Raw genomic sequence first — 651288 nt, forward strand, 5'->3', positions numbered from 1 at the left:
CAGCTGATCGAGACGTTTATAAGTCAACACGGCGATCGTGATGGTGAGGTCTGGGGATGAAGTGGTCATAGCTCTGCCTTTTCGGTCACGGGCGTCGATGAGGATGCGGCGGGAGTAGGGGATCCCGTAGGCGCCTGCCGCCGGGCTCCGATGATCTCGGCGGCCCGCCCGACAAAACGGATGGTGAAACGCCGGTGCACGAGCAGCAGCACCGCGGCGACGAGCACGAGGTATGCCCCTAGTCCGAGCACCAGATGAAGGACGTAGGGCAGGTCGAGCAGGCCCACGGCCAGGTAGCCGGCTGCGCCCCAGATGCTCGCGTGCACTGCGGGCAGCATGGCGCGAAGCTGCGCGCCCACGCGCACGCCGGTAATGTTCGCTTGGATGGCGAGCAGCACCGGCACCAGCAGGAAGCCGGCGGCTGTGTAGCCCAGTGCTACACCGAAGACGCCGAACTGAAGCCCAACGATAATGGCGGCGACCTGGAGACCCGTCGCGAGGAATTCGTAGTTCAGAAGCAGAGTCGTACGGCCAAAAGCCTTCATCAGCGCGGGCGTGATGTAGAAGATGGTCTCGCGGGCGCCCCCGAGGGCGAAGGCACTCATCAGCGCGGCGGCGGGCAGCCACTCGGGGCCAAGCACCACGTGCACGAGCTCGGGGGCAGCACACGAGATGAACACCATGAGAGGAACCACCGCGAGCGCCAGCGTCTCAGTGGCACTGGTGAGCTGGGCGGCCACCTTGGGCCGGTTGTCGACGCTGCGGGAGAACACGGGGAACAGCACCCTGTTCACCGTCTGGCCGATGAACTGAACGGGCAGAGAGAGAACCCGGTAGGCCATGCCGTAGAGGGCGAGCGACGTGACACCGAGAACCCGGCCCACAAGAATGTTGTCGACGTTGCGCGAAAAGTACGCGATGCAGTTGGTGAAGAAGACCTTCACGCTGAAAGACATGAGGTCGCGCACTTGGCTGAACGCGAGGTTGGGCACGGGACCGCGCGCGAAGACGAGCAACATAACGGCGACGATGGCGTCGGTCACTCCTACCTGGTAGATGAGCGAGAAGAAGTCCGCCCCGAGTAGTGCCGCAGCGACCCCGGTCGCTGCTCCGGCGATGCCCCCGGCCACATCGCCCAACGCGATGCCCTTGAAGAGCTGCGTCCGGGACAGCATGGCCCTCGGCACGATCGCGAATGCTTTGAGGGGCAACAGCGCCGCGAGCACCTGAAAGACGGGCACTAAGTCGGGGGTACTGAAAAATGTGGCGAGAAGGGGTGCAGCGACCCAGGTGACGCCAGCGATGACCATGGCGAGCAGGATGTTCACGGTGGCGACAGCACCGGGCGCCTTCGCGCTGAGTTCCTTGCGTTGGATGAGGGCAGCCGACAGTCCCTGATCGAGCACGAGGGAGGTGAGGGTCACGTAGATCATCGCAGCGCTGATGATTCCGTAGCTCGAGGGGCCGATGATGCGGGCAATGAGAACGGCGCTCAGAACCTGCACGAGCTGCCGGGCGATCACCGCGATGCCCGACCAGCGCACACCGTGCGCGACGCTGGGCGACGACCTCGAGCCGGGCGCGATCGCCGTCATGCCGTGATGCTCGCTTCGGTGGCGGTTCTCTGCGTTGCGCCCGAGATCGACGGCACCGCCGCTGCCATCGACGCCCAGAGCGCCGCGCGGTAGGTCTCGATGCCATGTCGCTCGTGGGCCCTATGGGCATCATCCCGCGCTGAGACCCGGAAGGAGCTCCACTCGGCGACCATGCGGTCGATGGCAGCGGCGAGCTTGTCCGGGTTTCCGGGTTCGACGAAGAGAACGGACTCGTAGCCTGCGCCGGCCTCGCGAAGGCCGGAGGTGTCACTGACGATCGCGGGGCGGGCGGCGAGCATCGCTTCGACCGCCGTATTGCCGAAAGGTTCATCGACAGTCGACGGAACGATCGCGATGTCGCCGTCCTCGAGATACGGGTACCCACTGGGCTGAAACCCTTCGAACCGCACGCGGGCCGTGAGACCGAGTTCGCGGACACGAAGTTTGAGCTGGTCCTCAAACCACTCGTAGCCAGGGTAGACGGCCCCGACGATGGTGAGGCTGATCTCTGCACGGTGGCTTGCACGCGCCATCGCTTCGACGATCACATCGGGACCCTTGCGAGACGAGAGGCGACCGACGTAGACCATTCGGAGTTCGCCGTCGAGGAAGGCTCTTGCGGGCTCAATCGTCTGCGGACCTACAACGCCGTTGTAAACGATCTCGGACTTGGCCCCAACCCCCGGATAGCTCAGCTCGACAGTTCGTTGCGAGTACACGCTGTTGAGCACGACGAGTCTCGCCAGTCGCAGGGGTGCGTTGAGCGCCGTGCGAATGAGTCGCCCAGCACTGCGCTCCGCCTCGTGCACATGCACCACGAGCGGCACCCGGGAGGCATACGCGATCGCGTTCCAGACGGGGATCGTGAGGGTGCTGACGTAGACCACCGAAGGTCCAAGCCGGCGCACGAGCCCGACGCCCCGCGCGAAGGCCGCCAGCGATTCGCCGAGGAACCGTGCCAGGGCCTTCGGCCGGAGCACAGCCTTGCGTACAACGGGCATAGGGCATACCTGAACCAATGCCCCGCAGTCGCGGAGTTGGCCCTCCAGCGGCCCGGACGCTCCCACGAGCACAGTGACCTCTGCTCCACGCTCGACGAATCCGGCAACGCTCTCCAGCAGAACCCGATCGGATCCATAGAGCTCAGCGCTGGGGTGCACGACGAGGATGCGTGGCTGGCTCACGAATATACCTCCGGAAGTGAATGATTCCCCAAGTCGGAATGACCGACATTTGAACATCGACAAAAGTCGAAGAATTCTCACATACTAGTATGCGGCAGCCCTTTCTTCTAGAGGACTGATCAGGGTAAGCTCGGGAAGATCTTAAAATGAGGATTTGTCATACGAAAGTCGCTATGACCGAGAAAGCACCCGGGGGCGGCCACTACACATGTCGATGACACTGCTGCTGCTGGCGGCGACTCCTGTCGCGATCGTTTGCGGCCTCCTTCTACCCCGATGGCTGTTCTTCGGCGTTATGGGTATTTTCGGCATGTTGCTGCCCCGGGCGAATGTCCTGCAGATCCCCCTGCACTCTGGCCTTGGCGGACTCGTCGCCTGGATGAGGGCCCGTCGCCCCGATCACAAGGTCCGGGGGTTGGCGCCACTCGTCATCACGCTGCTGTTCGGTGCGGCCACCATCGTCTTGTCCTTCGCAAGCTCACCCGACTTCCCCGCCAGCCTCCAGGCCGCTTGCTCGTGGGCGGCGCTCGCGTCCACCTCGGTGCTCGCGGTCAACCTCATCATGAAAGACGGACTGGGCGCCGTCGGCAAAGTCCTCGCCCTCCTGACTCCGATTGCATTGGCGCAGGCGCTGACCACACTCGTCTTTCGCTTCATCCCCACCATCGAGAGCGCATATTACAGTTCTTCGATATCCAAGATTTTTCTGGGAGGAGCGGGCCAGGCGCTCAGCACGGATACGGGTCGCAACAATGTCGTGAGTCTCGTGAGGGCCGGCGGTTTTCTTTTCGTCAACGTCAACCGCGCATCGATGGTGATGGGAATCATCCTCCTCGCGTACTGCGCCTATGCGCTGCTCAGTAGCAAGAAGTGGCCCCTCCTCGTGGTGATTCCGTTGGCCGCCGCCATTGCATTGGGCGGATCGAAGACCGGCATTGCTCTGCTCGTCGTGCTACCCCTCTTCTCCATATTCCTTGCAACCGCATCCCGTGCGGCCAATGCACCGGCACGGATGGGCCTCGTCCTTTCAGCTCTCGCTGCGGCCGTCGTCGGAGTGCAGGTCTTCTTCGCCACGGCAGACGACTTCCTCGCGGCATCCGAAGAGACTCTGCAGCCCCGGCTGCAGCTCTGGGGGGAGGCCATCCGCGCTATTAGAGAGAACTGGTTCCTCGGATTGGGCTACGGCGGCTGGACTCAACGCTGGGAGCAGGGCAACGTTCACATACCCTTCTCGATACGACCCGTCCATGACTGGTTCCTCCAGGCCTGGCTCGACGGCGGAATACTCTTTGCCGCAGCCAATGTCATCTTCGTATTCGTGATCGTCACCATCACACTTCGGGCAGTGAGCTCCCCCGGTTCGTTCCAGTACAAACTGGCCATGGCATTCGCAGGCGCTGCTTTCCTGTGGGCAATCATCCATGGGCTCGGCGACAACACCTCGATCCTCAGCGATCCGCCAGCGCTGGTCTTCCTCGCACTTCTCGCTGGCTTCATGCTGGCCGGTCCGCACCTGACCCGGCCGGCCACGCCCGATGAGGCGACCACCGCATCCGCCTTGACCTCCGACAAAATCTACGCAGGGGGCACCTACGTCAGAGGGTTCTACGTCAAGGGCCTGTACACCAAAGGGAGATGACGAGCTGTCCTTTCCGGGCCGGTCGTAGCTGCCCGAGACCGCGTCATCCAGCATCTCGTCGGTGATGATCGGGATGGCGCCGGTGCCGTAGTCGGCCAGCACATAGTCGGCCGCCCAGATATGGGCGTGAGCTCCCCGCTGACCGGGTTGATCGGGTAACACTTGAGGAACACACCGGTCTTGGGCCGGTCGGTGGCCTGGCGCTCCGTCTTGGGCCGGTCGGTAGCCTGGCGCTCGGTCTCGGTGCTCTTCTGAGTTGGCGCCGTGCATCTGCGTGAACCAGAAAGACCTCCGTAGTCTGAGTGGCTGAATGAGAGCCCACTCCGACTCGGAGGTCTTCATGGCGATGACGTCACACGCCGATCGATGTATCTGGGCAGAACGGCTAGACGGCCTTCACCGGTTCCGGCACGGTCACATCCTCGTAACCGTAACTGTATGCATCCGGAGCCTTCGCCGGGAGCATCGTGAGCACAACGGCCGAGACAGGCGCGCCCACGTTGCTCAGCACCGAGAACGCTCCCTTGAGCTGATTCTTGTGCGTGCGACCGACCGCGCTGACCATGATCGTGCCTCCCACCGTGCGGGCAAGAATTGCGCCATCTGTGACAGGCAGAAGCGGTGCCGAATCGAACAGCACCACATCGTAGGCGTCGTTGAACTCTGCGATCAGCGACACCAGGGCGTCGGATCCGAGCAATTCGCTGGGGTTCGGCGGAATCTTTCCAGCCGGCAGCACGAAGAGGTCGCGCTTGCCCCACGGCTGGATTACATCATCGGGTACGGCGGTGCCGATCAGCAGGTCGGTGAGACCCACCGCTCCCTCGAGGCCAAGGTACTCGTGAACCCTGGGGCGGCGCAGGTCGGCGTCGACGAGTAACACCCGGGAACCGGCGTCGGCCAGGGCGATGGCGAGGTTGACCGCAATCGTGCTCTTGCCCTCGCCCTGCACAGAGGAGGTGATGACGAAGGAACGGTTCTCTCGACCCACGTCGAGGAATCGCAAGTTGGTACGCAGCATGCGGAATGATTCGGCACGAGGACTGTGCAGTTCGTCGTGGACGATGAGCGGGCGCTCGCGCGCATTCGCGTCGAACGGGATTCCACCGAGAATCGGGGCAGTCGTGATGACGGCGACGTCGCGCTCATCGCGAATGCGGTTGTCGAGAATCTCACGCAACACGGCGAGACCTACGCCGAGCGCAAGACCGAGCAACGCTCCGACTGCGATGTTGATCGGTACCACGGGGCTGATCGGCTTCGTCGGAACTTCTGCCTCCTGCACCAACGACATCTTGATCGGAGAGACCACCTTGTCGGAATCCGTGGGCGTTTCGAGATTCTCGACGGCCCGGGTGAGGCTCTTAGAAATCGAGGTCGCGATATCCGCCGCGAGCACAGGATCGCCGTTCGTCACGACGATTTCGATGAGCGTGGTGTCGAGCGGCGCCGAGGCGGTGACCGCGGCAGCGAGTTCGCTACTGCTCATACCGAGGCCGAGTTCGGATATCACCGGCAGAAGCACGATGGGGGTTGTCGCGAGATCGGCATAGGTCTTGACCCGCTGCTGCGTGAAGTTGTTTCCCTGTTGCAGGTCGGATGCCGTAGAGCCGCTGGATGTCGACACGAAAACCTTCGCGCTCGAGCTGTACGTCGGGTCCTGCAGGAACGTGTATCCGGCTGCTGCGCCGATGCCCGCAAGCAGCAGGACGGCGATCAGAATCCAACTCCTCCGTAGGATGTGGACATAGTCACGAAATTCCATTTCAGCGACCTTTCTTTCGAAGATGTTCGGCACGGCGGCCGTGAGGTGGATCGAGCAGGGCCTGGGGGGCGACTCCTGCAACGACCAGAAGATCGTCACGGGTGTAGAGACGGGCGACGGCATGATCGTTCCCCGTGCCGGCAACGTTCGCCGCAGCGAGGCTCTGTTCCTGCGATCCGGGCACCGTGAGGAAGTGCACGGGCGTGCTGTTCAGCTGGCGCACCTCGATGCCCGCGCGCAGCGCGACGGCATGCAGCCACAGATCGTCGGTCGACGGCACGATCGCGACGAACGCCTCATCGAGCTCGCGAAGCTGCTCGAGCATGCGCGGCGGGTAGATAACGCCGGAGACGCCTAGGGGAACGTTGCGCGGATGCGCCAGAGTGTCAGATGCCGACGGCCAAGTCACGTAGCCCTTGGGCACTCCGGTGTCCCCGACCTGCATGGCTCGGACCCAATACCCGGTGATGGCATCTGGACGCTGAGCGTACGCATCCATCAGACCAGACAGCCAGTGTCTGGGGTAGATGATGTCATCGTCGGCTGTCACGAGGGGCAGCGAGAGGTCGACCGCGCTCCGCACGTAGGGAAAGTACTTGGTGTGCGGCCCGTAGTTGTTGGTCAGCCGAATCTCGAGCCCTCGAACCTTCTGCCGTTCGAGTGCCTCGGGCAGATTCTCGAAAACCGCCGCCGAGTCAAGCCACAGCACGATTCGCGAGGGACGCACAGAGCCCCGCGCGATCGACTCAATGGTGACGTGGACCGAGTCGATACGCGAGCCGTAACTGGTAAGTGAGACGACGACGGGCGCCTGACCGAGGATCGAATCGACGGCTGTGGCTTCCTGCGTCGACAGTCGGCGTGAGTGCAGGCGCGCGCGGGTTCGTCGCAATCGCTTTCGAGTGCGACGAACGAGGGTCCTGATAGATGAGACCGCGATGACGAGAGCCTTCCTAATCGACCGGCGCCTACGGCACCGGCACGGCGCTGACGTTGTCGACTGACACCGCGATCGGCACATTCGTCGCCGAGGCGCTGAGATACGTGATGAGTGCTACGCCACCGACGGCCTGAAGCTGCGGTGTGGTGTCGGCTACGGTCAGCTGCGCGGCGGGCTCCGCCTGCGCTGCCGGCCACAGCGTGACTGCCAGCGACGTCGATCCCTGGCCGACGGCCTGCACTCTGATGGAATATTGCGTTCCCGGCACGTAGGTGCCCGCGACGGCCGTGCTCTTCAGCGCCGTCTCGACACCTCCGACGGTCTTGCTGATCGATAAGGTGATTGCACCGTTCGCCGCGATCTTGACTTTGCCCCGATAATCGTTGCCCACGGAGAGCTGACGAGCAGCGAGCGAAACATACTGCCCTGTGCCGGTGTCGAGCTTGTCGGTCGAGAACGAGACGACGGCGTTGGTTCGTGACGACGCCACCGAAGGGAGCGCGGCGTTGAGGCCGCCTCCAGCCTTCGGATAGACGAGCACACCCAGACCGTTCGCTACTGAGGCGCTGGCGGCTCCACCGTTGACCGTCCAGGCGCCCCCGACGTCGGCTGAGCCGAAGCCTCCCGTAGCCGTCCGCTCGAATGCGTCGGTCGCTAGCGCGGTTGTCGGCTGAGGGTCGACCGGCGGTGTGACCACCGGCGCTGTAACGGCAACGGTCTTGGTCACCGTTCCGGTGGCTCCTGCATTGTCGGTGACCGTGAGGACGACCTGATAGCTGCCGGCCGCGGCGTAGTCGTGCGACGCGGTCGCCCCCGATGCGGTGGCTCCGTCACCGAAGTCCCAGGCGTAGGAGGCGATAGAACCGTCGGAGTCTGTCGACGTGGATCCGTCTACCGATGCCTTGAGATCGACGTTCGAACTGGTGAACGTGGCCACCGGTGCAACGTTCGCCGGCGGGGTGACGACGGGCGGTGTGACGACTGCCCCCACTGTGGTGACCGACAGATCGTCGACCGAGGCGACGACCGGGAAGTTTGTCGACGATCCGCTGAGGTAGGTGACAAGAGCGACCGTTCCTGCGGTTTGCAGCGCGGCGGTCGTGTCATCCACGGTCGCCTGCCAAGCCGCGGGCTCTGCCTGCGATGCGAGCCACACTTTGGCCCTGATCGTCGTCGGCTTGGAGCCTGTGACCTCGAGGCGCACACGGTACTCGGCACCGGCGGTGTAGGTACCCGGAACAGTGACTGCCTTCAGGGCGGTCTCGGCATTGGCGACGGTCTTGCCCAGGGTGAGGGTCAGCACACCGTTCGAGGCGACCTTCACCTTGGCCCTGTAGTCGGTGCCCGCAGAGACCTGGCGACCGGCGAGCGAGTAGAAGAATCCTCCGCCGTCGGCGACCTTGTCGAGCGAGAACGTCGCGAACGAGTTGGTCGACAGCGATGACACGCCCGACAGCGACGTGGTGACGCCGGATGCCGCCTTGGTCGCCTTGAGGCGAGCTTTGTTGCCGGAGACGGTCGCGTTGGCTGCTCCCCCGCTGGTGACATTCCAGCTTCCGCCGACCTCGGCCGTACCGAGACCACTGGCGGACGTGCGGGTGAAGGTATCGGTCGCCAAGGCCGGGTTCGGCTGCGGACCGGCGGCCGTGACCGTCACCGACTTTGTAGCGGACGCGGTCGCTCCGGCGTTGTCCGTGACGGTGAGCGTCACCGTGTAGGTGCCGGCGGCACTGTAGACGTGGCTCGTCGTCGCTCCCGTGCCTGTCGTGGTGTCGCCGAACGTCCAGCTGTAGTTCGCAATCGAGCCATCGGCATCCGTCGACGCGGAGGCATCGAACGAGGCGTTCAGGTCAGCAGCAGAGCTCGTGAACGATGCGGTCGGAACCACGTTCGCCGGAGGAGATGTGAGCGTGAAGCTCTGAACGCTGGTGCCCGTTCCACCCACATTGTCGGTCACTGTCAGGGTCACGGCGTAGGTGCCGGGCGCGGCGTAGATGTGCGACGCTGTGGTCCCGTTAGCCGTCTGGCCGTCTCCGAATGCCCACTGGTACGAAGCGATCGTGCCGTCGCTATCCGATGATGTCGAAGCGTCGAAAGTGGCATTGAGGTGATCGATCGTGTTCGTGAAGCGAGCGACGGGAACGACATTGGCGGGCGGCGCCTTCATCGTCACCGACTGAGTCGTCGTCGCCGAGGCGCCGTCGTTGTCTGTCACGGTCAGGCTCACCTGGTAGGTGCCGGCCGCGGCGTAGGCGTGGTTCGTTGTGGCTCCCGTGCCCGACTGACCGTCGCCGAAGGTCCAGGCATACGACGCGATCGTGCCGTCGCTGTCTGTCGATGCGCTCCCGTCGAGGTTCAGACTGAGGCCCGTTACCGAGGAGGTGAACGACGGTGTCGGAGGTACCAGCACCTTCGCTGTGGCAACGACGGTTTGCGTCGTGTCAGAGACGAGACCCTTGTTGTCGGTAACCGAAAGGGTCACCGGGTAGCTTCCGGGTACCGCATAGGCGTGGCTCGGGTTGACACCGGTGCCGGTGCTTCCGTCTCCGAAGTTCCACGAGTACGTGGCGATGGATCCATCCGAATCGGTCGACCCTGAAGCGTCGAACGTGGCAGTCAGATCGGCGACTGTAGATGTAAAGGCCGCTGTCGGAGCCACGTTCACGAGATTCGTCGTGACCGTTCGCGTGACGGTGGTCGACTCTCCCGAGTTGTCCGTTACCGTCAGCGCTACCGCGTGGTCACCGGCTGCAGCGTAGACGTGGTTCGGGGTAGCTCCTGTCCCTGTCTGGCCGTCTCCGAAGTCCCAGGCGTATGTGGCGATCGTGCCGTCGGTGTCGGCCGAGCTGGATGCGTCGAACGCGACGGTCAGGTCGGTCACCGTCGACGTGAACGCTGCGACGGGGAGCATGTTCGGAACGAAGCCCGAGCCGACCTTCCAGTGGTCGTCGACCTGATTGGAGGTGAGTGCGAATGGGTAGACAGCGACCTCGTCGATGCTGCCCTTGAAGAAGGGGTCACCGCTCCAGGCGTTGTCGCCCGCTACGCGCCAGTACCCCATGTAGGAGTCACCACCGGTCTGCGGGTTGGTTGCCTTGAGCTTGCCGTCGACGTAGAGCTTCATGCCGTCGGGCGACGACTGCGACGCCACCATGTGGTGCCACTTGCCGTCGTTGTAGCTGGCGGAGGTGGTGGCCAAATTCGTCGTGCCCGTCCAGGTACCGAAGGACAGACGCCCGTCGTTCTCCATGTAGACGTGACGGTCGTAGCTTCCCGACTGGCCGGTCTGGCTCGAGCCGAAGCCGATGAGCTTGCCGCCGGATGTCGTTGTGGTCTTGAACCACAGCTCTTCGCTGAAGTTCGTCGTGCTCTGAGAAGCGGCGCTCGACGACAGTCCGGCCTGATTCCAGCCGCCGAAGCCGTTGGGCGTCGGCGCGAAGGTGGCTGCGGTGTCCTCAACGTTCTTCAGGGCGCCGGCCGTTTGTAATGCGAAGTCTCCGAAGAACAGGCCGGCGTTGTCGCGCTTGCCCGAATCCGCTGCCGTCGTGCCGGAGCTCTCACCCGCACGCCAGTAAAGAGACGGATCGAGGTTGTAGACGGATGCGCCATAGGCGTCTGCCGGCGCCGGCGGGATCGGCGAGACGCGTCCCGAGGCCACGTAATGGGCGATGAGCTGGTCCTGGGTGAGCGCGGCGCCGTAGATCGCGACCTCGTCGATGTCTCCAGTCAGGTAGTCGCTGCTGGGCTGGTTCGGCCATCCTCCGAGGTTGTCGCCGCCGATCCTCCAGTAGCCGGTGAAGTCCTGGCCCTGAGTCACGTCGCTGCGGCTCCCGACCACGCGGCCGTCGATCGCGAGGACCATTCCGGCGGGGCTGAGGGTCGCTGCCACATGGTGCCACTCACCGTCATTGAATGCCTTGGCCGAGCTGACAGTCTGCGTTTGACCCGTGTAGACACCGAAGTTGATCTTTCCGTCATTCCCCATATAGACCATGCGGTCGTAGTTGCCGGAAGAGCCGGTGGCCGCGTTGCCGAAGCCGATGATCTTCCCTCCGCTGGTGGAGGTCGTCTTGACCCACGACTCGACCGTGAAGGTGTTCGGCGCCTTCTCGGCGACCGGCGTCGTTATGTAGGCGTTGTCTTTCAGGCCGACGGCCGTATTGCTGTCGGCACCGTTGTTGCCCGGCTTGCCGAAGTCGGGGGTTCCCGTGACGTTGCCGTCGTTGAACCCGGCCCAGTCCTCGACCGTGAGGCCCGCTGCATCACCGAGGCGATAGTAGCGATTCGGGTCATCCGCCATCACTGCGGTCGAATAGGTGCTGGCCGACTGGCCGGATGCCGTAGCGACGACGGCGACGTTGTCGGAACGGGAGATGTTGCCTTGGGGATCGGTCGCGATCAGGCGGTACTTATAGGTGCGTCCAGGAACCAGTCCCGTGTCCACGAATCCAAGCGACGGCAGGTTCCAGAACGTCGAGTCGGCGTACGTCGTGTAGCTCGGCTTGGCCGTGTTGTTGTCCCGGATGACGTCGTACCTGAGGCGGGTGCTGTCCCTGTCCCAGTTCGCGACCCACTTGACCCGCGCAGTTCCGCTGATAGTGGATGTCACCGTCGGGTTGGCCCCCGAGCCGCTGAGGCGCGGGCCCTGCAGATTCGGCGCGACACTCGCCACGGCGAACCGCACGAGTCCCTGCTGGGGCGTGTTGTTCACCTTCATGAACTCGCCGCCCATAATGACGTACTTCGAGTTGCCGTCCACCGTCCATGGGCCCTGGTTCTGCCCTGTTGCCTTGCCCTGGTCAAGGTCGGGGAACCAGGTGAGCAGGCTGGGTGAGGCGTTCCCGGTGAAACTTGCATAACCGTGCTGGTCGGGAGTGACGATTCCGGTCGGCGCCTTACTGAAGGCGAGTCCTCGGTGGAAGGTCCAAGGATCGGTCTGGGGGAAGCCACCGATGTTGCCGCAGTAATGCGCGTGGCTCGCCGTGTAGACGACATCGCCGATGGGCTTCACCGAGTAGGTGTCGCCGTGGCAGTCCTCTACCCACGTCGTGGATCCGGAGCTAAAGCTTGTGCGGAAGGTTCCCTCGAAGTTGCCGGTTCCGTTGAAGGTGTAGCCGGTGCCGTAGATGTCGTCACCATCGCTCGACAGACTGGTGATCGCAGAACTCGTGTCACCATTTCGCACTACATCGTTTATCTGGAACGGCAGCAGTGAGGCATCGGCCGTGCTCACCATGCCGAGGCCGCGCCCGGGCTGTGCCGAACCGTTGATCATCGAGAACTGGCCGCCGATGGCGAGCTTCGACTTGTCCGGCGAGAGCACGAGCCCGTTGACCTTGCCGCCCGTGACCTGGGGAGCAAACGAGGTGAGTACGCCTGTCGCGGCGTTCGCTTCGGCGACCCCCGGTCGCTGGTCGGTGCCCACCGACGTGAACTGTCCGCCGAAGTAGACCGTCGTGGCGGTAGCGACAATGGCGCGTACCTGCCCGGCCGGTTTAGGCACGAACTTCGGAAGAAGCGTGCCCGTCTTTGCATCCAGGGCCGCGATGCTCCAGACCCGCGCGCCGTTGACCGCCGAGAACGAACCGCCGACGTAGATGCGCGTGCCATCGGGAGACGACGTCACGGCGAATGCCTCTGCGTTGAGACTGGGGGCGAACGTGGTGATGAGGTTTCCGGTCGAAAGGCTGTACGCCAGGATGTTGTTTCGAACCACGGTGTTCACACCGGGGGCTGAGCCGGCGGGCCGGGCAGTCGAGAACTTACCGACCGCGTAGACCGTGTCTCCGATGATGGTCTGCTGCCAGACGTTTCCATCAATCTGCACGGTCGGCAGGGCATCTGCCGACACTGTTGCCGGCGTAGCAGGATCCGCCGGGTTCGTTGGGGTCGTGTCAGCCACGGCTGGTGACGCGATCAGCATGCCGGCCACGACCGCGATAGCTGCGGTCGTGGCGAAAAGGGCACGTGCCCGGACGATACGTGGCTTGAGCATGAATTCCTCGACGGTGTAAAAAAGCTGCGAATACGAAGGTAGACAAAACTGATGATTTCTCAGATTTTGCTACAGAGAAGTCGGGTCCTCTTTGGACGTTACTAGACGAGACTTAAAATGAATATCCCTCACTTAGGGGTCATTTTTGGCGCGTATCCGTTCAGGAGGTGGGAACCGACCCTGCGAAGACCGCCAAGGGAACGCCTGCCAAATAGTCGATCGTGATACGGACCGATTCGCGATCCTCGACGGGAACAGTGAATACGTAAGACGCTGTGGCACTCTTGCCGGACGCGAGCGACGCAGGGAACGACTCCTGATCCGCATTGCCGCTCATTTGGGTACCTGGAACCAGATCGGCCCGATAGTCGACGAGGATGGTGGTCAGACCCAGGTCGATCGTTTCGGCGCTCTCGTTCGTAATCGTCACCTCGAACCGGATTGCGGGCCCCGCCGTTTCTCCCACGCCTTTGGCGACCCCGTCCACACTGGTGATTTTCCCCACGGTGGCGGTCACCCCGGGAGCGATCTCTGCAGGCGTATCGAAGGGATTCGCGGCGGAGGTGGCGCGCACGTCGCCACCGGCAGCATCCGGAGCCGTCGTCGCGTCTGCGCTCGGGTCGGACGAGGCGGAGGGCGAGGAGGTGGACGTCGCCGCCGAGTCGTCGGCCGCGGTCGTTGCAGACGCTGAGGGCGAGGGCGAGGGCGAACCGGCGGAGTTGGCGGACGTGACGGCGGCCCATACGACAACGCAGATGACCACGACGAGCACAGCGCCGATGACAGCCAGCAGCCAGGGGCGCATGCGGCGAGGCCGTTCAGGCGTGGAGACACCCTGCGAGAGATCGGGGCCGTCTGCGTTCGAACCGCTCATGTCGTCAACCTTTTGCTTGGAGTTATCGAGCATTCTCGCACGAGCGGGCGAGGCATCCACGGGGGTCTCAGCCGCGGTCCCACCCCCAATACAGGTCAAAAGTGAGAAATCCTTGCGTTCAGAATTCATCTTTCGCTAGCGTTGTAGAAACTTGACGTTTTCTCACTTATGCGGTTGGAGCCCCATGGTCATCAAGATCGGTTACGCGGCCGGCGCCTTCGACCTCTTTCACGTCGGACACCTCAACATCCTCAAGCACGCCAAGAGCCAGTGCGACTACCTGATCGCCGGCGTCGTCTCCGACGAGATGCTGATCCAGAACAAGGGCATCACCCCCGTGATCCCCCTGGCCGAACGGCTCGAGATCGTCAGCCACATCTCCTACGTCGACCAGGCCCGCGCTGAGGTCGTGCCCGACAAGCTCGACACCTGGCGCGAGGTCGGTTTCGACGTCTTCTTCAAGGGCGACGACTGGCGCGACACAGACAAGGGCCGACGCCTCGAGGCGGAGTTCGCCGAGGTCGGCGTCGACGTCGTCTACTTCCCGTACACAGCCCACACGTCGAGCAGCAAGCTTCGGCGCATCCTCGACCTCATGCTCGAACCCGAGTATGCACGCACGGCGAACGGAGGCGCGACTGGCAGCTGACAAGAGTTATACCCCCAACGGCCCGGCTGGTCTCCCCGAGCAGCCGGGCCTTCACTGTACCCGCAAGCGCGTCATGACCTAGGCTGGACAGCGGGGAGAACGCAGGCCGCAGATTCCCCATGGGGGATCACATGACTGACACAGCGCACAGCAGGCCCGGGCTTGTTCTCGTGGCCGCCTCGGCACAGCTCTACGACGAGCAGACGCCGCCGGCCAGAGCACGCTTCGCCATCGATCTCGTCGCAACCGTGGGAGCGATCGCCCTCGCGTACAGCCTGTCCCTCGCGACGAGAGTCACCCGCCGCCGATAGCCCCGGCGCTCAGAGCCCCGGCGCTCACAGCTCGACAGAGCTGCCCGGGCGGCATCGACCCGTCACTAGATGCTGTTCCCAGGCGTAATAACAGCACTTCGTGACGGCTCGATGCCGCGCGGGCGACCTACTCCACCAGTCCAGACCGAGCGCGGCGGCGGGCTGCCAGCCGCGCGCCTGCCAGGCCGGCGAGCAGCAGGGCCAGCGCCATCCACAGACCGACGCGCGGGTCGGCACCCGTCGCGGCCAGCGTCTCCGTCGAACCCGAGCCCGAACTCGAGCCCGAGCCGGCGGGTTGCGCACCCGGCTGGGTGCCGGCATCCGGCGCACCGGGCTGGCCCGGCTGCTGCGGCTCACCCGGGAGGCCGGGTTCACCGGGCTCGGCCGGCTCCGTCGGCTCCTCGGGCGCCGCGACGACCACGAACGTGCTCACGCCCGACCTGAACTGCGCGCCATACGGGTCGCTGACCGTGACGTACCAGCCCTGCTCTCCCAGCGGCGCGGTCGGCCACGGCATGGCGGCCTCGGTTCCGCTCGCGATGCCGGTGAGGGCTCCGATCGTCTGCGTGGTCTGCACCTCGGCCGTGAACGCGTTGGTGCGCAGCGTCTTGGTCTTCGGCTGGATGCCCAGAGTCGCGTAGGGCACGACGAACTCCTGGTGCTCCTGCTCGAGAGACGGGTCCTCGGAGTCGTAGTCGTCGAGCGACGGTGAATAGGTGCGCACCGTCATCTTCTGCCCCGCGTTGTCGAACTGCATCAGACGCAGGTAGCCGAGGCCGCCCTCTGCCAGGCCCTGGTAGTCGAACAGCATCTGCGTGACCGTGCGGTCAGGGGTGCCGTCGCCGTTGTCGTCGAACGCGTCGTAGCGCGTGAAGGCGTCGTGATAGTGCCCAGACATCACCATCATCACGTTCGGGTTGGTGGCGATGACCTCGTCGTAGATGCGCTGCGGCACCGGCCCGAGGCCACCCGTGGTGAGCATGTACTCGTGCAGGTTGAGGATCGCCTTGCGCTCGGGGTACTTGGCGAGGGTCTCGTTCATCCACGCGATCTCGGCGTCGCCCGGAGCCCAGCCCATGTACACCTGGATGAAGTCGATGCCGCCCGCGCTGATGAGGTCGTAGTGACCGCGGTTGTCGAGGTAGCTCTCGCCGTACCAGGGGTTCGACTCGAACCGCTGCTGACCGAACCACTGGCTGAACTGCGTGTAGTCGTTGGTCATCTGGTTCACATCGTGGTTGCCGGCCAGCACGCCGTAGGGCAGGCCCGCGGCATCCAGCTTGTCGTAGGCCGCATCGGCCCGCACCCACTGGTCGTTGATCAGGCTGTTGTCGACGATGTCGCCGGTGTGCGTCACGTACTGCAGGTTGAGGTTGTCGCGCTGCGTCAGGAAGAAGTTGTGGATCGCCTCCTGGTGCTTGTAGTTGTTCGGGTCGGCGTTGTAGTACTGCGTGTCCGATTCCCACCCGAGCGTGAAGTCGTAGTCGCTGCGCGGGGTGTCGGATGCGTTCAGCGGCGTGATCGGGGTGTCGCGCGTCGAGCGCGGCGCACCCGAGAATCCCTCCGAGTGCTGCACGAGCACCTGCATGGTTCCGTTCGCCGCGTGGTCCGCTGCGGCGACGGTGGCCGTGAGCCCGAACTCCACGTCGTCGGCGTCGACGGTCACGTGACGGTCGATCTCCTCCCACGCCCCGGTCGTGACGTTGCGCACGTACATGAGCACCTTGGCGCCCGTGTTCGCCGATCCCGTCCAGGTGAGCTTCGTCTGATAGTCGGCGCCGGCATCGGCCGGGATCGCCGCGTCGAAGACCTGGTACGGCAGGGCGGTGTCCGAGCTGATCTCGGTGTCGAGTCCGTCGACTCCCCCGAGCGCCGAGACCTCGTCGGCACTGAGGGCGCGAGAGGCTGCGGCTGCGGGAGCGGAGTCGACCTCGGTCGACACCTCGGTCGTGCCCACTCGGCTCGACACTCCCCCGTTCGCCGCGTCGAGCTCGTAGCCCCGGGCGAACTCCACGGCGAGCGTGTCGCCGCTCGGGTCGTCGACGCGGGCCTTCAGCTCGGCCTCGCCCTCGACGACCTCGGCGCCCTCCTCAGGAAGAACGGCGATGCCCGACGGCTGCTCGACCGGCGTGGTGAACACCACGGAGGTGTCGGTCACGTTGCCCACGACGTCGGTGGCCTTCATGGCGAGCGTGTGCGAGCCTCCGGCGAGGTCGACGCTCGATGCCCTGTACGGCAGCTGCACGGCCTGGCCGTCGAGGGTCGCGACGAACGCGCTCAGGCCCGATCCGGCATCCGTGGCCCCGCCGGTCATCACGAACTCGCCGCGGTACTCGGTCTCGGCGACCATGTTGGTGGTCACCTCGGGGGCGGTGTTGTCGACGTTGACCGTGCGCTCGACGCGCAGGTCTGCGGCGGATGCCCCGATCACGTGGGCGCCGTCGGTGACGGCGGTCGTGTTCCACTGGTGGGCGACAGCGCCGAACGCGTCATCGGGAAGCGTGAAGACGGCGTCGTAGAAGTCGAGCTTTCCGGTCGTGTCGCCCATCTGCAGAACCTTCGTGGGGTCGTCGTAGCCGGCCGGGCGCAGGGCCCGCCCATCCGGAAGCACGAGCCTGAGGTTCTGAATGGTGAAGTCGTCGTTGTTCTCGACGCTCAGCTCGGGCGCGGCCTTGGTTCCGGCCCAGACGCTCAGCGTCAGCGGCTGGCCCGCGGTGACGTAGCTGAGCGGAACCTTCGTGGTGATCGTCTCGACGCCCTCGAAGATGCCCTCGTCGAAGATGGTGAGAATGTCGGGGCCGATGAGAACGCCGTTGCGGAAGAAGGTGTTGACGCCGCCGGCTTCGAACGCGAAGTAGGGCTCGCGCTCGAGTGAGCGGGTCGTGTCGGTCACGGCTGCGCCGTCGATGTCGAGGGATGCGCCGGGCGGGGTGCTCGCGGACGCCGCGACCCGGGTGGTTCCGCTGAGCCACTGGCCCTCGGTGACATTGAGGCGCACGGGGTCGGTGTCGCCCTGGGTCACGGTGACCCGGCGCGTCTCGGTGGTGACGGTGTTGGATCCGTCTCGCACCTCGACCGAGTACTCGAGCCAGGCCTTGCCGTAGAGGTCGACGCCGGGGAGCTCGTAGGCGTAGCGCGAGAGCGGGTCGGCGGGATCGGTGTCGGCGGGGTCGACGCGCTGGCCGAGCAGGTCGATGACCGTCGGAGTCTGGTCGACGTCGTTCGACACCGTGAGGCGCACGGTGCGCACCTGGCGGTCGTCGGTGATGGTGAAGTCGATCGGAAAATCGACCGCGGGGTCGACGGTGTTGCCCGTGTTGTCGGTGATCGCGGGCGCCTGCGCATCCGTCGGCACGACCACGAGGCCGGCAGGGACCTGGTCTGCGGTGACCGAGCCGGGCGTCGCCGGAGCCTTGCGCAGCAGGGCCTGCTTGGTGATGTCGGCGGCGTCGAAGCCGTACTGGATTCCCTGCTCTGCATCGACGTCGTCGACCGTGGAGACCATGTTGTAGTACGCGCGGTTGAGGGCGAAGCCGGTGTTGGTCACGATCTGCATGCCGCGGGCCGAGCCGTTGGCCATGCCGGCCGAGACCACGTCGACGAGCTGATCCTGCGTGAGCTTCGTCGAGAAGTGGCTGTTGAAGTCGGCCAAGCCGAGGCTGCTGTTGGCCGCGTTCTTCACCCAGAGCACGAGCTTGCCGCCCGACGGGATGACCACGTCGCGGGGCGTGCTCGGCCACAGCGCGGTCGACGAGTTGGTCTGGTCGGTGACCGGGTAGAGGTAGCGCAGGGTGTAGTCGGCCCAGTCGACGGGGCTGTCGCTCGAGTTGTAGACCTCGATGAACTCGTAGCCGTCTGCGCTGCCCACGTTGGTGGAGTCGGGCAGCAGCTCGGTGATCTGCAGCGGCGACGCGACCAGGGTCGGGTCGGGGGCGGGCAGCTCGGTGGGCGGGGTGGTGGGCTCGGTCGTCGGTTCGGTCGTCGGTTCGGTCGTGGGTTCGGGGGATGTCGTGGGTTCGGTCGTCGGGGGCGCCGTCGGCTCGGGGTCGGTCGGGGTCGGCGGCACCAGCACGGCGGGGTCGACGACCCCGGGGCTCGGAACGGCGGCCGAGGCGGCGAGGGTCATGCTGCGCTGAGCGGTGTCTGCGGGGCGGGCGAACTGGGCGACCCGGTCGACCGCGACGGAGCCCGACGGGTAGAACGACCACGAGATGGCTGCGCCGTCGGTGTCGACGACGCGGATTCCGCGGCCGCCGCTGTTGGCCATGCCGGCCTGGCCGGTGAGCGGAACGACGGTGTAGGCATCCGGTGTCGTGCCGGTGACGCCCGCCCAGTAGGCGCGGAAGTCGTCGATGGTGAACGTCGAGGTGTCGACCGAGCCCGAGGTGTAGTTGAGCCACAGCACCACCGGCTGGCCTGCCGGCAGCACCGTGCCGGCGGGGGCCGTGAGCGGGATGTCGCGAGCACGGTCGTCGGTATCGGCGTAGATGTAGGCGAGCGAGAGTCCGCCGGCGCCGACGGTGACGTCTGTCGACGCGGTGTTCACGACCTCGACGTACTCGAACGAGTCGACGCCCGTGTTGTCAGGCGCTATCTCGGTGACGATCACCTCTCCCGCCGGCGATGCCGCGAAGGCCGGAACCGCGCTCGAGGCGATGAGGGCTGCGGCGAGAACAGAGGCGAAGGCGGGCAAGGCGAACAGGCGTGAGCGAGACAACGTGGAGACCCCAGAGGTGGTGGAACAAAACTCCTCGAACCTACGAGCCGCGACCTCCCCAATTGGGGGCGTTCGTGCAGATGGAAGATGAACGCGAGGTGACGGGCAGGTTCGCAACGTGTCGTCGCTAACGGTGGAGCGTTCCGACGGCCGACCGGCGCGATCGACTTGTCACACATTGCTCTATCCGTCGAGGTTTCGAGCGTTCTGTGACAAGTGGATGATGACAGGCCGCGTCGACTGGTCAGACAACGCGCTAAAGGCGTCCACTTTGAACATTCTGTGACAAGTCGATCAGGCCCGAGGCGGCGTGCCCTCCGCGCGCGGCTGCGAGCGAGCGCCGACCACCAGGCCCGCCCAGAAGGCTCCCGCGAGCAGGCCGAGCACGGCTATCACCAGGCCGAGAGCCGTCATGGGCGCGACGATCTGCACGGCTCCGGGCCGGAACATGTCACCGGAGAGTGGCGCGTACGCCACCCATCCGAAGGAGAGAGGCTGCGACGCGGAGATGACCGCGATCACCGCCCCCACCACGACGGCGACGACAGCGATGGCGAGCAGGAGGCGCTTCGGAGTGGAGGACGTCATGCCTCCACGCTACGCAATCGTCAGCGAGAGATCGCGACGAAGAACTGCATCGATCCGTCAGAAAACGCTCTTTGCGGCCCGACTACCCGCGTTTTCTGACGGATGGATCACGCGCGGGAGAGTGCGACGAACACCAGGGTCAGGCTGAGCGCTGCGACCACGATCAGGCCGCTGAGCTTGAGCACCTCGGGAGACGCCTTCTCCCGCAGGCGGGACAGCACAGGTCGCGACAGCAGGGCGCGAGACCGCGCGGCCCACGTGGGCCGCGCAGCCTCAGGGGCTCCGGGCGGGGCCGACTTCGGGGCGGCAGCATCCGGAACCGAGGCCGGCTGCAATTCGAACTTCGCCGGCGCCAGATCCGCTACGGGCGCCTCGACCTCCTCCGCCTCGCCGAACTCGGCGAGAAGGGAGTCGAACGTGAGCTCGCGCTCCGTTGCAGACATGTTGGCGTGGGCACGTGCAGGCACAGGGGTGATCATGGCGTCCGAGCAGATAAGGGGCGAGCCGCATCCGTTGGAGAAAACCGGTGCGCAGAGAGTCTGGGTGAGAAACGGCGGCTCGAGCTGAGGGGCGAGCCGACGCCTTCTTCTCTAAAGATAAGGATCAGTCAGTTAGTTGTCGAATCTCTGCTCGATCTCGTCAGGCGACGAGCCGCGTCAAAGCCTCTTCGGGCGATCCGTAGGGGCCCGACCAGCCGTCTCTCGTGTGGTCGTCGCTGAGCTTCGCGTGCCAGCCGTCGCTCATGCGATAGACCGTGGCGAGGCGGCTCGTCCTCTCGGCGCCGTCCGTCTGGAGGATGTACGCGCGACGAGGACCGTGACGTTCGATGATGGCGGAAGACATGGGTGGTGTTTCGCTCCTTCTGCTGACCGCAGGCGCGATCACGTTAGGTTGAGTGATTCTCAGTGTATTTGCAGCAACGCTACAGAGCGTCGTGTTCTGGCACAAGGGACTTCACAGGGCCCGGTAAACGACGTATTCTCACGATTCGGCGCGGCGGCGGGATCGGATTGCGGACAACACGAGAAAAGCCACCCCGAGCGGGGTGGCCTCTCGTGATGTGCGAGCGATCAGGCTTCGACGTCGCCGCGCCATGCTCCGTCGGGGTGGCCCTCCGACTCGATGTACTCCTTGAAGTTTTTCAGGTCCTTCTTCACCGCGTGGCCGCCCACACCCACGGCCGAACCGAGCTTCTCGAGCAGGCCGGTGGGCTCCCAGTCGAGCTGCACGGTCACGCGGGTCTCGGTGGGAGCGAGCTTGTGGAACGTGACGACGCCAGCGTGGTCGACCTCGCCGCCGGTGCTCGTCCAGGCGACGCGCTCGTCGGGGTGCTGCTCGGTGATGTTGGCCTCGAAGGTGCGCTCGACGGGGCCGACCTTGATCTTCCACTCGGTCAGAGTGTCGGTCACCTGCTGGATCGACTCGACCTCGTCGAGAAACTTGGGGAACTCCTCGAACTGGGTCCACTGGTTGTAGGCGACGGAGACGGGAACAGAAACGTCGACGGTCTCGATGATCTGGGGCATGTGAACAACTCCTCGTAGTGCGGTATCAACTTGTCTGTACCTCCTCGACGCTACGGGCAGGGCGCGCCCGGGGTGACCCCCTTGACGCACGACTCGCGCAGCAACAGCGCGCCGCAACAGCGCTCAGCAACGGCGCTCAGCAACAGCCCCGCATCCCGGCCTACGCTGACCCCATGACAGACGCCCCGATTTTCGGCGAAGCCCACGCACCCGATCTGCATGTGATGACCTACAACATCCGGCGCCGCATGAGGCAGAACGCCCCCGGAAGCCCCGACCTCTGGTCGAGGCGGCAGCCGCTGATGCGCCAACTGCTGTCTCGCGAGCGCCCCACTCTGCTCGGAACGCAGGAGGCGCTGCCCGACCAGGCCCTCTTCATCTCAGCCGTGCTCGGGCCCCACTACCGCCGCATCGGCTACGGGCGCAACGCCGACGGCACCGGCGAGGGATGCCCTCTCTTCTACGACTCTCGCCGACTGCATCTGGAGAGCTGGCGCCAGATCGCCCTGTCAGAGACACCGGATGTCGCGGGGTCGCGTTCCTGGGGCAACATGATTCCGCGCATCGCGGTCGTCGCCCGGTTCGTCGATGTGAAGACCGGCGAGCCGCTGCGCGTGATCAACACCCACTTCGACCACATCGCTCGGCGGGCCCGGCTGCACTCGGCCGAGCAGCTCGCCGCGCTCGCCACGTCGAGCGACGAGCCCGTCATCGTGATGGGCGACACGAACACCGACGTCGGCACGGCTCCGTTCGAGGCGATCGCCGGCGACGCCGGGCCGCTCGTGGATGCCTGGACCGCGGCCGGCGTGCGGCTCACGCCCCCGTGGGGCACCTTCTCGAACTACCGCACGCCCAAGACCGGCACGAAACGCATCGACTGGATCCTCGTGAGCCCCGGCATCGAGGTGCGCGAGGCGGCCATCAATGCCTCGCGTTTCGACGGCGCCGCCGCATCCGACCATGAGCCCGTGCAGGTTCTCGTGCGCCCCCGCAAGGCCCTGCCCGCGGAGCGCACCGCCGGGTAATCTTCGAGCGTGATCACCGAGACTTTCCTGCGGCGACCGCGCGGCGGTGCGGAACTGACGGCCGACGCTCTGCGCGTGCTCGGCGTCATCAGCATCGCGATCGGCGGCATCCACTGGGGATTCGTGGAGGTGGCGGTCTTCGCGCTCACGCTGCTCGGCATGCTCGTGCCGCGCTTTCTCGGGCTGCGCCCCGGCTTCGATATCGCGGTGGGCGGCACGCTGCTCGTGGCCGCCTGGAGCGGCGTCTTCGAGCTGTACACGTCGATCGACTGGCTCGACATCGTGATCCACTTCGCCGCCAACGGACTGCTCGCCGCGCTGTTCTTCGTGGTGGCAGCCCGCACGGGCGTCGTGCCCGACGTCGCAGCGGGAACGACGTCGCTGCTCCGCTCCGCGCTCCTGACGACGGTGTTCGGGCTCGCCGCCGGAGTGCTCTGGGAGATGGGCGAGTGGGCGGGCCACACCTTCATCGACTCGGCCATCTTCGTGAGCTACACCGACACCATCGGAGACCTCGCCGTGGGCGGGCTCGGCTCGCTGCTGGCCGGCCTGTGCATTCGCTGGCTCAGCTCGGAGAGCCGGTGGATCGCCCCGCACGCCGAGGCGACCACGCCGGCCGACTCCCGCACACGACTCCGAGAGATCGGCTAGCGCGGGGCACTCGTTCCCACCGACGACCGCGCCAGGTCGAGCTGCACCACAGTTCCCACCGCGGTGAGCCGCAGGGCGGCCACGTCGTACTGCCCCGTCGACCTCGTCGCCGCATCCGGCCCGTCGACCGTCCACGCCGGTTCCGGGTTGCCGTTCGCCGGGTTCGGACTGTTCTGTGCATTCGCGGTCAGCGACAGGAGGGAGTCCTCCCCGAACAGCACATCCGTCGCGTTCGAGACGAGCGTGACCACGGGGGCGGTCAGCGCGAGCAGCGCCGTTCTGGTCGTGGCGAGAACACCGGTCACGGGAGTGAAGAGCGCCGAATTCAGCGCGGTTCCGAGTGACGCGGAGACGTTCGCAGCCAACCCTCCGGTGAGAGTGTTGAGCAGTCCGCACAGGATGGCCGTAATGACGCTGCAGGCCGCGCCTCCCGCCAGGGAGATCGACGTGGTGACGAGCGGCGTGCCGGCGGTGAGACCGGCCAGCGAGACCTCGGGGATCGTCAACGTGATCGAGGCGACAGGGGGGCCTGACCCTTGAAGCACGTTGACGACCACCTTGGCAGACACGGTCATCGATTCGAGCGCCGCCCTGATGGCGCCCTCCAGATCGTCGACCCAGTTGACGAGCGCCTCGGTCGTCGCCGCTGTGAGCGCGTTGAGGATCTCGTCGTTGATGAGCAGCTGCGTGTTGGCGGGGAGCCCGTTGATGCCGGTCGTGCCGTAGGCCGCCCCGAGCAGACCGTCGAGATCGACAGAGATCCGCCCCGTCACGAGATCGACGCTCACGATGCCGGCGTCGTCGGAGATGGTGTCGTCGAGCAGCCCGTTCACATCGTCGAGATCGATACCGACGTTGAGGTTGCTGATCGTGATCGACCCCAACCCGAGTCCGAGCGTGTTCAGCAGGGTGTTCAGCTGACCGGTGAGTCCGGTCGTCAGCGATGACAGCACTCCCGCGTTGCCTGCAAGACCCTCCACCGTGCCGTCGAGTCCCGTGATCACGGAGCTCGTGTTCGTCACGAGAGTGCCGACCGTGGGAGATGTGAGGTCGAGGTCCACTCCCGCCACGGCGTACTGGCGCTCGAGCGACGAGACGATCGAGCCCGTCCAGGTGGCGGCGCACGCATCGAGCGTTGCGCTCGATGCGACCGCGCCCACGTCGAGCGACGCGTCGGCGAGGCCCGCGACGACGGTACTCAGGCTCTGTCCGAGCGCTGACTGCACGATGGTGCTCAGCTGGAGGGTGGCGAAGGTGGGCGGGTTCGGGCCGGGCTGGCTCGCCGTCGTCTGGATGGCCCCGCTGTTGCTCACCGCGCCGGTCGCACCGGTGGATGTTCCGTCGGAGTCGACCTGCACGTAGCTGTTGTCGACACCGAGGCCGGCATTGAGCGGAAGCAGCAGCAGGTCGCCCAGGCTGGCCTGCAGAGTACTGAGCGCCGTGACCGTGAGCGGGTTGGCGTAGGCGTTCTCGCCCAGCGAGTTCGACTGCGGCGGCGGGGGCGTGATCGCGACACCGGATGCGTCGTTCACCCCGCTGATACCGTCGAGCTCGGCGAAAGCGTCGAGGTCGATGCCGGCCAGGCTTCCGCCCAGCAGCTTGCCCGATGCCCGCGTCGTGAAGGGCGAGCCGTCGGATCCGCAGTCGAGCGTACCGATGGTCGACGAGTCCCATTCGGCATCGAGCCAGGAGGCGTCTGTCGGAGCCGCCGTGATCGACGTCGCCGCCGAGACGGTGATCGCGACAACCCCCGCGAGGGTTCCGACGAGTCGGCGCGTGGCTGAGCGCGAGAGGGTGCGGCGGGTCGTGCTGCGCGGGGTCATGACGCGCTCCTTCGTCGTGGCGTGAGTGTTCGGCGGTGACGCACGATCATTCCGAGTGCGATGGCCCCGGAGCCGATGAGGACAACGGCGAGGACGTCGAGTCCGGTGTTGGCGAGCCCGCCCGGGCCCTTCGTGCCCGAACCCGAGGTGCCCGGCGTTCCCGGCGTTGCCGGGGTGCCCGGTGTGGTCGTGGGATTGGTCGGCACCACGTCGTCGCCCTCGGCGAGAACGTGGAAGGCGAAGTCGCCCGTGAGCCCCATGAGACTCTCGTCGCGACTGGCGGAGACGTCGGGCATCCGTGCCTCGACGAGGATGAAGCGGGGGCTTCCGGCATCGAGCGTGCCCAGGTCGAACAGCGGCGTTCCGTCGGATTCGGCACCCGGCCCGACGGAGGTGATCGCCTGCGGATTGTTGCCGCATCCGGGGTCTGCCGGATCGAAGGTGACCGGCTCGGCGGGAATGCCCGTCCAGGCCGCGTCGCAGGAGGCGATGGAAATGACCACACCGTTGGGGTGGGCGAGCAGCTCTCCACCTGCATACATCTCGAGGGCGATGCGCGCGGTCGTCGCTGTCTCGAGGGTCATCTCGATCTGCCCGTACCCCACGTCTCCCGGGCTCATGTCGAGGAACTGCAGCGGGTCGGGCGACGTCTCGAGGGTCAGATACCCCGGTGCGCCGGGCTGCGGGTCGGGATCACCCGGCAGATCGAGGGCCGCGGATGCCCGGGCGGAGACGAGCGCGATGCCCGCCACCATGAGCAGTACGGCGAAGACCGTGGCGAGCGCTGTCGCTGCTCGGCGTCTCGCGGATGCGGGTTCAACGCGCATGGCGTCTCTCACCTCTTCGTGGTTCGGTGGTGCTGGATTGCTGGGTGCGGGGCCAGAAGGCCCAGAGAACGAGGGCGCCGGCGCCGATAGTCACGACGACGAGGGTGACCGGGCTGCCCATCGCATCGCTCACGGCCTGCCCGCCGGCGATCGAGCCGAGAACGACTTTTCCGGTCTTCACGTGGTACGGGAAGAGATCGGGAATCGTGTTCGCATCGCCCTGCATTGAGACGATGCGACCGTTCGGCACGTTCGGGTCGGGCTCGATCACCGTGATGCGGTGGGTGATCGGCAGCCGCTCCCCTCCCCTCTGGAGGGTGACGACCTGCCCGACCTCGAGCTCTGAGGCCGGAACCTGGCGGACCAGAGCCAGTGATCCCGCCGGAATCGTCGGGGCCATGGATCCGGTCGCGAAGGTCACGAGCGAGAATCCGAAGAACAGAGTGGCGATGCCCCAGGCTATGGCGGCGAGGCCGGCGATTCCCGCGGCCGCGAGCGCGACATCTCGGATTCGAGAGGCGACGATCCTGAGTCGCCCCGGCCGACGAGACCCACCGTGCGCATGGGGATGTCCACGGTGGGTCTCGCGGAACTCGGCGACTCGCGTCATGTGAATCGCCTTTCCGGTCGGTCGGTCTCAGGTGGTGTGCTGCGGACCGCTAGTCGAGCTCGGAGGCCGACACGAACTGCCAGGCGGGAGCGACCGCTCGACCCTGCAGAGTGTCGGGCGCGTCATCGGGGAGCGAGACCTGGAAGCAGTAGTTGAGCTGGTCGCCCGAGTCTGCTGCGAGGGCGCTGACGACGGTGCTGGCGGTGGCAAGCCCGGCGGCCTCGTCTGCCGTGCCCACGACGTAGGTCGCGGCGGGGCCGAAGGCTGCAGCGGTGCAGGCGGCTGGATCGGCATCTCGTGCGCCCGTCGCCACAACGACGCGCAGCTCGAGGGCAGCCGTGAGCAGGTTGCCCGGGTCGTCGATGGGGATGTTCGTCGCGGCGACCGCTCCGCTGAGGCGCACAGAAGGCGCGGCGACCGAGCCATCGGTCGTACTCAGCGAGACGGGAGCGTAGATGGCATCACCCGGGGTGAGCGTGAGGGCACCGGTGGTGAAGGTCAGCGAGCCGCCGGGGTTGGTCTCCTCATCGGTCCACGCGTCGGCGTCGAAGTCGACGCTCGTGTTCTGCTGGACTTCGAAGGTGCTGGTGCCCACGCCCGGAGTGCCCGGGTCGCCATCGACTCCGGCCGTTCCACCGACGACCCACTCCGAGTCGTTCCACACGGCCAGTGTCACGGTTGCGCCGACACCCAGCACAAGGCCTGCGGCGAGAACGGCGAACGCCTTCTGCCTCGTGGAACGCTTTCTGAGCGACGAACCGGCCGGCGTCTCCGGCGCTTCGAATTCTGATGACTGTGACATGACTGATCTCCCCGAACTAGATGAAGCCGCCCCTTATGTGGCCTCTGAGGGTTGAACGATGACATGAGGAGAATTCACGATGGGGCGCAGGCGAGCACTTCGAGTAGTCGTGCGAGGACAGTCCCGTAGCGCCCGTACCGGGGCTCGGTAGTACCCCGTGTTTATTCCGTAGCTCTCGCGTGACATACCCGTAGTGCGTGGGCACCGGCGTCGACCATCGCCGTCAGGTCGGGGACGCTAACACGCACTACCGAAATCGTCGGCTCCCCAATCGGGGGGTATCAGCGCTGAGTAGCGTGATCGCATCCGGCCCCAGGGGAGCGCCGGGTTTGCAAAGGAGCAAACACACATGCAACGACGCATCGCACGACGCCTGCTTGCGACGGGGGTGACCGCAGCACTCGTGGCGGGAACGACTCTCGTGGTGGCGGGTCCCGCACTCGCAGCACCCGGAGACGCATCGGCCTACGGCGCCCAGGCCGAACTGACGGTCGACATCGCCGGCATCCAGATCGTCCTCGACGAGACCACGGTCGGCCAGACCGCCGTGACCGCGCCGGGCACGCAGACGTCGCCCACCGACGACTACACGCTCATCGACGCCCTGCTCGCGGGCATCGACGTCAACGGCGTGACCTCCACCTCGACGACAGGTCCTGCAGGATCGTCGTCGAGTGCGGCGATCGCCACCGCCGATGTCGACCTGCTCGGTCTCGATCTTCTGACCTTGAGCGGGGTGACCGCCGACACGACCTGCGTCGTGGGCCAGGACGCCACCGCGGTCGCTCAGATCGCGAACCTCAACGTTCTCGACCAGGTCGGCGTCGACGTCTCGTCGGGCGACATCGTGAGCGCGGAGACCACCCTCGAGGGCGACGCCGTCGGAGCCCTCGCCGGCGTGACCCTGAGGGTCGAGGTGCAGGAGATCGAGGACGCGACGGCCACCGCCGCCACCGCGAGCGCGCTCGTCGCCCGTGTCTTCCTCACCGGCACGGTCGGAGAGATCGAGCTGGTCAACCAGATCGCCGCCACGATCACCCTGGCCAACGCCGAGTGCGAGACGCCCGCGATCGTTCCGGTGACGCTCTCGAGCATCACTCCCCCGTCAGGGCCGACGTTCGGCGGGCAGACCGTGACGATCAGCGGAACCGGCTTCAACGCATCCACGACCGTGACCTTCGACGGCATCGCCGCGACCGACATCGTGCCCAACGAGGCCGGAACGTCGCTCACGGCAGTGACCCCGGCGAATGCCGCGGGAGACGCCGTGGTCTCGGTCGCGAACCCGGGCAGCGCCGCCACGCTCCCCTATCTCTACGTCGAGCCGTCGATCTCGGGCATCACGCCGAACGAGGGTCCTGACGCCGGCGGCACGGAGGTCACGATCTCCGGCGCCGGTCTCGGCGAAGCGACGGGCGTGACGGTGGGCGGTGACGACGCCGACATCGTCTCGATCTCCGACGACGGCACCTCGATCGTCATCGAGACTCCCCCGGGAACCGGCCTCGCCGATGTCGTCGTGAACTTCGGCGGCGACAACGACGTGACCTCTCCCGAGCAGTTCCTCTACGTGTCGGCCGACTCGCCGCAGGTCACGGGAATCACCCCGTCGTCCGGACCGACCGCGGGCGGCACCACGGTGACCATCACGGGCACCGACCTCGCCGACGTGACCCAGGTGTTCTTCGGCGACGCCGAGGCCGCGATCGTGGGCGAGCCGACCGACACACGCATCGTCGTCGTGACTCCCGCGAACCCGGCGGGCTTCACCGACGTGGTTCTGATCACGTCGGGCGACGACGCCGAGCGTATCGACGACGCGTTCCTCTATGTGGCTCCGCCCACCTCGACCACGATCACACCGGGTTCCGGGCCGACCACCGGGGGCACGACCGTGACGATCGGCGGCTCGGGCTTCGTTCCCGGAGCGACCACGGTGACGATCTGCGGTGCCACCATCGCCGCTGAGAACGTGTCGGTGAACGCCGACGGCACCGTGCTCACCTTCCGCACCCCGCCGTGCGCGGCCGGCAACGCGGTGGTCACTGTCACCACGGCCGGAGGAGCAACGAGCACGACGACCTTCCGGTACGTCTCGACAGCGGCCGCGGGAGCAGGCGGCTCCGGAACGCTCGCATCCACGGGAGCGGCGCCCGCGCCGATCATCTGGACCGCAGGCATCCTGCTGCTGCTCGGGGCCGCGCTCGCGGCCGCCGCCGTGTGGCGTCGACAGCGACGGGCGGAGTAGTCGCGTCGTCCTGACAGACAAGGAAGCGCCGGCCCATTTGGGGGTTGGGCCGGCGCTTCAGTCTTCAAGGTAAGGAATGCTCGACATCTGTCGAAGAGAAACGGCGGTGTTTCACCTCCTGATTCACCCTCGATGCGGTCAGCCGTGCTGATCGAGCTTCTCCTGGGCCTGCTTGGCCCTCCGGGTCGCGCGCAGGTGATCTCGCTCCGCAGACTTCTTCTCGCGATTCGCCAGCTGGGTGTCGCGGTACACCTCGGCCAGGTCGGCTTCGACACCTCGGAGCTGCTCCTCGATCTCCGCTCGCTCGGCCTCGAGCTCCGTGCGACGCTCCGCGAGTCCGGCGAGGGTCTCGTCGACCTCTGCGACCCGGGCCCGTGCGACCGCGACGTCGTCGACGGCCTGCCAGGCGAGGTCCTCGGCCTGTTTGCGCTCCCTGGCCGCCGCCTCGGTGGCGGCCTCGGATGCGTTCGCCCGCCTCGACCGTGCACGGCCCGTCGTTCGGCCGGCCGACTCGGGTGCCCCGTCAGCCGGAAGGGCCTCGGCACCCGCGAGCGCCACCGGCTCCCACCCCGAGACGGTGAGACCGCGCACGAGAAGCCCTCCGCGCACCGCGGCCGCGGCATCCTCGTCGGTCATCGCCGCCTGCAGAGTCTGACCGACCTCGATGAGCGCTGAGCCGCTCAGCACGACCCCTTCCCGCACGGCGAGCTCGCGCGCCCGTGACGACGCGTCGGCCACGAGCCGCTGGCGGTCGGCGCCGAGCGAGCGCATCTCGACTGGGTCGAGGGCGGACTGCGCCTCGCGCTGGCGTCGACCGAGATCGAGCAGGCTGTCGAAGAACTCTGCGTCGTCACGGGCCAGCGCGGTCACGGCCCAGGCGGTCGGGGATGCCTTGGGCAGCCGTTTCAGGCTGGGCGCGAGTGCACGCAGGGCGGGGTTCTTCGATGCCTCCGAGGCGGCTTCGTTGCGAGCCGCAGTGAAACGAGACGGCGGCAGTTCGTAGAGTGATCGAGCGATCGCCCGCAGTTCGTTCTGCCCATCGGTCATGCTCCATCATCGCAACCGAGCGACGCTGAGGCGAGTCCACTGTGCATGAGATTTACCCACATTTGGGGGTCATGAGAGACTTGTAGACGGCCGGATCATCCGGTGAGATGTTTCGCCCCAGACCCCGGTGCTGCTATGGATGACAAGCTGAGCGATCCCCCCTCTGCCGAGAGCAGCCCGGCCCCGAACGCCGCGGAGTTCCTCACCCCCGAGGCTTTGCCCGCGGCCGTGGCAGAAGCGGCACGAACGCACGGCTGGCGCGCAGGGCTTGCACTGCAGTCGGCACACTGGGATCGCTTCGTCACCAGTCGCCCCGAAGCCCTTCTCGCCTCGATCAGAAACCTGCCGGGCGAGGCCTTCGTCGAGATTCCCAGCCTTCTCGTCGCCGTCAACTACCTCCAACACGTCATCAGCGGCGACGACCCCCGGCGGTTCCACGACATCGCGATCGCTGAGGGCGGGCGGTCCGACGACGAGTCCGAACCGCTCGACGTCATGATCAACTCGGCGGGGCGGACCGCCGGATATCGAACGAACGGGCGACTGGCCGACGCGGCGAGATCGGCCCGGCAGGGTCGTCGCATCCTCAACGAGATCACGGCCGCCGAGCGCGCCGAGCGACAGATGGAGCTGCCCCATCTGCTGCTGCAGTGGGGGCGATCGTTCGAGGTGGCCGATGTCGGCGGTGTGCTCGAGTACGAAGAGGCGTGGGAGCTGTCGAATCTGACGGGCCAGCCGCTGATCGCGCGGCGGGCCGCGGCATCGCTGGCCTGGCTTCACGCCGACCACGGACGGCTGAACGAGGCCGAGTCCTGGATCGCCCGAGGTCGACAGATCACCACGATCGGATCGAGATACGACGCCCCGCTCCATCTTGCCGCGGCTCTGGTCGCGATCGATCGATGCGACACCGACTCGATACCGGGGCACCTGGCCGAGCTGGCGACCGTTCCCATCGGCGAATACTGGGCGGCCGAAGCCTGGGTCAGGGCCTGGGCTGCATACAGCGAGGCCGACATCGTGCAGGTGGAGACCCTTCTCGACGCGCAGCGCCTGAGCCAACCGGAGGCTCTGCGACGCAGCGGCGCCTCCTCCCGGTATCTGGTTGCGGCCTACGACAGGCTGGCGACGATTCGAGGCAGGAACACCACGCCGGTCGAGCGCGACACGGACCCCTCGGCCTTCGCGCACCTCATGTCGGCCGTGTCGGCCTACCGCGCCGGCTCGATGCACACCGCCCTCGACGAGGCCGCCCGTGCGCTTCAGGAGGATCGCGGCCCGCGGCTGCAGTCCGCGGCCAAGCTCCTCGCCGCGGCTGCCCGCCTCAGTCTCGGACGATCCGAGGCAGCGGCGACGTCGTTCACGACGGCTCACGCGATCATCGAGATCGAGCGGCTCTACAGCAACTACTCGATCATCGCTCCGGCCCACCTGCTCGAGCTCTCCGCGTCGACAGGGCTTTTTGTTCACTCCCCGGCGGTCCCGACCGACCAGACCGCGACCACAGGGGCAGCCCTCGCATCGCTCTCCCGTCGGGAACGCCAGGTGCTCGTCCATCTGGCATCCGACCAGTCGCTGCAGTCGATCGCCGACACTCTCTTCGTGAGCAAGAACACGGTGAAGACGACGACGAGCAGCCTCTACCGAAAACTGGGCGTCAATTCGAGGCGTGCCGCCGCCGACATCGCGCAGCGGGCGGGCATCGCCTAGATCGGGCGTGTTCGTGTCACCCCTCGGGCGCCTGACGAATGCGACGAGCGGCGCACCCGTTACAACCCGTAGTATGTCCGCTGAGGGGGACTCCACAATGACGTCACACAGCACTTCCAGGCACACGCGTGCCCGCATCATCAGCGCCGCCATCATCACCTTGGGCCTGGCCGCAGGATCGATGCTCACGGCCTCGGTCTCGACGGCCGCACCCGCACCCGGCGTGCCGGAGGTGACCGCGGGCCTCGACTACGTCGCGCTCGGAGACTCGTACTCGGCCGGCCTCGGCTTGGAGCCGGGCACCGCCCTTCCCATTCCGGAATGCGGCCAGAGCGCGGTCAACTTCCCCCACCAGCTGGCCACGGCCTACGGTCTGTCACTCACCGACGTCTCGTGCTCGGGTGCCACGACCGACGACGTGTCCGTCACCTCGCAGTATGCCGGGGTCGGCCCCCAGATCGAGGCTCTCTCCGCCGACACCGACATCGTGACGATCACCATCGGCGGCAACGACCTCGGCTTCCAGGAGATCGCCGGGTCGTGCATTGCGGTGGGCCCCGACGGCCCGCTGGTCTTCGCCAATCCGCCGGCGCAGAACTGCGCCAGCCTCTACAACGCGCAGGTCGACCTCCTGGCTGCCAGGATCGCAACGCAGGTCGCTCCCGACCTGGCCATCACCTACGCGGCGATCGCCGCCGCGGCTCCGAACGCCACGGTCTTCGTCGTCGGTTACCCGGGGCTGTTCCCCGACACGATTCCCGAGGGCGGATGCTTCACCGACGCCTTCACGACACCGAACTCGTTCCCCTTCACCACGATCGACACGGCCTACCTGCGCGCCACGGAACAGAAGCTCGATGCCGCCATCCAGGCCTCCGCAGCCAATGCCGGTTTCACCTACGTGCCGACCTTCGCCGGCAGCGCCGGTCACAGCGCCTGCGCCTCCGCCGGAACGCCCTACATCAACGGCGTGACCCTCAGTGAGTCCGCGTTCGCGTCGTCGCTGCACCCGAACACCCTGGGCGAGACGTTCCTCACCGACTCCGTCAGCCTCGCGCTCGACGCCGCGTTCCCCGCCGTCGTACCGACCGTCACCCCGACGACCGACCCCGTCGCATCCGGACCCGCCGCGGTCGCGCCGAAGCCCGCGCTCGCCAACACGGGCCTGGATGCCGGGCCTCTCACGGGAGGGCTGGCCCTGGCCCTGCTGCTGCTGGTCGGCGGCGGCTTCGCCGTCAGGGCGCGGCGCACCGCGGCGTCTCGGTGACAGCACCATCGCGCTGATCGGGTAGCCGCGCGAGAAACGAGCGCGGCACCTGAGTCGATATCGCGTATTACAGGTGGTTTCGGTGGTCGACCGGCGTGTTGCGGGCCGAGCGGCGGCGTGTCTCGAAAACACCCTGTCGAACGGCCCGGGCTCGATACGCTTGACCGGTGACAGACTCCGCCGGCACATCCGACTTCGACGCCCGCCTCGCGGCCGACCCCGTGCACAACGAGCTCGAGCAGTCCATGCTCGACGGCATCCGGGGCGAGGTGCGGCAGACGGTCTTCATCTCAGCCTTTCTCACCACCCCGGTCTACGCTCTGAGCCGCACCGAGGCATCCGCCGACGCGTCAGACGGGTTCAGTCCCCTGGTTCTCAGCACGACCGACGGGGCGCCCATGCTGCCGCTCTTCACCGACCTCGGACGAGTGCCGGCCGAGTATCTCGAGGTCGCACCGCATGCGGTCACCCTCACCGGCGGACGCTTCGTGGCGAGCGTCGCCGATGAGGTGGGCATCGTGGTCAACCCCGGACATCCGATCGGCTTCGAGCTGTCGCCCGGGGCACTGGCCGCGATACGGCGCGACTTCGCCGAGTCGCAGCAGGGGTAGGGCCGGGGGGATTCCCTTCGACAGGCTCAGGGAACGGACGGGTTCCCTTCGACAGGCTCGGGGTGCGGGGTCGCTCAGGGAACGGGGGCCAGCTGGCCCAGCCTTCCGGCCAGGATTCCGGGCAGCTGCGCGATCACCTCGTTCGCCTGCAGCGACGCGCCGGCGAGGTTCGCGTGCGTGCCGTCGTCCGACATGCCCGCCTGCCAGCCGCCGCCCGCGTCCGCGACCGGCGTGTAGACATCCAGAATCGCGATGCCATCGGCACGAGCGGCCCCGGCCAGCAGCCGATTGAGCTCGATCACCTCGGCCCCGACCTCGGTCGACGGCGGCACGAGCACAGCGATCGGTGTCGACCCGCGCTCGCGCACACCCGCCCACAGGCTCTGGATGTCGGCCGCCGCCTGATCGGGCGAGAGACCGGCGCGCAGGTCGTTGGTTCCGGCCTGCACGAGCACGTAGCCGTTCTGCGCGGCGGCGGCGGCCTCATCGAGACCGGATGCGATGGTCGCAGCGACCGCCCCGGGCTGCGACGCGAACGCGCCCAGCGACGCACCCTCGACGGCATTCGCCACGACGGTCTGCCTCCACCACGATTCGGCGAAGTACGCGTGCGAATCGCTGAGCACCGAGACGGGAACTGTCGGGGTCGGCGCCTCGGGCGCAGCGACCTGCTCGGTGACCGGAAGGTGCCGAACGGAACCCTCGACCAGCTCCCGCTGAGGTTCGCCGCCCGTCATCAGCGCGAACGACGACGCAGCAGCGACGACGACAAGCGCCGCGGCCGCCGCGGCGAGACGGCGCGCCGGGTTCTTGGCAGGCCGGAAGGTGGCTCGGCGCGCAGACGGGCTGTCCCGTCCGCGAGCGCCGGAACGCATGCCCACGTCGACGGAGCCGGACGACTACTCGCCGACGACCCCGGCCATGTCGTATTCGGCCTTCACCAGAATGGGCAGGTGGTCGGAGTCGCCCTGCGGAAGCGTCTTGACCTCGTCGATGCGGAACCCGTTCGAGGTGACGAAGTCGAAGTGGCCGCGAACCCACTTGTAGCGCAGGTAGGTCACGCTGTCGCTCAGCGAGAGCTCGTAACCCGAGTCCTTGATGCCGGCGCGCAGCTTGTTCTGGAACAGCGGGTAGTTGAAGTCGCCCACCATGAGAATGGGAATGTCGACGCCGATACGCTGCAGCTCTTCGTGGGCGGCCGTGATCTGGGTTCGACGCAGAGAATTGGATGCCGTGAGCGGCGCGGCATGGAACGACGCGGCGACGAAAGAGCGGTCGGTCTCACTGTCATGCAACCGGGCACCGAGCAGGCGCTGGGTGCCGGGCGACATGACCCTGTCGTGCATGGACTTCTTGAGGGTGAAGGTGGTGCTGTCCTCGACGGAGAATCGCTCGGCCCGATAGTAGAGCGCGAGGCCGAGCCGGTTCTCCGTGGTGGCGTGCGACATGGTGAGGTGCCCCATGGTCGACGGAAGCGACGCGGTGTCGGCCTCCTGCACACAGAAGATGTCGGCATCGAAGTCATCGGTGAGGGCTGCGAGTTCGCCGCTGGCACTGTTGTTCCGAAGGTTGTAACTCAAAACGCGCATTCCGGGTGGTCCTCTCGCAGGTCTGCTAGACGACAGACTATTCGTGACCGGCTGGTATTTGGATCGGTTGCGGCTGTGCCTTTTATTGTTTACGTCCTCTTAATGCGCCCGTTCGCTGAAACCCCGTTCGCTGAGCCTGTCGAAGCGGCCCTTCGACACGGCCCTTTGAAGCGGTCCTTCGACAAGCTCAGGGAACGGGGCCGAGGAATATCTGACGCGTTCATGCGTTTACATGAACATGAAGAAAATCGGGTTCCTCTCGTTCGGTCACTGGCAGCCGATCCCCGGATCGCTGACGCGAACCGCAGCCGACGCGCACCTGCAGATGATCGAGCTGGCGGTGGCCGCCGAGGAGATCGGCGTCGACGGCGCGTACATGCGTGTGCACCACTTCGCCCGCCAGTTCGCGTCGCCGTTTCCGCTGCTCTCGGCCATGGCCGCGCGCACCTCGAAGATCGAGCTCGGCACCGGCGTGATCGACATGCGTTACGAGAACCCCCTCTACATGGCCGAAGAGGCCGCGACCGCCGACCTCATCTCGGGCGGCAGACTGCAGCTCGGCGTGAGCCGGGGATCACCCGAGACCGCGCTCCGCGGCTCCGAGTCGTTCGGCTTCGTTCCGCAAGACGGAACAACGGATGCCGATCTCGCCCGGGCGCACACCGAACTGTTCCGCGCGGCCATCACCGATGCCGGCGTGGCCATGAGCAACCCGCAGATGACGGGCGTGAGCCAGCCCCTCGGCATCCTGCCCCAGTCGCCGGGTCTGGCCGACCGCATCTGGTGGGGATCGGGCACACGGGCGACCGCCGTGTCGACGGCCGAGCAGGGTATGAACCTGATGAGCTCGACCCTTCTCTCGGAGGACACCGGCGTGCCGTTCGGCGACCTCCAGGCCGAGCAGATCGCGCTGTACCGCGCCGCCTGGAAGGACGCCGGCTGGGAACGCGAGCCGCGCGTGTCGGTGAGCCGCAGCATCCTGCCGATCACCACCGATCAGGACCGCGCCTACTTCGGCGACATGACCCGCGACCGCGAAGACCAGGTCGGCTACCTCGACAACGGGATCGCCCGCTTCGGCAAGAGCTACGTGGGTGAGCCCGACGCCATCGTCAAGGAACTGCTCGACGACGCGGCCGTTCGCGACGCCGACACCGTGCTGGTCACGATTCCGAACCAGCTGGGCGTCGACTACAACGCCCACCTGCTCGAGACGATCGTGAAGCACATCCTGCCCGAACTGGGTTAGCCGAACGGTTCGAGTGGCGCCGTGATGCCCATCCGCTGAGGCGGGATGGGCACGAAGACGCCACTCGAAACCCCGGTTTCCGGATGCGCGTCAGCGGCGCACGCGGTAGCGCAGGTAGGCGACTCCCGACTCGAATGATCGGGTCTCGAGGAGCTCGAGGTCTCGGCGGTTCTCGTCGCGGGCGAAGAACGGCAGGCCTCCCCCGACGAGCACGGGGAAGACCCGCAGGTAGTACTCGTCGATGAGTCCGAGCCCGGCAGCTTCAGCGGCGAGGGTGGCTCCGCCGATCGCGATGTCGCCCTCATCCGGCGCTGATCGCAGGCGCTCGATCTCGTCGGCCAGGCCACCGGACGCGAGGCGGGCGTTGCCCCGCACACTCGGCAGGGTCGTCGAGAACACGACCTTCGGCAGGGCGTTCCAGCGCGCCAACCACTCGCGCCGTGGTGCGGGAAGCGTGTCGATGTCGACGGTGTCCCAGTAGAGCATCGTCTCGTAGAGCCGTCGGCCCATGAGATGCACTCCGACATCGCGGATCTCGCGGAGGGCGATGTCGAAGACCTCGTCGCTCAGGCCAGGCCAGGAGAAGTCCCCGTCGGGCCCCTCGACGAAGCCGTCGAGCGACACGCTCATCGAATAGGTCACTCGGCGCACGATGCCTCCGGTCCCCCGCTCTTTCACTCAGCACGGTAGTGACCTGATGCTACGCCGCCGACCGCAGGCAGAGAAGTGCCCACTGCGGACTGGAGCGACCGGTGCGCCGGTACCTCTCGTCCGCAGTGGGCACTGCTGGTGGTGAACTACTCAGCCGTGCGGCGTCGCAGCATGAAGACCGCGGCACCGGCGAGCAGCAGACCGCCTGCGATCGAGATCGGCAACACGGGGGCGAAGCCCGTCGAGGCCAGCGTCTTGCCACCCGTGACTCCCGTTCCGGCGGGAACCGCGGGGTTCACCGGAACGACCGGTGCGGCGGCGACCGAGAAGCGCACGACGTTGCTCTGCCCGGAGACCGACGCATCGGACTCGTCGGTGGCATCCCGGGCTGCGATGGCGAAGGTGACGTAGTCACCGATCGCCAGCGGGGTCTGAGCGGCGAACTCGCCATTCTCGTCGACTGTCGCTTCGAAGATCAGAACACCGTCCTCGTCGACAGTGGGAACCGTTACGGGCACCGCAAGGGCGGCGGGTCCGGCGTCCTCGGCGGCCGCGTCGTAGACGGCGGCCTCGACGACGAACAGGGCGATCTGGTCACCGGGGGTGCCGGTTCCCGTGATCGTCGTCGGCGAGCCGATGAGCACCTGTCCCTCGGTGGGCGAGGTGATAACGGGGGTGTCGGCGATGCAGTTCAGCGTGATGTCCGCCTCGGCGAGAACCCGGTAGTCGCCCTCTTCGTCGACCGAGCCGACCTCGACGTGCGTCGGGGTGTCCTCATCGAGAGTGGTCGATCGCTGGCGCACCTCGCCCGGGTCGAGCTGGCCGCCCTCGAGCGACACGTCGCCGACGGTGAAGGAGTACTCGGTCACGGTGTCGCCCTCGGAGTTGTCCGCAGTCAGCAGCACTCCGGGGATCTCGCCGACGATGCCGCCGGTGTCGAGCAGACACGACGACTGGATGCTGCCGGTCACGTCGGGGCTGTAGTTGCCCACGCAGTCGACCGACGCGAGGTTGCCGCCGAAGAAGCCTCCGTTGCCTCGCACCTGCACGGTGGTGTTCTCGTCTTCGGGAAGCTCGAGCACCGTGCGCTGGGACTCGCCCGGCCCGAGGGTGATCGTCTGGTCGACGGTGTCGAAGTTGATGACGACCTCGTAGGTGAGATCTTCATCGGTCGTGTCGGCGTTCGTGACCGTGAATGCCAGCCCGTCGACCGTTCCTTCGCCGGTGCTGATGGCGCAGTTGCCCTCTTCGAAGGTGACGGAGCCGGGCAGGGCCTGCGCAGGTGCAGCTGTGAGTGCGACACCGGCGGCGGTGAGGGCTGCGACACCCAGCACCGCGAAGGTGCGCTTGAGAATTGACGTCATTGTGTGTGGTTCTCCTGATGGTCGGGCGCGTCATCGCGCTCTGCAGTGAGTCCGAACGACGGCCGAGGTCACCAGTGACTTCTGCACGCAGTCGGGTTCGCGATGCATCGACGCCCCCATCGATACAGGAAAAAACTATCAGCAAATACTCATAAATGGGGATTTTTCTTTTTTGCGGGCCCCGACCCAAACCCTGACGGCCCGGGCTCCGAACACCACCCGTGTGCCGTGCCTGCACATGCCCCCGTGGGCCGGCACGGCACACGCCATACCGGGCGGGCCTTCTGTGCCGCGCGCCTCCCCCTCGGCGATGTCCGCAGCGGGGACTGCTGAGAAGGGCCTACTTCGCCTGGCCTATGCCGAGCGCGTTGCCATCGGGGTCGATCAGGTAGGCAACCCAGGCATCACCCTGATCGGCGATGCCGTCTATCGTCTTCAGTTCGTCAGTGTCGTAGTTCTCGGGCTCGACACCGCGGTGCTTCAGCTCCTCGAGCTCGGCGCGCAGGTCGAGAACCCGCCACTCCGCCTGGGTCTGCTCGTCTTTCGTGCCGACGGTCGATGCCGTCACTTTCAGACGGGTGTTGCCCGAGGCATAGGTGATGGCGGTGTCTGTGGCCTCGATTACATCGAGGCCGAGTCGCTTCTCATAGAACTCGCGCGACGCATCCAGGTCTTTCGAGAGCAGCACAACGTCGACGGGGTGGTCTTTCAGCATGGGTGGAGCCTTTCGATTGGTGGTGTGGGTCGTGCTATTTGCCGTCGGCCTTGCCCTCGGCGATGTACGCCAGTCGGCGGAGGGTCTCGATGTTCCGCACGTACAGTCCTATGTCGAGCAGCGCCGGCGGAATGTACTTTCCCGGCCCAGCCACGGCCTTCTCGATGATGCGCACCACGCATCCGGAGCCCCGAGGCTTCACGTCGATCTGCACGGAGGCCTCACCGATGGGCCAGCCCTTGGCGACGATCAGCATGTGTCGCGGCGGATCCCATTCGTGCATCGTGGTCTCATCGTCGATGACCGCCGGCCACGAGCCGAACGAGTGGTGCAGGTGCGAGCCCTCGGCGGGCCACGCCTTCTCCACGTCGCGCATGCGCGACGACCCCACCACCCACGTGGGAAACAGCCACCCGTCGGCGAGCACGGCGAAGACATCCTCGGGCGAACAGGCCATCTCTCTGACGTTTGTCGACATGACACACCAGCATCCGGCATCCACGAACGGGGGTCTAGGGCTTGCGGTTCGCGAGCAGTAGTCTCGGCCCTATGTGCACCCGTGTCTTCTGGAACGACAACCCCATCGCGAAGGTCACCTCGCGCTGCATGGACTGGGAGGTGAGCGACGAGCCGGAACTGTGGTTCCACCCGCGCGGCCTCGAACGCTCGGGCGGCTCCCAGTCGGATGCCGCCACGTGGCGGTCGACGTACTCGAGCGTCGGTCTCAGCATGTGGAACATCGGCACCTCCGACGGCATGAACGAGAAGGGGCTCGCCGCGCACGCCCTGTTCCTCGACGACATCGAGCCGCCGACAGGCACAGGCGCGCCCACGATCACCGTGGAGCTGTGGGTGCAGTACGTGCTCGACCACTTCGCGACCGTCGCCGAGGTGCTCGACCACATCGACGACGTGCAGCTCATCGCACCGCCGATCAGGGGACAGTACATGGGCGCCCACCTCGCCCTCGAAGACCCGTCGGGCGATTCGGCGATCATCGAGCCCATCAACGGCGAGCTGGTCGTGCACCACGGCAAGGAGTTCACCGTTATGGCGAACTCCCCCGACTTCGACGAGCAGCTGGCCAACCTCGCCCGCTATGCCCCGTTCGGCGGAGACCTCACGCCTCCCGGAGACATCACCTCGCTCGATCGCTTCGTGCGCGCGAGCTACTTCAGGCACTACCTGCCCGAGCCCACGAACATCGCGGAAACGGTGGCCGGGGTGTTCCGGGTCACGCAGAATGCGGCCGTTCCTCCGGGGGCGCCGTACAGCGACGGCGGCGTGTACCCCACGTGGTGGCATGCGGCCAGCGACGTGACCAATCGCGTGTACTACTTCTGGTCGACGCTCAGCCCGTCTGTCATCTGGGTCGATCTTGCCGCACTCGCCGACGGCACGGAGCTGCTGGCCCTGAATCCGCGCCTCGACGACCTGATCGGCGACGTGACGGGGCGCCTCGCGAGCGCCGAGCTCGCCTACTGAGCGACCCCATACGCCATGCATCCGATCCTGTCGACGGGGCGGCGCGGCGCGGCGCGGGGGCACAGACTCGATACCTCGGGATAGTTCGCGCCGCATCCGGCACGGCCCGACGAATCGAAGGATTGTCATGACTCGTGGAGTAGCCGTCGTCACCGGAGGAACCGCCGGGCTCGGCAGAGCCATCGTGCGGGAGCTCGCCGACCGGGGTTGGGACGTCGCCGTCCTCGCCCGTGGCGAGGACGGGCTGGCCGGTGCCGTGTCGGATGTGCGGATCCGCGGAGGCCGCGGACTGGGCATCAGCACCGACGTCGCCGACCGCCAGGCCGTCGAGGCGGCCGCCGACCAGGTCGAGGACGAGCTCGGTCCCATCGAGCTCTGGGTCAACGACGCCATGGTCGGAGTGTTCGGCGAGTTCCTCACGACCGCCCCCGAAGATTTCGAGCGCGCCACCCAGGTGAACTACTTCGGCTTCGTCAACGGAACGCGGGCCGCCCTCTCCCGCATGGTTCCCCGCGAGCGCGGCCACGTCATCCAGATCGGATCCGCCCTCGCGCACCGCGGCATCCCCCTGCAGGCCGCCTACTGCGGAGCGAAGCACGCCGTTCAGGGCTTCACCGAGTCGGTGACCACCGAACTCATCCATGCCAAGAGCCCCGTTCGCATCTCGACGGTCGACATGCCGGCGCTCAACACGATCCAGTTCAACTGGGTCAAGTCGCAGCTTCCGAACCACCCGCAGCCGGTCAAGCCGATCTACCAGCCCGAGGTCGGAGCCAAGGCCGTGGCCGACGTCGCCGATCACCCCCGCCGACGCACCTGGGTGGGCGAGCCCACCATCAAGACCGTGCTCGGCAACCGCTTCGTGGCCGGCTGGCTCGACAACTACCTGGCGAACGTCGCCTACGACGGCCAGCAGGCACCCGAGAAGGTCGAGGCCATGCTGCCGAACAACCTCTATGAGCCAGCCAGCGGCGACAAGGGCGCGCGCGGGATCTTCAGCAGCGAGGCGCGCAACGGCAGCCCGGCGACCTGGGCCATCGGCCATCGCAAGACCATGGCCGCAGCCGCCGTCGGCCTCGGCACTGCCGCCGTCGGAGGCGCCGCTGTGGCGGCCACCGCGCTCGTCTCTCGCCTGCGCCGGTCGTAGGCTGGGCCGCATGAGCGAAGTCGATGCCGTCGTCGTCGGTGCGGGCCCGAATGGTCTCGCGGCGGCGGTGACCTTGGCGCGCGCCGGGCTGTCGGTGCGCGTGTTCGAGAAGAACTCGACCATCGGCGGCGGGGCGCGCTCGAAGGAGCTCACCCTGCCGGGCTTCCTCCATGACGTCTGCTCGGCCGTGCACCCCATGGCCCTGGCCTCCGGGTTCTTCCAGCGCTTCCGGCTCGAGGAACGCATCGACCTCGTGCTCCCCGAGGTGTCGTACGGGCATCCGCTCGACGGCGGCCGCGCCGGCATCGCCTATCACGACCTCGACCGCACCGCCGGTGCACTCGGCCGCGACGGAGCCGCCTTCCACTCGCTCATGGCACCCCTCGTGGAGCGTGCCGACCAGGTCGCTCGACTCGCCGGATCGAACCTGCTGATGGCCCCGCGCCAACCCATCACGGCAGCACTGTTCGGCCTGCGCGTGCTCGAACAGGGCCTGCCCACCTGGAACCTGCGCTTCGAGGGCGATGTCGCGCCCGCGATGCTCACCGGGGTCGCGGCCCACGCCATCCGGCCGATGCCCAGCCCCGTCACCGCCGCCGCCGCCCTGAGCCTCGGCAGTTACGCGCACGGTCGCGGCTGGCCCGTTCCGGTGGGCGGAAGCCAGGCGATCGTGGATGCGATGGCCGCGGATCTCGTGGCCCACGGCGGGCAGATCGAGACGGATGCCGGCATCCGGTCGCTCGATCAGCTTCCGTCATCGACGGCCGTGCTCTTCGACACGACCCCGCGCGCTGTCGCCGACATCGCGGGGCGACGACTGCCCACCGTCTACACGGACGCGCTGCGCACGTTCCGCTACGGCAACGGCGTCGCCAAGGTCGACTTCGCCCTCTCGGGGCCCGTACCGTGGTCGAACGCCGAGCTGCGCAAGTCGGGAACCGTGCACGTGGGCGGCACCCGAGCCGAGATCGCCGCGTCGGAGGCCGAGGTCGCGTCGGGCCGACACACGTCGAACCCCTACGTGCTCGTCGCCCAGCCGTCGAGCTTCGACCCGTCGCGCGCACCCGAGGGAAAGCACGTGCTCTGGGCCTACACGCACGTGCCGAAGGACTCGACGATCGACCAGACCGAGGCCATCATCACGCAGCTCGAGCGGTTCGCGCCCGGCTTCCGCGACCTGATCCTCGCCTCGTCGAGCATGACCGCGCGCGACATGGAGAACTACAACCCCAACTACATCGGAGGCGACATCGCGGCGGGCGCGGCGACGCTGTCGCAGCTGGTGCGTCGGCCCGTGCTCTCGCTCGACCCGTGGCGCACCCCGGCATCCGGCATCTACCTGTGCTCGTCGTCGACCCCGCCCGGGCCGGGTGTGCACGGCCTTGCGGGCTGGTACGCGGCGAAGAGCGCGCTGAAGCACAGCTTCGGCATCAGGCGTATGCCGTCGCTCGCCCCCTGATAGTGAGCGAGGCCCGCGCCGCGGTCGAGCGCTAGGCCGATATGGCGTCGAGCGGCAACGCCTGGCCGAGTTCGGCGCCCGTCGGATCGGCACCGGCGCCATCCTGCCGACGCAGCGCCCGGTTGATCTTGCGGATCTCGTGACGGGCCTGGCGCTCGAGAACGGTGCCGGGGTGAGCCTGCCGCACTCCTTCGAGCGCGTCGACGGTCTGCTGTGGTCCGACTACCCGGCGCAGCGCGTACATGGCCTGCTGGGCCACCTCCGGGTCGTGGATGAGCTCGCGCAGCGTGCGCTCGGTGTCGAGGGCGCGGCGGAAGCGCGGAAGACCCAGCACGACCTGCTGTCGATTCACGCCGTAGCGGGGGTCGGTGACGATGTCGATCAGCACGGGTGCCTCGCGCAGGGGCGCCGCGTTCACGAGCGCCTCTCCCAGCTGCCAGCCGACCCTGCCTCGCGATGCGGTGCCCCACTCGAGGAATGCCGAGTACAGCGCACCGAACGCCTTCGGTCGGGCTGCGGGGTTCTTCATATGCAGGGCGACCGTCTCGATCACGGCGGGGTCTGTGAGCCGAGGAAGCACGTCGACGAGCACGGGAGTCGCCGCGCGGGAGTCGAAGGCGGAGTTGTCGAAGTAGCGACTGTCGTTGACGAAACGGCCGAAGAACTCGGCGCCCGCGACGCCGTGCTCTGCGAGGAGAGCGCGCACGAGCGCGCGCTCATCAATGGTCGAAACGACGGTCATGCGTTGAGAATACATCGAATAGCTGAGGATTTATCGACGCGGGAATGTCTTCCCGATATTTTTTCAGCCATGTTGTACATTCGGTGAAGAGTGGGGGTCGCACAACGAGGAGATCCCCGCCATGGCTGCAGCAGAATCCGCCGAACTGAACCACCAGAGCGCACCGGCCGTTGCCGGCGACGAGCCGCTCGCCGACGAGGATGCGACGAAGCAGCTCTCGCTCCCCGAGCCGGCCACGACGCACGATCCTGCACTCGCTCCCGCCCCCGATGCGCCGGATTCGGCACCCGCCCCCGATGCGCCGGATTCGGCACCGGCTCCCACCCCCGATCTGCCCGAGACGACGAACTCAGACCTCGCCGTCATCCGCAACGAGCTCACCAGCGCGCTGCACGAGGCGCACTTCCAGCGACGCAAACGAGCGGATGCCGTGCAACTGCTCGCGTACGAGCGTCTCGTGCGGCGATCGCGCGTCTCGGGCAGCCTCTGGCTCGTCGCAGCGCTCGCGCTCGCCGCCGCGGCAATCTGGTCGTATCTCCAGAGCGCCGCTCCCCTCGACATGTGGCAGGTCAGCGCCATGGCATGCGGTGCGCTCGCGCTGCTGGCCGTCGTCATTGCGATCGTCTCGTGGAGCGGGCCGAGCAGGGCCCGGCAGTCGCTCTCCCTGCGACAGGTGAGACGCCTGACGCCTCCCGAGATGCTGTCGGAGGCGTGGTTCCACGCCGGGCTCGAGGTGAGCACACCGCGCCAGTACCGCCGCGCGTTCCACGGTCTCGTCTGAGCGGGAGGGCCCGGCTCGCCGTCGCGGCCTCCCCCGCGAGACAATGGGGTCATGAGCGAGAGCGACGACAACCCCGGCCGCAGCACCGACGGCACCGGCGAGTCCGAACTGGTCTCCCTGCTTCGACAGCTGATCGAGGTCGACTCCTCGAATCCCGACCTCGGCAGCACGGGGCGCGGAGAGGCGGCGGTCGCCGACGTCATCACCAGCTGGCTGGCGCCGCGCGGATGCGAGATCGTGCGTCTCGAGGCCACTCCCGGCCGCCCGTCGATCGTCGCCACCTGGGCCGGAACAGGCGGTGGCCGCTCCCTCATGCTCAATGGCCACATCGACACCGTCTCCCTCGACAGTTACGACGGAGACGGCCTCGCGCCGGTGATCCGCGACGGTGCGATGTTCGGGCGAGGCAGCTACGACATGAAGTCGGGAATCGCCGCCATGATGGTCGCCGCATCGGCGGCCGCGGAGCGCCCTCACCGGGGCGACATCGTGCTCGCCCTCGTGGCCGACGAGGAATTCGAGAGTGCCGGAACCATCGAGGTGCTGCGCTCTTTCTCCGCCGACGGCGCCATCGTCGTCGAGCCGAGCAACGGCGAGGTCACCCTCGCGCACCGCGGCCTCGTCTGGCTCGACGTGATCATCACCGGCCTCGCCGCCCACGGCTCGCGCCCCGACCTCGGCCGCGATGCCATCGTGCAGGCGGGCCGCTTTCTCGCCCGCCTCGGCGACCTTGCGCACGAGCTCGCGAGCCGCCCCGAGCATCCGTTTCTCGGGGCGGCCAACGTGCACGCGTCTCTGGTGCGCGGCGGCGTCGAGATGTCGAGCTACCCGGCCGAATGCACGATCGGCGTCGAGTGGCGCACGCTCCCGGGGCAGGATGTCGACACCGTCGTCTCCGAGATCGACGCGCTTCTGGTCGCGGTGTCGGCCGAGCATCCGGGTTTCTCGTACCGCATCGTGCCCGGCCTCGCCGAGCCCCCGTTCGAGGCGGATCGCTCGTCGGCCGTCGTGCAGAGCGTGCTCGCGAACGTCGAGCGCGTCACGGGCAGGCCGCCGGTGCTGAGGGGCGAGCCGTTCTGGACGGACTGCGCCCTGCTCGCGGCCGCGGGCATCCCGTCTGTGCTCTTCGGGGTGACCGGCGGCGGCGCTCATGCGGCCAGCGAGTGGGTCGACCTCGCCTCGGTCGAGACGGTCGCGCGCGTGCTCGAAGGCACGATCGACGACTTCTGCGCGTAGCCGCCCGCCCGCCCGCTGAGCGCAACCGCCCGCCCGCCCCCTGAGCGTAATTCCCCGCCCGTTCCCTGAGCCTGTCGAAGGGGGGTCAGCCCAGCGGCTCGATCAGCTCCGGGCCGTTGTTGCGCACGCTGTTGACCTGTTTCGACACCTCGTAGTGCTGCAGCTCGTGGGCCACCTCGAGCGACTCGGAATCGAGCAGGTGGAGCAGCCCGTCGGAGTCGAGGTCGCTGCCGAGCCAGGCGTCGTAGCCGTCGGGCGTGAGGAACGCGGGCATGCGGTCGTGCACCTCGCCGGGGGCCACGTGCGCATCTCGCGTGACGATGGCCATCGAGATGACCCACCGGTCGGGGTCGTCGTCGGACTTCGCCTTGTCGCGCCAGGCGGAGACGATGCCGGCCATGGCGAGGGCCTGGTCGGGCGAGTACACGAAGTGGGGCTGCTTCGAGCCGTCGGGCAGGATCGTCCACTCGTAGTAGCCCGCCGCGGGCACGATGCAGCGCTGCGCCTGAAAGGCCCTGCGGAACATGCCCGAGGTCGCCACCGTCTCGATGCGCGCGTTGATGGGCTGCGGCCGCTTCGTGAGGTCGGGATACCACCCGGGAACGAAGCCCCAGCGCACGGCGTCGAGCTCGCGCGGATGCTCGCGACGCTGCCGCACGACCGCCACGTCGTCGGTCGGGGCCACGTTGTAGTTGTCTTCGAGGTCTGGCAGGTCGCGCATCAGGCCCTCAAGCAGGTCTCCTGATGCCCTAGCCACGACAAAGCGTCCGCACATGCCACCACGCTATCCCTGCACCACCGACACCGGAATAGCCCCGCGCTGCAATAAAACCCGCGGTCTGGTGGTTGATGCGCTCGTGAGCACCACACTTCCGGTCACCGACACCCGCGTCGTCATCATCGGCGCCGGGCAGGCCGGCCTGTCGGTCGCCTATCACCTGCGCCGCCTCGGTCTCGTGCCCGCGAAAGACTTCGTCGTGCTCGACCGCGGGCCCCGGCCGGGCGGAGCGTGGCAGTTCCGCTGGGAGTCGCTGCGGCTCGACACCGCGCACAAGGTCGACGACCTGCCCGGCATGTCGGAGCTGGGCGTGAGTTTCGCCACAGCCGACCAGACACTGCCCGCCAGAGACGTCGTCGGCGACTACTACGGTCGCTACGAGCGGCACTTCGGCCTCGAGGTCGTGCGGCCGGTCGAGGTCACGCGGGTGGCGCGAGTGGATGGCGGGCGCTACGAGGTGGAGACGAACATCGGCACGGTGCGCACCGACGTGGTCGTCAACGCCAGCGGCACCTGGGCCAGGCCGTTCCGCCCCTCGTATCCCGGCGCCGAGACCTTCTCCGGCATCCAGATCTCGACGCCCGAGTACCGGACGGCGAGCGACTTCGCCGGGCTCGACGTCGTGGTCGTCGGCGGGGGAACATCGGCCGTCGGGTTTCTGCTCGAGCTCGAGAACGTGGCCTCGTCGACCACCTGGGTCACGCGGAGGCCGGTTGAGTTCGCCATGGACGAGCACTCCAGGGTCGCCGCGGTGGAGCGCGCCGACGCCGCAGCCCGCGCCGGCCTGCCCATTCCGAGCGTATCGAGCGGCACAGGACTGCCGGCGAGCCCCCGCAACGTGGCCGGCCGCGACCGAGGAGTGCTGGTCGATCGAGAGATGTTCTCGGCGATCGAACCCGATGGCGTTCGGTGGGCCGACGGGTCGTTCCAGCATGCCGACGCCGTCATCTGGGCAACCGGCTTCCGAGCAGAGCTCGCCCACCTCGCGCCGCTTCGGCTGCGTGAATCGGGTGGCGGCGTGGCCGTCGAACGCGGTCGCTCCCTGCGCGATCCGAACATATTTCTCGCGGGGTTCGGGCCGCAGGCCAGCACGATCGGGGCGAATCGCGCGGGTCGGCTCGTCGCGACCCAGATAATGGACGCCCTGGCGGCGCAGAACGCGCGGGCCACCTGAACACCCGCGCCTGAGGCTACGCCTGCGGTCCGGTTCCTCCCGGCTCGGGGATCAGTACCATGCCGTTGGCGCTGTTCGCGGTCACCATGAGCGCTTCGATCCACGCCCTGTTCACCGGGGGCTGCCTGTTGCCGAAGAAGCGGATGTGCAGGGGGATGGTCGGATGCATCCAGATGGAGCTGCGCCCGTTTCCCTCGTCGGAGTTGTGCTCCCAGTTGAACAGGAACGATTCTCCGCGCCGGAACTTGGCGTTGACGACGACGCGCAGATGCGCGAGGAGACGGTCGTCGATGTCTATTTCGAGGCCCGTCGGACCATAGATGAGTTTGCCCACCTAGTTAGTTTATCTAGCTATTTCTCTTCGTGCGACACAGCATGGCTCATCTGTTCGAGAAACGACGTCACAATCGTCGCCTCGTGGGCATCCAACTGCCTGGCAACGACCATCATCTGCCGGTGCATGTCGCCGAACGTCTCCTGCATGTCGGCATGCGTCGTGGGAGTGACGGCCAGGACGACCGCCCGCCCGTCGCTCGGGTGCTTGGCCCGGCTCAGATGCCCGCTCGCCACCAGGCGATCGACGAGCACGGTCGTGGATGCCGAGGAGATGCCGAGATACGCGGCAAGATCCTTCGGACTGACGGCCCGCGCCTCACGCTCGGCGTTCACGATGAACCGCAGCGCCATCATGTCGGTCTCGTTCATGCGCAGAGCCGCGCGGGTTCGACGACGCATCGCAGTCTCGGCGACACGGTACCTGCGCAGGGCATTGAGGGCGTCGACCCCCGTTTTAACCTCGGGGTCATCGCCGTACCAATAGCCCGAAGCGCGCGCCTCCGAGGATTCCATGCATCGATCTTACGGGCAGGTCGCTAGGCCGGCTAAGCACTTGGGCCCTTTTTCTCGGACAAGTGTCCGAGAAATCGTGCTATACTACCGTGATGTCAACTGTGAGGAGTGCTGTTCTAACCGACAGTTTTCGATCCTCCGCCGACACCCCGGCAGACCCGAGGGCCGCTCGCACGAGGCAGGGAATCCTCGCCGCGGTCGCCCGCCTCCACTCGCACGACTCCGGCGACATCTCGGTGACCGATATCGTGCGCGAGGCGAAGATCAGCCGCAGCTCGTTCTACGCCCACTTCTCGAGCCTCGACGACCTCGCGGTCGCTCTGCTCCGACAGGAGTTCGCGTCGATCACCGTGCCGAGCTCGAACGTTGCAGACCCGGTCTCCGAGCTTCGCGAGAGCTATTCGCAGCTCGTGCAGCACTTCTCGCAGCGCGAATCCATCTACTCCTACGCCCTGGGCCTGCCCCTGTCGCGTCGCGCGTTCGACGACGTCATCGCGGCCTACGCCGAGCAGGTGCTCGCGTCGTTCGACGAGCCCGAATCCGAGGCCGACGCCATCCGGGCCCGCCTCGCGGCGACCTACGTGGCCGGCGGCACGGTGAGCCTGCTCAGCGCCTGGATCGCCGACCACCGCGACATCAGCGCAGACCAGCTGGTCGATGAACTCATCGCCCTGCTCCCCCCGCGGCTCAGTTGACCACTCACACCAGATCTATCCGCCGCACACGACGTCACACAGAAAAGAGAAGCCAGCCGTGAAATTCGATATCGGAGAAACCCTCGTCTACCCGCACCACGGAGCGGTCACCATCACGGAGCTCGAGACCAAGACGGTCAAGGGCGAGGACAAGCGCTACATGACGCTCCGAGTGCACACGAGCGACCTCATCATCAAGCTTCCCATCGACAACGTCGAGCTCGTGGGCGTGCGCGACGTGATCGACGCCGCCGGAGTGGGCGAGGTGTTCGCCGTTCTGCAGAACGACTTCGTCGAGGAGCCGGGCAACTGGTCGCGCCGCTACAAGGCCAACCAGGAGAAGATGGCGTCGGGCAGTGTGCACCGCGTCGCCGAGGTCGTGCGCGACCTGTGGCGCCGCGAGCAGGCGCAGGGCGTCTCGGCCGGCGAGAAGCGCCTTCTGCTCAAGGCTCGGCAGGTACTCATCTCCGAGCTCGCACTCGCCCGCAGCGTCAGCGACGAAGATGCGTCGCTGCTGCTCGACGAGGTGCTGAACGCGGTCGTCGTCTAGTCAGACCATCGCATCGAAAGATGTAGGGCAGAGGCCGACCGGTCCCCCCGGACCAGATCCCCACATCCCTGTCGGCCTCTGCCTATTAGTTCAAGCTAAAGACATCTGGCCTCGAGTGCAACGTGACGAACTCTCACGTTACGGCGTGAGACGGTCGTCGACCCGGCCACAGGCATCCGAACCGGCTTAAACACGGCCGGCCCGGGGCGAAATGCCCCGGGCCGACGTGGATCGAACTCGTCAGTTGCAGACGGTCGAGAGCTCGGTGAACGTCTCCTGAACATCGCTCGACGCGTCGGTCAGTGCCGTCGTGTCGGCGTTCGTCGGGTCTGACGCGTAGGTCTTGAACTCGCTGACGAGCGTGCTGAGCGCCTTGTCGGCGTCGTCTGCAGCGCCCTTGACCTCGTCGTTCGAGACCTTCGAGGCGTTCTCGGAGAACTTGTCGGACACGGTCTGCAGGGCTTCGGAGGCGCCCTCGGGGTCGGTGGCCGCGTCGGAGAGGCTGCTGGTGAGCTCGCTCTGCAGATCGGTGAGGCCCGACTCGAGAACCTTGCAGGCGTCGGCCTTGCTCTGGCCGCCTGCGCAGCCGGTGAGCAGGAGTCCGGTGATGGCGAGCGCGCCGATCAGCGATGTGGTCTTGGTGCGCGAGATTCGCATGTGTCTGTACTCCTTTTAGGGGGGTGCGTGGTCCCAAAACCCTAGCAGCCGCGCGGATACGGGCGGGGGCGCGGGCATGGGCAGTGCTCACCATTGACATCGACGCACAGGTGCACGAGCACGCTCCCGCGTCGCCTCACGGGATCGCGCGTCGAACGAGAGACGCGGCTAGTCGAGGCCCACGAAGACGGGCTCCGGGTGCAGCCGCACCCCGAACTCCGACGACACCCGGTTCTGGATGTAGCGCGACAGTTCCGAGATGTCCGCAGCCGTCGCGCCTCCCGTGTTCACGATCGCCAAGGTGTGCTTCGACGAGATCGCGGCGCGCGAGCCGGGCAGCGCGAACCCCTTGCCGATTCCCGCACGCTCGATCAGCCAGGCGGCGCTCAGCTTGACCTGCGGCTCCGCCGATTCGCCGGATGCCTCGAGCGTCCCGGTCAGGTCGACCGTCAGGCCCGAGGCGGGGTCGGGCAGGGCCACGACCGTGGGCTCGGCCTCCGGCTCGACGAGCCAGCGGGGCGCGTCGCTCGGCAGAGATCGGGCGAAATTCTCCGACACGATCGGGTTGGTGAAGAACGACCCGGCGCTGACGGAATCGGGATCCGTCGCATCCAGAACCATGCCCTTCGACGCGCGCAGCCGCAGAACGGCCGCGCGAACGCCGCCCAGCGCGACCCGGTCGCCCACGGCCACGCCCAACGCCGTCGCCAGCTGCGGGTAGGCGATGGGATCGCCGAGCGCGAGAGGGCCGGGAGCGTCGGAGCCCGAGTCGCCCGCGGGGCCCGCCTGTGCCGACGCATCGGTGAGCGAGAACGTCACAGAGAGCACGACGCCTCGCCTGCAGCGCTTGAACACGCTCGTGCGGTAGCCGAGCTCGAGGTCATCGCGCGCGAGGCGTTCCACGCGGCCGGTGCCGTAGTCGAGGAAATCGACCGAAACAATCGAGTCGCCTGCCTCCTGCCCGTAGGCCCCGATGTTCTGGATGGGCGACGCGCCCGTCGACCCGGGGATGCCGGAGAGCGCCTCGAGCCCCGACCAGCCCTGCTCGACCGTGTAGGCCACGAGCTCGTCCCACGGCTCGCCGGCCTGCACCCGCAGTCGCACGGTTCCGCTGGGCGCGACGATGCGGGCGACCCCGCGAGTCGCGACGCGGATCACGGTGCCGTCGAAGCCGTCGTCGGAGATGACGACATTCGATCCTCCGCCGAGGGCGAGCCAGTCGTCACCCGAGTCCCACACCTCGAGCACCGTCTGCAGCAGCTGCGGTTCGTCGTGCGGCTCGACGATGCGCGCGGCCGGCCCGCCGACCCGGAGCGTCGTCAGGGGGCCGAGCGGAACATCCGAGCCCTCGATGCGGCCGCCCGTGGGCTCACCGGGGTGCGGTTCGGTGCGACCGTGCCGACCGGTCATACGACGGAAGCGGTGGGGGCCAGGGAGACGACGGCCTGAGCCTTGCCCAGCACCGTGTCGCCGTTGAACGTGACCGTCAGGTCGATGCGCACCGTGCCGGCCTCTGCGTCGACCTTGCCGACCTTGGCGCTCACCACGAGTTCGGCGCCCTCGACGGGGTCGACCAGTACGGGCCGGGTGAAGCGCACCTGGTAGTCGAGCACGCGCCCCGGGTCGCCGATCCAGTCGACGACCGGCTGCACGGCGAGCCCCATGGTGAGCATGCCGTGGGCGAGAACGCCGGGCAGGCCCACGGATGCCGCGACGTCGTCGCGGTAGTGGATGGCATTGAAGTCTCCGGAGGCCCCGGCGTAGCGCACGAGCGAATCGCGGCTCAGCGGAAAGTGGCCTCCCGCGACGACATCGCCCGCGGTCAGTTCGTCGGCTGCGATGGTGATTCCGGCGGTCATTCGTCTCCCCTGACGACGAGGGTGGATGTCGCGGTCACGACGTGCGCGCCCGTCGCGTCGACGATGGTCGATTCGGCCGTGACCATCGAGTGGCCTCCGAGCGACTTGATGCTCGCCACGTTCAGTGTGGCGGTGAGCTCGTCGCCGGCCACGATAGGGCGGGTGAAGGTGAAGCGCTGGTCGCCGTGAACGACACGGGAGAAGTCGATGCCGGCGTCGGGCTCGCTCAGCAACTGCTTGAGCGTGTGCTCCTGCACCACGACCGCGAAAGTCGGCGGCGCGACGACGTCGGCGTAGCCTGCCGCACGGGCGGCCTCGACGTCGGTGTTGAGTGGACTGGTGGCGAAGACGGCCGCAGAGAATTCGCGCACCTTCTCTCGCCCGACGAGATAGGCGGGGGTCGGCGCGAAGACGCGTCCGACGAGTTCGGGGTTCACTGGCACCCGTCCATTCTACGAACGCCCCGGCGGCGTCTGCTCTGCGACTGCTGCGCGCACCCGCCTGCCTAGACTGATGGACGATGAGCACTCCCCCCACGCCGAAACCGCGCACGACATCGAACCGCGCCCTCCTGCTCGCCCTCGGGCTCGGCGGCGGGCTCGCGCTGATCGTGACGATCGCCGCGGCGGTGACGGTCTTCGCGCTGCTCGCGGGTGTGACGCGCGGCGCGGGGACGGCCGCACCGCAGCCCGACCCGGCGCCATCCAGTGGCACGCCCGGAGACGTCGACGACGGCGACCTCACCTTCGACTCCTCCTCCACGCTGCCGGCGGGCAGTCTCGCCTCCCTCACGTTCCAGCCGCCGGCGGACACCGACTGGGCGCCCGACCAGGACGCCTCGGACGACGCCGACACGATGAGCTACATCAGCGCGTCGACCGGGTGCCGCCTGCGCATCTGGCAGTCGTCGCTCGACGGCGTCGACGTGGTCTCAGGCGACGAGAAGGCGACATCGCGCAATGCGGCCTCGTTTATCCGCGACGAGGAGATTCCCGCCGACGAGTTCGCGCTGCACACGTTCACCGGCGGATCCTCGGCGGCCAAGGTCGACTTCGTCGATCTGCTCTGGGGAGCGTCGAACAGCAACTACCTGGCCGTGCGCGCCTTCGGCGATGCGGGCATCTTCGTGTCGCTCGGTGTGGCGTGCCCGTCGTCGAGCGCGTGGGACGCGGTCAAGAAGGCCGACTCGGGGCTCGGAGTCGTCACCCTCTCGGAGTAGCGGCCACAGACTTGTACAGTTTCAGCCCCCACCTCGTCGCTATTCGACGAGGAGCAGCCCACGGTGCACAAAATCAGCCGGAGACCGCCCACATGGCGACCGCACTGGCCGCCGCCACGTTCAGGGAGTCGATTCCGTGCTTCATCGGGATCTGCACCACCGTGTCGGCTGCCGCGATCGCCTCGGGCGTCAGGCCGTCGCCCTCCGCGCCCAGCACCAGGGCGAGCCTCTCGGGAAGCCGAGCCTGGAAGTCGCGCAGGCTGACGGCATCCGGTGTCAGGGCCAGCGCGGCCACATGGAAACCGGCCTCGACGAGAAGCTCCCGGGTCTCGGGCCACGCCCCGACACGCGTCCAGGGCACCTGCAGCACGGTGCCCATGCTCACACGGATGGCCCGGCGGTAGAACGGGTCGGAGCACCGGGGTGTGACGAGAACGGCGTCGGCCCCGATCGCACCCGCGGAACGGAAGATCGCGCCCACGTTGGTGGGGTCGACCACGTTCTCGAGAACGACGATTCGACGGGCGTTCCGGATGAGCTCCGCCGGGTTCGCGAGCGCCGGGCGATTCATCGAGGCGATGAGTCCGCGGTGCAGGATGTAGCCGGTGAGCTCGGCGAGAAGCTCGCCCGGTCCGGTGAAGATCGGGATGTCGGCGAAGCCGTGCTCGGCGAGAACCGCCTCGGCTTCCTCCGTGGAGGTTCCGAGGGCCAGAACCGACCGGGGAGCATGCCCCGCCCGGAGCGCACGCTCGAACACGAGCAGAGACTCGGCGAGGTACAGGCCGTGCTCGGAACCGCGGGCCTTCTTGAGGGCGACGTCGGTGAGATGGGCGAAGTCGCTGAGCCTAGAATCGCCGAGGCTCCCGACGCGCACGATGGGCACGGAGCTGCCGCTATCCGCGCCGATTCGGCGCGTCCGCGTCTGGACGGCCGGCAGCGGATGCGCCGAGTGGGCGCGGACGCGCGCGGCCCTCGCGGATGACGATCGCCGCATACTGGGCGCCCACGAAGACGTGCAGCAGGCATCCGATGACCACGCCGTAGAACGCGACGACCGCCAGGATCTCATGGCCTGCGAAGTCGGAGTGGGCGAGCAGCAGCAGCGGCAACCCGAGCATCAGGAAGGTCGTGCGGATCTTCGAGATGTAGGTGATCGTCATCGACCCCTGGCGCTTGTAGGCGAGGATGATCAGTCCCAGGATCAGGTCGGTCGCGGCGATGGCGATGAGGATCCAGAGCGGCAGGATGCCGCTGATGACCAGCGTCACGCACACGACCACCTGGCTTGCCCGGTCGGCCACGGGGTCGAGCACCGCACCGAAATGCGTCACCTGACCGAGCTTTCGTGCGGCGAAACCGTCGATCCAGTCCGTGGCGCCCAGGGCCACGAGCACGACGAACGCCCAGAAGTTCTCGTGCCACACCAGAACGAGCAGAACGAACAAAGGCATGAACAGGATGAGACGGGCGAACGTGATCGTGTTCGGCACGTTCAGAATCCGCTCGCGCTCCGGGTGCGCTGTCGAGGTGTCCACACCTTGAGGGTAACCGGTGCCCTGCTCGCTCGGGTGCGTTGACGGGTCAGGAGGCGGGAGCGGTTCCGGTGGGAGCCGGTGCGGGCGCCTCAGTCGGAGGTGCGGGTGTGTCCGAGGGAGGAGTGGGAGCCGCTCCGCCGTCAGCCGGGGCGGGCGGGGCCGTCCCGTCGGCCGGGGCGGGCGGGGCCGTCGGAACTGCACCGTCGGCCGGAGCACCGGGAGCACCGGGAGCACCCGGCGCGCACACCCCGGCGGCGCCCGGAGCGGGCGGGGTCGGCGGCGTCGCTCCGTCGTCGGGCGCGACCGGCGCGGGAACATCGGTCGAGCCCGGAGTGGGCGAGATCGACGAGGTAGGCATCGGGGTCGGCTCGCCGCCCTGCGCGGCGAAGGCGGCCGTCGTCCCCACGATTCCGAGTCCGATCACGCCGCATGCGACGCCGACGGCGATACGGGTACGGAAGGATCGGCGAGGCGGCGGAGTGGAGGGATCGTTCGACGATCCGGGACCGGTGAAGAGATTGAGTTCTGACACGGGGTCGTTCCTTTCAGATTCGGCGCCATTCGATGCGCCGGTCAGAACGCGGCGTCCTGACCTCATCCACAGTTGCGAGCGAATCTGAAGCTTCCGTTAAGCTCAGGGCTTTGTCAGCCGGCCCATAGAAACGTGCTCGGAAGCTGTCATAGGTTCCTCCAATGATCTCCTCGGCCAGAATCCTGCTCGTCGAAGACGACGAGACCATCCGCACCTCCGTCGCCACTGCCCTGGGCGCCGAGGGCTTCGTCGTGTCAGCGCGCGAAGACGGCACGGCCCTCGACGACGATGTCGTCTCCTTCGTTCCCGACATCGCGATCCTCGACTGGATGCTGCCCGGTCCGAACGGCCTCACCCTCGCGGCGCAGCTGCGGCCCCGCAGCGACTGCGCCGTGATGATGCTCACCGCGCGCGGCGAGGTCGACGACCGCCTGCGCGGCTTCGCCGAGGGAATCGACGACTACCTCGTGAAGCCGTTCTCGATGGCCGAGCTCGTGGCGCGAGTCAGTGCCGTTCTTCGCCGCCGCGGACGCTTGCCGTCGGTCATCGAGATCGACGATCTGATGGTCGACGTCGATGGGGCCCGCGCAGCACGGGGCGACATGCCCCTGGCTTTGACGGCCACGGAGTTCCGCCTGTTGAGCTTTCTCGCGCAGAGCAGGGGTCGCACGCTGTCGAAGGGCCAGATCCTCACCCAGGTGTGGGGCTACGACGACATCGATGCGAACGTCGTCGAAGTGCACCTCAGCTCGCTGCGCCGCAAGATGGAGGCGAACGGCCCGCGTCTGATCCACACCGTGCGCGGCATCGGCTACCGGCTGAGCGCATGACCCGCCCATCCGGCCCCGACACCGTCGGCCGAGGCGGGCTGCGAACCGGGTCGCTGCGCACCCGAACCGTGCTGTCGGTCCTCGCCCTGCTGACCGTGCTTCTGCTCGCCCTGTGCTTCACCGTGCAGTTCGTTCTCGGCGAGCGCCTGCGCGCCCAGCTCGAGGAGCGGCTCCAGGACCGGGCATCGGCCGCCGCCGCGCTCGTCGGCACCGTCTCGAACGACGACCTCGCGAGCCGACTCTCGGCGCAGGGCCTCTCGGTGCTCATCGAGAGCCCCGACGGCGGCTCGGTCGTGGCAGGCCCGTCACCCGAGCAGCTGCGGCAGGGGCCGGATGCCGCCGGTCTCGGCCCGCTCGGAGCGCCCGGTCTCGAGGAGGGCCGCCCCGGAGCCGGCGACGGGAACGCCTCGGCGACCGGGTCGGGCACCGACGCGGATCCGCAGACGAGCTCGACGTCGGGAAGGACCATCGCCTCGTCGGTCGTCACCACGTCCGATCCGCAGATCGTGACCCTCGAGTCGACGCTGAGCGACGACACCGTGCTCACACTCAGTGTGGGAGCGGGCGGGGTCGACCAGACGCTGCAGCAGCTGCTCTGGATCATGCTCGGCGCCTCGGCCGTCTTCCTCCTGCTCGCGGCGGCGGCCCTGACCGTGGTCGTGCGCGGGGCTCTGCACCCGCTCGAGTCGATGACCGCGGTGGCCCGCGACATCGCTCGGGGAGATCGCGGCAGACGCCTGCGACCGACGAGGCCCCGAACGGAGATCGGGCGGGTTGCCATCGCCTTCGACGAGATGCTCGACGGGGTCGAGGGGGCCGAGCGTGCGGCGGTCGACTCCGAGCTGCTCGCCCGGGAGGCCGAGCAGAGGGTGCGCTCGTTCGTGAGCGATGCAGCACACGAACTGCGCACCCCCGTCTCGGGAATGAGGGCGGCGGCGGACACCCTGGTGCGGGCATCCGTTGATCGCCCCGAGCGAGAGAGGCTTGCCAGTCACGTCGTGCGCGAGGCCGCCAGGGCCTCTCGCCTCATCGACGACATGCTCATGATGGCCAGGGTCGACCAGGGGCTCGACCTGCGCAGGGCTCCCCTCGATATCGCGGAGGTCGTCGCGCGCGAGGCCGAGCGCCAGCGCATCCGGCGACCGGCCCTCGAGCTGATCTGCACCGACGATCGCAGTGCGCCCGATGCGGGACCGCTTGACGGCGATGCAGAGCGGCTCAGCCAGGTGATCGCCAACCTCGTCGACAACGCGGCACGAATGACCGGCGGAGCGGGGCCCGTGACCGTGGCGATCGGCCAGGCTGAGCAGATCGTTCGAGTGGAGGTGCGCGATCGAGGGCCCGGTGTTCCTCCGCAGGATCGATCGCGCATCTTCGATCGCCTTGTGCGGCTCGACTCGGCGAGGAATGCCTCCGGCGGCGGCGCGGGCCTCGGCCTGCCCATCGCCCGAGGAATCGCACGAGCCCACGGCGGCGACGTGGTCTGCGTCGACCCGCCGGGCGGGCAGACCGGCGCCGTCTTCGTGCTCACGCTGCCGGTCGACACGCACGAAGAGCGCTAGCGCCGGGCACACGCCCGATCTCAGCCCCGCCCGGCCCGTTCCCTGAGCCTGTCGAAGGGGCACCCATCCGTCAGAAGATGCCCTCACCCCCGTCGATACACGCATCAACTGACGGATGGATCGCATCACCCCCAGCAGGGCGAGCCCGGGCACAGCGAAAACCCCCGAGATGCGGGATCTTTCGGTTGCCCGCGAAGGTCGTGTCCGATCGCGGGTGCACGCCGGCCCATCCCACGACCTCGCCATCGTCATACGCCAGAACGCCCGGTGGCGGCTTCTGCTTCACAAGAGTCTTGACCCGTTCGCCGCGATCGGTCGATCTGAGCAGGTTCTGCCACCGCACGAGGGCACGAGAACAGCGTCGAGCGTCAGCTCAGCGAGATCGCCGTCCATGACACGGCGGGCAGCGTGACGGTGACGATTCCGTCGTGCAGTCGGGCGCTGGTGTTCGGTGCGGGCACGACCCGGTCGGGGTCGTCGGCCGTGTTGCGGGCGTGGATGTCGTCGTCATGGAGCGTCTCGGCGCTCAGCTCCGACATCCCCAGCCGGCTCGCGTCGATCTCGACGGTGACCTCCTCGGTGAGACTGCGGTTCACCAGAAAGACGGATGCCGCACCGGCGGTCTCGTCGTACGTCGCGACCGCGTCCACCATCGGAACATCGCCGTAGAGAGCGGTGGGTGTGGTGGGCGATTCCAGTTTCAGCTCGAGGCTCACGCCCCGGGCCAGCCGCGAGGTGATCGCGAAGGGGTGGAACGTGGTCTGGCGCCAGGCCGGGCCTCCGGGCTCGGTCATGATCGGGGCGATGACGTTCACGAGCTGGGCGAGGCTCGCCGCCGTCACCCGGTCGGCGTGGCGGAGGAGCGAGATCATCAGGCCCCCGAAGACCACGGCATCGAGCGCGGTGTACGAGTCTTCGAGGATGCGTGGAGCCTTGGGCCAGCTGGCGACGTCGGTGATCTTGTCGACGTTGTCGTAGCGCGACAGGTACCAGACATTCCACTCGTCGAACGACAGATTGATCGTCTTCTCGCTGCGACGCACGGCCTTGACGTGATCGGCCGTGGCGACGACCGACTCGATGAAGCGGTCCATGTTCACTGCCGATGCGAGGAAGCTCGACAGATCTCCGTCGATCGGTTCGTAGTAGGCGTGGCAGGAGATGAAGTCGACGTCGTCGTAGGTCGCCTCCAGCACGGCCCGATCCCACTGGCCGAATGTCGGCATGCCTGCCCCGGCGCTGCCGCACACCACGAGCTCGAGATCGGGATCGATCTGCCGCATCGCCCGCGCGGTCTTGCCGGCCAGCTGGCCGTAATCCTCGGCCGTGCCGTGACCCAGCTGCCATGGTCCGTCCATCTCGTTGCCGAGACACCAGATGCGGATGTTGTGCGGCTCGGTCGTGCCGTTGGCGATCCGCTGGTCTGAGAACGCCGTACCGGAGTGGATGTTCGCGTACTCGAGTACGTCGAGTGCCTCCTGCACACCGCGGGTGCCGAGGTTCACGGCGTACATGATCTCGCTGCCCACCGCTTCGGACCAGCGAGCGAACTCGTCGAGGCCGATCTCGTTCGTCTCGACGGAGTGCCAGGCGAGGTCGAGGCGGCGAGGCCGCTTCTCGCGCGGACCCACCCCGTCCTCCCACCGGTAGCCGGAGACGAAGTTGCCGCCGGGATAGCGGATGGTCGAGACCCCGAGTTCCCGAACCAGCTCCATCACGTCGGTGCGGAATCCGTCTTCTCCGGATGAGGGGTGGCCGGGTTCGTAGATGCCGTCGTACACGCACCGCCCGAGGTGCTCGACGAAGCTGCCGAACACGCGGCGGTCGATGCGACCGACGACGAAATGGGGGTCGAGGGTCAGATGTGCTTGGGTCATTGGTCCTTCACGGTCTCTCTGTAGTGCGTTGCCAGTTCTGCAGGATCCTGCCCTTCGCGAACGGGAAGGACGCGATAGAGCAGGCTGTACGGCCCTTTGGCCTGTGTGTTGCTGTACTTCTCCGGGCGTCTCAACTGATCCCAGTTGCCGCCTTGGACGCCTTCCTGGGCGGCGTCCACTCGCACGACGGTCCGCCACGACTCCGGCACCTCGTGCCAGTGGCGGTGACCTGCCAGTTCGGCCGGACTGTTCGGCTGCACGTTGAGGTACATGCCTTCCTCCGCCACGAGCAGCACTCCCCTGCCGTCGTCGTCGGTGAGAGCAGCCCAGCGGGTGTCGGCCTTGTTCCCGCTGTCCTGCGGTCGGCTGTACCGGGTGACCTGATCGGCGACAGTTCCCGAGTAGCGACCGAAGAACGCCGAACTCCTCCGGTCGGCGGTCGACTCCCACGGGCCGCGGCCGTACCACTCGATTCTCGCCAACTCGGGCTGGAGGCCGAACGTCGTGCCGACCACCTGCGGGTTGGGCGTTCCGGGCACCGGCTCGAAGGTCGAGCGCACGTCCACCTGCCCGGTGCCGTGGATCGTGTACACGATCGACTGGGGCGACGTCGTGATGCGGTTGTCGGGTCGGAACGGCACCGTGGTGGTGACGTTTCCGCGCACGGCCACGCGAACCGCACCCGGGATGGTCGACGATTCGATCTCGCTGACGACCCAGTCCTCGCCGACGCCACGCCACGGCCCAGACGGCTCGGGCAGGGTCTCCCTGAATTCGGGGATCGACAGTTCCGGATCGTTCGGGGTACGCCAGTAGTTGGGCATCAGGTCGCTCGCCAGCATTTCGCGGCCGTCGTAGCGCAGAGACGTCAGCCGACCGGTGGAACGGTCGATGCTGACCGCGAAGCCTTCACCATCGACGTCGATCACCTGCTCGGTCTCTCGCACCTGCGGCGAGGCCGACTCCGCCGACGGAGTGATCGCGCGGTCCGGGGCGGCGACGGGCAGATCGTGTTGCGCCCTCGCCACGACGTGCCCTTCATCCGCCCACGACGTCGGAGCGTCGAGAACGAGTGAGAGCTCCAGCCTGTATTCGGAAGCGGGCTGCGGCTGCTCGGGCAGCGAGTACGGGAGCGTGATGTCTACGCTGTTCAGGGGCTCTGCCGAGAGCTGGTCGCCCGGGATCGTTCCGCGACCGATCTCGATTCCGTCCTCCGAGACCGCCCAGCGCAGCCGGTGCCCGTCGAGAGTCGTGAACAGGTACTCGTTCGTGATCCTGATGGTGCCGGCGCCCGGGTGCGCGAGCGCCATGCTCACCGGCTGGTAGGCCAGTCTGGCCTCCTCGAGCTTCGGTGTCGGCGTGCGGTCGGCGAGCACAAGGCCGCTCATGTGCGCGCTGTCCTCGTTGGGATCGTCGCCCCAATCGCCGCCATAGGCGAGGAATTCCTCACCCGGCCGCCCCGGGACATCCCGCCACAGCCCCTTGTCGGCCCAGTCCCAGAGGAAGCCGCCCAGTACGCGACCGGGATTCTCTCGGATGGCCGCCCAATGCTCGTCCAGGTAGCCAGACGTGTTCCCTTGACTGAACGCGTACTCGACGAGCAGGTAGGGCCTCGGATCACGGTCGGCCCGGGTGATCAGTTCGGACACGGGAGGGTAGAAGTCGCCGTCGAAATCGGACGTGTCCGACGGGACGACCATCGAGCCCGAGCCGGTCGCATCCTGATAGCTCACCGGGCGGGTCGGATCGTGCTCCTTGGCCCAGTCGTACATGGCCGTGAGGTTCGATCCGACTCCCGACTCGTTGCCGATCGACCACGCGATCACGCAGGCGTGGTTCTTGTCGCGGTCGACCACGTTGCGCATGCGCCACAGCAGGGGTGCCCGCAGTTCGGGGCGATCGCCCGGGATGTTCGGGCGCCCGTGGGCATCGATGCGATTGATGTGGGTCTCGTTGTTCGCCTCGTCGAACACGTACAGCCCGTACTCGTCGGCCAGTTCGTACCACCGCGGGTCGTTCGGATAGTGCGAGGTGCGCACGGCGTTGATGTTGTTCTGCTTCATCAGAGTGATATCGGCGATCATGTCGGCCGAGCTGAGGGTGCGCCCGGTTCGCGGACTCCACTCGTGTCGGTTGACCCCTCGAAGAGAGAGCGCCTGTCCGTTGATGCGGTAGACGCCGTCGACGATCTCGACCCGGCGGAAGCCCACACGGGTGGACACGCGGTCGACGACCGACCCGTTCGCGTCGCAGAGTTCGACGACCAGCGTGTACAGCTCGGGGCGCTCGGCGGACCAGAGCCGGGGCGTCACCACCGGCTCGGTCAGGGCCGCGGATACGTCTCGGCCGGGAGCCGCCGATCCGACCGGCGCGAATCGCGACCAGACTTCGACGGCCTCCGCATCCGTTCCGTCGAAGAGCGTGGCCCGCACCTGCAGCTCCTCCCCGGTGCTCGTGCCGGCGTCGTCGCGCACCTCGACGCTCAGCTCAAGAGCCGCCTCGGAGAAGTCGTCGGCGAGCGGCGTTCTGACGGCGAAGTCCCGAATGAAGGCGGGCGGCCGAGAAAGCAGAAGCACACTGCGGAAGATGCCCGAGAGCCGAACATTGTCCTGGTTCTCGAGGTACGACCCCGTGGACCACCGGTACACCTCGACGGCCAGAACGTTGCGCCCGCTGTGCAGATGGGGCGTCAGGTCGAACTCGCCCCGGGTGTAGCTGTCTTCGCGATACCCGATGCGCCGGCCGTTGATCCAGACGTAGTACGCCGATTCCACGCCCTCGAACTGGACGAACGTGCGCCGACCGGCCCAGCCGTCGGGGAGCTCGAAGGTCGTGCGGTACTGCCCGACCGGGTTGTAGCGCGTGGGGGCGTGCGGGTAGTCGCCAGTGGGAGCGGGCTGTTCGTTCAGGCCGTTCTCGCCGGTCCAGGGCAGCACCGTGTTGACCCCGATGGGGTAGTCGTACCCGTGCAGCTGCCAGCTCGACGGAACCGGCGTGAGATCCCAGCCCGAATCATCCTCGTCTTCGCCCGCGAAGTCCGGCTGCCGGGATTCCGGATTCGGTGACCACCGGAATCTCCAGTCACCATCGAGGCTGGCCCCGAAGACCGATGCCGAGCGATCGGCCCTCTTCGCCTGCGCCAGCGTGTCGTAGGTCACGAGAGTGGCATGGGCGGGTTCGCTGCCCCACTCGTAGACGGCGGGGTCGTTCCACTCGGGCGTCTCGTTCATTGTCTCCTCAGATCCGTTCACGTGTTCGGGTGTGGCTGCTCGAGCCGCTTCTCAGCGCAGACCGACCGTGAGCAGCAGGTTGCCGTAGAGGCGCTCGTCGCCGGTGGCGATGACGACGCCGACGTCGGGAGAGCGCACCCGGTCGTAGAACACGAACCGGTCGACCTTCTCCATGGGCACGGCGTCGCCCAGCCTGCGTGCGTAGTCGTCCTGCGCCGGTGCAGAGACCTCGGGCGGGGTCTGCATAACGGTCGCCGACTCGATGTTGACGACGGTGAGAACCGCGTCGAGCACCGTCGCGACGTCGAGCATGCCGGGACGCAGGTTGAGATGGATCAGGCGCACGCCCGGTCCGATTGCGGTCAGGTACGGGTAGTTGCCGTCGGCGATGAGAACCCCGGAGCCGTGGCCCGACGAGGCGAGCGCCTCCAGGAGCGGAGGATGGATGAGCGGCCCGGTGATCACGCGGTCACCTCAGCAGCGACGCGACCCGCGATGCGACCGGCCGCGCGATCGGCGGCGTAGCCGTCCCAGCCCGGGATCGTGCCGTCGACATCCCACAGCTCGAGCCAGCTGTCGGCGCCCGGCCACAGGAACACCTGGCCCTTGATGAGGCGGTTGTTCTGCTCCGCCGATCGCAGCTCCTCGAGTTCGGCGGGCGTCAGCGGGTCCTCCGTCACCGCCCGCAGGTTGGCGAGGAACTGCGACTCCTTGACCGAGAACGGGATCGGGATCTGGCCGCGCTGCACGGCCCACTTCAGGCAGATCAATGCCGGATGCACGTTGTGCGCCTGCGCGATCGACACCACGACGGGATGCTCCATGTCCGAGACATCGGTTCCGATGCGGTCTCGCTCGGGTCGAGACGGCGAGCCCAGGGGCGAGTAGCCCACCGGCTGGATGCCGTGATCGAGGCAGAACCGAAAGAGCTCGGGCTGCTGGAAGCACGGATGCAGTTCCATCTCGCTCAGGGCGGGGCGGATCCGGGCATCGGCGAGGATCGCCGTCAGCTTGGGGATGGTGACATTCGAGGTGCCGAGATGCCGCACGACCCCCTCGTCGACGAGTCCCTCCAGCGCGTGCCAGAGCGCCATGTACTCCTCGTGGATGTACGGGCGCGCATCCGGGTCACGGTCGACCGCGTCGGCGAACGGCGCGTGGTGGTTCGGGAATGGCCAATGCACGAACACCGCGTCGAGCGCGTCGAGCCCGAGGTCGCGCAACGACCGACGCACCGAGGCGACCGCCGCATCCGGTTCATGCGCGTCGTTCCAGACCTTCGACATAACGAAGAGCTCGTCGCGGGGAACACCGCCGGCGATGGCCTCTCGAAGGACGGCACCGACCTCGGCCTCGTTGCCGTACACCGATGCGCAGTCGATGAGGCGGTAGCCTGCCCGGATCGCGCCGGCCACCGCGTCCGCCACCTCTGGCGCCCCGTAGCGGTCGGACCCGAAGGTCCCCATGCCGATCGCGGGCATCACCGCCCCGCTCGCGAGCCGCCGGGTGGGCACGCTGTCGATTGTGACCATGTCTGTCATCTCCATTTCGTTCGGTTAAAGGTGGCGATCCGCGTCGCCGTCAGAGGTTCAGACCGTGGAAGAAGTCGATGCGCGTCTCGGCCGCCTGTGGCGCGAGTTCGATGCGCACGACGGCACCGCCGGCACCCGCCGTCTCGGATTCGGGCAGCACGACCTCCAGGTGCTCTCCCGAGCGAGTCCACTCCGGCTGCTCTCGCGAGCCCAGGACCCGAACGTCGACGATCGGACGATCGAGGAACCGGCTGTCGGAGCCGAAGCCGCGGATGCGCATCCGGCCGTCAGCCGGACGGACGAGGCCGATGCCGTAGACGTAGTCGTGGCCGACCTCGGTCATCGTCGTGAAGCGGATGTCCTCCGCGGTGTACACGGCCGCGGCGGCGTCGGTGAACGATCCGGCTGCGGGAGCCGTAGGGCCCTCGCCGAACACGACCCATGGGCTGGAACCGTAGATCGCCTCGCCGTGCACGGCCAGCCAGTCGCCGACCGCCTCCAGCAACGCGGCCTCCTCCTCGGGGATGGTCCCGTCTGGGCGCGGACCGACGTTCAGCAGCAGGTTGCCGTTCTTCGCGACCACATCGACGAGCTCCTGGATGAGCTCGGACGCGTCTTTGTAGTCGTGCCCCTCCACCCAGCTCCACGACGTGCGAGACACCGATGTGTCGTTCTGCCAGACGTCGGGCCGGATGCCGCCCATCGTGCCGCGCTCGATGTCCAGAACGGCGGAACCCGGCGCGAACGACTCCCACTTGTAGTTGATGACGACCTCGCGCCCCCACTCAGCCGCCCGGTTGTAGTAGTAGGCGGCGAGCCTCCGAACATAGGGATCGAACGAGGGCTCCTCGATGCCGGTGTCGAAGTACAGGATCTGCGGGCGGTAGGAGTCGATGATCTCCACCGTGCGCAGCAGCCAGTCCTCCAAAAACCGCTCGGTCGGGTTCATCTCCTTGCGCAGCGCGGGGCCGTACAGGTCGGCGTAGGCGGGATCGCGCACGTCGGAGTCGAACTCCGCTCCCCCGTTCATGAAGAACCAGTGTTCAGCCCTGTGGGTCGACGCGCCGGAGATCAGCCAGGCCTGGTCGACCGCCGCCAGGAGGTCTCCCATGACGTCGCGCTCCGGACCCACCTGGGTCACCTTCCAGCGCGAGCGCGCGGTGTCGTACATGGCGTAGCCGTCGTGGTGCTCGGCAACCGGCACCACGAACTGCGCGCCCGCGCGCTTGAACAGCGCGACCCACTCGTCCGGGTCGAAGCGCTCCATACCGAAGTGCGGAAGGAAATCCTTGTACCCGAATCGATCCTGCGGTCCGTAGGTCGCCACGTGATGCTCGAACGCGGTCGTGCCGCGGCGATACATCGTGCGGGGGTACCACTCGTTTCCGAACGCCGGCACCGAGAAGGCTCCCCAGTGCAGGAAGATGCCGAACTTGGCGTCGCGGTACCACTGAGGGGCGCGATAGCGGGACAGCGATTCCCAGGTGGCGTCGTACGGCCCGGCTTCGATGACGGCATCCACCATCGCGAGCGCCGGACGGTTGTCCGACACGTCGACCGGCGCAGGCAGGGTCGTGGGGTCAAGCGGTTCGAGGTTCACACGTCTCCGTTCATAGCGGCTCACCGGCTCACCGGCCGCCGAAGGCGCCCGCGCCGATCGCGGCCACCAGTTGTCTCTGGGCGATGGCGACCACGACCACGACCGGGGCGATCGTCATCATGCACGCCGCCATCAGCAGCTCCCACTGCGTACCCGTCTGCGTCGTGAATCCGGCGATCCCGATGGGGATCGTCCATTTGTCGGAGCTGTTGAGGATGATCAGCGGCCAGAGGAAGCTGTTCCAGCTGCCCAGGAAGGCGAAGATCGCCAGAACCGACAGCGCCGGTCGCACGAGGGGAACGATGACGCTGATCAGGAGGCGCCATGTCGAGGCTCCGTCGAGGCGGGCCGCCTCCTCCAACTCCCCCGGGATCTGGAGCATGAACTGCCGGAGCAGGAACGCTCCGAAAGCGCCGAAGAGGCCGGGAATGATGAGCGCGAACCAGGTGTCGGCGAGCCGCGCCTGGTCGAAACCGAGGAACAGCGGCACGACGGCGACCTCGCTCGGCAGCGTCAGCGTGATGACGAACAACAGGAAGATCGCGCTTCGACCGGGGAATCGCAACCGCGCGAAGGCGAACGCGGTCAAGGTCGCGATGACCAGCGTCAGCGCGGTCGAGATCGCGGCGACGACGAGGCTGTTCAGGAGCAGGCGCCCGAAGTCGACCTCGGTCCACGCATCCGCGAAGTTCGACCAGAGCACCTCCGAGCCGATGAAACTGATCTTGGCTCCGAACACCTCGTTGCCCGGCTTGAGGGCGGTGAAGAACGTCCAGATCAGCGGGAAGGAGAACACGAGCGCGACCAGCCACGCCGCTGTGGTGTTTGCGACGAACCCGATGGCCCGTCCCCGGCGACGCCACGAGAGACCCGAGGCCTGGAGCTGCTGATCAGTCATAGTGGACCCACTTCCTCTGTCCCCAGAGTTGGAACAGCGTGAAGATCGCGATGATCACGAAGAGCACGGTGGCGATGGCCGACGCGTAGCCGAGCTGATTGTTCGTGAAAGCGGTCTGATAGAGGTAGAGCATGATCGTCATCGTGCTGTTGCCCGGGCCGCCGCCCGTGATCACGTAGGCCTGGGCGAAGGTCTGCCATGCACCGATGACGGTCAGCACCGTGGTGAAGAACAGAGCCGGGCTGACCAGCGGCAGCGTGATCGAGACGAAGCGGCGGATCGGGCCGGCGCCGTCGATCCGTGACGCCGCGATGACGTCGGGGCTGATCGAGTCGAGGCCTGCCCCGAGCACGATCATGTTGTAGCCGAACGACTGCCAGACCGAGACGCCGATCACGACGGCCAGTGCCCAGTTGCCGTCGCTGAGCCAAGGAATCGGCTCCAGCCCGATGGCTGCCAGAGCCTGGTTCACGACGCCGTCCTGCTGGAAGAGCAACCGGAAGACCGCGGCGTTCGCCACCATCGGCGAGAGGGCCGGGATCAGGAAGATCACGCGTATCCAGTTGCGGCCGGCGATGCGTGTCTTCAGCCACATCGCCATCGCCATCGAGATCGCGATGTTCGCCGGCACGTAGACGAGCACGAAGATCGACGTCACGATGACGCTGTTGATGAACTGCGGGTCGCGCAGCAGTCGTGCGAAGTTCTCTCCGCCGGTGAACTGGGTGCCTCCCAGCAAAGTCGAGTCGGAGAATCCGAGGATCAGCGACGCGACCTGCGGTATGACGATGAACACCGCGAGCCCGATGAGGCCGGGGAGGACGAACGCCCACCCGACCCATCGGGGGCCCCCGAGGGGCCGGCGGCGAAGCCGGCCCTTCGGGTGACCCGGTGGGGCGACGGACGCGTCGGCGACCTCTTCCTCCGGGCGGTCCAGACGCACGAAGGTCATTGCGCGAGGCCGGCCTTCACCTGCTGCAGCACTTCATCGACCGTGCTCTTACCCGAGAAGGCGTCGACCTCGTACTGCGTCAGGAGCGTGTCGAGCTCGGCCTGGTTCGCCGGTACCGGCGAGGGCGTCGCGTCACCGGTCATCTGTTCGATGACCGTGGCGAACTCCGGCGATCCGGCGTTCTCCGACCAGGCATCCAGGGCGTCGAGCCGCGCCGGCACGGAGGCCTGCGACTTGGTCACGAACTCGAGTCCGCTCTTGCTCGTCATCGCCTCAATGGCTTCGAACGCCTTCTGCTTGTCACCGCAGGTCTTCGTGATGCCGAAGCCCGATCCGCCGATGAACCCCTTGGAGGCACCGTTCTTGCTCGGAATGACGGCGATGCCGACGTTGTCTTTACCGAGAGACTCCTGCGCGTGCTGAAGATCCCACAGCCCCTGCATCTCCATGGCCGCCTGGCCCGTGTTGAATGCGTCGATGTCGGGGAAGGTTCCGCCCGCGGCCGCCTCGAGCGGCTTCGCGACCTTGTACTTGTTCGACAGGTCGACGAGCAGCTGCAGCGCGTCCTTGAAGTTCGGGTCGTCGAGCAGTGGACCGTCCTCATCGGCCCACGGGTGGCCGTCGGCCGCCATGAGGGTGGCGATGGGGTTGGACGCCTGGGGAATCGCGAACCCGTACACGCCGTCCTTCGTGGTCGCTTTCGCCGCCGCGATGAATTCGTCGGTCGTCCAGTCGTTGGTCGGTTCGGCCACGCCGGCGTCCTTGAACATCTGCTTGTTGTAGAGCACCACGGTGGGCCCGGTGTTGAACGGGATGGAGTAGAGCTTGCCGTCGACGCTGAGCTGCTCGAGCATCGCCGAGCTGTACGCCGTCAGGTCGAGGTTGTTCTCCTTCGCCAGGTCGTCCAGCGGCTCCAGCCCCTCGACGTACTGGTTGACCCGGCCGTTCTGGAACGTGACGAGGCAGGGTGCACTGCTGCTCCTCATAACGGTGGGCAGCTTGGTGTAGTAGTCGCCGATCGGCGGCCCCGTGAAGCTCACCTTCATGTCCGGGTCGGCGTGCACGCCTCCGGCGACGTAGTCGGCCCACTGCTTCTTGTCGGCCTTGCCGCCGATCCAGGTGTACATCTTCAGGGTGTCGCCGTCGAGGCCCGAGCTCTCACTGCCGCCTCCCGAACATGCGGCGAGACCGAGGGCGAGAACTCCCACGACCACGACGGAAACACCAGCGCGTTTCCGGCTCCTCGTGAACTTCCACTGTGCCTTCATAAACTCCTCCTTGAGTATTTGAGCGAAACGTTACGCCTCAAAGGGATGCTAAGAGGATGGATAATCGAAGTCAAGAGTTTTCGGCATGCACTAAACGTTTCGTTTAACTCACCCACCCACGGTGGTCGTGCGCAAGGATGGTCTCATCGCAGCACCGCCGACGACCAGCAGAAGAGAGAACAGACATGCGCATCGCCATCATCGGAGCAACAGGGCACGTCGGCGGTTATCTCGTGCCACGTCTTGTGGAGGACGGACACAACGTGGTCGCGATCACCCGCGGAACGTCTGTTCCGTACCGCGACGACCCGGCCTGGCAGAGCGTCGAACGCGTGATCGCCGACCGGGAGGCTGAGGATGCCGCGGGCACCTTCGCCTCCCGCATCGCCGCGCTCGAAGCAGACGTGGTCGTGGACCTCATCTGCTTCACACCGGAGTCCGCACGGCAGCTCGCCGACGCCCTCCGCGGACGCGTTCGGCAACTGGTGCACGTCGGCACGATCTGGACACACGGAATCCTCACCGAGGTTCCCGCCCTCGAGGACGCGGCCAAACAGCCCTGGGGCGAGTACGGCATCCAGAAGGAGGCGATAGAACGTCTGCTGCTGGCCGAGTCGAGAAGCGAAAACGGCCTCCCGGTGGCGATCGTGCATCCAGGGCACATCTCCGGACCGGGTTGGCCCGTCATCACGCCGCAGGGAACCGTCGACCTCGAGGTCTGGCGCACGCTCGCGACAGGGCGCGAGCTGCTGCTGCCGGGGTTCGGGCTCGAGACCGTGCATCACGTGCACGCCGACGACGTTGCCCAGCTCATCCGGCTCTGCCTCGAACACCCTGACGAAGCGAACGGGCAGGCATTCCACGCCGTCTCCGAGCGCGCCCTCACGCTGCGCGGATTCGCGGAGACGGCGGCGCGGTGGTTCGGCCTGGAGGCGCGGCTGCGCTTCGTGCCATTCGAGGAGTTCAGCGCCTCCCTTGACGAGGAGCACCGCGACGCCGCCTACGAGCACATCGCCCGCAGCCATTCGATGGGCATCGAGAAAGGGCGTCGACTGCTGGGTTACGCGCCGGCGCACTCGTCGATCGCAGCCGTCGCGGAGTCGGTGGAGTGGCTCCGGCAGGCCGGCCGTCTGGGCGACGGGGTTCCGCCCGTCCGACTCGGTTGAGATGCAGCGGGATCGACAGCGGGACACTCTCGGTCGAAACGATTCGTACGGCTCCGGCGCTGGATTATGCTGAGCGCAGGCGACCCTCGGACACCGGCGAATGGTGGGGCCGCGGTGCCGACAACAGGAAAGACGGGGCTGTGACGACATACAAGGACATCCAGCGGGCCACCGGACTGTCACTCGCCACGATCTCCAAGTACTTCAACGGGCGAAACGTTCTGGCAGCCAATCGCGAAGCCATCGAGTCGGCGGCCCGCGACCTCGACTTCCGCCCCAATCAGCATGCTCGGATGCTGCGGTCGCGACGGTCACGGACGGTCGGGGTGCTGCTGCCGGCGCTCGACAACGACTTCCACCTCACCATCGTCGCCGGCGTCGAGGAAGCGCTCCGCCCGCGCGGGATCAGCGTCATCGTGGCAGCCAGTCCCGACCCGAGCGACGACCCCGTCAACCTGCTGATGGACCGGATGGTCGACGGAATCATCGCGATCACCTCACCGCACGACGTGCGCGCACTGAGTGCCGCGGCGGCGCGAGTGCCTGTCGTGATGGTCGACTGGTACATCGACGATCTGTACGCCGACGGAGTCTTCCTCGACAACGTGGCAGCAGGAGCTCTCGGCGCCCGACACCTCCTCGATCATGGTCACCGTCGTATCGGATTCGTCGGCGGCGAACCGATCGTCTCCTCGATGCGCCTGCGCACCGAAGGATTCGAGCGCGCGCTGGCCTCCGACGGAGTGGAGGTGGACCCGGCGTTGGAGCGCTTCGAACCGCTGACGATCGACGCGGGCTATCGAGCCACGCAGGAGCTCCTCGCTCTCCGGCCTCGCCCCACGGGCCTGTTCACCGCTAACTACGAGCTCACCCTCGGCGCCGTGACCGCCGTGAACGATTCCGGGCTGCGCATCGGCCGGGACATCTCCGTGGTCGGGTTCGACAGTCGCGAGCTCGCCCAGGCGCTCGTACCGAAACTGACCGTCATCGTGCAGCCGACGCGCAAGATCGCCAGGCACGCTGCCCGCCTCATCGCCGATCACATCGAGTCGCCGAGCGATCGACCCGAACCGAAGATCGAATACCTCGACGCGCACCTCATCCCCGGCGCCTCCGTGACGCGCCTCGACGAGTGATGCGCCCGAGCGACGCCCTCGCAGACCGCTAGCGTTGGCCGCATGACCGATCTCAACCAGACGACGCCGTTCGGCCGCACCGGATTCGACGTGACCCCTCTCGCCCTCGGCACCTCCTCGTGGGGCCAGCTGCGCGAGGGCGAGTCGGGCGACGAGCGCGATGCACGCATCTTGGAGGTGGCCGACGCCTTCTTCGCCGGGTCGCTCGAGACCACCCTGCTCGACACCTCGAACATGTACGGACCGACGGACGCCGGGCACCTCTCCGAGCTCTTCGTGGGGCAGGCCCTGGCGCGGGCGGCAGGGCCGGATGCCGGGGGCGCGCGTGCAGCATCCGGTCTCGTCATTCAGACCAAGCTCGACCGCGACGTGGCCAACGACGACTTCAGCGGTGACCGCATGCGCCGATCGCTCGAGGAATCGCTCTCCCGCCTCGGGGTCGACCGCATCGACGTGCTCTATCTGCACGACCCGGAGGTCGTGGGCTTCGACGCCGTGATGGCGCCGGGCGGAGCGGTCGACGCACTGGTGGCGATGAAGGAGCAGGGTCTCGCGACCTCGATCGGCATCTCGGGAGGACCGGTGGGCATGCTTCAGCGATTCGTCGAGACCGACCTCTTCGATGCCCTGGTGACCCACAACCGCTTCACCGTGCTCGATCGTTCGGCCGAGGCGCTGCTGGATGCGGCGACCGCGCGCAACGTGGGCGTCTCGAACGCGGCTCCCTACGGGGGCGGCGTACTGACCGGCCGGCCGGAGTCGGCGGGAACGTACGGGTACCGCCCGATCAGGCCCGACATGGCGGCGGCACTGGAGCGCCTCCGCGCGATCTGCGACCATCACGGCGTCGCGATGAGCGCGGTGGCGCTCGGCTTCAGCCTGCGCGATCCGCGGGTGCACACCACGATCGTCGGCGCATCCTCGATGAGCAGCTGGAGAAGGGCGATCGCCGACGCGACCGCTGCGGCGGCCGTTCCCGAGAGCCTGTGGGCCGAACTCGCCGACCTGACCCACGGCATCCCACCCCACGACGCCGACTAGCCGGCACCCGCCGTTCCCTGAGCCCCACCGGCCCGTTCCCTGAGCCTGTCGAAGGGCATCCATCCGTCAGAAGATGCACTCACCCCCGTCGATACCAGCATCGACTGACGGATGATCGCACCACCCCCAATAGGGCGAGCCCAGGCACAGCAAAAACCCCCAAGATGGCGAGATCTTGGGGGTTTCGTAGCGGGAGCGGGACTCGAACCCGCGACACCACGATTATGAGCCGTGTGCTCTAACCACCTGAGCTACCCCGCCGGGTGCCGTCCGGTCGGCCGGCAGCTCTCGCTGCCTGCCTGTGGAGGACGGAGCCCCCTGTGGGAATCGGACCCACTACCTCTTCCTTACCAAGGAAGTGCTCTACCAATGAGCTAAGGGGGCGTAGCCAGCGCATGACGATGAAGTCGCGCGTTTTGGCACCTGTAGAGAATAGCATCACAACGCGGCCGCTCCGAACCGCTGTCTGGGGTCGAAACGATTCGAGGCTAGAGTGTTCGGCATGACAGTCGAACTCACCGAGACTTCCGACGCGCCCGAATCGTCGTCGCAGGCATCCCTGATCCCGATCGGCAGCGGCACCGAGTGGTGGCGCTCCGCCGTGATCTACCAGATCTACCCTCGATCGTTCGCCGACAGCGACGGCGACGGCATCGGCGATCTGCCCGGAATCACGAGCCGCCTCGAGTCACTCGCCGACCTCGGCGTCGACGCCATCTGGCTGTCGCCGTTCTTCACCTCTCCCCAGCACGACGCGGGCTACGACGTGGCCGACTACGTCGATGTCGACCCCCTGTTCGGCACCCTGTCCGACTTCGACACGATGCTCGCTCGCGCGCACGAACTCGGCCTCAAGGTGATCGTCGACCTCGTTCCCAACCACACCTCCTGGGATCACGAGTGGTTCAAGGCCGCCCTCGCCGCGCCCGAAGGCAGCCCCGAGCGAGATCGGTACATGTTCCGCGACGGCCTCGGCGAGAACGGCGAGATCGCCCCCAACAACTGGCAGTCCGTGTTCGGCGGCCCCATGTGGGAGCGCACGACCAACGCCGACGGCACCCCCGGCCAGTGGTACCTGCACATCTTCGACGTGAGCCAGCCCGACCTCAACTGGGAGAATCCGTGGGTGCGCGAGCAGATGCTCGGCGTGCTGCGCTTCTGGCTCGATCGCGGCGTCGACGGCTTCAGGGTGGATGTCGCGCACGGCCTGATCAAGGAGGCCGGGCTTCCCGACTACACGCCTCCCGCCGACGCCGGCAGCATGGGCGGCGGATTGCCGCCGCTCGAGCCGGGCATCGACGCCGACGAGCCCGCGACCCCGCCCTATTGGGCGCAGGACGGCGTGCACGAGATCTACCGATCGTGGCACGAGGTGCTCGACGAGTACGAGGGCGACCGGGTGCTCTGCGCCGAGGCCTGGGTCGAGCCCCTCACCAAGCTCGCCCGCTGGGTGCGCCCCGACGAGATGCAGCAGGCGTTCAACTTCACCTACCTCTCGGCGTCGTGGAACGCCCCCGAGCTGCGCACCGTCATCGACACGTCGATCCACGCGTTCGGCACGGTCGGAGCCCCCTCCACCTGGGTGCTGTCCAACCACGACGTGGTGCGTCACGCCAGCCGACTCGCACTCGGCGCGGACAACCTGCAGGGCGACGGCATCGGCCCCAAGTCCCCCGGCCTTCCCGACCCGGTGCTCGGACTCCGCCGCGCCCGCGCCGCCACAGCGCTGATGCTCGCCCTTCCCGGCAGCTCCTACGTCTACCAGGGCGAAGAACTGGGACTGCCCGAGGCCATCGACCTGCCCGACGATGCGCGCCAGGACCCCACGTGGTTCCGCACCAAGGGCAAGCGGTACGGGCGCGATGGATGCCGCGTGCCGATTCCCTGGGAGGCCGGCAAGCCCAGCTACGGCTTCGGCCCCACGACCGCGAGCTGGTTGCCGCAGCCGGGTGACTGGGACGAGTTCTCGCGCGACAGCCAGAACGGCGTCGCCGGTTCGACGCTCGAGCTCTACAAGCTTGCCCTCTCGCTGCGAGCCGAGCACGAGCTCGGAACGGGTGCGATCGACTGGCTGCCGGGCTACGGAGACGACGTGATCGCCTTCTCGAACGGGGCGATCACCGTGATCTCGAACATCGGCTCGGTGCCCGTCGAACTGCCCGTAGCGACGGTGCTGCTCGCGTCCGAGACGGTCGACGAAGGAGTTCTGCCGGTAGACACGACGGTCTGGCTCGCCAACTAGAGGTCTTGAGGCCGCCGGCGGTGGTCTCGATACGGCCGGGGCGGCTTACTCGACCGGCGCATCCTGAGTGCGCCGGTCGAGTAGTCGCGCCCAGAGCGCTAAAGGAGCACACATCGGTCGACATGCCATCTCTCCAGCCTCCACGGCGGCATGTTGCTCCGTCTGTGCGTCTTTAGGGCGCATGAGCACGGTGTGGCCGACGAGTCCCACGGCCAACTGAGGACATTTTCTTTCGACCTCGCTCCCCGGCGCGCAAATCCAGAGCCGAATCACGCGGCCTGTTCGGCGCGAGCAGCCTGTCCTCAGTTAGCGCCAATCGAGTAGTCGCGCGACGAAGGAGCCGACGTATCGAGACCACCGTAAATGGCCTCGATACGGCCGCGGGGCGGCCTACTCGACCAGCGCAGAACGAGAGGGCGCGACTAGTTGGCGTACTGGTTGAGCCAGGGCATCGGGTCGACCGGGGTATCGCTCGAGTCGTGGATCTCGAAGTGCAGGTGCGCACCCGTGGAGGTTCCGGTGCTGCCGACGTTGCCGACCTGCTGGCCGACCTTCACGTCTTCGCCCTTGCTCATGGCGACGGAGGAGCACTGCATGTGGCCGTAGAGGCTCGCGAACTTCATGCCGTTGACATTGTGATCGACGATGACGTAGCAGCCGTAGCCGCCGGCGTCGCTCTTCTGGGCGAGACGCACGGTGCCGTCGGCGATCACCTGGATGGGCGCGCCCATTCCCGGGTTGAAGTCGATGCCCTGGTGGTTCGTGCTTCCGATGCCGCCGGGCGACGAACGGTAGCCGAATCCGTCGCTGATGGGAACACCCGTGGGGAACGGCCACTGAATGGTGCCGCTCGTGTCGTTCGAGAAGGTGTCGGCGGTGTTGAAGCCGGTCATCGACACCTTGGGAACGCTCGTGACCGTGTAGCCGTCGCGACCGACCTGTGAGGCGGATGCCTCGGCGTCGGTCTTCAGCTGCTGCTTGGCGGTCTCGCCGAGCGTGTTCTGCTCAGCCTGCACCTGCACGCTCTGCGAGATCGAGGCATCCGGCGTGGCGGCGAAGTAGGCCTCTGCCGGAAGCGATGTCGCGACGGCGATTCCACCGGCCACGAGGAACGCGAACATGCCGAAGCTCTTCTTGGCCATCGACTTGGTCGACGGGCGGCGGCGGCGCTGCGGAATTGCGGCCTCACCGGCTCCGGCACCGGATGCGGCGGAGGCCGACTTGGGCGAGCTGACACGGGGCCGCTCCGCCGGAGTGCTGGCCGCTCGGCGGCCGGCCTGGGAACGGGGCGGCGCGTTCTCGTCGTCGGAGGAGTCGGACCCGGCACGGCGGCCCGGTCGGCGGCCCTGCGAAGCAGCCGGAACCTCGCCCAGAACATCGGCCAGGCCGATGACCTTGGCGCCGGATGCCGGGGTGCTCGTCGATGCCGCATCGAGCGTGACGGGAAGGTCGACGGGCGAGTCTGTCGCGGAGGAATCGGGCTCTTCGAGCGTGACATCGACGGCGGAGACGGCGGTGACGGTCTGCGTCACACCCGCCGCGACCTGCTCGGGCTCGGTGGTGGCGAAGGCGACGGCCGACGCGAGCTCCTCGGTCGATGCTGCCGCGCGGCGCCCGCGTGGGCGCACGGCGTTCTCGAAGGCCATGCGCTCCGCTTCGCGCTCCTGGGCTTCGGAGAGGATGACGGGGGCCGCGGCACCGGCGGCGCGAGCCGCCCTGCGGGTGAGCGGCGCGGCGGCCGCAGGCGCATCCGGTGTCTGGGTCGAGACCGACGAACTCGGCGGCGACACGACCGACAGACCGGGCGAAGCCTGCCTTCTGGCCCTGCGCGACTGCGGTGCTGCGTCTGTCACGGGCGTCGAACCGTCGGCCTCAGACGAGAGATCATCTGGACGGGGGTTGTGACGAGCCAAGGCGCAGGAATTCCAATACCGATTCGGGTTTTCAGTGGATGGGCGTCTCGTACCAACTCGGGTAAGCGGAAGACGCGACTGTCGACACTAACGGCAGAGTCTGAAAATTCCCACAGAGAGAGGCGATGAGGTACGGCCTGCACCCAACTGAGGTCAGATGAGGCCGGCGGATGCGTAGAGATCGCGCAGAATCGGCTCGAGTTCGCCGGCCAGCGTCTCGTCGGCCGCAAGCAGGAAGCGGATGCTCTCCGCATCGCCGTCGAAGCCTCCGACATGGCCGCCCGCCTCGCGAACGACCAGGGCGCCGGCCGCGTGATCCCAGGGGTTGAGGCCTCGTTCGGCGTAGGCGTCGAGGCGGCCGGCGGCCACCCAGCACAGGTCGAGCGAGGCCGAGCCCGCACGACGGATGTCGCGGACCTGACCGAGGATTCCTGCCAGCACCTGACCCTGGCGCGAGCGCGTCTCGGCGCTGTACGAGAACCCCGTGCTGAGGAGCGTCTGCTCGAGCGACACCCCGGAGTTGACCTGCAGCTGCTGTGAACCGAGATACGCCCCTCCGCCCTGGGCCGCCGTGAAGACCTCTCCGTTGGCAGGGTTGACCACGCAGCCCGCGAGCGCATTCCACTCCGCGGGGTCGGCTCCTCCCTCGACCACGGCGATGCTCACGGCGTACTGCGGGATTCCGTAGAGGTAGTTGACGGTGCCGTCGATGGGGTCCACGATCCAGGTGAGTCCGGAGCCGCCGGTCGTTCCCGTGGACTCCTCGCCCAGGAAGCCGTCATCCGGCCGCACGTCTGCGATGGCGGCGCGCACGTAGGCCTCGACCTCGCGGTCGGCCAGCGTCACCACGTCGACGATGGAGGACTTCGTGGCGGCAACCTCGACCCCCTCGGCCCTGCGGCGAGCGGCGAGGGCTCCCGCTTCGAGGCCGACTCGGCGGGCGATGGTGAGCAGGTCGGTGTTCGCAGCGATCGTCATGGGTAGAGCCTGACACAGCGGGCGCGGGCCCCCGGAACCGGCAACGGTGACCGCGACGATATGGGGGTTACGTCGCGGCCACCGCCGGAGGGACATCCGCACGCGGACGCCCCCATGAAGAGAGACGTCTCATCGGCGTCTCCATTACGCCAGAGGGAAAGAAATAGTGAGAAAATTTTGCGATCGACGCGAAGGGGTGCTCCGCGGCAGCGCGTCACTTGTCGGCGCGCGTCTCGTGAACGTGCAATTCCAGGTCGATGAAGGCCGCGATCATGGCCCGATACGTGCTCTCGACGACCTCGGGCGACGCGGCCGCGTCGGTTGCGAGGGAACGCACCTTCGCTATCACCGCCTCCACTCGATCGGGAGCACGCACCGCTGCCCTGTCGGTCTTGAGCCTTCCGGCCTCGACCACGCAGGCCTGGCGGCGCCCGATGAGCTCGACTATCTCGCGGTCGATGTCGTCGATGCGTCGACGCACCTCGTCGATCGGGGGGTTCTGCATTCTCAGGAGTCTAGAGAGCTGCGAAGCGGACGAGGCGGAACCAACGCCGGCGGGCGAGGAGAAGACACTAGTGTCGTTCCCGGAGGATGGCTCATGAAAAGCGACGGCAGACCCGCGACGATCTACGACGTCGCGCGCCAGGCCGGGGTCTCCCACCAGACCGTCACTCGCCTGCTGAGCGGTTTCGAAGGCATACGACCGGCGACCCGCGCGCGGGTCGAGGAGGCCATCGCCTCTCTGGAGTACAGACCGAACAGGGCCGCTCGACTCCTGCGCACCAACCGCTCGAATCGCATCGGAGCGCTGGCGCAGGAGATGACCAAGAGCGGGCCCTCGATGGTCATCAAGGGCGCCAGCCGCCGAGCGCACGAGGTCGGCTACGTGCTCGACATCGTGATGGTCGACGGATACGACGACAGCTCGATCCTCGATGTGCTGACCACGTTCCAACACGATCGAGTCGCGGGCATCCTCGCCACGGCTCAGACGGAGCAGATGCAGCAGATCTTCCTGTCGCTTCCCATAACGGTGCCGATGCAGATGGGCTCCCACGTCGACGACCCTGCGGGACGCCACGACATCCAGGCGAAGACCGGCCAGTTGGCCGCGCAGCATCTCGCCGGCCTCGGTCACCGCAGAGCGCTCGTCATCAGCGGAGGCCGCGACTGGATGTCGGCACAGGAACGACTCGAAGGGTTCCAGGCCGAGGGTCTGCGGTCGGGAATCGAGGTGCTGGTCGAGTACGGCGACTGGACACCTGAATCGGGCTACCGCATCGGTCGAGGGCTCGACCTCGACGCCGGGATCACGGCCATTTTTGCCGAAAACGATCACATGGCCCTGGGTGCGATACGTGCCCTGCACGAACGGGGCTGCGAGGCCCCGCGCGATATCAGCATCATGGGCGTCGACGACATTCTCGAGTCCCGGTATCTCACTCCGCCCCTGACGACGGTGGCCATCGACTTCGAGGCCGAGGGGCGTTTCGCGATCGATCTGCTCGTCTCCCGCGTCGACGGGGCCGAACGGCCGGGGCCGGAGCGAGTTCCGGCGCCCCGGCTCATCGAGCGAGAATCCACCCGAGCTATATAACGTTTCATCAGCTACTTCTCGAACGAGAAAAACTGACTGTTGCATTCGGCGACTCCGTGTCGTAGTTTTCACTCAGCCGAATGTTGTCGACAACATTTGTTCGAGCATCCGGCCGATCACCTCGACAACGGAGTCACAGACAGCCATGCAACGACGCTTCCCTGCACTGACCGATCGCATCCTCTTCGGCGCTGCCTACTACGCCGAGTACCAGCGCTCGGGCACCCTCGACCGCGACCTCGACCTGATGGTCGAGGCCGGATTCACGGTCATCCGCGTGGGCGAGTCGGTGTGGTCGACCTGGGAGCCGCGTGACGGCGAGTTCGACCTCGAGTGGCTGCTGCCGGTGCTCGACGGAGCTCACGCCCGGGGCATTTCCGTGATCCTCGGAACGCCGACCTACGCGGTTCCGCCGTGGCTGCAGCGCATCCATCCCGAGATCGCCGCCGAGAACGCCGACGGCTCCACCGTCGGCTGGGGCCAGCGCCAGGAGATGGACTACTCGCATCCGACGTTCCGCTGGTACGCCGAGCGCATCATCCGCGCCGTCGTCGGGCGCTACGCCGAACACCCGGCCGTGATCGGATACCAGGTCGACAACGAACCCGGCCAGCAGCTGGCCCACAACCACCACGTCATGCAGGGCTTCCTCGAATGGCTCCGCGCCAAGTACGGCACCCTCGAGAACCTGAACGAGCAGTGGGGCCTCGTCTACTGGTCGCACCGCCTCAGCGAGTGGGCCGACCTCTGGACCCCGAAGGGCAACCTGCAGCCGCAGTACGCGCTGGAGTGGCGCCGCTACCACTCGGCGCTGGTGACCGACTTCATCGGCTGGGAGGCCGACATCGTGCGCGAGTACGCGAACGACGGGCAGTTCGTGACGACGTGCATCAGCTACAACCGGCCCCCGGTGAGCGACGACGAACTCGTCGAACGGCTCGACATCACCGCGGGCAATCCCTACTACCGCATGCAGGACGGGCTCTCGAACGTCGTCGAGACCCGCGCTGACGCCCCGTGGTGGACCTCCGGGCCCTGGGCGCTGTTCGGGCAGGCCGACCGCATGTACTCGACCTCGCAGGACAGATTCCTCGTGACCGAGACGAACGCGCAGTCGATCGGCGGCCACTGGCAGAACCAGCCGCCGTATCCGGGGCAGATCGTGCAGGCCGGGCTCGCCCTCGTCTCCCGCGGCGCACGCATGATCGAGTACTGGCACTGGCACACCCTGCACTTCGGCGTCGAGACCTACTGGGGTGGCGTGCTCCCGCACAGCCAGCGCCCCGGCCGCATCTACCGCGAGGTCGCCGAGCTCGGATCGATCCTCGGCACGCTCGGCTCCGAGCTCGAGGGCTACACCCCGAGTGCGGATGCCGCGATCATCTGGTCGACCGACACCCGGTGGTCGTTCCAGTCGTACCCGCCCCTCGCGAAGCCCGACGGCGATCGCGACCCCGAGTCGTACCAGCGCATCTACGACAGCTTCTACCGGGGCGCGCACGACGCCGGCCTGCAGCTGCGCGTGCTGCACGACCGTCAGTTCGCCGCACTCGATCCGGCCGAACTGGCCCGCGACATCCCGATTCTGTTCGCCCCGGCCGTCTATGTGGCCGACGACGCACTGCTCGATCAGCTGCGCGCCTACGCCGAGGCGGGCGGGCACCTGGTGCTCGGCCCCCGCACCGGCTACGGAGACGAGCTCGCCCGGGCCCGCCGCGGCGTCGCCCCCGACCGCCTCGCCGAGGCGGCCGGAGCCTGGTACGAGGAGTACTCGAACCTCGACGCGCCCGTCTCCGTCGTGTCGACGGGTCAGCTCGAGCTCGCGCCTTCCGCGAGCGCCACGGCGTGGGCCGACGGCGTGATCGCCGACGGGGCCGAGGTGCTCGCCACCTACGACCACCACTTCCTCGGGCGGTTCGCCGCCGTCACGAGCACACCCTTCGGAGCCGGACGCATCACCTACGTGGGCACGGTGCCCGACGCAGGGCTCTCGTCATCCGTCGCCCGCTGGGTGAAGGGCGACACCGTGAAGACCGGATGGCCGGTGCCGGCCGCGGTGTCGGTCGTCTCCGGCTCGAGCGACGCGCACGACGCCATCTGGTTCGTGCACAACTGGTCGCCCGATGCCGTCACCGTGACGGCCCCCGCATCCCTCACCGATCTCGTCGACGGCGCCGCCGTCGCGCACGGGTCGGACATTCTCCTCGCCCCCTGGTCCGTCAGGGTTCTCAGCGAGGACTGACCGTTCGCCACCGGGCGAACGTGAACCACTCACACAAAAGGAAAGGTCACATGCGAACCACAGCACGCCGCACAGCACTGTCGCTGGGCACGATCGTCGTCACGGCCGGACTCCTGCTGACGGGCTGCACCAGCCCCGGCAGCTCGACGACCGACAAGACGACCGTGTCGCAGGCCGACATCGACAAGGCCCTCGACACCCCCACCAAGCTCACCTTCTGGACCTGGGTTCCCGACATCGAGAACGAGGTCGCCCTCTTCGAGAAGAAGTACCCGAAGATCGACGTCGAGGTCGTGAACGTGGGCAACGGCGCCGATGAGTACACCAAGCTGCGCACGGCATTGAAGGCGGGCAAGGGCGCCCCGGATGTCGCGCAGATCGAATACCAGTACCTCTCGTCGTTCCGGTTGACCGACAGCCTCGCCGACCTCACGCCGTACGGCGCGGCGGATCTGTCGGACGAATACGTCGAGTGGGTCTGGAACCAGGTGCAGACGGAGGACGGCTCGGTCTGGGCGATCCCGCAGGACTCCGGCCCCCTCGGCAATCTCTACCGCAGCGACATCCTGGCGCAGGCCGGCATCACCGAGGCCCCCACCACGTGGGCGCAGTACGCCGAGGACGCCGCGACGATCAAGGCGGCGACCGGCTCCTACATCTCGAACATGCCGGGCAACGACCCCGGCCAGATGGTCGGACTCTTCTGGCAGGCCGGCGCGAAGCCGTTCGGCTACGACGGCGACAAGACCGTGAAGGTCGACATCGCCAGCGACGAGACGAAGAAGGTCGTCGACTACTGGAACGACCTCATCCAGAAGGACCTCGTCTCGGTCGACCCCGACTTCAACGACAGCTTCTACCAGAGCCTCGCGTCGGGCAAGTACGCCGGATGGGTGACCGCCGCCTGGGCTCCCGTGTTCCTGCAGGGAACCGCCGCCAACACCTCGGGCAAATGGACCGCGGCCAAGATCCCGCAGTGGAACGAGGGTGACGACGTGTCGGGCAACTGGGGCGGGTCGTCGGATGTCGTGCTCAAGACGAGCGAGAACCCGATCGCCGCGTACGAACTCGCCAAGTTCATCAACAACGACCCCGAGTCGACGTTGAAGTTCGCGACCGACCAGTTCCTGTTCCCGACCAAGACAGACACCCTGGCCGACCCGGCGTTCGTCGACCAGCAGTCGGAGTTCTACGGCGGACAGAAGGTCAACGAGCTCTTCGCCGGAGTCTCCGACACCGTCGACGTGTCGTTCGAGTGGCTGCCGTTCATGGACTACGTCTACTCGAGCTACAACGAGACGCTCGGAAAGGCGATCGCCGACAAGACCGACCTCTCGACCGCCCTCCAGGCCTGGGACGACGAGGTCACGGCGTACGCGAAGAAGCAGGGCTTCACGGTCGAGTAGCCACGAGCGGGTGCCGTGCGTCGACGCGGGCGGCACCCGCTTTCCCTTTCCCCCTTCCCCTGTGATTTCAATGACGAGATAAGGAAGAACCGTGGCCGTCCTCGCCGCATCCGCACCACCGAAAAGCCAACGCCCTCCTCGACAGCGCTCGACGCAGTCGACCCGCCGCCAGACGCGGGCCGCCTACCTGCTCATCACCCCGTTCCTCATCGTCTTCGTCGCGATGCTGATCGTTCCCCTCTTCTACTCGGGATACCTCAGCCTCTTCGCCACGCAGCTGATCGGCGGACAGGAGTTCGTGGGCCTCGCCAATTACGTCCAGGCGCTGACCGACCCGAGCTTCCTCGGCGGTCTGGGACGGGTGGGGCTCTTCCTTCTCATCCAGGTGCCGATCATGCTCGTTCTCGCCCTGTTCTTCGCCCTTGCGCTCGACAGCTCCCGGGTGAGGGGAAGCAAGGCCGCCCGCCTCGCGATCTTCGTGCCCTACGCGGTTCCCGGCGTCGTCGCCACGCTCATGTGGGGCTACCTCTACGGCAACGACTTCGGCCCGATCGCCCAGACCTTCCGCGCGATCGGAATCGACGCGCCGAACCTGCTGGCGAACGACACCATCCTCGGGTCGATGATGAACATCGTCACGTGGGAGTTCGTGGGCTACAACATGATCATCATGTACGCGGCCCTCCGCACGATCCCGACGGAGCTCTTCGACGCGGCCGAGGTCGACGGTGCCAGCGAGTGGCGCGTCGCCTGGAGCATCAAGATCCCCGCCATCCGGCCGGCCATCATGCTCACCGTCATCTTCTCGATCATCGGGTCGTTCCAGCTCTTCAACGAGCCGAACCTCCTGTACCGGCTCGCGCCGAACGTGATCGGCAACGACTTCACGCCGAACCAGTACGCCTACACGGTGGCCTTCGTGAACCAGGACGTGCCCTACGCCGCGGCGATCGCCTTCCTGCTGGGCCTCGTCATCATGGTCGTCTCGTACGTCGTGCAACTCTCGACCCAGCGCAAGGAGAACCTCTCATGAGCGCCCCGACCGTCTCTGCACCGGCGCAGTCCGCGATCGACGCACCCCGGGCATCCACACCCCGCGCGAAGCGGCACCGCCGCCAGATCATGCGCGAGGGTCGCCGCAGCACCCTGCTCACCGTGCTGCTGTGGGCGTGCGCCGCCTACTTCCTGCTGCCGCTGCTCTGGCTGCTGATCGCCTCGACCAAGAGCAACGCCGACCTGTTCTCGTCGTTCGGGTTCTGGTTCGGCAAGGACTTCAACCTGTTCACGAACATCGCCCAGGTGTTCACGTTCAAAGACGGCGTCTACCTGCGCTGGGTTCTGAACACCGTGGTCTATGCCGGGGTGAGCGCGTTCGGCGCCTCTCTTCTCGCGACGATGGCCGGCTACGGTTTCGCGAAGTACCGGTTCCCCGGCGGTCGGGCCATCTTCAGCGTCGTGCTCGGATCGATCATGATCCCGCTCACCGCCCTGGCGATTCCGACCTACCTGCTGTTCAGCTCTGCAGGGCTCACGAACACCCCGTTCGCCGTCATCATCCCCTCGCTCGTCAGCCCGTTCGGCGTGTACCTCATGCGCGTCTACGCGGCCGAGTCGGTTCCCGACAGCCTGATCGAGGCCGCACGAATGGATGGCGCGGGCGAGCTGCGCATCTTCTGGCAGGTCGCGCTGCGGCAGCTGGGCCCGGGCGTGGTCACGGTGTTCCTCTTCTCGCTCGTCGCGACCTGGAACAATTACTTCCTGCCGCTCATCATGCTGAACACCTCCGATCTCTACCCGCTCACGGTGGGGCTCGCGCAGTGGCAGGCGACGGCGGCGGCCGGCAGCGGATCGCAGGCGTTGTTCTCGACGGTCATCACGGGTTCGCTCGTGTCGATCATCCCCCTCGTCATCGCGTTCCTCTTTCTTCAGCGGTACTGGCAGTCAGGTCTCGGAACAGGAGCAGTAAAAGGATGATCGGCAACAACGCGCCCGTGTGGTTCGGCGGCGACTACAACCCGGAGCAGTGGCCGGAGGAGGTGTGGGCCGACGACGTGCGGCTCATGCGGAGGGCCGGGGTCACCATCGCCACGGTCGGCGTCTTCTCGTGGGCGAAGCTCGAACCGCGAGACGGCGAGTTCGACTTCGCCTGGCTCGACCGGGTCATCGACGGGCTGCACGCGGGCGGCGTGAAGGTCGACCTGGCCACGGCCACCGCCTCTCCCCCGCCGTGGCTCAGCGCCGCGCATCCCGAGATCCTGCCCGTGACCGCCGAGGGAGTGCGCTTGGGCGTGGGCAGCCGGCAGCAGTACAGCCCGAGCTCGCAGGTGTACCGCCAGTACGCGACCCGCCTCGTGCGCGCCCTCGCCGAGCGTTACGGCGCGCATCCGGCCGTCGCGGCCTGGCACATCAACAACGAGTACGGATGCCACGTGTCGCAGTCGTTCGACGACGAGTCGGCGGCCGCGTTCCGGGTCTGGCTCGAGGCGAAATACGGCAGCATCGAGGCGCTGAACCACGCGTGGGGCACGGCATTCTGGTCGCAGCACTACGCCGAGTTCAGCGAGGTCGGGCCGCCCCGCGCGATGCCGTCGTTCCCCAATCCGACGCAGGTGCTCGACTTCCATCGCTTCTCTTCCGACGCGCTGCTCGAGTGCTACCGCGCCGAGCTGGCGGTCCTGCGCGAGGTGACACCCGACATCCCGGTCACGACGAACTTCATGGGCTTCTTCAAGCCGGTCGACTACTGGAAGTGGGCGAAGGAGGTCGACTTCGTCTCCGACGACTCCTACCCCGACCCCGCAGACCCGCTCTCCCCCGCGTTCGCGGCGATGACCCGCGACCTCATGCGCTCGCTGCGCGGAGGCCAGCCGTGGATGCTCATGGAGCAGACGACAGGCGCCGTCAACTGGCGTACACGCAACGCTCCGAAACTGCCCGGTGAGAACCGGCTCTACTCGATGCAGTCGGTGGCCCGCGGCGCCGACGGCATCCTGTACTTCCAGTGGAGGCAGTCGGTCGCCGGAGCCGAGAAGTTCCACGCCGCGATGGTGCCGCACGCCGGAGAGGACACGCGCATCTTCCGCGAGGTGACCGCCCTCGGCGCCGAGCTGTCGACCATGGGCGACGTGGTCGGCTCCCGTGTTCCGAGCTCTGTCGCGATCGTCTTCGACTGGGATTCGTGGAACGCCGTGGAGCAGGCCGCGTCACCTGCCCAGTTGGTCTATCTCGACGAGATCATGTCGTGGCACTGGTCGCTGCGAGCGCTCGGCGTGACGGTCGACTTCGTCGAGCCGGGCGCTTCTCTCGACGGGTACTCGCTCGTCATCGCGCCAGCGCTCTTCGCCGTGCCTCGCGCGGCGCTCGAGACGCTGGCCGCGGTTCCCGCGCGCGGCGGGCAGCTCATCGTGGGCTACCAGACCGGCATCCTCGACGAGAACCTGCACGTGCAGCAGGGCGGTTACCTCGGCCCGCTGCAGGCCGCACTCGGAGTGCGGGTCGAGGAGTTCGCGCCCCTCGCAGGCCCCGATCTACGGGGCACCGGAACCGCGCCCGTGCCGACCACCGCCATCCGGTTCGGCGACACCGTGCGCGCGGCCTCTGTCTGGACCGAGCTTCTGCACGCCGACGACGCCGAGGTTCTAGCGACGTTCACCGAGGGGCTGGCCGAGGGGTCGCCCGCGATCACGCGGCGCTCGGCGGGCGTGCCGGCGGATGCGCCTGAGACGGCGGGCGGAACGGCCTGGTACGTGGCGACCCGCCCCGACACCGCCACGGTGTTCGAGCTGCTGCTCGATGCGCTCGACCGCGCCGGCGTGCGGCCCCTGCTCGATGGCTCGAACCCCGACGTCGAGGTCATCGAGCGCGCCGGAACGCGCTGGGTGCTGAACTTCGGTCGCGCCGAGGCGACGGTCGCTGTCGGAGGAGACACGGTGACGATCGCGGCTCACGACCTGGTGAGGCTGCCTGTGGTCTGACGCACGGTTGAGCTTCCGCGGCGGCGCGGCTACGCGGCGCCGCGGCTACGCGGCGCCGCGGCTACGCTCAGGCGCGGAGGAAGGTGATGGCCGCGTCGCGGAAGTGCCGCGAGGTCGGCGCGTTGAAGTGGTTGCGGCCGGGAATCTCGTAGAAGACGCCGTTCGGCGTGGCCTCGGCCAGGCCCTTCGAGCGCTCGAGGATGGCGTCGTCGCTGCCCGTGGCGAACAGCACGGGCTGCCGGGGCGGATTGGCCGGGTCGGGCTGGATTCCATCGCGCATGCCGTCGACGAGGCTCATCAGTGCTTCGAGATCGTTGCCGGGAATGGCGGACGCCATGGTCACGTACGCCCTGGTGATCCGGTCGTCGATGGCGGTGCCGTGCTCGATGTACGCGCGCGCCTCGTCGGTGCGCAGGCGGGTGAGCGGCTGACCGTCGGGGATGCCGCCGAGCACAGCCCGCGTGATGCGACCGTCGAGATCGAGAGCCGCCTGCCATCCCACTCGGGCGCCGAGCGAATAGCCGGCATAGAGAGCCTCATCGATGAGGTAGGTGTCGATCACGACGAGAAGATCGGCGACGAGCTGCTCCATCGAGTAGGCCGCCGGGTCGTGCGGCTTGTCGCTCTCGCCGTGCCCGCGCTGGTCGAGCGCGATCACCCGGTAGCCGGCGCGGGTCAAGTCGCGGGTCCACCCGGTCGCATGCCAGTTCACGAGGGCGCTCGAGGCGAAGCCGTGCACCGCGAGAACCGTGGGTGCGTCAGGGTGGCCGAACTCATAGGTCGCCAGCTGCAGCCCGTCGGAGGACATGACTTTCTTCGCACGCGGAGCGGCTGGGATCAGTGAGTTCACGCGACCAGTCTGCCAACAATCGGCGGCACGCCCGCGCAGCGCCGCATACTGATGTCGTGTCTGCCGCAGCCTCCGTCCTCGACGCCCTCGTCGCATCCATCGACGCCCAGCATCTCGGCGCATACGGCGTGCACGTGCTCGTCGCCGAGGAGGAGGTTCACCATCGCTGGCGCAGCGACGACCGCGAAAACCTCTACTCGGTCTCGAAAGGGGTCTGCGCTCTCGCCGCAAGCATGGCTGCCGACGAGGGCGTCATCTCGTTCGCCACCACTGTCGGCGAGGTCTTCGGAGACGCTCCGCGGGGCGACGGCACGGCAGAGGTGACTCTCGGTCATCTCCTCACCATGACGAGTGGCATCGACTTCGAGTGGTTCGGCGACGACGAGGTCGTCTGGCCCGATCTCGCCCTCGAGATGATCCGACGGCCCACGCGCGGGGCCGGTCGCGTCTTTCAATACTCGGATGCGAGCACGTACGTGGCCATGAGAATGCTCGGCTCGGTCGTGGGCGATGTGCGCGACTGGCTGATGCCACGGCTCTTCGATCCACTGGGTGTTCACAACCCCCAGTGGCACCGCTGCCCGCTCGGCTGGATCGTCGGCGGAAGCGGCCTCTATCTGCGAACCTCCGAGCTGGCCCGGATCGGGCGGCTGCTTCGCGATCGTGGCCGTTGGAATGGACACAGCCTGGTCTCTGCCGAACGGATCGATGCGCTGCACGGCACCTGGGTGACGACCGGCGGGACGGCTCCATTCGAGCTCTACGGCGTCGCCACCTGGGCCGGACCCGGCGACTCGTGGAGGCTCGACGGCCGATATGGACAATACGTGATCGTCGACCATGCCCGCGACGCTGTGATCACGATCACCGCCCACGAAGAGGGGCAGGATCATCGACTGGTGGATTGTGCCAACGAGGCCCTCGCAGCGGGCGTACCCGCAGATACGAGCAAAGCCCTGCAAACACGGTGATTTGCAGGGCTTCTCTGGTGGCAAGTGAGGGATTCGAACCCCCGAAGTCTAAGACGGCTGATTTACAGTCAGATCCCTTTGGCCGCTTGGGTAACTTGCCAGGGCGCACCCGACCACGTGAAACACACAACCGAAGGCGCGAGTACACATTACCCGCCATCCCGGCTTCGGCGAAATCAGCCCGACGCCACGTCGTTCGAATACCGGATGGCGTACTCCGAGACGCCCACCGCATAGGGTGCCGCGTCGTTGTACGCCGCGATGGCCGTGCGCCAGTTGTCGGCGACCGAGAGGTCTCCGCCGGCGTGGCACAGGTAGTTGGCCGTGGCCAGAACGGCGTCGTCGAAGTTCTGCGGGTCGACCTCTCCGTCGCCTGAACCGTCGGCGCCCCAGTTGCGCCAGCTGTCGGGAATGAACTGCAGCGGACCGACCGCGCGGTCCCACTCGGCGTCGCCGTCGATCGTGCCCTGGTCGCTGTCGGGAATCTCGTTCGTGCTCGAGCCGTCGAGGGCGATGCCGAGAATAGGAGGCGTGACGAGGCCGTCGGCGCCGATCGACGAACCGTCGATGGTGCCGTGGTGGCTCTCCATCTCGCCGATGCCCGCGAGCGTGTTCCACCCGAGATTGCAGCCCGGGTTCTGGTTGGCCGAGTAGACGGCCGCGCCGCCGTAGGCGAGCATGGCGCGCTGCGGGATGCCCGTGGCCGCGGCCGCCTTGGCCGCCCAGTCGGCGTCGACCAGCGTCGGCAGACCCGCCCAGGGCTCGACCACGGGGGCCACGGCCGCGTCGGGCGTGGCCTTCGCCGGAGCCTCCGCAGTGGTGGGCTCGCTGGGCTCGGGCGTCGTCGTGCACGCGGCGAGGGCGAACGCGACGGCGAGAACCGGGGCAACAAGAAGGGAACGACGCACGGCCCCCAGTGTACGGATCGGCTCTGACAGCGGCCTCGAAGCTAAACTGGTGCGCATGGCAGATTCAAGCTTCGACGTAGTCAGCAAGGTCGACAAGATGGAGGCGGACAACGCCCTCAACCAGGCGCACAAAGAGGTGGAGCAGCGCTACGACTTCAAGAACATCGGCGCCTCCATCGAGTGGAGCGGCGAGAAGGTTCTGATGAAGGCCAACTCCGCCGAGCGCGTGAAGGCGATCCTCGAGGTGTTCGAGGCCAAGCTCATCAAGCGGGGTATCTCGCTGCGCAGCCTCGACGTGGGCGAGCCCTACGCATCCGGCAAGGAGTACCGGCTCGAAGCATCCATGAAGAACGGCATCGAGCAGGACGCCGCGAAGAAGATCAGCAAGCTGATCCGCGACGAGGCCCCCAAGAGCGTCAAGAGCCAGATCCAGGGCGACGAGCTGCGCGTCTCATCGAAGAGCCGCGACGACCTGCAGGCCACCATGGCGCTGCTCAAGGGCGCCGACCTCGACGTGGCCGTGCAGTTCATCAACTTCCGGTGACCGACCCGATCGACCAGACGCGCCCCGGCCAGCCGGGCGTCGACATCCCCGACGCCCGTGGCCGCACCGGCCTCGACCGCACGGGCCGCGAGCTGACCGGCAACCCGCGTGTGCGCGTGAAAGACGTGCGCCTGCTCTCGTCGAACTGGCACGTGTTCAGGGCGAACACGCTCGAGTACCAGCGCGCCGACGGCGTGTGGGAGACCCAGCACCGCGAGACCTACGACCGGGGCAACGGGGCGACCATCCTGCTGTACTCGCTCGAGAAGCGCACGGTGCTGCTGACCCGTCAGTTCCGCTATCCGGCATACGTGAACGGGCATCCGGACGGCAATCTCATCGAGACCGCCGCAGGCCTGCTCGACGATGACGATCCGCTCACCGCCATTCGGCGCGAGGCCCGCGAAGAGACAGGGCACGAGATCGGCGAGGTGAGCCCCGTCTTCGAGGCGTACATGAGCCCCGGCTCGGTGACCGAGAAGCTGTTCTTCTTCGCCGCGCCCTATTCGCCCGACACGCGCTTGGATGCCGGTGGCGGGCTCGCCGAGGAAGGCGAGGAGATCGAGTTGCTCGAGATCGACATCGATGAGGCGCTCGGGCGCATCGGCGTCGACATCATCGACGCGAAGACGATCATGCTGCTGCAGTGGGCGGCGCTGAGCGGGCCGTTCCGCCGCGTTCCTTGAGCCTGAGGCCCGTTCCCTGAGCCTGTCGAAGGGGCCCTTCGACAAGCTCAGGGAACGATCCGAACTACTTCGTGGCGGCAGCCAGGGTGTCGACGAGGTTGTCGAGGCCCCACGGCAGCGACAGCGCGGTGGGCGGCGACACGGCCGAGATGTTCTGCGCTCCCACGAGCTGGGCGGCGTGCCCGGCGGCGACGGCCGGAATGACCGCCGTCTGCGGTGAGGTGGTGAACGCGTCGGCCTCGGGCTGCGTGGTCGCGTAGTTCAGCACCACGTCGGCCTCGAGCTTGTCGAGCTGCTCGTAGCTCAGCGTGTAGAAGAACGTGCCATCGCCGTTCGCCAGCTCGTCGACAGCCGGAGCGTTCGTGAAGCCGAGGTCGAACATGAAGCCCACGCGCGGGTCGTTCTTCTTGTAGACGTAGAACGTGCCCGCGCTGTCGGCCACCGCGGCAAGCGTCTTGCCCTTGAACTCGGGGTGCTCCGACGCCTTCTGGGCGATCTGCGCGTCGATGTCAGAGAGAACCGTCTTGGCCTCGTCGCTCTTGCCGAGGGCCTCGCCCACGGTGGTGACGACGTCGCGCCACGGGGTGCTCCACGCCTGGTCGGGGTAGGCCACGGTCGGGGCGATCTCCGACAGCTTCTCGTACTGCTCCTCGGTGATGCCGGAGTAGACGGCCAGGATGACGTCGGGGTCGGCATCGGCGATCGCCTCGTAGGGCGGGTCGTCCGGCGAGTCCGGAAGGATCGTCGGCATGTCGGCGCCGGCCTTGTCGATCGCGTCGGAGACCCACGGCAGAACGCCGTCTTCGTCGCCGGCGTAGGAGTCGAAGGGGATCGCCACGGGGATGACACCCAGGGCGATCGACGCGTCGGTGCTTCCCCAGCCCAATGTGACCACGTTCTTCGGGTCGGCAGGAACCGTCGTCTCGCCGAACGCGTGCTCGATGGTCACGCCGTCGGCCGACGCGGCGTCGGTCGAGGAGTCGGAGGAGGCGGTGCTGCAGCCGGCCAGCAGCAGTGCGGCGGTGACCGCCGTTGCGGTGATCGCAGCGAGTTTCATTCTTCGGGGCACGGGAATTCTCCAATGGTGATGCATGCCGCGCATCGCGCGGCCGGGGGCAAGGACTGTGTATCGGATGGTTAGGCAAGCCTAAGCTCACCTGGCCCCTTCACGTTAATGCATCACACCGCGTGATGAAAACGCCCCATCGGCACGACCATCGGCGAATGGCTGATCGGGTCGTCGATGATCACGGCCTCGAGCCCGAATGCCGCGCCGACGGTATCGGCCGAGATCACGTCTGCGGGCGCGCCCTCGGCCACGATGCGGCCGGACGACATGACCACGAGATGATCCGCGTAGCGCGCGGCGAGATTGAGGTCGTGCAGCACCATGACCACGGTCGTTCCCCGCTCGCGGTTGAGCTCGTGCAGCAGGTCGAGAACCTCGATCTGGTGCGTCACGTCGAGAAAGGTGGTCGGTTCGTCGAGCAGCAGGATGTCGGTCTGCTGGGCGAGCGCCATGGCAATCCAGACCCGCTGCCTCTGCCCGCCGGACAGCTCGTCGATGCGCCGGTCGGCGAGCTCGGCCGTGTCGGTCGAGCGGAGCGCCTCCGCGACCGCGGCCGAGTCCTCCGCACTCCATTGGCGGAACAGGCCCTGCCTCGGAAAGCGTCCGCGGCCCACGAGGTCGGCCACCGTGATGCCGTCGGGGGCGATCGGCTGCTGGGGAAGAAGCCCCAGCACGGTGGCGAGCTGCTTGCTCGGGTAGCGGTGCACGTCGGTGCCGTCGAGCGTCACGATGCCGGCCTCCGGGCGCAGCAGCCGGGCGAACGCGCGCAGCAGGGTCGACTTGCCGCAGGCGTTCGGTCCGACGATGACCGTCACGCGGCCATCCGGGATGACGGCGTCGAGGCCCTCGACGACGCGACGCCCGTCGTAGCCGAGAGACAGCGCATCCGCTCGCAGTTCATGAGACGTCATGCTGTTCCTCTCGATCGATTGCCGCGGGCGAGCAGCAGAAGAAGCACGGGCGCACCGACGATGCCCGTGACGATGCCCACCGGCACCTGGAGTCCCGCGATGGCGTGCTGGGCGAGCAGATCCGCGCCCGAGACCACGACCGCGCCCACGAGAGCGGTCACCACGAGGGCGGGGCCCGTGCCCCCGAGCAGGCGCCGCGCGATCGGCGCCGAGACGAAGGCCACGAAAGCTACGGGGCCGGCGGCAGCCGTGGCGACGGCGGCCAGGCCAACGCCCACGAGGGTGATCAGAAGGCGTGCGCGAATCACCCGCACGCCCAGGCCGGTGGCCGTCTCGTCGCCGAGCTGCAGCATCCGGAGCCGTGGCGCGAGGGCGACCAGCGCCCCGACGAAGACGACCAGGCCGACGGCCGTGACCGTCAGCTCCTCGGTCGTGACGGTTCCCACGCTGCCGACGAGCCAGACGAGGGCCGACTGCGCGTCGCGCACGTCCGACCGGGTGAGCAGAAAGTTGATGGCGGCCTGCGCGAGGAAGGCCAGGGCGATGCCGATCAGCACGAAACGCGAGCCGACCATGCCGTGCCGTGCGGCGAGAAGAGTGATGAGCCCGGCCACGATGACCGCACCGCCGAAGGCCGCGAACGACACGGCCAGACCGCTCCACCCTGCGAGGAGAATCGCCCCGACGGCCGCCGCGGAGGCGCCCTGCGAGATGCCGATGATGTCGGGGCTCGCCAGCGGATTGCCGAGAAGGCTCTGGAAGATCGCTCCGGCGAGCCCGAACGACGCCCCGACCATGACCCCGAGCACGAGCCGCGGCACGCGCAGGCCGAGAACGACGAAACGATCGCCCCCGCTGCCGCCGCCCACCAGCGTGGCCAGCACGTCGCCGGGAGAGATGATGCGGTCGCCCAGCATCAGGGCGAGCACCGCGAACGCCACCAGCAGCACCACGAGCACCGATGCGACGACGAGCAGCCGGATGCGCCCGGCCCGCAGGGCGGCGCCGACGAGGGCGACATCGTCGGTCTCAGGGCGGCCGGAGGTTCTGTGCTCGCTCATCGGGTCACCGCCCTGTCTCGCAGGACGAGCGCGATGAGCACCGGGGCGCCGAGGATCGCGACGACAATGCCCGCCTCGAGCTCCGACGGCGGAGCGATGAGGCGCCCGACGGTGTCGGCGAGAACCAGCAGGGCGGCTCCGAGCGGAATCGAGTAGACGAGGATCCAGCGGTAGTCGCTTCCCACGAACCGGCGGGCGATATGGGGCACGACAAGGCCCACGAAGACCAGTGGGCCCGCGAGCGAGGTGGCCGACCCGCAGAGCAGGATGATGGCGACGCCGGCGACGACCCTCACGATGCCGACACGCTGGCCCAGACCGCGGGCGAGGTCGTCTCCGAGCGCGAGGGAGTTGAGACTGCGACCCAGGAGCAGCGCCGCCGCAGCCCCGACGGCGAGGAAGGGTGCGAGCGTGGCGGCCGTGCCGAGGTCGCGGCCCACGAGGGATCCGACAGACCAGAAGCGGTATTGGCTGAGCGTATCGAGGTCGCGCAGAAGAACCAGCGTGATGAGCGAGGTCAGTACCGCCGTCGTGGCCGCACCGGCCAGGGTGAGACTCAGTGGCGACGGACCCGTGCGCCCGGAGGCGACGATGTAGACCAGCACGGCCGCGAGCGCGGCTCCCACGAAGGCGAACCACACATAGCCGGAGGGCGTGGTGACGCCGAACACGGCGATGGCGACCACGACCGCGAGCGATGCGCCGGAGTTGACACCGAGCAAGCCCGGGTCGGCGAGCGGGTTGCGGGTGAGCCCCTGCATCAGCGTGCCCGCCAACCCGAGCGCCGCCCCGGCCGCGAGGCCCAGCACGGTTCGGGGCACCCGCAGATCGAGCACAACCATGCCCTCGACGGCGTCGCCGCCTCGCCCCAGCACGGCGTCGACCACGGACGACAGGTCGATGGACCGGCTGCCGAGCAGCAGACTCAGCACCACCGAGACCAGCACGAGCACGCAGAGTGCGATGAGACCCAGCGCCTTCGACGCGCGCCGGGTTGAGGTAAGCATTACCTAAGTATGACAGCGTGCCCCTGCCGTCGCAGCGCGCGCACGGATGTTGAGGCGCGTCGCCCGATCAGGGAAGGCGGAACGTGGACGTCGGATCGTACTGCTGCCGCACCGCCTCGAGCCGTTCGAGCACGGCGGCGGGCCAGCACCGTTCGACGTTCTGCGACGTGAGCTCCCCCGCGTAGTTGACGTTGATCTCGGCATGCACCCACGCTGCCAGTGAGCCGATCAGCGCGTCGGCCGCCTCGGGCAGCACGTGCTCGAAGAGCAAGGGATCGGGCACACCCACGAACACGAGCCCGAATTCCGCTCCGCGCCCGCCGACAGCCGAGCCCCCGGCCACATCTCTCGCCAGCCGCCCGCCGAGGTGGCGCAGCTCGACCGAGATGAAGGGAGGCCTGCGGTCGCCGGCGACGGACGAGAGGATAACGTCGGCGAAGTCGTCATCGACCGCACCGAGGAATGCGCCTCGGGTCCAGCCCGGCGCGGGGTCGGTGGGGTCGTTGTGGATGCTCGCGACACGGTCGAGCGGAAGGGGACCGATCGCATCCAACAGCACGGGCGCCGCCGCGCGAAGCGGCGCGGCCCAGCTCTCGCCCTGCTCGACCGGCCCGACGAAGGCGAACCGGATAGTGAGCACGAAGCGCCCCCTGAAGATTCCGGGTACCGCCTCGAGATCGGGAAACGAGATGAAGGCGACAGAGCTGGAGACCGCATCGGGAACGGTGTCTACCCAGCGAAGCCAGGCGCGGAACGCCGGCTCGATCGCGTCGTCGGCGAAGAAGAGGGAGCCGGCGTAGAGAGACGGCACGTGCGGCATCTCGATCACGACCTCGGTCACGATGCCGAGGCCGAACTTGCCCCCGCGAACCGCCCAGAAGAGTTCGGGCTCGCTGGTCGCGCTCGCGGTCACGACGTCGCCGTCGGCCGTCACCACGCGGGCGCTTCTCAGCCAGTCGGAACCGTAGCCGAAGGTGCGGCCGATCGGCCCCTGGCCGCCGCCGAGCAGCAGCCCCACGACGCCGACGTTCGGGGATGCGCCGGAGACAGGCGCGAGGCCGAACGGCGCGGCGGCCTCGACGACCGTGCCCCAGCGCACGCCGGCGCGGACGCGGGCCGTGCGCGAATGCTGGTCGACCTCCAGCCCATCCAGCCGATGCGTCGTGATGATGAGACCGCCGTCGACCGAGGCGTGGGCGCCGTGGTCGGTGGCATGCACGGTGATGGGCAGCCCGTGGTCTCGGGCGAACCGCACGGCGAGGGCCACGTCGGCCTCGGATGCGGCACCGACCACCACGTCGGGGCGGTGGTGGATGACCAGGTTCGAGCCCTCGAGCTCACCCTCGATCCCGTCTTCGCCTGAGACGAAGACGGGACCGAGGCACGACTGTGCGAGTTCTGCTGCGGATTCTGCGACGGATGCGTCCATGCGACGAGACTAGGCTCGTCGCGCCCTTCGCACCAGAGTCACGAGTCCCAGTCCGATCAACAGGGTGAGCAGGGCGAACAGCAGTACGCGCTCGACGCTGCCGAGACCGGTGGAGGCGAGGGAGTCGCCGGCCAGCGCGGGCACTGTCACGACGGTGTCGGCGCAGGACTCGTCGTGATCGTCGACGCACGAGCCGACGACCTCCGGGTCGACCCATGGGCCGTCCGGTGTCTCGACCGAGGCGCGGTTCACGATCGTTCCCGCACGGTCGACGATGGCGCTGACATGGAACGTCGCGGAGTCGCCCACCGGCAACGATGCGACCGTCCAGGTCAGAACGCCGGAGACCGACGCATCCGCGGCGGGATCGGCGACCACCGACGACAGCCCCTCGGGCAGTCGATCGGAGACGAGCACGTCTCGCGCGTCGATCTGGCCGACGTTCTGAACGACGATGGTGTAGCGCACGGTGTCGCCCACCACGGCGGCGGCCTTGTCGACGGTCTTGTGCACCGATAGCTGCCCGACGTCGAACGTGTTGGTCACCGTGACCGTCGCCGGTCCCGCTTCGTCGCCGTCGGCCAGAATCCGGATGCGGCCGTCGGCCGGGTCGGTCTCCGATGCCGTGGCGAGGCCACGGTCGGTCTCGACGACCTCGCAGTCGGCGCCGGCGATGATGCCGGTGACCGTGGCCGTGTAGTCGTTCTCCTCCGAGAGTTCGATCTGCGCGTCGTCGCCGAGGTCGATGCCCGTGATCACTCCGTCTTTCACCCAGGTGCAGGTGACCTGCACCGTGAACGGTCCGGCGCCGAAGGCCTCCACGCCGTCGCCGATGCGGTTCTTGACCACGACGAGGTCGCCCGTGTCGAAGGTGTTGGTGACCGTCACGTCGGCGGCCTCGCCATTCGGCACGGTCACCCCGCCGGCCGGAGTCACGGTCGATGAGGATGCGCCGCCGTCGACGGTCTCGACCGTGTCGCAGAGCGCGCCCTCGATGAGGCCCGACACCGTGGCACGGTAGTCGTTCTCGTCGGAGAGCTGCAGCACGCCGCCGTCGGGCAGCGGGATCGTGAGGGTCTCGCCGTCTTTCTGCCACGTGCAGGTGACCTGCACGGTGAAGGGCCCGGCGCCGTAGGTCTCGGCCCCTGCTCCGTCACGCACCTTGGTGATGTCGACGCTGCCGAGGTTGAAGGTGTTCGTCACGTCGACGGTCACCGCTCCGAGGGTCGCCCCATCGGCCGGGCCGGGAACGATGACGGTCGGCGAGTCGATCGTCGTCTCGTTGGCGCCCCCTGCGGCGGTCTCCGAGACGGCGCACTCCGTGCCGGCGGGGAAGACGTCGTCGAGAGTCCGCGTCTCGCCCCCGGTCAGCTCGATGGAGCCGTCGTAGAGCTTCTGGCCGTCATAGGTGCAGAGCACCGCGATCGTGAACGGTCCGTCACCGTACTCCTCCTGGCCCTCTCCGGCCAGCGTCTTCGTGACCGAGAGCGTGCCCGCGGCGTAGTCGTTGGTGTAGTCGAGCGTGGTCGTATCGGTTCCCACTGTGACGTCGACCGACGCGCCGACGACCGCCGGTGCACCGTTGGTGCTGGATGCGACCGAGTTGGGCGCGGCGTCGGCACCATCGGTGTCGGTCTCGGTGATCGTGCACTCGGCACGCACCGGGAGACCGGCGATGGAGTGCGACTCTCCCGCGGCCAGCGAGAAGGCGGCGTCGCCGTCGGCGAGCGGAACGGGAGTGCCGTCGTACGCCGCGCAGACCGCCGTGTAGTCGAACGGCCCGAAGGAGCCGACCGTGGCCTGCGTCGTGACCGCCTTGGAGACCACCAGCGATCCGACCGCGTAGTCGTTGGTGATGGCCACGCGCTGCGAGACGGGCACCTCACCGTCGGCATCAGAGGCGACGTCGATCGCCACCGTCGACGGCGTGACGGTGCGCGTGGTCTCGCCGTAGGCGCCCTCGTCTCCGTTCTCGGCGATGCCGCACTCGGCGCCGAGGGGGATGCCGTCGACTCGAGTCGTGTATCCGTTGGCGGCGTCGAGCGTGACGACTCCGCCACCCGCGAACTGCACCGGCGCACCGGCGACCGTGCACGAGACCGTGGCCTCGAAGGTGTCGGGCGCGAATGCCGCGCCCTCGCCGGTGACCGACTTCGTCACCTGCAGCGAACCGGAATCGAGCACGACGCCCGCCTTGATCGGCGCACGCGACAGGGTTCCTCCCGTGCTGAGCGCGGCCAGGGCGCCGAACTGGTTCCAGGCGATCGGGTCGCCGACCGGAACGGTCACCGGCGCGCGATCCGGCTCGGCCTCGGTGGCGGGAGCATTGACCGTGCGGTAGAGGACCTGGGCCGATCCGCCCGGCGCCAGGACCGCGCCCGCCGCCGAAGCGAAGTCGAGAACGACCCGGATGCCCGTGACGGTCGACCAGTCGCCGGCGAAGGTGGCGCCGTCGGTCCAGTCGGATGCCGCGGGGTGGTTTGCGCAGCTCGGGTCGCTCGGCCAGGCCGTCGCCCCGGTGCCGACGCAGACGTCGGACGCCGCGGTGACCTGCCAGGTGATGGTGGTGCCGGCCGGAGCGTCGACAGCCAGCGGGAAGGTGCCGTCGAACACGGGCCGGTAGGTCGACCCGCGGCTGCCGCCGGTCGCGAGCAGTCGGTCTCCCGCCACGGGGAGGGGCTCGACGAACGTGAGCTTCGTGTACGCCACTGTTCCGCTGTTCACGGCGCGCAGCTTCCACTCGTCGGTTCCGCCCACCATTGTGTTGGCGGCGCACGGCGAACGGTAGTAGCCGTCGGCATCGGCGATGCACGGGCCGCCGGGCGTCGTGATGTTGCGGGCGCCGGAGACCGTGCGGTCGACGACATCGCCCTTGACCGCCTTCGTGGTCAGCAGCGACGCGCCCAGAACGGGCTGCACGTAGTTGCTCGTGCCGCACTCGTTCACAGCGAGGCCGGACAGTGTTCCCTGCCCGTTGCCCGACGTGTTGGTGCAGGCCGTCAGCGTCTGTGCTGTCTCGACGGTGAACTGGTTCGTCGCGCGCTGTCCGCCGACGAGACCCGCCTCGAGAACGATGCCGAGCGAGATCGTGAACTTCTCCCCCGGCGCCATGCGCTGCCCGCCTTCGGGCCACGCGAACGAGATCGTGCCGGTGGCGGAGTCGAACGAGGTCTGCACGTCGGTGGAGAGGAGCCCGCCCGAGGAGGTGGCGAACGTGGGTGTCTCGCCGTCCCAGCTCAGGTGGTCGTCGAGCACGTCCACGACGCTCGGCACCGTCAGGAAGCCGGAGCCGGTGTTCGTGAACACGAGGCTCCACTGGTTGGGGTCGCCCGGGGTCACGGAGTGCACACCGTTCTGCGGATTCTTCGCCACGTCGAGCGTGTACGAGCCGGTACCGAGCTGGATGCTGTCGGTCGCGACGGCCGTCGCATCCGCATAGATCGCGGGGTCGTCGGTTCGGTGCGACCGTGTCGTCACGTCGTTCGAGACGGTGCTCGGGAACACGACGGCCGAGCCGTCCGCCCTGGCCGCATCCAGCAGTGCGAGATGCAGGACGGCGGTCGCCGTGAAGTCGGCCGGCGGTGCGGTGCGCGACAGCAGGGCGCCGTCGGCGCGACTGAAGACGAACCGGATGCCCGTGATCGAGGCCGGATCGACTGCCGGGACGGCTGCGGTCGCGGACGCCGCACCCGCAACCCAGTCCGACGTGCCGTTCTGCTGCACGTCGACACGCACCCGATCGGCTCCGGCCGGCAGCGTGACGTCGCTCGCCGACAGGCCGGTCAAACGGAAGAGGTTCCAGAAGTCCTGGTCGGTGTCTTCGATGGTCACCTCGTGCGAAGCGACGGAAGCCGAGCCCTGTGTCGCGCGGAGCGTGGCGGTGACCGGGTTGGCGCGGTCCTTCTCGATCAGCGTCTTCGGCGAGAAGGTCTTGGCGGCGGTGACGCCGAGCGCCCCCTGCTGCAGAACGACGGCCGCGTTCGCGCTCGCGTTGGGCGTGCTCTGCATGCCCGTGGGATACAACACGGGGTCATAGCCCTGCGTGAAGGTGTCGTTGCCGACCGTCACGGGTGTGACGAAGGCCGACGCATCGCTGCGCAGTGACACACGCAGCTGGGTCTTCAGCGTCAACGCGATGGGGTCGCCCACCGTGATCGATCCGCCGTCGGTCTCCGGGTCGGTCCCCTGGTACAGCACGCTGATCCCGACGACGTCCACGAGCGCGGAGGACGGCATCGCGAGCGTCGCCAGGAGCGTCGCCGTCGACGATGACAGGACACCGGCGGCGGAGCGCTTCCACAGGGTCACGGTGGACGCCACAGGATCGACACCGGCGTCGGGAGCCGAGAAGGCGACGCCCGTCAGATCGAAGCGTTCGAACGGGTTGGTGGTCGGGTCGTAGCTCGCCGACGCGTAGGGGTTCGCATCCCACCCGTCTGCGGGCGAGACGCAGTCTCCGATCGACTCGACGGAGCAGGTCATCGGGTCGGAGACCCTGATGTACGAGGCACGCGAGCTCGACTGGTTCGTCGCGGTGATCGTGAAGTCGTTGCGCGGGTAGCCCGTCGCGGGCACGTCGCCCGGCTGAGGGACCACGATGCTCGACCGGCTCGACTTCTTCGAGACCGTGACGGCCGGCGGCTGGTCGATGAGGGCGATGCTGTCCTCGGCACTGCGCGGGCCGACCGGCTCGCCGTTCAGGATTCCCGAGACGTCGACTGTGTTGACGACGGTGCTGGGGTTCGCGTCGTTGTACCCGTGCGTGGCGGTGACCCACCGGTTCGGGTTCGAGGTCGTGTCGCGCACCGTGTTGCGCAGCTGCCAGACGAGGCCGATGGATCGCGTCGCATCGTTCGCGCTGCTGGCGACACCCGTGCCGACCGGAGGCGCGAGGGGGTTCGAACTCGCGGCCCTGGCCGCATCATTGGGGACAACGGTGAGCCTCACACCCGTCGTCGACGCCACCTGGGCAGGCGTCAGGGTGTAGCCCACGAAGCCGGCGCCCGACATCCACCCGCTCGCCGGAGCCGTCACGACCTGCCAGTCGCCGTCGCTGAAGAGCTCGACCTGCGAGACGGTGTCCCACTGGAGGAGAGGATCCTGGGCGAAGGTCACGGGGGCGATCTGCAGCAGATCGAAGGCCTGGAAGACGGTCTGGGCGACGTTGCCCGGATCGCTCGACGGGTCGGAGATCGTGACCGAATCGTACCCGGTGGAGGTCACACCCCAGCCGAGCACGGTGCCCGCGCGGTCACCCGACTGGGAGCTCAGAAGCGAGAGGTCGGCCGAGAAGCCGGGGGTGAGCCATGCCTTGGACGCCATCAGCGAGCCGGGGCCCGAGTTCGAGCGGATGGCCGCCGGAGCCGTGGCGGCGACGGTCTCGCTGCGAACGACGGGAATGCCCTCGACCTGACCCTCGGCGACGGCGGTGCCGACGTTCGTGTAGGTGCTCGCACCGGCGTCGGCGACGGATGTCGGTCCGCTGCCATCGCGCAGCTGGCCGCGGGCCTGGAACACCGTGTTGGGCGTCACCTCTGTTCCCTGCGAGAAACCGGCCGGATTCTCGAAGGTGTACCGAAGACCCGTGATCGATGAGGTGAGGCCGGCGGGCAGGTTGCCGGAGTACACCGTGGTCCCGGCGGTCGCGTCCACGACGTGGAACTGCGTCCAGGTCGCGCCCCCGTCGGTGGAGTAGTCGATGGTCAACGTCGAACCGGCGAGCACCTGCGTCGGCGCGACGGCGATCGGATCGAAGGCGTTCCAGAAGTCGTCGCCCACCGTGTCACGCCACAGGTCCGTGACCACGACCCTGTTCGGATCGACGTAGGCCGAGTCGACGGTGGTCGAGGTCGGCAGCTGCACCACCACGGTGGCGCCGGGCGCGACGGAACCGGCCGGAGAGATGGTCTTCTCGAGCTGCACGTCGATCTGCGGGAAGAAGATGTCGAGCGGAGCCGACGCGGAGGCCGTGGCCGAGCCACGCGCATTCTGCGCCTCGACGTCGACCGTGTTCGTCACACGCAGCGGGCTCGCGTCGTCGGCGACGATCGTTGCCGACGCAGCGATGCCGAATGCGGCGTTCGCCACGGCGCCCGACGCGATGCTGCCCGTGAAGGAGAGTTCGAAGCCTGTGATGAACTGCCCTGCCGGAGGCGTCGGGGCAGACGGCGTTGTGCCCTCGGCCACCTGCGTCGGGCTGCCCGCGCTGCCGCTGAACAGCCAGGTGATCGTCGCCCCCGTCGCCCCGGTCGGGTACGAGATCGGCGACGAGAAGCCGTCGAAGGTCAGCTCCGTCGTGAAGAAGTCGTCGTCGGTGAGGGTGAGCGTCGTGACCGGTCCGGACGAGTCGTTCTTCGCGGAGATCGAGGCATCCGCGCTGGTGCCTCCCGGGATGCGCGACGGCGTGATCGACTTGCCGGCCGACACCGCGACCGAGAGGGGCTCGATGACGAACGGCGCAGTGGCCTGCTTGGTCACCGGGGCCGACCCGTCGACCGTGATCGTGGCCGAGGCCTGGTTGGTGATGGACGCTCCGGTGAACAGGGGCGCATCGTCTCGCCGGTCGGTGGCTCGCTGCGCTACGGCGAGGGCGACGCTGCCCGCGGTGCCCGACGGCACGATCTCGTCGCCGTCGCCAGAAAGGAAGGTGATCCGCAGGCCGGCGACGTCGGCCGCCGCGACGGCGTCGGGCAGGGCGATGTCACCGGGCGCGCGAGGCGATCCCGGAACCCACTCATAGTTGCCCGAGCCCGTGTCGAAGACGTAGGCGTCGACGCGCACGGAGTCGGCACCCTCGGGCAGCGCGACCGCGCCGAAGCCCGTGAAGTCGACCAGCGAGAACGGGTTGTCTGCGGCGAGCACCGCGGCCGCCGCGGACGCGGAGCTCGGCTCGAGGAGTTCGATCGAGCCGGCGGGAACGTTCGAGGTGTTCTGAGCCGACAGGACGATCGTCGACTCGGAGCCGGGAGTGAAGAGCTGGCTTTCGGGCTGCCAGGTCTTCGAAACCGCGACATCGACGACCGAGGGGATGACCACCGTCACGTCGGCGCCATCGCTCACCGTGTCTGCGGAGGACGAGGAGGCCTCTGCCGTGTTCGTCACGGCGACTCCGTTCGACGGCCACGTCGGCTGCAGGTTTTCGGGAACCGTGAGTCCGATGACGACCTGATAGGTGAGGCCCGCCTTGATGCCGACAGCTCCCTCTCCCAGGTCCTGCGTGAACGCGACGTCGAGCTCGCACGCGGTGGTGACGACCGTCGAGCAGCCGTTCCACGAGATCGAGCTCGCCTGCGAGCTCGGCTGCACCGTGGTGCTGCGCAGCCCGAACCCGTCGAACTGGGCGGGGATGGCGTCGACCAGCGTCGCGTCCAGGCAGTCGTTGTCGTCGCATCCGACCGTGATCGTGTAGTCGAACTCGTCGCCTGGGGCCAGTTCGACAGCCTGCTCGCCATTGACGATCTTGGCGATCGTCAACAGGCCCTGCGGGGCGGCGACTGCGGGAGTCGCGACGACGACCGAGCCGATGAGTATGGCGACGAGTGTCGCGGCGATGGCGGCCAGCCGGGTGCCGGGCTGAAGACGGAGCGATGCCATGGTGATTTCCCCACGAAGTTGGATCGGCGCATAAACGCCAGCTGATGCTTTCAGCACCATCGTCGGGATAGATCACTCTGCGACGTAAATAACTGAAGCTCAGTTATGTTTTCACGTGAAGTTGGGAAATTCTCACTTCGAGGGGGTCTCGAGGGGCGTTTTCACCCTCAGATTCACCTCGATAGCACGGCCACCTCGATGGCACGGCCACCTCTACACTGCCGCCACCTCGATGACACGGCCACCTCGACCTCGCGGTCACCCTGAACGTCAGTAGGTGACGGTTACTTCGGTGCCCATCGGAGCCCAGTCGAAGACCTGCGCGGCCTTATCGAGGGGCATGTTGATGCAGCCGTGGCTCATCACGTTGCCGAAGTTGTTGTGCCAGTAGGCACCGTGCAAAGCCTCGTCGCCGTTGTAGTACATGACGTCGGGCACGTTCTTCGTGTAGTAGTTGGGCGCCTGGGTGAGGTCTGGGTTGCCCATGTTCTGCGAGGTCAGCTTCGCCGTGATGCGGAAGCTTCCCGTGTGCGAATCGTGGCCGGACACACCCGACGAGATCAGGAAGCTGTCGACGACCTGGCCGTTCTCGAAGAGGTACTCGCGCTGTTCGCTGAGGTTGACGACAATGTTGCGCGACGTCTTGGTGACCTGGGCGGGCGTGACGGTGACGGGAAGGACGAAGGCCGGGTTGCCTCCGGTCAGCTGGCTCGCGAAGGCGGCGGCGACTCCGCTGGTATCGCCCAGCGCGCGGCCGTCGACGCCCGCGGTGATCGTGTCGAGCGTCTCACCCCCGGTGTCGGTGATGACGGAACCATTGACCGGATCGCGGTTCACCGCAGCCGGGAGGGTGTCGACGACCTTCTGGATCGCCGCCGTGTCTGCGGTGTAGCTGTAGGTGCCGTCGTCGTTCGTCGAGAGCGTGATCCACGACGCCGCGACGGTGCGGTCGATCGGCACGGTGCGCTCGTCGCCGACATAGAAACCGACGCCGTCGAGGACCGTGTTCAGCTGGGTGGCCGTGGCGGTGACCGCTTCGGTCGAGGCGGATGCGGGAACGACGGTGGGCGTCGCGTCGACCTCGACGCTGGACTCACCAGAGACAAGGGCGCCCTGCAACGCGTGGCGGATGGATTCGAGGTCGACACCGGCACCGTCGACGGCGGGCGTGACCGTGTAGGAGCCCGATGCGGAGTCGAACACCATGGTCGCATTCACCGGCTCGACGAACAGGGCGGGAGCGACATCGTGCAGAGCAGCGGTCGCTGTCTTCTCGTCGAGAGCGACGGTCGGCGTGACGGGCGCCTTCGCATTCCACGCCGTCACCTTCCACAGGGGGTTCTGCGCGTGTGCCTGCTCGGCGAGCGCCTGCGCGTCGACCGACGCGCCCAGGTCTCCGCCGCTGAGTTCGGCTTCGGCGCCATCGGTCGACGCACTCGCGAGGCTCGCTCCGAGCTGACCGCCGCGGATGGTCGCAGTGCCGTCGGCACCTCTGATGACGACGGTGGTGTCGGCGAGTCGCTGGCTCACGGCGTCGGCCGCCGAGCCCTCTGTCATGCCTCCGACGTTCACGCCGGCGACGGTCGTTCCCGGTGCGATCAAGACGAGGGAGGCGACCACGGCCAGCGAGACCGCGATCGCGGCAACGGGAATACCGATCCATCGGCCGAGGTGACGCTTCTTCTTCGCCTGTGCAGGGAGGACCCAGCGTTTGGTCGACGGCTGGGCCTCGGCACCGCCTGTGGAGGGGTCGACGGAAACGTCAGGCACGCTCGGTCGAGCAGCCAGCTCAGTCATGCCACCACCTCCCGTCGCAGAGAACTCGCACTCCACATGCTATGTCACGAAATCGGTACGGCCGATAACGATCTGGGTCAGGCGTTGGAAACCCTGATCATTTCATCCCGAGGAACGACTTTCTTACGCAGGCGCCCCTCGGCCTCGCCGAGCGCCAGCTCGTGCTGGTCGAGCTGGTGCCAGCCGTCGATGGTCGTGAACTCCACGCCGCGCGAGGTGAGCAGGTCGATGATGCTCTGCTCGTCGGGGTGCGACGGCGTCCACCAGCTGGCCTGGTCGTTCACGACGTGCTGGACGGTCTCCATCGCATCGGACTTGGTGTGGCCGATGAGCCCCACCGGTCCGCGCTTGATCCAGCCGGTGGCGTAGACGCCCGGAAGAACCGAGTTGTCGTCGGCCAGCGCCTGTCCCTCGTGGTTGGGGATCACGCCGTGGCGCTCGTCGAACGGGATGTCGGCGAGCGGCGATCCGAAATAGCCGACGGCCCGGTAGATGGCCTGGATCTCGATCTCGCGGATCTCGCCGGTGCCCTCGACACTGCCGGCGCCGTCGGGCCGCGTGCGCTCGTACCGGATCGACGCGACCCGGCCATCGGCATCCGCTGTGATCTCGAGCGGCTTCGCGTAGAAGTGCAGGTGCAGCCTGCGCGACGCCTCGCCCACCGGGCGCTCGCGCCACTGGTTCAGCACCTTGTTGATCACGAAGACCTGCTTGTTGCTCGCGATGGCGGCTTTCGACGCCTCGTCGAGCTCGAAGTCCTCGTCGTAGACGATCATGTCGACGTCGTTCATCTCGCCGAGCTCGCGCAGCTCGAGGGGGGTGAACTTGACCTGCGCTGGGCCGCGGCGGCCGAAGACGTGCACGTCGGTGACGGGCGACGACTTGAGGATCTCGTAGACGTTGTCGGGGATCTCCGTGGGCAGCAGGTCGTCGGCGTGCTTGGCGAGGATGCGCGACACGTCGAGGGCGACGTTGCCGTTGCCGATCACGGCCACCGATGCGGCGTCGAGAGGCCAGGTGCGCGGCACGTCGGGGTGGCCGTCGAACCAGCTCACGAAGTCGGCCGCACCGTAGGAGCCCTCGAGCTCGATACCGGGGATGGCGAGCGGCGCGTCGGTGATGGCGCCGGTGGCGAAGATCACTGCGTTGTAGTGCTTCTTGAGGTCGTCGAGGGTGACATCGACGCCGTAGCGCACGTTGCCGAAGAAGCGGATGTCTCCGCGGTCGAGAACCTCGCGGAGCGCGGTGATGATGCCCTTGATGCGGGGGTGGTCGGGAGCGACGCCGTAGCGCACGAGCCCGTACGGAGCAGGCAGGTGCTCGAAGAGGTCGATCGAGACGTCGAAGTGACGCTCGGCCTTGATCAGAAGGTCGGCAGCGTAGATGCCGGCGGGGCCGGCTCCGACGATGGCCAGTCGCAACGTGGTCATGGAGGGAGGTGTTTCCTTAATTTGTTCGATCCACCACGGTGTCGGCGAATCGGCTGAGGGTCTTCTTGACGGTTCCGTCGGGAAGAGGAGCGAGGGCCTCGACAGCGCCGCGGGCCCAGCGGTGCGCTTCGTCGATGGTGGCCTTGGTGACCGGATGCGCGCGCAGCTCGGCGATGACGGCGTCGACGGCGGCCTCGTCGACCGTGTCGCCCGGCTTCGCCGTGGCGACGGCGTCGATGCGCTTGAGCAGCGCCGCGGCCTCCGGGTTGCGCTTGGCGCGCTTGCGCAGGTAGAGCACGGGAAGGGTGACCACGCCCGCGCGCACGTCGGTGCCGGCCTTCTTGCCGGTGGGCTGCGCGGTGCCGTCTTCGACGGGCGGCGACATGTCGAGCACGTCGTCGATCAGCTGGAACGCGACGCCGATCTTCTCGCCGAACTCGATCACGGGCTGCTCGTACTCGACGGGGGCGTTCGAGAAGATGACGCCCATCTGTGCAGACGCCGAGATGAGGGATCCGGTCTTGTCGCTGAGCACCTGCAGATAGTGCTCGATCGGGTTCTCGTTGTCTTTGGGACCGATCGTCTCGTGCAGCTGGCCGAGGCACAGGCGCTCGAACGTGTCGGCCTGAAGTTGGATCGCGCGCTCCCCCAGAATGGAGAGCAGCTTCGACGCCCGGGCGAACAGCAGGTCACCCACGAGGATGGCGATGGAGTTGCCCCAGACGTTCTGCGCGGTCGGAACGCCGCGCCTGACGGGAGCCGAGTCCATGACGTCGTCGTGGTAGAGCGACGCGAGGTGGGTGAGTTCGATGGATGCGCCGGCCATGATGACCTGGTCGGTCACGCCGTCGCCGAGCTGGGCCGTGAGCATGGCCAGAATGGGGCGCACGCGCTTGCCGCCGGCCTCGAGCAGGTAGCGGGCCGCCACGTCGGCGAGCTCGTCGCTGAATTTGACCTCGGCGAACAGCCGCGCCTCGAGGCGCTCGATTCCGTCGTCGACCGCACGGGCCACCTCGCGGTCGCGACTGGTGGAGAAGAGTCGGTCGTGCAGATTGAGCGACGACGACAGGCTCTGGGTGCGCCGGGCCTTGCCTGCGGGCGCGCGCGTGCCTGCAGCGGGTGTTTTCGGGGTCACAGGTTCAGCCTACTGACCCGTACGGGGCTTGATACCCCGGTGCAGGGCGACGATGCCGAGGCTGAGGTTCTTGTACGCGACCCTCGAGAAGCCGGCCTCACGCATCCATTCGGCGAGCGTCTTCTGGTCGGGCCAGGCCTTGATCGAATCGCCCAGGTAGTCGTAGGCCTCGGCGTTCGACGAGGCGAGCTTCACGAGTGTGGGCATGACCCTGTTGAGGTAGGTGAAGTAACCCGAGCGCACGAGCTTGGCCGGCGGCTTGGAGAACTCGCAGATGACGATGCGCCCGCCCGGCTTGGTGACCCGGTAGAGCTCCTTCAGGGCCACATGCGGATCGACGATGTTGCGCAGACCGAACGAGATGGTGACGGCGTCGAACTCGTCGTCGGCGAAGGGCAGGTCCATGCCGTCGGCCTGCACGAACTCGACGTTGCGGTTGCCCGCCTGCTGCCGCCTGCCGACCTCGATCATGCCGGGCGAGAAGTCGGCAGCGACCACGTGGGCGCCCTTGGCCGCCAGGGCGGCGCTCGACGTGCCCGTTCCTGCGGCGAGATCGAGGATGCGATCGCCGGGCCGGGGGTCGACGGCACGAACCGTGGCCGCGCGCCACAGCTGGTCGTTGCCCACCGAGAGAACCGCGTTCGTGCGGTCGTAGTGCGTGGAGACCTGGTCGAACATCGCGGAGACCGCCTGGGGCTTTTTAGTAAGGTCTGCCTTATTCACTCGTCCAGTGTAGTTGCGCTGCCCGCATGGCGGCTGGGATTGACCAGCTGTGCAGAGCGCACCTCGAATTCAGGAGAGCGGCCGCGAGAAGAGGTTCACGAGGGTGCCGTCGGGATCGCGGAACAGCGTCGAACGATTACCCCACGGCATCGTCGTCGGCGCGAGCACGACGCGGTCGATCACGGCGCGAAGCCGCGCGAATTCGGCGTCGACATCGGCGACCATGAACTCGACGATGATCGATCCGCCGGGTCCGGGCTTCGGTGCCTCGTCGCCGAGCATCGCGACGGTCGCCGAGCTCGCTATCGCGAAGGTTCCCGTCTCCGTTCGGAATTCGGCGAACACGGGCGCCGGTCGAGTGGCGACCACGCCGGTGACTGTCTCGTAGAACTCGACGAGGCGGTCGACGTCGTCGGTGATGAGGCGGATGGAGGTGAGGTTCACGATGGCCTTTCCGTCGCGCCGGTCGGCTCGACGTCTCCATGCTGGGGCTCCTCCGCGACACCGTCCTGTCGGTGTTTACGAACTTGTCCGGCTCGTCGTCTGGCTCGTCGTCTTCTCGCTCGTCGTGATGCTGCGCAGCTCTCCGAACGAGATGTCGAGGTCCGAGGCGTTGAGAGTGCGGCGGGCAGGAGTCTCGCCCGTGGGCTCCGCACGGGCGATCCGGTCTCCGCGGAATGCACGAATCGCCTCGCGATCACGGCACCAGGCGACCAGATACCAGTGCTGGCCCCGACCCACCCATCCCATGGGCTCGATCTCCCGCGTCGACCGCGCACCGTTCTTGTCGGCATACGAGATGCGGAGCACCTGGCCCGTGCGGAGGGCCGACGCAAGCTCCGGCACAAGCTCCGGCGCTCTCTCCTCCGATGACTCGGCGACCGGCCCGTCGGTCAGCAGGTGGACGCGAGCAGACAGCTCCTCGGTCTCGGCGAGGTGCCGATCGTTCATCACGGCGACCACTTTGCGCAGCGCCGAGCTCGCCGCCTCCCGGAACGGGCTGGTCGCCAGCATCTCGAGAGAGATCGAGACGGCGAGCGCCTCGTCGACGGTGAAGCCGAGAGGCGCCAAGGTGTGCGACGCGTCGAGGCAGTAGCCCCCGGTGCGCCCGGGCTCCGCCCAGATCGGCACGCCACTCTGCTGCAGGGCCGACAGGTCTCGCTCGATCGTTCGCGAGCTGACCTCGAAACGGTCGGCGAGCCACCGGGCGCTCCGCGGCCGCGGCGCCACCGCACGAAGCTCCTCCACGAGCGCATAGAGGCGGTCGGTGCGGTTCACAACTCGACCCTAGCCAGCCCCTGGCCGAACTAGGCTGAACAGGTGAGCGAAACGTCACGAACCCTCCCCCGCCTGGTCGTCGAGACCACCCGCGTCGACGACATCAGACTTCTGGTGCCGCTGCTCGACTCGCGGCATCCGCTGCTCTGGATGCGCAAGGGCGAGGGCATGGCCGGCGCAGGCGTGGCGCTGCGACTCGAGTTCTCGGGCGAGAACCGATTCGTGGATGCCTGCCAGACGTGGCGAGAGGTCGCCCGGCTCGCGCAGGTCACCGATCCACTGCAGTCGCCGGGCACGGGGCTCGTCGCGTTCGGCGCATTCGCCTTCTCCGCCACCTCGGCCCTCATCTCCACGCTCATCGTTCCCAAGATCGTCATCGGCAAGCGCGCGGGCGTCTACTGGATGACCCGCATCACCGCCCTCTCCGAGTCCGGCGATCCGATCGCGCCTCCGCCGCCCGCACCGGTGGCACGCCCCCTCGGAGCCGAGTACCGGCTGTCGCTGCTGCCCGGCCAGGTGAAGCCCGACGACTACCGGGCATCGGTGGAGGCCGCCGTCGCGCGCATCTCGGCGGGCGAGCTGAACAAGGTCGTGCTCGCCCGCGACCTCGTGGGCCATCTGCCCGCGGAGAGCGATCTGCGCCGCACCCTCACCGACCTCGCCCTGGGCTACCCCGACTGCTGGACCTACGCGGTCGACGGCCTTATCGGATCGAGCCCGGAGACTCTGGTGCGCGTCGACCACGGAACGGTCAGCGCCCGAGTGCTCGCCGGCACGATCTCGCGCGGCCGCGATGCGGAGGCCGACCACGAGGCCGCCATCGCGCTGGCCACGAGCGCGAAAGACCTCGACGAGCACCGCTTCGCCGTGGCCAGCGTCGTGCAGTCTCTGCAGCCGCACACGCGCACGCTCATCACCTCAGAGATCCCCTTCACCCTGAAGCTGCCCAATCTGTGGCACCTGGCGACCGACGTCGAGGGCATCCTCTCCGACGGCTCGACGTCGCTCGACCTGATCGCGGCCCTGCACCCCACGGCCGCCGTGGCCGGCGCGCCGACGGCGACCGCCCTGGCCGTCATCGACGAGCTCGAGCCGTTCGACCGCGGTCGCTATGCCGGCCCCGTCGGCTGGGTGGGCGCGGATGGCGACGGCGAGTGGGCCGTCGCCCTGCGCTGCGCCCAGATCGCCGAGAACGGCGACATCACCGCCTACGCCGGTGCGGGGATCGTCGCCGAGTCCGACCCCGACCGGGAGCTCATCGAGACGAAGATGAAGTTCCGTCCCATCGTCGAGGCCTTCGGCTAGGAGATGACCCGTGCGCCGCTCTTGCAGCTCGTTCCCTGAGCCTGTCGAAGGGCCCCGCTCGAATCCTTCCCTTCGACAAGCTCAGGGAACGGCGGCTCTGGGAACGTCGGCAGAGCGTTCCGCGCTCGAGCGTGCCGCCTACGGGCGCACGTCGACACCGGCCGACGAGGCGCGCGCCGCCGACGCCGCACGCGAGCTGCACGAGTTCGAGCTCCGTGAGGCAGCCGGGCGCGCGGCCCGCGATCGAGCCGCCCTCGATGCCGCGGATGCCCGCGAGCGCCGGGCCCATCGCATCCGATCTCGCGTCGTTCGGGTGTCGAGCGTGCTGGCCGTGCTGGGCCTCGTCGCGGCGGGCGCCTCCATGCTGCTCTCCCCGCCGGCGTCGCGAGACGACAAGCCGTTCGTCGACACCATGGAGCTGGGGCATCGCGAGGTCGCTCCGCTGCCGACTCGCGTTCCCGCGGAGGCGGTCACGACGGGAAGCGCCGCGTCGGCAGAGCGATGGTTCGACGCTGCGCAGACCGACACCGACCTCGTCGATGCGTTCCTGCCACCGAGAATTGACGGGTTCTCCACCCGCCTCGTCTCGACCGACGTGCCCGGCTGGAAGGTCTGGGTTGCAAAGGACTCCGAGGCGAACCTCTGCCTCGTGGTGCACGAATCCGCCACGCCCGAAGCGGTAGTCGAGTGTGCGACTCCCGACGACTTCACCGCATCCGGGGTGCTGGTCTCGAGCGTGGGCTCGACCTCGATCAGCGCATTCTGGGACGGCTTCGAGGTGCGCACCGGCCAGAACGGCTCGAGCCTCGCACCGTGATCAGCTGGCCGCGAGCCGCGCCTTCTCGACCTCGATGTCGTAGTCGGCAGGGGGCCAGCCCTGGCCGAACGCCGCCATCGTCTCGATCAGCAGCTGCTGCACGGCGGCCCGGGCGTACCACTTGTGGTTTGCGGGCACCACGAACCAGGGGGCGATATCGGTCGACGTGTTCTGGATGGCCAGCTGGTAGGCCTCCTGGTAAGCGGGCCAGAGCAGGCGCTCGTCGACGTCGCCGGGGTTGTACTTCCACAGCTTGTCCTCGCGCTCGAGGCGTGCCCCGAGTCGCGCCTTCTGCTCGTCGGAGCTGATGTGCAGCATCACCTTCACGATGGCCGTTCCCGACTCGGTCACTTGGCGCTCGAACTCGTTGATCAGCTCGTAGCGGTGCTCGATCACGTCGGGGGTTGCGAGGTTGCGCACCCTCGCGATGAGCACGTCTTCGTAGTGCGAGCGGTCGAACACGCCGATCTGGCCGGCCTTCGGCAGTGCGTTGCGGATGCGCCAGAGGAAATCGTGGCTGAGCTCTTCGGGCGTCGGCTTCTTGAACGAGGTGTGCGCGACGCCCTCGGGGTCGACCGTGCCGATCACGTGACTGACGATGCCGCCCTTGCCCGCGGAATCCATGGCCTGCAGCACGAGCAGCACGCTGCGGTTGTCGCCCGAGAGGCTGTTGGCGTGCAGTCTGACCTGCAGGTCGTCGAGGGTCGGGGCGCCGGCCGCGAGCGCCTTCTCTCCCTGCTTCTTCGAGGCGGTGACGCCCGGCGTGCTCTCGGGGTCGAGATCGGCGAGAACGAAGCCCTCGCGCGCGGCGAGCAGCTCGCGGGCACTACCCGAGAAGAAGGAGTCGTCGTTCGTGGCCATCATTGTTCCCTTTCGCCGAGCGTGTCCCCCACTGTAGACGGCGCTACGACTGCTTTCGGGTGAAGACGTAGTGCACGACGCCAGACGGCGACGCGGTCACCTCGACGTCGAAGCGCTTCTCGAGGCTCTCCAGGCCGTCCCAGAGACGAACTCCGCGCCCCAGAACGATCGGCACCACGACGATGTGCAGGTGATCCACGAGGTCGGCCTCGAGGAACTCGCGCACAACGGTCGGTCCGCCGCCGAGGCGCACGTCGAGGCCGCCCGCCAGCTCGGTCGCGAGGTCGAGGGCCTCGCGCGGCGACGCATCCCGGAACAGGAACGATGTCTCTCCCACCTGCAGATCGGGCCGCGCGTGGTGGGTCAGCACGATGACCGGCGAGTGGAACGGGGGCTCCTCACCCCACCAGCCGCGCCAGGACTCGTCCTCCCACGGACCCTGCTGTGGGCCGAACTTTCGCCGACCCATGATCTCCACGCCGATGCCCGCATTGGTCGTCGCGGCGAACGCGTCGTCGACGCCCCGGGTTCCGCCGCCTATCGCTTCGGCGTCATGTCCGGTCATGCTGACGAAGGCATGCGTGGGAAAGAACCAGCTCATGAGCCTCTGCCCAGCATGGCCGAACGGAGTCTCGAACGACTGGCCCTCGCCCGTCGCGAAGCCGTCGATAGAGACGGCCAGGTTGTGCACTCGAAGTTTGGTCACGAGGGCAACCTAGCAAAGGGAAAGGCGCGCGTCACGGGTTCTGCGGATCGCCCGGCGATGCCTTCCGACACTGTTTCGATCTTGACGGCGCACTTCCATTTTGAAAGTGTTAGCCCATGAGCCTTTTCATCACCTGCCCGGTCGAGGACGTCGCACGGGCCACCGCCTTCTATACGGCTCTCGGCTGGACCCTCAATGCCGAGATGTCCGATCACAACGTGTCGTGCTTCGCGATAGCGCCCGAGCAGTACGTGATGCTCGGCAGCCGCGAGATGTACGCCAGCGTCGGCGCCACCGAGGAGCTGGTCGGCGGGCCGGACACCCCCTCGAAGGTCACGGTCTCGTTCGACCTCGGCAGCCGCGAGGCGGTCGACGAGCTCGTCGAGCGTGCTGCTGCCGCCGGCGGACGGATCGGTGACACCGACGACTACCCCTTTATGTACCAGCGTCAGTTCGATGACCCCGACGGCTATCACTACTCGCCGTTCTGGCTGAAGGCGGATGCCGATCCGACCGCGTGAGCGAGCTGGCTGCGGCCCTCGAGATCGTGGGGGCGCGGTGGGCCCTTCTGATCGTGGAGCAGTTGCTCAAAGGACCTCGACGATACGGCGATCTGCAGCGTGAGCTCGGCATGGGCACGAACATGCTCGCCACTCGGCTGCGCGAGCTCGAAGCCGCCGGCGTTCTCCGCCGGCTCCCCCTGCGGCACAATACCCGGGCCTACGCACTCACCGAACGCGGGCTGGCGCTCAGCGCGGCTATCACCGCCCTGCGGCGCTGGGCCGCTGAACAGGCCTGACGCCGCACCGGCTCATTCAGTGCGTCTCTGCGAGCGGAACCTCGACGATGCTCAGCGGCCCCTCCGGGCTCGTGAGCGCACGGTCGAGCTCGGCGCGCGTCGTGGCGCGCGTGTAGCTCCAGCCGTATGCTGCGGCGAGCTGCTCGATCGAGACCGACTGCGGGGTGCGCATGACCCGGGCGAAGGCATCCGGGTCTGCCGAGAACGCGACCTCGAGCGAATCGAAGATCGTGCCGCCGCCGTCGTTGCCCACGATGAGTTGAACCCGGGGGCGGGTCTCGCCGTCGCCGATCAACAGCCCGCCCACGTCGTGCAGCAGCGTGAGGTCTCCGAGCAGAACCCGCGTGATGCCGCCCTTCGCGTCGGACTGGCTGGCCAGGGCCACGCCGATCGCCGTCGAGATCGTGCCGTCGATTCCGGCGAGGCCGCGGTTGGCGTGCACCGTGATCTTCTTGCCGGGCACGACCTTGTCGGCTTCGCGAATGAGTCGGGATGCCCCGAGCACGAGTCGGTCGTGCGGCCAGGTCGCGCGCCACACGGACAGGGCGAGGATCGGCCGCGAGATCGTCGCGCGCGCGGCCGCGAGCTCGGCCTTCGCGTACTCGCGGCGACGCTTCAGGTCGCCCGAGCGCGGAGCCTCGACGTCGGGAGCGGGCAGCTCGGGATCGTCGAGTTCGAGCTGGGCACGGCTCGCGACGACCCAGCGCCCGAGCCAGGCACGCGCATCCGGTTCGCGGCTCGCAGCCACGGCCTCGGGCCCGACCTCGACACTGTCGACCAGCATCCGGCCCTCGTGACCGGGCGTGATGCGCTCGCCCCCGGATGCCACGACGACGATCTGCACGTCGTCTCGCGCCAGAAGCGCGGGCACCTCGCGGCTGAGCGTCGGATGGCCGAAGACGATCACGCGCTCGACGTGCTGGGCCAGCTCGCCGCCGAGCAGGGAGCGGTAGGCGACGATCAGGTTAGGACCGAAGCGCGCGCCGCTCGAGACCTCGGCGAGCAGCGGCCAGCCGCCCGCGTGGGCCGCCTCCTCGGCGTCGGCACCCGCACCGTCGCCGGCGACGACGATGGTGCGCGGGCCCGGTTCGAGCAGGTGGGCGGGCGATGGATGCGACGGGGCCGGGTCATCGAGGCGCGGCACGGCGATCTCGGGGAAGTCTCCCGACAGGGGTTCGCGGAACTGGAGGTTGAGGTGCACGGGACCGGGCATGCCGTGGGTGCCCACGAAGCCGAGCGCAGCATCCATCGCCTGCGCCGCGAGCCCCTCGGCATCGGGGCTCAGTCCGAGCACCTCGTCGACCGGCTCGTCTGCGGGGCCCGACGGGGCATCCACATCGAGTTCGAGCCGCACGAACGCGCCGAAGATGCCGGGCTGCCAGGTCGTCTGGTTCGCGCCGGTTCCGCGCAACTCTGCGGGGCGGTCGGCGGAGAGCACGATGAGGGGCACGCCGCTGTGGTGCGCCTCCATCACGGCGGGGAGCAGGTTGCCCACGGCCGTGCCCGAGGTGGTCACGACGGCCACGGGCAGGCCGGTCTCGCGGGCGATACCGAGCGCGGTGAAGGCCGCGGATCGCTCGTCGAGTCGAACGGTCAGGTTCAGGATGCCGCGACGATCGAGCTCAGCGGCTGCCAGGGCGAGAGCCTGCGAACGCGAGCCGGGGGTGAGTACGACGTGACGAAGCCCTCGTGCCACCAGGTGCGTGAGGAGGGCGACGGAGAAGTCCGTTGCCGGACTCACTATGCCGGGCCGGGCTTACCGCCGCGGCCTGAGGTGGGGTCGTCAGACGGCTTGTCGCCCGACTGCTCGGCCAGCCGCTTCTCGAGGTCGCGGATCTGCTCGTCGGTGCGGGCCTCGGCCGCGGGGTCGCGCGGCGTGGTGTAGCCCAGCTTGCCCAGAAAGTCGGGGTCGTCGTCGGGGCCGACGGTGCGGTAGACGGCGGCTTTCTGTTCGCGCCCGCGGCCGATCACGAACCAGAGCACACCACCGATGATCGGGATCACGATGATGACGAGCAGCCAGGCCCACTTGGGGAGACCGCGGATGAGGCGAACAGGGCGAAGGGCAGCGTCGACGATCGAATAGATCATGAACGTCACGGCGACGATACCGAGGACGAACAGCAAGCGGGCCATGCACCCATGATAGGCGCGCTAACCGTACGTTTGCCCGGGGGTTGCCTGCTGTGCAGCGCTTACACTGAATGCCGTGAATCCTCGACGCACCTGGCTGCTCTTCTCGCTCATCCGAATCGGGCTGTTCGCCGTCGTGCTCGCGGTTCTGCTGCTGCTTCTGACCCCGGGCGGAGTGCCCGCATGGATCTCGGCTCTCCTCGCCGCGATCATCGCGTTCTGCCTCTCGTTCATCTTCCTGCGCAGGCAGCGCGAGGAGGCGGCGAAGAGCCTCTACGAGGCGCGGTCAAGCACGAAGCGCTCGCAGTCGACTGCGTCGGGCGACGACGAAGACAGCGAAGACGCCGCCGTCGACGGCACGACGACGACGAAGTAGCCGGGCGCGCCGCCGGTCGGCCTACTTCGACTGGCGCTTGAGGGCCTTCTCGAGGTCGCTCGCGGCACCCTTCCAGCGGCCGAGCATCATCTTGCGCTCGTCGCGGCTGGTGAGCTTCTGCTGGTGGAACGAGATGATCGTGGCGCCGTCGGCCTCTTTGAGACTCAGCTGCAGGGTGGAATCGTGGTTCCATTCCCCCGGGCGCCAGCTCACGCGAAGGTCGACCCCGGGCTGCACGCTGAGCACGCGGCCCGTGATGTCGTCGTCGGTCTCGTAGGCTGCGCCCTTGACCAGCGGAAGCTTCGTCGTCTTGCCCAGCCACAGCGGCAGGCCCTCGCCCATGAGAAAGGCCCAGACGGTCTTGCGGCTGCCGGGAACCGTCTGCTTGACGCCGACATCCCAGCCGGCGGATGTGTTCGGTCCCCTGAAGTCAGCCATCCCTCGACTCTAGGCGGTGCGGGGCCGCGCTCGCGCCGTACACCTGCGCCCTCGGCTAGAACGCGATGGCGGCGGCCAGCCCCAGTCCGTAGACCAGCCCCGTGAGGCTCGTGAGCTGCAGCGCCAGAATCAGCTCCTTCGGCGTCTTCGCCGTGAGCACGATGAGCCCGGCCGGAATGGCGATCAGCAGCGCGAAGAACACCAGGACCGCGAGCGGGAACAGCTGCGTCAGGAATCCCACGACGATGAAGGGGATCAGCATGAAGACGCAGTACAGGATGCGCGCCGGCCGGTCGCCGACGCGGACCGCGAGCGTCTTCTTCTTCGCGATGCGGTCCTGCGGGATGTCTCGGATGTTGTTCGCCATGAGAACGGCGCACGAGATGAATCCGATGGCCACGGCGGCGAGCAGCCCCTCGAGGCTGATGTCGCGCACGAGCACCCACATCGTGCCGAGCGTCGCGACCAGCCCGAAGAAGACGAACACGAAGAGCTCGCCGAACCCCGCGTATCCATAGGGACGCTTGCCGCCCGTGTAGAACCAGCCGGCCACGATGGCCACGGCCCCCACGGCGAGCAGCCACCAGATCTGCGTGATGATCACGATGGCGATGCCGGCGGCCGCGGCGAGGCCGAAGAAGACGAGTGCCACGGTGAGCACGAGCTTCGGCCGCACCGCGCCCGAGCCGGTCAGGCGCGCGGGGCCGACGCGGAAGGCATCCGTGCCCCGAATGCCGTCGGAGTAGTCGTTCGCGTAGTTGACGCCGATCTGCAGGAACAGGGCCACCGCGAGGCACAGCACCACGAGGGGCCACTGATCGTGCACGGAGCCCAGGATCGTGGCGGCGCCGGTTCCGAGCGCAACGGGCGCAATGGCCAGGGGCAGGGTTCGCAGACGAGCGCCCGCGATCCAATCTGCCGCCGTGACCTTCTTCGGGCGGTTCGGGGCGACCCGGGGCCCGGCCGGATGCCCGGTGGACTTCACGCGGCGGGCGTTGCGCGACGGGGACTTCTTGCGGGGCGACTTCTTACTCGTGGGCACCCGACGATTGTAGGGCTCGACGTAGAATGGATGCTGGTGCGCCGGGAAGTCTGGTCGGCAAGCGATCAGGGGATCGCTTCATTCCGCTTCACGACGCCTCCGAGCCGGGGGCAGCAAGGACACCGCATGAGCTTTATTCGATCCGAGCGCGTCGCCGCCCTCTTCCTTCTCGTGGCCGCGGCCGCCGGGCTTGTTCTCGCGAACACGCCCGCGGGGCCGGCCCTCATGGGCCTGCAAGATGCGCACCTCGCCATTCCCGGAACTCCGCTCGACCTCTCGGTGGGCCACTGGATCAGCGACGGCCTGCTCGCGATCTTCTTCTTCGTCGTCGCGGTCGAGCTGAAGAACGAGTTCGCCGTGGGTCAGCTGAACAGCGTCTCGAAGGCGGTGCGCCCCGCAATCGCGGCGCTCGGCGGCGTGATCGTGCCCGCCCTGATCTACATCGCCATCACCGCGGGCTCCGGCTACGAGGGCGGATGGCCCATCCCCACGGCGACCGACATCGCCTTCGCCCTCGGCGTGCTCGCGGTCTTCGGCAAGGGCATCCCGTCGCGCCTGCGCATCTTCATCCTCGCGCTCGCGATCCTCGACGACATCGTGGCGATCCTCATCATCGCGGTGTTCTTCACCGCCGACCCGAATCTGCTGTTCATCGGCCTGGCCGCCGTCGGCGTCGCGCTCTTCTGGCTGCTCAGCCGCAGTCTCGGCGGTCGCTACCGCGTGCCCGTCGCCATCGTGATGGGCCTCGTCGCGGTGATCACCTGGTCGCTCACCTACCTGTCGGGAGTGCACGCCACGATCGCCGGCGTCGCGCTCGGCCTGGCGATGGTGCGCCTGCCCGCTATGCGCGTGCGGCACGTGCTCGAGCCCGTCACCAACGGTGCGATCCTGCCAATCTTCGCCTTCTCCGCCGCCCTCGTCGCTATCCCGCAGGTGGCGCCCGGCGAACTCGCCGCACCGTTCTGGGGCATTCTCGTCGCCCTGCCCGTAGGCAAGATCATCGGCATCGGCCTCGGCGGGTGGCTGTCGAGCTTCGTCGGCCCGCGCGAGAAGCGCCCCCACCTCACCCTGCACGGGCTGCTCGCCGCCGGTGCACTGGGAGGAGTCGGCTTCACCGTGTCGCTGCTGATGAACGAACTCGCGTTCGCCGGCCAGGAGGAGGTGGCCGACGAGGGAACCCTCGCGGTGCTCCTCGGATCGTCGATCTCCATCGTGATCGCCGCGGTGCTCGTGTCGACCCTCGCCGCGTACTACAAGCGCCTGCGGGTGCTTCGCGAGAACGCGGTCGAACGCATGCGCTCCGCCTGATCAGTCCGAGGCGGAGGCGGATGCCGCGGCCGACGCCAGCGAGCGGGCCAGGCTGAGCCTGTCGGGCTTGCCGGATGCGAGGGTCGGCATCGCTTCTACGGTCACGATGCGCACGGGGGCGGCCGCCCGACCCGGCCCCGCGATCACCGCGTCGCGCACGCGCTGCAGGCTGTCGGCATCCACCGGGCCCTCGGTGACCACGACCGACACCTGCCCCCACTCGGTGCTCGGCTGGGGAACGACGACGGCCCCGCGGAAGCCGTCGAGCGACTGCACGACCCGCTCCACCCGGTCGAGCGACACCTTGATGCCGCCCGAGATGATCACGTTGTCGATGCGGCCGGAGACGCGCACGACCCCGTCGACGACGTCTCCCGAGTCGGCGGTGCGATACCAGCGGCGGCCGTTGTCGATGTAGAACTTGCGGTCGGTGAGCTCGGGGTCGCCGAGGTAGCCCTCGGCGAGCATCGGCCCCGAGAGCTCGAGCTCGCCCGCGGTGACCCGCGCCTGAACCTGGCTGAGGGGAATGCCGTCGTACACGCATCCGCCGGCCGTCTCACTCGAGCCGTAGGTGCGGCGAACGGTGAGGCCGAGCTCGTTCGCGCGCTGGTAGAGGGCGGCCGGTAGAGCCTGTCCGCCCACGAGGATGGCGTCGAGTCGACGCAGCTGCTGCCGGATGCCCGCATCGGCCTCTCCGGCGTCGATCACGCGGGCGAGCTGGGCCGGAACCAGCGAGGCGAAGCGCAGCGGCGCATCCATCTCGTCGACGAGCGAGGCGAAGACGCGGGCCGAGAAGTGGCCGGGCGGCTGCACGATCGGGGTCGTTCCGCCGACGATGGAGCGCACGAGCACCTGCGCGCCGGCGATGTAGTGGGTGGGCAGCGAGAGCAGCCACTGGCCACTGCCGCCCAGCTCGCTCTCGACCGAGGCCGCGCTGGCGAGCAGTGCACCCGTCGACAGGGCGACCCGCTTGGGCGCTCCCGACGACCCCGAGGTCTCGATCACGAGGGCGACGTTCTTGTCCACCTGATCGGGAACAGGCTCGTCCCGCACCGCAGGCGTCTCGCCGGGGGCGGGTGCGGCGTGGCGGGGCAGCGGGCGCGAGTCGACCTCGCGCTGGTCGATGGTGCGAGGCAGGATGGCCGCGCCGCCCTGCGACAGGGCTTCGCGCAGGCGCGGAAGCACCGCCAGTGCGTCGTTCGCAACCACGATGTCGAGCGGGCGTGTCATCCGTTCACCCTACGTCAGCGCGTGTTTCGGGAAAGTAACGTCTGGGCCGGTCGAACGGCGAAGCGGCTCAGAGCCAACGCCGAATGCGGGTGTTCGCGCACAGCGCGGTGGTTGAGCCACCGCGGCGTGGGCGAACACCCGCGTTCACGCGCTTCGTCAGTTGCGGTCGATGCGCAGAACGCTCAGGTCGGAGGCGAGCTCCACCTCGACCTCGCTGCCATCGTCCATCACGAGCTCGACCTTGTAGGCGTAGTCGTCGTCGGAGTCGCCCGTGTCGAACTCGCGAACGGTGCCCTGTCCGATCTCGTCGAGGGCCGCGGCCTCGGCGGCGGAGCGCTCGTCGGCCGTCGCCGGCACGCTGTTGTCGTCGGAGCTGTCGTCGGAGCTGTCGTCGCGGTCGCCGCCGTTGTCGTCGCGGCCGCTGTCGCCGCCGTCGTCGCTGCGGCCGTCGCTGTCATCGCGACCGTCATCGCTCCGCGATCGGTCGTCCGAGCCGGTGCCCGTCGAGGTGCTGGTGGCACGATCGTCGTCATCGTCGAAGAGGTCGCTCGATGCGAAGGCTGCTCCCGCGCCTCCGAGAACGAGTACGGCTCCGACGGCTGCGGCCGTGATCCACATGGTCTTCTTCTGCATGGTTGCCTCCTGGCGTCGTGGTGATGAGACCCACTGTGACGCGCGGGCGCTGAAGCGGCCCTGAAGCATCCTGAAGTCGCCTTCAGGAACGGCCGCCCTTCGACGGGCTCAGGGAACGCCGGTTCCGGTGGCGTCGTCACGCCCATCCGAGTCCTTGCGATAGGCACAGTGGCGCCACATGACCTCGGTTCGTGGTTTGCGTGGCGCCTTCACGCCCATCCCGCGCGTTGGGATGGGCGCAACGACGCGACGCGACCGCTCGCATCGGCAGTCTTCGTAGAGGCCTACTCGACCGGCGCAGAAGCGGGTTTCGGCCGCCCTTCGACGGGCTCAGGGAACGAAGGGATCAGGTCAGCTCGTCGAGAGCGTCACGACGAAGCGGGCTCCCCCGCCCGCGGCCTGCTGCACGGCCACGGTGCCCCCGTGGGCGGCCGCGATCTCGCGGACGATCGCGAGCCCCAGGCCGCTTCCGCCGCCGTCCCGTGCGCGCGCCTCGTCGAGGCGCACGAAGCGCTCGAACACGCGCTCCCTGTCTGCCTCGGGAACGCCGGCGCCGTCGTCGTCGACCACGAGCGTGACCGTGCCATCCGCGTCGTCGGCCCGCACCGCGAGCGCGACCGTCGTCGCCGCGTGGCGGGCGGCGTTGTCGACGAGGTTGCGCACCAGTTGCGAGAGCAGCGCGACGTCTCCGTGCAGCTGAGCCGCGCCGACCGCGCTCGAGTCGACCGTCAACGAGGTCGAGCGGCGCAGCCTCCGCGCCTCCGCGAAGACGATGTCGTCGAGGTCGACGAGGGTCGCGGGCCTCGTGAGCATGCGCTCGTCGGCCTTGGCGAGCACCAGCATCCCCTGCACGAGCCCCTCGAGGCGGGCCCCTTCGTCGAGCACGGCCGCCGACAGCTCGTCGGGCGAGATGCGATCCGGATGCGCGCGGGCGACCTCGGCGTACTGGCGCAGTGAGGCGAGGGGCGATTTCAGCTCGTGCGACGCATCCGAGATGAATCGGTTCTGCGAGCGCCGAGAGTCGTCGAGGCGCTGGAGCATGCGGTTCATGGTGTGGGCGAGGCGGCCGACCTCGTCGTCTGTTCCGGGGTCGGCGACGCGGCGGTCGAGGCTCGACGCCGTCACCTCGTCGACCTGCTGCCGCATGCGGTCGACGGGGCGGAGAGCCCTGCCCACGACGAACCAGATCGTCAGGGCGAGCACGAGGAGCAGCAGGGGAACGGCCGCCGCAAGCAGTCCCACCACGGTCGAGATCGTGCCGTCGACGGTGGCGAGACTGCGCCCGGCCACCACCCAGAGCTCCCGGCCCGATCCCGCCTCGGTCGCGGTGCGCGCGACGGCCACGAACGACGCGCCGTCCGAGTCGGTCACGGTTGCGGTCGTCGAGTCGTCGATGAGCACGGGTGTCGTCGTGGGCTGCGGCGCGGCGGGCGCGGTCGATGTCGGAGCCGAGCCGCTCGAGTCACCCGAGTCATCCGAGTCGTCGTCCGAATCGTCGCTCGAGCCCCGCCCCGAGTTGCCCGACCCCGACCCCGAGTCGGAATCGGAGTCATCGTCGTCGTCACTGCTCGACGGCGTGGGCGTGCTCTCGACGTCGTCGACGGGCACGGGCACGTCAGTGTGCCGCAGCTCCGGCAGAGAGAGCGCCGGGCCGTCGTCGGCGTTGTCGCTCGATGCCACGAGCGAGCCGTCGGCGGCCACGAGCTGCACGATCTGCTCGTCGTCGTCCCCGTCGGTGTCGACCGACGAGGCCCCGGTCGTCTCGACCTGACCGACGAATTCTGCGGCATCCCGTTCTGCGGTCAACTGCACGCCCGCGACCAGCGACTCCCGCAGCACGCCGACGAACGCCGCCGACCCCACGGCGAGCGCGACGGCGACGGCGGCCGTGGCCACGAAGACGATGCGCCAGCGCAGCGAGAGCCGGCGACGCCTGCCCTGCTCAGCCGCCATGGGAGGCAAGCCGGTAACCCGCGCCGCGAAGCGTCTCGATCGCGTTGCGCCCGAAGGGCCTGTCGAGCTTGTTGCGCAGGTGGCCCACGTAGACCTCCACGATGTTCTGCTCGCCGTCGAAGTCGTCGTCCCAGACGTTGTCGATGATGTCGCGCTTCGACACCACGTCGCCCTTGCGCCGCATCAGGTATTCGAGAACGGCGAACTCCCGGGCCGTCACGTCGATGTGCTCGGTGCCACGGGTGACCTGGCGGGTCGACGGGTCGACACGGATGTCGCCGGCCTCGAGAACGGCCGGCCGCTCGGCGGCGCCCCGCCTGATGAGGGCGCGCACTCTCGCAAGCAGAATCGCAAAGGAGAACGGCTTGGTGAGGTAGTCGTCGGCGCCGGTGTCGAGCGCCTCGACCTGGTCCCACTCGCCGTCTTTCGCCGTGAGCATCAGAACCGGGGTCCAGTTCTCGGCCGCGCGCAGTCGCTCGCACACGCGGTAGCCGCTCATTCCGGGCAGCATGATGTCGAGGAGGATCACCGAGTAGTCCTTCTCGGTGGCCATCCAGAGCCCGTCGGTGCCGGTCGACGCGACGTCGACGGCGAACCCCTCGGCCTCGAGCCCGCGTTTGAGCCCCTCGGCGAGGCGTTTCTCGTCTTCGACAACCAGCACGCGCATGCGCCCAGTCTGCCCGACGGGCGCTGAAGCTCGGCTGAAGCGCTGCCGGATGCGTCGGGCACGCAGCGAGCGCGGGTGTTCGTGAACACCGCGGCGGCGCAGCCACGGCGGTCACGGAAACACCCGCGCTCGGTGGGGGAAGCGGGTCAGCCCTCTTCGACGACGATCTGCACGTCGATGTTGCCGCGGGTCGCGTTGGAGTACGGGCACACCTGGTGTGCGGCGTCGGCGAGCTCCTGCGCCAGGGCGAGCTCCAGGCCGGGAAGAACGACTTCGAGCAGAACAGCGAGCTGGAATCCACCCTCGCCGTTCGGTCCGATGTGCACGCGGCCGCCGACGCTCGAGTCGGAGATCTTCACCTTGCGGGCACGGGCGACGCTCTGCAGCGCGGAGTGGAAGCAGGCCGCGTATCCGGCAGCGAAGAGGTCCTCGGGGTTTGCTCCGTTGCCCGAGCCGCCCATCTCCTTGGGAATAGCGAGGTCGAGGTCGACCTGCCCGTCGCTCGTGCGCACGTGGCCGTTGCGGCCTTCGCCGGTCGAGAGCGCTTCCGCCGTGTAGAGAATCTCCATGGTGTTTCCTTTCATCGACCGGCGTCGGGTGCGCCGGTGGTCTCAGTGAGGCCCGACGACGCCGCGTCGAACCCGCGGGTGTCGTCGGCCAGCTGGTGCAGCATGCCGCGCAGCCGCACGGCGGTCGACTGGTCGAGTTTCATCGCGCCAGCCACGCAGGCCGGAACGGCTGCGAGCTCCTCGCGCATCCGTTCGCCCTCGGCGGTGAGCGCGATCGTCACCACCCGGGCGTCGTCGGATGCGCGCAGGCGCTCGACATAGCCGGCCTGCTCCATGCGGCGGGTCAGCGGCGAGAGCGTGCCGGAGTCGAGTTCGAGCCGTCGGCCGAGGTCGCCGAGGGGCATCGCCCCCTCGTTCCAGAGCACGACGAACACGAGGTACTGCGGGTAGGTGAGCCCCCACGGCGCGAGCACCGAACGGTAGGTCTGCGTGATCGCGTGGGATGCGTTGTAGAGCGCGAAGCAGACGAGCTCGTCGATCACGGAGTGCTGCGGCGCTGCAGCGGGAGCCGTCGAGGTGGTCATGACAAAAGCATTGCGCACAATTCAGTTGTGCGCAACCTAGTTCGTCGTTCGTCGAGTCTGTCGAGAGGCTGTGAGGCCCTTCTACAGGCTCAGGGAACGGGTCTCGACAGGCTCAAAAAACGGGCGACTCAGTAGTGGTACGGGAACGGCGACCAGTCGGGCTCGCGCTTCTCGAGGAACGAGTCGCGCCCTTCGACGGCCTCGTCGGTTCCGTAGGCGAGCCTCGTGGCCTCGCCCGCGAACACCTGCTGGCCCATGAGCCCGTCGTCGACCGCGTTGAACGCGAATTTCAGCATGCGGATGGCTGTGGGCGACTTGGTCAGGATCGTGCGCGCCCAGTCCAGCGCCTCGCGCTCGAGCTCCGCGTGCGGCACCACGGCGTTGACCGCACCCATCTCGTAGGCGCGCTGGGCCGAGTACTCCCGGGCAAGGAAGAACACCTCGCGTGCGAACTTCTGCCCGATCTGCCGGGCGAAGTATGCGCTGCCGTAACCGGCGTCGAACGAGCCGACGTCGGCATCCGTCTGTTTGAACTTGCCGTGCTCCTCGCTGGCGATCGACAGGTCGCAGACCACGTGCAGCGAGTGCCCGCCGCCCGCCGCCCAGCCGGGAACCACGGCGATGACCACCTTCGGCATCGTGCGGATGAGCCGCTGCACCTCGAGGATGTGAAGCCGTCCGGTCGCAGCGCCGGCGAGCGGTCCGTCGGGCGCGGTGCCGTCGGCATACTGGTACCCGTCGCGGCCCCGGATGCGCTGGTCTCCCCCCGAACAGAACGCCCAGCCGCCGTCTTTCGGGCTCGGGCCGTTGCCGGTGAGCAGCACCACGCCGATGCGCGGATTCTGTCGGGCGTCGTCGAGGGCGCGGTAGAGCTCGTCGACCGTGTGAGGCCGGAAGGCGTTGCGCACCTCGGGCCGGTTGAAGGCGATGCGGGCCACGCGCCCGTCGTTCGAGTGGTGGTAGGTGATGTCGGTCAGGGCGCTGGCCCCGGGCGCGACAGCCCACTCGGATGCATCGAAGATCTCGGAGACGAACGGCGTTTCAGACATGCAGCCAGTCTGCCAGCCGCACGTCACGGCGCGGGCGGCTCGCGGTCGTCGTAGCGGCGGGCCCGCTCGCGGAACTCCGCCGCCGACTCGGTCGACAGCGTTCCACGGCTCACGATCTCGAGGTCGACAGAGCTCATCGGCCCGCCACGCAGCTCGGCCCTGGCACGCGCAGCCTCGAGGAATCGGCCGGTGCGATCGTGCTTCAACTCGATGATCGTCAGCTCGAATTCGCTGTCGGAGTGCACGGACTCGCGGGCCACCAACGACCAGATCACCTGGTCCTTCAGCTGCGTGCCCCCGAACTCGCGCTCGAGTTCGGCCAGTGCGGCCTGACCGGATGCGCGGGCCGGGTCGTTGCGCAGGGTCACGTCGTGAAAACCCTCGGCCTCGAGCAGGCCGCTCACGAGGTCGACCAGCTGCTGCTTCACGAGTGGATTGGTGAGCCGCGCCGTCGAGCGCCAGGTTCCCGTGGTGCACGTCTCGAGCAGGCTCTCCCCTCCCCAGTCGTTCGTCTCGGGCTCGATGCGCGGAATCTCGCCGAACAGTCCCCAGCTGAGCCCGAAGCGGGGCGTGATGGCGTCGCGCAGCCTCGCAAGCAGGGCCTCGTTGCGCTCGATCGTCTGCTCCTGCGAGAGCGCCGCGAGCGCGAACTCGGCGTCGTGCACACGGGTTCCCGGGTAGTGCGACCAGTCGACTCCGTCGGACACGGTGGGCAGGTCGTCGTCGGGGCCGATGCCGAGATCGGAGAGCACCGCCTGTGCGCGGTCCTGCACGGCATCCAGAAAATCGGCGAAGCCGCCCTCGTCGTCGTCGGGCTGCGCCTCGAGATCCGTCGCCGGAGCATCCGAGACCGTGCGCGACGGCCGGGCCGACCCGTAGACCGGGCCGCCCACCCGCGCCGGCACACCTCCCGGGGTTCCGTAATCGGGCATGCCGGGCGTCTCGTCGTCGTGCACCGGGGCGGAGTCGTCACGCATGCGTCCAGTCTGTCAGCCCGCGTCGCCTACCCTCGATAGTGCGCAACACCCGCCCCGCGCCAGAAGGAGTACCTCGTGACGATCGTCGCTTCCGCAGACGGCTCTGCCCTCGGCAACCCCGGCCCCGCTGGATGGGCCTGGTACGTCGACGACGAGCGGTGGGCGGCCGGCGGATGGCCGCGCGCCACGAACAACATCGGCGAGCTCACCGCGGTTCTCGAGCTGCTGCGCGCGACCGAGGGCGAAGACGAGCCGCTGCACATCATCTGCGACAGCCAGTACGCCATCAAGGCCTGCACCGAGTGGATGGCGGGCTGGAAGCGCAAGGGCTGGCGCAAGGCCGACGGCAAGCCGGTGCTCAACGTCGAGATCATCAAGCAGCTCGACGAGGCGCTGCAGGGCCGCGTCGTGACGTTCGAGTGGGTCAAGGGCCACGCCAACCACCCCATGAACGAGGCGGCCGACTCGCGCGCCCGGGCGGCATCCACGGCGTATCAGAACCGCACCGCCGTGCCCAGCGGCCCGGGATGGCCGGGAGCCGCCGCGACGACGCCGGTCGAGCCCGTCTTGGCCGAAGACACGGCGCCGCCCTCGCTCTTCTAGCCTCGCGGAGCGGACACCGCGCGGCCGAAGCGTCGGCCTAGGCTTACGCCATGGCCTCCCCCGCGCTTCCCCCCCTGGCAGAGTTGCTCGCCGCCGCCCACGTCGTCTCGCTGCCGCTGACCACGCGGTTCCGCGGCATCGACATCCGCGAGGCCATGGTGTTCCGCGGGCCGCAGGGCTCGACCGAGTTCTCGCCCTTCGTCGAGTACGGCGACGACGAGTCGGCCGCCTGGCTGGCGGCCGCCATCGACTTCGGGTGGAAGGCGCAGCCCACGCCTCTGCGCGACCGCATTCGAGTCAACGCCACGGTGCCGGCGGTGGATGCGTCCCGTGTTCCCGAGGTGCTCGCCCTGTACGACGGCTGCCGCACCGCCAAGGTGAAGGTGGCCGAGGCGGCACAGGTGCTCGCCGACGACGTGGCCCGCGTCCGCGCCGTGCGCGACGCACTCGGCCCGGAGGGGCGCATACGCATCGATGCCAACGGCGGCTGGAACGTCGACGAGGCCGAGCACGCGATCCATGCGCTCGCCGAATTCGATCTCGAATACGTCGAGCAGCCCTGCGCCTCGATCGAGGAGCTCGCCGAGCTGCGCGAACGCCTGCACGACTGGGACATCCCGATCGCGGCGGACGAGAGCGTGCGCAAGGCATCCGACCCCCTCGAGGTGGCCCGCGCAGGCGCCGCCAACCTGCTCGTGATCAAGGCGCAGCCGCTCGGAGGCGTGCACGCGGCCCTCGACATCGTGCGCGAGGCGGGGCTGCCGGTGGTCGTCTCGAGCGCACTCGACACCTCGGTCGGCCTGTCGATGGGGGCCTGGCTCGCCGCGAGCGTTCCCGAGCTCGACTACGACTGCGGGCTGGGCACGGCGTCGCTGCTGGCGGCGGATGTGACGGCGCGGCCCGTGCGGGCGGCCGCCGGCTTCATCGAGGTCGAGCGTGTCGAGCTCGACGCGGCCACGCTGGCGCAGCACTCCGCATCGGCCGAACGCGACGCGTGGTGGCGAGCCCGACTGGCCCGCTGCTACGAGGTGCTGGCGGCCCGGTGACGCATGTTCCCGGCCGGTGGCCGAGTGCACTGATCGTCGGCGCCGCCCTGGTCCTCTCGATCGTGGTCGGGGGCGTTCCGCTCCTGGCATTCCTCCGCGACGGAGTGCACCTCTATTGCGAGTACTCCGATGTCGGCGAGTCCGCACCCGGCACCTACTTCTGCGCTGACGGAATCGGGTACATCGTTCCCCTCGTCACGACCTTCTTCGTCTGGACGCTCGTCTCTGCAGCGGCATTCGTCGCCATGTCGGCGTGGGTGCCGGCCGCGCTGCGGCCTCGATTGCTCGGCGTCTTGGCCCTCGCTCCGCTCGCGTACCTGAGCTGGATCGCTGCGGGCGCGGCGGGCTCAGCGGGGCGGACCAGCACCGCGCAGTCGCGCGTCCTCTGGACGGCGCCGATGCTGGGGGTGACGATCGTGCTCGCCGCGTTCGCGGTGGTCGTGCTCGCGCTGCTCGTCGCGCGCGGCGCTCGGCCCCGGCTCGTGCTCTACATCGCGGGTGGCGCATTGCTGCTCGCCGCCCTGGTAGCGCAGCCCGGGATGCTGACGGCCATCCTTCTCGCCATGGGACTGTTCGGAGCGTCGCTCATTCTTGAGCGCTCACGATACGAGCCGAGGTCTACAGGCCCGAGTAGGCGTGCAGTCCTTTGAAGAACACGTTCACGACGCCGAAGTTGAACAGCACCGCCGCGAAGCCGATCAGTGCCAGCCAAGCGGAGCGCGATCCTCTCCAGCCCTTCGTGGCGCGGGCGTGGATGTAGCCGGCGTAGATGACCCAGATGATGAACGTCCACACCTCTTTCGTGTCCCAGCCCCAGTAGCGACCCCAGGCGCGCTCGGCCCAGACGGCGCCGGCGATGAGGGTGAACGTCCAGAACACGAAGCCCACGATGTTGATGCGGTAGGCGAGGTTCTCGAGGCGCACCGAGTCGGGCAGGGTGTCGAGCAGGCGGAAGTTCAGGAACTTCGAGCCCTTCGCCGTCTCCCGTCGGTTCTGCAGCAATTGGATGCCCGACAGCGCGCCTCCTAGGGCGAAGAACGCCGTTCCGAGGCTGGCCACGAACACGTGGATCACGAGCCACGCCGAGTCGAGCGCCGGCGGCAGCGGAACGACCGCCACGTAGTAGTTGACCGTCGAGACGCCGAGCAGGATCAGAACGAGTCCGGTGATGAACGTTCCGAGGAATCGCAGGTCCTGGCGCATCAGCACCACGAGGAACACGCCCATGATGAGCAGCGTGCCGGTGATCGAGAACTCGTACATGTTGGCCCACGGCACACGCTCCGCCGCGATGCCGCGCAGAACCACGCCGACGAGCTGCAGCAGGAATCCGATCACGGTGAGCGCCACGCCGATGCGCAGGGTGACCGAACGCTTCGGGCCGGCATCGGCACCGGATGCGCCGGCCGCGCCTGTGGTGGCGACGACAGGGGCGTCGGTCACACCGCTGCGGCCCGACACGGATGCGCCGACCAGCTCGGCGGGCGCAGCCGCGACCTCGTCTGCTTTGATCTGCGACGACCGCTTGGCCAGGTCGAGCGCGAACGAGATGAACGCGAGAGCGTAGATCGCCATCGCCGAATAGACGAGGAGAATCGAGTACTGTTCCAGCGTTTCCATCACGGAGGCAATCCTAAGCGTCGTCCGGCGTCTTCGCGCCGGTGATTTCGGGTGAAGTGGTCGCGGCCCGGGCCGAGGGCAGGCTCGCGATGTGCTTGTCGGCCAGTTCGGCGACCGCGTCGTCGAGGCGCGGATCGTCGCCTCGGGCCAGCCCCGCGTACTCGAGGGTCACACCCGTGCCGTCGGCGTTCTCGATGAGCTTCACCCACACGCGTCGGCGCGGGATGAAGAGCGAGGTGAGCAGACCGCCGAGCACGAGGATCGCGAAGACGAGAACCCACAGCTGGGTGGGGTCGCGGTGGATGTCGAACGAGGCGAACCGCTTGATGCCGTCGAGCGTCACCGATCCCATGCCGTTCGGCAGCTGTGCGGTCTCGCCCGGCTTGAGCTCGATGGAGTCTACTCCGGTCTTGCCTCCGGTGAGCTGTGTCATCTTGTCGGTCGCCAGCGAATAGACCGATGTCGGCACGCCCTCGTTCAGCCCCAGGTCACCCGTGTAGACGTTGAGGGTGACGACCGGATATTCGGCCTCGGGGAACGACGAGAAGTAGGCACCCGTCGACGATACGTCCTGGGTGGGATAGAAGAAGCCGATCATGCCCACCTGTTCGGGCAGGCCGTCGGTGATCTTCACCACTCCGAGCGAGGTGAGATTCGCGTCCTGCGGCAGGAAGGGAACCGAGTCGGTGAACACGACCGTGCCCTCGGCGTTCTTCACCGTGAGGGTGGGCGCGTAGCCGTTCCCGAGCAGGTAGACGTCGGAACCGCCGATCTTGAGCGGGCTGTTGACCTTGACCTCGCCATCGGACTCGTCGCCGTCTTCTGTGGTCGTGACGTGCGCCGTGTAGTCGGTGGGCTGCCCGAACGCGTCGAGGTTCTGGGTCTCGTAGGTCGCGTCGAACTCGTCGAGCCTGAGGGTGAACGGGGTCAGCGTGTCGTCGGAGAAGAAGCGTCCGGGGTTGAACGAGTCGAAGGCCAGGAGGGTGTTCACGAAGGTCTGTCCTTCGACCACCACGCGCTGCCCGGCGTAACCGAAGCCGCCGCCGATGCCGACGGTGATGAGGATGCCGACGAGCGCCGTATGGAAAACGAGGTTGCCGGTCTCCCGCGCATAGCCGCGCTCGGCCGAGACCGACGTGGAGCGCGCATCCTGGTACGTGCGCACCCGGTAGCCGGCCTTCTTGAGGATCACGCGCGCCGATTCGAGAATCGCGGCGCTTCCCCCGTTCCCGCCGTTCCCTGAGCCTGTCGAAGGGCGTTCCCCGGTCACGTCGTTCCCTGAGCTTGTCGAAGGGCCCGCTTCGACAGGCTCAGCGAACGAATACTCGCGCGTGATGAAGCCGCCGAGCCTGTTCAGCCTCGCGGGCGTCTTGGGCGGAGCCGAGCGCAGCGCGTCGAAGTGGTGCTTGGTGCGCGGAATGACACAGCCCACGAGCGAGATGAACAGCAGCAGGTAGATGCTCGAGAACCACACCGAGCTGTACACGCCGAACATCTGCACGCTGTCGAGGATCGGAGCGAGCGTGGGGTTGTCGACGAAGTACTGGGTCACCCCGTTCGGGTCGCTCGAACGCTGGGGAACGAGCGAGCCGGGAACCGCGGCGAGCGCGAGCAGGAGCAGCAGGAACAGCGCGGTGCGCATGCTCGACAGCTGCCGCCAGAACCAGCGCAGCCATCCGACGACGCCCAGCTTCGGCTGGGTGATGGATGCCGAGCCGGCCTCGCGTGCGGACTCGGGCGCCGGGCTCGGGGAATCGTAATGATCAGACGGGCGTGACAAAGGAGAACATCACCCCCTGCAGGTTATTCATGACGATGGTCCAGATCCCCGAGACCATGAGCAGTCCGACGGCGATGAGCAGCGCGCCCCCGATGATGTTGACCGCGCGAATATGCCGCTTGAGGAATGCGACCGATCCGGTGACCCAGTTGAAGCCGAGGGCGACGAGGAAGAAGGGGATGCCGAGCCCGATGCAGTAGACGAGCCCGAGCAGCGCTCCCCGCCACGGCGATGCTCCGTTGAGGCTGAGAGCCGCGATAGCTGAGAGCGTCGGGCCGATGCAGGGAGTCCAGCCGAGACCGAAGACGATGCCGAGCAGGGGCGCACCCGCGAGGCCGGTGGCCGGGGCCCACGACGGTTTGATCGTGCGCTGCATAAAAGTGAACTGGCCGATGAAGACCAGTCCCAGGGCGATGACCACCACCCCGAGGATGCGCGTGATCAGGTCCTGCCACGTGGTCAGCCAGGCGCCGACGGCGCCGAACGCCGCTCCGTAGGCGACGAACACCAGCGAGAATCCGAGCACGAAGAGGGCCACGCCGAGCAAGAGTCGGCCCCGGCCGCGTGCGCGACCCGTCGCATCCGGAGCGGAGGCGAAGCCGCCGATGTAGCCGAGATAGCCGGGAACGAGCGGCAGCACGCAGGGCGACGCGAACGAGACGAGCCCGGCGAGCAGTGCGATGGGCAGGGCGAGCAGCAACTGCCCGGAGAGCACCGCCTCCGCGAAAGGATTGTTCACCGGTGCTAGCTCGACTCGGCGATGGTGTCGCGGATCAGCGTGTCGAGGATCGACGGCTCGCTGACCTGGCCCAGGATGCGTGCGGCAACCCTGCCCTGCTTGTCGATCACGAGCGTGGTGGGCACCGCGTTGGGAGACACGTCTCCGCTGAAGGCGAGCTGCATAGCCCCGTCGGTGTCGATGACCGAGGGGTAGTCGATGCCGTAGTTCTCTTCGAAGCTGATGGCCTGGGGCGCCTGGTCACGCACGTTCACGCCGAGGAAGCTGGCTCCCTCGCCGTCGTACTTCTCGCTGAGCTTGGCCAGCTCGGGGGCCTCGACGCGGCAGGGCGCGCAGCTGGCGTACCAGAAGTTGAGCACCACGACCTCGCCGGCGTAGTCGGCCTGGCTCACGCTTGTGCCCTCGGCGGTCGTGCCTGCGAAGTCGACCGCCTGCTGCCGCGATTCGGGTTCGATCTCGGTGACGGTGCCGTCGCCCGCGATGTAGTTCTTGCTGTCGCCCGAGAGGTACTGATCGGCGAGGGGGTCGTTCGCGCACCCCGCGAGCAGCATCGTGCCGGCCACGACGAGACCGGCCAGGCCCGCGCGGGTCGCCCGACGCATCCGGATGCCCTTCATACGGCACCCACGTCGGTGGCGTTCTCGGCCAGGTCGGCGGCGGGGTCGGCGTAGCCGGTCTCGACCCAGCGGTTGCCGAGGCGCTCGAAGCTGGTGATGCTCGACAGCTCGCAGCGGCGACGACGCGGGTCGTGGAAGAGGGGCTTGCCCGCGATGGCGAGGTGCGTCGTCCAGATGGGCAGCTGGTGGCTCACGAGAACGACGTCGCCCGACTCGACCGAGTTGTAGGCGTCGCTCATGGCCGTGAGCATGCGGGTTCTGATGGATGCGTATGGCTCGCCCCAGCTGGGAATCGTGGGATTGCGCAGCCACGGCCACGTGCGGGGATTCTTCAGGGCGGAGCTGCGGCCTCGCATGTTCAGACCCTCGAAGCGGTTCGTGGGCTCGATGATCCGCGGATCGGTGATGATCGGCAGTTCGAAGGCTTGGGAGATGGGCTGCGCCGACTCCTGGGTGCGCTGCAGCGGCGACGCGAAGAGCGCGCTGATGGTGCGGCGGCGTTCGACCAGATCGGCTGCGGCGGAGCGCGCCATCTCGTGCCCGAGGTCGGAGAGCCCGAATCCGGGGAGTCGACCGTAGAGTACGCGTCGGGGGTTGAATACCTCGCCGTGACGCACGAGATGGATTTGGCTGGCTACCACGGAGTCCAGTTTACGTAGGGCTGATCGGGGAAAAGGCTGATAGCCGATTCGGGGGCTTCGACCGGCTCCAAAGAAGTAGCAGAAATACACGTGAATGGAAGAAATAGTTAGTTGTGCTTCTGCGTTAAGAAGATGAGACTTACTTACAAGAAAGGTTCACAACTCATGCTTATCGCCATCGTCGTATCGTCCATCTTCGCCGTCATCTCCGTCGCCGGCATCACCGCGACCATTCGCGCCGTCGCCACCGACGGCTACCGTCGCCAGCCCACCCGCGAGTACGCCGCACGCTGATCGACCGGGCGCCTTCACGGCGCCCACCGCCGCGATTGTGGCACAAAAGCATAGGGCTGCGACCCTCTGGTCTCGCTTCTCTTATGCGCGACATCATGACGCGTGACCAAAACGCACTCGGATGCCGCCGCCATTCTCGGCGAGCGAGTGCGCCAGCAGCGGCTCAAGCTGGGCCTCACGCTCGAAGACCTCGCGTCGCTCTCCGAGATGCACTGGACCAGCGTCGGCAAGATCGAACGCGGTCAGGTCCATCCGAACGTCGAGACACTCGTGCGCCTGGCGACGGCCCTCAACGCCGACCCCGGAGTCTTCGTCGAGGGCCTGAACTCGTCGATGTACGAGAAGCGGGTGCACGGCCTGACCGCCGCCGACTTCATCCGCGAGCGCGAACGCGAGGCGGCACGTCGCTCCGAGGCGTCCTGACGCGCCACCGCATCCACTCGTCTCGAGTGAGTACGTAACGCACGTGCGCCCTGATGGGCGAACCGTCGGGCACGACCGGATGCGCGAAGTCGTCGATGTGGCGCATCCCGAGACGGCGCATCACGGCCCGAGACGGCTCGTTGATCACCGCGGTGATGGAGTTCACCTCTTGAAGCGCTGCCGGGGCGGCATCGGGATCCGATGCAGAGGCAGCATCCGGCGCGAATGCGGCGTCGAGCGCCGCCGTCGCCGCCTCGATCGCGAATCCCTGCCGCCAGTGCGCACGGGCGACCCGCCAGCCGATCTCCATGCCTCCGGAGCCCGGCACATCCGGCGGCATCGGGCCCAGCCCCGTGAAGCCGATGAACTCCCCTGTGTCTCGGCGCTCGAGCGCCCAGCGCCCGTGTCCGTGCAGGTCGAACCCGGCATCCAGTCGGTCGGCGAGACCGTCGCTCGTCGACCTGTCGAGCGCCGCGGGAAAGTAGCGCATGACCTCGGGGTCGGCGTTCATCGCCGCGAACGGCTCACGGTCGGAGCGCAGCCACCGACGCAGGATCAGTCTCGGCGTCTCGATGCGCTGGAGCGCCGCCACCGGCTCAGAGTTCGAAGTCGACGCTCGCCCGCGCCGACACGAGCGGCTTGACGATGTCGACGGCCTTCAGGTGCTCGGGGTGCACCTGGTAGGTCTCGAGGCCCTCGAGGTCGTCGTAGTCGGCGACCAGGCAGATGTCCCAGTTCTTGTCCGCGTAGGCGACGTTCGGGCCGATCGAGAACGTCTTGATCTCGGGGATGATGGCCGGCAGAGGGGCGAGCGCGGCCTGAATCGCGGCGGCAGCGGCCACCCGACCTTCCTCGTCTTCTGCGGCGAGCTTCCATGCGACGACGTGACGGATCATGCGGACTCCTCGAGTTCGGTGGTGAGTGCGGTGCGCAGGCGTTCGGGATCGACGCGCCAGATCGTGTGCACCCGACCGTTGACGAGCACCACGGGGATCTCCTCGACGTACTCGTCGAAGAGCTCGGGGTCGTCGAGGATCGACTTCTCGTCGAACACGACCACGGCAGAACCCTCGCGGGGCGGGAACGTCGCCAGGACGTCTCCGACCACCTCGCGGGCGTCGTCGCAGAGGTGACAGCCCGGCTTCGAGAGCAGGGTTACGTGGATGGCGGGCACCCATTCACCCTAGACCCCGGGCGCCGCCCGGCACCCGGGATGGGTACCATGAGAGAACCCATGGCGAATACCGAGCTCCCCTCCCACGGCGACCCCGCGTCGCCCGCAGGAGGACGACCTGTCATCGCCTTCTTCGATGTCGACAACACGCTTCTGCGCGGTGCGAGCATCTGGCATGTGGCCATCGGCGCATGGCGCCGGGGCATGCTCTCGCCCCGCGACATCTGGCGGTTCTTCTGGCAGCAGCGCCACTTCATCAAGGTGGGCGAGAACATGGGCCACCTCAGCGACATCAAAGAGAAGGCCCTGCTTCTGATCGCGGGCAAGACCCAAGCGGAGATCCGCTCGCTGAGCGAGGACATCTTCGATCGGCGCATCAGCCAGCGACTCTGGCCCGAGACGGTTGCGCTCACCAAAGAGCACCTCGCTATGGGTCACCAGGTCTGGATCGTGTCGGCCACCGCCAGCGAGGTCGCCGACGTGTTCGCCCACCGCCTGGGCCTCACCGGCGCACTCGGAACGCGCTTCGAGTCGAAAGACGGCGTCTACACGGGTGTTCTCGAGGGGCCCGTCATGCATGCGCAAGACAAGGCAGACGCATCCATCGCCCTCGCCACCGGCATGGGCGTCGATCCTGCCGAGTGCTGGGCCTACTCCGACTCGAGCAACGACATCCCGCTGCTCACGTTCGTGGGCAATCCGGTCGTGGTGAACCCCGACCACGCGCTGAACGCGCACGCGGTGAAGCACGACTGGCCGGTCATGCGCCTGAACCCGTCGAGCATCAAAGAGGCACGCAAGCGCGTTCGCCGAGAGGCCCGCCGAGCCCGCTGACCGGCATCCGCGCCCGTCCGGCGCATGCGCGCCCGGTCGTCCATCAGCGGATGCGCCGAACGGGCGCGCATACGGCCGTTCCCTGAGCCTGTCGAAGGGCGCATCCGGGCACAGCAAAAGCGCCAGACCTCAGGCCTGGCGCTTCGGCTCCATCGGCAGCGCTCGGCGCTGCGCGACGTGCTACTTCTTGTTGCGGCGCTGGTGACGTGTCTTGCGAAGCAGCTTGCGGTGCTTCTTCTTCGCCATACGCTTGCGACGCTTCTTGATTACTGAACCCACAGGGACCTCACGATTTTGGGCTTCGCTGCGCAGGTCGCAGCGGAAGAGAATTTTTGCCTCGGAGCAGTCTACAAGGACGAACGCCGAACGACTAATGCGCCCAGAACCGCTCCCGTTCCCTGAGCCTGTCGAAGGGATCAGCCGCCTAGGCTGGCAGCATGGTTCGCGACTTCGACATCCCCCAGCAGCGCTCGCTCGTCACAGAACTGCCCGGCCCCAATTCGGTCGCCCTGCAGCAGCGGCGGGAGCGCTCCGTCTCGCGCGGCGCCGGCACCCTCGCGAACATCTACATGGACCGCGGCGCCGGAGCGATCCTCGTCGACGTCGACGGCAACCAGCTGATCGATCTCGGGTGCGGAATCGGTGTCACCACGATCGGCCACGCGCATCCGGATGTCGCCGCAGCCGCCGCCGCGCAGGCCGGCAAGCTGACCCACACCCTTTTCACCGTCACCCCCTACGAGAACTACGTGCGGGTGGCCGAGAAGCTGGCGGAGATCACTCCTGGCGACTTCGAGAAGCACTCGATCCTCGTGAACTCGGGCGCCGAGGCTGTGGAGAATGCGGTGAAGATCGCCCGCAAGTTCACCGGTCGGCGCGCGATCGTGAGCCTCGACCACGCGTTCCACGGCCGCACCAACCTCACGATGGCCATGACCTACCGCCCCTGGCCCGAGCGCGCCGGCATGGGGCCGTTCCCCGGCGAGGTCTACAGCGTTCCCACGAGCTACCCGTTCCGCGACGGGCTCTCCGGACCTGAGGCCGCTGAGAAGACCATCGACTACATCACGACCCACATCGGCGCGTCCGAGATCGCCGCGTTCTTCGTGGAGCCGATCCAGGGCGACGGCGGCGTGGTCATTCCGGCACCCGGGTACTTCGCCCGCATCGCCGAGTTCTGCCGCGAGAACGGCATCGTCTTCGTCGCCGACGAGATCCAGGCCGGCATCGCCCGCACCGGAACCTGGTACTCGATCGAGCACCACGACGGCGTGATCCCCGACCTCATCACCACGGCCAAGGGCATCGCGGGCGGGTTCCCTCTCGCCGCGGTCACGGGTCGCGCAGAGATCATGGATGCCGTGCAGCCCGGCGGCATCGGCGGTACGTTCGGCGGCAACCCGGTCTCGACCGCGGCCGCCCTCGAAGTGTTCGACATCATCGAGCGCGAGGGCCTGCTGGCCGAGGCGCAGCGGGTCGAGGCGTCGCTCAGGGCGCGCATCGGCGACTGGGCCGAGAAGTTCGACGTGGTCGGCGAAGTTCGCGGCAAGGGAGCCATGTTCGGCGTCGAGCTCGTGAAGCCGGGCACCCGAGAGCCCAACCCCGAGGCGCTCACCGCCATCCTGAAGTACGCCACCACGCACGGCGTGATCGTGCTGGATGCGGGCAGCTGGGACTCGGTGCTGCGCATCATGCCGAGTGTGGTCATCAGCGACGAGCTCATCGACGACGCGGCGACGGTCCTCGAAGAGGCCCTGGCCCTGCTCTAGCCCTGCCGCATCCGCGCCTGTTCGGTCGATCCGCGCCCGGACGTCTGGCAGCGGACGCGCCCAGAAGGCGCGGACACACGTCGTTTCCTCTCCTCCGCACGCGGTCCGTTCCGCGGTTGTCCACATATCCTGCTCCGGATGCCATGGTGCGGCTTCAGCGTCGCAGGCTGGCATGCATGACCCGGAGCAACACGACCCGCCTCGTTATCGCCCGTGAGTTCGAGCGACTCGGAGGCGATCGCCACGCCCTTGCTCGTGCGCACACATCCGGCCGCGCGGTCAGACTTCGGCGAGGTGTCTACGCATCAGCCGCCGAGTGGACGAACCTCGAGGATCTCGACCGCTACCTCCTGCGCATACGCGCTGCCGCGGAGACTCGCCGCGAGCGGCCGGTGCTGTCGCACTGGTCTGCAGCCGCGCTGTGGGGAATCCCGATCATCGGCCGGTGGCCAAGCGACGTGCACCGAGTGATCGATCGCACTTCCGGTGGACGGTCGAAGAACGGAATCGTCGCCCATGTTACCGAGATGGCTTCGGTCGACGTCGTCGAGATCGACGGTCTCCTCGTGACGTCGTTCGCGCGAACAATCGTCGACCTGGCCACCGTGAGCTCGGCCATGTCGGGAGTCGCGGGCGCGGACTACGCCCCCGCCGAGTCGGCGGGACGGGTGAACATGTATCTCGCAGGCTTCCCTGAGCCTCGGCTTCAGACTCCCTTCTACGACGTAGACGGATTCATCGGTGAACCCGACTACGACTTCGAGGGCTATGACCATCTGGGCGAAGTCGATGGCAGGTTCAAGTACTTCAAACCCGAATTCCTCCACGGCCGTGAGCCAGGCGACGTGATCTACGAGGAGAAGATCCGCGAAGACAGGTTCAAAGCACTTCCCAAGAAGGTCACGCGCTGGGACTGGGCGGTGTGCATCAGCGTCCCGAAGATGCGAGCCCGGCTCATGCGCGACGGCCTGCCCGTCGTCGACCCGAATCGCCGGTGGCGACGCTGAACATCCGCGCCCCATAGGTGCGTTCGCTTCCGATCGTCCGGCGGCGGATGCGCCTATCGGGCGCGGACCTGGCGCAAACGGGCGGGCGGCTACGCCGTGTCTGCCGCGTGCTGCGTGAGGGCCTCGGCGACCGCGGTCTCGGGCACGCGGAAGCTGCGGCCGAAGCGGATTGCCGGCATCTCGCCCGAGTGCACCATGCGGTAGACGGTCATCTTCGAGACGCGCATCATGTCGGCGACTTCGGCGACCGTAAGGAAGCGCACATCGGGCAGGTCTGAACCGGCCATGCTTCCCCCTAGTGCCGAGTATCCGCGAGTCACAGGAGTGACGAACGAGACTCCGTGATGATTCGTAACTCTAGGGGGTGCACCGGATGCGGGGCAACCGGGTACGAGGCCCTACTTTCGCAGCCGCGACACCAGCTTGCTCGCGTTGGCCTGCAGGTCTTCGACCACGCTGCGCGCCTGGTGGCTCGACGTCGCGACCGTGCGCCCGACGTTGCGGGCGAACTCCGAGGCCGCACCCGCGGCATCCGGAGCCTGTGCGCCGGAGGCGGCGTCGGAGGCGGCGCCTGTGGCGGTGTCGGCCCACTCGGCGTCGTCGTCTTTGACCGAGCCGTCGAAGTCGGCCGAGAGGAACGGGATCACCCAGTCCTCCACGTCTTCGAGCGGCGACGCGTCGAGCTTGTAGTAGCGGTGCTGGCCCTCCTCGCGAACGGCGACGAGGCCCGCGTCGCGCAGCACCTTGAGGTGCTTCGACACCGTGGGCTGGCTGAGGTCGAGCGCGTGCACGAGTTCCGACACGCTCGACTCGCCCGCGTGGGGAGTCGCCTCGACGGCATCGGCGGCCGCATAGCGCTCGAGCAGCAACTCGAGCAGGTGGCGCCTCGTGGGGTCAGCGATCACGGAGAAGATGTCGGCCATGGCACAAGGCTAGTCAGTAGACGCCCGATTGCTCCCCAGCCACAAGGCTTGGCGCGCCGACCGGGTTCCTCTCCGGAGTACCATGGCGGGAATTCATTCGGCCGACCGAGCACCTGTCGGCCATGTCGACGAAGGACGCACGATGCGCATACCCGCACCCACGCGACGCTCCGTCTACGCCAGCCGCACGCCGATCGGCCGCCTGCGCGACATGATCGACGAGTTCTCCGAGCAGTCCCCCTCGAGGTTCGCGATCCTCATCTTCACGGCGATGATCCTCATCTTCACGGTGCTCTTCTCGCTTCCGATCTCGCAGGCGAAGGGCGCGGTCACCCCTCTCGCCGACGCGCTCTTCACCGCCGTCTCGGTGATCTGCGTCACCGGGCTCTCTACCGTCGACATGGCCACGCACTGGTCTGTCGTCGGCCACATCTTCATCTACATCGGCGTGCAGATCGGCGCCCTGGGCGTGCTCACCCTCGCCTCCATCCTGGGCCTCGCCGTGTCGCGCAAGCTCGGTCTCAAGAGCCGCCTCATGGCGGCGGGCGACACCAACCCCATGCGGATGCGCCACGGCGCCGTGTCGGAGGGCCAGGCCGTGCGGCTGGGCGAGATCGGCGGGCTGCTGGCCACCGTCGCGGTGAGCTCCCTCGTGATCCAGCTCGTGATCGCCCTGCTCCTCATCCCCCGCATGATCGTCGACGGCGTCGCGCTCGCGCCGGCCATCACCGACAGCTTCTACTACTCGGCAATGGCCTTCACGAACACCGGGTTCTCCCCCAACGCCGAGGGACTCACGCCGTTCGAGAACGACTACTGGTTCCTCAGCATCCTCATGCTCGGCGTGGTCATGGGCAGCATCGGATTCCCCGTGATCTACGTACTGTCGCGCAACATCAAGAAGCCGCTGCGCTGGTCGCTGCACGTCAAGCTCACGCTCCTGACATCGCTGATCCTCATCGTCGCCGGGGCAGTGCTCTACATCATTCTCGAGTTCGACAATCCCAAGACGTACGGCGACCTCAACGCCGGCGACACGATCTTCCAGTCGCTCTTCCTCTCCGTCATGACTCGCTCGGGCGGCTTCTCCACCGTTCCCATAGACGAGCTCAACGGCTCGAGCCTGCTGGTCACCGACATGCTCATGTTCATCGGGGGCGGCTCGGCGTCGACGGCCGGTGGCATCAAGGTCACGACGCTGGCCGTTCTGTTCCTCGCCGCCTTCGCCGAGGCCCGCGGAAACGAGTCGATGGAGGCGTTCGGTCGACGCATTCCCGGCGACGTGCTCCGACTCGGCGTGAGCGTCGTGCTGTGGGGGGCGACCACGGTGGCCGTCGCGTCGATCATCATCTTGCAGATCACCAAGGCGCCCCTCGACTTCGTGCTCTTCGACGTCATATCGGCCTTCGCGACATCCGGTCTGTCGACCGGACTCACCGCGTCCCTTCCCGATTCCGGCGTCTACGTGCTGGCCGCCACGATGTTCATGGGCCGCGTTGGTACAGTGACACTCGCCGCCGCGCTGGCAGCGAGCCAGCGGCGGCAGCTGTTCAGACGACCCGAAGAGAGGCCCATCGTTGGTTGATCGCATCAAGCACGACGCCCCCGTACTCGTGATCGGCCTCGGACGGTTCGGTGCCGCGACGGCAGGGCAGCTCGACCGCCTCGGCCGCGAGGTCCTGGCCATCGACATGAGCGACCAGCTCGTGCAGAAGTGGTCGGAGCGCATCACCCACACGGTGCAGGCCGACGCCAAGAACATCGATGCGCTGCGCCAGATCGGTGCGGCCGAGTTCTCGATCGCTGTCGTCGCCGTGGGCTCCTCCATCGAGGCGAGCGTGCTCATCACCGCCAACCTCGTCGACCTGAAGGTTCCGCAGATCTGGGCCAAGGCCATCTCGAAGTCGCACGGAAAGATCCTCGAGCGCATCGGCGCCAACCACGTGATCTACCCCGAGGCCGAGGCCGGCGAACGCGTAGCCCACCTCGTCTCCGGCCGCATGCTCGACTTCATCGAGTTCGACGACGACTTCGCCCTGGTCAAGATGTACCCGCCCAAGCCGATCCGAGGAAAGAACCTCACCGAGTCGGGCGTTCGCAGCCGCCACAACATCACCGTCGTCGGCGTAAAGTCCCCGGGCAAGCCGTTCACCTACGCCACCGAGAAGACCGTCGTCACCGACCACGACATCATCATCGTGTCGGGCACCTCGAGCGACATCGAGAAGTTCTCGGCCCTCGAGTAGCAGCTGGCCTGTTGCCCGGGGCGACGGATGTTGCCGGTCGTCCGGCAACGTTCGTCGCGCCGGGCAACAGACGGCGGCTCAGGCCACCGGGCGTGACTCCGAGCTCGCGCGAACCTGTTGTGCCCGCCTCGAGACCGCCGGCAGAAAGGCCGACGCCCAGACCACGTAGCCCCGGTCGTTGGGGTGGAAGAGGTCGCCGGCCGCCTGATAGACGGCGCGCACGATTCCCTGACGCTTCGTCACCGCATACAGCGGCGCGACGGTCAGGCCGTGCCGGGCGGCGGTGGCGCGCACGATGCGATTCGCGACCGCGACCAGACGCTCCCGCTGCGGAATATGGAAGCAGGGCAGGTCGGCGACGATGGTCGACGGCGGCAGCTGCGCGTAGACCTCTTCGAGCTCGCGCGTGAAGCGCTCCTTCTCGAAGCTGTTGATGTCGTTCGCGCCGATCGACACGGTGAGCAGGTCGGGTTGGGCGTCGCGCAGCAGCGTGGCCAGCTTCGGCATCTGGATGGCGATCGCCTCGCGCAGGCGGGCGCCCGCAACGCTGAGATTGACGATGCGAACGGTGCGCCCCGTCTCCGCCGCGAAGCGGTCGGCCACGATCTGCACGTAGCCGCGGTTGGGCTTGGACGCTCCGATGCCCTGGGCTGCGGAGTCCCCGATCACGACGTAGAGCAGCTCGCCGGCCTTCTTCTGGCGGGCCCTCCAGAACGCCGAGTTGACCGGAATCGTGAGGTTGATGCGAGCGGCCTCGGCCTCGCGATGGCGGGCGATCAGACTGATCGGCCAGAGGGAGAGAAGGTTCACGCTGAAACGCTACGCCCGTTGCCTGAGCGTGTCGAAGGGGTTGATGAAAGCACGTCGCGTCTTGTCGGGTTCCCTTCGACAGGCTCAGGGAACGGGAGAGGAGGACCCTTCGACAGGCTCAGGGAACAGGAGAGGAGGACCCTTCGACAGGCTCAGGGAACGGGGGTCAGCCGGCGGCGAGCTCCTTGGCGCGGGCGAGGGCCGCATCCGTCGCCCGGGTGAAGAGGTCGTCGACTCCCCCGTCCTGCAGCACCGCGATGGCGCGCTCCGTGGTTCCGTTCGGGCTCGTCACCTGCCGGCGCAGCTCCGTCGGCGTCGACTCCGACGCGGCGAGCAGCCGCGAAGCGCCCAGGAAGGTTCCGTTCACGAGAACGGCCGCCTCCTCCGGAGTGAACCCCTTCTGCACGGCAACCGCGGTGAGCTGCTCGATGAGGAAGAACACGTACGCCGGACCCGACCCCGAGATCGTGCTCAATGCATCCAGCTTCTCTTCGGGAACGACCACGACCTCGCCGACCGTCTCGAACACCCGGGTGACCAGGGCGAGCTGCTCCGACGTCGAGCGCGTGCCCGCCGACAACCCGGTGACCGCGCTGCCCACGATCGCGGGCGTGTTCGGCATCGACCTCAGCACGGCCACGCTCTCGGGCAGGCGCTGCTCGAACGTGGCGACGGTCACGCCGGCCGCCACGCTCACGACGATCGCGCCCGGCTCGAGCGCATCCGCGATCTCGTCGAGCAGCGCGGGCACCATGGGCGGCTTCACCGCCACCAGAACAATGGATGCCCCGGCCACGGCCAGGCGGTTGGCCTCGGGCTCGTCGTCGGTCGCCCAGGCCGTGACCGCGTCGACGTCGTCGAATTCTGCGGCACGAGCGGCCGATCGGTTCGTCACGCGGATTCCGCCGGAGACCTCGACCGTGGGCGCGAGCAGGCCGGAGAGGATGGCGCGGCCCATCGATCCGGCGCCGAGGATGGCGATGGCGGGCAGGGAGACGGGAGAGGTGTCGGTCACCCGTCCATCCTAGGATTGGGGTTCGACGGGGAAGCCGCCATCGGGCCACACACAGCGCGCAGAGGTCACACACATGAGCACATCCGGAGGCAGCAAGGCGATCCTGGCTGCTTTGGCGGCCAACATCGGCATCGCCCTCACCAAGTTCATCGCGTTCCTCTTCTCCGGGTCGTCGTCGATGCTCGCCGAGAGCGTGCACTCCGCCGCCGACTCCGGCAACCAGCTGCTGTTGCTGCTCGGCGGCCGCAAGTCGCGCAAGCAGGCCGACCGAGCGCATCCGTTCGGCTACGGCCGCGAGCGCTACGTCTACGCCTTCGTCGTGTCGATCATCCTGTTCTCGGTGGGTGGAGTCTTCGCCCTCTACGAGGGAATAGAGAAGGTCAACGATCCGCATCCGCTCGAGGTGTGGTGGCTTCCGCTGCTCGTGCTGGCCATCGCCATCGGGCTCGAGGGCTTCTCGCTGCGCACGGCCATCGGCGAGTCGAACCACACGCGCGGCTCGCAGAGCTGGCTGCAGTTCATCCGCCGCGCGAAGGCGCCGGAGCTGCCGGTCGTGCTGCTCGAAGACACGGCCGCCCTGCTGGGTCTCGTCTTCGCGTTCGCCGGTGTGGGCCTCACCGTGCTCACCGGAAACGGCATCTGGGACGGCATCGGAACGATCTTCATCGGCGCGCTGCTCGTGCTCGTCGCCATCATTCTCGGCATCGAGACGAAGAGCCTGCTCGTGGGCGAGGGCGCCACCGACGAAGACCTGGCCGCGATCGAGAACGCCATCACGTCGAGCCCCGAGGTCGAGCACCTCGTGCACCTGAAGACGATGTACCTCGGGCCCGACGAGATGCTCGTCGGCGCCAAGATCACGTTGCCAGACGTGATGACGCTCACCGACATCGCCCTCGCCATCAACGCGGTCGAGGCGCGCATCCGCGAGGCCGTGCCGATCGCCCGCGTCATCTACCTGGAGCCCGACGTGTACGTGCCGAGTGTGGACGAAGCCGTCGCAGACTCGGCCGACACGCCCGCCACGCCTCCGCGCTGATCGAGTAGGCCGCCAGCGGCCGTATCGAGATCCGTCACGGTGATCTCGATACGCCGGGTCCTTCGTCGCGGCTACTCCTGTGCAGGTGGGCTTTCGATCGGGCGAGCCGACGGATGCCGGGGCATCGTCGGCGGTGAGAGAACTGGACGATGACGGTGCAGTTCTATCCCGAGATCGCGGCTGGCATGAATCCGACGAAGAGCTGAGTTCCTCGTATTACAGGGCGTTTTGCACCTCTCACGGCAAGTCGCGGAGGAATTGCCGGCGTGTCTTCAATTCGTCCTGTTGAACGAGTCGTCCTGTTGAACGCGGCCACCGGCTAGCGGGGCGCGCGGAAGAAGGTTGTGAGGGCCGTCGCGCAGGCATCGGCCTCGACGCCCGCCCACACCTCCACCGTGTGGTTGAGGCGGCGGTCCCGCAGCACGTCGTAGACGGAGCCGACCGCGCCGGCCTTCTCGTCCCACGCGCCGAACACCACGGTGGGCACACGCGCGGCCAGGATCGCCCCGGCGCACATCACGCACGGTTCGAGGGTGACGATGAGCGTGCACCCCTCGAGCCGCCAGTCGCCCGTCTGCTCGGCGGCCGCCCGCAGCGCAAGCACCTCGGCGTGCGCGGTAGGGTCGTGCCGCAACTCGCGCTCGTTGCGGCCGCGCCCGATGACCCGGCCCGAGGCATGCAGAACCAGGGCCGACACGGGAACGTCGCCCGACGCCTCGGCGAGCCGGGCGTCTGCGAGCAGCTCGCGCATGCGCTCGCCGAACGCGGCAGGCCATGGATGCGCGGGGCCCGGTCGTTCCGACATGCCGCCAGTCCCCTTCCGCTCCAGTAGATTGAGCCTATGCGAGTTCACGTTGCCGACCACCCGCTCATCACGCACAAGCTCACCGTGCTGCGAGACAAGTCGACGCCGGCACCCACGTTCCGGGCGCTCACCGAAGAGCTCGTCACCCTGCTCGCCTACGAGGCCACCCGCGAGGTGCGCACCGAGGTCGTCACGATCCAGACGCCGGTAGCCGAGACCCAGGGCCTCGCGATCTCCGAGCCGCGGCCCCTCATCGTTCCGATCCTCCGCGCGGGGCTCGGCATGCTCGAGGGCATGGTCAAGCTCATCCCCAGCGCGGAGGTCGGATTCCTCGGCATGGTGCGCAACGAGGAGACGCTTGAGCCCACCACCTACGCCGAGCGCCTGCCCGACGACCTGAGCGACCGGCAGTGCTTCGTGCTCGACCCGATGCTGGCCACGGGAGGGTCGCTCGGAGCGGCCATCGAGTTCCTCTTCGCCCGCGGAGCCGTCGACGTGACCGCGATCTGCCTGCTCGGGGCGCCCGAGGGAGTCGCCGCGCTCGAGAAGGCCACCGAGGGCCGCGAGGTGCACCTCGTGCTCGGAGCGATGGACGAGCGCCTCAACGAGAAGGGCTACATCGTTCCGGGCCTGGGAGACGCGGGCGACCGCCTCTACGGCCTCGTCTGATCGGGCGCGGGGCGATCTGATCCACCCCGCGTCAAAAAAATGCTTGACATGCGGAGTCATAATCCGCTTAGCTTTCGTTCATGACTGACAACGCGCTCGCCCTTACCTCCTTTGAGGCATTGGGGACTGCTGGCATGATGATGCCCAGCAGCGCTGTCATGTGTTGCCGAATGTGTGCCTGACCAGACACTGCGCCTGACATCTCAGGTTCGCTGGGTTCCGAGGTCTGCGTCTCTTCCGTCACGTTAGAGACCTCCGAATCCCCCGCCTGGTTCTGAACAACAGAACCGTCTGCGGTCTCCGGCTTTCCCGCCGCACCATTCGCACAACCCGCCCACGGGCATCCGTTTCTTCGCCGTATCCGGCCGGATGACCAGGGCACCTCATCGAAGGATCTCCCCTATGTCTCTCGCACACCTCGACACCCGTCCCTCCGCCCCCGTCGCCTCGATCGGCCGCCCCGAGCAGTTCGCCGCCGAATCGACGCCGACCCGCCTTCGCGCCGTTCCCACGGGCACCGAAGCACGCGGATTCGTTCTCTACGTCGGAATCGACGAAGACAAGGCCGCAGCCGATGGCACCGACCTCTCTGAGATCGTCGCCCAGCTGCGTGCCCTCGCCGCACAGCTCTCGCCCTCCTCCGAGACCTACGCCGCCGTCGCTCTGGCGCCGCGCGGCGCCGGCGGACGCGACGTCGACGTGGTGCGGCTCGCCCTGCAAGACCCCGCGGCCCTGGCCAAGCACCGCCACGCACCCGAAGATGAGGACCGCGCCCGCGACGGCGTCGTCATCGACCTGTCGCGCAAGCGCGTGCTGCTCGACAACGATGCCGCCAATCTCACGTACAAGGAGTTCGAGCTGCTGCAGTACCTCGTTCTGCGCGAGGGCCGCACCATCGACCGCGCCGAACTCATCGCGTCCCTGTGGTCGGCAGACGACAGCGACATTCCGAACGAGCGCACCATCGACGTGCACGTGCGTCGCCTGCGCGCCAAGCTCGGCGACTACGAAGACATCGTGCGCACGGTGCGTGGCGCCGGCTACCGCTTCGATCGCCACGCCGACGTCTCGGTGCAGCACACGTCGACGCCGTCGCCCGACCTGTTCTAGGCCGATAGCAGGCCGGCCCGCGATGCGCCCCCGGTCGCTTTGTTCGGGCGACCGCATTAGGTTGTGGTCATGAGCGCGGAACTGACGCTGGGCGCAGAAGAAGAGCTTCACCTCATCGAACTCGATTCCTGGCGGTTGTCGGCCTCGGCGCCGCAGCTGCTCAAGGAGTTGCCGGGCGGCAGCTATGCCGCCGAGCTTCAGCGCACCACCGTCGAGACGAACACCGACGTCACCGAGACCCTCGCCGGGCTGCGAGCCGAGCTCGTGCGGTTGAGGCGAGGCGTGATGGATGTCGCCGGTCCGTTGGGCGTCGGAATCGCCGCCGTCGGCACCGCACCCCGCTCGGAGATCTCCGACTTCGAGCTCACCTCGTCGCAGCGCTTCGGCGCCATGCAGGAGAAGTACCGGCTTCTCGTGGACGAGCAGCTGATCTGCGGTTTCCAGGTGCACGTGGGAGTCTCCGACCGCGATCTCGCCATCCAGCTCGCGCAGCGTGTGGCCGAGCATCTGCCCGTTCTGCTGGCCCTCTCGGCGAGCTCGCCGTTCTGGAACGGACACGACACCGGCTATGCGAGCGTGCGCAGCCTCGTCTGGCAGCGCTGGCCGAGCGCGGGGGCGACCGGGCCGCTCGAATCTGCCGCCGAGTACGACGAGCTCATCGCCGACCTGATCGGCACCGGCGTGATCGCCGACGACGGCATGGCCTACTTCGACATCCGGCCATCGGCCCATGCGCCCACCCTCGAACTGCGCGTGTGCGACGCTTTGCCGCTCGTCGACGATGCGGTGCTCATCGCCGGACTGTTCAGGGCTGCCGTGCGCGCCGCCGAGATCGACATCGAGAACGGTGTGCCACTGCAGCCTCGTCGAGCACCCGTGCAGCGGGCCGCGCTCTGGCAGGCAGCGCGCACAGGTCTCTCGGCCGAACTGCTCAGCGCCGGGGCGCGACCGCGTCCTATCGAAGCGGCGGAGGCGGTCCGCAGCCTGGTCGAGAGCCTCCGTCCCGCGCTCGACGAGTTCGGCGACTACGACGAGGTGCGGTCCCTGGCAGAGGAGGCCCTCGCCCGAGGCAACTCGTCGCACAGGCAGCGCGCCACGTTCGCACGCACACAGCAGCTCGACGACGTCGTGAGACTCGTGGTCGCCGAGACCCAATCGATCGGAGAACGCTCATGACGACGAACCCGCGCCGCGCGATCGGCTTCACCACCGAGCTCGTCGCGGGCGCCGTGGCCCTCCGCAGCTGGACTGTCGCCCTGCAGACGACGCCCACGGAGTTCTACCCGCGCTTCGGCCCCCTGCCCGCGGTCGTGGGAGTCGTGGACCAGCCCGACACCTGGGACGTCGTCGGCTACACGCGCACGCTCCGACTCTCCGACGGCAGCACCGTCGTCGAGACCATCACGCACAGCGAGCCGGGCGCGTTCTTCGCCTACGACCTGAGCGAGTTCACGGGCGTGCTCGGTCGACTCGTCAGCGGAGGGCGCGCGGAGTGGACCTTCACCCCGGCAGGCCCCGGTGGTTCCGACGCCTCGGGCGGCCCCGGCGGCTCGAGCCCGCACTCCGAGTCGGCGACCACGAACATCCGCTGGCAGTACCGGTTCTTTCCGCTGCCCGGCCGGGCGTTCGTCGTGCGCGCCATCGTCGGCCTGTTCTGGGCGCCCTACATGCACCGGGTGCTCGGTTCGATCGTCGAGACGATCGAGGCTCGGGGAAGCCGGCCTCACGACTGAGCCGCGCCTCCGCTCGTGCGCGGGATCGCCTCGAGCAGGGCGCGGGTGTACGCATTCTCGGGGCGCGCGAAGATCTGATCGACGCTACCGCTCTCGACGACCTTCCCCCGCTGCAGCACCGTCACCGTGTCTGCGAGCTGCCTGACCAGGGCCAGGTCGTGCGACACGAGCAGGTACGACAGGCCGTGCTCCCGTTGGAGGCGCGACAGCAGCTCGAGGATGCCCGCCTGTACGCTCACGTCGAGAGCCGACGTCGGCTCGTCGAGCACCACAACATCCGGCCGCACGATGAGGGCCCGGGCTATGGCGACGCGCTGGCGCTGGCCGCCCGAGAGCTGTCCCGGTCGGCGTGAGAGAACGGATGCCGGCAGACCGACCTCCTCGATCGTCTGCTCGACGAGACGGGCGCGTTCGCCCCGTTCGCCGACGCGGAAGCGGTCGAGAGGCTCCCGCACGATCCGGCTCACCCGCCAGGTGGGATCGAGCGACGTGAAGGGATTCTGGTAGACGAGCTGCAGGTGGCGCCGCAGACCGCGCAGCCCCGCCGACGTCTGCCCGTGCACCGGCGTGCCCGCCACCTCGATCCGTCCGGCATCCGGCTGTTCGAGGCCCAGCAGAAGGCGTACCGCGGTGGTCTTGCCCGACCCCGATTCGCCGACGAGCGCGTGGGTCGTTCCCCTCGGGAGCGTGAACGAGACGCCGTCGAGCGCGGTCACGTCGACGTCGCCCGAACGGAACCGCTTGGTGACGGCGTCGACCTCGACCGCGGGCGAGGCGACGGCTGAGGCGACGGCGGGGGTGACGGCTGGGGCGACAGCGGGGGCGACAGCCGGGGTGGCACCGGATGCCGTGCCGCGCTGGATACGGTACCGGTCGGGGTTCAGGGCGGGCACGTCGGCGTGCAACTGCCGCGCGTACTCCGACGTCGGGGTCGAGAAGACCTGGCTCGACGAACCGCTCTCCTCGACGATCCCGTTCTTCAGCACCACGATCGAGTCCGCCCGCTCGGCGGCGACCGCGAGGTCGTGCGTGATGAGCAGCAGGCTGATGCCCAGGTCTCGACGCAGCTCCGAGAGCAGGTCGAGGATGAGCTTCTGAATCGTCACGTCGAGCGCCGAGGTGGGCTCGTCCGCGACGATGAGCGCCGGCCTCGGCAGCACGGTCAGTCCGATGAGGACGCGCTGCAGCATGCCGCCGGAGAGCTGATGCGGATACGAGGCGTAGACCCGCTCGGGGTCGGGAAGGCCGACCCGCTCGAAAACCGACAGGATGTCTCGGCGCCGGACCCGCACATCCGATTCGCCCGCGAGCGCGGCGGCCTCGTGGGCCTGCGAGCCGATGGTGCGCACCGGGTTCAGGGCCGACGACGGGTCCTGGGGAATGTAGCCCAGGAGGCGACCGCGCAGGGGCCTGAACTGCCGCTCGGGCAGGCCGAACAGCTCGCGGCCGTCGAGGCTCACGCTTCCGCTCACGGCGCTGTCGCCCGTCGGGAGCAGGCGCAGGATGCTCTTCGCCACCGTCGACTTGCCCGAGCCGGACTCGCCGATCAGCGCCAGGCTCGCGCCGCGCTCGAGGGTGAAACCCACGTTGCGCACGACGGTGGTGTCGCCGTAGGAGACCGACAAGCCTTCGACGCTGAGCAGGGGCCGCGCGTCAGGCGGACCCGAACGAACGGGTGGGACGACCTCGGCAAGCGCCGGCCGCGTGGTGTCGATCGATACGGTCATTGGGTTCTCCTCAACCAGGTACTGATGCGGTTCACGGACAGCACGGTGATCACGATCACCAGCGCGGGCGCGTAGATGAGCCACGGTGCGGTCGCGTACGACTTGCCCGAGGCCACGAGCAGGCCCCAATCGGATGCCGGTGGCGGGTCCCCATAGCCGAGGAACGCCAGTGACGCGATCACCAGGATCGAGGTGCCGAACTGCAGCACGGCCAGCGCGACCACCGACTTGTAGGTGTTGGGGAGCACATGGCCGAGCAGCGCGTGGAGCCGGTTGCCGCCCTGCAGATAGGAGGCCTCGACGAAGACCGATCCGCGCGCCCGCAGAACCTCGGCACGCATCAGCCGGGCGAAGATCGCGATCGCGGAGACTCCGGTCGCGATCGCCGCGTTGATCGTCTGGAAGCCGAGGGAACTCACGATGACGACGGCCAGGAGGAAGCTCGGGATGGCGAGCAGCACGTCGACGACCCGGCCGAGCACGACGTCGACCGCCCCGCGAAGGAATCCGCTCGCCAGGCCGATGACGCTGCCGACGATGAGCCCGATCGCCACGGCCACGAGCGCGCTCGTCACCGACGATGCCGTTCCGTACACGACCCGCGCGAACACGTCCCGTCCGAGGTGATCGGTTCCGAACCAGTGCGCACCGCTCGGCGCCGTCAGCTTCTCGGCCGTGTCTCCGACCGTCGGGTCGTACGAGGTGAACAGCCAGGGCACCAACGACCACAGCAGCACGATGACGATGACCACCGCGGCGACCGCCACCGTCGGCGGCACACGAACGGCCGAGCGTCCAGCGGCGCGGATGCGCTCCGTCGGTGTCACGAGTCCTGTCAGGCTGGTCATGCGGGTACCTCGAGCTCTCGTTCGGGCGTCGCGTCTCGTTCGGACGGCGCGTCTCGTTCGGACTTCACCTTCGGCCGAGCCTTCGCGTCGAGCCGCGGATCCAACAGCGGCGACGCGAGGTCGGCGAACAGGTTCACCGTCACGAAGACGACGGCGGCCAGCGACACCACGGCCTGGAGCACCGGCACGTCCTGGCTGGTGACGGCCTTCTGCACGACCGTGCCGAGACCGTCGCGACCGAAGATCGTCTCGGTGATCACGGCTCCTCCGAGCAGTTCGCCCACGATAAGTGCGATCATCGCGACCGCGGGAAGCATCGACGGCTTGACCAGGTGCCGCGCGAACAGTCGCGCCTGGCTCAGCCCGCGGGAGCGCGCGACGACGGCGTACTCCTGCCTGGACTCGTGGTCGAGGTTGGCGATGAGCACCTCCGCGAGCGGCGCCGCTACAGGGATGGCGAGGGTCAGGGCGGCGAACAGTGTCGCCGCCGCACTGTCGGGATCGATGGTGGTGAACACGTGCAGCCGGAACGCGAAGATCTCGATCAGAATGAGGCCGACGACGAAGTTGGGAACCGACAGGAAGAGCGACGGCACCGATCGCAGCACCCCGCGAGCCCATCGACTCGGCAGGTACTGCACGCCGTAGGCGATGACCACGGCGATCATCACCGAAAGCAGCAGCGCGGTGCCGGCCAGCGTCAGCGTCGAGGGCAGCGCGTCGCCCAGCAGCTGCGACACGGGCAGATTCGACTGCAGCGAGAACCCCAGGTCGCCCGTCACGAAACGCCCCAGCGACAGGATCAGCTGGATGACGACGGGCTTGTCGAGTCCGTAGTGCGAGACGACCCGCTGGATCTCGTCGTCGGTGAGGCCGTTCTGCGGATCGCGGAGCATGGTCGTGATGGGATCGCCGGGCAGCACGCTGATCACCAGGAAGGTCGCGACGTAGGCCAACAGGATGACGATGACGGCCTGCGCCGCCCGCAGCAGCGCGTATCGTCCGTAGGACCTGCTCACGGCGCTATCCAGGCGGTCGCGAAGTTGGCGAAGGCCAGACCGTTGAAGGTCACGCCCTTCACCTTCGGCGACAGCAGGTAGAGGCGCTGCACGAGCTGCACGGTCGGGATCGAGTACCCCTGCTCGAGTACGTACTGCTGGAGCTCATCGACGAGCGCCGTTCGCGAGTCGCGATCCGAGGCTGTGGCGATTCCGTTCGCCAGGTCGTTCAGCTTCTGGTCGCTCGTTCCCGTCTTGAACCAGTCCTCGCCCTTGTTCTGGCTCGTGAGGACTCCCGCGACGGTGCCGACGTCGACGAAGCTTCGCGACGTCTGGAACAGGGGCGGATGCGCGGCGAGGACCGCGGCGTAGCCCGACACGTCGACGACGTTCAGGTTCACCTTGATGCCGATGCGCTTCAGTTGCTGGGCGATGAGTTCGTCCTCGGCCTGGGTCGAGGGCACGTAGGGATTGGGGGTCACCGTGAACTCGAGCGTCGTGCCGTCTTTCGACCGGTATCCATCGGAGCCGAGCACCCATCCCGCCTCGTCGAGCAGCTTCTCCGACTTGTCGGGGTCGTACGAGAGCAGCTCGCTGTAGTCGCCGGCCTCGGGAACGTTGCCCTGCAGGAACGACGTGGCCACGTCCCACTTGTCGGTGTACACGGTGTCGACGATGTCCTGGCGATCGATGCCGTGCTGGATGGCCTGCCGGACGGCGAGTTCGTTCGTGGGGGCGACACTGGTGTCGACCTGGAACCCGTCGGTGAACCCCAGATAGCGAGGGGTGTCGACGACGAAGCCCTGGTCGGTGAGCGACTCGATCTCCTGCGGTTCGACGTTGTACGCCACGTCGGCCTGGCCCGACGCCACCGTCGAGGTGCGCACCGATGTGTCCTTGATCACCTTGTAGGTGATGGTGTCGAGATACGCGGCGCCGGTGTGGCCGATCGCCTCAGGCCCCCAGTCGTAGTCGGGCCGCTTCTCGAGCACGTAGCTGTCGCCCTGTGTGAACGACTTCACGGTGAACGGCCCGCTGCCGACCTGCTGCGCGAGATCGGCCTGGTCGTCGATCGGCAGGGCCAGGGTCGCGGGCGACAGCAGGATCGTGCCGTGATAGGCCAGCGTCGGGATGAAGCTCAGTGCCGGCGAGGTGAAGAAGACATGCACGGTCGAGCTGTCTGTCGCCTCTGCCCGGTCGAAGTTGCCCGAGGGGAAGAGGCCCACCTTGCTGATGCCCCGGTCGGGGTCGCCCTTGGCCCAGATGTTGATGTTGTCGACGACCGCGGCCGCATCGAGCGGGCTGCCGTCGGAGAAGGTGACGCGCTCCTTGAGGTGTAGAACGAATTCGGTCGCCCCGTTCAACTCCTCCCAGCTCGTGGCGATCCACGGACTGAGGGTTCCCTGCTCGTCGACGTAGATCAGCTTGTCGGTGATCTCACCCCACAGGTTGCCCTCGTAGCTCGAGATCGAGGTCTTGCTCGATACCCAGCCCGCGTCGTAGCCCTGGATGAGGAAGGTCAGATCGCCGCCCTCGACCGGAGCGGAGTCGGAGGACGACGGCGCGGAGGCGGTGCCCGCGGCGCACGCTGCGAGCAGTGCTGTCGTCGCGGCGGCGGCCACGACGGCGCTGGCGGCCCGCCGTATTCTCTTCGAGATGATCATGGTGTTCTCTTTCTGCTGGAGGGGTGCGAAGGGATGACGGCCTAGATGGCCTTGCCGGGATTGAGCAGGTGCTGCGGATCGAGCGCGGTCGCGATGGCACGCTGCGCATCGATCGACCGTTGGGACAGTTCGAAGGCGGCCCACTCGCGCTTGAGCGTGCCGATGCCGTGCTCGCCCGAGACAGTTCCGCCGAGCGCCAGGGCGATTCGCACGAGCTCCGTGGCCGCGTCGGCGAGGGAGGTCGGAACAACCGCCGGGTCGTCGCCCGGTTCGATCTCCTGGGTGATCAGCGGGTGGAGATTGCCATCACCCGCGTGGGCGACGGCCGAGATCTCGACCCCGAACCGTGCCTCGAGGGCGGCGAAGGAACGATAGACCGCCGGAAGCGCCGACTTGGGAACCGCGATGTCCTCGCCGATGAACCGGCGCGAGGTGGGCAGGCCCCGACCGTGCCGGCGCAGCTCCCAGAGCGCCGCCGCAGCCTCGTCCGATTCAACCGTGACACGCGCGCCGACCGTGGTGAGAGCATCCTCGAGGTCTGCGGCCTGCTCGTCGATGCCGTAGCCGTCGAGCTCGATGAGAATGAGCGATTCGCCCCGTTCTCGGAGCCGGGTGCCGGAGTGCGCGTCGATGCCCTCCAGGCTGACCCTGTCGAAGAACTCGACGATGGCCGGGCGCACGGGCGAGAGCGTGATCGCGCCCAGACCGTCGGCACCGGATGCCGTGCTGTCGAAGAACGCCGTGACCGTGCGACGGGCGACGGGAAGGGGACGCAGGCGAAGGGTGGCGCGCACCACGATGCCCAGCACGCCCTCCGACCCCACGAAGAGCGAGGTCAGGTCGAGCCCGGTGACTCCCTTGATGGAGCGGTGGCCGACGCTGATGAGGCTGCCGTCGGCGAGCACGACGTCGAGGGCGAGAACAGACTCGCGGGTCACCCCGTACTTGGCGCAGCGCAGGCCGCCGGCGTTCGTGGCGATGTTTCCGCCGATCGACGAGATCTCGAAGCTGGCCGGGTCGGGGGCGTAGAACAGGCCGAACTCGCGCAGATGCGCGTTGAGGTCTCCGTTGATGACGCCCGGTTCGACGACCGCCACCTCGTCGAGTGGAGAGACCTCGACGATGCGGTTCAGCCGCTCGGTCGAGATGACGAGCTGGTCCTCGGTCGCACTCGCGCCGCCGGCCAGCCCGGTTCCCGCACCCCGGGCGACGACGGTGACGCCGAATTCGGTTGCGAGCCGCACGAGGGTCTGCACCTCGTCGGCCGTCGTCGGGAAGGCCACGGCCGGGCCCCGGCGGCCGTCGGGCACCGCGTCGGGCCGCGGCGCGGTCGCGTAGTCGTACCGATAGGCCGCGGTGTCGGTGGATGCCGGTCGCACCTCGATCTGCGGGTGCCGGTTCTGCACAGTGCGCGTCAGGGCGCCGGCAGGGCTGATCGTCGCGGTCGTCTCGGCTGTCGTCATCGTGAATCGGTCCATTCCTCGTAAGGAGACCGATACTGATGGAGCCACGACCGCCGCAGCGGCTCAGCGCGTAACTTTTGGACGCCGACGTAACACAGCGTCAGGTACTTCCGGTGCACCCGCCGGCTGGCTAAGATCCTTCGCCTGTCAGGGCAGCTCCCGCTACCGCCCTCGAGAACCGGCTATCCCGAAATCCGCGCGAAATGATGCGGCTATAGCGTAGGCACCGAGACGAAGGCGGGAGCCAGATGCGCGAACTCACGTACAGCTCGGTTGTGCAGCAGGCGGAGTGGGTCGCGTCGGGCGAGGTCAGCGCGAGGGAGCTCGTCGAGCACTCGCTCGAGGCCATCGATGCCCGCAATTCGTCGCTCAACGCCGTCGCCACGATCATGGCCGACGAGGCCAGGCTGAGCGCCGACGCCCTCGATGCGCAGGGCCGCAACTCCTCCGAGCTCGGGCCGCTGCACGGCGTGCCCATGGTGATCAAAGAAGAGAACGACATCGCCGGCATCCCCACCCGCTACGGCAGCGCAGCCTACTCGACACCCGCCCGCGCAGACAGCGAGGTGGTTCGCCGGCTACGCGCGGCCGGCGCGGTCATCATCGGCACGACGCGCATGCCCGAGTTCGGAATCTGGCCTTTCACCGAGAGCGAAGCCTTCGGGATGACTCGCAATCCATGGAATCTCGACAGGTCTCCTGCCGGATCGAGCGGCGGTACGGCGGCGGCCGTGGCAGCCGGCCTGGTGGCAGCCGGTATCGGCGGCGACGGCGGCGGATCCATTCGGCTGCCCGCCAGCTGGTGCGGTCTGTTCGGGCTCAAGGCGCAGCGCGGCCGAATGAGCCTCGCACCGAACGCCGATCTGTGGCGATCGCTGGGCGTCATCGGGCCGATCACGCGCACGGTCGCCGACAGCGCGCTCATCCATGATGTCATCGCCGGCACCACGGCGGTCGACCGATTCCACGCGGCGCCGCTGGCGGGGTCGATGTATGCGGCGGCGACGAACGAGACCGTGCCTCCGCTCAGAATCATGGTGTCGACGAAGAACCCCTCCGGCGGACCCTCGCCCGACGCTGAGACCACGGAGGCGCTCAAGCGAACCGCGGCTCTTCTGGCGACGCTCGGCCACGAGATCATCGAGGCAGACCCGGCCTACCCCAAGCTGAACGTGCCGTTTCAGCTTCAGCTGAGTGGCGGCATCGGAGACGAGGCGACCCGCGCAGACAAGCCCCGTCGCCTGGAGTCGCGGACGAAGACCATGCTGCGCATCGGTCGCCCGCTGCGTCGGCTCGGAGGCTGGGCAGAGCGAACCGCCTCTCGGCTGGGCGAGCCGTTTCTCGATGAGCTGTTCGGCAGGGTCGATCTCCTACTGACTCCCACCACACCCACTGCTGCCTGGCCGATCGGGCAGTTGCAGGATGCCGGGGCGCTTGCGGCGATAAGACGCGCCACGCCTGTCAGCTCGTACACCTCGGTGTGGAACGTTCTCGGCAATCCGGCCGCCGCCGTGCCCGCCGGGTTCGGTGCCGACGGCATGCCCCTCAGCGTGCAGGTCATCGGGCCGCCGAACGGCGAGCTTGCGGTGCTCGCCCTGAGCGCCCAGCTCGAACGCCACCAGCCGTGGGCCGGTAGTCACCCGGCGACAGGCTGACCGTCGATCCCGCAAACGATGGCCACGGGTCGCTTTCTTGCTATGGTCCGATGCTCCGAATGATGCGCTCCACGTGGGCGCTGATCCACTCCGAATCGAACGGTCGAGTGCGAAGCAACCAGCGGTAGAAGATCGGGCCCACGAACAACTCCGCGACATCGCCCGACTCCGGCACCCCGGCCTCGCTGAGGCGGGTAGAGATAGCGCTCAGCTGAGGCCCCAGCAGCAGCTCTCGGTACTGCGCGGCAAGAACGGCATTTGATTGCAGGTCAGCTGTGAGGGCGCGCAGCAAAGCCTCCTCGAGTGGGTCCGTCAGTTCCCCGATCATTCCGGTAGCCAGTGCGAGGAGGTCGCTCGACAGGTCACCAGAGTTCGGCACGACCACGCGGCCGCTCTCATCGGCACTGCGCGCGAGGAGTGCATCGAACAAGACTGCCCCGGTCGACGGCCACGACCTGTAGACGGTTTGCTTGCTGACGCCGGCCCGCGCTGCGATCCCCTCCATCGTGAGCGGGCCTGCCCCGTTCGCGTCGAGAGCCAGCGAGAGCGCGGCAGCGTGCACTTTCACACGGGTTCGATCGCGGGCCATGAGCAGCAGCATACCGGAGCTAACGAGACGGAGCGTCCAGTTTCGAGGTAGGCTCGCCTCATGAGTTCACCGCAGACCTGGATGATTACCGGAGCCAACCGCGGCCTGGGCCGAGCACTCGTTCACGCCGCCCTGGACGCGGGCCATGCCGTCGTCGCAACCGTCAGAGGAGAGAGTGCTCTACCCGAGCACGATCGCCTGACGGTGCTGCACCTCGACGTTCGGGATCGCTCGGCGGCGCAGGCCACGGTGTCGCATGCTGTCGACACGCTCGGAAGAATCGACGTACTCGTGAACAACGCCGGCTATGGCCTCATCGGCGCGATCGAAGAGGCGACAGAGGAGGACGCCCGCGCGATCATCGACACGAATCTGCTCGGTCCGCTCTGGCTGAGCCAAGCCGTCATCCCGGTCATGCGGCGCCAGGGATCCGGACATATCGTCCAGATTTCCAGCGTGGGCACGGTCGGCACGATGCCGATGCTCGGACTCTACAACTCGACCAAGTGGGGATTGGAAGCGTTCAGTGAGGCGATGGCCGCGGAGGTCGAGCGATTCGGCATCCGCGTATCTCTGATCGAACCCGGGGCCCTCGACACGGATTGGGCGGGCGGCAGCATGCGGTTCAGTTCACCGTCAGACGCCTACGAGGCTCAGCGGATCGAGATGTTCGGGACAGCGGAGGTCCCTTGGCCGTCGGGGGGCGAGTCGTCCGTGGGGACAGCCCCAGGCGATGCCGCGACAGCGATCCTCGATCGGGTGGCCGCATCTGACGACCGCCGGCTTCGGGTACTCATCGGTGACGACGCGCCCATGCAGGTTCGGCAAGCGCTCGATCTGCGCCAGCAGGACTATGCCCGCGATCCCCGCTACGCAGGCACCGGCCAATGACGAGCGGTGCTGATGAGCTACGGGGCGATCGGCCCCTCCCCGCCGTCAGCCCGACAGCGTCTTTCGAACCGACCCACGTTGAGGAAGCAGCCTGAGGGACACGGCGACCCCCGAACAGGGGCTTACAGGCAACTCCCAGAAAAATAACGTTTTGATAACTGGCGCTCCGTTACTCAACCGTTATATGGTTCAAGAGCGTTAGTTGTTTGCTGTGGCAGCTACCGCGGAATGTGATTGCAGGACACTCTTGGTGCAAGGGACGGGCTTTCGTCCGTTAACCGGCCCATTCGATAACTGGCACGCCGCGAACGAAATCGGCCAGACCCGGGGCGTGCTGGAATTGCTGAATGAGCACGAAAATCGACCGAGCACGCGCCTTTGGCGCCATGCACGACCAGGCCTCCCCCCTCATCCTCCCGAACGCCTGGGACGTCGCGTCCGCCCGCGTCGTTCTCGCGTGCGGCGCTCGAGCGATCGCGACGACGAGCGCCGGTGTCGCGTGGTCGAGCGGACACCGCGACGGGAACGAGCTGAGTCGCGACGCCGCACTCGATGCGGTGAGGCGGATCGCGTCCTCTGTGACCGTGCCGATCTCGGCAGATGTCGAAGCCGGGTACGGAGAGACGTCGAGTGACGTGGCCGAGACCGTCACCTCGTTCATCGACGCCGGCATCTCCGGCGTGAACATCGAGGACTCCCTCAGACCGATCGATGAACAGCAGCAGAGGATCGCCGGCGCCCGAACCGCAGCAGACGACGCGGGTATCCCGCTATTCATCAATGCCCGCATCGACACGCATCGGCTCGGCAACATCGGAGGCGATGACTGGTTCGAGGAGACAGTCACACGGGCCACGTCGTACGCACGCTCCGGAGCGAGCGGAATCTTCGTACTCGGCCCCTTGGCGGCAGACACGATCACGAGACTTGCCGACGCGACGACGCTGCCGCTCAACGTCGCCTACGGCCCCGGCACCCTGTCGATCAGCGAACTCTCGAGGGCAGGTGCACGTCGCATCAGCGCAGGATCCTCGATCGCCGAAGCCGCGTACAGCGTCGCGCAGCACTGGGCCTCCGCGATGTTGGAGACGCCGGACGCTCGCGTCTCATCACCCCCCGCTCTCGGCTGGGCCGCACTCAACGGACTCGTCCGCGATTAGTTCCCAGCCACCCCCGATGAGGGGCTCCCAGACACCTCCCAGCAAAATAACGTTTTGGTAACTAGCGCTCCGTTACTCAACCGTTATATGGTTCAAGAGCGTTAGTTGTTTGCTGTGGCAGCTACCGCGGAATGTGATTGCAGGACACTCTTGGTGCAAGGGTCTGTCTGTCTGCAGCATGTCAACCCGCCCCCCGATTTTCGGGGAATCCTCAGTAGCCGCCCTAGTGTGGAGGCCACGAGAGGATCTCTATGACAAAGCCCGTCTCCCCCGTCGCCGCCTGGGAGTCGCTCTTCCGAGCGCAAGTCGCCGTGATGCGCCAGATTGCCTCGGAATTCCCCTCCGACGTCATCTCGCTCAACGAGTACGACGTTCTCTTCACCCTGTCGCTCGCCGAGAACCGCACCCTGCGCATCCGGGAACTCAACGAGAACGTGCTCCTGACGCAGCCGAGCATCTCCCGCCTCGTCGATCGACTCGCCGGCCGCGGACTCGTGACCAAACTCACCGACCCGAACGACGGCCGCGGCACCCTCGTGGCGCTCACTGACACCGGATTCGACCTGTTTCGCGATGCCGCGCACATTCACGGGCGCTCCATCGCCAGCCGCATGAGCACGGCCCTGTCGCCCGACGAGCTCACCGAACTCGCGCGCCTGACACGCAAGCTCTACGCCAGCGTCACCGCCCGATGACCGCTCCGAGCATCGTCTGGTTCCGCGACGACCTGCGGGTCTCCGACAACCCCGCCCTGCACGCCGCCGCAGAGCACGGCGGGCCCATCGTGTGCCTCTACATTCTGGATGACGCCAGCCCCGGCATACGGCCGTTGGGCGGCGCGGCCCGCTGGTGGCTGCACCACAGTCTTGAATCGCTCGCCTCGTCGCTGCGCGACATCGGACTCGAGCTCATGCTTCGTCGCGGCGCGGCCGCCGAGGTCATCGACTCCGTCGTCGCCGACACGGGCGCGCAGGCGGTCTTTTGGAACCGGCGCTACGGCGAGGCCGAACGAACCGTGGATGCCGGCATCAAGTCGTCGCTGCGGGCCGCCGGCATCGAGGCGCAGAGCTCGCAGGCCTCGCTGCTGTTCGAGCCCTGGACGGTGATGACCGGCCAGGACGCCCCGTATCGTGTCTTCACCCCGTTCTACCGCTCGTGTCTCGCCCAGCAGGAGCCACGGCATCCACTGCCTGTCGACGACGACGTGACGGCACTGCCCGACATCGCCAGCGATGATCTCGCCGACTGGCAGTTGCTGCCCACGACACCCGACTGGGCCGGCGGCCTGCGCGACTCGTGGACACCGGGCGAGGCGACCGCCGTGACGCGTCTGCGGTCGTTCCTCGAGACCGAGCTGTCGTCGTATGTGGCCGAGCAGGACCTGCCTGCGCAGGATGCGACATCCGGTCTCTCGCCCTACCTGCGATGGGGCGAGATCAGCCCCTTTCAGGTATGGCACGAGACGCGCTCGTACGTGGCCTCGCTCGACCGCCGCACCGCCGAGGGCGCACGCGCATCCGAGGGGGCGAGCGCGTTTCTGCGCCAGCTCGTGTGGCGCGAGTTCTCGTACCACCTGCTGTTCCACTGGCCGCAGATCACCCACTCGAACATGCGGCCCGCCTTCGACGACTTCCCGTGGGCGGAGCCTTCTCCGGTCGTGATGGAGGCCTGGCAGATGGGACGCACCGGCATCCCCCTCGTCGACGCGGGCATGCGCGAGCTGTGGAAGACGGGCATCATGCACAACCGGGTGCGCATGGTCGTGGCGTCGTTCCTCGTGAAGAACCTGCGCATCGACTGGCGTGAGGGCGAGCGGTGGTTCTGGGACACGCTCGTCGACGCCGACCCTGCGGCGAACGCGGTGAACTGGCAGTGGGTGGCCGGGTCGGGCGTCGACGCGGCGCCGTACTTCCGGGTGTTCAATCCCGAGCTGCAGGCGACGAAGTTCGATCCGCACCGCGAGTACATCCGCCGCTTCGTGCCCGACATCGACGCCGAGACCTATCCCCCGCCCCTCGTCGACCTGAAGCAGTCGCGCGCGGCGGCTCTGGATGCGTACGCCTCGATCTCGAAGGATCGCGCGCTGGGCGAGCCCGGCTAGGCCGCCGCCCCCTCCCGGAGCCCGCCGAGGGGGCCTCGCTCCCTGAGCCTGTCGAAGGGCAGAACAGCCGCCGCTAGATGCCCTCTCCGGGAACGATCGTCGAGTCGATGCTGCGGTTCAGCGCCTGTGCGTCGGCGTCGAGGTCGCGCAGCTGCTGCTGCAGGTCCCCGAGCTGGGTGATCTTGCCGTTGATGGCCGTTCGCCGCGTCTCGAGGTCGGCGTCGCGAGCGATCAGCGCAGCCTTGTCGGCATCGAACCCCGCGGGGTCGTCCGAATACCCGTAGGCCTCGTTCTTGGCGATGAACGCGTCGATGTCGGTGTTGAGCTGTGTCTGGTCGGCGTTGAACGTATTCGTGTCGGACTCGATCTCATCCGCAAGCGCGAGGATCTGGTTCGACAGGTCAGTGGTCTGCTGCTCGAGGTCGCTGAACACCTTCTCGTATGCGGCGTGCAGGCCGACGACGATGCTGCGATCGGTGAAGTACGTCTTGTAGTACGTCTCGAGCTCCGGGTCGAGGTCGGTGAACTCGGTTCCGATGATCGAGTGCAGCTCGGTGAGGCGGGTTCCCGGCTGCGAGACCGCGTAGGCGTCCATGCGCGCCGCCAACTCCGGATCGTCTCCGTGCGCGGTGTAGGCCTCTTCGAGCAGAACGCCGAGACGCTCCTGAGACGCGGTGTCGAGCCTGTCGAACGCGGCGTGCAGCATCTCGTGAGCGGCGGTGACCTCGCGCAGCCCGTCGAGGCGCTCCTCGGTCACGTCGTAGAGGTGGATCGTCTCGCCGGTGTAGCAGCCGAGCAGGAACTGCTCCGGCCTGATTCCGCACGCGGTGTTGAACTCGCTGGCCGTGTTCAGCTCGGGGTGGCTCGTGTAGAAGAGGAAGGTGCCGACCTCGTTCATGTCGGCGCGCTCGACGAGCGACTCGATGTTCTCGCTCGGGGTGAAGTCGGCGACCGACTGGCGATCGGCGATGATCCGCGCGTTCGCGGCGTAGTAGACGCCGCCGGAGACGGGCAGCGCGATGGCCAGCAGCGCCGCGACGCCCACCATCAGGCCCTGCCACCAGGTCATTCCGCGCACGCGCGCGGGCTTCGGCGATCCGGATGCGTACGGTTGCGGCGACGGCGCCGGGAACTGCTGGGTCTGCTGCGGCGGATAAGACGGCTGATGTTGAGCCTGCGGCTGCTGCGGGAACTGAGGCTGCTGCTGCGGTTGTGGAAACTGAGGCTGCTGCGGCGGCATCGGCGGAACCGGCGGTCGACCTTGTGCGCCGCCCTGCTCAGGGCCGGCGGGATACGGGGGCAGACTCACAAAGATTCCTCACACTCGTCGCAACCCCTCCACGATAGCGGGCCTCCGATTTTGCGAGAATGGAGCCCATCGTCGACGACGCCAGGAAGGGCGGTGCTCATGGGTGTGTTCTCTCCGGGATTCCTCGGTCGCAGACGCGAGCGCGACCCCCGTCTGCCGCCCGGCCAGCACGCGGTCACGAACTTTCCCGTGCTGTCGGCGGGGCCCATTCCGAACGTGCGCCTCGACCGGTGGACGTTCGGAATCACCAACGAGCGCAACCAGACCACCGGCTACACCTGGGAGCAGTTCCAGAAGCTTCCGACAGAGGATGTCACCGTCGACCTGCACTGCGTGACCCGGTGGTCGCAGTTCGACATGCCCTGGCGCGGAGTCTCGCTCGATCTGCTGCTCGAGGGGGTCGAGACGACCGCCTCGTTCGCGGTGGCCCGAAGCTACGGCGGCTACACGACGAACATCCCCCTCGGCGAACTGCGCGGCGGCAAGGCCTGGATCGCAACGCGCTACGACGGCAAGCCGTTGAGCGACAGTCACGGCGGCCCGGCCCGGCTGCTCGTTCCCCACCTCTATCTCTGGAAGAGCGCCAAGTGGATCAACCGCATCACCCTGCACACGCACGACCAGCCGGGATTCTGGGAGACCAACGGCTACAACAACCACGGCGACCCCTGGCGCGAGGAGCGCTACTGGTGACCGGTCGGCTGCGCGCGCGCAGAGCCGAATAGACTCGGGTGATCACCGCAAGACGAGGAGCACGATGAGCGCACGCTGGACACGCGTCGCTCGCGGCAGCCTCGCCGCCGCCTTCTCCACCTTCGTCGCGGCGTTCTCGCACGCCGTCTCCGGCGGCTCGGCGCCCGGCATCGCAGCGCTCTCGCTCGCGGTCGCGTTCTCGACCCTGGTGTGTGTGGCCCTCGCCGGTCGCGGCCTGTCGTACTGGCGCATCGGCGCTTCGGTGGCCGCGAGCCAGGTCTTCTTCCACACGCTGTTCAGCCTCATCGTGGAGCCCGCCCCCGCCTCGCCGGCGGCCCCGGCGACGGCCCACGCCGGCCACGACATGGCCGCCATGTTCGTGCCCACGGGCGCCGCGGCATCCGGCGGCGCAGCGATCACCGTCGACGTCGCCATGGTGACCGGCCACGTGCTCGCGGCTGTCGCGACCTTCGCCGCGATCGTGTGGGGCGAGCGGGCCGTTCGAGGCCTGTTGGCCGCCGCGCTCGTGCGCGCGACCCGCCTCACCGCACTGCTTCTTCCCGCCCCGGTCTTTCCTCCTCGCTCCGTGCGCCTCGGCCGCGTGGCTCGCATCGACGCCCCTGCCGTGCTCGAGGTGCTGCGCGCATCCGTCTGGCACCGCGGCCCACCGCTCGCCGCCTGACCCTCACCCCTCATATCCGGCCGGCACTCGCCCGCGCGCCGGAATTCTTTCGCGCACCCTGCGCATCCACTCGCCGGAGCACGCGCGCGTTCGACGCGCCCCTCCGCACACTTTTCAAGGACCCATCATGAAGAAATCCACCCCTCTCGCCCTCGCCTCGACCGGCCTTGGTATCGGCGTGCTCCTCGCCGTCGCAGTTCCTCTCTCCGCCAGCGCCCACGTGAGTGTGACGCCCGCCGCGACGGCGGCCGGCTCGTACACGGTGCTCACGTTCGCCGTTCCCCATGGATGCGACGGGTCGGCCACCACGACCATCGCCATCGACATTCCCGAGGAGATCGCCTCGGTCACGCCGACGGTCAACCCGAACTGGGACGTCTCGAAGGTCATGACGCCGCTGGCCACACCCTCGACGAGCGCACATGGCGAGGCGGCGACCGAGCGCGTCGGCCAGGTCGTGTACACCGCCAAGACCCCGCTGGCCGACGGCTACCGCGACACGTTCGCGCTCTCGCTGCAGCTCCCGGCGGACGCGGCCGGCACGACCCTCGACTTCCCCGTGCTGCAGACCTGCGAGACGGGCTCGACGAACTGGAACGAAGTTCCGGCCGACGGCGCCGACGAGGACTCGGTCGAGCATCCGGCGCCCGCGATCACCGTCACGGAGGCCGTCGCCACGGAGGCGGACGGCGACCCGGTGAGCACCGCCGACACGGCGTCATCGGATGCGTCGGGCTCGGTCGCCGACGCCGGCTCCGGTGACGACGTGCTCGCCCGCGTGCTCGGCATCGGCGGACTCGTCGTGGGCGCGGTCGGCGTCGTCATCGCGGTCGTCGCGACCCGACGCGCTCGAACGGCGTAGTCGCATGCGCATCGCTTCACCGAATCGGACGGCTCGCCGCACGGCGGTCGTCGGCGCGCTGACGCTGCTCGCAGCTGTGACGGTCGGGGCGGTCGGCCAGGTGCCGACCGCCTCGGCGCACAACTACCTGGTGTCGTCGACTCCGGAGGCGGGCTCCGTGCTCACCTCGTTGCCGCCCGAGTTCGTGATCACGACCAACGACGTACTGCTCGACTTCGGGGGCGAGAACACCGGATCGGCCGGCGCGCTCGAAGTGCAGGGCCCCGACGGCCTGTTCTACGGCGACGGATGCGTGACGGTATCCGGGCCGTCGATCTCGACGGCGGCCGCACTCGGACCGGCAGGCGACTACACCGTGATCTGGCGGGTCGTGTCGACCGACGGGCATCCGGTGTCGAACCAGTTCGCGTTCACCTGGCAGCCGGATGCCGCGCAGGTCGCGTCGACCGGATCGGCCGCGGCCCCCGTGTGCCCGACCGCGAACGACGCGGCGGGTGCCGCGGATGGCGACAATTCGACAGGGACGACGTCGGGCGACTCGAACGCGGCTTCGGCGGCCTCGTCCGACGACGAGTTCTTCTCGGTGCTGGCATGGGGCGGCGGCGCACTGGCCGCCGTCGTCGTCGCGGTGACAGTGACCCTGCTCGCGCTGCGCCGTCCCAAACTGGGAGCCGGCCCGGGAAGTGATTCACGACCACCCGGGGATATCTAGCCCTGCTGGCGACCGAAGCTCTGACGCAGACTGGTCAGAGCTTCGGTTCGCAGTGTCGCGAGAGAGGCGACCAATGACAGGAACAGCGTGATCGCAGACAGCACCGCCCAGACGGCCCCCAATCCAGTAGCAGATTCAGCAACAACAGATTCAGTAACACTCGTGAAATTGTCCCCGACGGAGTGGAGAGTCTCCGACCCTCGTGCGTCGGCGCACGACGCCGCATCGCTTCTCGGGTTCATCGAAGCCCGCGGAAGTTCGTTCGAAGTGACGGTTTTGAATCAGGGCGTCGCATCGTACACTGCGACGAGCCTAGATGGCGCACTGGCACTCTTCGCGTCGAAGCGAGATTCCCCTCGACTCTCACCTAATGTTGGAGGAACATCGCGCTCCGCGATGCGGTAAGACACAAGGGGACAGCATGGGAAAGTTGCTTTACGGTGACTCCGACATCGAGATCGAGTTCGACGACAGGGCACTGACGCACCTGCAGATCGTGATCGGCTCCAAGCTGCGCCGAGGTGAGAGCTTCTTCTTCTCGTGGAAAGACGACCCGGCCATCGGCGACGGCCGCTCGAGCATCTGGCTCGACAAGTCCATTCCGCTCTACTTCAAGTTCTTCGGTGGCAAGATGCCCACCCTGAATCGCGAGTGGCTTGAGATCCTCACCTCTTCGGCGAACAGCGGCCAGGGCCTCATCTTCTCGGAGGAGCCCAATGGAGCGACGAACCCGCCTAGAGGTCACGTCTAGAGCTGCCGGCACGGCCGGTATCACAGCACGGGCAGACACGCCCAACACCCCCTTAACAGGGGTAACTTAAACCTGCTGTTTACACGGGCGACTTCGTTTCGTCGCGCGGTCTGACTTTGATTGAGAGATACCCACCCGTATCTCGATCAAGGGAAATCCATGCCCCGCAACCACCCCCGGCGCTTCAGACTCGGCATCGCTGCCCTGGCTGGCGCCGCCCTGGCGGCAAGCCCGCTACTCGCCGTACCCGCGTTCGCCGCGAGCACCGGCGTCGTCATCAACGAGGCGTACGTGAACGGCGGATCCGCCGGCGCCACGTACCTCAACAAGTTCGTCGAGCTCTACAACCCGACGACGGCCACGATCGACCTCAGCTCGATGTCGCTGCAGTACCGCTCGGCTACGGGCACGGTGAACCCGACCGGGGTGCTGCCCCTCACCGGCAGCATCGCACCCGGCGGCTACTACCTGATTCAGGGGAACAGCAATGCCGCCAATGGCGCCGCCCTGCCCACGCCTGACGCCTCGCTGACCTTCTCGTTCGCCGGAGGCGGTGGCACGCTGTTCCTCGCCAACCAGACGACGCCGCTCACTACGCCGGCCACGGGGTCGCTCGTGAACAACCCCGCCGTTGTCGACCTGCTCGGCTATGGAACATCGAACACCTTCGAGACGTCTGTGGCCGCGGCCCCGTCGGTGACGACCTCGATGAACCGCAGCGCGGGCCTCGACACCGACGTGAACTCGGCCGACTTCGGCCTCGCGGCGCCCACACCGCAGAACAGCGGCGGTGAGGCTCCGCCCGAAGAGCCGGAAGAGCCGGAGGAACCGAGCGGCCCCGCGGTTCCCGCCACGATCGCGGAGATCCAGGGGACGACCGACACGAGTCCGCTCGCCGGACAGACTGTCGTGACCCGCGGAGTCGTCACCGCGAGCTACCCGACGGGCGGGTTCAACGGCTACGTGATCCAGACGCCCGGCACCGGAGGAAGCCTCGATCTGGCGACGCACACGGCATCCGATGGCCTTTTCGTCTTCTCGTCGGCAACCGTGCCGCAGGCGACGATCGGCGCGTACGTCGAGGTGACCGGCGTGGTGTCGGAGTACCAGGGCCTGACCGAGCTGACCGTCGCATCCGACGGCCTCGCCGTGCTCACCGAGGCGGTCACCCCGCCTGCGCCCGCAGCAGTCGCCCTGCCGAGCGACCCCGCCCAGCGGGAGTCGCTGGAGAGCATGCTGCTCGCGCCCGCCGGCGACTACACGGTGACCGACAACTACGACACGAACTACTACGGTTCGGTCGTGCTCACCGCCGGCACCGAACCCCTCGTGACGCCCACCTCGGTCACCGAGCCGGGCAGCGCGGAGTACACGGCGCTCGTCGCGGCCAACGCCGCAGCGGCCGTGACCCTCGACGACGGAGCGAGCACCAACTTCAACAGCGCCGCGAACAAGTCGAAGCCCCTGCCGTACCTGACCGTCGAGAACCCGGTTCGCATCGGAGCGGCCGTGACCTTCACCGGGCCGGTCGTCGTCGACTACCGCTTCGGCGCTTGGAGCCTGCAGCCCACGCAGGAGCTCACCCCCGCCAACGCCGCGACCGTTCAGCCCGCGACCTTCGAGAACACTCGCACGGCGGAGCCTCTCGACGTGGGCGGCGACGCGACGGTGGCCTCGTTCAACGTGCTCAACTACTTCTCGACCACGGGCGACGAGCTCACCGGATGCAGCTACTACACCGACCGTGACGGCGACCCCGTCACCGTCAACTCCGGCTGCGATGCGCGCGGGGCCGCCGAGCAGGAAGACCTCGACCGGCAGCAGGCCAAGATCGTCTCGGCGATCAACGCGCTCGACGCCGACGTCGTCTCGCTCGAGGAGATCGAGAACTCGAGTCGCTTCGGGCTCGATCGCGACGCATCCCTCGCCGAGCTGACCGACGCGCTGAACGTGGCGGCCGGCGCAGGCACCTGGGCGTTCGTGCCCTCCCCTGAGGCGGTTCCGGCGGGCGAGGATGTCATTCGCACGGCATTCATCTATCGCGCGGCGGTCGTGGAGACGGTCGGTGACTCGGTGATCGACGACGACACGGCGTTCTCGAACGCGCGCTACCCGCTCGCCCAGGCGTTCCAGCTGGTTGATGGAGGAGAGTCCACGCGGTTCCTCACCATCGTGAACCACTTCAAGTCGAAGGGGTCGGGCATCGGCGAGGATGCGGACCAGAACGACGGGCAGGGCGCGTCCAACGCCTCCCGCGTACGTCAGGCGACGGCCCTCGTCGAGTTCGCCGACGGTCTCGTGACGGACACCGGCATCGACCGCGTGCTCCTGAGCGGCGACTTCAACTCGTATGAGAAGGAGGACCCGATCGACGTCATTCTCGCGGCCGGATACACCGACCTCGGCGAGGCCACCGGCAAGAAGAGCTACGCCTTCGACGGCGCGGTCGGCTCGCTCGACCACGTCTTCGCCTCGCAGGCTGCGGCGGCGGATGTGACGGGTACAGACATCTGGAACATCAACTCGGTCGAGTCGATCGCCCTTGAGTACAGCCGGTACAACTACAACGCGGTCAACCTCTACAGCGCCGATCCCTACCGCTCGAGCGACCACGATCCCGTGGTCGTGGGGTTGGCTCTGCGTGAGGACGCACCCGTGGATCCGGGCACCGGGCTTCCGGGCACTGGGCTTCCGGGCACCGGCGCTCCCGGAGCCGGCGTGCCGGCGCCCGGAGCGGCAGCCGGCAGCGCGGGATCGGGACGCCTCGCAGCGACGGGTACCGACGCGGCACCCGTGCTGTTCGGAGCCCTCGCACTGCTCGTTCTCGGAGCAGGAATGGCACTGCGCCGCCGCCGCTCGGCCTAGGTCGAGTAGCCACACGACGAAAGAGCCGGCGTATCGAGACCACCCTCGCGGTGGTCTCGATACGCCGACTCCGTTCCCTGAGCCTGTCGAAGGGCCGCCTGGCGCGCCCAAGGAGGCGAGGACTAGTCCTTCAGGCGCTCCACGAGAATCGCGCGGCTCATGCGCGAGTACCCCACGACGCCCTTGGCCTTCGCCTGAGCGCGAAGCTCGACGAGCGTCGGCGGCTTCGCAGGCGCCGCGGTCTTCGCGGCAACCTTCGGCGCGGCCTTCGGCGCCGCCTTCGGCGCCGCGGATGCCTTCGGCAGGTCGAGCCCGCGCTTGGTCGCCGGGGGCGCGGATGCGATGGGCGGCTCGGCCGCGACCGGCACCGATGCGACGGTCGCCTTCGTGGCGGTCGCAGGCTTCTTCGCCGGCGCCTGCTTCTTCGCGTCAGGCTTCGCCGTGTCGGGCTTCTTCGCCTCGGGCTTCGCGTCGTTCACGACGGTCTCGAGGTCGCGGGCGACCTTCTTCGCCTGCTTGCGCAGCTCTTTCGAGCGCTCGCTCGCAGCCTTGCGCGCCTTCTTGACGGCGGTCTCCGCCGCGGCGATCGCCTCGCGCGCGGCCTTCTCGAGCTTCTGCTCGATCGACTTCGCCGTCTTCGACGCGGCCTTCTCGTTCGACTTCTTCGTCGCCGACTTCTTCGTCGCCTTCGAAACGGGTTTCTTCGTCTTCTTCTCAGCCATTGCAGCTCCCTCTGGTTGATACAACTCGCTCGACGCTGTCGCGCCGGGGTTCCAGAGTGGCACTACTCAGTGAGAAAGCACCGAACCGGCCACCCGACACACGTCTACACCCACCGCGAATGTGCAAAAAGCGTCGGTCCTCTTCGCCGATACGGGCAGAAACTGCACAGTCGAGCGACGGCGGTCGTCAGACGGCGCCCGTCAGCGGGGAAGCGGCGGCGGATCGTCGAGAAGGTCCGCGGTCGGTGTGAAGTACAGCGAGCCCGTGACCGCGGTCGAGAAGTCGAGGATGCGGTCGTAGGTGCCCTCCGGGTCGCCGACGAACATGTTCTTCAGCATGCGCTCCGTGACCGCCGGAGTCTTCGCATAGCCGATGAAGTAGGTGCCGAACTCGGCCTCTCCGATGCGGCCGAACGGCATGTTGTCGCGCACGATCTTTTCTTCGTTGCCATCGGCATCCGTCAGCACGGTGAGCACCGTGTGGGCGTTCGGGGCCTTCTTCTCGTCGGCCTGCTCGACGTTGTTCGCCTTGCCCCGACCGATGGCCTGCTCCTGCTGCTCCACCGTGAGCAGGTTCCAGGCCGTGAGGTTGTGCAGGTACTTCTGCACGACCACGTAGCTGCCGCCCACGAACTGCGGCTCGTCGTCGCGCACGATCACGTTCTGCATGGCGAGGGCGCCCGTCGGATTCTCTGTGCCGTCGACGAAGCCGAGCAGGTCGCGCTCGTCGAAGGACTTGAAGCCGTGCACCTCGTCGACCACGGCGGCCGGCCCTCCGAACCGCTCGACGAGCAGGCTCGCCAGCTCGAAGCAGAGGTCCATGCCCTGGGCGCGGATGTGGAACAGGATGTCGCCGGGCGTCGAGACCGAGGAGTGCACCACTCCATGGAACTCCGGCAGAACGTGCAGCTCTTTCGGGCGAGGTCCGTCGAAGAGCCGCGACCAGGCATCCGACCCGATCGACGTGATGCAGGTGAGCAGGCTGCTCGGCACGCGGAAACCGACCGAGCGCACGAGCCCCGAGATGTCGCCGAGCGCGTCGTGAACCAGCTCTTCGCTACCGGGCGCGATAGTGAGCACCAGGAAGATCGCCGAGTCGCTCAGCGGATTGAGGATGGCTTGGGATGCGGGCAGCGGCTCGCCGCCGAGGGGATCGGTCACGCCCTCACGCTATCCGAGCGCACCAGCTGCGCGACTCGACGGATGTCGGAAATCAGCCCTCGGCGTCGAGCGGATGCGCGATCTCATCGCGAGGCATGCGGGCGATGAGCAGCGCGGCCACCGCGAAGAAGACGGGAACCACCCCGGCGACGAGGAAGGTGGGGGCCAGGCCCACCGCCTCGCCCACCGGCCCCGCGAGCGCCATCGACACCGGCATAAGTGCCAGCGAGATGAAGAAGTCGAGGCTCGAGACCCGCCCGAGCAGGTCGCGCGGCACTCGCCTCTGCAGCAGGGTTCCCCAGATGACCTGCCCTGCCGAGCCAGTGAACCCGACGATGAAGACCGCCACCGCCATGACCCAGAGCTCGTTCGTGAAGCCGATGATTGCGAGCGGAACGGAGCCGATTCCCCACGCCAGCAGCATCACTGTGAGGTAGCGGCGCGGCAGCCGGCGCGATGCGACCACGATCGATCCGATCGCGCCGCCCACGCCGAAGGCCGCGAGCACGAGCGCGAACGAGCCGGCCCCTCCCCCGGTCTGGTCGCGCACGGCGAACGGCAGAAGCACCTCGATGGGGCCGAGCAGCACGAGCACCCAGCCGAAGGCGAAGAGCAGCGTCGCGAACAGCCAGGGAGTGCGCACCATGTAGACGACGCCCTCGCGCATGTCTCGGTACATCGAGACCAGCGGATGCGCGGAGTCACCCGAGCGGTCGCGCGCGATGGGCACGCTGCGCATCACGACGAGGCCCGCGAGCGCGGCGAGGTGCACGACGACGATCACCGCGAATGCGGAGGGTGGCCCGCCGAGTGCGATGAGGCCGGCCGCGACAGCCGGGCCCGCGGCCTGCAGCGCGGCGGGGCGCAGCACCCCCTCGATGCCGTTGGCCGCGAGCAGGTCGTCGGCGGGGAGTAGAGCGGGCAGGATGGCGGAGTAGGCCGGATAGAAGAAGCCCTCCCCGATGCCGAGCAGCGCGGCTGCGACCACGAGGTGCCAGAGTTCGAGCGACCCCGCGAGCGCGAGCGCGGCCACTGCGGCCATGCTCACTAGCTTGACGCTCTCGATGCCCACGAGGATCAGGCGCTGCGGCACGCGGTCGGCGACGACACCGCCGATGAGGGTCGCGCCGACCATGCCGATGCTCGTGGCCGTGGCCGTGATCGAGAGCTGCAGCGGGCCGCCCCCGAGCTCGATGACCTGCCACACCAGGGCGACCAGCCACATGCCCCCGCCGAAGAGCGACAGGGTCAGCGCACCGAAGAGCAGTCGGTACTGCCCTGTGGCGAAGGGCCTCACGGCGCGGGGAAGCTGTGCCATACGTCCACGCTAGGGCGCGCGCGACGTCCGCGCCACGTCGGCGCATCCGCGCCCGGACGGCCGGGGGCGCACGCTCCCAGAGGGCGCGGATGCCGATGCGTCAGACTGGATGCATGGCCTCCGCTCGCACGTTCACGCCCGAGAGACTCTTCCGCGTCTTCGCCCTGCTCGAAACCATCACCTGGACGCTGCTCATCGTGGGCATGATCCTCAAGTACGCGGTCGGTGTCGGCGACTGGCCCGTGTCGATTGCCGGCTTCATCCACGGTCTGATCTTCATCGCCTACGCGCTGCAGGCCGGCGTGGTGGCCGTGAACCAGCGGTGGCACCTCGGCCTCGCGACTCTGGCCGTCGCATCCGCCGTCGTGCCCTACGCCACCATTCCGGTGGAGCGCTGGTTGGCCCGACGCGGCAGCCTCGAGGGCGGATGGCGCACGGATGCGACGGACGACCCCCGAGACGCGCGCCCGCTCGACCGCGCCTTCCGCTGGGCGCTGCAGCGGCCCATCCCCTTGGCTGGAGGCCTGATCGTGGCTCTCGTCGCGATCATGGCGACGCTGCTCTTCATCGGTCCGCCCGGCGGCGAGGCCTGATCGGCGAGGCGCAGGGCACACAAAAAAGCGGCCCGCTTTCGCGAGCCGCTTTCGTGTTGTATCTCTGTGCGCCCTAAGGGATTCGAACCCCTGGCCTTCTGATCCGTAGTCAGACGCTCTATCCAGCTGAGCTAAGGGCGCAGGTCAAGACCAGATGAAATCTTAGCACGCCTTTTAGAGCCCTTCTGCACAGCGTCCGTGATCAGCGGGCCGTGGCCAGTTCCGGCTCGGCGTTAGTCGAGATGCGAGGCAGCTCGACCTCGTTCTCGACCTCCACCTTCACGCCGGCCCGGAAGTGCCCGATCACCGCCAGCGCGAGGCCGACCGCGGCCCACCCGGCCACAACCAACCACGGGAACGTCGTGGGTGCATCCGGGAAGTACGACAGGTCGCGCAGCAGCGTCGCGCCCGCTCCCGGCGGGAACCACTGGCCGACGAGCCCCCACGGCTGCGGCAGGAACTCCAGGGGCTGAGTCGCGGCCGAGATCGGGTTGGCGATGAGCAGGAAGAGCACCGGGCCCACGGCGATTCCAGCGCGGCCGACGAGAGAGGCGACCCCTACGATCGTGGCGCTGACGGCGAGCAGGGTGAGCGCGATCGCCCCGGCGTTCACGAGGTAGTCGCCCTGCAGCGCACCGAACCAGCCCTGCAGAATGCCCGCGAGCGCAAAGCCGGCGACGACCACGTAGACGGTGATGGCCACGACGCGGCGCCAGGCGCCGACGATCAGAATGGATGCGAGGATGCCGCCGAGCATGCCGCCGAGCGTCAGCGGGAAGGCGGCCGCAGTGAGCCCCGCGCCTCGTGGATCGGTATCGGCCAGAGGCACGACATCGGTCGCCGGCACGGAGACCGGCTCGGGGAGGGTCACGCCCTGGGCTGCGAGTGCGGCGTTCAGTTGCGCGGCGAGCTTCGGCGCGATGCCCGTGAGCAACTGGCTCACGATGGGGCTGGCGGCGGACGAGGTGAGAACCTCGGGAGCATCGCCGAGGACGATCGCGCCGTAGACCTCGCGCGTCTCGATCTGCGAGACGGCGTCGGCCCGGTCGGAGGCGTCAACGAAGGCGAAGGTATCGGGGGCCGACTCGGCGAGAGCGTCCTCGACCTGCTGCACCGCGGCATCCGGACCCGCCACGGCGAGGGGAACGCTCTTGACGGCGGAGGTGACCGAGGGCCAGGAGAACGCCATGACCATGACCGAGACGACGATCGCCAGAACGACGCCAATGCCGGCGATGCGCTTCCAGGGAGTAGGGGGTGGGGCGATACGGGTGCTGCGTGCGCTGCTCATGAGGACCGTCGATTCTTAAAAAGTTCGGGGAACAAAACAGAATGTTCGTTCTTTATAAGAATGAGTCACCGATAGGATCGTTGTCAAGGAACGTTCGTTCTTTTTTATTCGACGCAGGAGAGGCCCGATGCCCAAGGTCACAGAGCAGTACCGCGAGGCGAAGCGCGACCAGATCACGGAGGCGGCGCTGCGCTGCTTCGCCGCCAAGGGGTTCGGCGCATCGATGGCCGACATCATCGCCGAATCCGGGCTGTCGGCGGGCGCGATCTACGGCCACTTCGCCGGCAAGGCCGAGGTCATGCAGGCCGTGGCGGTGAAGGTGATGGGCAGCCGCATCGAAGACATGCAGAACCTGCGATCCCGGGACCGCATCCCGTCGCCCGGCGAGGTGCTCACGCGCATCCTGACCGGGCTCAGCGACGATGTGGCCGACACCGGCCTGCTGCTGCAGGTCTGGGGCGAGTCGGTCACCGACCCGAGCATCCGCGAGCTCGTCGACGTTGTCTTCGGCGAGCTCCGGGCCAGCTACCTGCAGCTCTTCACCGACTGGGCGAAGTCTGAGCGCGGCCTCGGCGACGTCGAAGCAATCGAGTACGCGACGAGGCTCACATCGGTCGCGGTGGGCCTGGGACAGGGATACATCGCGCAGTCCGCGCTGTTCCGTGAGTTCGACGGCCCCGCGTACCTGGCGATGGCGCGCGAGCTCCTCCCCCACTGAAGGAGAACCGCTCCCGTCGACCGCGAACGAGTTGCACGAAATGGCCGCCTCCCCGTGAAGGGAAGCGGCCATTTCGGGCAACTGGGCGCGATGCGCCCCGGGCGAGCGGCTAGCGCGAGCGCTGCAGCGAGATGATGCCCGTCGGGAACCGGTCGCGGTTCGAGACGAAGACCGTTCCCTTCGTCGGATCGACCGACACCCCGTAGACCTTATTGCCGTAGGTCGTCGCAGAGTAGTTCGCGATCTGGGTGAGGTCGCCCGCGTTCAGCACGAGAACTCCGCTCTTCTCGAAGGCGTCGGTCATGTGTCCGATGTACAGCCGCTGCGCGACCGGATCGACCGCCACCGAACGCAGATCCGGCGCCGCCACCTGAAGCGTCTGCAGCAGCGAGTAGTCGACGGTCGAGTAGACCCGAACGCCGTCCACACCCGACGTGTCCTCGCTGGTGACGTAGAGGCGCTTCGTCGTGGGGTCCACGGCGATTCCATGCGACTTCCACGACGTCGCCGAGGTCGTCGCGACGGTTTCGATCTGGGCGCCGGTGACGGCATCCATGACCTGGAAGCCCGTGCCTCGGGTCGCACCGTACACGCGGCCCGCCTCGAGATCGACGTCGATGCCGCGCACGTTCGCCGAGAAGGCGAACGGTCCGCGAACGATCGCGTCGGTCTTCACGTCGAGCACGGCCCAGGCCGCACCATAGGCGACGTAGAGCTCACCCTTCGCCGTGTCGAGCGCGACGTCTCGAACGCCCTCGGCCTCTCCCCCGGCGATGGAGTGCGTCTTCACGACGGTGTCGGTCGCCGGATCGATCTCCAGCACCCGGGCCGGCCGCTGCTCGTTGCCCACGAAGAGGTGCCCTGTGGTCGGGTCGACCACCGAGCCGACCGGCTTCACGTCGAGATCGGCGTTCGCGGTCTGCGACGGGATCGCTCCTAGCGCGGTCGGCGCGTAGGTGAGTCCGGTGGGCGGCCCCTCCGGGTCGGTCGGGTCCGTCGGGTCTGTCGGGTCGGTCGGATCGGTCGGATCCGTGGGGTCGGTCGGGTCGGTCGGGTCGACCGGCGTTCCGCCGTTCCGGATGCTGATGGTCACCGCGACCGAGGTCAGTTCCGACCCGGGCGGGTTCAGCCTGAAGTCACGGTTCGACGCGAACACCCGCTGGTGCTCCTCATCGACGGAGATGCCGTAGACGTCCTTTCCGTACTTCGGATCGGCCAGGTCTGCCAGAACTTTTCCGGTCTTCGCGTCGTGCACGGAGAAGCCGCCGGTTCCCGCCGCCGTGCCCGTGTAGGCCACGTAGATGAGACCGTGGGTCGAGTCGACGTCGAGCTGGCGAGCGTTCGGCCTCGTGGGCTGCTCCCAGAGCTGGGCGAAGTTGTTCTTCACGTCGAACGCGGCGATGTTCTTCACGTCTGCCGTCTCCTCGAAGAAGGCCGCGGTGACGCGGCCGCCCTCGGGGTCGGCGGCCACGTAGTAGGCACCGGCCGTTCCGTTGATGACGCCGATCGACTCACCGGTCTGGGCGTCCAGAACCTCGACACCCCGCGAGGGGATCGCGCCGTAGACGTAACCGTTGACCGGGTCGACATCGATGGAGCGGTTCGACTGCACGAAGGGGAACGGGCCCCGCACGACCTGGCCGTACGTCGCATCCGCCGTCGACACCACGACCCAGTTGGTGTTCTGCTGGCCGACATAGAGCAAGTCGTTCGCGTCGTCGATTCCGATGTCGCGGATGTTCTCGGGCAACGTCATCTGACGAACGATCGTGTCGGTGTTCGGATCGATCTCGAAGATCGTGCGGCCGTTCTGGTCACCCAGGAACAGGTGGTCGCGCTTCTCCGAGTACGCCGAGCCCGCGGGCAGCTGCGCCGCCGGCTTCGCGACCGAGACGACCTGACCGGCCGGCGAGTAGTCGAAGCCCTGCTCGACGATCCTCTCTGACACGGTGACCGCCGCCGCCGACGTTTCCGATCCGGGCGGGTTCAGCCTGAAGTCGCGGTTCGACGCGAACACTCTCTGGTGCTCCTCATCGATCGAGATGCCGTAGACGTCTTTGCCGTACTTCGGATCGGCGAAGTCGCCGAGCCGCTTGCCGGTGGCGATGTCGTGCACCGAGAATCCGCCGGTTCCCGCCGCCGTGCCCGTGTAGGCGACATAGACCAGACCGTGGGTCGAGTCGACGTCGAGCTGGCGGGCGTTCGGCCTCGTGGGCTGCTCCCAGAGCTGGGCGAAGTTGTCCTTCACGTCGAACGCCGCGATGTTCTTCACATCGGCCGTCTCCTCGAAGAAGGCCGCGGTGACGCGGCCGCCCTCGGGGTCGGCGGCCACGTAGTAGGCACCGGCCGTTCCGTTGATCACGCCGACCGATTCGCCGGTCTGGGCATCCAGAACCTCGACACCCCGCGACGGGATCGCTCCGTACACGTAACCGTTGACCGGGTCGACGTCGATGGAGCGGTTCGACTGCACGAACGGGAACGGGCCCCGCACGACCTGGCCGTATGTCGCATCCGCCGTCGACACGACCACCCAGTTCGAGTTCTGCTGACCCACGTAGAGCAGGTCGTTCGCGTCGTCGATTCCGATGTCGCGGATGTTCTCCGGCAGAGTCATCTGACGAACGATCGTGTCGGTGGCGGGATCCATCTCGAAGATCGTGCGGCCGTTCTGGTCACCCAGGAACAGGTGATCGCGCTTCTCCGAGAATGCCGATCCAGCGGGCAGCTGAGCGGCCGGCTTGGCGACGGACTTCAGGTCTCCGACGACGCGGTAGTCGACCGTGGTGGTCGGCTCCTCGGGCTCTTCTCCGCCCGGGTCGGGGTTGGGCTCGCAGCCGAGGCAGGGCTCCCCGCCGTTCTCGTCGATGACCTGCGGAACAGTGTCGTCGGTCACGGCCTTGCCGCTGTCGTTCTTCACGATGGTGAGGCCGTCGTAGTACTCGCCGTCGGCCGTGCGCGATTCGTAACGCAGCTTGTCGCCCGCCACGTCGATGAGCTGGTAGAGCTCGATTCCGCCGCCGAGCTTGCGCAGGTGCGCGCCGTTGTCGTTCCACAGGCGGGGGCCGGTGTTGTTGTACATCTTCGATCCCACGACCGACACCGCGTAGACGGGGCCGTCGTAGTTGAGGTCCTTGTTCCAGCTCACGGGGTTGCCGAGCTCCGACTCGTCGGAGTTTCCGCGCCCGTAGGCGTGGTCGTGGCCCTGCAGCACGAGGTCGACGTTGTGGCTCTCGAAGAGCGGCACCCAGGCATCCCGGATCGCGCGATTGTTGCGCCCCTCGTCGAGCGAGAAGACGGGGTGGTGGAAGTACACCACGGTCCACTTGTTGGGGTTTTCGTCGAGGGTCTTCTCGAGCCAGGCGGTCTGCACGGCCAGGGCAGCGGCATCCGTGATGTTGCTGTTGAGCGAGATGAAGCGCACGCCCTGGTAGTCGCTGTAGTAGACGGTGCCGTCGAGCAGCGCCTCGACCTCGGCCGGGCCGGATGGACCGTTCTCGGGGTAGGCGAACTGGGCCTGCCACTGCTTCGACAGCGCTTCGCCCTCGTACTCGTGGTTGCCCGCGGCGGCCAGGAAGTTCTGCGTTCCGAACTGGTAGCCGGCGGCGTCGAACACCTCGCCCCACTGGGTGTCGTTGTTCGCCTCGTCGATCAGGTCGCCCGCCTGCAGCACGATGCTGGCGTCGGGGCGGTCGCGGAAGGCGTTGCGGATGACACGCGAGGCGTCGGACTTGATGCCGTTCTGCACGTCGCCGAGGTAGATGAACGAGAAGTCGTCGGGGGTGGCCGACGCCGTCGTGAAGTGCTGCCACTCGCTGTAGTTCGTTCCGTCGCCGACGCGGTACATGTACTGCGTCGACGGGGTCAGGCCCGTGAACTTCACCGTGTGGAACGCCTCGTCGTAGCCCTTGTCGGTGGGCACCGTCGTTGTCGACGATGCCGCGACGACCGTGTAATCGTCGGTGTAGGGCTTGGCCGTGGCGACGCGGATCTGCGCCTGCGCCTGGGCCGCCGTGACCTTGGTCGAGGTGCGCCAGGTGACCGCCTGCGAGTTCGAGAGGTCTCCCGAGGGTGTGAGCACGAGGCGGTCGGGCACGCTGGTCGGGCCGTACTGCTCGATCGGCGTCGCCGTGGCGGCCTGTGCCGCCTCGGAGGTCGAACCGAGCGGAACGAGCAGGGCTCCGGCCAGAACCGCCGCCGTGATGGCGACGCCCCTGCGGAAGCCCGACCCGAACCGGGATGACGAGGTCGTCATGGGAGTGGAACCTTTCGGTGGTCGTGTGGCTCGGGTGCTTCGGGGTGTCGGTGCGGTCGAAGCGGGGGCACCGGATGCGCGGGGTCCCGCGCCGGTCGCGATCATCGGGCGCCGCCCGTCGCGTGGCGGCGGCGGCTCACGAAGACGAGTCCGAGGGCTCCGACGAGGAGCAGGGCTCCCGCGGCGGAGATCGCGGACCCGACCCAGGATGCGCCGGTGTTCGCCAGGTCCTTCACTCCGGTGCTCGGGGCGCCGACCGCCAGCACGGTGAGGTCGGCCGTGGTCGTCGCGCCCGACTCGAGGCCGCGAAGCACGATCGTGTGCTTTCCGATGGGAGCTCCGGCCGGGATGTGCGCCGTGTAGAGCACCGCGCCGGAGGCGTCGGCCTTCGTGTAGCCGAGGGTGATCGGGTCGGAGTGCAGCACGATCTCCATGTCCTCGTTCGGCTTGAAGCCCGATGCCTTCATGGACACCGATCCTCCGGCCGCGACGCCTGTGGCCGAGAGCTCGAGTGCCGACGGGGTGTAAGTCGGTTCGGTCGGCGGGGTGGTCGGACCGCCGGTCGGGGATGTCGTGGGTCCCGTCGTCGGCTCGGTCGTCGGTTCCGTAGTCGGCTCGGTCGTGGGCTCCGTGGTCGGCTCGGTTGTGGGCTCCGTCGTCGGCTCCGTCGTCGGTTCCGTGGTCGGCTCCGTCGTCGGCTCCGTCGTCGGCTCGGTCGTCGGCTCCGTCGTGGGCTCCGTCGTGGGCTCTGTCGTCGGCGGGGTGGTCGGCGGTGTCGTCGGCTCCGTCGTCGGCTCGCCCGACGGGATCGTGACCTCGGGCAGCTCGGGCGCGTTGATCGTGGTGCGGGCGGAACCCGGACCCGAGTCGCGCGGGGTCAGGTCGTCGGTCACGAGCTTGGCTCCGTCGTCGGACTTGGTGATCGTGAAGCCGTCGAACAGCTCGCCGGTGACCTTGCGGCTCTCGACGTGGATCTCATCGGCGGTGACATCGACCGTCTGGTACATCTGCGTGTAGCCGTTGGTGCTGCGGAGGTTCGCGCCGTTCGTGATCCAGTTGTTTGTCGCCAGATCATCCGGAACATACATCTTCGGACCGGCGATGGTGACCATGTAGACCGGGCCGGTCTGGCTGGTCTTCGGGTCGGCGCCCGCCGGCAGGTTCTGCTCGTTCGCGAACAGGTTGCCGCGCCCGTAGGCGTGGTCGTGGCCCTGCAGGACGAGGTCGACGTTGTGCTTCTCGAAGATGGGAAGCCACGCCTCGCGAAGTGTCTTGTTGTCGCGTCCGCTCGTCACGGAGAAGACCGGCTGGTGGAAGGCGACGACGGTCCACTTGTTGGGGTTCTCTGTCAGAACCTGGTCGAGCCACGCTGTCTGGGCATCCAGCTCGGGGCCGTTGATGACCGACGCGTTGAGTGAGATGAACCGCACGCCCTGGTAGTCGGTGAAGTAGACGTTTTCGCTGAACGCCGCCTTGAGCTCGGGGGTCGGGGCCGGCCCGTTCTCGGGGTAGGCGAACTGGGCCTTCCAGTAGCGGCTGAGCTGCGGGCCCGGGTAGTACTCGTGGTTTCCCGGGGCGGCGATCACGTTGAGGTAGGCGTTCTCAAAACCGGCGGCCGAGAACCATTCGCCCCACTCGGCATCCGCGACATCGGTGTCGATGAGGTCGCCGAGGTGCACGACGGCCTTCGAATAGGGGCGGGCCTCGTAGGCGGCGCGGAACGTGCGCGAGGCGTACGACTTCACGTCGTTCTGGGCGTCGCCCTGCACGAGGAACGAGAACGGCTCGTTCGAGGCGGCGGCCGTGGCGAACTCGAACCACTCGCTCCAGGTCTCCCCGTCGCCCACGCGGTAGAGGTACGCGGTGTCGGGCGTGAGCCCCGTCATCAGGGCCGAGTGGTACTTGATCTTGTAGCCCAGGTCGGTGGCCATCTCGACGGTGCTGGCCGCCGTGATCGTGGTCGACGAGGTGATCGGGCCATCCGTCATCGTGGCCAGCTGAACCTGCGGGGTCGTGACGTCGAGCGAGGTGCGCCACGACACGTTCTGCGTGGTGGCCGGCGTCTCAGAGGGGGTCAGGATGACGCGGTCGGGCACGGCTGACGCGACGTGGATCAGTGCCGGCGCGACGGGCGGCGGTGCGAGTCCGCCGCCCGCGGCCGAGGCGATGCCGCCGCCGAGTGCCATGAGCGCGAGCGAGGCGGCGACCGTGGCCGCGATCACCCCTGTGCGTCGGGAGCGCGTCGAGAGCGCGCGCGAGAATACGTCGATTTTCATCCTTGTGGATGCCCCTCAGTGATTGCCCCGGCATGGCCGGGATGTGCAGGAATGCCGAAAACTGACGAAAGGTCAGCCGGACTCTGCGAATCTATCGACGGGTGCGGGGCTGGCGGCGAACGGGGGGATCCGTTCGTCTATTGTTCAGAAGAGGCCACGAGAATTGCGTTTTCCGACACCCGTAGCTGGGTTTATCGACATTTTCGGCTTTGGCACCGAGCTCCACTATGGGCTATAGCGTCTGAGTGAACGTCCGGTCTGACCGGACGCACGTGAGGTGCAGAGAATGGCCCTTCGTCGGCCACCGGAAGGGCCGTTCTCTGCACCTCGACCGCGACGCTCCGCTTGCAGGCGTCTGCTGCGATCAGGTGTGTCAGGGTGTCAGCCCTGATCCTCGGCGACCACGTTGAACAGCCACGTCACCCCGAACCTGTCGGTGAGCATCCCGAAGCCCGCCGACCATGCAGAGGCGGCCAGCGGCTCGACGACCGTGGCGCCGTGATCGAGCGCCGCCCAGTAGCCGGTGGCCTCGTCGAGGGTCTCGGCATTGAGGGCGATGAAGAAGGACTGGTCGGTCACGGTCGTGCCGTTCTCGCGGTGCGTCGAGCCCGTCGCAGGGCCCGCGCCGGTGCCGGGCACGTCGTAGGCCATGACCGTGAAGCCGTCGGGGGCGACGACCTGGCCGAACACGACCTTGTCGGTGTCGGGCAGACCCGCGGGCATGCCGAACTCTCCGTAGGTGCGCGCGAAGCTCCGACCGCCGAAGGCCGTGGCGTAGAACTCGAGGGCGGCTCGGGCGTCGCCGCGGAAGTTGAGGTGGATGACGGGGGTAGCGGACATGGTGTGCTCCTTTGTGGGTTGGTGAGATCAGCGTCTCAGCGGTTCCGGTCAGAGAACGTCCGCTTTGTGCGAGAGGATGACACCATGCCGTCCGCGTCCTCCCCCTCGACGTCGAAACGCCTGCTCGCGCTGCTGTCGTTACTGCAGTCGCGGCGCGACTGGCCCGCCCCCGTGCTCGCCGGGCGGCTCGAGGTGAGCGAGCGCACGGTGCGGCGGGACATCGACCGGCTGCGCGAACTCGACTACGTGATCGACGCCACGCGCGGCCCCGACGGCGGCTATCGGCTCGGGGCGGGAAGCCAGCTGCCTCCCCTGCTCTTCGACGACGAGCAGGTGATCGCCTTGGCACTGGCCCTGCGCACGGCGGGCGGCCTCGGCGCAGGAATCGATGAAGCCGCCGACCGGGCCCTCCGCACGGTGAGTCGTCTGATGCCCGAAAGACTGTCGCACCGAGTCGCGAACCTCGTCGACACGGTCGGCCCGGTCGTCGCCCGCGGCTCGGTGCAGACAGACCCCGCGGTTCTCCTGAGTATCGGCGAGGCCATCCGCACCAGGCGCGAGTTGCGCTTCGACTACGCGACTCCCGACCGGGCGGCAGACGCCGCCGCCCCAGCCGCACGCTCGGTCGAACCGCACCACCTTCTCGCGCACAATGCCCGCTGGTATCTGATTGCATACTCGCCCGCCGAAGACGAATGGCGCATCTATCGAGCTGATCGCATCACTCCCCGCACCCACACGGGGCGCTCGTTCACCGCCAGATCGGTTCCCGGTGGCGACCCCGCGCGCTATCTGTCGGCACGTTTCAAGGGATCGTCCGGCCCGACTGCCGAAGACGTCTGGCCGTGCACGGGAACGGCCACCATTCATGGACCTCTGTCGCGGATCGCGCCCTACGTCGCCGACGGATCGGCGGAGGCTATCGGCACAAACCGCTGCAGGGTGCGGCTCGGCTCCTGGTCGTGGGAGGCCCTGGCCGCCGAGTTCTGCCGCTTCACCTTCGACGTGAGCGACGTCGAACCGCCCGAGCTGCGCGCGGCCTTCACCTCGATCGCGGAGCGCACGAGGCGCGCGGGAGCCGGCGAGGGCTTGGGCAGCTAGCGCGACACGTCTTCGAGACGTGATCGACAGCATCCGGATGTCGCCGCCGACGATTCAAAGCGAGCTGACAGCAGCACTGCCGGTGGCGGTGGGGCTGTCGGACTACGGTCATCGATGTGTCGAGAGAAGGGCAGTCGATGTCTGTTGTGCGTCGGGAATGGCCGATCGCCGTGGTGATCGTGATGGCCCTCTTCACTGTCGGCGCCCTCGTCGGAGTCGGAATCGCAGGACGGCCCGGGCATCCGCTGCCGACCGCGCGGGGCATCCAAGATCTCTCGGCCACCGCGGCACCGAGCACGTCGCCACCGGCGTCGTCATCGTCGTCGCAGAGCGTATCGTCGACGACCGAGACCGACACGGACTCGAACACGGACTCGAAGTCGGTCGTCGTAGCGATCGGAGACTCGATCATGGACGGCCACGGCCTGAAGCCGAGCCGGGCCTGGCCCGAACTGATCGGTCAGGCCACCGACTGGCAGCTCACCGATCTGGCCAGCGACGGCACCGGCTTCACTGCGGTCGGAGACGACGGCGACACATTTCAGGACGAGGCCGTCGAGGCCGTGGCGCTGCATCCATCGATCGTGATCATCGCCGCCAGCAGCAACGATCTCGGCGAAGACCCCACCGAGGTCTCCGACGACATCACCGCGACGATGTCCTACCTTCGCGATTCGCTTCCGGATGCGCAGATCATCGCGTTCAACGCCTTCTGGGGTGCGGATGCGCCGCCGCCGGAGCTGGCGGCGCTGGATTCCGACCTCGAGTACGCGTCGGCGTCGGTCGGCGCCCACTATCTCGACATCGGTCAGCCGCTCGCCGGTCGGCCCCAGCTCATGCAGTTCGACGGAGTGCACCCGACTGCCCGAGGCCTCGTAGTGCTCGCGGCGGCGATCGCAGCGGCCATCCGCGAAGACACGGCGGCGGCGACCTGAGAGATCCCGATGACGTGGGTGTCACCCACATCAGACACCGCGCTCGCCCGCCAGAAGCCGCTCGAACAGCTCGTCGTAGGTCACGCGCACCTGCTCCCATGACGCAGTCATGTCGATGCGTGCTGGGTCATCGATGGGCAACGCATAGCCCGCCTGGGCGTGGGGCACCGGGTCGCCCGGCAGAACGAGGGTCTGGATGTAGGCGCCCGTGTCGGCGGTGAAGGTCAGCGTGTGCGACGCCACGTTGCGGCCCCAGTCATCCGACGGCCACGAGAGGAATGAGACGTGCCGAGGTGGTGCACCGGCCCCGAGCGCGGTCGCCGACACGTAACTGCCGTAATGCTCCTCGCCCGGAGAGAGGATCTTGTAGGAGCCGTTGTCGAGGTAGATGAGCAGCGCTTCGGGAAAGGGCTTGGGGCCGTACATAGCGGTGTACCGGAATGCCTGCGCGAAGATCGGCTTGCCGAGCGGCACCGCGATCGACGAGGTGGCCGCCTGCGGCGCTCGCGCCACGGAGGTGTTCTGCTCGGTGGCGTTCTGCTCGGCGGCGGCACCCGCCCGGTGCTCGCTCGGCGGCGAGCACGGCACCGCGGCCTCAGAACCCGCCGGGATATGGGACAGGAAGAGCAACTCCGCCTCCTCCTGACCCGTGCTGCGTGCGATGTGGGCGATCGCGGGCTGCTCGAGGAGCGGCGTCGCGATCTCGAAGACGGTGTCGCGATCTTCGGTGGAGTGGATGATCGCACCGCGCAGCAGAAAGCCGGTCTGCCAGCCATCGTGATAGTGCCACCCTGTCGACGTTCCGCCGGGCAGGACCACTCGGCGCACTTCGAAGCGACTTCCGTCGGGCCTCGAGATGCTGGCGAGAATGTCTGTCGACGGCGATTCCTGTTCGCTCATGAACGCTCCCTGCTCTCCTTCGCGACGAGGCTGCGTCGTCGACCACGGGGCCGCTGTTGGCGGGCAGTTCATTTTCGGGCGCCGGGCTGTCCGCAGCCTGAGACAGCAGCCCCATAAGCACTCGACAGCGGATAGTGTGCATGGCCATGACGTCACGTTTTCTTGATCGCCGACATGCTCACGGCGGCTCCGCCGGCGCAGGCGCGAATGGTGAGGGAGGCCACAGGCCAGGCCGTCGGTGGATTGTCACCGCGGTCGTTGCAGCGGCGCTGTTGGTGGGCGTCTACGTCTTCGCGGTGCTCACGCCGTGGGGGCAGCAATGGGAGAACTCAGCCCTGACGGGCTCCGGCCGGGCCTCGCCCGAGGAAGAGGCCCAGGCTCTCGACAGCCTTGCGGCAATTCAGGTCTGGTCTCTAGCGGGTGCCCTGATCGCGCTGGCGTCGATAGGCCTGCTCAGGCGTCAGATACTCACGACAATCGTCGCCCTCGCAGTTGTTCTCGGCGGCGCCGTCGGGACAGAAGTGCTTAAACGCTGGATTCTGCCGCGCCCCGACCTCGTGTCGACACCTGTGGACCTCCTCGACAACAGCTTTCCGAGCGGACACACGGCCATCGCGATGACGACGATGGTGGCGGTGTTTCTCGTCGTGCCGTACAGATGGCGTGGCTGGGCGATGTTCGTCGTCATGACGTGGGCGACCAGCATCGGGCAGTACACGGTCACCGCACACTGGCATCGGCTGTCGGACACCGTCGGCGCCGATCTCATCGCCTTGATCCTCGGCAGCATCGCGGCCTATTTGCTGCACCGACGAGGGCTTGTGCGCGTCGTCGACCAGCGTCGATACGGTGGACGTGTGGTCTACGTCGTCGTTGCGTCGATCCTGGGGCTCATCTCCCTGGCGCTCGGAGCACTTCTGGCATGGGTGTCGATCGACCAGGAGATCTCCGGCGGGTCCGGCGATCACAATGCGTTTCTGGCCACCCAGGTGTTGGCGGGCGCCTTTTCGACGGCCGCGGCCCTCGTCTACTGGGCAACGTGGCACCGGCTCGAGATCGCCGGCCCGAGCCAAAGCCTGCGCTGAGGTGCGGAGTATGGTCGCAACCCGGCGACGGGATGCGGCAGAATTCCGCACCTCAGTGACAGGCGCCCCTGCGGATACACAAAAACCCGCTTGGCCACGTAGGCCCAGCGGGTTTCACCGAGTAATGAACATCAGTGCGGAGACGGAGGGATTTGAACCCTCGGTGGGGTTTCCCCCACTCCACCTTAGCAGGGTGGTGCACTAGGCCGGACTATGCGACGTCTCCTTGGCTTGCGCCTCAGCAATCATAGCCGACGTCGGCCGAATGTCTCTCTTCGGCCCGATCGATCAGTAGTCGAAGCCCTTGCTGCAGGTGTATTCGGCAGCCGATTGGCCCGTGATGCTCTTCGGCAGGACGGTGGCAGAGGAGTCCCGCGCCGCGGCGTCCGCAATGTCGGCAGGCGCGGCGGAGTCAGCGGCAGGCGCACCGGCGTCTGGTGCAGCGGCATCGCTCGATGCCGCCTCGGTCACGGCCGGAAGAGCATTCGGATCGATCTCCGCGCCGAGCCCCGTGTTGCCCGCCTCGGCGACGATCGACTCGTCTGCGCGGATCGCCGCGAACATCTCCTCGGCGTCTGCCGCATTCGGCTGCACCTTGCCTGCGTACACACCAGACCCGCCGGTCGTTCCCGGGTAGGCGTAGAACCCGATGTCTTCGAGCGGAATGTCTTTGAGGGCGAGCGCGATCGAGACCATCGTGTCGGGCGAGCTCAGACTGGTCGAGATCTGCATGTTGCCGGTGGCGGCCTTCGCGAGCCCGTAGAGCTTGGTCACGTCGGTGAGGGTCTCGGTGCTCTTCACCGTGCGCACGAGCGACGACAAAAAGACCTGCTGCGAGCTGATGCGCCCGAGGTCGCTTCCGTCGCCCACCCCATGCCGTGTTCTCAAGAACTGCAGCGCGTCCATGCCCTGCAGCTGGTGCGTGCCCGGGGTGAGGTGCGTATTGGTCCACTCGTCGTCGATCGGCGACGACACGCACACGGGGACGCCGCCCACCGCATTCGACATCTCGATGACGCCGTTGAACTGCACCTCGGCGGCGAACGGAATCGTGAGCCCGGTGAGCTTCTCGACGGTCAGCACGGTGCACGGCAGCCCGCCGTAGAGCAGGGTCACGTTGATCGGCTGCGCCGACATCGCCTCACTCGTGCCGCCCTGGCCGTCGGGACACTCGGGGATCGACACCACGAGGTCGCGGGGAAAGCTGATGACCGAGGCGCTGGAGTGATCCTGCGAGATGTGCAGCAGCATGGTCACGTCGTTGAGATTCGAGGTCTCGTCGCCGTATGCCTCGCCCTGGCCCTCGCGGCTGTCGCTGCCCACGAGCAGCAGGTTCACTCCCCCATCGATAGCCGCGATGTTCGGCGGCGGAGCGTCCGACTCCTCACCGGCGAGGGCGACGACGGTCAGGTCCTTCCGCACGTCCCAGGTGGCGATCGCCGCGAGCGAGACACCGCTCACCAGCACCACTGCGAGAACCAGCCCGACGGCTCTGAACAGCTCCGCGAAGATTGTTCCCGTGCGCTGACGCCCGTGACGAATGGCCGAGGGTCGAGGCGCGGGCGTGCGTCGACGCGACGAGGCTGCACTCATTCGGGTCCTTTCACGCCCATGGTTTCGGGTCCATGGTCATCGGGGTGGAATGCGCGGAGGGCTAGGGATTCGAACCCTAGAGACATTTCTGCCCACCAGTTTTCAAGACTGGCTCCATCGGCCGCTCGGACAGCCCTCCTTGCCCGGCAGAACCGAACAAGCCACGATTCTAACCGAACCGCATCCACCGATGGGTTCGGAACGAGCACGGCGCCCGTCAGAACGGGCGAAGGGCGACGGCCAGGCCGTCGTCGTGCACGGATGCCGTCACCTCGCTGGCCACGGCCAGCACGTCGTCGGGCGCCTGGCCCATGGCCACGCCGCGGCCGTGCGCGCCGGCCCAGGTGAGCATGTCGATGTCGTTGCGTCCGTCTCCGATGGCGAAGACGCGATCGCGCGGAATGCCCAGCGCTTCGCGCACGCGCTCGAGGCCGGTGGCCTTGTTCACGCCGTCGGGGGCGATGTCGAGCCAGGCGGTCCACCCGATCGCGTAGCTCACGCGGTGCAGTCCCATGCGCTCGACGAGGGCCAGAAAGTCCTCCATGTCGTGGTCGGGAGAGATCACGACGACCCGGGTGGCCTCGATGTCGAGCAGCTGCTCGAACGGCACGGCCCGGCTGCCCACGTCGGCGACGGAGACGGGGAACGCGCCGTAGTAGCAGAAGTTGCCCTCCTCGTCTTCGACGGCGAAGCTGGCCTCCGTCAGGTGCGAGCGGATCTTCGTGAGCACCGGCCCCGGGTTGAACGTCTCGACGAACTCGCGGCTATAGCCGACCGGGGCGGTGGGATCGCGCTTGAGCGTGATCGCCCCGTTGGAGCACACCACGTACTCGGGCGTGATCGACAGCTGATCGAGCACGGGCAGCGTCGACGCGACCGACCGCCCCGTCGCCAGCATGATCTCGTGGCCGAGCGCCGACACCCGGGCGACCTCGTCGCGAACGGCGTCGGTCAGGGTGCCGTCCTCGTAGATGATGGTGCCGTCGATGTCGAGCGCCAGCAGCCAGCGATCAGCGGATGCCGTGGGCTGGGCGGATGCGTCGGGCCCGCTCGCGGAGTCGGTCACTTCGGTTCGATTCTCTCGACCCCGTTGAGGTACGGGCGCAGAACCTCGGGCACGATCACCGAGCCGTCGGCCTGCTGGTGGGTCTCGAGGATCGCGACGATCCAACGGGTCGTCGCCAGGGTGCCGTTGAGCGTCGCGACGGGGGCCGTCTTTCCGCTCTCGGTGCGGTAGCGGGTGTCGAGCCGGCGCGCCTGGAACGTGGTGCAGTTCGAGGTCGAGGTGAGCTCGCGATACGAGCCCTGGGTGGGAATCCACGCCTCGATGTCGTACTTGCGGGCGGCCGATGAGCCGAGATCGCCGGCGGCCGTGTCGATGACGCGGTAGCTGAGCCCCAGGTCCTGCATCATCTGCTCCTGGTACGACACCAGGGCGAGGTGCTCGGCCTCGGCGTTCTCGGGCAGCACGTAGCTGAACATCTCGAGCTTGTTGAACTGGTGCACGCGCAGGATTCCGCGGGTGTCTTTTCCGCCCGAGCCGGCCTCGCGTCGGTAGCAGGTCGACCAACCGGCGTAGCGCTTCGAGCCGCCCTCGAGGTCGAGGATCTCGTCGGAGTGGAAGCCCGCGAGCGCCACCTCGCTCGTGCCCGTGAGGTAGAGGTCGTCGGCGGGCAGGTAGTAGATCTCGTCCGAGTGCTCGCCGAGGAATCCGGTGCCGGCCATGATCTCGGGCCGCACCAGCGTCGGAACGATCAGCGGGACGAACCCGTTCTTCTCTGCCCGGTCGAGCGCGAGCGTCATCAGGGCGAGCTCGAGGCGCGCGCCGATTCCGGTGAGGTAGTAGAACCGCGCACCCGAGACCTTGGCTCCGCGAGCCAGGTCGAAGATGCCGAGCGTCTCGCCGAGCTCGACGTGGTCTTTCGGCTCGAAGTCGAATGCGGGGCGGTCGCCCACCTCGCGCAGCGTCACGAAGTCGTCTTCGCCGCCGGCGGGCACGCCGTCGATGATCGGGTTGGCGATCTGCCGCACGATCGTCGTGAACTGGCCCTCGGCATCCGTCGCCCGCTGGCTCGCGGCCTTGACCTCGGCGGCCAGCGACTGGGCCTCGGCGACCAGCGCCTTCTTCTCGTCTTTGGCGGCCTGGGCCACCTTCTTGCCGAACGAATTCTGGGTCGCGCGCAGGTTCTCGTACTCACCGATGGCGGCTCGCCGCGCGGCGTCGGCAGACAGGGCCGCGTCGACGAGGTCGACGGAATCGCCCCTCGCCGCCTGCGATCGGCGGATGACATCGGGATTTTCGCGCAGCAGTACGGGATCGATCACCGTTCAAGCCTACCTTTCGTCGCACGCGCGCCCGGGTCGCCGACGGTGAACAAGACGGTAGCTTTACACTCGTGGCCACTATCGAGGAACCCGCGCAGCCCCAAAGGGCCGCTGTCGTGTACAACCCGATCAAGGTCGACGTCTCGAAGCTGCGCGCCGAGGTCGACAGGGCCGCCGCCACGGCCGGGTTCGACAAGACCCTCTGGTTCGAGACCACGATCGACGAAGCCGGCCAGAAGCTCACGCGACAGGCCGTCGAGCAGGGTGCCACCGTGGTCATCGCGGCCGGCGGAGACGGAACGGTCAGGGCCGTCGCCGAGGGACTCCGCAACACCGGTGCAGCCCTGGGCCTCCTGCCGAGCGGCACCGGCAACCTGCTGGCGCGCAACCTCAACATGGGCGTTCCGCACACCGAGAGGGCGCTCGGCATCATCTTCGCGGGAAAAGACCGCGTCATCGACCTCGGCCTCGCCGCGATCACCCGACCCGACGGCGATGTTCAGGAGCACGTGTTCCTCGTGATGGCCGGCCTCGGCCTCGACGCCAAGATGATCGCCAACACCAATTCGCGCCTCAAGAAGGCCGTCGGATGGCTGGCCTACGTCGATGGCGTGGGTCGGTCGCTGCCCGAACTGCACCCGGTGAAGTTCCGCTTCTCGATCGACGGCTCCCCCTTCAAGTCGACCTCGGCGCACACCGTGATGGTCGGCAATTGCGGGGTGCTGCCCGGCGGCGTGCTCCTCATTCCGGATGCCCGGCTCGACGACGGGGTGCTCGACATCATGGCGTTGCGCCCCGAGGGCCCGTTCGGCTGGCTCAAGGTGTGGAACAAGATCGCGTGGGAGAACGGGGTGCTGCGCAAGTCGGCGGCCGGTCGCAAAATCATCGACCTGTCGAAGGACGTTCGCTCGGTCACGTACCGCACCGGCAAGGACCTGCAGCTGGTGGTCGCAGAGCCCGAGGAGTTCCAGCTCGACGGTGACGAGTTCGGTGAGGTCACTGCGGTTCACAGCTGGGTCGAGCCCGGCGCGCTGCGCGTGAGGGTGCCCGCGTAGCTTGCGTCTCAGGCGGAGGTACGCAGATTGCTCCTCCGCGTTGGAACGTTTCAATGTACGATCGTGTCATCAATGGCGACGAACGAGAGGCATCCGATGCACGACCACCTGGCCCAGAGGATCGTGGACTACATCCACACCAGCAGCGACCAGATGATGCGACCGCCCACCGGCATCCTGCGTCACCCCTACACGGTTCCGGCCACGGCGGACTCGGCCTACTACTCGTCGACGCTGTGGGACTGGGACTCCTGGTTCATCAGCGTCGCACTCGGTCAGGTCGAGGCCGACATCGACGAGCGGGGCCGTTTCCGCGAGTACGAGGAGGGCGTCATTCTCAACTTCCTCGATCACACCGATGAAGACGGCGTGATGCCCATTCTGTTGACACCGGATGGCCCGATGATCCACGGCGATCCGTCGCGCGCGGCCGGTTTCTCAGAGAACATGCACAAGCCGATCGTCGCCCAGCATTCGGCCCTGCTCTCGCAGCGCTCCGGCAGTATCGCCTGGGTGACAGACCACCTCGACGCGATCGAGACCTACCTGCGACGCTATCTTGAGAGCCATGTCGACGAGGCCACCGGGCTCGCCTACTGGCAGAGCGATTTCGCGATCGGCGTCGACAACGACCCATCGGTGTTCTACCGCCCGGCCAAGAGCACCGCATCGATCTACTTGAACTCCCTGCTCTACCGCGAGCTCCTCGCGTTCGGCTATCTGCTCGAGGAGGCTGGCCGTGTGAAAGAGGCGAATGTCTGGCGCGGCTACGCACAAGACCTCGCCGACGCCGTGAACCTGCACTGCTGGGACGAGCGCGACGGCACCTACTACAGCGTCGACCTCAACCTGCGCCCGATCGACCCGGAGGACTGGCTGCACCGCGGCGCCCCACGAACCTGGAACTCACTGCTGCTGCGCATCGACAGCTGGTCGAGCTTCATGCCCATGTGGGCGGGCTTCGCGTCGCAGGAGCAGGCCGAGCGCATGCGGCAGAGGTACCTCGAACCGCGCACCTTCTTCGCCAACTACGGCGTGCGCACCCTCTCGAGACTCGAGAAGCAGTACAACCTGCGGGCATCCAACAACCCGTCGAACTGGCTCGGACCCATCTGGGGTGTGAGCAACTACCTGGTGTTCCGCGGCCTGCAGAAGTACGGGTTCGAGGCCGAGGCGACCGAGCTGGCCGAAAAGACCGTGCTGCTGTTCGGGCGCGACCTCGAGCGCACCGGCAGCATGCACGAGTTCTACAATCCCGACAACGGAGAGCCGATCATGACGAAGGGGTTCCAGAACTGGAACTTCCTGGCGCTCAACATGATCGCCCACCTGCGCGGTGAGACGGCGATCACCGAGTTCTAACAGCGGGCCTTACGAGTCCTCGGGCTCGCCAGAGATAACGGCACGCAGCCAGTCGCGCGCCTCGATGAACACGTCGTCGTCGTAGCGCGGAATGTACTCGATGGGAGCCTTGTCGGCGCGCGGGTACGAGCCGAGGAAGATCACTTTCGGGCTGAAGCGGCGCACACCGAGCAGCGAGTCCGCCACCCGCTCGTCGAGGATGTGCCCGTCGGCATCGATCACGAAGCGGTAGCGGCCGAGGGCGTCGCCGATCGGCCGGGACTCCAGCAGGCTCATGTTCACCCCGCGGGTCGAGAACTGCTCGAGCAGCTCGAGCAGCGAACCGGCCCGGTCGTCGGGCAGCTCGACGATGAGGCTCGTCTTGTCAGCGCCTGTGCGGGGCGGAATCTCCGTGGTCCTGCTCACCAGCACGAACCGGGTGACCGCGTTGTCGTTGTCGCCGATGTTCTCGGCGAGAACGTCGAGGTCGTAGTGATCGACGATTCCCGGGGGCGCGACGGCCGCGTCGGCCAGGTCGTTGTCGAACAGCGAGGCGGCGGCCGCGACATTCGACGTGGCCGGGATGTGGCCGTGGCTCGGCAGGTTGGCGTCGAGCCAGTGGTGGCATTGGGTATAGGCGACCGGATGCGCGTTGACGACCTTGACGTCGGCCAGCGTCGTTCCCGGGCGGGCAACCAGAACGAACTGCACCTTCACGAGGTACTCGCCCACGATGCGCAGGTTCGGGATGTTCGCCAGCGCATCCTGGGTCGCGCTCACCCCGCCCTCGATCGAGTTCTCGATCGCGATCATCGCTGCGACACTGCGTCCGGAGACGACGTCGTCGAGCGCCTCCCCCACGTTGTTGACGCTCCGCCAGATCTTGCCCCGGGCATCCGGAACCTGCGCGAGGGCCGCCTCGGTGAACGTGCCCCGCGGGCCCAGGTAGCTGTAGCTCTCGGAGGCGGCGGCGGGCTCGGGTGCATCGGACATGGCTCAGAGCCTATTGGACACTCCCCGCGGGGGACTGCGGAGACCCTGTTGCGGAGACCCTGTCGCAGCGGCCCGCGCCTGCGGCACACTGGTCGCTATGACCACACTGCCAGAGGGTTGGAGCGACTTCTTCGTGGCGACGACGGGCGCCGGCGCGGCACTGGCGGGCCTCATCATCGTGGCCATGACGGCCAACATCAAGATGATCATCGGCATCCAGGGCATGACGTCGCGAGCCGGAGCCACCATCGGCTCGCTCACGCTCATCGTGGTCGCCGGCGCCGTGGCTCTCATCCCGGGCCAGGGCGCCCTGTTCGTCGGTCTTGAGATCCTGGTCGTCTCGGTGGTGGTGCTCGGCATCAATCTCGACTCCGCCTGGAGAGTGGTGCAGGCGTCGAGACGGCCCGACTACGCTTCCGGCCCGCCGGCACCGAAGATCGCCCTCGCTCTGGCCCAGATCGCGCCGTTCCTCGTGGGTGCGGTCATGCTGCTCACCGGCGACTGGTCAGGGCTCTACTGGGTGGCGGGCGGCATGATTGTGGTGTTCATGGCGTCGGTGCTGAACGCCTGGATCCTGCTCGTGGAGATCCTGCGCTGACAGCCGAGGCTCGGCCGCGGCTCGAGCGGCGCACTGGTAGACCTCAGCCCGGCCAGCATCGTCACAGCGACCTCGCCGCAGGCAGCACGGTGTGGGCCTCGTGCGGCTCGTGGGTTGCTTGGGCGTTGTGGCGCGCAACGCCCCTGAATCTCAGTTTGATCGGTGCCTGGCCCGGATCTCGGAGTGCGGACGGCACCCAGTAGTACGACTCCTCGTACTCTCTGCCAGGAATTCTGATGATTCGGTGCCCATCGTTGTGAAGTTGCATGTGATGGAACCGGCAGAGCAGGATTCCGTCGTTGATATCGGTCTTGCCACCCTCGCTCCAGTGCTGCAGGTGGTGCACCTCGCAGAACGAGGCCGGGGCGTCGCAGCCAGGGGCGACACAGCCGCCCTGGAGAGTCGCTATGACCACACGTTGCGCCCGAGTGTAGAGCCGCACTTCGCGGCCGAGGTCTAATGGCGACCCATCGGCATTGCGCACGATCGGCACCAGGCCGGTGTCGCAGGCCAGCCTCGAAACCATGTTCATCGATACCGGGATGCCTGTTCCCTGGATGAACGCGACTCCGTCACCGTCGGGGCGAGCGAGCTCTGCGGCGGTGACCACAACCTGCACCGCCGGGCGCTTCTGGGAGAGGATCGCGTTCTCGTCGGCGAGCGCGCCGGTCTTGAGAAGATCGACCAGCACGGATGCGCGGATCTGATCTGTGCTGCGCTCGTCTTCTACCAGCGTTGTGGCGGCGGCGGCAGCTTTGCCGTGCACGAATCGCGGGCCGCCGATGCGCGGCCCGAGCACCAAATCGAGGGCATTCTTCACCCAGGTGCCATCTTCAGGAGCGAAGGTGGCGCGAAGGTGAACCATTCCCTCGCGGTCGGTCCACACCTTCGCTTCTTGCCGGGCGAGCTGCTGCCGTTCTTTTTCTGCCACTCCGGCGCGGTCGAGGAACGCCCGCGCATTCGCGGCGTCGCGGTAGACGGTCTCGGGTAGATCCTCGGGGTGAAGGCAATCGAGGATTCGCTGCGCTGCGGCCGCAAGGGCCTCACCGGGGACCGTGTCGCTGCTGCTGCCGAGCCCGGCCCGCAGTGCCTCGAACCGGTCGGGGGTGATGGCACCCGATCTCATCTGCTCTGTCATCGCTGCGAACCATGGCGGGAGTACCGGCCCAGTATCGCCGGGCTCATCCGCGCCTGAGTGATCACCGCCGGCATCTGCGGAACCGGCCGCCGGCGGGAACGACGTGGGCGAAGCATCCATCAACGACTTGCCCAGGTGATCGATCTTTCGCGCATCGACCTTCGTCGACCCGGTCAGCGCTGCGATCAGGGTCTGCGGATTGGCGAAGCCCTCGGCCTTGGCCAGCCCGGCCCCACCCAGCTCTCGGCGAGACCGCTGATTGATCTCGGCCGACCCGCAGGCCAAAACCCGGTCGGCCTCTTGCCTCAATCGCGCGGCGAGCCGCATGAACGTCTTCACCTCTTCGGATGACAGCGATACAAGATCTGCCGACACATGGATATTCGACACCTGCGCGGTAACCGCTCGAAGTGTGTCGAATTTGTCTTCCATATAGCTATGGTACTCCTGCGAATTAAATAGCACAAGTGTTCGAATAATTCTCCGAGCAAATCCAAGCTCTGCCCAGGCGATGACGAGAGACATGCCCGGCACAAGCCGCGCCAGCCAGGGCCACTCCCCATGGCGCCCCGACGAATCGCGGAACGGGAGACGCAAGGTCTGCCAAGCCGGCGGATCCGGTGCCAGACTGTGAGGCATGGAAAACCGCGCCGGCACCGTTGCCCTCCCTGAAGATCTGGTCGATGTCGAGGCGCTCATTCGCGCCTACTACGACCTGAAGCCCGATGTCTCCATCGCCGACCAGAAGGTCGTGTTCGGCACGAGCGGCCATCGCGGCTCATCGCTGAACACCGCCTTCAACGAAGACCACATCGCCGCGACCACGCAGGCGATCGTCGAGTACCGCGCGAGCCAGGGCATCACCGGCCCCCTCTTCATCGGCATCGACACGCACGCGCTCAGCCGCCCCGCCCAGACCACGGCCCTCGAGGTGCTCGTCGGCAACGAGGTGCGCGTTCTCGTCGACGAGTTCGACAGCTTCACCCCGACGCCCGCCGTAAGCCACGCGATCATCAAATACAACCTGGCCCTTCGACAAGCTCAGGGAACGATGGAAAGCAACGAAGGGCAGGCCGACGGCATCGTCGTGACGCCCAGCCACAACCCGCCGGCGGATGGCGGCTTCAAGTACAACCCGCCCCACGGAGGCCCCGCCGACAGCGACGCCACGGGCTGGATCGCGAACCGCGCCAACGAGCTTCTCGCCGATGGCCTGCGCGGCGTCAAGCGCGCAGAGCCCAGCGCGGTCGAGACCTACGACTTCATGAACAACTACGTCGACGACCTCGGCACCATCATCGACATGGAGGCCATCAAGAAGTCCGGCATACGCATCGGCGCCGATCCCCTGGGCGGCGCGAGCGTCAACTACTGGCAGGCCATCCGCGAGCGCTACGGAATCGACCTCACCGTGGTGAACCCCGAGGTCGACCCGCAGTGGGGCTTCATGACCCTCGACTGGGACGGCAAGATCCGCATGGACCCGTCGTCGCCCAGCGCCATGGCATCGGTGCTCGCCCACCAGCACGACTACGACATCCTCACGGGCAATGACGCCGACGCCGACCGGCACGGCATCGTCACACCGGATGGCGGCCTGATGAACCCCAACCACTACCTGGCCGTCGCCATCCAGTACCTCTACGCGAACCGCGCCGACTGGAAGCCCGACGCCGCGATCGGCAAGACCCTCGTGTCGTCGAGCATGATCGACCGGGTCGCCACCGAGCTCGGACGCACACTGCTCGAGGTTCCCGTGGGGTTCAAGTGGTTCGTTCCCGGGCTCGTCGACGGAACCGTCGCCTTCGGCGGCGAGGAGAGCGCCGGAGCGAGCTTCCTGCGCTTCGACGGCACCGTCTGGACGACCGATAAGGACGGCATCATCCTGTGCCTGCTCGCGGCGGAGATCCTCGCCGTGACCGGCAAGACGCCCAGCGTTCTTTACGCCGAGCTGACCGAGAAGTTCGGCTCGCCCGCCTACGAGCGAGTGGATGCCGCCGCCACGAAGGCGCAGAAGGCCCGGCTCGGCAAGCTCGACGGCGATGCGATCACCGCCACCGAGGTTGCGGGCGAGCAGATCGTCGCGAAGCTCAGCCACGCTCCCGGAAACGGTGCGGCGATCGGCGGAGTCAAGGTCGTGACCGAGAACGCCTGGTTCGCGGCGCGCCCCAGCGGCACCGAAGACGTCTACAAGATCTACGCGGAGAGCTTCCTCGGCGAGGAGCACCTGCGACAGGTGCAGAAAGAGGCGAAGGCGATCGTCGACGAGGCCCTCGCGGAGTAGCCCCGCCGTTCCCTGAGGCTGTCGAAGGGCCCCGCCGTTCCCTGAGGCTGTCGAAGGGCCCCGCCGTTCCCTGAGCCTGTCGAAGGGCGGCCCCGGGCTACTCGACCGGCGCAGGCAGGGCGCAGGGCAGCGCGCGGGCGCGACCCTACGCGATGCTGTAGAACCAGGCGGTCGCGCCCGGGTTCTCGACCGTGATGGCCTGGTCGAGGTCGCGGTACTGCGCGTCGATGGTGTGCCCGGCCATGCTGATCGCCCCGGTCACGGGATCGACCTTCGAGACGAGCATCGTGTGGTCGACGCCGTTCTCACCCGCGGGATCCCAGTCGAACATCACGACGTCTCCGACCTTGACCTGGCTGCGCTGCTCGAGCGACAGACGCGTGGCCCGGTCGGTCTGGGATGCGAAGTACGCGTCCATCGCGGGGCCGCGCGCCCAGCTGTCGCTGAAGTCGCCGGTGGTGTTCCACTCGCTGTACCACTCCTCCGTCTCCACCCATCCACGGGCGATGAGGGTCTGGTTCACGAAGTTGCCGCAGTCGTTGTCGGGGAAGATTCCCCACACCTCGTCGTTGTAGTCCTGCCAATGGGCGAACGCGTACTGCATCTGCGCATCGACCCCGGTGAGGACCTGATAGTCGTAATTCGCGGCGCTGGCGATGACCTCGTTCTCTTCGCTCAGGGCGGTCACGCTCACCGCGCCCACCGCATAGTCGACCGCAGCGGGGGCGACGACCTGCAGCTGATTGTCGGCCGCCGCCGTTATCGACGTGGCGGAGACTCCTCCGAAGACCACGCTCGACACATCCGACAGTCCTTCGCCGGTGAGCGTGATCGTCTCGCCGCCCAGAAGCGAACCGGATGCCGGGGAGATCGTGTCTATACGCGTCACGTCTTCTTCTTTGACCTGCTCCGCCCCCTCGGTCTTGGGCTCTTCGACGGCCGCGCAGCCGGTCAGAGCGACGGCGGCGACGAAGAGGGATGCGACGAACGAGCGGGTGGTGCGGGTACGGCGAGAGATGGTTTCCTCCGGAGAAACTCGAGGCGCGCGAAGAGGAAAGACGAGCGCCTGACTAGGGTTATTTCCATCCCAACACATCTTTATGTGTGCCTCATATGGGTGACATCAGGAATTGACCTGTGCTACGTCCGACCCCTCAGATGCGCGGCGAACGCTCCGAGACACGTGCGCTCACCAGCAGGGCCAGGATGCCGACCACCAGCGAGAACGCGAAGGTCGCCACGAACGACGGCTGGCTCCCCGGACTGCCGGCGACCGAGAACGCGACGGCTCCGAGCGCCAGCGCGATGGCGGCTCCGCCCGAGTCGGCGATGGCGAGGGCCGAGGAGTTGAACCCCTGCTCGGCCGGCGCCGAGTAGTCGAAGGTGAGCACCGTGATGCGCGGATAGGCGAAGCCCATTCCCGCTCCCCCGACGAACCAGCCCCCGATGATGATCCACGCGGGCAGGTCGAGAGCGGTCACGAGCAGCACGATGGCAATCGCGATCGTCGCGCCGAGAATGCCGATGCGGATGGCGGTGCGGTGCGTGACCCGGTCGCCGAGGCGCCCCTGAACCACCGACGACGAACCCCAGGCCACTCCCGAGAAGCTGAGCGCGAGCCCGGCGAGCGCCGCCGTGAGGCCGAACCGCTCGGTGAGAACGTAGGGCAGGTAGACCTCGGCACCCATGAACGCGCCCGAGAGAAGACCCCGCACCGCGATGACGCTCGGGAGTCCTCGTCTGAGGCGCAGGCTGGCCGCGGGCAGCAGCGGCCGGAGGGCCACGAGCGCGACGACCAGGCCGCCGACCGCCAGCAGCCAACGGCCCACGCCATCCAGATCGGCGGCGATGTTCAGGCCCAGGATGGCGACGGCCAGCAGAACGGCCCACAGGGCCCGCGCGGCGCTGCTGCGGCCGTCGGGCTCGAGCCGGTCGTGCGGCGCCATGCTGCGCATGGCCGGAAGCACCATCGCCATGGCAGGAACGACCAGCACGACGACGCCGAGGAACACCCAGCGCCAGCCGAGGTACTGGCCCACCACCCCGGCGATGAACGGACCCACGAGCGCGGGAACCACCCAGGCCGCCGCGAAGGCGCCGAAGATCTTGGGCTGCAGGCTGGGAGGGTAGATCTTGGCGACGATCACGTAGAGGGCCACGGTGAGCGCTCCGCCGCCGAGGCCCTGCACCAGCCTGCCGGCGACGAAGAGCGGCATCGACACGGAGGTTCCCGCGATCACCAGACCGACAGCGAACAGGGCGACGGATGCGTAGAGCGCCTTCACAGGGCCGCGCCGGTCTGACCAGTCGCCGGCCAGCACCATGCCGATGACGCCCGACGCGAGCGGGCCCGCGAAGGCCAGGGCGTAGAGGGCCAGCCCATCCAGATCGCGCGCGATCGCGGGCATGATCGTGGTGACGGCAAGCTGCTCGAAGGCCGCGATCACGATGAGCGCGCACGCGCCGATGCTCACCAGGCGGTAGGGCCGGTCGAGGATGCTCTGGGATCGCGCGGCGGCCTCTGGCCTACTCAAGGTAGCCGGGGGCGGCGGGCAGGCCGAAGAACTCTTCGAGTGTCGTGACGCCCTCGTTGTGCATCTGCGTCGCCAGGTCGACGCCTATGTAGCGGAAGTGCCACGGCTCGTACTCGTATCCCGTGACCGCGGTCTTGTCTGCCGGATAGCTCAGCAGATAGCCGAAGCGGTAGGCATTGGCGGCCAGCCACTGGCCCGCGGTCGTCTCGCCGAAGCAGGGGCCGTCGAGGGAGCATCCGCTGCCCGTGGCGAGGATGTCGATGGCCATGCCCGTCTGGTGCTCGCTGTAGCCGGGGCGCGCGCTGGTGAGGTCTGCTCCGGCCACGCCGAGCTGGGCGACGTAGCGGTTGTAGACGATCTCCTGGATGTCGTAGGCGCGGTAGCCGCTCTGCGCCACGAGCTGCTGGCCGATCTCGGCGGTCGCGGCGTCGGCCATGGAGGCGAGTGCGTCGGCGGCCTCTTGGCGCAGGGGGTAGCCGTAGGGGTTCGGGATGTCGGCGCGCAGGTCGACCAGGTCGGGCGGGATGTAGGTGGACGCGTTGGGAATCGGGCGCGTCTTGTTGACGACGAACCAGATGCTCGTGGGGTCGTCGATCGAGCGGGCCGACTTGTCGAAGCCGGCGGGCGCGGGCGCCGGGGCGGGCTCCTGCGGGGTCGCCGCGGCCGCGGTGAAGACGGGCGCCGGAATGAGCGTGGGCATGGTCACCGAGGAGCTCGCGTCGCCCGCCGCAGAGATCGCGTCTGCAGCGACGGACGCATCGGCGTCGTTCCGCTGGGTCGTCGCGGACCACACCGCCGCCTCGCCTGCGATCACGAGCACGATAGCGACGAACCCGGCGATGAGCACGCGGTTCTTGGAGCGGCGAGAGGGTTCGCGGCGCCGCAGTTCTCGGCGCGGTCTCAACTCGTTCACCACCCCACCCTACGGGGCAAGCCCGCGTTTGCCTGAGACCGCCGATCGCGTGGTTGAGAAGCGCATTCACGGGGTGTAAATTTGCAGTCCGCGCAAGTTTGTCGACGCTCTGTTCGCGCACTCCCCTTCTTTCCTTTCACCTCTTCGCTCAGGACTCCTCATGCCACGCACGAATGGCGCCGCCTCAGGCCGCGCAAAAAGCACCAGCGCAGACCGCGCACGGGCCGCCGCCGAGTCGGGCGGAGTGCTCTCGCCCCGCCAGATCAAGTTCATCATCTTCGGACTGATGGCCGGCATGTTCCTGGCCGCGCTCGACCAGTCGATCGTCGGAACCTCGATGCGCACGATCGGTGACGACCTCAAGGGCCAGGACCAGCAGGCCTGGGTCACCACGGCCTACCTCGTGGTCTCGACCATCGCGACACCGATCTACGGCAAGCTCAGCGACATCTTCGGTCGCCGCCCCCTCTACATCATCGCCATCTCGATCTTCATCCTCGGATCGCTGCTGGCCGGCATCTCGACGTCGATGCTCGAGCTCGCGGGCTTCCGCGCCATCCAGGGTCTGGGCGCCGGCGGGCTCATGTCGCTCGCCCTCACCGTGATGGGTGACATCCTCGCCCCGCGCGAACGGGCCAAGTACCAGGGCTACTTCCTCGCCGTCTTCGGCGTCTCGAGCGTGCTGGGCCCGCTGCTCGGCGGCCTGATCTCCGGCACGAACGAGATCTTCTTCATCACGGGATGGCGCTGGATCTTCCTGCTCAACCTGCCGGTGGCCGCCATCGCCATGGTGCTCGTGGTCAGCTTCCTGCACATTCCGCACACGCGCCGAGACACCCGCATCGACTGGTGGGGTGCCGCGTTCATCGTCATGGGAATCGCACCGCTGCTGCTCGTGGCCGAGAACGGCCGTGACTGGGGCTGGGGTTCCGTCGGGGCGTTCGCCTGCTACATCATCGGCGCCGTCGGCATCGTGGCGTTCATCCTCGTCGAGCGCCGCATGGGCAGCAACGCGCTGATTCCGCTGTCACTGTTCCGCTCCTCGACCTTCTCGATGGCGAGCGTCATCGGCACCCTCGTCGGCTTCGGCATGTTCGGCGGCATGCTCACCCTGCCGCTCTACCTGCAGATCGTGAACGGCGCCACGCCTACCGAGTCCGGCCTCCTGATGATTCCGATGGTCGTCGGCCTGATGATCGCCTCCATCGTCTCCGGGCAGGTGATCGCCCGCACGGGCAAGTACAAGATCTTCCCCATCGTCGGCACGTTCCTCATGTCGGCCGCGTTCTTCTACCTGACGTTCGCCACGGCGCCCAGCGGCGTCATCTTCATCATGGGCGGCATGCTGATGCTGGGACTGGGTCTCGGCCAGCTGATGCAGACGCTGACCATCGCCAGCCAGAACTCGGTCGGCCCGCGCGACATCGGTGTGGCCACGAGCGCGGCCACGTTCTTCCGCCAGATCGGTGGAACGCTGGGCACGGCCGTGATCTTCTCGGTCGTCTTCTCCCGCGCTCCCGGCGCGATCAAGACGGCCTTCGGCGATCCGGATGTCGTGGCCGGCATCACCGCGGCGAGCCAGGACCCGAAGGTGGTCGCGGATCAGGCGAACGTCGACGTGCTCACGCAGATCCAGCTGGCGCAGTCCGGCCAGCCCAACACGCTCGGCGAGGCACTGAACGGCGACACGTCGTTCCTGAACCTGATCGATCCCCGCCTGGCCCGTCCGTTCCTCGACGGCTTCTCGAGCGCCATGGTCACCGGCTTCTACATCAGCCTCGGCGTCGTGCTCCTGGCGTTCCTGCTGAGCTGGTTCCTCAAGGCGACTCCCCTGCGCCAGAAGTCGGCACTGCAGGAGGCCTCGGACGATGCGGCCGCCCTGGCGGCGTCGAAGAACTCCTCCGACGCCGAGCGCGAGGACGCGGCCGCCCTCGAGATGCAGCTCGAGGCATCCCGCGCCGCCGGCCAGGCCGGAGCGATGATCGAGCCCACGACCGGGAGCGTGCCCGCGCAGAAGCCCCGGGAGTAGCTCGGAACCCTGCGCATACGCATCGACCGCTCCGACAGGTTTGACACCCGTCGGAGCGGTCGCCTACCGTTGTGAGATTGCGGAGAGAGCGCTCTCTCCGACGCTACAGAGGAGCACTCCACACCATGTCGCTCGACGCACCCACGTTCTCGTCCTTCCCTCCCGGCTTCATCTGGGGCTCGGCCACGGCCGCCGCCCAGATCGAGGGTGCGGCGCACGAGGGCGGCAAGGAGGACTCCGTGTGGGATGCGTTCGCGCGCGTTCCCCACGCGATCATCAACGGCGACACCCCCGAGGTCGCCGTCGACCACTACCACCGCGTCGAGCACGACGTGGCGATCATGAAGGAGCTGGGGCTCGACTCCTACCGCTTCTCGACCAGCTGGTCGCGCATCAAGCCCGGAGACCGCGAGTTCAACCGCACCGGGCTCGACTTCTACTCGCGCCTCGTCGACGAGCTGCTCGACGCGGGCATCCTGCCCTGGCTCACCCTCTACCACTGGGACCTGCCCCAGGCGGTCGAGGAGCAGGGCGGCTGGGCCAACCGCGACACGGCCTACCGCTTCCGCGACTACGCCGAGGGCGTCTACGCGGTTCTCGGCGATCGGGTAAAGCACTGGACCACGTTCAACGAACCGTTCTGCTCCGCTCTGCTCGGATACGGCGCCGGCGTGCACGCGCCCGGCCGCCGCGAGCCGCTCGCCGCCATCCAGGCCGTGCATCACCACCACCTGGCCCACGGCCTCGCCGTGAATCGCCTGCGCGAACTCGGCGCCCAGAACCTCGGCGTCACCTTCAACCTCACGAACGCGATTCCCGCCGACGCGGCCGATCCCGTCGACGTCGACGCGGCCCGCCGCCTCGACGGCATGATGAACCGCATCTTCCTCGACCCCGTGCTGCGCGGGGCCTACCCCGCCGATGTCGCCGACGACCTGGCGGCCGCCGGCATCCAGCTGTCGGAGATCGTGCGCGACGGCGACCTCGAGATCATCTCGGCACCCATCGACTTCCTCGGCATCAACCACTACCACGACGACGTCGTGAGCGGTCATCCGCTGGGCGAGGGCGCCATCGACCCGCACCTCGTCGATACCGGGCGCCCCCTGAGCTCGCCGTTCGTCGGCTCGGAGTTCCTGACGTTCCCGAGCCGCGGCCTGCCGCGCACGGCCATGGACTGGGAGGTGAACCCCGACGGACTGCGCCACCTTCTCGTGCGCCTCGGCCACGAGTACCCGAACCTGCCGCCGCTGTTCATGACCGAGAACGGCGCGGCCTACGACGATGTCGTGTCGGAGGACGGTGAAGTGCACGACCCGGAGCGGGCCGCGTTCATCCTGGCCCACGTGTCCGCCGTGGCGGAGGCGATCGCCGAGGGCGCGGATGTTCGTGGGTACTTCGTGTGGTCGCTGCTCGACAACTTCGAGTGGGCCTGGGGCTACGACAAGCGCTTCGGCATCGTGCGCGTCGACTACGACACGCAGGAGCGCACGATCAAGGACTCCGGACGCGCGTTCGCGGCCGTGTTCGCGGGCCGGCCCGCCGCCGAGTAGCCGCGCGCCCCGGGCGCCTGCGCATCCGGCCCGCGCCTGTTGCCGCTCGCGACGCCTGTTGCCGGGCGCCGGGTAACAGACGTCGCTCCGGGCAACAGACGCGACCGCGGGTCAGGCGACCGCGGGTCAGGTGGCCGCGGGTCAGGTGTTTGCGCCGAAGTCCGGGCTGCTCTCGCGCGTCTCTAGGGAGTCGAGTTCCTGGAAGATCGTGAGCTGCAGGCCGGCCGGCGCGTCGAGGCGCGAGTTGACCGAGCGCCACGGCGTCTCGCGGGGCTCGGCGATCAGTTCGGCACCGGCCGCCACGAGATCAGAGGTGACCGACGGCGAATCGTCGACCTCGAAGGCGATCCGGATGCGCGCGCTCGGCTTTCCCTCGGCCTCGACCCGGTCGATCATGCGCACCTGCGCGGGGTTGGAGATCTCGAGGGTGGCGATGCCGGCGTTGAGGATCATGACCTTCGCATCGCCCTCCCCCTCGTAGGCGGCCTGCTCGCTGAGCCCGAGAGCGTCGCGATAGAACGCGACGGAGGCGTCGTAGTCTTCGGCCTCGACCACGAGACGCAGCTGGCGAACGGAGGTGGGCGGAATCGATTCGGTCATACTGCGAGCCTACGAGCGCGTCGCGGCTCGTCTGCGCTGCGGCCGAAGCTCGCGCTTCTAGAATGGGACCCTCTCTTCAGAAGGGCCCCGTCAATGACGATCGACCAGTCAGAGCAGGCGACCACCCCGCAGGCGCCCACGCTCGAGATGGTCGCGCACGTCGCCGGAGTGTCCCGCGCCACGGTGTCGCGAGTCGTCAACGGCTCGACCGCGGTCACCCCGCAGGTGACCGCCCTGGTGAACGCCGCCATCGAGAAGCTCAACTACGTGCCCAACCGTGCCGCCCGTTCGCTCGCCAGTCGGCGCACGAACGTGATCGCGCTCATCGTTCCCGAGCAGACGTCGACCGTGTTCAGCGACCCCTTCTTCGCCTCCGTCATCCAGGGCGTCGCCGTCTACCTCAACGACACCGACTACACGCTCAACCTGCTCATCGCGTCGGAATCCTCGAGCGACAAAACCCGGCGCTACCTGCTCGGCGGAAACGTCGACGGTGCGCTCGTGGTGTCGCACCACTCCGGCGACCACTCCTACACCCGCCTCGGCCAGAAGCTGCCCATCGTCTTCGGAGGGCGACCACTGACTCCTGAACTCGACGACAGCTACTTCGTCGACGTCGACAACGTGGCCGCCGCGCGCTCGGCGACAGAGCACCTCATCGCCCTCGGCCGCACCCGCATCGCCACCGTGGCCGGCCCCCAGGACATGCCGCCCGGCGTCGACCGGTTGCGCGGCTGGCGAGAGGCCATGGATGCCGCAGGGCTCGCCGACGACCTCGTCGAGATCGGCGGCTTCTCGCCCGCGTCGGGGGCGGATGCGATCGGTCGGCTCCTCGACCGCGACGCGTCGATCGACGCGGTCTTCTTCGCGAACGACCAGATGGCGGCGGGGGCCTACCCGGTGCTGCGCGAACGAGGACGGGCGATTCCCGGCGACATCGCCGTGGCGGGGTTCGACGACGACCCGCTCGGCACCGCGCTGAGCCCGACCCTCACCACCGTGCACCAGCCCTCGTCGGAGCTCGGAGCGGGCATGGCCGCCGCCCTCGTGCGGTTGATCGCGGGCGACACGCTCGAGCACGAACAGATCATGTCGACAACGCTGGTGATCCGCGAGTCGTCGGGAGCCACGCCGACCGCGTAGGCCGACCGTTCCACTGCGCGGATCGAGTAGGCCGGCCACGGCCGTATCGAGATCGACTCGCGAACGGTCTCCTCATAAACGTGACCCCACCACACGCTGATTGAGGGGCCGCGCGGGGAACGAGCCGGTGTTATCGAAGTCCTTCCCACGGTGGCGTCGATACGGCAGCCTCGTGGCTACTCGTCAGCGCAATGGGAGGAGATGAGCACATCCGGCCCGAATACTGCGTGCCCCGGCTCGTTCCTCGCGCGACTACTCGACCGGCGTTGAGGGCGCGGGGGCCGTCGGGCCGAGGCCCACGGCGGGCAGGATGATCCCGTCGATGATGGTGATCAGGAACTCGCGGTCGACGGGCTTGCGCAGAATCAGCGATCGATACGCCACCATCGACGGCGAGATCAGCGAGATGAGCTGGATGTCGGTGTCGGAGGAGATCTCGCCGCGCTCGATGGCCCGGGTCAGCAGCATGCGATTGATGCGGGCACGCGGTTCGACGATGGCCTCGTTAGCGGCATCGGCGAGCTCGGGCGCCGACGAGAGCATCGACGCGAGACCGGCCATCACTTTGAGCTTGCGCTCGGCGTCGTGAATCGACGGCGGTCGGATCATGGCCACGAGATCGCCGCGCAGGGTGCCGGTGTCGGGAATGGGAAGCGAGTCGAGGTCGCCCTTCTTCATGCAGGCCACCGCGTCGAGCACGAGCTCGTTCTTCGAGGTCCACCTGCGGTAGACCGTGGCCTTGCCCGCACCGGCGCGAGAGGCGACCATGTCGATCGTCATGCCGTCGAAGCCGGTCTCGGCGAGAACCTCGACCGCGGCATCCAGAATCTGCTGGTCTTTGGCAGGGTCTCGCCTGCGGCCGAGTTTAGGGGCGTCACTACTCGTGTGAACGTCGTCGAGCTGCGTCATTGCGCTCGTCTCCTTCTGTTGTCCGCGATGTGCTGCTGCACCTACTCTAGCAATTAGGGAACTGTTAAGAATCGGAACTGGATAAATTCGGAACTACAGCTATCCGGAACTCTGGAGTTTCGTATATGCTGGGCCCATGACTCAGACCTCTCTCTCGCCCTCGAGCGTCGCCGACGCTGCGAAGGTCTCTTCACGCCGCTGGCTGACGCTCACCGTCGTCGCCCTCGCCCAGCTCATGGTCGTTCTCGACTCGACCGTCGTCAACATCGCCCTCCCCGCCGCGCAGGCCGACCTCGGCTTCAGCGACGGCGACCGCCAGTGGGTCGTCACGGCCTACTCCCTCGCCTTCGGAAGCCTGCTGCTGCTCGGCGGGCGCGTCTCCGACCTCATCGGCCGCAAGCGCACCTTCATCATCGGCCTCATCGGATTCGCCGTCGCCTCGGCCCTCGGAGGAGCCGCCGAGAGCTTCGGAACCCTCGTCGCGGCCCGCGCGCTGCAGGGCGTGTTCGGCGCGTTGCTCGCCCCCACCGCCCTCGCGGTGCTCACCACCACTTTCACCATTCCGAAGGAGCGCGCCCGCGCGTTCGGAATCTTCGGAGCAATCGCCGGCGCCGGTGGAGCCGTCGGCCTGCTGCTCGGCGGGTTCCTCACGGAGCGCTTCGACTGGCGCTGGAACCTCTACATCAACGTCTTCATCGCCATCATCGGCGTGATCGGCGCGGCCGTCTACCTCTCTGAGTCGAAGCGCACGGGCCCCCGCCCGAAGCTCGACATCCCGGGCACCGTGCTCATCTCGGGCGGCCTCTTCGGCCTGGTCTACGGCTTCGCGAACGCCGAGACCGACGGCTGGGATTCCCCCCTCACCTGGGGCATGCTCGCCGGAGCAGCCGTACTGCTGGTCGCCTTCGTCCTCTGGCAGCGCCGGGCGGCACACCCCCTGCTTCCGCTGAAGATCGTGCTCGACCGCAACCGCGGTGCGGCCTACGCCTCGGTGCTCATCGCGGGCGCCGGCATGTTCGGCATCTTCCTCTTCGTCACCTACTACCTGCAGGCCTCGTTGGGCTTCTCGCCCATCCAGACCGGCCTGTCGTTCCTGCCGATGATCGCGATGCTCGTTCTGGCCGCCCAGCTCGGCACGAACCTCTTCGTTCCGCGCTTCGGCCCGAAGATCATGGTGCCCGCCGGAATGATCATCGCCACGATCGCGATGGTCATGCTCACGCGGCTCGACCTCGACAGCAGCTACGCGGCCAATGTTCTGCCGGCGCTCATGATCATGGGCTTCGGAATGGGCACGATCATGCCGGCCTCGATGCAGACCGCCACCCTCGGCGTCGACCGCGAGTTCGCGGGCGTCGCGTCGGCGATGGTCAACACGAGCCAGCAGGTCGGAGGCTCGATCGGTGTGGCCCTGATGAACACGCTCGCGGCCACCGCGGCCGCCGACTACCTCGCGTCGAACGCCCCGGTCACCGCCGAGGTCGCCGCGAACGCCGCCATCGCCAGCTACGCCACCGCCTACTGGTGGGGTGCCGGTTTCTTCGCCTTCGGCGCCGTGGTCTCAGCGCTGCTGTTCCGCCGCCGTGGCCAGGGCCTGTCGCTCAGCCATGGGGCGGCACCCGCCGGGGCCGGCGCATCCGACTCGGCAGACGCCGTGCCGATGCCCGTGCACTAGCCCCGCCCGCACCACCGTGGTTCGCGCCCACTCGGCGCATCCGCTGCCCTTCGACCGGTGGCGGATGCGCCGGCCGGGCGCAGACGTTTTTCCGCGCGGCGGCCTACGGTGCCGACGCCACCACCACGGGCACGTCGGGCAGGCGGTCGCGCATCACCTGAATGGCCTCGGGGTTCTGGTCGACCAGCACGAAACGGCGCCCCAGGGCCTGGGCGACGGCGCCGGTTGTGCCGCTTCCGGCGAAGAAGTCGAGAACCCAGTCGCCTTCGCGGCTCGATGCCTGCACGATGCGCCGCAGGATGCCCTCGGGCTTCTGGGTGGGATAGCCGGTCTTCTCACGGCCGGTCGGCGACACGATCGTGTGCCACCACACATCCGTGGGCAGCTTGCCGCGGGCGGCCTTCTCGGCCGTGACCAGCCCCGGAGCCATGTACGGCTCGCGGTCGACGGTCGACGAGTCGAAGTAGTAGCGCGCCGGGTCTTTCACGTAGACGAGAATCGTGTCGTGCTTGGCGGGCCACCGGCTCTTCGACTTGGCCCCGTAGTCGTAGGCCCAGATGATCTCGTTGAGAAAGCTCTCCCGGCCGAACAGCGCGTCGAGCAGCACCTTCGCGTAGTGCGCCTCGCGGTAGTCGAGGTGCAGGTACAGCGTTCCATCGGGAGCGAGCAGCCGCCAGGCCTCGAGAAGGCGCGGCTCGATGAACTCCCAGTAGTTCTCGAACGCGTCGTCGTAGGCAAGCAGATCGCCCTTGATGCGTTCGTAGCTGCGGCCCTTGAACCCCGTGATCGACCCGACCCCCGCCGCGGTGCGGACCGACGTCGTGGACTGTCTCTTCTGCACCCGGCCCGTGTTGAACGGCGGGTCGAGGTAGATCAGCGTGAAGGTCTCGTCGGGCAGGCTCGCCAGAACGGGGAGATTGTCGCCCTGGATGACCCGGCTGACGCCCGAGACGGACGCCGGATCGATCGCATGGTCGGGCATCCTGCAATTGTGGCAGGTCTGGAGTGGGCGTATCGTTCGTTGAATGCAGAGCCGCGAAGTGCGCCACGAGCCCGATGCCAGCCGCTACACCCTCTGGGTCGACGATGAGCAGGTCGGACTCGCCGACTACGAACTGCGGGGCGACGCCATCGCGATCACCCACACCGAGATCGATCCGAGCAAGCAGCACGGCGGGCTCGGCAGCGTTCTCGTGCAGGGCGTGCTCGACCAGATCGCCGAGGGAACGCAGCGCGTGATTCCGGCCTGCCCCTTCGTGGCGACCTACATCGACAACCACGAGGAGTACCAGCCACTCACGACCCGCTGAGCTGCTCGCCGACCTCGGTCTTTACGGAACGCGGCCGATCCACTCCGGCGTGCTGAACTTGGTGCGCACCAGCTCTTCGGCCTTGGCGTACTCGTCGTCGGTGATGTCGCCGGGGGTCGCTCCGTAGAGGCCGGTGAAGGTGGCGATCATCTTGTCGATGATCTCGGCCCGCGACAGACCGGTCTGGCTGCGCAGGGGGTCGACGCGCTTCGCCGCAGACTTCGTGCCCTTGTCGCTCATCTTCTCGCGCCCGATGCGCAGCACCTGCACCATCTTCTCGCCGTCCATGTCATAGCTCATGGTGACGTGGTGCACGACGGCGCCATTGCCCAGACGCTTCTGCGCGGCCCCGCCGATCTTGCCGGTCGGGCTCGTGATGTCGTTGAGCGGCGCGTAGTGCGCGTCGATACCGAGGGACTTCAGCGCGATGATGACCCACTCGTCGAGGAAGGCGTAGGAGTCGGCGAACGTCATGCCCGAGACGAGGGCCGCGGGAACGTAGATGGAGTACGTGATGACCGAGCCGGCCTCCATGAACATGGCGCCGCCCCCCGAGATGCGACGCACGACGTCGAAGCCGTACTTCCGGGCGTTCTCGAGGTCGACCTCGTTCTTCAGCGACTGGAAGCTGCCGATCACCACGGCCGGCGACTCCCACTCCCAGATGCGCATCGTCGGCTGTCGACGCCCCTCGCCCACCTCGACCGCGAGCACCTCGTCGAGAGCCATCTGCTCGACCGGCGGAACGGCCTTCGAGTGAATGACCTGCCAGTCGTAGTCGCGCCATCCGGTGGCCTTGGCGAGCGAGCGGCGCACGGCGACCGCCACGGCCTCGGGGCTGAAGCCGAGCAGCTGCGCCCCCTCGGGCAGCGCCGCCTTGACGGCGGCCGCGATCGTGGCGGCATCGCTCTCGACCGGCAGGCCCTCGACGGCCGCGTTGATCAGCGGAAGGGCGTCGTCGGGCTCGAGGAAGAAGTCACCCGCCAGTCGGAAGTTCGCGATGCGACCATCGACTGAGTCGAGGTCGACGACCACGAGTTTGCCGCCGGGAACCTTGTACTCACCATGCATGCAGCCAGCCTACGCCGCGCTGATCACTGCGCCGTGTGGTGCTCGAGCCAGTCGAGGAGGCGGTCGGCCACGTCGGCACGGTTCGTCTCGTTGAAGACCTCGTGCCGGGCATCCGGAAACACCACGACCTCGACGTCGGCGAGCTTCGAGCGCTGCGTGTAGGCCTTGGCCAGCCGGCGCATGCTGGCGGTTCCGCCCAGGATGTCGTCGGAGCCTCCCATGATCAGCACCGGCAGATCGCGCCGGATGCGACGAGAGGGCACGCCGAACAGTCGCAGCCCGTCGCGCACGCCGAGCTCCTCCAGCGCCTTCGCCTCGAACATGTACGCGTCGTCGGCAGCCTTCTGCTGCATGGCCACGTCGCGACTCAGCCATTCGAACCCCGTGCCCCGGCCACGGGCCGGGCGGTGACGCCGCGTCAGGTCGCCGCCATCCATCGACCCCGGCATCCGCAATGCCGTACCCGTGAGCACGACGCCGTCGAACACCGTCGACCGGCTGTTGACGACCCGCTGCAGCAGCAGCGACCCGAGGCTGTGGCCGAGGGCCACCAGCGGAACGCCGGGCACCTCGTCGCGCAACAGCCGGGTGAAGCGCAGGATGTCGGACTCGGCCGTGCGCACGCCGTCGGGGCCCATGCGATGGCCGGGTTGAGTCTCGCCGCCGGGCAGCCGCGCGGTCTCGCCGTGGCCGCGCAGGTCGTGCGCGTAGACGGCGTATCCGGATGCGTTCAGCCGGCCCGCGAGTTCGGCGTACCTCCCCGAGTGCTCGCCGAGGCCGTGCACGATCTGCACGATGCCGCGAGGGTTCTCGATGGGCCAGGCGGAGTAGTGGATCGCGACGCCGTGGTCGCTGAGAAACTGGGGCACGTGCCCATTGTGTCGCCGTTCTCTGAGCTTGTCGAAGGGAACCCGCCCTTCGACGGGCTCAGGGAACGACAGGCTCAGGGAACGGGCTGCTCAGCTCTCGCGGGTGATCTCCACGGTCACGAAGAGGCTCGATCCGAAGGGCCCTGCGTAGACGCCGCGCAGCGGGGCCACATCGTTGTAGTCGCGGCCCCGGCCCACCGTCACGTGGCGGTCTCCGATGTCGATCGAGTTCGTGGGATCGAAGCCGCGCCAGTCGCCGCAGAACCATTCGACCCAGGCGTGCGACTCCCCCGCGACCGTCTCGCCGATCTCGGCGTGCGGCTTCGGGTGCAGGTAGCCCGAGACGTAGCGGGCGGGGATTCCGACCGAGCGCAGCGCACCGAGCGCGATGTGCGCGATGTCCTGGCAGACGCCGCGCTTGTCGGCCCAGGAGTCCTTGGCCGTGGAGTGCACGTGGGTGACACCCTGGACGTACTGCATCTGGTCGCCGATCGCCGAGCAGATCTCGAGCGCGGCCTCGCACGGGCTGTCATAGCGCGATGCGATCTCGTTGGCGAGCTCGACGATGTCGTCGGCCGGGTCGGTGAGGCGGGTCTGCTTCGAATGCTCGACGTATGAGGTGGCCTTGGCGGATGCATCGGCGAGCGCCTCCCAGCCGACCTTGTGCGGCTGGTGCGGGCGCGGGCGCACCTCGACGAGGCTGTTGGCGGTGAGCGACAGTTCCTTGTGCGGGGTCAGCACCTCGAAGCTCGAGACCCGGGTGCCCCAGTAGTCGAGGTAGTTGTGGTTGCTCGACACGGGGGCGATCTCGAGGTTGGAGTACAGCACGAACTGGTCGGAGCTCGAGACGGGGAGCATGCGCGCCTCGTTGTACGAGGCTGCCACCTCGCCCTCGTAGCGGTAACCGGTCACGTGCCGGATGCGAAGCCGGTTCATGTGTTCTCTCCCGTCCAGGAAGGGGCGGCGTTGGTGGGGAAGTAGCGCTGGCGGATCGCCTCGGAGGCCGTCGACGTCGCATCCTGCACGCTGTCCATGTGCTTCGGAAGCTCGTGCAGGATGTCCATGATCGGGCGGTACTCGAGCTGACTGCGGATCTGGCCGAGCAGCCGCTGCGCCCTGTCGGTGACTCCGACCCGGTCGTTGCGGGGTTCGATCGCGCGCAGCGACTCCTCTGCCCGCGAGACCGAGAAGATGATCGACCGCGGGAACAGGCGGTCGAGCAGCAGGAACTCGGCCGCGTTGCGCGCCGACGGCACGCCCCGGTAGGTGCGCAGGTAGGTCTCGTAGGCGCCGCACGATCGCAGAATGGTCGTCCAACTCGGGCCGGATGCCTCGGTGAGGCTTCTCGTCGCCAGCAGGCGGGCCGTCATGTCGGCCTGCTCGAGCGAACGCCCGAGGTTGAAGAAGTGCCAGGCCTCGTCGCGGCTGGTGCCGGACTCGACGATGCCCACGGCGAGCGCCGCGCGTTCGCGTACCCAGCCGAAGAACTCGTGCGTCTTCTCGCCCGCGATCTTGCGCGGCATCTTCGCCCGGGTCGTGTTGAGGCACTCCCAGAGCTCGGTCGACACGATCTCGCGCGCCCGGCGCGCGTTCTCGCGGGCCGCTCCGAGCGAATAGGCGATGGATGCGGGATGCGTGCGGTCTACCGCGAGGGTCGCGAGCACGTCCTGTCGCGTCAGTTCACGCTCGGGTCCGGGGACCTCGCTGCCCATGAGGGCAAGGAGCGAGCGACAGGCGAGGTCTTCCTCGATCCACGGGTCTTCGAGCAGGAGTTGAAGGTGCACGTCGAGGATGCGGGCGGTGCCGTCGCTGCGCTCGATGTAACGCCCGATCCAGAAGAGGCTCTCGGCGATGCGGCTCAGCATGCGTCTTCTCCTTCACTCCGCTCGTCGAGCGTGTCGAGACGGGCTCCCTTCGACAGGCTCAGGGAACGGACGGCCGGCAGGGGCGGATGCCCCGGGCTCCACCGCGCCTGCTGCTGCTGTTGCTGCTGGTCGTTGTTGGGCTTGTCCTGAGGAGAGTGGTCGACGGCGTGCTTGCCCACGATCGGAATCGACTGCGTGTTCGCCGCCTGGTCGGCCACCAGGCCCTGGATGTTGCGGGCCGAGGACTCCTGGAAGAAATCGGGCTCGAGGCCGATGACCCAGGTGTCCTTCGATCCGCCGCCCTGGCTCGAGTTCACGACGAGCTCGCCCTCGGGAAGCGCCACCCGCGTGAGCCCGCCGGGCAGAACCCAGATGTCGCTGCCGTCGTTGACGGCGAACGGCCGCAGGTCTGCGTGACGCGGCCGCATCCCGTCTTCGACAAGCGTGGGGATTGTCGAGAGCTGCACGACCGGCTGCGCGATCCAGCCGCGCGGGTCTTCGAGCAGCCGCTTGCGCAGCGTCTCGAGCTCGGTTTTGGATGCCGCGGGTCCGACCACGAGGCCCTTGCCGCCGGATCCGTCGACGGGCTTCACGACGAGCTCGTCGAGGCGGTCGAGCACCTCCTCGAGCGAGGCGGGGTCTTCGAGGCGCCACGTGTCGACGTTGGGGATGATCGGCTTCTCGCCCAGGTAGTACTGGATGAGGTCGGGCAGGTAGGTGTAGACGAGCTTGTCGTCGGCCACGCCGTTGCCGACCGCGTTGGCGATGGTCACGTTTCCGAGTCGCGCGGCCATCATGATGCCGGGCGAGCCCAGCTGGCTGTCGGCGCGGAACTGCAGCGGGTCGAGGTACTCGTCGTCGACCCGGCGATAGATCACGTCGACGCGCATCGGACCGGCCGTGGTGCGCATCCAGACCCTGCCGCCCGAGCAGAACAGGTCGCGGCCCTCGACGAGCTCGACGCCCATGAGTCGGGCCAGCAGCGTGTGCTCGAAGTAGGCGGAGTTGTAGACGCCGGGGGTGAGCACGACCACGTTCGGGTCGTCGACGCCGGCGGGTGCCGAGGCGCGCAGGGCCTGCAGAAGCTTGTTGGGGTAGTCGCCGACGGGGCGCACGCGCATGCTGACGAAGAGTTCGGGCAGCGTCTGCGCCATGACCCGGCGGTTGGAGATGACGTAGCTGACGCCCGACGGAACGCGCACGTTGTCTTCGAGCACCCGCCAGGCGCCCTTCTCATCGCGGATCAGGTCGATGCCCGACACCTGGATGCGCACGTTGTTGGCCGAGACGATGCCCGCAGCCTGGCGGTGGAAATGACTCGACGAGCTGATCAGGCCCGCGGGGATGACTCCGTCGCGCACCGCGTGCTGGGGGCCGTAGATGTCGGCGAGAAAGGCCTCGAGAGCGCGCACGCGCTGCTTGATTCCCGCCTCGACGGTCACCCACTCCTTCTGCTCGATCACCCTCGGAACGGCGTCGAGGGGGAAGGGCCGCTCCTCGCCCGCGAAGTCGAACGTCACGCCCTGGGCGAGGTAGGAACTGGCCAGGGCGTCGGTGCGCCCGCGCAGTTCCTCCTGCGTCATGCGGGCCAGCGCCTGATACACGTCTTTGTAGGCGGCGCGCGCCTCGACGGGGGCCAGAGAGCTGGGTTCGGGGAACATCTCGTCCCAGGCACTCGCGGACCCTCGCGATGAACGGGGGGTGAGTGTGGCGCCGTAGCCGGCGAACAGGTCAACCATGACCCGAGCCTAGTGCGGCGGTGTTGCCGGGGTGTTTCGGACGCCGGGGTGACAGCCGTACTCACTGAGGGGCGGAGTTTGGCCGCTTCCGCAGGCGTCAAAGCGGCCATACTCCGCCCGTCGGCAGTCCGGATGCGTGCGATCAGGACGAACGGGAGGAGATTCAGAGATTCGATGCGCTATGTGCGACGGAGGTCCGAGGATCCTCCGGTCTCGACGCGTTGGGCCCAAGCATTGGAAGATTCGGCGGTAAGTACAGTCCGTACGCACTCAGGGGCGGAGTTTGGCCGCTTCCGCACGCGCCTATGCGGCCATACTCCGCCCCTCGGCGACCCGCTCCGCGGGTCACTCGCGCGGCGACAGCAGGGCCTCCGCGAAGAAGTCGAGCGACCGCGAGACCTCTCGCAGCGTCGGCGTGCGGTTCAGATGCCCGTGCAGCATTCCCGTCGCGAGCTGGGTCTTGACCAGCACTCCCACCTCGGCCAGTTGCTCGGCGAACAGCTCGCCCGACGGCCTGATGTCGTCGTATTCGCTGATCAGGATGCGCGTGGCCGGGAACCCCGCGAGCGGTGCGTGTCCGGGCATCACCTCGAGCGGCAGATCCACGCTTCTGCCGGCGTAGTTCAGCAGCATGCGGCGGGAGCGCTCGGGGAGGAAACGGATCATGCGCGGAAGCGTCGCCATCACGGCCTGCACCTCGTCGGAGAGGGCGGGGAATGGAAAATGAAGCGCCGGGTAGGCCAACAGCAGCGTCGACGGCAGGGCGCCGCCCGTCGCGACGAGCCGCACGACCATCGCGGCGGCCAGGTTGGCCCCCGCGCTCGCGCCGCCGATCGCGATGCGGCGGGCATCCACCCCCAGACCATCTGCGTGAGCCGCAAGCCAGAGCCACGCGGCCTCGACATCGTCGACAGGAACCGGGTACTGAACCCCGTCATTCGCGAGCCGGTAGTCGACCGCGACGACGAGCGCCTGGGCGCGGTGGGCCAGTTCGGCGCTCGTGACGTGGGACTCGTTCATGTCTAGGTCGCCGCCGGTGAAGCCGCCGCCGTGGTTCCAGAGCAGGGCGGGCAACAGGCCTGTTGTGCGGGATGGGCGATAGACACGAACGGGGATGGGTCCGTGCGGGCCGGAGACGACGTCGTCGCGGATCTCGACGTTCGCGGGAAGCTCGTAGGGCTCCGGGTCGACGGCGAATTCGGTGAAGGCGGCAGCGTGCTCGGGGTTGGTGCGGCCCGAGTCCCAGCCGGGAATGTCATCGAGCAGGTGGATGCGCGCGGCGATGTACGGATCGAGGGGCATGGCGGGAACTCCTGTGTTCGTGCGGCCGGTTGAAGCGTTTCAGATCAGGGTAGCGGTGAGGTGGACACGGGGGAATGGGCGGAGATGCCGTGGTCCAACGCCGTATTCGGCTCGGATGTGCTGATCTCCGCCCGTTCACTCGTCGAATGGTCTCGATACGGCCGCGGGCGGCCTACTCGACCAGCGTTAGACGTACACGGCTAGAGGCGGAGTTCGGCCGGGCGGGCTCGGCCCGCGTGCTGCACCGTGGGCCAGCGCGGGTCGACGGTGAGCGACTCGATTCCGGATGGGCCGAGAAGCACCGTGTCCTCGATCTTCACCCCGGGAGCGCTGGGATTCCACGCGAAGGCCTGGTTCGACTGGATCGCATCGCGGGTCTTCGATGTCGCGCGCGGGTCGCGTCCGTTGTAGCCGGCGGCGCCTCCCTGGTGGTGGTTTCGCCACTCGTCGGCCGCGAATCCCGCCTGGCCGTACGATGCGCATCCGGCCTCGAACGCCGACGCCAGGGTCGCGCCCGCGGTCGTCGCGTCGAGGTAGGCGGCCTCCACCTCGAGGATGCGCCGCTCGGCCTCGGCGCGATCGCCCGAGCCGGACGAGGTGGCCGGTGCCCCGAAGCTCACCCAGCGCGTGATGTTCGCGATCATCCCGTGCCGCCTGGCGCAGGCCACGACCATGGCGCGCGAGCCGATCGGGTCGTCGCCGGGCAGCGGATGCCGGTAGCCGGCTCGAGCGAATCCCGACACCATGAGCACGATCGGGTCGGCTCTGCGCTCCAGCAGCCCGGCGCCGACGGATGCCGCGAGCGCCCGCTCGGACTGGCCCGGCGAGGCGGCCGAGAGAGCATCGGTCATGACCTCGGCCGTGTCGACGCAGAGGGCGCGGTAGCGCGCGAGTTCTGCAGGAAGAAGGGAAGCACGCGCCGCCCGAAGTTCGGCCGCGATGTCGGACTCGACAAGCGAGCGCGGCCCGGCAGCATCAGAACCGGAGCCCGCTGCACCGGCACCGGCAGAACCGGCGAACCCGTCGCCCAGCGCTCCGAACCACGGCGCGGTCGAGACCTCGATACCCGACGGAAGCTCCTCGGCGAGCAGCCGCGCGGCCTCGTTGGAGAACGCCGAGACCGCATCGCCCTCGCGATCGACCCTCACCTGCAGAACGGGATCGCCCATGAGGCTCGTGTGGGTGCGAGCCCCGTCGAGGTACCAGGCCAGCGCGCCGTGACTCGACAGCACCAGGCTCTCGGCGTCGCGCTCGTCGAGGATCGCGAGCAGCCTGGCGCGCTTCACCGCGCGATCGTGAGCCGAGGGCGCGCTCGAACCGGTCATGCGCCGAGAACCGGGCCCACGGCATCCGGCACGGGCCCCGTGCTCGAACGCACCTCGAGCCTCGGCCGGAAGAACACCGCGTGCTCCGGCTGGCCGCCCTCGAGCAGTTCGCGCAGCTGCGCCCAGGCCTGGCGGCCGAGCTCCATCTGCGGCACCGACATGGTCGTGAGCGAGGGTGTGGCGAAGCGGGCGAACTGGATGTCGTCGAATCCCGTCACCGAGACTCGTCCGGGAACGGGGACCTCGAGTTCGGCGAGTCGCCCCAGAAGCCCCACGGCGACGAGGTCGTTGAACGCCAGCACGGCCGTCGCCCCGTTCGAGAGCACGGCCTCCGCCGCCGCGTACCCGTCTTCGATCGCGGCGCCGCACGTGACGGTGTCGATCGTGATGCCCGGATGCGAGGCAGCGATCTCGCTCAGCCCCTCGATCCGCTCCTGGTTCGACGCGCTCTGCTCGGGTCCGCCGAGGAACAGGAAACGCGTGTGCCCGAGCGACAGAAGGTGCGCCATGAGCCCCTTGATGCCGGACGCGTAGTCGATCGACAAGGCGGGGGCCGCGAGCGCCCCGAGGTCGCGGTTGATGACGACGGTCGGCGAGACCCGGGGCAGCAGCTCGGTGAGCTGCGCGATCGGCATACGGGGTGCGCACAGCACGAGGGCGTCGCAGCGCATGCGCGCCTCGATCGCGAGCAGCCTCTCCTCGTCGACGTTCTCTGCGGAGTCGGCGACCAGCACGCGGTAGCCGTCGACGGCCGCGGCCTGCGTGACCCCGCGCAGAACCTGCTGGAACATCGGGTTGGCGAGGTCGGGAACGACGAGCGCGACGGTGTTGGTGCGGCCGAGCGAGAGGCTGCGGGCGACTGTCGAGGGCGTGTAGTCGAGATCGCGAACCGCCTGGCGCACACGCTCTGCGATCACCGGAGCGACCGTCGCGCGGCCGTTCATGACCCGCGACACGGTCGCCCGCGAGACCCCGGCGGCCGTCGCGACCTGCGCGATGGTGGCCGGGGTGGATGCGCCGGGTGTCGTGGGCGCGGAGGTGTCGCGTGTCATTCGAGCTCCAGCCGGTCGCGGTGTCGGAATGCGGAGCGTGCGGCGTCGTCGCCGCTGCCCGTGATCGATGATCCCATGGAAGGCGCGCTCAGCGATGCTGATCGAAAGGGAGGGTGACCGGCAGGCCGGTGCGCAGCGATTCGTTCCCCGCGATGCCGACCGAGACCGCTCGCACGCCGTCGTCGAAGCCGGCCACCCGGCCGAGCGGCGCATCCGATTCGACACGGGTGAAGAGGTGCTCGAGAAGGAACGCGTCACCCCCGCCATGGCCGCCGATGCCCTCGGGGATGGGCACCTCGCGCGCGGATTCCCAGTGCCGCTGCAGCACGAGGCGTTCCGTCATCGGGCGCACCGTGTCGGCGGGGCCGGCCACGGGATTCGCGCTCGGGTCGAGCACCGCCCGGCCGTCGGCATCCAGAAGCACCGAACTGCGTTCGACGACCTCGAGCTCGGCGCGGCCCTCGGTGCCGTTGACAGTGACCCGGTAACCCTCCCAGGGGCTGTGCGCGTTGAGCGAGTACGACATCGTGGCACCGGATGCGTAGTCGACGAGTACGGCGAGGTTGTCCTCGATCGTGATTCCCGGGCCGAAGACGTTCTGGTCGCGGTGGTAGCCGTCGTGGGCGACCGTGTCGACATAGAGGGCCTTGAGTCGCGGATCCGCGGCGATGTCGAGGGCGAAGGGGTCGACCCCCGCGCGTTCGCGCGGGGCTGCGTTCCCTTCCCCGTAGAAGCGCAGGCCTCCGCTCGCGAAGACGCGCACGGGCGACGAGTCGATCCACCAATTGACGAGGTCGAAGTGGTGCGACGACTTGTGCACGAGCAGGCCTCCCGAGTTGGCCTTGTCGCGGTGCCAGCGGCGGAAGTAGTCGGCGCCGTGCATGGTGTCGAGCGCCCACTCGAAGTGCACCGAGGTGACCCGCCCGATCGATCCCTCGGCGATCAGCGCGCGCAGTGCGCTGTTGCGGGGGCTGTACCGGTAGTTGAACGTGGTCACGACGCGGCGGCCCGACTGTTCGACGGCGGCGCGGATCGTGTCGAGCCCCGTTCGGTCGATGGTGAGCGGCTTCTCGACGACCACGTCGGCGCCGGCGAGGAGCGCGGCCGACACGAACTCGGCATGCGTGAAGTCGGGGGTGGTGACGATGATCCGGTCGAGCCGTTGCGCGCCCACGGTGTCGGCGAGGGCGGCGGGGTCGAAGCGCACCGGATCGGCGGACCCGGCGGCACGCACCTTGTCGGCGTAGTAGTCGAGGCGGCCCGGGTTCGAGTCGCTCCAGGCCACGAGCTCGGCCACGTCGGAGTGCGGCCCGATCAGGGCGTCGATGTACATCTCGGCCCGGTGACCGGTGCCGACCATCCCGTAGCGTTCGCGGCTCATGCGACGTTCCCTTCTCGATCGGTGCGGATATCGATGGCGCCGAAAACGGCCTCACCGGTGTCGACGGCGCCGTACGGGGCTACCGAGAACAGTCCGATCTCGGCGCCGATCCACGTGCCCTGCTTGGCCCGGAACGGCATGATCGCTTCGGTCCACTCCCCGTCTCCCTGCCGCCACGCGAAATCGACGCGGGCGTCGCTCGTCGACCGCAGCCGCAGCTCCACGGGCAGATCGGATGCGACGGGCGCCGGCTCGACGAACGCCCGGTCGCCGCGATGGCCCGGACCGACTCCGCCGGTGATGTGCACGCGTCCGCCGGAGACGGTGAGGCCGATCCACGCGTACTCGGTTCCGAGCACGGTGAGGCCCGCGCGGGCACCTTCCACTCGGCTGTCGAGATGCAGCGAGGTCGTCACCGTGGTCGGCGACTGCGGCAGCTGCTGCGAGAGAACCTGGGGCAGCGTTCGCAGATTGCCGGAATCGTTGCTCCGAAGCGGCAACACGAGCGCTCCATCCCCTCGAAGCGCCACCTGGCCGGGGCGTGGATTGGCCTGCCAGTGCCATTGCGGAGCCAGGGAAGTGGCGGCGAAATCGTCGCTGCGCGTGGGAACGCCGGCACCTGGTCGGGCGAAGCGGTGGTGGTCTCGAGACGCGGGCTCATTCGTCGCGTGGCCACTCGACCGAGGCATCCCCGTCACGGGCTGACCCGGCAGGCCCTCGCGCGGCTCGCCCATGAGCGGCCACCCGTCGTGCCAGCTCACGGGCTGCAGATGCACCACTCGACCGAAGGCCCCGGTGTCCTGAAAGTGCACGAACCAGTCACTGCCGTCGTCCGCCGTGACCCAGCCTCCCTGATGCGGTCCGTTGACCGCGGTCTCGCCCTGTTCGAGCACGATTCGCGACTCGTATGGACCCCACGGAGATGTCGAGCGGAAAGCCAGTTGCCACCCCGTGGCCACGCCGCCGGCGGGCGCGAAGACGTAGTAGTGCTCGCCGCGGCGATAGAACTTCGGCCCCTCGAGAGTGCTGCAGCCCGGCACCTCGTCGCCGTCGATCACCGTGCGCGGCATGCCGACAGGCCTGGTTCCCGACGCGTCGAGCTCGACCACGGTCAGCTCGTTCGAGCGACCGCTGCGCGATGCGGCCCAGCCGTGCACGAGGTAGACGTGCTCGCCGTCGAACAGCGGGCAGGGGTCGATCAGGCCGAGGCCCTCGAGCACGGCGATGGGCTCGCTCCATGGCCCCTCGGGGCCGGGCGCCGTCACCACGAAGATGCCGCGATCGGGATCGGGGTAGTAGATGCGCAGCAGCCCGTCGTGGAACCGGATCGACGGCGCCCACACCCCCTGGCCGTGTCGAGGGAGTTCGAAGTGCTCCACCGGGTGGATGCGGGCGAGGGCGTGCGAGGCGATGCTCCAGTGCACGAGGTCGTCGGAGACGAGAACCGGCAGCCCCGGCGAGCGATTGAAGCTGGATGCGACGAGCACGTATTGCTCGCCGACACGGGTGACGTCGGGGTCGGGCCAGTCGGCGTCGAGGATCGGATTGGTGTAGTCGAGGCCATGGGCGGGGCGGGGCGTGAGCAACACTGCTCGCTCCTTCTGCGTGGGTCTGAGGACGGTCGGAGGTAGAAACCGGTTCCTCACTTTATAGCGAATCCGGCGGTCGGCGGAAGTCGTCGGTTCGTGCGACAACCAAAGATCGGCTCTAATTCAGGCAAATTCTGGTCGATCCCAGTCTGTCAAATCTGAATATTGCGGGAAACCGGTTTCTTGTGACAGAGTGTACCGACCACAGCCCAGGCACCGGCGCCGCGTGTGACCGGAGACTCAAAGAGGAGAAACCCATGCCACGACGCACACGACCGGGAGTCATCGCACTCGCCGGAATCGCGGCCCTGACGCTGGTGGGCGCAACCGCCTGCAGCTCGGAATCACCAGACGACACTGCCGAATCCGGCCCCGTGACCATCAGCTTCACCTGGTGGGGCAACGACGAGCGTGCCGCGCTCACGGAGCAGGCGATCGACCTGTTCGAAGAGGCCAACCCCGACATCACCGTCAAGTCGTCGTTCTCCACGATCGACGCCTACATCCCCAAGCTCGCCACGCAGATCGCCGGCGGTGGAGCGCCCGACCTCTTCCTCATCCCCATGGAGAGCGTGCGCGAGTACTCGTCGAAGAACGCGCTCACCCCGCTCACCGATTACATCGACGACGGCACCATCCGCACCGAGGACATCACCGAAGAGGCTCTGAAGGTCGGCACCATCGACGACACCGTCATGGGCCTCACGCTGGGTCTCGCCAACAACGCGATGGTCTACAACCCCACCGTCTGGGCGGCGGCCGGAGCCGAGGCGCCCGGAGCCGGCTTCACCTGGGATGACCTCAAGGCGGCCGGCGAGAAGATCCGCGCGGCGTCGGACGGCAAGACCGCAGCCCTCAGCGACCCGGGTGGACAGATCGCCTACTTCGAGATGTACCTGCTGCAGAACGGCAAGCACCTCTTCACCGAAGACGGAGAGGTCGGCTTCACCGAGAAGGACCTCGCCGACTGGTGGACCCTCGCCGGCGAACTGCGCGAAGACGGAACGACCACCGACGCCGAGACCACCTCGACCATCGACCAGAGCATGCAGAACTCGGGCCTCGCCCGCGGCATCAGCGCCGCCGAGTTCTCGGCCGCATCGCTGACCGGCGCGTACTCCGACACGCTCGGCGCCGAGAACATCGCCATCGCGCCGTTTCCGACCGACACCGATGAGTCGGGCATGACGCTCAACGGCACGAACGTCGCCGCGGTCTCGTCGAAGTCCAAGCACCCGGAGGCGGCTGCGAAGCTGCTCGACTTCATCATCAACGATGAGGAGGCCGGCAAGATCCTCGGCCTGTCGCGCGGAATCCCGACCAACTCCGCCACCTACGAGGCAATCTCGCCGACGCTCGAGGGCGGCAACAAGACCGTGAGCGACTTCGTCTCCGAGTACCAGGACACGTTCCAGGCTCCTGCGCCGCTCGCTCCGGCCGGTGCCAGCACCATTCCGGCCGACTTCACTCTCGCCTACGAGCAGATCATCTTCGGCCAGACGGAGTTGAAGGACGCGGCGAAGGCCACGGTCGCCTCGATCACCTCGGCCATCTCCTAGGCACCACCGAACCCGCGAACACAGGAAGACGTAGGCCACATCCATGACCGTTGCAGTCGATCGACCGACGGACAGTGCCCTCACTGCCCCCGCCCAACCCCCGGCGAAAGCCTCCCGGCAGAGACCCCGCACCGGGCGCACCGGCAAGAACGGCGCGGCCTACGTCTTCCTGACCCCCTGGCTCATCGGCGCCGCCCTCCTCACGGTCGGCCCGATGATCGCCTCCCTCTACCTCTCGTTCACCGACTACGACCTGTTCTCGGCACCCGAGTTCATCGGCATCGCCAACTACCAGCGCATGGTCGAGGACCCGCGGTTCTGGAGCGCGGTCGGGGTGACCCTGAACTACGTTCTGGTCGCGGCGCCGCTCAAGCTGCTGGCGGCTCTCGCCATCGCGCTGCTGCTCAACAAGGCGCGGCGCGGCCAGGGCTTCTACCGCTCGGCGTTCTATGCACCCTCGCTGCTCGGCGCGAGCGTGGCCGTGGCCCTCGTCTGGCGCACGCTCTTCGCCAACGACGGCGTGGTCGACAACGGCCTCTCCACCGTCGGCATCGACGGCGGCGGCTGGATCTCCAACCCCAAGCTCTCGCTCTATGTGCTCGTGATCCTCGCCATCTGGCAGTTCGGAGCCCCCATGGTGATCTTCCTCGCCGGGCTCAAGCAGATTCCGCAGGACCTCTACGACGCCTCCGCCGTCGATGGCGCGGGCAAGCTGCGCACCTTCTGGTCGGTCACGGTTCCGATGCTCTCGCCGGTCATCTTCTTCAACCTGGTGCTCGAGGTCATCAACGCCTTCCAGGCGTTCACCGCCTCGTACATCATCTCGGGCGGCCGCGGCGGGCCGATCGACTCGACCCTGTTCTTCACGCTCTATCTCTACGACCGGGCCTTCACCGCCTTCGATATGGGCTACGCCTCGGCCATGGCCTGGGTGCTGCTCGTCGCCATCGGCATCGTCACCGCGCTGATCTTCCGCAGCTCGAGGGCCTGGGTCTTCTACTCCGGGGAGGAGAAATAATGGCCACGATCATCGAGAGGCGCCCGCCGCGCGCCGCCCAGCGTGCCAAGACCGGCCGCTCGCGCGTCGCATCCGTCGTCTGGCACGTCTTCTGCCTGGCCCTTCTGGCGCTGCTGCTCTACCCCGTCGCCTGGCTGCTCGGCTCGTCGTTCAAGCCGGGAACCGAGATCCTCACGAACATGAACGTGCTGCCCGATGCGTTCACCTTCGACAACTACGCCACGGTCTTCGAGGGCGTGGGCGGTCTGAGCTTCTGGACCATGCTGGGCAACTCGCTGCTCATCTCGACGCTCGCCGTGGTCGGCAACGTGTTCTCGTGCACGCTCGCCGCCTACGCCTTCGCCCGCCTCCGCTTCAGGATGCGCGCCCCGTTCTTCGCCTTCATGCTTGTGACGATCATGCTGCCCATGCACGTGGTGCTCATTCCGCAGTTCATCATCTTCCAGCAGCTCGGCATGATCGGCACCTTCCTTCCGCTGGTGCTGCCGAAGTTCCTCGCCACCGAGGCGTTCTTCGTGTTCCTCATCGTGCAGTTCATCAAGGGAATCCCCCGCGAGCTCGACGAGGCGGCCACCATCGACGGAGCCGGCCCGTACCGCACCTTCGGTTACGTGATCTTCCCGCTGCTCACCCCGGCGCTGATCACGACCACGATCTTCTCGTTCATCTGGAGCTGGGACGACTTCTTCAGCCAGCTCATCTACCTCAACAACCCCGACACCTACACGCTGCAGCTCGGCCTGCGCCTGTTCGTCGACCAGACGTCCGCGTCGAGCTTCGGCCCCATGTTCGCGATGAGTGTGCTCGCCATCCTGCCCGTGGTGATCTTCTTCGCGGTGTTCCAGCGCTACCTCGTCGACGGCGTCGCGACCTCGGGCCTCAAGGGTTAGGTCATGAGCACCTCAGAGAGAACACGCACCCGGCTCCCGAGCAAGCAAGCCTTCCTCCAGCGCTACGAGGGCCCGATCTCGTCGCTGGCCGACTGCCTCGTCGTGGGCATCATGGTGCTGCTGTCGTTCATCCCGCTCGTCACCGGGTTCGCCGGGTTCGTGGCCGGATGCGCGATCCTCCGTGCCCGCACCCGAGGCGAGGGAAAGATCACCCCCGCCGCGTTCTGGCGTGAGTTCCGCACGGCCGTGCGCTCGTCGGTCGGCGTCATCGTGATCCCCGCCGCCCTGGGCCTCGTGCTCGTCGTCGACCTGTTCGCGCTCTACGCCGGCCTCGGCGAGAATCCCGTCATGTGGATCGCGCTTGGCGTCGTCTCAGCCGTGGTCGCCGTGCTCGGCATCCGCACCGCCGCCGCCTGGCGCCCCGGCCTGCGCTGGATCCCGACCGTGCAGCGCTCCTTCGCGGCCCTCGGCGAAGACCTCGGTGGCAGCCTGCTGCTCGCCGGCGCTCTCGGCACCTCGATCGCCCTGGCGCTCTTCACCCCCATGCTCACCATCGTCTGCCTCGGCCCGCTCGTGCTCGGCGCCGTGGCGATCGACACGAGGCTCGGCCGCACGGCCGCCGCGCGACAGGATTAGTTCCATGCCCCTCGACCCCTACGACCTGCAGACCGAGTACCTCGACTCGCCGCTCGGCATCGAACAGGATGCGCCCCGCTTCTCGTGGCGCCTCACGTCGACCCGACGCGGGGCCGCACAGACGGCGTACCGCATCGAGGTCGACGCGGTGGCGCCCGACGGCGCCCGGCAACGGGTCTGGTCGACGGGCACCGTCGCATCCACCGCCCAGCTGGGCGTCGAGTACGCGGGCAACACTCTCGAGCGCACGACGCGCTACGAATGGATGCTCACGGTCACCGATGACGACGGGCGCGAGTCGGCCCCGAAGCACGCCTTCTTCGAGACCGGCCTCGTCGATCCCTCGAGCTGGCGCGGCGTGTGGATCGGACGCGACACGCGGGACCGCCCCGCGCTGCTTCCTCCGGCGAACGACGACTTCACCCTGAACTCGCGCATGCTGCAGCCGCCGTCGCTGCTGCGCCGTGAGGTGCCCATCGAGAAGAGGCTGCTGCGGGCGCGCCTGCACGTGACCGCGCAGGGCCTGTACCGCGCCTGGATCAACGGCGAGCAGGTCTCGGACGAGCAGCTCGCGCCGGGCTGGACCGACTACACCAGCCGCATCCTCTACCAGAGCCACGACGTGACCGAGCTGCTGCGCGGGGGCGGTAACGCTGTCGCCTTCACGCTCGCCGACGGTTGGTGGAGCGGCTTCGTGGGCTACGACCCGCGGCGCGCCGGCAAGCTCTACGGCAACGCCCCCGCGCTCCTCGCCGAGCTGCATCTCAGCTACGACGACGGCTCGACCGCGATCGTCGCCACCGACGAGACGTGGCGCGAGTCGCGAGGGCGCTGGCTCTACGCAGACCTGCTCATGGGCGAGGGCCAGGATGCGCGCAACGAGGTCGCGGGCTGGACAGAGCCGGCGTTCGACGACTCGGCATGGATCGCCGCGCGCGTTCTCGGACGCGACACCTCTCTCGTGACAGCCGCCGTCTCGCGGCCGATGCGGATCGTTCGCACCGTTCCCCCGCGGTCGGTCACCTCCATGCCTGACGGGGCATACATCGTCGACTTCGGCCAGAATCTCGTGGGCCATGTGCGGCTGAGGGTACGCGGTGCCTCTGCCGGCGACCTCGTCGAGCTGCTGCACGCCGAGACCCTCGACGACGCCGGCGAGCTCTACCTCGAGAACCTGCGCAGGGCCGAGGCACGCGACATCTTCTACCCGGCCGGCATCGACGACGACATCTTCGAACCCGACTTCACGTTCCACGGCTTCCGCTACGTTCGCGTGGCCGGCCTGCGCGCCGGCCTCACCGTCGACGACCTGACCGCCCGGGTCGTGTCGAGCGACCTCGAGGAGTCGGGCAGCTTCGACTGCGGCGACCCCGCCGTGATGCAGCTCTTCTCGAACATCCGCTGGAGCCAGCGCAGCAACTTCCTATCGGTTCCCACCGACTGCCCGCAGCGCGACGAACGCCTCGGCTGGCTCGCCGACGCGCAGGTCTTCCTGCCGACCGCGGCGCGCAACGCCACCGTCGGAACCTTCTTCGCCAGCTGGATGGACGACGTGATCGTGGGCCAGAACTCCGACGGCGCCTTTCCCGACATCGCACCCGTCGCCAGCTGGTCGGGTGATGGCGCTCCCGCCTGGGGAGACGGCGGAGTGATCATTCCGCTGGCGCTGTACGACATCTACGGCGACCTGCGCGTGGTCGAAACGGCCTACGCGCCGATGGTGCGCTGGATCGAGCACGTGCTGCGGGAGAACCCGTCGCTGCTGTGGCGCTCCCGAGTGGGGCGCAACTACGGCGACTGGTTGCAGGCCGGGCCCGAGACTCCGAAGGACCTCGTCGCCACCGCCTACTTCGCCAACTCATCGCGACTCGTCTCGCGCGCGGCCGCACTGCTCGGCCATCACGCAGACGCGACGCGATTCGCCGCGCTGGCCGACGACATCCGGGATGCCTTTCTGCGCGAATACGTGACGGCCGACGGCCGCGTCGCGGGCGACACCCAGACCGGCTACCTGCTCGCGCTCGACTACGCGCTGCTGCCGGCCGAGCTCGAGGAGGGCGCCGCAGCTCGGCTCGCCGAACTCGTGCGCGACAACGGCATGCGTCTCTCGACGGGGTTCATCGGGGTCTCGAAGCTGTGCCCGGTGCTGAGCCGCTGGGGCTACGACGACATCGCGCACGCGCTGCTGATGCAGACCGAGTATCCGAGCTGGCTGTTCTCGGTCGAGGCCGGAGCGACGACGATCTGGGAGCGCTGGGACGGCTGGACCCCCGAAGGCGGATTCCAGAGCGCGAACATGAACTCGTTCAATCACTACAGCCTCGGCGCCGTGGGCGAATGGCTCTACGGAACCGTCGGCGGCATCGACCAGGCGCCCGGGTCGGTGGCTTACGAGCGGCTCTCCATCCGCCCCCGCCCGAGCCGCGCCATGCACTGGGCCGCCGCGTCGCAGCAGACGGTGCGAGGCGTCACGCGCAGCGCCTGGATGCTCGATAAGGCCGGGGTCTTCCGGCTCGAGGTGACCGTTCCGCCCGGCTCCACGGCCCAGGTCTCACTGCCGACACGACTCGCGTCGACCGTCACCGAGGGTGGCGTGCCGGCGTCGGATGCACCCGGCGTCGAGCTGCTCGGCGAGACCGGCGACGGCGTGCTTGTGCGCATCGGCTCGGGCAGCTACGACTTCGTGTGCCACTACGACATCGCCTCTCCGTCTTCTCACCGCGCCCACCTCGTCAGCGAAGGAATCGTATGACTCCCCCCGAACGCACCGCCTCCGCACTCTCCCGGCGACGTCGGGTGATCGTCGACACCGACGCCCGCAACGAGGCCGACGACCAGTTCGCGATCGTTCACGCGCTGCTGTCGCCGACGCTGGATGTGCGCGGCCTGGTCGCGGCGCATTTCGGCACGCAACGCACGCAGACGAGCATGCTCGAATCCCGCGTCGAGATCGACCTGCTGGTCGGAATGCTCGGCCGGGAGGGCCGGGTGGCGGTCGCCAACGGCGGCGCCCATGCACTGCCCGACGAGCAGACTCCCGTCGACTCCGACGGAGCGCGGCTCATCATCTCGGAGGCCCTGGCCGACGGCGACGGCCCTCTCTTCATCGGATTCCTCGGCCCGCTCACCGACATGGCCTCGGCCATTCTGCTGGAGCCCTCGATCATCGATCGCGACGTCGTGGTGATCTGGATCGGTGGCGGCGCCTACGACCCCGACGTGGTGCCGCTCGGGTCGTCGCCCGAGTTCAACCTCAAGAACGACATCGCCGCGGCCAACGTGGTCTTCGACTCCGGAATCACCGTCTGGCAGGTTCCCTCGACGATCTACCGCCTGCTGAGCGTGGGCTACGCGGAGCTGCGGCGCAAGGTCGAGCCGCACGGCGAGCTCGGCCGCTACCTCGTGCGGCAGATCGTGGAGTTCAACGACGCGCACCACAAGGTGCCGATCGAGAGTCGCTCGCTGGGCGACTCCCCCGCGATCGGCCTGATGCTCGAACCGTGGAGCGGGGTCTTCCGTCGGCAGAAGCCCGTGCGTTTCGCGCCCGACGGCAGCTACGTCGAGGGCCGGGGTGGCGACATCCTCGTGCTCGAGACCGTCGACACGCGCTTTCTTCTCGAGGACATGTTCGCCAAGCTGGCGGAGTTCGCGGAAGACACCGCCGCAACAGATTCTGCCGTCGATGGCGAGGTCTCGAAATGAGAGTCGTCGTTACGGGCGGCTCCGGCCGGCTCGGCCAGAGCGTGGTTCGCGGGCTCTGCGAGGCCGGCCACGACGTGACCTCGATCGACCGAGAGGGCGTGGCTGGCCTGCCGGGAGCGCAGTTGCAGGCCGACCTCACCGACGCCGACGCGACCCGCACCCTGTTCATCGCGATCGCCCCCGAGGCGGTCGTGCATCTCGCCGCGATCTCGGTTCCGTTCAGCGCCCCCGAGGCCACCATTCTGAACGTCAACACGGCGCTGGCGTTCTCCGTGGTCGACGCGGCCGTCGCATCCGGTGCCCGTCTGGTGCTCGCCGCGTCGAGCCCGACCGTGCTCGGCTACGGCAATCCGAAGGGCTGGGCGCCTCGATTCCTGCCGCTCGACGAGACGCATCCAGTTGAGCCCTGGAACGCCTACGCCCTCTCAAAGCAGGTGATCGAGAACGTGGTCGAGCGCTTCGTGCGCAACAGCGACAACGTCACGTTCGGAGTCTTCCGGCCGTGCTTCGTCATTCCGCCCGAGGAGTGGGCGGGCGCACCGACGCAGCAGGGACATACGGTGGCAGACCGGCTCGACGATCCGTCGCTCGCCGCCGTGTCACTGTTCAACTACCTCGACGCCCGGGATGCCGCCGAGTTCGTGCGCGTCTGGCTCGAGCGCGCGGAGCTCGCCCCGAACGGCTCGGTCTTCTTCGTCGGCGCGGCCGACGCGCTTGCCCGGGAGCCGCTCGCCGAGCTGATCCCGCGGTACCTGCCCGAGGCATCCGGTCTCGCGGCCGGGCTCACCGGCTCGAGCCCCGCGTTCTCATCGGCCAAGGCGCGCGAGCTGCTCGGCTGGGAGCCGCGCTACAGCTGGCGCACCGAGCTCGTGCAGGCCGCGACCGAAGCGCTTGCTGAACCCGATCCCTCATCCCTCCCGACCGAAGTGAGAGTGTCATGACCACCGCCCCCATCGCCTTCGACGGCGTGCTGTTCTTTCCCGTCACCCCGTTCGACTCGGAGGGCGCCGTCGAGCTCGGACTGCTGCGCGAGCACGTCTCGTCACGGCTCGAGCACTCCCCCGGCGGCGTGTTCCCGGCGTGCGGCACGGGCGAGTTCCACGCCCTGACCGGCGACGAGATCTCGGCCGTCGTCTCGGCCACCGTCGAGGTCGTCGACGGGCGCGTTCCCGTGATCTCGGGCACCGGCGGACCGCTCGGCCAGGCGGTCGAGCTCGCCCGCCGCGCCGAGGCGGCCGGAGCCGACGCCCTGCTCGTGCTTCCTCCCTACCTCGTGGGCGGACCCGTAGAAGGCCTCATCTCGTATGTCGAGCAGGTCGCCGCCGCCAGCAGCCTGCCCGTGATCGTGTACCACCGAGGCACCGCTCGCTTCACTCCCGCCGCCATGCGCCGCCTGGCCGCGAACCCCAAGGTGATCGGTTTCAAAGACGGCATCGGCGACGTGGGCCTCGCGCAGGAGATCGTGCTCGCGGTCGGGGAGTTCGGCCGCAGCGACTTCCAGTTCTTCAACGGGCTGCTGACTGCCGAGCTCACGCAGGGCGCGTACCGCGGCCTCGGAATTCCGCTCTACTCGTCGGCGGCGTTCGCCATGATCCCCGAGCTGGCCACCGCGCACTACCGCGCCTACGTCTCGGGCGACGAAGAGACCCGACTGCGACTGCTGCGGGAGTTCTACGTTCCCCTCGTGCGACTGCGCGACCAGGTTCCGGGCTTCGGCGTCTCGCTGATCAAGGCCGGAATCCGCCAGCGCGGCCTGCCCGTCGGTTCGGTGCGCGCGCCGCTCGTCGACCCGAATCCGGCGCAGCTCGCCGAGCTCGAGCGCATCCTCGCCGTGGGCGACTCGCTCGCCGCCGAGTACGCGCCGTCGCTGGTCGCGTGAGTTCTTTCACCCCCGGCACGGCCACGATTGCGGCCGTCCGCACGCGTCGGCTCAGTGCCCGGATGCCGCGGCCCTGGGTTCCCGACGAACCGCACCTGCACCTGGTGATCGTCGAGGTGGAGGACTCGGACGGCCTCGTCGGAACAGGCTTCTCGTGGACTCCCACAATTGGCGCCGCCGCCGTTCAGGCCATGATCGACACCGAGATCGCGCCCTACGCCGTCGGCCGCACGACCGATCCGCAGGCGCTCTGGCCCGCCCTCTGGCTTCGGCTGCACGAGGCCGGCGGGGCCGGAATCACGACGATCGCTCTCGCCGGACTCGACACCGCGCTCTGGGATCTGTCGGGAAAGCGGGCCGCCCTGCCGCTCGCATCTCTGCTCGGGGCGCAGCGCGCATCCGTGCCCGTCTACGGCAGCGGCGTGAACCTGCATTACCCGCTCGACGAGCTCGTGGCACAGGCCTCGCGCTGGGTCGCGTCGGGCTACGACACGGTGAAGATCAAGGTCGGCGGGCCCTCGCTCGCCGTCGACATCGAGCGGGTCGGCGCGGTGCGCGAGGCGATCGGCCCCGACCGCACGCTGCTCATCGACGCCAACCAGCGCTGGACCCTCGAGCAGGCCACCACCGCCCTCGAGGCATTGAGCCGCTTCGACCTCGGCTGGATCGAGGAGCCCCTGCGCGCCGAGGACACCCGCGGCTACCGCGCCCTCCGCGAGCGCATGGGTGTTCCGATCGCGCTGGGCGAGAACATTCACACGCTACAGCGGTTCCAGGACATCGTCGATGCCGGGTTCGCCGACGTGCTTCAGCCCAACATCATCCGGGTGGGCGGCATCACTCCGTTCCTCGAGATCGCGTCCTTCATCTCTACCGAGAGTTCTGCGTCGCTCGCGCCGCACCTGCTCATCGACCTGTCGGGCCAGCTCGCCCTCGCCGTGGGCGCCGAGACCGCCATCGAGGACGTCGAGGAGGCATCCTTCTCGTCCCTCGGCCTCATCACCTCGCCGTCGCCCGTCGAGATCGTGGATGCCCGGGCCAGGTTGCGCGAGGACGCGCGGCCCGGTCTCGGCCTCGACTTCGCATGCACCGGCATCAGCCCGACCACTTCTGCTTCTCTTATCTCGGAGGAATCATGACCACTACTGCTCCCGCCTCGACCACCTCGACCTCGTCGACCACTCTCGACACTCTCGCGGCGGCCGCCGTCACGGCCGCGCCCGTGCTCTCCGCGGCATCGGGCGAACAGCGCGCCGCCTGGCTCGAGGCCGTCGCGGACCGCCTCGACGCGAACTCCGCCGAGCTGATCGAACTGGCCGACGAAGAGAGCCACCTCGGCGCCCCGCGCCTCACCGGTGAGCTGGCCCGTACGACGGCGCAGCTGCGTCTCTTCTCCACGGTCGTGCGCGAGGGCGCCTATCTCGAGGCGACCATCGACCATGCCGACGCATCCGCGACCCCGCCGCACGCCGACATCCGGCGCCTGCTGCGCCCGCTCGGGCCGGTGGCCGTGTTCGCGGCGTCGAACTTTCCGTTCGCGTTCTCGGTGGCCGGCGGCGACACCGCCTCGGCCCTTGCGGTGGGCTGCCCGATGATCGTGAAGGCGCACCCGGGGCATCCGAAGCTGTCGCGCCTCACGGCGTCGCTCGTGGTGTCCGCCTTGGCCGACGCGGGAGCTCCCGCTGGTACGTTCGCGCTCATCGAGGGCTTCGAGGAGGGCCTCGCCCTCGTGGTGCACCCCGCGATCACCGCCGTCGGATTCACCGGCTCGGTGCGCGGCGGGCGGGCCCTCTACGACCTGGCCGTCAACCGGCCGTCGCCCATCCCCTTCTACGGCGAGCTGGGCAGCATCAACCCCGTGGTGATCACGGCTTCTGCCGTGTCAGAGCGAGGCGAGTCGCTCGCGGCCGGTCTCGCCTCGTCGTTCACGATGGGCGTCGGGCAGTTCTGCACGAAGCCCGGTGTGGTGTTCGTGCCCGCGGATAGCGCGTTCGACTCGGCGCTCGTCGCCGCCGTCGGCACACCTTCGTCGGGCGCGATGCTCACGCAGGGCATGGCGGATGCGTTCGCCTCGGGCATCTCGTCGCTGGCGAGCCGGGATGACGTGGAGGTGCTGGCCGCCGCTCCGTCGGCGGCGTCGTCGGGTTCGGGCTCGACCACAGTGCTGCGCACGACCGCGGCTGCCGTGCTCGCCGACCCGTCGGCGCTGCTCGAGGAGCACTTCGGTCCGACGACGCTGCTCGTGTCGTACTCGTCGCCCGACGAGGCGCTGGCCGTGGTCGGCGCGGTCGAGGGAACGCTGACCGCCACTCTGCACGCCGGAGAATCGGAGGAGGTCGGGCCGCTCGTCTCGGCACTGGAGTCCATCGCCGGCCGGGTGCTGTTCTCGGGCTGGCCGACCGGCGTCGGAGTCACCTGGTCGCAGCAGCACGGAGGCCCGTGGCCGTCGACGACCTCGTCGCTGTTCACCTCGGTCGGCGCCACGGCGGTGCGCCGCTGGTTGCGCCCGGTCGCCTACCAGGACGCCCCGGAGCGCGCGCTGCCCGACGCCCTCAAGGAGTCGAACCCGTTGGCGATCCCCCGCCGCGTCGACGGGGTCTACGAGCTGCCAGCGGTGGCGCTGGCCTGAGGCCCCCTCCCGAGATACGTCGGGTTCGGCTCGGGAGCCAGGGTCACTTCTCGCGGTCGTCCGCGAAGAGCTTCTTGGCGAGCGTCATCGCGCTCATGGCCTTCGGCCAGCCCGTGTAGAAGGCGAGGTGGGTGATCGTCTCCACCAGTTCCTGCTCCGTGACTCCGTTGTCCCGGGCGAACGGCAGGTGGAAATTCAGCTGGTCGATGTTGCCCATGGCGACCAGCGCCGTGACGGTGGCCAGGCTGCGGTCGCGTTTGGACAGGCCGGGCCGTTCCCACACCTCGTCGAAGAGGATCTGGTCGGTGTAGTGGGCGAGGGCGGGGGCGAAGTCCCCGAACGCGTTCTGTCCGCCCGTCCAACCGGTGCGGGGAGTGTTGTCGGTCATGAAGTCGGCTCCTTGTCTGTCAGCGGCGTCACCCGCGTGGGTGTGTGGCCGCGGTTCCCATGGTTCGCCGATTCTCCCGGCAGAGGGAGGCTCCACGGGAACGTGTACTGACAGAGCACCCCTCGACGTGCCGCATAGCCGTACGGTCGTTGTGTGGACAATCGAGACGAAGTACGCGAGTTCCTGACCTCTCGCCGCGCGAGGCTCACCCCGGAGCAGGCCGGCCTCGCTCAGGGCGGCACTCGACGGGTGCCCGGGCTGCGGCGGGGCGAGGTCGCCCAGCTCGCGGGCGTGAGCGTGGAGTACTACGCGAAGATCGAACGCGGCAATCTTGTCGGCACCTCCGACAGCGTGCTCGATGCGATCGCCCGCGCCCTGCAGCTCGACTCCGCAGAACGCGCCCATCTGGCAGATCTCGCACGGACGGCCACCGGTCCGGCTCTCACCACACCGCGCCGACGCCCTCGGGGATGGGCACCTCGCGCAGGATTGCAACGGGCGATGGACGCCATCACCGGCGGACCCGCATTCGTACGAAACGGTCGTATGGACATCCTTGCCACCAACAGCCTCGGGCGGATCTTCTACGACGAGGCATTCGATGGTCCCGGGGGTGGCAACATCGCTCGGTACGCGTTCCTCGACGAACGGGCCACGAGCTTCTACCCCGATTGGCCTGCCGCCGCCGATATCACCGTCGCGATCCTCCGTACAGAAGCCGGACGCGACCCTCACGACCGTGGCCTGCAGGATCTCGTCGGGGAGCTCTCGACCCGAAGCGACGAGTTCCGCACTCGGTGGGGTGCCCACAACGTGCGCCAGCACAGCACGGGAACCAAGACGTTCCACCACCACGCTGTCGGGGAGCTGACTCTCAGCTACGAGGGATTGGAACTGGTTGCCGAACCCGGCCTGTCGCTTCTCATCTACACGGCCGAGGTCGGCTCGCCCAGCGATGAACGACTCCGGCTGCTGGCGAGCCTTGCCGTCACGTCCGACGCTGCGGCCTCGGTTCACGCACGGAACGACGCTCCTGTCAGCGGCGACCGCACCTCACCCGACATCAACTCGACAACGGAGGCTTGATCATGCACACACGAACTCTCGGCCAGGGCTTTCAGGTCTCAGCCATCGGGCTGGGCTGCATGGGCATGTCCCAGAGCTACGGCCCGAATCCGGGAGACCGGGATGAGATGATCGGCGTTCTCCGATCCGCCATCGACCACGGCGTCACCTTCTTCGATACCGCCGAGGTCTACGGCCCCTACGTCAATGAGGAACTCGTCGGCGAGGCTCTCGAACCGATCCGCGACCGGGTGCAGATCGCCACGAAATTCGGATGGCGCATCGAGAACGGTCAGAGCGTCGGGCTCGACAGCCGTCCCGAGCAGATCCGCCGCGTCGCGGAGGCATCCCTGAGCCGCCTCCGCACCGACGTGATCGACCTGTTCTATCAGCACCGTGTCGACCCTGACGTCCCTATCGAAGACGTCGCCGGCACGGTGGGCGAGCTCGTCGCCGAGGGCAAGGTGCTCCACTTCGGGCTGTCGGAGCCGTCGGCACAGACGATCCGCAGCGCCCATGCCGTGCATCCGGTCACCACGGTGCAGAGCGAGTACTCGCTGTGGACGCGGGACCCCGAAGCCGAGGTTCTTCCTGCTCTCGCCGAGCTCGGTATCGGATTCGTTCCCTTCAGCCCGTTGGGCAAGGGGTTCCTGACGGGCACCGTCGATGCCAGCACGACGCTCTCCGACGACGACATCCGACGCCGCGTTCCCCGATTCGAGCAGGACAACCTCGCCGCCAACCAGGCCCTCGTCGACCAGGTGAAGACGCTGGCCTCCGAGAAGGGTGTGACCTCCGGGCAGATAGCCCTGGCTTGGCTCCTTGCCCAGCAGCCCTGGATCGTCCCCATCCCCGGCACCCGCCGCACGTCCCGCATCCAGGAGAACGCGGGATCCGCATCCGTCGGTCTCTCCGCCGACGAGGTCGCCGACCTCGACACCCTCGCCCAGAGAGTCGGCGTGCACGGTGACCGCTACAACGAAGTCCACATGGGCTACATCAACCGCTGACACCACCCGATCCACATCCGAAACGGACCATAACCCTATGAAGATCGCAGTACTCGGAACCGGCATGGTCGGTCAGGCCTTGGCCGGCAGGCTCGCGGGCCTCGGACATGCCGTCGCAGTCGGAACCCGCGACGTCGACGAGACCCTCGCACGCACCACGACCGACGGCTCGCCTTCATTCGCCGACTGGCATCGAGCCCACCCCGACATTCAGGTCCTCGGCTTTCCGCAGGCGGGGAGGTTCGCAGACGTCGTTCTCAACGCGACGGCTGGAGCCCATTCGATGGCCGCCTTGCGGGCTGTCGGGTCCGACAATCTCGCCGGCAAGGTCCTCCTGGATCTCGCCATTCCCCTCGACCTGTCTCGTGGTCTGCCACCCACGCTCACGATCGCGAACGACGACAGCCTCGGCGAACAGATCCAGCGGGCTTTTCCCGAGACCCTCGTGGTGAAATCGCTCCACACCATGTACTTCGAGGTCATGATCGACCCGGGGCGGCTCCCCGGAAGCCACTCCGTCTTCATTGCGGGCGACCATGACGAGGCGAAGCGGACGGTCGCGGGTATTCTGCGTGAATTCGGGTGGCCCGATGCATCGATCATCGACTTGGGCGACATCAGTACCGCTCGAGCGACAGAGATGTACTCTCGGCTGTTCTTCGCCGTCTACGCACAACTCGGAACATTCGACTTCAACATCAACCTCGTCCGCGCCTGAAATCGACGTACCGTTCCTTCAACCTGCTGCAGGGGTCACGGATGTTGCGAGCTCCTCCAACATCAGCCGGAACTCATCGGTGTCGACGCCGATCAGACCCACAACGTGATCCTCGATGCCCGCCATGACGACTGCACCCATCGAAAATGTATGCGCATCCCACCGCGCCAACTAGGCTTGTCGCACACCCCGCACGCACTCACTGAGGAGACGCATGACCGCGACCATTTCGCTCCAGCTCTACACGGTCAAGGAGGCGCTCGCCGCCGATCCGGATGCGACGCTCGGGCGGATCGCCGACCTCGGCTTCACGGCCGTCGAGCTCTACGGCCTGCAGCAGTTCGGCGACGCCTACGCCGCGGGGCTCCCGAAGCACGGCCTCAGCGCACCGAGCGCCCACGTGCCGCTGGCGACCGGCGAGCTCGAGGAATCCTTCGACCTGGCCGAGCGGCTGGGCGTGAAGACGGTCATCGAGTCATTCACCCCGCCGACCCTGTGGGAGAGCGCCGAGAACATCGCCCGCCTGGCCGACCGCCTCAACTCCGCGGTCGAGCCCGCCGCCGCCCGCGGAATGCGCGTGGGCTATCACAACCACGACGGCGAGATCCGCAACCGCGTCGAGGGCGTCACCGGCCTCGACCACTTCGCGAGCCTGCTCGACCCCGCCGTCGTTCTCGAGGTCGACGCCTACTGGGTGGCCGCGGGAGGCGAAGACCTAGTCGAGTTCCTCACCCGCAACGCCGACCGCATCAAGTTCATCCACGTAAAAGACGGCTCGCTCACCGGCGACCTGCCCAACCAGGTTCCCGCCGGGCATGCCTCCCTCGAGCAGCCCGAGCACCTCTCGAGCCAGCTCCCCGCAGGGCAGGGAGTCGTCCCCCTCGCCGCCGGCCTCGACGCCGTTCCCGACCTTGAGTTCGCCGTCGTCGAGTTCGACGTCTACTCGGGAGACCTCTTCGCCGGCATCGCCGAAGCCAGACAGTTCCTCGTCGAGAGGGGTCTCCGCTGATGAGCACCTCCGCCTACAGCCCCGCCACCTACAACCCTGTCGGATCCGGCCCCGTCGGCATCGGCATCATCGGCGCCGGCGCGATCAGCGACCAGTACCTCACGCACCTCACCACGTTCCCCGACGTTCGCGTCGTGATGATCGGCGATCTGGATGTCGCACGGGCCGCGCAGCAGGCCGAGAAATACGGCGTGCCGCGTTCCGGACGCGCGGACGAGGTGCTGAAAGACGACGACGTCGAGATCGTGATCAACCTCACGATCCCGGCCGTGCACGCCGAACTCTCGTCGGCCGCGCTCAGCGCCGGCAAGCACGTGTGGAGCGAGAAGCCGATCAGTCTCGACCGCGAAAGTGGACAGGCGCTGCTCGACCAGGCCGCCGCATCCGGTCTTCGTATCGGCGTCGCACCCGACACGATCCTCGGCCCCGGCGTGCAGAGCGCACTCCGCGCGATCGCCCGCGGCGACATCGGCCGGCCGCTCACGGCGATGACCGCGTTCCAGGGCCCGGGCCCCGAATCGTGGCACCCCAACCCCGACTTCTTCTTCGTTCCCGGCGCGGGGCCGCTGTTCGACATGGGCCCGTACTACCTCACGACACTCGCCTGCATCTTCGGGTCGTTCACCGAGGTGGCTGCGATCGGCTCGCGCGCTCGCGACATCCGTGTCATCGGATCGGGCCCGCGCGCCGGAACCGAGCTGCCCGTGACCGTGAACACGCAGATGAGCGCGCTCGCCCGCTTCGAGGGCGGCGAATCGTCGCAGAGCATCTTCAGCTTCGACTCACCGCTGCAGCGTTCGGGTTTCGTCGAGATCACCGGCGAGACCGGAACGCTCGTGCTGCCCGACCCGAACATGTTCGAGGGCGCGAGCACGCTGGTGCGCAACGGGGAGAGCATCGAGCTCGCCGAGACCGGGTACGCCGGCGGCCGCGGCTCGGCCGTGCTGGAGATGGCCCGGGCCATCCGGTCGGGCGGCGCCGACCTGCTGCCGGCCGAGCTGGGCTACCACGTGCTCGACGTGATGACCGCGATGGAGGAGTCGTCGGCGGCCGGCCAATTCGTGCGCGTCACGAGCAAGGCCCCCGCGAGCCCGGTCCTCCCGGAGTCCTGGGACCCGACGACCCGCACTCTGTAGCGAGCATCCGCGCCTTGTGGGCGCATCCGCTGCCGGACGACCGGCGGCGCATGCGCCGAACGGGCGCGGATGCCGGAGGGTCACGCCGGGATCGTCGACTCCAGCCAGGCGCGGCTCACCTTCGCGCTCTCGAACGGCTCCATGCTCGCGCGGTCGACCTCGATGATGATCCAGCCGCCGAAGCCGTCGGGCAGAGCGCCGAGGATGCCGTCGAGGTCCATCCCGCCGAGCCCCGGCTCGAGGAACAGCCCCTGGTCGGTCGCGGTGCGGTAGGGGGTGGGCGTCGCCCGGCTCGCGGCCGCCACGTCGAGGTCGAGGTCCTTGATGTGCAGGTCGACGAGGCGATCCGAGTAGCGCTCCAGCATCGAGACCGGGTCCATACCCGCCCACGCGAGGTGCCCGACGTCGAACGAGGCGCCCAGCAGATCCGGCGAGATGGCGGCGAGCACGCGGTCGATCTCGTACTCGGTCTCGATCCAGGTGCCCACGTGATTGTGCAGGCCGGCCTTGATGCCTTCCGAGGCGAGCACGCTCGCGGCCTCGCCGAGCACGTCGATCACCCGGTCGAGACGACCCTCGTCGAAGACGGCACCCACGGCCACGGCGTCGAGCGTGCGCACCGTGCCGGGAGCCCACGACACCTCGGGGGCGAGAAAGACAGACGTCAGCCCGAAGAAGTTCGACTCCTCGGCCTTGCGCCGCACGCCGTCGAACCAGCGCACCCACTCCGCGCTGCCCGGCGCGAGCGACACCCGGCAATCCTCGGGCAACGACACCGAGCAGTACCCCGAGGCCACACGAAGGCCCGTCTCGCGCAGCATGCGGGCGTAATTCTGCAGGGTCTGCGTGTCGAGCACCTCCATCATGGTCGCGTCGAATCCCGAACGGCGCACCTGCGCGAGCACATCCTGGTACTGCGCGCGAAAGCTCGGCTCGGCGAAGAGCCAGAGGTCGTCACTGGCCGGGTCCGCCGGGTCGGCCTTGATGTTGATCCACTGAATGGGGTTGAGCGCGAACTGCGAGCGGCTGAGCGTCATGGTCTTCTTCCTGGTCGGACAATCAAAAACGGGGGCCGGATGCCGTCACTCGGCCGCGCGGGCGTTGTACACGACCGCGCCGCCCACATCCACGTGCTCGCGGTAGTCGCGGAACACCGCGAGGGCCTCGTCGCGGGTCACGTCCTGCACCACGGCGATGCCCCGAGCCTCGAACTGAGGAGCCCAGTCCTCGCGCATGGGGCCCTCATCGAATGTCGTGATCTCCTCGAGTTCGGGTCCGTCGCCGGCGACCACGAGCGTGCGCACTCCCGACCACAGCGTCGCGCCGTAGCACTGAACGCAGGGGCGCCAGTTCACGACCAGCTCGTGCGCCGGTTGGCCCTCGCCGCCGAGGTCCCACGATCCGATGCGCGTCTGCGCGAGCCCGAGGGCGGTGACCTCGGCGTGCGCCGACGAGACACCGCTCTTCAGCACCACGTTCACGCCGACCGACACGATCTTGCCGGTGTCCGACTCCACCACTATTGCGGCGAACGGTCCCCCGCTTCCCTCCCTGAAGTTGCGGGCAGCGAGCCGATGCACGAGCCGCATGCGCTCCTCGTAGCTGCCGAGCGCATCCGGCACGTCGGCGAGCTCGTCGGCGATCCAGTCGGGCAGTTCGATCGAGTACGAGGTGGCCAGGGTGTCGATGTTCATGAGTGTCCCTTCAAGACGGAGGAGATGGGTAAGACGAATGGATGCGCGACCGCCGGTCAGGCGGCCGACACCCGCAGGCGGACGACGGCTCTCGCCGCGCGCACGGCGGTGATCACGCCGGTGAGGGTGGCGTTGCCGACGACCGGCGTGGGGATGACCCCGTTGCCGGCCAGATAGAGGCCATCGAATCCCCAGACCCGCCCATCCGGATCGCAGACGCTCGTGCCGTCGTCGACGGCGCCCATGCGCACGGTGCCGGTCTGGTGCAGCGACGAGCCGGGGGCGAGCACGGCCGACTCGGTCTCGGGATCGAACGCTCCGAATCGTCGAGCGACGAGTTCGATCGTGTCGGCGGCCTGCTCGATGAGCGCGAGGTCGGTGTCGGTGTACTCGAATTCGACGGTGATGCGCGGCATGCCGGTGACGTCGGTCTCGGTCGGCGAGAACGCCAGCCTGTTCGAGGCTCGCGACTCGACGGGCGTGTAGAGCGAGACGCCGACCGAGTACGCGAGCGCCCGATCATCGTCGTCGACGTAGACGGAGTTCATGATCTGCCCATGGAATGGCTGGGCCGATCCGTTCTGCGGCAGCCAGAGCGAGTCGGTGGCGAACTCGCCCTCGAGGGCGCGGGGCAGTTCGTCGAGGGTCAGGCCGAAGCGCTCGAGGTCCATGAGCACGCGGCTCGTCACGAAGGCGTGCTCGTTGAGGTAGCGCCCGAGCGCCTCGGGCCGGATGCCCGACGCGAACAGCAGCTGGGGCGTGCGCATCACGTCGGCGCAGACGATCGTGACCGACGCCTCGATGTCGTACTCCTCACCCGAGGCGATGTCCCGCACGCGCGCCCCGCGGGCGCGGCCTCCATCGTGCAGCACCGCGATCGCGAGCGTGCCGGCGCGCAGCTCGAAGGCAGCGTCGCCTCCCTCGGCGATCGGCGGGAAGATGCGGCTGGGGCCGGTGCGCGGCAGGGGCCCGGATGCGCCGGGCTGCACGGCCATCGGCATGGCCTGCGGGTGCCGGTCTGCGGCGCTCGAGGCGCCGAACAGCTCGTCGAGCACGTCGAGCACCTGCTGGCCGGGCACGGTCGGACCGAGCACGGCCGGGTGCACGCCGAGCACCTCGCGCGCCTTGCCGAGGTCGGCCTGCCACTGCTCGGGGTCGCCGAAGTCGAAGGTCTCGTCTCCCGCGGGCCAGGGCGTCGCCCCGGTCCAGTGCACGCCCATTCCGCCCACGTTCCACGACAGGGCGCTAGCGGGCATGGCGGCCGCGTTCTCTCCGAGCGCCGAGAGGTTGTACATGCCGGGCTCCACCGAGCGCAGCTCGTCGGTGATGTCGGGGGTCACGTCGGCGCCCGTGTACATGCCCTGGATTCCGGAGGAGACGCGCTGGTTGTAGCGCTCCCAGATGGCGGGTTCGGTGCTGTCGTGCAGATGCAGCCCGGGCACGTTTCCCACCACGGGCGCGCCGTCGATCATGAGGATGCGCGCGGTCGGGTCGGCCTCGCGCAGCAGCCTGGCCGTCGCGGCACCCATGATTCCGCTGCCGACGATGAGGATGTCGGGGGTGTTCTGCGAGTCAGACATTCGAAGCTCCTGGTTCCTGTACTGCCGGTATTTGCGTACTGTGTTGCGAAATTCAAAGTGACGGTACTGCTAGAGGTGACGGTGCGAGGCGAGGCCTCGCCGCGGGTCACGCCGCGATGGTCGGCCCGAAGAACTCCACGTCCATGCGGTCGAGCACGAGCTTGACCGCTCCGAGCAGGGGCGCATCCGCCCCGATCGTGGTGGCCCGCACATCGATGCGCAGGGTGCCGAGCTGACTCATGGCCTCGACGACGCGGGGAAGAAGAAGGTCTTCCGCGACTTCAAGGCCTCCCCCGAGCACGATCACCTCGGGCGCGATCGTCCACGCCAGCGACGAGAGCAGGCGGGCGACGTCGTCGGCGAACTCGCCCAGAAGCTCCAGGGCCTCGGGGTCGCCACCGCGCGCCCTGGCGAGCCATTGGGCGGCCTGGCGGCGTTCCTCGAGCAGCGGCGAACTCAGCAGACCGAACGGCTGCGTCTCCATGCGCATGACGTCGAGCACGCCGGCCTCGACGATCTCACCGGCGGCTCCCCTGAATCCCCGGTGCACGGCTCCCTTGATCACGATGCCGACACCGGCGCGGTTTCCGAGGATGCACCATGCGAACGTGTCGGTCTCCTGCGCCGCACCACGCCAGTGCTCGGCGAGGGCGGCGAGGTTCGCGTCGTTGTCGGCGAAGAGGGGAATTCCGAGCCGCGCGCCGAGCACGTCTGCCAGAGCGAACTCGTTCCAGGCGGGCGCGTGGATGAGACGGTGCACAACACCGTCCTCGTCGATGGCTCCACCGGATGCGACGGCCCCGGCGCGCACCCGGCTGCGGGGCTGGCCCGACTCCCGGATCGCCGCATCCACGGCCTCTTCGGCGTCGATCATCGTCTGGCCCGTGTCGGAGTAGTCGCGCAGGGTCACGAGGCCACGCCCGAGCACCCGGCCCCGGATGTCGGAGACCGCCGCGCTGGCCGCGTGCGTGTCGATGCGCACGGCCACGACGAGGGCGCGGTCGGCCTCGAACGAGAAGTAACGCGGGGGCCGACCGACATCCACGTGCACGGGCGTGACCTCGACGGCCCAGCCGCTCTCGCACAGCTGGGTGAGGATGAGCTCGACCGTGCGCCGCGACAGCTTGACCTGCCCGACGAGGGTCGCCATCGTCACTGGTTCGTCGTGCTCGGCCAGGGCGCGCAGCACCACAGAAGTATTGAGTCGGCGCATCGCGCTCGGGTCGAGTCCAGGCATCTGCTCACTCTCCCAGATCGGCGTCGACGAGCGGCAGAACCGCGTCGTACGCGCCGGCAACGAGAGCGGTCGAGTCGCTCGACACCACACCGAAGACGAGCACAGGATCTGACTCGACACCGTGGGCAGCGGGCCAGGAGGGCTCGGCTCCCGCGATGAAGCCGACGAACTCCCGGTGCATGCGGGCGGCGAGGGCGGCGGGCGGCTCGTCGCCGAGAACCGCCTCGACCCCCTCGGCACCGAGGATGTCGAAGAAGAACGGCAGGTCGATGCAGTGGGCGGCCCCGCGCAGCACCGGCGACGCCCAGTCGAACGAGTAGAGCCACGTGCCTGCGGCGGCGGATGCGCGTGCCCGGGCCGTGCGCAGCACGCTCGCCCTGAACAGCACATCGGTCTGGCGGGGAGCCGCGACGTCCGTCGTCTCGTTCGTCTCGGCCTCCGGCTCCGTGCTCGAGCCCGCGAAGCCGGGACTGTCGAACTCGTCGGCGGTCGCGCCGATGAGAAGAGGCTTGTCGAGCCCGGTCACCGCGAGGCCCGCTCGGATCGGCAGGGGCAGCAGCTCGTCGCCGCTCACCGGCTCGAACAGCAGCGGCTCCGAACCCGGGTGCCGCTCGCCCCACGTGATGACCGCCTGCTGCAGCGCATCCGGGTCGACCGAGGCGAGGCCCTCGGCCGTCGGCGCGACGCCGAGCGAGCCCGCGAGCGCGATGGTGACCAGGGCGGCCTCGTCGAGGGGGGTCGAGAAGTCGACGGGCGAGATCGCGACGGCCCTGTCGAAGAGCGGCTGCGCGGCGGGGCTGGCGAGCAGCGCGAGAACGGCGCCTCCGCCCGCGGACTGCCCGGCGACGGTGACGCGGCCCGGGTCTCCCCCGAACGCCGCGATGTTGTCGCGCACCCACGCAAGGGCCAGCAGCCAGTCGGCCATTCCGCGGTTGGCGCGGCCATCCACCGCGGCGAAGCCGTCGACGCCCAGCCTGTACGACAGCGTGACCATGACGATGCCGTCGCGGGTCAGGGCGGCGCCGTCGTACCAGGGGCCGACTGCAGAGCCGGCGACGTATCCCCCGCCATGGATCCAGACCAGCACGGGCGCGGTGCCCGAGCCGACACCGTCGGCCGGCGCGAACACGTTGAGGGTGAGGGTGTCGTCTCCCGGGATCGACGGCTCGGGGATGGTCGTGACGGGGTAGGGCCGGCCGCGCTGCGGCGTGGCTCCGAAAGTGGATGCCGCGAACGGCTCGTCGAAGACAGGCCGCGGCTCGGGCGCGGCGAAGCGACGCGCACCGACGGGCGCCTCGGCGAAGGGGATGCCGAGGAATCGCGCATCCACCCCGTCGGTGAAGCCGACGATCGTGCCCGCAGCGCAGTCGACCTCGATCATGGGCTCCATCATTTCAGTCCGGTCGACACGATGCCCTGCACGAAGTAGCGCTGCAGGAACAGGAACAGCACGAGAACCGGCAGCATCACGATCACGGCGCCGGCGAGCACGAGGCCGTAGTCGGTCACGTTCTGGGCCGCCTGGCTCATCGCCGCGAGGCCGACGGGCAGGGTGTAGCTGTCGGCGCTCTGGGCCACGATCAGGGGCCAGATGAAGTTGTTCCACGAGGCCAGGAACGACATGATCGTGACCGTCGCCACGGCGGGGCCGGCCAGGGGCAGGAAGATCTGGAAGAAGATGCGCACTTCGTTCGCGCCGTCGATGCGGGCGGCCTCGAGCAGTTCGTCGGGGATGCTCGCGGCGAACTGCCTCATGATGAAGATCGAGATCGGCAGCACGAGGCTGGGCAGGGCGATGCCCGCGAGGGTGTCGACGAGGCCGAGCTGAACGGTCACCACGAACTGTGGAACGAAGGTGGCCGAGAACGGCACCATCAGGGCGATCAGCACGGCGGCGAAGGCGATCCTCTTGCCGCGGAACTCGAGCTTCGCGAGCGCGAAGCCGGCCATCGAGGCGGCGATGATGTTGCCGATGACGATGACGATCGCCACGATCACGCTGTTGCCGAGGAACGTGCTGAAACCGTTGCGGCTGAACAGGCGGGCGAAGTTGTCGAGGGTCACCTCGGAGGGCAGCCAGGCCCCGGGGTTCGCCTGGATGTCGCTCGTCGTGCGGAGCGACCCGGAGATCACCCAGATGAACGGCAGGATCGTGACGAGAGCGAGCACGATGAGAGCCGTATAGAGCACGGCAGGGCGCAGGCGCGAGGTCATGAGCGACTCCTCAGCAGACGGAACTGCAGTGCACTGACGGCCGCGACGATGAGAAGCAGGATGAACGATGCCGCGCTCGAGACGCCGAAGTTGCCGAACCCGAACTGGTGGTAGGTGAAGAGCGCCATCGACTCGGTCGACCCGAGCGGGCCGCCGTTGGTCAACAGGTAGGGCTCGTCGAAGACCTGCAGGAAGAAGACCGAGAGCAGCACGGAGACCAGGAGCGTCGTTGGCATGATCAGCGGAATGGTCATCGACCAGAGCCGACGCCACGGACCGGCGCCGTCGAGTGCGGCCGCCTCCTGCACGTCCTCCGGAACCGACTGGAGGCCGGCGAGGAACAGCAGCATGGCCGTTCCGAAGTTGCGCCAGATGCCGAGCAGGATGACGACCGGCATCGCGAGATTCTCGTCACCCAGCCAGTTCGGGCCGGCGAAGCCGAGGTTCGCGAGCACCTCGTTGACCGTGCCGTTCTGGTTGAACGCGTACTGCCAGATCAGCGCCACGGAGACGATGTTCGTGACCACGGGCGCATAGAAGAGGCCACGGAAGACGGAGCGGAACCGACGGATGCCGCTGTTGAGCACGAGCGCGAGAGCGAAGCCCACCGCCATGGTCACGGGAACGCCGACGACCACGAAGAGGAGGGTGTTGAGGATCGCCCGCACGAAGTTGCCGTCGGAGAGCAGGGCCACGTAGTTCTCGAGGCCTGCGAAGTTCACCCCGAACGGCGTCTGCAGGTCTGCGCTGCGCATGTCGGTCACGCTGATGGCGAGCGACGAGATGATCGGGATGGCGCTGAAGACCACGAAGATCACGGCGAAGGGGGCGAGGAACAGCCACGCGATCCCCGTATGCGCGGGGCGCCGCCGTGTGCGCGGCGCCCCCGTCTTGTTCAACTGCACGGCGAATGCCATCGGATCAGTCCGTGCCCGTACCGATGCTGTCGGCCTTCTTCTGCGCGTTCGCCATCGCTTCTGCGGCGGTCTCCTTGCCGCGGGCGACCTGCTCCAGCTCCTTGCCGAGCATGGTCGAGACCTCGTTCCAGGTGCTCACCGACGGCATGGGCTTCACGTTCTTCAACTGCTCGAAGAACGGCTTGAGCAGGGGCTGGTCGGCGATCGACGGGTCGCTCCACGCCGCGACCACGGCGGGCATGCTGCCTGCCGCCTCGTACTGGGCGACCTGCGTGTCCTCCTGGGCCATGAAGCTCACGGCCTTCCAGGCTGAATCGGCGTTGTCCGACTTCTTCGTGACGGCCCAGCTTCCGCCGGCCAACTGCCCGACGTTGCCATCCGGACCCGCGGGAAGAACCGCGGTCTGGATGTGCGCCGCGGTCCAGCCCTCTTCGCCGGCAGTGGTGTCGAGGCCGGAGATCACCCACGGGCCGCTGATCATGGAGCCGGTCTTGCCCGACACGAGGTAGGGCTGCGTGTCGAGGAACTGGGGAGTGTCGGGCGACGAGACTCCCGACGAGAAGAACGAGGCGTTGAACTCGGCCGCCTCGATCATGCCGGGGGTGTCGAGCTCCCACTTCGAGCCGTCTTCGCTGAGCAGCGTCTCGCCGGCCTGGTAACCGAAGATCGCGAGGTTCTGTCCGTTGTAGGTGTCCCAGCCGACGTCGGCGCCGTAGCCGCTCTCGGCTCCGCCCTCTTCGAGCTTCTGGAAGAACGGGATCGTCTCATCCCAGGTCGCGGGCGGGGTGGCCCCGGCCTTCTGCGCGAAGTCGTCGCGGTAGATGAGCAGTCGCGTGTAGGCGTACCACGGCACCGAGTAGGCGGTTCCGTCGACCTCGCCTGCATCCCACGAGCCTTCGAAGAACGACGAGGAGTCGGCCACGCCGTCGGGAACGGGCGCGAAGGCATCCGATGCAAGGAACTGGGTCTGCGCCTCGGTGTAGAGGAACGCGATGTCGGGAGCGGTGCCGGCCGCGATCGCCGTCTGCAGCTTGGTGTTGTACTCGTCGCTCGGCACGAGGGTGACCTCGACGTCGGCATCGGGGTTGTCGCTCTCGAACGGCTTGAGCACCTCGTCGAGGGCGGTGGCGTCGCCGTCCGGCGCCCAGAGAGTGATCTTTCCGGTGGCCGGACCGTCTGCGAGGCTGCCGGTGGCCTCGGGTGCCGCGCCGTCGCTGGAGCGACCGCATCCGGTGGCGGCCAGTGCTGTGACCGCGAGAATCGCGGCGAGGGGAATGAGGCGCGAGCGCCTCAACGGAGGACGGGAATTCATGGGTGGCTCCTCGAGATCTCGGTGGGACGGCGGAGGGAACAGGTGCTGGTTTCGAATTATGCTACTTAGTTGCAAAATTGGCCAGAAGAATATTCGGGCTGTAGTGAAACTGGGTTTGCAAGACGCAACAGTATGAGACCCGTGTTTCACGACGATTAAGCGGGCGCGTCGGCCGTGTAACAGTTGTCTGCGTAAGTCGAGTCACCCGTCCCCTGAGCGCGCAGCCCGTTCCCTGAGCCTGCAGCCCGTTCCCTGAGCCTGTCGAAGGGCGACCTACTCGGCCGGCGAAGACGCAGCGGGAGTGACCGTCGACGCCCTGACCACGAGCTCGGGATCGAAGACGACGTGCTTCGATTCTTCGCTCCCCTCCCCCGCGATCTCCGCCGTCAGGAGGTCGACCGCGGTCGGCCCGAACGAGTCGTGCGGGCCGCGAACCGTGGTGAGGGGAATGATCGACGAGGCCCCGAACACCGTGTCGTCATAGCCCACGATCGCAATGTCCTGGGGCACCCGGATGCCGTGCTCGACCACGAGAGTCTGAAGCAGCCCCAGCGCCATCAGATCATTGACCGCGAAGATCGCGTCGGGCCGCTCCTCGACCGGTCTCGCAGCGATCTGGTCGGCCACATCGCGACCCTCGGCGATCGTGCGATCCACCGCGTCGATCTGTTCGATCGTGACTCCGGGGCTCTCACGCACCGCCGCGAGCGCGCCCTCGTAGCGCTCCCCTACCTGGGGAACCGAGAGCGGACCTCCCACATAGGCGACGCGGGTGCGGCCGATGTCGATGAGGTGCCTGACCGCCAGGAATCCGCCCTTCATCTCGTCGAGCGAGACCGAGGGCTGCGCCGGCGAGGCCGCCCGCTGCCCCATCAGAACCGACGGCGTTCCCCGCAGGCGGATCTGCGTGAGGCGATCCTCGACCGGTTCGTGCGAAGCGACGAGCATTCCCTGCACACCCTGAGCCTCGAACATCTCGAGGTAGCTGTCCTCGCGTTCGCGCGAGCTGTTGGAGTTGGCGATGAAGACCTTCAGTCCTCCCGCCGCCGCCCGGCGCTCGACACCCTCGGCGATCGTTGCGAAGAAGGGGTTGCTCACATCGGGCGCTATGTACGCGATGGTGGCGCTGCGGCCCAGGCGCAGCTGCCAGGCGGCGTTGTTGCGCACGAAGCCCAGGTCGTCGATCGCCTTCTGAATGCGCTGGCGCTTCTCCGGCGACACCCTGTCGGGGTGGTTGATGTAGTGAGACACCGTGCCCAACGACACCTCGGCGAGGCTTGCGACCTCGCGAATTCCTACTCGAGCCACGTCTCAGGTCACCTTCTCCACGTCACATCGACCCAGCCGGGTCGAAAGAATGGTCGAGTCATCCGTATCAATCCTCCGTACCCGCGCCATTGTCGGGCAAAATCCAGCCGTCAGCCGACCCTACTGAACGAATCTCGCGGCCGGCTTCTTTGAAACGTATCAAAGAAGCGCATGATTTCCAACGCGGACGCCCCGTGGCGCGGGGTCCGCGGGCCGCGTCCGCGCCCGTTCGGTGCATCCGCGACCGGCCGTCCGGTAGCGGATGCGCCTCAGGGGCGCGGATGCGACATTCCCGAGCGGGCGGCGCCTTCTGGCAGGATGGCGGCGTGACCTCCCTCATCGCCGACGATGCCGTGCTCGAGACCCTCTACACCGGAACCGAGTGGGGCGAAGGGCCCGTGTGGATCGAGCCGCTGAACAGCCTCCGCTGGAGCGACATCCCGAACGACCGCATCCTGCAGTACGACGAGGCGAGCGGCGAGACCCGCGTTTTCCGCGACCGTGCCGAGTTCACGAACGGGCGCACGCTCGATCTCGAGGGCCGAGTGGTGCAGTGCAGCCACGGAAGACGCTCCGTCGAACGCGAGACGAGCATCGACGGCTCCACGCCTCCGCAGACCCTCGTCGACCGCTGGAACGGGGTTCGCTTCAACTCGCCGAACGACGTCGTCGTCGCATCCGACGGCACCGTCTGGTTCACCGACCCGCCATACGGAATCGAACCCTCCGAGCGCGAGGGACACGCGGCCGAGCCCGAATACGAGGGGTGCTTCGTGTTCCGCCTCGATCCCGCCACGGGCGCGGTCGACCCGGTGATCACCGACATGATCCACCCCAACGGTCTCGCGTTCTCGCTCGACGAGAAGACGCTCTTCGTCTCCGACACCGGGTTCTACGCGGGCTCGGCGGCCGCGCGGCACATCAGGGCGTACGACGTGGATGTTCGCGGCGCGACCTGCTCGAACGGTCGCGAATTCGCCGTGGTGCGGCCCGGGGCATCCGACGGCTTCAGGGTCGACGTCGAGGGGCGCATCTGGACCTCGAGCGAGGACTCCATGCAGATTCTCTCGTCGACGGGTGAGGTACTGGAGCGCATCCCTATCCCCGAAAAGGTGTCGAACGTGTGCTTCGGCGGGGCGTCCGGCCGGGATCTCTACGTGACCGCCTCGACGAGCCTGTACCGCATCCGCACCACGACAACCCAGGCGCCCCGCCCGCGCTGATGGGCGCGGCGGGGTCGGCGCGGTCGACTCAGTCCTCGTCGGGGCCCAGAGCCTCGGGAATCTCGACTCCGAGTGCGATGAGCTGATCCGTGACGACGCGTATCGCGTTGAGGGCCTTCGGGAACCCGGAGTACTGCACCGTGTGGATGACCGTCTCGAGGATCTCCGTCGGAGTGCACCCCACTCGGATCGCTCCGCGGGTGTGCCCCTGCAACTGGGGTTCGAGCCCGCCGATCGTCACGAGCGAGGCGATCGTGAGCAGTTCTCGCTGGGCGAGGGTCAGCCCAGGGCGCGAGTAGATGTCGCCGAAGTTGAACTCGATGCCGAAGCGGGCCAGGTCTTGCGCCAGACCGGTCTGCATCTCGATCAGCCCGTCGGCCTTGCCCTCTCCGTAGACCTCGTTGAACCAGTGCTTGCCCTTGTCGAGTCGATTCGTCATGGTCGAATGCTCCTAGATCGAGTGGCCGCCGTCGAGCGGCAGGATGAGTCCGGTGATGTTGACGGCGGCCGGGCCCGCAAGGAACACCACCGCGTCGGCCAGGTGCTGCGGCTCCCCGAGCAGCCGGGTGGGGATCTGGTCGAGCAGGGCCTCGCGGCGCTCGGGGGTGTCGTTGTCGCGGCCGGGCGTGGCCTGCGCTCCGGGCGCGAGGGCGTTCACCGTGATGCCGTCCTCGGCGACCTCGATGGCGAGCGCCTTGGTGAGCCCGACGACCCCTGCCTTGGCCGCGGCGTACGCGGTGGCACCGCGCACCAGACGACCGCCTGAGACCGCGGCAATGGAGGCGATGTTGATGATGCGGCCCGACTTCTGCTCGATCATCGAGGGGAGGAAGGCGCGCGTCACATTGAAGACGGTCGTGAGGTTGCGCTCGATCTGGGTGTTCCAGGTCTGGGCCGTCATCTCGTGGAAGAACGAGACCGCGCCGCCTCCGGCACCGTTGAGCAGGATGTCGACGCCGCCCCATTCCGAGACGACGGTCGCACCCGCGGCCTGCACGGCCTCGAAGTCGGTGAGGTCGACCCCGACACCGAGTGCGCGACGCCCCGTGGCGCGCACCTGCTCGGCCAGGGCCTCTGCCCCGGATGCGTCGAGGTCGAGGATCGCGACGTCAGCGCCGGCGGCCGCGAGAGTCGTGACGATCACCCGCCCCAGGGCGCCCGCGCCGCCGGTCACGACCGCCCGCTTGCCCGCGAGTGTTGCGTTCGGTGCTTCGTCTGAATGTGCGTTGACCACTGTGTCTTCATCCTTCGTGTCGTCGTCGACCTCGAAACCGGCGTTCCGACTTTGTAACGTTTCAATGAATGATGGTAGCAAACTCAAGGCCTGAGGGCCACGATCGGATGCGCGCGGCCGACGAGATGCCCAGCAAGGCGGGCGACCCCGCATTGAAGCGCTCCACACATCCTTTGACACGATTCAATCTCGGAGTCGCCATTCGCTTGACACGATTCAGAAGCCGAACTAGCATCCCCAATTGAAACGTCTCAAAGGAGGCGTCGCACTTCAAGGAGGAATTGTGACCACAGCACCACGCAGCCGACGCCTCAGGCGTCCCGTCGTTGCCGCACTCGCTGCCGTCGGCATCGGCACCATGATCCTGAGCGGCTGCGCCGCAGGCGGATCCTCTTCTGAGCCCACGAAGCTCACGTACCTCAAGAACACCGAGAACACGAACACAGAGCCCGTGTTCAACGAACTCGCCGAGAACCAGTGCAAGACCGAGAACACGGCCCTGCCGCTCGAGGTCTCGTCCATTCCGCAGGCCGACCTCGACAGCCAGATCCAGCTGCTCGCCAGCCAGAACGCGCTCCCCGTCATGTTCGCCGCAGCCGGAACCCCGGCAGAGGGCGCGAAGCTCGACAAGGCAGGCAAGCTGCTGAACTTCGAGACCGAGCTCGAGAAGCTCGGCGTTCTCGACGACATCGAGCCCGCGGCCATCTCGACCATCAAGAACCTCTACGGCGGAAACTTCAACTTCCTTCCGTTCCAGTTCAACATCGAGGGCATCTTCTACAACAAGACGATGTTCGCCGAGCGCGGCATCGAGGAGCCCCAGACCTACGACGAGCTCGTCGAGGTCGCGTCGCAGTTCGAGGCCGACGGCATCACCCCCTTCACGGCATCCGGCGAGCAGGGCTGGCCCATCACGCGCCTCATCTCCAGCTACCTCTTCCGCGACCTCGGCCCCGACGCCCTGCAGAAGGTCGCCGACGGCGACGCCAAGCTGACCGACCCCGAGTATGTGGCGGCCGCCCAGGCCATCGCCGACCTCGGCGCAGCGGGCTACTTCGACGACAACATCGCCTCGCTCGACATCGACAGCTCCTACAACGAGCTGCTCACCGGCAAGGCCGCGATGATGTACATGGGAACCTGGTTCCTCGAGAGCGCCAACGACCCGGAGAAGAACACGGTCGGAGTCGACAACATCGGCTTCATGCCGTTCCCCGCCGTCGAGGGCGGCGCGGGCAGCATCGACCAGTACCCCGCCAACGTCGGTCTGCCCCAGACCTTCGGTGCCGACACGTACACCCCCAAGGTCGCCGACTGGCTGAAGTGCATCACCGAGAACTACGGCCAGGTCTCACTCGAGCAGTCGGGCGCCATCTCCGGCTTCAAGTCGAAGGAGCCGGTCACCGATCTGCCCGCCCTGACCGTCGACGTGCAGGACCGCATCGCCGGCAGCACCGAGAGCGTGCTGTGGTTCGAGGCGCTGTTCAACGCGAAGGCCGGACAGGACTCCTCGAAGAACGCGTCGCTCCTGGTCACCGGTCAGCTCACCCCGGAGGACTTCATGAAGCTCCTCCAGACCGACCTCGACGCGGGCTAGCGCCACCATCACTCCCGCTCCTCGCGGGGTCCGTCTCCGTCCGATCTGCACCGGACTGCGGCGGGCCCCACGAAGGGCCCACCTCACGCTGCCCTCTCCGCCGCCGGGAACCCACCACCCGGGCGGCCTCCTACCACGGGAAAGGCTCCCATGAAGTCAGTTCTGGGCGATCGTAAAACGATCGCCATCCTCCTCGGACCCGCCCTGCTGGTCTACACGCTCGTCATCCTCGTGCCCGTGGTCTGGTCGTTCGGCTACACCTTCTTCAAGGGCAACGCCCTCGAGGGCTTCGAATTCAACGGCATCAACAACTTCACCCGGCTCTTCACCGACCCGGACGTGCAGGCCGCCCTGGGCTTCACCGTGAAGTACGCGCTGCTCCTCACGATCCTGCAGGTCGTCTTCGGCTACGGCCTCGCCCTGCTCTACACGTTCGTGCTCAAGAAGTCGTCGGCGATCATCCGCACGCTCGTCTTCTTCCCCGTCGTCGTTCCCACCGTGGCCATCGCCCTGCTCTACCAGAAGCTCTTCCAGTCGGCCCCGAAGGACGGTCTGGTGAACGAGCTGCTCGTGAACGTCGGCCTCGGCAGCGTCGACTGGCTGGGTTCGGGAACGACCGCCTTCATCGTCATCGTAATCATGGATGTCTGGCGATCGATGGGTTTCTACGGTGTGCTTCTGTACACCGGCCTCCTCGACATCCCCGAGGACATCATCGAATCCGCTCGCATCGACGGTGCCCGTGGATTCTCGCTCTTCAAGAACATCGTTCTCCCGATGTCGCTCCCGATCCTCTACTCGTCGATCATCTTCAGCATCAACGGAACCATCAAGGTCTTCGACTCGGTCTTCGCCCTGACCGGCGGTGGTCCCGGCAACGAGACCACGCCGCTGACGCTCTACATGTACCGCACTGCATTCGCCTTCAGCGATTACGGATACGGCTCGACCATCGCCCTCGTCCTGTCGATCATGTGCCTCATCGTGACCGCCCTCATCTTCCGCGGCGCCCGTCGCGACAACACCATCTAAGGAGGCGTGACCATGACCGTGACGAACGTCGACAACCTCGACCGCACATCCGCCCTCGTGAAGCACGACGTCGGGGGACGCACGCCCGCACCGATCCGCTTCCTCAAGCGCATTCCCGTGCTCCTCGTGATCGGCGTGCTGCTGATCATCGAGATCTACCCGTTGTTCTGGATGTTCATCAACTCGCTGAAGTCGAACACCGACTTCCTGAACAACCCGTCCTGGGCGCTGCCCGAGGTCTGGGAGTGGGGCAACTACGTCTCGGCGTGGGTCACCGGAAACCTGGCGACGACCATCACGAACAGCATCATCGCGACGGTCCCGTCGCTCGCTCTCATCGTGATCCTCGGCGTCGCCGGCGGATTCGCCCTCGAGGTCATGGTGTTCAAGGGCCGCGGCGGCATCCTGCTGCTGATCCTCGCGGGCATCATGATCCCCGTGCAGATGATCCTGCTGCCGCTATTCACGATCTTCTTCAACCTGAACATCACCGGCTCGCTGCTGCCCCTGATCATCATCTACACAGGCCACGGCCTGCCGTTGACGATCTTCATGATGGCCACCTACTTCCGGGCGATCCCCCGCGAGGTGTTCGAGGCGGCCACGATCGACGGCTCCACGATGCTGCGTTCGTTCTGGTACATCGGCTTCCCGATGGTGCGCAACGCCGTGATCACCGTGGGCCTCGTGCAGTTCTTCCTCATCTGGAACGACCTGCTCATCGCCATCACCTTCGCGAGCAACCGCTCGCTCAACACCATCCAGGCCGGACTGCTCAACTTCTCGGGCGAGTACGGCGCCACCGACTACGGACCGCTCTTCGCTGCCATCTGCATCACGACCGGCGGAATCCTGATCCTCTACCTGTTCCTCAACCAGCAGATCATGAAGGGCCTCACGGCCGGTTCGGTTAAGGGCTAGAACCCCGGCGTCGGATGCGTTCGATGGTGGTAGTCGAACGCATCCGACGACGGGCTCCCGTCGCCATCAGTTCTCTTTCCTCAGCTTCACCGTCCCAGACAGAGGTATGCCATGTCGGCCACCCCATCAGCCCCCTCCATCGAGCATCACCGCGTTCCCTTCGGCATCGGAGACCGCCGGCCCCGCCTGTCGTGGAAGACCACCGCCGCTCCCGGATGGGCGCAGGTCGGCTATGAGCTCGAGGTCACCCGCAACGGCATCCCCGCCACGCGCCGGGTCGAGTCGGCGGAGTCCGTGCTCGTTCCCTGGCCCGGTCCCGATCTCGTCTCCCGCGAGCGGGCCACCGTGCGGGTGCGCCTCACCGGCGAGGACGGCATCCAGAGCGAGTGGAGCGATCCATCCACTCTCGAGACGGGCCTGCTCGAAGCGTCCGACTGGGTGGCCAAGCCGGTCGGCGGCGCCTGGCGCGAGGAATTCGAATCGGATGATCGTCGCCCGGCGCTCGTGCGCCGAGCATTCGCGCTGACCGGGCCCGTCGCATCCGCCCGCCTGTACGCCTCGGCGCACGGCCTCTACGAGGTCGAGATCAACGGCCGTCGCGTGGGCGACGACGCCATGTCTCCCGGCTGGACCAGCTACGCGCAGCGCCTGCGCTACTACAGCTACGACGTGACGGAACACCTGGTCGACGGCGAGAACGCGATCGGCTCCTGGCTCGGCGACGGCTGGTACCGCGGCCGCTTGGGGTGGCGCGGCGGATGGCGCAACCTCTTCGGCAGCGACCTGTCGCTGATCGCGCAGCTCGAGGTCACCTACACCGATGGCCGCGTCGAGACGATCGCCACCGACAAGACGTGGAACGCCGCGTTCGGTCCGATCGTGCGCACCGGCAACTACGACGGCGAGGACTACGACGCGCGCGACGAGCAGGCCGGCTGGTCGAGCCCCGGGTTCGACGACAGCGCATGGACCCCCGTCGCGGTGCGTTATCGCGATCCCGCCACACTCACCGCCCCGGATGGGCCGCCCGTGCGCTGCACCCAGGAGGTACTGCCGGTCGCTGTCATCGACACCCCGTCGGGCGGAACGGTGCTCGACTTCGGCCAGAACCTGGTGGGGCGCGTGCGTATCCGGGTGTCGGGCGAGGCCGGCCAGACGGTGACACTGCGCACCGCCGAGGTGATGCAGCAGGGCGAGATCTACACTCGCCCCCTGCGCGAGGCGCGCTCGACCGACAACTACACGCTCGCGGGCCGCGAGGTCGAGGAGTGGGAGCCACGGTTCACGATGCACGGCTTCCGTTTCGTCGACGTGGCCGGATGGCCCGGAGACGTTCGCGAGGCCGTCGCCCGGGGCGCGATCGTGGCCCGGGTGTACCACTCCGACATGGAGCGCACCGGCTGGTTCGACAGCTCGGACGAACTCGTGAACCGCCTGCACGAGAACGTGGTGTGGAGCATGCGTGGAAACTTCGTCGACATCCCGACCGACTGCCCGCAGCGCGACGAGCGCGTGGGCTGGACCGGCGACATCCAGGTCTTCGCGCCGACGGCGTCGTTCCTCTACGACGTGTCGGGCTTCCTCGGAAGCTGGCTGAAGGACGTGGCCGTCGAGCAGCTTCCCGACGGAACCGTGCCCTGGTACGTGCCTGCGATCCCCGCGCACCAGATGTGGACTCCGGTACGCCCGGGTGCCGTGTGGGGCGACGTCGCCGTGCTCACTCCGTGGGTGCTCTACGAGCGCTACGGCGACGTGGCCGTGCTCGCCGAGCAGTACGAGAGCGCCAAGGGGTGGGTCGACCTGATGGATCGCCTCTCGGGCGACGACCACCTGTGGAACGAGGGCTTCCAGCTGGGCGACTGGCTCGACCCCGCGGCTCCCCCGCAGGACCCGGCCGACGCGACGACCGACAAGTACCTGGTCGCGACCGCGTACTTCGCCTGGAGCGCGCGGCACCTCAGTCTCACCGCCGAGGTTCTGGGCAAGGCCGACGAGGCCGAGCACTACGGCCTCCTCGCCGACAAGGTCCGCGACGCCTTCGCGGCCGAGTACCTGCTGCCCGACGGCCGTCTCACCTCAGACGCACAGACCGCGTACTCGCTGGCCATCACCTTCGACCTGATCCCGGATGACGCCCGTCGGGCGGCTGCCGGGCGGCGCCTCGCCGAACTCGTGGAGGCTGCCGGCAACCGCATCGCCACCGGTTTCGCGGGCACGCCGCTGGTGTCGGATGCCCTGACGATGGCCGACGCGGTCGACACCGCCTACGACCTGCTTCTCGAGAGGGAGTGCCCGTCATGGCTCTACGCCGTGACCCAGGGAGCGACCACCATCTGGGAGCGGTGGGACAGCCAACTGCCCGACGGCCGGGTCAACCCGGGCACGATGACCTCGTTCAACCACTATGCGCTCGGGGCGGTCGCCGACTGGATGCACCGGGTCGTCGCTGGCCTCGCGCCGGCCGAACCGGGCTACCGCACCATCGCGTTCCGTCCCCAGCCGGGCGGCGGACTCACCCACGCCTCGGCGACGCACGAGTCGCCGTACGGCACCGTCTCGATCGCGTGGAGGTTCGAGGGCGACGAGCTCGTGGTCGAGACGCAGGTTCCCGTGGGCGCCTCGGCGGTGCTCGAGCTCGAGGGCCACGAGCCGATCGCGCTGCAGCACGGCAGTCACGTCGCCCGGGTTCCCGCGGGAGTCGCACTGGCGCCTCGCTAGACTCTCCTGCAGTTCACGAAAGTGATTCGAAAGGGCGAGCGGATGTCTGACGAGGCGAAGCAGTCCGCGCGAGCTGCCCAACCCAGCATGCAGGACGTCGCGACGGCGGCCGGCGTCGCCCTCGGCACCGTCTCGAACGTTCTCAACCACCCGCAGCGCGTGGCGGAGTCGACACGACTGCGGGTGCAGCAGGCCATCGCAGAGCTGGGCTTCGTGCGCAACGCGAACGCCCGCTCGTTGGCGGGAGGCTCGACCGACAGCATCGCTCTCATCGTTCCCGACCTCGGCAACAGCCTGTTCGTCGACATGTCGAAGGGCGCGCAGGCCGAAGCGCGCGAGCACGGCCTCAGCCTGCTCATCGCGTCGAGCGCCGACAGCGTCGCGGAGCAGGACCGCTACCTCGACCTCTTCGACGAGGCCAGAACCCAGGGCATGCTGCTCGCCCCGATGCACGACTCTCGCGCGGGCATCGAACGCGTGCGCAGCCACGGCCGGCCGGTGGTGCTCGTCAACTACAGCGACCCGCTCATCGAGTGCTGCACCGTTCTGATGGACAACGTGCTCGACGGCTACCTCGCCGCACGCCACCTGCTCTCGACCGGTGTGGGCGAGCTCGTGTTCGTGGCGGGGCCCGAGCGACTGCAGCCCGTGCGCGATCGTCAGCTGGGCGCGACCCGTGCGGCATCCGAGGCGGGCGTCGAACTCGCGCTCGTGCGAACGGATGCCGTCACGGCCGCAGACGGGCGCGCCGTCGGCTCCGAGCATGGTGCGGCCTGGGCCGCCGCGGCCGGCCGTGTCGGGATCATCGCCTCGACCGACCTGCTGGCCCTCGGCATCCTGCAGTCGCTGCTCGCGATGCCGGGTATCTCGATCCCTGGCGATGTCGCCGTAATGGGCAGCGACGGAAACCGCAGCGCGTGGGAGAGCCCACTGCCCTTCTCCACCGTGGAGCCCCCGGGCTATCGCATGGGTGTGGAGGCGGTGCGTCTGCTCGTCGAGGAGATCGCCGGCGCCTCGCACGAGCACCGCACGACCGTGCTCAGCCCCTCGATCCTCGAGCGCGAGAGCACCCTCGGTCACCGCTGAGCTCCCTGCCGCGGGTCGATCTGTCACAGATCGCGCGGTTCCGCGCGGAGGAGAGCATTCTTCGACAGATCGCTGACGTCGCCATTCGTCGATCTGTCAGAGAAGGCGCACTTTTCGGCAGACGCGAACGTTCTCTGACAGATCGGCGCGAGGGCAGCACACCTCCCGACCTTGTCTTGCGAGGGGCGATCAGCTTAGACTCGGCTATTGAAGCGCTTCAACGGCGTCCGTTTCGCGAAAGGCACCCTGCATGCACGTCACCGGCCTCGGCATCCACGGCTTCGCAGAGACGCTTGCCGTCGACGAACCCGAGCTGCGCGTCTACTGGCGCGTCGAGAGCCCCGAACGCGGTGCGCGCCAGACGGCGTACCGCATCCGGCTCGACCTGATGGATGCGCCGGGGGACCCCCGAGGCGCCGTCTGGGACAGCGACTGGGTCGACTGCGACGCCACCCGCGACATCCCACTCGAGCCCGAGGATCCCCTGCTGCCGACGACCGCCTACCGCTGGAGCGTCGCCGTGCGCGACGAGCGCGGACGCGAGTCCACGAGTGAGCCGGCCGGCTTCCACACGGGCTACCAGAACTCGCACGCGGCTCCCCCCTTGAGCCCGAACCGCGACATCATGCCCGACGACAGCCTGCTGTTCCGCAGCTGGTTCGCCGACCCGGATGCGCGGTGGAAAGGCCGCTGGATCGGTACGACGAGCGACAGGCCGTTCTACGTGCGGCGCGAGTTCGAGCTCGACGAGACGCCGGTGCGCGCCGTCGCCTTCGCGACCGGTCTCGGCCACCTGCAGTTGTTCGCGAACGGCGCGCCCGCATCCAATCACCGTCTCGACCCGGGCTGGACGGACTACCACCAGACCGTGCAGTACGCGGCCTACGACCTTACGGGCCGCATCACGGCCGGGCCGAACGTCCTCGGCGCGCACGTGGGCAACGGCTTCTACGCGGGCGAGCAGGGCGATCGCTTCTTCTGGCCGCTCTACGAGGACAAGACGTACGTGCGCTACGGAAACGAGCTCCCCTTCGTGGCAGAGCTGCACCTCACGTACGCCGACGGCCGCCGCGAGACGGTGATCAGCGACCAGAGCTGGCGCATCCGCGAATCGGCCACGACGCTGGCGAACGTCTACGCGTCCGAGGACCACGACCGCAGGCTGTTCCCGACCGGATGGACGGCAGCCGGATTCGACGACTCCGAGTGGCGTCAGGCGTCGTTCATCCAGGGCCCGCGCGGGCATCTGCGCTACCAGTCGCAGCCCGCGCTCACCGCGATCGAGACGCGCACGCCCATCGAGGTGACCGAACCGCGCCCGGGCACCCTCGTCTTCGATCTGAGTCAGAACATGTCGACGATGGTCGAGGTCTCTGCAATGGGCAGCGCCGGAGACCGCATCGTGGTGCGCTACGGCGAGACCCTCGGCGACGAAGGCGTTCTGGTCATGACCGACCCCGAGTTCTCGGAGTTCGGCACCCACGTCTACTCGACGTTCACCCTCGCGGGAACCGGCGAGCCCGAGACGTGGCAGCCCGACTTCTCGTATGCGGGCGCCCGCTGGGTGCAGCTCGAGGGCGTCGCCCCGATGGATGATGACGGCTCGAGCGGTCTGCCGCGTATCACCGACGTGCGGGGCCACTTCGTGTCCAGCGCCTCGGCACGCACCGGCACGATGACGACGGACGTCGACGATGCCAACGCCATCCTCGCCGTGCTCGAGCCGACGTTCGCGAGCAACCTGCAGAGCCTGCACACCGACTGTCCGCAGATCGAGAAGTTCGGCTGGCTCGAGGTGGTGCACCTGCTGGCGAACGGTACGCAATACATCCGCGACGTCGAGGACCTCTACACGAAGATCCTTCGCGACGTGATGCGAGCGCAGGACAGCGACGGGCTCGTGCCGACGATGGCACCCGAGATCCGCTATATGACGGGGCCGTTCCGAGACTCGATCGCGTGGGGCAGCGCGATCGTCTACCTGCCGAAGTTCCTCGTCGACGCGTATGACTCCACGGGCATACTTGCGGACGCGTATCCGGCGGCAGCCCGTTATATGAGCTACCTGCAGGGCAAAGAGGTGCACGGCGGCATCATCCGGCACGGCCTCGGCGACTGGGGTGTCAGCGGCGCATACGGCAACGGGCATGCGAATCTCGAGACGGCGATCTATATCGACTGCCTGCGCATCATGGCCTCGTTCGCCGACCGGCTCGGCAAGTTGGCCGACGCCGTGGCCTACCGCAACAAGGCCTCCGAGGTCACCCGGGTGTACAACGATCACCTGCTGGAGGCCGACCCGGAAACCGGCCGCTATCGATACGTGAGCCGCGACGGCCTGCCCACCTCGATCACCGCGGTCAACCAGGCCGCCGCACTGCAGTTCGGCCTCGTGCCCGCGGAGCACAGGGCCGACGTGGAGGCAGCGTTCATCGCCGAGGCCGAGAAGGCCACCTTCGAGACGGGGGAGATCGGCATGCGGTATCTGTTCCTGCAGCTCGCCGACCTCAAGCGCAGCGACATCTGGATGCGCATGGCCCGCCGCGAGGAGCACCCGAGCTACATGCGGTTCATCCGCCGCGGAGAGACGACCCTGCCGGAATTCTGGGCCGACGAGGTGCGCTCGAAGAACCACGACATGCTCGGCCATGCCCTCGAGTACTTCTGGCGCGGCGTACTCGGCCTGCGTTCGCTCGAGTCGGCCTACCGGGTGTTCGCCGTCGACCCCGACTACACCGGCGAGTTCGCATCGGTGAGCGCTGACTTCGCCTCCCCTCGCGGCACCATCTCACTGCGGATCGATCGAGGCGCGCAGAGCACGCGCATTCATGTGACCGTACCGGCGAATACGTCTGCTGTGGTGACTCTTCCCGCGTACGCTACAACGGTGGCTGTCAACGGCGAGCCGGCTTCTGCCATCTCACCGGATGCGTCGGCCGCGACCCTGTCGCTCACGTCGGGCGACTGGAGAATCGAGACCGAAGGAACCGCGTGAGAAACGAACCCGAGCTGAACTGGGCGGGAACGCTCGAATACAAGGCCGCAGACATCGTCGATGCGACCACGATCGATGAGGTCTCCTCCCTCGTCGCCGGGGCCGAACGCATCCGTGCACTCGGCACCCGGCACTCGTTCAGCGACATCGCCGACACCGACGCCCTGCTCGTGACCGTCACCGAGATCGAGCCCGACTTCGTTCTCGACGACGAGGCCCGCACGGTCACCGTCGGCGCGGGCACCCGCTACGGCATTCTGGCCCGCTACCTCGAAGACAACGGCTGGGCTCTGCACAACATGGGCTCGCTGCCGCACATCTCGATCGCGGGCGCCGTCGCCACGGGAACGCACGGATCGGGCAACGGCAACGGCGTGCTCTCGACCGCGGTCTCGGCGCTCGAATTCGTGACCGCCGACGGCGAGCTGCGCACCGTTCGTCGCGGTGAGCCCGGCTTCGACGGTCTTGTCGTGGGCTTGGGGGCGTTCGGCGTGGTCGTGCGCATCACCCTGAACATCCAGCCGTCGTTCCAGGTTCGGCAGGATGTCTTCCGCGGCCTGCCCTGGGACGTGCTGCTCGACGACGTCGAGGGAGTGACCTCTCTGGGCTACAGCGTGAGCGTGTTCACCGACTGGGTCGAAGACACCATCGCCAACTTCTGGGTGAAGACCCGGCTCGACTCGGGTGTCGACGTTCCCGACGAGTGGAACGGTGCGAAGCGCGACATCGTCTCGGCCGGTTCGCTGTGGGAGACCTCGGACGACAACCTCAACGAGCAGGGCGGCAAGCCCGGTCCGTGGCTCGAGCGGCTCCCGCACTTCCGGCTCGACCGCATCCCGTCGAACGGCGACGAGATCCAGACGGAGTACTTCGTTCCGCGCTCCCAGGGCGGCGACGCCCTGCGCGCCGTGCGGGCGCTCGGCGAGAAGATCGCTCCCCACCTGATCATCACCGAGCTGCGCACCGCCGCGGCCGACGACCTCTGGTTGAGCATGGCCTACCAGCGCGACTCGCTCATCATCCACTTCACGTGGAAGAACGAGCCCGACGCCGTTCTGGCCCTGCTGCCGCAGATCGAAGAGGCGCTCGCGCCGTTCGACGCGCGGCCCCACTGGGGCAAGCTGAACACGGTGGATGCCGTCACCCTGTCACGGCTGTATCCGCGGCTTCCCGAGTTCCGGGCTCTGGCCGCGGAGTGGGACCCGACGGGCGCGTTCCGCAATGCCGCGCTCGACAGGCTGATCTTCACGGAGGAGTAGGCGGCTGGCGGCTCGGCGCTACTCGGCGGCCAGGACTTCCCTGACCGGACGACGAAGCGCCGATGCCACGGGGATGGCGCTGGCCGCGGTGATCACGAGGGCGCACACCGCGGTCGCCGTCACCCCTGGCCCCAGCCCGAAATCGGGCAGAGTGGGCGAGATACGGCTAAGACTCACGGCCATTCCGACACCCGTGACGACCTGCACAGCGGCGGAGATGAGAGCCGCGGTTCCGACCAGAATCAGGGCCTCCCACGTCGCGCGCAGGAGGACGAGACCTCGACCGCCGCCGGCCGACTGCACCAGAGCCGCCTCCTGCTCGCGCGTGCGGGTGGCCATCAACACCGTCGCCGCCGCCCCGGCCAGCGACACCAGTAGAGGTCCGCCCAGCAGGATGAGAAAACTCCCGGGGCCGAGGGTCCCCGTGCTCTCGCCGGTGACGGATCGCACAAAGTTCCCATTCGTGGAGAATGCGGCGTAGAAGCTGCCCGGCAGGGCTATGGTCACCACCAGAGCGCTGATCGTCGCCGTGCTGCGGCTCACCTGAAAGGCTGCCGCGTTTCGCGCAAGGAACCATGACGTGGAGGTGCGGTCCGGGATCACCTTCGTCCAGGTGCGCAGCAGCGGAGGCGCGATCAACGGTATGGCGCAGACGGCCACGGCGGTGAAGAGCGGCCCGATGAGGAGGAGCTGACCGCTCGCACCCTCGGAGTTGTTCCCGGCGCTCCAGGTCAGCACGAGCGACAGAGCGACCGTGATGGCCAACAGAATCCAGCGTGCGATCCCCATTCGCGTGACGTCGCCGTCGGCGTTGCGCAGCACTTCGATGGCCCGTACTCCTCCGGCGCGTCTCGAGGCCTTCAGGCTGCCGAGCACGACGATGACGGAGACGAGGACGATCACGACGAGCTGACTCTCCGGCCGCGTCTGAGGCTGAATCGACTGAAGGCCCGACGAATCGGAGAGCCCGAAGCGGAGTATCCCCGGGAGGAACGGCGAGGCGATGAGGGTGCCGAGCGTGGATCCGAGCACGGCGACGACGGTCAGCTGCGCTCTGACGATCCAAGTGACTCTGGCCGACGAGACGCCGACGAGCTGCCAGAGCGCGTAGCTCCTGCGCTGCAGGTCCACGGTGAGACGCGTGACACTGCCCAGCACCGTGACGATCGAGACGGTCGTGAGGATCGTGGCGATCGAAGCCAGGGTTGCAAGCCCGGCCGCGTACACGAACTCCAGTCCGAAGCCCGACGTCACGAGTCCCGCGGCGACGGAGACGGCCGCCCCGGCGGCAGCTGTCACGACGAGCGCCCCGAGCCAGATCGGAATATTCGCCAGGAGGTCTCGAAAGACCAGGCGTATCACGGGGCGACCTCGTCTCCGGCGGCCGTCAGGGCGGCGAGCACGTCGCCGGCCGATGGGCGTCGGAGTTCTCTGTGGACTCGTCCGTCTCGAAGAACGAGCACCCGATCTGCACGTGCGGCTGCTTCGAGGTCATGAGTGACCATGACGACGGACCGATCGCCGTGCGCGACCCGACGGAGCAGATCGAGGACCGCTGCACCCGCTTGAGTGTCGAGAGCGCCGGTGGGTTCGTCTGCGAAGACCAGCGACGGATTCGATGCAAGAACGCGGGCGATGGCGACGCGCTGCTGCTGACCGCCCGAGAGTTGCCCCGGCCGGTACCCCTCTCGGCCGCTGAGTCCCACCGACGAGAGCACCTCGTCGACGGCGGAGGCGGACACGGCCCTGTGCGCGAGACGGGCCGGAAGGGCCACGTTCTGGTGAGCGGTGAGCGACGGAATGAGGTTGAAGGACTGAAAGACGAAGCCGATCTGATCGCGGCGAAGAATGGCCAGGGCCTTGGGCGTGAGTCTGTCCAGCTGCCCGCCCGCGAGCACGACGCTGCCGGAGCTGTAGGGCTCCAGGCCCGCCAGACAGTACAGCAGTGTCGACTTACCTGAGCCGCTGGGGCCGACGATGGCCACGAATTCGCCGCGATTCACGGTCAGAGAGACGTCGTGCAGAACCTCGACCGAGGCGCCGTCTGCGGCCGGATATGACTTGGTGATGTGTCGGGCGTCGAGAATCTCGGTCGTTGTCGTGTTCGGATCGCTCATTGCTCTCATCCAGTCCCGCACTCGTGTCAGCTCATGCAGACCGGTTCAGCATCCCAAGCGCCAGGAGATCTGTCCATCCGTTCGATGACGTAACTTGCCGGCGTGGAGCCAGTACGTCATCTGACGGTGGCGCATGCATTCCGTGTGCGAGATCTTCAAGATGTCGCCGGGTTTCACTGAGGCAGGCGGTCACAGCACATGACATCGCAGGATGTCGAGATCCTGCCGACCGATCGGAGAACGCTGGACGGGCAAAATACTCATAGATACGACGAATCCGATCGAAGCGCCCACGTTCGTGCCGTTCGACGTCGGCGGACTGCGAGAGGGTGGGCGGCTGTACCAGTTCCCGGGTGGCCCCCTGGCCGGTCGAGATCTGATCCAGCTCTGAGGACATCAGCCCGGGAATAACTTGCCTTAGTTATGCATTGATCAATTACATAAGTAATAATCGAATGATTACAGAGGAGGCAAACCCATGACGACTCACCCGTCCCACGCTCAGCCCATATCGCGCAGGCCCAAGGCGCTGCCCATCCTGACGATCCAGATCATCCTGTCGGCGCTCGTCGCCTCAGCCTTCGTCGGCATCTACCTCGGACTCCAGAGAGACCCCGCTCCGATCAGCGTCCCACTGGTCACGACAAGCCAGGAGTTGGCGACATCGGCCGAGTCCGCATGGGGAGAGAAGGCTTCTGTGACCGTGGTCGACACCGTCGCGGACGCCGAGGACCTGCTGCGTACCGACGCAGCCGTGGCCGCATTCGTTCCCACAGCATCCGGACTGGACGTGTACACGGCCGGAGCCAACGGACGGAGCGTGACCATGGCCGCCACCGGCCTCATCGAGGGCCTGGCCGAGGCTGCGGATCTGCCCGTCGCATCGACGACCGACGTGGTTCCCTTGGCGCAATACGATCGCCAGGGCCTCTCCAGCTTCTACCTGGTATTCGGGGTCACCCTCGCCGCATTCATCCTCGCCCAGATCCTGTCGGCGATGAGCTTTCTCTCGCTTCGCTCCAGGATCCTGGCCGTCGCCGCCGGCGCGATCGTCAGCGCGGTCGTGGCCGGGGTTCTCGCGGGGCCTGTTCTCGGCGCCGTTCCTGCCACGCTGTGGGTCGTCATCCCCGGCCTCGCGCTCTTGTCTGCGGCGGTGTCGGTGTCGACGATGGCGATCGCCGCTGCGATCGGTCCGATCGGAAACGTGCTCTCGACGCTGCTCTTCACTGTGGCCGGCAACGCCACCGGGGGCGCAACCGTCAGCCCCTTCCTGATGCCGCCGCTCGTCGCGACGCTCGGCGCACTGCTGCCTCAGGGCGCTGCATTCCGTCTGATCGTGAACACCGGCTACTTCGGCGGAGCCAACACCGTCGGGCCTGTCGTCGTACTCCTCGCCTGGAATGCGGCCGCCGCCCTGCTCCTGTTCGTCGCATCCCGCCGCGCCGCGCGTCGCAACGCGGCCGCCGCCTCCTCGGCGGTTGCGGCACCGGCGGTCGCTGCACCGGCGGTCGCCGCAGCGCCAGTCTCCTGAGCCGTCTCGGGCGGGGCAAGGAATCGATCGATGCGTCGAGGGTACAGTGGGCGTGTGACCGATCCCGTGCCTCGCATCCCCGGTCCGGAGCGTCGGGCGCTCACCATAGCGTCGGCGACAGACGTCTTCGCCGCGCGCGGTTATGTCGGGGCGAGCACCGACATGATCGCCCGCGCTGCAGGAATCAGCCAGTCGTACGTGGTTCGGATGTTCGGCGGCAAGGAGGCGTTGTTCGTCGAGGTGATCCGTCGTTCGCTCGATCGAATCCTGGAAGCATTCACCGCCGCACTCGACGACGCGCCCCCTCGACCGCTGACCGCCCTCGGGGCCGCCTACGTCTCTTTGGCGCAGAAGGAACAGGTGCATCTCATCCTGCTCCAGGCCTTCGCCGCAAGCGGCGATCCCGCGGTCGGCCCCGCAGCTCGAGCCGGCTTCGAAGAACTGCTGCACTTCCTCCTCCATACGGCGCATCTCTCAGCAGATGACGCGGAAGCATTCCTCGCTCGAGGAATGCTGATCAACACCCTCATGGCGATCGGTCTTCCGCAGGGTGCGACCGGCGACGCGGCCGACCTCGTCGAGCGCGTCTTCGGGCCCGCCGCCGGCTAGACCCGCTCTCGGTGACGGCCGCGAGCGGTACGTCACGTGACGGATGCCTCCATCGTCCGCATCGGAGAGTGTTCTCGTGAAGGCGTTCCGACCTTCGTGGGAGGGACACGTGGGTGGCTTCAGCGACGAACGTGTTCTCGGGGCCCGCCCATGAACATCCGTCTACGGGTGCCGTTGACCGCACGACGTATCGACGAGCAGGATCGTGCCTCATCTCCGCTCGAGCTGCTCTTCGACCTCACGTTCGTCGTGGCGATCGCTCAGGCAGTCGCACAGTTGGCGCACGGCCTCGAAGGGGGCCCACTCATCTCGACCCTGATTCCTTTCGGGTTGACGTTCTTCGCGATCTGGTGGGCCTGGATGAACTTCACCTGGTTCTCCTCCGGCTACGACAACGATGATGCCCTGTACCGGGTGACCACGATGCTGCAGATGATCGGAGTTCTGATCCTGTGCTCCGGCATTCCGGCGGTCTTCGAGCAGGGCGACTACACCGCGTTGACTCTCGGATACTTCGTCATGCGCTTCGGCCTCATCACTCAATGGACACGTGCAGCGTTGGCGGACTCTGAACACCGACGTAGCTCGGTGCGGACGATCATCGGCTACGGCACGCTGCAGGCCGGATGGCTGGCCCGCCTCCTTCTGCCGGAGCACTGGGGGCTTCCCGTCTCGCTGCTTCTCGTCGTGCTCGAACTCCTGGTGCCGTTGTGGGCGGCGAGAGCCGGCGATCCCGGATGGAACCCCGGCCACATCGCGGAACGATTCGGACTCTTCACGATCATTCTTCTCGGCGAGAGCGTGCTCGCAGCCATGACCGGGTTCCAGCGTGCGTACACGGCAGACGGATTGAGCGCGCAGTTGGTGATTGTCGCGCTAGCCTCCGTTGTCACATTGTTCGCGCTCTGGTGGCTGTACTACCTCGAACCATCCGCTGCAGGGCTCGCCGAGCGTCGACGCTTCTCCTACATCTGGGCCTACGGGCACTACGCCACTTTCGGCGCTCTCGCGATGCTGGGGGCAGGGTTGGAGGTCGCGGTCGCGTCGCCGAGCGAAGACGGCCTCGTTCCGGCAAGGGTGATAGCCCTGGCGGTAACGGTGCCGGTCAGCCTTTTCCTCGTGACGCTGTGGAGCCTGAATGCGCAGCTCATCCCGTACGCGGCCATTCGAGCACGGGTGATTCTGCCATCGGCTCTGATCACGGCTCTCCTGCCGTTCGCAGCAGACAGCCTCCAGCCGGTGGGCATCGTGCTCATCGGGGCTGCGGCGTGCGCCTTCGCGGTCGTCCTGGCATCACTGAATCAGGCCGGGCGCACGGTCCGCACACCTCCTGAGACGAGCCCTTCGCGCCTTACCGATCAGGGGTGATCCGCCGGCCGCGGCAATGTTCCCTGATCGATGATGCGGTCGTAGACGCGCTCCATGATGTCGGCCAACCGATCGAGGTCGGTGCCGTCGAGGGCGTCGAGAAAGATGGACTTCACCAGCTCCACGTGGGACGGCGTCGCAGCACGCAAGGCCTGCCATCCCTCGGTCGTCATGCTCACGTCCGTCGCACGTCCGTCGTCGGCCGCCGTGCGCGCGTCGAGCAGGGACCTCTGCTGCATACGCCTCACCTGGTGCGACGCGCGGCTCCGTTCCCACCCCAACCGCGTCGCCAGAGCAGCGATACGCATCGTCGCCGTGGGCTCGCTCGTCAACGCGACCAGGACGTCGTAATCCGGAAGCGACAACGCGCTGTCCGCCTGCAGCTGTCGATTCATCTCGTACCGGAGTCGCAGTTGCACCTTCATATAGGCGTACCACGCCCGGATCTGCTCGTCGCTCATCAACGAATACGGCGAGCCTTCAGGTGGATCATCTGGACCTGATGTGCTCACGTTGTTCCCTATGCCGTCGAAAGAACCAGTATCCCGCGTCTCATCGGGGGCCGCGTGCCGTCACTGGAAGTAGCCACCGTCCTGAAGGGCATCTCGCAGCTGCGAGCGGCTGCTTATCCCGAGTTTCGGAAAGGTCTTGTACAGGTGGGTGCTCACCGTGCGATGCGAGAGATACACCCTGTCCGCGATCTCCTTATTGCTCATTCCTCGTGCAGCGAGCACAGCGACCTGAAGCTCCTGCGGCGTGAGTGGCGCGAGGTCGGCGCCGGCGACGCCTCGCCGCGGCGCCTCGCCGGCGGCGCGCATTTCGGCCGCGGCCCTCTCGGCCAGCCCGCGGGCTCCACTCGAATCGAACGTGTCGAGCGCACGCCTGAGGTGCGGTCGAGCCTCGAGGGGCCGCCGTTCCCGCCGCAGCCACTCCCCGAAGAGGAGCTCGGTCCGCGCCAACTCGAAGGGGGACTCGCTGAACTCCCCCATTCCCACGGCGGCGGCGAAGTGTTCCTCCGTGTCCTTCGACTTGCCTTCCACGTCCGCGAGCAGCGCCCTGCTTCGGGCGACGAGCGATCCGAGAAACGCTGACCGGTAGGCGCGGGCAGCACGCTCCGCCGCATCGATGCTGTCCCGCACCGTGTCGGCCCGATTCGCGCGTACGGCGGCTTCGGCCCGATCCGCGATGGCCCAGAGTCCCCTCGTCGGATGGACCGTCATATGGGTCAGGTCGGTGAGCGCATCCCGGTATCGATTCTCGGCCAAGGCCACGATCCCCGACGCCCATCGCGAGTCGGCCGTGGCCATGGCCAGCGGATGAACCATTGCCAGCTCGCGCTGACGTCGCAGGGTCACGGCTGTCATCTCGGCGTCGCCCAGAGTCGCGTATCCCCGGGCGATCGTGGCAACGCACATCCCCTCTACCAACGGTTGTTCGGTCTCCTTGGCCATCCGTGCGGCGAACTCGGCATCCGCCAACCCCTCATGGATTCGACCGCGGAGCATCAACAGAGTTGCTCGCCCACGGAGCGCCTGTGCCTCGTCTGCCGGGGCGCCCCGTTCATGGAACCGCTCGCGGGCGAGGCCCCAGCACGCCAGGGCGGTCTCGATGTCGTGCAGCGATTCCGCAGCGATCGCGAGACTCAACATGCCGATCGGCGATTGATCCAGTTGCGGAATGAGTTGCGGAAGCGCGGCTCGAAGGTCTTCATCGACTTGGCCCAGGGGCGACATGAGCGCCAGGGTGATCGGCTTCAACGGGTTCTGGGTATGGATTGCACGGACCTGCCGCTCGATCTTGCGCCACTCGGCCGGAGGCAGATTCCTTCCCCGCACGGTCATGGCTGCCGCCCACAGCACCTCGATGCGCCGGTCCGCGTTCTCCGGTCCGGTCAGCCTCGCGATCGTCCGCTCGATGTCTGCGGGCGAATGCCCCGTCAGACCGGTCGTCAGGCTGAGCCCGTTCCGCGTGGTCGCCAGGAGCGCTATCGTCTCGGGCCGCGTCGCTATCCGCTCGGCTTCTTCGACAGACGCCAGGGCTTCCGCACCGAGACCGGCAGCTCGGGAGACGTCAGCCGCTCGAGCCAGGCGTGCCGCTCGAGCGTCCTGGGATTCGGAGAGCTCCGCGGCGCGTTCGTACGCGGCGGCGGCCTCGACGAGCGCCCCCCGCATCTGTGCCTGGTGTCCGGCATCCTCGAGGTCTTGGGCGACCGCCTCGCTGCGCTCGAAAGACGATGCGGCTTTGTGCCAGGCCGCCCTCGCGGGATCTCGCACCGTCTGCGCGAGGACGGAGTGCGCCTGCTGCAGGGCCCCTGTCGGCGATGCGCCCAGGATGGCCGCGCGAAGAAGCGGATGGCGAAAGCGAGGGCGCTTATCGACCACCCGGAGCATGCCGGCCTTCTCCAGGGGAGCCAGATCATCGAGATCGAGCCCCGCGAGTCGGGCCGCGTCCAACACGTCGAGCATGCTGAGGTCTTCGGCGACCGCGGCGATGAGCATCAGAGTCTGGCTGCGCTCCGGCACGTCGGCCAGCCGGCCGAGAAAGGCCTGCTCCAGACGCTGCGTGGTCGGAATGACGCTCCTGAGGCCCGTGCGCTTCACGGGCCCCGTGACCGCGATCGCCAGCTCCCTGAGTGCGAGGGGGTTGCCACCCGCCTCTCGAAGCACTCGAACCCTCTGCGCCTCGGTGAGGTGCGGAGACACGTCGGAGAGAAGTTCGCGCGATGCCGCCTCGCTCAGAGGACCGAGAATCATCCGTTCGATCGCGAGCACCTCGGTCCCACCATCCCACGAAGGCCGACTCGTCGCCGCGAGGGATATATGCGCGTCGCCGAGCCGCAATGCGATGAACTCGATCACATGCCGTGTGGATCTATCGACCCAGTGAAGGTCCTCTATCGCGATGAAGAGCGGAGTGGATGAGCTCGCTTCCTCGAGCAGGCCCAGTGCGGCGACGCTGACGAGCAGCCTGTCGGGCGACGACCCGTCGGCCAATCCGAAAGCCGACTGCAGGGCCTCTCGCTGTCGCGTGGGCAGGCGGTCGACGTGCCGCATCAGTGGCCGGAGCATCTGGTGCAGGGCGCCGTAACCGACAGGCGATGCGCTCTCCAGGCCGGTGCAGGTCAGAAGCGTGTAGTTGGCCTCGACCGCTCGCGAGCTGATCTCGGCCAGCAACGACGACTTACCGATGCCGGCCTCTCCTTCGATGAGGACAGCCACGCCGCCCGGCCGTGCGCGGATCGCCGCACGCTGCAGATCGTCTGTCTCGCTCGAACGGCCGATCAACGGCTGTTCGTCGCATCCGGCCGACCAAATAAGTGACATATCACCATAGTAGGCACGACCAGGGGGCGTGTCGACACGTGCTATCGAACGCCGCCGGATACGTCAGGTCACGGATGACGACTCGCCGACAACCTTGCAGATTGGAGGGAACAGCCCATCACTCATCACTGGAGGAACCATGACCGGAAACCCGAAGAACATCGCCCTCGAACCCGCGGCCCAGGAATTCGCCGACGCGACATCCACGCCGCCTTTCCTCTACCAGCTCACACCCGAGGAAGGCCGCAAGGCCGTGGACTCGGTCCAGGACTCCCCCATCGAGAAACCCGAGGTGCAGGACGAGTGGATCGATATCGATGGCGGCCCGACGGGAACGGTCAAGCTGCGGATCGTCAAACCGCTCGATGCCCAGGGCGACCTCCCCGTCATCATCTACATCCACGGCGCGGGCTGGGTCTTCGGCGACGCCCACACCCATGACCGACTGGTTCGCGACCTGGCAATCGGTTCGAACGCAGCCGTCGTCTTCCCCGAATACGACCGCTCACCAGAGGTCAAGTACCCGGTCGCGATCGAACAGTCCTATGCGGCGGCCCAGTGGGTCGTCTCGGATGGCGCGAGCAGAGGCCTCGACAGCAGCCGCATCGCCGTGTCAGGCGACTCGGTGGGCGGCAACATGGCGATCGCCGTGGCGCTTCTGGCCAAGCAGCGCGGCGATGTCGCGATCTCGAAGCTGGTGCTGTTCTACCCGGTGACCAATGCGGCGTTCGACACGGACTCCTACGAGGAGTTCGAGGTCGGGTACTTCCTCGGTCGAGAGGGCATGCGCTGGTTCTGGGATCAGTACACGCTCGATGAGGACCAGCGCGCCGAGATCACGGCCTCGCCGCTGCGCGCCAGCCTGGACGAACTCGCCGGGCTGCCCGACACCCTGATCATCACAGGCGAGGCCGACGTGCTGCGGGACGAGGGAGAGGCCTTCGCTGCGCGCCTGCGCCAAGCCGGCGTGCCCACGGCGAACGTGCGCTTCGGCGGCATCACCCACGACTTCGTCATGGTCAACTCCCTGCACGGCACCGAGTCGGCCAAGCACGCGATCTGGCTGGCCAACGCCTCGATCACCGACGCATTCAACTAACAAGACGGCGATCGCCCAGAGCGACGGCGACCCGCAGCCGGGCGCTACATCAGCGCCCGGCTCCCCAGCTCCCACAGCCTCTGCGCGTTGTCGGGGTCGACGGCATAGCGGGCGACACCGGTCGAGCGGCCCTCGCCGCTGTCGACGACCTCCGACTCCTGATTGTCTTCGAAGTATCCACCGGTGACGCCTGCGACGAGCGGCGACGCCGCGAGCAGAACGGTCGTGGCGGCTCCCTGGGCAGGAGTCTTGAAGAACGACTGCTCGATCCGATTCCCGTCGTCATCCATGGCGCCCATCGCCCTGAGGGTGTCCTCGTCGAGGTGGCGCTGCAGCTTGGTCGTGATCCAGCCCGGCATCACCGAGTTCGCTGTGATTCCGTCTGCCGCCCAGGTCGAGGCGATACCCGTTGCCATGAGCACGTCTGCCGTCTTTGACTGCGAATATGCGTTCCATCTGTCATAGGGCCGGTCGACGTACTGAGGATCACCGAAGTCGAACGGAGCCCTGAGGTGTGCGCTCGAGCTGACGACGACCACCCGACCTCCGGCCGACGCCAACGCCGGATGGAGCGCCCGGGCCAGAGAGAAGTGCCCCAGGTAGTTGGTCGCCAGCTGCAGTTCCCAGCCGTGCTCGTCGACCTCCCTGGTGGGCAACGCCATGACCCCGGCGTTGGCTACGAGGCCATCGAGACCGTCCTCCCAGCCGTCGACGAATCGGGCGATGCTCGCCGGCTGCGCGAGGTCCAGTTGCCGCACAGGGATCCTCGCCGTCAGGTCGCCATCCAGGGAGGACAGGGCCGCGTTCGCCCTGTCCACGTCACGCACTCCCACGATGACGCGTGCACCACGCCGCGCGAGGGCCGCTGTCGCCTCGAAGCCGATACCCGAAGCCCCGCCCGTGACGACATAGGTCCTGCCATCGAGGTCCACTCCGTCGAGAATCTCATCGGCTGTCGCCCCGGCGTCGAACGGCGTCGTCACACGCTCACTCATGGGAAGCTCCAGCACCTTTCTCGCCGGCCAGTCGTACCATGAAGCGTGCAAGCTCGAGGGGCATGTCGCCCGGCTTGCGCGCCGTGATGAACTGCCCGTCTTCGACGACGGGCTCGTCGATGTAGTGGCCCCCCGCCTCCCTGACCTCGGGCGCCACATCCTTCCACGACGTCATACGACGGCCTTCGACGAGGCCCGCAGAGATGAGGACCTGAGGACCATGGCACACCGCGCCGATCAGGCGTCCCGTCTGGGCGAAGGCGGACGTGAACGCGAGAGCTTCGGGAAGATCGCGCAGCTCCGAGGGCGCCAGCCCGCCGGGAATGAACAGCGCGTCGTAGTCATCCGCGTCCGCATCCGCTATCGCCTGGACGCCCGTGCGCAGCGCGAGCCCCTTGTATCCGCTCACTTCGGTTCCTCCGGGCGTCAGCACGTCCACGTCATAGCCAGCCTCCGTGAAGCGGTAATACGGGTAGAAGAATTCGACATCCTCGACCAGGTCGGCGGTGAGAATCGCGATCCTGCCGCGCGGTCTGGTTGCACCCCTGATGGCGGCTCGGTTGTCAAGAACACCGATATCGGTGGTCGTCGTCATGGTGATCGATCCTTTCGAGGGGGTGACCCTCACTATGCAATAAAACGTTTGACGTTTATCAAACCTTTTCGATCATGCGCTATAGTTTTAGATATGTCAAACGATGTGAAAGCGGAGATGTTCCCCACTCCCCCGACAGAAGCCATCGATCTCGTGACCGTGCTCAAGGCGCTGGCGGATCCTGCCCGACTGTCGGTCGTCACGCGCCTCTCGGACGGCGAGTATCACCCGTGCACACCGGACGAGTACGGGCTGTCGCTTCACAAATCCACCCTGTCCTTTCACTTCAAGACGCTCCGAGAGGCGGGCGTGACCTCGACCCTCGTCGAAGGACGCAACCATGCGGTGAGGCTCAGGCGGGAGGATCTCGACGCGCGGTTTCCTGGATTCATGACCGGGATTCTCGCTGCTGCCGGCTCGCCTCGGCCAACCGCGTGAGCTCCTGAACGACCGAGGCCACCACGCCATCGTCTTCGAGCAGACTTCGGAGGTCACCCCTGCCCGATGACGAGATGGATGCTGCGACAGCCGCGGCTACCGCTGGACTCTGGCCCGCCTCCAACGCCTGGGGGTGCACGTACGATCGCCGGGCGACCTCGCGCGTGTTTCCCAGAAGGTACGCGGCGACGTCGTAGGCCATCAGATCGGGGCGTCGAGTTCGCAGGGCGACGGGCGATGAGGCTCCCGCGCTGATCGCTGCGGCTGCCGCCGTTCCACCCCAGGTTCTGAACGTCCTGGCCGTCGCGGGGGCGGCCGTCGCTGCGTGGATGTATGAATTCACCGCGGCGCTCCCGACGGTTCTTTCACCCGCCTCCGTGTGGATGGAGAACAGGGGCGCATCGGCGTGGAGTTGTTCGTCGACCAGCCGGGCGACGATCTCGGCGACGTACGGGTCGTCGATGATCAGATGCCAGGGGCGGTGTTCCTTGCCGATGAACCTGAACTCGATCTCTGTGCCGCTGACGTGAACGTGCCTCGACGTCAGCGTCGTCAGACCGTAGGTGTGATTGTCACGGGCATACCGGTCCGACCCCACCCGGAACAGACCACGATCGATGAGGCGCACCGCCGCCGCTACCGCGCGCTTGACCCTCTGCTCGGCGCCATCGCCCGTCAGATGTTTTAGATGCCAGTCGACCTGCGTGCGAAGCGTCGGGATCGCACCTCCGAACACCAGAAGATCGGCGAACTTGCGCTCCGCCGCCTCCTGCTCCGCGAAGGTGGAGTACCGGTACTGCGTACGGCCACGGGCGTCGACGCCCGTGGCCTGGATTCGAGCCTCGGGATCCGTCGACGCCCATACCTCCCGCCACGCGGGCGGAATTCGAAGGGCACTCAGCCGAAGAAGGGTGGGCTCATCCGCAACGGGTCGTGCGTCGTCGTCGGTCCATCGGAGAGCCGAACCGGCCGAACGATGAAGACCCGGAGCCCGACACAATCGCGTCGCGGACTCCTGCACTGACATCATGCTTCACCGTATCGAAACGGCGCGACCGAGACCGTACGTCAAATGACGGTTGTCCTGCGTATGACTCTCGCGAGACAGTGATGCGGTGAACACGCCATTACTCCTCGGACACGCATCATGACCTCCGACGACTGGGGAACCGACCGCCAGGCCATCCGAGACGTCGTCGACCGGTACGCCCACTTCGCCGACCGGCGACGCCCCGCAGAGCAGGCCTCCGTCTTCACGTCCGACGGCACGGTACTCCTGTATGGAGGCGACCCGAACGTCACGGCACCCCTGCAGACGGTGTCGGGCACGGAAGAACTGACGTCGACGTTCGCGGGGCTCATAGCCCAGTACGACGCGACGACCTACCTGAATGGCCAGACCACGCTCCAGCGAACGGGCGAGCTCACGGCCACGGGTGAAACGTACTGCATGGCATATCACCTCCTCCACGACGAGGAGCAGCGCTTTCTGCTGACAATGGCCATCCGTTACCTCGACAGCTTCGCCAAGGTCGACGGATCGTGGCTCATCGCCGAGCGCAAACTGATCTTCGACTGGACAGACCGCCGTCCATCGCAGCCCTGACCCACACGACACACGACGAGAGCAGAGATCATGACCGAACAGATCGAGACACTGATGAACGCGAACCTCCACGAGGTTTTCGGCCAACGCGACCCGGCGCTCCGCCGCCAGGCGATCGAGCGAACCTACACCGAGGATGTCGAGTTCCTCGACCCGGATGAGATCGTCGTGGGCTACGACGCACTCGACGCGAAGGCCGGAAAGCTGCTCGCCGACGCGCCCGGGTTCGTCTTCTCCGCCGCAGGGAAGGTCTACGTGAACCACGACATGGGCTACCTGGCCTGGAACCTCGGTCCCGAGGGCCAGCGGCCCGTGGTGCGAGGTCTCGACGCATGCTTCGTGCGCGACGGCCGAATCGCCAAGGTGTACACCATCCTGTTGAACGACTAGACCGAGACGGCGGCGCGTGCTCAGCGCGCGAGGAGCCGCCCGCCCGTGAACGCCGCCGTCGCGTCGAGGATCGTCTGCACGGGCACGTCGATTCCCGCCGAGCCGATGCGGAAGCCCTTCTTCGCCAGCAGCCGGAAGATGCCGGGCTTGATAGTGGTCTGAACTCCGGGGCTGTCGGGGGTCACGCCCGGCACCGTGCGGAAGATCGCGATGCGGTGCTTGCCCCGCTTCTGCACCGCGATCGACTCGATCGCCTGCCAGGGCAGAACGAGCACGCCCTGCGGGATGGTGGCGTTCAGGCCGGTCGCGTCGATCGTCAGCACGGTTCCGGCCGAGGCCCGCTCGCCCGCCGTCTGCGCGGTTCGCACCGCCAGGTAGACCATGTAGCTGAGCGTGATCAGAAAGGGCAGTGCGGCGAGCACGCCGGAGCCGAAACCCGACAGCGACGCCATCATTGCGGTGACCAGCACGGCGACGAACGCGATCACCACGATGAACCCACTGATGAAGGCGAGCGGAAGACGGAACGCCTTCTTCACCGCCTCGGGGTCGGTGCCGACGACGAGGGGTGGAAACGTGGCGATGCTCGCATCAGTCATGGGCTCAGTATGGTCTCGATACGGCTGCGGCGTTCCTGGAGTCTTTCCTGCGGGCGGCGTCTGCAACCGCGCTGCCGTCACAGGTCGAGCGCCGCGAGACCCTCTCTCCACAGGTGCTGCGGCTCGAAGCCGAGCTTCTCGCGCGCCTTGTCGATCGACATCAGCGTCTCGAACTCGCCCAGCGACTTCGTCACGGGCGTTCCGGGGAACGTTATCTCGGCGAGCTCGGCCGACGGGATCGACAGTCCGGTGTCGGACGCCGCGATGTTGTACACCTCGAAGCCGGGCTCGGCTGCGGCGAGGGCGAGAGCGACGGCAGCTGCGCCATCCCGCGCGTCGATGTAGCTGAACAGCAGATCGCGACGATACGCGGGATCGCCGGCGCGCTCGAAGCTGCCGTACTCCTCGGCGTTGATCACGTTCGTGAAGCGCAGCGCCGTGATCGAGAGCTCGTCGTTCCAGCGCACGAACTGCCCGGCCATCGCCTCCTCGACGACCTTGCCGAGGCCGTAGGTGTTGTTCGCCGCACTCACGTTCTCGTCGAGGGGCAGGGATGCCGGCGGCTCGTCGAAGGGGAAGCCCATGGCGGTGATGCTCGACGCGTAGACGATGGTCGTGATGCCCGCGCGGAGAGCGGCGAAGAACACGTTGAACGACACCGTGACGTTGTTGTGGAACGTCGTCGCGTCGGGCACCAGCCCGTTCACGGGGATCGCGGCAAGGTGCACGAGCGCGTCGATTCCGCTGTGCCGCGCGGTGACCCCGAGCATGCTGTCGAGCGTCTGCCCGTAGTCGGTGAAGTCCACGGTCGTGAACCGGAGTCGAGGGTCGACGGCCGGCGAGCCCGCGAGGTCGAAGCCGATCACCTCGTGGCCGTCGGCCAGAAGTCGGTCGACGGTGGCCCGTCCGAGTTTGCCGGAGCTTCCGGTGACGGCGATGCGCATGGGGTGTGTCCTTTTCTTAGGTGTTTCCCTTCGACAGGCTCAGGGAACGGAGGCGACAAGCTCAGGGACCGGCTCGTTCCCTGAGCCTGTCGAAGGGCAGGTCAGCGGGCGGGGAAGTCTCGAGGAACCGGCGCGGCCGGCACGTCGTGCCCCGCCGCATCCGATTCGCTCTCGTGCAGGTGGCCGACCAGGCCGCCGGCCGGCAGCCCGCTCTCGAGAAAGAAGCCGCGCAGCGTCTCGTAGACCTCGACGATGTCGTGGCTGTCGCCGGCCTGGGTGAGCACGATGTCACCCGCCTGCACATACTGCTCGGAGCCCTCGAGCAGAATCTTGCCCTTGCCCTCCCAGATCATCCAGACCTCGTCATCGTCGTGGTGGTGCCGCTCGAAGCGGCCGCCCTCCGTGGCGACGACGAAGCGCCCGATCGAGGCGATGCCCGTCCAGTCGGGTTTCGTATCGGGGTTGAGCCAGGAGCCCGGCGCGATGATCGGCATCAGTTCAACTGGCTCCAGAGCGGTGCCGTGCCGGGGTCGAGGGTGCGCGCGTCGGGCAGACCATCGAGGCCGGTCTCGGCGCCTCCGGGCGTGTAGGTGACCGAGAGCCGCAGGGGCCGCCAGGTGGTGTTGTAGGTGGAGTGCTGCGTGGCCTTCGGGATATACACCGCATCGCCCTCGCGAATCGGGAACGCGGGGCCGTCGCCGACCGTCTGCTCACCCTCTCCGGAGATGACGTAGATGACCTCGTCCTCGCCCGGGTGATCGTGCGGTGCGTGGCCCTGACCGGGGTAGATGATGACCTCGCCGACGGTGAGCTGCGCTCCCTCGTCGAGGTGCGGGGTGACCAGCCACTTGATGGTTCCCCAGCCGAAGGTGCGGGTGGGAACCTCGTCGGGGCGACGGCCGGACTGTGCTGACGTGGTCATGCGTGAAACTCCTTCTTCTACGGGGGGGGGGCGGATGCCCTTCGACAGGCTCAGGGAACGGTCCGTTCCCTGAGGCTGTCGAAGGCTAGAGAGTGATGTTCTTGAACTCTTCGATCTGGGCCTTGATGGCGCGCTCGGTGGGCAGGCGCTCGGCACTGGATGCGCCGAAGAACCCGGCGACACCGGTCGTGTTGGCGAGAACGTAGGCCGCATCCTCGGGTTCGGCGATCGGGCCGCCATGGCAGAGCACGATCACGTCGGGGTTGATCTTCACGGCCGCGTCGCGCATCTCCTGCACGCGGCCGACGCAGTCCTCGAGCGTCAACGCCGTGTGTGCGCCGATCGTGCCTGCGGTGGTCAATCCCATGTGCGGAACCAGCACATCCGCCCCCGCCTCGGTCATCGCGATCGTCGATTCGACGTCGAACACGTAGGGCGAGGTGAGCAGCTCGCGCTCGGCGGCGAGGCGGATCATGTCGACCTCGAGGTCGTAACTCATGCCCGTCTCCTCGAGGTTCTGCCGGAAGACGCCGTCGATGAGTCCCACCGTGGGGAAGTTCTGCACCCCTGCGAAGCCCATGCGTTTGAGGTCGTCGAGGAAGTTCTCCATGATGCGGAAAGGGTCGGTGCCGTTGACGCCCGCGAGCACCGGGGTGTCGCGCACGATCGGCAGCACCTCGCGGCTCATCTCGACGACCACCTGGTTGGCGTCTCCGTAGGCGAGAAGTCCCGACAGCGAACCGCGACCGGCCATGCGGTAGCGGCCCGAGTTGTAGATGATGATCAGGTCGACTCCGCCGGCCTCTGCCGACTTCGCCGAGATGCCGGTGCCCGCTCCGGCGCCGATGATCGGCTTGCCCTGGGCGATCGTGGCGCGCAGGCGCTCGAGTGCGGTGGCTCTGTCCATGGTCGGTGTCCTTCGGTTCGTCGTTCAGTTCTTCGTGATGAGCGCGTGCAGTTCGTCGGCGGCCTGTCGACCGAACAGCGGATCGTTGATGTTGGCGTCCAGATCGAGCACGGTCACGGCGGATCCCTCCACAGCGGCGGTCACGTTCTCGATCAGGGCCTCGTCGGCCGCCACGTCGCGGAACGGCTGGCCCGCGGCATCCAGCGCCGAGACGCCCCCGTGCGGGATCATCAGGATCGTCGGCGACTCGGCCGCGGCGAGCTTGGCGCCGAGCGATCGGCCGAGCTCGGCGTTCTCGTCGACGGTCGTGCGCATCAGCGTGATCGTGGGATTGTGCACGAAGAAGTGCCGGTCGGCGAACTGCGCCGGCACGGTCGCCTCGGGTCCGAAGTTGACCATGTCGAGGGCGCCCAGGCTGACCACCTGCGGTGTTCCGGATGCTCCGGCGGCGGTCACCCGGTCGGGTCCGGCCGTGAGGACACCCCCGACCAGCTCGTCGGCGAGTTCGGTGGTCGTGAGATCGAGCACCCCGACCAGCATGTTCGAGCGGGCGAGCGCCTCCAGCGCCCTGCCCCCGGAGCCTGTGGCATGGAAGACGAGCACCTCGTAACCGAGCTCGTCGAGTCGCTCGCGCGCGGCATCCACGGCCGGGGTCGTGACACCGAACATCGACGCCCCGATGAGCGGTCGCTCCCCGCCGCCGCCGTTCGCTGAACCGCCGCTCGCTGAGCCTGTCGAAGCGCCGCCTCCGTTCGCTGAGCCTGTCGAAGCGCCCCCGCGCCCCGCGTACGCCGCAGCCATCCCCGCTGCCGCCGCGGCCGCGTTGCCGAGCACACTGCGCGAGATCTGGTTGATGCCGGCGATGTCGACGACGCTGTACATCATCGTCACGTCGCTGGCTCCGACATAGGGAGACACGTCTCCGGAGGCCATGGTCGACACGATGAGCTTCGGCAGTCCGATGGGAAGATCGCGCACCGCCCGGGCGGCGATCGCCGAGCCGCCACTGCCGCCGAGGGCGAGCACCGCGTCGACTCCACCGTCGGAGAAGACCTGCGCGAGCACGGCGGCGGCCCCCTCTCCCATTCGGGCCACAGCCGCACCCCGGTCGTCGCCGTCACGCAGCGCGTCGATCGTTGTGCCGGCCGCTTCGGCCACGGCTGTCTGCGGGAACGCGACGGCGCCCGTGTAGCCGTGGGGGTCGCGGATGCCCGCATCCACCGCCACGACCGCGACGCCGAGGGCGACGAGCTGCTCGGACATCCATTGGTACTCGGCGCCCTTGGTGTCGAGCGTGCCCACGAGGGCCACGGTCGGCACGGCCGAAGCCCGGGTCTCTGCCGCCTGCCCGGTCGAAGTGTCGGTCACGGTCTCTCTCTCGTCGTCGTGAGGTGCCGCCTGGCCCGCTGTTCGCGGAGTGCACGTCGTTGTGATCGCGCCCTGGAATGCGGCGCTCCCTCATCTTCGAACAGATATTGAAACGTGTCAACCGACGAACCATGAGGCTTGAGCCAGAGCGATGACAGCTGCGGCGACTTCTTCCTACCGAGAACGCACTTCCGGTCAACGAAACCGTCATCACGCGAGTGACGCTCGCATCAACCTGGCCCGAGATGTCACACATGGCGACTTCTCGCCGCCCGAACCCGCCATCTCTGGCGTTTCAGCGCGGAGTCAGCCCGCTCAGCCGGCGGTGCTCGCGCGCACCACGAGCTCGGGCTGGAACACCACCTGCTGCGGAGGCGCCGACGGATCCTCTGCCTCGGCCAGCAGGATCTCGACCGCGGTCCTGCCGATCAGCGCGCTCGGCTGCCGGATGCTCGACAGCGGCACCACGGCGGCGCTCGCAAAGTCGATGTCGTCGTAGCCGATGAGCGCGATCTGCCCGGGAACCGCCACGTCGGCCCCCTGCATCGCGAACGCCTGCAGCAGTCCCATCGAGACGAGGTCGTTCGCCGCAAAGATCGCGTCAGGGCGATCACCGGGCGCTCGCCCCACGATGTCGGCTCCCGCGGCGCGGCCGGCCAGAACGCTCAGCGCGTCGATCTCGATCACCTCGAGCGAGGCATCCGGATGCGCCGCGACGGCCGCGCGGGCACCCTCGAGTCGGTCGGCGACCTGGCGGATGCCCATGGGCCCGCCCACGAAGGCCAGCCGGCGCCGACCGAGCGAGAGGAGGTGCTCGACCGCGAGGCGTCCACCCGCGAGGTCGTCGACCGACACCGAGCTGAACGCTCCGTCGGGGCTCGAGCGGTCGACGAGCACGGCCGGTATGCCGCGCTTCTTCAGCCGAGAGAGACGCTCGCTGATATCGGCGTAGGCCGAGATCACGACCCCGTAGACGCGCTGCTGCTCGAACAGGTCAAGGTAGGTGGCCTCGCGCGCCGGATTCTCGTCGCTGTTGCCGAGCGTCACGGTGAGTCCGGATGCAGACGCCTCGTCTTCGGCTCCGCGGGCCAGGTCGGTGAAGAACGGGTTGCGCACGTCGAGCACGACCATGCCGATGGTGCGGCTGCGACCGTTGCGCAGTTGCCGGGCGGCGTCGTTGCGGATGAAGCCGAGCTCGTCGATGGCGCGCTGCACGCGCTCCGCCGACGCGGGCGAGACCTTCTCCGGATGATTGAGCACGTTCGACACCGTGCCGACGGAGACGCCGGCGCGCTGGGCGACGTCTCTCACGCTCGACGCTGACATGGTTCTCACCCTAGGGCCCCGCCCGCCGATCGCCCGGCCACGACGCTGGGCTGCACCGAGGAACTCATCACCGGGCCCTCGTCACTCTTCCGGGTCGGCGAAGCCCGCCGTCGACTCCCTCACCACGAGTTCGGGCTGGAAGAGAACCTGCCGATGCGTGTGGCCGTCGGGCGAATCGACCTCTTCCTGTATCAACGAGACGCCCATGACGCCGAACATGGCGCCGGGCTGGCGGATCGTCGACAGCGGCACGACGGCCGCGGTGGCGAAGGCGATGTCGTCATAGCCGATGAGAGCGATCTCGTCGGGAATCTGGATGCTGTGCGACATGACGAAGGCCTGGATCAGCCCGAGGGCCACGAGGTCGTTGGCGGTGAACATGCCGTCGGGCCTGCGACTGCGATCGCGATCGAGGATCTGCTCGCCCACGCTGCGGCCCACACCGACGGTCAGCTCGGCCGTGTCGATGACCTCGAGGGTGGCTTCGGCGACCTCGTCGACCGCCCGGCGGGCACCGGTGAGGCGATCCTCGATACCGATGATGCTCACCGGCCCTCCGACGAAGGCGATTCGTCGTCGGCCGATGTCGAGGAGATGCTTCACCGCCAGATACCCGCCGTGCTCGTCGTCTCCGGCGACGGAGCAGAAGTCGTCGAGACTCACACGGCGTTGCACGAGCACGGGGGCGATGCGGTGCTGTCGCAACTGCTTGAGGCGCTCGGTCAGGTCGTCGATCGGCGCCAGGAAGACACCCTGCACCCGCTGCTCTTCGAACAGGTCGATGTAGCGCAGTTCGCGTTCGGCGCTCTGGTGGGAGTTGCCGACGATGAGCATACGACCGCCGACCTCGGCCTGGTCCTCCGCGCCGCGCGCCATGTCCGCGAAGAAGGGGTTGCTCGAGTCCTGCACGATCATGCCGATGGTGCGGCTGTTGCCGGCACGCAGCTGTCGGGCCGCGTCGTTCCGAACGTAGCCCAGTTCCCGGATGCCCTCGAGGACTCGGGCCACCATGTCGGCATTGACGGTGTTCGGTCGGTTCAGCACATTGGAGACCGTTCCCAGGGATACGCCCACGTGCTCGGCTACGTCACGGATGCTCACGACCATGTGCTGCCCTCCCCGAGCCCGCCATCGGCCCCCGAGCGGCTCCGCGGGCAACGATTCGATAAAGCTCTTGTCACCGTCACCGGCGTGTGCAATCATAACTCGTGAATCGTTTCATGAATCGTTTCATAGAACGTTTCAGCCAAGAATCGTCGAAATTGCATTCGCCGAAATTGGTTTCGTCGAAACTCGGCCGAGAGCCGAACCCCTACTGATGAGAGGCACCTGACGATGGCGTCACGAGAAAAGATCCTGGGCTGCTGGCTGGGCAAGGCCGTGGGCGGAACCCTGGGCCAGACCTTCGAAGGCCTGTCCGGGCCCCTGTCCGCAGACTTCTACTACCCCGTTCCCGAGGAGATGGTGCCCAACGACGACCTCGATCTGCAGGTGCTCTACGCGTGCATCATCGACGGCCTCGAGACCCCTGTGGTCGACCGGCACATCCTCGCCGCCTCCTGGGCGGATCACGTCGAGTTCCCCTGGAACGAGTACGGAGTCGGCATGCGCAACCTCGCCGAGGGGCTGCGGCCTCCCTACACCGGGTCGTTCGACAACTGGTTCACCTGCGGCGAAGGGGCGGCGATCCGCAGTGAGCTCTGGGCCTGCCTGGCTCCGGGAGATCCCGACCTCGCCGCCGCCTACGCCTACGAAGACGCGTGCTTCGACCACGCGGGCGACGGCATCGTCGCGGCCCAGTTCCTGGCCAGACTGCAGTCGCTGGCCTTCGTCGAGTCCGACCCCGACACCCTGCTCGACGGCGCGCTCGCCGGAATCCCCTCCGACAGCGGAATCCACGCGGTCGTCACCGACACCCGCGCCTGGGTGGCGGAAGGTCTCGACTGGCTCGAGGTGCGCGAGCGCATCATGGAACGCTACGGGCGCAGCGACTTCACCGACGTGCGTCCCAACACGGGATTCGTCGTGCTGGGCTGGCTCGCCGGCGCCGACTTCTCGGAGCGCATCTGCATCACCAACAACTGCGGCGAGGACTGCGACTCGTCGACCGCCTCGCTCGGCGCCCTGCTCGGAATTCTCGACCCCGGCTCCATCGACCAGAAGTGGCTGGCCCCCATCGGCCGCGACCTCGTGCTCAACGACGAGATCACCGGCATCACTCCCCCCGCCACGATCGACGGCTTCACCGACCTCGTTATCGACCTGGCCGAACGCCTCGGGGGCCGAGCACCCGAGCCCGAGCTCCCCGCCTTCGACGCCGGTTCGCACGCCATCCCCGTGCAGCTCGGCTGGTACAACACGACGTTCGGCAAGTGGGACATCCGCGACCAGACTGAACTGCCGCCGATCGGCTCCGCGTCACCCGCCGCGCAGGTCGACTTCGCCCCGGCCACCCTTCCGGGCACGTGGGTCACGAAGCCCCGCGAGGAGTTCGAGGACCGCATCCTCGTTCTCCGCTACTCGCTGACAGGCCGCGGCCGCGAGAACGTGCGACTGATGTTCAACAGCACCGAGCACTTCAGGGTCTGGCTCGACGACGAGTTCCTGTTCGGGGCCCAGGGAAGCCAGTACATGTTCCCCGCCCCCCACGCCGCACCCGTCGGCCAGACCCACGACTTCACGCTGGGCGACGGCGTGCACGACCTCGTCATCGCCGTGCGCAAGCCGCCTGCCGAACGAGCCTCAGCCGAGTGGGTCATCGGCCTGGTCGAGCTGCCGAGCGCTCTCTGGATCGAGAACGCATTCGCGCCGGATCGCGGCTGAAGCCTGCCCCGACAGGGCATCCATACGTACCCTTGGCCGCAAGGGTGCTCTTCCCGAATACACCGAAGTAACTGGAGGACGACAACACCATGAGAATCACCCGCATCACGAAACGACGGGCAGCGCTCGCGCTGGCCCTCGGCGTCACCGCAACGCTCGCCTTCTCGGCGTGCAGCACCGGCGGCGACACCCCGACCGACGGCAAGACCACCGTGACCTTCTGGTCGTGGAACCCCGACGAGACGACGGCCGAGCCATACATCGAGGCCTTCGAGGCCGAACACCCCGACATCACGATCGACCACCGCTTCATCCAGTTCGCCGACTACACCAGCGCCACCCAGCTGGCCCTGACCTCGGGTTCGGGGCCGGATGTCTTCGGCACGCAGGTGGGCGCGCTCACCGAGCAGTTCGCCCCGCTCTCCGCCGACCTCACCCCGTACCTCGAAGAGACGGTCGGCGCGGACTGGTCGGACAAGCTCACGGCGACGGACCAGCTCGCCGTCGACGGCAAGCAGGTCGGCGTTCCGTGGATGATCACGGGTGGAGGCCTCGTCTGGGCCAACCAGACGCTCGTCGACTCGCTCGGACTGACCGTGCCCACCACCGCGGCCGAACTGAAGACGTTCTGCGCAGCGGTCGAGGCTGCGGGCAAGGACTGCATGGAGCAGGGAGCGAAAGACTCCTGGCAGAACATCGACGTCTACCAGTCGATCATCAACCAGATCGCGCCCGGCGACTTCTACGACGCGGTCTCCGGCGACGCCTCGTTCGACACCCCCGAGTTCGTCGAGGCGTTCGACGTGTGGAAGAGCCTGTTCGATGACGGCATCTTCCAGGACGGCGCCCTCGGAGCCGCGGCCTACCCCGACGCCAACGACGCGTTCCACAAGGGTGGGGCGGCACTGATCGCTTTCGGCAGCTGGCAGAATTCCGACACCACCACGACGCGACTCGGCCAGTACGTCGACACCTACGGCGACCCCGCGCTCGCCGACACCGAGTTCGTGCCCTACTTCTTCCCGCAGGTCGTCGACGGCGGAAAGACGGGAACGATGTTCGGCGGTCCCGATGTGGGCTTCGCCGTCGCCTCGAGCAGCAAGGTGAAAGACGCCGCGGCGACCTTCGCCCTGTGGCTCAGCGCGAGCGACGCCGGCCAGGAGCTCATGGCGAAGAGCGTGCAGCAGCCCGCCCTCGCCTCCGTGCCGCTCGACCTGAGCGACGTGGTGACCGACACCCAGAAGTCCGCGCTCGAGGCGCAGGGGCCGGCCCTCTCCGACATGATCGGTGCCCGACAGATCTCGAGCGCCGACGTGCAGACCGCCCTCGGAGACGCCCTCTCGGCCGTCGCCTCGGGCCAGCAGAGTTCGGCGGATGCTGCGAAGGCCGTCGACGACGCGATCACGGCCGCCTACAAGTAGCGCTCCGCCGACCCGAAAGCGGCGGTGTCGCGGGCCGGGCCCCCTCCCGGCCCGCGGCACCGCCGCGGTCCCTCGACCTCCCCCGACACCCCCCCACCCCCACGGCACCACCCGACGAAGGCGACAAGTCAATGACGATGAGCCCCACCCTCGACACCTCCGACCCGGAGGACGGAACCGGCACCCCCGGCGACTCGCGCGCGAGACGCGGCCACGGGCATCCACCCACCCGACGGCCGAAGCGACGCGGCGGCCGCTCCGCCTACCTCTACGTCCTGCCCGCCCTGATCCTGGTGGTGGGCGTCGTCTACCTCGGCATCGGCTACAACGGGTGGGTCTCCACCCTCGACTGGAATGGCATCGACCCGAACCCCGAGTCAGTGGGCTTCGACAACTACGTGAAGATCTTCAGCGACAGCATCTTCTGGGACTCGCTCTCGCACGTCGCCATCTTCGGCGTGATCGTGATCCTCGTGCAGATGGCGCTGGGGCTCACGATGGCACTCGTCTTCAGCGGCCCGATCTTCGGCAGCAACATCTACAAGATCATCGTCTTCGTGCCGGTCATCCTCTCTCCGGCGGCCGTGTCGATCGCTTTCCGCCAGCTGCTCAGCCCCGACGGTCAGGTCAACGAGGCGCTGCGGTTCATCGGCCTCGACGTTCTGACGAACGCCTGGATCGCCGACCCGAAGACGGCACTCATCGCCCTCGCCGTGATCAACATCTGGCAGTGGACGGGATTCAGCTTCATCCTGTACCAGGCCTCGGTGAGCCAGATCGACCAGAACCTCTACGAGGCCGCCCAGATCGACGGCGCCGGAACCTGGCGGATCATCCGGTCCATCGTCATCCCCCAGCTCAAGGGAACCCACGCGACGCTCGCACTCACGGGCGTCATCGGCGCCCTGAAGACATTCGACATCGTGTTCCTCGTGACGGGCGGAGGCCCTGGCCGCAGCACGGAGTTTTTGACCACCTACATCTACAAGCAGGCCGTGCAGCAGTTCAACTCCGGCTACGCCGCGGCGCTCGCCATGGTTCTGCTGGTGCTCGCCCTCACTCTCACCGCATTTCAGATGCGGGCCTACCGCTTCGGAGAGGACTGATCATGTTCGGACGCGTATCCCTTCGACAGAGGCTCGTCTACCAGGTGGTGGCGACGGTGCTCGTCATCCCCTTCCTGTTCCCCCTCGTGGCCATCGTCGCGATCTCGTTCTCGGGGCAGGGGCCACTGGCCAACTACACGGCCGTGATCACTCAGACGCCGTTCTTCACCTTCCTGCTGAACAGCGCGGTGATCTCGGCGGGCACCATCGCGCTCATCTACGCGGTGACCATGCTGGCCGGCTTCGCCTTCGCGAAGCTCAGGTTCTCGGGCCGCAAGCTCCTCTTCAACGCGATCCTCGTGGGTCTCGTGCTGCCGAGCATCGCCCTGATGGTGCCGATGTTCATCATCGTGCGCCAGCTCGGCCTGTTCAACAACTTCCTCGCGGTGATCCTGCCGCTGAGCGCGGTGACGGTTCCGCTCACCCTGCTCCTCGCCCGCAACTACCTCAACGGAATCCCCGACGAGGTGATCGAGGCGGCGAAGATCGACGGGGCCACGAGCTTCGGCACCCTGGTGCGCATCGTGATCCCCCTCTCACGCCCGATCACCGCGGTGATCATCGTCTGGGCGTTCCTGCAGGCATGGAACGAGTTCTTCCTGCCCCTGCTGTTCCTGCAGGATCAGAACCTGCAGGTGCTCACCCAGGTGCCCCAGTTCTTCACCAGCACCTACGGCTCCGACGTGCCCAAGATCTTCGCCGCCCTCGTGCTGGTCTGCCTGCCCATCGTGATCACGTACCTGCTGCTGCAGAAGTTCTTCGAGAAGGGACTGACGGCGGGTGCCGTCAAGTGAGTGACGGCGCCGAGGCGTTCGCGCGGGGCATCCTGCGCGAACGCCTGCGTCTCGCGACCGCTCAACTCGCCTCGAGCACGCCCTACAGCGATGACCTCGTGGTGCAGGATGTCGAACACCGGCCGGGCGCGCACCGCCTGTTCCAGGACTACCGCGGCGATCTGTCGGGCCGTTACCTCGGAGCCGTCGCCGTGGCCCACCGCGAGCGCCTGCCCGTCGACCTCGACAAGGCGCACCGCATTCTCGACCGCGTGATCGCCGCCCAGAACCCCGACGGCTCGTTCGGTTCCCCCGCGCTGCCCGCCCTGGCCCGCGATCACGGCGCCGCGTGGGGGCACGGCCGACTGCTCGACGGCCTGCTCTCGAGCGTCTCGTGGGTGTCGGCCGAGAGGGCCGACCGTCTCGGCGACGCGATCGATCGTCTGGCGGGCCACGCCGTCGCATCCGCCGCCGGCTGGGTCGACTGGCTCTCACGCGAACCGTCGCGCAAGTTCCTCCTCGACCCGCTGTCGCTGGTGCGTCCACTCGCCCGGTTCGCCGGCCTGCGCGGCGATGACCGGGCGATGGATGCGGCCCGCCGGCTCGTCGAGGCGGCTCCCGCGATCGTCGATCGGCTGCACCTGCACGGGCACCTGCTCTTCTTGCGAGGTCGCCTCGAGGTCGCCGTCGCCCGCGACGACTGCCAGGAGGTCGATGCGGTGCGCGGGCAGGCCGACGAGGTCGCGGCCCGGTTCCTGCTTCCGAGCGGCTCGGCCCTCGAGAGCCTGTCGACGCCGTGGGACATCAACACCGAGGGCTGCGGCACCGCTGACTGGGTGATGCTCTGTCTCGAGCTCGCCGAGGCGACCGGCCTCCATCGATTCCGCGAGCGCGCCTGGCTGGCCGGCCTCAACGGTCTTGCCCACGCGCAGCAGGCATCCGGTCATTTCGGCTGCGAGACGCTCGTCGGCGACGGTCCGCTGCTCGCCCTCGACTACGCGCCCGAGGCCTGGTGGTGCTGCACTTTCCACGGCATCGAGGCGCTCGGCGCGCTGAGCCGGTCGCTGGCGCGAGTGGATGCGACGGGCGGGTTGGTCGTGAATCAGCCGCTCGACGCCGTGGTCGAGTCCGCCGAGGGCGACGTGCTGCTCGAGGTCGCCGGCGGCTACCCGTTCGGCGATCGCGTCGAGCTGCGAGCGGGCGCCGCCCTGCCGCAGGGCAGCGGTCTGCGGCTGCGGATCCCCGAGAGCGTGACGGTGTCGTTCTCGACGGGGCGCCTGGAGGCAGGCTGGCTGATCCTCGACGCGCTCGAGCCGCACTCCGTCGTCGTCGTCGAGGTGTCGCCCGCGCTGTGGTTCGATGTCGCGGGAACCGCCTCGACGCCGCCGTTCGGCAACACGACGTCGGGCGCACCGGAGCTCGGCGAGACCCGGGTCACCCTCTTTCTCGGGCAGCTCGCCTACGCCGCGAACGCGCACGAGAACGACGCGGAAGACCTCGTGCGCGCCCGAACCCTCGTGCTCGACCCGTCGCATCCGGTGCTGCAGCGCGGCGACGCGCCGGGCGAGTATGCGGTGCGAGTGGCCGGCCGCAACGAGTTCGGCACCACCGTTCGGCTGGCGCCGCTGGTCACGAGCGAGCTCGCGAGGAACGCGCGGATGACGCGCCTCGGCTTCGCCGGCATCGTCGCCGAGCACAGCGGGGCGCACGCGTGAGGGCGCCGCGCGAACGGGCCGGCGACGCTCGACGGCCGACCGTGCTGGCGTACTACTTTCCGAGCTGGCACGACGACCCGCGCAACGCGGCCTGGTTCGGCAAGGGCTTCACCGAGTGGAGCCTGCTGCGCGACGCGCGCCCCCGCTTCCCCGGCCACAGGCAGCCTCGGGTGCCCGCACTCGGCGAATGGAACGAGGCCGATCCCGAGGTGGGCGCGCGGCAGATAGAGCTGGCGACCGAGAACGGCGTCGACGGCTTTCTGATCGACTACTACTGGTACGACGACGGCGGCTACCTCGAGGGCGCCCTGCGCGACGGACTGCTGCGGGCCCCCAACGTGGGCGACATGACCTTCGCCCTGATGTGGGCCAACCACGAGCTCGTCGACATCTTTCCGGCGGCATCGGCAGACGCGCCTCCCCCTCGACTCGCCACCGGAGCGATCGACCGCGCGGCCTTCGAGCGCTTCGGCAGGCACATCATCGCCGAGTACTTCACCCATCCGTCGTACCTGCGCGTCGACGGCAAGCCGTGGCTCTCGGTCTACGAGATCGGTTCTCTCATCTCGGGGCTCGGCGGCGTGGCCGAGACCGTCGACGCGCTCGATTGGCTCCGCGCCGAGGCGGTCTCGAGCGGCCTGCCCGGTGTCCATCTCGATGCGGTGATCTGGGGATTCGGCGTACTGCCGACCGCGGTCGTGCTCGACGATCCCCTGTCACTTGTGACGAAACTCGCGTTCGACTCGGCCACGTCGTATGTGTGGATGCACCACGTCGACGTCGACGCGCACGACTTTCCCGCGGGCGACGCCGACCGGCTGCGACGGGAGGCGTTCGCCGACTACGAGCGCACCGCGGCCGCGCTGACCGTGCCCTTCCACCCCAACGTCACGGTCGGCTGGGACTCGAGTCCGCGCACCGCGCAGCAGCTGCCCTACGAGCGCAGCTCCTACCCCTTTCTCACGACCTGGGACGCGTCCCCTGCGCAGTTCGAGGCCGGCCTCGTCGAGGCGAAGTCGTTCGCCGACCGACACGGCGGCCCGCATCCGATCGTCACCATCAACGCGTGGAACGAGTGGACGGAGGGGTCGTATCTGCTGCCCGACACCACTCACGGCATGGCCTACCTCGACGCGGTTCGTCGGGTGTTCGGGCGCTGACGATCAGGCCGGCACCCGCGTGCTCTCGCGCGCCATGAGCTCGGGCTCGAACACCACGTGCTGGAATTCGGAGCCCGCCGTGCCGTCGATCTCCGCGGTCAGCAGCTCGGCGGCGGCCTTGCCCATTCCCCACGTCGGCTGGCGCACCGACGAGAGGGGAACCGCCGCCGATGCGGCGAAGTAGATGTCGTCGTAGCCGATGATCGCGATGTCGTCGGGCACGCGCACGCCCGCCCGGGTGAGCGCCTGAAGCACCCCGAGGGCGAGCAGGTCGTTGGCCGCGAAGATCGAGTCGGGCCGCTCGGAGGGGTCGAGGGCGAGCAGTTCCTCTGCCGCATCCCGACCCGCGTCGGCCGACATGTAGGGGCGCTCGATCACGCGCAAGGGTGCGATTCCGGCCTCGGAGAGAACGGACTGGGCCCCGTGCAGGCGTTCGCTCACCTGCACGACGGCGCTCGAGCCCCCGATGAATGTGGGCCTCACCCGACCGATGTCGACGAGGTGCTGGAGTGCTATCTGCCCTCCCCTGCGGTCGTCGACCGACACAGAGCTGAAGTCGCCGATGCCGCCGAACCGGTCGACGAGCACCACGGGCGTTCCGCGGCGGCGCAGGCGCTCGAGCCGGTCGGTGGTGCGGCTCACCGGGGTGACGAGCAGGCCGGCGACCCGCTGCTCCTCGAACAGATGCAGGTACGACTCCTCGCGGGCGGCGTCTTCGGCACTGTTGCCCAGGATGAGCGAGCGCGACGAGAGGGCAAGGGTGTCTTCGACCCCGCGGGCGAGGTCGGTGAAGAACGGGTTGCCCACGTCGAGCACCATCATTCCGACCATGCGGCTCTGCCCCACCCGCAGCTGTCGGGCGGCGTCGTTGCGCACGAAGCCCAGCGTCTCGATCGCCTCGAGAACACGCTTCTCCGTGCCGGGGGCGACCTTCTTGGTGCCGTTGAGCACATTCGACACCGTGCCCACCGACACCCGGGCCAGGGCGGCCACGTCACGCACATTGGCGGCGACCATCATTCATCCTCCGGAAGGCGGTTCTTCGACACCGCGCAGGGAGCACGGCGACCAGCGGACACGAGGATGATCGGGATACAACCTTGTATCGATTCACCCCACCATACAGAGCGGATGGCTCGGCGCAAGGTTGCGAACTGGTAACGGCCTTGACGCTGCCGCTCCCGTCGCCGTAGGGTTCCAACAGATTCGAGTTATATCGATTCAATCGTCCTCAACGTGGAGGTGCGCCAGCCCATGGCGAATGAAGTCCAGCACGGCATCGAGCCGCCCCCGCCATCGGGCACCCCCGCATCCGGCACGCCAGCGCTCTCGCTCACCGGCGCATCCAAGACCTTCGGGCCCGTCGTCGCACTCGCCGACGGAACCATCGACCTGCGGGCCGGCGAGATCCACGCCCTCGTCGGCGAGAACGGCGCCGGCAAGTCGACGCTCGTCAAGATCCTCGCCGGCGTGCATGCCCCCGACGGAGGCGACTTCGAGGTGGGCGGCGTCGCCGTCTCGTTCAAGACGCCCGCCGACAGCAAGGCCGCCGGCGTCTCGGTCATCTACCAGGAGCCGACACTCTTCCCCGACCTCACCGTCGCCGAGAACATCTTCATCGGACGCCAGCCGCGAAACCGCGCCGGCCTCATCAACCGCGGCGAGATGCGCCGCATGGCCCGCGAGCTCTTCACCACGCTCGGTGTGCCCATCGACCCCGACCGCATCGCCGAGGGCCTCTCGATCGCCGACCAGCAGATCATCGAGATCGCCAAGGCCATCTCGCTCGACGCGAAGGTGCTCGTGATGGACGAGCCCACCGCCGCCCTCTCGGGCGTCGAGGTCGACCGGCTCTTCGGGGTCGCACGGGGCCTCCGCGACAAGGGCGCCGGCATCCTGTTCATCTCGCACCGCTTCGAAGAGGTCTTCGCGCTCTGCGACCGCATCACCGTGATGCGCGACGGCCGCTACATCGGCGTGCACAACACCACCGACGTGACCGTTCCGCAGATCGTGAAGGAGATGGTCGGGCGCGAGCTCGGCGCCCTCTTCCCCAAAGTGGATGCCCCGGTCGGCGAGACGGTGCTGTCGGTCGAGGGTCTCACCCGGCTGGGCACGTTCCGCGACATCTCGTTCGAGGTGAAGGCGGGCGAGATCGTGGCGCTCGCAGGTCTCGTGGGAGCCGGGCGCACCGAGGTGGTGCGCGCCGTCTTCGGCATCGACCGCTACGACTCGGGCTCCGTGACGCTGCACGGCAAGGCGCTCGCCCCGCACAATCCACAGGCCGCGATCACCGCCGGCATCGGCTTCGTGCCCGAGGACCGCCGCAAGCAGGGCCTGGTCATGGACCTCTCGGTCGCGAAGAACGCCACGCTCACGCTGCGCAAGGCGCTCGCCCGCTTCGGCCTCATCTCGGGCAACCGCGAGCGCCGCACCGCCGAGGACTGGTCGAGCCGGCTTCAGGTCAAGACCGGGTCGCAGGACTACGCGGTGTCGACCCTGTCGGGCGGAAACCAGCAGAAGGTGGTGCTGGCCAAGTGGCTCGCCACCGAGCCGACGCTGCTGATCGTCGACGAGCCCACCCGCGGCATCGACGTGGGAACCAAGAGCGAGGTGCACCGCCTTCTCTCCGACCTCGCCGGGCGCGGCATCGCCATCATCATGGTCTCGTCCGAGCTGCCGGAGGTGCTCGGCATGGCCGACCGCATCCTGGTCATGCACGAGGGCCGCATCACGGCCGAACTGCCTCGCGCCGAGGCCACCGCCGAGCGCGTGATGAGCGCCGCCACCTCGAGCCTGGAAGGCGCCCTGTGAGCATCGACACCGCACGTCCACCCGTGCACACCGACCACGGCGGCCCGCTTCATGCCGTTCGGGGCTTCTTCCGCTCCCGCGAGATCCCGGTCGCCGGGGCGCTGATCGCGCTCGTGATCATCACCACGGTCATCAACCCGCGCTTCCTCTCGCCGCAGAGCGTCAAAGACCTCATGCTCAACGCGACGATCGTGATCATCCTCGCCGTGGGCCAGGCGCTCGTGATCATCACCGAGAACGTCGACCTCTCGATCGGCTCGATCCTCGGCCTCGTGGCCTTCGGCACCGGCACGCTCTTCAACGCGTGGCCCGGCGTTCCCATCCCCCTCGTCTTTCTCGCCGGGATGCTGTTCGGCGCGGTTCTCGGGGCGATAAACGGATTCCTCGTGACGGCCGCGAAAGTGCCCGCGCTGGTGATCACCCTCGGAACGATGTACATATTCCGCGGCATCCTCACGAGCTGGGCCGGCTCGAAGCAGTACTTCTCGGGCGACAACCCCAAGGCGTTCGGCAACCTGAGCGTGGATGTCTTCCTCGGCATTCCGATCATCACGATCGTGGCCATCGTGGTCGTCATCGCGGTGGGCATCTTCATGCACTCGGTGCGGGCGGGTCGCGACCTCTACGCGATCGGCAGCGACCGGGATGCCGCACGGCTGTTCGGAATCGCCGTCGGGCCGCGCGTGCTCGCCGCGTTCGTCGCATCCGGGGCACTGACCGGCCTGGCCGGCGTGCTCTACACCTCGCGCTACAACTCGGTGGGCGCGCTCACCGGATCGGGCCTGGAGCTCGACGTGGTGGCGGCCGTGGTGGTCGGAGGCGTCGCGATCTCGGGAGGAACCGGAACCGTCTTCGGCGCGGCCATCGGCGCCGTGCTGCTGTCGACCATCACGAGCTCGCTGACCGCGACCCGGGTCGACAAGTTCTGGCAGCAGGCCTTCGTGGGCATGCTCATTCTGGCCGCCATCATCGTCGACCGCGCCGTGTCGGTGCGCAACGCCCGCAAGCTTCGAGTGAGTGAGTCCCGCGATGTCTGAAACACTGAGCCCGAACATCGTCAAGGCCCGCAGCGGCCTCGCGAAGCGCCTCACCGGCAGCGACGCGATCATCATCTACATCCTCGTCGCCGTGATCATCGTGTCGATGATCTCGGTGCGGTTCTTCGCCTCGACCCTCACCGTGGGCTTCCTCTCCATCCAGGTCATCCCCATCCTGCTCATCGCGATGCCCATGGCCCTGGTGATCATCTCGGGCGAGATCGACCTCTCCGTCGCCTCCATCGCCGGCCTCACCAGCGCGGTGATGGGCGTGCTCTGGCGCGACTCCGGCTGGGACATCGGCATCGTGATCCTGGTCTCGGTGCTGGTCGGCGTGGTCTGCGGCGTCTTCAACGGCTTCCTCATCACGACCCTCGGCCTGCCGTCACTCGCGGTGACGATCGGAACGCTCGCCCTTTATAGAGGACTCGCCCTCGTGGTGATCGGCGACCAGAAGGTGGCGAACTTCCCGAAAGAGCTCAACACCTTCGTGCTCTCGAAGATCGGCGCGACCGGAATCCCCGTGGTCATGATCTTCGTGGTCATCATCATCGCGTTCTTCGCCGTGCTGCTGCACTTCACCCCGTTCGGCCGCGGCCTCTACGCGCTCGGCTTCTCGAAGGAGGCTGCCACGTTCGTGGGCATCCGGGTGGGACAGGCCAAATTCTGGCTGTTCGTGGGAACCGGCGTCGTGTCATCCATCGTCGGTGTCTTTCTCACCCTGCGCCTGGCGAGTGCCGGCCCCGACAACGGAACCGGCATGGAGCTCAGCGTCATCGCCGCCGTGCTGCTCGGCGGCGTCTCGATCTTCGGCGGCAAGGGGTCGATCCCCGGAGTCGTCGGGGGAGTGCTGCTCATCGGGGTTCTCACGTACTCGCTGCGCCTTGCGAAGGTGCCCGAGACCGCCCTCATCATCGTGACCGGAAGCCTGCTCGTTCTGTCGGTCGTGGCCCCGAGCATCGTCTCGTGGGCGCGCGAACGACTGCGGCTCGCCCGCGTCCACCGAGTCGTCCAGCAGACATCGTCTTCTGGTTCACCCCACGCCTAAAGCACCAGGCGTCCGCACCACATCACACGAAAGAAGGAAGAACAATGGAGTTGTTTTCTCGTAAGACGCGCGGCGGTCGCCGCGCAGCAACCGTCGCCGCGGTCGCGGTCTCGGTCGCGCTGCTGGCAACCGGATGCGCCGCGGGCGGATCCACCGACGGCGGCACCGATTCGGCGGGTGGCGGTGGTGACAACACCATGGCGTTCCTGCCGAAGCAGCTGAACAACCCGTACACCGACGTGGTCCTCGGCGGTGGAGAGGACGGCGCGAAGGAGGCCGGCTTCACCTCGCAGGTCCTCGGCCCGCTGGAGGCGAGCGCGAGCGCTCAGATCCCCTTCATCGAGCAGGCCACGCAGGAGGGCTCGAAGGTCATCGTCATCGCCGCGAACGACCCGGATGCCGTCGGCCCGTCGCTGCAGACGGCTCGCGAGGCCGGCGCCAAGATCGTGGCGTTCGACTCCGACACCAACCCCGACTACCGCGACATCTTCATCAGCCAGGTCGTCGCCAAAGACGTCGCCCTGATCCAGCTCGAGATCATCTCGGAGCAGATCGGCGGAGCCGGCGACATCGCGATTCTCTCGGCGACGGCCACGGCCACGAACCAGAACGAATGGATCAAGTTCATGGAGGAGGAGCTCGCCTCCAACCCCGACTACAAGGACATCAAGCTCGTCGCGAAGGTCTACGGAGACGACGACGCCGACAAGTCCTTCCAGGAGACGCAGGGCCTGCTCTCGTCGTACCCCGACCTCAAGGGCATCATCTCGCCCACGACGGTCGGTATCGCGGCTGCGGCCAAGTACCTCTCGACCTCGGACTACAAGGGCAAGGTCGCGCTGACCGGGCTCGGACTGCCGAACGAGATGCGCGAGTTCGTCAAAGACGGCACCGTGAAGGAGTTCGCTCTCTGGGACCCGGCACAGCTCGGCTACGTCGCCGCGTTCGCCGGTAAGGCGCTCGTCGACGGAACCATCACCGGAGCCGAGGGCGACACCTTCGACGCCGGCGACCTGGGCGAGATCACGGTCGGCGAAGGCGGTGTCGCGATCGTCGGACCGCCCACCCGCTTCAACGCCGACAACATCGACGACTACGACTTCTAAGAAGTAGTCACCCCGCTCGTTCCCTGAGCTTGTCGAAGGGCCCCCTTCGACAGGCTCAGGGAACGCACCACTCGTGAAAGAAGAGACATGACCGACCGCAGCGCCGCCGTCGCAGATCTGCTTCCTCCGAAGAAGCACCGTCCGACCCGCATCGGCCTCGTCGCCGGTGGCCTCGCCGCCTACTGGCCCCAATTCCCCGAGCTCCTTCCGCAACTGCAGGAGTCGAGCCGCTACGTCACCGGCCGCTTCACCGAGCTCGACGCCGAGACGATCGACGTGGGCTTCGTCTCGGATGCGCAGGAGGCCGCGGTCGCGGCCGAGAAACTGCGGGTCGCCGATTGCGACCTCATCGTCATCTTCCTCACCACCTACCTCACCTCGTCGATGGTGCTTCCGATCGCCCAGCGCGCGAAGACCCCCGTGCTCGTGATCGACCTGCAGCCCACCGAGGCCATGGACCACGCCAACTTCGACACCGGCAAGTGGCTCGCCTACTGCGGCCAGTGCCCCGTGCCCGAAGTGGCCAATGTCTTCAAGCGCGCCGGCATCCCGTTCCGCAGCGTCTCGGGCCACCTGAAACAGGAGTCCGCCTGGGCCCGGATCACCCAGTGGGTGCACGCCGCCGCCGTTCGCGGCGTCCTGCGCAACGCCCGCCACGGCCTGATGGGCCACCTGTACCCCGGCATGCTCGACGTGTCGACCGACCTCACCCTTGTCTCGACCCAGTTCGGCTCGCACGTCGAGGTTCTCGAGTTCGACGACCTGAGGGTGCGGGTCGACGAGGTGACGGATGCGCAGGTCGCCGACCGCAAGGAACTCGCCCGGCGCCTGTTCACCATCGACGACTCCGTGAACGACGACGACTTCTCCTGGGGCGCCAAGGTCTCTGTCGGACTCGACCGCCTGGTCGAGGACTTCGACCTCGACTCTGCCGCGTACTATCACCGAGGACTGCAGGGAGAGCAGCACGAGCGCCTCGGCGCCGGCATGATCCTCGGCTCGTCCCTGCTGACGGCCCGGGGCATCCCGTTCGTGGGCGAATACGAGCTGCGCACCAGCCTCGCCATGCTCGCCGCACATACGATCGGCGCCGGCGGATCGTTCACCGAGATCCAGGCGCTCAACTTCTTCGACGATGTCGTCGAGATGGGCCACGACGGCCCCGCCCACCTGCAGGTCTCCGAGCGCGACCCGCTGCTGCGCGGCCTCGGCATCTATCACGGCAAGCGCGGCTACGGAGTCTCGGTCGAGTTCGACGTGAAGCAGGGCCCGGTCACCACCTTCGGCATCGGGCAGGATGCCGATGGCAGCTACTCCTTCATTACCAGCGAGGGCGTCGTGAAGCCCGGTCCGCTGCTCGAGATCGGCAATACGACGTCGCGCGTCGACTTCGGCGGTGATCCCGGCGAGTGGGTCGACGAGTGGTCGCAGACGGGAATCGGCCATCACTGGGCGCTCTGTGTCGGACACCGGGCCGCAGACATCCGGGCGGCCGCCAGCCTTCTCGGAATCGAACACCGACACGTCGACATGCGGGCCCTGCCCGCGTGGCGCTGAGAGGAACCCGACCATGACGACGCAACGCGTGTGCTTCCAGCTTCAAGTGAAGCCCGACCGAATCGAGGCGTACCGCGAGGCCCACGCGGCCGTGTGGCCCGACATGCTCGAAGCCCTGGATGCGACGGGGTGGCGCAATTACTCGATCTTCCTGCGACCCGACGGTCTCGTGATCGGGTATTTCGAGACCGACGATCTTCAGGCATCCCTGGACGGGATGGCCACCCGGGAGGTCAATGCGCGCTGGCAGGCGGCGATGGCCGACAACTTCGTCGACCTCGCCCTGCCTGCTGACCAGGCCTTCGACTACATCCCCGAGGTGTTCAACCTCGCCGATCAGCTGGCCGCCGCCCAGCGATTGTGAAACCTCGGACCACCAGCTAACCTAGACACAATTGAATCGATTCATTTCAGCACTGCGTGACATGGATCCGGCTCACACGACCACAGTAGAAACACGGAGAATTCCAATGGTGCAGTTCAACGACATCGCGTCGCAGCTCGAGGGGCAGTCCATCGAACTGCCTTCGTGGGCGTTCGGCAACTCGGGCACGCGATTCCGCGTCTTCGGAACCCCGGGCACCGCCCGCAACCCCGAAGAGAAGATCGCCGACGCCGCCCAGGTGAACAAGTACACCGGGCTCTCCCCGAAGGTGGCCATCCACATCCCGTGGGACAAGGTCGACGACTACGCAGCCCTCGGCGCGTACGCGAACGACCTCGGCGTCGAGCTCGGAACCGTCAACTCGAACACGTTCCAGGACGAGGACTACAAGTTCGGCTCACTGACCTCGTCGAACCCGGCCGTGCGCCAGAAGGCCATCGATCACCACTTCGAGTGCATCGACATCATGGATGCGACGGGCTCGAAAGACCTCAAGATCTGGCTCGCAGACGGCACGAACTACCCGGGGCAAGACGACATCCGCGGTCGCCAGGACCGGCTCGCCGAGTCGCTGCAGACAATCTACGACCGCATCGGCACCGAGCAGCGCCTGGTTCTCGAGTACAAGTTCTTCGAGCCGGCGTTCTATCACACCGACGTTCCCGACTGGGGAACCTCCTACGCCCAGGTCGCCGCGCTCGGCGAGCGCGCCCTGGTCTGCCTCGACACCGGCCACCACGCTCCGGGCACCAACATCGAGTTCATCGTCGCCCAGCTGCTGCGGCTCGGAAAGCTCGGCTCGTTCGACTTCAACTCGCGCTTCTACGCCGACGACGACCTGATCGTGGGCGCGGCCGACCCGTTCCAGCTCTTCCGCATCCTCTACGAGGTCATCCGCGGCGGCGGCTACGGACCGGACTCCGTCGTGGCCTTCATGCTCGACCAGTGCCACAACATCGAGGCCAAGATCGCCGGCCAGATGCGCTCGGTGCTGAACGTGCAGGAGATGACGGCCCGCGCGCTGCTCGTCGACCGCGCCGCCCTCACGGCAGCGCAGGAGTCCAACGATGTGCTCGGCGCCAATGCCGTGCTCATGGACGCCTTCTACACGGATGTCCGGGGCCCGCTGGCCGAGTGGCGCGAGTCTCGCGGTCTTCCAGCCGACCCGATCGCCGCGTTTACGGCATCCGGTTACCAGGAGAAGATCTCGGCCGAGCGCGTGGGTGCCCAGGCGAGCTGGGGCGCGTAGCGACCCGCTGATCCCGTCGTATCCGCGCCCGCTCGGCGCATCCGCCGCCCCTCGACCGGGCGCTGATGTACCGGGCGGGCGCGTTCGTCGTTCCCTGAGCTTGTCGAAGGGCACTCTTTCGAGTGTCGGGGGAATAGAGCAGAGTGGAGGCAGGTTCTCCCGATGAAGCGATTCCCGCGAGCCTCCGCTCCGCTCGCCTCCGCTACCTCTTCTCTTCCTTCCCTCAGCCTTGGAGTTCTCGTGACTGATCGCCTCGCACCACCCACAGACTCCGTACCGGCCGTGTCGCCGTCCACTCAGCACGACGCGCCCGCGTCCCCCTGGGCCGAAGATCCGGCGCTCGCCGGGCGCAACCGCCTCGTCATCTCGCTGCTTCTGGTGTCGGCGTTCGTCGTCATCCTGAACGAGACGATCATGAGCGTGGCGTTGCCCGTGCTCATGAAAGACCTCGACATCGCCGCCGAGGCCGCGCAGTGGCTGACCACCGCGTTCATGCTCACCATGGCCGTGGTCATTCCGATCACCGGGTTCCTGCTGCAGCGCTTCAACACACGGCCGGTGTTCCTCGCCGCGATGGCACTGTTCAGCGCGGGCACGTTCATCTCGGCCATGGCGCCGGGCTTCGAGGTCCTGCTCGCGGGCCGGGTCATCCAGGCCAGCGGAACGGCCATCATGATGCCCCTGCTCATGACCACGGTGCTCAACCTCGTTCCTCCGGCCACGCGCGGCCGCACCATGGGCAACATCTCGATCGTCATCTCTGTCGCCCCGGCCATCGGCCCCACCATCTCGGGCCTCATCCTCAGCGTGCTCGACTGGCGCTGGATGTTCTGGATCGTTCTGCCCATCGCCGTCGGTTCGCTTGTGCTCGGCTTCCTCAAGATCCCCAACGTGACCGAGCCGCGCAAGGCTCCCCTCGACGTGCTCTCGGTGATCCTCTCCGCCTTCGCGTTCGGCGGGCTCGTCTACGGTCTGAGCTCGCTCGGCGGCGAAAGCGCTGAGGGCGCGGTGCCCGGCTGGCTGCCGCTCGTCGTCGGCATCGTGGCACTGGCCGTGTTCATCCTGCGCCAGGTCTCGCTGGCCCGTCGCGAGAAGGCGCTGCTCGACCTTCGTGTGTTCCGCTCGGGCACCTTCTCTGTGGCCATCGCGATGCTGGCGATCAGCATGATGGCCCTCTTCGGAACCCTCATCATCCTGCCGATCTACACGCAGAGCGTCCTCGGTCTCAGCACCCTCTCCACGGGCCTCCTCCTGCTTCCCGGCGGACTGCTCATGGGCATCCTGGCGCCGTTCGTCGGCCGCATCTACGACCGTTTCGGGCCGCGCGTCCTGCTCATTCCGGGATCGATCATCGTGAGCGCCGCCTTCTGGGGCATGACCCTCTTCACCGCCACCACGGCGTGGGGCTGGGTGCTCGCCGCGCACATCACCATGAGCCTCGGCTTGGCGCTGCTGTTCACGCCCCTGTTCACGGCGGGGCTCGCGTCGCTCACCCCGAAGCTCTACTCGCACGGCAGCGCCGTGGTGGGAACAGTGCAGCAGCTCGCCGGAGCCGCCGGAACCGCCCTCTTCGTCTCGGTCATGTCAGCGCGGGCGATCGCCCTCTCGGGCGGCAACGCTCCGAGCGCGGTCGACACCGCCGGGGGCATCCACGCGGCCATCATGTACGGAGCGTTCATCTCGCTCGCGGCAATCGTGATCAGCTTCTTCGTGAGGGCCCCAGCTCAGTCAGACGCCCCACACGACGCGGTTCCCGCGGCCCACTAGCCACTTCGTACGCCGCGGCTGTTGCCCGCGACGACGGATGTTGCCGGTCACCCGGCAACACCCGTCGCGCTGGGCAACATTCGCCAGAGAACGAGCAGCACTCCGCTGGGCGTCAGAGCGGGCCGCGCATCGTTCGTGGATGCCTCGCGACGAAACGCCCGATCTCACGAACACGCTTCAGCGCGGCAGCCTCCTGCTGCTTCGAGAGCTCGGGCGCGCCGACCGGCCTGATCACGTAGCCGGTCCGAGCATCGATTTGGGGGACGTCGGGTGCTCGTCGACGCCACACCGTGTAGCCCGCTCTCTGTTCGGCCTTAACGCGTTTGCCGATGCGATAGTAGCTGGCGGCGAGTGTCGCAGCGCCTCCGAGCAGGGCTATCGGAACGACCCAGACGAGCGGGATGTCGTCATGTTGGAGAAGGACGGCACCCCCCAGAACCGCGACGGCGATGCACATCTGCACGGCAGCACCCCACGACTCCTTCACGATCTCAGCCGATGAATCTCCGCGAAGAAGCTCGACCCTGGCAGGAACCTCCGACGGCAGGATGCCCCAGGGTGGCACTGCGGACGGTTCTGTTTCGACAGGCTTCACGGCCTGGGCCCGTTCGACTTCGGCCCGCTCGACTTCGGCCCGCTCGACTTCGGGCTCCTGCGTCCGCTCCTCGGAATCTCCGCGCACCGCTCGCGCCACCGACTCGACGAGCGGTCGCACGGAACGGCCAAGTCGCTGTCGCCACGTCATGCCTCAATCATGCCGGTGGAAGCGGCGCCCTGCGCCATCCGTGCATCAGGCCTCGACACGACGCCGAGGCCTCAGAATGGGTTCGCGTCTTCGACAGCAGATCTCTCCGCGTAGAAACGGTCGATCTGATCGATGAACGCCTGCTGCTCACGGGGAGAGCTCACGCTGATCGCAGATCCGAACCCCGATCCCGGCTCACGCGCAACGAGCGGAAAACGCACTGGGGTTCCGTGAGCATCGACTGCCGTGACTTCGATGGCGTTCAGGCTCTCGCTTTCTCCGAACCATCCACGCTGCGGCGGCACGACGGTAGCGGCGAGGCCCGTTATCGACGGCCAGCCGACCCAAAGATCCAGGTGTTTCCTGTCACCGTACGAGTAGAAGTAGAGCCCGCCCCTGTTGACGACGATCCGGAACGGGTCGGCGAGTTCTTCGACAGCCTTGTCGAAGCCGAGTGCAGTCAGCCCGGCAAGGGTTTCGGCGCGGGCGCGCACATCGATCACGAACTCACTGGCTCGGTTCGGAACGGTGCCCCAAGCCGGAACAGAAGGCTCGGCAGGTCGTGACTCCGCTGCTGCAGCTTCTGGGCTGCTCCAGATCCGGTTCCTCGATTTCGGCTCACGCATGGTCGGGTCGGCCGCGCTCTCATTGTCCTGCCCCCTCACCAGACGAGCGATGCTCGAGAGGATGCGGGTCAGTTGAGCAACGCGAAGGATCCGCACGGTGATCACGATCCACTCCGGGTTGACTGCGGCAATGACTTCACGCGCGGACAGCACTCTGTGGGAGGTCGCGGGCCAGCTCGGGGCGCACCCCGTAGCGCCGCTCGAAGGCCCGAGCGAAGTGGTCGCGGCCACGGAAGCCCCACTTCGCGCCCAGCGCCGACACGTCGAGAGGGCACTCGCCGGGCGAGCTGTGGAGGTCGAGCCACGCCCGTTCCAGTCTCAGCACCCGGATCGACTCCGCAACGGACGCGGGCGACGAGCGGAACGCATCCTGCAGGGTGCGAAGCGGCACGGAGAGCTGCTGCGCGATCGACGCGCTCGACAGACCAGGGTCCTCGAGTCGAGAGTGAATGAGCTGCATCGCCAGCACCGCCAGCCTCTGCCGTGCTGTCACGTCGTAGTCCTCCGAGACCGCGCGCTCGGCTGCGATCGCCGACAGCAGCCCCCGCGCCATGATCGCGAGACGGCAGCACTCCTCCTGCCCACCTCCGTCGCTCGGAGCATCCCGTGCTCCGAGCCGGATCAGCAGCGGGGCGAGCGCGGCCCCGAGCCCCCTGGTCGCGTCGATCGCACCGCCGCCCTGAAGCACGTCGGTCTCCGCAGGCGTCAGCCAGAGGAGTTCCACCCGAGAGACAGTCGACTCGGCAGACCCCGACGCCGACTCCGAACCCGACACCGACCCAGGCACGCGCAGCGCGACCCGGGCGCCGCGCACGTGGATCGACGCCCGGCCTCCGTTTCGAGAACCCTCGACATCCGGTTCGATGGCGACCTCGACGGTCTCGGCGACCAGACCGCCCTGCATCACGGGAGCAGCCCCGGGCCGTCGCCGAGCCGCCTGCGGCGCCACTGGGCGGGCGTCACACCCTCGGAATTCTTGAACACGCGGATGAAGTGGGTGACGTCGAGGTAGCCCACGGTCTCGGCCACGGACCGCACGGTCTGCGACGTCGTCTCCAGCAGGGTGCGTGCCGCCTCGAGACGCGAACGACGGATGGCCTGGCCGAGCGTGTCGGGCTCGTCCTCGAAGGCAGCATGCAGGGTGCGCACCGACACGTGCATGCGCGCCGCGATGACGACGGCCGACAGGGTGGGGTCGTGAACATGAGCGGCGACGAACGACCGCACGGCAGAGGCCAGGGCGATCCGGTTGCCGTCGATGGTCGACATTCGGTCCGTGTGCTCTGCGGCCACGAGGCGCACGGCGTCGACCAGCGTTCGAGACAGGGCTCGCCGGCTGTTGCCGCCGAGACCGTCGTAGTTCGCATCGGCCGCCTTCAGCAGTGCGGCGAGCACGCCGCCGTTGGCGGAGCGGCGCGACACGGCGCCGGCCGAGATCGTCTGTAGTTCGCCGTTCGTCACCCCGAGCGCGCGTGCGGGGATCTGCACGATCGTCGTTCGGAACTCGTCGGGGTAGACGAAGGAGAACGGCCGCGACGCGTCGTAGACCACGAGCTCGCCCGCCCGCACCTCCGTCTGCTGATCCGCCTGATCGAGGATCAGCCGGCCAGAGTGCACGAGCTGCACCTGGGCGCTCTCGATCTGACCGGCGGGCACCTCATCGAGGTGCGCCGTGACCGCCTGAGGAACGGAAGCGATGCGCGACATCGCGAGCCCCTCGAACGAGCGCCGCGACATGCGCCGGTATGCGGGTGCCTCACGCAGTGTCTTCGCCGACATCTGCACCAGCACACAGGAGTCGTTCGATGGCAGAAGCACCGCGTGACCCCCTGGAATTCTGGATTGACCGTTCTTCAATAATGCGTCATCTGTCGAGGCGATGCTTCTTCGTTTGTCGAGGAATCGGCTTTTCACGCATGACTCGACGCCTCAGGCGCAGGCCACGGCAGCACATCCGAGGGCCGGAGCACAGTGAGATCACCGGCTCACAGCCGTGCATGTCAGCTGTTCAGCGAAAGGAATGCCACTCATGACCATCACGACACAACCGGATGCCGCGGCGCCCGCTTACACCGACGTCCCAATCGGCCTCGACGCGACGGGTCAGCGCACCGAGTTCGACAGCATGGGCACCGTCGATGTGCCGGCCGACCGTTACTGGGGCGCCCAGACGCAGCGGTCGCTGCAGCACTTCTCGATCGGTCACGACCACATGCCGATCGAGGTCTACCGCGCCTACGGTGTCGTGAAGAAGGCCGCAGCCCTCGTGAACGAAGAGGCCGGCCGGCTGCCGTCATGGAAGGCGAAGGCCATCGCGCAGGCCGCCGACGAGACCATCGACGGCAAGCTCGACGCCGAGTTCCCCCTCTTCGTCTGGCAGACCGGTTCGGGCACCCAGAGCAACATGAACATCAACGAGGTGCTCTCCAACCGCGCCATCCAGCTGCTCGGCGGCACCCTCGGCTCCCAGGAACCGGTCGGCCCGAACGACGACGTGAACATGGGCCAGTCGAGCAACGACTCGTTCCCCACCGCGATGCACATCGCCGCGATCACCGAGATCGACGGTCGCCTCCTGCCAAGGCTGCGCGAGCTGCACGCCGAGATCGACGCGAAGTCGAAGCGGTGGATGGACGTCGTGAAGATCGGGCGCACCCACCTCGAAGACGCCGTGCCTCTGACGGTCGGCCAGGAGTGGTCGGGCTACGCGGCGCAGCTCGAGGAATGCATCCGCGAGATCGAGCACAGTCGCGAAGGCCTGCTGCGACTCGCCCTGGGCGGCACCGCCGTGGGCACCGGACTCAACGCCCCGGCAGGGTTCTCCGAGAACGTCGCCGCGAAGATCGCCGAACTCACCGGCAAGAAGTTCGTCACGGCACCGAACAAGTTCGAAGCCCAGGGGTCACTGGATGCCATGGTGCGCGCTCATGCCGCCCTCCGCGGGGTCGCCGTGTCGCTGATGAAGATCGCCAACGACATGCGCTGGCTCGCATCCGGCCCGCGAACCGGCTTCGCCGAACTCGTGCTGCCCTCGAACGAGCCGGGCTCATCCATCATGCCCGGCAAGGTGAACCCGACCCAGTGCGAGGCGATCGTGATGATCTCCATCCAGGTGATCGGTGACGACGCCGCCGTCGCCTTCGCCGGGTCGCAGGGCAACTTCGAGCTCAACGCGATGCGCCCGATCATCATCAACAACTTCCTGCACTCCGCGCGCATCCTGGGCGACGGTGTCGAGAAGTTCCTCACCTACTCGGTGAAGGGCACCGAGCTCAACGAGAAGAAGATCGCCTCCTACGTGGGTGAGAGCCTGATGCTCGTCACCGCTCTCAGCCCCGTGATCGGCTACCAGAACTCCGCCCACATCGCCGAGAACGCCCTCGCCAACGACCAGACCCTCCGCGAGGCCGCCCTGGCCTCCGGCAAGGTCACCGCCGAGCAATTCGACAAGATCGTCATCCCCGCAGCCCTGACCGGCTCGGGCGTCGGAGGCGCCTGATGACCGCGCGGCGCGGGGCGGAGTCCTCCTCCGCGCCGCGCCCCTCGACGGAGGCGGCGCCGGCCGGGGCCGAGGCCGCCGAGCGCGAACAGTTCCTGGTGGATGCGATCGCCACCCTCCACGGCAACGGTGCGGGTTCCGAGAGATCGATCGAGCGGGCTGCGCAGATCGAAGAGGCCCTGGGCCTGGATGGGCGCCTCGAGCTCGGCTGGAACTCCTCGACGGTCGACATTCGGGGATTCGCGGCCACTCCGTCGGCCGTCGCCATGAACCGCGTCCTCGCCGTCGACAGGGCCATCGATGAGCTGTCGTCTCGAACGGCGACGCTCGCGGATGCCCGGAAAGCAGTAGCCCAGGCCGCCGCGCTGAAGCCGGCGAACATCTTCCTGTTCGCCGCGGCCTGCGCCGTGGGGGCCAGCTGCCTGGCGATCATCTTCGGGATCCACCACGCCGAGACCGTGCTTCTCATCGCCGCGAGCGCGGTGGCGGGCGCATTCCTGCGTCGCGGAATCGGCGCTGTCGGGGGCTCCAACTTCTGGCAGGTGGGCGTAGCGGCGCTGCTCGCCGGTCTGCTGGGTGCGATCGCGACCAACAGCGATATCAGTTCGTCGCTCCGCCTCGCGGCCGTCTGCCCCTGCATGATCCTGGTTCCGGGGCCGCACCTGCTGAACGGATCCCTCGATCTCGCCGCCCTGCGCATCCCACTGGGCCTCGCACGGCTCGCGTTCGCAACGCTCACGTTGCTGTCGATCGGAGCCGGTCTGCTAGCCGGTCTCACCCTCGGTGGAGCACAGCTGATCGTCGATCCGGCGGGTCGCGACATTCCGCTCTGGCTCGACGCCGGCTCGGCCGGAATCGTCGCCATCTGCTACGGCATCTTCTACTCCGCTCCCTTGCGCATTCTGGTCTGGCCGTTCGTCGTCGGCGCCGCCGTGCACGCGCTGCGCTGGGTCGCCCTCGAGGTCTGGCACCTCGAGCCGTATGTCGGCGCGGGCCTCGCCTGCCTCGCCGCGGCCGCGATCCTGATTCCGGTCTCGCGTCGCTTCCAGCTTCCGTTCTCGGCGATCGGCTTCGCCAGCGTCGTCTCCCTTATGCCGGGTGTGCTGATCTTCCGAGCCCTCGCTGGGCTGGCGGAGTTGCAGACGGCCACGGGGGCGACCGCCGAGCAGCTTCTCGTCTCGACGATCAACGACGCCAACACCGCGTGGCTCACCATCTTCGCGATGGCGGTCGGATTCATCCTGCCGGCCGGGATCTACAACTGGCTCCGGCGCCACTCCTCCAGCACGTCAGGGTCGCCGCGATGACGGGCAGACCCGCATCTCCCGCGCTCACCGTGGCACTGCCCGCCGCGCTCAGCCTGCTCGCCGGGGTCACCGATGTGACGAGCTGGCTCCTGCTCGGCGGATTCTTCTCGGCCCACGTCACCGGCAACCTCGTGGTGATAGCGGCCGATGTCGTCAGCGGCCGCGCACCAGGTATCGCGGCGCTGCTCGCCATCCCGGTCTTCGTGGTGACCGCGGCCACGGCCACGGTGGTCTCGCGCCGCCTGGTTCTGCGCGGGGCATCGGCGCGCACTGTCACGACGACTCTGCTCGGCGCGCAGGCGGCGCTACTCGTGTCGGCTGCCGCGCTCTCGTTCGTCACTCGGGCCTCCCAGGACCCGACCCGACCGCTCGCCGTCGTCATCGGCCTCTGCGCGGTGTGCGCCATGGCCACTCAGAACGCCTTCCTCCATCTGGTTCCGCCGAAGGCGGCCTCGACCGCAGTGATGACCGGAAACCTCGTAGCCGGCACCATCGCCCTCGTCGATCTGGCGGTCAGCCGCGGTGCGTCCGACTCCGCCCGCGCGCGCTGGCTCGACGCGTGGCCGCTGCTCGCGGGCTTCGTCGGCGGATGCCTGATAGGCGCAGCAGGTGCCGTCGCGTTCAGCGACCGCGCGGCCCTGACCCCAGCGTTACTATCCTGCATTCTCTTCACGGTCGTAGTCTCGACGCATTCGACCTCGGACAGCCGGATACGCACAACAGACCGGCTGTCGAAAGAAGGGCTGTCATGACCTCTCCGCTCGACACCGGTCAGACGACGGCGAAGGCTCCGAGAGCCCTCGCCCCGCTGGCCGTCGCCATCTTCCGGTGGCTCTGGATCGCCGATGTCGTGAGCAACATCGGCGGCTGGATGCAGACGGTCGGCGCGCAGTGGTTTCTGGTGGAGGAGCACGCGTCGCCCGCGATCATCGCGCTCGTCTCGACCGCATCGGCCGCGCCCGTGCTGCTGTTCGGCATCCCCGCGGGCGTTCTCGGCGAGTTCGCGAACAAGCGGCACCTGCTGATCGGGGTGCAGTCGGCCCAGGCGCTCGTGGCGGCCGGGCTGGCCGTGCTCACCGCCGCCGGAGCGATGACGCCGGCCCTGCTGCTGGCCTTCACCTTCGCGCTCGGGGTCGCGTCGGCCATCCAGCTGCCGGCGTATCAGGCGTTCGTTCCGGGGGTCGTTCCGAGGCCCCTGGTCGGCGAGGCCGCCTCGCTCTCCTCGATCGGCGTCAATGTGGCCCGAGCCATCGGACCGGCCATCGCCGGCGTCGTGATCGGATCGTGGGGCATCCCGTTCGTCTTCGCCCTGAACGCCCTCAGCTTCGCGGGGCTGCTGATCGTGCTGATCACGTTCAAGGGCTACACGCCGCCTCAGGGAGACCGCGAACCCTTCATGTCGGCGACCCGCGCGGGCCTGCGCTACGTTCTACACGCCGGGGTCGTTCGGCGCATCTACTTTCAGCTGCTCATCTTCATCATTCCGGCCAACGCACTCTGGGCCCTGCTCCCCGTTCTCGCGAGCGGCCGGCTCGGTCTCGACTCCAACGGATACGGCGTGCTTCTCGCCGCCCTCGGCATCGGGTCGATCGCGGGCGCGTTCGTCATTCCGAAGGCGCGGGCGACCCTCGGCACCTCCCGCCTGGTCGTCGTCACGAGCGCGGCCTACGGCATCGGCATCGCGGCGACCGCCCTGTCGCAGACGCTCTGGATCACCCTGCCGGTGCTCGTTCTCGTCGGGCTGTCGTGGATCGGCGTGATCGCCACCTTGAACGGCACGGTGCAGGCGTTCCTGCCCGGATGGGTGCGCACACGCGGACTCTCCGTCTACCAGCTGGTGCTGTTCGGGGGCACGGCGTTCGGAGCCGCGATCATCGGAGCTCTCGGCGGCATCTTCGGCACGGCCGAGACGATGGTCGGCGCGGGCGTGGTCGTGGTGCTCGGCGCGGTGCTCCTGCTCGCGAGGCCCTTCCTCTCCACCGCAGACAAGAGCCGCGCCTCGTCCGCGATGCCCCTCACCGACGTTCCGCCTATCGCGACGCCGCTGCCGGGCGACGACGACGCCGGCCCCGATTCGGCCGCGACGGCGGGCTCGGGCTCGGGCACGGTCCCGGATGCGGCGCCGCCGGCCGCGCACCCGCTCGACCCGGCCGGCTCGACGTTGGTCATCGTGCGCTACGAGATCGCCGACAGTGATCGTGCCGCCTTCCTCGACGCCATGCGCGCCGTCGAGCAGAGCCGGCGTCGCACGGGCGCCCGCACCTGGCACGTCTACGACGACCGCGAGCATCCGGGATTCCTGATCGAGGCGTTCCAGGTCGGCACCTGGCAGGAGCACCTCAGCCAGCACCACACGCGCACGACCGGCTACGACGCCGAGATCGTGGAGTCCGCGCGCAGGCTTGCGGCCTCCCCTCCCACGGTCGAGCACCTCGTCTCGGTCGCCGTGCCTCGTCACCTCCCGAAGACCCCCACGAAAGAAGGAACAGATCATGCCCGCTGACGCCTCCACCACTCATGCCTCCACCACTGACGACTTCGACCCGCTCGACTTCGCCATCGTCGCGCCCCGAACGTTCGAAGAGCTGATCGTCGGGGAGGTGTTCCGTGCGCCCAGCCGAACGCTGACCGACGCGCACGCATCCGCGTTTCAGGCCGTATCGGCCGACAATCACCCGGTGCACTACGACGCCGTCTGGGCAAAGGCGCACGGTCACAGCGCGCCGGTCGTGCACGGCCTGCAGGTGCTCGCCTTCACGGCTCCCGGCGCCACTCTCTTTCCGCACGTGATCGGAGAGGTGTTCATTGCCTTCACCGGCCTGAGTGCGAAGTTCCTCGGCGAGGTGCACGCCGGCGACACCCTCTACTCCGAGCTGCGCATCACCTCGCTTGTCCCCGACGGCCCGAACGGCATCGTCACCGCCTCGGCCACTGTGCACAACCAGCGCTCCGAGATCGTGCTCGCGGGCGAGCACACCTACCTGCTGCGCCGCACGCCGGCCAGCGCCTGACCCTCACCTCCGCGCATCCGCGCACCCCACCACCCCTCACAAGTAAGGAAGAAATCATGCCAACGAAACCCACCATCGTGCTCGTGCACGGAGCATTCGCCGACGCCGCCAGCTGGGCGCCCGTCACCCTCGCGCTGCTGAATCAGGGCTACACCGTGCACGTTCCCCCGGTGTTCAACCGCAGCCTGATCGGCGACTCGGCCTACATCAGGTCGTTCGTCGAGCAGATCGACGGACCGGTCATCCTCGCCGGCCACTCCTACGGCGGTGCCGTCATCACGGTCGCGGGCGTCGCCGAGAACGTGATCGGGCTCGTCTACGTGTCGGGCTACGCGCTCGACGAGGGCGAGAGCCTGGGCCAGCTGCAGGGCGGCTTCCCCGACTCGCCGCTCGCCGCGAACCTCGTGTACTCGCCGTACCCCATCGAGGGCGCGGAGCCCGGAACCGACGTCTCTGTGAAGATCGACGCCTTCCCCGAGATCTTCGCAGCCGGTGTGCCCGCCGATACCGCACGCGTGCTCGCTGTAGGACAGCGCCCCCTTGCGGCCGTCGCCTTCTCGGAGACCGCACCGGTGGCCGCCTGGAAGACCAAGCCCAGCTGGGGCATCGTCTCGAGCGCGGACAAGACCATCAACCCCGATGTCGAGCGCTTCGGCTACAAGCGAGCCGGCGCCCGCAAGGTGATCGAACTGGATGCTCCGCACCTCGTTATGCAGACCAAGCCGGCCGAGGTCGCGCAGTTCATCACGGATGCGATCGACGAGCTCGGCTAGCCCTCGGTGTCGGGCCGGGAGGCCGAAGCCGCCGGCTCCTCCCGCGCGAAGAGCAACAGCTCGGGGTGGCTGGTCGCGAAGTAGTCGGTCACACCGTCTTCTCGAACAGCCTGGGGTGCCAGGTAGGGCGAGCGCGCCTCCCCCAGGCTGGCGGGCGGATCCGTGGGAGGGAGACCGAGAGCTGCGATCACCGAATCCCAGGCTCGGATGGCCTGCCCCTCGCCTCCCTCCCACGGGTGGAACTCGCGAGACCGAAGAATCTCGAACGCGTCTTCGACCAGCCCGCCCGCCACAAGCAGTCCGACGAATACGATCGTGAAGTCGTCGCGGGTGAGCACCAGGCTCGCGTGCGGCCGAAGACGGGCGAGGCGCTCTTCAACGGGGTGGCCGAGGCGCGACGCCAGTTGATCCTGCTCGAACAGCAGTCGCGCATCGTGAGGGGCGAGCTCGACCGCCTGTTCGTAGCGGAGCCACGCCGCCTCGTCGTTGTGCGCGATGTTATAGGCGGCGAGGCCGGCGTTGCGGAACAACACCGGATGCGCCAGGCCGAGTTCGATCGCCGACTCCCACTCCACGAGGGCGTCGTGTCGGCGACCATGCGCGAACAGCAGCATGCCGAGAAGGAACCGGGCCGTCGCATCCGCCGGCTCGATTCGCAGCGACGCCGTCAACGCGTCGTGCGCGTCGAGACCGTAGGGGAACGCTCGGGTCAGGTCGCTCTCTCTGGCCATCCGGCGCTGTTCCGCGGCGGCAGAAGCGCGTCCGAGCCCTTCGAGCAGCCCGGCGGCGACGTAGTGCGCCAGCGGAACGAGGTTGCCCGCTGCCGTGGCCGGCATCGTCGTCACGCGATCGAGCGTCGCGAGAGCCTCGTCGAATTCGCCCGCAGCCCTCAACTCCAGGGCCACGTCGAAGGCGGCCCCCGGATCGGTGAGCGGCGCTCCTCCCAGGAGCATGCGGATGGTCGGGTTCACCGGCTCGAGGGCCGACTCCGAGCGCAGCAGCGCATCCGCCCGCGCGGCGTCGCCGAGGCGGCGGAGCACGATGGCTTCGAGTACATCGCGACGACTGTCGTGCGCCGCGGCCGAGTGGAGCGAGTCGAGCACCCGCAGCGCGGCACGATGGCGTCCGCGACGCGCGAGCGACGCTGAAAGTTCATAGCCGGCGCCGGCGGCCCAGGTTCCGTCCCACCCGGCCTTGCCGAAGTACGCCTCCGCCTCGTGCACGCGGCCGAGCCGGAGAGACGCGAGACCGCCGAGGTAGAACGCCTCGGCGTCTTGCGGATTCGCGTTTCGACGGGTCAATCGCGCGAGGGCGGTCTCGATCCGTTCGATCGCGCTCGAATACGCTCCCGACCTGTAGTCGAGGTCCGCGAGCGCGAGATTCGTGCGCACGTCGCCGCCATCGCGCAGGAGCGCGGCCCGCCAGTAGTCGAGGGGCGAACGCGTGGGATGCCGGAACTGACTGAGGTGCAGCCCCGTGAGATACAGCTCTTCGACCGTCTCGATCTCGGAGGGTGGAAGCGGTTCGTCGGCGACCCACGGCTCCTCGTCGGTGACGACCGTCTGCGACCATCGCACCAGCGACCGTCCCGAGGCGTCGAGGAGTTCGATCACCGTGGAATCGGTCAGTTCATCGAACTCGATCACCGCGGGTGCCCCCGGCCTGAGGTCGGCGATTCTCGATGCCGTGACCGCTTCTCCGTCGCTCACCCGAAGCGTTGCACCCACCTGGGGCGACGTCACAGCGAAACTGGCTGAAGGCCGATCGCCTCGCTCGACGTGCACGGCGGCATCCGGTGTCGCCTGGTGCACTGCGCCGACCGCGGGCAACGGGTACCAGTACTGCGTGAAGACCTTGGTCTCGCCGGGGAGGAGCCAGCTGAAGTCGGGCTGGTTGTCGGTGTAGACACCGGCCATGAGCTCTACGTACGGCCCGTCGTCGTCGGTGAGTTGCGCATCCCAGGCGTGACCGAAGGCGGCGTCTCCCCACGTCCACTGCTTCTTGCCGGGCGAGAGCCTCCGTTCCGCCCAGTGCACGAAGCCGGCTCCCGCAGCGTGGTCATACCCGCCGAAGAAGTCCTGCTGCGAATCGACGATCATGTACGACGTCGGCACGGGGATATTGCGGTAGAAGTCGATGCGATCGGCCCCCGGCTCAGCCTCGGCGAGCGCGGCGTAGTCGACTCCGTAGTACTCACGGTCGGCGGCCGGGAATGCGGTCAGGGCCCGACGCGCGTGGTCGGCGACGTAGCGCACGTCTTCGGGAAAGAACGACTGGTAGTCGTCGTGCACAGGTGCGGCGACGTTCGCCCACCAGAGAAAGGTCTGGCGTTCGCTGGTGCGGTTGTGCAGGCGCACCGCGAGCTCGACGACGCTGCTGCCGGGTCGGAGTCGCACGCCGTGCTGGCCTGCCATCCGGGTGAAGGGGTCGTGGTCGGCACACCACACGGTCACGGAGCCGTCATCACCGTGCTCGATCGTCGTCTCGACGGGAAGGTAGGTGGCCGGCCTGTGGTGCTGCGGCCAGTTGAACTCCACGCCGCCCGAGACCCAGGGGCCCGCAAGACCCACGAGGGCGGGCTTGATGACGTTGTTGCGATAGAAGAAGTCGTAGCCGGTCGTCTTGTCGTAGCCGATGTGAATGCGGCCACCCAGTTCCGGCAGCACGACGAGTCGAACGTACTCGTTCTCGAGGTGCACGGCCTGCCATTCGCGATCGTGCGCCTGGTCGGAGACACGCTCGGTGAAGGGAATCGGATAGACCTTGCCACTCGAGCCCTGGTAGACGCGCCGGTCGAGATACATGGGATAGGTGCTCGGCTCATCGGCCTCGTAGGTGCGGATCGTCAGGGGCTCGCTCCACGCGATCGGCCGACCCGCCTCGAGTTCCGGCCTCAACGCATCCGGTGCCTCGGGCAGGACGATCTTGGCCTGAGCATGCGAGGGGTCGGGGGTGGCGGGCATGGTCGTTTCGACGGTCATTTCGTGCGCCTCGTTCGATATCGGCAGTCGGAAGTGGTGCGGTTCGGATGCTGGGCGGCTGATCAGCCGGGGATGCCGATGCGGCGCTCGCCCGAGCGCAGCTGCTGGATGACCACGGCGACGACGAGCAGGGTTCCCTGCGCGACGTTCTGCCAGAACGTGTTCACGCCGAGGAGGGTCATGCCGTTCGTGAGGACGCCCAGCAGGATGACGGCGAGGATGGTGCCGGCGATCGCGCCCTTGCCGCCCTTCAGCGCCGCGCCACCGAGAGCGGCAGCGGTGATCGCCTGGAGCTCGAGGCCTTCGGAACCCGAGATCGGCTGGCCCGACCCGGTGCGGGCCGTGATGAGGATGCCCGCGATCGCGGCAACCGCGCCCGTCACCATGTAGACCCCGATGATGTAGCGGTTGATGTTGATGCCACCGAGTCGCGACGCGATGTTGTTGCCGCCGACGGCGTAGATGTTGCGGCCGATGGTCGTGTACCGCAGCACGACATGGGCGAGCACGGCCACCAGCACGAGCACGAGGATCAGGGTCGGGATGCCCAGGAGGGTTCCTCGGGCGAGGAAGACGAAGAACGGGTCGGCGCCGGTGTAGCCCTGAGCCCGGCCGTCGGAGATGAGCTGGGCGACGCCCTTGAACGCCGCCAGGGTGGCGAGAGTGGCGATCACGGGGTTCACGCGGCCGAAAACGATGATGCAACCGTTCACGAGTCCGCAGAGCACACCGATGGCGACGGCTCCGAGGACACCCATCGCCGCCGACGTCGTCGAGGTGAAGATCATGGCGGAGGTCACCGAGGCCAGGCCCGCTATCGAGCCGACCGAGATGTCGAGCGCTCCGAGGATGATGACGATGGTCTGCACCACGGCGAGCAGGCCGACGATCGCGATCGCCGTGCCGATGACCTTGAGGTTCGGCACTGTGAAGAAGAGCGGGTTCTGGATGCCGATGATGGCGACCACGATGGCGATGGCGAGGATGAGCGAGATGTTCTGCACACCGACGGTCGTGATGACGCGTCTGAATGTCGATACCCGCTCCACGTCCGATCTCGTCGGCGCGGATGGTTGTGTCTGAGTCTGTGCAGGAAGCACGGGTTTGTCCTTTCGGGTGGCGATGTTCATGCGGCGACGTCCTCGTCCATCGCGAGGGCCAGAATGCGCTCTTCGCTCGCTTCGGAGCGCGGCAGTTCGCCCGAGATGCGGCCTGCCGCCATCACGTAGATGCGGTCCGAGACGCCGAGCACTTCGGGGAGTTCGCTCGAGACGACGATGACGGCAACGCCCTGGTGCGCGAGCTCGTCGATGATCGCGTAGATCTCGGATTTGGCCCCGACGTCGATGCCCCGGGTGGGTTCGTCGAGCAGAAGGATCTTGGGCTTGGTCGCGAGCCAGCGCGCCAGCACCACCTTCTGCTGGTTTCCGCCCGAGAGATTGCCCACGAGTTGCTCGGCGGAGGGGGTGCGGATGCGAAGCCGGTCGATGTACTCCTGGGCCAGGGCGCGCTCGGCGCGGTTGTTCACGAAGATCCACCGCGATAGGGAGCGGAGGACCACGAGCGCGGCATTGTCGCGAACCGATCGCTGCAGCAGCAACGCCTCGGCCTTGCGTTCCTCAGGAGCGAAGCCGATGCCGGCGCGGATACTGTCTGAGGGTTGCCGGATTCGGCGGGCTTGGCCCGAAACCAGGATCTCGCCGCTCGTGGTCGGGTAGTCGCCGGCGATGGTCTTCATGAGCTCGCTGCGTCCCGCGCCGACGAGGCCGGCGATACCCACGACCTCACCCGCCCTGACCGTGAGGTCGACGCCGTCGACGAACTGGTTGCCGACGCCCCTCAGCTCGAGAACGATCTCGCCCAGTGGGGCGGGGTCTCGGTGGAAGAACTGGCTGAGATCGCGCCCCACCATCATGCGCACCAGCTCATCGTGATCGGTATCCGCGACGAGCTTGGTGCCGACGAAGGCACCGTCGCGGAGAACCGTGATGCGGTCGGCGAGCTGGAAGATCTCGGCCATCCGGTGCGACACGTAGCCGACTGCGATGCCCTCGGCCTGCAATTGTCGAATCAGAGCGAACAGGAGGGTCACCTCCTCATCACCCAACGACGACGTGGGCTCGTCGAAGCAGATGATGCGTGGCCGGCTCACGACCGCCCGCATGATCTCGACGATCTGCCGTTGGGCAGGCGAGAGCTCGGATCCGAGCGCCTCGGCGCGGATCGTGCGGTGGAAGCCCCAGCGTTCGAGCTCGTCGCGCGTGCGCCGCAGGAGTGCTGTGCGGTTGTAGCCCACGGAGCCCAGGTTGCCCACGAAGATGTTCTCGGCCACGGAGACTGCGGCGATGATCTCCGGCTCTTGCGCTATGACCCGCAGGCCGGCAGCTCGGGCATCCGATGGATCACCGAAATCGACAGGCATCCCGTCGATGCTGAGTTCGCCCTCGTCCGGCCGGAAGTCGCCGTTGAGGATCTTGAGCAGGGTGGACTTGCCGGCCCCGTTCTCCCCCATCAGGGCGGTGACTTCGCCGCTGCGCAGTTCCAGTTCGACTCCGCGGAGCGCCTTGACCGGGCCGTAGCTTTTCGTGATGCCTGTCGCGCGCAGAGCGATGGATTCCTGCGTCATTGCATGTCCTTTTCAGTTGACGTCGGGATGGTCGGCTGCGCCGGGTGGGGCGACCTCGTCGCCACCCCACCCGGCCGAGCCGCTAGGTGCAGACGACGCCCTTGGCTTCCCAGTTCGTGGCATCCACGATCTCGGTGTTGGCGATCGACATCGGCGGGAGGGCGGTGCCGTTGCGCAGCAGATCGATCATCGAGGTGGCAGCGGCCTTGCCCACCTCGATACCCGAGATGAACAGCGCAGCCTTGTTGCCCGTCTCCTGACCGGCGTTCCAGTCCTTGCAGGTCAGGTACGCGCCGAGTCCGACGCCGATGATGTTGTCGGGCGAGACGCCGGAGTTCTGCAGGGCAGTGACGACACCGGTCTCACTCTCGTCGTTGCAGCCCCAGACGACCCAGTTCTTCACCCCGGCGTTGGCCGTGATGATGGCACCCGCCTTGTCCTGAGCGTCGGTGGCCGAGTTGTCGGTACCGATGTCGATGATCTCCGGACCGTCGCTGACGGCCTCGGAGAAGGCGCTCTCAGCACCGCCGACGCGCTGGGTGCAGACGGAGAGGTCTTCTTTGTAAGCAGAGAGGATGCGCGTGTCCGCTGCAGTCCAGCCCGCCTCCTGGTACAGACGGGCGGCTTCAGCGCCCACCTTCTCGCCCATCGACGTGCCGTCGAAGCCCGAGAAGGGTGCGGCGGTACCCGAAGCGTCCTCGATTGTGTCGTCGGCCGCCATGATCGGGATTCCGGCCTCCTCAGCGAGCTGAATGACCTGCGGACCGATCTGCTGGTCGGGCACCACGATGATGATGCCGTCTACCTTCTGAGCGATAGCGGCCTCGACCTCTGAGATCGCCTTGTTCGAGTCGGTGCCGAGATCCACGACATTGATGCTGACGTCGCCGTCGGCGTCGGCTGCCTGCTTGGCCCCGTTCGCCTCATCGATGAAGTACTGCTGATCGCCCTGCTTCTGCAGGAAGGCGATGGTGAGCGGCCCGTCACTCGGGCCGGCTGCGGAATCAGTGGAGGTGCCACTGGACTCCATTCCGGAGGTGCATCCGGTGAGTGCGAGCGCCGCGACGGCGACCCCGACTATCGCGATTCGCTTCCACGAGCGCGACGCTGTGTGCTTGTTCATCCGTAATTTCCTCATCTTCTTTGACTGGCCGGCAACGGAGCCGGAGTGTGACCTGGGCGGTGCTGGCGGTGGCGGGCGATCATGCCGACGGACTCACCGCACCTAAACGATATGACGGGGCACAGCCACGGCATGAGTACAAACCGATGCAATCACCTAGACGATTCTCTGATCTTTACCGCCACGAGCCAGAGACCTCGATTGCTGTCACCGATCCCGGAAGGCCTCACGGTACTGGCTCGGACTCGTGCCGTTGATGGCCCGGAAGTGGCGCGAGAAGTAGAAGGGATCGTCGTATCCGACCGCGAGGGCGATCGCCGCGACGGAGGCGTCCGTCGTGATCAGCAGCTCGCGCGCCCGGGCGCTTCTCAGACGCTTGCGATACTCCACCACACTGGTCCCCGAAGCGTGTCGGAACCGTGCCGAGAAGTGCGAGTCGCTGAAACCCGCCATCTTCGCCAGTTCGGCCACGCTCGCGTTGCTGTGGAGGTTCTCGCGAAGGTAGTCCTGCACGGCCAGAATCGGGTCGCCGGCCTCGGCGGTTCCTCTGGCGCGGTCGGCCGCGAGTTGGGCGAGCACACCCCAGGCCGCCCCCGATGCCGAGCGAAGGGAGGCGACCGTGTCGTCGCGCTCGAGGGAGACGAGCACATGCTCCAGTGCGGCACGCGCGGCGTAGGGATCGTGCGCGGGCATGACCGGAGAGAACTCGGTCGACGACTCGGCGATCGCCGTGACGAACACGTCGCTGTCGAGGCCCACGACGTGCATCCACCAGATCGTCCACGGATTGAGGGGGTCGGCACGATACCGATGCGGCGCCCCGGCAGGGATCACGACGATATCCCCCGGCGAGACGCCGTACGTCTGGCCGCGCAATTCGACATACCCGGCACCATCCGTGCAGAGGATGACGACGACCTCGTCGGCACCTCGCGGTCGGGAGCGGCCGTGGGCGGCCGCATGCGGGAAGTGCCCCGCATCGGTCACCAGAAGACGTTCGGTTATCGGCGCGGCAAGCGCCTCGACGACGCGCGGTCGCGACAAGACACGCAACCGTTGACCGGGGAACCCATCGCGGATCAGCACGCGCGCCATCCTAGGCCGTCGGACATGTTACTTTATGTGAGATAACGCGCAAACGCTTACATCGAGAAGCACGTCAGGAGGCGACCATGGCGACGACCCGCAGCTTCGGCGCCGAAGCTCGCCGTGATGCGCTGCTCGAGACCCTCCGCTCCGAGGGCGGCGTTCGGCTCGAAGCCGCCGCCGAGCAGCTGGGCGTGAGCGTCATGACCGTGCGCCGCGACCTCGACGAACTGGATGCGGCGGGCCTCGCGAGACGGGTGCGCGGCGGCGCCGTTCCGGCCCTCGACGCCCGGCCCTTCAGCGAGCGCCGCGCTACAGGCCTCGCCGCCAAGACACGCATCGCAGAGAAGGCCGCCGCCCTTCTCCCTGGCGCGGGATCGATGGCGGTCGACGCATCCACCACCGCCGGAGGCCTCGCCGCCCACCTCGCACCGACCGGTCCGCTGACCGTCGCGACCAACAGCTACGAGAATTTCGCCGCCCTCACCCAGAACAAGGCGGTCTCGCCGATTCTGGTCGGCGGCGAACTCGACGACCGCACCGGCAGTTTCGTCGGGCTGATCGCGTGCCAGAGCGCCCAGTCCATGCTCTATGGCCGGTTCTTCGCGTCGGCCTACTCGCTGGATGCGCCGCACGGCAGCTCCGAGGTGTCGCTCGCCGAGAGCCAGGTGAAGCGGGCCTTCGCCGAGCGCGCACGCGAGATCGTGCTGCTCGTCGACTCGTCGAAGCTCGGCCAGCAGGCCCTCGCCGTGGGCTTCGCGTGGCACGAGATCGGCATCCTCGTGACGGAGCTCGACCCGACCGATCCGGCGCTCGACCCGTACCGCGACCTGGTCGAACTGCTCTAGACCCCGTGCCCGCTCCCTGAGCTTGTCGAAGGGAACGCGTGCCCGCTCCCTGAACCTGTCGAAGGGCATTTCGAGCATTGTGTTCCCGCGTTAGATTTTGTAACATCTAACAAAACGCAACAAACCCCGTGCATTGGAGCGCCCATGACTTCCCCCGAGACCCCCGTCGCCGCAGCCGAGCTGATCGCCCGCTCCAACCGACTCGGACAGGACCCGAAGAACACGAACTACGCGGGCGGAAACACCTCCGCGAAAGGCACCACCACCGACCCGGTCACCGGCGAGCAGGTCGAGCTCATGTGGGTCAAGGGCTCGGGCGGAGACCTCGGCACGCTCACCGAGTCCGGCCTCGCCGTTCTGCGCGTCGACCGCCTGCGGTCGCTCGTGAACGTCTACCCCGGCGTCGAGCGCGAAGACGAGATGGTCGCCGCCTTCGACTACACCCTGTTCGGCAAGGGCGGCGCGGCCCCCTCCATCGACACGGCCATGCACGGTCTCGTCGACGCAGCGCACGTCGACCACCTGCACCCCGACTCCGGCATCGCCATCGCGACCGCCGCCGACGGCGAGGAACTCACCGCGAAGATCTTCGGCGACAAGGTCGTCTGGGTTCCGTGGCGCCGCCCCGGCTTCCAGCTCGGCCTCGACATCGCCGAGATCAAACGTCAGAATCCGGATGCGATCGGCTGCATCCTGGGCGGCCACGGCATCACCGCGTGGGGCGACACGAGCGACGAGACCGAGGCGAACAGCCTCTGGATCATCGACACCGCCGCCGCCTACATCGCCGAGCACGGAAAGGCGAAGCCCTTCGGCCCTGCCCGCGACGGCTTCGGTGCGCTCGAGAAGGCGGAGCGGCGAGCGAAGGCCGCCGCCCTCGGGGCCACGATCCGCGGCCTCGCTTCGGCCGACGCCCCCAAGGTCGGCAGCTTCACCGACGCCGACGTCGTGCTCGACTTCCTCGCCTCCAGCGAGGCACCGCGCCTCGCAGAGCTCGGCACGAGCTGCCCCGACCACTTTCTGCGCACCAAGGTCAAGCCGCTGATCCTCGACCTGCCGGCCGACGCATCCATCGAGGAGTCGATCGCGCGCCTCGTCGAGCTTCACGCCGAGTACCGGGCCGACTACCAGGCCTACTACGACCGGCACGCCACGGCCGACTCCCCCGCGATCCGCGGCGCCGACCCGGCGATCGTTCTCGTTCCCGGCGTGGGCATGTTCAGCTACGGCGCGAACAAGCAGACCGCTCGCGTGGCTGGCGAGTTCTACATCAACGCCATCAACGTGATGCGCGGCGCCGAGTCGCTCTCGACCTATGCCCCCATCGAAGAGAGCGAGAAGTTCGCGATCGAGTACTGGGCCCTCGAGGAGGCCAAACTGCAGCGGCTGCCCAAGCCGAAGTCGCACGCAACACGCGTCGCGCTCGTCACGGGTGCGGCATCCGGAATCGGCAAAGCCATCGCGACCCGCCTCGCGAAAGACGGCGCGTGCGTCGTGATCGCAGACCTCGACCTCGAGAAGGCTCAGGATGCCGCCGCGCAGCTCGGATCGACCGACGTCGCCATCGGCGTGCAGGCGAACGTGACCAGCGCAGACGAGATCCAGGCCGCGATCGACGCCGCGGTGCTGGCGTTCGGCGGCCTCGACCTCGTCGTGAACAACGCCGGACTCTCGCTGTCGAAGCCGCTGCTCGACACCACCGAGGGCGACTGGGACCTGCAGCACAACGTCATGGCCAAGGGCTCGTTCCTCGTGTCGAAGGCGGCCGCGAAGGTACTCATCGAACAGAAGATGGGCGGCGACATCATCTACATCTCTTCGAAGAACTCGGTGTTCGCCGGCCCGAACAACATCGCGTACTCGGCGACGAAGGCCGACCAGGCGCACCAGGTGCGGCTGCTGGCCGTGGAGCTCGGCGAGCACGGCGTGAAGGTCAACGGCATCAACCCCGACGGCGTCGTGCGCGGCTCGGGCATCTTCTCGGGCGGATGGGGTGCCAAGCGCGCCGCCGTCTACGGCGTTCCCGAGGAGGAGCTGGGCGCGTACTACGCGAAGCGCACCATCCTGGGCCGCGAGGTGCTCCCGGAGAACGTGGCCAACGCGGTCGCCGTGCTCACGGGCGAAGACCTCACGCACACCACGGGCCTGCACATTCCTGTCGACGCGGGCGTCGCGGCGGCCTTCCTGCGATGATGCTCAGCATGATGTCCTCGTCGCTCCCTGAGCCTGTCGAAGGGATTCGCCGCAGCGTGGTCTCCCTTCGACAAGCTCAGGGAACGGCGATAGGAACGGCGACGGGAACAGCCCTTCGACAAGCTCAGGGAACGGGGAGCGCCGCATGACCGCCGCCGTCGCCGCCGTCGACCTCGGAGCCACCAGCGGTCGGGTCATGCTGGGCCACGTCTCGCACAACGAGCTCAGCCTGCGCCCCGTGGCGCGGTTTCCGAACAACCCGGTCTCGACGATCGACGGACTGCACTGGAACATCCTCGAGCTCTACCGCAACGTCGTCTCGGGCCTCGGCGCCGCCGTGCGCGAAGAGCCGTCGGTCGAGAGCATCGCCGTCGACTCCTGGGCGGTCGACTACGCGCTCATGCGGGGCACCCGCATGCTCGGCAACCCGTACCACTACCGCGACGAGCGCACCGCCGCCGGCGTCGAGGCCACGAACCGCATCGCGTCGCCCGCAGGGCTGTACTCGTCGAACGGCCTGCAGTTTTTGCCGTTCAACACGCTCTACCAGTTCGCCGCAGACCGCATCGCGGGCTCGCTCGATTCAGCCGACACCGCGCTGCTCATCCCCGATCTCATCAACTTCTGGCTCACGGGCGTCGCCCGCGCCGAGAAGACGAACGCCTCGACGACCGGACTGCTCAACGTGCACACCCGCGAGTGGGACGACGAACTCATCACGCGCCTCGGCCTGCCCCGCGGACTGTTCCCCGAGCTGGTCGAGGCGGGCACGCCCATCGGAACCCTGTTGCCGACCGTCGCATCCGAGATCGGGCTCTCGCGCCGGGCGGCACAGTCTCTGCGGGTGACCGCCGTCGGGTCGCACGACACGGCATCCGCTGTGGTCGCCGTGCCCGCGACCGGCGACGATTTCGCGTACATCTCGAGCGGCACGTGGTCGCTCGTCGGCGTCGAACTGCCGAGCGCCGTCGTGAGCGAGGCGAGCCGCCTGGCGAACTTCACGAACGAGGGCGGCGTCGACGGGCGCGTGCGCTACCTGAACAACGTGATGGGCCTCTGGCTGCTGAGCGAATCGGTGCGCACGTGGGAGAAGGCGGGCGGCACAAAGATCGACCTGCCGACGCTCATCGCCGAGGCCTCCCAGGTCACGACGCCGGTCGCCGTCTTCGACGCCGACGACCCTCGCTTCCTCGCGCCGGGCGACCTGCCGTCGCGCATCGTCGACTGGTGCGTCGAGAACGACGTGGATGCGCCGCGCACCATGAGCGAATTCGTGCGGTCGATCATCGAGAGCCTCGCGCACGCATACGCGACGAAGATCGATCTGCTCGCCGAGTTGTCGGGGCGCACGATCAGCACCATCCACATCGTGGGCGGCGGATCGCTGAACACCCTGCTGTGCCAGCTCACGGCCGACCGCACGGGCCGCACGGTTCTCGCCGGGCCCGTGGAGGCGACCGCCATCGGCAACGTGCTCATCCAGGCCCGCGCCCAGGGCCTCGTGACCGGATCGCTCGAGAGCCTGCGCGCGCTGGTTGCGCGGGCGTTCGTCCCGACCCGATACGAGCCTCGCTCGCGTCGGCCCGATCGGGCGGCCTGACCGGCACTCTGACCGGCACTCCCTGCCGACGCGAGCCGCCGGCTCCCCGAACCGACTGAGCCCGGCGTGGCGCATCCATCATCTTTGTGGCTGAAGATTCTGGATGCGCCCGCCGGGCTCAGTCCTCTACCCCACGCGGTCGGGGGTGAGAAGCGCGCGATGGGTCAGTCGTCAGTCGACCCGTCGACGCCGCGAGATGACGAGCGCGACTCCGCCGGCGAGCATCAGCCCGAGCAGCGCCGCGAGCCCGATGGTCACGTTCGCTCCAGTGTTGGGCAGGCTTCCGGTTCCCGGCTTCGCAACCGGAACGACGGGCTCCTCCGGCGCCGGGGCGCAGTCCGAGGCGGTGGTCTCACCGCGATCGGTCACGACGGTCGCGGAGTTCAGGAACCCTGTGCCCGTCTCGCCCGTGCCGACCTCGCAGTTGCGTGCTCCCGTGGTGACGGTGGTCGGAACCGTCGCCGTGACGACGACCCGGTAGACGTGCACTCCATCGACGGGGATATCGACGTCTTCGGCGATCACCAGGTCGGTGACGCCGTTCCAGCTGTCGTTCACGTCGACACCGTCGGGTGAGTCGGTGATCTCCGCAGTGTCGACGACGATGCCGGCGCCGTAGTGCAGTTCATCCTCGACCGTGTAGACGGTGTCCACCTTGCCCGTGTTCGACACCGTCACGTCGTAAGTGATCGCGTAGCTGCCGTCGGCATTCTTCACCGGTGCACCCACGACCTGCTTGGCCACGGATGTTCCGGGGAAGGTGTTCGTGATCGTCACGTCGACGGGTTCGCCGATGGTCGTGATCGTGCCGTTCTCGACCGAGTAGGTGACGACTGCGCCGTCGGTGTCGGTCTCGGCGATGACACAGGTCGCACCGACGGGAAGGCCCGTCACCTCGGTCGGAGTTCGATCGGCCGCGACCGTCGTGTCGATCACGATGGGCGTCGGGTTCTCCGGAACGGTGCAGGTGATGGTCACGGGGAACGACGTTGCGTCGCCCGCTTCGTCACTCGTGTCGGGGTCGACGACGACCTTGGTCAGAATGATCGAGGCCGTCTGGAGCCTTGTGAGGCCGGCGTCCACGTCGAGGCGCTGCTCGTCCTGCCCGAGGGTCACTGCGGCTGCTTCACCGGTCGTCACATCGGCATCCGAATCCAGCTCGCCATCCGCACCCTGCTTGTATTGGGTGAAGGCATAGGTACTGCCCAGCCCAGCGGGGTCGAACGTCACCGTGTAGGTGCCCGACGGCAGATCGGTGAACAGGTAGTTGCCCGCCGCATCCGTGGTCGTCGACGCGGTGATCGGATTGCCGTCGACATCGGTGCCGGTCAGCGTCACAGGGAAGCCTGCGATGCCGGGCTCGCCCGCATCCTGAATGCCGTTTCCGTTGACGTCGTTCCAGACGTAGTCACCGATAGAGGAGGACACGACCGTGACGTCTCGCACAGCTGGTCCGACGGGCTGCGATACACCGACGACGCGTCCGGAGGTGCGGTTCTCGTAGACATCGGCGGCGCTGTTTCCCGACGGAGCCATGGCGATGGCGATCGTGAACGCGTCGGTCGGCGTGAACTCGCCCGCCCGGAGGAACCGGAGCCCGGTGACGTCGGCCAGCGAGGTCGGGCAGTCGGCGGCCGAGCCGGAGCCGGAGACGACTGCGCCGCCTGTAGCCGCATCACACCAGACCGTACTGCCGGTCGCTCCGTTACTCGGATCGGACGGGTCGACCTGAAGGTCGGCCGAGGGATCCGCGGTGTAGAGGGTGGCGACGCCGGTGGTGGCACCTGCCGGGGTGACGGAGACGAGTTCGAGGGAACCCGTGAAGTGCGTCCCGCCGATTCCGTTGGCCGGAAGAACGTCGATCACGTCGGCATCCGACACGTTCTGAGGCGAGTCGATGTTGGCGAAGTCGATCGTCCAGGTGAAGCCTCGGGGTGTGGTGGCTCCGTCGGGCGTGACGTCGACGACAGGCTTGTCGACCGACTTGGCGATCTTGATTCCCGTAGGAACGACGATCTGCACCTGGGCGGTGTCGGTGCGGGCGGAGGCCGGCGACGGGTCACCAGCGGAGGTGACGAGGGTGGTGTTCGTGTACAGGCCGTTGCGCACCGTGGCCAGAACCTCGACGGTGTAGAGGATCGGGTCGATCGCTGCGTTGATCTCGTTCTGCCCCAGATCCCACTTGACGTAGGTCTCATTCGCCGCACAGGTGATACCTGCGCCTGCCGGGGAGCCGAGCTGCGTCACCACGGGCGTGATCGGAGCGCCGGACTCACGAGAGGACGAGACGAAGGACTGATATTGGGGCAAGCAGTCCTCGACCACGACATCGCCGAATGAGCCGTCCGCGGCCGACGACGCGGTGAGGCTGGGGTTCAGCCGGTAGTCGATGTTCGATCCCGCGGTGTACTGCGGCACCGCTGTGTCGGTGTAGTCACCTGTGTCGGAGTTCTTGACGAACTTCTTGATGCGAGCGACGGCCTGGCCGACGATGAGGCGGTCACCCTTGCCTCCCTCATTCGTCGCAGGATCGTAACTCGAGAGCTGCTTCGTGGCGTCGGGGTCGGCGAGCACGGCGTCGCGGTCGATGACACCCTGGGACTCGATGGTGCTGGCCCAGTTCGGCAGGATCGTGCCCTGCGGCCCGGCCGTGTCGAGCACCGTCAGAGCGATCGAGGCGTTGACCCCGAACTCCTGGTCGCTGGCCGACCGGGTACTGAAGCTGACCCGCACACGATTCACCCCCTGCCAGAGACCGTCTACCACGGTGGCACCGGGTACCGCGGCCGCGGAGTCGTACCACGTTCCGGTCGAGCAGTCGCTGTCCGCACCGCTTCCGGGCGTCGGCGTCGAGCTGTACTGGATGCTCAGGTTCGCGAGCTGCGAGATGTCGGCGTCGTAGGCGGGACTGGTGAAGTGGAAGCCGGAGATCCACACCGGTGAACCACCCGAAGGAAGGCGGACTACGGTCGAGCCGCCCGCATCGGGGAAGTCGAAGGTCGACGGCATACCGAGCTTGGTGTCGTCCCAGACATCGCAGACGATCTTGCTCGTTGAGAACTGGGTCCCCGTGCCGACCGGGATGTTCTGGAGAGAATACAGATTGCTGAGAACGGTCTGGCCCGGCAGCACGACGGTGTTTCCATCGTGAGCGAACGATGATCCAGGAGGGCCTTCGAACTGGTAGGCGGTGTAACCGGTGGGTACTGCGCCCTCATTCGTCGTGAGGGTATTGCCCGGATCACCTGTGACGCCGGAGAACACCTTGTCGAACGAGCCCGTGGAGCGCACATTGGTATTGCCCGCCCGCGTGTTGTTCGACGGGTCTTCTCCCTCGTTCGGGTTGCCCGCGATGTCGGTGGCGACCACATTGGTGTACGTGTTGCGCCAGTCGAGGTTCGAGACGCCGTCGACGGAGGTACCGAGATCAGTGATGGCCTCGATAGGCAGTTCGATGCGGACCGTGGTCGAGACGACGAGCCCCGCATCCGCAGGAAGGGCGAGACCGTCTTGCGACAACGAGGGAACCGTGAAGGCTGTGGTGTCGGCGTCGGTGATCACGATGTCGACCGGCGTGCCGAGCGACGTCTGCGCGCAGGTGATGGACCCGCTGTTGCGCACCGAGTCGGTGTTGGTCGCGCTTCCCCCACTCGGATTGGGCAGTGCGGCGTGCAGGTTGGCGATACCGCCGTTGCAGAACGACAGACGGGGCGCGTACTTGTCGAGCGCACCAGCGCCAGCGGCCGTCCAGGCTGCGGATGCCGTGGTGCCCGCGCCGAAGAATGCGTCAGGGCTCAGATCTTCGGTCACAATGATCGGCGACGCCAGCGGCGTGATGCCCTTTCCACCCGAGGGTGCGTTGATGGTCAGCGGAAAGTCCATCTCGAAACAGGCGCGTGTGCTGTCGAAGGAGCAGGCGGCGGAGTACTGGTAGAACGGCCCGCTGGTGTCGCTGGTGCTTGTGAGGCGCTTGGACACGTCGAACTGCGCGGCCGCCGAGACGGTGTGCTGCACGTTCTCCGATGTCGCGGGAGTGGTCACCTGGTCGGTGGTTGCCGATACGGAGACCGGCCCGAGGACCGTGCCGTTCGGCACCTCGGGCCGCACCTTCGACAGGAAGTCGTAGTTCAGCGAGGTGCCCTGGCTCTGCGGAGCCACCAGGCAGTCGATCGCCTGCGCCGGCAGCGACGTCCACGATGTGGCCGTCGTCGGCACCACCGGATCGGGCAGTGTCGCCGGCGTCAACGTGGAGCCCGGGAGGCAGAACGGCGGCAGCGACACAAGCCCCTCGCCCTGCGGCAGGGTGAAGGTCAGATGGGGCGCGGTCTGGTCGCCGCCCTCGTATCGGATTCCCACCGCGTAGGTGACGGTGTCGTTCGTGCGGACGACGTCGTTGCTGTCTGACGAATCGTGACCCGCCGCATCGTCTGCATCGAAGGGGCCGGTGCCCGTCTTCTGAGAGAGTGTCACGTTCAGCGTCTCACCCGCCGCGGAGGCGGGAGCCGCGACCGCGACGCCGCTCACGGCGAGGACGGTGATGGCGACGAAGCCGAGCAAGGTTCGAAGTGGTCGGGTCGGTGCAGGCCGTGAGGGCATGTGGGTCTCCTTGGGTTTTTTACCTGAGAGAGTCCCCACTCTTTCTCCGTGCGATTCTCACCATAGAGCCAGATCGACTCATATGTGAGAAAAATTTCTGAAATGTGTAATTAGGTAGATGTGAATTAATGAATTCAGAGCGATCAAAACAGGGGAAGGCCGACGGCGAGCCTCGAAAGTGGCCTCAATGCTCCTATTGGAAGAGAGAACCGAGCCGTAAGTTCATGACGCGAATTCACGAATTTTCCTCATCCGACATGCAGAGCATCTCCTCCACAGGATTTGATTCGCAACTCTTTTCCACAGGTACATTCCCTGATCAAGCCGTGAAAGGGACACCCGGACTCAGTGTCGGTGGCTCGTGTTTGAATTCCTGCATGCACCTCGAGAACGCGACCCTCGGCGACATCGCCGAACGCCTTCGCGAGCTCTTCGAGGCAGACCGGGGCCGCTCATCGGCAGACGCTCTGCTCGAGTCGGCCGCCACCTGGGACGTCTCTGAACGAACGGCGGCCTCACAAGTGCAGCTCGGTCGAGAGATCGGCTCGCACCTCTCGAACACCGGCCTTCCGTGCCCCAGCAGATTCCCCGCCGTTTAGAAGGCGTTCTTCGCCGGTCAGATCGGAGCAGACACGGCGACCGTCATCTGCCGCGCGCTCACCGACATCGCATCGCGAACCACCTTCACCTCCGCTCTCGACGAAGCCGAGCGGCACCTCATGGGCGTCGCCACGGCCTCCATGCCGCCGACCGGTGCCCCCGGGGGCACGACCGAAACCGATCCGGATGGCGACACCGCGGGCGGCCGCTCGGGCACGGCCCCGCGGCTCTACAGGTCGAAGAGATCGCCCGGCTGGCCATACGCATCCGCGAGCATCTCGACCCCGATGGCGCCGAACCCCGCGACGCTGCCAAGCAGCACCTGCGCGGGTTCAGCTACCCGAGGATCGGCTCCGACGGCATGGCCCGCGGCCGCGAAGCACTGCCACCGCTGCAGCTCGGCGTCCTCCTGGCAGCGATCGACCCCATTCTGAGCCCTCGCACGGCCGATTCTGCGACGGCCGACCCTGCGCCGTCCGACTCGGGCCCCGACAACGAGCCGACATCATCCGGTGAGGCCCACCCTGCCGGCACCCCAGACGACCGCCCCTTCCAGGCCAGACGGCCCGGCCACGCTGTCTCGTCGGCCTCGCTCGACGAGCGCACGTACGAGCAGAAACTCCTCGACGCCCTGATGACGCTGATCGAGCAGGCAGCCGGGTCGCCGTCGGCATCACTGCTGAACGGAGCCGCGCCCACAGTCAACGTGCAGGTCGCGGCGATCGACCTCGAAGCGGGTCGGGGCGTGGGCTGGATCGATGGCAGCTCCGAACCGATCCCGGTGAGTACGGTGGCGATGCTCCAGTGCACAGGCGACACGATCGTCAGCATTTTCGGCACCCACGGCGAAATACTCAGCCACGGCAAGACCCACCGTGTGGCAACCCGAAAACAACGAAGAGCATTGGCCGCTCGCGACGGCGGCTGCGTCTTTCCCGGGTGTCACGACCCGCCCTCGCGCTGTCAGGCGCACCACGTGATTCCCTGGGTCAGCACGATTTTCGAACCCGGCGCCACCGACGTCGACAACATGGCGCTGCTCTGCGCGTTCCACCACTCGGTTATTCACCGTTCCGCGTGGCGGCTCACCATGATCCACGGCTCGCCGCACATCACACCGCCCTCGTGGGTCGACCCGCGACGCACACCGCGGCCGGCGGGCAGGCGACGAACGGCGGGGCCATGGTGAACCACGGTCTCTCGCTGCCGAACCACCGCCACCCGCCTGTCGGCCCGGGCTGTCGGCCCCGCCTGTCGGCTCGGGCTCGCCACTCCCCCTCGGCCCCACCCTCAGCTCAGCTCAGCTCAACTCAGCCGGCGACGGTAGATCGCGAGCGCCGCCAGGTATGCGACGACGAGTATGCCGCCGAGCCACGCCAGCGCGATCCAGATCTCGCCGCCCACGGGCTGCCCTGCGAGCAGGACCCGGATCGTGTCGACGATCGATGTCACGGGCTGGTTCTCTGCGAACCAGGCGACCGGCCCCGGCATCGAGTCGGTGGGAACGAAGGCCGAGCTGATGAATGGAAGGAAGATCAGCGGGTAGCTGAACGCGCTCGCCCCGTCGATCGACTTCGCCGAGAGGCCCGCGATCACGGCGATCCAGGTCAGGGCGAGGGTGAACAGCACCACCAGGTCGGCGACGGCGAGCCACGCGAGCACCGATGCACCCGACCGAAAGCCGAGCAGCAACGCCACACCCGTGACGACGACCACCGAGATCAGATTGGCGGCCATCGAGGTGAGCACGTGCGCCCACAGAACGCTCGACCTCGCGATCGGCATCGACCTCAGTCGATCGACGATGCCGCTCTGCATGTCGAGGAACAGGCGATAGGCCGTATAGGCGATTCCCGACGCGATGGTGATGAGCAGGATGCCCGGGAGCAGGTACTCGACGTACGGCACGTCGCCGCCCGTGTCGATCGCACCGCCCAGCACGAAGACGAAGAGCAGCATCAGGGCGATCGGGGTGACGGCGGTGGTCACGATCGTGTCGGGGCTGCGCAGAATGTGCCGCAGCGACCGCGCTGTCAGAACGGCGGTGTCGCCGATCACGTGAGTTGTCATGACTGATCCTTTCGACGTGAAGCATCTGGAGCGCCCGAACCGACGAGCGCGAGGAAGACCTCCTCGAGAGACGGTCGTTTCTCCACGTACTCCACCCGCGCTGCGGGGAGAAGGCTGAGGAGTTCATCGAGGGTGCCACTGCGAATGATCGTTCCCTCGTGCAGGATGGCGATCCGGTCTGCGAGCTGCTCGGCCTCCTCGAGGTACTGAGTCGTCAGCATCACGGTCGTCCCCGAGTCGGCGAGCGATCTGATCGTCTGCCAGACCTCGGCGCGGGCCTCGGGGTCGAGCCCCGTGGTCGGCTCGTCGAGAAAGATCACCGCAGGCGAGCCGATGAGGCTCATCGCGATGTCGAGACGTCGCCTCATTCCACCCGAATACGTCGCGGCGCGACGATCTGCCGCGTCGGTGAGTGAGAAGCGGCCGAGCAGCTCTTCGGCGATTGCGCCCGCCTTCGGAAGGTGGCGGAGGCGCGCGATGAGCATGAGATTCTCCCGCCCCGACAACACCTCGTCGACGGCGGCGAACTGCCCCGTGAGACTGATCGACTCGCGCACTCGCCCCGGCTCGACGGCCACGTCGAACCCGTTCACGATCGACGAGCCCGCATCCGATGTCAGCAGCGTCGAGAGGATGCGCACGAGAGTGGTCTTGCCTGCACCGTTCGAACCGAGAAGCGCGAAGACACTGCCCCGATCGACATCGAGGTCGACGCCGCGGAGCACGGCGAGGTCGCCGAACGACTTGGCGAGCCCGCGCACCCGGATGGCGGGCCCCGCGTCAGGCCTGGTCGGCGACGGCACGATCGATCGATTCGACAAGCCGGGCGCGTTCCTTGCTGATCCACTGCCCGTCGCTGTAATTCCTGATGAACTCCTCGGCGAATTCCACAGGATCGTCGCCGACGATCTCGCGGATCGGCGTCGAGTCCGTGGCCGCGCGCTCGACGAGGTCGGCGAGGTCGTCGAACATCTGCACGAGCACGTCTCCCTTGCTGACCGCGCCGGCATAGGTGAGGTAGCGCTCGAGCCCGTCGATCGCGGTGCGGTAGCTGGCAGGCAGCTGCTTCTTGCGCGCCTTGTACTCGCGCCAGCGCTTCTTGTCTTCGAACGATCCGGTGATCTGTTCGATCCAGGCGGCGGTCATGAGTGTTCTCCTTCGATTCGTGGTGTCGGTGTTCGTATGGTGTCTGTCGGTGGAGCGTCGACACGGGTGCGAAGCTGCTCGATGCGCTCGGCCAGGAAGCTCCAGTTGCCCCAGAACTCGTCGAGGGTGCGGGCGCCGGCGGAGTTCAGCGTGTAGACCTTGCGCGGCGGCCCCTTCTCCGACGGCTCCTTCACGACGTCGACGTAGCCGCGCTGCTCGATGCGCAGGAGCAGGGCATAGATGGTGCCCTCGGCGATGTCGGCGAAACCCTGATCGCGCAGCCAGGCCGTGATCTCGTAGCCGTACGCCGCCCGATCGCTGAGGATGCCGAGCACGATTCCCTCGAGCGCACCCTTGAGCATCTCGGTCGCCTGCTTGCCCATCCGGACTCCCTACTACTCAGTGTTGTTGACTACCACTACATAGTAATCATGAGTACCGGTAGATAGCAATACTGATTAGCAGAACGGCAGAGGATGGGTACGGTGGTGCGCATGGGCAGACCATCCGACGACGCGGTCGAACTCCTGCATGAGATCGCCGCCATCCTTCGCGCGGCTGGCCCCGTCGAGCTCGGAACCATGTTCCACAATCCCGGAATCCGCACGGGCACGAAGATCGTCGCCTTCATCGGCAGCGACGACCGACTCATCGTGAAGGTGCCGCGCGAGCGCGCGCTCGAGTTGATCGAGCAGGGGCGCGCCGCGCCGCTGTCGATGGGTCGCCGAACGATGCGCGAGTGGATCGAGGTGCCGGCGGGCGACGATCTGCACACGCATGACCCCTCGAAGACGCTCGAGACCTGGTCGGCGCTGACCAGGGAATCCTTCGATTACGTGCGGTCGCTCCTCAACTAACCGCCAGCGCGACTCAGTCGGAGACGCTGTAGGGGGCGCTGATCACGGCGCGACCGATGCCATGGAAGAAGAGATTGAAGCCGAGCATCGCGGGAGACGCGTCTGCGGGAATGTCGAGGGCCTCGACGTCGACCGCGTGCACGACGACGTAGTACTCGTGGTCACCGTGGCCGGGAGGAGGGGTGGCTCCGACATATCCGGCGACGCCGCCGTCATTGCGCAGGGTGGTCGCACCCTGCGGCAGAAGGTCGCTGCCCGGCGTCCCGGCGCCGGCGGCGAGACTCGTCACCTCGGCCGGAATGTTGAAGACGGCCCAGTGCCAGAAACCGGATGCCGTGGGCGCGTCGGGGTCGTAGACCGTCACGACATAGCTTTTGGTCCCCTCGGGCGCACCTGACCAGCTCAGCTGGGGCGAAATGTCGCCGCCCCCTGCCCCCGCCCCCACCTGGTCGTTCGACAGCCGCACTCCTTGCTTCACATCGGTCGACTCGAGGTCGAACGCCGGGAGCTTCGGAAGTCGATCGTAGGGGTTCGCGCTCATTGGGAGTCCTTTGTTCGGGTGCCGTTGCCCTCCGACAGGCTCAGGAACGGGTCTCGCTCAGGGAACGCATCCCGGGAGCCCGTTGAAGGAGGGCTGGCTTAAACGCTAGACCCGGCACCTGAGAAAGCGGAATGGATGGACAACCGGCGACACCGCGATTATGCTGTGGTCTGACCACATGGCCTGACCACAGACGGCCTGACCACAGAGCACAAGACGCCAGTGACAGCCAGCGATCGAGGAGGACGCGACGTGACTGCCACCGATACACGCGCCGCCGCATCCGTTGCCCCGATCGACCCGCGCCGCGCCTGGCAGGTCGTGCTGGAGCACATCGAGGCCGACCTGCTCGCGGGGCGCCTCGTTCCCGGCGACCACCTGCCCGCCGAGCGGACCCTCGCGAGCGAGCTGGGCGTCGGCCGCTCGTCCGTGCGCGAGGCGCTGCGCGTGCTCGAGGTACTCGGGCTCATCCGCACTCAGACCGGATCGGGCCCGCAATCCGGCGCCATCATCGTGGCCCGCCCATCCGGCGGCATGTCGTCGCTGATGCGGCTGCAGGTCGCGGCCCAGGGCTTCGACGTTCGCGACGTGGTCAAGACCCGACTCGTGCTCGAGGCGGCCGTCGTGACCGAGCTCGCCGAGGCATCCGTCGCCCGTATCGACGGGCTCGATCTCGGCCCCGCCGTCGAGCTGCTCGACGCTATGGATGCCGATGGCCGGATCTCCGAGGCCGAGTTCCTCGCGCTCGACGCGGCCTTCCACCTGGCGCTCGCCGAGCTCTCGGGAAACGCCGTGATCGCCTCGATGATGGCGGGCCTCCGCAACTCCATCGAGAGCTACGTTCTCGCCGGCGTGCCGAACCTGCCGTCGTGGCCCGAGACATCCGGCCGCCTGCGCCACGAGCACCGCGACATCGTCGACGCCATCGAGAAGGGCGATGCCGAGCTCGCCCGCAGCCGTGTTCGCGCCCACATCACGGGCTACTACACCGAGACCAACTTCATCTCCGCACCGACCGACACCCTTCGACAGGCTCAGGGAACGCTCCCTGGGCTCATCGAAGGCAACCGTTCCCTGAGCTCGTCGAAGGGGACCGAACCAGATAGAGGACTGCCCCATGGTTGAACGCCGCTTTCCGAACCCCAAGGAACTGCTTCCCCTGATGCAGTTCAAGAAGCCCGAGCTCGACGGCAAGAAGCGTCGGCTGCAGGGCGCGCTGACCATCGACGACCTGCGCACCATCGCCAAACGCCGCACCCCGAAGGCGGCGTTCGACTACACCGACGGATCGGCCGAGGGCGAGATCTCGTTGAGGCGTGCACGCCAGGCGTTCCAGGACATCGAGTTCCACCCGTCGATCCTGCGCGACGTGTCGAAGCTCGACACGACGACGCAGATCCTCGGGGGCACCTCGACCATGCCCTTCGGCATCGCCCCCACCGGCTTCACCCGCCTGATGCAGACCGAGGGCGAGATCGCGGGGGCCGGGGCCGCCGCCGCGGCCGGCATCCCGTTTACACTCTCGACGCTCGGAACGTCGTCGATCGAGGCCGTCAAGGCGGCGAACCCCACCGGGCGCAACTGGTTCCAGCTCTACGTGATGCGCCAGCGTGAGATCTCCTACGGTCTCGTCGAGCGCGCCGCAGCGGCCGGCTTCGATACGCTCATGTTCACCGTCGACACCCCCATCGCCGGCGCGCGCCTGCGAGACAAGCGCAACGGCTTCTCGATTCCTCCGCAACTCACCGCGGGCACCATCATCAATGCCATCCCTCGGCCGTGGTGGTGGTACGACTTCCTCACGACTCCCCCGCTCGAGTTCGCGTCGCTGTCGTCGACCGGCGGCACCGTGGGCGAGCTGCTCGACTCGGCGATGGACCCGTCGATCGACTTCGACGACCTCGCGTTCATCCGCAGCATGTGGCCCGGCAAGATCGTGATCAAGGGAGTGCAGAACCTCGAGGACTCGAAGCGCCTCGCCGACCTCGGCGTCGATGGGATCCTGCTCTCGAACCACGGAGGGCGCCAGCTCGACCGCGCCCCGATCCCGTTCCACCTGCTGCCCGACGTGGCCCGCGAGGTCGGCGGCGACGTCGAGGTCATGGTCGACACGGGCATCATGGACGGCGCCGACATCGTGGCCTCGCTCGCCCTCGGAGCGAAGTTCACCCTCATCGGCCGCGCCTACCTCTACGGGCTCATGGCCGGAGGGCGCGCGGGCGTCGACCGCACGATCGCGATCCTGTCGGAGCAGATCGTGCGCACGATGAAGCTGCTCGAGGTCGCCTCCATCGAGGAGCTGACCCCGGCCCACGTCACGCAGCTGCAGCGCCTCGCGCCCCGCGCCGTCTCGGCGCAGACCGCCGCGGTGGCCGAGCAGGCCGCCTCGCGGCCGTCGAAGGGCACGGCGTCGTCGGCTGGCGCGCGCAAGGCGCCGACCCGCAAGCCCGCCGCATCCACCCCCGCGGTCGCCAAGGCGGCGGCGAAGAAGGTCGAGGCGACGCCGGCCGACGCATAGTCGCTGTCTGATTCGTCGTTTCTTGTTCCGGAGGAGCGCTCCGCCGTGTGGATAGTGTCGACGGTGACGCGCTCCTCCTGAATACGTTGCGCCGACGAAGGAGAAGCATGAAGAAGTGGCTGTTTCTGGGCGGCGCCATCGTGACCGAGGTGACCGGGTCGCTGTCGCTGAAGGCCGGCCTCGAGAATCCGGGCTGGTACGCGCTGATGGCGGCGGGCTTCGCGGGGGCGTTCGTGTTCCTGTCGCTGGTGCTGCGCGCGGGGCTGCCGCTCGGCGTCGCCTACGGAATCTGGGGCGCCCTCGGAGTAGCGCTCACCGCCCTGTTCTCGGCTCTGCTCTTCGGCGAACCGCTGACTCCCGTGATGGGGGCGGGGCTCGTGCTGATCATCGCCGGGGTGCTGTGCATCGAGCTCGGACGGCAGCGCGCCGAGAAGTCGCGCGAGCAGGCCATGCACAGGCAGGCCCGCTGATGGCCTGGCTCTTCCTCGTCGGCGCGATCCTCACCGAGGTCACCGCCACGCTCTCGCTCAAGGCAGCCATCACCGGCAGCAAGCTCTGGTACATCCCGGTCGCGCTCGGCTACGGAATCGCGTTCACGTGCCTGTCGTTCGCCCTGCAGAACGACATGCCGCTCGGCGTCGCCTATGGAATCTGGTCGGCCGCCGGAGTCGCGCTCACCGCGGTGGCCGGGCGGCTCATCTTCAAGGAGCCGTTCACCTGGGTGATGGCAGCGGGCATCGCCCTCGTCATGGGCGGAGTGCTGCTGGTCGAGGCGGGCGCGGAGTTCTAGCGCACGACCTCTAGATCTTCGCCACGGCCCCCGCGTGATCGGGCACGTACTTGTAGCGCCCCTTCTCCGGTCGGTCGTAGTCGTCGGCAACGGGGCGGGGCGGGATCGTCACCTCGTCGGGGTCGCGCGACTCGTAGGGAATCTGCGACAGCAGGTGGCTGATGGTGTTGATTCTGGATGCGCGCTTGTCGTCGCTCTCGATGGTCCACCAGGGCGCGTCGGCGTGGTCGGTCGCCTCGAACATCGCGTCCTTCGCGCGGGAGTAGTCCTCCCACTTCGTGATCGAGACCACGTCGGTGTCGGAGAGCTTCCAGCGCCGCATCGGGTCGTTCAGGCGCGAGTGGAACCGCTCCTCCTGGATGTCGTCCGACACCGAGAACCAGTACTTGATGAGGATGATGCCGTCTTCGACGAGCATGCGCTCGAACGTCGGAACCTGGTGAAGGAAGCGTCGGTACTGCTCGGGCGTGCAGTAGTCCATGACCCGCTCGACGCCGGCCCTGTTGTACCAGGAGCGATCCATCAACACGATCTCGCCCGTCGTGGGCAGCCGCTCGATGTAGCGCTGGAAGTACCACTGCCCCTTCTCTCGCTCGCTCGGCGTGGGCAAGGCGACCACCCGGGCCGACCGCGGGTTGAGGTACTGCATGATGCGCTTGATCGCGCCGCCCTTGCCGGCGGCATCGCGGCCCTCGAAGATCACGACCACGCGGGCGCCCGTGTCGATCACCCACTGCTGCATGCTCACGAGCTCGATCTGCAGGCGCTCGAGCTCCTTCTCGTAGAGAGGTTTCGGCATGCGCTGCACGCGCGAGGAGGACTTTTTCGAATGGGCCATGGCCGAACTCTCCTCGCCCCTGACCGTCTGGCCTCGCGGGGTTGCCGCATCCCTCGCCCGTGCGTACAGTGGACGCCCGCGATCAGCCCGGCGAGATCAGTTCTGCACGAGGATGCTCAGCCCGACGGCGAGTGCGCTCACGGCCATCGCTCCGGTGCCGACGGCCACGTAGGCGAGCGTCGAGAGGGTCGACGGGCGCCTCGGAGCCTGATCGGCGTGGTCACGGGCTCGGAGCGGGGTGTAGGTCGTGGTCATCGTGTCGCGTCCTTTCGGTTGTGCGCGTGTGATGACTCAAGACTCGCGGGTTCGGCAGGAATGCGAATCGTGCGCAGGGATGACTTCTGCTACCGCGTCGGTGGTACCCGAGTCCCGCTTTCCGAGCGCGCGAACGCCACGTGGAACAGCGACCAGGCTCGGCGCGCCACCGCGTCGCGGCGATCGGCCGGAGTGCGGGCGACGACGCCGGTGAGCATGGAGATCGCGAGCAGCACGTCGGCCGTCTCGACCTCGCCTCCGAGTCGACCGGCCGACCGCTCGCGTCGCACGACCGTGTCGACCACGTCTTCGATGCGCGTCTCGAGGTGCTGCACCCGGGGGTCGTCGAGGTCGGCGGTGATCATGTCGATCATCGCCGTCGACACCAGCGCCTGCGCGATGATCGCGTCGAGCAGCTCGTCGAGGGTGCTGTCTCCGCGCTCGGCGATCGTCTCGAGCTCTCCGATGTTCTCGTCGAAGACGGCGACGGCCAGCGACAGCCGATCGGGGAAATGCCGGTAGAGGCTGCCCTGGCCGACCCCCGCCAGCTTGGCCACCGAACTGAGCGGCGCGGAGTAGCCCCCGTCGCCGAACACCTCGCGCGCGGCCGCGATGAGCGCACGCCGATTCTCGGGCCCCGCACTGGGACCGCGATTCGGCTTGCGCGGTTCAGCTTTCGGTGTTGTCACGGGTGTAGCCTACGTGCGGACAGAGTTGTCCGGTTCAGACCCGAGAGAAAGAGATGCACCCCATGACCGCAGAGAACACGCCACTCACCAGCTCCTCGACCATCGGCACCTGGCTGTCGCACCCGGTCGGCGGCCCCATCATGAACGACCTGCTGGCCAAGGCCGGTCAGGATGCCAGCGCGTTGCGTACCGTGAGCAAGCTCTCGCTCGATCGACTGGTCGAGATGAGCCAGGGCGCGTTCAGTCAGGAGCTGATCGACGACCTCGTTCGCCGCGCGGCCGCCGGCGAGGTTCCCGAGGGCACGCCGGCCGTCGTCGTGACCGACGACGCCGAGCCGACCGTCCAGTCACCCGAGTGGGTCGAGCGCATCGACGACGGGCGCTTCTCGGGAAAGACGATCATCGTCACGGGCGCAGGGTCCGGCATAGGCCGGGCCACGGCATCCAGAGTCGCCCGCGAGGGCGGCCGCGTCGTCGCCGTCGACATCTCGCAGGAGCGCCTCGACGACTTCGTGGCGAAGACCCCCGGCGCCGACATCGTGACCGTCGTCGCCGACATCACCGACGACGCGGCCGTGGCGCAGATCATCGCCGCAGCCGGCGATCGCATCGACGGCCTCGCGAACATCGCCGGCATCATGGACGACATGACCCCGGTCGGCGACGTCTCCGACGACGTGTGGCAGCGCGTCTTCTCGATCAACGTCGACGGCACCATGAAGCTGATGCGTGCCGTTATGCCCACGATGCTCGGCCAGGCCTACGGATCGATCGTGAATACGGCGTCCGAGGCGGCCCTTCGCGGCTCGGCCGCCGGCGCCGCCTACACCGCGTCGAAGCACGCCGTCGCGGGGCTCACCAAGAGCAGCGCCTTTATGTACGGACCCAGCGGCATCCGGGTCAACGCCGTCGCCCCCGGCCCGACGATCACGAACATCGAGGCGAAGTTCACCTCGAAGCTCGGTGCCGAGCGGGTGCGCGTGGGCATGTCGGTCATGCCCGAGGCCGTCGAGAGCGACGCCCTCGCCGCGTCGATCACGTTCCTGTTGAGCGACGACGGCGTGAACGTGAACGGCGTCATCCTGCCGTCGGACGGCGGCTGGTCGGTGGCCTAGGAATCTACTGCGTCCGCTGTACTCGCGTATAAGAGCCCGGTGGGAGGATCGACCCATGACCACGCCGAATGCGCCCGCCGAGATGGTGGCGTATCGACCGTCGTGGTTCCGCCGTCCGGCTCTGCTCGATCGCATCACACTGGTCGTGATCGGGCTGGCATCGGCCACCGAGTTCGTCGCGCCTCCTCTCCAGGGCCACGGATTCATCGCGTGGGTGCCGCTGATCGTCTCGCTTCTCGGCATCGCGGCGTCGTACCGGTGGCGCTGGCTCGGAGTCGCACTGATCGCCGCGGCCCCCTTCGTGTCGAACGCTGTCGCGTGGGATCCGCTGATGAGCTGGAACCTCGCCGTCTTCGCGGCATTCTCGCTCACCGTCCGTGGCGGCCCCGCGGTTCGGGTCGCACTGCTCATCGGGCTCTCGAATTACGTCTCGGTGGCGCTGTTTCAGAACCAGGGCCTCGTCTATCCGGTGGCGATCGTGGCGGCCGCGTTCGCCCTGGCCGCGGCGGCAGCGGGCAGCGCAGCGTACAGCCAGGATCGCTACCGACGCGAGCTCGAGCAGAGGGCCCTTGCGGCCCTGGCGACGAGAGACGCCGAGGCGAACCAGCGCGTGAGCGAGGAGCGGCTGCGCATCGCCCGCGACCTGCACGACGTGGTGGGGCACGAGATCGCCGTGCTCAACATGCACCTCGGAGTCGCCGAGGTGAACCTGCCGATCGAGGCCGACACGGCTCACTCGTCATTGGTCGCCGCGCGCGCGAACGTGCAGGCGGTGCTGTCGGAGACGCAGCGCCTGTTGCACGTGCTGCGCACCGACGACGTCGACGACGGTTCGTCCCGGCCCACACCCGACCTCGGCGGCATCGCACGCCTCATCGAGTCCTACCGCTCGGCCGGCGTCGACGTGCGCGCTGAACTATGCGAGGCACCGGATGCGATCGATGCCGAGGTCAGCACGGCCGCGTTCCGCATCGTGCAGGAGGCGCTCACGAACTCCCAGCGCCACGGCCCGGGTGCGGTCTCGGTCACGACCAAGGCGGATGCCGGCATCCTGACGATCACGGTCACGAATGCCCGGGCGCGCCGGGCGCCGAGGACTGTCGCTACGCGGCGCGGCTACGGCCTGATCGGCATGCGCGAGCGCGCCACCTCGGCCGGTGGCCGCCTCGAGGTCGTCGACACCGACGATGCCTTCAGCGTCGTCGCGACACTGCGCGTGGACGGAGGGCAGATCCGATGATCCGCGTGATGATCGTCGACGACCAGGAGATGATCCGCGCCGGGCTCCGCGCGATTCTGCAGCCGCAGACCGACATCGAGATCGTCGCCGACGTCGGCGACGGGTTCGAGGCCCTCGCCGCGATCGACGGGCTGGGCGTCGACGTCGTGCTCATGGACATCCGCATGCCCGGCATCGACGGGGTCGAGGCGACCAAGCGTCTGCGCGCCGCCTACACGAGCGAGCAGCTGCGCATCATCGTGCTGACCACCTTCGACAACGACGAGAACGTGTTCGCGGCCCTGCGCGCCGGGGCCAATGGCTTTCTCAGCAAGGGGATCGGCCCCGCCGAGCTGGCCGCGGGCATCCGCGAGGTGGCGACGGGCGGCGGGGCGCTGTCGGCCTCCGCGAGCGCCGCTCTCATCGGCCACGTCGCCCACGAGAGCCGACCCGCTGCAGACTCTGCCATGCTCGACCGGTTCTCGGCACTCACCCCGCGCGAGCTCGACGTCGTGAAGGCCGCGGCGCGCGGACTCGACAACACGCAGATCGCCGCCGAGATGTTCGTGTCGCCGTACACGGTGAAGACCCACGCGAACAGGGCCATGGCGAAGCTGGGTGCGCGCGACCGCGCCCAACTCGTGACATTCGCCTATCGGGCCGGGTTCACGGCGTCGTAGTACTGAATGTGAATCGGGTGAGTCGTACCCAGGACTGATGCGCGCAGGGCGCGACACGGCCAGACTGGAATCCAGGCGTTCCGAACCGGATCGTCGTACGAACATCGACGTCAGACAGGACGAAGCGACATGAGCGACAAGAAATCCACGTTCGAGCAGTTCGAGGTTGCCGGCGACAAGCTGGTCGAGACCGTGAAGAACCTGATCCACGAGGGCAACGTGCAGCGCATCATCTTGAAGCGCGAAGACGGCAGTGTGCTGCTCGAGATCCCGGTGAACGCAGGACTCGTCGGTCTTGCACTGACCGTCGCGTTCGCGCCCGTGCTTGTCGCGATCGGCGCGATCGCGGCCGTCGTCTCCAAGATCACGCTGGTCGTCGAACGCAAGGCGGATGCGGCCACGCCCGTCGATGGCTCGGCCACGCCGCCGACCACGGGCCCGGCCGACGGCCCGGTCTCGGACCCGGCCGATCAGAACCCGGCGGCATCCATCTGATCTGCGATCGATCGGGTGGCCCGACACCCGATCTCATCCAGACGCAGTAGACAGACCGATTCGACAGGACGATTCCGAGGAGAACACCGCTCGCGAGTATCGAGGTAGACCTTTCCGCCTCTCTCGAAGGAGCCTCTCTTGTCCACATTTCTCGCCCGCGTCGGACGGTTCAGCGCCCGACACCGCATGGTGGTGATCGGAGCCTGGCTCCTGATCTTCGCCGGCCTCATCGGCACCCTCATCATCGGGGGCAACCTCGCCTCGCCGGCCGCGGCAACCGACTCGATTCCCGACTCCCCTGCGTCGCAGGCCCTCGATCGCATGAACGACGAGTTCCCCGCCTCGGCCGATGCCACAGGCGACACGCTGCAGCTCGTCTTCCAGCCGGATGGCGGCGACGTCTCCGACCCGGCGGTGTCGGCGCAGATCGCCGACGTTCTGAGCGACGCCGCGGCGCTCCCCGGAGTCGACGCCGTCAGCGATCCGTTCGACGCGAGCCGGCCCTATATATCCGAGGACGGCACCCTCGCCATCGCGACGCTGAGCTACGGCGACCTGTCCGACGCGAAGCAGGTGTCGTCTTACGACGCGGCCCTCGAGCTGCAGGCGAACGCGCCGAACGACCTCGGCGTCGAACTCGGTGGCAACCTCGTTCCGCTCGGCGCCCCCGAGCCGGGCATCGGCGAGGGCGTCGGTGTGATCATCGCGTTCCTCGTGCTCATCCTCACCTTCGGCTCGCTGCTCGCCGCTGGCGTCAATCTGCTCATCGCCGTGTTCGGCGTCGGCGTCGGATTGGTCGGTGTACTCGCCTATGGCGCGCTCTTCCCCCTGGGCGACAACTCGATCATCCTGTCGGCCATGCTCGGCCTCGCCGTCGGAATCGACTACAGCCTCTTCATCCTGTCCCGCTTCCGAACAGAGCTGCGAGGCGGCAAGAGCGTCGAGGACGCGGTCGCCCGGGCGACGGGAACCGCCGGAACGGCCGTCGTCTTCGCCGGCCTCACCGTGATCGTCGCCCTCGTGGCCCTGCTCGTCGCGAACCTCAGCTTCATCACCGAGATGGGCTTCGCGGCCGCCGCGGCCGTCGCCGTGGCCGTGCTGCTCGCCCTCACCCTGCTGCCCGCGCTGATGCGCACCATGGGTACGCGAGCCCTCTCGAAGAAGCAGCGCGCGGAGCTCGCCTCCGGAACCGTCTGGGTGGAGGGTGCCACGCAGAAGCGGGGACTCCTGCGCGGCTGGGGCAGCGTCGTGGTCAACCGGCCGATCGTCTCGGCGCTCGCCGGCATCGTGATTCTCGTGATCGTCGCCCTGCCCCTGTTCAGCATGAAGACCGCGTTCAGCATCCCCGGGGGCGCCGATCCGGAGTCGACGGAGCGCACCGCGTACAACCTCATCGTCGACGAGTTCGGCGGCATCCAGAGCCCGTTGATCGTTCTCGCCGAAGGCGACGACATCGCCTCGAAGACGCCGGATGTCGAGGGCCGGCTGGGCGCGCTGGCGGGTGTTCAGCAGGTGGTTCCGGCCGAGATCTCGGCCGATGGACGCATGGCGCGGATCGTCGTGATCCCCGACGGCGGCCCGATCGACCAGGCGACGAAAGACGTGGTGACCACGATCACCGACGACGCCGACTCGCTGACAGGCGTGCACCTCGAGGTCACCGGCGAGACGGCGATCGGTCGCGACCAGGACGCGGCGCTCACCAGCGCGCTGATCAAGTACATCATCGTGATCGTGGTGATCTCCATGCTGCTGCTCGTCGTGATGTTCCGGTCGCTGCTCATTCCGCTGATCGCGACGCTCGGCTACCTGCTGTCGGTCGGGGCCTCGTTCGGCGCCAGCACCGCGGTGTTCCAGTGGGGCTGGCTGGATCCGGTGATCGCCGCGCCCCAGGGCGACCCCATGATGAGCCTGCTCCCTTTGCTGCTGGTGGGCGTGCTCTTCGGCCTCGCCATGGACTACCAGGTGTTCCTGGTCTCGCGCATCAAAGAGATGCACGACCGGGGAATGTCACCGAAGAAGGCGATCCGCGAGGGTTTCGCGCGCTCCGGCCCGGTGCTCGTGGCAGCGGCGACCATCATGACCGTGGTCTTCGCCGGGTTCGCCACGGGAACCTTCGCGATCGGCGCATCCATCGCTTTCGGGCTGATGGTCGGCGTGATGGCCGACGCATTCATCGTGCGGCTCGTCCTGATTCCGGCGCTGCTCAGCCTGCTCGGCGAGTCGGCCTGGTGGATGCCGAAGTGGCTCGACCGCATCGTTCCGAACATCGACACCGAGGGCCATGCGCTGGATGCCGCGGGGCCGGTCTCCGCATCGGGTGCGGAGCCGCTGCCGGTGGGCGCCGGGGTGTAGCTGCGGGGGTGATCGCCCTTCGACAGGCTCAGGGAACGCTCCCTGAGCCTGTCGCCGCGCCGTTCCCTGAGCCTGTCGAAGGGCCGGTTCAGTCCTCGACGCGAATGCCCAGGTGCTCGGCGAACGACGACGCGAGGTCGGCGACCTGTCCGCTCGACAGCGTCGCCCCCGCGAGCGCGGTGAAGCCGTCGATGCGCGAGATCTCGGCGCGGCGCAGGTCGACGCTCTGAAGCGTCGCGTGATTGAGGCTCAGCACGCCGATCGTGCAGTCGACGAATGCCACGCGATTGAGCTTCGCGCTGCCGAGGTCGAGCTCGTCGATCGAGCATCCAGTGAACAGCACGTCGAGCAGGTTGGCTCCCGAGAGATTGGCGAAGCCGAGCTTGGTCGACGAGATGTGTACAGACGAGAGGGCCGACTCGTACAGCTCGGCAGATCCGAGGCGCGATCCGTCGATCGAGACCGAGCGCAGCTCAGCCCGCGGAGCGGAGAAGATGGGCGCGTTCAGCCGGTGGATCTCGACGTCGGCGAACGTCGCCCCGCGCAGAACCGCATCGTGAGCCTGCAGGTCGTCGAAGGCGCACTCTCTGAACTGGATGCCCGACAGGTCGCGGCCGGAGAGGTCGACTGCCTCAAAGCGCAGGCCCTCGTAGACGTCGTGCGACTCGAGCGTCTCGGGATCGCCGGCTACGAGGTCGTCGAGCACGATCGCATCCAATCGCGGTGCCTGGGTGCCGGACTTGCGCGCCATGGTGAGCCTCTCGTCAGCAGAAGTCTAGGGAACACCCACGACGCCGCCCGGGAGCGTATTCCCAGCATGGTCTGCCCTCGCTGGGTGCCTACGTCTCGAGCCCAACGCAGAGCTCAGCGGCCGAGCCAGCCTCCGTCGACCGGCAGGAGGATGCCGTTCACGTAGTCCGACGCGCGCGACGCCAGGAAGACCGCCGCGCCCGCCAGGTCATGCGGCTGACCGAGTCGCCCGGCCGGAATGCGCTCGAGGATCTGCTTCGAGCGCACCGGGTCTGCCTTCAACCCCTCGGTCACGCGGGTGTCGATGTAGCCGGGCGCGATGGCGTTCACATTCACGCCGCTGCCCGCCCACTCGTTCGACAACGCCCGCGTCAACCCGGCCAGCCCCGACTTCGCGGCCGCGTAGCTCGCCACGTTCAACCCGCCTTGGAAGCTCAGCATCGACGCCGTGAAGATGATCTTGCCCGAGCCGCGCGCAAGCATTCCACGGCCCACCGCCTGGGCGAGCACGAACTGGCTCGACAGGTTGACCTCGAGAACGTGGTCCCAGTCCTCCTGCGAGTGATCGGCGGCGGGCACCCGCCGGAACGTTCCGGCGTTTCCGACCAGGATGCCGACGGGCAGGTCGGCTAGCCGGCTCGCCAGGGCGCTGGTCGCGGCGCGGTCGGCGAGATCGCACCGGATGGCGGTGAACGCGCGCCTCCGCTTCTCGACGGCCGCTTGCAGCTCGCTTCCCGAGGCCTCCATGCCGAGGCTCACGCCGACGATGTCGGCGCCGGCATCCGCGAGCGCGGTGGCGATGCCGAGTCCGATGCCTCGACGGGCGCCGGTGACGACGGCGAGCTTTCCGGTCAGATCGAACATGGGGGGAGCCTATCTGTCACACCACTCCGAGGTAGCGGGACTGCACCTCCGGGTCGCCCGCGATCTCGGCGGCCGGCAGGTCGGCGGCGATGCGCCCGTTGACCATCACGAGGATCCTGTCGCACAGCTCGGCGGCGAAACGCAGGTTCTGCTCGACGAGCAGCACCGCCTGCCCCTCGGAGACGACTCGGCGGAATACGTCGGCCAGGTGGTCGACGACCGCGGGCGCGAGGCCCTCGCTGGGCTCGTCCATCACGAGCAGGCGCGGGTTCGTGAGCAGCGCCCGACCGATCGCGAGCATCTGCTGCTCGCCCCCGGAGAGCGCGCCTCCCCCGTTCTTCTTGCGTTCGGCGAGCCGGGGAAAGAGCTCATAGATCGCGTCCGGGTTCCACCTCGCCGACTTCTTGGCGCCGACCATCGTGAGGTGCTCGTGCACCGTCAGCGACGGAAAGATGCGGCGGCCCTGCGGCACGTAGCCGATGCCCGCCCGGGTGACCTGAAAAGGAGCCTTGTTCGCGACATCCCGCCCCTCGAACTCGATCGAGCCCGACTGGGCGGGCAGCATGCCGGCGATCGCATTGACCAGCGTGGTTTTGCCCATGCCGTTGCGGCCGACCATTCCGAGGGGCTCGACACCCATCTCGAACGAGACGTCTTGCAGAACGTGCACCCGCCCGTACGAGACGTTCAGGTTCGAGACGCGGAAGAGGGGGTCAGGCGACGTCGTCAAGGGAGCCTCCGAGATAGATTTCGCGCACACGTTCGGACGCCCGGATGTCTGCGGGCGAGCCCTCGAAGATCTTCTCGCCGTCGTGCATCACCACGACACGGTTGGCCACGGCGAGCGCGATGTCCATGTCGTGCTCGATGAGCAGCAGGGTGATCTCCTCGGGCAGCTCACGCAGCAGTCGCACGAGATGGATGCGTTCGGCTGGCGAGAATCCCGCGGCCGGTTCGTCGAGCATCAGCAGCTTGGGCTGCAGCGCGAGCGCCATGGCCAGTTCGAGCTGGCGCTGCTCGCCGTGCGAGAGGTCGGCGACGATCGCCGAACCCTTGTCGCCGAGCCCGACGCGGTCGAGCAGGCGTTCGACACGCGACCAGCGGTTGACCGTGTTCACGTGCTTCGAGCTCGGCCACGCGACGCGCAGCGAGGCGCCCCTGAACTCCGAGCCGCCGAGCGCCACGAACACGTTCTCGGCCGCGGTCAGCTGCTCGAACAGCCGAGAGGTCTGAAAGGTGCGGGCAAGCCCGCGTTTGGCCCTCTTCGCGGTCGAGAGCCCCGTCACATCGTGGCCGAACAGTTCGATGCTGCCCGAGGTGACGGGGAAGACCCCCGCGATGAGGTTGAAGAGCGTCGACTTGCCCGCACCGTTGGTGCCGATCACGCTGATGCGCTCCCCGTCGGCAATCTCCAGGTCGACGTTGCGCATCGCCTTGAGCCCGCCGAAGTGCTTGGACACGTCGGCGACACGGAGAGCGACATCAGTCATGGTCTTTTCCTTTCAGCGGTTCGTTCCCTGAGCCTGTCGAAGGGGAGCCTGTTGAAGGGCCCTTCGACAGGCTCAGGGAACGGGCGGTTGCAACTCAGGGAACGGGCGGTTGTTACGGGCAGCCGTCGAAGCGGTCGTAGACCGTGGTGCCCTGCTTCACGCCGGTGGCCTCGCTGACATCGGTCAGGGTGAGCGCACCGCCGTCACCCGCGGCTACCTCCACGAGGAAGTTGTCGACGACGGCCTGGCGGTTCTCATCCATCGAGATCGGTCCGGTGGGCGAGTCCCACGACGTGGCCTCGAGTGCGGAACGCAGGTCGGCCTGTCCATCGCCGAGGTCGCCCTCGACGTCTTCGATGCCGAGCAGCAGCGACTCGAACGAGTTGTAGTACAGGATCGAGAAGATCGACGGGCTCGGGAACGCGTCCGGCTGGGTGGCATACGCGTCGACGAACGTCTTCCAGTCGGGGTTGTCATAGTCGGCACCGGGAACCGGGCCACCGGTGATCGTGCCGATCGCGGCCTGGCCGATGTTCGCATCCCCCGACAGGGCCGTCGTGTCGACGGCGATCGAACCGCCCACGAGCGGCTTGTTGACGCCCGCCGTCACGGCCTGCGAGAGGAAGCTGGCGGCATCCGCACCACCGAGACCGACGTACACCGCATCGGTGTCTGCCGGGATCTGCGAGAGGATCGTGGCGTAGTCGGTGGTGCCGACGGGAACCCACGAGTTGCCGTTCACCTCGCCGCCGGCCGCACAGAACTCGGAGAAGAATCCGCCCGCGTTGTCGTAGGGGAACGAGTAGTCCTCGGCGATCGAGTAGATCTTCTTGTACCCCTTGTCGTTGTAGGCGTAGTCGCCGAGGCCGCCCATCCACATGGCGGAGTCGCCGTGGAAGCGGAAGAAGTTCTCGGCGCCCTCGAGAGTCATGCTCACGGGACTCGCCGATCCGTTCACGAACGTGATGTCGGGTGTCGTGAGCGCGTACTGCACGACCGCCTCTCCCTCGTCACCCGAGACCGGTCCGAACACGATGTCGACCCCGTCGTTTTCGACGAGCTTCTTCACTTTCGTCTGGGCAGAGCCCGAGGTTCCGTCGGTTCCCTCGTAGACGAACTCGACCTTCTTGCCGCCGACTTCACCGCCGTCGACGGTGCCGCCGCGGGCCTCCATGGCCACGCCGATCGCGGCCTTGGCCTCGCCCATTCCGAAAGCGAGGTTGCCCTCCGACGTGGCGAGCACGCCGATCTTGATGGTGTCGGAGCCTCCGTCGCCGGAGTCGCCTCCCGAGTCGCCGCCCGTTCCGGCCGGTGCGCATCCTGCCAGGAGGAGCACGAGGCCCGCCCCGGCCGAGGCCGCGGCGAACGCGGTCCTCTTCGTATTCAGCGTCATTGCTGTTTCCTTTCATTGGATGGATCTGTGATTCCAGGGGGTGTCGGCACGTCGGGAGCTGTCGGCGCCTGGGGTGCGCGCCGACGAGTCGAGAGTGCCCTGACGACCTGCTTGCCGACGCCGGCCAGTCCGGTGGGGGCGAAGAGCAGGACGACGATGAAGACCAGTCCGGTGAGCGTCATGTAGCGCTCGGTCACGTTCTGGGCGAAGTTGTCGAGCAGGGTGAGCACGATGCCGCCGACGAAGACTCCGCCCAGCGACCCCACCCCTCCGATCACGGCGACGACGAGGATGTCGAGGGTCGACGAGAGGCTCACCACATCGGGGTCGACCTGCGCCCTGTCGAAGACCATGATCACGCCGCCGATGGAGGCGATGAACGCGGTGAACGTCATCGCCGCGATGCGGTACCGGTTCACGTTGTAACCGAGCGCGCTCATGCGCTCCGGCGAATCGCGGATGCCCTGCAGCGCCAGTCCGAAGCTGGTCGCCGCCACGTAGCGGCAGAGCAGGTAGCAGAGCACCGCGGCGGCCAACGCGCCGTAGTAGAAGATGTGCAGCTGGGTGAAGTCGACCACTCCCAGGTCGGGGCGCGGGATCGGGGCGAGCCCCCGCCGCGCGTTGGTGACCTCGAGCGACTGCGATGCGAACGAGTACACGACCTGGCCGATCGCGAGTGTGATCATGAGGAAGTAGATGGCCTTGGTGCGGGCGGCGATCAGCGCCACGAGGAAGCCCGCGACGGTGCCGACGAGGATGCCCGCCGGCACGGCGAGGAACACCGATTGGTCGAGGGTCACGACCATGTAGCCCACGCCGTAGGCGGCGATGCCGGCCAGCGTCATCTGGGCCAGCGACAGCAGCCCCACGTAGCGGTTCAAGAAGACGAGACTCATGGCGATCGTGCCGAGCCAGAGGGACTTGATGCCGATATTCGGGATCCAGAAGCGCGGCCTGTCGACCACGTAGGGGAAGGCGAGAGCCGCGCCCAGCACGACGACCCACAGGATCCACCGATAGCGCTGCCAGGCCGACTTCTGCGGCGAGCCGACGGGCAGCGGCTCGACGAGTCCGCTGTCGGTGGTTTTGGTCAGGATGCTCATGCCGTGGCCGTCCGTCGTCCGAGGATTCCCTGGGGCCGGAACGCGAGCACGACGACCATCAGGGCGAAGGTGAGAACCAGCGAGTATGTGGGGGCGAAGACCAGCGAGAACTGCGAGATCAGGCCCACGAGGGCGGCTCCGATCGCCGCCCCCGGGATGCTTCCCATGCCTCCCACGATCACGACCACGAGGGAGAAGAGCAGGTAGGTGCCGTCCTGTCCCGGCAGCAGCGGGAAGAGGGTGCCGCCAACCACGCCGGCGAATCCCGCGAGCGCCGAGCCCAGCACGAAGATGAGGGCGAACACGACTCGCACGTTGATTCCGGTCGCGCTGGTCATCTGGCTGTCGTCGACGCCGGCACGCACGATCGAGCCGAAGCGGGTGCGGTTGACGAACAACCAGAGTCCGACTCCCACGGCGATCGACACCGCGAGAATGAGCAGCCGGATGAGCGGGTACTGCCCGATGCCCGGCAGCTCGAGCCCGATCTGCAGCTCCGGCGGCAGGGGAACCTGCGTCGCCGTTCCGCCGAAGGTGGCGAGCATCAGGTCGGTGCCGATGAGGCTCACGCCGAGGGTGATGAGCGCCACGCGCATGTCGTCGTCTTGAAAGCGACGGATCAACAGCTGATGGATGAGGAGTCCCAGGATTCCCACGGCGACCGCTCCCCCGAGAGCGCCCAGGAACCAGTTGCCCGTCTCGCGGGCCACGACGTAGCCGAGGTATCCGCCCAGGAGATAGCTGGTTCCGTGGGCCATCGTGATGACGCGCATGAGCCCGAAGATCAGGGTGAGCCCCGATGCCACGAGGAAATAGACGGCCCCGAGCGTGAGCCCGTTGAGCGCGATCAGCAGGAACTGATCCATGTCACCTCTCTCTCACAACGCTGTGATCGATCGAACATTCGGTAATGGACACTGAACTGTATCCATACCTGTATACAACTTCTTGTACACTAATTGCACGGCTCTCCGCTGTCAACGGAGCAGAATAGATGCACACCACAACAAATCGCGACGAAGCGAATGGAGACCAAGTGAGCCAAGACCCTGTGACTCCCCAGGCAGCCGCACCGCTCGGCGTAGCCGTCATCGGATACGCCTTCATGGGCAAGGCCCACTCCGGCGCCTGGCGCAATGTGGCCGCCTACTTCGACGTTCCCGCCGTCGAGCAGACCGTGCTCGTCGGCCGTGATGCGGCGAAGGTCGCTGCCGCCGCCGAGAAGTTCGGCTGGAAGGAGAGCGCCACCGACTGGCGTGCCGTGCTGGAGCGCGACGACGTGCACATCGTCGACGTCTGCACCCCGGGCATCCTGCACCACGAGATCGTGCTCGCGGCGCTCGCGGCCGGCAAGCACGTGATCGTCGAGAAGCCGCTGGCCAACACCGTCGCCGAGGCCGAGGAGATGGCCGAGGCCTTCGAGAAGGCCAGGGCCAACGGGCAGCACGCGATCGTCAACTTCAACTACCGCCGGGTGCCCGCCATCGCGCTCGCGAAGAAGTTCATCGACGACGGCCGCATCGGCCCCATCCGGCACGTGCGCATCAGCTACCTGCAGGACTGGCTCAGCGACCCCTCCTCCCCCATGAGCTGGCGGCTTCGTCGCGAGGAGGCCGGCTCGGGCGCGCTCGGCGACCTCGGCTCGCACGCCACCGACCTCGTACTGCACCTCACCGGCGAGAGCATCGACAGCCTCACCGGCGGCGTGCACACCTTCGTGACGCAGCGGCCCTCGGGCGACAGCGGTGATGGCGCGATCGGCGGCTCGGCTTCCGACTCGGGGTCGGCTGACGTCGCGCTCGAAGACGTGACAGTGGATGACGCCGCGTGGGCGACGGGCCGGCTCTCAGGGGGCGGCATCGTTCAGCTCGAGGTCTCGCGCTTCGCGCTCGGCGCCAAGAACGGCCTCGCCCTCGAGATCTACGGCGAGAAGGGCAGCCTGACGTTCGACCTCGAGAACCTCAACGAGCTGATGTTCTTCGACTCCGGCGATGCGGCCGGGGAACAGGGATTCCGACGCATCCTCGTGACCGAGGCCGGGCATCCGTATGTCGGCCATTGGTGGCCCGACGGCCACATCATCGGCTGGGAGCACACGTTCGTGCACCAGTTCGCCGACTTCCTCAACTCCATCCGCGACGACACCGAGTCGCAGCCGTCGTTCGCCGACGGACTGCGGGTTCAGAAGGTGCTCGCCGCCGTGGAGAGTTCTGCCGCCGCAGGCGGCGCATCCGTCACCCCGTAACAGCCATGAGCCCTTCGACAAGCTCAGGGAACGGTCTGTTCCCTGAGCTTGTCGAAGGGCCGAATATGAGGAGAAGCACATGACACGCCCCGTCACCCTGTTCACCGGCCAGTGGGCCGACCTGCCGTTCGAGGAGGTGGCCAGGCTCGCCGGAGAGTGGGGCTACGACGGCCTCGAGATCGCCTGCTGGGGCGATCATCTCGACCCGTGGCGCGCAGCCGAAGACGACGCCTACGTGCAGTCGCGCCTCGACATCCTCGAGAAGAACAACCTCAAGGTCTTCGCGATCTCGAACCACCTCAAGGGGCAGGCGGTCTGCGACAACCCCATCGACTTCCGGCACAAGGACATGGTCTCGGCGAAGGTCTGGGGCGACGGCGACGGTGAGGGCGTTCGTCAGCGCGCTGCCGAGGAGATGAAGAAGACCGCGATCTCGGCGCGCAAGCTCGGCGTCGACACCGTCGTGGGCTTCACCGGCTCGAGCATCTGGCAGTACGTGGCCATGTTCCCGCCCGTGGGCCAAGACGTCATCGACGCCGGCTACCAGGACTTCGCCGACCGCTGGAACCCGATCCTCGACGTGTTCGAGGGCGAGGGCGTGCGCTTCGCCCACGAGGTGCACCCGTCGGAGATCGCCTACGACTACTGGTCGACCGTTCGCACCCTCGAAGCCATCGACCACAGAAAATCGTTCGGGCTCAACTGGGACCCGAGCCACATGGTGTGGCAGGGCATCAACCCGGTCGAGTTCATCACCGAGTTCGCCGAGCTGATCTACCACGTCGACTGCAAGGACACCCGCATGCGCAACGGCAACTCGGGGCGAGCAGGCATCCTCGGCTCGCACCTTCCGTGGTCCGACCCGCGCCGCGGCTGGGACTTCGTGTCGACGGGGCACGGCGACGTTCCGTGGGAGGACGCGTTCCGCGCGCTCAACCACATCGGCTACACCGGACCCATCTCGGTGGAGTGGGAGGACGCCGGCATGGACCGCCTGCGCGGCGCGCCCGAGGCCCTCGCCTTCGTGCGCTCGCTTCTGTGGGAGGCGCCCACGGCATCCTTCGACGCCGCCTTCTCGACGAAGGTCGACTAACCTTTCGCGCATGACGCCGACGCCCGAACCCTTCATTGCGACGGCGACGCCCGCGGATCTCGACGATCTGCGGGCTCGCCTGCGCGCCACCCGGTGGCCGGATGCGCCGGAGGACGCCGGCTGGTCGCTCGGCACCGACGTCGCGTACCTTCGCGAGCTCGTCGACTACTGGGCAGAGGAGTTCGACTGGCCCGCGCAGGAGGCGGCGCTCGCGCGCATCCCCCGGTTCCGGCTCGAGGTCGGCGGCCTCGGCATCCACTTCGCTCACGTTCGGGCGGTGCGGCCGCAAGGCGCCGCCGTCCCGACCGGTGCGAGTCCTGCCATGCCGCTGATTCTCAGCCACGGTTGGCCCGACTCGTTCTGGCGCTACTCGAAGGTGATCCCGCTGCTCACCGATCCCGGCGCGCACGGTGCCGACCCCGCCGACGCGTTCGACGTCATCGTGCCCGACATGCCGGGCTTCGGCTACAGCGAGAGGCCCTCCGGCCGACCGCTGAATTCGATCGACGTGGCCGGCCTCTGGGCCGAACTGATGGATGCGCTGGGGTACGGCCGCTTCGGCGCCGCCGGTGGCGACATCGGCAGTCACGTGAGTCGCTACCTGGCGCTCGACTTCCCCGAGAGGGTGCTGGCGGTGCACCGCACCGACGCCGGAATCCCCGTGGCCCTCCCGGGGCTCGAGCTCACGCCGCAGGAGCGGGCCTTCGTCGCCGATGCGGCCGCCTGGAATTCGAGCGAGGGCGCGTACGCGGCGATGCACCGCACGAAGCCGCAGACCGAGGCGGTCGGCCTCACCGACTCCCCCGCCGGCCTGGCCGCGTGGATCGTGGAGAAGCTGCGATCGTGGAGCGACTGCCACGGAGACCTCGAGAGCAGCTACACGAAAGACGAGGCCCTGACCCTCGTGACCATGTACTGGCTCACCGGCACGATCGGCTCTTCGATGCGCATGTATAACGCGAACTCCGCCATCCCTCCGGAACAGCTCGCCCGTCGCGTCGAGGTGCCCTCCGGCTTCGCGCTGTTCCCGGGCGACATCGTGCGGCCTCCGCGCGAGTGGCTCGACCGCGCCGCGAACACTGTGCACGTCAGCGAGCCTCCGCGCGGAGGGCACTTCGCGGCGTTCGAGGAGCCGGAGCTCTACGCCCAGGAGCTGCGCGACTTCTTCCGCCCCTACCGCGGCTGAGTTCGCAGGCCGGCTACGCCGTCGCGACCACGCCCGTGAACTCCGACGGCTGCACGATGACCCAGCCCGGGCCGTGGAACGCGTACTGGAAGGCCTCGCCCGATCCACGACCGATGAAGGCCCCGGCGCTCAGCGAAGACTTGACGGTCGGCTGCAGGTTCGCACTCCAGGCGACGGTGGCATTGATGTCGGTGAACGTGGGCTGCTGCGAGCAGTCGAGGATCATCGGGGTGCCCTGTGTGGCGACGGCCATGTGTCCGTGGCCGTGCACGGTCGTGTTCCAGAACCCACCGGCCAGCATGCTCGCACCCTTGAGTCGCGTGAGCTCGTAGCCGAGGTCGGCCTGGAACGCGAGGAGAGACGTTCCGTTGATCGTGATGCCCTCGCCCTCGAGCTGAATGAGGTGGATGTTGGCCCGGTGGTGCGCGAAGAACACGTCGCCGTGTCCGAACACGCGCATGAGCGGCTGGTCGTCCGACGAGACCATCTTGCGCAACAGGGCACCAGCATCCCTCGCACCTTCGTGCTTGAACTCGACGTTGCCCTGGTAGGCGACCATCGCGCCTTTTCTGGTGATGAGGTCTCGCCCGGGCGTGACCCGGGAGCGCAGCATGTAGGGGTTCTGCAGGGCCATCAGAGCGTCGGATTCGACCTCGTTGTTCTCCTGGCTGAAGAGTGTCGAGCGCATGGGGAGTGTCCTTCTCGTGCGTTGTGGAGGTGGTGGCTCCAGCCTAGGGGCGAGTGTCCCCTATGAGAGGGTGGATGGCACTATCGAGCGCACTCTCTGCCAGAGCGGGGCGCGGCGCGGCGCGGCGCGGCGGCGGCAGCATCGGCGGTCACGGGGTCCAGCCTCTCTCGCGGAGGGCGCGTTCTACACGGCGCGTCGCCTCGGCTGCGCCGTTGCGCATCTCTTCCTTGCGGATCTTCAGGGGAAACCAGTCGGCCCTGATGAACTCCTCGGTTCGCGTCATGTCGCGGTCGTACTGCACGGAGTCGGTCCTGTGCTGCTGTCCGTCGTACTCCACGATGAGCTTGTAGCGGCGGTACACCTTGTCGGCGCGCCCGATGCGCTCGCCCGTCTTCGAGTAGATCACCTGGTTGAGCTCGGGCTCCGGCAGTCCAGCCCTCACGATGGCGAGTCGGAGCTGGGTCTCCCTGCGCGACTCCGATCCGACGCGCACGTGCTCGAGGGCCTCGCGCGCCCGGCGCGCGCCCCGGCCGGAGTAGCCGGCCATGCGCATCCGGAGTTCGTCGAGGGTGACGAACGGACGCGGGTCTGCCGGGTTCACGTACTCGGGCACAAGGACAAGGTGGTCGGCCACGATGATGAGTTCGTCGAGCGAGACGCCGGGGGTCGCGGCCAGCTGCAGCCACGTCGAGGCGGGGTCGGCGACGGGGAATCCGAAGCGATCGACCACGATCAGATGCGGATCATTCGTCTCGTGGCCGACGATGCCTCGACCGCGGGCGGCGCGTTCCGGTGATCTCGACATCACATGCAGGGGCTCGAGCGCCGAGAAGTAACCGGCAAGCGGTGCAAGCCACATGCGAGCTGCGGTGGTGTGACTGAAGAACTGCCTGTCTGACATGCGGTGTCGATAGGCGGCGCAGACAGTGCTGAGCTGCACTGCGGTCCCGGCCGGCATCCGCACCCCGCGGAACGGGGTGGCGAGGTCGGAACTTCGCAGACGTGCCGGGCTGACACCTTCGGCGCGCGCTTGCCTGACAGAGAACGCGCGCCCCCGAAGCGGGGGAGGAAGGGGTCGGTGCGAAGTCATGCGCCCATGATGGGGCAGCAGCCCGACCGGATGGATGCCTCTCCACAGGGTCGTCTTCGACCGGGCGGCGACGCGAACCGACCCAAGTTGCTGTCTTCCGACGAAAGGAGAGCTGATTGCGTCGGTTCGCGTCGTCACCGAGAACGCGAACCGACGCTAACTGCTCTCCTTTCGCAGAAGGAGCGCACTATGCGGCAAGTCGCTGGGGAGGAGAGGAGGGGAAGGCCGGGCAGAGCGCCGGCGGGGCGCCGAGGCTACGCGTCGCCCAGCAGCATCGCAGCGGCGTCGAGCATGTCGAGCATGCGACGGCGCATATGGCCGATGTGCTCTTTCACCGCGGGTTCGATGGCTGCGTAGTCCTTGGCGATCATGGCGTCGGCCAGCACCTGGTGCTCGGTCGAGCACGCCTCGAGGCGGTGCTGCAGCGTTGCCGCGCGCAGCCAGAAGCGCTGGATGCGACGTCGCGTCTCCTTGACTGTGTCGGCCACCAGCTGGTTGCCCGCGATCCCGTTGACCAGTCGGTGGAAAGCGAGGTCCGCCTCCGACCAGGAGTCGCGATCGTCGCCGTGCGCCGCCCGCGTCATCTCCTCGACCGACGAACGCAGGCGCTGGATGTCGTCTTCCGTCAGTTTCTCGGCCGCTTTGCGACAGATGTAGGTGTCGAGAACCTCGAGCAGGTCGCAGGCGTCGTTGACCTCGGTGCGCGTAAGCTGCGACACGGTGAAGCGCGCGTTGTCGGTGCGCTTGACGAGCCCCTCCTTCTCGAGGCGCTGCAAGGCCTCGCGCACCGGAGTGCGCGAGATTCCGAGCTGGTTGGCGATGCGGTTCTCCGAGAGCGGCGCTCCGGATCGCAGGCGGAAGCCCGTTATCTCCGAGAGCAGGAACTCGTAGGCGTCGTTGACCCGTGAGCTCGCTTCGGTCGTTGTGATCACCATCGAAGACCACCCTTCTTGTGCACTAAGAATATGCTCCCGTGACGACGCCGGCCCGCTTCGACAAGCTCAGCGACCGGCGCAACGATCACAGCACGCGGTCGACGAACTCCCGGTTGTGCACCGTCACCGGAACCTTCTGCAGCTCGAGGATGCCCCGGGCGACGTGCTCCGACAGCCGGCGGAAGGCCTCGTGCCCCTTCTCGGCCGTGGCGCGCATCGGGTTGCCGATGATTCCGTTCTCGACGAACTCGTGGTGGTCCATGGGGAAGCTGAAGTACTGGTACCCCTCGAACTCGGCGTCGGGCATCCCGTCGTCTTTCGAGAACGCCTTCGGCAGGAAGGCAGGGATGTGCGCGCGGGTGTCGACGGCGCGCTCCATACGCACGAGGTTCTCGTTCCAAGCCAGGTCTTGAGACGTCTCGAGCTCGGAGGAGTGCCAGCCGGGTGTCTCCTCGGGCGGGTTCTCCATGAGTCCCTTCAGGATGCCCTCGTAGCGCTCCATGTAGGGCTTCACGAACGAGATCAGCGCGCCCGTCTCGTAGCGGAGCTTGCGCAGCACCGGGTCGACGACCTTGATGTTCGAGCCGTGGCCGTTGATGAAGATGATGCGGTTGAATCCGTGATGGATGAGACTGCGCGCGATGTCGTTCATCAGCGCGAGCAGCGTCGACGAGCGCACCGTGATCGTGCCGCGCCCCTCGCCCACGCCGTACATGTGCTGCGGCGAGTAGCCCGTCCAGATGGGCGGGGTGTGCAGCACGCCGATCTCCTCGGAGATGCGCTCCGAGATCTCGACCGCCGTGATCGTGTCGGTGAACAGCGGCAGATGCGGACCGTGCTGCTCGGTCGACGCGATGGGAACGAGCACCGTGTCCTTCGTCTTGAGGTACTCGCCGATGTCGACGTACGAGAGGTGCGCCAGGTTCCACGAGCGGAACTTCTCGCGGAACTCCTCGTCTCCCTCGGTCAGTCTGTTCACAATGCGTTCGCTCATGCGAGTGCCTCCTTGGGGCGGGTCGAGTCGAGGATGGTGCTGAACAGCTCGGCGACATGGCGCCCGAGCTCGGGGTCGTTGATGTGCAGGTCGATGGTCTCGACGGGTATGTCGGGCCGGATGTTCGCCCGCACCTCCTCGAGGAACGCGGCGTCGGCCGCGGGGTTCCAGAACGGACCGTCGGGCGTCGACGGGATCGACAGCCCGCGGGTCGGAACGACGACGCGCACCGGCCCGGTGGCCGAGTTCAGCCGATCGGCGAAGATGCGCCCGATCTGCCGCATCTCGTCTTCGGGGGTGCGCACGAGCGCGTACTCGGGATTGTGGTCGTAGACGGGTCGACCCGCGAGCGCCGAGGGGATCTGCCCCGCCGCAAAGACCGAGAAGTCGATGCAGCCGGGCACGACGACCTGCGGCAGGCCGAGTTCACCCACGACCCGCAGACGGTTCGGCCCGCCGTTGTGGATGCCTCCGGTCAGCGGATCCGTGATCTCGTTCGTCGTGTAGTCGATGACCCCCACGAACTGGCCGGCCGCCGCGAGCTCCTCCATGGCGGGCCCGCCGACGCCGTTCGAGTGGAACACCACCGTCTCGTAGCCGAGCTCCGCGAGGCGCGCCTTCATCGCCTCCACGGCGTGGGTGGTGTTGCCCAGCATGGTGGTCGCCACGTAGCGGGTGTCTGCCGACGGCGGGCCGAGCGGATGACCCGCCCGCAGCATCCCGAGCATCGCCGCGGCCACGTTGTCGAAGACCGTGGTCGAGATAGGGTTGAGGCCCAGGATGTCGACGATCGAGTGCACGACCATCACGTCTTTCGTGCCCACATACGGCGCGAATTCGTGGTGTCCGGATGCCGTCGGCGCGACGACGATCTTGGGCACGCCCACGGGCAGGACCTGGATGGCGGCGGCGCCCATGACCGAGCCCACTCCCCCGACGCTGATGCCGCCGACCACCTCTCCGAGGGCGAACTTCTCGCGCACCAGGTCGGTGACGAGGGTGCGCATGATCTCGACGGCGCGTCCGCGGGTTCCGGCGTGCTGCAGCTCGTCGAGGGTCATGCCCCCTCGACGAGCCAGCTCGCCGTGCGAGATGTCGGGCGTGATGTCCACCGGCTCGCCCAGGATGCCGGAGTCGATCACGAAGGTGTCGACGCCCAGGGAGGCGAGGCGATCGCGCAGATACGCGACCTCCGGCCCCTTGGTGTCGAGCGTCGCGATGAGTACGACAGCACCCATGACGGGCTCCCTTCGAGAAAGAATCACGGCCTACTTCGTGATCAGCGGCAGCAGCGTCTCGGCGTTCACCTTGACCAGCCAGTCGTAGTACTCCTCGGTGAGGATGGACGAGCCGTGGTCGATGATGAACTTCAGCTGGTCGGGGTCGATGTCGAGCCCGTCGAAGTTCGTCTCGAGCGCGTTGGGGTACTTGTTCGCCGGCGTGCGGTCGACGGGGGCCACGAACTCCGCCGTGAGGGCGCCGTCGTAGCCGATCTCCTCGAGTGTCGAGACGACCCTCTGCCAGTCGTAGTCCCCGTAGCCCGCGGGCATCCGGTTGTTCTCGGCGACGTGGAAGTCGACGAGCTTCGGGCCGACGAGCCGGATGGCATCCCAGAGGTTCGCCTCCTCGATGTTGATGTGAAACGCGTCCAGCACCACTCCGAGGTTCGGGCCCACGGCGTCGCACAGCGCCAGGGCCTGCTCGGCGCGGGTGATGAGATACGACTCGAAGCGGTTGAGCGGTTCGATGCCGACGCGCACGCCTTTGGCCTCGGCAACCTCGTAGATCTCCTTGACGCCGTCGACGAGCCAGCCCCACTCGTTCTCGGGAGTCGAGTCGGGCGTGATCTTGCCCACCTCGCCGGGAACGAGCGTGAGGATCTGGCCGTCGAGGTCGGAGACGAGCTGGATGCAGTCCTTCACGTACTGCACGCTCGATGCGCGCACACCTTCGTCACCGGACTGCATGTTGCGCCCGCCGACCATGAGCGTCACCGAACCCCAGCAGTCGAGGCCGTAGTGGTCGAGCAGCCCGCGCACGTGCTTGGGGTCGTACTTCTCGGGCTCTCCCGAGATCTCGATGCTCTTGTAGCCGTATTTCGCGAGACGGGCGATCGTGGTCTCGATCGGTTCCGATCGCATCCAGTTGTGCATGGACAGATGCATGACTCTCTCCTTTGAGAATTGCGGGGTGGGGGTGAGGCTGTTCAGTTGTGGGGCCGGATGCCGGGGGCCGGCTACCAGCGGGAGTTGCGGGGCGGCCCGAAGCCGAGTTTGCCGGGATTCATGATTCCGTCGGGATCCCACGCGTCTTTGAGTGCACGCATGAGCTCGAAGCCGGTGCCGTGCTGGAGACGCATGAATCGACCGAGCTTCATTCCCACGCCGTGGTGATCATTGAGCACGCCCCCCGCTGAGATTCCCTCACGGATTCCAACATCCCACAGCCTGTCGTGCAGCGCCATGGCCTCGGCCGGGTCGGTGGGCGGCTCGTCGACGTAGAACCGGTCGTAGATCATGGCGCCCCAGTCGTACCAGTGCGAGAGGTGGGCCGTGTAGCGGGCGCCGTAGTCGGCGAACTGCGCTTCGATCGCCGTTTTCTTGGCCCGGTAGATCGCGGGCAGGTCACTGAAGCGGGCGACGGTGTCGAATGTTCCGTAGAGCAGAGGAGGCTGGGGCAGTTTGCCCTTCGCGTAGGGCTCGTACTTTCCGTCCCACCAGATGCGCCCGACATCGGGGCCGAGCGAGGTGCCGCCGGCCTTCTCCGCCTGTGCGGTGATGGCGCGCAGCTCGTAGTCGACGAGCTCCTGGTCGCCGTCGCACATGATCACCATGAGGGTGCCGGTGAACGGGGTGCCGACCCAGTCCTTGAGCTTCTTCGAGTCGGCCTCGTCGTAGAGCCGGATGACCGCGGGACGCAACCTGGCGGTCATGATGCGGCGACCGGCATCCATGCCCGCGAAGATGTCGGGGAAGCTGAACGAGAGGAACCCGCGGGCCTCGGGCAGCGGGTCGATGCGGAGGCTGGCCTCGGTGATCACGCCGAGGGTGCCCTCGCTGCCGACGAAGGTCTGCAGCAGGTCGGAGCCCGCGGCGTGGCTCGGGACGTTCAGCGTCTTGACGACCGTGCCGGGCGCGACGACGGCCTCGACCTGCAGCACCTGGTCTTCGGCCTTGCCGTACTTGGTGCTCACGACCCCCGAGCCTCGGGCGGCTATGAAGCCGCCGATCGTGGCGCCGAGGTGGTAGCTGCCGGGGTAGTGCGCGAGCGTGAGGCCCTTCTCGTTGAGGGCCGCCTCGAGCGTCGGGCCGTCGATTCCCGCACCCGTCGTCACGACCAGGCTCTCCTCGTCGATCTCGACGATCTTGTTCAGGCGGGTGAGGTCGACGGCTATTCCGCCGTAGGGTGCGAAGGTGCCGCCCTGGGTGCCGGAGCCGCCGCCGCGCGGGACCACGGGGATGCGGTAGTCGGATGCGAGTCGTACGACGGCCTGCACGTCGGCCGTCGTTCCCGGGCGCACCACGAAGTCGGCGGCGGGCACCGCGAGATCGCGATACTGCAGGTACTTGCTCATCCACGACCAGTCGGCGGCCTGCTCCTGCGTCTCGGCCTGATCGATCGACACGTGCTCGGCGCCGATGGCCATCTGGAGTTCGCGCAGCACGTGGCCCCGCAGAAACGAGGAGCCGCTGACGAGTGTGGTGTCGACGCTGCTGCCCAGATCATGGTTCCCCACGGAGACTCCTTTGTGTCGTGTGGACGGTTCGTGTCACGGTCCGGGGTCTGCATCGACCTTGTATCCGAACCTGTATACAAGCAAGAACACTATGTGGTGTTTGGGTGTGTGTCAACACATCCGCGTGCGCTCGAACGGTGAATGACATCGAGATCGAAGACAGCATCGCGTCGCGCCTGGGGCTGGGACTCGCCGCCATCGGCCGCCCGCAGCAGGAACGCAAGGCGCACTTCCTCGGCATGCTCGTGAGTTGCGGGTGGTTGGCCCCCCAGCCGAAGGGTGGCCCAGCCGCGAGGAGTAGCATCCGTGACGTTCGACCCTTCGCGAAAGGCACGCTGACGCCTCCCCTCGACACCCTCCTCGGCTCGTGGTCGCTCGACCCGACCGCACTCACGGCGATACTCGCCAGCGCCGCGCTGTATGCGATCGGCGTGCGGCGCATCCGGTCTCGTGGCGGCCGCTGGCCGGCGTCGCGAACCGTGCTCTTCATCGTCGCCGGGCTCGGCTCGTGGGCCGTGGTCTCGTTCGGCTTTCTCGGCACCTACAGCGGAGAGCTGAGACTCGCGTTCACCACGCGCATCGCGCTACTGCTCTTCGTGGTTCCCGCGCTGATGGTGCTGGGCCGCCCCGTCGAACTCGCCAGACGCTCCCTCGGGCCATGCGGTTCCGCACGGCTCGAACGTGTGCTGTCGTCGTGGATCGTGCGCGTCACCGGCAACGCGGCATTCGCCACTCTGTTCGCCGCGCTCGCCTTCTGCGTCTTCCTCACCCCACTCGCCGGCGCGCTCAGGCTGAGCTCCGTCGCGGAGCCAGTCATCGGCTTGCTGGTGCCGGCCATCGGGCTGCTGTTCGCCCTGCCCCTGGTCGAGAACTCGGCGGCGCGCAGCACCCTGTTCATTACAGCCGAGTTCTTGCTGGCGTTCGTCGAGCTGGTTCTCGACGCCATTCCCGGCGTGCTGATGCGGTTGAACGACGGCGTGCTGGATGGCGTCGGCCCGGGCGTCGCGAGCGGAGTCGGCGCCGTCGCATCACAACTCGTGCCCGGTTGGTGGCCGAACCCGGTGCACGATCAGCACCTCGCGGGCGACCTGCTCTGGTTCATCGCCGAGATCGCCGACGTTCCGATTCTGATCCTGCTCTTCGTGCGCTGGTCGCGCCTCGACCGCAGAGATGCGAAGAAGATGGATGTGCTGAGCGACGACGAGATGGACGCCCTGACCCGCGAGCACCTCGGCCGCCGCGGCTGAGAATCGGCGCCCGTTCGGCCCATCCGCGCCCGGCCGTCTGGCAGCGGATGCACCGAGTTGGCGCCGATGCGCCCGCCCGATCCGCGTACGCTCGAATCGTGGATGACATCGAGATCGAAGACAGCATCGCGTCGCGCCTGGGGCTGGGACTCGCCGCCATCGGTCGCCCCGCGTACATCACCGCCGGGCGCGCGAAGGACCTGGGCGAGGGCGCCGATCGCAGCGTGGATGCGATGCGCGAGCGGGCGCACAAGCTTCTGGATGCCGCGTGGTGGCTGGGCATCCGCTACGTCGACGCGGCGCGCTCGTACGGACGCGCCGAGGAGTTCCTCGGATCGTGGCTCGCCGCGCATCCGGGGTATCGCGACGAGCTGACCATCGGATCGAAGTGGGGCTACGAGTACACCGGCGACTGGCGGCTCGACGCGGCGCAGCAGGAGCGCAAGGAGCACTCCCTCGCCATGTTCGACCGCCAGTGGGCCGAGACGCTCGAGGCGCTCGGCACCGAACCCGACGTGTACCTCGTTCACTCCCTGACCTCCGACAGCACGGCCCTCGACGACGGCGCGCTGCTCGACCGGCTGCGCGCGCTGCGCGAGAGCGGGGTGCGCGTGGGCTTCTCGACGAGCGGGCCGGCGCAGGCCGCCGTGATCGAGCGCGCGCTCGGCCTCGCCGACTCCCCGTTCTCTGCCGTGCAGTCCACCTGGAACCTGCTCGAGCCCTCGGTGGGCGAGGCGCTCGCCGCAGCGAACGATGCCAAGTGGCTCGTCGTGGTGAAGGAGGTGCTGGCCAATGGGCGGCTGACATCGCGGGCCGCGGGTGCGGGTGCTGCCGGCGGGTCTGTTCCGGGCGCTGCCGACGAGTCGGTTCCGGGCGCGGCCGGCGAGGCGGTTCCGGATGCCGCGGTCGCGGCCGCCGCTGCCCTCGCCGCCGAAGACGGCCAGCGCGTCGACGGACTGGCCATCGGCGCGGCCGTGGCGCATCCGTGGGCCGACATCGTGCTGACCGGAGCGGTGACCCGCAAGCAGCTCAAGCAGAACCTCGAGGCGCGCGCGCCGTCACTCGACGAGGAGCGCCTCGCGGCACTGGCCGAGCCGGCCGAACAATACTGGGAGGCGCGCGCCGCCCGCCCCTGGAGCTGACGCCCAGCGCCGGTCGAGTAGCGAGGAACGAGCGTATCGAGACCACCCCGCCCCGCCCACTAGCGGTAAAAACCGAACGACTGTAAGGTTTTTGAATCGGTTCATTCGCCGCGCGTCCCACGTCTCAACGGAGAGTCCATGTCCCAGTCACCATCTGACGCCACTGTCACCGTCTCGAAGCTCTGGGCCGAGGGCCGTGGCCGACCCGAGTTCCTGGCCACGGGCATCCCGTCGCTCTCGTGGCAGGTGACCACGGATGCGCCGGGCTGGCTGCAGGCGTCGGCCGACATCGAGGTGCGCCGCGGCTCGCAGCGCGGCTCGCATGCCGAGAGCTCGAATGCCGGGGGTTCGAATGCAGGCAGCACGGAGTCGTTCACCGTCGACGGGCGCGAGTCGCAGCACGTCGCCTGGCCGTTCGCGCCGCTCGCCGCCTACGACTCCGCCGAGGTGCGCGTGCGCGTCCATGGCGAAGACGGCTCGGAGTCGGAGTTCGGCGACTGGCACCTTCTCCGCACCGGCCCGCTCACTGCCGACGACTGGGTCGCCCCCTTCATCGCCGTCGATGCAGAGACGAGCGACCGCGGAACCGTACGCTTCCGCACCGAGTTCACGCCGCGCGACGACGTCATCTCCGCGGTGCTCTCCGCCACCGCCCATGGCATCTACGAGCTCACCCTCGCGGGTTCGGTCGTGGGCGACGAGGTGCTCACCCCCGGCTGGACCGTCTACGACGACCGCCTCACCTTCCAGAGCTACGACGTGGCCGACCGCCTCGCCGCGGGTGAAGCCGTCGTGCTCGGCGCCACCGTGGCCGAGGGCTGGTACCGCGAGCGCTTCGGCTTCGACGGCAACTTCGCCACCTTCTACCCTGGCCCCGTCGCCCTCTCGGCCCAGCTCGTCGTGAGCTACGAAGACGGCACCGTCGAGCGCGTCGTGACCGACGACAGCTGGCAGGGCACCGCCGCCGGGCCCGTCGTCAGCGCCGGCATCTACCCCGGCGAGGTGTTCGACGCCCGCCTCGACGACAGTGCGCTCCTCGCCGTCGGCGCCGCGTTCCCCGAGCCGGCCCGCGCCCACGAGCTGAGCACCGACGAAGCCGACCCCGCGCGGCTCGTGCCGTCGTTCGCGCCGCCGGTGCGTCGCATCCAGACCGTGCCCGCGCAGCGCATCTTCACCTCGCCGTCGGGCAAGACCCTCGTCGACTTCGGCCAGAACCTCGTGGGCTGGCTCGAGCTGCGCATCGATGCGCCGGCCGGGCACGAAGTGACCCTGCGCCACGCCGAGGTGCTCGAAGACGGCGAGCTGGGCATCCGGCCGCTGCGATTCGCGAAGGCGACCGACACGTTCACGGGCGACGGGGGCGGCGAGCGCACCTGGAGCCCGCGCTTCACGTTCCACGGGTTCCGCTACGCCGAGATCACGAACTGGCCGGGCGAGCTCACGCTCGACGACGTCTCGGCCGTGGTCGTGCACAACGACATGGTGCGCACCGGCTACCTCGAGACGAGCAATCCGATGCTCGACCAGCTGCACTCGAACGTGCTCTGGGGCATGCGCGGCAACTTCCTGAGCCTGCCGACCGACTGCCCCCAGCGCGACGAACGCCTCGGCTGGACCGGCGACATCCAGGTCTTCGCGCCCACCGCGAGCTACCTCTACGACACGAGCGGGTTCCTCGGCTCGTGGCTGCGCGACCTCGAGGCCGAGCAGCGCAAGGCGGCGGGCGTCGTGCCCTTCGTCGTGCCGAGTCCCCTGCCGATGCCGCCCATGCCGGCAGCCGCGTGGGGCGATGCCGCGACGCTGGTTCCGGATGCCCTCTTCGAGCGTTTCGCAGACCGGGCCGCGTTGGCCGCACAGTACGAGAGCATGACCCGGTGGGTCGACGTGGTGGATGCGTTGGCCGGCGACGACCACCTGTGGACGGGCGGGTTCCAGTTCGGGGACTGGCTCGACCCGAGCGCGCCGCCAGAGAACCCGGCGAAGGCGAAGACCGATCCGGACATCGTGGCCACCGCCTACTTCTACCGCTCGACGGCCCGCACCGCGGAGGCCGCCCGCGTGCTCGGCCATGCGGCCGACGCGAGCCGATACGGCGAGCTGGCCGAGGGCATCCGATCGGCCTTTCTCGCCGAGTATGTGACGCCCGCCGGGCGCGTGATGTCGGATGCGCACACCGCGTACGCGATCGCGATCGGCTTCGAGCTGATCACCGAGCCGCAGGCGCTGGCCACGGCCGGGGCGCGACTCGCGGAGCTGGTGCGCTCGCACGGCTATCGCATCGGCACCGGATTCGTGGGCACTCCCCTGATCTGCGACGCGCTCGTTCGCGGCGGGCAGAGCGACGTGGCGTTCAGGCTGCTGCTCGAAGAGGGCTGCCCGTCGTGGCTGTACCCGATCACCATGGGCGCGACCACGATCTGGGAGCGCTGGGACAGCATGCTGCCCGACGGCAGCATCAACCCCGGGGAGATGACCTCGTTCAACCACTATGCGCTCGGAGCGGTCGCGGACTGGATGCAGCGCTCGATCGGCGGAATCGCTCCCGGCGCCGCGGGGTACTCGGTCGTCGAGATCGCGCCTGTACTCGGGGGCGGGCTCACCAGTGCGCACGCGAACCTCGACACCAGCTTCGGTCTCGTCGACGTGTCGTGGATGCTCGAGGGCGGGTCGTTCTCGCTCGTCGCGGTGGTTCCGCCGAACGCCACCGCGCGCGTCACGCTACCGGGTGCGTCTTCTGCCGATGCGATCGAGGTCGGATCGGGGCGGCACGAGTTCATGGTCGACGTGTCCGCGCTCGTCGCCGCCGCCGAGGTCGAGCCGCTGACGATGGAGACTCCCCTGTCTCGGATCGTCGGCGACACCGAGGCGCGCGACGGACTCGAGGCGCTCTTCGCGGAGCTCGGCTACTTCATCGGCCTGGGCTGGACGAAGGACGGCCGCTGGAAGAGTGGCAGCCCTCTGGGGAAGTCGCTCATCATGATGCCCCCGCACAACGTCGCCCGCGTAGAGCAGTACCTGACCGCCCTGAACGAGTCTCGTTCAGCTGGTTCGACCACCGCGAGCTGACCTGAAGTGCTGCCTTCCGGCCGACGGAGGGCACCGAACTGACGCAAACTGCTCTATTTCGACAGAAAAAGAGCACTTCGCGTGAGTTCGCCAGCACCCCAGAGCACTTCGCGTCAGTTCGCCAGCGCAGAGCGGGTCAGTCGCGGCCCGTGTAGTGGAAGGCCGTGAAGGCCACGTCTCCGGAGGTGGCGTAGAGGCCTATGACGCGGCCCGTGAACGAGGCGGCGGTCTCCTGCGAGAGGTAGCGGCCGTCGACGCGTGCCAGCTCGTGCTGCTCGCCCTCGGCGGTTTCGGCGCTCAACACGACGACATCGCTCGTGAGGTTCGGCAGGAAGCCCTCGCCGACCGACGCCACGAAGTCGAGGCGCAGCGTCACGGGCGACTCCGGTGCGATCGAGGCGCTCCACTCCTGCCGGATGCCCGCCACGGCCGCGCGCGCGGTCACCCGTCCCGCAGACACCTCCACCTCGTAGTGGTGCAGCTCGTCGTAGCGAACACCCAGCCCGCCGAGACCGTCCGATCCGGGGTCGACCAGCACCGACACCGAGGCGAGCGGATGCTGCTGCCGATACCCGAGGAACGCCGGCCTCAGATCGTCGAGACTCGACCCGTCGCCGCTCAGAACGACATGCCCCGGCCGAGCACTCAGCGACGCGAACGACGACGGATACCGCCGCACGCCGATCCACTCGAGCCCCAGCGAGGCTCCCTCGAACGAATCCGAGAACTCGAACTGCCCCGCCCGCGGGTTCAGTAGAACAGGGTCGGCCTCGAGCCACCCGTCGGCCGTCCAGCGCGCGTCGGTGATGAAGGTCTCGCGTCCCATCGCCGAGAACGCCTGCGTCATGCCGGTGGGCCGCATGCCGAGCATCACGATCGCCCAGCCGCCATCCGGGGTCTCGACGAGGTCGCCGTGGCCGGTGTTCTGGATGGGCCGCGAGGTGCTGCGCGCCGACAGGATGGGGTTGCCCGGCCCCGGCTCGAACGGCCCCGCCGGGTGCGTGCCACGGGCCACGCTGATGCCGTGCCCGCGCTCGGTGCCGCCCTCGGCGATCACGAGGTACCAGTAGTCGCCGTGCTGGTACAGGTGGGGCGCTTCGGGGAACTTGAGCCCGGATCCCTGCCACAGCGGAACGGGCCAAGAGAGCACGGCGCCGGTCGAGAGGTCGACGGTCACCTGCAGGATGCCGCCATGCTCGCCGGGAGGGTTGCCGCTGGTCACGTCGAGGCCCGAGTAGGTGATGTACGCGAGCCCGTCCGAGTCCCAGGCGAGGTCGGAGTCGATGCCGTGCACCCCGTCGACGAGCGTGCCGTCGCTCCAGGGGCCGGCCGGGTCGGTGGCCGTGAAGATCAACATTCCGCGACCCATCGCATCCGTCACGACGACGTAGAAGACGCCGTCGCGGTGCCGGATGGTGGGAGCCCACGCCCCGCCCAGCGTCGGCACCGCGTGCGAGTCGAGCTGACCCTCACGCGAGACGACGTGGCCGATCTGCGTCCATTCGACGAGGTCGCGGCTGTGGAACACGGGGATGCCGGGCAGGTACTCGAAGGTCGAGTTCACCAGGTAGTAGTCGTCGCCGACCTTCAGCACGCTCGGGTCGGGGTAGAAGCCGGCGATGAGCGGGTTGGGCCAGGCACTGCCGGCTGTGACACCCTCGCTCACGCGGTGACCTCGACCGACTTCGAGCGGGCGAGCGCCGAGACGCTGGTGCCCGCGTGCAGGCGGAACACGCCCGGCTCGTAGTGCCAGCCCGGGGCGCCCTGCGCATCCACGCCCCAGTCGGCGAAGGCGCGAGCCGACACCGGAATGGTGACCCACGCACTCTCGCCCGGTTCGACGCGCACGGCGGCGAAGCCGACGAGCCAGCGCACCGGGCGATCGATCGCCGAGGTCTCCCGCGAGGCGTAGAGCTGCACGACCTGCTTGCCGAGACGCGTTCCCGTGTTCGTGACGCGCACGGCGGCCGAGATGGTGCCGCCCTCGGCGATCGACGAGGTGTCGAGCGCGAGGTCGTCGACTGTCCAGGTGGTGTAGCCGAGACCGTGGCCGAATTCGTAGGCGGGCTCTGTGCCGGCCTTCAGCCAGGCCCGGTAGCCGATGTGGATGCCCTCGTCATACGACACGACGCCGTTCTGGGGCGTCACGTCGATCACGGGCACGTCGGACTGCTCGATCGGCCAGGTCGTGGGCAGGCGGCCGCCCGGCTCGGCGAGCCCGAGCAGGATGTCGGCGACCGCGTCTCCGTACTCCTGTCCTCCGAACCAGCTGAGCAGAACGGCCGCGACCTCGTTGCGCCACGGCAGCAGCACGGGCGATCCCGAGTTGACCACCACGACGGTGCGCGGGTTGACCGCGGCGACGGCGCGCACGAGCTCGTCCTGCCGACCCGGAAGAGCCAGCGACTCGCGGTCGTAGCCCTCGGACTCGACGCGCGAGTTCGTTCCCACGACCACCACGGCGACGTCGGCCGAACGGGCCGCCTCGACGGCGTCGGCGATGAGCTGCTCGGGGTGCGAGCGATCCGGCTCGATGCCGATCGTGATGCTCAGCGCGCCGGCCAGCGGACCGCCCTGCTCGATGTCGTACTCGATCGTCACGTCGATCGGCTCGCCCTCGACGACCGGTACAGCGACCGAGCTCGAGGGCGGCGAGAGGAACGCCGCGCCGAGGTCGGTTCCCGCGGTGACCACGTTCTCCTCGTGCAGCAGTTCGCCGTTCACGATCACCCGGCCGTTGCCGGCGCCCGCGAAGCCGAGAAGAATCTCGCCCGTCGCATCCGGCGTGTAGCGGGTGCTGAACTCGAGCGACGAGGCCTGCGCGATCGGGGCGTCGCCGCCGAACCAGACGAGCGCCGACGCGCGGCGGTCCTCGTCGAAGATCGAGGCACCGGATGCGTCGAGGAAGCGCACGTGCGCGCCCGGTTCGCCCGTGGCCGGGTTGGTCATGCTCTCGAGCGGAAGCTCGGCGATGCCCTCCTGCACGACCGCGCCGACGGAGTAGCTGATCGCGACGTCGGGAAGCGCGCTGCGCAGTCCGTCGAGCGGAGTGACCACCTTGTCGGGAAGGACCGTGGCGCTTCCGCCGCCCTGGGTGCGGGCGAAGCGGGCGTTGTGCCCGATCACGGCGACCGATGTCAGCGACGCGGCGTTCCACGGCAGCTCGGAGTTCTCGTTGCGCACGAGAACGGCGCCCTCGACCTCGGCGGTGCGCGCGAAGGCGACCCCGTCTTCGATGACGACCGGCTCGGGCACGGGGGCGTCGAATCCCTCGAGCGCTCCGACCCGGGCGGCGAGGGCCAGCAGGCGCAGCACCTTGCGGTCGACGGCCGACTCCTCGACCTCGCCGGCACGAACTGCGGCGACGAGGGCGTCGCCCCAGGGACCGGCCGGTCCGGGCATCACCAGGTCTTGGGAGAAGCGCGCACTGTTCACGTCGCGCACCGCAGTCCAGTCGCTGATGACCACTCCGTCGAAGCCCCACTCCGAGTTCAGCGGGGTCTCGAGCAGGTCGTTCTCAGTGACCGTGGCGCCGTTGACGGAGTTGTACGAACTCATGACGAGCCAGGCGTGCGCCTCGGTGATGGCCTTCTCGAAGGCAAGCAGGTAGAGCTCGCGCAGGGGGCGCTCGGCCACGCGCACGTCGACGGTGAAGCGGTCGGTCTCGAAGTCGTTGGCGATGTAGTGCTTGGGCGTCGCGCCCACGCCGTTCTCCTGCATGCCCACGACGTAGGCGGCGGCCAGGTCGGCGGTGAGCACCGGGTCCTCGCTGAACGCCTCGAAGTGGCGGCCGCCGAGCGGGGAGCGGTGCAGGTTGATGGTCGGGCCGAGCACAACGTCGACGCCCTTGCGACGCGCCTCCACGGCGGCGACGTTCCCGTAGCGGCGGGCGATGTCCGCATCCCATGACGAGCCGAGCGCGGTGGCCGAGGGCAGGTTGAGTGACGGGCTGCGCTCGTCCCACACTTCGCCGCGAACACCCGACGGCCCGTCGGAGACGAGCATGCGGCGCAGTCCGATCTTCTCGAGCGGCCACGTGGCCCAGAAGTCGTGCCCGGTGAGCACGAGCACCTTCTCTTCGAGGGTCAGCTTCGACAGCAGTTCGAGTAGTCGCGGGTCGGCGGGGGCCTGGATGAGGTCGGTCATGACTTATTTGCTTTCTGTTGAGCGTCGAGCGTGTGAGTAGCTGAGGCCGTGGCCGAAATCGAAGAGGGGGTCGGCGAAGCGGTGCGGCTGGTCGAGGTCGCCGGCGAGCACGTCGCTCATCGAGCGCGGCAGCTGGAACGGCAGGCGTCCCTCGGGCTCGGCCCTGCCGAAGAGCACGTCGAGCACGGCGCGGTCGCTCGATCCGAAGTCGCCGACCACCGCTGCGGCCTCGGCCGCGATCTCGGGGATGACCGCCGGGCGCTCGAGGTTCTGCACCACGACGGTGGGCCGCCCCGCGAGCGTTTCACGGATGCGCGCCAGCTCGTCGGGAGCGAAGTCGAGCGGCCCCGAGTGGAAGTTGCTCTCGAAGATCGTGGTCTGCCGGTGATCGTGCGGGGTCGACAGGCGCAGGATCACCACGTCGGCGTCGCCGACCGAGCTCGCCACGTCGGCGTATGCGAACAGCACGGCGTCGTCGATGTCGGGCGCGAAAACGCGCAGCCCGTTGGCCAGCGGCAGGGTCGGATGCGCCGGGTCGCCGTTCGTGAGCAGCGTCAGCGAGCGACGCTGGGCCTCGAGGCCCGCGGCCACGAGATCGGCCCGGCCCACGACATCCGCAGCCGTCGACGGGTCGAGCGGCTCGGCGTCGAACAGGCCGAGTCGCAGCTTCTCGCGCAGGATGCGCCGCACCGACGAGTCGATGCGCGCCTCGCTGACGCGGCCGTCGCGCACGAGCTGGGCCACGAGCGAGCTCTCCGAGTCGCCGCCGAACTGGTCGACGCCCGCCTCGAGCGCACGCTGGGTGCGGGCGGGCGGATCGAGCTGCTCGATGCCCCACGCACGCGCCACGAACATCTGCCCCATGATCTCGTGGTCGTTCAGCACGCCCCAGTCGGTCGAGATGATGCCCTCGAACTCGAGCCCCTCGCGCAGCATTCCGGTGATGACCTGGCGGTTGAAGGCGAACGCCACCTCTTCGAGCTCGGTGCCCACGGGCATGCCGTAGTAGGCCATGACCTGGTTGGCGCCGGCCGCGAGCGCGGGCGGAAACGGCGCGACGTGCTCGGCGAGGTGCCCGCCCGGGTAGACCTGCTCCCTGCCGTGGGCGAAGTGCGGGTCCTCCCCGTCTTTCTGGGGGCCTCCACCGGGAAAGTGCTTAACCATCGTGGCCACGGAGTCGGGTCCGAGCTCGGGCGTCTGCACCGCCTTGATGAACGCCGAGGCGAGTTCGCTCGTGAGCTCGGGATCGCCGCCCCAGGTTCCGCTGATGCGCGACCAGCGCGGCTCGGTCGCGATGTCGATCTGGGGGCCGAGCAGAAGCCGGATGCCCACGGCCCGGAACTCCTGCCGCACCGCGTCGCCGAAGCGGCGGGCGAGCTGGGGGTCGCGGGTCGCGGCGAGTCCGGTGCGCTCGGGCCAGGCCGAGAAGTCTCCGGCAGCGTGGGAGGCGCCGGCGCGCTCGGTCGCGGCGGAGCGCGGGTCGCTCGACACCGTCACGGGAACGCCCGACCCGGTCTGCCGGGCGAGCACCTGCAGCGCGTTGTACCAGCGCGCCTGCTCGGCGGGCGGCAGCACGTTGACCAGGTTCATGTGGGTCACGTGGTGCTTCACCACGAAGTCGTGCACCGGGCCCGGAAGCAGCGGCTGCCCGTCTTCGGCGGGAATGGCTGAGGCATCGACGAAGGCCATGGCGTGGAACATCTGGCCGGCCTTCTCGTCGAGGGTCAGCGACGCGACGATCTCTGCCAGGCGGGCTTCTCCGGCCTCGTCGAGATCGAGCGAGCGGGTCATGGGGTCTCCTTGAGTGAGGGTGTTTCAGAAGGCGTCAAAGATTCGGTCGCGAGCACGCGCACGTCCCACGCGCCCAGTTCGAGAGCCGAGCCCGACGGGAGCACCGGGCCCGCGGCATCCAGCACATCGACGAGTTCGCGCGGAATCGCGACCGAGTGCTCGAGCCACGACCAGTTGTGCACGAAGAAGACGCGGCGCCCATCGGGCCCGGTCGAACTCGTCACGGTGACGCTGGGCGGCAGTTCGCCCCACGCGGCCACGGGCTCGGCGACGAGCCATTCGGCGATCGAGTGCGCGAGCTGCTGGTTGGGCACGGTGCCGACCATCGTGATGCGACCCCGGTCGTGGGCTCTCGTCGTCACGGCGGGCCAGCGGCCGAAATGCGGATGCACATACGACACGAGGTCGTCGGCCGTGGTGGGGGTGAGTCCGTCGATCCAGTCGGTCGCCGCCGAGCCGTCTCGCAGGGCGAGGCCGGCGATGCCGTCGGGCGCATCGGATGCCGCGGTCACCTCGAGCGGTTCGGTCAGGTTCGCGAGCTCGTCGTACCAGGCGCCCGCTGCGTCGTCGAGCCGCGCGGGCTTCTGCTCGAGGCGGGCACGGCCCTCTCGGTCGGAGTACGCGGAGCGCGGCCCGAGAACGAGGTGGCCGCCGGCCTCGGCATAGTCGCGCAGCCAGTCGAGCTCGGCGTCTGCCGCCGTGAAGAAAGCGGGCACGATGAGCACGGGAAGCTCGGCCGCGACCGCGGCGGCATCCCGGCCCGCGATCGGCTCGACGCCATTCGCGGCCCGTGTGGGGAAGAGCTGCTGCGGGCGCACGAGCCGGGTCTGCAGACCCGCGTCGAACGCGCCCCGCACGAACGACGCCATGATCTTGCGGTACGCGTCGGCATCCAGGTACTGGCCGGGCGCCGCAAACGGGGCCTGCGACGACAGGGCGAACTTGCTGTCGGAGTCGTAGAGCACGGCGACGTCGACGTCGGGTGTGCCGTCGGAGATGAGTTCGCCCGCGCGGCCGAACTCGGCGCCGAGCAGGGCCAGCTCGCGGTAGGTGCGACCGGGTTTCTGGCTGTGCGGCAGGATTCCGCCCCAGTAGGTCTCGGTGCCGAAGTGCAGCGTGTGCCAGTGCCAGTACTCGATCATGTCGGCGCCGCGGGCCACGAGCGCCCAGGCGGCCTGGCGCCACTGGCCGTCGTAGGGCGAGAAGTTCATGGGCGAGTGGCCGATCGACGACGCGTTCGTCTCGGTCACGAGAAAACGGGCCTGCTTCGACGAGTACATGAGGTCGGCGAGGTGGAAGAGCGCCCAGGTGCCCTTGACGATCCAGCCGGTCGAGCGCTCCTCGGTCGACGGATGCGCCAGCGACGACTCCATCTCGTAGTACGCATTGCCGCTGGCCACGTCGAGCTCGGCCGAGAGGTCGACGTCTTCGACCCCGAGTTGGTCGTACGAGATGCAGGTGGTCACGAAGTGCGCGGGGTCGGCGATCTCTCGCACGATGCCGGCCTGCCAGCCGATGAAATCGGTTACGAGTTGCGCCTGGAAACGCCGCCACGCGAGGTCGTACTGCGGCTGGTAGTTGCCGTCGGGAACCCAGAGGTCGTCCCAGGTCGAGAGCCGGTGCGACCAGTAGACGAGGCCCCACTCGCGGTTCAGCGTCTCGACGTCTCTATAGCTGTGCCGCAACGAGTCCTTGAACGCCTCGAAGACGCCGTGGTTGTAGAGCAGTCGGATGCCCGGCTCGTTGTCGACCTGATAGCCGATGATCGCGGGGTGGTCGCGATAGCGCGTGACGATCTTGCGGATGATGCGCTCGGCGTGGAACAGGAATGCCGGGTTGGTGAAGTCCATCTCCTGCCGGTTGCCCCAGCGATTCGGCACGCCGGTCGCCACGTCGGCAGCGACCTCCGGATGCTTACGGGCCAGCCACATGGGCACGGCGTACGTCGGCGTGCCGAGGATCACGCCGATACCGCGGGCGTGGGCGCCGTCGAGCACGGGCTGCAGCCAGTCGAGGTCGAAGACGCCGTCCTCCGGCTCCCACGTCGACCAGACCGACTCGCCCACGCGGATGACCGTGAATCCGGCCTGCTGCATGAGGTCGAGGTCGTCGTCGAGCCGGGGGCTCGGCTGGTACTCGTGATAGTAAGCGGCTCCGAAACGGATGCTCACAGAGCTCCCGCCTGCTGGCCCTGCTGGCTCTGTTCGGTCAGAAGGCGCTCGCGCTCGGCACGACGCTGCTCTTGGCGCACGGGGTCGGGAACCGGAGCGGCGAGGAACAGTCGCTGCGTGTACGGGTGATTCGGGCGAGCGGTGACCTGGTCGCCGTCACCCCACTCCACGATCTCTCCGTGGTACATCACGGCCACGCGGTGGCTGAGGTTGCGCACCACCGCGAGGTCGTGGGAGACGAAGAGGTAGGCCACGCCGGTGCGCTCCTGGATCTCTTTGAAGAGGTCCATGACCCGCGCCTGCGTCGACAGGTCGAGCGCCGACACCGGCTCGTCGCAGACGATCAGTCGCGGCTCCAGGGCGAGGGCTCGGGCGATCGCGATGCGCTGGCGCTGGCCGCCGGAGAACTCCCGGGGCAGGCGGTCGGCGGCCGACTGCGGCAGGCCGACCTGGTCGAGCAGCGACAGAACTCGCCGCGATGCCTCCTTTGCGGGGATGTTCTTGATCGTCAGGGGCTCCACCAGGATCTGCTCGATCGTGAGAGACGGATTGAGCGAGGTGTAGGGGTCTTGGAAGACCACCTGGATCTCGCTCGACAGTGCGCGACGCTCGCGACGACCGAGGTGGGCGATGTCGGCGCCCTTGTAGAGGATGGAGCCGCCCGTGACCGGAGCGAGTCCCAGCACGGCGCGACCGAGCGTGGTCTTGCCCGATCCCGACTCGCCGACGAGACCGACGGTCTCGCCGGGTCGGATGTCGAGCGAGACCCCCTTGAGGGCGGTGAAGGGCGCCTTGCGGAATCCCTTGATCGGGTATTCGACCACGACGTCTTTGACATCGAGCAGCAGCTCGCTCATCGCAGGCCTTCCTTCTCAGTCTGTGCGGCGACGAGCTCGCCGCGGGGCTCGCCCTCCTCGAGGATCGCCGCGAAGAGCGCTTTCGTGTATTCGTGCTCGGGGGCGGCGAAGATCGACCGCACCGGCCCGGTCTCGACGATGCGACCGGCGCGCATGACAGAGACCCTGTCGCACAGGTCGGCGACGACGCCGAAGTTGTGGGTCACCAGGATCACGCCCATGTTCAGCTCCGCCTGCAGCTCGCGCAGCAGACTCAGAACCTCGGCCTGCACCGTCACGTCGAGGGCGGTCGTCGGCTCGTCGGCGATGAGCAGATCGGGGTCGCACGAGATGGCGCCCGCGATCAGCACCCGCTGGGCCATGCCGCCAGAGACCTCGTGCGGATAGGCGTCGAAGGTGCGCTGGGGGTTCGGGATGCCGACCCGCTCGAGCAGTCCGAGGGCACGCTTGGTCGCCTCCGCCTTGCCGAGCCCGAGCACCACGCGCATCGGTTCGACGAGCTGCGAACCGATCGTGAACGATGCGTCGAGGTTCGACATGGGCTCCTGCGGAATGTACGCGATCTTCGCGCCGCGGAGCTTGGTCATCTCGTTCTCGGTGGCGTGGGCCAGGTCCTTTCCTTCGAACGAGATCGACCCGTCGATGACACGACCTCCGTCGGGCAGAAGGCGGAGCACACTCCACGCGGTCTGGGTCTTGCCCGAGCCCGACTCGCCGATGAGTCCGTGCACCTCGCCGCGGCGCACCCGCAACGACACGTCGTTGACCACGACCTTGATCGACCCGTCGGGCTGGTCGTAGCCGACGGCGAGATTCCTGACCGAGAGCAGCTCTTCGCCGAACGGGTTGCCGGTCGACGACCGGCCTCCGTCTTCGGGGTCGGGATGCACGACCACGGGGTGCACGATCTCTCGCGGCTCCGAGGCGGTCGGCTGCTCGAGGGCCAGGCGGCGCTCCTCCTCGGAGATCGTGGCCATGCCGACGGTGGAGAGGTGGGCGGCCTTGACGATGGGGGCCTCGGTGTCGCGGTTGCGGTTCTTGCGGCGCTTGACCGGACCGGCGGTTCGCTCGAGCTCGTCGCGCATGACGTTGGCGAGCAGCGTCAGCGCGATGCAGGTGAGGGCGATCGCCGACGCAGGCCAGATCATCAGATCGGGGTTCGTGTAGATCTTGGCGAACGCGTCGTTGAGCATCGACCCCCAGCTCGGCACCGTCGTGTCGCCGAGGCCGAGGAAGTCGAGTCCGGCCTGGATCGCGATCGCGATTCCCGTGATCATGGCGGCCTGGATGATGACGGGGGCGCGCACGACCGTGAGGATGTGGCGGGCGATGATCCGGGCATCCGAGAGACCGGCGACCCGCGCCGCGTCGACGTAGAGCTCGTTGCGCACGGCCGAGACCGAGGCGTAGACCAGCCGGAAGAACGCGGGCGACAGCAGCACGCCGAAGATCGCCATCGACAGCCACATCGACGGGCCAAGCACGGCCCGGGCCGCGAGCAGCACGACGATGCCGGGGAGCGCCATGAGGAGGCCCGCGAACCACGACGAGACGGAGTCGAACCACTTGCCGAAGTAGCCGGCGATCAACCCGCTGACCACTCCGATGACCGCGGCGACCGCGAGGGCCAACAGGGCGCCGGCGAGCGAGAACCGTGTGGCGAAGAGAAGCCTCGAGAGAACGTCGCGTCCGGCCGAGTCGGCGCCGAGCGGGTGCTCGCCTCCAGGAGGAGCGAGAACCTCCTGCAGCGAGGCGGTGTTCGGGTCGGCCGGAGCGAGCAACGGGGCGAAGATCGCGGAGAGCACGAGCAGCCCGAGGAAGATGAGCGCGATGAGGCCCACGGGGTTCTTGACCAGCTTGCGGAAGAGCGACACCCGGGCGGCGCGTTCTTCGAGCGCGGGAGTCAGCTGCGGATCGGGCAGGGGCATGGAGGAGGTCACGAGAGTCGCACCTTCGGGTTGAGGAAGCCTTGCAGAATGTCGATGACGAGGTTCACGACCACGACGATGATGGCCGTGACCACGACGAGACCCATGACGAGAGGAATGTCGCCCTGGTTGGTGGCACTGACGGCCACCTGGCCGAGGCCCGGAATGGCGAAGACCTGCTCGACGATCACGGCCCCACCGAGCAGACCGACGAACTGCACCGCGAGAACGGCGAGTGCAGGTCCCCCTGCGTTGCGCAGAACGTGCTTGTAGATAACGCGATTCGCCGAGAGCCCGCGACTGCGGAGGGTGCGCACATAGTCCTGGCGCAGGGCGTCGATGACCGATCCGCGGATCTGCTGGGTCACGCCGGCGATACCGCCGATGGCCAGGGCGATGACGGGAAGGGTGATCGACGACAACCAGCCAGAGGGCGAGGTCGCGAACTGCACAAAGCCTGTCGGCTTGAACCAGCCGAGGTTGATGGCGAAGACGATGACCAGACCGAGGGCGATGAGGAACCCGGGAATGGCGAAGCCGAGAACGGAGATGACCTGCACGAGCCTGTCCGGCCAGCCACGCCGGCGCGCGGCCCACACACCGAGCAGCACGGCGACGATAGCGCTGATGAGCGTCGCGCCGATCACGAGGGAGAGCGTCACGGCGACCCGAGAGGAGATGGCCTGAATGACCTCCTGGCCGGTGAACCACGATGTGCCGAAGTCGCCCACGACGGCGTGGGACACCCAGTCGACGAACTGTTCGTAGAGGGGCCGGTTGAGACCCAGCTGCTCGGTCTTCTGGGCGACGGTCTCGGCCGTCGCGGTCTGGCCGAGGATGCGGCGGGCGATGTCGCCACCGCCGACGTAGAGCAGGCCGAAGGCGATCGTCGAGATGACGACGATCAGCACCACGCCGGAGGCCAAACGCCTCAGAATGAATCTCAACACCATTGTTCCTTTACGGGAATGAGAGGGATGAAGCTGCGCTGAAGGCCGGCCGGCGCCGACAACCAGGGGTTGCCGGCGCCGGCCGGGCACCGAGGGCCTAGGCCTTCGGAGTGATGTTCCAGAGGTAGGGCACCGCGTTACCGGGCTGCATCACGACCGAGGTGTTCGCGTCGGTCACGTAGGTCGACTGCGGGCGGTACCACGGTGCGAACCAGGCGTTGTCGACCAGGTACTTGTTGAGGTCAGCGGCCGCCTTATCGGCTTCCTCCTGGGTTCCGTTCTGCACGGTGGCGATGTAGCCATTCACCGTGTCGTCGGTGGTGTGGTACGGGTTGAAGGTCGCCGTGGGGGAGATCAGGAACTGGATCAGCTCCCAGTCGCCACCCTGCTGGAGCGGGATGTAGACCACGGGGTACTTCGGGGTGAGCACGTCGGCGATGAAGTTGTTGCCGGGCTCGCCGTATTCGACGGTGATGCCGACATCGGCGAGCTGCTGCTGGATCAGCGTGAACGTGGCCGATCCGAGGAGGGGTGTGCTCGGCATCTGGATGGTGACGCCGTCGGCGTAGCCGGCCTCGGCCAGGAGCTCCTTGGCCTTGGCGGGGTCGTAGTCGTAGGCCGAGTCGAGGCTCTTGTCGTAGGCGGCGGAGCGCTCCGGGAACACCTGGGTGGTCGGGGTGCCGAAGCCGCTTTCGACCGTCTTCAGCATCGCGTCCTTGTCGAACGCGTAGTTGATGGCCTGGCGCACCTTGACGTTGGCGAGCGCCGGGTCGACGGTTCCGTCGCGGTCCATCAGGGTGAGACCGGCCCAGTTGAGCTCGAGCGGGTTCGCCGTGAAGCCGGAGGCTTCCATCTGCGCGACGTCGTTGTTGTTGAGGGTGTTCGCCGCATTGACCTGTCCGCCCTTGACCGCGTTGAGCAGAGCGGTCGGGTCGCCGTACACGTTCATCACGATCTTGTCGTAGTGCTGGTTCTCGGCGTTCCAGTAGTCGGGGTTCTTATTGAACACGTAGGAGGTGCCGATGACGGTCGCCGCCGTGTCGAGCGTGTAGGGGCCGCTGCCGACCGGCACGGTCTGGATGTCGGACGCCTCGAAGGCACTCGGCGCCTCGACGAGGCCCGCGTTCTGCGAGAGGTAGGTGAGGAGCGCCGGGTTGGCGGCCTTGAGGGTGATCGTGACGGTCGTGGCGTCGGTGGCGACCGCATCTGTCATGTCGACGAGGTACGAGGCGTTGGGGCCGGCGCCGTCGCGGAAGCGGACCAGGTTCTGGGCCACGGCCTCGGCGTCGAGGGCGGTGCCGTCGGTGAACTTCACGTCGTCGCGCAGCGTGAGCGTGAGCTGCGTCTTGTCGTCGTTGTACTCCCACTTGGTGGCGAGCCCGGGCTGAAGCTCGCCCTCGGGGTCGGCGGTGAGGAGGGTGTCGTAGACGGCCTGCATGTAGGGCGACTCGTTCGCCCAGTTCGACTGCGCTGCAGCGAACGTGGTCGGCTGAACGATCTGACCGAGGGTCAGCGTGCCTCCCGCATCTTCGCTACCACCGGATGAAGCGGAGCAGCCGGTCAGGCCCAGTGCGACGACGGCAGCGACCGCCGCCAATCTCTTCCATCGGAACATCGTTGTCTCTTTCGGGTGCATGTAGACCCCCATTGGGCTACGTCTGGGGCGACGCTAACACGAAAAGCGAGCGACCACTAGGTTTTGACCGAATCGTTATTTTCGCCGGTAGAGTCGCCCCCATGACTGTTACCGGAAAGCCCCGCGGCACGTACGCGAAGACCGCTGCCCGGCGACGAGAGATTCTCGAGGCCGGCATCGAGGTCTTCTCATCGAACGGCTTCCGCAGCGGCTCGATCCGCGAGATCGCCGAACGGGTCGGTATGAGCCAGGCCGGCCTGCTGCACCACTTCTCGAACAAGAACGAGCTGCTGGCCGGCGTGCTCGAGTTGCGCGACGACCAGTCGCGCACACTGACGAACATGGACAACCCCGACGGTCTCGAGCAGATTCGTGGCCTTGTGTCCCTTGTCGAATACAACGCCAGCGTTCCCGGCCTTGTCGAACTGCACTGCATTCTGTCCGCCGAGGCCACGTCGGCCGACCATCCCGCCCACAAGTACTTCATCAATCGATACAAATGGGTCGTCGGATTCACGACCGCGGCCTTCGAGAACATGAGACACGAGGGTCGGCTCGAGGTCGGCGTCGACCCGGCCAGCGCCGCGCGATCTCTGGTCGCCCTGATGGACGGCCTGCAAGTTCAATGGCTCCTCGACAAGGACTCGATCGACATGGCCGACGAGACCCGGCGCTACGTGCAGTCGCTGCTCACCGTTCCGCTCTAGCCGGCGCTCGCGCGGATCTGGTCGCCGAGTCGGACCGCGTGCTCCGAGGTGAGCTGGATCTCGCTCGCAGCGGCAGATGAGCGGATGCTCTCCTCGCGAGTGGCCCCCGTGATCGGAATCACGGTCGCTCCCTGCACGAGCATCCACGCGAGAACGAGCTGCTGCGGCGACGCGCCCTGCTCAGCCGCGAGCGCCGTGACGAAGTCGTTCGCGGAGAACTTCTGCCAGTCGCCGAGCACGCTCAGCGGCGAATATGCCAGATACGGCATACCTATCTTCGTCGCATACGAGAGCACCGCCCACGAGTCGTGCCGTGCGAGGTCGAGCCGATTCTCGACCGCGTCGATCGCGGTGACCGATTGCGCTCGTCTGAGCTCGTCTCGGCTCACGTTCGACACCCCGACCCGCTTCACGAGGCCCTGCTCCCGCAGAGTCGCGAGCGCTCCGACACTCTCCTCCAGGGGAACGTCGGGATCGGGCTTGTGAAGCAGGTAGATGTCGATGGCGTCGACGCCCAGCGCCTCGAGGCTGCCCCGGCAATCGGCGGCGATCGCCTCGGGACGTCCATCGATCGGAAACCTGTCGCCGTCGCGGTAGTGGCCTCCCTTCGAGATGACGGTCACCGAGCCGTCGCGCATCGACGAGCCGAGGGCCCGAGCGACGAGCCGCTCGTTGTGGTGCCTCTCGTCGGCCGTCGAGTAGGCGAGGGCGGTGTCGATGAGCGTGCACCCGGCATCCACGGCGACGCGCAGCAGCTGCTCGCGCCGCGCGTCGTCGAGCTGCTGCGCGAACGTGAGACCGGCCCCGCCGAACGCGATCGACGACACCGACAGGTCGCCGAGCATGCGACTCCTCATCGCTCGGTCGCGGCGAACAGGTCGAGCTTGGCGAACAGGTCGTCGAACATGAGCCGCACGTCGAGCCGGGTGTAGACGCGCATATCGCGCACCCCGGCAGCCTCGATGTAGCCGCCCTCGTCGTCGAACGAGGGGGTGGGCCGCACGACGTAGTCACTCGATGACGGATCGGCCTCGAACGCCGACTGCAGCGCCGTGAGCAGAACGAGCGGGCTGTCGCCGCAGATATACGTCTCGCCCAGCAGGATCCCGTGCCGGCCCGCCATCGTCGACACCCGGGTGATCGCACGCTCGAGATGCTCGCCCAGCGACCCCGCCTGCCCGATGCGCGTGATGAGCTCGGCGGTCGAGAGCAGCGTCTGCCGGTAGGCGTTGCGCGGGATCTGCCAGATGGGAATGCCGGAATCGCCGAACACCACCTGGCCGGCGATCAGGTCGATATTGAGGTTGTACTCGGGGCCGACCGAGCCGGGAGGCGCAACGGCGAGACCGCGGTGCTCGGGCCCGCCGATCCACACCAGGGTCAGGCGGTCCGCGATGCGCGGCTCGAGCAGCCAGGCGCTGGCCAGCTCGGTGAGCCCTGCGCCGAACGCGAGATACAGCGGCAGGTCGGTGTCGTCGCGCATCGCCTCGGCGATGATCGCGTCGGTCGCCGCAGACCGGATGGGCGTCGCCCGGTCGGCCAGGCCGACGTTCGAGCCGGGCACCACCGGAACGCGGCCGTCGAGGCCGAGCCGCGTCACGACATCCAGAGCCTCTCGCGCGGCATTGTCGGCCGTGACCTCGCTGGGGTCGAACGGGTCGCCGGGGCGCAGGTGCGAGCCGATGACGGCGCGGATGTCGACGGAGGGCGAGAGCAGGTGGTGAGCAAGCTGCAGAAGACCGTCGGGATCACCGGAGAAGTCGTTGTCGATGATCACGCGGGCGCGGGAAGGAACGAGATCGCGAAGTCGGGCGAGTGAGGCTGGCATCAGTGGCATCCTAGGCGTCGGTGGCAAAACCAAGCGGCTACTCGGTTTTGGCCGAGTCTAGTGCCGGCCAGTAGTTGCTGCCACGGACCAAAGGTACCGGCGCACCGGGACATCCAGTCCGAATCGGACACTTCTGGCGCCTGGTCGCACGGATCAGAGAGCTCGCAGCGTTGCGGCGAGGGCGGCGAGCGTCGACGACACCTCGGGGGCCGACGGGGTGCGGTTGAGGTGACCGTGCGGAACTCCGCTGGCGAGGTCGATGGCGACGGGCACCCCGGCGTCGCCGAGCTGGCGGGCGAGCAGTTCACCGGAGGGGCGGAGCTCGTCGTACTCCGCGACGACGATGTGCGTCATGGGCAACCCCTCCAGGTCGCCGCTTCCTGGCACGGCGTGCGCGGGCAGGTCATGCAGCCGGCCGACGTAGTTGCGCATAATGGCCTCGACGTGACGTGGCGGGAATCGAAGCATCGGCGGCAGGATGCGCGCCACCGCAACCGCCTCGTCGTCCTCGAGCGCCGGTACCGGAAAGTGGACGAGCGGATAGGCGAGAAGCAGCGCGGCCGGAGTGTTCGTCGTATCGCGAAGGCGCTGGGCGGTCGCGAGGGCCAGGGATGCGCCCGCGCTGGCACCACCGAGCGCCACCGCCGCGCCGGAAGGTGCTGTCGTGGTCAGCCACTCGGCGGCGTCGTGCACGTCGTCGAGAGGCACCGGATAGCGCACACCGTCGACGGCCAGGCGATATCCGACACTGACTACATCGGCGCACGCCCTGGCCGCGAGCTCGGCCGCGACCACATGCGACTCCGGCCAGTCGAGGGCGCCCTGAGAGAAGCCGCCTCCATGCACCCAGAGCACCGTGCGGGTCGTTGCCCCGCCGCGGCCGCCGCGGTACCGCCGCAACGGAATCGGGCCGTGCCTGCCTGTGATCACGACCTCATCGAGATCGACGGCGGCCGGCACGTCGTACTCGGTCGGCGCACGGTAGTCGGCGATGCGCCGTCGAGTATCCGGGTCCGACCGAGCCGCGCGATCACGATCGAATCCGGCCACCTCTTCGAAGCGCGTGACGTAGAAAGGGTCCAGGGGCACGAGAGCTATACGGTCGGCAGGCGCGATTCGAGGCGCGACGCCCGGGCCGTCACGGCGAGCCGTACGAACTCGTCGAGGTCGATCGACGGCTCGAAGCCCAGGAGCGAGCGTGCTCGAGCGTTCGACGTGCGGTAGCTCGGCGCCGACAGCGGGAATGTCACCTCGACGGTCGCGAGGCCGGCCGCCTCTGCAAGCGCTCGCGCGAAGGCTCCGAGGTCGGTCGATGAATCCGGTCCGAGGCCGACCACCTCGACGCCCGTGGTGTGAGCCTCGAGGGCGAGCACCACGCCGTGGGCGAGGTCGGGCGTGGCCAGGATACCCATCTGAACCGGCTCCCCATCCACCCGAGAGGCAACCAGCAGGGTGGAGTCGTCGCCCGCATAAGGGGCGAGAGCAGCCACGACATCTGCGTGTCCGGCGGCTTCCTCCCGGGCGATACGCCGACTGGCGAAGAAACGCGGACCCGAGAAGAACGAGTCGGGGTCGAGGATCTCGGCCGGGTCCTGGGTGTGGGAGAACCGAAGCACCACCGCATCCCAACCCTGCGCTCGAGCCGCGAAGGCCACCGAATCCTCGGCGAGCACTTTGCTGAGCCCGTACCAGGTGGTGGGTCGGCGCGGGTGGGACTCGTCGAGGGGCTGATACTGCGGGGCATTCTCCGGGTACACCTCGCCGGTGCTGGCGAGAACGAACCGGCGCGTCGCCGAGCCCTCCAGCGCGCGGAGGAGGCAGATGGTCGCCGTGCTGTTCGCGTGCACGATCTTCTCCGCGTCTGCGGGATCCCACGACATGTAGGCGCCCAGGTGGGCGACGGCCTCGACCTGGCCGAGGCGGGCATCCGAGGCCGGCAGGTCGGCCAGGTCGCCGAGGAGATACTCGACCCCGGGCAGCGGATGGGCGGGCGCGACCAGATCGAGACCCATCACGCGGTGCCCGCGTTCCAGCAATTCGGCGGCGACGGCACGGCCGACCCTGCCCGAGACTCCGGTGACTGCGATCAGCACGTGTCACGCCTCCGAGATCAATGGACGCTTGAACGTCTCACGAGCACGGAGCACCACCACCAGCGTCACCGCAGCCGCCGCCATGACGTAGAAGGCGGGAGCGAACCGGTTGCCGCTGCTGACGATCAGGAATGTGGCGAAGTACGGAGTGATACCGCCGAAGACCGCCACCGAGAGGTTGTACGCGATCGCCATGCTCCCGTACCGGATGTTCGTGGGGAACAACTCCGCCATCGCCGCGCTCGAGGCGCCGTCGTAGGCGGCCATGAACAGACCGAGCAGAATCATAGCGACGGTGGCGCCGAGAATGTTCCCCGAACCCATCAGCATCAGCGCCGGGTACGTCAGAACGATGAATCCCACGCATCCCGCGATCATCACCGGCTTGCGCCCGACCCTGTCGCTGAGGAGGCCCATGAACGGCACGAGGATCGCGATCACGAGCAGACCGCTCACCGTCACCGCGTAGCTGACCGGCTGACTGAAGCCGAGGTCGGTCTGCAGGTAGCTCGGCATGAAGGTCTGCAGAATCCAGTGTCCGACCGCCTTGATCACCACGAACCCGACGCAGAACAGCAACGCCCTCCACGACGTCCGAAGCGAGGTGCGAAGAGGCGACTTCGACACTTCGCCCTTCTTCTGCAGCGCCTGGAACTCCGGAGTGTCCTCGAGTTTCAGTCTCAGATACACGCCGACGAGGCCCAGCGGCAACGCAAGGAGGAACAGTGCGCGCCACCCCCACTCGTTGAGCGCATCCGGGCCCAGGGTCGAGGTGAACAGCAGCACGAGCCCGCCACCCACGACGAACGCGGCGAAGCCGAACACGTCGACGAAACTCGTGACGAAGCCGCGCCGATTCGAGGGCGCGTACTCGGCCAGGAGCGTCGTCGCGCCCGAGCTCTCTCCCCCGGCCGCGAAGCCCTGCACGAGACGCACGAGCACGAGGAGAATCGGCGCCCACAGGCCCACCATGTCGTAGGTGGGCAGCAGGCCCATGACGACCGTCGCGCCCGAGGTGACCAGGATGACCGTTGCCAGAGTGGTCTTGCGGCCCACCCGGTCGCCCAAGGATCCCCAGAACAGTCCGCCGAGCGGACGCATGACGAACCCGGCACCAAAAACGGCGAATGCCGAGAGCAGGGCGGCCTGTGCATTGCCCTGCTGAAAGAAATTGACGCTGATGATCGTGGCCAGGGTTCCGTAGAGACCGAAGTCGAACCACTCCACGAAATGGCCGGTGCCGGCGGCCATGATGACCTTGCGAAGGCCGCGGCGGCGCGCCTCGTCATCGAGCGGGGTCTCCGCGCTCGACGCGACGGCGCCTGTCGTTGTATCTGTCATGCGGATGATCTCCCACGTCGTTGTCGGACTGCTTGGGCATGAACGTACCATTCCTTGCAACGGTTGTGCCACTCATCGGGCAACAATTATCGGTGAGTGGTAACGTTGGCCTCCAGCAACGGTCGACGTTGATCGAGAGGGACTATGCACAAGCGAAGCATCACAAGCGACGTCGTCGTGATCGGCGGAGGTCTTGCGGGGGTGAATGCCGCCGTGGCCGCAGCTCGGCTCGGATCCTCGGTGTCGCTGATCACCAATAGGCCCGTGCTCGGCGGCAACTCTTCGAGCGAGATACGCGTATGGGTGGTCGGGGCCACCGCCCACGGTCACCAGCGCTTCGCTCGGGAGACCGGCATCATGGGCGAGCTCTTCCTCGAGAACCAGTTCCGCAATGCCGAGGGCAATCCGTACTACTGGGACCAAGTGGTGCTCGACGCCGTACGCGCCGAACCCCGCATCTCGATGCACCTCAATACCGACGTGCGCGATCTGCAGATGAACGAGTCCGGCGACGCAATCGAGTCGGTCACCGGATGGACCATGGGAAGCGAAATCGAGACGATCTTTGACGCCCCTCTGTTCATCGACTGCACAGGGGACGGGCTCGTGGGACATCTCGCCGGCGCCTCCTACAGGGTAGGCCGCGAGGCTCGCGCCGAGTTCGGCGAAGAGTGGGCGCCCGAGACGGCGGACGACGAGCTGCTCGGCAGTTCGATCTTCTTCTACACCAAGGACACCGGCCGCGCCTCCAAGTTCGTCGCGCCTTCGATCGCGAAGGACATCACCGCGACGCCGATCATCCGCAACCGGGTGATTCGCACAGGCGACAACGGCTGCGACTACTGGTGGATCGAATGGGGCGGCGAGATCGACACGGTGGCCGAGAACGAGCGCATCCGCGATGAGCTCTGGTCGGTCGTGTTCGGCATCTGGGACCACATCAAGAACTCAGGTGAGTTCGACGCCGAGACGCTCAGTCTGGAGTGGGTGGGGTCCGTGCCCGGCAAGCGGGAGTACCGCCGCTTCGTCGGCGACCACACCCTCACGCAGTACGACATCCTCGACCAGGTCGAATTCGACGACGCGGTGGCTTTCGGGGGCTGGTCGATCGACCTGCACCCGGTCGAAGGCGTCTACGCCGAGAAGGCCGGGGCGCAGCAACGGCACAGCGCGGGCACCTACGACATCCCGTTCCGCTCGCTGTACTCGGTCGACGTGCCGAATCTCCTCTTCGCCGGCCGCAACATCTCGGCGTCGCACGTGGCGTTCGGTTCGACGCGTGTCATGGCTACGTGTGCCACTCAGGGACAGGCGGTGGGCACGGCCGCAGCCCTCGCAGGACGACTCGGCGTGACACCGCGCGAGCTCGGAACAACGCACCTGGCAGAGTTGCAGCGGACCCTTCTGCGCGAGGACGCGCCCGTGATCGGAGTGCGGGTCGACGATCCGGACGATCTGGCGCGCTCCGCACGCGTCACGGCCTCGACCTCGCAGACCCGGCTCGCCGCGCCCATGGAGGCGGATGCGATCACCGACCCGGCCGAGCGCTACCACCTCGTCCGAGATGTCGGGCTTGTGCTCCCGGTCGATCCGCGCCTCGACTCGGTGTCATTCACGGTCGACAGTCGGGCGCAGACCGAACTGCAGATCGAACTGTGGCACACCGGCCGCCCCCAGAACTACGTTCCCGTCAGTCTTCTCGAGACGCGCACGGTCACGGTTGGAGTCGGTGCAGACCTGGTGGCCGCATGCCGGTTCGACTGGCGACCCGACGAGTCGCAGAACGTCGTGGTGATCGTGCGAGCGAACGCCGACATCGACCTGCAGCTGACGGGCGAACGCCCGTACGGCGTGCTGGCTCTCGAGCGGCGCATCGCGGCGGACAAGCCCTTCGACGCACACATCGCAGAGGAGGACGGCGAGCTGCTCACCAACTGGGTCGCCCGAGGCCTCCGGCATCGAAGTTTCGTATTCGAGGCGCGTCCCGCGACGCAGGCGTACGTGCCCGAGCGCGCGACCGACGGCATCCAGCGCCCCTACGGCGGCCCACACCTGTGGGCCTCGGCACCGCAGCCGGGTCTCGAGCAGTGGCTCCAGCTCGAGTGGGAGCATGCTGTTCCTGTCTCGTCGCTGCGCATCGTCTATAACGACGACGTCGATGAGGATCTCATCAACCTGCACCACCACCGCACCGATTTCGACGTCGTTCCAGAGCTTGTCACCGACTACCGGGTGCAGGCGCGCGTCGATGGTGCCTGGCGTTCGATCGTCGAGGTCTCGGGCAACAGACGACGGCACCGTGTTCACGACATCGAGACGGTGTCGGCGGACGCGCTCCGGCTCGTCTGCCTGAGCACGGCCGGGGCGCCATACGTCTCGGTCAGCGCGCTGAAGGTCTATTCGGAAGCGAGCGGCCGGTCCTGATCCGCGATCCCCGTATTCTCGTTGTAACTCGAACGAGTCGAGGATGCTCGGTGGAGCGGACGAGGAGATGGCATGTCGGGTGAGGTGCAGCAGGGCATCGGACGGGCGGCCGCAGTGCTCACCGCGCTCGGCGAGGCGAAGGCGGGAGCGCTGAGAGCCTCGGACATCGCGCGGGCGATCGGCCTCGGGGCCTCGACCACGGCTCGACTGCTCGCCTCGCTCGAGGAACTCGGCTATGTGCGCCGCGAGGCGGATTCGCAGTTGTACGCGATAGGCACGACGATCCTGTCGCTCGGCAGTCAGGCCTTGAACCACAATCCAGTGCACAGGGAGTCACGGGCCGCCGCCGAGCTGCTCGCTCAGCGCACCGGGCTCAGTGTGAACGTCGGCATCCTCGACGGCACGAGCCTGATCTACCTCTGTCACTTCGAGGGCGCGCTCGCACCGAAGTCGCACACCATGGTCGGCATGCGTCAGCCGTTGCACGCCTCTGGCCTCGGCAAGTGCCTGCTGCTCGGCTTCGACGAATCACGCCGCCGCGACCTTCTCGGTGAGCATCTCGAGCGCTACACCGTGCACACCATCGTCGACCATGCCGCGCTCACTGCCTCTCTTGCCGATGCCGCGGACCGGGGCTACTGCCGCGAAGAGCAGGAGCTCGCGCTGGGTCGACTCTCGATGGCCGCACCGATCCGTGACGGCTCGGGTGCGATCGTGGCCGGCATCTCCGTCTCCGGGCGCCTCTCCGTGGTGCGGGAAATCGATCAGGACGACCTCGCCGAGCAGCTCATCGAGACCGCTGACAGAGTGAGCGTCGGGCTCGGACTCATCTCGGCCGTGCCCCGCTAGACACCGCCGCATCCGTCTTCCTAGACGTGCCTCAGAAACCGGCCCGGGGCATCCAGAAACAGTGTCAGGTTGCGCACCAGGTCGAGGTCGGCCCATTCCGATCGACGCAGGCCCCACTCCCCCACCTCCTGGATGTCGGCGCCCGGAAAAGCGGCGAGCACCGGTGAGTGTGTCGACAGGATCACCTGCGAGTCTCCCGTGGCGACGAGGTCTTTGAGGATGCCGATCAATGACAGGCAGCCGGTGAACGAGAGCGCCGACTCCGGCTCGTCGAGCACCCACAGCCCCGGCCCCCTGAACCGGTCGACGACCAGCTCGAGGAAGGACTCTCCGTGCGACAGCTCGTGGAAGCGCGGTTCGGCGCGAGCGCCCGGATTCTGCTCGAGGTACGTATAGAAGCCGTGCATCGTCTCGGCGCGCAGGAAGTAGCCGCGCTTCGACGCCCCCGCGTTGCGCACGAGCTGCAGGTGCCGCCACAGGCCGGACTCGGTCGACCGGGTCGAGTGCATGGCGTTCACGGAGCCACCCTCGGGCGAGAGCCCGTATGCCTGGGCGATCGCCTCGACGAGGGTCGACTTGCCCGAGCCGTTCTCGCCCACGAACACCGTGACGGGCGCGAAGTCGATTCCCTCGTCGAGCAGGTGGGTGACGGGCGCGAGCGTCGCGGGCCACGCGCCGCGCGGCATCGGTTCGAGTGGATGCTCGTGGGCACGACGCAGAGGAAAACTCTCGAATGCCATGGGTCCATTCTGCCCAGCGTTTTGCGAGCGCAGTCATAGCGACGTCGAAGGTGGCGTGAATAGCGTCGGGCCGTTCGATCTGTGCACTGCCGAGGAGACCCGCCGATGAGAGCCGAGAAGACCCTGTTCACCGGACTCGTCAAGAAGGACCGCCGCGCCCTGGCCCGCGAACTCGCGAGGCTCGAACGCGAGGAGGCCGCCCGCAGGCGGAGGCACAGGCGCATTGCCTGGAGGACGAGCCTCGCCGTGGTGGGAGTCGCCGTGCTCTCGGTGGGCACGGTGACCATCGTGTCCGCCCTGCAGCCGGCCCCCGCGCTCGGGCCGATGAACATGGCGAGCGACGGCATCCTGTTCTCGGGCGACGGCAGTAAGGTCACCGCGGCGACCGCGGCGGCCCAGGAGTCGAATGCGACGCCCGTGGCCAGCACTCTCGACACGAGCGACAAGCTTCTGCACGTGGTGGTCTACGCCGACTACGGAAACGCCGATTCCGCGCTGTTCGAGACCACCAACGGCAGCGCCCTGCTGTCGTGGGTCACGTCGGGCTACGCGACGCTCGAGCTTCACCCCGTGGCCCTCGACGACTCGGTGAACCAGAACTACTCCACGCGCGCGGCGAACGCGATCGCCTGCGTCGCCGACGCGTCGCCCCAGGCCGTTCCGGCCGTGAACACGGCTCTAGCGACGGCGCAGTCGACCGCGGGAGCATCGGGGCTCTCCGACGCCGACCTCGTGAGCCTCGTGCAGACCGCGGGCGTCACCGACACCGCGGTGGCCGACTGCATCACGTCGGGCGCCTTCGACGACTGGGTCGTGGATGCCACGGGCAGGGCCCACGCATCGGTTCCGAACTCAGACGTGGCGGCCCTCGACACCGCGCCGCTCGTCGTGGTGAACGGAACCGCGTACACCGGCGCACTCGACGACGCGAGCGCCTTCGAGTCGTTCGTGCAGAACGTGTACGCGCCGAGCGAGTAGGCAAGTCCGCGCCCGTTTGGTGCATCCGCGCCCCGTCGAGCAGCGGCGGACGCTCCAAGAGGGCGCGGATAGCCAGCGGGCTAGGCCGCGAACGACTCCAGCGTGAGCTCCAACTCGTCGACCAGCCAGTCGAGGTCTTCTCTCGAGACGACGATCGGCGGAGCCAGACGGATGGTCGAGCCGTGCGTGTCCTTCGCCAGGATTCCGCGGGCGAGCAACGCCTCGCAGACCTCACGTCCCGACGCGAGCGCGGGATCGATGTCGATGCCCGCCCAGAGGCCGGCGCCGCGAACCTCGACCACGCCGCGACCGACGAGTGAGAGCAGACGCGAGTGCAGGTGCGCCCCGAGCTCGGCCGCGCGGGCCTGGTACTCGCCGGTGGCCAGCAGGTCGACGACAGCGTGGCCCACGGCGGCGGCCAGCGGGTTTCCGCCGAAGGTCGACCCGTGCTCGCCGGGATTCAGCACACCGAGCACATCGGCATTACCGACCACGGCCGAGACGGGAACGATTCCACCGCCGAGAGCCTTGCCCAGCAGGTAGAGGTCGGGCACGACGCCCACGAGATCGCACGCGAAGGTGGCTCCCGTGCGGCCGAGGCCCGACTGGATCTCGTCGGCGATCATGAGCACGTTCTGCGCCGTGCACAGCTCTCGCAGCGCGAGCAGGTACGACGCGGGCGGAACCACGATGCCCGCCTCTCCCTGGATCGGCTCGACCAGCACGGCGACCGTGTTCTCGTCGATGGCGTTCGCGATCGCATCCACATCGCCGTAGGCGACACTGCGGAAACCGGGCGTGAACGGGCCGAAGCCGTCGCGGGCCGTGGCGTCGTCGGAGAAGCTGATGATCGAGATGGTGCGTCCGTGGAAGTTGCCGTCCATGACGATGATGTTCGCCTGCTCGGGGGCGACGCCCTTGACGCGGTATCCCCACGCTCGGGCGACCTTGATGCCCGACTCCACGGCCTCGGCGCCTGTGTTCATGGGCAGCACCATGTCTTTGCCGGCGAGCTGGGCGAGGGCGGTGACGAACGGGCCGAGCCTGTCGGAGTGGAACGCGCGCGACGTGAGCGTGATGCGGTCGAGCTGCGCCTTGGCCGCGTCGATCAGCACGGGGTTCGAGTGGCCGAAGTTGACCGCCGAGTACGCGGCGAGGCAGTCGAGGTAGCGTCGCCCGTCGATGTCGGTGACCCACGCTCCGTCGCCCGATTCCACGACCACCTGAAGCGGGTGGTAGTTGTGCGCGGCATGCTCGTCGACGAGCCGGATGGCCGCCGCCTGGCTGGCCGACAACTCGGGGGCCGTTCCCTGGGCCTGCGTTCCCTGAGCCTGTCGAAGGGCACTCATCGGAGTTCCAACGTGCAGCACTTCACGCCGCCGCCGCCGAGCAGCAACTCGGAGAGGTCGACCTTGATGGGGTTGTAGCCGCGCTCGCGCAGCTGCTTCTCGAAGCCCACCGCGCGGTTCGCGATGACCACGTTGTAGCCGTCGGAGATGGAGTTGAGGCCGAGGATCGCACCGTCTTCTTCGCTGACGAGGATCGCGTCGGGGAAGCGCTTCTCGAGCTCGAGGCGGCTGGCCGTGTCGAAGGCGCTGGGCAGGTAGGCGATGTTGGCCGACGAGTCACCCGTCAGCGGATCGAGCACCGAGATCGCGGTGTCGAGGTGGTAGAAGCGGGGGTCGACGAGGTTGAGTGTGACGACCTCGCGGTTGTAGAGGGTGCCGATCTCCTCGTGGCTGTTCGACGCGCTGCGGAACCCGGTGCCCGCAAGGATCACGTCTCCGACGAGCAGGAAGTCGCCCTCGCCCTCGTTGACGTTCTGCGGCTCGGCGACCTCGTAGCCGTGCTCGCGGAACCACTCCATGAATGCCGGCCCCTCGGGCTGGCGCTCCGGGTGCGTGAACAGGGCACCGTAGGCGACGTTGTCGATGACGAATCCGCCGTTGGCCGTGTAGACCATGTCGGGCAGGCCGGGGATCTGGTCGATGAGCTCGACCGTGTGGCCGAGCGAGAGGTAGGTCTCGTAAAGGGTGTTCCACTGGGCCACGGCGAGCGAGGTATCGGTGGGAATCGCCGGATCCATCCACGGGTTGATGCGGTAGGCGACGGTGAAGTGGTCGGGGCGGCACATGAGGTAGTGGCGCGGGGTGGCGACGCGGGCGGGAGCCGCGGACTGGCCTGAGGTTTCGAGGGTGGACGTCATGAGGAGTTCCTCCGAGGATTGTCACGGGAGGCGGACTGAGTCCAGTGGCCCAGGCCTGTTGCACAGCCGGGCACGCCTGATACCAGTCTTGCATGCGGCAATCCGCGCGTGACCATCGTTCAACGCTGTTCTTGTGCGCGAACTCCCTGCCCGTGCAACAATTCCGCGTATCCTCGGGGTATGGACGCCCTGGACTACAAGATTCTCGACCTGCTCAAGCTGAATTCCCGCACCGGGTACGGCGATATCGGACAGGTCATCGGGCTCTCGGCCTCGGCTGTGAAGAGACGCATCGACCGGCTCGTGGGCAGCGGCATCATCCGCGGCTTCACCATCCAGCTCGACCCCACTCTCGACGGCACCGTGACCGAGGCGTATGTCGAGCTGTTCTGCCGCGGAACGGTCGCGCCTGCCGAGCTCAAGCGCATCCTCTCGTCTGTGCCCGAGGTCGTCGACGCGGGAACCGTCACGGGCAGCGCCGACGCCATCGTGCATATGCGCTCGCGCGACATCCCGAGCCTGGAGCTGGCCCTCGAGAAGGTGCGCATCGCGCCGAACGTCGACCACACCCGCAGTGCCATAGTGCTCTCGAACCTGATCCGCAGGTAGCACTGGCAGACTTCCGCTGTGCACGCCCCTTCAGACACCCCGCCCGTCACCGAGCTGCCCCGCACGGAGGCCGAGATCCGCGACCTGCGGGCCGAGTTCACGCGCTTCATGATGTCGTACAAGTTCGGCATCGACGAGGTGATGACGAAGATCAATATCCTGCGCGAGGAATTCAACCACGTGCACGACTACAACCCCATCGAGCACGTGAACTCGAGGCTCAAGTCGCCCGATTCCATTCTCGAGAAGGCGCGCCGCAAGGGGCTCGCGATCGACACCGCGGTGATCCGCGACTGCATCCACGACATCGCGGGCATCCGCATCACGTGCAGCTTTCTGAGCGACATTTACAAGATCCGCGACATGCTCGCGAGCCAGGTCGACCTCACGGTGATCGCCGAGCGCGACTACGTGGCAAACCCCAAGGCCAACGGCTACACGAGCCTTCACCTCATCGTGTCTGTGCCCGTTTTTATGTCCGACAGGGTGGAGCAGGTTCCCGTCGAGATCCAGATCCGCACCATCGCCATGGACTTCTGGGCGAGCCTCGAGCACAAGATCTACTACAAGTACAACCGCGAGGTTCCGGCCACGCTGCTCGACGAGCTGAAAGATGCGGCCGACACGGCGAACCGCCTCGACCTGAAGATGCAGAACCTTCACACGCAGGTGCGGGCGCTCAGCAACAGCGCCGACCGGGCCGACGAGGGTGCGGTTCCGTTCGGCGACCTCGAGCGGCTCATCGTTCCGAAGGCGCTGCTCGAGTCGCTGGCCGACCGTGCGCGAGCCGACGCCGACGCGCCCGAGCGGCCGGAGGCATCCGATGCCTGACGCCGGGTTTCCCGGCGACTGGTCGGTGGATGCCGCGGGCGGCACGCCCCCGTACGAGCAGCTGCGGGCTCACGTTCTCGAGCTGGCCACCTCGGGCGGGCTGCCCGCGGGCTACCGGCTGCCGCCGGTGCGCGCGCTGGCCGAACGACTCGGGCTCGCCGCGAACACCGTGGCCCGCGCGTACAAGGAGCTCGAGGTCGACGGCATCGTCGAGACCCATGGCCGGGGCGGCACGCTGGTGTCTGCGCAGGGCGATGCCGCACATCGGGCCGCCCAGCACGCCGCGGCAGACTACGCGGCGAAGACCCGCTCGCTCGGCCTGGCCTCGGACGAGGCCCTCGACCTGGTCTCGCAGGCTCTGAAGCTGCGCTGACCTCCCCCGCGCTCCGACGCGGTTCAACAGGACAGATCGCGCCCGCGTCGGCGTGGCGCACGCCGACACGCGGCAGCTCGCCAATCCGTCCTGTTGAACGAATTCCCGGCCGAACCCGGGGTCGGTTCGGTTCGAGCGGTGGGGCCAGTTTCGGCGTCACCGTCGCGGCTGAGGAGCCCGGGTATCGATATCCCCGCGTGGACGCACTCAGCCGGCGCTAGCGGTCGATGCCGTCCAGGTCCATGTCGATGTCGACGGCGTCGGAGCTGTCGCCGCCGGCGTGCGGCATCGCGTAGCGCGGAGAACTCAAAGCCACCATCTGCTCGCGGATATACGCGATGGCCTCCGAGTTGTCGGGCTCTTCGAGACTGTTGTGACTCGTGGCCGCGACGATGTTCGTTCCCGAGTTGAGAAGCAGCTTCGCCTCGACGGTGTCCCCGTCGCCGTCGAAGGCGTTCAGCGTGATCGTGTCGGCCTTGCTGAGGTTGGCCAGCACCGCCGCATACTCGATCGCCAGGTCGGCCGCGTCATCGCCGATCATCAGTGTCTTCTCTGCGTACATGATGTGCTTCATGCTTCGAGGGTAGGGATGTTCCCTCCGCGGCCACCCCGCCTTGACAGACCCCCCGCGGCCATGGGAACCAGGCAGTCCGCCCGCCGGTTTCGCCCTCCACGGCTCGGCACATCTTTCCTCCAGCGCACAGAGGCGACACTGGATGCAAGGGGAGAGACACGCACCATGAACATGAACACCGACGAGCCGGTCAGGCGCGCCAGGCACGCAGGACCGCTCAAAGACGGTGACGCCCCGGTCGAGGACGCGCCGATGGTAGCCGCCGTCCAAGCCCCCCTGCAGGACGCAGTGCAGGACGCGCCCCAGAACCCCGTCGAAGACGCGGCCGACGCCGAGGTGCTGTCGAGGCTCGAGCGCCTCGACGACTCCCCCGCCCGCGTACGCAACTGGAAGCGCGACCTGCTCGACCTCACCCTGCGCAACCCTCTGCTCAACATGCCGCGCACCCAGAGGGTGCTCGACCTCGTGGTGCCTCCGGGCCTTCTCCCCTCCATCGACGACGCCGTGCACGCGGGCCGCAAGCTGCGCCTCTCGAGCGGCCTCGACGCATCGGGCCGCAAGCGGGTCGACGGCATCGACTCGCACACGCCGCTCGCGCACGACGAGCTGAGCGCCGTCTTCCGTACCTCTCGCACCCTGTTCTCTCAGCTCGACGACGAGAAGCACCGCAAGCAATTGCGCGCCATGAAGCGCGAGGCCGAGTCGCTCGAGCAGGAGACGGGCAGCAACTACCTGTACCTCACGCTGGGCACGCTGGTTCACACGAGACCGGATGGGCGCGAGGCGCGCGCTCCCCTGTTCCTGATGCCGGTGCGGCTCACAGGCGGCCTGTCGTTCACCCCCTACTTCCTCGCCGCCGACGGCGACGACCTCGCGCAGCCCAATCTGTGCCTGCTGCAGTGGTTCCAGACCACGCAGGGGCTCGACCTCACCGAGCTGAGCTCGCCGGCGATCGACGACTCCGGCCTCGCGATCGAGGCGGTGTTCGAGGGAATCCGCCGCCAGCTCGCGGAGGCCGAGCTGCCCTACCGGCTCGAGGAGTCGGTGAGCCTCGCCATCCTGCGCTTCTCCACCTTCCAGATCTGGAAGGACATCGACAGCAACTGGCGCTCCCTCCTGTCGAATCCCGTGGTCAGGCACCTCGTCGAGCGTCCGGGCGAAACGTTCGTGGAGCCCGCCGGCAATGCTCGGCCCACGATCGACGAGGCGGCCCTGCGGCTGCCGATCGCGGCCGACGGATCCCAGATGGCGGCCGTGGTGCGCGCCACCAGCGGTCAGTCCTTCGTGCTCGAGGGCCCTCCCGGCACGGGCAAGTCGCAGACCATCACAAACCTCATCGCGCACGCGCTCACCGAGGGCAAGACCGTGCTGTTCGTGGCCGAGAAGCAGGCCGCCCTCGAGGTCGTCAAGCGACGGCTCGATCGGATCGGGCTCGGCGCGTTCAGCCTCGAGCTGCACGGCGCGAAGCAGTCGATGAACACGATCCGCGAGCAGCTGCGCGAGTCGCTGCGGCTGCGCGTGGCCACCGATCCGCACGCGTGGGCCCTGGCCGACACCCGGCTGCGCGCGGCGATCGCCGAGCTCGACCGGCATCCCACGCGGGTGCACTCGCCGAACGCGCTCGGCTATACGGTGTGGTCGGCCTACGACGCCCTGGCCGCACTCGGAGAAGGCCCGACCGCGGCCGTGCCCACGGGCTGGCTCACCACCACTCCCGACGAGAGTCCCACCATCGTCGCCCGCGACTTCCGCGATGCAGCGCAGCGCTTCGGCCTGCGGCCCGCGCACCCGTGGCTCGTCGTGGGCGCGACGGATCCCGCCCGGCTGCAGGTCGCACCGGTCACGGATTCGCTGCGCGATCTCGCCGCCGTGCGCCCCCGGCTCGACGAGCTGTCGCCCGAGGCGCGCCTCGTTCTCGGAGACCTGCGCCCGGCCACCGAGCTGCCCGTCGCATCGCGGCTGCTCGACGCCCGCTCGCGAGGCCTTCTGCCGCCCGCCGACGCGCTGGCCGCCATCGACCGCACGAGCTGGCGCGAGGCATCCGACGCCCTGCGAACGGGCCTCGCCGACTACCTCGAGCGGCACGCCGCCGTTCTGGCGGATGCCTCGGCGGCCGCCATCGAGGCGCCCAGGCTCGACGAGTGGGCCGAGCGCTCGACCGCGCTCGACGGCGCCTGGTTCCTTCCGGAGCTGCGCCGCCGATCGATCCGCTCCGCCCTGCGCTCCCTGCTGCGCGCCGGCTTCGAGCCGAGCGGCAAGGCCGTGACTCCGCTGCTCGTGGCTCTGCAGGCGGCCCGATCGGATGCGCAGGAGCTGCAGCGCCAGGCGTCGGCATTGGCGGGTCTCGTTCTCCCGGCGGGCTGGCAGCCCTACGCTCCCGAGGCGAAGACCGCCCTCGACACGGCCGTGCGCACCTCGCTCGGCTCCGTCTGGCTGGCGAAGCGCACCCCGAGGGCCTGGAGCTGGGTCTCCGCGGGCGCGGGCGCGGGCGCCGCTGGAACGACCGACGCCGACGCCGCGATCGTGCGCGACATCGACGCGAGCTGGAACCGCTGGCTCGCCGCCGTCGGCGCGACCGGACTGACCGTGCGGCAGTGGACGCACGGACGAGACTGGGTCTCGTCCTGGGCCACCGACGAGGTGGCCTGGCTGATCGACGTGCGCGCCACCGGGCTGCTTCAGCTGCAGCGTTTCACCGAGACGCGGCGCCAGCTCGAGCACCTGCGCGAACTGGGCCTGGCCGGCTTCAGCACGCAGCTGGCGACGGGCCAGATCGAGCCGACCGACGCATCCGAGGCCCTGATGCGGGGTCTCGCGACGGCATCTCTCGACGAGCGGCTGAGCGCGGCGAACCTCGACACCTTCGACGGCGACGCGCAGGATCGACACGTCTCGGCCTACCGCGACCAGGGCGCTCTCGTGCGCGAGCAGCTGCGCGGCGAACTGGCCGCCGAGCTGCTGGCCGCCCGGCCCTTCGACGCCGACGAGCTGCGCGGCGAGGTCGCCGAGCTCGCCCGCCAGATCGAGCGCAAACGCGGCGGCCTCGCCTTCCGCGAGGTGGCCCGCCGCTACCCGCGCGCGCTCACGTCGATCGTGCCCGTGTTCCTCATGAGCCCGGGCTCGGTGGCGCACTTCCTCGACCCCGACAGCATCGAATTCGACCTCGTGATCTTCGACGAGGCGTCGCAGATCAGGGTGCCTCAGGCCATCGGGGCGATGGGGCGCGGCAAGGCCGTGATCGTGGTGGGCGACTCGAAGCAGATGCCTCCCACGCGCATCATGCAGGTGGATGCGACGGGTCCCGACACCCCGGCCCCCGAACGCGACGAACCGCTGGTGGTCGAAGACCTCGAGTCGATCCTCACCGAGTCGGTGGAGTCCGGACTGCCGCAGCTCTGGCTCAACTGGCACTACCGCAGCCAGGACGAGAGCCTCATCGCGTTCTCGAACGCCGCCTACTACGGCAACAAGCTCGTGAGCCTGCCGTCGCCGCTCAGCGGAGCGGCGGCTGCGGGGGCGGCGTCCGGCGCCTCGGCCGGTTCCGGCGGCACCGGGCTCAGCTGGCGCCGAGTCGACGGCACGTTCGACCGCGGGCGCACCCGCACGAACGAGGTCGAGGCGCAGGCCATCGTCGACGAGATCGTGGCTCGGCTGCGGGCGCCTTCGACGATGCGCGAATCGATCGGCGTCGTGTGCTTCAACGTGCAGCAGCGCGACCTCATCCTCGACAAGCTCGAGGACAGCACCGACCCGGTGATCCAGAAGGCGCTGCTCGCCGCCCCCGGCTCCGAGCTCTTCGTGAAGAACCTCGAGAACGTGCAGGGCGACGAGCGCGACACCATTCTGTTCTCGCTCGCGTTCTCGAAGGACCCGGCCACGGGCATCCTGCCCCTGAACTTCGGGCCTCTCAACCTGCCCGGCGGCGAGCGCCGTCTCAACGTGGCGGTCACCCGCGCGAAGCGGCAGGTGGTGCTGTTCAGCTCGTTCGACGCGGCCGACATCCAGCTCACCCGATCGCGCGCCCAGGGAATCGCCGACCTCAAGTCGTATCTCGAGTTCGCGGCGACCCGCAGCGCGGGCGCGCTTCCGGGCGGCGGCCGGGGCGGGGCGCAGGATGCCGTCACCGGCAACCAGGGACGCTTCGTCGACGAGCTCGCCACGGCGCTGCGCGATCGCGGACTCGAGGTGGAGACCGGCCTCGGACTCTCGTCGTTCACGGTCGACCTCGCCGTGCGGCACCGCGGATCGTCGTCGTGGGCCGTCGCTGTGATGGTCGACGGACCCGGCTGGGCGTCGCGCCCCACCGTGAGCGACCGCGACGGCGCGCCGAACCTGCTCGTCGACGTGATGTCGTGGCCCGCGGTCATCCGCGCCTGGCTGCCGGCGTGGATCCGAGACCGCAGCGCCCTGATCGCCCGGATCGTCGTGGCCGTCGATCACCCGGCGAGCGCACGCCAGCCCGACGCGGATGCGGTGGAGGCCACGCGCGACGCCGGAAAGGCGGCCGACCGGGCCGCCGAGGATGCGCGGGCGGAGAGGGCGTTCCCCACGACCGCGTCGACGTCGACCCTGGCGCGCGAACTGCCCGTGTTCGAGCCGGCCGACGACAGTGCGGTGTACCCGCAGTCGAAGCTCGACAACCTCGACGCCGTGCCGATCATCGAGACCGAGGCGGCGAGCATCCTCGAGATGGAGGGGCCGATACCGGTAGACCGGCTGGTGTCGACGATCGCGCGCCGCTTCGATTACAGCCGCGTCGGAGACGCCAAGCGTGAGCTGCTGCAGCAGACCGTGCGCGGCGCGTTCGCGATCTCGCCAGAGGACTTCGTATGGCCCGCCGGGCTCGACGCGTCGACCTGGCGGGGGGCGCGTCGCACCTCCTCGACCGCCATTCGCCCTGTGACCGACGTGAGCCCGCAGGAGATCTCGAACGCGATCGAGCTGCTGCTCGCCGAATCGCTCAGCATCGACTCCGACGAGCTGCTGCGCGAGACGGCGTCGGTTCTCGGGTACTCGCGACTCACCGAGTCGACCCGCGTGTGGATCGAACGTGGCCTCGAGCTCGCGCTCTCGCAGAACCGTGTGCAGCGCCAGGGCTCACGCCTCGTTCGCGCCGCTGCCCGCGACTGATTCAGGAGGAGAGCTCCGCCGTCGCCACTATCCGCACGGTGACGCACTCCTTCTGAATCAGACACGACTCATCCGCAGGGCCCGCAGCGCGAAGCCTGCGAGTACCACTGCGGCGCCGGTCACGACGGCCGGCAGCGGCAGCGTGACGACGAGCACCGCGCAGCCGATCGCGCCGACGACGCTCACCACGCGCCCGGCAGTGCGCATCCGGGCCCCGGACAGCTCGCGCCGCTGCCGGAACGCCGCCACATTCGCCACGAAGTAGTAGAGCAGCACGCCGAACGACGAGAAGGCGATCACTCCGCGCAGATCGGCCACGAGCACCAGCACGATCACCACGATGCCAACCGCGATCTCCGCCCGGTACGGCGTGCTGTAGCGGGCATGCACGGCGCTGAACCAGCGCGGCAGATCTCCCTCGCGCGCCATCGCGAAGCTCGTGCGACCGATTCCCGTGATGAGCGCCAGCAGCGCGCCCAGCGAGGCGAGAGCGGCCCCGATGCGCACCAGCGGCGAGGCCCACGCCCATCCATTGGCCGTCACGACATCGACGAGCGGGTTGTCGCTGGCCGCGAGACCGGATGCGCCGAGGGCACCGAGCGCCGTCACTCCGACGGCGGCGTAAATAACCACGACGACCGCGAAAGCGATGCCGATCGCCCGCGGAATCGTGCGGGCCGGGTCGCGCACCTCCTCGCCGAGGGTGGCGATGCGCGCGTACCCCGCGAAAGCGAAGAACAGCAGGCCCGCCGACTGCAGCACGGCGAAGGCGTCGCCCGACGGGCCCGCGAAGGCGTCGGCGCCCGGGCCGCTCGGTGCCGAGCCAAGAACACCGGATGCGACGACCACGGCGAGCAGAGCCAGCACCGGCACCACGATCAGCCGGGTGAGAAACGCGGTGCGCGTGATTCCGAAGAGGTTCACCGTGACCAGCACGACGACCACCGCGACGGCGGCCAGGCGGGACCACGGTGACGGAACGGCGTAGGCCGCGAAGGTCATTGCCATGGCGGCCGAGCTGGCGATCTTGCCGACAACGAAGCTCCAGCCGGCGGCGAACCCCCACCACGGTCCGAGGAGCTCGCGGCCGTAGACGTAGGTTCCGCCCGCCGAGGGGTACTGCGCCGCGAGCCGCGCGGAGGAGTGCGCGTTGCAGAACGCGACGACGGCCGCGATCGCCAGTCCCACGAGCAGGCCGACGCCCGCAGTCTGCGCGGCGGGCTGGAACACGGCGAAGACGCCGGCGCCGATCATCGATCCGAGGCCGATGAAGACGGCGTCGCCCAGCGTGAGTCGACGGGCCAGTCGCGGTGAAGTCACGAACGCACGCTAGCGCAGTCGGGTTAACGGAACGCTCACGCCGAGCGGCGCCTCTCGTCGAAGCCGAACCCCTCCGAGAGCACCCGGTCGAGCATGTCGACGAAGTAGTCGGCCGCCTCGATCGTGAGGGTCAGCGGCGGCTTGATCTTGAGGATGTTCTGCCGGTCGCCCGTGGCCTGGATGATCACGCCGAGCTCGCGCATCCGCTCGCAGATTGCCGCGGTCTCGCGCGTCGCCGGCTCGAGGGTCTCCCGCGAGGTCACGAACTCGAGGCCGAGGTAGAGGCCGGATCCGTGCACCGCTCCCACCAGCTCGTGCGCGTCTGCGAGCGCGGCAAGCCGCGAGCGCAGGTGCCCTCCGACGACGCGCGCGTTCTCCTGCAGCCCCTCGTCGCGCAGGATGTCGAGAACGGCCAGGCCGATCACGCTCGACACCGGCGATCCCCCGGCAGACGAGAAGAAGTACCCCTGGTTGCGGTAGTTCTCGGCCACCTCGCGGCTCGTGATCACCGCGCCGAGCGGATGCCCGTTGCCCATCGCCTTCGCGATCGTCACGATGTCGGGAACCACCCCCTGCTGCTCGAAACCCCAGAACCACTCGCCCAGTCGGCCGTAGCCCACCTGCACTTCGTCGGCGATCGCCAGCCCGCCGGCCTCGCGCACGGCCGCGTAGACCTCGGAGAGGTAGCCGTCGGGCAGGGGCATCCCTCCCGCGTTTCCGTAGAAGGCCTCGGCGAGAAATGCCGCGGGCGGGCGACCGGATGCCGTCAGCTCGCGGACCTGGGCGGCCGCTCGGCTCGCGTAGTGGGTCGCGTCGGCACCCCGGAGTTCGCCCCGGTAGGCGTTCGGAGCCGGCACGGTGTGCACCCAGTCGGGCCTCGTCTCGAGGGCGTCGGGGTTGTCGGCCACCGAGGTCGACACGGCATCGGTCGCGAAGGTCCAGCCGTGGTACGCCTCGCGCACCGAGACGACGTCCTGCCGTCCGCTCCATGCCCAGGCGATGCGCAGCGCCAGGTCGTCGGCCTCCGAGCCGGAGTTCACGAGGAACACCGTGTCGAGCGGCTCGGGCAGCAGGGCCGTGAGCCGCTCGGAGAGCTCGACGACAGAGGAGTAGTTGAAGCGCGAGTTGCTGTTGAAGCGCTGCAGCTGGCGGTACGCGGCTTCGGCGATTCTCGGATGCGCGTGGCCGACCGAGGCGACGTTGTTCACCATGTCGAGATAGCAGCGGGCGTCGGTGTCGACGAGGGTGTGCCTCCAGCCGCGCTCGATGCGGGGCGGATCGGCGTAGTAGTGCTCCTGCACATCGGCGAAGACGGCGGCGCGACGCTCGAGCAGCGACTCCTCCGTTCCCTGAGCGGCCTTCGTTCCCTGAGCTTGTCGAAGGGAAACCGTGAACAGCAGGTAAGTCGCATCCGGGCTCACCAGGCTCCACCCGGCGAACAGCGCACTCTGCACGAACTCCGGCGCGGCCCCGTCGAAGGTCACGAGCTGAACCGACAGCGCCGACAGCCCGGCCGCGACGACGGCCGTCGTTCCGAGCTGCTGGCCCGCCCGCAGCTGCGTGCCCGAGGCAACTCCCGTGTCGAGGCCGCGGAGCACCAGCCGGACTCCGCGCGACACCAACTCGACCGCGTCGTCGCGGCGCTCGAGGCGTCCAGACCAGGGAGCGTGCACGGCGGTCGGCACCGGCAGGAACACCGAGGTCGACAGCGCGGCCACGGCGGGGGCATCCGGCGACAAGACGACAGACCGCGAGAGCCGACGCTCCCCATACGGGGTGATCACGGCATCCGCGCCCGTCGCGAGCAGGCGCCGGGCGGCGTCGAACTCTACCGACGGCGCAAGCCAGCGGCCCTCGTTCATCTCGTCGGAGTCGCTCGAGAGCGAGAGCACCGCCGGCGCAGAGGGATCGAGCGCCGGCAGGAGCGGCGCGACCACCGGCGGAACCGTCGCCGGCGTGGTCGCCGCGCCCAACCCATCCAGACCCAGCCCATCCAAACCCAGCCCATCCAGCCCCAGCGCCTCGCGCAGAACGCCCGTCATCACGGCGAGCGGAACGCTGTCGGCGACCTCGAAGATGCGCCACTCGTGCTCGACGGCTCCGGTCGCGTAGTCGTTGCCCTCGTCGATGGATGCCTGCTGGTTTCCGCTGGCCACGAGCACGGCTCCGCGCAGAACCACGAGCGGCCAGAGGGCGTCTACCTCATCGCTCGTGAGCGGCGTGATCGCGTGGAAGGCGCGCACCGCGGGCAGTGCAGTGAGAGGGGAGGCGCCCGCATGATGCAGCACCGACGAGATCGCGACGGCGAGTTCGGCCACACGCCACGAGGTCATCACGTCGCCGAAGTCGATCACGCCGTCGGCGACTCGGTAGCCTGAAGCCGACACCGTGCACACCACGTTGTCGTCGGCCACGTCTCCGTGGATCGCCTGCACGGGAAGCCGGCCCGCGAGGGTGGCGACGGCCGCCGAGGCCCGGGCCGTGGCATCCAGCACCGCTGCTCGCCGGAGCCCGTTCGAGATGTAGGGGGCGAGCCGTTCGACGACCGCGGCCGCGTGCCGCAGATCCCACTGCAGGGTGCGTTCGGTGCCCGGATGCGCGAAGTCGGCGAGGCCCGACGACACGCGCGCGGCCACCTCCCCGAGGCTCGCGACGGCCGCCGGGGGAAGGTAGCCGCCTCCCGAGAGGGTGCCCCCGCCGAGGTGCTCGATCACCCGGGCGAGCAAGTCTTCGCCGCCCACGTCGACGGTCTCGATCGTGGCCCCGGATGCCCCGGCCCGCGACACCGGCAGCCGCAGCCCGGGCTGCCGCTCGGCGAGATGGCGGGTCGCCGCATCCTGCGCCTCGAGCTCGAGACGGGAGAAAGCCGGGTTTGCAATCTTGAGAACGGCGCGCTGACCCTGTTCGTCGATCAATAGGAAGTTCGCGTCCTGCTGGCTGCCCAGCTCGCTGGCGACGCCGTCGATGCCGAACTTCTCGTGGGCGATCCGCTGCGCTTCCTCAAGAGTGAGCGCCGGCCCCGGCAGCTCGTCCTGCGCGAAGAAGTCGAAGGTGCCAGAGCTCATGTCCCCATCATCCCGCACGGGCCCACCCCGCCGAGGTGACAATTCGCGCCGCTCGACCGCGCCACGATGCCAATTCGCGTGACCGCAACAGGCAACTCGAAGTGGCGGGCTACAGCAGTCCGTCGCTGAGGGTGCTTGGGTTGCCGAAACGGTGGTTCGTGATCGAGACCGCCTGCTCGCGCAGGAACGGCAGCAGCTCGATGCGGCCGGCGCGAGTGACCTCGCCGGCGTACACCGCGACATCCGGTTCGGCGCCCAGGGCCGCGGCCAGAGCGGCAGCCGAGCCGCCGATCAGCCGGATGCGCGGGGTCGAGACCCCAACCGCCGCCACACGGGCGAGCCACGCCTCGTCGTTCTCGATGACCACGCGAACGGCCCACTCCTTGAGCAGCGCCCGCATCGGTCGGGGAAGCTTGTGCGCCGACGACAGGGTGACCTTCGACCGGGCCAGCGTCGCCGCCGACAGCACGCGCAGCAGCTCGTGCCGTTCACCGTCGTCGGAGAGCCGCACCGTGACCGGAACGGGCCGGTAGCGCAGCACGTTGCGCTCGACGCCGAGGCCCGAGCGGTCGACGGGCGCGAACGACTGCGACCACGCGACCGCGTCGCTCTTCGCCCCGCGCCGGGCGAGGTCGAAGCTGGTCCAGTCGAGGCCGGCCTGCGCCGAGTCGAGCAGAGCGCCGACGCGACCGTCGAGCCCCGCGTTGCTGAGGCCCTCACTGGGCTCGCCCGGCTCGGTGACCCACGATCCGAGGTGCACGAGGTAGTTCGGGCCGCCGGCCTTGGCGCCCGCGCCCACGGCGGAGCGCTTCCACCCCCCGAATGGCTGGCGCTGCACGATGGCACCGGTGATTCCGCGGTTCACGTAGAGGTTGCCCGCCTCGACCGTGGCCAGCCACTGCTCGACCTCGGCCGGGTCGAGGGAGTGCAGCCCGGCGGTCAGACCGTAGTCGGTGCCGTTCTGGTACTCGACGGCCTGTTCGAGCGTCGACGCGTGCATGATGCCCAGAACGGGGCCGAAGTACTCGGTGGTGTGGAACGTCGAGGCCGGCAGCACACCCTCGCGCACCCCCGGGGTCCAGAGTCGCCCGTCGGAGCTGCGCCGCACCGGCTCGACGAGCCACTTCTCCCCCGGTCCGAGCGTGGTGAGCCCCTCGAGCAGCTTGCCCTCGGCGGGCTCGATGAGTGGGCCCATCTCGGTGAGCGGGTCGGATGCGTAGCCGACCCGCAGCGACGACACCGCATCCATTAGCTGCCGGTGAAAACGTTCGGAACGCGCCACCGACCCCACGAGGATCACGAGCGACGCGGCCGAGCACTTCTGTCCGGCGTGGCCGAAGGCGCTCTTCACGATGTCGGCCACCGCGAGGTCGAGGTCGGCGGCGGGCGTCACGACGATGGCGTTCTTGCCACTCGTCTCGGCGAGAAGAGGCAGCTCTGGCCGCCACGAGCGGAACAGCTTTGCGGTCTCGTAGGCCCCGGTGAGGATCACGCGGTCGACGAGCTCATGGGAGATGAGCCTCTGGCCGAGGTCGCCCTCCTCGATGTCGACGAGCGCGAGCAGCTCGCGTGGGATGCCGGACTCCCACAGGGCCTCGACCAGCACGGCGGCCGATCGGCGGGCCTGTGGTGCCGGCTTGATGACGACTCCACTGCCGGCGGCGAGGGCGGCCAGGACACCGCCCGCGGGGATGGCCACGGGGAAGTTCCACGGAGGCGTCACGACAGTGAGCGCCGACGGCACGAACACGGCCCCGTCGACCCGGTCGAGCTCCTCGGCTCGCTCGGCGTAATAGTTCGCGAAGTCGACCGCCTCGCTCACCTCGGGGTCGCCCTCCGCGATGGTCTTGCCGGTCTCCGAGGCCATGACCTCGATCAGCCTGTCGCGGTTGGCCTCGAGCGCCAGCGCGGCCCGGCGCAGCACGGCCGCGCGCTCGGCGCCGGTCTGCGAGCCCCAGCGGGCCCCTGCCTCGCGCACCGAGTGGATGATGCCATCCAGAACCGCGGGATCGGTCACCACGGCCGCGTCGATGGTGTCGATGCCGATGCGGTTGCCGGGCCCGACCAGAGACAGGATGCGACGGCCCCAGCTGCGGTTGGCCGCCAGCGACGGGTCGGTGTCGGCCGTGTTCTGGAACTCGGTCGCGCGGGCGAGCTCGGAGAGGTCACCGCGATCCTGCGTGCGGTTGGCCGCGTTCCCGTTCCCTGACCCCGTCCCGTTCCCTGACCCCGTCCCGTTCCCTGAGCCCGTCGAAGGGAACGGCTCCGATTCCAACGCATCCACAGACGCCAAAAAGCGGTTCTTCTCGCGCTCGAACACGGTGTCGCTGGCGGCGATGTCGAACACGCTCGACATGAAGTTCTCGTCGCTGGCATTCTCTTCGAGTCGGCGCACGAGGTAGCTGATCGCCACGTCGAACTCCTTGGGGTGCACGACGGGTGTGTAGAGCAGCAGCGCGCCCACCTCGCGGCGCACGGCGTCGGCCTGGCCCGTGGCCATGCCGAGCAGCATCTCGAAGTCGATGCTGTCGGTCACCCCGCGGTGCTTGGCGAGCAGCCACGCGAGCGCGATGTCGAACAGGTTATGGCCCGCGACTCCGATGCGCACGGCGTCGGTGCGCTCGGGAGTCAGAGCCCACTCCAGCACCCGCTTGTAGTTCGTGTCGGTCTCCCGCTTGCTGTCGAAGGTGGCGAGCGGCCAGCCGTGGAGGGCAGCGTCGACGTGCTCCATGGCGAGGTTCGCGCCCTTCACCACGCGCACCTTGATGGGAGCCCCGCCCCGGGAACGACGCTCGGCCGCCCAGTTCTGCAGGCGCTGCATCGCGCCCAGCGCATCCGGCAGATAGGCCTGCAGCACGATGCCGCCCGAGTAGCCGAGCAGTTCTTCGCGGTCGAGGATCTTCATGAATACCGCGAGGGTCAGGTCGAGATCGCGGTACTCCTCCATGTCGAGGTTGATGAACTTGTTCGTGGGGAGAGCGATGCGATACAGCGGCAGCAGGGTCTCGGCGACGCGCTCGACCGTCTCGTCGAACGCCCACATCGAGAGGTCGCTGGCGATCGCCGACACCTTCACCGACACGTAGTCGACGTCGTCTCGGGCGAGCAGTTTCTCGGTGCCCTCGAGTCGACGTCGGGCCTCGGCCGAGCCGAGGACCGCCTCGCCGAGAAGGTTCAGGTTCAGCCGCGAGCCGTCGGCGCGCAGTTTCTCGATCGCCGCGCCCAGCCTCGCCGGGGTCGCGTCGATCACCAGGTGTGCGACCATCTGCCGCAGAACCTTGCGAGCCGCGGGAACCACCACTCCGGGAACGACCTCGCCGAAGACGCCTCCGGCCGCGACCGCGCTGCGCAGGTACCAGGGCAGGAAGGCGGGCACCCGACTGCCGAGGGCCTGCAGGTTCTTGGCGGCGACCGCCAGGTCTTCGGGGCGCGCGACACCGTCGACGAAGCCCACGGTGAAGGCGAGGCCGTCGGGATCTTCGAGAACCCCCGCGAGGCGCTCGGCCGAGGGGTCGGGCTCGACGTCTTTCGATTCGTCGAGCCAGCGGCGCACGAGGGCTATCGCCGGTGCCGCGAGATCGACGGGGGTCAGGCTCGGGTCGGCCTCGAATTCGGGCGAGTTCGGGTTCGCAGAGGTCACTCTTCGAGGATATGGCGTGGGTGCCCCCAACGCCCGGAGGCGGAGCGCACCCCGCAACTATGCTCGACGCATGAGCACTGCAGCCGTTGCCGATTCGGCCGACATCGTGATCGTGGGCGGGGGCCACAACGGCCTGGTCGCGGCCGCCTATCTCGCCACAGCGGGCCTCGAGGTCATCGTGCTCGAGCGCCTCGATCACACGGGCGGGGCCGCAGTCTCTGCGCAGGCGTTCGCGGGCCACGACGCGCGGCTCTCGCGCTACTCCTACCTCGTGAGCCTGCTGCCTCAGCGCATCATCGACGACCTCGGTCTCGACCTCACCCTGCTGCGCCGCCGCTACTCCTCCTACACTCCCCTACCCGGCACATCGACGGGCCTGCTCATCGATACCGGCGACTCCGAGGCCACCGCGGCGTCGTTCGCCGCGATCGGGGCCGAACCGGATGCGCAGGGTCTCGCGCGGTTCCAGGGTCGCGCGGCGCGGCTCGCCGAGACGCTGTGGCCGAGCCTCACGGAGCCGCTGATGACACGGTCGGAGGCCCGGGCCCTGGTCGGCGACGACATCGCCTGGAACGCGTTCATCGAGCATCCGCTCGCCGGAGCCATCGAGGCCGACGTCGAGAACGACCTCGTGCGGGGTGTTCTGCTGACCGATGGGCTCATCGGAACGTTCGCCCGAGCATCCGACGACGACCTCGCGCAGAACCGCTGTTTTCTGTATCACGTGATCGGTGGCGGAACCGGGGACTGGGATGTGCCGGTGGGCGGCATGGGCGCTGTGAGCGGTGCGCTCTGGCATGCGGCCACGGAGGCCGGTGCCACCATCGTGACGGGTGCGGAGGTCACCGCAATCGACCCCGACGGCACCGTGTCGTACACCGTCGACGGGTCGGAGCGGGTCGTGCGCGCCGGCCACGTATTGTCGAACGTCGCCCCCTGGGTGCTCGACCGCCTGCTCGGTGAGGCCGGCGCCGAGGGCGAGGCCGGCGTTCGCACCAAGCCGGAGGGCGCCCAGGTGAAGGTGAACCTGCTGCTCTCGCGGCTGCCGAAGCTGCTCGACGAGAGCGTGTCGCCCGAAGCCGCCTTCGGAGGGACGTTCCATATCCACGAGGGCTACGCCGAGCTCGATCGGGCCGTGGATGCGGCCGAGGCGGGCGCTCTGCCGTCGCCGCTGCCCGCCGAGATCTATTGCCACTCGCTCACCGACCCGTCGATCCTGTCGCCCGAGCTGCAGGCATCCGGCGCCCAGACCCTCACCGTGTTCGGCCTGCACGTGCCGTCCCGCCTCATCACCGGCGAGAACAACGACGAGATGCGTAAGCGCCTGCAGGCCGCGGTCATCGATTCGCTGAACAGCGTGCTCGCCGAGCCGATCGAGGGATGCCTGCTGCTCGATTCAGAGGGACGCCCCTGCATCGAGACCAAGACCACGCTCGACATCGAACGATCGCTCGGCATGCCGGGCGGCAACATCTTCCACGGACCGCTGTCGTGGCCGTTCGTCGACGATGACGCCGCGCTCGAGAGCCCGGCCGAGCGCTGGGGCGTCGCGACAGGCCACGACCGCATCCTGCTCTGCGGTTCTGGCGCCCGCCGCGGCGGGGCCGTGAGCGGCCTCGGCGGTCACAATGCGGCGATGGCCGTTCTCGAGCTGCGCTCGCAGGCGTCCGCCAGTAGCTGATTGTTACTCACTAGTCTTGACTCTCACTGAGTCATTGTGGCTACGATGGCTCAATGATTGACGGGGGCATCGACGACATCGAGAATCCGTTCGACGTCGATTCGGGGTTGATGCGCCACTGGCTGCCGGGCACCGCCACCATCCTCGCGGTCGACCGCACCGACGAATGGGTCGACCGCAACGAGTTCTTCGACGTGACGCTCGAGATCGATCTCGAGGGGTTCGAGGCCTACGAACTGCGTCAGCGCCAACTGATTCCCGAGAGGGCGCAGTTCGAGTGGCAGCCGGGCACTGAAGTCGACGTTCTGGTGAATCCGGCCGACCATTCGAAGGCCGTGCTGCGGTAGTCGAGCACCCCTGCGGTGCCGATCAGTGCCCGCGGTGATCTTGAATCGTCATGCGCGGGCCGTGCCTCGGCTTGGCGAAGCCGCTGGCGAGAATGAGCCGCACGACGCGCTGACGGTGTCCGCGCCACGGTTCGAGCAGCTCGAGCATGCCGTCGTCGTCGACGGGCGAACCCGTGAGCGCGTAGCCCACGTGAGCGGCGAGGTGATAGTCGCCCACGCTCACCGCGTCGGGGTCGGCGTGGCTGCGCTGCGTGGTCTCGGCCGCCGTCCACCTGCCGATGCCCGGCAGTGTCTGCAGCCGTGTCGCCGCCGTCTCCGCATCCGCCGTCGCGGCCCGCTCGAGCGCCGTGGCCAACTGGCATGCCGACACCACGGTACGGCTGCGGCGCGGGTCGACGCCGGCACGATGCCACTGCCATGAAGGAACGCCGCGCCAGGTCTCCGCGCTGGGTGCGACGTGCATGCCCGCGGGCGCGGGCCCCGGCGCGACCTCGCCGTAGATGCGGATGAGCCGGTACCAGGCCCGATGAGCCTCGAGCGTGGTGACCTTCTGCTCGATGATCGCGGGCACGAGCGCCTCCATGACGAGGCCGGAGCGGCTGAGGCGCATGCCCGGATTGCGGCGACGCACCTCGGCGAGCGCCGGATGGGTGTGCAGCGTCAGCCCCGACCAGTCGTCGTCGGCACCGAGCAGTGCGGGTACCCGATCGATCGCCCAGTGCGCGCCCGGCCCCCAGGCTCGTGCCTCGATGCCGTGCTGTCGCTGGCGCATCAGCAACGTGGCGGCGCCCTCCGGTGTGCGCACCGTGCGCCAGAACCCCTCGGGCGTCGATCGGCAGGTCGGGTCTCCCGTGCCCCGGGAGTGCACGCCCATCGTTCGCGCGACGTCGACCTCGTGCGCCGGCGCATAGACGGTGACCAGAGCGGCCCCGTCGGCAGCGTCACCGGCGACGGTGTCGACGGTGGGGCGGGGCGCTTCGAGAGTCATGATGACGGCAGGCTAACCCGAGGTTCGGACATTCATCGCATCGACGCGTGACGATCTCCCGTCATGGCGCGTTCACCGCCCCGTCACCGCGACCTGCGAGGGTGCACCCATGCAGACGTCAACGGCGATCCTCACCGCATTCGACTCCCCCCATGCCCTCTCGGTCTTCACCGATCGGCTTGCTCGATATCGGCGCATGCCGGTGGATGCCCAGGGCTTCATCGTGTCGATTCCCATCGCGGGGCGCGCGCTGGTGAGGCAGGAGGGCCGGTCGCTCACGGTCAGCGTTGTCGCGGCCGACGAAAAGTCACTCGCCGCGTCGATGGCCGCCGTCGTGCACGAACTGCAGGAGGGCTTCGGCCGCTCCGACTTCAGGCGCAGCATCTCGGTGCGCTGGCAGCGCCGCGACGTGGTGCCGACCGCGCTGCGCTGACGCGCGCCAGGTGCCGGGCGTCTCAGTCGTCGAGTTCGGCTTCGAGCTGCTCCGGAGTCAGGTGCTCGCCGGGCGTCGGACGCCGGAAAGGGATGTCCTTCGTGGACTCGTGCTGCTGCAGCGTGCCCTCTTCACCGGCATCGCTGCCGGGGAGTGTGTCCGGCCCGTCGACCGGCCCGTCGTGCAGGTCGAGATCTTCGTCTCGGTCTGCGGGGTGGCGCTCGATCTGGGGTTCGAAAGGCTCTGACATCGACATGCCGTTCATGGTGCGCCGCCGAGGTTAACGGCTGCTGAGACTATCGCTCCGGCGTTGTTCATCCCGATTTAACCGTCGGGGCGTACCGTCGCCCGCGATCGCCGAACGAACCGCTTCCCGATCGCCAGGAGTGCCCGATTCGAAGGGACGAAAACGTGGATGCTCTCATCACCGTTCTGCTCGTCGTGACCATCGCCCTCGTGTTCGACTTCACGAACGGCTTCCACGACACGGCCAACGCCATGGCTACCTCGGTCGCGACCGGCGCGCTCAAGCCGAAGGTCGCGGTCACCATCTCGGCCGTGCTCAACCTTGTCGGTGCCTTCCTCTCGACCGAGGTGGCGAAGACCATCTCCCAGGGCATCATCAAGGAGGGCGACGGGGGTGTGCAGATCACGCCCACGATGATCTTCGCCGGACTCGTCGGCGCCGTGCTCTGGAATCTCGGCACCTGGTACCTCGGACTGCCGTCGAGCTCGACCCACGCGCTCTTCGGCGGCCTCATCGGGGCGGCGATCATCGGCGCCGGATTCGGATCGGTCGACTTCGGCGTCGTGCTCTCGAAGGTCGTGCTGCCCGCGCTCTTCTCGCCGCTCGTCGCCGGCCTCGTCGCGCTGGTGGCGACCTACGCCGCCTACCGCATCACCAAGCAGGCCCGGTCACGCGGGGCGGATGCCGGCTTCCGGCACGGACAGACGATCTCGGCCTCCCTCGTGTCGCTCGCCCACGGCACCAACGACGCGCAGAAGACCATGGGCGTCATCACGCTCACGCTCATCGCGGCCGGCTACCAGGGGTCGGGAACGGGCCCGCAGTTCTGGGTCGTCGCATCCTGCGGTCTGGCCATCGCGCTCGGCACCTACCTGGGCGGCTGGCGCATCATGCGCACGGTCGGCAAGCGCATCACCGACGTGCAGCCGGCCCAGGGCTTCGCCGCAGAGACCAGCTCGGCCGCCACCATCCTCATCTCGTCACACCTCGGATTCGCCCTGTCGACGACGCAGGTCACCTCCGGCGCCGTCGTCGGCTCGGGCCTCGGCAAGAAGCTCGCGACCGTGCACTGGGGAGTCGTCGGACGCATCGCCATGGCCTGGGTGTTCACCCTGCCGGCCGCCGCGCTGGTGGGCGGGCTCGCCGCCTGGATCGCGAGCACCAGCACCGTGGGACTGATCGTCGTGGCCGTGCTGGCCCTCGCCGGCGGGCTGGCGTTCGTGTTCCTTGCGCGCAGGCATCCCGTTACCCACAACAATGTGAACGACGTCGACGCGGAATCGCGTGAACCCGAGACCGCATCGACCGGAAAGGCCTGATCATGATCGACTCCACCGCCACCGCTCTCGTCGCGGCAGCCGACGGCTCGGAGAAGTTCCTCGGCGTCGACTGGGCGGCGTTCGGCATCGTCTTCGTCGTGGCCTTCGGGGCCGCCGTCGCGATCGTCGTGTTCTTCGCGCTGGGACTGCGCCTGCTGGCGGTCGGCTCCGACGACGACACGGGCGCCGACGGATCGATCGTGTCGACCGCCAGGGGCTCGCGCCCGCTCGGCGCCACCCTCGGTGCGTTCGCCTGCCTCGCCGTCTGCGTCGCGGCGGTGCTCTACGGGCTGTACCTGATCATTCCCCAGTTCCACTGACACGCGCTGCCCCACCGATAATGGAGGGGTGGAATCGGACGCGCGCTGCCCCTGCGGCTCCGGCCTGAGCTACGGCGAGTGCTGTCGGCCGATTCACCTCGGGCTCTCCCCCGCGCCGACGGCCGAGCGGCTCATGCGGTCGCGGTTCTCGGCGTTCGCGGTGGGCGACCCGGCCTACTTGCTGCGGTCGTGGCATCCGGATACCCGCCCGGCGACGCTCGAGCTCGATGCCGACACGCGCTGGCTGTGGCTCGAGATCGTGCGCACCGAGCTCGGCGCCGAACGCGACACCGACGGTGTCGTCGAGTTCCGGGCGAAGTACCGGGTGGATGCGCCGGAGGGCCGATCGTCGGGCGTGCAGCACGAGATCAGCACCTTCACGCGCGTCGACGGAGCCTGGGTCTACGTCGACGGCTCGGCCTGACGGGGCAGCTAGCTGCGCTTGGCCAGGGCGACCACGAGTGCAATGACAGCGGCACCCGCGAGCGCGGCGACGGTCACGAACCGCGTCGGGTTGTCCTCGTAGGCCGAACGGATGCGGCTGCTGCCCTCGTCAGCGAAGTCCCGGGCCGACATGACGACATCATCGGCCGTCTTCTCGACCTTTCGACCGATGTCCTCGGCCACGTCGGAGGCGGTGCCGGCGGCGTCTTTGGCGGCGTCGGATGCCCGGTCGACGGTCTTCTTCACGTCGCCCTCGACGCCCGCCTTGTCGGCCAGGTCGTGCGCGGTGTCTGCAGCCTTGTCGATGACATCGTCGGCTGTGTGCTTCGGGGATTTGTCGGTCATGATGTGCGTTCCTTGCGTGGTGGGGCGGGAGTGGACGAGCGCAGTTACTTCGAGATCTTCTTCACGGCCTTCTTGGCCGCCTTCTGCGTCTTCTTCTGGGCGCGGGCGCGGGCCTTCTTCACGGCGGGATCGTTCCAGAAGGCCTTCGCCGTCTCGCTGATCTCCTTGTAGCGGCCGTGGCCGGCCTTGGCTCCGACAACGTAGGCGGTTGCGCCGACGGCGATCACGACGAGCCACACGAGGGGTTTAGGCATGTTCTTCTTCTTTCTGGAGGGTTACTGCAGGCGGGTGGTCTTGGTGACCCGGGCTCGGAAGCCGCCGCTGATCTGGATCAGCGCGGGCAGCTCGCGGCCGAGCAGCTCGTCGAGCGCGTGGAGCTTCGATTCGACGATCGCGGCCGCGTCTTTCGGTGAAACGCCGCGTCGGCAGGTGACCGACACCTTCAGCACGGGGGTGCGGCGCACTTTGTACGTCGAGACGTGGGAGCCGACGAACTCGGAGTGTGCGTCGAGCGCGTCTTTCAGGGCGTGCTCGGCGACCGACGACTCGATCACGGTCGACCCGTGCTCGCTCGTGGGGTCGGTCAGCGCGATGCCGGTGTGGCCGCGCCCCTGCCGTGAGATGAACACGATCAGCACGATGATGGCGATCACGAGCAACGCGACGACGGCGATGAGAATCCAGCTCACTCCGAGGCCGGCGAGCTGAGTCTGCTCGAGCCAGCTCGCCACCTGGTCGGTGACCTGCCCGCTCGTGTCCTTCCAGGCATCCCGAACGAACGGAACGAGCACAGCGGCGGCCGCGGCCGCACCGACGACGAGCAGAAGCAGTCCGCAGACGAAGATCAGCAGCCTGTTGGCTGCACGATTGGTGCTGTTCATGCGCCTACCTTCGCTTTCTCTGCGATCTGAACCCGTGCCCGAACGGTGGGGCGCAGGCCGTATGCGTCGAGCTGGGCCGTCACGGCCTCGGTCACGTCGTCGCGATTGGCCGGAATTCCGGATGTGGGGGTGAGGTCGACCACGGCGCGGCGGTGCGAGACCGACACGGTGGTGTTGTCGGGGTCGACGTTGCCCGCGTACGACGCGTGCCGGGCCAGGGCGGATGCGATGACCTCGTTGTCGACGACGGTCGCCGCACGCTCGGTGTCGATCACATGCCGGGCACGGCGGCCGGGCGAAAGCGACAGGATGATCAGCACGAGACCGATCACCGCCGCGACGATGCCCGCGGCCGCAACGATCGCTGCCGGCTGCTCGGCGAGGCCCAGGGCCGACGCGAACATGTCGGATGGCGCGACCAACAGGGCGGGAAGCCCGAGAAGGGCGATCACGACCTCGGTGCCCACCCAGGCGAACACGATGATCAGCACGACCGCGAGAACGATCGCGAGCAGTGAGCGCGGCGAGTGGGTCTCGCGCCGGCTGATCCGCGCGTAGAGAGCCTTGTTGTCGGAGCTCATTTCACTCTCTCCTCTGGCTGGATGGTGACGCCGGAGACCTTCACGGTGACGCGGGCGATCTGCGAACCGGTGAGCGCGCTCACCCGATCGCGGATCGTCGTCTGCGCCTGGCCGGCCCTGTCGAGAATCGTTCCGCCCGATCGTGCGACGACCGAGTTGTCGGTGCTCACTCGATCGAGCGACACGATCCGGATGGGGGTGGTCACGACCAGGGCCAGCGCACCCGTGTGGTCGGCGAGTTCGACGCCCACGCGCGCGGCGTCGACCCCGAGGGCGTCGGCGGTGACCGCCGACACGACCTTGTTCAGGGCCTTCGACGTGACACGGGTGCGACCGCGCTGTGCCGCTCCGGTCTCGGTCGTCGAGGCGATGCTCATGACGAGGAGCGCTTGCCGCGGAACGCGTCGACAAGACTGGTCACGTCGAGCTTGCCCTCGATGACGCGGCCGATGAGGGCACCGATGGCCATGGCGATGGCGACGAAGAAGAACGCCCAGAATCCGACCACGATCCAGGTGAGCGCGAGGACCGCGCCGATGAGGATGCCCGTGCGGGTTGCCGAGGGGGTCACTGGACTCGCGCCTCTGCTGCGTCGTCCTTGTTGTTGTCGTCGGAGGGCAGGTGCACGTCGTTGACGGTCACGTTGACCTCGGTGACCTCGAGTCCGACGATCGTCTCGACGGCGCGGATCACGTTGTCGCGAACGCCGTCGGCCACGTCCTGCAGGGGCGCGGGGTATTCGGCGACGATGGTGACGTCGACAGCGACCTGCTTCTCGCCGACCTCGACGTTGATGCCCTGGCTCTGGTCTGCACCGGCAACGGCCTCGCGGATGGCGCCGAACGCGCGGGCCGCTCCGCCTCCGAGGGCGAAGACGCCGCTGGATTCGCGGGCGGCGATGCCGGCGACCTTGGCGACGACTCCATCGTTGATGGTGGTCTTGCCGAGCGTGGTCGACACGGGCAGGGCGGTCGCCGCGGCGGCGGGAGTGGCGGGTGTGGGCGTGGTGGCCATGATTATCTCCTTGGTATGAGTGCCCGGATCCTCCGGGGCTTGGTGCTGCTTCATGGATAGGTCGTGTGCTGCGGCCGGTTCGTCACGAAAGAATCTGAAAATCTTTTGGACGACCTGTCGGCAGCCGATGATTCGATCGGTCAGGGCAGCAGTTGCTGCAGCCTGCCGACCCAGTCGACGATCGTCGGGATCGCCTCGCCGGCCTCTGCTGCGGCCGCTCCGGCGCCCGCGGCCAGCGGGTAGACCGACACGACGAGCGCCGCGATGACGGCGGCGACGGCGCAGATCCAGGCCAGCGGGCCGCGACGAATGCGCAGGATGAGCGCCAGGAATCCGGCAGCCAGCGCGTAGCCGCCGATGACGGCGACGGTCATGCTCGCGACGGGGAAGTCGACGAACGGGGCCGCCGCCGCGGCGGAGGCGACGAGCCCCGCGACCGGCACGAGCACGATCGCCGCGACGATGATCGTCGTGATGATTCCCGTGCCGAGCGCGAACCACACACTCCGCGGGCGGTGTCTCATCGTTCTGTCTCGGGCGGTTCGGGCACGACCTCGAGACCTGTGGCCGAGTTCGCCGTGCGCATGAGAGCGTCTACCCAGGCGCGGTTGAGCGCCGGGTGTCTCTTGCCCGAGAAGGTGAATGCGAGTGGAATCGCGGGGTGCAGCCACATCATGTGGTGGCCGCGATCGTTCTCCCACGAGAGGGCGAAGCTCTCGCCCCGTCGGAGTTTGGCCAGCACGACCACGCGCACGTGGTTGAGCGGCCTGTCGTCGAGGATCATTTCGACCCCCGAGTTGCCGTAGATGATTTTTCCCATCAGGGTCCTGTCGGTGATTCGGATGCTTCAACCCCGGCCTCGTAGACAGAGGCCGGGGTCGAAGACGGTGCGGTGCGATCAGTGCTTGAAGGCGTCCTTGACGTTCTCGCCGGCCTTCTTGGCGTCGGCCTTGGCCTGGTCGGCCTTGCCCTCCGCGACCTTGCTGTCGTCGTTGGTGAGGTTTCCGAGTGCTTCCTTCGCCTTGCCCTTGAGGTCTTCGGCGGCGTTCTGGATCTTGTCTGCTGCGCTCATGATGTCGTTCCTGTTCTTCTCGGGTTCTCCCGGTTCGCGGGGTGCGGCCGGCGGGAGCCGCGCACGCTCGCATGTCGACGCCGAAACCGACGACGTCGACTCGTGTCAAGACTTCGATGAAGAAATCCGTGTGTGCGACTCTTACCCGTAGGACGCATGTCGACGCCCGATCGTCACGCCCCAGGTGTGCGAAAAAGCTGAGAAATGGCTGCATGCCGAACCCGCTCGGGGGAGTTCGACCCGAGCCTGACGCAGAGGAACACCCGCATGGCCGATTCCCCCGCGACCGCGCTCGCCGTGGAGATCGAGAGGGTCCTCCGCGAAGTCGACGGCGTCACCGCCATCTATTCGAGCGCTCCCATCGTCGAGGTCGTCGTCGAGGAGGTCGGCGCCGCCGTCGTTCCCGCGCCCGCAGTGCCGGCCCCGCTGATCAGTGTCGAGGCGGGTGAGCAGGGCACGACCGTCACCGCGGTCATCGGCGTCGACGAACGTGCGCCCGCCCACCAGACGGGTCGCGCAGCCCACGACCACATCGTCGACCTGCTCTCCCGCACGAGGGTGCAGGCCAGCGTCACGGTGCGCATCGCGATGATCTCGAGCTGAGCCCATACCGGAGACTGTTGTACGGTTGCGTCAATCAAGGAGGATCTATGAGCGCCTTTCACCCGGATCTCGCCGTCGGCCGCTTCATTCCGCGGTTCTCGTTCGGGCCGCGAGTGGTGTCGGTGATGAGTCGTGTTCCGCAGCGAACACCGCCCACGCCCGAGGACATGCTGATCGACGAGATCACGGTGCCCGGCGCTCCCGGCGGCCCGGACGTCTCGCTGCGGGTGTACCGACCGAGAACGCTCACCGGGTCGGCGCCCGCCCTGTTCTGGATTCACGGCGGCGGCTTCCTGCAAGGCGACCCCGTTCAAGACGAACGCTCCAGCATCGACTTCGCCCGCACGCTGGGAATCACGGTGGTAGGCCTGCGTTATCGGCTCGGCCCCGAGCATCCGTCGCCCGCCGCGATCGAGGATGCCTACGCCGGCCTGAGCTGGCTGGTCGAGCACGCGGCCGAGCGTGGCGTCGACCCCGAGCGCATCGCGATCGGAGGCGCGAGCGCGGGCGGCGGACTCGCCGCGGGACTCGCGCTCTACGCGCACGACAAGGGCGAGATCGCTCCTGCCTTCCAGCTGCTCGTCTACCCCATGCTCGACGACCGCACGGTTCTGCGCGACGATCTCGACACCCGCACCGTGCGCATCTGGAGCCCGGGCAGCAACCGCTACGGCTGGTCGACGTACCTCGGCACCGCTCCCGGCGGTCCCGGCATCTCGCCCTACGCGGCACCCGCCCGGCGCGACGACCTCTCGGGCCTGCCGCCCGCGTGGATCGGCGTGGGGTCGCTCGATCTCTTCCTCGACGAGGATCTCGAGTACGCGCGCAGGCTGCGCGACGCGGGCGTGCCGTGCGAGAGCACCGTCGTGAAGGGCGCGTTCCACGGCTTCGACGTGCTCTTCGCCGAGAAGCCTGTCTCTCGACGGTTCTGGCGGGCGCAGGCGGCCGCGCTCCGAGGAGCGCTGTTCTCAGCCCCTTAGGAGGCTGAGCCTTCGCTGGCATGCCACCCTTGAAGGGATGATTCGAACAGCAGGCAATCCCACCGAGCTCGGCGGGCTCGCCGGCTTCGCGCTCACCCTGATGGAAGGCATCGGCGAGTGGGGCGTGGGGCTCTTCACCCTGATCGAGACCGTCTTCCCTCCCATTCCGAGCGAGGTCATCCTGCCGCTCGCGGGTTTTCTGGCGCAGCGTGGAGAGCTGAGCATCGTGCTCGTCGTCATCACCAGCACGCTCGGCGCCTACGTGGGCTCACTCGTCCTGTACTGGCTCGGCGCCAAGCTCGGCATGGACAGGGCGATCGTGGGGCTGTCGAAGCTGCCGCTCGTCGACAAAGAGGACTTCGAGAAGGCCGCGTCGTGGTTCTCGCGGCACGGCAAGTCGGCCGTGTTCTTCGGCCGGTTCATTCCGGGCGTGCGCAGCCTCATCTCGCTTCCCGCCGGTGCCGAGCGCATGAACCTGGTGAGCTTCAGCATCTTCACGATCGCGGGCAGCGCCATCTGGAACGGTCTGCTGATAGGCCTGGGCGCCGCGCTCGGAACGCAGTACGAGCTCATCGAGAAGTACAGCGACTACCTCAACTACATCGTCTACGCGGCGATCGCCGGTGTGGTCGTGTGGCTCGTGGTGCGCCGCATCCGCCGTCACCGCGCCGCCGCCTGAACACATCCGCGCCGGTTCGGCGCATCCGCTACCGGTCGACGCGGCGCGGATGCACCCAGCAGGAGCGGATAGCGGAGGTCGAGTACTCTGGGGCACCATGCTGACCCTCGACGACGTGTGGCCCCTGTTCTCTCTGCGGCTCCGCTCGCCCCGGCTCGAGCTGCGGCTGATGCGCGACGACGATCTTCCGGCCGTCGTCGAGGCCGTGCTGGCAGGCATCCACCCGGCTGATCGGATGCCGTTCGACTCGCCCTGGACCGACGCGGAACCCGAGCAGCTCGCCCGCGACTTCGCGAAGTACCACTGGCACCTGCGCACCACCGTGCAGCCCGGCACCTGGACCCTCGACTTCGTCGTTCTGCACGAGGGCCGCGTGATCGGCATGCAAGATGTGCGCGCAGAGAACCTCGCCCGCACGAAGACCGTGTCGTCGGGGTCGTGGCTCACCCGGGCGGCGCAGGGCCACGGATTCGGAACCGAGATGCGGGCCGCCATCCTGCTGTTCGCGTTCGATCATCTCGATGTGGAGGTCGCCGAGTCGAGTGCGGCGACCTGGAACGAGGCGTCGCTCGGCGTCTCGCGCCGCCTGGGCTACGTCGACGCGGGCGTCACCGTGGTCGAACCGCGCCCGGGAGAACCGAACACGATGCAGAAGCTGCGCCTCGACCGCGAGAACTTCCCCCGCCCGGAGTGGACCCTCGGGGTGCACGGCGCGGCCGCCGCCCGCGCAGAACTGCTCAAGTGAGGTTCGAGCCCGGCTTCGGCGGCTTGTGCATGTCGAGCGCGGACTCCTCCGCGTCGATGAACGCCAGCGTCGTCTTCACCGCGCGCTCCTGGTAGCGGCCCTCGGCCCGGGCGTCGAGCACCGCCTGCCGCTCGGCCTGCACCATCAGCCGGCGCAGCCTGTTGTACGACGCGGGGCGCGTCTCGTGGTCTCCCTCTGGCGGGTTCTCGAGTGCCTCGGCGAGAAAACGGGCGTTCGTGCGCAGCCGTTCGACGACTCCGGGCTCGACTCCCTTGAGCTCCTGCTGCTCGAGCAGGTCGAGCCCCGCGGTCTGCGCCTCGACCATGAGCCGCTGCGTCTCCCCGCGCTCCTGCTCGACATCGGGCGGAGGAAGCCGCAGTCGGCGGATGAGCCAGGGCAGCCCCAGCCCCTCGATCAGCGTGCCCGCCACCACGACGAACGCCAGGAACTGGAGGAACTCCCTATTCGGCGTCTCCTCCGGCAGCAGGAACACCGCCGCGAGCGTGACCACACCCCGGATGCCCGCGAACGACACCGCGATCCCGGTGCGCCAGCTCCACCCGCGACCCCGCAACCACTGTGGGCCGAACCGATAGACCGAGGTGGTGATGAGCATCCAGACCACCCGCGACACGACGAGCGCGAGCAGGATGATCGCCGAGATGCCCACCGTTGGCCAGAATCCCGGGCCCGAGTCGACGACGCCGTCGAAGATGTCGGCCAAGGCGAGTCCCATGAGTAGGAACACGGCGTTCTCGAGCAGGAACTGGATCGTGCGCCAGTTGATCGACTCGGCGATGCGCGCCTCGGCCGTCTGCATGACCGGCGACCGGTAGCCGAGGAACAGTCCGGCCACGACGACCGCGAGCACACCGGACCCGTGGAAGAGCTGCGCGGGGATGAACGCGAGATACGGCGTGACGAGCGACAGGCTCGTGTCGAGCACGGGGGCGTGCAGCTGCTGCCGGATCTTCGAGAGCACCCATCCCACCCCCAGCCCGACCGCGACGCCGACGACCACGGCGATCACGAAATCGGCCGCCACCATCCACGGGTTGATGACGCTGATCATGGCGAGCACCGCCGCGTTCAGTGCGACAAGGGCGGTGGCGTCGTTGAGCAGGCTCTCGCCCTCGAGCACGGTGACGAGGCGCCGGGGCAGCCCGAGGCGGCCGGCGACGGCGGTCACGGCCACGGCATCCGTCGGCGCGACCACGGCGCCGAACGCGAACGCGGCGGCCAGCGTGATCGCGGGAATGATGAGCCATGCGGTGAAGCCGACGACCACCACGGTGAAGGCCACAAGACCCACAGACAGAAGCAGGATGCCGTCGCGCCGGGCTCGCACATCGACGAACGACGTGCGGATGGCCGCCGCGAACAGCAGCGGGGGCAGCAGTCCGTAGAGGATGAGGTCGGGCTCGATCTCGAGGTGCGGCACGCCGGGCACGAACGAGGCCACGGCGCCCACGAGCACCAGCGACACGGGAGCCGACCAGCCGATGCGCTTCGTCAGCCCGCTGACGGCGACGGTGACCACCACGAACGACACGATCCAGATGATCGTGACAACGGAGTCCTCCACGGTGCCGCCCTCCCTCTCTAGGTATCCGTTCCCTGAGCCTGTCGTTCCCTGAGCTTGTCGAAGGGCCCGAAACCGCTCCCCTTCGACAGGCTCAGGGAACGAGGAAGTGAACTCCCTTACTGGTTCAACAATTCCTGCCAGTTCGAGGGAACCCGCCCGGCAGGCCCGGGAACGGGCTGGTCGGCGGGGTGGCTGTCGGGGGCGGCGAGCTGCGGTGCACCCTCGTAGTACTGGTTGGTCTCGAAGCTCCACACCCAGTCCTCGCCGGGCTCGAAGCTCTGGATGATCGGGTGCCCCGTCTCAGCGCCGTGCTTCGATGCATGCTGGTTGGGCGAGCTGTCGCAGCAGCCGATGTGCCCGCACTGCGCGCAGCGACGCAGGTGGAACCACCACTGATCCTCTGTCTCGAGACACTCCACACAGCCGGTGCCGCTCGGCGGCACCGACGGGTCGATTCCTGGAATCGTGGTCATAGTTCTCCCCTGACGAAGGCGGATGCGATGTGCCACCCAGACTAGTCACCACTCGCTCGGCGCGGGAGCCTTCGTCGGGGGCAGCGCGGTGGTCTGGCCCCACTCGTGCAGCCATTCCGGAACCGTGACCTCGGCGGGGATCGGGCCCACGGCATCCAGAAGCTCGTGCATCGGCACCACGCCGCCACTGCGCTTCAGAAACCGGCCGCGGATGAACGCCTGCGCGTAGATCTCTCCGTCGACCGTGAAGCGCTGCTCCACGTAGACGGCCTTGTCGTCGAAGCCGAGCACGCGCGACTCGACGTCGAAGCGCTGCCAGAGTGTGAGCGACTTGCGAAAGCTGATGGTCTCGGCGACGACCACGGGGTACCAGCCGCCGCCGTTCACGATCGCCCAGATGCCGCTGCGCACGAGCATGTCGAGCCTGCCCAGGTCGAGGATCGACAGGTAGACGCCGTTGTTCATGTGCCGGAACAGGTCGAGGTCGCTGGGCAGCACGCGAAAGGGCGTGGATGCGACGTCGAACGTTCCGACGCGACGTCTCGTTCGGGCGCGCCACTGGTACCAGACCGTGCGGAAGAAGAGGTGCATCCCCCGAATCTAGCCTCAGAAACAGGCATACGCTTGACCAATGACAACTACGCCCCAGCACACGCTTCCCTCTGGATTCACCGACCGCTCGACTGCGAGCGACGTGCTGGCGGGCATCGACTTGACGGGCAAAACGGCCATCGTCACGGGTGGGTACTCGGGGCTCGGCATCGAGACCGTCGCGGCGCTGTCGCATGCGGGCGCGCAGGTGATCGTTCCGGCCCGCCGACCCGACGTGGCGCGGCAGGCCCTCGAGGAGCGCGGTCTCATGGGTGTGGCCGTCGACAGCCTCGACCTGTCTGATCTGACCAGCGTGCGTTCCTTCGCCGAGCGCTACCTCGCCTCGGGTATGGGCCTCGACATCCTCATCAACAACGCGGCGATCATGGCCTCGCCCGAGGCACGAGTGGGCGACGGCTGGGAGTCTCAGTTCGCCACGAACCACCTGGGCCACTACGTGCTCACGAACCTGCTGTGGCCCGCGCTCATCGCAGACGGCGGAGCCCGCGTCGTTGCGCTCTCGTCGACCGGCCACAAGCTCAGCCAGATGCGCTTCGACGACCCGCAGTTCACCTCGGGCTACGACAAGTGGCAGGCGTACGGCCAGGCGAAGACGGCCGACAGCCTGTTCGCCGTGCAGCTGGATGCGCTCGGGGCGCCGTTCGGAGTCAGGGCCTTCGCGGCGCATCCCGGCGGCATCATGACCGAGCTGCAGCGTCACCTGCCTCGCGAGGAGATGATCGCATCCGGCTGGATCACCGAGGACGGCACCGTGAACGAGCGCTTCAAGACGCCCGCCCAGGGAGCCGCGACCTCGACGTGGGCGGCGACCTCACCGCAGCTCGACGGAATGGGCGGCGTCTACTGCGAGGACTGCGACATCGCCGAGCCCACGGTCGCTGGCAGCCCGACGGCCCGCTTCGCGGGGGTGGATGCGCACGCGATCGATCGCGACGACGCCGCCCGCCTGTGGGCGCTGTCGGCCGAGCTCACGGGCGTGAACGCGTTCGCGTGAGCGCTTCCGCTCACTGAAGTGCGGGAAAGGGCCGCTTTCCGACGAATCGACGCGGCCACTTTCCGCACCTCGGCGACGAGAGGCCTCGACCGCCGCTACGGCACCCAGAAGCCGATCGCACACAGCAGCCGCGTCTCGGCATCGGCATCGGCCGGCGGCTCGATCGCGGGAGGGAAGACGCCGAAGCTACGCCACTCGTCTGCGTGGGGAACGACCCACTCGTTCAGCCCGTCGATGAGCTCGGGAGAGAGGTGGAACGGGATGCCGAGATGCTTGGCGATCATCCATGCCTGGGTCGCCCGATACATGGCGAGATGCGAGAGACCCTCGTCGGCGGGATAGTCGCCGTACTGAAAGCGGAACGTCGAGTCGAAATCGACCCCGGCCTGCACACGCTGCGTCGCCGCGTCGTTCAACGCGTCGTACGAGGCGATGGGATCGTCGCCGAGCAGGTCTTTGTCACGCAGCTCGTCGCCGTCGGCGATGGACTCGCCGGCCAGCACACCGGGAATCCAGGCTTCGTCGTAGGCGTGCGATTTCAGGAGGTCGAGGACGGTGGGGTTCTCGAAGGAGGACCACGATGCGGGAACGGGCTTGTCGAAGTCGCCCGGCTGCACTCGATCGATGACGCTGCGAAGAGCGGCGTCTGACAGAAGAAAGAAGGTATCGGCTCTCATAGCCGAAGTGTAGGCATCGCCTCCGACAGCGGCTAGGCCTCGAAGAACGACGGCTACGCCTCGAAGAACGACGCCACGACCGAGGGCGACACCTCGTCGAAGGTCGCCGGCGCCCACCGCGGGGTGCGGTCCTTGTCGATGACCTGCGCGCGCACTCCCTCGCGAAAGTCGGGGTGCGCCAGGGCGTGCGCCATGATCCGAAGCTCCTGGTCGAAGCAGGCCTCGACGCTGGGCAGCTCGCGAGCGCGACGCAGCGACTCCAGAGTCACCGCCACCGCCGTCGGCGACTTCGTTCTGATGAGCGAAGCGGTCTCCGCCGCCGCCGACTCGGGTGTCGCCGCCAGGACATCCAGAATCTCGCCGACGGTGTCGTGCGCGAAGGCCGGCTCGATCCACGACGCATCAGACGCCAGATCGCCGGATGCGCGGGCGCCCCGCGGCGGCTCGGCACGCAGGGCGGCCACGGCCTCGTCGGCGGGCAGTTCTTCGAGCGACGCCACGAGAGAGCGAAGTCGGTCCGAGGGCACGAACGCATCCGCGAGACCCAGCTCGATCGCGTCCGCAGCCGAGGCGGTGCGCGCGGTGAGGGCGAGGTAGGTGCCCAGCTCTCGGGGAGCGCGACTCAGCAGCCAGCTGCCGCCGACATCCGGAGTGAGGCCGATGCTCACCTCGGGCATCCCAAGAGCCGAGTCATCGGTGACCACCCGGTGCGAGGCGTGGCCCGAGAGGCCGATGCCGCCGCCCAGCACGAAGCCGTTCATGATCGCCACGAAAGGCTTCGGGTAGCGGGCGATCAGCTTGTCGACCCGGTACTCGTCGCGCAGAAAGCCGACGGCCGCCGACACGTCGTCGTCTGCAACACGAGCGTGCAGCTGGGTCACGTCTCCGCCCGCGCAGAGACCGCGGGTGCCGTTTCCCGTGAGCAGAACGGTGCTGATCGACTCGTCGAGGGCCCACGCATCGAGGGCCTGCCCGATCGCGGTGACCATCTCGTGCGTCAACGCATTGATCGCCCGCGGGCGATTCAGCGTGATGTGCGCGAGGTTGCCACGAACCTCGAAGAGAACGTCGTCGCCGGCAGCAGAAGAATCCGTCACGACGTCGCTCCTCCCGCGTTGCCCACGGCCTTCAGCTCGGGAAACTGATCGTCGCGCCATTCCACAGCGACGACGACGCCCTCGGCGACCCGCTCCTCGCGTTCGCGCAGCTCGACCCGGCGGATCTTGCCCGAGATCGTCTTGGGCAACTCGAAGAACTCGATGCGGCGCACGCGCTGGAACGGGGCCAGCCGCTCACGCGCGAATCGCAGGATCTCTTTCGCCGTCGCATCCGTCGGCTCGAAGCCGGCCGCGAGCACGACGTAGGCCTTCGGAACGGCGAGCCGAACGGCGTCCGGCGCCGGCACGATGGCCGCCTCGACCACGGCCGGGTGCTCGATGAGCACGCTCTCGAGCTCGAACGGGCTGATCTTGTAATCGGATGCCTTGAACACGTCGTCAGTTCGGCCCACGTACGTGAGATACCCGGCGGCGTCGCGCGTGGCCACGTCTCCGGTGTGGAAGTAGCCGTCGTGCTCGCTCTCGGCGTTCTTCGCGGGGTCTCCGACGTAGCCGGTCATGAGGTTCACCGGACGCGAGCGCACGTCGACGCAGATCTCGCCCTCATCGGCCTCGAGGCCGGTCAGCGGGTCGACGAGCACGATCGGGCACCCAGGAAGCGGGCGGCCCATCGAGCCGTCTTTGATCGACGCTCCGGGAGTATTGGCCACGACCGCTGTCATCTCGGTCTGGCCGTAGCCGTCACGAATCGTGAGGCCCCAGTGCTCTCGCACGCGCGAGATCACCTCGGGGTTCAGCGGCTCGCCCGCCGAGATCGCCTCTCGCAGCTCTCCCGCGCCGGCGCTCAGGTCGGTCTGGATCAGCATGCGCCACACCGTGGGCGGAGCGCAGAACGAGGTCACCTTCTCTTCACGGATGCGATCGAGCAGGGCGGCCGGGTCGAAGCGCGCGTAGTTGTAGACGAAGATCGTGGCCTCCGCGATCCACGGCGCGAAGAAGCAGCTCCACGCGTGCTTCGCCCAGCCCGGCGAGCTGATCGCCAGGTGCACGTCGCCCGGGCGCAGGCCCAGCCAGTACATGGTCGACAGGTGCCCCACCGGGTAGGAGACGTGGCTGTGCTCGACGAGCTTCGGGCGGCTGGTCGTGCCCGACGTGAAGTACAGCAGCAGGGCGTCGGAGGAGACGTTGCCGGGGTGCGGCAGGGGGCCTGTTCTGGCGGGGTCGGCCGCGAACGCATCGTCGAAGGTCAGCCAGCCGGATGCCGCTGGCGCGTCCGCCGCTCCGCCGACCCGAATGCGCGTGTACTCCCCCGGCACGGCATCGAACTTGGCGGCGTCGGCGGCATCCACGATCACGTGACGCACGCCGCCACGCTCGACGCGGTCGATGAGATCGGCCGGGCCCATCGCCGTCGTCGTTGGAAGGATGACGGCGCCGAGTTTCATGATGGCGAGCATCGCCTCCCAGAGCTCCACCTGGTTGCCGAGCATGAGCATCACGGTGTCGCCCTTCGCGACGCCCTGGCTGCTGAGCCAGTGCCCCAGGAGGTCGGAGCGGGTGGCCAACTCGTCGAAGGTGCGGGTGGTGCGGCGCCCGTCCTCCTCGACGATCACGAGTGCATCGGCGTCGTTGCCCCTGGCGATCTCGTCGAACCAGTCGATGGCCCAGTTGAACCGGGGGCCGACATCCGGCCATACGAAGTCTCGGCGGGCGGTGTCGTAGTCGTCGCGCAGGTCTACCAGCTGGTCGCGGGCCGCGCGAAAAACCTCAGTTGTCATTGTTCGACTTTATGCGGAGCGCGACGCCTGCGAGCCTCGGCTAAGTCCGCACGTTCGAGGGAACATGCCGGAAATCAGCCGCGTGCGCACGGCAAGTCGCCCCGAACGTGCGGACTTGGCTATGTTCGACGCAGTCGTCACTCGCACAAAGGAGTTCCATGCTGATCGAATCCGACCTCGACGCCGTTCGCCGCCACGAGATCGCGGGCGACGAGCCCGCCGACTTCGACGCGTATTGGCAGGCGACGCTGGCTGCAGCAGGCGAAGTTCCCCTCGACGTTCGGGTCGAGCGCGTCGAGAGTGTGCTCAGCGTCGTCGACGTCTTCGACGTGACCTTCCGCGGCGCCGACGGCTCCGACGTGAAGGCGTGGCTCCGCGTTCCAGCGGGCGCGACGGAGCCCCTTCCGACCGTCGTCACCTACGTCGGCTACGGCGGTGGGCGCGGAAAGGCCGAGGAGTCCCTGACGTGGGTCGCATCCGGCTTCGCGCACCTTCACATGGACACGCGCGGCCAGGGCGCGTCGTGGAGCGTCGGCGACACACCGGATGTCGGCACGGGCGGCCCGCAGATTCCCGGGGTCATGACCAAGGGCATCCAGAACCGCGACGACTACTACTACCGCCGACTGTTCATCGATGCGGTGCGCGCCGTCGATGCCGCGAAGCAGCTGCCCCAGGTCGATGCCTCGCGCATCGCGGTGGCCGGAGGAAGCCAGGGTGGCGGCCTCGCGCTGGCCGTGGCCGGGCTGCGCGACGATCTCGCCGGGGTGGTGGCGTTCGTGCCGTTCCTCTGCGATTTTGGTCGCGCCACCCTCATCACCGACTCGTATCCGTACCACGAGATCGTCGACTACCTGCGGATCCATCGCGACCAGGCGGCATCCGTCTACGAGGTGCTCGGCAGCTTCGACGCCGTGCGCCACGCGCGTCGGGCGTCGGCGCCCGCGCATTTCTCGGTCGCGCTGATGGATGCCACGTGCCCGGCTTCCACGGTCTACGCCGCGTTCAACGCGTATGGCGGCCCCAAGGAGATCACCGAGTGGGCGTTCAACGGGCACGAGGGCGGCGGCATCGAAGACGAGACGCAGGCGGTCGCGTTCCTGAAGAGGCACTTCGCCGCATAGGAATCCGTTCGTCGAGCCTGTCGAGACGCCGCTAGCATCGGCTCATGGTGCCTCTCGACAACCTCGCCACGTTCGCGCTGGCCGCCCTCGCGCTCGCCGCGCTTCCCGGGCCGAGCGTTCTCTTCATCATCGGACGCTCCCTCTCGCTCGGCCGCGTGGCCGGCCTGCTCAGCGTGGTCGGCAACGCGAGCGGCATGGCCCTGCAGGTGGCCGCGGTGGCCGCCGGCATCGGCGCGCTCGTGGCCTCCAGCATCGTGGCATTCACGATCATCAAGTTCGCGGGCGCCGCGTACCTCGTCTACCTCGGCGTGCAGGCGATCCGGCACCGCAACGACGTGACGGATGCCACCTCCCGCCCCGCCCCGCGCACCCTACGGAGGGTCTACGGCGAGGCCGTGATCGTCGGCGTCTCGAACCCCAAGTCGATCGTGTTCTTCGTGGCGATCCTTCCCCAGTTCGTCGATCGGGGCGCGGGGTCGCTTCCGCTGCAGTTGGCCGAGCTGGGCGTGGTCTTCCTCGTCTTCGCCATGACCTTCGACAGCATCTACGCGCTCACGGCGGGCCAGGCTCGAACCTGGTTCGCCACCAACCCCCGTCGTATGTCGAGGCTCGGCGCGACCGGCGGTGTTCTGATGATCGGACTCGGCGGCGGCCTGGCGCTCACGGGCAACAAGAGCTAGCGGGCCTCGATACGGCCGCGGGCGGCCTACTCGACCAACGCGACCACCACGCCGGTCGAGTAGCCGCGCGACGAAGGAGCCGGCGTATCGAGACCACGGCCCTTCGACAGGCTCAGGGAACGGTCTGTCCGTTCGTCGCGCCTGTCGAGACGCCACTCGTCAGATGTAGATTGCCGGGTCGGTGTAGAACGCCTCGGCCGTCGGCTCCGCGGCGTGCGCGCGCGGCCTCGCGACGGCGGGGATGCCCGTGATCACCGAATACGCGGGGGCGTCGTTGACCACCACGGCCTGCGCGCCCACCACGGAGTGCGCGCCGATCACCACGTCGCCGAGCAGCACAGCCCCCGCTCCGACGGTCACGTCGTTGCCGAGGGTCGGATGCCGCTTCTCGCGCGCCGTGCTGCGCCCGCCGAGCGTGACCCCGTGATACAGCATCACGTCGTCGCCGATCTCCGCGGTCTCTCCGATGACCACTCCCATGCCATGGTCGATGAAGAAGCGGCGCCCTATGCTGGCACCGGGGTGGATCTCCACGCCCGTCAGAAAGCGCACGTACTGCGAGACGAGCCGTGCCGGCAGACGCAGGCCGCGCATCCAGAGCCTGTGGGCGACGCGATAGCCCCACACCGCGTGCAGCCCCGAATAGCTCAGCAGCACCTCGAGCCGAGAGCGAGACGCGGGATCACGCCTGCGGGCGGTCGCGATGTCCTCCCGGGCGCGCGCGAACACGACCGAGCCCCGGGCGGTCACGCCCGGAACTCGGCCGACGTGCGAAACGCGACCGGCGGCATCCGGTCAGTCCTGCAGGTCTTCGTACAGAACGGTCGAGAGGTAGCGCTCGCCGTAGCTGGCGACGACGACCACGATGGTCTTGCCCGCGTTCTCGGGGCGGCCGGCGAGCTCGAGGGCAGCGGTGACGGTCGCGCCCGACGAGATGCCGGCGAGGATTCCCTCTTCTGCGGCCAGGCGGCGGGCCATCGAGACCGACTGGGTGATGTTCACGTCGATGACCTCGTCGTAGACCTCGCGGTCGAGGATCTCGGGCACGAAGTTGGCGCCGATTCCCTGGATCTTGTGCGGGCCGGGGGCTCCCCCGTTGAGGATCGGCGACTCGGCGGGCTCGACGGCCACGACCTGCAGACCCGGCTTCTGCTCCTTGAGGTAGTTGCCGGCGCCCGTGATCGTTCCGCCCGTTCCGATGCCGGCGACGAAGATGTCGACGGCGCCGTCGGTGGCGTTCCAGATCTCGGGGCCGGTGGTGGCGCGGTGGATGGCCGGGTTGGCCGCGTTGGCGAACTGCTTGGCCAGCACGGCACCGGGGGTGTTGGCCACGATCTCGGCCGCCTTCTCGACGGCGCCGCGCATGCCCTCGGGTCCGGGGGTGAGCACGAGCTCTGCGCCGTACGCGCGGAGCAGGGTGCGGCGCTCCTTCGACATGGACTCGGGCATGGTGAGGATCACCTTGTAGCCTCGGGCGGCGCCAACCATGGCGAGCGCGATGCCGGTGTTGCCCGAGGTGCCCTCGACGATGGTTCCGCCCGGGGGCAGTTCGCCCGACGCCTCTGCGGCATCGACGATGGCCACGCCGAGGCGGTCTTTGACGCTGGCGGAGGGGTTGTAGAACTCGAGCTTCGCGAGCACGGTGGCGCCGAGCCCCTCGGTGACGCGGTTGAGGCGCACCAGCGGAGTGTTTCCGGAGACCTCGGTGATGTCGTTGTAGATGCTGGGCATGGCGAATCCTTAATCTGAACGAGGGAGCTCGTCGACGAGCAGAGGGGCTACCCCTCAAGCCTAGGGACTCCCCCGGCCCATCCAGCGATTGTTACGACAACTAACAGCTTTATTACCGTCGCCGGGTTCTCGACGAGGCCATGGCTGGCCTACCCGACCGGCGCAGCCCCACTCCTCGCGGCGGTCGAGAAGCCGCTCCGACTGCGGAGCGCGTTTATCGGGACCACTGGCCGCCTCACCCTCGCCTTGGCGCTCGAGGTCTGGGCCGAACACGGCGCGGCCCAGGATGTCGACTCCCCCGTGACGAGGGCGTTCGCCTCGGGTGTGCTCGCAGGGGTCCCGCCCGGAGCGGCCACAGTCTCGCTGAGGTGCGGGAAGTGGCCGCCTCATCCCTTGACGAAGCGGCCATTCTCCGCACCTCAGTCCGTCACCCGATCAGCGCATCAGCCTGGGCGGCTGTATCGAGACCAGCCCGAGCGTAAAATCGGCGGGTGGCAGTCTCGAAGGTCGTCCTCTATTACGCGTTCACCCCGCTCGCCGACCCCGACGCCATTCGGCTGTGGCAGCGCGACCTGTGCGAGTCTCTCGGCCTGCGCGGACGCATCCTCATCTCGGAGCACGGCATCAACGGAACCGTCGGCGGCGAGCTCGGAGCCGTGAAGAAGTACCTGCGCAAAACGCGGGACTACCCGGCATTCAAGCATCTCGACGTCAAGTGGAGCGAAGGATCGGGCCTCGATTCTTCACAGAGTTATCCACAGGCTCCGCACGGGGTCAGTCTCGACTTTCCGCGGCTCGTCGTGAAGGTGCGCGACGAGATCGTGAGTTTCGGCGCTCCCGACGAACTGCTCGTCGACCATACGGGTGTGAAGGGCGGCGGAACCAAGCTGACTCCCGCCCAACTGCACGAACTCGTGGCCGAGAAGGGCGACGACGTCGTGTTCTTCGACGGCCGAAACTCCTTCGAGGCCGAGATCGGCAGATTCGCCGGGGCGGTGGTGCCGGATGTGTCGAACACACGCGAATTCGCGGCCGTTCTCGACTCGGGCGTCTACGACCATCTCAAGGGAAAGCCAGTAGTTACCTACTGCACAGGCGGAATCCGGTGCGAAGTGCTGTCGAGTCTCATGACGTCGCGGGGCTTCGGCGAGGTATACCAGCTCGACGGCGGAATCGTGCGCTACGGCGAGACTTTCGGCGACTCCGGCCTCTGGAACGGGTCACTCTACGTCTTCGACAACCGCGTCTCGATCGACTTCACGCCCGACGCCGCGGTGATCGGTCAGTGCCACCGTTGCGGCGCATCCACGAACCGCATGCAGAACTGCCACGAGGTGTCGTGTCGCACCCAGCTCGTGGTCTGCGCTGCCTGCGCTGCGGTCGCGGCGCCGGAATGCCCCGAACACGTCGGCATGATAGCGGGATAGTTTCCACAGAGTTATCCACAGGGTTTTCGTCCTAGGCTCGCGACATGAACACCAAAGACAAGGCTCATCAGCTTCTTCACCTCTACGAGCAGCGTGCGATCCTCCAGGTCGTCAACGTCTGGGACGTCGCGAGCGCCCGGGTCGTCGCCGACCTCCCCGGCACCACCGCCCTGGCCACGGCCGGCCACAGCATCGCCGCGACCTTCGGGTATGAAGACGGTGAGAACATCCCGCTCGAGCTGATGCTCGACATGGTGGGCCGCATCGCGGCCTCGACCGACCTGCCGGTGTCGGCCGACCTCGACGCCGGTTACGGCGACCCGGGCGAGACGGTGCGCCGGGCCATCGGCGTGGGCGTCGTCGGCGCGAACATCGAAGACCGCATGAAGCCGCTCATCGAGTCGGTGGAGAACGTCGCCGAGGTCACCCGCGCTGCCGAGAAGGAGGAGGTGGGCTTCGTTCTCAACGCCCGCACCGACGCCTTCGTCAAGGCCGGCGATCGCCCCCTCGACGATGTCATCGCCGATGCCGTCGAGCGCGGTCGCGCCTACCTCGACGCGGGCGCCGCCTGCATCTTCGTTCCCGGCCTGCTCGACGAGCAGACGGTCATCCGCCTGGTCGAGGGCATCGGCGAGCACCGCGTGAGCGTCATCAACGTGCCCGGCTCGCTGACCCCCGCCCGCCTCGAGCAGCTGGGCGTGGCGCGCATCTCGTACGGACCGTGGACCCAGCGTGTCGCGCTCACCGCGCTGCAGGCATCCGCCCGCGAGCTGCTGGCCGGCGGCCACCTGCCCGAGGGCACCCAGCCGCTGAACTGACAGACGCATCCGCGCCCATCAGGCGCATCCGCTGCCGGCCGAATGGCGGCGGATGCGCCGCTCGGGCGCGGATTCGCTCAGAAGGCGCTGCTCGGCAGGTCGCGGGCGTCGGATGCGATGGCCTCCACGATCACATCGGCCACGTGGTCGGGGTCGAGTCCCTCGGGAAACGCGGGTGCGGCGCCGGCGATGGCCCGGGTCACGAGCCCCGTCTCGGTGTGCCCGGGCCTCGCGTCGAGCAGACGGATGCCCGCCCGCCGGTTCTCGCGCCCGGCCGCGACCATGAACGCGGCGAGCGCCGACTTCGACGCCGAATACGCGGCGAGGCCCGCCGTGGGAACTTCGGCTACGATGCCGCTGATCGTGACCACCACGGGCTTTCGACCCTCGCCGGCGCTGCGTGTGAGCGCGGGAAGCGCGGCCCGGATCGTGTCGATCGGCGACAGCGCATTGACCGCGAACAACTCGATCGCCGTGTCGGGGTCGAGTTCGGATGCCGGGCCGAACGCCACGACTCCGCTCGCGATGACGACGGCGTCGAGCCCGCCGAGGCGGCTCTCTGCTTCGACAACGACCGATGCGGATCCGGACTCTGACCGCAGATCGGCGACGATCCTCTCGGCCGGCACGTCGAGCGCGTCGAGGCGTGCGGCGTTGCGGCCGCTGAGCGCCAGGATGGCACCCGCATCGGCAAGTCGTCTCGCGATGCGCGACCCGAGCCCGCCCGACGCACCGATCACAAGAACACGCGAACCGCTCAGCTCAGTCATGACCCCACGCTAGGCCGCGGGGCTCATCGCGCCGAGACATTGACAACACGCGCATCCGGTCTCTAGTTCACGACCCAGGGAGCCTCCACCGCCGTGTCCGATTTCCGCTAGCGGGCTCCTCTGCCATGCGGCAGGGTTGAGTCATGGACTTCGGAGAGCGGTATCGCGTGATCGAGTCGCGCGACGCGCGATTCGACGGCCGCTTCGTCACCGCCGTGCGCACCACCGGCATCTACTGCCGGCCGAGCTGTCCCGCCCGCACGCCGAAGCAGTCGAACGTCACCTTCTACGCCACGAGCGCGGCAGCCCACCTCGCGGGCTACCGCGCGTGCAAGCGCTGCCTGCCGGAGGCGACGCCCGGCAGCCCCGAATGGAATCTGCGTGAGGACGTCGCGGCGCGGGCCATGCGCCTCATCGCCGACGGAGTCGTGGAGCGCGACGGCGTCGACGGCCTGTCGCGGCGCATCGGATACTCCGCGCGCCAGCTCAACCGAATTCTGATGGCCGAGCTCGGCGCCGGGCCCATCGCCCTCGCCCGCGCCCACCGGGCGCAGAACGCCCGCGCACTGATCACGGGCACGACGATGCCGATGGCCGACGTGGCTTTCGCCTCGGGCTTCTCCAGCATCCGCCAGTTCAACGACACCGTCACCGAGGTGTTCGATCTCACCCCGTCTGCCCTGCGCTCCCGGTCGCACCGGGCCCCGGCGCCCGGAGCGGCCGACGCCGCGGGCACGATCCGTCTCGCCCTCCCCTACCGCGAACCGCTCGACGTGGAGGGCCTCTTCGGCTGGTTCGCCCCGCGCGCGGTTCCGGCGATGGAGTCCGTCGGCGCGCGCCGTTTTGCCCGCACGGTTCGGCTTCCGCGTGGCTCTGCCCACGTCGATCTCAGCGCGCCCGAGCGAGTCGCCGGGCGCCCTCGCATAGACGCGGTCGTGCGCTTCGAGAACCTCGGAGACCTGCCCGCCCTCCTCGGTCGTGTCCGGCGACTACTCGACCTCGACGCAGATCCGCAGGCGGTGGATGCGACGCTGTCGCGCGACGGACGTCTCGCGGCGCAGGTCGCGCGGGTGCCCGGCATCCGGGTGCCCGGCGCTCTCGACGCCGGCGAGATGCTCATGCGCGCCCTGATCGGCCAGCAGGTCACGGTCGCGGCCGCGCGCACACAGTTGTCGAGGCTGGTCGACGCGCTCGGCGAGCCGATGCCGCTCTCGATCGCGCGCCCTCGCGACGACAGCGACGACGACAAGGGCGAAGACGACGCCCCGGATGCGGCCGCCGCGCGGCTCTTTCCCACCCCGGCCGCGATCGCCGAGCACGCGCACGAGGTCCTCCGCGGCCCCGCCGCTCGAGCCGACACGGTGCGCCGGGTCGCGACAGCACTCGCCGACGGATCGCTCGCGATCGACCTCTCCGACACTCGCGACGACGTCACGGCCCGGCTCACCGCGATCCGCGGCATCGGGCCGTGGACGGCGGACTACGTGGCGATGCGTGTGCTCGGACACCCCGACGTGTTCGTCCGCCGCGACGTCGCGATCCGATCTGGAGCCCGCGAGCTCGGCTTCGCGCAGTCCGACGCGGCGCTCCTCGCCGAATCCGCCGCCTTCGCGCCGTGGCGCAGCTACCTGTGCATGCATCTCTGGCGGGCGGCAGCCCGCAGTCCGATCCCAGCCCGCACTCCGAAGGAGACCCCGTGACCACAACAGCCCTCATCGACACCATCGACACGCCCGATGGGCCGTTCATGATCCTCGAAGACGACGAGGGAAGGGTGCTCTCATCGGGCTGGACGGACGCGGCCGAGGCGCTGCTCGCTCGCCTCGCGCCGAAGAACCGACCGGATGCGCGGACCGGGCGATCCCGGAACGGTCAGGCGGTCGAGGCCTTCTACTCCGGCGACGTGCGGGCGATCGACGCCGTGCCGGTTCGTCAGTTCGGAACACCGCTGCAGACCATCTCGTGGACGGAGCTCCGGCGCATTGCTCCGGGAGCCCCCATCACCTACACCGAGCTCGCCGCCCGCTCCGGCAACGCCCGCGCCGTGCGGGCCGCAGCGAGCGCCTGCGCCCGCAACGCGCCCGCGCTCTTCGTGCCATGCCATCGCGTCGTCAACACGGCGGGCGGTCTCGCCGGATTCGCCTGGGGCATCCCCGTGAAGCGCGCGCTCCTCGCCCGAGAGGCCGCGGCGTAGCGAAACCACGAACAACCGCGCCCGCCAGGTGCATCCGCTGCCCGTCGAGGGGCAGCGGATGCGCCGAACGGGCGCGTATGGCGAAGCTCGGTGTGCGGCTACGCGGTCGCGCGGCGGCGCAGCACGACCAGCACGGCTCCGGCCACGAGCAGCGTCAGCGCTCCGCCGGTGAGCAGTCCCGCTTCGGAGGCGCCGGTCTCGGCGAGCTTCGGCGCGGGGGGAACGACAGCAGCCGGAGTCGGCGTCGGGGTCGGGGCCACGCAGGTTCCCACCTCGAAGGTGCCGGAGACGAAATCGACCGCGTCACCACCGAATCGCACGACGTGCTCCGTGTAGAGGCCGAGCTGGATGTCGCCGCTCAGCGTGAAGTCGCCGGTCGCCGTTCCCGTGACATCGGCCTGCAACTGCGTGCTCTCGCCGAACTGCTCGCCATCGGGTCCGGTGACGTAGTCGCCGACGGTTTCGAACTGGTCGAGGCCAGTGACCACGATGGAGTATCCGTCGGTCTGGATCTGCTCGACGGTGTTGCAGCCGGGCGTGATGGTGATGCCCGGATCGCCGGGCACGAACGGGTCGATCACGATGTTCGCGTAGACGTAGGTCGTGTCGGAGAACTCGCAGCTCGTGCCCTCGCACAGCTCGTAGGTCACCCGCACGGCGGGCGTGAGGCCGGATGCCGGCAGCTGCGGCAGCGCGTCGGGAACCCAGCCGGTCACCGCGATGGTTCCGCCCGACTCGACGGGAGTGTCGAGCGGGGCGCTGTTCCACGCCGTGAACACGGGGCCGTCGAGCGTTCCCACGTCGACCTGGGCCAGGCCTCCGTCGGCCACGCCGAATCCGGTTCCCGTGAGCGAGATTCCTGCGCCCCAGTCGTTCTCGGTGAAGTGGATGCTGTCGTTCGCCAGCACGATGGATTCGCCGGCGGCATTGGCCGGCGCGGCGATCAGGATGCCGGTGGCGGCGAGCGCCGTTGCGGCGGCGATCGCGGCGGCACGGGTGATGAGTGTCTGGGACATGGTTCTCCTGGGTCTCGATGAGAGGTGATCGGGCTTCCCCTCGCCCGATGCTGGTGAGCCTAGGGGCGGGCTCGCGGCGCGGGCAGAGGGGAGTCCTCGAATTGAGTAATGGGGGTCAGAAGCTGAGTAGTTCGAGGCGGTCGGCATCGCTTGCTCGTCGAGAGCGCGGATGTTCGCGCAGTGCGGCGTCGAACCGCAGGCGCCTGTTGCGCTCATGGGCCCTCGCGCTCAGCCGCGGGTCGTGCCGGTCGAAGCGCACGCTGTGCGACCTCGCATCGAACAGCACGCCGACCGTCTGTCCGACGTCGGGCGGCCAGAAGTCGACTGCGATGATGGGCGGCTTCGCGATGGCCCGGAACGACTCGAGGCCGTCTGGCCACACCTCCACGATGTAGCGGTAAGTGATCGATCCGTCGGTCACGGATGCGACGTCACGGGCGAGCACGACGCCCTCGGCTCTCTGCCAGTTCTTTCCGAACATGTCTGTCATCTCCTGTCGTGTGGGTGGGCCGTCGAGGTGCGGTCTCAGGACTTGCCTGCGCGGCGCCTGATGGCCAGCACGAGTCCGACGGCGCCCAGCAACAGCAGCCCCAGGCCCCCGGCGAGCGGGACGGTGGTGCCGAGACCGGTCGAGGCCAGGCCGGAGTAGTCGTTCTCGTCGCGGGTCGACGATTCCGATGCGGCCGCGACCGCTGCCGGCGCGGGAGCCACAGGCGATGGCAGCGACGGCAGCGATGGCAGCGACGGATCGGCACCGCCGCCGACGACCGGTACGACGGTTGCGGGGTCGGTCGTCGGCGGCTCAACCACCGGAACGAACGGGGCGACCTCGAATGAGGCGAACCCCATCGTTGTCAGACCCGCCTCGTCGGTGATCGTGTAGGAGAAGTAGTCGTCGCCCCAGGTGCCGGGCTTGGGCGTGTAGGCGAAGCTTCCATCCGCGGCGATGTCGACGGACACCCCGATCTGGGTCGTCGTCGTCTCCGGCGTCAGGGTCACGAAGCTACCGTCGGGGTCGCTGTCGTTCAGCAGCACGCCGTGCGCCGCATCGACGACGAGGGTGTGGCCGTCGGGGATCACGTAGTGGTCCTCACCGGCCACCGGAGGCAGATTCGGCCCGCCGGGAACGGTTCCCGTGCCGGTGACACCGATCTGCACAGACGACCAGCTGGCTCCGCCGAAGGTGTCGTACGCGATGTAGGAGAACCAGTCGGTCCCGACGAAGTCCATCGGCGGCGTGTAGCCGAACGATCCGTCGGCGTCGACCCACACCGAACCGCCCTCGGAGGTCGGCATCCCGCTCGTCGCCTTCGTCGTGATGACGTCGCCGTCGTCGTCGATGTCGTTGGCGAGCATCCCCAAGTGCGAGGGCATGACCAGCGACTCATTCTTGGGCGTCGTGTAGTAGTCGTCGACCGGGCTCGGCCAGTGGTTCTCGGTGGGGTCGACCTGTTCCTGCACCGTGACGTAGATCGTCCCCTCGGTTCCGCCGTGGCCCGCATCCTGCGTGTAGTAGGTGATGGTGTCGGTGCCGCTGAAGCCGGCGGTCGCGGTGAAGCCGAACTCCCCGTTCGGACCGATGTAGCCGGTGTTGCCGAGCCAGGTGGTGAAGGCGCCCTGCTGCGCGACGAACGGGTCGCCCTCGGGGTCGCTGTCGTTGCCCAGAATGCCCGGAGCCGCGATGGCGAGAGTCGCTCCGGGCGCGATCACGTAGTAGTCGTCCTCCGTCACGACGGGCAGGTTCTCGCCCACCAGCAACACTGGTGCCGCGAGGGCCTGGTCGGCTGCCGCGGCGGGCTCGTTCTCGACGACCGGCGGCACGGCCGGGTCGACCGTCGACTCGACGACCGGCTCGGTGACCGTCTCGGCAGCGGGCTCGGTGACGTCCATCGGGTCGGCAGCCGCGACGGGCTCCTGCCCTTCGACGACCTCAGCAGGCTCGACGACCTCGACAGCCTCGGCGGACTCAACGGCCTCGGCAGACTCAACGGCCTCGACGACCTCGACGGCCTCAGCAGGCTGAACGACCCCCACGGGCTCGCCGGATGCTGCGGTGGCGGCTTCTGCGGACGTCGGCGCCTCGAGGTCATCGGCGTGGGCGACGAGCGCGCCGGGCACGAGGAGTGCGAGCGTCGCGGCCAGCGCGACGGCGGCGAGCGACGGCTGACGAAGCCGGGAGCGGGAGGAGGACATGTCGAGAACTGCTTTCTACGAGAGGGATGTGGAGTCGTGATTGCGACTGAACCGACTCTGCCGACCCTGCGCGGCTGCGGCATGGGTAGCGATTACTCAGCTCGCGGTCGAGCCCGCTCCACAGCGAGTGAGTAGTGGCACGATGACGGTCTATTCCCGTCGTGGACCGCACGCCCTACACTGTGTTCGAACGGAGCCGTCGTGTGGTCGACGGACGTCATGGTGCGGGGTGCGGGGGAATGATGGAGGGGCTGCAGCTGCGGGGTCGCGACGCGCTCGTCGACTCCGTCGTCGCCGCCCTGACCGCCACCGGGCTCCGCGCAGTGACGGTGCACGGGCCATCGGGCGTGGGCAAGACGAGCCTCGCCGCAGAGATCGCTCGAGCGCTCGACGGCCAGGCCTGGTCCACGGTGAGGCTCGCAGCCCGCTCCAGCCTCTCGAGTCTGCCGCTCGGGGGCCTGGCGCCGCTGTTCGCGGGGCAGAACGCCAACTTCCTCGCGGTGTCGGGCGACCCGATCGCCCTTCTCAACTTCGCGACGGCACGACTGCGCTCGCTCGCGGGCTCCGGCCGCATCCTGTTGGTGATCGACGACATCTCCTCGATGGACGCGTTGTCGGTCTCTGTGGTGAGCCAGCTGGTCGATTCGGGCGTCGCCAAACTGCTGGCGACGGTCGGCGACGGCGCGCCGGTTCCGGATGCGCTGCTGCAGATGTGGAGCCAGGACACGGCGCGTCGGGTCGATCTCGCGCCCCTGTCGGCCGACGACTGCGGCACCGTCATCTCCGACCTCGTCGGCGGGCCGGTGGCCCGACGCTCCGTCGAGTCGCTGGCCCGTGCGGCCGGCGGCAACCCCCTCGTTCTGCGAGAGCTGACCCGCGGGGCGATCGCCGCCTCGTCGCTCGTCGTCGTCGGAGGCGTCTGGCAGCTGCTCGGCGAAGCCGTCGGCACCGATGCCCTCCAGCAGCTGATCGGGCAACGCCTCGCGGGCCTGACCGCGGTGCAGCGCGATGTGGTCGAGAGGCTCGCAGTGTGCGTCGTGCTTCCCGTGAGCGAGCTCACCATGCCCGGCGCCCGGGATGCGCTGAGGGGGCTCGAGGCCGACGGCCTGATCGTCGTGCGCGACGAGCGAGGCGTGCTGGTGGCCGCTCTCGCCCTGCCGCAGTACGAGCTGCTCACGAAGGCGTCGCTGTCGCTGCTGCGCGTCGAAGACATCCTGCTCGAGCAGGCCGACATCGCCGAACTCGCCTCGCACGGCCCCGAAGACGCCCTGCGGGTCGCCGTCTGGCGACTCGGCGCCGGGCATCCATCGCAACCCGAGCTGCTGGCCGACGGCGCGCGCCTGGCGCAACTCACCCATGATCATGCGCAGGCTGCGACGCTGTCGCGCGCCGCCATCTCCGCCGGATACGCGGGGGCGGCGCCGTATCTCATTCTCGCCGACGCCCAGAGACGCATGGGCCAGGCCGAACAGGCGTTCAGCACCGCGGAACGAGCCGCGGTGGTCGACGCCGAGACCCCGGCGAGCGAGCTGCTCACCGCCCAGATCGTGATGACGCGGGCGCTGATCCGTCACGACCGCCCCGGGGGAACCGACGAGGCGATGAGTCTGCTGCAGCAGGCCGAGTCGCAGCTTCCCGCCTTCGCCGACATGCTCGCGCTCCGGCGGGCGATGATCCTCTTCACCATCGAACGCGCGGGCGATGCGCTCAGCATCGTCGAGCCGTACCTCGGAGTGCCGGCGCACGACCCGGCCCAGCGGGTGCAGCTCGCGATGGCGGCGGCCATGCCGCTCGCGGCCGTCGGCCGCCTCACCGACGCGCAGCGTGAGGTCGACGCGATTCTCGCCGCCATTCCGTCGGGCCTCGACCGCGCCTTCGCACTCTTCACCGCGGCATCCGCCACCATCGTGGCCGGCTCGGGAACACTCGCCCACGAGTACGCGATCGGGGCGCTCTACGAGTCGATCCAGCACGATGACGAGATCTCGACCCGCTACGCCGAGCTCCTGCTCGGCCACGCGCTGCTCGAGCTGGGGCAGATCGACTCCGCCATCCGCTGGATCAGCGACGCGGTCGGCGGCGCCGAGGCGCTCGGCCCGCGCAATCTGCTGCGCGTGAGCCGGGGCAGCCTCGCCGTGGCCCTGGTGTATGCCGGCCGCCTCGACGAAGCCGAGTCGATACTCGACGCACTCGTCGACAGCAGCTCCGAGGGCAATCTGCACTCCGGAGTCGCCCGGGGCCTCATCCTCGCCGCGCGCGGCGACGAGAAGTCGGCGATCCGCTCGCTCAGCCGCCTGGCCGACCACTACGAATCGAGCGGCACCCTCTATCTCGCCTCAGCCGTTCTGCACCATGTGGCTCGCATCGGCGGGGCGGATGCCGCAGCACCGCGACTCGAAGCGTTGGCCGCGCGGGGTGACAGCACGCTGTTCCACACGCGAGCACGCTACGCCCGCGCACTGTCCCAGAACTCGTCGGATGCTCTCGCCGAGGCGGCGGAGGGCTGGCTCCGCATCGGCGCCGAACTCTTCGCGGCCGAGGCGTTCGCGCAGGCGGGAGCAGCCGCTCGTGCCGCCGGCAACAATCAGGCCGCGCTCGCGCTGTTCCATCGCTCGACCGCCATGGCCGAGAACTGCGTCGGGGCGAACACCCCGATTCTGCAGCGCGCCAACGTCGAAGACGTGCTCACCAAACGCGAGCGCGAGATCGTCGGACTCGCCACAGAGGGGCTCACGAGCCAGGAGATCGCCACGGCGCTCTTCCTGTCGGCCCGCACGGTCGACAACCACCTGCAGTCGAGCTACGGCAAGCTCGGCATCTCCGGTCGACGCGAGCTGCGCAAGCAGGGGGCGTAGGCCTCAGGCGCCCACGATCACGCCGCGGAAGGAGGCGGCGGAGTCCGTGAGGCGCGAGGCCACCTCCGGGTCTACTCCCGCATCGAAGAGCGACTCGGCCAGGATGTCGATCAGGGCGTCGAATGCGGCGTCGGTGATGCCGAGGCCCGCGTGCGCAGCGTTCAACGAGCGACCGGTGAAGACATCCGGCCCATCGAGCACCGTGGCGAGAAAAGCCGCCTGGTGGGCGCGAAGCCTGTCTAGGTCGAAGCCTTCGAACAGCGGCGCCAGCAGCGGATCCCGCAGCACCCGTTTGTAGAAGACGGCCACCACCACCCGGAGCGTCTCGTGGCCGCCGATCTGCTCGTACATCGTGTTCATGAGTCAAGAATCGCCCTGCCCCGAGAAGGAAGCATGAGTAGCGACTACCTGTTTTAACGGTGGAGAACGCCATCGGCCTGCACACGTGGCCGAATCGAGAGCTCAGGGAAAGGTCGTCATCTCGCTGTGACAACGAGGTCGCGGAAACTGCGCACCCGAGACACCAGCTCGGCGACGTCGCCCGCGTCGACTCCCACGTCGACGAGCGCGAACTCGAGATGCTCGATCATCGCATCGAACGCCTCCCCCGCGACCTCCAGGCCGGCATGCGCCTCGGACAGCGGCCTGCCGGCGAACACGTCGGGGCCCTCCATCGCCACACTGAGGAATGCCGCCTGGTGCGAGCGGAGCCGGGCCAGGTCGATGCCCTCGAAATACGGTGCCAGCAGGGGGTCGGCCAGCACACGCGTGTAGAACACCGCGACGGCCACCTTCACCGTGTCGTGTCCGCCCAGTCGTTCGTACATACTCGTCATGACTTCACCGTTCCCCTGCGGCGCAGCAGGCGCCGCCTTCTGCGCACGTCGCTGCGCGTGTTGGAATTGCCGGTCGTGAAGTCGCGCGCATCCGAATCGGAGAGGGCGACCAGAACGAGGATGTCGAGCGACAGGCCGAGCAGCCCGCCGTTCTCGAGGGTGAACGACGTGCCGTCTGCGAAGAAGTCGACGGCAGAGCCCAGCACGAGCACGGTGGCCAGGATCATCGCCACGAACCGGGCGCGGTTGCTTCCTCTGAAGATCAGTGCCGCGACCGCCAGGTCGATGATCACGACCACGCCGAAGAAGATCATCAGACCCACGAGCAGGGCTCCCGACAGGGCGTCCATGTCGGCGCTGGTGCCCGCGTCGAGCGAGATGTCGACCTTCTTCCAGTCGAGGGCGATGTTCACTGCCGTGACGATGGTCGTCACCGTGCGCAGCAGGATCATCAGCACGCCGAGATAGATCGAGATGGGCCGCTTCACGACGCGGCCCCCGGCAGCGTCGACGACGGCGGGGCCGTGACCGGCAGCGCCCTCAGGTCGATCTGCGGAAGGTCGCCATCCGTCGCGATGGCGTCGCCCCCGCCGTTCACCGCGTGGTAGCCGGTCGAGAAGTTGCGGATGACGGTGACGACCGCGGCAGGGTTGGCCGCCGTGACGGTCGACACGATGTGGTCGCGCTCCACGTCGGTGTCGGCGTCGATCTTGTGCGTGACCTGCAGCGTGAACAGCGACAGGCCCACGCTGCGGTCGTAGGTTCCGGCCGCCAGCCACTGCGTGGCGATTCCACCGGGCAGCAGCCAGCCCTCCGGCGCCCGCCAGAATCGCACGTGGTGACGCTGCGCCGGGTTGCCCGCGTCCTCCTGTTGATAGGTGAAGTCCTGGATGTTGCCGAACAAGTAGAGCGGGCTCACCGGCGCATCCGAGTAGCTGCGTCGCATGACCGTCGACATCACGATCCGCCACCCCGAGGTCAGGCTCACCTCGTCGGCGCGCGTCCAGCCGGCCGCCTCCATCGCGGCGTGCACCTGCTCGGCGCTGCCGAACAGCGAGAGGTTCACGGGGTCTCCGAGAAGGCCCTCGCGGGTGCGGGCCCGCCCGATGAAGTAGTCGGGCACGTAGATCACGGTGAGCAGGGTGTGGATGCGCGGCAGCAGCAGGTAGGCCAGCACGGCCCAGAAGATCACGATGAACCAGAGGTTCTGCCAGCCGCGGGTGAACGACTCGGTCACGAGCAGGTAGCCGAGCCATCCCGTCGCCACGGTGCCGAACACGAAGAAGGCGCGATCGACCATGCGCACGATTCCGATGCGCTGGCGCACGGAATCAGGATGCGCGTCGCGCTCGTCGGCCTCGAGCTCGTCGAGCGGCGTCGACACGGCTACACCGGGAGCGTTGCAGAGGGAGGCAGCTGCAGCAGCGCGCCCTTCGTGCGGCAGGTCGCGGCCGCCACGGCCATGGCACGCTCGAGAACCGCCTGCCACTCGTCGACGGTCTCGGGCAGCCCGCCCCGCTCACGCGCCTCGACGAGACTGGCCGCAACACTCGCCAGGGTGGAGTCGCCGGCGCCCATCGTGTCGACCACTGGCTCCGACATCAGCGTGATGGGCTGGTGCACGAGGATTCCCGACTCCGTGGCGATGGATGCGCCGTCGCGCCCCGCCGTCGACAGCACCGTCTGCGAGCCGGTCGCCATGAGCCCCTCGGTGAGCATCGGCAGCGACGCGTTGTAGAGCAGGGCCGCGTCTTCGTCGCCGACCTTCACGAGCAGGGCCGTCGACGCGACGCGCTCGAAGTTGGCCACGAAGTCGTGGGCGGAGTGCAGCATGCCCTCGCGCGGATTCGGGTCGATCAGAAGCCGGGTCTGCGGATCGGAGACGGCGCTGAAGAGCAGCTCGACCTGCTCGGCCGAGTCGAAGCGCAGGCAGCTCACCACCACGAAAGGCGCCGCATCGATCGCCTGGCGAACCCGGTCGTCGACCTCGATGAAGCGCTCGACCGACGCCTCGTTGAAGCTGTACCGGGGCTCCCCGTCTGTTCGGTCGGAGATGGCGCGGGCGGTGCCGCGGGGGCTCGGAGTGGCGATGAGCTCGACGCCGTACTCGCTGAGGAAGTCGCGGATCTTCTCGCCGTCTGCGTCGTCTCCCACCATCGCCACGAGCGTTGTCGCGACTCCCAGGCGGGCCAGTCCGACGGCCACGTTCAGGGCCGCGCCGCCGACGAAATCCTCGGAGCCCTCCGGGGTGCGGAACTCGTCTATAAGAGCGTCGCCGACCACCACAACGGAACCCGTCGCATCCACCATCGCGTGCACCTTCTCGTTCGACAAGCCTCTGGATGCACACTCTATTACCGGTGACTTCTCACGCGCACCCGAATAGGGTGGTGTCGATGCCTCGACTATTCGATCCACGCCCGCGCGCAGAAGTCCGACTATGAGCGCGGGCGTGACGATCGAGTTCAGCAGCCTCACGAAGACCTTCGGGCAGGTGCAGGCGGTCTCCGATCTGTCGTTCACGGTCGAGCCGGGGCAGGTCACCGGTTTCCTCGGTCCGAACGGAGCGGGCAAGACCACGACCCTGCGCATGCTGCTGGGCCTCGTGCGACCGACATCGGGCTCTGCGACCTTCGGCGGAACCGCGTACCGCGACCTGCCGTCGCCCCTGGCCACCGTGGGTTCGGCGCTCGAGGCGGCCAGCTTCCATCCCGGCCGCAGCGCCGCCAACCACCTGCGCATCTACGCCCAGTCAGCGGGCATCGACCGCGAGCGCGTTCAGCTCGTTCTGCACCGGGTGGGCCTGGGCGCCTACGGCGATCGCCGGGTCGGCGGCTACTCGCTCGGCATGCGGCAGCGACTCGGGCTCGCGTTCGCGTTGCTCGGCGACCCCCGCGTCCTCGTGCTCGACGAGCCCATCAACGGCCTCGATCCCGAGGGCATCAAGTGGATCCGCCTTCTGCTTCGCGAACTCGCCGACGAGGGTCGCACCGTGCTCATCTCCTCCCACCTGCTCAGCGAGGTCCAGCAGAGCGTCGACGAGGTCGTGATCGTGTCGCACGGCCGGCTCATCCACCGGGGTTCGCTCGCCAGCCTCGACCAGAGCGAGCAGAAGCAGGTGATCGTGGATGCGACCGATCGCCAGGTTCTGGCCGCGGCGCTCGAGGCGGCCGGCTACACCGTGAGCCCGCTGCGCGGCGGCGTTCTGGTCGCCGATGCGGAGGCCGCCGATGTGGGGCGCATCGCCTTCGCCGCGGGCATCGCCGTGACGGCCCTGTCGCAGAAGCGGGTCGGGCTCGAAGAGAGCTTCCTGCACCTCGTCGGAGAGGAGGGGGCGCTGTGAGCAGTTTCGGCGGAGCCCTCCAGTCAGAGGTCACGAAGATCACCTCCACCCGCCTGTGGTGGATTCTCGCGATCATCATGGTCGCGTACGTCGCCGTGTGCGCGGGCGGAGCTGCAGCGCTGTTCGGAGGTCTCGGCGACGCCACGAACGGACCGTCGATCTCCGGCGAGAGCCTGGCTCCGCTCATCTACAGCTTCGGGCCCACTCTGGGCTACGTGTTCGCGGTTCTGCTCGGCGCTCTGGCCACCACGAACGAGTTCCGGCATCAGACGCTGACGCCGACCTTCCTGGCCACCCCGCGGCGCGGTCGCGTGCTCGTGGCGAAGCTGGTGGCGCTCACCGGCGCGGGCGCACTCTATGGCGTGCTCGCCATGATCGCCGCGGTGGGAGCGGGTGCCGGTCTTCTGCTGGCGTTCGGCATCGATCCGCAGCTGGGCGACCCCGACACGTGGGCGCTCGTGGGCCGCTCCGTTCTGGCCATGGCGCTCTGGTCGGCCATCGGGGTCGGTCTCGGGGTGCTCGTTCCCAGTCAGGTGGCCGCGATCGTGATCGTGCTCGCGTTCACTCAGTTCATCGAGCCCATTCTGCGACTGGCCTCGTCGATCGCAGACTGGACGGCGCAGATCGGCCAGTTCCTTCCCGGCGCCGCCAGCGATGCGCTGGTCGGTGCGAGCTTCTTCGCGCTCGCCGGAGGCGGCGGCGGCACCATGCTCGAGTGGTGGCAGGGCGGCCTCGTGCTCCTTGGCATCGCCGTTCTCGTGAGCGTGCTCGGCTGGTTCACGAGCTGGCGCCGCGACGTCACCTGATCGACTCTCGGCGGCGGGCGCCGGTTGCAGCATCGCGGCGGCGCGCGCAGGATGGAGGGAGCAGCACCGACGAGAGGAGCTCACCGTGAGCAGCACGACTGATCCCCTGTTCGAGCCCGACCCCGACGACGAGCGGGAGGTCGACCTCGAGGTCGACGAGCTCGACGTGCCGACGACGATCGACCCCGATGAGCGCGTCGAGGTCGACGACGACGAAGACCCCGAGGTTCTCGAGGGCGACGGCCCCCGCCTCTGAGCTCCATGCGCTGCCCGATCGAGCGTCTCGTTAACTTCGTGTTTCGATCTGATTTCGCGCGCTTTTTGCTGTGAATCTGCCGGATAGTGTGTGGTCGACCCACCGGCGGGCCGATTGCTCGCTCCGCACCGGGGGGACTGCGCATCGGGGCGTGAGGCGGGTCATCCGACCCCTCTCACCTCAGGAGCAGCTTGTCCATCTCAGCGCGCCCGTGGAGAGCCGTGGCCATAGCCACGGCGTTCTTCATCGCAGCAACACCCGCCTTCGCCAGCGTTCCCGCCTTTGCGGCCGGAGTGACGCAGGACGTCGCCCCCGTCGCCATCAGCGGTGACGACTGGACCATCACCGAGGTTCCCGGCGGCTACGAGGTCACGAAGACCCTCGCCGAGCCCATCGAGATCCGCAGCGACTACCCGACCCTCTGGGCCGACGGCGTCGAACTCGGCATGGCCACCACCTCGCTCGACGGCCTGACCCTCACGGTGACGACCGCCGACGACAGCGTGCTGACCGCGACCTCGGTCAGCCAGGGCTGGTCCGGATCGGGCGACCCGGCCGCCGACGACTCGGCCGCCGACCGCTCGGGCGCCGCATCTCGTCAGGTCAACAGCCTGGCCGCCCCGACCGTCGCACCCGTGCTCGATGCCGACCCCACGGCATCCGGGCCCTACGCCGTGGAGCGCGACGACTACGACCTCGGCGACGAGGCGGTCGACCTGCGCGACTTCAACCGCAAGGGCGAGATCCGCGCGGCCGTGTTCATGCCGGTCGGCGCCACGGGCGAGCGCCCCGTCGTCGTCTTCCTGCACGGTCGGCACACCTCGTGCGCCGGCGCGATTCCGCAGGGAGCGGTCGCCCGCGCCTGGCCCTGCTACCCCGCCGACCCCGCCACGGGCTACGCCGGTCAGGTCGACGTCGAGAGCTACCTCGGCTACAACGACGCGGCCACCATGCTGGCCTCGCAGGGCTACGCCGTGGTCTCGATCTCGGCCAACGCCATCAACGCGCTCGACGGCTCGCTCGCCGACGACACCGGCGCGGCCGCCCGCGCACAGCTCGTGATGGACCACCTGTCGCTGCTGCGCCAGGCCAACGCCGGAACGGCCGCTGGCCTCAGCGCCTCCCTGACCGGCCGACTCGACCTCGACAACGTGGGTCTCATGGGCCACTCGCGCGGAGGCGAGGGCGTGATGCGCGCCGCGCTGCTGAACGCCGAGCAGGGCGAGCCGTTCGGCATCACGAGCGTCCTTCCGCTCGCGCCGACCGACTACACGCGCATGACGGTTCCCGGTGTGACGACCGCCGTCGTCCTGCCCTACTGTGACGGCGACGTCGAAGACCAGATGGGCCAGAAGTACATCAACGACTCGCGCCACGCGTACGACGACGACGTGCTCCGCTCCTCTGTTCTGATCATGGGAACGAACCACAACTACTTCAACACCGCGTGGACCCCGGGCAAGTACCCCGTCGCCACCAGCGACGACTGGTCGGCCATGGACCGCAACCAGACCGACCCCACCTGCGGAGCGAGCGCCCCGAGTCGTCTGAACGCCGACGAGCAGTACGCCGCCGGCAACGCCTACATCTCGGGATTCTTCCGCCTCACCCTCGGCGACGAGCAGCAGTTCCTGCCGATGTTCGACGGATCCGACGCGAAGCCCGAGTCGGCCGGTCGCGCCGACGTTCGTGTCTCGGCGACCCTGCCCGCATCCAACCGTGTCGACATCACCAACTTCGACACGACCGACACCACGGTTCAGGTCGTCGGAGCGGGCACCTACGCGACGTGCGAGAGCATGAGCGCGCTCGAGGTGCCGGCCACGCTGCCCTACTGCGTGACGAAACTCGGATTCGCGCAGGCCCCGGACTACGGCTTCCTGAGTGCGCCGTACGGAAACGGTCGGGCCACCTCCGTTCCGTCGACGCCGTCGATGCACTTCACCTACACGGCGCCGGCGTCGAACACCGCCGCCGCGGGTGAGCTGCGGGTCGTCGTGCCGTCGGATGCCGCCGACTTCTCGGCCCACGAGAGCCTGTCGTTCCGCGTCTCGCCCGACGACTCGGTCGCGATCGCGGGCAGCACCGAGCTCACGGTGACGATCGTCGACGGTTCGGGTGGATCGGCTTCGGTCACCGCCTCGCAGTTCGGCGACGCGCTCACCGTGCTGCCCGGGTCGACCGACCCGCTGCGCAAGGTCCTTCTGCAGCAGATCGCGATTCCCGTCGAGTCGTTCGTTGGCGCAGACCTCGCCGACATCCGCCAGGTGCGCTTCACGGCGCCCCGGGAGGCCGGCGGCGTTCTGCTCTCCGACCTCACGCTGCAGGATGCGGCCACGGTCGGCACACCCGAGCTGTCGACCCGACCCGTCGCATCCATCCCCGATGTGAAGGTCGAGGAGGGTGCGGGTGTCGGCTCGGTCGACCTGCCCGTGGTTCTCTCCCGCGCCGCGGAGGAGGCCTCGTCGGTCTACGTCTCGGCGATCGGAGTGCGCGCCGCCAACCAGGTGCTGCCGACCATGCAGAAGGTCGACTTCGCGCCCGGGGAGCAGTGCAAGATCATCAGCGTTCCCGTGCAGGGCGACTCGATCGCCAGCCGCAGTGCGACGACCTCGTTCATCACGAACGTGACGAACACGCAGCAGGGAGTCACGATCGGCGACTCGTTCGGCAAGATCATCGTTCGGGAAGACGATGGTGTGGTCACGCCGGCGGGCCTCCCGGCCGACTCGGTGCCACCCGTCGGAACGCAGGGCGATGCGTGCGCCGAGGCCCTTTCGGGTACCGGAACGCTCACGGTCACACCGGCCTCCGCGGTTCCCGGCACCCCGGTCGTCGTCACGGGAGCGGGTTTCCGCGCCGGCGAAGCGGTCGACTTCGTGTTCCACTCCGAGCCGGTCGCCCTCGGCCAGCTCGTGAGCGCCGACGGAACGGTCTCGTTCGAGACGGTGGTTCCCGCGGATGCCGAGTTCGGCGCCCACGAGTACACCGCCACGGGCTACGGCTCGGCGCGTGCGCTGGCCGCCGCCTTCGAGGTGCTCGATCCGGATGCTCCGGTCACCCCGACCGATCCGGGCACCGACCCGGGAACGCCCGGCACGGACCCCGGCACCCCTGGCTCCGGCTCGGGTTCGGGCGACGGCGGAACCTCGGTGCCGGCGGGCTCCGGCTCGAGCCGGGATGCGGCATCCGGCAACCTGGCGGCCACCGGCCTGCAGGTAACCGGCTGGGCGCTGGCCGCGTCCGTGCTGCTGGCCGGAGGCATCCTGTTCGTGATGTACCGGCGCAGGGCACAGGCGGTGTCGCGCGACTAGCGTCGACCGCCGTCGCTGAATAAGAGGCCCCCGTGCTCGCGCACCCCCTGCGCGCACGGGGGCCTCTCCCTGTCTCGATCGAGTTTCTGGACATTCGTGCAGTGCCCCGCGGCATTCATGCGGAATGAATTCGTCACACAGACGTGTTTGCCAGAGAGGCGCTCTAGCCTCGGATCCACACGTTCTCGACCGAAAGAAGCATTTCGTGCAGCTCTTCTCCCCCGTCTCGCTCGGCTCTCTCGACCTCGACAATCGCGTCGTCATGGCGCCGCTCACGCGCCTGCGCGCCGAGGACCACGGCGTTCCCGGCGAGCTCATCGCCCTGCACTACGCGCAGCGCGCCACGGCCGGACTGCTGATCACCGAGGGAACGTTCACCTCGGCCGGCGCCCAGGCCTACCCCGGCCAGCCGGGCATCGAGACCGAGGAGCAGGCCGAGGGCTGGGGCCGCGTGGCCGCCGCCGTGCACGATGAGGACGGCCTGATCGTCATGCAGCTGATGCACGCGGGCCGGGTCACGCATCCGCTCATCAACAGCGGACTCACGATCTACGCGCCCAGCGCCGCCGCCATCGAGGGCGAGGTGCGCACCCCCGACGGCGCGTTCCCGTACCCCGTGCCCACCGCCGCCACCGAAGACGACATCGCGCGCATCGTCGACGAGCACGTGGCCGCGGCCCGCCGGGCCGTCGAAGCCGGGTTCGACGGCATCGAGGTGCACTCCGCCAACGGGTACCTGCTCCACCAGTTCCTGTCGCCCACCAGCAACACACGAACGGATGCCTACGGCGGCTCCCCCGAGAACCGCGCCCGATTCGGCGCCGAAGTCATCACCGCCGTCGCCCGCGAGATCGGAGCCGACCGGGTCGGTGTGCGCATCTCACCCGAGCGCAACATCCAGGACGTGTTCGAGAAGGACGCCGAAGAGACCCGCCTCACCTACGAGGCGCTCGTCGACGCGATCGCGCCGCTCGGCCTCGCGTATTTGAGCATCCTGCACCCCGAGCCCGCGTCCTCGCTCGTGCAGGACCTGCGCGGACGCTTCGGTGGCGCGGTCATTCTGAACAACGGATTCACGACTCCGACCACCCGCGAAGAAGCCCACGGCCTCGTGAACGACGGACTCGCCGACGCGGTCGTCGTGGGCCGCGCGCTGCTCGCGAACCCCGACCTGGTGCGCCGCTGGCGTGACGAGGCGGAGCTCAACGAGCCCGACGCGAAGACGTTCTACGGAGCCGGACCGGTCGGGTACACGGACTACCCGACGCTGTAGGCCGCTGCTGCGGTGTGGGCGGCGTGGTTCAACAGGATGAACTGCGCCGCCTCCGGCGTTTCTTCGTCGGAACGACGGAGTGTCGTCAATCGACCCTGTAATACGGTTCGAACGTTCGTCTACGCCGGCAGCGGCTTTCGCCAGACCACGTTCTGCAGCTCGATGCGGTGGTCGACATCGCCGTCCCACTGCGCATCCAGACCCTGCTCGCGGAACGCGGCGACGGCCGCATTCGCAACCTTCTCAGCGACCTCGACCCGTCCGGGACCGGGCGCGACGACCGCCCCGTAACCGATGTACAGGGTGGCGCCGGGGTAGGCGAGGCGCGCCGCATCCTGCCCGTGAAAGAACACGAAGCCCGGGCCCGACGCCGTGGTGGCGACGGCGCTCTCGCACTCGGCGATCGCCTCGTCGGTGTCGAAACCGGCGTTCATCTTCGCCACGATGCTCTGCAGATGCAGGCTGACGAAGGCACGGGTGACCCGCTCGTCGTCGCTGGGCGTGCGGGGGCCGGGCGCATCCAGTTCGGCCTGCCGGTGAGCCCAGTAGTGCCGCACGATCTGCTCGGCGCGGGCCGCCGTCATGGGGTTGTCGTCGTCGTACTCGACGAGTTCGATCATGACCTCGAGCACCTCGTCGAGGGTCGTGAAACCGGGAGCGATCAGTGCCCAGGCCTCTTCGCGGAAGTAGGTCTCGTGGGCGGCGTAGTGCGCTGCAGCGTCGTCGGTCACGGCGAGCCCCTCAGTCGGTGACGATCTCTTTCGCCGGGTCCTCGATCGCCGGCGGCAGGCGCAGCGCACGCAGCAGCTCGAGCGCGTGCGTGGTGGTGAGGATCACACGCATGAACTCCGAGCCGTCGCCGTCGATGTCGATGACCACCGAGGTGCGCGTGCCCTTGATGAGCAGGAAGTCCTTGCCGTCGTGCACCTTCCAGGTGCCGATGGCGAGCGTCTTCGGCACCGCCGAGCCGGGCGCCCGGATGCCGCGCACCCACACCCACGGATCCTCCGTGATGACGGCCGAGCGGATGCGCTCCAGCGGAATATCGATGTTCGTGCGGCGCAGCGACAGGATCTTCTCTGCACGGGTCAGGCGTATCTCGAGTCGGTCGGTGTGCACGAGAAGAACAGCCATACGTCTATCCTGCCCGCGATAGCTGGTGATATGCGTAAATCACCGGATGCTCGTCGTTACGATCTGACTACGACGCGCGTTTCGCGCCCACTCAGCCGATCGCGACGACGCTCACGGCGATCGGCGGCGGAGGCACGGCCACGCCCGCAATGTCGGCGTTCGCCGCCGACTGCCGCAGCAGGTGCTCCAGGACCGCGGCGTGCACCCGCTCGCACACGGCGCGCGACGACTCGACATCGGCGATGCCGATCCGGATGCGCAGGGTCGGCTCCCCGATGTGCGCCGCGACTCCGCGCGCCAGGCCGGCGACGGGGGCGGGCAGTCCGAGGATCTCGGGCAGCTGCGGGTAGACGCTCGTGACGCCGGGAACCGCCCGCACCACCTCGTCGATCGTCAGGGCGGCGGCACTCATCTCGTCGGTCACAGCGCATCCCCTTCGGTCGAGGCCGAGGCGTCTGGCTCCGAGGCATCGGTCGGCTCCGAGGCATCGGGCTCCGCGACCTGCGCGAAGTACACGTCGTGCACCGTGATGTCGATGCTCGCGATCGTGAGCTCGGTGTGCTTGAGCAGCGCGGAGTAGATGGCCTCGCGGGCCCGGTCGACGGTCTCGACGATGCGCTCACCCCAGAACACCGATGCGTCGATCGACACGGTGATCGGGGTGCCCGGCACGGTGACGTCTCCGTCGAGGCGGCAGCGCCCGATGATCAGTCCGCCGGCGCGGTCTCCCGCGGCCCGGATCAGTCCGCGCACCGCCCCTTCCGTCACCGAGAGGGTGGCCCGAGGCGACGGCGGCAGCAGAGGGATGTCCCGCCCTGCCCGTGCCTCGCGGCCGATGCTCTCGAGAATCCCACCCAACCAGTCGTCGTTGCGCGGGGCCTCGGCCGCGGCATCCACCTCGACGAGCGACTGCGAGATCTGCCGCAGACGCTCGAGGGAGCCGAGTGCGATGCGGCATCCCGGCGACCCCTCGATAGACGGGTCGAGCGGCGTGCGCCCGCGGTCGAGATAGTCGCTGAGCTCGTCGATCGTGTGGCCGTCGAGGTCGTCGCGTTCGTTGTCGAGATCGGTCATCGCCAGGCCTCCATTTCGGTCATGAGATTGCGTCGGGCGCGCGAGAGCAGCCCGCGCACGGTGCTTGCGGGGATCCCCATCTGCTCGGCGATCTCCTCGTAACTCTGCTCGCCGACCTCGCGCAGCACCCAGCAGCGCTGCTGCTCGAGCGGCAGCGTGGCCAGCGCCTGCGACACCGCCTCGTGCAGCGACGTCGCCTGGCTGACGGCGTGGGGCGACAGCCGCTCGGGCTGTGCGGCATCGACATCGTCGACGTCGAGGTGGTTCTTGCGGGCCCGGATGCGGTCGATGCTCTTGTGGCTCGCGATGCGCATGAGCCAACTCTTGACCACCGAGCCGTCGTTGAGCGATGGCAGTTCCCGCCATGCCGTGATCAGCGTTTCTTGCACCACGTCGTCGACCTCGTCGCTCGACCCCAGGATGCGGCGGGCATACGCGCGCAGCAACGGCCCGTAGCGCCGGGCCAGCACCTCGAAAGCTCGGGTGTCGCCATCTGCCGCACGCCCCGCGAGCGTGCGATCGTCGGCCTCGTCGAGCGAGAAACGAGAGGGAACTGAATCCACCGAACTCCCCTGTTCCGACGTCTGAGAAAAATTTTCCAGCGGATCTGTGACGATCCGCCGAGTGGATACGACCTATCAATGAGACTATTCCACACCGAAAAAGGAGACACCCCATGGCCAGCACGACTCCCGCCAGTGTAAGCACCCCTACGAACCTGCAGACCGCCCTCGGCAAGACCGTGATCAATGACGGCGTCGTCTCCAAGGTGGCGGGCATCGCTGCACGCGAGGTCGCCGGCGTCTTCGCCCTCGGAGGCGGCGCGGCCCGCGCTCTCGGCGCCATCCGCGGCGCCATGAACAGCACCGACCTGTCGCAGGGCATCAGCGTCGAGGTCGGCGAGACCCAGGTCGCCGTCGACGTGACCATCGTCGCCGAGTACCCGGCGCCGCTGCAGCAGGTCGCCGACGGCGTTCGCACGTCGATCATCTCCGCCGTCGAGACTCTCGTGGGCATGCAGGTCACCGAGGTCAACGTCACCATCGTCGACGTGCACATCGCCTCCGACGACGACAACGCCGACGAGGCCGAAGCGCGCGTTCTCTAGCACCGGGGTGAGCTCGACGGCATGAGGTGAGCTTAGGCTTGCCTTATGTCGAAGAGAGCCACGCGTACCGCACCAGCCGATCCCCAGCTCTTTCGCGCGCACGTCGTGTCGAGCGCGCCCGTGACTCCCAGCATGCAGCGGGTCACGATCACCGGTGACGGCCTCGCCGACTTCGACTGGATGGGCTACGACCACTGGTTCCGCCTGTTCATGCGCCGCCCGCACCAGGACGAGTTCGCCATGCCCGAGATCGCGGCCGCCACGTGGTGGAAGGAGTACCTCGAGATTCCCGAGGACACCCGGCCGCACTGCTCGAACTACACCGTGGCCGACTACCGCCACGAGCAGCGCGAGATCGACATCGACTTCGTGATCCACCGCGGTCCGGGCGGCGAGCTCGAGGGCGCGGCCGCGATCTGGGCCTGCGGCGCCCGGCCCGGCGACCAGCTCGCCCTGCTCGATCAGGGCATCCTGTTCGACCGGCCCGACGACGCGACCGAGGTGGTGATCGTCGCCGACGAGAGCGGCCTGCCCGCTGTCGCAGGCATCCTCAAGTCGCTTCCGAGCGACACCGTCGGCCACGTCATTCAGGAGGTGCCGACGGCGCACGACACCCGCGAGCTCTCGAAGCCGGTCGGCGTGACGCTCTCGTGGGTGATCCGCGACGACGCGCACGCGGTCGCGGGCAGCAAGGCCCTGGATGCGATGCGCAGACGCGACACGGTCGACCCGCGCGGCTACGGTTTCGTGGTCGGCGAGTCCGCCCTCGCCACCGGGGGCCGCCGACACCTGCACTCCCTCGGACTGCCGAAGAGCCGCATCACGTTCTCGGGCTTCTGGAAGCGCTGAGCTAGACCGCCAGCGTGGGCGACGCGGATGCCGCTGCGCGGGCCGCCGCCGGGAGCGCGTCGAGGATGCGGCCGATCGCCTCGTCGTCGTGGGCTGCCGACACGAACCACGCCTCGAAGACCGACGGAGGAAGCGAGACTCCCGAATCGAGCATCGAATGGAAGAACGCCGGATAGCGGAACGCGTCTTGTCGCTGTACGTCGGCATAGGTGCGCGGGGCGCCCCCGGCCGACGGCGAGTAGTCGCCGAACACGAAGCTGAACAGGTTTCCGGCGCGCTGCACCGAGTGCGCGACGCCGACGTCGGCGAGCGCCTCCGACACGGATGCGCTCAGCAGCTCGGCCGTCGCGTCGAGGCGCGCGTAGACGGCCGCGTCGGCCAGCGTCAGCGTGGCGATGCCTGCGGCGACGGCCACCGGGTTTCCCGACAGCGTGCCCGCCTGGTACACCGGGCCGATGGGCGCGAGGAAGTCCATGACGTCGGCCCGACCGCCGAGTGCGGCGAGGGGCATTCCGCCGCCGATGACCTTGCCGTACGTCACGAGGTCGGGACTGTACGCATCCGACCCCGCTGCGGCCTGGGCCTCGGACTCGAGGGCCCAGTAGCCCGCCGGATGCACCCGGAATCCGGTGAGCACCTCGTCGATGATGAGCAGCGCGCCGTTCTCATGGGCGATGGCCGACAGGGCGGCGTTGAATCCGGCATCCGGCGCCACGACGCCCATGTTGGCGGCCGCGGCCTCGGTGATGATCGCGGCGATGCGACCCGGATGCAGCGCGAAGGCCTCGCGCACCGCGTCGAGATCGTTGTAGGGAAGGACGAGGGTGAGGGCTGCCGTGGCCGCGGGCACGCCGGCGGATGCGGGCAGTCCCAGCGTGGCGAGTCCTGAGCCGGCCTCGGCCAGCAGAGAGTCGGAGTGCCCGTGGTAGTGGCCGGCGAACTTGATGAGCACGTCGCGGCCGGTGAATCCGCGGGCGAGGCGGATGGCCGTCATCGTGGCCTCGGTTCCGGTGGAGACGAGGCGGATCTTCTCGATCGGCGACGCTCCGCCGCTGGTGACCCGGGCGCGCACGAGTTCGGCGAGCTCGGTCTCGCCGGGGGTCGAGGCGCCGAACGAGAGGCCGCGGGAGGCGGCATCCTGCACTGCGGCGACCACATCGGGATGCGCGTGGCCGAGAATCGCAGGGCCCCAGCTCGAGACGAGGTCGACGTACTGCGTGCCGTCGGAGTCGGTGACGTAGGCGCCCTTCGCCGAGGTGAGGAAGCGCGGCGTTCCACCGACCGAGCGGTAGGCGCGCACCGGCGAGTTGACGCCGCCGGGAATGGAGAGGCGCGCCCTGTCGAAGAGTTCGTCGTTGCGGGTCATGGGGTACTCCAGATTCGTTCCCTGAGCTTGTCGAAGGGAAGGTTACGCGGATTTCCCGTACGCCTTGCTCAGGGAACGGGGAAAGTTGCGGTGAGTTCCCTTACGCCTTGCTCAGGGAACGGGGAAATCAGGACAGGGTGGTGGCGAGCTCTGTCGCCCAGTAGGTGAGAACGGTGTCGGCTCCGGCCCTCTTGATGCTGAGGACAGACTCGAGGATCGCGCGGTCGCGGTCGATCCAGCCGTTGGCGGCGGCGGCCTCGATCATGGCGTACTCCCCCGAGACCTGATAGGCCCATACGGGAACCGGCGACCACGCCGAGACATCGGCGAGCACGTCGAGGTAGCTGCCGGCAGGCTTGACCATGACGATGTCGGCGCCCTCCTCCACGTCGAGCTGCGCCTCGCGCAGGCCCTCGCGGCGGTTTGCCGGATCGAGCTGATAGCTGCGGCGGTTGCCCGTGAGCGTCGACTCGACGGCCTCGCGGAACGGTCCGTAGTAGGCGCTGGCGTACTTCGCGGAGTAGGCCAGCACCGCCACATCGCTGCGGCCGGCGCCGTCGAGGGCGTCGCGCACGGCGGCGACCTGGCCATCCATCATGCCCGAGAGGCCGAGAAGCGCGGAGCCGGCGTCGGCCTGCGCCAGCGCCATGTCGCGGTATCTCAGGAGTGTGGCGTCGTTGTCGACCCGGCCATCGGCATCCAGAACCCCGCAGTGGCCGTGGTCGGTGAACTCGTCGAGGCACAGGTCGGTCTGCACGACCAGCTCGTCGCCGACCTCGGATGCGATCACGCGGGTGGCCTGGTTCAGGATGCCGTCGGGATCGGTCGCGCCGGTGCCGGTGGCGTCACGGTGCTCGGGAACGCCGAAGAGCATGACTCCGCCGATGCCCGCGGCGGCGGCCTCGGCGACGACGCCTCGGACCGAGTCGAGGGTGTGCTGCACGACTCCGGGCATGGAGCTCAGGGGTCGGGGCTCGTCGCCCTCGCGCACGAAGAGGGGAAGGACGAGATCGGCGGGGTGGAGCCGGGTCTCGGCCACCTGTCGACGAAGGGCGGGGGTGGCGCGAAGACGGCGCGCGCGCACGACAGGAAAGCCGGAAGTCATGGGTTCCAGCCTAATCGCGTGAACTGGGCGGAAGCCGAGGGATGCCCCGACCTAAGGTGGACTCGTGAGCGAACGATGATTTTCACCACGGCGAAACAGGCGGCCGACGATCCGAGGATCCTGGTCTTCGGGCGGCTCCTCGGTGCAGCGAATCGACTCGAATACATTCTGGGGCACGCGCTCGAGGAGTCCACCGGCCTGACCCACTCCATCTACGAGCTGCTTCTGGTCGTGGGGCGGGCCGGGGGCGACGGGGTTCCCGTGCGCGACGTTGCGCAGTCGAGGGTGGTGACGTCGGGTGGGGCGACCCGGCTCGTGAACCGCGCGGTCGAACTCGGCCTCATCCGGCGGCGCCCTTCGGAGACCGACGGCCGCGTGCAGCTCGTGGAGCTCACAGACCTGGGCGAGCAGAAGCTCCTCGAGGCCAGCGAGCTCCACGTTCGCAACATCGAGCGCTACCTCGTCGACGTCCTTCCCGCCGACCAGGCGCGAAGCTTCGCCGAAGCAATCCGCACGCTCAGCAAGAACGCGGCGGCCGAGCTTCCGGTGATGCCCTGACCCGATTCGCGATCACTTTCGACAAGATGGGAATAGCTGACTAGTCAGCTATTGTTCTCCTCGATGGCAGCACCGCGCTGCCGCCTCGGCCACCCCGAGCGCCCCAGAGACAAGGAACCACCCTCACCATGTCACTCTCCTTTGAGGTCTTCGACCTCGACTTCCCTGCCGGCTCACCCAACAAGTCGGCGACGCTCGTCACCGGCGAGACGGAAGCGCTGCTCGTCGACGCCGGCTTCACTCTCGCCGACGGCCACCGACTCGTCGCCGCCGTACTCGACTCCGGCAAGAAGCTCACGACCGTGTTCGTCAGCCACGCCGACCCCGACTTCTACTTCGGTCTCGAAGTCGTCGCCGACGCATTCCCCGACGCGCAGATTCTCGCGACGCCCATCGTGATCGACCACATCAGGGCCTCGTTCGAGGGCAAGCTGACGGCGTGGGCCGCCCTCGGAACCAACCTGCCCACCCGCCTCGTCGACATCCAGCCCCTGACCGCCGACCATCTCGACGTCGATGGCCACAAGCTCGAGCTGCGGGGCGCATCCACCCTTCTACCCGACCGCCACTACCTGTGGGCACCCGAAGAGAAGGCCATCATCGGCGGGGTGCTCGTCTTCCAGCAGGAGCACGTGTGGACCGCTGACACGGCCCGACCCGAGCAGCGCGCGGACTGGATCACTCTCCTCGACCAGATGTCGGCACTCCGCCCCGAGTTGGTGGTCGCGGGGCACCGCCTTCCCGGCACGCCCAACGACGCTTCGGGCATCGACTACACCCGCTCGTACCTCGAAGAGTTCGAGAGGGTGCTCGAGCGCTCCGAAGACGGCGCGGCTGCCACTGCAGCGCTGGTCGAGGCCTACCCGAACTCGGGGATGCTCATCGCGGCCCAGCTCGGACCGAAGGTTGCGAAGGGGGAGATGACATGGGGCTGACACCAGAAGACTTCGCCACCTCCGCGGCACCCCGCGACGTCGTTCGACGACAGTACCTCGCCTCTGCGGCGGGCGACCTCGAGGCCCTGCGGGCGACGATGGCTCCCGATGTCGAATGGACAGAGATGGCGGGATTCCCCCTCGCCGGCACCTACCGCACGCCGGAGGGCGTCACATCAAACGTCATGGAGATCCTCGGTCGGGACTGGGCCGACTGGACCGCGCACGACGACAGCTACGTGGTCGACGGCGAGAACGTCGTGGTGCTCGCGCGCTACACCGCCACCAACAAGGCGACCGGCAAGGCGATGAACGTGCGGGTGGCCCACCACTTCGTCGTTCGCGGCGGCCTCATCGTGCGGTTCGCGCAGTTCGTCGACACGGCGAAGGTCGCCGAAGCCTCGCGCGCCGACTGAACCCGGCGCGGGTGTTCACGCGTAGCGCGGTGGCCGAACCACAGCGCTCGGCGTGAACACCGAGCGCCGGTGTCGTCACATGTCGCGGTAGCGTCGAGCCTCGGCCAGCTTCGTCGCGAGTTCGTCTCGGGAGACCGGCCGCCCCAGGTCCGGATCCTCTCCGCTGAAGTACGGGCGCGTGTATGCGGGGGTGTCGCGCTGGAAACGCCACCCCTCGGAGAGTGGGCCGGCATCGAGGGTGTCGTAGCCGATACGGTCGAGGAACTCCGCGACCGTCTGCTTGGCCGCCGGGTCGTCTCCAGCGATCGGGAGCACCGAACGGTCCGCCGACCCACTCGGTCGCGCGAGCGAGGTGAGGTGCGGGAAGTAGATGCTGTTGAACGCCTTCACGACTCGGGAGTCGGGCGCGTGCCTTTGCAGGAGCTCGGTCGTGGTCGTGCTCTCGTCATCGAGTTCTGCGATGTGGCCGTCGCGCTCGGGATAGTAGTTGTTCGTGTCGATCACCGTCTTACCTCGAAGCTCGGCGACCGGCACGTGCGGGTACGCCTTCAAGGGGATTGTGACGATGGCGAGGTCGGAGTCGGCGGCCGCTTCGGCAGATGAGGCCGCGCGAGCACGGGGGCCGAGCTCTGCGACGAGGTCGCCGAGGGTCTCTGGGCCACGGCTGTTGCTCACGATCACGTCGTAGCCCGCCGCGACGGCCAGACGGGCGAGGCCGCTGCCGATGTTTCCGCTTCCGATCAAACCGATGGTCGTCATATGTCTCCCGGTGTTTGTGCTCTTGTACACTTTTACGTGTACATAGACGGTACATCATGTACACGTTCACGCGTACATATGCGATGAGTTCGAGCCAGCGAGAGGAGCAATATGGCCAGCAGATTGGCGACTGCACTCACGATCCCCGACGAGAAGGACATCGACCTGTTCGAGGTCATGTCGGCGCTGACCGATCCGACGCGGCGCGCGATCGTCGCATTCATCGCGGCCGAGCCGGGAACGGGATGCGGCAACAGAGACTTCGGAGTCACCAAGTCGGCGTTGACCCGCCATTGGCGCGTGCTCCGTGAGTCGGGCATCATCAGGCAGGAGGCTCACGGGACCCGGCACAGGAATTGGCTTCGCACAGACGAACTCGACCGCCGGTTCCCCGGTCTGCTCGACCTCGTGCTCGAGGAAAACGGGCACTGAACCCGGGCGCCGATGTTTCCCCGTTTGCCGTTCAACAGGATGGATTGGCGACGCGCCGTCGCTCTGTCGACGAAACGCCGTGCGGATTCGAGAATGTCCTGTTGAACGGGGTGGGGTGGTCTCAATACGGCCGCAGGCGGCCTACTCGACCGGCGCAAGAGTGGCCGACCAGCGCAGAACTGGCTAGTCGTCGGCCTTCTGTGCCTTGGCCACTTCGACGATCGCGTCGATCAGCGACACCGCGCTGCGCTCCTTGGCCACGAGGTCGACGCGCACGCCGTAGGCCTCCGCGTCGCGGGCCGTCTGCGGGCCGATGGCGGCCACGATCATGGTCTCGGGCAGAGGACCGAACTGCAGCTGGATCTGCTCCGCGACACTTCCCGACGTGACGAGAACCGCCTTGAACTCCCCGGCCTGGATGTCGCGCACGATCGCCTCGTCGACGGCGACGCCGATGGTGCGGTACGCGACGACCGACTCGACGGTGTGGCCCCGGGCGGTGAGGCCCTCGGTGAGGACAGGTTTCGCGATGTCGCTGCGCAGGGTGAGGATGCGCAGCTCGGCGCCGTACTTCTCGAACTGGGCGAGCTCTCGCAGCAGTCCCTTGGCCGAGTTGTCCTCCGGCGGCACGAGGTCGACCTGGTAGCCGGCGGCGGTGAGCGCCGCGGCCGTGGTCTCTCCGACGGCCGCGATGTGCGTCGACGAGGGAACACTGGCCTGGTGTGCCGAGAGCACGTCGACGGTGGTGGCGCTCGTGACCGTGAGCCAGTCGAAAGCACCCGAGGCGAGCGAGGCGAGGGCCACGTTCAGGGCCTCGTCGTCGGCGGCGGGCGCGAAGTTGATCATGGGGGCGACGACGGGCGTCGCTCCGGCGGCACGAAGATCGGATGCCACGCCGTGGCCCCAGGGGCCGCCTCGCGGAACCAGCACGCGCCAGCCGCCGAGCGGTCGATTGCTCCAGGGCGTCATCATGCAGCGCCTCCGAGGGGAGCCAGTTCTGCAGCCCCGTCTTCGAGCAGCTGGGCCGCGACGGCGGCGCCGAGCGCCTCGGCGAGCACATCGTCGTCGATACCGGTGAGGGTCGCCTGCCGCGTGCATCCGAGTTCGGCATCGCCCGACGGGTCGTAGACCACGGCGGTGAGAACAAGAAGATCGCCATCGATCGTGGCGTGTGCGCCGATCGGTGCGGCGCATCCGGCTTCGAGGGTGGCGAGAACGGATCGTTCGGCTCGAACGGCGGTTCGTGTCGTACCGTGTTCGATGCTCAACAGCTCAGTGATGTCGTCTCCTTCTCGCGCCTCGATGGCGAGAGCGCCTTGGCCGGGTGCGGTCGGCCACAGCTCAAGATCAAAGAACTCCGACGCCTCCGCCAGCCGACCCAGTCGTTCGAGCCCTGCCGCGGCCAACACGACGCCGTGTAGGTCTCCCCGTTCAACCGATCGTAGTCGTGTGTCGACATTCCCTCGAATATCCACGACCTCCAGATCAGGACGAAGTGATAACAATTGGGCACGCCGGCGCGGAGAACCTGTTCCCACGCGCGCACCCTCGGGCAGATCGGCGAGCGAGACTCCGCCCGCCGTGCACAGCACGTCGCGCGCATCCTCCCGCTCGGGAACCCCTCCGATGACGAGTCCGGGATACGCCGCGGTGGGCAGGTCTTTGAGCGAGTGCACGATCAGATCGACCTCGCCCCGCACCAGCGCCTCTCGCAGCGCACTGGCGAAGACCCCGGTTCCACCCAGCGACGCCAAGGATTCGCGCGAGGTGTCGCCCTCTGTCTTGATGATCACGAGCTCGATCGGAACGCCGGTGGCCGCCGTGATCTGATCGGCCACCATGCCCGTCTGCGCGCGCGCGAGCGCGCTGCCACGGGTGGCGATGCGAAGAGTTCGGGTCACAGCAGAAATGCTCTCAGAATGAAACGGGTGTACTCAATGAAACAGATGCGCTCAGGGGGCGAGTCCTGAGATCGCGGGCTTGAACCCCAAGCGTACGTTCTCGCAGCATCCCGGGCGGCACACGTCGTACCAGGGACCGAGCTCGGTCACCGCCGGACGCTCGTCGACGGGGGTCGCCTGCGCCCGCTCGAGAACGAGATCGACGAGGCCTGAGACATAGGCGGGGTGGATGCCCGGGGTCGGCACCCGCACGGCCGCAATGCCGACTTCGGCGGCCGAAGCGAGCGCCTCGTTGTCGAGGTCCCACTTCACCTCCATGTGGTCGCTGACGAATCCGAGCGGCACGATGATGACGGCCCGGATGCCGCGGGCCGGCAATTCGGCGATCGCATCGTTGATGTCGGGCTCGAGCCACGGCTGGGTGGGCGGACCGCTGCGCGACTGGAACACGAGCTGCCACGGTGCGCTGGATTCCGCCGCGAGCATCACGGCCTCGGCGACCGCGAGGTGCTGGGCCTTGTAGGCGCCACCCTCGCCGAAGCCACGGGCCTCGGGGCCCGAGCGCGCGGCATCCGTCGACGGAATCGAGTGCGTCGAGAACAGCACCTCGACCTCGGTCTCGAGGTTGAGGTCGGGCTGTTCGGCCGCAAGCGAGACGAAGGCCTCGCGCACGCCCTCGATGAACGGCTCGACGAAGCCGGGGTGATCGAAGAACTGGCGTACCTTGTCGATCTCGAGCTCGTCTCCGAGCCCCGTCTCCTCAAGGGCGAGCGCGAAGTCCTCGCGGTACTGCCGGCAGCTCGAGTACGAGCTGTAGGCGCTGGTCGCGATGGCGATCAGCTTGCGGTGGCCCGCAGCGGATGCCTCGCGCAGCGCGTCGGCGAGGTACGGGTCCCAGTTGCGGTTGCCCCAGATCACCGGAAGGTCGATGCCGCGACGATCGATCTCGGCCTGCAGCGCGATCTGCAGGGCACGGTTCTGCGCATTGATCGGGCTGATGCCGTCGAACGCGCGGTAGTGGTGGGCCACCTCTTCGAGGCGCTCCTCGGGGATGCCGCGGCCGCGTGTGACGTTGCGCAGGAAGGGGATGACGTCGTCCTGCCCCTCCGGTCCGCCGAACGAGGCGAGCAAAATGGCGTCGTATTTCGTGGGCTGGGTGACGTGCTCGGGGCCGTCCGCCGCTGCCGGCGTCGCGTTGCGGACCAGAGTGCTCACTGAAGGACCTCGACGACCTCGGCGGTGGTGATGCGGCGACCCGTGAAGAACGGAACCTCTTCGCGCACGTGCCGACGGGCATCCGTCTGGCGCAGATCGCGCATGAGGTCGACCAGGTTCAGCAGTTCGTCGTCTTCGAGCGCGAGGATCCACTCGTAGTCGCCGAGGGCGAACGAGGCGACCGTATTGGCGAGAACGCTCGAGAACTGGCTGCCCTTGCGGCCGTGCTCGCCGAGCATCGCACGACGCTCCTCTTCTGGCAGCAGGTACCACTCGTAGCTGCGCACGAACGGGTAGACCGTGAGCCAGGCGGCCGGCTCCTTGCCGCGCATGAACGCGGGCAGGTGATTCGACGAGAACTCGGCGTCGCGGTGAACGCCGAGGGCGTTCCACGTCGGGAGAAGGGGCTCGACCAGGCCGGTGCGTCGCAGCTCGCGCAGCGCCCACTGGAGGGTCTCGGGAACGGGGCCGTGCAGCCAGAACATCAGGTCGGCATCCGCCCGCAGCCCCGACACGTCGTAGATGCCGCGAACGACGACGCCCTCGGCCTCGACGATCGCGATCGCGTCATCGAGTTGGCCGACGGCGTTGGCCACGTCGTGTCCATCGAGCGCGGTGGGGCGCTCCGGGTTGCGTCGAAGGACCGCCCACAACGTGTAGCCGATGACCTCCTCGGCTGGCGTGGCGGTCTGGTCGACTGTCGGGTCAGTCATGATCCTCATTCATCTTGTTCAAGTGGTTCGCACGGGCGCACAGCACCCGTGATGGGCTCGGCGCGTCAGCGCCGGGCGAGGAGCCTCACGGCGAGGAACACGGCCCCGCCCACGGCGACCGCGAGTCCGCCGACGCCCGCGGCCAGGGCCACCGGGTTCTCGTCGCGCAGCACGCGGATCTTGTTGGAGATGTCTGCCGCCGCGAGCTTGGCCTGCTTCGGCACGTTGAGCTTGTACTCGATGGCGTCGAGCGTCGCGGCAAGAGCGTCGCGGTTCTTCACGATGTCTGCCGAGAGTTCGGCCGAGCTGCGCTTGGGGGGCTCGGGCTTGTCGTCGCTCTGGAGAGCGTTCTTCGCGAGCTGGGTGGTCGCACGCACGGCGGCCCCGTCGACGGGCGCATCTTTCTTATCGGTGCTCATCGGCCGAGTCCCTTGATCGCGTTGACGTCTTTCTTGAGAGAGTCGACAGACTCCTCGGGAACGGGCGGAATGCCCTTCTTGATGCTTCTCACTCCGACGAGCACGAGGATCGCAACGATGATGAGAAGCGCACCCGCCACGATCAGTGCGGCGAGCCAGGGCGCGAACACCGTGGCGAGCCCGAGGACGGCCGCCGCAATGAGCACGGCGAGGGCGAAGAAGCCGAGCAGTGCCGCCACGACGAAGAGCGCCGCGCCGACCCCGAGCTTGGCGAGCCTCGAGGTGATCTCGCGCTTCAGGCCCTCGATCTCGTCTTTGACGAGCGTCACGAGCAGGCCGGGCAGTTCGCCGAGAAGTTCGCCGAGCGACTTCTTGCGGGCCGGGTTGGGGATGTTCGTCATGGAACCGGCCTACTCGTCGGTGTCGGTCGCCGCGGTGGCGGGCGCCGGGGTCGCCGGAGTCATCTTGGCGGTCGAGGTCTTGCCCGCCGACGACTTCGCGCCGGAGTTCGACTTCTTCTTCGCCGGGCTCGTCGACTTCGCGGGGGTGTCGTCGAGGTGCAGCAGCGAGCGCACGGCCTTCTTCGTGGCGTTGCCCGCCTTCAGCTGCACCGTGTCGACGCGCTGGCCGGCGAACTCCTTGACCGCCCCGGCCACCTGCTGAACGGGTGCGAGGTTCCACACCTTGTCTGCACCCGCCTTGATCTGCTCGTACCGCGGCCGTCCGGCACGAGAGCCGAGAACGTAGCCTGTGGCCAGACCGACCACCAAAATCAACTTGCCGCGCATAACGACTCCGATCCATTCAAGAGTTGGCGTGAGCTATAAGCGTAGACCTTGCGGCCTGAACGTCGAGCGGGCTGATTTCGCGGGCTGCAGTGTGTTAGAGGCCTGTCACGCGGGCGCGGCGCCCGTGCGCAGCTCGAAAGCGAAATCGGATGCGGCGGGCCGCGACTGCGCGATCGTCGCGGCCAGCCCGGTGCCCGCCATCCAGGCCCCGACGACCAGCAGGCCGGGAACGGCATCCACCTGCGCGCGCACAGCTTCGACTCGGGCGCGGTGGCCGACGGTGGCGAAGGCCAGGGAGTCGTTCCAGCGCGTGACGTCGAAGCCGCGCACCGAACTCTCCTCGAGGGTGAGGCCGAGCAGGGCGCCGGCGTCGGCCAGGGCCTGTGCCCGTGTCGGCGACTGGGCGACGACGTCTCGGTCGTAGGACAGGCGCAGCACGTGACGGCCGGGGCCCGCGGCCTCCGCCAGCCAGTTCCACTTGGCGGTCGCGTGGGTCAGCGCCTTGGCCTGGATGCCGGGAACGCCGGTCGCGACGAGCACGCCGGTTCCGCGCGGGGCGGCGTCGAGTCGGGAGTCGTCGACGATCAGGGTGGCGAGCTCTACCGAGGCGGGCTCGGGCCACGACTCCGGGGCGCCGGTGTCGAGGCCGACGCCGCCGCTGAGCAGCGCGAGTCCCGTGCGGAACGACGTGGCCACGATGACAGCCCGCGAGGTGATCTGCACGGACTCGTCGGCGACGACTGCGGTCGTGACCCAGCGGCCGCCGCTCGGGACAGGCTCTGTGCTCTGCACCGGCGTCGACATGCGGAACACCACCCCGAACTTCTCGCAGTCGGCGACGAGCGCCTCGACCAGCCGGAACATGCCGCCGTCGATACCCGCGACAGCCGAGCCTGCGGCCACCTTCGACCCGCGCTCCTCGAGCAGCGCCAGCACTGCTCCCGACAGCGAGCCCTGGTTGGTCATGGCCTTCGTGAGGCCGGGGGCCACGGCGTGCACGTCGATCACCGTCGGCGACGCCGAGTGGACTCCACCGACGATGGGCGTGACAAGACGATCGAGAACGGCCTGACCCATGCGTCGGCGCACGATGCCGCCGAGGTCGGTCTCGGGGCGCACACGCAAGAGGGGCATGTAGCGGTCGAGCTGGGCCCGCAGAGAGCCCTTCCACCCGAGAATGCGGCGCACGTCGTCGGCGAGCGGGGCGCCCGGGATTCCGAGCAGGCTGAGCTTCGGCAGCGGAGCGGCTCCGTCGGGCAGCTGCACCCAGGCGCCACGGGGATTCGGGGTCACGATCGCCTCGCCGAGGCCGAGGTCGGCGATCAGCGATGCGACGGGGCCCGGCTTGCCCTTCTCGCCGCCGCGGGTGGCGAAGCTCTCGGCCCCGCTGTCGAGCCGGATGCCGTCGACCGTGTGCGTGGCGACGAATCCGCCCGGGGTCTCGGCCGCGTCGAGCACGGTGACGCGCAGGCCCTTGCGAGCGCACTCCCGGGCAGCGACGAGTCCCGCGACGCCCGCTCCGATCACCACGACGTCGGTGTCGACCGGGTTCATCTCGGTCACTCGAAGCTCCAGGTCCGCACGTTCGTGTCGCCACGCCGCTCATCCGCGCCGTCAGCCGGCGTGTTGGGCGATTCGTGCTGACTGAGCACCGAAGTCGCAGCCGAGGTGTTCATCGAGAGTGCACGAGGTCGACGATGCGGGTGAGCACGGCGGGGTCGGTCTCAGGAGGAACACCGTGGCCGAGGTTGAGAACGTGGGCGGGGGCGGCCTTGCCGCTCTCGAGAACGTCGAGAACGTGCTTCTCGAGCACCGGCCACGGCGCCGACAGAAGGGCGGGGTCGACGTTGCCCTGCAGGGGAACGCCGCCGCCGAGGCGACGGCTGGCCTCGGCGAGCGGGATGCGCCAGTCGACTCCCATGACGTCGGCTCCGATGTCGTGCATGGCCGAGAGCACCTCGCCGCTGCCGACTCCGAAGTGCACGGTGGGCACGCCGAGGTCGGCCACCGCCAACAGCGCCTTGGCGGAGTGCCGCTGCACGTGGGCGGTGTAGTCGGCGAGCGACAGCGATCCCACCCACGAGTCGAACAGCTGCGCCGCCGAGGCCCCGGCGAGAACCTGCGCGCGCAAGAACTGGCCCGTGACCGTCGCGGCCCAGTCGAGCAGGCCGGCCCAGGCATCCGGGTCGGAGTGCATGAGGGTGCGCGCCCTCAGGTGGTCCTTCGACGGACCGCCCTCGACGAGGTAGGCGGCGAGGGTGAAGGGGGCCCCGGCGAATCCGATGAGCGGCGTGCTGCCGAGTTGGGCGACCGTGCGGGCGACACCTGCCGAGATCGGTGCGAGCGCGGCGGGGTCGAGGGCGGGCAGCGCGGCCACGTCTGCGGCGGTGCGCACGGGCTTCGCGAGAACGGGGCCACGACCGGGAACGATGTCGACGTCGACGCCGGCCAGCTTGAGGGGAATCACGATGTCGCTGAAGAAGATGCCCGCGTCGACTCCGTGGCGACGCACCGGCTGCAGCGTGATCTCGCTCGAGAGCTCGGGGTCGAGGCAGGCGTCGAGCATCTGCGTTCCCACGCGCAGCTCGCGGTACTCGGGCAGCGATCGTCCGGCCTGGCGCATGAACCACACGGGGGTGACGTCGCCGCGCTGGCCCCGGTAGGTGGTGACGAGGGCGCTGGATGCCGTGCGCCCGTCGACCAGGGGATGTTCGGCGGGCAGGGCGGGTGCGGCGGTTGTCGAAGTCACCGGGCGATTTTACCTGCGCTGCCTGAGCGGTCTTCTACACGACGTAGACTTGGCTGGTGCTGCTCTGCCTGACTGCGAACCATCGCAACGCCAGCTTCGATCTTCTCGAGAAGCTGTCGATTGGCGCACCCTCCCTCGCGACGTCGCTCGTCACCGACAGCGACTTCATCCAGGGCGCCGTCGTTCTCGCCACCTGCAATCGCTTCGAGGCCTACCTCGACGTCGACGAGCCCCTCACCGCCGCGGCAGCCCTCGCGGCCGAGCAGGCCATGGAGGTGCTGGCCGAGGCATCCATCGTCGACGTCGAAGACGTGCGCAGCACCCTCACCGTTCTCTGCGGCGACACCGTGGCCGAGCACCTCTTCTCGGTCTCGAGCGGACTCGAGTCGGTCGCCATCGGCGAAGACGAGATCGCCGGCCAGGTTCGCCGGGCCCTCACCACGGCCCGCGTCGAGCACACCACGTCGAGCGACCTCGAGCGCCTGTTCCAGCGGGCGTCGAAGACCTCGCGGGGCGTCAAGACCAAGACGGGTCTCGGCGGCGCCGGCCGCAGCCTCGTGCGCCTCGCCCTCGATCTGGCCGAGAGCCGGATCACCGACTGGGCCAGCACCACGGTTCTGCTCGTGGGCACCGGGCGCTACGCCCGCGCCAGCCTCGCCGCCCTGCGCGACCGCGGCGTCACGAACGTGCGCGTGTACTCGCCGTCGGGCCGCGCCGCCAACTTCGCCGCCTCTCATGAGCTGCAGGCCGTTGCGAAGGCCGAGCTGATCGCGGCGATCGCGGCATCCGATGTGATCGTCACCTGCAGCACCGCACCCACCGTCGTTCTCACCGCGGCCCAGCTCGCCGCGGCCGGCGAGCTGCCCGACGCCGTCGAGCGTCGTCTGGTCATCGACCTCGGCCTGCCGCGCAACGTCGACCCCACCGTGTCGACGGTCGCGGGCACCGAGCTGCTCGACCTCGAGACCGTCAGCCTGCACGCACCGCTCGAAGAACTGAACGCCGAATCCGACGCGCGTGCGCTCGTGGGAGAGGCCGCGGCCGAGTACCGCGCATCCCGCGCCGAGGCCGAGGTCACCCCGGCCGTCGTGGCGCTGCGCTCGCACCTCTTCGACCTTCTCGACGCGGAGATCGCGCGGGCACGCTCACGCGGAGATTCGTCCGACGAGACCGAACGGGCGCTGCGGCACCTGGTCGGCGTGATCCTGCACACTCCCTCTGTGAGGGCCCGCGAGCTGGCTCGCACCGGCGGCACCGAGACCGTGTTCGCGGCCGTCGAGGCGCTCTTCGGCCTGCAGGCCTCCCCCGCCGATGCGTCCGACGCATCCGGCGCTGTCGAGGCCGTCGTCGCTTCCACCCTTCCTCTTACTCACCGCACCCACGGAGGCTGAGTGAGCGACGAGGCCCTGCTGCGTGTGACAGACCCCATCCGCACCGAGCGCCTCCTGCTGCGCACACTCACCCCCGATGACCTCGACGACGTCTTCGCCTACGCCGGACGCGACGACGTCATCCGGTACCTGCCGTGGCCCCAGCGAAATCGCGACGAGGTGGCCGAGCACCTGGCGAGGCGGCTGAACACCACGCTCGCCTCCGATGGCGACGTGATCGTGCTCGGCATCGAGCTGCCCGCCACACCGGACGACCCGGAGTCGCGACCCCGCATCATCGGAGACATGACTCTGGTTCTCTCCAGCGTCGAGCACAGGCAGGCCACGATCGGCTGGGTGCTGAGCCCGGAGTATCAGGGCAAGGGCTACGCGGCGGAGGCCGCATCCCGGGTGCTCACGCTGGCCTTCGACGAGCTCCACTCGCACCGTGTCATCGCCGAGCTCGATCCCCGCAACACGGCGTCGTCGTCGCTCTGCTACCGGCTCGGCATGCGTCTCGAGGGGCATTTCGTGCACAGCGAGATCTTCAAGGGAGAGTGGGGAGACCTCGCCGTCTACGCGATCCTCGACGTGGAGTGGAACGCCCGGAACGCGCTCGATGGCTGAGCGCTCCGGCACCCCTGGGCTGCCCACGATCCTCGTCGCGGCGGTGGCGCTCGTGCGCGACCGCCGGGTTCTGATGGTCACGGCCCGGGCACGCGATGTGGTCTACATGCCCGGCGGCAAGATCGACGCCGGCGAGACCGCGTTCGATGCGGCGATCCGGGAGGCCCGCGAAGAGATCTCGGTCTACCTCGACCCCGCCTCCGTGTCGGAACTCTTCACCGTGACCGTGCAGGCGCACGGCGAACCCGAGGGTCGACTGGTCGAGATGCGTGTGTTCCAGGCGTCCACGCCCGACGAGCCCGTCGCATCCGCCGAGGTCGACGCCGTGCACTGGGTGACCACTGCCGACGCCGACCGCTGCCCACCGGCCGGCCGAGAGACGCTTCGACATCTGGCCGAGCTAGGCCTGATCGACTGACCCCGCCCGGTACGAGCTGACATCGCACGTGTGCACGGCGGACGCATCCATGACGGTGCGGAGGTTGTAGGCCGCGCAGTCCCGGAAGGGCGCGATGCTCACCGCTTTCGAGGATCGATGCAGTACACCCTTCGACGGCCCGTCTGAGCCGATGCCGGCGCGATGCACCATCCATTCGATATCGCGAGCCTCGTCGGTCAGATAGCGCATGACCGCCTCGTTGTCCTTGTGCTGCCCGATGAACTTGCGCGCGACGGTCGCACGGAGCACTCGGAGTGGCAGTGCGAGCTCGGTGCCGGGCGCGGCGCTGAGCCCGCCGGCCTGGTACAGGAGCCGGTCGACGCCCTGGCGACGCAGAGCGGGCACGAGGCGGCGCATGAAGTCTGTGGCGACCGTGCGCTCTCTTTGCAGTGCCGCGTCGCCGATCATCATGACGACCGCATCCGTGCCGCTCGCGAGTGCATCGAGGTCGACGTCCTCGGTGATAGAGCCCTGCATGACCGTCAGGTCGGGGTGCCGCGTCGTGACCTTGGAAGGGTCGCGTGCGATTGCGCGCACACGGTGGCCCTGCTCGAGTGCCAGTCGCGTGAAGTGCCTGCCGGTCTGCCCGGTGGCGCCGAATACGAGAAATGGCTTTGTGGTTTCCATATGTCTATCTAGACACTGTCTAGAAAAATAGTCAATGCCTAGATTGGATTAAGATGGGGAAATGACCGACAAGCCCTTTCATCACGGCAACCTTCGGGCCGTTCTGCTCGAAAGAGCGGAGGCGATGCTTCGCGAGGACGGTCTCGACGGGTTGTCGCTGCGCGAGCTCGCCAGGCAGGCAGGCGTGAGCCACGGGGCGCCGCGAAGCCACTTCGTGGATCGCCAGGCCCTGCTCGATGCCCTTATCGAGCGCGGCTTCACTCGCCTGACAAACGATGTTCGGCGCGCTCTCTCAGGTCATGGATCGCAGCGAGCCCGTCTCGGTCGTGTTGCGCAGGCCTATGTTGATTTCGCCATCGACGATGCGGCCCTCATGGATCTGATGTTCCTCGCCAAGACCACCGGGCTTCCCCCGGCGAGCAGGGATGCGGCCGCAGGCCTGTTCCAGGTGCTGGACGAAGCGATGGGCCCGTCAGACCAACCGAGTCAGGACCCGTCGTCGCGGGTGAGCTTCACCCTGCTCTTCGGCGCGACGATGCAGGGCATCGCTGCGCTCGTCTCATCTCACCGGATCACCCGCGAACAGGGCGACAGCCTCGTCGACGAGGCCATGGATGTGCTGCTCGAGTCTCGCCTGGGCACACGGGCGATCGCTCAGTGACAAACGACTCGTCGACCACGGCAACCGCCCGTCGGCGATGTAGGGTGCAGCAATGACACTGGATGCCGGGCTCGCCTCGATCGCCGACGAGCGGTTCGTTTCGCTCACCACTTTTCGCAAGAACGGAGAGGGAGTGTCCACTCCCGTGTGGATCGCCCGCGACGGCGACGCCCTCATCGTGACGACTCCCGACGGCACGGGCAAGGTGAAGCGGCTGCGCAACGATGCCCGCGTCGAGCTGCGCCCCTGCGATCGCATGGGCAAGGTCGCAGACGACGCCCCGACCATCGGCGCTCGCGCAGAAATCGTCGACACCGACGAGGCCCGCTCGAGCCAGGAGCGCATCTTCCTTGCGAAGTACCGCCTCGAGTACCGCATCTTCATGTTCATCGAACGCCTCGGCAAAAAAGGCAAGAAGAAGCGTGTCAGCCTGCGCATAACGGAGTGAGGGGCTTTCCCTTCGAGCTCGCCTACGCGGCACTGCTCGCCGTGACCGGAGTCGCCGGCATCGTTCTCGCTGTGCGCGGCTCCCGATCGAGCCGCGGCACGCGCGACCGCCGTCTTCCTCGCGGCGACCGCATCGCGATCGCCGTCTTCCTCGCCGCGTGGCTCGGCGGACTCCTCTTCATGACGCTGCGCCCGAGCTCGGGCAGAGGATCGCTGCTCAACCTCGTTCCCCTGAGCTTCCAGGGCCCGGGTGCCGTGGTCGACGCCGTGCTGAACGTGGGCGTCTTCATGCCGCTCGGACTGCTGCTCGCGGCGGCGGCCATCCGGTTTCCGGTCGCACTGCTCATCGGACTGCTGCTCTCGGTGACGATCGAGCTGAGTCAGTTCGTCGCGCAGGTCGGTCGCACGTCCGACGTCAACGACCTCATCACGAACACCACGGGCACGGCTCTTGGGTGGGCCCTCGGGGCTGCGGTGGTGCACATCCGTCGACGGATCGACGGGTAGCGCGATCCATCCGTCAGTCGATGCCCTTGTCGGCGGGTTTGAGCGCATCTTCTGACGGGTGGATGCCCTTCGACAGGCTCAGGGGGAGGCGGCGAGCGCTGCTAGCACGTCGGCCACGTCGCGTGCGTCGTTCCAGAGGTGGAACGCCACGCGCGCGCATCCGGCCCGGCCCGACGCGACGATGCCGGCGGCGACCAGCGCCTGCAGGTGCCGGCCATCGGCATCCGGCCACGTGACGATCGCCTGACCGCGGCGGGGAATGCCGAGCCCATCGCAGAGCGCGTCGCCCAAGGCGACATTGTGCGCATGCACCTCGGCGAGGTCGAGCGACGCGAAGAGCTCGATCGCGGGCTCGGCGCCCACCCACACGGGCCAGGCCGGCGACACGTCGAAGCCGCGTGCATCCGCGGCGAGGTTCATGTTCGGTCCGTAGCACGACCCCCAGATGTTCTCGCCGGCGTACCAGTTCGCCTGAAGAGGGGCGAGCGTCTGCTGGTAGCCCTCGGCCAGGGTCAGAAAGGCCGCCCCGCGCGGCGCGCACAGCCACTTGTAGGCATGGCAGACCGTGGCGTCGAAGAGCGAGGCGTCGACGGGCATCGCGCCGGCCGCCTGAGTCGTGTCGCACAGGGTGAACGCGCCGTTCGCCCGGGCCGCCTCCACGATCGCGTCGACGTCGGCGACTCTGCCCGACGACGACTGCACCAGAGAGAACGCCACGAGATGCGTGGCCGGGGTGATGGATGCCGCGAGCGCCTCGAGCGCGACGTGCCGCACCACGACGCCACGGCCCTGCGCCACAACGAACGGAAAGACCATCGAGCTGAAGTCCCCGTCGACGCACAGCACCTCGCGGCCCGCCGGCACCGCCGCGGCCAGCACGCTGACCATCGCGGAGGTCTGCGATCCGATCGCCACGCGGCCCGCGTCGATGCTCATAAGACGGGCGAAAGATGCGCGGGTGCGGTCGATCACGGCGTCGTACTTCGCCGGCGAACACGCGCCGCTCGCCCAGTCCGCCTGGTCGGCCCGCATCGCCTCGAGCGTCGATGACGTCGCCAGGCCCAGCGAGCACGCGCCGAGGTAGCGTCTGCCTCCGACGAACTGGGCACGGGCCTCGGCGAGTGTGGTCATGAATCCAGAGTGACCTCTCATGACCCATTGGACAACGGCAGCTTGGGCATCGCTGACATAAGCCCCAGTTATGCTGATCGCATGACCCTGACCCCTCCCTCCCGATCGAGCCTGGCCACCGATCTCGACTCCCAGACCCTGCGGGTGATCAGGGCCGTCGCCGACAAGGGGTCGATCACGGCGGCCGCGGCCTCGCTCGGCTACAGCCAGCCTGCGCTCAGTCAGAGCATCCGACGGCTCGAGGAGAAGCTCGGCATGCCGGTGCTCACCCGGGTCGCGCGCGGTGTCGAGCTCACCGAGGCCGGCGAGGTGCTCGTACGGCACGCGGCCACGGTGCTGCGGGCCATCGACTCGGCGGCCGACGAGCTGTCGGAGCTCTCGGGGCTGCGCTCCGGGCTGGTGCGCATCGCGGCGTTTCCGTCGGCGTCGTCGACCGTGGTGCCGCGCCTGCTCGGCGACATCACGCGCCGGCATCCGGGCGTGCGCTTCAGCTACCTCGAGGCGGAGCCGCCCGAGGCCGTGCAGGCTGTGCGCGACCACGCCGCCGACATCGCCCTCACCTTCAGCTACCCGGGCGACCCCGACGACCCGCACCGGGCGAGCGCCACGGGGCTCGCCACGGTGCCGCTCTGGCGCGAGCAGATGCTGCTCGTGGTTCCGGATGCGCCGGGCCTCGGCGATGGCGCGATCGAGCTGGCGGGTCTCGCCGACTCCGGCTGGATCGCCGGCTGCCCGCGGTGCCGCGGGCACCTCGTCGAGCTGTGCGAAGCATCCGGATTCACCCCCGCGCTCGGCTACGAGACCGACATTGTGCAGGCGGTGCTGGCCATGGTGGGGGCCGGCCTCGGCGTGGCGCTGCTGCCGTCGCTCGCCCTGTCTGCGACGCCCCTGCCGGCCGGCGTCACGACCAGGCCGCCGGCGGCCGCCGACTACCGCACGGTGCACCTCGTCACGGCGCAGGGCTCGGCCGGGGTGCCCGCGATCGGGGCGACGATCGCGGCGATCCGCTCACTGGATGCCGCCGCCTGGGGCCTCGAGGCCCTGTCGCATGCGCTGGTCACGTGACGCGCTGAGGTGCGGGAAGTGGCCGCTACGACGACGGTTGACGCGGCCACCTTCCGCACCTCAGTGAGGCCAGCGCAGGAACGTGCGTGCGGCTACTCGGTCGGAGCAGGGTCGATCTCGTAGCGGCGCTCGATGCCCGCCGTCGCGCGGCCCCACTCGCTGTCGGCGACGCGCCGCTGGTGCTCCGCGAACGACTCCGCATCCTGAAACAGCTCGTCGACCTGCCACACCAGCTCATCGTGCGTGCGCGTCACCTCGAACGAGACGCAGCCCGGCTCCGCTCGAGTGAGCTGCGTGTGCAGGGGCAGATTCTCTTCGACCACGCGAACCTGTTCGAGGGTGTCGCAGACGAGCCGACCGGTCAGGCGCACAGGACTCATGAATCGAGAGTGGCACACGACCGACTGTAGGGTCGAAACATGGGATCCCGAGTTCGCGTCGCGCTCTCGACCTCGCTGCTGGCCTGCGCTCTCGGGCTCGGCCTCGTGGGCTGCATCACGACGACGCCCTCCCACTCGACCTCCTCGGTCGAGCGCAGCGCCGACGAAGCCGAGGCGACCCTGAAGTCGATCCCGGGAGTCTTCGACGCCTGCATCGGCCACGCCAAAGACGGTTTTCAGACGTATATGAGTATCAACATCGAGCTCTCCGACGACTTCTCGGGCTCGGACACCGATCTGCTCGACCAGGTGCTCAGGCAGGTCTGGTCGCAGACCGAGGTCGCGCCCGAACGATACGCGGTCATCCGCGTGACCGGCGCGGGCCGCACGGCATCGGGAGTGGCGGCGGCCCTCACCGAGCTCGATATCCGCTCGATGAAGTATGCCCAGACGGCGCTGTCGATGATCTCCGCCGATCTCGAGGCCCGCTACGGCGCCTGGCCCCAACGCCTCGCCCAGACTCGCTGACACCCCGCCACACGGGGTCGGGCACGGCCGGCTGGCACTATTCTTGGCTGGCGTGACCGGAGATTCTGCTGTGGCGATACCCCGCCGGAGGGCCGCCGTCGTCGTCAATCCTGCGAAGGTCTCGGTCGAGACACTGCGCGCCGCCGTCGCCGCCGAGGAGGCCCGCTCCGGCTGGTCGGCCTCGGAGTGGTTCGAGACGAGCGCCTCAGACGACGGCAGGTCGGCAGCCGAGGATGCGGTGCGCTCGGCTCCCGACCTCATCGTCGTTGCCGGAGGCGACGGAACCCTCCGGGCCGCGGCTGAGGCCCTGGTCGACAGCGGCATCCCGCTCGGGCTGGTGCCGTCGGGAACCGGCAACCTGTTCGCCCGCGAGCTGAGCCTGCCTCTGAACGACCTGACGACATCCATCGCCACCGCGTTTCGCGGCAGCGACCGCCCTGTCGACGCGGGCCTCGCCGTTCTCGAGCGAGCGGATGGGCAAGAGTCCCAGCACGCGTTCCTCGTGATGGCCGGTATCGGTCTCGACGCCCACATGGCCGGGCACACCAACGAGCGTCTGAAGAAGCGCATCGGCTGGCTGGCCTACTCGGACCCGATCGCCCGCAGCATCTTCGGCAACAGGCAGTTCGACCTGAACTATCGCCTCGACGACCGGCCCGAGGTGGCGACCCGCGCGCACACCGTGATCGTGGGCAACTCGGGCATGCTCACGGGCGGCCTGCTGCTGCTTCCCGCGGCGGTCATCGACGACGGGCGGCTCGACGCCGTCATCTTCCGGCCGGGCCGCGGCTCGGGCTGGACCAACATCGGCTATCGCCTCGCCTTCAACCGGATGCTGCACCGCACGGGGTTCGGCCGCCTGGTCGCCAGTCTCACCCCGATCCCGCGCGCGATCCGCTGGGCCCAGGCGTCCCGCATGCGGGTGCGCTTTCCGGCGGCCCAGGAGATCCAGCTCGACGGCGACACCCACGGACCGGTCATCGCCGCCTCGCTCTCCGTGCGGCATCACGGGCTCGTCGTGCGAGTGCCCCGCGTGCCTGCGGCGCTCGATCGCGACTGACTAGAAGACGTACTCCAGGATGTCCGTTCCGAGCGTGCGCATGCCGTCGAGCACCGCGAGCCTGCCGGTGAGATCGGTGTCGTTGAAGCGCATCGTCACCGCGTAGGCGACGGTCGCGCTCGGTCCGCGCAGCACGCCGGCCTCGCTGCGCACGCCCACGTCGGTGCCCGTCTTGTTGGTGAGGATCAGTCCGTGGTCGCTGGTGCGATGCGCGAACGGGTCGAGCCCGAAGGCGCTGGCGACCATCGACAGGTCCGAGCCCAGGGCGAGCCACTCCATGACCTGCTGACTCGTCGCCACGTCGACGATCTCGCCGCGCGAGAGGCCCGCGAAGAGCGTGGCGAGCTCGCGTGCGGATCCGACGGAGAGCTGGGGCGCGTCGTCCGGCCCGCGGTAGTCGCGAACGGTGTCGAGCAGAAAAGTGCGGGTGAGACCGAGCGCCTCGCCGCGGGCGCGCACGGCGTCGAGACCGACCCGCCTGATGAGCACGTTCGTGGCCAGGTTGTCGCTGGCCGCGCCGACCAGCGCGGCGACGTCGCCGACGGGAAGCGCGGGCACCTGAAGGTGCTGCCAGAGGCCCGAGTCGGCCACCGAATCCTGGGCCGTGCGATTCAGGATGCCGTGGGCCGTCTTGTCGCCGGCGCTCAGCCGGGCGGCGACCTCGATGAGCAGAAGCACCTTGCCGATCGAGGCCGTGGGAACGGAGAGGTGGTCGTCGACGGAGAAGAGCAGACGGCCGCTTTTCACGTCGATCACGCAGGCGGTGATCTGAACTCCGGACAGGGCCAACTGGGTGAGGCTGGCAAACCCGCGGCGGAACGAATCGTCGCCGGCCGGGGTGGCACCCGAGCGGGCGCGTCGGGCCGTGGGCGCGTCGGGCGAGTCGCCTCGCCTGTTGCGCCGCCTGGTGGACTCCGCCATCTCGCCCCGCTTCTACCGACCCCCTCTTCGCACGGTCGCATGGCCGAAACTCGCGTGAGGGATAACGGGTATCGTGCCACATCCACCTGTGATCGGCCATCGCGTCACATATGCGCGGAATATGCACCAGCCTCGATTCGACTGGGGGTCCTCTGACAGAATCGACGCATGTCCGATCCCCGCGAGCCCTCCGAGCCCGAGTCCACCGAGAACACCCCCGCGACACCCGCGGAGCCCACTCCGAGCGAGCCGACACCCGCGGAGCCCACTCCGAGCGAGCCGACTCCGGCCGCGCCGTCGTCGCCGAGTGCACCGCCGAGTGCGCCGCCGTTCCCCGGGGGCACTCCGGCCGCACCATCCGCGCCGCCCGCGCCGCCGACTCCTCCGACACCGCCCGCGCCCTCCACTCCGCCGGCGCCCTCTTTCGCGCCGCCCACGTCTCCGCTGCCGCCGGCATCCTCCTCTCTTCCCCCGGTCCAGACGCCACCGACGCCACCGACGCCGCCCACTGCACCGTCGGCACCCGCCGCCCCGAGCTACGGCCCGCCCAGCGGAGGCGCCTCGTCGCCCGCGCCCTCCTATGGGGCGCCGCCCGTCTACGGGACCCCGGCATCCACCGGCTCGTCGGCACCGACGCCCTCGTACGGCTCGCCCTACGGATCGGCCCCGACGCCGGCCGGAGCACCGCCCGCGGGCGGACTCCCCTACACGACTCCTTACGCGCCCGGCCAGATTCCGCAACGCAGCAAGGGCGGCTGGATGGGCATCCTGAGCATCGTGCTCGGTGGCTTGGCCCTGTTCGTGTGCTGGATCCCGTTCCTGAACTATCTGACGGTCTTCGGTGCGATCGCCGGTCTGGTGTTCGGCCTCATCGCCCTGTTCCGCAAGTTCGGTTCGCGGGCCCTGTCGCTGACGGGAACGATCGTCTCGGGTGTCGCCTTCCTCCTGACCGTCGTGTTCATCGTCATCTACACGCTCGCCTTCGTCACGGCCGGTTCCGGCCCCGACTACACCGACACCCCGTACACCTCGAGCCCCTCCGACGACCCGACAGAGTCCGACTCGCCAGACGAGCCCACGGCCGCCCCCGGCGACCCGACGGTCGTGCCCGGCGATGCCACCCCCTCGGCCGGCGCGACGGTCTGCGCCGACGGAACCGCGATCGCGCTCGGCAAGGCGGGCATCCTGACCTACGACGGCGAGAACCAGGCCGAGGTCACGATCGAGGATGTCCAGCTGGATGCCACGGACACGGTGCTCGCCGAGAACTCCCTCAACGAGACACCGCCGGACGGCTACCAGTACGCGCTCATCTCGCTGACGATCAAGCAGCTGGGAACCGAGTCGTTCCCCGCGGGCGCCAGCCGCGGCATCTTCAAGGGCGTCGCCGAAGACATCGCGTCGCCTGCCGATTACGCGGTGCTGCCCGAACCCGAGCTGCTCTTCGCCCCCGACCTCTCGCAGGGCGACTCGGTCACCGGAAACATCGCGGTGTTCGTGCCCACATCGGGAGCGGACTCCGGCTCGCTGCTCGTCGACAACTACTTCACCGACAACACGTGCGAGCTGAAGGTCGGCTAGCAGCCTCTTCGCATCGCTTGTGCGAGCCGGCCGCTCTTCGGGGCTGCCGGCTCGCATTGCGTTGCCCTGGTCTGGCGTCGGGGCGGGAGGTCTCGTGCATCTCGTCGCATCTGGGAGACTGCTCGAGGAGAAAAGGAGTACAACGCCACTATGGTCGCAGAGCTCAAACCGCAAGTCGACAAGGTATGGAACGCGTTCTGGTCAGGTGGCATCGCGAACCCGCTCGAGGTGATCGAACAGATCACCTACCTCTTGTTCATCAAACGCCTCGACGAACTGCACACGCTGGCCGAGCGTCGCGGCAACACCCTGGGCGAGCCGATCGAGAACCCGATCTTTCCCGAGGGTCTGGATGACTCGGGCCGCCGCCCGCGCCCGTACAGCGACCTGAGATGGTCGCATTTCAAGCACTTCGCCGCTGCCGACATGTACGAGGTCGTCGATCAGAACGTCTTCCCGTTCATCCGTCAGCTCGGCGCGGCAGGTTCTTCGTTCGCGACGAACATGAAGGACGCCCGATTCACCATCCCGACCCCGGCACTGCTGTCGAAGGTCGTCGATCTACTCAACGACATCCCGATGCAGGATCGTGACACCAAGGGCGACATCTACGAGTACATGCTCGGCAAGCTCGCGACCTCGGGACAGAACGGCCAGTTCCGCACGTCGCGCCACATCATCAAGCTGATGGTCGACCTGATGCAGCCGACACCGACCGATCGCGTCATCGACCCGGCAGCTGGCACCGCTGGCTTCCTCGTTGAGGCAGGCGAGTATTTGCGCGAGCATCACCCGGAGATCTGGGCTGATGCCGATCTGCGCAACCATTTCAACGGGCCGGCCTTCACCGGCTTCGACTCCGACGCATCCATGTCGCGCATCGGCAGCATGAACATGCAGCTGCACGGAATCGACAACCCACACATCGAGCGCCGCGACTCGCTTGCCGAAGAGCATTACGTCGCGGACGGAAGCTACTCGCTTGTGCTGGCGAATCCTCCGTTCGCCGGCAGCCTCGACTACGAGACGACCGCCAAAGACCTGCTCTCGATCGTGAAAACCAAGAAGACCGAGCTGCTCTTTTTGGCGCTCATGCTCAGGCTTCTGAAGAATGGCGGGCGCGCTGCGGTGATCGTTCCGGATGGCGTGCTCTTCGGGTCGTCGACGGCCCACAAGGCGCTGCGAAAGATGCTGGTGGAGGAGCACAAGCTCGACGCCGTGATCAAGTTGCCCTCGGGAACGTTCAAGCCGTATACCGGGGTTTCGACCGCGATTCTGCTCTTCACCAAGACCAGCTCCGGCGGAACCGACAACGTCTGGTTCTACGATGTGCAGGCCGACGGCTTCACTCTCGACGACAAGCGCACCCCGACCGAGGCGAACGACCTGCCCGACGTGCTGAAGCGCTGGCACTTGCGCGAGGCTTCCGCCCCGTCCCCTGAGCCTGTCGAAGGGGGCTGGCCCGAACTCGCACGCCCCCGCACCGCTCAATCCTTCACGGTCCCCAAGTCAGAGATCGCGGCTCAGGGCTACGACCTCAGCCTCAACCGCTACAAAGAGGTCGAACACGAAGAGGTCGAACACCGCGCCCCGGCAGACATCATCGCCGATCTGCAGGCCCTCGAGGTAGAGATAGCGGATGCGACGGCGGCGCTGGCGCGGATGTTAGGTGTTGGTAAGTGACGGCTCGTCTAGGCGACGTTGCACGGTTCATCAACGGTGCCGCCTTCAAGCCCACGGATTGGGAGACCGAGGGTTCCCCAATAATCCGAATCCAGAATCTGACGGACTCGTCGAAGCCGTTCAACAGGACAACGCGAGCAGTCCCGGATCAGCTCATTGTGCGGACCGGCGACATTCTCGTGTCCTGGTCAGCCACACTCGGCGTCTTCACCTGGGATCACGACGAGGATGGCCTGCTCAATCAGCATATCTTTCGAGTATTGCCAGATGAATCGGTGGTCGACAAAAATTATCTCTTCCACGCTCTTCGGGAAGCAGTTGCCAAGATGTCGTCGCATCTCCACGGAGCTACGATGCAACACGTCAATCGAGGGGCCTTCCTCGGTTTCGAGATTCCCCTCCCTCCCCTCCCCGAACAACGCCGAATCGCAGCCATACTCGACGAGGCCGACTTGCTAATCGACAACCAAGCCAACGTTCTGTCAAGTATCGAAGATCTGACCGAGGCGCTCTTTCGATCGTTCTTTGACGTGCCAACGACAGTGGATGAGCTAGGTCAGCTTCCACGACTGGAGAGCTACGCAGAACAGATCACGGACGGCGAACATCAAACTCCCCTTCGCACAGAGGACGGCTACAAGCTGCTATCAGCTCGAAACGTGCGAAATGGCATGTTAGACATGACCGACGTCGATTTCGTGGGCGAAGCTGAATTCGAACGCATCGCGAGACGCTGTCGCCCTACGCGCGGAGACGTCCTCATTTCATGCTCCGGCTCGGTGGGTCGAGTAACGATGGTAGCCACCGACGAGCCTTTCGTTCTGGTTCGAAGCGTTGCCATGATTCGACCAACCACAGCCCTCACGGGCACGTACCTGGAATGGTGGCTCCGAAGCGCTCCCATTCAACGCGAGATTGCGAAGGTGTCGCGCTCATCGGCGCAGGCGAATCTTTTCCAAGCGCCCATCCGGAACCTTCCCATTCTTGTTCCGCCGCTTGAGCGCCAACGAGAGTTCGAATCTCACCTAGGGCTCGTCAAGAACTATCAAAATATGCATCAGTCGAAACGCCTGTTGATGACAGAGTTAAAGAGTGCACTGGCACGCGGCGCGTTCGTCGCCTCTATCCGGAAGAACGTCGCGGGTTGACCACGGGTGTTCCTATGCCAAAGGTGACCTGAGGGGACCGGCCTTTCAAAGAACTCGCTCGGACAGGCTCAAAGAACCTGCTAACTAGCTCACGTCAACACTCCGACGCCCGTGGCACGCGACGGCGACGGTCGCGGGTCCGGCCGGCCAGTTCGTTTGGCCCTTGCAGTCTCCGTGGGAATGACCCGGACTGCAGCTTCATCGACCGGTTGCCGCGACGACTCTGGGATTGCCGTAGGGCTTGGGCTTCACAATTTGCACCAGGCGACAAGTTGAGCAGTTGACCAGCAGTCCCTCGCCCCGCGCGATTCGGTGCTGACGGAGCCAGACGAGGAGCACGACAAACCCGTCCGCTCCTCCACAGTCGGCCCGGCTACTTAGTTACTAACATCGCTGGTCATCCGTTCTTTGTCGAGAAGCCAGTGTCAGTGGTTGTTGTTTGAATTTAGGCATGACAACAGGCACCCCGGCCAGTAGGCGCGAGACTCTGCTCGGGTCGCTGCGCATCGAGGTCGATGCCATTGTCGAAGACGAACGGGCGGTCGCACGCATCCACGCTCGTCGGGCAGAACGCATCGAGAGGGCCTATCGGCTGGCGCTCGAACTGGCTCCCACCGACCAGTCCACGGGCGGACCGAAGTGGTCCACGACTCAGGTCGCAGAGCGACAACTTGCCACTGAGTTAGCCGTTGAGCTGCGCGTCACCGAGAACGAAGCCTACCGACTCATGAGCACGGGAAGGGGCCTGATCGATTCTTATCAAGCAACCCTCGATGGTCTGAAGGAAGGCACCTTCAGTTACCGGCACGCCCACATCCTGGTGCGATTCGGCGTCGATCTGCCCGACGAGGCGCGCGCCGAGTTCGAAGAGACGATGCTCTCCAAGGCTGCTGACCTCACGGTCGTGCAATTCGAGAACCTGGCCCGACGCCTCACCGAAGAGGTGCAGCACGAGACCTGCGTCGAACGCTTTGAGAAGGCTGCCGGCAAGCGCTCCCTCACGCGTGACGACGCGGCCGACGGCATGGCCTACCTCACCCATTACCTGCCCGCGGTCGAAGCCGTCGCGATCGAGAACCTCGCCAACGCCATTGCCATCTCGGCCCGCAATGCCGGAGATCCACGCACCCTCGTTCAGCTCCGGGTCGATGCCCTGAGCGATCTGATTCTCGGCGGAAGCAGCTCCATCCCCGGAGTCGTCGCAGGCATCCGGCCCAAAATCGCCGTGACCGTACCTGCACTGACCCTGCTCGGTCATGGCACCGAACCGGCGACGCTCGAAGGCTACGGCCCGATCGATGATCACACAGCGGGTCACCTCGTCGCCACCGCGCCCAGTTTCCTCAGAGTTCTGACCGACCCCGTCACAGGCAGCCTGCTCGCCGAGGGCCAGAAGCGCTACCGACCCGGGGCCATCCTCGACGACTTCGTGAAGCTACTGCACCGAAGCTGCCGCTTCCCGCAGTGCACCCGGCCCGCGGGCGACAGCGACACCGATCACACCCACGATCATGCGCAGGGCGGCGAGACCTACATTCTGAATCTGGCTCCACTCTCCCCCAAGCACCATCGGGTGAAACACCATACAAGCTGGTCGGTGAAGCAACTCCCCGACTCATCGCTCGAATGGACATCCCCACTCGGACACATCACGCGAACACCACCTCCGGTTCGAATGAGACCCGCGCCGCCGGTTCCTGAAAAGAGACCGCCCGTCGACGAAGGCGATCCGCCCTTCTGACGCATCCCGCTCATCTGTGACTGACGTACCCGGCCCGAAAACCGCTCCCCTCCGCTACTCTGGCGAGCAGCAGGCAATCTGAGGGGATCCGAGGCGTGAGCAACTTCGACTTCGTGCGCGCCGGATGGCCCGCGCTGGCCGAAGAAGCACGGCGCTCGGAGTTCCACGCGTACGGAGACCCGCGATCGTCTCTGTTCTACGCTCGGCGCGCCCTCGAGCTCACCGTACGGTGGCTCTACACGGCCGACTCCTCCCTGCGCGCACCATACAAAGACGACCTCGTCGCCCTGCTCTACGAACCACGCTTCAAGCAGCTCGTCGGCGCCGGCCTGCTCACGAAGATGGACCTCATCCGCAAGCAAGGCAACAACGCCGTGCACCGGCCGAATCAGCTCCGCGCCAACGACAGCGTGCCCATCGTGCGCGAGCTGTTCCACGTGCTCACCTGGCTGGCGACCCACTACGCGCCGACACCAGCCGACCGGCCCGTCGCAGGCATCCAATTCGACGTCGACGAGCTGCCTAAACCTCAGCCCGGGGCCGCCACCAAGACCCGCGAACAGCTCCTCCGACTGGGCGACGAACTGGCGAAGAAGGATGCCGAGCTAGACGAGGCCCGGGCACGCAACGAGCAGCTTGCCGCCGAGGTCGAACAACTGCAGCGTGACGTCGACGACGCAAAACAGCGCAACGCAGTGGTGCCCGACACCCACGACTACCGCGAAGACGACACCCGCGACCTCTTCATCGATCTGCTTCTGAAAGAGGCGGGCTGGAATCTCGACGATGAACGCGACACCGAATACCCGGTCGACGGAATGCCCAACAAGGCCGGGCAGGGATTTGTCGACTACGTGCTGTGGGGCGACGACGGCATGCCGCTCGGCCTCGTCGAGGCGAAGCGCACGGCCAAGAACCCGGGCACGGGCCAGCAGCAGGCGAAGCTCTACGCAGACGCCCTCGAGCGCCAGTTCCGCCAGCGTCCCGTGATCTTCTACACCAACGGCTTCGAGCACTGGATCTGGGACGACCTCGCCTCGCCGCCGCGGCCCGTCGCCGGCTTCTACACACGCGACGAGCTCGCCCTGCTGATCCAACGGCGCACCACAGCGAAGCCGCTCGCCTCGCTGGCGATCAACGACGGCATCGCCGACCGCTACTACCAGCAAGGAGCCGTACGCCGAGTCGCGGAGGTGTTCGACAAGAAGGAACGCCGAGCCCTTCTCGTTATGGCCACAGGAAGCGGCAAGACCCGCACCGTCATCGCACTGACCGACCTCCTGCTGCGCGCGAACCGGGCCAAGCGCATCCTGTTTCTCGCCGATCGGGTCGCACTGGTCAAGCAGTCGACCAACGCGTTCAAATCGTTCCTGCCCGACTCGGCACCGGTCAATCTCGTGACAGACAAAGAGACCGAGGGGCGGGTGTTCGCGTCGACCTATCCCACCATGATGGGCCTGATCGACTCGGGCGGTGACGGGCTGCGCCGATTCGGCCCCGGCTACTTCGACCTCATCGTGATCGACGAAGCGCACCGCTCGGTCTACGCCAAGTACGGCGCGATCTTCACCTACTTCGATGCATTGCTCGTGGGTCTGACGGCGACGCCGAAAGACGAAGTCGACCACAACACCTACTCGCTCTTCGCGCTCGAAGATGGCGTACCGACAGACTCCTACGACCTGGAGCGCGCCATCGGCGACGGATTCCTCGTGCCGCCCGTGGGCCGCTCGGTCACGACCCAGTTCGTGCGCGAGGGCATTCGATACGCCGAACTAAGCGACGCCGACAAGGAGCGATGGGAGTCGGCCGACTGGGGTGACGACGCCATTCCCGACGAGGTCGATGCGGCGGCTGTGAACAACTGGCTGTTCAACACCGACACAGTCGACAAAGTGCTCGAAGTTCTGATGACGGAAGGGCACCGGGTCGCCGGCGGAGATCGCCTGGGCAAGACGATCGTCTTCGCCCGCAACAATGCCCACGCGGTGTTCATCGAACAACGCTTCAACGCGAACTACCCAGAGTACGCCGGACACTTTGCGCGCATCATCACCCATCAGGTGAACTACGCGCAGAGCCTGATCGACGATTTCTCAAAGCCGCACAAGTTGCCCCAGATCGCCATCTCCGTCGACATGCTCGACACCGGCATCGACGTTCCCGACGTCGTGAACCTCGTTTTCTTCAAGCCCGTGCACTCGAAGACCAAGTACTGGCAGATGGTCGGCCGCGGCACCCGGCTGCGTCCCGATCTGTACGCACCGGGCGTCGACAAGGCGAACTTCATCATCTTCGACGTGTGCCAGAACATCGAGTACTTCAACGAGGTGCTTGCACCCACTAGCGACACCATCACGCTCAGCCTCGGCGCCCGACTATTCCACGCGCGCCTCGCGCTGCTGGCCTGTCTCGATGCTCATGCGCGTCAGGCACCGGATGCCGCGGCCGACCTCCTCGAGATACGCAAGGCTCTCGCAGGAGGACTGCACCAGCGCGTCGCGGGCATGAACGAGGACAATTTTCTTGTGCGCGCACGGCGGCGCTCCGTGAGTCGTTTCGCCGCCGCCGGAGCCTGGACCTCACCGAGCGAGGAGGATCTGACCGACGCTGTAGAATTGGCGAACCTTCCGTCGGCCGCCGATGCCCTCGATACGGACGAACGCGCGCGGCGATTCGACCTCTTTGCTTTGCGGGTGCAACTCGGAGTCCTGCAGGGAGACCCCGCGTTCGTCGCGGCCAAGAAACGCATCCAGGCCATCGCCGACGCCCTGCTGTCTCAGAAGAGTGTCCCGGCTGTAGGAAAGGAGGCGCTCCTGCTGGATCAGCTCGCCACCGAGGAGTGGTGGGCGGATGTCACCGTGCCGATGCTCGAAGACATGCGGCTTCGCCTTCGCGGGCTCGTGTACCTCATCGACAGCGCTGGCCGCTCGGTCATCTACACAGACTTCGCCGACACCGCCCTCGACGCGTCGGACATCGAGGTGCGGATCGGGCTTCCCGGCGTGAATCGTTCGCGCTTTCTCGAGAAGGCTCGGCATTTCCTCCGATCTCACGCAGAAGACCTCGTGCTCGCCAAGGTTCGCCTCGGCCATCAGCTCACGGTGAGCGACCTCACCTGGCTCGAGACGATCATGATCGAGCAGGGCGAGGTCGACAAGTCCGATCTCGCCGCGGCTGCGCTGGAAGCTAACGGCTTGGGACTCTTCGTGCGTTCCGTCGTCGGCCTCGACCGGGCCGCAGCGACGGATGCGCTGGGCGCCTTCACCGGAGGGGTCGCGTTGACCGCGAACCAGCACACGTTCGTAGACCTGCTCGTGGAGCAGCTGACGCGAAGCGGAGTGGTCTCACCTCGCCTGCTCTACTCGGCACCATTCGTCGACGTGGCGCCACAGGGCCCGGAGGACCTGTTCAGCGAGGCCCAGGTCACCGAGCTCGTCGCCACGTTGAAGCGCATCCAGTCCACGGCCGAAGCGTCATAGTTCTAGGCGCGGCTGCCGCCGTACGCCACCGGAACCAGATCCATCCGGGCGTCTCCGCTGCCGATCAGCTCGACGATCGCATCGGCGACCTGTTCGGGGCTGTCGAAGTCGGCCCCGGCCGTCATCGCCTCAGCCTCGGAACGGCCCGCCCGGATGGAGCTCATGAATTCGGTGTTCGTGGCGAACGGAATCATCGTCGACACGGTGATTCCCGCGCCCTCCAGCTCATTGCGGGCGATGGCCGAGAGGCGCTCGAGGGCGATCTTCGAGGCGACGTAGGCACCCGTTCCGGGTACGTCGGCGAACGTTGTTCCCGAACTGATGTTGATGATCGCCCCGCTCTTCTGTCGGCGCATCGCAGGAAGAACGGCCTGCATCATCACCAACGAAGCCACCACGTTCAGGTCGAGCACTGCCCTGAAGTCGTCTATCGAGATCTGCTCGATCTCTGCCTGCAGACCTTGGCCGGCGTTATTGACGAGAACGTCGATGCGCCCGAATGAATCGAGTGCGGCCTGAACGAGCGACGATACTTGCGCCTGATCGGTTACGTCACACCGCACGGCGATGGCGTCGCCCAGTTCGCTGGCCAGAGCCTTCACCCTGTCCTCGCGTCGAGCGGCCAGCACCAGGCGCGCTCCTGCTCGCGACGCGGCTCGTGCCGTCGCCTCGCCGATGCCCGACGACGCGCCCGTGATGAGAACGACCTTGCCTGAGATATCCACTGCTGCTCCTTCTTCAGGGCCACCGGCCCGCGGCGACCTCCACTTACGCTACTATCAAGTAGCGTAAGTGTGGACACCTGCCGTACGCTCGAGGCGTGAAGACAGGCAGGCCGTACGACCACTCCGGCGACTCCGCGATTCTGGCAAGCGCCCTCGACCTGGTCGCCGAGCGTGGGTACGACGGCCTCAGCCTCGACGAGGTCGCCTCCCGCACCGGCAAGGCCAAGACGACGCTCTATCGCAGATGGGCGACGAAGGAAGAGCTCGTGATCGCGGCGATCCGCGACGCCGGCAGGCCCCCTGAGTCCGACGAGCTGCCCGATTCGGGTTCACTTCGGTCTGACCTGCTGGCGGTCATCGATTCGGCGTGGTTCGGCGGGCCCGAGAGAAGAATCTCCATCTTCTCGGGCCTCTCGACCGTGTCTCGAACATCGGAGAAAGTGGCCGACGTCGTGCGCACCGAGGTGACTCGGCCGTATGTCGAGATCTACCGCCGCTTGCTCGAGCGGGCGCTCGAGAGGGGTGACATCCAGGCGGACCGGGCCCCGGTCATCCCGATTCTGGCCGACGTCATACCGGCCATGAGCACACACCGACTGGCGGCGGTTGGCGAGCCCGTGACGCGCGACTACTACGTCTCGGTGATCGACGACGTTCTGCTCGCCGCACTGCACGCGACAAGCGCGCAGGCGACGAGCACTCAGACCACTACCAGATCGTGACGCGCTCCTCGGGAGCCAGCCACAGGGCATCCGACTCGGTCACGCCGAATGCGTCGTAGTACTCGTCGATGTTGCGCACGATCTGGTTGCAGCGGAACTCGTTCGGCGAGTGCGGGTCGATCGAGAGCAGGCGAATGACCTCCTCGTCGCGCGACTTCTGCTGCCAGGCCTGCGCCCACGACAGGAAGAAGCGCTGCACGCCCGTGAGTCCATCGATCACCGGAGGCTCTTCGCCGTCGAGCGAGATGAGGTAGGCGTCCCACGCGATGCTCAAGCCGCCCAGGTCGCCGATGTTCTCGCCGATGGTGAGGGCGCCGTTCACGTGCTGGTCGGGAACCTGGGCAGGAGCGAGCGCGTTGTACTGGTCGATCAACGACGAGGTGCGCTTCTCGAACGCCTCGCGGTCGGCCTCGGTCCACCAGTCGGTGAGCCGGCCGTCGCCGTCGAAGCGCGAGCCCTGGTCGTCGAATCCGTGCCCGATCTCGTGGCCGATGACCGCGCCGATCGCGCCGTAGTTCGCCGCGGCATCCCGACTCTCGTCGAAGAAGGGGTACTGCAGGATGGCCGCCGGGAAGACGATCTCGTTGAAGCCGGGGTTGTAGTAGGCGTTGATGGTCTGCGGCGTCATGAACCACTCGTCGCGGTCGAGCGGCTTGCCGATCTTGCCGAGTTCGCGCTGGAATTCGAACTCGCTCGTGGCACGAATGTTGCCGACCAGATCCTTCGCGTCGATCGCCAGAGTGGAGTAGTCCCTCCATTTCACGGGGAACCCGATCTTGGGGGTGAACTTGTCGAGCTTGTCGAGGGCCCGCTCGCGCGTGGCGGGCGTCATCCACTCGAGGTCGGTGATGGATGCCCGGTACGCCTCGATGAGATTGGCGACCAGCACATCCATGGCCGCCTTGGCCGTCGGCGGGAAGTGGCGGTCGACGTAGATGCGGCCCACGGCCTCGCCCATGGCGCCCTCGACGAGGGAGACGCCGCGCTTCCAGCGCGCCCGCATGCTGGGCGTTCCGGTGAGGGTGCGCCCGTAGAAGTCGAAGTTCTCGTTCACGAAGACGGCCGGCAGGTATGGCGCCGCGCCATGCACGACCTGCCACGACAGCCAGTCGCGCCACTGATCGAGCCGCTCCTCGGTCAGAAGCGCCGCGACGCCCGACACGAACGAGGGCTCGCGCACGACGAGCTCGTCGAACACGCCCTCGGGGGCGCCAAGCGCGCTGCGCCAGAGGTCGAGGTCTACGGTCGGCGCCGACGCGGTGAACTCGCTCCACGACACGAGGTTGTAGGTGGCCTGGGCGTCGCGAGTCCGAACGTTGTCCCAGTGCGTGGCCGCGATCGCGGTCTCGAGGTCGAAGACGCGCTGTGCGCGGGCCGCGGGGTCGGAGAGGCCCGCGAGCGCGAGCATCCGCTCGATGTGCCCCACGTAGGCGGCGCGGATCTCGGCGAACTTCTCGTCGCGGTAGTAGCTCTCGTCGGGCAGTGAGATGCCGCCCTGCTCGAGGAACACGAGGTAGCGCTCGGGGTCGCCGGGATCGTTGTCGACGAACAGGCGGAAGAAGCCGCCCACGCCCTGTCGCTCGAGACGAGCGGCCGTCTCGAGCAACTCGTGCACGCTCGAGACTCGGGCGGCCTCGGCGAGCTGCGGCTCGATCGGGGTGGCCCCCAGCTCTTCGACGCGCTCCTCGTCGAGGAAGCTGGCGTAGAGGTCGCCGAACCTGCGCTCCTCGCTGCCCGGCACGGCATCCTGCGCCTCGATGATGATGTCGCGCACGGCCTTCTCGGCCTCTTCGTGCAGCTGGTAGAACGAGCCGTCGCGGGCGCGGTCATCGGGAATGACGGTGCGGGCGATCCATTTTCCGTTGACGTGCCTGAACAGGTCGTCCTGCGGGCGGATCGTGGGGTCGAGTTCGGTCGAGTCGATGCCGGAAGTCGTCATCCCGCCAGCCTAGCGACGAGTGCTGCCACGCTCGATTCTCTCGGCGATCTCGCTGACTTCATCGAGACCTCCGGATGCGATCTCCACGATGAACTCGTACGCCTCGTCGTTCGTCCACGTCAGGCGCATTCCATTCAAACCGAGGAACGCAATCAGGCCCGACAGCCCGAGACGCTTGTTCCCATCGACGAGACCGTGATTGCGCACGAGAGAATGCGTGAGCGCTGCCGCCTTGAGCATCAGAGTGGGGTATGCGTCCCGACCGAAAACGCTGGCCTGCGGACGAGCCAAGGCCGACTCGAGGAGGCCGTGGTCTCGAACGACGACATCAGGTCCAATCGCCCGCTCCGCAATGTAGATCAGCTCTTCGTAGCGGAGATAGATCATTGCCCGAGGCGCTCAAGTGCCTCTGCATAGCGCGGAAGTTCTGCATCGAGCACGCTATCGAGCAGATCACGGCGGCTGTGGTTCTCCACATACTCCCGCACCGCCTGCTTGGCGACGTCTTGCATCGAGCGGGACTCGAACTCGGCGCGTCGGCGGAGCGCGTCGGCTTCGTCATCGGACAGGCGCAAGGTCATAGGCATGTGTCAATGGTATCAGGGGTGATACCAGAACCGGCAGCTGCGACCGTGACTAGGCTCGCAGGGTGAAGGCACTGGATCGGGACATTCTGCGCCTCGCCGTCCCCGCCCTCGGAGCCCTGGTCGCCGAACCCCTCTTCTTGCTCACCGACACCGCCCTCGTTGGGCACCTCGGGGAGACGCCACTCGCCGGCCTCAGCATCGCGAGCGCCCTGCTGCAGACCGCGATCGGGCTGCTCATCTTTCTCGCCTACGCCACGACACCGACTGTCGCGCGAAGGCTCGGCGCAGGCGACAGGCCGGGCGCGATCCGGGCCGGCATCGACGGCCTGTGGCTGGCGCTGCTGCTCGGCGTCGCGCTCGTGCTCGTCGGAATCGTCGCTGCCCGCCCCCTCGTTCAGCTCTTCGGCGCGACGGCCGCGGTCGAGGAGCAGGCCGTGATCTACCTCACGGTGTCGCTCGCCGGGCTCCCCGCCATGCTGCTCGTGATCGCGGCCACCGGGCTGCTGCGGGGACTGCAGGACACGAAGACACCGCTCATCGTCGCCGTCTGCGGTTTCGCCGCGAACGCAGGCCTCAACGCCCTCTTCATCTACGGCTTCGGCGCGGGAATCGCGGGCTCCGCGGCGGGCACGGTCGTGGCGCAGTGGGCGATGGCCGCCGTGTATCTCGTGATCGCCGTGCGGGCATCCCGGCGCGACGGCGTCAGCCTGCGGCCCGGGCTGGCGGGCGTGACCGGCGCCGCGGCATCCGGCGGCTGGCTGTTTCTGCGCACGGCGAGCCTGCGCGCGGCCCTGCTCACAACGGTGGTCGTCGCATCCGATCTCGGGGTCGTCGAGCTGGCGACCTTCCAGATCGCGTCGACGCTGTTCTTCACGCTGGCCTTCATCCTCGACGCCCTGGCGATCGCGGGGCAGGCGCTGGTCGGCCACGGCCTCGGGGCAGAGGATGCGCCGCGTGTGCGAGGCGTGATGCGCCGGCTCGTGCGGTGGGGAATCGGCGCGGGTGTCGTGCTCGGGCTCGGCCTCGCCGCGCTCTCTCCCCTGCTCGGCCCCGTCTTCTCCTCGAGCCGCGACGTGCAGCAGGCGCTCCTCGTGGTGGTGCTGGTGATGGCGATCGGAGTTCCGCTCGCGGGCTACGTCTTCGTTCTCGACGGGGTGCTGATTGGCGCGGGCGACGCGCGCTACCTCGCCCTTGCCGGGCTCGCGACCGTGGTGATCTACGCGCCGCTCCTGCTGCTCGTCGCCCTGTTCGGCCCCGATGGCACCGCCGGCCTCGTGTGGCTTTGGCTCGCCTTCGGCCTCGGCTACATGAGCGCTCGAGCCCTCACCCTGGGGCTGCGCGCCCGCGGAACCGCATGGATGCGAACTGGCGGTTAGCGCGCTTCATCACCGATCAGATTCACAGTGCCGACGGGCTGAGGTAGTGGAACACCGTCCTGATCGTATGGTCGGTAATCGTGTGCAGCGCCAGACCGGGCATGGCTTCGCTATCGGCAATCGGATCGACCTTGCTGCCCAGCCGCATCGTGGACACGATTCCAGGAGCACCAAGAACCGGCACGCCCTCGAACGTCGTCGCGACTGCTGCGTGCACATGCCCGGTGAAGATGCCGATCACCTGCGGAAACTCCTGCACGATCGCCGCAAGGTCCTCGGGGTTGGTGAGACGGAACAGGTCGTCTGCCAGGTGATGACCAATGGGAACCGGCGGATGGTGGAGCGCAAGGATGCTCGGCATCTCCGTCTCCGCGATCCGAGCGCGGGCGAATTCCAGTGTCGGCCGCGAAAGGTATCCATCGTCGCGACCATCGAGGTGTGAATCGAGACCAATCAGACGCAGCCCGTCGAGGTCGAGGAAAGAATTGAGCTGCGTGTCGAGCGAGTGGGGTCGGCCGCGCGCACCCGCGGCGTCGAGCAGCGGTGCAAGCAGATCATGATTGCCGGCGACGACAAGGTCGGGAGCGCCGGGGGCAGCGCGGCGAAAAATGCGTCGTACTCCTCGGCCGCACCGTGGTCGGCCAGGTCGCCGCTGACGAGAAGGGCGTCCACGAAACCGAGATCGAGGACCTGCTCGAGTACAGCGTCGAGCCGCCGACCTCGAACCGTCGAGAGATCAAGATGCGGGTCGCTCAGGTGAGCAATGACGGGCACGATGCCTCCAAGTCAGATGTACAAGCTGGCCCCAATACCAGTTTGGCAGAGCACTCGCTCTCCGTCGTCGTCAGTTCGGTCGCGAGGGATGACGAAGGTTGGTGAGATGCCGCACATGGCGGGTTCGAGGCCGGGCGAGCCGCCATGTGTGCCATCTCAGGGACCGGTAGCACGGGAATGAACACCGCGGTAGCGCCCATGACCGGCGGTTAGGCTGATCATCCACATCTTGGAGGGTCTTCACATGCCGCATCTGCTCGTCACCGGCGGCGCCGGCTTCATCGGCAGCGAGATCGTGCGCCAGGCTCTGGATGCCGGATGGTCGGTGCGCGTGCTCGATTCGCTGCGGGCCGACGTGCACGAGACGGCCCCCACGCTCGACGAGCGCGCGGAGTTTGTACTCGGCGACGTGCGCGACGAGGAGACCGTGGCGCGTGCGCTCGACGGCATCGACGCCGTCTGCCATCAGGCAGGCAAGGTCGGCCTCGGAGTGGACTTCTACGACGCCCCCGACTACGTCTCGTCGAACGAGGTGGGCACCGCTGTGCTGCTCGCCGGCATGACCCGCGCAGGCATCGATCGCTTCGTCGTGGCCTCGTCGATGGTGGTCTACGGCGAGGGCGACTACCGCAACGCGGCCGGCGAGGCCGTGCGTCCTCCCGCCCGCGCGGTCGCCGACCTCGAGGCAGGACGCTTCGAGCCGCTCGATCCGGCCACAGGTGAGCCGCTTCGCCCCGGCCTCATCACCGAAGACGCTCCGCTCGACCCCCGCAATGTCTACGCCTCGTCGAAGCTCGGCCAGGAGTACCTCGCCACCTCGTGGGCGCGGTCCGCCGGCGGACAGGCCATCGGCCTGCGCTACCACAACGTCTACGGACCGGGCATGCCGCAGAACACCCCCTACGCCGGAGTCGCCTCCCTGTTCCGCTCGGCACTCGCTCGCGGCGAGGCTCCCCGCGTATTCGAAGACGGCGCCCAGCGTCGGGACTTCGTGCACGTGAGCGACGTGGCGGCGGCGAACCTCGCGGCCCTCGACGCGACGGCTGCCCCAGAGTGGACGTCGACCTTCCGCGCCTTCAATGTGGGCAGCGGCGTCGTGCACACCATCGGCGACATGGCCGCTGCAATCGCCCGCGCCTCGAACGGCGCGGAGCCCGTCGTCACGGGCGAGTTCCGCCTGGGCGACGTGCGCCACATCACGGCGTCGAGCGAGAGGATCGCCCGCGAGCTCGGCTGGCGAGCCGCCGTCGACTTCGACGCCGGAATGGCCGAGTTCGCCTCGGCCCCGCTGCGCTCGGCCGCCTCGTGACAGAGCCTGGCGCGGCCGACGTGCCGCAGGCATCCATCGCCCTGGTCGACGTCGTTCTGCCGTGCCTCAATGAGGCGGCGGCTCTGCCGTGGGTGCTGTCGCGACTGCCCGAGGGCTATCGCGCGATCGTGGTCGACAACGGCTCGACGGATGCCTCGGCCGAGATCGCGCGCGCGGCCGGCGCCACGGTGGTCGCCGAGTCCCGGCGTGGCTTCGGCGCGGCGGCGCACGCCGGCCTGCTCGCCGCGACGGCGCCGATCGTGGCGTTCTGCGATGCCGATGCCTCGATGGACCCGTCGATACTGCCCGTACTCGTCAAGCGCATCACCGATGGCCGGACCGAGCTGATCCTCGGTCGACGAGTGCCGACCACCCGGGGAGCGTGGCCGCTGCACGCGCGCTTCGCGAACCGCGCCCTCTCCTTCCTGATCAAGCGTCGAGCGCGCATAGCTATCAAGGATCTTGGTCCCATGCGCGCCGCGAACCGCGAGGGCCTGCTCTCGCTCGACCTGCAGGATCGCCGAAGCGGCTATCCCCTCGAGATGCTGCTGAAGGCATCCGCCGCGGGCTGGCGCATCGAAGAACTCGACACGCCCTACAGCCCGCGGGTCGGACGATCGAAGGTCACCGGCACGATCCGCGGCACGTACATCGCGGTCAAGGACATGTCGAAGCTCCTGCGCGAGGTGCGCTAGCCGTTCGGCTGCGTCGACTTGCCGCAGAATGCTGCAGAACGAGGCCGGGAAGAGCGTTTTGCGGCAAGTGGCGTACCGCACGCGGCACCGCATAGCGCAGATCGCGGCCAATAGGAATCCGATCCGGCCTTCGCGACGAAGTACATACAGTGACCAATAAGGCTCACTCGATAATGTGCCTCGCTATAGAGACCAACCAGGAGACCAAGCCAGGAGGCCTCATGCTCACCATTGCTGTCATCGCCAAGGAATGCATCCCCGGACGAGTGAAGACTCGGCTGCACCCGCCGTTCTCCCTCGAGGAGGCCGCGGAGATCGCGGCGGCGAGCCTCGGTGACACGCTCGACGTGGTGCGCAGTGTGCCCGCCGACCGGCGCATTCTGTTCTTCGACGGCAGCAACCCGCCCGCCGAGGCCGACGGTTTCGAGATCCTGCAGCAGAACCAGGGAACGCTCGATGCGCGCCTCGGCTACCTCTTCGACTCAGTCGACGGGCCCCTGCTCATGATCGGCATGGACACTCCGCAGGTGACCCAGGCCCTGCTCAGCCCCGTCGTCGAGCGCTGGCACGACGACATCGACGCGTGGTTCGGTTTCGCCAGCGACGGCGGATTCTGGGCCCTCGGCATGCGCGAGCCGAACGGCGACCTCATTCGAGGCGTGGCCATGTCGGAGGCCGAGACCGGCCGCGACCAGCTGGAGCGCCTGCTCGAGGCCGACCTCCGCGTGAAGCTGCTCGCCGAGATCAACGACGTCGACTCCATCGACGACGCCCGCGAGGTGGCGGCGATCGCCCCCGACGGCCGTTTCGCCGAGGTGTTCGACCGCGTCAGTCTCCGCGCCGGCGTGCGCGAACCGCTGCTCGATCGACGGGTCTGAGATGTCGACGGGTCTAGGGTGACACCGTGAGACGCCTCCTTGCAGCGACGCAGCAGGCTCTCGCCGCGCCCCCACGCAACCCGCGCATGGCCGTCGTCATCGGCCGTCTCCTCGCGATCGCATTCCTGCTCTGCTTCGGCACCGGCTTCTACAGCCACTTTCTGCAGGAGCCCGAGCCCTGGATGCGGTTCTCCACGGTGCCCGCGCAGCTGTATCAGGTGACCCAGGGCATCCACATCACCGCCGGAATCGCCTGCTTCCCCCTGATCCTCGGCAAGCTCTACACGATCTATCCGCAGCTGTTCCAGACGCCTCCCGTGAAGGGCCCGCTGCACCTGCTCGAGCGCGCATCGATCGCGCTGTTCGTCGGCGCCTCCCTCGTGCAGATCACCATCGGCCTGCTCAACACCTACCAGTGGTACCCCTGGAACTTCGGGTTCCGGCAGGTGCACTGGGCGCTTTCGTTCGTGGTCATCGGCTCCCTCGCCATTCACATCGCGGTGAAGCTGCCCATGATCGCCCGGTTCTGGACGCGCAACTCCGAGGGCACTCGTGAGCTGCGCGGCGAGCCGGTCGGTGGCACCGGCGAGACGCCGACCGAAAAGATTCCGGATGCCGCGGGCACGCCGGTCGGCGGCGTCACCGGCCGCGTCTTCCGTTGGATCGACGGCTCGCCCGCCGCCGAGCCCGCGGTCAGCCGACGCGGCTTCGTGACCGCCGTCGGAGTCTCGACCGCGACGGTCGTGGCGCTCACGGCCGGCCAGTCGTTCGCGGCGCTCAGCCCGTTCAACATCTTCGCGCCGCGTGTCAAGGGAACGGGCCCCGCCGGCCTGCCGGTGAACCGCACGGCCAAGGCGGCACAGGTGCTCGACACTGCCGTCGCGCCGGACTGGAGCCTGACCATCGCCAACGGATCGCGCACGATCTCGATGTCGCGGGCCGAGCTGCTGGCCCTGCCGCAGACCACCGTCGACCTGCCGATCTCCTGCGTCGAGGGCTGGAGCCAGATGGCCACCTGGAAGGGCGTGCGCCTGCGCGACCTGCTCGACCGGGTCGGGGCCGACACCTCGAATGGGCTCAAGCTCACCAGCCTCGAGAAGAAGGGCGGCTACCGGGTCACCCAGATGGGCCCGGAGTACGCCTTCGATGCGTCGACCCTGGTGGCGCTCGAGGTCAACGGCGAGACGCTCGACATCGACCACGGCTACCCCGCCCGCATGATCGCGCCGGGCCGACCCGGCGTGCTGCAGACCAAGTGGCTCAGCAGCCTGGAGGTCGAGGCATGAAGCCCACACGCATGACCATCGTTCGCATCGCCCTGATCGCGATCGGCCTGGCCGGCCTCTTCGGCGGCGCCGTCATTCTGGTGCAGAAGGAGCGCCCCGATCAGATACTGGGCGTCATCATCTGGATCGGCGCCGCGATCATCGTGCACGACGGCATCCTGTCGCCGCTGCTGCTGCTCGTCGACGTCTGGATGCGCCGCGCGGGTCGCCGCATCCCCTACGCCGTTCTCGCCATCATCCAGGGCGGCGTGGTCGTGGGGGCGATCATGAGCATGCTGGTGCTGCCCGAGATCTACAAGAAGTCGATCGGCTCGAAGAACCCCACGATCCTTCCGCTGGACTACGGGCTGAACCTCGCCCTCTTCTGGGCCGCGGTCGCCGTGCTCACCGCGGCGGCCTGCGCCCTCTACCTGCGCCGCGCCCGCGCCCGCCCCGCGCCGGTCGAATAGTCCCCCGCGCCGGTCGAGTAGCGAGGAACGAGCACCGCGTATCGAGCGGTGAAGCCGCGTCGCGTCTCAATGGTGGGAGAAACGCTGTTCTGCGCCGGTCGAAGGGGTCGGTTGCGGCCGCATCGAGGCCATCGTTGACCGATTTCGGTACGCCCGACTCGTTCCCCGCGCGGCTACTCAATCAGCGCCGGGCCGAGGTCACGTTCGCACGCGCCTCGCGCTCGCCTTCGCGCTCGAGGTCTGGGCCAAGCACGACACGGCCCAGAGAGGCACAGCCTCGCTGAGGTGCGGAAAGTGGCCGCGTCGACCGTCGGCGAGGCGGCCACTTTCCGCACCTCAGTGCGTCACGCGACCAGCGCAGTGGGTGGATCACGTTAGGTGACCCTCTCGGGCGGAGATTCCTGCCTACCGGGACGCAGAGGCAGCCGGTAGCTCCGCATTTCCGCTCAACGTGGCGAACGGGAGGAGAGACGCCACACCAACCCAGTATTCGGGCCGGATGCGCTCATCTCCTCCCATTGCGCTGTCGAGTAGGCCACGAAGCTGCCGCATCGACGCCACCGTCGGGGTGATTTCAGTAACGCCGGCTCCTTCGTCGCGCGGCTACTCAATCAGCGCATGGCTGGGTGACGTTTCTTACGAGACCACCGGACGCGGCCTCGATACGGCCGCAAGCGGCCTACTCGACCAGCGCAGAGGGATCAGTGCTCGGGCAGCGGAACGAAGGCGAGTGACGCTGCCGAGCGTCCTGTCTGAGTGAGGATCATCAGCTCGTCGGTCAGGCGCGGCCGCGACAGCGACACGGCACCTCGATAGACGCCCGGCTGGTCCGGCACGGGGCGCAGAATGTGGCCGTCGGCCCACACTCGCGCGCTGCCCTCGGCGTCGCCCACGCGAACCTCCACCTGCCATGACCTGCCCCGCGCCTCGACCGACACATCCGGGATGGCGTCGGCCACGGCATCCGACCCTGCGCCCGAACCGGCGTCGATCTGGTTGCTCGGCAGGGTCGGCGTCAGGAACGCGGCCTGCCGCCTGCGCGTCGCCTGCTCGTACGCCGACGCGTAGTCGAGCAGCGCGTCGTCGCTGTAGGCGGCGCCGGCGAAAGTGAGGCCGACAGGCATCTGGATGTCTGACATGAATCCCATGGGAACGGTCACCGTGGGAATACCGAGGTGCCGGATGACCCGGTTGCCGTTGGAGTAGACGACGCCGTTGCGCGACGCCGCCTGGAGGCTCTCGGGCCGGCTGAACAGGTCGTCCCTGCCCACGTCGCCGGCGGCGGGGAAGACGACGGCATCGAGTCGCTGCTGCGTCATCCAGTCCTCGAAGTCCTGCTTGCGAGCCCTCTCGAGCCCCCGCAGCAGGTGATCGAGGCCGGGCACCTCGTCGTAGCTCGCGGGCAGGCCCTGCTTCACGAGCTCGGCGAGGCGCTGCCAGTCGAAGCCTCCGCGTGCGCGGGTGATCCACACCGGCACCGGGGCGTCGCGGGTGGGGAACACGGTGTCGCCGTCGACGTCGGCCCAGCTGTTCAACGTCGGGTCGGCGTTCTCCCGCAGGAACGCGTCGAGTGCCATCGCCGTGATCGGGCCGCCTTCGAGGGCGCGCCAGTTCGCCGGCACGAGTCCTCGATCGGCGAGCCCCTGCGCTCCCGGGCGGTCCTCCTCGTAGTTCGACACCACGGGAAAGTCCACAGCCACGACCTCGGCGCCGAGCGCCTCCAGGTCGGCGGCCGCGCGATCCCACAGCGCTCGCACGCTGGGTCGCACCACGGGCGGGTCGAGGGGCACGGGGTCCTCTCCGATGTACAGCCGGGGCACCCCGATGCGCAGGCCGTCGAGGCGCTCTCGCCGAGGACGCGACACCGGATGCGGCAGCACCGACTCCGGCGCGGGGAGGGCCACCGCGCTCTGCTGCCGCCAGAAGTCGCCCGTGGTGTCGGGGTCGTCGACGGCCAGTACATCGAGCAGCAGCAGCAGGTCGGCGACGCTGCGCGTGTGCGGCACCACGACGTCGCAGCTCGGGCGCAGCGGCCAGTTCCCTCGAATCGACAGCACCCCGCGCGACGGTGTGTACGCGACCAGGCTGTTGTTCGACGCCGGGGCTCGCCCCGACGACACCGTCTCCTCTGCCATGCCGAAGGCGCACATGCTCGCCGCCGTCGCGGTGCCGGATCCGGCCGACGAGCCCGAGCCGTAGGCGGCCGTGAGGAACTGCGGGTGGTACGGACTGCGCGCGTAGTCGTAGACGCCGGGTTGGATTCCGCCCGCCGCCATGGGCGGCATGTTCGTCTTGCCGAGCAGCACGGCTCCGGCCGCGCGCAGCTGGGCCACGGATGCCGCGTCGTCGTTCGCGACCAGCTCGGCGAGAGCGGGGCTGCCGGATGCGACGGTGAGGCCCTTCACCTTGTAGCTGTCCTTGACCGTGAACGGGATGCCTTCGAGCGGGCCGGCCTGGCCCCCGCTCCGACGGCGATCCGACTCGGCGGCCTGATCGAGGCAGCTCGGATCGAGCACCGCGATGGCGTGCAGGCAGAGCCCCGTGCGGTCGTAGTAGGCGATGCGGTTGAGGTAGGCGCAGACGAGCTCGACGCTCGTGACCGCACCCTTCTCGAGCAGCTCGCGCATCTCGACGATGCTCAGTTCCACAACATCGATTCGTTCCATCGTGTTCGCCCTCCGTCGCGTCCATCCTCTCAGCAGCACGGCACCAATTTGAGAGCAGACCAAACCACCTTCGTGAGGGTGCCGAATCATAGGCACCTGCCAAACACGACAGCAAAGAAGAGGAAATCATCATGAACAAGTTCACGAAAGCCACTCTCGGCCTCGCAACGGCCGGCATCCTGGCCGTCTCCATGGCCGCCTGCTCCACGACGTCTGAGACCACGGAGTCGACGTCGTCGTCGCCGTCGTCCTCTGCCGAGTCCACCCCGACGCCGGTCGCGTCGATCCCCGAGCTCACCGGTGTCGACACCGCCGTGCTCCTCGACGCCGACCCTCGATCTCGTGGCGATCGAGCAGCTCGNGGCGATGCCCCAGCGCCATAGCCACTCTCGGCCTCGCAACGGCCGGCATCCTGGCCGTCTCCATGGCCGCCTGCTCCACGACGTCTGAGACCACGGAGTCGACGTCGTCGTCGCCGTCGTCCTCTGCCGAGTCCACCCCGACGCCGGTCGCGTCGATCCCCGAGCTCACCGGTGTCGACACCGCCGTGCTCCTCGACGCCGACTTCGCCGCCGCCCTCACCAGCCTCGGCCTGACCCCCGGCACCGTCGGAACCGCGACCCTCGTCGACGGCTCGCTCATCTTCCCCATCACCGGTGGAAACGTCGACTACTACGACCCCAACGAGTCCTACCGCCCCTACGTGCAGGGAACCATCGAGCACGAAGGCTCCGGCTTCTCCCTCACCGCCGGCGACACCGTCGTCGACCTGACCAACTTCACCATCGACCCCGGMACSTCGAAGCTCTACGGTGACGTCAGTGTCAACGGAACCGTCGCCGTCGAGCAGGCCCTGCTCTTCGACCTGCACGGTGGAACCCTGAAGCCGCTGCAGACCGGCCCGAACGACACCGCCATCCTCGAGGGCACCACGGTGCAYATCTCCGCCGACGCCGCTGGCCTGCTGAACGACACGTTCAAGACCGACGCCGTCAAGGCCGGCCTCCTCGTCGGAATCGCCAAGATCACCGTCAACACCAAGTAGTACTACTCCCNCTGGCCTGCTGAACGACACGTTCAAGACCGACGCCGTCAAGGCCGGCCTCCTCGTCGGAATCGCCAAGATCACCGTCAACACCAAGTAGTACTACTCCCTAGTAGGCCCCCGTTCGTCGAGCCTGTCGAGACGCTTTCCCTTCGACAGGCTCAGGGAACGGACAGTACGAACGCCGAATGGCCCGCCACCGAAGTGGCGGGCCATTCCGCGTTCCACCACCCCCGCACCTTCCCAGCTCGATGATGCAAGGATCGATCAGTGAGAACAGTTCTGGCACTCGTCGCCTCGGCGGCCGTCGCCGTCGCCATAGGCTTCGAGACGACGCAGCTGAACCTGTTCTCCCGCACCGATCGACCAGCGATGCTGGCGGTTCTCGCCGCGGCCTGGCTGCTCTTCGCCCTGGCATTCCTCGCCCTGAGAAAGGTGCCCGCCCGACACGTGACGTCGGTCGTCGTCGCCGGCGCCGTGCTCATCGGCGGAGCCGCGATGCTCGCTCCGCCCAACACCAGCACCGACTCGGCGCGCTACGCCTGGGACGGCATCGTCGCCACCGCCGGAATCTCGCCCTACGACCACGTCCCGGCATCCGACGCTCTCGAAGACCTGCGGCCCGACTGGCTGTTCCCCGCCGACTGCGACGCGACCCGCCTCAGCGAGACCACCACCGTTCCGAGCGGCGAGCCGCTGTGCACCGCCATCAACCGGCCGCACGTTCCCACGATCTACCCGCCCCTCGCCGAGCTCTACTTCACGGGCGTGCGCGCCCTCGTCGACCCGAGCGTCGAGTACTGGCCGTTCCAGCTCGGCGGGCTCGTCATCTCGCTCGGTGTCACGTGGATGCTGCTGGTCGCGCTGCGTCGTCGCGGCATGGACCCGAGGTGGGCGGCTCTCTGGGCATGGTGCCCCCTGGTCGCGACCGAGGCGGTCACCAACTCCCACGTCGACGCGCTGGGAGTGGCGCTCGCCCTCGCGGCCAGCCTGCTCGTCGCATCCGGTCGCCGTGTCTGGGGCGGAATCGCGCTCGGCGCCGCCATCGCCACCAAGCTCATCCCCGTGATCCTCGCACCGCCACTGCTCAAGAAGCGGCCGCTCACCCTGATCACGGTCTCGGTGGCCACCTTCGCGCTGCTCTACGTTCCCTACGTGGTGATGTCGGGATTCGGCGTGCTCGGCTACCTGCCCGGCTACCTGTCGGAGGAGGGCTACGACGATGGAAGCCGCTTCGCCCTGCTGTCGATCGTGCTCCCCGGATCGGCCTCCATCGTGGTGGCCGCCGCACTCATCGCCGTGGCGACGGGCCTCGCGTGGTGGAAGTCGGACGCCTCGGCGCCGTGGCTCGCCCAGCTTGCGCTCGTCGGCAGCATCCTCATCATCGTGAGCCCGCGCTATCCCTGGTACGCGCTGCTGATGATCCCGTTCATCGTGCTCAGCCAGCGCTGGGAGTGGTTCGCGGTTCCGCTCGCCCTGTCGTGGCGCATGACGATGCCCACGCTCGCCGTGACGCGCATCGGCCTCGCGGTGGCCGCCGTGATCGTGATCGGCGCCTGGCTGTACCGGCGCCGACGGGCGCGAGCCGTCGCATCCGGAGCACCGCAGGCGAGCCCACCGGCGACCCCACCGGCGGTGCCCGCGTGACGCTCGGGGCGCCCGGCGCGCTCGGCACGCTCGTGAAGCGGCGCATCGAGATTCCGATCCTGGCGGTCGTCGGCGCGGTGATCGTGCTCATCGGCATCGACACCCCCTCGATCTGGTACGACGAGGCGGCCACGATCGTGTCGGCCACGCGCACCTGGCCCGAACTCTGGGCGATGCTGCACACCGTCGACGCCGTGCACGGGGTCTACTACGCGTTCATGCACGTGTGGCTCGACATCGTGGGCTATTCGCCATTCACCCTGCGGCTGCCGAGCGCGATCATCTCGGGCGGAACCGTGGCGCTCACGATGCTGCTGGCCTCGCGCTTCGGAACCCGCGGGTTCGCCCTGCTCGCGGGCGTGGTGCTGATCACGATTCCGCGGTTCACCTGGGCCGGCATCGAGGGGCGCTCGTATGCGCTGACCGCGCTGCTTGCCGCGGCCCTGACCTTGCTGCTGATGCGCGCGCTGCGATCGCCATCGGGCGCGATCTCCTCGCGAGCGCCATCGGGAGGGTCGACCGAGTCGAGCGAGTCGGCCGGGTCGAGCAGGTCGGCCGGGTCGAGCAGGTCGACCGGGTCCACCGGGTCGCGCTGGTCGGCCGTCTGGCCGTGGCTCGCCTATGCGGGTGTGGCGCTCTTCTCGGTGGGCGTCTTCGTGTACCTGTCGCTCGTGGTCGTGGCCCACGCGGTGACCGTACTCGTGCTCACGAGCTCGGGCACGCTGAGCAGGCGCCAGCTGTTCGCCTTCGGCCGCACGGTGGTGCCGCTCGGCGTCGTCTGCATTCCCTTCGTGCTCGTCGTGGCATCGCAGTCGGGTCAAGTGGCCTGGATCGATCCCATAAGCCAACGCACCCTCACCGGAATCCTGATCACGCAGTTCGCGCCGATGAACCCGCCCTTCGCCATCTTCACCTGGCTCGTGGTGCTCATCGGAATCGCCACCTTCATCGTCGCCCGCCGCGCCGCGACGACCAGGGCCAGGGCCGCGCGCGACCTCATGGCGTGGGTGCTGCCGTGGCTCGTCGTTCCGACCGTGGTGCTGGTGCTCACCTCGGTACTGGTCACTCCGCTGTACTCGCCGCGCTACCTCACCTTCCTCGTGCCCGCGCTGGCGATCGCCATCGCCGGCGGAACCGTGGGCCTTGGGCGCCTCACCCGCCGCGCCACGCGACTGCCGGGCGCCGCCCGGTGGCCCCGGATGCGCTCGGTTCCGTGGACCGCGTTGGCCGCGATCTCGGGGGTGCTGGTTCTCGCACTGCTGACGCAGCCCTCGTATGTCGCGCAGCGCGGAGCGGAGGCGAAGCAGGACGCCTCGTGGTCGAAGGCGGCGTGGCGCGTGTCGGAGGTCGCGGCGTCGTTGCCGGCCGACGCCTCGCCAGCGGTCGTGTTCGGAAGCATCGCGTACCACCCGGCAGCCACGGCACGGGTGGTCGAGTACGCGTATCCGAGGGCATTCACGTCGCTCGACGACGTGGCTCTCGTCGAGCCGATCGGGGTCGCCGATCGGCTGTGGGAGACGGCCGAGCCCGTCGACGCCGCGATGCTCGAGGGCCACGACACGGTGATTCTCGTGTCGAGCGGCCGCGACCGTGAGGTGAACGAGGCTGCGATCGAGGGGGCTGGCTTCACCGAGGTCGACCGCTGGCACTACACGAACCTCTGGGTGAAGGTCTACGACCGCTGACCCGGCCACCTCCCCGCCGATCGAGTAGCCCCGCGACGCTGGTTCCGGCGTCTCGAGATCACTGATCCGGTATTACAGGACGAACCGAGGAATCGTCGGTGTGTCGTCCCTTCTCCGACGGAGTGTCGTCGATTCATCCTGTTGAACGATTCCGGTTCATCCCTCGTAGCCGGTGAAGTTCCTCCATGTCCGAGACCGCCCGACTGATCGCGGCCAAGGTCGACGGCCACATGTCGAAGATGTGATGGGGAAGAATGCGAAGAGTCGGCCGGCCGAATGCGAACGACTGGAGAGTCTTTCCGTAGTCCCAGCTGATCTGCTCCTCTCCGGTGTGCCACGCGCGGCTGTCGATGTCGAGTCCGACCACCCCGTTGATCAGCAGATCGAGGTCGCTCGAGCCCGGAATGCTGACCTGCGGCTCGACCACGAAGCCGGCCCGTCGCATCCGCACCCGAACGATCGACTCGGGACCGGAATCAGCCGCGGGATCGAGCTCGACTCTCAACCTCTGCAATCGACGCGGCAGCGACCTGAAGAGAGATTCGAGATTGTGAGCGTGCACGACCTTCTTCCGCAGTGCGGAGTCGATGGCGGCGATCGCATGCTCGTCGTCGAGGCAGAGCACCGCCTGACGGAGCGCGCTCATCGGATCGGCCAGCCAGTCGTCCGCCCACGACCGCGCCGTTCGAGTGCTCGCGGCATTCGCGCGCTGCCAATGCACACGCGGTCGGCCCGGCTCCGCCCAGAAGGTCTTGTCGGTTCGACGGGTCTCGGGACTCCGGCCGAGCGCGGCGATCTCGTCGAGGTGGAGACGAGATGCCGATGGGGGAACGTGGATATGAAGCGCGGCATCGAGTCCGCCCCACACGCCGACACGGCGAAGCGCACTCACACAGCCGACACGTCCCCCCGCCATCACGGCCCGACTCTGGTCGATATCGACTTCCGGGAGCGCGTACATTCCTCGGCGGAGCCTCTCGAGAGCCCCCGAGCGGCGCGCCGCATCGATGCCGGCCGGGTCTATGCGTGCATCGAGGAGTGTTCGTCTCGACGCGACGTTGCCGTTGCGACGGACACAATCCTGAATCAGCCGGAGATCCCTCGACGAAGCAGTCATTCGAGGATCGTCGTCTCGGTCGACTGGTGGGTGGACCAGAGATCGTCGTCGTGGGGAGAATCCATCGAGTTCGGGGATTCGGGAGGAGAGGTCGAGGTCGGACGGTTCCGGACGTTCTTCGTATTACAGGACGAACGGCGAAGTCGTCGGTGTGTCGACAGTTCCCCGACGGAGTGTCGTCAGTTCATCCTGTTGAACTAATCCCGGCCCGGAGTCGGAAGTCACAGTCTCACGGTGGGAGTCGGAACTCAGACAGTCGGAACAGACCCCGTCGTCGACCCCACGTGCAGTTCGCACGTGAACGCGATCGGGGTGTCGGGGCGCTCCCCGGCGAGCAGCGCGGTGACCGCCGCCCCGGCCGCGTGGCCCTTCTCACTGGCGGGCTGCACCATCGTCGTGAGGTCGTGCGCGAAGCCGTCGATGCGGATTCCGTCGAAACCAATGACACTCACGTCCACTCCGACCACGAGACCGAGCTCCTCGACCGCCTGGATCACTCCGATCGCGAGCAGGTCGGCCTGGGCGACGATGGCGGTCGGGCGCTCCGACGCGGCGACGGAGAGCAGTTCGAGCGCCGCACGCCGACCGTCTTCGGGCGTGTTGTGCACCGACGACCAGGCCGGCGCATCCGGGTACACCTCGCGCGTGCCGAGCAGCCGCTCGCGGGTCACCGACACCGCGATCGGGGTGTCGTCGGTGACGGGGCCGGCGTCGTGGCCGTCGGCCGTGGCGAGCGTGGCGATGCCCACGCGGGTGTGGCCCAACGACTGCAGGTGCCGCGCGGCGACGACGGAGGCGGCGCGGTTGTCGAGGGTCACCTCCACGAGTTCGGGGCGAGACGGCCCCTCGACCGAGACGACCGGAATGTCGCGGCGACCGAAGACCTCGATCGAGTGGTCGACGCGGGTCGAGCATCCGAGCAGGATCACGGCGTCGACCGCCGCCGTATCGATGGTCGCGGCGCCCTCGCCGGAGTCGGTGAGCAAGAGCAGGCCGGCGCCCTGCGGGCCGAGCGCGGTGGCGACTCCGTCGAGGGTGATGGATGTCACGGGGTCGCGGAACGCATACAGCAGGCTGCCCTCGAGAACGACGCCGATCACGCCGCTTCGCCCCTGACGCAGCGAGCGTGCCCGGGGGTCTGGACCGTCGTAGCCCAGCGAAGCCGCGGCGGCGAGCACGCGCTCGCGCGTCGCATCCGACACCGGGCCCGACCCGCTGAACGCGATCGACGCGGTCGAAACGGAGACTCCGGCGGCCTTGGCCACGTCTGCGAGAGTGGGACGGCGGGTGTGTTGATCGCTCGCGGTCATGTTGGTAGCGTAGTCGAATCGATTCGATTTCGTGCGATACCGCTCTTCAACGCATTCAGGACACCCCATGACCACACCCACGAGCGACGTCGCCGTGCATCCCCCGCGTACCCTCGTCGCCTGGCGTAACGCGGTCTTCATCGTCTTCATCCTGAGCGGCGTGAGCATCGCCACGTGGGTGGCTCGCCTCCCGGCCATCCGCGACGGACTCGAACTGAACACGGCCAACGTCGGCGTGCTCATCTTCGGAATGTCCGCCGGATCGGTCGTCGGGCTCATCGTCTCCCCCGCCATCCTGCGCCGCTTCGGGCCGCGCGCGGGAATCACGTTCTGCATCTCGCTCGTCGCCACGGGCCTCGTACTCATCGGAATCGGCGGAGGCCTCGTTCCCGCCGTCACCGTCGCCTTCATCGGCCTCGTGCTCTTCGGCTTCGGCAACGGCGCCTGCGACGTGATGATGAACGTCGAGGGCGCCGCGGCCGAACGCGCCATCGGCAAGACCCTCATGCCGCTGATGCACGCGATGTTCTCGGGCGGAACCGTGCTCGGCGCCGGCATCGGCGCGCTCGCCTCGGCCCTCGCCATCCCGGTGTTCGCCCACCTGGTCGCCATCGCCGTCATCCTGGTGGCGGTCGTGATCGTCGCGGTCAGGTTCATCCCCCACGATCTGGATGCCGCCGACCAGGCCGAATCCGCAGGCTCGGCCCCGCGCATCCCGCTCGGCCAGCGACTCAAGGCGAGCCTCAAGATCTGGGCCGACGCCCGCCTGCTTCTCATCGGCGCGGTCATGCTCGGCATGGCGTTCGCCGAGGGCAGCGCCAACGACTGGATCGCGATCGCGACCGTCGACGGCCACGAGCAGTCGAACACCACGGGCGCCATCGTCTTCGGCATCTTCGTGGCCGCCATGACCGTTGGCCGCGTCGCCGGAGGGCCGCTGCTCGATCGATTCGGACGCGTTCCGACGCTGCGCGTCACGGCCATCGTCGGCATCGCCGGACTGCTGCTCTTCATCCTCTCGACTGACCTGTGGGTCACCATCATCGGCGCGATCCTCTGGGGGCTCGGCGCCGCCCTCGGCTTCCCTGTCGGCATGAGCGCCGCGGCAGACGACGAGAAGAACTCGGCCGCGCGAGTGAGCGCCGTGGCCATCATGGGCTACACCGCGTTCCTTGCGGGCCCGCCGCTGCTCGGATTCCTCGGCGAGCACTTCGGCATCCTGAATGCCCTCTACGTGATCCTCGCGCTGCTCGTGGTGTCGTTCTTCGCATCGCCGGCCACCCGCGAGCGCACGTACGAGAAATAGGCCCGTCGCGAAGTAGTCTCTCCCCATGGCAGGCCGCAGCGAATCCGCGAACTTCGTCGAGGCGCTCGCACGGGGTTTCGACATCATCGGCGCGTTCAGCGACAACCACACGGGAATGTCGCTGGCCGAGATCGCCGCGGCCACGAACCTCGCGCGACCCACGGCGCACCGGCTGCTCGCCACCCTGATCGAGCTCGGCTACGTGCGGCAAGACGGCTCGGTCTTCGAACTCACCCCCCGGGTACTCGACCTCGGCTACGCTTTCGTCAGTTCGCAGGGGCTGTGGCAGGTGGCGAAACCCCATCTCGAGGCCCTCGTTCACCTCACTGGCGAGTCGTCGTCGATGGCCCAGCTGAGCGGCAGCGACATCGTCTACACGGCCAGGGTCGCTGTGCCGAAGATCATCGCGCTGCGCGTCGAGATCGGCACCCGGTTTCCCGCCGTGGTCACCTCCCAGGGCAAGGTCCTGCTGGCTTGGCTGGCACCGGATGCGCTGGAGCTCGCCCTCGATGCGCCCAGCCTGTCGCGGGTGGTGATCGCCCATCGAGACCGCGCCGACCTCGATCGCGAACTCGCCCTCGTGCGTGAGCGTGGGTGGGCACTCGCCGACGAGGAACTCGCCCCTGGGGTGCGGTCCATCGCCGCCCCCGTGCGTGACAAATCGGGCACCGTTCAGGCAGCCGTCAACGTCACCGTGCACGCCGCCGAGACGGCGACCTCCGACCTCGTCGAGCGTCATCTCAGCCACCTTCTGGAGACGGCGGCGCACATCTCCGCCGACTGGGCTCGGCTCGAGGCCCGCCCGTTCAGCGAGATTCTCGAGCCGTGATCGGCCATCCGCACGGAGCCCGCATCTGAGCATTGACGCGCGCCCGGCGGAGGCGCATACTTGGCTCATGTCCGCCTGACGGACATTTGTCCGCAAGACAGATCTGGTGACGATGACGACTCCATCCCCCCGCACGACCCCCCGGTCCGGCCCCCTGGCCGGGCTCGTGGTCGCCGACTTCTCGCGCGTGCTCGCTGGCCCGTACTCCACGCAGCTGATGGCCGACCTCGGCGCAGATGTGATCAAGGTGGAGAGCCCCAGGGGCGACGAGACGCGCGACTGGGCGCCGCCCGAGCGCGACGGCGTGTCCACCTACTTCCTCGGCATCAATCGGAACAAGCGCGACGTCGTGCTCGACTTCGGCGACGAGGCCGACCGGGAACTCGCTCACGAGCTCGCCGCGCGGGCCGACATCGTGATCGAGAACTTCCGGCCCGGAGGCCTGACCAAGTTCGGGCTCGACTACGACTCCGTCGCGGCGCTCAACCCCGCCGTCATCTACGCCTCGATCAGTGGATTCGGCTCGAAGGGCGGGGCGGCGCTGCCCGGTTACGACCTGATCGTGCAGGCCGCATCCGGGTTGATGAGTCTGACGGGCGAACCCGACGGGCCTGCCTACCGCAGCGGCGTCTCGGTCTTCGACATCATGACCGGAATGCAGGCGACGATCGGCATCCTCGCCGCCCTGAACCACCGCAACAACACCGGCGAGGGACAGCACGTCGAGGTGAATCTGCTGTCGACGGCGCTCTCGGCGATGGCCAACCACAGCTCGACGTTCGTCGCCGGTGGCCAGGTGCCGTTCCGCATGGGCAACGCGCATCCGAGCCTGTTCCCCTACGAACCGCTGGCGGCCAGCGACGGCGAGATCGTGATCGTCGCCGCCAACGACGCCCAGTTCGTGAAGCTCGCCACCGCCCTGGGGCTGGCGCACCTGGCCGACGATGCCCGCTTCGCCAAGACCGAACTGCGCAACCGCAACCGCGAGGAGCTGCGCCCCCTGCTGCTGGAGGCCCTCGCGACCGCAACCGTGGCCGAGTGGTTCGAGACTCTGACACGGGCCGGCGTCGCCTGCGGGCCGATCAACACCATCGACGGGGGTGTAGCCCTCGCCGAGAGCCTCGGCCTCGAGCCCGTCGTGCTCGTGGGCGACGGTGACAATGCCGTGCCCATGATCAGGAACCCCATCGACTTCTCTCTCACCCCGCCCGCCTACCGCAGCGCCCCACCCGCCCTGGGTGCCGACGACACCGAGATCAAGGACTGGCTCAGATCATGACCGACTACCCCACCGGAATCGGAACAAGCGATCTCTCGAGCATCTCGCTGCTGGGGCAGGATCTGAGCGTCGACCTTCTCGGCAAGGTCACCTTCGGCGAGCTGGCGTTCTGGCTCGTCGCCAAGCGGCGCCCGACGGCCGCCGAGGGCCGGGTGTTCGAGGCGGTGCTCGTGTCACTTGCCGACCACGGCTTCACCCCGACCGCCATTGCCGCGCGGCTCACCTACTACAGCGCTCCGGATTCGCTTCAGGGAGCAGTCGCCGCCGGCCTGCTCGGCGGCGGCTCGCGCTTTCTCGGAGTCACGGAAGACACGGGCCTCTACCTCGACGCGATCGTGCAGTCCCTCGACGCGGATACGACGGCCTTCGACGACTCCGACTGGGACGAGGTGGCGCGCACCGCCCTGCACGCAGCGAAAGCCGAGAAGCGGCGCATTCCCGGCCTCGGGCATCCGGTTCATAAAGACGGCGACCCCCGCACCCCCGTCATCATGCGCATCGCCGACGAGGAGGGCACCCTCGGCCCCCACCTGCGGCTGTTCGCCGCCATCGGCCGGGTGCAGCACGAGGTGCTCGGCAAGAACCTGCCCCTGAACGGCGCGGGAGTCGCGGGCGCGGCCCTCGCAGACTTGGGGCTGCCCGTCACGATGCTGCGCGGCTTCGCCCTTCTCGCCCGCACGGCCGGGCTGCTCGGCCACATCAGGGAGGAGCAGGTCAGCCCGATCGGCCCCGACGTCTACTACTCGGTCGACCGCAACGCGACGTATGTGCCGCCCCCCGTCGTTCCGCCCACCCCCGACCACTCCGGCGAAGGAGCCTGACGATGGCAGAACTGAGCGCCGTTCTGGCGACCACACACCACCCCTTCTATCTGAAGGCCACCACGGCGCCGCCCGAGAACCGGATGCCCCAGGCCGACGAATGGAAGCGCAAGGTCGAGGCCTACCGCGAGACGCTGACCGCCGCCAAACCCGACATCCTCGTGATGGTGGGCGCCGACCATTTCCACCAGTTCTTCTCCGACAACTACCCCGCTTTCCTCATCGGCAAGCAGCCCACCTACGACGCGATCTTCTATAACGAGGAGCGGGAGTTCGGCATCCCGCCCTATGTGCTCGACGGCCACGAAGAGCTCTCGGGCTTTATGCTGCAGGGTCTGCTCGACCGCGGATTCGACTTCTCGGTCAGCCACGAACTGAAGCTCGACCACTCCATCATCTGCCCGATCATCACGACCAGGCCCGACGCCGATCTACCCGTCGTGCCCATCTACACGAACATCTTCGCCCCGCCCCTACCCAGCCCGAAGCGCTTCTGGCAGCTGGGCAGGGCCATCCGCAGCATCATCGACGAGTACCCCTCAGACCTGCGCATCGCCGCCGTCGGCAGCGGGCACCTCTCGCTCGAACTCGGTGGCCCGAGGCAGTTCGGCGAGACCGGCCCCGACCCTGCCTTCGACCGCAAGGCGATCGACTGGCTGGCCTCCGGCGACATCGACGCGATCCTCGAGAACGTCACGCACGAGTCGATGGCGGGCGCGGGCAATGCCACGCACGGCTTTATGGACCTCATCCTCATGATGGGCATCGCGGGCTCTATTCCCGCTTCCTACGTCGACGAGCTCGACCTCTTCCACACCCGCGAGATGTACATGACCTGGTACCCGGGAGGAGACCCGCGATGAGCAGGTATTACGTCAACAAGTTCCTCTACCAGGTCGATCGCGACCCCGAGCTGCTGGCCTCATACAAGGCCGATCCGGATGGCCTGGTCGAGCGGTGGGAGGCAGAGTACGGCCGGTGGCTCGGCACGGGGAACCGGGTCGAGAAGACCAGTTGGCTCTCGTTCACCGACGAGGAGCGCCGCGCTCTCGTGGAACACGACTACACGCGACTCTTCGAGCTCGGCGCCCACTTCTTTCTCACCCTCACGATCTTCATCGCCCTCTACAACGACGACTACGAGACGAAGTCCGGTCCGCTGGCGTTCCAGCGGGAGTACGCCGTCAAGCTCGCCCACTGGCTCGGCAAGGACTACCCGACCGTCGCACTCTGAGCCATCCGAACACCCCACGTCACGCCCCCTCCCCGCATCACCCAGCACGACCGCAGACATCGCCGAAGGAGTCGAATCATGTCGCAGAACCCGAACACCCCCGAACCGCCCACCGACGGCAGGCCGGTCGTCTTCCGAAACGGAACGGTCGTGACCGTCGACGATCAGCGTCGGGTCCTGAACAACGCCGATGTGCTCGTGATCGGAAACAGCATCGCGGCCATCGGCGAACGGCTGGCCGTGCCCGACGGCACCTTCGAGATCGACGCGACCGACGGCATCCTGATGCCCGGCATGATCGACACCCACCGGCACATGTGGCAGACCGCCATGCGCGGGTACGGCGCCGACTGGACCCTCACTCAGTACTTCGTCTGGTACTACCTCGAGCACGGCAAGAGCTTCCGCCCCGAAGACGTGCACGCGGGCAACCGCCTCTCAGCGCTCGACGCGATCGATGCCGGTGTCACGACGACCGTCGACTGGTCGCACGGGCTTCGCACCATCGAGCACGGCGAGGCGGCCCTCGAAGCCCTCCGCGCATCCACCGGGCGGTTCGTTCTGGCCTACGGCAACATCTTCGCCGGCCCCTGGGAATGGTCTGCCGACCCCGACGTGCTCGCCTTCCTCGCGAAGAACAACACGGGCGCCGACGACCTGAGGTTCCAGCTGGCGTTCGACGTGACCGGCGACCCCGCCTTCCCCGAGCGCGCCGCGTTCGAGGCGGCCCGCGAGCTCGGCCTGCCGGTCACCACTCACGCGGGAGTCTGGGGCGCGACCAACGACGACGGCATCCGGCTCATGCACGAGAACGGGTTCATGGCGCCCGAGACGGTCTACGTGCACGCGGCCACGCTCAGCGACGACTCCTACCAGCGCATTGCCGCGACCGGCGGATCCGTCTCCCTCTCGACCGAGAGCGAGCTGAGCTGCGGCCAGGGCTATCCGCCGTCGTGGATCCTGCGCCAGCACGGCATCCCGGTGTCCTTGTCGGTCGACACCAGCGTCTGGTTCTCGAGCGACCTGTTCTCGGCCATGCGGTCGACGCTCGGCGCGGATCGCGGGTGGGAGCACACCAAGGCCCACGACCACGGCGACACCGTCACCCACTCGCACCTGCGGGCAGAGCACGTCGTCGACTGGGCCACGCGGGGCGGAGCAGCGAGCCTCGGCATGCAGAACCTGGTGGGGTCGCTCGAGGTGGGCAAGCGCGCCGACATCGTTCTCATCAAGAACGATCACTCGCCCACGATGTATCCGATCCTCAATCCGAACGGACACATCGCCCTGCAGGCCGGCCGCGGCGACGTGCACACGGTGATGGTCGACGGCGCGATCGCCAAGTACGACGGCAGGCTGCTGGGCGACGACCTCGCCTCGGTGAAGAAGGAGGTCGAGTCGACCGTCGACTACCTGCAGAGCGAGCTCGGCGAACCGGCCTGGAGGCAGGGCATGAACCCCGACGCCCCCGAGGCCAAGATGCTCGACAACCCTTACACCTACACCGAGTACAAAGACGCCTCGACTCATCAGAAGGAGTCGGAGCGGGCAGACGTGACGCTGTGAGGCTCCTCGTGCTCGTCGCGAGCGTCCGCGAGACGCGGGTGGGCCGCGCCGTCGGCGACTGGGTGGTCGCGGCGGCCGGCGCGCATGCGCCGCATCCGGATGCCGGGGCGATCGACGTCGATCTCGTCGATCTGCGGGAGTTGCGCCTGCCCCTGCACGACGAGCCGCATCATCCGAAGCTGGGCAACTACGTCGGCGAGCCGGCGAAACGATGGAGTGCGCGGGTGGCTGCGGCCGACGCTGTGATCTTCGTGATGCCGGAGTACAACCACAGCTTCTCTGCTCCCCTGAAGAACGCGATCGACTACCTGCACGCAGAGTGGGCCGGCATGCCCGTGGGCATCGTGAGTTACGGCGGCCTCTCGGGCGGCACCCGCGCGGTTGTCGCCCTGCAGCCCGTCATGGTGAACCTCGGCATGCGCTGCCTGAGCACGAACGTCGAGATCGCGTGGGTGTCGGAGCACGTCGCCGACGGCGTCTTCGCCGCGACGGAGAGGCACGACCGAGCGCTGGCCGCCCTGCTCGAGGACCTGCTCGCTACGCGAGGTGAGGGCGGAGCCGAGTAAACTCGCACGGTGCGTCTCGTCATTGCGAACTGTTCCGTCGACTACGCAGGCCGCCTCTCGGCGCACCTGCCTCTGGCCACCCGACTCCTCATGCTCAAGAGCGACGGGTCGATCCTGGTGCACTCCGACGGCGGCTCGTACAAGCCGCTCAACTGGATGAGCCCGCCCTGCTACATCACCTTCGACGAGCCCGACGACGTGCAAAAGGATGCCGGCATCACCCAGCTCTGGAAGGTCACCCAGAAGAAGACCGACGACGTTCTCGTGGTCAGCATCTACGACGTGCTTCACGACTCGTCGCACGAGCTCGGCATCGACCCCGGCCTCCAGAAAGACGGAGTCGAGGCGCACCTGCAGAAGCTTCTGGCCGAGCAGATCACCCTGCTGGGCGACGGGCACACGCTCGTTCGCCGCGAGTACATGACCGCCATCGGGCCCGTCGACATCCTGGCCCGCGATTCGGGCGGCGCGGCCGTGGCCATCGAGATCAAGCGACGCGGCGACATCGACGGCGTCGAGCAGCTCACCCGCTACCTCGAGCTCATGAACCGCGACCCGCACCTCTCGCCCGTGCAAGGCATCTTCGCCGCTCAAGAGATCAAGCCGCAGGCCCGCATGCTCGCGCAGGACCGCGGCATCCGCTGCGTAGTGCTCGACTACGACGCCATGCGCGGCCTCGACGACAGCGACTCCCGACTCTTCTAGGAGCCCCCATGGCCAAGCGCCCCGTTCCCTTTCCCCGCTCGTACGTGAACACCGCCGTGCGCGACGCCCTCGCCGCGTTCGAGGCCGAGCCGAGCGTGGCCGGCATCCAGAAGGTCTTGTCGCTCGCGACCACGGGCGGGCTGGTCGTGGATGTCACGGGGTCGACCCCCGAGTCCGGCCCGCGTGTGCGCACACTCACCTCCACAGACGGCCAGCTGGTGCTGCCCCTGTTCACGTCGCTCTCCGAGCTGGGACTCGCCGTGCCCGAGGCCGAACGCGCCGACGTGCAGGGAACGATCCTCGCGGGCCGCGATGCCCTCGCGATCGTGCAGAGCGCCGACATCGTGGCCGTGCAGTTCGACCCGGGAAGTCGACAGGTGATCGTGAAGCGCGCCCTCGTCGACGAAGCGCTCGGCAACTAAACTCGCCCCCATGGAACCAGACAAGAGCGCGCTCAAGCTGCTTCCGAAACCCCTCGTCAACAGCGCCGCCCGCACCGCCACGGTGAGCGCCACGCTGGCGGGCGTCCTCACGGTGATCGGATTCGTCGTTCTCTGGGCGCCGCTCTACCTGCTGCGCGCCGACGGCCAGCTGGTGCTCGCGCCCTTCGTGTTCATCTGCATCCCCGTGATCTGGTACTTCGCGATCCGCGCGATCGTCTTCGCGCGCCGCGGCCTGCGCTGGGCTGCGACTGCGGATGCCGCGGGAGCCACCGGACTGGGCGCCCGAGCCGCGCGCCGAAGCCTCATCGGAGGAATCGCCGCAGTCGTGCTCCCGATCCCGCTCTTCCTTTTCGGCGGCTTCCCGCTGACTCTGCTCGGCCTCGCCTGAGCCTGGACACCGCGCTCGGCGAGTGCTAGCTCACGTGCACGTCGGGGCGCCTCGTGCGCTGAGACTCGGCCCGGCGCAGCACCTCGCGCGTCACCGGCGCGACCTCGCCGCCGCCCGTGATCAGGTACTTGAACATGTTCGAGATGGGGTTGCCCTCGGTCCACTCGAAGTAGATGTCGGGCACCGTGCCCGTGAGGTCGCGAATAGCGAGCAGCACCGTGGCGATCGTGTTCGGGATGTTGCCGCTCGTCACCTGCAGCACCCGGTTGCCGTGCCGCACGACGCCCCGCACCTCGAGATCCTCCTCGAAGTTCGACGAGTCGGTGGGGTAGACCTCGAGGAAGATCACCGGCCGTCGCGACGGGATTCCGCTGTCTCGGCGCTCTTCGGAGATCTTCTGCTTGTATTCGCTCGCGCTGCCGTCGTCGGGCTCGTTGGCGACGATGAGAACCTGGTCGTAGGCATCCGCGTCGGCCAGCACGAAGTCCTGCGCCGCCGCATCCAACGTGACCGAAGTAGCGCGCAACTGGAACGAGCGCTGCACCCGCGACACGATCGACACCACGAGAATGCCGAGGATGAACAGCGCCGCGATCCGCACGCCGTCTGGCCGCTCGAACACGTTCGTGATGGTCGTGTACACGAAGACGATCGCGATCAACCCGAATCCGACCGTGCGCTTGCGCTGCTTCTTGTGCAGGGCCGAGAGCGTCACGGCCACGGATGCCGAGGTGATCAGCACCAGCACGCCGGTCGCGTACGCGCCGCCCTGGGCATCCACGTCGGCCTGGAACACGATCGTGATCACGAACGCGATCAGCGAGAACACGATCACGAGCGGCCGCACGGCCCGCGCCCACTGCGGCGCCATTCCGTAGCGCGGCAGGTAGCGGGGCACCAGGTTGAGCAGGCCGGCCATGGCCGAGGCGCCGGCGAACCACAGGATGCAGATGGTGCTGATGTCGTAGATCGTTCCGAATGCAGGCCCCAGGTATTCGTGCGCGAGGTAGGCGAGGGCGCGCCCGTTGGCCTCGCCGCCCGACTTGAACTCCTCCTGCGGAATGAGGAACGTGGTCACGATGCTCGACGTGATGAGGAACGTCGACATGATGATCGCCGCGGTCGTGAGCAGCCGCTGCGCGCCCCGGATGCGTCCGGCCGGGTTGGCCTCGGTGTCGCCGGGCTTTCCTGAGATCTGCGGCATGACCGCCACGCCCGTCTCGAAGCCGGAGAGTCCCAGTGCGAGCTTGGGGAAGACGATGAGGGCGATGCCGACCATCACCACGGGGTTGCCGTGCTGGGCGGTGAGCGCGGCCCACCAGTCGGTGACGACGACCGCGTTCTCGGCGACGTGCCCGATCGACACGACGATCACGATCGCGTTGAGAACGAGGAACACGGCCACGAGCACCACGGCGATGTTGATGGCCTCCTTGAATCCGCGCAGGAACACCGCGGCCAGCAGGGCCACGAGCACGAGCGTGATCACGACCTCGTTGCCGTGGAACCAACTCGGGGCGAACGGATTCTCGACGGCGTGCGCCGTCGCATCCGCCGCCGACAGGGTGATGGTGATCATGAAGTCGGTGACCGCGAAGCCCAGCAGCACGAGCACGAACAGCTTGCCGCCCCACCATGGAAGCAGGCGCTCGAGCATGGCGATCGAGCCCTCTCCGCGAAAGCTCTCGCGGGCGACGCGGCGGTAGACGGGCAGCGCCCCGAAGAGGGTCAGCAGCACGAGCACGACCGTGGCGAAGGGCGAGAGCAGCCCCGCGGCGACGGCGGCGATCGCGGGCTGGTAGCCGAGGGTCGAGAAGTAGTCGACGCCGGTGAGGCACATCACCCGCCACCACGAGTTCGTCTTCTCGACCTTCGCGGCGTGCGGGCCCTGATGAGAGCCTGCGTCGTCGGTCAGGCCATCCAGAAGCCACGCGCCCAGGCCGCGCCGGCGCACTGTGGAAGTCGTCATGAGTACAGCTTGGCCCCCGCGCGGCTATGCCGGTGACCGGATGCCGCCGCAGCACTGCAGTCCTAACGGATTCCTAACGGGCGCCGCTCGTCAGCCACAGCGCCACGGTCGCGAGCGGCACCGTCAGCAGCACCACGCCGAGGCCGGCCAGCATGAACTTCGGCCACGACAGGGCCACTCCGAGGCCGGTGATCTTCTGGTGCCAGAGCAGCGTCGCGAGCGAGGCCCACGGGGTGATCAGCGGCCCGAGGTTCACCCCGATGAGCAGGGCGGCGAGGCGCACCGGCGAGTGGCCGATCGGCTCGAGCACGAGGTAGGCGGGCAGGTTGTTGATGGCGTTCGACGAGACCGTGCCGAGAGCCGAGAGCTGCAGCAGGCTCAGCAGGTCGGTGCCCGATCCGCCGATGTTCGAGATGAAGGCGGTGAGTCCGCGTGCGTGGGCCGTCTCGACGAGCACGAACAGCCCCACCGCGATGCCGAGCGGCTGCCAGGGCACGAGCTTCAGGCTCAGGGCGCCGGGGCGCCGGATGCCGAACAGCACCACGATCACCACGGCGGCGACGGTGGCCGGAATCCAGACGGGCAGGCCGGAGACGAGCAGCGGCAGCAGGGCTGCGACCACGATCGCGCTCACGAGGAGGAGGGTGCGGTCGGGCGCCTTCTCTACGGCGGGCGCGGAGTAGCGTCCGCGCAGCTCCTTGCGGAACATCAGGCTGAGCACGATGACCGGCACGAGGATGCCGACCGCGGCAGGAGCGGCGACGAGCGCCGCGAATCCGGCCGGACCACCGACATCCATTCGCCCTTCGGCGAGCAGGTTGGTGAGGTTCGACACCGGCAGCAGCAGGGAGGCGGTGTTCGCCAGCCACACCGTGGCGAGCGCGAACGGCAGGGGCGGCAGGCCCGCGTGCAGGGCGAGCAGCACGACCACCGGCGTCACGAGTACGGCGGTCGTGTCGAGCGACAGGAAGATGGTCGAGACCACCGCGAGCGCCAGCACGAACAGCCAGAGCAGGATGCGTCGACCGCGGCCCCAGCGCGCCAGCCGGCCCGCGAGCGCGGTGAAGACTCCCGCCTCGGCGGCGAGTTCGGTGACGATCGTGATCGCGGCCACGAAGCCAAGAACCGGCACAACGCGATCGGCGAGCACGAGGGTGTCGCGCCACGGCAGGATGCCCGTGGCGATCACCACGAACGAGGCCGCCAGGAGCGAGACGACGACAACGAGTCCGCGGCGACTGGGGGGCTCGGCAGAGGAGGCGGGATCCTGTGCGGCCGTGGGGTGCTGTTCTATGAAGGTGATTCTATGGCGCAGTTGCTGACAGGGAGGTCACACTCAGCTAGACGGTCCCACCCTCACGTCGTGTGATCTAATACGCCGCACCGAACATCCAGATCGACGGAATGAAGCACACAACCGGAGCTAGAAGGGCGAGGACTATTGTCGGAATCCAAAGCAAGCCCGATTTTCGACTTCGTATTGCGATCACCAAGGCTGCCACCCCGAGAACCGTTCCGGCGATGTTGATCCAGAGGACGGCTGCCGCATATCGCCCGAGCACTTCTAGCCCGGATGCGTCGAGTTCACTTGCGTCCCAGTCGTCTATGGCGGGGCCCGTATAGGGGGCCGCCAGAATGTGGATAAGCATGATGGATACGGACGCCCCGATGAATGTCACGAGTGACAGGACGAACCCGAAAATTGCCAAGCGTTGTCGACGAGACGCTTGTTTTCTCTCCATACGTTCCTTCTCCGTTCCAATCCCCCACCGCTAGGCCGACCATCACTATGCGTCCACGGTGACTCGATTGGTGACAACAGGGCGCAGGACTCGAGACATAGGAAGGCTAGAGCAAGTCAACCAGTTTGGTTCGATCCGTCATTTCTTTGATTCGGCGCAGTGGGAGCCATTCCGCACGGGGCTCGGGAATGAGTGGACGCAGAGGTCCCCGAATCAGCGAGACACAGAAGTTGTAGTCGACCCATGTAATGAACTGTGGAAGGGACTTCGAATACCTGAATAACCACAGAAAAGCCACGATCCAAAAAACGAACGCGAGCGGAATCAACAGGTACAGGGCCAATCCCCGGACGATTGCAAGGATGAAGGCTGGGACATCAGGCATGGTCGGTGGACGCTTCATCGAAACCCGCCTCCGGCTGCGACCGCACTGATGCCGGCGAGGATGAAGTCGACTCCGTCGATGTACTGCTGCCGGTCGTCGTGTTCGGCGAGCTGGTCCGCCATCCGGCGGGAGAACGGGTGCGACGCGGCGGTCGCCTCGTCTTTCCAGCCTTCGGCGATGTCTCGGAGAAAAGTGCTGCGATCGAGATCGCGCGCGAGGCGTGTTGCCGACGCGTGCTGCCCGGCGACGCCGAGCACGAAGTTGAGCAGGCTCGAGGCGGCGGTGAACTGATATCGCTCGTCGACGCCCAGTCCGTCGAGATGGGCACCGATGGCCTCGAACATCTCCAGCAATGCGGCCTGCCAGGGTTCGCGCGAGAGCTGCGTGCCGACCCAGGGATGCGCGTCGAACAGGTCGAAGAAGGCGAGCATCACCTCGCGGATTCCGTTCTCAGCGTCGAGGTCCGATGGCACGTCAGCAAGCGCGTGAACCACGAGCCTTTTTGCCGCCGCGGCGAGGATCTCCTGCTTGCTCGCGAGGTGGTGGTAGATCGCGCCCGGTCCGGTCTCGAGCGCAATCGACAGAGTGCGGAAGGTCAGCGCCTCCTCACCCTCCGCGTCGAGCACCGCGATCGCGGCGTCGATGATGGCGGCCGCCGATAGCGCGTCGGTTCGCCGCGACCGGCGAGCAGGTGTCGGGGATGTCACTCACCCATCTTGACACAGAATGGAATAGCATTCCATAATCGCTTTTGGAACTACATTCCAACAACGAGAGAAGGAAGTCATGAAGAAGAACCAGCCCGGCGTGGTCCTGCGATTCCAGGCGAAGGAGGGCCAGGGAGACGCCCTGTTCAACTACGTCACCGACCTGCACTACACCGGCGATCCCGATGGCCCGGTCGACTGGATGCTCAGCCGAGACGATGAGAACCCCGATGTGATGTGGGCGTTCGAGTTCTACCGCGACCAGGAGTCGTTCGACCGGCACTACGCCGACCCGTCGCTCGACGAGCCCCACCAGCGCATCTTCGATATGTTGGAGAGTCGGGAGGGCCTGGACTCGTCGATGAGGGTCGACGTGCACGTCGTCTCATCGAGCTGATCGGCGCCCGATCACCCGAGCTGAGCAGCCCCGAAGCCGACGCTGAACTGCACGCACCACAGCGACACGCTGCGATAGGCGCTCAGGTCGACATCCGCGGGAATCTCGTAGAGCTGGTTGCCCTGATTGCCCTTGATCACGCCGAGGTCGACGTACGCGGCACCACCGGCCAGGAACCAGCCGTCGTACCCCTCGACCGCATCCGCCGCACTCAGCCAGACATGGACATCCGGACCGTTGGTGGTGTCGAGGTTCTCGATCGCAAGCACCCGCGTGCCGTCAGGGTTCTGGATGATCGTGGCCGTGCCCGTGGTCGAATGCTCCTGGCTCACGAACGTGCCGGATGCGAGTGCCACCGGCACCGGGTCGGGCGTGGGCGTCGGCATCGGGGACGAGCCGGGGTCAGGAGTTGCGACCGGCACCGGCGTCACGGCGGGCTGAGAGCTCTGCACCGTCGGCAGCACCTCGTCGACCCGCACATCGGTGAAGAGCAGCCACGGTTTGAAGACGACCAGCCCGACAACGAGGGCAGCGGCAACAACGACGCCGCCGGTGATCAGAACTGCCCGCTTCATGGGTGCACCATGAATGGAGCCTAGGGGTGCCGCCTCCGAGCACACCGAGCGTCGATGCGCCGAAGATGTCGATGCGCCGAAGACTATGACGCGACACCGGATGCGCGAATCGACTCGGCCGCGACGGCGGCGGCATCGCTCGGCTCACGACCGAGCAGCCGCGCGAGGTCACCCGAGGTGCGAGCAAGAAAACCGTGCCTGACAGCGGTGTGGATCGACATGAGCATGGCCGGCTGGAAGGGCTTCAGCCCGGCCACGTCCAGCTGCTTCCGCCGCACCTGAAGGGTGATGTCCACCGGCACCGCGCCGACGAGTGCAGCGACCTGATGAGCGGTGATCGGCGGGCCGACGAGCTCGTAGGTCTGCCCCGAGTGCGCGGGAGGCGACTCTGCGACCACGGCGGCGGCCTCCGCCAGGTCGTCCCGTGAGACGGCGGCCAGGGCGCCTTCGCCGAAGGCCGACGTCAGCTGCGACCCTGACCACTGCATGAGGGATCCGAACAGCTCGGCATACAACCCGTTCCGCATGATCGTCCACGACAGCGCACTCCGCTGCAGTCGACGCTCCGTCCACCGATGAGCCAGCGCGAATGCGAGATGATCGCCCTCGCCGACGAGGCTCGTGTAGACCACATGCGACACGCCATCGCGCTCGGCAGCGGCAATGACGGACTCGTGCCGCGCGATCACCACGTCGTCCTCGGCCTCGCCAGCCGACACGAGAACCAGGGTGTCGACGCCCACCAGTGAAATGCTGTCAGGCCGGTCGAAGTCGAGCGGGCGGGATCCGCCGGCGCCGCTTCGGCTGCTCGCGACCACGGGCGCACCGCGGTCGACGAGGTGGGTGAGGATGGCGTGGCCGAGCTTGCCCGTGCTGCCGGTGACGAGGATCACGTGATCGCCTTTCGTGGTTCTTTTCGGTAACTAGGCTGATTGTGTTCCGGTCGCTCGACCCGTCACAAGAAGGCACTCTTATGTCACTCACGAACACCGAAGTAACCGCCGAGCTCGAGCCCTGCGGAAAGGACGAGCATCCGGATTGCGGCATTCGCGACGTTCTCGACCGGGTGGGTGATAAATGGTCGGTTCTCGTCGTGGTCGAGCTCGCCTCCGGTACCCGCAGGTTCCGCGAACTGCAGCGTGCCATCGACGGGATCTCACAGCGCATGCTGACACTCACGCTCCGCCGCCTCGAACGCGATGGCCTCGTGGAGCGCACGGTCTACCCGACGGTGCCACCGCAGGTGACCTACGAACTCACCGACTCGGGCAGGAGCCTGACCCACCTGGTCAAGGCGTTGGCAGACTGGTCGATCGAGCAGCGACCCGCCATCGCCGCGGCACGGCACCGCTACGACGCCTCCAATCCGGGACACCCCATCCGGTGACTGCACGAGAGGTGCGCCACCTCGTCCCCATAGGATGTCTGCGATGACTAGCCACGCCCCCACCAAGCCCTGGTCGACGATTCTGTTCGATCTCGACGGCACGATCACCGACTCGGCCCCGGGCATCCTGCACCGGTTGGCACGCACGCTTGAGATCCTCGGACACCCCGTTCCGCCGCCCAGCGAACTGGTCAAGTTCGTGGGTCCGCCCATTCTCGACGGCTTCCGCGCGGTCGCCGACATGGATGCCGGGGGCGCGCAGGAGGCGCTCGTCGTCTATCGCGGGCTCGCCGCATCAGACGGGCCCGAGGGCGACAGCGTCGTGTACCCGGGAATCCTCGGGGTGCTGCGCGACATCCACGCCGCCGGTGTGCCGCTCGCCATCACGACGTCGAAGTCGGAGGTGCAGGCCGTGCGCATTCTTCAGCACCTCGGCATCGCCGACCTCTTCGCCACCATCACGGGCTCGAGCGAAGACGAGACCCGCAGCGCCAAAGCCGACGTCGTGGCCGAGGCGCTCGTCCGCCTGCGCGCCGCCGACGTCGACCTCTCGAACATGGTTCTCGTGGGCGACCGGCACCACGACATCGAGGGCGCGGCCGAGCACGGCATCCCCACGATCATGGTCGAGTGGGGCTACGGCTCCCCCGCCGAGGCGGCCGGCGCGATCCACGTGGTGCACTCGATGGAGCAGCTGCGGGCGCTGCTCGTCTAGGGCTGCACTGTCCGCGCCCTTTCGGCACATCCGCTGCCGGCCGACCGGGCGCCACTGCGCCTAACGGGCGCGGATGCTCAGGGTCGCGGCGATCGGGCGGTGGTCGCTGCCCGCGGAGTCCTCGGTCGTGACGACCTCGGCCGCGTCGGCGCGCCAGTCGCCCGTGGTCAGCACGTGGTCGATCGGCGCGGCGACGAGTGGCGGCAGGCTCGTGGGCCAGGTGCCCACGTCGGCCGAGCCCGCCTCGGCGAGCGCGTCGGAGCATCCGCCCAGCGGGCCGAGGTGGTCGAGCGTCGCGTTGAGGTCGCCGCCCAGAATCAGGTCGGGCTCGTCGCACAGCGACAGCACCCAGTCGACGTCGCTGCGCCATGACGACATGATCGACGGCAGCGGGGGCATCGGATGCGCCGCGACGATCACGGGGCCGCTGCCGTCGGCGGGTCGCGCGACGACGCTGGGCAGCATGCCGGTGTCGCCGAGCTCGGCTGTGATCTCGTAGCTGCCGAGGTCCTGCGCCACGAGCAGCGACGTCGGAGGCGTCTCGGCGGGATCGCCGCGCTCGGCGGTGAAGACCTGCATGGGCCGACCCGCGGCATCCATGGCACGACCGACGGCCTCGGCCGTCTCGCGCGTCGTCTCGGGGAGGGTGATCACCGAGGAATTGCGGGCGAGGGCCACACGAGCGATCTCGTCGGCGGTGACGGTGTCGTAGGTGTTCCAGCTGAGAAGCCGGATGCTCGTGGTCGGGTCGGCGGAATCGGTAGCGGAGGCGGCGGCGGGCTCGGGCGGCGCGTCCGATCCGAAGCCGCGCCCGGCCTGCACGGCAACGTTTCCGCCCGCCGCGAGCAGGGCGATCACGGCCAAGCCGGCGACGACCGGATGTGCCTTACGGGCCCGGCCCCGGAGCATCCAGAGCAGCACCGCGCCGACCACGGCCAGCGCGACGAAGCCCACGGCGAGCAGCCCGCGGAACGCGATCAGCTGCGCGAAGACGAGCTGTCGCTGCAGCCCGAACAGTCCGGGCGCGCTGACGAGAAGCGCCGCGAGGGCGCACACGACGAGCAGAACGATGCGACCCCACATGTGCCCGACCCTACCGGCTGAACATCCGCGCCTCCTCGGCGCATCCGCCGCCGGTCGGCCGGGCGCCGATGCACCTAGCGGGCGCGGATGCTGGCGGACGCGACGCGGGCGCGCACCGCGGTCGCCGCGCACGCCACGACCACCAGGGCCCCCAACCAGACCAGCAGGTCGAGGCGCTCGCCCACGATCAGGGCTGACCACACGATCGTGAGCACCGGCTGCACGAGCTGGATCTGGCTCACCTGCGCGATCGGCCCGATGGCGAGACCGCGGTACCAGGCGAAGAATCCCAGGAACATGCTCACGAGGGCCAGGTACCCGAAGGCCAGCCAGTGCGCGCTGTCGGCCTGGGGCCAGCCGCCCGTCGACACCGAGACGGCCGTCAGCGGGATCATGATCGGCAGGCCCACCACGAGCGCCCAGCAGATCGTCTGCCACGAGCCGAGCTCGCGAGAGAGCAGTGCACCCTCGGCGTAGCCGATCGCCGCGAGCACGACCGCCCCGAGCAGCAGCAGGTCGCTCGGGTGCAGCCCCTCGAGGCCGCCGCCCGTGAGCGCGATGAACGCGATCACGGCCAGAACGCCGGCGCCCGAGGCGATCCAGAAGGCGATGGATGGCCGCTCCTTCGCGCGGATCACCGCCGCGATGGCCGTCGCGGCCGGCAGCAGGCCGATGACCACGGCGCCGTGCGCCGCGGGAACGGTCTGCAGCGCGAAGCTCGTGAGCAGCGGGAAGCCTGCTACGACGCCGACCGCGACGACCGCGAGCCGCATCCATTGGGTGCCTCGGGGAAGGCGCTGCCGGCTGACGGCCAGCACCACTAGGGCGAGCACAGCGGCCACGACCGCGCGCCCGGCCCCGATGAAGAGGGGGTCGATCTGTTCGACGGCGATGCGGGTGAACGGCAGCGTGAACGAGAAGGCGAGCACTCCGAGGAACCCGAAGACGAGCCCGCCGCGACTCATTCGCGCACCGCCGGGTGGTCTCGATACGGCCGCGGCGTTCCCTGAGCCTGTCGAAGGGCGGCCTGCGTTTCGCGGAGCTGCGCCGGTCGGGTTGCCATGCGACGAAGGAGTCGGCGTATCGAGACCACCCTCGGATGATAGCGCTGGCGCCGTAGACCCGATAGCGCTACTGTCATCTTTCATGAGCGACGATAGCACTTCCGCGATCGAGCGTCACCTCCGACTCCTGGTCGAGTCCCGCCCGGCAGGCTCGCGCCTGCCCTCCACTCGCGCGCTCGTCACTGAGCACTCAGCCAGCCCTCTTACGGTGCAGCGCGCCGTGCAGCGCCTGGTCGGCGAGGGACTCATCGAGACCCGCCCCGGAGCGGGCAGCTTCGTTGCGCGCCCCCGGGCCGTGCGGCACGCCGACTTCGCGTGGCAGACCACGGCCCTCGGCGAAGCGCGCGCCGATGCGTCCGCCGTGGGCACGGCCATGGCGTCGGTCGCGCCGTCGGTCATCACGATGCACTCGGGCTACCCCACAGAAGAACTGCTTCCCGGCCGCCTCGTTCGCGCGGCCCTGTCTCGGGCGGCGCGCGGCGCATCCGCCCTCGCCCGCGGCCCGGTCGACGGCCAGCCCGAGCTGCGCTCGTGGTTCGCCGGCGAGATCGCGCCGGTCGGAGCATCCGCGCCCGTCTCGAGCGACGACGTGATGATCACTCCGGGCGGGCAGAGTGCGCTCTCGTCGATCTTCCGCGCGCTGGCGGCGCAGGGCGACGCGGTGATCATGGAATCGCCCACGTACTGGGGCGCGATCGCGGCGGCTCGGCAGGCCGGTCTCCGCGTCATCCCTGTGGCCCGCGGGTCGCATGCGCCCTCAGCGACCGAGCTCGACGACGCCTTCGCCTCGAGCGGAGCCCGCCTGTTCTACGCCCAACCTCACTTCGCGAACCCCACGGGCGCCCAGTGGAGCCGCGACGAGCGCCGGGAGATCCTGGACGTCGTTCGGGCACGCGGGGCGTATCTCATCGAAGACGATTGGGCGCACGACTTCGCCATCGAGGGCGACGTGCATCCGCTGGTGGCCGACGACGCCGACGGTCACGTGGTCTACATCCGCTCGCTCACCAAGAGTCTCAGCCCCTCGCTGCGGGTGGGCGCGGTGATCGCGCGCGGGCCCGCGCTCGCGCGCATCCAGGCTGATCGCACGGTCGACGATCTCTACGTGAGCGGGGTGTTGCAGTCGGCGGCCCTCGACGTGGTGCGCGACCCGGGATGGCGCAGCCACCTCGGGCGGCTGCGGGTGCAGCTGCGCGATCGCCGCGACGAACTGGCCCGGCAGGTCGAGGCGCATCTGGGCGCCGGCGCGCTCACGTTTCTGCCCCGGGGCGGGCTCAATCTGTGGGTTCGGCTGGCCGACAACGTGGATGTCGCGGGGCTGGTCGCGCGCAGTCGCGCGGCGGGCGTGATGGTCGCGCCGGGCGCGGACTGGTTTCCGGCGGAGCCGACCGGGTCGTTCATCCGGCTCAACTACTCGGGAGCTCGGCCGGAGCAGTTCGCGGGCGCGATGGCCACGGTGGCGGCGCAGCTCGCCGTTCCCTGAGCCACCCGTTCCCTGAGGGCCCGTTCCCTGAGCCTGTCGAAGGGCGACAACCAGCGCGAAGAGATTCCCTTCGACAACCTCAGGGAACGAGCGCATCGAGACCACCCGTCGGCGCGACCCGTACTGCGACACTGAGGTGTCACAGATGGCGGCCTCCTGCGGGCGAAACCCACCATGTGCGAGATCTCGACTTCACCAGGCGCGTCGTGTCGACGGTGAGGTGGCGAAGATGGTCGGTTCCCACAGGCGACAAGCCGCCACCTGTGACATCTCACCGGCGTGAGTGTGGGGCGGGGATGCGGAGCCTCGGACCAGCCGTCCTGCGCTGTCGATTCGGCAGCCCTTCGACAAGCTCAGGGAACGGGCGGAACGGGCTCAGGGAACGGCAGCCGCACGCACGGATGCCCGGGCCGCGTGTGCGGTCCGGGCATCCGGTGTTCAGTTCAACGTCGCGTTACGCGTCGCTGGGCTTGCCGTTCTTGGAGCGGGCCTCGCGGGCAGCCTCGTGGGCCGCCCGTCCTTCGGCCTGCACCTCGCGGAGCACGGCGACGCGCTCCCGGTACTCGGTCGCGTCGATCTCGCCACGGGCGAAGCGCTCGGCGAGAACGACCTCGCCGAGGTGGCCGCCGAGCCCTCGCCCACCGCGGAAGCCGCGGGGTCCGAAGTGGCCGCCATGGCCGCCGCGTGCGGCGAAACCGGGGAAGCCGGGGCCGAAGCCCGGGCCGCCGAACGGGAAGCCCGGGCCGAAGCCGGGGCGCTGTCCGCGACCGAAGCCGCGTCGCTCGGAGTTGTCGGTGTTCTCCGTGTCGGGCTCGTAGCCCTCATCGAAATTGTGAGTCATGTGCTGTTCCATTCTGGGGATCATGTGCCCCGGAAGGGCGTTCGTGCCGGGCCGGGGAGGCAGCCGTTCTGGCTGCTGTAGTAGATACTCCTCCGATCGACCGCGAACCGAATCCGCCCGCGGGATACACCTCGCCCACTCCCCCGGGGGTATCTTCACCGACCCGGGAATAGGGGTTGGCGCCCTACCGCACGAAGCGCAGCGTCGCGATCTCGAACGCACGAAGCGTCACGATGTCGCCCGAGAGAACGGGGTCGCGCTGCAGTCCGAGCTGCCCCATCGGCCGCTCCAGCAGATCGACCTCGCGAAGCTCTGACACGTCGAAGCTCGCCGTCACCCGGGCCACGGATGTCTGACCGAGCGACTCGTAGAGCCGCACGATCACATCGCCCGACCCGTCCTCTGCGAGCTTCACCGCCTCGACGACGACGCCCGACATCCCGTCGCCCGACACACCGTCACCCACCACGGCCACGAGCGGTTCCACCGGCATCCCGACGCCCTCGCGAAGCGGAATGTTGAGCTCGTACCCGACCCGCACGGCGTCTCCGACGCTCGCCGAGGGAACGATCGCCGTGTGGAACTCGTGCACCCCGTGGTCGGTATCGGGATCGGGGTAGGTCGGCGCGCGCAGCAGCGAGACCCGCACGATCGTGTTCATGCCGCCTCCCTGGCGGGCGACCCGTCGAACCTCGTGCCCGTAGCTCGAGTCGTTCGCGATGGCGACTCCCTCGCCCTCGCCCACATGCACCCAGCGGTGCGCGCAGACCTCGAAGCGCGCGGCATCCCACGACGTGTTCTCGTGGATCGGCCGCGACAGGTGCCCGAACTGCGTCTCGAACCGGGCGCGCTCGGCGTGCACGTCGACGGGGTAGCTGAGCTTGAGCAGCTTCTCGGTCTCGTGCCAGTCGACCCGGGTAGCGCAGTGCACGGTCGACGATGTGTGGTCGAGCGTGATGCGCTGTTCGATGGTCGACGCGCCGAAGCCGCGCCGCACCAGTACTCCCCCGGGCACCAGCTCGATGCCGTCGACGTCGACCAGGTCCGTGACCGCATTGCGGTAGTAGCCGTCGATGTCCCACGCGTCCCACATCACGGGCTTGTCGTCGTGCAGCTGCAGCAGGTTCGCCCGCTGCCCGGGCGCCACGGCCTCGCGCCCGTCGGCGTCGGTCACGATCGACACGATCGTTCCCGCGCCGTCGAGGCGCACGGTCACGGCGTCGTTCGACAGCACGAATCCGTCACCGTCGGGCGAGACACGAACGGCGTCAGCGGATGCGACGGGTCGCGCGATCGCGCCCGCCCCGCCCGCGGGCACCCCGTCGACCGCGTGCGGCCTCGCGTTGAAGACCAGCCGTGCGGCATCCGGAGCCCGGCCCGCGCCCGAGCCCGGCGCAGCACCCGCCAGCGCCTCCTGCGCCGCCCCGATGAGCCGTTCGAGCGTCTCCCGCACCAGCGCGTACCTCTCGCGCGCCTCTCGGTGCACCCAGGCGATCGACGATCCGGGCAGGATGTCGTGGAACTGCTGGAGCAGCACCAGCCGCCACGCCTCGGCGAGCTCTGAGACGGGATAGTCGGCGACGCCGCGCACGGCGGCGGTCGTGGCCCACAGCTCGGCCTCGCGCAGCAGATGCTCGCTGCGTCGGTTGCCGGCCTTCATCTCGGACTGGCTCGTGTAGGTGCCGCGGTGCAGCTCGAGGTAGAGCTCGCCGAACCACTGCGGGGCCGGATCGTATTCCGCCCGGGCGGCATCGAAGAACTCCTCGGGCGACTCGATGGCCACGCGCGGCAGCCCCTCGATGTCCGCGGCGCGCTCGGCCCTGTCGAGCATCTCCCGCACGGGCCCGCCACCGCCGTCTCCGAATCCGAACGGAATCAGCGACCGCGACGCGCGGGCCTTGTCGGCGAAGTTGCGAGCCGTGTGCGCCAGCTCGGCGGGAGTGAGGTCGCCGTTGTAGGTGTCGGCGGCCGGAAAGTGGGTGAAGACCGTCGTGCCGTCGATGCCCACCCAGTCGAAGGTGTGGTGCGGAAAGGTGTTGACCTGGTTCCACGAGATCTTCTGGGTCAGAAAGTAGTCGAACCCCGCAAGCCGCACGATCTGCGGCAGCGCGGCCGAGTAGCCGAAGCTGTCGGGCAGCCACACCACGCGACTGTCGATGCCGAGCTCGTCGTGAAAGAAGCGGGATCCGGCAACGAACTGTCTCACCATGGCCTCGCCGCCCACCATGTTCGTGTCCGACTCGACCCACATTCCGCCCACCGGAATGAACCGACCCTCGCGCACCCTCTCGAGCACGCGAGCATAGAGTTCGGGCCGATCGTCGCGCAGCCAGACCCACTGCTGGGCGCTCGACATCACGAACTTCAACTCGGGGCGATCGTCCATGAGCTGGAGCACGTTCGCCGCCGTGCGGGCCACCTTGCGCACCGTCTCGCGCGTCGGCCACAGCCAGGCCGAGTCGATGTGCGCGTGGCCGATCGCGCTCACCCGGTGGGCGGATGCGACGGCCGGCGCATCCAGAACCGGTCGCAGCGCCGCGCGCGCGGCCGGGGCGCTGCCGGGCACGTCGGCCGGATCGACGAGGTCGAGCGCACGGTCGACGGCCTCGAGGATGCGCCAGCGCCGCGCATCCTGGGCGCCGAGCGTGGCGGCCAGCGCCCCGAGAAACTCGAGATCGGCGACGAGCGCGGTCACCTCCTCGTCGACGGCCACGATGTCGGCGCGGTTCACGCGATAGCGGGGCCGGATGCCGGCGGTCGCCTTCTCTCCGAGCGGCGTGGGGGTGAAGGGCCGGTCGTGCCGGTCGAAGACCTGCGGATTGGCGGCGGCCTCTATGTAGAGGTCGATGTCTGCTCCCTCGGCGCTCTCCGCGACGATCGGAATCCACTGGTTCTTGGGGTTGAGGCCCTTCACCGCGCGCCCGTCGGGCGTGTAGACGAGGCCCTCCGCCTGGAAGCCCGACGAGTCGCCGTGCCAGCCGAGGTCGACGAGCAGCTCGATGCGGCGACCGGCCGCGCCCGAGGGAACGCGCCCCCGCACCCGGAACCACGTGGTTCCCCAGGCGGGGCCCCACGCGTCGCCCACCTCGAACGGCTCGTAGAGCGCCGCGGTCTCGTCTGAGAGGGCGACGGCCGGCTCGACCGGCTCTCCCTGGCCGCCGTCGACGTGCCAGGCGGTCAGCTGCAGTTCGGCGAGAACGATGCTGGCGTGGGGTCGGATGCGATCGCGCAGGAACCGCTCGAGCCGACCCTCGATGATGTGGTTGGTGTCGTGCATCCGAGTCAGACGATGTCGAAGGTCAGCTGAACGGGCCCGGCGATCGTGGCGGCCGGCAGGCTCGCGACGATTCCGCCGTTGCCCTCCGAGACGGAGACGGGCTCGCCGTTCGCCGTGCGCGCGCTCGAGGCGATGAGCCGCGACGCGTCGAGCTGCAACAGCACCGTGGGCTCGGTCGTCTCGACGAAGGCGTGGGCAGTGTCTCCGGTGCGGGTCCAGCGCACCCAGGGTTCGTCGGAGGCCGTCGCGATGGAGGGATCGAGCGGACGGGAGCCGAAGATCGACGATCCGTTCACCTCGTTCCACGCACCGATCTGCTCGAGCGTGCGTCGCTGCAGCTCGGGCACGAGCCCCTCGCCCGTGAGGCCGATGTTGAGCAGAAGGTTGCCGCCGCGCGACACCACGTCGACGAAGTGATGGATGGCAGCGGCCCCGTCGAGCGAGTTGCTCTCGTCTTCGAGGCGGTTGTAGCCGAAGGAGTAGCCGATGCCGCGGCAGTTCTCCCAGGTGGCCTCGGCCTCGACGCCCAGCCCCTGCTCGTACTCGCTCGTGCGGAAGTCCCAGTGGGTCTCGCCCCAGCGGTCGTTCACGACCCCGTCGGGAGCGGCGGCATAGAACTGCTCGAACATCGTGATGAGGCTCTTCGCACCAGGCGTCTTGCCGGCATCCGGCCACTCGATGTCGCCCCACAGCACATCGGGGGTGTACTTCGCGATCAGATCGCTCACGTGGTCGAAGGCGTAGTCGGCGTAGGCCTGGTCGACCGGTCGGGGCATGTCGTCGCGCACGATCGGCGGGTTCTTGCCGAAGAACCAGTCGAGGCCGCCCGAGTAGTAGACGCCGAAGCGCAGGCCCGCGTCGACCGTCGCCCGCTGGAACTCGGCGACGAGGTCGCGCTTCGGGCCGCGACGCACGGTGTTGCGGTCGCCCGTTCCCGGCGCATCCCACAGCGTGACGCCGTCGTGGTGCTTGGTGGTGGGCACGAAGTAGCGCGCGCCCGTGCTCGCCACGAGGGCGAGCACCGCATCGGCGTCGAACTTCTCGGCCGTCCACATGTCGATGAAGTCGTCGTAGGGAGCGCCCCCGTAGGTCTCGAGCTGGTGCTGCTGCGCCGGACTGCCCTCGATGCGGATGGTGTTGTAGTACCACTCGGCATACGGGTTGTGCCGGAACCAGTGCTCTTTCTCGATGGTTCCGAGGGCGCCGATGGGCTCGGCCCAGGCGGGAACCGAGAACGGCCCCCAGTGCACGAAGATGCCGAGCTTCGCGTCGGAATACCACTGCGGTGTCGGGGTGACGAACTTCTCGTAGTCCGCCGGGCGGGTCGCTCCGTCTGTGAACATGGCCATGGGCTTCGTATGCCTCTCTGCATCGTGGGCTGGGTGCCGGTCGAACATCATTCGTCGCGCGCACCCTTGCAGAGCGACGATGATCGCTCTTATCCTATAGGAAATAGCCACTGACTCACAGGGCCGACTCAAGGGAGAGTTCATCCATGGCGCATCTGCCAGACAGCTTCATCAGACCCGACGATTTCACACTGCCGGGCGGGGAATGGTTCATCGGAGCCGGCTTCGGACTCTTCGTGCACTGGGATCACGCCAGCCAGCAGGGCATCGAGATCTCGTGGCCCCTCGTCGGCCGCTCCATCATTCCCGGCGTCGCCCAGGCGGAAGACCCGGTCACGGTCGACGAATACCAATCGAGTGCGGCGACGTTCAACCCCGTCGAATGGAACGCGACAGAACTCGCCCGCCTCGCCAGGCGCGCCGGCGCCCAGTACGTGGTCTTCACCGCGCGCCATCACGCCGGCTACTCGATGTTCCACACCGAGCACTCCGACTTCGGAGTCCAGAACTCGCCGTTCGGACGCGACGTCACGAAGGAGTTCGTCGAGGCGATCCGCGCCGAGGGCATCCGGGTCGGCATCTACTACAGCCTTCCCGACTGGAATCACCCCGACTACCCGGCCTTCCAGCCCTCGGACCTGCCCTACGCCGAAGAGCACTGGCCCGCCGCCGGCCTGCCCGAGAACGCCGACAAGCCCATCGCCGCAGACCGGCACCGCCGCTCGAGCCCCGAGCAGTGGGCGAGGTTCCAGCAGTACCTGCGCGGCCAGCTCACCGAACTGCTCAGCAACTACGGCACCATCGATCTGCTCTGGTTCGACGGCGAGTGGGAGCGCAACGAAGACGAGTGGAACAGCGCCGGGCTCCGCGAGCTCATCAAGAGCCTGCAGCCCGACGTCGTGATCAACGAGCGCCTCCTCGGCCAGGGCGACTACAAGACCCCCGAGCAGGCCTTCCCGATCGAGGCGCCGACGGGCCCGTGGGAGCTGTGCCTGACCATCGGCGACAACTGGGCCTACAGGCCGGATGACACGGCCGACAAGTCCCCCCGATCGCTGGTGACCACACTCGTCGAGGTGACGAGCCGCGGCGGCAATCTGCTGCTGAACATCGGGCCCAAGGGCGACGGCAGCCTCAACCCGGTGCAGATCGAGCGGCTGCAAGACATCGGCTCCTGGATGGAGCGGCACGCGGAGAGCGTGATCGACGTGCAGCCGACCGCGGGAGTGGACTTCTATGGCCCGAGCACGGCGCGGCCCGGCACGCTCTATCTCCACCTCGTGATGACACCCGTCGAGGAGGTGGTGGTTCGCGGGCTGCCGGTTCGGCGCATCAGCGGCATCCGGCTTCTCGAGACAGGCGAGGCGCTCGATCACTCGGTCAGCTTCGAGGTGCACGAGCAGGTCTCGCACGACTCCGAGCCCAGCGGCGAGATCCGCATTCCCGCACCCCGGGCATCCGGCGCTCTCATCGACGTCATCGCCGTCGACTTTCGCTGACAGACCTTGACGCCGGTTCGGCGCCGACCTATAGTCCGAATATCCCTATATCAAAGACCCTATAGGATTTAGCTCCCGATCGGTCCCGACAATGACCGTCGCCCGATCGGCCGCGAACGGGGTCTCGCGTAGGCAATCACATGATGAATCCAATGAAGGAGGCACACACAGTGACACGCAACAATCGCCGCAGACGGGCCGCAACGCTCGGAACAGCCGTTCTCATGGCCGGAGCCATGACCGCCCTCGCCGGGTGCTCGAGCGGAGGATCGGCCGCGGCCGACGGAACCCTCTCGATGTACACCTGGGTCAGCAGCCAGAGCGACCGCGACCAGTGGGAGTCGTTCGTCTCGCTCGCCCAGAAAGAGGACCCCGACCTCAAGATCACGATCGACGGGCCGAACTTCAACGACTACTGGACCAAGGTGAAGACACGCCTCTCCGGCAGCAACCCGCCCTGCATCCTCACGACACAGGCGGCCCGGGCACAGGAGCTCGAAGGACTGCTGCTGCCGCTCGACGATCTGATCAAGTCGAACGACGTCGACACCTCGGACTACGACGCGTCGATGCTCGACGGTATGACGGTCGACGGCACGATCCGCGCCATCCCCTACGACGCAGAGCCGATCGTGCTGTTCTACAACGTCGACGCGTTCACCGCCGCAGGCCTCACCCCGCCGGGCGCCACGTACACCCGTGACCAGTTCATCAGCGACGCCAAGGCGCTCACCAGCGGTGACAAGAAGGGTCTGGCCATCGCGCCCGGCATCTCCATCCCCACCGCCTGGGCTACGGCCGACGGCTACAGCGGGGTGGATGAGGACGGCACGCTCGACCTCACCAACTCCGACTTCGTCGACGAGATCCAGAGCTTCTTCGACCTCGTGTCGGTCGACCAGGTGGCCAACGCCCCCGAGGCAGCCGACTCCTCCGACGTCTCGCAGGCCGCGTTCACCAGCGGCGACGCGGCCATGCTGCTCGAGGGCCCGTGGATGTACGGAACCTTCGACGAGGCCGCGGACTTCACGATGGGCGTGACCATCGTTCCGAGCACATCCGGCGAGGCGCACGGCATGACGCAGGGCTCCGGCTTCGGCATCGCCAAGAACTGCTCCGACCCCGACGCGGCATTCAAGGCGATCCTCGCCATGACGACCACCCCCGTGCTCGAGGCGCAGGCGCAGTCCCGCGGCATCGTCCCCTCCCGCCCCGAGGCGGTTCCGGCCTGGGCGGAGGGCAAGTCGCCCGAAGCCGCCGCGGCCGTGAACGCGCTGCTCGAGAACGCGAGCGCCTACATCACGACCCCCACCTGGAACCAGGTGGAGACGCTGATGAGCCAGTACGGCGTCGAGGGCTACCGCGGTGAGAAGACGGCAGACGAGATCATGGACACCATCCAGAACTCGGTGGGCGAGTAGCCGCATGGCCATCTCCACCAGCCCGGGTGTCATCGCCTCTTCGGAGGCGGTGGCACCCGCCGCCGACCAGCCGGCCGTGCGCATCCCCACCCCGGCCGGCAAGAAGAAGAAGGGCGACGGACTCGTAGCCCTCGCGTACCTGGCACCCGGGTTCACCGGATTCGTGTTCTTCATCGTGGTTCCGCTCATCGGCTCGCTCGTCATCAGTCTCTTCGAGTGGCCGCTCTTCGGCTCCCCCACCTTCATCGGCTTCGCCAACTACGAGAAGCTCTTCGGCGACCCGACCTTCTATACGGTGCTGCTGAACACCGTCATCTTCGCGTTCGTCTACACCGCGGTGAACCTGGCCCTGGCGCTCGGCGTCTCGCTCTGGCTCACGACCAAGCTCAAGTTCTCCGGCTTCTGGCGGGTCATCTTCTTTCTGCCGGCCATCACCCCCATGGTCGCCAACGCCCTCATCTGGCGCCTGATGCTCTCGCAGGACGGGCTGCTCAACTCGCTGCTGGGCACGTTCGGCATCGAGGGCGCCTCGTGGCTGTCCGACTCGCGCTTCGCCCTGCTCGCCGTCATCACGATGTCGGTCTGGCAGTCGTTCGGCTACAACGTGATCGTGCTCTCGGCCGGGCTCGGCGGCATCCCGAAGGAGATTCTCGAGGCCTCGCGCGTCGACGGCACGAGCGCGTGGAACCGCCTGCGCTTCATCATCCTTCCGATGATCTCGCCGTCGCTCTTCTTCACGATGACGATGACCATGATCGGCGCATTCCAGGTGTTCGTGCAGCCCCAGATCCTCACCCAGGGCGGCCCCGGCGAATCGACCAACACGTTCGTGCTCTACCTGTATCGCAACGGCTTCGTGTTCGACAAGCTCGGCTACGCCTCCGCGCTCGCCTGGATCCTGTTCATCGTCGTGATGCTCATCACCGCCCTGCAGTTCGCGGGCCAGAAGAAGTGGGTCAACTATGACAAGTGACACCGTGACCCGTCCCCGCAGGGCCAAGACCCGGATGCGTCCGGCCCAGCGCCGAACGGCCGTCAAGACGTGGGCGAACACGGCCGCCATCGCCGTCGTCGCGCTGGTCTTCACCTTCCCGTTCATCTGGATGTTCTTCACCGCGCTCAAGCCGGAGGACGAGGTCTTCTCGAGCAGCCCCACGTTCGTCGGATCGGAGGTGCGCTGGCAGAACTTCAGCGACGCCTGGACCCTCGTTCCGTTCGGCCGCTTCATCTTCAACGGCTTCTTCGTCTCGATCCTCGGCGCGCTGCTGTCGATCATCGTGGCCGTGTTGTCGGCCTACGCGTTCTCGCGACTGCGCTTCAAGTTCCGCGACCGTCTCTTCCTGCTCTACGTGCTCACGCTCGTGCTGCCCCAGGAGGTGCTGGTCGTTCCGCTGTTCATCATGATGAACAAGCTCGGACTCGTCGACACCTACGCCGCCCTCATCGTGCCGTTTGCGTTCACCGCCTTCGGCACGTTCCTCATGCGGCAGTTCTTCCTCACGATCCCCCTCGAGTACGAGGAGGCGGCCCTGATCGACGGCGCCTCGCGGTTCCGCACCCTGTGGTCGGTGCTGCTCCCCCAGCTCACGGCGCCGCTGTCGGTGCTGGCCGTGTTCTCATTCATCGGCTACTACAACTCCTACTTGTGGCCGCTCATCGTGATCAACAGCCAGGACCTGGCCACGGTGCCCCTCGGCCTCTCGATGTTCACGGGCGAACGCGGCACCCAGTGGAGCCTGATGATGGCGGCCGCGACCCTCGCGGTCATCCCGTCGCTCATCATCGTGGCGCTACTGCAGCGGCAGCTCATCAAGGGCGTCGCCCTCGGCGGATTCGGGGGCCGCTGATGGGTGCCCACACGATCGTGGATGCCGATGCCTGGCTCTGCGACATCGCCGTCGAGACCGTGCGCACAGACGCCATGCAGTCGTTCCTCAAGCAGGAGACCATCTTCGTGCGCATCCGCACCTCGGCCGGGATCGAGGGGATCGGCTACAGCTATACGATCGGCACCGGCGGACCGGCGGTCCTCAGCCTGCTGCGTACGAGCCTGCTGCAGGTTCTCGTGGGCATGGACGCGACGCGCACCGAGGAGATCTACACGGCCCTCTTCAACTCGACCCGCGCCACCACGGTGGGCCCGATCACGGCGCTCGCCCTGGCGGCCGTCGACACAGCCGTTTGGGATGCCCGGAGCAAGGCCGCCGGCCTGCCCCTGTGGATCGAGGCAGGCGGCTCGAGCCCGTCGGTTCCCGTGTACGACACGGAGGGCGGATGGCTGCACTTCACGACCGACGAGCTCGTGAGCCAGGCGGTCGAGTCGCAGAGACGCGGCATGAACGGCGTCAAGATCAAGGTCGGCAGGCCCCGAGCCCATGAGGATGCCGAGCGCCTCTCCGCGGTGCGCGACGCGGTCGGCCCGGGCATGGACATCATGATCGACGCCAACCAGTCGATGACTGCGGCCGAGGCCATCCGGCGGGCGCGGCTGTTCGAGCCCCTCGACATCTTCTGGTTCGAGGAGCCGCTGCCCGCCGAAGATGTGCAGGGCCATCTCGCCCTGGCGCGCTCCACGAGCATCCCGGTCGCCGTGGGCGAGAGCATGTACTCGATCGGCCACTTCCGCGAGTACCTCCAGGCCGGTGCCGCCTCCATCGTTCAGGTCGACGTCGCTCGAATCGGCGGCATCACGCCCTGGCTGAAGGTGGCGCACCTGGCCGAGGCATTCAATGTGAAGGTCGCCCCGCACTTCCTCATGGAACTGCACGTGTCGTTGACGTGCGCGATTCCCAACGCGCTCTACCTCGAGCACATCCCCCAGCTACGAGCGGTCACCCATCAGGAGCTCTCGATCGTCGACGGGCGCGCTCAGGCGCCAGGAGAACCCGGCATCGGCATCGACTGGAACCTCGACGCCCTCGACACAGTGAAAGTACGGTGAACCGGTGAACGAGACGACGCTCACCCCCGGAACGGCTACGCGCCCGTTCGGCCGCGGCGGCCTGCGCGTTGGGCCGGTGGGCTTCGGCGCCGCAGGGCTCGGCAACCTCTATGCCGCCGTCCCCGACGACGTGTGGCCCGGATGCGTTCCCGCGGCCTGGGAGTCGGGCATCCGGTATTTCGACGTGGCGCCGCACTACGGTCTGGGACTAGCAGAGCAGCGCCTGGGCGAGTCGCTTGCCGGCCTGCCCCGCGACGAGTACGTGCTGTCGACGAAGGTGGGCCGAATCATCGTGCCGCGCGAGAACCCCGAGGGCGCGAACGACATGGCGAACCTGTTCGATGTGCCGGCCGACCGGGAGCGCGTCGTCGACTACTCCCGCGACGGCGTTCTTCGCTCGGTGGAGGGCAGCCTCGAACGGCTGGGGGTCGACCGCATCGACGTGCTGTTCGTGCACGATCCCGACGCGCACTACCGCGAGGCGCTCGACGGCGCCTTCCCCGCACTCGACGAGCTGAGGTCGCAGGGCGTCATCCGCTCGTACGGCGCCGGAATGAACCAGTCGGCGATGCTGACGCGTTTCGTCGAGAACACCGACCTCGACATCGTGATGCTGGCCGGACGCTTCAGCCTGCTCGATCAGAGCGGGCTCGCCGACCTCCTGCCCGCTGCGCTCGCCCGCGGGGTCTCCATCGCCGCGGCCGGGGTCTTCAACTCCGGCATCCTCGCGACCGATCGCCCGACGCCTGGCGCGCACTACGACTACGCCGCGGCATCCGGCGATCTCGTCGCGAAGGTCGACGCCATCGCCGACATCGTCGAGGCGCACGGCTTCACGGTTCCCGAGCTGGCGGCCCAGTTCCCCCTGCGACATCCGGCGGTCTCGACGGTCGTGCTGGGCGCCCGCGATGCGCGGCAGACCGAGCGCAACGCAGGCCTCCTCGCGCGGGCCATTCCAGACGAGATCTGGTCGGAGCTGGCCGAGGCGGGCCTCATCTCCCGTCCATCGTGAGACAACGCAATAACATGGGCCACATGAGCATGAGCGCCGACGACGGGTCGAGGTTTCTTCCCGCGCGCCGTGCGCTCGCCGACGATGTCTACGACGCCGTGCTCGAGCTGCTCATGGACCAGGTGATCGAACCCGGGTCGCGAGCGAGCATCGACGGCATCGCCCGCCAGCTGAATGTGTCGCCCACGCCGGTGCGCGAGGCCCTGGCCCGCCTCGAGTCGGAGGGGCTCGTTCTCAAGCAGGCACTCAAGGGCTACACGGCCGCACCGTTGCTCGACGACGACGGACTTCGCCAGCTGTTCGAGATGCGCAGGCTGCTCGAGCCCACGGCCACTCGTCTCGCCGTGGAGCGGCTCACCCCCGAGGCCCTGGCCGAGCTCGAGCGCCTGGCGATCGAGATGCACCGCAGCGGCGAGGCGTCGCAGTCGGGCGACGACCGCTTTCAGGACTACAAAGACTTCATGAACCAGGATGCGCAGTTCCACAAGCTCATCGCCGAGCACTCGGGAAATGCGCTGCTCTCCGACGCCATCGTGCGGTTGCGTTCCCACATGCACCACTACCGCCTGTTCTTCAAGCACGGGGTCGCCGACGAGACGTCGGGTGAGCACGAGGCTGTTCTCGAGGCGCTGCGCAGCGGAGACGCCGCTGCGGCCGAGAGTGCGATGATCGAGCACATCTCGCACTCGTATGTGCGCATCGCCTCGGCTATCGGCGCCAGCGGCCCGGGCGCCCCACAGACGTCGGATGTCTGACCCGGATCCTCATCGCTAGTCCTGTTCGCTGAGCCTCCACACCCGCGGCACGATCATGCCGGTGTAACCCGGGCCTACTGTTTCGAAGTGGTCGACGAACGGCCCGATCATGTCCTGCCAGCGGGCGTTCGCCGGGTCCGAGTCGAGGGCCGTCAGGGCGGCCGCGAAGTCGTCGCAGTCGACCACGTGGAAGAGGTCACGGCCGCTGCGCCAGATCGTCCAGTCATGGATTCCGACGCGCGCGAAGCTCTCGACCAGATCGGCGGGAACCGTCGCGTGGGTGCTGTCGTAGTCGTCTTCGAGGCCTTCGCGAACGAGAGAGTGCAGGGCGACGCGCATGGGTCAGTCCTTTCGGGGTGCGGAGAGGGGGTTATAGACAGCGGCGGCCGTGCGGCCGAAGATGTCGTCGCGCTCGCTTTGGGAGAGCCCCGACGTCAGGTGGTGGGCAGCATCCGTCCAGCTCGCCAGCCCGCCGGTCACCTGCGTGAGCGGCCAGTCGCTGCCGAACATCAGGCGACTCGGCCCGAACACCTCGAGGGCGAGCTCGACGGGTTCGCGCAGCTCGTCGATCGACCACGACGACCAGTCGGCCTCGATCACCAGCCCCGAGAGCTTCGTGTGGACGTTGGGCGAGGACGCGACCCCCCTCAGGCCCGCGGCCCAGTCGGCGAGGTCGCCGCCGGCGATCGGCGGCTTGCCGAGGTGATCGAGAACGAAGGCGACCGCCGGATGCTCGGCCACGACCGCCGCCGCGTCGGCCAGTTGGTCGGGCCGCACCACGAGGTCGAACACGAGTCCCGCCTCGGCCAGCGCCTCGAGGCCCGTGCCCACGTCGGTGCGGCGCAGCCAGTGGTCGTCGGGATCCTGGTGGGCCAGGTGCCGGATTCCCACGAGGTGGTCGCCCCCGGGAGCCTGGCGCACGCGCTCCAGCTGGGATGCCACGTCGGCTGTCAGGTCGATCCAGCCGACGACGCCGCGAACGCCTGGGTCGGCAGCAAGCGCCAGCAGGTCGATGGTCTCCGAAGCGCTGTTCGCCGACTGCACGAGGATCGTGCCGTCAATACCCGCCTCGCGCTGTGCCTCATGCAGGTCGTCGAGCCAGAAGTCGCGGTCGATCGGCGCCATGGAGGCGCCGTCGATCCACGGCTGCGGCGTGCGCTCCTTCCGCCAGAGGTGCGCGTGGGAGTCGAGGATCACGAGTCGGCTCGTGGCTCGGCGGGGCGCAGGCGCAGCTCCTGCATTCCTCCGTCGACCGCGATGCTCGTGCCGGTGGTCGAGCGGCTGCGCGGGCTGGCGAGGTAGCAGACGGCGTCGGCGATCTCGGATGGCGCGACCAGGCGGCCGTGCGGCTGACGCGCCTCGAGGGCCGCGCGTTCGGCTGCGGGATCGTCGGCTCGCTCGAGTAGGCGTCCCACCCAGGGCGTGTCGGCCGTGCCCGGGATGACGCAGTTCACGCGCACGCCCTCGCGCAGGTGATCGGCCGCCATCGCCCGCGTGAGCGAGAGCACGGCGCCCTTCGACGCGCTGTAGAGAGCGCGCTGCGGAAGTCCGGCCGTGGCCACGATCGAGCAGGTGTTCACGATGGCGGCGGCCGACGACCGCCGCAGGTGCGGGAGGGCAGCTCGGCTCACGCGGGCGAGGCCGACCACGTTCACGTCGAGCACACGGGTCCACTCATCGTCGGGGTTGTCCTCCACGGTTCCCTGGGCTCCGATGCCGGCGTTGTTGATCACGATGTCGAGCGATCCGTATTCGGCGACCACGGCATCCACCGCGCTGCGCACCGAGGCGTCGTCGCCGACGTCGGCCGCCACGGCGAAGGCGTCGGGATGCGCGCCGTCGATCCGCAGATCGAGCACGGCCACCCGGGCGCCGCGCTCGATGAGTTCGGTCACGACGGCGGCGCCGATTCCCGACGCCCCGCCCGTGACGACGGCCACGAGTCCGTCGAATTCCTGTGCCATGGCTTCTCCTCCTATGCCTGGCCGAAGAGCTGGCGCTGGCGGCCGAGCCCCTCGATCTCGATCTCGACGACGTCGCCCTCGACGATGTAGGGGAATCGGCCCGAGAGCGCGACTCCCTCCGGCGTTCCCGTGAGGATCACGTCGCCGGGGTCGAGCGCGAGGTACTGGCTGAGGTGCCACACGATGTGATTCACGTCGAAGATGAGGTCGGCGGTCGACGAGTCCTGACGCGGTTCGCCGTTCACCCAGCTGCGCAGGCGCAGATCGCCCGGGTCGACCTCGTCGGCCGTGACAAGCCAGGGGCCGAGGGGCGTGAAGCCCGGCGCCGACTTGCCCTTGCTCCATTGGCCGCCGGACTCGGCGAGCTGGAAGTCGCGCTCCGACAGGTCGTTCGCGGTCAGATAGCCCGCGATGTGCCGCGCGGCGTCGGCGGGCGAGTCGAGGTAGAGGGCGCGCTCGCCGATCACGACGCCGAGTTCGACCTCCCAATCGGTCTTCACGCTGCGCTTCGGAATGTCGACCTCGTCGAAGGGCCCGCCCACCGTGTTGGTGGTCTTGAGGAACAGGATCGGGATCTCCGGCGGTGCCGAGCCCGACTCGGCGGCGTGCGCCGCGTAGTTCATGCCGATGCACAGGATCGCCCCCGGCCTGGCGATGGGCGCACCGACTCGCAGCTCGGCCGCCCCCTCGAGCTCGGGCAGCTCTCCGGCGTCGCGCGCCGCAGCGATGCGGTCGAACACCGTGGATGCGAGGTGTGCGCCGTCGAGATCGGTCACGACGCCGCGCAGGTCGAGATGGCGGTCTCCATCGATCAGTACGGGGATCTCGTGGCCCACCGGGCCCAGTCTGGCGAATTTCATCGATGCTTCCTCTTCGAAGTGGTCGTGACGGACGCCGTGTTTGACAGTACAGACATCCTATGTTTAGGCTCGGCACCACCGTAGCCCGAAGGAGCGCAATGAGCAAGATCACCGAGTTCCGCCTCAGCGATGTGCGATTTCCCACGTCGCTGTCGCTCGACGGCTCCGACGCGATGAACCCCGACCCCGACTATTCGGCCGCCTACCTGGTGATCGCCACCGACGCATCCGATGGCCACGAGGGTCATGGCTTCGTCTTCACCATCGGCCGGGGCAACGACGTCGAGGTCGAGGCGATCCGCTCGCTCGAGCCCTACTTCGTGGGCCGCGAGGTCGAACCGCTGCTCGCCGACATGGGCGGCACGTGGCGAGAACTCGTCTACGACTCGCAGCTGCGCTGGCTCGGGCCGGAGAAGGGCGTGATGCACATGGCCATCGGCGCCGCCGTGAACGCGCTGTGGGATCTGCGGGCCAAGCGCGAAGGACTGCCCCTCTGGCAGCTTCTCTCGCGTCTGACCCCCGACGAGATCGTCGACCTGGTCGACTTCCGCTACCTCTCCGACGCCCTCACCCGTGACGACGCGCTGCAGATCCTGCGTGCCGCGCAGGACGGTCGGGAGGGGCGCGAGGCGTCGCTGATCGAGCACGGCTATCCCGCCTACACGACCACGCCGGGGTGGCTCGGCTATTCCGACGAGAAGCTGGCGCGGCTGTGCTCCGAGGCGGTCTCCGACGGCTTCACCCAGATCAAGCTGAAGGTCGGCGCAGACCGGGCCGACGACATCCGGCGCCTGGGAATCGCCCGCGACACGGTCGGGCCCGATGTGCGCATCGCCGTCGACGCGAACCAGCGCTGGGACCGCGACGAGGCGATCGAGTGGATCTCGCTGCTCGCGCCCTTCGACCTCGCTTGGGTCGAGGAGCCCACGAATCCCGACGACGTGCTGGCGCACGCCGCCATCTCACGTGCGATCGCCCCCACCCCGGTTGCCACGGGCGAACACGGCGCCAACCGGGTGATGTTCAAGCAGTTCCTGCAGGCGGATGCGCTGCAGATCCTCCAGATCGACGCGACCCGCGTGGCGGGCGTCAACGAGAACATCGCGATCCTGCTGCTCGCGGCCAAGTTCGGCGTGCCGGTCTGCCCGCACGCCGGCGGCGTCGGCCTGTGCGAACTGGTGCAGCACCTCGCGATGTTCGATTCGATCGCGATCTCGGGCACAACAGAGGGGCGTCTCATCGAATTCGTCGATCACCTGCACGAGCACTTCGTCGAGCCCGTCACTCTTCGCAACGGGCGATACCGTGCACCGCAGCAGCCGGGGTCGGGCGCGCAGATGCTCGACGAGACTGTCGAACGGTTCCTTTTTTCTCCCCGGCTAGGCTGACCCGGTGGCAGTGACGGATGACGCGATCTCGACGATCAAGGCGATGATCGTCTCGGGCGAGCTGAAGCCCGGGCAGCGGCTCCCGCCGGAGAAGGAGCTGAGCGAGACGCTCGGCCTGTCTCGCAATTCACTGCGCGAGGCGGTGAAGTCGCTTGAGATCATCCGGGTGCTGGATGTCCGCCGCGGCGACGGCACGTACGTCACGAGCCTCGAGCCCCGGCTTCTCCTCGAGGCGATGGCATTCGTCGTCGACCTGCACCAGGACCAGTCGATCGTCGAGATCTTCGATGTGAGGCGAGTGCTCGAACCGCACGCAGCCGCCCTCGCGGCCACCCGCATCACCGACGAGGAGCTGGTGCGACTGCGCGTGTCGCTCGACGCCGTGTCGCTCACCACCTCGGTGGAGGACCTCGTCACGCACGACCTGGAGTTCCATCGGCTGATCAGCGAGGCCGGAGGCAACGGCTACCTCGCGAGCCTGCTCGACAGCATGTCCGGCGAGACGATCCGGGCCCGCATCTGGCGGGGCATCACGCAGGAGGGCTCCTCTGCACGCACCCTCGCGGAGCACGCCGCCATTCTGCAGGCCCTTCAGAACCACGATCCCGAGATGGCCCGAGCCGCCCTCACGCTGCACATCGGCGGCGTCGAGTCGTGGATCCGGTCCGCGCTCGAGCACTGACCTCGAGCACCGCTCGCCCTGCTCGCGCCTACTCGCGCCGACCCAGCAGGTACGCCGTCATGCGAGCGCTGAGTTCGGCGTCGATCTCCCGCTCGACACCGTCGAGGCTGTTGATCGGAACGGCCTGCCGCACGCTCGACACCAACCAGAGCGCGTCGGCCGAGGCGAGCTCGGCCACGGGAACCACCGCGTACTCCGTCGCCAGGCCGATCGAGTGCGCGAAGTCGAACACGCTCGCCTGCGTCGTTCCGGCCAGGATCCCCTGGTCGGTGCGGGGCGTGACCAGGGTGTCGCCCCGACGCAGGATGACGTTGGCCGTCGGGCCCTCGAGAACGTAGCCGTCGCTCGACGTGAAGATCACGTCGTCGGCATCGCGGCGCTCGGCCTCCCGCAGCGCCGCCCGATTCACGGCGTAGGAGAGGGTCTTGGCGCCCTGGAGCAGCCAGGGCGAGGTCTGAGCGACGTCGTGCCTGAGGCCCCGGTCGAGGGTCACGGCCCGGATGCCCTCGGTGCGGGCCCGCGCGAAGTCGCCCGCCTCAGCTGCATACGCCCACCCCGTCGGAACGCCCGTTCCCTCGATGCCCCGGGTCATGACCGTCTTGACGTAGAGCTCGGCGACGTCGTCGTGCGCCTCGATGGCCGCGAGCACGGCCCTCCTGTAGAGGTCGAGATCGGGCTCGGGCAGGTCGAGCAGGCGCGCCGAGCGTGCGAAGCGGGCGAGATGAGGCTCTAACGCCTGCGCCCGACCGTCGCAGACGCTGATCGTCTCGAAGATGCCATCGCCCCGGGTCACCCCGAGGTCCATGACCGACACGTGAGGAGTGTCGGGATCGGCCCGCACGCATCCGGCTTCGGCAGAGACAAGGAACAGCACGGGGCGCGACGAACTCATACCGAGAAAGGTACCCGCATGACGGCGTCGCCGCCGCTAGCATCGAGCCATGATCGTTGTGACAACCAATGAAATCGCCGGCCACCGCATCGATGCCGTCTTCGGCGAGGTCATGGGCCTCACCGTGAGATCGCGCGACATCGGCGCCCAGTTCACGGCCAGTTTCCGCGCGCTCGGCGGCGGCGAACTGCCCGAGATGACCAAGGCCCTGTACGAGAGCCGGCAGGAGGTCATGCACCGCATGGTCCTCGAGGCCGAGGCAAAGGGCGCGAACGCGATCGTCGCCATGCGGTTCGACACCTCGGAGATGGGCACAAACTGGACCGAGGTCTGCGCCTACGGCACGGCCGTCTATGTCATCCCGTTGGGTCGCGGAGAGGCCGGGGCGACGGGACAGTCGGCGTACATCGTCGAGTCCGCGGCGTCCGCACCGGCACCCGCGCAGGCGGATCAGACTCCTCCCACCCAGCTTTAGGCGCGTCGGGGCGCTGTTCGGCGTAGCTTTGTACTCATGCGCGAAGAACAGGCCCACATCATCGATGCCCTCACCGTTTTGCCGACGATCGACGCTCACGCCGAGATCGAACGCCGCACCTCTTTTCTCGTCGACTACCTGCGCCGCACCGGGGCCAAGGGCCTCGTGCTCGGCATCAGCGGCGGCCAGGACTCGTCGCTCGCGGGTCGGCTCTGCCAGCTGGCCGTCGAGCGCCTCCAGGGCGAGGGTGTGCAGGCGACCTTCATCGCCGTGCGTCTGCCGTACGGCGTTCAGGCCGACGAAGACGACGCCCAGCTCGCGCTGACGTTCATCAAGCCCGAGCGCGTGATCACCTTCGACATCAAGCGCGGGGTCGACGGCATCGCCGCGGAGTTCGTCGACGCTGTCGGGCGGCCCATCTCCGACTTCAACAAGGGCAACGTCAAGGCCCGTGCCCGCATGGTCGCCCAGTACGCCATCGCCGGCGACGAGGGCCTGCTGGTCGTGGGAACCGACCACGCCGCCGAGGCGGTGACGGGCTTCTTCACCAAGTTCGGCGACGGCGGGGCCGACATCCTGCCACTGTCGGGTCTCACCAAGCGGCAGGGCCGCGCGCTGCTCGAAGCCCTGGATGCGCCCGAGCGGCTCTACCTCAAGGCCCCGACAGCGGACCTGCTCGACGACACCCCCGGCCAGACCGACGAGGCGAACCTCGGGCTCACCTACGCCGACATCGACGACTTCCTCGAGGGCAAAGAGGTCGCCGACAGCGTGGCCGACGCGATCATCGCGCGCTACGCCGCGACCGAGCACAAGCGTTCACTCCCGGTCGGCCCCACCGACTCCTGGTGGAGGTAGCGGGCTAGGGAGCTGTGAGGCGCGGAGGGCGGATAGTCACCGTAGCGCTCCGGGCCGGAGCGCTTGTGCGGCCCGGTCGAGAGCGTCGTCAACGACGCGGAAGTAGGCCCAGCGACCGCGTTGTTCACGCACGGCCAGGCTGGCGTCGACGAGCTGCTTCATGTGGTGTGACACGGTCGGTTGCGAGAGCCCGACCGGTTCGGTGAGGTCGCAGATGCACGCTTCGCCGCCTTCGCTTGCCGCGATAAGGGACAGGAGGCGAAGTCGGGTCGGGTCGCCCAGAGCCTTGAACGCGCGAGCCATATTTTCGGCTTCTTCCACACTGAGCACCCCGCCCGTCACGGGGCTGCAGCAGGCAGCGGCGGCATCGGTCGTGAGAAGAGGGAGAGCCATGGTCATGGTCTGATCTTCTCATGTCGTATTGACATCTGTCGATACATCGATCAACCTCGATACATCGAACCTCGTCGATCCATCAGGAGTTGTCATGCAGAAGAATGAGCTGCCCGTCGTCGTGATCGGGGCCGGGCCGCAGGGTCTCGCTGCCGCTGCGCATCTGGTCGATCGCGATCAGCCCGTGGTGGTCTTCGAAGCCGGCGCGAGGGCGGCCGCGGCGGTGTCCGAGTGGGGGCACGTGCGCCTGTTCTCGGAATGGGGAGAGCTTGTCGACGCCGCTGCGGCCCGCCTGCTCGAGCCCACAGCATGGCAGGCGCCGACGATGGGTTACCCCACCGGTGCACAGTGGGTCAGCGGGTATCTGGCACCGCTGGCAGCGGCGCTGGGTGACCGGATCCGGTTCGGCGCCCGCGTCGTCGGCGTGTCCCGTCGCGGTCGCGACCGCCTGGTCGACGCTGGTCGGGCCGAGCAGCCTTTCACCATTCACGTCGAGACACTCGATGGTCGCGAGTACCGAGTGGATGCGCGTGCCGTGATCGACGCGTCCGGCACCTGGTCGAGCCCGAACCCTGCTGGCGCCGACGGCTTGCCTGCTCTCGGGGAGAAGGCGGCCGCTGAGTTGCTCGATTACCGCATCCCGGACTACCGGAAGCGCACGAGATATGAGGGCCGGCACAGCGTCGTTGTGGGCTCTGGACACTCGGCGGTCACCGCGGTGATCGCGCTCGGCCGGATCGCCCGCCGTGACCCGGCGACGAAGGTCACCTGGGTGCTGCGCCGTGGTGCGATCGGGAACACCTTTGGCGGCGGGGAGGCCGACGAGTTGCCCGCCCGAGGACAGCTCGGAGTCACGGCCAAAGAGTTCGTCGACGCGGGTTTGATCGACCTGGTCACCGGCTTCCGCGTCGAGAAGATCACCCGTGACGATGGCCGGGTGGTGCTCACCAGCGAGGACGGTCGCAGTCTTGCCCCGGCCGACCACGTCGCGGTGCTCACCGGGTTCCGACCCGACCTGTCGTTCCTGTCAGAGCTGCGCCTCGAGCTGGATGCAACACTGCAGGCGCCGATCCGTATCGCGGCGGAGATCGACCCCAATCTGCACTCGTGCGGATCGGTCGCGGCGACCGGTGCCCGGGATCTTGCCCAGCCCGAGCCCGACTTCTATCTGGTCGGCGCGAAGTCCTACGGGCGAGCACCGACGTTCCTGGCGATGACCGGGTACGAGCAGGTGCGCTCCGTCGTGGCAGAACTCGCCGGAGACCACGAGGCTGCTGCCAGGGTCGAGCTGCAGCTGCCCGATACCGGGGTATGCGGTGGGGCCGGCTTGTTCGACTCGACGGGCACGGGGATCGGCGGCAGCTGTTGTGCCCTTCCGGAGAAGCAGCTGATCCAGCTCGGCCGCGCTCCGGCGTCTGTCTAGCGGGTCAGCAGCTCCGCTTCGATGCGGGCTGCGACCGCGTCACGCATCGGTCGAACGGCGTCGGCATCCCAGCTTTCGGGGTTCGGGAAAGACCATTCCAGTACCTCTCCGCGGGGTGTCGACGGCAGCGCCAGGCCTGGCTTCATCAGCACCACGATGTCGGCCTCGTCGAGGTCGGCCGCGGTCACCGCGCGGGGCACATTGCTCGAGATATCCACTCCGAGCTCCGCGACCGTCGCGGCCACGGCGGGGTTCACGACATCGGCCGGCGAGAGTCCCGCTGACATGGCCGTGAATCGGTCGCCGGCGAGGTGGCCGAGGAGGGCGGCTCCGAGCTGAGAGCGGCCGGCGTTGTGCTGGCAGATGAACAAGACAGTGGGTGTGGTGCTCATGAGTTCTTTCGGGTCAGGATGCGACCAGGCGGGGTGCGAGGTCGTCGATTCGGTGCTGTAGGTCGTCGAGGGCGGCATCGAACGCGGCATCCGTACCGATCCGAACCGGGTCGGGGATCGACCAATGGGCCCCGTCGCGCACGCCCAGTTCTTCATGCGCGTTGTCGCACACCGTCACCACGAAATCGCCGACCTCGATCACCTCGGTCAGGGCGCGGGGGTGCACGCCGGGCAGAGTCAACTCATGCCGGGCGGCTGCTGCGATCGCACCAGACGCGATCTGGTCGGCGGGATGCGTTCCGGCCGAGTCGGCGGGGATGCTGCTGACCCTGTTCCACAGGGCGACCGCGAGCTGCGAACGGGCCGAGTTGGCGGTGCACACGAACAACACCCGCCGCGCGGAACCCGCGGCGCCCGGCACGAGACCGTCGAGAGCGGTGTCGGTGAGTCGCACATATGAGCGACGCTTGTCGGCCTCGGATCGGTGCCGGGTGAGCATCCCCACCGATTCGAGCACGTTCAGATGATGGGTGACGAGGTTCGAGCGCATGTCCAATGCATCGCTGATCTCCGACGGAGCCAGCTCGCCGACAGTCAGCAGGTCGACAATCCGCAGGCGCGCAGGGTCGCTGAGCGCGGCGTGCTTCGCCGCCCTCAGCTCGATTTCGTCACTTCGCTCAATGTTCATTGTCTCAATATTGACTGAAGTACCTGCGTGCCGTCAAGATGAGGGCGACATAACAAGGCCACGTCACGGCGCACGAAGTCGTCGTTCCCCATCCTGTCGAAGCCCACTGAAAGGCACATCCTCATGCATCTTGTAGCGATCGGCGGAAGCGACGCCGGAATCTCCACCGCGCTCCGCGCCTGCGAACTCGACCCCAGCGTCGACGTCACCGTTGTCGTCGCGGACTCCTATCCGAACTTCTCCATTTGCGGGATCCCGTATTACTTCTCCCGGGAGGTGAAACCGTGGCAGTCGCTCGCCCACCGCACCCACGCCGATCTCGAAGCGACCGGAATGCGGCTCCGGCTCGATACCCTAGCCACGAGCATCGACGTCGCCGGCAAGCACCTCACCGTGCGGGATGCGACCGGGCAGGAATCGACGATCGCCTACGACGCGCTCATGGTCGGCACCGGAGCATCCCCCTCGACCGCCGGCATCTCCGGCGTCGGTCCTGACGGACTCGGCCCGGACGACGGCGTGCACGTGCTGCACTCGATGGGCCACACATTCGCACTCGAGCGCTACCTCGACGAACACCAGCCCGAAACCGCCATCATCGTCGGAGCCGGCTACGTCGGCCTCGAGATGGCCGAGGCCCTCACCCTCCGCGGCCTCACGGTGACCCAACTGCAGCGCGGCCCCGAAGTGCTCTCCACCCTCGACCCCGAGCTGGGCTCTCTCGTGCACGACGAACTCACCCGCCACGGCGTCGATGTCGTCACAAACGCCCGCGTCGAAGCCATCACTCGAAGCGACGGGCGCCTCACCGTGACCGGCTCCGAAAACGGTCTGGGCTACGCCCGCACTGCAGACGTCGTGTTGTTGGTCGTTGGTGTGCGCCCGAACACGAGCCTGCTCACCGACGCCGGCGCATCCACCGGCCCCGGCGGCGCGGTCGTCGTCGACCATCACATGAGGACGGGCCTGCCCCACGTGTGGGCTGCCGGAGATGGCGTGGTCACGCACCACCGCCTTCTCGGCATCACGTACCTCCCGCTCGGCACCACCGCACACAAGCAGGGCCGAGTCGCCGGAGAGAATGCGATCGGCGGCGATGCCCGGTTCGCTGGCAGTCTCGGTACTCAGGTGGTGAAGGTCTTCGACCTCGTCGCCGCCCGCACCGGCCTGCGCGACCACGAAGCCATTGCTGCCGACTTCACACCCTTCAGCGGCACCGCGATCGCGGACGACCACAAGGCGTACTACCCTGGCGCGAAACCCCTGAGCATCCGCATCACCGGCGACACGAACAACGGGCTCCTGCTCGGAGCGCAACTCGTCGGAGCCCGCGGCGCAGAAATCGCCAAGCGCGTCGACACCTACGCCACCGCCCTGCACCACGGCATGACCGTCGAGGCGATGAGTGACCTCGATCTCTCCTACACGCCCCCGCTCGGCTCCCCCTGGGACGCCGTGCAAGTCGCCACCCAGGCCTGGACTCGCGACCGGATTCGCGCGGACCTGACCATCGACGAATAGCGGAAGCTACTCAGTCACAGACTTTCGTTGCTCAGATCCTGCCGCTGGGCTGCTCACGTCTGACCACGCGCCCACGGGCCAGGCCGGAGGGATGCCACGATGAGGATTCGACCCCGTCATCTACGAAAGGCTCCGCCAGCTCATGCCCACGATCGCCCAGCGCACCTTCACGCCACTCGCCGCCTTATCCCTGATGATCGGGCTCTTCGCCCTCACGGGCTGCAGCGTCATCGACTCGGTCACACCGAAAGACGAGGCCGTGCGCGACGACGAGACCAGCGAGGTCACCGAGGCCGGGCAGGCCGACGTGTTCACGGTCGCGGTGGGCGACTGCTTCAACGACGTGAGCAGTGAGGAGATCAGCGAGGTTCCCGTCGTTCCCTGCGACCAGCCGCACGACTTCGAGGCGTACAGCGCATTCGACCTCGCAGGCGATGATTTTCCGGGAGACGATGCGGTGACCCAGCAGGCCGGCGACGGCTGCACCCCCGCCTTCGCCGAGTTCAACGGCGTCGGCTACGACGACTCGACCCTGTACTTGGGCTACCTGCTGCCCACCGAGGACAGCTGGACCGAGCAGGGCGACCGCGAGGTGCTCTGCTACATCTATGAGGAGAACGTGAAGACCACGGGAACCCTCCAGGGCGCCGCGCGCTAGCCCTGACGCACCTGCCGCTAGGGTCGGTGCATGGCATCCAGTTACGACTTCTTCATCTCCGGCGACCACAACGCGGCGAAGACCCTCATCGGCGACGCGCTGACGGCCGAGGGGTTCACCATCTCGATGAACACCGACGGCGGCTTCCACGCCGTTCGCGGCAGCACCGCCGCCACGGTTCTCTGGGGAGGCCTCGCGGGCAAGAAGCTGCACATGGCATTCGACACCCAGTTCTTCGTCGACAATCAGGGGCAGCTCGTCGCCCGCCTCGTTCGCGATCTGGGCACGAGCGCACTCAAGGGCGGCGCGCTCGGAGCATCGAAGACCGCGACCGCATTCGAGGCGACCTCGCACGCGGTCGGCACGGCGCTGACCAACGCCGGGGTCCTCACGTCGAGCATCGCCAACTAGAGCCGGCTCAGACTCAGACCACGAAGCGGTAGCCCATGCCGGCCTCGGTCAACAGATGCCGTGGCCGCGCCGGTTCGCGCTCGAGCTTCTTGCGCAGCTGGGCGAGATACACGCGCAGGTAGCCCGAGTCGTTCGTGTGGTTCGGCCCCCACACCGCGGTGAGCAGCGCCGCCCGCGTGACGAGTCGACCGGGGCTCCGCACCAGGGTCTCGAGAATGATCCATTCCGTCGGCGTGAGCCTCACGGTCTCGTCGCCACCGGCATCCGATCGCTTGGTGACCCGCTTGGCCGAGAGGTCGACGGTGACGTCGCCGAAGGCGATCAGCGCCTCGTCGCCGGCCGACGGAACACGTCGGGTGAGGGCCCGGATGCGCGCGAGCAGCTCGTCGATGGCGAACGGCTTGGTGACGTAGTCGTCGGCGCCCGCGTCGAGCGCGAGCACCTTCTCCGCGCCGTCGGTTCGGCCCGAGACCACGAGAATAGGCACCTGCGACCAGCCGCGCAGACCCTCGATGACCTCGATGCCCGTCAGCTTCGGCATGCCGAGATCGAGCATGACCAGATCCGGATGCTCGTCGATCGCCGCGTTGAGAGCCTCGGCTCCGTCGCGGGCCACTACCACGTCGTAGCCGCGAGCCCGGAGCGTCACCGAGAGGGCGCGCAGGATCTGGGGGTCGTCGTCGGCGATGAGAATCTTCATTGCTGCTCCTCGAGATCGTCGGCCGACCGTTCATGTGGCGCCGTGGGCAGCGAGACGACCATGGTCAGCCCGCCTCCGGGGGTGTCCTCTGCCTCGATGGTTCCGCCCATGCCCTCGACGAAGCCCTTCGACAGGGCGAGGCCCAGCCCCAGGCCGGTCGAGTTGTCGGTGTCGCCGAGGCGCTGGAACGGAACGAAGATCTCGTCTCGTCTCTCGCCCGGCACGCCCGGCCCACTGTCGACGACCCGCAGCTCGACGCGACCGCGGAAGTCGCTGGCCGACAGACGCACCCTCGCGCCATCCGGTGAGAACCGCACGGCGTTCGACAGCAGGTTCACCAGAACGCGCTGCAGCAGGATCTCGTCGGCCAGCACGGGGGGCAGCACGTCGCCGCCGAGCGAGAGCTCCACGCGATCGGGGCCGAGCTCCAACTCGTCGAGGGCGGGAACGATCACGTCTTCGACGTCGATCGGGTGCACCGAGACCGCCAGCACGCCCGCCTCGACCCGGCTCACGTCGAGCAGGTCGGTCACGAGGGTGGCGAGGGCGTCGAGGCTCTCCTGGGCGGTGTCGAGCAGTTCCGCTCGATCATCCGAACTGAGCTGCACCTCGGTCGAGCGCAACCCGCTGACCGCAGCCGTCGCCGCCGTCAGCGGGCGCCGCAGGTCGTGGCCGACTGCTGCGAGGAGTGCGCTGCGCATACGATCCGCCACGGCGAGCGGTCCAACTTCGCTGGCCGTTGCGGCCAGGTCCCTGTGCTCGAGAGCCTGCTCCATCTGGGCGGTGATAACCGCGAGCAGCCGACGCTCGGATGCCGCGAGGTCGGGGCCGCACAGCTCGAGCGTGGCGCGGTCGCCGACGGGAACGATCGAGTCACGCCCGTTCGTCGAGCCACGCCCGTTCGTCGAGCCTGTCCCGTTCGTCGAGCCTGTCCCGTTCGTCGAGCCTGTCGAGACGGCTTTCCCTTCGACAGGCTCAGGGAACGGCGCAGTCGACACGGCCAGCACAGTGCCGTCGTCGCCCTTGAGGCGCACCTCGCTCAGACTGAAGGCCTCCCGCGTCCTGTCGACGAGAGCCTGAAGCGCATCCTGCCCACGCAGCACGCTGCCGGCCACGGTCGCGAGCAGCTCCGACTCGGCGGCCGCTCGTCGCGCTTGACGAGCACGCCGCGCCGCCCTGTCGACAACAACGCTCACGAGCACGGCGTTCACGACATACAGGCCGAGCGCAAGCAGGTGCAGCGGCTCGCCGACCGAGACCGTGTAGAGCGGATCGACGAAGAAGAAGTCGAGCGTGAGACCCGAGAGCAGCGCGGCGAACAGGGCAGGCCAGATGCCGCCGACCAACGCCACCAGAACGACCAGCAGCTGGAAGGTCAGCACGTCCGAGGTGATCGACTCGTCCGACCTCAGTGAGACGAGCAGCCAGGTCACCAGCGGCCCACCGCCGAGGGCGAGCACGAATCCGAGCACGCGACGGCGCACGGTCAGCGATCCGGTGAAACGAGGAAGAGAGAGCCGCCCTCCGGCCGCCGCGTGCGTCACGATGTGCACGTCGATGTCACCGGATGCGCGGATCACGGTCGCGCCGATGCCCGGCCCCGACAGGGCCGCGCTGAGTCGGCTGCGACGGCTCACGCCGATCACGAGCTGGGTCGCGTTCACGCCGCGGGCGTAGTCGACGAGGGCGGCCGGGATGTCGTCGCCGACCACCTGATGGAAGGTTCCGCCGAGCGATTCCACGAGCGAGCGCTGGGCCGCGAGTGCGCCGGGATGCGCCGCGCGCAGGCCGTCCTGGCTGGTGACGTGAACGGCCACCAGCGTGCCGCCGGCCGACCGGGCTGCGATGCGGGCGCCGCGCTTCAGCAGCGTCTCCCCCTCGGGTCCGCCGGTCAGGGCGACGACCACGCGCTCCCTGGCCTCCCACTTGCTCGCGATGCCGTGGTCGGCGCGATACGACGTGAGCGCCGAGTCGACCTCGTCGGCCAGCCAGAGCAGGGCGAGCTCACGAAGGGCGGTGAGGTTGCCGAGCCGGAAGTAGTTCGAGAGCGCGGCATCGATGCGCTCGGCCGGATAGACCCGCCCGTCGGCCAGCCGGTCGCGCAGGGCCTGGGGCGCCAAGTCGACGACCTCGAGCTGGTCGGCCGCGCGCACGACCCGATCGGGCACGGTCTCCTGCTGCCTGGCACCCGTGATCTGCTCCACGACGTCGCCGAGCGACTCGAGGTGCTGGATGTTCACGGTCGTCATCACGTCGATGCCGGCGTCGAGCAGTGCCTCGACGTCGTTCCAGCGCTTCGGGTTGCGGGAGCCCGGCGCGTTGCTGTGGGCGAGCTCGTCGACGAGCGCGACGTCCGGATGCCGCTCGAGCACCGCATCCAGATCCATCTCGCTCAGCGTCACCCCGCGGTGGGTCACAGCGACGCGCGGCACGACCTCGAGGCCGGCCACCATGCGGGCGGTGGCCTCGCGGCCGTGGGTTTCGACCACAGCGACCACGACGTCGCGCCCCTCGGCCGCAAGACGCGAGCCCTCTTCGAGCATCGTGTAGGTCTTGCCCACGCCGGGCGCGGCGCCGAGCAGCACGCGCAGCCGACCCCGCGACATCGTCAGTCGGCCAGCGCGGCGAGCGCGAGGTTGAGTTCGAGCACGTTCACGGTGGGGTCACCGAGAATGCCGAGGTCGCGTGCCTGTATGTGATTCTCGACGAGCTCTGCCACCTCGTCTTCGGGGAGATCTCGGGCCTCGGCGATGCGCGGCACCTGAAGGCGCGCGTACTCCGGGCTGATCTGGGGGTCGAGACCGGATGCGGATGCGGTCACGGCATCTGCGGGAACCTCGGACTCCGACACGCCCTCCAGTTTAGCGACCGAGGCCAGTCGGTCGCCGATGGCGGCGATGAGATCGGGGTTCTCGGGCCCGTAGTTGCTGCCGCTCGAGGCGGAGGCGTCGTACCCGTCACCGGCAGCAGACGGGCGTGACTGGAACCACTCGGGCTGGGCCGCCCCGTCGGCGTCGGTGAACGACTGGCCGATGAGGGCCGAACCGACCGTCTGGCCGTCGGCATCCTGAACCAGCTGGCCGTTGGCCTGCGCCGGCATCGCCAGCTGGCCGACGCCCGTGATGACGGCGGTGTACCCGACGCCGAGCACGGCGGTGAGGACCACCATGGCGCGGATCGCCACCCAGTACTGGCGGCCGGACCGTGAACGTGAACTCATTTTCTTAGCTTCTCTCTGTATGAATGCGGCCCTTCGACAACCTCAGGGAACGACGTCCGTTCCCTGAGCCTGTCGAAGGGAAAATGCCTAGAACCCGGGGATCAGACTGACGACGAGGTCGACCAGCTTGATGCCGATGAACGGCGCGACCACCCCGCCGAGTCCGTAGACCAGCAGGTTGCGGCCCAGGATGCGCGAGGCCGACAGCGCCCGGTACTTCACGCCGCGAAGGGCCAGCGGCACGAGCACCACGATGATGACCGCGTTGAAGATGATCGCCGACAGGATCGCCGACGCCGGCGAGTGCAGCTGCATGATGTTCAGCAGCGCGAGCCCTGGGAACACCCCCGCGAACATGGCCGGGATGATCGCGAAGTACTTGGCCACGTCGTTCGCGATCGAGAACGTGGTGAGCGCCCCGCGGGTGATGAGCAGCTGCTTGCCGATGCGCACGATGTCGATGAGCTTGGTCGGGTCGCTGTCGAGGTCGACCATGTTGCCGGCCTCCTTCGCGGCCGACGTGCCCGTGTTCATCGCCACGCCCACGTCTGCCTGGGCAAGGGCGGGCGCGTCGTTCGTACCGTCTCCGGTCATGGCGACGAGGTTGCCGCCCTCCTGCTCGCGCTTGATCAGCTCGAGCTTCTGCTCCGGCGTCGCCTCGGCGAGGAAGTCGTCGACCCCGGCCTCGGCCGCGATCGCCGCCGCCGTGAGGGGGTTGTCACCCGTGACCATCACGGTGCGGATGCCCATGGCCCGCAGCTCCGCGAATCGCTCGGCGATGCCCTCCTTCACGATGTCCTTCAGGTAGACGACACCCAGGATGCGGGCTTCGCCCGGCTGCTCCCCGACGGGCGCCGCCTTGGTGGCGACTACCAGGGGCGTGCCGCCCGCGTTCGAGATGCGCTCGACGTGCTCGTCGAGCTGCGCGATCGTCGACGACGCCGCCCTTCCGGACTCCTCCACCCAGGCGAGCACGGCAGAACCGGCGCCCTTGCGGATCTGCGACCCGTCGGGCAGGTCGAGCCCCGACATCCGGGTCTGCGCGGTGAACGGCACGATCACTCCGTCGATGTCGACGGGCCGGTCGAAGCCCTTCGTCTCTGCGAGCGTCACGATCGACTTGCCCTCCGGCGTGGGGTCGGCGAGCGACGACGTGGCGGCGGCCTGGATGAGTTCCAGCGGCGCGACGCCGTCGAGGGCCGTGAACTCGGCCGCCTGCCGGTTGCCGTAGGTGATGGTTCCGGTCTTGTCCATGAGCAGCGTGGTCACGTCGCCCGCGGCCTCGACGGCACGGCCCGACATGGCCAGCACATTGTGCTGCACCAGGCGGTCCATGCCCGCGATGCCGATGGCCGAGAGCAGCGCGCCGATGGTGGTCGGGATCAGGCAGACGAGCAGCGCCACGAGCACCGGAACGCTGACCGACGCGGCCGAGTATCCGGCGATCGGGTTGAGGGTCAGCACGACCACGACGAAGATCACCGACAGGCTGGCGAGCAGGATGTTGAGCGCGATCTCGTTCGGCGTCTTCTGCCGGGCGGCCCCCTCGACGAGCGCGATCATGCGGTCGACGAACGTCTCGCCGGGCTTCGACGTGATGCGCACGACGATGCGGTCGGAGAGCACGCGGGTGCCTCCGGTGACGGCGCTGCGGTCTCCGCCCGACTCCCGCACGACGGGCGCGGACTCGCCGGTGATGGCCGACTCGTCGACCGAGGCGATGCCCCACACGATGTCGCCATCGCCGGGGATCAGCTCCCCCGCCTCGACCACGACGTGGTCGCCGAGGGTGAGGTCGGCGCTCGAGACGGGACGGGTCTGCGCACGCAGGCCACCGGCATCCGTCTCGGCGTCGTATGACGCGATCACGTTCGCGGTGGTCGAGGTGCGGGTCTGGCGCAGGCTGTCGGCCTGGGCCTTGCCGCGGCCCTCGGCCACCGACTCGGCGAGGTTCGCGAAGATGACGGTGAGCCAGAGCCATACGGCGATGCCCGCCGTGAAGGTGACCGGCACGGCCCCGCCACCGGATGAGGCCGGCCCGCCGAGAAACGGCTCGGCGACGGCCAGCAGGGTCGTAAGCACGGCGCCGACCTCGACGACGAACATCACGGGGTTGTGCCACATCTGGCGTGGATCGAGCTTGCGGAACGCGCCGGGGAGCGCGGGAACGAAAGTCGTGGTGAGGGTGGACATGAGTGTTACTGCAGCCCTTCAGCGAGCGGTGCGAGTGCGAGAACGGGGAAATAGGTGAGGGCCGAGACGATGATCGTGACGCCCACGAGCAGGCCCACGAACTGCGGGCGATGCGTCGGCAGGGTGCCTGCCGTGGAGGGGATCTTCGGCTGGGCGGCCAGGGAGCCCGCGAGCGCGAGCACCAGAACGATCGGAATGAACCGACCGAACAGCATGGCCATGCCGAGCGCCGTGTTGAACCACGGGGTGTTCGCCGTGAGTCCCGCGAAGGCCGACCCGTTGTTGTTGGCCGCCGAGGTGAACGCGTAGAGCACCTCGGTGAGCCCGTGCAGTCCGGGGTTCCAGATCGACGTGCTCTCGACGTCGTCGCGGATCGCGGGAATCGCGAAGCTCAGCGCCGTTCCGGCGAGCACCAGCGTCGGGGTGACCAGGATGTAGAGGCTGGCCAGCTTGATCTCCCGCGGACCGAGCTTCTTGCCCAGGTACTCGGGGGTGCGTCCGACGAGCAGGCCGGCGATGAAGACGGCGATCACGGCGAGGATCAGCATGCCGTAGAGACCCGAGCCCACGCCGCCCGGCGCGACCTCGCCGAGCATCATGTTGATGAGCGGCATCATGCCGCCGAGCGAGGTGAACGAGTCGTGCATCGAGTTGACGGCACCCGTCGAGGTGAGCGTCGAGGCCGAGCCGAACAGTGTGGAGGTGGCGATTCCGAAGCGGGTCTCCTTGCCCTCCATCGCTCCGCCCGCGAGCTGCGGGGCCGTGCCCGCGCCGCCCAGTTCGAACAGCGTCAGCGCGGTGAGCGAGACCACGAAGATGGCGGCCATCGCGGCGAGGATCGCGAAGCCCTGGCGCTTGTCGCCGACCATCACACCGAAGGTGCGTGGCAGGCTGAACGGAACAGCGAGCATGAGCACGATCTGCAGCAGGTTCGTGAAGCCGGTGGGGTTCTCGAAGGGGTGCGACGAGTTCGCATTGAAGAAGCCGCCACCGTTGGTGCCGAGCATCTTGATGGCCTCTTGGCTGGCGACGGGCCCGCCCGGGATGCTCTGGGTGCCGCCGGTCAGCGTCGTTACGTCGGTGAAGCCGGCGAAGTTCTGGATGACGCCTCCCGCGATCAGCACGATCGCGGCCAGCACCGCGATCGGCAGCAGCAGGCGCAGCGTTCCGCGGGTGAGGTCGACCCAGAAGTTGCCGAGGGTGCCCTGGCGAGTGCGGGCGAATCCGCGCACGAGGGCGATCGCCACGGCGATGCCGACGGCGGCCGAGACGAAGTTCTGCACCGCGAGGCCGGCGAGCTGCACCGTGTAGCCCATGGTGACGTCGGGCGAGTAGCTCTGCCAGTTGGTGTTCGTCACGAAGGATACGGCTGTGTTGAACGACAAGCCCTCGGGAACGGCCGGGAAGCCGAGCGAGTAAGGCAGGATCGCCTGCGCTCGCTGCAAGGCGTAGACCAGCAGCACGCCGACGAGCGAGAAGGCGAGCACGCTGCGGAGGTAGGCCATCCAGGTCTGCTCGCCCCGGGCATCCACCCCGATCAGCCTGTAGAAGCCGCGCTCGACCCGAAGGTCTTTCGACGACGAGTAGATGCGGGCCATGTAGTCGCCCAGCGGACGGTGGATCGCCACGAGGATGAGAACCAGCGCGCCGACCTGCAGAATCGCGAGAAGAGAGGAGTCCATGTCTAGAACTTCTCCGGCTTCACGAGTGCGTACACGAGGTAGGCGAGGGTGGCGACGGCCAGCACGGCCGAGAGCACGTCGAAGACGATCACAGCTTCGACACCCCCCAGGCGATGAGGCCGACGAGTGCGAACGCGGCGAAGATGCCGAGGACGTAGACGAGGTCGAGCACGGAGAACTCCATCGGATGATGTGGCATAACGCGCCCCGGTCGGGGTCGCACATCCGAGTAGATACCTGCTTTGGCCTGTGTTTCCGGGCCCTAACGGATCCCTAACGGGCGCCCCGCGCATCCATACGGTCTCGATACGCCGGCGCCGTTCCCTGAGCCCCGGTTCCCTGAGCCCCCGTTCCCTGAGCTTGTCGAAGGGAGCTTCCGTTCCCCGAGTGACCACCCGGGCGGAGATTCCCGCCCACCGGCACGCATAGGCGGCCGGTACCTCGAAACCTCCGCCCAACCGGGCGAATGGGCGGAGATACGCCAAACCAACGCACTATTCGCGTCGGATGTGCTCAGCTCCGCCCATTGCGCTGGTCGAGTAGGCCGCCTGCGGCCGTATCGAGGCCACCGTGGCAGATTTCGATACGCCAGCGCCCGTTCCCTGAGCCTGTCGAAGGGAGCTCCCGCACACCGGGCGAGTCGGCCAGCCGCCCTTCGACACGCTCAGGGAACGACTCCTCTACACGACGAAGGCCCCGGGTTCATCACCCGGGGCCCTCGATCGATCGGCTGCTGCTAGTCGCGCAGCTTCTCTTTGTAGTCGTTCTTCGCTTCGGTCGCGTCACGCTCGGCTTCGGCCCGCTTCACGTCGCCCTCCGCGCGCTTGACCTCGGCGTCCGCACGGACCTCGTCGACCTTGTCGCCGATGCGGTCCTTCGCGTCGTCGACCGCCTCGCCGATCTTCTTACCGGTGGCCTGTGCAGCGTCTTTGGCGTTCTCGAGAAAACCCATGAGTTCGTTCCTTCCGGTTGCTTTTCTCCACGGTATGAGCGTCCGCTGAGAGTTGCCGGGGAGCCCTCTAGGCGTCAGCCGTCGAAGCGACGCCGGCTTTCCTCGATCTCGGACTGGTGCTGCTGGGTCCACCGAATAAACGCGCGCACCGGCTCGCTCAGCGTCTCGCCGAGTTCGGTGAGCTCGTACTCGACGCGCGGCGGCGATTCCGGGTAGCTGGTCCGGCTGACCAGGCCGTCTCTCTCGAGCGAGCGAAGCGTGCGGGTGAGCATCCGGTGCGAGATGCCCTCGACCGTGTTCATCAGAGCCGTGAACCGCATCGGGCCGTCGTCGAGGGCTCGAATGACGGGCATCGACCAGCGGTCGCCCGTCATGGTGAAGATGTCGCGAACGAGGTTTCGGGTGCCCGGAACTTCGCACGCCTTCTCCACCCCCGCAATCGATTCCACAGCGGTCGCGATAGACAATGCCGCCATCTCGGATTACTTCCCTTCGTGTGCGTGACGCACTCCAAAGTGCGCGGTGAGAGGCGGGACTAAAACGCGCGCTCGACCTCTTCGTATGACTGACAACGTGCGTTAGGCACGAAAAGTTCCTAAGGAGAGAATCCAGATGACCAAGATCGCAATCATTCTCGGCAGCACGCGCCCCGGACGCAACGGAGAGGCCGTGGCGAAGTGGGTGCGCGACATCGCCGTGCAGCGCGACGACGCGACCTTCGAGCTCGTCGACCTGGCCGACTTCCCGCTCCCCCACCTCGACGAGCCCGGCTCGGCTGCGTGGGGCAACTACCAGAACGAGCACACCAAGGCATGGTCGGCCAAAATCGCCGAGTTCGACGGCTTCGTCTTCGTGACCCCCGAGTACAACCACTCGACCTCCGGTGTTCTGAAGAACGCCCTCGACTACCTCTATAAGGAGTGGAACAACAAGGCCGCAGCCTTCGTGAGCTACGGCGGTGTCGGCGGCGCACGTGCGGTCGAGCACCTGCGTCTCATCGCATCCGAGCTGCAGCTGGCCACTGTGCGCGCCCAGGTCGCGATCTCGCTCATGACCGAGTTCGAGAACTTCTCGGTCTTCACGCCCAGCGACTACCTGCTGCCCCAGGTCGACACCATGCTCGACCAGGTCGTGGCCTGGTCGAAGGCGCTCGAGCCGCTGCACGCCGCGGTCGCCGTGAACGACACCGCCGTTGCCGACTCTGACGAGACCGTCGCCGCCTGATCGACTGAGATCACGGCCGGCCCGTCGTCGGATGCGACGGGCCGGCTTCGCTCAGCCCCGCACCTTCTCGACGCGGCGGCGCAGACCCGCACGCACCGACGGCCACTCGCTCTCCACAATCGAGAACACGACCGTGTCGCGCAGGGTTCCGTCTGCCGTGCGGGTGTGGCTGCGCAGCACCCCGTCCTGCTTCGCGCCGAGTCTGGCGATCGCCTCGCGTGACTGCTGGTTCATCCAGTTCGTGCGGAACTCGACGGCCACGCATCCGAGCGCCTCGAAGGCGTGCCCGAGCAGCAGCAGCTTCGAGTCCGGGTTCGTGCCTGTTCCATGCACCGACGCGGCGTTCCAGGTGAAGCCGATCTCGAGCCGAGGCGTCGTGTGGTCGATGTCCATGTAGGTGGTCATGCCGATCACGCGTCCCGGCTCTCCCGTCTCGCGCTCACGCAGGCGGGTGACGAACGGAAGCATCGAGCCCTCCTGCTGCAGCCCGAGTCGTCGATCGATCTCGGCGCGCATGCCCTCGGGCGATGGCACCGTCGTGTACCAGAGCTTCCAGAGCTCACCGTCGCGCACGGCATCGGCGAGTCCGTCGTGGTGATCGTGGCTGAGCGGCTCCAGAACGACGTGGGTTCCCGACAGGGTGACAGGGGTGATCGCGAGTGTCATGCGATCGAGTCTGCCCGCCACAGTGGTTCATCGACTATGCCACTATTGGCCGAAACGATGAGACCAGTTTTGAGGAGCATCATGCGGCACGCGCGCGCCATCGACATCGCAGAGCTGATCGCCGCCGACGGCCCCGGCAGCTCGCGCGAACGACTGTCGGCGGGGCTCCGGGCGGCCATTCTCAGCGGGCGCATGCGGCCGGGCGACGCGGTGCCGTCGAGCCGCGCCGTCGCATCCGCCGTCGGTGTCGCGAGGGGCACCGTCGTGCGCATCTACGACGAGCTGTCGGGAGAGGGATACCTCGAGACCGTCGCGGGGTCGGGCACCTTCGTGTCGACAAGCGTGCCCGTGCGCACACCGCATGACGGCGCAGGGCCCTCCGACGAGGCTCCGAAGGTCCACGGCACGATCGATCCGTCTCGCTCCCCCGGCCGATCCATCGAGCTGCGCCCAGGCATCCCCTCGACCGCGTCGATCGCGCGCGGCGACTGGGCCTCGGCCTGGCGTCGGGCGACCGCGGGCGAACCGGCCGCCGTCTACCCGCCACCCGCGGGTCTGCCGGCCCTGCGCGAGCAGATCGCGCGGCACCTGTTCCACTCGCGCGGCCTCGCCTGCGACCCCGACGACGTGATCGTCACCTCTGGGGCGCGCGAGGGCCTGGCCCTGGTCGCGCTCGGCCTTTCGGCTCGGCTCGGCGAGCGGTTGCGGGTCGGATGCGAGAACCCGGGTCATGTGGGCAGCCGCGCGGTGCTCGGTCGTCTCGGCGCCGAGATCGTGCCGATCGAGGTCGTCGACGGAGGGGTCGACTTCGCTTCGGTGCAGAACTCGACCATTTCGGCGCTGCTCGTCACACCGAGTCACCAGTATCCCCTCGGCGGCAGTCTCGACGTGGGGCGGCGGCTACAGCTGCTCGAGTGGGCCGAGCGAACGAACGCGATCATCATCGAAGACGACTACGACAGCGAATTCCGGCATGGTCGCAGGGCGCTGCCGTCTATCGCCTCGCTCGACGAGTCCGGCCGCGTCGTTCACGTCGGCAGCTACTCGAAGGTGATCACGCCCTGGCTGCGCTGCGGCTACGTGGTCGCGCGCGATCCCGAGGTGCGGGCCCAGATCCTGGATGCGCGGGCCGACATCGGCGAAACCGTGTCGGGCATCCCGCAGCAAGCGCTGGCGCACTACCTCGAGAGCGGCGGACTCAGTCGGCACCTCGCTCGAACCCGTCGTGCCTACGCGCACAAACGCGCGCTCGTTCTGGATGCGCTCGGCGAGCGGGTCGGTTCGTCGCTCGAGCTGAGCGCGGTCGACGGAGGGCTGCACGCGGTGCTCTCGTCGCGCGTCGAAGCCGGAAACGCCGACCTGGCCGAGCGGCTGCAGCGACACGGAGTCTTCGTCAGCGGCCTGGCCAGGCACTACGTCGCCCCGACCCCGCGAGCGCGCGAGGGAATCGTGTTCGGCTACGGAGCGGCGACCGATCTCGAGCTGCAGGCGGCACTCGAAGCAATCCGCCGCGAGACGACCCGAGGGTGAGACCTGAGGGATGAGAGGCATCACAGCGAAGTCGAGCCCCAGCCCCTGATACGTTGAAGCGATGCCCTCCACGCGCCAGATCACCGAGTTCTCCGATGAACCGGCCGCCGGAAACCCCTGGGTCGTCGAGCCCCTGCCCACGACGATCGAGCTGGTCGAATACGACCCGGAATGGCCGACGCAGGCCCGCGAGATCCGCGAGCGGCTCAGTGAACTGCTGGGCCTCCGGGCGATCCGCATCGATCACGTCGGATCGACCGCCGTCGAGGGCCTGCCCGCCAAACCGGTCATCGACATCGATCTCACGGTGGCCGACTCCACTGACGAGGCGGGCTATGTGAGCACGCTGCAGGACGCCGGATTCGTTCTCACCGTGCGCGAGCCGTGGTGGCACGAGCACCGCCTGTTCCGTGGCGGCCGACGCGCCGACGATCGTGTCGCGCCGACCGACGGTGGGCCGGCCACGAACATCCATGTCTTCGGACCCGACAGCCCGGAGCTCATCAAGCACCTCGTCTTCCGCAACTGGCTGCGCTCGAGCGAGAGCGATCGAAAGCTGTATGCCGACGCGAAACGTGCGGCCGCCGGTGCCCAGCAGGAGCACGACGCGGTCATGGACTACAACGCTCGCAAGCAGACCGTGATCCTCGAGATCTACGAGCGCGCGTTCCGCGCCTCCGGGTTCCTCCGCTGACCCGCACCCGATTCGTCAGTCGACAGACAGCGCCCGCTGCACCTCCTGCCTGAGCCGCGGAACGGTCGTCTGTTCGAACCACGGATTGCGGGAGCGCCAGCCTCGCGCCAAGGGCGACGGATGCACGAGCGGAAAGAAGGGCAGAAACGACTCGGCCGCCCGCACGGTCTCGGTCACGGACTGCCGCTTCTGCCCGCGAAGGTAGTACCGCTGAGAGTAGGCACCCACCAGCACCGTCAGGCGCACCTCGGTCAGAGCGCTGAGAATGCGCGGATGCCACAGCGGCGCGACGTCAGGCCGAGGGGGCAGGTCGCCACTGGAACCTTTGCCGGGATAGTAGAAGTCCATGGGCAGCAGCGCGAACTGGTCGGGGTCGTAGAACGTGGCCTCCGTCACGCCGAGCCACGATCGCAGCAACCGCCCGCTGACGTCGCTCCACGGCTGCCCCGTCTCCTGCGCGACCCGGCCGGGCGCCTGTCCGATCACCAGCACGCGAGCGCGAGCCGATCCGGCGAACAGGGGCTCCCACCCCAGGTCCGTGGCCCAGGCGTTCGACGGGTGCTCCGTGATCTCCCGACGAATGCGATCGAGCTCATCCACGGGGCACTCGGCTCTGCCCGGCAAGCCGGTCACGTACCGGTCCTCCCCTTGCGCGACGCCTTGTGCAGGTAGAGGCGCTGGTCCGCGCGTTCCCTGATCGTATGCGCGGTGTCGTCGGATCGCGCTTCCGTCAGCCCGAACGACCACTGCTCGGGCGTCGACGCACGCAGCCGATCGATCAGGTCGAGCGCCTGCTGCTCCGTCGTGGCGGGCAGCACAAGAAGGAACTCGTCGCCCCCGATGCGCGCCACAGAGTCGTAGGGCCGGGTCACCGACCTGAGAGCGGCCGCATACTGCACGAGCAGGTGGTCGCCGGCGGCGTGCCCCTGCTCGTCATTGATGCGCTTGAAGTCGTCGAGGTCGATGATCACGAGCACCAGCGCCTGACCGGTCCTCGTCGAGCGCGCCAGCTCCGTCTCGATCCGCGCGTCGAGTCCGGAGCGATTCAGAACGCCGGTGAGCGGGTCGGTGGTGATCTCCTGGTCGAGTCTGCTGCGCAGGTAGCCCGCGGCTTCGAGACAGAAAGTCGACACCAGCGCGATGTTGATCCACGGCAGCAGCACCTCGTCCAGGGGGTTCACGACAAGAGCGATGCCCGACAGAACGAACCCACCCGCGGTGGCCGAGCGCGCGATCCACCGCCGATAGAACCAGCCCAGGTAGCAGGCCAGCATCGGATAGAGCAGAACGTTGTTGACGGATGCGATGGGTGCGGTCGATACCGACAGCTGCAGCGACGTGACGACGAAGAAGATGCAGGCCCCCACGAGGCCGACTCCGTTCACGAATCGCATACCGAGGGCGATCGGCGTGCCCGCGAGCACGATGGTCACCGCGATCCAGAACCAGGTCCATGCTCCGCCGAGCGAATCCCCGGTCGAGGTGACGGCATCGAGCAGGCCGCTGGCGGCGATGACCGCGCCGGCCGCCGATGTGACCCAGGCGAACGGCGGAATCGACCGCCGCGCCACCCACGCGGACATGCGGCTCACCAGGCACCCCCCAGACCTTCGATGTCGTCGAATTCTAACGAGCGGATTCAACGACGAAGGCCGGACCGGGATTTCTCCCGATCCGGCCTTCACTCGTTCGCGTGCGCGAGGGGGGACTTGAACCCCCACGCCCTTTCGAGCACTGGCACCTGAAGCCAGCGCGTCTGCCAATTCCGCCACTCGCGCGAACTTAGAGAGATTAGCACGAAGGGGCGGCGCGGGGGAATTCGGGGCGACGGATCGATGGAACGGGCGGAGATGTGCACATCCGAGCCGAATACGGGGTCGGATGTCGAAATCTCCGCCCATTCCCTTCGACAGGCTCAGGGAACGGGGGCGCCATGGTTAAGAGGTACGAGAATCACGCTTGAACACACATAGACGGCGCACTGGGTGGATTTTCACGCAACACAAGTAACATCTACCTGAGCCACGCCGCCCGGGCCGTGGCGCGCGCGCAGAAATTGGGAGACACGTGGGACTGCTGGACAACTTCGAGAAGGGTCTCGAGCGCGCCGTCAACGGTGCCTTCGCCAAGACCTTCCGCTCGGGGCTGGCACCGGTCGAGATCACCTCCGCCCTGCGTCGCGAGCTCGACACCAAGGCCGCCGTCATCTCGCGCGATCGCATCCTCGTGCCCAACTCGTTCCGCGTCATCGTGGGCCCGAACGACTACCAGCGCATGATGGCCCTCGGCCCCACGCTCAACGACGACCTCATCCAGTTCGTGCAGACCCACGCGAAGCAGCAGGGCTATCAGTTCGCCGGCGGCATCTCGATGGAGCTCGTGCAGAACGCCCGCCTCACCGACGGTCTGGTGCAGATCGAGTCGGCCAACGCGGCCGGCGAGGTCACCTGGACACCAGTGCTCGACGTGGCCGGCAAGCGCTACCCCATCACCTCGTCGCGCACCGTCATCGGCCGTGGGTCGGATGCCGACATCACCATCGACGATCCCGGCACCTCCCGCAAACACGTCGAGATCCTGTGGGACGGCAAGCGAGCCCTGGTCAAAGACCTCGGCTCCACCAACGGATCGCAGCTCAACGGCGTCGCGGTCTCGAAGGCCCCGCTCGAGCCCGAGTCGGTCATCCAGATCGGCCGCACGCGCATCGTGTTCCGAGTTCTCGCGCAGTCCGCCAGCGTCGACCAGTACTCCGACCTGCGCACGCAGCGCCAGACCCGCCCCCCAGAGCAGTTCCGCGAGCAGCGACCGCTGCCACCCCGCCCCGACCGCCCCCGCCACGACCCGGGCGGTTTCTGGAGGGACCAGAGTTGAGTGAACTCACCCTTCTGATCCTGCAGTTCGCGTTCCTCGCCCTGCTCTGGATCTTCGTCTTCGTGGTGGTCTACGCCATGCGCAGCGACCTCTTCGGTCGCCGGGTCAAGAAACTGCCGGATGCGCAGGCCGCGAGCGCCGGCGGCTTCCCCAGTGCGGCCCCGGCCGCCGCCTCCGCCGTCAGCACCAACACCCCTCCCCGCCAGCAGGCCCCTGTTCCCCAATCGAAGGTGCCGACCTTCACCCCCCTCGAGGGGTCCTCAGCCGGAACCCACCCCCGCGCCACGACCGGCAACGCCGCCCGTCTCGTCATCACCACGGGCACGAAGAGCGGCACGGAGATCCCCCTCGGAACCATGCCTCTCACCATCGGCCGCTCCACAGACTCGAGCGTCGTCATCCGCGACGACTACACCTCCACGCACCACGCCCGGCTCATGGTGTGGAACGAGGAGTGGATGCTGCAGGACCTCGACTCCACGAACGGAACCTTCCTCGACGGCAAACGCGTCACCTCCCCGGTGAACGTCCCCCTCAATACGCCCATCAAGATCGGCGCGACCAGCTTCGAGTTGCGGCGCTAGGGGATGGCCCTCGTCACATCGAGCGCCGCCATCTCCCATGTCGGCAAGATCCGCTCGAACAATCAGGACTCAGGGTTCGCCGGGCAGTCCCTGTTCGCGGTGGCCGACGGCATGGGCGGCCACGCGGGCGGCGATGTCGCATCCGCCCTGGCCATCACGCGGCTGCGTGAGATCGATGGCGAGTACGGCTCCGCCGTCGACGCCGAGTTCGCCCTGCAGGAGGCGATCGTCGCGGCCAACGCGATCCTCGCCGAGACCGTGTTCGAGCATCCCGAGCTCACCGGAATGGGCACCACGCTCTCCGCCCTCGTGCGCGTGGGCCAGAGCGTCGCCCTCGCCCACATCGGCGACTCGCGCGTCTACCGTTTTCGCGACGGCACCCTCACCCAGATCACCGCGGACCACACCTTCGTGCAGCGGCTCGTCGACTCGGGCCGCATCACGGCAGAAGAAGCGAAGACGCACCCGCGCCGATCGGTTCTGATGCGGGTGCTGGGCGACGTCGATTCGACACCGGATGTCGACCTGCAGGTCATGGACACCCGTCCCGGCGACAGATGGCTGATCTGCTCCGACGGCCTCACGGGCGTGGTCGACAACGATCACATCTCCGAGGCCCTCGCCAGCGAGATGTCGCCCGCCGACGTCGTCTCCGAACTCGTGAAGCAGGCACTCGATGGAGGGGCGCCCGACAACGTCACCATCGTGGTGGTCGACATCAGCTCCTCGTTCGACGAGCACGGCGTCGAACCCGTCACCGTCGGCTCCGCATCCAAGCCCGTGGCCTTCGAGGGCACGCTGGGGCGCCGCACCTCGCGGCTGCCCGGCCTGCGCCTGCACCCGCGAGGCCCGGCCGACCCCAGCCACTTCGAACCCGAGTCCGAGGACTACCTCGACGAGCTCATCGAAGAGAACCGCCGCCGCTCCCGCCGCCGAAAGACGGCCTGGCTCGCCGGCGCCCTCGTCATCGTTCTCGCCCTCGCGGCGGGCGCCTTCGCCGGCTACCGATGGACGCAGACGCGCTACTACGTCGGCGATGTCGACGGCCAGGTCGCGATCTTCCACGGCGTGCAGCAGACCATCGGCCCGATCGCGCTGTCCGAGGTCTACCAGACCACCGACATCCAGCTCGACGACCTGCCCGTCTACACGCAGGAGCAGGTGCGCGACACCATCAGCGCCGACTCGGTGAAGGCCGCGCTCGAGATCGTCAAGCGCCTCGGCGCCGCGGTCGAGCCCGAGTCGAGCTCGACGCCGACCCCCACACCCACGCCGTCCCCCTCATCGACGCCCGACGCCCCGGCGGCCCCCGTTGGCTGATCTCAATGCGTCGAGCCCCGTGATCGAGTCGTCGCCGATCGTTCCGGATGCCGGGCGCGGCATCCGTCGAATCCGCGTGCCCCAGAAACTCCGCAACCTCGAACTGTTCCTGCTGGTCATCGCCTGCGGAATCAACGCGTCCGCGGTCGTGCTCGTCCAGCTCGGCGCAATCGGCACCGTCGACTCCACGGTGATCACGCTCGGCGCCAGCCTCTCGGTCCTTGTGATCGCGATGCACATCGCCCTGCGCTACGTCGCCCCGAACGCCGATCCGTTCATCCTGCCCGTCGCCGCGATCCTCAACGGAATCGGCATCGCCGTGATCTATCACGTCGACCTCATCAACGGCGACACGGGCTGGGATTCGACCGCCATCAGGCAGGTCGTCTGGAGCGCGATCGCCCTGGTTTGCGCGATCGCGGTCGTCGTCATCATCCGCAACCACCGCGTGCTGCAGCGCTATACCTACGTCTTCATGTTCGCGGCATTCGTTCTGCTGCTGCTCCCCATGCTTCCCGGCATCGGGCAGGAGATCTTCGGCGCCCGCGTCTGGATCCACATCGGTCCGTTCTCCTTCCAGCCCGGTGAGATCGCCAAGATCCTGCTCGCCATCTTCTTCGCCGGATTCCTCGTGCAGCGTCGCGACACCCTGTCGCTCGTGGGCCGCAAGGTGCTGGGCGTGCGGTTCCCGCGGGCACGCGACCTGGGGCCCATCATCGTGATCTGGGCGCTGTCGATGTCGGTCATCGTGTTCCAACGGGACCTCGGCACGGCCCTGCTCTACTTCGGGCTCTTCGTGGTGATGCTCTACGTCGCGACCGGCCGCACGAGCTGGATCCTGCTCGGCGGCGGGCTCTTCCTCGCCGGTGCCGTGGTCGCGAGCCAGACCCTCACCTACGTCAACGATCGCTTCAATGCCTGGCTCGACCCCTTCAGCCAGAAGAACTACGACGATGTCGGCGGCAGCTTCCAGCTCGTGCAGGGCATCTTCGGGCTCGCCAACGGCGGCCTCGTCGGCACCGGGCTCGGCCGTGGTCGACCCGACATCACGCCCCTGGCTCAGAGCGACTTCATCATCTCGGCGATCGGAGAAGAGCTGGGACTCGCCGGCCTGTTCGCGATCCTCTGCCTGTACCTGCTCCTCATCGCGCGCGGACTGCGGATCAGCTTCGCGGGCCACGACGACTTCGGCCGGCTGCTCGGCGTCGGCCTGTCGTTCGTGATCGCCCTGCAGTGCTTCGTCGTCATCGGCGGAGTCACCCGGGTGATCCCGCTGACCGGCCTCACGACGCCGTTCCTGGCCTCGGGCGGATCGTCGCTCATGGCCAACTGGATCATCGTCGCGCTGCTCCTGCGCCTGTCGGACACAGTCCGCAACCAGCCAAGGCTGGTGATCTAGTCCGATGAGCAAAGAACTCAAACGCGTCGCGATCGTCGTTCTGCTGATGTTCGCCGCACTCTTCGTGGCGACCACGAGCATCCAGTTCTTTCAGACGGATGCCCTCGCCGCCGACACCCGCAACACGCGCGCCCTCTACGCCAGCTACGACGCGGAGCGCGGGCCGATTCTGGTCGGCGGCCAGCCGATCGCCATGTCGGTTCCGTCCGACGACGACTACAAGTTCCAGCGCACCTACCCGAACGGGCCGCTCTACAGCCAGGTCACCGGCTACTACACGCTCGGCCAGGGATCGACGGGAATCGAGCAGTCCCTGGGCGACTACCTCTCGGGCACGGCCGACTCGCAGTTCCTCGCGCGCATCAACAGCATCATCACGGGGCAGAAGCCCAAGGGCGCGTCGGTGGAGCTCACGATCGATCCCGTGGTTCAGCAGGCGGCCTGGGATGCGCTGGGCGACTACAAGGGAACGGTCGTCGCGGTCGAGCCGTCGACCGGGCGCATCCTCGCCATGGTCTCGAAGCCCACCTTCGACCCCAACACTCTCGCCGTGCACGACACCCAGGCGGTGATCGACGCGTACAACTCGCTGATCGACGCTCCGGGCGACCCCCTCATCAACCGCTCGATCGACGGCAACCTCTACCCGCCGGGATCGACGTTCAAGATCGTCACCTCGTCGGCCGCCCTCGAGAGCGGCATCTCGGCCACATCGACCCAGCCGAACCTCTCGCGCTTCCCCCTGCCCGGTTCGACCAACACCGTCTCGAACGCCGGCGGCGGAACCTGCGGCGGCGGCGACACGGTCTCCCTCGAGACGGCCTTCGTTCTCTCGTGCAACATCCCCATGGCCGAGTTCGGCGTGCAGATGGGCGACAGCACCCTCGTCGACAAGGCGAAGGCCTTCGGATTCGACAAGCAACTCGAGATCCCCATGGCCGTGCAGCCCAGCACCATCCGTTCGCCCATGACCGATGACAAGCTCGCGCTGGCTTCGTTCGGTCAAGACGAAGACAGGGTCACGCCCCTGCAGGTCGCGATGTTCTCCGCCGCCGTCGCCAACAAAGGAACCATCATGAAACCGAACCTGGTCGACTCCATCACGGCGCCCGATCTGACGGTGCTGCAGCAGTTCGAACCCGAGGTGTTCGCCGAGCCGATCAGCTCTGCAACATCTTCGACACTTTCGCAGTTCATGGTGTCCGCCGTCGAGAATGGCGCGGCTACTAATGCAAGAATAGACGGGGTCAGCGTGGCCGGTAAAACAGGCACGGCAGAGAACGGTGAAGACGATCCGTACACTCTCTGGTTCACCGGTTTCGCCCCCGCCGACAACCCTCGGGTGGCCATCGCGGTAGTGGTGGAGGACGGCGGAGGCGAAGACCAATCCGGCTCGGGGAACTCCATCGCCGCGCCGATAGCAAAACGAGTACTTGAGGCGGTGCTGAGTAAATGAGACCCACAGCAGGGCTCACCTTCGGGGGACGCTACGAACTGTCCAGCCGCATTGCGATCGGGGGCATGGGCGAGGTCTGGCAGGCCACCGACCTGGTCATCGGTCGAACCGTCGCCATCAAGATCCTCAAAGACGAATACCTCGGAGACCCGGGCTTCCTCGAGCGCTTCCGAGCAGAGGCGCGCCACGCCGCACTCGTGAACCACGAGGGCATCGCCAACGTCTTCGACTACGGAGAAGAAGAGGGCAGCGCCTACCTCGTCATGGAACTCGTTCCCGGCGAAGCCCTCTCCACCATTCTCGAGCGAGAGCACGTGCTCTCGACCGACCGCGTTCTCGACATCGTCGCGCAGACCGCGTCGGCCCTTCAGGCCGCCCACGCTGCCGGCCTCGTGCATCGCGACATCAAGCCGGGCAACCTGCTGATCACGCCCGACGGCCGGGTCAAGATCACCGACTTCGGAATCGCGCGCATCGCCGACCAGGTTCCGCTCACGGCCACCGGCCAGGTCATGGGAACCGTGCAGTACCTGTCACCCGAGCAGGCGTCCGGCCAGTCGGCTTCGCCGACCACCGACGTCTACTCGCTCGGAATCGTCGCCTACGAGTGCCTCGCGGGCAAGCGTCCGTTCACGGGCGAGTCGCAGGTCGCGATCGCCATGGCCCAGATCAACGAGACTCCGCCCGACCTGCCTATCACCGTCGCAGAGCCGGTGCGCAACCTCGTTCTCTCGTGCATCGCCAAGAAGCCCGAAGACCGTCCGTCGTCGACGGCCAACCTCGCGCGCGCCGCAACGGCGCTGCGCCGCGGAGACATCGCGGCCGCGGCCGCGGCGGTTCCCGCCATCCTCGGCGGCCGTCCTGCCCCGCAGACGCAGGCCACCAGCCTGATGCCCACCGCCAGCACCGTTCCCTATGGGGCCACGCAGGCCACCACCGTGATCGGCGCGGCCGGCGCGGGCGATGCGCTGCTGCCCCCGATCGACGACGGCACAGAGCAGCCCGGCGACAAGAAGAAGAAGCGCAGTCCCTGGACCTGGCCGCTCATCGTTCTCATCGCGATCCTCGTACTGGTGCTCGGCGGCACGATCACCGCACTCGTGATCGGCCAGAACGGCTCGAACGACGTGCCGGTCACCACCGCGTCCACGCCGGCCTCCACGCCGTCGAAGACTCCCACGCCCTCAGTGACACCCACCACGACGCCGCCGGCCACCACGGTCGCCATCCCTGAAAGCGAGCTCCTCGGCAAGTCGTTCGACGACGCAGCCGCCGTCCTCGTCGCGCTGCAATTCGACCTCGGCGCGTCCAACGTGACGGGCACCGCTGCGACGACCGCCGAGCAGGTGGGAACGGTCTACAAGGTCAACCCCGTCGGCAACGTGCAGCGCGGCACCACGATCGAACTCACGGTCTACGGTCCCCTGCCCGTGGTGAACGCACCCGCCACGGCGCCCAAGCTCGACAGCGTCGACGCTCCGTCGCCACTGCCGAACAATCAGGTTCCGGCAGCCACCGGTTCGTTCACCGTCTCGTGGAACGCGTACAGCTGCCCCTCGGGCACGAGCCTCGACGCGTACTCGATCGTCGCCACCAATGCGACGGTCCTCGCGGAGCCGGGCATCGGCACTCAGGCCACGCTGCAGGCCACCGCCGCGGGCCCGGTCACCGTCGCCTACACCGTCACCTGCTCGGGCATCGCGTCTCCCGCCTCTCCGGCCCTCAGCCTCACCGCCGTCGCCGTGGGCGGTTCGACCCCGGCCCCGGGAGCGAACGGCTGACGATCCGCGATTCCCATGCACCTAGACTGAGAACCCCCCTTACACCGACCATGGAGTACCACTGTGACCGATGAACATCGCCTGCTTGCCGGGCGGTATCGAATCGGAGAAGTCATCGGCCGTGGGGGAATGGCCAATGTCTACTCAGGACGAGACGAGCGCCTCGGGCGCCAGGTGGCGATCAAGCTGCTGCGTTCGTCCCTGGCGAGCGATCCCGTCTTCCGCACCCGCTTCAAGCAGGAGGCCCAGGCGGCCTCGCGCATGGCGCATCCCACGATCGTGCGCGTGTTCGACGCGGGCGAAGAGAAGGTGCGCGAGCCCGGTGGATTCGAGGGTGTCGTTCCGTTCATCGTGATGGAGTACGTCGAAGGACGGCTCCTGAAGGACATCATCAAAGAGGGTCCCGTCGCTCCCGCGGAGGCCATCCGCATCACCGAGGGCATCCTCACCGCTCTCGAATACTCGCACCGGGCCGGCGTCGTTCACCGCGACATCAAGCCCGGAAACATCATGCTGACCACGTCGGGTCAGGTGAAGGTCATGGACTTCGGAATCGCCCGAGCGATCTCCGACTCGTCGGCGACTGTCGCCCAGACCACCGCGATTCTGGGAACCGCACAGTACTTCTCTCCCGAGCAGGCCCGCGGCGAATCCGTCGACGCGCGCACCGACCTGTACTCCACCGGCGTCGTGCTGTTCGAGCTGCTCACCGGTCAGGCTCCCTTCCGAGGAGACACGCCCGTCGCCGTCGCCTACCAGCACGTCAGCGAGACCCCTCCGGTTCCCTCGTCGATCAACCACAACATCTCCCCGGCGATCGACCGGGTCGTTCTGCACGCGCTCACCAAAGACCGCTTCTCCCGCTTCCAGTCGTCGGCCGAGTTCCGCACCGACCTGCAGATCGCGGGCGCCGGCAAGATCCCGTCGAAGCGACCCCCTGTCGAAGACTTCCAGTCGTCGCTCTTCGGCGCTCCACCGAGCCTCACGGCCACCTCTGATTCGGCGCTCACCCAGCTGGCCGGCGATGACGACTACGCGGTGCGCACGCAGTCCAGGCCGCCGGTCGTGTGGATCTGGGCCGGCATCGCGAGCGTCGCCGTCATCATCATCGCCATCGTCTTCTGGATCTTCACCCTGCAGCCGACCACGATCGTGCCCGACAACTCGATCACCGTGCCCAGCGTGGCCGGTCAGACCTTCGATTCGGCAGACAGCACACTGCAACAGGTGGGCCTGGTCACGGCCAGGCAAGACGTGTTCGACCCCGATGTTCCCGAGGGTCGAGTGATCCGGACCGATCCGGAGCCCGGCACAGTGCTGAATCAGGGCTCCGATCTGATGATCGACGTCTACGTGTCACTCGGCAAGCAGACCGTCTCGATTCCGGATGTCGGGGGGCAGCCCGCCGCTGATGCCACGACAGCCCTCACGACGCTCGGATTGACGGTCGGCACCACGACCAAAGAGAACTCCGCCACGGCTCCGACCGACGCCGTCATTCGCACAGACCCGGCCGCGGGCACGGCGAGTTTCGTCGGAGACTCGATCAACCTCGTCATCTCTTCCGGCCTCGTGAGCGTTCCCGATGTGTCGGGTCAGCCGCTCGACGTGGCGAGCACGACCCTGCAGGGCCTCGCGCTGCAGGTGAGCGTCGAAGGCGATCCCGGCTGCAAGACCGTCGCGGGCAACCCGGTGTCGAGCCAGTCGATCGCAGCGGGTGATGCGCCGCAGAAGTCGGCCATCGCCATCCGGTACTGCACCGGGGCGTGACGCCTAGCTCGTGCGCATGAGCGGGCTGAGGTGCTGCGCAGCCTCGGGCGCGCCAGTGAGCCCGGCTGCGGCGAGCCAGTTGCCCAGCATGCGGTAGCCGCCCTCGGTGAGAACCGACTCCGGGTGGAACTGCACGCCGAAAACCGGCGCCTCGATGTGTCGCAGGCCCATGATGACGCCGCCGCGAGTGCGGCTGGTCACGAGAAGCTCGTCGGGCACGGTGCCGTCGACCACGGCGAGCGAGTGATACCTGGTGGCCGTGAACGGATCGGGCACGCCCGCGTAGAAGGCACTGCCGTCGTGCTCGATGAGGCTGGTCTTGCCGTGCATCAGCTCGTCGGCATGCGTGACCGTGGCCCCGAGCGCCTCACCGATGGCCTGATGACCGAGGCAGACACCGAGGAGTGGCGTGGAGGCGGCGAGCGCCGCGTGCACGACGGGAATGGACACGCCCGCGTCGTGAGGCGTTCCCGGACCGGGAGAGATGAGCACGGCGTCGTAGTCGGCGATTCGTGCCGACGCGTCGGCGGCCGTGAAGTCGTCGTTGCGCACGACCTCGGTCTCGGCACCCAGTTGGAGCAGGTATCCGTTGAGCGTGTAGACGAAGCTGTCGTAGTTGTCGATGACGAGAACGCGCGTCATCGGTCGACGGTCACTTCCTGTGCGGGGGTGATCAACACGTCGATCCACGGAAAGACCCAGGCGGCGAGGGCGAAGACGACCGCGGCGACAAGAATCAGAACCAGAATGACGCGAAGCCAGACCGGCCCGGGCAGAACTCTCCAGAGGGCGGCGTACATATCAGTTCCCCGATCCGACGACGGATGCGATCTCGGCGGGCGGCCCGGCCGAGCGCGGCTGCCACGATTCGAAGGCGCCGTAGGCGATGATGCGTTCCGACGCGATGTACAGCGGATTGCAGCTGGTAAGCGTGATGAGTCGGTCGACCGGCGTGGCACCCTCGACCTGAGGAACGGGATCGATGACGCCCACGCCGTAGGGGGTCACGTACTCGGTGTCGCGGTACCGGTAGGTGTACCAGCCGTCCTGGGTCTCGACGTAGATGGGATCGCCGATCTGCAGCTCGTTGATCTTGATGAACGCGCTGCCCCAGCCGTCGCGGTGGGCCGCGATCGCGAAGTTGCCGACCTCGCCGGGCATCTGCGTGTCTTCGTAGTGGCCTGCGCCGCCCTTGTTGAGCACGGTGTGGGGGTCGACGCCCTCGGCGATCGTGCGCTTGAAGTCCGCGCCGAAGCGGGGAACGTAGATGATGGCGAAGTCGGTTCCCGTCGACGGCGCCCCCATGACCGCGGGGTCGCCGTAGTTGGCCGGTGCCGCCGTATCGGTCGACGTCGGAGTCGGCGTGGATGTGGGCGTCGTGCCCGTGACGACCGGCAGTTTCCAGTCGTCGGCCAGCGACGAGGCATCCGAAGTCTGCTCGTTGGTGAGCACGATGCTGTTCCACCACAGCTGCCAGCCCAGGAAGAGGAGAACGAACACACCGGCCGTGATGAGCAGTTCTCCGAAGACCCCGACGACCTTGGTGGCCATGCTGCGCTTCACCGGCGTGCGCTCGGCGACCGAGGCGGCGCGGGCCTTCTTCGCGGCGCGACCGGATGCGGCTGCGCCGGCGGCCTCATCGGGACCGTCGCCGTGCGCGGGCGGCTCGGAGGCGAGGATGCCGAGCTGCTGCGTGGGCTCGGACTCGGACTCGGACACGGGGGTCACCGCAGACACCGGCTCGGGCACGGGCGTCTGCTCTGGCTCAGGCGTCTGCTCGGACTCGGGCGTCGCGGATGACGACGTCGGGCTCTTGAGCGCGTCGGCCTCGGCCTTCCGGGCCTCACGCCGTGACATCGGCGCAGGACCGGAACTCGGCTGAATATCCCCCGGCTGGTATTCGGTCATTGTCGTATTGTAAGCGGTGCATGCTGGCCTTTGCCTTGAGAGCCGAGTCGTTCTCAGGCATTCCGGGCTAGAATCTCCCCTATGGCCCGCGAGAAGACCCATTCACCCCGTTCCGAAGTCGCCAAGACTGCTACCCGAAGCGGTGATGAGTCGACCAAGCCCAACCCGGTGTGGTTCAAGCCGGTCATGTTCGGCTTCATGCTCGTCGGTCTCGCCTGGATCATCACGTTCTACGTGAGCCAGGCCAAGTTCCCCATCGCCGACCTGGGCGGCGGCAACATCCTCATCGGGTTCGGAATCGCCTTCATCGGCTTCCTGATGACCACGCGGTGGCGCTGACCCCGTTATCAACGGCCTTACTAGCCTGTGGATAACTCCTAATTACACCCGTGTAATTATCCCCAGCTGTGTATAAGCCTGTTAATAACTCTGTGAGCTAGACGAGGGCCCTCGCCACGGTCAGCCCCACGAGCGCCACACCGGTGGCGACGAGCAGCAGAATCTGCGTGTTCTTCTGCCGCACATTGCGCGTCTTCGTGAAGATCAGGCCCATCAGAGCGCCCGCGGCCAGACCGCCGAGGTGCGCCTGCCACGCGATGCCGAGGCCGGGAATGAACCCGATGACCAGGTTGATGCCGACGAGCACCAGCAGCTGGATGTTCGTGCCTCCCAGATGCCGCTGGATGACGAAGTAGGCGCCCATCAGTCCGAAGATCGCGCCCGAGGCGCCGACGACGCCCTGGAACGGCGACGCGATCAGGTCGACGGCCACCGAGCCGCCCAGGCCCGACAGCAGGAAGAGCGTGAGATAGCGCGCGCGACCGAGCGTGTGCTCGAGCAGCTGCCCGAAGATGAACAGGGCGTACATGTTGAACAGCAGATGGAAGATGCTGCCGTGCATGAAGATCGACGTGATCATGCGCCAGGGCTCGAGCGGCGCCCCGAGACCGGGCTGCGTGTACGCACCGGCGTACTGCAGGGCCTGGGTCACCGACGAGCCGATGCCCGGAACGCTCTGCAGAACGAAGAAGAACGCCGCCAGGCCGATCAGCGAATAGGTGACGACCGGCTGGGTCGACGTGCTGCGGAAGGCCGTGACGAAGCGCGGCTTCGGGCGTGCGGGTCGATTCTGGCGAGCGCAGTCGACACAGTGCACTCCCACGGCCGCCTGCACCTGACACTCGGGGCAGACGGTCTTGCCGCAACGCTGACACAGCACGAAACTCTGTCGACCGGGATGCCGGTAACAGTAGTTATCGGCATCCACCGGAGCCTGGGACACCCGCGCTCGTCTCTATCGTGTTGGAGAGACCTAGGCGGCCTCGATGGTGACGCTCTCGACGACCACGCTGTCGAGCGGGCGGTCGCCCGCGTCGGTCGCGACGGCGCCGATCTTCTCGACGATGCGCTTCGACTCGTCGTCGGCGACCTCGCCGAAGATCGAGTGCTTGGCCTGGAGCCAGGTCGTCGGACCGGTGGTGATGAAGAACTGCGATCCGTTGGTGCCGTGACCGCCGCGCTGGCCGGCGTTGGCCATGGCCAGAACGTAGGGCTGCGTGAAGTTGAGTTCGGGGCTGATCTCGTCGTCGAAGGCATAGCCGGGTCCGCCGGTTCCCTGGCCGATGGGGTCGCCGCCCTGGATCATGAATCCGGGGATGATGCGGTGGAAGATCGTGCCGTCGTAGAGCTTGTCCTTCGAGACCTTGCCGGTCTGCGGGTGGGTCCACTCGATCTCGCCGGTGGCGAGTCCGACGAAGTTGGCGACCGTCTTCGGTGCCTGGTTGCCGAAAAGGTTGACCTTGATGGCGCCGTGGTTGGTGGTGAACGTTGCGACGTGCGTGTGTGCGGGCATGGATAGATTCTCCCATACCCGCCCATGCATCCAGACGAGGCACAGGGTATGTGCGGGCGATCATCAGGGCAAGCCGTGCGCGGCGAGTGGTGCGCGTGGCAAGATTGGGGGGAACCGCGCTCGTTCCGCTGATGGAGGTTTTCAATGAGTCTTACTCGCAAGCGTCGCAAGGCGCTCAAGAAGTTGAAGGGCAGTGCTGAAGAGCTCTGGCTCGACCAGCAAGAGATCCTTGATCGCGCGAACCAGATCGCCCGTGTCGCCGCAGGTCACGCATCCGACCTGACCCGCGAAGAGGTCGTGCCGCGCGTTCGCGGCGCCGTCGACTCCATCGGCCCGGTCATCGGCCGCAACGTCGCCGGGGCCAAGCTCGCGGCCCAAGAAGTGCGCAGCCGCTTCGCGCACGACGTCCTCCCGTCTGTCGGCACCGCCCTCGGCTCCGCCGCGACCGTGCTGCACGTGGCCAACAACCCCTCCGTCAAGCGCGCCATCGCCAAGACGCAGCCGAAGAAGGCACCGGTCGGCGGCATCGTCGCGATCGTGCTCGGCGTCGTGGCTGCAGCAGGCGTCGGCTACGCCCTGTGGCAGACGCTGCGTGCCGATGACGAGCTGTGGATCGCCGACGACGAGGCCGTCTCGGAGACGCCCGCCGGCTAGGCAGCACACCCACGCATCGTCGAGAGCGGCATCCCACACGGGGTGCCGCTCTCGTCGTCTGTACTACGTAACGCGCGCTTCGGCGGCGGAGCGCATCCGCAGACCCACGTCGACGAGGTCGACGCGATCGATCGACGCGACGTCGTCGAGCGCGAACCAGGCCGCCTCGTCGGTGCTGCCGTCGAGCTCGTTCGTGAGCTCGCCGCCCACGATCGCCGCCGTGTAGACGATCCTCAGGGCGTGCAGCGGCACCCCGGATCCGCTGAGTCGATTCTCGGCGGGGATGACCTTCGAGTCGACGCCGATCAGCTCGCCGAGCTCCGCACGGTATCCCGTCTCCTCGGTGATCTCCCGCACGGCCGCATCGGCCGGGTCCTCGCCGGGGTCGATGCCGCCGCCCGGCAGAGTCCATCCCGAGTAACCGCCCTGGCTCCAGTGAGCCAGAAGAATCCGGCCGTCCTGAACGATGACGGCGTAGGCGGCGACGCGGATATTATCCATAGGAGCCAACCTACCCGGCGCGTCAGGACGCGCCGGGCAGGTGATTCGCTCCAGGCCTACTCGGCGGTGCGCCGACGACGACGCAGCACCAGCAGCAGGCCGCCCGCGAGCATGCCGGCCAGGGCGAGAGCACCGAGCACCACAAGCGGCTGGATGCCGAGTCCGGTGTTCGACAGATGCCCGATGGCCGCCGGGTCGGTCGGTCCGCCGGCACCCGTGCTTCCGTCGCCCGGAAGGAAGGGCGGCAGCACGGCGAAGGCGATCTCCACGGGCGCGTTCGACGCGGCCCCGGTGATGACGATCGTGTGGTCTCCCACCTCGGCGTCGGCGGGAACCGAGAAGCTCGCGGCCATGATCCCGTTGCGGTCGGTCGTGACGGTCGCCACCGTCACCGGTGCCGAGCGGAACTCCACCTTCACCTGCTCGCCGGGGGCGAAGCCCGAGCCGTCGAGGCCCACGACGTCTCCGGGGCGGCCCGCCGTGGAGTTCGCGATCACGCGCGGCGTGTAGACCACCGGCGGGGCCGGCGGTTCGTTCACGACCACGGTGCTGTCGGCGGGGTTCTTCGACGTCTCGCCCGTGGCGGTGAGCGAGTAGAGCGCGGGAACCGCGTCATCCGGAACCGAGATCGTGGCGGTGATCTCGCCCGATCCGTTCGAACGCACCGTGGTGGAGGCTCCGTTCGGCAGGGTCTTCAGCTCGACCACCACGTCTTCGTCGGGAGCGAAGCCCGATCCGGTGACGGTGAGCTCCGTTCCGGCCTCGACGTCGTCTGTCGGCGACACCTGGATCGTCGGCGTGTACACCTCGGGCGCCGTGACGACCGCCTTCAGGGTGAGCCGCGTCGTGCCGCTGGCGTTGTAGACCGTGACGTTCACCGTGTACTCGCCGGGCGCCGCATAGGCGTGCGTTCCATCGAGCACATAGCCCCCGTCGGCACCCGCCGTGACCGTCACGTCCTCCGTGGCCGACGCGTCGCCCCATTGAACCCGGGCTCCAGGGGCGGGCGTCGCGGCGTCGGTCACGGCGACCGTTCCGAGACGGGCCTGGATGGCCTCGCCCGTCAGGCCGGCCAGGTCTGCTCCGGCCGTCGCGGTGAACGACAGGTCGGGCACGACGCCGTTGCTGGCGATCGCGAAGATGTGCACGCGACCGGTGACCCCGGGCTCACCCGGCTGCACCGGCAGCGTGATCGATGCGACCGTCTTGCCATCCGGAATCTCGAACGGCACCGTCGAGAAGAAATACGAGGCCGTCTGCGACGGGTTCGCCCCGACCAGCCTGTAGTTCGACTTCACGACCTCGATGTTGCCGTAGGGCGCCGTGGCGCCCGCGTTTCCTCCCTTGGTCCAGTCGGAGAACTGCAGCGGCGTCTCGACCGTCGTTCCGTCGGTGAATGCGACGGTGGCCGTCGTGTCCTGGTTCTTCTCCGTCGCGGAGCCGATGAACGAGAACGCGGTCGCCCCGACGCCCAGCTCGGGAACGATCACCTGGCCGTTGCCGGTCGCGTTGTCGGGCTGGCCGGCGGGCACCACGGGAAGGGTGAAGGTGAGGTCCGTTCCCGGCACCCCGTGCTCGACGCCCTGCTCGAGGCCGCCGTCCTTCAGACCCTGCCTCGGGTACGAGATGCCCTTCGCGTCGCAGTTTCCGCCCACGCCGTCGTCGGCGATGCAGATGCTGTCGAATGCGCCAGTCAGCGCGCCGGGCTCGAGATAGTCCACGGTGATGACGACGGATGCCGTCACCGACTCGGTCTCGCCCCGCACGGCCGACACCGTGGCGCGGTAGGTGCCCGGCTTGGCGTAGACATGCGTCGCCGAGACCGGCACGTTGCCGACCTTCTCCTCGCCGATCGTCGCGTCGGACGTGGTGCCGTCGCCCCAGTCGACCGTGGCCGCGTAGTCGCCCGAGGTGCCGCCCGACAGGATGCCGAGGGCGAAGTCCTTCTCCACTCCCGATGAGGCGGTGAGACCGTCAGCCGGGCTGAACGCCAGGCTGCCCGCCTCGGCGCCCGAGCCGTTCGTGAGCAGCTCGATCTCGGCGAGCGACACCGTGGCATCCCCCGCTGTGACCTGGAGCCGGAACTGCTGGAAGGTGCCCGGCGCCGCGATCTTGAACGGCACGGTCTCGTTGCGGTTGGCGAACGTCTGGCCGGAGCGGCTGTCGACGGTCGTCCAGGTCACCCCGTCGTTGCTTCCCTCGAGGGTCCACGACGACGGATCCGCCTTCGCCGCTCCCGAGGTGAGGGTGTAGAAGGTGGGCCTCTGCCGTGCCCCCGAGTACGCGACGGTCACCTGGGGTGTGGACTTCTGGAACGTGACCTGCGTGGCCGACGAGTTGTCGACCAGGGCGGCGACGTTCTCGCCGTCGACGCTCGACGACGCGGCGATGCCGGCGTCGGTCGTGTCGACCCGCGGTGTGGCGACCGCGTCGCCCGTGGTGAGCGACGGCAGGCCCTCGCCATCCGCACCCCACGACGACGGCTCTGCGCCCATCGAGAAGTCGAGGGTGCCACCCTGAGACAGGATGTTCGAGTCGATGGAGGGGCTGGTCTGCGGCTCGCCGTTCAGGCTGACCGACTGCACGTAGACGTTCTGCGTGCTGTTCTCCGGGGCGTTGATCACCAGCGACTTGCCGTCTTTCAGGGCCACCGTCGCCTTGGTGAACAGCGGCGATCCGATCACGAGATCGGTCGATCCTGTCTGCATCGGGTAGAGGCCGAGCGCGTTGAAGATGTACCAGGCCGACATCTCGCCGTTGTCCTCGTCGCCCGGGTAGCCCTGGCCGATGTCGCTGCCGGTGAACGAGCGCTTCAGAGCCTCACGGGTGATGGCCTGCGCCTTGTAGGGGGCGCCGACCTCGTTGTACATGAACGGGATGTGGTGGCTCACCTGGTTGCTCACGCCCCACTGGCCATAGCGGCCGTCGCGGGCCTCGGCCTCTTCGTGGATGCCTCCGAGCGATGTCTCCGGAGTGCCGAAGAACTCGTCGAGCTTCGCCTCCATGCCGGCCTTTCCGCCATAGAGATTGGCGAGCCCGTTCGGGTCCTGCGGCGCGTGGAACGCGAAGTTCCAGCCGTTGGTCTCGGTGTACGGCCCCCACCAGGTGGTCGGGTCGTAGTCGCCGGGGGCGACAGAGAACGTTCCGTCGGCATTGCGGGCCTGGAAGAAGCCGCCGATCGACGAGTCGAACAGGTTCACGTAATTCGTGGCGCGGTCGAGGTAGTACTCGCTCTGCTCCAGCAGCTCCTGTCGGCGCTCCTCCGGGGTGTTTGGGTCGGCGGCGAGGGCCGCGGCCATGTTGCCGATGCCGAAGTCGTTGATGTAGCCCTCCGTCGCCCACGACACGCTCTCGCCCTGCGACGCGGGGGTGAAGCCGAGGAAGGTCGAGGTGCGCAGGCTCTTGCGCCCCACGTTGTCGTTCGACGACGGCGTCGACGCGTTCTTGAGGGCGGCGTCATAGGTGGCGAGCGCATCCGGCAGCCTCACGCCGCGCAGGTAGGCGTCGGCGAACGACACGTCGGAGCTGGTGCCGGTCATGATGTTGGCGTAGCCGGGCGACGACCACCGGGCGATCCAGCCGCCGTCGCGGTACTGGTCGGTGAATCCGTCGACGAGCTCGGCGGCGACATCCGGATACAGAAGCGAGTAGGCGGGCCACACGGTGCGATAGGTGTCCCAGAAGCCGTTGTTGACGTACATCTTTCCGGAGACGACCTTGGCGCCGGTCGTGGTGGCCGAGCTCGAACCCGAGGGCGCGCTCACCGGGCTCGCGTACTTGTAGTCGGGAGCCTCGACGGTTCCCGTGTTCTCGAACTGCGCGTTCGGGTACACGTTGAGGCGGTACAGATTGCTGTACAGGGTCGTCAGCTCGGTCTCGGATGCTCCCTCTACCGTGACGACACCGAGCCGGTCGTTCCAGACCTGCTGCGCGGATGCCCGCACGGCGTCGAAGGACTGGTCGCCGACTTCCTGGGCCAGGTTCTTGGCCGCCTGATCGAGGCTGATGAGCGACGTGGCGAGACGCAGCGTCACCGTCTTGTTCGCCGACGTGTCGAAGGTGGCGTACTTCGTGAGTGCGCGGCCGCCGTCCGCCGTGCCGGTGGTCGTGGGCTTCTGGTCGAACGAGCCCGAGACGAACATGCGGCTCTGTCCCGCGATGAATCCTGATCCGTGGTCGATCCAGCCGGTCACGGAGCCGGTGGCCGCGTCGATCGTGAAGGAGCCGTCTCCGGTGGGCGAGTCGAGGATAGCGCTGCCCGAGCCGCCGGGGAAGGTGAACTGCATGACCATGCCGCGGTTGGTGGGAGTCATCTCTGCGCGCACGTCGTTATCGAGAGTCACGCCGTAGTAGTCGGGCTGCGCCGTCTCGTTGTCGTGGCTGAAGGTGGCGCCTCGGGCGTGCCAGTTGCCGTTCGGGGCGGATGCGCCGGCGACCGGCATGACCGAGAACTGATTGCGGTCTCCCATCCAGGGGCTGGGCTCGTGCGAGACGCCGAGGCCCTCGAAGCGCGTACGGTTTGAGTCGTCGTTCTCCTGCTGATACGAGTACTCGCGGGAGGTCGCCTCGGCGTTGGTCACCGGAACGAGGAAGTTGAAGGCGTTGGGCACCGCGGTGATGACCTCGTTCGATCCACGCGAGAAGGAGCCGGAGGAGTTGGTGCCGCGCCGGGTGTCGACGTAGTGCGTCAGGCTCGACCCGTCGATGGCGACGGGCTCGGCCTCGATGTCGATGTCGTCGATCCAGCCCTGGAAGGCGGTGTCGGCCTCGGCCCCATCGTTGTCGTAAGAGAGCTGGATGGCATCGATCGTGCGGCCCGCCGCGACGGCCCCCACGTCGATCTGCACGCTGTTCCACTGATTCGTGTAGAGGATCTTGCCCTGACCCTGGCCGAGCGCCGTCGCACCGACGCCGTAGGAGTCGACAGGAGCGACGTCAGACAGGCTGGAGCCGTCGGTGAAGTGCAGGCTCACGGCCGTGTACGTCGACGGGTACTGCAGATCGTTGCCCGTGAACTCGGGGAAGATCTTGTAGGACAGACGGGTGGATTCCGCCACCGGAATCGAGACGTCGAAGAGTCGGTTCGTGGCGTAGCCCTCGCCCGCGTTCGTGTGGTGACCCGAGTACTTGAGCGAGTGGGCGCCCGTGAAGCCCATGCGGGCCTTCATGTTGTACCCCGAACTCGGCCCGGTGCCGATCGTGGTGGTGATGGGCGCGTCGCCCTCACCCGCGTTCTCGCTCGAGATCAGGTCCCAGTCGGCCAGCTGGATGAGCCCGCCCGACTGATTCGACGAGATGTCGAGGCGGTAGGTGCTGAAGGCCGCCGGCGTCGCGACCGTGTAGCTCTTGCGCACACCGCGGTCACCCGCAGCCCACGACTGTCCGGTCTGGGCGTCGACGACGGTCCAGTCCGTTCCATTGTTCGAGCCGAGCACGCGCCAGTCGCGCGGATCGCGCTCGGGTGCGTCTCCACCCGACACGAGGCTGTAGGTGACGGCCGTGAGGCTCTGCGAGAGGTCGTACTGCAGCCAGGCCTTGTTCGCGAAGGCGAGCCACTTCGTGCCCTGGTCGCCGTCGGCGGCGAAGATCGCCGCCTCGTTCGGCGCGTTCTGCGCGCTGGCTGAGACGGTGCTGACGCTCGGCAGCACGCTGCCCGGTGCCTCGCCCGCCACGTTCAGTTGGAGCGGAGCGTCGTCTGCGCCGAGCTCGACCCTGTCGGAGTAGGGCTTCGCCTGCTCGGTCGGTTCGAAAGACGTGGAGAAGTCCTCAACTCCTGCCGCGTACGCGGGAGCGGCGACCGCCAGCGGTACGAGACCGGCCCCCAGCAATGCGGCGGCCACGGTCAGAGAGACCGATCGGCGAAGCGAGTGGGAGCTGGTCCCAGGACGACGGGGGTGGTGCTGCGCCGGCATAACGGCCTTTCGACGATGAATGGCAGAGGAATCTCTTCGATGCGCACGGGCTCGAGACCCGGTCGCTCATCGAAACCTATGTTCTCGTTCCCTCGTTGTCAACGTTGTCTTTTTTCCGGCCCCTGCGTGATCGGCATCTTTCCGGGCTTTTCCGAGTATTTATCACTCTTTGGATCTCACTCTGGGGCAGATCTGATAGCCGATTTGGTCTTAATTGTGACAACGCTGTCATTTCTCTTGCCCGATCACCCGCGTGCCCTAACCTGTACGGCATGGACGATGTCTCCTCACCCCGCCGATCGCGGCCGACGATGAACGACGTCGCGGCCCACGCAGGGGTCAGCCTCAAGACCGTCTCCCGGGTCGTCAACGGACTCGACCATGTGCGCCCCGACAAGTTCGAGAGGGTCACCCGCGCCATCGAGACCCTGGGATTCCGCCGCAACGAGTACGCACGCCAGCTGCGCCAGGGAACGACGGCGACCATCGGCCTGGTTCTCGAAGATGTCGCCGATCCGTTCTACTCCCTTCTCACCCGGGCCGTCGAAGACGTCGCCTTCGAACGGAACCACGTCGTCCTCGCCGCGTCGAGCGCCGAGGATCCCCTTCGCGCCCGGGCGCTCATCGAGTCGTTCGGCGCTCGAGGTGTCGACGGTCTCATCGTGGCGCCGGCCGGTGGAATAGATGCCGGCTACCTGCGAAGCGAACTCGACGCCGGCAGCTCCATGGTGTTCGTCGACCGCCCCGTCTCCGGCATCGACGCCGACACCGTGCTCGTCGACAGCCGCGAGGGCGCCCAGCGCGGCACGGAACATCTGATCGGGCACGGACACCGACGCATCGCCTTCTTCGGCGACGACGAATCGGTCTACACCGCCACGGAGCGCCGCGCCGGGTACCGGGCCGCCCTCGAGGCCGCCGGCATCCCGTTCGACGACCGACTGGTCGTGATGACGGTGCCCTCCACCGCGCCGACGAGCGAACTGCTCGATCGAGTGCTCGCGGGCCCCGACGCGCCGACGGCCCTGTTCAGCGGCAACAACCGCTGGAGCGTTCGGCTGCTCCGCGCCCTGCGCGACCGGAGCGACCGCCTCGCGTTCCTCGGCTTCGACGACTTCGAACTGAGCGACGTCTTGAACCCCGGCATCACCGTCATCGCCCAGGACGCCTCCGCGGTAGGCCGCATCGCCGCCGAGCTGCTGTTCCGCCGGATCACCGGCGACACATCGCCCGTGCAGCGCGTGCAGCTCGCCACGAGGCTCATCCCCCGCGGTTCCGCGGAGCGACCCGGGCCCTTCGCTGCCCGCTGAGTCAGATGTCGTCCATCTGCTTCTTGAGGGCCGCCAGGTCGACGTCGATCAGGGTGCGGATGCGACGGGTGCGGTTGCGCTCGTAGTCGGCGTTTCTCAGCAGCGGCTTGGGGAGCCTGTCGAGTCGGGACTCGACGGCGCCGCCCAGCTCGCCCCACGCATCCTGTCTCGCCGTCTCGACGATCTCGCCGACGTAGTCGTCGTCGTCTGAGAGTCGCTTGAGCTCTGTGGCCACCCGCGAGTACACGGCGTGGCGCAGGTCGAGGCTTGCGAGGTCTTCGGGGTGATAGTCGTGTTCGTGCTTCACGCTGCCGCGGGCCCTGGCGGCCCGCTCGCGCAGCACGTCGGTGACGCGATCGGCGTAGTCCGACTGCTCGGCGGCGAGGCGCACGAGCGACTGCCGCACCTCGCGGCCCGTCGCGTCGGCGTCGAAGGGCTCGTCGTGCCGGAGAGCACTCACGATGATGTGGTTCTTCACATCCATGACCACGGCGAAGCGGGCGATGAGGAGGCCCTCGTCGACGGCGCGCTGCACGGCCTCTTCGGAAACGGAAATGGCCTCGGGCGAATCCTTCGGCCGCTTTCGCTTCCGATCGGATTTTCGCCTCAAGGCCATTTCGATCCACCAGTTTCGAGAACTGCTGTGTTTCCAGGTAGTGCTGTGTATTTCAGTAACGCTTTGTGTTTCGATAACACTGTGGAGCCTAGGAGAATCGAACTCCTAACCCCCTGCTTGCAAAGCAGGTGCTCTGCCAATTGAGCTAAGGCCCCGGGTGAGAAGACTTCTTGTGAAAGCCTCTCGTGGGGGTACGTGGACTTGAACCACGGACCTCTTCGTTATCAGCGAAGCGCTCTAACCGCCTGAGCTATACCCCCGGATGGGCAGATAGTAGGTTATCCCACCTGCACCCGTTTCCCCAAACCGAGCGGACTCGGATGGGAAGTCTGTGTCTTACTTGTTGGTGAAGCCGAGCAGGATTCCGCCCGTGATCTTGGTCGCGAGGTTGTACAGAACGGCGCTGATGGCGCCGAGCGCGGTCACGACGATCACGTTCAGGATCGCCACGATCACCGCGAAGCCCATGACCTGCGAGAGCGATGCGAAGTCGAAGAGGTCGAAGTTGTCCTGGCCGGCGATGTCTTTCAGGAGACCGTTGACCTGGTCGAAGACGCCGGTCTGGTTGAGCAGCGACCAGACGAGGAACGACACGACGATCGTGATGATTCCGAGAATCACCGCGAAGAGGAACGACAGCTTGAGAATCGACCAGAAGTCGACGTAGACCAGCTTGAGCCGCACCTGCTTGGTGGCTGCGGGGCGCGACGACTTCTTCGCGAGTTTCTCGGCGACATTACTCATTCGTCGATTCTTCCTTTCCGTCGGGCTCTGATTCGCCCTGTGCGGCGGCGGCGCTTTCTGGAACACTATCCGACGCCGCTTCGGCGTCGAGGTTTCGTTCTGTGTTCTTTGCGAGAGCGATGATTCTGTCTTCGTCTGCGAAACGGGCGAAGACGACACCCATGGTGTCACGGCCCTTGGCGGGTACTTCGGCCACGGCAGAGCGTACCACCTTGCCGCTGGCAAGAACCACAAGCACCTCGTCGTCCTCCTCGACGATCAGCGAGCCCGCGAGATCGCCTCGGGCCTCCTGCAGCTTGGCCACCTTGATGCCGAGTCCGCCGCGACCCTGCACGCGATACTGCTCGACGTGGGTGCGTTTGGCGAAGCCGCCCTCGGTGACCACGAAGACGTAGCCCTCCTCCGAGACGACCGATGCCGCGAGCAGATAGTCGTCGCTGCGGAACTTCATGCCGATGACACCGGCCGTGCTGCGACCCATAGGGCGAAGCGAGTCGTTCGACGCCGTGAAGCGGATCGACATTCCCTTCTTCGAGACGAGCAGCACGTCGCTGTCTTCTTCGACCAGAAGAGCCGACACGAGCTCGTCGCCCTCGCGCAGGTTGATCGCGATGATTCCACCCGTGCGGTTGGTGTCGTACTCGTCGAGCGCGGTCTTCTTGAGGAGACCCCCTCGGGTGGCGAGCACGAGGTACTTGGCCGCCTCGTAGTCGCGGATGTCGAGGACCTGTGCGATCTGCTCGTCGGGAGCCATGGCGAGCAGGTTGGCGACATGCTGGCCCTTGGCGTCGCGTCCGGCCTCTTGCAGTTCGTACGCCTTGGCGCGGTAGACCCGACCCCTGTTCGTGAAGAACAGCAGCCAGTGGTGCGTGGTCGTCACGAAGAAGTGCTCCACGACGTCGTCGGCGCGCAGCTGTGCGCCCTTGACTCCCTTGCCGCCGCGGTGCTGGCTGCGGTAGTTGTCGCTGCGCGTGCGCTTGATGTAGCCGCCACGCGTGACCGTGACCACCATCTCCTCTTCGGGAATGAGGTCTTCCATGTTCATGTCGCCGTCGAAGCCGAAGACGATCTCGGTGCGCCGGTCGTCGCCGTACTTGTCGACGATCTCGCCGAGCTCCTCGACGATGATCTCGCGCTGGCGGGCGGGCGAGCCCAGGATGACGTTGTACTCGTCGATCTTGACCTGCAGCGCGTCGGCCTCGTCCATGATCTTCTGGCGCTCGAGGGCGGCCAGGCGGCGGAGCTGCATCTCGAGGATGGCACGCGACTGCAGCTCGTCGATGTCGAGCAGCTGCATCAGACCGTCGCGGGCGTCCTCGACCGTGTTGGAGCGGCGGATGAGGGCGATGACCTCGTCGAGCGCGTCGAGGGCCTTGAGGTAGCCCTGCAGGATGTGCATGCGCTCCTGCGCCTCGCGCAGGCGGAACATCGTGCGACGCACGATGACGTCGATCTGGTGCGAGACCCACTCGCTGATGAAGCCGTCGATCGAGAGCGTGCGCGGAATGCCGTCGACGATCGCCAGCATGTTGGCGCCGAAGTTCTCTTGAAGAGAGGTGTGCTTGTAGAGGTTGTTGAGAACGACCTTGGCCACGGCGTCGCGCTTGAGCACGATGACGAGGCGCTGGCCGGTGCGACCCGAGGTCTCGTCGCGGATGTCGGCGATGCCGCCGACCTTGCCGTCTTTGACGAGGTCGGCGATCTTGATCGCCAGGTTGTCGGGGTTGACCTGGTAGGGCAGCTCGGTGACGACCAGGCAGGTGCGACCCTGCAGCTCCTCCACGTTGACGACGGCCCGCATCGTGATCGATCCGCGGCCCGTGCGGTAGGCATCGTGGATGCCCTTGGTTCCGAGGATCTGCGCGCCCGTGGGGAAATCGGGGCCCTTGATGCGCTGGATCAGCGCGTCCTGCAGTTCTTCGCGCGACGCATCCGGGTTCTCGAGCGCCCACACGGCGCCTGCCGCGACCTCGCGCAGGTTGTGCGGCGGGATGTTGGTGGCCATGCCGACCGCGATTCCCACGGAGCCGTTGACCAGCAGGTTCGGGAAGCGCGCGGGGAGGACGACGGGCTCGAGCGTGCGGCCGTCGTAGTTGTCCTGGAAGTCGACGGTCTCTTCCTGGATGTCGCGCACCATCTCGAGCGCGAGCGGGGCCATCTTGGTCTCGGTGTATCGAGGGGCGGCGGCGCCGTCGTTGCCGGCCGAGCCGAAGTTGCCCTGGCCGAGGGCGAGCGGGTAACGCAGGCTCCAGGGCTGGATGAGACGCACGAGCGCGTCGTAGATCGACGTGTCGCCGTGGGGGTGGAACTGACCCATGACCTCGCCGACCACACGGGCCGACTTGGAGAACGCGCGGTCGGGGCGGTAGCCACCGTCGTACATGGCATAGATGACCCGGCGGTGCACCGGCTTGAGCCCGTCGCGCACGTCGGGAAGCGCCCGACCAACGATGACGCTCATGGCGTAGTCGAGGTAGGAGCGCTGCATCTCGAGCTGCAGGTCGACCTGTTCGATGCGGTCGGTCGTCGCACCGGAGGAGTCGGGGGCCTGGGGGATGTCGCCCGTGGTGTCGTCAGTCATGTACTTCTACTTCTTTTCCTTGGTCGCTGGCCTTTGTCGCTGGCCTGTGTGCCACGGAGCCCTTCGACAGGCTCAGGGAACGGATATGGCTGGGCGGACTGGATGTCGAGCGTCAGATGTCGAGAAAGCGAACGTCTTTGGCGTTCTTCTGGATGAAGTTTCGTCGCGACTCGACGTCTTCGCCCATGAGGGTCGAGAAGATCTCATCGGCGGCGGCGGCATCGTCGAGCGTGATCTGGCGGAGGGTACGCGTGTCGGGGTCCATGGTGGTGTCCCACAGCTCGCGGTAGTCCATCTCACCGAGACCCTTGTAGCGCTGGATTCCGTTCTCTTTCGGAATGCGCTTGCCCGCTGCCTGGCCGCTTACGAGCAGGGCGTCGCGCTCGACATCGGAGTACACGTACTCGTGGGCCGCATTCGTCCACTTGAGACGGTAGAGCGGCGGCATGGCGAGGTAGACGTAGCCGAGCTCGATGAGCGGGCGCATGTAGCGGAACACGAGGGTGAGCAGCAGCGTCGTGATGTGCTGGCCGTCGACGTCGGCATCGGCCATGAGCACGATCTTGTGGTAGCGCGCCTTGTCGGGGTTGAAGTCCTCGCCGATGCCCGCGCCGAACGCGGTGATCATGGCCTGAACCTCGTTGTTGCCGAGGGCTCGGTCGAGGCGAGCCTTCTCGACGTTCAGGATCTTGCCGCGCAGCGGCAGGATGGCCTGGGTCTCGGGGTTGCGGCCCTGGATGGCGGAACCGCCGGCCGAGTCTCCCTCGACGATGAAGATCTCGCTCTTCTCGGGGTCGCGGCTCGAGCAGTCCTTGAGTTTTCCGGGCATGCCACCGCCCTCGAGCAGTCCCTTGCGACGGGTCTGCTCGCGCGCCTTGCGGGCGGCAAGGCGGGCCTGGGATGCCTGGATCGCCTTGCGGATGATGTCGCGCGCCTGCGTGGGGTTGCGGTCGAACCAGTCGGTGAGCTCGACACCCACGACACGCTGAACGAAGGCCTTGGCCTCGGTGTTGCCGAGCTTGGTCTTCGTCTGGCCCTCGAACTGCGGCTCTGCCAGCTTGATAGAGATGACCGCGGTCAGCCCTTCACGCACGTCGTCGCCCGAGAGGTTGTCATCTTTCTCTTTGATGATGCCCTTCTCGCGCGCGTACTTGTTGACGAGAGTGGTGAGAGCGGCTCGGAAGCCCTCTTCGTGAGTGCCGCCCTCATGCGTGTTGATCGTGTTGGCGTAGGTGTGCACGCTCTCGGTGTACCCGGTGGTCCACTGCATGGCGACCTCGAGTGCGATCTTGCGCACCGTGTCCTCCTGCTCGAACGAGATGATCTCCTCGTTGACGAGGTCGTTCTTCTTCGCCCGGTTCAGGTACTCCACATAGTCTTGGAGCCCCTTCTCGTAGAGGTAGGTCACCGCGACGGGCTCGCCGTCGTCGCCGGCAGTCGCGCGCTCATCGGTGAGACTGATGCTGAGGCCCTTGTTGAGGAAGGCCATCTGCTGGAACCGGGCACGGAGAGTCTCGTAGTCGAATTCGATCGACTCGAACGTCTCGGCACTCGGCCAGAAGGTGATGCGCGTGCCGGTCTCGGTGGTGGACTCGTCTTTCGAGAGCGGCGCCTCGGGAACGCCGTTGCGATAGCTCTGGCGGTAGACGTTGCCCTGGCGACGCACCTCGACCTCGAGTTCGCTCGACAGGGCGTTGACAACCGAGCTGCCCACACCGTGGAGTCCGCCGGACACGGCATAGCCGCCGCCGCCGAACTTGCCACCGGCGTGAAGGATCGTGAGCACGACCTCGACGGTGGACTTCTTCTCGACGGGGTGCATGTCGACGGGGATGCCACGGCCGTTGTCGGTGACCTGGATGCCGCCGTCGCGTCGCATGACCACGGAGATGGTGTCTGCATACCCTGCCAGAGACTCGTCGACCGAGTTGTCGACGATCTCGTAGACCAGGTGATGCAGTCCGCGGGGTCCGGTCGATCCGATGTACATACCCGGACGTTTGCGAACCGCTTCAAGGCCTTCGAGCACCTGGATCTGGTCGGCGCCGTACTCGCTGTCGGGGTTCACTTTGTCTGATTCAGACATATAGAAATGGGCTCCTCAGTGCCGCCTCGATGTCAGTCAGGAAGGCGACCCTTAATTCTAGCAAAGCCAACGTGTTTTAAACGGCTCTACGGCGATCTGAGCCGCTTATTCTGACCGGGTGACCGTATTTGCCACGTCAACCGTAGGTATCGCGAGGACCACGCCCTGGAATTGATCTGGAGCCCTTTTTCCAGGACGGTGCGTGGGGTGCCTGAAAGCGAACGGTCTCGATGCCCGCGTCGGGGTACGACTGGGCGATGCGCGTCATGATCATCGTGCGCATGTGCCTCAGCTGCGTGGCCCAGGCGGTGGAGTCGCATTGAACGGTGAGAACGGAGTCGGTGACGTCGAGGGGGAAGCTGTGCTCCGCGGTGTCGGCGCCCGCGATCTCGGTCCACGCGAGAAGCAGGTCGGACTTCGCCAGCGGGGTGGCCCAGCCGAGCTCGCTCGTCATCGCGGTCATCACGTCGGAGATGCCCTTGGGGTCTCGTCCCCGGCCGTAGGCCTCGCTCTCCGCGACGGGCTCCCGGATGCGGCGCTTGCGGGTTCCGTATCTGCGGCTCGACGCATCGCCCAACACCTCTTTGAACCTCAGGTACACCGAGGAGGAGAGGTTCGGTTCGTTCCCGGAGGTCTCGGTCCCTGAGCTTTCGTTCCCTGAGCTTGTCGAAGGGCCGGCGTCGCTCACGGCGTGTCCCCTTCGACAGGCTCAGGGAACGGCGCCGGCTCAGGGAACGGCGCCGGGTCGGGCTCAGGGAACGGCACGCTCGGGTCGACGATCGTTCCCGCACTGATGCGCACCGTGTGCGGGGTGAGCGACGGAGGCACATCGTCGTAGACCGCGGCCGTGATCAGCACCTGTTCGTAGTCGGCGACAGCGACGGCGAGTCGTTGCCGCCTCGCCTCGTCGAGCTCGGCGAACACGTCGTCGAGGATCACCACGGGGTCACCGGTGGGCGACTCTATGCGCAGGAGCGTAGCGGCGGAGAGTTTGAGCGAGAGCGCATACGACCACGACTCCCCATGGCTGGCGTATCCCTTCGCCGGCAGTCCGTTGAGCTCGAAGACGAGATCGTCGCGGTGCGGCCCGATGAGGGTGAGTCCACGGTCGAGCTCCTGTCGCCGCACGCGGGCGAGGCCCTCACGGAACAGGCCCGCGATGACCTCGCGCGTCAGCGCGTCTTTCGTGGTGCCCTCGGGAACGGCGAATCCGTCGTCGCCCTGCTCATCGGCATCCGGATGCGCGGACAGCACGCTGAGCCGATTGCCGAGCGCCGGCCGGTGATCGGCTCCCGCGATGGAACGGTACGCGTCGACCACGAGGGGGTGCAGCCTGCCGACCAGAGCGACCCGTTCGGCGATCAGCTCGCTGCCGAGTTCGACCAGGCGCTCGTCCCAGATGTCGAGCGTGGACAGATTCGCGCCGCGCAGGCCCTGGGCGCGTGCGGACTTGAGCAGCGTGTTGCGCTGCTTCAGCACTCTCTCGTAGTCGGACTGCACACCGGCGAGCCGAGGAGTGCGCGCGACGAGCAACTGATCGAGGAATCGGCGTCGTCCAGACGGTTCGCCCCGGATCAGAGCCAGGTCTTCGGGGGCGAAGAGAACCGACGAGAAATACCGCGGCAGCTCGCGAGGCTTGATGACCGATCTGTTGATCTGGGCCCTGTTGGCGCTCGAGCGGTTGATCTGCACCTCGACCAGCAGCTCACGGGCATCGTGCTCGAGCCTGGCCCGCACGATGGCTGCGTTCTGGCCGGCCCGGATCATCGCGTGATCGACCGAGACGCGGTGAGACCCCAGGCTGCTCAGATAACCGAGTGACTCGACGAGGTTGGTCTTGCCCTGGCCGTTGCTGCCCACGAAGAGGTTCGGCCCCGGTTCGAGGCCGACCTCCGCGGTGACGTAGTTGCGGAAGTCGACGAGGGAGAGATGCCGAACGAGCACGGGTCCTCTCCTGTCTTCCGCATGTTCTGTTCCCTGAGCTTGTCGAAGGGGGGCCCTTCGACAAGCTCAGGGAACGACATCACTTCTAGTCTTCGGCCTTCTTGACCGCGTGGCCACCGAACTGGTTGCGCAGTGCGGCGACGGCCTTCATCGACGGCGAGTCCTCCTGGCGGGAGACGAAGCGGGCGAAGATCGACGCGGAGATCGTGGGCACCGGAACGGCGTTCGCGATGGCCTCCTCAATCGTCCAGCGGCCTTCACCCGAGTCCTCGACGTAGCCCTCGATCTCTTCGAACTCCGGGTCCTGCTCGAGAGCCTGAACGAGGAGCTCGAGCAGCCAGGAGCGAACGACGGTTCCGCGCTGCCAGGCTTTGAAGGTTCCCGTGACGTCTTTGATGATGTCTTTGCGGGTGTCGAGCAGCTCGTAGCCCTCGGCGTAGGCCTGCATCAGCGCGTATTCGATGCCGTTGTGCACCATCTTGGCGTAGTGGCCTGCGCCGACCTCGCCCACGTGCACGAAGCCCTCCTCGCGGGGGCCTTCGGGGCGGAGCGCGTCGAAGATCGGCATGAGCAGCTCGACGTTCGCCTTGGTGCCGCCGACCATCAGGCCGTAGCCGTTCTCGAGGCCCCAGATGCCGCCCGAGACACCGGCATCCACATAGCCGATGCCCTTGGGCTCGAGCTCCGCGGCGTGCTTGAAGTCCTCCGTGAAGCGCGAGTTTCCTCCGTCGATGACCAGGTCGCCGTCGGACAGGACCGTGCCGAGCTCGGTGATGACCGAATCGGTGATCTTGCCGGCGGGAACCATGACCCACACGATGCGGGGGCTCGGCAGGGCGGCTGCGAGGGCGGCGAGATCGGCGACGTCTGAGACGGCCGGGTTGTTGTCGTATCCCGTCACCTCGTGACCGGCGTTGCGCAGTCGCGCACGCATGTTGTTGCCCATCTTGCCGAGACCGACGAGTCCAATGTGCATTACGAAATCTCCTTGACGAAATACGTGGGTGATGGCGCCCGGGATCCCGGCCACCGGCATCCGGTGAATTACCGCAGCAACAGGTTCGGCTGCAGCAGGTATTTGTAGTCGTCTGTGCCGGGCTGGTCTTTGGACGACTGGCTCGTGATGAGCACGGGGCCCGGCTTGTTGGGGTTGTCGGTCTTGGTGAACGAGATCCGAACGAATTCCGAGTGCACAGCACTCAGACCATCAAGCAGGAACTGTGGTTTCAGCGAGACGACGGTGTCGGAGCCGGTGAGAAGTGCGTCGATCGATTCGGATGCCTGGGCCTGCTCGGAGCCGATTGCCTCGAGGGTGACACCGTCGATCGTGAACGAGAAGCGGAGCGCGGCCTCGCGCTCGAGAACAAGGCTGACACGGCGGGTCGACTCGATGAGTTCGGCCGTGTTGATGACCGCGTAGTTGTCGACGGTCTCGGGGAACAGGCGCTTCACGGGAGGGAAGTTGCCCTTGATGAGCAGCGACGTGACGGTCTTCTTGTCGGCGCGGAAGGCGATCAGTTCGCGGTCGTCGGTGTTGGTGATCGAGACCGAGATCGTGCCGGCGTTGCCGAACGTCTTGCCGACCTCCTGCAGCGTCTTCGCGGGAACGAGCGCGCTTGCCGTGGTGACTCCGGCGTCGCCCGAATCCCAGTCGATGTTGCGCACGGCGACGCGATAGCGGTCGGTGGCGACGAGCGAGAGCGTGTTGTCGGAGACCTCGAGCTGCACACCGGTGATGACGGGGGTGACGTCGTCTCGGGATGCAGCCACCGCGACCTGGGCCACGGCGGCGGCGAACTTGTCGGCGGGCAGGATGCCCGATTCCTCGCCGATCTGCGGAAGGCTCGGGTACTCCTCGACCGGCATGCTCAGCAGGGTGAACTTGGCTGACCCGCTCGAGACGGTGATGCGGGAGTCTTCTGAGGCGAAGCGCACGGGAGCGTTGGGGAGCTTGCTCGCGATGTCGGACAGCAGGCGGCCTGAGACCAGGACGGTGCCGGGCTCTTCGACGTCTGCCGCGATCTGCGTCTGGGCCGAGACTTCGTAGTCGAACGACGACAGTGTGAGTCCGTCTTCATCGGCCTTGATGAGGATTCCGGAGAGGATCGGCAGAGTGGTTCGCTGAGGCAACAGCTTGACGGCGAAGGAGACGGCTTCGCTGAAGACGTCTCTGTTGGCTTGGAACTTCACGAAGGCACTCCATACGAGATCGGCCAGTTGAGATGGGTTGCTGATTGGCCTCAATGCTAGCGGGTGACGACACCGTCGACGGTTTTTGTGATTCGAGGGCGACGCCGTCGGAAAGGTTGTCGGGGGCTGGATTAATTGAATTAAACGTTAATGGTCTTAACCGCTGTGGATATGTGGATAACTTCTGTGGATTGCAGTCGTGCGTAGGGAACTACACGAGTGTGAGATGTAGAAATCGTGTGCGGCGCGCATCCACAACTCGACCCCGCGACGAACGTGGGATTAACGACTCCACAACTCGGGGCCATCTGCTCACACATTCCGAGCCGTTATCCACAGCTTCTGCACAAGCTGTGGAAAGTGCTGTGTGATGGGACGGTGGGAGGCGCGATCAGACGTCCTTGTAACGCTGGTTGTGCTTGATGCGATTGCTCACTTCGGTGACCTGGTTGTAGATCGACCGCTTCTCGGTCATGAGCTTGCCGATCTTGTTGTTCGCGTACATCACCGTGGTGTGGTCCCGGCCACCGAACAGTTGGCCGATCTTCGGCAGCGAGAGACTCGTCATCTCGCGGCACAGGTACATGGCGATCTGTCGTGCGGTCGCGATCGCCTGCGATCTCGACGAGCCGTAGAGATCGTCGACCGACAGCTTGAAGTACTCGGCCGTGTGGTTGATGATGTCGACCGGCGCGATGATGTTGTCTTCATCGAGGGTGATGAGGTCTTTGAGCACGGTCTGCACGAGCTGCATGTCGACGGGCGTGCGATTGAGGCTGGCGAACGCCGTGACCCGGATGAGGGTTCCCTCGAGCTCGCGCACATTGGACGAGACCTTGGTGGCCATGTATTCGAGGATGTCATCGGGAACGCGCAGCTTCTCGCTCTGCGCTTTCTTGCGGAGGATGGCGATGCGCGTCTCGAGGTCGGGCGTCTGCACGTCTGTGATGAGACCCCATTCGAACCGCGTTCGCATGCGGTCTTCGAATCCGGTCAGGGCCTTCGGCGGAAGGTCGGAGGTGATGACGACCTGCTTGTTGTGGTCGTGCAGGGTGTTGAAGGTATGGAAGAAGGCTTCCTGGGTCTCGGCCTTGCCCTGCAGGAACTGGATGTCGTCGATGAGGAGCAGATCGATGTCGCGGTAGCGGGAGTGGAAGGCCGCTCCCCTGTTGTTCGCGATCGAGTTGATGAAGTCGTTGGTGAATTCCTCGCTCGACACGTAGCGAACGCGCACCCCGGGATAGAGGCTCATGGCGTAGTGACCGATGGCGTGCAGGAGGTGGGTCTTGCCGAGCCCGGAGTCTCCATAGATGAAGAGCGGGTTGTAGGCCTTGGCCGGCGCCTCGGCCACGGCCACCGCCGCAGCGTGGGCGAAGCGGTTCGAGCCGCCGATAACGAAGTTGTCGAAGCTGTACTTCGGGTTGAGCCGGGTGTCGTTGTTGCGCGGCGGCCCGACGGTCTCCTGTGCGGGCGTCGGCTGCTGCTGAACCGGCGGCGTCTCGATGTAGACGGGTTCGGATGCCTCGGCCTGGCCGGCCATTTCGGATCCGCTGATCTCGGGATTGACCACCACAGAGAAGTTGGTGACGTCGAGGCCGGAGTCGAGCTGGCCGATCGCCGTCAGCAGTGACGGGCGCACTCTCAACTCGAGCATGTCTCGGGTGAAGTCGTTGGGAACTTCGAGGTAGAAGGATCCGGCCATGATGCCTTTGGGCACCACCAGACCGAGGAAGCCGCGGAGTTGCGGTGTGATTCGTTCGTCACGGGACAGTGCCTGAAGTACGGAACGCCACTGGCCCTCCGTCGAGGTGTCATCCTCAGCCATGGAACTCCCGTCGAACAATATGAAAAAACAATTCTGCCTGTGGAAAACGAAGGCAGTTAGAGCCGGCGTGCTGAGCGTCCCCGAGCGCCAGCGGGCTGGATAACTAAGCTAGTTGCTGCCATGCGGCAGGGCAAGCTCACTGTATTGACTCTACGCGTGTCATGCACAGGCAGTTTCCACAGTCTGTGGATAATTGATTCTTTGTGCCCGTGAAGTTTGACCATTGGCATTCGAGGTCGTAGGTTTAATCAGTTGACTTGTGGCCAATCGGCCCGCACTTACTTTCCCGGTTCCCTGTCGTGCACACGCGATGAGGTCCGGGCCACGGAGAACACACCATGAGCAAGAGAACTTTCCAGCCGAACAACCGCCGTCGCGCCAAGGTGCACGGATTCCGTCTGCGCATGCGCACGCGCGCCGGCCGCGCCATCCTCGGCGCTCGTCGCCGCAAGGGTCGCACCGAGCTCTCCGCGTAGCAGCAGCCGACCTCGTTTCGCTGTGTTGGCTCACGCCAACCGGATCACCACCGCGGATGACTATCGCGGTGTGGTCCGGCGGGGAACACGTTTCGTGTCCCCGAATGCCGTGACGTACCTTCGTGCACCCAAAAACGACGAGTCCGCTGCCGGTGCTCCACGGTTCGGCTTCATCGTGGCCAAGTCTGTGGGCGTGGCCGTGATCCGCAATAGGGTTCGCCGTCGGCTGAAGGCCGCCAGCTACAGCATGCTCGACCAGGTGAAGCCAGGAACCGATGTCGTGGTCCGGGCTCTTCCCGGGGCTGCATCTCAGCCTTACGGCGTACTCTGCCAGGAGTTGGCCGCATCGCTCCGGAAGGGATCCGCACTCGTATGACGACGGTTCCGGTTTCCTCCATCTCGGCGAAGTACGTGCTGATCAGCGTATTCCTGCTCCCCCGCAACGCGGCGGTCCTCCTCCTCCGCGGGTACAGAGCAGTGATCTCTCCTTTATACGGAGATGTCTGCAGGTATTACCCCTCTTGTTCGTCGTACACCCTCCAGGCAATCCAGCAACGCGGGTTGTCTGTGGGAACCGGTCTCGGCATCCTGCGTATCGCGCGGTGTCACCCCTGGGCGGCCGGCGGTGTCGACGATGTGAGACCCGCCAAAAACCCCCGATACGCGCTGACGCCGTTCGGATTCGTTGTTCCACGTAGCCACGGAAAGGGCTAGACGCTTTGGATCTCCTCGGCACCATACTTTGGCCGATCAAATGGGTCGTCGAACTCATCCTGGTCGCATTCCACTACGTCTGGACGTGGGTAGGACTCAACCCCGACGACGGCCTCACCTGGGTGCTGTCGATCGTCGGCCTGGTGTTGGTGATCCGCGCCGCCCTCATCCCCATCTTCGTGCGGCAGATCAAGAGCCAGCGCAAGATGCTCGAGGTCGCGCCTCAGCTGAAGAAGATCCAAGACAAGTACAAGGGTAAGAAAGACCAGTTCTCCCGCGAGGCGATGTCGCGCGAGACCATGGAGCTCTACAAGCGCACGGGCACCAATCCCCTGAGTTCGTGCCTGCCGCTGCTTCTGCAGATGCCAATCTTCTTCTCGCTCTTCTCCGTTCTCAATGACGCGCAGCACGAGAAGGCCGGTGGTGGCGTCGGCCTCCTCAATGAGGCACTCGCCAAGTCGTTCGGAGAGTCCGATCTGTTCGGCGCACCGCTCAAGGCGACTCTCGCGAACAACGAGGGCAGTGTTCTCGTCATCGTCTTCGCGGTCACGATGATCGCCCTGATGACGGCTTCGCAGTTCATCACGCAGCTGCAGATCATGTCGAAGAACCAGTCGCCCGAGGCCAAGAACAGCCCGATGTTCAAGCAGCAGCGCATCCTGCTCTACATCCTTCCCGTGGTCTTCATCTTCTCCGGCGTGGCCTTCCCGCTGGGCGTGATGTTCTACTGGCTCACCTCCAACTTCTGGACGATGGGGCAGCAGTTCCTGGTCATCCGAAACATGCCCACACCGGGCAGCGAGGCCGCCGCGGCGCGCGAGGCACGACTCGCGAAGCGGGGCAAACTCGTTATCAAGGACGGTCCTCTGAGCGACGAGGTCGTCGAAGACCAGACCCCGAAGACGACGCAGCGGCAGCAGCCCGTGAGCAAGAACCGAGCCAAGAAGCAGGGTGGATCCAAGTGAGTGACGTGACAACAGACGCCGCAACCGTGTCGAACGACGAGACAGATGTGGTCGTCGAGGTCGTCGACGAGGCCGCCATCGGCACCGATCCTGTCGAATCGTCGGAGTCGACCCCCGAGGCGAACCTCGATGACGAGGGCGATATCGCAGCCGACTACATCGAAGAGCTTCTCGACATCTGCGATCTCGACGGCGACATCGACATCGACACTCGCGGCGGCCGTGCCTACATCTCGGTCAACGCTTCCGGCGACAGCAACATTCGTGTGCTGTCGAAGCCCGACACGGTGAACGCTCTCCAGGAACTCACCCGCCTTGCCGTTCAGACCAAGACCGGCGCCTTCAGCCGCCTAATTCTCGATGTCGGCGGAAGCCGTGAGGCTCGCCAGGCCGAGCTGGGTCGTCTCGTCGACGCCGCTGTTGCGAAGATCGAGGCCGGCGACGAGTCGGCCGCGCTGGAGCCCATGTCGTCGTACGAGCGCAAGCTGGTTCACGACATCGTGGCCGAGCGCGGCTTCGCGTCGGCGTCGGAGGGCGACGGCCGCGACCGTCACACCGTCATCACGCGCGCCTGACCCACTCCCCCACTACCCCGGGCAACGCAGTGAGCATCCCTGAGAATACCGAAGCCGAGCCCGCCGTCGCGGCTGAGCTCTTCGGAGACCGCATCGAGCTCGCTCGTCGATTCACGAACGCCCTCGCCACCCACGGCGAGGAGTACGGGTTGATCGGACCGCTCGAGCTGCCGCGCCTGTGGACACGGCACATCCTCAACTGTGCGATCGTGGCGCCGCTGCTGCGCGGAGGCACGGTCGGAGACATCGGCAGTGGAGCGGGCCTGCCGGGCATTGTTCTGGCGATCGCCCGACCCGACGTTCACTTCACCCTCATCGAGCCGATGGAGCGTCGGGTGAAGTGGCTGAACGATCAGGTGCACGAACTCGAGCTCGACAACGTCGTGGTTCTTCGTGATCGAGCCGAGGATGTGCGTCTGCCCGAGGGCTTCGATCAGCTGACTGCCAGGGCCGTGAGCGCCTTCTCGAAACTCATCCCCATGTGCGCTCCCCTGGTTGTTCCGGGTGGCGAATTCATTCTGATGAAGGGCATCAACGCGGCCAAGGAGATCGAGGCCGCCGAGAAGCAGATCCGCCGCTTCAAGCTCCACGACGTTGAGGTCATCGAGCTGGGTGAGGGAACGCTGCCCGAGACCACCCGGGTGATCAGAGCCACGGTCTCCTAAAAGACATCGATGTTTCACGTGAAACATCGATGCGCGGGCTGACTACGGGTGGCTTCCTGTACGACCGTGGCGACCGGTCATTTGCTGGACTGCAGGAACAGACGAAGAGCCCAACAGACGGGTCGGTTGTTCCGACTGCGGTGAGAACTGGCGTTGGGACGAGGTGAAGCGGACCCTCGTCTTGGTGGGGGTCGCGACTTGACGTCCGGATCAGTGGCTCTTGGTGACACCGCCTCCGGCAGATGCCGTTCTGGCTCAGAGGAGAGTTGGAGACAATCTCGTCAAGCGAATTCTGTGCGGGAGCTCACTGGTGCTCGACGCATTGTGGGTCGTCGGGCCGCGAGCGTGTTCTCCGCGGCGGCTGGGGTCATCGAGATTCGGGCTGGGGGTTCCCGGAACCCCTCCCCTACGTCGGTCCTCGCAGAGATGGATGAGGGCGTTATGCTCCGGGTGGCAGCCAAACAACCGTATGGTCGTGGGCGAGGTACCCCTGTCGGTGCGCGGGCCGCGATGAGCTCGAATGCACTATCGGGCCAGCGGCGTCGGGCCTGAGGTGGCCAGAATACGCTTGTGTTCGAGCGGCCGAGGAGACCCCCCGCGTCCATTTTGAGGTCGCCGGGGTGATTTCGATATGCCGTGCTCGTTCCTAGCGGCTACTCAATTGGCGCGTTCCGATGTTCAGTCAGTAGTCCCTCGGTCGAACAATGGATTTCGGTGCGCTGGTTCCTTCTGCTCGACGTGGAGACTACTACTGGAGGAGAGAGCCCGCCGGTCGAGTAGGCCGCTTGCGGCCGTATCGAGGCCACGGCCAGGTGATGTCGATACGCGTGCTCGACCCTCGTGTAGTGACTCTGGGCATCAGTATGGCCTCTGAGTACTCCCCCGGCCGGGCAAGCTTCCCGGACGGACAGTGCCCGGGCGGGACAGTCGATTCCGATGCGCCGGTCGTTCTGGTCGCAGCGGGAGGTTGTGCCGACAAGGTGCGCCGGTCGAGTAGGCCGCCCGCGGCCGTATCGAGGCCACTCACCGTCGGGTAATTTCGATAGGCTGACGCGTTCGTCACGTGGCTACTTTGTCCGCGCGAAAGATGAGGCGGATTTGCCGACCATTTTAGGCACCTATGTTTCACGTGAAACATGCGACTATCGGCGACGACCTGTGCCGGCCGAGTAGGCCGCCCGCGGCCGTATCGAGGCCGCTACAGGGTGATTTCGATACGCCGGTTGGTTCCTCGCCGGCTACTTGATCGGCGCATTCGCGTGTTCAGTCGGCGCCGCGCTCTGCTTAGTCGATTCGTTTGGGTGGCCGACCCGTGCTGTCCGTGGCGGGGATACTGGCCGATGAAGTGCGCCGGTCGAGTAGGCCGTCCGTGGTCGTGTCGATGCCACTGTGAAGTGACCTCGATACGCCCGCTCGTTCGTGCCGCGGCTACCCAGTCGGGGCGAAAGGTTAGATAGACCTTCCCGCCCACTGTGGGCGTCCATGTTTCACGTGAAACATGCAACCATCGGCCACCAGGTGCGCGTTCGGAGTAATCAGCCTGCAGTTTTGTCGGGGCCACGGTCAAGTGATATCGATCTGTCTGCTCGATCCTCGTGTAGCTGCTCGATTCGGCCATCAGGATGGTCTATGAGTAATCCCCTGCCGGTCAGTCTTCTCGGCCGGGTTGTCTCGCGGCGGGAGAGTGGTTTCTGCTGCGCCGTGTTCAGTCGACGGACCAGAACTGTTCGTGGGGGGACTGAGGCAGACGAAGTGCTCCGGTGGATCGGCGGGCCCCTGTTATGTCGAGGCCGCTGTCAGGCTATTTCAATACGCCGGCTCGTTCCTCGTGCGGCTACTCAATCGGCGCGTTCGTTTGTTTAGTCGGTGTCCCTCCGCTTAGTCGACCCGGCTGGGTTGGCCGTCGGGTCCGAACTGTCCGTGGCGGGGTCTCTGGCGGACGAAGTGCTCCGGCCTAGCAGGCGGGCCGCAGGTATATCGAGGCCACCGTTGGGTGATTTCGATACGTCGGCTCGTTCCTCGCTCGGCTACTCAATCGGCGCGGAGGGATGAGATCCGGCTGGCCGACAGGTTTGGATGTCCTTGTTTCACGTGAAACATTGACTGAGTATGTCGACCACTCCTAACGCGACGCGTCAGCGGGAAGACCTGTGACTCGGGCAGGATCTGCTCGACCATATTCCACAATCGCTCGTCCTCAAATCTCCTACTCGATTCCGTGGCCACGAGTCAAGACGCGCGCCAAACTTTTCGTTCGCTGAAACGGATCCTAAGCGATTTTCGGCTCGGCGAAAATACCCGAAATCGGGACCAGATTCGACCGATTCTGGTCTCAACTTAGAGTTTCCAGCGGCGACAGGTACTTTGGTCTAGGGACGATATCGTTTCGACATCTGGTCGCTTCAGTGGTCGATCGATGTCTCCCATCCCCCTCCCTCGACCTCGGGTCTCAACAGGTCGACAACGGAACTCAGCAAGTCAGGATTTGTGGATGTCAACGGAAGCAATCGGCGGAGCAGCATCATTCGATGCGTCGACGCCCCTGGCTCGTGAACTGGCCGACCTCTCGAACCGGCGACGCAATTTTGCCAAACGTGTTGTGCCGCTGCCGGAGACCACGAGGGTGTTCACGGTCGCGAATCAGAAGGGGGGCGTCGGTAAGACCACGACGACGGTCAACCTTGCCGCCGCCCTCGCGAGGAGCGGAGCTCGAGTACTCGTCATCGACCTCGACCCACAGGGCAATGCGTCGACAGCATTGGGAGTCGAACACCGCGCTGAGACGCCGAGCGTCTACGACGCTCTGATCCGAGACGAGCCCATGTCGGATCTCGTGCAGAAGAGCCCCGAGTTCGACACCCTGTTCTGTGTGCCGGCGACCATCGACCTGGCAGGTGCCGAGATCGAACTCGTTCCCATGGTCGCCCGCGAGCAGCGGCTGCGCAGCAGCGTCGACACCTACCTGCAGGAGTCATTCGACGCCGGCGTCGCCTACCACTACGTCTTCATCGATTGCCCTCCCTCGTTGGGCCTGCTCACCATCAACGCGTTCGTCGCAGCCCACGAAGTTCTCATCCCCATCCAGTGCGAGTACTACGCACTCGAGGGTCTGAGTCAACTGCTCAAGAACATCCAGCTGATCGAGCGTCACCTGAATCCCACTCTGGCCGTGTCGACGATCCTGCTCACCATGTACGACGGACGCACACGCTTGGCATTCCAGGTCGCTGAGGATGTGCGCAGCCACTTCCCCGACCAGACGCTCACCGCCGTCATTCCGCGGTCGGTGAGAGTGTCGGAGGCTCCCAGCTATGGTCAGACCGTGATCAGCTTCGACCCCAATTCCCCCGGCGCGCTCTCGTATTTCGAGGCCGCAGCCGAGATCGCAGACAGAGGAGCGCCCACCGATGGCAACTAAAAAGAGAACAGGCCTGGGCCGCGGAATCGGTGCCCTCATTCCCACGAACGATGCGGTCGACGCCGACGGTCGGCCTGGAGCCCGGCCCGTCGATGTCTTCTTCGCGGATCGCGGCGATGCGACGGTGTCGTCACTGCCGCAGGCGAGTCGGACCGAGACGGAGCTGGTCGAGGTACCGGGTGCGCGGCTAGCGCACCTGAACCCTGCCGACATCGTTCCCAACGCGAAGCAGCCTCGTGCCGTCTTCAAGGAGGACGATCTGGCCGAGCTCGTGGTGTCGATTCGCGAGATCGGTGTGCTGCAGCCTGTCGTCGTGAGGCCTCTTCCCGTCGTGGATGGCGAGAGGCCCAAGTACGAGTTGGTCATGGGCGAGCGTCGTCTGCGGGCCACCCGTCAGGTCGGCCTCGACACGATCCCGGCGATCGTCAAGGACACCGCAGACGAGAACATGCTGCGCGATGCTCTGCTCGAGAACCTCCACCGCTCAGAGCTCAACCCGCTCGAAGAGGCGTCGGCCTACCAGCAGCTGCTGAGCGACTTCGGCATCACTCAAGACGAGCTGGCTACGCGCATCGGCCGGTCGCGCCCCCAGATCACCAACACGATTCGCCTGCTTCGCCTACCGGCCGCAGTACAGAAGCGCGTTGCGGCGGGAGTTCTGAGCGCGGGCCACGCGCGGGCCGTGCTCTCTGCCGGCGATGCCGAGGCGATGACCCGCCTGGCCGACAAGATCGTGAACGAGGACCTCTCGGTTCGCGCTGCCGAGGCGGCGGCGACAGCCGTGCCGAAGCCGGCGAAGGCCAAGACGGCCGCGGGCACGAAGCGGGGTCACCTCGATGAGATCGCTGATCGACTGGGCGATCGCCTCGACACTCGTGTGAAGGTCAGCCTCGGCAGGACCAAGGGCCAGATCGTCATCGACTTCGCGACCATCGGTGACCTCAATCGCATCCTCGCGGAACTGGGCGACAAAGGCTTCGGTCGCCCCTAAGCCGCTCCCACTCCCCTCAACGCAACAACCCCGATGTTTCACGTGAAACATCGGGGTTGCGTCGTTAAAGACCAGGGAGGGCATGTTTCACGTGAAACATTCCGGCTGCAGGTCAGGCTGAGGCGTCTGCGATCGCCTTCTCGCCCAGAGCCTCGTACACCTGTCCGAGGTTGAGCCCTGCAGCCTGGATGGCCTGTGGGACGAGGGAGGTCTCCGTGAGGCCGGGCAGAACGTTCGCCTCGAGGAACCAGACGATGCCGTCATCGTCGACGATCAGGTCGACGCGAGAGATGTGGCGAAGTGCCAGCGTGTTGTGAATCGAGAGTGCCGTGGACTGGGCCAGCTCGGTGATGTCACTCGACAGGCGAGCGGGCGTGAAGAAGCGGGTCTCCCCCGCGTTGTATCGAGCGTCGTAGCCGTAGACGCCGAGGCGTGGCTCGATCTCGACGGCGGGCAGCGCGTAGGGGCCATCGCCGGTGTCAATAACGCCGACCGAGATCTCGGTGCCCGAGACGCGACGCTCGATGAGTGCGACATCACCGTACGTGTAGGCCTCGACGACGCCCCTCCGAAGGTCATCAGTATCGGCGACCATCGTGACGCCCTGTGCCGACCCACCCATGGCCGGCTTCACGACGAGGTCCGTGCCGAACTGGCTGGCCACGCGATCGAGGACCTGAGCCGAACCGAGCTCCCGGAACGTGTCGCGAGGAAGGGTGATCGACTCCGGCGTGGAGAACCCGGCACGCGCCACGATGACCTTGGCTGTGGGCTTGTGCCAGGCCAGCCGACTGGATCCCGGCTGCGACCCGACGTAGGTGATGTCGAGAGCATCCAGCAGTGCGCGCAGGGCGCCGTCCTCACCGCTGGCCCCGTGCAGGGCGGGCCAGACCACGTCGGGACGGTTCGTCTCGAGATAGGACAGCAGCGACGCATCCGGTTCGCGCAGAATCACGGTGTGCCCACGGTCGAGCAGGCCGTCGGCCACGCGCCGACCCGATCGAAGTGAGACGTCGCGCTCGTGCGAGATGCCTCCGGCCAGAACGACGACGGTACGAGAGGTCACGGTATTCATCCCTAATTGGTGTTGGGCGGCGGTGCTGTGTAGTTGTCGTCACGACGGACGGCGGTGAGGGGCCCTGTGGCCGAGAATGACTCGAGCAGGTCGCGCTCGGCATTGATGACGCTGGTGAGGCGTCGGATGCCGAGCTTGATCTGCTCCGGTGCGGGATAGCAGAACGAGAGTCGAATGTTGTTGCGGCCCTGCCCGTCGGCGAAGAACGCGGTTCCGGGCGTGTAGGCCACGAGTTCGGTCACCGCACGGGGCAGCATCTGCTTCGAGTCGAGATAGTCGGGCAGCGTGAGCCAGACGTAGAAGCCGCCGTTGGGGTTGGTCCAACTCAGGTCTGGCAGGTATTCGGTGAGCGCTGAGAGCATGGTCTCTTTGCGCTCCTTGTAGATGCCACGGAAGGTGTCGATCTGGCCCTTCCAGTCGGCCGTGTCGAGGTATTGGCTGATGATGAGCTGGCTGAACGAACTCGGGCTGAGCACGGCGGCCTCGTTGGCGAGGATCAGTTTCTCGCGGATGGCGTGGGGCGCGAGGGCCCAGCCCACTCGGAAGCCCGGCGCGAGGGTCTTCGAGAAGGTGCCCAGGTAGATGACGCCGTCGGTTTCGAGCGACCGGATGGCGGCGGGCGGCTTCTCTTCGAAGTAGAGCAGGCCGTAGGGGTTGTCCTCGAGAACGAGAATGCCCTCTGACCGGCAGATTTCGAGGATCTCGACGCGGCGTTCCCAGCTGAGCGTGACGCCGGCCGGGTTGTGGAAGGTGGGGATCGTGTAGAGGAACTTGATGCGCTTGCCCGCGCGCTTGAGGCCGGCGATATGCTCGCGCAGAGCCTCGGGGATGAGCCCGTGCTCGTCCATCGGGACGTGCTCGATCTCGGCCTGATACGACTTGAAGATGACCACGGCGGTGACGTAGCTGGGGCCCTCGGAGAGAACGACGTCGCCCGGGTCGAGGAAGAGCTTGCTGACGAGTTCGAGCGCGTGCTGCGAGCCCGTGGTGACGACGACATCGTCGACGCCCGCCTTGATGCCCTCGAGCGCCATGACGTCGAGGATCTGCTCACGAAGAGCGGGAACGCCCTGGCCCGATCCGTACTGGAGTGCAGCCGCACCGTTGCCGGTCATGACACGATTCATCGCGTCGATGACGAGGTCTTGGGGAAGACCCGAGACGAAGGGCATGCCTCCGGCGAGCGAGACCACCTCGGGGCGGGAGGCGACAGCGAAGAGTGCACGCACCTCGGAGGCCGCCAGGCCTGCCGCCCGGGCGGCGTAGTTGCCGTACCAGGGGTCGAGGTTGTTTCCTGTGCCACTTCGAGTGTTGTCGTTCACGCGCATGTCCTGACAGTGGGTCATTCTGGTTTCAGATCGCCTGATTCCAGACCGAAATTCCATACTAACCAGCCCCGGGCGTGTCGAATGCCGGGCGGAACGCATCCGGGGCCACAGGCATCCGACTGGCCCTTAACGCCGACAGGCCCCCCGCGATGAGCGGGAGGCCTGTCGAGTCGAGCGATCTACGCGAGGAAGTCTGCGAGGTCCTTCTCGAGCGCAGCCTTGGGCTTGGCGCCGATGATGGTCTTCACGACCTCGCCGCCCTTGTAGACCTTGAGCGCGGGGATCGACGTGATCATGTACTTCGCAGCGGTCTGCGGGTTGTCATCGACGTTGAGCTTGACGATCTCGATCTTGTCGCCGTGCTCGTCGGCGATCTGGTCGAGGATGGGGCCGACGGCGCGACACGGGCCGCACCACTCTGCCCAGAAGTCGACCAGGATCGGCTTGTCGGACTGGAGGACGTCGGCATCGAAGCTGGCGTCGGTGACTGCCTTGGCGTTGGACATGATTGCTTCTTTCGTTGAAAGGGGAAAACTAGTTGACGGGGATGAGGTCTTCGGCGGCTGCGTCAGGAGCGACGTGCGCCGCCTGCGCTAAACCCGCGAGGTAGTGCTCCGCGTCGAGGGCCGCGACGGTTCCCGACGCGGCGGCCGTGACGGCCTGGCGGTAGGTGTCGTCGACGACGTCGCCGGCCGCGAAGACGCCGGTGAGGTTGGTCTTCGAGCTGCGGCCGTCGACGGCGATGGTTCCGGATGCCGTGAGCTCGAGCTGGCCGTGAACGAGGTGCACCCGCGGGTCGTTGCCGATCGCGACGAACAGGCCCTGCACGGGCAGCTCGCTCTGCTCTCCCGACACGGTGTTGCGCAGCGTGAGAGCCTCGACCGTGTTCTCACCGGAGATGCCGACGACCTCGGAGTTCCAGACGAACTCGATCTTGGGGTTGTCGAAGGCACGCTGCTGCATGATCTTCGATGCGCGGAGCGTGTCTTTGCGGTGAACCAGGTAGACCTTGTCGGCGAAGCGGGTGAGGAACGTCGCCTCCTCCATGGCCGAGTCGCCGCCGCCGATGACGGCGATGGTCTTGGTCTTGAAGAAGAAGCCGTCGCAGGTGGCGCACCACGAGACGCCGCGGCCGCTCAGGCGCTCTTCGTCTTCGATGCCGAGTTTGCGGTACGCGGATCCGGTGGCGAAGATGACCGACAGGGCCTCCTGGTCGCCGCTGTAGCCGGTGCTGACCTTCTTGATGTCGCCGGTGAGGTCGACGCTGGTGACGTCGTCGAGCAGCACCTCGGTGCCGAACTTCTCGGCCTGCTCCTGAAGCTTGCCCATGAGCTCGGGGCCCTGGATGCCTTCGGGGAAGCCGGGGAAGTTCTCGACGTCGGTGGTCTTCATCAGTTCGCCGCCGGCCTCGACACTCGAGGCGATCAGGAGCGGGTTGAGCCCCGCCCGCGCAGCGTAGATGGCCGCTGTGTATCCGGCAGGACCGGATCCGATGATGATGATGTCGCGCACGTGCGTGTCAGCTCCTTGAAAGGGTGTCGCGAGGTCGCCCGGAAGGGCGCCTCACTTGCCTGGTACAACACATCCTATTCCGCGGATATTCCGCCGTCAGGGGACAGCGGGCACCTGGTCGGAAACTAGGAGGAACGGCGCGTGACGCGCGCGAGCAGGGGTGTGAGCGCGTCGTTCAGTTCGGGCGACTTCAGCAGGCGGAGCGCGCCGATATAGAGGACCGACAAGACGAGACCGATAACGATCATCGACAACAGAACGCCGACGTAGCCGCTCACGCCGTAGCCTCCGTCGTTCGCGAAGCCGAAGACGACGGCGAGTGCGATGCCGGCAGCTGCGGCGGGTACGAGTGCGCCGAGGTCGCGTGCCAGGCTCCGGGCCACCGTGGCGCCGCCCAGCCCGCCGAGTCGGCGGCGGATGAGGACGGCCGCGAGGACCGCCTGGAGGATGCCGGCGGCCGACAGTGCGAGTGCCACACCGACGCCGATGAACTCCTTCGGAACGAGGACGAGCACGAGGAGGGCGCCGATGGAGAAGAGTACGGCCTGGAACAGCGTGATGAAGAACGGAGTACGGGTGTCGCCGAGCGCGTAGAACGCCCTGAGGATGACGAACAGGATGCTGAAGGCGGGGAGGCCGACCAGGAACGCGATGAGAACGTTACCCATGGCCACCGTGGTCGGGTAGTCGAACTTGTTGAAGAGACCGCTGAAGGGATAGGCGACGACGATCAGCACCACTGTGGCCAGCATCATGATCAGAGAGATGACACGAATGGAGGCCGACAGGTCGCGGCGGACCTTCGCGAGGTCTCCCTCGGCGGCGTGCTCACTCATGCGGGTGAAATAGGCCGTAGCGATCGACACGGCGACGATCGAATGAGGAAGCATGAAGATGAGCCAGGCCGTCGACAGCACCGTCGTCGATGCGTCGTCGCCCGAGGCGGTGATGACGACGCGCGTCTCCACGATTCCGGCCAGCTGGGTGACCATGAGCATGGCGAAGGTCCAGCCCGCGAGCTTGCCCGCCGTGCCGAGACCCACTCCCCGCCACCGGAAATCGGGACGATAGCGCAGACCGACCCGTCGCCAGAAGAAGAAGAGCACGAGGGCCTGCACCGCGACGCCGAGCGTGGCTGTTCCCGCGAGAACGGCCACCTTGTCGGGCGTCCACCAGTCGAGGTCGCCCACATTCAACGCGGAGGGGCTGAAGGCGACGTTGAAGGCGACCAGGCCGAGAATCGCGACGATGTTGTTTAGCACGGGCGTCCAGGTGAATGGGCCGAACGAGTTCCGGGCGTTCAGAACCTCGCTGAGCACGGAGTAGACGCCGTAGAAGAAGATCTGCGGCAGGCACCAGTAGGCGAATGCGGTCGCCAGGGCGAACTGACCGCTCGACGAGGGGTCGGCCACGATCGTGATGAGCATCGGTGCGAGCAGAGTGGCAATGAGGGTGGCAGCGCCGAGCACCACGAACGCCACGGTCACGAGCTTGTTGATGTAGCCCGCTCCCCCGTCGGCGTGCCGTGCCGCTCGCACGATCTGCGGAACGAGGATGGCGTTGAGCATGCCGCCCGCCACGATCACGAAGATCGTGTTCGGCAGCTGGTTGGCGATCGTGAACGCGTCCGTTCCCAGGCCGATCGTGCCGATGGTCTGGATGAGGACGAACGCCTTGACGAAGCCCAGGATGCGCGACACGGTCGTGCCCGAGGCAAGGATCGCGCTCGCGCGTCCGAGGTTGGGCGCAGGTTTGGCGGAGGTGTCAGCCACGCGGCTCCTCGGTATCGGATTCAGCGGCGGAAGCGGTCCGCGCAGCCGCATCCGGATCATCGTCTGGATCGCCAGCGGTCTCGGCGGCCGTCTCGGCGGTGTTCTCCGCGGCACGGTTGTGGCGCCGCTTCAAGAACAGGCGGATCGCGGCGAAGATGAGCAGCGCGCCGACGACCCCGCCCACGAGCCACGAGCCCGCGACCTCCCAGTCGGCGGAGACGTTCACGGGAATGAAGGTGGGCTGCGCCGAGATGAGGATGCCGGTGGGGCTGACGAGCTCGGCGCGCACGATGGTGTCTCCGTTGGCGACTCCGGCCGTGATCGGCACCTTCGCCTGCTTGCTCGAGGACGCCTCGACGGTGATCGAGACCTCTCTCTGAACGACGAGCCGGAAGTTCGAGGGCGAGAGCCGCACGGTGAGGGTCACCGGATACGGGAGCTTGTTCTCGACGAGCACGGGCATGTCGCCGGTATTGCTCACCAGGTTGATGGGCGAGCCCGCGACGATCGAGACGGCTCCCAGTGTCTGGGTCGAGCGGTCGGCCTGCGCCTGCATGGCCACGTTCCAGCCGCCCGAGTTCGAGGCCCAAGAATTGGCCAGCAGCGAGAGGATATTGGCGCGGTTCTCGCCGAGCAGGTTCGTGGGGTCGGCGATGATGCTCGAGAACGCGGCGACCTGGTTCTCGGATGCGAGGAGTGCGGCGACCTGGCCGGTGCGTTCGGCGGGCTCCGGCTGATCGACGACCGTGGCGTCTGCCGCGGGGGCCTGGGCGGCGAAGCCGTCGAACGCGGTGGTCGACGACCACGAGAGTGCGTCGAGCGAATTCAAGGCGTCGGAGAGCGCGGTTCCGTCGGAGGGCGCCGACCGGTCGAGAGTGGCGAGGATCGTGCGCGGGCTGCTGTCGTCTTCATTGGCCACGACGGCGAGGCTCGACGCGAGGTCGGAGAGCGACTTCTGTCGTTCCGTCGCGGTGAGTGCGCCCGCTGCCTCTCGAAGCGGCGTCGATACCGTGTCGTCGGAGACGAGCACCGTGTTGTCTCCTGCGCGAACGACGCCGCCCACCGCAGACGACGGGGTCGACACATTCGACGACGAGACGATCGTGGTCGTGAGGCCGTTCGCCGCGAAGTACGGCAGATCGCCGGCGGTGACGGTGTCGTCTCTCGGCCAGGCGATCGAGGTGCCCGTGTAATCCCACTGGAGAAGCGCGCTCGTGTCGGGCACGGCATCCGGTGTCGGGCTGGGCGTGGGCGTCGGCGTCTCGGTGGCCTCGCCACCGGGAGAGACGGCGGCGGCGCCGGTTGTGGGCGACGGGCTGGTGGTGGGCGGAGCCAGGTCGACGAAGTCGGCCTCGTCGAGCGCGTAGTCGAACGAGGTGGGGGTGAGCAGCTGGGCGGAGCCGGCCTGGCTCATCGCGGCGACGTCGGCGTCGGCGTAGCTCAGAGGATAGATGGGATTGGATGCGCCCTGGAGCCGCTCGAGCCACGAGATCGCGCTAGAGGGTGCCGTGCTTCCCAGGGCGCGGATCGACACGATGATGCGCGGGTCGATGAGGATGCCGACGGGCCGGCCGATCACCGCGTCGAGTTCGCGAGTGAGCAGGCCGTCGTCGGCCGTGATGGTGGCGAGCGTGGCCTCGGGAATGAGACCCGTCTGCCCGGGCTGCGTGGTGAGGGGAACGGCGACCGCGACCCGGGTGGGTGCGGGAGCGTCGGCGCCGTTGAACACGACCGACGTGTGCGCGACCGTCTCGGTGCCGTCGCCCTGTTCGAGGGTGCCGGTGATGCCGTGCACGCCCCAGTCCTCGAACGGCACAGAGGCGGCGGGAATCGTGGCCTGCACGACGTGTTCCTCGCCGGGCTTCAGGGCGGGAACGGCGACGCTGGTGATGATGGCGTCGGAATCGACCGTCGAGCTGTCGTCGGCGGGTGAGAGCCACTCCGCCAGGTCTGCGCGGGTGGAGATGAACTCTCGATCGACCGCGACCTGCAACGAGGCCCCGTCGATCGTGGTCGAGCCGGAGTTGGTGAGAGAGGCGGTGACTGTGAGGTCTGCGCCGGGCTGCGCCACTCCCCCGTTGGCCGGGGCCAGAACGACCTGCACGGGCTCCTCCGCGGCGTTCGCGGCAGCCGTCACGGGCACGATGCCCAGCATCGACGACGCCACCACTCCCAGGCCCAGGAGGGCGGGGATGGCGCGCAGGCGTCGAGGAGGAGGCAGGTTCATAGGGGCTTTCGTCGAGGCAGCGTGGGATGCGGCCTCGCGTAGATTCTAGGTCGCACAGGCTGGGAAGCACGGGAGGCCGCTCTGCCCGTGCCGCCCGGCGCTCCTCGGTAAACTGTCGGAATGCAGCGAACTGTCCAGGAATCCATGGTTCGGCTGCGCTCTCTCAGCGAGTCGTCGCCCGTCGCCCCGCTGGCCGCCGCCTTCAACGCGGCGGGCTTCGAACTCGCCCTCGTCGGCGGCCCGGTTCGAGACGCCTTCCTCGGGCGACCGGCCAAAGATCTGGACTTCACGTCGAACGCCACCCCCGACGAGATCCTCGCGGTGCTGAAGAAGCTCACGAAGAGCACCTGGGACATCGGCCGGGACTTCGGCACGATCGGTGCCCTGATCGACGGCGAACAGGTCGAGATCACCACCTACCGCTCCGACAGCTACGACCAGCAGACCCGCAAGCCGATCGTCGAGTTCGGCGACAGCCTCGAGGTCGACCTGTCGCGCCGCGACTTCACCGTGAACGCCCTCGCCCTGCGGCTGCCCGAACTCGTTCTCGTCGATCCATCGGGCGGCGTCGAAGACCTGCTCGAGGGCATCCTGCGCACGCCGTCGACGCCGGCCATCTCGTTCGGCGACGATCCCCTGCGCATGCTGCGCGCCATCCGGTTCTCGGCGCAGCTCGGGTTCGATCTCGACGCTGAGACGATGGATGCCCTGAGGACGATGGGCGAATCGCTCACGATCATCTCGGCCGAGCGCATTCGCGACGAGTTCTCGAAGCTGCTGCTCACGCCCGCGCCGCGCCGGGGAATCGAGCTGCTCGTCGAGACGGGCCTCGCCGAGCTCGTGATGCCGGAGATCCCCGCGCTGCGCCTGGAGCGCGACGAGCACCACCACCACAAAGACGTCTACCAGCACAGCCTCACCGTGCTCGACCAGGCCATCGAACTCGAGGAGTCGCGCGGCTCGTTCGAGGGACCGGATCTGGTGCTGCGCCTCGCCGCTCTGATGCACGACATCGGAAAGCCGGCCACGCGTCGGCTCGAGCCGGGCGGCGTCGTGACCTTCTATCACCACGACGTCGTGGGCTCGAAGATCGCCAAGAAGCGTCTGCGCGAGCTGCGCTTCGACAACGACACCATCAACGACGTGGCCCGGCTGATCGAGCTGCACCTGCGCTTCTTCGGCTACACCGAGGGCGCGTGGACCGACTCTGCCGTGCGCCGCTACGTTCGGGATGCCGGACCGCTGCTCGAGCGGCTGCACATCCTCACCCGGGCCGACGTGACCACGCGCAACAAGCGCAAGTCGCACATGCTGTCGTTCGCCTACGACGACCTCGAGACCCGCGTGGCCGAGCTCGCCGAACTCGAGGAGATGCAGGCCGTGCGACCCGACCTCGACGGCGAGCAGATCATGGCGATCCTCGGCATCCGGCCCGGCCGCGAGGTGGGCGAGGCCTACCGTTTTCTGCTCGAGATGCGCCTCGACGACGGGCCCCTCGGAGAAGAGGAGGCGACCCGCCGTCTGCTCGAGTGGTGGGCTAGCCGTTCTTCTGGATGAAAGATTCCAGTCTGGCGCGAGCCTCGTCGTCGGGCAGCTGCACGGCCGGCGACTTCATGAAGTAGGCGCTGGCCGACTCGACCTGCCCTGACAGGCCGGCATCGAGGGCGATCTTCGCCGCGCGCACGGCGTCGATGATCACGCCGGCCGAGTTCGGAGAGTCCCACACCTCGAGCTTGTACTCCAGGCTCACGGGGGCATTGCCGAATCCGTGGCCCTCGATGCGCACGTAGGCGAACTTGCGGTCGTCGAGCCACGGCACGTGGTCGCTCGGGCCGATGTGGATGTCGCGCTCCGGCAGGTCGATGTCGATGTTGCTCGTGACGGCCTGGGTCTTCGAGATCTTCTTCGACGCGAGGCGCTTGCGCTCGAGCATGTTCTTGAAGTCCATGTTGCCGCCCACGTTGAGCTGGTAGGTGCGGTCGATGGTGAGGCCGCGGCTCTCGAACAGGCGGGCGAGCACCCGGTGGGTGATCGTGGCGCCGAGCTGACTCTTGATGTCGTCGCCGACGATCGGCAGGCCGGCCTCGACGAACTTCGCGGCCCAAACCGGGTCGCTCGCGATGAACACCGGGATGGCGTTGACGAATGCGACCCCGGCATCGAGCGCCGCCTGCGCGTAGTGCTTGGCCGCCTCCTCCGATCCGACGGGAAGGTAGCAGACGAGAACCTCGGCACCGCTGTCGCGGAGGGCCTGAGCCACGTCGACGGGTTCCGCCTCGGACTCCTCGACCATCTCCGAGTAGTACTCGCCGAGGCCGTCGAAGGTCGGCCCGCGCAGCACCGTGAGGCCGGTCTGTTCGACGTCGGCGAAGCGCAGGGTGTTGTTCTCGCTGGCCCAGATGGCGTCGGCCAGGTCTTCGCCGACCTTGGCCGCGTCGACGTCGAACGCCGCGACGAACTCGAGATCGCGCACATGGTGCGGACCGAAGCGCACGTGCATGAGCCCGGGCACCACCTCGTCGTCAGCGGCGTCGCGATAGAACGTCACGCCCTGGATCAGCGAGTTGGCGCAGTTTCCGACTCCGGCGATGGCGACTCTGATGCTCATGTGACACGTCTTTCACTTCGGGAACGGCAAACCCCACAATGCTAGCCGCCATACGGAGGTCAAAGAATTTTCAGAAAGTCCCGTCATAACCGAGCGCCTGGCCCCTCTCTTAGTTGAGAGAGAACATTTAATGCACCTCGACTCAAGCGACACACATCGCCTAGTTGGGTCAATGACGATCGGGGAGACCGTGGCACATTCACGAGCACGATACGCGCAGAGGCCGCTGGCCTTCCACCGTCTGAGAACGGTCGTCGCGTCACTCGCGGTCGTCCTTCTCGGAGTCTCCGGAGTCGCGATCGGCGCCACGGCCGCGAACGCGGCAGACGAGGGCTTCACACTCACGAAGTCGGTCATCGCCCCCGATACGTCCGACATCGGCATCTCGAATGTCGCCGGAGTCGACGGCGAGGGCTTCACCTATCAGCTCGCGTACTCGTGCAGCACCTTCGACCCGGCCGGCTGTACGAGCGTGCTCATCCACGACGCCCTGCCCGCCGGCCTCGAGGTCGTCGGCGACATTCCCAGCAACTGGACCGTCGTCGGCACCGACGTCACGATCAACCTCGGCACGATCCCCCCGGGCAACGGCACCGTCTCCATCCCCGTGCGCTTCACCACCGACCCGACGCTCGCCGCGAACGACACCGTCACCGTGAACAACACCGCCGACATCAGCGGCACGGTCGCCGGCGTGGCCAAGACGGCCGTCTCGCAGACCGTTCCGGCCACGGGTCGGGTCAAGCCCGTCGGTGGTGCGGATGCGCACAAGACCGCGACGCCCGACACGGTGGGCGAGTTCACCGGTCAGCCGGTCGCGTTCTCCGTCACCGGCACCAACGCCGGAACGACCGCCGCGTCGAGCATCGGCATCACCGACCTCGATCCGGCGTTCTTCGATGCGTTCGATGTCGCCTCGATCGACGCGCCCACCCTTCCGGCCGGCGCCACCTCGGCCGTCGTCGAGGTCTCGACCGACGGAACCACCTGGACGACCGTGACGACTCCCTACACCCCGGCCGCACACATCCAGGGCATTCGAGTGACCTTCGACGGAGCTGCCGCCGGCAGCACGGGAACCCTGAACTACACGGCCACCCTGCGCGACAGCCTCGTCTCCAACGGCGCCCAGGTCGTCTCGGGTGGATCCACCGCCTACACGAACGACGTCGACGTCGACGTGCACTACGCCGACAGCGCCCTCGACCGCTCGCTCACCGCGTCGGCCGTCGTCACCGTTGCAGGCGAGGTCGTCTCCGCTCCGAGCGTGACGAAGACCTTCAGCCCCGCCAGCGTCATCCAGGGATACTCCGGAACGATCGACACCACGATCTCCACGACCGGCGCCGGACAGGGAGGCGCCAAGACGGTCGTCATCTCCGACCCCGCCACCGCGGGCGGCGTGACGCCGTTCCCGAGCACGCTGGTGCTGAACGGAACCTTCACCGTGGCCTGGCCCGCAGGCGCCGAGGAGGCCACGCTCACTCTCTCCGACGGGTCGACGGCCACGATCGTCAACCCCACGACCACGTTCACCCTGCCGGCCGGCGTCGACCTCGCCACCCTCACCGGCTTCTCGGTCGAGTTCGCGTCGACCTCCGGCACTCCGATCGACTCCACGTTCATGGGTACGATCACCGCGGGCTCGACGCTCGCCGCCGGTGTCACCAACGACGTCTACAAGAACAACGCCGAGGTCGACGTCGACAGCGCATCGGGCAACTCGTCGGGCGAGACCGTCTCGCCCACCGTCGACTTCACCGTCGCCACGCCGCATGCCGAGATCCAGACGACGAAGGCATTCACGCGTCCGACCGTGGTGCTCGGCTCCCCCACCCAGTCGAACGTCGTGCAGCTGCGCACCGTCTACGGTCCCACCGGATCGGGAACGAACGTGAACGCCGAGAAGGTCGTCATCCAGGACCCGGTCTCACTGCCGACCGCGGGAGTCGACGACTTCTTCGACGAGTTCGACCTCACGAGCATCAAGAGCGCGAACTGCAGCGCCGGAGACAGCCTGCTCGTCGAGATCTACAACGGAAGCGCCTGGGTCACCGTGACGAGCGACGCCTGCGCGAGCACGCCCATCGCCATCACCGATCCTGACGCCCAGGGCGTGCGGTTCACGTACTCGAACCCGAGCGGCATCCAGCCGGGACGCACGTTCCAGCCCGAGCTCGTCGTGAAGATGAGGGCGGCCAACCGCGAGACCGGAGCGCCTGTTCTCACCCTCACGCCCCCGCTCACCGACGACGACCCGACCCGGGTCTTCACGAGCCCCGGCAACTGCTCCGCCGCATCCGCCTACCTGGCCGGCGCCACGGCACCCGCCTCGACAGACTCGCTCGCCGGCAACGAGTGCCCGGAGATCAAGACGGAGCAGCGCCGCAACAGCGGCACCGTCGGAATCACCAAGGTGCTGCACGGCACCGATGGCACCGACTCCGGAACAGAGGGATCCGGCGCGCCGATGCACGCCGACCTCCAGCTGAGCAGCCGACCCTCTGAAGACACGGCCACCCTGGTGATCGCCGACCCGCTGCCCGGGGACACCTATTCGCAGACCTTCGCGGCCGTCACGAACATCACCAAGGTCGGCCCCTACACCGTTCCGCAGTACGAGCAGGCGCGCATCGACTGGCTCGACGCCTCGGGCGCGGTCATCGCCTCGAGCGCGACCGTCACAGGCGGAGGAGTTCTCACCGCCACCGGCGACCCGAGCTACGCCGGCTTCCGCTTCGTTCTCGAGGAGAACCCGGCCGACCCCGGAATCGACACCGGAATCGAGGCCGCCACGTTCGACCTCGCGCTCAAGCTCGGGGTCGACTACACCCTGCGCGACACCTTCCGCGACGCGGTCGGCGGCCACGCGGCGGGCAGCCTCGTGCGCAACAACGTCTGCTACACCGAAGACGACAGCACGCTTTCGGAAGGCCCCGACGGCAACCCCGACAACGCGGTGGACTGCCAGCTCGACCACGGGCCGTTCGACGAGAACGGGTTCAACAACGACCTCGACAACATCAACGACGGCGGGTGGATTCTGAACAACGCCGAAGCGGTCGCGACCTACGTCGCCCCGAATGCCGACGGCGACACCTCGGAGCGCGGCGAGACCAACCTGTACTCCCAGCAGGTCTTCCGCATCACCAACAGCATCGCCAACGCCAAGCTGACCAAGTCGGTCGCACCGGATGCGTCGGTGCCGCTTCCCGAGACCGGGGTGCCGCTCGGCACGCTGCAGGAGCGCACGGTCAACCTGAAGGCCGACAACATCTCGGGCAACCCCGTTCGCGGCCTCGACATCGTCGACGCCGACGCCGACTTCTGGGCGACATTCGAGCTGCTGTCGGTATCGGCTCCGATCACACCCGCCGGATCGACCGTCACCTACGACGTCACCTACTCCGACGGAACGCCGGCTCTGACCGGCGTGGACGCGGCCGCGATCACCAACCTCTCCGCGATCGACGGCATCGCGGCGCACGTGGTCGGAGCGATTCCGACGACAGGAACGGCGACGATCGCGCTGCAGGTACGCCTGCGGAGTTCGGTGACCGCCGAGACGCAGGTGATCAACACCGCGACCGTGACCGCGGTCAGCCCGTTCGCCGACTCGCTTCCGAGCGACGACAGCGCCACGATCACCGTGCGCAAGCCCGGAACGAAGGTCGACACGAGCAAGGCGCTCACCTTCGCCCCCGGCTCCTCGACCGACATCGACTCGCATCCGGTGGTGAACGCGACCGTGCGCACCACCAACTCGGGGGAGCTCGGCCTCACGACCATCGTCTCCGAAGACGACGACATCCTGACGCCCTCCGACTACCCCGCCGGAACGACTCTGCCGACCAATACCGACGGTGACTTCTGGGCCGATTCCGACTTCGTCGGCGTGATCTCGATCACCCCACCAGCCAGTGCGGAGACGGTGGACGTCGAGTACTTCGACGGCACGACGTGGGCCGCAGCGGCGAGCTACCCCGCCGCATCCATCGACATCGCGGCCCTGAACGCCGTTCTCGACGGCGTGACCGTCGAGGGCCTGCGCGTCAGCTACCTCAGTACCGCGGGAACCTCCATCGCCAACGGCGAGTTCGGAGAACTCGCGTTCGGCGTCTCGCTGAACGGTCAGGCCGAGGCCGAGGCCGCCCTGACGAACTGCGCCGAGTCGGCGTACTCGACGGGTGCGGAGCTCTCGCACCTCAGCCCGTCGTGCGCGACCGTCACCCCGACATCCGGAACCCCGCAGGTGTCGGTGTCGAAGCTCTTCGCCCTCACCGGCCAGCCGACCGCGAGCGACAGCGCGGGAACGACGCAGCGCTACTCGATCACGGTGACCAACACGGGAACCCAGAACCTCGGATCGCACGGCAGCGCGTTCGAGATCGACGATCTGCTACCCAGCACGCTGAGCTACAACGTCGCCACGGCCAACCCCGTGATCACCCTGCCCGCCACGGCACCCGTCGACTCGACGCTGGCGGGATCGCCCACGGCGACCGTCGTCGGTCAGACGGTCGTGTGGGCCTGGCCCGCCGGCCAGCACCTCGCCCCGGGCGAATCGGTGGTCATCGCGGTGAGCCTCGATGTGGCCGCGGCGCTGCCGACGGGAACCACCATCACCAATACGGCGGCGGTTCCCACCCACGGCGAGATCACCTGTGCACCCGGAACGGTTCAGCAGGGCGATGACTACTGCGTCTCGACAGCCGTGCTGAACGTGAACGCGGGCGGCGCCATCCGAGCCACCAAGTCCATCGACGGCGCATCGAACACCGGCGCGGCCGGCCCGAACACGACGTGCGAGTCGATGACCGGCTTCGTCTCCAACCCCTGCGCGGCCCTCACCCCTGCGGGCAGCACCTACACCTGGAAGCTCGACCTCCAGAACGCGGGCAACTCGACCATGCGCGACCTCGTCGTGATCGACCGCCTGCCGGCCGTCGGTGACACCGGCGCGTACCTGAACGTGTCGCGTGGAACGGAATGGCGCGGAACTCCGCTGACCGCACCCGTCGCATCCGGTGTGCCTGCCGGCGTGACCGTCGGCTACGAATACCTGCCCGCGGGCGGCGACCTGACCACCTGCACGGGCGAGGTCGCCACGGGTGCCGCGAAGTGCGGCGATTGGGTGGTTCTTGCCGCCGGCGCGGTCATTCCGGCCGATGCCCAGGCGCTGCGCATCGCCGCGGACTACGGCGTGGGCTCGAACCCGGTGTTCGCGGCCGGCGACCGCATCACGGTCACGTGGGACGAGACGGCTCCCGAGAACCTCACGGGTGCCACCGACTCCTCCGACGCGAACGGCCAGCCCGCCCCCGACGGTCGACTGATCGAGTGGAACAGCTTCGGCTTCAGCGTGCACGAGATCGACTCGGGCGAGGTCTACCGCAACGAGAGCACGAAGGCCGCGGCACTGTTCGACAGCGCGCTGCTCTCCGTGACCAAGTCGGTCGCCAACGACACCATCGCGCCGACCGCGGCGTTCGGAGACTTCACGGTCGACTACTCCTGCGCTCCGCCGGCAGGATCCTCGGGTGCCGTGATCACCGGATCGTTCGTCCTCTCCGATGGAGAGACGGGCACCGCGCTCGGACTGCCCACCGGCAGTGTCTGCACCCTGACCGAGCAGAACGCCCCGGCGAACTTCTCATGGTCGACCCCGGATGCCGACATAACGACGGCGGGCTACCAGCTGGTGCTCGCGACGGCGTTCGGTTCGACCGCCTCGACGCTCACCAACCCGATTGCGGCGCAGAGCCTGACAATCGCCAAGAGCGTCGCCGGCGAGGTTCCGTCAGACGCAGAGTTCGACTACACCGTGGTCTGCACGTTCGCCGGCGAGGAGCTCGCGCTCGCCGACGGACCCGACTACTCGCTGCCCGCGGCGGGTGGCCGGATCGTCATCGACGGCCTGCCCATCGGCACGGAGTGCGTGGTGACCGAGACGAACAGCGGCGGCGCCCAGACGGTCACGATCAGTGACCAGAACGGTGGCACCCAGGTCGGAGACGGCATCACCGTCACCATCCCCGATGGAGGCGACCAGGTGACGATCACGAACAACTTCGGCACCAACGCCCTGACGGTCGCAAAAGACGTGAAGGGAACCCTCGCGAGCGACATCGTTTTGGGCGACTTCTCGATCACGGTCGTCTGCTCCGACCCGGTGAACGGGGAGTCGACCCAGACCCTCACGCTCGCCGACGGCGGCTCGCAGACGCTCACCGACATCGCGAACGGCACGGAGTGCACCGTCTCCGAGCCCGCCCCGGGCAACAAGCACGCTCACTCCACGAAGATCTTCGTGAACGGCGTGGAGTCGGCGGACGGAACGATCGTCTTCGATGAGACCGGGCTCGGACAGACCATCCAGGTGGTCGTCGAGAACAGCTACGACACCGGCGCCCTCACGGTGAACAAGGTCGTCGAGGGTGACACCGACGCGGTCGACTTCACCTTCGCCGTGACCTGCACCTGGTTCGACCAGACGATCTCCGAAGACGTCGTCGTGCAGAACGGCGCCTCGGGCACCGTCACCGGCATCCCCGTCGGTGCCGAGTGCACCGTCGTGGAGCAGGACAGCGGCCAGAGCCGAGTCGTCTACGACGTCGAGGGTCCCTACGAGATCACCGAGGCCGGAACCGACGTCGCTGTGCAGGCCACGAACTACTACGAGGCCGACCTGACCGTCGAGAAGGTCGTGTCGAACGACACCGTCCTCACCGACGAGCAGATCGCCGCCCTCACGTTCACCATCGAGGTCACCTGCACCTACGGCGACACCGTCGTGAGCGAGACGTACGAACTCGCGAACGGCGAGCACGCCACGCTCGAGGGCGTGCTGGTGGGCAGCGACTGCATCGTCACAGAGACGGATGCCGACGGGGCCACCTCGACGGTCGTCACCATCGCGAATGGCGACGCAGACGGAACGGACACCGAGGGAACCTCGGCCGAGTTCGTGCTCGGCACTGGCAGCACGACGGCCACTGTCGAGAACAACTACGCGTCCACGGCGCTCGAAGTCACCAAGACCGTCACCGGTGCGGCACCGGCGGGAGCGCAGTACACCTTCCTGGTGCTCTGCACCTTCGAGGGAGCCACTCTCGAGCTCACCGGCCGCTCGGGTCTCGTGGCCACGTTCATGAACCCGGCCAGCCGCTTCGACCTCGCCGCCGGCGCGACCCAGCTCATCGACGGCCTTCCGGTCGGCACGAGCTGCGACGTCACCGAGTCCGATGCCCAGGACGCCGTCTCGACCACCTACACGGTCGAGGGCTCGGCCGCAGCAGACAACGCGAAGTCGATCGTGCTGACGACCGCCTCCGCGGGCGCCGACAACGTGCGGTCGGTCACGGTGAAGAACACCTTCCCGGCCGCGGGCAAGGGCGGTACCGGCAACCCGATCGTCGATCTGGCGCACACGGGGTCTGGCGCGGTGTTCATCGCGCTGCTGTCGCTGTCTCTGGCGGTGGCGGGACTGGTGCTGCTGGTCGTGCGTCACCGCCGCCGGCAGCACGCCGAGTAGCGCGAGTCGCCTCCCGAAGGGCCCGTCACGCAGTAGTTGAGGCGTGACGGGCCCTTCGTCGTCGTTGAGTCGAGACGATTTGTTAGGGTAACCTTACTTAGGAGTCGAGGAGACGAAAACATGGCACGGACGACGGCCCAGGCGCGCAGGATCAAACCCGGTATCACCGAGCTGCTGACACTGCATGTGATCCGGCGCGAGCAGATCACGCCCTCCATGGCCCGGGTCACGCTCGGGCAGGGCGATATCGCGAAGTTCGTGCCGATGGGGTTCGACCAGTGGTTCCGCCTCTTCATTCCCGTGGCCGACAACGACTCGCTCTCGCGGCTGCCGCAGAAGCTGAACGCTCTCGCCTACGCCAAGTACCTGACCATCTCGAAGACGCATCGTCCTGTGCTGCGCAACTACACGGTGCGCGCCTACAGAGAAGACGGCCCCTCCGGCCCCGAACTCGACGTCGACTTCGTGCTGCACGGCGACGAGGAATCGGGCACCGCCGGCCCCGCCGCGAGCTGGGCCGCCCGTTGCGTGCCGGGCGACGCGGTGGCGATCTTCGACGAGGGCATCGGATTCGTGCAGCCCGCCGGCACGAACAGCGTGCTGCTCGTCGCAGACGAGACGGGCCTGCCCGCCGTCGCGGGCATCCTGGCCTCGCTGCCGGCCGACACCGTCGGCATCGCGCTGGTCGAGGTCGGGGCGACCGACGACATCCAGAATCTCGGCGGCCCGGTCGGCGTCGACGTGCGGTTCGTCGTGCGACCGGATGCGCGTGACACCCCGGGCGTCGCCGTTCTGAAAGCGACCCAGGCGCTGCCCGCCTTGGGCGAGCGCTGCTTCGCCTGGACCGTGGGCGAGTCGGGCCTCGTCGCGGGCGCGCGCAGGCACTGGATCGCCACGGGGGTGCCCAAGGACAACATCATGTTCTGCGGGTACTGGAAGGCTTCTCACCACTGAAGAGGGCCTTCTGCTAAGCTTCCAAGGTTGTCCGTTGCCAGTGGGAATCTCCTACGCGGCGGCGGGCCGATGCAGATACACCCTCCTGTCACAGACCGTCTGTGACCGAACTAGTCCGAAGGAGGTGGGTTTGTGACGCATCAGTACGAACTCATGGTGATCCTCGATCCTGAAATCGATGAGCGCACCGTGGCCCCCAGTCTCGACAAATTCCTCAACGTCATCCGCAAGGATGGCGGCACCGTCGACAACGTCGACATCTGGGGACGCCGTCGCCTGGCCTACGAGATCAACAAGAAGACCGAAGGCATCTACGCGGTGGTCAACCTGACCGCCAGCGCAGACTCGACCAAAGAGCTCGACCGCCAGCTGAAGCTGTCGGAGGCCGTCATGCGCACCAAGGTGCTGCGTGCCGAGGAGGCCATCGCGATGGTCGCCACCGCCGACAAGCTCGCCGCCGAGAAGGCCGCCCGCAAGGCTGCCAACCCGAAGGCCGCTGCCGCGCCCGCCGAGACCCCCGCCGCCGCTCCTGCTGCCGCGAAGGCCGCGCCGAGCGCCGCGTCGAAGGTCGCTGCTGCCGCCAAGGCTCCGAAGGCTGCCGCCGAGCCGGCCGCCGCCGACGAGTCCGCCAAGTAGTCGATCATGGCTGGCGAAACCGTAATCACCGTGGTGGGCAACCTCACCAGCGATCCCGAACTGCGCTACACGCAGAACGGGCTGGCGGTTGCCAACTTCACCATCGCTTCCACGCCGCGCACGTTCGATCGTGCCGCGAACGACTGGAAAGACGGCGAGGCTCTGTTCCTGCGCGCGAGCGTCTGGCGTGAATTCGCCGAGCACGTCGCCGGATCGCTGACCAAGGGAAGCCGCGTCATCGCGACCGGCCGCCTGCGCCAGCGCTCCTACGAGACGAAAGAGGGCGAGAAGCGCACCTCCATCGAACTCGAGGTCGACGAGATCGGCCCCAGCCTGCGCTACGCCACGGCGAGTGTCACCCGGGCAGCCGGGGGAGCACGCCAGGGCGGCGGCCAGGTCGGCGGACCGAGCGGTGGAAACGACGAGCCGTGGGCCGCTTCGGCGCCCGCGCAGCCGGCTGCCGGAGCTGGAGCCGACGTGTGGAACACGCCGGGCAACTTCAGCGACGACACCCCCTTCTAACAACTTCGTTCTTTACTAGAACTCATCTGAAAGCAGATAAAAATGGCTGGAAAGTCAAGCGGCGACCGCCGCAAGCCGCTGCGCGGTGCCAAGGGCGCCAAGAACGCAGCTCCCGCGAAGTCCATTCGCGTGGGCGTCATCGACTACAAAGATGTCGCAACTCTCCGCAAGTTCATCTCCGAGCGTGGAAAGATCCGCGCTCGCCGCATCACGGGAGTCTCCGTCCAGGAGCAGCGCCTCATCGCCCGTGCCGTCAAGAACGCCCGCGAAATGGCTCTCCTGCCCTACGCCGGCTCGGGCAGGTAAGGAACCGACATGTCAAAACTCATTCTCACGCACGAGGTCTCCGGCCTCGGTTCAGCGGGTGACGTGGTCGAGGTCAAGAACGGCTTCGCTCGCAACTACCTGATCCCCCAGGGCTTCGCAGTCTCGTGGAGCCGCGGTGGCGAGAAGCAGGTCGAGCAGATCAAGGCCGCCCGCGTTTCGCGCGAGCACGCCACGATCGAAGAGGCCCAGCACCTCAAGCAGGTTCTCGAGGCCGCCGTCGTCAAGCTGACCGTCAAGGCCGGCGAAGGCGGACGCCTGTTCGGCTCGGTCAAGACCGCCGACATCGCTGACGCGGTCTCGGCTCAGGGTCTCGGCTCGCTCGACAAGAAGAAGATCGAGATCAGCCAGGCGATCAAGCTCACCGGAACCCACGAGGCCACGGTCAAGCTGCGCGACGACCTGGTCGCGACGATCACGTTGAACGTGGTCGCTGCCAAGTAGCGTCACCCGCACTCGACGAGTGCACAAACGAATGGCGGTGGATTATTCCACCGCCATTCGTCGTTGAAAAAGCCTGTGCGATCGGCAAGACCAGACCCACTTCGGGGGTAAGAATCGCTCGATTTTATGCACAGGCCAAATGTCAAATCCAAACCCTCAAGCTCTGCTGGAGGGATGTATTTATCCACGGTTGTGGAATCTGACTAATCACTGGTCAAGTGGCTTTTACGCCCACATTCCGGTTTGAGTTTCCACAACGCTTTCCACAGTTTTACCCCAGACCTTCCGGCGTTTCTCCCACACTTTCCACAAGGTTATCCACAGGCCCTGTTTGGGATGTCCGACGCTGCGAGTAGAACTGTGCAAGAACGATTCTGCGTGCGAATGCAGACGAAGGAGGACCCGTGTCGATAGCCCATCTCGGACTGTCCGGCCCGAACGACGGCCAACGGGGCGGCAACGCCGCCGGCGGCTCTTCGAGCGAGTGGCGGGCCGACTCACGCGGCGATCGCACCCCTCCCCACGACCTTCTGGCCGAGCAGAGCGCCCTCGGCGGAATGCTGCTCAGCAAAGACGCCGTGGCCGATGTCGTCGAGGTCGTGCGCGGCGCCGACTTCTACATTCCCAAGCACGAGATCATCTTCGACGCCGTACTCACCCTCTACTCGCACGGTGAGCCCACCGACGTGATCGCCGTCACCGACGAGCTCACGAAGATCGGCGAGCTGAGCCGCGCCGGCGGCGCGGAATACCTGCACACGCTCACGGGCCTCGTGCCGACCGCGGCCAACGCGGGCTACTACGCCAACATCGTCTCCGAGAAGGCCGTGCTGCGCCGCCTCGTCGAGGCTGGAACCCGCATCGTGCAGATGGGCTACGCCAGCGAGGGCGAAGTCATGGACCTGGTGAACAACGCCCAGGCCGAGATCTATGCCGTGAACGGCAACGTCGAGACCGAAGACTACGTGCCCCTCACGATCGCCCTCACGGCGGCCACCGACGAGATCGAGGCGGCGGCGGGCAAAGACGGCCAGATGACCGGAGTGCCGTCGGGGTTCACCGACCTCGACAACCTCACCAACGGCTTCCACCCCGGCCAGCTCATCATCGTCGCGGCCCGTCCCGCCCTCGGAAAGTCGACGCTCGCGCTCGACTTCTGCCGGGCCGCATCCATCAAGCACGATATGCCGGCCATCTTCTTCTCGCTCGAAATGGGCCGGGCCGAGATCGCCATGCGTCTGCTCTCGGCCGAGGCGTCCGTGCCCCTGCAGATCATGCGCAAGGGCCAGGTCAACGGTCAGGACTGGACCAAGATCGCGTCGACCCGATCGACCATCAACGATGCGCCCTTCTACATCGACGACAGCCCCAACATGACGCTGGTCGAGATCCGGGCCAAGTGCCGCCGTCTCAAGCAGAAGGTCGGCCTGAAGCTCGTGGTCATCGACTACCTGCAGCTCATGACCAGCGGTAAGAAGGTCGAGAGCCGCCAGCAGGAGGTGTCGGAGTTCTCTCGTGCCCTCAAGCTCATGGCCAAAGAACTTCAGGTTCCCGTCATCGCGCTGTCGCAGCTCAACCGTGGTCCCGAGCAGCGCGCAGACAAGAAGCCCGCGATCAGCGACCTCCGCGAATCCGGATCGCTGGAGCAGGACGCCGACATGGTCATCCTGCTGCACCGCGAGGGCGCCTACGAGAAAGACAACCCGCGTGCGGGCGAGGCCGACTTCATCGTGGCCAAGCACCGCAACGGCCCCACCGCCACCATCACGGCCAGCTTCCTCGGACACTTCTCCCGCTTCGCGGACATGCCGCAGGCGTAGCTCGCGGATCCTCGCTCGGCGGCCGCCTACGCGCGCGTCGTCATGCGCAGCTCGAGGGCAGACTCGGACTGCTGCGCGTGCAGTGTCACCTGGGGTGCGCTGAGCTCCGCGAGGCTCGCCACGTGCGTGCCTCCGCACGGGATGCTCACGGCGTGGCCGTCGAGCGTCGTGGTCCAGTAGCGGCGGTCGGTGAGACGGTCGCCGTCTCGCTCGATGGAGGCCGCCGCGCCCGAGGCGACCCACGCCGACAGGCGCGCATCCACGCCCGTCTCGACCTCGCCGAGGTCGTCGACCAGCCGAGCCGGCGCGAAGCCCTTCTTGCGCAGCGACTTTCCGACGCGGTACACGTCGACCGAGCCGCGCTCCTCGATGCGCGAGGTCTCGATGGCCAGGGCGTCGAAGTTGGGCTGGTCGAGGGCGTCGGTCGACGCGGGCTTGCTCCACGACCCTGCGAGCTCGGCGTTGAGAGCGAGCGAGGCCAGGTGGCAGGCCGTGTGGCCCACCGAGAGTGCGTGGCGGTAGTCGGCATCGACGGCGAGGGATGCCTCGGCCCCCTCGACCAGGCCGGCCTCGGTGGCGAGGGCGTCGTCGACGAGGTGGGCCGTCACGAAGGCCCAGCCCTCGGTTCCCTTGCGCACCGGCACCTCGGCGCCGAGGAATAATGCGGTGCCGTCGGTGGCCCCGACGACGCAGTCGAGCACGTCGAGAACGGTGCCGTTCACGGTGATCGTCGCCCGGTCTGCGGGCTGGTCGGGCCAGGCGGAGTCGACGGGGTGGCAGGCCGAGTTGTCGAGCAGCACCACGCGTCGCCCATCGGCCACGGCCTCGGTGTGCAGCACGGTTCCGCTCGAGGTGAGAGCGCCTGCCGGATAGCTGACAAGTGTGTCGAGGCGTGGAAGAGTCATGCGTGACAGCGTAATCAACAGGCAGGGAGTCGAACATGACCGCAGTAGAAGTGGCAACAGTCTCGTACACCGTTTCGGCCGACTATTTCGCAGAGGTCGGGGCCGATTTCAACAGCGAAGCCGTCGACGACGCAGTGCTCGCCGAACTCAACCGCCTCGTTCCGAAGGGCGTGGTCGTTCACCGCAACGGCAAGGCGTTCGCCGAGCCCGAGGTCGCGGCGGCCGCACGCGACATCGATTGGGATGAGCTGCTGAAGCGCATCGATGTCGATCAGATCATGGCGACGCACGGGCGCTGAGCGCGCTCAGCGGATCAGCGGCTCAGGGACTCAGCGGCTCAGGGGTGAACGCCGATCGCCCGGTGAACGGATGCGACGGCGCTCGCTCCCTCCCCCACGGCGGCGGCGACCCGCTTCATGGAGCCGTGCCGAACATCCCCCGCGGCGAAGAGCCCGGGAACGCTGGTCTCGAATGGGAGTGGCGCGCGGCCGAGTGAGGCGAAGGTGTCTCCGAGCGCCGCGGCATCGAGCCGCGTGTCGGTGAGCAGGAAGCCGTTCTCGTCGGATTCGACTCCGGTGAGCCACTCGGTCGCGGGGGTGGCGCCGATGAAGCAGAACAGCCCCGTGTTCGGCAGGGCCGAACTGACGCCCGTCGCGCGGTTCGTGAGCGTGATCGACTCGAGCGAGTCGCCACCGTCGATGGCGGTCACCTCGGTGCGCGTGTGCACGGTGACGCGCGGGTCGGCGAGCAGCCGGTCGACGAGATAGCTCGACATCTCGGCGCGGATGTCGGCTCCCCGGATCACGAGACACACCGGGCTCCCCCGCTCGGCGAGGAACAGTGTGGCCTGGCCGGCCGAGTTCGCTCCCCCGACGACGGTCACCGGTTGTCCTGCCACCGCTCGAGCCTCGATCTTGGTGGCCGCGTAGTAGATGCCGGCCCCCTCGAAGTCGGACCAGCGTGGCAGGGGAAGCGCCCTGTACCGCGCGCCGGTGGCGATCACGACGGCCCGGGAGTGGATCTCGGTTCCGTCTTCGAGAACCACGCGCAGGCGTTCGCATCGGGAGTCGAGTGTGGCGACCGTGCAGGGGCTGTAGATGCGGGCGCCGAACTTGAGCGCCTGCACCGACGCGAGCCCGGTGAGCTCCGAGCCGCTCACGCCGTTCGGAAAGCCGAGGTAGTTCTCGATTCGGGAACTGGCCGCCGCCTGCCCGCCCGGCCCCGTAGCATCCAGAAGAACCGTGTCGAGACCTTCGGATGCGCCGTAGACGGCGGCGGCGAGGCCCGCCGGTCCGGCTCCGATGACCGTGAGGTCGACCTGCTCGCCCGAGGGCCGCGCGTACGAGAGGCCGATCCGCTCTGCGAGGTGCCCGGGTGTCGCCCGGGTGAGCACCTCGGTGCCGAGCAGCACGACGGGCAACTCGGATGCCTCGACGCCGGCTGATTGCATCAGGGCGATTCCGGCGGCTCCGTCGGCGTCGAACCAGTGGTGGGCGAGCTCCAGCCGTGCCGCGTAGGTGCGCAGGGCGAGCGAAGCCGACGAGAGCGGGCTGCCGATGATCTCGATGCTGCGCGACGCGGTTCCCTGAAGCAGGGTTCGCCGAGCCTGGAGCGAGCGCAGGAGGATGCTCGACAGCTCCGGGTCCTCCGACATGATGCGGCGAAAGCTGTCGGGCGAGATGCGATGCATCACCCCGGGCGAGGTGACGCGGGCGGTGAGGAAGACGGTCTGGCCCGTGAGCAGGTTGAGTTCGCCCAGGAACCGCCCCGGCCCGTGCTGCGCGACAATGAGCTCGGGAGAATCCCGCGTGGCCTCTCGAACGATGTCGATCGTGCTGCTGTCGATCAGCACGAGGTCGTAGCCGCGGTCTCCGACTCGGAACAGGGTGTCGCCCACCTCGACTGTGACGGCACGACCGTACGATCGCAGCCTCGACAGCTGCTCCTCGGTGAGAACGGGGTTGGATGCGCTGGGCTCTGTCGTCACACGCCCACCGTAATGCGGCACGGGTCGGCACCGCTCCTCGAATCGTCGCATCCGGAGGGCCGCAGCGGCACCTTCCTAGACTGGGAAGCCGCACCGACTTCCGTCGCCCGACCGATTGGACCTCATGGACACCGGCCTGCTCGCACTCATTGGCATAGGAATCGTCGTTCTCATCATTGCGATGAACGCCTTCAAGTACTGGACGCGTCGCAAGCTACGCACCATCAACACGGAGCGGAAGATCACGGTCACCGGCGAGGCCCTGGCCGAGTTCGGCCGATCGGTCGTGCTCTCGGCCGATGCCGCAACGGTGACCGCCCTCATCGAGGCGATCCCGAAGAACAAGCTCGTCAGCCTCCGGCCGGGCGTCTGGGGACTCAAGTACGTGGAGCGCGACGATGTGATCGTCGAGCTGCGGAATGTCGACGGAGGGTCGGAACTGCTCGTCACCTCGATGCGCGAGTACTGGGATTCGCCGCAGGAGCTGCCGAAGTGGACGAACCTCACCGACAGGCTGACCCAGGCTGCCGCCGCGGCGGGTATCACCACACGACGGGGCGCCTACCGCTTCGCCTTCGAGGCGCCGTCGAAGGGCACGAACGGGCACGGACGCTGGGTGCTCGCGGGATAGCGGAGAGGCGGCTGCCCCGCTGACTAGCGCGCCCGCCCGCTAGCGCGCTCGCTCTGCCTGCTCGCGGATCGAGTCGACCTCGGCCGCGTAGAGCAGCCCCGCGTCGATTCCGGTGGCGGGCAGGTGGCCGCCGAGTTCGAGGCTCATGATGCCGTGCAGTCTGGTCCAGGCGGTGAGGCCCAGCAGCAGGACAGAACGCGGATACTGCGTCAGCTGCGACCGCTCGGCCCACGCCTGGAGGGCGGTGTCGAGAGTGGGATCGGGCTGCGCCACGGTTGCCGTCTCGGTCGCCGCTGCCGTCGCCGTAGCCGCGTCGGCCACGGCCGCGATGGCCTCGACGATCGTCGTCATGCTTCGGGATGCGGCGGGAATCGTCCTCTCGGGAGCGAGCTCCTGACCCGAGCCGATGCTGGTCTGAAAGATCAGGCGGTAGGCGTTCGGGTTGGCGAGAGCCCAGTCGCGGGCACCGTTGAGCACGTCGGTCAGGTGCTGCCCCGCGTCGCTGCGATCCTGGGCGGCGTCGAGAACGGAGTCGGCGAAGTCGTCGTAGGCGTCGACCACGAGGTCGGCCAGCAGAGCGTCGCGGCTCGCGAAGTAGCGATAGAGCGCGGCCGGCGACATCGCCATCTCGCGAACGATCCCGCTGAGCGTGACGGCGTCGGGACCGCGTTCGCTGACCTGCTGCATGGCGAGCGTCTTGATCTCCTGAACTGTCTGGGAGCGTCGCTCCTGCCGCCGTGTGGGTCTGGGGCCCTGCTCGCTCATGGCGCATCCATTCTGTGAATTGTATTGACACCGTAACAGGTCCTACTTAGTGTGAAGGGTATTCACATAACAAATTCTATTCACACAACGTAGGGATGACCGCCATGAACACATTCGCCACAGCTCGCCCGGCCACGACGACCCGGGTTGTTCTTCCTGGACTCGTCGAACCCGACGGACTCGAGGTCGGCACGCACCCCCTCGCCGCACCCGGTCGAGGCCAGTTGCTGGTCGCCGTCGAGGCCACAGGCGTCTCGTTCGCAGAGCAGTCGATGCGCCGGGGCCGATACTTCGGCCAGCCCGAATTTCCGTTCACGCCCGGATACGACTTGGTCGGCCGCGTGATCGAGGTCGGGCCGGGCGGCGACACGGCCATGCTCGGTCGGCGGGTGGCCACCATGACGAAGACCGGAGCCTGGGCCGCGCACGCCGTCGTCGAGGCGCGCGACAGCATCCCCGTTCCCGACGGGGTGACGTCGGAGGATGCCGAGACGGTGGTCGTCAACGGGGTCACGGCCTGGCAGATGCTGCATCGCTCGGCCCGCGTGAAGTCCGGCCAGACGATCCTGGTCTTCGGCGCGAACGGCGGTGTCGGAGGAATCCTGATCCAGCTCGCGCGGCTGCACGGCGTGCACGTCATCGGGGCGGCGTCACCCCGGCATCATGAGGCACTCCGCGCCGAGGGCGTGGCGCCGGTGGACTACGCCGACCCGGAGCTGGCGGCGCGCGTGCGCGAGCTCGCGCCCCACGGCGTCGATGCGGTGTTCGACAACGTGGGCGGCGAGATGACGAAGACCGCCTTCTCCCTTCTCGCCCGTGGCGGAAAGCTGGTGACCTACTCGATCATCACGGCTGTGAGCGGCGACGGTCCCCTGATGCTGCCGTTCGTCAAGGCGATCGGCCAGGCCCTGCTCTGGAGCGCGCTGCCGAACGGTCGCAGCGCGACCTTCTACGACCTGTGGGCCGGCCACCGCATGCGCCCCGCGACATTCCGGCGACACCTCGAGTCGGATCTCGGCCGCGTTCTCGCCCTCCTCGAAGACGGCACCATCAGCGCCAACATCGCGGCCCGCTTTCCTCTGGTCGAGGTGGTCGCCGCGCTGCGCCTGGCCGAGTCGCGCACGCTGAACGGCAAGGTCATCCTGCTTCCCTGACGCGCCTCTAGGCTGTGGGTCATGACCCTGCCGCGGCGATGATCGCCGTCACCGTGCTGCAGGAGCGCTCGCGCGCACTGACTGTCTCGCGCACACTGACTGTAAGGAGTGCCTCGTGACCAACGACGACCGTCGTCCGAAGTCCGTCTACGGCGTCGGCGACGAGCCGGATGCGCGATTCTCGCTGGCGAACGAACGCACGGCGCTCGCGTGGATGCGCACGGGCCTGGCCCTCGTCGCGGGCGGCGTCGCGTTGACGACGCTGGCCGTCGTCGCGGATCTCTCCGTCTTCGTCGACATCATGGCCGCCCTCGTCTGCCTGAGTGGCGGCCTGCTCGCGGTCTCCGCCCTCATCGGCTGGCGCCGGGTGGAGCGCGCCATGCGGCTGTCTCTGCCCTTGCCGGCTCCGCGGATCCTCACCGGAGTCGGTGTGGGCATTCTCGTGCTCGCTCTCGTCTTCGCCGGATATGCGGTGTTCGAGGGGCTGAGCAGGTGAATGGATGGCCGGGTGAGCAGGTGAATGGAAGAGCCGGTGAGAGGTGAACCGGAGGGGCGCGAGCCGGTGAGAGACCCGGGCCTGCAGCCGGAGCGAACCGCTCTCGCCTGGCGGCGCAGCGCACTGGCGGCGGCCGGGGTGGCGCTGGTCTGCTCGATCACCGCGGTGCGCGCGGGCGTTCTGCTGGTGGCCGTCGTGGCCGCACTGGTCGCGGGCGGAATCGTGGTGGCCTCGCTTCATACCGTCGTCCGGTCCCGGATGTCTGCCGGCGCTCGCGGCCAACACCCTTGGCCCGCACTGGCGCTGCTCGCGGCCTGCGTCTGCACGGTCTCGGTGCTCGGTTGCGCGCTCGCCGTCATCGGCGCGCTGCACCGCTGACGTCGGGCTGTGTTCACATACTGATCGGGGGGAAGGGGGCTTCTTGGGCGCGCGAAAGCCCGGAGCGCGCCCACTCGAGCACTCGGATGGGTCTCCGCGGTGATCTCGATACGCGGTGCTCGTTCCTCGCGCCGCCACTCGATCGGCGCAGGGGTGGTCGCGGCAGCTCCTCGGGCAGCACTGTGTGGAATCCGGGCGCGCTGCATTGCCGACGCTCGGCGGAGGCGCTCTCTTCGACCTTGCATCGGCCGAGTTAGACGCCCTTCGACAGGCTCAGGGAACGGTGCCGATGTTCACGTCTCCTTTTCGTTGGTCGACGAGGTTTGGCCCTTCGACAGGCTCGGGGAACGGGGCGGTTGTTCTCGTTTCCCTTGCGTTGGTCGACGAGGCTTTGCCCTTTGACAGGCTCAGGGAACGAGGCGGCGGTTCTCGTGTCCCCTGCGTTGGTTGAGTAGGCCGCTTGCGGCCGTATCGAGACCCCGGGTGTGGTGGTTAGAAGGGGCAGTCGGCGAGGTCCTCCTCCAGTGTCGTCATGTTCTGTGTGGCGGCTTTGACAAGCGCGCGGGGTGCTGGCCGCATGCGCCCTTCCGGCTGGACTGTGTAGATGTGCCCTGCGGGTGAGGTGGCGGTGAGGGTGTCGTCTCCGTTCTGGACGAACTGCCACCTCGTGTGATGCTTCGCCCGGTGGTGGCCTGGGCTGAGTGGTGCCAGATTCTCTGGGATGGTGCCTCCGCCGTAGGCGTGGTCCTCGGTGTGGTCCATGTCTGCCTGCTCCGACGGGACCGTGCACCCCGGAAACACGCACTCCGGGTGCACCAGCCGGGCGTGATCGATCATCGCCGCGGTCGGCCGGTAGTCCCGCGGGTCGGTAGCCAGGATCCGCCCCGTGATCGGGTCGGTCAGGATGCGCCGCCACGACGTCGCGTCCGCGGTCAACTGGGCGGCTGTGGCCGGGTCGATGGGACCGTACCCGCGAAGGATCGCCGCCTCCTCACCCACACCGAGGAGTGTCATCGCGGGAACCATAACGTGCACCCGTCCGCGGATTCCGCGGGTGGCCCCAGGGACCGACAGTTCTGCGTTGAGGAGCAGGTCGGTGAGGACATCGACCTTCAGGTGCCCCATGNTGGTCTTTCGCCAGGATGTCGAGGGTGACGGGAACCATGACGTGCACCCGTCCGCGGATTCCGCGGGTGGCCCCAGGGACCGACAGTTCTGCGTTGAGGAGCAGGTCGGTGAGGACATCGACCTTCAGGTGCCCCATGCTCCGCGGGTCACCAGCAGTCTTGAGCCCCGCAGCAAGGCGCACGGCGCGGTCTGCGATCGCGTGGATCTCCGGCGCCGGGGCCAACAGGGTGAGTTGAGCCATGCCATCCGCTGCTGGGTCGATATAGATGCGTCGTGTCCCCGCCGCTTTCTCTGCCCGCTGGACCGCGGTGGCGGGTTGGGCGAGTTCGACCTCGTGGCGGGCCTTCTTCTCGAGCTGCTTCGGATTCACCTCCGCCGCGAGCACCGCCAGGCGGGTGTCATASAGAGAAAGCGCCTCGCCCTCTAACCCGTCCGCGTGCTTCGCGATGACCTCCGCGTGCTCCCACGACACCGAACCCGCAGCCACCGCCGCCAGGGTTGCCGGGAGCCGGTCAACGAGGGCTGTGCTGGTGTCGACCAGGACCGCGGTTCGGT

Annotated in this window: 595 protein-coding genes, 9 tRNA genes and 3 pseudogenes (1 of these 607 only partly in view); 275 read left to right on the plus strand and 332 right to left on the minus strand. The window is 67.7% G+C overall.

The window, feature by feature from the left end:
* The 3 genes in view from ASF06_RS01835 to ASF06_RS01845 are tightly spaced (each overlapping or abutting the next) and all read right to left on the minus strand, a layout consistent with a single transcriptional unit that may run on beyond the window.
* Positions 1–69, minus strand: the 5' end (the start) of a protein-coding gene (locus ASF06_RS01835) for a glycosyltransferase family 2 protein (protein WP_055942596.1). Its footprint begins 894 nt before the window's first position; 69 of the gene's 963 nt are visible here — the first part of the coding sequence; the start codon lies at positions 67–69; the stop codon falls past the left edge of the window.
* Positions 66–1595, minus strand: coding sequence for a lipopolysaccharide biosynthesis protein (locus tag ASF06_RS01840; protein WP_055942599.1), 1530 nt, complete (start codon positions 1593–1595; stop codon positions 66–68). Before ASF06_RS01840 ends, ASF06_RS01835 begins: the two co-directional genes overlap by 4 nt.
* Positions 1592–2779: a glycosyltransferase gene (locus tag ASF06_RS01845; RefSeq protein WP_235500860.1), complete on the minus strand. Its 1188-nt coding sequence runs from the start codon at positions 2777–2779 to the stop codon at positions 1592–1594. Before ASF06_RS01845 ends, ASF06_RS01840 begins: the two co-directional genes overlap by 4 nt.
* A 214-nt stretch (positions 2780–2993) precedes the next feature.
* On the opposite strand from ASF06_RS01845, the gene ASF06_RS01850 reads away from it, so the two are divergent.
* Complete coding sequence (locus tag ASF06_RS01850) at positions 2994–4418, plus strand: O-antigen ligase family protein (protein WP_162237671.1); 1425 nt, start codon at positions 2994–2996, stop codon at positions 4416–4418.
* A 385-nt stretch (positions 4419–4803) separates the two neighbouring features.
* On the opposite strand, the gene ASF06_RS01855 is transcribed toward ASF06_RS01850, so the two are convergent.
* The 4 genes from ASF06_RS01855 to ASF06_RS19330 form a co-directional block, all read right to left on the minus strand.
* Positions 4804–6183 (minus strand): polysaccharide biosynthesis tyrosine autokinase, encoded by a 1380-nt coding sequence (locus tag ASF06_RS01855; protein ID WP_055942605.1) that lies wholly within the window; start codon positions 6181–6183, stop codon positions 4804–4806.
* Position 6184: 1 nt separating this feature from the next.
* On the minus strand, positions 6185–6892 hold the full coding sequence (locus tag ASF06_RS19630; RefSeq protein ID WP_162237672.1) for a hypothetical protein: 708 nt from the start codon (positions 6890–6892) through the stop codon (positions 6185–6187).
* Positions 6893–7151: 259 nt separating this feature from the next.
* Entirely contained in the window at positions 7152–12950 is a 5799-nt protein-coding gene (locus ASF06_RS01865) for a PKD domain-containing protein (RefSeq protein WP_235500861.1), read from the minus strand.
* Positions 12951–13278: 328 nt separating this feature from the next.
* Complete coding sequence (locus ASF06_RS19330; protein ID WP_055942615.1) at positions 13279–13992, minus strand: hypothetical protein; 714 nt, start codon at positions 13990–13992, stop codon at positions 13279–13281.
* A 184-nt stretch (positions 13993–14176) separates the two neighbouring features.
* On the opposite strand from ASF06_RS19330, the gene ASF06_RS01875 reads away from it, so the two are divergent.
* Both ASF06_RS01875 and ASF06_RS19335 read left to right on the plus strand, forming a co-directional pair.
* The gene (locus ASF06_RS01875; protein WP_055924396.1) at positions 14177–14641 is read left to right on the plus strand and encodes an adenylyltransferase/cytidyltransferase family protein; all 465 of its coding nucleotides are present in this window, start codon (positions 14177–14179) and stop codon (positions 14639–14641) included.
* A 131-nt stretch (positions 14642–14772) separates the two neighbouring features.
* Complete coding sequence (locus tag ASF06_RS19335) at positions 14773–14952, plus strand: hypothetical protein (protein ID WP_157411965.1); 180 nt, start codon at positions 14773–14775, stop codon at positions 14950–14952.
* Between the two features lie 127 nt (positions 14953–15079).
* On the opposite strand, the gene ASF06_RS01880 is transcribed toward ASF06_RS19335, so the two are convergent.
* From ASF06_RS01880 to ASF06_RS01900, 5 genes are all read right to left on the minus strand, one after another.
* Positions 15080–19669 (minus strand): metallophosphoesterase, encoded by a 4590-nt coding sequence (locus tag ASF06_RS01880; RefSeq protein ID WP_055942618.1) that lies wholly within the window; start codon positions 19667–19669, stop codon positions 15080–15082.
* A 294-nt stretch (positions 19670–19963) separates the two neighbouring features.
* Positions 19964–20257, minus strand: a complete 294-nt coding sequence (locus tag ASF06_RS01885) for a hypothetical protein (protein WP_055942621.1) — start codon at positions 20255–20257, stop codon at positions 19964–19966.
* A gap of 107 nt (positions 20258–20364) precedes the next feature.
* The gene (locus ASF06_RS01890; protein ID WP_157439039.1) at positions 20365–20724 is read right to left on the minus strand and encodes a hypothetical protein; all 360 of its coding nucleotides are present in this window, start codon (positions 20722–20724) and stop codon (positions 20365–20367) included.
* Positions 20725–20896: 172 nt separating this feature from the next.
* Positions 20897–21100, minus strand: a complete 204-nt coding sequence (locus ASF06_RS01895) for a hypothetical protein (protein WP_055942628.1) — start codon at positions 21098–21100, stop codon at positions 20897–20899.
* Positions 21101–21327: 227 nt separating this feature from the next.
* On the minus strand, positions 21328–21783 hold the full coding sequence (locus ASF06_RS01900; protein ID WP_055924409.1) for an SRPBCC family protein: 456 nt from the start codon (positions 21781–21783) through the stop codon (positions 21328–21330).
* Positions 21784–21956: 173 nt separating this feature from the next.
* On the opposite strand from ASF06_RS01900, the gene ASF06_RS01905 reads away from it, so the two are divergent.
* Both ASF06_RS01905 and ASF06_RS01910 read left to right on the plus strand, forming a co-directional pair.
* Positions 21957–22811, plus strand: a complete 855-nt coding sequence (locus ASF06_RS01905; RefSeq protein WP_055942632.1) for an endonuclease/exonuclease/phosphatase family protein — start codon at positions 21957–21959, stop codon at positions 22809–22811.
* 9 nt (positions 22812–22820) lie between these two features.
* Positions 22821–23462 carry a hypothetical protein gene (locus ASF06_RS01910; protein ID WP_055942635.1) on the plus strand — a complete coding sequence of 214 codons (642 nt, stop codon included), beginning with the start codon at positions 22821–22823 and terminating at the stop codon, positions 23460–23462.
* On the opposite strand, the gene ASF06_RS01915 is transcribed toward ASF06_RS01910, so the two are convergent.
* The 4 genes from ASF06_RS01915 to ASF06_RS01930 are packed head-to-tail and all read right to left on the minus strand — an operon-like array spanning position 23459 to position 27524.
* Positions 23459–25285 (minus strand): choice-of-anchor G family protein, encoded by a 1827-nt coding sequence (locus ASF06_RS01915; protein WP_055942638.1) that lies wholly within the window; start codon positions 25283–25285, stop codon positions 23459–23461. The genes ASF06_RS01910 and ASF06_RS01915 overlap by 4 nt on opposite strands.
* Positions 25282–26112 carry a hypothetical protein gene (locus ASF06_RS19635; protein WP_055942641.1) on the minus strand — a complete coding sequence of 277 codons (831 nt, stop codon included), beginning with the start codon at positions 26110–26112 and terminating at the stop codon, positions 25282–25284. The genes ASF06_RS01915 and ASF06_RS19635 overlap by 4 nt, the downstream gene beginning before the upstream one ends.
* The gene (locus ASF06_RS01925; protein ID WP_055942642.1) at positions 26102–26722 is read right to left on the minus strand and encodes a S26 family signal peptidase; all 621 of its coding nucleotides are present in this window, start codon (positions 26720–26722) and stop codon (positions 26102–26104) included. Before ASF06_RS01925 ends, ASF06_RS19635 begins: the two co-directional genes overlap by 11 nt.
* Before the next feature lie 49 nt (positions 26723–26771).
* The gene (locus ASF06_RS01930) at positions 26772–27524 is read right to left on the minus strand and encodes a SipW-dependent-type signal peptide-containing protein (RefSeq protein ID WP_055924424.1); all 753 of its coding nucleotides are present in this window, start codon (positions 27522–27524) and stop codon (positions 26772–26774) included.
* 349 nt (positions 27525–27873) lie between these two features.
* Between ASF06_RS01930 and ASF06_RS01935 the strand changes: the two genes are divergently transcribed.
* Positions 27874–29772, plus strand: a complete 1899-nt coding sequence (locus ASF06_RS01935) for an IPT/TIG domain-containing protein (protein ID WP_055942645.1) — start codon at positions 27874–27876, stop codon at positions 29770–29772.
* A 138-nt stretch (positions 29773–29910) separates the two neighbouring features.
* Here the strand turns inward: ASF06_RS01935 and ASF06_RS01940 are convergent, their stop codons facing one another.
* On the minus strand, positions 29911–30819 hold the full coding sequence (locus ASF06_RS01940) for a hypothetical protein (RefSeq protein ID WP_055942648.1): 909 nt from the start codon (positions 30817–30819) through the stop codon (positions 29911–29913).
* A gap of 135 nt (positions 30820–30954) precedes the next feature.
* On the opposite strand from ASF06_RS01940, the gene ASF06_RS19945 reads away from it, so the two are divergent.
* The 3 genes from ASF06_RS19945 to ASF06_RS01955 all read left to right on the plus strand — a co-directional run bounded on the left by ASF06_RS19945 (position 30955) and on the right by ASF06_RS01955 (position 34407).
* Positions 30955–32529, plus strand: a complete 1575-nt coding sequence (locus ASF06_RS19945) for a helix-turn-helix transcriptional regulator (protein ID WP_055942650.1) — start codon at positions 30955–30957, stop codon at positions 32527–32529.
* 97 nt (positions 32530–32626) lie between these two features.
* On the plus strand, positions 32627–33796 hold the full coding sequence (locus ASF06_RS01950) for an SGNH/GDSL hydrolase family protein (RefSeq protein WP_055942653.1): 1170 nt from the start codon (positions 32627–32629) through the stop codon (positions 33794–33796).
* Positions 33797–33963: 167 nt separating this feature from the next.
* Entirely contained in the window at positions 33964–34407 is a 444-nt protein-coding gene (locus tag ASF06_RS01955; protein WP_055942656.1) for an SseB family protein, read from the plus strand.
* 74 nt (positions 34408–34481) lie between these two features.
* Here ASF06_RS01955 and ASF06_RS01960 read toward each other — a convergent pair whose 3' ends face one another.
* Both ASF06_RS01960 and ASF06_RS01965 read right to left on the minus strand, forming a co-directional pair.
* Positions 34482–35282 (minus strand): SGNH/GDSL hydrolase family protein, encoded by an 801-nt coding sequence (locus ASF06_RS01960; RefSeq protein WP_055942658.1) that lies wholly within the window; start codon positions 35280–35282, stop codon positions 34482–34484.
* A gap of 24 nt (positions 35283–35306) precedes the next feature.
* A complete protein-coding gene (locus ASF06_RS01965; RefSeq protein WP_055942661.1) occupies positions 35307–35996 on the minus strand; it encodes an endonuclease/exonuclease/phosphatase family protein in 690 nt (229 codons plus the stop codon).
* 232 nt (positions 35997–36228) lie between these two features.
* On the opposite strand from ASF06_RS01965, the gene ASF06_RS01970 reads away from it, so the two are divergent.
* The gene (locus ASF06_RS01970; RefSeq protein ID WP_055942664.1) at positions 36229–37245 is read left to right on the plus strand and encodes an LLM class flavin-dependent oxidoreductase; all 1017 of its coding nucleotides are present in this window, start codon (positions 36229–36231) and stop codon (positions 37243–37245) included.
* Positions 37246–37335: 90 nt separating this feature from the next.
* On the opposite strand, the gene ASF06_RS01975 is transcribed toward ASF06_RS01970, so the two are convergent.
* From ASF06_RS01975 to ASF06_RS01990, 4 genes are all read right to left on the minus strand, one after another.
* Positions 37336–37887, minus strand: coding sequence for a dihydrofolate reductase family protein (locus ASF06_RS01975; RefSeq protein ID WP_200920286.1), 552 nt, complete (start codon positions 37885–37887; stop codon positions 37336–37338).
* A gap of 155 nt (positions 37888–38042) precedes the next feature.
* The gene (locus ASF06_RS01980) at positions 38043–39260 is read right to left on the minus strand and encodes a hypothetical protein (protein WP_055942669.1); all 1218 of its coding nucleotides are present in this window, start codon (positions 39258–39260) and stop codon (positions 38043–38045) included.
* 340 nt (positions 39261–39600) lie between these two features.
* Positions 39601–39975 (minus strand): VOC family protein, encoded by a 375-nt coding sequence (locus ASF06_RS01985; protein ID WP_055942672.1) that lies wholly within the window; start codon positions 39973–39975, stop codon positions 39601–39603.
* 34 nt (positions 39976–40009) lie between these two features.
* A complete protein-coding gene (locus ASF06_RS01990) occupies positions 40010–40453 on the minus strand; it encodes an SRPBCC family protein (RefSeq protein WP_055924458.1) in 444 nt (147 codons plus the stop codon).
* A gap of 71 nt (positions 40454–40524) precedes the next feature.
* Between ASF06_RS01990 and ASF06_RS01995 the strand changes: the two genes are divergently transcribed.
* The 3 genes from ASF06_RS01995 to ASF06_RS02005 all read left to right on the plus strand — a co-directional run bounded on the left by ASF06_RS01995 (position 40525) and on the right by ASF06_RS02005 (position 44066).
* Positions 40525–41460 (plus strand): linear amide C-N hydrolase, encoded by a 936-nt coding sequence (locus ASF06_RS01995; protein ID WP_055942675.1) that lies wholly within the window; start codon positions 40525–40527, stop codon positions 41458–41460.
* Positions 41461–41587: 127 nt separating this feature from the next.
* The gene (locus tag ASF06_RS02000) at positions 41588–42607 is read left to right on the plus strand and encodes an SDR family oxidoreductase (protein ID WP_055942678.1); all 1020 of its coding nucleotides are present in this window, start codon (positions 41588–41590) and stop codon (positions 42605–42607) included.
* A 10-nt stretch (positions 42608–42617) separates the two neighbouring features.
* Complete coding sequence (locus ASF06_RS02005; protein ID WP_055942681.1) at positions 42618–44066, plus strand: phytoene desaturase family protein; 1449 nt, start codon at positions 42618–42620, stop codon at positions 44064–44066.
* A 31-nt stretch (positions 44067–44097) separates the two neighbouring features.
* Here the strand turns inward: ASF06_RS02005 and ASF06_RS02010 are convergent, their stop codons facing one another.
* The gene (locus tag ASF06_RS02010) at positions 44098–44808 is read right to left on the minus strand and encodes a hypothetical protein (RefSeq protein WP_055942685.1); all 711 of its coding nucleotides are present in this window, start codon (positions 44806–44808) and stop codon (positions 44098–44100) included.
* A 121-nt stretch (positions 44809–44929) separates the two neighbouring features.
* On the opposite strand from ASF06_RS02010, the gene ASF06_RS02015 reads away from it, so the two are divergent.
* Both ASF06_RS02015 and ASF06_RS02020 read left to right on the plus strand, forming a co-directional pair.
* Positions 44930–45589, plus strand: a complete 660-nt coding sequence (locus ASF06_RS02015; RefSeq protein ID WP_055942688.1) for a hypothetical protein — start codon at positions 44930–44932, stop codon at positions 45587–45589.
* A gap of 51 nt (positions 45590–45640) precedes the next feature.
* The gene (locus ASF06_RS02020) at positions 45641–46825 is read left to right on the plus strand and encodes a M20/M25/M40 family metallo-hydrolase (protein WP_055942691.1); all 1185 of its coding nucleotides are present in this window, start codon (positions 45641–45643) and stop codon (positions 46823–46825) included.
* Positions 46826–46910: 85 nt separating this feature from the next.
* On the opposite strand, the gene ASF06_RS02025 is transcribed toward ASF06_RS02020, so the two are convergent.
* Positions 46911–47600 (minus strand): SOS response-associated peptidase, encoded by a 690-nt coding sequence (locus ASF06_RS02025; RefSeq protein WP_055942694.1) that lies wholly within the window; start codon positions 47598–47600, stop codon positions 46911–46913.
* Between the two features lie 82 nt (positions 47601–47682).
* Between ASF06_RS02025 and ASF06_RS02030 the strand changes: the two genes are divergently transcribed.
* Positions 47683–48777: an FAD-dependent oxidoreductase gene (locus ASF06_RS02030; protein WP_055944038.1), complete on the plus strand. Its 1095-nt coding sequence runs from the start codon at positions 47683–47685 to the stop codon at positions 48775–48777.
* Between the two features lie 16 nt (positions 48778–48793).
* On the opposite strand, the gene ASF06_RS02035 is transcribed toward ASF06_RS02030, so the two are convergent.
* Together ASF06_RS02035 and ASF06_RS02040 are read right to left on the minus strand one after the other, a co-directional pair.
* Positions 48794–49111, minus strand: coding sequence for a DUF7882 family protein (locus ASF06_RS02035; RefSeq protein ID WP_055924479.1), 318 nt, complete (start codon positions 49109–49111; stop codon positions 48794–48796).
* Between the two features lie 17 nt (positions 49112–49128).
* Positions 49129–49626 carry a MarR family winged helix-turn-helix transcriptional regulator gene (locus ASF06_RS02040; protein WP_055942697.1) on the minus strand — a complete coding sequence of 166 codons (498 nt, stop codon included), beginning with the start codon at positions 49624–49626 and terminating at the stop codon, positions 49129–49131.
* A gap of 92 nt (positions 49627–49718) precedes the next feature.
* Between ASF06_RS02040 and ASF06_RS02045 the strand changes: the two genes are divergently transcribed.
* Together ASF06_RS02045 and ASF06_RS02050 are read left to right on the plus strand one after the other, a co-directional pair.
* Complete coding sequence (locus ASF06_RS02045; protein ID WP_082500645.1) at positions 49719–50321, plus strand: TetR/AcrR family transcriptional regulator; 603 nt, start codon at positions 49719–49721, stop codon at positions 50319–50321.
* Positions 50322–50379: 58 nt separating this feature from the next.
* Positions 50380–50871, plus strand: a complete 492-nt coding sequence (locus tag ASF06_RS02050) for a CarD family transcriptional regulator (RefSeq protein ID WP_055924488.1) — start codon at positions 50380–50382, stop codon at positions 50869–50871.
* Positions 50872–51111: 240 nt separating this feature from the next.
* On the opposite strand, the gene ASF06_RS02055 is transcribed toward ASF06_RS02050, so the two are convergent.
* From ASF06_RS02055 to ASF06_RS02070, 4 genes are all read right to left on the minus strand, one after another.
* A complete protein-coding gene (locus tag ASF06_RS02055) occupies positions 51112–51528 on the minus strand; it encodes a hypothetical protein (RefSeq protein ID WP_055942702.1) in 417 nt (138 codons plus the stop codon).
* 168 nt (positions 51529–51696) lie between these two features.
* Complete coding sequence (locus ASF06_RS02060) at positions 51697–52938, minus strand: UDP-N-acetylmuramate dehydrogenase (protein ID WP_082500646.1); 1242 nt, start codon at positions 52936–52938, stop codon at positions 51697–51699.
* Positions 52935–53387, minus strand: coding sequence for a MaoC/PaaZ C-terminal domain-containing protein (locus ASF06_RS02065; protein ID WP_055924494.1), 453 nt, complete (start codon positions 53385–53387; stop codon positions 52935–52937). Before ASF06_RS02065 ends, ASF06_RS02060 begins: the two co-directional genes overlap by 4 nt.
* Positions 53384–53830: an FAS1-like dehydratase domain-containing protein gene (locus tag ASF06_RS02070; protein ID WP_055924497.1), complete on the minus strand. Its 447-nt coding sequence runs from the start codon at positions 53828–53830 to the stop codon at positions 53384–53386. Before ASF06_RS02070 ends, ASF06_RS02065 begins: the two co-directional genes overlap by 4 nt.
* A 77-nt stretch (positions 53831–53907) precedes the next feature.
* Between ASF06_RS02070 and ASF06_RS02075 the strand changes: the two genes are divergently transcribed.
* On the plus strand, positions 53908–54606 hold the full coding sequence (locus tag ASF06_RS02075) for a hypothetical protein (RefSeq protein WP_055942705.1): 699 nt from the start codon (positions 53908–53910) through the stop codon (positions 54604–54606).
* A 73-nt stretch (positions 54607–54679) separates the two neighbouring features.
* On the opposite strand, the gene ASF06_RS02080 is transcribed toward ASF06_RS02075, so the two are convergent.
* From ASF06_RS02080 to ASF06_RS02090, 3 genes are read right to left on the minus strand one after another with little or no spacing between them, the layout of a single operon-like run.
* The gene (locus tag ASF06_RS02080; RefSeq protein WP_055942708.1) at positions 54680–55489 is read right to left on the minus strand and encodes a TrmH family RNA methyltransferase; all 810 of its coding nucleotides are present in this window, start codon (positions 55487–55489) and stop codon (positions 54680–54682) included.
* A 10-nt stretch (positions 55490–55499) separates the two neighbouring features.
* On the minus strand, positions 55500–56141 hold the full coding sequence (locus tag ASF06_RS02085) for a CDP-alcohol phosphatidyltransferase family protein (RefSeq protein WP_055942712.1): 642 nt from the start codon (positions 56139–56141) through the stop codon (positions 55500–55502).
* A 46-nt stretch (positions 56142–56187) separates the two neighbouring features.
* Positions 56188–56673: a hypothetical protein gene (locus ASF06_RS02090; RefSeq protein WP_055942715.1), complete on the minus strand. Its 486-nt coding sequence runs from the start codon at positions 56671–56673 to the stop codon at positions 56188–56190.
* Between the two features lie 161 nt (positions 56674–56834).
* Between ASF06_RS02090 and ASF06_RS02095 the strand changes: the two genes are divergently transcribed.
* Together ASF06_RS02095 and ASF06_RS02100 are read left to right on the plus strand one after the other, a co-directional pair.
* A complete protein-coding gene (locus ASF06_RS02095; RefSeq protein ID WP_055942718.1) occupies positions 56835–57503 on the plus strand; it encodes a winged helix-turn-helix domain-containing protein in 669 nt (222 codons plus the stop codon).
* Entirely contained in the window at positions 57500–59065 is a 1566-nt protein-coding gene (locus ASF06_RS02100) for a sensor histidine kinase (RefSeq protein ID WP_055942722.1), read from the plus strand. Before ASF06_RS02095 ends, ASF06_RS02100 begins: the two co-directional genes overlap by 4 nt.
* A gap of 368 nt (positions 59066–59433) precedes the next feature.
* Here the strand turns inward: ASF06_RS02100 and arfA are convergent, their stop codons facing one another.
* Genes arfA through ASF06_RS02140 form a run of 8 tightly spaced genes read right to left on the minus strand, consistent with a single transcriptional unit; the run spans position 59434 to position 70422 of the window.
* A complete protein-coding gene (gene arfA / locus ASF06_RS02105; RefSeq protein WP_055942726.1) occupies positions 59434–60942 on the minus strand; it encodes an arabinosylfuranosidase ArfA in 1509 nt (502 codons plus the stop codon).
* Positions 60939–64172: a glycoside hydrolase family 2 TIM barrel-domain containing protein gene (locus ASF06_RS02110; protein WP_055942729.1), complete on the minus strand. Its 3234-nt coding sequence runs from the start codon at positions 64170–64172 to the stop codon at positions 60939–60941. Before ASF06_RS02110 ends, arfA begins: the two co-directional genes overlap by 4 nt.
* Before the next feature lie 51 nt (positions 64173–64223).
* Positions 64224–64637, minus strand: coding sequence for an RbsD/FucU family protein (locus tag ASF06_RS02115; protein WP_055924520.1), 414 nt, complete (start codon positions 64635–64637; stop codon positions 64224–64226).
* Positions 64634–65704: an aldo/keto reductase family protein gene (locus ASF06_RS02120; RefSeq protein WP_055944044.1), complete on the minus strand. Its 1071-nt coding sequence runs from the start codon at positions 65702–65704 to the stop codon at positions 64634–64636. The genes ASF06_RS02115 and ASF06_RS02120 overlap by 4 nt, the downstream gene beginning before the upstream one ends.
* 49 nt (positions 65705–65753) lie before the next feature.
* Complete coding sequence (locus ASF06_RS02125; protein WP_055942731.1) at positions 65754–67304, minus strand: alpha-L-fucosidase; 1551 nt, start codon at positions 67302–67304, stop codon at positions 65754–65756.
* Between the two features lie 28 nt (positions 67305–67332).
* Positions 67333–68202 (minus strand): carbohydrate ABC transporter permease, encoded by an 870-nt coding sequence (locus ASF06_RS02130; protein ID WP_055942734.1) that lies wholly within the window; start codon positions 68200–68202, stop codon positions 67333–67335.
* Positions 68195–69154: a carbohydrate ABC transporter permease gene (locus ASF06_RS02135; protein ID WP_055942737.1), complete on the minus strand. Its 960-nt coding sequence runs from the start codon at positions 69152–69154 to the stop codon at positions 68195–68197. The genes ASF06_RS02130 and ASF06_RS02135 overlap by 8 nt, the downstream gene beginning before the upstream one ends.
* Positions 69151–70422: an ABC transporter substrate-binding protein gene (locus ASF06_RS02140; protein WP_055924531.1), complete on the minus strand. Its 1272-nt coding sequence runs from the start codon at positions 70420–70422 to the stop codon at positions 69151–69153. Before ASF06_RS02140 ends, ASF06_RS02135 begins: the two co-directional genes overlap by 4 nt.
* A 185-nt stretch (positions 70423–70607) precedes the next feature.
* Here ASF06_RS02140 and ASF06_RS02145 point away from each other — a divergent pair, with 185 nt between their 5' ends.
* The 3 genes from ASF06_RS02145 to ASF06_RS02155 all read left to right on the plus strand — a co-directional run bounded on the left by ASF06_RS02145 (position 70608) and on the right by ASF06_RS02155 (position 73765).
* Entirely contained in the window at positions 70608–71588 is a 981-nt protein-coding gene (locus ASF06_RS02145; RefSeq protein ID WP_055942740.1) for an NAD-dependent epimerase/dehydratase family protein, read from the plus strand.
* A 140-nt stretch (positions 71589–71728) separates the two neighbouring features.
* Positions 71729–72724 (plus strand): LacI family DNA-binding transcriptional regulator, encoded by a 996-nt coding sequence (locus ASF06_RS02150; RefSeq protein ID WP_055942743.1) that lies wholly within the window; start codon positions 71729–71731, stop codon positions 72722–72724.
* A 42-nt stretch (positions 72725–72766) separates the two neighbouring features.
* Positions 72767–73765 (plus strand): aldo/keto reductase, encoded by a 999-nt coding sequence (locus ASF06_RS02155; protein ID WP_055942746.1) that lies wholly within the window; start codon positions 72767–72769, stop codon positions 73763–73765.
* Positions 73766–73952: 187 nt separating this feature from the next.
* On the opposite strand, the gene ASF06_RS02160 is transcribed toward ASF06_RS02155, so the two are convergent.
* Positions 73953–74026: transfer RNA gene (locus tag ASF06_RS02160), tRNA-Met, on the minus strand.
* 51 nt (positions 74027–74077) lie between these two features.
* A tRNA-Thr gene (locus ASF06_RS02165) sits at positions 74078–74149 on the minus strand.
* 118 nt (positions 74150–74267) lie between these two features.
* Here ASF06_RS02165 and ASF06_RS02170 point away from each other — a divergent pair.
* Positions 74268–76007 (plus strand): glycoside hydrolase family 13 protein, encoded by a 1740-nt coding sequence (locus tag ASF06_RS02170; RefSeq protein WP_082500705.1) that lies wholly within the window; start codon positions 74268–74270, stop codon positions 76005–76007.
* Between the two features lie 422 nt (positions 76008–76429).
* On the opposite strand, the gene ASF06_RS02175 is transcribed toward ASF06_RS02170, so the two are convergent.
* The 3 genes from ASF06_RS02175 to ASF06_RS02185 form a co-directional block, all read right to left on the minus strand.
* Complete coding sequence (locus ASF06_RS02175; RefSeq protein WP_157439041.1) at positions 76430–77860, minus strand: M23 family metallopeptidase; 1431 nt, start codon at positions 77858–77860, stop codon at positions 76430–76432.
* 213 nt (positions 77861–78073) lie between these two features.
* A complete protein-coding gene (locus ASF06_RS02180) occupies positions 78074–78898 on the minus strand; it encodes an inositol monophosphatase family protein (protein WP_055942750.1) in 825 nt (274 codons plus the stop codon).
* A 214-nt stretch (positions 78899–79112) separates the two neighbouring features.
* On the minus strand, positions 79113–79403 hold the full coding sequence (locus tag ASF06_RS02185) for a chorismate mutase (protein ID WP_055942753.1): 291 nt from the start codon (positions 79401–79403) through the stop codon (positions 79113–79115).
* Between the two features lie 93 nt (positions 79404–79496).
* Between ASF06_RS02185 and ASF06_RS02190 the strand changes: the two genes are divergently transcribed.
* From ASF06_RS02190 to ASF06_RS02215, 6 genes are all read left to right on the plus strand, one after another.
* The gene (locus tag ASF06_RS02190) at positions 79497–80495 is read left to right on the plus strand and encodes a LacI family DNA-binding transcriptional regulator (protein WP_055942756.1); all 999 of its coding nucleotides are present in this window, start codon (positions 79497–79499) and stop codon (positions 80493–80495) included.
* A 145-nt stretch (positions 80496–80640) separates the two neighbouring features.
* Positions 80641–82737, plus strand: a complete 2097-nt coding sequence (locus ASF06_RS02195; RefSeq protein WP_055942760.1) for a beta-galactosidase — start codon at positions 80641–80643, stop codon at positions 82735–82737.
* Positions 82738–82787: 50 nt separating this feature from the next.
* The gene (locus ASF06_RS02200; protein WP_235500863.1) at positions 82788–84143 is read left to right on the plus strand and encodes an ABC transporter substrate-binding protein; all 1356 of its coding nucleotides are present in this window, start codon (positions 82788–82790) and stop codon (positions 84141–84143) included.
* A 91-nt stretch (positions 84144–84234) separates the two neighbouring features.
* Positions 84235–85176 carry a carbohydrate ABC transporter permease gene (locus ASF06_RS02205; RefSeq protein WP_055942762.1) on the plus strand — a complete coding sequence of 314 codons (942 nt, stop codon included), beginning with the start codon at positions 84235–84237 and terminating at the stop codon, positions 85174–85176.
* Positions 85173–86117: a carbohydrate ABC transporter permease gene (locus ASF06_RS02210; RefSeq protein WP_055942765.1), complete on the plus strand. Its 945-nt coding sequence runs from the start codon at positions 85173–85175 to the stop codon at positions 86115–86117. Before ASF06_RS02205 ends, ASF06_RS02210 begins: the two co-directional genes overlap by 4 nt.
* Positions 86114–88117, plus strand: coding sequence for a beta-galactosidase (locus ASF06_RS02215; protein ID WP_055942768.1), 2004 nt, complete (start codon positions 86114–86116; stop codon positions 88115–88117). Before ASF06_RS02210 ends, ASF06_RS02215 begins: the two co-directional genes overlap by 4 nt.
* Before the next feature lie 67 nt (positions 88118–88184).
* Here ASF06_RS02215 and ASF06_RS02220 read toward each other — a convergent pair whose 3' ends face one another.
* On the minus strand, positions 88185–88967 hold the full coding sequence (locus ASF06_RS02220; protein WP_055942771.1) for an alpha/beta fold hydrolase: 783 nt from the start codon (positions 88965–88967) through the stop codon (positions 88185–88187).
* 56 nt (positions 88968–89023) lie between these two features.
* Here ASF06_RS02220 and ASF06_RS02225 point away from each other — a divergent pair, with 56 nt between their 5' ends.
* Entirely contained in the window at positions 89024–89938 is a 915-nt protein-coding gene (locus ASF06_RS02225) for a serine hydrolase domain-containing protein (RefSeq protein ID WP_055942774.1), read from the plus strand.
* Between the two features lie 15 nt (positions 89939–89953).
* On the opposite strand, the gene ASF06_RS02230 is transcribed toward ASF06_RS02225, so the two are convergent.
* Positions 89954–90038 (minus strand) — tRNA-Tyr (locus tag ASF06_RS02230).
* A gap of 76 nt (positions 90039–90114) precedes the next feature.
* Positions 90115–90846, minus strand: a complete 732-nt coding sequence (locus ASF06_RS02235) for a lytic transglycosylase domain-containing protein (RefSeq protein ID WP_055942777.1) — start codon at positions 90844–90846, stop codon at positions 90115–90117.
* Positions 90847–90901: 55 nt separating this feature from the next.
* On the opposite strand from ASF06_RS02235, the gene ASF06_RS02240 reads away from it, so the two are divergent.
* Together ASF06_RS02240 and ASF06_RS02245 are read left to right on the plus strand one after the other, a co-directional pair.
* Positions 90902–91390 (plus strand): YajQ family cyclic di-GMP-binding protein, encoded by a 489-nt coding sequence (locus tag ASF06_RS02240; RefSeq protein ID WP_055942779.1) that lies wholly within the window; start codon positions 90902–90904, stop codon positions 91388–91390.
* The gene (locus ASF06_RS02245) at positions 91387–92076 is read left to right on the plus strand and encodes an NUDIX domain-containing protein (RefSeq protein WP_200920288.1); all 690 of its coding nucleotides are present in this window, start codon (positions 91387–91389) and stop codon (positions 92074–92076) included. The genes ASF06_RS02240 and ASF06_RS02245 overlap by 4 nt, the downstream gene beginning before the upstream one ends.
* Before the next feature lie 64 nt (positions 92077–92140).
* Here ASF06_RS02245 and ASF06_RS02250 read toward each other — a convergent pair whose 3' ends face one another.
* The 12 genes from ASF06_RS02250 to ASF06_RS02305 all read right to left on the minus strand — a co-directional run bounded on the left by ASF06_RS02250 (position 92141) and on the right by ASF06_RS02305 (position 111509).
* Positions 92141–93133, minus strand: a complete 993-nt coding sequence (locus tag ASF06_RS02250) for an iron-siderophore ABC transporter substrate-binding protein (protein ID WP_055942782.1) — start codon at positions 93131–93133, stop codon at positions 92141–92143.
* 122 nt (positions 93134–93255) lie between these two features.
* Complete coding sequence (locus tag ASF06_RS02255; protein ID WP_055942785.1) at positions 93256–94056, minus strand: ABC transporter ATP-binding protein; 801 nt, start codon at positions 94054–94056, stop codon at positions 93256–93258.
* A complete protein-coding gene (locus tag ASF06_RS02260; RefSeq protein ID WP_082500648.1) occupies positions 94053–95117 on the minus strand; it encodes a FecCD family ABC transporter permease in 1065 nt (354 codons plus the stop codon). The genes ASF06_RS02255 and ASF06_RS02260 overlap by 4 nt, the downstream gene beginning before the upstream one ends.
* Positions 95114–96124, minus strand: a complete 1011-nt coding sequence (locus tag ASF06_RS02265; protein ID WP_055942788.1) for a FecCD family ABC transporter permease — start codon at positions 96122–96124, stop codon at positions 95114–95116. The genes ASF06_RS02260 and ASF06_RS02265 overlap by 4 nt, the downstream gene beginning before the upstream one ends.
* A 67-nt stretch (positions 96125–96191) precedes the next feature.
* Positions 96192–97553 (minus strand): FAD-binding oxidoreductase, encoded by a 1362-nt coding sequence (locus ASF06_RS02270; protein ID WP_055942790.1) that lies wholly within the window; start codon positions 97551–97553, stop codon positions 96192–96194.
* Between the two features lie 9 nt (positions 97554–97562).
* A complete protein-coding gene (locus ASF06_RS02275) occupies positions 97563–105146 on the minus strand; it encodes a DUF5979 domain-containing protein (protein WP_055942793.1) in 7584 nt (2527 codons plus the stop codon).
* Positions 105147–105416: 270 nt separating this feature from the next.
* Positions 105417–106943: a L,D-transpeptidase family protein gene (locus ASF06_RS02280; RefSeq protein ID WP_055942796.1), complete on the minus strand. Its 1527-nt coding sequence runs from the start codon at positions 106941–106943 to the stop codon at positions 105417–105419.
* A 77-nt stretch (positions 106944–107020) separates the two neighbouring features.
* Positions 107021–108373: an FAD-dependent oxidoreductase gene (locus tag ASF06_RS02285; RefSeq protein ID WP_055924603.1), complete on the minus strand. Its 1353-nt coding sequence runs from the start codon at positions 108371–108373 to the stop codon at positions 107021–107023.
* Positions 108374–108389: 16 nt separating this feature from the next.
* Positions 108390–109508 (minus strand): polyprenyl synthetase family protein, encoded by a 1119-nt coding sequence (locus ASF06_RS02290; RefSeq protein WP_082479481.1) that lies wholly within the window; start codon positions 109506–109508, stop codon positions 108390–108392.
* A gap of 9 nt (positions 109509–109517) precedes the next feature.
* Positions 109518–110231: a demethylmenaquinone methyltransferase gene (locus ASF06_RS02295; RefSeq protein ID WP_055942799.1), complete on the minus strand. Its 714-nt coding sequence runs from the start codon at positions 110229–110231 to the stop codon at positions 109518–109520.
* A 69-nt stretch (positions 110232–110300) separates the two neighbouring features.
* Positions 110301–110675 (minus strand): VOC family protein, encoded by a 375-nt coding sequence (locus tag ASF06_RS02300; RefSeq protein WP_055942801.1) that lies wholly within the window; start codon positions 110673–110675, stop codon positions 110301–110303.
* 75 nt (positions 110676–110750) lie between these two features.
* Positions 110751–111509: a helix-turn-helix transcriptional regulator gene (locus ASF06_RS02305; RefSeq protein ID WP_055942804.1), complete on the minus strand. Its 759-nt coding sequence runs from the start codon at positions 111507–111509 to the stop codon at positions 110751–110753.
* Positions 111510–111551: 42 nt separating this feature from the next.
* Between ASF06_RS02305 and ASF06_RS02310 the strand changes: the two genes are divergently transcribed.
* Both ASF06_RS02310 and ASF06_RS02315 read left to right on the plus strand, forming a co-directional pair.
* Complete coding sequence (locus tag ASF06_RS02310) at positions 111552–112814, plus strand: isochorismate synthase (RefSeq protein ID WP_055942806.1); 1263 nt, start codon at positions 111552–111554, stop codon at positions 112812–112814.
* A gap of 10 nt (positions 112815–112824) precedes the next feature.
* On the plus strand, positions 112825–113631 hold the full coding sequence (locus ASF06_RS02315) for a hypothetical protein (protein WP_055942809.1): 807 nt from the start codon (positions 112825–112827) through the stop codon (positions 113629–113631).
* On the opposite strand, the gene ASF06_RS02320 is transcribed toward ASF06_RS02315, so the two are convergent.
* Positions 113632–114492: a PPK2 family polyphosphate kinase gene (locus ASF06_RS02320; RefSeq protein WP_442853920.1), complete on the minus strand. Its 861-nt coding sequence runs from the start codon at positions 114490–114492 to the stop codon at positions 113632–113634.
* Between the two features lie 43 nt (positions 114493–114535).
* Complete coding sequence (locus ASF06_RS02325) at positions 114536–115198, minus strand: dihydrofolate reductase family protein (RefSeq protein WP_055942815.1); 663 nt, start codon at positions 115196–115198, stop codon at positions 114536–114538.
* A gap of 116 nt (positions 115199–115314) precedes the next feature.
* Between ASF06_RS02325 and ASF06_RS02330 the strand changes: the two genes are divergently transcribed.
* Positions 115315–115719, plus strand: a complete 405-nt coding sequence (locus tag ASF06_RS02330) for a VOC family protein (protein WP_055942818.1) — start codon at positions 115315–115317, stop codon at positions 115717–115719.
* Positions 115716–115997 (plus strand): winged helix-turn-helix transcriptional regulator, encoded by a 282-nt coding sequence (locus ASF06_RS02335; RefSeq protein ID WP_055942821.1) that lies wholly within the window; start codon positions 115716–115718, stop codon positions 115995–115997. The genes ASF06_RS02330 and ASF06_RS02335 overlap by 4 nt, the downstream gene beginning before the upstream one ends.
* 16 nt (positions 115998–116013) lie before the next feature.
* On the opposite strand, the gene menD is transcribed toward ASF06_RS02335, so the two are convergent.
* Together menD and ASF06_RS02345 are read right to left on the minus strand one after the other, a co-directional pair.
* The gene (menD, locus tag ASF06_RS02340; protein WP_235500864.1) at positions 116014–117738 is read right to left on the minus strand and encodes a 2-succinyl-5-enolpyruvyl-6-hydroxy-3-cyclohexene-1-carboxylic-acid synthase; all 1725 of its coding nucleotides are present in this window, start codon (positions 117736–117738) and stop codon (positions 116014–116016) included.
* The gene (locus ASF06_RS02345; protein WP_082479482.1) at positions 117738–118133 is read right to left on the minus strand and encodes a PLDc N-terminal domain-containing protein; all 396 of its coding nucleotides are present in this window, start codon (positions 118131–118133) and stop codon (positions 117738–117740) included. Before ASF06_RS02345 ends, menD begins: the two co-directional genes overlap by 1 nt.
* 73 nt (positions 118134–118206) lie before the next feature.
* Here ASF06_RS02345 and ASF06_RS02350 point away from each other — a divergent pair, with 73 nt between their 5' ends.
* Positions 118207–118506 carry a DUF4229 domain-containing protein gene (locus ASF06_RS02350; protein WP_055942827.1) on the plus strand — a complete coding sequence of 100 codons (300 nt, stop codon included), beginning with the start codon at positions 118207–118209 and terminating at the stop codon, positions 118504–118506.
* Between the two features lie 21 nt (positions 118507–118527).
* Here ASF06_RS02350 and ASF06_RS02355 read toward each other — a convergent pair whose 3' ends face one another.
* Together ASF06_RS02355 and ASF06_RS02360 are read right to left on the minus strand one after the other, a co-directional pair.
* Positions 118528–118944 carry an SRPBCC domain-containing protein gene (locus tag ASF06_RS02355; protein ID WP_055942830.1) on the minus strand — a complete coding sequence of 139 codons (417 nt, stop codon included), beginning with the start codon at positions 118942–118944 and terminating at the stop codon, positions 118528–118530.
* 55 nt (positions 118945–118999) lie between these two features.
* Positions 119000–119986: a 1,4-dihydroxy-2-naphthoate polyprenyltransferase gene (locus tag ASF06_RS02360; protein ID WP_442853921.1), complete on the minus strand. Its 987-nt coding sequence runs from the start codon at positions 119984–119986 to the stop codon at positions 119000–119002.
* A gap of 126 nt (positions 119987–120112) precedes the next feature.
* Between ASF06_RS02360 and ASF06_RS02365 the strand changes: the two genes are divergently transcribed.
* A complete protein-coding gene (locus ASF06_RS02365; protein ID WP_055942833.1) occupies positions 120113–121294 on the plus strand; it encodes a Na+/H+ antiporter NhaA in 1182 nt (393 codons plus the stop codon).
* Here ASF06_RS02365 and ASF06_RS02370 read toward each other — a convergent pair whose 3' ends face one another.
* The 8 genes from ASF06_RS02370 to ASF06_RS02405 form a co-directional block, all read right to left on the minus strand.
* Positions 121295–122524 carry an AMP-binding protein gene (locus ASF06_RS02370; protein ID WP_082500651.1) on the minus strand — a complete coding sequence of 410 codons (1230 nt, stop codon included), beginning with the start codon at positions 122522–122524 and terminating at the stop codon, positions 121295–121297. It abuts the gene before it with no gap.
* 156 nt (positions 122525–122680) lie between these two features.
* On the minus strand, positions 122681–123157 hold the full coding sequence (locus tag ASF06_RS02375; protein ID WP_055942835.1) for a hypothetical protein: 477 nt from the start codon (positions 123155–123157) through the stop codon (positions 122681–122683).
* A 351-nt stretch (positions 123158–123508) separates the two neighbouring features.
* The gene (locus ASF06_RS02380; RefSeq protein ID WP_055942838.1) at positions 123509–125110 is read right to left on the minus strand and encodes a HAMP domain-containing sensor histidine kinase; all 1602 of its coding nucleotides are present in this window, start codon (positions 125108–125110) and stop codon (positions 123509–123511) included.
* Positions 125100–125777 (minus strand): response regulator transcription factor, encoded by a 678-nt coding sequence (locus ASF06_RS02385; protein WP_055942841.1) that lies wholly within the window; start codon positions 125775–125777, stop codon positions 125100–125102. The genes ASF06_RS02380 and ASF06_RS02385 overlap by 11 nt, the downstream gene beginning before the upstream one ends.
* Before the next feature lie 146 nt (positions 125778–125923).
* Entirely contained in the window at positions 125924–126346 is a 423-nt protein-coding gene (locus ASF06_RS02390) for an organic hydroperoxide resistance protein (protein ID WP_055942843.1), read from the minus strand.
* An 11-nt stretch (positions 126347–126357) separates the two neighbouring features.
* The gene (locus ASF06_RS02395; RefSeq protein ID WP_055942846.1) at positions 126358–126870 is read right to left on the minus strand and encodes a MarR family winged helix-turn-helix transcriptional regulator; all 513 of its coding nucleotides are present in this window, start codon (positions 126868–126870) and stop codon (positions 126358–126360) included.
* Positions 126871–126998: 128 nt separating this feature from the next.
* Positions 126999–127919 (minus strand): 1,4-dihydroxy-2-naphthoyl-CoA synthase, encoded by a 921-nt coding sequence (locus ASF06_RS02400; protein WP_055942848.1) that lies wholly within the window; start codon positions 127917–127919, stop codon positions 126999–127001.
* Positions 127920–127942: 23 nt separating this feature from the next.
* Complete coding sequence (locus ASF06_RS02405; protein WP_055942851.1) at positions 127943–128896, minus strand: hypothetical protein; 954 nt, start codon at positions 128894–128896, stop codon at positions 127943–127945.
* A 75-nt stretch (positions 128897–128971) separates the two neighbouring features.
* On the opposite strand from ASF06_RS02405, the gene ASF06_RS02410 reads away from it, so the two are divergent.
* Genes ASF06_RS02410 through ASF06_RS02420 form a run of 3 tightly spaced genes read left to right on the plus strand, consistent with a single transcriptional unit; the run spans position 128972 to position 131195 of the window.
* Positions 128972–129499, plus strand: coding sequence for a ribonuclease H family protein (locus ASF06_RS02410; RefSeq protein WP_055942854.1), 528 nt, complete (start codon positions 128972–128974; stop codon positions 129497–129499).
* A 50-nt stretch (positions 129500–129549) separates the two neighbouring features.
* A complete protein-coding gene (locus ASF06_RS02415) occupies positions 129550–130545 on the plus strand; it encodes an o-succinylbenzoate synthase (RefSeq protein ID WP_055942857.1) in 996 nt (331 codons plus the stop codon).
* Positions 130542–131195 carry a hypothetical protein gene (locus ASF06_RS02420; protein ID WP_055942860.1) on the plus strand — a complete coding sequence of 218 codons (654 nt, stop codon included), beginning with the start codon at positions 130542–130544 and terminating at the stop codon, positions 131193–131195. The genes ASF06_RS02415 and ASF06_RS02420 overlap by 4 nt, the downstream gene beginning before the upstream one ends.
* Here ASF06_RS02420 and ccsB read toward each other — a convergent pair.
* From ccsB to ASF06_RS02445, 5 genes are read right to left on the minus strand one after another with little or no spacing between them, the layout of a single operon-like run.
* Positions 131164–132165, minus strand: coding sequence for a c-type cytochrome biogenesis protein CcsB (gene ccsB, locus ASF06_RS02425; RefSeq protein WP_055924668.1), 1002 nt, complete (start codon positions 132163–132165; stop codon positions 131164–131166). The two genes, ASF06_RS02420 and ccsB, sit on opposite strands and share 32 nt — an antisense overlap.
* A gap of 13 nt (positions 132166–132178) precedes the next feature.
* Positions 132179–133945, minus strand: coding sequence for a cytochrome c biogenesis protein ResB (resB, locus tag ASF06_RS02430; protein ID WP_055942863.1), 1767 nt, complete (start codon positions 133943–133945; stop codon positions 132179–132181).
* Positions 133929–134684, minus strand: a complete 756-nt coding sequence (locus tag ASF06_RS02435) for a cytochrome c biogenesis CcdA family protein (protein ID WP_055942867.1) — start codon at positions 134682–134684, stop codon at positions 133929–133931. The genes resB and ASF06_RS02435 overlap by 17 nt, the downstream gene beginning before the upstream one ends.
* Positions 134685–134689: 5 nt before the next feature.
* Positions 134690–135301: a TlpA family protein disulfide reductase gene (locus tag ASF06_RS02440; protein WP_055942870.1), complete on the minus strand. Its 612-nt coding sequence runs from the start codon at positions 135299–135301 to the stop codon at positions 134690–134692.
* A complete protein-coding gene (locus ASF06_RS02445) occupies positions 135298–135942 on the minus strand; it encodes a histidine phosphatase family protein (protein ID WP_055942872.1) in 645 nt (214 codons plus the stop codon). The genes ASF06_RS02440 and ASF06_RS02445 overlap by 4 nt, the downstream gene beginning before the upstream one ends.
* A gap of 165 nt (positions 135943–136107) precedes the next feature.
* On the opposite strand from ASF06_RS02445, the gene ASF06_RS20095 reads away from it, so the two are divergent.
* Both ASF06_RS20095 and ASF06_RS02450 read left to right on the plus strand, forming a co-directional pair.
* Positions 136108–136236, plus strand: coding sequence for a hypothetical protein (locus tag ASF06_RS20095; protein WP_255354396.1), 129 nt, complete (start codon positions 136108–136110; stop codon positions 136234–136236).
* Positions 136237–136338: 102 nt separating this feature from the next.
* The gene (locus ASF06_RS02450; RefSeq protein ID WP_055924682.1) at positions 136339–136659 is read left to right on the plus strand and encodes a helix-turn-helix domain-containing protein; all 321 of its coding nucleotides are present in this window, start codon (positions 136339–136341) and stop codon (positions 136657–136659) included.
* Here ASF06_RS02450 and ASF06_RS02455 read toward each other — a convergent pair.
* From ASF06_RS02455 to ASF06_RS02465, 3 genes are read right to left on the minus strand one after another with little or no spacing between them, the layout of a single operon-like run.
* Positions 136610–137251 (minus strand): GNAT family N-acetyltransferase, encoded by a 642-nt coding sequence (locus tag ASF06_RS02455; protein ID WP_200920289.1) that lies wholly within the window; start codon positions 137249–137251, stop codon positions 136610–136612. The two genes, ASF06_RS02450 and ASF06_RS02455, sit on opposite strands and share 50 nt — an antisense overlap.
* Positions 137252–137255: 4 nt before the next feature.
* The gene (locus ASF06_RS02460) at positions 137256–137555 is read right to left on the minus strand and encodes a Dabb family protein (RefSeq protein WP_055924685.1); all 300 of its coding nucleotides are present in this window, start codon (positions 137553–137555) and stop codon (positions 137256–137258) included.
* The gene (locus ASF06_RS02465) at positions 137552–137833 is read right to left on the minus strand and encodes a glutaredoxin family protein (RefSeq protein WP_055924688.1); all 282 of its coding nucleotides are present in this window, start codon (positions 137831–137833) and stop codon (positions 137552–137554) included. Before ASF06_RS02465 ends, ASF06_RS02460 begins: the two co-directional genes overlap by 4 nt.
* 60 nt (positions 137834–137893) lie before the next feature.
* On the opposite strand from ASF06_RS02465, the gene ASF06_RS02470 reads away from it, so the two are divergent.
* A complete protein-coding gene (locus ASF06_RS02470) occupies positions 137894–138667 on the plus strand; it encodes an HAD family hydrolase (protein ID WP_055942875.1) in 774 nt (257 codons plus the stop codon).
* 180 nt (positions 138668–138847) lie between these two features.
* On the opposite strand, the gene ASF06_RS19040 is transcribed toward ASF06_RS02470, so the two are convergent.
* Positions 138848–138946 (minus strand): 30S ribosomal protein bS22, encoded by a 99-nt coding sequence (locus tag ASF06_RS19040; protein WP_003792170.1) that lies wholly within the window; start codon positions 138944–138946, stop codon positions 138848–138850.
* Between the two features lie 158 nt (positions 138947–139104).
* Between ASF06_RS19040 and gabT the strand changes: the two genes are divergently transcribed.
* Both gabT and ASF06_RS02480 read left to right on the plus strand, forming a co-directional pair.
* Positions 139105–140436: a 4-aminobutyrate--2-oxoglutarate transaminase gene (gabT, locus tag ASF06_RS02475; RefSeq protein WP_055924693.1), complete on the plus strand. Its 1332-nt coding sequence runs from the start codon at positions 139105–139107 to the stop codon at positions 140434–140436.
* 176 nt (positions 140437–140612) lie between these two features.
* Positions 140613–141443, plus strand: a complete 831-nt coding sequence (locus ASF06_RS02480) for a type IV toxin-antitoxin system AbiEi family antitoxin domain-containing protein (protein WP_157439044.1) — start codon at positions 140613–140615, stop codon at positions 141441–141443.
* 89 nt (positions 141444–141532) lie between these two features.
* Here ASF06_RS02480 and ASF06_RS02485 read toward each other — a convergent pair whose 3' ends face one another.
* On the minus strand, positions 141533–141730 hold the full coding sequence (locus tag ASF06_RS02485) for a helix-turn-helix domain-containing protein (protein ID WP_044442490.1): 198 nt from the start codon (positions 141728–141730) through the stop codon (positions 141533–141535).
* A gap of 111 nt (positions 141731–141841) precedes the next feature.
* A complete protein-coding gene (locus ASF06_RS02490) occupies positions 141842–142366 on the minus strand; it encodes an ArsR/SmtB family transcription factor (RefSeq protein WP_055942880.1) in 525 nt (174 codons plus the stop codon).
* A gap of 142 nt (positions 142367–142508) precedes the next feature.
* Between ASF06_RS02490 and ASF06_RS02495 the strand changes: the two genes are divergently transcribed.
* Positions 142509–143951 carry a TrkH family potassium uptake protein gene (locus ASF06_RS02495; protein ID WP_055942886.1) on the plus strand — a complete coding sequence of 481 codons (1443 nt, stop codon included), beginning with the start codon at positions 142509–142511 and terminating at the stop codon, positions 143949–143951.
* On the plus strand, positions 143944–144612 hold the full coding sequence (locus tag ASF06_RS02500; RefSeq protein ID WP_055924706.1) for a potassium channel family protein: 669 nt from the start codon (positions 143944–143946) through the stop codon (positions 144610–144612). Before ASF06_RS02495 ends, ASF06_RS02500 begins: the two co-directional genes overlap by 8 nt.
* Before the next feature lie 78 nt (positions 144613–144690).
* On the opposite strand, the gene ASF06_RS02505 is transcribed toward ASF06_RS02500, so the two are convergent.
* Positions 144691–145422 (minus strand): SGNH/GDSL hydrolase family protein, encoded by a 732-nt coding sequence (locus ASF06_RS02505; protein WP_055942889.1) that lies wholly within the window; start codon positions 145420–145422, stop codon positions 144691–144693.
* 166 nt (positions 145423–145588) lie between these two features.
* The gene (proC, locus tag ASF06_RS02510) at positions 145589–146437 is read right to left on the minus strand and encodes a pyrroline-5-carboxylate reductase (protein WP_082500652.1); all 849 of its coding nucleotides are present in this window, start codon (positions 146435–146437) and stop codon (positions 145589–145591) included.
* Between the two features lie 73 nt (positions 146438–146510).
* On the opposite strand from proC, the gene ASF06_RS02515 reads away from it, so the two are divergent.
* Entirely contained in the window at positions 146511–147476 is a 966-nt protein-coding gene (locus ASF06_RS02515; protein WP_055942893.1) for a cation diffusion facilitator family transporter, read from the plus strand.
* 319 nt (positions 147477–147795) lie between these two features.
* On the opposite strand, the gene tadA is transcribed toward ASF06_RS02515, so the two are convergent.
* Positions 147796–148227: a tRNA adenosine(34) deaminase TadA gene (gene tadA, locus ASF06_RS02520; RefSeq protein WP_082500709.1), complete on the minus strand. Its 432-nt coding sequence runs from the start codon at positions 148225–148227 to the stop codon at positions 147796–147798.
* 90 nt (positions 148228–148317) lie between these two features.
* Here tadA and upp point away from each other — a divergent pair, with 90 nt between their 5' ends.
* From upp to ASF06_RS02540, 4 genes are all read left to right on the plus strand, one after another.
* A complete protein-coding gene (gene upp / locus ASF06_RS02525; protein ID WP_055942898.1) occupies positions 148318–148950 on the plus strand; it encodes a uracil phosphoribosyltransferase in 633 nt (210 codons plus the stop codon).
* Positions 148951–149352: 402 nt separating this feature from the next.
* Positions 149353–150060, plus strand: a complete 708-nt coding sequence (locus tag ASF06_RS02530) for a winged helix-turn-helix domain-containing protein (protein WP_055924720.1) — start codon at positions 149353–149355, stop codon at positions 150058–150060.
* Positions 150061–150129: 69 nt separating this feature from the next.
* The gene (locus ASF06_RS02535; protein ID WP_082500710.1) at positions 150130–151236 is read left to right on the plus strand and encodes a carboxylate-amine ligase; all 1107 of its coding nucleotides are present in this window, start codon (positions 150130–150132) and stop codon (positions 151234–151236) included.
* Positions 151233–151793: an SRPBCC family protein gene (locus ASF06_RS02540; protein WP_055942903.1), complete on the plus strand. Its 561-nt coding sequence runs from the start codon at positions 151233–151235 to the stop codon at positions 151791–151793. The genes ASF06_RS02535 and ASF06_RS02540 overlap by 4 nt, the downstream gene beginning before the upstream one ends.
* On the opposite strand, the gene ASF06_RS02545 is transcribed toward ASF06_RS02540, so the two are convergent.
* Genes ASF06_RS02545 through ASF06_RS02565 form a run of 5 tightly spaced genes read right to left on the minus strand, consistent with a single transcriptional unit; the run spans position 151784 to position 158493 of the window.
* A complete protein-coding gene (locus ASF06_RS02545) occupies positions 151784–153520 on the minus strand; it encodes a dipeptide ABC transporter ATP-binding protein (RefSeq protein ID WP_082500653.1) in 1737 nt (578 codons plus the stop codon). The two genes, ASF06_RS02540 and ASF06_RS02545, sit on opposite strands and share 10 nt — an antisense overlap.
* Positions 153517–154368, minus strand: a complete 852-nt coding sequence (locus ASF06_RS02550) for an ABC transporter permease (protein WP_055942906.1) — start codon at positions 154366–154368, stop codon at positions 153517–153519. The genes ASF06_RS02545 and ASF06_RS02550 overlap by 4 nt, the downstream gene beginning before the upstream one ends.
* On the minus strand, positions 154365–155387 hold the full coding sequence (locus tag ASF06_RS02555; RefSeq protein WP_055942909.1) for an ABC transporter permease: 1023 nt from the start codon (positions 155385–155387) through the stop codon (positions 154365–154367). The genes ASF06_RS02550 and ASF06_RS02555 overlap by 4 nt, the downstream gene beginning before the upstream one ends.
* Positions 155384–157030 (minus strand): ABC transporter substrate-binding protein, encoded by a 1647-nt coding sequence (locus ASF06_RS02560; RefSeq protein ID WP_055942912.1) that lies wholly within the window; start codon positions 157028–157030, stop codon positions 155384–155386. The genes ASF06_RS02555 and ASF06_RS02560 overlap by 4 nt, the downstream gene beginning before the upstream one ends.
* A gap of 41 nt (positions 157031–157071) precedes the next feature.
* Entirely contained in the window at positions 157072–158493 is a 1422-nt protein-coding gene (locus tag ASF06_RS02565) for an FAD-binding oxidoreductase (RefSeq protein WP_055944071.1), read from the minus strand.
* Between the two features lie 248 nt (positions 158494–158741).
* Here ASF06_RS02565 and ASF06_RS02570 point away from each other — a divergent pair, with 248 nt between their 5' ends.
* Positions 158742–160148 carry an amidase gene (locus ASF06_RS02570; protein WP_055942915.1) on the plus strand — a complete coding sequence of 469 codons (1407 nt, stop codon included), beginning with the start codon at positions 158742–158744 and terminating at the stop codon, positions 160146–160148.
* Positions 160149–160188: 40 nt separating this feature from the next.
* Here the strand turns inward: ASF06_RS02570 and ASF06_RS02575 are convergent, their stop codons facing one another.
* Complete coding sequence (locus ASF06_RS02575) at positions 160189–160749, minus strand: TetR/AcrR family transcriptional regulator (RefSeq protein WP_235500865.1); 561 nt, start codon at positions 160747–160749, stop codon at positions 160189–160191.
* 48 nt (positions 160750–160797) lie between these two features.
* On the opposite strand from ASF06_RS02575, the gene ASF06_RS02580 reads away from it, so the two are divergent.
* The 4 genes from ASF06_RS02580 (at position 160798) to ASF06_RS02595 (ending at position 164889) form a co-directional block, all read left to right on the plus strand.
* Positions 160798–161628 carry an SDR family NAD(P)-dependent oxidoreductase gene (locus tag ASF06_RS02580; RefSeq protein ID WP_235500866.1) on the plus strand — a complete coding sequence of 277 codons (831 nt, stop codon included), beginning with the start codon at positions 160798–160800 and terminating at the stop codon, positions 161626–161628.
* 347 nt (positions 161629–161975) lie between these two features.
* Complete coding sequence (locus ASF06_RS02585; protein ID WP_055942918.1) at positions 161976–162788, plus strand: isocitrate lyase/PEP mutase family protein; 813 nt, start codon at positions 161976–161978, stop codon at positions 162786–162788.
* A 251-nt stretch (positions 162789–163039) separates the two neighbouring features.
* Complete coding sequence (locus ASF06_RS02590; protein WP_055942920.1) at positions 163040–163483, plus strand: MarR family winged helix-turn-helix transcriptional regulator; 444 nt, start codon at positions 163040–163042, stop codon at positions 163481–163483.
* Positions 163480–164889 (plus strand): cryptochrome/photolyase family protein, encoded by a 1410-nt coding sequence (locus tag ASF06_RS02595; protein WP_055942923.1) that lies wholly within the window; start codon positions 163480–163482, stop codon positions 164887–164889. Before ASF06_RS02590 ends, ASF06_RS02595 begins: the two co-directional genes overlap by 4 nt.
* A 73-nt stretch (positions 164890–164962) precedes the next feature.
* Here the strand turns inward: ASF06_RS02595 and ASF06_RS02600 are convergent, their stop codons facing one another.
* Positions 164963–166198 (minus strand): hypothetical protein, encoded by a 1236-nt coding sequence (locus tag ASF06_RS02600; RefSeq protein WP_157439045.1) that lies wholly within the window; start codon positions 166196–166198, stop codon positions 164963–164965.
* A 99-nt stretch (positions 166199–166297) separates the two neighbouring features.
* Between ASF06_RS02600 and ASF06_RS02605 the strand changes: the two genes are divergently transcribed.
* The 6 genes from ASF06_RS02605 (at position 166298) to ASF06_RS02630 (ending at position 172763) form a co-directional block, all read left to right on the plus strand.
* On the plus strand, positions 166298–166891 hold the full coding sequence (locus ASF06_RS02605; RefSeq protein WP_055942929.1) for a molybdopterin-dependent oxidoreductase: 594 nt from the start codon (positions 166298–166300) through the stop codon (positions 166889–166891).
* 64 nt (positions 166892–166955) lie between these two features.
* A complete protein-coding gene (locus tag ASF06_RS02610; RefSeq protein WP_055942932.1) occupies positions 166956–167573 on the plus strand; it encodes a hypothetical protein in 618 nt (205 codons plus the stop codon).
* A 127-nt stretch (positions 167574–167700) separates the two neighbouring features.
* On the plus strand, positions 167701–168435 hold the full coding sequence (locus tag ASF06_RS02615) for a YcnI family copper-binding membrane protein (protein ID WP_055942935.1): 735 nt from the start codon (positions 167701–167703) through the stop codon (positions 168433–168435).
* A 4-nt stretch (positions 168436–168439) separates the two neighbouring features.
* Positions 168440–169147 (plus strand): copper resistance CopC family protein, encoded by a 708-nt coding sequence (locus ASF06_RS02620; RefSeq protein WP_055942939.1) that lies wholly within the window; start codon positions 168440–168442, stop codon positions 169145–169147.
* Positions 169148–169568: 421 nt separating this feature from the next.
* Positions 169569–169898: a DUF7882 family protein gene (locus ASF06_RS02625; protein ID WP_044442452.1), complete on the plus strand. Its 330-nt coding sequence runs from the start codon at positions 169569–169571 to the stop codon at positions 169896–169898.
* A 159-nt stretch (positions 169899–170057) separates the two neighbouring features.
* On the plus strand, positions 170058–172763 hold the full coding sequence (locus tag ASF06_RS02630) for an ExeM/NucH family extracellular endonuclease (RefSeq protein ID WP_055942942.1): 2706 nt from the start codon (positions 170058–170060) through the stop codon (positions 172761–172763).
* A 122-nt stretch (positions 172764–172885) separates the two neighbouring features.
* On the opposite strand, the gene ASF06_RS02635 is transcribed toward ASF06_RS02630, so the two are convergent.
* The 3 genes from ASF06_RS02635 to ASF06_RS02645 all read right to left on the minus strand — a co-directional run bounded on the left by ASF06_RS02635 (position 172886) and on the right by ASF06_RS02645 (position 175964).
* On the minus strand, positions 172886–173485 hold the full coding sequence (locus ASF06_RS02635; RefSeq protein WP_055942945.1) for a hypothetical protein: 600 nt from the start codon (positions 173483–173485) through the stop codon (positions 172886–172888).
* Between the two features lie 201 nt (positions 173486–173686).
* Entirely contained in the window at positions 173687–174646 is a 960-nt protein-coding gene (locus ASF06_RS02640) for a Dyp-type peroxidase (protein ID WP_082500654.1), read from the minus strand.
* Between the two features lie 52 nt (positions 174647–174698).
* Positions 174699–175964 (minus strand): MFS transporter, encoded by a 1266-nt coding sequence (locus ASF06_RS02645; RefSeq protein WP_055942948.1) that lies wholly within the window; start codon positions 175962–175964, stop codon positions 174699–174701.
* Between the two features lie 113 nt (positions 175965–176077).
* On the opposite strand from ASF06_RS02645, the gene ASF06_RS02650 reads away from it, so the two are divergent.
* Positions 176078–176557: a DUF3817 domain-containing protein gene (locus tag ASF06_RS02650; RefSeq protein WP_055924778.1), complete on the plus strand. Its 480-nt coding sequence runs from the start codon at positions 176078–176080 to the stop codon at positions 176555–176557.
* Between the two features lie 67 nt (positions 176558–176624).
* On the opposite strand, the gene ASF06_RS02655 is transcribed toward ASF06_RS02650, so the two are convergent.
* A tRNA-Arg gene (locus ASF06_RS02655) sits at positions 176625–176698 on the minus strand.
* Between the two features lie 61 nt (positions 176699–176759).
* Positions 176760–177848 carry a hypothetical protein gene (locus ASF06_RS02660; RefSeq protein ID WP_055942950.1) on the minus strand — a complete coding sequence of 363 codons (1089 nt, stop codon included), beginning with the start codon at positions 177846–177848 and terminating at the stop codon, positions 176760–176762.
* Positions 177849–177975: 127 nt separating this feature from the next.
* On the opposite strand from ASF06_RS02660, the gene ASF06_RS02665 reads away from it, so the two are divergent.
* Complete coding sequence (locus tag ASF06_RS02665; RefSeq protein ID WP_055942953.1) at positions 177976–178566, plus strand: TetR/AcrR family transcriptional regulator; 591 nt, start codon at positions 177976–177978, stop codon at positions 178564–178566.
* A gap of 109 nt (positions 178567–178675) precedes the next feature.
* On the opposite strand, the gene ASF06_RS02670 is transcribed toward ASF06_RS02665, so the two are convergent.
* From ASF06_RS02670 to ASF06_RS02680, 3 genes are all read right to left on the minus strand, one after another.
* Positions 178676–182821 (minus strand): metallophosphoesterase, encoded by a 4146-nt coding sequence (locus tag ASF06_RS02670; protein WP_055942956.1) that lies wholly within the window; start codon positions 182819–182821, stop codon positions 178676–178678.
* 101 nt (positions 182822–182922) lie between these two features.
* Entirely contained in the window at positions 182923–185097 is a 2175-nt protein-coding gene (locus tag ASF06_RS02675) for a purple acid phosphatase family protein (RefSeq protein WP_055942959.1), read from the minus strand.
* 381 nt (positions 185098–185478) lie between these two features.
* Positions 185479–185937 (minus strand): VOC family protein, encoded by a 459-nt coding sequence (locus ASF06_RS02680; protein WP_055942963.1) that lies wholly within the window; start codon positions 185935–185937, stop codon positions 185479–185481.
* 84 nt (positions 185938–186021) lie between these two features.
* On the opposite strand from ASF06_RS02680, the gene ASF06_RS02685 reads away from it, so the two are divergent.
* Positions 186022–187038 carry a helix-turn-helix transcriptional regulator gene (locus ASF06_RS02685; protein WP_055942966.1) on the plus strand — a complete coding sequence of 339 codons (1017 nt, stop codon included), beginning with the start codon at positions 186022–186024 and terminating at the stop codon, positions 187036–187038.
* Between the two features lie 137 nt (positions 187039–187175).
* A complete protein-coding gene (locus ASF06_RS02690) occupies positions 187176–187973 on the plus strand; it encodes an SGNH/GDSL hydrolase family protein (RefSeq protein WP_082500656.1) in 798 nt (265 codons plus the stop codon).
* A 30-nt stretch (positions 187974–188003) separates the two neighbouring features.
* On the opposite strand, the gene ASF06_RS19955 is transcribed toward ASF06_RS02690, so the two are convergent.
* Complete coding sequence (locus tag ASF06_RS19955) at positions 188004–188873, minus strand: cupin domain-containing protein (protein ID WP_235500867.1); 870 nt, start codon at positions 188871–188873, stop codon at positions 188004–188006.
* A gap of 140 nt (positions 188874–189013) precedes the next feature.
* On the opposite strand from ASF06_RS19955, the gene ASF06_RS02700 reads away from it, so the two are divergent.
* Positions 189014–189958: a phosphatase PAP2 family protein gene (locus ASF06_RS02700; protein WP_200920290.1), complete on the plus strand. Its 945-nt coding sequence runs from the start codon at positions 189014–189016 to the stop codon at positions 189956–189958.
* A 137-nt stretch (positions 189959–190095) separates the two neighbouring features.
* Here ASF06_RS02700 and ASF06_RS02705 read toward each other — a convergent pair.
* The 5 genes from ASF06_RS02705 to serS form a co-directional block, all read right to left on the minus strand.
* Positions 190096–190184: transfer RNA gene (locus ASF06_RS02705), tRNA-Ser, on the minus strand.
* Positions 190185–190246: 62 nt separating this feature from the next.
* Positions 190247–191551 carry an LCP family protein gene (locus ASF06_RS02710; protein ID WP_055942972.1) on the minus strand — a complete coding sequence of 435 codons (1305 nt, stop codon included), beginning with the start codon at positions 191549–191551 and terminating at the stop codon, positions 190247–190249.
* Between the two features lie 54 nt (positions 191552–191605).
* A tRNA-Ser gene (locus tag ASF06_RS19340) sits at positions 191606–191690 on the minus strand.
* Positions 191691–191768: 78 nt separating this feature from the next.
* Entirely contained in the window at positions 191769–192617 is an 849-nt protein-coding gene (locus tag ASF06_RS02715; protein WP_055942975.1) for an HAD family hydrolase, read from the minus strand.
* Entirely contained in the window at positions 192614–193876 is a 1263-nt protein-coding gene (gene serS, locus ASF06_RS02720; RefSeq protein ID WP_055924803.1) for a serine--tRNA ligase, read from the minus strand. The genes ASF06_RS02715 and serS overlap by 4 nt, the downstream gene beginning before the upstream one ends.
* A 71-nt stretch (positions 193877–193947) precedes the next feature.
* Here serS and ASF06_RS02725 point away from each other — a divergent pair, with 71 nt between their 5' ends.
* Complete coding sequence (locus ASF06_RS02725) at positions 193948–194931, plus strand: diacylglycerol/lipid kinase family protein (RefSeq protein WP_055942978.1); 984 nt, start codon at positions 193948–193950, stop codon at positions 194929–194931.
* Between the two features lie 72 nt (positions 194932–195003).
* Positions 195004–196293, plus strand: a complete 1290-nt coding sequence (locus ASF06_RS02730) for an MGH1-like glycoside hydrolase domain-containing protein (protein ID WP_055942980.1) — start codon at positions 195004–195006, stop codon at positions 196291–196293.
* A 9-nt stretch (positions 196294–196302) separates the two neighbouring features.
* On the opposite strand, the gene pheA is transcribed toward ASF06_RS02730, so the two are convergent.
* Complete coding sequence (gene pheA / locus ASF06_RS02735; protein WP_055942983.1) at positions 196303–197265, minus strand: prephenate dehydratase; 963 nt, start codon at positions 197263–197265, stop codon at positions 196303–196305.
* 97 nt (positions 197266–197362) lie between these two features.
* Between pheA and ASF06_RS02740 the strand changes: the two genes are divergently transcribed.
* Entirely contained in the window at positions 197363–197863 is a 501-nt protein-coding gene (locus tag ASF06_RS02740) for a hypothetical protein (protein ID WP_055942985.1), read from the plus strand.
* 61 nt (positions 197864–197924) lie between these two features.
* On the opposite strand, the gene ASF06_RS02745 is transcribed toward ASF06_RS02740, so the two are convergent.
* On the minus strand, positions 197925–199526 hold the full coding sequence (locus tag ASF06_RS02745) for an HNH endonuclease signature motif containing protein (protein ID WP_162237673.1): 1602 nt from the start codon (positions 199524–199526) through the stop codon (positions 197925–197927).
* Between the two features lie 112 nt (positions 199527–199638).
* Between ASF06_RS02745 and pgm the strand changes: the two genes are divergently transcribed.
* A complete protein-coding gene (gene pgm / locus ASF06_RS02750) occupies positions 199639–201285 on the plus strand; it encodes a phosphoglucomutase (alpha-D-glucose-1,6-bisphosphate-dependent) (RefSeq protein ID WP_055942990.1) in 1647 nt (548 codons plus the stop codon).
* Positions 201286–201430: 145 nt separating this feature from the next.
* On the opposite strand, the gene ASF06_RS02755 is transcribed toward pgm, so the two are convergent.
* Genes ASF06_RS02755 through ASF06_RS02765 form a run of 3 tightly spaced genes read right to left on the minus strand, consistent with a single transcriptional unit; the run spans position 201431 to position 204732 of the window.
* Positions 201431–202381: an amidase domain-containing protein gene (locus ASF06_RS02755; protein ID WP_082500657.1), complete on the minus strand. Its 951-nt coding sequence runs from the start codon at positions 202379–202381 to the stop codon at positions 201431–201433.
* Between the two features lie 58 nt (positions 202382–202439).
* Positions 202440–203819, minus strand: coding sequence for an MFS transporter (locus ASF06_RS02760; protein WP_055942996.1), 1380 nt, complete (start codon positions 203817–203819; stop codon positions 202440–202442).
* The gene (locus ASF06_RS02765) at positions 203812–204732 is read right to left on the minus strand and encodes a M15 family metallopeptidase (RefSeq protein WP_157439046.1); all 921 of its coding nucleotides are present in this window, start codon (positions 204730–204732) and stop codon (positions 203812–203814) included. The genes ASF06_RS02760 and ASF06_RS02765 overlap by 8 nt, the downstream gene beginning before the upstream one ends.
* Before the next feature lie 160 nt (positions 204733–204892).
* Between ASF06_RS02765 and ASF06_RS02770 the strand changes: the two genes are divergently transcribed.
* Entirely contained in the window at positions 204893–206761 is a 1869-nt protein-coding gene (locus ASF06_RS02770) for an MDR family MFS transporter (protein WP_082500658.1), read from the plus strand.
* A 125-nt stretch (positions 206762–206886) separates the two neighbouring features.
* The gene (locus ASF06_RS02775; protein WP_055943004.1) at positions 206887–208314 is read left to right on the plus strand and encodes a glycoside hydrolase family 1 protein; all 1428 of its coding nucleotides are present in this window, start codon (positions 206887–206889) and stop codon (positions 208312–208314) included.
* A 141-nt stretch (positions 208315–208455) separates the two neighbouring features.
* Here the strand turns inward: ASF06_RS02775 and ASF06_RS02780 are convergent, their stop codons facing one another.
* A complete protein-coding gene (locus tag ASF06_RS02780) occupies positions 208456–208914 on the minus strand; it encodes a VOC family protein (RefSeq protein ID WP_055943007.1) in 459 nt (152 codons plus the stop codon).
* A 93-nt stretch (positions 208915–209007) separates the two neighbouring features.
* Between ASF06_RS02780 and ASF06_RS02785 the strand changes: the two genes are divergently transcribed.
* Positions 209008–210057, plus strand: a complete 1050-nt coding sequence (locus ASF06_RS02785; RefSeq protein ID WP_055943010.1) for a LacI family DNA-binding transcriptional regulator — start codon at positions 209008–209010, stop codon at positions 210055–210057.
* A gap of 252 nt (positions 210058–210309) precedes the next feature.
* Here ASF06_RS02785 and ASF06_RS02790 read toward each other — a convergent pair whose 3' ends face one another.
* Positions 210310–210966: a TetR/AcrR family transcriptional regulator gene (locus ASF06_RS02790; protein WP_055943014.1), complete on the minus strand. Its 657-nt coding sequence runs from the start codon at positions 210964–210966 to the stop codon at positions 210310–210312.
* A gap of 136 nt (positions 210967–211102) precedes the next feature.
* Here ASF06_RS02790 and ASF06_RS02795 point away from each other — a divergent pair, with 136 nt between their 5' ends.
* Positions 211103–212641 carry an MFS transporter gene (locus tag ASF06_RS02795; protein ID WP_082479494.1) on the plus strand — a complete coding sequence of 513 codons (1539 nt, stop codon included), beginning with the start codon at positions 211103–211105 and terminating at the stop codon, positions 212639–212641.
* Between the two features lie 103 nt (positions 212642–212744).
* On the opposite strand, the gene ASF06_RS02800 is transcribed toward ASF06_RS02795, so the two are convergent.
* Positions 212745–213623 carry a DNA-methyltransferase gene (locus tag ASF06_RS02800; RefSeq protein WP_055943017.1) on the minus strand — a complete coding sequence of 293 codons (879 nt, stop codon included), beginning with the start codon at positions 213621–213623 and terminating at the stop codon, positions 212745–212747.
* 43 nt (positions 213624–213666) lie between these two features.
* Here ASF06_RS02800 and ASF06_RS02805 point away from each other — a divergent pair, with 43 nt between their 5' ends.
* On the plus strand, positions 213667–213951 hold the full coding sequence (locus tag ASF06_RS02805; protein ID WP_055943020.1) for a GNAT family N-acetyltransferase: 285 nt from the start codon (positions 213667–213669) through the stop codon (positions 213949–213951).
* A gap of 21 nt (positions 213952–213972) precedes the next feature.
* On the opposite strand, the gene ASF06_RS02810 is transcribed toward ASF06_RS02805, so the two are convergent.
* The 10 genes from ASF06_RS02810 to ASF06_RS02855 form a co-directional block, all read right to left on the minus strand.
* Positions 213973–215022 carry a lipoate--protein ligase family protein gene (locus ASF06_RS02810; RefSeq protein ID WP_055943023.1) on the minus strand — a complete coding sequence of 350 codons (1050 nt, stop codon included), beginning with the start codon at positions 215020–215022 and terminating at the stop codon, positions 213973–213975.
* Between the two features lie 23 nt (positions 215023–215045).
* A complete protein-coding gene (locus ASF06_RS02815) occupies positions 215046–215891 on the minus strand; it encodes an alpha/beta hydrolase (RefSeq protein WP_055943026.1) in 846 nt (281 codons plus the stop codon).
* A gap of 90 nt (positions 215892–215981) precedes the next feature.
* On the minus strand, positions 215982–216827 hold the full coding sequence (locus ASF06_RS02820) for a transglutaminase family protein (RefSeq protein WP_055943029.1): 846 nt from the start codon (positions 216825–216827) through the stop codon (positions 215982–215984).
* On the minus strand, positions 216824–217756 hold the full coding sequence (locus ASF06_RS02825; protein WP_055924862.1) for an alpha-E domain-containing protein: 933 nt from the start codon (positions 217754–217756) through the stop codon (positions 216824–216826). The genes ASF06_RS02820 and ASF06_RS02825 overlap by 4 nt, the downstream gene beginning before the upstream one ends.
* Positions 217750–219495 (minus strand): circularly permuted type 2 ATP-grasp protein, encoded by a 1746-nt coding sequence (locus ASF06_RS02830; RefSeq protein ID WP_082500660.1) that lies wholly within the window; start codon positions 219493–219495, stop codon positions 217750–217752. Before ASF06_RS02830 ends, ASF06_RS02825 begins: the two co-directional genes overlap by 7 nt.
* A gap of 345 nt (positions 219496–219840) precedes the next feature.
* Entirely contained in the window at positions 219841–220797 is a 957-nt protein-coding gene (locus ASF06_RS02835; protein WP_055943032.1) for an alpha/beta hydrolase, read from the minus strand.
* 200 nt (positions 220798–220997) lie between these two features.
* A complete protein-coding gene (locus tag ASF06_RS02840) occupies positions 220998–222122 on the minus strand; it encodes a M24 family metallopeptidase (protein WP_055943035.1) in 1125 nt (374 codons plus the stop codon).
* Positions 222119–223174, minus strand: a complete 1056-nt coding sequence (locus tag ASF06_RS02845; RefSeq protein WP_055943038.1) for a LacI family DNA-binding transcriptional regulator — start codon at positions 223172–223174, stop codon at positions 222119–222121. Before ASF06_RS02845 ends, ASF06_RS02840 begins: the two co-directional genes overlap by 4 nt.
* 88 nt (positions 223175–223262) lie before the next feature.
* Positions 223263–224555, minus strand: coding sequence for a Gfo/Idh/MocA family protein (locus ASF06_RS02850; protein ID WP_055943040.1), 1293 nt, complete (start codon positions 224553–224555; stop codon positions 223263–223265).
* Positions 224552–226144 (minus strand): glycoside hydrolase family 43 protein, encoded by a 1593-nt coding sequence (locus ASF06_RS02855; RefSeq protein ID WP_200920291.1) that lies wholly within the window; start codon positions 226142–226144, stop codon positions 224552–224554. The genes ASF06_RS02850 and ASF06_RS02855 overlap by 4 nt, the downstream gene beginning before the upstream one ends.
* A gap of 257 nt (positions 226145–226401) precedes the next feature.
* Between ASF06_RS02855 and ASF06_RS02860 the strand changes: the two genes are divergently transcribed.
* From ASF06_RS02860 to ASF06_RS02905, 10 genes are read left to right on the plus strand one after another with little or no spacing between them, the layout of a single operon-like run.
* Positions 226402–227703, plus strand: a complete 1302-nt coding sequence (locus ASF06_RS02860) for an ABC transporter substrate-binding protein (RefSeq protein WP_055943042.1) — start codon at positions 226402–226404, stop codon at positions 227701–227703.
* 43 nt (positions 227704–227746) lie between these two features.
* Complete coding sequence (locus tag ASF06_RS02865) at positions 227747–228721, plus strand: carbohydrate ABC transporter permease (protein ID WP_055943045.1); 975 nt, start codon at positions 227747–227749, stop codon at positions 228719–228721.
* Positions 228721–229611, plus strand: a complete 891-nt coding sequence (locus ASF06_RS02870; RefSeq protein WP_082500661.1) for a carbohydrate ABC transporter permease — start codon at positions 228721–228723, stop codon at positions 229609–229611. The genes ASF06_RS02865 and ASF06_RS02870 overlap by 1 nt, the downstream gene beginning before the upstream one ends.
* Before the next feature lie 3 nt (positions 229612–229614).
* On the plus strand, positions 229615–230247 hold the full coding sequence (locus ASF06_RS02875; protein WP_055943048.1) for a hypothetical protein: 633 nt from the start codon (positions 229615–229617) through the stop codon (positions 230245–230247).
* A gap of 4 nt (positions 230248–230251) precedes the next feature.
* A complete protein-coding gene (locus ASF06_RS02880) occupies positions 230252–232999 on the plus strand; it encodes an alpha-L-rhamnosidase (protein ID WP_082500662.1) in 2748 nt (915 codons plus the stop codon).
* Positions 232996–233949 (plus strand): nucleoside hydrolase, encoded by a 954-nt coding sequence (locus tag ASF06_RS02885; protein WP_055943050.1) that lies wholly within the window; start codon positions 232996–232998, stop codon positions 233947–233949. The genes ASF06_RS02880 and ASF06_RS02885 overlap by 4 nt, the downstream gene beginning before the upstream one ends.
* On the plus strand, positions 233946–234890 hold the full coding sequence (locus ASF06_RS02890; protein WP_055943053.1) for an NAD-dependent epimerase/dehydratase family protein: 945 nt from the start codon (positions 233946–233948) through the stop codon (positions 234888–234890). The genes ASF06_RS02885 and ASF06_RS02890 overlap by 4 nt, the downstream gene beginning before the upstream one ends.
* Positions 234891–234901: 11 nt before the next feature.
* The gene (locus tag ASF06_RS02895) at positions 234902–235828 is read left to right on the plus strand and encodes a 5-dehydro-4-deoxyglucarate dehydratase (RefSeq protein WP_055944098.1); all 927 of its coding nucleotides are present in this window, start codon (positions 234902–234904) and stop codon (positions 235826–235828) included.
* Positions 235825–236967, plus strand: a complete 1143-nt coding sequence (locus ASF06_RS02900; RefSeq protein WP_235500868.1) for a mandelate racemase/muconate lactonizing enzyme family protein — start codon at positions 235825–235827, stop codon at positions 236965–236967. The genes ASF06_RS02895 and ASF06_RS02900 overlap by 4 nt, the downstream gene beginning before the upstream one ends.
* Positions 236964–238457, plus strand: coding sequence for an aldehyde dehydrogenase (NADP(+)) (locus tag ASF06_RS02905; protein WP_055943058.1), 1494 nt, complete (start codon positions 236964–236966; stop codon positions 238455–238457). Before ASF06_RS02900 ends, ASF06_RS02905 begins: the two co-directional genes overlap by 4 nt.
* Positions 238458–238500: 43 nt before the next feature.
* On the opposite strand, the gene ASF06_RS02910 is transcribed toward ASF06_RS02905, so the two are convergent.
* Complete coding sequence (locus ASF06_RS02910) at positions 238501–238845, minus strand: carboxymuconolactone decarboxylase family protein (protein ID WP_055943061.1); 345 nt, start codon at positions 238843–238845, stop codon at positions 238501–238503.
* 153 nt (positions 238846–238998) lie between these two features.
* Between ASF06_RS02910 and ASF06_RS02915 the strand changes: the two genes are divergently transcribed.
* Genes ASF06_RS02915 through ASF06_RS02925 form a run of 3 tightly spaced genes read left to right on the plus strand, consistent with a single transcriptional unit; the run spans position 238999 to position 241638 of the window.
* Positions 238999–239931: a helix-turn-helix transcriptional regulator gene (locus ASF06_RS02915; RefSeq protein WP_055943064.1), complete on the plus strand. Its 933-nt coding sequence runs from the start codon at positions 238999–239001 to the stop codon at positions 239929–239931.
* 2 nt (positions 239932–239933) lie between these two features.
* Entirely contained in the window at positions 239934–240920 is a 987-nt protein-coding gene (locus tag ASF06_RS02920) for an aldo/keto reductase (RefSeq protein ID WP_055943066.1), read from the plus strand.
* Between the two features lie 37 nt (positions 240921–240957).
* Positions 240958–241638 (plus strand): NADPH-dependent F420 reductase, encoded by a 681-nt coding sequence (locus tag ASF06_RS02925; protein ID WP_055943069.1) that lies wholly within the window; start codon positions 240958–240960, stop codon positions 241636–241638.
* Between the two features lie 18 nt (positions 241639–241656).
* Here the strand turns inward: ASF06_RS02925 and ASF06_RS20100 are convergent, their stop codons facing one another.
* The gene (locus ASF06_RS20100; protein WP_268750635.1) at positions 241657–241779 is read right to left on the minus strand and encodes a hypothetical protein; all 123 of its coding nucleotides are present in this window, start codon (positions 241777–241779) and stop codon (positions 241657–241659) included.
* 73 nt (positions 241780–241852) lie between these two features.
* Here ASF06_RS20100 and ASF06_RS02930 point away from each other — a divergent pair, with 73 nt between their 5' ends.
* Together ASF06_RS02930 and ASF06_RS02935 are read left to right on the plus strand one after the other, a co-directional pair.
* Positions 241853–242647, plus strand: a complete 795-nt coding sequence (locus ASF06_RS02930) for a sugar phosphate isomerase/epimerase family protein (RefSeq protein ID WP_055943072.1) — start codon at positions 241853–241855, stop codon at positions 242645–242647.
* On the plus strand, positions 242647–243783 hold the full coding sequence (locus ASF06_RS02935) for a Gfo/Idh/MocA family protein (protein WP_055943075.1): 1137 nt from the start codon (positions 242647–242649) through the stop codon (positions 243781–243783). Before ASF06_RS02930 ends, ASF06_RS02935 begins: the two co-directional genes overlap by 1 nt.
* 80 nt (positions 243784–243863) lie before the next feature.
* On the opposite strand, the gene ASF06_RS02940 is transcribed toward ASF06_RS02935, so the two are convergent.
* The 9 genes from ASF06_RS02940 to ASF06_RS02980 form a co-directional block, all read right to left on the minus strand.
* The gene (locus ASF06_RS02940; RefSeq protein WP_055943078.1) at positions 243864–244820 is read right to left on the minus strand and encodes a sugar phosphate isomerase/epimerase family protein; all 957 of its coding nucleotides are present in this window, start codon (positions 244818–244820) and stop codon (positions 243864–243866) included.
* A gap of 45 nt (positions 244821–244865) precedes the next feature.
* Positions 244866–245477: a nucleoside deaminase gene (locus ASF06_RS02945; protein ID WP_055943081.1), complete on the minus strand. Its 612-nt coding sequence runs from the start codon at positions 245475–245477 to the stop codon at positions 244866–244868.
* 56 nt (positions 245478–245533) lie between these two features.
* A complete protein-coding gene (locus ASF06_RS02950) occupies positions 245534–247057 on the minus strand; it encodes a GMC oxidoreductase (protein ID WP_055943082.1) in 1524 nt (507 codons plus the stop codon).
* 106 nt (positions 247058–247163) lie between these two features.
* Positions 247164–248294 (minus strand): ROK family protein, encoded by a 1131-nt coding sequence (locus ASF06_RS02955; protein ID WP_055943086.1) that lies wholly within the window; start codon positions 248292–248294, stop codon positions 247164–247166.
* Between the two features lie 4 nt (positions 248295–248298).
* Positions 248299–249675, minus strand: coding sequence for a carboxylesterase family protein (locus ASF06_RS02960; protein ID WP_162237674.1), 1377 nt, complete (start codon positions 249673–249675; stop codon positions 248299–248301).
* Between the two features lie 8 nt (positions 249676–249683).
* Positions 249684–250508, minus strand: a complete 825-nt coding sequence (locus ASF06_RS02965; protein WP_055943093.1) for a carbohydrate ABC transporter permease — start codon at positions 250506–250508, stop codon at positions 249684–249686.
* On the minus strand, positions 250505–251425 hold the full coding sequence (locus ASF06_RS02970) for a carbohydrate ABC transporter permease (protein WP_055943096.1): 921 nt from the start codon (positions 251423–251425) through the stop codon (positions 250505–250507). The genes ASF06_RS02965 and ASF06_RS02970 overlap by 4 nt, the downstream gene beginning before the upstream one ends.
* 4 nt (positions 251426–251429) lie before the next feature.
* The gene (locus ASF06_RS02975) at positions 251430–252737 is read right to left on the minus strand and encodes an extracellular solute-binding protein (protein ID WP_055943100.1); all 1308 of its coding nucleotides are present in this window, start codon (positions 252735–252737) and stop codon (positions 251430–251432) included.
* A gap of 273 nt (positions 252738–253010) precedes the next feature.
* Complete coding sequence (locus ASF06_RS02980) at positions 253011–254045, minus strand: LacI family DNA-binding transcriptional regulator (RefSeq protein WP_082500663.1); 1035 nt, start codon at positions 254043–254045, stop codon at positions 253011–253013.
* A 326-nt stretch (positions 254046–254371) separates the two neighbouring features.
* Here ASF06_RS02980 and ASF06_RS02985 point away from each other — a divergent pair, with 326 nt between their 5' ends.
* On the plus strand, positions 254372–255268 hold the full coding sequence (locus ASF06_RS02985; protein ID WP_235500869.1) for an SMP-30/gluconolactonase/LRE family protein: 897 nt from the start codon (positions 254372–254374) through the stop codon (positions 255266–255268).
* A gap of 28 nt (positions 255269–255296) precedes the next feature.
* Here ASF06_RS02985 and ASF06_RS02990 read toward each other — a convergent pair whose 3' ends face one another.
* Positions 255297–255707 (minus strand): carboxymuconolactone decarboxylase family protein, encoded by a 411-nt coding sequence (locus tag ASF06_RS02990; protein ID WP_055943106.1) that lies wholly within the window; start codon positions 255705–255707, stop codon positions 255297–255299.
* Positions 255708–255719: 12 nt separating this feature from the next.
* A complete protein-coding gene (locus ASF06_RS02995; protein WP_055943108.1) occupies positions 255720–256502 on the minus strand; it encodes an SDR family NAD(P)-dependent oxidoreductase in 783 nt (260 codons plus the stop codon).
* A gap of 283 nt (positions 256503–256785) precedes the next feature.
* Here ASF06_RS02995 and ASF06_RS03000 point away from each other — a divergent pair, with 283 nt between their 5' ends.
* From ASF06_RS03000 to ASF06_RS03030, 7 genes are all read left to right on the plus strand, one after another.
* The gene (locus tag ASF06_RS03000) at positions 256786–258099 is read left to right on the plus strand and encodes an ABC transporter substrate-binding protein (RefSeq protein ID WP_200920292.1); all 1314 of its coding nucleotides are present in this window, start codon (positions 256786–256788) and stop codon (positions 258097–258099) included.
* A gap of 150 nt (positions 258100–258249) precedes the next feature.
* Positions 258250–259131 (plus strand): carbohydrate ABC transporter permease, encoded by an 882-nt coding sequence (locus tag ASF06_RS03005; protein WP_055924993.1) that lies wholly within the window; start codon positions 258250–258252, stop codon positions 259129–259131.
* 12 nt (positions 259132–259143) lie between these two features.
* Entirely contained in the window at positions 259144–260052 is a 909-nt protein-coding gene (locus ASF06_RS03010) for a carbohydrate ABC transporter permease (protein WP_082500715.1), read from the plus strand.
* Positions 260053–260163: 111 nt separating this feature from the next.
* A complete protein-coding gene (locus ASF06_RS03015; RefSeq protein ID WP_055943110.1) occupies positions 260164–262770 on the plus strand; it encodes an alpha-L-rhamnosidase in 2607 nt (868 codons plus the stop codon).
* 42 nt (positions 262771–262812) lie between these two features.
* A complete protein-coding gene (locus ASF06_RS03020) occupies positions 262813–263856 on the plus strand; it encodes a LacI family DNA-binding transcriptional regulator (RefSeq protein WP_200920293.1) in 1044 nt (347 codons plus the stop codon).
* Between the two features lie 250 nt (positions 263857–264106).
* A complete protein-coding gene (locus ASF06_RS03025; protein WP_055943112.1) occupies positions 264107–266851 on the plus strand; it encodes a family 78 glycoside hydrolase catalytic domain in 2745 nt (914 codons plus the stop codon).
* Positions 266848–268110, plus strand: a complete 1263-nt coding sequence (locus ASF06_RS03030) for a D-arabinono-1,4-lactone oxidase (protein ID WP_055943114.1) — start codon at positions 266848–266850, stop codon at positions 268108–268110. Before ASF06_RS03025 ends, ASF06_RS03030 begins: the two co-directional genes overlap by 4 nt.
* Positions 268111–268128: 18 nt before the next feature.
* Here ASF06_RS03030 and ASF06_RS03035 read toward each other — a convergent pair whose 3' ends face one another.
* Positions 268129–269472 carry an FtsX-like permease family protein gene (locus tag ASF06_RS03035; RefSeq protein ID WP_055943117.1) on the minus strand — a complete coding sequence of 448 codons (1344 nt, stop codon included), beginning with the start codon at positions 269470–269472 and terminating at the stop codon, positions 268129–268131.
* A complete protein-coding gene (locus tag ASF06_RS03040) occupies positions 269469–270227 on the minus strand; it encodes an ABC transporter ATP-binding protein (RefSeq protein ID WP_055943120.1) in 759 nt (252 codons plus the stop codon). Before ASF06_RS03040 ends, ASF06_RS03035 begins: the two co-directional genes overlap by 4 nt.
* 478 nt (positions 270228–270705) lie before the next feature.
* Here ASF06_RS03040 and ASF06_RS03045 point away from each other — a divergent pair, with 478 nt between their 5' ends.
* From ASF06_RS03045 to ASF06_RS03055, 3 genes are all read left to right on the plus strand, one after another.
* Positions 270706–271758 (plus strand): hypothetical protein, encoded by a 1053-nt coding sequence (locus ASF06_RS03045; RefSeq protein ID WP_055943122.1) that lies wholly within the window; start codon positions 270706–270708, stop codon positions 271756–271758.
* 54 nt (positions 271759–271812) lie between these two features.
* Positions 271813–272367 (plus strand): TetR/AcrR family transcriptional regulator, encoded by a 555-nt coding sequence (locus ASF06_RS03050; protein WP_055943125.1) that lies wholly within the window; start codon positions 271813–271815, stop codon positions 272365–272367.
* Positions 272368–272517: 150 nt separating this feature from the next.
* On the plus strand, positions 272518–273735 hold the full coding sequence (locus tag ASF06_RS03055) for a low temperature requirement protein A (protein ID WP_157439047.1): 1218 nt from the start codon (positions 272518–272520) through the stop codon (positions 273733–273735).
* On the opposite strand, the gene ASF06_RS03060 is transcribed toward ASF06_RS03055, so the two are convergent.
* Together ASF06_RS03060 and ASF06_RS03065 are read right to left on the minus strand one after the other, a co-directional pair.
* A complete protein-coding gene (locus tag ASF06_RS03060) occupies positions 273726–274196 on the minus strand; it encodes a MarR family winged helix-turn-helix transcriptional regulator (protein WP_055943128.1) in 471 nt (156 codons plus the stop codon). The genes ASF06_RS03055 and ASF06_RS03060 overlap by 10 nt on opposite strands.
* Before the next feature lie 111 nt (positions 274197–274307).
* Positions 274308–277058: an ATP-binding protein gene (locus ASF06_RS03065; protein ID WP_082500668.1), complete on the minus strand. Its 2751-nt coding sequence runs from the start codon at positions 277056–277058 to the stop codon at positions 274308–274310.
* A 139-nt stretch (positions 277059–277197) separates the two neighbouring features.
* On the opposite strand from ASF06_RS03065, the gene ASF06_RS03070 reads away from it, so the two are divergent.
* Complete coding sequence (locus ASF06_RS03070) at positions 277198–278157, plus strand: alpha/beta hydrolase (protein WP_055943131.1); 960 nt, start codon at positions 277198–277200, stop codon at positions 278155–278157.
* 44 nt (positions 278158–278201) lie between these two features.
* Here ASF06_RS03070 and ASF06_RS03075 read toward each other — a convergent pair whose 3' ends face one another.
* On the minus strand, positions 278202–279152 hold the full coding sequence (locus tag ASF06_RS03075; RefSeq protein ID WP_055943134.1) for an SDR family NAD(P)-dependent oxidoreductase: 951 nt from the start codon (positions 279150–279152) through the stop codon (positions 278202–278204).
* The gene (locus ASF06_RS03080) at positions 279145–279747 is read right to left on the minus strand and encodes a DJ-1/PfpI family protein (protein ID WP_157439048.1); all 603 of its coding nucleotides are present in this window, start codon (positions 279745–279747) and stop codon (positions 279145–279147) included. The genes ASF06_RS03075 and ASF06_RS03080 overlap by 8 nt, the downstream gene beginning before the upstream one ends.
* Before the next feature lie 93 nt (positions 279748–279840).
* On the opposite strand from ASF06_RS03080, the gene ASF06_RS03085 reads away from it, so the two are divergent.
* Entirely contained in the window at positions 279841–280185 is a 345-nt protein-coding gene (locus ASF06_RS03085) for an ArsR/SmtB family transcription factor (RefSeq protein ID WP_235500870.1), read from the plus strand.
* Here the strand turns inward: ASF06_RS03085 and ASF06_RS03090 are convergent.
* Positions 280136–281215, minus strand: coding sequence for a DNA topoisomerase IB (locus ASF06_RS03090; protein ID WP_055943144.1), 1080 nt, complete (start codon positions 281213–281215; stop codon positions 280136–280138). The two genes, ASF06_RS03085 and ASF06_RS03090, sit on opposite strands and share 50 nt — an antisense overlap.
* 117 nt (positions 281216–281332) lie before the next feature.
* On the opposite strand from ASF06_RS03090, the gene ASF06_RS03095 reads away from it, so the two are divergent.
* Positions 281333–281791 (plus strand): nuclear transport factor 2 family protein, encoded by a 459-nt coding sequence (locus ASF06_RS03095; RefSeq protein ID WP_055943146.1) that lies wholly within the window; start codon positions 281333–281335, stop codon positions 281789–281791.
* Positions 281792–281821: 30 nt separating this feature from the next.
* On the plus strand, positions 281822–282181 hold the full coding sequence (locus ASF06_RS03100; RefSeq protein ID WP_055943150.1) for a nuclear transport factor 2 family protein: 360 nt from the start codon (positions 281822–281824) through the stop codon (positions 282179–282181).
* 20 nt (positions 282182–282201) lie between these two features.
* Here the strand turns inward: ASF06_RS03100 and ASF06_RS03105 are convergent, their stop codons facing one another.
* The 8 genes from ASF06_RS03105 to ASF06_RS03140 all read right to left on the minus strand — a co-directional run bounded on the left by ASF06_RS03105 (position 282202) and on the right by ASF06_RS03140 (position 289354).
* Positions 282202–282780, minus strand: a complete 579-nt coding sequence (locus ASF06_RS03105; RefSeq protein WP_055943154.1) for a hypothetical protein — start codon at positions 282778–282780, stop codon at positions 282202–282204.
* Between the two features lie 77 nt (positions 282781–282857).
* Positions 282858–283724 carry an NAD-dependent epimerase/dehydratase family protein gene (locus ASF06_RS03110; protein WP_055943157.1) on the minus strand — a complete coding sequence of 289 codons (867 nt, stop codon included), beginning with the start codon at positions 283722–283724 and terminating at the stop codon, positions 282858–282860.
* Between the two features lie 101 nt (positions 283725–283825).
* The gene (locus ASF06_RS03115; protein WP_055943161.1) at positions 283826–284218 is read right to left on the minus strand and encodes an AraC family ligand binding domain-containing protein; all 393 of its coding nucleotides are present in this window, start codon (positions 284216–284218) and stop codon (positions 283826–283828) included.
* Positions 284218–284646: a cupin domain-containing protein gene (locus ASF06_RS03120; RefSeq protein WP_055943163.1), complete on the minus strand. Its 429-nt coding sequence runs from the start codon at positions 284644–284646 to the stop codon at positions 284218–284220. Before ASF06_RS03120 ends, ASF06_RS03115 begins: the two co-directional genes overlap by 1 nt.
* 85 nt (positions 284647–284731) lie before the next feature.
* Positions 284732–285553: a phosphoenolpyruvate hydrolase family protein gene (locus tag ASF06_RS03125; RefSeq protein ID WP_055943166.1), complete on the minus strand. Its 822-nt coding sequence runs from the start codon at positions 285551–285553 to the stop codon at positions 284732–284734.
* Positions 285554–285577: 24 nt separating this feature from the next.
* Entirely contained in the window at positions 285578–286921 is a 1344-nt protein-coding gene (locus ASF06_RS03130; protein WP_235500871.1) for a Tm-1-like ATP-binding domain-containing protein, read from the minus strand.
* 315 nt (positions 286922–287236) lie between these two features.
* Positions 287237–288247 (minus strand): LacI family DNA-binding transcriptional regulator, encoded by a 1011-nt coding sequence (locus ASF06_RS03135; protein ID WP_055943169.1) that lies wholly within the window; start codon positions 288245–288247, stop codon positions 287237–287239.
* 81 nt (positions 288248–288328) lie between these two features.
* On the minus strand, positions 288329–289354 hold the full coding sequence (locus ASF06_RS03140; protein WP_055943172.1) for a LacI family DNA-binding transcriptional regulator: 1026 nt from the start codon (positions 289352–289354) through the stop codon (positions 288329–288331).
* 228 nt (positions 289355–289582) lie between these two features.
* On the opposite strand from ASF06_RS03140, the gene ASF06_RS03145 reads away from it, so the two are divergent.
* The 6 genes from ASF06_RS03145 to ASF06_RS19645 all read left to right on the plus strand — a co-directional run bounded on the left by ASF06_RS03145 (position 289583) and on the right by ASF06_RS19645 (position 297245).
* Positions 289583–291070 (plus strand): ADP-ribosylglycohydrolase family protein, encoded by a 1488-nt coding sequence (locus ASF06_RS03145; protein WP_055943176.1) that lies wholly within the window; start codon positions 289583–289585, stop codon positions 291068–291070.
* 89 nt (positions 291071–291159) lie between these two features.
* Positions 291160–292491: an ABC transporter substrate-binding protein gene (locus ASF06_RS03150; protein WP_055943179.1), complete on the plus strand. Its 1332-nt coding sequence runs from the start codon at positions 291160–291162 to the stop codon at positions 292489–292491.
* A gap of 131 nt (positions 292492–292622) precedes the next feature.
* Positions 292623–293597 (plus strand): carbohydrate ABC transporter permease, encoded by a 975-nt coding sequence (locus tag ASF06_RS03155; protein ID WP_055943183.1) that lies wholly within the window; start codon positions 292623–292625, stop codon positions 293595–293597.
* Positions 293598–293599: 2 nt separating this feature from the next.
* Complete coding sequence (locus ASF06_RS03160; RefSeq protein WP_055943187.1) at positions 293600–294391, plus strand: carbohydrate ABC transporter permease; 792 nt, start codon at positions 293600–293602, stop codon at positions 294389–294391.
* Positions 294388–296085, plus strand: a complete 1698-nt coding sequence (locus ASF06_RS19640; RefSeq protein WP_055943190.1) for a hypothetical protein — start codon at positions 294388–294390, stop codon at positions 296083–296085. The genes ASF06_RS03160 and ASF06_RS19640 overlap by 4 nt, the downstream gene beginning before the upstream one ends.
* On the plus strand, positions 296082–297245 hold the full coding sequence (locus ASF06_RS19645) for a glycosyltransferase WbsX family protein (protein ID WP_162237675.1): 1164 nt from the start codon (positions 296082–296084) through the stop codon (positions 297243–297245). Before ASF06_RS19640 ends, ASF06_RS19645 begins: the two co-directional genes overlap by 4 nt.
* Before the next feature lie 3 nt (positions 297246–297248).
* Here the strand turns inward: ASF06_RS19645 and ASF06_RS03175 are convergent, their stop codons facing one another.
* Positions 297249–298262, minus strand: coding sequence for a LacI family DNA-binding transcriptional regulator (locus ASF06_RS03175; RefSeq protein ID WP_326940829.1), 1014 nt, complete (start codon positions 298260–298262; stop codon positions 297249–297251).
* A 237-nt stretch (positions 298263–298499) separates the two neighbouring features.
* Between ASF06_RS03175 and ASF06_RS03180 the strand changes: the two genes are divergently transcribed.
* The 8 genes from ASF06_RS03180 (at position 298500) to ASF06_RS03215 (ending at position 308208) form a co-directional block, all read left to right on the plus strand.
* Positions 298500–300059, plus strand: a complete 1560-nt coding sequence (locus tag ASF06_RS03180; RefSeq protein ID WP_055943199.1) for a sugar ABC transporter ATP-binding protein — start codon at positions 298500–298502, stop codon at positions 300057–300059.
* The gene (locus ASF06_RS03185; protein WP_200920294.1) at positions 300056–301096 is read left to right on the plus strand and encodes an ABC transporter permease; all 1041 of its coding nucleotides are present in this window, start codon (positions 300056–300058) and stop codon (positions 301094–301096) included. The genes ASF06_RS03180 and ASF06_RS03185 overlap by 4 nt, the downstream gene beginning before the upstream one ends.
* On the plus strand, positions 301089–302144 hold the full coding sequence (locus ASF06_RS03190; protein WP_055943202.1) for an ABC transporter permease: 1056 nt from the start codon (positions 301089–301091) through the stop codon (positions 302142–302144). The genes ASF06_RS03185 and ASF06_RS03190 overlap by 8 nt, the downstream gene beginning before the upstream one ends.
* 44 nt (positions 302145–302188) lie before the next feature.
* Complete coding sequence (gene rhaS / locus ASF06_RS03195; RefSeq protein ID WP_055925048.1) at positions 302189–303250, plus strand: rhamnose ABC transporter substrate-binding protein; 1062 nt, start codon at positions 302189–302191, stop codon at positions 303248–303250.
* An 87-nt stretch (positions 303251–303337) separates the two neighbouring features.
* Complete coding sequence (locus ASF06_RS03200) at positions 303338–304807, plus strand: L-fucose/L-arabinose isomerase family protein (protein ID WP_055943206.1); 1470 nt, start codon at positions 303338–303340, stop codon at positions 304805–304807.
* Positions 304808–304820: 13 nt separating this feature from the next.
* Entirely contained in the window at positions 304821–305171 is a 351-nt protein-coding gene (locus ASF06_RS03205; RefSeq protein WP_055943209.1) for an L-rhamnose mutarotase, read from the plus strand.
* Positions 305172–305277: 106 nt separating this feature from the next.
* The gene (rhaI, locus tag ASF06_RS03210) at positions 305278–306441 is read left to right on the plus strand and encodes an L-rhamnose isomerase (protein ID WP_055943211.1); all 1164 of its coding nucleotides are present in this window, start codon (positions 305278–305280) and stop codon (positions 306439–306441) included.
* A gap of 240 nt (positions 306442–306681) precedes the next feature.
* Positions 306682–308208 (plus strand): DHA2 family efflux MFS transporter permease subunit, encoded by a 1527-nt coding sequence (locus ASF06_RS03215; protein ID WP_235500872.1) that lies wholly within the window; start codon positions 306682–306684, stop codon positions 308206–308208.
* A 112-nt stretch (positions 308209–308320) separates the two neighbouring features.
* Here ASF06_RS03215 and ASF06_RS03220 read toward each other — a convergent pair whose 3' ends face one another.
* The 4 genes from ASF06_RS03220 to ASF06_RS03235 all read right to left on the minus strand — a co-directional run bounded on the left by ASF06_RS03220 (position 308321) and on the right by ASF06_RS03235 (position 311358).
* A complete protein-coding gene (locus ASF06_RS03220; RefSeq protein ID WP_157439049.1) occupies positions 308321–308953 on the minus strand; it encodes a hypothetical protein in 633 nt (210 codons plus the stop codon).
* Positions 308954–309024: 71 nt separating this feature from the next.
* Entirely contained in the window at positions 309025–309732 is a 708-nt protein-coding gene (locus ASF06_RS03225; RefSeq protein ID WP_055943219.1) for a hypothetical protein, read from the minus strand.
* A complete protein-coding gene (locus ASF06_RS03230; protein WP_235500902.1) occupies positions 309716–310483 on the minus strand; it encodes a helix-turn-helix domain-containing protein in 768 nt (255 codons plus the stop codon). Before ASF06_RS03230 ends, ASF06_RS03225 begins: the two co-directional genes overlap by 17 nt.
* Positions 310483–311358 carry an AraC family transcriptional regulator gene (locus ASF06_RS03235; RefSeq protein ID WP_268750638.1) on the minus strand — a complete coding sequence of 292 codons (876 nt, stop codon included), beginning with the start codon at positions 311356–311358 and terminating at the stop codon, positions 310483–310485. Before ASF06_RS03235 ends, ASF06_RS03230 begins: the two co-directional genes overlap by 1 nt.
* 250 nt (positions 311359–311608) lie before the next feature.
* On the opposite strand from ASF06_RS03235, the gene fumC reads away from it, so the two are divergent.
* Genes fumC through ASF06_RS03265 form a run of 6 tightly spaced genes read left to right on the plus strand, consistent with a single transcriptional unit; the run spans position 311609 to position 318169 of the window.
* Positions 311609–313078 carry a class II fumarate hydratase gene (fumC, locus tag ASF06_RS03240; RefSeq protein ID WP_055943227.1) on the plus strand — a complete coding sequence of 490 codons (1470 nt, stop codon included), beginning with the start codon at positions 311609–311611 and terminating at the stop codon, positions 313076–313078.
* A complete protein-coding gene (locus tag ASF06_RS03245; RefSeq protein ID WP_055943230.1) occupies positions 313078–314385 on the plus strand; it encodes a threonine/serine exporter family protein in 1308 nt (435 codons plus the stop codon). Before fumC ends, ASF06_RS03245 begins: the two co-directional genes overlap by 1 nt.
* Positions 314382–315137 (plus strand): DUF1275 family protein, encoded by a 756-nt coding sequence (locus tag ASF06_RS03250; protein ID WP_055943233.1) that lies wholly within the window; start codon positions 314382–314384, stop codon positions 315135–315137. The genes ASF06_RS03245 and ASF06_RS03250 overlap by 4 nt, the downstream gene beginning before the upstream one ends.
* Positions 315134–316888: an MFS transporter gene (locus ASF06_RS03255; protein ID WP_055943237.1), complete on the plus strand. Its 1755-nt coding sequence runs from the start codon at positions 315134–315136 to the stop codon at positions 316886–316888. The genes ASF06_RS03250 and ASF06_RS03255 overlap by 4 nt, the downstream gene beginning before the upstream one ends.
* On the plus strand, positions 316878–317396 hold the full coding sequence (locus tag ASF06_RS03260; RefSeq protein ID WP_055943241.1) for a MaoC family dehydratase: 519 nt from the start codon (positions 316878–316880) through the stop codon (positions 317394–317396). The genes ASF06_RS03255 and ASF06_RS03260 overlap by 11 nt, the downstream gene beginning before the upstream one ends.
* A 56-nt stretch (positions 317397–317452) precedes the next feature.
* Positions 317453–318169, plus strand: a complete 717-nt coding sequence (locus tag ASF06_RS03265) for an alpha/beta fold hydrolase (RefSeq protein ID WP_055943243.1) — start codon at positions 317453–317455, stop codon at positions 318167–318169.
* Here ASF06_RS03265 and ASF06_RS03270 read toward each other — a convergent pair.
* From ASF06_RS03270 to ASF06_RS03290, 5 genes are all read right to left on the minus strand, one after another.
* Entirely contained in the window at positions 318166–321150 is a 2985-nt protein-coding gene (locus ASF06_RS03270) for a DUF5107 domain-containing protein (protein WP_055943246.1), read from the minus strand. The genes ASF06_RS03265 and ASF06_RS03270 overlap by 4 nt on opposite strands.
* A gap of 62 nt (positions 321151–321212) precedes the next feature.
* Positions 321213–322199: an ABC transporter permease gene (locus ASF06_RS03275; RefSeq protein ID WP_200920295.1), complete on the minus strand. Its 987-nt coding sequence runs from the start codon at positions 322197–322199 to the stop codon at positions 321213–321215.
* Positions 322200–322276: 77 nt separating this feature from the next.
* Positions 322277–323776 (minus strand): sugar ABC transporter ATP-binding protein, encoded by a 1500-nt coding sequence (locus ASF06_RS03280; protein ID WP_055943252.1) that lies wholly within the window; start codon positions 323774–323776, stop codon positions 322277–322279.
* An 82-nt stretch (positions 323777–323858) separates the two neighbouring features.
* Positions 323859–324899: a substrate-binding domain-containing protein gene (locus ASF06_RS03285; RefSeq protein ID WP_082479509.1), complete on the minus strand. Its 1041-nt coding sequence runs from the start codon at positions 324897–324899 to the stop codon at positions 323859–323861.
* Positions 324900–325106: 207 nt separating this feature from the next.
* A complete protein-coding gene (locus tag ASF06_RS03290; RefSeq protein ID WP_235500873.1) occupies positions 325107–325886 on the minus strand; it encodes an AraC family transcriptional regulator in 780 nt (259 codons plus the stop codon).
* A 185-nt stretch (positions 325887–326071) separates the two neighbouring features.
* Here ASF06_RS03290 and ASF06_RS03295 point away from each other — a divergent pair, with 185 nt between their 5' ends.
* From ASF06_RS03295 to ASF06_RS03305, 3 genes are all read left to right on the plus strand, one after another.
* The gene (locus tag ASF06_RS03295; protein WP_055943255.1) at positions 326072–326833 is read left to right on the plus strand and encodes a DeoR/GlpR family DNA-binding transcription regulator; all 762 of its coding nucleotides are present in this window, start codon (positions 326072–326074) and stop codon (positions 326831–326833) included.
* 144 nt (positions 326834–326977) lie between these two features.
* The gene (locus ASF06_RS03300; protein ID WP_055943258.1) at positions 326978–329026 is read left to right on the plus strand and encodes a bifunctional rhamnulose-1-phosphate aldolase/short-chain dehydrogenase; all 2049 of its coding nucleotides are present in this window, start codon (positions 326978–326980) and stop codon (positions 329024–329026) included.
* A 145-nt stretch (positions 329027–329171) separates the two neighbouring features.
* Positions 329172–330626 carry a rhamnulokinase gene (locus ASF06_RS03305; protein WP_055943261.1) on the plus strand — a complete coding sequence of 485 codons (1455 nt, stop codon included), beginning with the start codon at positions 329172–329174 and terminating at the stop codon, positions 330624–330626.
* A 171-nt stretch (positions 330627–330797) separates the two neighbouring features.
* Here the strand turns inward: ASF06_RS03305 and ASF06_RS19790 are convergent, their stop codons facing one another.
* The gene (locus tag ASF06_RS19790) at positions 330798–335222 is read right to left on the minus strand and encodes an SdrD B-like domain-containing protein (protein WP_082500718.1); all 4425 of its coding nucleotides are present in this window, start codon (positions 335220–335222) and stop codon (positions 330798–330800) included.
* A gap of 377 nt (positions 335223–335599) precedes the next feature.
* Between ASF06_RS19790 and ASF06_RS03315 the strand changes: the two genes are divergently transcribed.
* Positions 335600–335821, plus strand: a complete 222-nt coding sequence (locus tag ASF06_RS03315; RefSeq protein ID WP_055943267.1) for a hypothetical protein — start codon at positions 335600–335602, stop codon at positions 335819–335821.
* Positions 335794–337011 (plus strand): HNH endonuclease signature motif containing protein, encoded by a 1218-nt coding sequence (locus ASF06_RS03325; RefSeq protein ID WP_082500671.1) that lies wholly within the window; start codon positions 335794–335796, stop codon positions 337009–337011. The genes ASF06_RS03315 and ASF06_RS03325 overlap by 28 nt, the downstream gene beginning before the upstream one ends.
* Before the next feature lie 116 nt (positions 337012–337127).
* Here ASF06_RS03325 and ASF06_RS03330 read toward each other — a convergent pair whose 3' ends face one another.
* From ASF06_RS03330 to ASF06_RS03345, 4 genes are read right to left on the minus strand one after another with little or no spacing between them, the layout of a single operon-like run.
* The gene (locus ASF06_RS03330; RefSeq protein WP_055943275.1) at positions 337128–337892 is read right to left on the minus strand and encodes an ABC transporter permease; all 765 of its coding nucleotides are present in this window, start codon (positions 337890–337892) and stop codon (positions 337128–337130) included.
* The gene (locus ASF06_RS03335; protein WP_326940830.1) at positions 337889–338713 is read right to left on the minus strand and encodes an ABC transporter ATP-binding protein; all 825 of its coding nucleotides are present in this window, start codon (positions 338711–338713) and stop codon (positions 337889–337891) included. The genes ASF06_RS03330 and ASF06_RS03335 overlap by 4 nt, the downstream gene beginning before the upstream one ends.
* A complete protein-coding gene (locus ASF06_RS19960; protein ID WP_055925098.1) occupies positions 338673–339038 on the minus strand; it encodes a DUF1048 domain-containing protein in 366 nt (121 codons plus the stop codon). Before ASF06_RS19960 ends, ASF06_RS03335 begins: the two co-directional genes overlap by 41 nt.
* Positions 339035–339421, minus strand: a complete 387-nt coding sequence (locus ASF06_RS03345; RefSeq protein WP_055943280.1) for a PadR family transcriptional regulator — start codon at positions 339419–339421, stop codon at positions 339035–339037. Before ASF06_RS03345 ends, ASF06_RS19960 begins: the two co-directional genes overlap by 4 nt.
* Positions 339422–339532: 111 nt before the next feature.
* Here ASF06_RS03345 and ASF06_RS03350 point away from each other — a divergent pair, with 111 nt between their 5' ends.
* Positions 339533–339895 carry a hypothetical protein gene (locus ASF06_RS03350; protein WP_055943282.1) on the plus strand — a complete coding sequence of 121 codons (363 nt, stop codon included), beginning with the start codon at positions 339533–339535 and terminating at the stop codon, positions 339893–339895.
* Positions 339896–339908: 13 nt separating this feature from the next.
* Here the strand turns inward: ASF06_RS03350 and ASF06_RS03355 are convergent, their stop codons facing one another.
* A complete protein-coding gene (locus ASF06_RS03355; protein WP_055943284.1) occupies positions 339909–340436 on the minus strand; it encodes a YbhB/YbcL family Raf kinase inhibitor-like protein in 528 nt (175 codons plus the stop codon).
* Between the two features lie 252 nt (positions 340437–340688).
* Here ASF06_RS03355 and ASF06_RS03360 point away from each other — a divergent pair, with 252 nt between their 5' ends.
* The 4 genes from ASF06_RS03360 (at position 340689) to ASF06_RS03375 (ending at position 343744) form a co-directional block, all read left to right on the plus strand.
* Entirely contained in the window at positions 340689–341561 is an 873-nt protein-coding gene (locus ASF06_RS03360) for a FadR/GntR family transcriptional regulator (RefSeq protein ID WP_235500874.1), read from the plus strand.
* Positions 341554–342954 (plus strand): alpha-hydroxy acid oxidase, encoded by a 1401-nt coding sequence (locus tag ASF06_RS03365; protein ID WP_055943286.1) that lies wholly within the window; start codon positions 341554–341556, stop codon positions 342952–342954. The genes ASF06_RS03360 and ASF06_RS03365 overlap by 8 nt, the downstream gene beginning before the upstream one ends.
* A gap of 107 nt (positions 342955–343061) precedes the next feature.
* The gene (locus ASF06_RS03370) at positions 343062–343424 is read left to right on the plus strand and encodes a DMT family transporter (protein ID WP_055943290.1); all 363 of its coding nucleotides are present in this window, start codon (positions 343062–343064) and stop codon (positions 343422–343424) included.
* A complete protein-coding gene (locus tag ASF06_RS03375; protein ID WP_055943293.1) occupies positions 343424–343744 on the plus strand; it encodes a DMT family transporter in 321 nt (106 codons plus the stop codon). Before ASF06_RS03370 ends, ASF06_RS03375 begins: the two co-directional genes overlap by 1 nt.
* Positions 343745–343754: 10 nt before the next feature.
* Here the strand turns inward: ASF06_RS03375 and ppk2 are convergent, their stop codons facing one another.
* The 3 genes from ppk2 to ASF06_RS03385 form a co-directional block, all read right to left on the minus strand.
* The gene (gene ppk2 / locus ASF06_RS03380) at positions 343755–344582 is read right to left on the minus strand and encodes a polyphosphate kinase 2 (protein WP_055943296.1); all 828 of its coding nucleotides are present in this window, start codon (positions 344580–344582) and stop codon (positions 343755–343757) included.
* A gap of 96 nt (positions 344583–344678) precedes the next feature.
* Positions 344679–344837 carry a hypothetical protein gene (locus tag ASF06_RS19345; RefSeq protein WP_157439052.1) on the minus strand — a complete coding sequence of 53 codons (159 nt, stop codon included), beginning with the start codon at positions 344835–344837 and terminating at the stop codon, positions 344679–344681.
* Between the two features lie 89 nt (positions 344838–344926).
* The gene (locus ASF06_RS03385; RefSeq protein ID WP_055943299.1) at positions 344927–345526 is read right to left on the minus strand and encodes a TetR/AcrR family transcriptional regulator; all 600 of its coding nucleotides are present in this window, start codon (positions 345524–345526) and stop codon (positions 344927–344929) included.
* A gap of 62 nt (positions 345527–345588) precedes the next feature.
* On the opposite strand from ASF06_RS03385, the gene ASF06_RS03390 reads away from it, so the two are divergent.
* The 5 genes from ASF06_RS03390 to ASF06_RS03410 all read left to right on the plus strand — a co-directional run bounded on the left by ASF06_RS03390 (position 345589) and on the right by ASF06_RS03410 (position 351390).
* On the plus strand, positions 345589–346641 hold the full coding sequence (locus ASF06_RS03390) for an SDR family NAD(P)-dependent oxidoreductase (RefSeq protein ID WP_055943302.1): 1053 nt from the start codon (positions 345589–345591) through the stop codon (positions 346639–346641).
* Between the two features lie 55 nt (positions 346642–346696).
* Entirely contained in the window at positions 346697–347881 is a 1185-nt protein-coding gene (locus ASF06_RS03395; RefSeq protein WP_055943304.1) for a sensor histidine kinase, read from the plus strand.
* The gene (locus ASF06_RS03400) at positions 347878–348540 is read left to right on the plus strand and encodes a response regulator transcription factor (protein ID WP_055943307.1); all 663 of its coding nucleotides are present in this window, start codon (positions 347878–347880) and stop codon (positions 348538–348540) included. Before ASF06_RS03395 ends, ASF06_RS03400 begins: the two co-directional genes overlap by 4 nt.
* A gap of 129 nt (positions 348541–348669) precedes the next feature.
* Positions 348670–349035, plus strand: a complete 366-nt coding sequence (locus ASF06_RS03405; protein ID WP_055943310.1) for a DUF4342 domain-containing protein — start codon at positions 348670–348672, stop codon at positions 349033–349035.
* Positions 349036–349173: 138 nt separating this feature from the next.
* On the plus strand, positions 349174–351390 hold the full coding sequence (locus tag ASF06_RS03410) for an MMPL family transporter (RefSeq protein ID WP_055943313.1): 2217 nt from the start codon (positions 349174–349176) through the stop codon (positions 351388–351390).
* An 88-nt stretch (positions 351391–351478) separates the two neighbouring features.
* Here the strand turns inward: ASF06_RS03410 and ASF06_RS03415 are convergent, their stop codons facing one another.
* From ASF06_RS03415 to ASF06_RS03445, 7 genes are all read right to left on the minus strand, one after another.
* Positions 351479–352141 (minus strand): pentapeptide repeat-containing protein, encoded by a 663-nt coding sequence (locus ASF06_RS03415; protein ID WP_055943317.1) that lies wholly within the window; start codon positions 352139–352141, stop codon positions 351479–351481.
* A 113-nt stretch (positions 352142–352254) separates the two neighbouring features.
* On the minus strand, positions 352255–353004 hold the full coding sequence (locus tag ASF06_RS03420) for an SDR family oxidoreductase (RefSeq protein WP_055943320.1): 750 nt from the start codon (positions 353002–353004) through the stop codon (positions 352255–352257).
* A 16-nt stretch (positions 353005–353020) separates the two neighbouring features.
* Entirely contained in the window at positions 353021–353734 is a 714-nt protein-coding gene (locus tag ASF06_RS03425; RefSeq protein WP_235497120.1) for an ABC transporter ATP-binding protein, read from the minus strand.
* On the minus strand, positions 353718–354494 hold the full coding sequence (locus ASF06_RS03430; protein WP_055943323.1) for an ABC transporter ATP-binding protein: 777 nt from the start codon (positions 354492–354494) through the stop codon (positions 353718–353720). Before ASF06_RS03430 ends, ASF06_RS03425 begins: the two co-directional genes overlap by 17 nt.
* Positions 354495–354606: 112 nt before the next feature.
* On the minus strand, positions 354607–355887 hold the full coding sequence (locus ASF06_RS03435) for an ABC transporter substrate-binding protein (RefSeq protein ID WP_055943326.1): 1281 nt from the start codon (positions 355885–355887) through the stop codon (positions 354607–354609).
* Complete coding sequence (locus ASF06_RS03440; RefSeq protein ID WP_055943329.1) at positions 355884–356990, minus strand: branched-chain amino acid ABC transporter permease; 1107 nt, start codon at positions 356988–356990, stop codon at positions 355884–355886. Before ASF06_RS03440 ends, ASF06_RS03435 begins: the two co-directional genes overlap by 4 nt.
* On the minus strand, positions 356987–357856 hold the full coding sequence (locus ASF06_RS03445) for a branched-chain amino acid ABC transporter permease (RefSeq protein ID WP_055925154.1): 870 nt from the start codon (positions 357854–357856) through the stop codon (positions 356987–356989). Before ASF06_RS03445 ends, ASF06_RS03440 begins: the two co-directional genes overlap by 4 nt.
* A gap of 170 nt (positions 357857–358026) precedes the next feature.
* Here ASF06_RS03445 and ASF06_RS03450 point away from each other — a divergent pair, with 170 nt between their 5' ends.
* The 3 genes from ASF06_RS03450 (at position 358027) to ASF06_RS03460 (ending at position 361514) form a co-directional block, all read left to right on the plus strand.
* Entirely contained in the window at positions 358027–359235 is a 1209-nt protein-coding gene (locus ASF06_RS03450) for a Gfo/Idh/MocA family protein (RefSeq protein WP_268750636.1), read from the plus strand.
* Positions 359236–359314: 79 nt separating this feature from the next.
* Positions 359315–360328, plus strand: coding sequence for a sugar phosphate isomerase/epimerase family protein (locus tag ASF06_RS03455; protein ID WP_055943336.1), 1014 nt, complete (start codon positions 359315–359317; stop codon positions 360326–360328).
* A 10-nt stretch (positions 360329–360338) separates the two neighbouring features.
* Complete coding sequence (locus ASF06_RS03460) at positions 360339–361514, plus strand: epoxide hydrolase family protein (protein ID WP_055943339.1); 1176 nt, start codon at positions 360339–360341, stop codon at positions 361512–361514.
* Between the two features lie 13 nt (positions 361515–361527).
* Here the strand turns inward: ASF06_RS03460 and ASF06_RS03465 are convergent, their stop codons facing one another.
* The 7 genes from ASF06_RS03465 to ASF06_RS03495 all read right to left on the minus strand — a co-directional run bounded on the left by ASF06_RS03465 (position 361528) and on the right by ASF06_RS03495 (position 368957).
* Positions 361528–362202 (minus strand): AIM24 family protein, encoded by a 675-nt coding sequence (locus ASF06_RS03465; protein WP_055925162.1) that lies wholly within the window; start codon positions 362200–362202, stop codon positions 361528–361530.
* Between the two features lie 148 nt (positions 362203–362350).
* Entirely contained in the window at positions 362351–363103 is a 753-nt protein-coding gene (locus ASF06_RS03470; RefSeq protein WP_055943342.1) for a DUF559 domain-containing protein, read from the minus strand.
* A gap of 443 nt (positions 363104–363546) precedes the next feature.
* Entirely contained in the window at positions 363547–364227 is a 681-nt protein-coding gene (locus ASF06_RS03475; RefSeq protein ID WP_055925169.1) for a GntR family transcriptional regulator, read from the minus strand.
* A gap of 85 nt (positions 364228–364312) precedes the next feature.
* Entirely contained in the window at positions 364313–365221 is a 909-nt protein-coding gene (locus ASF06_RS03480) for a creatininase family protein (protein WP_055925172.1), read from the minus strand.
* A complete protein-coding gene (locus ASF06_RS03485) occupies positions 365218–366459 on the minus strand; it encodes a Tm-1-like ATP-binding domain-containing protein (RefSeq protein WP_055943345.1) in 1242 nt (413 codons plus the stop codon). Before ASF06_RS03485 ends, ASF06_RS03480 begins: the two co-directional genes overlap by 4 nt.
* A 30-nt stretch (positions 366460–366489) precedes the next feature.
* Positions 366490–367386 (minus strand): sugar phosphate isomerase/epimerase family protein, encoded by an 897-nt coding sequence (locus tag ASF06_RS03490; protein WP_055925178.1) that lies wholly within the window; start codon positions 367384–367386, stop codon positions 366490–366492.
* 71 nt (positions 367387–367457) lie between these two features.
* On the minus strand, positions 367458–368957 hold the full coding sequence (locus ASF06_RS03495; protein ID WP_055943348.1) for an FAD-binding oxidoreductase: 1500 nt from the start codon (positions 368955–368957) through the stop codon (positions 367458–367460).
* A 137-nt stretch (positions 368958–369094) separates the two neighbouring features.
* On the opposite strand from ASF06_RS03495, the gene ASF06_RS03500 reads away from it, so the two are divergent.
* From ASF06_RS03500 to ASF06_RS03510, 3 genes are all read left to right on the plus strand, one after another.
* Positions 369095–370204: a cytochrome c oxidase assembly protein gene (locus ASF06_RS03500; RefSeq protein ID WP_235500875.1), complete on the plus strand. Its 1110-nt coding sequence runs from the start codon at positions 369095–369097 to the stop codon at positions 370202–370204.
* Positions 370205–370302: 98 nt separating this feature from the next.
* On the plus strand, positions 370303–371346 hold the full coding sequence (locus tag ASF06_RS03505) for an aldo/keto reductase (protein WP_235500876.1): 1044 nt from the start codon (positions 370303–370305) through the stop codon (positions 371344–371346).
* A gap of 138 nt (positions 371347–371484) precedes the next feature.
* The gene (locus tag ASF06_RS03510) at positions 371485–374412 is read left to right on the plus strand and encodes an alpha-L-rhamnosidase (RefSeq protein ID WP_082500673.1); all 2928 of its coding nucleotides are present in this window, start codon (positions 371485–371487) and stop codon (positions 374410–374412) included.
* A gap of 136 nt (positions 374413–374548) precedes the next feature.
* Here ASF06_RS03510 and ASF06_RS03515 read toward each other — a convergent pair whose 3' ends face one another.
* The 8 genes from ASF06_RS03515 to ASF06_RS03550 all read right to left on the minus strand — a co-directional run bounded on the left by ASF06_RS03515 (position 374549) and on the right by ASF06_RS03550 (position 387891).
* Positions 374549–376078: a glycoside hydrolase family 43 protein gene (locus ASF06_RS03515; RefSeq protein ID WP_055943352.1), complete on the minus strand. Its 1530-nt coding sequence runs from the start codon at positions 376076–376078 to the stop codon at positions 374549–374551.
* Positions 376075–378558 (minus strand): beta-glucosidase family protein, encoded by a 2484-nt coding sequence (locus tag ASF06_RS03520; RefSeq protein ID WP_055943354.1) that lies wholly within the window; start codon positions 378556–378558, stop codon positions 376075–376077. Before ASF06_RS03520 ends, ASF06_RS03515 begins: the two co-directional genes overlap by 4 nt.
* A gap of 3 nt (positions 378559–378561) precedes the next feature.
* Entirely contained in the window at positions 378562–380349 is a 1788-nt protein-coding gene (locus tag ASF06_RS03525) for a glycoside hydrolase family 3 protein (protein ID WP_055943357.1), read from the minus strand.
* Entirely contained in the window at positions 380346–382520 is a 2175-nt protein-coding gene (locus ASF06_RS03530) for a beta-galactosidase (protein WP_235500877.1), read from the minus strand. Before ASF06_RS03530 ends, ASF06_RS03525 begins: the two co-directional genes overlap by 4 nt.
* Positions 382517–383377, minus strand: coding sequence for an ATP-binding cassette domain-containing protein (locus ASF06_RS03535; RefSeq protein WP_055943360.1), 861 nt, complete (start codon positions 383375–383377; stop codon positions 382517–382519). The genes ASF06_RS03530 and ASF06_RS03535 overlap by 4 nt, the downstream gene beginning before the upstream one ends.
* The gene (locus tag ASF06_RS03540; protein WP_235500878.1) at positions 383374–385317 is read right to left on the minus strand and encodes a dipeptide/oligopeptide/nickel ABC transporter permease/ATP-binding protein; all 1944 of its coding nucleotides are present in this window, start codon (positions 385315–385317) and stop codon (positions 383374–383376) included. The genes ASF06_RS03535 and ASF06_RS03540 overlap by 4 nt, the downstream gene beginning before the upstream one ends.
* Positions 385314–386258 carry an ABC transporter permease gene (locus ASF06_RS03545; RefSeq protein WP_235497123.1) on the minus strand — a complete coding sequence of 315 codons (945 nt, stop codon included), beginning with the start codon at positions 386256–386258 and terminating at the stop codon, positions 385314–385316. The genes ASF06_RS03540 and ASF06_RS03545 overlap by 4 nt, the downstream gene beginning before the upstream one ends.
* A 94-nt stretch (positions 386259–386352) precedes the next feature.
* Positions 386353–387891 carry an ABC transporter substrate-binding protein gene (locus tag ASF06_RS03550; RefSeq protein ID WP_235500879.1) on the minus strand — a complete coding sequence of 513 codons (1539 nt, stop codon included), beginning with the start codon at positions 387889–387891 and terminating at the stop codon, positions 386353–386355.
* A gap of 101 nt (positions 387892–387992) precedes the next feature.
* On the opposite strand from ASF06_RS03550, the gene ASF06_RS03555 reads away from it, so the two are divergent.
* A complete protein-coding gene (locus ASF06_RS03555) occupies positions 387993–388598 on the plus strand; it encodes a TetR/AcrR family transcriptional regulator (protein WP_055925203.1) in 606 nt (201 codons plus the stop codon).
* Here ASF06_RS03555 and ASF06_RS03560 read toward each other — a convergent pair.
* From ASF06_RS03560 to ASF06_RS03580, 5 genes are all read right to left on the minus strand, one after another.
* Complete coding sequence (locus ASF06_RS03560) at positions 388595–389443, minus strand: aldo/keto reductase (RefSeq protein WP_055943365.1); 849 nt, start codon at positions 389441–389443, stop codon at positions 388595–388597. The two genes, ASF06_RS03555 and ASF06_RS03560, sit on opposite strands and share 4 nt — an antisense overlap.
* An 8-nt stretch (positions 389444–389451) precedes the next feature.
* Positions 389452–390426 carry a nucleoside hydrolase gene (locus tag ASF06_RS03565; protein ID WP_157439053.1) on the minus strand — a complete coding sequence of 325 codons (975 nt, stop codon included), beginning with the start codon at positions 390424–390426 and terminating at the stop codon, positions 389452–389454.
* A 153-nt stretch (positions 390427–390579) separates the two neighbouring features.
* Positions 390580–391515: an alpha/beta hydrolase fold domain-containing protein gene (locus ASF06_RS03570; RefSeq protein ID WP_055943371.1), complete on the minus strand. Its 936-nt coding sequence runs from the start codon at positions 391513–391515 to the stop codon at positions 390580–390582.
* A gap of 5 nt (positions 391516–391520) precedes the next feature.
* Positions 391521–392519 carry an NAD-dependent epimerase/dehydratase family protein gene (locus tag ASF06_RS03575; protein WP_082500675.1) on the minus strand — a complete coding sequence of 333 codons (999 nt, stop codon included), beginning with the start codon at positions 392517–392519 and terminating at the stop codon, positions 391521–391523.
* Between the two features lie 3 nt (positions 392520–392522).
* Positions 392523–393860, minus strand: coding sequence for an MFS transporter (locus tag ASF06_RS03580; protein ID WP_082500676.1), 1338 nt, complete (start codon positions 393858–393860; stop codon positions 392523–392525).
* A gap of 144 nt (positions 393861–394004) precedes the next feature.
* Here ASF06_RS03580 and ASF06_RS03585 point away from each other — a divergent pair, with 144 nt between their 5' ends.
* Positions 394005–396284: an FAD-dependent oxidoreductase gene (locus tag ASF06_RS03585; protein ID WP_055943374.1), complete on the plus strand. Its 2280-nt coding sequence runs from the start codon at positions 394005–394007 to the stop codon at positions 396282–396284.
* 72 nt (positions 396285–396356) lie between these two features.
* Positions 396357–397133, plus strand: a complete 777-nt coding sequence (locus ASF06_RS03590; protein ID WP_055943379.1) for an IclR family transcriptional regulator — start codon at positions 396357–396359, stop codon at positions 397131–397133.
* Positions 397134–397153: 20 nt separating this feature from the next.
* On the opposite strand, the gene ASF06_RS03595 is transcribed toward ASF06_RS03590, so the two are convergent.
* On the minus strand, positions 397154–397873 hold the full coding sequence (locus ASF06_RS03595) for an ATP-binding cassette domain-containing protein (protein ID WP_055943382.1): 720 nt from the start codon (positions 397871–397873) through the stop codon (positions 397154–397156).
* Between the two features lie 105 nt (positions 397874–397978).
* Between ASF06_RS03595 and ASF06_RS03600 the strand changes: the two genes are divergently transcribed.
* On the plus strand, positions 397979–398851 hold the full coding sequence (locus ASF06_RS03600; protein WP_055943384.1) for a DsbA family protein: 873 nt from the start codon (positions 397979–397981) through the stop codon (positions 398849–398851).
* An 80-nt stretch (positions 398852–398931) separates the two neighbouring features.
* On the opposite strand, the gene rocD is transcribed toward ASF06_RS03600, so the two are convergent.
* Together rocD and ddaH are read right to left on the minus strand one after the other, a co-directional pair.
* On the minus strand, positions 398932–400200 hold the full coding sequence (gene rocD / locus ASF06_RS03605) for an ornithine--oxo-acid transaminase (RefSeq protein WP_082500677.1): 1269 nt from the start codon (positions 400198–400200) through the stop codon (positions 398932–398934).
* The gene (ddaH, locus tag ASF06_RS03610; RefSeq protein WP_055943387.1) at positions 400197–401057 is read right to left on the minus strand and encodes a dimethylargininase; all 861 of its coding nucleotides are present in this window, start codon (positions 401055–401057) and stop codon (positions 400197–400199) included. Before ddaH ends, rocD begins: the two co-directional genes overlap by 4 nt.
* Before the next feature lie 180 nt (positions 401058–401237).
* On the opposite strand from ddaH, the gene ASF06_RS03615 reads away from it, so the two are divergent.
* Genes ASF06_RS03615 through ASF06_RS03625 form a run of 3 tightly spaced genes read left to right on the plus strand, consistent with a single transcriptional unit; the run spans position 401238 to position 402870 of the window.
* Positions 401238–401666, plus strand: coding sequence for an Lrp/AsnC family transcriptional regulator (locus tag ASF06_RS03615; RefSeq protein WP_055925222.1), 429 nt, complete (start codon positions 401238–401240; stop codon positions 401664–401666).
* 18 nt (positions 401667–401684) lie between these two features.
* A complete protein-coding gene (locus ASF06_RS03620) occupies positions 401685–402497 on the plus strand; it encodes a GTP pyrophosphokinase (RefSeq protein WP_326940846.1) in 813 nt (270 codons plus the stop codon).
* Positions 402490–402870 carry a GntR family transcriptional regulator gene (locus ASF06_RS03625; RefSeq protein ID WP_055943390.1) on the plus strand — a complete coding sequence of 127 codons (381 nt, stop codon included), beginning with the start codon at positions 402490–402492 and terminating at the stop codon, positions 402868–402870. The genes ASF06_RS03620 and ASF06_RS03625 overlap by 8 nt, the downstream gene beginning before the upstream one ends.
* A 217-nt stretch (positions 402871–403087) precedes the next feature.
* On the opposite strand, the gene ASF06_RS03630 is transcribed toward ASF06_RS03625, so the two are convergent.
* On the minus strand, positions 403088–403444 hold the full coding sequence (locus ASF06_RS03630; protein WP_055943393.1) for a hypothetical protein: 357 nt from the start codon (positions 403442–403444) through the stop codon (positions 403088–403090).
* Between the two features lie 165 nt (positions 403445–403609).
* Here ASF06_RS03630 and ASF06_RS03635 point away from each other — a divergent pair, with 165 nt between their 5' ends.
* The gene (locus ASF06_RS03635) at positions 403610–408574 is read left to right on the plus strand and encodes a DUF4011 domain-containing protein (RefSeq protein ID WP_055943395.1); all 4965 of its coding nucleotides are present in this window, start codon (positions 403610–403612) and stop codon (positions 408572–408574) included.
* A gap of 57 nt (positions 408575–408631) precedes the next feature.
* Here the strand turns inward: ASF06_RS03635 and ASF06_RS03640 are convergent, their stop codons facing one another.
* The 3 genes from ASF06_RS03640 to ASF06_RS03650 form a co-directional block, all read right to left on the minus strand.
* The gene (locus ASF06_RS03640; RefSeq protein ID WP_055943398.1) at positions 408632–409894 is read right to left on the minus strand and encodes an APC family permease; all 1263 of its coding nucleotides are present in this window, start codon (positions 409892–409894) and stop codon (positions 408632–408634) included.
* 35 nt (positions 409895–409929) lie between these two features.
* Positions 409930–412959 (minus strand): aminotransferase, encoded by a 3030-nt coding sequence (locus ASF06_RS03645; RefSeq protein WP_055943401.1) that lies wholly within the window; start codon positions 412957–412959, stop codon positions 409930–409932.
* Positions 412960–413068: 109 nt separating this feature from the next.
* The gene (locus ASF06_RS03650) at positions 413069–416599 is read right to left on the minus strand and encodes a bifunctional proline dehydrogenase/L-glutamate gamma-semialdehyde dehydrogenase (RefSeq protein WP_082500679.1); all 3531 of its coding nucleotides are present in this window, start codon (positions 416597–416599) and stop codon (positions 413069–413071) included.
* Positions 416600–416669: 70 nt separating this feature from the next.
* Here ASF06_RS03650 and ASF06_RS03655 point away from each other — a divergent pair, with 70 nt between their 5' ends.
* Both ASF06_RS03655 and ASF06_RS03660 read left to right on the plus strand, forming a co-directional pair.
* The gene (locus tag ASF06_RS03655; protein WP_055943405.1) at positions 416670–418280 is read left to right on the plus strand and encodes a phytoene desaturase family protein; all 1611 of its coding nucleotides are present in this window, start codon (positions 416670–416672) and stop codon (positions 418278–418280) included.
* 53 nt (positions 418281–418333) lie between these two features.
* Complete coding sequence (locus ASF06_RS03660) at positions 418334–418627, plus strand: DUF3592 domain-containing protein (RefSeq protein ID WP_055943408.1); 294 nt, start codon at positions 418334–418336, stop codon at positions 418625–418627.
* 22 nt (positions 418628–418649) lie between these two features.
* Here ASF06_RS03660 and ASF06_RS03665 read toward each other — a convergent pair whose 3' ends face one another.
* Positions 418650–419615, minus strand: a complete 966-nt coding sequence (locus tag ASF06_RS03665; RefSeq protein WP_235500880.1) for a DNA-3-methyladenine glycosylase family protein — start codon at positions 419613–419615, stop codon at positions 418650–418652.
* Positions 419616–419724: 109 nt separating this feature from the next.
* Here ASF06_RS03665 and ASF06_RS03670 point away from each other — a divergent pair, with 109 nt between their 5' ends.
* Positions 419725–420048 (plus strand): hypothetical protein, encoded by a 324-nt coding sequence (locus tag ASF06_RS03670; RefSeq protein ID WP_055943411.1) that lies wholly within the window; start codon positions 419725–419727, stop codon positions 420046–420048.
* Between the two features lie 22 nt (positions 420049–420070).
* On the opposite strand, the gene ASF06_RS03675 is transcribed toward ASF06_RS03670, so the two are convergent.
* Positions 420071–420304 (minus strand): hypothetical protein, encoded by a 234-nt coding sequence (locus tag ASF06_RS03675; protein ID WP_157439054.1) that lies wholly within the window; start codon positions 420302–420304, stop codon positions 420071–420073.
* 155 nt (positions 420305–420459) lie between these two features.
* On the opposite strand from ASF06_RS03675, the gene ASF06_RS03680 reads away from it, so the two are divergent.
* From ASF06_RS03680 to ASF06_RS03690, 3 genes are read left to right on the plus strand one after another with little or no spacing between them, the layout of a single operon-like run.
* Positions 420460–421614 (plus strand): inorganic phosphate transporter, encoded by a 1155-nt coding sequence (locus ASF06_RS03680; RefSeq protein ID WP_055943417.1) that lies wholly within the window; start codon positions 420460–420462, stop codon positions 421612–421614.
* A gap of 2 nt (positions 421615–421616) precedes the next feature.
* Positions 421617–421934 carry a hypothetical protein gene (locus ASF06_RS03685; RefSeq protein WP_055943422.1) on the plus strand — a complete coding sequence of 106 codons (318 nt, stop codon included), beginning with the start codon at positions 421617–421619 and terminating at the stop codon, positions 421932–421934.
* Between the two features lie 28 nt (positions 421935–421962).
* Positions 421963–422358 carry a YchJ family protein gene (locus ASF06_RS03690; RefSeq protein WP_055943425.1) on the plus strand — a complete coding sequence of 132 codons (396 nt, stop codon included), beginning with the start codon at positions 421963–421965 and terminating at the stop codon, positions 422356–422358.
* An 8-nt stretch (positions 422359–422366) separates the two neighbouring features.
* On the opposite strand, the gene ASF06_RS03695 is transcribed toward ASF06_RS03690, so the two are convergent.
* The 10 genes from ASF06_RS03695 to ASF06_RS19050 all read right to left on the minus strand — a co-directional run bounded on the left by ASF06_RS03695 (position 422367) and on the right by ASF06_RS19050 (position 426271).
* The gene (locus tag ASF06_RS03695) at positions 422367–422723 is read right to left on the minus strand and encodes a hypothetical protein (protein ID WP_055943428.1); all 357 of its coding nucleotides are present in this window, start codon (positions 422721–422723) and stop codon (positions 422367–422369) included.
* A 44-nt stretch (positions 422724–422767) separates the two neighbouring features.
* The gene (locus ASF06_RS03700) at positions 422768–422977 is read right to left on the minus strand and encodes a hypothetical protein (RefSeq protein ID WP_157439055.1); all 210 of its coding nucleotides are present in this window, start codon (positions 422975–422977) and stop codon (positions 422768–422770) included.
* A gap of 21 nt (positions 422978–422998) precedes the next feature.
* Positions 422999–423604, minus strand: coding sequence for a hypothetical protein (locus ASF06_RS03705; RefSeq protein WP_055943435.1), 606 nt, complete (start codon positions 423602–423604; stop codon positions 422999–423001).
* Positions 423601–424185 (minus strand): DUF6286 domain-containing protein, encoded by a 585-nt coding sequence (locus ASF06_RS03710; protein WP_055943438.1) that lies wholly within the window; start codon positions 424183–424185, stop codon positions 423601–423603. Before ASF06_RS03710 ends, ASF06_RS03705 begins: the two co-directional genes overlap by 4 nt.
* Positions 424182–424562 carry a hypothetical protein gene (locus tag ASF06_RS03715; protein WP_055925278.1) on the minus strand — a complete coding sequence of 127 codons (381 nt, stop codon included), beginning with the start codon at positions 424560–424562 and terminating at the stop codon, positions 424182–424184. The genes ASF06_RS03710 and ASF06_RS03715 overlap by 4 nt, the downstream gene beginning before the upstream one ends.
* Positions 424559–424756 carry a DUF2273 domain-containing protein gene (locus ASF06_RS03720; RefSeq protein WP_055943440.1) on the minus strand — a complete coding sequence of 66 codons (198 nt, stop codon included), beginning with the start codon at positions 424754–424756 and terminating at the stop codon, positions 424559–424561. The genes ASF06_RS03715 and ASF06_RS03720 overlap by 4 nt, the downstream gene beginning before the upstream one ends.
* Entirely contained in the window at positions 424753–425199 is a 447-nt protein-coding gene (locus ASF06_RS03725) for an Asp23/Gls24 family envelope stress response protein (RefSeq protein WP_055943444.1), read from the minus strand. Before ASF06_RS03725 ends, ASF06_RS03720 begins: the two co-directional genes overlap by 4 nt.
* A 140-nt stretch (positions 425200–425339) precedes the next feature.
* Positions 425340–425723, minus strand: coding sequence for a hypothetical protein (locus tag ASF06_RS03730; protein ID WP_157439056.1), 384 nt, complete (start codon positions 425721–425723; stop codon positions 425340–425342).
* Positions 425720–426019 (minus strand): DUF7882 family protein, encoded by a 300-nt coding sequence (locus ASF06_RS03735; RefSeq protein WP_055925290.1) that lies wholly within the window; start codon positions 426017–426019, stop codon positions 425720–425722. The genes ASF06_RS03730 and ASF06_RS03735 overlap by 4 nt, the downstream gene beginning before the upstream one ends.
* A 78-nt stretch (positions 426020–426097) precedes the next feature.
* Positions 426098–426271: a CsbD family protein gene (locus ASF06_RS19050; RefSeq protein WP_082465913.1), complete on the minus strand. Its 174-nt coding sequence runs from the start codon at positions 426269–426271 to the stop codon at positions 426098–426100.
* Between the two features lie 267 nt (positions 426272–426538).
* Here ASF06_RS19050 and ASF06_RS03740 point away from each other — a divergent pair, with 267 nt between their 5' ends.
* The 4 genes from ASF06_RS03740 (at position 426539) to ASF06_RS03755 (ending at position 429278) form a co-directional block, all read left to right on the plus strand.
* The gene (locus tag ASF06_RS03740; protein WP_055943449.1) at positions 426539–426874 is read left to right on the plus strand and encodes a hypothetical protein; all 336 of its coding nucleotides are present in this window, start codon (positions 426539–426541) and stop codon (positions 426872–426874) included.
* Between the two features lie 47 nt (positions 426875–426921).
* Positions 426922–427854 carry an alpha/beta hydrolase gene (locus ASF06_RS03745; protein WP_055943451.1) on the plus strand — a complete coding sequence of 311 codons (933 nt, stop codon included), beginning with the start codon at positions 426922–426924 and terminating at the stop codon, positions 427852–427854.
* Positions 427855–427891: 37 nt separating this feature from the next.
* Complete coding sequence (locus ASF06_RS03750; RefSeq protein ID WP_055943454.1) at positions 427892–428533, plus strand: DedA family protein; 642 nt, start codon at positions 427892–427894, stop codon at positions 428531–428533.
* A gap of 97 nt (positions 428534–428630) precedes the next feature.
* The gene (locus ASF06_RS03755) at positions 428631–429278 is read left to right on the plus strand and encodes a GNAT family N-acetyltransferase (RefSeq protein ID WP_055943459.1); all 648 of its coding nucleotides are present in this window, start codon (positions 428631–428633) and stop codon (positions 429276–429278) included.
* Here the strand turns inward: ASF06_RS03755 and ASF06_RS03760 are convergent.
* The 3 genes from ASF06_RS03760 to ASF06_RS03770 form a co-directional block, all read right to left on the minus strand.
* A complete protein-coding gene (locus tag ASF06_RS03760; protein ID WP_055943460.1) occupies positions 429271–430863 on the minus strand; it encodes a Na+/H+ antiporter in 1593 nt (530 codons plus the stop codon). The genes ASF06_RS03755 and ASF06_RS03760 overlap by 8 nt on opposite strands.
* 116 nt (positions 430864–430979) lie before the next feature.
* A complete protein-coding gene (locus tag ASF06_RS03765) occupies positions 430980–431336 on the minus strand; it encodes a UBP-type zinc finger domain-containing protein (protein WP_055943463.1) in 357 nt (118 codons plus the stop codon).
* Positions 431337–431381: 45 nt separating this feature from the next.
* Positions 431382–431927, minus strand: a complete 546-nt coding sequence (locus ASF06_RS03770) for an acyl-CoA thioesterase (RefSeq protein ID WP_055943464.1) — start codon at positions 431925–431927, stop codon at positions 431382–431384.
* A 40-nt stretch (positions 431928–431967) separates the two neighbouring features.
* Between ASF06_RS03770 and ASF06_RS03775 the strand changes: the two genes are divergently transcribed.
* Positions 431968–432942, plus strand: coding sequence for an SDR family NAD(P)-dependent oxidoreductase (locus ASF06_RS03775; protein ID WP_055943467.1), 975 nt, complete (start codon positions 431968–431970; stop codon positions 432940–432942).
* A gap of 95 nt (positions 432943–433037) precedes the next feature.
* Here the strand turns inward: ASF06_RS03775 and ASF06_RS03780 are convergent, their stop codons facing one another.
* From ASF06_RS03780 to ASF06_RS03790, 3 genes are read right to left on the minus strand one after another with little or no spacing between them, the layout of a single operon-like run.
* The gene (locus tag ASF06_RS03780) at positions 433038–433619 is read right to left on the minus strand and encodes a hypothetical protein (RefSeq protein WP_055943469.1); all 582 of its coding nucleotides are present in this window, start codon (positions 433617–433619) and stop codon (positions 433038–433040) included.
* 53 nt (positions 433620–433672) lie between these two features.
* On the minus strand, positions 433673–434716 hold the full coding sequence (locus tag ASF06_RS03785) for an enoyl-CoA hydratase/isomerase family protein (RefSeq protein WP_055943471.1): 1044 nt from the start codon (positions 434714–434716) through the stop codon (positions 433673–433675).
* A complete protein-coding gene (locus ASF06_RS03790; RefSeq protein WP_055943474.1) occupies positions 434713–436455 on the minus strand; it encodes an AMP-binding protein in 1743 nt (580 codons plus the stop codon). The genes ASF06_RS03785 and ASF06_RS03790 overlap by 4 nt, the downstream gene beginning before the upstream one ends.
* 158 nt (positions 436456–436613) lie before the next feature.
* On the opposite strand from ASF06_RS03790, the gene ASF06_RS03795 reads away from it, so the two are divergent.
* Both ASF06_RS03795 and ASF06_RS03800 read left to right on the plus strand, forming a co-directional pair.
* Complete coding sequence (locus ASF06_RS03795) at positions 436614–437579, plus strand: acetylxylan esterase (protein WP_055943477.1); 966 nt, start codon at positions 436614–436616, stop codon at positions 437577–437579.
* A 44-nt stretch (positions 437580–437623) separates the two neighbouring features.
* Positions 437624–438259, plus strand: a complete 636-nt coding sequence (locus ASF06_RS03800) for a LysE family translocator (protein ID WP_055943480.1) — start codon at positions 437624–437626, stop codon at positions 438257–438259.
* A 159-nt stretch (positions 438260–438418) separates the two neighbouring features.
* On the opposite strand, the gene epsC is transcribed toward ASF06_RS03800, so the two are convergent.
* Positions 438419–439009, minus strand: coding sequence for a serine O-acetyltransferase EpsC (epsC, locus tag ASF06_RS03805; RefSeq protein WP_200920298.1), 591 nt, complete (start codon positions 439007–439009; stop codon positions 438419–438421).
* 45 nt (positions 439010–439054) lie between these two features.
* Positions 439055–439990, minus strand: coding sequence for a cysteine synthase A (cysK, locus tag ASF06_RS03810; protein ID WP_055943482.1), 936 nt, complete (start codon positions 439988–439990; stop codon positions 439055–439057).
* 491 nt (positions 439991–440481) lie between these two features.
* On the opposite strand from cysK, the gene trhO reads away from it, so the two are divergent.
* Positions 440482–441417: an oxygen-dependent tRNA uridine(34) hydroxylase TrhO gene (gene trhO / locus ASF06_RS03815; protein ID WP_055943484.1), complete on the plus strand. Its 936-nt coding sequence runs from the start codon at positions 440482–440484 to the stop codon at positions 441415–441417.
* Between the two features lie 44 nt (positions 441418–441461).
* Positions 441462–442235, plus strand: a complete 774-nt coding sequence (locus ASF06_RS03820; protein WP_055943487.1) for an isocitrate lyase/PEP mutase family protein — start codon at positions 441462–441464, stop codon at positions 442233–442235.
* Between the two features lie 77 nt (positions 442236–442312).
* On the opposite strand, the gene ASF06_RS03825 is transcribed toward ASF06_RS03820, so the two are convergent.
* Positions 442313–443005 (minus strand): SDR family NAD(P)-dependent oxidoreductase, encoded by a 693-nt coding sequence (locus tag ASF06_RS03825; RefSeq protein ID WP_055943490.1) that lies wholly within the window; start codon positions 443003–443005, stop codon positions 442313–442315.
* Between the two features lie 143 nt (positions 443006–443148).
* Here ASF06_RS03825 and ASF06_RS03830 point away from each other — a divergent pair, with 143 nt between their 5' ends.
* Together ASF06_RS03830 and ASF06_RS03835 are read left to right on the plus strand one after the other, a co-directional pair.
* Positions 443149–444705 carry a DNA-3-methyladenine glycosylase 2 family protein gene (locus ASF06_RS03830; protein WP_055943492.1) on the plus strand — a complete coding sequence of 519 codons (1557 nt, stop codon included), beginning with the start codon at positions 443149–443151 and terminating at the stop codon, positions 444703–444705.
* A 47-nt stretch (positions 444706–444752) separates the two neighbouring features.
* Complete coding sequence (locus tag ASF06_RS03835) at positions 444753–445199, plus strand: methylated-DNA--[protein]-cysteine S-methyltransferase (protein ID WP_055944151.1); 447 nt, start codon at positions 444753–444755, stop codon at positions 445197–445199.
* Positions 445200–445297: 98 nt separating this feature from the next.
* Here the strand turns inward: ASF06_RS03835 and ASF06_RS03840 are convergent, their stop codons facing one another.
* The 3 genes from ASF06_RS03840 to ASF06_RS03850 form a co-directional block, all read right to left on the minus strand.
* Positions 445298–446215, minus strand: coding sequence for an LPXTG cell wall anchor domain-containing protein (locus ASF06_RS03840; protein ID WP_055943495.1), 918 nt, complete (start codon positions 446213–446215; stop codon positions 445298–445300).
* A gap of 115 nt (positions 446216–446330) precedes the next feature.
* The gene (locus ASF06_RS03845) at positions 446331–446696 is read right to left on the minus strand and encodes a hypothetical protein (protein ID WP_157439058.1); all 366 of its coding nucleotides are present in this window, start codon (positions 446694–446696) and stop codon (positions 446331–446333) included.
* 44 nt (positions 446697–446740) lie between these two features.
* On the minus strand, positions 446741–448408 hold the full coding sequence (locus ASF06_RS03850) for an Ig-like domain-containing protein (protein ID WP_055943501.1): 1668 nt from the start codon (positions 448406–448408) through the stop codon (positions 446741–446743).
* A gap of 203 nt (positions 448409–448611) precedes the next feature.
* Here ASF06_RS03850 and ASF06_RS03855 point away from each other — a divergent pair, with 203 nt between their 5' ends.
* A complete protein-coding gene (locus tag ASF06_RS03855; RefSeq protein WP_157439059.1) occupies positions 448612–451263 on the plus strand; it encodes a LuxR family transcriptional regulator in 2652 nt (883 codons plus the stop codon).
* Positions 451264–451266: 3 nt separating this feature from the next.
* Here the strand turns inward: ASF06_RS03855 and ASF06_RS03860 are convergent, their stop codons facing one another.
* The 5 genes from ASF06_RS03860 to ASF06_RS03880 form a co-directional block, all read right to left on the minus strand.
* Positions 451267–451623, minus strand: a complete 357-nt coding sequence (locus ASF06_RS03860; RefSeq protein WP_055943507.1) for a truncated hemoglobin — start codon at positions 451621–451623, stop codon at positions 451267–451269.
* 116 nt (positions 451624–451739) lie between these two features.
* Positions 451740–452099 (minus strand): group I truncated hemoglobin, encoded by a 360-nt coding sequence (locus ASF06_RS03865; RefSeq protein WP_082500682.1) that lies wholly within the window; start codon positions 452097–452099, stop codon positions 451740–451742.
* Complete coding sequence (locus tag ASF06_RS03870; RefSeq protein WP_055943513.1) at positions 452096–452587, minus strand: hypothetical protein; 492 nt, start codon at positions 452585–452587, stop codon at positions 452096–452098. The genes ASF06_RS03865 and ASF06_RS03870 overlap by 4 nt, the downstream gene beginning before the upstream one ends.
* A complete protein-coding gene (locus tag ASF06_RS03875) occupies positions 452584–453483 on the minus strand; it encodes an LssY C-terminal domain-containing protein (RefSeq protein ID WP_235500881.1) in 900 nt (299 codons plus the stop codon). Before ASF06_RS03875 ends, ASF06_RS03870 begins: the two co-directional genes overlap by 4 nt.
* Positions 453484–453485: 2 nt before the next feature.
* Positions 453486–454433, minus strand: a complete 948-nt coding sequence (locus ASF06_RS03880; protein WP_235500882.1) for a PfkB family carbohydrate kinase — start codon at positions 454431–454433, stop codon at positions 453486–453488.
* Positions 454434–454551: 118 nt separating this feature from the next.
* On the opposite strand from ASF06_RS03880, the gene ASF06_RS03885 reads away from it, so the two are divergent.
* The 5 genes from ASF06_RS03885 to ASF06_RS03900 all read left to right on the plus strand — a co-directional run bounded on the left by ASF06_RS03885 (position 454552) and on the right by ASF06_RS03900 (position 461091).
* Entirely contained in the window at positions 454552–455442 is an 891-nt protein-coding gene (locus ASF06_RS03885) for an ABC transporter ATP-binding protein (RefSeq protein ID WP_235497127.1), read from the plus strand.
* Complete coding sequence (locus tag ASF06_RS03890) at positions 455439–456248, plus strand: ABC transporter permease (RefSeq protein WP_055943516.1); 810 nt, start codon at positions 455439–455441, stop codon at positions 456246–456248. Before ASF06_RS03885 ends, ASF06_RS03890 begins: the two co-directional genes overlap by 4 nt.
* A gap of 85 nt (positions 456249–456333) precedes the next feature.
* Positions 456334–456504 carry a hypothetical protein gene (locus ASF06_RS19350; RefSeq protein WP_157411989.1) on the plus strand — a complete coding sequence of 57 codons (171 nt, stop codon included), beginning with the start codon at positions 456334–456336 and terminating at the stop codon, positions 456502–456504.
* 221 nt (positions 456505–456725) lie between these two features.
* Complete coding sequence (locus tag ASF06_RS03895; protein ID WP_055943518.1) at positions 456726–459818, plus strand: hypothetical protein; 3093 nt, start codon at positions 456726–456728, stop codon at positions 459816–459818.
* Between the two features lie 205 nt (positions 459819–460023).
* Positions 460024–461091: an alkene reductase gene (locus tag ASF06_RS03900; RefSeq protein ID WP_055943521.1), complete on the plus strand. Its 1068-nt coding sequence runs from the start codon at positions 460024–460026 to the stop codon at positions 461089–461091.
* Positions 461092–461210: 119 nt separating this feature from the next.
* Here the strand turns inward: ASF06_RS03900 and ASF06_RS03905 are convergent, their stop codons facing one another.
* The 5 genes from ASF06_RS03905 to ASF06_RS03925 all read right to left on the minus strand — a co-directional run bounded on the left by ASF06_RS03905 (position 461211) and on the right by ASF06_RS03925 (position 463862).
* Complete coding sequence (locus ASF06_RS03905; RefSeq protein WP_055943524.1) at positions 461211–461822, minus strand: DUF6891 domain-containing protein; 612 nt, start codon at positions 461820–461822, stop codon at positions 461211–461213.
* A gap of 10 nt (positions 461823–461832) precedes the next feature.
* Positions 461833–462225: a hypothetical protein gene (locus tag ASF06_RS03910; protein WP_055925389.1), complete on the minus strand. Its 393-nt coding sequence runs from the start codon at positions 462223–462225 to the stop codon at positions 461833–461835.
* A 91-nt stretch (positions 462226–462316) separates the two neighbouring features.
* Entirely contained in the window at positions 462317–462649 is a 333-nt protein-coding gene (locus ASF06_RS03915) for a hypothetical protein (protein WP_055943527.1), read from the minus strand.
* Positions 462646–463299 carry an Asp23/Gls24 family envelope stress response protein gene (locus ASF06_RS03920; protein ID WP_200920299.1) on the minus strand — a complete coding sequence of 218 codons (654 nt, stop codon included), beginning with the start codon at positions 463297–463299 and terminating at the stop codon, positions 462646–462648. Before ASF06_RS03920 ends, ASF06_RS03915 begins: the two co-directional genes overlap by 4 nt.
* Positions 463296–463862, minus strand: coding sequence for an RNA polymerase sigma factor (locus ASF06_RS03925; RefSeq protein ID WP_055925395.1), 567 nt, complete (start codon positions 463860–463862; stop codon positions 463296–463298). The genes ASF06_RS03920 and ASF06_RS03925 overlap by 4 nt, the downstream gene beginning before the upstream one ends.
* A gap of 113 nt (positions 463863–463975) precedes the next feature.
* Here ASF06_RS03925 and ASF06_RS03930 point away from each other — a divergent pair, with 113 nt between their 5' ends.
* Both ASF06_RS03930 and ASF06_RS03935 read left to right on the plus strand, forming a co-directional pair.
* Entirely contained in the window at positions 463976–464407 is a 432-nt protein-coding gene (locus ASF06_RS03930) for an Asp23/Gls24 family envelope stress response protein (protein WP_055943530.1), read from the plus strand.
* 45 nt (positions 464408–464452) lie between these two features.
* Positions 464453–465256 carry a siderophore-interacting protein gene (locus ASF06_RS03935; protein ID WP_055943533.1) on the plus strand — a complete coding sequence of 268 codons (804 nt, stop codon included), beginning with the start codon at positions 464453–464455 and terminating at the stop codon, positions 465254–465256.
* A 1-nt stretch (position 465257) separates the two neighbouring features.
* Here the strand turns inward: ASF06_RS03935 and hemL are convergent, their stop codons facing one another.
* Together hemL and hemB are read right to left on the minus strand one after the other, a co-directional pair.
* Positions 465258–466622, minus strand: a complete 1365-nt coding sequence (gene hemL, locus ASF06_RS03940) for a glutamate-1-semialdehyde 2,1-aminomutase (RefSeq protein ID WP_055943535.1) — start codon at positions 466620–466622, stop codon at positions 465258–465260.
* 127 nt (positions 466623–466749) lie between these two features.
* Positions 466750–467727 carry a porphobilinogen synthase gene (hemB, locus tag ASF06_RS03945; protein ID WP_055943538.1) on the minus strand — a complete coding sequence of 326 codons (978 nt, stop codon included), beginning with the start codon at positions 467725–467727 and terminating at the stop codon, positions 466750–466752.
* A 75-nt stretch (positions 467728–467802) separates the two neighbouring features.
* Here hemB and ASF06_RS03950 point away from each other — a divergent pair, with 75 nt between their 5' ends.
* The 3 genes from ASF06_RS03950 to ASF06_RS03960 all read left to right on the plus strand — a co-directional run bounded on the left by ASF06_RS03950 (position 467803) and on the right by ASF06_RS03960 (position 469636).
* Positions 467803–468285 (plus strand): MarR family winged helix-turn-helix transcriptional regulator, encoded by a 483-nt coding sequence (locus tag ASF06_RS03950; RefSeq protein ID WP_055925412.1) that lies wholly within the window; start codon positions 467803–467805, stop codon positions 468283–468285.
* Positions 468286–468413: 128 nt separating this feature from the next.
* Complete coding sequence (locus ASF06_RS03955; RefSeq protein ID WP_055943541.1) at positions 468414–469220, plus strand: MBL fold metallo-hydrolase; 807 nt, start codon at positions 468414–468416, stop codon at positions 469218–469220.
* On the plus strand, positions 469211–469636 hold the full coding sequence (locus tag ASF06_RS03960) for a nuclear transport factor 2 family protein (RefSeq protein ID WP_055943544.1): 426 nt from the start codon (positions 469211–469213) through the stop codon (positions 469634–469636). Before ASF06_RS03955 ends, ASF06_RS03960 begins: the two co-directional genes overlap by 10 nt.
* A 75-nt stretch (positions 469637–469711) precedes the next feature.
* Here the strand turns inward: ASF06_RS03960 and ASF06_RS03965 are convergent, their stop codons facing one another.
* On the minus strand, positions 469712–470395 hold the full coding sequence (locus tag ASF06_RS03965; protein WP_055943547.1) for an NADPH-dependent F420 reductase: 684 nt from the start codon (positions 470393–470395) through the stop codon (positions 469712–469714).
* Between the two features lie 111 nt (positions 470396–470506).
* Between ASF06_RS03965 and ASF06_RS03970 the strand changes: the two genes are divergently transcribed.
* The gene (locus ASF06_RS03970) at positions 470507–470827 is read left to right on the plus strand and encodes an ArsR/SmtB family transcription factor (protein WP_055943550.1); all 321 of its coding nucleotides are present in this window, start codon (positions 470507–470509) and stop codon (positions 470825–470827) included.
* Between the two features lie 183 nt (positions 470828–471010).
* On the opposite strand, the gene ASF06_RS03975 is transcribed toward ASF06_RS03970, so the two are convergent.
* The 9 genes from ASF06_RS03975 to hemE form a co-directional block, all read right to left on the minus strand.
* Positions 471011–471796: a uroporphyrinogen-III synthase gene (locus tag ASF06_RS03975; protein ID WP_442853924.1), complete on the minus strand. Its 786-nt coding sequence runs from the start codon at positions 471794–471796 to the stop codon at positions 471011–471013.
* A complete protein-coding gene (gene hemC / locus ASF06_RS03980) occupies positions 471796–472728 on the minus strand; it encodes a hydroxymethylbilane synthase (RefSeq protein ID WP_082479514.1) in 933 nt (310 codons plus the stop codon). The genes ASF06_RS03975 and hemC overlap by 1 nt, the downstream gene beginning before the upstream one ends.
* A gap of 51 nt (positions 472729–472779) precedes the next feature.
* The gene (locus tag ASF06_RS03985) at positions 472780–473943 is read right to left on the minus strand and encodes a ferrochelatase (RefSeq protein ID WP_055943555.1); all 1164 of its coding nucleotides are present in this window, start codon (positions 473941–473943) and stop codon (positions 472780–472782) included.
* A complete protein-coding gene (hemQ, locus tag ASF06_RS03990) occupies positions 473940–474656 on the minus strand; it encodes a hydrogen peroxide-dependent heme synthase (RefSeq protein ID WP_055944161.1) in 717 nt (238 codons plus the stop codon). The genes ASF06_RS03985 and hemQ overlap by 4 nt, the downstream gene beginning before the upstream one ends.
* A 65-nt stretch (positions 474657–474721) precedes the next feature.
* Entirely contained in the window at positions 474722–475075 is a 354-nt protein-coding gene (locus ASF06_RS03995) for a DUF3618 domain-containing protein (RefSeq protein ID WP_055943558.1), read from the minus strand.
* Entirely contained in the window at positions 475072–475476 is a 405-nt protein-coding gene (locus ASF06_RS04000; protein WP_055925442.1) for a phage holin family protein, read from the minus strand. Before ASF06_RS04000 ends, ASF06_RS03995 begins: the two co-directional genes overlap by 4 nt.
* Before the next feature lie 9 nt (positions 475477–475485).
* Entirely contained in the window at positions 475486–475863 is a 378-nt protein-coding gene (locus ASF06_RS04005; protein WP_055943561.1) for a hypothetical protein, read from the minus strand.
* A gap of 105 nt (positions 475864–475968) precedes the next feature.
* Positions 475969–477417: a protoporphyrinogen/coproporphyrinogen oxidase gene (locus ASF06_RS04010; protein ID WP_082500724.1), complete on the minus strand. Its 1449-nt coding sequence runs from the start codon at positions 477415–477417 to the stop codon at positions 475969–475971.
* 118 nt (positions 477418–477535) lie between these two features.
* Positions 477536–478612 carry a uroporphyrinogen decarboxylase gene (gene hemE / locus ASF06_RS04015; RefSeq protein ID WP_235500883.1) on the minus strand — a complete coding sequence of 359 codons (1077 nt, stop codon included), beginning with the start codon at positions 478610–478612 and terminating at the stop codon, positions 477536–477538.
* Positions 478613–478668: 56 nt separating this feature from the next.
* On the opposite strand from hemE, the gene ASF06_RS04020 reads away from it, so the two are divergent.
* The 3 genes from ASF06_RS04020 to ASF06_RS04030 are packed head-to-tail and all read left to right on the plus strand — an operon-like array spanning position 478669 to position 481027.
* Positions 478669–480003: a glutamyl-tRNA reductase gene (locus ASF06_RS04020; RefSeq protein ID WP_055943568.1), complete on the plus strand. Its 1335-nt coding sequence runs from the start codon at positions 478669–478671 to the stop codon at positions 480001–480003.
* A complete protein-coding gene (locus tag ASF06_RS04025) occupies positions 480004–480609 on the plus strand; it encodes a GNAT family N-acetyltransferase (protein WP_055943571.1) in 606 nt (201 codons plus the stop codon).
* Positions 480602–481027, plus strand: coding sequence for an NUDIX hydrolase (locus ASF06_RS04030; protein ID WP_055943574.1), 426 nt, complete (start codon positions 480602–480604; stop codon positions 481025–481027). The genes ASF06_RS04025 and ASF06_RS04030 overlap by 8 nt, the downstream gene beginning before the upstream one ends.
* Here ASF06_RS04030 and ASF06_RS04035 read toward each other — a convergent pair.
* Positions 481010–481675: an NAD(P)-dependent oxidoreductase gene (locus tag ASF06_RS04035; RefSeq protein WP_055943577.1), complete on the minus strand. Its 666-nt coding sequence runs from the start codon at positions 481673–481675 to the stop codon at positions 481010–481012. The genes ASF06_RS04030 and ASF06_RS04035 overlap by 18 nt on opposite strands.
* A gap of 61 nt (positions 481676–481736) precedes the next feature.
* Between ASF06_RS04035 and ASF06_RS04040 the strand changes: the two genes are divergently transcribed.
* From ASF06_RS04040 to ASF06_RS04050, 3 genes are read left to right on the plus strand one after another with little or no spacing between them, the layout of a single operon-like run.
* Entirely contained in the window at positions 481737–482336 is a 600-nt protein-coding gene (locus ASF06_RS04040) for a TetR/AcrR family transcriptional regulator (RefSeq protein ID WP_055943581.1), read from the plus strand.
* A 52-nt stretch (positions 482337–482388) separates the two neighbouring features.
* A complete protein-coding gene (locus ASF06_RS04045; RefSeq protein WP_055943584.1) occupies positions 482389–482784 on the plus strand; it encodes a PPOX class F420-dependent oxidoreductase in 396 nt (131 codons plus the stop codon).
* On the plus strand, positions 482781–483290 hold the full coding sequence (locus ASF06_RS04050) for a VanZ family protein (RefSeq protein WP_055943587.1): 510 nt from the start codon (positions 482781–482783) through the stop codon (positions 483288–483290). The genes ASF06_RS04045 and ASF06_RS04050 overlap by 4 nt, the downstream gene beginning before the upstream one ends.
* A gap of 78 nt (positions 483291–483368) precedes the next feature.
* Here ASF06_RS04050 and ASF06_RS04055 read toward each other — a convergent pair whose 3' ends face one another.
* Entirely contained in the window at positions 483369–484421 is a 1053-nt protein-coding gene (locus ASF06_RS04055) for an aminotransferase class V-fold PLP-dependent enzyme (RefSeq protein ID WP_055943590.1), read from the minus strand.
* Between the two features lie 81 nt (positions 484422–484502).
* Here ASF06_RS04055 and ASF06_RS04060 point away from each other — a divergent pair, with 81 nt between their 5' ends.
* The gene (locus ASF06_RS04060; RefSeq protein WP_055943593.1) at positions 484503–485486 is read left to right on the plus strand and encodes a LysR family transcriptional regulator; all 984 of its coding nucleotides are present in this window, start codon (positions 484503–484505) and stop codon (positions 485484–485486) included.
* Positions 485487–485578: 92 nt separating this feature from the next.
* Here ASF06_RS04060 and ASF06_RS04065 read toward each other — a convergent pair whose 3' ends face one another.
* Complete coding sequence (locus ASF06_RS04065) at positions 485579–485866, minus strand: putative quinol monooxygenase (RefSeq protein ID WP_055943595.1); 288 nt, start codon at positions 485864–485866, stop codon at positions 485579–485581.
* Between the two features lie 39 nt (positions 485867–485905).
* On the opposite strand from ASF06_RS04065, the gene ASF06_RS04070 reads away from it, so the two are divergent.
* Positions 485906–486394 carry a hypothetical protein gene (locus tag ASF06_RS04070; RefSeq protein WP_055943597.1) on the plus strand — a complete coding sequence of 163 codons (489 nt, stop codon included), beginning with the start codon at positions 485906–485908 and terminating at the stop codon, positions 486392–486394.
* 52 nt (positions 486395–486446) lie between these two features.
* Positions 486447–487454, plus strand: coding sequence for a diacylglycerol/lipid kinase family protein (locus tag ASF06_RS04075; RefSeq protein WP_235500884.1), 1008 nt, complete (start codon positions 486447–486449; stop codon positions 487452–487454).
* Here ASF06_RS04075 and ASF06_RS04080 read toward each other — a convergent pair whose 3' ends face one another.
* Positions 487455–488375 (minus strand): serine hydrolase, encoded by a 921-nt coding sequence (locus ASF06_RS04080; RefSeq protein ID WP_055925474.1) that lies wholly within the window; start codon positions 488373–488375, stop codon positions 487455–487457.
* A gap of 168 nt (positions 488376–488543) precedes the next feature.
* On the opposite strand from ASF06_RS04080, the gene ASF06_RS20105 reads away from it, so the two are divergent.
* From ASF06_RS20105 to ASF06_RS04110, 5 genes are all read left to right on the plus strand, one after another.
* Positions 488544–489956, plus strand: coding sequence for a DUF308 domain-containing protein (locus ASF06_RS20105; RefSeq protein ID WP_200920300.1), 1413 nt, complete (start codon positions 488544–488546; stop codon positions 489954–489956).
* A gap of 150 nt (positions 489957–490106) precedes the next feature.
* Complete coding sequence (locus ASF06_RS04095) at positions 490107–491639, plus strand: type I restriction-modification system subunit M (protein WP_055943606.1); 1533 nt, start codon at positions 490107–490109, stop codon at positions 491637–491639.
* Positions 491636–492787, plus strand: a complete 1152-nt coding sequence (locus ASF06_RS04100) for a restriction endonuclease subunit S (RefSeq protein ID WP_055943609.1) — start codon at positions 491636–491638, stop codon at positions 492785–492787. The genes ASF06_RS04095 and ASF06_RS04100 overlap by 4 nt, the downstream gene beginning before the upstream one ends.
* 451 nt (positions 492788–493238) lie before the next feature.
* Positions 493239–494528, plus strand: coding sequence for an HNH endonuclease signature motif containing protein (locus ASF06_RS04105; protein WP_055943612.1), 1290 nt, complete (start codon positions 493239–493241; stop codon positions 494526–494528).
* A 95-nt stretch (positions 494529–494623) separates the two neighbouring features.
* Positions 494624–498010, plus strand: coding sequence for a DEAD/DEAH box helicase family protein (locus tag ASF06_RS04110; RefSeq protein WP_055943614.1), 3387 nt, complete (start codon positions 494624–494626; stop codon positions 498008–498010).
* Positions 498011–498012: 2 nt separating this feature from the next.
* Here ASF06_RS04110 and ASF06_RS04115 read toward each other — a convergent pair whose 3' ends face one another.
* On the minus strand, positions 498013–498735 hold the full coding sequence (locus ASF06_RS04115) for an SDR family oxidoreductase (RefSeq protein WP_055943618.1): 723 nt from the start codon (positions 498733–498735) through the stop codon (positions 498013–498015).
* A gap of 95 nt (positions 498736–498830) precedes the next feature.
* Between ASF06_RS04115 and ASF06_RS04120 the strand changes: the two genes are divergently transcribed.
* The gene (locus ASF06_RS04120; protein WP_055943620.1) at positions 498831–499457 is read left to right on the plus strand and encodes a TetR/AcrR family transcriptional regulator; all 627 of its coding nucleotides are present in this window, start codon (positions 498831–498833) and stop codon (positions 499455–499457) included.
* On the opposite strand, the gene ASF06_RS04125 is transcribed toward ASF06_RS04120, so the two are convergent.
* The 3 genes from ASF06_RS04125 to ASF06_RS04135 are packed head-to-tail and all read right to left on the minus strand — an operon-like array spanning position 499444 to position 501983.
* Positions 499444–501396: a M13 family metallopeptidase gene (locus ASF06_RS04125; RefSeq protein WP_055943623.1), complete on the minus strand. Its 1953-nt coding sequence runs from the start codon at positions 501394–501396 to the stop codon at positions 499444–499446. The two genes, ASF06_RS04120 and ASF06_RS04125, sit on opposite strands and share 14 nt — an antisense overlap.
* Positions 501397–501405: 9 nt before the next feature.
* Positions 501406–501783 carry a type II toxin-antitoxin system death-on-curing family toxin gene (locus ASF06_RS04130; RefSeq protein ID WP_055943625.1) on the minus strand — a complete coding sequence of 126 codons (378 nt, stop codon included), beginning with the start codon at positions 501781–501783 and terminating at the stop codon, positions 501406–501408.
* Positions 501780–501983 (minus strand): ribbon-helix-helix protein, CopG family, encoded by a 204-nt coding sequence (locus ASF06_RS04135; protein WP_200920301.1) that lies wholly within the window; start codon positions 501981–501983, stop codon positions 501780–501782. The genes ASF06_RS04130 and ASF06_RS04135 overlap by 4 nt, the downstream gene beginning before the upstream one ends.
* A gap of 62 nt (positions 501984–502045) precedes the next feature.
* Here ASF06_RS04135 and ASF06_RS04140 point away from each other — a divergent pair, with 62 nt between their 5' ends.
* Positions 502046–503359, plus strand: a complete 1314-nt coding sequence (locus ASF06_RS04140; protein WP_055943631.1) for an MATE family efflux transporter — start codon at positions 502046–502048, stop codon at positions 503357–503359.
* A 22-nt stretch (positions 503360–503381) separates the two neighbouring features.
* Here ASF06_RS04140 and ASF06_RS20130 read toward each other — a convergent pair whose 3' ends face one another.
* Complete coding sequence (locus ASF06_RS20130; protein ID WP_326940974.1) at positions 503382–503912, minus strand: hypothetical protein; 531 nt, start codon at positions 503910–503912, stop codon at positions 503382–503384.
* Positions 503813–504133, minus strand: a complete 321-nt coding sequence (locus ASF06_RS04150) for a metallophosphoesterase family protein (protein WP_055943637.1) — start codon at positions 504131–504133, stop codon at positions 503813–503815. The genes ASF06_RS20130 and ASF06_RS04150 overlap by 100 nt, the downstream gene beginning before the upstream one ends.
* A 244-nt stretch (positions 504134–504377) precedes the next feature.
* Here ASF06_RS04150 and ASF06_RS04155 point away from each other — a divergent pair, with 244 nt between their 5' ends.
* The 5 genes from ASF06_RS04155 to ASF06_RS04175 all read left to right on the plus strand — a co-directional run bounded on the left by ASF06_RS04155 (position 504378) and on the right by ASF06_RS04175 (position 508750).
* On the plus strand, positions 504378–505442 hold the full coding sequence (locus ASF06_RS04155) for an NAD-dependent epimerase/dehydratase family protein (RefSeq protein ID WP_055943641.1): 1065 nt from the start codon (positions 504378–504380) through the stop codon (positions 505440–505442).
* Positions 505439–506137 (plus strand): glycosyltransferase family 2 protein, encoded by a 699-nt coding sequence (locus ASF06_RS04160; protein ID WP_268750637.1) that lies wholly within the window; start codon positions 505439–505441, stop codon positions 506135–506137. Before ASF06_RS04155 ends, ASF06_RS04160 begins: the two co-directional genes overlap by 4 nt.
* A 221-nt stretch (positions 506138–506358) precedes the next feature.
* Positions 506359–507015 carry a TIGR04282 family arsenosugar biosynthesis glycosyltransferase gene (locus ASF06_RS04165; protein WP_055943645.1) on the plus strand — a complete coding sequence of 219 codons (657 nt, stop codon included), beginning with the start codon at positions 506359–506361 and terminating at the stop codon, positions 507013–507015.
* A 26-nt stretch (positions 507016–507041) separates the two neighbouring features.
* Positions 507042–508301: a molybdopterin-dependent oxidoreductase gene (locus tag ASF06_RS04170; RefSeq protein WP_055943647.1), complete on the plus strand. Its 1260-nt coding sequence runs from the start codon at positions 507042–507044 to the stop codon at positions 508299–508301.
* Positions 508298–508750 carry a hypothetical protein gene (locus ASF06_RS04175; RefSeq protein WP_055943649.1) on the plus strand — a complete coding sequence of 151 codons (453 nt, stop codon included), beginning with the start codon at positions 508298–508300 and terminating at the stop codon, positions 508748–508750. The genes ASF06_RS04170 and ASF06_RS04175 overlap by 4 nt, the downstream gene beginning before the upstream one ends.
* A gap of 701 nt (positions 508751–509451) precedes the next feature.
* On the opposite strand, the gene ASF06_RS04180 is transcribed toward ASF06_RS04175, so the two are convergent.
* On the minus strand, positions 509452–511416 hold the full coding sequence (locus tag ASF06_RS04180; protein WP_055943653.1) for an amidase: 1965 nt from the start codon (positions 511414–511416) through the stop codon (positions 509452–509454).
* Positions 511417–512731: 1315 nt separating this feature from the next.
* Between ASF06_RS04180 and ASF06_RS04195 the strand changes: the two genes are divergently transcribed.
* Positions 512732–514108: a glycosyltransferase family 87 protein gene (locus ASF06_RS04195; protein WP_055943661.1), complete on the plus strand. Its 1377-nt coding sequence runs from the start codon at positions 512732–512734 to the stop codon at positions 514106–514108.
* Positions 514105–515793, plus strand: a complete 1689-nt coding sequence (locus ASF06_RS04200) for a glycosyltransferase family 39 protein (protein WP_055943664.1) — start codon at positions 514105–514107, stop codon at positions 515791–515793. Before ASF06_RS04195 ends, ASF06_RS04200 begins: the two co-directional genes overlap by 4 nt.
* A gap of 133 nt (positions 515794–515926) precedes the next feature.
* On the opposite strand, the gene ASF06_RS04205 is transcribed toward ASF06_RS04200, so the two are convergent.
* The 3 genes and pseudogenes from ASF06_RS04205 to ASF06_RS04210 all read right to left on the minus strand — a co-directional run bounded on the left by ASF06_RS04205 (position 515927) and on the right by ASF06_RS04210 (position 518220).
* Positions 515927–516685 (minus strand): hypothetical protein, encoded by a 759-nt coding sequence (locus ASF06_RS04205; protein WP_235500885.1) that lies wholly within the window; start codon positions 516683–516685, stop codon positions 515927–515929.
* Between the two features lie 66 nt (positions 516686–516751).
* Positions 516752–516910, minus strand: a pseudogene (locus ASF06_RS20165) (hypothetical protein); the annotation flags it as partial.
* Positions 516911–517158: 248 nt separating this feature from the next.
* A complete protein-coding gene (locus tag ASF06_RS04210; protein WP_055943668.1) occupies positions 517159–518220 on the minus strand; it encodes a LacI family DNA-binding transcriptional regulator in 1062 nt (353 codons plus the stop codon).
* A 67-nt stretch (positions 518221–518287) separates the two neighbouring features.
* On the opposite strand from ASF06_RS04210, the gene ASF06_RS04215 reads away from it, so the two are divergent.
* From ASF06_RS04215 to ASF06_RS04265, 11 genes are all read left to right on the plus strand, one after another.
* Positions 518288–519526: an MFS transporter gene (locus tag ASF06_RS04215; protein WP_055932352.1), complete on the plus strand. Its 1239-nt coding sequence runs from the start codon at positions 518288–518290 to the stop codon at positions 519524–519526.
* A gap of 25 nt (positions 519527–519551) precedes the next feature.
* Positions 519552–520355 carry an IclR family transcriptional regulator domain-containing protein gene (locus ASF06_RS04220; RefSeq protein ID WP_055932355.1) on the plus strand — a complete coding sequence of 268 codons (804 nt, stop codon included), beginning with the start codon at positions 519552–519554 and terminating at the stop codon, positions 520353–520355.
* Positions 520356–520467: 112 nt separating this feature from the next.
* On the plus strand, positions 520468–521634 hold the full coding sequence (locus ASF06_RS04225; RefSeq protein ID WP_055944174.1) for a CaiB/BaiF CoA transferase family protein: 1167 nt from the start codon (positions 520468–520470) through the stop codon (positions 521632–521634).
* Entirely contained in the window at positions 521631–522455 is an 825-nt protein-coding gene (locus tag ASF06_RS04230; RefSeq protein WP_055943681.1) for a citryl-CoA lyase, read from the plus strand. Before ASF06_RS04225 ends, ASF06_RS04230 begins: the two co-directional genes overlap by 4 nt.
* 2 nt (positions 522456–522457) lie before the next feature.
* Positions 522458–523318 (plus strand): extradiol ring-cleavage dioxygenase, encoded by an 861-nt coding sequence (locus ASF06_RS04235; RefSeq protein ID WP_055943684.1) that lies wholly within the window; start codon positions 522458–522460, stop codon positions 523316–523318.
* Positions 523315–523689: a hypothetical protein gene (locus ASF06_RS04240; protein ID WP_055943687.1), complete on the plus strand. Its 375-nt coding sequence runs from the start codon at positions 523315–523317 to the stop codon at positions 523687–523689. Before ASF06_RS04235 ends, ASF06_RS04240 begins: the two co-directional genes overlap by 4 nt.
* A gap of 78 nt (positions 523690–523767) precedes the next feature.
* Positions 523768–525255: an amidohydrolase family protein gene (locus ASF06_RS04245; RefSeq protein ID WP_055943690.1), complete on the plus strand. Its 1488-nt coding sequence runs from the start codon at positions 523768–523770 to the stop codon at positions 525253–525255.
* Positions 525252–525821, plus strand: a complete 570-nt coding sequence (locus tag ASF06_RS04250) for an NADPH-dependent FMN reductase (protein ID WP_055943694.1) — start codon at positions 525252–525254, stop codon at positions 525819–525821. The genes ASF06_RS04245 and ASF06_RS04250 overlap by 4 nt, the downstream gene beginning before the upstream one ends.
* Before the next feature lie 9 nt (positions 525822–525830).
* A complete protein-coding gene (nucS, locus tag ASF06_RS04255) occupies positions 525831–526526 on the plus strand; it encodes an endonuclease NucS (protein ID WP_055943697.1) in 696 nt (231 codons plus the stop codon).
* Between the two features lie 8 nt (positions 526527–526534).
* On the plus strand, positions 526535–526948 hold the full coding sequence (locus ASF06_RS04260; RefSeq protein ID WP_055943698.1) for an SseB family protein: 414 nt from the start codon (positions 526535–526537) through the stop codon (positions 526946–526948).
* A gap of 10 nt (positions 526949–526958) precedes the next feature.
* Entirely contained in the window at positions 526959–527357 is a 399-nt protein-coding gene (locus ASF06_RS04265) for a hypothetical protein (RefSeq protein WP_055943701.1), read from the plus strand.
* A 25-nt stretch (positions 527358–527382) separates the two neighbouring features.
* On the opposite strand, the gene ASF06_RS04270 is transcribed toward ASF06_RS04265, so the two are convergent.
* The 4 genes from ASF06_RS04270 to ASF06_RS04290 form a co-directional block, all read right to left on the minus strand.
* Positions 527383–529326 carry an amino acid transporter gene (locus ASF06_RS04270; protein ID WP_055943704.1) on the minus strand — a complete coding sequence of 648 codons (1944 nt, stop codon included), beginning with the start codon at positions 529324–529326 and terminating at the stop codon, positions 527383–527385.
* 73 nt (positions 529327–529399) lie between these two features.
* Complete coding sequence (locus ASF06_RS04275; protein WP_055943707.1) at positions 529400–530533, minus strand: SLC13 family permease; 1134 nt, start codon at positions 530531–530533, stop codon at positions 529400–529402.
* 163 nt (positions 530534–530696) lie between these two features.
* On the minus strand, positions 530697–531068 hold the full coding sequence (locus tag ASF06_RS04280; protein ID WP_157439063.1) for a hypothetical protein: 372 nt from the start codon (positions 531066–531068) through the stop codon (positions 530697–530699).
* Between the two features lie 399 nt (positions 531069–531467).
* Positions 531468–532160, minus strand: coding sequence for a TetR/AcrR family transcriptional regulator (locus ASF06_RS04290; protein WP_055943713.1), 693 nt, complete (start codon positions 532158–532160; stop codon positions 531468–531470).
* Positions 532161–532239: 79 nt separating this feature from the next.
* On the opposite strand from ASF06_RS04290, the gene ASF06_RS04295 reads away from it, so the two are divergent.
* Positions 532240–532557, plus strand: coding sequence for a putative quinol monooxygenase (locus ASF06_RS04295; protein ID WP_055943716.1), 318 nt, complete (start codon positions 532240–532242; stop codon positions 532555–532557).
* 11 nt (positions 532558–532568) lie between these two features.
* Here ASF06_RS04295 and ASF06_RS04300 read toward each other — a convergent pair whose 3' ends face one another.
* Complete coding sequence (locus ASF06_RS04300) at positions 532569–533132, minus strand: DM13 domain-containing protein (RefSeq protein WP_200920302.1); 564 nt, start codon at positions 533130–533132, stop codon at positions 532569–532571.
* An 83-nt stretch (positions 533133–533215) separates the two neighbouring features.
* Positions 533216–534025 (minus strand): NAD(P)H-binding protein, encoded by an 810-nt coding sequence (locus ASF06_RS04305; RefSeq protein WP_055943722.1) that lies wholly within the window; start codon positions 534023–534025, stop codon positions 533216–533218.
* Positions 534026–534105: 80 nt separating this feature from the next.
* Between ASF06_RS04305 and ASF06_RS04310 the strand changes: the two genes are divergently transcribed.
* Both ASF06_RS04310 and ASF06_RS04315 read left to right on the plus strand, forming a co-directional pair.
* Complete coding sequence (locus tag ASF06_RS04310; protein ID WP_055943725.1) at positions 534106–534519, plus strand: winged helix-turn-helix transcriptional regulator; 414 nt, start codon at positions 534106–534108, stop codon at positions 534517–534519.
* 43 nt (positions 534520–534562) lie between these two features.
* Positions 534563–535234 carry an HAD hydrolase-like protein gene (locus ASF06_RS04315; RefSeq protein WP_055943729.1) on the plus strand — a complete coding sequence of 224 codons (672 nt, stop codon included), beginning with the start codon at positions 534563–534565 and terminating at the stop codon, positions 535232–535234.
* A 60-nt stretch (positions 535235–535294) separates the two neighbouring features.
* Here the strand turns inward: ASF06_RS04315 and ASF06_RS04320 are convergent, their stop codons facing one another.
* Positions 535295–536317 (minus strand): endonuclease/exonuclease/phosphatase family protein, encoded by a 1023-nt coding sequence (locus tag ASF06_RS04320; protein WP_055943732.1) that lies wholly within the window; start codon positions 536315–536317, stop codon positions 535295–535297.
* Between the two features lie 74 nt (positions 536318–536391).
* The gene (locus tag ASF06_RS04325) at positions 536392–537282 is read right to left on the minus strand and encodes a DMT family transporter (protein ID WP_055943735.1); all 891 of its coding nucleotides are present in this window, start codon (positions 537280–537282) and stop codon (positions 536392–536394) included.
* 181 nt (positions 537283–537463) lie between these two features.
* Between ASF06_RS04325 and ASF06_RS04330 the strand changes: the two genes are divergently transcribed.
* Entirely contained in the window at positions 537464–538864 is a 1401-nt protein-coding gene (locus tag ASF06_RS04330; RefSeq protein WP_055943738.1) for an aminotransferase-like domain-containing protein, read from the plus strand.
* Positions 538865–539318: 454 nt separating this feature from the next.
* Here the strand turns inward: ASF06_RS04330 and ASF06_RS19970 are convergent, their stop codons facing one another.
* From ASF06_RS19970 to ASF06_RS04345, 3 genes are all read right to left on the minus strand, one after another.
* Positions 539319–539705 (minus strand): hypothetical protein, encoded by a 387-nt coding sequence (locus ASF06_RS19970; RefSeq protein ID WP_055932425.1) that lies wholly within the window; start codon positions 539703–539705, stop codon positions 539319–539321.
* 184 nt (positions 539706–539889) lie between these two features.
* On the minus strand, positions 539890–542982 hold the full coding sequence (locus ASF06_RS04340; protein WP_055943741.1) for an alpha-mannosidase: 3093 nt from the start codon (positions 542980–542982) through the stop codon (positions 539890–539892).
* Positions 542983–542987: 5 nt separating this feature from the next.
* Positions 542988–544331, minus strand: coding sequence for an alpha-L-fucosidase (locus tag ASF06_RS04345; RefSeq protein WP_055943744.1), 1344 nt, complete (start codon positions 544329–544331; stop codon positions 542988–542990).
* A 146-nt stretch (positions 544332–544477) separates the two neighbouring features.
* Between ASF06_RS04345 and ASF06_RS04350 the strand changes: the two genes are divergently transcribed.
* The 7 genes from ASF06_RS04350 to ASF06_RS04380 all read left to right on the plus strand — a co-directional run bounded on the left by ASF06_RS04350 (position 544478) and on the right by ASF06_RS04380 (position 551959).
* Positions 544478–545830 carry an alpha-L-fucosidase gene (locus ASF06_RS04350; RefSeq protein WP_055943747.1) on the plus strand — a complete coding sequence of 451 codons (1353 nt, stop codon included), beginning with the start codon at positions 544478–544480 and terminating at the stop codon, positions 545828–545830.
* A gap of 170 nt (positions 545831–546000) precedes the next feature.
* A complete protein-coding gene (locus ASF06_RS04355; RefSeq protein ID WP_235500887.1) occupies positions 546001–547251 on the plus strand; it encodes an ABC transporter substrate-binding protein in 1251 nt (416 codons plus the stop codon).
* Between the two features lie 4 nt (positions 547252–547255).
* Positions 547256–548224, plus strand: coding sequence for a carbohydrate ABC transporter permease (locus tag ASF06_RS04360; RefSeq protein ID WP_055943754.1), 969 nt, complete (start codon positions 547256–547258; stop codon positions 548222–548224).
* On the plus strand, positions 548214–549098 hold the full coding sequence (locus ASF06_RS04365; RefSeq protein WP_055943757.1) for a carbohydrate ABC transporter permease: 885 nt from the start codon (positions 548214–548216) through the stop codon (positions 549096–549098). The genes ASF06_RS04360 and ASF06_RS04365 overlap by 11 nt, the downstream gene beginning before the upstream one ends.
* Positions 549098–550192 carry a mandelate racemase/muconate lactonizing enzyme family protein gene (locus ASF06_RS04370; protein WP_055943760.1) on the plus strand — a complete coding sequence of 365 codons (1095 nt, stop codon included), beginning with the start codon at positions 549098–549100 and terminating at the stop codon, positions 550190–550192. Before ASF06_RS04365 ends, ASF06_RS04370 begins: the two co-directional genes overlap by 1 nt.
* A gap of 4 nt (positions 550193–550196) precedes the next feature.
* Entirely contained in the window at positions 550197–551204 is a 1008-nt protein-coding gene (locus tag ASF06_RS04375) for an aldo/keto reductase (RefSeq protein ID WP_055943763.1), read from the plus strand.
* Between the two features lie 23 nt (positions 551205–551227).
* Entirely contained in the window at positions 551228–551959 is a 732-nt protein-coding gene (locus tag ASF06_RS04380; RefSeq protein ID WP_235500888.1) for a GntR family transcriptional regulator, read from the plus strand.
* Between the two features lie 15 nt (positions 551960–551974).
* Here ASF06_RS04380 and ASF06_RS04385 read toward each other — a convergent pair whose 3' ends face one another.
* Genes ASF06_RS04385 through ASF06_RS04400 form a run of 4 tightly spaced genes read right to left on the minus strand, consistent with a single transcriptional unit; the run spans position 551975 to position 554783 of the window.
* Positions 551975–552298, minus strand: a complete 324-nt coding sequence (locus ASF06_RS04385) for an L-rhamnose mutarotase (RefSeq protein WP_055943769.1) — start codon at positions 552296–552298, stop codon at positions 551975–551977.
* 3 nt (positions 552299–552301) lie between these two features.
* A complete protein-coding gene (locus ASF06_RS04390) occupies positions 552302–553156 on the minus strand; it encodes an amidohydrolase family protein (RefSeq protein ID WP_055943772.1) in 855 nt (284 codons plus the stop codon).
* The gene (locus ASF06_RS04395) at positions 553153–553923 is read right to left on the minus strand and encodes an SDR family NAD(P)-dependent oxidoreductase (protein ID WP_055943775.1); all 771 of its coding nucleotides are present in this window, start codon (positions 553921–553923) and stop codon (positions 553153–553155) included. Before ASF06_RS04395 ends, ASF06_RS04390 begins: the two co-directional genes overlap by 4 nt.
* A gap of 11 nt (positions 553924–553934) precedes the next feature.
* Positions 553935–554783 carry a fumarylacetoacetate hydrolase family protein gene (locus ASF06_RS04400; protein ID WP_055943778.1) on the minus strand — a complete coding sequence of 283 codons (849 nt, stop codon included), beginning with the start codon at positions 554781–554783 and terminating at the stop codon, positions 553935–553937.
* A 98-nt stretch (positions 554784–554881) separates the two neighbouring features.
* On the opposite strand from ASF06_RS04400, the gene ASF06_RS04405 reads away from it, so the two are divergent.
* Both ASF06_RS04405 and ASF06_RS04410 read left to right on the plus strand, forming a co-directional pair.
* Positions 554882–556171, plus strand: coding sequence for an enolase C-terminal domain-like protein (locus ASF06_RS04405; protein ID WP_055943781.1), 1290 nt, complete (start codon positions 554882–554884; stop codon positions 556169–556171).
* Positions 556172–556175: 4 nt separating this feature from the next.
* Complete coding sequence (locus ASF06_RS04410; RefSeq protein WP_055943784.1) at positions 556176–556853, plus strand: FadR/GntR family transcriptional regulator; 678 nt, start codon at positions 556176–556178, stop codon at positions 556851–556853.
* Between the two features lie 28 nt (positions 556854–556881).
* Here ASF06_RS04410 and ASF06_RS04415 read toward each other — a convergent pair whose 3' ends face one another.
* Positions 556882–557745: an aminodeoxychorismate lyase gene (locus ASF06_RS04415; RefSeq protein ID WP_055943788.1), complete on the minus strand. Its 864-nt coding sequence runs from the start codon at positions 557743–557745 to the stop codon at positions 556882–556884.
* A 49-nt stretch (positions 557746–557794) separates the two neighbouring features.
* Here ASF06_RS04415 and ASF06_RS04420 point away from each other — a divergent pair, with 49 nt between their 5' ends.
* Both ASF06_RS04420 and nadE read left to right on the plus strand, forming a co-directional pair.
* Positions 557795–558220 carry a YbjQ family protein gene (locus ASF06_RS04420; RefSeq protein WP_055932481.1) on the plus strand — a complete coding sequence of 142 codons (426 nt, stop codon included), beginning with the start codon at positions 557795–557797 and terminating at the stop codon, positions 558218–558220.
* 36 nt (positions 558221–558256) lie between these two features.
* Positions 558257–559078 carry an ammonia-dependent NAD(+) synthetase gene (gene nadE / locus ASF06_RS04425; protein ID WP_055943790.1) on the plus strand — a complete coding sequence of 274 codons (822 nt, stop codon included), beginning with the start codon at positions 558257–558259 and terminating at the stop codon, positions 559076–559078.
* A 36-nt stretch (positions 559079–559114) separates the two neighbouring features.
* Here the strand turns inward: nadE and ASF06_RS04430 are convergent, their stop codons facing one another.
* A complete protein-coding gene (locus ASF06_RS04430) occupies positions 559115–559477 on the minus strand; it encodes an ArsR/SmtB family transcription factor (RefSeq protein ID WP_442853922.1) in 363 nt (120 codons plus the stop codon).
* Positions 559478–559565: 88 nt separating this feature from the next.
* Between ASF06_RS04430 and ASF06_RS04435 the strand changes: the two genes are divergently transcribed.
* On the plus strand, positions 559566–560894 hold the full coding sequence (locus ASF06_RS04435) for an NAD(P)-binding domain-containing protein (protein WP_055943793.1): 1329 nt from the start codon (positions 559566–559568) through the stop codon (positions 560892–560894).
* Here ASF06_RS04435 and ASF06_RS04440 read toward each other — a convergent pair.
* The gene (locus ASF06_RS04440; RefSeq protein WP_055943796.1) at positions 560891–561286 is read right to left on the minus strand and encodes an arsenate-mycothiol transferase ArsC; all 396 of its coding nucleotides are present in this window, start codon (positions 561284–561286) and stop codon (positions 560891–560893) included. The genes ASF06_RS04435 and ASF06_RS04440 overlap by 4 nt on opposite strands.
* 13 nt (positions 561287–561299) lie before the next feature.
* On the minus strand, positions 561300–561974 hold the full coding sequence (locus tag ASF06_RS04445) for an arsenate reductase/protein-tyrosine-phosphatase family protein (RefSeq protein WP_055943799.1): 675 nt from the start codon (positions 561972–561974) through the stop codon (positions 561300–561302).
* A gap of 123 nt (positions 561975–562097) precedes the next feature.
* Here ASF06_RS04445 and ASF06_RS04450 point away from each other — a divergent pair, with 123 nt between their 5' ends.
* The 3 genes from ASF06_RS04450 (at position 562098) to ASF06_RS04460 (ending at position 564564) form a co-directional block, all read left to right on the plus strand.
* On the plus strand, positions 562098–563495 hold the full coding sequence (locus tag ASF06_RS04450; protein ID WP_055943803.1) for an FAD-dependent oxidoreductase: 1398 nt from the start codon (positions 562098–562100) through the stop codon (positions 563493–563495).
* A 142-nt stretch (positions 563496–563637) separates the two neighbouring features.
* Positions 563638–564153 carry a septum formation family protein gene (locus ASF06_RS04455; RefSeq protein ID WP_055943806.1) on the plus strand — a complete coding sequence of 172 codons (516 nt, stop codon included), beginning with the start codon at positions 563638–563640 and terminating at the stop codon, positions 564151–564153.
* A gap of 30 nt (positions 564154–564183) precedes the next feature.
* Positions 564184–564564: a hypothetical protein gene (locus ASF06_RS04460; protein ID WP_055943809.1), complete on the plus strand. Its 381-nt coding sequence runs from the start codon at positions 564184–564186 to the stop codon at positions 564562–564564.
* 13 nt (positions 564565–564577) lie between these two features.
* Here ASF06_RS04460 and ASF06_RS04465 read toward each other — a convergent pair whose 3' ends face one another.
* From ASF06_RS04465 to ASF06_RS04495, 8 genes are all read right to left on the minus strand, one after another.
* Positions 564578–565264: a response regulator gene (locus ASF06_RS04465; protein WP_055943812.1), complete on the minus strand. Its 687-nt coding sequence runs from the start codon at positions 565262–565264 to the stop codon at positions 564578–564580.
* Positions 565261–567870, minus strand: a complete 2610-nt coding sequence (locus ASF06_RS04470) for an ATP-binding protein (protein ID WP_055943815.1) — start codon at positions 567868–567870, stop codon at positions 565261–565263. Before ASF06_RS04470 ends, ASF06_RS04465 begins: the two co-directional genes overlap by 4 nt.
* A gap of 2 nt (positions 567871–567872) precedes the next feature.
* Positions 567873–568484, minus strand: coding sequence for a potassium-transporting ATPase subunit KdpC (gene kdpC, locus ASF06_RS04475; protein WP_055943818.1), 612 nt, complete (start codon positions 568482–568484; stop codon positions 567873–567875).
* A gap of 87 nt (positions 568485–568571) precedes the next feature.
* Positions 568572–570677 (minus strand): potassium-transporting ATPase subunit KdpB, encoded by a 2106-nt coding sequence (kdpB, locus tag ASF06_RS04480; RefSeq protein ID WP_055943821.1) that lies wholly within the window; start codon positions 570675–570677, stop codon positions 568572–568574.
* A 5-nt stretch (positions 570678–570682) separates the two neighbouring features.
* A complete protein-coding gene (gene kdpA / locus ASF06_RS04485) occupies positions 570683–572359 on the minus strand; it encodes a potassium-transporting ATPase subunit KdpA (protein WP_055943824.1) in 1677 nt (558 codons plus the stop codon).
* 2 nt (positions 572360–572361) lie between these two features.
* Entirely contained in the window at positions 572362–572451 is a 90-nt protein-coding gene (gene kdpF, locus ASF06_RS19370; protein WP_157412196.1) for a K(+)-transporting ATPase subunit F, read from the minus strand.
* 644 nt (positions 572452–573095) lie between these two features.
* A complete protein-coding gene (locus ASF06_RS04490; protein WP_055943827.1) occupies positions 573096–573311 on the minus strand; it encodes a hypothetical protein in 216 nt (71 codons plus the stop codon).
* A gap of 74 nt (positions 573312–573385) precedes the next feature.
* Positions 573386–573787 (minus strand): winged helix-turn-helix transcriptional regulator, encoded by a 402-nt coding sequence (locus tag ASF06_RS04495; RefSeq protein WP_082500685.1) that lies wholly within the window; start codon positions 573785–573787, stop codon positions 573386–573388.
* A 136-nt stretch (positions 573788–573923) separates the two neighbouring features.
* Between ASF06_RS04495 and ASF06_RS04500 the strand changes: the two genes are divergently transcribed.
* Positions 573924–574535 carry an NADPH-dependent FMN reductase gene (locus tag ASF06_RS04500; RefSeq protein WP_055943830.1) on the plus strand — a complete coding sequence of 204 codons (612 nt, stop codon included), beginning with the start codon at positions 573924–573926 and terminating at the stop codon, positions 574533–574535.
* Positions 574536–574586: 51 nt separating this feature from the next.
* Here the strand turns inward: ASF06_RS04500 and ASF06_RS04505 are convergent, their stop codons facing one another.
* On the minus strand, positions 574587–575201 hold the full coding sequence (locus ASF06_RS04505; protein ID WP_055944186.1) for a GNAT family N-acetyltransferase: 615 nt from the start codon (positions 575199–575201) through the stop codon (positions 574587–574589).
* An 81-nt stretch (positions 575202–575282) separates the two neighbouring features.
* Between ASF06_RS04505 and pdxR the strand changes: the two genes are divergently transcribed.
* Together pdxR and ASF06_RS04515 are read left to right on the plus strand one after the other, a co-directional pair.
* Positions 575283–576731: a MocR-like pyridoxine biosynthesis transcription factor PdxR gene (gene pdxR / locus ASF06_RS04510; RefSeq protein WP_055943834.1), complete on the plus strand. Its 1449-nt coding sequence runs from the start codon at positions 575283–575285 to the stop codon at positions 576729–576731.
* A gap of 61 nt (positions 576732–576792) precedes the next feature.
* Positions 576793–577425, plus strand: a complete 633-nt coding sequence (locus ASF06_RS04515; RefSeq protein ID WP_055943838.1) for a GrpB family protein — start codon at positions 576793–576795, stop codon at positions 577423–577425.
* Positions 577426–577440: 15 nt separating this feature from the next.
* Here ASF06_RS04515 and ASF06_RS04520 read toward each other — a convergent pair whose 3' ends face one another.
* The 3 genes from ASF06_RS04520 to ASF06_RS04530 form a co-directional block, all read right to left on the minus strand.
* Positions 577441–578058, minus strand: a complete 618-nt coding sequence (locus tag ASF06_RS04520) for a uracil-DNA glycosylase family protein (RefSeq protein ID WP_235500889.1) — start codon at positions 578056–578058, stop codon at positions 577441–577443.
* Positions 578055–579008 (minus strand): GGDEF domain-containing protein, encoded by a 954-nt coding sequence (locus tag ASF06_RS04525; protein ID WP_055943844.1) that lies wholly within the window; start codon positions 579006–579008, stop codon positions 578055–578057. Before ASF06_RS04525 ends, ASF06_RS04520 begins: the two co-directional genes overlap by 4 nt.
* A gap of 111 nt (positions 579009–579119) precedes the next feature.
* Positions 579120–579203: transfer RNA gene (locus ASF06_RS04530), tRNA-Leu, on the minus strand.
* A gap of 289 nt (positions 579204–579492) precedes the next feature.
* Between ASF06_RS04530 and ASF06_RS04535 the strand changes: the two genes are divergently transcribed.
* The 7 genes from ASF06_RS04535 (at position 579493) to pknB (ending at position 588606) form a co-directional block, all read left to right on the plus strand.
* Complete coding sequence (locus ASF06_RS04535) at positions 579493–580296, plus strand: FhaA domain-containing protein (protein WP_082480315.1); 804 nt, start codon at positions 579493–579495, stop codon at positions 580294–580296.
* Positions 580293–580880, plus strand: coding sequence for an FHA domain-containing protein FhaB/FipA (locus tag ASF06_RS04540; RefSeq protein ID WP_055943847.1), 588 nt, complete (start codon positions 580293–580295; stop codon positions 580878–580880). The genes ASF06_RS04535 and ASF06_RS04540 overlap by 4 nt, the downstream gene beginning before the upstream one ends.
* A 3-nt stretch (positions 580881–580883) precedes the next feature.
* Positions 580884–582200 carry a PP2C family protein-serine/threonine phosphatase gene (locus tag ASF06_RS04545; RefSeq protein ID WP_055943849.1) on the plus strand — a complete coding sequence of 439 codons (1317 nt, stop codon included), beginning with the start codon at positions 580884–580886 and terminating at the stop codon, positions 582198–582200.
* Positions 582201–582222: 22 nt separating this feature from the next.
* Positions 582223–583599 (plus strand): FtsW/RodA/SpoVE family cell cycle protein, encoded by a 1377-nt coding sequence (locus ASF06_RS04550; RefSeq protein WP_235497319.1) that lies wholly within the window; start codon positions 582223–582225, stop codon positions 583597–583599.
* Positions 583600–583603: 4 nt separating this feature from the next.
* Positions 583604–585055, plus strand: coding sequence for a peptidoglycan D,D-transpeptidase FtsI family protein (locus tag ASF06_RS04555; RefSeq protein ID WP_055943852.1), 1452 nt, complete (start codon positions 583604–583606; stop codon positions 585053–585055).
* Complete coding sequence (locus ASF06_RS04560; protein WP_055943855.1) at positions 585052–586836, plus strand: protein kinase domain-containing protein; 1785 nt, start codon at positions 585052–585054, stop codon at positions 586834–586836. Before ASF06_RS04555 ends, ASF06_RS04560 begins: the two co-directional genes overlap by 4 nt.
* A gap of 63 nt (positions 586837–586899) precedes the next feature.
* Positions 586900–588606 carry a Stk1 family PASTA domain-containing Ser/Thr kinase gene (gene pknB, locus ASF06_RS04565; protein ID WP_157412199.1) on the plus strand — a complete coding sequence of 569 codons (1707 nt, stop codon included), beginning with the start codon at positions 586900–586902 and terminating at the stop codon, positions 588604–588606.
* A 3-nt stretch (positions 588607–588609) separates the two neighbouring features.
* On the opposite strand, the gene ASF06_RS04570 is transcribed toward pknB, so the two are convergent.
* From ASF06_RS04570 to ASF06_RS04575, 3 genes are read right to left on the minus strand one after another with little or no spacing between them, the layout of a single operon-like run.
* Positions 588610–589248: an anthranilate synthase component II gene (locus ASF06_RS04570; RefSeq protein WP_055943858.1), complete on the minus strand. Its 639-nt coding sequence runs from the start codon at positions 589246–589248 to the stop codon at positions 588610–588612.
* Positions 589245–589406 carry a hypothetical protein gene (locus ASF06_RS19805; RefSeq protein WP_200920303.1) on the minus strand — a complete coding sequence of 54 codons (162 nt, stop codon included), beginning with the start codon at positions 589404–589406 and terminating at the stop codon, positions 589245–589247. Before ASF06_RS19805 ends, ASF06_RS04570 begins: the two co-directional genes overlap by 4 nt.
* 1 nt (position 589407) lies before the next feature.
* Positions 589408–590514 carry a class E sortase gene (locus ASF06_RS04575; protein ID WP_235500890.1) on the minus strand — a complete coding sequence of 369 codons (1107 nt, stop codon included), beginning with the start codon at positions 590512–590514 and terminating at the stop codon, positions 589408–589410.
* Between the two features lie 81 nt (positions 590515–590595).
* Here ASF06_RS04575 and ASF06_RS04580 point away from each other — a divergent pair, with 81 nt between their 5' ends.
* Positions 590596–590853 carry a cell division protein CrgA gene (locus ASF06_RS04580; RefSeq protein ID WP_055943861.1) on the plus strand — a complete coding sequence of 86 codons (258 nt, stop codon included), beginning with the start codon at positions 590596–590598 and terminating at the stop codon, positions 590851–590853.
* 97 nt (positions 590854–590950) lie between these two features.
* Here ASF06_RS04580 and ASF06_RS04585 read toward each other — a convergent pair whose 3' ends face one another.
* Positions 590951–591733: a rhomboid family intramembrane serine protease gene (locus ASF06_RS04585; RefSeq protein ID WP_235500891.1), complete on the minus strand. Its 783-nt coding sequence runs from the start codon at positions 591731–591733 to the stop codon at positions 590951–590953.
* 93 nt (positions 591734–591826) lie between these two features.
* A complete protein-coding gene (locus ASF06_RS04590; protein WP_055943868.1) occupies positions 591827–592366 on the minus strand; it encodes a peptidylprolyl isomerase in 540 nt (179 codons plus the stop codon).
* A gap of 144 nt (positions 592367–592510) precedes the next feature.
* Here ASF06_RS04590 and ASF06_RS04595 point away from each other — a divergent pair, with 144 nt between their 5' ends.
* Positions 592511–593020, plus strand: coding sequence for a hypothetical protein (locus ASF06_RS04595; RefSeq protein ID WP_055932556.1), 510 nt, complete (start codon positions 592511–592513; stop codon positions 593018–593020).
* Between the two features lie 63 nt (positions 593021–593083).
* Here ASF06_RS04595 and ASF06_RS04600 read toward each other — a convergent pair whose 3' ends face one another.
* Positions 593084–593521, minus strand: coding sequence for an NUDIX hydrolase (locus ASF06_RS04600; protein WP_055943873.1), 438 nt, complete (start codon positions 593519–593521; stop codon positions 593084–593086).
* A 56-nt stretch (positions 593522–593577) separates the two neighbouring features.
* Positions 593578–599361: a GH92 family glycosyl hydrolase gene (locus tag ASF06_RS04605; protein ID WP_200920304.1), complete on the minus strand. Its 5784-nt coding sequence runs from the start codon at positions 599359–599361 to the stop codon at positions 593578–593580.
* Between the two features lie 344 nt (positions 599362–599705).
* Here ASF06_RS04605 and ASF06_RS04610 point away from each other — a divergent pair, with 344 nt between their 5' ends.
* The gene (locus tag ASF06_RS04610; protein ID WP_055932562.1) at positions 599706–600743 is read left to right on the plus strand and encodes a LacI family DNA-binding transcriptional regulator; all 1038 of its coding nucleotides are present in this window, start codon (positions 599706–599708) and stop codon (positions 600741–600743) included.
* 1 nt (position 600744) lies between these two features.
* Here the strand turns inward: ASF06_RS04610 and ASF06_RS04615 are convergent, their stop codons facing one another.
* The 11 genes from ASF06_RS04615 to dnaA all read right to left on the minus strand — a co-directional run bounded on the left by ASF06_RS04615 (position 600745) and on the right by dnaA (position 612729).
* Complete coding sequence (locus ASF06_RS04615) at positions 600745–601278, minus strand: hypothetical protein (protein WP_157439064.1); 534 nt, start codon at positions 601276–601278, stop codon at positions 600745–600747.
* Positions 601279–601441: 163 nt separating this feature from the next.
* Positions 601442–601514, minus strand: a tRNA-Ala gene (locus tag ASF06_RS04620).
* A gap of 31 nt (positions 601515–601545) precedes the next feature.
* Positions 601546–601619, minus strand: a tRNA-Ile gene (locus tag ASF06_RS04625).
* Between the two features lie 76 nt (positions 601620–601695).
* Positions 601696–602103, minus strand: a complete 408-nt coding sequence (locus ASF06_RS04630; protein ID WP_055943880.1) for a DUF3566 domain-containing protein — start codon at positions 602101–602103, stop codon at positions 601696–601698.
* Complete coding sequence (gyrA, locus tag ASF06_RS04635) at positions 602096–604684, minus strand: DNA gyrase subunit A (RefSeq protein ID WP_055932571.1); 2589 nt, start codon at positions 604682–604684, stop codon at positions 602096–602098. The genes ASF06_RS04630 and gyrA overlap by 8 nt, the downstream gene beginning before the upstream one ends.
* A 112-nt stretch (positions 604685–604796) precedes the next feature.
* Positions 604797–606770 (minus strand): DNA topoisomerase (ATP-hydrolyzing) subunit B, encoded by a 1974-nt coding sequence (gene gyrB, locus ASF06_RS04640; RefSeq protein WP_055943883.1) that lies wholly within the window; start codon positions 606768–606770, stop codon positions 604797–604799.
* A 136-nt stretch (positions 606771–606906) separates the two neighbouring features.
* The gene (locus ASF06_RS04645; protein ID WP_055943886.1) at positions 606907–607371 is read right to left on the minus strand and encodes a DUF721 domain-containing protein; all 465 of its coding nucleotides are present in this window, start codon (positions 607369–607371) and stop codon (positions 606907–606909) included.
* Between the two features lie 83 nt (positions 607372–607454).
* The gene (gene recF, locus ASF06_RS04650; RefSeq protein ID WP_055943889.1) at positions 607455–608714 is read right to left on the minus strand and encodes a DNA replication/repair protein RecF; all 1260 of its coding nucleotides are present in this window, start codon (positions 608712–608714) and stop codon (positions 607455–607457) included.
* Positions 608715–608799: 85 nt separating this feature from the next.
* Positions 608800–609690, minus strand: coding sequence for a phosphogluconate dehydrogenase (NAD(+)-dependent, decarboxylating) (gene gnd, locus ASF06_RS04655; RefSeq protein WP_055932583.1), 891 nt, complete (start codon positions 609688–609690; stop codon positions 608800–608802).
* Between the two features lie 68 nt (positions 609691–609758).
* A complete protein-coding gene (gene dnaN, locus ASF06_RS04660) occupies positions 609759–610904 on the minus strand; it encodes a DNA polymerase III subunit beta (RefSeq protein WP_055943892.1) in 1146 nt (381 codons plus the stop codon).
* A 391-nt stretch (positions 610905–611295) separates the two neighbouring features.
* Positions 611296–612729, minus strand: a complete 1434-nt coding sequence (gene dnaA, locus ASF06_RS04665; protein ID WP_055932589.1) for a chromosomal replication initiator protein DnaA — start codon at positions 612727–612729, stop codon at positions 611296–611298.
* Between the two features lie 338 nt (positions 612730–613067).
* Here dnaA and rpmH point away from each other — a divergent pair, with 338 nt between their 5' ends.
* The 8 genes from rpmH (at position 613068) to ASF06_RS04695 (ending at position 620533) form a co-directional block, all read left to right on the plus strand.
* Positions 613068–613205 carry a 50S ribosomal protein L34 gene (rpmH, locus tag ASF06_RS04670; protein ID WP_010204566.1) on the plus strand — a complete coding sequence of 46 codons (138 nt, stop codon included), beginning with the start codon at positions 613068–613070 and terminating at the stop codon, positions 613203–613205.
* Positions 613206–613275: 70 nt separating this feature from the next.
* Positions 613276–613581 carry a ribonuclease P protein component gene (gene rnpA, locus ASF06_RS19060; RefSeq protein ID WP_235497320.1) on the plus strand — a complete coding sequence of 102 codons (306 nt, stop codon included), beginning with the start codon at positions 613276–613278 and terminating at the stop codon, positions 613579–613581.
* Positions 613578–613919, plus strand: coding sequence for a membrane protein insertion efficiency factor YidD (gene yidD / locus ASF06_RS19065; RefSeq protein WP_082500689.1), 342 nt, complete (start codon positions 613578–613580; stop codon positions 613917–613919). The genes rnpA and yidD overlap by 4 nt, the downstream gene beginning before the upstream one ends.
* 5 nt (positions 613920–613924) lie before the next feature.
* Complete coding sequence (yidC, locus tag ASF06_RS04675) at positions 613925–614884, plus strand: membrane protein insertase YidC (protein ID WP_055943894.1); 960 nt, start codon at positions 613925–613927, stop codon at positions 614882–614884.
* 77 nt (positions 614885–614961) lie between these two features.
* Positions 614962–615459, plus strand: a complete 498-nt coding sequence (locus ASF06_RS04680) for a Jag family protein (RefSeq protein ID WP_235500908.1) — start codon at positions 614962–614964, stop codon at positions 615457–615459.
* A 35-nt stretch (positions 615460–615494) separates the two neighbouring features.
* Positions 615495–616124: a 16S rRNA (guanine(527)-N(7))-methyltransferase RsmG gene (rsmG, locus tag ASF06_RS04685; RefSeq protein ID WP_055944193.1), complete on the plus strand. Its 630-nt coding sequence runs from the start codon at positions 615495–615497 to the stop codon at positions 616122–616124.
* Positions 616125–618615: 2491 nt separating this feature from the next.
* Complete coding sequence (locus tag ASF06_RS04690; protein ID WP_055943896.1) at positions 618616–619542, plus strand: ParA family protein; 927 nt, start codon at positions 618616–618618, stop codon at positions 619540–619542.
* Positions 619532–620533, plus strand: coding sequence for a ParB/RepB/Spo0J family partition protein (locus ASF06_RS04695; RefSeq protein WP_055943898.1), 1002 nt, complete (start codon positions 619532–619534; stop codon positions 620531–620533). Before ASF06_RS04690 ends, ASF06_RS04695 begins: the two co-directional genes overlap by 11 nt.
* 112 nt (positions 620534–620645) lie before the next feature.
* Here ASF06_RS04695 and ASF06_RS04700 read toward each other — a convergent pair whose 3' ends face one another.
* The 6 genes from ASF06_RS04700 to ASF06_RS04725 form a co-directional block, all read right to left on the minus strand.
* The gene (locus ASF06_RS04700; protein WP_055943901.1) at positions 620646–621608 is read right to left on the minus strand and encodes a D-alanine--D-alanine ligase family protein; all 963 of its coding nucleotides are present in this window, start codon (positions 621606–621608) and stop codon (positions 620646–620648) included.
* A gap of 2 nt (positions 621609–621610) precedes the next feature.
* Entirely contained in the window at positions 621611–622930 is a 1320-nt protein-coding gene (locus tag ASF06_RS04705) for an aminotransferase-like domain-containing protein (protein WP_235500892.1), read from the minus strand.
* A 185-nt stretch (positions 622931–623115) separates the two neighbouring features.
* Positions 623116–623442, minus strand: coding sequence for a thioredoxin (gene trxA, locus ASF06_RS04710; RefSeq protein WP_055932603.1), 327 nt, complete (start codon positions 623440–623442; stop codon positions 623116–623118).
* A 28-nt stretch (positions 623443–623470) separates the two neighbouring features.
* On the minus strand, positions 623471–624448 hold the full coding sequence (gene trxB, locus ASF06_RS04715) for a thioredoxin-disulfide reductase (RefSeq protein ID WP_055943908.1): 978 nt from the start codon (positions 624446–624448) through the stop codon (positions 623471–623473).
* A 125-nt stretch (positions 624449–624573) separates the two neighbouring features.
* A complete protein-coding gene (murJ, locus tag ASF06_RS04720; RefSeq protein ID WP_055944196.1) occupies positions 624574–626220 on the minus strand; it encodes a murein biosynthesis integral membrane protein MurJ in 1647 nt (548 codons plus the stop codon).
* Positions 626213–628447: a DUF6049 family protein gene (locus ASF06_RS04725; protein ID WP_055943911.1), complete on the minus strand. Its 2235-nt coding sequence runs from the start codon at positions 628445–628447 to the stop codon at positions 626213–626215. Before ASF06_RS04725 ends, murJ begins: the two co-directional genes overlap by 8 nt.
* 120 nt (positions 628448–628567) lie before the next feature.
* On the opposite strand from ASF06_RS04725, the gene ASF06_RS04730 reads away from it, so the two are divergent.
* On the plus strand, positions 628568–630004 hold the full coding sequence (locus ASF06_RS04730) for a CCA tRNA nucleotidyltransferase (RefSeq protein WP_055932615.1): 1437 nt from the start codon (positions 628568–628570) through the stop codon (positions 630002–630004).
* On the opposite strand, the gene ASF06_RS04735 is transcribed toward ASF06_RS04730, so the two are convergent.
* Positions 629985–631055, minus strand: coding sequence for an inositol-3-phosphate synthase (locus ASF06_RS04735; RefSeq protein ID WP_055943914.1), 1071 nt, complete (start codon positions 631053–631055; stop codon positions 629985–629987). The two genes, ASF06_RS04730 and ASF06_RS04735, sit on opposite strands and share 20 nt — an antisense overlap.
* Positions 631056–631245: 190 nt before the next feature.
* On the opposite strand from ASF06_RS04735, the gene ASF06_RS04740 reads away from it, so the two are divergent.
* From ASF06_RS04740 to dnaB, 7 genes and pseudogenes are all read left to right on the plus strand, one after another.
* Positions 631246–638589, plus strand: a complete 7344-nt coding sequence (locus tag ASF06_RS04740) for a DUF5979 domain-containing protein (RefSeq protein ID WP_157439065.1) — start codon at positions 631246–631248, stop codon at positions 638587–638589.
* A gap of 120 nt (positions 638590–638709) precedes the next feature.
* Positions 638710–639543 (plus strand): siderophore-interacting protein, encoded by an 834-nt coding sequence (locus ASF06_RS04745; protein WP_055943920.1) that lies wholly within the window; start codon positions 638710–638712, stop codon positions 639541–639543.
* A gap of 153 nt (positions 639544–639696) precedes the next feature.
* Positions 639697–640044 (plus strand): annotated as a pseudogene (rpsF, locus tag ASF06_RS04750) (30S ribosomal protein S6); the annotation flags it as partial.
* A gap of 141 nt (positions 640045–640185) precedes the next feature.
* Positions 640186–640701, plus strand: coding sequence for a single-stranded DNA-binding protein (locus ASF06_RS04755; RefSeq protein ID WP_055932630.1), 516 nt, complete (start codon positions 640186–640188; stop codon positions 640699–640701).
* Between the two features lie 42 nt (positions 640702–640743).
* Complete coding sequence (gene rpsR / locus ASF06_RS04760) at positions 640744–641007, plus strand: 30S ribosomal protein S18 (protein ID WP_022895757.1); 264 nt, start codon at positions 640744–640746, stop codon at positions 641005–641007.
* A gap of 9 nt (positions 641008–641016) precedes the next feature.
* The gene (gene rplI / locus ASF06_RS04765; protein ID WP_055932633.1) at positions 641017–641469 is read left to right on the plus strand and encodes a 50S ribosomal protein L9; all 453 of its coding nucleotides are present in this window, start codon (positions 641017–641019) and stop codon (positions 641467–641469) included.
* A gap of 404 nt (positions 641470–641873) precedes the next feature.
* Complete coding sequence (dnaB, locus tag ASF06_RS04770) at positions 641874–643289, plus strand: replicative DNA helicase (protein WP_055932636.1); 1416 nt, start codon at positions 641874–641876, stop codon at positions 643287–643289.
* A gap of 26 nt (positions 643290–643315) precedes the next feature.
* Here dnaB and ASF06_RS04775 read toward each other — a convergent pair whose 3' ends face one another.
* A complete protein-coding gene (locus tag ASF06_RS04775; protein ID WP_055943926.1) occupies positions 643316–644194 on the minus strand; it encodes a hypothetical protein in 879 nt (292 codons plus the stop codon).
* 35 nt (positions 644195–644229) lie between these two features.
* On the opposite strand from ASF06_RS04775, the gene ASF06_RS04780 reads away from it, so the two are divergent.
* Complete coding sequence (locus ASF06_RS04780; protein ID WP_055943929.1) at positions 644230–644493, plus strand: hypothetical protein; 264 nt, start codon at positions 644230–644232, stop codon at positions 644491–644493.
* A 38-nt stretch (positions 644494–644531) separates the two neighbouring features.
* Here the strand turns inward: ASF06_RS04780 and ASF06_RS04785 are convergent, their stop codons facing one another.
* Positions 644532–646181, minus strand: coding sequence for an FAD-dependent oxidoreductase (locus ASF06_RS04785; protein WP_055943932.1), 1650 nt, complete (start codon positions 646179–646181; stop codon positions 644532–644534).
* A 124-nt stretch (positions 646182–646305) separates the two neighbouring features.
* Between ASF06_RS04785 and ASF06_RS04790 the strand changes: the two genes are divergently transcribed.
* Complete coding sequence (locus ASF06_RS04790; protein WP_055943935.1) at positions 646306–646812, plus strand: hypothetical protein; 507 nt, start codon at positions 646306–646308, stop codon at positions 646810–646812.
* A 39-nt stretch (positions 646813–646851) separates the two neighbouring features.
* Here ASF06_RS04790 and ASF06_RS04795 read toward each other — a convergent pair whose 3' ends face one another.
* A complete protein-coding gene (locus tag ASF06_RS04795; protein ID WP_055943938.1) occupies positions 646852–647577 on the minus strand; it encodes a TetR/AcrR family transcriptional regulator in 726 nt (241 codons plus the stop codon).
* Positions 647578–647681: 104 nt separating this feature from the next.
* Between ASF06_RS04795 and ASF06_RS04800 the strand changes: the two genes are divergently transcribed.
* From ASF06_RS04800 to ASF06_RS19810, 3 genes are all read left to right on the plus strand, one after another.
* On the plus strand, positions 647682–648731 hold the full coding sequence (locus tag ASF06_RS04800) for a medium chain dehydrogenase/reductase family protein (protein WP_055944199.1): 1050 nt from the start codon (positions 647682–647684) through the stop codon (positions 648729–648731).
* Between the two features lie 115 nt (positions 648732–648846).
* A complete protein-coding gene (locus ASF06_RS04805) occupies positions 648847–649227 on the plus strand; it encodes a YidH family protein (protein WP_055943941.1) in 381 nt (126 codons plus the stop codon).
* Positions 649228–649263: 36 nt separating this feature from the next.
* Entirely contained in the window at positions 649264–649605 is a 342-nt protein-coding gene (locus ASF06_RS19810) for a DUF202 domain-containing protein (protein ID WP_200920305.1), read from the plus strand.
* Between the two features lie 492 nt (positions 649606–650097).
* Here the strand turns inward: ASF06_RS19810 and ASF06_RS20170 are convergent, their stop codons facing one another.
* The 3 genes and pseudogenes from ASF06_RS20170 to ASF06_RS20180 all read right to left on the minus strand — a co-directional run.
* Entirely contained in the window at positions 650098–650619 is a 522-nt protein-coding gene (locus ASF06_RS20170) for an HNH endonuclease signature motif containing protein (RefSeq protein ID WP_157439066.1), read from the minus strand.
* Positions 650597–650731: hypothetical protein (locus ASF06_RS20175; protein ID WP_442853925.1), on the minus strand; the 135-nt coding region annotated here is incomplete at its 5' end. The genes ASF06_RS20175 and ASF06_RS20170, both read right to left, overlap by 23 nt.
* A 1-nt stretch (position 650732) precedes the next feature.
* Positions 650733–651274 (minus strand): annotated as a pseudogene (locus tag ASF06_RS20180) (DUF222 domain-containing protein); the annotation flags it as partial.
* Positions 651275–651288 lie beyond the last annotated feature (14 nt).

Origin of the sequence: Agreia sp. Leaf244 (assembly GCF_001422695.1) — a bacterium.
Lineage (GTDB): Bacteria > Actinomycetota > Actinomycetes > Actinomycetales > Microbacteriaceae > Agreia.

Bases quoted from the DNA above. Each gene is read 5' to 3' on its own strand.
- ASF06_RS01840 (WP_055942599.1), bottom strand. From the start codon at position 1,595: ATGACGGCGATCGCGCCCGGCTCGAGGTCGTCGCCCAGCGTCGCGCAC.
- ASF06_RS01850 (WP_162237671.1), top strand. From the start codon at position 2,994: ATGACACTGCTGCTGCTGGCGGCGACTCCTGTCGCGATCGTTTGCGGC.
- ASF06_RS01855 (WP_055942605.1), bottom strand. From the start codon at position 6,183: ATGGAATTTCGTGACTATGTCCACATCCTACGGAGGAGTTGGATTCTG.
- ASF06_RS19330 (WP_055942615.1), bottom strand. From the start codon at position 13,992: ATGAGCGGTTCGAACGCAGACGGCCCCGATCTCTCGCAGGGTGTCTCC.
- ASF06_RS01875 (WP_055924396.1), top strand. From the start codon at position 14,177: ATGGTCATCAAGATCGGTTACGCGGCCGGCGCCTTCGACCTCTTTCAC.
- ASF06_RS19335 (WP_157411965.1), top strand. From the start codon at position 14,773: ATGACTGACACAGCGCACAGCAGGCCCGGGCTTGTTCTCGTGGCCGCC.
- ASF06_RS01885 (WP_055942621.1), bottom strand. From the start codon at position 20,257: ATGACGTCCTCCACTCCGAAGCGCCTCCTGCTCGCCATCGCTGTCGTC.
- ASF06_RS01895 (WP_055942628.1), bottom strand. From the start codon at position 21,100: ATGTCTTCCGCCATCATCGAACGTCACGGTCCTCGTCGCGCGTACATC.
- ASF06_RS01900 (WP_055924409.1), bottom strand. From the start codon at position 21,783: ATGCCCCAGATCATCGAGACCGTCGACGTTTCTGTTCCCGTCTCCGTC.
- ASF06_RS01905 (WP_055942632.1), top strand. From the start codon at position 21,957: ATGACAGACGCCCCGATTTTCGGCGAAGCCCACGCACCCGATCTGCAT.
- ASF06_RS01915 (WP_055942638.1), bottom strand. From the start codon at position 25,285: ATGACCCCGCGCAGCACGACCCGCCGCACCCTCTCGCGCTCAGCCACG.
- ASF06_RS19635 (WP_055942641.1), bottom strand. From the start codon at position 26,112: ATGCGCGTTGAACCCGCATCCGCGAGACGCCGAGCAGCGACAGCGCTC.
- ASF06_RS01925 (WP_055942642.1), bottom strand. From the start codon at position 26,722: ATGACGCGAGTCGCCGAGTTCCGCGAGACCCACCGTGGACATCCCCAT.
- ASF06_RS01930 (WP_055924424.1), bottom strand. From the start codon at position 27,524: ATGTCACAGTCATCAGAATTCGAAGCGCCGGAGACGCCGGCCGGTTCG.
- ASF06_RS01935 (WP_055942645.1), top strand. From the start codon at position 27,874: ATGCAACGACGCATCGCACGACGCCTGCTTGCGACGGGGGTGACCGCA.
- ASF06_RS01940 (WP_055942648.1), bottom strand. From the start codon at position 30,819: ATGACCGATGGGCAGAACGAACTGCGGGCGATCGCTCGATCACTCTAC.
- ASF06_RS19945 (WP_055942650.1), top strand. From the start codon at position 30,955: ATGGATGACAAGCTGAGCGATCCCCCCTCTGCCGAGAGCAGCCCGGCC.
- ASF06_RS01950 (WP_055942653.1), top strand. From the start codon at position 32,627: ATGACGTCACACAGCACTTCCAGGCACACGCGTGCCCGCATCATCAGC.
- ASF06_RS01960 (WP_055942658.1), bottom strand. From the start codon at position 35,282: ATGCGTTCCGGCGCTCGCGGACGGGACAGCCCGTCTGCGCGCCGAGCC.
- ASF06_RS01965 (WP_055942661.1), bottom strand. From the start codon at position 35,996: ATGCGCGTTTTGAGTTACAACCTTCGGAACAACAGTGCCAGCGGCGAA.
- ASF06_RS01970 (WP_055942664.1), top strand. From the start codon at position 36,229: ATGAACATGAAGAAAATCGGGTTCCTCTCGTTCGGTCACTGGCAGCCG.
- ASF06_RS01980 (WP_055942669.1), bottom strand. From the start codon at position 39,260: ATGACGTCAATTCTCAAGCGCACCTTCGCGGTGCTGGGTGTCGCAGCC.
- ASF06_RS01985 (WP_055942672.1), bottom strand. From the start codon at position 39,975: ATGCTGAAAGACCACCCCGTCGACGTTGTGCTGCTCTCGAAAGACCTG.
- ASF06_RS01990 (WP_055924458.1), bottom strand. From the start codon at position 40,453: ATGTCGACAAACGTCAGAGAGATGGCCTGTTCGCCCGAGGATGTCTTC.
- ASF06_RS01995 (WP_055942675.1), top strand. From the start codon at position 40,525: ATGTGCACCCGTGTCTTCTGGAACGACAACCCCATCGCGAAGGTCACC.
- ASF06_RS02000 (WP_055942678.1), top strand. From the start codon at position 41,588: ATGACTCGTGGAGTAGCCGTCGTCACCGGAGGAACCGCCGGGCTCGGC.
- ASF06_RS02005 (WP_055942681.1), top strand. From the start codon at position 42,618: ATGAGCGAAGTCGATGCCGTCGTCGTCGGTGCGGGCCCGAATGGTCTC.
- ASF06_RS02010 (WP_055942685.1), bottom strand. From the start codon at position 44,808: ATGACCGTCGTTTCGACCATTGATGAGCGCGCGCTCGTGCGCGCTCTC.
- ASF06_RS02015 (WP_055942688.1), top strand. From the start codon at position 44,930: ATGGCTGCAGCAGAATCCGCCGAACTGAACCACCAGAGCGCACCGGCC.
- ASF06_RS02020 (WP_055942691.1), top strand. From the start codon at position 45,641: ATGAGCGAGAGCGACGACAACCCCGGCCGCAGCACCGACGGCACCGGC.
- ASF06_RS02025 (WP_055942694.1), bottom strand. From the start codon at position 47,600: ATGTGCGGACGCTTTGTCGTGGCTAGGGCATCAGGAGACCTGCTTGAG.
- ASF06_RS02040 (WP_055942697.1), bottom strand. From the start codon at position 49,626: ATGGAATCCTCGGAGGCGCGCGCTTCGGGCTATTGGTACGGCGATGAC.
- ASF06_RS02045 (WP_082500645.1), top strand. From the start codon at position 49,719: ATGTCAACTGTGAGGAGTGCTGTTCTAACCGACAGTTTTCGATCCTCC.
- ASF06_RS02055 (WP_055942702.1), bottom strand. From the start codon at position 51,528: ATGCGAATCTCGCGCACCAAGACCACATCGCTGATCGGCGCGCTCGCC.
- ASF06_RS02060 (WP_082500646.1), bottom strand. From the start codon at position 52,938: ATGACCGGTCGGCACGGTCGCACCGAACCGCACCCCGGTGAGCCCACG.
- ASF06_RS02065 (WP_055924494.1), bottom strand. From the start codon at position 53,387: ATGACCGCCGGAATCACCATCGCAGCCGACGAACTGACCGCGGGCGAT.
- ASF06_RS02075 (WP_055942705.1), top strand. From the start codon at position 53,908: ATGAGCACTCCCCCCACGCCGAAACCGCGCACGACATCGAACCGCGCC.
- ASF06_RS02095 (WP_055942718.1), top strand. From the start codon at position 56,835: ATGATCTCCTCGGCCAGAATCCTGCTCGTCGAAGACGACGAGACCATC.
- ASF06_RS02100 (WP_055942722.1), top strand. From the start codon at position 57,500: ATGACCCGCCCATCCGGCCCCGACACCGTCGGCCGAGGCGGGCTGCGA.
- arfA (WP_055942726.1), bottom strand. From the start codon at position 60,942: ATGACCCAAGCACATCTGACCCTCGACCCCCATTTCGTCGTCGGTCGC.
- ASF06_RS02110 (WP_055942729.1), bottom strand. From the start codon at position 64,172: ATGAACGAGACGCCCGAGTGGAACGACCCCGCCGTCTACGAGTGGGGC.
- ASF06_RS02120 (WP_055944044.1), bottom strand. From the start codon at position 65,704: ATGGTCACAATCGACAGCGTGCCCACCCGGCGGCTCGCGAGCGGGGCG.
- ASF06_RS02130 (WP_055942734.1), bottom strand. From the start codon at position 68,202: ATGACTGATCAGCAGCTCCAGGCCTCGGGTCTCTCGTGGCGTCGCCGG.
- ASF06_RS02135 (WP_055942737.1), bottom strand. From the start codon at position 69,154: ATGACCTTCGTGCGTCTGGACCGCCCGGAGGAAGAGGTCGCCGACGCG.
- ASF06_RS02140 (WP_055924531.1), bottom strand. From the start codon at position 70,422: ATGAAGGCACAGTGGAAGTTCACGAGGAGCCGGAAACGCGCTGGTGTT.
- ASF06_RS02145 (WP_055942740.1), top strand. From the start codon at position 70,608: ATGCGCATCGCCATCATCGGAGCAACAGGGCACGTCGGCGGTTATCTC.
- ASF06_RS02155 (WP_055942746.1), top strand. From the start codon at position 72,767: ATGACCGATCTCAACCAGACGACGCCGTTCGGCCGCACCGGATTCGAC.
- ASF06_RS02170 (WP_082500705.1), top strand. From the start codon at position 74,268: ATGACAGTCGAACTCACCGAGACTTCCGACGCGCCCGAATCGTCGTCG.
- ASF06_RS02180 (WP_055942750.1), bottom strand. From the start codon at position 78,898: ATGACGATCGCTGCGAACACCGACCTGCTCACCATCGCCCGCCGAGTC.
- ASF06_RS02185 (WP_055942753.1), bottom strand. From the start codon at position 79,403: ATGCAGAACCCCCCGATCGACGAGGTGCGTCGACGCATCGACGACATC.
- ASF06_RS02190 (WP_055942756.1), top strand. From the start codon at position 79,497: ATGAAAAGCGACGGCAGACCCGCGACGATCTACGACGTCGCGCGCCAG.
- ASF06_RS02195 (WP_055942760.1), top strand. From the start codon at position 80,641: ATGCAACGACGCTTCCCTGCACTGACCGATCGCATCCTCTTCGGCGCT.
- ASF06_RS02200 (WP_235500863.1), top strand. From the start codon at position 82,788: ATGCGAACCACAGCACGCCGCACAGCACTGTCGCTGGGCACGATCGTC.
- ASF06_RS02210 (WP_055942765.1), top strand. From the start codon at position 85,173: ATGAGCGCCCCGACCGTCTCTGCACCGGCGCAGTCCGCGATCGACGCA.
- ASF06_RS02215 (WP_055942768.1), top strand. From the start codon at position 86,114: ATGATCGGCAACAACGCGCCCGTGTGGTTCGGCGGCGACTACAACCCG.
- ASF06_RS02240 (WP_055942779.1), top strand. From the start codon at position 90,902: ATGGCAGATTCAAGCTTCGACGTAGTCAGCAAGGTCGACAAGATGGAG.
- ASF06_RS02250 (WP_055942782.1), bottom strand. From the start codon at position 93,133: ATGAAACTCGCTGCGATCACCGCAACGGCGGTCACCGCCGCACTGCTG.
- ASF06_RS02255 (WP_055942785.1), bottom strand. From the start codon at position 94,056: ATGACGTCTCATGAACTGCGAGCGGATGCGCTGTCTCTCGGCTACGAC.
- ASF06_RS02260 (WP_082500648.1), bottom strand. From the start codon at position 95,117: ATGAGCGAGCACAGAACCTCCGGCCGCCCTGAGACCGACGATGTCGCC.
- ASF06_RS02265 (WP_055942788.1), bottom strand. From the start codon at position 96,124: ATGCTTACCTCAACCCGGCGCGCGTCGAAGGCGCTGGGTCTCATCGCA.
- ASF06_RS02270 (WP_055942790.1), bottom strand. From the start codon at position 97,553: ATGGACGCATCCGTCGCAGAATCCGCAGCAGAACTCGCACAGTCGTGC.
- ASF06_RS02275 (WP_055942793.1), bottom strand. From the start codon at position 105,146: ATGGCATCGCTCCGTCTTCAGCCCGGCACCCGGCTGGCCGCCATCGCC.
- ASF06_RS02280 (WP_055942796.1), bottom strand. From the start codon at position 106,943: ATGACTGAGCTGGCTGCTCGACCGAGCGTGCCTGACGTTTCCGTCGAC.
- ASF06_RS02285 (WP_055924603.1), bottom strand. From the start codon at position 108,373: ATGACCACGTTGCGACTGGCCATCGTCGGAGCCGGCCCCGCCGGCATC.
- ASF06_RS02320 (WP_442853920.1), bottom strand. From the start codon at position 114,492: ATGGCCACGAACGACGACTCCTTCTTCTCGGGTAGTGCCCGCGAGCTG.
- ASF06_RS02330 (WP_055942818.1), top strand. From the start codon at position 115,315: ATGAGCCTTTTCATCACCTGCCCGGTCGAGGACGTCGCACGGGCCACC.
- ASF06_RS02345 (WP_082479482.1), bottom strand. From the start codon at position 118,133: ATGGCCCGCTTGCTGTTCGTCCTCGGTATCGTCGCCGTGACGTTCATG.
- ASF06_RS02355 (WP_055942830.1), bottom strand. From the start codon at position 118,944: ATGGCTGACTTCAGGGGACCGAACACATCCGCCGGCTGGGATGTCGGC.
- ASF06_RS02365 (WP_055942833.1), top strand. From the start codon at position 120,113: ATGAGCTTTATTCGATCCGAGCGCGTCGCCGCCCTCTTCCTTCTCGTG.
- ASF06_RS02370 (WP_082500651.1), bottom strand. From the start codon at position 122,524: ATGACACGCCCGCTCGACATCGTGGTTGCGAACGACGCACTGGCGGTG.
- ASF06_RS02375 (WP_055942835.1), bottom strand. From the start codon at position 123,157: ATGCAGAAGAAGACCATGTGGATCACGGCCGCAGCCGTCGGAGCCGTA.
- ASF06_RS02380 (WP_055942838.1), bottom strand. From the start codon at position 125,110: ATGGCGGCTGAGCAGGGCAGGCGTCGCCGGCTCTCGCTGCGCTGGCGC.
- ASF06_RS02385 (WP_055942841.1), bottom strand. From the start codon at position 125,777: ATGCGCGTGCTGGTTGTCGAAGACGAGAAACGCCTCGCCGAGGGGCTC.
- ASF06_RS02390 (WP_055942843.1), bottom strand. From the start codon at position 126,346: ATGGAGATTCTCTACACGGCGGAAGCGCTCTCGACCGGCGAAGGCCGC.
- ASF06_RS02395 (WP_055942846.1), bottom strand. From the start codon at position 126,870: ATGACCACCTCGACGGCTCCCGCTGCAGCGCCGCAGCACTCCGTGATC.
- ASF06_RS02400 (WP_055942848.1), bottom strand. From the start codon at position 127,919: ATGTCTGAAACGCCGTTCGTCTCCGAGATCTTCGATGCATCCGAGTGG.
- ASF06_RS02405 (WP_055942851.1), bottom strand. From the start codon at position 128,896: ATGCGTGACGACTCCGCCCCGGTGCACGACGACGAGACGCCCGGCATG.
- ASF06_RS02415 (WP_055942857.1), top strand. From the start codon at position 129,550: ATGGCCTCCCCCGCGCTTCCCCCCCTGGCAGAGTTGCTCGCCGCCGCC.
- ccsB (WP_055924668.1), bottom strand. From the start codon at position 132,165: ATGGAAACGCTGGAACAGTACTCGATTCTCCTCGTCTATTCGGCGATG.
- ASF06_RS02440 (WP_055942870.1), bottom strand. From the start codon at position 135,301: ATGAAGGGCATCCGGATGCGTCGGGCGACCCGCGCGGGCCTGGCCGGT.
- ASF06_RS20095 (WP_255354396.1), top strand. From the start codon at position 136,108: ATGCTTATCGCCATCGTCGTATCGTCCATCTTCGCCGTCATCTCCGTC.
- ASF06_RS02460 (WP_055924685.1), bottom strand. From the start codon at position 137,555: ATGATCCGTCACGTCGTCGCATGGAAGCTCGCCGCAGAAGACGAGGAA.
- ASF06_RS02470 (WP_055942875.1), top strand. From the start codon at position 137,894: ATGGCGAATACCGAGCTCCCCTCCCACGGCGACCCCGCGTCGCCCGCA.
- gabT (WP_055924693.1), top strand. From the start codon at position 139,105: ATGGTTCGCGACTTCGACATCCCCCAGCAGCGCTCGCTCGTCACAGAA.
- ASF06_RS02480 (WP_157439044.1), top strand. From the start codon at position 140,613: ATGACCCGGAGCAACACGACCCGCCTCGTTATCGCCCGTGAGTTCGAG.
- ASF06_RS02485 (WP_044442490.1), bottom strand. From the start codon at position 141,730: ATGGCCGGTTCAGACCTGCCCGATGTGCGCTTCCTTACGGTCGCCGAA.
- ASF06_RS02490 (WP_055942880.1), bottom strand. From the start codon at position 142,366: ATGGCCGACATCTTCTCCGTGATCGCTGACCCCACGAGGCGCCACCTG.
- ASF06_RS02495 (WP_055942886.1), top strand. From the start codon at position 142,509: ATGCGCATACCCGCACCCACGCGACGCTCCGTCTACGCCAGCCGCACG.
- ASF06_RS02515 (WP_055942893.1), top strand. From the start codon at position 146,511: ATGAGCACATCCGGAGGCAGCAAGGCGATCCTGGCTGCTTTGGCGGCC.
- tadA (WP_082500709.1), bottom strand. From the start codon at position 148,227: ATGCGCGAGCTGCTCGCAGACGCCCGGCTCGCCGAGGCGTCGGGCGAC.
- upp (WP_055942898.1), top strand. From the start codon at position 148,318: ATGCGAGTTCACGTTGCCGACCACCCGCTCATCACGCACAAGCTCACC.
- ASF06_RS02530 (WP_055924720.1), top strand. From the start codon at position 149,353: ATGTCTCTCGCACACCTCGACACCCGTCCCTCCGCCCCCGTCGCCTCG.
- ASF06_RS02535 (WP_082500710.1), top strand. From the start codon at position 150,130: ATGAGCGCGGAACTGACGCTGGGCGCAGAAGAAGAGCTTCACCTCATC.
- ASF06_RS02540 (WP_055942903.1), top strand. From the start codon at position 151,233: ATGACGACGAACCCGCGCCGCGCGATCGGCTTCACCACCGAGCTCGTC.
- ASF06_RS02545 (WP_082500653.1), bottom strand. From the start codon at position 153,520: ATGACCGTATCGATCGACACCACGCGGCCGGCGCTTGCCGAGGTCGTC.
- ASF06_RS02550 (WP_055942906.1), bottom strand. From the start codon at position 154,368: ATGACCAGCCTGACAGGACTCGTGACACCGACGGAGCGCATCCGCGCC.
- ASF06_RS02560 (WP_055942912.1), bottom strand. From the start codon at position 157,030: ATGATCATCTCGAAGAGAATACGGCGGGCCGCCAGCGCCGTCGTGGCC.
- ASF06_RS02565 (WP_055944071.1), bottom strand. From the start codon at position 158,493: ATGACGACAGCCGAGACGACCGCGACGATCAGCCCTGCCGGCGCCCTG.
- ASF06_RS02570 (WP_055942915.1), top strand. From the start codon at position 158,742: ATGCGCGAACTCACGTACAGCTCGGTTGTGCAGCAGGCGGAGTGGGTC.
- ASF06_RS02575 (WP_235500865.1), bottom strand. From the start codon at position 160,749: ATGCTGCTGCTCATGGCCCGCGATCGAACCCGTGTGAAAGTGCACGCT.
- ASF06_RS02580 (WP_235500866.1), top strand. From the start codon at position 160,798: ATGAGTTCACCGCAGACCTGGATGATTACCGGAGCCAACCGCGGCCTG.
- ASF06_RS02585 (WP_055942918.1), top strand. From the start codon at position 161,976: ATGAGCACGAAAATCGACCGAGCACGCGCCTTTGGCGCCATGCACGAC.
- ASF06_RS02590 (WP_055942920.1), top strand. From the start codon at position 163,040: ATGACAAAGCCCGTCTCCCCCGTCGCCGCCTGGGAGTCGCTCTTCCGA.
- ASF06_RS02595 (WP_055942923.1), top strand. From the start codon at position 163,480: ATGACCGCTCCGAGCATCGTCTGGTTCCGCGACGACCTGCGGGTCTCC.
- ASF06_RS02605 (WP_055942929.1), top strand. From the start codon at position 166,298: ATGGGTGTGTTCTCTCCGGGATTCCTCGGTCGCAGACGCGAGCGCGAC.
- ASF06_RS02610 (WP_055942932.1), top strand. From the start codon at position 166,956: ATGAGCGCACGCTGGACACGCGTCGCTCGCGGCAGCCTCGCCGCCGCC.
- ASF06_RS02615 (WP_055942935.1), top strand. From the start codon at position 167,701: ATGAAGAAATCCACCCCTCTCGCCCTCGCCTCGACCGGCCTTGGTATC.
- ASF06_RS02620 (WP_055942939.1), top strand. From the start codon at position 168,440: ATGCGCATCGCTTCACCGAATCGGACGGCTCGCCGCACGGCGGTCGTC.
- ASF06_RS02625 (WP_044442452.1), top strand. From the start codon at position 169,569: ATGGGAAAGTTGCTTTACGGTGACTCCGACATCGAGATCGAGTTCGAC.
- ASF06_RS02630 (WP_055942942.1), top strand. From the start codon at position 170,058: ATGCCCCGCAACCACCCCCGGCGCTTCAGACTCGGCATCGCTGCCCTG.
- ASF06_RS02635 (WP_055942945.1), bottom strand. From the start codon at position 173,485: ATGGCTGAGAAGAAGACGAAGAAACCCGTTTCGAAGGCGACGAAGAAG.
- ASF06_RS02645 (WP_055942948.1), bottom strand. From the start codon at position 175,964: ATGGCACAGCTTCCCCGCGCCGTGAGGCCCTTCGCCACAGGGCAGTAC.
- ASF06_RS02650 (WP_055924778.1), top strand. From the start codon at position 176,078: ATGGCCTCCGCTCGCACGTTCACGCCCGAGAGACTCTTCCGCGTCTTC.
- ASF06_RS02660 (WP_055942950.1), bottom strand. From the start codon at position 177,848: ATGAGCAGCGCACGCAGCACCCGTATCGCCCCACCCCCTACTCCCTGG.
- ASF06_RS02665 (WP_055942953.1), top strand. From the start codon at position 177,976: ATGCCCAAGGTCACAGAGCAGTACCGCGAGGCGAAGCGCGACCAGATC.
- ASF06_RS02670 (WP_055942956.1), bottom strand. From the start codon at position 182,821: ATGACGACCTCGTCATCCCGGTTCGGGTCGGGCTTCCGCAGGGGCGTC.
- ASF06_RS02675 (WP_055942959.1), bottom strand. From the start codon at position 185,097: ATGAAAATCGACGTATTCTCGCGCGCGCTCTCGACGCGCTCCCGACGC.
- ASF06_RS02680 (WP_055942963.1), bottom strand. From the start codon at position 185,937: ATGTCCGCTACCCCCGTCATCCACCTCAACTTCCGCGGCGACGCCCGA.
- ASF06_RS02685 (WP_055942966.1), top strand. From the start codon at position 186,022: ATGCCGTCCGCGTCCTCCCCCTCGACGTCGAAACGCCTGCTCGCGCTG.
- ASF06_RS02690 (WP_082500656.1), top strand. From the start codon at position 187,176: ATGTCTGTTGTGCGTCGGGAATGGCCGATCGCCGTGGTGATCGTGATG.
- ASF06_RS19955 (WP_235500867.1), bottom strand. From the start codon at position 188,873: ATGAGCGAACAGGAATCGCCGTCGACAGACATTCTCGCCAGCATCTCG.
- ASF06_RS02700 (WP_200920290.1), top strand. From the start codon at position 189,014: ATGGCCATGACGTCACGTTTTCTTGATCGCCGACATGCTCACGGCGGC.
- ASF06_RS02710 (WP_055942972.1), bottom strand. From the start codon at position 191,551: ATGAGTGCAGCCTCGTCGCGTCGACGCACGCCCGCGCCTCGACCCTCG.
- ASF06_RS02730 (WP_055942980.1), top strand. From the start codon at position 195,004: ATGGCGACGAACGAGAGGCATCCGATGCACGACCACCTGGCCCAGAGG.
- pheA (WP_055942983.1), bottom strand. From the start codon at position 197,265: ATGTCCGATGCACCCGAGCCCGCCGCCGCCTCCGAGAGCTACAGCTAC.
- ASF06_RS02740 (WP_055942985.1), top strand. From the start codon at position 197,363: ATGACCACACTGCCAGAGGGTTGGAGCGACTTCTTCGTGGCGACGACG.
- ASF06_RS02745 (WP_162237673.1), bottom strand. From the start codon at position 199,526: ATGTCTCTCGTCATCGCCTGGGCAGAGCTTGGATTTGCTCGGAGAATT.
- pgm (WP_055942990.1), top strand. From the start codon at position 199,639: ATGGAAAACCGCGCCGGCACCGTTGCCCTCCCTGAAGATCTGGTCGAT.
- ASF06_RS02755 (WP_082500657.1), bottom strand. From the start codon at position 202,381: ATGTGTTGGGATGGAAATAACCCTAGTCAGGCGCTCGTCTTTCCTCTT.
- ASF06_RS02770 (WP_082500658.1), top strand. From the start codon at position 204,893: ATGCCACGCACGAATGGCGCCGCCTCAGGCCGCGCAAAAAGCACCAGC.
- ASF06_RS02775 (WP_055943004.1), top strand. From the start codon at position 206,887: ATGTCGCTCGACGCACCCACGTTCTCGTCCTTCCCTCCCGGCTTCATC.
- ASF06_RS02780 (WP_055943007.1), bottom strand. From the start codon at position 208,914: ATGACCGAATCGATTCCGCCCACCTCCGTTCGCCAGCTGCGTCTCGTG.
- ASF06_RS02785 (WP_055943010.1), top strand. From the start codon at position 209,008: ATGACGATCGACCAGTCAGAGCAGGCGACCACCCCGCAGGCGCCCACG.
- ASF06_RS02790 (WP_055943014.1), bottom strand. From the start codon at position 210,966: ATGACGCAGCTCGACGACGTTCACACGAGTAGTGACGCCCCTAAACTC.
- ASF06_RS02795 (WP_082479494.1), top strand. From the start codon at position 211,103: ATGACTCAGACCTCTCTCTCGCCCTCGAGCGTCGCCGACGCTGCGAAG.
- ASF06_RS02800 (WP_055943017.1), bottom strand. From the start codon at position 213,623: ATGCCCGACCATGCGATCGATCCGGCGTCCGTCTCGGGCGTCAGCCGG.
- ASF06_RS02805 (WP_055943020.1), top strand. From the start codon at position 213,667: ATGCAGAGCCGCGAAGTGCGCCACGAGCCCGATGCCAGCCGCTACACC.
- ASF06_RS02810 (WP_055943023.1), bottom strand. From the start codon at position 215,022: ATGCATGGTGAGTACAAGGTTCCCGGCGGCAAACTCGTGGTCGTCGAC.
- ASF06_RS02820 (WP_055943029.1), bottom strand. From the start codon at position 216,827: ATGAACCGGCTTCGCATCCGGCACGTGACCGGTTACCGCTACGAGGGC.
- ASF06_RS02825 (WP_055924862.1), bottom strand. From the start codon at position 217,756: ATGCTGAGCCGCATCGCCGAGAGCCTCTTCTGGATCGGGCGTTACATC.
- ASF06_RS02830 (WP_082500660.1), bottom strand. From the start codon at position 219,495: ATGGTTGACCTGTTCGCCGGCTACGGCGCCACACTCACCCCCCGTTCA.
- ASF06_RS02835 (WP_055943032.1), bottom strand. From the start codon at position 220,797: ATGCCCCTCGATCCGTACATCGCCGCGCGCATCCACCTGCTCGATGAC.
- ASF06_RS02840 (WP_055943035.1), bottom strand. From the start codon at position 222,122: ATGACCGGTTCGAGCGCGCCCTCGGCTCACGATCGCGCGGTGAAGCGC.
- ASF06_RS02845 (WP_055943038.1), bottom strand. From the start codon at position 223,174: ATGACACGCGACACCTCCGCGCCCACGACACCCGGCGCATCCACCCCG.
- ASF06_RS02850 (WP_055943040.1), bottom strand. From the start codon at position 224,555: ATGAGCCGCGAACGCTACGGGATGGTCGGCACCGGTCACCGGGCCGAG.
- ASF06_RS02860 (WP_055943042.1), top strand. From the start codon at position 226,402: ATGCCACGACGCACACGACCGGGAGTCATCGCACTCGCCGGAATCGCG.
- ASF06_RS02865 (WP_055943045.1), top strand. From the start codon at position 227,747: ATGACCGTTGCAGTCGATCGACCGACGGACAGTGCCCTCACTGCCCCC.
- ASF06_RS02870 (WP_082500661.1), top strand. From the start codon at position 228,721: ATGGCCACGATCATCGAGAGGCGCCCGCCGCGCGCCGCCCAGCGTGCC.
- ASF06_RS02875 (WP_055943048.1), top strand. From the start codon at position 229,615: ATGAGCACCTCAGAGAGAACACGCACCCGGCTCCCGAGCAAGCAAGCC.
- ASF06_RS02880 (WP_082500662.1), top strand. From the start codon at position 230,252: ATGCCCCTCGACCCCTACGACCTGCAGACCGAGTACCTCGACTCGCCG.
- ASF06_RS02885 (WP_055943050.1), top strand. From the start codon at position 232,996: ATGACTCCCCCCGAACGCACCGCCTCCGCACTCTCCCGGCGACGTCGG.
- ASF06_RS02890 (WP_055943053.1), top strand. From the start codon at position 233,946: ATGAGAGTCGTCGTTACGGGCGGCTCCGGCCGGCTCGGCCAGAGCGTG.
- ASF06_RS02905 (WP_055943058.1), top strand. From the start codon at position 236,964: ATGACCACTACTGCTCCCGCCTCGACCACCTCGACCTCGTCGACCACT.
- ASF06_RS02910 (WP_055943061.1), bottom strand. From the start codon at position 238,845: ATGACCGACAACACTCCCCGCACCGGTTGGACGGGCGGACAGAACGCG.
- ASF06_RS02920 (WP_055943066.1), top strand. From the start codon at position 239,934: ATGCACACACGAACTCTCGGCCAGGGCTTTCAGGTCTCAGCCATCGGG.
- ASF06_RS02925 (WP_055943069.1), top strand. From the start codon at position 240,958: ATGAAGATCGCAGTACTCGGAACCGGCATGGTCGGTCAGGCCTTGGCC.
- ASF06_RS20100 (WP_268750635.1), bottom strand. From the start codon at position 241,779: ATGGGTGCAGTCGTCATGGCGGGCATCGAGGATCACGTTGTGGGTCTG.
- ASF06_RS02930 (WP_055943072.1), top strand. From the start codon at position 241,853: ATGACCGCGACCATTTCGCTCCAGCTCTACACGGTCAAGGAGGCGCTC.
- ASF06_RS02935 (WP_055943075.1), top strand. From the start codon at position 242,647: ATGAGCACCTCCGCCTACAGCCCCGCCACCTACAACCCTGTCGGATCC.
- ASF06_RS02940 (WP_055943078.1), bottom strand. From the start codon at position 244,820: ATGACGCTCAGCCGCTCGCAGTTCGCGCTCAACCCCATTCAGTGGATC.
- ASF06_RS02945 (WP_055943081.1), bottom strand. From the start codon at position 245,477: ATGAACATCGACACCCTGGCCACCTCGTACTCGATCGAACTGCCCGAC.
- ASF06_RS02950 (WP_055943082.1), bottom strand. From the start codon at position 247,057: ATGTCTGACTCGCAGAACACCCCCGACATCCTCATCGTCGGCAGCGGA.
- ASF06_RS02955 (WP_055943086.1), bottom strand. From the start codon at position 248,294: ATGCCTGGACTCGACCCGAGCGCGATGCGCCGACTCAATACTTCTGTG.
- ASF06_RS02960 (WP_162237674.1), bottom strand. From the start codon at position 249,675: ATGATCGAGGTCGACTGCGCTGCGGGCACGATCGTCGGCTTCACCGAC.
- ASF06_RS02965 (WP_055943093.1), bottom strand. From the start codon at position 250,508: ATGACCTCGCGCCTGCGCCCTGCCGTGCTCTATACGGCTCTCATCGTG.
- ASF06_RS02970 (WP_055943096.1), bottom strand. From the start codon at position 251,425: ATGGCATTCGCCGTGCAGTTGAACAAGACGGGGGCGCCGCGCACACGG.
- ASF06_RS02975 (WP_055943100.1), bottom strand. From the start codon at position 252,737: ATGAATTCCCGTCCTCCGTTGAGGCGCTCGCGCCTCATTCCCCTCGCC.
- ASF06_RS02990 (WP_055943106.1), bottom strand. From the start codon at position 255,707: ATGACGAATCGACTCGACAAGGGCAAGCACTGGTTCAACGAGGTCTAC.
- ASF06_RS03005 (WP_055924993.1), top strand. From the start codon at position 258,250: ATGAAGTCAGTTCTGGGCGATCGTAAAACGATCGCCATCCTCCTCGGA.
- ASF06_RS03010 (WP_082500715.1), top strand. From the start codon at position 259,144: ATGACCGTGACGAACGTCGACAACCTCGACCGCACATCCGCCCTCGTG.
- ASF06_RS03015 (WP_055943110.1), top strand. From the start codon at position 260,164: ATGTCGGCCACCCCATCAGCCCCCTCCATCGAGCATCACCGCGTTCCC.
- ASF06_RS03020 (WP_200920293.1), top strand. From the start codon at position 262,813: ATGTCTGACGAGGCGAAGCAGTCCGCGCGAGCTGCCCAACCCAGCATG.
- ASF06_RS03025 (WP_055943112.1), top strand. From the start codon at position 264,107: ATGCACGTCACCGGCCTCGGCATCCACGGCTTCGCAGAGACGCTTGCC.
- ASF06_RS03040 (WP_055943120.1), bottom strand. From the start codon at position 270,227: ATGAGCGATCCGAACACGACAACGACCGAGATTCTCGACGCCCGACAC.
- ASF06_RS03045 (WP_055943122.1), top strand. From the start codon at position 270,706: ATGACGACTCACCCGTCCCACGCTCAGCCCATATCGCGCAGGCCCAAG.
- ASF06_RS03055 (WP_157439047.1), top strand. From the start codon at position 272,518: ATGAACATCCGTCTACGGGTGCCGTTGACCGCACGACGTATCGACGAG.
- ASF06_RS03060 (WP_055943128.1), bottom strand. From the start codon at position 274,196: ATGAGCGACGAGCAGATCCGGGCGTGGTACGCCTATATGAAGGTGCAA.
- ASF06_RS03065 (WP_082500668.1), bottom strand. From the start codon at position 277,058: ATGTCACTTATTTGGTCGGCCGGATGCGACGAACAGCCGTTGATCGGC.
- ASF06_RS03070 (WP_055943131.1), top strand. From the start codon at position 277,198: ATGACCGGAAACCCGAAGAACATCGCCCTCGAACCCGCGGCCCAGGAA.
- ASF06_RS03075 (WP_055943134.1), bottom strand. From the start codon at position 279,152: ATGAGTGAGCGTGTGACGACGCCGTTCGACGCCGGGGCGACAGCCGAT.
- ASF06_RS03080 (WP_157439048.1), bottom strand. From the start codon at position 279,747: ATGACGACGACCACCGATATCGGTGTTCTTGACAACCGAGCCGCCATC.
- ASF06_RS03085 (WP_235500870.1), top strand. From the start codon at position 279,841: ATGTCAAACGATGTGAAAGCGGAGATGTTCCCCACTCCCCCGACAGAA.
- ASF06_RS03090 (WP_055943144.1), bottom strand. From the start codon at position 281,215: ATGATGTCAGTGCAGGAGTCCGCGACGCGATTGTGTCGGGCTCCGGGT.
- ASF06_RS03095 (WP_055943146.1), top strand. From the start codon at position 281,333: ATGACCTCCGACGACTGGGGAACCGACCGCCAGGCCATCCGAGACGTC.
- ASF06_RS03100 (WP_055943150.1), top strand. From the start codon at position 281,822: ATGACCGAACAGATCGAGACACTGATGAACGCGAACCTCCACGAGGTT.
- ASF06_RS03105 (WP_055943154.1), bottom strand. From the start codon at position 282,780: ATGACTGATGCGAGCATCGCCACGTTTCCACCCCTCGTCGTCGGCACC.
- ASF06_RS03110 (WP_055943157.1), bottom strand. From the start codon at position 283,724: ATGCGCATCGCCGTCACCGGAAGCTCCGGCAAACTCGGACGGGCCACC.
- ASF06_RS03115 (WP_055943161.1), bottom strand. From the start codon at position 284,218: ATGCCGATCATCGCGCCGGGCTCCTGGCTCAACCCCGATACGAAACCC.
- ASF06_RS03120 (WP_055943163.1), bottom strand. From the start codon at position 284,646: ATGACCACGTCAGCACAGTCCGGCCGTCGCCCCGACGAGGTTCCCACC.
- ASF06_RS03125 (WP_055943166.1), bottom strand. From the start codon at position 285,553: ATGGACAGAGCCACCGCACTCGAGCGCCTGCGCGCCACGATCGCCCAG.
- ASF06_RS03135 (WP_055943169.1), bottom strand. From the start codon at position 288,247: ATGTCAGCGTCGAGCGTGAGAGACGTCGCCCAGCGCGCCGGCGTCTCC.
- ASF06_RS03140 (WP_055943172.1), bottom strand. From the start codon at position 289,354: ATGGTCGTGAGCATCCGTGACGTAGCCGAGCACGTGGGCGTATCCCTG.
- ASF06_RS03145 (WP_055943176.1), top strand. From the start codon at position 289,583: ATGGCGTCACGAGAAAAGATCCTGGGCTGCTGGCTGGGCAAGGCCGTG.
- ASF06_RS03150 (WP_055943179.1), top strand. From the start codon at position 291,160: ATGAGAATCACCCGCATCACGAAACGACGGGCAGCGCTCGCGCTGGCC.
- ASF06_RS03155 (WP_055943183.1), top strand. From the start codon at position 292,623: ATGACGATGAGCCCCACCCTCGACACCTCCGACCCGGAGGACGGAACC.
- ASF06_RS03160 (WP_055943187.1), top strand. From the start codon at position 293,600: ATGTTCGGACGCGTATCCCTTCGACAGAGGCTCGTCTACCAGGTGGTG.
- ASF06_RS03175 (WP_326940829.1), bottom strand. From the start codon at position 298,262: ATGGTCGCCGCCAATGTGCGTGACGTGGCCGCCCTGGCCCGGGTGTCG.
- ASF06_RS03180 (WP_055943199.1), top strand. From the start codon at position 298,500: ATGGCGAATGAAGTCCAGCACGGCATCGAGCCGCCCCCGCCATCGGGC.
- ASF06_RS03190 (WP_055943202.1), top strand. From the start codon at position 301,089: ATGTCTGAAACACTGAGCCCGAACATCGTCAAGGCCCGCAGCGGCCTC.
- rhaS (WP_055925048.1), top strand. From the start codon at position 302,189: ATGGAGTTGTTTTCTCGTAAGACGCGCGGCGGTCGCCGCGCAGCAACC.
- ASF06_RS03200 (WP_055943206.1), top strand. From the start codon at position 303,338: ATGACCGACCGCAGCGCCGCCGTCGCAGATCTGCTTCCTCCGAAGAAG.
- ASF06_RS03205 (WP_055943209.1), top strand. From the start codon at position 304,821: ATGACGACGCAACGCGTGTGCTTCCAGCTTCAAGTGAAGCCCGACCGA.
- rhaI (WP_055943211.1), top strand. From the start codon at position 305,278: ATGGTGCAGTTCAACGACATCGCGTCGCAGCTCGAGGGGCAGTCCATC.
- ASF06_RS03220 (WP_157439049.1), bottom strand. From the start codon at position 308,953: ATGACGTGGCGACAGCGACTTGGCCGTTCCGTGCGACCGCTCGTCGAG.
- ASF06_RS03230 (WP_235500902.1), bottom strand. From the start codon at position 310,483: ATGCAGGGCGGTCTGGTCGCCGAGACCGTCGAGGTCGCCATCGAACCG.
- ASF06_RS03235 (WP_268750638.1), bottom strand. From the start codon at position 311,358: ATGTCGGCGAAGACACTGCGTGAGGCACCCGCATACCGGCGCATGTCG.
- fumC (WP_055943227.1), top strand. From the start codon at position 311,609: ATGACCATCACGACACAACCGGATGCCGCGGCGCCCGCTTACACCGAC.
- ASF06_RS03245 (WP_055943230.1), top strand. From the start codon at position 313,078: ATGACCGCGCGGCGCGGGGCGGAGTCCTCCTCCGCGCCGCGCCCCTCG.
- ASF06_RS03250 (WP_055943233.1), top strand. From the start codon at position 314,382: ATGACGGGCAGACCCGCATCTCCCGCGCTCACCGTGGCACTGCCCGCC.
- ASF06_RS03255 (WP_055943237.1), top strand. From the start codon at position 315,134: ATGACCTCTCCGCTCGACACCGGTCAGACGACGGCGAAGGCTCCGAGA.
- ASF06_RS03260 (WP_055943241.1), top strand. From the start codon at position 316,878: ATGCCCGCTGACGCCTCCACCACTCATGCCTCCACCACTGACGACTTC.
- ASF06_RS03265 (WP_055943243.1), top strand. From the start codon at position 317,453: ATGCCAACGAAACCCACCATCGTGCTCGTGCACGGAGCATTCGCCGAC.
- ASF06_RS03270 (WP_055943246.1), bottom strand. From the start codon at position 321,150: ATGACCGTCGAAACGACCATGCCCGCCACCCCCGACCCCTCGCATGCT.
- ASF06_RS03280 (WP_055943252.1), bottom strand. From the start codon at position 323,776: ATGACGCAGGAATCCATCGCTCTGCGCGCGACAGGCATCACGAAAAGC.
- ASF06_RS03285 (WP_082479509.1), bottom strand. From the start codon at position 324,899: ATGAACAAGCACACAGCGTCGCGCTCGTGGAAGCGAATCGCGATAGTC.
- ASF06_RS03295 (WP_055943255.1), top strand. From the start codon at position 326,072: ATGGCGACGACCCGCAGCTTCGGCGCCGAAGCTCGCCGTGATGCGCTG.
- ASF06_RS03300 (WP_055943258.1), top strand. From the start codon at position 326,978: ATGACTTCCCCCGAGACCCCCGTCGCCGCAGCCGAGCTGATCGCCCGC.
- ASF06_RS03305 (WP_055943261.1), top strand. From the start codon at position 329,172: ATGACCGCCGCCGTCGCCGCCGTCGACCTCGGAGCCACCAGCGGTCGG.
- ASF06_RS19790 (WP_082500718.1), bottom strand. From the start codon at position 335,222: ATGCCCTCACGGCCTGCACCGACCCGACCACTTCGAACCTTGCTCGGC.
- ASF06_RS03315 (WP_055943267.1), top strand. From the start codon at position 335,600: ATGCACCTCGAGAACGCGACCCTCGGCGACATCGCCGAACGCCTTCGC.
- ASF06_RS03330 (WP_055943275.1), bottom strand. From the start codon at position 337,892: ATGACAACTCACGTGATCGGCGACACCGCCGTTCTGACAGCGCGGTCG.
- ASF06_RS19960 (WP_055925098.1), bottom strand. From the start codon at position 339,038: ATGACCGCCGCCTGGATCGAACAGATCACCGGATCGTTCGAAGACAAG.
- ASF06_RS03345 (WP_055943280.1), bottom strand. From the start codon at position 339,421: ATGGGCAAGCAGGCGACCGAGATGCTCAAGGGTGCGCTCGAGGGAATC.
- ASF06_RS03350 (WP_055943282.1), top strand. From the start codon at position 339,533: ATGGGCAGACCATCCGACGACGCGGTCGAACTCCTGCATGAGATCGCC.
- ASF06_RS03355 (WP_055943284.1), bottom strand. From the start codon at position 340,436: ATGAGCGCGAACCCCTACGATCGACTTCCGAAGCTCCCGGCGTTCGAC.
- ASF06_RS03365 (WP_055943286.1), top strand. From the start codon at position 341,554: ATGGTTGAACGCCGCTTTCCGAACCCCAAGGAACTGCTTCCCCTGATG.
- ASF06_RS03370 (WP_055943290.1), top strand. From the start codon at position 343,062: ATGAAGAAGTGGCTGTTTCTGGGCGGCGCCATCGTGACCGAGGTGACC.
- ASF06_RS03375 (WP_055943293.1), top strand. From the start codon at position 343,424: ATGGCCTGGCTCTTCCTCGTCGGCGCGATCCTCACCGAGGTCACCGCC.
- ppk2 (WP_055943296.1), bottom strand. From the start codon at position 344,582: ATGGCCCATTCGAAAAAGTCCTCCTCGCGCGTGCAGCGCATGCCGAAA.
- ASF06_RS19345 (WP_157439052.1), bottom strand. From the start codon at position 344,837: ATGACCACGACCTACACCCCGCTCCGAGCCCGTGACCACGCCGATCAG.
- ASF06_RS03390 (WP_055943302.1), top strand. From the start codon at position 345,589: ATGACCGCAGAGAACACGCCACTCACCAGCTCCTCGACCATCGGCACC.
- ASF06_RS03395 (WP_055943304.1), top strand. From the start codon at position 346,697: ATGACCACGCCGAATGCGCCCGCCGAGATGGTGGCGTATCGACCGTCG.
- ASF06_RS03400 (WP_055943307.1), top strand. From the start codon at position 347,878: ATGATCCGCGTGATGATCGTCGACGACCAGGAGATGATCCGCGCCGGG.
- ASF06_RS03405 (WP_055943310.1), top strand. From the start codon at position 348,670: ATGAGCGACAAGAAATCCACGTTCGAGCAGTTCGAGGTTGCCGGCGAC.
- ASF06_RS03415 (WP_055943317.1), bottom strand. From the start codon at position 352,141: ATGGCGCGCAAGTCCGGCACCCAGGCACCGCGATTGGATGCGATCGTG.
- ASF06_RS03420 (WP_055943320.1), bottom strand. From the start codon at position 353,004: ATGTTCGATCTGACCGGAAAGCTCGCCGTCGTCACCGGCGCCCGTCGA.
- ASF06_RS03430 (WP_055943323.1), bottom strand. From the start codon at position 354,494: ATGACTGATGTCGCTCTCCGTGTCGCCGACGTGTCCAAGCACTTCGGC.
- ASF06_RS03435 (WP_055943326.1), bottom strand. From the start codon at position 355,887: ATGACGCTGAATACGAAGAGGACCGCGTTCGCCGCGGCCTCGGCCGGG.
- ASF06_RS03440 (WP_055943329.1), bottom strand. From the start codon at position 356,990: ATGAGCATCCTGACCAAAACCACCGACAGCGGACTCGTCGAGCCGCTG.
- ASF06_RS03445 (WP_055925154.1), bottom strand. From the start codon at position 357,856: ATGGATCAGTTCCTGCTGATCGCGCTCAACGGGCTCACGCTCGGGGCC.
- ASF06_RS03455 (WP_055943336.1), top strand. From the start codon at position 359,315: ATGACACGCCCCGTCACCCTGTTCACCGGCCAGTGGGCCGACCTGCCG.
- ASF06_RS03460 (WP_055943339.1), top strand. From the start codon at position 360,339: ATGACGCCGACGCCCGAACCCTTCATTGCGACGGCGACGCCCGCGGAT.
- ASF06_RS03465 (WP_055925162.1), bottom strand. From the start codon at position 362,202: ATGCGCTCGACACTCTTCAGCCAGGAGAACAACGAGGTCGAATCCGAC.
- ASF06_RS03470 (WP_055943342.1), bottom strand. From the start codon at position 363,103: ATGTCAGACAGGCAGTTCTTCAGTCACACCACCGCAGCTCGCATGTGG.
- ASF06_RS03475 (WP_055925169.1), bottom strand. From the start codon at position 364,227: ATGGTGATCACAACGACCGAAGCGAGCTCACGGGTCAACGACGCCTAC.
- ASF06_RS03480 (WP_055925172.1), bottom strand. From the start codon at position 365,221: ATGAGCGAACGCATTGTGAACAGACTGACCGAGGGAGACGAGGAGTTC.
- ASF06_RS03485 (WP_055943345.1), bottom strand. From the start codon at position 366,459: ATGGGTGCTGTCGTACTCATCGCGACGCTCGACACCAAGGGGCCGGAG.
- ASF06_RS03490 (WP_055925178.1), bottom strand. From the start codon at position 367,386: ATGCATCTGTCCATGCACAACTGGATGCGATCGGAACCGATCGAGACC.
- ASF06_RS03510 (WP_082500673.1), top strand. From the start codon at position 371,485: ATGTCCCAGTCACCATCTGACGCCACTGTCACCGTCTCGAAGCTCTGG.
- ASF06_RS03520 (WP_055943354.1), bottom strand. From the start codon at position 378,558: ATGACCGACCTCATCCAGGCCCCCGCCGACCCGCGACTACTCGAACTG.
- ASF06_RS03525 (WP_055943357.1), bottom strand. From the start codon at position 380,349: ATGACCCGCTCGCTCGATCTCGACGAGGCCGGAGAAGCCCGCCTGGCA.
- ASF06_RS03535 (WP_055943360.1), bottom strand. From the start codon at position 383,377: ATGAGCGAGCTGCTGCTCGATGTCAAAGACGTCGTGGTCGAATACCCG.
- ASF06_RS03545 (WP_235497123.1), bottom strand. From the start codon at position 386,258: ATGGTGTTGAGATTCATTCTGAGGCGTTTGGCCTCCGGCGTGGTGCTG.
- ASF06_RS03550 (WP_235500879.1), bottom strand. From the start codon at position 387,891: ATGCACCCGAAAGAGACAACGATGTTCCGATGGAAGAGATTGGCGGCG.
- ASF06_RS03555 (WP_055925203.1), top strand. From the start codon at position 387,993: ATGACTGTTACCGGAAAGCCCCGCGGCACGTACGCGAAGACCGCTGCC.
- ASF06_RS03560 (WP_055943365.1), bottom strand. From the start codon at position 389,443: ATGCTCGGCGACCTGTCGGTGTCGTCGATCGCGTTCGGCGGGGCCGGT.
- ASF06_RS03565 (WP_157439053.1), bottom strand. From the start codon at position 390,426: ATGCCAGCCTCACTCGCCCGACTTCGCGATCTCGTTCCTTCCCGCGCC.
- ASF06_RS03580 (WP_082500676.1), bottom strand. From the start codon at position 393,860: ATGACAGATACAACGACAGGCGCCGTCGCGTCGAGCGCGGAGACCCCG.
- ASF06_RS03585 (WP_055943374.1), top strand. From the start codon at position 394,005: ATGCACAAGCGAAGCATCACAAGCGACGTCGTCGTGATCGGCGGAGGT.
- ASF06_RS03590 (WP_055943379.1), top strand. From the start codon at position 396,357: ATGTCGGGTGAGGTGCAGCAGGGCATCGGACGGGCGGCCGCAGTGCTC.
- ASF06_RS03595 (WP_055943382.1), bottom strand. From the start codon at position 397,873: ATGGCATTCGAGAGTTTTCCTCTGCGTCGTGCCCACGAGCATCCACTC.
- ASF06_RS03600 (WP_055943384.1), top strand. From the start codon at position 397,979: ATGAGAGCCGAGAAGACCCTGTTCACCGGACTCGTCAAGAAGGACCGC.
- rocD (WP_082500677.1), bottom strand. From the start codon at position 400,200: ATGAGTGCCCTTCGACAGGCTCAGGGAACGCAGGCCCAGGGAACGGCC.
- ddaH (WP_055943387.1), bottom strand. From the start codon at position 401,057: ATGACGTCCACCCTCGAAACCTCAGGCCAGTCCGCGGCTCCCGCCCGC.
- ASF06_RS03615 (WP_055925222.1), top strand. From the start codon at position 401,238: ATGGACGCCCTGGACTACAAGATTCTCGACCTGCTCAAGCTGAATTCC.
- ASF06_RS03625 (WP_055943390.1), top strand. From the start codon at position 402,490: ATGCCTGACGCCGGGTTTCCCGGCGACTGGTCGGTGGATGCCGCGGGC.
- ASF06_RS03630 (WP_055943393.1), bottom strand. From the start codon at position 403,444: ATGAAGCACATCATGTACGCAGAGAAGACACTGATGATCGGCGATGAC.
- ASF06_RS03635 (WP_055943395.1), top strand. From the start codon at position 403,610: ATGAACATGAACACCGACGAGCCGGTCAGGCGCGCCAGGCACGCAGGA.
- ASF06_RS03645 (WP_055943401.1), bottom strand. From the start codon at position 412,959: ATGAGCTCTGGCACCTTCGACTTCTTCGCGCAGGACGAGCTGCCGGGG.
- ASF06_RS03655 (WP_055943405.1), top strand. From the start codon at position 416,670: ATGAGCACTGCAGCCGTTGCCGATTCGGCCGACATCGTGATCGTGGGC.
- ASF06_RS03660 (WP_055943408.1), top strand. From the start codon at position 418,334: ATGATTGACGGGGGCATCGACGACATCGAGAATCCGTTCGACGTCGAT.
- ASF06_RS03665 (WP_235500880.1), bottom strand. From the start codon at position 419,615: ATGACTCTCGAAGCGCCCCGCCCCACCGTCGACACCGTCGCCGGTGAC.
- ASF06_RS03670 (WP_055943411.1), top strand. From the start codon at position 419,725: ATGCAGACGTCAACGGCGATCCTCACCGCATTCGACTCCCCCCATGCC.
- ASF06_RS03675 (WP_157439054.1), bottom strand. From the start codon at position 420,304: ATGTCGATGTCAGAGCCTTTCGAACCCCAGATCGAGCGCCACCCCGCA.
- ASF06_RS03685 (WP_055943422.1), top strand. From the start codon at position 421,617: ATGATCGACTCCACCGCCACCGCTCTCGTCGCGGCAGCCGACGGCTCG.
- ASF06_RS03695 (WP_055943428.1), bottom strand. From the start codon at position 422,723: ATGACCGACAAATCCCCGAAGCACACAGCCGACGATGTCATCGACAAG.
- ASF06_RS03700 (WP_157439055.1), bottom strand. From the start codon at position 422,977: ATGCCTAAACCCCTCGTGTGGCTCGTCGTGATCGCCGTCGGCGCAACC.
- ASF06_RS03705 (WP_055943435.1), bottom strand. From the start codon at position 423,604: ATGAACAGCACCAATCGTGCAGCCAACAGGCTGCTGATCTTCGTCTGC.
- ASF06_RS03710 (WP_055943438.1), bottom strand. From the start codon at position 424,185: ATGAGCTCCGACAACAAGGCTCTCTACGCGCGGATCAGCCGGCGCGAG.
- ASF06_RS03715 (WP_055925278.1), bottom strand. From the start codon at position 424,562: ATGAGCATCGCCTCGACGACCGAGACCGGAGCGGCACAGCGCGGTCGC.
- ASF06_RS03725 (WP_055943444.1), bottom strand. From the start codon at position 425,199: ATGGCCACCACGCCCACACCCGCCACTCCCGCCGCCGCGGCGACCGCC.
- ASF06_RS03730 (WP_157439056.1), bottom strand. From the start codon at position 425,723: ATGAGACACCGCCCGCGGAGTGTGTGGTTCGCGCTCGGCACGGGAATC.
- ASF06_RS03735 (WP_055925290.1), bottom strand. From the start codon at position 426,019: ATGGGAAAAATCATCTACGGCAACTCGGGGGTCGAAATGATCCTCGAC.
- ASF06_RS19050 (WP_082465913.1), bottom strand. From the start codon at position 426,271: ATGAGCGCAGCAGACAAGATCCAGAACGCCGCCGAAGACCTCAAGGGC.
- ASF06_RS03740 (WP_055943449.1), top strand. From the start codon at position 426,539: ATGGCCGATTCCCCCGCGACCGCGCTCGCCGTGGAGATCGAGAGGGTC.
- ASF06_RS03745 (WP_055943451.1), top strand. From the start codon at position 426,922: ATGAGCGCCTTTCACCCGGATCTCGCCGTCGGCCGCTTCATTCCGCGG.
- ASF06_RS03750 (WP_055943454.1), top strand. From the start codon at position 427,892: ATGATTCGAACAGCAGGCAATCCCACCGAGCTCGGCGGGCTCGCCGGC.
- ASF06_RS03755 (WP_055943459.1), top strand. From the start codon at position 428,631: ATGCTGACCCTCGACGACGTGTGGCCCCTGTTCTCTCTGCGGCTCCGC.
- ASF06_RS03765 (WP_055943463.1), bottom strand. From the start codon at position 431,336: ATGACCACGATTCCAGGAATCGACCCGTCGGTGCCGCCGAGCGGCACC.
- ASF06_RS03770 (WP_055943464.1), bottom strand. From the start codon at position 431,927: ATGCACCTCTTCTTCCGCACGGTCTGGTACCAGTGGCGCGCCCGAACG.
- ASF06_RS03775 (WP_055943467.1), top strand. From the start codon at position 431,968: ATGACAACTACGCCCCAGCACACGCTTCCCTCTGGATTCACCGACCGC.
- ASF06_RS03780 (WP_055943469.1), bottom strand. From the start codon at position 433,619: ATGAGAGCCGATACCTTCTTTCTTCTGTCAGACGCCGCTCTTCGCAGC.
- ASF06_RS03790 (WP_055943474.1), bottom strand. From the start codon at position 436,455: ATGACAACTGAGGTTTTTCGCGCGGCCCGCGACCAGCTGGTAGACCTG.
- ASF06_RS03795 (WP_055943477.1), top strand. From the start codon at position 436,614: ATGCTGATCGAATCCGACCTCGACGCCGTTCGCCGCCACGAGATCGCG.
- ASF06_RS03800 (WP_055943480.1), top strand. From the start codon at position 437,624: ATGGTGCCTCTCGACAACCTCGCCACGTTCGCGCTGGCCGCCCTCGCG.
- cysK (WP_055943482.1), bottom strand. From the start codon at position 439,990: ATGCCCAGCATCTACAACGACATCACCGAGGTCTCCGGAAACACTCCG.
- ASF06_RS03820 (WP_055943487.1), top strand. From the start codon at position 441,462: ATGAACACCAAAGACAAGGCTCATCAGCTTCTTCACCTCTACGAGCAG.
- ASF06_RS03825 (WP_055943490.1), bottom strand. From the start codon at position 443,005: ATGACTGAGCTGAGCGGTTCGCGTGTTCTTGTGATCGGTGCGTCGGGC.
- ASF06_RS03830 (WP_055943492.1), top strand. From the start codon at position 443,149: ATGGACTTCGGAGAGCGGTATCGCGTGATCGAGTCGCGCGACGCGCGA.
- ASF06_RS03835 (WP_055944151.1), top strand. From the start codon at position 444,753: ATGATCCTCGAAGACGACGAGGGAAGGGTGCTCTCATCGGGCTGGACG.
- ASF06_RS03840 (WP_055943495.1), bottom strand. From the start codon at position 446,215: ATGTCCCAGACACTCATCACCCGTGCCGCCGCGATCGCCGCCGCAACG.
- ASF06_RS03845 (WP_157439058.1), bottom strand. From the start codon at position 446,696: ATGTTCGGAAAGAACTGGCAGAGAGCCGAGGGCGTCGTGCTCGCCCGT.
- ASF06_RS03850 (WP_055943501.1), bottom strand. From the start codon at position 448,408: ATGTCCTCCTCCCGCTCCCGGCTTCGTCAGCCGTCGCTCGCCGCCGTC.
- ASF06_RS03860 (WP_055943507.1), bottom strand. From the start codon at position 451,623: ATGAACACGATGTACGAGCAGATCGGCGGCCACGAGACGCTCCGGGTG.
- ASF06_RS03865 (WP_082500682.1), bottom strand. From the start codon at position 452,099: ATGACGAGTATGTACGAACGACTGGGCGGACACGACACGGTGAAGGTG.
- ASF06_RS03910 (WP_055925389.1), bottom strand. From the start codon at position 462,225: ATGGCTGTTCTTCTCGTGCACACCGACCGACTCGAGATACGCCTGACC.
- ASF06_RS03920 (WP_200920299.1), bottom strand. From the start codon at position 463,299: ATGACCGATCTCGACAACGAACGCGACGACCTCGACGGCCACACGATC.
- ASF06_RS03930 (WP_055943530.1), top strand. From the start codon at position 463,976: ATGGCCAGCACGACTCCCGCCAGTGTAAGCACCCCTACGAACCTGCAG.
- ASF06_RS03935 (WP_055943533.1), top strand. From the start codon at position 464,453: ATGTCGAAGAGAGCCACGCGTACCGCACCAGCCGATCCCCAGCTCTTT.
- hemL (WP_055943535.1), bottom strand. From the start codon at position 466,622: ATGACCCGCAACGACGAACTCTTCGACAGGGCGCGCCTCTCCATTCCC.
- hemB (WP_055943538.1), bottom strand. From the start codon at position 467,727: ATGACTTCCGGCTTTCCTGTCGTGCGCGCGCGCCGTCTTCGCGCCACC.
- ASF06_RS03950 (WP_055925412.1), top strand. From the start codon at position 467,803: ATGATTTTCACCACGGCGAAACAGGCGGCCGACGATCCGAGGATCCTG.
- ASF06_RS03955 (WP_055943541.1), top strand. From the start codon at position 468,414: ATGTCACTCTCCTTTGAGGTCTTCGACCTCGACTTCCCTGCCGGCTCA.
- ASF06_RS03960 (WP_055943544.1), top strand. From the start codon at position 469,211: ATGGGGCTGACACCAGAAGACTTCGCCACCTCCGCGGCACCCCGCGAC.
- ASF06_RS03965 (WP_055943547.1), bottom strand. From the start codon at position 470,395: ATGACGACCATCGGTTTGATCGGAAGCGGAAACATCGGCAGCGGCCTC.
- ASF06_RS03970 (WP_055943550.1), top strand. From the start codon at position 470,507: ATGGCCAGCAGATTGGCGACTGCACTCACGATCCCCGACGAGAAGGAC.
- ASF06_RS03975 (WP_442853924.1), bottom strand. From the start codon at position 471,796: ATGACGCCCTGGAGCAATCGACCGCTCGGCGGCTGGCGCGTGCTGGTT.
- hemQ (WP_055944161.1), bottom strand. From the start codon at position 474,656: ATGACTGACCCGACAGTCGACCAGACCGCCACGCCAGCCGAGGAGGTC.
- ASF06_RS03995 (WP_055943558.1), bottom strand. From the start codon at position 475,075: ATGAGCACCGATAAGAAAGATGCGCCCGTCGACGGGGCCGCCGTGCGT.
- ASF06_RS04000 (WP_055925442.1), bottom strand. From the start codon at position 475,476: ATGACGAACATCCCCAACCCGGCCCGCAAGAAGTCGCTCGGCGAACTT.
- ASF06_RS04005 (WP_055943561.1), bottom strand. From the start codon at position 475,863: ATGCGCGGCAAGTTGATTTTGGTGGTCGGTCTGGCCACAGGCTACGTT.
- ASF06_RS04010 (WP_082500724.1), bottom strand. From the start codon at position 477,417: ATGAACCCGGTCGACACCGACGTCGTGGTGATCGGAGCGGGCGTCGCG.
- ASF06_RS04030 (WP_055943574.1), top strand. From the start codon at position 480,602: ATGGCTGAGCGCTCCGGCACCCCTGGGCTGCCCACGATCCTCGTCGCG.
- ASF06_RS04035 (WP_055943577.1), bottom strand. From the start codon at position 481,675: ATGGAAACCACAAAGCCATTTCTCGTATTCGGCGCCACCGGGCAGACC.
- ASF06_RS04040 (WP_055943581.1), top strand. From the start codon at position 481,737: ATGACCGACAAGCCCTTTCATCACGGCAACCTTCGGGCCGTTCTGCTC.
- ASF06_RS04045 (WP_055943584.1), top strand. From the start codon at position 482,389: ATGACACTGGATGCCGGGCTCGCCTCGATCGCCGACGAGCGGTTCGTT.
- ASF06_RS04055 (WP_055943590.1), bottom strand. From the start codon at position 484,421: ATGACCACACTCGCCGAGGCCCGTGCCCAGTTCGTCGGAGGCAGACGC.
- ASF06_RS04060 (WP_055943593.1), top strand. From the start codon at position 484,503: ATGACCCTGACCCCTCCCTCCCGATCGAGCCTGGCCACCGATCTCGAC.
- ASF06_RS04065 (WP_055943595.1), bottom strand. From the start codon at position 485,866: ATGAGTCCTGTGCGCCTGACCGGTCGGCTCGTCTGCGACACCCTCGAA.
- ASF06_RS04070 (WP_055943597.1), top strand. From the start codon at position 485,906: ATGGGATCCCGAGTTCGCGTCGCGCTCTCGACCTCGCTGCTGGCCTGC.
- ASF06_RS04080 (WP_055925474.1), bottom strand. From the start codon at position 488,375: ATGGCGGAGTCCACCAGGCGGCGCAACAGGCGAGGCGACTCGCCCGAC.
- ASF06_RS20105 (WP_200920300.1), top strand. From the start codon at position 488,544: ATGTCCGATCCCCGCGAGCCCTCCGAGCCCGAGTCCACCGAGAACACC.
- ASF06_RS04095 (WP_055943606.1), top strand. From the start codon at position 490,107: ATGGTCGCAGAGCTCAAACCGCAAGTCGACAAGGTATGGAACGCGTTC.
- ASF06_RS04105 (WP_055943612.1), top strand. From the start codon at position 493,239: ATGACAACAGGCACCCCGGCCAGTAGGCGCGAGACTCTGCTCGGGTCG.
- ASF06_RS04125 (WP_055943623.1), bottom strand. From the start codon at position 501,396: ATGACGACTTCCGGCATCGACTCGACCGAACTCGACCCCACGATCCGC.
- ASF06_RS04130 (WP_055943625.1), bottom strand. From the start codon at position 501,783: ATGATCTATCTCCGCTACGAAGAGCTGATCTACATTGCGGAGCGGGCG.
- ASF06_RS04135 (WP_200920301.1), bottom strand. From the start codon at position 501,983: ATGCCTATGACCTTGCGCCTGTCCGATGACGAAGCCGACGCGCTCCGC.
- ASF06_RS04155 (WP_055943641.1), top strand. From the start codon at position 504,378: ATGCCGCATCTGCTCGTCACCGGCGGCGCCGGCTTCATCGGCAGCGAG.
- ASF06_RS04165 (WP_055943645.1), top strand. From the start codon at position 506,359: ATGCTCACCATTGCTGTCATCGCCAAGGAATGCATCCCCGGACGAGTG.
- ASF06_RS04175 (WP_055943649.1), top strand. From the start codon at position 508,298: ATGAAGCCCACACGCATGACCATCGTTCGCATCGCCCTGATCGCGATC.
- ASF06_RS04180 (WP_055943653.1), bottom strand. From the start codon at position 511,416: ATGGAACGAATCGATGTTGTGGAACTGAGCATCGTCGAGATGCGCGAG.
- ASF06_RS04210 (WP_055943668.1), bottom strand. From the start codon at position 518,220: ATGACCGCGAGCGATCAACACACCCGCCGTCCCACTCTCGCAGACGTG.
- ASF06_RS04215 (WP_055932352.1), top strand. From the start codon at position 518,288: ATGACCACACCCACGAGCGACGTCGCCGTGCATCCCCCGCGTACCCTC.
- ASF06_RS04220 (WP_055932355.1), top strand. From the start codon at position 519,552: ATGGCAGGCCGCAGCGAATCCGCGAACTTCGTCGAGGCGCTCGCACGG.
- ASF06_RS04225 (WP_055944174.1), top strand. From the start codon at position 520,468: ATGACGACTCCATCCCCCCGCACGACCCCCCGGTCCGGCCCCCTGGCC.
- ASF06_RS04230 (WP_055943681.1), top strand. From the start codon at position 521,631: ATGACCGACTACCCCACCGGAATCGGAACAAGCGATCTCTCGAGCATC.
- ASF06_RS04235 (WP_055943684.1), top strand. From the start codon at position 522,458: ATGGCAGAACTGAGCGCCGTTCTGGCGACCACACACCACCCCTTCTAT.
- ASF06_RS04240 (WP_055943687.1), top strand. From the start codon at position 523,315: ATGAGCAGGTATTACGTCAACAAGTTCCTCTACCAGGTCGATCGCGAC.
- ASF06_RS04245 (WP_055943690.1), top strand. From the start codon at position 523,768: ATGTCGCAGAACCCGAACACCCCCGAACCGCCCACCGACGGCAGGCCG.
- ASF06_RS04260 (WP_055943698.1), top strand. From the start codon at position 526,535: ATGGCCAAGCGCCCCGTTCCCTTTCCCCGCTCGTACGTGAACACCGCC.
- ASF06_RS04265 (WP_055943701.1), top strand. From the start codon at position 526,959: ATGGAACCAGACAAGAGCGCGCTCAAGCTGCTTCCGAAACCCCTCGTC.
- ASF06_RS04270 (WP_055943704.1), bottom strand. From the start codon at position 529,326: ATGACGACTTCCACAGTGCGCCGGCGCGGCCTGGGCGCGTGGCTTCTG.
- ASF06_RS04280 (WP_157439063.1), bottom strand. From the start codon at position 531,068: ATGGAGAGAAAACAAGCGTCTCGTCGACAACGCTTGGCAATTTTCGGG.
- ASF06_RS04295 (WP_055943716.1), top strand. From the start codon at position 532,240: ATGAAGAAGAACCAGCCCGGCGTGGTCCTGCGATTCCAGGCGAAGGAG.
- ASF06_RS04300 (WP_200920302.1), bottom strand. From the start codon at position 533,132: ATGAAGCGGGCAGTTCTGATCACCGGCGGCGTCGTTGTTGCCGCTGCC.
- ASF06_RS04310 (WP_055943725.1), top strand. From the start codon at position 534,106: ATGTCACTCACGAACACCGAAGTAACCGCCGAGCTCGAGCCCTGCGGA.
- ASF06_RS04315 (WP_055943729.1), top strand. From the start codon at position 534,563: ATGACTAGCCACGCCCCCACCAAGCCCTGGTCGACGATTCTGTTCGAT.
- ASF06_RS04320 (WP_055943732.1), bottom strand. From the start codon at position 536,317: ATGTGGGGTCGCATCGTTCTGCTCGTCGTGTGCGCCCTCGCGGCGCTT.
- ASF06_RS04325 (WP_055943735.1), bottom strand. From the start codon at position 537,282: ATGAGTCGCGGCGGGCTCGTCTTCGGGTTCCTCGGAGTGCTCGCCTTC.
- ASF06_RS04330 (WP_055943738.1), top strand. From the start codon at position 537,464: ATGAGCGACGATAGCACTTCCGCGATCGAGCGTCACCTCCGACTCCTG.
- ASF06_RS19970 (WP_055932425.1), bottom strand. From the start codon at position 539,705: ATGACTCACAATTTCGATGAGGGCTACGAGCCCGACACGGAGAACACC.
- ASF06_RS04340 (WP_055943741.1), bottom strand. From the start codon at position 542,982: ATGCACGACACCAACCACATCATCGAGGGTCGGCTCGAGCGGTTCCTG.
- ASF06_RS04345 (WP_055943744.1), bottom strand. From the start codon at position 544,331: ATGGCCATGTTCACAGACGGAGCGACCCGCCCGGCGGACTACGAGAAG.
- ASF06_RS04350 (WP_055943747.1), top strand. From the start codon at position 544,478: ATGGCGCATCTGCCAGACAGCTTCATCAGACCCGACGATTTCACACTG.
- ASF06_RS04360 (WP_055943754.1), top strand. From the start codon at position 547,256: ATGGCCATCTCCACCAGCCCGGGTGTCATCGCCTCTTCGGAGGCGGTG.
- ASF06_RS04365 (WP_055943757.1), top strand. From the start codon at position 548,214: ATGACAAGTGACACCGTGACCCGTCCCCGCAGGGCCAAGACCCGGATG.
- ASF06_RS04370 (WP_055943760.1), top strand. From the start codon at position 549,098: ATGGGTGCCCACACGATCGTGGATGCCGATGCCTGGCTCTGCGACATC.
- ASF06_RS04380 (WP_235500888.1), top strand. From the start codon at position 551,228: ATGAGCATGAGCGCCGACGACGGGTCGAGGTTTCTTCCCGCGCGCCGT.
- ASF06_RS04385 (WP_055943769.1), bottom strand. From the start codon at position 552,298: ATGCGCGTCGCCCTGCACTCTCTCGTTCGCGAAGGCCTCGAAGACGAC.
- ASF06_RS04395 (WP_055943775.1), bottom strand. From the start codon at position 553,923: ATGGCACAGGAATTCGACGGACTCGTGGCCGTCGTCACGGGCGGGGCG.
- ASF06_RS04400 (WP_055943778.1), bottom strand. From the start codon at position 554,783: ATGAAATTCGCCAGACTGGGCCCGGTGGGCCACGAGATCCCCGTACTG.
- ASF06_RS04405 (WP_055943781.1), top strand. From the start codon at position 554,882: ATGAGCAAGATCACCGAGTTCCGCCTCAGCGATGTGCGATTTCCCACG.
- ASF06_RS04415 (WP_055943788.1), bottom strand. From the start codon at position 557,745: ATGAGTTCGTCGCGCCCCGTGCTGTTCCTTGTCTCTGCCGAAGCCGGA.
- ASF06_RS04420 (WP_055932481.1), top strand. From the start codon at position 557,795: ATGATCGTTGTGACAACCAATGAAATCGCCGGCCACCGCATCGATGCC.
- nadE (WP_055943790.1), top strand. From the start codon at position 558,257: ATGCGCGAAGAACAGGCCCACATCATCGATGCCCTCACCGTTTTGCCG.
- ASF06_RS04430 (WP_442853922.1), bottom strand. From the start codon at position 559,477: ATGACCATGGCTCTCCCTCTTCTCACGACCGATGCCGCCGCTGCCTGC.
- ASF06_RS04435 (WP_055943793.1), top strand. From the start codon at position 559,566: ATGCAGAAGAATGAGCTGCCCGTCGTCGTGATCGGGGCCGGGCCGCAG.
- ASF06_RS04440 (WP_055943796.1), bottom strand. From the start codon at position 561,286: ATGAGCACCACACCCACTGTCTTGTTCATCTGCCAGCACAACGCCGGC.
- ASF06_RS04445 (WP_055943799.1), bottom strand. From the start codon at position 561,974: ATGAACATTGAGCGAAGTGACGAAATCGAGCTGAGGGCGGCGAAGCAC.
- ASF06_RS04450 (WP_055943803.1), top strand. From the start codon at position 562,098: ATGCATCTTGTAGCGATCGGCGGAAGCGACGCCGGAATCTCCACCGCG.
- ASF06_RS04455 (WP_055943806.1), top strand. From the start codon at position 563,638: ATGCCCACGATCGCCCAGCGCACCTTCACGCCACTCGCCGCCTTATCC.
- ASF06_RS04460 (WP_055943809.1), top strand. From the start codon at position 564,184: ATGGCATCCAGTTACGACTTCTTCATCTCCGGCGACCACAACGCGGCG.
- ASF06_RS04465 (WP_055943812.1), bottom strand. From the start codon at position 565,264: ATGAAGATTCTCATCGCCGACGACGACCCCCAGATCCTGCGCGCCCTC.
- ASF06_RS04470 (WP_055943815.1), bottom strand. From the start codon at position 567,870: ATGTCGCGGGGTCGGCTGCGCGTGCTGCTCGGCGCCGCGCCCGGCGTG.
- kdpC (WP_055943818.1), bottom strand. From the start codon at position 568,484: ATGAGTTCACGTTCACGGTCCGGCCGCCAGTACTGGGTGGCGATCCGC.
- kdpB (WP_055943821.1), bottom strand. From the start codon at position 570,677: ATGTCCACCCTCACCACGACTTTCGTTCCCGCGCTCCCCGGCGCGTTC.
- kdpA (WP_055943824.1), bottom strand. From the start codon at position 572,359: ATGGACTCCTCTCTTCTCGCGATTCTGCAGGTCGGCGCGCTGGTTCTC.
- ASF06_RS04490 (WP_055943827.1), bottom strand. From the start codon at position 573,311: ATGGGTTTTCTCGAGAACGCCAAAGACGCTGCACAGGCCACCGGTAAG.
- ASF06_RS04495 (WP_082500685.1), bottom strand. From the start codon at position 573,787: ATGGCGGCATTGTCTATCGCGACCGCTGTGGAATCGATTGCGGGGGTG.
- ASF06_RS04500 (WP_055943830.1), top strand. From the start codon at position 573,924: ATGACCAAGATCGCAATCATTCTCGGCAGCACGCGCCCCGGACGCAAC.
- ASF06_RS04505 (WP_055944186.1), bottom strand. From the start codon at position 575,201: ATGACACTCGCGATCACCCCTGTCACCCTGTCGGGAACCCACGTCGTT.
- pdxR (WP_055943834.1), top strand. From the start codon at position 575,283: ATGCGGCACGCGCGCGCCATCGACATCGCAGAGCTGATCGCCGCCGAC.
- ASF06_RS04515 (WP_055943838.1), top strand. From the start codon at position 576,793: ATGCCCTCCACGCGCCAGATCACCGAGTTCTCCGATGAACCGGCCGCC.
- ASF06_RS04525 (WP_055943844.1), bottom strand. From the start codon at position 579,008: ATGTCCGCGTGGGTGGCGCGGCGGTCGATTCCGCCGTTCGCCTGGGTC.
- ASF06_RS04545 (WP_055943849.1), top strand. From the start codon at position 580,884: ATGGCCCTCGTCACATCGAGCGCCGCCATCTCCCATGTCGGCAAGATC.
- ASF06_RS04555 (WP_055943852.1), top strand. From the start codon at position 583,604: ATGAGCAAAGAACTCAAACGCGTCGCGATCGTCGTTCTGCTGATGTTC.
- ASF06_RS04560 (WP_055943855.1), top strand. From the start codon at position 585,052: ATGAGACCCACAGCAGGGCTCACCTTCGGGGGACGCTACGAACTGTCC.
- ASF06_RS04570 (WP_055943858.1), bottom strand. From the start codon at position 589,248: ATGACGCGCGTTCTCGTCATCGACAACTACGACAGCTTCGTCTACACG.
- ASF06_RS19805 (WP_200920303.1), bottom strand. From the start codon at position 589,406: ATGTACGCCGCCCTCTGGAGAGTTCTGCCCGGGCCGGTCTGGCTTCGC.
- ASF06_RS04575 (WP_235500890.1), bottom strand. From the start codon at position 590,514: ATGACCGAATACCAGCCGGGGGATATTCAGCCGAGTTCCGGTCCTGCG.
- ASF06_RS04580 (WP_055943861.1), top strand. From the start codon at position 590,596: ATGGCCCGCGAGAAGACCCATTCACCCCGTTCCGAAGTCGCCAAGACT.
- ASF06_RS04590 (WP_055943868.1), bottom strand. From the start codon at position 592,366: ATGCCCGCACACACGCACGTCGCAACGTTCACCACCAACCACGGCGCC.
- ASF06_RS04595 (WP_055932556.1), top strand. From the start codon at position 592,511: ATGAGTCTTACTCGCAAGCGTCGCAAGGCGCTCAAGAAGTTGAAGGGC.
- ASF06_RS04600 (WP_055943873.1), bottom strand. From the start codon at position 593,521: ATGGATAATATCCGCGTCGCCGCCTACGCCGTCATCGTTCAGGACGGC.
- ASF06_RS04610 (WP_055932562.1), top strand. From the start codon at position 599,706: ATGGACGATGTCTCCTCACCCCGCCGATCGCGGCCGACGATGAACGAC.
- ASF06_RS04630 (WP_055943880.1), bottom strand. From the start codon at position 602,103: ATGAGTAATGTCGCCGAGAAACTCGCGAAGAAGTCGTCGCGCCCCGCA.
- gyrA (WP_055932571.1), bottom strand. From the start codon at position 604,684: ATGACTGACGACACCACGGGCGACATCCCCCAGGCCCCCGACTCCTCC.
- gyrB (WP_055943883.1), bottom strand. From the start codon at position 606,770: ATGTCTGAATCAGACAAAGTGAACCCCGACAGCGAGTACGGCGCCGAC.
- gnd (WP_055932583.1), bottom strand. From the start codon at position 609,690: ATGCACATTGGACTCGTCGGTCTCGGCAAGATGGGCAACAACATGCGT.
- dnaA (WP_055932589.1), bottom strand. From the start codon at position 612,729: ATGGCTGAGGATGACACCTCGACGGAGGGCCAGTGGCGTTCCGTACTT.
- rpmH (WP_010204566.1), top strand. From the start codon at position 613,068: ATGAGCAAGAGAACTTTCCAGCCGAACAACCGCCGTCGCGCCAAGGTG.
- yidD (WP_082500689.1), top strand. From the start codon at position 613,578: ATGACGACGGTTCCGGTTTCCTCCATCTCGGCGAAGTACGTGCTGATC.
- ASF06_RS04690 (WP_055943896.1), top strand. From the start codon at position 618,616: ATGTCAACGGAAGCAATCGGCGGAGCAGCATCATTCGATGCGTCGACG.
- ASF06_RS04695 (WP_055943898.1), top strand. From the start codon at position 619,532: ATGGCAACTAAAAAGAGAACAGGCCTGGGCCGCGGAATCGGTGCCCTC.
- ASF06_RS04700 (WP_055943901.1), bottom strand. From the start codon at position 621,608: ATGAATACCGTGACCTCTCGTACCGTCGTCGTTCTGGCCGGAGGCATC.
- trxA (WP_055932603.1), bottom strand. From the start codon at position 623,442: ATGTCCAACGCCAAGGCAGTCACCGACGCCAGCTTCGATGCCGACGTC.
- ASF06_RS04725 (WP_055943911.1), bottom strand. From the start codon at position 628,447: ATGAACCTGCCTCCTCCTCGACGCCTGCGCGCCATCCCCGCCCTCCTG.
- ASF06_RS04730 (WP_055932615.1), top strand. From the start codon at position 628,568: ATGCAGCGAACTGTCCAGGAATCCATGGTTCGGCTGCGCTCTCTCAGC.
- ASF06_RS04735 (WP_055943914.1), bottom strand. From the start codon at position 631,055: ATGAGCATCAGAGTCGCCATCGCCGGAGTCGGAAACTGCGCCAACTCG.
- ASF06_RS04745 (WP_055943920.1), top strand. From the start codon at position 638,710: ATGGCACGGACGACGGCCCAGGCGCGCAGGATCAAACCCGGTATCACC.
- ASF06_RS04755 (WP_055932630.1), top strand. From the start codon at position 640,186: ATGGCTGGCGAAACCGTAATCACCGTGGTGGGCAACCTCACCAGCGAT.
- rpsR (WP_022895757.1), top strand. From the start codon at position 640,744: ATGGCTGGAAAGTCAAGCGGCGACCGCCGCAAGCCGCTGCGCGGTGCC.
- rplI (WP_055932633.1), top strand. From the start codon at position 641,017: ATGTCAAAACTCATTCTCACGCACGAGGTCTCCGGCCTCGGTTCAGCG.
- ASF06_RS04775 (WP_055943926.1), bottom strand. From the start codon at position 644,194: ATGACTCTTCCACGCCTCGACACACTTGTCAGCTATCCGGCAGGCGCT.
- ASF06_RS04780 (WP_055943929.1), top strand. From the start codon at position 644,230: ATGACCGCAGTAGAAGTGGCAACAGTCTCGTACACCGTTTCGGCCGAC.
- ASF06_RS04790 (WP_055943935.1), top strand. From the start codon at position 646,306: ATGGACACCGGCCTGCTCGCACTCATTGGCATAGGAATCGTCGTTCTC.
- ASF06_RS04795 (WP_055943938.1), bottom strand. From the start codon at position 647,577: ATGAGCGAGCAGGGCCCCAGACCCACACGGCGGCAGGAGCGACGCTCC.
- ASF06_RS04800 (WP_055944199.1), top strand. From the start codon at position 647,682: ATGAACACATTCGCCACAGCTCGCCCGGCCACGACGACCCGGGTTGTT.
- ASF06_RS20170 (WP_157439066.1), bottom strand. From the start codon at position 650,619: ATGACACTCCTCGGTGTGGGTGAGGAGGCGGCGATCCTTCGCGGGTAC.